General features: G+C 61.1%; 785 protein-coding genes, 14 tRNA genes, 3 rRNA genes, 18 pseudogenes and 1 riboswitch (2 of these 821 cut by a window edge). Of the genes and pseudogenes, 415 read left to right on the forward strand and 405 right to left on the reverse strand.

Annotated features, from left to right (window positions below; translation table 11 throughout):
- From rng to mreB, 5 genes are all read right to left on the reverse strand, one after another.
- Positions 1 to 253 carry the beginning of a ribonuclease G gene (rng, locus tag BLR63_RS18030; protein WP_010567681.1) on the reverse strand. It extends 1,205 nt beyond the left edge of the window, so the window shows 253 of its 1,458 coding nt (coding positions 1–253); its start codon is at positions 251 to 253; its stop codon lies beyond the left edge, outside the window.
- A 70-nt stretch (positions 254 to 323) separates the two neighbouring features.
- Positions 324 to 920 carry a Maf family protein gene (locus BLR63_RS18035; protein WP_010567680.1) on the reverse strand — a complete coding sequence of 199 codons (597 nt, stop codon included), beginning with the start codon at positions 918 to 920 and terminating at the stop codon, positions 324 to 326.
- Positions 921 to 971: 51 nt separating this feature from the next.
- Positions 972 to 1,460 carry a rod shape-determining protein MreD gene (gene mreD, locus BLR63_RS18040; protein WP_010567679.1) on the reverse strand — a complete coding sequence of 163 codons (489 nt, stop codon included), beginning with the start codon at positions 1,458 to 1,460 and terminating at the stop codon, positions 972 to 974.
- Complete coding sequence (gene mreC, locus BLR63_RS18045; protein WP_010567678.1) at positions 1,460 to 2,527, reverse strand: rod shape-determining protein MreC; 1,068 nt, start codon at positions 2,525 to 2,527, stop codon at positions 1,460 to 1,462. The genes mreD and mreC overlap by 1 nt, the downstream gene beginning before the upstream one ends.
- 170 nt (positions 2,528 to 2,697) lie before the next feature.
- The gene (gene mreB, locus BLR63_RS18050; protein ID WP_002555108.1) at positions 2,698 to 3,735 is read right to left on the reverse strand and encodes a rod shape-determining protein MreB; all 1,038 of its coding nucleotides are present in this window, start codon (positions 3,733 to 3,735) and stop codon (positions 2,698 to 2,700) included.
- A 210-nt stretch (positions 3,736 to 3,945) separates the two neighbouring features.
- Here mreB and gatC point away from each other — a divergent pair, with 210 nt between their 5' ends.
- The 6 genes from gatC (at position 3,946) to BLR63_RS18080 (ending at position 9,182) form a co-directional block, all read left to right on the forward strand.
- Positions 3,946 to 4,233, forward strand: a complete 288-nt coding sequence (gene gatC, locus BLR63_RS18055) for an Asp-tRNA(Asn)/Glu-tRNA(Gln) amidotransferase subunit GatC (protein WP_010567677.1) — start codon at positions 3,946 to 3,948, stop codon at positions 4,231 to 4,233.
- A gap of 17 nt (positions 4,234 to 4,250) precedes the next feature.
- Complete coding sequence (gene gatA / locus BLR63_RS18060; RefSeq protein ID WP_010567676.1) at positions 4,251 to 5,702, forward strand: Asp-tRNA(Asn)/Glu-tRNA(Gln) amidotransferase subunit GatA; 1,452 nt, start codon at positions 4,251 to 4,253, stop codon at positions 5,700 to 5,702.
- Positions 5,703 to 5,712: 10 nt separating this feature from the next.
- Positions 5,713 to 7,158, forward strand: a complete 1,446-nt coding sequence (gene gatB, locus BLR63_RS18065; protein WP_010567675.1) for an Asp-tRNA(Asn)/Glu-tRNA(Gln) amidotransferase subunit GatB — start codon at positions 5,713 to 5,715, stop codon at positions 7,156 to 7,158.
- Positions 7,159 to 7,315: 157 nt separating this feature from the next.
- Positions 7,316 to 7,687 (forward strand): septal ring lytic transglycosylase RlpA family protein, encoded by a 372-nt coding sequence (locus BLR63_RS18070; protein WP_010567674.1) that lies wholly within the window; start codon positions 7,316 to 7,318, stop codon positions 7,685 to 7,687.
- Between the two features lie 38 nt (positions 7,688 to 7,725).
- Positions 7,726 to 8,805 (forward strand): calcium/sodium antiporter, encoded by a 1,080-nt coding sequence (locus tag BLR63_RS18075; protein ID WP_010567673.1) that lies wholly within the window; start codon positions 7,726 to 7,728, stop codon positions 8,803 to 8,805.
- Entirely contained in the window at positions 8,802 to 9,182 is a 381-nt protein-coding gene (locus BLR63_RS18080; protein ID WP_010567672.1) for a carboxymuconolactone decarboxylase family protein, read from the forward strand. Before BLR63_RS18075 ends, BLR63_RS18080 begins: the two co-directional genes overlap by 4 nt.
- On the opposite strand, the gene BLR63_RS18085 is transcribed toward BLR63_RS18080, so the two are convergent.
- The 3 genes from BLR63_RS18085 to BLR63_RS18095 form a co-directional block, all read right to left on the reverse strand.
- Positions 9,179 to 10,120: an AEC family transporter gene (locus BLR63_RS18085; RefSeq protein WP_010567671.1), complete on the reverse strand. Its 942-nt coding sequence runs from the start codon at positions 10,118 to 10,120 to the stop codon at positions 9,179 to 9,181. The two genes, BLR63_RS18080 and BLR63_RS18085, sit on opposite strands and share 4 nt — an antisense overlap.
- A 174-nt stretch (positions 10,121 to 10,294) precedes the next feature.
- Positions 10,295 to 11,848, reverse strand: a complete 1,554-nt coding sequence (gene garD, locus BLR63_RS18090; RefSeq protein WP_010567670.1) for a galactarate dehydratase — start codon at positions 11,846 to 11,848, stop codon at positions 10,295 to 10,297.
- An 11-nt stretch (positions 11,849 to 11,859) separates the two neighbouring features.
- Positions 11,860 to 13,224, reverse strand: a complete 1,365-nt coding sequence (locus tag BLR63_RS18095) for an MFS transporter (RefSeq protein ID WP_010567669.1) — start codon at positions 13,222 to 13,224, stop codon at positions 11,860 to 11,862.
- Between the two features lie 80 nt (positions 13,225 to 13,304).
- Here BLR63_RS18095 and BLR63_RS31920 point away from each other — a divergent pair.
- Positions 13,305 to 13,388: pseudogene (locus BLR63_RS31920) on the forward strand (outer membrane lipoprotein carrier protein LolA); the annotation flags it as partial.
- Positions 13,389 to 13,641: 253 nt separating this feature from the next.
- Here BLR63_RS31920 and BLR63_RS18100 read toward each other — a convergent pair.
- The 4 genes from BLR63_RS18100 to BLR63_RS18115 form a co-directional block, all read right to left on the reverse strand.
- Positions 13,642 to 14,742: an IS110 family RNA-guided transposase gene (locus BLR63_RS18100; RefSeq protein ID WP_042948040.1), complete on the reverse strand. Its 1,101-nt coding sequence runs from the start codon at positions 14,740 to 14,742 to the stop codon at positions 13,642 to 13,644.
- Between the two features lie 126 nt (positions 14,743 to 14,868).
- Positions 14,869 to 16,314: an aldehyde dehydrogenase family protein gene (locus tag BLR63_RS18105; RefSeq protein WP_010568025.1), complete on the reverse strand. Its 1,446-nt coding sequence runs from the start codon at positions 16,312 to 16,314 to the stop codon at positions 14,869 to 14,871.
- 54 nt (positions 16,315 to 16,368) lie between these two features.
- A complete protein-coding gene (kdgD, locus tag BLR63_RS18110) occupies positions 16,369 to 17,280 on the reverse strand; it encodes a 5-dehydro-4-deoxyglucarate dehydratase (RefSeq protein WP_010568026.1) in 912 nt (303 codons plus the stop codon).
- Positions 17,281 to 17,643: 363 nt separating this feature from the next.
- A complete protein-coding gene (locus tag BLR63_RS18115; protein WP_010568027.1) occupies positions 17,644 to 18,393 on the reverse strand; it encodes a FadR/GntR family transcriptional regulator in 750 nt (249 codons plus the stop codon).
- A 265-nt stretch (positions 18,394 to 18,658) separates the two neighbouring features.
- Here BLR63_RS18115 and BLR63_RS18120 point away from each other — a divergent pair, with 265 nt between their 5' ends.
- On the forward strand, positions 18,659 to 20,248 hold the full coding sequence (locus tag BLR63_RS18120; RefSeq protein ID WP_010568028.1) for a glucan 1,4-alpha-maltotetraohydrolase domain-containing protein: 1,590 nt from the start codon (positions 18,659 to 18,661) through the stop codon (positions 20,246 to 20,248).
- A gap of 62 nt (positions 20,249 to 20,310) precedes the next feature.
- Here the strand turns inward: BLR63_RS18120 and BLR63_RS18125 are convergent, their stop codons facing one another.
- From BLR63_RS18125 to rplM, 7 genes are all read right to left on the reverse strand, one after another.
- Positions 20,311 to 20,730, reverse strand: coding sequence for a ClpXP protease specificity-enhancing factor (locus BLR63_RS18125; protein WP_010568029.1), 420 nt, complete (start codon positions 20,728 to 20,730; stop codon positions 20,311 to 20,313).
- A 17-nt stretch (positions 20,731 to 20,747) separates the two neighbouring features.
- Positions 20,748 to 21,365, reverse strand: coding sequence for a glutathione S-transferase N-terminal domain-containing protein (locus tag BLR63_RS18130; RefSeq protein ID WP_010568030.1), 618 nt, complete (start codon positions 21,363 to 21,365; stop codon positions 20,748 to 20,750).
- 149 nt (positions 21,366 to 21,514) lie between these two features.
- A complete protein-coding gene (locus BLR63_RS18135; protein WP_010568031.1) occupies positions 21,515 to 22,294 on the reverse strand; it encodes a cytochrome c1 in 780 nt (259 codons plus the stop codon).
- Positions 22,294 to 23,505 carry a cytochrome b gene (locus BLR63_RS18140; RefSeq protein ID WP_003171746.1) on the reverse strand — a complete coding sequence of 404 codons (1,212 nt, stop codon included), beginning with the start codon at positions 23,503 to 23,505 and terminating at the stop codon, positions 22,294 to 22,296. The genes BLR63_RS18135 and BLR63_RS18140 overlap by 1 nt, the downstream gene beginning before the upstream one ends.
- The gene (gene petA / locus BLR63_RS18145) at positions 23,505 to 24,098 is read right to left on the reverse strand and encodes a ubiquinol-cytochrome c reductase iron-sulfur subunit (protein ID WP_010568032.1); all 594 of its coding nucleotides are present in this window, start codon (positions 24,096 to 24,098) and stop codon (positions 23,505 to 23,507) included. Before petA ends, BLR63_RS18140 begins: the two co-directional genes overlap by 1 nt.
- 266 nt (positions 24,099 to 24,364) lie before the next feature.
- A complete protein-coding gene (rpsI, locus tag BLR63_RS18150; RefSeq protein ID WP_003171743.1) occupies positions 24,365 to 24,757 on the reverse strand; it encodes a 30S ribosomal protein S9 in 393 nt (130 codons plus the stop codon).
- Between the two features lie 14 nt (positions 24,758 to 24,771).
- Entirely contained in the window at positions 24,772 to 25,200 is a 429-nt protein-coding gene (rplM, locus tag BLR63_RS18155; RefSeq protein ID WP_010568039.1) for a 50S ribosomal protein L13, read from the reverse strand.
- A 248-nt stretch (positions 25,201 to 25,448) separates the two neighbouring features.
- Between rplM and BLR63_RS18160 the strand changes: the two genes are divergently transcribed.
- Positions 25,449 to 26,489 (forward strand): NADP(H)-dependent aldo-keto reductase, encoded by a 1,041-nt coding sequence (locus tag BLR63_RS18160; protein ID WP_010568040.1) that lies wholly within the window; start codon positions 25,449 to 25,451, stop codon positions 26,487 to 26,489.
- A gap of 107 nt (positions 26,490 to 26,596) precedes the next feature.
- On the opposite strand, the gene BLR63_RS18165 is transcribed toward BLR63_RS18160, so the two are convergent.
- Positions 26,597 to 27,733: an acyl-CoA dehydrogenase family protein gene (locus BLR63_RS18165; RefSeq protein ID WP_010568041.1), complete on the reverse strand. Its 1,137-nt coding sequence runs from the start codon at positions 27,731 to 27,733 to the stop codon at positions 26,597 to 26,599.
- Positions 27,734 to 27,952: 219 nt separating this feature from the next.
- On the opposite strand from BLR63_RS18165, the gene BLR63_RS18170 reads away from it, so the two are divergent.
- A complete protein-coding gene (locus BLR63_RS18170; RefSeq protein WP_193384754.1) occupies positions 27,953 to 28,873 on the forward strand; it encodes a GlxA family transcriptional regulator in 921 nt (306 codons plus the stop codon).
- A 41-nt stretch (positions 28,874 to 28,914) separates the two neighbouring features.
- Here the strand turns inward: BLR63_RS18170 and zapE are convergent, their stop codons facing one another.
- The 3 genes from zapE to BLR63_RS18185 all read right to left on the reverse strand — a co-directional run bounded on the left by zapE (position 28,915) and on the right by BLR63_RS18185 (position 32,098).
- A complete protein-coding gene (gene zapE / locus BLR63_RS18175) occupies positions 28,915 to 30,009 on the reverse strand; it encodes a cell division protein ZapE (protein WP_010568043.1) in 1,095 nt (364 codons plus the stop codon).
- 79 nt (positions 30,010 to 30,088) lie between these two features.
- The gene (locus tag BLR63_RS18180) at positions 30,089 to 31,444 is read right to left on the reverse strand and encodes a tryptophan--tRNA ligase (RefSeq protein ID WP_010568044.1); all 1,356 of its coding nucleotides are present in this window, start codon (positions 31,442 to 31,444) and stop codon (positions 30,089 to 30,091) included.
- A 24-nt stretch (positions 31,445 to 31,468) separates the two neighbouring features.
- A complete protein-coding gene (locus BLR63_RS18185) occupies positions 31,469 to 32,098 on the reverse strand; it encodes an alpha/beta hydrolase (RefSeq protein WP_042947930.1) in 630 nt (209 codons plus the stop codon).
- A gap of 147 nt (positions 32,099 to 32,245) precedes the next feature.
- On the opposite strand from BLR63_RS18185, the gene BLR63_RS18190 reads away from it, so the two are divergent.
- Complete coding sequence (locus BLR63_RS18190; protein WP_010568046.1) at positions 32,246 to 32,683, forward strand: YhcB family protein; 438 nt, start codon at positions 32,246 to 32,248, stop codon at positions 32,681 to 32,683.
- Positions 32,684 to 32,775: 92 nt separating this feature from the next.
- Here the strand turns inward: BLR63_RS18190 and BLR63_RS18195 are convergent, their stop codons facing one another.
- From BLR63_RS18195 to BLR63_RS18205, 3 genes are all read right to left on the reverse strand, one after another.
- Complete coding sequence (locus BLR63_RS18195) at positions 32,776 to 34,497, reverse strand: ABC transporter ATP-binding protein/permease (protein WP_010565531.1); 1,722 nt, start codon at positions 34,495 to 34,497, stop codon at positions 32,776 to 32,778.
- A gap of 99 nt (positions 34,498 to 34,596) precedes the next feature.
- On the reverse strand, positions 34,597 to 35,157 hold the full coding sequence (locus BLR63_RS18200; protein ID WP_010565532.1) for a response regulator transcription factor: 561 nt from the start codon (positions 35,155 to 35,157) through the stop codon (positions 34,597 to 34,599).
- Positions 35,150 to 36,412, reverse strand: coding sequence for an ATP-binding protein (locus BLR63_RS18205; RefSeq protein ID WP_010565533.1), 1,263 nt, complete (start codon positions 36,410 to 36,412; stop codon positions 35,150 to 35,152). The genes BLR63_RS18200 and BLR63_RS18205 overlap by 8 nt, the downstream gene beginning before the upstream one ends.
- A 204-nt stretch (positions 36,413 to 36,616) precedes the next feature.
- Between BLR63_RS18205 and BLR63_RS18210 the strand changes: the two genes are divergently transcribed.
- Entirely contained in the window at positions 36,617 to 37,327 is a 711-nt protein-coding gene (locus BLR63_RS18210) for an SIMPL domain-containing protein (protein ID WP_010565534.1), read from the forward strand.
- Positions 37,328 to 37,451: 124 nt separating this feature from the next.
- Here BLR63_RS18210 and BLR63_RS18215 read toward each other — a convergent pair whose 3' ends face one another.
- Complete coding sequence (locus BLR63_RS18215; protein ID WP_231998084.1) at positions 37,452 to 40,094, reverse strand: hypothetical protein; 2,643 nt, start codon at positions 40,092 to 40,094, stop codon at positions 37,452 to 37,454.
- Positions 40,095 to 40,668: 574 nt separating this feature from the next.
- Here BLR63_RS18215 and BLR63_RS18225 point away from each other — a divergent pair.
- The 9 genes from BLR63_RS18225 to BLR63_RS18265 all read left to right on the forward strand — a co-directional run bounded on the left by BLR63_RS18225 (position 40,669) and on the right by BLR63_RS18265 (position 53,273).
- Positions 40,669 to 42,270, forward strand: a complete 1,602-nt coding sequence (locus BLR63_RS18225) for an ABC transporter substrate-binding protein (RefSeq protein ID WP_010565537.1) — start codon at positions 40,669 to 40,671, stop codon at positions 42,268 to 42,270.
- 259 nt (positions 42,271 to 42,529) lie between these two features.
- Positions 42,530 to 44,158, forward strand: coding sequence for an ABC transporter substrate-binding protein (locus BLR63_RS18230; RefSeq protein WP_078835638.1), 1,629 nt, complete (start codon positions 42,530 to 42,532; stop codon positions 44,156 to 44,158).
- A 304-nt stretch (positions 44,159 to 44,462) separates the two neighbouring features.
- Complete coding sequence (locus BLR63_RS18235) at positions 44,463 to 46,067, forward strand: ABC transporter substrate-binding protein (RefSeq protein ID WP_083365959.1); 1,605 nt, start codon at positions 44,463 to 44,465, stop codon at positions 46,065 to 46,067.
- Between the two features lie 172 nt (positions 46,068 to 46,239).
- Positions 46,240 to 47,634: an OprD family outer membrane porin gene (locus BLR63_RS18240; protein ID WP_010565539.1), complete on the forward strand. Its 1,395-nt coding sequence runs from the start codon at positions 46,240 to 46,242 to the stop codon at positions 47,632 to 47,634.
- A gap of 80 nt (positions 47,635 to 47,714) precedes the next feature.
- Positions 47,715 to 49,313: an ABC transporter substrate-binding protein gene (locus BLR63_RS18245; RefSeq protein ID WP_010565540.1), complete on the forward strand. Its 1,599-nt coding sequence runs from the start codon at positions 47,715 to 47,717 to the stop codon at positions 49,311 to 49,313.
- Positions 49,314 to 49,390: 77 nt separating this feature from the next.
- On the forward strand, positions 49,391 to 50,401 hold the full coding sequence (locus tag BLR63_RS18250) for an ABC transporter permease subunit (protein ID WP_010565541.1): 1,011 nt from the start codon (positions 49,391 to 49,393) through the stop codon (positions 50,399 to 50,401).
- Positions 50,402 to 50,411: 10 nt separating this feature from the next.
- Complete coding sequence (locus tag BLR63_RS18255; protein ID WP_010565542.1) at positions 50,412 to 51,323, forward strand: ABC transporter permease subunit; 912 nt, start codon at positions 50,412 to 50,414, stop codon at positions 51,321 to 51,323.
- 10 nt (positions 51,324 to 51,333) lie between these two features.
- Positions 51,334 to 52,302, forward strand: a complete 969-nt coding sequence (locus BLR63_RS18260; protein WP_010565543.1) for an ABC transporter ATP-binding protein — start codon at positions 51,334 to 51,336, stop codon at positions 52,300 to 52,302.
- On the forward strand, positions 52,302 to 53,273 hold the full coding sequence (locus BLR63_RS18265) for a peptide ABC transporter ATP-binding protein (RefSeq protein ID WP_010565544.1): 972 nt from the start codon (positions 52,302 to 52,304) through the stop codon (positions 53,271 to 53,273). Before BLR63_RS18260 ends, BLR63_RS18265 begins: the two co-directional genes overlap by 1 nt.
- A gap of 203 nt (positions 53,274 to 53,476) precedes the next feature.
- Here the strand turns inward: BLR63_RS18265 and BLR63_RS18270 are convergent, their stop codons facing one another.
- Together BLR63_RS18270 and BLR63_RS18275 are read right to left on the reverse strand one after the other, a co-directional pair.
- Positions 53,477 to 53,743 carry a hypothetical protein gene (locus BLR63_RS18270; RefSeq protein WP_010565545.1) on the reverse strand — a complete coding sequence of 89 codons (267 nt, stop codon included), beginning with the start codon at positions 53,741 to 53,743 and terminating at the stop codon, positions 53,477 to 53,479.
- Positions 53,744 to 53,943: 200 nt separating this feature from the next.
- Complete coding sequence (locus BLR63_RS18275) at positions 53,944 to 55,527, reverse strand: peptide chain release factor 3 (protein ID WP_010565546.1); 1,584 nt, start codon at positions 55,525 to 55,527, stop codon at positions 53,944 to 53,946.
- Between the two features lie 330 nt (positions 55,528 to 55,857).
- On the opposite strand from BLR63_RS18275, the gene BLR63_RS18280 reads away from it, so the two are divergent.
- The 4 genes from BLR63_RS18280 to BLR63_RS18295 are packed head-to-tail and all read left to right on the forward strand — an operon-like array spanning position 55,858 to position 59,306.
- Positions 55,858 to 56,574 carry an ABC transporter permease gene (locus BLR63_RS18280; protein ID WP_010565547.1) on the forward strand — a complete coding sequence of 239 codons (717 nt, stop codon included), beginning with the start codon at positions 55,858 to 55,860 and terminating at the stop codon, positions 56,572 to 56,574.
- 19 nt (positions 56,575 to 56,593) lie between these two features.
- Positions 56,594 to 57,487 (forward strand): glycine betaine ABC transporter substrate-binding protein, encoded by an 894-nt coding sequence (locus BLR63_RS18285; RefSeq protein WP_010565548.1) that lies wholly within the window; start codon positions 56,594 to 56,596, stop codon positions 57,485 to 57,487.
- 11 nt (positions 57,488 to 57,498) lie between these two features.
- Entirely contained in the window at positions 57,499 to 58,152 is a 654-nt protein-coding gene (locus BLR63_RS18290; RefSeq protein ID WP_010565549.1) for an ABC transporter permease, read from the forward strand.
- Positions 58,149 to 59,306, forward strand: coding sequence for an osmoprotectant ABC transporter ATP-binding protein OsmV (locus BLR63_RS18295; RefSeq protein WP_010565550.1), 1,158 nt, complete (start codon positions 58,149 to 58,151; stop codon positions 59,304 to 59,306). Before BLR63_RS18290 ends, BLR63_RS18295 begins: the two co-directional genes overlap by 4 nt.
- A 47-nt stretch (positions 59,307 to 59,353) precedes the next feature.
- Here BLR63_RS18295 and BLR63_RS18300 read toward each other — a convergent pair whose 3' ends face one another.
- Positions 59,354 to 60,751, reverse strand: coding sequence for a DUF2599 domain-containing protein (locus tag BLR63_RS18300; RefSeq protein ID WP_231998085.1), 1,398 nt, complete (start codon positions 60,749 to 60,751; stop codon positions 59,354 to 59,356).
- Positions 60,752 to 61,652: 901 nt separating this feature from the next.
- Here BLR63_RS18300 and BLR63_RS18305 point away from each other — a divergent pair.
- Complete coding sequence (locus BLR63_RS18305; RefSeq protein ID WP_010565552.1) at positions 61,653 to 62,816, forward strand: type III PLP-dependent enzyme; 1,164 nt, start codon at positions 61,653 to 61,655, stop codon at positions 62,814 to 62,816.
- 31 nt (positions 62,817 to 62,847) lie between these two features.
- Here the strand turns inward: BLR63_RS18305 and BLR63_RS18310 are convergent, their stop codons facing one another.
- Together BLR63_RS18310 and BLR63_RS18315 are read right to left on the reverse strand one after the other, a co-directional pair.
- Positions 62,848 to 63,600, reverse strand: coding sequence for a tetratricopeptide repeat protein (locus BLR63_RS18310; protein ID WP_010565553.1), 753 nt, complete (start codon positions 63,598 to 63,600; stop codon positions 62,848 to 62,850).
- 2 nt (positions 63,601 to 63,602) lie between these two features.
- Positions 63,603 to 64,283, reverse strand: coding sequence for a Fe2+-dependent dioxygenase (locus tag BLR63_RS18315; protein WP_010565554.1), 681 nt, complete (start codon positions 64,281 to 64,283; stop codon positions 63,603 to 63,605).
- A 204-nt stretch (positions 64,284 to 64,487) separates the two neighbouring features.
- Here BLR63_RS18315 and BLR63_RS18320 point away from each other — a divergent pair, with 204 nt between their 5' ends.
- The 3 genes from BLR63_RS18320 to BLR63_RS18330 all read left to right on the forward strand — a co-directional run bounded on the left by BLR63_RS18320 (position 64,488) and on the right by BLR63_RS18330 (position 70,498).
- Positions 64,488 to 66,773 (forward strand): TonB-dependent receptor, encoded by a 2,286-nt coding sequence (locus tag BLR63_RS18320; protein WP_010565555.1) that lies wholly within the window; start codon positions 64,488 to 64,490, stop codon positions 66,771 to 66,773.
- A gap of 135 nt (positions 66,774 to 66,908) precedes the next feature.
- A complete protein-coding gene (locus BLR63_RS18325) occupies positions 66,909 to 69,434 on the forward strand; it encodes a PepSY domain-containing protein (RefSeq protein WP_042946978.1) in 2,526 nt (841 codons plus the stop codon).
- Positions 69,435 to 70,123: 689 nt separating this feature from the next.
- Complete coding sequence (locus BLR63_RS18330) at positions 70,124 to 70,498, forward strand: endonuclease domain-containing protein (protein ID WP_010565557.1); 375 nt, start codon at positions 70,124 to 70,126, stop codon at positions 70,496 to 70,498.
- A gap of 3 nt (positions 70,499 to 70,501) precedes the next feature.
- On the opposite strand, the gene BLR63_RS18335 is transcribed toward BLR63_RS18330, so the two are convergent.
- The 4 genes from BLR63_RS18335 to ptsP all read right to left on the reverse strand — a co-directional run bounded on the left by BLR63_RS18335 (position 70,502) and on the right by ptsP (position 76,849).
- On the reverse strand, positions 70,502 to 70,789 hold the full coding sequence (locus BLR63_RS18335) for an Lrp/AsnC family transcriptional regulator (RefSeq protein WP_130926101.1): 288 nt from the start codon (positions 70,787 to 70,789) through the stop codon (positions 70,502 to 70,504).
- Positions 70,790 to 71,324: 535 nt separating this feature from the next.
- Positions 71,325 to 73,037, reverse strand: coding sequence for a PTS fructose-like transporter subunit IIB (locus BLR63_RS18340; protein WP_010565559.1), 1,713 nt, complete (start codon positions 73,035 to 73,037; stop codon positions 71,325 to 71,327).
- Positions 73,038 to 73,048: 11 nt separating this feature from the next.
- Positions 73,049 to 73,990 carry a 1-phosphofructokinase gene (gene pfkB / locus BLR63_RS18345; protein ID WP_010565560.1) on the reverse strand — a complete coding sequence of 314 codons (942 nt, stop codon included), beginning with the start codon at positions 73,988 to 73,990 and terminating at the stop codon, positions 73,049 to 73,051.
- A complete protein-coding gene (ptsP, locus tag BLR63_RS18350) occupies positions 73,991 to 76,849 on the reverse strand; it encodes a phosphoenolpyruvate--protein phosphotransferase (RefSeq protein WP_010565561.1) in 2,859 nt (952 codons plus the stop codon).
- A 294-nt stretch (positions 76,850 to 77,143) separates the two neighbouring features.
- Here ptsP and cra point away from each other — a divergent pair, with 294 nt between their 5' ends.
- Both cra and BLR63_RS18360 read left to right on the forward strand, forming a co-directional pair.
- Positions 77,144 to 78,139 carry a catabolite repressor/activator gene (gene cra, locus BLR63_RS18355; protein ID WP_010565562.1) on the forward strand — a complete coding sequence of 332 codons (996 nt, stop codon included), beginning with the start codon at positions 77,144 to 77,146 and terminating at the stop codon, positions 78,137 to 78,139.
- Positions 78,140 to 78,141: 2 nt separating this feature from the next.
- Positions 78,142 to 78,918, forward strand: coding sequence for a TatD family hydrolase (locus BLR63_RS18360; RefSeq protein ID WP_010565563.1), 777 nt, complete (start codon positions 78,142 to 78,144; stop codon positions 78,916 to 78,918).
- Here the strand turns inward: BLR63_RS18360 and BLR63_RS18365 are convergent.
- From BLR63_RS18365 to BLR63_RS18385, 6 genes and pseudogenes are all read right to left on the reverse strand, one after another.
- A complete protein-coding gene (locus tag BLR63_RS18365; RefSeq protein WP_010565564.1) occupies positions 78,865 to 79,296 on the reverse strand; it encodes a hypothetical protein in 432 nt (143 codons plus the stop codon). The genes BLR63_RS18360 and BLR63_RS18365 overlap by 54 nt on opposite strands.
- A gap of 127 nt (positions 79,297 to 79,423) precedes the next feature.
- Positions 79,424 to 80,353: a methyl-accepting chemotaxis protein gene (locus tag BLR63_RS32405; protein WP_390896530.1), complete on the reverse strand. Its 930-nt coding sequence runs from the start codon at positions 80,351 to 80,353 to the stop codon at positions 79,424 to 79,426.
- Positions 80,330 to 81,421 (reverse strand): annotated as a pseudogene (locus BLR63_RS32410) (methyl-accepting chemotaxis protein); the annotation flags it as partial. The pseudogene BLR63_RS32410 and the gene BLR63_RS32405, both read right to left, overlap by 24 nt.
- Before the next feature lie 205 nt (positions 81,422 to 81,626).
- Positions 81,627 to 82,466 carry a regulatory signaling modulator protein AmpE gene (gene ampE, locus BLR63_RS18375; RefSeq protein WP_010565566.1) on the reverse strand — a complete coding sequence of 280 codons (840 nt, stop codon included), beginning with the start codon at positions 82,464 to 82,466 and terminating at the stop codon, positions 81,627 to 81,629.
- Complete coding sequence (gene ampD / locus BLR63_RS18380; protein WP_010565567.1) at positions 82,463 to 83,026, reverse strand: 1,6-anhydro-N-acetylmuramyl-L-alanine amidase AmpD; 564 nt, start codon at positions 83,024 to 83,026, stop codon at positions 82,463 to 82,465. Before ampD ends, ampE begins: the two co-directional genes overlap by 4 nt.
- A gap of 61 nt (positions 83,027 to 83,087) precedes the next feature.
- The gene (locus BLR63_RS18385; protein WP_010565568.1) at positions 83,088 to 85,229 is read right to left on the reverse strand and encodes a DUF1631 domain-containing protein; all 2,142 of its coding nucleotides are present in this window, start codon (positions 85,227 to 85,229) and stop codon (positions 83,088 to 83,090) included.
- Positions 85,230 to 85,472: 243 nt separating this feature from the next.
- On the opposite strand from BLR63_RS18385, the gene nadC reads away from it, so the two are divergent.
- Positions 85,473 to 86,321 carry a carboxylating nicotinate-nucleotide diphosphorylase gene (gene nadC, locus BLR63_RS18390; RefSeq protein WP_010565569.1) on the forward strand — a complete coding sequence of 283 codons (849 nt, stop codon included), beginning with the start codon at positions 85,473 to 85,475 and terminating at the stop codon, positions 86,319 to 86,321.
- A gap of 47 nt (positions 86,322 to 86,368) precedes the next feature.
- On the opposite strand, the gene BLR63_RS18395 is transcribed toward nadC, so the two are convergent.
- From BLR63_RS18395 to BLR63_RS18410, 4 genes are all read right to left on the reverse strand, one after another.
- Positions 86,369 to 86,674, reverse strand: a complete 306-nt coding sequence (locus tag BLR63_RS18395; RefSeq protein ID WP_010565570.1) for a DUF6388 family protein — start codon at positions 86,672 to 86,674, stop codon at positions 86,369 to 86,371.
- Positions 86,675 to 86,810: 136 nt separating this feature from the next.
- Positions 86,811 to 86,883, reverse strand: a tRNA-Thr gene (locus BLR63_RS18400).
- 48 nt (positions 86,884 to 86,931) lie between these two features.
- Positions 86,932 to 88,332: an O-antigen ligase family protein gene (locus BLR63_RS18405; protein WP_042946981.1), complete on the reverse strand. Its 1,401-nt coding sequence runs from the start codon at positions 88,330 to 88,332 to the stop codon at positions 86,932 to 86,934.
- Between the two features lie 36 nt (positions 88,333 to 88,368).
- Positions 88,369 to 88,782: a pilin gene (locus BLR63_RS18410; protein WP_010565572.1), complete on the reverse strand. Its 414-nt coding sequence runs from the start codon at positions 88,780 to 88,782 to the stop codon at positions 88,369 to 88,371.
- Between the two features lie 203 nt (positions 88,783 to 88,985).
- On the opposite strand from BLR63_RS18410, the gene BLR63_RS18415 reads away from it, so the two are divergent.
- From BLR63_RS18415 to yacG, 4 genes are read left to right on the forward strand one after another with little or no spacing between them, the layout of a single operon-like run.
- The gene (locus BLR63_RS18415; RefSeq protein WP_010565573.1) at positions 88,986 to 90,194 is read left to right on the forward strand and encodes a type II secretion system F family protein; all 1,209 of its coding nucleotides are present in this window, start codon (positions 88,986 to 88,988) and stop codon (positions 90,192 to 90,194) included.
- Complete coding sequence (locus BLR63_RS18420; RefSeq protein WP_010565574.1) at positions 90,191 to 91,057, forward strand: prepilin peptidase; 867 nt, start codon at positions 90,191 to 90,193, stop codon at positions 91,055 to 91,057. The genes BLR63_RS18415 and BLR63_RS18420 overlap by 4 nt, the downstream gene beginning before the upstream one ends.
- Positions 91,054 to 91,677: a dephospho-CoA kinase gene (coaE, locus tag BLR63_RS18425; protein WP_010565575.1), complete on the forward strand. Its 624-nt coding sequence runs from the start codon at positions 91,054 to 91,056 to the stop codon at positions 91,675 to 91,677. Before BLR63_RS18420 ends, coaE begins: the two co-directional genes overlap by 4 nt.
- Positions 91,674 to 91,874 (forward strand): DNA gyrase inhibitor YacG, encoded by a 201-nt coding sequence (yacG, locus tag BLR63_RS18430; RefSeq protein ID WP_010565576.1) that lies wholly within the window; start codon positions 91,674 to 91,676, stop codon positions 91,872 to 91,874. The genes coaE and yacG overlap by 4 nt, the downstream gene beginning before the upstream one ends.
- Here yacG and BLR63_RS18435 read toward each other — a convergent pair.
- The 3 genes from BLR63_RS18435 to BLR63_RS18445 all read right to left on the reverse strand — a co-directional run bounded on the left by BLR63_RS18435 (position 91,871) and on the right by BLR63_RS18445 (position 93,315).
- Positions 91,871 to 92,086, reverse strand: coding sequence for a hypothetical protein (locus BLR63_RS18435; protein ID WP_003171680.1), 216 nt, complete (start codon positions 92,084 to 92,086; stop codon positions 91,871 to 91,873). The genes yacG and BLR63_RS18435 overlap by 4 nt on opposite strands.
- 75 nt (positions 92,087 to 92,161) lie before the next feature.
- Positions 92,162 to 92,851, reverse strand: coding sequence for an energy-coupling factor ABC transporter permease (locus BLR63_RS18440; RefSeq protein ID WP_010565577.1), 690 nt, complete (start codon positions 92,849 to 92,851; stop codon positions 92,162 to 92,164).
- Positions 92,848 to 93,315, reverse strand: coding sequence for a hypothetical protein (locus BLR63_RS18445; RefSeq protein WP_010565578.1), 468 nt, complete (start codon positions 93,313 to 93,315; stop codon positions 92,848 to 92,850). Before BLR63_RS18445 ends, BLR63_RS18440 begins: the two co-directional genes overlap by 4 nt.
- A gap of 99 nt (positions 93,316 to 93,414) precedes the next feature.
- Here BLR63_RS18445 and BLR63_RS18450 point away from each other — a divergent pair, with 99 nt between their 5' ends.
- The 3 genes from BLR63_RS18450 to BLR63_RS18460 are packed head-to-tail and all read left to right on the forward strand — an operon-like array spanning position 93,415 to position 95,631.
- Positions 93,415 to 94,044, forward strand: a complete 630-nt coding sequence (locus tag BLR63_RS18450) for a DUF1780 domain-containing protein (protein ID WP_010565579.1) — start codon at positions 93,415 to 93,417, stop codon at positions 94,042 to 94,044.
- Positions 94,045 to 94,098: 54 nt separating this feature from the next.
- Positions 94,099 to 94,272, forward strand: a complete 174-nt coding sequence (locus tag BLR63_RS18455) for a DUF3094 family protein (protein WP_010565580.1) — start codon at positions 94,099 to 94,101, stop codon at positions 94,270 to 94,272.
- A 60-nt stretch (positions 94,273 to 94,332) separates the two neighbouring features.
- Positions 94,333 to 95,631, forward strand: coding sequence for an NAD(P)/FAD-dependent oxidoreductase (locus tag BLR63_RS18460; RefSeq protein ID WP_010565581.1), 1,299 nt, complete (start codon positions 94,333 to 94,335; stop codon positions 95,629 to 95,631).
- A 188-nt stretch (positions 95,632 to 95,819) separates the two neighbouring features.
- Here BLR63_RS18460 and BLR63_RS18465 read toward each other — a convergent pair.
- The 7 genes from BLR63_RS18465 to rluD all read right to left on the reverse strand — a co-directional run bounded on the left by BLR63_RS18465 (position 95,820) and on the right by rluD (position 100,937).
- Positions 95,820 to 95,896 (reverse strand) — tRNA-Pro (locus BLR63_RS18465).
- A 93-nt stretch (positions 95,897 to 95,989) separates the two neighbouring features.
- Positions 95,990 to 96,065 (reverse strand) — tRNA-Lys (locus BLR63_RS18470).
- A gap of 5 nt (positions 96,066 to 96,070) precedes the next feature.
- A tRNA-Pro gene (locus BLR63_RS18475) sits at positions 96,071 to 96,147 on the reverse strand.
- A gap of 10 nt (positions 96,148 to 96,157) precedes the next feature.
- Positions 96,158 to 96,233 (reverse strand) — tRNA-Asn (locus BLR63_RS18480).
- 301 nt (positions 96,234 to 96,534) lie between these two features.
- Positions 96,535 to 99,099 (reverse strand): ATP-dependent chaperone ClpB, encoded by a 2,565-nt coding sequence (gene clpB, locus BLR63_RS18485; RefSeq protein WP_010565582.1) that lies wholly within the window; start codon positions 99,097 to 99,099, stop codon positions 96,535 to 96,537.
- 153 nt (positions 99,100 to 99,252) lie between these two features.
- Entirely contained in the window at positions 99,253 to 99,978 is a 726-nt protein-coding gene (pgeF, locus tag BLR63_RS18490; RefSeq protein ID WP_010565583.1) for a peptidoglycan editing factor PgeF, read from the reverse strand.
- Complete coding sequence (gene rluD / locus BLR63_RS18495; RefSeq protein WP_010565584.1) at positions 99,975 to 100,937, reverse strand: 23S rRNA pseudouridine(1911/1915/1917) synthase RluD; 963 nt, start codon at positions 100,935 to 100,937, stop codon at positions 99,975 to 99,977. The genes pgeF and rluD overlap by 4 nt, the downstream gene beginning before the upstream one ends.
- A gap of 149 nt (positions 100,938 to 101,086) precedes the next feature.
- Between rluD and BLR63_RS18500 the strand changes: the two genes are divergently transcribed.
- Positions 101,087 to 102,112 carry an outer membrane protein assembly factor BamD gene (locus tag BLR63_RS18500; protein WP_010565585.1) on the forward strand — a complete coding sequence of 342 codons (1,026 nt, stop codon included), beginning with the start codon at positions 101,087 to 101,089 and terminating at the stop codon, positions 102,110 to 102,112.
- A gap of 126 nt (positions 102,113 to 102,238) precedes the next feature.
- The gene (locus tag BLR63_RS18505; RefSeq protein WP_010565586.1) at positions 102,239 to 102,472 is read left to right on the forward strand and encodes a PP0621 family protein; all 234 of its coding nucleotides are present in this window, start codon (positions 102,239 to 102,241) and stop codon (positions 102,470 to 102,472) included.
- On the opposite strand, the gene thiO is transcribed toward BLR63_RS18505, so the two are convergent.
- The 5 genes from thiO to pilV all read right to left on the reverse strand — a co-directional run bounded on the left by thiO (position 102,459) and on the right by pilV (position 105,765).
- A complete protein-coding gene (gene thiO / locus BLR63_RS18510) occupies positions 102,459 to 103,568 on the reverse strand; it encodes a glycine oxidase ThiO (RefSeq protein WP_042946998.1) in 1,110 nt (369 codons plus the stop codon). The two genes, BLR63_RS18505 and thiO, sit on opposite strands and share 14 nt — an antisense overlap.
- A 62-nt stretch (positions 103,569 to 103,630) precedes the next feature.
- Positions 103,631 to 104,032: a type IV pilin protein gene (locus BLR63_RS18515; protein ID WP_042946985.1), complete on the reverse strand. Its 402-nt coding sequence runs from the start codon at positions 104,030 to 104,032 to the stop codon at positions 103,631 to 103,633.
- 11 nt (positions 104,033 to 104,043) lie between these two features.
- On the reverse strand, positions 104,044 to 104,574 hold the full coding sequence (locus BLR63_RS18520; RefSeq protein ID WP_042946986.1) for a pilus assembly PilX family protein: 531 nt from the start codon (positions 104,572 to 104,574) through the stop codon (positions 104,044 to 104,046).
- 7 nt (positions 104,575 to 104,581) lie between these two features.
- Complete coding sequence (locus BLR63_RS18525) at positions 104,582 to 105,283, reverse strand: PilW family protein (protein ID WP_010565590.1); 702 nt, start codon at positions 105,281 to 105,283, stop codon at positions 104,582 to 104,584.
- Positions 105,280 to 105,765: a type IV pilus modification protein PilV gene (gene pilV, locus BLR63_RS18530; RefSeq protein ID WP_050901337.1), complete on the reverse strand. Its 486-nt coding sequence runs from the start codon at positions 105,763 to 105,765 to the stop codon at positions 105,280 to 105,282. Before pilV ends, BLR63_RS18525 begins: the two co-directional genes overlap by 4 nt.
- Positions 105,766 to 105,969: 204 nt before the next feature.
- Here pilV and BLR63_RS18535 point away from each other — a divergent pair, with 204 nt between their 5' ends.
- The gene (locus tag BLR63_RS18535) at positions 105,970 to 106,551 is read left to right on the forward strand and encodes a GspH/FimT family pseudopilin (RefSeq protein ID WP_010565592.1); all 582 of its coding nucleotides are present in this window, start codon (positions 105,970 to 105,972) and stop codon (positions 106,549 to 106,551) included.
- Here BLR63_RS18535 and ispH read toward each other — a convergent pair.
- From ispH to murJ, 6 genes are all read right to left on the reverse strand, one after another.
- Positions 106,505 to 107,452 carry a 4-hydroxy-3-methylbut-2-enyl diphosphate reductase gene (gene ispH, locus BLR63_RS18540; protein ID WP_010565593.1) on the reverse strand — a complete coding sequence of 316 codons (948 nt, stop codon included), beginning with the start codon at positions 107,450 to 107,452 and terminating at the stop codon, positions 106,505 to 106,507. The genes BLR63_RS18535 and ispH overlap by 47 nt on opposite strands.
- 193 nt (positions 107,453 to 107,645) lie before the next feature.
- Positions 107,646 to 108,098 (reverse strand): FKBP-type peptidyl-prolyl cis-trans isomerase, encoded by a 453-nt coding sequence (gene fkpB / locus BLR63_RS18545; protein ID WP_042946987.1) that lies wholly within the window; start codon positions 108,096 to 108,098, stop codon positions 107,646 to 107,648.
- Entirely contained in the window at positions 108,091 to 108,603 is a 513-nt protein-coding gene (lspA, locus tag BLR63_RS18550) for a signal peptidase II (protein ID WP_010565595.1), read from the reverse strand. Before lspA ends, fkpB begins: the two co-directional genes overlap by 8 nt.
- The gene (ileS, locus tag BLR63_RS18555) at positions 108,596 to 111,427 is read right to left on the reverse strand and encodes an isoleucine--tRNA ligase (protein WP_010565596.1); all 2,832 of its coding nucleotides are present in this window, start codon (positions 111,425 to 111,427) and stop codon (positions 108,596 to 108,598) included. The genes lspA and ileS overlap by 8 nt, the downstream gene beginning before the upstream one ends.
- 13 nt (positions 111,428 to 111,440) lie before the next feature.
- Positions 111,441 to 112,379 carry a bifunctional riboflavin kinase/FAD synthetase gene (ribF, locus tag BLR63_RS18560; RefSeq protein ID WP_010565597.1) on the reverse strand — a complete coding sequence of 313 codons (939 nt, stop codon included), beginning with the start codon at positions 112,377 to 112,379 and terminating at the stop codon, positions 111,441 to 111,443.
- 119 nt (positions 112,380 to 112,498) lie between these two features.
- Positions 112,499 to 114,037: a murein biosynthesis integral membrane protein MurJ gene (gene murJ / locus BLR63_RS18565; RefSeq protein WP_010565598.1), complete on the reverse strand. Its 1,539-nt coding sequence runs from the start codon at positions 114,035 to 114,037 to the stop codon at positions 112,499 to 112,501.
- A gap of 253 nt (positions 114,038 to 114,290) precedes the next feature.
- On the opposite strand from murJ, the gene rpsT reads away from it, so the two are divergent.
- Positions 114,291 to 114,569 carry a 30S ribosomal protein S20 gene (gene rpsT / locus BLR63_RS18575; RefSeq protein ID WP_003171647.1) on the forward strand — a complete coding sequence of 93 codons (279 nt, stop codon included), beginning with the start codon at positions 114,291 to 114,293 and terminating at the stop codon, positions 114,567 to 114,569.
- A 247-nt stretch (positions 114,570 to 114,816) separates the two neighbouring features.
- On the opposite strand, the gene BLR63_RS18580 is transcribed toward rpsT, so the two are convergent.
- Entirely contained in the window at positions 114,817 to 115,302 is a 486-nt protein-coding gene (locus BLR63_RS18580) for an FKBP-type peptidyl-prolyl cis-trans isomerase (protein ID WP_010565599.1), read from the reverse strand.
- Between BLR63_RS18580 and BLR63_RS18585 the strand changes: the two genes are divergently transcribed.
- The 3 genes from BLR63_RS18585 to BLR63_RS18595 all read left to right on the forward strand — a co-directional run bounded on the left by BLR63_RS18585 (position 115,301) and on the right by BLR63_RS18595 (position 118,670).
- Positions 115,301 to 115,591, forward strand: coding sequence for a DUF3565 domain-containing protein (locus BLR63_RS18585; protein ID WP_042946988.1), 291 nt, complete (start codon positions 115,301 to 115,303; stop codon positions 115,589 to 115,591). The genes BLR63_RS18580 and BLR63_RS18585 overlap by 2 nt on opposite strands.
- Before the next feature lie 79 nt (positions 115,592 to 115,670).
- On the forward strand, positions 115,671 to 117,770 hold the full coding sequence (pta, locus tag BLR63_RS18590) for a phosphate acetyltransferase (protein ID WP_010565601.1): 2,100 nt from the start codon (positions 115,671 to 115,673) through the stop codon (positions 117,768 to 117,770).
- Positions 117,771 to 118,670, forward strand: a complete 900-nt coding sequence (locus BLR63_RS18595; RefSeq protein ID WP_010565602.1) for an acyltransferase — start codon at positions 117,771 to 117,773, stop codon at positions 118,668 to 118,670.
- Positions 118,671 to 118,774: 104 nt separating this feature from the next.
- Here BLR63_RS18595 and cysN read toward each other — a convergent pair whose 3' ends face one another.
- The 3 genes from cysN to BLR63_RS18610 form a co-directional block, all read right to left on the reverse strand.
- On the reverse strand, positions 118,775 to 120,673 hold the full coding sequence (gene cysN / locus BLR63_RS18600; protein ID WP_010565603.1) for a sulfate adenylyltransferase subunit CysN: 1,899 nt from the start codon (positions 120,671 to 120,673) through the stop codon (positions 118,775 to 118,777).
- A gap of 9 nt (positions 120,674 to 120,682) precedes the next feature.
- Positions 120,683 to 121,600 carry a sulfate adenylyltransferase subunit CysD gene (gene cysD / locus BLR63_RS18605; RefSeq protein ID WP_010565604.1) on the reverse strand — a complete coding sequence of 306 codons (918 nt, stop codon included), beginning with the start codon at positions 121,598 to 121,600 and terminating at the stop codon, positions 120,683 to 120,685.
- 136 nt (positions 121,601 to 121,736) lie between these two features.
- Entirely contained in the window at positions 121,737 to 122,495 is a 759-nt protein-coding gene (locus BLR63_RS18610; RefSeq protein ID WP_010565605.1) for a Nif3-like dinuclear metal center hexameric protein, read from the reverse strand.
- Positions 122,496 to 122,597: 102 nt separating this feature from the next.
- Between BLR63_RS18610 and algW the strand changes: the two genes are divergently transcribed.
- A complete protein-coding gene (gene algW / locus BLR63_RS18615) occupies positions 122,598 to 123,752 on the forward strand; it encodes a Do family serine endopeptidase AlgW (RefSeq protein WP_010565606.1) in 1,155 nt (384 codons plus the stop codon).
- Between the two features lie 120 nt (positions 123,753 to 123,872).
- Here algW and hemH read toward each other — a convergent pair whose 3' ends face one another.
- Together hemH and BLR63_RS18625 are read right to left on the reverse strand one after the other, a co-directional pair.
- Complete coding sequence (gene hemH / locus BLR63_RS18620; protein WP_010565607.1) at positions 123,873 to 124,898, reverse strand: ferrochelatase; 1,026 nt, start codon at positions 124,896 to 124,898, stop codon at positions 123,873 to 123,875.
- Between the two features lie 14 nt (positions 124,899 to 124,912).
- Positions 124,913 to 125,812 (reverse strand): TIGR01777 family oxidoreductase, encoded by a 900-nt coding sequence (locus tag BLR63_RS18625; protein WP_010565608.1) that lies wholly within the window; start codon positions 125,810 to 125,812, stop codon positions 124,913 to 124,915.
- Between the two features lie 212 nt (positions 125,813 to 126,024).
- Here BLR63_RS18625 and BLR63_RS18630 point away from each other — a divergent pair, with 212 nt between their 5' ends.
- The 12 genes from BLR63_RS18630 (at position 126,025) to BLR63_RS18685 (ending at position 136,031) form a co-directional block, all read left to right on the forward strand.
- Positions 126,025 to 127,011 (forward strand): NAD(P)/FAD-dependent oxidoreductase, encoded by a 987-nt coding sequence (locus BLR63_RS18630; protein ID WP_010565609.1) that lies wholly within the window; start codon positions 126,025 to 126,027, stop codon positions 127,009 to 127,011.
- Positions 127,008 to 127,223: a TIGR02450 family Trp-rich protein gene (locus tag BLR63_RS18635; RefSeq protein WP_010565610.1), complete on the forward strand. Its 216-nt coding sequence runs from the start codon at positions 127,008 to 127,010 to the stop codon at positions 127,221 to 127,223. The genes BLR63_RS18630 and BLR63_RS18635 overlap by 4 nt, the downstream gene beginning before the upstream one ends.
- A 114-nt stretch (positions 127,224 to 127,337) precedes the next feature.
- A complete protein-coding gene (locus BLR63_RS18640) occupies positions 127,338 to 128,303 on the forward strand; it encodes a YbgA family protein (RefSeq protein ID WP_010565611.1) in 966 nt (321 codons plus the stop codon).
- A 6-nt stretch (positions 128,304 to 128,309) separates the two neighbouring features.
- The gene (locus BLR63_RS18645; protein WP_010565612.1) at positions 128,310 to 129,239 is read left to right on the forward strand and encodes a MerR family transcriptional regulator; all 930 of its coding nucleotides are present in this window, start codon (positions 128,310 to 128,312) and stop codon (positions 129,237 to 129,239) included.
- Positions 129,240 to 130,685, forward strand: coding sequence for a deoxyribodipyrimidine photo-lyase (gene phrB, locus BLR63_RS18650; RefSeq protein ID WP_010565613.1), 1,446 nt, complete (start codon positions 129,240 to 129,242; stop codon positions 130,683 to 130,685).
- Positions 130,678 to 131,100 (forward strand): nuclear transport factor 2 family protein, encoded by a 423-nt coding sequence (locus BLR63_RS18655; RefSeq protein ID WP_010565614.1) that lies wholly within the window; start codon positions 130,678 to 130,680, stop codon positions 131,098 to 131,100. The genes phrB and BLR63_RS18655 overlap by 8 nt, the downstream gene beginning before the upstream one ends.
- The gene (locus BLR63_RS18660) at positions 131,097 to 131,879 is read left to right on the forward strand and encodes an SDR family NAD(P)-dependent oxidoreductase (protein WP_010565615.1); all 783 of its coding nucleotides are present in this window, start codon (positions 131,097 to 131,099) and stop codon (positions 131,877 to 131,879) included. The genes BLR63_RS18655 and BLR63_RS18660 overlap by 4 nt, the downstream gene beginning before the upstream one ends.
- Positions 131,876 to 133,123, forward strand: coding sequence for an NAD(P)/FAD-dependent oxidoreductase (locus BLR63_RS18665; RefSeq protein ID WP_010565616.1), 1,248 nt, complete (start codon positions 131,876 to 131,878; stop codon positions 133,121 to 133,123). Before BLR63_RS18660 ends, BLR63_RS18665 begins: the two co-directional genes overlap by 4 nt.
- The gene (locus BLR63_RS18670) at positions 133,120 to 133,929 is read left to right on the forward strand and encodes a DUF1365 domain-containing protein (protein ID WP_010565617.1); all 810 of its coding nucleotides are present in this window, start codon (positions 133,120 to 133,122) and stop codon (positions 133,927 to 133,929) included. The genes BLR63_RS18665 and BLR63_RS18670 overlap by 4 nt, the downstream gene beginning before the upstream one ends.
- On the forward strand, positions 133,916 to 135,187 hold the full coding sequence (locus tag BLR63_RS18675) for an SAM-dependent methyltransferase (RefSeq protein WP_010565618.1): 1,272 nt from the start codon (positions 133,916 to 133,918) through the stop codon (positions 135,185 to 135,187). Before BLR63_RS18670 ends, BLR63_RS18675 begins: the two co-directional genes overlap by 14 nt.
- Positions 135,180 to 135,671 (forward strand): DUF2878 domain-containing protein, encoded by a 492-nt coding sequence (locus tag BLR63_RS18680; protein WP_010565619.1) that lies wholly within the window; start codon positions 135,180 to 135,182, stop codon positions 135,669 to 135,671. The genes BLR63_RS18675 and BLR63_RS18680 overlap by 8 nt, the downstream gene beginning before the upstream one ends.
- Before the next feature lie 54 nt (positions 135,672 to 135,725).
- On the forward strand, positions 135,726 to 136,031 hold the full coding sequence (locus BLR63_RS18685) for a YkgJ family cysteine cluster protein (protein WP_042946991.1): 306 nt from the start codon (positions 135,726 to 135,728) through the stop codon (positions 136,029 to 136,031).
- A 54-nt stretch (positions 136,032 to 136,085) separates the two neighbouring features.
- Here the strand turns inward: BLR63_RS18685 and BLR63_RS18690 are convergent, their stop codons facing one another.
- The 6 genes from BLR63_RS18690 to hemA all read right to left on the reverse strand — a co-directional run bounded on the left by BLR63_RS18690 (position 136,086) and on the right by hemA (position 141,452).
- Positions 136,086 to 136,604: an acyloxyacyl hydrolase gene (locus BLR63_RS18690; protein WP_010565621.1), complete on the reverse strand. Its 519-nt coding sequence runs from the start codon at positions 136,602 to 136,604 to the stop codon at positions 136,086 to 136,088.
- 112 nt (positions 136,605 to 136,716) lie between these two features.
- Complete coding sequence (gene murI / locus BLR63_RS18695; protein ID WP_042947001.1) at positions 136,717 to 137,511, reverse strand: glutamate racemase; 795 nt, start codon at positions 137,509 to 137,511, stop codon at positions 136,717 to 136,719.
- A complete protein-coding gene (locus tag BLR63_RS18700) occupies positions 137,504 to 138,259 on the reverse strand; it encodes a molybdopterin-synthase adenylyltransferase MoeB (protein WP_010565623.1) in 756 nt (251 codons plus the stop codon). The genes murI and BLR63_RS18700 overlap by 8 nt, the downstream gene beginning before the upstream one ends.
- Positions 138,253 to 139,083 carry a peptide chain release factor N(5)-glutamine methyltransferase gene (gene prmC / locus BLR63_RS18705; RefSeq protein WP_010565624.1) on the reverse strand — a complete coding sequence of 277 codons (831 nt, stop codon included), beginning with the start codon at positions 139,081 to 139,083 and terminating at the stop codon, positions 138,253 to 138,255. The genes BLR63_RS18700 and prmC overlap by 7 nt, the downstream gene beginning before the upstream one ends.
- Positions 139,084 to 140,166 carry a peptide chain release factor 1 gene (gene prfA / locus BLR63_RS18710; RefSeq protein WP_010565625.1) on the reverse strand — a complete coding sequence of 361 codons (1,083 nt, stop codon included), beginning with the start codon at positions 140,164 to 140,166 and terminating at the stop codon, positions 139,084 to 139,086.
- Positions 140,163 to 141,452: a glutamyl-tRNA reductase gene (gene hemA / locus BLR63_RS18715; protein ID WP_010565626.1), complete on the reverse strand. Its 1,290-nt coding sequence runs from the start codon at positions 141,450 to 141,452 to the stop codon at positions 140,163 to 140,165. The genes prfA and hemA overlap by 4 nt, the downstream gene beginning before the upstream one ends.
- Positions 141,453 to 141,634: 182 nt before the next feature.
- Between hemA and BLR63_RS18720 the strand changes: the two genes are divergently transcribed.
- The 8 genes from BLR63_RS18720 (at position 141,635) to ychF (ending at position 148,547) form a co-directional block, all read left to right on the forward strand.
- Positions 141,635 to 143,359: a tetratricopeptide repeat protein gene (locus BLR63_RS18720; RefSeq protein WP_010565627.1), complete on the forward strand. Its 1,725-nt coding sequence runs from the start codon at positions 141,635 to 141,637 to the stop codon at positions 143,357 to 143,359.
- Between the two features lie 4 nt (positions 143,360 to 143,363).
- The gene (gene lolB / locus BLR63_RS18725; protein ID WP_010565628.1) at positions 143,364 to 143,981 is read left to right on the forward strand and encodes a lipoprotein insertase outer membrane protein LolB; all 618 of its coding nucleotides are present in this window, start codon (positions 143,364 to 143,366) and stop codon (positions 143,979 to 143,981) included.
- Positions 143,982 to 144,030: 49 nt separating this feature from the next.
- Positions 144,031 to 144,834 (forward strand): 4-(cytidine 5'-diphospho)-2-C-methyl-D-erythritol kinase, encoded by an 804-nt coding sequence (gene ispE / locus BLR63_RS18730; RefSeq protein WP_231998190.1) that lies wholly within the window; start codon positions 144,031 to 144,033, stop codon positions 144,832 to 144,834.
- A gap of 37 nt (positions 144,835 to 144,871) precedes the next feature.
- A tRNA-Gln gene (locus BLR63_RS18735) sits at positions 144,872 to 144,946 on the forward strand.
- 46 nt (positions 144,947 to 144,992) lie between these two features.
- Positions 144,993 to 145,934 carry a ribose-phosphate pyrophosphokinase gene (locus BLR63_RS18740; RefSeq protein ID WP_010565630.1) on the forward strand — a complete coding sequence of 314 codons (942 nt, stop codon included), beginning with the start codon at positions 144,993 to 144,995 and terminating at the stop codon, positions 145,932 to 145,934.
- 139 nt (positions 145,935 to 146,073) lie between these two features.
- Positions 146,074 to 146,673 carry a 50S ribosomal protein L25/general stress protein Ctc gene (locus BLR63_RS18745; RefSeq protein WP_010565631.1) on the forward strand — a complete coding sequence of 200 codons (600 nt, stop codon included), beginning with the start codon at positions 146,074 to 146,076 and terminating at the stop codon, positions 146,671 to 146,673.
- 167 nt (positions 146,674 to 146,840) lie between these two features.
- Positions 146,841 to 147,425, forward strand: coding sequence for an aminoacyl-tRNA hydrolase (pth, locus tag BLR63_RS18750; RefSeq protein ID WP_010565632.1), 585 nt, complete (start codon positions 146,841 to 146,843; stop codon positions 147,423 to 147,425).
- Positions 147,426 to 147,446: 21 nt separating this feature from the next.
- A complete protein-coding gene (ychF, locus tag BLR63_RS18755) occupies positions 147,447 to 148,547 on the forward strand; it encodes a redox-regulated ATPase YchF (RefSeq protein WP_010565633.1) in 1,101 nt (366 codons plus the stop codon).
- Between the two features lie 116 nt (positions 148,548 to 148,663).
- Here ychF and BLR63_RS18760 read toward each other — a convergent pair whose 3' ends face one another.
- Positions 148,664 to 149,440 carry a DNA-binding transcriptional regulator gene (locus tag BLR63_RS18760; RefSeq protein ID WP_010565634.1) on the reverse strand — a complete coding sequence of 259 codons (777 nt, stop codon included), beginning with the start codon at positions 149,438 to 149,440 and terminating at the stop codon, positions 148,664 to 148,666.
- Positions 149,441 to 149,573: 133 nt separating this feature from the next.
- Between BLR63_RS18760 and BLR63_RS18765 the strand changes: the two genes are divergently transcribed.
- The 8 genes from BLR63_RS18765 (at position 149,574) to BLR63_RS18800 (ending at position 158,523) form a co-directional block, all read left to right on the forward strand.
- Positions 149,574 to 151,232, forward strand: a complete 1,659-nt coding sequence (locus tag BLR63_RS18765) for a bifunctional 3-(3-hydroxy-phenyl)propionate/3-hydroxycinnamic acid hydroxylase (protein ID WP_010565635.1) — start codon at positions 149,574 to 149,576, stop codon at positions 151,230 to 151,232.
- A gap of 1 nt (position 151,233) precedes the next feature.
- Positions 151,234 to 152,187, forward strand: coding sequence for a 3-carboxyethylcatechol 2,3-dioxygenase (gene mhpB, locus BLR63_RS18770; protein WP_010565636.1), 954 nt, complete (start codon positions 151,234 to 151,236; stop codon positions 152,185 to 152,187).
- A 17-nt stretch (positions 152,188 to 152,204) separates the two neighbouring features.
- Positions 152,205 to 153,068, forward strand: a complete 864-nt coding sequence (locus tag BLR63_RS18775) for an alpha/beta fold hydrolase (RefSeq protein ID WP_010565637.1) — start codon at positions 152,205 to 152,207, stop codon at positions 153,066 to 153,068.
- Positions 153,069 to 153,082: 14 nt separating this feature from the next.
- Positions 153,083 to 153,889: a 2-keto-4-pentenoate hydratase gene (mhpD, locus tag BLR63_RS18780; RefSeq protein WP_010565638.1), complete on the forward strand. Its 807-nt coding sequence runs from the start codon at positions 153,083 to 153,085 to the stop codon at positions 153,887 to 153,889.
- Positions 153,890 to 153,921: 32 nt separating this feature from the next.
- Positions 153,922 to 154,857 (forward strand): acetaldehyde dehydrogenase (acetylating), encoded by a 936-nt coding sequence (locus BLR63_RS18785; RefSeq protein WP_083365960.1) that lies wholly within the window; start codon positions 153,922 to 153,924, stop codon positions 154,855 to 154,857.
- 10 nt (positions 154,858 to 154,867) lie between these two features.
- Positions 154,868 to 155,878, forward strand: coding sequence for a 4-hydroxy-2-oxovalerate aldolase (gene dmpG, locus BLR63_RS18790; protein ID WP_083365961.1), 1,011 nt, complete (start codon positions 154,868 to 154,870; stop codon positions 155,876 to 155,878).
- Positions 155,879 to 155,970: 92 nt separating this feature from the next.
- The gene (gene mhpT, locus BLR63_RS18795; RefSeq protein ID WP_042947935.1) at positions 155,971 to 157,176 is read left to right on the forward strand and encodes a 3-(3-hydroxy-phenyl)propionate transporter MhpT; all 1,206 of its coding nucleotides are present in this window, start codon (positions 155,971 to 155,973) and stop codon (positions 157,174 to 157,176) included.
- A gap of 75 nt (positions 157,177 to 157,251) precedes the next feature.
- Positions 157,252 to 158,523 (forward strand): OprD family porin, encoded by a 1,272-nt coding sequence (locus BLR63_RS18800; protein ID WP_042947933.1) that lies wholly within the window; start codon positions 157,252 to 157,254, stop codon positions 158,521 to 158,523.
- Here the strand turns inward: BLR63_RS18800 and BLR63_RS31270 are convergent.
- Positions 158,485 to 158,895: a hypothetical protein gene (locus BLR63_RS31270; RefSeq protein WP_130926184.1), complete on the reverse strand. Its 411-nt coding sequence runs from the start codon at positions 158,893 to 158,895 to the stop codon at positions 158,485 to 158,487. The genes BLR63_RS18800 and BLR63_RS31270 overlap by 39 nt on opposite strands.
- A 15-nt stretch (positions 158,896 to 158,910) precedes the next feature.
- Between BLR63_RS31270 and BLR63_RS18805 the strand changes: the two genes are divergently transcribed.
- The 22 genes from BLR63_RS18805 (at position 158,911) to BLR63_RS18895 (ending at position 177,758) form a co-directional block, all read left to right on the forward strand.
- Complete coding sequence (locus BLR63_RS18805; RefSeq protein WP_010563421.1) at positions 158,911 to 159,429, forward strand: Hcp family type VI secretion system effector; 519 nt, start codon at positions 158,911 to 158,913, stop codon at positions 159,427 to 159,429.
- A gap of 80 nt (positions 159,430 to 159,509) precedes the next feature.
- Entirely contained in the window at positions 159,510 to 161,570 is a 2,061-nt protein-coding gene (tssI, locus tag BLR63_RS18810; RefSeq protein ID WP_010568049.1) for a type VI secretion system Vgr family protein, read from the forward strand.
- The gene (locus tag BLR63_RS18815) at positions 161,567 to 162,445 is read left to right on the forward strand and encodes a DUF4123 domain-containing protein (protein WP_010568048.1); all 879 of its coding nucleotides are present in this window, start codon (positions 161,567 to 161,569) and stop codon (positions 162,443 to 162,445) included. Before tssI (BLR63_RS18810) ends, BLR63_RS18815 begins: the two co-directional genes overlap by 4 nt.
- The gene (locus tag BLR63_RS18820) at positions 162,445 to 165,918 is read left to right on the forward strand and encodes a T6SS effector BTH_I2691 family protein (protein WP_083365962.1); all 3,474 of its coding nucleotides are present in this window, start codon (positions 162,445 to 162,447) and stop codon (positions 165,916 to 165,918) included. Before BLR63_RS18815 ends, BLR63_RS18820 begins: the two co-directional genes overlap by 1 nt.
- Positions 165,919 to 165,930: 12 nt before the next feature.
- Positions 165,931 to 166,683, forward strand: a complete 753-nt coding sequence (locus BLR63_RS18825; RefSeq protein ID WP_010566816.1) for a hypothetical protein — start codon at positions 165,931 to 165,933, stop codon at positions 166,681 to 166,683.
- Positions 166,684 to 166,710: 27 nt separating this feature from the next.
- On the forward strand, positions 166,711 to 167,100 hold the full coding sequence (locus BLR63_RS31275) for a hypothetical protein (RefSeq protein ID WP_130926124.1): 390 nt from the start codon (positions 166,711 to 166,713) through the stop codon (positions 167,098 to 167,100).
- 12 nt (positions 167,101 to 167,112) lie between these two features.
- Positions 167,113 to 167,865 (forward strand): hypothetical protein, encoded by a 753-nt coding sequence (locus BLR63_RS18830; protein ID WP_010566815.1) that lies wholly within the window; start codon positions 167,113 to 167,115, stop codon positions 167,863 to 167,865.
- A 38-nt stretch (positions 167,866 to 167,903) separates the two neighbouring features.
- Positions 167,904 to 168,338, forward strand: a complete 435-nt coding sequence (locus BLR63_RS31280) for a hypothetical protein (protein ID WP_130926125.1) — start codon at positions 167,904 to 167,906, stop codon at positions 168,336 to 168,338.
- Between the two features lie 12 nt (positions 168,339 to 168,350).
- The gene (locus BLR63_RS18835; RefSeq protein ID WP_010566814.1) at positions 168,351 to 169,094 is read left to right on the forward strand and encodes a hypothetical protein; all 744 of its coding nucleotides are present in this window, start codon (positions 168,351 to 168,353) and stop codon (positions 169,092 to 169,094) included.
- Positions 169,095 to 169,125: 31 nt separating this feature from the next.
- Positions 169,126 to 169,449 (forward strand): hypothetical protein, encoded by a 324-nt coding sequence (locus tag BLR63_RS31285; RefSeq protein ID WP_130926126.1) that lies wholly within the window; start codon positions 169,126 to 169,128, stop codon positions 169,447 to 169,449.
- Positions 169,450 to 169,461: 12 nt separating this feature from the next.
- Entirely contained in the window at positions 169,462 to 170,211 is a 750-nt protein-coding gene (locus BLR63_RS18840; protein WP_010566813.1) for a hypothetical protein, read from the forward strand.
- Positions 170,212 to 170,659: 448 nt separating this feature from the next.
- Entirely contained in the window at positions 170,660 to 171,583 is a 924-nt protein-coding gene (locus BLR63_RS18845; RefSeq protein WP_010566812.1) for a sigma-54-dependent Fis family transcriptional regulator, read from the forward strand.
- Between the two features lie 175 nt (positions 171,584 to 171,758).
- The gene (locus BLR63_RS18850; RefSeq protein ID WP_010566811.1) at positions 171,759 to 171,959 is read left to right on the forward strand and encodes a hypothetical protein; all 201 of its coding nucleotides are present in this window, start codon (positions 171,759 to 171,761) and stop codon (positions 171,957 to 171,959) included.
- Between the two features lie 66 nt (positions 171,960 to 172,025).
- Entirely contained in the window at positions 172,026 to 172,388 is a 363-nt protein-coding gene (locus BLR63_RS18855) for an EscI/YscI/HrpB family type III secretion system inner rod protein (protein WP_010566810.1), read from the forward strand.
- A gap of 5 nt (positions 172,389 to 172,393) precedes the next feature.
- Positions 172,394 to 173,200 carry a type III secretion system inner membrane ring lipoprotein SctJ gene (gene sctJ, locus BLR63_RS18860; RefSeq protein ID WP_010566809.1) on the forward strand — a complete coding sequence of 269 codons (807 nt, stop codon included), beginning with the start codon at positions 172,394 to 172,396 and terminating at the stop codon, positions 173,198 to 173,200.
- 7 nt (positions 173,201 to 173,207) lie between these two features.
- Complete coding sequence (locus BLR63_RS18865; RefSeq protein WP_010566808.1) at positions 173,208 to 173,756, forward strand: hypothetical protein; 549 nt, start codon at positions 173,208 to 173,210, stop codon at positions 173,754 to 173,756.
- 11 nt (positions 173,757 to 173,767) lie between these two features.
- Positions 173,768 to 174,361, forward strand: coding sequence for a type III secretion system stator protein SctL (gene sctL, locus BLR63_RS18870; RefSeq protein ID WP_010566807.1), 594 nt, complete (start codon positions 173,768 to 173,770; stop codon positions 174,359 to 174,361).
- A 72-nt stretch (positions 174,362 to 174,433) separates the two neighbouring features.
- Positions 174,434 to 174,652: a hypothetical protein gene (locus BLR63_RS18875; RefSeq protein WP_010566806.1), complete on the forward strand. Its 219-nt coding sequence runs from the start codon at positions 174,434 to 174,436 to the stop codon at positions 174,650 to 174,652.
- A gap of 1 nt (position 174,653) precedes the next feature.
- Positions 174,654 to 175,046, forward strand: a complete 393-nt coding sequence (locus BLR63_RS18880) for a hypothetical protein (protein WP_010566805.1) — start codon at positions 174,654 to 174,656, stop codon at positions 175,044 to 175,046.
- 14 nt (positions 175,047 to 175,060) lie between these two features.
- Positions 175,061 to 177,196, forward strand: a complete 2,136-nt coding sequence (gene sctC, locus BLR63_RS18885) for a type III secretion system outer membrane ring subunit SctC (RefSeq protein WP_010566804.1) — start codon at positions 175,061 to 175,063, stop codon at positions 177,194 to 177,196.
- On the forward strand, positions 177,193 to 177,396 hold the full coding sequence (hrpT, locus tag BLR63_RS18890) for an HrpT family type III secretion system protein (protein WP_010566803.1): 204 nt from the start codon (positions 177,193 to 177,195) through the stop codon (positions 177,394 to 177,396). The genes sctC and hrpT overlap by 4 nt, the downstream gene beginning before the upstream one ends.
- Before the next feature lie 11 nt (positions 177,397 to 177,407).
- Positions 177,408 to 177,758, forward strand: a complete 351-nt coding sequence (locus tag BLR63_RS18895) for a hypothetical protein (RefSeq protein ID WP_042947363.1) — start codon at positions 177,408 to 177,410, stop codon at positions 177,756 to 177,758.
- Here the strand turns inward: BLR63_RS18895 and sctU are convergent, their stop codons facing one another.
- Genes sctU through BLR63_RS18950 form a run of 11 tightly spaced genes read right to left on the reverse strand, consistent with a single transcriptional unit; the run spans position 177,759 to position 187,896 of the window.
- Positions 177,759 to 178,856 carry a type III secretion system export apparatus subunit SctU gene (gene sctU / locus BLR63_RS18900; protein ID WP_010566801.1) on the reverse strand — a complete coding sequence of 366 codons (1,098 nt, stop codon included), beginning with the start codon at positions 178,854 to 178,856 and terminating at the stop codon, positions 177,759 to 177,761.
- Positions 178,853 to 179,641 carry a type III secretion system export apparatus subunit SctT gene (sctT, locus tag BLR63_RS18905; RefSeq protein ID WP_010566800.1) on the reverse strand — a complete coding sequence of 263 codons (789 nt, stop codon included), beginning with the start codon at positions 179,639 to 179,641 and terminating at the stop codon, positions 178,853 to 178,855. The genes sctU and sctT overlap by 4 nt, the downstream gene beginning before the upstream one ends.
- Before the next feature lie 10 nt (positions 179,642 to 179,651).
- Positions 179,652 to 179,915 (reverse strand): type III secretion system export apparatus subunit SctS, encoded by a 264-nt coding sequence (sctS, locus tag BLR63_RS18910; RefSeq protein WP_010566799.1) that lies wholly within the window; start codon positions 179,913 to 179,915, stop codon positions 179,652 to 179,654.
- A gap of 7 nt (positions 179,916 to 179,922) precedes the next feature.
- A complete protein-coding gene (sctR, locus tag BLR63_RS18915; RefSeq protein ID WP_010566798.1) occupies positions 179,923 to 180,576 on the reverse strand; it encodes a type III secretion system export apparatus subunit SctR in 654 nt (217 codons plus the stop codon).
- Complete coding sequence (gene sctQ / locus BLR63_RS18920; RefSeq protein WP_010566797.1) at positions 180,573 to 181,586, reverse strand: type III secretion system cytoplasmic ring protein SctQ; 1,014 nt, start codon at positions 181,584 to 181,586, stop codon at positions 180,573 to 180,575. The genes sctR and sctQ overlap by 4 nt, the downstream gene beginning before the upstream one ends.
- On the reverse strand, positions 181,583 to 182,041 hold the full coding sequence (locus BLR63_RS18925; protein ID WP_010566796.1) for a type III secretion system HrpP C-terminal domain-containing protein: 459 nt from the start codon (positions 182,039 to 182,041) through the stop codon (positions 181,583 to 181,585). Before BLR63_RS18925 ends, sctQ begins: the two co-directional genes overlap by 4 nt.
- Complete coding sequence (gene sctO / locus BLR63_RS18930) at positions 182,038 to 182,466, reverse strand: type III secretion system stalk subunit SctO (RefSeq protein ID WP_010566795.1); 429 nt, start codon at positions 182,464 to 182,466, stop codon at positions 182,038 to 182,040. The genes BLR63_RS18925 and sctO overlap by 4 nt, the downstream gene beginning before the upstream one ends.
- Positions 182,453 to 183,811, reverse strand: a complete 1,359-nt coding sequence (locus BLR63_RS18935) for a FliI/YscN family ATPase (RefSeq protein ID WP_010566794.1) — start codon at positions 183,809 to 183,811, stop codon at positions 182,453 to 182,455. The genes sctO and BLR63_RS18935 overlap by 14 nt, the downstream gene beginning before the upstream one ends.
- On the reverse strand, positions 183,808 to 184,707 hold the full coding sequence (locus BLR63_RS18940; protein ID WP_042947360.1) for an FHA domain-containing protein: 900 nt from the start codon (positions 184,705 to 184,707) through the stop codon (positions 183,808 to 183,810). Before BLR63_RS18940 ends, BLR63_RS18935 begins: the two co-directional genes overlap by 4 nt.
- A gap of 34 nt (positions 184,708 to 184,741) precedes the next feature.
- Positions 184,742 to 186,835 carry a type III secretion system export apparatus subunit SctV gene (gene sctV, locus BLR63_RS18945; RefSeq protein ID WP_010566792.1) on the reverse strand — a complete coding sequence of 698 codons (2,094 nt, stop codon included), beginning with the start codon at positions 186,833 to 186,835 and terminating at the stop codon, positions 184,742 to 184,744.
- The gene (locus BLR63_RS18950; RefSeq protein ID WP_010566791.1) at positions 186,832 to 187,896 is read right to left on the reverse strand and encodes a TyeA family type III secretion system gatekeeper subunit; all 1,065 of its coding nucleotides are present in this window, start codon (positions 187,894 to 187,896) and stop codon (positions 186,832 to 186,834) included. Before BLR63_RS18950 ends, sctV begins: the two co-directional genes overlap by 4 nt.
- Positions 187,897 to 188,158: 262 nt before the next feature.
- Here BLR63_RS18950 and BLR63_RS18955 point away from each other — a divergent pair, with 262 nt between their 5' ends.
- Complete coding sequence (locus BLR63_RS18955) at positions 188,159 to 188,710, forward strand: RNA polymerase sigma factor (protein WP_010566790.1); 552 nt, start codon at positions 188,159 to 188,161, stop codon at positions 188,708 to 188,710.
- Between the two features lie 43 nt (positions 188,711 to 188,753).
- On the opposite strand, the gene BLR63_RS18960 is transcribed toward BLR63_RS18955, so the two are convergent.
- On the reverse strand, positions 188,754 to 189,950 hold the full coding sequence (locus BLR63_RS18960) for an MFS transporter (RefSeq protein WP_010566789.1): 1,197 nt from the start codon (positions 189,948 to 189,950) through the stop codon (positions 188,754 to 188,756).
- A 402-nt stretch (positions 189,951 to 190,352) separates the two neighbouring features.
- On the opposite strand from BLR63_RS18960, the gene BLR63_RS18965 reads away from it, so the two are divergent.
- The 4 genes and pseudogenes from BLR63_RS18965 to BLR63_RS32420 all read left to right on the forward strand — a co-directional run.
- The gene (locus BLR63_RS18965; RefSeq protein ID WP_010566788.1) at positions 190,353 to 190,595 is read left to right on the forward strand and encodes a DUF6124 family protein; all 243 of its coding nucleotides are present in this window, start codon (positions 190,353 to 190,355) and stop codon (positions 190,593 to 190,595) included.
- A 162-nt stretch (positions 190,596 to 190,757) separates the two neighbouring features.
- Positions 190,758 to 190,834, forward strand: a tRNA-Met gene (locus tag BLR63_RS18970).
- A gap of 337 nt (positions 190,835 to 191,171) precedes the next feature.
- Positions 191,172 to 191,996, forward strand: a pseudogene (locus tag BLR63_RS32415) (HAMP domain-containing protein); the annotation flags it as partial.
- A 306-nt stretch (positions 191,997 to 192,302) separates the two neighbouring features.
- Positions 192,303 to 192,902: pseudogene (locus BLR63_RS32420) on the forward strand (methyl-accepting chemotaxis protein); the annotation flags it as partial.
- A gap of 139 nt (positions 192,903 to 193,041) precedes the next feature.
- Here the strand turns inward: BLR63_RS32420 and BLR63_RS18980 are convergent.
- Positions 193,042 to 193,299, reverse strand: coding sequence for a bacteriocin immunity protein (locus tag BLR63_RS18980; protein ID WP_010566786.1), 258 nt, complete (start codon positions 193,297 to 193,299; stop codon positions 193,042 to 193,044).
- Between the two features lie 243 nt (positions 193,300 to 193,542).
- Positions 193,543 to 194,895 carry an OprD family porin gene (locus BLR63_RS18985; RefSeq protein ID WP_010566785.1) on the reverse strand — a complete coding sequence of 451 codons (1,353 nt, stop codon included), beginning with the start codon at positions 194,893 to 194,895 and terminating at the stop codon, positions 193,543 to 193,545.
- Between the two features lie 462 nt (positions 194,896 to 195,357).
- On the opposite strand from BLR63_RS18985, the gene ssuD reads away from it, so the two are divergent.
- The 7 genes from ssuD (at position 195,358) to BLR63_RS19020 (ending at position 204,346) form a co-directional block, all read left to right on the forward strand.
- Positions 195,358 to 196,503, forward strand: a complete 1,146-nt coding sequence (gene ssuD, locus BLR63_RS18990; RefSeq protein ID WP_010566784.1) for an FMNH2-dependent alkanesulfonate monooxygenase — start codon at positions 195,358 to 195,360, stop codon at positions 196,501 to 196,503.
- Positions 196,500 to 197,345, forward strand: coding sequence for an amidohydrolase family protein (locus BLR63_RS18995; RefSeq protein ID WP_010566783.1), 846 nt, complete (start codon positions 196,500 to 196,502; stop codon positions 197,343 to 197,345). Before ssuD ends, BLR63_RS18995 begins: the two co-directional genes overlap by 4 nt.
- A 79-nt stretch (positions 197,346 to 197,424) precedes the next feature.
- The gene (locus BLR63_RS19000; protein WP_010566782.1) at positions 197,425 to 198,597 is read left to right on the forward strand and encodes an acyl-CoA dehydrogenase family protein; all 1,173 of its coding nucleotides are present in this window, start codon (positions 197,425 to 197,427) and stop codon (positions 198,595 to 198,597) included.
- A gap of 198 nt (positions 198,598 to 198,795) precedes the next feature.
- Positions 198,796 to 200,223 (forward strand): LLM class flavin-dependent oxidoreductase, encoded by a 1,428-nt coding sequence (locus BLR63_RS19005; RefSeq protein WP_010566781.1) that lies wholly within the window; start codon positions 198,796 to 198,798, stop codon positions 200,221 to 200,223.
- Positions 200,224 to 200,254: 31 nt separating this feature from the next.
- Positions 200,255 to 201,520, forward strand: coding sequence for an acyl-CoA dehydrogenase family protein (locus BLR63_RS19010; RefSeq protein ID WP_010566780.1), 1,266 nt, complete (start codon positions 200,255 to 200,257; stop codon positions 201,518 to 201,520).
- Positions 201,521 to 201,698: 178 nt separating this feature from the next.
- Positions 201,699 to 202,478, forward strand: a complete 780-nt coding sequence (locus BLR63_RS19015) for a PhzF family phenazine biosynthesis protein (protein WP_010566779.1) — start codon at positions 201,699 to 201,701, stop codon at positions 202,476 to 202,478.
- Positions 202,479 to 202,516: 38 nt separating this feature from the next.
- Positions 202,517 to 204,346 (forward strand): gamma-glutamyltransferase family protein, encoded by a 1,830-nt coding sequence (locus BLR63_RS19020; RefSeq protein ID WP_050901348.1) that lies wholly within the window; start codon positions 202,517 to 202,519, stop codon positions 204,344 to 204,346.
- Positions 204,347 to 204,470: 124 nt separating this feature from the next.
- Here BLR63_RS19020 and ddlA read toward each other — a convergent pair whose 3' ends face one another.
- On the reverse strand, positions 204,471 to 205,565 hold the full coding sequence (ddlA, locus tag BLR63_RS19025; RefSeq protein ID WP_010566777.1) for a D-alanine--D-alanine ligase: 1,095 nt from the start codon (positions 205,563 to 205,565) through the stop codon (positions 204,471 to 204,473).
- Positions 205,566 to 205,715: 150 nt separating this feature from the next.
- On the opposite strand from ddlA, the gene BLR63_RS19030 reads away from it, so the two are divergent.
- The gene (locus BLR63_RS19030) at positions 205,716 to 206,525 is read left to right on the forward strand and encodes an AraC family transcriptional regulator (RefSeq protein WP_010566776.1); all 810 of its coding nucleotides are present in this window, start codon (positions 205,716 to 205,718) and stop codon (positions 206,523 to 206,525) included.
- A 28-nt stretch (positions 206,526 to 206,553) separates the two neighbouring features.
- Here the strand turns inward: BLR63_RS19030 and BLR63_RS32425 are convergent, their stop codons facing one another.
- The 3 genes and pseudogenes from BLR63_RS32425 to BLR63_RS19040 all read right to left on the reverse strand — a co-directional run bounded on the left by BLR63_RS32425 (position 206,554) and on the right by BLR63_RS19040 (position 208,307).
- Positions 206,554 to 206,985: a methyl-accepting chemotaxis protein gene (locus tag BLR63_RS32425; RefSeq protein WP_390896532.1), complete on the reverse strand. Its 432-nt coding sequence runs from the start codon at positions 206,983 to 206,985 to the stop codon at positions 206,554 to 206,556.
- A 156-nt stretch (positions 206,986 to 207,141) separates the two neighbouring features.
- Positions 207,142 to 207,900 (reverse strand): annotated as a pseudogene (locus tag BLR63_RS32430) (PAS domain-containing protein); the annotation flags it as partial.
- A gap of 74 nt (positions 207,901 to 207,974) precedes the next feature.
- Positions 207,975 to 208,307, reverse strand: a complete 333-nt coding sequence (locus BLR63_RS19040; RefSeq protein WP_010566774.1) for a DUF2790 domain-containing protein — start codon at positions 208,305 to 208,307, stop codon at positions 207,975 to 207,977.
- Positions 208,308 to 208,532: 225 nt separating this feature from the next.
- On the opposite strand from BLR63_RS19040, the gene BLR63_RS19045 reads away from it, so the two are divergent.
- From BLR63_RS19045 to BLR63_RS19055, 3 genes are all read left to right on the forward strand, one after another.
- Positions 208,533 to 209,852, forward strand: a complete 1,320-nt coding sequence (locus tag BLR63_RS19045; protein ID WP_042947356.1) for an OprD family porin — start codon at positions 208,533 to 208,535, stop codon at positions 209,850 to 209,852.
- Between the two features lie 325 nt (positions 209,853 to 210,177).
- A complete protein-coding gene (locus BLR63_RS19050) occupies positions 210,178 to 210,852 on the forward strand; it encodes a heavy metal response regulator transcription factor (protein ID WP_010566772.1) in 675 nt (224 codons plus the stop codon).
- Positions 210,849 to 212,285: a heavy metal sensor histidine kinase gene (locus BLR63_RS19055; protein WP_010566771.1), complete on the forward strand. Its 1,437-nt coding sequence runs from the start codon at positions 210,849 to 210,851 to the stop codon at positions 212,283 to 212,285. The genes BLR63_RS19050 and BLR63_RS19055 overlap by 4 nt, the downstream gene beginning before the upstream one ends.
- Here BLR63_RS19055 and BLR63_RS19060 read toward each other — a convergent pair.
- Genes BLR63_RS19060 through BLR63_RS19070 form a run of 3 tightly spaced genes read right to left on the reverse strand, consistent with a single transcriptional unit; the run spans position 212,209 to position 217,721 of the window.
- The gene (locus BLR63_RS19060) at positions 212,209 to 215,355 is read right to left on the reverse strand and encodes a CusA/CzcA family heavy metal efflux RND transporter (protein WP_010566770.1); all 3,147 of its coding nucleotides are present in this window, start codon (positions 215,353 to 215,355) and stop codon (positions 212,209 to 212,211) included. The two genes, BLR63_RS19055 and BLR63_RS19060, sit on opposite strands and share 77 nt — an antisense overlap.
- Positions 215,356 to 215,373: 18 nt before the next feature.
- Entirely contained in the window at positions 215,374 to 216,480 is a 1,107-nt protein-coding gene (locus BLR63_RS19065; protein WP_010566769.1) for an efflux RND transporter periplasmic adaptor subunit, read from the reverse strand.
- Positions 216,481 to 216,497: 17 nt separating this feature from the next.
- Complete coding sequence (locus BLR63_RS19070; RefSeq protein WP_042947349.1) at positions 216,498 to 217,721, reverse strand: TolC family protein; 1,224 nt, start codon at positions 217,719 to 217,721, stop codon at positions 216,498 to 216,500.
- A 285-nt stretch (positions 217,722 to 218,006) separates the two neighbouring features.
- On the opposite strand from BLR63_RS19070, the gene BLR63_RS19075 reads away from it, so the two are divergent.
- Complete coding sequence (locus BLR63_RS19075) at positions 218,007 to 218,987, forward strand: DUF4917 family protein (RefSeq protein ID WP_010566767.1); 981 nt, start codon at positions 218,007 to 218,009, stop codon at positions 218,985 to 218,987.
- 123 nt (positions 218,988 to 219,110) lie between these two features.
- Here BLR63_RS19075 and BLR63_RS19080 read toward each other — a convergent pair whose 3' ends face one another.
- The gene (locus BLR63_RS19080) at positions 219,111 to 220,403 is read right to left on the reverse strand and encodes an MFS transporter (protein ID WP_010566766.1); all 1,293 of its coding nucleotides are present in this window, start codon (positions 220,401 to 220,403) and stop codon (positions 219,111 to 219,113) included.
- 185 nt (positions 220,404 to 220,588) lie between these two features.
- On the opposite strand from BLR63_RS19080, the gene BLR63_RS19085 reads away from it, so the two are divergent.
- The 5 genes from BLR63_RS19085 to BLR63_RS19105 all read left to right on the forward strand — a co-directional run bounded on the left by BLR63_RS19085 (position 220,589) and on the right by BLR63_RS19105 (position 226,230).
- On the forward strand, positions 220,589 to 222,007 hold the full coding sequence (locus BLR63_RS19085) for a short-chain fatty acid transporter (RefSeq protein ID WP_010566765.1): 1,419 nt from the start codon (positions 220,589 to 220,591) through the stop codon (positions 222,005 to 222,007).
- 150 nt (positions 222,008 to 222,157) lie between these two features.
- Positions 222,158 to 222,478: a hypothetical protein gene (locus BLR63_RS19090; RefSeq protein ID WP_010566764.1), complete on the forward strand. Its 321-nt coding sequence runs from the start codon at positions 222,158 to 222,160 to the stop codon at positions 222,476 to 222,478.
- A gap of 89 nt (positions 222,479 to 222,567) precedes the next feature.
- A complete protein-coding gene (gene acpA, locus BLR63_RS19095) occupies positions 222,568 to 224,268 on the forward strand; it encodes an acid phosphatase (RefSeq protein ID WP_010566763.1) in 1,701 nt (566 codons plus the stop codon).
- 121 nt (positions 224,269 to 224,389) lie between these two features.
- On the forward strand, positions 224,390 to 225,559 hold the full coding sequence (locus BLR63_RS19100) for a hypothetical protein (RefSeq protein ID WP_010566762.1): 1,170 nt from the start codon (positions 224,390 to 224,392) through the stop codon (positions 225,557 to 225,559).
- Between the two features lie 146 nt (positions 225,560 to 225,705).
- Positions 225,706 to 226,230, forward strand: a complete 525-nt coding sequence (locus BLR63_RS19105; RefSeq protein ID WP_010566761.1) for a hypothetical protein — start codon at positions 225,706 to 225,708, stop codon at positions 226,228 to 226,230.
- Here the strand turns inward: BLR63_RS19105 and can are convergent.
- Positions 226,227 to 226,871: a carbonate dehydratase gene (gene can / locus BLR63_RS19110; protein ID WP_010566760.1), complete on the reverse strand. Its 645-nt coding sequence runs from the start codon at positions 226,869 to 226,871 to the stop codon at positions 226,227 to 226,229. The two genes, BLR63_RS19105 and can, sit on opposite strands and share 4 nt — an antisense overlap.
- Positions 226,872 to 227,008: 137 nt before the next feature.
- Between can and BLR63_RS19115 the strand changes: the two genes are divergently transcribed.
- Positions 227,009 to 227,398, forward strand: a complete 390-nt coding sequence (locus BLR63_RS19115; protein ID WP_042947346.1) for a hypothetical protein — start codon at positions 227,009 to 227,011, stop codon at positions 227,396 to 227,398.
- 58 nt (positions 227,399 to 227,456) lie between these two features.
- Here BLR63_RS19115 and rimI read toward each other — a convergent pair whose 3' ends face one another.
- Together rimI and BLR63_RS19125 are read right to left on the reverse strand one after the other, a co-directional pair.
- Positions 227,457 to 227,909, reverse strand: a complete 453-nt coding sequence (gene rimI / locus BLR63_RS19120) for a ribosomal protein S18-alanine N-acetyltransferase (protein ID WP_010566758.1) — start codon at positions 227,907 to 227,909, stop codon at positions 227,457 to 227,459.
- Complete coding sequence (locus BLR63_RS19125; RefSeq protein ID WP_050901347.1) at positions 227,902 to 228,645, reverse strand: hypothetical protein; 744 nt, start codon at positions 228,643 to 228,645, stop codon at positions 227,902 to 227,904. Before BLR63_RS19125 ends, rimI begins: the two co-directional genes overlap by 8 nt.
- A gap of 187 nt (positions 228,646 to 228,832) precedes the next feature.
- On the opposite strand from BLR63_RS19125, the gene mksB reads away from it, so the two are divergent.
- From mksB to mksF, 3 genes are read left to right on the forward strand one after another with little or no spacing between them, the layout of a single operon-like run.
- Positions 228,833 to 230,110, forward strand: a complete 1,278-nt coding sequence (mksB, locus tag BLR63_RS19130) for an Mks condensin complex protein MksB (RefSeq protein WP_010566756.1) — start codon at positions 228,833 to 228,835, stop codon at positions 230,108 to 230,110.
- Positions 230,100 to 230,807, forward strand: coding sequence for an Mks condensin complex protein MksE (gene mksE / locus BLR63_RS19135; protein WP_010566755.1), 708 nt, complete (start codon positions 230,100 to 230,102; stop codon positions 230,805 to 230,807). The genes mksB and mksE overlap by 11 nt, the downstream gene beginning before the upstream one ends.
- Complete coding sequence (mksF, locus tag BLR63_RS19140; RefSeq protein WP_010566754.1) at positions 230,804 to 233,644, forward strand: Mks condensin complex protein MksF; 2,841 nt, start codon at positions 230,804 to 230,806, stop codon at positions 233,642 to 233,644. The genes mksE and mksF overlap by 4 nt, the downstream gene beginning before the upstream one ends.
- Before the next feature lie 96 nt (positions 233,645 to 233,740).
- On the opposite strand, the gene BLR63_RS19145 is transcribed toward mksF, so the two are convergent.
- The 10 genes from BLR63_RS19145 to BLR63_RS19195 all read right to left on the reverse strand — a co-directional run bounded on the left by BLR63_RS19145 (position 233,741) and on the right by BLR63_RS19195 (position 246,233).
- Entirely contained in the window at positions 233,741 to 236,044 is a 2,304-nt protein-coding gene (locus BLR63_RS19145) for a PqiB family protein (protein WP_010566753.1), read from the reverse strand.
- Entirely contained in the window at positions 236,037 to 236,660 is a 624-nt protein-coding gene (locus BLR63_RS19150; RefSeq protein WP_010566752.1) for a paraquat-inducible protein A, read from the reverse strand. The genes BLR63_RS19145 and BLR63_RS19150 overlap by 8 nt, the downstream gene beginning before the upstream one ends.
- A complete protein-coding gene (locus BLR63_RS19155) occupies positions 236,647 to 237,306 on the reverse strand; it encodes a paraquat-inducible protein A (RefSeq protein WP_010566751.1) in 660 nt (219 codons plus the stop codon). Before BLR63_RS19155 ends, BLR63_RS19150 begins: the two co-directional genes overlap by 14 nt.
- 203 nt (positions 237,307 to 237,509) lie before the next feature.
- Positions 237,510 to 237,625 (reverse strand): 5S ribosomal RNA (gene rrf, locus BLR63_RS19160).
- A 169-nt stretch (positions 237,626 to 237,794) separates the two neighbouring features.
- Positions 237,795 to 240,686, reverse strand: a 23S ribosomal RNA gene (locus tag BLR63_RS19165).
- Positions 240,687 to 240,920: 234 nt separating this feature from the next.
- Positions 240,921 to 240,996, reverse strand: a tRNA-Ala gene (locus BLR63_RS19170).
- A gap of 30 nt (positions 240,997 to 241,026) precedes the next feature.
- Positions 241,027 to 241,103: transfer RNA gene (locus tag BLR63_RS19175), tRNA-Ile, on the reverse strand.
- Between the two features lie 82 nt (positions 241,104 to 241,185).
- Positions 241,186 to 242,722: ribosomal RNA gene (locus BLR63_RS19180) — 16S ribosomal RNA — on the reverse strand.
- The 16S, 23S and 5S rRNA genes sit together here with 2 tRNA genes alongside, the layout of an rRNA operon.
- A gap of 628 nt (positions 242,723 to 243,350) precedes the next feature.
- Complete coding sequence (locus BLR63_RS19190) at positions 243,351 to 244,844, reverse strand: CoA-acylating methylmalonate-semialdehyde dehydrogenase (RefSeq protein WP_010567631.1); 1,494 nt, start codon at positions 244,842 to 244,844, stop codon at positions 243,351 to 243,353.
- 39 nt (positions 244,845 to 244,883) lie between these two features.
- On the reverse strand, positions 244,884 to 246,233 hold the full coding sequence (locus BLR63_RS19195; RefSeq protein WP_010567632.1) for an aspartate aminotransferase family protein: 1,350 nt from the start codon (positions 246,231 to 246,233) through the stop codon (positions 244,884 to 244,886).
- A 125-nt stretch (positions 246,234 to 246,358) separates the two neighbouring features.
- Here BLR63_RS19195 and BLR63_RS19200 point away from each other — a divergent pair, with 125 nt between their 5' ends.
- From BLR63_RS19200 to BLR63_RS19225, 6 genes are all read left to right on the forward strand, one after another.
- Positions 246,359 to 247,279 carry a LysR family transcriptional regulator gene (locus BLR63_RS19200; protein ID WP_010567633.1) on the forward strand — a complete coding sequence of 307 codons (921 nt, stop codon included), beginning with the start codon at positions 246,359 to 246,361 and terminating at the stop codon, positions 247,277 to 247,279.
- A gap of 88 nt (positions 247,280 to 247,367) precedes the next feature.
- Positions 247,368 to 248,762, forward strand: a complete 1,395-nt coding sequence (locus BLR63_RS19205; protein WP_010567634.1) for a uracil-xanthine permease family protein — start codon at positions 247,368 to 247,370, stop codon at positions 248,760 to 248,762.
- 87 nt (positions 248,763 to 248,849) lie between these two features.
- Entirely contained in the window at positions 248,850 to 249,509 is a 660-nt protein-coding gene (locus BLR63_RS19210; RefSeq protein ID WP_010567635.1) for a TetR/AcrR family transcriptional regulator, read from the forward strand.
- A gap of 11 nt (positions 249,510 to 249,520) precedes the next feature.
- A complete protein-coding gene (locus tag BLR63_RS19215) occupies positions 249,521 to 250,102 on the forward strand; it encodes an IMPACT family protein (protein ID WP_010567636.1) in 582 nt (193 codons plus the stop codon).
- Positions 250,103 to 250,158: 56 nt separating this feature from the next.
- Entirely contained in the window at positions 250,159 to 250,845 is a 687-nt protein-coding gene (locus BLR63_RS19220; protein ID WP_010567637.1) for an SDR family oxidoreductase, read from the forward strand.
- A gap of 146 nt (positions 250,846 to 250,991) precedes the next feature.
- On the forward strand, positions 250,992 to 252,350 hold the full coding sequence (locus tag BLR63_RS19225; protein WP_010567638.1) for an 8-oxoguanine deaminase: 1,359 nt from the start codon (positions 250,992 to 250,994) through the stop codon (positions 252,348 to 252,350).
- Between the two features lie 34 nt (positions 252,351 to 252,384).
- Here BLR63_RS19225 and BLR63_RS19230 read toward each other — a convergent pair whose 3' ends face one another.
- Positions 252,385 to 253,476, reverse strand: a complete 1,092-nt coding sequence (locus tag BLR63_RS19230) for a calcium:proton antiporter (protein WP_010567639.1) — start codon at positions 253,474 to 253,476, stop codon at positions 252,385 to 252,387.
- A 193-nt stretch (positions 253,477 to 253,669) separates the two neighbouring features.
- On the opposite strand from BLR63_RS19230, the gene BLR63_RS19235 reads away from it, so the two are divergent.
- The gene (locus tag BLR63_RS19235; RefSeq protein ID WP_010567640.1) at positions 253,670 to 254,623 is read left to right on the forward strand and encodes an adenosine deaminase; all 954 of its coding nucleotides are present in this window, start codon (positions 253,670 to 253,672) and stop codon (positions 254,621 to 254,623) included.
- Positions 254,624 to 254,662: 39 nt separating this feature from the next.
- Here BLR63_RS19235 and BLR63_RS19240 read toward each other — a convergent pair whose 3' ends face one another.
- The 3 genes from BLR63_RS19240 to BLR63_RS19250 form a co-directional block, all read right to left on the reverse strand.
- A complete protein-coding gene (locus BLR63_RS19240; protein ID WP_010567641.1) occupies positions 254,663 to 256,030 on the reverse strand; it encodes an MFS transporter in 1,368 nt (455 codons plus the stop codon).
- A 117-nt stretch (positions 256,031 to 256,147) separates the two neighbouring features.
- A complete protein-coding gene (locus BLR63_RS19245; RefSeq protein WP_010567642.1) occupies positions 256,148 to 256,843 on the reverse strand; it encodes an ArsR/SmtB family transcription factor in 696 nt (231 codons plus the stop codon).
- 137 nt (positions 256,844 to 256,980) lie between these two features.
- Positions 256,981 to 257,907 (reverse strand): LysR family transcriptional regulator, encoded by a 927-nt coding sequence (locus BLR63_RS19250; protein ID WP_010567643.1) that lies wholly within the window; start codon positions 257,905 to 257,907, stop codon positions 256,981 to 256,983.
- Between the two features lie 118 nt (positions 257,908 to 258,025).
- Here BLR63_RS19250 and BLR63_RS19255 point away from each other — a divergent pair, with 118 nt between their 5' ends.
- From BLR63_RS19255 to BLR63_RS19265, 3 genes are all read left to right on the forward strand, one after another.
- Positions 258,026 to 258,319: a putative quinol monooxygenase gene (locus BLR63_RS19255; RefSeq protein WP_010567644.1), complete on the forward strand. Its 294-nt coding sequence runs from the start codon at positions 258,026 to 258,028 to the stop codon at positions 258,317 to 258,319.
- Positions 258,320 to 258,460: 141 nt separating this feature from the next.
- Complete coding sequence (locus tag BLR63_RS19260; RefSeq protein WP_010567645.1) at positions 258,461 to 259,474, forward strand: zinc-binding alcohol dehydrogenase family protein; 1,014 nt, start codon at positions 258,461 to 258,463, stop codon at positions 259,472 to 259,474.
- Positions 259,475 to 259,619: 145 nt separating this feature from the next.
- On the forward strand, positions 259,620 to 259,802 hold the full coding sequence (locus BLR63_RS19265) for a hypothetical protein (protein ID WP_010567646.1): 183 nt from the start codon (positions 259,620 to 259,622) through the stop codon (positions 259,800 to 259,802).
- An 8-nt stretch (positions 259,803 to 259,810) separates the two neighbouring features.
- Here BLR63_RS19265 and BLR63_RS19270 read toward each other — a convergent pair whose 3' ends face one another.
- Both BLR63_RS19270 and BLR63_RS19275 read right to left on the reverse strand, forming a co-directional pair.
- Positions 259,811 to 261,004 carry a multidrug effflux MFS transporter gene (locus BLR63_RS19270; protein WP_010567647.1) on the reverse strand — a complete coding sequence of 398 codons (1,194 nt, stop codon included), beginning with the start codon at positions 261,002 to 261,004 and terminating at the stop codon, positions 259,811 to 259,813.
- Between the two features lie 85 nt (positions 261,005 to 261,089).
- Positions 261,090 to 261,281 (reverse strand): heavy-metal-associated domain-containing protein, encoded by a 192-nt coding sequence (locus BLR63_RS19275; protein WP_010567648.1) that lies wholly within the window; start codon positions 261,279 to 261,281, stop codon positions 261,090 to 261,092.
- Positions 261,282 to 261,429: 148 nt separating this feature from the next.
- On the opposite strand from BLR63_RS19275, the gene BLR63_RS19280 reads away from it, so the two are divergent.
- The 3 genes from BLR63_RS19280 (at position 261,430) to cueR (ending at position 264,477) form a co-directional block, all read left to right on the forward strand.
- Positions 261,430 to 261,810, forward strand: coding sequence for a hypothetical protein (locus BLR63_RS19280; protein ID WP_010567649.1), 381 nt, complete (start codon positions 261,430 to 261,432; stop codon positions 261,808 to 261,810).
- A gap of 67 nt (positions 261,811 to 261,877) precedes the next feature.
- The gene (locus tag BLR63_RS19285; RefSeq protein ID WP_010567650.1) at positions 261,878 to 264,079 is read left to right on the forward strand and encodes a heavy metal translocating P-type ATPase; all 2,202 of its coding nucleotides are present in this window, start codon (positions 261,878 to 261,880) and stop codon (positions 264,077 to 264,079) included.
- Positions 264,076 to 264,477: a Cu(I)-responsive transcriptional regulator gene (gene cueR / locus BLR63_RS19290; protein WP_010567651.1), complete on the forward strand. Its 402-nt coding sequence runs from the start codon at positions 264,076 to 264,078 to the stop codon at positions 264,475 to 264,477. The genes BLR63_RS19285 and cueR overlap by 4 nt, the downstream gene beginning before the upstream one ends.
- Positions 264,478 to 264,562: 85 nt before the next feature.
- On the opposite strand, the gene BLR63_RS19295 is transcribed toward cueR, so the two are convergent.
- Both BLR63_RS19295 and BLR63_RS19300 read right to left on the reverse strand, forming a co-directional pair.
- Complete coding sequence (locus tag BLR63_RS19295) at positions 264,563 to 265,462, reverse strand: PA4780 family RIO1-like protein kinase (RefSeq protein WP_010567652.1); 900 nt, start codon at positions 265,460 to 265,462, stop codon at positions 264,563 to 264,565.
- 134 nt (positions 265,463 to 265,596) lie between these two features.
- A complete protein-coding gene (locus tag BLR63_RS19300) occupies positions 265,597 to 266,874 on the reverse strand; it encodes an acetyl-CoA C-acetyltransferase (RefSeq protein WP_010567653.1) in 1,278 nt (425 codons plus the stop codon).
- Positions 266,875 to 266,977: 103 nt separating this feature from the next.
- Between BLR63_RS19300 and BLR63_RS19305 the strand changes: the two genes are divergently transcribed.
- Together BLR63_RS19305 and BLR63_RS19310 are read left to right on the forward strand one after the other, a co-directional pair.
- Positions 266,978 to 268,321 (forward strand): 3-oxoacyl-ACP reductase, encoded by a 1,344-nt coding sequence (locus BLR63_RS19305; protein WP_010567654.1) that lies wholly within the window; start codon positions 266,978 to 266,980, stop codon positions 268,319 to 268,321.
- Positions 268,322 to 268,323: 2 nt separating this feature from the next.
- The gene (locus tag BLR63_RS19310) at positions 268,324 to 269,172 is read left to right on the forward strand and encodes a MaoC family dehydratase (RefSeq protein WP_010567655.1); all 849 of its coding nucleotides are present in this window, start codon (positions 268,324 to 268,326) and stop codon (positions 269,170 to 269,172) included.
- A 207-nt stretch (positions 269,173 to 269,379) separates the two neighbouring features.
- On the opposite strand, the gene BLR63_RS19320 is transcribed toward BLR63_RS19310, so the two are convergent.
- The 5 genes from BLR63_RS19320 to pbpC all read right to left on the reverse strand — a co-directional run bounded on the left by BLR63_RS19320 (position 269,380) and on the right by pbpC (position 274,041).
- Complete coding sequence (locus BLR63_RS19320) at positions 269,380 to 269,937, reverse strand: DUF4136 domain-containing protein (RefSeq protein WP_010567656.1); 558 nt, start codon at positions 269,935 to 269,937, stop codon at positions 269,380 to 269,382.
- A 45-nt stretch (positions 269,938 to 269,982) separates the two neighbouring features.
- Positions 269,983 to 270,585: a DUF4136 domain-containing protein gene (locus BLR63_RS19325; RefSeq protein WP_010567657.1), complete on the reverse strand. Its 603-nt coding sequence runs from the start codon at positions 270,583 to 270,585 to the stop codon at positions 269,983 to 269,985.
- A 24-nt stretch (positions 270,586 to 270,609) separates the two neighbouring features.
- Positions 270,610 to 271,359, reverse strand: a complete 750-nt coding sequence (locus BLR63_RS19330) for a methyltransferase (RefSeq protein ID WP_010567658.1) — start codon at positions 271,357 to 271,359, stop codon at positions 270,610 to 270,612.
- A complete protein-coding gene (locus BLR63_RS19335; protein ID WP_010567659.1) occupies positions 271,352 to 271,660 on the reverse strand; it encodes a MazG-like family protein in 309 nt (102 codons plus the stop codon). The genes BLR63_RS19330 and BLR63_RS19335 overlap by 8 nt, the downstream gene beginning before the upstream one ends.
- 101 nt (positions 271,661 to 271,761) lie before the next feature.
- Positions 271,762 to 274,041 (reverse strand): peptidoglycan glycosyltransferase PbpC, encoded by a 2,280-nt coding sequence (gene pbpC, locus BLR63_RS19340; RefSeq protein WP_050901354.1) that lies wholly within the window; start codon positions 274,039 to 274,041, stop codon positions 271,762 to 271,764.
- 150 nt (positions 274,042 to 274,191) lie between these two features.
- On the opposite strand from pbpC, the gene BLR63_RS19345 reads away from it, so the two are divergent.
- Positions 274,192 to 274,482 (forward strand): hypothetical protein, encoded by a 291-nt coding sequence (locus BLR63_RS19345; protein WP_010567661.1) that lies wholly within the window; start codon positions 274,192 to 274,194, stop codon positions 274,480 to 274,482.
- 113 nt (positions 274,483 to 274,595) lie between these two features.
- Here the strand turns inward: BLR63_RS19345 and BLR63_RS19350 are convergent, their stop codons facing one another.
- From BLR63_RS19350 to BLR63_RS19410, 13 genes are all read right to left on the reverse strand, one after another.
- A complete protein-coding gene (locus BLR63_RS19350) occupies positions 274,596 to 279,491 on the reverse strand; it encodes an alpha-2-macroglobulin family protein (protein WP_010567662.1) in 4,896 nt (1,631 codons plus the stop codon).
- Positions 279,492 to 279,712: 221 nt separating this feature from the next.
- Positions 279,713 to 280,684, reverse strand: a complete 972-nt coding sequence (locus tag BLR63_RS19355; RefSeq protein ID WP_042947739.1) for a tetratricopeptide repeat protein — start codon at positions 280,682 to 280,684, stop codon at positions 279,713 to 279,715.
- A 120-nt stretch (positions 280,685 to 280,804) separates the two neighbouring features.
- The gene (locus BLR63_RS19360) at positions 280,805 to 281,842 is read right to left on the reverse strand and encodes a tetratricopeptide repeat protein (protein WP_010567664.1); all 1,038 of its coding nucleotides are present in this window, start codon (positions 281,840 to 281,842) and stop codon (positions 280,805 to 280,807) included.
- A 19-nt stretch (positions 281,843 to 281,861) separates the two neighbouring features.
- Complete coding sequence (locus BLR63_RS19365; RefSeq protein ID WP_010567665.1) at positions 281,862 to 282,833, reverse strand: tetratricopeptide repeat protein; 972 nt, start codon at positions 282,831 to 282,833, stop codon at positions 281,862 to 281,864.
- An 86-nt stretch (positions 282,834 to 282,919) separates the two neighbouring features.
- On the reverse strand, positions 282,920 to 283,891 hold the full coding sequence (locus tag BLR63_RS19370; protein ID WP_042947733.1) for a tetratricopeptide repeat protein: 972 nt from the start codon (positions 283,889 to 283,891) through the stop codon (positions 282,920 to 282,922).
- 143 nt (positions 283,892 to 284,034) lie between these two features.
- On the reverse strand, positions 284,035 to 285,006 hold the full coding sequence (locus BLR63_RS19375) for a tetratricopeptide repeat protein (RefSeq protein WP_010567667.1): 972 nt from the start codon (positions 285,004 to 285,006) through the stop codon (positions 284,035 to 284,037).
- A 137-nt stretch (positions 285,007 to 285,143) separates the two neighbouring features.
- Complete coding sequence (locus tag BLR63_RS19380) at positions 285,144 to 286,151, reverse strand: tetratricopeptide repeat protein (protein WP_231998087.1); 1,008 nt, start codon at positions 286,149 to 286,151, stop codon at positions 285,144 to 285,146.
- Positions 286,152 to 286,201: 50 nt separating this feature from the next.
- Positions 286,202 to 287,173, reverse strand: coding sequence for a tetratricopeptide repeat protein (locus BLR63_RS19385; protein ID WP_010568079.1), 972 nt, complete (start codon positions 287,171 to 287,173; stop codon positions 286,202 to 286,204).
- On the reverse strand, positions 287,166 to 288,059 hold the full coding sequence (locus BLR63_RS19390; protein WP_156791907.1) for a hypothetical protein: 894 nt from the start codon (positions 288,057 to 288,059) through the stop codon (positions 287,166 to 287,168). The genes BLR63_RS19385 and BLR63_RS19390 overlap by 8 nt, the downstream gene beginning before the upstream one ends.
- Positions 287,999 to 290,179, reverse strand: a complete 2,181-nt coding sequence (locus BLR63_RS19395; protein ID WP_083365964.1) for a hypothetical protein — start codon at positions 290,177 to 290,179, stop codon at positions 287,999 to 288,001. The genes BLR63_RS19390 and BLR63_RS19395 overlap by 61 nt, the downstream gene beginning before the upstream one ends.
- Position 290,180: 1 nt before the next feature.
- Positions 290,181 to 291,014 carry a DUF4123 domain-containing protein gene (locus tag BLR63_RS19400; protein ID WP_010568081.1) on the reverse strand — a complete coding sequence of 278 codons (834 nt, stop codon included), beginning with the start codon at positions 291,012 to 291,014 and terminating at the stop codon, positions 290,181 to 290,183.
- Entirely contained in the window at positions 290,999 to 293,077 is a 2,079-nt protein-coding gene (locus tag BLR63_RS19405; protein WP_083365965.1) for a type VI secretion system Vgr family protein, read from the reverse strand. Before BLR63_RS19405 ends, BLR63_RS19400 begins: the two co-directional genes overlap by 16 nt.
- Positions 293,078 to 293,157: 80 nt before the next feature.
- Positions 293,158 to 293,676 carry an Hcp family type VI secretion system effector gene (locus BLR63_RS19410; protein ID WP_010563421.1) on the reverse strand — a complete coding sequence of 173 codons (519 nt, stop codon included), beginning with the start codon at positions 293,674 to 293,676 and terminating at the stop codon, positions 293,158 to 293,160.
- A 15-nt stretch (positions 293,677 to 293,691) separates the two neighbouring features.
- On the opposite strand from BLR63_RS19410, the gene BLR63_RS31295 reads away from it, so the two are divergent.
- The 3 genes from BLR63_RS31295 to BLR63_RS19420 all read left to right on the forward strand — a co-directional run bounded on the left by BLR63_RS31295 (position 293,692) and on the right by BLR63_RS19420 (position 295,921).
- Complete coding sequence (locus tag BLR63_RS31295) at positions 293,692 to 294,057, forward strand: hypothetical protein (protein WP_130926030.1); 366 nt, start codon at positions 293,692 to 293,694, stop codon at positions 294,055 to 294,057.
- On the forward strand, positions 294,054 to 295,415 hold the full coding sequence (locus tag BLR63_RS19415) for an MATE family efflux transporter (RefSeq protein WP_010563420.1): 1,362 nt from the start codon (positions 294,054 to 294,056) through the stop codon (positions 295,413 to 295,415). The genes BLR63_RS31295 and BLR63_RS19415 overlap by 4 nt, the downstream gene beginning before the upstream one ends.
- 116 nt (positions 295,416 to 295,531) lie before the next feature.
- On the forward strand, positions 295,532 to 295,921 hold the full coding sequence (locus tag BLR63_RS19420; RefSeq protein ID WP_010563419.1) for a hypothetical protein: 390 nt from the start codon (positions 295,532 to 295,534) through the stop codon (positions 295,919 to 295,921).
- Between the two features lie 71 nt (positions 295,922 to 295,992).
- Here BLR63_RS19420 and speA read toward each other — a convergent pair whose 3' ends face one another.
- The 4 genes from speA to BLR63_RS19440 all read right to left on the reverse strand — a co-directional run bounded on the left by speA (position 295,993) and on the right by BLR63_RS19440 (position 300,248).
- Complete coding sequence (speA, locus tag BLR63_RS19425) at positions 295,993 to 297,906, reverse strand: arginine decarboxylase (RefSeq protein WP_010563418.1); 1,914 nt, start codon at positions 297,904 to 297,906, stop codon at positions 295,993 to 295,995.
- A 143-nt stretch (positions 297,907 to 298,049) separates the two neighbouring features.
- A complete protein-coding gene (locus BLR63_RS19430; RefSeq protein ID WP_010563417.1) occupies positions 298,050 to 298,421 on the reverse strand; it encodes a translation initiation factor Sui1 in 372 nt (123 codons plus the stop codon).
- Positions 298,422 to 298,641: 220 nt separating this feature from the next.
- Complete coding sequence (locus tag BLR63_RS19435; protein ID WP_010563416.1) at positions 298,642 to 299,178, reverse strand: NUDIX hydrolase; 537 nt, start codon at positions 299,176 to 299,178, stop codon at positions 298,642 to 298,644.
- 2 nt (positions 299,179 to 299,180) lie between these two features.
- The gene (locus BLR63_RS19440; RefSeq protein ID WP_010563415.1) at positions 299,181 to 300,248 is read right to left on the reverse strand and encodes a DUF2333 family protein; all 1,068 of its coding nucleotides are present in this window, start codon (positions 300,246 to 300,248) and stop codon (positions 299,181 to 299,183) included.
- A gap of 298 nt (positions 300,249 to 300,546) precedes the next feature.
- Between BLR63_RS19440 and BLR63_RS19445 the strand changes: the two genes are divergently transcribed.
- From BLR63_RS19445 to BLR63_RS19505, 13 genes and pseudogenes are all read left to right on the forward strand, one after another.
- Positions 300,547 to 302,217 carry a response regulator gene (locus tag BLR63_RS19445; RefSeq protein WP_010563414.1) on the forward strand — a complete coding sequence of 557 codons (1,671 nt, stop codon included), beginning with the start codon at positions 300,547 to 300,549 and terminating at the stop codon, positions 302,215 to 302,217.
- Between the two features lie 1,499 nt (positions 302,218 to 303,716).
- A pseudogene (locus tag BLR63_RS32435) lies at positions 303,717 to 304,232 on the forward strand (methyl-accepting chemotaxis protein); the annotation flags it as partial.
- A gap of 203 nt (positions 304,233 to 304,435) precedes the next feature.
- Complete coding sequence (aroQ, locus tag BLR63_RS19455; protein WP_010563412.1) at positions 304,436 to 304,891, forward strand: type II 3-dehydroquinate dehydratase; 456 nt, start codon at positions 304,436 to 304,438, stop codon at positions 304,889 to 304,891.
- Between the two features lie 24 nt (positions 304,892 to 304,915).
- Complete coding sequence (gene accB, locus BLR63_RS19460) at positions 304,916 to 305,377, forward strand: acetyl-CoA carboxylase biotin carboxyl carrier protein (protein ID WP_010563411.1); 462 nt, start codon at positions 304,916 to 304,918, stop codon at positions 305,375 to 305,377.
- Between the two features lie 17 nt (positions 305,378 to 305,394).
- Positions 305,395 to 306,756 (forward strand): acetyl-CoA carboxylase biotin carboxylase subunit, encoded by a 1,362-nt coding sequence (gene accC / locus BLR63_RS19465; protein ID WP_010563410.1) that lies wholly within the window; start codon positions 305,395 to 305,397, stop codon positions 306,754 to 306,756.
- Between the two features lie 275 nt (positions 306,757 to 307,031).
- Positions 307,032 to 307,910 carry a 50S ribosomal protein L11 methyltransferase gene (gene prmA / locus BLR63_RS19470; protein WP_010563409.1) on the forward strand — a complete coding sequence of 293 codons (879 nt, stop codon included), beginning with the start codon at positions 307,032 to 307,034 and terminating at the stop codon, positions 307,908 to 307,910.
- A 30-nt stretch (positions 307,911 to 307,940) separates the two neighbouring features.
- Positions 307,941 to 309,170 carry a DUF3426 domain-containing protein gene (locus BLR63_RS19475; protein ID WP_010563408.1) on the forward strand — a complete coding sequence of 410 codons (1,230 nt, stop codon included), beginning with the start codon at positions 307,941 to 307,943 and terminating at the stop codon, positions 309,168 to 309,170.
- Between the two features lie 186 nt (positions 309,171 to 309,356).
- Positions 309,357 to 310,370, forward strand: coding sequence for a tRNA dihydrouridine synthase DusB (gene dusB / locus BLR63_RS19480; RefSeq protein WP_010563407.1), 1,014 nt, complete (start codon positions 309,357 to 309,359; stop codon positions 310,368 to 310,370).
- Entirely contained in the window at positions 310,367 to 310,687 is a 321-nt protein-coding gene (gene fis / locus BLR63_RS19485; RefSeq protein WP_002555375.1) for a DNA-binding transcriptional regulator Fis, read from the forward strand. Before dusB ends, fis begins: the two co-directional genes overlap by 4 nt.
- Before the next feature lie 81 nt (positions 310,688 to 310,768).
- Entirely contained in the window at positions 310,769 to 312,376 is a 1,608-nt protein-coding gene (gene purH, locus BLR63_RS19490; RefSeq protein ID WP_010563406.1) for a bifunctional phosphoribosylaminoimidazolecarboxamide formyltransferase/IMP cyclohydrolase, read from the forward strand.
- Positions 312,377 to 312,526: 150 nt separating this feature from the next.
- A complete protein-coding gene (gene purD / locus BLR63_RS19495) occupies positions 312,527 to 313,819 on the forward strand; it encodes a phosphoribosylamine--glycine ligase (protein WP_010563405.1) in 1,293 nt (430 codons plus the stop codon).
- 101 nt (positions 313,820 to 313,920) lie between these two features.
- Positions 313,921 to 316,692 (forward strand): hybrid sensor histidine kinase/response regulator, encoded by a 2,772-nt coding sequence (locus tag BLR63_RS19500; protein ID WP_010563404.1) that lies wholly within the window; start codon positions 313,921 to 313,923, stop codon positions 316,690 to 316,692.
- A gap of 176 nt (positions 316,693 to 316,868) precedes the next feature.
- Complete coding sequence (locus tag BLR63_RS19505; protein WP_010563403.1) at positions 316,869 to 317,465, forward strand: MarC family protein; 597 nt, start codon at positions 316,869 to 316,871, stop codon at positions 317,463 to 317,465.
- Here BLR63_RS19505 and BLR63_RS19510 read toward each other — a convergent pair.
- The 5 genes from BLR63_RS19510 to cobG form a co-directional block, all read right to left on the reverse strand.
- Positions 317,462 to 318,241 carry a hypothetical protein gene (locus BLR63_RS19510; RefSeq protein WP_010563402.1) on the reverse strand — a complete coding sequence of 260 codons (780 nt, stop codon included), beginning with the start codon at positions 318,239 to 318,241 and terminating at the stop codon, positions 317,462 to 317,464. The two genes, BLR63_RS19505 and BLR63_RS19510, sit on opposite strands and share 4 nt — an antisense overlap.
- A 235-nt stretch (positions 318,242 to 318,476) precedes the next feature.
- Positions 318,477 to 320,114, reverse strand: coding sequence for a precorrin-3B C(17)-methyltransferase (cobJ, locus tag BLR63_RS19515; protein WP_010563401.1), 1,638 nt, complete (start codon positions 320,112 to 320,114; stop codon positions 318,477 to 318,479).
- A complete protein-coding gene (locus BLR63_RS19520; RefSeq protein ID WP_010563400.1) occupies positions 320,114 to 320,845 on the reverse strand; it encodes a precorrin-2 C(20)-methyltransferase in 732 nt (243 codons plus the stop codon). The genes cobJ and BLR63_RS19520 overlap by 1 nt, the downstream gene beginning before the upstream one ends.
- Positions 320,845 to 321,471, reverse strand: coding sequence for a precorrin-8X methylmutase (locus BLR63_RS19525; RefSeq protein ID WP_010563399.1), 627 nt, complete (start codon positions 321,469 to 321,471; stop codon positions 320,845 to 320,847). The genes BLR63_RS19520 and BLR63_RS19525 overlap by 1 nt, the downstream gene beginning before the upstream one ends.
- Positions 321,464 to 322,810 (reverse strand): precorrin-3B synthase, encoded by a 1,347-nt coding sequence (gene cobG, locus BLR63_RS19530; RefSeq protein ID WP_042946490.1) that lies wholly within the window; start codon positions 322,808 to 322,810, stop codon positions 321,464 to 321,466. The genes BLR63_RS19525 and cobG overlap by 8 nt, the downstream gene beginning before the upstream one ends.
- Positions 322,811 to 322,848: 38 nt before the next feature.
- Here cobG and BLR63_RS19535 point away from each other — a divergent pair, with 38 nt between their 5' ends.
- The 4 genes from BLR63_RS19535 (at position 322,849) to BLR63_RS19550 (ending at position 325,667) form a co-directional block, all read left to right on the forward strand.
- Positions 322,849 to 324,054, forward strand: coding sequence for a bifunctional cobalt-precorrin-7 (C(5))-methyltransferase/cobalt-precorrin-6B (C(15))-methyltransferase (locus BLR63_RS19535; RefSeq protein ID WP_010563397.1), 1,206 nt, complete (start codon positions 322,849 to 322,851; stop codon positions 324,052 to 324,054).
- The gene (locus BLR63_RS19540; RefSeq protein ID WP_010563396.1) at positions 324,051 to 324,776 is read left to right on the forward strand and encodes a cobalt-precorrin-6A reductase; all 726 of its coding nucleotides are present in this window, start codon (positions 324,051 to 324,053) and stop codon (positions 324,774 to 324,776) included. The genes BLR63_RS19535 and BLR63_RS19540 overlap by 4 nt, the downstream gene beginning before the upstream one ends.
- A gap of 127 nt (positions 324,777 to 324,903) precedes the next feature.
- Positions 324,904 to 325,182, forward strand: a complete 279-nt coding sequence (locus BLR63_RS19545) for a hypothetical protein (protein ID WP_010563395.1) — start codon at positions 324,904 to 324,906, stop codon at positions 325,180 to 325,182.
- On the forward strand, positions 325,179 to 325,667 hold the full coding sequence (locus BLR63_RS19550; protein ID WP_010563394.1) for a PIN domain-containing protein: 489 nt from the start codon (positions 325,179 to 325,181) through the stop codon (positions 325,665 to 325,667). The genes BLR63_RS19545 and BLR63_RS19550 overlap by 4 nt, the downstream gene beginning before the upstream one ends.
- Positions 325,668 to 325,707: 40 nt before the next feature.
- Here BLR63_RS19550 and BLR63_RS19555 read toward each other — a convergent pair whose 3' ends face one another.
- The gene (locus BLR63_RS19555) at positions 325,708 to 325,959 is read right to left on the reverse strand and encodes a DUF6124 family protein (RefSeq protein WP_010563393.1); all 252 of its coding nucleotides are present in this window, start codon (positions 325,957 to 325,959) and stop codon (positions 325,708 to 325,710) included.
- A gap of 560 nt (positions 325,960 to 326,519) precedes the next feature.
- On the opposite strand from BLR63_RS19555, the gene BLR63_RS19560 reads away from it, so the two are divergent.
- From BLR63_RS19560 to BLR63_RS19580, 5 genes are all read left to right on the forward strand, one after another.
- Positions 326,520 to 326,915 (forward strand): DUF2946 domain-containing protein, encoded by a 396-nt coding sequence (locus tag BLR63_RS19560; protein WP_010563392.1) that lies wholly within the window; start codon positions 326,520 to 326,522, stop codon positions 326,913 to 326,915.
- Positions 326,916 to 326,963: 48 nt separating this feature from the next.
- Positions 326,964 to 327,446 carry a copper chaperone PCu(A)C gene (locus tag BLR63_RS19565; RefSeq protein WP_010563391.1) on the forward strand — a complete coding sequence of 161 codons (483 nt, stop codon included), beginning with the start codon at positions 326,964 to 326,966 and terminating at the stop codon, positions 327,444 to 327,446.
- A gap of 52 nt (positions 327,447 to 327,498) precedes the next feature.
- Positions 327,499 to 327,846 (forward strand): DUF2946 domain-containing protein, encoded by a 348-nt coding sequence (locus BLR63_RS19570; RefSeq protein ID WP_010563390.1) that lies wholly within the window; start codon positions 327,499 to 327,501, stop codon positions 327,844 to 327,846.
- 93 nt (positions 327,847 to 327,939) lie between these two features.
- Positions 327,940 to 330,000 (forward strand): TonB-dependent copper receptor, encoded by a 2,061-nt coding sequence (locus tag BLR63_RS19575; RefSeq protein ID WP_010563389.1) that lies wholly within the window; start codon positions 327,940 to 327,942, stop codon positions 329,998 to 330,000.
- A gap of 131 nt (positions 330,001 to 330,131) precedes the next feature.
- On the forward strand, positions 330,132 to 331,514 hold the full coding sequence (locus BLR63_RS19580) for a PepSY-associated TM helix domain-containing protein (RefSeq protein WP_010563388.1): 1,383 nt from the start codon (positions 330,132 to 330,134) through the stop codon (positions 331,512 to 331,514).
- A 19-nt stretch (positions 331,515 to 331,533) separates the two neighbouring features.
- Here the strand turns inward: BLR63_RS19580 and BLR63_RS19585 are convergent, their stop codons facing one another.
- On the reverse strand, positions 331,534 to 338,148 hold the full coding sequence (locus BLR63_RS19585) for a DUF4329 domain-containing protein (RefSeq protein WP_010563387.1): 6,615 nt from the start codon (positions 338,146 to 338,148) through the stop codon (positions 331,534 to 331,536).
- A gap of 318 nt (positions 338,149 to 338,466) precedes the next feature.
- Between BLR63_RS19585 and urtA the strand changes: the two genes are divergently transcribed.
- From urtA to BLR63_RS19645, 12 genes are all read left to right on the forward strand, one after another.
- Entirely contained in the window at positions 338,467 to 339,732 is a 1,266-nt protein-coding gene (gene urtA / locus BLR63_RS19590) for an urea ABC transporter substrate-binding protein (RefSeq protein ID WP_010563386.1), read from the forward strand.
- A gap of 143 nt (positions 339,733 to 339,875) precedes the next feature.
- Positions 339,876 to 341,378 carry an urea ABC transporter permease subunit UrtB gene (gene urtB / locus BLR63_RS19595; RefSeq protein ID WP_010563385.1) on the forward strand — a complete coding sequence of 501 codons (1,503 nt, stop codon included), beginning with the start codon at positions 339,876 to 339,878 and terminating at the stop codon, positions 341,376 to 341,378.
- Positions 341,378 to 342,445 carry an urea ABC transporter permease subunit UrtC gene (urtC, locus tag BLR63_RS19600; RefSeq protein WP_010563384.1) on the forward strand — a complete coding sequence of 356 codons (1,068 nt, stop codon included), beginning with the start codon at positions 341,378 to 341,380 and terminating at the stop codon, positions 342,443 to 342,445. Before urtB ends, urtC begins: the two co-directional genes overlap by 1 nt.
- Positions 342,442 to 343,275 (forward strand): urea ABC transporter ATP-binding protein UrtD, encoded by an 834-nt coding sequence (gene urtD, locus BLR63_RS19605; RefSeq protein WP_042946486.1) that lies wholly within the window; start codon positions 342,442 to 342,444, stop codon positions 343,273 to 343,275. Before urtC ends, urtD begins: the two co-directional genes overlap by 4 nt.
- 72 nt (positions 343,276 to 343,347) lie before the next feature.
- The gene (gene urtE / locus BLR63_RS19610) at positions 343,348 to 344,046 is read left to right on the forward strand and encodes an urea ABC transporter ATP-binding subunit UrtE (RefSeq protein WP_010563382.1); all 699 of its coding nucleotides are present in this window, start codon (positions 343,348 to 343,350) and stop codon (positions 344,044 to 344,046) included.
- Between the two features lie 31 nt (positions 344,047 to 344,077).
- Positions 344,078 to 344,917: an urease accessory protein UreD gene (locus BLR63_RS19615; protein WP_010563381.1), complete on the forward strand. Its 840-nt coding sequence runs from the start codon at positions 344,078 to 344,080 to the stop codon at positions 344,915 to 344,917.
- An 86-nt stretch (positions 344,918 to 345,003) separates the two neighbouring features.
- A complete protein-coding gene (gene ureA, locus BLR63_RS19620) occupies positions 345,004 to 345,306 on the forward strand; it encodes an urease subunit gamma (protein ID WP_003171437.1) in 303 nt (100 codons plus the stop codon).
- Between the two features lie 9 nt (positions 345,307 to 345,315).
- Positions 345,316 to 345,828 carry a GNAT family N-acetyltransferase gene (locus BLR63_RS19625; RefSeq protein ID WP_010563380.1) on the forward strand — a complete coding sequence of 171 codons (513 nt, stop codon included), beginning with the start codon at positions 345,316 to 345,318 and terminating at the stop codon, positions 345,826 to 345,828.
- Positions 345,829 to 345,833: 5 nt separating this feature from the next.
- Positions 345,834 to 346,367: a GNAT family N-acetyltransferase gene (locus tag BLR63_RS19630; protein WP_010563379.1), complete on the forward strand. Its 534-nt coding sequence runs from the start codon at positions 345,834 to 345,836 to the stop codon at positions 346,365 to 346,367.
- Positions 346,364 to 346,669, forward strand: a complete 306-nt coding sequence (locus BLR63_RS19635) for an urease subunit beta (protein WP_010563378.1) — start codon at positions 346,364 to 346,366, stop codon at positions 346,667 to 346,669. Before BLR63_RS19630 ends, BLR63_RS19635 begins: the two co-directional genes overlap by 4 nt.
- Before the next feature lie 121 nt (positions 346,670 to 346,790).
- Entirely contained in the window at positions 346,791 to 348,491 is a 1,701-nt protein-coding gene (gene ureC, locus BLR63_RS19640) for an urease subunit alpha (protein ID WP_010563377.1), read from the forward strand.
- 92 nt (positions 348,492 to 348,583) lie between these two features.
- Positions 348,584 to 349,711 (forward strand): sensor histidine kinase, encoded by a 1,128-nt coding sequence (locus tag BLR63_RS19645; RefSeq protein WP_010563376.1) that lies wholly within the window; start codon positions 348,584 to 348,586, stop codon positions 349,709 to 349,711.
- A 12-nt stretch (positions 349,712 to 349,723) separates the two neighbouring features.
- Here BLR63_RS19645 and BLR63_RS19650 read toward each other — a convergent pair whose 3' ends face one another.
- On the reverse strand, positions 349,724 to 350,668 hold the full coding sequence (locus BLR63_RS19650) for a DnaJ C-terminal domain-containing protein (RefSeq protein ID WP_010563375.1): 945 nt from the start codon (positions 350,666 to 350,668) through the stop codon (positions 349,724 to 349,726).
- A gap of 286 nt (positions 350,669 to 350,954) precedes the next feature.
- Here BLR63_RS19650 and BLR63_RS19655 point away from each other — a divergent pair, with 286 nt between their 5' ends.
- Complete coding sequence (locus tag BLR63_RS19655) at positions 350,955 to 352,223, forward strand: Hsp70 family protein (RefSeq protein WP_010563374.1); 1,269 nt, start codon at positions 350,955 to 350,957, stop codon at positions 352,221 to 352,223.
- Positions 352,224 to 352,278: 55 nt separating this feature from the next.
- On the opposite strand, the gene BLR63_RS19660 is transcribed toward BLR63_RS19655, so the two are convergent.
- The 3 genes from BLR63_RS19660 to BLR63_RS19670 all read right to left on the reverse strand — a co-directional run bounded on the left by BLR63_RS19660 (position 352,279) and on the right by BLR63_RS19670 (position 354,743).
- Entirely contained in the window at positions 352,279 to 353,292 is a 1,014-nt protein-coding gene (locus BLR63_RS19660) for an AI-2E family transporter (RefSeq protein ID WP_010563373.1), read from the reverse strand.
- Between the two features lie 138 nt (positions 353,293 to 353,430).
- Positions 353,431 to 353,730, reverse strand: a complete 300-nt coding sequence (locus BLR63_RS19665; protein ID WP_010563372.1) for a PsiF family protein — start codon at positions 353,728 to 353,730, stop codon at positions 353,431 to 353,433.
- A gap of 122 nt (positions 353,731 to 353,852) precedes the next feature.
- On the reverse strand, positions 353,853 to 354,743 hold the full coding sequence (locus BLR63_RS19670) for an esterase/lipase family protein (protein WP_010563371.1): 891 nt from the start codon (positions 354,741 to 354,743) through the stop codon (positions 353,853 to 353,855).
- Positions 354,744 to 354,919: 176 nt separating this feature from the next.
- Here BLR63_RS19670 and BLR63_RS19675 point away from each other — a divergent pair, with 176 nt between their 5' ends.
- Entirely contained in the window at positions 354,920 to 355,450 is a 531-nt protein-coding gene (locus BLR63_RS19675) for a ferritin-like domain-containing protein (RefSeq protein WP_010563370.1), read from the forward strand.
- 53 nt (positions 355,451 to 355,503) lie between these two features.
- On the opposite strand, the gene BLR63_RS19680 is transcribed toward BLR63_RS19675, so the two are convergent.
- Positions 355,504 to 357,573, reverse strand: a complete 2,070-nt coding sequence (locus BLR63_RS19680) for an AsmA family protein (RefSeq protein WP_010563369.1) — start codon at positions 357,571 to 357,573, stop codon at positions 355,504 to 355,506.
- Positions 357,574 to 357,920: 347 nt separating this feature from the next.
- On the opposite strand from BLR63_RS19680, the gene BLR63_RS19685 reads away from it, so the two are divergent.
- Positions 357,921 to 358,382 carry a hypothetical protein gene (locus BLR63_RS19685; protein ID WP_010563368.1) on the forward strand — a complete coding sequence of 154 codons (462 nt, stop codon included), beginning with the start codon at positions 357,921 to 357,923 and terminating at the stop codon, positions 358,380 to 358,382.
- A gap of 161 nt (positions 358,383 to 358,543) precedes the next feature.
- Positions 358,544 to 359,176, forward strand: a complete 633-nt coding sequence (locus BLR63_RS19690; RefSeq protein WP_010563367.1) for a TetR family transcriptional regulator — start codon at positions 358,544 to 358,546, stop codon at positions 359,174 to 359,176.
- 5 nt (positions 359,177 to 359,181) lie between these two features.
- Here BLR63_RS19690 and BLR63_RS19695 read toward each other — a convergent pair whose 3' ends face one another.
- Entirely contained in the window at positions 359,182 to 359,679 is a 498-nt protein-coding gene (locus BLR63_RS19695) for a C40 family peptidase (RefSeq protein ID WP_042946507.1), read from the reverse strand.
- A 278-nt stretch (positions 359,680 to 359,957) separates the two neighbouring features.
- Here BLR63_RS19695 and ureE point away from each other — a divergent pair, with 278 nt between their 5' ends.
- The 5 genes from ureE (at position 359,958) to BLR63_RS19720 (ending at position 363,645) form a co-directional block, all read left to right on the forward strand.
- Positions 359,958 to 360,458, forward strand: coding sequence for an urease accessory protein UreE (gene ureE / locus BLR63_RS19700; RefSeq protein WP_010563365.1), 501 nt, complete (start codon positions 359,958 to 359,960; stop codon positions 360,456 to 360,458).
- Positions 360,455 to 361,129 (forward strand): urease accessory protein UreF, encoded by a 675-nt coding sequence (locus BLR63_RS19705; protein ID WP_010563364.1) that lies wholly within the window; start codon positions 360,455 to 360,457, stop codon positions 361,127 to 361,129. The genes ureE and BLR63_RS19705 overlap by 4 nt, the downstream gene beginning before the upstream one ends.
- A gap of 9 nt (positions 361,130 to 361,138) precedes the next feature.
- Positions 361,139 to 361,753, forward strand: a complete 615-nt coding sequence (gene ureG, locus BLR63_RS19710; protein WP_010563363.1) for an urease accessory protein UreG — start codon at positions 361,139 to 361,141, stop codon at positions 361,751 to 361,753.
- 22 nt (positions 361,754 to 361,775) lie between these two features.
- Positions 361,776 to 362,348 (forward strand): HupE/UreJ family protein, encoded by a 573-nt coding sequence (locus BLR63_RS19715; RefSeq protein ID WP_010563362.1) that lies wholly within the window; start codon positions 361,776 to 361,778, stop codon positions 362,346 to 362,348.
- Positions 362,349 to 362,523: 175 nt separating this feature from the next.
- Positions 362,524 to 363,645 (forward strand): AGE family epimerase/isomerase, encoded by a 1,122-nt coding sequence (locus BLR63_RS19720; RefSeq protein ID WP_010563361.1) that lies wholly within the window; start codon positions 362,524 to 362,526, stop codon positions 363,643 to 363,645.
- A 120-nt stretch (positions 363,646 to 363,765) separates the two neighbouring features.
- Here BLR63_RS19720 and BLR63_RS19725 read toward each other — a convergent pair whose 3' ends face one another.
- From BLR63_RS19725 to amaB, 11 genes are all read right to left on the reverse strand, one after another.
- A complete protein-coding gene (locus BLR63_RS19725) occupies positions 363,766 to 364,530 on the reverse strand; it encodes an SDR family oxidoreductase (protein WP_010563360.1) in 765 nt (254 codons plus the stop codon).
- Positions 364,531 to 364,618: 88 nt separating this feature from the next.
- Positions 364,619 to 365,836, reverse strand: a complete 1,218-nt coding sequence (locus BLR63_RS19730) for a TerC family protein (protein WP_010563359.1) — start codon at positions 365,834 to 365,836, stop codon at positions 364,619 to 364,621.
- A 24-nt stretch (positions 365,837 to 365,860) separates the two neighbouring features.
- Positions 365,861 to 366,742 carry a protease modulator HflC gene (gene hflC, locus BLR63_RS19735; RefSeq protein ID WP_010563358.1) on the reverse strand — a complete coding sequence of 294 codons (882 nt, stop codon included), beginning with the start codon at positions 366,740 to 366,742 and terminating at the stop codon, positions 365,861 to 365,863.
- Complete coding sequence (hflK, locus tag BLR63_RS19740) at positions 366,739 to 367,770, reverse strand: FtsH protease activity modulator HflK (protein WP_010563357.1); 1,032 nt, start codon at positions 367,768 to 367,770, stop codon at positions 366,739 to 366,741. The genes hflC (BLR63_RS19735) and hflK (BLR63_RS19740) overlap by 4 nt, the downstream gene beginning before the upstream one ends.
- A 740-nt stretch (positions 367,771 to 368,510) precedes the next feature.
- Positions 368,511 to 369,227, reverse strand: coding sequence for an ABC transporter ATP-binding protein (locus tag BLR63_RS19750; protein WP_010563356.1), 717 nt, complete (start codon positions 369,225 to 369,227; stop codon positions 368,511 to 368,513).
- Positions 369,224 to 370,099 carry an ABC transporter ATP-binding protein gene (locus BLR63_RS19755; protein ID WP_010563355.1) on the reverse strand — a complete coding sequence of 292 codons (876 nt, stop codon included), beginning with the start codon at positions 370,097 to 370,099 and terminating at the stop codon, positions 369,224 to 369,226. The genes BLR63_RS19750 and BLR63_RS19755 overlap by 4 nt, the downstream gene beginning before the upstream one ends.
- Entirely contained in the window at positions 370,096 to 371,373 is a 1,278-nt protein-coding gene (gene livM, locus BLR63_RS19760; protein ID WP_010563354.1) for a high-affinity branched-chain amino acid ABC transporter permease LivM, read from the reverse strand. The genes BLR63_RS19755 and livM overlap by 4 nt, the downstream gene beginning before the upstream one ends.
- A 2-nt stretch (positions 371,374 to 371,375) precedes the next feature.
- On the reverse strand, positions 371,376 to 372,290 hold the full coding sequence (locus BLR63_RS19765) for an ABC transporter permease subunit (RefSeq protein WP_010563353.1): 915 nt from the start codon (positions 372,288 to 372,290) through the stop codon (positions 371,376 to 371,378).
- Positions 372,291 to 372,493: 203 nt separating this feature from the next.
- Positions 372,494 to 373,630 (reverse strand): branched-chain amino acid ABC transporter substrate-binding protein, encoded by a 1,137-nt coding sequence (locus tag BLR63_RS19770; protein WP_010563352.1) that lies wholly within the window; start codon positions 373,628 to 373,630, stop codon positions 372,494 to 372,496.
- 374 nt (positions 373,631 to 374,004) lie between these two features.
- Positions 374,005 to 375,288 (reverse strand): L-pipecolate oxidase, encoded by a 1,284-nt coding sequence (amaA, locus tag BLR63_RS19775; RefSeq protein WP_010563351.1) that lies wholly within the window; start codon positions 375,286 to 375,288, stop codon positions 374,005 to 374,007.
- Between the two features lie 156 nt (positions 375,289 to 375,444).
- Positions 375,445 to 376,935 (reverse strand): L-piperidine-6-carboxylate dehydrogenase, encoded by a 1,491-nt coding sequence (amaB, locus tag BLR63_RS19785; RefSeq protein WP_010563350.1) that lies wholly within the window; start codon positions 376,933 to 376,935, stop codon positions 375,445 to 375,447.
- A gap of 153 nt (positions 376,936 to 377,088) precedes the next feature.
- Between amaB and BLR63_RS19790 the strand changes: the two genes are divergently transcribed.
- The 3 genes from BLR63_RS19790 (at position 377,089) to nadE (ending at position 380,231) form a co-directional block, all read left to right on the forward strand.
- A complete protein-coding gene (locus BLR63_RS19790; RefSeq protein ID WP_010563349.1) occupies positions 377,089 to 377,979 on the forward strand; it encodes a LysR family transcriptional regulator in 891 nt (296 codons plus the stop codon).
- Between the two features lie 206 nt (positions 377,980 to 378,185).
- Positions 378,186 to 379,400, forward strand: a complete 1,215-nt coding sequence (pncB, locus tag BLR63_RS19795; RefSeq protein WP_010563348.1) for a nicotinate phosphoribosyltransferase — start codon at positions 378,186 to 378,188, stop codon at positions 379,398 to 379,400.
- Between the two features lie 3 nt (positions 379,401 to 379,403).
- Positions 379,404 to 380,231, forward strand: coding sequence for an ammonia-dependent NAD(+) synthetase (nadE, locus tag BLR63_RS19800; RefSeq protein ID WP_010563347.1), 828 nt, complete (start codon positions 379,404 to 379,406; stop codon positions 380,229 to 380,231).
- A gap of 122 nt (positions 380,232 to 380,353) precedes the next feature.
- Here the strand turns inward: nadE and azu are convergent, their stop codons facing one another.
- The gene (azu, locus tag BLR63_RS19805) at positions 380,354 to 380,800 is read right to left on the reverse strand and encodes an azurin (protein WP_010563346.1); all 447 of its coding nucleotides are present in this window, start codon (positions 380,798 to 380,800) and stop codon (positions 380,354 to 380,356) included.
- Positions 380,801 to 381,131: 331 nt separating this feature from the next.
- On the opposite strand from azu, the gene BLR63_RS19810 reads away from it, so the two are divergent.
- On the forward strand, positions 381,132 to 381,314 hold the full coding sequence (locus BLR63_RS19810) for a hypothetical protein (RefSeq protein WP_010563345.1): 183 nt from the start codon (positions 381,132 to 381,134) through the stop codon (positions 381,312 to 381,314).
- A gap of 66 nt (positions 381,315 to 381,380) precedes the next feature.
- On the opposite strand, the gene BLR63_RS19815 is transcribed toward BLR63_RS19810, so the two are convergent.
- The 3 genes from BLR63_RS19815 to BLR63_RS19825 all read right to left on the reverse strand — a co-directional run bounded on the left by BLR63_RS19815 (position 381,381) and on the right by BLR63_RS19825 (position 388,197).
- Positions 381,381 to 382,271 (reverse strand): transglutaminase family protein, encoded by an 891-nt coding sequence (locus BLR63_RS19815; RefSeq protein ID WP_010563344.1) that lies wholly within the window; start codon positions 382,269 to 382,271, stop codon positions 381,381 to 381,383.
- Positions 382,271 to 384,757 carry a circularly permuted type 2 ATP-grasp protein gene (locus BLR63_RS19820; protein ID WP_010563343.1) on the reverse strand — a complete coding sequence of 829 codons (2,487 nt, stop codon included), beginning with the start codon at positions 384,755 to 384,757 and terminating at the stop codon, positions 382,271 to 382,273. The genes BLR63_RS19815 and BLR63_RS19820 overlap by 1 nt, the downstream gene beginning before the upstream one ends.
- A gap of 149 nt (positions 384,758 to 384,906) precedes the next feature.
- Positions 384,907 to 388,197 (reverse strand): transglutaminase family protein, encoded by a 3,291-nt coding sequence (locus BLR63_RS19825; RefSeq protein WP_010563342.1) that lies wholly within the window; start codon positions 388,195 to 388,197, stop codon positions 384,907 to 384,909.
- Positions 388,198 to 388,507: 310 nt separating this feature from the next.
- Between BLR63_RS19825 and BLR63_RS19830 the strand changes: the two genes are divergently transcribed.
- Positions 388,508 to 388,747 carry a pyocin S6 family toxin immunity protein gene (locus BLR63_RS19830; RefSeq protein WP_010563341.1) on the forward strand — a complete coding sequence of 80 codons (240 nt, stop codon included), beginning with the start codon at positions 388,508 to 388,510 and terminating at the stop codon, positions 388,745 to 388,747.
- 184 nt (positions 388,748 to 388,931) lie between these two features.
- On the opposite strand, the gene BLR63_RS19835 is transcribed toward BLR63_RS19830, so the two are convergent.
- Entirely contained in the window at positions 388,932 to 391,235 is a 2,304-nt protein-coding gene (locus BLR63_RS19835; protein ID WP_010563340.1) for a YgiQ family radical SAM protein, read from the reverse strand.
- Between the two features lie 217 nt (positions 391,236 to 391,452).
- On the opposite strand from BLR63_RS19835, the gene BLR63_RS19840 reads away from it, so the two are divergent.
- A complete protein-coding gene (locus tag BLR63_RS19840; protein WP_130926032.1) occupies positions 391,453 to 395,445 on the forward strand; it encodes a dermonecrotic toxin domain-containing protein in 3,993 nt (1,330 codons plus the stop codon).
- 6 nt (positions 395,446 to 395,451) lie between these two features.
- Here the strand turns inward: BLR63_RS19840 and dnaB are convergent, their stop codons facing one another.
- The 7 genes from dnaB to rnr form a co-directional block, all read right to left on the reverse strand.
- A complete protein-coding gene (dnaB, locus tag BLR63_RS19845) occupies positions 395,452 to 396,849 on the reverse strand; it encodes a replicative DNA helicase (protein WP_010563338.1) in 1,398 nt (465 codons plus the stop codon).
- 110 nt (positions 396,850 to 396,959) lie between these two features.
- A complete protein-coding gene (gene rplI, locus BLR63_RS19850; protein WP_010563337.1) occupies positions 396,960 to 397,406 on the reverse strand; it encodes a 50S ribosomal protein L9 in 447 nt (148 codons plus the stop codon).
- Between the two features lie 18 nt (positions 397,407 to 397,424).
- Complete coding sequence (locus tag BLR63_RS19855) at positions 397,425 to 398,318, reverse strand: YybS family protein (RefSeq protein ID WP_010563336.1); 894 nt, start codon at positions 398,316 to 398,318, stop codon at positions 397,425 to 397,427.
- Between the two features lie 36 nt (positions 398,319 to 398,354).
- Positions 398,355 to 398,585: a 30S ribosomal protein S18 gene (gene rpsR / locus BLR63_RS19860; RefSeq protein WP_002551829.1), complete on the reverse strand. Its 231-nt coding sequence runs from the start codon at positions 398,583 to 398,585 to the stop codon at positions 398,355 to 398,357.
- A 28-nt stretch (positions 398,586 to 398,613) separates the two neighbouring features.
- The gene (gene rpsF / locus BLR63_RS19865; protein WP_010563335.1) at positions 398,614 to 399,036 is read right to left on the reverse strand and encodes a 30S ribosomal protein S6; all 423 of its coding nucleotides are present in this window, start codon (positions 399,034 to 399,036) and stop codon (positions 398,614 to 398,616) included.
- A 219-nt stretch (positions 399,037 to 399,255) separates the two neighbouring features.
- Complete coding sequence (gene rlmB / locus BLR63_RS19870) at positions 399,256 to 400,014, reverse strand: 23S rRNA (guanosine(2251)-2'-O)-methyltransferase RlmB (RefSeq protein ID WP_010563334.1); 759 nt, start codon at positions 400,012 to 400,014, stop codon at positions 399,256 to 399,258.
- Positions 400,011 to 402,644 (reverse strand): ribonuclease R, encoded by a 2,634-nt coding sequence (gene rnr / locus BLR63_RS19875; protein ID WP_010563333.1) that lies wholly within the window; start codon positions 402,642 to 402,644, stop codon positions 400,011 to 400,013. Before rnr ends, rlmB begins: the two co-directional genes overlap by 4 nt.
- A 224-nt stretch (positions 402,645 to 402,868) precedes the next feature.
- Here rnr and BLR63_RS19880 point away from each other — a divergent pair.
- The 4 genes from BLR63_RS19880 to BLR63_RS19895 all read left to right on the forward strand — a co-directional run bounded on the left by BLR63_RS19880 (position 402,869) and on the right by BLR63_RS19895 (position 405,942).
- Positions 402,869 to 402,955 (forward strand) — tRNA-Leu (locus BLR63_RS19880).
- Positions 402,956 to 403,133: 178 nt separating this feature from the next.
- Positions 403,134 to 403,220 (forward strand) — tRNA-Leu (locus BLR63_RS19885).
- Between the two features lie 143 nt (positions 403,221 to 403,363).
- On the forward strand, positions 403,364 to 404,389 hold the full coding sequence (locus BLR63_RS19890) for an iron ABC transporter substrate-binding protein (protein ID WP_010563332.1): 1,026 nt from the start codon (positions 403,364 to 403,366) through the stop codon (positions 404,387 to 404,389).
- Positions 404,389 to 405,942 carry an ABC transporter permease gene (locus BLR63_RS19895; protein ID WP_010563331.1) on the forward strand — a complete coding sequence of 518 codons (1,554 nt, stop codon included), beginning with the start codon at positions 404,389 to 404,391 and terminating at the stop codon, positions 405,940 to 405,942. Before BLR63_RS19890 ends, BLR63_RS19895 begins: the two co-directional genes overlap by 1 nt.
- A 46-nt stretch (positions 405,943 to 405,988) precedes the next feature.
- Here the strand turns inward: BLR63_RS19895 and BLR63_RS32440 are convergent.
- The 13 genes and pseudogenes from BLR63_RS32440 to BLR63_RS19955 form a co-directional block, all read right to left on the reverse strand.
- Positions 405,989 to 406,483: pseudogene (locus BLR63_RS32440) on the reverse strand (methyl-accepting chemotaxis protein); the annotation flags it as partial.
- A gap of 411 nt (positions 406,484 to 406,894) precedes the next feature.
- Positions 406,895 to 408,001: pseudogene (locus BLR63_RS32445) on the reverse strand (methyl-accepting chemotaxis protein); the annotation flags it as partial.
- 61 nt (positions 408,002 to 408,062) lie between these two features.
- The gene (locus BLR63_RS19905) at positions 408,063 to 409,352 is read right to left on the reverse strand and encodes an adenylosuccinate synthase (protein ID WP_010563329.1); all 1,290 of its coding nucleotides are present in this window, start codon (positions 409,350 to 409,352) and stop codon (positions 408,063 to 408,065) included.
- Between the two features lie 54 nt (positions 409,353 to 409,406).
- Positions 409,407 to 410,594, reverse strand: coding sequence for an ATP phosphoribosyltransferase regulatory subunit (locus tag BLR63_RS19910; protein ID WP_010563328.1), 1,188 nt, complete (start codon positions 410,592 to 410,594; stop codon positions 409,407 to 409,409).
- Between the two features lie 294 nt (positions 410,595 to 410,888).
- Positions 410,889 to 411,755, reverse strand: a complete 867-nt coding sequence (hflC, locus tag BLR63_RS19915) for a protease modulator HflC (RefSeq protein ID WP_010563327.1) — start codon at positions 411,753 to 411,755, stop codon at positions 410,889 to 410,891.
- The gene (gene hflK / locus BLR63_RS19920; RefSeq protein WP_010563326.1) at positions 411,755 to 412,930 is read right to left on the reverse strand and encodes an FtsH protease activity modulator HflK; all 1,176 of its coding nucleotides are present in this window, start codon (positions 412,928 to 412,930) and stop codon (positions 411,755 to 411,757) included. Before hflK (BLR63_RS19920) ends, hflC (BLR63_RS19915) begins: the two co-directional genes overlap by 1 nt.
- A 96-nt stretch (positions 412,931 to 413,026) precedes the next feature.
- On the reverse strand, positions 413,027 to 414,328 hold the full coding sequence (hflX, locus tag BLR63_RS19925; RefSeq protein WP_010563325.1) for a ribosome rescue GTPase HflX: 1,302 nt from the start codon (positions 414,326 to 414,328) through the stop codon (positions 413,027 to 413,029).
- A 12-nt stretch (positions 414,329 to 414,340) separates the two neighbouring features.
- Positions 414,341 to 414,601 (reverse strand): RNA chaperone Hfq, encoded by a 261-nt coding sequence (gene hfq, locus BLR63_RS19930; protein WP_003171355.1) that lies wholly within the window; start codon positions 414,599 to 414,601, stop codon positions 414,341 to 414,343.
- A gap of 94 nt (positions 414,602 to 414,695) precedes the next feature.
- A complete protein-coding gene (gene miaA, locus BLR63_RS19935; protein ID WP_010563324.1) occupies positions 414,696 to 415,667 on the reverse strand; it encodes a tRNA (adenosine(37)-N6)-dimethylallyltransferase MiaA in 972 nt (323 codons plus the stop codon).
- Complete coding sequence (mutL, locus tag BLR63_RS19940; protein WP_042946483.1) at positions 415,667 to 417,580, reverse strand: DNA mismatch repair endonuclease MutL; 1,914 nt, start codon at positions 417,578 to 417,580, stop codon at positions 415,667 to 415,669. The genes miaA and mutL overlap by 1 nt, the downstream gene beginning before the upstream one ends.
- Positions 417,580 to 419,001 carry an N-acetylmuramoyl-L-alanine amidase gene (locus tag BLR63_RS19945; RefSeq protein WP_010563322.1) on the reverse strand — a complete coding sequence of 474 codons (1,422 nt, stop codon included), beginning with the start codon at positions 418,999 to 419,001 and terminating at the stop codon, positions 417,580 to 417,582. Before BLR63_RS19945 ends, mutL begins: the two co-directional genes overlap by 1 nt.
- Before the next feature lie 15 nt (positions 419,002 to 419,016).
- Positions 419,017 to 419,487 carry a tRNA (adenosine(37)-N6)-threonylcarbamoyltransferase complex ATPase subunit type 1 TsaE gene (tsaE, locus tag BLR63_RS19950; protein WP_010563321.1) on the reverse strand — a complete coding sequence of 157 codons (471 nt, stop codon included), beginning with the start codon at positions 419,485 to 419,487 and terminating at the stop codon, positions 419,017 to 419,019.
- The gene (locus BLR63_RS19955; RefSeq protein ID WP_010563320.1) at positions 419,475 to 420,335 is read right to left on the reverse strand and encodes an NAD(P)H-hydrate dehydratase; all 861 of its coding nucleotides are present in this window, start codon (positions 420,333 to 420,335) and stop codon (positions 419,475 to 419,477) included. Before BLR63_RS19955 ends, tsaE begins: the two co-directional genes overlap by 13 nt.
- 63 nt (positions 420,336 to 420,398) lie before the next feature.
- Between BLR63_RS19955 and queG the strand changes: the two genes are divergently transcribed.
- A complete protein-coding gene (gene queG, locus BLR63_RS19960; protein ID WP_010563319.1) occupies positions 420,399 to 421,481 on the forward strand; it encodes a tRNA epoxyqueuosine(34) reductase QueG in 1,083 nt (360 codons plus the stop codon).
- On the opposite strand, the gene BLR63_RS19965 is transcribed toward queG, so the two are convergent.
- Positions 421,460 to 422,074 (reverse strand): trimeric intracellular cation channel family protein, encoded by a 615-nt coding sequence (locus tag BLR63_RS19965; protein ID WP_010563318.1) that lies wholly within the window; start codon positions 422,072 to 422,074, stop codon positions 421,460 to 421,462. The two genes, queG and BLR63_RS19965, sit on opposite strands and share 22 nt — an antisense overlap.
- 174 nt (positions 422,075 to 422,248) lie before the next feature.
- A complete protein-coding gene (orn, locus tag BLR63_RS19970) occupies positions 422,249 to 422,791 on the reverse strand; it encodes an oligoribonuclease (protein ID WP_010563317.1) in 543 nt (180 codons plus the stop codon).
- A 108-nt stretch (positions 422,792 to 422,899) separates the two neighbouring features.
- Here orn and rsgA point away from each other — a divergent pair, with 108 nt between their 5' ends.
- Positions 422,900 to 423,931, forward strand: a complete 1,032-nt coding sequence (rsgA, locus tag BLR63_RS19975) for a small ribosomal subunit biogenesis GTPase RsgA (protein ID WP_010563316.1) — start codon at positions 422,900 to 422,902, stop codon at positions 423,929 to 423,931.
- A 48-nt stretch (positions 423,932 to 423,979) separates the two neighbouring features.
- Here rsgA and motB read toward each other — a convergent pair whose 3' ends face one another.
- Together motB and motA are read right to left on the reverse strand one after the other, a co-directional pair.
- The gene (gene motB, locus BLR63_RS19980) at positions 423,980 to 424,996 is read right to left on the reverse strand and encodes a flagellar motor protein MotB (RefSeq protein WP_010563315.1); all 1,017 of its coding nucleotides are present in this window, start codon (positions 424,994 to 424,996) and stop codon (positions 423,980 to 423,982) included.
- Positions 424,997 to 424,999: 3 nt separating this feature from the next.
- Positions 425,000 to 425,851, reverse strand: a complete 852-nt coding sequence (gene motA, locus BLR63_RS19985) for a flagellar motor stator protein MotA (protein WP_010563314.1) — start codon at positions 425,849 to 425,851, stop codon at positions 425,000 to 425,002.
- A 167-nt stretch (positions 425,852 to 426,018) separates the two neighbouring features.
- On the opposite strand from motA, the gene BLR63_RS19990 reads away from it, so the two are divergent.
- The 3 genes from BLR63_RS19990 to asd are packed head-to-tail and all read left to right on the forward strand — an operon-like array spanning position 426,019 to position 429,304.
- Positions 426,019 to 427,554 carry an HDOD domain-containing protein gene (locus BLR63_RS19990; RefSeq protein WP_010563313.1) on the forward strand — a complete coding sequence of 512 codons (1,536 nt, stop codon included), beginning with the start codon at positions 426,019 to 426,021 and terminating at the stop codon, positions 427,552 to 427,554.
- A 57-nt stretch (positions 427,555 to 427,611) separates the two neighbouring features.
- Positions 427,612 to 428,427 (forward strand): thiosulfate sulfurtransferase, encoded by an 816-nt coding sequence (gene rhdA / locus BLR63_RS19995; RefSeq protein WP_010563312.1) that lies wholly within the window; start codon positions 427,612 to 427,614, stop codon positions 428,425 to 428,427.
- Positions 428,428 to 428,443: 16 nt separating this feature from the next.
- Positions 428,444 to 429,304: an archaetidylserine decarboxylase gene (gene asd / locus BLR63_RS20000; RefSeq protein WP_010563311.1), complete on the forward strand. Its 861-nt coding sequence runs from the start codon at positions 428,444 to 428,446 to the stop codon at positions 429,302 to 429,304.
- A gap of 60 nt (positions 429,305 to 429,364) precedes the next feature.
- Here asd and serB read toward each other — a convergent pair whose 3' ends face one another.
- Entirely contained in the window at positions 429,365 to 430,579 is a 1,215-nt protein-coding gene (serB, locus tag BLR63_RS20005) for a phosphoserine phosphatase SerB (RefSeq protein WP_010563310.1), read from the reverse strand.
- Between the two features lie 133 nt (positions 430,580 to 430,712).
- Between serB and BLR63_RS20010 the strand changes: the two genes are divergently transcribed.
- Positions 430,713 to 432,242, forward strand: coding sequence for an AhpA/YtjB family protein (locus BLR63_RS20010; RefSeq protein WP_010563309.1), 1,530 nt, complete (start codon positions 430,713 to 430,715; stop codon positions 432,240 to 432,242).
- Between the two features lie 66 nt (positions 432,243 to 432,308).
- Here BLR63_RS20010 and BLR63_RS20015 read toward each other — a convergent pair whose 3' ends face one another.
- From BLR63_RS20015 to BLR63_RS20050, 8 genes are all read right to left on the reverse strand, one after another.
- Positions 432,309 to 433,016 carry a PqiC family protein gene (locus BLR63_RS20015; protein ID WP_042946481.1) on the reverse strand — a complete coding sequence of 236 codons (708 nt, stop codon included), beginning with the start codon at positions 433,014 to 433,016 and terminating at the stop codon, positions 432,309 to 432,311.
- Between the two features lie 177 nt (positions 433,017 to 433,193).
- Positions 433,194 to 435,458 (reverse strand): DNA topoisomerase IV subunit A, encoded by a 2,265-nt coding sequence (gene parC, locus BLR63_RS20020; RefSeq protein ID WP_010563307.1) that lies wholly within the window; start codon positions 435,456 to 435,458, stop codon positions 433,194 to 433,196.
- Between the two features lie 73 nt (positions 435,459 to 435,531).
- Positions 435,532 to 436,527 (reverse strand): esterase-like activity of phytase family protein, encoded by a 996-nt coding sequence (locus BLR63_RS20025; protein WP_010563306.1) that lies wholly within the window; start codon positions 436,525 to 436,527, stop codon positions 435,532 to 435,534.
- Positions 436,527 to 438,431, reverse strand: a complete 1,905-nt coding sequence (gene parE / locus BLR63_RS20030) for a DNA topoisomerase IV subunit B (RefSeq protein WP_010563305.1) — start codon at positions 438,429 to 438,431, stop codon at positions 436,527 to 436,529. Before parE ends, BLR63_RS20025 begins: the two co-directional genes overlap by 1 nt.
- A gap of 54 nt (positions 438,432 to 438,485) precedes the next feature.
- Positions 438,486 to 439,094 carry a YqiA/YcfP family alpha/beta fold hydrolase gene (locus BLR63_RS20035; protein WP_010563304.1) on the reverse strand — a complete coding sequence of 203 codons (609 nt, stop codon included), beginning with the start codon at positions 439,092 to 439,094 and terminating at the stop codon, positions 438,486 to 438,488.
- Between the two features lie 49 nt (positions 439,095 to 439,143).
- Positions 439,144 to 439,959 (reverse strand): 3',5'-cyclic-AMP phosphodiesterase, encoded by an 816-nt coding sequence (gene cpdA, locus BLR63_RS20040; protein WP_010563303.1) that lies wholly within the window; start codon positions 439,957 to 439,959, stop codon positions 439,144 to 439,146.
- Positions 439,960 to 440,057: 98 nt separating this feature from the next.
- Positions 440,058 to 440,507 carry a DUF1249 domain-containing protein gene (locus tag BLR63_RS20045; RefSeq protein WP_010563302.1) on the reverse strand — a complete coding sequence of 150 codons (450 nt, stop codon included), beginning with the start codon at positions 440,505 to 440,507 and terminating at the stop codon, positions 440,058 to 440,060.
- On the reverse strand, positions 440,498 to 441,115 hold the full coding sequence (locus tag BLR63_RS20050) for an NUDIX domain-containing protein (RefSeq protein WP_010563301.1): 618 nt from the start codon (positions 441,113 to 441,115) through the stop codon (positions 440,498 to 440,500). Before BLR63_RS20050 ends, BLR63_RS20045 begins: the two co-directional genes overlap by 10 nt.
- 193 nt (positions 441,116 to 441,308) lie before the next feature.
- On the opposite strand from BLR63_RS20050, the gene BLR63_RS20055 reads away from it, so the two are divergent.
- The gene (locus BLR63_RS20055) at positions 441,309 to 442,046 is read left to right on the forward strand and encodes an RsiV family protein (RefSeq protein ID WP_010563300.1); all 738 of its coding nucleotides are present in this window, start codon (positions 441,309 to 441,311) and stop codon (positions 442,044 to 442,046) included.
- Here BLR63_RS20055 and cytX read toward each other — a convergent pair.
- Together cytX and thiC are read right to left on the reverse strand one after the other, a co-directional pair.
- Positions 442,015 to 443,304: a putative hydroxymethylpyrimidine transporter CytX gene (gene cytX / locus BLR63_RS20060; protein ID WP_010563299.1), complete on the reverse strand. Its 1,290-nt coding sequence runs from the start codon at positions 443,302 to 443,304 to the stop codon at positions 442,015 to 442,017. The two genes, BLR63_RS20055 and cytX, sit on opposite strands and share 32 nt — an antisense overlap.
- A 144-nt stretch (positions 443,305 to 443,448) precedes the next feature.
- Positions 443,449 to 445,338, reverse strand: a complete 1,890-nt coding sequence (thiC, locus tag BLR63_RS20065; RefSeq protein ID WP_010563298.1) for a phosphomethylpyrimidine synthase ThiC — start codon at positions 445,336 to 445,338, stop codon at positions 443,449 to 443,451.
- Between the two features lie 147 nt (positions 445,339 to 445,485).
- Positions 445,486 to 445,591: riboswitch (TPP riboswitch) on the reverse strand.
- 194 nt (positions 445,592 to 445,785) lie between these two features.
- Between thiC and BLR63_RS20070 the strand changes: the two genes are divergently transcribed.
- Entirely contained in the window at positions 445,786 to 447,225 is a 1,440-nt protein-coding gene (locus BLR63_RS20070) for a TolC family outer membrane protein (protein WP_010563297.1), read from the forward strand.
- 27 nt (positions 447,226 to 447,252) lie between these two features.
- Here the strand turns inward: BLR63_RS20070 and waaA are convergent, their stop codons facing one another.
- Positions 447,253 to 448,530, reverse strand: coding sequence for a lipid IV(A) 3-deoxy-D-manno-octulosonic acid transferase (waaA, locus tag BLR63_RS20075; RefSeq protein ID WP_010563296.1), 1,278 nt, complete (start codon positions 448,528 to 448,530; stop codon positions 447,253 to 447,255).
- 23 nt (positions 448,531 to 448,553) lie between these two features.
- Positions 448,554 to 449,444, reverse strand: a complete 891-nt coding sequence (locus BLR63_RS20080) for a LysR family transcriptional regulator (RefSeq protein WP_010563295.1) — start codon at positions 449,442 to 449,444, stop codon at positions 448,554 to 448,556.
- A gap of 197 nt (positions 449,445 to 449,641) precedes the next feature.
- Between BLR63_RS20080 and BLR63_RS20085 the strand changes: the two genes are divergently transcribed.
- Genes BLR63_RS20085 through BLR63_RS20100 form a run of 4 tightly spaced genes read left to right on the forward strand, consistent with a single transcriptional unit; the run spans position 449,642 to position 453,027 of the window.
- Positions 449,642 to 449,977 carry a DMT family transporter gene (locus BLR63_RS20085; protein ID WP_010563294.1) on the forward strand — a complete coding sequence of 112 codons (336 nt, stop codon included), beginning with the start codon at positions 449,642 to 449,644 and terminating at the stop codon, positions 449,975 to 449,977.
- Between the two features lie 55 nt (positions 449,978 to 450,032).
- The gene (locus BLR63_RS20090) at positions 450,033 to 451,208 is read left to right on the forward strand and encodes an NAD(P)/FAD-dependent oxidoreductase (RefSeq protein WP_010563293.1); all 1,176 of its coding nucleotides are present in this window, start codon (positions 450,033 to 450,035) and stop codon (positions 451,206 to 451,208) included.
- A complete protein-coding gene (locus BLR63_RS20095; protein WP_010563292.1) occupies positions 451,205 to 452,017 on the forward strand; it encodes an aldo/keto reductase in 813 nt (270 codons plus the stop codon). The genes BLR63_RS20090 and BLR63_RS20095 overlap by 4 nt, the downstream gene beginning before the upstream one ends.
- Before the next feature lie 41 nt (positions 452,018 to 452,058).
- A complete protein-coding gene (locus BLR63_RS20100) occupies positions 452,059 to 453,027 on the forward strand; it encodes a hypothetical protein (protein ID WP_010563291.1) in 969 nt (322 codons plus the stop codon).
- 139 nt (positions 453,028 to 453,166) lie between these two features.
- Here BLR63_RS20100 and BLR63_RS20105 read toward each other — a convergent pair whose 3' ends face one another.
- From BLR63_RS20105 to BLR63_RS20130, 6 genes are all read right to left on the reverse strand, one after another.
- A complete protein-coding gene (locus BLR63_RS20105) occupies positions 453,167 to 454,102 on the reverse strand; it encodes an NAD-dependent epimerase/dehydratase family protein (RefSeq protein ID WP_010563290.1) in 936 nt (311 codons plus the stop codon).
- Positions 454,095 to 455,519 carry a bifunctional D-glycero-beta-D-manno-heptose-7-phosphate kinase/D-glycero-beta-D-manno-heptose 1-phosphate adenylyltransferase HldE gene (hldE, locus tag BLR63_RS20110; protein ID WP_010563289.1) on the reverse strand — a complete coding sequence of 475 codons (1,425 nt, stop codon included), beginning with the start codon at positions 455,517 to 455,519 and terminating at the stop codon, positions 454,095 to 454,097. The genes BLR63_RS20105 and hldE overlap by 8 nt, the downstream gene beginning before the upstream one ends.
- A gap of 103 nt (positions 455,520 to 455,622) precedes the next feature.
- On the reverse strand, positions 455,623 to 456,231 hold the full coding sequence (gene cysC, locus BLR63_RS20115; RefSeq protein ID WP_042946479.1) for an adenylyl-sulfate kinase: 609 nt from the start codon (positions 456,229 to 456,231) through the stop codon (positions 455,623 to 455,625).
- Positions 456,224 to 456,928: a sulfotransferase family 2 domain-containing protein gene (locus tag BLR63_RS20120; RefSeq protein WP_010563287.1), complete on the reverse strand. Its 705-nt coding sequence runs from the start codon at positions 456,926 to 456,928 to the stop codon at positions 456,224 to 456,226. Before BLR63_RS20120 ends, cysC (BLR63_RS20115) begins: the two co-directional genes overlap by 8 nt.
- Positions 456,929 to 457,078: 150 nt before the next feature.
- A complete protein-coding gene (gene msbA, locus BLR63_RS20125; protein WP_010563286.1) occupies positions 457,079 to 458,887 on the reverse strand; it encodes a lipid A export permease/ATP-binding protein MsbA in 1,809 nt (602 codons plus the stop codon).
- A gap of 9 nt (positions 458,888 to 458,896) precedes the next feature.
- A complete protein-coding gene (locus BLR63_RS20130) occupies positions 458,897 to 460,075 on the reverse strand; it encodes an O-antigen ligase family protein (protein ID WP_010563285.1) in 1,179 nt (392 codons plus the stop codon).
- A gap of 150 nt (positions 460,076 to 460,225) precedes the next feature.
- Between BLR63_RS20130 and BLR63_RS20135 the strand changes: the two genes are divergently transcribed.
- Positions 460,226 to 460,792 carry a BUD32 family EKC/KEOPS complex subunit gene (locus BLR63_RS20135; RefSeq protein ID WP_010563284.1) on the forward strand — a complete coding sequence of 189 codons (567 nt, stop codon included), beginning with the start codon at positions 460,226 to 460,228 and terminating at the stop codon, positions 460,790 to 460,792.
- Here BLR63_RS20135 and BLR63_RS20140 read toward each other — a convergent pair.
- The 8 genes from BLR63_RS20140 to BLR63_RS20175 all read right to left on the reverse strand — a co-directional run bounded on the left by BLR63_RS20140 (position 460,781) and on the right by BLR63_RS20175 (position 469,339).
- Positions 460,781 to 461,866, reverse strand: coding sequence for a glycosyltransferase (locus BLR63_RS20140; protein ID WP_010563283.1), 1,086 nt, complete (start codon positions 461,864 to 461,866; stop codon positions 460,781 to 460,783). The two genes, BLR63_RS20135 and BLR63_RS20140, sit on opposite strands and share 12 nt — an antisense overlap.
- A gap of 45 nt (positions 461,867 to 461,911) precedes the next feature.
- On the reverse strand, positions 461,912 to 462,673 hold the full coding sequence (locus tag BLR63_RS20145; RefSeq protein WP_010563282.1) for a hypothetical protein: 762 nt from the start codon (positions 462,671 to 462,673) through the stop codon (positions 461,912 to 461,914).
- A gap of 52 nt (positions 462,674 to 462,725) precedes the next feature.
- Positions 462,726 to 463,694 carry a glycosyltransferase family protein gene (locus tag BLR63_RS20150; protein ID WP_010563281.1) on the reverse strand — a complete coding sequence of 323 codons (969 nt, stop codon included), beginning with the start codon at positions 463,692 to 463,694 and terminating at the stop codon, positions 462,726 to 462,728.
- 11 nt (positions 463,695 to 463,705) lie between these two features.
- Positions 463,706 to 465,103, reverse strand: a complete 1,398-nt coding sequence (locus BLR63_RS20155; RefSeq protein WP_010563280.1) for a PIG-L deacetylase family protein — start codon at positions 465,101 to 465,103, stop codon at positions 463,706 to 463,708.
- Positions 465,100 to 465,996 (reverse strand): antimicrobial resistance protein Mig-14, encoded by an 897-nt coding sequence (locus BLR63_RS20160; RefSeq protein ID WP_010563279.1) that lies wholly within the window; start codon positions 465,994 to 465,996, stop codon positions 465,100 to 465,102. Before BLR63_RS20160 ends, BLR63_RS20155 begins: the two co-directional genes overlap by 4 nt.
- Positions 465,996 to 467,126 (reverse strand): glycosyltransferase, encoded by a 1,131-nt coding sequence (locus BLR63_RS20165; protein ID WP_010563278.1) that lies wholly within the window; start codon positions 467,124 to 467,126, stop codon positions 465,996 to 465,998. The genes BLR63_RS20160 and BLR63_RS20165 overlap by 1 nt, the downstream gene beginning before the upstream one ends.
- Entirely contained in the window at positions 467,110 to 468,867 is a 1,758-nt protein-coding gene (locus BLR63_RS20170) for a carbamoyltransferase family protein (protein WP_010563277.1), read from the reverse strand. Before BLR63_RS20170 ends, BLR63_RS20165 begins: the two co-directional genes overlap by 17 nt.
- A gap of 151 nt (positions 468,868 to 469,018) precedes the next feature.
- The gene (locus tag BLR63_RS20175; RefSeq protein WP_010563276.1) at positions 469,019 to 469,339 is read right to left on the reverse strand and encodes a YceK/YidQ family lipoprotein; all 321 of its coding nucleotides are present in this window, start codon (positions 469,337 to 469,339) and stop codon (positions 469,019 to 469,021) included.
- Between the two features lie 281 nt (positions 469,340 to 469,620).
- Between BLR63_RS20175 and BLR63_RS31930 the strand changes: the two are divergent.
- Positions 469,621 to 469,817 (forward strand): annotated as a pseudogene (locus tag BLR63_RS31930) (hypothetical protein); the annotation flags it as partial.
- Here the strand turns inward: BLR63_RS31930 and BLR63_RS20185 are convergent.
- The 13 genes from BLR63_RS20185 to glnE form a co-directional block, all read right to left on the reverse strand.
- Positions 469,818 to 470,744, reverse strand: a complete 927-nt coding sequence (locus tag BLR63_RS20185; RefSeq protein WP_010563274.1) for an ABC transporter permease — start codon at positions 470,742 to 470,744, stop codon at positions 469,818 to 469,820.
- Complete coding sequence (locus tag BLR63_RS20190) at positions 470,744 to 471,727, reverse strand: ABC transporter permease (protein ID WP_042946475.1); 984 nt, start codon at positions 471,725 to 471,727, stop codon at positions 470,744 to 470,746. Before BLR63_RS20190 ends, BLR63_RS20185 begins: the two co-directional genes overlap by 1 nt.
- Positions 471,720 to 473,243, reverse strand: coding sequence for a sugar ABC transporter ATP-binding protein (locus tag BLR63_RS20195; RefSeq protein ID WP_010563272.1), 1,524 nt, complete (start codon positions 473,241 to 473,243; stop codon positions 471,720 to 471,722). The genes BLR63_RS20190 and BLR63_RS20195 overlap by 8 nt, the downstream gene beginning before the upstream one ends.
- On the reverse strand, positions 473,243 to 474,229 hold the full coding sequence (locus BLR63_RS20200) for a sugar ABC transporter substrate-binding protein (RefSeq protein WP_010563271.1): 987 nt from the start codon (positions 474,227 to 474,229) through the stop codon (positions 473,243 to 473,245). The genes BLR63_RS20195 and BLR63_RS20200 overlap by 1 nt, the downstream gene beginning before the upstream one ends.
- Positions 474,230 to 474,538: 309 nt before the next feature.
- Positions 474,539 to 475,417, reverse strand: a complete 879-nt coding sequence (locus BLR63_RS20205) for a DUF3800 domain-containing protein (RefSeq protein ID WP_010563270.1) — start codon at positions 475,415 to 475,417, stop codon at positions 474,539 to 474,541.
- 71 nt (positions 475,418 to 475,488) lie between these two features.
- Positions 475,489 to 476,946: a lipopolysaccharide kinase InaA family protein gene (locus BLR63_RS20210; protein WP_010563269.1), complete on the reverse strand. Its 1,458-nt coding sequence runs from the start codon at positions 476,944 to 476,946 to the stop codon at positions 475,489 to 475,491.
- Complete coding sequence (locus tag BLR63_RS20215; protein ID WP_010563268.1) at positions 476,946 to 477,698, reverse strand: lipopolysaccharide kinase InaA family protein; 753 nt, start codon at positions 477,696 to 477,698, stop codon at positions 476,946 to 476,948. Before BLR63_RS20215 ends, BLR63_RS20210 begins: the two co-directional genes overlap by 1 nt.
- Entirely contained in the window at positions 477,695 to 478,429 is a 735-nt protein-coding gene (locus BLR63_RS20220) for a lipopolysaccharide kinase InaA family protein (protein ID WP_010563267.1), read from the reverse strand. Before BLR63_RS20220 ends, BLR63_RS20215 begins: the two co-directional genes overlap by 4 nt.
- Positions 478,429 to 479,235 (reverse strand): lipopolysaccharide core heptose(I) kinase RfaP, encoded by an 807-nt coding sequence (rfaP, locus tag BLR63_RS20225; RefSeq protein ID WP_010563266.1) that lies wholly within the window; start codon positions 479,233 to 479,235, stop codon positions 478,429 to 478,431. Before rfaP ends, BLR63_RS20220 begins: the two co-directional genes overlap by 1 nt.
- A complete protein-coding gene (locus BLR63_RS20230; RefSeq protein ID WP_010563265.1) occupies positions 479,232 to 480,356 on the reverse strand; it encodes a glycosyltransferase family 4 protein in 1,125 nt (374 codons plus the stop codon). Before BLR63_RS20230 ends, rfaP begins: the two co-directional genes overlap by 4 nt.
- Complete coding sequence (waaC, locus tag BLR63_RS20235; protein WP_010563264.1) at positions 480,356 to 481,417, reverse strand: lipopolysaccharide heptosyltransferase I; 1,062 nt, start codon at positions 481,415 to 481,417, stop codon at positions 480,356 to 480,358. The genes BLR63_RS20230 and waaC overlap by 1 nt, the downstream gene beginning before the upstream one ends.
- 1 nt (position 481,418) lies before the next feature.
- Positions 481,419 to 482,453 (reverse strand): lipopolysaccharide heptosyltransferase II, encoded by a 1,035-nt coding sequence (gene waaF, locus BLR63_RS20240; RefSeq protein ID WP_010563263.1) that lies wholly within the window; start codon positions 482,451 to 482,453, stop codon positions 481,419 to 481,421.
- A 204-nt stretch (positions 482,454 to 482,657) separates the two neighbouring features.
- A complete protein-coding gene (glnE, locus tag BLR63_RS20245; protein ID WP_010563262.1) occupies positions 482,658 to 485,597 on the reverse strand; it encodes a bifunctional [glutamate--ammonia ligase]-adenylyl-L-tyrosine phosphorylase/[glutamate--ammonia-ligase] adenylyltransferase in 2,940 nt (979 codons plus the stop codon).
- Between the two features lie 383 nt (positions 485,598 to 485,980).
- Between glnE and aceE the strand changes: the two genes are divergently transcribed.
- The 4 genes from aceE to msrA all read left to right on the forward strand — a co-directional run bounded on the left by aceE (position 485,981) and on the right by msrA (position 494,017).
- Positions 485,981 to 488,626, forward strand: coding sequence for a pyruvate dehydrogenase (acetyl-transferring), homodimeric type (gene aceE, locus BLR63_RS20250; protein ID WP_010563261.1), 2,646 nt, complete (start codon positions 485,981 to 485,983; stop codon positions 488,624 to 488,626).
- Positions 488,627 to 488,637: 11 nt separating this feature from the next.
- Positions 488,638 to 490,290, forward strand: coding sequence for a dihydrolipoyllysine-residue acetyltransferase (gene aceF / locus BLR63_RS20255; RefSeq protein ID WP_010563260.1), 1,653 nt, complete (start codon positions 488,638 to 488,640; stop codon positions 490,288 to 490,290).
- Positions 490,291 to 490,607: 317 nt separating this feature from the next.
- Positions 490,608 to 493,295, forward strand: coding sequence for a putative bifunctional diguanylate cyclase/phosphodiesterase (locus BLR63_RS20260; RefSeq protein ID WP_010563259.1), 2,688 nt, complete (start codon positions 490,608 to 490,610; stop codon positions 493,293 to 493,295).
- Between the two features lie 74 nt (positions 493,296 to 493,369).
- Positions 493,370 to 494,017, forward strand: coding sequence for a peptide-methionine (S)-S-oxide reductase MsrA (gene msrA / locus BLR63_RS20265; protein ID WP_010563258.1), 648 nt, complete (start codon positions 493,370 to 493,372; stop codon positions 494,015 to 494,017).
- A 65-nt stretch (positions 494,018 to 494,082) separates the two neighbouring features.
- Here the strand turns inward: msrA and BLR63_RS20270 are convergent, their stop codons facing one another.
- Positions 494,083 to 494,919 (reverse strand): 23S rRNA (adenine(2030)-N(6))-methyltransferase RlmJ, encoded by an 837-nt coding sequence (locus BLR63_RS20270; RefSeq protein WP_010563257.1) that lies wholly within the window; start codon positions 494,917 to 494,919, stop codon positions 494,083 to 494,085.
- Positions 494,920 to 495,094: 175 nt separating this feature from the next.
- On the opposite strand from BLR63_RS20270, the gene BLR63_RS20275 reads away from it, so the two are divergent.
- Positions 495,095 to 496,372 (forward strand): O-acetylhomoserine aminocarboxypropyltransferase/cysteine synthase family protein, encoded by a 1,278-nt coding sequence (locus BLR63_RS20275; RefSeq protein ID WP_010563256.1) that lies wholly within the window; start codon positions 495,095 to 495,097, stop codon positions 496,370 to 496,372.
- On the opposite strand, the gene BLR63_RS20280 is transcribed toward BLR63_RS20275, so the two are convergent.
- The 3 genes from BLR63_RS20280 to putP all read right to left on the reverse strand — a co-directional run bounded on the left by BLR63_RS20280 (position 496,358) and on the right by putP (position 500,814).
- The gene (locus BLR63_RS20280; RefSeq protein ID WP_010563255.1) at positions 496,358 to 497,083 is read right to left on the reverse strand and encodes a DUF4123 domain-containing protein; all 726 of its coding nucleotides are present in this window, start codon (positions 497,081 to 497,083) and stop codon (positions 496,358 to 496,360) included. The genes BLR63_RS20275 and BLR63_RS20280 overlap by 15 nt on opposite strands.
- A complete protein-coding gene (tssI, locus tag BLR63_RS20285; RefSeq protein WP_010563254.1) occupies positions 497,083 to 499,122 on the reverse strand; it encodes a type VI secretion system tip protein TssI/VgrG in 2,040 nt (679 codons plus the stop codon). Before tssI (BLR63_RS20285) ends, BLR63_RS20280 begins: the two co-directional genes overlap by 1 nt.
- A 204-nt stretch (positions 499,123 to 499,326) precedes the next feature.
- The gene (putP, locus tag BLR63_RS20290) at positions 499,327 to 500,814 is read right to left on the reverse strand and encodes a sodium/proline symporter PutP (RefSeq protein WP_010563253.1); all 1,488 of its coding nucleotides are present in this window, start codon (positions 500,812 to 500,814) and stop codon (positions 499,327 to 499,329) included.
- 461 nt (positions 500,815 to 501,275) lie between these two features.
- Here putP and putA point away from each other — a divergent pair, with 461 nt between their 5' ends.
- A complete protein-coding gene (gene putA, locus BLR63_RS20295) occupies positions 501,276 to 505,229 on the forward strand; it encodes a trifunctional transcriptional regulator/proline dehydrogenase/L-glutamate gamma-semialdehyde dehydrogenase (RefSeq protein ID WP_010563252.1) in 3,954 nt (1,317 codons plus the stop codon).
- Positions 505,230 to 505,365: 136 nt separating this feature from the next.
- Positions 505,366 to 507,168: an acyl-CoA dehydrogenase gene (locus tag BLR63_RS20300; RefSeq protein WP_010563251.1), complete on the forward strand. Its 1,803-nt coding sequence runs from the start codon at positions 505,366 to 505,368 to the stop codon at positions 507,166 to 507,168.
- Here BLR63_RS20300 and BLR63_RS20305 read toward each other — a convergent pair.
- Positions 507,165 to 507,458, reverse strand: a complete 294-nt coding sequence (locus BLR63_RS20305) for a cell division protein ZapA (protein ID WP_010563250.1) — start codon at positions 507,456 to 507,458, stop codon at positions 507,165 to 507,167. The genes BLR63_RS20300 and BLR63_RS20305 overlap by 4 nt on opposite strands.
- Positions 507,455 to 507,685 carry a hypothetical protein gene (locus tag BLR63_RS20310; RefSeq protein WP_010563249.1) on the reverse strand — a complete coding sequence of 77 codons (231 nt, stop codon included), beginning with the start codon at positions 507,683 to 507,685 and terminating at the stop codon, positions 507,455 to 507,457. The genes BLR63_RS20305 and BLR63_RS20310 overlap by 4 nt, the downstream gene beginning before the upstream one ends.
- 314 nt (positions 507,686 to 507,999) lie before the next feature.
- Between BLR63_RS20310 and BLR63_RS32450 the strand changes: the two are divergent.
- From BLR63_RS32450 to selO, 5 genes and pseudogenes are all read left to right on the forward strand, one after another.
- Positions 508,000 to 508,656: pseudogene (locus tag BLR63_RS32450) on the forward strand (MCP four helix bundle domain-containing protein); the annotation flags it as partial.
- A gap of 303 nt (positions 508,657 to 508,959) precedes the next feature.
- A pseudogene (locus BLR63_RS32455) lies at positions 508,960 to 509,559 on the forward strand (methyl-accepting chemotaxis protein); the annotation flags it as partial.
- A gap of 149 nt (positions 509,560 to 509,708) precedes the next feature.
- On the forward strand, positions 509,709 to 511,451 hold the full coding sequence (locus BLR63_RS20320; RefSeq protein ID WP_010563247.1) for a potassium/proton antiporter: 1,743 nt from the start codon (positions 509,709 to 509,711) through the stop codon (positions 511,449 to 511,451).
- A 49-nt stretch (positions 511,452 to 511,500) separates the two neighbouring features.
- Positions 511,501 to 514,839: a mechanosensitive channel MscK gene (mscK, locus tag BLR63_RS20325; protein ID WP_010563246.1), complete on the forward strand. Its 3,339-nt coding sequence runs from the start codon at positions 511,501 to 511,503 to the stop codon at positions 514,837 to 514,839.
- Between the two features lie 48 nt (positions 514,840 to 514,887).
- Positions 514,888 to 516,351, forward strand: coding sequence for a protein adenylyltransferase SelO (gene selO, locus BLR63_RS20330; protein WP_010563245.1), 1,464 nt, complete (start codon positions 514,888 to 514,890; stop codon positions 516,349 to 516,351).
- A gap of 21 nt (positions 516,352 to 516,372) precedes the next feature.
- On the opposite strand, the pseudogene BLR63_RS31935 reads toward selO, so the two are convergent.
- Positions 516,373 to 516,471, reverse strand: a pseudogene (locus BLR63_RS31935) (transcriptional regulator); the annotation flags it as partial.
- Between the two features lie 84 nt (positions 516,472 to 516,555).
- Here BLR63_RS31935 and trxC point away from each other — a divergent pair.
- The gene (gene trxC / locus BLR63_RS20335) at positions 516,556 to 516,990 is read left to right on the forward strand and encodes a thioredoxin TrxC (protein WP_010563243.1); all 435 of its coding nucleotides are present in this window, start codon (positions 516,556 to 516,558) and stop codon (positions 516,988 to 516,990) included.
- 139 nt (positions 516,991 to 517,129) lie between these two features.
- Here the strand turns inward: trxC and BLR63_RS20340 are convergent, their stop codons facing one another.
- Positions 517,130 to 517,900 (reverse strand): ParA family protein, encoded by a 771-nt coding sequence (locus tag BLR63_RS20340; RefSeq protein WP_010563242.1) that lies wholly within the window; start codon positions 517,898 to 517,900, stop codon positions 517,130 to 517,132.
- Between the two features lie 317 nt (positions 517,901 to 518,217).
- Between BLR63_RS20340 and BLR63_RS20345 the strand changes: the two genes are divergently transcribed.
- From BLR63_RS20345 to BLR63_RS20440, 20 genes are read left to right on the forward strand one after another with little or no spacing between them, the layout of a single operon-like run.
- On the forward strand, positions 518,218 to 518,937 hold the full coding sequence (locus tag BLR63_RS20345) for a beta-ketoacyl synthase chain length factor (protein WP_010563241.1): 720 nt from the start codon (positions 518,218 to 518,220) through the stop codon (positions 518,935 to 518,937).
- Positions 518,913 to 519,725, forward strand: a complete 813-nt coding sequence (locus BLR63_RS20350) for a lysophospholipid acyltransferase family protein (protein ID WP_010563240.1) — start codon at positions 518,913 to 518,915, stop codon at positions 519,723 to 519,725. The genes BLR63_RS20345 and BLR63_RS20350 overlap by 25 nt, the downstream gene beginning before the upstream one ends.
- Positions 519,703 to 519,972, forward strand: a complete 270-nt coding sequence (locus BLR63_RS20355) for a phosphopantetheine-binding protein (protein ID WP_010563239.1) — start codon at positions 519,703 to 519,705, stop codon at positions 519,970 to 519,972. Before BLR63_RS20350 ends, BLR63_RS20355 begins: the two co-directional genes overlap by 23 nt.
- A 9-nt stretch (positions 519,973 to 519,981) precedes the next feature.
- A complete protein-coding gene (locus BLR63_RS20360) occupies positions 519,982 to 520,236 on the forward strand; it encodes an acyl carrier protein (protein WP_010563238.1) in 255 nt (84 codons plus the stop codon).
- Entirely contained in the window at positions 520,233 to 520,778 is a 546-nt protein-coding gene (locus BLR63_RS20365) for a COG4648 family protein (protein WP_010563237.1), read from the forward strand. Before BLR63_RS20360 ends, BLR63_RS20365 begins: the two co-directional genes overlap by 4 nt.
- On the forward strand, positions 520,775 to 522,445 hold the full coding sequence (locus BLR63_RS20370; RefSeq protein WP_010563236.1) for an acyl-CoA synthetase family protein: 1,671 nt from the start codon (positions 520,775 to 520,777) through the stop codon (positions 522,443 to 522,445). The genes BLR63_RS20365 and BLR63_RS20370 overlap by 4 nt, the downstream gene beginning before the upstream one ends.
- Positions 522,438 to 523,172: a glycosyltransferase family 2 protein gene (locus BLR63_RS20375; protein WP_010563235.1), complete on the forward strand. Its 735-nt coding sequence runs from the start codon at positions 522,438 to 522,440 to the stop codon at positions 523,170 to 523,172. Before BLR63_RS20370 ends, BLR63_RS20375 begins: the two co-directional genes overlap by 8 nt.
- The gene (locus BLR63_RS20380) at positions 523,169 to 524,104 is read left to right on the forward strand and encodes an LpxL/LpxP family acyltransferase (protein ID WP_010563234.1); all 936 of its coding nucleotides are present in this window, start codon (positions 523,169 to 523,171) and stop codon (positions 524,102 to 524,104) included. The genes BLR63_RS20375 and BLR63_RS20380 overlap by 4 nt, the downstream gene beginning before the upstream one ends.
- Positions 524,088 to 525,629, forward strand: coding sequence for an HAL/PAL/TAL family ammonia-lyase (locus tag BLR63_RS20385; RefSeq protein WP_010563233.1), 1,542 nt, complete (start codon positions 524,088 to 524,090; stop codon positions 525,627 to 525,629). The genes BLR63_RS20380 and BLR63_RS20385 overlap by 17 nt, the downstream gene beginning before the upstream one ends.
- Entirely contained in the window at positions 525,622 to 526,047 is a 426-nt protein-coding gene (locus tag BLR63_RS20390) for an acyl-CoA thioesterase (RefSeq protein WP_010563232.1), read from the forward strand. Before BLR63_RS20385 ends, BLR63_RS20390 begins: the two co-directional genes overlap by 8 nt.
- On the forward strand, positions 526,044 to 526,739 hold the full coding sequence (locus BLR63_RS20395) for an outer membrane lipoprotein carrier protein LolA (protein ID WP_081480342.1): 696 nt from the start codon (positions 526,044 to 526,046) through the stop codon (positions 526,737 to 526,739). The genes BLR63_RS20390 and BLR63_RS20395 overlap by 4 nt, the downstream gene beginning before the upstream one ends.
- Positions 526,723 to 529,041 carry an MMPL family transporter gene (locus BLR63_RS20400; protein WP_010563230.1) on the forward strand — a complete coding sequence of 773 codons (2,319 nt, stop codon included), beginning with the start codon at positions 526,723 to 526,725 and terminating at the stop codon, positions 529,039 to 529,041. The genes BLR63_RS20395 and BLR63_RS20400 overlap by 17 nt, the downstream gene beginning before the upstream one ends.
- Positions 529,042 to 529,074: 33 nt before the next feature.
- Complete coding sequence (locus tag BLR63_RS20405) at positions 529,075 to 530,322, forward strand: NAD(P)/FAD-dependent oxidoreductase (RefSeq protein ID WP_010563229.1); 1,248 nt, start codon at positions 529,075 to 529,077, stop codon at positions 530,320 to 530,322.
- Positions 530,319 to 531,053: a class I SAM-dependent methyltransferase gene (locus BLR63_RS20410; RefSeq protein WP_010563228.1), complete on the forward strand. Its 735-nt coding sequence runs from the start codon at positions 530,319 to 530,321 to the stop codon at positions 531,051 to 531,053. Before BLR63_RS20405 ends, BLR63_RS20410 begins: the two co-directional genes overlap by 4 nt.
- Entirely contained in the window at positions 531,050 to 531,532 is a 483-nt protein-coding gene (locus BLR63_RS20415) for a hypothetical protein (protein ID WP_010563227.1), read from the forward strand. The genes BLR63_RS20410 and BLR63_RS20415 overlap by 4 nt, the downstream gene beginning before the upstream one ends.
- Positions 531,529 to 532,695 (forward strand): beta-ketoacyl-[acyl-carrier-protein] synthase family protein, encoded by a 1,167-nt coding sequence (locus BLR63_RS20420; protein WP_010563226.1) that lies wholly within the window; start codon positions 531,529 to 531,531, stop codon positions 532,693 to 532,695. The genes BLR63_RS20415 and BLR63_RS20420 overlap by 4 nt, the downstream gene beginning before the upstream one ends.
- The gene (locus BLR63_RS20425) at positions 532,692 to 533,153 is read left to right on the forward strand and encodes a hotdog family protein (protein ID WP_010563225.1); all 462 of its coding nucleotides are present in this window, start codon (positions 532,692 to 532,694) and stop codon (positions 533,151 to 533,153) included. The genes BLR63_RS20420 and BLR63_RS20425 overlap by 4 nt, the downstream gene beginning before the upstream one ends.
- A complete protein-coding gene (fabG, locus tag BLR63_RS20430; protein WP_010563224.1) occupies positions 533,150 to 533,878 on the forward strand; it encodes a 3-oxoacyl-ACP reductase FabG in 729 nt (242 codons plus the stop codon). Before BLR63_RS20425 ends, fabG begins: the two co-directional genes overlap by 4 nt.
- Positions 533,878 to 535,104, forward strand: coding sequence for a beta-ketoacyl-ACP synthase (locus BLR63_RS20435; RefSeq protein WP_010563223.1), 1,227 nt, complete (start codon positions 533,878 to 533,880; stop codon positions 535,102 to 535,104). The genes fabG and BLR63_RS20435 overlap by 1 nt, the downstream gene beginning before the upstream one ends.
- Positions 535,105 to 535,130: 26 nt before the next feature.
- Positions 535,131 to 535,526: a hypothetical protein gene (locus tag BLR63_RS20440; RefSeq protein ID WP_010563222.1), complete on the forward strand. Its 396-nt coding sequence runs from the start codon at positions 535,131 to 535,133 to the stop codon at positions 535,524 to 535,526.
- A 190-nt stretch (positions 535,527 to 535,716) separates the two neighbouring features.
- Here the strand turns inward: BLR63_RS20440 and BLR63_RS20445 are convergent, their stop codons facing one another.
- Both BLR63_RS20445 and BLR63_RS20450 read right to left on the reverse strand, forming a co-directional pair.
- Positions 535,717 to 536,115 (reverse strand): type II toxin-antitoxin system PemK/MazF family toxin, encoded by a 399-nt coding sequence (locus BLR63_RS20445; protein ID WP_010563221.1) that lies wholly within the window; start codon positions 536,113 to 536,115, stop codon positions 535,717 to 535,719.
- 87 nt (positions 536,116 to 536,202) lie between these two features.
- Entirely contained in the window at positions 536,203 to 537,096 is an 894-nt protein-coding gene (locus BLR63_RS20450; protein ID WP_010563220.1) for a LysR family transcriptional regulator, read from the reverse strand.
- A 172-nt stretch (positions 537,097 to 537,268) separates the two neighbouring features.
- Here BLR63_RS20450 and BLR63_RS20455 point away from each other — a divergent pair, with 172 nt between their 5' ends.
- The gene (locus tag BLR63_RS20455; protein ID WP_420876000.1) at positions 537,269 to 538,504 is read left to right on the forward strand and encodes an MFS transporter; all 1,236 of its coding nucleotides are present in this window, start codon (positions 537,269 to 537,271) and stop codon (positions 538,502 to 538,504) included.
- Here the strand turns inward: BLR63_RS20455 and BLR63_RS31305 are convergent.
- The 11 genes and pseudogenes from BLR63_RS31305 to pilM form a co-directional block, all read right to left on the reverse strand.
- Entirely contained in the window at positions 538,501 to 538,641 is a 141-nt protein-coding gene (locus BLR63_RS31305) for a cytochrome b family protein (RefSeq protein ID WP_130926033.1), read from the reverse strand. The genes BLR63_RS20455 and BLR63_RS31305 overlap by 4 nt on opposite strands.
- A 220-nt stretch (positions 538,642 to 538,861) precedes the next feature.
- Positions 538,862 to 539,929 (reverse strand): uroporphyrinogen decarboxylase, encoded by a 1,068-nt coding sequence (hemE, locus tag BLR63_RS20460; RefSeq protein WP_010563218.1) that lies wholly within the window; start codon positions 539,927 to 539,929, stop codon positions 538,862 to 538,864.
- Between the two features lie 242 nt (positions 539,930 to 540,171).
- Complete coding sequence (locus BLR63_RS20465; protein ID WP_010563217.1) at positions 540,172 to 541,590, reverse strand: FAD-dependent oxidoreductase; 1,419 nt, start codon at positions 541,588 to 541,590, stop codon at positions 540,172 to 540,174.
- A gap of 32 nt (positions 541,591 to 541,622) precedes the next feature.
- On the reverse strand, positions 541,623 to 546,068 hold the full coding sequence (gene gltB, locus BLR63_RS20470; protein WP_010563216.1) for a glutamate synthase large subunit: 4,446 nt from the start codon (positions 546,066 to 546,068) through the stop codon (positions 541,623 to 541,625).
- Between the two features lie 352 nt (positions 546,069 to 546,420).
- A complete protein-coding gene (locus tag BLR63_RS20480) occupies positions 546,421 to 547,986 on the reverse strand; it encodes an SPOR domain-containing protein (protein WP_010563215.1) in 1,566 nt (521 codons plus the stop codon).
- 10 nt (positions 547,987 to 547,996) lie between these two features.
- Positions 547,997 to 549,097 carry a 3-dehydroquinate synthase gene (aroB, locus tag BLR63_RS20485; RefSeq protein WP_010563214.1) on the reverse strand — a complete coding sequence of 367 codons (1,101 nt, stop codon included), beginning with the start codon at positions 549,095 to 549,097 and terminating at the stop codon, positions 547,997 to 547,999.
- A 125-nt stretch (positions 549,098 to 549,222) separates the two neighbouring features.
- Positions 549,223 to 549,741 (reverse strand): shikimate kinase AroK, encoded by a 519-nt coding sequence (gene aroK / locus BLR63_RS20490; RefSeq protein ID WP_010563213.1) that lies wholly within the window; start codon positions 549,739 to 549,741, stop codon positions 549,223 to 549,225.
- Between the two features lie 4 nt (positions 549,742 to 549,745).
- Positions 549,746 to 550,993, reverse strand: a pseudogene (locus BLR63_RS20495) (type IV pilus secretin PilQ); the annotation flags it as partial.
- Positions 550,994 to 551,141: 148 nt separating this feature from the next.
- The gene (locus tag BLR63_RS20500; RefSeq protein ID WP_010563211.1) at positions 551,142 to 552,104 is read right to left on the reverse strand and encodes a pilus assembly protein PilP; all 963 of its coding nucleotides are present in this window, start codon (positions 552,102 to 552,104) and stop codon (positions 551,142 to 551,144) included.
- A complete protein-coding gene (locus tag BLR63_RS20505; RefSeq protein ID WP_010563210.1) occupies positions 552,101 to 552,655 on the reverse strand; it encodes a PilN domain-containing protein in 555 nt (184 codons plus the stop codon). The genes BLR63_RS20500 and BLR63_RS20505 overlap by 4 nt, the downstream gene beginning before the upstream one ends.
- Complete coding sequence (pilM, locus tag BLR63_RS20510) at positions 552,652 to 553,305, reverse strand: type IV pilus biogenesis protein PilM (protein WP_042946506.1); 654 nt, start codon at positions 553,303 to 553,305, stop codon at positions 552,652 to 552,654. Before pilM ends, BLR63_RS20505 begins: the two co-directional genes overlap by 4 nt.
- 220 nt (positions 553,306 to 553,525) lie before the next feature.
- Here pilM and BLR63_RS20515 point away from each other — a divergent pair, with 220 nt between their 5' ends.
- Positions 553,526 to 555,988 (forward strand): penicillin-binding protein 1A, encoded by a 2,463-nt coding sequence (locus BLR63_RS20515; protein WP_370623258.1) that lies wholly within the window; start codon positions 553,526 to 553,528, stop codon positions 555,986 to 555,988.
- A 137-nt stretch (positions 555,989 to 556,125) separates the two neighbouring features.
- Here BLR63_RS20515 and BLR63_RS20520 read toward each other — a convergent pair whose 3' ends face one another.
- The 3 genes from BLR63_RS20520 to rpmE all read right to left on the reverse strand — a co-directional run bounded on the left by BLR63_RS20520 (position 556,126) and on the right by rpmE (position 558,629).
- A complete protein-coding gene (locus BLR63_RS20520; RefSeq protein WP_010563207.1) occupies positions 556,126 to 557,394 on the reverse strand; it encodes a malic enzyme-like NAD(P)-binding protein in 1,269 nt (422 codons plus the stop codon).
- Positions 557,395 to 557,574: 180 nt separating this feature from the next.
- Entirely contained in the window at positions 557,575 to 558,381 is an 807-nt protein-coding gene (locus BLR63_RS20525; protein ID WP_010563206.1) for a thermonuclease family protein, read from the reverse strand.
- A 14-nt stretch (positions 558,382 to 558,395) separates the two neighbouring features.
- Positions 558,396 to 558,629 carry a 50S ribosomal protein L31 gene (gene rpmE / locus BLR63_RS20530; RefSeq protein WP_005784030.1) on the reverse strand — a complete coding sequence of 78 codons (234 nt, stop codon included), beginning with the start codon at positions 558,627 to 558,629 and terminating at the stop codon, positions 558,396 to 558,398.
- 228 nt (positions 558,630 to 558,857) lie between these two features.
- On the opposite strand from rpmE, the gene BLR63_RS20535 reads away from it, so the two are divergent.
- The 10 genes from BLR63_RS20535 (at position 558,858) to BLR63_RS20585 (ending at position 571,790) form a co-directional block, all read left to right on the forward strand.
- Positions 558,858 to 561,077 (forward strand): primosomal protein N', encoded by a 2,220-nt coding sequence (locus BLR63_RS20535; RefSeq protein WP_010563205.1) that lies wholly within the window; start codon positions 558,858 to 558,860, stop codon positions 561,075 to 561,077.
- 230 nt (positions 561,078 to 561,307) lie between these two features.
- On the forward strand, positions 561,308 to 563,044 hold the full coding sequence (gene argS / locus BLR63_RS20545; protein ID WP_010563203.1) for an arginine--tRNA ligase: 1,737 nt from the start codon (positions 561,308 to 561,310) through the stop codon (positions 563,042 to 563,044).
- Position 563,045: 1 nt separating this feature from the next.
- Positions 563,046 to 563,747, forward strand: coding sequence for an SPOR domain-containing protein (locus BLR63_RS20550; RefSeq protein ID WP_010563202.1), 702 nt, complete (start codon positions 563,046 to 563,048; stop codon positions 563,745 to 563,747).
- A 256-nt stretch (positions 563,748 to 564,003) separates the two neighbouring features.
- A complete protein-coding gene (gene hslV / locus BLR63_RS20555; protein WP_010563201.1) occupies positions 564,004 to 564,534 on the forward strand; it encodes an ATP-dependent protease subunit HslV in 531 nt (176 codons plus the stop codon).
- 38 nt (positions 564,535 to 564,572) lie between these two features.
- A complete protein-coding gene (gene hslU, locus BLR63_RS20560; RefSeq protein WP_010563200.1) occupies positions 564,573 to 565,910 on the forward strand; it encodes an ATP-dependent protease ATPase subunit HslU in 1,338 nt (445 codons plus the stop codon).
- A gap of 148 nt (positions 565,911 to 566,058) precedes the next feature.
- Positions 566,059 to 566,436 (forward strand): gamma-butyrobetaine hydroxylase-like domain-containing protein, encoded by a 378-nt coding sequence (locus tag BLR63_RS20565; protein WP_010563199.1) that lies wholly within the window; start codon positions 566,059 to 566,061, stop codon positions 566,434 to 566,436.
- 249 nt (positions 566,437 to 566,685) lie between these two features.
- Positions 566,686 to 568,365: a class II poly(R)-hydroxyalkanoic acid synthase gene (gene phaC, locus BLR63_RS20570; RefSeq protein WP_010563198.1), complete on the forward strand. Its 1,680-nt coding sequence runs from the start codon at positions 566,686 to 566,688 to the stop codon at positions 568,363 to 568,365.
- Positions 568,366 to 568,525: 160 nt separating this feature from the next.
- On the forward strand, positions 568,526 to 569,371 hold the full coding sequence (gene phaZ, locus BLR63_RS20575) for a poly(3-hydroxyalkanoate) depolymerase (protein ID WP_010563197.1): 846 nt from the start codon (positions 568,526 to 568,528) through the stop codon (positions 569,369 to 569,371).
- Between the two features lie 88 nt (positions 569,372 to 569,459).
- Complete coding sequence (gene phaC / locus BLR63_RS20580; RefSeq protein ID WP_010563196.1) at positions 569,460 to 571,142, forward strand: class II poly(R)-hydroxyalkanoic acid synthase; 1,683 nt, start codon at positions 569,460 to 569,462, stop codon at positions 571,140 to 571,142.
- Between the two features lie 27 nt (positions 571,143 to 571,169).
- The gene (locus tag BLR63_RS20585; protein WP_010563195.1) at positions 571,170 to 571,790 is read left to right on the forward strand and encodes a TetR/AcrR family transcriptional regulator; all 621 of its coding nucleotides are present in this window, start codon (positions 571,170 to 571,172) and stop codon (positions 571,788 to 571,790) included.
- Between the two features lie 10 nt (positions 571,791 to 571,800).
- Here the strand turns inward: BLR63_RS20585 and BLR63_RS20590 are convergent, their stop codons facing one another.
- Entirely contained in the window at positions 571,801 to 572,496 is a 696-nt protein-coding gene (locus BLR63_RS20590) for a response regulator transcription factor (protein ID WP_374048258.1), read from the reverse strand.
- Between the two features lie 318 nt (positions 572,497 to 572,814).
- On the opposite strand from BLR63_RS20590, the gene BLR63_RS20595 reads away from it, so the two are divergent.
- From BLR63_RS20595 to BLR63_RS20620, 6 genes are all read left to right on the forward strand, one after another.
- On the forward strand, positions 572,815 to 573,393 hold the full coding sequence (locus BLR63_RS20595; RefSeq protein WP_042946473.1) for a fimbrial protein: 579 nt from the start codon (positions 572,815 to 572,817) through the stop codon (positions 573,391 to 573,393).
- A gap of 47 nt (positions 573,394 to 573,440) precedes the next feature.
- The gene (locus BLR63_RS20600; RefSeq protein WP_042946504.1) at positions 573,441 to 574,217 is read left to right on the forward strand and encodes a fimbrial biogenesis chaperone; all 777 of its coding nucleotides are present in this window, start codon (positions 573,441 to 573,443) and stop codon (positions 574,215 to 574,217) included.
- Positions 574,218 to 574,225: 8 nt separating this feature from the next.
- Positions 574,226 to 574,984 (forward strand): fimbrial biogenesis chaperone, encoded by a 759-nt coding sequence (locus tag BLR63_RS20605; RefSeq protein WP_010563191.1) that lies wholly within the window; start codon positions 574,226 to 574,228, stop codon positions 574,982 to 574,984.
- Positions 574,985 to 575,153: 169 nt separating this feature from the next.
- On the forward strand, positions 575,154 to 577,658 hold the full coding sequence (locus tag BLR63_RS20610) for a fimbria/pilus outer membrane usher protein (protein ID WP_010563190.1): 2,505 nt from the start codon (positions 575,154 to 575,156) through the stop codon (positions 577,656 to 577,658).
- A 2-nt stretch (positions 577,659 to 577,660) separates the two neighbouring features.
- A complete protein-coding gene (locus BLR63_RS20615; RefSeq protein WP_010563189.1) occupies positions 577,661 to 578,605 on the forward strand; it encodes a fimbrial protein in 945 nt (314 codons plus the stop codon).
- Between the two features lie 18 nt (positions 578,606 to 578,623).
- Complete coding sequence (locus tag BLR63_RS20620) at positions 578,624 to 579,151, forward strand: fimbrial protein (protein WP_010563188.1); 528 nt, start codon at positions 578,624 to 578,626, stop codon at positions 579,149 to 579,151.
- A gap of 73 nt (positions 579,152 to 579,224) precedes the next feature.
- Here the strand turns inward: BLR63_RS20620 and BLR63_RS20625 are convergent, their stop codons facing one another.
- From BLR63_RS20625 to BLR63_RS20635, 3 genes are all read right to left on the reverse strand, one after another.
- Positions 579,225 to 580,151, reverse strand: a complete 927-nt coding sequence (locus BLR63_RS20625; protein WP_010563187.1) for a phasin family protein — start codon at positions 580,149 to 580,151, stop codon at positions 579,225 to 579,227.
- Between the two features lie 12 nt (positions 580,152 to 580,163).
- The gene (locus BLR63_RS20630; protein WP_078832940.1) at positions 580,164 to 580,586 is read right to left on the reverse strand and encodes a phasin family protein; all 423 of its coding nucleotides are present in this window, start codon (positions 580,584 to 580,586) and stop codon (positions 580,164 to 580,166) included.
- Positions 580,587 to 580,691: 105 nt separating this feature from the next.
- Entirely contained in the window at positions 580,692 to 580,967 is a 276-nt protein-coding gene (locus BLR63_RS20635) for a polyhydroxyalkanoic acid system family protein (protein WP_010563185.1), read from the reverse strand.
- Between the two features lie 158 nt (positions 580,968 to 581,125).
- Here BLR63_RS20635 and ubiE point away from each other — a divergent pair, with 158 nt between their 5' ends.
- From ubiE to BLR63_RS20690, 12 genes and pseudogenes are all read left to right on the forward strand, one after another.
- Positions 581,126 to 581,896 carry a bifunctional demethylmenaquinone methyltransferase/2-methoxy-6-polyprenyl-1,4-benzoquinol methylase UbiE gene (ubiE, locus tag BLR63_RS20640; protein ID WP_010563184.1) on the forward strand — a complete coding sequence of 257 codons (771 nt, stop codon included), beginning with the start codon at positions 581,126 to 581,128 and terminating at the stop codon, positions 581,894 to 581,896.
- Positions 581,896 to 582,519, forward strand: a complete 624-nt coding sequence (locus tag BLR63_RS20645) for a ubiquinone biosynthesis accessory factor UbiJ (RefSeq protein WP_010563183.1) — start codon at positions 581,896 to 581,898, stop codon at positions 582,517 to 582,519. Before ubiE ends, BLR63_RS20645 begins: the two co-directional genes overlap by 1 nt.
- Complete coding sequence (gene ubiB, locus BLR63_RS20650) at positions 582,516 to 584,120, forward strand: ubiquinone biosynthesis regulatory protein kinase UbiB (RefSeq protein ID WP_010563182.1); 1,605 nt, start codon at positions 582,516 to 582,518, stop codon at positions 584,118 to 584,120. The genes BLR63_RS20645 and ubiB overlap by 4 nt, the downstream gene beginning before the upstream one ends.
- A gap of 41 nt (positions 584,121 to 584,161) precedes the next feature.
- Positions 584,162 to 584,554, forward strand: coding sequence for a phosphoribosyl-AMP cyclohydrolase (gene hisI / locus BLR63_RS20655; protein WP_010563181.1), 393 nt, complete (start codon positions 584,162 to 584,164; stop codon positions 584,552 to 584,554).
- A gap of 2 nt (positions 584,555 to 584,556) precedes the next feature.
- The gene (locus BLR63_RS20660) at positions 584,557 to 584,889 is read left to right on the forward strand and encodes a phosphoribosyl-ATP diphosphatase (RefSeq protein WP_010563180.1); all 333 of its coding nucleotides are present in this window, start codon (positions 584,557 to 584,559) and stop codon (positions 584,887 to 584,889) included.
- Between the two features lie 25 nt (positions 584,890 to 584,914).
- Positions 584,915 to 585,193, forward strand: a complete 279-nt coding sequence (locus tag BLR63_RS20665) for a twin-arginine translocase TatA/TatE family subunit (RefSeq protein WP_010563179.1) — start codon at positions 584,915 to 584,917, stop codon at positions 585,191 to 585,193.
- 10 nt (positions 585,194 to 585,203) lie between these two features.
- Positions 585,204 to 585,614 carry a Sec-independent protein translocase protein TatB gene (gene tatB, locus BLR63_RS20670; RefSeq protein ID WP_010563178.1) on the forward strand — a complete coding sequence of 137 codons (411 nt, stop codon included), beginning with the start codon at positions 585,204 to 585,206 and terminating at the stop codon, positions 585,612 to 585,614.
- Positions 585,611 to 586,405: a twin-arginine translocase subunit TatC gene (tatC, locus tag BLR63_RS20675; RefSeq protein ID WP_010563177.1), complete on the forward strand. Its 795-nt coding sequence runs from the start codon at positions 585,611 to 585,613 to the stop codon at positions 586,403 to 586,405. Before tatB ends, tatC begins: the two co-directional genes overlap by 4 nt.
- A complete protein-coding gene (locus BLR63_RS20680) occupies positions 586,402 to 587,109 on the forward strand; it encodes a 16S rRNA (uracil(1498)-N(3))-methyltransferase (protein WP_010563176.1) in 708 nt (235 codons plus the stop codon). Before tatC ends, BLR63_RS20680 begins: the two co-directional genes overlap by 4 nt.
- 236 nt (positions 587,110 to 587,345) lie before the next feature.
- Positions 587,346 to 588,269: pseudogene (locus tag BLR63_RS32460) on the forward strand (methyl-accepting chemotaxis protein); the annotation flags it as partial.
- A gap of 198 nt (positions 588,270 to 588,467) precedes the next feature.
- Positions 588,468 to 589,172: a methyl-accepting chemotaxis protein gene (locus tag BLR63_RS32465; RefSeq protein WP_390896535.1), complete on the forward strand. Its 705-nt coding sequence runs from the start codon at positions 588,468 to 588,470 to the stop codon at positions 589,170 to 589,172.
- A gap of 166 nt (positions 589,173 to 589,338) precedes the next feature.
- Complete coding sequence (locus BLR63_RS20690) at positions 589,339 to 591,246, forward strand: methyl-accepting chemotaxis protein (RefSeq protein WP_010563174.1); 1,908 nt, start codon at positions 589,339 to 589,341, stop codon at positions 591,244 to 591,246.
- Positions 591,247 to 591,258: 12 nt separating this feature from the next.
- On the opposite strand, the gene BLR63_RS20695 is transcribed toward BLR63_RS20690, so the two are convergent.
- The 17 genes and pseudogenes from BLR63_RS20695 to hutC all read right to left on the reverse strand — a co-directional run bounded on the left by BLR63_RS20695 (position 591,259) and on the right by hutC (position 611,667).
- On the reverse strand, positions 591,259 to 591,993 hold the full coding sequence (locus BLR63_RS20695) for an amino acid ABC transporter ATP-binding protein (protein WP_010563173.1): 735 nt from the start codon (positions 591,991 to 591,993) through the stop codon (positions 591,259 to 591,261).
- Complete coding sequence (locus tag BLR63_RS20700) at positions 591,986 to 592,945, reverse strand: amino acid ABC transporter permease (RefSeq protein ID WP_010563172.1); 960 nt, start codon at positions 592,943 to 592,945, stop codon at positions 591,986 to 591,988. Before BLR63_RS20700 ends, BLR63_RS20695 begins: the two co-directional genes overlap by 8 nt.
- Before the next feature lie 200 nt (positions 592,946 to 593,145).
- Entirely contained in the window at positions 593,146 to 593,943 is a 798-nt protein-coding gene (locus tag BLR63_RS20705; protein ID WP_010563171.1) for a transporter substrate-binding domain-containing protein, read from the reverse strand.
- A gap of 219 nt (positions 593,944 to 594,162) precedes the next feature.
- On the reverse strand, positions 594,163 to 594,963 hold the full coding sequence (locus BLR63_RS20710; RefSeq protein ID WP_010563170.1) for a transporter substrate-binding domain-containing protein: 801 nt from the start codon (positions 594,961 to 594,963) through the stop codon (positions 594,163 to 594,165).
- Positions 594,964 to 595,148: 185 nt separating this feature from the next.
- Positions 595,149 to 597,721 (reverse strand): annotated as a pseudogene (gene mdoH, locus BLR63_RS20715) (glucans biosynthesis glucosyltransferase MdoH); the annotation flags it as partial.
- The gene (locus BLR63_RS20720) at positions 597,714 to 599,441 is read right to left on the reverse strand and encodes a glucan biosynthesis protein G (RefSeq protein ID WP_010563168.1); all 1,728 of its coding nucleotides are present in this window, start codon (positions 599,439 to 599,441) and stop codon (positions 597,714 to 597,716) included. The pseudogene mdoH and the gene BLR63_RS20720, both read right to left, overlap by 8 nt.
- A gap of 267 nt (positions 599,442 to 599,708) precedes the next feature.
- The gene (gene dtd, locus BLR63_RS20725; protein WP_010563167.1) at positions 599,709 to 600,146 is read right to left on the reverse strand and encodes a D-aminoacyl-tRNA deacylase; all 438 of its coding nucleotides are present in this window, start codon (positions 600,144 to 600,146) and stop codon (positions 599,709 to 599,711) included.
- On the reverse strand, positions 600,143 to 601,114 hold the full coding sequence (gene pip, locus BLR63_RS20730) for a prolyl aminopeptidase (RefSeq protein WP_010563166.1): 972 nt from the start codon (positions 601,112 to 601,114) through the stop codon (positions 600,143 to 600,145). Before pip ends, dtd begins: the two co-directional genes overlap by 4 nt.
- 166 nt (positions 601,115 to 601,280) lie before the next feature.
- Entirely contained in the window at positions 601,281 to 602,081 is an 801-nt protein-coding gene (gene hutG, locus BLR63_RS20735; protein WP_010563165.1) for an N-formylglutamate deformylase, read from the reverse strand.
- Positions 602,082 to 602,092: 11 nt separating this feature from the next.
- Positions 602,093 to 603,298, reverse strand: coding sequence for an imidazolonepropionase (gene hutI / locus BLR63_RS20740; RefSeq protein ID WP_010563164.1), 1,206 nt, complete (start codon positions 603,296 to 603,298; stop codon positions 602,093 to 602,095).
- A gap of 135 nt (positions 603,299 to 603,433) precedes the next feature.
- Positions 603,434 to 604,966 carry a histidine ammonia-lyase gene (hutH, locus tag BLR63_RS20745; protein ID WP_010563163.1) on the reverse strand — a complete coding sequence of 511 codons (1,533 nt, stop codon included), beginning with the start codon at positions 604,964 to 604,966 and terminating at the stop codon, positions 603,434 to 603,436.
- Between the two features lie 76 nt (positions 604,967 to 605,042).
- Positions 605,043 to 605,867 (reverse strand): quaternary amine ABC transporter ATP-binding protein, encoded by an 825-nt coding sequence (locus tag BLR63_RS20750; protein WP_010563162.1) that lies wholly within the window; start codon positions 605,865 to 605,867, stop codon positions 605,043 to 605,045.
- Complete coding sequence (locus tag BLR63_RS20755; RefSeq protein ID WP_010563161.1) at positions 605,864 to 606,715, reverse strand: ABC transporter permease; 852 nt, start codon at positions 606,713 to 606,715, stop codon at positions 605,864 to 605,866. Before BLR63_RS20755 ends, BLR63_RS20750 begins: the two co-directional genes overlap by 4 nt.
- A 117-nt stretch (positions 606,716 to 606,832) precedes the next feature.
- A complete protein-coding gene (locus BLR63_RS20760) occupies positions 606,833 to 608,302 on the reverse strand; it encodes a purine-cytosine permease family protein (RefSeq protein WP_010563160.1) in 1,470 nt (489 codons plus the stop codon).
- Between the two features lie 70 nt (positions 608,303 to 608,372).
- Entirely contained in the window at positions 608,373 to 610,058 is a 1,686-nt protein-coding gene (hutU, locus tag BLR63_RS20765; RefSeq protein ID WP_010563159.1) for a urocanate hydratase, read from the reverse strand.
- Between the two features lie 341 nt (positions 610,059 to 610,399).
- Positions 610,400 to 610,960: a HutD/Ves family protein gene (locus tag BLR63_RS20770; RefSeq protein ID WP_010563158.1), complete on the reverse strand. Its 561-nt coding sequence runs from the start codon at positions 610,958 to 610,960 to the stop codon at positions 610,400 to 610,402.
- Positions 610,957 to 611,667 (reverse strand): histidine utilization repressor, encoded by a 711-nt coding sequence (gene hutC, locus BLR63_RS20775; protein ID WP_231998191.1) that lies wholly within the window; start codon positions 611,665 to 611,667, stop codon positions 610,957 to 610,959. Before hutC ends, BLR63_RS20770 begins: the two co-directional genes overlap by 4 nt.
- 147 nt (positions 611,668 to 611,814) lie before the next feature.
- Here hutC and BLR63_RS20780 point away from each other — a divergent pair, with 147 nt between their 5' ends.
- Positions 611,815 to 613,179: a formimidoylglutamate deiminase gene (locus tag BLR63_RS20780; protein WP_010563156.1), complete on the forward strand. Its 1,365-nt coding sequence runs from the start codon at positions 611,815 to 611,817 to the stop codon at positions 613,177 to 613,179.
- 39 nt (positions 613,180 to 613,218) lie between these two features.
- Here the strand turns inward: BLR63_RS20780 and BLR63_RS20785 are convergent, their stop codons facing one another.
- Together BLR63_RS20785 and BLR63_RS20790 are read right to left on the reverse strand one after the other, a co-directional pair.
- Positions 613,219 to 613,788, reverse strand: coding sequence for a lipocalin family protein (locus tag BLR63_RS20785; protein WP_010563155.1), 570 nt, complete (start codon positions 613,786 to 613,788; stop codon positions 613,219 to 613,221).
- Between the two features lie 30 nt (positions 613,789 to 613,818).
- Positions 613,819 to 614,073 (reverse strand): hypothetical protein, encoded by a 255-nt coding sequence (locus BLR63_RS20790; RefSeq protein WP_010563154.1) that lies wholly within the window; start codon positions 614,071 to 614,073, stop codon positions 613,819 to 613,821.
- A 220-nt stretch (positions 614,074 to 614,293) separates the two neighbouring features.
- On the opposite strand from BLR63_RS20790, the gene BLR63_RS20795 reads away from it, so the two are divergent.
- Both BLR63_RS20795 and BLR63_RS20800 read left to right on the forward strand, forming a co-directional pair.
- Positions 614,294 to 614,566 (forward strand): type II toxin-antitoxin system Phd/YefM family antitoxin, encoded by a 273-nt coding sequence (locus BLR63_RS20795; protein ID WP_010563153.1) that lies wholly within the window; start codon positions 614,294 to 614,296, stop codon positions 614,564 to 614,566.
- Positions 614,563 to 614,886 (forward strand): type II toxin-antitoxin system RelE/ParE family toxin, encoded by a 324-nt coding sequence (locus BLR63_RS20800; protein ID WP_010563152.1) that lies wholly within the window; start codon positions 614,563 to 614,565, stop codon positions 614,884 to 614,886. The genes BLR63_RS20795 and BLR63_RS20800 overlap by 4 nt, the downstream gene beginning before the upstream one ends.
- A gap of 50 nt (positions 614,887 to 614,936) precedes the next feature.
- Here the strand turns inward: BLR63_RS20800 and BLR63_RS20805 are convergent, their stop codons facing one another.
- The 4 genes from BLR63_RS20805 to BLR63_RS20820 form a co-directional block, all read right to left on the reverse strand.
- Positions 614,937 to 615,947 carry a class 1 fructose-bisphosphatase gene (locus BLR63_RS20805; RefSeq protein ID WP_010563151.1) on the reverse strand — a complete coding sequence of 337 codons (1,011 nt, stop codon included), beginning with the start codon at positions 615,945 to 615,947 and terminating at the stop codon, positions 614,937 to 614,939.
- Between the two features lie 108 nt (positions 615,948 to 616,055).
- The gene (locus BLR63_RS20810) at positions 616,056 to 617,408 is read right to left on the reverse strand and encodes a DUF3999 domain-containing protein (RefSeq protein WP_042946502.1); all 1,353 of its coding nucleotides are present in this window, start codon (positions 617,406 to 617,408) and stop codon (positions 616,056 to 616,058) included.
- Positions 617,408 to 620,929 (reverse strand): DUF2339 domain-containing protein, encoded by a 3,522-nt coding sequence (locus BLR63_RS20815; protein ID WP_010563149.1) that lies wholly within the window; start codon positions 620,927 to 620,929, stop codon positions 617,408 to 617,410. Before BLR63_RS20815 ends, BLR63_RS20810 begins: the two co-directional genes overlap by 1 nt.
- Before the next feature lie 156 nt (positions 620,930 to 621,085).
- Positions 621,086 to 623,536 carry a glycogen/starch/alpha-glucan phosphorylase gene (locus tag BLR63_RS20820; protein WP_010563148.1) on the reverse strand — a complete coding sequence of 817 codons (2,451 nt, stop codon included), beginning with the start codon at positions 623,534 to 623,536 and terminating at the stop codon, positions 621,086 to 621,088.
- A gap of 236 nt (positions 623,537 to 623,772) precedes the next feature.
- Here BLR63_RS20820 and BLR63_RS20825 point away from each other — a divergent pair, with 236 nt between their 5' ends.
- On the forward strand, positions 623,773 to 624,207 hold the full coding sequence (locus tag BLR63_RS20825; RefSeq protein ID WP_003237464.1) for a YkgJ family cysteine cluster protein: 435 nt from the start codon (positions 623,773 to 623,775) through the stop codon (positions 624,205 to 624,207).
- A 190-nt stretch (positions 624,208 to 624,397) separates the two neighbouring features.
- On the opposite strand, the gene typA is transcribed toward BLR63_RS20825, so the two are convergent.
- Together typA and thiI are read right to left on the reverse strand one after the other, a co-directional pair.
- Positions 624,398 to 626,218 carry a translational GTPase TypA gene (gene typA, locus BLR63_RS20830; RefSeq protein WP_010563147.1) on the reverse strand — a complete coding sequence of 607 codons (1,821 nt, stop codon included), beginning with the start codon at positions 626,216 to 626,218 and terminating at the stop codon, positions 624,398 to 624,400.
- A gap of 139 nt (positions 626,219 to 626,357) precedes the next feature.
- On the reverse strand, positions 626,358 to 627,812 hold the full coding sequence (thiI, locus tag BLR63_RS20835; protein WP_042946469.1) for a tRNA uracil 4-sulfurtransferase ThiI: 1,455 nt from the start codon (positions 627,810 to 627,812) through the stop codon (positions 626,358 to 626,360).
- A gap of 334 nt (positions 627,813 to 628,146) precedes the next feature.
- On the opposite strand from thiI, the gene glnA reads away from it, so the two are divergent.
- The 3 genes from glnA (at position 628,147) to ntrC (ending at position 632,397) form a co-directional block, all read left to right on the forward strand.
- Complete coding sequence (glnA, locus tag BLR63_RS20845; protein ID WP_010563145.1) at positions 628,147 to 629,553, forward strand: glutamate--ammonia ligase; 1,407 nt, start codon at positions 628,147 to 628,149, stop codon at positions 629,551 to 629,553.
- A 325-nt stretch (positions 629,554 to 629,878) separates the two neighbouring features.
- The gene (gene glnL, locus BLR63_RS20850) at positions 629,879 to 630,964 is read left to right on the forward strand and encodes a nitrogen regulation protein NR(II) (protein ID WP_010563144.1); all 1,086 of its coding nucleotides are present in this window, start codon (positions 629,879 to 629,881) and stop codon (positions 630,962 to 630,964) included.
- The gene (ntrC, locus tag BLR63_RS20855) at positions 630,961 to 632,397 is read left to right on the forward strand and encodes a nitrogen regulation protein NR(I) (RefSeq protein WP_010563143.1); all 1,437 of its coding nucleotides are present in this window, start codon (positions 630,961 to 630,963) and stop codon (positions 632,395 to 632,397) included. The genes glnL and ntrC overlap by 4 nt, the downstream gene beginning before the upstream one ends.
- A 549-nt stretch (positions 632,398 to 632,946) precedes the next feature.
- Here ntrC and BLR63_RS20865 read toward each other — a convergent pair.
- The gene (locus BLR63_RS20865; protein WP_010563142.1) at positions 632,947 to 633,387 is read right to left on the reverse strand and encodes a hypothetical protein; all 441 of its coding nucleotides are present in this window, start codon (positions 633,385 to 633,387) and stop codon (positions 632,947 to 632,949) included.
- On the opposite strand from BLR63_RS20865, the gene BLR63_RS20870 reads away from it, so the two are divergent.
- Positions 633,386 to 633,841 carry a tRNA (cytidine(34)-2'-O)-methyltransferase gene (locus BLR63_RS20870; protein ID WP_010563141.1) on the forward strand — a complete coding sequence of 152 codons (456 nt, stop codon included), beginning with the start codon at positions 633,386 to 633,388 and terminating at the stop codon, positions 633,839 to 633,841. The two genes, BLR63_RS20865 and BLR63_RS20870, sit on opposite strands and share 2 nt — an antisense overlap.
- 126 nt (positions 633,842 to 633,967) lie before the next feature.
- Here the strand turns inward: BLR63_RS20870 and secB are convergent, their stop codons facing one another.
- Genes secB through BLR63_RS20885 form a run of 3 tightly spaced genes read right to left on the reverse strand, consistent with a single transcriptional unit; the run spans position 633,968 to position 635,156 of the window.
- A complete protein-coding gene (secB, locus tag BLR63_RS20875) occupies positions 633,968 to 634,447 on the reverse strand; it encodes a protein-export chaperone SecB (RefSeq protein WP_010563140.1) in 480 nt (159 codons plus the stop codon).
- A gap of 39 nt (positions 634,448 to 634,486) precedes the next feature.
- The gene (grxC, locus tag BLR63_RS20880) at positions 634,487 to 634,741 is read right to left on the reverse strand and encodes a glutaredoxin 3 (protein ID WP_010563139.1); all 255 of its coding nucleotides are present in this window, start codon (positions 634,739 to 634,741) and stop codon (positions 634,487 to 634,489) included.
- 1 nt (position 634,742) lies between these two features.
- On the reverse strand, positions 634,743 to 635,156 hold the full coding sequence (locus tag BLR63_RS20885) for a rhodanese-like domain-containing protein (protein ID WP_010563138.1): 414 nt from the start codon (positions 635,154 to 635,156) through the stop codon (positions 634,743 to 634,745).
- Positions 635,157 to 635,307: 151 nt separating this feature from the next.
- Between BLR63_RS20885 and gpmI the strand changes: the two genes are divergently transcribed.
- The 7 genes from gpmI (at position 635,308) to BLR63_RS20910 (ending at position 642,104) form a co-directional block, all read left to right on the forward strand.
- Entirely contained in the window at positions 635,308 to 636,834 is a 1,527-nt protein-coding gene (gene gpmI / locus BLR63_RS20890) for a 2,3-bisphosphoglycerate-independent phosphoglycerate mutase (RefSeq protein ID WP_010563137.1), read from the forward strand.
- 197 nt (positions 636,835 to 637,031) lie between these two features.
- A complete protein-coding gene (locus BLR63_RS20895; protein ID WP_010563136.1) occupies positions 637,032 to 638,327 on the forward strand; it encodes a murein hydrolase activator EnvC family protein in 1,296 nt (431 codons plus the stop codon).
- 30 nt (positions 638,328 to 638,357) lie between these two features.
- Positions 638,358 to 639,674 (forward strand): S41 family peptidase, encoded by a 1,317-nt coding sequence (locus tag BLR63_RS20900; RefSeq protein ID WP_010563135.1) that lies wholly within the window; start codon positions 638,358 to 638,360, stop codon positions 639,672 to 639,674.
- Position 639,675: 1 nt separating this feature from the next.
- Entirely contained in the window at positions 639,676 to 640,449 is a 774-nt protein-coding gene (locus tag BLR63_RS20905; RefSeq protein ID WP_010563134.1) for a divergent polysaccharide deacetylase family protein, read from the forward strand.
- Positions 640,450 to 640,518: 69 nt separating this feature from the next.
- On the forward strand, positions 640,519 to 640,734 hold the full coding sequence (locus BLR63_RS31545; RefSeq protein WP_162097524.1) for a hypothetical protein: 216 nt from the start codon (positions 640,519 to 640,521) through the stop codon (positions 640,732 to 640,734).
- 109 nt (positions 640,735 to 640,843) lie between these two features.
- The gene (locus tag BLR63_RS31310) at positions 640,844 to 641,119 is read left to right on the forward strand and encodes a hypothetical protein (protein ID WP_130926035.1); all 276 of its coding nucleotides are present in this window, start codon (positions 640,844 to 640,846) and stop codon (positions 641,117 to 641,119) included.
- The gene (locus BLR63_RS20910) at positions 641,106 to 642,104 is read left to right on the forward strand and encodes a Vps62-related protein (RefSeq protein WP_081480339.1); all 999 of its coding nucleotides are present in this window, start codon (positions 641,106 to 641,108) and stop codon (positions 642,102 to 642,104) included. Before BLR63_RS31310 ends, BLR63_RS20910 begins: the two co-directional genes overlap by 14 nt.
- Positions 642,105 to 642,108: 4 nt before the next feature.
- On the opposite strand, the gene BLR63_RS20915 is transcribed toward BLR63_RS20910, so the two are convergent.
- The 7 genes from BLR63_RS20915 to BLR63_RS20945 form a co-directional block, all read right to left on the reverse strand.
- Entirely contained in the window at positions 642,109 to 642,864 is a 756-nt protein-coding gene (locus BLR63_RS20915; RefSeq protein WP_010563132.1) for a substrate-binding periplasmic protein, read from the reverse strand.
- Between the two features lie 66 nt (positions 642,865 to 642,930).
- Complete coding sequence (hisF, locus tag BLR63_RS20920; protein ID WP_010563131.1) at positions 642,931 to 643,701, reverse strand: imidazole glycerol phosphate synthase subunit HisF; 771 nt, start codon at positions 643,699 to 643,701, stop codon at positions 642,931 to 642,933.
- A gap of 9 nt (positions 643,702 to 643,710) precedes the next feature.
- A complete protein-coding gene (hisA, locus tag BLR63_RS20925; RefSeq protein ID WP_010563130.1) occupies positions 643,711 to 644,448 on the reverse strand; it encodes a 1-(5-phosphoribosyl)-5-[(5-phosphoribosylamino)methylideneamino]imidazole-4-carboxamide isomerase in 738 nt (245 codons plus the stop codon).
- Between the two features lie 39 nt (positions 644,449 to 644,487).
- Positions 644,488 to 644,745, reverse strand: coding sequence for a DUF2164 domain-containing protein (locus BLR63_RS20930; RefSeq protein WP_010563129.1), 258 nt, complete (start codon positions 644,743 to 644,745; stop codon positions 644,488 to 644,490).
- On the reverse strand, positions 644,746 to 645,384 hold the full coding sequence (gene hisH, locus BLR63_RS20935) for an imidazole glycerol phosphate synthase subunit HisH (RefSeq protein ID WP_010563128.1): 639 nt from the start codon (positions 645,382 to 645,384) through the stop codon (positions 644,746 to 644,748).
- On the reverse strand, positions 645,384 to 645,977 hold the full coding sequence (gene hisB / locus BLR63_RS20940; protein WP_010563127.1) for an imidazoleglycerol-phosphate dehydratase HisB: 594 nt from the start codon (positions 645,975 to 645,977) through the stop codon (positions 645,384 to 645,386). The genes hisH and hisB overlap by 1 nt, the downstream gene beginning before the upstream one ends.
- A 135-nt stretch (positions 645,978 to 646,112) precedes the next feature.
- Positions 646,113 to 647,774 carry an OFA family MFS transporter gene (locus BLR63_RS20945; protein ID WP_042946467.1) on the reverse strand — a complete coding sequence of 554 codons (1,662 nt, stop codon included), beginning with the start codon at positions 647,772 to 647,774 and terminating at the stop codon, positions 646,113 to 646,115.
- A gap of 313 nt (positions 647,775 to 648,087) precedes the next feature.
- On the opposite strand from BLR63_RS20945, the gene BLR63_RS20950 reads away from it, so the two are divergent.
- From BLR63_RS20950 to BLR63_RS21050, 20 genes and pseudogenes are all read left to right on the forward strand, one after another.
- Complete coding sequence (locus BLR63_RS20950; RefSeq protein WP_010563125.1) at positions 648,088 to 650,298, forward strand: AsmA family protein; 2,211 nt, start codon at positions 648,088 to 648,090, stop codon at positions 650,296 to 650,298.
- Positions 650,295 to 651,361 (forward strand): annotated as a pseudogene (mutY, locus tag BLR63_RS20955) (A/G-specific adenine glycosylase). The gene BLR63_RS20950 and the pseudogene mutY overlap by 4 nt, the downstream one beginning before the upstream one ends.
- Positions 651,358 to 651,630 carry an oxidative damage protection protein gene (locus BLR63_RS20960; protein ID WP_010563123.1) on the forward strand — a complete coding sequence of 91 codons (273 nt, stop codon included), beginning with the start codon at positions 651,358 to 651,360 and terminating at the stop codon, positions 651,628 to 651,630. The pseudogene mutY and the gene BLR63_RS20960 overlap by 4 nt, the downstream one beginning before the upstream one ends.
- Positions 651,631 to 651,733: 103 nt before the next feature.
- Positions 651,734 to 651,809 (forward strand) — tRNA-Phe (locus tag BLR63_RS20965).
- A gap of 209 nt (positions 651,810 to 652,018) precedes the next feature.
- Positions 652,019 to 653,224, forward strand: coding sequence for a tyrosine-type recombinase/integrase (locus BLR63_RS20970; RefSeq protein WP_010563122.1), 1,206 nt, complete (start codon positions 652,019 to 652,021; stop codon positions 653,222 to 653,224).
- 48 nt (positions 653,225 to 653,272) lie between these two features.
- Complete coding sequence (locus BLR63_RS20975) at positions 653,273 to 654,589, forward strand: hypothetical protein (protein WP_130926036.1); 1,317 nt, start codon at positions 653,273 to 653,275, stop codon at positions 654,587 to 654,589.
- Between the two features lie 133 nt (positions 654,590 to 654,722).
- Complete coding sequence (locus BLR63_RS20980; protein WP_010563120.1) at positions 654,723 to 654,944, forward strand: helix-turn-helix transcriptional regulator; 222 nt, start codon at positions 654,723 to 654,725, stop codon at positions 654,942 to 654,944.
- 451 nt (positions 654,945 to 655,395) lie between these two features.
- On the forward strand, positions 655,396 to 655,728 hold the full coding sequence (locus BLR63_RS31315) for a hypothetical protein (RefSeq protein ID WP_130926037.1): 333 nt from the start codon (positions 655,396 to 655,398) through the stop codon (positions 655,726 to 655,728).
- A complete protein-coding gene (locus tag BLR63_RS20990) occupies positions 655,706 to 656,011 on the forward strand; it encodes a hypothetical protein (protein ID WP_010563117.1) in 306 nt (101 codons plus the stop codon). Before BLR63_RS31315 ends, BLR63_RS20990 begins: the two co-directional genes overlap by 23 nt.
- Positions 656,008 to 656,310, forward strand: a complete 303-nt coding sequence (locus BLR63_RS20995) for a hypothetical protein (protein ID WP_010563116.1) — start codon at positions 656,008 to 656,010, stop codon at positions 656,308 to 656,310. The genes BLR63_RS20990 and BLR63_RS20995 overlap by 4 nt, the downstream gene beginning before the upstream one ends.
- A 3-nt stretch (positions 656,311 to 656,313) precedes the next feature.
- Positions 656,314 to 656,619, forward strand: a complete 306-nt coding sequence (locus BLR63_RS31940) for a hypothetical protein (RefSeq protein WP_081480338.1) — start codon at positions 656,314 to 656,316, stop codon at positions 656,617 to 656,619.
- Positions 656,610 to 656,828 carry a hypothetical protein gene (locus tag BLR63_RS21005; RefSeq protein ID WP_010563115.1) on the forward strand — a complete coding sequence of 73 codons (219 nt, stop codon included), beginning with the start codon at positions 656,610 to 656,612 and terminating at the stop codon, positions 656,826 to 656,828. The genes BLR63_RS31940 and BLR63_RS21005 overlap by 10 nt, the downstream gene beginning before the upstream one ends.
- Positions 656,825 to 657,706, forward strand: a complete 882-nt coding sequence (locus BLR63_RS21010) for a toprim domain-containing protein (RefSeq protein WP_010563114.1) — start codon at positions 656,825 to 656,827, stop codon at positions 657,704 to 657,706. Before BLR63_RS21005 ends, BLR63_RS21010 begins: the two co-directional genes overlap by 4 nt.
- Positions 657,693 to 659,489 carry a DUF927 domain-containing protein gene (locus BLR63_RS21015; protein ID WP_010563113.1) on the forward strand — a complete coding sequence of 599 codons (1,797 nt, stop codon included), beginning with the start codon at positions 657,693 to 657,695 and terminating at the stop codon, positions 659,487 to 659,489. Before BLR63_RS21010 ends, BLR63_RS21015 begins: the two co-directional genes overlap by 14 nt.
- A gap of 662 nt (positions 659,490 to 660,151) precedes the next feature.
- Positions 660,152 to 660,613, forward strand: coding sequence for a GNAT family N-acetyltransferase (locus BLR63_RS21025; RefSeq protein ID WP_010563112.1), 462 nt, complete (start codon positions 660,152 to 660,154; stop codon positions 660,611 to 660,613).
- The gene (locus BLR63_RS21030; RefSeq protein WP_010563111.1) at positions 660,610 to 661,068 is read left to right on the forward strand and encodes a hypothetical protein; all 459 of its coding nucleotides are present in this window, start codon (positions 660,610 to 660,612) and stop codon (positions 661,066 to 661,068) included. The genes BLR63_RS21025 and BLR63_RS21030 overlap by 4 nt, the downstream gene beginning before the upstream one ends.
- A 2-nt stretch (positions 661,069 to 661,070) precedes the next feature.
- Positions 661,071 to 661,610 carry a hypothetical protein gene (locus tag BLR63_RS21035; RefSeq protein WP_010563110.1) on the forward strand — a complete coding sequence of 180 codons (540 nt, stop codon included), beginning with the start codon at positions 661,071 to 661,073 and terminating at the stop codon, positions 661,608 to 661,610.
- On the forward strand, positions 661,610 to 663,742 hold the full coding sequence (locus BLR63_RS21040; RefSeq protein WP_083365968.1) for a transglycosylase SLT domain-containing protein: 2,133 nt from the start codon (positions 661,610 to 661,612) through the stop codon (positions 663,740 to 663,742). Before BLR63_RS21035 ends, BLR63_RS21040 begins: the two co-directional genes overlap by 1 nt.
- Positions 663,739 to 669,852 carry a hypothetical protein gene (locus BLR63_RS21045; protein ID WP_010563108.1) on the forward strand — a complete coding sequence of 2,038 codons (6,114 nt, stop codon included), beginning with the start codon at positions 663,739 to 663,741 and terminating at the stop codon, positions 669,850 to 669,852. The genes BLR63_RS21040 and BLR63_RS21045 overlap by 4 nt, the downstream gene beginning before the upstream one ends.
- Before the next feature lie 2 nt (positions 669,853 to 669,854).
- Complete coding sequence (locus BLR63_RS21050; RefSeq protein ID WP_010563107.1) at positions 669,855 to 670,106, forward strand: hypothetical protein; 252 nt, start codon at positions 669,855 to 669,857, stop codon at positions 670,104 to 670,106.
- Positions 670,107 to 670,315: 209 nt separating this feature from the next.
- Here BLR63_RS21050 and BLR63_RS21055 read toward each other — a convergent pair whose 3' ends face one another.
- Both BLR63_RS21055 and BLR63_RS21060 read right to left on the reverse strand, forming a co-directional pair.
- A complete protein-coding gene (locus BLR63_RS21055) occupies positions 670,316 to 670,573 on the reverse strand; it encodes a helix-turn-helix transcriptional regulator (protein ID WP_010563106.1) in 258 nt (85 codons plus the stop codon).
- Positions 670,563 to 670,829: a helix-turn-helix transcriptional regulator gene (locus BLR63_RS21060; RefSeq protein WP_010563105.1), complete on the reverse strand. Its 267-nt coding sequence runs from the start codon at positions 670,827 to 670,829 to the stop codon at positions 670,563 to 670,565. Before BLR63_RS21060 ends, BLR63_RS21055 begins: the two co-directional genes overlap by 11 nt.
- Positions 670,830 to 671,100: 271 nt before the next feature.
- Between BLR63_RS21060 and mobV the strand changes: the two genes are divergently transcribed.
- On the forward strand, positions 671,101 to 672,051 hold the full coding sequence (gene mobV / locus BLR63_RS21065; RefSeq protein ID WP_081480336.1) for a MobV family relaxase: 951 nt from the start codon (positions 671,101 to 671,103) through the stop codon (positions 672,049 to 672,051).
- A gap of 20 nt (positions 672,052 to 672,071) precedes the next feature.
- Here mobV and BLR63_RS21070 read toward each other — a convergent pair whose 3' ends face one another.
- The 3 genes from BLR63_RS21070 to BLR63_RS21080 all read right to left on the reverse strand — a co-directional run bounded on the left by BLR63_RS21070 (position 672,072) and on the right by BLR63_RS21080 (position 675,162).
- Positions 672,072 to 673,040: a GTP pyrophosphokinase gene (locus BLR63_RS21070; RefSeq protein ID WP_010563103.1), complete on the reverse strand. Its 969-nt coding sequence runs from the start codon at positions 673,038 to 673,040 to the stop codon at positions 672,072 to 672,074.
- The gene (locus BLR63_RS21075; RefSeq protein WP_010563102.1) at positions 673,037 to 674,113 is read right to left on the reverse strand and encodes a nucleoid-associated protein; all 1,077 of its coding nucleotides are present in this window, start codon (positions 674,111 to 674,113) and stop codon (positions 673,037 to 673,039) included. Before BLR63_RS21075 ends, BLR63_RS21070 begins: the two co-directional genes overlap by 4 nt.
- An 836-nt stretch (positions 674,114 to 674,949) precedes the next feature.
- Positions 674,950 to 675,162, reverse strand: coding sequence for a helix-turn-helix transcriptional regulator (locus tag BLR63_RS21080; protein ID WP_010563101.1), 213 nt, complete (start codon positions 675,160 to 675,162; stop codon positions 674,950 to 674,952).
- 1,206 nt (positions 675,163 to 676,368) lie between these two features.
- Here BLR63_RS21080 and BLR63_RS21090 point away from each other — a divergent pair.
- The gene (locus tag BLR63_RS21090; RefSeq protein WP_010563099.1) at positions 676,369 to 676,947 is read left to right on the forward strand and encodes a hypothetical protein; all 579 of its coding nucleotides are present in this window, start codon (positions 676,369 to 676,371) and stop codon (positions 676,945 to 676,947) included.
- Positions 676,948 to 677,056: 109 nt separating this feature from the next.
- The gene (locus tag BLR63_RS21095; RefSeq protein ID WP_010563098.1) at positions 677,057 to 677,302 is read left to right on the forward strand and encodes a hypothetical protein; all 246 of its coding nucleotides are present in this window, start codon (positions 677,057 to 677,059) and stop codon (positions 677,300 to 677,302) included.
- A gap of 332 nt (positions 677,303 to 677,634) precedes the next feature.
- Here the strand turns inward: BLR63_RS21095 and BLR63_RS21100 are convergent, their stop codons facing one another.
- Together BLR63_RS21100 and BLR63_RS21105 are read right to left on the reverse strand one after the other, a co-directional pair.
- Positions 677,635 to 679,239, reverse strand: coding sequence for an ArnT family glycosyltransferase (locus BLR63_RS21100; protein ID WP_010563097.1), 1,605 nt, complete (start codon positions 679,237 to 679,239; stop codon positions 677,635 to 677,637).
- 87 nt (positions 679,240 to 679,326) lie between these two features.
- A complete protein-coding gene (locus tag BLR63_RS21105) occupies positions 679,327 to 680,292 on the reverse strand; it encodes an arsenic resistance protein (RefSeq protein ID WP_010563096.1) in 966 nt (321 codons plus the stop codon).
- A 172-nt stretch (positions 680,293 to 680,464) separates the two neighbouring features.
- On the opposite strand from BLR63_RS21105, the gene BLR63_RS21110 reads away from it, so the two are divergent.
- Entirely contained in the window at positions 680,465 to 681,403 is a 939-nt protein-coding gene (locus BLR63_RS21110; RefSeq protein ID WP_010563095.1) for an alpha/beta hydrolase family protein, read from the forward strand.
- Positions 681,404 to 681,420: 17 nt separating this feature from the next.
- Positions 681,421 to 681,834 carry a hypothetical protein gene (locus tag BLR63_RS21115; RefSeq protein WP_010563094.1) on the forward strand — a complete coding sequence of 138 codons (414 nt, stop codon included), beginning with the start codon at positions 681,421 to 681,423 and terminating at the stop codon, positions 681,832 to 681,834.
- Between the two features lie 122 nt (positions 681,835 to 681,956).
- Here the strand turns inward: BLR63_RS21115 and gabP are convergent, their stop codons facing one another.
- The gene (gene gabP / locus BLR63_RS21120; protein ID WP_010563093.1) at positions 681,957 to 683,360 is read right to left on the reverse strand and encodes a GABA permease; all 1,404 of its coding nucleotides are present in this window, start codon (positions 683,358 to 683,360) and stop codon (positions 681,957 to 681,959) included.
- Between the two features lie 554 nt (positions 683,361 to 683,914).
- On the opposite strand from gabP, the gene BLR63_RS21125 reads away from it, so the two are divergent.
- The 6 genes and pseudogenes from BLR63_RS21125 to BLR63_RS21145 all read left to right on the forward strand — a co-directional run bounded on the left by BLR63_RS21125 (position 683,915) and on the right by BLR63_RS21145 (position 688,078).
- Positions 683,915 to 684,688 (forward strand): ABC transporter ATP-binding protein, encoded by a 774-nt coding sequence (locus BLR63_RS21125; RefSeq protein WP_010563092.1) that lies wholly within the window; start codon positions 683,915 to 683,917, stop codon positions 684,686 to 684,688.
- A gap of 13 nt (positions 684,689 to 684,701) precedes the next feature.
- The gene (locus tag BLR63_RS21130) at positions 684,702 to 685,454 is read left to right on the forward strand and encodes an ABC transporter substrate-binding protein (protein WP_010563091.1); all 753 of its coding nucleotides are present in this window, start codon (positions 684,702 to 684,704) and stop codon (positions 685,452 to 685,454) included.
- Positions 685,441 to 685,521: pseudogene (locus BLR63_RS32470) on the forward strand (hypothetical protein); the annotation flags it as partial. The gene BLR63_RS21130 and the pseudogene BLR63_RS32470, both read left to right, overlap by 14 nt.
- A 7-nt stretch (positions 685,522 to 685,528) precedes the next feature.
- A complete protein-coding gene (locus BLR63_RS21135) occupies positions 685,529 to 686,221 on the forward strand; it encodes an ABC transporter permease (RefSeq protein ID WP_010563090.1) in 693 nt (230 codons plus the stop codon).
- Positions 686,221 to 686,910: an ABC transporter permease gene (locus BLR63_RS21140; RefSeq protein ID WP_010563089.1), complete on the forward strand. Its 690-nt coding sequence runs from the start codon at positions 686,221 to 686,223 to the stop codon at positions 686,908 to 686,910. Before BLR63_RS21135 ends, BLR63_RS21140 begins: the two co-directional genes overlap by 1 nt.
- Entirely contained in the window at positions 686,891 to 688,078 is a 1,188-nt protein-coding gene (locus tag BLR63_RS21145; protein WP_010563088.1) for a methyltransferase, read from the forward strand. The genes BLR63_RS21140 and BLR63_RS21145 overlap by 20 nt, the downstream gene beginning before the upstream one ends.
- 98 nt (positions 688,079 to 688,176) lie before the next feature.
- On the opposite strand, the gene BLR63_RS31320 is transcribed toward BLR63_RS21145, so the two are convergent.
- Positions 688,177 to 688,338 (reverse strand): hypothetical protein, encoded by a 162-nt coding sequence (locus tag BLR63_RS31320; RefSeq protein WP_156791908.1) that lies wholly within the window; start codon positions 688,336 to 688,338, stop codon positions 688,177 to 688,179.
- Positions 688,320 to 689,279: a cellulose biosynthesis protein BcsQ gene (bcsQ, locus tag BLR63_RS21150; RefSeq protein ID WP_010563087.1), complete on the reverse strand. Its 960-nt coding sequence runs from the start codon at positions 689,277 to 689,279 to the stop codon at positions 688,320 to 688,322. The genes BLR63_RS31320 and bcsQ overlap by 19 nt, the downstream gene beginning before the upstream one ends.
- Before the next feature lie 289 nt (positions 689,280 to 689,568).
- On the opposite strand from bcsQ, the gene lapG reads away from it, so the two are divergent.
- Positions 689,569 to 690,261, forward strand: a complete 693-nt coding sequence (gene lapG, locus BLR63_RS21155) for a cysteine protease LapG (protein WP_042946492.1) — start codon at positions 689,569 to 689,571, stop codon at positions 690,259 to 690,261.
- 11 nt (positions 690,262 to 690,272) lie between these two features.
- Complete coding sequence (gene lapD / locus BLR63_RS21160; protein WP_010563085.1) at positions 690,273 to 692,219, forward strand: cyclic di-GMP receptor LapD; 1,947 nt, start codon at positions 690,273 to 690,275, stop codon at positions 692,217 to 692,219.
- 56 nt (positions 692,220 to 692,275) lie between these two features.
- Here lapD and BLR63_RS21165 read toward each other — a convergent pair whose 3' ends face one another.
- Positions 692,276 to 692,605: a hypothetical protein gene (locus BLR63_RS21165; protein ID WP_010563084.1), complete on the reverse strand. Its 330-nt coding sequence runs from the start codon at positions 692,603 to 692,605 to the stop codon at positions 692,276 to 692,278.
- A gap of 123 nt (positions 692,606 to 692,728) precedes the next feature.
- The gene (locus BLR63_RS21170; RefSeq protein ID WP_083365969.1) at positions 692,729 to 707,647 is read right to left on the reverse strand and encodes a retention module-containing protein; all 14,919 of its coding nucleotides are present in this window, start codon (positions 707,645 to 707,647) and stop codon (positions 692,729 to 692,731) included.
- Positions 707,648 to 707,994: 347 nt separating this feature from the next.
- On the opposite strand from BLR63_RS21170, the gene BLR63_RS21175 reads away from it, so the two are divergent.
- From BLR63_RS21175 to BLR63_RS21210, 7 genes are all read left to right on the forward strand, one after another.
- Positions 707,995 to 709,347: a TolC family outer membrane protein gene (locus tag BLR63_RS21175; protein WP_010567881.1), complete on the forward strand. Its 1,353-nt coding sequence runs from the start codon at positions 707,995 to 707,997 to the stop codon at positions 709,345 to 709,347.
- Positions 709,348 to 709,393: 46 nt separating this feature from the next.
- Positions 709,394 to 711,547 (forward strand): type I secretion system permease/ATPase, encoded by a 2,154-nt coding sequence (locus BLR63_RS21180; RefSeq protein ID WP_010567880.1) that lies wholly within the window; start codon positions 709,394 to 709,396, stop codon positions 711,545 to 711,547.
- A complete protein-coding gene (locus BLR63_RS21185) occupies positions 711,537 to 712,913 on the forward strand; it encodes an HlyD family type I secretion periplasmic adaptor subunit (RefSeq protein ID WP_010567879.1) in 1,377 nt (458 codons plus the stop codon). The genes BLR63_RS21180 and BLR63_RS21185 overlap by 11 nt, the downstream gene beginning before the upstream one ends.
- A gap of 130 nt (positions 712,914 to 713,043) precedes the next feature.
- Positions 713,044 to 713,119 (forward strand) — tRNA-Thr (locus BLR63_RS21190).
- Between the two features lie 171 nt (positions 713,120 to 713,290).
- Positions 713,291 to 714,613: a tyrosine-type recombinase/integrase gene (locus BLR63_RS21195; protein WP_010567878.1), complete on the forward strand. Its 1,323-nt coding sequence runs from the start codon at positions 713,291 to 713,293 to the stop codon at positions 714,611 to 714,613.
- Positions 714,614 to 715,522: 909 nt separating this feature from the next.
- Positions 715,523 to 716,503, forward strand: a complete 981-nt coding sequence (locus tag BLR63_RS21205) for an integrase domain-containing protein (protein ID WP_010567877.1) — start codon at positions 715,523 to 715,525, stop codon at positions 716,501 to 716,503.
- Positions 716,500 to 716,775, forward strand: coding sequence for a hypothetical protein (locus BLR63_RS21210; RefSeq protein ID WP_010567876.1), 276 nt, complete (start codon positions 716,500 to 716,502; stop codon positions 716,773 to 716,775). Before BLR63_RS21205 ends, BLR63_RS21210 begins: the two co-directional genes overlap by 4 nt.
- Positions 716,776 to 717,351: 576 nt before the next feature.
- On the opposite strand, the gene BLR63_RS21220 is transcribed toward BLR63_RS21210, so the two are convergent.
- The 5 genes from BLR63_RS21220 to BLR63_RS21240 all read right to left on the reverse strand — a co-directional run bounded on the left by BLR63_RS21220 (position 717,352) and on the right by BLR63_RS21240 (position 722,641).
- Complete coding sequence (locus BLR63_RS21220; RefSeq protein WP_010567875.1) at positions 717,352 to 719,520, reverse strand: cysteine peptidase family C39 domain-containing protein; 2,169 nt, start codon at positions 719,518 to 719,520, stop codon at positions 717,352 to 717,354.
- Between the two features lie 55 nt (positions 719,521 to 719,575).
- Positions 719,576 to 719,743: a hypothetical protein gene (locus BLR63_RS31555; protein ID WP_162830777.1), complete on the reverse strand. Its 168-nt coding sequence runs from the start codon at positions 719,741 to 719,743 to the stop codon at positions 719,576 to 719,578.
- A 558-nt stretch (positions 719,744 to 720,301) separates the two neighbouring features.
- Positions 720,302 to 720,733, reverse strand: a complete 432-nt coding sequence (locus tag BLR63_RS21230; protein ID WP_010567874.1) for a DUF6527 family protein — start codon at positions 720,731 to 720,733, stop codon at positions 720,302 to 720,304.
- A complete protein-coding gene (locus tag BLR63_RS21235) occupies positions 720,730 to 721,917 on the reverse strand; it encodes a ThiF family adenylyltransferase (RefSeq protein ID WP_010567873.1) in 1,188 nt (395 codons plus the stop codon). Before BLR63_RS21235 ends, BLR63_RS21230 begins: the two co-directional genes overlap by 4 nt.
- Positions 721,892 to 722,641, reverse strand: a complete 750-nt coding sequence (locus BLR63_RS21240) for a multiubiquitin domain-containing protein (protein ID WP_010567872.1) — start codon at positions 722,639 to 722,641, stop codon at positions 721,892 to 721,894. The genes BLR63_RS21235 and BLR63_RS21240 overlap by 26 nt, the downstream gene beginning before the upstream one ends.
- 213 nt (positions 722,642 to 722,854) lie before the next feature.
- Between BLR63_RS21240 and BLR63_RS21245 the strand changes: the two genes are divergently transcribed.
- A complete protein-coding gene (locus tag BLR63_RS21245) occupies positions 722,855 to 723,226 on the forward strand; it encodes a helix-turn-helix domain-containing protein (RefSeq protein ID WP_010567871.1) in 372 nt (123 codons plus the stop codon).
- A gap of 14 nt (positions 723,227 to 723,240) precedes the next feature.
- Positions 723,241 to 724,110, forward strand: a complete 870-nt coding sequence (locus tag BLR63_RS21250) for an ImmA/IrrE family metallo-endopeptidase (RefSeq protein WP_010567870.1) — start codon at positions 723,241 to 723,243, stop codon at positions 724,108 to 724,110.
- Between the two features lie 482 nt (positions 724,111 to 724,592).
- On the opposite strand, the gene BLR63_RS21255 is transcribed toward BLR63_RS21250, so the two are convergent.
- Together BLR63_RS21255 and BLR63_RS21260 are read right to left on the reverse strand one after the other, a co-directional pair.
- The gene (locus BLR63_RS21255; protein ID WP_010567869.1) at positions 724,593 to 724,880 is read right to left on the reverse strand and encodes a type II toxin-antitoxin system RelE family toxin; all 288 of its coding nucleotides are present in this window, start codon (positions 724,878 to 724,880) and stop codon (positions 724,593 to 724,595) included.
- Positions 724,870 to 725,109 carry a type II toxin-antitoxin system RelB/DinJ family antitoxin gene (locus BLR63_RS21260; RefSeq protein WP_010567868.1) on the reverse strand — a complete coding sequence of 80 codons (240 nt, stop codon included), beginning with the start codon at positions 725,107 to 725,109 and terminating at the stop codon, positions 724,870 to 724,872. The genes BLR63_RS21255 and BLR63_RS21260 overlap by 11 nt, the downstream gene beginning before the upstream one ends.
- Before the next feature lie 939 nt (positions 725,110 to 726,048).
- Between BLR63_RS21260 and BLR63_RS21265 the strand changes: the two genes are divergently transcribed.
- The 8 genes from BLR63_RS21265 (at position 726,049) to BLR63_RS21300 (ending at position 732,799) form a co-directional block, all read left to right on the forward strand.
- Entirely contained in the window at positions 726,049 to 727,035 is a 987-nt protein-coding gene (locus BLR63_RS21265; RefSeq protein WP_010567867.1) for an AraC family transcriptional regulator, read from the forward strand.
- 168 nt (positions 727,036 to 727,203) lie between these two features.
- Positions 727,204 to 728,238, forward strand: coding sequence for a DUF1254 domain-containing protein (locus BLR63_RS21270; protein WP_042947856.1), 1,035 nt, complete (start codon positions 727,204 to 727,206; stop codon positions 728,236 to 728,238).
- A 72-nt stretch (positions 728,239 to 728,310) separates the two neighbouring features.
- Positions 728,311 to 729,153 carry a MipA/OmpV family protein gene (locus tag BLR63_RS21275; protein ID WP_010567865.1) on the forward strand — a complete coding sequence of 281 codons (843 nt, stop codon included), beginning with the start codon at positions 728,311 to 728,313 and terminating at the stop codon, positions 729,151 to 729,153.
- A 37-nt stretch (positions 729,154 to 729,190) separates the two neighbouring features.
- Complete coding sequence (locus BLR63_RS21280; protein ID WP_010567864.1) at positions 729,191 to 730,006, forward strand: acid phosphatase; 816 nt, start codon at positions 729,191 to 729,193, stop codon at positions 730,004 to 730,006.
- Between the two features lie 16 nt (positions 730,007 to 730,022).
- A complete protein-coding gene (locus BLR63_RS21285; RefSeq protein WP_010567863.1) occupies positions 730,023 to 730,796 on the forward strand; it encodes a hypothetical protein in 774 nt (257 codons plus the stop codon).
- 78 nt (positions 730,797 to 730,874) lie between these two features.
- Positions 730,875 to 731,132, forward strand: coding sequence for a bacteriocin immunity protein (locus BLR63_RS21290; RefSeq protein WP_083365970.1), 258 nt, complete (start codon positions 730,875 to 730,877; stop codon positions 731,130 to 731,132).
- Between the two features lie 18 nt (positions 731,133 to 731,150).
- Positions 731,151 to 732,301 (forward strand): IS3 family transposase gene (locus BLR63_RS21295; protein ID WP_156791909.1). Its coding sequence is split into 2 segments (ribosomal slippage): positions 731,151 to 731,385 and positions 731,385 to 732,301, totalling 1,152 coding nucleotides; the frame shifts between segments, so codons are not numbered across the junction.
- A 243-nt stretch (positions 732,302 to 732,544) separates the two neighbouring features.
- Complete coding sequence (locus BLR63_RS21300) at positions 732,545 to 732,799, forward strand: bacteriocin immunity protein (protein ID WP_010567154.1); 255 nt, start codon at positions 732,545 to 732,547, stop codon at positions 732,797 to 732,799.
- A 124-nt stretch (positions 732,800 to 732,923) separates the two neighbouring features.
- Here the strand turns inward: BLR63_RS21300 and BLR63_RS21305 are convergent, their stop codons facing one another.
- The 10 genes from BLR63_RS21305 to BLR63_RS21350 all read right to left on the reverse strand — a co-directional run bounded on the left by BLR63_RS21305 (position 732,924) and on the right by BLR63_RS21350 (position 749,817).
- A complete protein-coding gene (locus BLR63_RS21305) occupies positions 732,924 to 734,729 on the reverse strand; it encodes a DUF262 domain-containing protein (RefSeq protein ID WP_010567153.1) in 1,806 nt (601 codons plus the stop codon).
- Between the two features lie 137 nt (positions 734,730 to 734,866).
- Positions 734,867 to 736,237 carry an exopolysaccharide Pel transporter PelG gene (pelG, locus tag BLR63_RS21310; protein WP_010567152.1) on the reverse strand — a complete coding sequence of 457 codons (1,371 nt, stop codon included), beginning with the start codon at positions 736,235 to 736,237 and terminating at the stop codon, positions 734,867 to 734,869.
- Positions 736,238 to 737,752 (reverse strand): GT4 family glycosyltransferase PelF, encoded by a 1,515-nt coding sequence (gene pelF, locus BLR63_RS21315; RefSeq protein ID WP_010567151.1) that lies wholly within the window; start codon positions 737,750 to 737,752, stop codon positions 736,238 to 736,240.
- Positions 737,745 to 738,737, reverse strand: coding sequence for a HEAT repeat domain-containing protein (locus BLR63_RS21320; protein WP_010567150.1), 993 nt, complete (start codon positions 738,735 to 738,737; stop codon positions 737,745 to 737,747). Before BLR63_RS21320 ends, pelF begins: the two co-directional genes overlap by 8 nt.
- The gene (locus BLR63_RS21325) at positions 738,715 to 740,082 is read right to left on the reverse strand and encodes a PelD GGDEF domain-containing protein (protein WP_042947496.1); all 1,368 of its coding nucleotides are present in this window, start codon (positions 740,080 to 740,082) and stop codon (positions 738,715 to 738,717) included. Before BLR63_RS21325 ends, BLR63_RS21320 begins: the two co-directional genes overlap by 23 nt.
- A 5-nt stretch (positions 740,083 to 740,087) precedes the next feature.
- On the reverse strand, positions 740,088 to 740,606 hold the full coding sequence (locus BLR63_RS21330; protein WP_010567148.1) for a hypothetical protein: 519 nt from the start codon (positions 740,604 to 740,606) through the stop codon (positions 740,088 to 740,090).
- 26 nt (positions 740,607 to 740,632) lie between these two features.
- Complete coding sequence (locus BLR63_RS21335) at positions 740,633 to 744,241, reverse strand: tetratricopeptide repeat protein (protein ID WP_010567147.1); 3,609 nt, start codon at positions 744,239 to 744,241, stop codon at positions 740,633 to 740,635.
- A complete protein-coding gene (locus BLR63_RS21340) occupies positions 744,219 to 747,029 on the reverse strand; it encodes a bifunctional glycoside hydrolase 114/ polysaccharide deacetylase family protein (protein ID WP_010567146.1) in 2,811 nt (936 codons plus the stop codon). Before BLR63_RS21340 ends, BLR63_RS21335 begins: the two co-directional genes overlap by 23 nt.
- A 55-nt stretch (positions 747,030 to 747,084) precedes the next feature.
- Positions 747,085 to 748,017 carry an SDR family NAD(P)-dependent oxidoreductase gene (locus tag BLR63_RS21345; protein WP_010567145.1) on the reverse strand — a complete coding sequence of 311 codons (933 nt, stop codon included), beginning with the start codon at positions 748,015 to 748,017 and terminating at the stop codon, positions 747,085 to 747,087.
- Positions 748,018 to 748,500: 483 nt separating this feature from the next.
- The gene (locus BLR63_RS21350) at positions 748,501 to 749,817 is read right to left on the reverse strand and encodes an OprD family porin (protein WP_010567144.1); all 1,317 of its coding nucleotides are present in this window, start codon (positions 749,815 to 749,817) and stop codon (positions 748,501 to 748,503) included.
- Positions 749,818 to 750,352: 535 nt separating this feature from the next.
- Between BLR63_RS21350 and BLR63_RS31325 the strand changes: the two genes are divergently transcribed.
- A complete protein-coding gene (locus tag BLR63_RS31325; protein ID WP_130926122.1) occupies positions 750,353 to 751,246 on the forward strand; it encodes a hypothetical protein in 894 nt (297 codons plus the stop codon).
- Between the two features lie 117 nt (positions 751,247 to 751,363).
- Here the strand turns inward: BLR63_RS31325 and BLR63_RS21355 are convergent, their stop codons facing one another.
- From BLR63_RS21355 to BLR63_RS21365, 3 genes are all read right to left on the reverse strand, one after another.
- Positions 751,364 to 751,567, reverse strand: coding sequence for a hypothetical protein (locus BLR63_RS21355; protein WP_010567143.1), 204 nt, complete (start codon positions 751,565 to 751,567; stop codon positions 751,364 to 751,366).
- 232 nt (positions 751,568 to 751,799) lie between these two features.
- Positions 751,800 to 752,906 (reverse strand): agmatine deiminase, encoded by a 1,107-nt coding sequence (aguA, locus tag BLR63_RS21360; RefSeq protein ID WP_010567142.1) that lies wholly within the window; start codon positions 752,904 to 752,906, stop codon positions 751,800 to 751,802.
- A 123-nt stretch (positions 752,907 to 753,029) separates the two neighbouring features.
- A complete protein-coding gene (locus BLR63_RS21365) occupies positions 753,030 to 755,939 on the reverse strand; it encodes an aminotransferase (RefSeq protein ID WP_010567141.1) in 2,910 nt (969 codons plus the stop codon).
- Positions 755,940 to 756,087: 148 nt separating this feature from the next.
- Here BLR63_RS21365 and rfbB point away from each other — a divergent pair, with 148 nt between their 5' ends.
- Genes rfbB through BLR63_RS21400 form a run of 7 tightly spaced genes read left to right on the forward strand, consistent with a single transcriptional unit; the run spans position 756,088 to position 763,158 of the window.
- Positions 756,088 to 757,170, forward strand: coding sequence for a dTDP-glucose 4,6-dehydratase (gene rfbB, locus BLR63_RS21370; RefSeq protein WP_010567140.1), 1,083 nt, complete (start codon positions 756,088 to 756,090; stop codon positions 757,168 to 757,170).
- Positions 757,167 to 758,042, forward strand: coding sequence for a glucose-1-phosphate thymidylyltransferase RfbA (rfbA, locus tag BLR63_RS21375; RefSeq protein ID WP_042947494.1), 876 nt, complete (start codon positions 757,167 to 757,169; stop codon positions 758,040 to 758,042). The genes rfbB and rfbA overlap by 4 nt, the downstream gene beginning before the upstream one ends.
- The gene (rfbC, locus tag BLR63_RS21380; protein ID WP_010567138.1) at positions 758,039 to 758,584 is read left to right on the forward strand and encodes a dTDP-4-dehydrorhamnose 3,5-epimerase; all 546 of its coding nucleotides are present in this window, start codon (positions 758,039 to 758,041) and stop codon (positions 758,582 to 758,584) included. The genes rfbA and rfbC overlap by 4 nt, the downstream gene beginning before the upstream one ends.
- Entirely contained in the window at positions 758,581 to 759,450 is an 870-nt protein-coding gene (rfbD, locus tag BLR63_RS21385; RefSeq protein ID WP_010567137.1) for a dTDP-4-dehydrorhamnose reductase, read from the forward strand. The genes rfbC and rfbD overlap by 4 nt, the downstream gene beginning before the upstream one ends.
- A 36-nt stretch (positions 759,451 to 759,486) precedes the next feature.
- The gene (locus BLR63_RS21390) at positions 759,487 to 761,295 is read left to right on the forward strand and encodes a sensor histidine kinase (protein ID WP_010567136.1); all 1,809 of its coding nucleotides are present in this window, start codon (positions 759,487 to 759,489) and stop codon (positions 761,293 to 761,295) included.
- Complete coding sequence (locus tag BLR63_RS21395) at positions 761,292 to 762,677, forward strand: sigma-54-dependent transcriptional regulator (RefSeq protein WP_010567135.1); 1,386 nt, start codon at positions 761,292 to 761,294, stop codon at positions 762,675 to 762,677. The genes BLR63_RS21390 and BLR63_RS21395 overlap by 4 nt, the downstream gene beginning before the upstream one ends.
- Positions 762,678 to 762,702: 25 nt before the next feature.
- Entirely contained in the window at positions 762,703 to 763,158 is a 456-nt protein-coding gene (locus tag BLR63_RS21400) for a YiiD C-terminal domain-containing protein (RefSeq protein WP_010567134.1), read from the forward strand.
- 128 nt (positions 763,159 to 763,286) lie between these two features.
- Here the strand turns inward: BLR63_RS21400 and cysQ are convergent, their stop codons facing one another.
- Together cysQ and nudE are read right to left on the reverse strand one after the other, a co-directional pair.
- Complete coding sequence (gene cysQ, locus BLR63_RS21405) at positions 763,287 to 764,123, reverse strand: 3'(2'),5'-bisphosphate nucleotidase CysQ (protein ID WP_010567133.1); 837 nt, start codon at positions 764,121 to 764,123, stop codon at positions 763,287 to 763,289.
- Entirely contained in the window at positions 764,120 to 764,686 is a 567-nt protein-coding gene (gene nudE, locus BLR63_RS21410) for an ADP compounds hydrolase NudE (RefSeq protein ID WP_010567132.1), read from the reverse strand. Before nudE ends, cysQ begins: the two co-directional genes overlap by 4 nt.
- An 87-nt stretch (positions 764,687 to 764,773) precedes the next feature.
- Between nudE and yrfG the strand changes: the two genes are divergently transcribed.
- Positions 764,774 to 765,436, forward strand: a complete 663-nt coding sequence (gene yrfG / locus BLR63_RS21415; protein ID WP_010567131.1) for a GMP/IMP nucleotidase — start codon at positions 764,774 to 764,776, stop codon at positions 765,434 to 765,436.
- A 48-nt stretch (positions 765,437 to 765,484) separates the two neighbouring features.
- On the opposite strand, the gene lysM is transcribed toward yrfG, so the two are convergent.
- The gene (gene lysM, locus BLR63_RS21420; protein ID WP_010567130.1) at positions 765,485 to 765,925 is read right to left on the reverse strand and encodes a peptidoglycan-binding protein LysM; all 441 of its coding nucleotides are present in this window, start codon (positions 765,923 to 765,925) and stop codon (positions 765,485 to 765,487) included.
- A gap of 133 nt (positions 765,926 to 766,058) precedes the next feature.
- Here lysM and BLR63_RS21425 point away from each other — a divergent pair, with 133 nt between their 5' ends.
- The 4 genes from BLR63_RS21425 (at position 766,059) to BLR63_RS21440 (ending at position 770,931) form a co-directional block, all read left to right on the forward strand.
- A complete protein-coding gene (locus tag BLR63_RS21425) occupies positions 766,059 to 766,946 on the forward strand; it encodes a LysR family transcriptional regulator (protein WP_010567129.1) in 888 nt (295 codons plus the stop codon).
- A 97-nt stretch (positions 766,947 to 767,043) separates the two neighbouring features.
- Positions 767,044 to 767,883 (forward strand): formate dehydrogenase accessory sulfurtransferase FdhD, encoded by an 840-nt coding sequence (gene fdhD / locus BLR63_RS21430; RefSeq protein WP_010567128.1) that lies wholly within the window; start codon positions 767,044 to 767,046, stop codon positions 767,881 to 767,883.
- The gene (locus BLR63_RS21435; RefSeq protein ID WP_010567127.1) at positions 767,880 to 770,261 is read left to right on the forward strand and encodes an FdhF/YdeP family oxidoreductase; all 2,382 of its coding nucleotides are present in this window, start codon (positions 767,880 to 767,882) and stop codon (positions 770,259 to 770,261) included. Before fdhD ends, BLR63_RS21435 begins: the two co-directional genes overlap by 4 nt.
- 199 nt (positions 770,262 to 770,460) lie before the next feature.
- Entirely contained in the window at positions 770,461 to 770,931 is a 471-nt protein-coding gene (locus BLR63_RS21440) for a YMGG-like glycine zipper-containing protein (RefSeq protein WP_010567126.1), read from the forward strand.
- Between the two features lie 65 nt (positions 770,932 to 770,996).
- Here the strand turns inward: BLR63_RS21440 and BLR63_RS21445 are convergent, their stop codons facing one another.
- Together BLR63_RS21445 and BLR63_RS21450 are read right to left on the reverse strand one after the other, a co-directional pair.
- On the reverse strand, positions 770,997 to 771,428 hold the full coding sequence (locus BLR63_RS21445) for an acyl-CoA thioesterase (protein WP_010567125.1): 432 nt from the start codon (positions 771,426 to 771,428) through the stop codon (positions 770,997 to 770,999).
- 24 nt (positions 771,429 to 771,452) lie between these two features.
- Positions 771,453 to 773,390 (reverse strand): RecQ family ATP-dependent DNA helicase, encoded by a 1,938-nt coding sequence (locus BLR63_RS21450; RefSeq protein WP_010567124.1) that lies wholly within the window; start codon positions 773,388 to 773,390, stop codon positions 771,453 to 771,455.
- Positions 773,391 to 773,615: 225 nt separating this feature from the next.
- Between BLR63_RS21450 and BLR63_RS21455 the strand changes: the two genes are divergently transcribed.
- The 3 genes from BLR63_RS21455 to BLR63_RS31945 all read left to right on the forward strand — a co-directional run bounded on the left by BLR63_RS21455 (position 773,616) and on the right by BLR63_RS31945 (position 775,463).
- Complete coding sequence (locus BLR63_RS21455; protein WP_010567123.1) at positions 773,616 to 773,786, forward strand: YhfG family protein; 171 nt, start codon at positions 773,616 to 773,618, stop codon at positions 773,784 to 773,786.
- Complete coding sequence (locus tag BLR63_RS21460) at positions 773,786 to 774,385, forward strand: putative adenosine monophosphate-protein transferase Fic (protein WP_010567122.1); 600 nt, start codon at positions 773,786 to 773,788, stop codon at positions 774,383 to 774,385. The genes BLR63_RS21455 and BLR63_RS21460 overlap by 1 nt, the downstream gene beginning before the upstream one ends.
- 439 nt (positions 774,386 to 774,824) lie before the next feature.
- On the forward strand, positions 774,825 to 775,463 hold the full coding sequence (locus BLR63_RS31945) for a DUF1493 family protein (protein ID WP_231998090.1): 639 nt from the start codon (positions 774,825 to 774,827) through the stop codon (positions 775,461 to 775,463).
- A 92-nt stretch (positions 775,464 to 775,555) separates the two neighbouring features.
- Here the strand turns inward: BLR63_RS31945 and BLR63_RS21475 are convergent, their stop codons facing one another.
- Both BLR63_RS21475 and hslO read right to left on the reverse strand, forming a co-directional pair.
- Positions 775,556 to 777,097 carry a phosphoenolpyruvate carboxykinase gene (locus tag BLR63_RS21475; protein ID WP_010567119.1) on the reverse strand — a complete coding sequence of 514 codons (1,542 nt, stop codon included), beginning with the start codon at positions 777,095 to 777,097 and terminating at the stop codon, positions 775,556 to 775,558.
- Positions 777,098 to 777,276: 179 nt separating this feature from the next.
- Positions 777,277 to 778,179 carry an Hsp33 family molecular chaperone HslO gene (gene hslO / locus BLR63_RS21480; protein WP_010567118.1) on the reverse strand — a complete coding sequence of 301 codons (903 nt, stop codon included), beginning with the start codon at positions 778,177 to 778,179 and terminating at the stop codon, positions 777,277 to 777,279.
- A gap of 126 nt (positions 778,180 to 778,305) precedes the next feature.
- Here hslO and BLR63_RS21485 point away from each other — a divergent pair, with 126 nt between their 5' ends.
- The gene (locus BLR63_RS21485) at positions 778,306 to 779,109 is read left to right on the forward strand and encodes a phosphatase PAP2 family protein (RefSeq protein ID WP_010567117.1); all 804 of its coding nucleotides are present in this window, start codon (positions 778,306 to 778,308) and stop codon (positions 779,107 to 779,109) included.
- Positions 779,110 to 779,118: 9 nt separating this feature from the next.
- Here the strand turns inward: BLR63_RS21485 and BLR63_RS21490 are convergent, their stop codons facing one another.
- Positions 779,119 to 779,526, reverse strand: coding sequence for an RNA-binding S4 domain-containing protein (locus BLR63_RS21490; RefSeq protein WP_010567116.1), 408 nt, complete (start codon positions 779,524 to 779,526; stop codon positions 779,119 to 779,121).
- A gap of 173 nt (positions 779,527 to 779,699) precedes the next feature.
- Between BLR63_RS21490 and BLR63_RS21495 the strand changes: the two are divergent.
- The 3 genes and pseudogenes from BLR63_RS21495 to rimK all read left to right on the forward strand — a co-directional run.
- Positions 779,700 to 780,049: pseudogene (locus BLR63_RS21495) on the forward strand (EAL domain-containing protein); the annotation flags it as partial.
- A 13-nt stretch (positions 780,050 to 780,062) separates the two neighbouring features.
- Positions 780,063 to 780,545, forward strand: coding sequence for a retropepsin-like aspartic endopeptidase RimB (gene rimB, locus BLR63_RS21500; RefSeq protein ID WP_010567114.1), 483 nt, complete (start codon positions 780,063 to 780,065; stop codon positions 780,543 to 780,545).
- Positions 780,542 to 781,447 carry a 30S ribosomal protein S6--L-glutamate ligase gene (rimK, locus tag BLR63_RS21505; RefSeq protein ID WP_010567113.1) on the forward strand — a complete coding sequence of 302 codons (906 nt, stop codon included), beginning with the start codon at positions 780,542 to 780,544 and terminating at the stop codon, positions 781,445 to 781,447. The genes rimB and rimK overlap by 4 nt, the downstream gene beginning before the upstream one ends.
- Positions 781,448 to 781,570: 123 nt before the next feature.
- Here rimK and BLR63_RS21510 read toward each other — a convergent pair whose 3' ends face one another.
- Both BLR63_RS21510 and ompR read right to left on the reverse strand, forming a co-directional pair.
- The gene (locus BLR63_RS21510; RefSeq protein ID WP_010567112.1) at positions 781,571 to 782,884 is read right to left on the reverse strand and encodes an ATP-binding protein; all 1,314 of its coding nucleotides are present in this window, start codon (positions 782,882 to 782,884) and stop codon (positions 781,571 to 781,573) included.
- 116 nt (positions 782,885 to 783,000) lie between these two features.
- Positions 783,001 to 783,741, reverse strand: coding sequence for an osmolarity response regulator transcription factor OmpR (gene ompR, locus BLR63_RS21515; RefSeq protein ID WP_010567111.1), 741 nt, complete (start codon positions 783,739 to 783,741; stop codon positions 783,001 to 783,003).
- 356 nt (positions 783,742 to 784,097) lie between these two features.
- Between ompR and BLR63_RS21520 the strand changes: the two genes are divergently transcribed.
- The 7 genes from BLR63_RS21520 to tauD all read left to right on the forward strand — a co-directional run bounded on the left by BLR63_RS21520 (position 784,098) and on the right by tauD (position 792,284).
- Positions 784,098 to 786,422 carry a Tex family protein gene (locus tag BLR63_RS21520; protein WP_010567110.1) on the forward strand — a complete coding sequence of 775 codons (2,325 nt, stop codon included), beginning with the start codon at positions 784,098 to 784,100 and terminating at the stop codon, positions 786,420 to 786,422.
- On the forward strand, positions 786,422 to 786,805 hold the full coding sequence (locus BLR63_RS21525; RefSeq protein WP_010567109.1) for a PaaI family thioesterase: 384 nt from the start codon (positions 786,422 to 786,424) through the stop codon (positions 786,803 to 786,805). Before BLR63_RS21520 ends, BLR63_RS21525 begins: the two co-directional genes overlap by 1 nt.
- Positions 786,806 to 787,019: 214 nt before the next feature.
- The gene (gene gshA / locus BLR63_RS21530) at positions 787,020 to 788,603 is read left to right on the forward strand and encodes a glutamate--cysteine ligase (RefSeq protein WP_010567108.1); all 1,584 of its coding nucleotides are present in this window, start codon (positions 787,020 to 787,022) and stop codon (positions 788,601 to 788,603) included.
- 225 nt (positions 788,604 to 788,828) lie between these two features.
- Complete coding sequence (gene tauA / locus BLR63_RS21535; protein WP_010567107.1) at positions 788,829 to 789,806, forward strand: taurine ABC transporter substrate-binding protein; 978 nt, start codon at positions 788,829 to 788,831, stop codon at positions 789,804 to 789,806.
- 17 nt (positions 789,807 to 789,823) lie between these two features.
- Positions 789,824 to 790,603 carry a taurine ABC transporter ATP-binding subunit gene (gene tauB / locus BLR63_RS21540; protein ID WP_042947489.1) on the forward strand — a complete coding sequence of 260 codons (780 nt, stop codon included), beginning with the start codon at positions 789,824 to 789,826 and terminating at the stop codon, positions 790,601 to 790,603.
- On the forward strand, positions 790,600 to 791,436 hold the full coding sequence (tauC, locus tag BLR63_RS21545; RefSeq protein ID WP_010567105.1) for a taurine ABC transporter permease TauC: 837 nt from the start codon (positions 790,600 to 790,602) through the stop codon (positions 791,434 to 791,436). Before tauB ends, tauC begins: the two co-directional genes overlap by 4 nt.
- An 11-nt stretch (positions 791,437 to 791,447) precedes the next feature.
- Positions 791,448 to 792,284, forward strand: a complete 837-nt coding sequence (tauD, locus tag BLR63_RS21550) for a taurine dioxygenase (protein WP_010567104.1) — start codon at positions 791,448 to 791,450, stop codon at positions 792,282 to 792,284.
- 47 nt (positions 792,285 to 792,331) lie between these two features.
- Here the strand turns inward: tauD and mgrA are convergent, their stop codons facing one another.
- The 4 genes from mgrA to epsC all read right to left on the reverse strand — a co-directional run bounded on the left by mgrA (position 792,332) and on the right by epsC (position 798,175).
- Positions 792,332 to 793,369 (reverse strand): L-glyceraldehyde 3-phosphate reductase, encoded by a 1,038-nt coding sequence (gene mgrA / locus BLR63_RS21555; protein ID WP_010567103.1) that lies wholly within the window; start codon positions 793,367 to 793,369, stop codon positions 792,332 to 792,334.
- 107 nt (positions 793,370 to 793,476) lie between these two features.
- Entirely contained in the window at positions 793,477 to 794,826 is a 1,350-nt protein-coding gene (locus BLR63_RS21560; protein WP_010567102.1) for an OprD family outer membrane porin, read from the reverse strand.
- A gap of 157 nt (positions 794,827 to 794,983) precedes the next feature.
- Positions 794,984 to 796,945, reverse strand: a complete 1,962-nt coding sequence (betT, locus tag BLR63_RS21565; RefSeq protein WP_179130361.1) for a choline transporter BetT — start codon at positions 796,943 to 796,945, stop codon at positions 794,984 to 794,986.
- Positions 796,946 to 797,248: 303 nt separating this feature from the next.
- Positions 797,249 to 798,175, reverse strand: coding sequence for a serine O-acetyltransferase EpsC (gene epsC / locus BLR63_RS21570; protein WP_010565432.1), 927 nt, complete (start codon positions 798,173 to 798,175; stop codon positions 797,249 to 797,251).
- A 166-nt stretch (positions 798,176 to 798,341) separates the two neighbouring features.
- Between epsC and BLR63_RS21575 the strand changes: the two genes are divergently transcribed.
- From BLR63_RS21575 to BLR63_RS21630, 12 genes are all read left to right on the forward strand, one after another.
- Positions 798,342 to 799,340 carry a D-cysteine desulfhydrase gene (locus BLR63_RS21575; RefSeq protein ID WP_010565431.1) on the forward strand — a complete coding sequence of 333 codons (999 nt, stop codon included), beginning with the start codon at positions 798,342 to 798,344 and terminating at the stop codon, positions 799,338 to 799,340.
- A 212-nt stretch (positions 799,341 to 799,552) separates the two neighbouring features.
- On the forward strand, positions 799,553 to 800,347 hold the full coding sequence (gene tcyJ / locus BLR63_RS21580; protein WP_010565430.1) for a cystine ABC transporter substrate-binding protein: 795 nt from the start codon (positions 799,553 to 799,555) through the stop codon (positions 800,345 to 800,347).
- Positions 800,347 to 801,012: a cystine ABC transporter permease gene (tcyL, locus tag BLR63_RS21585; RefSeq protein ID WP_010565429.1), complete on the forward strand. Its 666-nt coding sequence runs from the start codon at positions 800,347 to 800,349 to the stop codon at positions 801,010 to 801,012. Before tcyJ ends, tcyL begins: the two co-directional genes overlap by 1 nt.
- Before the next feature lie 3 nt (positions 801,013 to 801,015).
- Positions 801,016 to 801,762, forward strand: coding sequence for an L-cystine ABC transporter ATP-binding protein TcyN (gene tcyN, locus BLR63_RS21590; RefSeq protein ID WP_010565428.1), 747 nt, complete (start codon positions 801,016 to 801,018; stop codon positions 801,760 to 801,762).
- Between the two features lie 371 nt (positions 801,763 to 802,133).
- Entirely contained in the window at positions 802,134 to 802,898 is a 765-nt protein-coding gene (locus BLR63_RS21595; protein WP_010565427.1) for a hypothetical protein, read from the forward strand.
- Between the two features lie 187 nt (positions 802,899 to 803,085).
- Positions 803,086 to 804,327: an SfnB family sulfur acquisition oxidoreductase gene (locus BLR63_RS21600; RefSeq protein WP_010565426.1), complete on the forward strand. Its 1,242-nt coding sequence runs from the start codon at positions 803,086 to 803,088 to the stop codon at positions 804,325 to 804,327.
- Positions 804,328 to 804,351: 24 nt separating this feature from the next.
- The gene (locus BLR63_RS21605; RefSeq protein ID WP_010565425.1) at positions 804,352 to 805,545 is read left to right on the forward strand and encodes an SfnB family sulfur acquisition oxidoreductase; all 1,194 of its coding nucleotides are present in this window, start codon (positions 804,352 to 804,354) and stop codon (positions 805,543 to 805,545) included.
- Positions 805,545 to 806,897, forward strand: coding sequence for an LLM class flavin-dependent oxidoreductase (locus tag BLR63_RS21610; protein ID WP_010565424.1), 1,353 nt, complete (start codon positions 805,545 to 805,547; stop codon positions 806,895 to 806,897). Before BLR63_RS21605 ends, BLR63_RS21610 begins: the two co-directional genes overlap by 1 nt.
- A gap of 78 nt (positions 806,898 to 806,975) precedes the next feature.
- The gene (locus BLR63_RS21615; protein WP_010565423.1) at positions 806,976 to 807,785 is read left to right on the forward strand and encodes a MetQ/NlpA family ABC transporter substrate-binding protein; all 810 of its coding nucleotides are present in this window, start codon (positions 806,976 to 806,978) and stop codon (positions 807,783 to 807,785) included.
- 2 nt (positions 807,786 to 807,787) lie between these two features.
- Positions 807,788 to 808,903, forward strand: a complete 1,116-nt coding sequence (locus BLR63_RS21620; protein WP_010565422.1) for a methionine ABC transporter ATP-binding protein — start codon at positions 807,788 to 807,790, stop codon at positions 808,901 to 808,903.
- On the forward strand, positions 808,893 to 809,537 hold the full coding sequence (locus tag BLR63_RS21625) for a methionine ABC transporter permease (protein ID WP_010565421.1): 645 nt from the start codon (positions 808,893 to 808,895) through the stop codon (positions 809,535 to 809,537). Before BLR63_RS21620 ends, BLR63_RS21625 begins: the two co-directional genes overlap by 11 nt.
- 39 nt (positions 809,538 to 809,576) lie before the next feature.
- Complete coding sequence (locus tag BLR63_RS21630) at positions 809,577 to 810,203, forward strand: class I SAM-dependent methyltransferase (protein WP_010565420.1); 627 nt, start codon at positions 809,577 to 809,579, stop codon at positions 810,201 to 810,203.
- 122 nt (positions 810,204 to 810,325) lie between these two features.
- On the opposite strand, the gene BLR63_RS21635 is transcribed toward BLR63_RS21630, so the two are convergent.
- The 6 genes from BLR63_RS21635 to BLR63_RS21660 form a co-directional block, all read right to left on the reverse strand.
- Complete coding sequence (locus BLR63_RS21635) at positions 810,326 to 813,361, reverse strand: efflux RND transporter permease subunit (RefSeq protein WP_010565419.1); 3,036 nt, start codon at positions 813,359 to 813,361, stop codon at positions 810,326 to 810,328.
- On the reverse strand, positions 813,358 to 814,428 hold the full coding sequence (locus tag BLR63_RS21640) for an efflux RND transporter periplasmic adaptor subunit (RefSeq protein ID WP_010565418.1): 1,071 nt from the start codon (positions 814,426 to 814,428) through the stop codon (positions 813,358 to 813,360). Before BLR63_RS21640 ends, BLR63_RS21635 begins: the two co-directional genes overlap by 4 nt.
- Positions 814,425 to 815,528, reverse strand: a complete 1,104-nt coding sequence (locus tag BLR63_RS21645; RefSeq protein WP_010565417.1) for an efflux RND transporter periplasmic adaptor subunit — start codon at positions 815,526 to 815,528, stop codon at positions 814,425 to 814,427. The genes BLR63_RS21640 and BLR63_RS21645 overlap by 4 nt, the downstream gene beginning before the upstream one ends.
- A gap of 505 nt (positions 815,529 to 816,033) precedes the next feature.
- Complete coding sequence (locus tag BLR63_RS21650; protein ID WP_010565416.1) at positions 816,034 to 816,816, reverse strand: MetQ/NlpA family ABC transporter substrate-binding protein; 783 nt, start codon at positions 816,814 to 816,816, stop codon at positions 816,034 to 816,036.
- A 156-nt stretch (positions 816,817 to 816,972) separates the two neighbouring features.
- Positions 816,973 to 817,884: a sigma 54-interacting transcriptional regulator gene (locus BLR63_RS21655; RefSeq protein WP_010565415.1), complete on the reverse strand. Its 912-nt coding sequence runs from the start codon at positions 817,882 to 817,884 to the stop codon at positions 816,973 to 816,975.
- Positions 817,885 to 817,933: 49 nt separating this feature from the next.
- The gene (locus BLR63_RS21660) at positions 817,934 to 818,515 is read right to left on the reverse strand and encodes an alpha/beta hydrolase (RefSeq protein WP_010565414.1); all 582 of its coding nucleotides are present in this window, start codon (positions 818,513 to 818,515) and stop codon (positions 817,934 to 817,936) included.
- 316 nt (positions 818,516 to 818,831) lie between these two features.
- Here BLR63_RS21660 and tssI (BLR63_RS21665) point away from each other — a divergent pair, with 316 nt between their 5' ends.
- From tssI (BLR63_RS21665) to BLR63_RS21685, 5 genes are all read left to right on the forward strand, one after another.
- A complete protein-coding gene (gene tssI, locus BLR63_RS21665) occupies positions 818,832 to 820,883 on the forward strand; it encodes a type VI secretion system tip protein VgrG (protein ID WP_010565413.1) in 2,052 nt (683 codons plus the stop codon).
- Positions 820,880 to 821,734: a DUF4123 domain-containing protein gene (locus tag BLR63_RS21670; RefSeq protein WP_010565412.1), complete on the forward strand. Its 855-nt coding sequence runs from the start codon at positions 820,880 to 820,882 to the stop codon at positions 821,732 to 821,734. The genes tssI (BLR63_RS21665) and BLR63_RS21670 overlap by 4 nt, the downstream gene beginning before the upstream one ends.
- A gap of 53 nt (positions 821,735 to 821,787) precedes the next feature.
- Entirely contained in the window at positions 821,788 to 822,507 is a 720-nt protein-coding gene (locus tag BLR63_RS21675; protein WP_081480368.1) for a hypothetical protein, read from the forward strand.
- A 108-nt stretch (positions 822,508 to 822,615) separates the two neighbouring features.
- Positions 822,616 to 823,335: a hypothetical protein gene (locus BLR63_RS21680; RefSeq protein WP_010565410.1), complete on the forward strand. Its 720-nt coding sequence runs from the start codon at positions 822,616 to 822,618 to the stop codon at positions 823,333 to 823,335.
- A 300-nt stretch (positions 823,336 to 823,635) separates the two neighbouring features.
- Positions 823,636 to 825,552, forward strand: coding sequence for a lipase family protein (locus tag BLR63_RS21685; protein WP_010565409.1), 1,917 nt, complete (start codon positions 823,636 to 823,638; stop codon positions 825,550 to 825,552).
- 79 nt (positions 825,553 to 825,631) lie between these two features.
- On the opposite strand, the gene BLR63_RS21690 is transcribed toward BLR63_RS21685, so the two are convergent.
- The 4 genes from BLR63_RS21690 to BLR63_RS21705 all read right to left on the reverse strand — a co-directional run bounded on the left by BLR63_RS21690 (position 825,632) and on the right by BLR63_RS21705 (position 830,278).
- The gene (locus BLR63_RS21690) at positions 825,632 to 826,033 is read right to left on the reverse strand and encodes an ExbD/TolR family protein (protein ID WP_010565408.1); all 402 of its coding nucleotides are present in this window, start codon (positions 826,031 to 826,033) and stop codon (positions 825,632 to 825,634) included.
- Position 826,034: 1 nt separating this feature from the next.
- The gene (locus tag BLR63_RS21695; RefSeq protein WP_010565407.1) at positions 826,035 to 826,754 is read right to left on the reverse strand and encodes a MotA/TolQ/ExbB proton channel family protein; all 720 of its coding nucleotides are present in this window, start codon (positions 826,752 to 826,754) and stop codon (positions 826,035 to 826,037) included.
- A gap of 54 nt (positions 826,755 to 826,808) precedes the next feature.
- On the reverse strand, positions 826,809 to 827,627 hold the full coding sequence (locus BLR63_RS21700; protein ID WP_010565406.1) for an energy transducer TonB: 819 nt from the start codon (positions 827,625 to 827,627) through the stop codon (positions 826,809 to 826,811).
- Positions 827,628 to 827,929: 302 nt separating this feature from the next.
- Complete coding sequence (locus BLR63_RS21705) at positions 827,930 to 830,278, reverse strand: TonB-dependent receptor (protein ID WP_010565405.1); 2,349 nt, start codon at positions 830,276 to 830,278, stop codon at positions 827,930 to 827,932.
- 155 nt (positions 830,279 to 830,433) lie between these two features.
- Between BLR63_RS21705 and BLR63_RS21710 the strand changes: the two genes are divergently transcribed.
- Both BLR63_RS21710 and BLR63_RS21715 read left to right on the forward strand, forming a co-directional pair.
- Complete coding sequence (locus BLR63_RS21710; protein WP_010565404.1) at positions 830,434 to 831,378, forward strand: LysR family transcriptional regulator; 945 nt, start codon at positions 830,434 to 830,436, stop codon at positions 831,376 to 831,378.
- Positions 831,379 to 831,477: 99 nt separating this feature from the next.
- Positions 831,478 to 833,085: an alkaline phosphatase family protein gene (locus BLR63_RS21715; RefSeq protein ID WP_010565403.1), complete on the forward strand. Its 1,608-nt coding sequence runs from the start codon at positions 831,478 to 831,480 to the stop codon at positions 833,083 to 833,085.
- Here the strand turns inward: BLR63_RS21715 and BLR63_RS21720 are convergent, their stop codons facing one another.
- Positions 833,086 to 833,991: a TauD/TfdA dioxygenase family protein gene (locus BLR63_RS21720; RefSeq protein ID WP_010565402.1), complete on the reverse strand. Its 906-nt coding sequence runs from the start codon at positions 833,989 to 833,991 to the stop codon at positions 833,086 to 833,088. It lies immediately after the preceding gene.
- 182 nt (positions 833,992 to 834,173) lie between these two features.
- Between BLR63_RS21720 and BLR63_RS21725 the strand changes: the two genes are divergently transcribed.
- The gene (locus BLR63_RS21725; RefSeq protein ID WP_010565401.1) at positions 834,174 to 835,094 is read left to right on the forward strand and encodes a LysR family transcriptional regulator; all 921 of its coding nucleotides are present in this window, start codon (positions 834,174 to 834,176) and stop codon (positions 835,092 to 835,094) included.
- Positions 835,095 to 835,100: 6 nt separating this feature from the next.
- Here the strand turns inward: BLR63_RS21725 and BLR63_RS21730 are convergent, their stop codons facing one another.
- Positions 835,101 to 836,102 (reverse strand): ABC transporter substrate-binding protein, encoded by a 1,002-nt coding sequence (locus BLR63_RS21730; protein ID WP_010565400.1) that lies wholly within the window; start codon positions 836,100 to 836,102, stop codon positions 835,101 to 835,103.
- A 289-nt stretch (positions 836,103 to 836,391) separates the two neighbouring features.
- Between BLR63_RS21730 and BLR63_RS21735 the strand changes: the two genes are divergently transcribed.
- From BLR63_RS21735 to BLR63_RS21745, 3 genes are read left to right on the forward strand one after another with little or no spacing between them, the layout of a single operon-like run.
- Positions 836,392 to 837,990: an ABC transporter permease gene (locus BLR63_RS21735; protein WP_010565399.1), complete on the forward strand. Its 1,599-nt coding sequence runs from the start codon at positions 836,392 to 836,394 to the stop codon at positions 837,988 to 837,990.
- The gene (locus BLR63_RS21740; protein ID WP_010565398.1) at positions 837,987 to 838,802 is read left to right on the forward strand and encodes an ABC transporter ATP-binding protein; all 816 of its coding nucleotides are present in this window, start codon (positions 837,987 to 837,989) and stop codon (positions 838,800 to 838,802) included. The genes BLR63_RS21735 and BLR63_RS21740 overlap by 4 nt, the downstream gene beginning before the upstream one ends.
- A gap of 13 nt (positions 838,803 to 838,815) precedes the next feature.
- Positions 838,816 to 840,426: an arylsulfatase gene (locus BLR63_RS21745; protein ID WP_010565397.1), complete on the forward strand. Its 1,611-nt coding sequence runs from the start codon at positions 838,816 to 838,818 to the stop codon at positions 840,424 to 840,426.
- Here the strand turns inward: BLR63_RS21745 and BLR63_RS21750 are convergent.
- Positions 840,398 to 841,477: a fatty acid desaturase gene (locus BLR63_RS21750; RefSeq protein ID WP_042946909.1), complete on the reverse strand. Its 1,080-nt coding sequence runs from the start codon at positions 841,475 to 841,477 to the stop codon at positions 840,398 to 840,400. The genes BLR63_RS21745 and BLR63_RS21750 overlap by 29 nt on opposite strands.
- A 101-nt stretch (positions 841,478 to 841,578) precedes the next feature.
- Here BLR63_RS21750 and BLR63_RS21755 point away from each other — a divergent pair, with 101 nt between their 5' ends.
- Positions 841,579 to 842,583: an AraC family transcriptional regulator gene (locus tag BLR63_RS21755; RefSeq protein ID WP_010565395.1), complete on the forward strand. Its 1,005-nt coding sequence runs from the start codon at positions 841,579 to 841,581 to the stop codon at positions 842,581 to 842,583.
- A 37-nt stretch (positions 842,584 to 842,620) separates the two neighbouring features.
- Here BLR63_RS21755 and BLR63_RS21760 read toward each other — a convergent pair whose 3' ends face one another.
- Together BLR63_RS21760 and BLR63_RS21765 are read right to left on the reverse strand one after the other, a co-directional pair.
- Positions 842,621 to 842,986, reverse strand: coding sequence for a response regulator (locus BLR63_RS21760; protein ID WP_010565394.1), 366 nt, complete (start codon positions 842,984 to 842,986; stop codon positions 842,621 to 842,623).
- Positions 842,987 to 843,024: 38 nt separating this feature from the next.
- Complete coding sequence (locus tag BLR63_RS21765) at positions 843,025 to 843,711, reverse strand: Crp/Fnr family transcriptional regulator (RefSeq protein WP_010565393.1); 687 nt, start codon at positions 843,709 to 843,711, stop codon at positions 843,025 to 843,027.
- A gap of 83 nt (positions 843,712 to 843,794) precedes the next feature.
- Here BLR63_RS21765 and BLR63_RS21770 point away from each other — a divergent pair, with 83 nt between their 5' ends.
- Positions 843,795 to 844,319, forward strand: a complete 525-nt coding sequence (locus BLR63_RS21770) for an Mpo1 family 2-hydroxy fatty acid dioxygenase (RefSeq protein WP_010565392.1) — start codon at positions 843,795 to 843,797, stop codon at positions 844,317 to 844,319.
- Positions 844,320 to 844,430: 111 nt separating this feature from the next.
- Here BLR63_RS21770 and BLR63_RS21775 read toward each other — a convergent pair whose 3' ends face one another.
- From BLR63_RS21775 to dibA, 6 genes are all read right to left on the reverse strand, one after another.
- Positions 844,431 to 845,411 (reverse strand): sulfate/molybdate ABC transporter ATP-binding protein, encoded by a 981-nt coding sequence (locus tag BLR63_RS21775; protein ID WP_010565391.1) that lies wholly within the window; start codon positions 845,409 to 845,411, stop codon positions 844,431 to 844,433.
- Positions 845,412 to 845,414: 3 nt separating this feature from the next.
- Positions 845,415 to 846,287 carry a sulfate ABC transporter permease subunit CysW gene (cysW, locus tag BLR63_RS21780; RefSeq protein ID WP_010565390.1) on the reverse strand — a complete coding sequence of 291 codons (873 nt, stop codon included), beginning with the start codon at positions 846,285 to 846,287 and terminating at the stop codon, positions 845,415 to 845,417.
- Positions 846,288 to 846,300: 13 nt separating this feature from the next.
- Positions 846,301 to 847,119, reverse strand: a complete 819-nt coding sequence (cysT, locus tag BLR63_RS21785) for a sulfate ABC transporter permease subunit CysT (RefSeq protein ID WP_010565389.1) — start codon at positions 847,117 to 847,119, stop codon at positions 846,301 to 846,303.
- 151 nt (positions 847,120 to 847,270) lie between these two features.
- Positions 847,271 to 848,281 carry a sulfate ABC transporter substrate-binding protein gene (locus BLR63_RS21790; RefSeq protein WP_010565388.1) on the reverse strand — a complete coding sequence of 337 codons (1,011 nt, stop codon included), beginning with the start codon at positions 848,279 to 848,281 and terminating at the stop codon, positions 847,271 to 847,273.
- Between the two features lie 178 nt (positions 848,282 to 848,459).
- Complete coding sequence (oscA, locus tag BLR63_RS21795) at positions 848,460 to 848,642, reverse strand: sulfur starvation response protein OscA (protein ID WP_010565387.1); 183 nt, start codon at positions 848,640 to 848,642, stop codon at positions 848,460 to 848,462.
- A gap of 207 nt (positions 848,643 to 848,849) precedes the next feature.
- Positions 848,850 to 850,769 carry a phosphodiesterase DibA gene (gene dibA, locus BLR63_RS21800; RefSeq protein WP_010565386.1) on the reverse strand — a complete coding sequence of 640 codons (1,920 nt, stop codon included), beginning with the start codon at positions 850,767 to 850,769 and terminating at the stop codon, positions 848,850 to 848,852.
- A gap of 166 nt (positions 850,770 to 850,935) precedes the next feature.
- On the opposite strand from dibA, the gene desA reads away from it, so the two are divergent.
- The gene (gene desA, locus BLR63_RS21805; protein ID WP_010565385.1) at positions 850,936 to 852,120 is read left to right on the forward strand and encodes a delta-9 fatty acid desaturase DesA; all 1,185 of its coding nucleotides are present in this window, start codon (positions 850,936 to 850,938) and stop codon (positions 852,118 to 852,120) included.
- A 188-nt stretch (positions 852,121 to 852,308) separates the two neighbouring features.
- Positions 852,309 to 853,310 (forward strand): sensor domain-containing diguanylate cyclase, encoded by a 1,002-nt coding sequence (locus BLR63_RS21810; protein WP_010565384.1) that lies wholly within the window; start codon positions 852,309 to 852,311, stop codon positions 853,308 to 853,310.
- Positions 853,311 to 853,312: 2 nt separating this feature from the next.
- Here the strand turns inward: BLR63_RS21810 and BLR63_RS21815 are convergent, their stop codons facing one another.
- The 3 genes from BLR63_RS21815 to gabD form a co-directional block, all read right to left on the reverse strand.
- Positions 853,313 to 854,521: an HDOD domain-containing protein gene (locus tag BLR63_RS21815; protein ID WP_010565383.1), complete on the reverse strand. Its 1,209-nt coding sequence runs from the start codon at positions 854,519 to 854,521 to the stop codon at positions 853,313 to 853,315.
- Positions 854,522 to 854,661: 140 nt separating this feature from the next.
- Positions 854,662 to 855,939 (reverse strand): 4-aminobutyrate--2-oxoglutarate transaminase, encoded by a 1,278-nt coding sequence (gabT, locus tag BLR63_RS21820; protein ID WP_010565382.1) that lies wholly within the window; start codon positions 855,937 to 855,939, stop codon positions 854,662 to 854,664.
- Between the two features lie 182 nt (positions 855,940 to 856,121).
- Positions 856,122 to 857,564: an NADP-dependent succinate-semialdehyde dehydrogenase gene (gabD, locus tag BLR63_RS21825; RefSeq protein ID WP_010565381.1), complete on the reverse strand. Its 1,443-nt coding sequence runs from the start codon at positions 857,562 to 857,564 to the stop codon at positions 856,122 to 856,124.
- Between the two features lie 372 nt (positions 857,565 to 857,936).
- Between gabD and BLR63_RS21830 the strand changes: the two genes are divergently transcribed.
- Both BLR63_RS21830 and BLR63_RS21835 read left to right on the forward strand, forming a co-directional pair.
- Positions 857,937 to 858,013 (forward strand) — tRNA-Arg (locus tag BLR63_RS21830).
- A 108-nt stretch (positions 858,014 to 858,121) separates the two neighbouring features.
- Positions 858,122 to 859,984 carry a site-specific integrase gene (locus tag BLR63_RS21835; RefSeq protein ID WP_042946924.1) on the forward strand — a complete coding sequence of 621 codons (1,863 nt, stop codon included), beginning with the start codon at positions 858,122 to 858,124 and terminating at the stop codon, positions 859,982 to 859,984.
- Positions 859,985 to 860,128: 144 nt separating this feature from the next.
- On the opposite strand, the gene BLR63_RS21840 is transcribed toward BLR63_RS21835, so the two are convergent.
- Positions 860,129 to 860,473, reverse strand: a complete 345-nt coding sequence (locus tag BLR63_RS21840) for a hypothetical protein (protein WP_010565379.1) — start codon at positions 860,471 to 860,473, stop codon at positions 860,129 to 860,131.
- 391 nt (positions 860,474 to 860,864) lie between these two features.
- On the opposite strand from BLR63_RS21840, the gene BLR63_RS21845 reads away from it, so the two are divergent.
- The 4 genes from BLR63_RS21845 (at position 860,865) to BLR63_RS21860 (ending at position 864,204) form a co-directional block, all read left to right on the forward strand.
- Positions 860,865 to 861,488: a recombinase family protein gene (locus tag BLR63_RS21845; protein ID WP_010565378.1), complete on the forward strand. Its 624-nt coding sequence runs from the start codon at positions 860,865 to 860,867 to the stop codon at positions 861,486 to 861,488.
- A 303-nt stretch (positions 861,489 to 861,791) separates the two neighbouring features.
- Positions 861,792 to 862,226, forward strand: coding sequence for a hypothetical protein (locus BLR63_RS21850; RefSeq protein ID WP_010565377.1), 435 nt, complete (start codon positions 861,792 to 861,794; stop codon positions 862,224 to 862,226).
- 1 nt (position 862,227) lies between these two features.
- Positions 862,228 to 862,887 (forward strand): helix-turn-helix domain-containing protein, encoded by a 660-nt coding sequence (locus BLR63_RS21855; protein WP_010565376.1) that lies wholly within the window; start codon positions 862,228 to 862,230, stop codon positions 862,885 to 862,887.
- A gap of 120 nt (positions 862,888 to 863,007) precedes the next feature.
- On the forward strand, positions 863,008 to 864,204 hold the full coding sequence (locus BLR63_RS21860; RefSeq protein ID WP_010565375.1) for a hypothetical protein: 1,197 nt from the start codon (positions 863,008 to 863,010) through the stop codon (positions 864,202 to 864,204).
- Positions 864,205 to 864,299: 95 nt separating this feature from the next.
- Here the strand turns inward: BLR63_RS21860 and BLR63_RS31330 are convergent, their stop codons facing one another.
- The 3 genes from BLR63_RS31330 to BLR63_RS21875 are packed head-to-tail and all read right to left on the reverse strand — an operon-like array spanning position 864,300 to position 866,332.
- The gene (locus BLR63_RS31330) at positions 864,300 to 865,004 is read right to left on the reverse strand and encodes a VOC family protein (RefSeq protein WP_130926115.1); all 705 of its coding nucleotides are present in this window, start codon (positions 865,002 to 865,004) and stop codon (positions 864,300 to 864,302) included.
- Between the two features lie 10 nt (positions 865,005 to 865,014).
- Positions 865,015 to 865,539 (reverse strand): hypothetical protein, encoded by a 525-nt coding sequence (locus BLR63_RS21870; protein ID WP_010565373.1) that lies wholly within the window; start codon positions 865,537 to 865,539, stop codon positions 865,015 to 865,017.
- A complete protein-coding gene (locus BLR63_RS21875; protein ID WP_010565372.1) occupies positions 865,517 to 866,332 on the reverse strand; it encodes a TIGR04255 family protein in 816 nt (271 codons plus the stop codon). The genes BLR63_RS21870 and BLR63_RS21875 overlap by 23 nt, the downstream gene beginning before the upstream one ends.
- Positions 866,333 to 866,749: 417 nt before the next feature.
- Between BLR63_RS21875 and BLR63_RS31950 the strand changes: the two genes are divergently transcribed.
- On the forward strand, positions 866,750 to 866,977 hold the full coding sequence (locus tag BLR63_RS31950; RefSeq protein ID WP_010565371.1) for a hypothetical protein: 228 nt from the start codon (positions 866,750 to 866,752) through the stop codon (positions 866,975 to 866,977).
- Positions 866,978 to 867,003: 26 nt separating this feature from the next.
- Here BLR63_RS31950 and BLR63_RS21885 read toward each other — a convergent pair whose 3' ends face one another.
- Together BLR63_RS21885 and BLR63_RS21890 are read right to left on the reverse strand one after the other, a co-directional pair.
- A complete protein-coding gene (locus BLR63_RS21885) occupies positions 867,004 to 867,468 on the reverse strand; it encodes a hypothetical protein (RefSeq protein ID WP_010565370.1) in 465 nt (154 codons plus the stop codon).
- A 234-nt stretch (positions 867,469 to 867,702) separates the two neighbouring features.
- Positions 867,703 to 868,194, reverse strand: coding sequence for a hypothetical protein (locus BLR63_RS21890; RefSeq protein ID WP_231998092.1), 492 nt, complete (start codon positions 868,192 to 868,194; stop codon positions 867,703 to 867,705).
- A gap of 79 nt (positions 868,195 to 868,273) precedes the next feature.
- Between BLR63_RS21890 and BLR63_RS21895 the strand changes: the two genes are divergently transcribed.
- The 5 genes from BLR63_RS21895 (at position 868,274) to BLR63_RS21915 (ending at position 873,613) form a co-directional block, all read left to right on the forward strand.
- Positions 868,274 to 868,537: a helix-turn-helix domain-containing protein gene (locus tag BLR63_RS21895; protein ID WP_010565368.1), complete on the forward strand. Its 264-nt coding sequence runs from the start codon at positions 868,274 to 868,276 to the stop codon at positions 868,535 to 868,537.
- Positions 868,538 to 868,943: 406 nt separating this feature from the next.
- Positions 868,944 to 869,720 carry a helix-turn-helix domain-containing protein gene (locus BLR63_RS21900; RefSeq protein ID WP_042946904.1) on the forward strand — a complete coding sequence of 259 codons (777 nt, stop codon included), beginning with the start codon at positions 868,944 to 868,946 and terminating at the stop codon, positions 869,718 to 869,720.
- Positions 869,721 to 869,823: 103 nt separating this feature from the next.
- A complete protein-coding gene (gene yddG, locus BLR63_RS21905) occupies positions 869,824 to 870,720 on the forward strand; it encodes an aromatic amino acid exporter YddG (RefSeq protein ID WP_010565366.1) in 897 nt (298 codons plus the stop codon).
- A gap of 179 nt (positions 870,721 to 870,899) precedes the next feature.
- On the forward strand, positions 870,900 to 872,681 hold the full coding sequence (locus BLR63_RS21910) for an FAD-dependent oxidoreductase (protein ID WP_010565365.1): 1,782 nt from the start codon (positions 870,900 to 870,902) through the stop codon (positions 872,679 to 872,681).
- Positions 872,682 to 872,800: 119 nt separating this feature from the next.
- Positions 872,801 to 873,613: an IclR family transcriptional regulator gene (locus tag BLR63_RS21915; RefSeq protein WP_010565364.1), complete on the forward strand. Its 813-nt coding sequence runs from the start codon at positions 872,801 to 872,803 to the stop codon at positions 873,611 to 873,613.
- Between the two features lie 64 nt (positions 873,614 to 873,677).
- On the opposite strand, the gene BLR63_RS21920 is transcribed toward BLR63_RS21915, so the two are convergent.
- Positions 873,678 to 875,411, reverse strand: coding sequence for an FAD-dependent oxidoreductase (locus BLR63_RS21920; protein ID WP_010565363.1), 1,734 nt, complete (start codon positions 875,409 to 875,411; stop codon positions 873,678 to 873,680).
- Positions 875,412 to 875,709: 298 nt separating this feature from the next.
- Here BLR63_RS21920 and BLR63_RS21925 point away from each other — a divergent pair, with 298 nt between their 5' ends.
- Positions 875,710 to 876,519, forward strand: a complete 810-nt coding sequence (locus BLR63_RS21925; protein ID WP_010565362.1) for a sugar phosphate isomerase/epimerase family protein — start codon at positions 875,710 to 875,712, stop codon at positions 876,517 to 876,519.
- A 66-nt stretch (positions 876,520 to 876,585) separates the two neighbouring features.
- On the opposite strand, the gene BLR63_RS21930 is transcribed toward BLR63_RS21925, so the two are convergent.
- The gene (locus tag BLR63_RS21930) at positions 876,586 to 877,203 is read right to left on the reverse strand and encodes a hypothetical protein (RefSeq protein WP_010565361.1); all 618 of its coding nucleotides are present in this window, start codon (positions 877,201 to 877,203) and stop codon (positions 876,586 to 876,588) included.
- Between the two features lie 180 nt (positions 877,204 to 877,383).
- On the opposite strand from BLR63_RS21930, the gene BLR63_RS21935 reads away from it, so the two are divergent.
- Both BLR63_RS21935 and BLR63_RS21940 read left to right on the forward strand, forming a co-directional pair.
- Positions 877,384 to 877,995, forward strand: coding sequence for a hypothetical protein (locus tag BLR63_RS21935; RefSeq protein ID WP_010565360.1), 612 nt, complete (start codon positions 877,384 to 877,386; stop codon positions 877,993 to 877,995).
- 16 nt (positions 877,996 to 878,011) lie between these two features.
- Positions 878,012 to 878,599 (forward strand): hypothetical protein, encoded by a 588-nt coding sequence (locus tag BLR63_RS21940; RefSeq protein ID WP_010565359.1) that lies wholly within the window; start codon positions 878,012 to 878,014, stop codon positions 878,597 to 878,599.
- 49 nt (positions 878,600 to 878,648) lie between these two features.
- Here the strand turns inward: BLR63_RS21940 and pgaD are convergent, their stop codons facing one another.
- The 20 genes from pgaD to BLR63_RS22040 all read right to left on the reverse strand — a co-directional run bounded on the left by pgaD (position 878,649) and on the right by BLR63_RS22040 (position 908,144).
- The gene (pgaD, locus tag BLR63_RS21945) at positions 878,649 to 879,131 is read right to left on the reverse strand and encodes a poly-beta-1,6-N-acetyl-D-glucosamine biosynthesis protein PgaD (RefSeq protein WP_010565358.1); all 483 of its coding nucleotides are present in this window, start codon (positions 879,129 to 879,131) and stop codon (positions 878,649 to 878,651) included.
- 2 nt (positions 879,132 to 879,133) lie between these two features.
- Entirely contained in the window at positions 879,134 to 880,474 is a 1,341-nt protein-coding gene (pgaC, locus tag BLR63_RS21950; protein WP_010565357.1) for a poly-beta-1,6-N-acetyl-D-glucosamine synthase, read from the reverse strand.
- A gap of 2 nt (positions 880,475 to 880,476) precedes the next feature.
- A complete protein-coding gene (pgaB, locus tag BLR63_RS21955) occupies positions 880,477 to 882,474 on the reverse strand; it encodes a poly-beta-1,6-N-acetyl-D-glucosamine N-deacetylase PgaB (RefSeq protein WP_010565356.1) in 1,998 nt (665 codons plus the stop codon).
- 12 nt (positions 882,475 to 882,486) lie between these two features.
- Positions 882,487 to 884,967, reverse strand: coding sequence for a poly-beta-1,6 N-acetyl-D-glucosamine export porin PgaA (pgaA, locus tag BLR63_RS21960; RefSeq protein WP_010565355.1), 2,481 nt, complete (start codon positions 884,965 to 884,967; stop codon positions 882,487 to 882,489).
- A gap of 233 nt (positions 884,968 to 885,200) precedes the next feature.
- Positions 885,201 to 886,697: a YdgA family protein gene (locus BLR63_RS21965; RefSeq protein ID WP_042946901.1), complete on the reverse strand. Its 1,497-nt coding sequence runs from the start codon at positions 886,695 to 886,697 to the stop codon at positions 885,201 to 885,203.
- A 137-nt stretch (positions 886,698 to 886,834) separates the two neighbouring features.
- Positions 886,835 to 887,467, reverse strand: a complete 633-nt coding sequence (locus BLR63_RS21970) for a hypothetical protein (RefSeq protein WP_010565353.1) — start codon at positions 887,465 to 887,467, stop codon at positions 886,835 to 886,837.
- A gap of 96 nt (positions 887,468 to 887,563) precedes the next feature.
- Positions 887,564 to 889,006, reverse strand: coding sequence for an efflux transporter outer membrane subunit (locus BLR63_RS21975; protein ID WP_010565352.1), 1,443 nt, complete (start codon positions 889,004 to 889,006; stop codon positions 887,564 to 887,566).
- The gene (locus tag BLR63_RS21980) at positions 889,003 to 889,893 is read right to left on the reverse strand and encodes an efflux RND transporter periplasmic adaptor subunit (RefSeq protein ID WP_010565351.1); all 891 of its coding nucleotides are present in this window, start codon (positions 889,891 to 889,893) and stop codon (positions 889,003 to 889,005) included. Before BLR63_RS21980 ends, BLR63_RS21975 begins: the two co-directional genes overlap by 4 nt.
- On the reverse strand, positions 889,890 to 890,099 hold the full coding sequence (locus tag BLR63_RS21985; RefSeq protein WP_010565350.1) for a DUF1656 domain-containing protein: 210 nt from the start codon (positions 890,097 to 890,099) through the stop codon (positions 889,890 to 889,892). Before BLR63_RS21985 ends, BLR63_RS21980 begins: the two co-directional genes overlap by 4 nt.
- Positions 890,096 to 892,168: an FUSC family protein gene (locus BLR63_RS21990; protein WP_010565349.1), complete on the reverse strand. Its 2,073-nt coding sequence runs from the start codon at positions 892,166 to 892,168 to the stop codon at positions 890,096 to 890,098. Before BLR63_RS21990 ends, BLR63_RS21985 begins: the two co-directional genes overlap by 4 nt.
- On the reverse strand, positions 892,165 to 892,596 hold the full coding sequence (locus BLR63_RS21995; protein WP_010565348.1) for a MarR family winged helix-turn-helix transcriptional regulator: 432 nt from the start codon (positions 892,594 to 892,596) through the stop codon (positions 892,165 to 892,167). Before BLR63_RS21995 ends, BLR63_RS21990 begins: the two co-directional genes overlap by 4 nt.
- A gap of 308 nt (positions 892,597 to 892,904) precedes the next feature.
- Positions 892,905 to 893,150, reverse strand: a complete 246-nt coding sequence (locus BLR63_RS22000) for a DUF2789 domain-containing protein (RefSeq protein ID WP_010565347.1) — start codon at positions 893,148 to 893,150, stop codon at positions 892,905 to 892,907.
- Between the two features lie 66 nt (positions 893,151 to 893,216).
- The gene (gene cysC / locus BLR63_RS22005; protein ID WP_010565346.1) at positions 893,217 to 893,804 is read right to left on the reverse strand and encodes an adenylyl-sulfate kinase; all 588 of its coding nucleotides are present in this window, start codon (positions 893,802 to 893,804) and stop codon (positions 893,217 to 893,219) included.
- Positions 893,788 to 895,302: a TolC family protein gene (locus BLR63_RS22010; RefSeq protein WP_010565345.1), complete on the reverse strand. Its 1,515-nt coding sequence runs from the start codon at positions 895,300 to 895,302 to the stop codon at positions 893,788 to 893,790. Before BLR63_RS22010 ends, cysC (BLR63_RS22005) begins: the two co-directional genes overlap by 17 nt.
- Positions 895,303 to 895,342: 40 nt before the next feature.
- Positions 895,343 to 901,039 carry an Ig-like domain-containing protein gene (locus BLR63_RS22015; protein ID WP_010565344.1) on the reverse strand — a complete coding sequence of 1,899 codons (5,697 nt, stop codon included), beginning with the start codon at positions 901,037 to 901,039 and terminating at the stop codon, positions 895,343 to 895,345.
- Between the two features lie 115 nt (positions 901,040 to 901,154).
- Positions 901,155 to 902,021, reverse strand: a complete 867-nt coding sequence (locus tag BLR63_RS22020; protein WP_042946898.1) for a sulfotransferase family protein — start codon at positions 902,019 to 902,021, stop codon at positions 901,155 to 901,157.
- 86 nt (positions 902,022 to 902,107) lie between these two features.
- Complete coding sequence (locus tag BLR63_RS22025) at positions 902,108 to 903,721, reverse strand: glycosyltransferase family 39 protein (protein WP_010565342.1); 1,614 nt, start codon at positions 903,719 to 903,721, stop codon at positions 902,108 to 902,110.
- A gap of 237 nt (positions 903,722 to 903,958) precedes the next feature.
- A complete protein-coding gene (locus BLR63_RS22030) occupies positions 903,959 to 906,055 on the reverse strand; it encodes a biotin/lipoyl-binding protein (protein ID WP_010565341.1) in 2,097 nt (698 codons plus the stop codon).
- Positions 906,055 to 907,374, reverse strand: coding sequence for an efflux RND transporter periplasmic adaptor subunit (locus tag BLR63_RS22035; RefSeq protein ID WP_042946896.1), 1,320 nt, complete (start codon positions 907,372 to 907,374; stop codon positions 906,055 to 906,057). The genes BLR63_RS22030 and BLR63_RS22035 overlap by 1 nt, the downstream gene beginning before the upstream one ends.
- Complete coding sequence (locus tag BLR63_RS22040; RefSeq protein ID WP_010565339.1) at positions 907,371 to 908,144, reverse strand: efflux RND transporter periplasmic adaptor subunit; 774 nt, start codon at positions 908,142 to 908,144, stop codon at positions 907,371 to 907,373. Before BLR63_RS22040 ends, BLR63_RS22035 begins: the two co-directional genes overlap by 4 nt.
- 162 nt (positions 908,145 to 908,306) lie before the next feature.
- Here BLR63_RS22040 and BLR63_RS22045 point away from each other — a divergent pair, with 162 nt between their 5' ends.
- The 5 genes from BLR63_RS22045 to BLR63_RS22065 all read left to right on the forward strand — a co-directional run bounded on the left by BLR63_RS22045 (position 908,307) and on the right by BLR63_RS22065 (position 913,350).
- Complete coding sequence (locus BLR63_RS22045; RefSeq protein ID WP_010565338.1) at positions 908,307 to 910,475, forward strand: hypothetical protein; 2,169 nt, start codon at positions 908,307 to 908,309, stop codon at positions 910,473 to 910,475.
- Positions 910,472 to 911,176, forward strand: a complete 705-nt coding sequence (locus BLR63_RS22050) for a DUF3142 domain-containing protein (RefSeq protein ID WP_010565337.1) — start codon at positions 910,472 to 910,474, stop codon at positions 911,174 to 911,176. Before BLR63_RS22045 ends, BLR63_RS22050 begins: the two co-directional genes overlap by 4 nt.
- 79 nt (positions 911,177 to 911,255) lie before the next feature.
- Positions 911,256 to 911,981: a hypothetical protein gene (locus BLR63_RS22055; RefSeq protein WP_042946914.1), complete on the forward strand. Its 726-nt coding sequence runs from the start codon at positions 911,256 to 911,258 to the stop codon at positions 911,979 to 911,981.
- Positions 911,978 to 912,682 carry a hypothetical protein gene (locus BLR63_RS22060; RefSeq protein ID WP_010565335.1) on the forward strand — a complete coding sequence of 235 codons (705 nt, stop codon included), beginning with the start codon at positions 911,978 to 911,980 and terminating at the stop codon, positions 912,680 to 912,682. Before BLR63_RS22055 ends, BLR63_RS22060 begins: the two co-directional genes overlap by 4 nt.
- Positions 912,679 to 913,350: a serine/threonine protein phosphatase gene (locus tag BLR63_RS22065; protein ID WP_010565334.1), complete on the forward strand. Its 672-nt coding sequence runs from the start codon at positions 912,679 to 912,681 to the stop codon at positions 913,348 to 913,350. Before BLR63_RS22060 ends, BLR63_RS22065 begins: the two co-directional genes overlap by 4 nt.
- A gap of 23 nt (positions 913,351 to 913,373) precedes the next feature.
- Here BLR63_RS22065 and BLR63_RS22070 read toward each other — a convergent pair whose 3' ends face one another.
- The 4 genes from BLR63_RS22070 to BLR63_RS22085 form a co-directional block, all read right to left on the reverse strand.
- Complete coding sequence (locus BLR63_RS22070) at positions 913,374 to 914,030, reverse strand: hypothetical protein (protein WP_231998094.1); 657 nt, start codon at positions 914,028 to 914,030, stop codon at positions 913,374 to 913,376.
- Between the two features lie 103 nt (positions 914,031 to 914,133).
- The gene (locus BLR63_RS22075) at positions 914,134 to 914,982 is read right to left on the reverse strand and encodes an ABC transporter permease (protein WP_010565332.1); all 849 of its coding nucleotides are present in this window, start codon (positions 914,980 to 914,982) and stop codon (positions 914,134 to 914,136) included.
- A 25-nt stretch (positions 914,983 to 915,007) separates the two neighbouring features.
- Positions 915,008 to 915,859: an ABC transporter ATP-binding protein gene (locus tag BLR63_RS22080; RefSeq protein WP_010565331.1), complete on the reverse strand. Its 852-nt coding sequence runs from the start codon at positions 915,857 to 915,859 to the stop codon at positions 915,008 to 915,010.
- Positions 915,860 to 915,881: 22 nt separating this feature from the next.
- The gene (locus BLR63_RS22085; RefSeq protein WP_010565330.1) at positions 915,882 to 916,775 is read right to left on the reverse strand and encodes a TauD/TfdA dioxygenase family protein; all 894 of its coding nucleotides are present in this window, start codon (positions 916,773 to 916,775) and stop codon (positions 915,882 to 915,884) included.
- Between the two features lie 276 nt (positions 916,776 to 917,051).
- Between BLR63_RS22085 and BLR63_RS22090 the strand changes: the two genes are divergently transcribed.
- From BLR63_RS22090 to BLR63_RS22105, 4 genes are all read left to right on the forward strand, one after another.
- Positions 917,052 to 917,750, forward strand: a complete 699-nt coding sequence (locus BLR63_RS22090; protein WP_010565329.1) for a GntR family transcriptional regulator — start codon at positions 917,052 to 917,054, stop codon at positions 917,748 to 917,750.
- Between the two features lie 330 nt (positions 917,751 to 918,080).
- On the forward strand, positions 918,081 to 918,839 hold the full coding sequence (locus BLR63_RS22095) for a DUF3050 domain-containing protein (protein WP_042946893.1): 759 nt from the start codon (positions 918,081 to 918,083) through the stop codon (positions 918,837 to 918,839).
- Positions 918,836 to 919,783, forward strand: coding sequence for a diiron oxygenase (locus tag BLR63_RS22100; RefSeq protein ID WP_010565327.1), 948 nt, complete (start codon positions 918,836 to 918,838; stop codon positions 919,781 to 919,783). Before BLR63_RS22095 ends, BLR63_RS22100 begins: the two co-directional genes overlap by 4 nt.
- On the forward strand, positions 919,780 to 922,746 hold the 5' portion of the coding sequence (locus tag BLR63_RS22105; RefSeq protein ID WP_010565326.1) for an amino acid adenylation domain-containing protein. Its footprint extends 411 nt past the window's final position; only the first 2,967 of its 3,378 coding nucleotides appear in the window; its start codon is at positions 919,780 to 919,782; its stop codon lies off the right edge, out of view. Before BLR63_RS22100 ends, BLR63_RS22105 begins: the two co-directional genes overlap by 4 nt.

Raw genomic sequence — 922,746 nt, forward strand, 5'->3', positions numbered from 1 at the left:
TGATGCTTTCCACCGCCGGGCCTTCCCGCAGGGAAATTTCCGAAGCATGGATGAATGCCGCACGGTCCAGGCCGATGTCGACGAATGCAGCCTGCATCCCCGGTAATACACGCACAACCTTGCCTTTGTAGATATTGCCGACGATCCCGCGCTTCTGGGTACGCTCGACGTGCACTTCCTGCAGAACACCGTTCTCTACCACCGCCACGCGCGATTCCATCGGCGTGATATTGATCAGAATCTCTTCACTCATGGCTGGGTCTCGTTCAGGCGTTTTCACAATAGTGGCCGATCGCTTAAGGCTGGGCGCGCAAGTCAGGCGTTCAGCGCGCGGTAAGGTGTTGCCAACAGGGTATGCCGAATTGATCGAGCAGTTGCGCGGTTTCGCACACCGGCAGGCCTACCACGGCGGAATAACTGCCATTGAGCCCGGCCACGAATACCGAGCCAAGTCCTTGAATAGCATAGCCGCCGGCCTTGTCCTGCGGTTCGCCACTGTGCCAGTAGGTTGTAGCTTCCTCGACAGAAATCCCGCGAAAACGTACAAGACTGCTTACACATCGGGTTTCGCAGCGCTGGCCATCGGTAAGGGCTATGGCGGTCAGCACCTCATGCTCTCGCCCCGCGAGGGCCATCAACATAGCCAGGGCGTCGGCCTGGTCCACCGGTTTGCCGAGAATCTTGCCATCGACAATCACTGCGGTATCGGCCCCCAGCACACAAGCACCCGAGGTCTGTCCAAGCGCGGCAAAACCCGCCGTCGCCTTACCGCGGGCAAGACGCTCAACGTAGGAAACAGGAGTTTCGTTTGTAAGAGGTGTTTCATCGATAGCGGCGCTGACCACGGTGAAGGGCACACCGATCTGGGTCAGCAGTTCACGCCGCCGTGGGGACCCCGAGGCCAGGTATAGCGAATTCATTGCAAACTCTCCCTGTTGCGTTCGATAACCAGGCAGAGCCTCGCAATCCATTCAATTGATCTTATAACGACGACGCAACCCACGCAGACCGAAACTGATCCATGGCCACAGCAACGCACTGACCAATGCCGGCAGCACCAGCGCCAGGGTTGGCTGGCGGTTGCCGGTCAAGGCGCTGAGCCACAGCTGCACCAGTTGCGCCAGGCCGAAGATCACCAGGATCACCAGGCACTGCTGCCACATCGGGAACATGCGCAGCCGTTGCTGCAATGACAGCACCAGAAAGGTGATCAGGGTCAGGATTAGCGCATTCTGGCCCAGCAAGGTGCCATAGAGCACATCTTCCGCCAAGCCCAGGAACATCGCAGTCACCATGCCCACTTTGTGTGGCAGGTTCAACGACCAGAACGCCAGCAGCAGTGCCAACCAGAGCGGGCGCAGGATTTCCATGAACTGTGGCAGGGGCGAAACGCTGAGCAGCAGGCCAATGGCGAAGGTCAGCCAGACGATCCAGCCATTGCCCGAATGAGTACCGGCCATTATTCCTCCCTATGCCGCGTGGTTGCCGGGGCAGCCGCCGGTGGCTTGGTAGCGGGCGTGGTGGCCGGCGGTTTAGTGGCTGCCGGCTTGACCGGTGCCGCGCTGTGCGCTGCTGGCTTGACCGGTGTGGCCACAGGCGCGACCGGGGTCGCCGGTGCAGCCGGGGTTGCTGCGGCGGGTTTGGGTACCGTCGCAGGCACAATGGGTACAGTGCCGTTCTTCTTGTCTTCCGCTTCCTGAGCCTGGGCGGCGTCGTTGGCGCGCTCTTCCGGGGTGCGGTTGTCGCTGAAGACCAACAGCAAGTAGCGGCTGCGGTTCAGGGCAGCAGTGGGCACCGCGCGCACAATGGCGAATGGCTGGCCGGAGTCATGAATCACTTCCTTGACCGTAGCTACCGGATAACCCGCAGGGAACCGCTGGCCCAGGCCGGAGCTGACCAGCAGGTCGCCTTCCTTGATGTCGGCAGTGTCGGCGACGTGGCGCAATTCCAGGCGCTCCGGATTGCCCGTACCGCTGGCAATAGCGCGCAGGCCGTTACGGTTGACCTGCACCGGAATGCTATGGGTCGTGTCCGTCAGCAGCAGCACCCGCGAGGTGTAGGGCATCAGCTCGACCACCTGGCCCATCAAGCCGCGGGCATCGAGTACCGGTTGGCCGAGGACCACGCCGTCGCGCTCACCCTTGTTGATGATGATGCGATGGGTAAACGGGTTGGGGTCCATGCCGATCAGCTCGGCGACTTCGACCTTCTCGTTGACCAGTGCAGAAGAGTTGAGCAGCTCGCGCAGCCGAACGTTCTGCTCGGTGAGGGCTGCCAGCTTTTGCATGCGCCCCTGCAGCAGCAGGTTTTCGGTCTTGAGTTTTTCGTTTTCGGCGACCAGCTCGGTGCGGCTGCCGAATTGGCTGGCCACGCCCTGGTAGAGACGCTGCGGCAGGTCGGTGATCCAGTAAGTCTGCATCAACACCAGCGACATCTGGCTACGCACAGGCTTGAGCAGCGCAAAGCGGGCATCGACCACCATCAGCGCGACCGAAAGCACGACCAGCACCAATAAGCGCACGCCCAATGAGGGGCCTTTGGCGAAAAGCGGTTTAATAGGCCGCTCCTCCCAGGCAAATGTTTTCTTTATTCATACGGCATCTAACTGGCCTGGATGCAGATTGAAGAAGATAAACGCCAACAGGCAGCACTGCAAAGTGCTGCCTGCGGGCGAAACATGGGCTTACCAGCAAGCACTTATTCGCTGGAGAGCAGGTCCATGGTGTGTTTATCCATCATTTCCAATGCACGGCCACCACCACGGGCGACGCAGGTCAGCGGATCTTCGGCGACGATCACCGGCAGGCCGGTTTCCTGGGCCAGCAGCTTGTCGAGGTCGCGCAGCAGAGCGCCACCACCCGTCAGCACCAGACCGCGCTCGGCGATATCGGAAGCCAGTTCCGGCGGCGATTGTTCCAGGGCACTCTTCACAGCCTGAACGATGGTGGCCAGGGACTCTTGCAGAGCTTCCAGCACTTCGTTGGAGTTCAGGGTGAAGGCACGTGGGACGCCTTCGGCCAGGTTGCGACCGCGAACATCGACTTCGCGAACTTCGCCGCCCGGGTAGGCGGTGCCGATTTCCTGCTTGATGCGCTCGGCGGTGGATTCGCCGATCAGGCTGCCGTAGTTACGACGCACATAGGTGATGATCGCTTCATCGAAGCGGTCGCCGCCTACACGTACGGATTCGGCATACACCACACCGTTCAGGGAAATCAGGGCGATTTCAGTGGTACCACCACCGATATCCACCACCATCGAACCGCGGGCTTCTTCGACCGGCAGGCCGGCACCGATTGCGGCAGCCATCGGCTCTTCGATCAGGAACACTTCGCGGGCACCGGCACCAAGGGCCGATTCACGGATGGCACGACGCTCCACCTGGGTGGACTTGCATGGAACGCAGATCAGCACACGAGGGCTGGGCTGCAGGAAACTGTTTTCGTGAACCTTGTTGATGAAGTACTGCAGCATCTTCTCGCAGACACTGAAGTCGGCGATCACGCCGTCTTTCATCGGACGAATGGCGGCAATATTGCCAGGTGTACGGCCGAGCATGCGCTTGGCCTCGGTGCCAACGGCAACGACACTTTTCTGATTACCATGGGTCCGAATGGCCACAACCGATGGCTCATTCAGAACGATACCGCGCTCGCGCACGTAAATAAGGGTGTTGGCAGTGCCCAGGTCAATGGAAAGATCGCTGGAAAACATGCCACGCAGTTTCTTGAACATGGGAAAGGGACCCTAGGCAACGCGTGGGTAAAAAAGTGCGGCAAACTCTAACAACGACAGGGATTTTGGGCAAGGCGCCAATGTGCTAAATTGGCCGACTTTCTGTGCACCAACCCCCACAATCGCGGCCGTAAGACCGTAGAAATGCGGTAGTGTTCCTACAATCTAACACACGGACAGCTTCCGTTCTGTTTTCCACTGGAGATTCCCATGGCGCTTGAACGCTCCGACGTGGAAAAAATCGCTCATCTGGCCTCGCTTGGCCTGAATGAAGCCGATCTTCCACAGACCACCGCAGCCCTGAACAGCATTCTCGGGCTGGTTGACCAAATGCAGGCCGTCAACACCGACGGCATCGAGCCACTGGCTCATCCGCTGGAAGCCAGCCAGCGCCTGCGCGCAGACGTCGTGACCGAGGTTAATAATCGCGAGGCCTACCAGTCCATCGCGCCAGCGGTCGAAAACGGCCTGTACCTGGTTCCGAAAGTCATCGACTAATAGGGAAAGAGCCTGCAATGCATCACATGACTCTGGCCGAGATCGCCCGCGGTCTCGCCGATAAAAAGTTTTCCTCCGAAGAGCTGACCAAGACCTTGCTGGCGCGTATCGCCGAGCTCGATCCCAAGGTCAACAGCTTCATCAGCCTCACCGAAGAGCTGGCCTTGAGCCAGGCCAAGGCCGCCGACGCACGGCGCGCCAACGGTGAACAGGGTGCACTGCTGGGCGCACCGATCGCCCACAAGGACCTGTTCTGCACCCAGGGCATCCGCACCAGTTGCGGCTCGAAGATGCTCGACAACTTCAAGGCGCCCTACGACGCCACCGTGGTGTCCAAGCTTGCAGCCGCCGGGACCGTGACCCTGGGCAAGACCAACATGGACGAATTCGCCATGGGTTCGGCCAACGAGTCGAGCTACTACGGCGCGGTGAAAAACCCGTGGAACCTCGACTGCGTGCCAGGCGGGTCATCCGGTGGTTCGGCAGCAGCGGTAGCCGCACGCTTCCTGCCGGCGGCCACGGCCACCGACACCGGCGGCTCGATCCGCCAGCCCGCTGCGTTCACCAACCTCACCGGTCTGAAACCGACATACGGTCGCGTATCCCGCTGGGGCATGATCGCCTATGCCTCCAGCCTCGATCAGGGCGGCCCCCTGGCCCGCACGGCCGAGGATTGCGCGATTCTGTTGCAAGGTATGGCGGGCTTCGACCCACAGGACTCCACCAGCATCGACGAACCGGTGCCGGACTACCGCGCCAGCCTCACGACCTCCCTCAAAGGGCTGCGCATCGGCGTGCCGAAGGAATACTTCAGCGCCGGTCTCGACCCGCGTATCGCCGAATTGGTGCACAACAGCGTCAAGACGCTGGAAAGCCTCGGTGCCGTGATCAAGGAGATCAGCCTGCCGAACAACCAGCACGCGATTCCGGCCTACTACGTGATCGCCCCCGCTGAAGCGTCCTCCAACCTGTCGCGTTTCGACGGCGTGCGCTTCGGCTATCGCTGCGAAAACCCGAAAGACCTGAACGACCTGTACAAACGCTCCCGTGGCGAAGGCTTCGGTGCCGAAGTACAACGCCGGATCATGGTCGGTGCCTACGCCCTGTCGGCCGGCTATTACGACGCTTATTACCTCAAGGCGCAGAAAATCCGTCGCCTGATCAAGAACGACTTCATGGCGGCCTTCGAGGAAGTCGACGTCATCCTCGGCCCGACCACGCCGAACCCGGCCTGGAAGATCGGCGCCAAGACCGGCGACCCGATCGCCGAGTACCTGGAAGACCTGTACACCATCACCGCCAACCTCGCGGGCCTGCCGGGCTTGTCCATGCCCGCCGGTTTCGTCGATGGCCTGCCGGTGGGCGTGCAATTGCTCGCTCCGTATTTCCAGGAAGGCCGCCTGCTCAATGTGGCGCACCAGTACCAGTTGAACACCGACTGGCACACTCGCACCCCTACCGGCTTCTGAGGAGAACACTATGCAATGGGAAGTTGTGATCGGGCTGGAGATTCATACCCAGCTCGCCACCCAATCGAAGATTTTCTCCGGTAGTGCCACCACGTTCGGCGCAGAGCCCAACACCCAGGCCAGCCTGGTCGACCTGGGCATGCCCGGCGTACTGCCGGTGCTGAACCAGGAAGCGGTGCGCATGGCGGTGATGTTCGGCCTCGCGATCGACGCCGAGATCGGCCAGCACAGCGTCTTCGCGCGCAAGAACTACTTCTATCCGGACCTGCCCAAGGGCTACCAGATCAGCCAGATGGAGTTGCCGATTGTCGGCAAAGGCTACCTGGACATCCCGCTGGAAGACGGCACGATCAAGCGTGTCGGCGTGACCCGCGCCCATTTGGAAGAAGACGCCGGCAAGAGCCTGCATGAAGAGTTCAACGGCGCCACCGGCATCGACCTGAACCGCGCCGGCACGCCGTTGCTGGAGATCGTGTCCGAACCGGACATGCGTAGCGCCAAGGAAGCCGTGGCCTACGTCAAGACGATCCACGCGCTGGTGCGCTACCTGGGCATCTGCGACGGCAACATGGCCGAAGGCTCGCTGCGCTGCGACTGCAACGTGTCGGTCCGACCGAAAGGCCAGGCCGAGTACGGCACCCGCTGCGAGATCAAGAACGTCAACTCGTTCCGTTTCATCGAGAAGGCGATCAACACCGAAGTACGTCGCCAGATCGAACTGATCGAAGACGGCGGCAAGGTGATCCAGCAAACCCGCCTGTACGACCCGAACAAAGACGAAACCCGCGCCATGCGCAGCAAGGAGGAAGCCAACGACTACCGTTACTTCCCCGATCCAGACCTGTTGCCGGTGATCATCGAAGATTCGTTCCTCGACGACGTCCGCGCCACCCTGCCGGAATTGCCGCCGCAGAAACGCGAGCGCTTCCAGGCGCAGTTCGGCCTGTCGGTCTACGACGCCAGCGTCCTGGCGTCGAGCCGTGAGCAAGCCAACTACTTCGAAAAAGTCGTGAGCATCGCAGGGGACGCCAAGCTGGCGGCCAACTGGGTGATGGTTGAACTGGGCAGCCTGTTGAACAAACAAGGCCTGGAGATCGACGAAGCGCCGGTGTCGGCCGAACAGTTGGGCGGCATGCTGCTGCGCATCAAGGACAACACCATCTCCGGCAAAATCGCCAAGACCGTGTTCGAAGCCATGGCCAGCGGCGAAGGCAGCGCCGACGAAATCATCGAGAAGCGCGGCCTCAAGCAAGTCACCGACAGCGGCGCCATCTCGGCCGTTCTCGACGAAATGCTCGCGGCCAACGCCGAGCAGGTCGAACAGTACCGTGCGGCAGACGAAGCCAAGCGCGGCAAGATGTTCGGCTTCTTTGTCGGCCAGGCCATGAAAGCCTCCAAAGGCAAGGCCAACCCGCAACAGGTGAACGAACTGCTGAAAAGCAAGCTCGAAGGCTGATAGCGGTGAAAGGGCCGAGTGAGATTTCATGCTCGACTCGGACCGACTGTGGGAGGGGGCTTGCTCCCGATAGCGGTGATTCAGTCAAAACATCAATGACTGACACTCCACTATCGGGAGCAAGCCCCCTCCCACATTTGATAAGGGGATACCTTGAATGAAGCGCTTACTTGGCCTTTTAGCCGTGTTCTCTTTGCTGGCCGGCTGCGCCAGCGGCCTCATCAACCCCAACGGCTATGACGAAACCGGCACCGCGTCCTATTACGGCGCCAAGCACCATGGCAACAAGACCGCCAGCGGTGAGCCCTTCAACCAGCACGCCCTGACCGCTGCCCATCGGCAGTTGCCCTTCGGCACCCAGGTCAAGGTGACCAATCTCGACAACGACAAATCCGTCGTGGTCCGCATCAATGATCGCGGTCCGCATACCCGTGGGCGCCTGATCGATCTTTCGCACAAGGCTGCCGAGCAACTGGGTATGCTCGGCAGCGGCACCGCTCGGGTTCGTGTGCAAGCCATGGGCAACTGAGCCCCGCAAAAAATCAAAGGAGTCCTGCCATTTTCGGATTGACCGCCCTCTCGCCCTGGAGCCTGCTCGAACTGATCAGCGGCCTGGCGTTGCTGATTGTCGGTGCCGAAATCCTGGTGCGCGCCGCCGTGCGCCTGGCCGCCAGCCTCAAGGTGCGACCGCTGATCATCGGCCTGACAGTCGTCGCCTTCGGCAGCAGCGCACCGCAGATGACCGTCAGCCTGCAGGCGACCCTGGCCGGCAACACCGACATTGCCGTGGGCAGCGTGATTGGCAGCAGCATTTTCAACATCCTGGTGACCCTGGGCCTGTCGGCGCTGATCATTCCACTGCGCGTCTCGCGACAGCTGGTGTGCCTGGATATTCCGGTGATGATCCTGGCCGGCCTGCTGGTATTTACCCTGGCCGCCAACGAAGAACTCACTCCGGTCGATGGCCTGCTGTTGCTCGTGGCGCTGCTCGTCTATCTCGGGGTGCTGCACTACCGGACCCGCCACTCCCGTCGCCCGCGTACCCTGGACACCGTGGCCCGGGCCCCCTGGCTGAGCAGTGTGTTGCTGATGCTGGGCGGGCTGTTGATCCTGGTGTTGGCCGGGCACCTGCTGCTGAGCGCAGCGGTGGATGTGGCAAGCGACCTGGGCCTGTCCGAACGCATCATCGGCCTCACACTGATCGGCGTCGGCACCTCGTTGCCGTGCCTGGCCACGTCGCTGATCGCCGCCCTGCGCGGCCAGCGCGAAATTGCCGTGGGCAACGTGATCGGCAGCAACCTGTTCAACCTGCTGGGCGTACTGGGGCTGACTGCGCTGCTGGCGCCATCGCCGCTGTCGGTGTCGCCCAATGCACTGGACTTCGACCTGCCGGTGATGCTCGGCGTGGTGGTGCTGTGCCTACCGGTGTTTTATAGCGGCTACCGCGTCACCCGCGCCGAAGGCCTGGTGCTGCTGGGCCTGTACCTGGCGTATGGACTGCATGTGATGGCGTTCACCACCGGTATGTCCCTGGCCAACAAACTTGAACAATTGATGCTGTATTACGTCCTGCCAGTGCTGGTGGCTTTCCTGTTGTTCAGCACGCTGCGAGCCTGGCGCCGCCAACACAAGAGGGAATCGCAATGACCGATCAGAAAAAGCCAGGGGTTGAAATGCGTCGTCAGGTGATGGGCGACGCATTCGTCGACCGCGCCCTGGGCAACGCCACCGAGTTCACGCAACCGCTGCAAGACTTCGTCAACGAGCACGCCTGGGGCAGCGTGTGGAACCGTGAAGGCCTGCCATTGAAGACACGCAGCCTGATCACCCTCGCCGCCCTGACCGCGCTCAAGTGCCCGCAGGAACTCAAGGGCCACGTACGCGGCGCGCTGAACAATGGCTGTACCGTCGAAGAGATTCGTGAAGCGCTGCTGCATTGCGCGGTGTATGCCGGCGTGCCGGCCGCGATCGATGCGTTCCGGGCAGCCCAGGAAGTGATCGACAGCTACCAGCCGGCCGGCTAGATCCAGCCGCCCGCCTGCAGCACGAAGATCCCGATATTCGTGGTCACCGCCGCCATCAGGGTGGTGATCACAATAATCGCTGCGGCCAATTCATGATTGCCGTCGGCCGCCCTGGCCATCACAAAGCTCGCCGCCGCAGTCGGTGCGCCGAAGTACAGGAACAGAATCCCCAATTCAGGCCCTCGGAACCCCAGCAGCCAAGCGCCCAGCGTGGCGACCACCGGCAGCCACACCATCTTCATCAAGCTTGCGCTCAACGCCATGTCGCCGCTCTTGCGCAATGCCACCAATGACAACGTGCCACCGATGCAGATCAGTGCCAGCGGCAATGTCGTGTCCGCCAGGTACTGCGCGGACTTTTCCAGCCAGCCCGGCAACCCGATCTGGAAATAGGCGAACGGCGCGGCAACGATCACGCTGATGATCAGGGGGTTGGCCACCACACTTTTTAAAATGCTCCAGGGGTCCGATTTGATCACCGGGCTGTAGACCGCCAGCACAATGGTCGACAGCGTGTTGTAGAGCAGGATCACCAGCGCCGCGAGGATTGCGCCGAGGGAAATGCCGTAATCACCGTACATGCTGGCCGCCAGCGCGAGGCCGATCACCCCGTTGTTGCCGCGAAACGCGCCCTGGGTGTAGATGCCGCGGTCTTCACGCTTGCAACGAAAGATCGCCCAGCCCCACGCAATGGCAAAGCTCAGCAGCGTGGCGACGGAAAAGTAGATCAGCAAACCCGGTTTGAGTGCCGCGTGCAGGTCGGCATGCAGGATGCCCAGAAACAGCAGCGCCGGCATGGTGACGTTGAACACCAGGGACGAAGCCGTGTGGATGAAGTTGTCGTTGATCCAGTTGATGCGTTTGAGCAGCACACCGAGAAACAGCATGGCAAACACCGGCGCGGTGATGGTAAGAGTCGTGAGGAAAATTGCCAGCATGCCGGGGAGAACCTTGGTGGGCGTCGTCAGGAGGCGAATGATAAGCCAGTGCGGACCGCTTCGTCTGGTCTACCGCTATCGGGAGCAAGCCCCCTCCCACACTTGACCGCGCTCCAAAGGTGGAACGCAGTCAAGTGTGGGAAGGGGCTTGCTCCCGATACAGGCGACTCGACCTCAGGTAATCGGCGCCGGGTTGAACAAGGTGATGTCGTTATGCAGCTTGTGCTGCTCGGCCCAGGTCTGCTTCTTGCCGCTGGCCACATCCAGGTAGTAGTGGAACAACTCCCAGCCCAGCTCCTCGATAGTCGCGCGCCCGGTGGCAATGCGCCCGGCATCGATATCGATGAGGTCCGGCCAGCGCTGCGCCAGCTCCGTGCGCGTCGACACCTTCACCACCGGCGCCATTGCCAGCCCGTAAGGCGTGCCGCGCCCGGTGGTGAACACATGCAGATTCATCCCCGCGGCCAGTTGCAAGGTGCCGCACACGAAGTCGCTGGCCGGCGTGGCGCAGAAAATCAGGCCCTTGCCCTTGAAGCGCTCACCCGGACCGAGCACGCCGTTGATCGCGCTGCTACCGGACTTGACGATAGAGCCCAGGGACTTCTCGACAATGTTCGACAACCCGCCCTTCTTGTTTCCTGGAGTGGTATTGGCACTGCGATCCGCCTCGCCTTTGGCCAGGTAACGGTCGTACCAGTCCATTTCCCTGACCAACTCTTCGGCCACTTCCTTCGTCTGTGCACGAGACGTCAACAGATAGATGGCATCGCGGACTTCAGTGACTTCGGAAAACATCACCGTCGCCCCCGCTCGTAGCAACAAATCCGAGGCGAACCCCAACGCCGGGTTGGCGGTGATGCCGGAAAACGCATCGCTGCCGCCGCACTGCATGCCCAGGATCAGCTCCGACGCCGGCACGGTTTCCCGGCGACGCTGATCGAGCTTCTTCAGGCGCACCTCGGCCAGCGCCATGATCTGCTCGATCATCTCGGTAAACCCGTGGCTGGAATCCTGCAGCCGATACAGCCACGGCTCGCTCAGGTCGACGGAGCTGTCGTTGTCGTGCATCACCTGCCCGGCCTGCAATTTCTCGCAGCCCAGGCTGATTACCAGGGCTTCGCCCCCCAGGTTCGGGTTGCGCGCCAGATTACGCACGGTGCGGATCGGGATGTAGGCATCCGTCGCAGTGATCGCCACTCCGCAGCCGTAGCTGTGGGTCAGCGCCACCACGTCATCGACGCGGGGGTACTTGGGCAGCAGTTCGTCCTTGATGCGCTTGACCGCATGGTCCAGCACGCCGGTGACGCACTGCACCGTGGTAGTGATGCCAAGGATATTGCGCGTACCGACCGTACCGTCGGCATTGCGATAACCCTCGAAGGTAAACCCTTCCAGCGGCGCCTGAGCCTCAGGCACCTCGGTAGACAACGGCAAGCTGTCCAGCGGCGGCGCGGTGGGCATGCGCAGTTGATCTTCCTGTACCCAACTGCCGCGCGGAATCGGCGCCAGGGCGTAGCCGATGGTCTGGCCGTAGCGAATGATCCGACCGCCTTCGGGGATATCTTCCAGGGTCACCTTGTGGCTTTGGGGGATGAATTCCACGGTCACCAGGCCGTCCGGAAACTCAGTCCCGGCCGGTACGCCCTGGTCATTGACCACGATCACCACATTGTCGCTCTCATGCAAACGAATGGAGCGCGGCGAGTCCGCATGTTCAATCAACTGCATTACATCGCTCCTCAGGAATGCACGTGGGTAAGGTTGGTCAGCTCAGGCCCTTGGCTTGGTGGTTCTTTGAGCACCACACGCTTGATCGGGCCGACAATCACCAGGTAGCTGAACACCGCCACCAGCGCGTTGGCGCCGACGAACACCAGGGCCCATTTGAACGACCCGGTGGTGCTGATGATGTAGCCGATGACGATCGGCGTGGTGATCGAGGCGAGATTACCGAAGGTGTTGAACAGGCCGCCACTGAGGCCGGCGATTTGTTTCGGCGAAGTGTCGGACACCACCGCCCAGCCCAGTGCGCCAACGCCTTTACCGAAGAAGGCCAAGGCCATGAAGCCCACCACCATCCATTCGATATCCACGTAGTTGCACGCCACGATGCTGCTGGAGATCAGCAGGCCACCAATGATCGGTGCCTTGCGCGCGAAGGTCAGGGAATGGCCTTTGCGCAGCAGGTAGTCGGAAATCACCCCGCCCAGCACACCGCCGATAAAGCCACAGATCGCCGGAAGCGAGGCAATGAAACCGGCCTTGAGGATGGCCATGCCGCGGTCCTGCACCAGGTACACCGGGAACCAGGTCAGGAAAAAGTACGTGATGCCGTTGATGCAGTACTGACCCAGGTACACGCCGAGCATCATGCGGTTGGTCAGCAGTTGGCGGATGTAATCCCACTTCGGACCGTCGGTTTTCTTACCCTTGCCTTTGTCCTGATCCATATCGACCATCGCGCCATTGGCGGCGATGTGGTTCAGCTCGGCTTCGTTGATCATCGGGTGCTGGCGCGGGCTGTGGATAACTTTCAGCCAGATCAGCGAGAACAGTACGCCAATCACGCCCATCACGATGAATACGTGCTGCCAGCCGAAGCGGTAGACGATCCAGCCCATCAGCGGCGCGAACAGCACCGTGGCGAAGTATTGCGCAGAGTTGAAGATCGCCGAGGCGGTGCCGCGTTCAGCGGTAGGAAACCAGGCCGCCACAATGCGGGCATTACCGGGAAAGGATGGCGCTTCAGCCAGTCCTACCATGAAGCGCAGCATGAACAGCGCAACCACCGCGGTGGAAACCCCGAACTCGCCCACATAGCCTTGCAGCACCGTGAACACTGACCAGGTGAAGATGCTCAGGGCATAGACTTTTTTCGAGCCGAAGCGATCCAGCAGCCAGCCGCCGGGAATTTGCCCGGCCACGTAGGCCCAACCGAATGCAGAGAAGATATAACCAAGGGTGACCGCGTCGATGCCGAGGTCTTTTTGCAGGCTGGAGCCCGCGATAGCGATGGTGGCCCGGTCGGCGTAGTTGATCGTGGTCACCAGGAACAGCATGAGCAGGATCAAATAGCGGACATGGGTCGGCTTGGTCGCTTGCATGTAGAAGTACTCCCACTAATTATTTTTTTTGCGGGTGATGTTTATGTGTTGCTGGATGCCGCCCCTCTGTAGGAACGAGCTTGCTCGCGAAAATCGTCAACGATGACGCATGCAATCAGGATGCACGCGGCGCTCTCAGGTTTTTCGCGAGCAAGCTCGCTCCTATGTATGGACTCGCCCCCACATTCAACCCGCTTTTCAAACATTGTTACCCGGTTGCATCTATGTATCAGGCCTATTCGAGGAAGCCCAAGCAGCTTCTGGCCAACATTGGATCAGCTCGCGATATGCCCATTACAGTTAGGCCTCAAGGGCCGGTAGGAGCGCAGGCATCAGTTCGCGACGGTCTGACCAGGGGTCAATGTTCTTTAGCATGGGTTGGAGCGGCTTAACGCCCCGGTGGCAGAACGCTGTAGATCAGTGACTCATCGTAGCCTCCTGGCTATTGCCTGGTTGGCGACGATAAGTCTGGTCATTTTGAAGGAGCCGCCAGAGGATGCGCAGGTTGCGGTTGGCCAAACGCACCGCCGCCTCCTTGCGTCCCAGGCGGGATATCCAGCGCTGTAGACGCTGGTCGTCCGGCTGCTCTGAATCCGGTCGTACCTGTCTTAGAACTGCGTGGGCACCTTGGATCGCCAAGCTGCGCAAGTAAGCATCACCCTGTTTGCTCATCTTGCCCAACCGGATCTTCTCGCCACTACTGTGTTGGCTGGGTACCAACCCGAAGTAGGCGGCGAACTGTCGAGCATTGGCGAAGCGTTCAGGCTCGGTTTGCTTGGCCAGTAGCGCTGTGGCAATGATCGGCCCCACTCCGCGTACCGTCATCAGCCGCTTGGCGGTCTCGTTCTGCTTGGCCGCTGTTTCGAGCCGACCAGTCAACACGTTCACGCGTTCGCCCAATTGATCCCATTCTCCTAGCAGCTCGGCGATCAGTTCACGCAGCAAATCGGGTAATGGCTGAGTAGCATCTTCCAGTATTCGAGGGACACGTTGGCTGATGGCTGTTTCGCCCTGCGCCATAGAGACCCCTTGCTCCAGCAACAAGCCACGCATCTGATTACCGACCGCCGTACGTCGCCGAATGTATCCCTGCCGGGCTCGGTGCAGTGCTTGCATCGCCATCGCCGCTGCGCTCTTGACCGGTACCGCTGATATCGTGCAATCGCGGCCTGCACGCAGGATCGCCAATGCATCATTGCGATCGTTTTTCGGGCCGCTGCGATGATTGGCAACATGCTGAGCGGGCAGGATGCGCACGGGATTGCCCTGCGCTTGCAGCAACCGCGCCCATGCTTGAGCGCCTGGCCCGGTTTCCACCAGCACCGTCACGCTTGCTGGAAGCTTCTGAAGAAAGGCCTGGAAGGCTTCACGTGACTTGATCCGATCTTCGAATATCACCTGTCCGAGCGCATCCTCACCGGCCACCTGAAAGACCTTTTTGGCAAGATCTACCGCAACGTTCATGCAGGTAGATACATCGGCTGACAAAGACTGGTTGATCGTCGTATGCTTTTTCATGGTCTCGCCCTCGCTGTCGTTGGCTTTCTATAAGAATGCCACCGTGGCGCACAGACGCCTCGGCTTGGGCGAGTCCATTCAATTACAGAAAGACAGCCCCCCTCCCTTGACAGAAGAGGCCGGGTGTTACGAACCGATGTAGCTGGTTTTCACCACGGTGTAGAACTCTTGCGCATAGCGACCCTGCTCACGCGAACCATAGGATGAGCCCTTACGACCACCGAACGGAACGTGATAGTCCACCCCGGCGGTCGGCAGGTTGACCATCACCATCCCGGCCTGGGAATGACGCTTGAAGTGGTTGGCGTACTTCAACGAGGTGGTGGCGATGCCTGCCGACAAACCGAACTCGGTGTCGTTGGCCATGGCCAGCGCCGCCTCGTAGTCCGCCACGCGTACCACGTTGGCCACCGGGCCGAAGATCTCTTCACGGCTGATGCGCATGGCGGCTTCGCTGTCGGCAAACAGCGTCGGCGCCAGGAAGTAACCTTCGGTGTCGCAGGTCACCAGGCCGCCGCCGCTCACCAGCCGCGCGCCCTCGCTCTGGCCGATGTCGATGTATTTCAGGTCCTGATCCAACTGGGCCTGGGAGACGACCGGGCCGATGTCGGTGCCGCTTTTCAATGCGTGGCCGACCTTGATCGACTTCATGCGCTCGGCCATGGCCGCGACGAACTGGTCGTGAATACCGGCGGTGACGATCAGGCGGCTCGATGCGGTGCAACGCTGGCCGGTAGAGTAGAACGCGCTCTGCACCGACAACTCGACGGCCTGCTTGAGGTCGGCGTCGTCGAGAATGATCTGCGGGTTTTTGCCGCCCATTTCCAGTTGCACTTTTGCCTGGCGCGACACGCAACTGACGGCGATCTGACGGCCCACACCCACAGAACCGGTGAAGCTGATGCCGTCGACTTTCGGGCTGTTGACCAGCACGTCGCCCACCACACGGCCGCTGCCCATCACCAGGTTGAATACACCGGCGGGAAAACCGGCACGGGAAATGATTTCAGCCAGGGCCCAGGCGCAGCCCGGCACCAGTTCCGCCGGCTTGATCACCACGCAGTTACCGTAGGCCAAGGCCGGCGCGATTTTCCAGGCCGGGATGGCAATCGGGAAGTTCCACGGCGTGATCAAGCCGACCACACCCAGCGCTTCGCGGGTGACTTCAACGTTGACGCCAGGACGCACCGACGGCACGTAGTCACCGGACAGACGCAGACATTCACCGGCGAAGAACTTGAAGATATTCCCGGCGCGGGTCACTTCGCCGATGGCTTCGGGCAGGGTCTTGCCCTCTTCCCGGGCCAACAGCGTGCCGAGTTCTTCACGGCGGGCGAGGATTTCGCTGCCGACTTTATCCAACGCGTCGTGACGCGCCTGAATCCCGGAGGTGGACCAGGCCGGGAACGCAGCGCGCGCGGCGTCGATGGCGGCATTGACTTGGGCGACATCTGCCTTGGCATATTCGCCAATGACATCAGACAACTCCGACGGATTGAGGTTGACGCAGTAGTCGGCACCGGCCACCCATTGGCCGTTGATGTAGTTTTCATAACGCTGGACTTTAGACACGAATCTTCTCCTGACGCAAAAGGCCGCTGATCTCTCAGCGGCCTTGTAGATAAGTTATTGCGCGCCTTGCTTATCGATCAGCGCGGCCAGGGCTTCGTATTCTTCCGGCAGCAGGTCGGTCAGCGGCGTGCGCACCGGGCCCGCGTCGTGGCCGACGATTTTTGCCCCCGCCTTGACGATGCTCACGGCATAGCCGGCCTTGCGGTTACGGATGTCCAGGTACGGCAGGAAGAAATCGTCGATGATCTTGGCGACGGTGGCGTGATCGTCCTTGGCAATGGCGTGGTAGAAATCCATCGCAGTCTTCGGGATGAAGTTGAACACCGCCGAGGAGTACACCGGCACGCCCAGGGCCTTGTAGGCAGCGGCGTAAACCTCTGCAGTCGGCAGGCCGCCGAGGTAGCTGAAACGATCACCGAGGCGACGGCGGATCGACACCATCAACTCGATGTCGCCCAGGCCATCCTTGTAGCCGATCAGGTTCGGGCAGCGTTCGGCCAGGCGTTCCAGCAAGGGCGCAGTCAGGCGGCAGACGTTGCGGTTGTAGACCACCACGCCGATTTTCACCGACTTGCACACCGCTTCAACGTGGGCGGCAACCCCGTCCTGGCTGGCTTCGGTGAGGTAGTGCGGCAGCAGCAGCAGGCCTTTGGCGCCGAGGCGCTCGGCTTCCTGGGCGTACTCGATGGCCTGGCGGGTCGAACCGCCGACACCCGCAAGAATCGGCACGCTGTTGGCGCAGGTATCAACGGCGGTCTTCACCACCTGGGAATATTCGCTCGCGGCGAGGGAGAAAAACTCACCGGTACCGCCGGCAGCGAACAACGCAGTGGCACCGTAAGGGGCGAGCCATTCCAGGCGCTTGATGTAGCCCGCCTGGTGGAAGTCACCCTGGGCGTTGAAATCGGTCACCGGAAAAGACAGCAGACCGTGGGAAAGGATGGACTTCAGTTCTTGTGGATTCATTATTCGAACACCCTGGGCGAAGACTTTCTATGGAAGGTTGTTGTTGGTTTTACTAATGTCGTACGTCATCGTACAACTATAAAAAAATTCGTCAACAGCAATTCATCGTCCGGCTTCAAGGCAGCACTGTATGCACCGGCCGTGAATGATCTGAACGATCAGCACTGGACCCGTGATAGGTGAGGATGGAATACGCATGGGTTACTCAAGGACTACAGACCGAACACCCCAACAAACTGAAGATTGATCCGCGGGCAGGAGCGAACTTGCTCGCGAAACACTCAAGAACACCGCGCTGATTCAGACGGAGCACATTGATCTCAGGCTCTTCGCGAGCAAGCTCGCTCCTAAATGGGTAAGGGCCTAGCCGCGCTGCGCCTCTGCCTCTTCATGGGCATGACGCAGCCGTTCGCGACTGTTGGTCAGGTGCAAGCGCATGGCCGCTCGCGCCGCATCCGAATCCTGGCGGGCAATAGCCTCATAAATCTCTTCGTGCTCGCGACTCAGGCGGTTCATGTAGTGATGCTGGTCGTCATGGGCCAGGCGCGCCGAGTTCAGGCGGGTTCGAGGAATGATGCTGGTACCCAGGTGAGTCATGATGTCGGTGAAGTAGCGGTTGCCGGTGGACAGCGCAATTTCCAGATGGAACGCGAAATCCGACGCCACCGCATCGCCAGCATGCGCTGCGCTTTCATTCAACGCATCGAGCGCCGCGCGCATGGCCGCCAGTTGCTCGTCGCTACGGCGTAATGCGGCCAGGCCGGCGGACTCCACCTCAAGGCTGATACGCAACTCAAGGATGGCCAGCACATCGCGCAAGGTCACGACCGTGGCCGGGTCGATGCGAAAGCCGCTCGGGCTTGGGGTGTCCAGCACAAAGGTGCCGATACCATGGCGGGTTTCCACCTGCCCCGCCGCCTGCAGACGCGAGATGGCCTCACGCACCACCGTGCGGCTGACGCCATGGGCGTCCATGATCGCCGATTCGGTCGGGAGCTTGTCCCCACGCTTGAGCTGGCCGTCGCGGATCTGCTCGGACAACACCGTGACCAATTCCTGGGCAAGACTACGACGCTTGCGGGGAAGACGAGGGGCGGTGTTGGCGTTTTCCATGTGGGGTCATCTTTCTCGGTGAACTGAGGGGGCATCATAGCTCATGGCGGTTGTACGATCACCGTTCGGAAGCACTTTCATCTGCAACCCGGCGACTTTCATAGCGGTCCGTCAGGATCGTCTGTGACACCTCGCACATAACTCTTGGTTATTTCAGCAGCGAGGATTGTGCCTAAACGGTCTCTTTGAGCTGTTACTTTTCACAGCAGACAGCGCATGGGATAGCTCTCACAGTGACACCTGTACCGGCACACAGGTGACGAACATGAAACTCCCGATTCTGATTTGCGCAGCCGCAGCGTGGCTGCTGGCAAGCACCGTACCCGCAGCACCGCCAAGCGTACGCAATGGTGGCGGCGAAGACATCTTGCTGCAGGGTTTCCACTGGAACTCCAGCCGCAACGCCCCGCAAAAGTGGTACGAGGTGCTGACGCAGATGGCCCCCACGATCGGCCAGGATGGCTTCACCAAAATCTGGCTGCCACCGGCCTGGACCGATCAATCCAGCTGGAGCGATCCGACCTCGGGAACGTCCGGCGGTGGCGAAGGCTATTTCTGGAATGATTTCGATAAAAATAGCCAGTATGGCAGCGACGGCCAGCTCAAACAGGCGGTTGCCGCCCTGACAAACGCCGGGGTGCAGGCCGTTTACGACGTGGTGCCCAACCATATGAACGACAAGCTTGCGGGCAAACAGGTACGTTTCCCCAGGCACCTCAAGCTGTGGCGAGATGACTGCGCAACCCCCTCCGACTGTGATCAAGGTGACGCTTTCATGAGTGGTTCAGCCGACCTTAATACAGGCAATGCCGAAGTCTCGTCGCGCTTCATGCAAGAGTTCAGGAATCTGCGAGACAACTATGGCGCCAAAGGCTTGCGCTTCGATTTTGTGCGCGGCTACGCGCCGGAACGTGTGGATATATGGATGAAAAACTTTGGCGACCAAGCGTTCTGCGTCGGTGAACTGTGGAAGAGCCCCAACGAATATCCCGCCACGGACTGGCGCAGCCAGGCTAGTTGGCAAGATGCCCTCAAGGACTGGTCAGACCGCTCCCACTGCGCGGTGTTCGATTTCGCCCTCAAGGAACGCCTGCAAAACGGCAACGTGGCCGAATGGCGTCACGGCCTGAATGGCAACCCCGACGCGGCATGGCGACAGGCGGCCGTGACTTTTGTCGACAATCACGACACCGGCTATTCACCCGGGCAATACGGCGGACAACACCACTGGCCGCTGTCCGATCCGATGCGCGATGTTGCCTACACCTATATTTTGCTGAGCCCCGGTACGCCAACCGTCTATTGGCCTGACATGTATGACTGGGGCCGTGGCGACCTGATCCGCACACTGATCGGTCTGCGCAAGGACGCCGGCATCCGCGCCGACTCGCCCATCAGCTTCCAGAGTCACTATTCCGGACTGGTGGCAACCACCAATGGAAGTCGCAAGCGTTTGTTGCTCGCCCTGGACTCTGACCTCGCCAAGGCGCCGGATGGCTTTACCCCCGTCCTGCTCGCGGACGGCCAGCGCATCCGCGTCTGGCAGGCCAGCCAGGCCCCATCCGATACGACCACCACGCTGCACTGCGACAATGTACAACCGAATCCCGGGCAAGCCGTGTATGCGGTGGGTTCCCCTCTGGAACTGGGCGCCTGGGACCCCGCCCACGCCATCGCCCTGCAACCCAGCGCATCGAATCGCTGGAGCGGCTCCGTCGTCTGGCCCACACAGCAAAGCGTCGAGTGGAAATGTCTGATTCGCAACCTCAGCGACATCAACGAGGTTTATTGGCAGGCTGATCCTAACAACCGCTTCGTTACAGGGGCTGCCAACGAATCCGTGGGTCGCTTTTGACAAAAAAATGCCCCGGCGAGGCCGAGGCATTTTTCAACGTATGTCCGAGGACCTACATAGTGTCACTTCACCACTTTTAAACTCGGCCGACCGCTTGGACGCGGCGGTTCGGAATCCGGTGGTGGCACATCATCGCCATCTTCAGCCTCGATCGCTTCGTCATCCTCGAAAGGCGACTCCAGATCGAACACCATGCCTTGGCCATTTTCCCGGGCGTAGATCCCGAGGATGGCACCAATCGGCACGTACAGCGTATGCGGCACACCGCCGAAACGGCCTTCGAAGCTGACAGCTTCATTGTCCATGTGCAGGTGACGCACGGCGCTGGGTGATACGTTCAGCACAATCTGTCCGTCACTGGCAAAACCCTGCGGTACCTGAACTGCAGGAAACTCGGAATTGACCAGCATGTGCGGGGTGCAATCGTTGTCCACAATCCACTCATAGAGCGCGCGGACCAGATAGGGTCGACTGGAGTTCATCAGCGGCTCCTTAAGCCTTAGCGCATATCGCGTTCGACACCAGACAGACTCGCCTGGAAAGCCTCACGCGCAAACTGGCGCTCCATGTAATCAAGCAGCGGCTTGGCCGGCCGCGGCAGTTCAATGCCCATAATCGGCAAGCGCCAGAGTATGGGCAATAGGCAGCAATCCACCAGGCTTTGTTCCTCGCTGAGGAAAAAAGGCTTGTCGGCGAACAGTGGCGAAACACCGGTCAGGCTCTCGCGCAGTTCCTTGCGCGCCACGACACGGGCCGCCTCTTTGCTGCGCGAATCCAGAATCAAGTCCACCAACCCACACCAGTCGCGCTGAATCCGATGGATCAGCAGGCGGCTGTTGGCACGCGCCACCGGGTACACCGGCAGCAAAGGCGGATGCGGGTAACGCTCATCCAGATATTCCATCACCACGGTTGACTCCCACAACGCCAGGTCACGATCGACCAGGGTGGGCAAGCTGCCGTAAGGGTTCACTTCGATCAGCTTCGGCGGGTGACGACCCACCTCCACACTGATGATCTCGGCGCTGACACCCTTCTCTGCGAGCACGATGCGTACTCGGTGGGAATAGTGGTCGGCGGGGTCGGAGTAACAGGCCAACCGATTGGTCACGCCCATGGCGGTCCTCCTCGCTTGTTGAAATTATCGAAAGCTCAAAAACGAGCGCGCCCAGAGAGCATCCCTGTAACGACCGGTTTTACCTGATCGCTACGTATTCAGAGATGCCGCTGGGCGCGCAAGATTAACAGCAATTGCTTACGGTTGGATCAATGCACATCTTTCCAGTATTCGCGTTTGAGCAGATAAGCGAACACGAAGAAGAAGGCCAGGTACAACAACACATAGGTACCGATGCGTTGGTGCTGGAGCTTGACCGGATTGGCCGAGTAGGCCAGGAAGGTCACGAGATTCTTGACCTTCTCGTCAAACTGCTCGCCAGTCAGCGCACCGGGGGTGTCTATCTTCAGTTGATCGCATGCTTCATGAGTCAGAGGCGTGCCGGTCAACGGATCGTATTGCTTCTTGCCGCCTTCAACGACCTGGATCTGCTTGCATCCTACCACTTGCTTGCCTTGCAGTCCGACCAGAACGTTAGGCATACCAACGTTCGGGAATACTCGGTTGTTCACACCCCATGGGCGCGTCGGGTCGGCATAGAAAGACTTCAGGTAGCTGTAGAGCCAGTCGGTACCGCGAACACGCGCCACCAGGGTCAGGTCGGGCGGTGCGGCACCGAACCAAACCTTAGCGTCGTTCGGCTGCATGCCGATGCTCATGTGGTCGCCAATCTTGGCGCCGGTGAACACCAGCTTGTCGAGCATCACTTCATGCGGGATGCCCAAGTCATCGGCCACGCGTTCATAACGCTGGAACTTAGCACTGTGGCAGCCCATGCAGTAGTTGCTGAACGTACGCGCGCCATCTTGCAGGGCGGCCTTGTCAGACACGTCGATATCGACTTTTTCCAACTCCGGACCGCCGTGTTCGGCAGCGAAGGACAGTAGCGGCAGCGCCGCAAGCATCAATGCAACGAATAATTTTTTCATCAGCCAGTCACCCTTTCCGGAACCGGTTTGGTCTTCTCTAGCCGGGTGTAGAACGGCATCAGAATGAAGTAGGCGAAATACAGGAAGGTGCAGACCTGCGACAGCAGCGTACGCTCAGGAGTCGGCGCCAATACGCCCAGAACGCCCAGGATCACGAATGCAATGCAGAACACCCACAACCAGATTTTGCTCAGCCAGCCCTTGTAGCGCATGGACTTGACCGGGCTTCGATCGAGCCAAGGCAACACGAACAGTACCGCGATGGCCGCACCCATGGCGATCACGCCCATGAGTTTGTCGGGGATCGCCCGCAAGATCGCGTAGAACGGCGTGAAGTACCAGACCGGTGCGATGTGCTCAGGCGTCTTGAAGGCGTTGGCCTGTTCGAAGTTAGGTTTCTCCAGGAAATAACCACCCATCTCCGGGAAAAAGAACACGATCGAACAGAACACGAACAGGAACACGACGACACCGACGATGTCTTTCACGGTGTAGTACGGGTGGAACGGAATGCCATCCAGCGGGATGCCGTTCTCGTCCTTGTGCTTCTTGATGTCCACGCCATCGGGGTTGTTGGACCCCACTTCGTGCAACGCCAGGATGTGCAACACCACCAGGCCGAGAATAACGATCGGCAGGGCCACCACGTGCAAGGCGAAGAAGCGGTTCAGGGTGATGCCCGAAATCAGGTAGTCACCGCGGATCCACTGGGTCAGGTCGTTGCCGATCACTGGGATCGCGCCGAACAGCGAGATGATCACCTGGGCGCCCCAGTACGACATCTGGCCCCACGGCAGCAGATAGCCCATGAAGGCTTCCGCCATCAGCGCCAGGTAGATCAGCATGCCGAAGACCCATACCAGCTCACGAGGCTTCTGGTACGAACCGTAGAGCAGGCCACGGAACATGTGCAGATAGACGACGATGAAGAACGCCGAGGCGCCGGTGGAGTGCAACAGGCGCAGGATCGAGCCGTACTCGACGTCACGCATGATGTATTCGACAGAAGCGAACGCCTCTTCAGCCGACGGTGTATAGCTCATCGTCAGCCAGACACCGGTGACGATCTGGTTGACCAGCACCAGCAGGGCCAGGGAGCCGAAAAAGTAGAAGAAGTTGAAGTTCTTCGGCGCGTAGTACTTGCTGAGATGGTCTTCCCACATTTTAGTGGCGGGGAAGCGTGCATCCACCCAATCCATGAACTTGCTCATCACACGTTCTCCTTATCGAGGCCAATGACAATGAGGTCGTCAGTTTCGTAGGTATGCGGAGGCACGGGCAGGTTCAAGGGAGCAGGCTGAGACTTGTAGACGCGGCCCGCGAGATCGTAGTGGGAACCGTGGCAAGGGCAGAAATAGCCACCGACCCAGTCCTTGCCCAGATCGACTGGCGCAACTTCCGGGCGGAAGGTAGGCGAGCATCCCAGGTGGGTACAGAGGCCGACAAGCAGCAGAATCTCTGGCTTGATCGAGCGCACTTCATTCTTGGCGTAAGCGGGTTGGTCGGATTTCTCAGATTTGGGGTCAGACAACTGGCCTTCGATCTTTTTCAGATTTCCCAGGATTTCCTCTGTACGACGAACAATGAACACCGGCTGGCCGCGCCATTCAGCAATCATCTGCTGGCCTGGCTCGATCTTGCTGATATTCACCTTCACCGGTGCACCTGCGGCTTTCGCCTTGGCACTGGGAAACCATGACCCCACGAACGGGACCGCGGCCCCCACCGCTCCTGCAGCACCCACAACGGATGTGGCTGCTACTAAGAAGCGACGCCGGCCTGCATTCACGCCGTCATTGCTCATTCAGTCCTCTCCCATCAGCTTTTTGGCCTGTTAAATCAGGCGTCTACTAAGTATTAAATCTGAACTTATAAAAATTTTGCCGAATGGTAATGAAAAGCCCCACGTATGACAAGGGAATTGCCCGGGGCTTCGCCTCCAGGCCTTGTAGTATAGGGGGTCTACGGATGTGGCAAGTTGTCACGCTCAAATTAATGCATAAATTGCAGACAATAAAAAACGCCCAGCTCCGTGAGGAGGCTGGGCGTTTTTGTGGAACGTAAAGCGAATTAACGCTTCGAGTACTGCGGACGCTTACGCGCTTTACGCAGACCGACTTTCTTACGTTCAACTTCACGGGCATCGCGAGTCACGAAGCCAGCTTTGCGCAGAGCGCCACGCAGGGTTTCGTCGTACTGCATCAGAGCGCGAGTGATGCCGTGGCGGATTGCGCCAGCTTGACCACTTACACCGCCACCGATAACGGTGACGTAGATGTCGAACTTTTCAACAGTCTCGGTCAGTTCCAACGGCTGACGAACTACCATGCGGGCAGTTTCGCGGCCGAAGAAATTGTCCAGAGTGCGGTTGTTGATCGAGATGTTACCAGTGCCCGGACGCAGGAAAACGCGTGCGGTTGCGGTTTTGCGACGGCCAGTGCCGTAATTTTGAGTCGCCGACATAATGAACTATTCCGTTAAAACTTCAGTTCTTGGGGCTGCTGAGCAGCATGAGGGTGAGCAGCGCCCGCATAGACTTTCAGCTTGCGAAACATATCGCGACCCAGTGGGCCCTTCGGCAGCATGCCTTTAACCGCGATTTCAATCGGGGCCTCAGGCTTCTTGGCGATCAGACCTTCGAAATTGGAAGATTTGATGCCGCCTGGGAAACCGGAGTGACGGTAGTACATTTTGTCTTGCGCTTTGTTGCCGGTAACACGTACCTGCTCAGCGTTGATGATCACGATGTAGTCACCGGTGTCAACGTGAGGGGTGTATTCAGGCTTGTGCTTGCCACGCAGACGGCTGGCGACTTCAGTGGCCAGACGACCCAGAGTCTGACCAGCGGCGTCGACGACAAACCAGTCGCGCTGAACTGTTTCCGGTTTTGCAGTAAAAGTTGTCATTCTTTAATAGCCTCAGGGGCCGCCCTGTAAATTAGACGGCGGATCTTACTGAATAGTGCGTACTTTGACAAGTCAAAGGCAGCCGGATACAGACGCTATCGGGGGCTCGGGTCAGCGCGTCCGTTCAACGGCAAGATTCTTCGGCAGGCGGCGCATCACTTCCACTGCAGAAAGAGGTGGGCAATTATGCAGATTGCGAAAAAAAATTCAACCTGCTTTTATGATTGTTTTCCCCGAAGGAGTACCCGATGGATTATCGACAGCTGGGCCGCACCGATCTGAACGTGAGCGCGATAGCCTTGGGCACCATGACCTGGGGTGAGCAGAACAGCGAGGCAGAGGCCTTCGCCCAGATCGAACGGGCCAAGGCCGCGGGAATCAACTTCCTCGACACGGCGGAAATGTACCCGGTACCGCCCAAGGCCGACACCTATGCCACCACCGAGCGTTATATCGGTAATTACTTCAAAAGCCGCGGCGACCGGGCCGACTGGGTGCTCGCCAGCAAGATCGCCGGCCCCGGCAACACCATCGACTATATCCGCGACGGTCACCTGCGCCACAACCGCAAGCACATCGTCGAAGCCCTGGATGCCAGCCTCAAGCGCCTGCAAACCGATTGGATCGACCTCTATCAACTGCACTGGCCTGAGCGCAGCACCAACTTCTTCGGCCAACTGAGCTACAAGCACAAGGACGAAGACAACCTCACCCCGTTCGAGGAAACCCTCGAAGCCCTGGACGAACAGGTCAAGGCCGGCAAAATCCGCCATATCGGCCTGTCCAACGAAACCCCATGGGGCGCCATGAAGTTCCTCGCCCTGGCCGAAGCCCGTGGCTGGCCCCGTGCGGTGTCGATCCAGAACCCCTACAACCTGCTCAACCGCAGCTTTGAAGTGGGCCTGGCCGAAGTCGCCATCCGCGAACAATGCGGCCTGCTGGCCTACTCGCCCCTGGCGTTCGGCATGCTCAGCGGCAAGTACGAAGGCGGCGCGCGTCCGGCCAAAGGTCGCTTGAGCCTGTATAGCCGTTTCAGTCGTTACTTCAACCCGCAATCAGAAGCGGCATGCAGCCGTTACGTGGCCCTGGCGCGGGAGCATGGCCTGGATCCGGCGCAGATGGCCCTGGCGTTCGTGACGCAACAGCCATTCGTGACCAGCAACATCATTGGGGCGACGACGCTGGAGCAACTGGATAGCAACATTGCCAGCGCTGACCTGAAACTGTCCAAAGAAGTCTTGGAAGGGATTGAGGCTATTCAGAAGGATCATCCGAATCCGGCACCTTGATTAACCTTTAGCCCACCATCGGGAGCAAGCCCCCTGCCACATTTGACCGTGTTCACAAATCCAAATGTGGGGGCTTGCTCCCGCTGGGGCTCAGCGACGCCACACCATCAAAGCGCCCGCGCAATGATCTCCTTCATGATTTCGTTGGTGCCCGCATAAATCCGCTGCACCCGCGCGTCCGCCCAAGCGCGGGCGATCGGGTATTCCCACATGAAGCCGTAGCCGCCGTGCAACTGCACGCACTCGTCGAGCACCTTGCACTGCAGGTCCGTGGCCCAGTATTTGGCCATCGCGGCAGTGGGCACATCGAGCTTGCCCTCCAGGTGCAGCGCCATGCATTTATCGACGAACACACGTCCGATCTGAATCTCGGTGGCCATTTCCGCCAGCTTGAAGCGAGTGTTCTGAAAGTCAGCGATCGCCTTGCCGAAGGCTTTGCGCTCACGGGTGTAGTCGAGGGTCCATTGCAGCGCCGCCTCGGCTGACGCCAGTGCGCCAATCGCCACGGTCAAGCGCTCTTGAGGCAGCTCCTGCATCAAGTAGGCGAAGCCCATGCCGGCCTGGCCCAGCAGGTTTTCCTTGGGTACGCGCACGTCCTGAAAGAACAACTCCGACGTGTCCTGGGCCTTCATGCCGACCTTCTCCAGGCGTTTGCCCTTGTCGAAGCCCGGCGTGTCGGCCTCCACCAGAAACAGGCTGGTGCCCTTCGCACCGGCCTTGGGGTCGGTCTTGGCCACCACGATCACCAGGTCGGCGAGGAAACCGTTGGTGATGAACGTCTTGGAGCCGTTGATCACATACTCATCACCATCCAGCACAGCGGTGGTCTTGACCCCTTGCAGGTCGGACCCGGCGCCCGGCTCGGTCATGGCGATGGCCGTGACCCGCTCGCCGGAGATCAACTGCGGCAAGTACTTGTGTTTCAGCGCTTCACTGCCGTAATGCAGGATGTACGGCGCGACAATGTCCGAATGCAGCGAGAAACCGATACCCGTGAGCCCCAGGCGACTGATCTCCTCGATCACCACCGCGCTGTAGAGAAAGTCCGCGCCCAGGCCGCCGTATTCCTCCGGCAGATGGGAGCACAGCATCCCCGCCTCGCCTGCCTTGTTCCACAACTCACGGTCGATATAACCCTGCTTCTCCCATTGCCCATGGAATGGTACGGCGTCTTTTTCAAGGAAAGTGCGCACGCTCTCGCGGAAGAGTTCGTGCTCCGGGCTGAACAAGGTTCTGGGAATCATGGGTCACCTGCGTGGATTGTCGGACAAAGACGAACCACAGAGCCTATGCCGCGAAGGCGTCACGGGACACTGGACACATGCGACAAAAAATAAGACGATCCAGCCGTCTGGTGACCACTTTCCCCTATAAGAATAAATGAAATTATGTCTAACCAAATCTCCACGCCCTTGCGGCGCGTCAGCATTTTGGCCATTGATCGGGTATTCGCGTCCACCCTCATGCAAGCCAAGGATTTCTTCCACCTCGCCAGCCTGCGTTACGGCAAACAGCAAGGCCTGGGCCTGACCCCGGCCTTCGAAACGCGCCTGGTCAGCCCTGACGGGCAACCGGTGCGCAGCTTCAGTAATGTGATCATGCCGGTGGACGCCGGCCTGGAAGACGCCGACATCATCGTGCTACCGGCCTTCTGGGATGACTTCGACACCCTGTGCATCCGCTACCCGCAGGTGATGCCGTGGCTGCGCGAACAACACGCGCGTGGCGCCGTACTCTGCGGCGAAGCCACTGGCGTATTCTGGCTGGCCGAGGCTGGCTTGCTCGATGGCAAGGAGGCGACCACCTACTGGCGCTTCTTCAATACCTTCAGCGAGCGCTTTCCCAAGGTTCAGCTCAACCAGGACAAGCACCTCACCGACGCCGACAACCTGTATTGCGCCGGCGGCACCACTTCGGCGTGCGACCTCTATATCTATCTGATCGAACGCTTCTGCGGCGCCAACATCGCCCAGGCCGTGGCCCGCGACATTCTCTACGAAGTGCAGCGCAATTATTCGCCCGGACGCATCGGTTTTGGCGGCCAGAAGCTGCACCAGGATGTGATCATCCTGCAGATCCAGCATTGGCTCGAAGAACACTTTGCCGACAAGTTCCGCTTCGAGGATGTCGCCCGGGAGCACGGCATGAGCATCCGTAACTTCATGCGCCGCTTTCAGACCGCCACTGGCGACAAGCCGCTGCATTACCTGCAACGCTTGCGTATCGAGACGGCAAAAGGCCTGCTCTCGGGCAGTCGCAAGAGCATCAAGACCATCAGTTACGAGGTGGGTTACGACGACGCGAGCTTCTTTGCGCGGTTGTTCAGGCAGCACACCGAGCTGTCACCGAACCAGTACCGCCAGCAATTCCAGCAGGCCGCGTAATCAAATGTGGGAGGGGGCAAGCCCCCTCCCACACTTTTTGCTTAGGGTTTGTGCGCCCGCGACAGGAACTCGTGGGATTGCATTTCCAACAAGCGACTCAGGGTGCGTTGGAACTCGAAGTTCAAGCGACCGCCGGTGTAGAGGTCCTTGAGCTCGACTTCCGCCGAAATGATCAACTTGACGTTACGGTCATAGAACTCGTCGACCATGTTGATGAAACGGCGCGCGATGTCGTCGGTGGTGACGCTCATCTGCTCCACGCCGCTCAAGATCACTGCGTGGAAAATCTTGCCCAGTTCGATGTAGTCGTTCTGGCTGCGCGGGCCGTCGCACAGTTCGCGGAAGTCGAACCAGGCCACGTCATCGCAAGTACGCAGCGCAATGATTTGGCGGTTTTCGATGATCAACTTGTCGTTTTCCACCGCCTGGGTGCATTCCGGCGTAAGGGCGCGGAAGCTTTTGCGCAGGCTTTCTTGCGCCGCATCGTTGAGCGGGTAGTGGAACAACTCCGCTTGCTCCAGGTGCCGCAGGCGGTAATCGACGCCGCTGTCGACGTTGACGATTTCGGTGTTCTGCTTGATCAGCGCAATGGCCGGCAGGAAACGCGCGCGTTGCAGGCCGTCCTTGTACAAGCCGTCGGGCACGATGTTCGAGGTGGCGACCAGGGTCACGCCGTTCTTGAACAGCTCTTCCATCAGGGTGCCGAGGATCATGGCGTCGGTGATGTCAGAGACGAAGAACTCATCGAAGCAGATCACCCGCGCTTCTGTGGCGAAGCGCTTGGCGATGATGGTCAGCGGGTTTTTCTCGCCCGGCAAGGTCTTCATTTCTTCGTGCACACGCTTCATGAAGCGGTGGAAGTGCGTACGGACCTTTTCCTTGAACGGCAGCGCTTCGAAGAAGGTGTCGACCAGATAGGTTTTACCGCGGCCGACGCCGCCCCAGAAGTACAGGCCCTTGACCGGCGTGCGGTCTTTCTTGCCAAACAGCTTGCCGAGCATCCCTGGCTTGCTTTGCGAGGCCGCGATCAGGTCGTCGTACAGGCGCTGCAAATGACGCACCGCCGTTTCCTGGGCCGCATCATGGAAGAATTCAGGGCGTTTCAGATCAGCTTGATATCGTTCTAGGGGCGTCATAATTTCGTTAGCAAGGCAACAAAAACGGGCCGTCACTGTAACGACGGCCCCGGATAATGGCAATCAACCCTTGGTCGGGTTAATCCTCGAGGGGGGTCAACGCAGCGCGCAAAGCGTCGATGGCGGCATCGCGGGACGCGCTGTCGGCGAACTCGGCACTGTCGGCCACCGCAGCACCGTTGAGCCAAATACTGAAGCTCAGCGCCTCGGTGCGCACATCCAGCGCATCGCCGCTTTGCAATTGCTTGGTCACCGCGCCCGCCGCCTTGCCATCGGCAAAGTGGCGCGACAGCAGCAATTGCTCGCCATCGGCCGCCAGCAGGCGGAAGCGGAAGCTGCCGTCGTCTTCGCGAAAGCTCACGAAGCGCGCGGCTTTGGCGGCTTTCTTCTTGGTGGCGACCGGCGCCGCAGCCTGGTTGACGAACGAACGCAGGCCCACCGCCTCACGCAGCTCGGCCAGGAACGGCGCGGCCACGGCGCGGGCTTTTTGGGCGCCGATCAGCAGCAGGTCTTCCATGTCCGCCGGGCGCGACATCAATTGGTGATAGCGCTCGCGGGCTTCACCCAACTGGCCGTCCAACAGCTGGAACAGGCGGTTCTTCGCCTCGCCCCAACCCAGGCCTTGCAGCAGCTCGGCGCGGAATTCCGCTTCCTGGGCCTTGCTGGCAAAGGCCTGGTACAGGGTGAACAGATGCGAATTGTCCGGGTCCTTGGCTTCGCCGGGCGCGCGGGAATCGGTGACGATGCGCGAGATTGCGTCTTTCATGTCCTTGGCGCTGGTGAACAACGGGATGGTGTTGTCGTAGCTCTTGGACATCTTGCGGCCGTCCAGGCCCGGCAAGGTGGCGACGCTTTCTTCGATCAGCGCCTCGGGCATGGTGAAGAATTCTTTACCGTTGCCAAACAGATGGTTGAAGCGCTGGCCGATGTCGCGGGCCATTTCCACGTGCTGGATCTGGTCGCGGCCCACCGGCACCTTGTGCGCGTTGAACATCAGGATGTCCGCCGCCATCAGCACCGGGTAGCTGTACAGGCCCATGGTGATGCCCGCATCCGGGTCTTCGCCGTTTTCCACGTTCTTGTCCACCGACGCCTTGTAGGCGTGGGCGCGGTTGAGCAGGCCCTTGGCGGCAACACACGTCAGCAGCCAGGTCAGCTCGGGGATCTCCGGGATGTCCGACTGGCGATAGAACGTCACTCGGTTCACATCCAGGCCACCGGCCAGCCAGGTCGCGGCGATTTCCATGCGCGAGCGCTGGATGCGCTGCGGGTCATCGCACTTGATCAGGGCGTGGTAGTCGGCCAGGAAGTAGAAGGAGTCGGCATTGGCGTCCTGGCTGGCAAGGATCGCCGGGCGGATCGCGCCGGCGTAATTGCCCAGGTGCGGCGTGCCGGTGGTGGTGATGCCGGTGAGGATACGGGTACGAGTCGTCATGGGTAATCGCTTGTCAGACTGCTGTCAATTCGAGAGGCGCGGCAGTACCAGATCCTTCAGATCGGTCAGCTTGCCATGAAAAAAGTGTCCGCATTCTGCCACTTTCAGCAGCTCATGGGGGCGTTTGAGGGCGGCGGACCAGTTGTAGACAGTCTGGGGGTCGACCACTTCGTCGGTTTCCGGCTGGATCAGGGTCAGCGGGCAGTTCTGGGGCAAGAGGTCGGTATCGCCCAGGCGCATCACCGCAGCGGCGACCATGAACAGGTGCGCGAGCTTTTCGCCCTTGGCTTCCAGGCGGCCGCCGAGGCTGGCGGCGACATAGCCACCAAAGGAAAAACCGAGCAAGGTCATCGGCAGGTCCGGGTGTTTTTCCCGCAGCCAGGTGGCGGCCGCTTCGGCGTCGTCCACTTCCCCGCTGGCCATGTCGTGGGTTCCGGCGCTGGCGCCGACGCCACGGTAATTGAATCGCAAAGTAATCAAACCGGCATCGCGGGCGGTGCGTTGCAGGGTCGAGACGACTTTATTGAGCATGGTCCCACCCTGTACCGGGTTGGGGTGGCAGATCAGCGCCAGGCCACGTGGCTCGGGCTGATCCAGGTACAGGGCTTCCAATTGGCCTACCGGGCCATCGATCAAAACAGGGGTTTCACGCATGAGCAAGGAATGAACTCCGTGACCTCTCAAAGGGTCGACTCGTCTAGCTAAAAGTCTGTGCATGGCATCATTGCGAGCTTAATCGCGGTATACAGCGCAGGTCCGAGCCGTTAACGTAAAGCAAAGCCGTTTATAGAGGAAGGACTCGTGGAACACTCGCTCTTAGTTTGGTTGTTGCCGACTCTCGCCCTGGTTGCCGGTGTCGCCATTGGATTCCTGGTTGCCCGCCTGCTGCCAAATGCCGCGCCTAACCGCACGCAGCGTCAGTTGGATGACATTCAGGAACGTTTTGACAGTTATCAGAACGAGGTTGTTACCCACTTCAATACCACCGCGACCCTGGTCAAGAAGCTCACCCAGAGCTACCAGGAAGTACAGGATCACCTCGCCGATGGCGCTAACCGCCTGGCCCTCGACGACATCACCCGCCAGCGCCTGCTGGCCGCGCTGCATTCCGATGCTCCGCAAACCCCACGGGAGCGCTTGACCCCGCCACGGGAAAACCAGGAGCCGCCACGGGACTACGCGCCAAAGACGCCGAACGCTCCAGGCATGCTGGATGAGCATTACGGCTTGAAGAAGTAAGTCCTTCTAAAAGCATTAAAAAAGCCCGGCTGATCGATGATCAGCCGGGCTTTTTTATGCTCATGACGTGGCAAGCGGGCTTGCCACAGCGGTTAAACAACCTGCTCGAGTAGCTGGCCGCCTTCGATCCGCACATGTCGCCCATGGAAGCGCTTGAGGCTGCTGCGATGGCCGACGCTGACGATGCTCAGGCCCGGCAGTTCATCGATCAACGCCTGGTACAGCGTCGCCTCATCCTCTTCATCCATGGCCGACGTGGCTTCGTCCATGTACAGCCACTGCGGCGCGAACAGCAACGCGCGGGCAAAGGCCAGACGCTGTTGCTCGCCCGGCGAGAGCATGCGTTGCCAGTGGTTGGCTTCGTCCAGGCGCGCGACCAGATGGGGCAAGCGGCAGGTTTCCAGGACCTGTACATAACGTTGCGCCGGATAAACGCTGTCGTCCTGTGGATAACTCAACACGTCCTTCAGTGTCCCGATCGGCAGGTAAGGCTTCTGCGGCAGAAACAGGTAACGCGCCGCTGGCAGGCGGATGTTGCCATGCCCCGCCGGCCACAAATGGCCCATGGCGCGCAGCAAGGTGCTTTTGCCGCTGCCGGAGCGGCCGCTGAGCATCAGGCGCTGGCCCGGCTCTACGGTCATATCGGCGCCGGTCAACAGGTGACGACCGTCCGCCAGGTCCATGCCCAGGCCTTGCATCATCAGCCGCTCGCCTTCCGGACGCACATCGATGGCCGGCGAGCGCTGCTCGTTTTCGCTCATCGCCTGGTGGAAGCTCAACAAACGATCGCTGGTGGCGCGCCAGCTGGCCAGCTCCGAGTACGCGTTGATGAACCAGCTGAAGTTCTCTTGCACATTGCCGAACGCCGAGTTGATTTGCATCAGCTCGCCCAGTTGGATCTTGCCGGTGAAGTAGCGCGGCGCGGCGACGATGAACGGGAAGATGATCGCGATCTGGCTGTAGCCGGCGGTAAAGAAGGTCAGGCGCTTGGACACTTTCATGATGTCCCAGAAGTTGTGCCAGACCTTGCCGAATCGCGCGCTCAGACGCTGGTTCTCATTGGGCTCGCCGTTGTACAAGGCGATGCTCTCGGCGTTCTCGCGCACGCGCACCATGGAGAAACGCAGGTCCGCCTCGAAGCGTTGCTGCTGGTTGTTCAAACCGATCAGGCGCCGGCCGATCAGGTGCGTCAGCCAGCTGCCCACGGCGGCGTACAGCAGGGCGCACCAGAACATGTAGCCCGGGATGGTGATGCCAAACACTTCGATACTGCCCGACACGCCCCACAGGATGATCGAAAACGACACCAGGCTGACCACGTTGCGCAGCAGTCCAAGCCCGAGGCTCAAGGTGCTGGTGGTGAAGTTGTTGAGGTCTTCGGAGATCCGCTGGTCCGGGTTATCGGTGTAACCGCCCTGCTCCAGCTGGTAGTAATTCTTGTCGGCCAACCAGCGCGCGAAGTGCTTCTCGGTGAGCCAGGCCCGCCAGCGGATGGTCAGCATCTGGGTCAGATACAAACGGTACACCGCGCCGAGAATGGCCACGGTGGCGATGCCGCCGAAATAACCGATCAGTTGCCAGAAGGCGGCTGTGTCCTTTTTCTCCAGGGCGTTATAGAAGTCTTTGTACCAGTGGTTGATCCACACCGAAATCGCCACGCTGAACAGCGACAGGCCGATCACTGCGGCCAGCAACAACCAGGCCTTACCCTTCTCTTCACTGCGCCAATACGGCGTGATCATCGCCCAGGTTCGGCGGAAAAATTGCCCACGCACCGCGTCGTTGACCGCGGAATACTCAGCGTTCTGATTCATCGTTCAGGCTCGGTAGGAAAATATGACAGGCGTTTGAACCGATCATAGTCGATCGGTTCAGGTCTCCGTGTGGCCTGAAGCGGATTGTTCAGACTTCGTTCAGCGCCGTACCGGGCGCTTCTGCAGCTTGCGCTGCAAGGTGCGACGGTGCATGCCGAGGGCGCGGGCAGTGGCGGAGATATTGCCTTCGTGCTCGGTGAGGACGCGCTGGATGTGTTCCCATTGCAGGCGGTCCACCGACATCGGGTTTTCCGGCACCAGGGTGTCAAGGTCGGCGTGCTCGGAGAGCAAAGCCGCCAGCACGTCGTCGGCGTCCGCCGGCTTGCACAGGTAGTTGCAGGCGCCACGCTTGATGGCCTCGACGGCCGTGGCGATGCTGGAGTAACCGGTGAGGATCACCACGCGCATTTCCGGGTCGAGTTCCAGTAGCTTGGGCAGCAGCACCAGGCCGGAGTCGCCGTCCATTTTCAGATCGAGCGCGGCGTAGTCCGGCAGGTCGGCCTGGGCGATGGCCAAGCCTTCTTCGGCGGAGCCTGCGGTGCTGACGCGAAAACCGCGACGGCTCATGGCGCGCGCCATCACGCGGGTAAAGGTGGCATCGTCATCTACCAGCAGCAGGTGCGGCAGTTCTTCGCCTTCGACTTGGATCTCGTCACTCATCGATATCTCCTCGTGCGACACGGGGCAGGCGCAGCTCGGTGAGCGTGCCGCCTTCCTCGTGACTATAGAGCTTCACTGAGCCGCCCGCGCGGGTCACGCTGGCCTTGCTCAAAAACAGGCCGAGGCCGAAGCCTTTGCCCTTGGTGGTAAAGAAAGGTTTGCCGATCTGCTCGGCAATAGCCAGCGGCACGCCCGCGCCGTGGTCGCGAATACTGATGGTCAGGTTTTCCGCATCCCAGTCCAACCGTACTTCCAAGCCTTCGGGGCAGGCATCGGCAGCGTTGTTCAGCAGGTTGAGCAAGGCCTGGGTCAAGTCCGGCGGCGGCGCCATGCGCGGCACGCTGCCCTGGCCCAGGAGGTGGAAACGGTAACTGACTTCGGGGCGCATCAGGTGCCAGCGGTTCAGGGCTTCGTCGAGCCACTGGGTCACATCCTGCATCTCCACCGCCAGACGTCGATTGGCTTCGGCGGCGCGCACCAGTTGCTGCAAGGTTTGCTTGCACTGCTTGACCTGTTCGCGCAGCACGCCGAGATCTTCTTGCAGCGCCGGGTCGTGATGGTCCTGGGTCATTTCGTTGAGCAGCACGCTCATGGTCGCCAGCGGCGTGCCCAACTCGTGGGCCGCGCCGGCGGCCTGGGTGGCGACGGCCAACAGTTGCTGGTCGCGCAGGCCTTCTTCGCGGCGGATGGCGCGCAGTTCCTCTTGGCGACGCAGTTCTTCGGCCATGCGCGCGGCAAAAAAAGTGATCACGGCGGCGGACAAGGCAAAACTCAACCACATCCCGTAGATCTGCAGGTTTTCCCGGGCGATCGGGAAGGTTTGCAACGGGTAGAACTGCGCAAGCAGCAAGGTGTAGAGGGTCAGGGCGATGCCCGACAACACCACCGAATAGCGCCAGGGCAAGGTCACTGCGGCGATCGTCAGCGGCACCAGGTAAAACGAGACGAACGGGTTGGTGGAGCCGCCGGAAAAATACAGCAACACACTGTGGATAATCAGGTCACAGGCCAATTGCAGGGCGTATTCCAGCTCGGTCACCGGCCACGTGGTGCGCAACCGGATCGCGGTGAACACACACAGCACGATGGAAAAGCCAAGGGTCACGGACAGTTGCAGCCAGGGCAGCGGCAACAGGTCGAACCAATACGCGAGCCCGACGGAGCCTGCCTGCGCGGCCAGTACCAGGGTGCGGATGAACGTCAGGCGCCAGAGGTTCTGGCGGGTGGCGGAAGTCAGTTTTACGGCGGCGAGCATGAGCTCTCCCGGTGAGCGCTGCAGGCGGATCGGCAGGAGTATAAACGAAGCGGCGCCTCGGGCATTGGGCGTGTGGCTCTTTGACGCAGGCCGGAAAAATCACCGCTCGTCGACAGTCGATCAATGTGTATGGAATGTGTAAAACCCAAGAACCCGACGCCACCGTCTACAGTCATACCGATACGCACACCTCAAGGAGCTTCCATGTCTCGTTTCATTCGCACTGCAACCGCCCTCACCCTCGGCGCCAGTACCCTGGCCAGCCTTCCGGCACTGGCGGCCGACGAGCTGCATTACAACCAGATTTCCCTGCGCGCCGAAGCCAGCCAGGAAGTCGCCCGCGACAAGATGATCGTGACGCTCTACACCGAGTCGCAGAATACCGACCCGGCCAAGCTCGCCGCCGAAATCACCACCACGATGAACCAGGCCCTGGACCAGGCCCGTGAAGTCAAGGCGGTGACCCTGCGCCAGGGCAGCCGCAACAGCTATCCGATCTACGACACCAAGAACCAGAAGATCACCGGCTGGCGCGAGCGCGCCGAGTTGCGCCTGGAAAGTGCGGACTTCCCGGCGCTGTCCAAACTCACCGGCGAGTTGCTCAACACCCTGAAGATGGAAAACATGGACTTCGCCATCGCCGACGCCACGCGCAAGGCCAGCGAAGATGCGCTGCTCAAGGACGCCGTCACCGCGTTCAAGGCCCGTGCGCAACTGGCCACCGAGGCGTTGGGCGGCAAGGGTTACAAGATCGTCAACTTGAACTTCAACACCAACGGTTACCCGCAACCGTATGCCCGTGGTGGAATGATGATGAAAGCCGCCATGATGGAATCGGCGCCGACACCGCAAGTGGAAGCCGGCACCAGCCAGGTAAGCATGAGTGCCGACGGGGTGATCGAAGTCCTGCAATAACCCTCGGACTTGACGACGACAAGGCGCACGCCCTGAGGGTTTGCGCCGGGCAGACAGCCAATTAGATGGCGGTCACAGAAGTGACCGCCGTCCAGGGGATCAGGCCAGGGAAGTGGTCGCGGTCTTATGCCTGCGAAGCGACCGAAACCTCGACAGTGGTGGGTGCGTCCTTGTCGATTTTGTATGAAGTGTCAGGCTCACTGCCCCGGCGTAGGGTGAAGGTTCGTTTGATGGTCACCTCCGCCCCCGGTACATGGCTGATATCTTTTTCCGGGTTCGAGAGGTGCCCCTTGGACGTGATCCGAACCTGGGTCACACGCTTGTCCGGATCGTGATCGATGTGGAACTGGGTATCGTCCGCACCGAAGTAGTAACCGTCCTGCAGCACCGATCCGCCGTTCAGGTCAATGGTGGCGGGGGCTATGGAGCCTTGATGGGCCACTTCGGAGATTCGGGCACGCAATTCTGGATCAGCAATTGCCGCCTCGAACTGACTCAATCTGGCTTGCCTGATGCCTTCGGCAGAGCCCGCTGTCGCATTCAGTTGCTGGGTGATGGGCCGCCCGTTTTCCATCGTGGTCACGCTGTAGGGGTTGCGATTGATATCCAAAACAAAGTTGGGTGAGTACATGCCGGAACTGTGCTCTGTGGCCTGCGCCTTTTCTCCCGGCTCAACGGAAAATCCGGCCTCGTCGATGTTCCAGGACACCTTGAATTTTGTTTTGACGGCCCCGTTTTCTTCGTAGTTGCTGCTGGCGAACTCGTAACTTGTCCCCGCATTGGTTTTCAAGAACTCGTCGACTCTTTGCGCCGCGCCGATTTTTTTACCGTCGAGATCGCGAAAGTGATCGGCCAAGGCGGGCGAAGACTTCGGTTCGACACTGGGGGTGGGGGAAGAGGGGCGCTCCCAAAACCATTTGATGCCCCCGGCACCCTTGGCGGCTACCCACTCGCCGCCCTCGGACGCATGGACGGTCATCACCGGCTTTCTGGTGTCACGGTCAATAATCTGCACATAGTTGTCACTCAGCTTGAAATCCCCTTTGATCTCATAGACCCCAGGGACGCCCGTCGCATCGGTATAGCGGATGAACCAACTGTCTTGGCCGGTGATTGCATCCTTGACCTGGTAAATGCCCTTGGCGTTGCGCACAGCATTACCAATGACTTCCTCGCCGTTCGGCACGGCGTGCCGGGTGATTTGCCCTGCCTGGCTGGGCCGCAACCGGTTGGATTCAAGCGCCCTTCCCACCGTTGGTGCGAGGGTTTCATCGGCACTGACCAGGGCCTTGGGGGTGCGTACCAACTCGAACTGGTTGTTCTGCTCGTCATGTGCCCAGTTGTAATCTCTGGCTTTTGCCGAGTTGATGGCTGTGGGCGCCTCGCCCAGCCCCGTCTCGATCGCGCCAGGCGCCAGTTCGTGGGCCAATTGCAGGCCGGATATGACCGCCGCCGCATTGCCGCCGACGCGATCGTCCGCAGTCTTGCCATAGAGGCCATCATGGATGCCGAAAACAACATTGCCCGTATTACCGATCACGGGGACGTAGCCGAAGGTATTGCCCCAAAAGTCTTTCGCGTCTTTCCAGGCTTGCTGCGAAGAACCGAATACTTCGGTCTGATCGGACCAGACGGCGTTTTTTGCGTTTACGGCCTGGTAGTGTTCGGCAATACCGCTATTGAGGCTGCCGTATTTCAACTGGTAATCGCTGCCCCGCGCACGGGTGTAATTGAATGTCTGCGAAACGGGTATGGATTGATCTGAAAGAAGATTGTGATATCCCGGATAGCTGGCCTTGGCACCTGAAATCATATTGTCGAGCACTTCGCTCGCCATTGGCCAATGCGCATCTTTGCCGCCTTGCCTGTCCCGGGCATTGAAACTGCGCAGCACGTTATCGCGATTGTCTTTTGCCCAGTTTGCGAATTCCTTATCGCCCTTTATTTCACGCACACTGCCGTTTTTCAGGTCGACCATCACCCCTTGGTTGGGTCGGTTAGTGTAGTTACCGTCATAAGGGATATAGGGAATGAATGCGTAACCGGCCAACGGAAAGCCGTACAGGTTGGGAATGATGACTTGCCCATTGTGCTCCAGGGTGCGTTTCACGGCCTGCTGGCCTTCAGGGCTTAACTGTCCAAAACTGCGCGGATCGCTACTCAGACTTTGCAGCACGCCCCGGACTTCATAGGCATCTGCTTTTCCAGAACGCTTCGCTACATCGCCGGACGGGTCGCGCATGAACCTGGCCAAGTCGTGTTCCCAATGGCCTTGGAGTTTTTTGCCGAGCAGTTCCAGATTGTCGATCTTGCTCTGGTCCTTCGACTCGATATCCATAAAGTTGAAGTTGATCGGACCGCCCCGCTGCACTTTATCGTGAGCCAGAGCACCGGCGGCTATTTCCCAGGCAAAGTAGGTGCGTTTGACGGTGTTGTTCAGGGTTTGCGGCTTTCCTATTCCGGTATAGGACGTATACGTAACCGTGAATCTTTCATGGGGGTCGTAGCCGGCGGCGAGCAAGCCTGCACTGAAATAGCCCGAGGGTTCCATGAACAGACGGGCCCTCTGGAACTTGACGTTTCTTTCGCCTTCACTCCCGCTTTCTATGTTCGCGACCTGGATTTTTACGCGTGAGGCATACGCGTCAATACGATACTTTCGCTCATCGAGGGAATAGTTTGCGTCCGGCGCAGAAACAGCAGCGGATCCATAAATGGTCTGGTTATAAACGGCAGACTCGTAGTTGGGCGTAGGGGGCAGAGTCAACTTTTGATCAGGGCCAATCTTTTTATCGTCGGATACACTGGGACGCCCCTGAATCTGATTACGCACAGAGGGTGAGCTGTCAATGTCTCGAGGGTGGCGATGAGATGCCGATGCAGGCGGCAAGATTACGGGCGGGCGCAGGAAGGACGGACTTATATTCACTGTCGGCTCATATTCAGAATTAGTCGTTAATCGAACAGTCGGCAGTTCGGTGACTCATGACTCTGTTTCCAACTTGAGTGGGGTGCCGTTGGCTATGGCTCCAGAAGTAGAAGGGCATAGAGAACAGGTTCACGGGGACGCTTCATGTTCGAGTCAGTAGGGCCTTGATGGCGACAGTAGGTGGCGATCTCAGTCAGAAGGGTTCCGCTTTTATCCTCAGGTTCGATACGAAAATCACCCGTTAAAGGAAAACCTACAATCTTCGGAAAAACGCCGCCGAAGGCAGCGTTATGGTGGTCCTCGGCGTGCAGGGAAATCGGGGTGTCATGCCGCGCATCGGCAGCAGCGATAACCTCGGTTATCATCGTTTTTTGTTCGAGCCGCGCTATTGCCAGCCACTTCAGGGGTCTCCATGGAAAGAATCACCTTAAAACCGCTGCTCCTCGCCGCCGGCCTGCTGGCCTTCATGCCGATGGCTCACGCCGCCAGCACCCTGGTCTACTGCTCCGAAGCCAGCCCCGCCGGCTTTGACCCCAGCCAGTACACCAGCGGTACCGATTTCGATGCCTCCGCCGAAACCGTGTTCAACCGCCTGACCCAGTTCAAGCGCGGCGGCACCGAGGTCGAACCGGGGCTGGCGACAAGTTGGGAAGTATCCCCGGATGGCCTGACCTATACCTTCCATCTGCGGGATGGCGTCAAGTTCCACACCACCGATTTCTTCACGCCGACCCGCGACTTCAATGCCGACGACGTGCTGTTTACCTTCAATCGCCTGCTGGACGCCGACAGTCCCTTCCGCAAGGCCTACCCGTCCGAGTCGCCGTATTTCACCGACATGGGCTTGAACACCACGATCAAGGGCCTGGACAAGCTCGATGAACATACGGTGCGTTTCAACCTGAACAACGTCGATGCGTCATTCGTGCAGAACCTGGCCATGAGCTTCGCTTCGATCCAGTCCGCCGAGTACGCCGCGCAACTGTTGAAGCAGGGCACCGCCTCGGACATCAACCAGAAGCCGATCGGCACCGGGCCGTTCGTGTTCAAGCGTTACCAGAAAGACGCGCAGATCCGCTTCGTCGCCAATAAACAGTATTGGAAGCCCGAGGATGTGAAGCTCGACAACCTGGTGTTCGCCATCACCCCGGACGCCGCGGCGCGCCTGCAGAAACTCAAGGCCGGCGAATGCCAGGTCAGCGGTTACCCACGCCCGGCGGATATCGAGGTAATGAAACAGGACCCCAACCTGCGCGTGCTGCAGCAAGCCGGTTTCAACCTGGGCTTTCTCGCCTACAACGTGACCCATCCGCCGCTGGACCAACTCAAGGTCCGCCAGGCCCTGGACATGGCCATCGACAAGCCGGCGATCATCAAGGCGGTGTACCAGAGCGCCGGACAATTGGCGCAAAACGCCCTGCCACCGGCGCAGTGGTCTTATGACCCAAGCATCAAGGACGCCCCCCACGATCCGGCCAAGGCGCGGGCGCTACTAAAAGAAGCAGGGGTTGCACCGGGTACGACCATCAACCTGTGGGCCATGACCGTCCAACGTGCCTCCAACCCCAATGCGCGCATGTCGGCGCAAATGATCCAGCAGGATTGGGAAAAGGTCGGCATCAAGGCCAACATCGTCAGCTATGAGTGGGGCGAATACATCAAGCGCGCTAAAAACGGCGAGCACGACGCGATGATTTATGGCTGGACCGGCGACAACGGCGACCCGGATAACTGGCTGGGCGTGCTCTACAGTTGTGCCGCGGTCAAGGGCAGCAACTACGCCAAATGGTGTAACCCCGCCTACGACAAGCTGGTGCAGCAGGCCAAGGTCAGCAACGACCGCGAACAACGCATCAAGTGGTATCAACAGGCACAAAAAATCCTTAAAGAACAAGTACCTATAACGCCTATTGCGAACTCGACGGTTTTCCAACCCCTGCGCAAAGAAGTGCAAAACTTCAAAATCAGCCCCTTCGGGCTAACGCCGTTCTACGGTGTGAGTCTAGATAAGTAACAAAAAACGCCCCAACCAAGTGCGCAAAATGCCTTGGTTGGGCCTTTTAAGTGCGCCCGGCGCACCGGAAAAACCCTCTAAACAGGCACATTTGTGTCGAAAGTTTCATAATTGCGACATTCTTGTACGTTCGTACCACTCTTTAAGCCTTGCGACGGTTCGGCATCTTGCAATGGGTATGGCGCCTGCATAAGTATCCGCAGGCCGACTCACGAGGTCGCCCTCACTACCAAAAATGACAACAAATCATGAGGCCCACATGCTTAAACACGCAGTCCTTCCGCTATTAGTGAGCGCTGGCCTTTTGGCCGCCGCCCCATTCGCCCAAGCGGCGACTAACCTGGTGTTCTGCTCCGAAGGCAGCCCCGCGGGCTTCGATCCCGGTCAGTACACCACCGGAACAGACTTCGATGCTTCGGCCGAAACCATGTTCAACCGTCTGACCCAGTTCGAACGTGGCGGCACCGCTGTGGTTCCTGGGCTGGCTACCAGTTGGGACGTGTCCCCGGATGGCCTGACGTATACCTTCCACCTGCGGGATGGCGTCAAGTTCCACACCACCCCATACTTCAAGCCGACCCGTACCTTCAATGCCGATGACGTGCTGTTCACGTTCAACCGCATGATCAACAAGGACGATCCGTTCCGCAAAGCCTACCCCACCGAGTTCCCGTACTTCACGGACATGGGGATGGACACCAACATCAAGAACATCGAGAAAGTCGATGACCACACCGTCAAGTTCACCCTTGGCACCGTGGACGCGGCCTTCATCCAGAACCTGGCCATGAGCTTCGCCTCCATCCAGTCCGCCGAATACGCCGCCCAACTGCTGAAGAACGGCACGCCGCAGGACATCAACCAGAAGCCGATCGGCACTGGTCCGTTCGTGTTCAAGAGCTACCAGAAAGACTCGAACATCCGTTACACCGGCAACAAGGACTACTGGAACCCAGCGGACGTGAAGATCGACAACCTGATCTTCGCCATCACCACCGACCCGTCGGTGCGTATCCAGAAGCTCAAGAAGAACGAATGCCAGATCACCCTGTTCCCGCGTCCGGCCGACCTCAAGGCGCTGGAAGGCGACAAGGACCTGAAGCTGCCGCACCAGGCCGGTTTCAACCTGGGCTACATCGCTTACAACGTCATGGACAAGGTCAAGGGCAGCGACCAGCCAAACCCATTGGCTGACCTGCGTGTGCGTCAGGCACTGGACATGTCGGTGAACAAGCAGCAGATCATCGACTCCGTGTACCAGGGCGCCGGCCAATTGGCCGTCAACGCCATGCCGCCGACCCAATGGTCGTATGACACCACCATCAAGGACGCCAAGTACGATCCCGAGAAAGCCAAGGCGCTGCTCAAGGAAGCGGGCGTCAAGGAAGGTACCGAGATCGTTCTGTGGGCCATGCCGGTTCAGCGTCCGTACAACCCGAACGCCAAGCTGATGGCTGAAATGCTGCAAAACGACTGGAAGAAGATCGGCCTCAACGTAAAAATCACCAGCTACGAATGGGGCGAGTACATCAAGCGCTCCAAGGGCGGCGAGAACCAGGCCATGATCATTGGCTGGAGCGGTGACAACGGTGACCCGGACAACTGGCTGAACGTGCTGTTCGGCTGCGATTCGCTGTCCGGTAACAACTTCTCCAAGTGGTGCGACAAGAAATTCGACGGCATCGTGAAAGAAGCCAAGGCCACCTCGGATATCGCCAAACGCACCGAGCTGTACAAGCAGGCGCAACATATCCTCAAAGATGCAGTCCCGATGACACCTATCGCGCACTCGACGGTGTATCAACCCATGCGCAACACCGTGCAGGACTTCAAGATCAGTCCATTTGGCTTGAACTCCTTCTACGGCGTGAGCGTAAGCGGCAAGTAAGGATCACTGACGGCGGCGTGTCATCACGTCGCCGTTATTGCATCCGCCTGAACCGTAGGAAATAAACCACGTCCGCAGTCGCTGCGTCCTACAGCAACGAACTGCGAAACGTAGCTCTTTTGCCTACAAGGTCAGTCCGATTTGACGCCTTTACTGTGAAGTCCACGGCCCATACCGTCGTAGGACAGCAGAAGCTCCTATCGGGGAAAGTCACTTGCTGTGTGTGGGATCAGTGATGTCTGCCTGGTCGAACGCCAGGCCGATTGCTCGCTGATAACAATTACAAACAAGGATCGGGATCGTCATGCGCCATACAACCGTTCTATCCGCCATTTTTGGCACCAGCCTCCTGGCTCTGGCCACGATGGGCCAGGCCGCCGAAAAGAAGAGCCTGGTGTTCTGCTCCGAAGGCAGCCCGGCAGGCTTCGACACTGCGCAATACACCACCGCCACCGACAACGACGCGGCCGAGCCGCTGTACAACCGCCTGGTTGAGTTTGAAAAAGGCGAGACCAACGTGGTACCGGGGCTGGCCACCAAGTGGGATATTTCCGATGACGGCCTGACCTACACCTTCCACTTGCGCGAAGGGGTGAAATTCCATAGCAACAAGGAATTCAAGCCGACGCGGGACTTCAACGCCGACGACGTGCTGTTCACCTTCAACCGCATGCTTGATCCCGACCACCCGTTTCGCAAGGCCTACCCCACCGAGTTTCCGTACTTCAACGGGATGAGCCTGAACAAGAACATCGCCAAGGTCACCAAGACCGACACGCACACCGTGGTGATGACCCTGAACACGGTCGACGCCGCGTTCGTGCAAAACATCGCCATGAGCTTTGCCTCGATCCTGTCGGCCGAGTACGCCGAGCAGTTGCTCAAGGCCGGCAAGCCCAGCGACATCAACCAGAAGCCCATCGGCACTGGCCCCTTTGTGTTCCAGCGCTACCAGAAAGACTCGCAGATCCGTTACGTGGCGAACAAACAGTACTGGGACCCGAGCAAGGTTCAGCTGGACCAGCTGATTTTCGCCATCAACACCGATGCGTCGGTGCGCGTGCAAAAACTCAAGGCCGGCGAATGCCAGGTGACCCTGCATCCGCGCCCGGCTGACGTCGACGCCCTCAAGGCCGACCCGAACCTGCAACTGCTGACCAAGCCGGGTTTCAACCTCGGCTATATCGCCTACAACGTGCGCCACAAGCCGTTCGACCAGCTCGAAGTGCGCCAGGCGCTGGACATGGCGGTAAACAAGCAGAGCATCCTCAATGCCGTGTACCAGGGCGCGGGACAACTGGCGGTCAACGCCATGCCGCCGACGCAGTGGTCCTACGACGACAGCATCAAGGACGCCGCCTACGACCCGGAGAAAGCCAAGGCACTGCTCAAGGCCGCCGGCGTGAAGGAAGGTACCGAAATCACCCTGTGGGCGATGCCGGTGCAACGGCCGTACAACCCCAACGCCAAGCTGATGGCCGAGATGCTGCAAAGCGACTGGGCCAAGATCGGCCTCAAGGTCAAGATCGTCAGCTACGAGTGGGGCGAATACATCAAGCGCACCAAGAACGGTGAGCACGATATCAGCCTGATCGGCTGGACCGGCGACAACGGTGACCCGGACAACTGGCTGGGCACCCTCTATAGCTGCGACGCCATCGGCGGGAACAACTACTCCATGTGGTGCGACCCGGCGTACGACAAGCTGATCAAGCAAGCCAAGGTCGTCACCGACCGTGAACAAAGGACGGTTCTATACCGACAGGCGCAGCAATTGCTCAAGCAGCAAGTGCCGATCACGCCCGTCGCCCACTCGACGGTCAACCAGCCGTTAAGCGCCAAAGTCGAAGGCTTCAAAGTGAGCCCCTTCGGCCGCAACGTGTTCTCGGGCGTCAGCATCAACCCATAAAAAACTAACCGACTTGCGCAGGGCGGCTCCCCGCCTTGCTGCAAACGCGCAGCCTTTTATTGGGATTTTTCCTACAGCAAACGTTTGCAATGCCTTGAATGAGTTACACACCAATAGCCGGTTCACCTAAAAAGACCGGCATAAAAAAAAGAGAACCAAAGGAGCTTCACCCATGAAACTGAGCAGCAAAGCGCTTCTAGCCCTGGCCATCAGCAGCATCACGGCCACCGCCTACGCCGAACCCGCCAGCCAGGACTTCGTCCCCACCACATTGGCCGGCACCAGCGCCCAAAGCGAGGCCAAAGGCTTTATCGAGGATTTCAGCCTGGGCGGCACCACACGTAACTGGTACTCCCATGAAAGCAAGTACCGTGGGGGTACCTTCGAATACCAGAAGCACGGAGAAACCCGTACCGACCGTAACCGCACCAACTGGGTACAGGGCACCATCCTCAATGCCAGCTCGGGTTTCACCCAGGGCACCGTGGGCGTCAAGACCGAACTGGCGGTCTACAACGCACTGGTCCTGGACCGCAGCAAGCGTGATATCAAAGGCGGTTCCAACCGGACCCTGGCCGACTCCAACGGGGATGCCGTCGACCAATGGAGCAAACTCGGCCTGGCCAACGTGCAGTTCCGCGTCGCCAACACGACCCTGACCGCCGGTCGCCAGAATTTCAGCAGCGGCATCGTCGACACCATCGGCAACCGTGCGCTGCCTTCGAGCTTCGAAGGGGTGAGTTTCAACAGCGAAGAGTTCAGCAACCTGTCGTTCCAGGGCGGCATTTTTGACCGTGTTTCGCCACGTACCGAACAGAGCCTGTCGAAATTCCGTAGCGAATACGGCAATGGCGCGGAAACCGACAAAGTGTCCACCCTGGGCTTGAACTACCAGCCGCTCAAAAGCCTGAAAACCAGCCTCTTTGCCGCCAACGTCAAAGACTTCTGGAACCAGTACTACTTCGGCGCGACCCACGAATTGGGCGATAGCCAGCAACTGGCCCTGACCACCGGTTTCAACTATTACAAAACCGTGGATGAAGGCAAAAAAGAGATGGGGAAAATCGACAACGATACCTACTCCCTGTCCCTGGGACTGGCTCACCAGGCGCATAGCCTGACCTTCGCGTACCAGCAAGTGAACGGTAACGAGTACTTCGACTACCTGCACGAAACCAACGGCATCTACCTGGCCAACTCCCTGACCTCGGACTTCAACGGCCCGAACGAAAAATCCTTCCAGATCGCCTATGGCCTCAACATGGCCGAATACGGCGTGCCAGGCCTGAAGTTCAACGTGTACTCGGCGCGCGGCTGGGGCATCGACGGCACCCACTACACCGGCAACGGCGGTCGGGCCAAGTTCGCCTATGACGGCATCCAGAAGCAAGATGGTGAAAAACACCAGGAATACGGTATAGGCGCTTCTTACGCGATCCAGAGCGGCCCACTCAAGGCCACCGCCATTCGTGCAACCTATGTCGAGCACCGCGCCAGCGAGTTCCAGGCCGACGGCAGCATCAAAGAGTTCCGCCTGGTCACCACCATTCCGTTCAACATTCTTTAACCAGCGCCAGGTACGCGGCGGGCTCGGGGCGAGCCCGCCGTCTACGCTTGTCTGGCTGCATCGATTGCAGAGGGCTCCGAATGAAAATGCTCCCGCTACAAGCCGCCATAGCTGCCACGCTGCTGAGCGTAGCCGTCGGCATTTCGGCCAAACCGCTGGTGGTCTGCACCGAAGCCAGCCCGGAGGGTTTCGACCCGGTGCTGTATACCACCGCCGTCACCGCCGACGCCGCCGCAGAAACCCTGTTCAACCGCCTGGTGGACTTCAAGCCCGGCACCACCGAAGTGGTGCCTGCGCTGGCCAAGGCCCTGCCGGAAATCAGCGCCGACGGCCTGACCTACACCTTCCACCTGCGTGACGACATCAAGTTCCACACCACCGACTACTTCAAACCCACGCGCAACCTGAACGCCGACGACGTGTTGTGGAGCTTCCAGCGTCAGTTGGACCCGAAGCACCCGTGGCACGCCAAGTCCAACGTGGGCTACCCGTACTTTGAAAGCATGGGCTTCAAGGAACTGCTCAAGAGCGTCGAGAAGACCGACGAGCACACCGTGGTCTTCACGCTGACCCGTCCGGAAGCACCGTTCCTGGCCGACCTGGCCATGGCGTTTTCGTCGATTCACTCGGCCGAATACGCCGACCGGTTGCTCAAGTCCGGCAAGACCGATGACCTCAACGCCAAGCCCATCGGCACCGGCCCGTTCATCTTCACCCGCTACGCCAAGGACGCCCAGGTGCGATTCAAGGCCAACCCGGACTACTTCCGTGGCAAGCCGCCGGCCGACCCGCTGATCCTGGCGATCACCACCGACAACAACGTGCGCCTGCAGAAGCTCAAGGCCAATGAGTGCCAGATCGCGCTGTACCCCAAGCCGGACGACATCCCGAGCATCAAGAAAGACCCGAATCTGAAAGTCGATGAACTGGCGGCCATGACCACCAGCTACACCGCCCTGAACACCACCCGCAAGTACATGAGCGACGCGCGGGTGCGTCACGCGATCAACATCGCGTTCGACAAGGCCGGCTACACTGAGGCGCTGTACGGCAAAGGCAATGCCGTGGTCGGCACCGGCCCGTATCCACCGACGTTGCTGGGTTTCAACCACAAGCTGACCAACCCGCCGCGTGACCTGGACAAAGCCCGCGCCCTGCTCAAGGAAGCCGGCGTACCGGAAGGCACTGAGTTCACCCTGTTCACCCGCAACGGCGGCGGCCCGACCAACCCCAACCCGATGCTCGGCGCCCAGCGCATGCAGGCGGATCTGGCGCAGATCGGCCTGAAGGTGAATATCAAGGTCATGGAATGGGGCGAGATGCTCAAGCGCGCCAAAGCCGGCGAGCACGATATGGTGTCGGCGGGCTGGGCCGGCGATAACGGCGACCCGGATAACTTCCTCACGCCGAACCTGAGTTGCGACGCGGCGAAAAACGGCGAAAACTACGCCCGCTGGTGCAACAAAGCATTTCAGGATTTGATCGACAAGGCACGCGCCATCGCTGAACCCACCCAGCGCGCTGCACTCTATGAACAAGCGCAGGACGTTTTCGCCGAGGACCAACCGTGGATTCCCATGGCGTACCCGAAAATATTCACCGCCATGCGCAAAAACGTCGAGGGTTATACCCAAAGCCCGCTGACGACCAATAACTTCGCCACCACCCAGGTGAAGTAAATAAGAAAAAACGCTCGGCGCCGTCGACATTGACGGCGCCGGACCTGCCTAACCGGCTGATTGAGGTACACCACAAGATGTTTAGTTTTATTGCCCGCCGATTGGGGTTATTGATCCCCACCTTCTTCGGCATCACGTTGCTGACGTTTGCGTTGATTCGCATGATTCCCGGCGACCCCGTCGAAGTCATGATGGGCGAACGGCGCGTCGACCCCGAGATGCATGCACAGGCAATGGAACGCCTTGGCCTTAACAAGCCGCTGTACGCCCAATACCTGGACTATGTGGGCAAGCTCGCCCACGGCGATCTTGGCGAATCCCTGCGTACGCGCACCAGCGTGTGGACCGAGTTCACCGCGCTCTTCCCGGCGACCCTGGAGCTGTCCATGGCCGCCCTGTTGTTCGCCGGCATCCTGGGCCTGTTGGCGGGGGTGATCGCGGCACTCAAGCGAGGATCGCTGTTCGACCACGGGGTCATGGGCATTTCCCTCGCGGGCTATTCGATGCCGATCTTCTGGTGGGGCCTGATCCTGATCATGTTCTTCTCGGTGAGCCTGGGCTGGACCCCAGTGTCCGGGCGGATCGACCTGCTCTACGACATCGAGCCGCGCACCGGCTTCATGCTGATCGACACCCTGCTGGCCGACGAGCCGGACGCGTTCTTCGACGCCCTGCACCACCTGATCCTGCCGGCCATCGTGCTCGGCACCATTCCGCTGGCGGTGATCGCGCGGATGACCCGCTCGTCGATGCTCGAAGTGCTGCGCGAAGACTACATCCGCACCGCCAAGGCCAAAGGCCTGTCGCCGGCGCGCGTGGTGTTCGTCCATGGCCTGCGCAACGCGCTGATCCCAGTGCTGACCGTAGTCGGCCTGCAAGTCGGCACCCTGCTGGCCGGCGCCGTGTTGACCGAAACCATCTTCTCGTGGCCCGGCATCGGCAAATGGCTGATCGAAGCCATTGGCGCGCGGGACTACCCGGTGGTGCAAAACGGCATTCTGCTGATCGCCTGCCTGGTGATCCTGGTGAACTTCGTGGTGGATATCCTCTACGGCTTCGCCAACCCACGCATCCGTCACCAGCGCTGAGATCATGACCATGACCACACCTACACAAGCGTCGGCAGTCGATCAAAGCCTGCTGTACCCGTCCCCGTACAAAGAATTCTGGCAAGCCTTTTCCAAGAACAAAGGCGCGGTCGCCGGCCTGCTGTTCATGTTGCTGATCGTGTTCTGCGCGATCTTCGCCCCGTGGGTCGCGCCCCATAACCCCAGCGAGCAATACCGCGACTTCCTGCTGACCCCGCCGTCGTGGCTGGAAGGCGGGCAGATCCAGTTCCTGCTCGGCACCGACGAACTCGGTCGGGACTTGCTCTCGCGCTTGATCCAGGGCTCGCGCCTGTCGCTGCTGATCGGCTTGTCGTCGGTGGTGATGTCGCTGATTCCGGGGGTCCTGCTCGGTCTGCTCGCCGGCTTCTTCCCGCGCTTGCTCGGCCCGACCATCATGCGCCTGATGGACATCATGCTCGCCCTGCCCTCGCTGCTGCTGGCGGTTGCCATCGTCGCGATCCTCGGCCCAGGCCTGATCAACACCGTGATCGCCATCGCCATCGTGTCGTTGCCGTCCTATGTGCGCCTGACCCGCGCTGCGGTGATGGGCGAGCTGAACCGTGACTATGTAACCGCCGCGCGCCTGGCCGGTGCCGGCCTGCCGCGCCTGATGTTCATCACCGTGCTGCCCAACTGCATGGCGCCGCTGATCGTCCAGGCCACCTTGAGTTTCTCTTCGGCGATCCTCGATGCGGCCGCCCTGGGCTTCCTCGGCCTTGGCGTACAACCGCCAACCCCTGAGTGGGGCACCATGCTGGCCTCGGCCCGCGACTACATCGAACGCGCCTGGTGGGTGGTGAGCCTGCCGGGTTTGACCATTTTGCTCAGCGTGCTGGCAATCAACTTGATGGGTGACGGCCTGCGCGATGCGCTGGACCCGAAACTCAAGAACGCCGCCTGAGGAGATTCCCATGTCACTGTTAGAAATCAAGAATCTCAACGTGCGCTTCGGCGACAAGACCGCCGTACCGGTGGTCGATGGCCTCGACCTCTGCGTCGACAAAGGCGAAGTCCTGGCTATCGTGGGCGAGTCGGGCTCGGGTAAGTCCGTGACCATGATGGCGCTGATGGGCCTGATCGAGCACCCCGGCATCGTCACCGCCGATGCGCTGAACTTCGACGGCAAGGACATGCTCAAGCTGAGCAATCGCCAGCGTCGGCAGATCGTCGGCAAAGACCTGGCGATGGTGTTCCAGGACCCGATGACCGCGCTGAACCCCAGCTACACCGTGGGTTTCCAGATCGAAGAAGTGCTGCGCCTGCACCTGAAGATGTCCGGCAAGCAGGCGCGCGCACGCGCTATCGAACTGCTGGAAAAGGTCGAGATCCCAGGCGCTGCCAGCCGAATGAATGCCTACCCGCACCAACTGTCCGGTGGCATGAGCCAGCGCGTGGCCATCGCCATGGCAATTGCCGGCGAGCCGAAGCTGCTGATCGCGGATGAGCCGACCACCGCATTGGACGTGACCATCCAGGCGCAGATCATGGACCTGCTGCTGGCCTTGCAGAAAGAACAGAACATGGGCCTGGTGCTGATCACCCACGACCTCGCGGTCGTGGCGGAAACCGCCCAGCGCGTGTGCGTGATGTATGCCGGCCAGGCCGTGGAAGTCGGCCAGGTGCCGCAACTGTTCGATATTCCGGCCCATCCCTACAGCGAAGCGCTGCTCAAGGCGATCCCCGAACACAGCCTCGGTGCCGCGCGCCTGGCCACGCTGCCCGGCATCGTGCCCGGCCGCTACGACCGCCCGCAGGGTTGCCTGTTGTCGCCGCGCTGCCCGTACGTGCAGGACAACTGCCGCCAGACCCGCCCGGACCTTGATCCTAAATCCAACAGCCTCGCGCGCTGCTTCTACCCCTTGAACCAGGAGGTGGCGTAATGGCCGTCGTTCTTACCGCCCGCGACCTGACCCGTCACTACGAAGTGTCCCGTGGCCTGTTCAAAGGCAACGCCACTGTGCGCGCCCTCAACGGCGTGTCCTTCGAGCTGGAAGCCGGCAAGACCCTCGCCGTCGTGGGCGAGTCGGGCTGCGGCAAATCCACCCTGGCCCGTGCGCTGACGCTGATTGAAGAGCCATCATCGGGCTCGCTGAAAATCGCCGGCCAGGAAGTCGCCGGCGCCGACAAGGCCCAGCGCAAGCAATTGCGCAAAGACGTGCAGATGGTGTTCCAGAGCCCGTATGCGTCGCTGAACCCACGGCAGAAAGTCGGCGATCAACTCGGCGAGCCGCTGCTGATCAACACCAACCTGTCCGCCGCCGAACGCCGCGAAAAAGTCCAGGCGATGATGAAACAGGTGGGCCTGCGCCCCGAGCATTATCAGCGCTACCCCCACATGTTCTCCGGCGGCCAGCGCCAACGCATCGCCTTGGCCCGGGCAATGATGCTGCAACCCAAAGTGCTGGTGGCGGATGAGCCGACCTCGGCGCTGGACGTGTCGATCCAGGCCCAGGTGCTCAACCTGTTCATGGATTTGCAGCAGGAATTCAACACCGCCTACGTGTTCATTTCCCACAACCTGGCGGTGGTGCAACACGTTGCCGACGATGTAATGGTGATGTACCTCGGTCGCCCGGTGGAAATGGGCCCCAAGGCCGACATCTACGCACGCCCGTTGCATCCGTATACCCAGGCACTGCTGTCGGCCACCCCGACCATCCACCCGGACCCGTCCAAGCCGAAGATCAAGATCGTCGGCGAACTGCCCAACCCGCTGAACCCGCCGCCGGGCTGCGCATTCCACAAGCGTTGCCCGTATGCGACCGAACGGTGCAGCACCGAAGAGCCGCTGTTGCGGGCGCTGGATAACCGGCAGGTGGCGTGTCACTACGCGGAGCAGTTCGTGGCCTGAAGCAACCCAGCCCTCTTGTAGGAGTGAGCTTGCTCGCGAAGATCGTCAACGATAACGCCGCCCTTCAGGTTTATCGTGGCGCTCTCAGGTTTTTCGCGAGCCAGTTCGCGCCTACATGGGCCGCTGCGTCAACGCGTTCTACGGCCCGCCCCGCCAGGTTGCGCATCAGCCTGGCGGGACGGGCTTTTTTATTTTCGTCAGGGCTACGTCTGGCTATCGCCCTCATCATCCGAGTTGTCATCACCCGGCTCGTCGGTGGTCGAGTCGTCATCGCCCTTGCTGCCGCCCTGGCCCTCATCGCCGGGCTCAGATTCGGACTTGGCCAACTGCAGGACCTTGCCCTGCCCACTCTGAACCGCAGACACCGCCACGCCGCTCTGCACCGGGTTATGTGCCCAGGCCGTCGACATTCCCAATGACAACAGCACCAGCACCTTCAGTAACAGCACGACTCGTTGAACAATACTCATGGTTGATCCCCTCCTGTCAGTAGGTGAATCCCGCACGAACGCTGTTTAGCGCCGCCAGCGTTGAAGCTAGTCCCGATGCCGGGTTCTCGCCAATCCCCCCATCGGGTGGAGATCAAAAAATGTGGGAGGGGCGGTTTTGCTGCAACCACGAAAAAGGGCGAAGCCATGACAGCTTCGCCCTCTTGTCCACCGCTCAGACCTTAATGGTGCTCGCGGGTCGCACGGAACTTCACATCCGGCCAGCGCTCTTCCATCAACGCCAGGTTGACCCGGGTCGGAGCCAGATAGGTCAGGTGACCGCCACCGTCCATCGCGAGGTTTTCCACGGCCTTGTTGGAGAACTCTTCCAACTTCTTCTTATCGCTGCACTCGATCCAGCGCGCGGAGTACACGGTGATCGGCTCGTAGGAGCATTCGACCTTGTATTCCTCTTTCAAGCGGCTGGCGACCACATCGAACTGCAGCACACCGACGGCGCCAAGGATGATGTCGTTGCTGCGCTCGGGGAAGAACACCTGGGTGGCGCCCTCTTCTGCCAGCTGTTGCAGGCCTTGGCGCAGTTGCTTGGATTTGAGCGGGTCGCGCAGGCGCACGCGGCGGAACAGTTCCGGGGCGAAGTGCGGGATGCCGGTGAAGCCCAGGGTTTCGCCTTCGGTGAAGGTGTCGCCGATCTGGATCGTGCCGTGGTTGTGCAAGCCGATGATGTCACCAGCGTAGGCTTCTTCGAGCTGTTCACGCTCGGAGGAGAAGAACGTCAGGGCGTCGCCGATGCGCACGTCCTTGCCGGTGCGCACGTGGCGCATCTTCATGCCTTTTTCGTAGCGGCCGGAGCAGATACGCATGAAGGCGATACGGTCGCGGTGCTTGGGGTCCATGTTCGCCTGGATCTTGAACACGAAGCCCGAGAACTTCTCTTCCACCGGCTCCACGGTGCGCTCGTTGGCCACCCGGGCCAGGGGCGGCGGCGCCCAGTTCACCACGGCGTCGAGCACGTGGTCGACACCGAAGTTGCCCAGCGCGGTACCGAAGAACACCGGGGTCAGCTGGCCGTCGAGGAATTCCTGCTGGTTGAACTCGTGGCAGGCACCCTGCACCAGTTCCAGTTGGTCGACGAAACGGTCGTACTCGTCGCCCAGGTGGGCGCGGGCTTCGTCGGAGTCGAGCTTCTCGATGATTTTCACATCGGTGCGTTCGTGACCGTGGCCGGCGGTGTAGACAATGATGTAGTCGTCGGCCAGGTGGTACACGCCCTTGAAGTCGCGGTAGCAGCCGATCGGCCAGGTGATCGGCGCGGCCTTGATCTTCAGCACCGCTTCGATCTCGTCGAGCAGCTCGATCGGGTCGCGGATGTCGCGGTCGAGTTTGTTGATGAAGCTGACGATCGGCGTGTCGCGCAGACGGCAGACGTCCATCAGGGCGATGGTGCGCGGCTCGACGCCCTTACCGCCATCGAGGACCATCAAGGCCGAGTCCACCGCGGTCAGGGTGCGGTAGGTGTCTTCGGAGAAGTCTTCGTGGCCCGGGGTGTCGAGCAGGTTGATCATGTGATCGCGATACGGGAACTGCATGACCGACGTGGTAATGGAAATACCCCGTTGTTTTTCCATTTCCATCCAGTCGGAGGTGGCATGGCGGTCGGATTTGCGGGATTTCACCGTGCCGGCCACTGCGATTGCCTTGCCCATCAGCAAGAGCTTCTCGGTGATGGTGGTTTTACCGGCATCGGGGTGGGAAATAATGGCGAAAGTGCGGCGTTTCGCGACTTCGGCGGCCTGGTGGGTCATGGGAAATCGCCTGGCAGGTGAGTCAAAAAAGGGCGGCGAGTATAGCGCAAACCGGGAGTGGCGGACCACCGTTCACCCCATTGGGGGTGGCTAAATGCTGCCAAGTATGGAACCTTTTAAAAGGTCGAGACGTCCACTCCCCTGCTACCGCACTCGTAACAGGGGCTGAAAAATCAGCAAGTTAGCCTGACGAGGCTGCGCTCATGGCTTGACCTCATGCCGCTTTTGCCGGCATTGGCAAGCTGCTTTTCGCGACCACATTCGCCGACAGCCAGGAATGGCATTGCCGCTCGGGAATGTGCCCGCCGACTGAAATAAAGGAGTCCGCCTGTGGCTATTCGCTATGGCAAAGGGCTGATAGGAGGAGCGGTTGTCGTCGCTCTCCTGGCCCTGCTGATCCACTGGATCGGCATCAACACGATCGAACTGTACCGCGACGATTTGTTGTTTTACCTACAAGCTCACCTGATTCTGGTCCTCGTCTCCATGCTGGCCGCGCTGATTGTGGGCCTCCCCGCCGGTATCCTGCTCAGCCGACCGAACATGGTCGGGCGCGCCGAACGCTTCATGCAGATATTCAACATCGGCAACACCGTCCCTCCCCTGGCCGTACTGGCCATCGCCCTCGGCGTGCTGGGCATCGGCAGCGGCCCGGCGATCTTCGCGCTGTTCCTCGCCTCGTTGCTGCCCATCGTGCGTAACACCTACGAAGGCCTGAAGAATGTTCAGGGTTCCCTGAAGGAAGCAGCCACCGGCATCGGTATGACGCCGCTTCAGGTGCTGTTTCGCGTGGAGTTGCCCAACGCCGTGCCGATCATCATCGGCGGCGTGCGCGTGGCCCTGGCGATCAACGTCGGCACCGCACCGCTGGCGTTCCTGATCGGCGCCAACAGCCTGGGCAGCCTGATCTTCCCCGGCATCGCCCTGAACAACCAGCCGCAACTGCTGCTCGGCGCCGCATGTACCGCGCTGCTGGCGTTGTTGCTCGACGGCCTGGTGACCATGGCCAGCCGCCTCTGGCTGGAACGCGGGTTGCGTCCGTCTTAAGGACTGCAAAGGAATCGACATGAAAAAACTAAGCTTGATATTAGGCTGCGTCCTGCTGCTTGCAGGAATTGCGCAAGCCGCTGAAAAACCGGTGATCCGCATCGGCGCCCGGGTGTTCACCGAACAGACCCTGCTCGCCGAAATCACCTCCCAGTACCTGCGCACCAAGGGTTACGACACCCGTGTGACCGGCGGCCTGGGCAGCAACCTGGCGCGCAGTGCCCAGGAAAGCGGGCAACTGGACCTGATCTGGGAATACACCGGCGTGTCGCTGGTGGCCTACAACCACGTGGACGAGAAACTCGACAGCGAACAGTCCTACGCTCGAGTGAAAGAACTCGACGCGAAAAAAGGCCTGGTCTGGCTGTCGCCGTCGCGTTTCAGCAACACCTACGCCCTGGCGCTGCCGCAGAAGGTGGCCAAGGAACATCCTGAGATCAACAGCATCAGCGACCTCACCCAAGCCATGGCGCAAACCACCCAGGAACACCGCCTGGTCGCCCTGGACACCGAGTTCGCCAACCGCTCCGACGGTCTGGCCGGCATGGTCAAGCTCTACGACATGAACCTGACCCGCAAAAACACCCGGCAGATGGACGCCGGCCTGGTCTACACCGCCCTGCGCAACGGCCAAGTGTTTGCCGGTCTGGTCTACACCACCGACGGTCGCCTCAACGCCTTCAAATTGAAGCTGCTGGAGGACGACAAACACTACTTCCCGGACTACACCGCAGCCCCGGTGGTGCGTCAGGTTTATCTCGACGCCCATCCTGAACTGGCCGCAGAGCTTGCGCCACTGGCCGCGCTGTTCGATGACGAAACCATGCGTCAACTGAACGCGCGGGTCGACGTCGACCATGAAAGCCCGTCCGCCGTGGCCGCCGACTTCCTGCGCCAACATCCACTCAACTAAGAGGAGAAGACATGGAATTTTTAAACGCCTTTTCCCATCTTGATTGGGCCCAAGTCCTGCACTTGACCGGGCAGCACATCACCCTGGTCGGTATCGCCGTGATCCTCGCGATTGTCGTCGGCGTGCCCCTCGGCGTGCTGATGACCCGCTTCCCGACCCTGGCCGGCCCGCTGCAGGCCAGCGCCACGGTGCTGCTGACCGTGCCGTCCATCGCCCTGTTCGGCCTGTTGCTGCCGTTCTACTCCAAATTCGGCCAGGGCCTGGGGCCGATGCCGGCGATCACCGCCGTGTTCCTCTACTCCCTGCTGCCGATCATGCGTAACACCTACCTGGCCCTGACAGGCGTCGAACCGGGCATCCGCGAGGCCGCCAAAGGCATCGGCATGACCTTCGGCCAGCGCCTGCGCATGGTCGAACTGCCGATTGCCGTGCCGGTGATCCTCGCCGGGGTGCGCACCGCCGTGGTGATGAATATCGGCGTGATGACCATCGCCGCCACCATCGGCGCCGGTGGCCTGGGTGTACTGATTCTGGCTTCCATCAGCCGCAGCGACATGTCGATGCTGATCGTCGGCGCCGTGCTGGTCAGTCTCCTGGCCATCTTCGCCGACCTGCTTCTGCAATGGCTGCAACGCTCGCTGACTCCAAAAGGATTGCTCAAATGATCGAACTTCAAAACCTGTCCAAGACCTTCCAAAGCAACGGCAAGACGGTGACCGCCGTCAACGATGTAAGCCTGACCGTCAATGAAGGCGAGATTTGCGTATTCCTCGGCCCTTCGGGTTGCGGCAAGAGCACCACGCTGAAAATGATCAACCGCCTGATCAAGCCCACCTCGGGCAAGATCCTGATCAACGGCGAAGACACCACCGACCTCGACGAAGTGACCCTGCGTCGCAACATCGGCTACGTGATCCAGCAGATCGGCCTGTTCCCGAACATGACCATCGAGGAAAACATCGTGGTCGTGCCTAAGCTGCTGGGCTGGGACAAGCAGAAATGCCACGACCGCGCCCGCGAGTTGATGAGCATGATCAAGCTTGAGCCCAAGCAGTACCTGCACCGCTACCCGCGTGAATTGTCCGGTGGCCAGCAACAGCGTATCGGCGTGATCCGAGCCCTGGCGGCGGATGCGCCGTTGCTGCTGATGGACGAACCGTTCGGCGCGGTCGACCCGATCAACCGCGAGATGATCCAGAACGAGTTCTTCGAGATGCAACGCGCGCTGAACAAGACCGTGATCATGGTCAGCCACGACATCGACGAAGCCATCAAGCTGGGCGACAAAATCGCCATCTTCCGCGCCGGCAAGCTGCTGCAGATCGACCACCCGGACACCCTGCTGGCGCACCCGGCGGACGAATTCGTCAGCAACTTCGTGGGCCAGGACAGCACCCTCAAGCGCCTGCTGCTGGTAAAAGCCGAAGACGCGGCGGACAACGCCCCGTCGGTGAGCCCGGAAACTCCGGTGGCCGATGCCCTGGAGCTGATGGACGAGCTGGACCGCCGCTATGTGGTGGTCACCTGCGCCGAGAACAAGGCGCTGGGTTATGTACGACGTCGCGACCTGCACCGTCAGACCGGTACCTGCGGCCAGTACCTGCGCGAGTTCAACGCCACGGCGGCGTATGACGAGCATTTGCGCATCCTGCTGTCGCGCATGTACGAGTTCAACCGCTCGTGGCTGCCGGTAATGGATGCCGAGCGGGTGTTCCTCGGGGAAGTGACCCAGGAATCGATTGCCGAGTACCTGAGTTCCGGTAAGTCCCGTGGGGGCAAGACCAGTATCGTTTCGCCTGCCGAGACTGCGTTGGCTTGAGGCACATTGTTGCCGCCGCCCACTGGGCGGCGGCACCCCTTGTGGGTCTACGTGTTTTTACCGTTGGGGTTACACCGGTTATTTCCGTCCAGCTTCATAATCACATCATGTGCCACATAAGGGCGAGCGGGCTCCAGACTCCACGTCGTTTTATTAACTGCGATGGTAGGAGAATCTAAATGGCAAGCCAGCTGACGACGCATACTGCTGCCAAGATGATCAAAATTCCACTGCGGGTGCGTGGCGCCTTTAATAGCTAACTCTGCATACACTTCATCGACCTTGCCAACCCCAGCTCTTCTGCCGCACTCGGTTGGCGTTACCGTCAGGGATGCAATCGTACCTAATACGGGCTCTTGGTAGTTTTCGACCCATTCGACTTTTTCAATATAGTCGGACACTTCCTCTATTACCTCCCCCCTGGCCCCATAGATTTTCTTCTCACAAGAATGAGCATCGACAGGAGGCTGCGCTAAAGCCGCCTGCGCCGCCGGCAGTGTGCAATAGCTCGCATCAGGTGCCGCGAGCGATGTCGAGTACTGATCTGGCGGGTAATAAGCGAACTTCGCTTCTTCAGAAGCGTTTCTTGGAAGCTGAACTTTGATGACCGGTTTCCAGGAGCTTTTGGCCGGTGGTGTACTGGTCTGCTTTATCCAACGGCACTGGTCGTCGGCCGCCAACCGCCGCCCTTCAAATGCTTTCGCATTATTGTCGACAAAATCAATACCACCTACATAAATAAACGCAGCAATCGGAAGCTCCTTATATGTTCTAGCGGCCACTTTGGAAGGGTCGGTATCGTCCGGATGAGGCGCATCAAAAGGGGTTCTGCTAGTTTCCCAATTTCGATACCAATAATCATCATCCGGCCAAGTTTCGATTCGAAGCTCAGTTTGCGTGGCCTCAGCGTCGCTTTTTTCCTCGGGGTCAGCCGCCAGCATTTTGCGACTTTCGACAAACGCGTTAAACGCGTCCGCCTTGTTGAAAGTGCCAAAATAATCATTCGCTGTGTCAAAGCCGCATTGAAATTTGTGGGCCTTGTAGGCATCAGGATCACTGGTCTGAAGATCATAATGTTTCATCCACGCCTGAGCGTTGCTGATGCCCAGGTTCTGACAATAGTCCTCAACTGCCCCGAGCGTATCCCCCCCCTCGATATAATCACCGCAACCTTTATTAGTGCGGCCGCCGGTCCACGAGTCAATAGCAAAGGCACACAGTACCAGCAGCTTGAATTGCGTTTTTTCATCCACAAAGTCTGCTGGCAGAAAGGCGAGACCGTTGTACTTCAGCAACCCGAGGCCATCATATTTCGTGTCCGTGCGCAAATAAGAAACCGACACACCACCGTTGGACACAATACCATTACCGCCCGCTGCCGCATTGTGTGAGTTAGGCCCCGGATTCCAAGGGCGAAAAAACTCTTTACTGTCGATACCACGCAAGATTATTCCCGAAAAGTTTGACGCCAATCTACCATTACCGCAGTCCCTGGCTGTAAATCGATACCAATAATCCATCATTCGCGCCATATCAGAACCGGGGCTGGCGAACGACCAGGTTGCGAGGACTGTCAACACTGCCAACAGACAAGCCCGCGTGGCTCTTATAATCATTTTTTTACACATGATAATCTCCCTGCATCATTAACAATGCACGCAAGCAATAATCAAAAAACCCAACAAACACACTGAACAAGACCGCCCCTGAAAACAGCCTATATCTTAATAACCACGCACGTTACGTCATGTATAAAAACAACCAAAACATTACTGACGCCTATTAGTATTCAGCAAAAAAAAGCGAGGTCTACTGTCATAACTAACAGGTCATCATGTTTTTTAATAACATTTCAAAGTAACAACCGGAAGTTATCGAGATTCAGGCAATTTCAGCCCCTGTGCAGGGACCGGACAGCCTTGCCAATCTATCCCTCGTCCACATCCCGCCAGGCAACCCCTCAGGCGAGAATGCGGTCTCTGCTTGCTTCTCATGCCCAGGCGGATAGCCCGTGCCGATGACACCGCAGGGAACATCTGGCTGTCATCCAGGTCGGTTAAAAAGTACCTAAGCCGTTCAGCAAGACGAACGCGTGCAAAAACGCGACATTTTTAGTTGATCTATGGCCCCTCACGTCCTAAAGTTCGCGCCGAACGTCCATGCTGGAAACGATCCATCCGGCTCAAGTACTGACGACGAGACAGCAAGGCCAAGGGTAGCGGTAGCGCCCATGGCCTTTTTGCTTTCGGCGACATGCCTTGGGAAGTAGGCGAACCAAAGTGGGGATACGGAGGACGTTCATTTGCACCCATTGATCAAATCAGTTTGCCCTTAGGAGTTCCCAGCATGTCGATCAACGTCGAAGATTATTTCGCGCGCGCCACTTTTGACAAAATGAAGGCGTTCGCCGACAAACAGGAAACCCCGTTCGTGGTGATCGACACCGCGATGATCAGCCAGGCCTACGATGACCTGCGCGCCGGTTTCGAATTCGCCAAGGTGTATTACGCGGTCAAGGCCAACCCCGCCGTCGAGATCATCGACCTGTTGAAAGACAAGGGTTCGAGCTTCGACATCGCCTCGATCTATGAGCTGGACAAGGTCATGGCCCGCGGCGTCAGCGCCGACCGGATCAGCTACGGCAACACCATCAAGAAATCCCGGGACATCCGCTACTTCTACGAGAAGGGCGTGCGCCTGTTCTCCACCGACTCCGAAGCCGACCTGCGCAACATCGCCAAGGCCGCGCCGGGTTCGAAAATCTACGTGCGAATCCTCACCGAAGGCTCGACCACGGCCGACTGGCCTCTGTCGCGCAAATTCGGCTGCCAGACCGACATGGCCATGGACCTGCTGATCCTCGCCCGCGACCTGGGCCTGGTGCCTTACGGCATCTCGTTCCACGTTGGCTCGCAACAGCGCGACATCAGCGTGTGGGACGCAGCGATCGCCAAGGTCAAAGTGATCTTCGAGCGCCTGAAGGAAGAAGACGGCATCCACCTCAAGCTGATCAACATGGGCGGTGGCTTCCCGGCCAACTACATCACCCGCACCAACAGCCTGGAAACCTATGCCCAGGAAATCATCCGCTTCCTCAAGGAAGATTTCGGCGACGATCTGCCGGAAATCATCCTGGAGCCAGGCCGTTCGCTGATCGCCAACGCCGGCATCCTGGTCAGCGAAGTGGTGCTGGTGGCGCGTAAATCCCGCACCGCCGTCGAGCGTTGGGTGTACACGGATGTGGGCAAGTTCTCCGGCCTGATCGAAACCATGGACGAAGCCATCAAGTTCCCGATCTGGACCGAGAAGAAAGGCGAGATGGAAGAAGTGGTCATCGCCGGTCCTACCTGCGACAGCGCCGACATCATGTACGAAAACTACAAGTACGGCCTGCCGCTGAACCTGGCCATCGGTGATCGGTTGTACTGGTTGTCGACCGGTGCGTACACCACCAGCTACAGCGCGGTTGAGTTCAATGGCTTTCCGCCGTTGAAGTCGTACTACATCTGATCGTCCCCCATAGGAGCCGGCTTACCGGCTCCTATGGGTTCAGTTGCGCGGCACGCTGCTGGTAGGCCTCGGCCATCGCTCGAATCTGCGGATCATTCGCCGCCGCCAACGCCTTGTGCGCCACCCGCAAAAACTTCAGATTCCCGCCTGCCAGTGCCTTGCGCAACCACGCCAGCGCCGCCTCGATCTGACCGCTATCGGCCAGCACCGCCGCATAACTGAACTGCCCACGGAAATCCCCGGCTTCGGCTGAACGGCGATACCATTGCACGGCCGCGTCCAGATCCTTCGGACAACACCGGCCCTCTTCCAGATAGCGCCCCACCAGGTTCATGGACTTGGCATGCCCCTGCTCCGCCGCCTGGCGATAACACCTCAGCGCGTGGGCCTGGTCTTCAGCGACGCCGCGACCGGTGGCCAACAGGTTGGCGTAGTTGTACTGCCCCCAATCCAGCCCGGCTTCGGCGGCCATGCGATATTCCCGCGCCGCCGCCGCTTCATCGGCGACGCAGCCCCAGCCATGTTCCCGGCACCGCCCGAGCATGTTGCGCGCCATCAAGTGCCCGCCCTGCGCCGCGATCTGGAACCAGCGCAAGGCCAGCGCTTCATCGCGCTCAATGCCGCGCCCGTCCAGCAGGATCTGCCCGAGTAAAGCCTGGGCATCCACCACGCCCTCCTTGGCCGCCATCAGGATCGCCTGGGCCGCGCGCACCGGCGAATCGTCAAGCATGCTCTGCAGTTGCTCGACGTTGAGCACTTCTTCACGGCGCAATAAAAAGCCCATGCTCAGACCTCGACCCAGCGACGCAACAGGTTGTGATAGGTGCCGGTAAGCTGGATCAGCGCCGGATGGTCGGGGACGTCCGCCGTCAGTTGCCGGATCGCGCCGTCCATCTCGAACAGCAGGGTGCGCTGGCTGTCTTCGCGCACCAGGCTCTGGGTCCAGAAGAACGAGGCATAGCGCGCGCCACGGGTCACGGCGTTGACTTTGTGCAGGCTGGAACCGGGATACAGCACCATGTCGCCGGCGGGCAACTTGACGCGCTGCAGGCCGAAGGTGTCCTGGATTTCCAGTTCGCCGCCGTCGTAGTCCTCCGGGTCGCTGAAGAACAGGGTGGACGACAGATCGGTGCGCACGCGCTCATGGCTGCCCTTGGGCTGGCGCACGGCGTTGTCGATATGGAAGTCGAAACAGCCCCCGGCCGTGTAGCAGTTGAGCAGCGGCGGGAAGACTTTATGGGGTAACGCCGCTGACATGAACAGCGGGTTTTGCCATAAGCGCTCAAGCATCGCCGCGCCGATTTCCTTGGCCAACGGATGCCCTTCGGGCAGTTGCAGGTTGTGTTTGGCCTTGGCGGACTGGTGGCCGGCGGTGATTTTGCCGTCAGCCCAATCGGCGTGTTCCAGGGCTTGGCGGATGCGCTGCACTTCCTCGCGAGAGAACAGGCCGGGAATGTGCAGCAACATGGGCGATACCTGAAGTCAGAAAGACGTCAATGGTATTGATTCTTATCCACTCTGTAAAACGCGAGGACGAACGAGAGTGTAAAAACCGTAAACGAAAAGTGTAAAGAATGTAAATTCAGTACGAATAGCAATGTATCGCAATTGATAGAAAGTCTTGTTCAACCTATATTCCGCGACCTCACATCCTTGGGGAAAGGACACGTCATGTCGCGCACCATTGCAAAAATACCTGCCAGTTCACCACGCCTGCTGGCGTCAGCCATTGGCGTTGCCCTCGGCGCCAGCTCTGTCGCCCACCTGGCGCAAGCGGCCGAAGACACCGAGCAGAAAGGCCAGCGCAACAGCATCTCCCTGGGCGCCACCAACATCACCGGGGAAGAACAGGACAACACGTCCTACCAGGTGGAAAAAGCCTCGTCGCAGAAATACACCGCACCGCTGGTGGACACGCCACGCTCAGTGACCGTGGTGCCGCAACAAGTGCTCAAGGACACCGCCGCCACCTCGTTGCAGGACGCCTTGCGCACCGTGCCGGGCATCACCTTCGGCGCCGGTGAAGGCGGCAACCCCCAGGGCGACCGCCCGTTCATCCGTGGTTTTGACGCCCAGGGCGACACCTACCTGGACGGCGTGCGCGATACCGGCGGCCAGAGCCGCGAGATCTTCGACATCGAATCGATCGAAGTCAGCAAAGGCCCGAACTCCTCGTTCGGCGGGCGCGGCTCGGCCGGCGGCAGCCTCAACCTGGTGAGCAAGACCCCGCAAGCACGGGACTTCACCAACGGCGGCTTCACCTATGGCTCCGACCAGACCCGTCGCTACGTGCTCGACGTCAACCGTCAGTTCCTCGACGACAGCGCCGCATTCCGCCTGAACCTGATGAGCCACGAGCAGAACGTGGCCGGGCGCGATGCGGTCAACTACGACCGTTGGGGCGTGGCGCCGTCGCTGACCTTCGGCCTGGGCACGCCGACCCGCGTCAACCTCAGCTACTACCACATGGAAAGCGACGACCTGCCGGATTCGGGGATTCCCTATGGCTACGGTTCATCGACCGCCACCGCCCACGTGCATGACAAACCCAACGATGGCGGCGACAGCTCTAACTTCTATGGCTTGAAGGACCGCGACTTCCGCAAGACCCGCGCCGACATCAGCACGATCTCCATCGAGCACGACCTGAACGACACCATGACGCTGAAAAACACCCTGCGGCATGGCAGCACCGGCCAGGACTACATCCTGACCCAGCCGGACGACAGCAAACTCAACGTCAACAAATACGGCACCGTATGGCGCCGCGCCAACAGCCGTGTGTCCACCACCACGACCACCACCAACCAGACCGATCTGTTCGGCAGCTTCCAGGCCCTGGGCTTCAAGAACTCCTACTCCACCGGCCTGGAATTCACCGGCGAAGAAACCCGTGTGAGCAGCTATACCATCAGCCCCAACACCAACCCGGTGTGCACGGTGGCCAAAGGCAGCCTGGGCGGCCAGTGCACCTCGCTGAGCAACCCGAACCCGGACGACGCCTGGACCGGCAGCATCGCGCGTAACTACAACGGCACCAACACCAAGGCCACCAGCCGCGCGGCGTATGTGTTCGACACCATTGAACTCGATCCGAAATGGCTGCTGAACGTCGGCTTGCGCTACGACACCTTTGATACCGAGGCCAACACCAACGCCACCACCGGGCGCACCAAGATCAAGGACGACAGCCAATTCTTCAACTGGCAGGCCGGCCTGGTCTGGAAGCCGCTGGATAACGGCAGCATCTATGCCTCCTACGCCACCTCGGCAACGCCTGCCGGCGGCCTGCTCGGCGAAGGCTCGGACGGCAACCCGCTGTCCGCCGGCGCCGCCACCAGCGACCTGCAACCGGAAGAAACCGTCAACTACGAACTGGGCACCAAGTGGGACCTGTTCCACGACCGCCTGTCCCTGACGGCCGCGGTATTCCGTACCGAAAAGAAAAACACCCGCATCCTGGTGGATGCCCTGACCTACGAAAACGCCGGCGAATCCCGGGTCGACGGTGTGGAGTTGTCCGCCAGCGGCAAGATCACCGAGCAATGGCAAGTGTTCGCCGGCTACAGCTACCTCGACAGCGAACTGGTCAGCGCCGGTCTCAATGGTCGTAACGGTGTAGTCAGCGCAGGTTCGAACAAGGGCAACCAGATGCCGAACACGCCGAAGAGCACTTTCAGCCTGTGGACCACCTACGCCATCACCCCCAAGCTTACCGTCGGTGGCGGCGCGTTCTATGTCGACCAGGTTTACGGCGACGCGGGCAATACCGTGTATGTACCGTCCTACACCCGCTACGACGCCATGGCCAGCTACAAGCTGACCAAGAACATCGACCTGCAATTGAACGTGCAGAACCTGACCGACAAGACCTACTACGACAAGGCCTTCTCGACGCACTTCGCCAACCAGGCGGCCGGGCGCACGGCGTTGTTGACCACCAGCTTCCACTTCTGACGCGCTCGACGCGCAGCCAAAAGCCCCACGTATCGAATGCGTGGGGCTTTTGCGTGTAAAACAGAATGTTTCTCGACAAGCCACGGCATAATGCGCGCCGTGCCCTACATATTCAGATAGACGAGGCGGTCAGACGTGTTGAAGAAAACCCTGTTCCAGTTGCACTGGTTCTTCGGCATCACTGCCGGGCTGGTGCTGGCCTTGATGGGGATCACCGGGGCGGCGGTGTCGTTCCAGGACGAAATCCTGCGAGCCCTCAACCCGACGGTGCTCAGCGTGGAAAAACGCGAAGCCGGCGTGTTGCCCCCCGCCGAACTGGTGCAAAAGCTCGAAGCCACCGAAGGCAAACGCGTGTCGATGCTCTGGGTGGAAAGCGACAGCGGCAACGCCGCGCGCGTATTCTTCACCCCGCCACCGGGCGAGCGACGTGGCCAGATGCGCTACTTCGATCCCTACACCGGCGATTACATGGGCGATGCCGTCGGTCAGGACGTGTTCGGTTTTCTCCTGCAACTGCACCGCTTCCTGGCCATCGGCGAAACCGGGCGCAATATCACCGGCGCCTGCACGCTGATCCTGGTGTTTTTCTGCCTTTCCGGGCTGTACCTGCGCTGGCCGCGCCAAGTCACGAGCTGGCGTGCCTGGCTGACGCTGGACTGGCGCAAAAAGGGCCGCAGCTTCAATTGGGACCTGCACTCGGTGTTCGGCACCTGGTGCCTGTTGGCTTATCTGCTGGCGGCGCTGACCGGGTTGTCCTGGTCCTACGACTGGTACAGCCAGGGTCTGACCAAACTGCTGTCCGACGCCCCACAAAATGAACGCATGCGCAAACGCGGTCCGCCGCCCGAAGGCCCGGCGCCGGTGGCCGACTATGACGCAATCTGGAGCAGCATCTACAGCAACGCCGGCGCGGGCTTGAGTGCCTACAACATCCGCATGCCGGCCGTGGCCGGCCAACCGGCGACCGTCTACTACCTGCTCAAAGACTCGCCCCACGACCGCGCGCTGAACCAGATCGACCTGGACCCGGCCACCGGCGCGGTCAAATCCCATGACCGATATGCCGACAAACGCCTCGGCTCGCAGTTATTGACCAGCATTTATGCGCTGCACACCGGCAGCTATTTCGGCCTGGCGGGGCGCATTATCCTCACCGTCAGCTCGCTGCTCATGCCGCTGTTCTTCATCACCGGCTGGCTGCTGTACCTCGACCGACGCCGCAAAAAGCGCCAGATCCGCGAGGCGCGCAAGGGCCTCGACGCCCACCACAGTGACGCGCCGGCCTGGCTGATCGGTTTTGCCAGCCAGAGCGGTTTTGCCGAGCAACTGGCCTGGCAGACCGCCGGGCAATTGCAGGCGGCTGGCCTGCCGGTGAAGGTGCAGCCCTTGGGCAGCGTCAGCCAGGATGACCTGCGCCAATCGGAAAATGCATTGTTTGTCGTCAGCACCTTCGGCGACGGCGAAGCCCCCGACAGCGCGCGGGGGTTCGAGCGCGGCGTACTGGGCCAGAACGTGTCCCTCAAGGGTTTGAACTACTCGGTGCTGGCCCTGGGTGATCGCCAGTACGAACACTTCTGCGGGTTTGCCCGTCGCCTGCATTTCTGGCTGACCAACCAGGGCGGCAACCCATTGTTCGCGCCAGTGGAAGTGGACAGCGGCGACACCGCCGCCCTGCTGCACTGGCAACAACAGCTTGGGCAACTGACCGGCCACGCACCGGCGGCGGCCTGGCCGACCGCCCGGTATGAAAACTGGACACTGAGCCAGCGCACCCTGCTCAACCGTGGCAGCAGTGGCTCGGCGGTGTATCTGCTGGGCCTCACGTCGGCATCGCCCCAGCGTTGGCAAGCCGGCGATCTGGTGGAAATCCTGCCGCGCAACAGCCCGTGGGCTATCGAGCATTTCCTTGCGGGTCTGGGCTTGGCCGGCGACGAAGACGTGCAGATCGACGGTTTGGCTCAAACCCTCAACCAGGCCCTGGCGACGCGCCAACTGCCGGCCAATCGCGCTCACCTCGTGGGCCTGCACGCCCAGGCGCTGGTGAACGCCCTGGCGCCCTTGGGCATGCGCGAATACTCCATCGCCTCGATCGCCAGCGACGGCGTGCTCGAACTGATCGTGCGCCAGGAACGCCACCCGGATGGCGGCCTGGGCCTAGGCTCGGGATGGCTCACCGAGCACGCGGCCATCGGCTCGGCGATCAGCCTGCGCCTGCGCCGCAACAGCGGCTTCCACCTGCCGGACGCACCGGTGCCGCTGATCCTGCTGGGCAACGGCACGGGCCTCGCCGGTTTGCGCAGCCTGCTCAAAGCACGCATTGCCGATGGCCTGCAGCGCAACTGGTTGTTGTTCGGCGAACGTACGATCGCCCACGACTACCTGTGCCAGGACGAGCTGCAAGGCTGGTTGGCCAGTGGTGATCTGGCGCTGCTGGACCTGGCGTTTTCCCGGGACCAGGAGGAGAAGATCTACGTACAGGATCGCCTGCGCGAGTCGGCGGAGGTGCTGCGTAAATGGCTGGCGGACGGTGCAGCGATTTATGTGTGCGGGAGTTTGCAGGGGATGGCTGCGGGCGTGGATCAGGCGCTGGTGGATATTCTGGGGCGTGAGGCAGTGGAGCGGTTGATTGAACAGGGCCGTTATCGTCGGGATGTTTATTGACCGTGGGGTTGGGGTTCGGCTTTAGATCCGCCCCTCACCCCAGCCCTCTCCCCAAAGGGGCGAGGGAGCCGATTGGGGGATGCTCGAGAGGGGTGTCGGCCTGATCGTTCTGCTGGGAATCCATAATCGACTCGGTATTTCAAGTCGGGGTCGGCTTTGAATCCGCCCCTCACCCCAGCCCTCTCCCCAAAGGGGCGAGGGGGCCGATTGGGGGATGCTCGAGAGGGGCGTCGACCTGATCGTTCTGCTGGGAATCCAAAATCGATTCGGTATTTCAAGTCAGGGTCGGCTTTGAATCCGCCCCTCACCCCAGCCCTCTCCCCAAAGGGGCGAGGGGGCCGATTGGGGGATGCTCGAGAGGGGTGTCGACCTGGTCGTTCTGCTGGGAATCCAAAATCGATTCGGTATTTCAAGTCGGGGTCGGCTTTGAATCCGCCCCTCACCCCAGCCCTCTCCCCAAAGGGGCGAGGGGGCCGATTGGGGGATGCTCGAGAGGGGTGTCGACCTGATCGTTCTGCTGGGAATCCATAATCGACTCGGTATTTCAAGTCGCTGAATACCTCAATACACCCCGGTAGGCTCCCTCTCCCCTCCGGGGAGAGGGCGGGGGGTGAGGGGCGGATTTCGCCCCATGCCCCAATCCCCAACTACACTCCAATCTCCCCCCCACTTCACAAGGACCGTGAAGCATGCCAACCCGCCCCACCCACCACCAACGCCAATTCGCCAGGTACCTGCGCGCCAACCAGACCGACTGCGAGCAACGCCTCTGGCAAAAACTGCGCGCCCGGCAAATCGCCGGCTTCAAGTTTCGCCGCCAGTACCCATTTGCGCCTTACATCCTCGACTTCTACTGCGTCGAACAATCACTCGCGATCGAACTCGACGGCGGCCAACACTACGACCCTCAGCACATCGCCCACGATCAGCGCAGAACCCATTACCTGAACCAACAAGGCATACGGGTACTGCGCTTCAGCAACCTGGATGTCCTGGCGCAAATGGACGCCGTGCTCGAACAAATCCTGCGTGCGGTGACACCCCATCCAGCCCCCGCCGGATGAGCATCAGCTCAACCCAGCCACCATGTTGACCGCCTTGACCTCGTTGACGACAAACGCCGTGTACACGTCCTTTACCCCTGGAAAGCCATTGATGTGCTGCCTGGCAAACTCACTGAAGGCCGGCATGTCGGTGGCCAGGACGGTCAGTTGGTAATCGAACGCGCCGGAAATGCAGTGGCAGGCAATCACCTGTTCAAACGAAGACAGGGAGGCCTCGAAAGCCTGCATGTGCGCTGTGTCTTTCTGATCCAGCGCGACCTGGACAAACGCCCGCACGCTGTACCCCAACATTTTCGCATCGATGCTCGCGTGGTAGCCCCGCACCACGCCGGCCTCTTCAAGCCGCTTGACCCGACGCCAACACGGCGATGCTGGAAATCCTGCTCCAGGGCATGAATGGAAGGCGACGTTATCGCACGATTCTCTACGTGCCCGGCTCCCTTAAACATCCAGCAAAACATCATCAGTCAAGGCAGAACAACACAGCGACCAGCACCAGCAACAACAAGGGCGGGTTGCGCAGGATTCTCGCCCATATCGGTCGAGGCGCCGTGTTCCTGTCACGCTCACACATAGGTCAACCAATGGGCGCAGTGTTCATAGGCGTCCTGTGCAACGCCTGGACGGCAGCGGCAGCGGCCGCGGACTCGATCTGGATAATTGGCGTCGTGCCGCGATGGGTATCGCAGGCCTATGGTAGACAGACGCCAGGGGTGCTTTTTTGCGTATTTGCCGAGCGGGAACGCCAGGCTACAGAACGGTCATTCCATCTCTGTGAGATTCACCGATCCGTTGTTCCAATCCGACGAAAAACCACACCGACGGATCAGGCGTTCGCCGGGCTGACCGCCAGTTCGATCATTTCCGCCCGCTTGATCAGCGCATACACCACGCCGGTCAGCAAGCTGCCGGCGACAATCGCCAGCAAGTACAGGAGCGCATGGTTCATCGCGTTGGGGATCACCAGCACGAACAGGCCGCCGTGGGGCGCCGCGAGCTTGCAACCGAAGTACATCGACAAGGCACCGGTCAACGCGCCGCCGGCAATGCTCGCCGGGATCACCCGCAGCGGGTCCTTGGCGGCGAACGGAATCGCGCCTTCGGAAATAAAGCACAGCCCCAGGATCATCGCCGCCTTGCCAGCCTCGCGTTCGGTCTGGGCGAACTTGCGCCGCGCCAGGAATGTAGCGATGCCCATTCCGATCGGCGGCACCATGCCGGCGGCCATGGTCGCGGCCATCGGTGCACCGCTCTGCGCCGCCAGCAGGCCGACGGAAAACGCATACGCCGCCTTGTTGATCGGCCCGCCCAAATCGACGCACATCATGCCGCCCAGCAGGATGCCCAGCAGCACCGCATTGGTGGTGCCCATGGTGGCGAGGAAGTCGGTGAGACCGGTGAGCATGCGCGCTACCGGCGGGCCCACCAGGTAGATCATCGCCAGGCCCGTGAACAGGCTCGCCAGCAGCGGGATGATCAGGATCGGTTTGAGGGCCTCCAGACTTTGCGGCAACTTCACCGCGCGGGTGATCAGCTTGACGCAGTAGCCGGCGAGGAAACCGGCGAAGATGCCGCCGATGAACCCCGCACCCAACGTGCCCGCCAACAGCCCGCCGATCATGCCGGGGGCTATGCCGGGACGGTCGGCGATCGAGTAGGCGATGTAGCCCGCCAGCAACGGCACCATCAGCATGAAGGCGCGGTCGCCGACGGTTTTCAGCGCCGCCGCCAGGGTGCCTTCCTGCTCGAACGCGTGAATGCCGAACACGAAGGACAAGGCGATCAACAGCCCGCCCGCCACCACCATCGGCAACATGAACGACACACCGGTAAGCAAGTGTTTGTAAACGCCGGTTTTTTCCTTTTTAGCTACCGCACCGCTGGCCGCGCTTTCTATCGCGCCTTCGGCCAAAGCCTTGTTGAGGGTCGCTTCGGATTGCTTGAGGGCAATGCCGGTGCCGCAGCGGTAGATCTTCTTGCCGGCGAAGCGCTCGGTGGCGACTTCGATGTCGGTCGCCAGCAGCACCACGTCGGCATCGGCAATCGCCTGCGGGCTCAATGGCGTGCGTGCGCCGACCGAGCCTTGGGTCTCGACCTGCAAGTCATAGCCCAGGCGCTTGGCCGTCTGCTGCAAGGCCTCGGCGGCCATGAAGGTGTGGGCCACGCCGGTGGGGCAAGCGGTGATCGCGACAATCCGCGGTACTTGTCTGGCCGCCGCTTCAGTCGCCACATAGACCTCGGCCTCCTGGGCGCCGCGTCGCAATACCGCGTCGACGTCCGCCAGCGCCTGGGCCGGGGTGCTCTGGAACACGCGCTTGCCGACAAAGCGTTGCATATCCACGCCGGTGCTGCTGACCAGCAACACCCATTCGGCGTCATCAAGGGTCGACTGGGACAGCTGGCGTTCCGGGTGCTGCACGTCCACCACTTCGACGCTGGTGCTCCAGCCCTGGCGTTGCGCGGCGGCGTCCAACAAGCGGGCGCACAGCACACTGGTGACCATGCCGTTCGGGCAGGCAGTAACAATGGCTAACTTCATCACAATCCCTCTTATTGTTCTGTCAGCGCGCGCACGTGGACGCCGCTCTGCAAAGATTCAAGCTGCGCGTCATCGCTGATGCCGAAACCGATCTGCGTCACCGCCATCGCCGCAATCGCCGTGGCGCGGCGCAAGGTGGTGTCGGGGACATCGAAACGCAGCAGACCGTGGAGCATGCCGGCGAGCAACGAGTCGCCGGCGCCCACGGTGCTGGCCACGCGGACCTTCGGCGGCGTCGCATGCAGCGCCGTGCCCGGACTGAACCAGTTCACGCCCTCGGCCCCCTGGGAGATCACCACATGCTCCACGCCCTGGGCGTGCAAGCGCTCGGCCGCCTGGGCCTGTTGCGCGGGCGAATCCACCGCGCAGTCGAGGGCTTCGGCGAGTTCTTCGGTGTTGGGTTTGATCAGCCACGGGCCGGCTTTCAGACCGGCGCGCAGCGCCTCGCCGCTGGTGTCCAGAGCGACGTTCAGACCGAGGTTTTTCAGGTGTTCCAGCAGGCCCTGCAACCACTGCGGGCTGACGCCCCGGGGCAAGCTGCCGGCGACGACGACCGCATCATGGCCCGGCGCAATCGCCACCAGTCGGTCAAGCAGCGCTTGCTGCGCCTGTGCACTGACCAGCGGGCCCGGCGCATTGATGTCGGTGACGCGCCCGTCCTGTTCGGCGATCTTGATATTGCTGCGGGTTTCGCCGGGCACGCGGATGAACGCGTCGGTGAAGCCCCGTTGTGCGAACAGCGCCTCGAAGGCCTGGGGATTGTCTTCACCGAGAAAGCCGCTCACGGTCAGTTGGTGGCCCAGGTCGGCGAGCACCTGCGCCACGTTCACGCCCTTGCCGGCAGCATGGCTGAGCAGGGCTTCGCTGCGGTTGACTTCGCCCGGTTCCAGGTGCGCCAGGCGTACCGTCAGGTCCAACGCCGGGTTCAGCGTCAGGGTCAGAATCCTTGCCATCTACACGGCCTCCACGAGGGCACGCACTTCGGCGGGCGAGCCCACCGCCAGTGCTTTTTGCGCCAGGCCCTGGGCCTCGCTCAGACTGAATTCACGCACCCGCGCCTTGACTTCGGGAATGCTGCGGGCCGACACACTCAACTCGTCCACCCCCAGGCCGATCAGCACCGGCACCGCCAGCGGGTCGGCCGCCAGCTCGCCGCACACGCCAACCCATTTGCCATGGGCATGGGCGGCGCGCACGGTGATGTCGATCAGTTGCAGGACCGCCGGGTGCAGGCCATCGGCCTGGGCCGACAGCGTCGGGTGGCCACGGTCGATGGCCAGGGTGTACTGGGTCAAATCGTTGGTGCCGACGCTGAAGAAATCGACTTCCCTGGCCAGCACCGGCGCGAGCAACGCGGCGGAAGGCACCTCGATCATGATCCCCAGTTGCAGGTCCGCCACCGGGATTTCCAGGCGCAGGCGCTCGGTCATGTCGCGGGCCGCACGCCACTCGTCGACGCTGCCGACCATGGGGAACATGATGCGCAGCGGGCGGTTGTCCGCCGAACGCAGCAACGCGCGCAATTGCGCTTCCATGATCTGCGGGCGTTGCAAGGTCAGGCGAATGCCACGCACGCCGAGGAAGGGGTTTTCCTCCTTGGAGATCGGCCAATACGGCAGCGGTTTATCGCCGCCCACATCGAGGGTGCGCACCACCAGCGGGCGACCGTCGAGGCCGTCGAGCACACGCCGGTATTCGGCTTCCTGGGTGGCTTCGTCCGGCGCTTGCGGATGGGCCATGAAAATCAGCTCGGTACGCAGCAAACCGATGCCTTCGGCGCCCTGCTCCACCGCGTTGGCCACGCCGGCGCTTTCGCCGATGTTGGCGAACACTTCCACGGCGTGACCGTCACGGGTCACCGCAGGCTCATGGCGCTGGGCCGAGGCGATTTGCAGGCGTTGTTCACGGGTATCGCGCTCGACGGTGGCGCGTTGCAGCGTATCGGCATCAGCATCCACATGCAGGCGGCCGCGTTGGCCATCGAGCAACAGCGGCGTGCCGGTGGCCAGCAGCAACACTGACGCGCCGGCGCCGACCAGCGCGGGAATGCCGAGGGCACGGGCGACGATGGCGCTGTGGGCCGTGGCGCCGCCACGGGCGGTGAGGATGCCGGCGACACGCTCCGGGTCGAGGCGCGCGACGTCCGACGGGCCGACTTCGTCCATCACCAAAATGTAGGGTTCGCTCGGCTCCGGGGCGGTTTCGATGCCGCACAGTTGCGCCAGCACCCGGCGGCCGACGTCACGCAGGTCGGCGGCGCGCTCGGCGAGCAAGGCGTCCTGCAGCGACTCCTGCTGCCTGGCGGCGGCTTCGATCACACTCATCCACGCCGCTTGCGCGCTTTCGCCTTGCTTGAGGCGTGTGTCGACTTCGTCGCTGAGTTCCGGGTCGTCGAGCATTTCCTGGTGGGTGATGAAAATCTCGCGGATCGCCTTGGCCTGGCTGCGTTCGATCAGGCTCTGGATGTCGCTACGCACTTCGGTCAGGGCATCCTGCAAGCGTTGGCGCTCGATGCTGGAGGACTCGCCGCGCAGGGGGTAGTCGAACACTTGTTGAATCTGGATATGCGCAGGGCCGATGGCGATGCCGGGGGCGGCAGCGATGGCCTGGATCTGGCTACCGGACAGCGGCGCGCTGACTGTCGGTTCGATATCGAGGGGTTCGGGCTGGGCGCTCACGGTCGGCAGCGGCTCGACGGCTTCGCCCAGGCCTTCTTCGACGGCGGCCAACAACGCGGGCAGCGCATCGCCGGCAATCGTGGGTTCGGCGACGAACTCCAGCACCTGGCCACGCCGGGCGCCAAGGCTCAGCAGTTTGCTCAGGCTTTTTACCGACACGGCACCCACCGGGCCGTCGACGATGCGCACGCGGATATCGCCGTCAAAACTTTTCGCCAACTGCGCGAGGATCTTGGCTGGCCGCGCATGCAGGCCATGGGCGTTGGCCAGGGTGATACGCGCGCTGGGCCAATCCGCGGGCAGTTCGCCGCCGAGCACTTCAAGCACCGCGCGGCTGCTGGTGGCGCGGCCGAGCTCGTGGCCGCGCCCTTCGATCAGCAGCGCACACAGGCGCTCAAGCAGGGCCTGATGGGCTTCGCCGAGGCTGGCGAGGCAAAACAGGCCGATGAGCGGCTGGCCGAGGTAACGCATGGGTTTGTCCGGGGTGACAAAGGCCAGGCCCGGGCGCTTGACGGTCTGTTCGCTGTGCAGCCACCACAGGCCATCGCCCAGGGGCAGCGCATCGACCTGCTGCAGGACGGCGGCGAACCCATTGCTGACGCAATCGGCCTGGCGCAACAGACGTGCCCCGCGCCATACCAGCTCTTCGAAATCATCGGCGGACACGCCCAGGCTGATCATCTGTGCATCCAGCGCCAGTTCCTGGGGCGCGCCTTGCAGCAGTTTCAGCAACGCTTCGGCGCTACCGGCACGGCGCAGCGCCTGGCCCAGATCGGTTTCACCGAGGGCGCGGGTGAGCAGTTGCAACAGACGCAGGTGTTCATCGGATTTGGCGGCGATGCCAATGGCCAGGTAGACGATCTGGCCATCGCCCCAGTCCACCCCTTCGGGGAACTGCAGCAGGCGCACGCCGGTGGAAAACACCTGGTCGCGGGTTTCGGGGGTGCCGTGGGGGATGGCAATACCTTGGCCGAGAAAGGTCGAGCCTTGGGCTTCACGGGCCTGCAAGCCGCTGAGATAACCCTCGGCGACCAGGCCATCGGCCACCAGTTTTTCAGCGAGCAGGTGCAGGGCGGCAGACTTATCCACAGCGCTCTGGCCCATGGAAATCTGCTCTACAGTGAGCTCAAGCATGCCGTTCTCCTAGTTAGTGCGGTGGCCGCACTAGGTATTGTTTTGAATAAAACAGTGTAAGGGTGTTTGGAGGTCAGTGACTGAGTGGTCAATGGGCAGTTACCACTGCGTCGCTAAGATCGTAAAAATACGCCTGCTGAAACGTTTAATCTAGAATTTATGGCAGATTACGCGTTAATTGCGCATCCTTGAACCACCACTCGGCACCTGAGCTGAGACGTTGGTCGTCTGCAGTAATCGGTTACGATTGGACAAAATGTCGGGGCCAGCTACAGAAAACAAGGAAATCCCGGTTTGAAACTCAGTGATATCGCACGTCTCGCCGGTGTGTCCGTGACCACCGCCAGCTATGTCATCAATGGCAAGGCTGAACAGCAACGCATCAGCAACGCGACCGTCGAGCGGGTGCGTGCCGTGGTGGAAGCCCATGGCTTTACCCCCAACCCCCAGGCCGCCGGGCTGCGCAGTCGGCATACGCGCACCTTGGGGTTCATCCTGCCCGACCTGGAAAACCCCAGTTACGCACGCATTGCCAAGCTTTTGGAACAAGGCGCGCGCGCACGCGGCTATCAACTGTTGATCGCCAGTTCCGACGATGAGGCCGAGAGCGAGCGCCAGTTGCTGCAACTGTTCCGCGCGCGCCGCTGCGATGCGCTGTTCGTGGCCAGTTGCCTGCCGGCCAGCGATGACAGTTACCGCGAACTGCAAGCCAAGGGATTGCCGGTAATTGCCATCGACCGGGTGATGGAGCCGGGGCAGTTCTGCTCGGTGGTCAGCGACGACCGCCAGGCCTGCCAGCAATTGACCAGCAGCCTGCTGCACCCGCTGCCCAAGCAGATCGTGCTGATCGGCGCGCGGCCCGAGCTGAGCATCAGTCAGGAACGTGCCGCCGGCTTTCGCGAAGCGTTGCGGGGCTTCACCGGCGAGGTGCTGATCGAACACGGCGAAGCGTTCAGCCGCGACTGTGGCCGACAGTTGATGGAACAATTGCTGCAACGCCTGGGGCATTTGCCTGACGCGTTGATCACCACGTCCTACGTGCTGCTGCAAGGCGTGTTTGACGCCCTGCACGACTACCCATTGAAGTCCCGGCCGCTGCGCCTGGGCACCTTCGGCGATACCCAGTTGCTGGATTTCCTGCCGTTGCCGGTCAACGCCATGGCCCAGCAACATCAACTGATCGCCGACACCGCCCTGCGCCTGGCCCTGGCGGCGATCGAAGAGAAACACTATCAACCCGGCGTGCACGCCATCGGCCGGACGTTCAAGCAGCGTATTCACGAGGCCTGAACGTGGAGCTGATCGACACCCACACCCACCTGGACTTCCCGGATTTCGACAGCGATCGCCGGGACGTCCTCGCCCACAGCCGGGAGCTGGGGGTGCGACGCATGGTGGTGCTGGGGGTGTATCAGCAGAATTGGCAACGGCTGTGGGATCTGGTGCAAGCGGATGAAGGTTTGTTCGCCGCGTTCGGGCTGCATCCGGTGTATCTCGAAGACCACCGCCCCGCCGATCTGGTGGAATTGGCTGACTGGCTGACCCGCCTGCACGGTCATCGGCAACTGTGCGCCGTAGGTGAGATCGGCCTGGATTACTTCCTCGAAACCCTGGACCGCGAACGCCAGCAACACCTGTTCGAAGCCCAACTCAAGTTGGCGGTGGACTTCCAATTGCCAGCGCTGTTGCATGTACGCCGCAGCCACGCCGCCGTGATCGCTACCCTCAAGCGCATCCGCCTGCCACGGGGCGGCATCATCCACGCGTTTGCCGGAAGCCGGGAAGAGGCCCGCGAGTACATCAAGCTCGGCTTCAAACTGGGCCTCGGCGGTGCCGCGACCTGGCCCCAGGCGCTGCGCATGCACAAGGTCCTGGCGCAATTACCGCTGGACGCCGTGGTGCTGGAAACCGACTCACCGGACATGGCCCCCGCCATGTACCCCGGCCAGCGCAATAGCCCGCAACACTTGCCGGCGATCTGCACCGCCCTGGCCGAACGCATGGGCACCAGCCCGCTATTGCTCGCCGAGGCGAGCACTCGCAACGCGTGTGAGCTGTTCAACTGGTAGTACCGGCAGGACCGCTTGCAAATCCAAGGTTATCCGCTGCCGGTAGCGGGCATAACGCAGGGCCAGGAAGTGAACCAGCAGCACCACCAGTGACACGTTGAGCTGGCCGATCACACTGATCAATCCTACCCACTCCGCCACCAGCGCCACGATCAGCACCACACAGGTCAGCACTGCCATGCTCGGGTGCACCAGGGCCCAGTGGTCCAGCGCCTTGAACTGACGCAATTGCCGTGGGCAACTCAACTGCAAGACCCGCTGGCAGTAGGGACAGTCGAACGGTTCCTCGATGGCAATTGCGTTCAATTGCCAAGGCTTGAGTTCAAACGTGATGTCGCAATGGGCGCAGTGCCCTTTGATGCCGATTGTGACGGTCATCGCCGTGCTCCCCCTGAACCTGAATTTGACTGAAACAAATTCTCACCTATTCACGCGTCGAGAAAAGAGACGATGAAAAATCAGGAAAAGCGCCACAGCCGGTAGAGATCAATCCTACGATGACGTCTTACACGCGAAACGCGCCGATCAGTTGCTTCAACTCGATCACCTGCATAGATAACTGCCGGCTTGCCGCCTCGGTCTGATGGGCGCCCTCGGCGGCATGCTCACCGGCACGATTGATTTCGACGATGTTGCGGTCGATGTCATGGGCGACGGCGGTCTGCTGCTCCACGGCGGCGGCAATCTGCTGGTTCTGATCGACGATAGAGCCTGCCGCACCGAGGATATTTTCCAGGGCCTGCTGGACTTTTTCCGACTGCCCCACCGTGCCGCTGGCCATCTCATGGCTGGTGCCCATGGCCTTCACCGCAGCCGCCACGCCGTCGTGCAAACGGCTGATCATTTGTTCGATTTCTTCGGTGGAATGTTGGGTACGCCGAGCCAGGGTGCGCACCTCGTCGGCCACTACCGCAAAGCCTCGGCCCTGCTCGCCCGCCCGCGCCGCCTCGATGGCGGCGTTGAGGGCCAGCAGGTTGGTTTGCTCGGCGATACTCTTGATCACTTCCAACACACGGCTGATGGATTGACTGTCGCTGGCCAACTGGTTGATGACCCGCACCGACTGGTCGATCTCCGACGCCAGCCGCGCGATGCTGCCCTGCTGGGATTGCACCAGCCCACGGCCGCTGACGGTCTCATCGTTGACGCTATGGGCACTGTTGACGGCCGCCGCCGCACTGCGCGCGACCTCCTGGGCGGTGGACGACATCTGGTTCATGGCCGTCGCGACCTGCTCGATCTGGGTCCGCTGGCCACAAACTGCCTGGTTGCTGCGGGCCGAGACCGTTTCCACTTGGCCGGCCTGGAGTTCGACCTGGCTGACGGTGTGCCCGACGCGCTCGATCAAATCATGGATTTTCGCCACGGTGCCGTTGAACACCTGGCCCAGCTCGCCCAACTCATCGCGGCTGTGGGCAACAAAGGTCACGGTCATATCGCCGGCCGCGACGTTATCCATCATCGCTCCCAGGCGTCGCAAGGTTGTGCGCGTGGAGGCATAGAAACCCGCGTACAAGTAGAAAATCAGCAAGAACACCGCCGTCAGGGCCGCGACCAGCACCACCATGTGCATGCGGTTCTGCGCCAGGCGTTGCTCCAACTGCTGGCCGATAAAGGCCAGGGTGGCCGTATCCAGCTGATAGGTCTGGGCCATGAGTTGGCTGACGTCGTCGTAGAACCCCTGCCAGGGTGCGTCGAGGGTATCGGCCATGACGACGCGTTCTTCGAACAGCTCGCTGCCTTGCTTGAGGCTGGCGTGACTGGCCTTGGCCAGACTGTCGAGCGCGGTGTGCGCGGCGGTGCTTGAGCCCAGGGCATCGTGCAGCTTGAGGCCATATTCGGCCTGGAGCTTTTCCAACTGCTGCAGCAGCTCCTCAAACCGCGTACTGGACGATGAATTGAGAAAGCCCTGGCCCAGGGAATACGCACCCATCGCCCGCCCTTCGCCCAAGGTCTGGGTGACCTGCGGGGTGACGCTGGTGATCAGTTCATTGAGTTGGCGTAAATCGCTCTGGGAGTCGCGGCTCAAGCCGGATTGGCTGGCGATGATCTGGCTGAACATCTGCGCCTTGTTCAGCAACTTGCCGATCAGCGCACTTTTGCTCAGCAGCGACGTTTCCTGTTGCTGGGCCTTGAAGGCGGCGACCAGTTCGTCGCGCTTGCCCTCAAAGGCCGCCACTTGCTCAGGCTCGCTGGTCACGGCGTGAAGGCTTTGCAGGCGACCCAGTACGCTTTGCTCCAGGGCGCTGATCTTGCTCTCCAGGTCACCGGCCTTGCCGGCCTGGCCGAGGGTGGCGTTGATCTGCACTTGGTTGTTGAGGGTTTCCAGGTCGCGGCGCAGGGCCAGGCTGCTGCCGAGTAGATCGAGGCTTTGCAGCTCGATGCGCGTGCCCTGGAATTCGCGCCAGGAATCACGCACCAGGTAATAGTTGGTCGCCAGCATCGGCAGCAGAAACAATACGCTGATCAGACTGAACTTCATGCCGAAGCTCAGGCGGTTCATCAGCGCGACGGCGGGATAGAGCAAGCTCTTCACTGGTGCACTCCCTTTCTTTTATTTTTATTTGAGGCGCAGGGCGGCGGCAGAAAGCCACTATTTGTTGGCGCTCCGTCTATATAGCTCAAATTGAAAGGGAGTTTTGTAACTTAAGGTAAACGACATGTGGGAGGGGGCTCGCCCGCTCCCACAGGGTTTGAAGGTGTTCGCCCTACGACGGCAACACCGTCCAGATGGCGAACCCGGCATACCACAACACAGCCGCGCGCAGCAGCAATTCCCAGAGCCGGTCCAGGCTATTGATGCCGTCCGCGCCGACCGCAGGTGGCGGGATTTCGGCGGCCACCAGGCCGACTTTTTCCACCAGTTGCGCGGCGCTGATATCCCAGCTCAACAGCTCGTGGAGCATCACGCGACTGACCGCGACGAAGTTGCCCACCAGGGCAAAGCTGGCCGCCAACAGGCGCACCGGCAACCAGTCGAAAGCGTGGCGCAGTTGCCCGGCGCGTTCGATCACCAGGGGGTTCTGACTGTGTTCACTGGCCAGGGCCAGCAGGCGATAAGCCAACGCGGCGACCGGACCCAGCAGGAAATACCAGAAAATCACCGCGAAAAAACTCTGGTAAGCCTGCCACAGCAGATGGCCCTGAACCCGTTCGAGCAGTTGTTCACCGCTGTCGGCGCTCAGGTTCAAATCGCGCTCGGCCACGTGCTCGGCGGCTTGCAGGTCGCCGCGCCGCCAGGCATCGCGAAACGGGCCGAGCCCGGCCAGCAGATCACCACGCCCCAGGCTGTAGATCACCACCAGCAGGTGCACCGGCAGTGCCAGCAAACCATAGGCCACCGGTTCCAGCACCAGCAGCAACAACGCCAGCAACGCCACGGGCAACAACACCAGCAACAGCAGAATCAGCCAAGGCTGCTTGTCCATGCGCGGGCTCGACTCCAGCCTGGCCAGCTCGCGCAACCAACCGCCATCGCGCTGTAACCGCTGGCGCAGGGCCGAGAATTTCTCGATCCATACAGCCAGTACCAACACCAGAAAACTCATCGTGCGTGTCCTCCATCCTGCAGGGCGCTGCGAAAGCGCGTCCAATCAAAAGCGGGGCCGGGGTCGGTCTTTCGCCCCGGAGCAATATCGCTGTGACCACAAATGCGCTGCGGGGTGATGCCGGGGTAAGCCGCCAGCAACTGGCGGGTCAGGTCGATCAGCGCGGCATATTGGGCGTCGGTGAACGGCTGGTCATCCGTGCCTTCCAGCTCCACGCCCAAGGAAAAATCATTGCAGGCTTCACGTCCCTCGAAGCACGAGACCCCGGCATGCCAGGCCCGGTCATTGCAGGACACAAACTGCGTCACCGCGCCGTCGCGCTCAATCAGAAAATGCGCGGACACCCGTAGGTCAGCAATCCCCTCAAAGTAGGGATGTTCCGTGACATCCAGGCGGTTCTGGAAAAATTCCTGCACTTTACCGGTGGCGAACTGCGCCGGAGGCAGGCTGATGTTATGCACCACCAACAGTGAGATCTCGCCTGCGGGGCGCTCGTTGAAATTGGGCGAAGGGCAATGATGGATGCCCTGGCACCAACCGGTGGTGGAGTCCAACTGCATACAGGTTCCTTGAACGAGACAACGTGCGACCAGTATGCCGCGTTCGCCCCTGTGGTTGCGATCACTTGCCGCGATTGAGTTGACGCAGCTTGCCTGTCACTGCCGCCAGCGCCCGCTCGAACAGTGGCCCATCATCCAGGGTGTACAACGCGCCCTGCTTGAACGCCTGGGCCAATTGGCCGGCGCTCTGTTCCAGCACCTTGAGCCCGGTGCGGCTGACAAAAATGAAGCGGTTGGCCGGTTCGATGATCGCCGCCAGCTTGCAACGCAAGCTGTTGGCCTGGTCTTGCTGGAACACCACCCAGCTGCCGAGGCGCAACTGGTGAACGTTGAGCAGATCGGGATCATTGTCCGGCAGGTCCGGAACAGGCTCCTGCGGCGCGGCGTTGAACACGAAGGGTTCACGCACTTCGATCAACCCATCGGCGCCTTCCGGTGCCTGGAGATGCAAGGCCTGCAATTGGACAAAGAATTCACGGGTACTGAACGGGTCGAAGGCGAAGCCGGTCAAGCCTTCGCGCAACGCTTTGAGCAACCCTGGCAGTTGCTCGAGCAAGTGTCGCCCGGCTTCAGTGTCTTGCTGCAAGCTGACGCTCCAGATCAACTCGTCCATGGTGCGCAGCGCCGCTTGCCACTGCAGCGACTGCTCGCCGTACTTGAGGCTGACCAGCAACAGCACCTGGCTCCAGGCCTGCTGCAGGAACTGCACCACCGTGCGCGGCAGCACCTTACCCAGCAACCGCCGATCGAGCGCATCCGCCACCCGCTGACGGGCCGCCTCGGTGCGCACGCGCGCCTCTTCGGCATTGCGGGTGTGCTGCTCAAGCAGCTCGCTGCGCTGGCGTTCATCGGCGGTAAACGCGCTGAACTGCGCAAGCAGTTGGGAAAAAATCGCCGGATCTTCGACAAACTCACCGAGCAAGCACTGCACCACCTGCTCGATGCGCACATAGAGGTTGTCGCGGGGGTAGTCGTGCTGCGGGCTCCAGCCCATGACGGCGGCAGCGATTTCATTGAGCAGTCGCCGCGCCGGATGGCTGGCGCGGCTGAAAAGGCTCTTGTCCAGCACCGCCACTTTGAGCAACGGGATCTGCAAGCGCGCGATCAAGGCCTTGAAGGCATCGGGCACGCTGCGATCATTGCGGATGAACTCGAACAACAGCGCGATCAGGTTGATCACATCTTCGTCCGCCTCCTCCACCACCCGTGACTTGCCACTCTTGACGCTGACGCGTGTAAGCAACTGCTCAAGCTGATTACGCAGGTCGAAATCGTCCTCGACGTCCGGCTCTGGCACATATTGCTGCAAATGGGACAGCAGACGCAGCAGGTCGCGGGTGGCAATCGGCTGGGGCTCGGCGCTGGCTTCGAGGATGGGCGCCACGCTGCCGCGCACCGTTACCAGCAAGGCCTGCAAGGTGGTGAAGGCTTCCTGGCCATTTTCGCCGACAGGCTGATCGACAGCCGACAGCAACGCTTCGCTGCGGGCTTGGCGGGCAACCGGACGGCGGGAGGGAGCCGCCTTGAGCCCAGGCAGCACCCCCGTCGCGACCAGCAATTGATTGGCTTCGCCGTACAGACGGTCGGCATCACTGAGCACGTACTTTTCAAAGAGCTTGAGCATGATCAGTTTGACGCGGATCTCCACGCCCAGGCTGCGTCCCGCCCGCAGGAAAAACTCGCAGAGCAGCGCTGGTCCCAGGGGGTTCTCCCAATCATTCAGGCGGTTGCCCAACAACGCGCCCAATCGCGTGGTCAGTTGCCCCAGGGCCAGGCCGTCGCGGTGATGCACCCGGTCCACCATGACCTTGAGTGCCACGGCTTTTTCAAGGTCATCCTTGGACGCCCCAACGTCCAAGTCATAGGACACCACCGGCACCAACTGCAATTCGCCCTGCCCCGCATGGCTCAGGTCGGCAAAGGCTTCAAACAGTTGCTCCACGAACACGCGCTCGAAATTCTTGCGCTTGAGACGCAGGTCGCGCATGGCTTCAAAGAAAATATGGTGGTCGATGCTGTTACGGGCCTTATCGGCCATTTCAAACAGCGTGTCGTCGGCGTTATCGAACAGTTCCTGCAGCCCCTGCTGCAACTGTTGCGCGGCCTTATCGCGGACTTGCAGCAACACGACCGGCAGTCGGGCAAGCGGCGATGGCGTAGTGTGTGCCTTATTGATTGGCACCACCTTTCCGTCATTGTGCATCCTGGCCTCCTGAAACGGCGGTATTGAGTAGGGGGATCGGGAGCCGGGCCCATTGGCCGCAACGCAAAACCGGCTTTTCCCATAACGCCAAAGCTATGACGTCAATTGCAAGGCGCGTGATTATCTTGCAAACGAGGGTGGGTGCGCCAGCAAACTCTGCCATTGCCCGGTAAATGAGCAGCGAGTCTGGGTTCGAACGCGCACTGCCCCTATAATCCCGGCACTTTGTTTGTGGAGCCTGTTATGCCGAATCTCCGTCTTGCCGACCTCACCGCCGAAATCGAAGCCAACGTGCGCCGCGCACTGCTGGAAGACATCGGCAGCGGCGACATCACCGCACAGTTGATCCCGGCCGAACGCCTGGCCACCGCCACGATCATTACCCGCGACACCGCTGTCATCGCCGGTACCGCTTGGGTGGACGCTGTATTCCGCCAACTGGACCCACGGGTCTGCGTGCACTGGCAGGTGGCCGACGGCGAACGCGTCAGCCCCGACCAGGTGTTGTTCCACCTCGAAGGCCCGGCACGTTCGCTGCTCAGCGGCGAACGCTGTGCACTGAATTTCTTGCAGTTGCTGTCCGGAGTGGCCACGCGCGCCCGGTTCCTGGCCGATGTTGTCGCCAGCACCCAGGTCAAGCTGCTCGATACCCGCAAAACCCTGCCCGGCCTGCGCCTGGCGCAGAAGTACGCCGTGACCTGCGGCGGCTGCCATAACCATCGCATCGGTTTGTATGACGCGTTCCTGATCAAGGAAAACCATATCGCGGCCTGTGGCGGCATTGCGCAGGCCATCACCGCCGCGCACAAGATTGCACCGGGCAAGCCAGTGGAAATCGAAGTGGAAAACCTGGAAGAACTGCGCGAAGCGCTGGCGGCAGGCGCCGATATCATCATGCTCGATGAGTTGAGCCTGGACGACATGCGTGAAGCCGTGCGCCTGAACGGCGGCAAGGCCAAGCTGGAAGCCAGCGGCGGGATCAATGAACGCACGCTGCTGCCCATCGCCGAGACCGGGGTGGACTACATCTCCATCGGCGCGATGACCAAGGACGTGAAGGCAGTGGATTTGTCGATGCGCCTCAGCATCTGAAGCGCTTTATGCAGGAGCGAGCTGGCTCGCTCCTGCACAGGATGCACTCAGACCACCAGGTCATTCATCTCGCAATACTCTTCCCATTCGACACCCAGCACCTCGGCCGCCTCTTTGTGCAAGGCCAGCCGCGCCGCTTCGAATTCTTCCGGTGTCGAGGTGTACTTGAGGGTCAGTTCCCAAGGCTGGTAGCCCTGGCTCTCGGCCTCGTCCTCGAATGCCCACTGGATCTGGTCGCGCCGGTCATCGGCGCTCAGGTCTTTGATCTCTTCTTTAAGCTGCGGCGATTCCTCAAGGTATTTTTCGAGGGCTGCTTGATGCCGAACTTCCTGGGTCATTTCAGTCGTGGTCATGTTGTTCTCTTAGATCATGGAATGGGGATGCATCTGGGTCATCAAGGTTGCGCAGATACAAAAGAGCGGGCACGGATGCCGGCTCGTCTGGCCTTCAGAACCATTCTGGGATCATCTGAAAACGGTATTGCCTTTTTGCCCGAGACAGGAGTCGAACCTGCGACCTTCGCGTTACGAGCGCGCTGCTCTACCAACTGAGCTACACGGGCGGTGGGCTAAAGCTAGCACCGCATCGGGCGTCCGGCAACTTGTGGGCGTCAGCGGGCAATGACGCCCTGTGCCCAGAAGCGCGGTTGCAGGTGATTGCCATGGCCACCCAGGTACTGCTGCTGGGCTTGCGTAATGTGAGGGACGTCGCGCACCGCGATCGCAATCAACAGACCGACGGCCAGCACACTCATGGCTTTCCATGCCGCCCATCCCCACGGCAGCGCCGCAGTCGGCGCAGATCGCCCCACATGCAACGCCAGCAGCCAACCCACGACCAACGCCAGCCAGACCTGGGAATTCGGCATCACGATCACACCGTCGACCATGGACTGCACCAGCGCACCGACCAATGCCGCAAACAGGCATAGCCGCAGCAGGTCAGCACGCTCGCCGGCCTGCGCGCGCTGGCGCAACACCGACCATGTAGCCCAGCCGCCTCGCCACGCCAGCAGCGCCACGCACAACGCCGACGGCACACCCCATTCGCTGGCCCATTGCAGGATGGCCTGGTGAGGGTGAGCGGCAACACTGTTGGCAATATCGGCGAACTGCATCGGCCCGAAGCCCAGCCACGGGCGCTCGACGAGCATATGCCAAGCCTGCGACCAGATCGGGCCACGCCCGGACAACGAGGTGGTGAGGCGCTCACTGGCACCGTTGGAGACCTCGATCCCCAGGTAACCCGCCAAGGCTGTAAACGCCAGCCAGTACAGCAACAAGCCACCCAGCACCGCCGCCAGTTGCCATCCGAGCCAGCGTCGCCCCCAGGGCCCCAGCACCGCCAGCACGCCGCCTGCCACGCCCATGCCAAGCCACGTACCGCGCGTGCCGCCGCTGATCGCGATCAGCCACCAGACACACAGCAACGCAAATACCGCCCCCCGCAGGGAACGGGAGACATGGGGCAACAATAAGGGAAGCGCCAGCAGCGGCAGGGTGAATGTCTGGAACTGGCCGTAGAAACGCTTGTTGGAAAAACCGGACAGCAGCAAATCAGGGTCCAGCATTCGCTCGCCACTGGCGAATGCCAGCGCACCGGCATACAGGTATTGGGTGGACTTGATCAGGCAAAGTATCACCACCACCCCTACCAGCACACGATCCAGCGGCTCACCACCGTTGCGACGAAGCACGGCAAACGCCGTGGCAATGGCCCCACAGCCGACAAACACCGCCACTTCGGTAAACGCCCAGAGCGGTTGGTGGGCCAGCGCCGAAGACACCAGGCCCAGCCCGATGATCAGCGCCAGGCCAAAGGCCGTGGGCCGGTCCACCAAGCGCGGGAGCGGAGTGACCGTCAGCCCATACAGCACCGCGCAGGACACGATGGCAATCTGCATTGCGCGCTGCAGGTCATGCCCACTGAATGGCGCGCAAATCCCGCCAACCAGCAAACACACCACCGCGACCAGGAAAACAGTTCCGCGCTGCTCTATGGATAACCCCATCGCCCCCCCCTGACGTCCATGTGGAGGATTCAGCCGTTATGCCCCGTCTGCGCCGCAACCCTTGGTGGCATATTTTGCCTCGGCGGTTGTGGTGCATTTCCAGCCGTCGGTGGCGCTGCGCGTCAGGCTGATGGTCTTGCCCAGCACGGGGGCCGGTGCGTCGAGTATTTCGCAACGGATGGAACCCACGCCCGTGGCAACGTCACCGGCCACGTCGATCTTGCAATTAGCGGTGGGGCTTTTACCGCCGATCACTGGCAAGGTCGGAACGGTGCCCTGGTTGATGGCATCTTCATAACCGGCCTTCAACGCCGCGATTTCTGCCAGGCCGGCCGTGAACTTGGCCTTGGCTTGGTGCGTGGTGTACATGGGCAGGCCGATGGTGGCCAAAATGCCGATGATCGCCACGACGATCAACAACTCGATCAAGGTAAAGCCTTTCTGACGCATCACATTCACTCTCCAGAATAGAACTCATGACAAGGCGCGTCCTGCACCTCGTAGTTTGCAACGGCGCCAGTGTACTCACCCGCACGCGGTCAATCGCGCACAAGACGCACATTTTGACATTTTATCCTCCACCACCCACGGGCCCGAATCCGTCACCTGACTAAGCTATAAATTCTTCGACGACCTGTGTGCGGAACCGTGACATGAACAACCCATCGACGCTTTACGCCTGGGAAGGCATCAACCGCAAAGGACAGCGGGTGTGCGGGCAAGCCACCGGGCACACCCCCGCCATGGTCAAGGCGCAACTGCGTCGGCAAGGCATCAGCCCAGGCCGTGTACACAAAAAATCCCCTTTGTTGCCAAGCCTGACCCCACGGATAAAACCGGCGGACATCACCCTGTTCACTCGCCAACTGGCCACCCTGCTGAAAGCGGGGATCGCGCTGCTGCAAGCCTTCGACATCATCAGCGAAGGCTTCGACAACCGATCGGTGCGTGAACTGGTGCAGGGTTTGAAGCGAGAAATCGCCGCCGGCACCAGCCTGACCGATGCCCTGCGCCAACATCCGCGTTATTTCGACGAGCTGTATTGCAACCTGGTGGCCGCCGGCGAACAAGCGGGGACCCTTGAGACCCTGCTGGAGCGCGTCGCGGTCCACCGGGAAAAGAGTGAGCAGCTTAAAGCCAGAATCAAAAAAGCCATGACCTACCCGCTCGCGGTCCTGCTGATCGCAAGTCTTGTCACGGGTGTTCTGTTGATTCAAGTGGTGCCGCAATTCCAGACCCTGTTCGCCGGAGTCGGCGGCAATCTGCCCGGTTTTACCTTGCAGGTCATCGCCCTGTCCGAGTTCATGCAGCAAACCTGGTGGGTGGTGGCGCTGGGCCTGGGCGTGGGGGCCGTCGGCTTGCGTCATGCCTATCGCGCGTCCGTTGATTTTCGCCACTGGCTGGACGCCGCTTTGTTGAAAGCGCCCCTGGCAGGCAAACTGCTGCAAAAATCGGCAGTGGCCCGCTATGCCCGAACCCTCTCCACCACCTTTGCCGCCGGTGTTCCGCTGCTACAGGCGCTGGGTTGCGTGGCCGGTGCAGCCGGCTCAGGTCCGTTCAGACAGGCAATCGAGCATATGCGACACGAGGTATCCACGGGCATGCAGTTGAATCAATCCATGGCTGCCAGCGGCCTGTTTCCCGGCATGGCAATCCAGATGACGGCGATCGGCGAAGAGTCCGGCACGCTGGACCGCATGCTGGAAAAAGTCGCCAGCCATTACGAAGCCGATGTGGATAACCAGGTCGACAACCTCACGCAGTTGATGGAACCACTGATGATGGTAGTGCTGGGCGGGATTGTCGGGGCACTGGTCATTGCCATGTACTTGCCGGTGTTCCAGCTGGGGAGCGCATTTTGAGCCTGCTGCCCGTTGAGCACCCTTGGGCTTTTGTCGCGCTGGCAGTGGCGCTGGGGCTGATCGTCGGCAGCTTTCTCAATGTGCTGGTATGGCGCCTGCCGAAAATGCTCGCCCGGGAATGGCGCGCCCAGGCCCATGAAGTGCTCGGCTTGCCTGCCGAACCCGCCGGAACGACCTACAACCTGGCGTACCCAAACTCCTGTTGCCCGCACTGCGATCATCCGATTCGCCCGTGGGAAAATATCCCACTGCTCAGCTATCTGTTCCTCAGGGGCCGCTGCGCCCATTGCCGGGGGGCGATCAGCCTCCGCTATCCGCTCACCGAATTGGCGAGCGGCATCATCTGTGCGGTGGTGGCCTGGCACTTTGGTTTCGGCTGGCAAGCGGCAGCGGTGATGGTATTGAGCTGGGGCTTGCTGGCAATGAGCCTGATCGACGCCGACCACCAATTGCTGCCCGATGTCCTGGTGCTGCCATTGCTATGGCTCGGGCTGATCGTCAATGCCTTCTCACTGTTGACCACATTGCCAGATGCCCTGTGGGGCGCGGTGATCGGGTACATGAGCCTGTGGACGGTGTTCTGGCTGTTCAAGCTGATCACCGGCAAGGAGGGGATGGGCTACGGTGACTTCAAGTTACTGGCGCTGCTCGGCGCCTGGGGCGGCTGGCAGATCCTGCCGCTGACACTGCTGATCTCATCACTGATGGGCGTGTTCGTCGGGCTGATCCTGATACGCCTGCGCAAGACCCAGGCATCGACGCCCATGCCGTTTGGTCCATATCTGGCGATTGCCGGCTGGATTGCATTGCTCTGGGGTGGTCAAATAACCGACTTCTATTTGCAGTCTGTCGGTTTCAGATGACTATTTCTGTTGAAAGACCCTGGATTCTTGGCCTGACCGGCGGTATTGGCAGCGGCAAGAGCGCAGCAGCCCAACACTTTGCCGATCTGGGCGTTGATTTGGTGGATGCCGATCACGCTGCCCGCTGGGTGGTGGAACCTGGCCGACCCGCACTGGCGCGCATCGCCGAGCATTTTGGTCCTGGCGTGCTGCAGCCTGACGGCCAGCTGGACCGCGCCGCACTTCGCAAGCTGATCTTTGAGGTTCCCGAAGAACGCCGCTGGCTGGAAGCCTTGCTGCACCCATTGATTGGCGAAGAGATTCGCAGCCATCTGGCCCGCGCCCGGTCGCCATACGCGATCCTGGTATCACCGCTGCTGATCGAGTCCGGACAGTCCAGCATGACCCAGCGCATCCTGGTGATCGACGTGCCGCAATCGCTGCAGATTCAGCGTACCCTGCAGCGCGATAACATCAGCGAGCAGCAGGTGCAGGCAATCCTCAAGGCCCAGTCCAGCCGCGAAGACCGCCTGAACCATGCCGATGACGTGCTGGTCAACGACAGAGACCTCTCCTGGCTGCACAGCGAGGTCGAGCGACTGCATCATTTTTACCTTACTTTGCGTGGAGGCCGATCATGAGCCAACCCTTGACCGTCGACTGCCCAACCTGCGGCGCCCCCGTAGAATGGAAAGCGACCAACCTCAACCGACCGTTCTGCTCGGAGCGCTGCAAACTCATCGACCTGGGCGCCTGGGCCGCAGAAGAACACAAAATCCCTGTCGCTCCGGATGCTGAAGACGAGCTGTTCTCCGAAGACCTGCCGCCGCGCCATTAAGGCCGCATAAAGGCATATTCCTGCTGGTCGTCGAGATTCTCTGCAAGGTATTGCAGCTCGTCGGCCAGGTCTTCAAAACTGCGCACCCCCTTGCTCTGCTGCACCACCGCACTGAGCATGGCACGCAGTGTCAAGCCTGGGTCGAATCCGATTTCCTGTGCCGCATCCTGGCTTCTGCGCAACTCCTGCCGTGCCCATTCATACACACTCATGATCCGTGCTCCCGTGTTGCTCTGTAGGGTTTCGCAGAGCATGGGCCTGCCCGGCCGCGCGGGATTTGATCTGGGTCAAAGCTGCGAATCGTCGTCCTTCCAGGGCGCCGAGAGGTAGCGAGTACGGTTGAAAGTCTCCAGCCATTCAGGGCAAAACACCACCAGGGCACTGATAACCATGCCGTTGATAAAGGCTTCAGGAAAGATGATCAACCACAGGTAGCCGATGAAATCCTCCAACCATTCGGGCATGGCAAAACGACCGTCGAACCACAGCAATCCAATGCCCACCAGCAGGCAGAGCAAGGCCGACAGCGCGGCGGCAAAAAAACCGGAACAGAAGATATACACAAAGGGGTTGCGCGGCTGCGCACGCTCTACCAGCAATGCGCAGCCTTCGGTAATCATCACCGGCAGCACGATCAGCAGCAACCCGTTGACACCCATTGCAGCCAGGTCCTGACGTCCCAGCGACAGCAAACCAAGCTGCGCCGCAAACCCACCGACAACGGCCAGCGGCCAGTCGAGTAGCAGGGTAACGGCGGTCATGCCGATAAAGTGATAGGAAACGCCGGTGTCGAAATCCCGCCTCACCAGCCATAACATGAATAACGCGAACACCGTACCGAACAGCAGGTGCTGGCGCCGCCGGTCGGCAAACAACTCGACCCATGGCGAGCGAAGGATCGCCCACAGCAACAGCGGCGCGAACAATAACCAGCCGATACCGAGGGTTTCCGGCGCCAGCACCGCTGCACTGATCACGGTTGCACCTGCTCCAGGGCCTGACGCAGTTCAGCGGCGTTGTCGTACTCGTGTTGCGCAATCAATTTGCCGTCTTTGAGTTGCAGCCATAGAACTTTATCCACAGGTGCGGGATAGCGCGGAGCAATGCGTGCGTCACGGTCCAGCATGACCCGGTAGTTGTAGGACTGCATGGCCGGCACAGCGAACAGCTTGGCAATCAGTCGGGGCATACGCTGGATATCGGCGACAAATACGCCATGCCGAGCCTCGAGGTAGCCTTTGGGCTGGCCTTGTAGAGCGGCGTCCACCAACTTGGCGCCATCCATGCTGCGCGCCACCAGCAGGATTTGCGCCTGATCGTCCAGGGTGTAGGCCTGATCGAACTGATCCAGCAGGGTCCAAGGGGCCAGACGCTCACCCATCTCGGCGGCCTGAGCCCACAAGGGCAACAGACTCAATACCAGCACTGCGAAAAATTTCACTGCACACCTCATGCTCAGGGGAAATACGAGCCGCTAGTCTACACCGGGCTTTTGCGGCGGGACTTCCTGCGGTCATCATTTGGACGCTAAGCTGCAAGGATGGATGACTCAGATTATTTGCGCCTGCTCACCGTAGCGGCCGAACAAGCCAATGCGTTTCTGTCCAATGCCCGCAAATGGGAGCGTGAGCGTTGGGTCTGCCAGCGCCTGCTGCAAGGCTTGAACGTGCCCTATCGCGCCGAAGAGTTCCACGCCGCCGGGCAAGAGCCACCGGACGTGCTGTTTCGCGACGCCAGCTTCGAGGTGTTTTTCGTACTGGATGAAGGGCGGCGCCTGAACGATGAATGGCGTGATGAATTGTTGCGTCGGCGCAGTGCTTTCTCCCTGAGCCAGTTGGTGCGGCGCGAAGCCAAGCCGCGGCGCATCCCTGCCCATGAATTCCTCCTGCGCCTGGCGCCGACCTTGCGAAAAAAAGCGCACAACTACAAGGAACGCGGGATGGACCTGGGCGATCTGGATATCGTCGCCTTCGCCAGCCTCAAGCGTGAAGTCCTGGACCTCAACAGCCATTTCCCGCCGCCCACCGAATACCTGCGCCAGGGCTGGCGTTCGCTATCGCTGGTGGGGCCGACGTTTGCGCGGGTGTTGTTCGCCCATCCGGACGCCCCGGATTTCTTGCGCAACAACCTGGGCCGCAGCATAGTGTTCGACGTGGGCATCAGCCTCTGATCCCCCGACTGTAACGAGGCGCCCTTTTGCAACGTCTACCTGACGAGGCCTTATATGACCAGCCGCCTGAACCCCGACGACCAAAAGCATGTCGAAGAGTACCTGCAACTTTCCCAGAACAGAGTCGAGCGCAAGCCTTTCCGGCCTTGGCTGCTCCTCTGTGTCGTGCTGGTGGCGGTGATCGGGCTCGGTCTGCTGAGCCGCCTTTTGAGTTACCTGACGCTATGAGCTGCTTGGCGCTCGCGTGGGTAACCGCCCCGATTTCTTTTAGCCTTGCGAGATATCCCCATGACCCATCGTATTATTATCGTCGGCGGCGGCGCCGGCGGCCTGGAGTTGGCTACCCGCCTGGGTAAGACCCTGGGCAAACGCGGCACCGCCCGGATCACGTTGGTGGACACCAACCTGACCCATATCTGGAAACCCCTGTTGCACGAAGTGGCTGCCGGCTCACTGAACTCTTCGGAAGACGAACTCAATTATGTTGCCCAGGCAAAATGGAACCACTTCGAGTTCCAGCTGGGGCGCATGAGCGGACTCGACCGTGAGCAGAAGAAAATCCAACTGGCCGCAACCCTCGACGAAGAAGGCCGTGAGCTAGTACCGGCGCGTGTACTGGGCTACGACAGCCTGGTGATCGCGGTCGGCAGTACCACCAACGATTTCGGCACCGAAGGCGCAGCGCAGCACTGCCTGTTCCTCGACACCCGCAAACAGGCCGAGCGCTTCCACCAACAGTTGCTCAATCACTACCTGCGCGCGCACGCCGGGCAGACCGATGCAGTGGAAAAAATCAGCGTTGCCATCGTCGGTGCAGGCGCCACCGGGGTGGAACTGGCCGCCGAGCTGCATAACGCCGCCCATGAGCTGGCCGCCTATGGACTGGACCGCATCAAGCCGGAAAACATGCATATCACCCTGATCGAAGCTGGCCCACGCGTGCTGCCAGCCCTGCCCGAGCGTATTGGCGGGCCTGTGCATAAAACCCTGGAGAAGCTTGGGGTGACCGTACTGACCAACTCAGCCGTCAGCGAGGTGACTGCCGATGCATTGATCACCCACAGCGGCCAGGTAATTCCAGCCAGCCTCAAGGTCTGGGCGGCCGGGATTCGCGCACCGGGTTTCCTCAAGGACATCGATGGCCTGGAAACCAATCGCATCAATCAACTGCACGTGCTGCCGACGCTGCAAACCACCCGCGATGAAAACATCTTCGCCTTTGGTGACTGCGCTGCCTGCCCGCAACCGGGTATCGATCGCAATGTACCGCCACGGGCCCAGGCCGCGCACCAGCAAGCGTCGCTGCTGGCCAAGTCACTGAAACTGCGGATCGAAGGCAAGGACCTGCCGTCATACAAGTACACCGACTACGGCTCGCTGATCTCGCTGTCGCGTTTCTCGGCAGTGGGCAATCTGATGGGCAACCTGACGGGTAGTGTAATGCTGGAAGGCTGGCTGGCGCGGATGTTCTATGTGTCGCTGTACCGCATGCACCAGATGGCGCTGTATGGCTTCTTCCGCACGGCGATGCTGATGCTGGGCAGCAAGATCGGGCGCGGGACCGAGCCGCGCCTCAAACTGCACTAACTACACAGCCCCTGGTAGAGATCGGTCAATGTAGGGGCTTGCTCCCGATGACGGTGAGTCAGCTAAATAATGAGTGGCTGACACACTCTATCGGGAGCTAGCCCCCTTCCACATTAGTGTTGTGTTGGGCTTGAGATAATTTCGGGCAAAAAAAATCCCCGTATCTTTCGATACGAGGATTTTTAATATGGTCGGGGTAAGGGGATTCGAACTCCTGACATCCTGCTCCCAAAGCAGGCGCGCTACCGGACTGCGCTATACCCCGGTAAAAAAAGGCGACCTTTCAGCCGCCTTCTTCGATCAGGGCTTTTGACCGCTGATCTTAAGATCTGATTCCAGCCTGAACTGGTCTCAAAAATGGTGGGTCGTGTGGGATTCGAACCTACGACCAATTGGTTAAAAGCCAACTGCTCTACCAACTGAGCTAACGACCCAAAAATGGTCGGGGTAAGGGGATTCGAACTCCTGACATCCTGCTCCCAAAGCAGGCGCGCTACCGGACTGCGCTATACCCCGGTTTTGAAATTGGCTCCGTGACCAGGACTCGAACCTGGGACCCAATGATTAACAGTCATTTGCTCTACCGACTGAGCTATCACGGAACTACATATTTCAAAGTAAAACTTTACTGCTTTTTGCTTCCTCTTCAACCCTTGCGTATCGCTACGTTCGTATCTCCGAGGCGCGCTATTCTACAATCTTAAAAACCCCTGTCAACCCTTTAAACTGCTTTTAAGACAATGATTTGCGCTTCTTTCTGATTTCTTCTTGGGGAGAAGAAATCCGTGGGCTGACGTTGCTGCGGGGCGCACTTTACAAGCCTTTGCCTTACAGTTCAACGCCCTATCGAAAAAAAAGGCCCCGCAATGCGGGGCCTCCTCTTTATCACCCTATACATCAGGCTTAATGGAAGACAATTTCGTCGTTTTCCACAGTCGCCGTGACGCTGGTACCCGGCATGAAGCTGCCCGACAGGATCAGTTGCGCCAGCGGGTTCTCGATCCAGCGCTGGATCGCACGTTTCAATGGCCGTGCACCGTACACCGGGTCGTAACCCACCGCGATCAGCTTGTCCAAAGCCTCTGTGCTCAGCTCCAGCGACAACTCACGTTCAGCCAGACGAGCCCGCAGGCGGCCCAACTGGATCTCGGTGATGCCCGCGATCTGATCCCGTGCCAAAGGCTCGAAGATCACCACTTCATCGACCCGGTTGATGAATTCCGGGCGGAAGTGCGTGGTCAGCGCATCCATGACGGCGGCACGCTGGGCTTCACGATCACCGACCAGTTCCTGGATCTGCATCGAACCCAGGTTGGACGTCATCACGATGACCGTATTGCGGAAGTCCACAGTGCGTCCGTGACTGTCGGTCAAACGGCCGTCTTCCAGTACCTGCAGCAAGATGTTGAACACATCCGGGTGGGCCTTCTCGACCTCGTCCAGCAGGATTACCGAGTAAGGCTTGCGTCGCACGGCTTCGGTCAGGTAACCGCCCTCTTCGTAGCCTACGTAGCCTGGTGGAGCACCGATCAAGCGTGCCACCGAATGTTTCTCCATGAATTCGGACATATCGATCCGCACCATGGCCTCTTCGGTATCGAAGAGGAACTCGGCCAAGGCCTTGCACAGCTCGGTCTTACCCACGCCGGTCGGGCCGAGGAACATGAACGAGCCGCTCGGACGGTTCGGGTCGGACAACCCGGCCCGTGAGCGCCGCACCGCGTTGGACACTGCCACCACCGCCTCTTCCTGGCCGATGACGCGCTGGTGCAACAGGCTTTCCATCTTCATCAGCTTGTCGCGCTCGCCTTCGAGCATTTTCGACACAGGGATACCGGTCCACTTCGAAACGACTTCGGCAATCTCTTCCTCAGTCACCTTGCTGCGCAGCAATTGGTTCTCACTGTGGCCATGTTGGGCGACCATCTGCAGGCTGCGCTCCAGGTCCGGGATCACCCCATACTGCAGCTCGGCCATGCGGTTCAGATCACCTTTACGGCGTGCGGCTTCCAGCTCTTGACGCGATTGTTCGATTTTTTGCTGAATCTGTGCAGAGCCCTGCACTTCAGCTTTTTCCGCGCTCCAGATTTCTTCGAGGTCCGAATATTCACGTTCCAGACGCACGATTTCTTCCTGGAGTTTTTCCAGGCGTTTCTTCGCGGCTTCGTCTTCTTCTTTTTTCAGAGCCTGGGATTCGACTTTCAGTTGAATCAGGCGACGATCCAGGCGGTCGAGCACTTCCGGCTTCGAATCGATCTCCATGCGAATGCGGCTGGCCGCTTCGTCGATCAGGTCGATGGCCTTGTCGGGCAATTGACGGTCGGTGATATAGCGATGGCTCAGCTTGGCCGCCGCGATGATCGCGCCGTCAGTGATCGCCACCTTATGGTGGACCTCATAGCGCTCCTTCAAGCCGCGCAGGATCGCGATGGTGTCTTCTTCGCTCGGCTCTTCCACCAACACTTTCTGGAAGCGCCGCTCAAGGGCCGCATCCTTCTCGATGTACTGGCGATACTCGTTAAGCGTGGTGGCACCGACGCAGTGCAACTCACCCCGAGCCAGCGCAGGCTTGAGCATGTTGCCAGCGTCCATGGAGCCTTCGCCTTTACCGGCGCCGACCATGGTGTGCAATTCGTCGATAAACAGAATGATCTGCCCTTCCTGCTTCGACAGTTCGTTCAACAGGGATTTGAGGCGCTCTTCGAACTCGCCACGGAATTTGGCCCCCGCGATCAACGCCCCCATGTCCAGGGACAGCAGGCGCTTGCCTTTAAGGCCGTCCGGCACTTCACCATTAATGATGCGCTGGGCCAGGCCTTCGGCAATTGCGGTTTTACCCACGCCAGGTTCGCCGATCAGCACCGGGTTGTTTTTGGTACGACGTTGCAGAACCTGGATGGTGCGACGGATTTCGTCATCACGGCCGATCACCGGGTCAAGCTTGCCTTCTTCGGCGCGCTTGGTCAGGTCGACGGTGTACTTGTCCAGGGCTTGGCGCGACTCCTCGTGGTTAGGGTCGTTCACCGCATCGCCGCCACGCAGGTTGTTGATGGCGTTTTCCAGGGCTTTCTTGCTCACGCCCTGGCCCAGCAACAACTTGCCGAGCTTGCTGTTTTCGTCCATGGCAGCGAGCAATACCAACTCGCTGGAGATGAACTGGTCACCTTTCTGCTGGGCCAAGCGGTCCGCCTGGTTCAACAGACGCGCCAGATCCTGGGACATGTTCACATCGCCCGTAGGATTCTGGATTTTCGGCAGTTGGTCGAGTTCTTTACTCAACTCTTTGCGCAAGCTGTTGACGTCGAAACCCACCTGCATCAGCAAGGGCTTGATAGAACCACCTTGCTGCTCCAGCAGCGCCTGCATCAAGTGCGCAGGCTCGATAGCCGGATGGTCGAGGCCGACCGCCAGGGATTGGGAGTCCGATAGAGCCAATTGCAATTTGCTGGTTAAACGATCAATACGCATTAGTCACCTTCCTTTTGAGCAGGCCGGAGCTATGTATGAGCGAGCTTGCTCGCGAGTAACACATCCTGATGAAGAAACCTGCCAGATAGCCCTATAGATGTGGTCGATTCTGGGAGATTCAAGCTTCGGGCAGTTGACGCAGATCAGAAGAGTCTAGCGCTCCAGCCAAATAAGGGAGGCGAACCGACCCGTACGTGGACTGCGGCGGTAAGAAAAGAAGCGTGGATCGTTGACGGTGCAGAACCCGCCACCGTAGACAGCGGTGATACCGCGAGCCGCCAGGCGCAGACGGGCCAACTGGTAGATGTTGGCCATGAACTTGCCGGGACGGGTGCTGGGGACAAAGGCTTGGGCGGTGATCGGCAGTTGCTGCACGAACGCCTCGCGCACTTCCGGGCCGACTTCGAAGGCTTGCGGGCCAATGGCCGGGCCTAGCCAGACCAATACGTCGGCCGGCTCGGCGCCCAGGCTTTCGACTGCGGCTTCCAGCACACCCGCCGCCAACCCACGCCAACCGGCATGGGCGGCCGCCACGCGAGTGCCGGCACGGTTGCAGAACAACGCAGGCAGACAATCGGCAGTCATGGAAGTGCAGGCGATACCCGGTGTGCTGGTCCAACTGCCATCGGCTTCGGCGGTGTGCGACGGATCAGCCTCGACCACCCTGATCCCGTGGACCTGGCGTAACCAGGCCGGGTGAATATCGAAAGCATCGGTAAGACGACGGCGATTTTCAAGAACCGCCTCAAGGCTGTCCTCGACATGATCGCCCAGGTTGAGGCTGTCGAACGGCGCCAGACTGACGCCGCCCGCACGGGTGGTGACGCAGGCCTTGACCTGAGCCGGCGCGGGCCAGTCAGGAATCAGCCAGTCACTCATCCTACAAATGCCTCGCGATCCTGCTTGAGCAGCGACAACAACCAGACCAAATCGTCCGGCAGAGGCGATTCCCAGCTCATCCGCTTACCGCTCGTCGGATGGTCCAGCTCCAGGAAGCGTGCGTGCAAAGCCTGACGCGGGAAGGTTTTCAGCGATTCAACCATGGTGGCACTGGCCGCTGGCGGAATGCGGAAGCGACCACCGTAGGCCGGATCTCCGACCAACGGGAAGTTGATGTGCGCCATGTGTACGCGAATCTGGTGGGTACGACCGGTTTCCAGCTTGACCCGCACGTGAGTGTGGGATCGGAAACGCTCCAGCACACGGTAGTGGCTGACGGCCTGCTTGCCGCCCTCCATTACCGCCATACGCTGACGCTGCTGGCCGTGGCGACCGATCGGCGCGTTGATCTTGCCACCCGCCACCACGACACCGATCACGATGCATTCGTAGATCCGGCTGACGCTGCGGCTCTGCAATTGCGTAACCAGCTGCGTCTGCGCCTGGATGGTCTTGGCTACCACCATCAGGCCGGTGGTGTCTTTGTCCAGGCGGTGCACGATGCCGCAACGCGGCACATTGATGATGTCCGGTACGTGGTGCAGCAGAGCATTGAGCAAAGTGCCATCAGCGTGCCCGGCCGCCGGGTGAACCACCAGGCCTGCGGGTTTGTTGATGACCAGGATGTCGTCGTCTTCATAGACGATGTCCAGCTCGATGTCCTGGGCGACCCATTCTCCCTGGGCTTCCTGCTCGGCAGTCAGCTCAAGAATCGCACCGCCATGCACTATGTCTCGCGGGCGGATGACCGCTCCATCCACAGTCAGGCGGCCGTCTTTGATCCAGGCGGAAAGGCGCGAGCGCGAGTGCTCAGCGAATAATTGTGCGGCGACTTGATCGAGGCGTTGGCCGCCCAATTCGGACGGCACCTCTGCGCGAAGTTCAATTTTATCGGACATGCTCAGACTAGGCGTGGCACAGCCTTTGGTTTCGGCTGCGCGCTTGTGGTTAAATACGGCGTCTTTTGCCCCGAGGCTTTCAACGGGGCGCTCATCATAACAGGACGGCCCCGCCCAAGACAGCGGCCGTCATAGGGACGCAAGCCGCCATGCAAGTGAAACACCTGCTGCTGATCGCCATCCTCGCCATGACTGCTGCTTGCTCGTCAACAAAGGAAGTCGTCGACGAAAACCTGAGCGAAGTCGAGTTGTACCAACTGGCTCAGAAAGACTTGGACAATAATAGCTACACCAGCGCCACAGCGAAGCTGAAGGCACTGGAGTCGCGCTATCCGTTCGGACGCTACGCCGACCAGGCCCAGCTCGAGCTGATCTACGCCAACTACAAGAACGCCGAGCCGGAAGCTGCCAAGTCCGCCGCCGAGCGTTTTATCCGCCTGCACCCGCAGCACCCGAACGTGGACTACGCCTACTACCTCAAGGGCCTGACTTCGTTCGACCAGGACGTGGGCCTGCTGGCGCGGTTCCTGCCGCTGGACATGACCAAGCGTGACCCCGGCGCTGCCCGCGACTCCTACAACGAGTTCGCCCAACTGACCAGCCGCTACCCCAACAGCCGCTACGCGCCGGATGCCAAGCAGCGCATGATCTACCTGCGCAACCTGCTGGCGGCCTACGAAATCCACGTCGCCCACTACTACCTGACCCGTCAGGCCTATGTAGCGGCGGCCAACCGTGGCCGTTACGTAGTGGAAAACTTCCAGGAAACCCCTTCGGTGGGTGATGGCCTGGCGGTGATGACCGAGTCTTACCAGCGCCTGCACCTGGACGAACTGGCCAGCACCAGCCTGGAAACCCTGAAGCTGAACTACCCTGATCACCCTAGCCTGAAAGACGGCCAGTTCGTGCCTCAGGTTGCCGAAGCGGACAACCGTTCGTGGCTGAGCAAGTACACCCTCGGCCTGATCGAGTCCCGTCCACCGCTGCCGCCGGGCGAAACCCGCGCCAACCAGGACGTGATGAAGCAATTCCAGGACGCGAAGGAAGCGATTCCTGCGGACCTCAAGCCACACGACGAAAACGGCGACGTGATCGAAGAGCAAGCACCTCAGGCCCTGGGCAACAACCAGGATCGCTCGTGGTTCAGCTACATGACGTTCGGCGTGTTCGACTGACCGGTCGACGCAACGCAAAAAGGGAGCCCCTCGGGGCTCCCTTTTTCATGGGCAAGCATTATTGCGCTGTGCGCTCGGCACGTCCTTGGCTAAACTGGCGCCTTCCTTGTCGAGAAACCTCCCATCATGCTTCGTCTCCTGTTCTGGATTGCCGTTATTGCCGCCGCGGTATGGTTCTGGCGCAAATTCAAAAGCCCGGCGGCTAAACAGCCACGCCCAAGCGAACCCGACGCCGCCCTGATGGTGCGCTGCGCTCACTGCGGCGTGCACTTGCCACAAGACCGCGCACTCAGCTCACACCAGCAGTGGTATTGCACCCAGGCACATCTGGAACAAGGGCCGAAGTCTATTCAGCGTTGACTCGACCGGCGGGAGCATAGGGTGTCGGATCGATGATCGGTGCACGCCCCAGCAACAAGTCGGCAAACAATTGGCATGAGGCCGGGGCCAGTACCAGGCCGTTGCGGTAATGCCCGCAGTTGAGCCATAGCCCTTCGAAACCAGGCACCTGACCGATATAGGGAATGCCCTCCGGCGAACCGGGGCGCAAGCCGGCCCAATGCCCTACCACCTCTGCGCCTGCCAGAGCGGGGATCAGCTCCACCGCCGATGCCTTGAGGCTTTCCAGCGCAGTTTGAGTGGGGGTCTTGTCGAAGCCTTCATGCTCCAGGGTACTACCGACCAGGATGTGCCCATCGCGCCGGGGAATCGCATAACGCCCCTTGGCCAGGACCATGCTCGACAGGAAGCCGGGCGCACACTTGTACAGAATCATCTGGCCCTTGACCGGCTCCACCGGCAACGACAGGCCCAGCGTGCCCAACAACTCACCGCTCCATGCACCTGCCGCCAGCACGACCTGATCGCCGAAGATCGCGCCATCGGCCGTGTTCACGCCCACCACACGGGCGCCGTCCAGGACAAAACCGGCCACCTCGCATTGCTCGTGAATCGTCACGCCAGGTAGCGCCAACAGCGCGGCCTTCAGGGATTTGACCAGCCGCGGGTTGCGCACATTGGCCACGTTGGCCATGTAGATCGCCTGGGAATACCCTGCGCCGAGCACCGGAACCGCATCATGGGCAGCGCAGACATCCACTTTGCTCAAGGGCCGACCTTCACGTGCCGCCCAGGCCAGGGCTTGCGCTTCGTCCTCCAGATCGAGCCAATACAGCCCCGTGGTGTGAACCTCCGGGTCTACACCGGTGGCCGCAAACAAGCGCTCAGCCAGTTGCGGATAGAAATCCTGGGACCAATGGGCCAGCGCAGTGACCGCCGGGCTGTATCGCCATGGATACAGCGGTGAAACGATGCCTCCGCCGGCCCAAGAGGATTCCTGCCCTACACCCGCGCGCTCCAGCAGCACCACCGCCTGCCCCTGGGTCGCCAGGTTGAACGCCGTGAGCAACCCGATTACTCCACCACCGACAACCACCACTTGCTGTTGCTTAGCCATCATTTGATCCAGCCAATAAATAGAAACAAGCGCACCCGGCGCCCAATCATCCAGCATCCTCATCATTGCCCCCAGCACGCCTTGCGCGACATGTGCGCTGCAGCGCCTGGGTTGGCCCGTGCGCCGGTGCTGGTCAGGCTGAAGTTGCCGCAAGGGTCGCCGGCCATCACCGAATCGGCGACAGGCGTGGCTACCAGACGGTAATCCTGAGGGTTCAATGCAGCGGTGATTCTATAGCGATCGTTGCCCGCACTGAGGCCGCTTGCATCAATAAAACTGCCGTTCCTCGCATAAAAGCGCTCAAGGTGCTGAGCCTGCTCGATCAAGAGCCCGGCGATTTCGACGCGATAGACCTTTTTTACATGACCGGTATACCCGGGGTAAACGATCCCTGCCAGAAACGCAATGATCGCAACAGCGATCAATGATTCGATCAAGGTAAAACCCTGGCTATCCATGCCCACCCCACTGCTCCTTATTGAAGTTGTCGCCATGCCACTCGCAGAAACCGCGAGCGGCCCTCCTCTTCTACCCGCGCGTACACACTCTCCAGCACCGCACGCGACCGCCCACTAAACCCCACCGCCGTCACTCGAAACACCGCCGCCGGGGTTTGCGCTGGCAGATGGGCCAGCCCCATGCCTTGCCCCAGGGACTGAATACCGTAGAGCCCGTCCTTCAGCGCAACCCAGCTCACCGCCGAACCAGGGTTCATCCCGGCCGTCACCACCGAAAACGCTTCAGCCGGCGGCGCACAAGTCACGATCGATCGGCACACCGGCACCGCCGCAGGTTCGCGCTGTATGCGCGACTCCCCCAGCCTCAGCCCACTTTCGGCCTGTTGAAACGACTGGTTGCGATGCCAGAGGCTGCCGGCGATCTTTTGCTGTGTCACCGCCTCCTGGATCGACACCAGGCCGATCAGCGACAACAGCAACAAAAACACCAGGCTGATCAACAGGACCATTCCTGTCTGGCGCACATCAATACGTTCAGAACGTCCCATGCTCGTCCTACCCCAAACGATTTCGCAGCGCCGCCACGACGCTGTAGGTTTGATCCTTTACCCGGCCTGTCGGGTCCTGCAGTGTCATCTGGATGCGCACACTGCGTATCAAAGACGCATCGGCCGGACTGGGGTCGTAGCGCGCCACCGTCAATGAAGATGGCTTGTCGGCAACGCCAAAGCTGATATCGAAACGCTGCACGTTATCCGCCAACACCGCCTTGGCTGGCGCTGCGGGCGTGCTGATCTTCAACTGGCCCGCTTCGAACGTGTAGGTGAGCTGGCGTGCCGCAAAGCGGATCTGCCCCGGTGCGGGCGCAGGTGCACTTCCGGCATACGCTTGGGCGGTGCCCGTGCAGTCGGACACCACTGTCCAGTCGGGTTTGCCACCGCCACTGTCGGCGGTAACGAGCGTCAGCGACATGGAGGCGCTGCCTGTATTCCATGCGACAGGCCGATCGAAGGCCGGCGGGGCATTGTCGATAGAGGCCGTGGCCAGGCAGCCGAACATGCCGGCCTGGCGAATATCCTGAATCAACTTGCCAAGCACAAAACGCGCATCGTCCTGAAGCAACATTGCAGCCTGTTGGCTGGCGTGGGTCGCTCGCGCGCTGATCGCCACCTGGCTGACGCCAAGCACCAGGATCAGGCCCACCGCCATGGCCAGCAGCAACTCGATCAGGCTGAACCCCCGAACCTGGCCTCTCATCGTGCCAACCCCGACTCGTTACCGATGCGACTGCTCAGAGTGAAGGTTTGCCGGGCCCCGGGGGCATCCGTGCCGCGGCGCTCATCCCAACTGATGCTCACCGTCACTTCGTTTGTGCTGATCGCCACCGAGCCTTTGCCACTATCCCCAGCAAAACCACGGATATTGGCCTCGAAATCATGCAAGTCCACGTCACGCACACTGGCGGTGGCGGTACTCACTGACGCGTGCTCTTCCCCACGCCACGCGTAGTCAGCGCCGGAATTGGCGCGAATGCGGTCGAGCATGTCGTAAGCGATGAAGCTGGCTTGGCTGGTCATCCTTGAGTTGTCGGTGTACTTGAGCGCATTGAGCTGGATCACCGCCGCGCCTAGCAGGCCGATGGAGAGGATCAGCATCGCCACGAGCACCTCGATCAGCGTCATGCCGGTCTGGCGCCCAGGCTCAGCGCGGGGAAAGCATGGGGTCGAGCGTGTAGGCATTACCGTCGTCATCCGTGTCGAAGGCCAAAAAAAGCAGGTGAAATCTGCTGTGCGAGCCAAGACTAGCGTCGGATTTCGGCCCGTGCCGCGCCGGGAACAAAGGGAAATACTTTGGACACAAAGGCCATCATTCGACACTTCAGCCTGGGCGCTATACCTAGAGCTGTACCCGAACATTGGTCCACGTCCATGGAGGGACGACACATGCGACAACGAGGTTTCACCCTGATCGAACTGCTGCTCGGCCTGATCGTGAGTGGCATCCTGGCGCACCTCGCGGTGCCCAACTTCAAGAACCTGCTGGAATCCCAACAAAGGCAAAGTGCAGCGCAATCGCTGGCGAGTGGACTGCGCTATGCGCGCGCGCAAGCCATCGCGCATAACCGCGCGGTGGTCATTCACGCGCTGGACGATGATTGGAGCCAGGGTTGGCGAGTGGTACTGGATGTAAGCGGACGCGGCCATCTGGACGACGACAACCCCGTGCTGCTGGAGCGCCAGGACAGCGGGCGAGTGCCCATCATGGGTAATGGGCCGGTCAAGCACCAAGTCCGCTTCAGCGGAGTGGGCGAACCGATATTTTCAGGCGGGGGATTTCGTGCCGGCACCCTGCATGTGTGCGCCACTGAGCGGGCACAGAGCCTGCATCAGATCGTGCTGGCGCCCAGCGGGCGCATCAGCCTGCGCAGCGAGCGCGCCGAGCAGGCGTTGTGCCGGAGCTACTCCGGCACCCTGGCACTCAGAGCAGCGAGCGAACCCGCAGCTCCTTGGGCATGGAGAAGGTGATGTTCTCTTCACGCCCGGCCAGCTCATCGGCACCGGTAGCGCCCCAAGCATGCAGTTGTTGGATAACGCCACGCACCAGGACTTCCGGGGCCGAAGCGCCGGCCGTGATGCCGATACGCTCGACGCCGTCGAACCAGCTGCGCTGCAGGTCTTCGGCTCCGTCGATCAGGTACGCCGGTGTGGCCATGCGCTCGGCCAACTCACGCAGGCGGTTGGAGTTGGAGCTGTTGGGGCTGCCGACCACCAGCACTACATCGCACTCATCGGCCAGTTGCTTGACGGCGTCCTGGCGATTTTGCGTGGCGTAGCAGATATCGTCCTTGCGCGGCCCACCGATAGCCGGGAAGCGATTGCGCAGCGCGTCGATGACGCGGCTGGTGTCGTCCATGGACAGGGTGGTCTGGGTCACGAACGCCAAGCGCTCAGGGTTATGTACCTGCAGGTTGGCGACGTCCTTTTCGTCTTCAACCAGGTAAATGGCACCACCGTTGCTGCCATCGTACTGGCCCATGGTGCCTTCGACTTCAGGGTGCCCGGCGTGGCCAATCAGGATGCACTCGCGACCATCGCGGCTGTAGCGCGCGACTTCGATATGGACCTTGGTAACCAGTGGGCAAGTGGCGTCGAAGACTTTCAGGCCACGGCCTGCCGCCTCGGTTCGCACCGCCTGGGAAACACCGTGGGCACTGAAGATGACGATAACGTCGTCCGGCACCTGGTCCAGTTCCTCGACAAAGATGGCGCCGCGTGCGCGCAGGTCTTCGACCACGAACTTGTTGTGCACGACTTCATGGCGGACATAAATCGGCGGCCCGAAGACTTCCAGGGCGCGGTTGACGATTTCGATCGCCCGGTCCACGCCGGCGCAGAAGCCACGGGGGTTGGCGAGTTTGATTTGCATGCTGTGCCTCGTGTCTTGCAGCGCAAGAATTTGGATCATTGCAACCGCGGGCGCGGCTGATCTCTATATAACGACGCGGGAAAATGTGGGAGCGGGCTTGCTCGCGATAGCGGTGTACCAGCCAACAGAGTCACTGAATGTCAGTCAACAATCGCGAGCAAGCCCGCTCCCACATTTTGAACCGCGTTGTCAGTCAGAGCGCTTTAACGTCGAAGATTTCTACGTCAAACGTCAAGGTTTTACCGGCCAACGGGTGGTTGAAGTCGATGGTCACTTGCGCGTCATCGAAGGCTTTGACCACACCCGGCAACTCAGTATTCGCCGCATCGTTGAAGATCACCAGCAGGCCTTCGGACAGCTCCATGTCCTGGAACTGCGAACGCGGGATGATCTGCACGTTTTGCGGGTTGGGCTGGCCAAAGGCGTTTTCCGGCAAGATCTGCAGGGTGCGCTTGTCGCCGGCCTTGAAACCGAACAATGCGGCTTCAAAACCCGGTAGCAGGTTGCCATCGCCGACCTTGAACGTCGCCGGGGCTTTGTCGAACGTACTGTCGACCGTGTCGCCATTCTCCAGGCGCAGTGCGAAATGCAAAGTGACTTCCGTGTTCTGGCCGATGCGTTGCTCAACCAATACCTGATCAGTCATTGACGGTCTCTCCGGTTTTCTTACTTTTGAACATATCCAGCGCCAGCATGATTGCACCGACGGTGATGGCACTGTCGGCAAAGTTGAACGCCGGGAAATACCAGCGGTTCTGCCAATGCACCAGAATGAAGTCGATCACATGGCCCAGGGCAATGCGGTCGTATAGGTTACCCAGCGCGCCACCCAACACCAGGGCCAAGGCGATAGCCAGCCAGGTGTCATTGCGGCCCAGACGCTTGAGCCAGACCACCAGCACCGCACTGACCACCACGGCGATCAGGGCAAACAACCAACGCTGCCAGCCGCTGCTATCCGCTAGGAAGCTGAAGGCGGCGCCGGTGTTGTAGGCCAGGGTCCAGCTGAAGTAATCCGGGATCACCACGATTTGCTGGAACATTTCCAGGGAGCCCTCGAAATGAGCCTTGCTGACCTGGTCGATGACCAGGACCAGCACGCTCAATAGGAGCCAGCCCAGACGTCCGAAACGACCGGCGGCCTTAGGCATAGTGGCGAACCTCGCCAGCGCCGCTGATGTTGTCCACACAACGACCGCAGATTTCCGGATGCTCAGGGTTCACGCCAACGTCTTCACGGCAGTGCCAGCAACGGGCGCACTTGGGGAAGGCCGACTTGACCACTTTGAGCTTGAGGCCCGGTACTTCGGTGGCCACAGCGTCCGCCGGGGCCTGGGCGAAAGGGGCCAGGGTCGCGGTGGAGGTGATCAGCACGAAGCGCAGTTCGTTGCTCAACTTGGACAGGTCGGCCGTCAGGCCTTCCTCGGCAAACAGGGTGACTTCGGCTTGCAGGTTGCCACCGACGGCCTTGGCTGCACGCTGAACCTCGAGCTCCTTGTTCACCGCGACCTTGACGGCCATTACGCCTTCCCAGTATTCGCGACCCAGTTCAAAGTCGGCTGGCAGTTCGGTCAGGCCTTCGTACCAGGTGTTGAGCATCACCGATTCGTTACGCTCGCCCGGCAGGTATTCCCACAGTTCGTCGGCGGTGAAGGCCAGGATCGGCGCGATCCAGCGCACCAGCGCTTCAGAGATGTGGTACAGCGCGGTCTGCGCCGAACGGCGGGCCTTGCTGTTGGCGCCAGTGGTGTACTGGCGGTCCTTGATGATGTCGAGGTAGAAGCCGCCGAGTTCCTGCACGCAGAAGTTGTGGATCTTCGAGTACACGTTCCAGAAGCGGTATTCGCCGTAGTGTTCTTGCAACTCGCGCTGCAACAACAGGGTGCGGTCCACGGCCCAACGGTCCAGGGCGAGCATCTCTTCGGCCGGCAGGATGTCGGTGGCCGGGTTGAAGCCGGTCAGGTTCGACAGCAGGAAGCGGGCGGTATTACGGATGCGGCGGTAGGCATCGGCGCTGCGCTGCAGGATCTGCTCGGAGACAGCCATCTCGCCCGAATAATCGGTCGAGGCCACCCACAGGCGCATGATGTCGGCACCTAGGGTGTCGTTGACCTTTTGCGGCGCGATCACGTTGCCCAGGGACTTGGACATCTTGCGACCGTTTTCGTCGACGGTGAAACCGTGGGTCAGCAATTCGCGGTACGGGGCGTGATCGTCGATGGCGCAACCGGTCAGCAAGGACGAGTGGAACCAGCCACGGTGCTGGTCCGAACCTTCCAGGTACAGGTCGGCCCGCGGGCCGGTTGCGTGACCCACCGGATGGGAACCGCGCAGTACGTGCCAATGGGTGGTGCCGGAGTCGAACCAGACGTCGAGGGTGTCGCTGATCTTGTCGTACAGCGGCGCTTCGTCGCCCAACAGTTCGGCGGCGTCCAGCTTGAACCAAGCTTCGATGCCTTCCTGCTCAACGCGCAGGGCCACTTCTTCCATCAGTTCGACAGTGCGCGGGTGCAGTTCGCCGCTTTCCTTGTTGAGGAAGAACGGGATCGGCACGCCCCAGTTGCGCTGGCGGGAGATGCACCAGTCCGGACGGTTGGCGATCATCGAGTGCAGGCGCGCCTGGCCCCAGGCCGGGACGAACTTGGTGTCTTCGATGGCTTTGATCGCGCGGTTGCGCAGGGTGTCGCCGCTGGTCGGCTGTTTGTCCATGCCGATGAACCACTGCGCGGTGGCGCGGTAGATCAACGGGGTCTTGTGGCGCCAGCAGTGCATGTAGCTGTGCTGGATCGTCGAGGTTTGCATGAGTGCGCCGACTTCGCGCAGCTTCTCGATGATCGCCTTGTCGGCCTTGAAGATGAACTGGCCGCCGAAAAACTCCAGCGATGGCACGTACACGCCGTTGCTCTGGACCGGATTGATGATGTCATCGTTCACCAGACCGTACTGCTTGCAGATCACAAAGTCGTCGACGCCATAGGCGGGCGAGCAGTGAACCACGCCGGTACCGGAACCCAGCTCGACGTAATCAGCCAGGTATACCGGCGACAGACGGTCATAGAACGGGTGACGGAAGTTGATCAGTTCCAGTGCGGAGCCGGTGGTAGTGGCGATCACCGAACCTTGCAGTTCGTAACGCGCCAGGCAGGCTTCGACCATTTCCTCAGCCAGCACCAGCAGGCGGTCACCGACGTCCACGAGGGCGTAGGTGAATTCCGGGTGCACATTGAGCGCCTGGTTGGCGGGGATGGTCCACGGGGTGGTGGTCCAGATCACGATGGCAGCCGGCTTGGCCAGGCTTGCCAGGCCAAAGGCCGCGGCCAGCTTGGCGTCGTCGGCGATCGGGAAGGCCACATCGATGGTCGAGGACTTCTTGTCTTCGTACTCGACTTCCGCTTCGGCCAGGGCCGAACCGCAGTCGAAGCACCAGTTCACGGGCTTGAGGCCCTTGAACACGAAACCGCCCTTGACGATTTCGGCCAAGGCGCGGATTTCACCGGCCTCGTTCTTGAAATCCATCGTTTTGTAAGGGTTGGCCCAGTCGCCCAGCACACCCAGGCGGATGAACTCGGACTTCTGCCCTTCGATCTGCTCGGTGGCATAGGCACGGCACAGTTCGCGGGTTTTATCGGCGCCCAGGTTCTTGCCGTGGGTCACTTCGACCTTGTGTTCAATCGGCAGGCCGTGGCAGTCCCAGCCCGGGACATAAGGCGCGTCGAAGCCCGACAGGGTTTTCGAACGGACGATCATGTCCTTGAGAATCTTGTTCAGCGCATGACCGATGTGAATCGTGCCGTTGGCATAAGGAGGGCCGTCGTGCAGGACGAATTTCGGACGATCCTTGCCAATTTCGCGCAACTTTCCGTACAGGCCAATACTGTCCCAGCGCTGCAGGATCTGCGGTTCGCGCTGTGGCAGGCCGGCCTTCATTGGGAAGGCGGTGTCCGGAAGGTTTAGCGTGGCTTTATAGTCGGTCATTTAAGGCTCTTCGTTAGCGATGGGCGCTAGGTGCGGCTAGTGCACGGGCGGCGGCGACATCCGCATTGATCGCCGTTTTCAACGCCTCGAGGGAGGCGAAACGCTGCTCTTCACGCAGCTTCTGGTGGAAAACCACCGTCAAACGCCGGTCATATAAATCCCCGGCAAAATCCAAAAGGTGAACTTCCAGGTGGGCCTTGCCATCACCTGCAACCGTGGGCCTGACGCCTATGTTGGCGACTCCCGGCCACGATTGGCCGTCGATGTCGACGCTCACCAGGTAAACCCCGGTCAGCGGCACACGACGGCGCTTGAGTTGCACGTTGGCGGTTGGCGTGCCCAATTGGCGCGCCAGCTTCTGGCCGTGCAGTACCCGTCCGGCAATACGGAACGGGCGACCGAGCAAACGCCCGGCCAAGGCGAAGTCGGCAGCGGCCAGGGCGTTACGCACCTGGGTACTGCTCACGCGCAGGCCATCGAGTTCGACGGTTTGCGCGGCTTCGACGGTAAACCCCTGGGTAACGCCAGCGTGCTGCAGAAAATCGAAATCCCCGACGCGATCGCACCCGAAACGGAAGTCGTCACCGACCTCCAGGTGCTGCACGCCCAAACCATCGACGAGGATACGGTCGACGAACTCGGCGGCGCTGAGGCTTTGCAAACGCTGGTTGAAGGCTAGGCAGAGGACGCGGTCTACGCCTTCTTCAGCCAGCAGTTGCAGCTTGTCCCGCAAGCGGGCCAGGCGGGCCGGCGCCGTTTCCGGGGTAAAGTATTCCCGCGGCTGTGGCTCAAATATCACCACGCAGCTGGGCACGCCCAACTCGACCGCACGTTCGCGCAGCCGGGCCAGGATAGCCTGGTGGCCACGGTGAACACCGTCAAAGTTGCCAATAGTGGCGACGCAGCCCCGATGCTGGGGGCGCAGGTTGTGGAGACCTCGAACCAGCTGCATAACGCGCTTCTTGCTCATAAAGTGGTCGATTATAACCACACCCGGCCCTGGGTGACAGGCAACAGCGCAGGCCAAATGGGTTGATTCGATAAAACAGCGGTTTTATCGCGGCAAACTCTCTAACCCAGCGACTTGCGATTGAAATCCCGCAGACGGAAACCTTGCAGCAGCAACATCCCGAAGTACACCACCACGCCCACCACCACCAGCACGCCCAGGCGCAGGAAGCGCTCCAGCATATGGCCCTGGTCCCAGGCGGGCATGAAGTGCATCAGGCCGAGCAGCACCGCCGACATCATTGCGACAGCCACCAATAGCTTGAGGGCAAACAGGCCCCAACCCGGCTGCGGCTGAAACATCTGCTGCTTGCGCAATTGATAAAACAGCAGACCCGCATTGATGCAGGCACCGGCGCTGATGGCCAGGGCCAGCCCGGCGTGAGCCAATGGACCGATAAACACCAGATTGAGCAGTTGCGTGACGATCAGCGTAAAGATCGCGATTTTCACCGGGGTACGAATGTTTTGCTGCGCATAAAACCCGGGCGCCAGCACTTTGATCACGATGATGCCGAGCAGGCCGACGGAGTAGGCGATCAACGCATGCTGCGTCATCAGTGCGTCATGCGCGTCGAATTGTCCGTACTGGAACAGCGACACAGTCAACGGTTCGGCCAGGATGCCCAGCGCCAGGGAGCAAGGCAGCACCAGCACGAAGCACAGGCGCAAGCCCCAATCGAGGATGCGCGAATACTCCTGGCGATCCTTGCTGGCATAGGTGCGCGACAGCGTCGGCAGCAAAATGGTGCCCAGGGCCACGCCGAGCACGCCGGAAGGCAGTTCCATCAAGCGATCGGCGTAATACATCCACGACACTGAACCAGAGACCAGCAACGAAGCGAACGCCGTATTGATGATCAGGGAAATCTGACTGACTGACACCCCAAGGATCGCCGGCAGCATGTTGCGCATCACGCGCCACACGCCGGTGTCCTTGAGGTTCAGGCGCGGCAAAACGAGCATGCCGATCTTTTTCAGGTGCGGCAGCTGGTAGAGCAACTGCGCCAGGCCACCGGCCAGCACGGCCCAGCCCAGGGCCATCACCGGCGGATCGAAGTACGGCGTCAGGAACAGCGCGAAGATGATCATGCTGACGTTAAGCAGGGTCGGCACGAAGGCCGGCACCGAGAAACGGTTCCAAGTATTGAGGATCGCCCCGGCCAGGGACGACAGGGAAATCAGCAATATATAAGGAAAGGTCACGCGCAACAGATCCGTGGTGAGCGCGAATTTTTCCGGGGTATTGGCAAAACCGGGCGCGGTGGCCCAGATCACCCAGGGCGCGGCGAGCATGCCGACCATCGTCACCAGCATCAACACCAGGGTCAGCAGGCCCGAGACGTAAGCGATAAAAGTACGGGTCGCCTCCTCGCCCTGCTGGGTCTTGTATTCGGCCAGGATCGGTACGAAAGCCTGGGAAAACGCGCCCTCGGCGAAGATGCGCCGCAGCAGATTGGGCAATTTAAAGGCAATAAAGAAGGCATCCGTGGCCATGCTGGCGCCAAAAATGCGCGCCAGCAGGGTGTCACGTACAAACCCCAATACCCTGGAGATCATCGTGATAGAGCTGACGGCGGCCAACGATTTGAGCAGATTCATTGAAAGAGTTTGCGCCTATAGATAAAGAGCAGGCGAACTACGCGCCCACTTATGCGATACTGCGCGCCTGCAACAGCACAGCGCCAAAGCTCGCGAGTTTACAGGTCAAGCGCCGGAAATAAATCACCCGCCTCTTCAGATCGACCACTCAGCAGTTCGCATCAGCCGCCCTTGACAACACTTCAAGTCATCGGCATGATTCGCGGCCTATTTTGTTTGCTATTTCCTAAAAAGTCTTTCGAGGAGCTCGACGGTGGCCAACACACCTTCCGCCAAAAAACGTGCAAAACAGGCTGAGAAGCGTCGCAGCCACAACGCCAGCCTGCGTTCCATGGTCCGTACCTACATCAAGAATGTAGTTAAGGCCATCGACACCAAAGACGCTGAAAAAGCCCAAGCTGCTTACGTTCTGGCAGTGCCGGTTATCGACCGTATGGCCGATAAAGGCATCATCCACAAGAACAAGGCCGCTCGTCATAAGAGCCGCCTGAATGGCCACATCAAGGCTCTGAACGTTGCTGCTGCAGCCTAAGTGGTAAAAACTGCGTCGTGACCCAGGTTGCGTAACAGTTAAAAAATGCCCCGTACCGAAAGGTCCGGGGCATTTTTGTTTGTGCTTCAAGGTGATGAACGGGCTTGGGGCGGTAGGAGGGCCTGTCACTGCAACAAACCGGCCCACCAAAAAAAGCACCGTCGCCCCATCCGATTATTTTCAGCACGCAAAAAAAAACGCCCCGAACCAGTCGGGGCGTTTTTCTACCAACCGATCAAACCATCGATCAGTGGTGATGACCGCCTTCACCATGGACGTGACCGTGAGCCACTTCTTCCTGGGAAGCGTCGCGAACGGCAACGATCTTCACTTGGAAGTTCAGGCGCTGGCCGGCCAGGGGGTGGTTGCCGTCAACGGTGACGTCGTCGCCATCCAGGTCGCGAATGGTGACGATCTGCATTTGGCCATCCGGCGCGGAAGCGTGGAACTGCATGCCGACTTCCAGCTCGTCAACACCTTCGAACATGCTGCGGCTCAAGGTGCTGACCAGTTCGGCGGAGTATTCGCCATAGGCATCTTCAGGCTCGATGGCAATGGTCAGTTCATCACCGACGCTCTTGCCATGCAGAGCTTTTTCCAGGCCCGGGATGATGTTACCCGCGCCTTGCAAGTAGACCAGCGGCGCGCCGCCGGCTGAGCTGTCGATGACCTCACCAGCGTCGTTGGTCAGGGTATAGTCGATGGAGACAGCCTTGTTAGCGGCGATCGTCATGGGGCGAGACCTTTTGCATAAGATTGAAGAACGGACAAGTCTAAACAAGGATTTGCCCGAAAGCGAACAGAACCCGGACGGACGGGACCGATCAATGGTCGCCTTGATCATCGGATTCCATCAGGACGACGACCGGCACTGGGTCGCCGAGCTGTCTTGCGGCCATACCCAGCACCTGCGCCACCAGCCACCCTGGCAGTCCCGCGCCTGGGTGCTCGACCCCGCGCAACGCCTGGAAAAAACAGGCCAGCCCTTTGCGTGCGGCTGGTGTGCGCAGGAGCGCGAATAACGATAACCTTGGCGCCTGATTCCCGGTAGGTACTCAACCATAGAGCGCCGCCGAAGCCATGCACCTCCAGAGAATTCGCATGCAGACTTTTTTTATCGCGCCCACCGATTTTGGTGTGGGCCTGACCTCCATCAGCCTCGGGCTGGTGCGTACCCTTGAGCGAGCCGGGCTGAAAGTCGGCTTTTTCAAGCCGATTGCCCAGCCCCATCCGGGCGATACCGGCCCCGAGCGCTCCACTGAACTGATCGCGCGCACCCACGGTTTGAAACCACCACAACCCCTGGGCCTGGCCCATGTGGAGCGCATGCTCGGCGACGGCCAGCTCGACGAACTGCTCGAAGAAATCATCACCCTGTATCAACAAGCCGCCGTGGGCAAGGACGTGCTGATCGTCGAAGGCATGGTGCCAACCCGCAGCGCCAGCTATGCGGCGCGGGTCAACCTGCACCTGGCCAAGAGCCTGGATGCGGACGTGATCCTGGTCTCGGCCCCGGAAAACGAAGTGCTCACCGAACTGTCCGGCCGCGTGGAATTGCAGGCCCAACTGTTCGGCGGCCCGAAAGACCCGAAAGTGCTGGGCGTGATTCTCAACAAAGTGCGCACCGATGAAAGCATGGAAGCCTTCTCGGCGCGCCTGAAAGAACACTCGCCCTTGCTACGCAGCGGCGATTTCCGCCTGCTTGGCTGCATTCCCTATCAACCGGAACTCAACGCGCCGCGCACCCGCGATGTGGCTGACCTGATGGGCGCGCAAATCCTCAACGCCGGCGATTACGAAACCCGGCGCATGACCAAGATCATCATTTGCGCCCGCACCATGCGCAACACCGTGGAGCTGCTCAAGCCGGGCGTGCTGGTGGTGACGCCGGGCGACCGCGACGACATCATCCTCGCCGTCAGCCTGGCCGCGATCAACGGCGTGCCCCTGGCCGGCCTGCTGCTGACCAGCGACACCCTGCCCGACCCGCGCATCATGGACCTGTGCCGTGGCGCCTTCCAGGCCGGGCTGCCGGTGCTGTCGGTGAGTACCGGTTCCTACGAGACAGCGAACCAGCTCAACAGCCTGAACAAAGAAATCCCCATCGACGACCGCGAGCGCGCGGAGATCATCACCGATTTCGTCGCCAGCCACCTCGATGCGCGCTGGCTGCACCAGCGTTGCGGCACGCCACGGGAGATGCGCCTGTCGCCGGCGGTGTTCCGCTACCAGTTGATCCAGCGCGCCCAGGCCGCCAACAAACGCATCGTGCTGCCCGAAGGCAGCGAGCCGCTGACCGTACAAGCCGCCGCCATCTGCCAAGCCCGTGGCATCGCCCGCTGCGTCCTGCTGGCCAAGCCGGCGGACGTCGAAGCGGTGGCTCGTGCCCAGGGCATCGAATTGCCCGCAGGCCTGGAGATTCTCGACCCGGACCTGATTCGCGAGCGTTATGTCGAACCGATGGTGGCATTGCGCAAAAGCAAGAGCCTCAACGCGCCCATGGCCGAGCAGCAACTGGAAGACACCGTGGTGATCGCCACCATGATGCTCGCCCTGGACGAAGTCGACGGCCTGGTCTCCGGCGTCATCCACTCCACTGCCAATACCATCCGCCCTGCCCTGCAACTGATCAAGACCGCGCCAGGCTGCACCCTGGTGTCGTCGGTGTTCTTCATGCTGTTCCCCGAGCAGGTGCTGGTGTACGGCGACTGCGTGATGAACCCGCACCCGAGCGCCGCCGAACTGGCGGAAATCGCCCTGCAAAGCGCCGACTCGGCCGCCGCGTTTGGCATTACCCCACGGGTGGCGATGATCAGCTATTCCAGCGGTGATTCGGCCAGCGGCGAGGAAGTGGAAAAAGTCCGCGAAGCCACCCTGCTCGCCCATGAACAGCAAAGCTCGCTGCTGATCGACGGCCCGCTGCAGTACGACGCGGCCGCCAACGAAACCGTCGCACGCCAACTGGCCCCCGACAGCCTGGTCGCCGGCAAGGCCACGGTGTTCGTGTTCCCGGACCTGAACACCGGCAACACCACGCACAAGGCCGTGCAACGCAGCGCCGACTGCGTCAGCCTGGGGCCGATGCTCCAGGGCCTGCGCAAACCGGTCAATGACCTGCCGCGTGGCGCCCAGGTCGATGACATCGTGTACACCATCGCACTGACTGCGATCCAAGCCGCCAACCGACCTATGGATATCTAAATGCTGGATTTTCTACCTGCCGCCGTGCGCGGGGTGATTGCCTCACTGCTGCTGGCGTTGAATACGATCCTGCTGTGCTCGTTCCTGTTCGTGGTGGCGCTGTTCAAGGCCTTGCCCTTCGCCAAGGGCTTCAGCGAATGGCTGATGAACCACACCCATGAAGCCTGGGTCACCAATAACAAGGGCTGGATGAACCTGGTACGCCGCACCCACTGGCACCTTAAAGGCCTGGAAGGGCTGGACTACCAGCACTCGTACCTGGTCACCAGCAACCACCAGAGCTGGGTCGACATCATGGTGCTGCAATATGTGCTCAATCGACGCATTCGCCCGCTGAAGTTCTTTCTCAAGCAGGAGCTGATCTGGGTGCCGGTGATCGGCCTGGCATGGTGGGCGTTGGGCTTTCCGTTCATGAAGCGCTACACCAAGGCTTACCTGGAGAAGCACCCGGAGAAAAAAGGCAAGGATCTGGAAACCACCCGCAAGACCTGTGCGAAGTTTCGGGACAACCCGGTAGGGATTTTCAACTTCGCTGAAGGCACGCGCTTTACCGCCGGCAAACATGCGCAGCAGAACTCGCCCTTCCGCTACCTGCTCAAGCCCAAGGCCGGCGGCATTGCGTTCGTGCTGGATGCCATGGGCGAACAATTGAAGTCGCTGGTCAACGTGACCATCCACTACCCCGCCGGACGCCCAGGGTATTGGGATTTGCTGTGCGGGAAGGTGAAGGACGTTGTCGTGCAGTTTGAAGAGGTGCCGATTCCGGCCGAGTTCATTGGCAAGAATTATGAGCAGGATGGCGAGTATCGGCTGGCATTCCAGGGCTGGATCAACCGGTTGTGGGAAGACAAGGATGCGCTGCTGGAACAGTTGCACACCGATTATCCAGACCGCCACTGATCAAAAAAAATGTGGGAGGGGGCTTGCTCCCGATTGCTGAGTCTCAGTCACCGCATCTGGTGACTGATCCACCGCTATCGGGAGCAAGCCCCCTCCCACAATGTTTAGATCGCGCCGCGCTGACGCAACAGCTCCAGCACTTGCTTGACGCTTTCTTCCAGCGACAGGGCCTGGGTGTCGATCACCAGATCGGCATTGAGCGGCACGTCATACGGGAAGGACTCGCCAGGGATGTTATCCCCACCGGCTGCGTACAAGCCTTGCGGATCGCGCTCGGCGCATACCAACGGCGAAGCCTGCACGTAGACCGTCAGCAAGCGATCGGCACCGATCAGCGCCTTGGCCTGTTCACGGCCTTCGGCATCCGGTGCAACAAAAGCCGCCAGGGTCAACAGGCCGGCTTCGTTGAACTGACGCGCAACGTGAGCCGCACGACGCCAGTTCTCGGTACGCCCGACGCGATCCTGCGGCAAGCCTTTGTTCAGGTCGTGACGCAGGTTCTGGCCATCCAGTACGAATACCGCGCGGCCCATATCGAACAACTTGCGCTCGACCGCATAAGCCAGGGTGCTTTTACCGGCGCCCGACAAACCGCTGAACAACACGGTGGCCGGCTGCTGGCCGAAGCGTTGAGCACGCTCTTCGGTGGCCACATGGGCCAACTTGCCGTGCTGCGCCGCGCTGCCGTGGCTGACCGGCGGCGCGATGATCATGCCCGCGGCCACGGTGCCGTTGGTCAGGCGGTCGATGACGATGAACGCGCCAGTGGTGCGGTTGCTGGCGTAACCGTCCAGGGCGATGGCGGCGTCGAGGCTGACCTTGACCCGGCCGATCTCGTTCAACTGCAGCGAACTCGCCGGGCCTTCAGCCAGGGTGTTCACGTCCACGCGATGCACGATGCTGGTGATGGAACCCGGCACGTAGCTGGTGGCGCGCTTGATGTCGTATTTCTTGCCCGGCAGCATCGGCTCTTCGGCCATCCACACCAGCATGGCGTCGAAGGCGTCGGTCACTTGCGGCACGTTGTCGGCATGCACCAGCAGGTCGCCACGGGAGATATCGATCTCGTCTTCCATGGTCAGGGTCACGGCCTGGCCGGGACCGGCGTGTTCCAGTTCACCATCGAAGGTAACGATGGATTTGACGCGGCTGCTCTTGCCCGACGGCAGCACCACGACTTCGTCGCCCTTGTGCACAATGCCGCTGGCCAGGGTGCCGGCGAAACCGCGGAAGTTCAGGTTCGGGCGGTTGACGTACTGCACCGGGAAACGCAGGTCGGTGTAGTTGCGGTCGTTGGCGATCTCGACGGTCTCGAGGATCTCCATCAGCGACTGGCCGGTGTACCACGGCGAACGCTCGCTCTTGTTCACGACGTTGTCGCCCTTGAGCGCCGACATCGGCACGAACGCCATGGTGCTCGGCTTGAAGGCGATACCCTCGGCGAACTTCAGGTAATCGGCCTTGATCTGCTCGAAGACGCCTTCGTCGAAGCCGTTGAGGTCCATCTTGTTGATGGCGACCACGATGTGCTTGATGCCCAGCAACGAGGCAATGAAGCTGTGGCGACGGGTCTGGGTCTGCACGCCGTAGCGCGCATCGACCAGGATGATCGCCAGGTCACAGGTGGACGCACCGGTGGCCATGTTGCGGGTGTACTGCTCATGGCCAGGGGTGTCGGCAATGATGAATTTGCGCTTGGCGGTGGAGAAGTAGCGGTAGGCGACATCGATGGTGATGCCCTGCTCACGCTCGGCCTGCAGGCCGTCGACCAGCAACGCCAGGTCGATGTCGTCACCCGTGGTGCCGACTTTCTTCGAATCGCGGGTGATGGCTTCCAGGTGATCTTCGTAGATCATCTTGGAGTCGTGCAGCAGGCGCCCGATCAGGGTGCTCTTGCCGTCGTCGACGTTGCCACAGGTCAGGAAGCGCAACATTTCCTTGCGCTCGTGCTGGCCCAGGTAGGCGAGGATGTCCTCGCTGATCAAATCAGATTGATGCGACATGACAGCCCCTTAGAAATAGCCTTGACGTTTTTTATCTTCCATCGAGCCTGCGCCATCGTGGTCGATGACCCGGCCCTGGCGCTCGGAAGTTCGCGTCAGGAGCATTTCCTGAATGATGTCCGTCAGCGTCTCGGCTTCGGACTCCACCGCGCCCGTCAACGGGTAGCAGCCAAGGGTACGGAAACGTACTTTCTTTTTGACGATGCGGGCTTTGTCCTCGTCGGACAGGTGCTCGAGGATGCGGTCGTCGTCGATCATGATCAACGTGCCGTTCTTCTCGATCACATCGCGCTCGGCGGCGAAGTACAGCGGCACGATCGGGATGCCTTCCAGGTAGATGTACTGCCAGATGTCCAGCTCGGTCCAGTTGGACAGCGGGAACACACGGATCGACTCGCCCTTGTTGACGTTGCCGTTGTACACGTTCCACAGCTCGGGACGCTGGTTTTTCGGGTCCCAGCGGTGCTTGCTGTCGCGGAACGAGTACACGCGCTCTTTGGCACGGGATTTCTCTTCATCGCGACGGGCACCGCCGAAGGCGGCGTCGAAACCATACTTGTCCAAGGCCTGCTTGAGGCCTTCGGTCTTCATGATGTCGGTGTGCTTGGCGCTGCCGTGGGTGAAGGGGTTGATACCCTGCGCCACGCCGTCCGGGTTGACGTGGGTGATCAGGTCCAGGCCCAGTTCCTCGACCATGCGGTCGCGGAACGTGTACATCTCCTGGAATTTCCACTGGGTGTCGACATGCATCACCGGGAACGGCAGCTTGCCCGGGAAGAAGGCCTTGCGTGCCAGGTGCAGCATCACGGCGGAGTCTTTACCGATCGAGTAGAGCATCACCGGGTTATCGAACTCGGCGGCGACCTCGCGGATGATGTGGATGCTTTCCGCCTCCAGCTGTTTCAGATGCGTCAGTTTGTCGACCATGGTTACTCACGGAAAAACGATCTTATGGACGGCCAGCGGGCCGTGTTCGAGCGGGGCATGCTAGCACAGCACCTTCTTCTATTCAGGGCGCGAGCTAGATCGAAACGGTATATGAATATGCCCCCAGGTTTGGCCGTCAAATCGGGTTGGGGCAATCGATGAACACATGCTCCAGGGCGAAACGCCGCGCCAGGTAATCGCCCAAGGCCTGCACGCCGTAACGCTCGGTGGCGTGATGACCGGCGGCAATGAAGCTGATGTCGTTTTCGCGGGCGCTGTGGAAGGTTTGCTCGGAGGCTTCGCCGCTGAGGAACAGGTCGACGCCGGCGGCAATCGCCTGGTCGATATAGCCCTGACCGCCGCCGGTACACCAACCGATACGCCGGATCATTTCGCTGCCTTCGATCAATAGCGGCTCGCGCCCCAGGACCTCTTGCACACGCCGGGCGAAATCACGGGCCGACAGGGGCTCGGCGAGGGAACCGACCAGGCCGACGATTTTCAGGTTGTCCGGGTCCAGCGGGCCTTCGACGGTGATGTCCAACTGGCGAGCCAGTTGCACGTTGTTGCCGACGTCGGGGTGCAGGTCCAGCGGCAGGTGGTAGGCCAGCAGGCTGATGTCGTGCTTGAGCAGGGTCTTCAGGCGGCGCTGTTTCATGCCGGTGATGCAGGGGTTTTCGCCCTTCCAGAAATAGCCGTGGTGCACCAGGATCAGGTCGGCCTGGGCTTCGACGGCGGCATCCAGCAAGGCCTGGCTGGCGGTGACGCCGCTGACGATGCGCATCACCTGCGGGCGCCCCTCGACCTGCAGGCCATTGGGGCAGTAATCGGCAATTTTTGCGCTGCCGAGGTAGCGGTCCGCTTCCTCGACGAGAGTGCTCAAAGCAACGGCCATAAAAGACTCCTAAATATCCCGTTCCGAGGCGCTCGCAGCCTCGTATAATGCGCCACATTATGGGCGCTCCCCCGCCCCCTGCAACCTGTCAGGATTTACTTGATGCTCAAGGCACTGCGTTTTTTTGGATGGCCATTGCTCGCTGGCGTGCTGATCGCGATGCTGATTATTCAGCGTTTCCCGGAGTTGGTGGGCTTACCCAGCCTTGATGTCAACCTGCAACAGGCCCCGCAGACCAGCGCGGTGGTGCAAGGTCCGGTGACTTACGCGGACGCGGTGGTCGTGGCGGCCCCCGCCGTGGTCAACCTGTACACCACCAAGGTCATCAACAAACCCGCCCATCCGTTGTTCGAAGACCCGCAGTTCCGTCGCTATTTCGGCGACAACGGGCCCAAGCAGCGGCGCATGGAATCCAGCCTCGGTTCCGGGGTGATCATGAGCCCCGAAGGCTACATCCTCACCAACAACCACGTGACCACCGGCGCCGACCAGATTGTGGTAGCCCTGCGCGACGGCCGCGAAACCCTGGCCCGCGTGGTGGGCAGCGACCCGGAAACCGACCTGGCGGTACTGAAGATCGATTTGAAGAACCTGCCCTCGATCACCCTCGGCCGCTCCGACGGCCTGCGGGTCGGTGACGTAGCGCTGGCCATCGGTAACCCGTTCGGCGTCGGCCAGACCGTGACCATGGGCATCATCAGCGCCACAGGGCGTAACCAGTTGGGGCTCAACAGCTACGAAGACTTCATCCAGACCGATGCGGCGATCAACCCGGGCAACTCCGGCGGTGCGCTGGTGGATGCCAATGGCAACCTGACCGGTATCAACACGGCGATCTTTTCCAAGTCCGGCGGCTCCCAGGGCATCGGTTTTGCGATCCCGGTGAAACTGGCGATGGAAGTGATGAAGTCGATCATCGAGCACGGCCAGGTGATTCGCGGCTGGTTGGGGATCGAGGTGCAGCCGCTGACCAAGGAACTGGCCGAATCCTTTGGCCTGACCGGGCGCCCTGGCATCGTCGTCGCCGGGATCTTCCGTGACGGCCCGGCGCAGAAAGCCGGCCTGCAACTGGGGGACGTGATCCTCAGTATCGATGGCGAACCGGCCGGCGATGGCCGCAAGTCGATGAACCAGGTGGCGCGCATCAAGCCGACCGACAAGGTGGCGATCCAGGTGATGCGTAACGGTAGAGAGATCAAGTTGATCGCGGAAATCGGCCTGCGCCCACCGCCTGCGCCGGTCAAAGAAGAGGAATAAACCACCTCGGCGTTTCCCCCCCGTGAGGCGGCAAGCGCTGCGGTAAAACCGCGGCCCTGCCCCTCACGACATAGCGCTGTCGCGCAGCAAACGGGACCGCTGTGGCAAGCAAGCTCGCCCCTACACTGCCCGTGGTGCTCTTTCGCAGAGGGTGTTGAGGGCCGCCGCCCACTGCGGATCAGCATTCAGGCACGGCACCAGCACCAAGTCATCGCCGCCCGCCTCGCGGAACTGTTCACGGCCGCGATCACCGATCTCTTCCAGGGTCTCGATGCAATCGGCGACGAACGCCGGGCACATCACCAGCAACTTTTTCACGCCCTGCTGGGCCAGCGCCTCCAGGCGCGCCTCGGTGTAGGGTTCGATCCACTTGGCCCGGCCCAGGCGCGACTGAAACGCCACCGACCATTTGCCATCCGGCAAGCCCAATCGCGCGGCAAAATCCCGGGCGACGCTGTAGCACTGTGCGCGATAGCAGGTGGCAAGCACCTCGGGGGACGCGTTCTGACAGCAGTTGGCGTCCTTGAAGCAATGACTGCCGCTAGGGTCGAGCTTGGTCAGATGGCGCTCGGGAAGGCCGTGGAAACTCAGCAGCAAGTGATCGTAATCCTGTTCCACATAAGACCGTACGCTGTGGGCCAGGGCATCGATGTACTCAGGCTGATCGTAGAAAGGCGGCACGATCGAAAACTGCACATTGAGTTTCTTGTCGCGCACCACACGCCGGGCTTCCTCGATGACCGTGGTCACGGTGCTGTCGGCAAACTGCGGGTACAACGGCGCCAGGGTCACGTTTCGAATGCCTTGGGCGGCCAGGCGGGTCAGGGCCGTTTCAATCGACGGTTCGCCGTAGCGCATCGCCAGCTCCACCGGGCCCTGGGTCCATTGCGCGGTCATCTGCTCTTGCAGACGGCGGCTGAGCACCACCAGCGGCGAACCTTCGTCCCACCAGATGGACGCGTAGGCATGGGCCGACTGCTCGGGACGCTTGATCAGGATCAGCGACACCAGCAAGCGCCGCACCGGCCAAGGCAGGTCGATGACATACGGGTCCATCAGGAACTGATTGAGGTAGCTGCGCACATCGGCCACCGAAGTGGACGCCGGTGAGCCCAGGTTGACCAGTAACAACGCGTGATCCGTCATGCAACATCCTATCTCTAGAGGCGGCTGGACAAGTCGTCCAGGGCCGCGTGCAACTCAGTGAACTGGAAAGTGAAACCGGCGGCCAACAGGCGTTCGGGCAATGCTTTCTGGCCGCCCAGCAACAAGCCGGACAACTCACCCAGGCCCACCTTCAATGCGAAGGCCGGCATCGGCATGAACGCCGGGCGGTGCAACACCTGGCCCAGTGTCTTGGCAAACTCGCGGTTACGTACCGGGTGCGGCGCGCAGGCATTATAAGGACCGCTGGCGTCTTGCTTGTGCAGAAGAAAATCAATCAGGCCGATTTGATCTTTGATATGCACCCACGGCATCCACTGCCGACCATTGCCGATAGGCCCTCCCAACGCCAGTTTGAACGGCAGCAACAGCCGCGACAAAAAGCCGCCCTCGGCCGCCAGCACCAGGCCGGTACGCACCAGCACCACACGAATGCCCAGGGCTTGCGCGCGCTGGGCGGTTTCCTCCCAGGCGATGCACAACTGGCTGGGGAAATCGTCCTGCACCGGTCCGCTGGCTTCGGTCAATTCACGCTCGCCACCGTCGCCATACCAACCCACCGCCGAACCGGAGATCAGCACCGCCGGTTTTTGCGCCAGGCCTTCCAGCCATACCAGCAGGGTTTCAGTGAGGCTGATGCGACTGCTCCACAACAGCGCCTTGCGCTTGCGGGTCCAGGGGCGATCAGCGATGGGTGCGCCAGCCAGGTTGACCACCGCATCGACCGCGCCGACCACGTCCTCCAGGCGCCCGACACCCAGCACCTGGGCACCGCAGATTTTGGCGACATGTTCAGGCTTGCGGCTCCACACCGTCAGGCGATGGCCCTGAGCGAGCCAGTGTTGGCAGAGTTGGCGTCCGATCAAACCGGTACCGCCGGTCAGCAAAATATGCATGGGATCTTCCTCATGTAACGTTCGCCACCCGTCACTGGTCTATTTTGTATTCAGGGATGATTTTGTAATCAGGCGTGATGCGGGTTCAGGCCTCAGCCTTAACCATAGGTCACACCTTAAGAACAGGTAAGCCAAAACTTATACCAAAAAACAATATTGTACAGCTATTGGTGTCGGCGTAGTCTGTACCCAACGGTAAAACGAGGCCTCCCATGACTGTCCCCATCGCGATCATCGGCACCGGCATCGCCGGTCTCTCCGCCGCCCGAGCGTTACGAGACGCCGGGCACGTTGTACAACTCTTCGATAAAAGCCGCGGCAGTGGTGGCCGCATGTCCAGCAAGCGCAGCGATGCCGGCTCACTGGACATGGGCGCCCAATACTTCACCGCCCGCGACCGACGCTTCGTCAACGAAGTGCAACGCTGGCAAAACAACGGCTGGGCCGAGCAATGGAAGCCCCAGCTGTACAACTTCAAGGCCGGCCAGCTTACCCCCTCCCCCGATGAACAGATCCGCTGGGTCGGCACGCCGCGCATGAGCGCGATCACCCGCGCCCTGCTCGACGACCTGCCGGTGGAGTTCGGTTGCCGTATCACCGAAGTGTTCCAGGGCAAACAGCATTGGAACCTGCTGGATGCCGACGGCGGCAATCGCGGCCCCTTCAGCCACGTGGTGATCGCCACGCCCGCGCCCCAGGCCACCGCCCTGCTGGCGACTGCGCCGAAACTGGCAAGTGTCGCCGCCGGCGTGAAGATGGACCCCACCTGGGCCATCGCGCTGGCCTTCGACAAACCACTGGATACGCCGATGGAAGGCTGCTTCGTGCAAGACAGCCCGCTCGATTGGCTGGCGCGCAACCGCAGCAAGCCCGGACGCGACAGCACCCTCGACACCTGGGTGCTGCACGCCACCAGCGCCTGGAGCCGGGCCCACCTGGACCTGCCCAAGGAAGCTGTGATCGAACACCTGCACGGCGCCTTCGCCGAATTGCTGCACAGCGCCATGCCCGCGCCGTCGTTCAGCCTGGCGCACCGCTGGCTGTATGCTCGACCGTCCAGCGCCCATGAGTTCGGCGTGCTGGCCGACGCCGACCTGGGCCTGTACGTGTGCGGCGACTGGTGCCTGTCCGGCCGCGTCGAGGGCGCCTGGCTCAGCGGCCAGGAAGCGGCACGACGCTTGATCGAGCACCTGCAATGAACCAGATCAATCCCGCCAAACTGCTGCTGTCGAAGTGGACAGCAGCCCAGCCTCGCCACAAGGAAAAACACTTCCTCGTCACCGAACTGTTTCGCGACGAAGAAGGCACCGTGCTGGAAATCGAACTGCAGGCCGTCATGACCCGCCGCGGTGAGCGCCTGCCCTGGCAAACCTTGCAGAACGCCGAGGCGTGGAAAGTCGGCTGGAAATAACCCAGGCAAAAAAAAACTTATACAAATAATTTGACTTGTACAGCATCAAACCTATGATGAGATTTAGTTGTACAGACTTCTTGGTTTGTACAGGAATCCTGTAGAGGTTTGGCCATGTCCAACTCCCCGTCCATCAAGCCGAAGATTGGCATCAGCGCCTGCCTGCTGGGCGAGAACGTGCGCTTCAACGGCGGCCATAAACAGTCACAACTGTGCTGCGACGTGCTCAGCGAGTACTTCGACTTCGTGCCGCTGTGCCCGGAAGTGGCGATCGGCCTGGGCATTCCTCGCGAAACCATCCGCCTGGTGGGCGACAGCGCAAACCCCCAGGCCGTCGGCACCGTACACCGTGAGCTGAACGTCACCGCCCCACTGGACGCCTACGGTCAGAAAATGGCCGCCGAGCATACCGACCTGTGTGGCTACATCTTCATGCAGAAGTCGCCGTCCTGCGGCCTGGAACGCGTAAAGGTGTACCGCGAAAACGGCGCACCGGTGGACGGCGGCGGGCGCGGCATCTATGCCCAGGCGTTCTGCGCGCGCCACCCCAACCTGCCGGTGGAAGAGGACGGTCGGCTGAATGACCCGGTGCTGCGGGAGAACTTCCTGACCCGAGTCTTCGTGTACGCCAGTTGGCAACAACTGCTGGCCGAAGGCCTGACCCGGCATCGCTTGCTGGCCTTCCATTCGCGCTACAAATACCTGCTGATGGCCCACAGCCCGGCGCATTACAAGCGCCTGGGCAACCGGCTCGGCAGCATGGCCAAGGGCGTGGACCTCGATGAACTGGCGACGTGTTATTTCAGCGACCTGATGACCGGCCTGAAAAAATGCGCCACCCGGGGCACCCACACCAACGTGTTGAAACACATCAGCGGCTACCTCAAGCAAGCCATCAGTGCCGATGACAAACAGGAAATGCACACCGTCATCGGCCAATACCACCAGGGCATTGTGCCGCTGGTGGTGCCGTTGACCTTGCTCAAACATCACTTTCGCCAACACCCGGACCGCTACATCGCGCAACAGGCGTACCTGCAGCCGCACCCGGAAAACCTCAGCCTGCGTAATGCGATCTAAATCACTATGACAGTTGCCCTGCAAGACGAACCCGGCGTCGACGTCGCCCAAGCCCTCGAAAACGGCTGGCTGCCGATTCGCGAAGTGGCGCGCCAGACCGGCGTCAACGCGGTGACCCTGCGCGCGTGGGAGCGCCGCTACGGCCTGATCGTGCCCCAGCGCACCGCCAAAGGGCATCGGCTGTTCAGCTCTGACCATGTGCAACGTATCCACACCATCCTCACCTGGCTCAATCGCGGGGTACCGGTCAGCCAGGTCAAAGGCCTGATCGACTCTGCCCAGGCCCTGCCCGACGCGGTGGAAAACGAGTGGCAAACCCTGCGCCAGAATCTGGTGAGCGCCATCGGCGAATTGGCTGAGCGCCAGGTCGACGATGCCTTCAACCAGGCCATGGCGCTGTATCCGCCGCGCACGTTGTGCGAGCAGTTGCTGTTGCCGTTGCTCCAGGCGTTGGAGCAGCGCTGGCAAGGCCAGTTCGGCGCGCAGATGGAGCGCGTGTTTTTCCTGTCCTGGTTGCGCAGTAAGTTCGGCGCGCGCATCTACCACAACAATCGCCAGTTGCACGGCGCGCCGCTGCTGCTGATCAATCATTCCGACCTGCCCCTGGAGCCGCACCTGTGGCTCAGCGCCTGGCTGGCCAGCAGCGCCGACTGCCCGGTGGAGGTTTTCGACTGGCCGCTGCCCGTCGGCGAACTCGCCCTGGCGGTGGAACACCTCAAGCCCCGCGCCGTGCTGCTGTATTCAAGCAAGGCCCTGAATGTGACGACCCTGACCAAACTGCTGGGCGGCGTCGATTGCCCCACCGTGATGACCGGACCGTCGGTATGCATCCACCAGGCCGAGTTGTCGGTATTGACCCATGACATCCCCGCATTGTTCGTCGCCGAAGACCCGCTGTCGGCCCACCAGTTGCTGATCCAACGTGGACTCCTCTAAATGCACCTGATCTGGCTGCGCACCGACCTGCGCCTTCACGACAACACCGCCCTCGCCGCCGCCTGCGAGCGTGGCCCGGTGGCGGCCGTGTACCTCATCACGCCGCAACAATGGCTGGCCCACGATGATGCCCCGTGCAAAGTGGATTTCTGGCTGCGCAACCTGCAGCCCCTGAGCCAGGCCCTGGCCGCGCTGAATATCCCCTTGCTGATCCGTCATGCCGCCACCTGGGACCAGGCACCCGCCGTGCTCGGTACGCTGTCCCGCGAACTGTCGGTGGCCGGGGTGCACGTCAACGAGGAATACGGCATTCATGAAAGCCGTCGCGATGCGGCGGTGGCCAAGGCCCTGGAAGCCGATGGCGTGACCTTCCACCGCTACCTGGACCAACTGTTTTTCCAACCGGGCAGCGTGCTGACCAAGACCGGCACTTATTTCCAAGTGTTCAGCCAATTCCGCAAGGTCTGCTACAGCCGCCTGCACAGTGCCCTGCCACGCTTGATCGCAACGCCCAAGGCCCAGGCGCCCATCACGCTCAAAAGTGATCCGATCCCCGGACAGGTCGAAGGCTTCGAACCACCCAGCGACACGCTGCGCGCCCTCTGGCCCGCCGGTGAAGACGAAGCCCGCCGCCGTCTCGACGCGTTTGCCGAGCAACGGATCAGCGACTACAAAGACCAGCGCGACTTCCCGGCCAAACCCGGCACCAGCCAGCTCTCGGCCTACCTGGCCGCGGGCGTGGTGTCGCCGCGCCAATGCCTGCATGCCGCGCTGCAAAGCAACGGCGGCGAGTTCGAAAGCGGCGACGTGGGCACCATCACATGGATCAGCGAACTGCTCTGGCGTGAGTTTTACAAACACATCCTGGTCGGCTATCCACGGGTCTCGCGCCACCGCGCGTTCCGCCCCGAGACCGAAGCCGTGGCCTGGCGCGATGCGCCCCAGGACCTGGCCGCCTGGCAAGAAGCCCGCACCGGCCTGCCGATCATCGACGCGGCCATGCGCCAACTGCTGGAGACCGGCTGGATGCACAACCGCCTGCGCATGGTGGTGGCGATGTTCCTGACCAAGAACCTGTTGATCGACTGGCGCGAAGGCGAGCGCTTCTTTATGCGTCACCTGATCGACGGCGACCTGGCGGCCAATAACGGCGGCTGGCAGTGGAGTTCATCCACCGGCACCGATTCGGCGCCGTACTTCCGGATTTTCAGCCCCTTGAGCCAGTCGGAAAAATTCGACGGCGACGGCGTGTTCATCAAGCACTGGCTGCCGGAACTCGCGGCGCTGAATAAAAAGGACGTGCACAACCCGCAAGCGCTGGGCGGCCTGTTCGGCATCGCGGATTACCCGCGTTCGATCGTCGACCTGAAGACATCCCGCGAACGCGCCCTGGCCGCCTTCCGCAGCCTGCCGTCCCGCGAAGCGGTGGGAGTCGGACATGAGTGACTTCCTGCCACGCTTCGCCCAGGCCTTCGCCACACTGGACAAGCACAACCTGCACCTGCTCGACAGCCTGTACAGCAAGGACATCGCGTTCGCCGACCCGCTGCACAACATCCAGGGCCTGACCGCACTGCAGCGTTATTTCGCCGACATGTACAGCAACGTCAGCCAACTACGCTTCGACTTCTACGGCTTCGATCAGGTGGCCGAAGGCGAAGGTTACCTGCGCTGGAAAATGAGTTTCTGCCACCCGCGCCTGGCCAACGGCAAGGTGATCCGGGTGGAGGGCTGCTCGCACTTGATGTGGCGTGACAAGGTCTACCGCCATCGCGACTATTTCGATGTCGGCGCCATGCTCTACGAACACCTTCCCGTCTTGGGTCGAGTCATCATCTGGCTGAAAAGGAGAATGGGATGAACGCAGTGTCGCCTCGCCGTTATTGGCTGACCGGTGCCAGCAGTGGCATCGGTGCCGCGCTGGCCGTGGAGTTGCTCAACAGTGGCGCCCACGTTGCGCTGAGTTCGCGCACCAAGGCCCCGTTGCAAGCGCTCGCCCAGCGTTACCCCGGCCAAGTGCTGGTGGTGGCCGGCGACCTGACCAACAGCCAGACCGTGCGCGAAATCGGTGAGCACATCGGTGAGGTGTGGGGCGCGCTCGACACGGTGATCCTCAATGCCGGCACCTGTGAATATGTGGACGCCAAGCAGTTCGACTCGTCGATCATCGAACATGTGGTGCGCACCAACCTGTTGGCCAGCAGCTACTGCATCGAAGCCGCGCTGCCGTTGCTGCGCACCGGGAAAAGGCCGCACCTGGTCGGTGTCGCCAGCGCGGTGACTTACCTGCCGATGCCCCGCGCCGAAGCCTATGGCGCGTCCAAGGCCGGGCTGCGCTACCTGTTCGAATCCCTGCGCATCAGCCTGTCGCCCGAGAACATCGACGTCACGGTGATCAGCCCAGGCTTTGTCGATACACCACTGACCGAGCGCAACGACTTCCCGATGCCCCTGAGTTGGTCGGCCAACAAAGCCGCGCGGCACATCTTCGCCAAGCTGGACAAACGACCGCTGGAAATCGCCTTTCCGGCGCTGTTCATTGCCACCTTGTGGCCGCTGTCGAAACTGCCCAACCGGGCGCAACTGATCATCGGCAAACGCATGTTGCGCAGCCCGCCACCGCAAAAGGACGACCTGTGAAGATCGCCATTATCGGCAGCGGTATCGCCGGACTGACCAGCGCCTATCTGCTCAGCCGTCGCCACGACATCACCGTGTTCGAAGCCGGCGACCGCATCGGCGGGCATACCCATACCGTCAACGTCACCGTCGAGGGGCAGGCCTATGCGGTGGACACCGGTTTCATCGTGTTCAATGACTGGACCTACCCCAACTTCATACGCCTGCTGGGGCAGATCGGGGTGACGTTCAAACCCACAGAGATGAGCTTTTCGGTGTGCGACGAACAGGCCGGATTCGAATACAACGGCAACACCCTCAACAGCCTGTTCGCCCAGCGTCGCAATCTTCTTTCGCCGGGCTTCTGGGGCATGTTGCGCGACATCCTGCGTTTCAACCGCCAAGCCCCGCTGGACTTGCAGGCGCAACGCATCAGCGCGGACATGACCCTGGGCGATTACCTCGAAGCCGGCGGCTACGGCCCGCGGTTCATCCGCCATTACATCGTGCCGATGGGCGCGGCGATCTGGTCGATGTCCCTGGCCGACATGCTCAAGTTTCCACTGCAATTCTTTGTGCGCTTCTTCAAGAACCACGGCTTGCTATCGATCGACGACCGCCCGCAATGGTGCGTGATCGAGGGTGGTTCCAGCCGTTATATCGAACCGTTGACCCGCGGCTTTCGTGAACGGATCCGCCTCGACTGCCCGGTGCACCTGGTCGAACGCGATGCCGAGGGCGTGGTTATCCACAGCGCCGCCGGAACCGAGGCGTTCGACAAAGTGGTGTTCGCCTGCCACAGCGATCAGGCATTGGCCTTGCTCGGTGCCCCCAGCGAAGCCGAACAGCAGATCCTCGGCGCCCTGCCCTATGCCGACAACGACGTGGTGCTGCACACCGACACCCGCCTGCTGCCGGACCGCCGACTGGCGTGGGCCAGCTGGAACTACCGGTTGACCGGCGATGTGCAGAAACAGGCCGCCGTGACCTATGACATGAACATCCTGCAAGGCATCGACAGCGCCACCACTTTTTGCGTCAGCCTTAACCAGACGCCGATGATCAATCCGCTGAAGATCCTCGCCCGCTACACCTATGCCCATCCCCAATACAGCCTGGCAGCCGTGGCCGCCCAGGCGCGCTGGGAAGAATTGAACGGTGCGCAGCACACCCATTATTGCGGCGCCTACTGGGCCAACGGTTTCCATGAGGACGGCGTGGTCAGCGCACTGCGCGTGGCCCAGGCCTTTGGAGAGGCGCTGTGAACAGCGCCCTGTACAGCGGCTGGATCGCCCATCGCCGGTTTGCGCCCAAGGCCCACGCCTTTCGCTACCGCATCGGCCTGCTGTACCTGGACCTCAGCGAACAGGACGCTGTGCTCGGCCTCTCGCCCCTGGCCGGCACAAGTCGCCTGGCGCCCTTCGGCTTTCGCCAGCAGGACTACCTGCGTGAATTAACACGTCACGGCATGGGTTTGAGCGATGCCGTACGCCAAGAAGTCGGCAAGGCCCTGGGGCGTATACCCCAAGGCGCTATCTGCCTGCTGACCCAGGCTCGCAGTTGGGGCCTGGCTTTTAATCCGGTGAGTTTCTTCTACTGCTTCGAGGCCGACGGGCAACTGGCCGCGATCCTCTGTGAAGTGACTAACACCCCATGGCGCGAGCGCTATCACTACGTACTGCCGGCCCAGCCGCTGGGCGCGGATGAGCACCAGCACTTCGCCGTGGCCAAGGCGTTTCATGTGTCGCCGTTTCTGCCCCGCGATCTGGAATACCGCATGAGCTTCAGCCCGCCCGCCGCCAGGCTCGGCGTGCACATGGCCGACTGGCAAGGAGAGATGAAAGTCTTCGACGCCACCTTGAGCCTGCAAAAAGAAGCGCTGGACCGCGCCAGCCTGCACCGCTACCTGCGGCGCTTTCCGTGGATGACCGCCAAGACCTGCCTGGCCATTTATTGGCAGGCGCTGCGCCTGTTCCTCAAACGCACACCGATTTTTTCCCATCAGGCCGCCGAGGGCTCCTCGCGCACCGCAGTCGGGTATACCAAGGATCGCCGCCATGAAATCCCCTAACTTATCGGTCAAGGCCAATCGCCTGAACGTCAATGGCATGACCACTGCGTTGCTGCGCAAGGGCGTGCTGCGTCAACTCAGTCAACTGCGCCATGGCCAGTTGGTGGTGATCGAAGACGGCGAACGCCAGGTATTCGGTGCACGGGAAGCGCACCTGCTGGGGGAAATCCAGATCCTCGACCCGGCAGTGTGGGGTCTGGTGGCCGCCAACGGTTCCATCGGCGCCGGCGAGGCGTTTATCCACGGCTACTGGACCAGTCCGGACCTGACCGCCGTGGTGCGGGTGATGGTGAGCAACCTCGACGTGCTCGACGCCATGGAGGGTGGCCTGGCCAGGCTGGCACGCCCCTTCACCCAGGGTTTGCACTGGCTCAACCGCAACACGCGCAAGGGCTCGCAGAAAAACATCGCCGCCCACTACGACCTCGGCAATGACCTGTTCGAAGAGTTTCTCGACCCGACCATGATGTATTCGGCGGCGCAATTTTTGAGCCCCGACGACAGCCTGGAACAGGCGCAACTGAACAAGCTGGAACGCATCTGCCAGAAACTGGCGCTCAAGCCCACCGATCACCTGCTGGAAATCGGCACCGGCTGGGGCAGCATGGCGCTGTATGCGGCGCAGCAGTATGGCTGCAAGGTCACCACCACGACCTTGTCCAAGGAGCAATTCGCCTACACCGAAAAACGCATCCAAGCCCTGGGGCTGAAAGGCCAGGTCACCCTGCTGCTGCAGGACTACCGCGACCTGAGCGGCCAGTACGACAAACTGGTGTCCATCGAAATGATCGAAGCGGTGGGCCATCGGTTCCTGCCTACCTACTTCAAACAGTGCGCGCAGTTGCTCAAGCGCGACGGCCTGATGCTGCTGCAAGCGATCACCATCCGCGAGCAACGCTTCGAACAGGCGAAGAACAGCGTCGATTTCATCCAGCGCTACATCTTTCCCGGCGGTGCCCTGCCCAGCGTGCAGAACATGCTGCAGATCGTCAGCCGCGACACCGACATGAACCTGCTGCACATGGAGGATTTCGGCCTGCACTACGCGCGAACCCTGCGCCTGTGGCATGAGAACTTTCGCCGCGCCCACGGGCGCCTTACGGAATTGGGCTACGACGAGTATTTCCTGCGGCTGTGGGAGTTTTACCTGTGCTACTGCGAGGGTGGTTTCATGGAGCGCACCATCGGCACCGCGCAACTGCTGCTGGCCAAGCCATCGGCCATCAACCCGCCGCTGCTCGGACGTTTCAGTGCTTAAAACCCTCGTCAACGCGGCGCTCTTCCAGTGCGGCTGGTTTGCCTGCGTGATGGGCGGTAACGGCCCATGGTTGCTGGTGGGGCTGGCGGCGCTGGGGGTCCATCTGCTGTGGACGACAACAGTGTCCCAGGAAGGCCAGGCGCTCCTGGCCGTGACGCTGCTGGGGACGCTGATCGACACCTTGCTGCGCACCTTCGGCGTGTTTCACTTCAGCCAGCCCGGGCCGCTGATTCCGTTTTGGCTGATCCTGCTATGGGCCCTGCTGGCCACGACCTTGGGTCATTGCCTGGCCTGGAGTGCCCGCCCGTGGTGGCGCGCCAGCCTGCTGGGGGCGATCGGCGGGCCGCTGTCGTATTACGCGGGGAGCCAACTGGCGGGGGTCAGTTTCGGCTATGGCACAACGCCAAGCCTGATCGGCCTGGCCTTGCTCTGGGCCCTGCTGTTTCCCATGCTGCACCGGCTCGTCAGGCAACTGGCGCACTGACGTCTGTCAGAGCATTCAGACGCGCCCCATCTGCTTGCCTTACACTGCGCGCCTATGACCAACATCCCCCATACCCAAATCGCCGAACCCGCCGTCACTTGCTCGACGTGCGCGGCCTGCTGCTGTCAGCTGGAAGTCATGCTGATCACCGACACGGGCGTGCCGCAGCGCTATATCGATACCGACGATTGGGGCGGCGAAGTCATGCTGCGCCTGGACGACGGCTGGTGTGCGGCGCTGGACCGGGACACGATGATGTGCACGATTTATGAGCGGCGACCGTTGATTTGCCGCGAGTTCGAGATGGGGGCACCGGAGTGCCTGACCGAGCGGGAAGGCATCGCCACGGCCTACCGCTGATCTCAATGCAGGAGGGGCAAGCCCCCTCCCACAGAGTCTTGCGGGGTTCTGAGGTTACAGCGGCATCGTGTAGTGCAGCGAGTAGCTTTCTATACCATCGTTGTTGCTGCTGATCCCGGCGTTGGAGTAGTGAATGGCGCGAATGCCCACTTCATGCCCGCCGGTAAAGCGCAGACCGAATCCCAGGCGGTCTTCGAACTGGAAGGCCTGGCCGATGTTGTTGTCCTCGACGTGCGTGCGGGAGAACAACGCCACACCAATCCCGGCCTCAATGTAGGGCTTGACCTTTTCCCCGGCGAACTCATACACAAACACCGGCGAGAATGACAGGCTGCTCACGCTGCTGCGCTTGTCACCGTCCCAGAAGGTATAGGCACCGTTCCAGTAGCCCGTCAGGCGACCGACGTCGCTCTGCCACCAGCTTTTATCCCAATCCGACGTCAGGCCCAATCGATAGGTCATGGTCGAATCGCTGGTGCTCCCCACCCCAAGTTCAAGGCCGGCGGCCTGCGCCGAAAAAGAGTGTCCGACCACAGTGGCCGCAATCGCAGCCAAACAGAACAAGCGCTTCATAAGAAACATCCTTTCCGAACGAAGTTATAGAGTTTGGTACAGCTGATCTCGCTTATAGAAGCCGACGCAGTGTCAGAAGTTCAGCCTCTAACGACGAAGTTTCACGAACTTTTCACGCGCCAAAGCTTCGCACAACTCCAGGATGTTTCCAAAGGATCGGTAGGATATTTCTGAAGTGATACACGTCGCCGCTAGTCCAAAATGCCGCAGGGTCAGGCGAACCACTGGCCAGCAAGTCGCGCTCGCCCAGCAGGCGTTTGAGTTGGCGGGCCACGGCGGCGCCGGTGTCGATCAGGGTAATGCTGGGGGGCAGCATCTGCGCCAGGAGTGGCTTGAGGAAGGGGTAATGGGTGCAACCGAGGATGATGGTGTCGCAGCCGGCGCTGAGCAACGGTTCAACATAGCGTTGCAACAACTGGCGCAGGGCCAGGCTGCCCAGGTCGCCGGTTTCAATCAGCTCCACCAGGCCTGGGCACGGCTGGGTGATCACCCGCACGTCGGTGGCGAAACGGTCGAGCAACGCGGCGAACTTGGCGCTTTGCAGGGTGCCGGTGGTGGCGAGCACACCGACCACGCCACTGCGGGTCGCGGCGGTGGCGGGTTTGACGGCGGGCTCCATCCCCACCAGCGGCCAGTCGGGATAGCTCTTGCGCAAGTCAGCCACGGCGGCGACCGTCGCCGTATTGCAGGCAATCACCAAGGCTTTGGCGCCCCGCTCGCGGAAAAACGCCGCGACCCGGTGTAAACGTTCGCAAATAAAGGCAGGCGTTTTCTCGCCATAGGGGATGTATCCGCAGTCGGCGACGTACAGCAGCGACTCATGGGGCAACAGTTGCTGGATTTCCTCGAGCACCGTCAACCCGCCGACACCGGAGTCGAACACACCGATGGGCGCGTCCTTAACCATGCTGCGGCCCACAGACGCTGCAACCGGGATCACGCTTGACGCGCAACTCACGAAAACGCGTGGTCAACCCGTCGATCAGCAACAGCCGCCCGACCAACGGCTCGCCGAACCCGGCCAGCAGTTTCAGGGCTTCCAGGGCTTGCAGGCTGCCGACCAGACCCACCAGCGGGCCAATCACACCGGCTTCGCTGCAGGTGAGTTCGGTGTCGCTGCCGTGCCCATATAAACAGTGGTAGCACGGGCTTTCGGCGCGGCGCGGGTCGAACACCGACAACTGCCCCTCGAGGCGAATCGCCGCGCCGCTGATCAACGGCTTGCCGGCCGCCACGCAAGCGGCGTTGACCGCCTCGCGGGTGGAGAAGTTGTCGCTGCAATCGAGCACCACGTCCACCGCCGCCACTGCTGCGGCCAGGGAATCGGCGTCCAGCGCGGTGCGGTGGGCAATCAGCTTGATTTCAGGGTTGATGGCGGCCAGGCGGCGCAGGGCCGAATCGACCTTGGTCTGGCCGACGCTGTCGGTGTCATGGATGATCTGGCGTTGCAGGTTGGTGAGGTCGACGGTGTCGAAATCCGCCAGGTGCAACTCGCCGACACCGGCAGCAGCCAGATAGAGCGCAACCGGTGCGCCCAACCCGCCCAGGCCGACGATCAGCGCGCGGCTGTTTTTCAGGCGCAACTGGCCGTCGATGTCGACATGCGCCAGCAGAATCTGTCGGCTATAGCGCAACAGCTCCTGGTCGGTCAGCACGGCCGGCGTCCCAGGGTGATGCGTTCGTGACCGCCAAGGTCGATGCGGCTGTGCACGTCGTCGAAGCCTTGGCTGAGTAACAGGTCGCGCACCGCTGCCGCCTGATCGTAACCGTGCTCCAGCAGCAACCAGCCTCCAGCGTTCAGGTGCGCCGGGGCTTGCTCGATGATCAGGCGCAAGTCGTCCAGGCCATCATGGCCCGCTACCAGGGCGCTGGCCGGCTCGAAGCGCACATCGCCTGCTACCAGGTGCGGGTCGTTATCGGCGATATACGGCGGGTTGCTGATGATCAGGTCATAGGTATGACCTTGTAGCGCACTGAACCAGTGGCTGTTCAGCACGGTGGCGTTGTTCAGGTTAAGCCGCTGACGATTGCGCTCGGCCAGGGCCACGGCCTCCAGCACGCGGTCGACGGCGGTGACGTGCCAGGCCGGGCGCTCGCTGGCCAGGGCCAGGGCGATGGCGCCGCTGCCGGTGCCCAGGTCGAGGAGCTTGGCCGGCGTGGCCGGTAATAATTCCAGCGCCGCTTCCACCAGCATTTCGGTTTCCGGACGCGGGATCAGGGTGTGGGGCGCCACCTCCAGGTCCAGCTTCCAGAACCCCTGCTGGCCGAGGATGTAAGCCACCGGCTCGCCGCCGCGGCGGCGTTGCAGGTAGTCGGAAAACGTCAGCGCGTGTTCGCTGCTGACGATTTTCTCCGGCCACGTGTGCAAATAACTGCGCGATTTGCCCAAGGCCGCCGCCAGCAACAATTCGGCGTCCAGGCGCGCAGTCGGCGAATCCGGCAGGTCGGCGGCGCGCAGCAGGCTGGCGATAATGGTCATTTATTCACCTATCGCCGCCAATTGATCGGCCTGGTATTCGGCGAGCAATGGCTCGATCACAGCGTCCACGCCACCGGCGAGAATCTCGTCGAGGGAATAGAGCGTGAGGTTGACCCGGTGGTCGGTGACCCGGCCCTGGGCAAAGTTGTAAGTGCGGATACGCTCGGAACGGTCGCCCGAGCCCACCAGCAATTTACGCTCGCTGGCAATCGCATTGGCGGCGGCGCTGGTCTGCTGGTCATTGAGCTTGGCCGACAGCCAGGACATGGCCCGTGCGCGGTTCTTGTGCTGGGACCGCTCTTCCTGGCACTCCACCACGATGCCCGACGGCAAGTGAGTGATACGGATCGCCGAGTCGGTCTTGTTGACGTGCTGGCCGCCGGCGCCCGACGAGCGGTAGGTGTCGACCCGCAAGTCCGCCGGGTTGATCTCGATGGCTTCTTGTTCGTCCGGCTCGGGCAGCACCGCCACGGTGCAGGCCGAGGTGTGGATGCGGCCTTGGGATTCCGTCGCCGGCACCCGTTGCACGCGGTGCGCGCCGGATTCGAATTTCAGCTTGCCGTAGACGTTGTCGCCCTCGACCCGCGCGATCACTTCCTTATAGCCGCCGTGCTCGCCTTCGTTCTCGGACAGGATCTCGACCCGCCAGCCGCGCCGTTCGGCATAGCGAGAATACATGCGGAACAGGTCGCCGGAGAAAATCGCCGCCTCGTCGCCACCGGTGCCGGCGCGGATTTCGAGAAACACGTTGCGCCCGTCATTCGGGTCCTTGGGCAACAGCATGCGTTGCAGGTCGCCTTCGAGCTCAGCGAGTTTTTCCTTGGCTTCACGGACTTCTTCCACGGCCATTTCTCGCATGTCCGGGTCGCTGTCCTTGAGCAGCGCCTGGGCGCCTTCGAGGTCGGCCTGCACTTTCAGCAGGTTTTTATAGGTCGCCACCACGGGCTCAACTTCGGCGTATTCCTTGGAATAGGCGCGGAACTTGGTTTGATCGGAAATGACCTCGCCATCGCCGAGCAAGGCGGTCAGTTCTTCGAAACGGTCCTGGAGCACGTCCAGTTTATTGAGCAGTGACGCTTTCATTGCGATTTTTTATCCGAAGAGCTATCTGGCGCGCCCTCACCGAGGGCAAAGAGTTCCTGGGCCATGGCCAGCGCATCGAGGCGGCCTTCGGCAGTCAATTTCTTGAGTTGTACGCTGGGCGCATGCAGCAACTTGTTGGTCAGGCCACGAGCCAGTTGCATCAACACGTCCTCGGGATTACCACCGTTGGCGAGCGCACGCTGGGCCTTGAGCAGCTCGTCGTCGCGCAGGCGTTCGCCCTGCTGACGATACGCCTTGAGCACATCGACCGCCGCCAGTTCCCGCAGGCGCACCATGAAATCGTCGGCGCCGATGCTGACCATTTCCTCCGCAGCCTGGGCGGCCCCCTGGCGACTCTTGAGGTTTTCGGCGACCACTTCGTGCAAATCGTCGACGCTATAGAGGTAAACGTCGTCCAACTCGCCGACTTCGGGTTCGATATCCCTGGGAACGGCGATGTCGACCATGAAGATCGGTTTGTGTTTGCGCAGCTTCAACGCACTTTCCACCGCGCCCTTGCCAAGGATCGGCAATTGGCTGGCCGTGGAACTGATGACGATATCGCTGCGCACCAATTCGGCCGGGATGTCCGACAGCAGCACCGCGTGGGCGCCGAACTGCTCGGCGAGGAGGCTGGCGCGCTCGAGGGTGCGGTTGGCCACCACGATACGCTTGACCCCCAGGTCATGCAGGTGACGGGCAACCAGGGTGATGGTTTCACCGGCGCCGATCAGCAAGGCCTGGCTGCGCTGCAGGTCACTGAAAATCTGCTTGGCCAGGCTGACGGCCGCAAACGCCACGGACACCGGGTTTTCACCGATGGCCGTGTCGGTGCGCACTTGCTTGGCGGAATTGAACGTGGCCTGGAACAGTCGGCCCAGCAGCGGACCAACGGTACCGGCCTCGCGCGCCACGGCGTAGGCGGATTTCATCTGGCCGAGGATCTGCGGTTCGCCCAACACCAGCGAATCGAGGCCCGAGGCCACGCGCATCATGTGACGAACTGCCGCATCCTCTTCGTGCACATAAGCGCTCGCGCGCAGTTCGTCGAGGCTCAAATGGTGGTAATCGGCCAGCCAGCGCAGTACGACATCCGCGGACAGATGCTCCTGCTCTATATAAAGCTCGCTGCGATTGCAGGTCGAAAGGATCGCAGCTTCGCGGCTGTCGGTGAGTCGGCAGAGCTGCTGCAAGGCCTCAACCAACTGCTCTGGGGTAAACGCTACGCGCTCGCGCACGTCTACGGAGGCAGTCTTGTGGTTAATACCGAGTGCGAGGAAGGCCATTCAATATCGCTGATGATGTCGGGAAGCCGGCAATTGTCCTACTTCGATAGATTCAGAACAACCACCGTCGTCTATTGTCCTAATGCCTTGTGTCTATAAAGGCATCCATTGAGACTCGGTTATGTTTGGCCGAAGGCTTGTGTCATGATGATCCGACCGCAGGTTAGTCGTCCTCTTCCTATATGAATAGATCCTCCGCGTTGCTCCTTGCTTTTGTCTTCCTCAGCGGCTGCCAGGCCTTGGCCCCCGTGTCGCCGGACGGTACGCCGCCGGTGGAAGACAGCACCCCCGCCCCTGAAAAGCCCAAGGTTTATTCCTCGTTCAGTGAAGAAACGGTGTTCAGCCTGTTGACCGCAGAGCTGGCCGGCCAACGCAACCGCTTCGACATTGCACTGGATAATTACGTAACCCAGGCCATCAACACCCAGGATCCAGGCATTTCCGAGCGGGCGTTTCGCATCGCCGAATACCTGGGAGCCGATCAGGCGGCGCTGGATACCTCGCTGATCTGGGCGAAAAACGCCCCGGACGATCTCGAAGCGCAGCGGGCGGCAGCCATTCAATTGGCGCGCGCCGGGCGTTATGACGACTCCATGGCGTATATGGAGAAAGTCCTGCAGGGCAAGGGCGACACCCATTTCGACTTCCTCGCACTGTCGGCCGCCGACACCGACCAGGACACGCGCAATGGCCTGATGAAGAGTTTCGACCGCCTGCTGCAAAAACACCCGAAGAACAGCCAACTGGTGTTCGGCAAGGCCTTGCTGCTGCAACAGGATGACGAAACCGAAGCTGCACTGAAGCTGCTGGAGAAAAACCCACCGGAAGAAGGCGAGATCGCGCCGATTCTGTTGCGTGCACGCCTGCTGCAGAGTCTCAATCGCGGCAAGGAAGCGATTCCGCTGCTGGAAAAAAGCATCAAGAAGTACCCGGAAGACAAGCGTCTGCGCCTGACCTACGCGCGCACGCTGGTGGAGCTGGACCGCATGGAGGACGCCAAAGTGCAGTTCGCCAATCTGGTCCAGCAATACCCGGACGACGACGAATTACGCTACTCCCTGGCCCTGGTGTGCCTGGAAGCCAAGGCCTGGGACGAGGCCAAGGGCTACCTGGAAGACCTGATCGCCCGGGAAAGCCATGTGGACTCCGCGCACCTGAACCTCGGCCGCATTGCCGAAGAACGCAACGACCCGCAGGCAGCCCTGCTTGAATACGCCCAGGTCAACCCCGGCAATGACTACCTGCCGGCCCAGTTGCGCCAGGCCGATATCCTGATGAGCAACGGGCGTACCGACGAAGCGGAAAAACGCCTGGCCGCCGCGCGGGATGCCGAACCGGACTACGCGATCCAGCTCTATCTGATCCAGGCCGAGACCCTCTCGGCCAACAATCAGGGCGAGCGCGCCTGGAAAGTGCTGCAACAAGCCTTGTTGCAATTCCCCGACGACTTGAACCTGCTGTATACCCGCGCCATGCAGGCGGAAAAACGCAATGACTTGGCGCAGATGGAAAAAGACCTGCGCCTGATCATCAAGCGTGATCCAGACAACGCCATGGCGCTTAACGCCCTGGGCTACACCTTGTCCGACCGCACCACACGCTACGACGAAGCCAAGGTGTTGATCGAACAGGCCCACAAGCTCAACCCGGAAGACCCGGCCGTACTCGATAGCCTGGGCTGGGTGAACTACCGCCTGGGCAATCTGGACGAAGCCGAACGCTTGCTGCGCATGGCACTGGAACGCTTCCCCGACCAGGAAGTCGCCGCCCACCTGGGCGAAGTGCTGTGGGTCAATGGCAAACAGCGTGAAGCCCGGCAAATCTGGGAAAAGTTCCTCAAGGAACAACCTGAAAGCCCCATTCTGCGCAGCACCATCAAGCGCCTGACCGGATCCGAGACCCTATAAGCTTATGTTTTTGCGCCACGTTATCGTTTTCAGCTTCATCGCCCTGCTCGCCGGTTGCGCGGGCTTCGGCGCCCGCGAATCCGTTGAAGGTCCGGGCAACCCGGCGCAATGGAAACAACACAAGGCACAGCTCGGCAGCATCGATGGCTGGCAGATCGACGGCAAGGTCGGGGTTCGCGCCCCGAAAGATTCCGGCAGCGGCACCTTGTTCTGGCTGCAACGCCAGGACTACTACGACATTCGCCTGTCCGGCCCATTGGGTCGAGGCGCAGCGCGCCTGACCGGCCGACCGGGACAGGTGAGCCTCGAAGTTGCCAACCAGGGGCGCTATGAAGCGACCTCGCCGGAAGCGCTGCTGGAAGAACAGATCGGCTGGAAGCTGCCCGTATCGCATTTGGTGTGGTGGGTACGCGGCTTGCCCGCCCCCGACAGCAAAAGTCGCCTGAGCCTCAACAGCGACAGCCGCCTGGCGACCCTCGAACAGGATGGCTGGCAGGTCGAATACCTGAGCTATGTGCAACAAAGCGGTTACTGGCTGCCCGAGCGCATCAAGCTGCACGGCACCGACCTTGACATCACGCTGGTGATCAAGGACTGGCAACCGCGCAAGCTGGGGCAATAACGTGACGGTAGAAAAACTGACCCTGCCCTCCCCGGCCAAACTCAATCTGATGCTGCACATTCTCGGTCGCCGTGAAGACGGCTACCACGAGTTGCAGACGCTGTTTCAGTTTCTCGATTATGGCGACGAGCTAACGTTCGCCGTACGCGACGATGGCGTGATTCAACTGCATACCGAATTCGAAGGCGTGCCCCACGACAGCAATCTGATTGTGAAGGCCGCAAAAAAAATCCAGGAACAATCCGGCTGCACCCTGGGTGTCGACATCTGGATAGATAAGATCCTGCCCATGGGCGGCGGCATCGGCGGCGGCAGCTCGAATGCCGCCACCACATTGCTGGGCCTGAACCACTTGTGGCAGCTCGGCTGGGACCTCGATCGCCTGGCCGCGCTGGGCCTGACGCTCGGCGCCGACGTCCCGGTTTTCGTGCGTGGACACGCCGCTTTTGCCGAGGGCGTCGGCGAAAAACTCACCCCCGAATACCCCGAAGAGCCTTGGTATGTCGTGCTTGTCCCGCAAGTATCTGTAAGTACAGCAGAAATTTTTTCAGATCCACTGTTGACACGTAACTCTCCTCCCATTAAAGTGCGCCCCGTTCCCAAGGGAAACAGTCGAAATGACTGCTTACCGGTTGTAGCAAGGCGTTATCCAGAGGTACGTAACGCTTTGAATTTGTTAGGTAAATTTACCGAAGCAAAATTAACCGGCACTGGAAGTTGTGTGTTTGGGGGCTTCCCAAACAAAGCTGAAGCTGATAAAGTCTCGGCCCTTCTTACAGAGACCCTTACAGGGTTTGTAGCAAAGGGAAGCAACGTTTCGATGTTGCATCGCAAGTTGCAAAGTCTGCTCTAAAAGGAATCGAGTACTGGGTACTCGTTGCAACAGATACAGGGGCGTCGCCAAGCGGTAAGGCAGCAGGTTTTGATCCTGCCATGCGTTGGTTCGAATCCAGCCGCCCCTGCCATTTTCCTATACTCATCCAGGTTACCCTCAGCCTCTAGGTACTGCGCGTGTCCAAGATGATGGTCTTTACGGGGAACGCCAACCCCGATCTGGCTCGACGTGTCGTACGTCAGCTGCATATCCCTCTCGGTGACATCTCCGTCGGCAAATTTTCCGACGGCGAAATTACCGCCGAGATCAATGAAAACGTCCGCGGTAAAGACGTCTTCATTATTCAGCCGACCTGCGCTCCGACCAACGATAACCTGATGGAACTCGTCGTGATGGCTGATGCCTTCCGCCGCTCCTCAGCGACTCGAATCACAGCTGTAATCCCTTACTTTGGTTATGCCCGTCAGGATCGCCGTCCGCGTTCCGCACGTGTGGCTATCAGCGCGAAAGTCGTGGCTGACATGCTCACCGTGGTAGGCATCGACCGTGTTCTCACGGTTGACCTGCACGCTGACCAAATCCAGGGGTTCTTCGATATTCCGGTAGATAACATCTACGGCTCCCCCGTATTGGTGGATGACATCGAAGACCAGCGCTTTGAAAACCTGATGATCGTGTCCCCGGACATTGGTGGCGTCGTGCGTGCACGGGCTGTCGCCAAATCCCTGGGCGTGGACCTCGGGATCATCGACAAACGCCGTGAGAAAGCCAATCACTCTGAAGTGATGCATATCATCGGTGATGTCGAAGGGCGCACCTGTATTCTCGTCGATGACATGGTCGATACCGCCGGCACCCTGTGCCACGCGGCAAAAGCCTTGAAAGAGCACGGTGCGGCTAAAGTCTTCGCCTACTGCACACACCCTGTGCTGTCGGGCCGAGCGATCGAGAACATCGAGAACTCAATGCTGGACGAACTGGTGGTGACCAACACCATCCCGTTGTCCGCTGCCGCTCAAGCCTGTTCGCGTATCCGTCAACTGGATATCGGACCGGTAGTTGCCGAAGCGGTTCGCCGCATCAGCAACGAAGAATCGATCAGCGCGATGTTCCGTTAAGGGTCAACCCTTTCGGAACACCTCACTGACGAAAAGCGCCCCGCCCCAGCGTACTGTTGGGGCGGGGCTTTTTTGCCCATATCGCCTTTAGCGCTGGTCGCAAACGCTGGGGCGAATGTGGTTATTTTGGAGATACAACATGAACGAATTTATTCTGAATGCTGAAGTGCGTTCCGACCTGGGGAAAGGTGCGAGCCGCCGCCTGCGTCGTCTCGCAAGCCTGGTTCCAGCTGTAGTTTACGGTGGCGACAAAGCCCCTGAATCCATCAGCATGCTGGCCAAAGAAATCGCCAAACTGCTGGAAAACGATGCGGCCTACAGCCACATCATTTCCTTGAACGTTGGCGGCACCAAGCAGAACGTCATCATCAAGGCCCTGCAACGCCACCCAGCCAAAGGCCACGTGCTGCACGCTGACTTCGTACGCGTTGTTGCCGGCCAGAAACTGACCGCCATCGTGCCTGTGCACTTTGTTGGCGAAGAAGCTCCGGTCAAGAAAGGCGGCGAAGTTTCGCACGTTGTTGCCGAGATCGAAGTGACCTGCCTGCCGAAAGACCTGCCTGAGTTCATCGAAGTCGACCTGTCGGCGATGGAAATCGGCGACATCATCCACCTGTCCGACATCAAGGCCCCTAAAGGCGTTGAGTTCGTTGCACTGGTTCACGGTGATGACAAAGCTGTTGCCAACGTACACGCTCCACGCGTTGCACCAGAAGCTGAAGAAGGCGCTGCAGAGTAATTCACTCTGTAATGTCGGAGCTTGAGGACACATCGCGGACCGAAACGTAGCGAGAAAGCGGGCGATAACGCGACGTTCACCTCATGAGGTAACGAGCTCTTGTCGTCCACTTTCGCCGCACCCAGGTCGGCGATGTTATCCACAACTCCAAAGGAAGGGCCCCTGTCGTGACTGCCATTAAACTGATCGTTGGCCTGGGAAATCCAGGCGCCGAATACGAACAGACCCGGCATAACGCGGGGGCCCTTTTTGTTGAGCGCATCGCCCACGCCCAAGGTGTGAACCTGGTGGCCGATCGCAAATATTTCGGCCTGACCGGACGCTTTTCGCATCAGGGTCAGGATGTTCGTCTGTTGATTCCCACCACCTACATGAACCGCAGCGGCCAGGCTGTCGCGGCGCTTGCGGGTTTCTTCCGGATCAAACCCGAAGAAATCCTGGTGGCCCATGACGAACTGGACCTGCCACCCGGCGTTGCCAAGCTCAAGCAAGGCGGCGGGCATGGCGGGCACAATGGTCTGCGCGACATCATCGCGCAGCTGGGCAATCAGAATAATTTTTACCGCCTGCGGCTCGGCATTGGCCACCCAGGCGTTGCCAGTATGGTTTCAAATTTCGTCCTGGGTCGTGCGCCACGCGCCGAACAGGAAAAACTCGATGCCAGCATCGACTTTGCCCTCGGCGTGCTGCCGGATATCTTCGCCGGTGAATGGAACCGTGCGATGAAAACCCTGCACAGCCAGAAGGCCTGACTCTTACCGAGGGGAAACACCATGGGATTCAATTGCGGCATCGTCGGCCTGCCCAACGTCGGCAAATCCACCTTGTTCAACGCTTTGACCAAGTCCGGTATTGCGGCGGAGAACTTCCCCTTCTGCACCATCGAACCCAACAGCGGTATCGTGCCGATGCCGGACCCACGCCTGGAAGCCCTGGCGTTGATCGTCAACCCCAAGCGCATCCTGCCGACCACCATGGAATTCGTCGACATCGCCGGCCTGGTCGCCGGTGCGTCGAAAGGTGAAGGCCTGGGCAACAAGTTCCTGGCCAACATCCGTGAAACCGATGCCATCGCCCACGTGGTCCGCTGCTTTGAAGACGAGAACGTGATTCACGTCTCCAACAGCGTCGACCCGAAACGCGACATCGAAATCATCGACCTGGAACTGATCTTCGCCGACCTCGACAGCTGCGAGAAGCAACTGCAGAAAGTCGCGCGCAATGCCAAGGGCGGTGACAAGGACGCAGTGGTCCAGAAAGGCCTGCTGGAGCAGTTGATCGCTCACTTCACCCTGGGCAAGCCGGCACGCAGCCTGATGAAGACCATGGGCGCTGACGAGAAGGCCGCGGTCAAGGGCTTCCACCTGCTGACCACCAAGCCGGTGATGTACATCGCCAACGTCGCCGAAGACGGCTTCGAGAACAACCCGCTGCTCGACGTGGTCAAGGCCATCGCCGAAGAAGAAGGCGCCATGGTTGTGCCGGTGTGCAACAAGATCGAAGCGGAAATCGCCGAACTCGATGACGGCGAAGAAAAAGACATGTTCCTCGAGGCCCTGGGCCTGGAAGAGCCGGGCCTGAACCGCGTGATCCGCGCCGGTTATGAAATGCTCAACCTGCAGACCTACTTCACCGCCGGTGTCGAAGAAGTCCGCGCCTGGACCGTCAAGGTCGGTGCCACCGCGCCACAGGCTGCTGGCGTGATCCACACCGACTTCGAAAAAGGCTTCATCCGTGCCGAAGTGATCGCCTACAACGACTTCATCCAGTTCAAGGGTGAAGCCGGTGCCAAGGAAGCCGGCAAGTGGCGCCTGGAAGGCAAGGAATACATCGTCAAAGATGGCGACGTGATGCACTTCCGCTTCAACGTGTAATTCACACGCAAGACGACAAACACAAAAATCCCCGTGATCACTCGCTGACACGGGGATTTTTGCGTTTTGCGGGCTTGATCGCGCCCCACGGCAAAGCACGCAGAAAGGCGCCAACCCTACGCCAATTGCGCCCTGATTTTTTGCACCACGTCTTGCATCGCCGGTAGATGCCGACGCGCGGCCTCCTCAACCGACATCGCCTTGGCGATGTAAACCAGGTTCAGGCAACCCATCACCCGCTCCTCGTGCTCGATCGGAATCGCGATGGCGGCAATTTTGCGTTCCTGGCCCCAGTGGGAATTGTTTTCGCCGTAGCCTTTGCTCAAGGTGTGTTCCACCAACCGCTCGACAAAGCCTCGATCGGCCGCCAGCGCCGACTGTTCATCTTCGCGGCTGACCATCAACTCAATCAGCTTCTCGCGCTCAGCCTCGGGGCAGAACGCAAAGTAGGCGCGCCCGGTGGCCGTCATCAACAGCGGCAAGCGCCGACCGACCATGGAGCGGTGAAATGACAGGCGGCTGAAGCGATGAGTGGTCTCGCGAATCACCATGGCGTCGCCATCCAGCGTGCACAGGTCGCTCGGCCACACGACTTGTTGCAGCAGCTCACCCAGCAGCGGTGCAGCAATCGAAGAAATCCATTGTTCGTCGCGAAATCCCTCACTCAATTCACGCACTTTCAGCGTCAGTCGATAGCTGTCATCCGACTCGCTGCGTCGCACGTAGCCCTCGGCCTGCAAGGTCTCCAGCAATCGTCGAACCGTGGTGCGATGCAACCCGCTCTGCTCGGCCAACTGCGCCGTACTGGCCCCGCCATCGAAACGATTCAAGCCGTTGATCAGGGCCAAACCGCGCATCAGCCCACGAACAGCCTTGTATTCTGTCTCGCTCATGGGAACTCCTTTATTGTTATAAATCAGGCTTGTGCACCTGGTGCACACTAGCAAGGGTTTTCGTTGTCCACCAGCCTCGTGATTTCCATACTGCGCCCAACAAAAAATCCAAAAGCGCTGTACGGAGATACCCATGAGCCTTGCACCCACTCCTTCCCCATTGGAGTTGACCACCGATGTTGCCATCGTCGGCGCCGGCCCGGTCGGCCTGATGATTGCCAATTACCTGGGACAATGCGGCGTCAACGTCACGGTGGTGGAAAAGCTCGACAGCCTGATCGACTATCCTCGCGCCATTGGCCTGGACGACGAAAGCCTGCGCACTTTCCAGGCCGTCGGTCTGGCGGACAAGGTGCTGCCCCATACCACGCCTTGGCACGCCATGCGTTTCCTGACCCCCAAGGGTCGCTGCTTCGCCGACATTCAACCGAAAACCGACGAGTTCGGCTGGTCACGACGCAACGCGTTCATTCAACCGTTGGCTGACCGGGTACTGTTCGACGGCCTGCAGCGCTTCAATAACGTCAAGGTCCTGTTCAGCCGTGAGCTCAACAGTTTCGAACAAAGCGACAGCGCAGTGGTGCTCGACCTCAAGGATCAGCATGGCCGCAGCGAACGCCTGAACGCTCGTTACCTGATTGGTTGCGATGGCGGCAACAGCCTGGTGCGGCGCAGCCTGGATATCAGCTTTGAAGGCAAGACCGCGCCCAATCAGTGGATCGTGGTCGACATCGCCAACGACCCGCTGGCCACGCCCCATGTTTATCTGTGCTGCGACCCCGTGCGTCCTTACGTGTCCGCCGCCCTGCCCCATGGCGTGCGTCGTTTCGAGTTCATGGTGATGCCCGGCGAAACCGAGACCGAGCTGAGCAAGCCTGAGAACCTGCGCCGGCTGCTGAGCAAGGTATTGCCGAACCCGGACCGCATCGAGCTGATCCGCAGCCGCGTCTATACCCATAACGCGCGTCTGGCCGGTCGGTTCCGCCAGGGTCGGGTGCTGCTGGCCGGTGACGCCGCGCACATCATGCCGGTATGGCAAGGCCAGGGTTACAACAGCGGCATGCGCGATGCCTTGAACCTGGCGTGGAAGCTGGCGCTGGTGATCAAGGGCCTGGCCGCCGACAACCTGCTCGACAGCTACGAACAGGAGCGCCGCGACCACGCCAAGGCGATGATCAATCTCTCCGTACTCGCCGGCCACGTGCTGGCGCCGCCGAAACGCTGGCAAGGCACCCTGCGCGATGGGGTGTCGTGGTTGCTCAATTACCTGCCGCCGGTCAAACGCTACTTCGTGGAAATGCGCTTCAAACCGATGCCGCAATACACCCAGGGCGCGTTGATCGTGCCAAATCAAAAGGGCTCGCCGGTCGGCAAGATGTTCATTCAGCCGAAGGTATTGACCGATGCCGGCACCACAGTGCTGCTGGATGAAGTGATCGGCGAGAACTTTGCGATTATCGCCTGGGGCTGCGACCCGACCTGGGGCCTGACCGCCGAGCAAATCGCGCAGTGGAAAGCCCTGGGCACCCGCTTCATTCAAGTGTTGCCAGACGTCCAGCTCAGAGTCCCGAGCGATGCCGGCCCTGACGTGATCCGCGTGGGTGACTGCACCGGTCGCTTGAAAGAGTGGTTCGCCCTCGGCACGTCGTCCATTGCCCTGGTGCGTCCGGACCGCTTCGTCGCCGGGCTGGCCATCCCCCAAACGGTCGGCCAGGCCTGCGATGAACTGGCCCGGGCGCTCAAAGCTTTGCCACAGCCTGCGGCGAGCGCTGTCGTCAGCAAGGTCGCGTGAGATGAGCGCTTATCTGCATTGTTTGTCTCACACGCCGTTGGTGGGCTACGTCGACCCTGAACCGCACGTGCTGGTCGAAGTCGACGGCGTGATCGCCGAGGCGCGCGAGCGCATCGCCCGCTTCGACCCAGAGTTGGTGGTGCTGTTCGGCCCCGACCATTACAACGGCTTTTTCTACGACGTCATGCCGGCCTTTTGCATTGGCATGGCGGCCGACGCCATCGGTGATTTCAACACCGCCGCCGGCCCTCTGGACGTGCCTAAAACACTGGCCGAATCCTGCGCCCAGGCGGTGCTGGAGGCCGGTGTCGACACTGCGGTGTCGTATCGCATGCAGGTCGACCATGGGTTCGCCCAACCCCTGGAGCTGTTGCTCGGCGGCTTGCACAAATGCCCGGTGATCCCGGTGTTCATCAACTGCGTGGCCGTGCCGCTGCCTGGCTTCAAACGTGCCCGGCTGCTGGGCGAGGCGATTGGCCAATGGGCGAAATCGCTGGATAAACGCGTGCTGTTCCTGGCCTCCGGCGGCTTGTCCCATCAACCGCCGGTACCGGAACTGGCCAAGGTCGATGCGCGGATGGCCGACCGCCTGATGGGCAGCGGCCGCCAGCTTCCTGCCGACGAACGACAGGCCCGGCAGAACCGGGTCATTCAAGCCGCCCGTGTCTTCGTCGAAGACCCGTACAGCCTGCACCCGCTGAACCCGACGTGGGACCAGCAGTTTCTCGACACCCTCCAACAGGCCCGCATGAGCGACCTCGACAGCCTGGGTAACGACGCATTGTCGGCGCTGGCCGGCAAGTCGACCCATGAAGTCAAAACCTGGGTCGCCGCCTTCGCCGCCCTGAGTGCCTTCGGCCCGTACCGGACCGAGGGTCGTTACTACCGCCCGATTCCCGAATGGATTGCAGGCTTCGGTGCGCTTGGCGCACAGCCGCTGAACCATCACCCATGAATTCAAGGAACACTGCCATGACAGCCACTGCATTCAGTGAAGCTTCCACCAGCCGCTTTGCCCGTATCAAGGAAGGCGACCTGGACCTGCAACTGCACTACAACGACCTTGGCGAAGGTGCCGAAACCGTGGTCATGCTGCACGGCTCCGGGCCGGGCGCGAGCGGCTGGGCCAACTTCAATCGCAATATCGAGCCGCTGGTTAACGCCGGTTTTCGCGTGATCCTGATGGACTGCCCCGGCTGGAGCAAAAGCGACACGATCGTCAGCGAAGGCTCGCGCTCGAACCTCAATGCCCAAGCGCTCAAGGGCCTGCTCGATGTGCTGAAGCTTACGCGCGTGCACATCATCGGCAACTCGATGGGGGCCCACAGCACCGTCGCCTTCGCCCTGGAATACCCTGAGCGGATCGGCAAACTGATCCTGATGGGCGGCGGCACCGGCGGCCCGAGCGCCTTCGTTCCCCAGCCCACCGAAGGCATCAAACTGATCGGCGCGCTGTACCGCGACCCGACCATCGAGAACTTGAAGAAGATGATGAACGTCTTCGTTTTCGATGCCAGCGGCCTCACCGACGAACTGTTCCAGACCCGCCTGGACAACATCCTGTCGCGCCGCGATCACCTGGAAAACTTCGTCAAGAGCAGCACCCTCAATCCCAAGCAATTCCCGGATTTCAGCCACCGCCTGCACGAGATCAACGCCGACACCCTGCTCGTCTGGGGTCGCGAGGACCGCTTCGTGCCGATGGACACCGGCTTGCGCCTGCTGGCCGGCCTGCCGAGGGCGCAACTGCATGTGTTCAACCGCTGCGGTCACTGGGCGCAGTGGGAACACGCCGACAAGTTCAACCGCATGGTCCTGGACTTCCTGACCCACTGATCATCGAGGCTGACATGCACCTGACTCAAGACACCCTGCAACAACTCGCCGCCGATCTGCGCCAGGCCGAAGCCCACGGTGAAGCCATCGCGCCGCTGCGCGAGCAGATCGGTGAAGACAACGCCGAAGCCGCATACGCCATCCAGCGCCTCAACGTCGACCACGGTGTGGCCAATGGGCGCCGCGTGGTGGGCCGCAAGATCGGCCTGACCAACCCCAAGGTCCAGACCCAACTGGGCGTGGACCAGCCGGACTTCGGTACGCTGTTTGCCGACATGTGCTACGGCGACAACCAAACCGTGCCCGTCGGCCGCGTACTGCAACCGAAGATCGAGGCTGAAATCGCCCTGATCCTCGAGCGCGACCTGCCTCGCGCCGACACCACATTCGCCGATGTGATGGCGGCCACCGGCTGGGTCGTCCCGGCCCTGGAAATCGTCGGCAGTCGGGTCCAGGGCTGGAACATCCGTTTCGTCGATACCGTGGCTGACAACGCGTCCAGCGGTTGCTTCGTCCTCGGCGGCCCGGCGCGACGTCTCGATGGGCTCGACCTGCGCCAAGCCAGAATGCGCATGACCCGCAATGGTGAAGACGTGTCCAGCGGCAGCGGTGCCGAATGCCTCGGCCATCCGCTCAATGCGGCGGTCTGGCTGGCTTGCACCATGGCGCGCCTGGGCGATCCGCTGCGGGCCGGCGACATCATTCTCACCGGCGCGCTGGGGCCCATGGTGGCGGTAGCCGCCGGTGATCGGTTCGAGGCCGAAATCGACGGCATCGGCCGCGTCGGTGTGAATTTCTCGGTAGACAGTAGCGCCGAGTGATCGGCGACTTGCGTGCACATGAGGCAACCATAATGAAGAAACTCAAAGTCGCCATCATCGGCTCCGGCAACATCGGCACCGACCTGATGATCAAGATCCTGCGCAACGCCAAGCATCTGGAAATGGCGGTGATGGTCGGCATCGACCCGGCCTCCGACGGTTTGGCCCGCGCCCAGCGCATGGGCGTGGCCACCACCCACGAAGGCGTCGAAGGCCTGACCCGCATGGACGTGTTCAAGGACATCGACTTCGTTTTCGATGCCACTTCGGCCGGCGCCCATGTGAAGAACGATGCGTTCCTGCGCGCGATCAAGCCCGGTATCCGCCTGATCGACCTGACCCCCGCAGCCATCGGCCCGTACTGCGTGCCGGTGGTGAACCTGGAGCAGAATCTGGAGCAGCTCAACGTCAACATGGTCACCTGCGGCGGCCAGGCGACCATTCCGATGGTTGCGGCGGTGTCGCGGGTGGCCAAGGTGCACTACGCCGAAATCGTCGCGTCGATCGCGAGCAAATCCGCCGGCCCCGGCACCCGCGCCAACATCGATGAATTCACCGAGACCACCTCCAAGGCCATCGAAGTGATCGGCGGCGCGGCCAAGGGCAAGGCGATCATCGTGATGAACCCCGCCGAGCCGCCGTTGATCATGCGTGACACGGTGTTCGTGCTGTCCGAAGCGGCCGATCAAGCGTTGGTCGAAGCTTCCATCGTCGAGATGGCCGCCGCCGTGCAGGCCTATGTGCCGGGCTATCGCCTCAAGCAACAGGTGCAGTTCGACGTGATCCCGGCAGACGCGCCGTTGAACATCCCCGGCCTGGGCAAATTCTCCGGCCTGAAAACCTCGGTGTTCCTCGAAGTCGAAGGCGCCGCCCATTACCTGCCAGCCTACGCCGGCAACCTCGACATCATGACCTCCGCAGCCTTGGCCACCGCCGAGCGCATGGCGCAGTCGATGCAACAGGCCTGAGGAGAGCGACATGAACGGTAAGAAAATCTACATCTCCGACGTGACCCTGCGCGACGGCAGCCATGCGGTGCGTCATCAGTATTCCCTGCAAAACGTGCAGGACATCGCCCGCGCCCTCGACAAAGCCAAGGTCGACTCGATCGAAGTCGCCCACGGCGATGGCCTGCAAGGGTCGAGCTTCAACTATGGCTTCGCCGCGCACACCGACCTGGAATGGATCGAAGCCGCCGCCGACGTAATCAGCCACGCCAAGATCACCACGCTGTTGCTGCCCGGTATCGGCACCGTGCACGACCTCAAGGCCGCCTACAACGCCGGCGCCCGCGTGGTGCGCATCGCCACCCATTGCACCGAGGCCGATGTGTCGAAACAGCACATCGAATACGCCCGTGAACTGGGCATGGACACCGTCGGCTTCCTGATGATGAGTCACATGATCCCCGCCGAGCAGCTCGCCGCCCAAGCCAAGCTGATGGAAAGCTACGGCGCCACCTGCGTGTACATGGCCGACTCCGGTGGCGCGATGAACATGCAGGACATCCGCGACCGCTTCCGCGCGTTCAAAGCCGTACTCAAACCGGAAACCGAAACCGGCATGCACGCCCACCACAACCTGAGCCTCGGCGTGGCCAACTCGATCACCGCCGTCGAAGAAGGCTGCGACCGCATCGACGCCAGCCTCGCCGGCATGGGCGCCGGCGCCGGCAACGCGCCGCTGGAAGTGTTCATCGCCGCCGCCGAACGCTTGGGCTGGAACCACGGCACCGACCTCTACACCTTGATGGACGCGGCGGACGACATCGTGCGCCCGCTGCAAGACCGCCCGGTGCGGGTCGACCGCGAGTCCCTGGCGCTGGGGTATGCCGGGGTGTATTCGAGCTTCCTGCGCCATGCCGAAATCGCGGCGGCCAAGTATGGCCTCAAGACCGTGGACATCCTTGTCGAGCTGGGCAAGCGCCGCATGGTCGGCGGCCAGGAAGACATGATTGTCGACGTGGCCCTGGATCTGCTCAACCGCTGAAACGCTGAACCGTGCATCCCCCCGGCCGGTCGCCCACGCAGCGACCGGACGGGTTTGCTTTGCCCATTACAACAATAAAACGGGTATTTCCCATGACATCGCTAAACGTGCTGACACCGTTATACATGGCGCGGACCATCGGTCTGTGCTTCCTCGTCGCCCTGATGGAAGGCCTCGACCTGCAAGCGTCGGGGATCGCCGCGCAAGGCATGGCGGCGGCGTTCCAACTGGATAAGTTACACATGGGCTGGGTCTTCAGCGCCGGCATTTTCGGCCTGCTGCCCGGTGCATTCCTCGGCGGTTTGCTGGCTGATCGAATCGGCCGTAAACGGGTGTTGATGGCGTCGGTGGCCCTGTTCGGGTTGTTCTCGCTGGTCACGACCATGGCCTGGGACTTCAACAGCCTGTTGATTGCCCGTTGCCTCACTGGCGTCGGCCTGGGTGCCGCACTGCCCAACCTGATCGCCCTGAGCAGTGAAGTCGCCGGCCCGCGCCTGCGTGGCACCGCCGTGAGCCTGATGTATTGCGGCGTGCCCCTGGGCGCTGCACTCGCGGCAGGCATTGGCATCGCCCAACTGGCCAGTGGCTGGCAAGTGGTGTTCTACGTCGGCGGCATCGTGCCATTGCTGATCGTGCCGATGCTGGGCCTTTATCTGCCGGAATCCGCAGCGTTTCGCAGCGTGCGCGATGCCGCTCCGATTGGTGTGGTCAGCGGCCTGTTCCGCAACGGCGCGGCATTGCCGACCGCGATGATCTGGGTCAGCTACTTCTTTACGCTCATGGTGGTTTACATCCTGATCAACTGGCTGCCGAGCCTGTTGATCGGCCAAGGCTTCAGCGGCGCCCAAGCAAGCTGGGTGATGCTGGCGCTGCAATTCGGCGCGGCGGCAGGCACGTTGTTGCTGGGCTGGGTCATGGATCGTCTGCCGGCCTGGGCGTTATCGGCCCTGATTTACCTCGGCATTCTCGCGTCGCTGACGGCCCTGGGCATCGCCACCCAACTGCAAAGCATGCTGGTAGCCGGCTTCGTCGCCGGCTTCTTCGCTACGGGCGGGCAATGTGTGCTGTACGCCTTGGCACCGCATTTCTATCGTCCGTCGATTCGCGCCACGGGTGTCGGCAGCGCCGTCGCCATCGGCCGGCTGGGCGCGATGAGCGGCCCGTTGGTGGCCGGCAAGATGCTCGCCCTGGGCACTGGCACCACCGGCGTGATGATGGCCTCGGCACCGGGCATCGTCATGGCCGCGCTGGCGGTGTTTTACCTGTCGGTACGCCGCAACCGCTCCCCGGAGGACTGACCTCCGACCCGCACTGCCCCCTCGCGTCGTGATGGCGCGGGGGTTATCCCAACAACAATAAAAGTGAACACTGCCATGCTCAGGAATTCTCTTCGGGCCTTCAGCGCCTGCACCTGCGTTTTGTCCATTGGCCAAGCGTGCGCCGCCGGTTTCGTCGACGACAGCCATGCCGACTTGCAGATACGCAACTATTACTTCGATCGCAACTACGTGAACGCGACGCCCCAGGCGGCGGCTCGCGAGTGGGCGCAAGGCTTCATCCTCAACGTGCGCTCGGGTTACACCGAAGGGCCTGTAGGCTTCGGTCTGGACGCCCAGGGTTTGTTGGGGGTTCGCCTGGACTCCTCGCCCGATCGCACCGGAACCGGCCTGCTGCCGTACAACCCCACGACCCACGAACCGGCCAGCGAATATTCGGAGCTGGGCCTGACCGGCAAGGTCCGGGCCTCCAAGAGCGAGTTGCAACTGGGCACCATCAGCACCTTTTTGCCCATCGCCTTCGCCAGCCCGACCCGCCTGCTGCCGCAGACCTTCCGTGGCGCGTATCTGAAATCCCAGGAAATCGACGACCTGACGCTGCACCTCGGCTGGCTCGATCGTATCAACCTGCGCGACTCCACCAACTATCAAAAAATGTCGGTGGCTTCGCCCAACGGACGCTTCAAGGGCGCCGCCGAGTCGGACCGGTTTTCCTTTGTCGGTGGGGACTATGCCTGGTCGCCCCAACTGACGCTGAAGTACTACCACGCCGAACTGGCTGATCTGTATCGCAAAGACTTCTATGGTTTTGTCGACAACCACCCGATCGGGCCCGGCAGCCTCAAGAGCGACTTTCGCCTGTTTGTCACCGGCGAGGATGGCGCGGCCAAAGCCGGCCCGGTGGACAATCGCAACGCCGCGCTGATGCTGACGTACAGCCTCGGCGCCCACAAATTCGGCGCCGGCTACATGCAACTGACCGGCAAGACCGCCATGCCGTATCTGTTCGGCACAGAGCCATTGGTCATCACCGAAGGCACGCTGAGCTCGGAGTTTCTCAACCCCAAGGAGCGTAGTTGGCAGGTGCGCTATGACTACAACTTTGCCGCTCTGGGCCTGACCGGCCTTAACGGCATGCTGCGCTACGTCAGTGGCGACAACATCGAGTTGCCCAAACTGGGCGGCAGCAATCTGAAAGAAAGCGAAAAAGACATCGAGCTCAACTACGTGCTTCAGGGCACGCCCCTCAAAGGCCTGGTGCTGCGCGTGCGCAACGCATGGTACCGCAATGACTTCACCGCCCAGGCCAGCCATCGCGATGACAATGAGCTACGGGTGAACGTCGACTACACCTGGAAGCTCTGGTGAGGCACTGGCGATAATCGCCTCGCAGGCCGAGCGCAATGCCGGCCTGCAGCGGTGTTTTTCGACGCAAAAGTCCGACCTGGGCCACTCAGCCCAGATGGCAAAAAGTTGCACAGTAAAAAGCTGAAAAACCACCCCTAAATCCTCTGTAGCCCTTGATTTACAAGGGCTGCAACCAAATGCGCAAGAAGTTGCACAGCACTGTGCAACTTCTTGCGCACTTTTTCCCCTTTTTTCGCTGAAAAAAGCTGTTTTCCCCGCCTGAGTTTCGATAACTAATTGTTTTATATGGCAATTATTCTTATTGGCACGCTGTTTAATATGAAGACTCTCCCCAACGGGCAATTTCGCCCCTTGGGTACCTTCATTTTTCAAGCAAGGAGCACCTCCATGGCAACCCCCGCTTACATGTCCATCACCGGCACCAAACAAGGCCTGATCACCGCCGGGGCCTTCACCGCCGATTCAGTGGGCAACACCTATCAGGAAGGCCACGAAGACCAGGTCATGGTCCAGGGCTTCAGTCACGAAGTGATCATCCCGCGTGATCCGCAGTCCGGCCAACCCACCGGTCAGCGCGTGCACAAGCCCGTCAAGATCACCAAGGTCTTCGACAAATCCTCGCCGCTGCTGCTGGCGGCCCTGACCTCCGGCGAACGCCTGAGCGAAATCACCATCCAGTGGTACCGCACCTCGGCGGCCGGCACCCAGGAGCACTACTTCACCACCAAGCTCGAGGACGCAATCATCGTCGATATCAAAGACCACATGCACAACTGCCAGGACCCGGCGAACGCGCACTTCACCCACCTGGAGGATGTCGCGTTCACCTACCGCAAAATCACCTGGACCCACGAAGTGTCCGGCACTTCGGGCTCTGATGACTGGCGCGCGCCGGTCGTTGCCTAAGCCTGGCTGACCCCTGCGGGACATCGGCCAGTGCGGCTGGCCGATGTTGTTTTTTCGCTGCATGACAGAAGGAAAAAAGGATGTTCGCACCGGCCAACCAGACCCACTTCAGCCTCACCCTCGAAGACTTCACCGGCGACCTGCAAGTGCTGTCGTTCACCGGCACCGAAGGCATCAGCCAACCCTATCGCTTCGACGTCGAACTGGTCAGCGAAAAAGCCGACATCGACCTGGAAAAACTCCTGCACAAGCGGGCATTCCTGGCCTTCGACCCACAAGGCCACGGCGTACACGGCCAGGTCTACCGTGTCGCCCAAGGCGATGCCGGTAAGCGCCTGAGTCGCTACAGCCTCTCTCTGGTGCCACACCTGCAATACCTGCATCACCGCACCAACCAACGTATTTATCAGCAGATGTCGGCGCCGCAGATCATCGCCTTGATCCTCGAAGAGCACGGCATCCAAGGCGACGCCTACCGCTTCCACCTCGGCCAGCCGTGCCCGGACCGCGATTACTGCGTGCAATACGACGAAACCGATCTGCATTTCATCCAGCGCCTGTGTGAAGAAGAAGGCGTGCACTACCACTTCCAGCACAGCACCCGCGGCCACGTCTTGGTGTTCGGCGACGACCAGACCGTCTTTCCCAGACTCGGCCAACCCACCGCCTACATCCAAGGCAGCGGCCTGGTGGCCGACGAACCGGTGATCAAAGGCTTCAGCGTGCGCCTGGCCGCCCGCACCGGTCGCGTGACCCGTCGCGACTACGACTTTGAAAAGCCCAAACTGCAACTCGAGGCCGACTACAAATCCCACGGCGATGATCCCGGCCCCGACCTTGAAGACTACGACTACCCCGGCCGCTTTCTCACACGCGACCGTGGCAACGTCCTCAGCCAACGCGCCGTCGAGCGCCACCGTGCCGACTATCAACAGGCAGAAGGCTGGGGCGACCAGACCACACTGACCAGTGGCCACTTCCTGCAACTCTCCGATCACCCACGTAAAGCCTGGAACGACCTGTGGCTGCTGACCGAGGTTTTTCATGAAGGCAAACAGCCCCAAGTCCTAGAAGAATCCATCACCAGCGGCACCACCGAGGACGATTTCCACCAGGGCTACCGCAACCGTTTTCTCGCCACGCCGTGGGACGTGTTCTACCGCCCACCGCTGAACCATCCCAAACCACGCATCCTCGGCAGCCAAAGCGCCGTGGTCACCGGCCCCCAAGGCGAAGAGATCCACTGCGACGAATACGGTCGCGTCAAAGTGCAATTCCACTGGGACCGCGAAGGACGAGGCGACGACAAAAGCAGTTGCTGGCTGCGTGTTTCCAGCAGTTGGGCCGGCGCCCGCTACGGCGGCATCGCCATCCCCCGCGTCGGCATGGAAGTGCTGGTGACCTTCCTCGAAGGCGACCCCGACCAACCGCTGATCAGCGGTTGCCTGTACCACAAGACAAACCCCGCCCCCTACCCACTGCCGGCGAACAAAACCCGCACCGTGTTCAAAACCATGAGTTCACCCGGCGGCAGCGGCTTCAACGAACTGCGCATCGAAGACAAAAAAGGAGCGGAACAAATCTTCCTGCACGCCCAGCGCGATTGGGACGAAAACATCGAACACGACCAGAAAATCCGCGTCGGCAACGAACGCCACGACACCGTCGAGAAGAACGCCTACAGCGAATTCAAGGCCGAGGAACACCACACCGTCCACGCCGACCGCAAAGTCCAGGCGCGGGCAGACGACCACCTCACGGTGGCGATGAATCAGCACGTCAAGATCGGCGCGGGGCAGTTCGTCGAAGCGGGCCGGGAAATACATCTACGCAGCGGGCTGAAGGTAGTGGTGGAAGCGGGTAAGGAGCTGACGCTCAAGGCCGGCGGAAGTTTTATCAAAATCGATGGCAGCGGCGTGTGGGTCAGCGCGCCGGTGACGAAACTGAATTCCGGGGGCAGCCCTGGCAGTGGCACGGGGGCGGCGCCGTTGTTGCCGGGGCAGTTGAAGGCGGCGGATGCGCAAGTGCCGGGGCAACTGCTGGTGCCAGCGCAACGACAAGCCTTGATGCGTATGACGCCGCGCTGTGAGATTTGCGAGCAGACGGCGAAGGAACAAGAACAGAAGGACCGTACGAAGTGAACAACTCCCCACGCGCCAACTTTGTGTTGATGGATGGGGGGTTGCGACCCGACGCCATCAAACAGTTGTACCAACGCGGCGAACCACTTGAGGTCATACCGCTGTACATCGGCACGCGCTGGCAAGCGCTACAGGATTCGGGCCCCCTTCTGATCGCCCTGCAAGGCTCATCAGGCCTCATCAACGACATTCGCCAAAGCGCCTTTGAGCAAGCCGATGCCAGCCTGCTTTACAGCCGCGCGTCCATGCATGCCATTGCGGAGCATCTCAGGCGTTTTATCGCGCCGTCGGACGTACTGGGAGGCGATGGTTTGCTGCGGTTTGCCGACCCGCTGGTGACCCGCGCCTGGCTCGGCAGTTATCAGCGCGAGCACCTGGATGCGGTCCTGGGACCGATTGAAGCCTGGTACATCCCGGAAATCCACCACTCCTGGGAGCCTGCGCAGCCCTTTGAATGGCTAAGTGTGCTGCGCGCTGCCGCACCGCCTGAATGGGTAAATGCCTACGCCCAACTGGGAGAGGCCCAGTTGGCCGCGCTCGACCAAGCTGCCCGCTGGCGGTTTATGGAACGTGTGAACCGACGTCTTGAACAAAACCACCCAGCACTCATGGCCACGCTGGACAGCCGTACCCGCACGCAATGGTTCGCGCAACGGCTGGATGAAGCTGAAACCTGGGGCCTGTCCAGCGAACGCAGCCTGACCATCTGGACCGAGTACAGCCTGCGTTGGGGGCCAGGTTTCACCTTGCGTCCCAATACCCCCTATCAACAGTGGCTTGCCGGCACGCCCGGAGCCCTCAAGCGTGCTCCAGAGTTGCGTATCCAACAGATGGATAACGACTGCCTGGCCATCGAGATCAACGAGGAAGTGTGATGAGTCCACCCGCAACCCCCGCCCAACTCAGACAGGCCTACCGCAACCAGGAATTCCAGAACGTCTCCATGACCCGTGGCCAGTGCCCGTTGATGCAAAAGGAAGTGGCGATTTTCCCGGTGCGATATGCCCTGGATGAGTCACCGGAAAAAGGCAGCGCCCAAGGCCCCCATCCGCTGCCCGCCAACTGGTCCGGCAGTACCTTGCCGCCCTTGAAAAGCCGCAGTTACACCCTGCGCCAATTGCGCGACGGTTGGGTGTATGTGTGGGACAGCAGCGCCAAAACCCTGCATGAGTATGAGGTCCAGGGGGAAATGTTCATCCCTCACACCTGGCCCGACAACGACGACCCCGACCATCCGGGAGCGGCCCGTCCTTACCTGCTCTACCCCCGCGACAGCCAACTGCATATCGCCTATTCCCCCGTGCAATGGACCCTGCGCCTGTGCGAGCTGATACGCAGCCACGAACCCCAGCAGACCCAATGGATGCGCAAGGTCGACCTGCCGGCCTACTGCACCCAGGCCCACATCGACCACGGCGCGCCCATCACCGAACTGGGCGACAGCGTGGCGGACATCCTGGCCTGGGGCGAAACGGCCCCGACCTTCACCAGCACGCTGTTACCCACCCAGCCAACCAGCGCCGACGCGCCGTTCAAGCCGGCCTTCGAGGCCGCCCTCGTGCGCGGCAGGGTTCCGGCGCAGGACACCGCCCTGTTCGTCGCGCTGGACGACCCCTTGGCGCTGGTCGACGACCTGAACATGAACCTGATCGGGCGGCTCATGGAGCAAAGCCAGTTCGAGGCCCTGCACCAACACACCCTGCAAAGCGCCTTTGCCGTGCAGAACTTATGCGGCCTCGACGTCAAAGCATTGATTCCAAAGGCCATCACTGACCCCCTTCAACGCCAGGCCTACACCGACGACCTGTACATGCTGCTGGACGCCCATGATCAAGTACAGCGCGGCAAGGACCATGTCCCGGGCTTTGAATCCAACCTGGCCGAGTGGGCGGGCGCCTCGATCATGAGTGCTGCCCACCAACGTTTCATTGCCCGATGGGGAACACTGCCCGAGCCAACGGCCTGGCGCACCGCGCTCGATGAATGGTACGCCAGACGTTTGTGGCGCGAGGATGTGCGGTTCGATGAAGTGCAGCAGTACCTGAGCCAGACCACCCGCGAAGCCTTGCAGTTGCAGCAACATATCCAACGCAGTGAAGCCGACCTGATCACCTGGCTCGATCAACTGGCCCCCCACGCCGAAGCCGTCTACCACGACCCGTGCGAGGCCGGTCAAGCCAGCCTGTTGATGGAAACGGCCCACGCCCTCTACACCGCACTGGGTAACGCCGAGGCCGGGCAACAGTGGTTGTGCGCGCAAGCCGAAACGCCGACCCGCCTGTTTGGCCTGGCACTGTTCAACTTCAACCCGGAAATCGCCGCGTTGATCAGGCAAGTGACCCACAACTTCAGCGCCACCGGCAGCCTCGACGCCCTGGGCCGCGAGGGCGATGGCACTTCCCCAGCCCTGTCGCCCACCTCCGCCGGCGACGCCACCAGCCTCGCCACCCGCAGCACCGAAATCAAAGCCGTGTTCGACCTCGAGACGGTCAAGCACAGCGCGGTCTATCAGGCCATGAGCAGCGTCGCCAAAGCCACCATGAACACCCTGATCGACGTCGCCAACGACCACGCCCGCTATGCCTGGCACAGACTGAGCAGCGCGTTGTTACCGGCGATGAAACAGCACCTGGCACTGACCCTCGCCGCCACCCAGGTATTGTTCTCCACCGAAATCGCCAGCTCGACCCAACTGACCTTCAACCCCACCTACCAGCGCGACTTCCAGGCATGGCTGCGAGAAGTGAAAGCCTTGCACGACAAAATCGACATCGCCCGCCAAATCCTCAGCCGTCCCGGCCACGCCCACAACCACCGCACCGCGCGCCACGCCCTGCAAAACCACGAAGCGCAACTGAAAATCCTCTGGCTGGACCGCCCCAATCAAATCACCGCCAAAGCCTCCGGCAGCACACGCCTGGGTATCGACCCGTGGACAATCAACACATGGCTCGCCGACCTGGGGCCATCGGAAGTGAAGGCCCAACTGAAAGTAGCCGGAACCCACGCCTACAGCGTCCGCACCCACGCCTGGATAAACCAGAACCTGGGCAACGCCCTGCCGGTTTTACTGGTGGGCTTGAACCTGTGGAACCTGTTCGAAAGCGCGAACAACGCCGCGAACGACGGGCGGTTTACGGCACAAGAATGGCGGGTGATGGGCGCGAATGCGGCGTATACGGCGAACGCGATTGCGGCGTTGTGGGTGGGGCCGGCTTGGAGTCGGGCGGGGAAGATGGTGGCTGAGGCTGGTAGTAAGACTTTTAGTCTGGCTCAAGCGGGATATACCGAATGGTTAAACGAAGCCAAAGCAGCTTCACGTGGTAGCGCTCAAGCGGCGGTTGCGAACGAGTTTGCAGCAGCCTCGAAAGGATTGATTTTACGGACTGTGACTTGGGCGGCTTTTGGGGCGATTGCGGCGGGGTTGGAGGCTTGGCAGATTTCCGAGGATGCCAGCTCGGCCACCAGTGAAGAGGAAAACACATTACTTTGGGCGAAGTTCGGTGTGGTGTTCGGAATGTCTTTTATTGCTACAGGCCAACTCGCCGGTGCAGTCCTGGGCACTTTGTTCAGCTTCTCCTGGGTGATGTCCACCCCCGTGGTTATCATCGTGGCAGTTCTCGGAATTGCCTATTTGCTGATCTCCATGGAGGCCAACCGCTACAAACGCGAAGGGCTGCGCCTATGGTTATACCGCTGCAATTGGGGACGCGGAGCAGAACCTAAATGGCTGGGCGACGAGGGGCATAAAAAACAGACGTACGCCTTACTGGAAACCCTGCAACGCCCCAGCGTTTTGGCAAGAGCCTTGTATCACGGTGGCGGTAGTACGCCGAGAAAATGGCTGGGGTTCTGGGTCCAGATCCAGTTGCCTATTGCGGTGGCGGGCGAAGAAGTGACCTTGCAACCAGCCATGATCGAGACCACGTTTTTGCGTTCCGAGAATAGGCTGCGAGCCATGCCCATTGGTTTTTACGAACAATTTCTCAATGGCAATTGGGTTGATCCAACACAGCTTGGACAACTGCCCAACGGCCCCGGCGGCAAACCCAATCCGGCCGATTTCACTTATACCAAAACCGAACAACACCGACTTTGGCAAGTGTGGATTGGCACACCTATAGACGATCCCATCCTTGAACTCGAGATCAAGTATCCGCCTGGGGTGCTTCAACGAGGGGATGGCCGCGGTTATATATTTCGGGTGGCGCTTGGATGGTCCACAAGTGAAGCAGACCGGCTTAACACTGCCTTTAGTGGTGAACTAAAAGAAGAAGATGGCATTGTACTTAGCCAAAAAGCGACACAGCCACTAAAACTAATCCCTCCAGAAAAACCAATTAAATGAACGAGTTCCATTATGCTTAATTTCAACAAAGCACTTGACCTGCCGCCACAACTCCAGTGGAAGTATGCAAATGAGTTAGAACTGATGGAGTGGACAATTCGCGCAAGAAATTACAACACGTTCGCAGCCAATTCAATTTTTTACTTCATGGCCGCACTTATATTGGGAGGATCGTTCATCATGTATTCGGTATACGAAGGAATGAGCCAGCCATGGCGAACACTGTCGTGCATATTCTTCTTTATCTTTATTTTATTCACGATTTCGTGCATGACTCACCAACGAATGAATTTCGCCTATCGTTTTACCCGCTCAGGAATAGAGTGCTGCGAATGGAAAGACTTCCCAAAGTGGGCATTAACATTCCTGAAATGGTTTTCCGGGATCGCTGTAATTATTTTTATTTATTTGGCGACCATTGACCCGACATTCTTGATTGGTGCTCTGATTGGACCCGGTAGCATGGGGTTGATGTATTTGTCGATGGCACACTCTAAAACCTACCAACAGATGCAGACGCAATACCATCACTTGATGTATGAATGGAAAGATTTCACACAACTAGCAATTGCAACCAATAGAGAAGTAGTGGACTTGAAATTTTGTCACTTTGATCCACGCCTTGGGCGAATAGTGAAATGGAATCTCAATATCTTCTGCAAACGCAAACAAAAAGAAGCGGTAGCAAACTTCATCAAACCCTATCTATCTCCGGACGTACCGTTCATCAAGGCAAAGGTAAATGTCCCCATGAGCACTGACTAATTGCGCTCCGAGAATAGACTGCGAACCATGCCCATTGGTTTTTACGAGCAATTTCTCAATGGCAATTGGGTTGATCCAACACAGCTTGGACAACTGCCCAACGGCCCTGGCGGCAAACCCAATCCGGCCGACTTCACTTATACCAAAACCGAACAACACCGACTTTGGCAGGTGTGGATTGGCACACCTATAGACGATCCCATCCTTGAACTCGAGATCAACTATCCGCCTGGGGTGCTTCAACGAGGGGATGGGCGCGGTTATATATTTCGGGTGGCGCTTGGATGGTCCACAAGTGAAGCAGACCGGCTTAACACTGCATTTAGTGGTGAACTAAAAGAAGAAGATGGCATTGTACTTAGCCAAAAAGCGACACAGCCACTAAAACTAATCCCTCCAGAAAAACCAATTAAATGAACGAGTTCCATTATGCTTAATTTCGACAAAGCACTTGACCTTCCGCCACAACTTCAGTGGAAGTATGCAAATGAGCCAGAACTGATGACATGGTCAATCCGCGCGCGCAACTACAACACATTTGTTGCCAATCTAATGTTTTCATTTATGGCTACCGTAATACTCGGAGCAACATTGATTATGTACTCGGTTTACGAGGGCATGAGTCAATCCTGGCGTATATCTTCGTGCATTTTCTTTTTCTCTCTCATGTTACTTGTTCTTCTGAGCGTTACTCACCAACGAATGAATTTCGTCTATCGCTTCACCCAATCAGGAGTGGAGTATTGCAAGTGGAAAGACTTCCCTAAATGGGCATTAACGTTCTTAAAATGGTTTACTGGTATCACAGCAGTCATTTTTATCTTTCTGGCGACTCTCGACTCTACATTTTTAATAGGCGCACTGATAGGCCCGGGAGGCATGGGCTTGATGTATCTATCCATGGCGAATTCCAAAAGTTTCCAAGAGATGCACACTGAATATCACCACCATACATTCAAGTGGGAAGAGCTCACTCAACTCGCCATCGCAACCAACAGAGAAGTAGTTGACTTAAAATACAGCATAACGTTAAAGGGAAACGACTATAAGACTAACTGGAGCCTCAATGTTTTTTGCGAGCGCAAGCAAAAAGAAGCCGTAGCCAACGTTATTAGACCGTATCTATCTCCGGGCGTACCGTTCATCAAGGCCAAGGTAAATGTCCCCATGAGCACTGACTAATCACTGTGGCGGGCAAAGCGGTGACCTTGCGACGAGCCATGATCGAGACCACGTTTTTGCGCTCCGAGAATAGGCTGCGAGCCATGCCCATTGGTTTTTACGAGCAATTTCTCAATGGCAATTGGGTTGATCCAACACAGCTTGGACAACTGCCCAACGGCCCCGGCGGCAAACCCAATCCGGCCGACTTCACTTATACCAAAACCGAACAACACCGACTTTGGCAAGTGTGGATTGGCACACCTATAGACGATCCCATCCTTGAACTCGAGATCAAGTATCCGCCTGGGGTGCTTCAACGAGGGGATGGGCGCGGTTATATATTTCGGGTGGCGCTTGGATGGTCCACAAGTGAAGCAGACCGGCTTAACACTGCCTTTAGTGGTGAACTAAAAGAAGAAGATGACATTGTACTTAGCCAAAAAGCGACACAACCACTAAAACTAATCCCTCCAGAAAAACCAATTAAATGAACGAGTTCCATTATGCTTAATTTCGACAAAGCACTTGACCTTCCGCCACAACTTCAGTGGAAGTATGCAAATGAGCCAGAACTGATGACATGGTCAATCCGCGCGCGCAACTACAACACATTTGTTGCCAATCTAATGTTTTCATTTATGACTACCGTAATACTCGGAGCAACATTGATCATGTACTCAGTTTACGAGGGTATGAGTCAATCCTGGCGTATATCTTCGTGCATTTTCTTTTTTTCTCTGATGTTACTTGTTCTTCTGAGCGTTACTCACCAACGAATGAATTTCGCCTATCGCTTCACCCAATCAGGAGTGGAGTATTGCGAATGGAAGGACTTTCCCAAATGGGCACTGACCTTTCTAAAATGGTTTACCGGGATGATGGCAATAATTTTCATCTACCTGACAACTATCGATCCGACATTTTTAATTGGCGCGCTAATAGGTCCTGGCGCGATGGGGTTAATGTACTTATCAATGGCAAATTCCAAGACCTATCAGCGCATGCAAACAGAATATCATCATCATTTTTTACACTGGAAAGAACTGACAAAATCAACAGTCGCGACCAATAGAGTCATGATGGAACTTGAGTATAGCGTACCGCAAGAGGGCTCCATTTACATGACCATAGGGCGCCAATATATATTTTTCACACCAAAAGACAAAGAGCGCGTCACTCAGCTTATCAAGAATAACTTACTACCAGGTACACCCTACGTGTTCGGCAAAGTAGATGTACTAAACTGATCTTATGCCTTGGCCATATGAAGATCAGACCATGCGCAAGTGCCCTGCCAGGAAACTTAACCCCGCAGACCTCACTTGTGCGAACACCGAACAACATCGACTTTGGCAGGTGTGGATTGGCACACCTATAGACGATCCAATCCTTGAACTCGAGATCAAGTATCCGCCTGGGGTGCTTCAACGAGGGGATGGCCGTGGTTATATATTTCGGGTGGCGCTTGGATGGTCCACAAGTGAAGCGGACCGGCTTAACACTGCCTTTAGTGGTGAACTAAAAGAAGAAGATGGCATTGTACTTAGCCAAAAAGCAACACAACCATTAAAACTAATCCCCCCAAAAAAACCAATTAAGTGAACGAGCCCTATTATGTTTAATTTCAGCAAGCCACTTGACCTGCCGCCACAGCTCCAATGGAAGTATGCAAATGAGCCAGAACTGATGACATGGACAATCCGTGCGCGCAACTACAATACGTTTGTAGCCAACGCAATGTTTTGGTTCTGCTTCATCGCCATAACAGTCGGCTCCATTTTTTTATATCGAGACACGAAAGAATATCTAGTCTTCAACACAATATCAACTCTACTATTTTTCATTATCGTCAATACAGCTTTAATATCAATGACCCACCAACGAATGAATTTCGCCTATCGCATTACTCGTTCAGGAATTGAATACTGTGAGTGGAAAGACTTTCCAAAATGGGCACTGACATTCCTAAAATGGTTTTCTGGAATTACAGCAATCATCTTTATATTTCTGGCGACCCTTGATCCTGCATTTTTAATTGGAGCACTAATAGGTCCTGGGGGAATGGGGTTAATGTATCTATCTATGTTAAATTCCAAAAGCTATCAAGAGATGCATACTCAATACCACCACTATGCATTCAAATGGGAGGAGATCACTCAACTCGCCATTGCAACCAATAGAGAGGTAGTCGATTTAAAATACAGTGTCACTCAAGAAGGAAATGACTTCAAAACCAACTGGAGCCTCAATGTTTTTTGCAAACGCAAACAAAAAGAAACGGTAGCAAACCTCATCAAGCCCTATCTATCCCCCGGCGTACCCTTCATCAAAGCCAAGGTAAATGTCCCCATGAGCACTGACTAATGGCTATAACAACGGACCTCAAAAGCAAACGCACGCCTCACTGCCCCCCATACGGGAATTAACCTACACGACAACCGCCGTAACCCCACGGGCAATCCCGTGCGCCGCTGGATTCATCCCGCCAATCAGATGAAGCCAAGGCCCACTTGACGATGGGCCATCACCGCCCGGTATAAAAAAACAACACGCTTATTTCAATTCAAAATAAAACAAACATTCGTCACTCCTTATAAAGCATTCCAGGATTTATCCTATTTACCTTTCCACCTGAACCTCACTATCAACCTCTTCACTATAAATCACTCATTTACCAACATTTTCCTACAGCATTCCGGCACGTAACTACTTTAAGCCCACAGGACAATTTTTATAATCTGCGCTCTTCTGATCGGCGTCTGTACGCGGACCTTTCTACAGTGAAGTCATAACGATAATGGAGCTGCATCCGATGTCGGCCTTCGTCCACAGGGAACATGAAACAGAGATCTCACTCATCGAAGGCCCGGATATTGAACGCACACTTAACAGCACCGCCGCCCTGAACATTGACATTTTGTTGCTGGGTGAAACCGGCACGGGCAAGGATACGTTGGCTCAACGGGTTCATCGTTTATCGGGACGACGGGGTAACTTTGTGGCCGTCAATTGTGCGGCCATTCCTGAAAGCCTGGCCGAAAGTCAATTGTTCGGCGTGAACAGTGGTGCCTATACCGGCGCGATGCAATCTCGCGCCGGTTTTGTCGAGGCCGCTCACCTGGGCACCTTGTACCTGGACGAGATCGACAGCATGCCCTTGAGCTTGCAGGCCAAGCTGCTGCGCGTACTGGAGTCGCGCGGCGTGGAGCGTCTGGGTTCGACGCGGTTTATTCCGGTGGACATGCGCGTCATTGCGTCAGCCCAGCACTCGCTGCACACGATGGTCGAGCACGGCACCTTCAGGCGCGACCTCTACTTTCGCCTCAATGTGGTCAACATCCAGCTGCCGGCCCTGCGAGAGCGGCGCGAGCGCATCATTCCGTTGTTCCTGGAAATGGTCCAGCAGGAAGCCAACCACTTCAACTGCACCGCCCCGCCCCCTTCCGGCGGGCTGCTGCAACAACTGTTGTGTCATTCGTGGCTGGGCAATGTGCGTGAACTACGGTCAACGGCCAAACGCTTCGTGCTCGGCCTGCCACCGCTCTCGACGCCCGGAAGCAGCCAACAGGACAGCCTGATGAGCCTCAAGGAGCGGCTGCAACAGATAGAAAAAGCCCTGATTGAAGAAGCGCTGCACCGCCATCGGTACTGTGTAGACACCGCAGCCATTGAACTGGGCGTTGCAAAGCGCACGCTGTATTACAGGATGAAACAGCTGGACATATCGCTGGCATAAAAACGTTCACGATAAAACATATAGAAACATTTGTACGCACAAACATCTGGAACGCTTTATCGGCATGTACCACAGAGTCAAAGCCAGGTTAAAGCTGGAAAAACAGAGCTGACTATCAGCACGACTTAACCCACGGCAAATGAACCAACTCTCAAATTGAAATTGGAGTCTTATCATGTCTATTCAAGGTCTGTTTTCGGGTAACAACTCATACGGCTTGAATTCCGTATCCAACAGCGGATTTGGAAGTGGAAGTTCCAGCAGCTCAAGCAGTCAGGTCAAACAAGCTGAAGCGGTCGCCGAAGAAGGTTTCCAGCAAACACTGGCCGCTCGCCGCATCACCAACAAGTATGCCGCTGCCAAAGAAATCCGATAACAACGTTCACCTCCCCGGCTCATCGGCCGGGGAGCCTGCTTCAGTCACTTCCATCGCAGGCCTTGTATGCAGATAAAAGAATACGGCGCGCGCCCCCAGGCTGACGGTCTGGATGGCGCCTACAGCACGCGAGATTTTCCAGGCCCCAATACCGATGCCACCTTTTTCAGGTCAATGCTGGAGCAGTCGGCACCGCCCCTCACGGCCACAGCGGGTGCATCGACGGTACTGAGCGACGTTTCGAGGCAGCTCAAGGCCTCGGAAAGCCGCCTTGCGCGAGCGCTGAAGTCTTCAAGCAAGGGCATCGAGATGGATCAATTCAAAGAATATCCACGGGAATTGTCCAATGCCGTGCTCACTTCGCAGTTGCTCGTCAAGAGCCTGGGCAAGGCAACCCAATGCATCGACAAACTCAGTAACCTGCAATAGTGAAGATGACTAACTTTCTGCCCGCTGCCTTGCTACTGGCCGTTACGTTGATGGTGAGCGGCTGCAGTGACCGCGTGGAACTTCATCGCCAACTCTCCGAGCAAGAAGCCAACGAAGTCATCGCCGAATTGGCGGACAAACACATACGCGCGCAGAAAATACCCGCCAAGGACGGTGTGGTCGTGGCGGTCAACGCGCAGGACATCGGGCGCGCCGTGCGCACGCTGGAGGCCGCCGGCCTGCCCCGCGTGGCCAGGACGACGCTGGGCGATACGTTTCGCAAGGAAGGGGTCATCTCCACCCCGCTGGAAGAACGCGCGCGCTATATCTATGCCTTGTCCCAGGAGCTTGAGGCCACGCTGTCCAACATTGACGGCGTCATCGTTGCCCGCGTGCATGTGGTGCTGCCGGAGCGCATCGCACCGGGCGAGCCGGTCCAGCCCGCTTCCGCGTCGGTCTTCATCAAGCATGACCCGCGCCTGGACCCCGACAATATTCGCGCACGCGTACGCCGGATGGTGGCGAGCAGCATCCCCGGCATGACCACGGCAGTGGACAACCCGCAGAAACTCACGGTGATATTCGTGCCGGCCACCACGTATCAGGAGCAACAACGCCTGGTGTATTTCGGCCCGTTCCTGGTGCCCAGTGACGAACTCGGTTTCTGGCGAAGCAGCGTGATCGTCGCCCTGCTCGGCCTGGTGTCAGCCGTGGTCGCGGGCCTGTTCCTGCACAATCGACGCCAACGTCTGGCGCACGGCTCGCCTGGCGCGGGCCAATTGCGCGGCACGGCCCATGACAACCAGGCCTGATCCCCCCATGAGCGAACACCTGGCCTGGGCGCAATGGTGGGCCTTCCCCTGGAAGTACGCCCACGACGACTGGAAAGGCGACAAGCACCCCGCGATCGACGCGTTTCATCACAATGGATGCTCGGCGCCGGCCAGCCTCACGGGCATTGCGCCGTGCCTGCCGCCCGCGCCCCATCCCACCGTGCTGCGCCTGGCCCTGGCCTCGACGGAGCAACTCAACCTGGCGCTGACGTTGGTTCACGACACCTTCAATCCAGAGGCCGCCGCGCCCCTGAGCGACAGCCATCACCTGTGGTGCATGCGTCTTTCCAAAGCGTTGCCACCGGCCATGCTGGCGCCCGATGCCGACCCGTTGCAACTGCTCCACAGCTGGGTGGACCCCACGACCTGGCAACGCCTTCGATTGCGCTTTCCCCGCGAGCGCGTGCGCCAGGTCGAGCAGCAAAATGTCTCGCTCGAAAACGGCAGCAGCCGACTGAATACCTTATGGCAAGCCGTCGTGTGGCGCGTGACCACATTGGCAAGCGACCCCTTGCCACCGGACTCGAACGAGTAAGGACACCCGCGATGTTATGCCGACACACGATCGAATTGCCCAAGAACCTGTCTGAGGTGCGCGCGGGCTTGATCCCCCGCGAAGAACTCGCCGACTGGCAGCAAGCCAACCAACTCTTGAGCCGCGCCCAGGCCCAGGCCCAAGAGCGGCTCAGGCAGGCAGAGCAACAATGCCAAGCGCTGCGTGAACAGGCCTCGCTGGAAATCTGGCAGCGCGCGGATGCCCAGCTCCAACGCTGGGAACGCGAGCGCCAGGCAATGCATGACAGCCTGGAACACTACGCGACCGCCATCACCCACCAGGCGATCCGCTCACTGCTGGACGAAACCGTCACCCCCCAACGACTGGCCGCCCTGCTCAAGCAATTGCTGGCGAGCCAGGTTCAGGAGATCGACGCGACGCTGCTCTGCCATCCCCAAGACCTGGAGGAGATCAGACGCTGCCTGGCCAATCACAAGGCCACGCTCTGGAGGCTCCACGCCGACGAAACGATCCCGCTCCAGACCCTGGTATTGACCACCGACGAGGGCGATTTCCGCATCAGTTGGCGCTCGATGCTCGACACGTTTTTCAATCAAGGCAAGGACTACTGGATAGACATCTGAGCGAACGCCGCGCGCTTGGAATCACCCATCGTTTCATCCCTGTACATCCACAGAACATGAGAGGAACACCCCATGGACTTTTACAAGGATCTGTCGCGTCAACTGCTGAACAACAGCACCACCGCCCACAAACGCTTTACCTCCAGTTCGGGAGAGGCCATGGAAAACAGTGAAGACGCTGACTACTTCTTCAACCTGGCCGTCAAGAGTTCAACCACGCAGATGGCGTATCTGGAACACAACCGCGTCAACCATCTGTTGCTCAAAAGTGCCTTCGAGAGTTTTCAATAACGTGCGCGGGTTGATCAGCGACTGGCTGAACAGCCGCCAAGCGCAACTGAGCGTGTTCGAAGGCGACGACGAAATCATCCTCAAGCATCAGGGCGACACCCTGTTGCTGGGGGCTCAACTGACGTCGACGCGCTCGGATAATCCGGTGCTGCAACGCTGGATGCGCCTGGGGGCCGCCAGCCTCAATCACTTCCACGGCGCGCTGGCTCAGAAAGCCGACAGTGGCGCGCTATGGCTGATTCAAAGCGTGCGTGGCGGGCAGGGCGTAACCGATGTACTCGCTTGCCTCGAAGCCCTGCTCAACCAACGCGACACCTGGCGCGCCACCTTCGCGCGGCTCGCTCCCGCGACCGAACACCTCAAACCCACCTCGCTACGTTCACTGTCGTACTAACCAGAGCACTGCCCATGTATAACAAGACCCACAAGCGCAGCCGCTTGCGCCTCGATTCGCCTGGCCCTTCATCCCAACGCCCGCATTGGCGCAACCTGCTGCTGTTTTCCTGCCTGCTGATGCCCATGGGCAACACCCTGGCTGCCATCCCGGCCGAATGGAAAAACACCGCCTACGCCTATGAGGCCGAACACAAGCCCCTGCGCGAAGTGCTCGAAGATTTTGCCCAGACCTTTGGCACGCAGTTGCAGGTCGAGGGCCTGCTGGAAGGCAACGTCAATGGCAAGATACGCGCCAATACCCCGCAGTCGTTGCTCGACAGGCTGGGGGTGGAACATCGCTTCCAGTGGTACCTGTACAACAACACCCTCTATATCAGCACCCTGGACCAGCAAGAATCGGCGCGCCTGGAGGTGTCTTCCGAAACCATTGCCGACCTCAAGCAAGCGCTGACCGATATCGGCCTGCTCGACAGCCGTTTCGGCTGGGGTGAGCTGCCCGAAGACGGCGTGGTCCTGGTCTCCGGCCCGCGACGTTACATCGAGCAGATCAAGCAATTCAGCAGCCAGCGCCGCTCGCCGGATGAAAAACAAAGTGTGCTGAGCTTCCCGTTGAAGTTCGCCAACGCCGCCGACCGCCAGGTCGATTATCGCGGCGAGAAGCTCGCGGTGCCGGGGGTCGCCAGTATTCTGCGCGGCTTGCTGGAACCCCGTGCCGCCTCGGCCCTGTCGGGGCTCAGCCAGCGTCCTGCCTCACCACCGACGCCGCTCACGCCGAACGTGCCACGCTTGAACAACCCGTTGCTGGGGCAGATGCTCGGCTCGACCGCCAACGCCGGGCCACTGGACGCGGGAACCACACTGCCCCCACGCGCACCGGCGCCCACCAGCCGCATTCGCGTCGAAGCCGACGTGCGCAATAACGCGGTGCTGATCTATGACCTGCCGGAACGCCAGGCCATGTACCGCGAGCTGATCGCTCAACTCGATGTGGCGCGCAAGCTGGTGGAAATCGACGCGATCATTCTCGATATCGAGCGCACGCAATTACGCGAGTTCGGCGTGAACTGGGGGTTTCAGAACAGCCGCTTCCGTGGCGGCGCCAATGTCGCGCCGGGCACGTCGTCGCAACTGTCGATCGAACACCGCGAACGGTTCTACGCCGACATACGCGCACTGGAAGCCAAGGGGCTGGCGACCATGGTCTCCAACCCGTCGGTACTCACCCTGGAAAACCAACCGGCGGTGATCGACTTCAACCGCACCCAGTTCCTGACCCCCGGCCGCGAGAACGCGACCATCCTGCCGGTCACCGTGGGCACCAGTTTCCAGGTCGTGCCCCGGGTCATCACCAGCCGTGGCAGCCACCAGATCCACTTGGTGGTGGACATCGAAGACGGCAACTTCGACGAAACCGACCCCACCCCCGGCAACCTGGATGTGCGTCGAGGCAAGGTCAGCACCCAGGCAGTGATGGCGGAAAAACGCTCGCTGGTGGTGGGCGGCTTCCACGTCACCGAAAGCACCGACAAGCACAACAAGGTGCCCCTGCTGGGGGATATTCCGTTGCTGGGCAAAGCATTGTTTTCCTCCACCGAACGCCAGAACAACCGGCGCGAACGCCTGTTCATCCTCACCCCGCGCGTCATCGGCGACCAGGCCGATCCCTCGCGCTACTTGCCCCAGGCCGACCAGGCCGAACTGCAGGCGGCCCTCACGCCGCTGGCGCGTCGCTACAACCCTCACCAGCCGGTGATCAAACGCAGCGACATCACCAGCACCCTGGCGCACCTGGTCAGCGGCGAAGTGCCCAAGGCCTTCAAGGCCGCGCCGATGCCGCTGGGGCTGGAGACCTTGTGCCGCACCCGCGACCTGCTCGCGCTGAACACCGAACGCAGCCAATGGTATGCGGGCCCGGAGTACAACGTGGCGGTGGTGGTCTTGCGCAACCAGTTCAAGCGCAACGTACGTATCGACGAAAAAGAATGCAGCAACTCGCAGACCCTGGCCGTCAGCGTGTGGCCGCGCGCCTGGCTCAAGCCGGGTGAAGAAGCCGAAGTGTTCATCGCCATGCGTCCGGTGGTGAAGGATGAACACCTCAGCGTGCCCCGCCCCTCCTTGATCACTCCCGTTCAGAAGGCCACACCATGAAACAGCGCGTATTGTGCGTCACCCTGATCGGCGCGGCGTTGCTTGTCGCCGGCTGCACCCCCACCTGCAAGGGCGATTCCTGCTCACGCCCGCAATCGAACGCAAACACGCTGGTGATCTGGTGGCCACCGCAGATGCGCGTCGAGCCGGGCCCCTCCGGGGAACGGGCGGACTACCAGACGGTATCGCTGGAACGATGAGCCTGCCGGAAATGCCCGACGATCGACGCCAGGTGTTTCTGGACAGTCTGGTGAGCGGCGCCGCCGCTCACCTGGCCCTCGCGCCCGGAATCAAGGTGTGCGCACAGCAGGCCGGCCGGCAGTCGGGGCTGGCCTTGCACATCGCCCGCGAAGCACTGCAAACCGGGCAATTGCAGCGGGTGCTGGAGCGGCGCTTCGAGCAGGCGGTGGCGTTCGACGGTTGCTTTGCCTACCTCGACGCCCAGGGCGCGCTGGTGATCTGGCACGCACTGCCGGCCGCCCACGGGGCACTCGACCGAATCCTCAGCCGCCTGCTGTCCCTGGCCGACCTCAGCGCCCTGGATGCCCGCGCCAGCCGTTGATCAGCGCTGTTCGAGTTCCGGCAGTTCGAGGGTTTCGCGCTTGGCCTCATCGTCGAGCTCGCGCAAGGTGCGGTAGATCAGTGCCACGGCCTGCAAGGTTTCACGCGGGATGCTAGCGCCCAGGTTTCTCGTATACAGCGTGCGGGCCAGCCACACGCACTGGATCACCGGTACCGCCGCCGCCTTCGCCCGCCAGATCAATTGGCGGGCCTCGGCGTCCGTGCCTTTGCTCACCAGCAGCGGCAACGGCGTCTGGCCAGGGCGGTAATACAAAGCCACAGCGAAGTGCGTGGGGTTGACCACCAGCATGTCGGCCTCTTCCAACTTCGGCAGCTTGACCTTCGGTTCTTCCTGGGCCAACTGCTGGGCCAACGCGCGACGCTGGCCCTTCACATGGGGATCGCCCTCCATGTCCTTGTACTCTTTGACGACCTCGACCTGGGTCATGCGCATGCGCTTGGCGAAGAAGTGTTTCTGCAAGGTGAAGTCGATCAGCGCCAGCACCAGCAACAGCCCAAGGCAGGCATGCAGCAGGTACCGGAACAGCTCGATCAGCGCCAGCACGTAGCTCTGCAAGTCGCTGGTCGCCAGGTTGATCAACGCGCTCAGATTGGGGCGGATCACCACGTACAGGATCAGCCCGATCAGTAAGGCTTTGGCGAGGCTCATCAGCAGGTTCATCAGTTGCTGAACAGAAAACATCTGCTTGAGCTGGCTGATGGGGTTGAGGCGGTTGAAATCGAGCTTCAGGGTCTCCGGGGCGAACAGCAGGCCGAACTGCATCCAACTGCTGATCAGCTTCATCGCCACCGCCACCCCGACCATCAGCAGGGAGAACGAAAAAAACACCACCAGGCCGTCGATCAGCACCTCTTCCAGCGCCCGGGCAAAGGGTTGGTCCAGGCGCGACATCGGCAACACCAGCATTTGCTGGAAGCGCTGCAAGCTGCTCTGCGCGGTGAACAGGGCGATCTCGCTGATCGCCGTCAGCACCAGCAGCTTGCCCACATCCTGGCTCTGGGCGACCTGGCCTTTCTTGCGCTGGTCACGCAGCTTCTTGGCCGACGCCGGGTGCTTTTTTTCCCCCGAATCACTCATGGCAGCGCCGCCTTGAACAGCAGCCCGAGGGAATGCCTAAGGTCGCCCAATTGGCCCATGCGCCCAACAATCAGGTCCTGCAACAACGCGAAGTACAGCAACAGGATGCCAATACCCGCCAGGCTCTTGACCGGCGGCGCCAGCGTGCTCACTTGCAGTTGCTGACTGTAGACCCCCAGCAGCGCGATGCCGAATTCCAGCAACAGCAGCACCGCGATAAAGGGCGCGGCGTAGAGCATCATGTGCATGAAGGTATCGCCCAGCAGGCCGATAAAGACGCTGAAGCCATTGGCGGCCGGCAGCGGAAACCAGACGGTGGGCGGCCAGATCAGGTAACTGTCCCAGATCACCTGGGTCAACGCGCCCAAGCCGAGGCTGACCATCAGCAGAAAAATCGCCAACTGCTTGAACAAATGCCCGATCGGCGTCGCATCCGGCCCCAGCGAAGGGTTGAGCTGGCCACCGGCCAAGGCGCCGCGTTGGTTGTCCAGCAACGCACCCACCGACTCGAACATCCAGAACGGCATCGACAACAGCACGCCCAGCAGCAACCCCAGCGCCAACTCCTTGAGTGCCAGGGCGCCGAGCATCAGCGCCGAGTAGTCGTGGCCCGCCAACGCCGCGTGGATACCCGGCGCCGGCAGCAGCGCCATGACCATCACAATGGTGTGGCGAGGCATGCCGCGTATGTGTTGGAAACAGAACGCCGCCACCAGCATGGCGCAGGGGTAGATACGCGCCATGCCGAGCATCAGGCTGGGCAGGTAGTCGAGATAGAGCAGCACAGGCCAGGCCTCAGTTCAGGGCCGAGCGGCCGATCATGTCGAATGTCAGGTTGATCAGTTGGATCAACTCCACGCCAATCCAGCGCCCCGTCAGGATCAACGTGATCCCCACCGCCACCAGCTTGATGCCAAAGGGCAGCGTCTGGTCCTGGACCTGCATCAGCGCCTGCACCAGCGACGTCAGCACCCCCACCACCACCGCCACGATCAACGGCGGCGCCGACAGCACCACCACCAGCAACATGCCCTGCTTGAACAGCACGATCGGTTCCATACGCCCCTCAGAGATAGGAAAGGAACAGGCTGTCGAGCAGCCGTGACCAGCCGGACACCAGCACGAACAACAGCAACTTGAGCGGCAGGGAAATGGTCATCGGCGAGACCATCTGCATGCCCAGCGCCAGCAGCAGGTTGGAGACGATCAGGTCGATGACGATAAAGGGGATGTAGATCAGAAACCCGATCTCGAACCCCGCCTGCAATTGCGAGAGTACGAACGCCGGGATCAACAGGATCAGGTCTTCGCGCTGCACCGCTTGGGCCATGTGCGCCGGCCACAGGCGCGCGGTGTTTTCCAGCAGGTGGGTGAGCACATCCGGGTCGACGTTGCGCAACATGAAGGCGCGCAACGGTTGGATGGCCTCATTGCCCGTGTGCAGAAACGTCTCCACATTGCTCATGTCCAGGGGCGAGGCCTTGACGCTCTCGGCGATCTCGTACCCCACCGGCGCCATGATGAACAGCGTCGCCGCCAGGGCGATGCCATTGATGGCCATGCTCGGCGGCACCTGCTGCACACCGAGGGCGTTGCGGGTAATCATCAGCACAATGACGATCTTCAAAAACGAAGTGCAGACGATCAGCAGCATAGGCATCAGCGACAGCGCGCCGAGGAATACCGCAAGAATGAGGGGGTCGATGCCCTGCAGCGTCATCGGCCGATCATCACGCGGGACAATTGCAAGCCCAGGCGCCCGTCGACTTCCACCAACTGCCCCTGCCCGATCGGCCGGTCGCCGTAATACAGGCCGGCCATGCCCGGCGCGTAACCGGCAACCCCCAACACCGCGCCGGGCGCCAGGTTGCGCAGTTCGCCCAAGGTCAGGTTCAACGTGCCGCAACGCACGCTCAGGGTCATGCTCAACTCATCGAATGGCTCGTGGCCGAATACATCCATCACCGGTTCATCCTCCTCATAGCCCGAGTAGGAAGGGGTTGCAAAATCTTCGTCCACAGACGCGTCCTCGATAGAAGTAAGGGTCATGCGCAACGGCCCGGTGTCATCGTCGATGCACCCGTGCAGTCGCTGTTTGCCAACCTGGAGATAGCCGTGGCCCTGGGCATTGAAAAAGCCTTGCTCAAGCACCAGCACATCGCCGACCCGCAGGCTGCGCGCCTGTGCCATCGGCAAGTGCAAACGCCCCAGGGTCACGGCGATGGCCAACTGAAACGGCGCCGGCATCGGCGCGGCGGTGGCGCGCCATGGGCCGGCCTCGCACAACGCCAGGAAGCTCTCGGCGCTCAGCCACACATAGCCGCTCGCGCGGGACGCGCCCAGGGTCACGCTGACCCGGCAGCCAAAGCCTTTGGGGCGCTCGGTCTGGAGTAATCGCACATAGCCCAGCAGCGTTCTCACCTCGGCGCTCAGGTGATACTGGAACAAGCCCCAGAACCACGACTCAGGGTCGTTACCGGCCTGGGCCAATGTCACCGGGCATTCGCCCAGCAGACTGAGCAACGGCCCCGCCTCAGCGAACGCCAGCACGCCGCACGCAGTGTCGAAGCACAACGCCTCGACGCCAGTGGGCGCGCGTCCCGGTTCGAGGCGCAGTTCCCCGCCCTGCCCGGCCACCTGAAACGCCAGGCACAGCCCACGCCCCAGGCGACGGCGTGCGGCCACCGTGTCCCCCTTGATCAACGGCAATGTCAGCAGCGGCATGATCATGCGCAGCCGACGTTGGGCAGCAGCAGGCTGACGGGCTGCCCCAGCGCGCCGGCCAATCGGTCCTCGCACTGTTGCCGCACGCCGCTGAGCCAGCGCGCCGTCGCGTCGTGCTCGGCGTCCAGTTCGATCGCCCACGCGCCCCGCTCACGGCGCACGCTGGCGTTGATCCGGCCCAGGCGCGGCAAGTACAACACCGCCTGCAACGGCCACTGCGCAGCGGCCTGGATGCGCGGCGCCAGTTGCTCGGCAAGCGCCTCGAGCATGGCCACGCCGCTGGGCGCCCTGGCACCGGATAAGGAACCGCGCGCGCCCGTGTCCTCGTCGTTATCGGTAAACAGCCGGGCGAACAATCGCCCTTGCTCCCACATCACCACGCCAGCCGTGGAGGGCTCGCGCTCCTCCCGTGACTCACGCAGGCGCGGCGGCTCAGTGGGGGTATTCGAAACCTGGGTCATGTCGGCTCCTGAGCCAGTAGAAGGGATAACTCGTGAAGCTTTTCCACTTGCCGCAGGCACTCGGTGACCTGCCGCTGGGCACTGCCGATGCAACGTTCCTTTTCTTCGCGCTGGCCCTGCAAGGCTTGCAGCCGGCCCTTGTCGCGCTGGGTGCTGGCCGACAAGGAGCGCTCCTGCGCGCCCCAGGACTTCAGGGCCTGCAGGCTCAGCACCTGGCCCTGGTGGCGGCTGAGCAATTGCGCACTTTGTTGGGCCTCTTCCTGCTGCGTCTGCTCGAGCGCCTCCTGGGCCTGCTGGATATGCGCGAGCAGGGTCTGCTGGGCGCGCTGGGCTTCGCGCAGGGCCCGTTCGGCGCGGTCGGCCCGATGCCGGCGCAGGCGTCGCAGCGTCTCTACTTCACTGAGCCGCCCATCAGAAAGGGACATGGGTCGTCAGCTCCTTGAGTTGCTCCAGGGTCGTCGCCAGCGGTGTCGGTTCCCGCAGGTCCTGGCGCAGAAAACCATCGACCGCCTGGCGACTGTCCACCGCCAGGTCGGTGAGGGCATCGCTGCCGGGTTGGTATTCGCCCAGCTTGAGCATCAGTTCGATCTGCTGGTACGCCGACAACAAACGCCGCAGCGCCGTGCCGGCCTGGATGTCTTGCGGCGCGGCAACGTTGCTCAGAATCCGCGACAGGCTGGCCAGCACATCCACCGCCGGATAGTGCCCACGCTCGGCCAATTTGCGCGACAGCACGATATGGCCGTCGAGCAGCGAGCGCACCTCATCGGCCACCGGATCGTTCATCGAGTCTTGTTCGATCAGCACCGTATAGATCGCCGTGATCACCCCTTCGCGGGTCAACCCGGCGCGCTCTACCAGACGCGGCAGCAGGCTGTACACCGACGGCGGCAGGCCACCGCGCCCCAGGGGTTCGCCGGCGGCCAGGCCGATTTCGCGCTGGGCCCTGGCGAAACGCGTCAGCGAGTCGATCAGCAGCAACACCCGCTGGCCCTTGCGCCGGAAACCTTCGGCCAGTGCCGTGGCCGTGAACGCGGCGCGCGCGCGTTCCATGCTGGAGCGGTCGGACGTGGCGCACACCAGCACCGCCTTGGCGCGCAGTTGTTCATCCAGTTCATGATCGAGAAACTCGCGCAGTTCCCGTCCCCGTTCGCCGATCAGGCCGAACACAATGACGTCGCACTCCACGTTACGGGCGATCTCGGCCAACAAGGTGGTCTTGCCGCAGCCGGCACCGGCGAACAGCCCTACGCGCTGGCCTTCGCCGAGGGTCAGCAGGCCGTCGATCGAACGCACGCCCGTGGCCAGCGCACGGTTGATCCGTGGTCGCTCGGTGGGCAACGGCGCCTCGCACAACACCGCGCTGGTATCCGGCAAGTCCGCCTCGACAAACGCACTGGGCCCCTGCCCCGTAATCGGTCGCCCGAAGCCATCGAGCACCTGGCCCAACAGCGCCTCGCTGACCTGCACCCGATGCGACACGCCCAGGCGCTCCACCCCGGCGCCGACGCGCACGCCCTCCAGGTTGCCCAAGGCACTGAGCACCGCATCCTGCTGGTCGAAACCGATGATCTCGGCAAGCATGAAGTCGCCCGGATTGCGTTCCACCTGGCACAGGTCACCGATACGCGCCTGGGGCAGCCGGCACTGCAGCAGCATGCCGTTGACGCGCTGGATGCGACCGCGCATGGTCACCGGCGCAAAGCGGTTGAGCGACTGGGTCTGTTGCTGCTGCCAGGCGTCGAGACGCGCGTGCAAGGGCTCGCTCACCAGCGCACCTCATAGCGCTGCACGCCATCGAATACCACTTTGTTGTTGTCGATCTGCACCAGTCGCAGCCCTTCGATTTCGTCGCCCACGAACAGTCGGCTGCCCTCATCCAGGACCACGTGACCATTCGGCCCGCCGACGATCTGCACGATCCGAAAGGGCAGCGCCCCGTCGCGTACACGCACACGGCTGATCACCGGCACCACGCTGTCGAACTGCTCGCCGAACCGGCCGAGCATGCGCGCCACCAGTTCCACATCTTCCTGGGACACGTCCCCGCTGAGCACGACCTGGCCATTGATCACCTGCAAGCTCACCCTGGGGCCCAACTCACGCTCGCCGAGCATCTTGAGCAACTGCTGGCGCACCTCGAACGGCGAAGCCAGTTCCTGCTTGCGCACCACCGCTGGCATCAAGGACGCCTGCGCTTCACGCTCCCCGGTCGGGGCCATGCCCACCACCGCGACGATCACCGCCACCACCAACGCCAGACTGATCAGACGCTTTTGTTGCGCGTGGGAGATCGACGATAACTTCAGCCCCCGCGACGCTTCGGTCGCCACCGGCAGCGCTGGCGCGGCGGGCACCGTGACCTGGGGCCAGGGCTGATCGGCCAGGGTCACACACAGGCGCACGCCGCCGACTGAAAACGGCACGCTCAACGCCAGGTTCGCGATCTGCGCCAGCACCTGCCCCTCGGCGCCGCGCAGCAGCCCCGCCTCGGCCTGCACCGACCAGTCGGCGCCGCGCAAGCGCAGGCGCGCATGGTATTCGGCGATCCCCGGATCGTTCAGCACCAGGTCAGCGTCGGCGTGAGCACCAATGCTCCACTGCTCCCCGAACAACGGCAACGCCGCGCCCTGGCGCACACCATCCAGCACCCGTAGCTCAAACATCACCCGGCCCTCCGCGTCGGCCATGGCCCGATACTCATGCCACCGCCCCCCGCATCAGCTCATCCTGGCCCAGGTCGATGCGCCCCAGCACTTTGACCTTCGACGTGCTGCCCAGCTCGGCGAACGACAGCACCGGCACACGGTTGAATTCTTCCAGCAGCAGGGTGCGCAAGGGACTGCGCAGGTCCTGCGCCACCAGCAGCACGCTTTTGCTCTTGGCCCGCAGCGCAAAAGCCTGATTGAGCAGGTTGATCAGCGCCGCGCTGTGTTCGTCGTCCAGCGCGAAGAACACGCCGGTCTGGGTCTGGCGCAGGGCCTCGCGCAAGATGTTTTCGGTATGCGGCGACAGCAGCCAGGCGTGCAGGCCGTCGACCTCGCTGTACTGATGAAAGATCTGCGCCTTGAGGGCGATGCGCGCGTAATCGGCCAGCGCTTCGGGTTCACGCTCATGCTGGCCGTACTCGATCAGCGACTCGACGATCAACCGCACCGCACGCAACGGCACGCCTTCACTGGCCAGGCGCTGCAACACCGCGGAGAAACGCGACAGCGGCATGATGCGCTGCAGTTCCTGCACCAGTTCCGGCTGGTTGTGCTCCAGCCAACCGAGGATCGCCTTGCTCTCCTGAATCCCCAGGAACTGCGGGCCGCTGAGCATCATCGCCTGCTTCATGCGTTCCAGGATCAGGCTCGTCGCAGTGAAGCGCTCCAGTTGCGGGTCATCGAGCAACGGATCATCCGGCGCCAGCCAGATCCAATCCTGTTCGTCGCGTTCGGCCAACCCCGGTATCCCGTCCGCCGGTTCCACGCTCAGCGCCTGACGCTCGACGGCCAGGCGGTTGACCACCGACGCCTTGACCATCGGCACTTCATGCACACAAAAGCGCATTTCATCGACGGCCAGCGTGTCGTCGAGTTCGACTTCGAACGGCGGCAAGGTCAAGCCGATATTGGCCACCAGCGCATTGCGCGCCTGGCGGATGCCGTGGATCAGGTCCGTCACCTCCGGCGTGCCGCGCAGCGCCGGGGGAAACTGCAACAGGTAGGGCCGTGATGGATCGAACCCGCGCAAGTCCTCGCTGCCGTTCTCCTCGGGGCGCACCGCCTCGGTGGTTTGCGCGGCCGGCTGCGCCTGGCGTCGACGCTGGCGCAGCAGGTAATAACCCACGGAGCCGGTGATCAGCGAGATCAAGATAAACACCCCGGTCGGCATGCCAGGGACCATCGCAAAAGCGAGCATCCCCACCGAAGCAATCACCCAGCTTTTAGGTTCGCTGGTCATTTGCCGGGCAATTTCGGCACCCATGTTACTGATGCCCCGGCGCCCGTCCGGGGCCACGCGGGTGATGATCATGCCGGCCGTCAGCGAGATCAGCAGCGCTGGAATCTGCGCGATCAGGCCATCGCCGATGGTCAGCACCGAATACAACGCCATCGAATCGGAAGCGCTCAGGCCGTGCTGGAACATGCCGGTGGAAAAACCGCCCAGCAGGTTGACCACGACAATGATCAAGCCGGCAATGGCATCGCCCTTGACGAACTTCATGGCCCCGTCCATGGCCCCGAACAACTGGCTTTCACGGGACAACTGGTCGCGCTTGTCCCGCGCCTGGGCACCGTCGATCAGGCCGGCGCGCAAGTCGCTGTCGATGGACATCTGCTTGCCCGGCATCGCATCCAGGCTGAACCGCGCCGCGACTTCGGCGACCCGCTCCGACCCCTTGGTGATCACCAGGAAGTTCACCAGAGTCAGGATCAGGAAGATCACCATCCCCACCGCCAGGTTGCCGCCCACTACGAAATTGCCGAAGGCTTCGACGATGTCGCCGGCGTCCTGCTCCAGCAGGATCAGGCGCGTGGTCGCAATCGACAGCGCCAGACGGAACATGGTGGTCAACAACAGAATCGACGGAAACGACGAGAACGCCAAAGGCCCCGGCAGGTACAGCGCCAGCACGATCAACAGGCACGAAATACAGATATTCAGCGCGATCAGAATATCCACCAGCCAGGTGGGCAGCGGCACGATAAAGATAAACACGATGGCCATGACCACCACCGCGCCGAGCACTTCGGCGCGCTGTGCCACTTTGAGCAATACACCGTTGATGGCCGACAGCGCCGTCACGTAGCGCTCCTCGGCTCACCGGCAAAACGGCTGGGGCCGCGCTGGATGCGATCAAGCTCATCCATCACCACCACAAAGGCGCGCAGGGTCTCTTCGCGCACCCGACTGTCGGGCCACAATGCCAGGGGCAACTGCTGGATCAGCGGGTAGAGCGCGTTGAGGGCGACCAATTGGCGCACGATGTCACCGCCCCCCAAGTCATCCCCCAGCCGCAGGATTTCAGCGGCCGCAATGCCGCTGCCGGCGTAACCCAGCAGGCGTTGCAGCAGGGTCACACCGTCATGCTCGACGCTCAGGCGCTGGATCAACGCCTGGCAGCCGGCCAACACCGCACTCAACTGACCGCAGCCTTGCAGGCCCAGCAGCAAGGTGCGCAACAACGGCGTGGGCATGGACGACACCCGCGCCGCGATATCGTCCGCCAAGGCTTTGCGCATGACCTTGAGCCCCTCAGCGAACCGCTCGCCGCCGTAGATCCCCAGCAGCGCCTGCATCATCGTCGCCAGGGATTGGCGCGTTACCACGCTGGCGTAGTACAGCGCGCGCAGCGCCTGGCGCTCATGCGGGTCGACGCCGACGATCTGCAACGCCGCGGCGATGTTCAGGCCCGCCTGGATTTGCCCCTTGAAACGCGCCTCCAACCGCGCAATGGCATCGCGCGCCAAGCCCGCCTCGGACGGGCGCACTTCAGTGTCCGCCTGGGCCGCCACGTACTTGAGCACCACGAACGTCCGCGCCGGGTCGCCGTCGGCAAGGTCGAGCAGTTTGTCGACACTGGGGTGTTGCAGCAATTGCAGGCGGATTCGACGGGAGATCGCGGCCAGGGTCGCCTGGGCCGGGTGGCCCAACTGATCGTAGAGTTGCGCCAGCTGCTCGGTCGGCGGCACGCGCACGCCCACATTGCGCTGGTTCAGGGTTCGAAGGTTGGCGTCCACTTCCTGGTTGAACAGGTGCGCGAGTTCATCGACGCCCTTCGCGGGCACGGGCGCGGGAGGATGGCCAACGACCGGTGAGTCCAGGCGCTGGATCGTTTGCACATCGGGAGTGGATTCGACTTTCATGGACAGGCCCGTACAGGAAGAGTGTTTCCCTGTGTGGCAGGACCTGCCCCAACGGTTCCATCGAAAACCGCCATGCCGGCAAATTTGAAAAAACTTGCACAAGCCCCGTTTTTTCCATGCAAACAGTTGCGTAAAAACGCTTCAATTCAAGATATTTATTTATATAAATCAATGCTTTATTTGATTTTTTCCGCTTGGCACAAGCAGTGCTAAAGGGCTCCTGTCGACACGTTTCGACTGCGTCTACCCAAAGGAAAAAATCATGAATATCCCTATTGAAGCTTTAGCTCACCTCGTTGGCAGCTCGCCTCAATTCATGCTCCACCTGACAGACGACCAACAAAAAAAGCTGCGCCGCTTCATTCACAAGCGCGTGCTCAACCCGGAAGATGCCGATGACATCCTGCAATTGACCTACCTGGAAGCCTGGCGCAACCGCGAGCGTTTCAGCGGTACCGCCACGCTCAGCACCTGGATGTGCGGCATCGCGCAAAACCTGATCCGCAATCACTTCCGGCGCATGTACGCCAAACCGGTGCATTGCGAATTCGATGAATCGCTGTGGCATGGCCAGGAAGAACAGCACAACCTGGACTGGGAATTCGAGGTCAACCGGCGCCTGGAAAACACCTTGAGCGCGATTGACCACCTGCCCACGGAAATGCGCAAAACCCTGTACGCCTCACTGGAAACCGACGGCAGCTACCAGGACACGGCCGACGTGCTGGACATTCCAATCGGCACCGTTCGCTCACGCCTGTCGCGGGCACGCGAACAGCTCAAGCGTGCCACCCACAGCTCGCGTTACCCGTAAGAAAGACGTCGTGTTGGGCGGCAGGGATATCTGCCCAACGCGATCAGGCTTTTCGGCTACGCGGCAGGAAAATCGCCAGCAGCCCGAACAACGGCAAGAACGAACACAGCGTGTACACGTACTCGATGCCATGCACATCCGCCAGGTGCCCCAGCAGCGCCGCGCCGATCCCGCCAAAACCGAACATCAACCCGAAGAACACCCCGGCGATCATCCCCACATTGCCCGGCACCAGTTCCTGCGCGTACACCACAATCGCCGAGAACGCGGAGGCCAGCACGAAGCCGATGATCACGCTGAGCACACTGGTCCAGAACAGGTCCACGTGGGGCATCAACAAGGTGAAGGGCGCAGCGCCGAGGATCGAAAACCAGATCACCGCCTTGCGGCCGATCCTGTCGCCGATCGGCCCGCCAAAAAACGTCCCCGCCGCCACCGCGCCGAGGAACAAAAACAGGTGCAACTGGGAACTGGCCACCGACAGGTCGAACTTCTCGATCAGGTAGAACGTGAAGTAACTGGTGATGCTCGCCATGTAGAAATACTTGGAAAACACCAACAGCCCCAACACCACCAACGCACTCATCACACGCTGTTTCGACAGGCCATGGGTCGCCGCCTGCCCGGCCTTGGGCTTGAACAGGCTGAGGTGGTTACGGTACCAACGGCTGATGGCATACAGCACCGCCAAGGCGAACAGCGCAAACAGCCCGAACCACGCCACATTGCCCTGGCCGAACGGAATAATGATCGCCGCCGCCAGCAACGGGCCGAACGCCGAACCGGCATTGCCGCCGACCTGGAACGTCGACTGCGCCAGGCCATAGCGCCCGCCCGAGGCCAACCGCGCCACGCGGGACGCTTCCGGGTGAAAGGTCGAGGAGCCGATGCCGATCAGCCCTGCCGCCAGCAAGATCAGCGGGAAACTGCCCACCTGAGACATCATCAGAATGCCCGCCAGGGTGCAGATCATTCCGCACGGCAACAGGAACGGCTGGGGATGGCGATCGGTGTAATACCCCACCCATGGCTGCAACAGCGACGCGGTGAGCTGGAAGGTCAGGGTAATCAGCCCGACCTGGGTGAACGTCAGGCCATAGCTGGCCTTGAGCATCGGGTAGATCGACGGCAATACCGCCTGGATCAAGTCATTGATCAAATGCGCCAGCGCCACCGCGCCGATGACGCGCATGACCAGCGGGCTGGTTTGCCCGGCGGTGGAGGAGTTACCAAGAGACATAAGGCGGTTTCCGTACAGCGGGAGAATGCACAGAGGCAGGTGCGACAATGTGCCACTTTTGCGTAGGAAAAGGCTATCCCGTTAGGGAGCTAACGACATGCCTTGTAAAAGGCCAGCAGGCTGAGTCGCTTTAAATTGCAGGACGTTTCCTAGACAATCCCCGGCGCCTTGTGCCTGTCGGAATGGGTGGCTAGTCTTCGGTCCGTCGCTGAGTTTCAGTGATCGGGTTTAGCAGCCCGTTTCAATAGACGCACGGTTCACGTCTCCGTTCATGGTGGCTGTGCGTGGGGCACCTCCGGGTGCACCGGTTTTCCTATTGACCGGTCTGCTAACCCGCGTACAGCTGCCACCCATCGTTTAGCAGCGTTGGTGGTAGCTCCCAAGTTCAATAGGAGTTACACCATGACCAAAGCACTTCCCGATCCACCCGCAGACTGCCTTACCGTCAACGAACAGCTCAGCTTCGAAGACGCCCAACTCTACATCGCCCAACTGATCCACAGCGCCGCCGCCACCGCCCTCGACTGCGGCGACAACCTGCAACCCCACGACCGCGCCAAGATCCACGCCGTGTGGCACCTGCTGGAAATGGCCAAGACCGTGATCGACCGCTCGATCGACTGCATGCACCCGCGCCCGTCCTGACCGCCACCAACACCCAGTGGTGAGGCACTTCACCCCCCACGTGAATCGCCCACCACTCGTCGCCCAATCCGGCCGTTCGGGTTAAACAGTTGAAAGCGTAGATAAAAATTAAAAATAAACGCTTGACGCATTCCCGTTCTACGCGAATAATGCGCGCCACTTGGCTACATAGCTCAGTTGGTTAGAGCATAGCATTCATAATGCTGGGGTCCGGGGTTCAAGTCCCTGTGTAGCCACCAAGTACTAAAAACGGCTTACCGAAAGGTAGGCCGTTTTTTTATGCCCGCAGAAAAACCCAACGCTCCCCGCCATCAGCCCCTCTAGATCAGCCTTCGGCGCGATTAAACAGGCGTTTCACATCTCAAGGTTTATGCAGCTACAGCCGATACCCTCTGACAGTCCTCGCAAAAGACCTAGTGAACTCAATACGCCATGAATAAAACCCTTCGTTTCAGTCACAAAATTCTTTTGGCTGTGTCACTGATCGTGATGCTCGCCTTCACCCTGTTCACGCTCTACAACGACTATCTACAACGCAGTGCCACGCGCACCAGCCTGGAAAACTATCTGGCTGAAATGGGCGAATCGACCTCCACCAATATCCGCAACCTGCTGGAGGGGCGGATCAATCTGGTGAGAAACCTGGCGCAGAACGTCGCCAGGGAGCCCGCCAAGGCCGAGGCGCTGATGGGTGAAAGCGTCCTGACCTCAAATTTCCTTATCGTCTACATGGGCAGGGCCGACGGCAGTTTCAGTGTGCGTCCGGACGCCAAGATGCCCGATGGCTACGACCCGCGCTCCCGCCCTTGGTACAAGGACGCGATGAACGCCAACGGCGCAATACTGACTGAACCGTATATTGATCTGGTCACCCATAAAATGGTCATCAGCATCCTCAACAAAGTGTCCGACAGCATCGGGGTAGTTGGCGGCGACCTGGCGTTGGATGGCCTGGTGGAACTCATCAACTCGTTGAACTTTGGCGGCATGGGGTATGCCTTCCTGGTCAACGATCAAGGCAAGATCCTGGTCCATCCGAACAAAGACTTGGTCATGAAGTCGCTTTCGGATTTGTTTCCTACAAACACACCGAAACTTTCCGGCGAGCTGACCGAGGTCCAGACCAATGGGCAAGCCCGCTTGCTGACCTTCACGCCGATCAAAGGCCTGCCTTCCGCCAACTGGTACATCGGCCTCTCTATCGATAAAGACAAGGCTTACGAAACGCTGAGCAAATTCCGTTACTCGGCGGTGATTGCCACCATCGTTGCGGTGACGATCATCATCATCCTGCTGAGTCTGCTGATCCGGGTACTGCTGCAACCGCTGCACATCATGACCCGTGCCATGGAAGACATCGCCAAAGGCGAAGGCGACCTCACCAAACGCCTGGACATCCATACCCACGACGAGTTCGGCACCCTGGGCAATGCGTTCAATCGGTTCGTGGAGCGCATTCATACGTCGATCCGCGAAGTGTCCTCGGCCACCGAACAGGTCAACGAGGTCGCACTGCGGGTAGTCAGTGCGTCCAACTCGTCGATGGTCAATTCCGACGAGCAAGCCAATCGCACCAACAGTGTCGCCGCCGCTATCAACGAACTGGGAGCGGCCGCCCAGGAAATTGCCCGCAATGCGGCAGAGGCCTCGCACCAGGCCAGCGACGCGCGAAGCTTGGCCGAGCAGGGTCAGCAAGTGGTCGAGCGCAACATTGGGGCCATGAATCAGCTGTCGGAAATGCTCAGCGCATCGAGTACGAATATCGAATCGCTGAACAACAAAACCGTGAATATTGGGCAGATCCTCGAAGTGATCACCAGCATCTCCCAGCAAACCAACCTGCTGGCGCTCAACGCCGCGATCGAAGCGGCCCGCGCCGGGGAAGCCGGGCGTGGTTTTGCGGTGGTCGCCGACGAAGTGCGCAACCTGGCTCACCGCACCCAGGAGTCGGCACAACAGGTACAAAAGATGATCGATGAGCTGCAAGTCGGCGCCCGGGAGTCGGTCAGCACCATGAGCGAAAGTCAGCGCCACAGCCTCGATAGCGTGGAAATCGCCAACCTGGTCGGCGAACGCTTGAACAGCGTGACCCAGCGCATCGGCGAGATCGACGGCATGAACCAGTCGGTCGCCACCGCCACCGAGGAACAGACCTCAGTGGTGGAGGCGATCAACATGGACATCACCGAGATCAACACGCTCAATCAGGAAGGCGTGGAAAACCTGCAATCGACCCTGCGCGCCTGCGCCGACCTGGAACAGCAGGCGGCACGGCTGAAGCATCTGGTGGGTAGTTTCCGTATTTGACCTGTCCCGCCTGCAGTCTGTAGATCACCTCAAGAAGCCCGCCTCGTGCGGGCTTTCTTGTCTGTGCTGTTCCACACCTCACCGAACGCTCGAATCAAGGGCGGTGGAGAAGGACGGCTATTGGCCGGACGGTTGCGCCTCAGGCCTCTTTAAATCCCGGTAAACCATTGGCTGCCCGCCATGCCTTGACGATTTGAATGATGCTTTCGTTAGAGTTGTCTGCCCCTGCTTCGGGGTAATAAATCAAATCAGTACCATCAGGATGCTCGGTGATCTCGCAGAATCGGGTCAGCAAAGGATCGAGGATCTCATCACTCGCACTCTTATTGGCGGCTCTGATTTCCTGCAAAAAACGTAGGAACTCCGCTTCGGTGTAATCAGAAAAATGGGGCTTCATCGCGCTACTTCCGGTGAATATGTCCTTGTTAGGGGCCACAAAGATAACGGCGGGGCAAACGCATTCACACGATGAAGCGAATGACACGCAAGATAGAGAACGTTCAGGCGCCCCTCTGGGAATTGCCCTACAGACAGTGCTTGAACGCCCCAAGGACGAGGGGAAATTGCGGAACAATACATCACGTTCCCCCGTCCCTGGGAAAACGCCCAGCTGCCTCCATCCTGTCGATGATCAGCGCTGTTACAGCATGCGCAAATCCAGCGGGTACTCGACGATGACCCGCAGTTCGTCAACGTTGGACTCGTAGTTACCGAAGTCGCCACCCACACGGTGCGTCGCTTGGAGCACGTTGAGCTTCAAGTCTTTGGCCGGGCCGCTCTGCACGATGTAGCTTGCCCAGATGTTACGTTCCCAATGCTTGCCGTCGCTGACGCTGTTGAAGGCCGTGTAGCCGCCCGTTGCCCGCGTGCCGTCGATGTTGTCGCCGCGCAGGTAACGGCCCGTGAGGCTGAGCCCCGGAAAGCCAAGGCCTGCAAAGTTGTAGGTATAGCTGGCCTGCCAGGAGCGTTCGTTGGGGTTGTTGAAGTCCGACCATTGGGAGGCGTTGTCGAGTTCCAGGTCGTAGGTGTTCCACACATAGTCGAACGGGGAGTCACCGCGCACTTGTTCGTAGGCCACCAGAAAACGGTTGAATCCGACGTTCAGCCCCAGGTGGGTACTCCAGCTGTCGTTGTCGATTTTGCCCAGCAAGGCGCTGCCGGTATCACGGGTGCGGTAGTAGTTGAGCCCCGTGTCCCAGCCGATGGTGTCGGTGAGTTTTTGCTGGAAGTCGACCCGCGCGAACGATTGGTTCCAGACGTTATCCAGGCGGCTGGTGTGCAGCTTGAAACTCCAGTTGTCGTTGAAACGGTAATCGGCGCCGATGTACTGGACATTGTCCGCCCCGCTCAAGCGGCCACCGTAGACGGTCCCCAGGTCGCCACTGTGGTTGACGCCGCTGCGATCGCTGGACGCGGTCAGTTTACCGCCCTCGATCTTCAAACCTTCAATGGAGGTGTTATCGAAGATCAGGCCGGTCAGGGTTTGAGGCAGCAGGCGAATGTCGCCGGCATGCACCACCGGGCTGGTCGGGGAGACGTCGCCGTATTTGACCACCGTATCGAACGCCCGCACCTTGACCGCCCCACCGGCCTTGCCCCACTGGTCCTTGGGTTCGCCGTTGTTATCGCCTTTGCGTGGAATCAACCCCGGCCCGCCGACACCGTTGCCCACCACGCCATCACCGCCGTCGAGCTTGACCCCGAACTGCCCGTAGGCATCCACGCCGAACCCGACGGTGCCCTGGGTAAAGCCGGATTCAAACCGACCGATGACCGCATGGGCCCACTCCGCCCGACGGCTCTGGCGCGCGCCGGTATGCGGATTGACCGCACTGCTGCCATTGCGGAAGTCCTGACTGAAGTAGAAGTCGCGGTTGAGAATGTTCAGATGACTGTCTTCAATAAATCCATTTTCATGTTTTTCATCGGCAGCCCAGGAGTAACCGGGGGTGATAACGGCACACAAGGCAGATAACGCAGCCACTTTACGCATGTTGTTCTCTTCAAGTTATTAAGGAAGGTGGGATGCAAAAAACGCGAATCCACCCTCCATAATCCGAAAACCATGCCAACTAAATAATTCCATATATATCAATAAGTTATGCGAAATTTACCCCGCGTTATCCTTCGCACTAATCAGCACTTTGCAGACTCCGTGTTGCCCTGCGAACACTTCTGCCTTTGTCCACAACTGTTCGCCCAGCAACAGCGTTTCAACACTTACCCCCTTCCAGCGACAGTCAGCGTCGTTCAAAAACAGGCAATTTCCTTATAAATCAATAGGTTGATGGATTGGTACGATGCTTGCTCCTCTAGAGCCATCGGCCCCAGCCACAGACTTGTTTAAACAAGCATCTCCATAAAGAGCCGTGCCGGCCCTGCGTTGCGCTACCTGTCGCCTTCTTTCCTGCCCACGGAAGCGGGCTTCTTATTTTTTGCAGCGAGGAGCGTGTTGATGAGTCTTGATATCTTTTGGTTTCTGCCCACGTCCGGCGACACCCGTTACCTGGGCCGATCCGACAGCGGCCGCCCGGCCACCAACAAGTACATGCAGCAGATCGCGATAGCCGCCGAGAGCCTGGGCTATGACGGGGTGTTGATTCCCACCGGCAGCAGTTGCCTGGACCCGTGGATCACCGCCGCCAGCCTGGTGCCGGTGACCCACCGCCTGAAGTTGCTGGTGGCGCTGCGCACCTCCCTGGGCAACCCCACCGCGTCGGCCCGTCAGGCGGCGACGCTGGATCAGGCCAGCAACGGGCGCCTGCTGCTCAATGTGGTGCCCGGCGGCGATGCCACCGAGTTGGCTGCCGACGGTATTTTCCTCGACCACGACCAACGCTACGAAGCCGCCGGCGAGTTCCTCACCGTGTGGCGTCGGCTGCTCAGTGGCGAGGTGGTGAATTTCACCGGCAAGCATGTGCACGTGGAAGGCGCGCAGAACTTCTTCCAGCCCGTGCAGCAACCGCACCCGCCCCTGTATTTTGGCGGCTCGTCCCCGGCGGCCCATGAACTGGCGGCCCAACAGGTCGACGCCTACCTGACCTGGGGCGAACCGCCGGCGGACGTGGCCGCGAAGATCGCCGACGTGCGCGAGCGCGCGAAGAAACACGGCCGCACGGTGCATTTCGGCGTGCGCCTGCATGTGATCGTGCGTGAAACCAACGAGCAGGCCTGGGCCGCCGCCGAAGAACTGATCAGCCACCTCGACGACGATGTCATCGCCGACGCCCAGAAGAACTACGCCAAGATGGACTCCGAAGGCCAGCGCCGCATGGCCGCCCTGCATGGCGGGCAGCGCGACAAGCTCGAAGTCTCGCCCAACCTGTGGGCCGGTGTCGGCCTGGTGCGCGGCGGTGCCGGCACGGCGCTGGTGGGCGACCCGGAGACCGTGGCCAAGCGCCTGCAGGAATATGCCGACCTCGGCGTAGATCGCTTCGTACTGTCCGGCTACCCACACCTGGAAGAAGCGTTCCGCTTTGCCGAACTGGTGTTCCCGCTGCTGGGCAAACAGCCTGTCACGGTCCGCGACCAGGTCCTCACCGGCGGCGCGTTCGACGTGCGGGCCGGCAAGGCACCGATCAAGGACGAGGCCACGGCATGAACGTGATTGATATGCGCTGCCGCCCGGCGTACCTGCACGATTTTTTCGGCGCCACCCCAGGCAGCGCCGAGACTGCTACCGCTCGCTGGCTGAACCGCCGGGTCGGCACGCGTGGCGACGACGAGCACTTCGCCCGCTCGCGCACCGCCCAGGGGTTTCTCGATGAGGTCCGCGACGCCGGGTTGAGCCGGGCGGTGGTGGTCGGGCGTCACACCCCCAGCCAGCATCTGCCCAACGACCTGATTCACAGCATCGTGCGTGACCACCAAGAGTTGCTCGGCATCGCCAGTATCGACCCGGCACTGCAAGGCATCGACGGCGCGCTGGACGAGATCGAGCGCGCCATCTCAACGCTGGGCCTGGCCGGGATCGACCTGGAGCCAGGGTTCGGCGAACCGGCCAGACACGCGGATGACCCGTTGTACTGGCCGATCTACGCGCATTTGCAGGCACGCGGCATTCCGTTGTTTCTGATGAGCGGGCCGACTACCCCGGACCCCGCCTTTAACAACCCCGAACGCCTGGCCAGCGTCGCCCGCGCGTTCCCGCAGTTGTCGATCGTCTGCTACCACGGCTACTGGCCCAACGTGCAGCAAGCGCTGGGCGTGGCGTTTCGCTACCCGAATATCTACCTGGTGCCGGACATGTACCTGTTCCAGCCCGGCAGCGAGGCCTATGTGCAAGCGGCCAACGGCTTTCTGGCCGAGCAGTTGCTGTTCGGCTCGTCCTATCCGTTCCGCCCGATCGGTCAATCCATCGAGGATCTCCAGCGCCTGGGGTTCAAACCCGCGGTGCTCGACAACGTTCTCTATGGCAACGCCGCCCGCCTGTTCGGGCTGTAGAACACCTCGCGCCACACGCCGGGACCGACCGCTAGCAAGGGGCGGCCCGGCGCTGTTTTCCCTTTCAAGGAGTTCCCCTGTGACCACCCCCAACGATCCTGTGCAGACCGCCCGCCGCCTGGCGGCCGACTGGGCCACGACCGCTGTCGAGCGCGACGTACGTGGCGGCACGCCCAAACGCGAGCGTGACGCCCTGCGCGACAGCGGCCTGCTGACCCTGAGCATTCCCCGTGAATTCGGCGGCCTCGGCGCCAGCTGGAGCGACACCCTGAACATCGTGCGTGAGTTCGCCAAGGTCGACAGTTCAATGGCCCATGTGTTTGGTTTCCAACACTTGATGCTGGCCACCGTACGCCTATTCTCGCGGCCCGATCAGTGGCAGCCGTGGCTGGAACAGACCGTCCGCCAGCGTTGGTTCTGGGGCAACGCGCTCAACCCGCTGGACACCCGCACCGTGGCCACACGTGTGGACGGCGGGCGCGAGTTTACCGGGATGAAAAGCTTTTGCTCCGGGGCCAGCGACTCCGACCGCCTGATCGCCTCGGCGCTGGACGACAGTGGCGCCGGCAAACTGCTGATCGCCGCAATCCCCACCGACCGCGCCGGCATCACCCTGCTCAACGACTGGGACAATATGGGCCAACGCCAGACCGACAGCGGCAGCGCCCGTTTCGAGCGCGTGCAGGTGGCCGACGATGAACTGCTGCTGGACCCTGGCCCGCTGAGCACGGTGTTTTCCGGGCTGCGACCGCTGCTGGCGCAACTGACGTTCGTCAACCTGTTCCTCGGCATTGCCGAAGGCGCCTTCGAGCAGGCCCAGCACTACACCACCCACGAAGCACGTCCCTGGTTCAAGTCCGAGGTCGACCAGGCCGTCGACGACCCGTATGTGCTGGCCCACTACGGCGAGTTCTGGGCCGGCCTGGAGGCGGTGCGCGCCCTCGCCGAACGGGCCAATGCGTTGTTCGACAAGGCCTGGAACCGCGGCGAACAACTGCGCGCAGAGGAGCGCGCGACCCTGGCCCTGGCCATCGGCAGCGCCAAGGTGCACGCCACGCGGGTGGGCCTGGACCTGAGTTCAAGGCTGTTTGAAGTGACAGGCGCCCGCGCCACCCAAGCCTCGCGGCGCTTCGACCGCTACTGGCGCAACCTGCGCACCCAGACCCTGCACGACCCGGTGGACTACCGCATCCGCGAACTTGGCGAGTGGGCCCTGAAGCAGAAACCGCCGACGCCAAGCTTCTATTCCTGACACCCGTGACGGGTGTTCGCCACCGTTCACCGGAACAACAAAGTGTTGCTCCAGCAATAGGCAAGCGCCCCGAGAACAGACAAAAACCCATGGATTACAGGCCGTTAGCGCTCGGCATGAACTATGCAATTACCCCCAAAACCAGCATCGAACCGCCCTGCGTGCCCCATGAACCAAGACAACTGGAGTTAATCGACTATGGCTTCTCGCATTATTCTCAATGCGTTCGAAATGACCTGCGTGAGCCATCAGGCCGCAGGCACTTGGCGTCATCCGGACAGCCAGGCATGGAAATACAAAGACCTCGACTACTGGATCGACCTGGCCAAACTGCTTGAACGCGGCTATTTCGATTCAGTCTTTATCGCCGACGTGGTGGGCGTCTATGACATCTATCGCGGCTCGGTGGAAACCTCCTTGCTCGACGCCGATCAGGTGCCGGTCAACGATCCGTTCTTTCAAGTGCCAGCCATGGCCGCCGTGACCAAGCACCTGGGCTTTGGCGTGACCTCGGCGCTGACCTACGAACAGCCTTACGCCCTGGCGCGAAAATTCTCGACCCTCGACCACCTGACCAAAGGTCGCGTGGCCTGGAACGTGGTGACCTCGTACCTCAACAGCGCGGCGGTCAACCTGGGCCTCAAGCAACAGATCTCCCACGATGAACGCTATGACATCGCCGATGAGTTCCTGGACGTAACCTACAAACTGTGGGAAGGCTCCTGGGATGAAGACGCGGTACTGCGCGACCGTGAACGCGGAATTTTCACCGACCCGAGTAAAGTCCATCCGATCGGACACAAGGGCAAATACTACGATGTACCGGGCATTCATCTGTCCGAGCCATCGCCACAGCGCACCCCGGTAATTTTCCAGGCCGGCGCCTCCAGCCGTGGCCGCGCCTTTGCCGCCAAGCACGCCGAAGGGGTGTTCATCAGCCCGGCCACCGCCGAGCAGGCGCGCGAGGTCTCCGATGACATCCGCAACCGCGCCGTGGCCGCCGGCCGCAGCCGCGATTCAGTCAAGGTGTTCACGCTGTTGACGGTGATCACCGGTGAAAGCGATGAAGCCGCACAAGCCAAATACCGCGACTACCTGAGCTATGCCAACGGTGAAGGCATGTTGTCGTTCTACGGCGGCTGGACCGGCATCGACTTTTCCGAATACGACCCGGACCAACCCCTGGAAGCGATCGACAACGACAGCATCCGCTCGGTGCTGGAGCTGCTCGCCACCGCCGACCCCGACCGCAAGTGGACGCCGCGCGACATCATCAAGCACCGCAGCATCGGCGGTTTGGGCCCGGTGTTGGTGGGCGGCCCGAAAACCGTGGCGGACGAGATGGAGCGCTGGGTGGACGTCGGCGGTATCGACGGCTTCAACCTGGCCTATGCCATCACCCCAGGCACGTTCGAAGACCTGGTCGAATTCATCGTGCCGGAGCTGCAACGCCGGGGCCGGGTGCGCACCGCCTATGAAGGCGACACCCTGCGCGAGAACCTCCTCGACGGCACGTCGTCCTACGCCGCCGACGACCATCCGGCGGCGCGTTATCGCGGTGCGTTCAAAACCGGGGCCAACGCCACCGACCACACCAAACCGTCCAAATTTTCTGACCTGACTTGACGCTTATTCGCGCTGAAGAGGAAGCCCTTCCATGTCCAGTTTTGCCACGCTGAACACACTGTCTGTCGGTACCGATTACGAAGCGCTCGCCGAGCGTTTTCGGCCGATCTTCACCCGTATCGCCGAGGGGGCGGTCGAGCGCGAACGCACGCGCACGCTGCCGTTCGAACCGATCCAATGGCTGAAAGAAGCCGGGTTCGGCGCCGTGCGTGTCCCGGCCGAATTCGGCGGCGCCGGCGCCTCGCTGCCGCAACTGTTCCAACTGTTGATTGAACTGGCGGCCGCCGACTCCAACGTGACCCAAGCCCTGCGCGGGCATTTTGCGTTTGTCGAAGACCGCCTCAACGCCCAGGCATTCAGCCCACAGAACGCCTGGTTCGAGCGGTTTGTGGCCGGGGAACTGGTCGGCAACGCCTGGACCGAAGTCGGCGACGTGAAGATCGGCCAGGTGATCACCCGCATCAGCCGCCAGGGCGAGCAATGGGTCGCCAATGGCACCAAGTTCTACAGCACCGGCAGCCTGTTCGCCGACTGGATCGACCTGTATGCCCAACGGGACGACACCGGTGCCGACGTGATCGCGGCGGTCCGCGTGCAGCAACCGGGTGTGCGTCAGAGCGACGACTGGGATGGCTTCGGTCAGCGCACCACCGGCAGCGGCACGTCGGTGTTTGAAAATGCCGTGGTCGAAGACGACCACCTGATCGACTTCTCCACGCGGTTCAAATATCAAACCGCGTTTTACCAACTGACCCTGCTGGCCGTGCTGGTCGGTTCGGGGCAGGCGGCCGTGCGCGAAGTGGCCCAACAGGTGCGTGTTCGCGCCAGGGTGTTCAGCCATGGCAATGCGGCGGCGGTGCGTGACGATGCCCAGGTGCAGCAAGTGGTCGGCAAGGCTTCGGCGCAGGTCTACACCGCCGAAGCCGCGGCCCTGCGTGCCGCGCAGGCTTCGCAACGCGCTTACCTGGCGCATTTTGCCAAGGATGAGCAGGCCGAACACGAGGCCAATATCGCTGCGGAGCTGGAGTCGGCCCAAGCCCAAGTGGTGATTGCCGACCTGGTGCTGCGCGCCACCAGCGACTTGTTCAACGCCTTGGGCGCTTCCGCCGCCCGCACGGGCCTGCAACTCGACCGGCACTGGCGCAATGCGCGCACTGCGGCCTCGCACAATCCGTTGATCTATAAGGAGCGGATCATCGGCGACTGGGAAATCAACGGCACCGAACCGCCCTACGTCTGGCAGATCGGCGGCGGCAACCAACCCGCCCGCGCTGAAAAAGAGCCACAGAGCGCGTAACTCCGCGCCCTGAACATGCCCCGGCCTGCCGGGGCATTTTTTTGCGCCGCGGAAAAAGCGCCGCTACGCCACGCCCGGCAGCCTGCATGCGCGCAAAAAAACACTCCATCTGTATTTTGACGCTCCCCGGAACCCGCTGTTAGTGTCCAGCCTCCCCCCCTACATGGAGTGCCCCACGGTGAAACTGGACATCTACCAAGTCGACGCTTTCAGCCAACATCCCTTCGGCGGCAACCCCGCTGCGGTGTGCCCATTGACCGAATGGCTGAGCGACGAGCAATTGCAAGACATCGCCGCCGAAAACAATCTGTCCGAAACCGCCTACTTCGTGCCCCGTGGCGATTTCTACGAGCTGCGCTGGTTCACCCCCACCGTCGAAGTCGACCTGTGCGGCCATGCCACGCTCGCGGCCGCGTGGGTGTTGATTCATGCGTTGGCGGATGCGCCTGACGTGTTGCGGTTTGCCACCCGCAGCGGCGAGCTTCGGGTCACCCGCGTGGGCGATGAGCTGGCGATGGATTTCCCAGCGAAAAACCCACAACCCTGCGAGCCGCCGGCCGGGCTGTTGAGCGCATTGGGGATCGAACGCGCCGAGGTATTCGGCACCGATGACTACCTCGTGGTGCTCGACGATGAGGCCCAGGTCGCCGCGCTCACGCCGGATTTTTCCCGGCTCAAGGGCCTGCCCAAACGCGGGATTGCAGTGACGGCCAAGAGCACGCGGTTCGATTTCATTTCCCGCTGGTTCGGCCCGAATGTGGGGGTCAATGAAGACCCGGTCACCGGTTCGGCTCACACCTCCTTGGCGCCGTTCTGGGCCGAGCGCCTGGGCAAAACCAACCTGACCGCCGAGCAGGGCGGTGCGCGCAAGGGCCAACTACGCTGCGTGCTCAAGGGCGACCGGGTGATTATGTCGGGCAAGGCCGTGCTGTATATGCAAGGCTCGATCTACCTGTAAAACCCAGGGCCCCCTACGAACAACAGATCATTCTCAAAATGAACGGAGTTCAGCGCGTGTTTTCGATTGCCCGTCTTCACCTGTCAGCGATTGCCGCCGCCCTCGCCCTGCTGGCCTGCAACACAACCTTGGCCGAGCAGCCAGCGGCGCCGGAGTTGGGTTCGGGCTATCGCGCCGACCTGCGCCCCCGCCATGCCGAGCGGCATATGGCGGCGGCGGCCAACCCGCTGGCGGCCGAAGCGGGGCGCGAAATGTTGCGCCAGGGCGGCTCGGCCATCGATGCGGCGATTGCCATGCAGGCGGTGCTGACCCTGGTGGAGCCGCAATCGTCGGGGATTGGCGGCGGTGCGTTCATCCTGCTGTGGGACGGCAAACAGGTGCACGCCTATGACGGCCGCGAAACCGCGCCGGCCGGGGCGACGCCGCGCTTGTTCCTCAAGGCCGACGGTCAGCCGATGGCATTCACCGCCGCACAGATCGGCGGGCGTTCGGTGGGCACGCCGGGGGTGTTGCGCGCGTTGGAGATGGCGCACAAGCAGACCGGACACTTGCCCTGGGCCACGCTGTTCGCGCCGGCGATCCGCCTGTCGGAACAGGGCTTCGCGATTTCCCCGCGCCTGCATGCGCTGATCGCGGCCGACCGTCACATCCCCAAATCGCCGGATATGGCGGCGTACTTTCTGAACGCCGATGGCACGCCCAAGGCCACCGGCACATTGCTGAAAAACCCGGCGCTGGCCAACGTGTTCAGACGCATCGCCAAGGAAGGCGCGGACGCGCTGTACCAAGGGCCGATTGCCGAGGAGATCGCGCGCAAGGTCCAGGGCCATCGCAATGCGGGCAGCCTGTCCGTGGCGGACCTCGCCGGCTACACCGCCAAGGCGCGCACGCCGCTGTGCAACGACTACAAGCAGTGGACCGTGTGCGGCATGCCGCCGCCGTCGTCGGGAGGGATTGCCATCGCGCAGATCCTCGGCACGTTGCAGGCGCTGGAAGCCCGCGACCCGCGTCTGGCCATCGCGCCCATGACACCGGTCAAGAGCACCTCCGCCGCCGGCCTCGAACCCACGCCCGAGGCCGTTCACCTGATCGCCGAAGCCAGCCGCCTGGCCTTTGCCGACCGCGGGTTGTACGTCGCCGATGCCGACTTCGTACCGGTGCCGGTCGCCGGCCTGGTCGCAGCGGATTATCTGGCCACGCGCGCCGCGTTGATTGGCGAGCGCAGCCTGGGCGTCGCCAAGCCGGGCCAGCCGGCGGGGATTCAAGTGGCGTACGCGCCGGACCGCTCGCCGTTGCGCATCTCCACCTCGCAAGTGGTGGCGGTGGACGACAGGGGCGGCGCGGTGTCGATGACCACCACGGTGGAAGCCGCCTTCGGCGCCCACCTGATGGTCCAGGGCTTTGTGCTCAACAACCAGTTGACCGACTTCTCGTTCATTCCCGAGGAACACGGCCAACCGGTGGCCAACCGCGTACAACCGGGCAAACGCCCACGCTCGGCCATGGCGCCGACCCTGGTGTTCGACCGCCAGAGCGGCGAGTTGCTGGCCGCGCTGGGCTCGCCGGGCGGCTCGCAGATCATCGAGTACGTGAGCAAGTCCCTGGTGGCAATGCTCGACTGGCAACTCGACCCACAGGCCGCCATCAACCTGCCCAACTTCGGCAGCCGCAATGGCGCGACCGAACTGGAAGCCGGCCTGTTCAGCCCGGCATCGAAACAGGCGCTCAGGGACAAGGGCCATGTGCTGAGCGAGATCGACATGACCAGCGGCATCCAGGCCATCGTGCGCACGCAGGATGCGCAGGGCAAGGTGATGCTGAGCGGCGGCGCCGACCCACGGCGAGAGGGTGAGGCGTTGGGGGATTGATGTAACGAGGGGACGTTGTTGCGCTTATGGATCGCTCGTACAGAGCAATGAAAAAAGCAAGACCGGATGTCTTCCGGGAAGTCCTCAGTAACGCCTGATGGCGTTACTGGCCATTGGCTGATGATCAGCGACTGATCTTGAGCCCCTTGCGCCCCGCATGCCGCTCCAACGCCAACTCGATCAAGCGGCTGACCAACTCGCTGTAACTCATGCCCGCCGCCTGCCACAGCTTGGGGTACATGCTGATGCGGGTGAAGCCGGGCAATGAGTTGATTTCGTTGATCAGCACTTCACCGTCATCGGTCAGGAACACATCGACCCGCGCCAACCCGGCGCAGCCCAATACCTCGAAGGCTTCGATGGCCAGGCGGCGGATGCGCTCGCTGGCTTCAACACTGATATCCGCCGGCACCACCACCTGGGCGGCCTGATCGTCGATGTACTTGCTGTCGTAGGAATAGAAACCGCTGCCCACCACGATCTCACCACAACCGCTGGCGATGGGGTTGTCGTTGCCCAACACGGCGCATTCGATCTCGCGGCCCCGGACGGCGGATTCCACCAGCACTTTTTCGTCGAAGCCCAGGGCCAGTTCGACGGCGGCGTGGTACTCGGCCTCGTCGTTCACTTTGCTCACACCCACCGAGGAACCCTGGTTGGCGGGTTTGACGAACATCGGCAGGCCGAGCTTGCCCACCGCCATGTCGAACGAGGTGCGCGCCGCGTTGCGACGGTTGAGGGTGATAAACGGCGTGACGGCAATCCCGGCGTCGCGCAGCAGGCGCTTGCTGACGTCCTTGTCCATGCACACCGCCGAACCCAGCACATCGGAGCCGACGAAAGGCAGGTCCGCCATGCGCAGCAGGCCTTGCAGGCAGCCGTCTTCGCCGAGGGTGCCGTGGACGATGGGGAAGATCACGTCGATGTGTTGCAGCAGGCTCTGGCCGGAGGTCTCCACCACTTGCTGGCTGGCCTTGCCAGGCACCACCGCCAGTTCGCGGTTGGACTGGTTGAGCGCGATAAGTGCCGGGTTTTCCTGGTTGATCAGGAAGTTCGACGTGTCATTGAGGTGCCAGTGGCCGGCCTTGTCGATGCCAATCAGCACCGGCTCGAAGCGTGTGCGGTCGAGCGCGTCGACAATATTGCGCGCCGACTGCAACGAAACCTCATGTTCGGCCGAACGGCCACCAAAAATAATCCCTACCCGCACCTTGCTCATGACCTGGCCTCACTGTTGAACGTAAGGCTTATTACCATGGGCGGTCAGCGATTCGCTACCTGCCCACCTGCACAATCGTACAAGACCCCAGCACGACAACAGCGCCAGACTGGGTTAACGTGTTTCCACCTCTCTGTGTGACAAGCCACCATGGGCAAACCCACCCCCACCCTCGACTGGCTGCACCGCGCCCCGCACGCCAGCGGCCTTGATCGTATCGAAGCGTACTTCGCCGGGTTCGCCTTCGACCCGCATCGCCATGACACCTACGCCATCGGGCGCACGTTGTCGGGCGTGCAAAGTTTTCACTATCGCGGCGACATGATCCACAGCCTGCCCGGCACGACCATGGTGCTTCACCCCGACGAGACCCACGACGGTCACGCGGGCAGCGACGAGGGCTTCAAGTACCGGATGATTTACGTGGAACCGTCGCTGATCCAGCAGATCCTCGGCGGCAAGCCGTTGCCGTTCATCCCCAAGGGTTTATCCACCGATCCCAGGCTGTTCCGTGCCAGCGAAGTGCTGCTGCAAAACCTTGATCACCCCATCGACCCGTTGCAGGAACAGGACGCGATGTTCGACCTGGCCCACGCGCTGAACAACGCCGCGGGCGCGATCATCCGCCGCAAGACCTTCGATTACATAGCTGCCGAGCGCGCCCGGGAATTTATCCACAGCGCCCTGGGCCGCAGCATCACCCTGGATGAAATCGCCGACCACGCCGGCCGCGACCGCTGGGCGTTATCGCGGGACTTTCGCCTGTTGTTCGGCACCAGCCCCTACCGCTACCTGACCATGCGCCGCTTGGACTTGGTGCGCAGCCTGCTGGCCCAGGGCCAAACACTGGTGGATGCGGCGCTGATCGCGGGTTTCACCGACCAGAGCCATATGACCCGACAATTTCGCAGCACCTACGGCATGCCGCCGTCGCGCTGGGTGAAGATGCTCGGGCGTTGAAATTGGGCGGCGGCACCCGCCCTACCGGTCAGTTCGACAGCTGGTTGGCGAACTGCCCCACCGCGCTGACCACCTTCTGCGCGCCGTCCTGGATTTCGATGATCACCGCGCCCGCTTCGGCGGCGAGGGTCAGGCCTTGCTCGGCCTGGGAGCGACCGTCGGTCATCAGGCTGACCGCATCGCGAGCCATGTCCTGGTTCTGACGCACCACGCCGACAATTTCCTCGGTGGCTTTGCTGGTACGCGATGCCAGCTGCCGCACTTCATCGGCCACCACCGCGAACCCACGCCCCTGTTCACCGGCCCGCGCCGCTTCGATGGCGGCGTTGAGCGCCAGCAGGTTGGTTTGTTCGGCAATGCCGCTGATGGTCTTGACGATAGTGCCGATCACTTGGGACTGGGCGTTCAGCGCCTCGATGCCCTCGCCGGCCTGTTGCATGTGCTGGGCCAGGTCGCGCATCACGTCGACCGCCTGGGTCACCACCGTGGTACCGCGCTGGGCACTGTTGTCGGTTTGCAGGGAAGTGCTGTAGGCAATATTGGCAGCCTCGGCAATCGCCTGTTCACGGATGACCTGGTCGGTGATCACCGTGGCGAACTTGACCACTTTGTACAGCCGATCGTTGGCATCGAGCACCGGGTTGTAAGTCGCCTCCAACCACACCGCATGCCCATGGCTGTCCACACGCTTGAAGCGCGCCGCGACAAACTCACCGGCGTTCAAACGCTTCCAGAACGCCTGGTATTCGGCGCTGTTGTAGTCCTCCGGTTCGCAGAACATGCGGTGATGTTTGCCCTGAATCTGCGCCAGGGTGTACCCCATGCTGTTGAGAAAACGCTCGTTCGCGGTGAGCACGTGGCCCTCCAGGTCGAACTCGATCACAGCCGTGGAACGTACCAGCGCGGTGATCAGGTTTTCGTGCTCGCGCGACGCCTCGATGGTGCGCGTGAGGTCGCTGGAGAATATGGAGAAATGCTTGAGGCGCCCGTCCGAGGTGCGCACCGGTTGCACGATCGAACGCAGCCACGCTTCCTTGCCATTGCCGCGCGTCAGGCGCACGGCCCCGACGAAATGTTCGCCGCGCATCAGGGCGTTCTTGAAACGCAGTTGAAAGGAGTCCTGGCGCACATGGGCCGGTACCAGGTCTTCGATGGGGCGTCCCAGAAGGCCGCTCATCGAGTAAACCAGTTCCTGCAGAAAGTTGGCATTTGCCCACTCCACCCGGCCTTCGACGTCCAGCGTCAGGCACAGCATTTCGCTTTCCAGGCTCTCCTTGACCTGTTGCAAGCTCGACAACTCTTCGCGAAGAGCCGCCAGCTCCTGCTTCAAACGGGTGTTGAACATGGGACACCGATGGTCATGAGAAAAGAACATATCTGAACGTCATCGGCGCGCCCGGCGTTTTCTGAAGAGCAGTCCACGCCTGGGCCCGTTCTTTTTTGCAGCGCTCAGCTGCCATTGTTTCGGCAGATGCCCATCACTTGGTATTCCAGGGTATTGAGCTTGCCGGTGGAATCTTCATAGGTCATGCGGGACGGCACCGGATGGCAGGCGCGGATCGGCGGCGTCACGCTGACCACCTTGGCAATGTCCAACTTCATGCCATAGCGATAGACCTGCGCCTCGGGCACCGGCTTGCCATTTCTGGCGGCGTAGTCGGCCATGGCTTTTTGATTGCGTTCCATCATCAGGTCAAACGTACGATCACCGCCGCCTTCGGCCAATGCAGCAAAGGACAGAACGGCGGTTAATACGCCCAGGCAAAGTTTATAAAAGTTCATCGCAGGTTCCTCGTCTGAAAGTTCAGTGCCGAGATTAACCAGCCAACCCTGACGCAAGAGTCACTGGAACATTACTTATTTGTTAGACGACCACAAAGTTCCAGAATTGTAATGTTCCCGCCACACAGCCGTTATCCACGGTTTGCAACTATCAGCCCGGGCCAGATCAATAAGAACGCCCGCCTCCATAAGAAGCTGATCACTGCCAATACCAAGGAGCGAAACATGCATATCCGTTATTACGTCCTTCCCCTTTCACTGCTCGCAACAGTGCCCCTGGCAGCCGTGGCCGTGGAAGAAAAACCCGAAGGCTTTATCGAAGGCAGCCGCGTGAACGTGCTGGCGCGCAATTTCTATTTCAACCGCGATGATCGCAAGGGCCAGTCCAGCCCCACCGGCAATGGCTATTCAGAAGCCTGGGCCCAGGGGCTGATCGGCAAGTTCGAATCCGGCTTTACCCAAGGCACTGTGGGGTTTGGCCTGGACGCGTTCGCCATGGTCGGCGTGAAGCTCGACTCGGGCACGGGCCGCAGCGGCGGCAAGGGTTCGTTCGGCGTCCTGCCGGTGGACAGCGACAATCACCCCGAAGACGCCTACAGCAAGGTCGGCGGCGCGGCGAAATTGCGCGTACTCGACACGCTGATCAAGGCCGGCGACGTGTTCCCGCTGACCCCGGTGGTGGCCTATGGCGATTCGCGCGTGTTGCCGGAAAGCTTTCGCGGCGTGACCTTGCAGAACACCAGCCTCGAGGGCCTGAGCCTTCAGGGCGGGCGCCTGAGCGGCATGAGCCAGCCCAATGAAAGCGGCATGGACAAAGGCTTCTCGACGTTTTATGCAGGGCGGGTCGACTCGCCCTGGATCGGCTATGTCGGCGGCGATTACAGCGTGAACCAACACCTGAGCCTGAGTCTCTATGGCAGCCGCCTGAAGGACGCCTGGAACCAGTATTACGCCGGCGGTGCCGCCAGTTATCCGCTGAGCGACGACGTCTCGCTGTTCGGCGACATCAACTATTACAAGGCCGTGGACGAAGGCAAAAAGCTGCTCGGCGAGTTCGACAACACCATCTGGAGCGCCAAGGTCGGCGTCAAGGTCGGCGCCCACAGCCTGGCCGTGTCGCACCAGCGCAACAACGGCAACGACGACTTCGATTACCTGCGCCAGTCGGACTCGATCTTCCTCAACAACTCGATCCAGTACAGCGACTTCAACTCGCCCAAGGAGCGTTCATGGATGCTGCGCTATGACCTGGACATGCAGGCCTTCGGCATTCCCGGCCTGTCGTTCATGACGCGCTACGCCAAGGGCACCGATGCCGATTACAGCCATGCCAACGCGGTCTATATGCGCCGCGACGGCGCCGGCAATCCGCTCACCGATCAGCGCCGCTGGGAACGGGATATCGAAGCCAAGTACGTGGTGCAAAGCGGCAACTTGAAAGATCTGTCCCTGCGATTGCGCCAGGCGACGGTGCGTTCAAGTTCATTTGAATCCGATCTCGAGGAAGTTCGAGTGATTGTCGAATATCCCCTGGCCGTTCTTTAAACCGCGCTGACCGATACCGGCTAATAAGTTGAAGTCTGTCAGAACTGTAATATCGGCCTCACCTTGCCGTTAAGTTGCACTTTTTATACTGACGGTCGAACACACCTCATCTCTGCGGCGTTTGTTTAGCTCCTTTGGAACAGAGATGAATTTTTACGCCCCAGCCGGGGCGTTTTTTTTGTGCGCACATCCGGTGACGAATCGTCGCACACGCCTGAGCTGGCTTGACCCTAAAGCTACTTCAGGCTTCAGAGTTTTTCCTACAGCCCATCTCAAGCCTCTTATGAGGCCATGCCCTTTTCGTTTCCTTTGAAGGTAAATCCCCATGCGTATCCTTGTGGTTGAGGACGAGCAGAAAACCGCCGACTACCTGCAGCAAGGCCTGACCGAAAGCGGTTACGTCGTCGATTGCGCCGCCAGCGGCATCGACGGCCTGCACCTGGCCAGGCAAAACACCTATGAGCTGGTGATCCTCGACGTGAACCTGCCCCACACCGACGGCTGGGACGTGCTGGAGCAACTGCGCCGCGACGGCAACCAGCGCGTGATGATGCTGACCGCGCGCGGCCGGCTGGCCGACAAGATCAAGGGCCTGGACATGGGCGCCGACGATTACCTGGTCAAACCCTTCGAATTCCCCGAATTGCTGGCCCGCGTGCGCACCCTGTTGCGGCGCAGCGAGCACATCCCGGTGCCGGACGTGTTGCGCGTCGCGGACCTGGAGCTGGACCCGCGCCGGCATCGCGCCTACCGCGGCGACCGGCGCATCGACCTGACCACCAAGGAGTTCGCCCTGTTGCATGTGCTGATGCGCCAGACCGGCGAGGTAATGACCCGCACGCAAATCATTTCCCTGGTGTGGGACATGAACTTCGACTGCGACACCAACGTGGTGGAAGTGTCCATCAGCCGCCTGCGCGGCAAGGTCGACGACCAGAGCGAGGTCAAGCTGATTCACACCATTCGCGGCGTGGGCTATGTACTGGAGGCGCGCCAATGAAGACCGGCAGCCTGTCCATGCGCCTGGGGTTGACGGTCAGCCTGATGGGCGCCGGCCTCGTCGTGCTGCTGGCCACCCTGGCCTACCTGGCCCTGACCCACGAGCTGGACAAGCTCGCGCGCAAGGGCCTGGAAAACAAGCTGGAGCAGTTGGAACACACCCTGGGCCAGGGCCTCGACACCCATGACATCAGCGCCCGCCCCCACTCGCTGCTGGACCTGGTGATGGGCCACGACAACATCTACCTGACCATCCTCGGCACCGGGCCGGGCACCCCGGTGCTGCTGAGCGTCGGCGCCAAACCCCAGCAGCCGCTGTTGCTCGACATCCCCGCCGGCAAGCCGCTGGCCTACCTCAATTGGCAGGATAGCGCTGGCAACCGCATGCTCAGCGCCACACGCCTGATGTCATTGCACAATGGCGAACAGGTGCGCGTGCTGATGTCGCTGGACCGCTCCGACGACGAGGCGCTACTCAGCGCCTACCTGCGCTCCACGGTGATTGCCCTGCCGATGCTGCTGATCCTGATCGGCATGAGCGCCTGGTGGCTGGTGCAGCGCGGGTTGGCACCCTTGAAGCTCTTCGGCCATGTCGCGGCCCAAGTCACGACTCAGGACCTGACCCATCGTTTGTCCGTGGACAATCTGCCCAAGGAGCTGAGCGAGTTGGCCCAAGGCTTCAACGTGATGCTCAATCGGTTGGACGCGGGGGTGCAGCAGTTGTCGCAGTTCTCCGACGACCTGGCCCACGAACTGCGCGCGCCGTTGACCAACCTGATGGGCAAGGCGCAAGTGACCCTGTCCCGCGAGCGGCCCTCGGCAGAATACAAAGCGGGCCTGGAATCCTGCACCGAAGAAATGGAGCGCCTGTCGCATATCGTCTCCGACATGCTGTTCCTGGCCCAGGTCAGCCATCCGGCGGCGCGGGCCGGGTTTGGCCGGGTGTCGCTGGGTGAAGAAGCACAGCGGGTGATGGAGTTGTTCGCCCTGAGCGCCGAGGACAAGCACGTGACCCTCAACCTGCGCGGCGACGCCTGGGTGACGGGCGATCGCCTGATGATCCAGCGGGCCATTTCCAACCTGCTGTCCAACGCGATTCGTCACACCCCTGAAGCGTCCACCGTCTTACTGCTGGTGGAGACCTATGGCCAGAGCGCATCGTTGTCGGTCGGCAACCCTGGGCGTGGCATCGAGGCGCACCATCTGCCGCACGTGTTCGAGCGCTTCTACCGCGCCGACAGCAGCCGCACCCGCGCCGAAGGCGGCACCGGCCTCGGGCTGGCCATCGTGCGCTCGATCATGCTCCTGCATCAGGGCCACGCCGACGTCAACAGCCAACCCGGACGCTTCACCCGCTTCAGCCTGGTGTTTCCTCTTCCCGACGATGGGCCCACTGGTACAACGCCGGCAGCACCAGCAAGGTCAGCAACGTAGAGGACACGATCCCGCCGATCACCACCGTCGCCAGCGGCCGCTGCACCTCGGCGCCGGTGCCGGTGGCCAGGGCCATGGGGATAAACCCCAGGGAAGCCACCAGCGCGGTCATCAACACCGGGCGCAGGCGAGTCAACGCGCCCTCGTGGATCGCCAGCGACAACGAGCGCCCGTCCTCGCGCAGGTTGCGGATGAACGCAATCATCACCAGCCCGTTCAACACCGCCACCCCGGACAACGCGATAAACCCCACCCCCGCCGAGATCGACAGCGGAATATCCCGCAGCCACAGGGCCATGATCCCGCCGGTCAACGCGAACGGAATCCCGGTGAACACCAGCAACCCATCCTTGAGGTTGTTGAACATCATGAACAGCAGGCCGAACACCAACAGCAGCGCCACCGGCACCACGATGCGCAGGCGCTCGGAGGCTTCCTTCAACTGCTCGAACTGGCCGCCCCAAGTGGTCCAGTAACCCGCCGGCACCTTGACTTGGGCGGCGATGGCAGCCTCGGCCTCGTCCACGAACGAGCCGATATCCCGCCCGCGCACGTTGGCGCTGACGATCACCAGGCGCTTGCCGTTCTCACGGCTGACCTGGTTCGGGCCGAGCACCAGGTCGAGGCTGGCGACCTGGGACAGCGCGATAAAGCCCAACTGTCCGGGTACGTTGCCCGCCAGCGCGGGCACCGGGATCAACAGCCGCGACAAGCCGTCGATATCAGTGCGCAGCGCGTCGGACAAACGCACGACCATGTCGAAACGCCGGTCGCCTTCGTACAACGTACCGGCCTGGCGCCCACCGACGGCGACGGCCAGGGTGTCCTGCACATCCCCCACATTCAGGCCAAAACGTGCGGCCTTGTCACGGTCGATATTGATGGTCAGCACCGGCAGGCCGGAGGTCTGCTCCACCTTCACCTCGGAAGCGCCATCAAGCTTTTGCAGGGTTTCGGCGATTTCCCCGGCGGTGCGATTGAGCACGGCCATGTCATCGCCGAACACTTTCACCGCCACATCGCTGCGCACGCCGGAAATCAGCTCGTTGAAACGCAGTTGAATCGGTTGCGAAAGTTCATACGCACTGCCCGGCACGATCGCACTGGCGCGCTGGATATCGGCGATCAGGGTTTCGCGGGATTTGTTCGGATCGGGCCACTGGTCCTTGGGTTTGAGCATCACGTAGCTGTCGGAAATATTCGGCGGCATCGGGTCGGAGGCGATCTCCGCGGTCCCGGTGCGCGCAAACACCCGCTGGATTTCCGGCACCTGGGCCATCAAGGTTTTTTCCAGTTGCTGCTGCATCTGCACCGATTGCGTCAGGCTGGTACCCGGCACGCGCAAGGCCTGCTGGGCAAAGTCGCCTTCGCTGAGGCTGGGGATGAATTCACTGCCCATGCGGCTGGCCACCAGGCCCGAGGCGACGATGGTCAGCAGCGCCAGGCCGAACACCAGCGGGCGCCGCGCCATGACCCAATCGAGCACCGGCGCATAGGCCCGGCGCGCGCTGCGCATCACCAGGTTGTCTTCTTCCTTGACCTTGCCGGTGACGAACAGTGCAATCGCGGCCGGCACGAAGGTCACCGACAAAATCATCGCACCGAGCAAGGCGATCACCACGGTGAAGGCCATGGGGTGGAACATCTTCCCGGCCACGCCAGTGAGGGCGAAGATCGGCAGGTACACCACCATGATGATCAGTTGCCCGAAGATCAGCGCGCGCCGCGCCTCCTTGGCGGCGGCGAACACTTCGTGCAGGCGTTCGCTGCGGGTCAGCAAGCGACCGTGACGCTGTTGCGCATGGGCCAGGCGGCGGATGGCGTTCTCGACGATCACCACCGCACCATCGACGATGATGCCGAAGTCCAGCGCGCCGAGGCTCATCAGGTTGGCGCTGACTTTGTTGGTGAACATGCCGGTAAAGGTGAACAACATCGCCAGGGGAATCACCATCGCGGTGATCAACGCCGCACGGATATTACCCAGGAACAGGAACAGCACCGCGACCACCAGCAGCGCGCCTTCAAAGAGGTTTTTCTTTACCGTGGCGATGGCTTTTTCGACCAGATCGGTGCGGTCATAGACGGTCACGGCCACCACGCCTGCGGGCAGCGAACGGTTGATCTGCTCAAGACGCGACGCCACGGCCTGGGACACGCTGCGGCTGTTTTCGCCGATCAGCATGAACACCGTGCCCAGCACCACTTCACGGCCGTTTTCGGTGGCGGCACCGCTGCGCAGCTCACGGCCGATCTCGACCTGGGCCACATTGCGCACGCGAATCGGCGTGCCATCGGCGGAGGTAATCACGATGTTGGCAATATCCTCGATCGACGCCACTTGCCCCGGCGCGCGGATCAGCAACTGTTCGCCGCTGCGCTCGATGTACCCGGCGCCGACGTTGGCATTGTTGCGTTCGAGGGCCGTGACCAGATCACTCAGGGTCAGGTTGTAGGCCGCCAGGCGCTTGGGGTCGGGGGCGATCTGGTATTCCTTGGCGAAGCCGCCGATGGTGTTGATCTCGGCCACGCCGGGCACGTTGCGCAGTTGCGGCTTGATGATCCAGTCCTGGATCACGCGCAGGTCGGTCGGCGTATAGGGCGTGCCGTCGTCCTTGCGCGCGCCCTCTTCGGCTTCCACTGTCCATAGGAAAATTTCCCCGAGCCCGGTGGAAATCGGCCCCATCGCGGTTTCGATGCCCACGGGCAATTGCTCGCGCGCCACTTGCAGGCGCTCGTTGACCAACTGGCGGGCGAAGAACAGGTCGGTGCCGTCCTTGAAGATCACCGTCACCTGGGACAAGCCGGAGCGCGACAGCGAACGGGTCTGCTGCAAACCCGGCAACCCGGCCATGGCGGTTTCGATGGGAAAGGTGATGCGCTGCTCGGTTTCCAGCGGCGAAAAACCGGGCGCCGCCGAGTTGATCTGCACCTGCACGTTGGTGATGTCGGGCACCGCGTCGATGGGCAGTTTCTGGTAGCTGGCGATGCCGACACCGGCCATCAACAGCACCGCCAGCAGCACGATGATGCGCTGCTCGATGGCGAATTGGATAAGGCGCTCAAACATGGGTAATCACTCGCTGGATCAATGGGCGTGCTCGGCCGAGCCCTTGCCCAGTTCGGACTTGAGGATAAAGCTGCCGACCGTGGCCACCTGGGCCCCGGCGTCGAGGCCCTGGCGCACTTCGACGTAGCCGTTTTCACTCGCGCCCAGTTCAAGGTGGCGGGTGACGAAACCGTCCGGGGTGCGCACGAACACCGAGGGTTTGTCCTCGACGGTCTGAATCGCGGCTTGCGGCACGGTGACGTTGGCCTGGTAGGTGTCGGTGGCGATCTGCACGGCGACAAACAACCCCGGGCGCCAGGCGTCATCGGGGTTGGCCACGGTCACGCGCACAGTGGCGGTGCGCGTCTGCTCGCCCAGCAGGTTGCCCACATAGGCCACGGTGCCGAGCACTTCGGTGCCCATTTCGGTGGAACTGACTTTCACCGGTTTGCCCACGCGCACTTTGGTCAAGTCCTTGGGAAACACGCCAAACGTTACCCACACGTGGGACAGGTCCGAGAGGGTGAAGGCGTTGCTGGTCTCGCTGACCACCTCGCCGACGCCCAGGTGTTTTTCCACCACCCGACCGGCGAACGGCGCGCGCAATTCATAGCGATTGCCGCCGACCAGTACCGCGCTGCCGCTGAGGGCGGTCATCTTTTGGCGCGCGTTGTTCAGGGCGATTTCGGCTTCTTGCAGGGCCTGGCGCGCCAGCAGGTAATCCTGCTCGGCGGAGATGTTGTCCTGCCACAACTGGCGCTCGCGCTGGAAGGTAGTGCGCGCCAGTTCGACCCGCCGTTCACTGGCCGCCAACTCACTGCGCTGATCGGAAATCTGCTGGCTGGCGATCACGGCAAGCAGCTCGCCCTTCTTCACCGACTGCCCGAGATTGACCGTCACCGACTCCACCACACCCGCGGCACGCGGGACGATATGCGAGGTGCGGTCCTCGTCGAAACGCACTTCGCCCGGCAGCGTCAGCAGTGTGCTGATCGGCCGCGGTTGGGCCAGGGCCAGTTGAATCCCGGCGGCTTGAATTTGCTGTTCGGTGAGTTCAAGCGCGCCCTCTTCTTCCTCGGCGCCGGCCACGCCGGACAGCATCAGGCTCAAGGCGATGGCCAACGCCACGCCGTGTCGTTTGTTCATAAGGGACTCCAAAAAAATCAAAACCGGGCGAGGTCGCCGTAAATCCGTTCGATGCGCACCCAGGCGTCGGTGGCCTGGGCGGTCGCCGCGAGGTACTGGGTGCGCGCCGCGATCAAGGTGCGCTGGGCGTCGAGCACGTCGAGGAAGTTGAACTTGCCCATCTCGAAACCCCGGGTCGCGGCGTCCACCGCGCTTTGGGCGGCGGGCAGGATCTGCTGGTTGAACGTGCGCACTTCGGTATTGGCGGTCTGCCACAGGTCCAGGGCCTGGCGGGTTTCGGTACGCAGGCGCAGTTCGATGGCGTTGCGCAGGTCGCGGGCCTGGTCGGCACGACGGCTGGCGGCAAGCACATTGCCCTGGTTGCGGTTGAACAACGGAATCGGCATCGACACACCCACCACATTCACCCGCTCGCGCACGCCGGCGTCGTACTGGCTGCCGATGGACACGTCGAGGTCGGGAATGCGCTGGGCTTTTTCCACGCCGATGCTGGCTTCGCTCTGCAGGATCTGCAGTTCGGCCAGGCGCAGTTCGGTGGTCTGTTCGACCCGCGCCAACAATTGCGCGGCTGCTGGCAAGGCGGGTGTAGCCCGGCTCGGCGTGGCGACGGACTCGAAGTCGGCGGCGGCGTTGCCGGTGCTGGCGGCGAGACGGCGATAGGCATCGGTCAGGCCCATTTGCGCACGGTTGAGTTCGAGGCGGATCTCAGACAATTGCACCTGGGCCCGGGTGGCTTCCACCGGCGAGGATTTACCGGCGGTGACGCGCCCGTTGGCGACCACCAGGCCGCGTTCGGCCAGCGCCAGCGAGCGTTGCGCCAGGTCGAGGCGTTCCTGGGCGCGAAGGGCGCCGTAGTAACTGTCGATCACCTCGACGCGCAGCGTGTTGCGCCGCTGTTCCAAGGTGAGTGCGGCGGCGTCCTGAGCACGCGTGGCCAGGTCGATACGCGCCCCACGCTTGCCGCCCAGTTCGAGGGTCTGGCTGAGTTTGATCGTGGTGGTGCGGGTGTCGCGGCGCGTGTCCTCGGCATCCCAGGACGCGACCGGATTGGGGATCAGACCGGCCTGCTGGCGACCGCCTTCGGCGATGTCGATTTCCCACTGCGCCGCGGCCAGGTCGGGGTTGTTGGCAAAGGCGGTTTGCAGGGCTGAGTCGAGTGTCAGGGTCTGGGCGCCGACCCCTTGCGCCGTCGCCAGCAACACGACGACCGACCACAGTAATGTTCTTGCACGAGTTGGCATAACGAGAGTTCCAGGCCCATGAAATGGCGGATAAATCCAAGCCGGGGCACTGTAACTTTCGCTACTTATCAGGGCGGTGGGGGGAACATTACAAATCCGTTAGCAAGGCTCAAGGATGGGTATCTTCGAGGTAACTCTTTCACTGAAATCGCTCTCGCACTTACATCCAATAAAACGACTTTCAAGACCTGCAAGCTATGAACGCCCTTGCTTTGAAAAGCCAATAATGGCATATAGACACCAAGCAACAATTTATCTTTAACAATAATCGCACGGAGCGTGGCAGTGATTACCTACAGCGAAGCTATACAATCAGTTCCCCCTTACCAAATGACCTCTATCCTGCTTGCCAATGGTTTCTCTCAAGCTTGGGATCACAACATATTCAACTATAAGTATTTGCTCCAAGCTGCAAACTTTGGAGATCGCGCGCCTCAAATTCAAGAACTGTTCAAAAAACTTAAAACCTATGACTTTGAAAAAGTCATGAAGCGGCTAGTATCCACACAACTTGTACTTGAGATTTACGGCGCAGACCCGCAACTTATAGAAACGGTAAAACAAGACCAAGAAATACTAAAATCCGCACTTATCAGTGCGATATCCAACACCCACCCCAAGCTACCAAGCAACGTCACCAACGATCAATACACAAGTGTCAGAAAGCTACTATCTCGATTCAATCAAATATTCACCTTGAACTACGACCTCCTACTTTATTGGTCAAAAAACAAAAATGACTTGCCTCCGGAAAACTACTCTACTGACGATGGCTTTAGAGGCTTCCCTACGCACTGGCAAGGGTACGGCACCGACCAAGAGGTGCATTTCCTACATGGAGGCCTTCACATTTACGATACTGTTTCTGGCATAAGAAAACACAAGTGCACAGAAGATGGCGTACCGATAATTGATCAGGTAAGACAAAATTTAGAGCAGGGAAAGTTCCCTCTATTTGTAGCTGAACCCACTCACGAAAAGAAACGAGCAAGGATAGAACACAATCCATATCTAAATTACTGCCTACGGCAGCTCAGAGCCCTGACGGGCACGCTATTCATATATGGCCACTCCATTGCAGACAATGACAGCCACATCTTTGAAGAAATTAAAAAAAGTCACATCACTAAAATATTCATTAGCATTTACGGAGATATGGACAGCAAAGAAAACCGAGCAACCATGATGAGGGCACGAAACCAACTTTTCGGAATGGATATTGAATTTTTCCAAGCTGAAACAACACCTGTCTGGGCAGCGATTTAGCTCGTGCATCCACCACTAGAGCTAACGCCCTATCCAGGCTGACGAATATAGAGTCTAAAAACACATCTTATAGCCCAAGTCTGGGCTATAAGATTCCGCATAAAATATCGCTTCACACATGTATCAGTCGTGAACAATCTGGGCGCGACGACTAAAGACAATAGCACTCCCCACCCCCACCGCGCCCATCACCACGCAATAGCCCACGCAAATCCAGGGGCGGGTCGGCATCAGCGCGATCAGCATCAGCGGTGTGGTACTCGCCCACAGCGCATAGGCGATGTTGTAGGTGAACGAAATCCCCGACACTCGCACCGGCGCCGGAAACAGGCCGACCATCACCGACGGCACCGCGCCCACTACGCCGCAACTCAAGCCCGCCACCGCGTAGGCGGCGCCCAGCCAGAGGCCGCCGTTGATCAGGCTGGCATACAGGATTGCAATGCCCACCGGCAGCAACAGGCTGTAGACCAGCACCGCGCGCCAGGCGCCGATGCGGTCCACCAGCAGGCCGGCGAGGACGCAGCCGATGTTCAGGAAGACGATGCCCAGGGCGCTCAAGGCAAAGGTGTGGCTGGGGCTCATGCCGAAGGTTTTCTGCATCATGGTCGGGGTGATGACGACAAGGACCACCACCGCCGAGGTGAGCACGCAGGTGAGGATCATCGCCGGCAGCAGCACGGCGCGATGGTCGCGCAGCACGGTGCGCAAAGGCAGTTCGGCGGCGGCCTGGCGACGGGCCTGCATCTCCAGGAATACCGGGGTTTCACTGAGCCAGCGGCGCAGCCACACCCCGATGACGCCGAACACACCGCCGAGCAAGAAGGGAAAACGCCAGGCGTAGTCGAGGATTTCAGTGGGGGTGAACACCTGCGCCAGCAGCGTGGCGGTGAGGGCGCCGAGCAGGTAGCCGAAGGTCAGGCCGGCCTGCAGGAAACCCAGGGCATAACCCCGGTGGTTGGGCGGTGCGTGTTCGGCGACGAAGGTCCAGGCGCTGGGTACTTCGCCACCCACTGCCGCGCCTTGCAACACACGCAGCACCAGCAGGATCAGCGGTGCGAAATAGCCGATTTGTGCGTAGGTCGGCATGATCCCGATCAGCAGGCAAGGCAAGGCCATCATCAGGATGCTCAGGCTGAACACGCGTTTGCGTCCCAGATGATCGGCAAAATGCGCCATCAGGATGCCGCCCAGCGGCCGCGCCAGGTAGCCGGTGACGAAGATCCCGAAGCTTTGCAGCAGGCGCAGCCACTCGGGCATTTCCGGGGGGAAGAACAGCTGGCTGAGGGTCAGCGCGAAGAATACGAAAATAATGAAGTCGTAGATTTCCAGGGCGCCGCCCAGGGCGGCCAGGCCCAGGGTTTTGTAATCGGAGCGGGAAAAGCGCTGTGCCTGTGCAAGCGAGGTGGCAGTCATGTTGAGGCTCGGCAGACAAACAAAATGGCGTGCAGGTTATGAGCTGAGCCAGATGATGGCAATCGCGGCAGATATATTTGTTTTCCTCATGGATCGATGAAGATAACTGCATTCCCATATCAATGGCCGTAGCGGAACATGCCGGAAAATTGCCAACTCCATAATAAATACAAGAGGTATGACTCGTGGCCGATGCTATCGAAGAAAGCCGCTATGCCCGATTTGCCCTGCGTTGCTCCAACTTTGCCGAGCGCTGGTTCCCCGACTCCTGGGTGTTCGCCGCCCTGGCCGTGATCGTCGTCGCCGTGGCGACCCTGGGCGTGGGCGCCGCACCGGGCGAAGCCGCCAAGGCCTTTGGCGATGGGTTCTGGAGCCTGATCCCGTTCACTATGCAGATGGCCTTTGTGGTGATCGGCGGTTACGTAGTCGCCAGCTCGCCACCGGCGGTGAAGCTGATCGACCGCCTGGCGCGCATCCCGAAGAACGGCCGCTCGGCCGTGGCCTGGATGGCGTTGATTTCCATGGTGGCCTCGTTGCTCAACTGGGGCCTGTCCCTGGTGTTCGGCGGGTTGCTGGTGCGCGCGCTGGCGCGGCGTACCGACTTGCGCATGGACTACCGCGCTGCCGGCGCTGCGGCCTACCTGGGCCTCGGCGCGGTGTGGGCGCTGGGGCTGTCGTCGTCGGCCGCGCAGTTGCAGGCCAACCCGGCCAGCCTGCCGCCGTCGATCCTGTCGATCACCGGGATGATCCCGTTCACCGAGACCATCTTCCTGTGGCAATCGGGCGTGCTGTTGCTGGCGCTGATCGTGGTGTCGCTGATCATCGCCTACGCCACCGCCCCCGGCCCGAACAGCGCCCGGGATGCCCAGGCCTGCGGCGTCGACCCCGCGTTCAACCTGCCCAAGCCGCAAGCACCGAGCCGTCCGGGCGAATGGCTGGAACACAGCCCGCTGCTGACCATCCTGCTGGCGTTGCTGGCGGCCGGCTGGCTGTTCCACGAGTTCTCGACCAAGCCGGCGATCAGCGCGATCTCGGGGCTGAACACTTACAACTTCCTGTTCATCATGGTCGGTGCCCTGCTGCACTGGCGCCCGCGCAGCTTCCTCGACGCCGTGGCCCGCGCCGTGCCGACCACCACCGGCGTGCTGATCCAGTTCCCGCTGTACGGCTCGATCGCCGCGCTGATGACCGTGGTCAAGGGCGGCGACAGCCAGACCCTGGCGCACCACATCTCGACCTTCTTCACCTCCATCGCCTCCCACGACACCTACGCGCTGCTGATGGGCGTGTACTCGGCGGTACTGGGCTTCTTCATCCCGTCGGGCGGCGGCAAGTGGATCATCGAAGCGCCCTACGTGATGCAAGTGGCCAATGACCTGCAATACCACCTGGGCTGGGCCGTGCAGATCTACAACGCCGCCGAGGCGCTGCCGAACCTGATCAATCCGTTCTATATGCTGCCGCTGCTGGGGGTGCTGGGGTTGAAGGCGCGGGACTTGATCGGGTTTTCGTTCGTGCAGTTGCTGGTGCACACGCCGCTGGTGTTGTTCCTGCTGTGGGCGTTGGGGACGACGTTGAAGTATTTGCCGCCGGTGATGCCTTAACGTGTGGATGGAAGCGACGAGCTGAAAGCCGCTTTTCCGATAAAACCCGTGGGCTTGTCCCACTCAAAACGAGGCCAAGCCCTGACTCCGTCCACCAGCGTCTTTGATTAACCTGACCCGGATGACTCCTCACCCACCAAGGAAAATCCGATGACCCCTTTATCCAAATCACTGGAAGAGCTGCTCAATGATATTTACCAGGACGACACCGTCTCCTTCGGGGAGTACAAGGCCCTGCGTGATGATGCCGATCGCCGCATGAATGCGGTCATCCAGGAGTTTGGCCAGCACAACAACGTGACCGCGTTCCAGAAAGCCATGGATGTGGCCATGCAGTTGCTGCAGACCAGTGTCATCGACGCAAAGAAAGCCAGGCTGACCGACACGGGCGAAGCCATCGTCAAGGATGCCGTGACGGCGCAGGTGGAGTATTTGCGCGCCGGCAGCCAATTGGCCCTGCGGCTGTTGTGATCGGCTGAAAAAGCCTGTCTTCGTTCCGTCATATTGCATTGCTACCGTCCTGCGAAATATCTTGCAATATTTCCCCAGGAACGCCCCGCATGAGCGACGAGCACGAAGACCGCCCTTCCGCCGATTCCGTCACCCCACCGCCGGTCGATACCAGCCGGCGGCGTTTCCTCGGGGGCGCGGCGGTGCTGGGGGTGGGCGCGACCTTGGGCGCCTGTGGCGATACCCGTGACGCGCCGGGCAAGCCGGTGGCACGGCCGCTCACCCCGCAGGAACTGGACAAGGCCTTGCGCGACCAGGTGAAGACCGTGGTGGTGATCTATGCCGAGAACCGCAGTTTCAACAACCTGTTTGCCGATTTCCCTGGCGTGGAGAAGCCACTGTCGGCGCTATCCGCCGCTGACTGTCAACAGCGCGACCGCGACGGCAGCGTATTGACCAGCCTGCCTCCGGTCTGGGGTGGCGTGTTGCAGGTCGGCGCGCAAAGCGTGGATGGGGTGACCTACCCCAACGCCGTGCAATTCCAGGAAAACCTGCCCAACGCGCCGTTCGCCCTCAAGGGTCCGAACGCCGAAGACCTGCCCCTGAGCCTGGTCACTCGCGACTTGTGGCACGTGTTCTACCAGAACCAGATGCAGATCAACGGCGGCAAGAACGACGGTTTCGTCGCCTGGGCGGACTCCGGCGGCCTGGTGATGGGGCATTACGCCCAGAGCCGTTATTCCCTGCGCCTGTGGGACGTGGCCAAGGAGTTTGTGCTCTGCGATAACTTCTTCCAGGGCGCGTTTGGCGGTTCATTCCTCAACCATCAATACCTGATCAGCGCCACCGCGCCGTTCTATCCGAATGCCGCGCAGTCGGTGGCCAAGGCGCAGATCGCCACGCTGCAGAGCGATGACCCCACCGACACGCGCCTCAAGCCGTTGGACAAGTCCCCCGCCAGCGCCATGACCGGCCCGCCGCAGTTCGGCCCCAGTGCATTGACCCCGGACGGCTACGCCGTGAATACCCTGGCCCCGCCCTACTGGCCGACCTGGATTCGCGACCCGGAAAACCCGGATTATTCCAAGCCCGACCTGCCCAACGTCCTGATGCCGCAAACCCACGAGCATATCGGCGACAAGCTGTCGAAAAAGAACATCGATTGGGCCTGGTATGCCGGCGCGTGGCAGGCAACGCTGGAGCAGTTCAAGGATTCGGACGGCATTCCCAAGATCCCCAACTTCCAGTACCACCATCAGCCCTTCAACTACTTCAAGCAGCAGGGTCCCGAAAACCGTACCGAGCGCGACAAGCGCCTGCGCGATGGCGGCCTGGGCGAAGAGGCCGGCACCAACAAGTTTTTCGCCGACGCCCAGGCGGGCAAGTTGCCGGCCGTGACCTTCTACAAACCCCAGGGCAACCTGAACATGCACGCGGGTTATGCCGACGTAGCTTCCGGCGATCGCCATATCACCCGCGCCCTGAAGGTGCTGCAGGAAAGCCCGCAGTGGAAAAACATGGTGGTAGTGGTGACCGTCGATGAAAACGGCGGCTGGTGGGACCACGTGGCGCCGCCCAAGGGCGACCGCTGGGGCCCTGGCACGCGGGTGCCGGCGATCGTGGTATCGCCGTTCGCGCGCAAAGGCATGGTGGACCATACGGTGTACGACACGGCGTCGATCCTGCGCCTGATCACCCGGGTCTTCCAACTCGAGACACTGGACGGTCTCAAGCAGCGCGACGACGCAATGATCGCCCGTGGCCAGAAGCCCATGGGGGATTTGAGCAACACCTTGCAATTCAACGTATAGGACGCTTATCCAATAGCGACATGTGGGGCAATTGAGTACGCGGTTTTCCTGGTCAGCCGCTACTGTGTGGGGGTGGGCTTTCACCCCGCACAGACGGGCTTTCGTTGACAAGGGAACCACTATGTTTAAACCGACCAGGCTGTCCTTCACCCTGGCCGCACTGATGGCCAGTGCGGTCGTACACGCCGACATCGACGTACCACTGGGTAGCACGCAACGGGTGACCCAGCTGTTCGCTTACCCCAACAACTGCAACGTGATCTGCTTTCGGCCATGGACGCTGGAGCAGACCGTCGAGCATTACCTGAACCAGAGCCTGCAACGCGATGGCTACAGCCGGGCCAAGGTCAGCGTCAAGGTCCATGATGGCCAGGTCGCAGCGACGTTCAGCGGCGTGCCGGACAGCTACGGCACGCCACTGACGACGCTGCTCAATACCGCCGACCTGGCCTACCAGGGCGCCAGCAAGCTCAATGGCGACGGCAAATGGGCGTACAACTGGTACCTGTTCCTGCCGCTGGGCATGGCCCTCGAAAACCGCAAAAGCATCGAACTGCTGCACTTCCCGCCGGATTATTCGCTGACCCAGGCCCAGGATTACCTGGAATCGGCCACCACTGATCGCTGGGCCAGCCTGCTCACCGACAACGGTGTGCCAGCCACTGAAACCCCAGCCTTTCAGACCATCATCGATATCGCCCCGATCGCCGCGCCGTCCAATGCCGGCAAGGACTTGGAGAACGTCTACAGCTACTTCACCGACTACCAGACGCGCATGGTCACGGAGCTGAGCCTGCACGCCAACGGTTCGTTGCCGATGGTTGCGTTCGGCGCACCGGTGCGCAACTGGATCAAACAACAATACGGGCAACCCGTAGCGGTGCTGGGCCTGGCACAAATCAGCCCGCAAGCGGGTAAAACCGTGTCGGTCCTGGGTGCCAACCATCCAAGCTACATCTGGTACGCGGCCAGCCCCGATAGCTATGACGGCGACGAACAGAAAGCCGACGAAGCCGGCCTGAAAGTGATGGGCCAGGACTTGAGCGCCGCCTGCTGGCAGGCCGGGATGGGCCAGAAGCCGGCGAGCGATCCGAATGTACTGCTCAAGGCCTGTATGAACACCTGGCAGGTCACACGCAAAGAGCAGACCTGCGAATTGTTCTTCACCTCGGTGCGCGGCCTGACCCCGGAACAGGCGAATGCCAAATGCGCCACGCCCGCGATCAAGGCTCAGGTCAAAGCCCTGAAAACCCCCGTCCCAACGCCGACGACCACCCCGCCGGTGCTGTAGCGCGCACAAAAAAAAACCGATTTCTACTGTCAACTCTGACAGTAGAAATCGGTTCAATCTTCAGCCAGTCTTGAGGCGGGCCATCCGCTGCAAGACTGGTAGTCAGACACCACCCGCAAGTCGATGCAGCCCAACCAAGGAGAGTTATGAAAACTCATGCCATGGACAAGGCTAAAACCGCTGCCAATGACTGCCTCTATCCCTTTGCGACATCGCTGTTAGAGCGCGGCTACCCCTCGCCCCGCCAGTTTCAAGTGGTGCGCAACCGCAACGGCACGCCGACGGGAATCAAAGCCCGCGTCGCGTTTGACAGCCGAACGTGCATTGCCAAGGTTTCAGGCTACGCCCTGGGCGAGCGGCGCCAGTACACCTTCCAGATTTCGTCGCGCATTCATCTGTACGACCGCTGGTTCTGCGGCCTGCTGCGCCATTCATGCAGCCCGAATGTGTATTTCGACATCCATTACCTGGAAGTCTGGACCCTGGAGGCGATTACCGCAGGGAGCTGGCTGACCCTCGATTTCGCCGACACCGACGACATCTTGCCCCGCCAATTTGCCTGCCACTGCGGCGCGCCCGAATGTCGCGGCTGGATCAAAGGCCGCAAGGAACAGATCAATGCCGAGGGGCTGCGCTTCCTCGAACAGCAGCGCAGCCCCGAGTGCCGTTAGGCTTCGCCCAACGGACGCAGGCGATACTGCGGCGGCAACTGCTCGAAGCCACTGATGGTGGTGTTCAGGCTCTTCCAGCGACCATCCTTGATGCCATAGATGCAGCCATGGACCGACAGGCTCTGCCCGCGATGCCAGGCGTTCTGCACGATACTGGTGTGGCCGACGTTGGCCACCTGCTGAATCACGTTCAACTCACACAGGCGATCGACGCGCTCTTCCTCGGTCGGCAACTGGGCCAGCAGGTCGCGGTTTTCGTAGTAGAGGTCACGGATGGTGCGCAACCAGCCGTCGATCAGCCCGAACTGCCGGTCCTGCATCGAAGCGCGCACGCCGCCGCAGCCATAGTGGCCGGTGACGAGGATGTGTTTGACCTTGAGCACGTCGACGGCGTACTGGATCACCGACAGGCAATTGAGGTCAGTGTGCAGCACCACGTTGGCCACGTTGCGGTGTACGAACAGATCGCCTGGCAGCATGCCGACGATCTCGTTGGCCGGTACGCGGGCGTCGGAGCAGCCGATCCACAGGTATTCCGGAGTCTGCTGGCGGGCGAGCTTGGCGAAGAATTCGGGATCTTCCTGTTTGATCGCATCCGCCCAGCGTTCGTTGTTATCAAGCAGGTCTTGTAGTTCGTTCATCAGGGAAAGCCTCAGGAATGATGCCCAGCTTTGACAGACGACCGCCCGTCCGGGTCACGCGAGGCGACGAATAGCTTGAATCTTTAGGCCGCAGTGCGTGTCCACACACTATAAGCCCCACAGTATGAGGATTGGCCATGACTGAATCACGACGTCCGTACGGCGCTACACAGCCGGAACCGATTGACGACAATGAGGACCGCATGGGCTCCATGCGCGAACTGGATTTCAACAAAGAGGAGCCATCGGCGCAGATCGGCAACGAAATCGCCCCTCGCGAGCGAAAGCATCGGGTGCGCGAGGCTGGGATGACCGGCGCTTCGACGGCCGATCAAGAGTCGAGCGAAGAAGACATGAGCCCGGAGACACTGATCCGTGAAGACGGCGCGCGCGATGCCCAGGAAGCCGGTGAAGGCGAACAGGCCGATTGGGAACTGAGCATCGTCGATGAAGACGAGATTGGCGGCGGCAACGGGTGGGATGAGGCCGAATTGGCTGACCTCGACCCTGTAGACGGCAATCGCTGACCTACCGTAGATCCAACTGTGGGAAGGGGCTTGCTCCCTCCCACAGGGGTTGGCGTGTTTAATCGACGAGCGTGCAGGCCATGACAACCGCATCTTCGCGCCCGCCGACCGCAGGGTAGTAATCGCGCCGACGGCCGATTTCATTGAAACCGTAGCGCTCATACAGACGGAACGCGCCGGCATTGCTATCGCGCACTTCGAGGAAACACTCGCGGGCGCTGGCCGCATAGGCCCGGGACATCAGATGCTCCAGCAGCGCCAGGCCCAAACCGCGGCCCTGGTTTTCCGGCTTCACGGTGATGTTCAGCAAATGCGCCTCGTCGAGGATGATCTGCACCACGCCGTGGCCGACTTGCTGCTCGCCTTCGAACATCAGCCAGATCTGGTACTTGCCCAGCCCGTCGAGAAAAATCCCACGGGTCCAGGGGTGACTGTACGCCGCGTATTCGATTTTCAGCACCGCGTCGAGGTCGGCCTCGATCATCGGGCGGAAGGATAAAGCCTCACTCATCAATTGTTTTCCAGCGCGCCATCAGCCGGCGCATGGCTTGCCAGACATCAGCCTTACGCTGTGGCTCTTCCATTAATAATTCCAGGCCCGGCAGGGCCCACACCGAACCCAGGCCTTCGACCTGCAGCTCGCGGTACCAGGCCTCGGCATTGGCTTCGCCGGCAAAGCGCACGGCGGGCAGGCCGATCAGCCACAGGCACACGCAGGGTTCGTCTTCCAGGCGCGCCGACACAAAGCCTTGCACAAAATCCCGCGCCGCGTCCGGGCCCTGGTCCATGGTGCCGCGCACCAGCAGCGGCCAGCGCACCGGGTCGCCGACGATTTGCGGGCTGTCGGGCAGGCCGGCGGCGCGCAGCATGTCCTTGAGCAGCATGTAGGCCGGGTCGCGGGTCTGGAAGCGTTCGCCGGTGGGCAATTCCACCAGCAACAGGCAACGCCCGGCCCGCAGCAGTTGCAGGGCAAACCGTGGAGGCGGGACGACAGGCGCCTTGACCACCGGGGCAGCCTCTTCGGCCACCGCCGGCTTGGCCATCGGCGAAGGGCGTGGCACCTCGACCTTGGCGCGTTCCACCACCGGCCGCGCCGGCGGCGCGGGCTTGACCACCGCCACGGGTGCGGCGGCCTCTTCGCCCGATGTCTCGAACGCCTCATCGGGCTCGAATGCCTGCAGCAACTCGGGCCGCGACGGCGCGGCAAACGGCAGTTCGGTGCGGGGCAGCCAGTTGACCACCTGCATGGCGGTCAAGTAAGCGCGACGTCGGGACTCGGTAAGCACAGCTCGGCCACTTGTGGATAAGTAAAGAGCGGGGATTCTACCGCTGTTCGGTAACAATCGCCCACTGCGCACTGACCGGCTGTGGATAAATCCCGGGCCCGATGCAGTACAATCGCGACTTTTAATCGCCAACCAGCCGGCCATTCCCATGATCGAACCCAAGCGCGTCCTGCGCGCCCTCGCCGAACACTGGGCCTTACTTGAGCCACTGTGCGAACACTTCGACCAAGGCACCCTGAGCCTAGGCGAACTGCGCGCGCAACTGGCCGCCCAACAACTGGACAGCACGCCCCAGGACATCACCAGCCTGCTGGACGTGTGGATTCGCCTGGATATCCTGGTGCCTGTCGCCAAGAGCCCGAACCGTTTCGAGCTCAATGCGCAGATCCATGACTTCCTCGCCTATCTTCGCAAGGAGCACCGGCTTGGCCTGTGCCTGGAAATCGAAGCCTACCTGCGCCACCTCGAGCGCCTGGCCGGTTATATCCAGGACGCCTTCGACATCCGTGACGGCCACGACCTGGCCCGGCAACTGCGCCTGCTGGACATGCGCGTGCGCGATGTACTGAAAAAACTCGCCAACGACGAACAGGCCCTCGCCGCCGTGGCCGACCGCGCCAAGACCAGCGACCGCCAGATCCCGTTGCGCCAGCGTTACGCCGAGGTGCTGGCGACCTGGGACGAATACGTCGAACCGATGATCCAGTTGGTGAACGCCGACGGTGCCTTCGAACAAGGCGTGCGCAAGGTCGAGAACGTGCTGCTGCGCCTGCTCACCGAACAGCAGCGCCTCGGCCACCTGGTCGACGACGACATGCTGCTGCGCACCCATGCGCGCATCCTCGAAATGCAGACCAGCGCCCAGTTGACCCTGCGTCACGCCCGCGAATTGCTGTTGCCGCTGCGCGAAGAAGCGCGCCGGCACAACGCCGTGACCCGTGGCGCGGCGCTGGCACTGTCGGCCATTCGCCGTAAAGGCCTGGACGCAGTGCCACAGGCCGCGATGCCGATGTTCACTCGGCCGCAAAGCACCTTTCTCGGCAGTGCGAGCCAGGTCGAGGCCTATGTGTATGCCCTGGCGAACTTCGAGCCGAAACCGGCGCGTTTCCCCAAGGCGCACAAATCCCATAAAGGCGACGTCCAGCGCGCACCGCGCACGGTCAAGGAAATGCTCGAACGCTGCGAAGACGCGCTGCCGATGCCGGACCTGATGACCTGGCTGCTGGAACAGGAACCGGACGGCGCCACCGACGAATTGCTGTACTGGTTCTCGCGCCTGTCCCGGGAAAAACGCTTCAAGCGCGAGCGCCTGGAACGCCGCGATTACCACACACACGAGCACCAGGTCAGCCTGCGCTCATTCGCCCTGCTCCCGGCCGGCACCGACGCCGCCGAGCATTCTGCGAGTACTCCTTATGCATCTTGATCTATCCGAACTGTCCCAGCTGGCGCCGATCTTTCGCGAGCTGTTCAAGGGTTACCACGTCAGCCGCCGCGACCCGGAACTGTACGCGCAACTGTCGAACTTCCAGGACCAGTACCGCACCTTGTTCAAGGCCCTGGGCTTTGAGCTGGTGTGCGATACGCGGGGTTTCTACTATTTCGTGCCGGATTCGGCCATCGCCAGCGCGCAGGTGAACAAGACCGCGCAGCGCCTGGCACTGTTCACCTTCATCATCGTCGAGCACCTGGCCGACCAGGGCCGCGACCCGATTGCCGTGCTCGACGGCGGCAGCCTCGGCCGCGATGAACTGCCATCGCTGCTGGAAAAATACCGCGACCTGTTTATCCAGGCCGAAGTGCAAACCCAGGAAGAACTCGAAGAAAAAATCATGCGGCGCATGACCCAACTGGGTTTCGCCAGCGAAGACAACGGCATCTATCGCTTCCTGCCGCCGATGCACCGCTTCCTCGATGTGTGCCTGTCGGTACAGCAGGACCGCGACCTCGCGGCCAGCATCCACAGCGTGCTGCCATTGCCGACGCCGGTGATCATCGACGAAGACAGCGATGAAAAACTGCTGAAGACCGACGACCCGCTGGACTTGAGTGACTTTGCCGACGAAAGCGAAGAAGACGCCCTGGCCCGCGCCATTGCCGAAGAACAGGAGACCGACGCATGAGCAAGGAACGCTACGGCATCCGCCGCTTCGCCCTATTGAATACCGCCGGCTACAGCCTGGGTTTGTTCCCGCTGGAAGAGCCGCTGTCGGTGTATGGCGCGAACAACCTGGGTAAATCCGCGTCGATCAACGCCCTGCAGTTCCCGATCCTGGCGCGCATGTCGGACATGAGCTTCGGCAAGTACACCCTGGAACAATCGCGGCGCTTCTACTTCGCCACCGACACCAGCTACATCCTCGTGGAAGTCTCCCTGCCCCATGGCCCCCACGTGATCGGCGTGGTCGGACGTGGCCCGGGCGGTGGTTTCGGCCACCAGTTCTTTGCCTACACCGGCAAGCTGGACCTGGCCCATTACCAGAAAAACGACACCTGCCTGCGCCAGAAAGAGCTGTTCACCAATCTGGAGCGCGAGGGCCTCAAAGCCTACGAACTCAAGCCCGATGAACTGCGCCGCTTGCTGGTGGGCGGCCACACGTCGATCCCGCTGGACCTGACGTTGATCCCGCTGCGCTCCACCAGCGAACAGAGCCTGAAGACCTTCCGCGCGCTGTTTATCAACCTGCTGCACATGCGCGAAATCACCGCGGCCAAACTCAAGCAATTGTTCCTCGATGCGTTCGAACACAGCCTGCGCTCGGGCAGTGTCGATTACATCGCCGCGTGCGAAGAAGCCTTCCGCGACGTGCGGCGCATGGAGCAGGACTACAACGCTCTGGTCGCCGCCGGCCCGCTGGTCGAGGCCCTGGCCAATGGCGTGAAACAGCGCGACATCCTGCGCGGCAAACTGCATCGTCTGTCGCCGCTGTTGGATTCGCTGCTGGGCACCTGGTCGGACTACGCCAGCGCACGCAAGGAAGAGCTGACCCTCCAGGCCGAGCACTACCGCAACGAGCAGGACGCGCTGCAGAACGACCAGCGTGGCGGTACCCAGGAACTGATGCGCCTGGAGCGCGAAATCAGCGGCATCCAGCGTTGGCTGGGCGAGCTGTCGGTGCTCAAGCATCGCTTTGCCCTGGTGGACGACGTCAGGGTGCTGGAACAGCAACTGCTGGCGGCCAAGGATGCCCACGACGAACTCGCCGGCGCGCTGGCGCAGTCCCGGCAGTTCAGTGCCGAGGACCTGGACGAGCGTCTGCGCGACCTGGAAAAACGCTTGAAGTCGGTCAGGCAACAGCTCGATCACGCGGACAACAACAGCTACGCCAAGCTTCGCGAAGAATTCTCACAGCAGGATGTCGAGCGTCTGATGCGTCTGTTCAACAGTTCGTTGTTCAGCCTGCCATTGGGCGAGCATGGCATCACGCTGGACGAGGACGGCCAGTGGGTCAAATCCCTGGAGCTGATCCTGGATGGCTTCAAGGGTGAACGCTTTGAAGTGCCGGGGCTGTCCATCGACATCTCCCACATCGAACCACCGGCGTTGCAGGCCCTGGCGGATCGCGCTGCATTGCGCGACCAGAAAGAGCGTCTGGAAAAAGAACTCAAGCAACTCAAAACCCAACAAGCCGTAGCCTCCGACCGCGCCGCGAGCAAGACCCAGACCGAAGCGTTGTACCAACAGGTGCTGGACGCACAAAAGGCCCTGGAAGATTTCCGTCGCGCGCAAACCCTGAGCGCCGAAGAAGGCGAGAAACTCGAGCAATTGGCGCAGATGGAAGCGGCCCAGGACGAGTTGAAACGCTCCAGCGATGCATTCACCGAACGCGTCCAGCAGCTGTCGGCCAAGCTGCAACTGGTGGGCCGGCAGATCGGCGACATGGAAGCCAAGCAACGTACCCTGGATGATGCGCTGCGCCGTCGCCAGCTGCTGCCGGCGGATCTGCCGTTCGGCACGCCATTCATGGACCCGGTCGACGATTCCATGGACAACCTGCTGCCGCTGCTCAACGACTATCAGGACAGCTGGCAGGGCTTGTTGCGCGCCGACGGCCAGATCGAAGCGTTGTATGCCCAGGTACGTCTCAAGGGCGTGGCCAAGTTCGACAGTGAGGATGACGTGGAGCGTCGCCTGCAACTGCTGATCAACGCCTATGCACACCGTACCGACGAAGCCCTGACCCTGGGCAAGGCGCGCCGCGCGGCAGTCACCGATATCGCGCGGACCCTGCGCAATATCCGCAGCGACTACGACAGCCTGGAACACCAACTGGCCCTGTTCAACCGCGAGATCAACAAGCGCCAGGTGTCCAACCTGCAAAGCTTCCGCATCGTGCTGGCGCCGAACAAGGAAGCGCTCAAGCATATCGACCAGATCATCCACAGCGCCGGTCAGTACGAAGAAGGCGAAACGCTGTCGGTGTTCGACCTCAGCCAAAGCGCCGAGCAGGACAACAAGAACGAAGAGGCCAAGGAATACCTGGCGCGCCTGGTGGCGGCCAACCACAACCAGCTGGGCCTCAAGGACTTGTTCGAGTTAGCGTTCGAGATCACCAAGGTGCACGGTCAGCCGGTGATTCACACCGACATCGACGGTGCGGCGTCCAACGGCACCACCATGACCATCAAGGCGCTGACCAACATGTACTTGTTGCTGCACTTGATGGACCGCGACCAGGCCGGGCGCGTGCGCTTGCCGTACTACCTCGACGAAGCGGCCGACATCGACGAGAAGAACCAGGCGGCCTTGCTGGAAACCAGTTTGCAGCTGGGCTTCGTACCGATCCTGGCCAGTGTCAAGCCGCAGGTATCCGCCCAGGTGGCCATCGACCTGGAAGGCGGTAGCGGGCCAAACGGGATCTATATCGACGAGGCGGACTGGAAGTACATCCGTCGCCACGATGTGGTGAAGGCGACGGTGAACGTGCAGGCGGATGAGCCGGAGTTGGATGAAGTCTGACGCTCTGCCCTGAAATGCAAAAAGGCCGCGATCTTATGGATCGCGGCCTTTTTTGTGCAGTTGGGGTTTTGTAGTGCCTTTTAGGGGCTCGTCGGTCTACTTGCCCAGCTGAATCTTTGGTGCCCAGGTCAGCCATTCGTCTTCGAACTTGTCGAACAACGGAAAGGTCTGCTGCGGCCGTGCGACGTTACCCATGCGCTCGCCGTCTGGCGTGGCGAAGGCGATACCGCCCGAGACCAGGGTTTCCAAAGACTCGGTGCGCACCGTTGCGCCTTTGAACAGACCGAAGTCGAGACCAAAGCCGCTGGTGTTCCAGAAACGACTGCCGCTGCGCACCAAGGGAGCGTATTTGGGTTCGATCAGAATGTGGATCAACACGCGGTCGGCGGTCTGGCCCAACTCGTAGCCGGTGACTTTGCCAACAGTGACTTCACGGTAGGTGACCGGCACGCCTTCCTTCAATGAGCCACGGCGTGCAGCGCTCAGCACCAGGCTCAAGCCCGCCTCTTGGCGGAGGGCTTCGGGCGGCTGGTCCAGGGCGACAAAGCTTTTTTGCGGCCCTGCGTTTTTCGCTGCTGGCTGCACCTCGATATATTGCCCAGTGACCAGGGTTTCCAGGTTCGAGGTTTTCATCAGGCCCAGCTCAGGCTTGACCACCCAGAATTGGCTGCCGACGCGGGCGATACGGTCCGCCACTTGAGTGATGCGCGCAGTGAGCAACACCGACTGCAGGTCGGCACTGAGGTCGACGCCCTCGATCTTGCCCACATCCAGGCCCTTGAAGCGCACCGGCGTGCCCGGACGCATGCCATCGGCGCGGTCGACCTTGATAGTGACCAGGGTGCCATGTTGATTGGCGGCCTCGCGATCAGGGAACAGGCGGAAACGCGGAATACGCTTTTTCAATGGCACGTTCGGCTCAGGGGTTTCAAAGGCAATGCCGCCGGACATCAAGCTGGCCAAGGATTCACTTTTGACCTGGATCCCCCCGGTAAGTCCGCCGGTGAGCGTGACGCCGCTGGCATTCCAGAAAAGCGTCGAGCCGTTGACCAGATTTTCGTATTCCTTCTCGATATGAACGCCGATCACCAATTGCTTGTTCTTGCGCGAGAACTGGTAGCTCTGTACCGAGCCGACTTTGACCTGTTTGTAGAGGACTGGACTGCCCACATCCAGGGAGCCGAGGTTGTCGGTGAACAACACCATGTGCAAGCCCGGGGAGCGCAGATCCAGCGGCGGCGCCTTGGCACGGGCAACGTATTCGCGTTGTGGAGCGCTGCCTTTGTCACCTGGGCGCATCGCGATGTAGTTACCTTTGACCAACGCCTCAAGCCCTGTGATACCGGCCAGGGAGATGGAGGGCTTGACCACCCAGAACTGGGTGTCTTGTACCAGGTAATCTTCGGCCAACGGGTCGAGGGTAAGCTCGGCATTGGCGCTGGAGAGGTCCGGGTCGATCTTCAAGGTTTTCAAGCTGCCGACCTGAATACCTTTGTACATGACTGGTGTACGCCCGGCCTGCAGGCCTTCGAAGTCGGAGAGTTTGACCTTGACCTTGATACCGGCGGCGGCGGCGTCGAAATCTTCATATAAACGGAACGGCAGGCTGGGATCGGTCGGCGGGCTGTCCTTGCGATTCTCCGGGGTGGCGAAGGCGATACCGCCGGCGACAATGCTGGAAAGGGACTCGCTGCGCACCTTCACGCCGGAGAGGTTGGCGTCGATGCTGATGCCGCTGGCGTTCCAGAAACGTGTGTGTTTGCGCACCAGGCTGGCGTATGTCGGTTCGATATAGACCTTGATCTCGACCGTACTCTGGTCCTCTGAGAGCAGGTAGCTTTTGACCTGGCCGACCTGAATCTGCTTATAGAACACGGGGCTGCCACGGTTCAACGAGCCGAGTCGATCGGCCTTGATGGTCAGATGAAGACCGGGCTTGGCATCGGACAAGGGCGGCTCTTCGGATAGCGCCTTGAATTTACGCGTGGGCTCACCGTCGCCAGGGCTGGCGGCGATATAGTTACCCGACACCAGGGTTTCCAGGCCAGTGATGCCCGCCAGGCTGACGCTGGGCTTGACCAACCAGAAGCGGGTGTTGGTCTTGAGGTACTGTTCGACGTCCTTGTTCATCTCGATGGTGGCAATCACCCCGCGATTGTTGCCCTCGTCGTCCAAGGCCAGGGTCTTGACCTTGCCCACGGGCATACCTTTGTAGACCACTTCGGTCTTGTTGACCTGGATGCCTTCTCCGCTCTCAAAGCGCACCTGGATCTCGATACCCTGCTGGGAATAGGCACGCCATCCCAGCCAACCGCCGATAATCAGGGCAATCAGGGGCAACACCCAAATAGCCGACCAGTTGGAGGCCGGCCGGGTTTTAGCTTTAGGCAAATCACTCATGGTCGTCGTCCGACTCCGTGTTATCCCAAATCAGTCGGGGATCGAAAGTTACTGCAGCAAACATCGTCAAAATCACCACACTGGCGAATGCAGCAGCGCCGAGGTTGGCCTCGACACTGGCAAGCCGCCCAAAGTTTACAACCGCCACCAGGATGGCGATCACGAAGATATCCAACATGGACCAGCGACCAATGAATTCGATAAAGCGGTACATCACGATACGTTGCTGCGCGGACAACGGCTGATGACGCTGTACCGAAAACAGTAGCAGGCCAATACCTACCAATTTGAAGGTCGGCACCAGGATGCTGGCAATGAACACGACGGCAGCAATCGGGAACATTCCATGCTGAACCAGCTGGATCACGCCCGCCATGATGGTACTGGGATCACCCTGACCCAGGGAGTTGATGGTCATGATGGGTAACAGGTTTGCAGGGATATACAGAATCGCCGCCGTGATCAACAGCGCCCATGTACGGGTGAGACTGTTGGGACGGCGAGCATGGACCCATGCACCGCAACGGGTGCAAACTTGCTCATCACTGTCCGGATCCTGTTTGTTCAACTCATGGCATTCGGCACAAATCAGAATACCCGCATCAATCGCCCGCATGATCATCCTCTCCCGAGAGTGCTTGCCAGATCTGGTGGGGCGACATCACCACCTCAAGCAATACCTGAACCATCAATAGACTGACGAAACAGACCAGCCCCAAGCCAACCGTGATAGAGGCCATGTCGGCGAGCTTTACGATCGCCACCAGTACGCCCATCAAATAGACCTCCAACATCCCCCAATCCTTCATGTGATGGTAGATGCGGTACAAGAGCAGCCCATAGCTGCGGCCAACGTTCCATCGAATGCTGAGCAGAACTGCTAATTGGCAGAGCAACTTGAGCAGGGGAATCCCCATGCTGCATAGAAAAACGACAGCGGCGACGCCTCGCATACCGGTATCGAACAAACCAACGACGCCGCTCCACACGGTGTCCTCCGAGGACTGCCCGAGTAAATTGAGCTGCATGATGGGCAAAAAGTTCGCGGGGATGTACAGCAACAACGCGGCGAGTACCAAGGCGAGGCTTCGTTCAACGACATTATGGCGGTGAGCGTACAGTTCATAACCGCAACGCGGGCATTGGGCTTTTTCGCCGAGGGCGAGTGCCGGTTTGCGCATCAGCAAGTCGCACTCATGGCAGGCCACCAGGTCGTCCAGCGGTAAATCAGACACCTCAACGGCATCAACCGGATCAGGCATAGATAGGGCTCTGACTCTAAAAAGGTTAGGTGCCTATTCTAGTAGCCTGGTTCAGAAATAACTGTGCAAATTTGTCGGGCTCGGGATAGTCCCCGGAGACGGCGGGGACGAAGTTCAACGCGAAACACCTGCTTCTTGGTACTTTCCGAGCGCCCAAAACAAAACCCCTGTCTGCGTGAGCAAACAGGAGTTCTGGAATTTAATCTTGACGATGACCTACTCTCACATGGGGAAACCCCACACTACCATCGGCGATGCATCGTTTCACTACTGAGTTCGGGATGGGATCAGGTGGTTCCAATGCTCTATGGTCGTCAAGAAATTCGGGTACTGACTCGTGACCTCATGGCCTCGCTTCAGCAAATTGGGTATGTGATAGCTTTGGTGTTTTGTGAGATTCGAACTTTCGGTTCGTTTCGTCTTCACACACCGCAATCTGGTGCTCTTTCGCTTTTCAGCTCGAAGCAAGCAAATTGCTTGGGTGTTATATGGTCAAGCCTCACGGGCAATTAGTATTGGTTAGCTCAACGCCTCACAGCGCTTACACACCCAACCTATCAACGTCGTAGTCTTCGACGGCCCTTCAGGGGACTCAAGGTCCCAGTGAGATCTCATCTTGAGGCTAGTTTCCCGCTTAGATGCTTTCAGCGGTTATCTATTCCGAACATAGCTACCCGGCAATGCCACTGGCGTGACAACCGGAACACCAGAGGTTCGTCCACTCCGGTCCTCTCGTACTAGGAGCAGCCCCTCTCAAATCTCAAACGTCCACGGCAGATAGGGACCGAACTGTCTCACGACGTTCTAAACCCAGCTCGCGTACCACTTTAAATGGCGAACAGCCATACCCTTGGGACCGGCTTCAGCCCCAGGATGTGATGAGCCGACATCGAGGTGCCAAACACCGCCGTCGATATGAACTCTTGGGCGGTATCAGCCTGTTATCCCCGGAGTACCTTTTATCCGTTGAGCGATGGCCCTTCCATACAGAACCACCGGATCACTAAGACCTACTTTCGTACCTGCTCGACGTGTCTGTCTCGCAGTCAAGCGCGCTTTTGCCTTTATACTCTACGACCGATTTCCGACCGGTCTGAGCGCACCTTCGTACTCCTCCGTTACTCTTTAGGAGGAGACCGCCCCAGTCAAACTACCCACCATACACTGTCCTCGATCCGGATAACGGACCTGAGTTAGAACCTCAAAGTTGCCAGGGTGGTATTTCAAGGTTGGCTCCACGCGAACTGGCGTCCACGCTTCAAAGCCTCCCACCTATCCTACACAAGCAAATTCAAAGTCCAGTGCAAAGCTATAGTAAAGGTTCACGGGGTCTTTCCGTCTAGCCGCGGATACACTGCATCTTCACAGCGATTTCAATTTCACTGAGTCTCGGGTGGAGACAGCGCCGCCATCGTTACGCCATTCGTGCAGGTCGGAACTTACCCGACAAGGAATTTCGCTACCTTAGGACCGTTATAGTTACGGCCGCCGTTTACCGGGGCTTCGATCAAGAGCTTCGCGTTAGCTAACCCCATCAATTAACCTTCCGGCACCGGGCAGGCGTCACACCCTATACGTCCACTTTCGTGTTTGCAGAGTGCTGTGTTTTTAATAAACAGTCGCAGCGGCCTGGTATCTTCGACCGGCATGGGCTTACGGAGCAAGTCCTTCACCCTCACCGGCGCACCTTCTCCCGAAGTTACGGTGCCATTTTGCCTAGTTCCTTCACCCGAGTTCTCTCAAGCGCCTTGGTATTCTCTACCCAACCACCTGTGTCGGTTTGGGGTACGGTTCCTGGTTACCTGAAGCTTAGAAGCTTTTCTTGGAAGCATGGCATCAACCACTTCGTCATCTAAAAGACAACTCGTCATCAGCTCTCGGCCTTAAGATCCCGGATTTACCTAAGATCTCAGCCTACCACCTTAAACTTGGACAACCAACGCCAAGCTGGCCTAGCCTTCTCCGTCCCTCCATCGCAATAACCAGAAGTACAGGAATATTAACCTGTTTTCCATCGACTACGCTTTTCAGCCTCGCCTTAGGGACCGACTAACCCTGCGTCGATTAACGTTGCGCAGGAAACCTTGGTCTTTCGGCGTGGGTGTTTTTCACACCCATTATCGTTACTCATGTCAGCATTCGCACTTCTGATACCTCCAGCAAGCTTCTCAACTCACCTTCACAGGCTTACAGAACGCTCCTCTACCGCATCACTTACGTGATACCCGTAGCTTCGGTGTATGGTTTGAGCCCCGTTACATCTTCCGCGCAGGCCGACTCGACTAGTGAGCTATTACGCTTTCTTTAAAGGGTGGCTGCTTCTAAGCCAACCTCCTAGCTGTCTAAGCCTTCCCACATCGTTTCCCACTTAACCATAACTTTGGGACCTTAGCTGACGGTCTGGGTTGTTTCCCTTTTCACGACGGACGTTAGCACCCGCCGTGTGTCTCCCATGCTCGGCACTTGTAGGTATTCGGAGTTTGCATCGGTTTGGTAAGTCGGGATGACCCCCTAGCCGAAACAGTGCTCTACCCCCTACAGTGATACATGAGGCGCTACCTAAATAGCTTTCGAGGAGAACCAGCTATCTCCGAGCTTGATTAGCCTTTCACTCCGATCCACAGGTCATCCGCTAACTTTTCAACGGTAGTCGGTTCGGTCCTCCAGTTAGTGTTACCCAACCTTCAACCTGCCCATGGATAGATCGCCCGGTTTCGGGTCTATTCCCAGCGACTAGACGCCCTATTAAGACTCGCTTTCGCTACGCCTCCCCTATTCGGTTAAGCTCGCCACTGAAAATAAGTCGCTGACCCATTATACAAAAGGTACGCAGTCACAGAACAAAGTCTGCTCCCACTGCTTGTACGCATACGGTTTCAGGATCTATTTCACTCCCCTCTCCGGGGTTCTTTTCGCCTTTCCCTCACGGTACTAGTTCACTATCGGTCAGTCAGTAGTATTTAGCCTTGGAGGATGGTCCCCCCATATTCAGACAAAGTTTCTCGTGCTCCGTCCTACTCGATTTCATGACTAAGAGATTTTCGCGTACAGGGCTATCACCCACTATGGCCGCACTTTCCAGAGCGTTCCGCTAATCTCAAAGCCACTTAAGGGCTAGTCCCCGTTCGCTCGCCACTACTAAGGGAATCTCGGTTGATTTCTTTTCCTCAGGGTACTTAGATGTTTCAGTTCCCCTGGTTCGCTCCTTACACCTATGTATTCAGTGTAAGGTAACCATCTTATGATGGCTGGGTTCCCCCATTCAGACATCTCCGGATCAAAGTCTGTTTGCCGACTCCCCGAAGCTTTTCGCAGGCTACCACGTCTTTCATCGCCTCTGACTGCCAAGGCATCCACCGTATGCGCTTCTTCACTTGACCATATAACCCCAAGCAATCTGGTTATACTGTGAAGACGACATTCGCCGAAAATTCGCAATTACTCACAAATTTTACCTTAGCCTGATCCGTTACCAGTGAAAGTAACGTTCAGTCTATCTTTCTATCACATACCCAAATTTTTAAAGAACGATCTAATCAAAGACTAGAAATCAACATTCACCATCACATTGATGGAATGCTCATTTCTAAGCTTTCAACTTCTAGAAGCAGTAGTGGTGGAGCCAAACGGGATCGAACCGTTGACCTCCTGCGTGCAAGGCAGGCGCTCTCCCAGCTGAGCTATGGCCCCGTATTTCTACAGGCGTTTCCCACACAAAATTGGTGGGTCTGGGCAGATTCGAACTGCCGACCTCACCCTTATCAGGGGTGCGCTCTAACCAACTGAGCTACAGACCCAATTTCGGGCTGCTTCTTATCGTCTTCTTCAATGAATCAAGCAATTCGTGTGGGAACTTATGGAGCAGCTGATGTCGTCGATTAAGGAGGTGATCCAGCCGCAGGTTCCCCTACGGCTACCTTGTTACGACTTCACCCCAGTCATGAATCACACCGTGGTAACCGTCCTCCCGAGGGTTAGACTAGCTACTTCTGGTGCAACCCACTCCCATGGTGTGACGGGCGGTGTGTACAAGGCCCGGGAACGTATTCACCGCGACATTCTGATTCGCGATTACTAGCGATTCCGACTTCACGCAGTCGAGTTGCAGACTGCGATCCGGACTACGATCGGTTTTCTGGGATTAGCTCCACCTCGCGGCTTGGCAACCCTCTGTACCGACCATTGTAGCACGTGTGTAGCCCAGGCCGTAAGGGCCATGATGACTTGACGTCATCCCCACCTTCCTCCGGTTTGTCACCGGCAGTCTCCTTAGAGTGCCCACCATTACGTGCTGGTAACTAAGGACAAGGGTTGCGCTCGTTACGGGACTTAACCCAACATCTCACGACACGAGCTGACGACAGCCATGCAGCACCTGTCTCAATGTTCCCGAAGGCACCAATCTATCTCTAGAAAGTTCATTGGATGTCAAGGCCTGGTAAGGTTCTTCGCGTTGCTTCGAATTAAACCACATGCTCCACCGCTTGTGCGGGCCCCCGTCAATTCATTTGAGTTTTAACCTTGCGGCCGTACTCCCCAGGCGGTCAACTTAATGCGTTAGCTGCGCCACTAAGAGCTCAAGGCTCCCAACGGCTAGTTGACATCGTTTACGGCGTGGACTACCAGGGTATCTAATCCTGTTTGCTCCCCACGCTTTCGCACCTCAGTGTCAGTATCAGTCCAGGTGGTCGCCTTCGCCACTGGTGTTCCTTCCTATATCTACGCATTTCACCGCTACACAGGAAATTCCACCACCCTCTACCATACTCTAGTCAGTCAGTTTTGAATGCAGTTCCCAGGTTGAGCCCGGGGATTTCACATCCAACTTAACAAACCACCTACGCGCGCTTTACGCCCAGTAATTCCGATTAACGCTTGCACCCTCTGTATTACCGCGGCTGCTGGCACAGAGTTAGCCGGTGCTTATTCTGTCGGTAACGTCAAAACAATCACGTATTAGGTAACTGCCCTTCCTCCCAACTTAAAGTGCTTTACAATCCGAAGACCTTCTTCACACACGCGGCATGGCTGGATCAGGCTTTCGCCCATTGTCCAATATTCCCCACTGCTGCCTCCCGTAGGAGTCTGGACCGTGTCTCAGTTCCAGTGTGACTGATCATCCTCTCAGACCAGTTACGGATCGTCGCCTTGGTGAGCCATTACCTCACCAACTAGCTAATCCGACCTAGGCTCATCTGATAGCGCAAGGCCCGAAGGTCCCCTGCTTTCTCCCGTAGGACGTATGCGGTATTAGCGTCCGTTTCCGAACGTTATCCCCCACTACCAGGCAGATTCCTAGGCATTACTCACCCGTCCGCCGCTCTCAAGAGAAGCAAGCTTCTCTCTACCGCTCGACTTGCATGTGTTAGGCCTGCCGCCAGCGTTCAATCTGAGCCATGATCAAACTCTTCAGTTCAAACATCTTTGGGTTTTTAAGAAACCCTAAACTTGGCTCAGCAATCGTTGGTTACATCTTTGATTTCTCGCGGAGTAACTTGTGATGCTGATAATCTTGTTGACTATCAGCCTAACTCCACAAGCACCCACACGAATTGCTTGATTCAGTTGTTAAAGAGCGGTTGGTTAAGATCTTTCGTCTCAACCGAGGCGCGCATTCTACAGCAGCCTCATTTGCTGTCAAGTGATTATCTTCAGAAGTTTTCGAGGTTTTCCTCAACAACTTCAACCACTTGCGCTTCCGATCTCTCGTTAGCGGGAGGCGAATTCTACAGCGTTACACGCTGCTGTCAACACCTCTTTTTCTCCGCTTTCGACCGAGAGGATCGAAACGTTAATAGAGCCAAACTACACTGCCCTACCAACTCCTTCTGGGCCTCGATAAACTGAAGCAGGTCGCTGTCGAATCTCGCATAACTCTTTGTTTACCAAGGAGTTTTCCATTTAGACTGCGCCGGAAGTGGGGCGAATTATAGACTTCCAGAATCTGCCGTCAACCTTTAATTTTGCCTTTCTGTCATATCAGTCAAAAATCACGCTAAAACACAAAAGCCGGCCCCTTCGGGCCGGCTTTCGTTCATCCCGTCTTACAAGCTGGGAAACGCGAACTGCGAGGCTTCATGGCTGGCACGTTGCGGCCAGCGCTGGGTGATCGCCTTGCGACGGGTATAGAAACGCACACCGTCCGGCCCGTAGGCATGCAAATCGCCAAACAGCGAGCGCTTCCAACCACCGAAGCTGTGGTACGCCACCGGTACCGGCAGTGGGACGTTCACGCCAACCATGCCCACTTCAATCTCATCACAAAACAAACGCGCAGCCTCACCATCACGGGTGAAGATACAGGTACCGTTGCCGTATTCATGATCGTTGATCAGTTGCATCGCCGCTTCCAGGCTGTTCACTCGCACGACACACAGCACTGGCCCGAAGATTTCTTCCTTATAGATACGCATCTCAGGCGTCACGCGATCGAACAAGCTACCGCCCAGGAAGAAACCTTCTTCGTTCCCGGCAATGCTCAACCCTCGACCATCAACCACCAGCTCGGCGCCGGAGGCCACACCGTCCTCGATATAGCCGCTGACTTTGTCGCGCGCCTGCCCCGTTACCAAGGGGCCCATATCCAAACCACAAGTCGTGCCCGCACCGATCTTCAACGCCTTGATCTGCGGCACCAGCTTGGCAATCAACGCATCGGCCACCTGATCACCCACACACACGGCGACTGAGATCGCCATGCAACGCTCGCCGCAGGAGCCATAGGCCGCGCCCATCAGGGCACTGACTGCGTTATCCAGGTCGGCATCGGGCATCAACACCGCATGGTTCTTCGCTCCACCCAGCGCCTGCACGCGTTTACCGCGCTTGGTCGCCTCGGCATAGATGTACTCGGCAATGGGCGTCGAGCCCACAAAGCTCAGCGCCTTGACTTCAGGCGCCTCGATCAACGCATCTACCGCGCCCTTGTCGCCGTGCACCACGCTCAACACGCCCTTAGGCAGACCCGCTTCCTGCAACAGCTGTGCAATCAGCAGCGTCGAACTCGGATCGCGCTCCGACGGTTTGAGGATGAAGCAGTTACCGCAAACGATCGCCAGCGGATACATCCACAGCGGCACCATCGCCGGGAAGTTGAACGGGGTGATACCCGCCACTACACCCAACGGCTGGAAATCCGACCAGGCATCGATGTTCGGCCCCACGTTGCGGCTGTACTCGCCCTTGAGAATTTCCGGTGCCGAACATGCGTATTCCACGTTCTCGATGCCGCGCTTGAGTTCGCCGGCCGCGTCTTCGAGCGTCTTGCCGTGTTCCTCGCTGATCAACTGCGAGATCCGCGCTTCGTTCTGCTCCAGCAATTGCTTGAAGCGAAACATCACCTGAGCGCGCTTGGCCGCCGGGGTATTACGCCATGCGGGGAATGCCGCCTTGGCCGAGTCGATCGCACTCTGAATGGTTTCACGACTGGCCAGCGGCACCTGGTGGATCACCTGGCCGGTGGACGGGTTGTACACATCGGCAGTGCGACCGGACTCACTGACCAACTGGCCGTTGATCAAATGCTGGATAAGGCTCATGCAGGGCTCCTGAAAAATTGTTCTATATAGAAGGAGAAATCAGTCGATCTTGTTCAGCACTTCGCCGACCGCGTCGAACAGACGATCCAGGTCCTGCGGTTTGCTGTTGAAGGTTGGCCCGAACTGCAGGGTGTCACCGCCGAAGCGCACATAGAACCCGGCTTTCCACAAAGCCATACCGGCCTCGAACGGACGTACGATCGCATCACCATCACGCGGGGCAATCTGGATCGCACCGGCCAGGCCATAGTTGCGGATGTCGATCACGTTCTTGCTGCCCTTCACACCGTGCAGCGCATTCTCAAAGTGCGGGGCGATTTCGGCTACGCTCTGCACCAGGTTTTCCTTCTGCAACAGGTCCAATGCCGCCAGGCCCGCCGCGCAAGCCACCGGGTGCGCCGAGTAGGTGTAGCCGTGGGGGAATTCCACCGCATATTCAGGCGTCGCCTGATTCATGAAGGTCTGATAGATCTCGCTGCTGGCAATCACCGCGCCCATTGGGATCGCGCCGTTGGTGACTTGCTTGGCGATGCACATCAGGTCCGGCGTCACACCGAAGCTGTCGGCACCGAACATCGAACCGGTGCGGCCGAAACCGGTGATCACTTCGTCGAATACCAACAGGATGTTGTGCTGGTCGCAGATTTCACGCAGACGCTTGAGATACCCCTGTGGCGGCACCAGTACGCCAGCGGAGCCGGCCATTGGCTCGACAAATACCGCAGCGATGTTCGAGGCATCATGCAGTTCGATCAGCTTGAGCAGCTCATCGGCCAGGGCGATCCCCCCCTGCTCCGGCATACCACGGGAGAAGGCGTTGCTTGCCAGCAACGTGTGAGGCAGGTGATCAACGTCCATCATCGCCTGCCCAAACATCTTACGGTTGCCGTTGACGCCGCCCAGGCTGGTGCCGGCGATGTTCACACCGTGATACCCACGGGCGCGGCCGATCATCTTGGTCTTGGTGGACTGGCCTTTCAGACGCCAGTAGGCACGCACCATTTTCACCGCTGTATCGGCGCACTCGGAACCGGAGTCGGTGAAAAACACGTGGTTCAGGTTGCCCGGGGTCAGGTCGGTAATTTTTTCCGCCAGTTGGAAGGACAACGGGTGACCATATTGGAAGCCTGGGGAGTAGTCCAAGGTGCCCAATTGCTTGGCGACCGCTTCCTGGATTTCCTTGCGCGTGTGCCCTGCGCCGCAGGTCCACAGCCCCGACAACGAATCGTAGACCTTGCGGCCCTTATCATCGGTCAACCAGCTGCCCTCGGCGGCCACGATCAGGCGCGGGTCGCGCTGGAAGTTACGGTTGGCGGTGTAAGGCATCCAGTGAGCATCCAACTTCAGTTGGCTGGCCAGGGACGATGGGGCGTTTTCGGGCATGTTCATCAGCAAAACCTCGCAAGGCAAAAGGCAGCGTCGGGATTGAAAAGCGTTCTTGCAGCTAAATTGCCACGGGGATAAAGTCGGTGAAATCCAACTCTTCTAACCTTCAGTCTGGCCTTCACTAAACTATGAGCAGCCGTCGACACGATCCCCTGGCCCAAGTCAGCGACTTCGATATCCGCCTGCTGCGCATCTTTCGCAGCGTCGTGGAATGCGGCGGCTTCTCCGCAGCGGAAACCGTGCTGGGCATCGGCCGTTCGGCCATCAGTCAGCAAATGAGCGACCTTGAACAACGCCTGGGCCTGCGCCTGTGCCAACGGGGCCGCGCCGGTTTCTCCCTCACCGAAGAAGGCCGCGAGGTCTACCAATCGGCGCTGCAACTATTAAGTGCGCTGGAAAGCTTCCGTACTGAGGTCAATGGCCTGCACCAGCATTTGCGCGGCGAGTTGATCATTGGCCTGACCGACAACCTGGTCACCCTGCCCCACATGCGCATCACCCATGCCCTGGCCCAATTGAAGGAGCGCGGCCCTGACGTGCAGATCCAGATCCGCATGATCGCCCCCAACGAAGTCGAACAAGGCGTACTCGATGGCCGCCTGCATGTCGGCGTAGTGCCTCAGGCGAGTGCGCTGTCCGGGCTTGAGTATCAGCCGCTGTACAGCGAACGCTCGCTGCTCTATTGCGCGGTTGGCCACCCGCTGTTTTATGCCGACGACAAGCAACTGGACGACGAGCGCATCAACGCCCAGGACGCGATCGCCCCCACCTTTCGGTTGCCCGCCGAGATCCAGGCCCATTACCAGGCACTCAATTGCACCGCGAGCGCTTCGGACCGTGAAGGCATGGCATTCCTGATCCTTACCGGCCGCTATATCGGCTACTTGCCCGATCACTACGCTAGCCTGTGGGTGCAACAAGGCCGACTGCGCGCGCTGAAACCAGCTACACGTTTTTACGATTTAAGCCTGGCATCGGTCACGCGCAAGGGTCGTCGCCCTCATTTGGTGCTGGAAAGCTTCCTGGAAAGCCTGGCGGCAACGCGCTAACTCGGGCTTTACGCAAAAAGCTGAGCAACTGGACAGCTTTTTGCAAGGACACGAGGACCTAGAACCGTCCGCCTCGAGTTTGCCCACCATGCCACCAGAATCCTCCAGCCCCAGCGACCTGATCTACGGCCTCAACGACCGCCCCAAACCCGCCCCGGCACTGCTGGCCGCACTGCAACATGTGCTGGCCGCGTTCGTTGGCATCATCACGCCGCCGCTGATCATCGGCTCCACTCTGGGCCTCACCGCTCATTTGCCCTACCTGATCAGCATGGCGCTGATGGTGTCCGGCGTCGGCACGTTCATCCAGGCGCGTAGGCCGTTTGGTATCGGTGCAGGGATGATCTGCCTGCAAGGCACCAGCTTCGCATTTCTCGGTGCGGTACTGTCGGCGGGTTTCCTGGTGAAGCAGCGGGGCGGCAGCCCGGAAGACATCATGGCGATGATTTTCGGCGTGTGCTTTTTCGGCGCTGCGGTGCAAATCGTGCTGAGCCGCTTTATCGGCCAACTGCGCCGGGTGATCACACCGCTGGTGACCGGGATCGTGATTACGCTGATCGGTATCAGCCTGATCAAAGTGGGCATCACCGACCTTGGCGGCGGCTTCAACGCGCCTGACTTCGGTGCGCCCCTCAACCTGGCCCTGGGCGTGTTCGTGGTCCTGACCATCATTTTGCTCAACCGCTCCAACACGCCTTGGGTGCGCCTCTCGGCGATCATCATCGGCCTGGCCCTCGGCAGTCTCGCGGCCTGGTTCAGCGGCAAGCTGGTGCCCCACGCCCTGCCCGACTTGCCATTGATCAGCGTGCCGATGCCCTTTCGCTTCGGTTTCAACTTCGACTGGAGCGCTTTCTTGCCGATCGCGCTGATTTATCTGATCAGCAGCATCGAAACCGTGGGCGACCTCACCGCCAACTGCATGATCGCCCGCCAGCCCATCAGCGGCCCTTCTTATATAAGCCGGCTCAAGGGCGGCGTGCTGGGCGATGGCGTCAGTTGCATGATCGCCGCCACCTTCAGCGCCTTTCCCAATACCACCTTTGCCCAGAACAACGGCGTGATCCAACTCACCGGCGTGGCCAGCCGTTACGTCGGTCTGTACATCGGCGTGGTGCTGTTTTGCCTGGGGCTGTTCCCTTTGATTGGCGCGGTGCTGCAGCAAATCCCCAAACCGGTATTGGGCGGCGCGACCCTGGTGATGTTCGGCAGTGTGGCCGCCGCCGGCGTGCGCATTCTCGCCCAGGCGCCGTTGGACCGTCGCAGCATGCTGATCATCGCGACCTCGTTTGGCGTCGGCCTGGGCATCGCCGCGCAACCTGGTTTGTTGCACTTGATGCCAACCCTGGTGCAGAACCTGTTCGACTCGGCCATCACCAGCGGTGGGTTGACCGCCATTGCGTTATGCCTCTTGTTACCGGAAGCCAAAGTGACCGCCACGGCGGCAAACCACGCACAGGAAAGCGACACACTGGAACCGCTTTGACGGTTTTATTGCATCAGGACTTGTCTGAGGCTTGAGGGTGAGTTATCTGTGCACACGTCGTCTCTATCGATCAGCACGGAAACCTCCATGAGCCTCGAAGTTCCTGCCCACAGCATCCACGCCGGTAAGCCCGCCAGCCGCATTCGTCAAAAGAACGAACAGGCGATTCTCCAGGCTGCTGAAGATGAGTTCGCGCGTCATGGCTACAAAGGCACCAGCATGAACACCATCGCGGCCAGTGCCGGGCTGCCGAAAGCCAACTTGCACTACTACTTCACCAACAAGCTGGGCCTGTATATCGCTGTGCTCAGCAATATCCTGGAGTTGTGGGACAGTACCTTCAACGCGCTGACCGCCGAGGACGACCCGGCCGAAGCGCTGACCCGCTATATCCGCACCAAGATGGAGTTCTCGCGGCGCCAGCCCCAGGCCTCGCGGATCTTCGCCATGGAGATCATCAGCGGCGGCGAATGCCTCACCGAATATTTCAGCCAGGACTATCGCGCCTGGTTCAGTGGCCGGGCGGCGGTGTTCCAGGCGTGGATCGACGCCGGCAAGATGGACCCCATCGATCCCGTGCACCTGATCTTCCTGTTGTGGGGCAGTACCCAGCACTACGCTGACTTTGCCACCCAGATTTGCCGCGTCACCGGTCGCACCAAGCTGACCAAGCAAGACATGGACGATGCCGGCACCAACCTGATCCACATCATTCTCAAGGGCTGTGGCATCAAGCCAGCCTACTGAAGACACGACCTATGCCTTTCACGCTCACAGGCCTTTGCGAATTTCGTGAAGAAATACGCAAAAGCCGCTTTATTACCCTCGCGACACCGATCACCAGCCCGCAGGATGCCCAGGCGTTCTTCGAGCAACACAGCGACCTGAACGCCACGCACAACTGCTGGGCCTGGAAACTTGGCGATCAATACCGCAGCAGTGACGACGGCGAACCCGGCGGGACCGCTGGGCGGCCGATCCTTGCGGCCATCGAGGCACAAGGTTTTGATCAGGTCGCCGTGCTGGTCATTCGCTGGTACGGCGGTATCCAACTGGGCACCGGCGGCCTCGCCCGCGCCTACGGTGGCGGCGCGAATAAATGCCTGCAAACCGCCGAGCGCATCGAGCTGATCAGCCGCGTGCCCCTGAGCTGCGCCTGCGGGTTTTCCGAACTGAACCTGGTCAAACTGCGCGTGGCCGAACTCGGCGGGCTGGTGGTCGAAGAAAACTTCACCGCCAACGGTGTGGAGCTGCAACTGGCGATGGGCGAAGCCCAGATCCAGACCCTGCAAACCCAGCTCGCCGACTTGAGCCGCGGACGCATCCTGCTGCAACGTTGAAGCTGCTACTGTTGTCCACTGAATTCCCTGAACCGCGATGTCAAAGGAAGCCCTTCATGTCTACGCCAAAAACCGCTCTGATCATCGGCGCCTCACGCGGACTGGGCCTTGGCCTGGTCAAGCAATTGCTCAAGGACGGCTGGGACGTGACTGCCACCGTGCGTGATCCGAGCAAGGCCGACGCCCTTAAGGCCGTGGGTCCGGTACAGATCGAGAAACTCGACATGGACGATCAGCAAGCCGTGATCGCCCTGAGCCAGCGTCTCAAGGCGCGCACCTTCGACCTGCTGTTCGTCAACGCAGGCGTCAAGGGCCCGGCCAATCAAGAGCCTGGCCACGCCACCCTGGCCGAAGTCGGCCAACTGTTCTTCACCAATGCCGTGGCACCGATCAACCTGGCCCAGCGTTTTGTCGGGCAGATCCGCAAGGACAGCGGTGTACTGGCCTTCATGAGTTCGGTGCTGGGCAGCGTGACCATTCCCGACGGCTCGGACCTGGCGCTGTACAAAGCGAGCAAGGCTGCGCTCAACTCCATGACCAACAGCTTCATCACCCAACTCGGCGATCAAAAACTCACCGTGTTGTCGCTGCACCCCGGCTGGGTGAAGACCGACATGGGCGGCGAAAACGCCCACATCGATGTCGACACCAGCGTGCGCGGCCTGGTGGACCAGGTGAATGCCTATACCGGCAAGGGCGGCCATCACTTCGTCGATTACAAAGGCAACACCATCGCCTGGTAAGCCCCACAGGATCGTTATCGACCGATTGCCGTCGGTAACGATCCGCGCGTAGACTGCGCACCTCGCCCTCACCGGCGACCCTGGATCAGCAGACAGGGCAACACTGAGCTGGCAAACCTGAACCCATCATTCAGAGGAGCCGGCCCATGCCTGCGACCCGTATCTGGTTAAAAAACCCCCTCGCGATTTTCACTGCCAATGGCCTCGATGCCCGTGGCGGCCTGGTGCTGCAAGACGGTGTGATCGCCGAAGTATTGGCCCTGGGACAAGTACCCGCGCAGCCCTGCGCAGAGGTGTTCGATGCTCGCGAGCATGTCGTGCTGCCCGGCCTGATCAACACCCACCATCATTTCTACCAGACCCTGACCCGCGCCTGGGCGCCAGTGGTCAACCAGCCTTTGTTCCCTTGGCTGAAAACCCTGTACCCGGTGTGGGCACGGCTCACCCCGGAAAAACTCGCCCTGGCCACCAAAGTCGCGCTGGCCGAGCTGTTGCTCTCGGGTTGCACCACGGCGGCCGATCACCACTATTTGTTCCCCGATGGACTGGAACAGGCGATCGATGTGCAGGTGCAAAGCGTGCGCGAACTGGGCATGCGCGCCATGCTCACCCGCGGTTCCATGAGCCTGGGCGAAGCGGACGGCGGCCTGCCACCACAGCAGACCGTGCAACAAGGCCAGGTGATCCTCGACGACAGCCAACGCCTGATCCGCGAATACCACCAACGGGGCGACGGCGCGCAGATCCAGATTGCCCTGGCACCCTGCTCGCCGTTTTCCGTCACGCCGCAGATCATGCAAGCCAGCGCCGAACTGGCCGACAGCCTCGATGTGCGCCTGCACACCCATCTGGCGGAAACCCTCGACGAAGAAGACTTCTGCCTGCAACGCTTCGGCCTGCGCACCGTGGACTACCTCGACAGCGTCGGCTGGCTCGGCCCGCGTACCTGGCTGGCCCATGGCATTCACTTCAACCCGGATGAAATTGCACGCCTGGGTGCCGCCGGCACCGGTATCTGCCATTGCCCAAGCTCGAACATGCGCCTGGCCTCCGGTATCTGCCCGACCCTGGACCTGCTCGCCGCCGGCGCACCGATCGGCCTCGGCGTCGACGGTTCGGCCTCCAACGATGCATCGAACATGATCCTCGAGGCGCGCCAGGCCCTGTACATCCAGCGCCTGCGTTACGGCGCGGAAAAAATCACCCCGGAAGGGGTGCTGGGCTGGGCCACCCGGGGTTCGGCACAGTTACTGGGGCGCACGGATATCGGCGAATTGGCCGTAGGCAAACAGGCCGACCTGGCGCTGTTCAAGCTTGATGAGCTGCGTTTCTCCGGCAGCCATGATCCGATTTCCGCACTGCTGCTGTGCGGCGCGGACCGGGCCGATCGGGTGATGATCGGCGGCACCTGGCGCGTGATTGACGGCCAGGTTGAAGGCCTCGACCTCAAAGGTTTGATCGCCGATCACACTCAGGCTGCGCGACAGCTCATCGCCGGAACCTGAGCCAAACACCGCTTCCGCGATGTGGATGAACCGCTTACACCCCCAGCAGCGACAGCATGATAAAGGTCGCAAACAGCACGAAATGGGTCATCCCTTCGATGGCGTTGGTTTCGCCATCGTTGAGGTTGATCGCGCTGACGACCAGCGTGATAAGCACCATGACGGTCTGCACCGGTGTCATTGCCATCTGGAACGGCTGACCGGTGTAGAGCGCCATGGCCTCCATCACCGGCACCGTCAGAATCACCGTCGATAACGAGGCGCCCAGCGCGATGTTGACCACCGATTGCATGCGGTTGGCCAGGGCCGCGCGCAAGGCGGTCAGGATCTCCGGCGCGGCGGAAATGGCTGCCACCACAATCGCCGTGACCACTGGCGGCGCGCCTGTGCCTTCCAGTCCCAGGTCGAGGGTCTTGGACATCACCTCGGCGAGCGCACCGATCACAATCACGCCAAACACCAACGTCCCGATGGAGAACGCCAGGTTCACCGGCGGCTCGATCTCTTCTTCCGGCAGCTTCTTGCGACGTTTTTCCGGGTAGCGGTAACTGAAGAAGTAACTGTGGGGCCCCACCTGCATCCTCAGGAACAAGGTGTAGAGCACCACCATCGCGCCGATGGTGAAGGCCGAGTAAATTTTCCAGTCCGCTTCGGGGATGAATTCCGGCACCACCATCGACACCCCCATCGCGGTGAGGATCATCACGCTGTAGGTACGCGCCGAATCATCGTTGTAGGACTGTTCACCATGCTTGATGCCGCCCATCAGCGCGGCCAGGCCGAGGATGCCGTTGATGTCGAGCATCACCGCCGAGTAGATGGTGTCGCGCACCAGGGTGGGTGACGCCTCGTTGCTCATCATGATCGCCAGGATCACCACCTCCACCAGCACGGCGGCCAGGGTCAGGATCATGGTGCCGTAGGGGTCGCCGACTTTTTCTGCCAGTTGCTCGGCATGGTGGGCGACACGCATGGACGCCATCACGATAAAGCCGATCAGCGCCAACCCGGCCAGCAGCGCCACCGATTGCCCGCTGTGCAGCATCCAGTGTTCCAACGGGTAGGCGACGATGGCGGCGATCAGCGCCAGTAGCATGTATTTTTCTTGCTTGAAGGAAGTAAGCATTCCGGGCCTTATCAAACGGTGAATCAGTCAGTGATGGGGTACAGACTGCGTTGCGCTGCTAACGTTTCGTTACACCTTAGTTCACACAGCGCTTGCGTGAATAAAGTGAATCCTCTCCTGCTGGTCAGGTTTTGCCAATTATTTCAGCCATGGCCTGTAGAATGCCGCCATTGCACCTGATGAGAATTTAGACATGTACGACTGGCTCAACGCCCTGCCCAAGGCTGAACTGCACCTGCACCTGGAGGGTTCGCTGGAGCCTGAGCTGCTGTTCGCCCTGGCCGAGCGCAACAAGATCGCGCTGCCGTGGAACGACGTCGAAACCCTGCGCAAGGCCTACGCCTTCAACAACCTGCAAGAGTTTCTCGACCTGTATTACCAAGGCGCCGATGTACTGCGCACCTCCCAGGATTTCTACGACCTGACCTGGGCCTACCTGCTGCGCTGCAAAGAACAGAACGTGATCCACACCGAACCCTTCTTCGACCCGCAAACCCACACCGACCGTGGCGTGCCGTTCGAAGTGGTGCTCAACGGCATCGCCGCCGCACTCAAAGATGGCGAGCAGCAACTGGGCATCACCAGCGGTTTGATCCTCAGTTTCCTGCGCCACCTGAGCGAAGCCGAAGCCGAGAAAACCCTCGACCAGGCGCTGCCCTTCCGCGATGCATTCGTGGCCGTGGGCCTGGACAGTTCGGAAATGGGCCACCCGCCGAGCAAGTTCCAGCGGGTGTTTGATCGTGCGCGTCACGAAGGTTTCTTCACCGTGGCCCACGCCGGCGAAGAAGGCCCGCCCGAGTACATCTGGGAAGCCATCGACCTGCTGAAAGTCCAGCGCATCGACCACGGCGTGCGCGCCATCGAAGATGAGCGCCTGATGCAACGCATCATCGACGAGCAAATCCCGCTGACCGTGTGCCCGCTGTCCAACACCAAGCTGCGTGTGTTCGACGACATGGCCCAACACAACATCCTCGACATGCTCGAACGTGGCGTGAAGGTGACGGTGAACTCGGATGACCCGGCGTACTTCGGCGGCTACGTCACCGAAAACTTCCACGCGCTGTATACCGCCCTGGGCATGACCCAGGACCAGGCCAAACGCCTGGCGCAAAACAGCCTGGATGCGCGACTGGTCAAGCCGTAACTGAAAATGTGGGAGCGGGCTTGCTCGCTCCCACATTTGTCAGGAACTCAACTCTTCCAGCGTCTTACCCTTCGTTTCCATCCCGAACACCCACACCACCAGCGCTGCCACGGCAAAACACAGCGCGCCCAGGGCAAACACCCCGCCCTGCCCGGTAATCGGAAACACCAGCCCGGTGACCAACGGCCCGAGCAGCGAGCCGACCCGGCCAATCGCAGAAGCAAACCCCGAGCCCGTCGCCCGTGCCGAGGTGGGATACAGCTCCGGCGTGTAGGTGTACAGCACCGCCCACATGCCAAACAAAAAGAACTGCATCAGCAGGCCCGACGCGATCAGCAGGCCGACATTGCCGCCGAACACGGCGCTTTGCCCATACAAAAACGCCATCGCCCCGCCGCCCAGCAAGGTCACGATGCACACCGGTTTACGCCCCCAGCGCTCTACCAGCCACGCAGCCATCAGAAAGCCCGGAATCCCGCCCAGGGAAATGATCACCGTGTAATACACCGACTGGGTCACCGCAAAACCGGACTGCTGCAACAAGGCGCTCAACCAGGAGGTGAGCCCATAAAAGCCGAGCAAGGCGAAGAACCACACGCTCCAGATCATCATCGTGCGCTGGCGATACTGCGCCGACCACAACTGCTTGAACGCCGAGAAAAAATCTCCCGGCGTGGTCTGCACCCGTGGCAGGCGGATCGGTTCCGGCAAATCGGTGCGGCCCAGCGAGTCGCGGACTCTCCTCTCGATGCCCGACAACACCGTGTCCGCCGCGTCATGCCGCCCGGCCTGTTCCAACCAGCGTGGCGATTCCGGGATGAAAAAGCGGATTGCCAGTACAAACACCGCCGGCACCGCCAGCACCAGGAAAATGTCGCGCCAGCCAATCACCGGCAACAAAAAGTAAGAAAGCACGCCGGCAGCCACAAAGCCCAAGGGCCAGAACCCGTCCATCAAGGCGATATAACGTCCGCGCTTGCTGGCGGGAATCAACTCCGACAGCATCGACTGCGCAATCGGAAATTCCATGCCCATGCCAACGCCCAACAGGATGCGAAACAGCGTCAGCGTTTCCACGGTCTGCGCCGTGGAGCACAGGTAGCTGGCGAGCCCCCATAACACGATGCTCCACTGGAACACCGGCTTGCGACCGAAGCGATCGGCGAGCATCCCGGACAACGACGCGCCCACCACCATGCCGAAAAAACTCGAACTGGCGAGTAACCCGGCCTGGGCCGAACTCAGGCCGAACTCGGTTTTGATCGAGCCCAACAGGAACGTCATCATGGCCAGGTCCATGGAGTCGAAGAAAAACGCCAGGGCGATGATGATAAAGATCACGCGGTGGTAGCCGCTGATGGGTAACCGTTCAAGCCGTTCCGCTGCGCTGTAGCCTTGCATTCCCATGCCGCACCCCCTGTGTGAAAAATCCCCGCATCGAGTGTGCGGCATGGGTTTTCCGGGTTATTGCTGGATGCGACCCGACTGAAACTCTGAACGACGCGCCTACCGGTAAATCGCTGGCTAGGGCGCGTCCGATGCGGCCAACCGGCTGATTTCCTCCAGCCCGGTATCGCTGACCAGCAAGGCGCGGGACTCGTTGTGGATACTGACCCAGTTCAACTGTAGGAACAGTTGCAACAGCCCTGCCCCCAACGCGCCGCCCAGGTGCGGTTGCTGCTGGCTCCAGTCGGAACAATCGCACGCCACCGGCGACGCCAGTGCCTGGGTAAAAATGCCCAGGTTCGCCAGCTGTCGCGCGCCTTTGGGGGTCACGTCGATGCGCGGGTCACAACGCTCGACCCAGCCCGCCGCCATCATGCGCTGATACAAGCCCGCCGCCAGCTCGCCGCCAAGGTGGCCCTGGCACAGCCGGGCGCGGCGCAACTGAGGCGGCGCCACCAGGGCCACCGCCGTTGCATTGGGGGCGCTGCGTACCGCGCTGGCCAGCGTGGTGCTGGCCAGGGCGTCGATGGCGGTGCTGACATCGGCCGCCGCCATCCGAAACACCCGTGTGCCGCGCCGGGCCTCGACCCGCAGCAAACCGCTGCTGGTCAGCCGCGCCAGGTGCGCATTGGCCGACGCGGGCGACAGCTCGGCGAGCGCGGCCAGTTCCGCCGAGGACTTGGACGAGCCGTCCATCAACGCCCAGAGCATGGCGGTGCGTTTGGGATCGGCGAGCAAGCTGGCGATTTGACTGATGCAAGGTGCCTGTTCCATCTGTTCACTCCCTGTTAAATCATTTGTCTGCTGCTGTTGGCGCCAAAGTATAGGTGCGCAAACCGCCGGTTCCGCGGCGTCTGACAGCGCAGATAGGGACAGGAGTTGAGTGAAATTTCCTTATGTGATGGATGCTGTTACGTAGAGCTCACGCGGTCCGGCCATTGAGCGGTCAATGTCGCACAGCGGGACACGAGCATTTCCCGCAGCAGATTGATGGGTTTACTCAGTTGCGCACGGTGGGCGCACAACAGATTCAGCGGCGTCCGTTCGCCACGCAACTCCGGCAGGATCACGCGCAAGCGCCCGGCCAGTACATCGGTGCTCACATCCAGCCAGGATTTATAAGCAATGCCCACGCCCGCCACCGCCCAGCGCCGCACCACGTCGGCATCGTCGCTGAAGCGGTCGCCGCTGACCGTCAGGCTGACGTCACGTTTGCCGTCATGAAAACTCCAATGGTCATGGACCCGGCTGCCAAGCATGTACAACAGGCAATTGTGCTGGGCCAGTTGCTCCAGGTGGCGGGGCTCGCCGTGGCGCGCGAGGTAGCTGGGGGCGGCACATAGCACACGCACATTCTGCGGCGCGACGGGCAGCGCGATCAGACTGGAATCTTCGGGCTCGCCGTAGCGCAGGGCGATGTCCACCGGTTGACGGAACAGATCGGCAATGCGATCGCCCAACAACAGGCGCACGCTGAGTTGGGGGTAGTCACGCTGGAACTCATCCAGCCACGGCAGCAGTTGATTCCGGCCGAAATCCGAAGGTGCGGACAGTTGCAGGACCCCACTGACGTGATCCTGGCCACTGGCCAACAAGCGCCGCCCTTCATCCAACGAACCCAGGGCCGCGCGGGCGTATTCCAGGAAGCCTTCGCCTTCGGCGGTTAAACGCAGGCTGCGGGTCGAACGCGCCAGCAAGCGCGCGCCCAGTTGCTGTTCGATGCGTTTAAGCGCCGCGCTGGCCACTGCGGGGGACAGGTCCATCACCCGCGCCGCCGCCGACAGACTGCCCAGGTCGGCGGCACGTACAAACAACTGCAAATCATCAAAGCGCAGCATGCATTTCCGCCAATTATCAAAATTCCATTGAAACAGACTGCTGTTTTAGCGGCTTTTATCTGCAAGGGAAATAGCCAATCATCTGCCCATCCCGCTCATCACGTGTCTGGAGTCGAACATGTCCACTGCCTTTAACGTCATCGCCACGCTGATCGCCAAGCCCGGCCAACAAGCCATCCTCGAACCTTTGCTGCGTGGCCTGCTGGCGCCGACGCGCCTGGAAGCCGGTTGCGAGCAATACGACTTGCATCAGGACCTGCAACACCCCGAGACCTTCTACATGCTCGAACGCTGGGCCGACGACGCAGCACTGGCCGCCCACGACCAGAGCGCGCATATCCAGAGCTTCCGCGCCAAGGCCGCCGATGTGATCGAACACTTCGAACTCAAGCGTCTGAAGTTTCTCGCCTGATTCCCCATTTTGTGTAGGAGCGAGCTTGCTCGCGAAAAAACCATCGGCGACACGGGCTTCCAGAAGCGCTGCGTGATCGTTAACGATTTTCGCGAGCGAGCTCGCTCCTACCGTCAATCCGCGTATTTCCCCGGAGACACCATGAAAGCCATTGCCTACTACGCGTCACTGCCGATCACCGATCCAAACGCGCTGCAAGACATCGAACTGCCAGCCCCCGTCGCCGGTCCGCGCGACCTGCTGGTGGAAGTCAAAGCCATCTCGGTCAACCCGGTAGACACCAAGGTGCGCCAGAACGTCGCCCCGGAAAACGGCGCCGCCAAGGTGCTGGGCTGGGATGTGGCCGGCGTGGTCAAGGCCGTCGGCAGCGAAGTGACCCTGTTCAAGGCCGGTGACAAGGTGTTCTACGCTGGTTCCCTGGTACGCCCCGGCGGCAACAGCGAGTTGCACACCGTGGACGAGCGCATCGTCGGCCATATGCCCAAGAGCCTGGGTTTTGCCGACGCCGCCGCCTTGCCGCTGACAGCCATCACCGCCTGGGAATTGCTGTTCGAGCGCCTGCAGGTGCGTGAAGGTAAAGAAGATCAAGGCCAGAGCCTGCTGATCGTCGGTGCCGCCGGTGGCGTGGGGTCGATCCTGACCCAACTGGCTCACCAGCTCACCGCACTGAAAGTCATCGGCACCGCCTCGCGCCCGGAGACCCAGGCATGGGCCAAGGCCCTCGGCGCCGACTTGGTGATCGACCACAGCCAACCGCTGAGCGAAGCGCTGAAAACCGCCGGCCACCCGCACGTGACCCACGTCGCCAGCCTGACCCAGACCGAACATCACCTGGATCAACTGGTGGAAGCCTTGCAACCTCAGGGCAAACTGGCGCTGATCGACGATCCCAAGGCGCTGGACGTGAGCAAACTCAAGCGCAAGAGCCTGTCGCTGCATTGGGAGTTCATGTACACACGCTCGATGTTCGAGACCCCGGACATGATCGAGCAGCACAACCTGCTCAACCGCGTGGCCGACCTGATCGACGCCGGCATCCTGAAAACCACGGTGGGCGAGCACTTTGGCGTGATCAATGCGGCGAACCTGCGCCGTGCCCATGGGCTGCTGGAAAGCGGCAAAGCCAAGGGCAAGATCGTATTGGAAGGCTTCTGAAGAGGCCGCATCGGTGCCGTCTGTTATTCATCCGATTGATGGACGGCCCCATTAGTCCGAGAGTTGACCTCTGTCATCTTTGTGAGCGTATTCGGGTTTATATTGGCGGCCTTTGCCACGATTCTTTTACGTGAGGAAGTCAGCAATGAAGATCCTGATAAGAGCGTTAGCAAAATCCCCCGGCCATAAATGGCAGGTCCGTCTCAATAAGGACGCGTTCACCTTCCGCACCGAAGCCGAGGCCCGCGAGTTCGCCGAGACCCTGCAAGCCCGTATCCAGGCCCCCCACCGCTTTCCGATCAGCCAGCAACGCTCCGCCGCTGGCTGACCCGCACGTCAGACCTGCGCCTGCGCGGCCCTCGCCCGTTGCAGGCGCTGGGTCGCCATCGCAATGCTCACCGCCAACACACCGCACAAGCAGATGACCGTGGCCATCGGCATCGCCGTGCCGTCGTGCAGCACCCCCACCAACGAGGCCGCGCCCGCTGCCACGCCAAACTGAATGCAGCCGAGCAATGCCGAAGCGCTGCCGGCCCGCGCGCCCTGCCCGCTCATGGCACAGGCCGAGGTGTTGGGCAGAATGCAGCCCAGACTGGCGATGCAGATAAACAGCGGCACCAACAACGGCCACAAGGCCTCGGTGCGCAAGGCGGCAATGCCCAACAGCGCCAATGCCGCCAGCAGGTAGACCCAAACCGTGCGCGACAGCAAAAACGCCGGGCCGCGCCGGGCCAGCAAACGCGCATTGACCTGCGCGACCAGGATAAACCCCGCAGCGTTGGAGCCGAACAGCCAGCCATAATGCTCGGCGGGTACGCCATACAGTTTGATAAAGACGAAGGGCGAACCGGCAATGTAGGCAAACATCCCGGCAATCGAGATACCGCCGGTCAAGGCATAGCCGAGGTAAACCCGGTCGGACAACAGCGCGCCATAGCGGCGCAGCGACCCGGACAACGGCTGGCGCGGCTGATGGGCCGGGAAGGTTTCCGGCAAACCGACCGCCACGGCGACGGCGGCCATCACGCTGAACAGCGAAAGCGTCAGGAAGATCGACTGCCAGCCCCACAACCCGACCATCAGCCCACCCGCCAACGGCGCGAGGATCGGTGCCAGCCCGGTCACCAGCATCAATTGCGAATAGACCTTGGCCGAGCCCACCGCATCGCATTTGTCGCTGACCACCGCGCGGGAAATCACCATGCCCGCGCAGCCGCCCAGGGCCTGCACGAAGCGCGCACCGATCAGCCATTCCAGAGACGGCGCAAAGGCACAGGCAAAGGACGCGAGGGTAAACAGGATCACGCCGCTGAGCAGCGGCCCGCGCCGGCCAAACCGGTCGGCCAGCGGGCCGTAGATCAATTGGCCGATGGCCAGGCCAGCGAAATACACGGCCAGGGTCAGCTGGATGTGTTTTTCATCGGTGGCAAACGCCGTGGCCATGGCAGGAAAGCCAGGCAGGTAAAAATCGATCGCCAGCGGCGCGAAGGCGCTCAAGGCACCCAGAATCAGGAGTATGCGGAGGTTCATCAGGCACCCAAGTGTGTCGGCAGCCGGACAGTCTAGCCGTGCTTGAGTGCCTTGAACATTAAGTTAGCTCGCTAACTATTAAGTTTCAGACAACGGTGTAGCCTTCTTCGCGGATCAACCCGGCGATCACTTCGGGGCTGAGCTGGCTTTGTACGCTGACTTGCTTGGCGGCGAGGTCCACCGTTACTTCAGCCGCCGGGTCCTGGTTCTTTATCGCCTGGGTCACGGCCTTGACGCAGTGGCCGCAGGTCATTCCTTCAACGTTGAACAATTGCATGACATGACTCCTTTGATGAGGTTGGACGCAGTGTCGACCTTGCCACGATGGCAAGGTCAAGTTCCGAGAATCGCTGCCGGGCTGGTATTCGGCGGCAACGTCGGCCAAGCTTGGGCCTTTCTTAGATGTGAACCACGGAGCATTCGCCATGCGCTGGTCGTTTTTTGGCCTTGTCGGCCTGATGTGTTTGTCTGCCGCTGCGCCCCAGGCCCTGGCCGCAGAAGACTATGCGGTGCTGATTATTTCCCGGGAACGCCTGGAAGTGCCGACCAATTGCGAGATCGGCCTGTATATCAATGACCAGTTGGCGGGCCGGCTGTTCCAGGAGCAGGCCACCTCGTTCAACTTGCCGGCGGGCAATCTGTCGTTGCGCCTGAAACTGTTGCCGGGCCAAGCGCCGGGCTGCCTGCCGAGCCTGCTGGCGCCCCCTGCGCAGAACATTACGCTGAAGGTCGGTGATGTACGCAAATTACGCATCGCCCAAGGCCCCGAAGGCATGTACCTAAAGCCTGCGGCATTGGAATACTAAAGACGCTTGACCTTCCCCACAGGTCAAGGTTGATCCTAGGGGGCAACGTCTTCAGGAGGACTGCCCCATGAATGGAACCACCACGTTTGACCTGCCCATCGGCGGCATGACTTGCGCCAGCTGCGCCGGACGTGTCGAGCGCGCGCTGGGCAAGGTGCCGGGGGTGCAAAGCGTCAGCGTGAACCTGGCCAACGAGCGCGCCCACATCGAAGTGCTCGGCCAGATGGACCCCGCCGTGCTGATCGCCGCCGTCGACAAGGCCGGCTACACCGCCACCCTGCCCCAGAGCGAAACAGCCACCCAGGCCAGTCAGGCCCAGCGCCTGCACCACGAACGCTGGGCGCTGCTGCTGGCCATTTTGCTTGCGTTGCCGCTGGTGCTGCCGATGCTGGCACAACCCTTCGGCGTGCACTGGATGCTGCCCGCCTGGGTGCAATTCGCCCTGGCGACGCCGGTGCAATTCATCTTCGGTGCACGTTTTTATATCGCCGCCTGGAAAGCCGTGCGCGCCGGTGCCGGCAATATGGACCTGCTGGTGGCCATCGGGACCAGCGCTGGATACGGCCTGAGTATGTATGAGTGGCTCACCGCCCCAGCAGGCAGCATGCCCCATCTGTACTTTGAAGCCTCGGCGGTGGTGATCGCCCTGGTGCTGCTCGGCAAATACCTGGAAAGCCGCGCCAAGCGCCAGACCGCCAGCGCCATCCGGGCCCTGGAAGCCTTACGGCCGGAGCGGGCGATTCGCGTGGTCGACGGCCGCGAAGAAGACGTCGCCATCAGCGCGCTCAAGCTCGGCGACCAGGTGCTGGTCAAGCCCGGCGAGCGCTTCCCGGTGGACGGAGAAGTGGTGGACGGCCAAAGCCACGCCGACGAAGCCCTGATCAGCGGCGAAAGCCTGCCGGTGCCGAAACAACCGGGCGATAAAGTCACCGGCGGCGCCATCAACGGCGAAGGGCGCCTGCTGGTGCGCACCCTGGCCCTGGGCGCGGAAAGCGTACTGGCGCGAATCATCCGCCTGGTGGAAGACGCCCAGGCGGCCAAGGCCCCGATCCAGAAACTGGTGGACAGAGTCAGCCAGGTGTTCGTGCCGACGGTGCTGGTGCTGGCGCTGATCACGCTGTTGGGCTGGTGGCTTTATGGCGCCGCGCTGGAGACCGCGATCATCAATGCAGTCGCCGTGCTGGTGATCGCCTGCCCGTGCGCCCTGGGCCTGGCCACACCGACCGCAATCATGGCCGGTACCGGCGTCGCTGCACGCCACGGCATCCTGATCAAAGACGCCGACGCCCTGGAACGCGCCCATGCGGTCAGCGTCGTGGTGTTCGACAAAACCGGCACCCTCACCTCCGGCTCGCCGAAAATCGCCCATCTGGCGGCGGTGGACGGCAACGAATCCCGCGTGCTGCAACAAGCCGGCGCCTTGCAGCGCGGCAGCGAACATCCGCTGGCCAAGGCGGTGCTGGATGCCTGTGCCGAGCGGGGTTTGACCGTGGCGGATGTGAGCGCCAGCCAATCCCTGACCGGACGCGGCATTGCCGGCACCCTTGATGGCCAGGCGCTCGCCCTGGGCAACCGCCGTCTGCTGCAAGAAAGCGGCCTGAGCGAAGGCGAACTGGGCAGCTGCGCCACCGCCTGGGAAGCCGAAGGCCGGACGTTATCCTGGTTGATCGAGCAAGGTGCGCAACCGCGCGTGCTGGGGCTGTTCGCCTTCGGAGACACGCTCAAGCCCGGTGCGCTCGAGGCCGTGCAGCAGCTCAAGGCGCAGCACATCAGTAGCCATTTGCTCACCGGCGACAATCGCGGCAGCGCCCGCGTGGTCGCCGAGGCGCTGGGCATCGACGATGTACACGCCGAAGTGTTGCCCGCCGAAAAAGCCGCCACCGTTGCAGAGCTGAAAAAAACCGGCGTGGTCGCGATGGTCGGCGATGGCATCAACGACGCCCCGGCCCTGGCGGCTGCTGATATCGGTATCGCCATGGGGGGCGGCACCGACGTGGCGATGCACGCGGCCGGCATCACCCTGATGCGCGGCGACCCACGCCTGGTGCCCGCCGCCCTGGAGATCAGCCGCAAGACCTACGCCAAAATCCGCCAGAACCTGTTCTGGGCCTTTGTGTATAACCTGATCGGCATTCCCCTGGCGGCGTTCGGCCTGCTCAACCCGGTGCTCGCCGGCGCGGCCATGGCCCTGTCCAGCGTCAGCGTGGTGAGCAATGCACTGCTGTTGAAAACCTGGAAACCCAAGGACCTGGAGGATCGACACCCATGAATATCGGCCAGGCCGCCCGCCACAGCGGGCTAAGCGCGAAGATGATTCGCTACTACGAATCCATCGGCCTGCTCAAAGCCGCCCATCGCACCGACAGTGGCTATCGCGTGTACGGTGCCGACGATTTGCACACCCTGGCGTTTATCAAACGCTCGCGGGACCTGGGATTTTCATTGGAAGAGGTCGGCAAGCTGCTGACCTTGTGGCAGGACCGGCACCGGGCCAGCGCCGATGTGAAGGCCTTGGCGCGCCAGCACATCGACGAGCTGAATCAAAAGATCCTGGAGCTGGGGCAACTGCGCGACACCTTGCAGGACCTGGTCGATCACTGCCAGGGCGATCATCGGCCGGACTGCCCGATTCTCAAGGAGTTGGCGTCCGGAAGTTGCTGTACCTGACGATTCAACCGACTCAACACAAAACCCAATGCGGGAGGAGGCTTGCCCCCCTCCCACACTTTTCAGATTGCCACTTGCCGGGGGATCACTGCATCCACGGCGGCGGTGGCGGCTCATCAGGGGTTTTGCTCGGAGGCGCATCATCCGCCGCTCGGATCGCCTGGCGACGCTCTTCATCCAGCCGCGCCGCTTCGATCTCGCGGATCACACCGCCCACGTCCGCCAACTCTTCCGGCTCGTCGAACTCACCGGTCAGGACGCTGGCCGGGTGCAAGGTGCCGGCTTCGTACAACGCCCACATTTCCTTGGCGTACTTGGTTTTTTTCAACTCCGGGGCAAAGCGCCCGAAGTAGGACGCCATGTTGCCCACATCCCGTTCCAGCATGCTGAACGCGTGGTTGTTGCCCGCCGCATCCACCGCCTGGGGCAGATCGATGATCACCGGGCCCGTGGGCGTGAGCAGTACGTTGAACTCGGACAGGTCACCGTGCACCAGGCCGGTACACAGCATCAGCACGATCTGGGAAATCAGGAAGGCGTGGTATTCGCGCGCCTGGTCCGGCTCCAGTGTCACATCGTTCAGACGTGGCGCCGCATCGCCGTATTCGTCGGCCACCAGTTCCATCAACAGCACGCCTTCGAGAAAGTCGTACGGCTGAGGCACGCGAACGCCTGCACCGGCCAGGCGGAACAAGGCCGCCACTTCAGCGTTCTGCCAGGCATCTTCGGTTTCTTTCTTGCCGAACTTGGAGCCCTTGGCCATGGCCCGGGCTTGGCGGCTGTTACGGACCTTACGGCCTTCCTGGTATTCGGACGCTTGACGAAAACTTCGTTTATTCGCCTCCTTGTAAACCTTGGCGCAACGCAATTCGTTGCCGCAGCGCACCACATAAACAGCTGCTTCTTTACCACTCATGAGTGGGCGCAGCACTTCGTCGACCAGACCGTCTTCGATCAGGGGTTCAATGCGTTTAGGAGTCTTCATCAGCTTTTATTGTGGGTCCTTTATTACCAAATACGCGTATGGCACTCGTTATACGGCAATCAGCTCGCCGGTGGGAGAGGCTAGCGACCTCTGACCACTCAAGAATGCATCCAATATGCCAGTTTGGGCGGCAATCAACGTTCGATGATTGCGGTGACACCTTGGCCGCCAGCCGCACAGATCGAAATCAGCCCACGCCCCTTGCCCGCCGCGTCGAGCAACTTGGCGAGGTTGGCGACAATACGCCCGCCGGTGGCGGCAAACGGGTGGCCGGCGGCCAGGGAGCTGCCCTTCACATTGAGCCGGCTGCGGTCGATGGAACCCAGCGGCGCGTCCAGCCCGAGGCGGGTCTTGCAGTAATCCGCATCCTCCCACGCCTTGAGCGTGCACAACACCTGGGCAGCGAACGCTTCGTGGATCTCGTAGTAATCGAAATCCTGCAGCGTCAGACCATTCCTGGCCAGCAAGCGCGGCACTGCATACACCGGCGCCATCAGCAGGCCTTCGGCGCCGTTGACGAAATCCACCGCCGCCGCTTCGCCATCACGCAGATACGCCAGGATCGGCAGGCCGCGTTCCTCGGCCCAGGCTTCGCTGCCCAACAGCACCAGGGAGGCACCGTCGGTGAGCGGCGTGGAGTTGCCGGCGGTGAGCGTGCCCTTGTCACTGCGCTCGAAGGCGGGCTTGAGCGCGGCGAGTTTTTCCAAGGTCAGGTCGGGACGCAGGTTGTTGTCGCGGGTCAGGCCCAGAAACGGCGTGAGCAAGTCGTTGTGCCAGCCTTCGGCGTAGGCGGCGGCCATTTTCTGGTGGCTTTCCAGGGCCAACCGGTCTTGCTCGACGCGGGGGATCTGCCAGGTCTGGGCCATCCGTTCGCAATGCTGGCCCATGGACAGACCGGTACGCGGCTCGCCGTTGCGCGGCAGCTCCGGTTTGAGGTGATGGGGACGAAGTTGTAACAGGAGTTTTAATTTATCCGCCATGGACTTGCTGCGGTTGGCCTGCAGGAGAATCTGGCGCAGCCCTTCATTCACGCCGATCGGCGCGTCGGAGGTGGTATCCACGCCGCCGGCAATGCCGCATTCGATCTGGCCCAGGGCGATTTTGTTGGCCACCAGCAAGGCCGCCTCAAGCCCGGTGCCGCACGCCTGCTGAATATCGTAGGCCGGGGTTTGCGGCGACAGACGCGAGCCCAGCACACATTCGCGGGTCAGGTTGAAGTCGCGCGAATGCTTGAGCACCGCGCCGGCGGCCACTTCGCCCATGCGCAGGCCGTGCAGGTTGTAGCGCTCGATCAGGCCTTCCAGGGCGGCAGTGAGCATCGCCTGGTTGCTCGCGGTGGCATAGGGACCATTGGAGCGGGCGAAAGGTATGCGGTTACCGCCAATGATCGCTACACGGCGCAATTGAGTCATGGAAAGCTCCCTGTCTGTTGTGGGCTGGATACCTGAGCCTAGTCGAACGACTGCTACCCTGGGATGGTCAACCCTTTGAACCCCAGCCTTCGGAGAGCGTTCCATGTCTGACCGTTATATCGACTTCGCCAACTCAAGCCTCGGCCATCGCCTGGTCGCAGCCCTTGGCCTGCCGTCACCGGTACGCCTGGAACGCTGGCAAGCCGGGCGCCTGCGTCCGGTGGAAGGTGCGCTGCTATTGAGTGGTGGCGCGCTGACAACTCACGTACAAGCGTTTGCCCACAAGCTTACCGACGCCATCTACACCTATGGCTGCGAGTCCTCGACTTGGATTCCCGGCCACGGCCCCAAGCTCAAGGCCGTGGTGTTCGACGCCAGCGACCTGCAGCACACCGATCAACTCAAGCAACTGCGCGAATTTTTCCAGCCGCTGCTGAAAAACCTGCAGAACAGCGCGCACCTGGTGATCCTCGGCCGCGCCCCGGAAAGTCTCGACGACCCGTTTGCCGCCAGCGCCCAACGCGCCCTCGAGGGCTTCAGCCGCTCCCTGGCCAAGGAGCTGCGCAACGGCGGCGTCCTGCAATTGCTCTACGTCGGTGAAGGCGCCGAAGACCAATTGGAAGGCGCGCTGCGGTTTTTCCTCTCGCCGAAAAGCGCCTACATCTCGGGTCAGGTGATCCGCCTGGACGCCTGCGCCACGCCGGTCGAGGACTGGACCCGTCCACTGGCCGGGCGCAAGGCGCTGGTGACCGGCGCCGCCCGTGGCATCGGCGCGTCCATTGCCGAAACTCTCACCCGCGACGGCGCCGAGGTGATCCTGCTCGACGTGCCCCAGGCCAAGGCCGACCTCGAAGCCCTGGCCGCGCGCCTGGGTGCGCGCACTGTGGCGCTGGATATCTGCGCCGAAGACGCCGCCAGCCAGTTGATCGAGCGCCTGCCCGACGGCCTCGACATCCTGGTGCACAACGCCGGCATCACCCGTGACAAGACCCTGGCCAACATGACCCCGGAATACTGGGACGCGGTGCTGGCGGTCAACCTCAAGGCGCCACAGGTGCTGACCAAGGCCCTGCTCGACAGCGGCACCCTGCGCGACAACGCACGCGTGGTGTTGCTGGCCTCCATCAGCGGGATTGCCGGCAACCGTGGGCAAACCAACTACGCGGCGAGCAAGGCCGGGCTGATCGGCTTGGCCCAGGCCTGGGCGCCACTGCTCAAGGCGCGCGGTATCAGCATCAATGCCGTGGCTCCAGGGTTTATCGAAACCCAGATGACCGCGCATATCCCCTTCGCCCTGCGCGAAGCCGGGCGGCGCATGAGTTCCCTGGGCCAGGGCGGCTTGCCCCAGGACGTCGCCGAAGCCGTGGCCTGGCTTGGCCAGCCGGGTTCCGGTGCGGTCAGCGGGCAAGCGCTGCGGGTGTGTGGGCAAAGTCTATTGGGAGCGTAAGCATGCACTGGCAAACGTTAGACGCGACACCGTTTCTGCCGCCGCTGTATTGGCGCGCGATGCTCAAGCGCAAGATTACCGGCAGCACCTTGCCTGCCCACGGCTTGCGCTGCGAGGTGAACGTCAACCCTCGGAATGTGGCGGCGTATCGCAAGGTCTGCGGGTTTGCCGACAGCCCCCTGCTGCCGGCGACGTATCCGCACATCCTGGCGTTCGGTGTGCAGATGCAGTTGCTCACCGACCCCTCGTTCCCCTTCCCGCTGCTGGGGTTGATTCACCTGAGCAACCGCATCCGCCTCCATCGCCCCCTGGGCGGTGTCAGCCACCTGTGGATAAATGTGCACGCGCAGAACCTCAAGCCCCACCCCAAGGGCGCGACCTTTGACATCGTGACCACTGCCAGAGATGCCCTCGGCCTGCTGTGGGAAGCGCAGAGCCGCATGCTGTGTCGCGGCGTGAAGCTCGAAGGCGCAGCGACCGACGCGGCACTGCCCACGCCCACTCATGTCAGCGAACTGACCCGTTGGACTGCACCCGCCGATATCGGCCGCCGTTATGCGCGGGTCAGCGGCGACTACAACCCGATCCACCTCAGCGCCCTGACCGCCAAGCTGTTCGGCTTCCCCCAGGCCATCGCCCACGGGTTGTGGAACACGGCGCGCAGCCTTGCCGCCCTGGGCGAACACCTGCCTGCCGCCCCTATCGAAATAGACGTCGAATTCCGCAAGCCCGTGCGCCTGCCCAGTGACGTGACGTTATTGGCCAGCGCTGCCGGTTCCAGCGGTGAGTGGCTGTTGAAAGGCGCGGGGGAGATTGAACATATGGTCGGCCAGTGGCGGCCGATCACCTGAAACACACTGAGTCGTCGCGTACATATGCCCTCAGGTCTAAAGGCACCGATGAAATGCGACGCTCTCGGTTTTTTCGCAGGCAAGCCCGCTCAGGGCACAACTCTGTAGGAGCGAGCTCGCTCGCGAAAAACCCAAGAGCGCCGCGGGGAATCAGGCTGCCCCCGTCATCGTTGACGTTCTTCGCAAGCAAGCCCGCGCCTACAGGGGTCAGTGGGGTGGGTAGCTGGAAAGGACTCGGCTGACCGTGGTGCGGATCTCCTTGTCGCGGTCCTGCGGGTTGGGCGAGCTGGCCATCATCTGCTCGTCACTGCCACGCCACACCAGCTTGCCGTCCTTGCCGTCGAGCAGGTCGATCTGCAGGGTCGCGACTTTGTAGGTGATGTTGCGGGTTTCGTTGTACATCGGCCCGCCCCAGTAGCCATTCCACGGGCCGCCCCAGGCGCCGCCGTAGTTGGTGGTGACTTGTTGCTGGCGGTCTTCGACGATCAGGTAGGCCTGTACGTTGACGTCAGCCTTAGTGCCCGCCGCCGCTGGGCGCAAGCCGCGCTGGTCGAGTTGCTCGCCCACGGCTTGGCGGATGCGTTGTTCGGTGAGGTCGCTCTTGATCCGTGGATCATCGGGGCGGTATTGCAGGGCCGGCTCTTTCCAGGCCCAACTGCGGTAGGCGCCGAAGTCTCGGCTGGCGTCAAAATCGTGGTTGACCTGGCTGGTCTGGCAACCGCCCAGCAGCACGGCAAAAGCAAGCATAGCGATACGACCAAACATGGTGCTTCTCCAAGGAGCCAACGGCGCTAGAGATGAGAATAGCGGTTAATGGGGCGGATACGCGGTCATCGCCTTTTGCACCGCCTGGCGCAAGGCATCGGCGCGCTCACTGAGGCTGCCCTGGCTGCCGGTTTCCGCGCTGGAGCTCCACACTGGCTGGCCCGTGCGCCCATCGAACAGATTGACGCGCACCACTACAACCTGGACTTCATAGGTGCGCACGATCGGCACCGCGTTGTACATGCCGTAGCCGTTGCCGTAGCGGTTATAGCCGCCGTAACCGTAGCCGTAATCATCTTGGACTTGCTTGAGGCGCTTCTCCAGGTGCACGTCGGCGCTTACCAGCAGGTCCGCCGGGCGGTTGTCGTGCAACGGGCGCAGGCCACGCTGGTCGAGGGCGCCGCTGACGGCTTCGGCGATTTGCGCCGAGTCTGCCCAGGCCGAGCCCGCCGGCAATTGGCCGTTGCGCCAGGCCCAATTGCGGTAGGCACCGTAGTCGCGCACCGGCGCCGGGTAGGCGCTGGCATCGAAGGTGTTGGCCGCCTGCGCCGGAGCGGGCGGCATCGGCGCGGAAGCAGCCACATAAGGATTGGGACTGGAACAGGCGCCCAGACCGAGGGACAACAGGATCAAACCGAGACGACGCATTTCGACCTCCGCAGACTGGGCCGCTTAAACCGGACGGCAGATCCAGTGCAAATAACGCCCAAGTCCGGCAAAGCTTGGGTGACGACGGTGAGCGAGTTCCATTTCCACAAGGTCCTGCAAATCGGCGCGGGCCTGGAACTCCACCGGCATGTAATCGTGGAACACCCGCACGCCACTCTGGCTTTCGACCTGCCACAACCCCTCGAGTTGCGCCGCCAGCTCGCGTGGGTCGAGGGGTTGTTGCGGGGTCAGGCTCTGTTTTTCGCCGGCCATGTCGTTCTTGCGCATTTTGCGGAAATGGCCTTTGAGCAGGTTGCGGTAAATCAACGCATCGCGATTGTAGAACGCCAGGGACAGCCAGCCGCCGGGCACCGTGAGCTGGTGCAGCACCGGCAGGATCGCGTGGGGTTCGGCCAGCCATTCCAGCACCGCATGGCACAGCACCAGGTCATAGGGTTCGGTGAGCTGGCCGAGCAGGTCTTGCCAGGGCGCCTGGATGAACGTCGCACTCTGCCCGGCCTCGGCGAAGCGCTGACGCGCGCCTTCGAGCATGGGTTCGGCGGGTTCGGCCAGGGTCACCTGATGGCCGCGCTCGGCCAGCCACAGCGACATATGCCCCAGGCCCGCGCCGATATCCAGCACGCGCAATGGACGTTGCGGCAAAGCTTCAGCGAGGTCGGCCTGAAGCACCGCCAGGCGAATCGCACCTTTGGCGCCGCCGTAGATCTTCTCGGCGAAGCGCGTGGCCAACTGGTCGAAATGGCGGTCACTCATGGGCAAACCGCCGTTCGCTGTCGGCCAGTTTGGCGCGCACCACCTCGTTCATGTCCAGGCCCAGCTCGCTGCACAGCAACAGCAGGTACAGCACGATATCGCCGACTTCCTGCCCGGCATGGGCGAGTTTTTCGGCGGGCAATTGGCGGGATTGGTCTTCGCTCAGCCATTGGAAAATCTCGACCAGTTCGGCCATTTCCACGCTGGCGGCCATGGCCAGGTTTTTCGGGCTGTGGAATTGTTTCCAATTGTTTGTATCGCGGATGCGGTGCAGGCGTTCGGTGAGGTGTTCGAGGTTCATGGTGGGCTCCTGAAGGGGTATAGCTTCGGGGGGATCAGCCGGGAAGGCAAGTGAATAGGGGGGGTTGAGGACGCCATTGGGAGCAAGCCCCCTTCCACAGCTCAATCGACGACGCTGAATTCGAGCCGGGCCGTCTGGCCGGCTTCGTCGAGGACGCTGAGCTGGTAGCGGCCCAACTGCTCGAAACTGGCGTTGATGAAATCCTGATTGGCGCTGTCCCCCAACGGCGCCCCATTGAGAAACCACCAGCGCCGGCCGCTGCCGCCCAACGCCGAGAGTTTCAGGCGCAGGGTTTGTTGGCTGCCAGCCGGCAGGCGCAGTTGATCGCCTTCGCGCACGCCGACGATCGACAGCGGCGACGCGGCGGCCAGCGCCGGTGGCGGGCAATCGGGGTCGGCGGCCGGGATGCGCGCTTCGCGGCGTTCGGCCCTGGGCAACCATGGCTCCAGGGGTGCGGGCCACAGCGCGATGTTTTTCGGCTCGGCGCCCGGGCAATGGGCGTCGACCCGCAGGCCCCTGGCGTTGACCCACACGCTTTCCATCAGGCCCACGCTCAAGGGTTGATCCAAGGCCAGCAAGGTCGGCGGCGTGGTGTTGTCCAGCGTCCAGGCAAACCGCTGGCGCCGGCAATTGGGATCGCTGCGGTTCATGGGCTGGCCCAGCGGCCAACAGATGGCGGCCACACCGACATTGGCCGGCACCGGTAACACCGGCGCGCTGATGCCGCGCTGGCTGTCGCGGTTGGTCAGCAGGTCGTGCACCTGCAACATCAGTGGCGCCGCCGAGGCCAAGCCGAACTGCCCCGGCACCGGCGTGCCGTCCGGTCGGCCGATCCACACACCGATCAAGTAGCGCGGGCCTACGCCAATCGCCCAGGCATCGCGAAAGCCATAGCTGGTGCCGGTCTTCCAGGCCAACACCGGGCGTTGCACCAGCTCGGCGCGTGGGTCGCGGTCGGGCCGCGCCTGGCCGCTGAGGATGCGCCGCACAATCCAGGCAGCCCCTGGCGACAGCAGCGGGCGTTCTCGAAGCCCATCGTCGGGCTGTAATCGCAGGGTTGCAGACTTGCCGCCCCGGGCGAAGGCGCTGTAACCGCTGACCAGGTCTTCCAGACGACTGCCCGCGCCGCCCAGGATCAGTGCCAGGTTGGGCTCGGCCAGCGCCGGCAGGGCCAACGGCATGCCGCCGATGCGCATCTGTGCGGCAAACCGTTTGGGCCCGTAGGCTTCCAGCAACTGCACCGCCGGCAGGTTCAGCGAACTGGACAACGCGGTACTGGCCGGCACCGCGCCGGTAAACCCCATGGAGAAGTTGCCCGGCCGGTAATCGCCGTAACGCCGGGGCACATCCTGCAGCAACGATTCGGAATGAATCAGCCCGTCGTCCAACGCCATGCCATAGAGAAACGGTTTCAACGTGGAGCCTGGCGAGCGCAGCGCGCTGATCATGTCCACATGACCAAAGCGCTTGGCATCGTTGATGTCCACCGAGCCCAGGTAGGCACGCACGGCCATGCTCTCTTCTTCCACCACCAGGATCGCGGCGGAGGTGTATTCCGGCAGACGTGCGCGCCAGCCCAGCAGCAAATCTTCGAGACGGCGTTGCAGGGTGGCGTCCAGGGTGGTGCGAATCAGCGGCGGGCTGTCGGGACGGTTCAGCCGGCGGGCGAGCAACGGCGCCAGGCTGGGTTCCAGGCGCGGGGCGAGCAGCAGCGGTTCTTGCAGGGCTTCATCCACGGCCGATTGCGGCCACACCTGGAATTCGCCGAGGCGGCGCAGCACCTTGTCGCGGGCTTGCTGGGCGCGCTGGGGGTGACGATCCGGGCGCAGGCGGCTCGGCGCCTGGGGCAATACCGCGAGCAGGGCAGCTTCGGCGTAGGTCAGTTGCGTGGGTGATTTGCCCAGGTACGCCCAACTGGCGGCCGCCACGCCCTGCAACGTGCCGCCAAACGGCGCGCGGTTCAGGTACAGATTGAGAATCTCATCCTTGGACAGGTGCCACTCCAACTGCGCGGTGCGCCACAGCTGGCGCAATTTGCCCAGGAAGGTGCGCGAGTGCGGGTCGAGCAAACGCGCCACTTGCATCGACAGCGTGCTGCCACCCGATACCACCCGCGCGCCCGTCAGGTTCTGCCAGCTCGCGCGCACCAGTGCCAGCGGGTTCACGCCGGGGTGTCGATAGAACCAGCGGTCTTCGTAGGTGAGCAACGCATCGAGGTAATACGGCGACACTTCACGGGTCTGCACCGGGTAACGCCACACGCCGTTGGCATCGGCGAATCGCCACAACGGCGTACCATCCTCGGCCAGCACCACCCGCGCCAGGTCATCCTTGGGTAACGGCAACGGCCAGATGCGATCAGCCAGCCATAGCAGGGTCATCGTCAAGACCAGGCTCGCCAGGGTCCAGCGGGCAACTAAACGCAAATTCAAACGGTGAAACCTCTATGCTTCAAGGGAACTCGCCCGGTTGATAAACGACCAAAGGCTCAGTGCTGGCAATTTCGTCCACTCTTTCATCGAGACACACCTATGCAAGTAGACTTTTTCGGATGGTTGGGTCACACCCTCGGCCTGATCATCCACTACATCGTCGAGTTCTTCAGCGGCGTGTTCAACATGCTGTCCAACGCCGGCGGCGACTTTGTCGAAGGGATGTCCCGCGCACTGGGCATGGACACTTCGATCATCAGCATCCTCACGCTGATCATCGGCCTGCTCTTCCTGTATTCAGCCGTACGCGCGTTCATGCGCGCCTCGATCATCATCGGCGTCATCTGGCTGATGCTCGGCCTGTGGCTGCTCAGCTGGGTCGTCCACTAACCCTCCTCCCTGTAGGAGCGAGCTCGCTCGCGAAAACCCCAAGAACACCGCGCTCATCCAGCATTGCCCGCGTGATCGTTGACGACCTTCGCGAGCAAGCTAGCTCCTACGGGTTATTTGCCTTTGATCACCAGGTCCGCCGGGGTTTCGCCCACCGCCTGCCAGTTCGGCCGATACATCGACTCCACCTGCGGCGGCGGCACGCGGTAGGTGCCGGGTGTCACGGCCCGTGCCAGGTACAGCAGGTGCGTGGTGCCATAGCCATCCAGGTTCATCGCCGCCACATAGCGGTCATCGCGGAATTCCTGATGCTTGAGCGACGCGTTCTGCATCGACTCACGCCACTCCTTGACCTGGCTGCTGGCGTTTTCCAGGCTGGCGGCGCTTTGGGCCAGGTTCTGGTTTTCCAGCTCCAGACCTGCGGGCAGCAAGTCCACCACCAACGCATCCGGCACGCGCTGCTTGGCGCTCACCGCCAGATGCACCAGCACCAGATCGCCGCTGTTGAGACTGCGCAGGTTCAGTGGCTGGCCGTTCATGCCCAGGTACTCGCGGCGGATGCTCAGGTTGTCACCACCGGCGGCCGGCGGCACTTGTGGATAACCCGAAATCGTCAATTGCTGGTACACCGGCGTCTCCCCTTGATTGCTCAAGGTCAGGTCGCCGGACAGTTGCCTGCCGTCCAGTGCCAGGGTCGATTGTTGATTGTTCAACTCACGTGCACCGCCGCTGCCGCTGAGCGACACCTGCCAGTTCGCCTCGGGCTGGGCGAAGCCAAGACGCCCGGCAAGGAACAGTGAATTACGCTCCTGGGTCGACAGGTAAGGGCTGGCCGCCAACTGATCCGACAGGGTGAACAAGCGCTCCTCGCGCTTGCCTTTGGCCAAATCGTTCTCTTCCAGCAAGGCCAGGATCATCGCCTGGTCGCGCAGCGGGCTGCCGTAGTCGGCGAGCCACTCCTTGGCGTTGCGCTGTGCCGCCAGACCGGCGAGCAGGGCCTGATCGGCACGCGGTTGATCGCCCATTTTCTGCAAGGCAATGGCCAACTGCACCAATGGCAACCCGGACCGCGCATCCGTGCGCCGCTCGAAGAGACTGCGCAACGCGCCCAACGGCGCCTGCTGACTGCGCGCCAGCACCATGCCGGCGTAGGCCTGCACGGCGAAGCGGGTGTGTTCGGCGTTGTCGCTGTAGGCGACTTCGATCAGGTTGCGCTCCTGCACATAACGCAGCAGACGCTCGCTGGCTTTCTTCAAGGCTTCAGGCGGTACGGCGAAACCCTGGTCGCGGGCACGCAGCAGGAAATCGGTGACATAGGCCGTCAGCCAATATTCCTCCTCGCCATCGGCGCCCCACAACCCGAAGCTGCCGTTGTAGCGCTGCATGCCCAGCAGGCGTTCGATGCCCAACTCGATCTTGCGTTTACGCTCGGCATCCGGCTCGCCCTTGACGCCCAGGCGCTTGAGCAATGCATCGTCGGCATACAGCGACGGGTACAACCCGCTGGCGGTCTGCTCCAGGCACCCATAGGGGTAGGCCTTGAGCGCGCTGATCTGCGCACCGAGGTTCAGCGGTGGCCGGCTCGACAGGCTCAGCAACGCTTCGCGCCCGGTGGCCTCGAACGAATCCAGGGTCCCGGCGGGCAGGCTCCATGGCTGGTCTTTGAGCACCGCGCGGTAATGCTTGAGCAGCGCCGGATACGCCGGGCGCACGCCCAGGGTCCATTCGCGGCTGAACGGCGGCAGGTTCTCGCCCGGCAGGTCCAGGCCATTGACCGTGACCTTGACCTTGCCTTGGCCCAAACCGCCCCAGGCTTTGACCGGGATGCGCAGGGTGGTGCGCTGGCCGGGCTTGAGGTCGAGCGCTTGGGCGCCCGCGTTGACCAACTCCAACTGCCCTTCGGCGCTCAGTTGCACATCGAGTTTCTGCGCCCGGCCCGACAGGTTGGACAGGTCCAACGCCAAGGTGGTCTGGTCACCGCCGGCGAGGAAACGCGGCGCCGCCAGCTCGGCAATCAGCGGCGCGGCAATCACCGTCTTGCCTTCGGCCATGCCGTAGCGATCATCGCTCCAGGCCTGGGCCATCAGGCGCAGCTCACCGTTGAAGTCGGGGATGTTGACGCTGACTTCGCCCTCACCCTGCTCGTTCAACGTCACCGGCGCGCTTTGCAGGGCGACGATGGTGACGCTGGTGTCCGGGCGTTTGCCGCCCTTGGCCAACGCCGCGTCACCGCCGAAGGCCAGGCTGGCCAGGCGGCCCTGCCCGGCTTCGATCAACTGGCCATAGATGTCGAACTGGTCCACCCCATAGGCCTTGCGACCAAACAGGCTGGAGTACGGATCGGGCGTGGGATATTCGGTGATATTAAGGATACCCACATCCACCGCCGCCAGTAGCACATGCACCTGCTTGGGCACGCTGCCATCGGCATTCTTGGCGGCGATCTTCACCGTCAGCGCTTGTTTGGGACGCATTTTTTCCGGCGCGGTGAGGGTCAGCGCGAGCTTGCGTTGGGTGCGATCCAGCGGCAGGTGCAACAGGCCCACCGCGCGCTTGGGCGTGATATTGGCCTTGCGCTCACCGGGACGGATCACCAGGGCGCTGACGTAGAGGTCATGCCGCGACCATTTCGGGTCGAGCTTCACCGCGAAGCTCTTGCCCTCGGCCGGCACATCGATGGCCTGCCACCACAGTGGTCCTTCGGCGGATTCCACCAGCAGGTAGCCTTTACCGGCGGCCGGCGGCGTCACGGTGACATTGGCGGTATCGCCGTCGCCATAGGCCGGTTTATCCAGCGCCAACTTGACCTGGTCGGGGCGCACGGCGCCGCCTTCGGTGTTGTCCTGAGCCTGGTAGCCGGCCCAGAAACGCAGGCTGCTGACCAGGCCGGTCTGCGGGTCTTCGACCTCGACGCGGTACGGGCCCCACTCCACCTGGAAGCTGACCTTGGCGGTGTCGCCGGCCTTGATGTTCAGGGTCTGCTCGTCGAGGTTGAGGAATTTTTCGTTGTAGTGGTAGCTCCAGCCATCGCTGTCGGAGTAGTTCCAGTAGTAATCGCGGCGCTCGCGCACCAGGCGCACCTTGAGGTTCTGCGCGGCGAGTTTCTGGCCGTCCTGATTGGCCAGCAGCACGTCGAATTCCACCGGACCATCACCGTTGGTTTCCTTGCCGTCAAACAGCCCGCGCAGGCCCGGCAGTTGCTCCGCCGGCCAGACCGGCTGCACCAGGCGCCGCGTGATCGGCCGCCCGCCGGATTCCTGCAGGCTGGCTTGCACAATCAACTGCAAGGGGGATTTGGCCTCGGTCCATTTGCTTTCCAGGGTCAGGTCTTCCTGACCGTTGGCGTCGAGCACGCTTTCGTCCAGCTCGAAATCCTGGCTCAGCTCTTCCTCGGTGACGGAGCCGAATTGATAGCCCGGCAGCGACTTCACCGCCTCGCGCAACGGCCGCACATAGACTTGCCCACTGACCCGATTGCCCGACGCCGGCGCACCATACAGGTAGCGGCCATTCACATGGATGACCGGGTTGTCCGCCGGGCTCAGCGCCGTGTCGCTGCCCTTGAGTTCCAGCGCCAGGCGCTCGGGCAGGAAATCTTCGACGAGGAACTCATACAACTGTGGTTTACCGTCGCCCAGGTCAAACACCAGTTGCCAACGCCCGGTCGGCGCTTCGCCGGCCAGTTGCAGTTGATATTGATAGAGGCCGGACGCGTCGGCGTCCCAGACGAATTTGCGGCTCACCTGTTCATCCGGGCGTCGCACTTCGACGCTCACCGGTTGCGGCTTGACGGCGTTGCCATCCTTGTCGCGCAGCAGCGCATTGAGCAGCACGGTTTCGCCGGGGCGATACAAATCCCGCGGGCCAAACACAAAGAATTGCAGCGGATGGGACGGTTGGCCGCCGATGTCGAACTCCGCCAGGTCGAGGGCGGCACTGTCCAGGCGCAGCAGGCTGGTCTGTTCGCCTTGCTTGGCCAGCAATACCTGGGCCTTTTTCGGCAACGGCAACTCGGCGTGGCCGCCCTTTTCGGTCTTACCCTGGCCAAGCACACGGCCATCGGCATCGAGCACTTCAAGGTCGACGCCATCCAACGCCTTGCCGCCTTCCAACGCCTGGGTGAACACATCCAGGCGATTGGCGTAACGGTGCACCGACAGGCCGATGTCACTGAGCGTGAACAGCGTGGCCGGTTGCGAATAGTTGTAGGTGCCCGACGCGCGCATCACCGCCAGATACACACCGGGTTGCTGCAATTGCTTGAGGCCAGCGATGGGCAGCAGCAGGGTTTCGCGGGTATTGCGCGCCGGATTCAGGTCGAAACGCCCGCCGTAGACCAGATCGGCCATCGGCAGCAGTTCACGGGATTCATAACTTTGCAGACTGGTATTGCGCCCCCACTGCGCCAGGAACGACGGTAGGGATTCCGGCTTGATGCGGAAGAATTCGACGTCGATCTTGTCGACGTTCAGCGCGATCACCGGCAAGCCTTCGGCCAAACGCGTCGGCAACAACGTGCCCCGGCTGGCGAAGCCGACGGTGGCTTGCAGATCACGGGTTTCCAGGCGGGCGCTGTATTCGGCGGCGAGCGTATTGCCATTGACCGCCTTGACCCCGGCGTCGACCGTCAGCACCAGCTTGCGCTGCGGCTCCAGATGGCGCAGACGCAGCTCCATCAGGTTATCGGAAAGCTCCCAGGCGCCATCGACCTTGCCGGACTTGGCATCCACCAGATGCAGCTTGTCAGCGAACTTCTGCTCGGGGTCCAGGGGAATGGAAAAACTCACCGACAACGTACTGGCCCCATCGAGCTGCACCTCGGACACATCCACCACACTCAACTCACGCCCGGCATAACGCTGCTTCAACGCCGCCACATCCACCACCGCCTTGGCCGGCTGCGGCGCCGTTGCCACGGAGGGAGCCGGCGGAGCGGCCGGTTTATCGGAAGAATCGCATGCACTCAGCAGGGCCAGCGCACAGGCCAGGAACAGTCCTTTGTTAAGCATGGGGCACTCGTAATCAGGGGGGAACCGAGGGATGAACTATAGATCAGCGCCGACCAGACTGATGAGGCGCTGGTCACATTGACCGACGGGGGGTGGTTTGGTTCTCGAACACCGGCAAACCCAGCCAAATCCCACACACATCGATACTCGGGGGCCTGGACCGTCAGCGTCATTTTCCGAAGCAACCGCAGGGGCATCGTCATGAGGTTTTAGTCCGAGAGTTAGTAACCGTAGATGGGGTCGAAATAGGAAAGTGGGGGGTGGGTTTTTTCCCACTCTTCAGCGAAAGCTATTCCTTGCCGGATTTCCTGTTCATTCATCTTTTCAGCAATTCTTGGAAGGTTTCTCTTGCCATCCGTTGGCCCTATACCTCCTCCTTCAAGTTTAGAAAGCATATAAGTCAAGCCATAAGCCTTCACTAGATCAAGAGGAAGCCCGTATCTTTCGGGCAAGTGCGCTATATTTAGAGCGTAACTTACCATAGCTTCAATATGTCCTGCCTCAGCAGTTTTCTTAAGCCAATATCCGACATCGGCCTCACTGCCGCCATGCTCATATAGGAAATTGGCATATAAATACATTCCCGGCGGAAAACCGCTCTCCGCCGATGCCTTAAACCATTTTTCAATGGCTTTTTCACGGTTGCCCGGAATAAGAAACCAACCTCCGCCACCTTTATAAGCACTGGCTAATAGTTGCTGGCCGAATCCATCTCCTGCCTCGGCAGCTTTTTCTAACCATGCCAGACCTTGGTTGGCCGTAAAAAGTACAATCATTGCTTCCGTATCACCCTTTCCGGCGCGCTCACGAGCAATTTTTATTGCCTGTTTTCGCCATTGTTTTCCGGACTTTCCAGTGCAAGTTCCCATATAACGGCATAAGTCGTCCTTGCTGCTAAGGCGAAGCATGGCGTAAAGATCGCCCTGTTCGGCAGCGGCTTCATACCATTTTTTTGCTTCGACGGTGGTGTAGCGTTTACTCAAGCGAATAGCCTCGCCTAGATAATATTGAGCCTGTCTATCGCCCGCTTCTGCCGCCGTCTTTAGGAGTGGTTGAGAATCGTACCAGTCACTTTGTTTATATAGTGCGATCCCGCGGTCTTTAGCCGCTTGTTGCTCCGGTGTAAGTTGGGCAGCGGCTGCGCTGGAAAATAATAGAGTAAAGACCGCGCTAATAATGACTTGATTAATCAATGTTTGGCCCTTTATAGACTGTCTTGATTTCTTCAACAGGTGCGGAAGCTGGTCCCGCACATGCTTACAATAGGTCAGGCCTGCCGGCATCGAGCGAGCGCCATTCCTGCTCATACAAACTTAGTACCCGTAGATGGGGTGGAAATAGGAAAGCGGGGGATGGTTTTTTTCCCATTTCTTAGCGAAAGCTATGCCCTCCTGAATTTCCTGCCCTTTCATCTTTTCAGCGATTTTTTGAAGATTTCTTTGACCATCCTCAGATGCAGTTCCACCGCCCTCAAGTTTGGAGAGCAAGTAAGTCAACCCATAAGCCTTTACCAAGTCGAGTGAATACCCAAGATCATCAGGCAGATGAGCAAGTCGAAGTGCGTAATTACTAACCCCAGTAATATATCCGCCTTCTGCTGACTTCTTAAGCCAATGTGCCATCTCTCTTTTAGTGCCATTATTGTCATACAAAAAACTTGCATAGGAATACATCGCTTCTGGGTTCCCCCCTTCTGCCGAAGCCTTGAACCATCGTTCAACCGCCTTTTCTCGGTTTCCCGGAATTAAGAACCATCCATATCCATCCTTGTAAGCGTTCGCTAATAAGTTCTGAGCATAACTATCTCCCGCATCAGCGGCTTTTTCTAACCACCCCAATCCTCGTCCGGCGGTATAAAGGACTGTCATTGCCTCTGTGTCGCCTTTTTCCGCGCGCTCATAGGCAATTTTAAGTGCCTGTTGTCGCCAGTCTGTTCCAGACTTTTCACTGCATGTACCCATATACTTGCATAAGTCATCCTTACTGCTAAGACGGAGCATGGAGTAAAGATCGCCCTGTTCGGCAGCGGCTTCATACCATTTTCTTGCTTCGGCAGTGGTGCGCCAATTACTGAGTCGAATAGCCTCGCCCAAATAATATTGAGCCTGTCTATCGCCCGCTTCTGCTGCCGTCTTTAGGAGTGGTTGAGAATCGTACCAGTCACTTTGTTTATATAGTGCGATCCCGCGGTCTTTAGCCGTTTGTTGCTCCGGTGTAAATTGGGCAGCGGCTGCGTTGGAAAATAATAGAGTAAAGACGGTGCTAATAATGACTTGATTAATCAATGTTTGGCCCTTTATAGACTGTCTTGATTTCTTAAACAGGTAGGGCCTGCCGGTGTCGGCGAGCACGATTCCTGCTCATACAAACTCAGTAACCGAAAATGGGGTGAAAATAGGAAAGCGGGGGATGGTTTTTTTCCCACTCCTTAGCAAAAGCTATGCCCTCCCGGATTTCCTGCTCATTCATCTTTTCAGCGATTCTTGGAAGATTTCTTTGACCATTCTCAGGTGCAGTGCCACCGCCCTCAAGCTTGGAGAGCAAGTAAGTCAACCCATAAGCTTTTACCAAGTCGAGTGGATACCCAAGTTCATCAGGCAGATGAGCAAGTCGAACTGCGTAGTTGCTAACCCCAGTAATATATCCGCCCTCCGCTGACCTCTTAAGCCAATGCGCCACCTCTTTCTTATCGCCATTCTTTTCATACAACAGATTTGCATAGGAGAACATTGCTTCTGGATCCCCACCTTCTGCCGAAGCTTTGAACCATCGTTCAACAGCCTTTTCTCGGTTTCCAGGAATTAAGAACCACCCATATCCATCCTTGTAAGCGTTCGCTAATAAGTTCTGAGCATAGCTATCTCCTGCATCAGCGGCTTTTTCTAACCATCCCAATCCTCGTCCGGCGGTATAAAGGACTGTCATTGCCTCTGTGTCGCCTTTTTCCGCGCGCTCATAGGCAATTTTAAGTGCCTGTTGTCGCCAGTCTGTTCCAGACTTTTCACTGCATGTACCCATATACTTGCATAAGTCATCCTTACTGCTAAGACGGAGCATGGAGTAAAGATCGCCCTGTTCGGCAGCGGCTTCATACCATTTTCTTGCTTCAGCAGTGGTGTGCCAATTACTGAGTCGAATAGCCTCGCCCAAATAATATTGAGCCTGTCTATCGCCCGCTTCTGCTGCCGTCTTTAGGAGTGGTTGAGAATCGTACCAGTCACTTTGTTTATATAATGCGATCCCGCGGTCTTTAGCGGCTTGCTGCTCCTGTGTAAGTTGGGCAATGGCAGTGCTCGAAAACAATAGAGTAAAGACGGTGCTGATAATGATGTAATTAATCAATGTTTGGCCCTTTATAGACTGTCTTGATTTCTTCAACAGGTAGGACCTGCCGGTATCAACCGAGCGCCACTCCTGTTCATAAAAACTCAGTAACCGAAGATGGGGTCGAAATAGGAAAGAGGGGGATGTGTTTTTTCCCACTCCTTAGCGAAAGCTATGCCCTCCTGGATTTCCAGTTCATTCATCTTTTCAGCGATTTTTGGAAGGTTTCTTTGACCATCCTCGGCTGCAGTGCCACCACCCTCAAGTTTGGAGAGCAAGTAAGTCAACCCATAAGCTGTTACCAAGTCGAGTGAGTACCCAACGTCATCAGGCAGATGAGCAAGTCGAAGTGCGTAGTTGCTAACCCCGGTAATATATCCACCTTCTGCTGACTTCTTAAGCCAATATGCCATCTCTTTTTTAGTGCCATTATTTTCATACAAAAAATCTACATAGGAAAACATTGCGTCTGGATTCCCTCCTTCTGCCGAGGCCTTGAACCATCGTTCAACCGCCTTTTTTCGGTTTCCCGGAATTAAGAACCACCCACCTCCATCCCTATAAACTTTCGCTAGTAAGTTCTGAGCATAGCTATCTCCCGCATCAGCGGCTTTTTCTAACCATCCCAATCCTTGCCTGGCGATATAAAGTACTGTCATTGCCTCTGTGTCGCCTTTTTCCGCGCGTTCACGACCAACTTTTAGTGCTAGTTTTCGCCACTCAGTTCCAGACTTCTCATTGCATGTACCCATATATTTGCATAAGTCATATTTATTACTAAGACGGAGCATGGAGTAAAGATCGCCCTGTTCGGCAGCGGCCTCATACCATTTTTTTGCTTCAGCAGTGGTGTGCCAATTACTGAGTCGAATAGCCTCGCCTAGATAATATTGAGCCTGTCTATCGCCCGCTTCCGCTGCCGTCTTTAGGAGTGGCTGAGAATCGTACCAGTCACTTTGTTTATATAATGCGATCCCGCGGTCTTTAGCCGCTTGTTGCTCCGGTGTAAGTTGGGCAATGGCCGCGCCCGAAAACAACAGAGTAAATACGGCGCTGATAATTATTTGCTCAATCAATCTTCGACCCTCTATATACTTATATTCACACCAAAACTTAAATTGTAGTTTTTTGTGCTTAAGGCCGAATACATAGAGCCGCACTTATCGCGCTGCTGCCGATGAAGCGGCCAGGGTATCAGCATGAATTCTTAATTAAAAACTCAGTAACCGTAAGCTGGAGCAAAATATGAGAGAGGAGGGTGAGTCTTTTCCCATTCTTTAGCGAAAGCTATACCCTGCTGTATTTGCCGCTCATTCATCTTTTCAGCAATTCTTGGAAGGTTTCTCTTTCCATCTTCTGGTCCAACGCCTCCTCCTTCAAGTTTAGAAAGCATGTAAGTCAAGCCATAAGCCTTCACTAGATCAAGAGGAAGCCCGTATCTTTCAGGCAAGTGCGCTATATTTAGAGCGTAACTTACCATAGCTTCAATATGTCCTGCCTCAGCAGTTTTCTTAAGCCAATATCCGACATCGGCCTCACTGCCCCCATGTTTATATAGGAAGTTTGTATATAAATACATTCCCGGCGAAAAACCGTTCTCCGCTGACGCCTTAAACCATTTCCCAATAGCTTTCTCACGGCTGCCAGGGATAAGAAACCAACCTTTGCCACTTTCATAAACGCTGGCTAATAGGTACTGGCCGAATCCATCTCCCGCCTCGGCGGCTTTTTCTAACCATGCCAGACCTTGGTTCGCTATATAAAGTACAATCATTGCTTCCGTGTCACCTTTTCCGGCGCGCTCACGGGCAATTTTTAGAGCATGTTCTCGCCATTTTTCACCGGATTTTCCGGTGCAAGTTTCCATAACACGGCATAAGTCGTCCTTGCTGCTAAGACGAAGCATGGCGTAAAGATCGCCCTGCTCAGCGGCAGCTTCATACCATTTTCTTGCTTCAGTAGTGGTGTACCAACTACTAAGCCGAATAGCCTCGCCTAGATAATATTGAGCCGTCCGATCTCCAGCTTCTGCGGCAATGCGCAGTAAAGGTTGAGAATCGTACCAATCGCTTTGATTATAAAGCACGAGACCTTTGTCCTTGGCTGCCTGTTGTTCGTGCGTCAACTGGGCAAGTGCAAAGGATGAAAAAAATAACGTTAACACAATGCTGATTACGACTTGACTAATCATCACCCAACCCCTTATAAACTTGCATTTTCGCCAAACATTCTTATTATTCCTTACACTCTGTGACACCCAAATATATAAAACGCAGAACTCAACCAATAAAAACTCAAGAAACCCTCTTCACATTTACCACAACGTACTCAATACCCATAAACCGGTTCAAAATAAGACAACGGAGGATGGCTACTTTCCCACTCCGCCGCAAACTCTACACCCTGACTTATTTGATCCGGTGTCATATGCCTGGTAAGTTCTGAAAGAGTCTCTCTACCTTCTTTTGGCGCGGCGCCACCGCCTGAAAGCTTGGAAATGAGATATGCCAGACCATAAGCCTTCACTAGATCCAACGGATACCCATAGCTATCTGGCATATGCGCAACATTTAGAGCATAGCTTCCCATTGCATCAATATGTCCAGCTTCAGCGGTTTTCTTAAGCCAATATCCGACATCGGCCTTGCTTCCGCCATGGTCATATAGAAAGTTTGCATATAAATACATTCCCGGCGGAAAACCGCTCTCCGCCGATGCCTTAAACCATTTTTCAATGGCTTTTTCACGGTTGCCCGGAATAAGAAACCAACCTCCGCCACCTTTATAAGCACTGGCTAGTAGTTGCTGGCCGAATCCATCTCCCGCCTCGGCAGCTTTTTCTAACCATCCCAGGCCTTGATTAGCCGTAAAAAGTACAATCATTGCTTGCGTGTCACCCTTTCCCGCGCGCTCACGAGCAATTTTTATTGCCTGTTTTCGCCATTGTTCGCCGGACTTTCCAGTGCAAGTTCCCATATAACGGCATAAGTCATCCTTACTACTAAGACGGAGCATGGAGTAAAGATCACCCTGTTCGGCAGCGGTTTCATACCATTTTTTTGCTTCCATAGTGATGTAGCGCTTACTCAAGCGAATAGCCTCGCCTAGATAATATTGAGCCTGTCTATCGCCCGCTTCTGCCGCCGTCTTTAGGAGTGGTTGAGAATCGTACCAGTCACTTTGTTTATATAGTGCGATCCCGCGGTCTTTAGCCGCTTGTTGCTCCGGTGTAAGTTGGGCAGCGGCTGCGCTGGAAAATAATAGAGTAAAGACCGCGCTAATAATGACTTGATTAAGCAATGTTTGGCCCTTTATAGACTGTCTTGATTTCTTCAACAGGTAGGGCCTGCCGGTATCGGGCGAGCGCCATTCCTGTTCATACAATCTCAGTACCCATAGACGGGGTCAAAATAGGAAAGCGGGGGATGTGTTTTTTCCCATTCCTTAGCGAAAGCTATGCCCTCCTGAATTTCCTGCTCATTCATCTTTTCAGCAACTCTTGGAAGGTTTCTCTTGCCATCTTCCGGCCCAACACCTCCTCCTTCAAGTTTAGAAAGCATATAAGTGAAGCCATATGCCTTCACTAGATCAAGGGGAAGTCCGTATCTTTCGGGTAAGTGCGCTATATTGAGCGCATAACTTACCATAGCTTCAATATGTCCTGCCTCAGCAGTTTTCTTAAGCCAGTATCCGACATCGGTCTCACTGCCCCCATGTTCATATAGGAAGTTTGTATATAAATACATTCCCGGCGGAAAACCGTTCTCCGCTGATGCCTTAAACCATTTCCCAATAGCTTTCTCACGGCTGCCAGGGATAAGAAACCAACCTTTGCCACTTTCATAAACGCTGGCTAATAGGTACTGGCCGAATCCATCTCCCGCCTCGGCGGCTTTTTCTAACCATGCCAGACCTTGGTTAGCTAGATAAAGTACAATCATTGCTTCCGTGTCGCCCCTTCCGGCACGCTCACGAGCAATTTTTATTGCCTGTTTTCGCCATTGTTCGCCGATCGTTCCATTGCAAGTCCCCATATAACGACATAAGTCGTCTTTGCTGCTAAGGCGAAGCATGGCGTAAAGATCACCTTGCTCAGCGGCAGCTTCATACCATCTTTTTGCTTCGGCAGTGGTGTACCGTTTGCTAAGTCGTATAGCCTCCCCTAGATAATATTGAGCCATCCGATCTCCAGCTTCTGCGGCAATCTGCAGTAATGGTTGAGAGTCGTACCAATCGCTTTGATTATAAAGTGTGAGACCTTTGTCCTTGGCTGCTTGTTGTTCGTGTGTCAACTGGGCAACTGCTGAGCACGAAAAAAATATATTTAATACAATGCTGATTATGATTTGCTTAATCAATTTCTGGTCCTTTATAGGTGACTTTTATTTCCTCTACGGGCGCAAAGGCAGGCCCGATGAAGGTCTTCGCATAAGTGCAATGGGAATTCAGACGTCTTCCCAGTTTTTTTACTCGCTCTTTATATCTAGCACGCACATCGTCGCTGGAGGTAAAAGCAGATAATCGCTCACTCATAAATAAGTCGAGGTGCATTTTGTTCTTGCAATACGTCAACCCTGCCTGTGATGCGCGCACACCATCTCTATTCATACAAATAACTGCCTCTTCAAACTGCTGACAAGCGTCTGGCTTACGTGATATCCATCCAAGGCATCTTTCGATCGCTTGTTGTTGCAACAGGTGGGCTTGGGTCTCATTAAAACTACGGACACCTTGCTCCTCTGTTACTGAAAAGGATTTGGGCGCGCTACTCAACGCCAACAGCAGCGGCCCAAAAGCCTGAGGCTGCAGGTTCCGCACCCAATCTTCCATCACTCTCTGGTTGCTATCTCGAAGCAACGTACGAGCAATCAGCCCCCCACGCCCCCCTTCCGTAAACCGTCCATAAATCTCCTTAACCACCGCATACCCACGCACATACACAAATGCAACATCGACCCCTACAGCCCCCAGGAAACTCAAGTTTCTGACATAAGCCAACGCTTCACCGTCGACCCAATCAAGATCCTGATAACGGTTTGCGGCCATTTCCTTGCGTACCAGTTCGAGCAGGGCGATGACGCTTTCATATCCCACTTCAAAGGTCATATAGCCTTTGAAGCCAACCCCCCAGACCAACGAACCTTTTAGGGACAGCAGGAAACGCCCGCCGTCAATACGCAGTTTCAGGTTGCCAGAGAAACTGGCGCCCACGGCCGCTGCGACTTCCATGTCGAGTTTGGCCAATGGACGCCACTGGCTGTCGAACGCGCGATTGGGAATCGGGGCGGGGGGGACGACGCCGGGGGTGGGCACCAGAATAGTTGGCCGCTGAGTTTGCAGCCGGCCTGGGCGCCGACGAATAGGTCGAACTTGGCCAGGTCGCCCGATCGTTCCGCGATGTCGATGCCCGAGAGGCTGGTGTAGCCCGTGGCCTGGTCGAGGGTCAGGTCTCGGGCGAGCATCAGGCTGGCGCCGGCGAAGCCCCAGGCTTTTGCGCTGAGGTCGAGCGACAGTTTGCCGAAGTCGACCGTGCGCACGCTGCCGTCGTAGGCGGTGTAGTCGGCGGTCAACGATTGGGCTTTGCTTCGTGCCGGCAGTTCGAGGTTCAACAGGGTGACTTCACCCCGCCATCCCGCTACGTCCAGATTGACCTTGGCGCTGGCCATTTGCGGGCCGTTCTTCCATTTGGGGCCTTCCAGCTTGACCCCGGCCTGCAAGCTGCTGCCTTCGGGTAGCAAGCAGCGCACAAGTTGGGCCTGGGGGCTGTTGTCGAAGAGCATCAGATTGCGTAGTTGTTTGTCCTCGAAAATCATGGCCTTGAGGGTATTGCCCCAGCGCTCGCGTTTGTCCGCTGCCTCCAGGCTTTCAACCTTGAAGTTGGCGGTTTTCAGCGCGGCAAAAAAACGGTCTGGGAGGAACAACCCGGCACTGTCAAACCAGGGGCCCTTTTCATCCAGTGGATGGGCGCCCCCAGCCTTCAGCCAATCGCTGAAGACGCGGTCGTCGTCCGCTTCTCTGGCTAACGATTTGGGCAGCGATTTCAGATCCTCGAGGGCTTTGCCCAGCGCGCCACCGGTTTCCCGGGCGAGGTATTTGAGGCTGATATGGTTTAGCAAATCGTCGGATGAGGCGCTGCTCATCTCCCGCAAGGGAATATTCGCCTTGGCCAACCGCTCGATGGGGTTGGGTTTGTAGCTTTCCGGTTCCCAGACAAAAAGCCGTGGCGGCAACGCCCACCGTACCGTGCCCTCGGCGGTGTTTTTGATCTGATCCTCCTCTTTGTTCAGCTCATGCCACTGCTCTTGAAGATCAGCGAACAGCACGCCGGGCGGTGCTGCCTTACCCGCAGTCGCCGAGACCCACTCTTCGTAACGCGCTTCAATACTTCGTTCCAGGAGGCCGCGTTTGCTCTGCAGTTTCATGTAGGCCTGGAACGCCTCAGTGCCTTCATATTGGTCATCGGGGCTGAGTGCAAATTCGGGCACGGCAATACCGCATTCGGCGAGTTCCACGATGGCATTGATGTACGTTGCCATCACCGCTTCAAGCGTCAGGATGTTGATTTGCAGGCCTTTGAGCGCTTTCTCGTCGACGATCCCGGTTTCCAGGAATGTTTTCTGAAAGGCCTTGTATTGCTTCAGGTGTTCCCAGGCGGACTCGACCGTCTTCGTGCCCGGATCGAACATCCTGAAACCATGAGCCTTGGCTTTTTTTCGTTCGGCCAGGTATCGATCCATCGCGTCCCTGGCCTGTAAGGCGCGCGGGGTATAGAACACGCCGTTCTCCCGCTTGTAGCCCAAGGCTTCGGCACGTGCGCTGGAAATTTTTTCCAGATCGACCATGCGTTTTTGATTTTTTTCGATGCGTTTCTGAGCGGCAAACATGTCGCGCTCGGCGTGCATCGCGGCGGTGCTGTCGCCACTCGCTCTAGCCGCGTCCCAATCCCGACGGCATTGAGCTTTCTTGGCGGTGTCATCGGAGATGGCCTCTCTGGACTGGGTATAGCGGCCGAGTTCTCCGGTTTCGCCATCGGTACTTTCCAGGAACGCTTCCGGTCCTGGGGTGAGGAAATAATCCAGCAAACCTGCGTCGGCAATGTTGCTCATGCGGGTAGCTTTGTCGGTGTCGACCGTCTTCTTTTTGAGTGCGCTGACACTTTCCTGCAGTTGCTCGGCCATGCGTTTGGGCAGCAACCAGAACCGTCGCTGTCCGGTGACATAGATGATGTCGTAGAAGCTCGTGCTGCAGTCGGGCGTTCTATCGGCGCAGAATGTTTCGGGATCGACGGGAGCGCCTGACGTTTCCGGTGGGAGAACGACTGGCGCCTGCTGTGTGTTTGCTTGGGTTTCGGATGTGTCTGTCATTTCAAACCTCCAACCGCTGTACTTTTTCGAAGGGCGGCAGGTTGCTGCTCAGCACACTCATGATTTCGGGACGTTCTCGCCACGCGCACTGGCTCAGAAGGGGCAGCAGACGTTCGAGGTGGCGCCCTTCATCAATGCCCTTTTCTATGAGCAGGCCGAAGTTATCGAACACTGTCGGCAGCTGTTCATCTCGTAGCGTCTGGGCTGACTCAGCCTCGCGCGCGCGTACCCAGTACCACCATCGTGTGCCTTCGGCGGCAGTCAACGTGCTGTCGTCCAGCAGCAACGGCTGGTCATGCGCCGCTGAATATTCATCGGTTTGCGCTGGCTGCGCCCAGATCCGCCAGGCTCGGTCACTGGGGTGCGCGGGGGGTGTGAAAACGCTGTCCCAAGGGCCATAAAGCCTGTGCGCAGAGGTGGTCAACGCCAATGCAGCCCAAAAGGCCGGGTCGTAGTACCTGGCCAACGCCTCACCCTGCTGACGACAGTTCATTCGTAACAGGCGTTGAGCGTGCGAGAAGGCAGCTTCTGGCGTGGCGCTGCAACTGAGAAGGAGACCGGAGCGGTTGTTCAGGCATAGCTCGACGGCTTTGGCTGCCACCGGGCTTCCTGGTTTCAAAGGCAGCCAGAGCGGGCTGACATCGCTCATTTCAACGAAGGGGGTATTTCGAAAGAGTCGATCGATGCCGCTGATACCGTCCTGTTGGTAGAGCTGCTCCAGGGCGCGGGGTTGGCGCACCGTGTCGATGATGCAATACAGCGAGCGACTGCCGATGGTTGACCACGGTTCCGCAGCGCTCGGCTGGTTGAGAAATGTATTCAGCCACGTAGACATGGGCAGACCTCCCGTGTGCAAACACCATTGGCTTGCTTGCCACAAATGGGGACAAGGGCAATCCCTTGGGTGCTTTTTCGTACAAATGGATTGAGCATGGCGGGCACCAATAGCTGGCCGGCCTTATCCGCATCCGCGGCCTTCAACAGTCCCGGCAACAACGGCGCCGCCGCCGTGCCGCTGCCAGGGTTGCCCCCGGAATTCAGATTCGTCGCCGGGCCGCTGATCCACACGCCGCTGGGATCGATTTTGATAAAGCTCCCGCCGGCCTTGAGCGTCAGTTCTATACCCGCTTCCAGCACCGCCTTCAGCCCGCTGCTCAGGTGTATCTCCCGGCCCGCTTCGACGAACTGCCCCGCGCCGATCTTGACGTGCTGATCCATCGCCACCGTGAGGTGGTCGTCTGCCCGCGCCTGGACTTTGCGGTCGGCATGGACGGTGTGGTGTTCCTCGGCCTTGAATTCGCTGTAGGCGTTCTTCTCGACGGTGTCGTGGCGTTCGTTGCCGACGCGGATTTTCTGGTCGTGTTCGATGTTTTCGTCCCAATCGCGCTGGGCGTGCAGGAAGATTTGTTCCGCGCCTTTTTTGTCTTCGATGCGCAGTTCGTTGAAGCCGCTGCCGCCGGGTGAACTCATGGTTTTGAACACGGTGCGGGTTTTGTTCGCCGGCAGTGGGTAGGGGGCGGGGTTTGTTTTGTGGTACAGGCAGCCGCTGATCAGCGGTTGGTCGGGGTCGCCTTCAAGGAAGGTCACCAGCACTTCCATGCCGACGCGGGGGATGGCGATGCCGCCGTAGCGGGCGCCGGCCCAACTGCTGGAAACACGCAGCCAGCAACTGCTTTTGTCGTCGCCCCGTCCTTCGCGGTCCCAGTGGAATTGCACTTTGACGCGGCCGTGTTCGTCGCAGTGGATTTCTTCGCCTTCGGGGCCGGTGACCACGGCACTTTGGCTGCCGAGGATGCGTGGTTTGGGATGGTTCAGCGGTGGGCGATAGAACACGTCCCACGGCGTGGCGAGAAAACGGTTGCGGTAGCCCTGGTGGAAATCGTCCTTATTGTCGGTGGTGTCGCTGGTGATGGATTCTTCGAGGACTTGGGGCTGTTTGCCTTCGTGGAGGACTTCGGTGAGCAGCCACAGGTCGTTCCAGCGGGCTTTGGGGTGGTGGGTCAGGGGCAGGAAGTGGCCGCTGAGCAGCAGCGGTTGATCGCTTTTGCCTTCGGCGAGCTGGTAGTCGCTGCGGTGGCGTTCGAGGGCGCGTTTGGCCAGGTGCCTGCCGCGTTGGCTGTCGTGGAAACGGCCGGGGTAGTCGTAGTCTTCGAGGTCGGGCAGGGCGTCGCTACGCTCGTCGCCTTCGAGGGTGACGCGGGGGATTTCAAAGTTGTAGTCGCGGCGGGTGGTCCGGCTGGTGCGGGTTTCCAGGCGCAGGTCGAAGCGCTTGACCACCGGCTCGCTGGCCACCAGGCCGGCGTCTTGCTGGTAGGCCACGGGGGCGAGTCTGGGGAACACCGTCTGGTCGTCGCCGAACACCACGGTGTGGGCGGTGGCGCTGTGCTGGAAGTGGTAGTGAATACCTTCTTCTTCGCACAGGCGCTGGATGAAATGCAGGTCGGATTCGTCGTATTGAACGCAGTAATCCCGTGTGGGATACGTCGTGCCCAGGTGAAAGGTGTAGGCCGTGCTCTGGATGCCATGTTCTTCGAGAACCTGGGCAATGATGCTGGGCACATTGAGGTTCTGGAAGATGCGCTGGTTGAAGCGGTGCGCGAGGTACGCCAGTTGCGGGCGCAGGGTCACCGAATAGCGGCTCAGGCGCTTGCCGGCGTCGCCCTGGGCCACGCGATGAAGTTGGCCATGAACGCCGCGGCCGTCCGGTGCCAGCTGCAAAAACGCGGGCTTGTGCAACAGTGCCTCGAGGTCGAACGACGGGTGTTCGCTGACCAGTTCAATGTCGAACGCGAAGGGTTGGCTGATGGCTTCGCGCCCCGTGAGGGAAAGGACTTTAAGCTCGTATTTCAGCCCCTTGAGGATGAGGCGGAAGTGGGTCTGGTTGGCTGGTGCGAACATCCCTTTTTCCTTCTGTCATGCAGCGAAAAAACAACATCGGCCAGTGCGGCTGGCCGATGTCCCGCAGGGGTCAGCCAGGCTTAGGCAACGACCGGCGCGCGCCAGTCATCGGAGCCCGAAGTGCCGGACACTTCGTGGGTCCAGGTGATTTTGCGGTAGGTGAACGCGACGTCCTCCAAGTGGGTGAAGTGCGCGTTCGCCGGGTCCTGGCAGTTGTGCATGTGGTCCTTGATATCGACGATGATTGCGTCCTCGAGCTTGGTGGTGAAGTAGTGCTCCTGGGTGCCGGCCGCCGAGGTGCGGTACCACTGGATGGTGATTTCGCTCAGGCGTTCGCCGGAGGTCAGGGCCGCCAGCAACAGCGGCGAGGATTTGTCGAAGACCTTGGTGATCTTGACGGGCTTGTGCACGCGCTGACCGGTGGGTTGGCCGGACTGCGGATCACGCGGGATGATCACTTCGTGACTGAAGCCCTGGACCATGACTTGGTCTTCGTGGCCTTCCTGATAGGTGTTGCCCACTGAGTCGGCGGTGAAGGCCCCGGCGGTGATCAGGCCTTGTTTGGTGCCGGTGATGGACATGTAAGCGGGGGTTGCCATGGAGGTGCTCCTTGCTTGAAAAATGAAGGTGCCCAAGGGGCGAAATTGCCCGTTGGGGAGAGTCTTCATATCAAACAGCGTGCCAATAAGAATAATTGCCATATAAAACAATTAGTTATCGAAACTCAGGCGGGGAAAACAGCTTTTTTCAGCGAAAAAAGGGGGAAAAGTGCGCAAGAAGTTGCACAGTGCTGTGCAACTTCTTGCGCACTTGGCTGCAGCCCTTGTAAATCAAGGGATACAGAGGATTTAGGGGTGGTTTTTCAGCTTTTTACTGTGCAACTTTTTGCCATCTGGGGGATCGCGCAAATGGGCTCTACATGGGTCCAGTTTGCCCCTGACAGCCGGTTACAATGCGGCTCCCAAAAGGAGCCAAAATGACCACCCTTCTCACCGACTGGCGCCACCGACCCACCCATCTCCGCGTCTGGGCACTGGCCGCGCCGATGATTCTGTCGAACATCTCGGTACCGCTGGTGGCCCTGGTCGACAGCATGGTCATCGGCCACCTGCCCCATGCCCACCAACTGGGTGCGGTGGCGGTCGGGGCCAGCCTGTATACCTTCCTGGCCTGGGCCATGGGCTTTTTGCGCATGGGTTCCACGGGCTTCGCAGCCCAGGCCGCCGGGCGTAACGATGGGGCGGCGTTGCGACAGATTCTGTTGCAGGGTTTGCTGCTGGCCCTGGGGCTGGCGATGTTGCTCGGCACGGTGGGCATACCGCTGAGCAACCTGGCGCTGGCGTGGATGCAACCCTCTCCCGAACTGAATCAACTGACCCGCGAATTCTTCCACACCCGCCTGTTCGGCCTGCCCGCCGCCTTGGCCAGCTACGCTCTGGTCGGCTGGTTCCTCGGCACACAGAACGCCCGCGCACCGCTGGCGATCCTGCTGACCACCAATCTGGTCAACATCGCCCTGAACTTATGGTTCGTCCTCGGACTGGACTGGGGCGTGGTCGGCTCTGCCCGTGCCTCGGTGATCGCAGAATGGACCGGTGCCCTCCTTGGCCTGGCGCTCACGCAAAAAGCCCTGCGCGCCTACCCTGGGCATATCGCTTGGGCTGCGCTGAGGGTGTGGCAAAGCTGGCGCCCATTGCTGGCGGTGAACCGCGACATTTTCATCCGCAGCCTGGCGCTGCAATCGGTGTTTTTCATGATCACGGTGCAGGGCGCACGCCTGGGCGACGCCACCGTGGCGGCCAACGCGCTGCTGCTCAACGGCCTGCTGCTGACCGCCCATGCCCTGGACGGCCTGGCCCATGCGGTCGAAGCCCTGTGCGGCCATGCCATTGGCGCACACGACCGTCAGGCGTTGCGCCGTTCATTGGTGGTCGCCTGCGGTTGGTCGCTGATTGCCAGCGTCGGTTTCGCCCTGCTCTTCACCTTCGCCGGCCACCTGTTTATCGCCATGCAGACCGATATCCCCAGCGTGCGCGAAACCGCCGACCTCTACCTGCCGTACCTGGCGGTTCTGCCGTTGATCGCGGTGTGGAGCTACTTGCTGGACGGACTGTTCATCGGCGCCACGCGCGCGCGGGAGATGCGCAATGGCATGCTGCTGACCGTGCTGATCCTGCTGCCATTCGCCTGGCTGTTGCAGGGCTACGGCAACCACGGCCTGTGGATCAGCTTCCTGCTGTTCATGGCCCTGCGCAGCCTGACGCTATGGGCGATCGCCTGGCGTTTGAATAAGCAGGACCGCTGGCTCAATGACGCAGCGCCCATCGAGCGCACATAAGCACCTGTTAGTTCTCACAGGTTACAAACAGAGGGGACAGGCGTTGAATAGGCTACGAACAGCAGGAGATTAACCACCTCCGCTACCGTGGCCCAAACAACCAGGGAAGTTGCCCCATGAACCTGAAAGCAAGCAAAGGAGTTGTCATCCTACTGATTGCCCTGTGGGCGCAAGCTACGTTGGCGCTGGACGCTACCGGCTCTGATGGCGGCCCACCGGACCTCTCGCCCGACGGCCAAATCACGGTGGACCCGGTACAGGCTCCGAGTGCAGAACCCGTCCCGGCCCTGAAGAACGTTGAGATCAGGAACAACAGCGCGGTCAATGTATTTGTGGTTCAGAAAGGGCTCAAAGAAACGCTCGCCCCTAAGCAGACCCTCGAACGAGATATGTCTCAATACCCCGTGTCAATAACACCCGCCGACAAAGAAAACAGCTTGAAGTACGTCACGGCAATCGGAAAAACGAAAAACTGCCAACAAGACCTTTGCCTGATTGTTCAGTAAAACCAACAACCACAGACGTAAAAAAGGGCCACTGCACTGGCAGCGGCCCTCCGAGAAGATCGGCGAAAAACTCAGGAAGACAGGTAAGACGAACGCGTCAGCCCCAACCGCAACGCATCCAGAAACTGGGTACGCTCACTGGCACTGATCTTCGCGCTCGCGCACTTGTCGCGGTAATGCGTCATCAACTCCTCCGGCGACAAGTGCACATAGCGCAGCATGTCTTCGATGGTGTCGTGGGTCTCGATACCGGCGCTGAACACCGATCCGTCTTCACGCTGGTAGATGTTCACCGAGTCGGTATCGCCGAACAGGTTGTGCATGTCGCCGAGAATTTCCTGATAGGCGCCCACCAGGAAGATCCCCAGCAGATAATCTTCGCCTTCGTTCAATGCATGTACCGGCAGGCTGGTCTCGATGCTCTGCTCGTCGACGTATTGCTTGATCTTGCCGTCGGAGTCGCAGGTCAGATCCTGCAACACCGCGCGGCGCAGCGGCTCTTCGTCGAGGCGATGCAGGGGCAGGATCGGCAGCACCTGGCCTATCGCCCAGGTATCCGGCAGGCTCTGGAACACCGAGAAGTTGCAGATGTACTTGTCAGCCAGCTTGTCGTTGAGTTCGTCCAGCACCTGGCGGTGCGAGCGCTGGCGGGCCTTGAGCGAGTTGTGCAGGCGGCGGCACACGGCGAAGTAGCATTGTTCGGCCAGGGCTTTTTCTGCCAGGGTCAGCTTGCCGTCGGCGTACTGGGTGGCCACGTCGCTCATGTAGTGGGTGGCGCGCCAGTAGGTTTCGGTGACCATCTCGATGTCGGTCGGGCCCAGCAGGTCCACCAGCCATTGCACGGTTTCCGGCAGGCTGTCCTTGTTTTCGATCTGCGGCATTTCGTCGTTGTGCTTCTCGACGTCGGTCACCTGCACCACCAGCATGGCGTGGTGGGCGGTCAGGGAGCGGCCGCTTTCGGAGAAGATGTGCGGATGCGGCAGGCTCTGCGCGTCGCAGAATTCCTTGAGCATGCCCACGACGACGCCGGCGTAGTCGTCCATGTCGTAGTTGATAGAGCTGGCATTACGCGAGTGGGTGCCGTCGTAATCCACGCCCAGGCCACCGCCCACGTCGATGTGGTCCACCGGGAGGCCGAGGTTGCGCAGTTCGCCGTAGTAACGAATGGCTTCCTTGAACCCGTGCTGGTAGTCGGCCAGGTTGGCGATCTGCGAGCCCATATGGAAGTGCAACAGGCGGATGCCCTGGTCCAGGCCGGCCGCACGGAAGCGCTCGACCACCGACAGCAATTGCGCCGCCGACAGGCCGAACTTGGACTTCTCGCCACCGGTGTCCGCCCACTTGCTCGACGCCAGGGACGACAAGCGCACCCGCAGGCCGACCTGAGGCTTGACCTTGAGGCTGGCGGCCTCTTGGATCACCAGCCCGACTTCGGACTCTTTCTCGATCACGATAAACACGTTGTGGCCGAGCTTCTGGCCCATCAGCGCCAGACGGATGAACTCACGGTCCTTGTAACCGTTGCAGACGATGGTGCCGCCCTTCGGCGCCAGGGCCAGCACGGCCAGCAGCTCAGGCTTGGAGCCGGCTTCCAGGCCGATGGACACGTCCTGGGTGGCGATGATGTTTTCGATCACCGCCTCCTGCTGGTTCACCTTGATCGGGTACAGCGCGGTGTACTTGCTCTGGTATTCCAGGCGCTCGATGTTGGCGTCGAAGGCACCGGTCAATTGACGCACGCGGTCTTGCAGGATGTCGGGAAAACGCACCAGCAGCGGCAGGGACAGGCCGCTTTTGCGCAGCGCATCCACTTGTTCGTAAAGGTCGACAGGTGTGCTGCTCGGGCCGTTCGGACGGACTTCAACGCGACCGGCATCATTGATCGCGAAATACCCGGCCCCCCAATGGCGAATCCCGTAAACACTGCGGCTGTCCGCAACTGTCCATTGGCTGCCATCGTCTTTGCGTGTGCGTCGTACGGACATCGAAGTCCCCTATAAATGAAGGCGAAAGCGCCACCCCTCGTTCGAGGCAGGCGCAGTCTAAAGAATGAAAATGACGATTTGCCTGTAAGGGAGGTAGACCCCACTCGCAGGACAGAGTTTAGACACAGGTTGGGAAGAGGCTTTCAGCCGCCGGACTTCTTGGCCTTGTAACCGCGCTTGATCAGCTCGGCCAACAGCAACTCGACGTGATCGCCCTGGATCTCGATGACGCCGTCTTTCAACGCGCCACCGGTGCCACAGCGTTTTTTCAGCGCGGTGGCGAGCTCCTTCAGGGCGTCTTCGGCCAGGGGCACGCCGGTGATGGTGGTCACCGTCTTGCCGCCACGGCCTTTGCTCTCGCGGCGCACGCGGGCAATGCCGTCGCCTTCGGGGATCAGGGTCTGTTTGCAGGTACACGAATCCACGGGCTGACGACAGTCCGGGCAGTGTCGACCTGCGTCGGTGGAAAATACCAGGCCACCAAGGGCGGCGAAGGATGCGGCTTTTTTGGCCACCGGCAATCCTCTTGGGAGGACAAAGACTGATCGGCACCCGCAAAGGGGAATGACCGACCGCGAAGCCCCACTCAGGCAGGGGCAGCGCTACCGAACCAACAATGTCATGGTTCCCACAGGAATCACGGGGTGGAACACGGGTGGTTCGGGTGAAAAGTCGCGCAGTGTAACGACAAAAAGCTCACTTGCTAAGAGCCAAATAGCGCCAATTCATGCAACTTTAGCGACGCAAGGCCAGATAGCGCCGCAAGCCCTCTTGGGCGTCCGGACAGTAAGGCTTTTGTCCGGCCTCCTGCAGCACCTGTTCAATCGGTAAAAAGCGCGCTTCCATGACTTCTTCGGGCTGCAGCCGCAGCGGTCCATCCCAGATGGCGGAATAGGATCTGCACCACAGCCGGCTGTTGCCATCCTCAAAGTAGAAGTGGTCATGTTCGGTCAGTTCCACACCGTCGACACCCAGTTCCTCTTCCAGCTCGCGGGCCGCCGACAGTGCATAGGACTCACCGGCCGCGACCATTCCACCGGCCGCCGTGTCCCAGAAACCGGGGTACAAGGCTTTGCTCAGTGTGCGCCGATGCACACACAGCAAACCCGCCGAATTGAACAGGAAGATAAACGTGCAGCGGCCGATAAGGCCGCGCTGGCGCAGGTCGGACCTGACCAGGTGGCCGAGCAGATTGTCCTGCTCGTCCACCCAGCAGATCAGTTCCGCATCAGAGGCTGCACGGTGCGCGGCCTCCTTTTGAGGGGTGTCCATCATCAACCCTGGTTGAGCAGTTGACGCAAATCGATCACCGCCGCGTTGGCCCGGGAAATGTAGTTGGCCATCACCAACGAGTGGTTGGCCAATATGCCAAAGCCGCTGCCGTTGAGGATCATCGGGCTCCACACCGGCTCCTGGGACGCCTCCAGCTCACGAATGATCTGGCGCACGCTGACGGTGGCGTTCTTCTTGGCCAGCACGTCGGCAAAATCGACTTCGATGGCGCGCAGCAGATGGGACAAGGCCCAGGCCTGGCCACGGGCTTCATAGAACACGTTGTCGATCTGCATCCATGGGGTTTCCACCACTTCTTCGTCGAGCTGCGGCACTTCACCCGGCGCCAGCGCTTCGGTTTTCAGTGAGGTGTTCAGCTTGACCCGGCCAACGCTGGCCGACAGACGTTGCGACAACGAACCCAGGCGCGTGGCGACATCGCCCAGCCAGTTGTTGAGGTTATCGGCGCGCGCATAGAACAAGGCGCCGCGCTGGTTCGGGTCGGACAGGCGGGCCTCATAGCGGCTCAGGGAGTTGATACCTTCCTGGTACTCCGACTCACTGGAAGGCAGCACCCAGCTCTTGTTGTCGAAGTTGAAACGCGGCTCGGCCTTGGCCAGGTCCGAGTCTTCCGCCGACTGCGACTGGGAACGGGCGAAGTCTTTACGCAGGGCGCGGGTCAGGTCGCGCACCTGCACCAGCACGCCGTATTCCCAGCTCGGCATGTTGTCCATCCACAGGCCTGGCGGGAAACGGTCGTTGGAAATATAGCCACCGGGCTTGTTCAGCAAGGTGCCGGCCACGGTCTTGAGGGTTTCCACGGTGGTGTAGCCCACCACCATCGGCTTGCCTTCCTTCTCGGCGGCAAGCTGGGCGTTCTGCTGGACCGGGAACAGCGCCGGCTCTTCGCTCCAGTACCAGCCCAGGGCACCAGTGACCAACAGGTACAGGCCAATCACGCTGAGCAAGGCTCGGCTCTTCAGTAATGTACGAAAATAGCCGCGGTTGGCCGACTTGGGCTCGGGCGCGGGGCCTTTGGCACTGCCTGCACGGTTTTTCCAGTCCAGCATGGCGATATCCTTTCAATCACTTGAGTTCATGCACTTCAATTGACGGCGTGCGTTCAAGCACTCCGACCACAACCCTACCCCATCGTGCCCGCCGACGCGGTGCTTTTCATCAAAGCGGCGCAGCCGGGAGGTTCGACTATAAGGGATGCACAGTTTTTCCGCTGCGCGACCAATGGGTCAATAACTGAATACCCGCTCTGGACAGTTAATTGATATATGACACTCCCCCTATGGAAAAGAGGTGCTAGCATACAGCCACCAGTCGACCTCAGCATGCTCCCTCACTAGTAGTCAGGATATGACCGAGCCAGAAGACCCCAGCCGTGAGCGCCTCAAGCAGCACTTTGCCCAGCGGGTAATTCATCAGGCACGTCAAATTCTTGAGATCTGGCAGCGCCTGCAACGCAGCGAATGGTCCAGCACCGACCTTTCCGAGCTCAGCGAAGCCAACGTGCGCCTGCTGCGCTTTGCCGAGCGCTTCGAACAGCCCGAACACAGCCAGTTGGCGCAGCACATCGGCGAATCCCTCAAGGCGGTGGACGATAATCGCGGCCGCCTGAGCAGCCATCTGATCACCGAACTCAACCGCTTGATGCAGCGCCTGTCCCGCACCGGCCTGCGCCAGGGCGATCAGCTGGAACAAACCTTCCTGCCGCCGATGCGCAAGCCGATCTACGTGATGCTCGACGATTACGAACGCGCCGAACGGCTGGCCAAGCAGTTGGAGTTCTTTGGCATGAGCGCCCAGCCTCTGGCCAGCGTCGAGGCGTTTCGTGCATGCATGGCCGAGCGCCTGCCGTCGGCGATTGTGATGGACGTGGATTTCTGCGGCACCGGCCTTGGCCTCATGCTCGCCGCAGAAGCCCAGGACGGCCTGGAGCAACGACTGCCGTTGCTGTTTTTCAGCCTGCACGAAACCGACACCCCCACTCGACTCGCCGCCGTGCGCGCCGGCGGCCAGGAATTCCTCACCGGTACGCTGGAAGCGTCCAGCCTGTTGGAAAAGATCGAAGTGCTGACCTGCGTCGCGCAGTACGATCCCTACAAAGTGTTGATCATCGACGACTCGCGGGCCCAGGCGCTGCATACCGAGCGGCTGCTCAACAGCGCCGGCATCATCACCCGGACCTTGATCGAACCGATCCAGGCCATGGCCGAGCTGGCGGATTTCCAGCCCGACCTGATCATCCTCGACATGTACATGCCAGCCTGTACCGGCACTGAACTGGCCAAGGTGATTCGCCACAATGATCGCTACGTCAGCGTGCCGATCATCTACCTGTCGGCCGAAGACGACCTGGATAAACAACTGGACGCCATGAGCGAAGGCGGCGACGACTTCCTCACCAAGCCGATCAAGCCGCGCCACCTGATCACCACCGTGCGCAACCGCGCGGCCCGCGCGCGCAACCTCAAGGCGCGGATGGTGCGCGACAGCCTGACCGGGCTGTACAACCACACCCATATCCTGCAATTGCTCGAAGACTGCAGCTTTCGCTCACGTCGCGAAAACAAGCCGCTGAGCTTTGCCATGCTCGATATCGACCACTTCAAGCGGGTCAACGACAGCCACGGCCACCCCATGGGCGACCGGGTGATCAAGAGCCTGGCGCTGTTTCTCAAGCAGCGCTTGCGCAAGACCGACTACATCGGGCGCTACGGCGGTGAAGAATTCGCGATTGTGATGCCCGACACCGACTTGGAATCGGCCTGCCGCGTGCTGGACGAAATTCGCGGGCGCTTTGCCGAAATTCACTACCCGGCCCAGCCCGAGGACTTGTGGTGCACCTTCAGCGCCGGCGTGGCGGAGCTGTGCGACGAGTCCGACAGCCTGATGATGGCCGCCGAAGCCGACGAAGCGCTGTACCGCGCCAAGGATGCCGGACGCAATCGCGTGCAAGCCGCGCGCACGTCAAAGCAAAGTGCCATCTTTTCACCGGATTCCACTGATTCCGTCATAACTTTGTAACGCAAACGCAATAACTTCAGGCACTTACCCTTTGCTGTCGGTTGAAATTCCGCATGCGCCTGAAGCTGCTGACCAATCTCAATACCCTCCTGCTGGTGGCCGTCTGCCTGGCCCTTGGGGCCACGCTCTGGTGGTCGCAACGCGCGCTGGAGCAGCCTTACTTGCTGATGGAGCGCTACCTGGGCCTGTCGCAGACCTTCCAGAATCAGGCAGCACGCAATATCGACGACTACCTGGCCAGCGGCGATGCACTGCGCTTGAGCAGCGCCAGCCAGAGCCTGGAAAGCCTGTTGCAGCACCTGGACGAATTGCCCGCCGATCTGGCCCGTAACCTGCGTCCCAGCCTGACGGACCTGGATACCTTCAGCAAAACCGAACTGCTCGCGGCCGGCAAGCTGGCGGGCGACCCGCAAGCGCTGTTGCTGCAAGCCGAGCGTGAACTGGGCGCGAACCTGGAGCAACTGAGCCAATACGCCATCGGCGTCAACTCCGCGCAAGCGGCGCGCTACCTGCCGCCGCTGCTGGCAGCGTCCCAGCACCTGGGCAAGTTGTCCCTGGCCCGCGACAAGCTGGTGAGCAGCGGGCGCGCGGAACTGGCCGACGATGTCGAGCGCGAAGTCAGCAATATCCGCAGCCAGGCCGATCAGTTGGAGCAACTGCCATTGCTCGGCGTGAAGACCAGCGCCGAGTCCGGCGCCGACGACTTTTCCGCACTGATGGGCCTGGAAAACACCGAAAAAACCGAAGCCCAGGACACCGGCGTCGACCTCAAGCGCGAACTCAACACCCTGCTCACCCGCTACCCTGCCGAACTCAAGCGCACCCGCGAACAGATCCAGCAACGCGCCGACCTGGCCGCGAGCACCCACCTGAAAATCGCCGCCGTGCAACAGGCGATCGCCAGCCTCGAGCCGGTAGTGCGTGCCCAGCACGGCAAAATCCAGGGCGAAGTGCGCCTGATGCAAGGGGTGATGATCGGCCTGATCCTGCTGATCGCCCTGCTGATCGACACGCTCCAGCGCCGCCTGGCACGGGTGCTGACCAATCTGGCGCCGGCCTTGTCGACCTGGGCCGAAGGCGACTTCAGCCAGTCGATCGCCCTGGGCAAGACCAACCGCGAACTGCGCGACATCGAAGCGTCCCTCAACCGTTTGCGCGCCTATCTGGTGGACCTGGTGGGCACCATTCGCGGCAATGCCGAAGAAGTGGCCGGCAGCAGCCGTGCCCTGGCCGAACTGAGCAGCGGCCTGCACGACGGCGCCGAACGTCAGGCCGGGGATACCGCACAGATTCGCGACTCCCTGGGTGAACTGGAAGCGACCATCCAGCAAGTGGCCGGCGATGCCAGCCAGGCCGCCGGGGCCAGTCGCAGTGCCGGCCAGGCGGTGGAGCAAGGTCAGCGGGTGATCGGCCTGAGCCTGACCGGGCTGTACGCGCTGGTGGGTGAAGTGCAGCAAAATGCGCAGATGATCGAAAAACTCGCCGAAGAATCCGCCACCATTGGCGGCGTGTTGACGGTGATCCGCGCGATTGCCGACCAGACCAACCTGCTGGCGCTCAACGCGGCGATTGAAGCCGCCCGCGCCGGTGAAGCCGGGCGTGGCTTTGCCGTGGTCGCCGACGAAGTACGCTCCCTGGCCCAGCGCACCGCCGGCGCCACCGCCGAAATCCAGGGCCTGATCGCCGGCCTGCAAAGCGCCGCCCACCAATCGGTGGAAGGCATGCGCGCCCAGGTCGAACACGCCGAAGCCACCGCCCAGCAAGCACAAGCGGCCGACGGCGCGCTGGATGAAATCGTCGGCGCGATCCAGACCATTTCCGACACCGCCGTGCGCATCGCCGATGTGACCGCGCAGCAAAGCGGCGCCGTCAGTGAAATTCGCGACAACAGCGAGCGCATCCACCGGTTGGGCGAGGACAACCTGCTGCGTATCGGCCAGGGCCGCAGCCAGGGCGAGCATCTGCTGGTACTGGGCGGGCAACTCAACACCGCCGTGCAGGCCTTCCGCGTCTGACCCCCACGAAGATCAACGGTAGGCGCTGGCCTGCATCGATCTCGAGACGGTGTTGCCAATGACTGGATTCAGACTCTCAGTCACAAATTTCGCGCAATCCTCGCTAATCGTGCCGCCTACTGCATAGAACTGGACAGTCATAAAGGCTTTGCGGCATAGTCGCCGGGTTCTGCCGTACCCACATCAAAAACAAGGAACAGCCGATGGCGACCTTACTGGTTCTTCACGGACCCAACCTGAACCTGCTCGGCACCCGCGAACCGGGCGTCTACGGGGCAGTGACCCTGGAACAGATCAACCTCGATCTGGAGCGACGGGCTCGTGAAGCCGGCCACCATTTGCTCTACCTGCAAAGCAATGCCGAGTACGAATTGATTGATCGCATCCATGCCGCGCGCGGCGAAGGCGTGGACTTTATCCTGATCAATCCCGCCGCTTTTACGCACACAAGTGTTGCATTACGTGACGCGCTGCTGGCGGTGAGCATCCCATTCATCGAAGTGCATTTGTCCAACGTGCACAAACGCGAACCTTTCCGCCATCACTCTTACTTCTCCGACGTAGCGGTAGGAGTGATCTGCGGCCTTGGCGCCAGCGGTTACCGACTGGCCCTGGAGGCCGCCCTGGAACAGCTTGAAGAACAGGCCAAGCGCCCCTGACCGACCCTTGGGAGTTGATGATTCATGGATATCCGTAAAGTTAAGAAACTGATCGAACTGCTGGAAGAATCCGGTATCGACGAGCTGGAAATCAAGGAAGGCGAAGAGTCCGTACGGATCAGCCGCCACAGCAAGACCCCGGCACAGCAGTTCTACGCACCTCAAATGCAAGCGCCGGCACCTGCTGCCGCTCCGGCCGCAGCACCTGCTGCCGCTGCTGCGCCTGCCGCACCGGCCGCGCCAGTGCTGAACGGCTTCGTGGTCAAGTCGCCAATGGTCGGTACCTTCTACCGCACCCCGGCACCGACCTCGCCAGCCTTCGTTGAAGTGGGCCAGACCGTGAAAGTGGGCGACACCATCTGCATCGTCGAAGCGATGAAAATGATGAACCACATCACCGCTGAAAAAGCCGGCGTCATCGAATCCATCCTGGTGGAAAACGGTCAGCCGGTTGAGTACGACCAGCCGCTGTTCACCATCGTTTGAACCGCGGAGCGCCTTCGATGTTGAAACCTGCGAAGAAACTGCAAAAAGTCCTGATCGCCAACCGCGGCGAGATCGCGCTGCGGATCCTGCGCGCCTGTAAGGAAGAGGGCATCAAGACCGTCGCTGTTTACTCGACGGCCGATACTGAATTGATGCACGTGAAACTGGCGGACGAAAGCATCTGCATCGGCCCGCCACTGGCTGCGAACTCGTACCTGAAAGTCTCGAACATCATCGCCGCGGCAGAAGTGACCGGCGCCGATGGCATCCACCCTGGCTACGGCTTCCTTGCGGAAAACGCCGACTTCGCCGAACAGGTGGAAAAATCCGGGTTCGCCTTCATCGGCCCGAAAGCCGAAACCATTCGCCTGATGGGCGACAAGGTCTCGGCCAAGGACGCCATGATCGCAGCCGGCGTGCCTACCGTTCCTGGTTCCGACGGCCCGCTGCCTGAAGACGAGGCAACCGCCCTGCGCATCGGTCGCGAAGTCGGTTACCCGGTGATCATCAAGGCCGCCGGTGGCGGTGGTGGTCGCGGCATGCGCGTGGTGCACAAGGAAGAAGACCTGATCGAAGCGGCCAAGCAGACGCGCTCCGAAGCGGCTGCCTGGTTCGGCAACCCGATGGTCTACCTGGAGAAGTACCTGACCAACCCACGTCACGTGGAAGTGCAGGTACTGTCCGACGGCCAGGGCCACGCCATCCACCTGGGCGACCGCGATTGCTCGCTGCAACGTCGTCACCAGAAGGTGCTGGAAGAAGCACCGGCACCGGGCCTCGACGAGAAAGCCCGCGAAGAAGTGCTGGCGCGTTGCGTCAAGGCGTGCATCGACATCAACTACCGTGGCGCCGGCACCTTCGAGTTCCTCTATGAGAACGGTCGTTTCTACTTCATCGAGATGAACACTCGCGTGCAGGTGGAACACCCGGTTTCGGAGATGGTCACCGGTATCGACATCGTCAAGGAGATGCTGAGCATCGCCGCCGGTAACGAGCTGTCCTTCACCCAGGACGACGTGAAGATCCACGGCCACTCCCTGGAGTGCCGGATCAACGCCGAAGACCCGAAAACCTTTATCCCGAGTCCAGGCCTGGTCAAGCATTTCCATGCACCGGGCGGCAACGGCGTTCGCGTCGATTCGCACCTGTACAGCGGCTACAAGGTTCCGTCCAACTACGACTCGCTGATCGGCAAGCTGATCACCTGGGGCGCTACCCGCGACGAGGCCATGGCCCGCATGCGCAACGCCCTGGACGAAATCGTGGTCGACGGCATCAAGACCAACATCCCGCTGCATCGGGACCTGGTACGTGATGAAGGCTTCTGCGAAGGTGGTGTGAACATTCACTACCTGGAACACAAGCTGGCCAACCAGTAAGTGCTCCACCCAACAAAGCCGCCTTCGGGCGGTTTTGTTGTTTGTGCGCCCTCTATTTTGAAGATGTACACAGTCCAACTGTGGGGGCTTGCTCCCGATGGCGGCAGTTCAGCCACAGGTTAAGTTGGCTGACACACCGCTATCGGGAGCAAGTCCCTTCCCACATTTGACCGGTGCGCAGTCAGTAGTGTCGTCTTCTGCCCGCCGCTGGCGTAAACTTGCGCCCTTTCGCAGCCCCTCCCCGCTGCACACTCATTTTTTCAAAGGTGCCCGCCATGCCTTGGCTGCAAGTCCGTCTCGCCATCAGCCCAGAACAAGCCGAAACCTACGAAGACGCTTTCCTCGAAGTGGGCGCTGTCTCGGTGACCTTCATGGACGCCGAAGACCAACCGATCTTCGAGCCCGAACTCAACACCACCCCGCTGTGGTCCCACACCCACCTGCTGGCCCTGTTCGAGGACGGCACCGATGCCGCCAGCGTGCTGGCCCACATGGAACTGCTCACCGGCAGCCCGCTGCCCGAGCACCACAGCGAAATCATCGAAGACCAGGACTGGGAACGCAGCTGGATGGACAACTTCCAGCCCATGCGTTTCGGCCAGCGCCTGTGGATCGTACCGAGCTGGCACGCCGCCCCGGAACCCGACGCGGTCAACCTGCTGCTGGACCCGGGCCTGGCCTTCGGCACCGGCACCCACCCCACCACCGCACTGTGCCTGGAATGGCTGGACGGCCAGGACCTGACCGACAGCCATGTGCTGGACTTCGGTTGCGGCTCGGGCATCCTGGCGATTGCCGCCCTGCTGCTGGGCGCCAAGGAAGCCGTGGGCACGGACATCGACGTGCAAGCCCTGGAAGCCTCCCGCGATAACGCCGGGCGCAACAACATTCCCGAAGGCAAATTCCCGCTGTACCTGCCGGAGCAATTGCCCCAGGTGCAGGCCGATGTGCTGGTGGCCAATATCCTCGCCGGGCCGCTGGTGTCCCTGGCGCCGCAGTTGTCGAGGCTGGTCAAGCCGGGGGGCCGCCTGGCCCTGTCGGGCATCCTCGCCGAACAGGGAGAGGACGTGGCCGCCGCTTACGCCCAGGATTTCGAGCTGGACCCGATCGCTAACCGTGATGGCTGGGTACGCATCAGCGGGCGTCGGCGCTAGAATGAGCGCTTGCCTGAATCGGATGGCCGCATGACCGACAGTTTCGTCACCCAGTGCCCGCATTGCCAGACACGTTTTCGCGTCAACCACGCTCAGTTGAGCGTGGCGCGCGGCGTGGTGCGCTGCGGCTCCTGCCTGCAAGTGTTCAACGCCGCGCGCCAATTGCTGGAGCAACGCGCCCAGGCCCCCGCGCCGGAACCTGAACAGCAGGCCGCGCCCCCGGCGCCACGGACGATCAGCCAGAAACAGTGGGCCGCCGAAGCGCTGGACCTGGACAACCTCGACCTGGACGAGGAACTGGCCAAGCTGGAACGCCGCGAGATTCAGCACACCCAAACCACCGGTGTGGATCGTCGCCAACCCGGCTCCGATCGTCGACAAAAGGAAGAACCCCTCAGCGCCAGCCGCGACACGATCAAGGCCGAAGAGGAAAAGTGGGCGGCCAGCCTGTTCAGCGAACCGCCCGAAGAACGCGTTCAACCCGCCGAAAACGTCGCCGAACCGGCCAAAGCCCCTGCGACCAAACAGCGCACCGAACCGTCCATGTCGTTCCACACCGACGACATGGACGACGAACCACCGCTGCGCTCGACCCCGATCCCTGACGAACTCGACCTGCCTGTGACCCCCGTCGCCGACGCCGTGGACGAGCCCGAACCCGAAGAGCGCCCGCAACCCCGTCGCAAGCGCCCACGTGTCACCGCAGGCGTTCACGACGAAGTGCTGCAGGACCTGGAAGACGATCCGCTGCACCTCTACGCGCAGAAACGTCCGGCGGGCTGGGGCCGGCGCCTGATCTGGCTGTTGCTGGTGCTGATGGCCGCCGCGGGCCTGGCCGGCCAGTACATCGCCTACCAGTTCGACGACCTGGCCCGCCAGGACGCCTATCGCCCGTGGTTCCAGCAACTGTGCCCCACTCTGGGCTGCACGCTGCCGTCACGGGTCGATATCGCCCATATCAAGAGCAGCAACCTGGTGGTGCGCAGCCATCCGGAGTTCGCCGGCGCGCTGGTGGTGGATGCGATCATCTACAACCGTGCGACCTTCTCCCAGCCTTTCCCGCTGCTGGAGCTGCGTTTTGCCGATTTGAACGGCAACCTGATCGCCAGCCGTCGCTTCAAGCCGGCCGAATACCTCAGCGGTGAACTGGCCGGCGTGAGCGAAATGCCATCGCAGACCCCGATCCATATCTCCCTGGACATCCTCGACCCCGGCAATAAAGCCGTGAACTACAGCCTGAGCTTTCATTCGCCCGAGTGAATCGGTGCATGCCTCAGGGCGCTGAAGGGGGAATCCCGAGTGGACAACACGCAACCAAACCGGCGGCGATAAAGAAATAGCTGTTCAGATTTTATCCAATTCAGCCTTTATCCAGTCATCGAGAGCGGGTATCATGCCAACCCTTTTTCGAACTCTAATGATCCGGCCCCACAACAGGGAAGTCCTATGTCGGCGGTACGCATCGGCCCATACACATTGCAGAACGGCTTGATTCTCGCCCCGATGGCGGGCGTCACCGATCAGCCCTTTCGTCAGCTGTGCAAGCGCCTGGGCGCGGGTCTAGTAGTCTCGGAAATGGTCACCAGCGACATGAGCCTGTGGAACACCCGCAAATCGCGGATGCGCATGATCCACGAAGGTGATCCCGAGCCCCGCTCGGTACAGATCGCCGGTGGAGATGCCCAGATGCTGGCGGATGCGGCCCGGGCCAACGTGGAGTTGGGGGCGCAGATCATTGACATCAACATGGGCTGCCCGGCCAAGAAGGTCTGTAACAAGGCCGCCGGTTCCGCGCTGTTGAAGGATGAGCAGTTGGTCGCCGAGATCCTGCAGGCCGTTGTCGCCGCAGTCGATGTGCCGGTGACCCTGAAGATCCGTACCGGTTGGGACCGGGACAACAAGAATGGCCTGACGGTGGCGAAGATCGCCGAACAGGCGGGCATTACAGCGCTGGCGGTGCATGGCCGCACCCGCGCCGATCTGTACACCGGTGAAGCCGAGTACGACACCATTGCCGCGATCAAGCAGGCGGTGTCGATGCCAGTGTTTGCCAATGGCGACATCGATTCTGCCGAGAAAGCCCGGCGCGTGCTGCACGCCACCGGCGCCGATGGCCTGTTGATTGGCCGGGCTGCCCAGGGGCGGCCATGGATTTTCCGTGAGATCGAGCACTTCCTGCGTACCGGCCAGATCCTGCCGGCACCGGAGCTGGTCGAAGTGGAACGTATTCTGCTAGAGCATCTGGCCGCCCTGCACGCCTTCTATGGCGACGTGATGGGAGTACGCATTGCTCGCAAGCATGTCGGCTGGTATCTCGCAACCCTGCCGGGCGCCAGGGAGTTTCGCGCCCACTTCAATCGTTTGGATGATACGGAAGCACAGTGCGCCAACGTTCGTGAGTTCTTCGACGAACGTTACAAGAGCCTGGTGACAGGGGACGGAGAGGGGGTGGCCGCATGACGATGATGACCGAGACTTTAGTGAGTGGAACAACACCCGTGAGCGACAACGTCAATTTGAAACAGCACCTCAACACGCCGAGCGAAGAAGGCCAGACCCTTCGCGGGAGTGTCGAGAAGGCGCTGCACAATTATTTCGCCCACCTTGAGGGCGCTTCCGTCACGGACGTGTACAACCTCGTGCTCTCGGAAGTCGAGGCGCCCTTGCTCGAAAGCGTGATGAACTACGTCAAGGGCAACCAGACCAAAGCCAGTGAGCTGCTGGGCCTCAACCGTGGCACCTTGCGCAAGAAGCTCAAACAATACGATTTGCTGTAAGCATTCAATCCAACCAGAAAGGCGCCCGCGTAAAAACGGTCGCCTTTTTTGCTGACTCCTTTGCTTTTGATGGAAATTGAAATGACCGACCAGACTACCCGCCTGCCGATCCGCCGTGCCTTGATCAGTGTGTCCGACAAGACCGGCATCCTCGAATTTGCCCGTGGGCTGGAAGCCCTGGGCGTGGAAATCCTCTCCACGGGCGGGACTTTCAAACTGCTGCAGGACAACGGCGTGGCCGCAGTGGAAGTGGCGGACTACACCGGTTTCGCGGAAATGATGGACGGTCGGGTCAAGACCCTGCACCCGAAAATCCACGGCGGCATCCTCGGCCGTCGCGGTATCGACGACGCCATCATGACCGAACACGGCATCAAGCCGATCGACCTGGTGGCGGTCAACCTCTACCCGTTCGAAGCCACCATCAACAAGCCCGGCTGCGACCTGCCGACCGCCATCGAAAATATCGATATCGGCGGCCCGACCATGGTGCGCTCGGCGGCCAAGAACCACAAAGACGTGGCCATCGTGGTCAACACCAGTGACTACGGCCAAGTGCTGGAAAACCTGAAAGCCGGTGGCCTGACCTACGCCCAGCGCTTCGGCCTGATGCTCAAGGCGTTCGAGCACACCGCCGCCTACGACGGCATGATCGCCAACTACATGGGCACCGTGAACCAGGCCGCCGAGACCCTCAGCACCGAAGGTCGCAGCCAGTTCCCGCACACGTTCAACAGCCAGTTCATCAAGGCCCAGGAAATGCGCTACGGCGAGAACCCGCACCAGAGCGCGGCGTTCTACGTGGAAGCCAAGCCGGCCGAAGTCGGCATCGCCACCGCGACCCAACTGCAAGGCAAAGAGCTGTCCTACAACAACGTGGCCGATACCGACGCCGCGCTGGAATGCGTGAAGAGCTTCGTCAAGCCGGCCTGCGTGATCGTCAAGCACGCCAACCCGTGCGGCGTGGCCGTGAGCCCGGACGCTGAAGGCGGTATCCGCCAGGCCTACGAACTGGCCTACGCCACCGATACCGAATCGGCCTTCGGCGGCATCATCGCCTTCAACCGCGAACTGGACGCCGAGACCGCCAAGGCCATCGTCGAGCGTCAGTTCGTCGAAGTGATCATCGCCCCGACCGTCAGCGCCGAAGCCCGCGCCATCGTCGCGGCCAAAGCCAACGTGCGCCTGCTGGCCTGCGGTGAGTGGTCCGCCGAACGTGCCGCTGCCTGGGACTACAAGCGCGTCAACGGCGGCTTGCTGGTACAGAGCCGCGACATCGGCATGATCACCAGCGCCGACCTGAAAGTAGTGACCAAACGCGCACCGACCGAGCAAGAGATCAACGACCTGATCTTCGCCTGGAAAGTGGCCAAGTACGTCAAGTCCAACGCCATCGTCTACGCCAAGAACCGCCAGACCATCGGTGTCGGCGCAGGCCAGATGAGCCGCGTGAACTCGGCGCGTATCGCCGCGATCAAGGCCGAGCACGCCGGCTTGCAGGTCGCCGGTTCGGTGATGGCATCCGATGCGTTCTTCCCGTTCCGTGACGGCCTGGACAATGCCGCGAAAGCGGGCGTGACTGCGGTGATCCAACCGGGCGGCTCGATGCGTGATGCCGAAGTGATTGCCGCGGCGGATGAGGCCGGCATCGCCATGGTCTTCACCGGCATGCGCCACTTCCGCCACTAAACAGCACCGCTTCCCGACTGTAGGAGCGAGCTTGCTCGCCAAAAGCTCAAAAACGCCACGGGGTGTCAGGTTTCCCTCGTTATCGTTGACGACCTTCGCGAGCAAGCCCGCTCCTACAGGGAAGCACAGCGTTTCTCAGAGGTTTTTGAAATGAATGTTTTGATCATTGGCAGCGGTGGCCGTGAACACGCCCTGGCCTGGAAAGTTGCCCAGGACCCACGCGTCCAGAAAGTCTTCGTCGCCCCCGGCAACGCCGGTACCGCCATTGAAGCCAAGTGCGAGAACGTCGCTATCGACGTGCTGGCCCTTGAGCAACTGGCGGACTTCGCCGAGAAGAACGTCTCCCTGACCATCGTCGGCCCGGAAGTGCCGCTGGTGGCCGGCGTGGTGGACCTGTTCCGCAGCCGTGGCCTGGATTGCTTCGGCCCGACCGCCGGCGCGGCCCAGCTGGAAGGCTCCAAGGCATTCACCAAGGACTTCCTGGCGCGCCACAAGATCCCCACCGCCGACTACCAGAACTTCACCGAGATCGAGCCGGCCCTGGCTTACCTGCGTGAAAAAGGTGCGCCGATCGTGATCAAGGCCGATGGCCTGGCGGCCGGTAAAGGCGTGATCGTCGCCATGACCCTGCAGGAAGCCGAAGACGCCGTGCGCGACATGCTCGCCGGCAATGCCTTTGGTGACGCCGGTTCGCGCGTGGTCATCGAAGAATTCCTCGACGGCGAAGAAGCCAGCTTTATCGTGATGGTCGACGGCAAGAACGTGCTGCCGATGGCCACCAGCCAGGACCACAAACGCGTCGGCGACGCCGACACTGGCCCGAACACCGGCGGCATGGGGGCTTACTCCCCGGCGCCAGTGGTGACCAGCGAAGTGCACCAGCGCGTCATGGACCTGGTGATCTGGCCGACCGTGCGCGGCATGGCCGACGAAGGCAACGTCTACACCGGTTTCCTGTATGCCGGCCTGATGATCGACAAAGCCGGTAACCCCAAAGTCATCGAGTTCAACTGCCGCTTCGGCGACCCAGAAACCCAACCGGTGATGCTGCGCCTGCAGTCGAGCCTGGTGCTGCTGGTGGAAGCCGCACTGGCCCAGGCCCTGGACAAGGTTGAAGCCCAGTGGGACCCACGTCCGAGCGTCGGCGTCGTGCTGGCGGCCGGCGGCTACCCTGCCGACTACGCCAAGGGTGATGTGATCGAGGGCCTGGACGCGGCCGCCAAGCTGGAAGGCAAGGTCTTCCACGCAGGCACCGCGCTCAAGGATGGCAAGGTCGTGACCGCCGGCGGCCGTGTGTTGTGCGCCACCGCGATGGGCGCCAGTGTCGACGCCGCGCAACAACAGGCGTACAAGCTGGCCGCGAGCATCGACTGGAAAGGCTGCTTCTACCGTAAAGACATCGGCTATCGCGCGATTGCACGCGAACGTGGCGAGACGGAGTAAGTCACCGTCCGTTCGGTCAGGCAAGGGCTTCTGGCCCTTGCCGTACTCATGCCACCCCGCGCATAGTTAACCCGTGCATCAACCTACGAAGGGATTTCGCCGTGCGCTGGCTCAGGATCGCCATAGGTTTCACTGTCAGTCTGTTCACACTGCTCTGCTTGTTACCGGCCCAGGCCGCGACGCAAGGCAGTGGCTGGGCGGTGCTGCTCGATGAACAGGCCGACCTGCAACTGAGCGACATCCGTTCCTCCCGCTACACCAATCAATTCAGCCCCACCGAACTGGACCGGATTACCGCCGCGGAACCGGACGGCGCGCTGTGGATACGTTTCAAACTGCAACCCGGCAAGCACGAACAAGTGCTGCAAGTATTCGCCCCCGACCTGTCGCAACTGAACCTCTACGTGCTCGACGGCGACACCCTGGTCGAACAACAAACCACCGGCACGCACCAGCCCCAGGCACAACGGCCCTTGCCCAGCAGCGACTTCATGCTGCCGATGCCCCAGAGCCCCAGGCCCCTCGATGTGTACCTGCGCCTGGTCTCGGACCACGAACTGCGCCCCTATATCACCCTCAGACCAGCCGTCCTCGCCGCCGCCGACCAGACCCAGACGCTGATCTACGGCCTGCTGTTCGGCTGCCTGATGATGCTGATCCTGCATAACCTCACGCGCTTCGCCTACCACCGCTCGCGCAGCAGCCTGTGGCTGGCGGCCTGTGAACTGCTGTTGATGCTCAGCCTGGCGTTGCTGCTCAACCTGGTGGGCCCATGGCTGCCGAACTGGCACGGAATCCAGACCCCCGGCGCCTACCTGGCACTGCTGCTCACCGCGCCGTGCGGGCTGATGTTCGCCTACCGTTTCTTCATGCCGCTGGGCCCGCACCCGCTGAACAAACTGCTGATGGCCGACATCCTGCTCATCGTGCTGAGTGGCCTGTTGCTGTTGTTCGTCAACACCCTGCCGCTGAACATCATGACCTACGTGCTGGTGGCGCTGGCCGGCTTGAGCATGCTGTTTGTCTCGACCTGTCACTGGCAAAAAGGCTACCGGCCGGCGCGTCTGTTCGTGGCGGCGATGGTGGTGTTCAACATCGGCACGCTGATCATCCTTCCGGCACTGCTTGGCCTGACGATGGTGTCGCCGCAAGGCTTGATCGTCACGTTGCTCGTCTTTGTCTGCATCAGCGGCCTGTTGATGAGCCTGGCCCTGGGCGAGCGGCAACGCGCCATTGTCGAGGCCCGCTTCAGCCTCAGCCGCGACCTGGCGGCCAGTAATGCCGAGATCGCCGCCAAGGCCGAGTTCCTGGCGAAGATCAGCCACGAGATCCGCACCCCCATGAACGGCGTGCTGGGCATGACCGAACTGCTGCTGGGCACGCCGCTGTCGGTCAATCAGCGCGACTACGTGCAAACCATCCACAGCGCCGGCAACGAACTGCTCACCCTGATCAACGAAATCCTCGACATCTCCAAGCTTGAATCCGGGCAGATCGAACTGGACGACGTGCAGTTCGACCTCAACGCGCTGATCGACGACTGCCTGAGCATCTACCGCGCCAAGGCCGAACAGCAGAACGTCGAGCTGATCAGCTTTATCCAGCCCCAGGTGCCCCGCGTGATCAGTGGCGACCCCACGCGCTTGCGCCAGGCGATGCTGAGCCTCTTGGAAAACGCCCTGCAAAAAACCGACGAAGGCGAAGTGCTGATCGTGGTCGCCCTGGATGACCGCAGCACCACGCCGCGCCTGCGCATCGCCGTGCAAGACAGTGGCATCCCGATGGAAGCCGCCGAGCGCGATGCGCTGCTGCACAGCGAACTGCACAGCAAGAACTTCCTCTCGGCCACGCGCTTGACCGGGCACCTGGGACTGGTCATTGCGCGCCAACTGATCCTGTTGATGAACGGCGAGTTCGGCATCAAGATCGGCGCCCAACAGGGCAGCACCCTGTGGCTGACACTGCCGCTGGACCCCGAACGCCTGGAGCACCCGACCTCCGACCTCGACGGCCCGCTCAAGGGTGCACGGGTACTGGTGGTGGACGACAACGACACCTGCCGCAAAGTGCTGGTGCAACAATGCAGCGCCTGGGGCCTGAACGTCAGCGCGGTGCCGTCGGGCAAGGAAGCCCTGGCGCTGCTGCGCACCAAGGCGCACTTGCGCGACTACTTCGACGTGGTGTTGCTGGACCAGAACATGCCCGGCATGACCGGCATGCAACTGGCAGCGAAGATCAAGGAAGACCCCAGCCTGAACCACGACATCCTGCTGATCATGCTCACCGGTATCAGCAACGCGCCGAGTAAGGTCATCGCGCGCAACTGTGGGATCAAACGCATCCTCGCCAAGCCGGTGGCCGGTTACACCCTCAAGACCACCCTGGCCGATGAACTGACCCAGCGCAACAAAGGCGGCACTCAACCGCGCCCGACACTCATCACGCCAGAGGCGATCACGGTGCCCAGCGACTTCCGCATCCTGGTGGCCGAAGACAACAGCATCTCCACCAAAGTGATCCGCGGCATGCTTGGCAAGCTCAACCTCAACCCGGATACCGCCAGCAACGGCGAGCAAGCGCTGGAGGCGATGAAGGCCCAGCGTTATGACCTGGTGCTGATGGACTGTGAAATGCCGATCCTCGATGGTTTCTCCGCCACCCAGCAACTGCGGGCGTGGGAAGTCAGCCATCAGCGCGTGCGCACGCCGGTGGTGGCGCTGACGGCGCATATCCTCTCGGAACACAAAGAGCGCGCGCGCCAGGCCGGGATGGATGGGCACATGGCCAAGCCGGTGGAATTGTCGCAGTTGCGTGAGCTGGTGGAATATTGGGTGGCCCAGCGTCAACCACGGCCCGAGCACGAACCCTCCTGACTTCAAATGCGCTCAAATGTGGCAGGGGAAATGTGGGAGGGGGCTTGCTCCCGATGGCGGTGGAACAGTTACAGATAAGCTGACTGTCACACGGCTATCGGGAGCAAGCCCCCTCCCACATTTGTTCTATCTCGCCTGTTAGACTCTGCACACTTTTACTGCCGCGAGCCGTCCCCATGCTCCACGTGTTATTCAGCGTTTACTTGAAGATGCTGGTGCTCTACAGCCCATTCTTCGTGCTGTCCTGCTTTATCAGCCTGACCCGCGGCTATTCCAGCAAGGAACGGCGACGCCTGGCCTGGAAAGTGGCGTTGGCGACCCTGGTCTCGAGCGTGTTGCTCTACCTGTTCGGCCGGGTGATCTTCAGCGTGTTCGGCATCACCGTAGACGCGTTCCGCATCGGCGCCGGCAGTGTGCTGTTCATTTCCGCCCTGGGCATGGCCCAAGGCAAGTCGGCGGTGCAGACCGACAACGTGCAGCAGGACGTGACCATCGTGCCGCTGACCATCCCCCTCACCGTCGGCCCCGGCACCATCGGGGCCCTGCTGGTGATGGGCGTCAGCCAGCCACACTGGGACGACAAGATCAGCGCCATCCTCAGCATTGCCCTGGCCAGCTTCACGGTCGGCGTGGTGCTGTACCTGTCCAACCGCATCGAACGCATTCTCGGCGACCAGGGCCTGCAAATTGTCAGCCGGCTGATGGGCTTGTTCGTGTGTGCCCTGGCCGCGCAAATCATCTTTACCGGGGTGCGCGGCTACCTGGTGCCTTAGATGCGATATTTGGCGATCGCCAATTGCACCTTATCGCCCGCGCTCTCACGCATCAACTGGATGGTTTTTTCGTTGACCACCGAGGTATTCAGCACCAGGCACGTCTGCCCGCTGAAGGCCTCGAACGAAGAACTGTCCCATTCCAGGAACGGCAGCCCGACCTGTTTGCTCACCCCCTGGGTGCTGTAAGTCACCAGCACCATGGTCAACTCTCCGTCCGTTTCGGCACAGGACGCCAGGCCGAAATCGCCGCCCTGGTGCACCGTGCTGTTGCGCTTGAACAGTTCGAACGTCGCCGGCTGTTGCTTTAACGCCTCCAGGGCATCGGCGGCCAGTTTCGGCAGCGCGCCGAGAATCGGCGCGGTCAGTGAGGTCGACGCCAGCATCGCCGCGATGAGATTCAGCGCCGCCAGTTGCACCGTCAGGCCCCTGCCCACATGGGAAACCCGCTCGAAGCGGCTGCGCACCGGCAGCCAACCCAGGCTGATCATCACCTTGATGAATTCGTCGTACCAGGCCTCGGTACCGCGCGAGATATTCAACACATCACTCACATAGCTGCTGGCCAGCAGATAGCTTTTGCGGATGTATTCGCGGTTCAGCCCCGACAACCCCTCGGCGAATGACATCACGCTGTTGTTGACCACCGCCGCGTTGCAATCGTCCTCCACATCCAGCGGCAGGGATGGCTGCGTGCCCGGCGCTCCCGGCAACTTGTAGGCGGCAATCAGCTTGCGCCTTTTCGTACTGCTGATCCTTCTGTGATGTCGCTCCATTTTCAGTTCTCCAAGCACCCCAACATGGGGCTCGCCTCCACACTAGTCCAGCCGCTGGCAGGCTTTCCATACGACAAACAAGCCTTGCCCGCGCCCGGCAAAACCCGCGGCCCAGCAACGACGCGGCGTGCCGGCGGGCGTTCCGGATTTCGTCGGGTAAAAAAGAAAAAGCCCCGGGCAACCGCAGGCCAATCCCTGGGTCACGCGGAGCTTTCCGGCCGCTGCCTGTGCGTTTTCAGCCGGCGGGTTTTTCGCCGTACCAGCGCGGTGTGTACACCCACTCACCGCCACCGGCACGGGGGAACGTGCATGTGGTGGACGAGCCGATCAGCACCATGGTGCGCATGTCCACCTGCTCTGGGGTGAGTTGCCCCAGGGTGGTGACGCGCAGGGTCTGGCCGGGGCGGCCGACGTCACGACCGAGCACCACTGGCGTGTCAGGTGTACGGTGCCGGGCGACGATCTCCAGGGCGCGTCCCAGTTGCCATGGCCGCGCACGCGAGATCGGGTTGTAGAACGCCAGGGCCAGGTCGGCCTGGGAGGCGAGGTCCAGGCGCGTTTCGATGATCGACCACGGCTTGAGGTTGTCCGACAGCGACATCACGCAGAAGTCATGCCCCAACGGCGCACCGGCCTGGGCCGCGGTGGCCAGGGACGCCGAGACACCCGGCAGGATCTGCAGCTCGACCTGATGCCATGCCGGCTCGCTGGATTCGTGCAACGCCTCGATCACCGCCGCGGCCATGGCGAACACGCCGGGGTCGCCGGACGACACCACCACCACCGAACGCCCAAGGGCTGCCAGCTCGAACGCGTGACGGGCGCGCTGCATCTCTTCGCGGTTATCGGTGCAGTGCTGCACTTGATCGTCGCGGAACGGCCCGGCCATGCGCACATAGGTTTCATAGCCCAGCACATCGGTGCAACGCGCCAACTCGGCCTTCACCGCCGGCACCATCAAGTCGGCGGCGCCAGGCCCGAGGCCGATCACCGCGAGGCGGCCACGGGCACGGCCGAGTTGCGACACATCCAACGGTTGCTCGGCCACGCGCAGGGTGATGTCCGCGTCTTGCTCCACCTGGGCGAATCGCAGCGGCACGCCCAACGCCAGCGCCGCCTCGTGCAACGACGCGTCGGCCATGTGCGTGTCGCTGGCCAACAGACAGGCCAGGGATTGCACGGCAAGGCCCGCGTCGTGCAACGCCGTGCGTACCCGCGCAGCCAACTGCGCACCCGGCTTGCAGGTAGCGCACACGGTCTTCGGATAGATCAGCAACTCGTTGGCGGCGGGCACACGCTCGGCACTGCTCACGTGAATCGCTAAATGCGCTTGCTGGTCCTGGGGCAAATTCGCTTGGTCCAACCACGGCGCCGCCCCTTCGATGCGCACGGGTTCGCCGGCCAGCAGGTCGGAGACAAAGCGCTTGCCCAGCTCCAGATCAGCAAGCACATAGCCCGCCGGCGGGTTGAGCAGGCACGTGCCGAAACGCAGCTCGCCGCTGGTGGTGATGGCCGCGCGCACATCCAGCGCGGCGGCGATTTCACGCGCCATGCCGTTCACCCCACCCAGGCCGCCGAGCAACGGCACCACGGCGCTGCCGTCCTCGGCCACGGCCAGCACGGTGGGTTCTTCGCCTTTTTCCAGCAGCAGCGGCGCCAGGGTGCGGATCACGATACCGGCCGCACACAGAACGATCAGCGGCGTGCCTTGCTGGTAGAGCTGGCGCAGGGTCGCGCCGAATTCGTTGTAGCTGCGGTCGGCGCCTTCAACCCGACCGGCCAGGCCATGGATCAGCGCACCGGGGTAAACCTGCTGGATCGTGCGCGCAGTGGCCAGGCTGCCCTGGCCCAGAATGACAATCGCCGGGCTCATCAACCTTGCCACCGTTCACCGGGCACGATGATCAGCGAGAAGTACGGCGAAGACATCGGTTCCACCTCATCCAGTGGCACGATTTTCTGGTTGCTCATGGTGGCGCGCTCCACATACAGCGCGCGTTCGGCCAGACCGAGTTCTTCCAGCACCTGGCGCACCTTGGGAAAGTTGCGCCCCAGTTTCATGATCACCGCCGCATCGGCATCCGCCAGGCGACGCTTGAGGTCGTCATGGGGCAACACGCCGGACAGCACCGACAGGCTCTGGTTGCGATACACCAGCGGCGCACCGAGCACCGAGGCGCCGCCGAGCATCGAGCACACGCCGGGGATGACCTGGGCTTCGTAACGCTCGGCCAGACGATCGTGCAGGTACATGTAGGAACCGTAGAAGAACGGGTCGCCTTCGCAGATCACCGCCACATCGCGACCGGCGTCCAGGTGCGCGGCCACGTCGAGGCTGGCGCTGTCGTAGAAGTCGCTGATCACTTGCTCGTAGGACAGCGGCGCCGGCAGGGCTTCGGTGGTCACCGGGTACACCAGCGGCATCAGCGTCTGCTGGGGCACCAGGTGATCCTCAATGATGCCGAAGGCATTGCCCTTCTTGCCCTTGGCCACGAAGTACGCCACCACCGGCGATTCGCGCAGCAGGCGCAGGGCCTTGAGGGTAATCAGTTCGGGGTCGCCGGGGCCCACGCCCAGGCCGATCAAACGTCCGCGTGCCGGCATTATTCGACCTCCGTGGCAAGGGCGTTGACGGCAGCGGCGGCCATCGCGCTGCCGCCCAGACGGCCCTGCATGATCACGAACGGCACGCCACGGCTGTCGGCGGCCAGCATCGCCTTGGATTCGGCGGCGCCGACGAAACCCACCGGGAAGCCGAGGATCAATGCCGGCTTCGGTGCGCCGGCGTCGAGCATTTCCAGCAGGTAGAACAAGGCGGTGGGCGCGTTGCCGATCACCACCACGCTGCCTTCCAGGTGCGGGCGCCACAGTTCCAGGGCGGCGGCGGAACGGGTGTTGCCCAACTCACGCGCCAGCTCGGGCACGCGCTCGTCGCGCAGGGTGCAGATCACGGCGTTATTGGCCGGCAGGCGCGCGCGGGTCACGCCTTCGGAAACCATCCGCGCATCGCACAGGATCGGCGCGCCGGCAGCCAGCGCCGCACGCCCGGCCTTGCCCGCGCCCTCGGAAAACTGCAGGCCGTCGACAGCCTCGACCATGCCGCACGCATGAATCACCCGCACCGCGAGTTTTTCCAGGTCGGCCGGAATGCGTGCCAACTTGGCTTCCGCGCGAATAATGGCGAAGGAGTTGCGATAGATCTCCTGACCGTCGCGGATGTAATCAATCATCGGTGTTGCTCCGTGGGTGAGCGCGCAGCAGGGCGCTCGCCGCTTCAATGGAAAGGGTGCGCGCGTGCAGCCGGCCGAAACCTGGGTGGGCTGCGTCGCGAAAATAGACGTCGTAGTGGCCGGGGCTCACCGCCAGCAACGTGACCGGCGCCACATGCGCGGCGGCGCAGGAGCGCGGGCAGCCGGACAGGTGCACGGCACGGCCCGGTTGCAGGGCGGCCAGTTGCAGCGCATCGGCCTTGGTGTCGGCCAGGGCTTTGCCGCAACCGCTGGAGCCGGTGCAGGCGATCAGGTGCGCCAGGGGCTGGTCGCTGGAACAGAGGAAGCCCAACTGCGCGAGCCCGTCGGTGACAGCATCCGGGCGGTTGACGTTGGGCAGCAACACGCCCTGCCAGGGGGTGAAACGCAACGTACCGTCGCCGTACTCACTGGCCAACCGCGCCGCGCCGCGCAGCATATGCGCATCCAATCGACCGAGGGGCGCGAGGGCGGCGACGTAGACCTGATCCGGCTGGCGCTGTGGATAACGTCCCAGGTGCAGCGCAGCGCCACTGGCCGGGCGTTTGAAGCCATCCGCCGGCAGCAGCGGCAGGTTCAGGCCGTTCAGGAAGTTATCCACAGCCAGGTGGCGCATGCGGGTTTGCGTCGGGGTCGCCAGGTCGAGAAACCGCTCCAACACGGCGACGACCAAGGCGTGGCCCTGGGCCAAAGGCACGGCCGCCAGGGGGGCATCCCCCCCTGGGCAGCCAGCGAGACCGAACGCAAGCAGCGTCTCGCCGTTCTTTTCAAATGCCGACAGCCACAGGTCATGGTGATGCTCAAGCATCGCCAGGGCCTCACCGCCGTCCAGTTGTACGGCGAACTTGGCCGACAGCGCATGAAAGCGCGACGTATTGTCCAGCGTGGCGAGGATCTGCGCGGCCAGCGGGCGGGTGTCGAACAGCATCTGCGGGTCGATGCCGGCGCTGGGGCTGAGCATCAGGTTGCGGACGTCGTCACCGCCCGCGTTGCTGGGGCCCAGGCCGGCGGCCAGGAGCCGTGCGATCAAGGCGTCCTGCTCGGCGCCGATCCCGCGGATCTGCAGGTTGGCGCGGTTGGTCGCCTCGATCACCCCGCCGGCATAGGCCTGGGCCGCGTCCGCCACGGCGTTGGCTTGTGCGGCGCTGATCGAGCCGCCCGCCAGTTTGATCCGGCAAATGCCGCCGTCCAGCGCCTGGACGATACGCAGCAACCCCGGACAAGCCGAGGGGCGCAAGGTATTCAGAGCGGGCGTTAGGTTCACGGGGCTACCGGTTGGCGGGTCAAGGCGCGGTATTATGCCTGCTTTGTCCGGCGGCATGAAAAGCCTGCCCGTCGGATGTCGCTCAAGGAATCCATATGTCGCCCTGGCTGACGGTTGTAGGCATCGGTGAAGACGGCTTCAAGGGCCTGGGCAGAAATGCCCGGCATGCCCTGTTGCGCGCCTCGCGGATCATAGGTGGCCAACGCCAGTTGGACCTGTTGCCGCTGTGCATTGGTGGTGAGCGCCAGGTGTGGCCGAGCCCGTTTTCCCTGGAGCCGGTATTGGCGCGGCGCGGTGAACCGGTGTGCGTGCTGGCCAGCGGCGATCCGATGTTCTATGGCGTCGGTGCCAGTTTGGCGCGGCAAGTGGCGGCTGAAGAGCTGCTGATTTTGCCCGCGCCTTCGTCGGTGTCGTTGGCGGCGGCGCGCCTGGGCTGGCCGTTGCAGGACGTGGTGAGCTTGTCCGTGGTGGCCCGGCCCCTCGCGGCGCTCAATGCCCATCTGGCCAGCGGCGTGCGCTTGTTGGTGTTGAGCAATGACGGCGGCAGCCCGGCGTTGATCGCAGCGTTGTTGACGGCGTCGGGGTTTGGGCCGAGCCGGTTGACGGTGTTCGAACACCTGGGCGGCGCCCATGAGCGGCGGATCGACGGATTGGCGGATGATTGGCAGCACGCGAGTGTCGCCGATTTGAATCTGGTCGCCATCGACTGCCGGGCCGCCCACGATACTCCCCGCTTGTCGCGCCTGGCCGGACTGCCGGATTCCGCCTTCCAGCACGACGGCCAACTGACCAAGCGCGACGTGCGCGCCATGACCCTCGCGCGCCTGGCGCCGATGCCCGGCGAACTGCTGTGGGACGTGGGCGCGGGCAGCGGCTCCATCGGCATCGAATGGATGCGCGCGCACCCCAGCTGCCGCGCCCTGGCGATTGAAGCCGATGCAGGGCGCCAAGGCCTGATCGAACACAACCGCGACGCCCTCGGCGTGCCCGGTTTGCAACTGATTCGCGGCAGCGCACCCCACGCCTTGAACGGCCTCGAGACACCGGACGCCATCTTCATCGGCGGCGGCGTGACCCGCGACGGCGTGCTCGACACCTGCTGGCAGCACCTGCGCCCCGGCGGCCGCCTCGTCGCCAATGCCGTGACCCTGCAAAGCGAAATGACCTTGATGAACTGGCGCGCCGAGCATGGCGGCGAACTGACCCGAATCCACGTGGCCCAGGCGCAGCCGTTGGGCGAATTCGACACCTGGCGCCAGGCGTTGCCGATCACCTTGCTTGAGGTGGTGAAGCCGCGATGAAACGTATCCTGCTGCTCGGCGGTGTGACTGAAGCACTGGCCATTGCGCGAACACTGGGCCCAGAGCATATCTACAGCCTCGCCGGCGTAGGTCGCGTGCCCACGGATCTCACGTGCCAGGTGCGCGTGGGTGGCTACGGTGGCGTTGAAGGCTTGGCGCAATTCGTTCGCGATGAACACATCAGCCTGATCCTCGACGCGACCCATCCCTATGCGGCGCAAATCAGCCGCAATGCCGCCGACGCTGCAAGGGCGTGTGGCGTGCCGTGCTGGGCGTTGCGCCGACCGGCGTGGCAGCCGCAGGCCGGGGATGACTGGCGTGAAGTGAATGACTGGGCCGAGCTGATCGCCGCGCTGAAACCCTTCAAGCGCCCGCTGTTCACCCTGGGCCGCGAGCCGTTGCAGCACCTTGATGAAATCCCCACCGAGCAGTTCTGGACCTTGCGCGCGCTGGATGTGTATCCGGGGAATGAGCGTTGTGAAGTGATCGGCGCGCGTGGGCCGTTTTTGATTGAGGACGAGCGCGCGTTGTTTGATCGGCGGGGGATTGATGTGCTGATCAGCAAGAACAGCGGCAGCACGGCCACCGAGCCGAAGCTGGAAGTGGCGCGTGAACGGGGGGTGCCGGTGTTGGTGTTGAAAAGGCCGGTGTTGGCTCAAGTGGATCGTGAATTCTTGTCGCCTGAAGAAACACTCATCGCGTTGGCAAATTTCATTCGATAGATCAGGATCACTCGCCAAACCCTGGCAAACCTATTTGTAACTTCAAGGGACGGCGATGAACCCACAACACGAAGTGCTAAACTCCAGCAACCGTTTACTCCAGACTCAACTTTCTTCGGGAACTGACATGATTGAAGTCAAAGAAGCCGTCCAAGTTGCCAAGGCCGCTGCAAATGATTTTCTCGGGGCGGAAATGACCTTGGAAGATTTGATGCTTGAGGAAGTAGAGTTAAACCCCAACAACAAAACCTGGGTAATAACACTGGGCTTTAATGTTCCGAACCCGAACAAATATGAGCGACTCGGCACCGTTTTAGCCGGGCAAATTCAGACGAGAAAATACAAAACATTCATCATTGACTCGGAAACTGGCGAGTTCCGCTCCATGAAGATCCGCGAAGTATGATAGATGCCCACATCAAGAAATATCGAACAAAAGGCATCATCGTCGACACTAACTTGCTCCTGCTGGCGCTGATCGGCGGAACATCCAGCATCGTAGAGTTCAAAAGGACAAGGGGCTACACCGCGCAAGACTACCAACTTCTGCTCAACGTAATGGATCAGTTTGAAAAGCTTATTTCGACCCCTCATATTCTCGCGGAGGTCAGCAACCTGACCAATGGGCTTTATGGAAGCCAACTGTTCGATTTCTACGCAACATTGAAACACTCACTCTCAAGCCTCATTGAGATTCATAGCCCGGCCCTGCATATAAGCCGCGACTATGAACTGTCACCCTACGGCCTGACCGACGTCGGTATTATCGCCACAGCAAAAAACAACTATCTGGTTTTGACCGATGACCTCAGAGTCGCTGGGTTTGCTCATCAGCACTGCGTAGATGTCGTGAACTTCAATCACATACGGGAAGCAAGCTGGGAAGCCTGAAGCGTTGCCCCCCGGCTTGCTAACCCCTTTGGTGGCGTTGTCAGTTGCTCGCGGCTGCAGCCTGTCCTACCTCCTCATGCACCCGATCAGCCAACAACTGCGCCAGCTCGATCAACTGCGCAACACCCAGCAACTCTTCTCGTTTCGTTCCTTCCAGATCAAAGGCCAGGTCGCAGCTCAGCGCATTGGCCGAGGCGAGTGTTTCGCGGAGGTTGACCAGCAGGTCTTCGGTGTCGATGCCATCGGACACGGTGAACAGCCGGACGGGGGGATTGGGGGTGGGTTTAATCATTGTGGGGCTCCTTAATCTAAGTGGAGCTGCCACTGATCGCCGCGACGCGATTGGGGGGTGGCAGCTGTACGCAGGTTCGCGGACCGGAGATCAAGGAAGCCGGCATACCCGAAGGTATCCCGCGCACAGCCACCATAGCGCCGCACAGTAGACGATAAAAAAGCGTCAACTTAAAGCAGGCCATGCTCAATCAATCCGGGCCGCGACGCCCGACCGCTACATTTGCAGCGGTGTACGGAGACTAGGGACCGAGTGTCCTAGGGGCAACCTCAAATCCTTGTCGGAAGTTTCTGTGGAACTACCTCGTATTCGGACTGTGGGAGGGGGCTTGCTCCCGATTGCGGAGTGTCGGTCACTGATCGGTTGGCTGATCCACCGCAATCGGGAGCAAGCCCCCTCCCACATTTGACCGGTGTTGCCTCGAAGATCGGCATCCCCTCAATTCCCCGTCTATCCTCAAACCCAGCACTGCGACACCAAACCACACCGCCCCTTTTTACTTATCCCCCCCGATCAGGCTAAATACGCCCCTGATCGTTTAACCCTACGGATTGTCCGCCATGGCCCGTCAACGCTTTGCAATTGCCTGGATCGCCTGCCTTGCAGTGCTGTTCAATGCGTTTGCCATGCCGTTGGCAGGTGCGATGCAGCAGTCCCAGGACCCTGTGCAGCAATTGCTGTGGGGCGGTTTTTGTTCGGCCAATGGCGCCAGCCTGAAGACGATTGCCCTGGGCAAGCTGGACATTCCGGCGCCGCAGCAGGACGAGCATTCCACCATGCAGCATTGCTGGTGCTGCTCGGGTTCGCCGTCGCTGGTGGCGTTGCCGGGGCATGTGCCGCAGTTGTACGTGACGCGTTTCGATGCGTTCCAGAGTCTGCCGCCTCCTTCATTGGCGTCCCCGACACCGCGCCAGCAATGGCCGAGCCTCAACCCCCGCGCCTCTCCAACGGTCTGATGTTTCTTCGCAAGTGAACTGCGTTTAGAACCGTTCTGGAGAACTGCCATGCTCAAATCTTCCCTGCTTCTGGCCGCGTTGCTGCTGCCGGTGTTCAGTGCTGCCAATGCCACCGACTACAAGGCCGGCGACCTGTTGGTCAGCGATCCCTGGTCCCAGGAGTTGCCGCCCAACGCGCCCACCGTCGCGGCGTATTTCGTGATCCATAACACCGGTGCGACCCCCGACCGCCTGCTCAGTGCCGAAACGCCGGTGGCGGACAAAGCCGAGCTGCATGAGCATGTGATGCAAGGCGCGCTGATGAAGATGCAGCAAGTGCCCAGCGTGGCCGTGCCGGCCAAGGGTGACCTGACCTTCGCGCCCATGGCTTATCACGTGATGTTGCTGGGGCTCAAAGACCGCAGCGTGCTGGCCGATGGCAAACAGTTCCCCCTGACCCTGACGTTTGAAAAAGCCGGCAAGGTGCAAGTGGATGTGTCGGTGCAGAAAGCGCCGCCCATGACCGGCCACGAGCACATGCACGCTCAGTAAGCCAATCTCGATGGGCGCCCCTCGCGCCAGGTCAGTTCCACGCCGCCGCCTGATGCGCGGCAGTTGGATCAGCCTGTTCGCCATGCTGATGATCTTTATCGGTCCGCTGATTTCCCAAGCGATGCCGATGGATCATCACGCCGGTATGTCGATGGACATGCCGAGCTGCCATGGCGAACCCCAGCCGAAAAAATCCCCCGACGAACACCACGTTCTCTGGGAAAAGTGCGGCTATTGCAGCCTGCTGTTCAGTTGCCCGGCCCTGCCCGGCAGCGTGTCCTTCGTTCCCCTCGGCGCGCCACCGCCGGCCAATGCCCTCACCCCCGCCCCGCGCCTGGGCCATGCCCGGCAGAGCATCTTCCCCGGCGCCCGCAGCCGCGCGCCGCCCCGCCTCTCGTAAACACTTAACAGCGTTACTTCACCCCGGCCGACTTCAGATAGACAGCCGCAGGCTGCTGGCCGTGTTGTTTACGATTGATTGATGGAATTTGTCATGTCCAGGTTTTCTGCTGACACCCGTTTGGGTTATACCCCTGTGCTCGCCGTTTTATGTGGCGCACTCCTGGCGCCCCAGGCCCAGGCCGAAGAGACTGAACTGAGCCCCACCGTGATCACCGCGCTGGCCCCCAGCTCGCCGCTGACCGTGACCACCAACCCCAAGGATCCGCGCCAACCGGTGCCCGCCAGCGATGGCGGCGATTACCTCAAGACCATCCCCGGCTTCGCCCTGGTGCGCAACGGCGGCACCAATGGCGACCCGGTGCTGCGTGGCATGTTCGGTTCGCGCCTGAACATCCTCACCAACGGCAGCATGATGCTCGGCGCCTGCCCCGGCCGGATGGACGCGCCCACCTCGTATATTTCGCCGGAAACCTACGACAAGCTCACCGTGATCAAAGGCCCGCAAACCGTGCTGTGGGGCCCGGGCGCGTCGGCCGGCACGGTGCTGTTCGAGCGTGAACCGGAGCACTTCGGCGAACTCGGCACGCGGCTCAACGCCAGTGTGCTGGCTGGCTCCAACGGGCGCTTCGACAAAGTCATCGACGCCGCCGCCGGTGGCCCACTGGGCTATGTGCGGGTGATCGGCAACCAGGCCCACTCCGACGATTACAAGGACGGCAACAACGACACGGTCGCCTCGCGCTATGACAAGTGGAACGGCGACGTCGCCGTCGGCTTCACCCCTGACGCCGACACCTTGCTGGAACTCACCGCCGGCCGTGGCGACGGCGAAGCGCGCTACGCCGGTCGCGGCATGGACGGCTCGCAGTTCCTGCGCGAAAGCCTGGGGCTGCGTTTCGAGAAATCCAACATCGGCGAGGTGCTCGACAAGGTCGAGGCCCAGGTCTACTACAACTACGCCGACCACGTGATGGACAACTACAGCCTGCGCACGCCCTCCGGCACCGGGATGATGGCCGGGCCCATGGCGTCCAACGTCGACCGCCGTACCCTCGGCGCCCGTATCAAGGCGACCTGGCGCTGGGCCGATGTGCAGTTGATCGGCGGCCTGGATGCACAGACCAACGAGCACCGCCAACGCAGCAGCATGGGCATCGATACCTACAAGGATCTGCCCAAGGTCAAGGACGCCAATTTCCACAACTACGGCGTGTTCGGCGAACTCACCTGGTACGCCGCCGACCGGGATCGCCTGGTCACTGGCGCACGGGTGGACCGCGCCTCCGCCAAGGATTTCCGCCAGACCATTGGCTCCGGCATGAGCGCCCGCGCCAACCCGACCGCCAACGACACCCGCGCCGATACGCTGCCCTCCGGTTTCGTGCGCTATGAACACGACTTGGCCGACACCCCCACCACCCTCTACGCCGGCCTTGGCCACACGCAGCGCTTCCCGGACTACTGGGAACTGTTCTCCCCCAATACCGGCGCGGCCGGCTCGGTGAATGCCTTTGACGGTGTGAAGCCAGAGAAGACCACCCAGCTCGACTTCGGCGCGCAATACAAAAGCGCCGACCTGGAAGCCTGGGCCTCGGGTTACGTCGGCCAGGTGCGCGACTTCATCCTGTTCGATTACCAGGCCGGCATGATGGGCACCACCTCCCAGGCACGCAACGTGGATGCACGGATCATGGGCGGCGAACTCGGTGCGGCCTACAAGCTGACGCAGAACTGGAAGGCCGACGCCACCCTCGCCTACGCCTGGGGCAAGAACAGCAGCGACGGCAAGGCCCTGCCGCAGATGCCGCCGCTGGATGCGCGTTTCGGCCTGACCTACAGCGAAGACGACTGGAGCGCCGGCGCCCTGTGGCGCGTGGTCGCCGCGCAAAACCGCGTCGACCCGAACAAGGGCAACGTGGTCGGCAAGGACTTCGGCAAGAGCGGCGGTTTTGGCGTGTTCTCGCTGAACGGCGCGTACCGCATCAATAAAAACTTCAAGGTCAGCACCGGCGTCGACAACCTGTTCGGCAAAGCCTACGCCGAGCACTTGAACCTGGCCGGCAACGCCGGGTTCGGCTACCCGGCCAACGATCCACAGGCCATCAAGGAGCCGGGGCGCACGCTGTGGACCAAGCTCGACATGAGCTTCTAAAAGCATCGGGAGCAAGCCCCCTCCCACATCAGAATGCATTCCAGATGTGGGAGGGGCGGTGCGACGATTCGACTTGCCCCCGATAGCGGTGTAACTGACTCAAAAAAACCCAAGCCTTGCGGAACGCCCTGATGACCACTCAAAAAATTTCCTTCTACAACCTGGCCTGGCGCTGGCACTTCTACGCCGGCCTGTTCGTCGCGCCGTTCATGGTGTTGCTGGCCCTGACCGGCATCATCTACCTGTTCAAGCCCCAACTCGACCCGCTGATGTACGGCCACCTGTTGACCGTACCGGCCGCCGAACACGCCCTCAGCGCCGATGAGCAGATGCAGCGCGCCCAGGCGGCCTTTCCCCAGGGCAAGATCAGCAAATACCTGCCCCCGGCCGACGCCACCGCCAGCGCGCAGTTCGTGATGCATGACGGCGGCCGCGAAGTGACGGTGTTCGTCGATCCGTATCGCGGCACCGTGCTCGGCGAGCAGGACGCGAAAAACAACCTGCAAGCCATCGCCCGCGCGCTGCATGGCGAGCTGATGATCGGCACCCTGGGCGATCGCCTGATAGAACTCGCCGCCGGCTGGGGCGTGATGCTGGTGGTGTCCGGCCTGTACCTGTGGTGGCCGCGCGGCACGTCGGCGGGCGGGGTGTTGTGGCCGCGTTTCAATCGTCGTGGCCGGGTGTTCTGGCGCGACCTGCATGCGGTCGTCGGCTTCTGGGGCGCGGCATTCCTGCTGGTGATGCTGCTCACCGGCATGGCCTGGACCGGCTTCTGGGGCAAGCAATACGCCGAGCTGTGGAATCGCTTTCCCGCCGCCATGTGGAACAACGTGCCGCAGTCGGACCAACAGGCGCGGATACTCAACACGGCGACGCAACAGACCGTGCCCTGGGCCCTGGAAAACACGCCGATGCCGATGTCCGGCGACCATGCCGAGCACATGAACCACGGTGCGATGCACGCCGCCCCCGCCGCGCCCACCGTGAGCCTGCAACAGGTGGTCGACCTGGCCACATCGCGCAAGGTCGAGCCCGGCTACAGCATCACCTCTCCCACCACCGCCTCTGGCGTGTTCACCGTCTCGGTGTTCGCCGACGACCCGCGCAACGACGCCACCCTGCATGTGGACCAGTACACCGGCAGAGTCCTCGCCGATGTGCGCTGGGCCGACTACAACAACGTGGCACGCGCCACCGAGACGGGGGTGATGTTGCACGAAGGCAAGATGTTCGGCTGGGTCAACCAACTGATCGTGCTGCTGATCTGCCTGATGATCCTGCTCAGCGCCATGAGCGGCGTGGTCATCTGGTGGAAGCGTCGCCCCCAGGGCGGGCTGGGGGTTCCGCCGTTGCGCCATGACCTGCCGAAGTGGAAAACCGCGATGGCGATCATGTTCGGGCTGGCGCTCGTTTTTCCCTTGGTCGGCGCCTCGTTGATCCTGGTATGGGCCTTGGATCGCCTGGTACTGGCGCGTTTTTTCAAAGTGCGCGCGTCGGCTTCAGGCTCCCTATGAAGCAGACGCGCGGCGGCGGTTACAGCTCGTCACGGTCACGCAGTGGCAAGGGGTCGTCGGTCAGGGCCGCATCGGTCACTGCGCCGTTGAGGGCGTCCTTCTGCACCCCGGAAATCAACCCTTCGCTTTGCCAGTAGGCGTCCCGGTCGAGCACAGACAACTGGCCCACGCCGGTCAATCGGTCGAGGAATTCAACGGGTTTGAGACCGGGCAACGACGCCATCAGTTGGGTTTCCGGGACGGAGAAACCCGGCATGTATTTGAGCAGTGCACCGCCACGGGTGGCCAGGTAAAGGCTCATCGACACTCGCCGATGGGCCGTGAGGATGCGGATGAAATCTCGCAGCGACGCCGGCTCGATAAAGTGGCTCGTCAGCGCTTCGTCCTTGGACGCCGTACTGTCGACGGGTTCCTGATCGCGGTAGATCAGTTGAGCGCCCACCGTCCGGTAGAGGTCAGGGAAGTCCGGATAACTGATCGGCCCGCTCGTGGGTTGCGGCACCGGCTGCACAGGCCCCGAGCGCCCGGTATAAAACAGCCGGAACAGGCGCGCCCCATCCAGCCCCGGCCACAGGGGCAGCGTGGTGATGTACGACGTATCGCTCGGGTTGGCCAGGACTGCGGCGACATAGTTGGCGCCCTTGCGCGCCGACAGTCGTCGCTGCACGTAGCGGGCGGCATCGTCGGGATGGGAGAACAGCGGGCCGCAGCCCATCGGGTAATCGAAAAATCCCTCCCCGGTTCCCGGCGTCCACTCGGGCGTGATCCGCCGCGTGCCGGCCCACACCGTCCCCTCGACCAGCACATTGAGGTTGCCGTGGCGCGCCAGGTCACGCACATAGTCAAGCACGCTGATTTTGCCCTCTTGCAGTTGCTGACGCAGCGCCGGGAAATAGTTGCGAGAATCCAACCGTTCTTCAGTCTCCTCATACTGATACTGGATCAGCGCCCCCTCCGGGCAGGACAGGTACAGCGACAGCGTCTTGCCCTTCACGCCTTGCCGGGAAAAACGCATGCCGTTGTCGATGGCCATGGGTGAATGGAAGGTCCGCTCGTGGGGGTCTTGCCCCGGTGTCAGGGGCTCGAGCGCGGCACACAGGTAGATGCCCTCCAGCACATAGCCCTGGGGCAGCAGGCCGCCGGGGAACACTTGCCCGAACTTCCAATAATTGTTGCGCACCAACGGCATCGTCACCATGAACTGCCTTTTGCGCGCGGCCTTGAACACGTAGCCGAACTGCAGCGCGCTGCCGTATTGGCAGTGCTCATGGGCATAACGCACCGCCTCTGTTTCCTGGGCGAACACCGGGCTGAACGGTGGATCGGCCTGGGCGTTTTCGATCTCGATCGCCGCCGGGCGAGGAGCGTTGGGGACAAACCCCACCTGCAACCTCGGCATGCCCCAGACCTTGCTGCCATCCACCACGTGCAAGCGGCCGGCCTTGCTCAAGCGCAACACGTATTCCTCCGGCTTGAGCGTTCCGGTACGAATCTGTTGCTCGATCTTGTTCTCCAGCCGGTCCTCGCGCACCAGGTTCAAGGGGCGCAAATCGTCCTTCAGTGTCGTCTCCAATAGCGAGTGGCTGCGGCTGTAGCTGAGGATGCAGCCGTCGGAGCCGAACAGGTATTCACGGGTCAGGTTGGCATTGGCTTCGGTCAGCGCAGCGCCGATCACCCGCGTCGAGAGCATGTTGCGGTAGATATCCCGTTGCGTGGCATCCAGGGCAAACGGCAGTTCGCGGCCGGGGCTCGAACGATAGCGCGCCACCACGGTGTGGGCGGCGGGGAAGCCCCCCAGGCCGACGACTTCATCAGGGAAAATCCAGGTGTGATCGAAGTCTTCGCGGGGAACGATCACCGGTTCGGTGGCGACGAACAGCCCGTCCGGGCGTTTGAGAATCAGGCCGCCGTACAGCCGCCGGGCGTTGGCACCGCTGAGCCGGGAACGGGCATAGCGCGCCGCGTCGTCCTGGTCATTGAACACCGGCCCCAGGCGACGGCGATTGAAATGCGCGTAAGGTCGCCACTGCAAAGGGTCGCTGCTCACCGCACCACGGCGGTCCCAGCATTGGCTGGAGTACAGCACCGTCAGGCCATCGGCTTTCGCCATCAAGGCAACATACCGGCGGATATCCAGGGTGCCGCTGCGCAGGTTCATGCCCTGTACGCTGACTTCGTCGCCATTTTCGCCGCCACTCAACAGCGAGGTTGCCGGCGGCCGATAGCGCAGCAGCGCGCCTTCGAGGGTCGACAGATAGACCGGCAGCACATCGCCGTTACGGGACAACGCGCGGGCGTCTCGCTCGGCCCGTTGCAACAGCTGCGGCGTGGCGAAGAAACGCGTCAACCACGCCTCGGTGGATGGCAGGCCGCTGGGTATCCATTGCTGGGAATAGAACAACCCGACCAGCACGAACCCATGGGTAAAGTCGCCGCCATTCAAGTAGGCCGCGCCAAGGGATGAGTCACTCAACCACCTGCCGGACACCTGGGGCGCCAGTTCGCTGACCACGTATTCGTGTTTTTGCGGGTGCTTGAGCAGGTAAGCGGTATATCCCTCGCTATCCAGGTTGCGCCCATGGCCGCGCACATGGGTGTTGATCGCCGCCGCGTCCAGGGTTTTGAACACGGCACTGAGCGCCGGGGTCTGCGGCGCCGCTTCGGCGTAGTCGAAGTTCGGTGTCCAGTCGTCGTAGACCCGCAGGCGCGGCCCCCACAAGCGGGTGTGCGCAAGCACTCGCAATTCGCCCGCCGCCGCCAGGCGCGTGACGATGTTTTCGGGCTTGAGCGCGCCGCGTTCCAGGCGCCGGTAGTAGCCATCGACGCCCGGTGTCCGATTGGCATTGGCCAGCACCAATTGCTCCTGCGGCGAACCGCTGGGGATGTAGCTGATCAGGCTGTTGGGCGAGCCGCTCAAGTAGGCGGGAAGTCCGGTGAGGATCACCGAGCGGATGTCCCGGTCGTTGAACATCGTGGCGCTGATTTCCAGGTCGGTCATGCTCCAGCCCTGGCGCCGCCAACGCGCCAGTTCCTCCTGGGACAGCGGCGGGTGGGAACTGTAGCGCCCATGGATGACGTAGTCCGTCGGCGGTACCAGCAAACCGTTGGCCGGCAGGGAGACCAGCAAGTCCCCGGCGAATCCGTCGCCCTGGACGCGCGCCGGTTCGGTGAACACGAAGCGCTGGTCGGGACGCCGCAGAATGTAGCCGGCATAGACTGCATCGCGCCGCACGCCGATGCGCTCGTGGGCATGCCGCGCCGCGTCGTCGGCATTCAAAAAGCTCGCATCGACCGTATTGGCCCCCAGGCCCAGGGGCAACACTTCGCTGTCGTACAACGTCCCCAGGGTGCTCCACAGCTGACCGGCCTGCAGCACCGTCAACTCACCCGCGCGAATGAGCCGACGCACGAACGCGCGGGGTGACAGCGAACCGTCCATCAAGCCCGCCTGGTTAGCGTTATCGGTCACCGTGCCGTCGGCGGCCACGCTGAACAGTTCGGTGGCCCCTCGGGGTTCGGGGGCCTGCCACTGCAACAGCGCCTTGTCGGCGGTGTGGAAAAACAGCTTCAAGCCCATCTCGGCGATTTGCAGGTCCTGGGTGCCCTTCGCCTGGTTCATGGCCGTGACCAGCAACTGCGGGCTGACAAACCGTTTGTACAGCCAGGATTCCGTGGCGGGTAACGGCGTGTCGGCCAACGGCGCAGGCACGTAATAAAAGCCCACCAGGCGAAAGTTGGAAGGCAGTCGCAGCTGGCCGTCACTGCGCACCGGGAACAGTTCGGTCAGCGACGCGCCCAGGGCCGTGGGCTCGGTGGCGATATAGCTCGACGAAGTCAGGTGTTTGAGGACCACCCCCTGATACCCGGTCTGACGCAGGCGCGCCACCATGCTCAAGGCCACCAGCACCGCCGCTTGCGCGGTGCCGACGAGTGGGGTGAAAAACGGTTGTGCCTGCACGGTCTGCGCGGCCGTGACTGGGCTGTGCAGGGTCCATTGCTGGGACACCTTGCCGCGCACCCCGCCCCACACCCGCGACGGCACCACCACCCGCAGTTCGCCGGCTTGCGCCAGCCGCCAGACAGCGCCTTCAAAGGCAGTGAACGGCACCACCGGCACCGTGCCCATCAGTTGTGCGCTGAGCTCGGCTTCCTTGGCCGAACCGCTGCTCACGTACTTGAGCAGTGAGTTCGGCGTACCCGACAGGTAATGCACCCGCGCGAAGTCGCGATTCGTGATGGTGAATACCTGGTCGGCATTCGAGTAAAAACTGTTGAACAGCTCGACCTGGTCCGGGGTGAAACCGGGGTTGAATTGCCTGATCATCTCGTCCTGGGCGGGGTGGGAATGATAGAGCCCATGGCACTCGTAGCCCTGGGGCGCGATGAAGTGGCCCTTATCGTCCACCGCCAGGATCGTCTGAAAATCGAACTGCCTCTGGACACCGATCACCGGCTGGGTGGCGAAATAGCGGATCCCGCGTTTGAGAATCAGGCCGCCGTACTCGTTATCCCGTCGCGTGCCGATCTGGTTGTGCGCCCAGCGGGCGGCGTCGTCGGGGTTGACGAAGGCCGGGCTCAACGCAGGCAAGGGCAGGCTTGCCGGGCCGGCAGACGGTTGAACGGTAGCGACAGGCGTCGAGACCGTCTTGAACGGCACCCAGTCACTGCCGACAAGGCCGACCGCCCCCCACAGGCGATTGCCCTGCACCACGCGCAGGCGACTGACCTCGGCCAACTTGCGCACCGCATCGGCGGGTGTGTAGGTACCGTCCGCCAGGTTTCGGGAGATCAGGCTGCCGCCCCTGAGCGACTCGAAAAAACTCAGGAACTCGCGGCTCTGCGTACCGTTGGGTTCCAGCACAATCAGGCTGTCTTGGGCCGCGGAGAGGTAACCCGGTACTTGCAACTGATGAATCCGATAGGCCTCCTGATCGGTGAAGCTCTGCGCGTAGACCTGCACCTCATCACTCGACCAATTCGCCTTGGCCCGAGGACCGAGGTCCAGCTGCGAGGCGTCCACGTGGGAGCCGAACCAGGCCTGCAGTTGATAGCCGTCCGGCAATGCCAACTGCCTGGAAGACGCGTCCCAGGGGTAGAACCCGTTGAACCCGTAGGGGTTGCTGCCGGTCTCCAATGACGACGTCACCACATAGCGCTGGTCGGGACGCTTGAGGATCAGCGCGCCCACTTCATGCGCGCGCCGCTCGCCCACCTGCCCATGGGCATGCAAGGCGGCTTCATCGGCGGTTGCGAAGGGCTCGCTGAAGGTCAGAACCGGTTGTCGAAACTGTGAATAAGGCGCCCAGTCGCTCTCGACCACCCCTTCCACATCCCACAGCGGGCTGGTCTGCTCGACACTCAATTCGCCCGCCGCGGCCACTCGAATGACGAACTGGCGCGGGGTCAGCGTGCCCCGGTCCAGCGCCTGTTGATTGCCCTGGTCGGACACCCCGCCCGCGGCATCCTGGGTCAACAGTTGGCTTTCCGCCGGCGAGCCGCTGAACCGGTAGCGCAGCAGCGCGTTGTCCGGGGTGCGCATGTACAGCGAGATCCCCAGCGCCGACGTGGGTGCCTGCTGGTAACGACGGGCCTTGGCAATGTAGGCCGCCAGCGTGCCGGGGCTGAAAAACTGCCGGTACAGCCACGGCTCCTGGGTGGGAACCTGTGTCGCCAGCGGCTGCGACAGAAAGAAGAACCCGTGCACATGAAACCCCTCCGGCAACAACGGGCCGCCCGTCAACGAAGGCAGGCGAGCATCGGCGGGCACCTGTTCCCCCGCGCCCAGCACCAGGGCCTGGGTGGCGGCAAACTCGTCGCTCTGTTCATGCTTGAGCAGCATGACCATTTGCCGGGCATCCGGCGTGCGCCGCATGCGCGTCTGTGCATAGTCCAGTGCTTTGGTCACATCCGGGTACAGCGGGCCGCAGGCGACCGTGTCCTGGGTGGGAACAAGCGGCAGATAGGGCTCCCAGCGCTCATCGATGACGCCGGGCATACCGCCCCAGTCCGCACTGGCCACCAGCAGGGACAAGCGCCCCACCGAGGCCAGTTTCTTGATGAAGCCTTCCAGCGAGCCATCGTGACCGTGGGCCGGCAGGGCCGTTTTCACATCATCGATCCAATCGACGAATTGCCGTTCCGCCAAGGCGAAACTGGGCTGGTACTTGAGCAACTCGCCACCGGGGCCCGACAGGTAGGCGGTGACCAGTGCGCGGCCCTCGTAGTGGTTGAACACCACATCGCGTTCGGAAAAAAAACTGTTGAAGATCCGCACCTGACGCTCACTGAGTCGGGGGTTGGAGCGTTTCAAACCGTCAAATTGAGCGGGATGCGAATGAACCCCTCCGACCAATTTATAGCCGCGCGGGTCCAGAAAAGCGTTGCCCGGACCGCGCTCCAGCAACTGCTCGAAATCAAACGTGGCCGACTTACCCGGGATCGGTTCAGTGGCAAATATGCGGTTATCCGACAGCCTTCGCAGGATCACGCTGCCGTATTCCACAGTGCGATTGCGGCCAATGCGCTCATGCACATAACGCGCGGCGTCGTCTGCACTGATAAACGCCGGGCTGTATTGAAACTTCACGCGCGTCGCCGTGGCGGCACGCGCCTCTCTGGATGGATTCTCTTCCATGACATCACCTCGATTACAGGTATTACCGGTGCGCAACACGCACCGGGCTCGCACAACGCAAGCCCTGCAGAAGCGTCCTCCCATCCACCGATGGCCGGGCGCTGCATAGTTATCGAGGCCCCTCAGCGCCAGGGCACTCTTTGCGCGCATCCCCTGCACCAACGCCATTCCAGCGCCCGCTATTGGTGCGCAGCCCTGCCAACCGTGCCTGCAACCCCCGCCAAACAGGGGGGTGGGGCCATCGGGCACAGCCTTTGCTATGTCCTCTTCAGTGCTCACATCGGTTCATCGAAAAATAACGTTCACGGAGACCGCACCATGAAGCGTCGCAGCTTGATCAAGGCTTTCACTCTGTCGGCATCCATTGCCGCCATGGGCATGACCTGGACCCTCCAGGCCGCCGAGACCATCAAAGTCGGCATCCTGCACTCGCTGTCCGGGACCATGGCTATCTCTGAAACGTCCCTCAAGGACATGGCGCTGATGACCATCGACGAGATCAACGCCAAGGGCGGGGTGAACGGCAAGATGCTCGAACCGGTGGTGGTCGACCCGGCGTCGAACTGGCCGCTGTTCGCTGAGAAAGGCCGGCAGTTGCTGACCCAGGACAAGGTCGCCGTGGTGTTCGGCTGCTGGACCTCGGTGTCGCGCAAATCGGTGTTGCCGGTGTTCGAAGAACTCAACGGCTTGCTGTTCTACCCGGTGCAATACGAAGGCGAAGAGATGTCGCCCAACGTGTTCTACACCGGCGCGGCGCCGAACCAGCAGGCGATCCCGGCGGTGGAATACCTGATGAGCGAAGACGGCGGCGGCGCCAAGCGCTTCTTCCTGCTCGGCACCGACTACGTGTACCCGCGCACCACCAACAAGATCCTGCGTTCGTTCCTGCATTCCAAAGGCGTCGCGGATAAAGACATCGAAGAGGTCTACACCCCGTTCGGCCACGCCGATTACCAGACCATCGTCGCCAACATCAAGAAGTTCTCCGCCGGCGGTAAAACCGCCGTGATCTCCACCGTGAACGGCGACTCCAACGTGCCGTTCTACAAAGAGCTGGCCAATCAGGGCCTCAAAGCCACCGACGTACCGGTGGTGGCGTTCTCGGTGGGCGAAGAAGAACTGCGCGGCATCGACACCAAGCCGTTGGTGGGCAACCTCGCGGCGTGGAACTACTTCCAGTCGGTGGAAAACCCGGTGAACAAGAAGTTCGTGGCGGACTGGAAAGCCTACGCCAAGAAACACAACCTGCCGGGCGCCGACAAAGCGGTGACCAACGACCCAATGGAAGCCACCTACGTGGGCATCCATATGTGGGCGCAGGCGGCCGAGAAAGCCAAGTCCACCGATGTCGACAAAGTGCGTGAAGCCCTGGCCGGCCAGACCTTCAACGCGCCGTCGGGCTTCACCCTGACCATGGACAAGACCAACCACCACCTGCACAAGCCGGTGATGATCGGCGAGATCCAGGCCGACGGGCAGTTCTCGGTGGTGTGGCAAACCCAGGAACCGATCCGCGCCCAACCCTGGAGCCCGTACATTCCTGGCAATGACAAAAAACCGGACTACGCCGTGAAGAGCAACTAAAGCCCCACCACAGACCCATGTGGGAGGGGGCTTGCTCCCGATAGCGGTGTATCAGTCAGCCCATGTATTGCCTGACCCACTGCAATCGGGAGCAAGCCCCCTCCCACATAAAGCCGGTCCGTGCATGATCAGGACATTTTGTGATGCTCACTGCCCTCCACCGCCTCATCCTCGCCGCCCTGCTGTTGCTGCCCTTCGGCACACACGCCGGCGACGCCGACGACTTCCTCGCCGCCAACCCCGCGCAACAGGCCAAGCTTCTCCAGGACTGGGCCGCGCAGCCCGACCCGGCGCGCATCGAGTTGGTGGACGCCCTGCAACAAGGCCAACTGACGGTCAACGGTGAAACCAAGACCGTGCGCCTGAACAACCGCCTGCGCGGCTTGATCGACAACGTCCAGGCCAGCCAGCAACTGCTCGCCGCCGACCCCAAGGTACGCCTGGCCGCCGCGCAGACCCTGCAAAAGACCGCGCAACCGGCGCAGCTCAAATTCCTCGACCAGCAGGTCGCCGCCGAGACTAACGAGGACGTGCACACCGCCCTCAGCCTGGCCCTGGCCAACCTGCAACTGGTGGACAGCGACCCAGTGATACGCCTGGCCGCCGTGCGCCTGCTCGGCAGCACCGGCGACCCACTGGCGCGCACGCGCCTGGAAACCCTGCTCGCCCCCGGCGTAGAAACCGACGCCACCGTGCACACAGCCGCCGAGACCAGCCTGGCCCAAGTCAAACGCAAGCTGCTGATGGGCGAGATCCTCGGCCAAGCGTTCAGCGGCATGTCCCTGGGTTCGATCCTGCTGTTGGCAGCCCTGGGCCTGGCGATCACCTTCGGCCTGCTCGGCGTGATCAACATGGCCCACGGCGAGATGCTGATGCTCGGCGCCTACTCCACCTATGTGGTGCAGTTGCTGATGCAACGCTACGTGCCGCAAGCCATCGAGTTTTACCCGCTGATCGCGCTGCCGGTGGCGTTCCTGGTCACGGCCGCCATCGGCATGGCCCTGGAACGCACGGTGATTCGTCACCTGTACGGCCGCCCCCTGGAAACCCTGCTCGCCACCTGGGGCATCAGCCTGATGCTGATCCAGGCCGTGCGCCTGGTGTTCGGCGCGCAGAACGTCGAAGTCGCCAACCCCGCCTGGCTGTCCGGTGGCATTCAGGTGCTGCCCAACCTGGTGCTGCCCTACAACCGCATCGTCATCATCGCCTTCGCGCTGTTCGTGGTGGTGCTGACCTGGCTGCTGCTGAACAAAACGCGCCTGGGCCTCAACGTGCGCGCCGTGACCCAGAACCGCAACATGGCCGCCTGCTGCGGCGTGCCCACCGGGCGCGTGGACATGCTCGCCTTTGGCCTCGGCTCCGGCATCGCCGGGCTTGGCGGCGTGGCGCTGAGCCAGATCGGCAACGTCGGCCCGGACCTGGGCCAGAGCTACATCATCGACTCGTTCCTGGTGGTGGTGCTCGGCGGTGTCGGCCAGTTGGCCGGTAGCGTCATGGCCGCCTTCGGTTTGGGCATCGCCAACAAGATCCTCGAACCGCAGATCGGCGCCGTGCTCGGCAAGATCCTGATCCTCGCGCTGATCATTCTGTTTATCCAGAAACGCCCGCAGGGACTCTTCGCACTGAAAGGACGGGTGATCGACTGATGAACCAGCCATTGATGCTCACGGCCACGCAAAAGGCCGGCCCCAAGGTGACGCTTGCCGTCGGCGCGGTGCTCCTGATCCTGCTGCTGGCCCTGCCGTTGTGTTCCCTGCTGTCGGCGGATAACCCGCTGCACGTCTCGGCCTACACCCTGACGCTGGTGGGCAAGATCCTCTGCTACGCCATCGTCGCCCTCGCGCTGGACCTGGTGTGGGGTTACGCGGGAATGTTGTCCCTCGGCCACGGCCTGTTCTTCGCCCTCGGCGGCTATGCGATGGGCATGTACCTGATGCGCCAGGCCTCCGGCGACGAGTTGCCGGCGTTCATGACGTTTCTGTCGTGGACCGAACTGCCGTGGTACTGGATCGGCACCGAGCACTTTCTCTGGGCCCTGTGCCTGGTGGTGCTGGCGCCGGGGGTGCTGGCGCTGGTATTCGGTTTCTTCGCCTTCCGCTCGCGGATCAAGGGCGTGTATTTCTCGATCATGACCCAGGCCCTGACCTTTGCCGGGATGCTGCTGTTCTTTCGCAACGAGACCGGGTTCGGCGGCAATAACGGCTTCACCAATTTCCGCAGCATCCTTGGTTTCGGCATTACCGAACCGGGCACGCGGGCGGTGCTGTTCGTGACCACCGTGGTGCTGCTGGTGGCGTGCCTGTACGTCGGCTGGCGCCTGGCCCGGAGCAAATTCGGGCGGGTGCTGACCGCCCTGCGCGACGCCGAGAACCGCCTGATGTTCTGCGGCTACGACCCGCGCGGCTTCAAGCTGTTCGTGTGGGTGTTGAGCGCGGTGATGTGCGGGTTGGCCGGGGCGTTGTACGTGCCGCAAGTGGGCATCATCAACCCCAGCGAAATGTCGCCGACCAACTCCATCGAAGCCGCCGTGTGGGTGGCCCTCGGCGGGCGCGGCACGCTGATCGGGCCGTTGCTCGGCGCCGGCGTGGTCAATGGCATGAAGAGCTGGTTCACCGTGGCCTTCCCGGAATACTGGCTGTTCTTCCTCGGGGCGCTGTTCATCATCGTCACCCTGTATCTGCCCAAGGGCGTTATCGGCCTGCTGAAGAAATGAGGAACGTCATGCTTGAACCTATCTTCGATGCAGGCAGCGGCCGCGATGCGATCGGCATCGGCCAGGCCGCGGGCAAGGGCCTGAACACCCGCCACGGCACGATCCTGACCCTGGAAGGCATCAGCGTCAGCTTCGACGGCTTCAAGGCGCTGAACGATTTGAACCTGTACATCGGCGTCGGCGAATTGCGCTGCATCATCGGCCCCAACGGCGCGGGCAAGACCACACTGATGGACGTGATCACCGGCAAGACCCGCCCCAGCCACGGCAGCGCCTGGTTCGGCGAAACCCTGGACCTGACCGAGATGAGCGAAGTGCAGATCGCCCAGGCCGGCATCGGTCGCAAGTTCCAGAAGCCCACGGTGTTCGAAGCCTTGAGCGTGTTCGAGAACCTGGAGCTGGCGCAGAAGACCGACAAGTCGGTGTGGGCCAGCCTGCGCGCGCGCCTGAGCGGCGAACAGAAAGACCGTATCGACGAGGTCCTCGACACCATCCGCCTCAGCGCCTCGCTGCATCGCCAGGCCGGCCTGCTGTCCCACGGCCAGAAGCAGTTCCTGGAAATCGGCATGCTGCTGATGCAAGACCCGCAACTGTTGCTGCTGGACGAACCGGTGGCGGGCATGACCGACGCCGAGACCGAATTCACCGCCGAGCTGTTCAAGCGCCTGGCGGGCAAGCATTCGCTGATGGTGGTGGAACACGACATGGGTTTTGTCGGCGCGATTGCCGACCACGTCACCGTGTTGCACCAGGGCAGCGTGCTGGCCGAAGGGTCGCTGGAACAGGTGCAGGAAAACGAGCGGGTGATCGAGGTCTACCTCGGCCGCTGACCCGGACACGGACTTGCTTTATGTGGGAGGGGGCTTGCTCCCTCCCACAAGGGAATTGAGGAGGTTTTGAGAATGCTGCAAGTCGACAAGCTGCATCAGTATTACGGCGGTAGCCACATCCTGCGCGGGCTGTCTTTTGACGTGCAAATCGGCGAAGTCACCTGCCTGCTCGGCCGTAATGGCGTGGGCAAGACCACCCTGCTCAAGTGCCTGATGGGCCTGCTGCCGGCCAAGGAAGGCGCGGTGAACTGGGAAGGCCGCGCCATCACCGGCCTCAAGCCGCACCAGCGCGTGCAGGCCGGGATCGCCTACGTGCCCCAGGGCCGTGAGATTTTCGGGCGGCTGACGGTGGAAGAAAACCTGCTGATGGGCCTGTCGCGGTTTCCCGGTTCCGAAGCCAAGCAAGTGCCGGCGTTTATCTACGAACTGTTCCCGGTCTTGCTGCAAATGAAGCATCGCCGTGGCGGCGACTTGTCAGGCGGCCAGCAACAACAGTTGGCCATCGGCCGCGCCCTGGCCAGCCGTCCGCGCCTGTTGATCCTCGATGAGCCCACCGAAGGCATCCAGCCCTCGGTGATCAAGGAGATCGGCGCGGTGATCAAGAAACTCGCGGCACGCGGCGATATGGCGATCCTGCTGGTGGAGCAGTTCTATGACTTTGCCGCCGAACTGGCCGACCAGTACCTGGTGATGTCGCGCGGTGAAATCATCCAGCAAGGCCGAGGCGAAAATATGCAGAGCGACGGTGTGCGCGGTCTCGTAACCATCTAATCTGTGGCGTCCTGACGATAAGCACACAACCATGAACCTGCCCGTGTCCCCCGCCCTGTTCACCCCCAGCTGGCACGCCGCGCTGGAGCTCGGCTACGCGCGTTTCGGCGCCACCACGCGCCCAGTGATGCGCCGCCACCTCGGCCCGCTGCGCGTGCAAAAACACCTGTACGCCGAAGGCCCCGAGGTGTGCCAGCACATCATCGTGCACCCGCCCGGCGGGATTGCCGGCGGCGACCGCCTGGACATCCGCGCCCACGTCGCCGAAGGCGCCTGGGCCCAATTGACCAGCCCCGGCGCGGCCAAGTGGTACCGCGCCAGCGGCCCGGCGTTCCAGCAACTGGACCTGACCGTGGAGGCCGGCGCGACCCTGGAATGGCTGCCCCAGGAAACCATCGTGTTCAGCGCCGCCCAGGCCGAACTCACCACCCGCATCGAGTTGCACGGCGATGCGCGACTGTTCTACTGGGACGTGGTCGCCCTGGGCCGCCCGGCCAGCGGCGAGCGCTTCGACCGGGGGCATTTTCAGTCGCACCTGGACATCCGCCGCGACGGCCAGTTGCTCTGGCATGAGCGCCAGCGCATTGTGGGCGGCGACGGTTTGCTCGACTCGCCGATCGGGCTGGATGGGCAACCGGTGTTCGCCACGTTGCTGGTGACCGGCGACATCGCGCCCGAACTGCTCGAAACCTGCCGCGCCCTGCCCCACGCCGTGCGCGGCGACCTGACCCAGTTGCCCGGCCTGCTGGTGGCCCGCTGCCTGGCCAGCGAGGCGCTGCTGGCGCGGCAATGGCTGATTGACTTATGGCGCCTGCTGCGCCCGGCGCTACTGGGCCGGGAAGCCGTCGCCCCACGAATCTGGAGCACATGAACATCAACATGTAGGAGGGAGCAAGCCCCCTCCCACACTTGATCTCTGTTGTATTTAAGAATGCATTTTATGAAGGACCTTGAACCATGGACCTGACCCCTCGGGAAAAAGACAAACTGCTGATCTTCACCGCCGGCCTCGTCGCCGAACGCCGCCTGGCGCGTGGGGTGAAGCTCAACTACCCGGAAACCATCGCCTACATTTCCGCCGCCCTCATGGAAGGCGCCCGCGATGGCCGCACCGTGGCCGACCTGATGCACTACGGCACCACCCTGCTCAGCCGCGAACAGGTGATGGAAGGCATCCCGGAAATGATCCCGGATATCCAGGTGGAAGCCACCTTCCCCGACGGCACCAAGCTGGTGACCGTCCACCAACCCATCGCCTGAGGCCCGGCCATGATTCGTGATGCAACCGAGCAGGACCTGCCCGCGATCCGCGCCATCTACAACGACGCGGTGCTCAACACCACGGCGATCTGGAACGAACAACCGGTGGACCTGGCCAACCGCCAGGCCTGGTTTGCGGCACGCCAGGCCCAGGGCTATCCGATCCTGGTCGCGGTGGAAAACGACGAAGTGACCGGCTACGCCTCGTTCGGCGACTGGCGGCCCTTCGAAGGGTTTCGCTACAGCGTCGAGCACTCGGTGTACGTGCGCCACGACCAACGCGGCAAAGGCCTTGGCCCACGCCTGATGCACGCCCTGGTCGAACGCGCGCGCAGCGCCGGCAAACACGTGATGGTGGCCGCCATCGAAAGCGGCAACCAGGCCTCGATCCGCCTGCATGAGCGCCTGGGGTTCGTCACCACCGGGCAGATGCCGCAAGTGGGCATCAAATTCGGCCGCTGGCTCGACCTGACCTTTATGCAACTGATCTTGAATCCGGGCGCGGAACCGCCCCAGGAGTGAGTTCGATGAGCACTACGCAACTGCGTCGAGTCAATGCTGAAAGCTTTGCCCATTACCGCCCGGGCTTGATCGCGCTGTTGCTGGACGCGGTCAGGCACGGCGCGTCGGTGGGTTTCATGGCCGACTTCGACGAGGTCCAGGCCAGCACCTATTGGCACAGCGTCCAAGCCAGCGTCGCCGACGCCAGCCTGCTGCTCTGGGTGGTCGTGCGCGACGAACAAGTCATCGCCAGCGTACAACTGGCGCTGTGCCAGAAACCCAACGGCCTGAACCGCGCCGAAGTGCAAAAACTACTGGTGCACAGCAGCGCGCGGCGCCATGGCCTGGGCCAACAGTTGATGCACGCCCTGGAACTCGCCGCGCGCCAGCACAAACGCGGCCTGCTGTACCTGGACACCGAAGCCGGCTCCGAGGCCGAAGCCTTCTACCAGGCGCTGCGCTACACCAAAGTCGGTGAACTGCCCGACTACTGCCAAAGCCCGGACGGGCGCTACCGCCCGACCGCCATCTACTTCAAGACCCTGGGGCAACCTGCATGATTCCTGGCGAATATCAGATCCAGCCTGGCGAGATCGAACTCAACGTCGGCCGCCGCACCGTCACCCTGAGCGTGGCCAACAGCGGCGACCGACCGATCCAGGTGGGCTCGCACTACCACTTTTTCGAAACCAACGATGCGCTGACCTTCGACCGCGCCGCCAGCCGCGGCATGCGCCTGAATATCCCGGCGGGCACGGCGGTGCGTTTCGAGCCGGGGCAGAGTCGCGAGGTCGAACTGGTCGACTTCAGCGGCGGGCGCCGCGTGTTCGGGTTTGCCGGGCGGATCATGGGCGACCTTTAGGGCCTCATCGGGAGCAAGCCCCCTCCCACCTTTTGATCAATGTTCACCAATCAAAGGTGGGAGGGGGCTTGCTCCCGATAGCGATGTCACATTCAACACATTTTTCTCAGGGCAACCACACATGAAAATCAGCCGCCAAGCCTACGCCGACATGTACGGCCCCACCGTCGGCGACAAGGTCCGCCTGGCCGACACCGAGTTGTTCGTCGAAGTGGAGCAGGACTTCACCGTCTACGGCGAAGAAGTCAAATTCGGCGGCGGCAAGGTCATCCGCGACGGCCAGGGCCAGAGCCAGTTGCTCGCCCACGAAGTGGTCGACACCCTGATCACCAACGCGCTGATCATCGACCACTGGGGCATCGTCAAGGCCGACGTCGGCCTCAAGAACGGTCGCATCCACGCCATCGGCAAGGCCGGCAACCCGGATATCCAGCCCGGCGTGACCATGGCCATCGGCGCCAGCACTGAAGTGATCGCGGGCGAAGGCATGATCCTCACCGCCGGCGGCATCGACAGCCACGTGCATTTCATCTGCCCGCAGCAGATCGAAGAAGCGCTCACCAGCGGCGTCACCACCCTGATCGGCGGCGGCACCGGCCCGGCCACCGGCACCAACGCCACCACCTGCACCTCCGGCCCGTGGCACCTGGCGCGCATGCTGCAGGCCAGCGATTCGTTCCCGATGAACATCGGCTTTACCGGCAAAGGCAACGCCAGCCTGCCGGAGCCGCTGATCGAGCAGGTCAAGGCCGGCGCCATCGGCTTGAAGCTGCATGAGGACTGGGGCACCACGCCCGCCAGTATCGACAACTGCCTGAGCGTCGCCGACCAGTACGACGTGCAGGTGGCGATCCACAGCGACACCCTCAACGAATCCGGCTTCGTCGAAACCACCCTCGCCGCCCTCAAGGGCCGCACCATCCATACCTACCACACCGAAGGCGCCGGTGGCGGTCACGCGCCGGACATCATCAAGGCCTGCGGTTTTCCCAACGTACTGCCCAGTTCCACCAACCCGACGCGGCCGTTCACGCGCAACACCATCGACGAACACCTGGACATGTTGATGGTCTGCCATCACCTCGACCCGAGCATCGCCGAAGACGTGGCCTTTGCCGAAAGCCGCATCCGCCGCGAGACCATCGCCGCCGAAGACATCCTGCACGACCTCGGCGCGTTCTCGATGATCAGCTCCGACAGCCAGGCCATGGGCCGCGTCGGCGAAGTGATCACGCGCACCTGGCAGACCGCCGACAAGATGAAAAAACAGCGCGGCGCCCTGCCCGGCGACGGCCCCGGCAACGACAACTTCCGCGCCAAGCGCTACATCGCCAAATACACCATCAACCCGGCGATCACCCATGGCATCAGCCACATCGTCGGTTCCATCGAAGTGGGCAAGTGGGCCGACCTGGTGCTATGGCGCCCGGCGTTCTTTGGCATCAAGCCGACGCTGATCCTCAAGGGCGGCGCGATTGCCTCCAGCCTGATGGGCGACGCCAACGCCTCGATCCCCACCCCGCAACCGGTGCACTACCGCCCGATGTTCGCCAGTTTCGGCAGTTCCCTGCACGCCACCAGCCTGACCTTTATCAGCCAGGCCGCCCTGGACGCCGGCCTGCCCGATGCACTGGGGTTGAAAAAGCAGATCGCGGTGGTCAAGGGCTGTCGCAACGTGCAGAAAACCGACCTGATCCACAACGATTACCTGCCGGATATCGACGTGGACCCGCAAACCTACCAGGTCAAGGCGGACGGGCAACTGCTCTGGTGCGAACCGGCGGATGTGTTGCCGATGGCCCAGCGCTACTTTCTGTTCTGACCGTTCATCGGCACACCTGACGTGCCGCTGAAGCGAAGAGGCGTATGGCGCTACGATGCGCCACGCGCCTTTATCGCTTTGGAAACCTGGCCATGCGTTTATCCGAATTCATTGCGTTACATGCCGACCTGATCGTCGATGAATGGGAACGGTTCGCGCAGACACTCACACCCGCCGCCGACACCCTCAACCGCGCACAGTTGCGCGACCACGCCCACTCGATCCTGCTCGCCGCCGCCCGGGACATGGACACCCGCCAGAGCGCCAGCGAACAAGCGGCCAAGGCCAAGGGCGAAGGCCCCGACACAAGCCCCGGCCTGGATCAGGCCGCAGCCAGCCATGGCGAGCTGCGCCACACCGTGGGCTTTGACCTGGTGCAAATGACCGCCGAGTTCCGCCACTTGCGCGCCTGCGTGCTGCGCTTGTGGGTCGAGCACCAGCACACGCCAGCGCTGGCCGACTTCCAGGACATGATCCGCTTCAATGAAGCCATCGACGAAGCCCTGGCCGAATCCACGGCAGCCTATGCCGAGCAGGTGGCGCGTTCGCGGGACATCTTTCTCGCCATCCTCGGCCACGACCTGCGCGCACCGTTGCAGGCGGTGAACATGTCCACCGAGATGCTGCTGCGCAAGGCCACGCTGGACAGCCAGGGCTTGAGCCTGGTGGGCAATATCAAAAACGGTGCCCGGCACATGGGCGCGATGGTCAACGATCTGCTGGAGTTTGTCCGCAGTCGACTGGGCAGCAGCCTGCCTATCGAACGTAAAACCATGAGCCTTGCCGACGCGGCGCAAGCGGCCATCGATGAAGCCCGCGCCGGTCGCCCGGATTGCCAGCCGACCTTGCAGGTGCAAGGCGATACCCAAGGCCGGTGGGACCGTGGCCGCATTGACCAGTTGCTGCAGAACCTCATCGGCAACGCCTTGCAGCACGGCACCCAGCAGCAGGCGCCGACCCTGACCCTCAAAGGCCAGGCGGACAGCGTGGTGCTGAGCGTGCACAACTATGGCCCGCCGATTCCCCAGGCGGCCCTGGGCACGGTGTTCGACCCGCTGGTGCGCGGCGCCGGCGAAGCACTGGGCAGCCCGTCCACGAGCCTCGGGCTGGGGCTGTTTATCGTCAAGGAAGTGGTGCAAGCCCATGGGGGCAGCATTGACGTGACGTCCAGCGCGGCGGACGGCACCACCTTCACCGTGGTGCTGCCGCGCTCGACCTGAGGGTGCGCGGGCTTAGAAGTGCTCGCGCGGATTGAAAGCGGCTTTCTTCGCCAGTTCCTGCCACAGGGCAATGGTCTCGTCGTCGGCCTGCTTGGGCATGACCACCTTGAGCTGGACGAACAGGTAGCCGCGCTGCCCGGCCTTGTTCAGCAAACCATGGCCCTTGGCGCGCAGGCGCTGGCCATTCTGGCTGCCCGCCGGCACCTTGAGGTTGATCTTGCCGGTGAGGGTCGGCACCGCCACTTCCGTCCCCAACGCCAACTCCCACGGCGCCAGCGGCAGATTGATGATCAGGTTTTCGCCATCCACTTCGAACTTGGGGTGCGGCGCAAACTTGATCACCAGGTACAGGTCACCATTGGCCCCGCCACCCACGCCCGGCGCGCCCTGGCCCTTGAGGCGGATGCGCTCGCCGTCGGTCACCCCGGCGGGGATCTTCACGTTCAGGCTCTTGGTGGTGTTGCTGACATGCCGGCCCGAGGCGTCGTATTGCGGCACCTGGAAGCTGATCTGCTTGGACTCGTTGGACAGTGTCTCTTCGAGGAACACCGACAACTGCATCTCCACGTCCTGGCCTTTGCGCCCGGCGGAACGGCGCTGGCCGCCACCGAAGGCATCGCCGCGACCGCCGAAGATCGAGCTGAAGAAGTCCGAAAAGTCTTCGGTGCCCGCGCCGCCGCCGCCGCCAAACCCGCCACGGCTCTGCCAGCCTGGCGGGCCCTGGAATGGCTGGCCGTGCTGGCCATATTTGCGCAGTTCGTCGTATTCGGCGCGTTTGTCGGCACTTTTAAGCGCCTCGTAGGCCTCGGACGCGTCCTTGAACTTGGCTTCGGCGTCTTTTTCCTTGCTGACGTCCGGGTGATATTTGCGCGCGAGCTTGCGGTAGGCGGTCTTGATGGTCTTATCGTCCGCCGTCGGCTCAACGCCAAGAATCTTGTAATAGTCTTTAAAGTCCATCTGGGGGGTTACCCTCCGTGATCGATATCGCACAGCCAGGGGCACAGCATGCGCCGGTTTGCAGCATTTGGATTGACTGATCTCAACCCGAAGCCGATGGCTGGCTCAGAAGTTTATCGGCACCACGCGAATTACCTTGCAGCCACCGACCGTATGCAGCACAAGTTGGGGGCGAACCCGAACCTTTCAAGGCGCACGGACGGCTATTTAACAGATGGTCGGCCTACGCAACCGCCCCCGACTGACATACACTGCGCGGCCGTTTTTCAACCGGAACCCGATAGACATGAAAAACCCCTCCCCAGCCCGTGCCTGCGGCATCGACTTCGGCACGTCCAACTCCACCGTCGGCTGGATTCGCCCCGGCATGGAAACGCTTATCGCGCTGGAGGACGACAAGATCACCTTGCCGTCGGTGGTGTTCTTCAACTTCGAGGAGCGTCGTCCGGTCTACGGTCGCCTGGCGCTGCACGAATACCTGGAGAACTACGAAGGCCGGTTGATGCGCTCGCTCAAGAGCCTGCTGGGTTCCAAGCTGATCAAGCACGACACTAGCGTGCTGGGCACGGCGATGCCGTTCACCGACCTGTTGGCGCTGTTTATCGGCCAGCTCAAGAGCCGCGCCGAAGCCACCGCCGGGCGCGAGTTCGAGGAAGTGGTGCTGGGCCGCCCGGTGTTTTTCGTCGATGACGACCCGATGGCCGACCAGGAAGCGGAAAACACCCTGGTGGACGTGGCACGCAAGATCGGCTTCAAGGACATCTCGTTCCAGTACGAACCGATTGCGGCGGCGTTCGACTATGAGTCCACCATCGAAAAAGAAGAGCTGGTGCTGATCGTCGACATCGGCGGCGGTACGTCAGACTTCTCCCTGGTGCGCCTGTCCCCGGACCGTCGGCACAATGACAACCGCCACGAGGACATCCTCGCCACCGGCGGCGTGCACATCGGCGGTACCGACTTCGACAAACAACTGTCCCTGGCCGGCATGATGCCGCTGTTCGGCTACGGCAGCCGCATGAAAAGCGGCGCCTACATGCCCACCAGCCACCACATGAACCTGGCCACCTGGCACACCATCAACTCGGTGTACTCGCAAAAATCCCAGCTGGCCCTGGGCAGCATGCGCTACGACATCGAAGACACCGGCGGCATCGACCGTCTGTTCAAGCTGATCGAACAGCGCGCCGGCCACTGGCTGGCGATGGAAGTGGAAGAAACCAAGATCCAACTGACCCATGAAGACAGCCGCCACGTGCTGCTCGACCGGGTCGAACCGGGTCTGAGCGTGGACCTGAGCCGTACGCTGTTCGAATCGGCCATCGACGGCCTGCTGGAACGTGTGCGCAACAGCGTCACCCAACTGCTCAACGACGCCTCGGTGGACGTGGCCCAGGTGGACACGGTGTTCTTCACCGGCGGCTCCAGCGGCATTCCGGCCCTGCGCCACAGCATCTCGGCGATGCTGCCGAATGCGCGGCATGTGGAAGGGAACATCTTCGGCAGCATCGGCAGCGGCTTGGCGATCGAGGCCAGCAAACGCTACGGCAGCTGAGCCGAATCATCCAAAGGTGGGAGGGGGCTTGCTCCCTCCCACAATAAGCCCTCCCCTAGACCATCCCGCCGAGCTTCAGCTCACTCTTCAGGTACGCATAGTAAATCGGCCCCGCCACCACCCCCGGCAGGCCGAACGCGGCTTCGAATACCAGCATCGCCAACAGCAACTCCCACGATTTGGCACTGATCTGCCCGCCGACAATGCGCGCGTTGAGGAAGTACTCGACCTTGTGGATCACGATCAGATACCCCAGTGCCGCCACCGCCACCCAAATCGACAGCGACAACGCGACGATGGTGATCAGGGTGTTGGACATCAGGTTGCCGATCACCGGCAACAGGCCGAGCAGGAAGGTCAGCACGATCAGGGTCTTGGTCAGCGGCAGGTGGATACCGCACAACGGCAGCACCACGGCGAGGAACACGGCGGTAAACACGGTGTTGAGCGCGGCGATCTTGATCTGGGCGAAGACGATATTGCGAAATGCCTGGACCAGCAGGTGCAGGCGATCGAACAGCACCGCGGCCAGCGGCTTGCGCTTGGTGACGTCGGGCACGCGCTGCAAGGCGATGATCGCGCCGAGCACCATGCCGATCAGCAAGGTGACGAACATGTGGGCCGCGTCTTTGCCGACCAGTTGCAGTTCGCTCAGGTGCTTGGTGATCCAGTCGCCGATGGCCACGCGGAATTCGGCGGCGCTGGCGGGCAGGTAGGCGTCGAGGAACGGCGGCAGTTGGCTGCGCGCGCGGTCGACCACCCCCATGAATTTATCGAGGGAGGCCCCGGGGTTTTCCGCTTCGTGGAGCAGGAAGCTGATGGCGCCGGCGAAGATCAGGGCCAGTGCACTGACGATCAAGGTGCCGAGCAAGGCCACGGCGAGCCAGCGCGCACGCCGACCTTCGATCAACCGTTGCAGTTGGGGGGTGAGCATGTTGACCAGTTCGAAGACCAACAGACCGGCCAGCAGGCTGGGCAACAATTTCAACGGCAGGACCAGCAGCAACCCGCCGAAAATAATGATGTAGCTGGCCAGCAACAACACATGACGCTGAGAAAACGTTGGCATACAGCCTCAAAACAAACGGCGTTAAAGAATGTTGCAGGAGCGGCTTACTGTGGCGAGGGAGCAAGCTCCCTCGCCATCACTGACTCAGTCCTACACGGGCTGTGTACGAGTGTCGCAGCCTTCTATGGCCCGGGGCTATTATTTCTTCAGGCAGGTGCTCATAAAGGTTTTGCGCGCGTCGCCCGTCAAGGCCTTGGTCTTGGCGTCGGCATTGCAGTCCTTCATCTTCTGCTGCTGCGGCGTCAGGGTCTTGGCATCATTGGCCGCCGGGGCCGACAGGCAGGTTTTCATGAACGCCTTGCGCTCGTCGCCCTTGAGCGTCTTGGTGGTGGCTTCGGCGTTGCAGGAGGTCATTTTGTTTTGCTGGGCGGTGGCGGCAAACCCTTGGGAACACAGCAGCAGGCCCATCATCAACAACGGAATACGCAGCATCTTCATGGAGTTTTCTCCCTGTTGCCGTGCCGGCGGGCACGGCCTTCCGAGAGTGTAGCCAAACCCTGTTACATCTTCCCAGCCAGGCAACGCAGAATCCGCTCGCACCGCTGGCCCCCACCGATGCGTTAAACCCCGGCGGCCTTCAGCCGCCGCGCATGTTCGACGAACAGCCGGATCGGCTCGGCGTCCTTGCCCACCCACCCCAGGGACTGGTTGACGATGTCGAAGTGGTCGAGGGCGTAATCGTCGCCGATCACCATGCCCAAGTGCGAGCTGTAGCGCCCGACCATGCCATCGCACTGGCCTTGCTCGCGCACAAAACTGCGGGCGAACCACCGGCAGCTGCGGTGGGTGACGTCCAGCCGGTTGCGCCCGCGATCGGTCTTGCCCGGCTGCAAGGTGCCGGACCACGAGTAATAGCGCACGCCGTTGACCAATTCGGCACCGTGCCCGCCCCAGGTCTCGGGCAACCCTTGGGGATACTGGCGATTGAACAACGCCACACCGGCGCTGGTCAGGGAATGGTGGGAGGCGTGCAGATCGGCGTTGAAGCGCGGGCCGCGATAGCCGGTTTCCAGCAGGCCCATCACCCCGGCGACCAGATAAAACGCCGCGCTCATCAGCCGGCCCTTGACGCTGTCGGCTGGGTAATGGGCGTGGATATGGTCCGCCAGTTCCGAGCCGTGGTTGGGCCCGGCCACCGAGGTCACCGACGCCACCCGCTCCGGGCGCGTGGCCGCCGCATACCGTGCGGTCAGCGCGCCCTGGCTGTGGCCGATCAGGTTGACCTTGTCGGCGCCGGTCTCCTGCACAATCCTTTCGATCGCGGCGAGCAACTGCTCGCCGCGCACTTCATTGGAATCCAGCGGCGCCACCTGGACCGCAAACACTTGCGCCCCACCCGCGCGCAGCGCCGGAACGATGCCATACCAGTACGCAAACCACCCCAGACGCACGAACCCCAACATGCCGGGCACCAACACCAGTGGGTAACGCGTGGCTAACGACTGCGACATGGAGCGAACGTCCTTGATCAAGAGAGGATGAGCGCAGACTAACCCAGCCCCGCGACGCACTGATGACACCCATGGGCAAATCCAATAAAACTTTTCCCCTGCGCCAGCACTCACAACTGGGAGCGATCACGCCGGCAGAGCGTGGCGTAAAACCGGATCAGCCCCAGGAGATTGAGATGACTGAAGCAAACTTGACTGACGTTGCAACCCTGCGCAGTCGCGCTCGCCAGAACGTCGAAAACGGTGCCGTGACCGAAGGCTACGACGCCGACCGCAAAGAGATCATTCGCCTGCTCAACGCATCGCTGGCCACCGAACTGGTCTGCGTGCTGCGCTACAAACGCCACTACTTCATGGCCAGCGGCGTCAAAGCCCAGATCGCCGCCGAAGAATTCCTCGAACACGCCACCCAGGAAGCCGAACACGCCGACAAACTCGCCGAACGCATCGTGCAGTTGGGCGGCGAACCGGAGTTCAACCCGGACCTGCTGTCGAAGAATTCCCACGCCCAGTACGTGGCGGGCAACAATTTGAAGGAAATGGTCTACGAAGACCTGGTCGCCGAGCGCATTGCGGTGGACAGCTACCGCGAAATCATCCAGTACATCGGCGACAAAGACCCGACCACGCGCCGCCTGTTCGAAGAGATCCTGGCCCAGGAAGAAGAACACGCGGACGATATGGCCGACATCCTCGAAAGCCTGTAACCCCTGTGGGAGGGGGCTTGCTCCCTCCCACATGTGCACTCACACGCCCTCGGTTAACCTTTGACCGTCTTCGGCGCCTTGCCTTCCTTCATTTGTTGCAGCAACGGCGCGCACTGGTTCGGCGCATCGCCGCTCGGCGCCACCAGCGCCAGCAAGCCGGCGGCCGGGCCGGCGATGACGCCCAGTGCGACCATGCCAGCGCCGCGCAGGGCCAGGGGGATGGCTTTCACGCCGGCATTGGGCTTGATGAACGGGCCGTTGACGTACAGCGGCGAACGCAACGAGAACAGGCGAAAGCCCTTGGATTCCGGGGTGATCGTCAGGTCCAGTTGTTCGGTGGCCATGTTCGCGGTGCCATCGATGTAGATGATGGCGTTCTCGGTATCGAACACAAACAAGCGCGTGGTCGCCAGGCCCGTCTTGATGCCGAAGTCGGCGGCCGCGCAGTTGATCTTCACTTCCTTGTCGCCAAACAGGCGCCCCACCACGTAGTTGCCCACGTTGAGCCCGGCGATCTCCATCAGGCCGCGGCTGATGGCGCCATCGTTGATGAGCATCTTCAGATCGCCATTGGCACTGCCCAGCAGCGCCGCCACCGAGTTGCCACGCCCGGTGATGTCCGCGTCGCCGTTGAGTTCGCCGAAGCTGGTTTTCATCGGCTCGAAAGTCGGGAACAACTGCTTGAGCTTGAAGTTGCGCGCGGTCAGCCGGGCGCGGCCGTCCATGGGGGTGATGCGGCCGTTGAGGCGGATCTGCGCATCGAGCTTGCCGCCGGCCACGCCGAAACGCAGGGGCTCCAGGCTCAGTTCGCCGTCGGTGAGGACCAGGTGGGTATAGAGGTCGTTGAACGGCAGGTCGGCACTGTGGACGATGCGTTTGCCGGTGAACTCCACATCCGCGTCCATCTCGCGCCAGCGTTCGGTGCGGAACGCTTCCACCGGCAGCACCTTGGTCGCCGGTTGTTTGCTCGCGCCGCCACGGGCCTTTTGTTTGGCATTGGAGTCGGCGCCGATCAGCGGTGCGAGGTCGGTCATCAGCAATTGATTGGAGAGCAGCGTGCCGCTGAGCTTGGGCCGCAGTTGGCTGGCGACGTAGGCGAGGTCGCCGTGGATATCGCTGTCGCCGATCTTGCCGTTGAAGCCTTCATAGCGAAACGACGCGCCGCTGGCCTCGTGGAGCTTGGCGATCAAGTGGCCGTCGGTGGAATAGGCCGGCGAATCCGGCAGGGTCACGCCGGTCAACGGGTAGAGGTTGCCCAGGCTGCTGCCGGACAGCTTCAGCCGCAGGTCCAGGGCGCCGAGGTTCAGCGGGTCGGTGAGAGTGCCGGCCAGGGCGATGCGGGTGTCGGCGATCTTGACCTGGGCCTGTAGCGGGAACGGCTTGGCCGCATCCCGCAGGGCCAGCAGGCCGCCGATCTTGCCGCTGCCGTCGAGTGACTGGCCGTGGTACTGGCCTTTGACGGTGAGGCCGAACGCGTAGTCCTGGGGGGCGGAGCCTTTTTCCAGGGCCTTCTTCGCATCGGCATCGCCGACGATTTCGCCGAAGGGAATCGGTTTGCCCAGGGGGTCGATGATCACGTCCAGACGGGTCTTGAGGGTTTGGTCGTCAAGGCTCACGTGGCCTTTGTCGAAGCCGATGGCGCCGATGTCCACCGCCCAATTGGACGGTTGGGCATTCGGGTCCTTGGGGTCGAAGGTGAAGGTCCAGTTGGCGCGGCCGTCAGCCAGGCGCTGCAACTCGGCGCTGGGCTCGGTGAGGTCGATACGCGGGATCACCACGCGCTGCACCAGCAAGGCCAGGGGCGAAATTCGCAGCTCGACTTTTTTCAGGGTGACCATCTGCGCTTGTTTCGACCAGTCGGGGTTGCCCAGGGTCAGGTCTTCGGCAATCACATGGGGCCACGGCACCCAGGCGCGCCAGCCGCCTTCATCGGGCTCGCGCGCCCACACCACGGCCAGGTTGCCATTGATGGCGAACGGGCGATGGAGTTCTTCGGAAACCTTGGCATTGAGGGTCGGTTTGATGCGGTTCCAGTCGAAGAACACCAGCACCAGCACCACCACAGCGATGGATAGAACGAAGCTGGCACAGCTCCAAACCACGATTTTGCGCGTGCGCGTCATTGCACAGAACTCCTTGATACGGACAGCCGGACTACAGCTCATAAGGCTACGACTGGCAAACCGGCCGGGGGTTTAACCCGATCGCCGATTTAGGCGTAAAAAGCCATTTTTCTGATCGATCGAACAGGTTTCAATCATCGATAACGCACCATCGTTACCCAGGTTCGTGTCGAAAATACCCACCACGGTGCAAAACCGCGTGCCTGAGAGGCCCGGTCTAGAAGGCCTCGCGGGAACAATCAATTCTGTTGATTATTACCATTGTGTTTATGAACTTTTATATCGACTTATCAAGAGTAGCATTAGCTCCGTACCCACTTAATCGCCCTCCCAAGGAGCAACCGATCATGAAACGCCAAGTACTTGCTACCGTCCTCTTGTCCATCATGGCTTCCAGTGCCTTTGCCCTGCCAGCCGCCGAACAAGCGATTCCACAGGTCAAGGCTGATGCCGTTCACTTCAACCAGACCCTGGCTCGCAGCGGTTCGCAAGAACAAGAGAACCGTGACTACGCCAAAGGCGGTGTAGCTGAAAACGGTTCGGAGCAAGCCAACAAACGTGCCTATACCGAAGGCGTTGCCGAAGGCGGTGCTGAACGTCTGCAACACAAAGGCCTGGCTGAAGGCGGTGCTGAACAAGCCAACAAACGTGCCTACACCGAAGGTGTTGCCGAAGGCGGTGCTGATCGTCTGCAACAAAAAGGTCTGGCTGAAGGCGGCGCTGAACAAGCCAACAAACGCGCGTATGCCGACGGTGTTGCAGAAGGCGGTGCAGACCGTCTGCAAGAACTGCACGAAGCACAGAGCTAAGCCTGTGGTGGCCCAGAAAAAAGCCCGATCCGCCGATCGGGCTTTTGCTTTTTTGTAGCGTTTGTCCCACGCCGTCCCTGCACCCCAGCGCCAAGTTCGACGCCAACAGAACTGTTTTGCTAGAGTGCGTCGCTGTACTTGTCGACAAAGCCCGCCCGCCGATGCTGCCCCGCGCCGAACAGAAGCAACAGACCCGACTCGCCCTGATGGACGCAGCCCGCCATCTGATGGAGTGTGGCCGAGGGTTTGGCAGCCTGAGCCTGCGCGAAGTGGCCAGGACGGCCGGTATCGTGCCCACCGGTTTCTATCGCCATTTTGCCGACATGGACCAGCTTGGACTCGTGCTGGTGAGTGAAGTGGGCCAGACCTTCCGCGCTACGATCCGCCTGGTTCGCCACAATGAGTTTGTGATGGGCGGCATTATCGACGCTTCGGTGCGGATCTTTCTCGATGTGGTCTCGGCCAACCGTTCGCAATTCCTGTTCCTGGCCCGCGAGCAGTACGGCGGCTGCCTGGCGGTGCGCCAAGCCATCGGCGCGTTGCGCGAAGACATCACCCGTGACCTGGCGGCCGACCTGACGTTCATGCCCAAACTGCAGCATCTGGATGCCGAGGGTCTGCACGTCATGGCCGACCTGATCGTCAAAAGCGTGTTCGCCACGCTCCCCGACATCATTGACCCACCCGCCCAGGCCCTGCCGCCCCACCTCACGCCTCAGGCGAAAATCACCCAGCAGTTGCGCTTTATCTTTATCGGCCTCAAGCATTGGCAAGGCCTGGGCAGCACCGAGTAAGCCGGTCAACCCGCCGCGTGGAAGCGCTTGGCCGTGGTGTAGTGCTTGTTCCAGTAACGGTTGCTCAGGGAATCGATGCGCACGTTCTTGCCGGTACGCGGCGAGTGAATGAATTTGCCCTCACCGATATACAGGCCCACATGGCTGACCTGGCCGCGACCATTGCCTTTGAAAAACACTGCATCCCCCGGTTTCAAAGCACTGCGCGAGACCGTCGGGGCCGTGGAGCGGTGCATCGCCGCCGTGGTACGCGGAATCTGGATATTGGCCTGGGTCTTGAAGAGGTAGACCAGGAAACTGCTGCAATCGAACCCCTGCTCCACCGAGTTGCCGCCCCATTTGTAAGGCGTGCCCAATAATTCATGGGCGCGGTCGACTACGTCGTCGATGGACGTTTCCTTCAGGGACGCCGCGATGGAAGGAAAGGGCCGCAAGTTGGCCGAGGCCGACGAAATGGCGAATGCCAGGCTGACAATGACTAAACAAAAAAATGACTTGAACATGATGAACGTCGCAGTGAAATAAACACGGCGCATAGCCTAATGACGTAGCAGGTAATGTTTTGAGCGTCAGTTCCTGAACATGCGTAGGACAAATCCGAAAACGCCCACGGCGAGTGCACCAACACCAGCGACGCACCATGTTGGTGCTTGAACAGAATTTTCCTACGCCCTATTTAGTGGCGTTGTCGCTCCTGCTGACAGGCAATTCCTACTCTTCTGGTCGGGTTGGCAAGGCCCTTGCTCTAACTCTTGCATCGCTCATAGCCGGAAGCTTCCTGATGCTGGTGATCCACCGCCGAATCGCCCCCCAAGCCCTCTGGGACGCCGAGTTGCTGCTGAACTTCGAAGCCCGCAGCAAGAGCCGCCTGCGCTGTTTCAGTGCCGAGGGTGAAGACGTCGGCCTGTTTTTGGAGCGCGGCCAACCGCCACTGCACGATGGCGAATGCCTACAGGCCGAAGACGGACGTGTCGTACGTGTGTGCGCCCGTCCTGAACAGCTGTTGCACGTCACCTGCACCAGCGCCTATGAACTGACCCGCGCCGCCTATCACCTGGGCAACCGCCATGTGGCGCTGCAAGTCGGCGATGGCTGGTTGCGCCTGCTCGATGACTACGTACTCAAGGCCATGCTTGAACAATTGGGCGCCCGCACCGAGACCCTCGAGGCGCCGTTCCAGCCGGAACACGGCGCCTATGGCGGCGGCCACCATCATTCGCGTCACGGCGATGAAGATTTCAACTACCCGCCCAAGCTGCACCAGTTCGGCGTGCGTCCATGAACCCAGCCTGGGCGCTGCTGCGTCTGGCCAGTCCGCAATTGCCGATTGGCGGCTACAGCTATTCCCAGGGCCTGGAAATGGCGGTGGAGAACGGCCGCGTCAATGACGCAGACGGCGCGCGACGCTGGATCGGCGATCAATTGCTGCTCAACCTGGCGCGCTTCGAGGCGCCACTGTTGCTCGCCCATTGCCGTGCGGCTGCCGAGCAGGATTGGCCGCGCCTGACGCAGTTGTGCGCAGAGCACCGCGCCAGCCGCGAAACCCGCGAGCTGTATCAGGAGAGCCGGCAGATGGGTTACTCGCTACAACAACTGCTCAACGGTCTGCCGGAACTGGACGACGCGGCCCGAGGTTTTCTCGCACAACAAGCAGAGCCGCATCTGGCCTTGGGCTGGGCGCTGGCCGCACGCGCCTGGCAGATCAGCGCCGACGACGCCCTCGCCGCCTGGCTGTGGAGCTGGCTGGAAAACCAATTGGCCGTGCTGATGAAAACCCTGCCCCTGGGCCAGCAGGCCGCCCAGCGCCTGACCAGCGAGCTGCTACCGCTGCTGCAACAAGCCCAGCAGGACGCCAGCCGCCTCGCCCCTCACTCTTTCGGCAGCGCCGCGTTCGGCCTGTCCCTGGCATGCATGGCCCATGAGCGCCAGTACAGCCGCCTGTTCCGTTCCTAGGAGAAGCACATGAACACACAACCCCTGCGCGTCGGCATCGGTGGCCCGGTGGGCTCCGGCAAAACCGCCCTGACCCTGGCCCTGTGCCTGGCGCTGCGCGATCGCTATAACCTGGCGGTCGTCACCAACGACATCTATACCCGCGAAGACGCCGACTTCCTGGTGCGCAACCAGGCCCTGGCGCCGGAGCGCATCATCGGCGTCGAAACCGGTGGCTGCCCGCACACGGCGATCCGTGAAGACGCGTCGATCAACCTCGAAGCCGTGGACCAACTCAACCGGCGCTTCCCCGGCCTCGACTTGATCCTGGTGGAGTCCGGTGGCGATAACCTGTCGGCCACCTTCAGCCCGGAGCTATCGGACCTGACCATCTACGTGATCGATGTATCCGCCGGCGATAAACTGCCGCGCAAGGGCGGCCCGGGCATCTGCAAATCCGACTTGCTGGTGATCAACAAGATTGACCTGGCGCCCATGGTGGGCGCGTCGCTGGAGCTGATGAACAGCGACACCCAGCGCATGCGCAACGGTAAGCCCTTTGTATTCAGTAACCAGAAAACTGGCGTCGGCCTGGATGAAATCGTCGCCTTTATCGAACGCCAAGGGCTGCTGACCGCCGCCTGATCACACCAAAAGGAACCTGTCCATGAGCCTGAAAAAACTCTTCGGCGCCGCTGCCCTGCTGCTCGCACCGGCCCTGGCCTTCGCTCACCCCGGCCACGGCGACAACGGCTGGATGGCCGGAGTCAGCCATCCGTTGGGTGGCCTCGATCACCTGCTGGCCATGGTCGCGGTCGGCCTGTGGGCGGCCCAGCAAAAAGGCGCGGCCCGTTGGGCGCTGCCGTGCACCTTCGTGGGCACCATGCTGCTGGGCGGCGTGCTGGGTTTTGAAGGCCTGGGCTTACCGGCGCTGGAAAGCGGGATTGCCGCTTCGGTGCTGGCCCTGGGCCTGGCGGTGGCGCTGGCGGTGCGTCCGCCGCTGTTTGTCGCCGTGGGGGCGACGGCGGTGTTTGCGCTGTTCCACGGCGTGGCCCATGGCCTGGAGCTGCCGGCAATGTCGGGCCCCTGGGCGTATGCCGCCGGGTTTGTCGCTGCGACCGCCGCGTTGCATGCCGCCGGTTATGCGCTGGTGCGCGGGCTGCCGGCTGCGGCGGCACCGCTGGTGCGGATTGCCGGGGCAGCGTCGGCGGCGACGGGGGTCTGGTTGCTGGCGGGCTGACTTGCCGCGCTATCAGGGCCTCTTCGCGAGCAAACCCCACACTCGACCGGATTCCAGAAATAGAACACGGTCTAATGTGGCAGCGGGCTTGCTCGCGATAGCGGCCGCACAGACACCACCGATCCCAAGCCTGCTACCATGCGCGCCTACACCCCTGCCGTGACGACGCCAGCCGATGCCCATCGCTCCAAGCTCCACCTCCCAGCCTTCGTTGAATGCCGTGCTTACGCACTTCCATGACCTGATCGTGCCGCTGTGGCAGGGCCCGGGCTGGAACGCCGAGCTGGCGCTGCCCTATGAGGCGCTGGACGCCGATCACAAGCCTTTACCCCCGCAACGCTACCGCGCCATGGCCTGCGCCCGGCAGCTCTATCTGTTCGCGAGCCTGATCGGCAAGCCCGACGCTGCGTTTGCCGAAGAACGCGCGGCCGCGCTGTTCCGCTCGCTGCAACGGCATTTCCACGACGCCGAGCACGGCGGCTGGTTCTACAGCATCGACCCCGCCGGCCAACCGCTGGACCCGCGCAAAGACCTCTACACCCACGCCTTCATCATCTTTGCCTGCGCCCATTACTGGGCCAAGGTGCGCGAGCCGCTGGTGGAATCGGTGCTCAATGCAGCCCTTGAAGTGGTTGCAAAACGCTTCGCCAACGGTGACGGCCTGTACGAAGCCGTACTGGAGCGCGACTGGTCGTCCCTCCAGTCCGGCCCGCTGCAAAACCCGTTGATGCACCTGGCCGAAGCGTTCCTCGCCACCCTCGCGGTGCGCGCGGACGCCGCCGTGCAAACCGCCCTGCTGAGCCTGGCGACGGCCATGCAGCAGCGCTTCATCGACCGCCAGCACGGGGTGATGATGGAAAAACCGCTGGGCGCTGTGGATAACTGGTTTGAGCCGGGGCACCAGTTCGAATGGTTCTTTTTGCTCGAATCCTCGCCCATCCTGCGCGACACGCCGCTGCACGCCTCTCTGACGCGGGCCTTTGCCTACGCCGAGCAGAAGGGTGTGGATAACCTCAGCGGCGCGGTCAGCGGCATGCTGGCCGTGGACGGCAGCGTGCGTGACGGCACCCAGCGCATCTGGGCCCAGGCCGAGTACCTGCGGGCACTGACCTTGCGCCCCGGCAGCGAAGCGCTGCTGCAACGCCAGTTACTCGCGCTGCAACAGCACTTCCTGCATGCCAAAGGCTGGAACGAATGCCTGGACGCCAACGGCGACGTGAGCCGCCGGGATATGCCGTCGACCACGCCGTATCACTTGGCGACCTGTTATCAGGGGTTGGTCAAGGCCCTCGGCTGACCTTCAGGGCCTCATCGGCAGCAAGCCCCACACTCGAACGGGTTCACAGATTTTGATCTGTGCCCCCATTCAAAGGTGGGAGGGGGCTTGCTCCCGATGCTGGCAACTCGGTCTAACGCCTTACTTGGCCCCGCGCTCAATCGCAAAACCGGCCCAGCTCTGGCTCACCGGCATCAGTTCCAGGCGGTTGATGTTGACGTGCGCCGGGGTGTTGAGCACCCAGAAGATGGTGTCGGCGATGTCCTGCGGCTGGATCGGCTCGGCGCCGGCATAGGTGGCGTCGTAGCGCGCCTGGTCACCGCCGAAGCGCACCAGGGAGAACTCGCTTTCGCACAGCCCCGGCTCGATGTTGGTCACGCGCACGCCAGTGCCTTGCAGGTCGCAGCGCAGGTTCAGGGAGAACTGTTTGACGAACGCCTTGGAGCCGCCATACACGTGGCTGCCCGGATACGGGTAGCTGCCGGCGATGGAACCGAGGTTGATGATCCCGGCGCCACGGCCATGGGCGATCAGGCGCGGCAGCAGCAGGCTGGTGGTGGTCAGCAGGCCCTTGATGTTGGTGTCGACCATGGTTTCCCAATCGTCGAGGTTGCACTTGGGCGCCGGGTCGGTGCCCACGGCCAGGCCGGCGTTGTTGATCAGGCCGCGCAAGGTGGCGAACGACGGCGGCAGGTTGGCGATGGCCTCTTCCATGCCCTTGCGGTCACGCACATCCACCACCAGGCCGTGTACTTCGGTTTGCTTGGAAAGCTCCTCGACCAGCGCATTCAAGCGCTCGGCGCGACGACCGGTGAGCACCAGTTTCCAGCCGGCCTCGGCAAAACGACGGGCGCAGGCTTCGCCAAATCCGGATGTGGCGCCGGTGATAAACAGAGTGGATGTCATTTTGCTCTCCTTGAAGGGCCGCTGTAGGCACAGATAAAAAAACCGTGAGCAGCATGCCCGGCTTGATGCGCAGCGGCAACCGCGCCGTCTATCGGCTCAAGGTACAAGGTATCTGCGCGAAGCTTCCGCCGTTCAAGGTCACCACCGTGGCGCTGGTTTTTTCGATTTCGTCCGGCAGGCTCAGGTGCAAGTCGCGCTCGGCACTTTGGGGGTTTTCCCAGAGAATCTTCTTGTAGTTCACGTAGCCTTTCGCTTCACCGCCACCGAATACCAAGCGTATCGCGCTGCCACCCGGCCGGAAGTACAGCGAGGTGCTGGCGCCGGTACACAGGTAGACGTTGTCCTTCTGTGGAGCGGGCATCAGCCGCGCGGACAAGCCGCCCACCAGGCTGTATAGCAACCCGCTGGCCAACAGAATGACGACGATCCCGGCAAGCACGCGGATCAGCCCCCCATAGGGGCGCTTGTCGTTGCGAACCTCCGTCGGCGCCTCCACAGGCGGCGCAGCGAGCGGTTCCCCTTGCGGCGCCGACACCCGCGCTGGCATCGGCATCGGCATCGGTTCAATCATCGGCACCTGCACTTGCACCGGCGCGCGCACGCGAGGTGCCGGCCGTGGCAGGCGCAGACGTTGACGCTGGATGATCCGTGACTGGACCAGCACAAACACCGCGCACAGCAACGGCACGACCTGGTTCAGCGCGGGCGACTGGCTGTTGACCCATCCCACCATCACCGGATCGGATACCGCGATGTCGCCGGCGATGTACCCCAGCAAAGCACCGCCCACCGACACCAAGATCCGATAGCGTTGCAGCAGGCCACTGACCCATACACTGCCGAACATCAACAACGGCACACTCAATAGCAGGCCCAGCACCAGATAGAACACGCTGCCCTGCGCCACGGCAGCCAGTCCCACCACGTTATCCAGGCTCATGATCAGGTCGGCGCTCAACACCGTCAGCACCGCCCCGCCCAGGGTCATCGACGAAACAGCCGGTGGCTGGCCGTCCTCGACGGCTTCTTCCTCGCTGAGCAAACGAATCGCAATCACCACCAAGAACAGCGCCCCGGCCAACTTGAGCCATGGCACCAACAGCAACCAGCCGGCCAGAGTCGTCAACAGCACGCGCAAGATGATCGCCCCACTGGTACCGATCATCACCGCCTGCCGCACTTGCTGCGCCGGCAAGCCGCGACAGGCCAGGGCAATGACCAGCGCATTGTCGCCAGACAGGATCAAGTCCAAGACAAACACCTGGAAGACCATGCTCAGTCCGTGCAGCGCACCTTCAAATAACATCGGGGATATTCCTGAAAGAGACCGTCATTTCCCACTGGCAGCCGCAGGCCCGGTTTTAAATTGTTTGAGGAAGTCAGCGTCCGGTGTCAGGACTAGCATCGGTTGGCTTTCAGCCAGTGCCTGACGGTAGGTCTGCAACGCGCGGTACAACTTGTAGAACGCGGGGTCCTTGCTGAAGGCCGCCGACAGAATCTGGTTGGCATCGGCGTCTGCTTCACCGTGGGTGATCGCTGCCTGGCGCTGGACTTCGGACAGCAGCACGGTACGGTCGCGGTCGGCTTTGGCCTGGATCTGCTGCGCCCACTCGAAGCCCTGGGCACGCAGTTCCTTGGCTTCGCGCTGGCGCTCGGACTTCATCCGATCGTAAATCGCCTGGCTGGCTTCGAATGGCAGATCCGCCCGGTGCAGGCGCACCTCCGTAATCTCGATCCCCAGGGACCGGGCCTTCTCGGCAACGTCTTTCTCGATGATCGCCACTTCGTCCCGGCGCGCCGGTGACAACAACGAGCGCAGGGCGATCTCGCCCAACTCGCGGCGCACCGACGAGCTGACCATTTGCGTCAACTGCGCGTTGGCTTGATCAAGGGTGCCCACCGCTTGGTAGAACCGCAGGGGGTCGCTGATACGAAAGCGTGTGAACGTCTCCACTTCAATACGCTTCTGGTCGCCCAGGATCACCTGCTCGGCAGGGGACAACAGGGTTTGCAGGCGGCTGTCATAGAACACCACCGAGTCGCTGAACGGCACCTTGAATTTCAGGCCCGGCTCGCCGGCCACGCCCATCGGCGCACCGAAGCGGATAATCAGCGCCTGCTGCGATTCATCCACCACATAGGCCGAGGACGCCAGTGCCCACAGCGCCGCTACGGCAAGCACCACCGCCAGCCATTTGAGTTTGCCCATCATGGTCGGGTGTCCTTCTGCACGGGTTTGCCCTGTTCGCTCAGCGGCATATAAGGCACCACACCCGACATGCCTTTGCCTGAGGAATCGATGATGACCTTGGATGCCTTCTTCAGCACTTCGTCCATGCTCTCCATGTACAAGCGCCATGCAGTCACGTCCTTGGATTGAACGTAGCTGTTGTAGACCGACAGGAAACGCTTGGCCTCACCGTCGGCGAGGTTGCCCACCTGGGCTTTGTAGGCTTCGGCGTCCTGGGTAATGCGCGCTGCATCGCCACGGGCTCGCGGGATCACATCATTGGCATAGGCTTCGGCTTCGTTGCGGGCCCGTTCCTGGTCGGCACGGGCGCGCTGCACATCGTTGAACGCGTCGATCACCTGGGGCGGCGGATCGACCCGCTGCAATTGCACTTGGGTGATCAGGATTCCGGCCTGCTCGTGATCCAGCAATTGCTGGAGCAGGTCGCGGGTTTCATCGGCAATCTGCGCACGTTTGTCCGACATCACCGACTGGATCGGCGTCCGTCCGATGACTTCCCGCAGGGCGCTCTCGGCGGCGAGTTTCACCGAGCGTTCCGGGTCGCTGATCTTGAACAGATAGAAACGCGCGTCCTTGATCCGCCAGAACACCGTGCAATCGGCTTCGACGATATTCTCGTCGCCGGTCAGCATTTGCTTGTCCCGAGCGCCGTTACTGGCCGAAGCCACGCCACTGGCACCGCTGCCCAATTGCAGTTGATTGACCTGAGTGATGCGCGGCAGCAGGACCGTTTCGATCGGATAGGGCAAGTGATAGTGCAATCCCGATTCGGCGGTCTGCTGCCACCGGCCAAAGCGCAGCACAACGCCTTGCTCGTCGGGCTGCACCTTGTAGATACCCGAACTGAGCCAGGCCAGCAGCAACAGCCCGCCGATCAACGCAAGGCCGCGCCCGCGCAGGTCGAGCAGGGCCAGGTTGTAGCGGATTCGCTCGCGCAGCGGCCGCGCCGGGCCAGGCTCGGCAGGAATAACAGTGGGACTATCGGTCATGCAATTGCTCCAGTCGTCAAACGACAGACGCCTTCCAGCGGGCGCGAAGACGCGCAGATTACCTGGCGCCATGCCCCACGTCGCGGGGATTGGGCCAAGGCCGTTGTACAAAAAACACTCAGCGGCGTCCAAGCCTTGCCAGCCGTACCTTACAGCCAGCTACCCGCACCTTATCCACAGGCCGGTCCACAGTCTCTGGGGGCAAGTCAAAAACGGCTCAAGCCGCTATCCACATGGCCTGCAGCGCGGCAAAAGAAGTTTTTTGCTTGACCCGCCCCCTGCGCTTATGTAGCCCTGGCGCAATCCTGCACATTCGAGGCGCGTAAAGGGATGGCTCCAGGCCAGTAATTCCGCTGCCTGCCGGCGTCTTTCCAGAGTTTAATCACAGACTTATCCACAGGCTGGCCTGACTTGCTTTTGTCATATTCCTGTTTCGATAAACAGGTTGACAAAACCTTCCACACCAGACGAAAACCACCCTGCTCAAAAACCGATCAACTGCCTGTAAGCCACGTAATCAAAGGCCTGCAGCCAGCTACTCCCACGTTACCCACAGGCCGCTCCACAGCAAACGGGGACAAGTCAAAATCATGACAAAACAAGTGTTTGCAGCGTCTTTATGCCGCGCTTTAACAAGTCTCAGAATTGTTTTCCACAATTTCGAGATTAGGCGCCCGGCATAAAAAAACGCCCTGACTTGGAGCAAGTCAGGGCGTTCTTTCATGTGCGCCACGGGGTTTTTAATGTCCGCCCAAATACGCGTTACGCACCTCTTCGTTGACCAGCAATTCCTTACCGGTACCGGTCAGGCGAATCTCGCCGTTGACCATCACATAGGCGCGGTCCGACAAGCGCAAGGCGTGGTTGGCGTTCTGTTCCACCAGGAAGATGGTCATCCCGGTGGCCGCCAGCTCGCGCAGGGTCGCGAAGATCTGCTTCACCACGATCGGCGCCAGGCCCAGGCTCGGTTCGTCCAGCAGCAGCAACTTGGGGCGGCTCATCAGCGCACGGGCGATGGCGAGCATTTGCTGCTCGCCGCCGGACATGGTCATGGCGCGCTGGTTACGTCGCTCCTTGAGCCGTGGGAACAGCTCGAACATGCGCTGCATGTCTTCATGGGCGAACTTGTCGCCGATGGGGATGGTGCCCATCAGCAGGTTTTCCTCGACGGTCATGTCGGGGAACACCCGCCGCCCTTCCGGCGACTGCGCAATGCCGTTGGAGGCGATGTAGTGGGACGACTTTCGGGTGATGTCGACGCCGTTGTAGAGAATCAGCCCCGACTCGGCCCGTGGCTGGCCGAAGATCGACATCAGCAGCGTGGACTTGCCCGCGCCGTTGGAGCCGATCAGGCTGACGGTTTCGCCTTCGTTGATGTAGAGCGAGACTTTCTTCAGGGCCTGGATCGGGCCGTAAAACACGTCCAGGTCCTTCATTTCGAGGATAGGTGCACTCATACCAGCTCCTCTTCGTCCGCGCCCAGGTAGGCGGCAATCACTTTCGGGTCGTTGCGGATCGCGTCGGGGCCACCCTCGGCGATCACATTGCCGTGGTCGAGCACCACGATGTGGTCGGAAATACTCATCACCATGCCCATGTCGTGTTCGATCAGCACCACCGTGATGTCGTGTTCGTCGCGCAGCAGGCGAATCATCGCGCTGAGGGCTTCGGTTTCCTGGGGGTTGAGACCGGCTGCCGGTTCGTCCAGGCAGATGATCTGCGGCCGGGTGCACATGGCGCGGGCGATTTCCAGGCGGCGCTGCTGGCCGTAGGAGAGTTCGCCGGCCAGGCGGTTGGCGCAGTCGACCAGGTCGACCACTTCCAGCCAGTAGAAGGCGTGGTCGAGGGCGTCGCTTTCAGCCTTGCGATAGCCCTTGGTGTTGAGGATGCCCGCCAGCATGTTGCGGTTGACCCACATGTGCTGGGCCACCAGCAGGTTTTCCAGCACCGACATTTCCTTGAACAAACGAATGTTCTGGAACGTGCGCGCCAGCCCGGCGCGGTTCACCAGGTGGGTGCCACCGAACATCTTGTAGTACACCCGGCTGAGGAAGCTTTTGGGCGACACGAAGTCGATGGCCTGGAAACGCTCGCCAAGCAGTTGGATCACGTTGGTCTGCTTGCCGCGCACGTTGAGTTCGATCTTGCCGCCACTGGCTTTGTAGAAGCCGGTGAGGCAGTTGAACACCGTGGTCTTGCCGGCGCCGTTAGGGCCGATCAGGGCGAAGATCGAGTTGCGTTCGACCTTGAGGCTCACATCGCTCAAGGCCTTGATGCCACCGAAGTGCATCATCAAATGTTCCACGGACAGGACGACTTCCTTGCTCATGGCGCCACTCCTTTACGTGGGGTCACACCGGTACGGCTGATGCGGATCAGGCCGCGCGGTCGCCAGATCATCATCACCACCATCAACACGCCAAACAGCAGCACGCGGTATTCGGAGAAGCTGCGCAGCAGTTCCGGCGCGACGGTCAATACGAACGCCGCGATCACCACGCCCACCGTCGAGCCCATGCCGCCCAGCACCACGATGGCCAGGATCAGCGCCGACTCGAAGAAGGTGAACGACGACGGGTTGACGAAGCCCTGGTAACTGGCAAAGAACACGCCCGCCAGACCGGCAGTGGAAGCGCCGATGGTGAACGCCGAGAGCTTGACCAGCACATGGTTAAGGCCCATGGAACGGCAGGCGATCTCATCTTCGCGCAAGGCTTCCCAGGCGCGGCCGACCGGCATGCGGGTCAGGCGATGCTTGATGTACAGCACGGCCAGCACCACTAGGAACAGCACGATGTAGATGAACATGAACTTGATGTTGGGGTTGTAATCGATGCCGAAGAACTCATGGAACGGAATCCCGCCATCCTTCGCGCGCTTGCCGAACTCCAGGCCGAGAAACGTCGGCGAAGGCACCGGCATGCCGTTCGGGCCGCCGGTGAACGACAGCCAGTTGTTGAGCACCAGGCGAATGATTTCACCGAAGCCTAAGGTCACGATGGCCAGGTAGTCGCCGTGCATGCGCAGCACCGGGAACCCGAGGATACACCCCGCCAAAGCCGCCGCGATGGCCGCCAGAGGCAGTACGGTCCAGAAACCCAGGCCGAGGTATTGATAGCCCAGCGCCAGGCCGTAGGCACCGATGGCGTAGAACGCCACGTAACCGAGGTCGAGCAGGCCGGCCAGGCCCACCACGATGTTCAGGCCCAGGCCCAGCAACACGTAGATCAGCCCGAGGATCACCACGGTCAGCAGGTACTTGTTGGCGAAGATCGGGAACACGATGGCGATCACGATCAGGGCCGGGATGATCCAGCGCAGCCGCGACTTGTAGTCCGGCGGCAGCACATGCACCCCCGAACCACTGCTCTCGAAGCCTTGCAGAACCTTCAGGCCCTTGGGGGTTTGCAGGAACAGGCTCAGGGCAAAGCGCCCGGCCATCACAATGGCGACCAGCAAGCCGACGCGGGCCGGTTCCAGGTTGAAGCTGTAGCCGTCGAGGACCACGCCGACGATCGGACCGAACACGATCAGGGAAATCAGCCCGGCGAGGACCGTATCGACCACACTTTTCTTGATATCGATGGGTTTGGCAGCAGACATGTTTACACCTTCGCCACAAGTGGACGACCTAGCAGGCCCTGAGGACGGAAAATCAGAATCACCACCAGCAGGGAGAAACTGAACACGTCTTTGTAGTCAGAGTTGATCAACCCTGAGAACAGCGACTCGGAGATACCGAGGATGATCCCGCCCAGCATCGCCCCAGGCAGGGAACCGATGCCGCCGAGTACCGCTGCGGTAAACGCCTTGATGCCGATGATGAAGCCGGCATAGAAGTCGAAGGTGCCGTAGTTGAGGGTGATCAGCACGCCGGCCAGGGCCGCCATGGCGGCACCGATGACAAACACGTAGGAAATCACGCGGTCGGTGTTGATCCCCAGGATCGAGGCCATCTTGCGGTCTTGCTGGGTGGCGCGGCACATGCGGCCGAGCTTGGTGTACTTGATGATGTAGGTGAGCAACGCCATGCCGGCGAACGCCGCCACGAGGATGAACACCTTGGTGTAAGTGAGCTGGACGAACCCGCTGCCGAAATCGACACGCCAGGCCCCGGCCAGCAGGGTCGGAATACCTTGTTGCTTGGCACCCTGGGCGATCTGCGCGTAGTTCTGCAGGATCAGGGAGATACCGATGGCGCTGATCAGCGGTGCCAATCGGGTGGAGTTGCGCAGCGGTTTGTAGGCAACCCGTTCGATGACCCAACCGTACACGCCGGTGACGACCACGGTGAAGATCAGGGTGCCGAGAATGAGCAGCGGAAAGGATTCGATGCCGAAGTAAGCCAGCAGAGCCAGACTGATTGCCGCGAGGTAAGCGGAAATCATGTAAACCTCGCCGTGGGCGAAGTTGATCATGCCAATGATGCCGTAGACCATTGTGTAGCCGATGGCGATCAGGCCATAGACCGACCCGAGGGTCAGGCCGTTGACCAGTTGCTGCAGGAAAATACCATCCATAACGCAATCTCACGCGGTGAGAACCTGCGCACCGGTGGGTGCGCGGTTCTTCTGGAGGAAAACAGGGGCTTAGCGACACCCCGTGTAGGAGCGAGCTTGCTCGCGAAAAATCCGAGAACGACGCGGACATTCAGGATGCCCGCGCCACCGTTAACGTTCTTCGCGAGCAAGCTCGCTCCTACAGGGGCCGCAGTCAGTTCGGATTACTTCTGCTTTTCCAACTGGTGGTATTTGCCGTCTTTATCCCACTGGTAGACCACGTAGTCGGAGATTTTCAGGTCGCCCTTGCCATCCCATTCTTTCTTGCCCATTACGGTCTGGACCGGGTGAGCCTTGAGCCACTTGGCGGCGTCTTCGCCCTTGTTGGACTTGGCACCGTTGAAGCCGGCGGCCAGGGCCTGGACCGAAGCGTAGGCATACAGGGTGTAGCCTTCCGGCTCGTAGCCCGCTTTGCGGAACGCATCCACCACCGCCTTGCTGTCTGGCAGCAGGCGCGGGTCGGCGCCGAAGGTCATGTACACGCCATCGACGTACTGATTGCCACCGGCGGTTTTCGCCAGCTCGTCAGTGACCACGCCGTCATCGGACATGAACTTGACGTCTTTCATGCCCGCTTCACGGATCTGGCGGACCAGGGGACCGGCCTCCGGATGCAGGCCGCCGAAGTACACGACGTCAGCACCGAGGGAGCGGATCTTGGTGACCAGGGCGCTGAAATCTTTCTCGCCGCGGGTCAGGCCTTCTTCCAGCACGGGGGTGACGCCGCGCTTTTTCAACTGGGCGGAAGTAGCGTCCGCCAGGCCTTTGCCGTAGGTGTCTTTGTCGTTGATGACCGCGACTTTCTTGCCTTTGAGCACATCGACGATGTAGTCGCCGGCGACGATGCCCTGCTGGTCGTCACGCCCGCACATGCGAAACATGGCACCCAGGCCGCGCTCGGTCACTTGGGGGTTGGTGGAACCTGGGGTGATGGCGATGATGCCGGCTTCGTCATACACCTCGGACGCCGGGATGGTGTTCGACGAGCAGAAGTGCCCGACCACGCCGATCACTTTGTCCTGGTCCGCCAGGCGGTTGGCCACGGCCACGGCTTGCTTGGGTTCGCAGGCGTCGTCGCCAGCCACCAGCACGATTTTCTCGCCGTTGATGCCGCCAGCCTTGTTGATCACATCGGCTGCCGCCTGGGCGCCTTTCATGTACTGCTCACCGAAAGCCGCGTTGGCGCCCGTCATCGGCCCCGCTACGCCGATCTTCACATCAGCTTGAACAAACGCAGAAACACCCAGTGCCGCTGCAACGGCGAGGGCCAGAAAACCTTTCTTGTAAAACGTCTGGGACATGAGTGGTGCTCCGATGTTTTTGATTTTTGGCACAACAACTTGCGTTCAAACTTTTCACTGAAAGCTCAGAGCAAGCGGCGTGCCATTACTTTTTTATTCTTCAAAAAGACACGGCGTCATTGTTATTACAGGCGTTTCGGCTCCATCGGCCAGTACGTGCAACCCCCTGACTCCAAGAGGTGCAACCAATGCAGGCAAAAAGTACAACCTTGGCAGGTGACACCTGCAACCAGGCACATAAACGACAGTTCCTACACCTGTAACAGCGCGCGTAACGGAACTGCACATTTACAGTGCGTGATTGCTACAACTTGCACCAATACAGATTAGTAGCCTGCGAAGAAAGTGCAGGCTTCTGAAGGGTATTTCGCTGATCAGATCACGATCCGCAGGCATTGCCCGGCGTGATACAGCGAAAATCCCGCCTCATAAAGACAGCTGCGCAGGCCCACCCCGGCCAACGGCTGCATCGGTGCGAACGGAATCGGCAATGCCTGGGGATTCTGGTGACACAAATAGTCGGCAAACGCCTTGCCGACCACGCTGCCGGTGGTCACGCCCCGCCCGTTATAGCCGGTGACGGCGACCAGACCGGGCGCCGGTTCGAACAGGCGCATCAGGTGATCCGGGGTAAAGGCGATGCAGCCGGTCCAGGTGTATTCCCATTGCACCGATTTGAGGTACGGGAAGTAGTGCTGCTGCACCCGATCGGCCCACGCCTTGAGAAACCACGCCGGTTTCTGGTTGCCGTTGCCCAGGCTGCCGAGCAACAGGCGACCATCGGCGTCGCGGCGGATGCTGCTCAAGACCTGGCGCGTGTCCCATGAGCCCTGGCCGCCGGGGAGGATTTGCCTGGACGCGTCATCGCTCAGCGGTACGGACGCGACCTGGTAGTAATAGCCGGGGAAAAAACTGCGGCGCAGTTCGGTCCACTCACCTTCGGTGTAGGCATTGGAGGCGATCACCACTTGTGCAGCCTGCACCGCACCATTGGCGGTCTGCACCGACCATTTCGCACCTTGGCGTTCCACCTGGGTCACCGGGGAATGGTCGAACAACTGCCCACCCAGCCCCGCCGCCGCAGTGGCCAAGCCACTGGTATAGGCCATCGGGTTCAGGGTGCCTGCGCGCCGGTCCAGCAAGGCGGCAGCGATCTTTTTCGTCCCCGTGGCCTGCTCGCACGCCTGCCCGGTGAGCAATTCGACCGGCGCGCCACGGCGCTTCCATTGTTCTTCACGACTGCGCAGATCCGCCTCGCCACGGGCGTTGTGCGCCATGTGCAAAGTGCCCTCGCGGCGCAATTGGCAATCGATGTTGTATTTGTCCACCAGGCTGAACACCAACGACGGTGCCGCGCCCAACATGCGGTTGAGCTGGCTGCCCACCGCCTTGCCGAAACCGGCTTCGATGTCATCCGGAGGAATCCACAGGCCGGCGTTGACCAACCCGACATTGCGCCCCGAACCGCCATGACCGGTGCGATGGGCCTCCAGCACGGCGACGCTTTTACCCTGTTCCAGCAAATGAATGGCCGCCGACAAACCGGTGATACCGGCACCGATCACACACACATCCACCTTGACCTCACCCTTGAGCGCGGCACGATCCGGCCGGCTGGGGGTGAGGTGTTCCCACAAACATGTTTCGCGTAGTGCCATTGCCAGACTCCGATGAGACCTAACAAACCATTTTCATGCTCAACACCCTCACTGTAGGAGCGAGCTTGCTCGCGAAAAAACCGAGGACAACGCGCTCATTCAGGATGCCCGCGTTGTCGTTGGCGATCTTCGCGAGCAAGCTCGCTCCTACAGGACTTAGTCGAAGGTAATGCCCTGGGCCAGCGGCAGTTCCAACGAGTAGTTCACGGTGTTGGTCTGCCGGCGCATGTACCCGCGCCACGCATCCGAACCCGACTCACGACCGCCGCCGGTCTCTTTCTCCCCGCCGAACGCGCCGCCGATCTCCGCGCCGCTCGGGCCGATGTTGACGTTGGCGATGCCGCAGTCGCTGCCCACCGCCGACATGAACTGCTCGGCTTCGCGCACATCGGTGGTGAAGATGCACGACGACAGGCCCTGGGGCACGGCGTTGTTCAGGCGCAGGGCTTCGGCGAAGTCGGTGTAGCCGACCACGTACAGAATCGGCGCGAAGGTTTCGGTGCACACCACGTCGCTTTGCTCCGGCATTTCCACAATCGCCGGCGACACGTAGTAAGCATTCGGGAACTTGTCTTCCAGCTGGCGCGTGCCGCCGAACACCTTGCCGCCTTCGCTCAAGGCTTGCTCAAGGGCATCCTGCATCGCGTCGAAGCCATGCTTGTCGATCAGCGGGCCGATCAGGTTGCCTTCCAGCGGATGGCCGATGCGCACCTTGGAATAGGCGGCCTTGAGGCGCGTGACGATTTCTTCCTTGACCGACTCATGGGCGATCAAGCGGCGCAGGGTAGTGCAACGCTGGCCGGCGGTGCCGACGGCGCTGAACAGGATGGCGCGCACGGCCATGTCCAGGTCGGCGCTCGGGCCGAGGATCATCGCGTTGTTGCCGCCCAGCTCGAGGATGCTGCGGGCAAAGCGCGCGGCGACTTTCGGTGCCACTTCGCGGCCCATGCGGGTACTGCCGGTGGCGCTGATCAGGGCCACGCGCGGGTCGTCCACCAGCGCGGCGCCGGCGTCGCGACCGCCGATGATCACTTGGCTGAGGTACTCGGGAGCGTCGTGGAAGTTCTTCAGCACGCGCTCGAACAGCGCCTGGCAGGCCAGGGCAGTGAGCGGGGTCTTTTCCGAGGGTTTCCAGATCACGGCGTTGCCGCACACCAGCGCCAGGGTGGTGTTCCACGCCCACACCGCCACCGGGAAGTTGAAGGCGCTGATCACGCCAACCACGCCCAGCGGGTGCCAGGTTTCACGCATATGGTGGCCCGGACGCTCGGAGGCGATGGTCAAACCGTACAGCTGGCGCGACAGGCCGACGGCGAAGTCGCAGATGTCGATCATTTCCTGCACTTCGCCCAGGCCTTCCTGGGTGATCTTGCCGGCTTCCCAGGACACCAGCTCACCGAGGTCAGCCTTGTATTCGCGCAATACATCGCCGAATTGGCGCACCAGTTCGCCGCGCCGCGGTGCCGGGACTTTGCGCCAGGCGTCGAATGCATGCTCGGCACGACTGACCTGCTGCTCGACCTCGGCGGCACCTTCCCAGTGCACACTGCCGATCCGGCTGCCATCGATCGGTGAATGCACGGGTTGTTTACCCGACTGGTACAGCGCTGGGTTTACCCCGAGACGATCAAGCAATGCGGCAACCATGGGTCACTCCTTCAATCTTTGAACAAAAAATCGCACCGTGACACGCACGGCGAACCAGGGCTTATTTGTAGCTGGCCCAAGACTTGCCAACAAACGACGATTAGGCGAGATATCATTCCGTTTATTCATGCAAAGCAGCAAAAGAGGCATGCCGTGCTGAACAAAAGACATTTGCCCTCGATCACTGCCCTGCAGTGTTTCGAAGCCGCCACCCGTCACCTGAGCTTCACCCGGGCCGCCGAAGAGCTGAATCTCACGCAAAGCGCGGTGAGCAAACAGGTGGCGCAGTTGGAAGAATTGCTGCAACACCTGCTGTTCCGCCGGGTCCGCCGACGCTTGCAGATGACCCCGGCGGGCGACCTGTACCTGGTGGAAGTGCGCAAGATCCTCACGCAAGTGGAGATGTCCACCCACTACCTGCGCTCCTACGGCGGCGAGACGGAAGTGTTGCGTGTGTCCACCCCCTACACCTTCGGCGCGCGCTGGCTGGTGCCGCGCCTCAAGGGCTGGCGCTTGCGTCACCCGCAGATCCACCTGGACCTGTGCAACGAGCAGGAGCCCGACGAACTGCTGCAAGGCAAGGCCGACATGGCCTTCTACTTCGGCCAGGGCTCGCGGCCCGGCACCGAGAGCCTGAAACTGTTCAGCGAAGAACTGATCCCGGTGTGCGCCCCGGAAAGCCTGCCGGCGCAGCCGTTCACCGACCCCACGCAACTGAGCGACCTGGTGCTGCTGCAAAACGCCTCGCGCCCCCAGGGCTGGCATGACTGGTTCGCCGACCAGGGCTTTCACACCGAGCACAGCTACCACGGGCCGCGTTTCGATACCTTCTATATGTGCATTCGCGCGGCGCAGGTGGGCTGCGGCGTGGCCTTGCTGCCGCGCTTTCTGGTGGAAGAGGAGTTGGCCGAAGGTAAGTTGGTGATTCCCTGGCCGCATGCGATGCCAAGCCAGGATGCGTATTACCTGGCCTACCCGGAGCATTCGGCGGAGGTGCCCAAGGTGCGCAATTTTGTGAAGTGGATGATGGAGCAAGTCATTTAGTGCCTTTAATACCGCTATCGGGAGCAAGCCCCCTCTCACACTTGGAATGCGTTTCAAGTGTGAGAGGGGGCTTGCTCCCGATAGGGCCAGCAGCCTCACCAAAAAAATCACTGGCAAAACCCCACAGGTCTATGCGCCACTAGTCCCCTTCCTCAATTGTGCGCAAAGGCCGGCGCCCAGCGCCGACCCGTCTGGAGATTCCCGTTATGAGCGAGAGTGTGTTTGCCGATCGCATCGTGCAGAACCTGCTCGACACCGACTTCTACAAGCTGACCATGATGCAGGCGGTGCTGCACAACTACCCCAACGTGGAAGTTGAATGGGAGTTTCGTTGCCGTAACAGCGAGGACCTGCGCCCCTACCTGGCGGAGATCCGCTACCAGATCGAGCGGCTCGCCGAGCTGAGCCTGACCGCGGACCAGCTGAGTTTCCTGGAGCGCATCAGCTTCATGAAACCGGACTTTCTGCGCTTTCTCGGGCTGTTCCGTTTTAACCTGCGCTACGTGCATACCGGTATCGAGAACGGCGAGTTGTTTATCCGCCTGCGCGGGCCGTGGCTGCATGTGATCCTGTTCGAAGTGCCGATGCTGGCCATCGTCAGCGAAGTGCGTAACCGCTACCGCTACCAGACCGTGATCCTCGAACAGGCCCGCGAGCAGTTGTACCGCAAGTTCGACTGGCTGACCGCCAACGCCAGCAGCGACGAGTTGCGCGAGCTGCAAGTGGCTGACTTCGGCACCCGTCGACGCTTCTCCTACCGTGTGCAGGAAGAAGTGGTCAGCGTACTCAAGCACGATTTCCCCGGCCGCTTCGTCGGCACCAGCAACGTGCACCTGGCCCGCGAGTTCGATATGAAACCGCTGGGCACCATGGCCCACGAATGGATCATGGCTCACCAGCAACTCGGCCCGCGCCTGATCGACAGCCAGATCGCCGCCCTCGACTGCTGGGTCCGCGAATACCGTGGCCTGCTGGGCATCGCCCTGACCGATTGCATCACCACCGACGCCTTCCTCAACGACTTCGACTTGTACTTCGCCAAGCTGTTCGACGGCCTGCGCCACGACTCCGGCGACCCGGTGCAATGGGCGGAAAAAGCCATCGCCCACTACCACAAGCTGGGCATCGAGCCGATGAGCAAGACCCTGGTGTTCTCCGACAGCCTGACGCTGCCCAAGACCCTGGAGATATTCCGCGCGCTGCGCGGTCGCATCAATGTGAGCTTTGGCATCGGCACCAACCTGACCTGCGATATTCCAGGTGTGGAACCGATGAGCATCGTGTTTAAAATGACCGCGTGTAATGGCCAGCCCGTCGCGAAAATCTCCGATGAAGCGGGCAAGACCCACTGCACCGACCCGAATTTCGTCGCCTATTTGCGTCACGTGTTCAAAGTACCTGCCCTATCCAGCAAGGAGTGAATCATGCAAGCCGTACAGCGTGAGATTGCGCAGCAGCTCAAGGTCCAAGCGCCATTCAAAGACCAGGCTGCCCTCGAAACCGAAGTTAACCGGCGCGTGGCATTCATCCAGGACTGCCTGCGCAATTCCGGGCTCAAGACATTGGTGCTGGGCATCAGCGGCGGCGTCGACTCCCTCACCGCCGGCCTGCTGGCCCAACGCGCGATGCGCGAACTGCGCGCCAGCACCGGTGACGAGGCCTACCGTTTTATCGCCGTGCGCCTGCCCTACGAAACCCAGTTCGATGAAATCGACGCCCAGGCCTCGGTGGACTTTATCGAGCCGGACGAGCGCCACACCGTGAACATCGGCCCGGCCGTGAAATCCCTGGCCAATGAAGTGGCGGCGTTTGAGGGCAAGGCCGCGGTGTCCCGCGATTTCGTGCTGGGCAACACCAAGGCGCGCATGCGCATGGTGGCGCAGTACACCATCGCTGGCGCGGCCGGGGGCCTGGTGATCGGCACCGACCATGCGGCAGAAGCGGTGATGGGCTTTTTTACCAAGTTCGGTGATGGCGCCTGCGACCTGGCTCCATTGAGCGGGCTGGTGAAAAACCAGGTGCGGGCAATCGCACGGCACTTCGGTGCGCCGGAGTCGCTGGTGGAGAAAGTCCCGACCGCCGACCTCGAAGACCTGTCGCCGGGCAAGCCGGACGAAGCGTCCCACGGCGTCACCTACGCCGAGATCGATGCATTCCTGCATGGCGAGACGGTGCGTGAAGAGGCGTTCAGGATCATTTGCGAGACGTATCGCAAGACCGAGCACAAGCGGGTGATGCCGTTTGCGCCGTGAGGCCTGTAGGAGCGAGCTTGCTCGCGAAGATCGTCAACGATAACGCGGGCATTCTGGATGAACGCGCTGTCATTGCGTTTTTCGCGAGCAAGCTCGCTCCTACAGGAAGAGCGAACGCTTGATTACTTGACGACCACAGTGCCTTTCATCATCGAGATGTGGCCCGGGAACGAGCAGAAGAACCCGTAGTCCGTACCCGCCGCCAGCTTCGACACATCGAAGGTCACCGAGTCTTTCTCGCCAGCACCGATGACTTTGGTGTGGGCGATGATGCGGGTGTCGCCTTCTTTCAGGTAGTTCTTGTCCAGACCTGCGGCCATGCCATCGGTTGCAACCGGCTGCATGTCGGCGGCGCTGGTCAGCACCCAGTTATGGCCCATGACGTTTTTCGGCAAGTTGCCGGAGTGAGTCAACTCGACGGTAAACGTCTTGCAGCTCTTGTCGATCGTGATTTCCTTGGTGTTGTAGGACATCTGATCGGTGGAGTCGACGGTGACCTTGCACTCTGCAGCAAGCAACTGACCACTGGCCAGAGTCAGCAGGGAAACAGCAACGAGTTTGGCGAACATGTGAATCTCCAAGGCAGGGTTTAAAAACGCGTATTGCGACAAGGGTGCCCCAAGCGGGCAGAAATACTTATGACCTGAATCAACAGGTTGTATACAACTTTAGGCTATCAGACTTATCGACATAACCTACCAGCCAAAATGCCGCACGGCGCCTATGATCGGCCCATCACCCACTGGAGTCCGAGCCATGCACCTCAATCAACTGTTCAACGGCCTACTGGCCGCGTACGCCTGCGGTAAGTGAAGGCCAAGGGCACCTTGAAGCTGCTACCATGACGACCCAAGGCAGCTGCATGCCGCCACCCTCACCTTCGACCCTAGAGGATCGCCCATGGCCAAACCTAATTACTCCTTCGCCAAACGTCAGAGAGACTTGGCCAAGGAACAGAAGAAAGAGGAAAAGCTGCAACGCAAGAAAGCCGCTGCCGATGAAGAAGCTGGCGCATTGAACCCGGATGCCGACAGTGAAGTAACGAGCGACGAGACTGAAACACCAAAAGATCCGGCAGAATAATTTCCGTCGCAGTGCGGGCTCTTTACTGCAAGCCCGCCTGCCACAGCCCCTCCCCACCCGCTCTCATCATTCCAGCGGCATCACCGTCACCCGCACCTCAGGGTCATGGCTCCCGCCCCCCAGAATCACCCCGCGCAACGGCGACACATCGGAGAAATCCCGGCCCCAGGCCAGGGTGATGTGTTCCAGTGCCGGCTGCACGTTGTTGGTCGGATCGAAATCCACCCAGCCCGACACCGGGCAATACACCGAGACCCAGGCGTGGGATGCATCGGCGCCGATCAGCCGTGGCTGGCCGGGCGGTGGCTGGGTGAGCAGGTAGCCGCTGATATAGCGCGCCGCCAAGCCCCGCGAGCGCAGGCAGGCGAGCATCAGATGGGCGAAGTCCTGGCACACCCCGCGTCGACGCTCCAGCACTTCCACCAGCGGCGTGGCGACCTGGGTGGCTTCGGCATCGAAGGTGAATTCGCTGAAGATCTTTTCCATCAGGGCCTGCACGCCCAACAACAAGGGGTACCCCGGCGGGAAACAGCTTTCGGAGAACTCGACGAAGGTTTTTTTCAAATGCACGTAAGGCGATTCGAAGCGATAGCGACACGCCTCGATGATCTGCGCTGACAGCGGCTGACTGCTGTAGGTCAGGCGGTCGCGGGTCTGGTCCCAGGGTGGCGACTGCTGGAAATCCAACACCGGTCGCGCCAGCACTTCCACGGTCAACGCGGCATTGACCAACAGTTCATCGTGGGGCCGTTCGAACGCGAGGCGGGTGATCGGGTTGCCGAACACGTCCAACTCATCGCGCCGCGACGTCGGCTCGGGGCTGATATCCAGTTGCTGCGAACTGCAACGCTGCCAGGCGCAGGGCCGTGGCCACAAGTGCGCCAACTGCTGGGCCAGGGACACCGGGCTGTCGTAGTGGTAATGGGTATCGTGGAAAATCTGGTAGCGCGCACTCATCACACCGACACCGTTTGCTGGCTGACATCATCCACATGGGCAAAGTGACGCAACGCCAGGCGATCCGACACTTGCCCACTCTCATCGGCAACCGCTTGCAGCAGGTCCGCCAGGCCTTCCAGCGCGGCACGCACGCTGGACTCGCCGAACAACGGGTTCTCCAGGCACGCCAGGTCGAACCGCGACAAGCGCTCGACCAACGGCGCCAGACCGGTCTCCCGAGGCACGCCGAAGTCGTCGTTGAGGCGACGCAGGGTACGGCTCACCAGTTTCAGCTGGAACAGCACCGCATGGGGGTTCTGCTCGTCCAGCAGTAACAGGTCGAGCACCGGGATCAACTGCGGCACCGCCAGGTAACGTGACCGATAGGTGATGCTGCTGTTGCCCAGTTCCAGCAACCACTCCAGCCCCGCCTGATCGAACACCGCTACCCCGCGCAGGAACGCCGCGAGGCTGCTGCTGAGGAACTGCAGGCGCTCGATGCGCCGGCCCATCATCAAGAAGCGCCAGCCTTCGTCGCGGGTCATGTCGTCCAGGGCAAACCCGGACAACGCCGCCAGGGACATCACCAGGCGGTTGAGGAAGTCCAGCAACTCGCCAAAATCCGGGCTTTCGCTTTCCAGCTCCAGGGCTTCGCGTTGCAGCTCCACCAGGGCCTGCCAGTTTTCCCGGGACAACTTGCCGCGCACCTGGGACGCGGCCCACTGCAAGCGCTGCAGGTTGGCACGCAGGCTCGACGGCCAGTCGTCGCCGAGCAAGGCAGCGAGCAGGCGTTCGGGCAGTTCGCCCTCTTCCGGCAACAGGCGCAGGTTTTCCCCCAGCTCAATCGCGGCCTGCAATGCCAGCGGGTCGTCGCCGTCGACATAGCGCGCCAGCACGATCCGCAACCAGCGCGCACTGTCATCGCAGCGCTCGCAATAACGGCCGAACCAGAACAGGTTTTCCACCACCCGCGAGGGCAGATACGGGTCGCGGCGCACCAGGTCATGGGCCCCGATCGCCCGTTGCGCGCGCCACTGCTCGCCACCGGCGGCCCGTTCGCCGAGCACCCAGGTGTCCTTACTGGCGCCACCGCGTTGCATCGACACCACTTCGGCATCGGCTTCGGCGGCCACGCGGGTCAGGCCGCCGGGCAGGACGCGATAGCCGTCCTCGCTGGCCACGGCATACACGCGCATGCCGATGGCACGGTGTTGCAGATGGTCATCCACGGTGTGCCACACCGGCGCCTGGGACAGCTGCGCCAGTTCCTGGGCGACATAGGCGTAAGGCCGCGCGCGCATGCGTTCGGCGAGGGCCTCGCGTTGGGCGTCATTCAAGTCGCGACCGAATATCGGGGTAAAACTCTGCGAAGGAAACGCAGGTTTGATCAACAGCTCCGGCAGTTTCTCCAGGGCTTCGGCCAGTACCGGCGCCTCACCGCACCACCAGGTGGCGATGGATGGCAGGATCAGTTCTTCGCCAAACAGGAACTGGTTGATCTTCGGCAGAAAGCCGAGCAACCCCGGCGACTCCAACACACCGCTGCCCAGGGCATTGGCCACCAGCACATTGCCTTGGCGCACGGCGTCGAGCAGGCCGGGCACGCCGAGGGCCGAGTCGGTACGCAACTCCAGCGGGTCGCAGAAATCGTCGTCCAGGCGCCGCATGATCGCGTGCACCCGGCGCAGGCCGCTGAGGGTTTTGAGGAACACGGTGCTGTCGCGCACGGTGAGGTCGCCGCCTTCCACCAATGGGTAACCGAGCTGGCGCGCCAGGTAGAGGTGTTCGAAATAGCTTTCGTTGAAACGCCCGGGGGTGAGCAGCACGATCAGCGGCGGCTGGTTGTCGCTTGGGGCCTGGCGGGCCAGGGTTTCCTGGAGCGTGCGGAAGAAACCGGTGAGGTGCTGCACCTGCAGGTCACGGTACAGATCCGGAAACGCGCGGGACACGATGGTGCGGTTTTCCAGCGCATAACCGGCACCCGACGGTGCCTGGGTACGGTCGGCGGTGACCCACCAGCGGCCATCCGGGGTGCGCGCCAAGTCGACGGCGTACAGGTGCAGGAACGTCCCGTCCGGCGGCTGGATGCCCTGGCATGGCCACAGGAAATTGTTATGCCCGAACACCAGTTCGGCGGGCAGCAACCCTTCCTTGATCAAGCGTTGCGGGCCGTAGAGATCGGCGAGCACAGCGTTGAGCAGACGTGCACGCTGGGCGATACCGGCCGACAGCTGCTGCCACTCCTCAGCGGCCAGCACATGGGGCAGCAGGTCCAATTCCCAGGGGCGGTCGGCGCCCTTGGGGTCGGCGTAGACGTTGTAGGTCACGCCGTTTTCCTGGATCTGCCGGGTCAGCAGCGCCTGGCGCTGGGCCAGTTGCGCGGGGGTGCTGCGCTGCAGGTGATCGAGCAGGCGCCGCCAATGGGCGCGCACCGCGCCGGCGTCGTCCAGCAATTCGTGATAGGTGCCCGCGGTCAGCGGGTAACGGTCGAGCAAGTCGGACATGGAACGCTCGGCAGAGGCAAGGGGGCTCAGATTAACCTAACAAACACTGCAAATCCGCTGTGGGAAAGGGCTTCTCCCGATTGCGGTGGGTCAGTCAACTCATGTATCGGCTGCTTCACCGCAATCAGGAGCAAGCCCCCGGATCGCATTCAGTCATTTTTATTGGGGAAACGTCGCAGATCCAAGGTCATCGGTAATTCGTCATTCACCACCACGGTCGGCACCGGCTGCTTGCCCGGGGTATGTCCCAGGCGGAAGAACCGCGCCATGCGTCGGCTCTCCGCCTCGTTGGCATTCACCGGCAAGCTGTCGTAATTGCGCCCGCCCGGATGGGCCACGTGGTACTGGCAGCCGCCCAGGGAGCGCTGCATCCAGGTGTCGAGCAGGTCGAACACCAACGGCGCGTGCACCGCAATCGTCGGCTGCAAGCAGTTGGCCGGTTGCCAGGCGCGATAGCGCACCCCGGCGACAAACTCACCGACGCGGCCGGTCGGCTGCAAAGGCACCGGGATGCCGTTGCAGGTCAGCAGATAACGCTGCGGCGCCAGCCCGTTCAGCTTCACCTGCAAGCGTTCCAGGGACGAGTCCACGTAGCGCACCGTGCCGCCCACCGCGCCCTCTTCGCCCAGCACATGCCAGGGTTCCAGGGCCTGGCGCAGTTCCAGTTCGATACCGCTGACGGCATAGTCGCCGACCTTGGGGAAACGGAACTCCAGGTGCGCGGCGAACCATTCGGCGCGCAGCGGGTACCCGGCGGCGTTCAGCTCGACGATCACGTCGGCGAAGTCCTGCTCGATAAAGTGCGGCAACAGGAAGCGGTCATGCAGTTCCGTGCCCCAGCGCGCCAGTTTCGGCGGCGCATAGGGTTCACGCCAGAACCGCGCCACCAGCGCCCGCAACAACAGTTGCTGAGTCAGGCTCATGCGCGCATGGGGCGGCATTTCAAAGGCGCGCAATTCCAACAGGCCCAAGCGACCGGTGGCGCCGTCCGGCGAGTAGAGCTTGTCGATACAGAACTCGGCGCGGTGGGTGTTGCCCGTCACGTCGATCAGCAGATTGCGCAGCAAGCGGTCCACCAACCACGGCGGGCATTCTTCGCCCGGCGCCGGCATCTGCGCAAAGGCGATTTCCAGCTCGTACAACGCATCGTTGCGCGCTTCATCAACCCGCGGCGCCTGGGAAGTCGGGCCGATGAACAGGCCGGAAAACAGGTAGGACAAGGACGGATGGTTATGCCAGTAGCTGATCAGGCTGCGCAGCAGATCCGGTCGGCGCAGGAACGGCGAGTCCTTGGGCGTCGCGCCCCCCAGCACAAAGTGGTTACCGCCACCGGTGCCGGTGTGACGGCCATCGATCATGAATTTTTCGGTGGTCAGGCGGGTTTGCCGCGCTTCTTCGTAGAGGAATTCGGTGCGCTCGACCAACTCGTCCCATGTGGCGGACGGCTGCACGTTGACCTCGATCACACCCGGATCCGGGGTGACGCGGAAGTTGCTCAGACGGTTATCCGCCGGCGGCTCGTAGCCTTCCAGCAATACCGGACAGCGCAGTTCCTCGGCGGTGGCTTCGATGGCGGCCACCAGTTCCAGGTAATCCTCGACGCGCTCCAGCGGCGGCATGAACAGGTACAGGCGCCCTTCCCGGGCTTCGGCACACAGCGCGGTGCGGGTCAGCCAGTCGGCGGACTCATCGACCTTGGGCACACGCTCATCGCTCGGCGCAGGTTCGCCGTGGCTTTGCAGTTGGCCGGTGGTCGGCAGTTCCGGTTGGTCCTGGTTCGGGTCGGTGGGGTGCACAAACGGATATTCCGCCGCCGTCACCCAGGGCTGCGAGGCCAACGGCAGGCGATAACCCAGTGGCGAATCCCCCGGTACCAGACGGCAGTGGTTATCGCGCAAGTACCAGCGCCCACTCTGCCAGCGATCATTGGCGGCAGTGCGCGCCAGCGGCAGCACCTGGCCGATGATTTTATCCAGGCCCTGGCCGAACACTTTGCGCAGGCGTTCGCGCTCCAGCTCATCGCTCAGGCGCGGGTCATCGGCGGTGACGTTCTGCGGCAACGTACCTTCGCGCCACAGGTAGTAGAAATTGTCTTCAAAGGCCGGAAACACAAAGCGCGCCGGCAACTTCAGGCGCTCGGCGACGCTGGCCAGGAAACGCCCGGCCATGACGCCATCGGCGCCGTAGTCCTGTTGCTCGTCGGCGATCAGCGCGCTGTTATGCCAGATCGGCACCCCGTCGCGACGCCAGTAGCAGTTGAGCGACCAACGCGGCAGTTGCTCGCCGGGGTACCACTTACCCTGGCCAAAGTGCACCAGACCCTGGGGCGCGTAGTGCTTGCGCATGCGTTGGAACAGCTCGGCGGACAGGCGCCGCTTGTCCGGCCCGAGCGCGGCAGTATTCCACTCGGCGCCATCGGGGTCGTCGATGGAGACGAAGGTCGGCTCGCCGCCCATGGTCAGGCGCACGTCGTCCTTGAGCAGATCGCCGTCGATCTGCCGGCCCAGGGCCTGGATCGCCAGCCATTGTTCTTCGGTGTAGGGCTTGGTCACCCGAGGGGCTTCCCAGATACGCTCCACCGACATCTCGTGGGTAAATTCGCACTCGCACGGTTCCACCAGCCCACTGATCGGCGCGGCGGAGGATGGATCGGGACTACAAGCCAACGGGATATGACCTTCACCGGCGAACAACCCGGAAGTGGCATCCAGGCCGATCCAGCCGGCGCCGGGCAAATACACTTCGCACCAGGCGTGTAGGTCGGTGAAGTCCACCTCAGTGCCGGACGGGCCGTCGAGGGCCTTGACGTCGGCGGTGAGCTGGATCAGGTAACCGGAAACAAACCGCGCCGCCAAACCCAGATTGCGCAGCAATTGCACCAGCAACCAGGCCGAATCGCGGCACGAGCCGGAGGCGTTTTCCAGGGTGAATTCCGGGGTCTGCACACCCGGCTCCATGCGGATCAGGTAGCCGATATCGGCGGCCAGACGCTGGTTGAGGCCCACCAAGAAATCCACGGCCGGCAGCGGCGTGCGGTCGATGCCGGCCAGGTAGGCGGCAAACTTCGGCGTCAGCGGCAAGGTTTCCAGGTACGGCGCCAACTCGCGCTGCTCGTCGGCGGCGTAGCTGAAGGGGATTTTTTCGGCGTAGGGTTCAAGGAAAAAGTCGAATGGATTGAACACCGCCATCTCGGCGACCAGATCGACTTCGATGCGCAGTTCGTCCGTCTTTTCCGGGAATACCAGACGCGCCAGGTAATTGCCCTGGGGATCTTGCTGCCAATTGATGAAATGCTGCTCGGGCTGCACTTTCAGCGCGTAGGACAGAATCCGCGTGCGGCTATGGGCCGCCGGACGCAAACGCACGATCTGTGGGCCGAGTTCAACAGCGCGGTCATAGCGGTAATGCGTAACGTGGTGCAACGCGACATGAATCGACACGGCGGCCTCCTGCGAGCCAGGGCATGAATACAACCCGCGCAAGACTTATGCCAGAGCGGCGGTCATTGCGCTTTATCGCAAGACCCGGTGCAGTACAGCACCAAAACGGCGCCAGCGTCTGCGCGATGGTGCAAGGGCTGCACATATTTGTGGCGCAAGTGGGTGGGGCGGTATCGGTTGAGTGGGCAATGGAGTGGGGAATCGCCCCGATTTCTGCGAGCACACTCCAATCGTCTGACATCGCTTGGCGCCTTACGCAAAATGACCGTCATTGGCGCGATGCCAAAACCGAAATAAGAGAGACGTCATCATGTTTTTATGGATTAGCGGCTTTTTACCGGGTGACAACGAAGATGACTCGCTGAAGTTTGAGATGGATGTACCTCATGAGTTTGAACAGGGCGTGCTGGATGTTCTTGGGTGGTCTGACCTGCATAGCAGCCCTGATGGTGACTGGCTGCTTAGTCCCGTGCAGGTACAGCAGATTGCAAGCATCGTGGGTGAACCCTTACCAATGGACTTGGATTTATTCATCGGTGTAACCGCTTGATGATGAGTTACACCCGCGCAATGAATTTCAAACTTACTCGTCCTTGCATGCCCCCCACCGACTGTAGGAGCGAGCTTGCTCGCGAAAAACCTCAAACCGCCGCAGACATTCAGGATGTCCACGTCAGCCGACCACAAAGCAAAACGCCAGCACGAGGCTGGCGTTTTGCATGTTCAGGCTGCGATCAACGCGGCACGACCGGCTTGCGGGCTGGCTTGCCGCCTTTGCCCTTGGCCGCATCGCTGCGTTCCTTGGCCGCCTGTTTGTTACGCGCCTGCGCGGCGGCCTTGGCTTGTTCGCGCTTGTCCCACGGGTTGCTGCCGTCGCTGCCACGGGGCGGCAGGCCAGTGTGCTGGGTGAGGATCCGGGTGGTGGTTTCCTTGGCGACCTTGTGGCTGCCGGCCGGCGTCGAGTTCTTGCGACGTGCGCTCTGGTAGCTGTCGGTGGCCGGCTGGTGCAACGGGATCAGTTGATCCTTGCCCGGCCCGATCAGGTCGGCGCGGCCCATGCGGGTCAGCGCTTCGCGCAGCATCGGCCAGCCTTTCGGGTCGTGGTAGCGCAGGAAGGCCTTGTGCAGACGGCGCTGTTCTTCGCTCTTGACGATGGTCACCGCGTCGCTCTTGTAGGTGACCTTGCGCAGCGGGTTCTTGCCCGAGTGGTACATCGCGGTGGCGGTGGCCATCGGCGACGGGTAGAACGCCTGCACCTGGTCGGCACGGAAGCCGTTGCCCTTGAGCCACAGCGCCAGGTTCATCATGTCTTCATCGGTGGTGCCGGGGTGGGCGGCGATGAAATACGGGATCAGGTACTGCTCCTTGCCCGCTTCCTTGGTGTACTTCTCGAACATGCGCTTGAACTTGTCATAGCTGCCAATGCCCGGCTTCATCATCTGGTTGAGCGGACCTTCCTCGGTATGCTCCGGGGCGATCTTCAGGTAGCCGCCGACATGGTGGGTCACCAGCTCTTTCACGTATTCCGGCGACTCGACCGCGAGGTCGTAGCGCAGGCCGGAAGCGATCAGGATTTTCTTCACCCCCGGCAACGCACGGGCGCTGCGGTACAGCTGGATCAGCGACGAGTGATCGGTGTTCAGGTTCGGGCAGATGCCAGGGAACACGCACGACGGCTTGCGGCACGCGGATTCGATTTCCGGGCTCTTGCAGGCGATGCGGTACATGTTCGCGGTCGGGCCGCCGAGGTCGGAGATCACCCCGGTGAAGCCTGGGACCTTGTCGCGGATCTCTTCGATTTCACGAATGATCGACTCTTCGGAACGGTTCTGGATGATCCGGCCTTCGTGCTCGGTGATCGAGCAGAAGGTGCAGCCGCCGAAGCAGCCACGCATGATGTTCACCGAGAAACGGATCATGTCGTAGGCCGGGATTTTTTCCTTGCCGTACGCCGGGTGCGGGACACGTGCGTAGGGCATGCCGAACACGTAGTCCATTTCTTCGGTGGTCATCGGGATGGGCGGCGGGTTGAACCACACGTCCACTTCGCCATGCTTCTGCACCAGGGCGCGGGCGTTGCCTGGGTTGGTTTCCAGGTGCAGCACGCGGTTGGCGTGGGCATAGAGCACCGCGTCGCCACGGACTTTTTCCACCGATGGCAGACGGATCACGGTCTTGTCGCGGGTCATGCGCGGGCTGGCGAGGATCTGTACGACCTTGGCCTCTTCCGGGTCATCCACCGGGCCTTTTTCCTGCTCGATGGCGCAGGCCTGGGTGTCCTGGGTGTTCACGTATGGGTTGATGATCTTGTCGACCTTGCCCGGACGGTCGATACGGGTGGAGTCCACCTCATACCAGCCTTCGGGCGTATCACGACGGATGAACGCGGTGCCGCGCACGTCGGTGATGTCTTCGATCTTGTGGCCCCACGACAGGCGCTGGGCCACTTCGACGATGGCGCGCTCGGCGTTGCCGTACAGCAGGATATCGGCGGTGGCGTCGATCAGGATCGAGTTGCGCACCCGGTCCTGCCAGTAGTCGTAGTGGGCGATGCGGCGCAGGGACGCTTCGATGCCGCCGAGGACGATCGGCACGTTCTTGTAGGCTTCCTTGCAGCGCTGGCTGTACACCAGGCTCGCGCGGTCCGGGCGTTTGCCGGCCATACCGCCAGGGGTGTAGGCGTCGTCGGAGCGGATTTTCTTGTCGGCGGTGTAGCGGTTGATCATCGAGTCCATGTTGCCGGCCGCGACGCCGAAGAACAGGTTCGGCTCGCCGAGCTTCATGAAGTCGTCTTTGGACTGCCAGTTCGGCTGGGCAATGATCCCGACGCGGAAGCCCTGGGCCTCCAGCAGCCGGCCGATGATCGCCATGCCGAACGACGGGTGGTCCACGTAGGCATCGCCGGTGACGATGATGATGTCGCACGAATCCCAGCCAAGCTGATCCATCTCCTCCCTGCTCATCGGCAGGAATGGCGCAGGACCGAAACATTCGGCCCAGTACTTGGGATAGTCAAATAACGGCTTGGCTGTTTGCATGACGGTGACCGGTGTTGAGATGAAAAATCGCGGGCGCGGAATATAGCACAAAATTTGACCAATTCCGACGACAGCGGTCGGCTTTTAACCCGTGCCTCTGCGCAAGGGTTTCCCGACCCGGTTTGCTCCAGGCATCGGGGGCTATTCCGTTAACCGACCGTCAAAAAAATCATGGGTAGGCTGGCTGAATCAATCACAGCCCTTGATGGCCCGCACCATGAACACAAGCACCACCCAATCATCGACGTCCCTGCCCGCTCACCACGCATTCATAAAGCCGCAACTACCGCCCTGGTTGCGCCAGGCCCCAGCGTCACTGCTCCAGGACTTTCGCGACAGCCTGATCAAAAGCAACAGAGCGCGGCACGATCTCAAAGCACTTCTGGACGAGATTCAAAGCCCTGAAGACTATGCCCGCCCCATATTGCGCGTGATGCTCACCAGGCGTTTCTTCGGCTTGATCGACAATGAAAACGCGATTCTGGTGCGCGAATGGAAAAACCATCACCTGCTTGGACTCATCAAAACCCACGTCAGGACGACCCGACAGACACTCCTGGAGGCCGCCCTGCAGAACTTCGAGGCCTCTGAAGCGGTAGAAGGCGGCATGGACGCCGGCACGGCGATCTACAACGTCACCCCCAACGGCGAACAAGCCAGCACGATCAGCGCCATCGCATTCGCGAAGTTTTGCCGCCGCCTGGATCTGGGCGGCAAGTACCTGGCCCATATATTCAGCATCCTTGAGCCCTCGCCCAGTTCCGCCTCGCAACGTACCCCCCAACAGGTCCGCAGCCTGTTCCGTGCACAGGCGCAGCATGCCTTCGGCGTCGCCCTGCATATCGCCTACATGCATCACCATCTGACCCCCAAGCAGCATCTGCAGTTGAACAGCTTGTATCAATCAGGCTCGCACGCGGAAATCCAAAGCAATCACCTGACGATCAACGAGGTGGTAGTGCCCGGCGTCCTGGTGATCACTGCTGAGACGATCGGTATCCCCTTCATCCTCTACACTCCCGACGACCCTGTAGCGCCTTTTCGTCAATACACCTCTCTGGCCGATCTCAAGCGCAGGCTGGCCGAACGCCTGTTGGATGCAAAATACCGGGCGGCCTTCAATCGGCTGGTGCCCTTGCAGCATCAGGGCGACCTGTTGGAGGCGATCCCGCCCCGATCAGGCTCACCCGCCATCGAGATGGCGGGCAGGATCGGCACCGAACCTGCCTATCTGAAGCATCCGCTCACGCTCACCCCGATCAGCACGCCGGTGTTTGCCGCCATCGCCGAGCAGAAAATCGCCCAGATCAAGGACGACGCCCAAATCCTCGCCGTTCTCAGCGCGAACGCCGACCTGCTGAGCCGGCAAAAACGCCTGCAAAGCTACCTTGATACGGGTAAATCCCTACTGTTCTTTGCCGCCTCATTCATTCCGATCGTGGGCGAAGTGCTGCTGGTGGTCAGCGCCGCTCAATTGATCGACACGGTGTACGAAGGCTTTGCGGCCTGGAGCCGTGGCGACAGTGACGAAGCCATCAACGACCTGTTGGATGTGGTGGACAACGCCGCCCTCGCGGCGGCGACGGCCGGCGCCATCAAGACGGCGGGCTTTACCGCAGGCCTGATAAAAGTGCGGGTGCGCAACAAAGGCTGGCGCCTGTGGCACACCGACCTCACGCCTTACCGCCATCCCAAAGCGCTGCCCCGGCATCTTGTCGCCGACACACAAGGTCTGTATCGGCACGCGCAACAGCATTACCTGAAGCTTGACGATCACCTCCATGCGGTCCGGCGTGCTCCCGATGGCAAGCAATGGGAGCTGGCACATCCCTCCGATGCACGCAGCTATTCTCCGCCGTTGCTCAGTAATCAAGCGGGTGGCTGGCGCCTGCCCCATGAAACACCCGAGGCGTGGGACGACCTCAAGCTGATCAAACGCCTGGGCCCCGATGCCGCGCAGATCAAGCCGTCGGCGGTCGAGCCGATCCTGTTGCTCAGCGGCGCCGACACCACCACGCTGCGCCAGCTCCATCAGGAGATGGTGCGCCCGCCGCCCTTGCTGCTCGACACTGTCAGCCATTTCAATCTGGAACAGGAAATCAATGACTTCGTCCAAGGCCACGCCCAAGGCGCCTCGCCCAGCCCTCACACGCCACTGATTCAATTCCATGTGCTCAGCTCACTGCCCGAGTGGCCTGCAAACCGGACCTTGAAGATTGTCGACGAGCAGCAGCAGGTGATCTTGAGTCACGGCACGGGGCCCGATGAAATCACAGTCGACGCGGTGCGATTCCGACAAGGCGAGCTGCTCCACGCGCTGGAGGAGCAACTGCCGCAAACCGAGTTCAACAACCTGCTGCCGTCGCTTTACATCGACTATTTCACCAAGGTTGAGAACCTCGCCACGCGCCTGGAGACAGAAGCGGCAGGGCAAAAGCAACGGCTGTTTTCGCTGCTCGACACGCCGAGCGAAACAGCGATCTCCCCGGTCGGAAGCCGCCTGCGTACCCTCGCGCCGGAACTCTCCAAGCGCCACCTTGAAGAAATGGAAAACACCCTCTCGGCGTCTGAACGCGAGCGGCTGCAAGAGGACAAAACCCTGCCCCCCGTGCAGCGCTGGGAGGCCGAGCAATACGGCAACGCGATCAAGGCAACGCGCCTGAACGAAAGCCTGTTTCTCGATGGGGTGCGCGACCGCGAGAGCGTGCCGCTGCTGCTCTACACGCTGGAGCGAACACCCGGTTGGCCATCCTCCCACGGGCTCGCCGTACATGACGTCAGCCACGAAGGCCCGCTGCTGGGCAGCATCGGCAGCGCGGATGGCGGGCCGCGTACTACGGTGCTCCGCCAGGGCGAGCAATACGCCATCTACGATGCCAAGGGCGAGCACACGAGTGCGCTCTCCGATCTGCCCAGCACCCTTGAACGTACGCTCAGCGATGCCGAGCGCAGGACGATTCTGCACCAATCGAATGCCGACTCCCTTGAACACGCGCTGCACAACACCGGCGTGGCGCTGATGAAAGCGGGTCCGCCCCCTATTCGCCTCCAGCGCGCCTTGACGCCCCTATCGGACGCGAGCGGCCTGCCCCTCGACCCCTTATTCAGCGAAACCGCACCACCTTCCGGGCTCACGGAACGCGCTGATGGCATTCATCAAGCCCCGCCGCTGGCCGATGGGACTTATCGCTATTACATCCAGGACAGCCAGCACTACTACCAGGTCAAATACGACCCCTTGGGCTGGCGACTGATCGATGCGCGCAGCCGTTTCAGGGCCTATCAACCCTACCTGCGCAAAAAAACCGAAGGCGGCTGGGAAATCGATCAAGCCAAGGGCGCACTGCCGGGCGGAAGAGAATCACCCGTGATGTTCGCCGAGGGCATGGAAACGAGTGACGAGTTTGAATCGGCCGAATCGACCAGCGAATATGAGTCGGCCGAAGAGGGCGCGGTGAGAGCGCACTATTCCGCCCAGGAGCTCAGCCACATGCGCGCCCAGCGGGGCTATCAATACAGCCAGAACTATCGCCGTATCTATGATCGCGCCAACAACGGCCGTTACCCATTGCGCGACACACAGGGCCGGCCCATGCGGATCCGGCAAATACAGAGCCACTGCAAATCCCTGACCACCGACACGGTGTTCGCCGCCAGCAAGATCCGCCCCTACATTCAGTGGCAAGGCTATGAAAATGTCGCGCGTTTGTATGAAGACAACCTCGAAGTCATCCCCTTCACCGCCGCCCATCAGAAATTTGCGCAGGAAGCGTCACTGATTGGCGAAGCCACGGTCATCAGCCGGCGCCCCATCAAAAAGGGCGACGCGCTGGGCGTCTATGGTGGAGAACTATTACCCCTGTGCATCGCCCAGGCGCGGCAGGACCCTTACCTGATGCCCATCAAAAGCGTCAGGCCGGCCACACCCCATGCACTGAACATGCAGTTGGTCCTCTCCGGCGACAATGCACTGTCGAGGATAAACACGATTTTCGAATATGACGCGGGGGTGCCGATACGCCAGGCCAGCACGGGCTATAACGTCGAAGCCGCACAATTCGCGATCCTCGCACAAGTCGAGGAGAACCCGCAGGAGCCACTGATACTCACCGGATTCTTTGCCAGCGAGGACATTCCTGCTGGCACCGAGTTGCGCTGGAACTACCAATACGAGGAACCCACCATCCGGCGGCTGTTCCCCAGGCCATAGGGCGGGTTACTCGTCGTCGTCGAAGTTGTAACTGCCCGGCGCCAGGTTCTCGAAGCGTGTGTACTTGCCGATGAACGCCAGGCGGACAAACCCGATCGGGCCGTTCCGCTGCTTGCCGATGATGATCTCGGCGATGCCTTTGTGTTCGGTCTCGGGGTGGTACACCTCGTCGCGATACACAAACATGATCACGTCGGCGTCCTGCTCGATCGCTCCGGATTCACGCAAGTCGGAGTTCACCGGACGCTTGTTGGGACGTTGTTCCAGGGAACGGTTGAGCTGGGACAACGCCACCACCGGGCAGTTGAACTCCTTGGCCAGGGCTTTCAACGACCGCGAGATTTCGGAAATCTCGTTGGTCCGGTTGTCGCCGCTGGAACCCGGGATCTGCATCAACTGCAGGTAGTCGATCATGATCAGGGCAATTTCGCCGTGCTCACGCACCAGCCGGCGGGTACGCGCGCGCATCTCCGATGGGCTGATGCCGGCGGTGTCATCGATGAACAGCTTGCGATCGTTGAGCAGGTTGACCGCCGAGGTCAGGCGCGGCCAATCGTCGTCTTCCAGGCGACCGGCGCGCACTTTGGTCTGGTCGATACGACCCAGGGACGAGAGCATCCGCATGATCAGCGATTCGCCTGGCATCTCCAGGGAGTACACCAGCACGGTCTTGTCACTGCGTAACACGGCGTTTTCCACCAGGTTCATCGCAAAGGTGGTCTTACCCATGGATGGACGGCCGGCGACGATGATCAGGTCGGACGGCTGCAGGCCGCTGGTCTTCTCGTCGAGGTCGGTGTAGCCGGTGGAGATGCCGGTGATGGCGTTGTCGGTGTTGAACAGGGTGTCGATGCGGTCGATGGCCTTGGTCAACAGATCGTTGACGCTGACCGGGCCGCCGGTTTTCGGGCGGGCTTCGGCGATCTGGAAGATCTGCCGCTCGGCCTCGTCGAGAATCTCGGCGGCGCTGCGGCCTTCGGGGTTGAAGGCGCTGTCGGCGATTTCGGTGCTGATGCCGATCAACTGGCGCAACGTGGCCCGCTCGCGAACGATCTGGGCATAGGCCTTGATGTTGGCGACGGACGGCGTGTTTTTCGCCAACTCACCGAGGTAGCCCAGGCCACCGACTTGGGAGGTCTGGCCTTCCTTGTCCAGTTGCTCGGCCAGGGTCACCACGTCGATCGGTGAGTTCTGGTCGGCCAGCTTGGCGATGGCGCGGAAGATCAGGCGGTGGTCATGGCGATAGAAATCACCGTCCGAGACTTGATCCAGCACGCGTTCCCAGGCGTTGTTGTCCAGCATCAAGCCACCGAGCACGGCCTGTTCGGCCTCGATGGAATGCGGCGGCACCTTCAGGGCAGCGGTTTGCAGATCGTATTGCTCAGGAGCTGAAATATCGTTCATGGCCACTTGGAATTAGGGGGTGTGTAAAAAACAAAAGGCACGACCTGTAAACAGGATCGTGCCCGATGTTAACCGCCTGGCACGCGAGGTGCCAGTCAGTTAGGTGTTGCTTAAGCTGCTACCACGACAACGCGTACGGTGGCTTCGACTTCAGCGTGCAGGTGCACGGCTACGTCGAATTCGCCTACGTTGCGGATGGTGCCGTTCGGCAGACGAACTTCGCTTTTCGCAACTTCAACGCCGGAGGCGGTCAGTGCGTCAGCGATGTCGTGGGTGCCGATCGAACCGAACAGCTTGCCTTCGTCACCGGCGGTGGCAGTGATAGTCACTTCCAGCTCAGCCAGTTGGGCAGCGCGAGTTTCGGCCGAAGCTTTTTTGTCTGCTGCTGCTTTTTCCAGCTCAGCACGACGCTCTTCAAACGCAGCCAGGTTGGCAGCGGTTGCAGCGGTGGCTTTGCCGTATGGCAGCAGGTAGTTACGACCGTAGCCGGCCTTAACGTTCACTTTGTCGCCCAGGTTGCCCAGGTTGGCGACTTTTTCCAGAAGGATCAGTTGCATGTGAAAATCCTCTAACTTTTAACCTTCACCGTTCGCGTTATCGGCGTCTTTCGGCGCCAGACGACCGCGAAAATCAATCAGGCCGTCGACAATGGCCAAAACCACGAGTAACGGATAGATCAGCTGCATGAACAGCAACATCGTCACGTACAACCCCACCAGCCAGAACCTGGCCAGGCGCTTCTGCGCCACCAGCCCGTGAATCAGGGCCAATCCGGCAAACACCAGCGGTACGCTGCAAAACAGCACCAGCAAGGCCGCCTGCGAACCTAAGTACGGTCCGACAGCCATGAGTGCCAGCAGCAACATCGCCGGGCCCACAGGGATTCTGATGCTGCGAAATTCGCGACCAAAACCACCTGGGTTGTACAACAACGCCTGCCAATAACGCCCAAGCATCAGGCTCAGCACGCTGACGATCTGCATCATTACCGCCATCAGGCCGATCAGGGCCGGTGCAATCAGTGTCGCAAGTCGCGCTCGCTCTTCTACCGAAAGCTGCTGGTAGAGTTCCCCGAGGGCCATCGGCAAGACCTTGACGATCTCCTGCGACAGCGCCTCGATCTGCGGGCGGAAAGCCGCGTCAAGCAACACCGAAAACACCAACCCCAATGCCACGCTGACCAGCAGCGTGCGGACCCAGGACTCACTTGCGCGCAAAACCAACGCAAGGCTCGACGATCCCAGCAGTACCAGAAGTACCTTGGGTTCGCCCAGTTGCAGCCACCAGATCAAGGCGGCCAGCACTCCCAGGGCCAGAACGCCAACGGCGTCCTGCAAACCGCGCCGCAGCAGCACAAGGCAACCGGCGGCAGCACCCAACCAATAAAGCAACGGCAATACCGCACATCCAGCCACTACCAGAGTGGCCTGCACACGACCGCGCATGATGAACTCAGCTAAGGCGCGCATGCATTCAATCCCTTACTACTTGTCGACTGCCCGGTCTCAGCGGCCGTGGCTGTCGGTGTAGGCCAGCAGGGCCAGGAAGCGGGCGCGCTTGATAGCGGTGGCCAGCTGACGCTGATAACGTGCTTTGGTACCGGTGATACGGCTAGGAACGATTTTGCCGGTCTCGGATACGTAGGCTTTCAGAGTGTTGAGATCTTTGTAATCGATCTCTTTCACGTCTTCAGCGGTGAAGCGGCAGAATTTACGACGACGGAAGAAACGTGCCATTTGATAGGCTCCTTAAAAGGTCCGTGGATTACTCGTCAGCGTTATCGCTGTTGTCGCTGTCATCACTATCAACGCTATCAGCGCCTTCGTGCTCAGGACGGTCGCGACGCTCACGGCGCTCACTGCGGTTTTCTTCAGCCTTGAGCATCTCGGATTGGCCGGTAACGGCTTCTTCGCGACGGATGACCAGGTTACGGATCACTGCATCGTTGTAGCGGAAGTTGTCTTCCAGCTCGGCCAGGGCCTTGCCAGTGCACTCAACGTTCAGCATCACGTAGTGAGCCTTGTGAACATTGTTGATTGCGTAGGCCAGTTGACGACGGCCCCAATCTTCCAGACGGTGGATTTTGCCGCCGTCTTCTTCGATCAGCTTGGTGTAACGCTCAACCATGCCGCCGACTTGCTCGCTTTGATCCGGGTGGACCAAAAAGATGATTTCGTAATGACGCATGAATGCTCCTTACGGGTTGTAGCCTGCCGCTCAAAAACGGTCAGACAAGGAGTGAATGACACTTATGGATCCTGCCGCGGGGAGGCACATCGGTGCCTGCCAGCAAGGCAAGGGGCGCAATTGTAGAGAAGGGGGAGAAAGGGCGCAAGGTGATTGGTGATTATTTGAACAATCATCCTGTGCGGGAGCCGGCTTGCCAGCTCCCGCACAGGGCGCAGGTCAGGACTTTTTGGTCTTGGCCTTGGCGCCGCGCTGGCGCTGGGCTTCGAACAGGCACACGCCGGTCGCGACCGACACGTTGAGACTGCTGACGCTGCCCGCCATCGGCAGGTGCACCAGGTAATCGCAATGCTCGCGGGTCAGGCGACGCATGCCCTTGCCTTCGGCCCCCATGATCAGGATGGTCGGGCCGGTAAGGTCCTGGTCATAAATGCTGACCTCGGCCTCGCCCGCCGTGCCCACGACCCACAGGCCGCGCTGCTGGAGTTTCTCCAGGGTGCGCGCCAGGTTGGTCACGGCCACCAACGGAATCACTTCCGCGGCGCCGCAGGCGACTTTACGCACCACAGGCGTCAAGGTGGCCGACTTGTCTTTCGGCACGATCACCGCCAGCGCACCGGCGGCATCCGCCGAACGCAGGCAGGCACCGAGGTTGTGCGGATCGGTCACGCCGTCCAGCACCAGCAGCAGCGGCGCGCCTTCGGTGCGGTCGAGCAGCTCGTCGAGCATCGCTTCGCCCCAGACCTGGCTTGGACTTACGTCCGCAACCACGCCCTGGTGAACGCCCTCGACCCACACATCCATTTCGCGCCGCTCGGCCTGGCCGATGGCGACTTTATTCGCATTAGCCAGCTCGACCAGCGCCTGTACGCGCGGCTCGCTACGGCCTTCGGCCAACCAGACTTGCTTGACGCGCTTGGGATGGTGACGCAGCAGTGCTTCTACGGCGTGTACGCCGTAGATTTTTTCCAGACTCATGACTTGGCCTTAGGTTTGCGCGACCCGCCGCTTTTGGCGGGAGCCGAACCCGCTTTTGGCGGGCCTTTACGGTGTTTACTGGGCTTGCTCGACGGCTTTTCCGCCCCGTGGGACTTTCCCCCAGACGCCGCTTTACCACCGCTTTTGGCTTCGTTGAGCAACTGCTGCTTCAACTCGCGGCTCTTGCGCAGTTCGGCGTTTTTCGCCGCTGCGTCGCTTGGACGGTAGGCTTCGGGCACCTTGTCCTTGACGGACGGACGACGACTTGCCTTGGCAGGTTCAGGCTCTGCCACCACTTTCGCCGAAGCACCTTTGCCTTTGGACGCAGGCGCAGCGGTGTCGTTGCCACGTTTTTTGCGGCCGATCGACGCGTCGATGGTTTTTTCCGACATGCCAAAGTCGATCTTGCGCTCGTCGAGATCGACGCGCATGACCTGCACTTCCACTGTGTCGCCCAGACGGAAACTGCGACCGGTGCGCTCGCCCGCCAGACGGTGATGCACAGGATCGAAGTGGTAGTAGTCACCCGGCAAGGCGGTGACATGCACCAGGCCTTCGACGTAGATGTCGGTCAGTTCGACGAACAGGCCAAAGCCGGTCACGGCCGTGATCACACCCGGGAACGACTCGCCCACGCGGTCCTTCATGAACTCGCACTTGAGCCAGTTGACCACATCGCGGGTGGCTTCGTCGGCACGGCGCTCGCTCATGGAACACTGCTCGCCCAACTGTTCCAGGGCCGCTTCGTCGTACGGATAGATCCGCGCCTTCGGAATGGTCATGGCACCGGCGCGCTTGACGTGCGGGGTGTTCTGCTTGGAATGGATCACACTGCGGATCGCCCGGTGCGTGAGCAAATCCGGGTAACGGCGAATCGGCGAGGTGAAGTGGGTATACGCCTCGTAATTCAGGCCGAAGTGGCCCTGGTTGTCGGCGCTGTACACCGCCTGGCTCAAGGAGCGCAGCATGACGGTCTGGATCACATGGTAATCCGGACGATCCTTGATGCTGGCCAGCAATGCCTGGTAGTCCTTCGGCGTCGGGCCGTCCTTGCCTTTGTGCAGGGACAGGCCCAACTCGCCGAGGAACGCGCGCAGCTTCTCCAGACGCTCCGGCGGCGGGCCGTCGTGCACCCGGTACAGCGCTGGAATTTCGTGCTTCTTCAGGAATTCCGCGGTGGCCACGTTGGCCGCCAGCATGCATTCCTCGATCAGCTTGTGCGCATCGTTGCGAGTCGTCGGGGTGATCGCCGCGATCTTGCGCTCGGAACCGAAGATGATCCGGGTTTCCTGGGTTTCAAAATCGATCGCGCCACGCAGGTGACGGGCCCCCAACAACACCTTGTACAGCGAGTAGAGCTGCTTGAGATGGGGTACCACATGCCCGTACTCACCGCGCAGGGCTTTGGCCTCGCTGGTTTTCGGCTGTTCCAGGATGGTGCTGACCTTGTTGTAGGTCAGGCGCGCCTGGGAGTGGATCACCGCTTCGTAGAACTGGTAATCGGTCATTTCGCCGGTTTTCGAGATAGTCATCTCGCACACCATGGCCAAACGGTCGACTTTCGGGTTCAGGGAGCACAGGCCGTTGGACAGCTGCTCAGGCAGCATCGGGATCACGCGCTCAGGGAAATACACGGAGTTACCGCGGACCTGGGCTTCGTTATCCAGCGCCGAACCGATCTTCACGTAGCTGGAGACGTCGGCAATTGCCACGTACAACTTCCAGCCGCCGGAGAACAGGCGCAACTTGCCGGGCTTGGCCTCGCAGTAGACCGCATCGTCGAAGTCGCGGGCATCTTCGCCGTCGATGGTGACGAACGGCAGATGACGCAGGTCGATGCGTTTCTCTTTGTCCTTTTCTTCGACTTCCGGCTTGAGCTTGGCGGCTTCCTTGAGTACGGCTTCGGGCCAGACGTGAGGAATATCGTAGGTGCGCAGCGCGACGTCGATTTCCATGCCCGGCGCCATGTAGTTGCCGACCACTTCAACGATATCGCCCTGGGGCTGGAAGCGCGGGGTTGGCCAGTGGGTGATTTTCACCTCGACGAACTGACCGACCTTGGCGGCGCCATTACGACCCGGCGTCACCAGTACTTCCTGCTGGACCTTGGGGTTGTCGGGAATGACGAAGCCGATCCCACCCTCTTCGAAGTAACGACCGACGATGGACTCGTGGGCACGGGACACCACTTCGACGATCACGCCTTCGCGGCGACCGCGACGGTCCAGGCCCGATACGCGCGCCAGGGCACGGTCGCCATCGAACACCAGGCGCATTTGCGCCGGGCTCATGAACAGATCGTCGCTGCCGTCATCCGGGATCAGGAAGCCGAAGCCGTCACGGTGGCCGGCAATGCGCCCCAGGATCAGGTCGAGCTTGTCCACCGGCGCATAGGTGCCACGGCGGGTGTAGATCAATTGAGCATCGCGCTCCATGGCACGCAGGCGGCGGCGCAGGGCTTCGAGCTGGTCTTCGGTGGTCAGACCGAACTCTTCAACCAGCTGCTCGCGGCTAGCAGGCGAACCCCGATCGGCGAGATGCGCCAGGATCAGTTCGCGGCTAGGAATAGGGTTTTCATATTTTTCCGCTTCACGAGCGGCCTCGGGATCGAGGGACTGCCAATCGGCCATTAGAGAATTTTCACCTTGTCTATATGAGGGTTAGTTTGGCATACGCGTATTGAAACGGGAAATTTCAGGCATCAACAAGCGTTTAAAAGCCTTTTGTAGCCCCCGGAACGCACCTTGCACGACCGCTGGTGAAATTTTCCAGGATTTTTTGATAGCAGGGGTTTACAGCCTGAAGGCCTCTCCGTATAGTGCGCGCCATCGACGACGGCAACGTTGAAGATGCTGCCCAGATGGTGAAATTGGTAGACACGCCAGCTTCAGGTGCTGGTGACCGCAAGGTCGTGGAAGTTCGAGTCTTCTTCTGGGCACCAATTCAAAACTTGAGGTTTGAACCTTGAGTGTCCCAAAAACCCGCGAAAGCGGGTTTTTGCGTTCAGGGCCTTTGATTTTCAACGGAAAACTTGATTTATATTTTTGAATCAGGGGTTTACAGATCAAAAAGCCCTCCGTATAGTTCGCCCCATCGACAGCGCAAGCGTTGTCGATAATGCCCAGGTGGTGAAATTGGTAGACACGCCAGCTTCAGGTGCTGGTGACCTTACGGTCGTGGAAGTTCGAGTCTTCTCCTGGGCACCACATTCAGATCAAACCCGCGAAAGCGGGTTTTTTCGTTTCTGGGGCGTAAAACTTTTCCATCGATCCCCCCTCCACCCGCATTTGAGAAGCTTTATCGTTTATCCTTGCAACGATTTGTTGCATTCAAGCGAGGAAACTTCCGGATGATGATCCGCGACACCCATCTCAAGACATCCCTTCTACGCGGCCTGGGCATCACCCTGCTCGGCCTGATCCTGCTCTCGCCCACCGCCTATTGCGCCGACAAGATTTCCCTGACCCTGTACAACGGGCAACACAAAGAAGTCGGCGATGAGCTGGCCAAGGCCTTCGAAGCCAAGACCGGTATTCACGTCAATGTACGTAAAGGCAGCAGCAACCAACTGGCCAGCCAGGTCGTCGAAGAAGGCAACCGCTCCCCCGCCGACGTGATCTACACCGAAGAATCGCCACCGCTGAACAAACTCGGCGAACAGGGCCTGCTGGCCAAAATCGATGCCAGCACCCTCGACGTACTGCCCAAGGACTACGTCGGCAGCAATGGCGACTGGATGGGCGTGACTGCACGCACCCGCGTCGTGGCCTTCAACCCGAAACTCATCGCCGAAAAAGACCTGCCCAAATCCGTGCTGGATTTCGCCGCCCCCCAGTGGCAAGGCAAGGTCGGCTTCGTGCCCACCAGCGGCGCGTTCCAGGAACAGGCAGTCGCGATCATCAAGCTGCACGGGCGCGAAGCCGCTGAAGAATGGCTGACCGGCCTGCGCGCCTTCGGCAAGGTGTACAGCAACAATATGGTCGCCCTTAAAGCCGTGGAAAATGGCGAAATCGCCACCGTGCTGGTGAACAACTATTACTGGTTTGCCCTGAAGAAAGAAAAAACCAACCTGGACTCACAACTGCACTACTTCACCAACGGCGATGCCGGCGGCCTGATCACCGTTTCGTCAGCAGCAGCGCTGAAATCCAGCAAACACCCGCAAGAAGCCCAACAGTTGCTGGCGTTCATGGTCAGCGAAGAAGGCCAGCGCGTGATCACCAACACCTCGGCCGAGTACCCGCTGCGCAAGGGCATGGAATCCAATCGTGGCCTCAAGCCTTTCAGCGAGCTGCAACCGCCGAAAGTCACCCCGGCCGATCTGGGCAATGCCGAAGAAGCCCTGGACCTGGAACGTGACGTTGGCTTGAACTGATGACCCCATCGCTCTCCACCCCCGCCCTGCGCAGGGGGCGCAAGCACCCGTCAATCTGGCTGTTGCTTCCTGTGCTGTTCCTGGTCGGCCTGAGCCTGCTGCCGCTGGTGTATGTCGGGCTCAAGGCCTGGCAAGCCGGCTGGGCGCAGGCGGTGCATCTGCTGTGGCGGCCCTATGTCTTCGGGCTGCTACGCAACACCCTCGCACTGATGGTCGGCGTGACCGTGGCCTGCGGCGTCATCGGCCTGTCCCTGGCCTGGATGCTGGAACGCAGCAACCTGCCGGGGCGGCGTATCTGGGGCGTGGTCCTGTGCCTGCCCTTTGCCGTGCCGGCGTTTGTCAGCAGCTTTACCTGGGTGTCGCTGAGCGCCAACTTCGAGGGGCTCGGCGGGGCGATCCTGGTGATGACCCTGTCCAAATACCCGCTGGTGTTCCTGCCGGTGGCGGCGACCCTGCGCAATCTGGATCCCTCCCTGGAAGAGTCGGCCCGCACCCTGGGCCTGAATCGTTGGGGGGTGTTTTTCCGCATCACCCTGCCCCTGCTATGGCCATCGCTGCTGGCCGGGGCGCTGTTGATCGCGCTGCATATGTTGGTGGAGTTCGGCGCACTGTCGATCATCGGCCTGCAGACCTTTACGACCGCGATCTATCAGCAATTCGAGCTGGAATTCAGCAATGCCAACGCCGCGATGCTCTCAGCGGTGCTGCTGGTGATGTGCCTGACCCTGCTGTGGCTGGAACTGCGTGTACGCGGCAAGGGTCGACACGTACGCATCGGCCAGGGCGCGGCGCGACATGCAGAACAGGTTCGACTGGGCAAGTGGGTAGCGCTGGGCCAAGCCTATTGCCTGGCGCTGGCGATCATCGGCAGCGGTATTCCCTTGGGGATGCTCGGTTACTGGCTGGCCGTGGGGTCGTCGGCGGCGTTTCCGGTGGCCGAGATCGGTGCGGCGCTGTTGTCCTCACTGGCACTGTCGCTGGGCGGCGCGGCGCTGTGCCTGGTGCTCGCGGTGCCGGTAGGGCTGCTGGTGGTGCGCTACAAGGGCACGCTGGCGATCTGGGCCGAGCGCCTGCCGTACTTGCTGCATGCCCTGCCCGGCCTGGTGATTGCGCTGACACTGGTGTACTTCGCCTTGCATTACGTGCCGGCGCTGTATCAGACCTCGGCATTGCTGCTGATCGCGTATGCATTGCTGTTCCTGCCCCTGGCCCAGGCGCCGATACGCACGGCCTTGAACAAGGCCGCGCCGCAACTGGAAGAGGCCGCGCGCACGCTGGGTGCATCGTCGTTCAGTGCGTTTTGCCGAGTGACCTTGCCGATTATTTTCCCGGCATTGGGTGCGGCGTTCGCGCTGGTATTTCTCGATGCGATGAAGGAATTGACGGCCACATTGCTGTTGAGCCCGACAGGGTTGAACACCCTGGCGACGGCCGTGTGGGCGCATACCTCGAATGTGGAATTCGCGGCGGCGGCGCCGTATGCGGCGTTGTTGATTCTGGTGTCGGGGTTGCCGGTGTATTTGCTGACGACGCGAATGTATCTGAGCCGCTGAAACCGTTATCGGGAGCTTGCTCCCGATAACGCCAGCCCAGGCAACACTAGGCCCGGAACTGCCCCAGGCTCGCCTTCAACTGCGCCGCCAACCCATCCAGCACCTTGCCACTGGCGGTAGTCTCAACCACCGCCTGCGCAGCGCGCTCGGCCTGGGCATGGATGACCTCGACCCGCCCACGCACCGCGTGCGCGCCCTGGGCTTGATGCTCGGCCGCGCGCGTGGCCAGGCCGATTGCCGCATGCACCTGTTCCACCGACGCCTGTACGGTCTGCTGCAAGCGCACACTGTCACGCAGCACCACCAATCCTTCATTGGCCTGGCGTCCGGCCTTGCCGATGGTTTCCACCGCCTCACGCGCGCCCTGCTGCAACGCGACGATATGCGCCTGGATATCGCCGGTGGAGCTCTGGGTCTTGCTGGCCAGCGCACGCACTTCGTCCGCCACCACCGCAAAGCCGCGCCCGGTCTCACCGGCACGCGCCGCCTCGATCGCCGCGTTGAGTGCCAACAAGTTGGTCTGCTCGGCAATGCCGTGGATCACCGTGAGTACGACTTCGATCTGTTCGCTTTGCTGCGCCAGGCGCTCAATCACTTGGGAGCCCGCTTGTACCTGCCCCGCCAGCGCTTCGATCAGAGTGCCGACTTGCGCCGACGTGCGCGAGTTCTCATCAGTAGCCTGGCGAATGTCCACCACTTGCTGCAACGCGGCTTGCATCGCATGGCTTTCAGACTGGGCCGCATCGGCCATTTGCGACAGTGCGCGCAAGCTCTCCGCCACCTCATCACGCTGCAGTCCGGCTGCGGCATCGGCACCGGCATTGCGCAAGGTCATGGCGCCGATTTCCACGCCGGTACGCTGGGCCACATCGCCCGCCTCGCGCACGATCGGCTGCAACTTATCCACAAACCGATTGACCGCCGAAGCCATGGCGCCAATTTCGTCCTTGCTGTTGATCTGTACACGCTTGGTGAGGTCGCCCTCACCCGCCGCCAAGTCATCCATGGCCGCAATCAATAGCTTCAGGCGATTGACCACCCGCCGCCCCAGTACCACGGCGATCAGCAGCAATACGCCAAAACCGACAACAGCCAGGCCCATGCCGATACGCCAGCGCAAGGTGCCCGCGGCCTCTTGCACGGCGCTGGTGGTGTTGGCGGTCATCTGGGTCGCAGTGGCTTGCGCAGACTGCAAGCGCGCGCCCATGGCTGCTGCGCTATCCGCCGCAGCGCCTTTGAGACTGTCGCCGACCAACTGATCCCCGCTGGCGATCAATGCCGCAAAGCGCTTATCCAACGCCAGCAGGTCGGTTTCTACCGCGGCGGTCGAAACCCCCATGCGGACCTTGCCAATCTCGACGCCGTTGGGGCTGATGGATGCTTCGACGTAGTACACGGAAGCGTCCGATTTGGCGGCGTCCAGCAATTTGTCCAGGGCGCGGTCACCCTTGCCCTTTTCCAGCAGGGCCTGGTTGATCGGGTTTTCCCGGTTCAGGTAACGGGTCAAGTGCTCACCGGCAGCATCGTCGTAGACCACGAACAGCACGTTGGGATTGCGCTGGGCCCGTCGGGCGAACTCCGACAGCGTCGGCACATCGTTGTCCCACATGGCGCGAGGCGCCACGGAGGCCAACAGTTGCGCCATATCGTTAGCGGAGTCTTGCAGATCTTTTTCCAGGGTCGCACGCAGTTGTTTCTGCTCTTCCTGCAAGCGCGCGGAAAGCCCTGCGGTCAGGCGCTGACGGGTACTGGCGGACAAACTGTCCAGGCTGGATGTGACTTCCTTGCCGGCCTGAGCCAATTCGCCCGACAATTTCTGACTGTCGACCCCCAGGCGATTGCCCAAATCGGCTTCCAGCGCCGTGACCGTGCTCCGGGTTAGAGCGACCGCTACGAGCACCTGCACCAAAAGAGCGATACCTAGGGTAACGAACACCGGCCGCAACAGACGGCTTTGTAACAACGAGAGAACGGCAGACATCGGGAATCCCTCCACCACGGGTGCCATTAATTTGATAGCACCGCGAAAGAGGTAAACACAGCAAGGGTCGTGCCGCATGCAGAGCTGAAACGACGAAGGGCTCCCGAAGGAGCCCTTTGCTTTCTACATCAACAGCTTATTAAGCGAACGGGTGGCGCAGAACGATGGTTTCGTTGCGGTCCGGGCCCGTCGAAATAATGTCGATTGGCGCACCGATCAGCTCTTCGACACGCTTGATGTAAGCGCGAGCGTTAGCTGGCAGCTCTTCCAGGGTTTTGGCGCCCACGGTCGATTCGGTCCAGCCTGGCACTTCTTCGTAGACCGGCTGCAGACCCACATAGCTGTCAGCATCAGTCGGGGCAACCGCCTTGCCTTCTGCATCTTTGTAGCCAGTGCAGATGTTGATGGTTTCCAGACCGTCGAGTACGTCCAGCTTGGTCAGGCAGATGCCCGAGATGCTGTTCACATCGATAGCGCGACGCAGGATAACCGCATCAAACCAGCCACAACGACGGGCACGACCGGTAGTCGCGCCGAACTCGTGACCTTGTTTGGCCAGGTGCGCACCGACTTCGTCGAACAGTTCAGTCGGGAATGGGCCCGAACCTACACGCGTGGTGTAAGCCTTGGTGATGCCCAGGATGTAGTCCAGGAACATAGGACCAACGCCCGAACCGGTCGCAACGCCGCCAGCGGTGGTGTTGGAACTGGTCACGTACGGGTAGGTGCCGTGGTCGATGTCCAGCAGCGACCCTTGGGCGCCTTCGAACATGATGTCCTTGCCGGCGCGACGCAGGTCGTGCAGCTCGGCCGTCACGTCCAGCATCAGCGGCTTGAGCAGTTCAGCGTATTCCTTGCACTCGGCCAGGGTCTTTTCAAACTCGATGGCTGGCTCTTTGTAGTAACCCACCAGCATGAAGTTGTGGTATTCCACCAGTTCACGCAGTTTTTCTTCAAAGCGCGGCATGTTGAGCAGGTCGCCCACACGCAAGCCGCGACGTGCAACCTTGTCTTCGTAGGCCGGGCCGATGCCGCGACCGGTGGTGCCGATCTTCAGCTCGCCACGCGCCTTTTCACGAGCCTGGTCCAGCGCAACGTGGAAGGACAGGATCAGCGGGCAGGACGGGCTGATACGCAGGCGCTCGCGCACCGGTACGCCTTTCTCTTCCAGCTTGGTGATCTCGCGCAGCAGGGCATCCGGTGCAACCACGACGCCGTTGCCGATCAGGCACTGTACGCCTTCGCGCAGCACGCCCGATGGGATCAGGTGCAAGACGGTTTTTTCACCATCGATGACCAAGGTGTGGCCAGCGTTGTGGCCGCCTTGGTAGCGCACTACGGCGGCAGCATGTTCGGTCAGCAGATCAACGATCTTGCCTTTGCCCTCATCACCCCATTGGGTGCCCAGGACTACGACATTCTTACCCATAACACTTGTCCTCATTCGCGCAAACTTGGTGCCGGCGATGGCCGACAGGAAAACTCAAGAAGCCAGTGGCGATACTTGCCAAAGCCCGTTCTGCAGAATCAATTGCCGGTCGCAGTCCGCTTCACGGGCGGCGGCCAATGGCTGCCCAGGCAAGGCCTGGACGACACGCTGACCCTCACTGCGCAACTGGCAAACCTTTTGCCAGAGTGCTGCATCCGTACTGTCAGGCATCCAGATGCCACCCGACGGCAGCTCGACCTCAGCACGCCCCAGGGTCACCAGGGTTTTCAAATCGGTGGAAAAGCCGGTGGCCGGACGCGCGCGACCGAAGTCGGCGCCGATATCGTCGTAACGACCGCCTTGGGCGATGGCCTGGCCAACTCCCGGTACAAATACGGCGAACACCACACCGGTGTGATAGTGGTAGCCGCGCAACTCGCCCAGATCAAAATACAGCGGTAACGTCGGGAAACGTGCCGACAACTGCCCGGCAATCGCAAACACGTCATCCAGTGCAGCCAATACCGGCGCCGGCGCATTGGCCAGACGCTCACGCGCTTCTACCAGGACTTCACGACCGCCGCACAGGTTGACCAACGCGCGCAGCATCCCGGCCAAGTCGGCAGGAACGCCTTCGGTCAGGGCGACGACTTCATCGATAGCCTTGCGTTGCAGAGCATCGAACAACTGTTGCTCCGCGGCACCGGACAATCCGGCCGCACGGGCCAAGCCACGGTAGATACCGACGTGGCCCAGGTCCATGTGGACATCGGGAACATCAGCCAGTTGCAGCATGGCCAGCATCAGGCTGATCACTTCAACGTCGCTGCTCGGGCTGGCATCGCCATACAACTCGGCGCCCAGTTGGATCGGGCTGCGCGACGACGACAACGCCCGAGGCTTTGCATGCAGCACGCTGCCGGCGTAGCACAGACGGCTCGGACCTTCGCGACGCAGGGTGTGCGCATCGATGCGCGCCACTTGCGGCGTGATGTCGGCACGGAACCCCATTTGCCGGCCCGACTGCGGGTCGATGACCTTGAAGGTGCGCAGATCCAGGTCCTGGCCCGCGCCGGTCAGCAGAGATTCCAGGTACTCGATATGGGGGGTCACGACAAACTCGTAACCCCAGCTCTGGAACAGATCCAACACCTGGCGACGCGCTACTTCAATGCGCGCAGCTTCTGGTGGCAGTACTTCTTCGATGCCATCTGGCAGCAGCCAGCGGTCTACCGTTGCCATTACGCCATTCCCCTATGATCCGGGCGGCCAGCCCTCGGCCGAGCCTTGAGTGAAGCAGAAAATACCCGCGCCCCGCATAAACCACGCGCAAGAGCGACGTGACGAACGGCCTGCAAACGGCCTCGTCGGGCACTTTCCTCGAAAAACCTGTCACGCCTGCCGAATCAAACATACAGACGCAAAAAAGCCGGGAATTTCCCGGCTGCCGCATCATACACCCGTTTTCTGAAAGGATCACCCCGCCAGGCGTTTTAGCCGCCCGACGGGAGTGACACCTACAGAATCACAGGCTGGTTACTTGGACTTTTCCAGGTAGCGGAAGAAATCACTGCTTGGGTCCAGCACCATGATATCGGTTTTGTTCGCGAAGCTTTCACGGTAGGCACGCAGGCTACGGTAGAACGCGTAGAACTCCTGGTCCTGGCCGTAGGCCTTGGCGTAGATCGCCGCTGCTTGAGCGTCACCATCACCACGCGCCTCTTCAGACTCGCGATAGGCCTCAGCCAGCAGTACGCGACGCTGACGGTCGGCATCCGCACGAATACCCTCGGCCAGCTCGTTACCTTTGGCACGGTGCTCACGCGCTTCACGCTCACGCTCGGTGCTCATCCGCTCGAACACGCTGCGATTCACTTCCTTCGGCAGGTCGATAGCCTTGACCCGAACATCGATGACTTCGATGCCCAGCTCTTTTTCCGCCATCGCGTTCAACGAGCGCGTGATGTCAGCCATCAACGCATCACGTTCGCCGGATACCACCTCGTGCAGGGTGCGCTTACCAAACTGGTCACGCAGACCCGATTCCAGACGACGCGACAAACGCTCGTCGGCAATCTGCTTGAGGCCGGAGGTCGCCGTGTAGAAACGCTCGGCATCCTTGACGCGCCATTTGGCGTAGGCATCCACCATCACGGCTTTCTTTTCCAGGGTCAGGAAGCGCTGTGTCGGTGCATCCAGGGTCATCAGGCGGGCGTCGAACTTGCGCACCTGGTTGACGTAGGGGACTTTCACATGCAGGCCCGGCTGGACATCCGCCTGGACCACGCGACCGAATTGCAGCAGCACCGCGCGCTCGGTCTGAGCGACGATGTAGAAGCAGTTCCAGGCAGCGATGACCACGACGACACCCACAATCAGGGCGGTCAGCGATTTATTGCTCATCAACGACTCTCCCTGGTACGTGTTTGCTGTTGCAGCAAGTCAGCGGCCGCACGGGCACTCGCTTCATTGGCAGCGGCATTGGAACCGGTGGACGGTGCACTGGTACTGCTACGACCACCTTCGATCATCTTGTCCAGCGGCAGGTACAGCAGGTTGTTCTGCCCACCTTTGCTGCCGGTCACGAGAACCTTGCTGGTGTTGCTGAAGACTTCCTGCATGGTGTCCAGGTACAGACGCTGACGCGTGACTTCCGGTGCCTTGCGGTACTCGGCGACCAACTTGGTAAAGCGATCCGCCTCACCCTTGGCGCGCGAGACCACTTCGTCGCGGTAACCGTTGGCATCTTCAAGGATGCGCTGGGCCTGACCACGGGCTTCCGGCACAACGCCGTTGGCATAGGTTTCAGCCTGGTTGCGCGAACGCTGCTCGTCTTCACGGGCGCGGATCACGTCGTCGAAGGCTTCCTGCACTTCACGCGGTGCGGCTGCGCTCTGTACGTTCACCTGGGTCACGGTGATACCGGTGCGATAGGTGTCGAGGAACCGTTGCAGGCGCTCCTTGATTTCGCTGGCCATCAATTCACGACCTTCGGTCAGCACCTGGTCCATGGCGGTAGAACCCACCACATGGCGCAGGGCGCTTTCGGTCGCGTGTTGCAGGCTGATTTCCGGCTGATCGACGTTCAGCACGAAGTCCTGCAGGTTGCTGATCTTGTACTGCACGGTCAGCGGCACCTCGACGATGTTCTCGTCTTCGGTCAGCATCTGGCCCTGCTTGGTGTAGGCACGCTCACGCGTTACGTTCTCCATGTACTTCTTGTCGATCGGCGGGAAGTAGATGTTCAAGCCCGGACCGACAGTCTCGTAGTACTTGCCGAAGCGCAGCACCACGGCCTGCTCCTGCTCGTCCACCACGTATACGGCGCTGTAGAGCCATACGGCCGCCAGCACGACAAGGCCCAGGCCCAGCAGGCCATAGCCGCCACCCCTGCTTGTACGACCGCCGTCGTCACCGCCACGTTTTTTTCCACCACCGAACAACCCATTCAGGCTTTCCTGCAGCTTTCGGAAGGCCTCGTCGAGATCTGGTGGCCCCTTGCGGTCGCCATTATTGCGGCGCTTACCACCCCAAGGATCCTGATTATTCGAGTTGCCACCCGGCTCATTCCAAGCCATAGCGCTCTCCATCTGATAAAGCAAAGACGCACCCACGGCGCGCCGACCAATGCTACAGAATGCCTGCCACTGCGGCACAACCGCTTTCGGAGGCTTTTATTGCAAAGTGTGTTGTTCGATGAACTCTGTCGGCACCACACCTTCACGGCTGACCAGCCGATTCAGCTCCGAGCGCGGCAATCGAACGGCCAGCAAGCTGACACCCTCTTCGTCGTGTTCTTCTTTCTGTACCGCGCCCAGTTCGAAAAACTGTGCACGCAGTCGAGCAAAACGCTGAGGCAAGCGCAAGGTGCCGATAAACAAATCACTGCCCAGCAACTCGGCAATGGCTTGTTCAAGCAGCTCCAGGCCCGTGCCATCGCGCGCCGACAGCCATACCCGCTGGGGCCTGCCGTTCTCGTCGCGCTGGATTTGTGGCTCAACGCCTTCAAGCAAATCGAGTTTGTTATACACCTCGAGGATCGGCAAGTCCTGGGCACCAATCTCACCCAGCACCACCATCACCTGCTCAATTTGCAACATGCGATCCGGTTCGGCCGCATCGATCACGTGCAACAGCAGGTCGGAATTGCTCGACTCTTCGAGCGTAGACCGGAATGCCTCTACCAGCTTGTGGGGCAAGTGGCGAATGAAACCCACGGTGTCGGCCAGGACAATCGGCCCGAGGTCGTCCAGGTCCAGGCGGCGCAAGGTCGGATCGAGGGTAGCGAACAGTTGGTCAGCGGCGTAAACGTCCGATTTGGTCACGTTATTGAACAACGTGGATTTGCCGGCGTTGGTATAGCCCACCAGGGAAACGGTAGGGATATCCGCCCGCATGCGGCCACGACGCGACTGCTCGCGCTGGCTGCGGACTTTCTCCAGGCGGCCCTTGATCTGGCGCAGGCGAACCCGCAGCAGGCGCCGGTCGGTTTCCAGTTGGGTTTCACCCGGACCACGCATGCCGATACCGCCACCCTGACGCTCAAGGTGGGTCCAGCCACGAACCAGGCGGGTGCTCATGTGGTCAAGCTGGGCCAGTTCAACCTGGAGCTTGCCCTCATGGGTACGGGCGCGTTGGGCGAAAATATCGAGAATCAGACCGGTGCGGTCGATCACGCGACACTCGAAAACACGTTCGAGGTTACGTTCCTGACTGGGCGTGAGGGTGTGATTGAAAATCACCAGATCGGCTTCCAGGGCATGTACCAGGTCGCGCAGTTCCTCGACCTTGCCGCTGCCAATCAGGAATTTGGCGGTTGGCCGATGACGCGGCACGTTAAAAAACGCAACGGTCTCGGCGCCGGCCGAATTTGCCAACTCCTGAAACTCCTGCGGATCTTCGCGCGCCTCAGGGTCCTGTCCATCCAAGTGAACGAGGATCACTCGTTCACCACCACCGTGGCGCTCAAAGAACAAAGGAGACTCCTATCAGGCGTTACCTGGCTCAGCGTCAGCCGCATCATCACCTGCTGCGCTAGGCAGACGGATCGGACGAACTGGAACGACTGTCGAGATAGCGTGCTTGTAAACCATCTGGCTGACGGTGTTTTTCAGCAGGATCACGAACTGGTCGAACGATTCAATGGTGCCTTGCAGCTTGATACCGTTGACCAAGTAGATGGAAACCCCCACTTTTTCTTTACGTAAAGTATTCAAGTAAGGGTCTTGTAGCGAATGCCCTTTTGACATGTGCCGCACTCCTTTAAGGATCAATAATAAAAAATCGGAAAATAAATAGCTTATGGCCGTCACTCCCCCAAGGATAGACGGCAATTGCAAGGACTCAGCTCAATATGGAGACCGTTCCCAAGTATTTCAAGGCGCGTGACAGATTGTCGCTGTCCAGACTGTCCAACCAGTGCAAATCGCTCCAGCTGCGCAGCCAAGTGAACTGGCGCTTCGCCAATTGGCGCGTGGCAATGATGCCGCGCTCCTGCATTTCGTCTGACGTCAACTTGCCATCCAGGTGATCCCAGACTTGGCGGTAGCCTACAGCACGTATCGAAGGCAGCCCTGGGTGCAGGTCACCTCTCGAACGCAGTGCTACGACCTCATCCACAAACCCCTGTTCCAACATAATCGTGAATCTTTGTGCAATTCGTTCATGCAGCACCTGGCGATTTGCCGGAGCAATGGCCAGATTCGCCACAGTATAGGGCAATTGTGACTGTCCAGATGCGCCTGCGTCAGCACTTTGCGCAGATTGTCGCTGGCGATGTTCGGTCATGGTCAGGCCACTGACCCGCCAGACTTCCAGCGCGCGAGTGAGCCGCTGGGGGTCATTGGGGTGAATGCGCGCTGCGGACACCGGGTCCACTGCCGCCAACTGGTCGTGCAGGGCTTGCCAGCCAAGGCGCGCAGCCTCCTCTTCAAGTTCGACGCGGACCTGGGGGTCGGCTGGCGGCATATCCGCCAGGCCTTCCTGCAAAGCCTTGTAATAGAGCATCGTGCCGCCCACCAGCAGCGGGATGTTGCCTCGCGCGGTGATCTCGGCCATGGCCGCCAGGGCATCGGCGCGGAAATCCGCGGCGGAATAGCTCTCGGCCGGGTCGATGATGTCGATCAAACGGTGCGGATAGCGCGCCAACAGTTCTTTTGAAGGCTTGGCGGTGCCGATATCCATGCCCCGGTAAACCAGGGCCGAGTCGACACTGATCAGCTCGCACGGCAACACCTTGGTCAGCTCGATGGCCAGGTCGGTCTTGCCGGCAGCTGTGGGGCCCATCAGGAAAATCGCGGGGGGCAAGGCACTCATCAACGACCGCGCAAGAACAGTTTGTCCAGATCGTCCAGGCCCATCTGGGTCCAGGTCGGTCGGCCATGGTTGCATTGGCCGCTGCGCTCGGTGTTTTCCATGTCACGCAGCAGGCCGTTCATTTCCGGCAGGGCCAGGCGACGGTTGGCGCGGACGGCACCGTGGCAGGCCATGGTGCCGAGCAGTTCATTGATATGCGCCTGGATGCGATCACTGGTGCCGTACTCCATCAGGTCGGCCAGCACGTCAGCCACCAGGCGGTTGGCTTCGGCCTGCTTGAGCAGCGCAGGAATCTGACGAATCGCCAGGGTTTCCGGGCCCAGGCGTTGCAACTCGAAGCCCAGTTTCTGGAATACCCCGTGGTGTTCTTCGGCGCAATCGGCCTCTCGCTGGCTGACGGCCAGGGATTCTGGCACCAGCAACGGCTGGCCACTGAGACCTTCGCTGGCCATGGCGATCTTCAGGCGTTCGTACATGATGCGTTCATGGGCGGCGTGCATATCCACCAGCACCAGGCCGTGGGCGTTTTCCGCCAGGATGTAGATGCCCTTGAGCTGCGCCAGTGCGTAGCCCAGCGGCGGGATATCACCGCCACCTTCCGGCAGGGCGACAGCACTCGGCTCAGCGCCGGGCAGCGGCGCGAAAAACTCGCGATAGGCCGCTTGAGCCTCGGCGACCGGCACCGTGGATTGCGGGCGCGGCGTGTATTGATACTGATAACCCGCCCCCGAACCCGAGCCAGGCGCGGCATAGCTTGGCTGTGGTTGCGGCGATTGCAGCAGGTTGCCAGCCAGGCTCATTTCGCCCTGGGGTCCGAACTCGCCGGCTTCAGGGCCGCTCGGCCGGACCATGGCAGTCACAATCGGCGCAGACAGTTGGTCGTCTGGCCGCACATCACCCAGGGCGCGATGCAAGGTGCCATAGAGGAAGTCATGCACCATGCGCCCGTCACGGAAGCGGACTTCGTGCTTGGTCGGATGCACATTGACGTCGACCACCGAAGGGTCGACTTCAAAAAACAGCACAAAGGTCGGATGCCGCCCATTGAACAATACATCGCGATAAGCCTGGCGCACCGCATGGGCCACCAGCTTGTCGCGCACCGCGCGGCCATTCACAAAGAAGTACTGCAAGTCAGCCTGGCTGCGGGAAAAGGTCGGCAAACCTACCCAGCCCCACAGGCGCAAGCCATTGCGCTCGATCTCAATCGGCAGCGCCTGCTCCAGGAACCCTGCGCCGCACACGGCAGCCACCCGGCGCGCGCGCGCGGCGTCGTCGTTGGCTTCGTGCAGGCTGAGGATGGTCTTGCCGTTGTGGCGCAGGTGGAATGCCACATCGAAACGCGCCAGCGCCAGGCGCTTGATGACTTCCTGCAGGTGATCGAATTCGGTTTTTTCGGCCTTGAGGAATTTACGCCGCGCCGGGGTGTTGAAGAACAGGTCGCGCACCTCCACCGAGGTGCCCACCGGGTGCGCCGCCGGCTGGACGCGAGGCGCCATGTCGCGGCCTTCGGTTTCCACCTGCCAGGCCTGTTCGGCGCTGCGGGTACGCGAGGTCAGGGTCAGGCGGGCCACCGAGCTGATGGAAGCCAGGGCCTCCCCACGAAAGCCCAGGCTCATCACCCGCTCCAGGTCTTCGAGGTCACGGATCTTGCTGGTGGCATGACGGGCCAGGGCCAGCGGCAGGTCATCGGCGGAGATACCGCTGCCATCGTCGCGTACACGCAGCAGCTTGACGCCACCCTGCTCCACATCCACATCAATGCGCCTGGCACCAGAGTCGATGCTGTTTTCCAGCAGCTCCTTGATTACCGATGCCGGGCGCTCGACCACCTCACCCGCGGCGATCTGGTTGGCCAGGCGCGGGCTGAGCAATTCGATGCGCGATCCACTATTCAACGTCGCTTCGCTCATCACTGCGCCGCCAATTCAGTGCCAGGGATGGTCAACACCTGGCCGACTTTCAACTCATCGGTCTTCAGGTTGTTGGCGTTGCGCAAGGTGGCCGGCGAGACCTGGAAACGCACGGCCAGCATGGCCAGGGTGTCGCCGGGCTGCACACGATGGTCACGCGGGCCCTGGGCGATTTTCCCCGAGTCACGCAGCCAGGCAATGTAGGTACCTGGCGGCGGGTTTTGCTGGAAGAACTGACGCACGCCAGCACTGATGGAGCGTGCCAATGCCTGCTGGTGGCTGGCACTGGCCAGCTTCGACGCTTCGTTGGCGTTGGAGATAAACCCGGTTTCCACCAGGATCGACGGGATATCCGGCGACTTCAACACCATAAACCCGGCTTGTTCCACACGCTGTTTATGCAGCGAGGTCACCCGACCGATGTTGCTCAGGACTTTCTGACCGACGTTCAGGCTGGAGGTCAGCGAGGCGGTCATCGACAGGTCGAGCAGTACACCGGCGAGCATCTTGTCCTTGTCGTCGAGAGACACGTTGCCCGCGCCGCCGATCAAGTCGGAACGGTTTTCGCTGTCGGCCAGCCAACGGGCGGTCTCGGACGTCGCGCCGCGGTCCGACAGGGCAAACACCGAAGCACCGAAGGCTGCGGCCGAAGGGGCTGCGTCGGCATGAATAGAGACGAAGAGGTCGGCGCCTTTCTTGCGGGCGATTTCGGTACGGCCACGCAACGGGATGAAATAGTCGCCGGTGCGGGTCAGCTCCGCGCGATAGCCCTTCATGCCACTGACCTGGCGCTGCAGTTCACGGGCGATGGCCAGTACCACATCTTTTTCATGCTGGCCGCGCGAACCGGAAGCGCCCGGGTCTTCGCCGCCGTGACCGGCGTCGATCACCACGATGATGTCGCGCTTGCCGGCCGGGGCTGGCGGCGGCGGTGGCAACTTGACCGGGGGTTGCGATGGGTTGACCGGTACCGCTGGCACCGTGGCGACACTCGGGGTGGGCGCCGGCGGTGGCGCGGCGTCCGCTGCGTTATCGAACAAGTCGACCACCAGCCGGTTGCCGTACTGGGCATTCGGGGCCAGGGAGAAGCTTTTAGGGGTCACGGCCTTCTTCAGGTCGATCACCACGCGCAAGTCAGTTGGCGTCCGTTGCGCCGAGCGCATGGCGGTAATCGGGGTATTGGCAGTGGAGATTTTCAACGGTGCGGCCAGGGTCGCACCGTTGATATCGATCACCAGGCGATCAGGCGCCGCCAGGGTAAAGACGCTGTGCTGGACAGGACCAGACAGGTCAAACACCAGTCGCGTGTTATCCGGAGCTCGCCACAGGCGGACACTCTTCACCTGTGAAGCAGCCAGAGCATTGACAGTCATTGCCGCAAGCAACACCCCTACGACAGCAACCAACGCGCGAAAGCGCATACCTAACCCCACCAATTATTTGAATTCCAATGCCAAAGTGGCGCACCACGACTCACCGCGCACACCCTGGGGCAACAACTTCAGCTGACGTCCATGCTCATGCGGCGTAATGGTAATGGTCAGGTCCGGCTTTGGCAAAAAGCCCGTACCTTTGCCTGGCCACTCGATCAGGCACAGCGCATCTCCATCGAAGTAATCACGGATGCCCATGTACTCCAGTTCTTCCGGGTCCACCAGACGATAGAGATCGAAGTGAAAGGCCCGTACCGCACCGATCTCGTAGGGCTCTACCAGAGTAAACGTCGGGCTTTTTACCGCTCCCCCATGGCCCAGCCCGCGAATAATCCCCCGCGACAATGTGGTCTTGCCCGCCCCCAGGTCGCCTTCGAGAAAGATCACCCCTGCCCCGGCGGCCACCTGGGCAATGCGCTGACCGAACGCGACCATGGCGTCTTCATCGGCCAGGAAAAGGATTACTTCAGACACGGCGACTGTTCCTCCAGCAGTTGACGAATGGCGGGGATCAGGTCGCTGGCTGCAAGTCCGCGCCCAAAGGTACCCTGGCGATCCCCAGCCGTCGCATGCAACCACACCGCCAGGCAGGCCGCTTCATAAGCCGGCATGCCCTGGGCAAGCAGCGCGCCCACCAGGCCCGCCAGCACATCACCGAGCCCCGCCGTTGCCATCGCGGGATGGCCTTGGTCACAACGCGAAACACGCCCGTCCGGGCTGGCGATCAAACTGCCCGCGCCCTTGAGAATAGCCACTGCATTGAATGTCTGGCTCAACGCGCGCGCCACCTTAAGACGGTCGGCCTGAACCTCGGCTGTCGAAATCCCCAATAAGCGTGCCGCTTCGCCCGGATGCGGGGTGATCACGCAATTGGCCGGCAGGCTGACGCTGCCCGTGGACAGTTGATTGAGGGCATCGGCATCCCAGACTTGCGGCAGCCCGGCATTGGCCGCGACGGACAACAAGCTTTTACCCCAGGCGGCGGCACCCAGGCCTGGACCAATGACGATGACCGAGATTTTTTCCAGCAGGCCCATTATTTGATTGGCCGAACTCACGCCGACAGTCATGACCTCCGGCAAACGGGCCAACGCGGCCGGCACATGCTCAAGGCGCGTAGCCAAGGACACCATGCCCGCGCCACTGCGCAAGGCGCTTTCGGCGCTCAGCAGCGCTGCGCCGCCAAAGCCGCGGTCGCCGCCGATGACCAGCAGATGACCGAACTGGCCTTTGTGGGCGTCCGGCGCGCGCGCAGCCAGTTGCGGCAAATGGCCATGCAACAGGGGCTGAACGTCGGTTATTTCGTGTTTTGTCTGCGGCATGCGTCTTCAAGCTCCGATGTCTGGCAGAATTATACCCATCTAACCCGTGGTTTCCCGTGTCTCATGCCTGCTATTACCTCCGATCTGCCCGCCCTCGCCCAATCGATCAAAGACTGGGGCCGCGAGCTGGGCTTTCAACAAGTCGGCATCAGCGGCCTGGACCTGGCTGAGCATGAGCAGCACCTGCAACGCTGGCTCGACGCGGGCTATCACGGCGAGATGGACTATATGGGCGCCCACGGCAGCAAACGCTCACATCCCGACGAACTGGTACCCGGCACCTTGCGCGTGGTCTCGCTACGCATGGATTACCTGCCGGGCGACACGCAAATGGCGCAACTGCTGGCCAAGCCGGAGAAAGCCTATATCTCCCGCTACGCCCTGGGCCGCGATTACCACAAGCTGATCCGCAAGCGCGTGCAGCAATTGGCCGACCGTATTCAGGCGCAGATCGGCCCGTTCGGCTTTCGCGCCTTCGTCGACAGCGCCCCGGTGCTGGAAAAAGCCATCGCCGAACAGGCCGGCCTCGGCTGGATCGGTAAGAATACCCTGGTACTCAATCGCAAGGCCGGCAGCTATTTCTTCCTCAGCGAACTGTTTGTCGACCTGCCCCTTCCGGTCGATCCGCCCCACAGCACCGAACACTGCGGCCGCTGCACCGCGTGCCTGGATATCTGCCCCACCAACGCCTTCGTCGGCCCCTACATACTGGACGCCCGGCGCTGCATTTCCTACCTGACCATCGAACTCAAGAGCGCCATCCCTGAAGATTTGCGCCCGCTGATCGGCAATCGCGTATTCGGCTGCGATGACTGTCAGATCGTTTGCCCATGGAATCGTTTCGCCCGCCCCAGCGGCGAGGGCGATTTCCAGCCACGGCACAACCTGGATAACGCCGAACTGGCCGAACTGTTCATGTGGGATGAGGATAAATTCCTCAGCAGCACCGAAGGCTCACCTTTGCGCCGCGCCGGTTATGAACGTTGGTTGCGCAACCTGGCGGTGGGGCTGGGTAATGCACCCTCCAGCATTGTGGTGCTGGAAGCCTTGAAGGCACGCCGGGATTATCCGTCGGAGCTGGTGCGCGAACATGTGGAGTGGGCGCTCGAGCAGCACGCCGCGCGTCAGTGCACGTCGTCGTTGTAGACGAACTTGGGCATTTCCCAGCGAAAACGGATCGCCAGCAGGCGCAATAGAAAGCCGCTGAACAGCGTGAGCAGGATCGCTTGTTCGCCGGGCAGCTCCAGATACAGGCACAGCAGGTAGAACCAGGCGGCCAGGAATGACACGCTGGCATACAACTCGCGGCGGAAAATCAGCGGGATGTCATTGCAGAAGATGTCCCGCAGAATGCCGCCGAACACCCCCGTGATCACGCCGCTGACCGAGGCCACCAACATGCCATGACCCATTTCCAGGGCGGTCATGCAACCGATCAAGGTAAAGGCCACCAACCCCACGGCGTCCAGCGCCAGAAACAACGAGCGCAGATGACGCATCAACGGCGCAATGAAGATCGTCACCAGCGCGGCGACGGAGGTCAGCACCAGGTACTCCGGGTGCTTGACCCACGTCAGCGGGTAATGCCCCAACAGCACGTCACGCACCGAACCGCCCCCCAGCGCCGTCACGCAGGCGATCAGCACCACACCGAACCAGTCCATGCCGCGCCGACCGGCGGACAAGGCACCGGTCATGGCTTCGGCGGTGATGGCGACGAGGTAGAGCATCAACAACATGAGGGTGATCCTTGTGGCGAGCGGGCTTGCCCCGCGCTGGAGCGCGAAGCGGCCCCAAAACCCGGCAATGATATCTGTTTGGAGGCATGAGTTGGCTGTATCAGGGCCGCTTCGCAGCCCGACGCGGGGCAAGCCCGCTCGCCAGAGGGAGGCCGGCCACCCCGGGAGACGGTTTCAAGCCTTGATGAAATGCTTGCGGTAATGCTGCAGCTCGGCGATCGACTCGCGAATGTCGTCCAGCGCCAGGTGCGTGCTGCCTTTATGGAAGCTGTCTTTGACTTCCGGTGCCCAGCGCGCGGCCAGCTCTTTCAGGGTGGACACGTCCAGGTTGCGATAGTGGAAGTAGCTTTCCAGCGCCTTCATGTGGGTATAAAGAAAGCGGCGGTCCTGGCAGATGCTGTTGCCGCAGATCGGTGACTTGCCCTTGGGCACCCACTTTTCCAGAAAGGCGATGGTTTCGGCTTCGGCCTCGGCCATGCTGACGCGGCTGTCACGCACGCGCTGGGTCAGGCCGGAGTTGCCGTGGGTGCGGGTGTTCCACTCGTCCATGGTGGCGAGTACCGCGTCGCTGTGGTGGATGGCGATCACCGGCCCTTCGGCCAAGGTGTTGAGGTTGCTGTCGGTGACAATGGTCGCCATCTCGATGATGACGTCGGTGTCGGGGTTCAGACCGGTCATTTCCAGATCGATCCAAATCAGGTTCTGTGGGTTTTGCATGGCTTGATTCTCTTGGCACCTTGGCGTAGCTGCGCAGTTTAGCAGGCGGGGCCGTGCTAGACTCGCGACCGTTTTACCCAACCTTTGCATTATCGACACGGAACACCAATGGCCAAACGCCAGCTCAACCGTCGCCAAAACTGGCGCATCGAAAAGATTCAGGGCGAACGCGCCGCACGCGCCGCCAAACGTGAATCCTCCGCCGTGGAAGCGCTCGAGGGCGGCGACCTGGGTCCCGAACAGACGGGCCTGGTGATCGCGCACTTCGGCGTGCAGGTCGAAGTCGAGGCACTGGAAGGCGAACTCGCAGGCCAAGTGTTCCGTTGCCACTTGCGCGCCAACCTGCCTGCGCTGGTCACCGGCGATCAAGTGGTGTGGCGTGCCGGCAACCAGGGGATCGGCGTAATCGTCGCCCAATTGCCGCGCACCACCGAACTGCGCCGCCCCGATAGCCGCGGCCAGCTCAAGCCGGTGGCGGCCAACGTCGACATGATCGTGATCGTGTTCGCGCCGCTGCCCGAGCCCCATGCCAACCTGATCGACCGCTATCTGGTAGCGGCCGAGCATGCCGGCATTCGCCCGCTGCTGCTGCTGAACAAATTCGACCTGATCGACGAACAGAACGCCCCGGCGCTCAACGCATTGCTGGCGGTCTACCGCACCCTGGGTTACCCGGTGCTGGAAGTCTCGGCCCATCACGGCAATGGCATGGAACAGCTGCAACAGAAGCTGGACGGGCACATCAGTGTGTTTGTCGGTCAGTCGGGCGTGGGCAAGTCCTCGCTGGTCAACAGCCTGCTGCCGGAAGTCGACACCCGCGTGGGCCCGCTGTCGGAGCTGTCCGGCCAGGGTACCCACACCACCACCACCGCGCGCTTGTTCCACTTCCCCGGTGGCGGCGAGTTGATCGACTCCCCAGGTATCCGTGAATTCGGTCTCGGCCATGTCAGCCGTAGCGACGTGGAAGCGGGCTTCATCGAGTTCAACGACCTGATCGGCACCTGCCGCTTCCGCGACTGCAAGCACGACCGCGAGCCGGGTTGCGCACTGCTCAAGGCCCTGGAAGACGGGCGTGTGCAGCAGCAGCGGATGAATAGCTATCGGTCGATCATTGCGAGCCTGCCTGAGAGCAGTTACTAAATCGCAGATACAAAAAGGCCGCGATCATCGCGGCCTTTTTGTCTGTGCTTAGGAACCCGTTCTAGGCACCGTAGGATCTTTCACCCCTCCATCATCGAACAGGTTCAACTTCTGCCGCAGCTCATGGGCCGGTAGCGGCTCCTGGCTTGGCGCAATCGCGTTCGGATCGGCCGGCGCCGCGCCCTGCGCGCCCGCACCTGGGGTCGGTGGCGGTGGCGGCTGGTCGCCTTCAATCGCGCGCTGGGCCTTTTTGGTCAGTACGACGATATCGATGCGGCGGTTGATCGGGTTGAACGGATCTTTGGCATCAAACAATTGCGAGGAGGCAAAACCCACCACCCGCGCTACTTGCTGATCCGGATAACTGCCAGCAACCAGTGCGCGGCGCGCGGCGTTGGCACGGTTGGCCGAAAGCTCCCAGTTGCCGAAGTCACCCTGGCCCGCGTACGGCTTGGCATCGGTGTGGCCGCTGATACTGATCTTGTTCGGCACCGCCTTGATGGTGTCGGCCATGGCCAGCAGGATGTCCTCGAAGTAAGGCTTCAGTCGCGCACTGCCGGAGTCGAACATCGGCCGATTGGCGGCGTCGGTGATCTGGATGCGCAAGCCATCCGGAGTGATCTCAAAGGAAATCTGATCCTTGAACTTCAGCAGTTGCGGGTTTTCCTCGACCTTGGTCTGCAGCTCTTTGAGCAACAGTTCAAGACGCTCCTGCTCGACCTGTTCGGCCATGGCCTCGACGGTATCGCGCTCGATCGGGATTTTTTCCTGCGGCGCTTCGGTCTTGACTTCCGGGTTGATGGTGCGCTCAGGCGCCAACTGCGGCGACCCGCCCAGGTCAATCACAAAGGGCGTGCCACTTTCCGAAAAGCCAATGGGGTCCTTGAAGTAGCCAGCGATAGCGATCTTCTGTTCGGGCGTGGCAGTGGACATCAGCCACAGCACCAGGAAGAACGCCATCATCGCCGTGGCAAAGTCGGCGAAGGCGATTTTCCAGGCGCCACCATGGTGCCCTGCCGCGAAGCGCTTGACGCGCTTGATGATGATTGGCTGGTTGTTTTCCATGGCTTAGCGACCGCGAACCGCTTGTTCCAGCTCAGCGAAGCTTGGGCGATGCTTGGGGTAAAGCACCTTGCGACCGAACTCCACGGCCAGCGACGGCGGCATGCCGGAAGCCGAAGCAACCAGGCTGGCCTTGATCGACTCGTACAGGTTGATTTCTTCCTTGGCATCGTGGGCCAGGGAGGTCGCCAGGGGACCAAAGAAGCCGTAGGCCGCCAGAATACCGAAGAAGGTACCCACCAACGCCGCACCTACGTGCATACCGATGGCCGCCTGGTCACCCTCGCCCAGCGATGCCATGGTCACCACGATACCCAGTACCGCCGCGACGATACCGAAGCCGGGCATGCCATCGGCCACACCGGTAACGGCGTGGGAAGGATGCTCCAGCTCTTCCTTGAGGCTGAACAACTCCATGTCGAACAGGCCTTCCAGCTCATGGGGGGCCATGTTGCCGGAGGACATGATGCGCAAGTAGTCGCAAATGTAGGCGGTCATGCGCTCGTCTTTGAGCACTGCCGGGTACTTGGCGAAGATCGGGCTGGCCGCGGCGTCTTCGATGTCAGCCTCGATGGCCATCATGCCTTCGCGGCGGCTTTTGTTGAGAATCTCGTAAACCAGGCCCAGCACTTCAAGGTAGAAGGTGTGGGTAAAGCGTGAACCGAACATGCTCAGCGCCTTTTTGATCACATGCATGGTCATGTAGCCGGGGTTCGCCTGCAAGAATGCACCCAGTGCCGCACCACCGATAATCATCACCTCGAAAGGTTGAATCAGCGCGGCGATTTTACCGTGGGACAGGACGTACCCACCGAGCACGCTTGCGAGGACGACAATGATGCCGATAATTTTAGCCATAGGAGATGAGTACTTGCGCCGTCAGGTTCATGGACAAATTTGGGAAAACTGGAAAACTCTTGTTCTACTTATCGGCAAAACTGCGCCAGACTATAGGCCGTTAAGGCGAAAAGCCAGTTCGGCCCGCTCTGGGCGTGTTGACCGCAAGTGATGATCGCGCCCCAATCATGGCAAATGAAAAAACAACCCCACCTGTAAGACCCAACTCACTCGCTGCTTGGATCAAGTGCCTGGACGATGTCCGGCTGCCTGTTCCCCAGGCCAGCCACGACCGCGTGTGCAAAGCCATCCGCGATAATCGCAGTTCTTTGCGAGATATTGCCGAGCTGATGCAAAGCAGTCCGTCCCTGGTGCTGAGCGTGATGCGCGAGGCCAACAGCCACACCCACGGCAGCCTGGCGGAACCGGCAGAAAACCTTGAAGTGGCGCTCAACCGCCTCGGCCTCAAACGCGCCGAAGATCTGCTGGCGCGCCTGCCATCGGTGCCGATGAGTGAAATCCCGGTTGCCTTTCGCCAACTGGTACTGGTCAGCCGGCACGCATCGCAGCAGGCCAATGGCCTGTTCGGCAGCCGCCTGGCGCGACTGTGGCAAGACATTCACTGGGGCAGCCTGCTGTTTCTGTCCCCACTGTGGCCAATGGCATTGGCCTACCCCAAGCTCCTGGACGAATGGGAACTGCGGGTGATCCACAAAGGCGAGTCGGCGCGCACGGTCGAGCAGCAATTGTTTGGCGTACGCCTGCTGGACCTGTGCCTCGGCCTGACCGAAACCTGGCACCTGCCGATCTGGGTATCCCAGGGCTACAAGCTGTTGCTGAACGAGCAGCGCTTGCTGGTCAAGGCACTGCATATTGCCCGCGTGGACGATCCACTGCGCCAGCAGCAATTGCTCGACGCCGAAACCAACCTGCGGCGCTGGCTGAACCAGCCGGCCAATACCGTGCTGCTGGCCAACGGCCTGGCGATGTCGGCCCAGGAATCCTGGACCTGCCCACACACCCAGCGTTGGCAATACCTGACGGCGCTGTACCTGCAACAGCCGCTGGGCGAGGTGCAGCAACAGGTTCACCAGCAAGCCGTCATCAACGCCCGCGACACCGTGATGCCGGATCTCTGGCACCCGGCGCTGTCGTTGATCTGGCCGTGGCATGTGCAAAAGATCCACCACGGCCTGCTGCCAGCACCACCGCCCACCGCCGAGGCCCTGGCGTTATGGCGCAAACGCTGCACCGAGCTGCTGGTGGAGCCAAGCCGCTTTGCCAACGCCATGCACCTGACCACCTGTGCCAAGGAAGCCCTGGTCGCCAGCGGCATGCAGCGCGTCATGTTGCTGATGACCGATCGCGCCCAGAGCACTCTGCGCGTGCATCAGATCGACGGCCTGCCGAAAGACGCCGCCAACCTGAGCCTGGATGTCGTCCACAGCACGCTGCTGCAGCGATTGCTGGAAAAGTCCGCCCAGGTGCGCCTCACCCCGGACAATCACACCCAGTTCTCGGCGCTGCTGCCGCCGATCCTGCGCCGCCTGTTCGCCGGCGAACACCTGTTGCTGCGCTCCTTGAGCTGTAATGGCAAGGTGGTGATGGTCATGGTGGCCGACCAGGGCGGCGGTCCGTTCTCGGAAACCACCGTGCAGGCCTTCGGCAAAACCGCCCAATGCATCGAGAAGGCCCTGCACTGCTTTACCAACCGCGGCGCCTGATGCTTGCGCTACAATCGCGGTCCCTTATCGCCAACATTTGTGCCCAGGAGACCTCACATGCCTGACTTCTCTGGCTTGCCGCTGGTGATCGAATCCAGCGACCTGCTCGGTCGCCTCGATGCCGAGCACCTGATTCTGGTGGACCTCACCAGTGCCGCCCGCTACGCCGAAGGGCATATCCCCGGCGCGCATTTCGTTGACCCCAAGCGCACCCAACTCGGCCAGCCGCCAGCGCCCGGCCTGCTGCCGAACAAGGCCGACCTGGAAAAACTGTTCGGCGAACTGGGCCACACCCCGGACGCGACCTACGTGGTCTATGACGACGAAGGCGGTGGCTGGGCCGGGCGTTTTATCTGGTTGCTCGACGTGATCGGCCACACGAAATACCACTACCTCGACGGCGGCCTGCTGGCGTGGCTGGCAGACAAGTACCCGCTGTCCACCGAGGTGCCGGCCCCGGCTGGCGGCCCGGTCAGCCTCACCCTGCACGACGGCCCCACCGCGACCCGCGAATACCTGCAAAGCCGCCTGGGCGCCGCTGACCTGGGGATCTGGGATGCGCGCGGCCCGCTGGAGTATTCCGGCGAGAAAGTGCTGGCGGCCAAAGGCGGGCACATCCCCGGCGCAGTCAATTTCGAATGGACCGCCGGCATGGACAAGGCGCGCAACCTGCGCATCCGTCGCGACATGCCGCAGATCCTCGAAGACCTCGGGCTGACCCGCGACAAAGAAATCATCACCCATTGCCAGACCCATCATCGCTCTGGCTTCACCTACCTGGTGGCCAAGGCGCTCGGTTATCCGCGAGTCAAAGGGTATGCCGGTTCCTGGGGCGAATGGGGCAACCACCCCGACACCCCCGTTGAGATTTAAGGTTCAAGGACAGTTAATGAAAAAGCAGTTGTTTATCCTCAGCCAGTACTTGCTGCCGCACCACCTGCTGTCGAGGTTGGCCGGTTGCATCGCGGAGTGCCGCGTACGCTGGTTCAAGAATGCCTTCACCACCTGGTTCGCCAAGCGCTATCAAGTGGACATGTCCCAGGCCCTGGTGGAAGACGTGACGGCCTACGAACACTTCAACGCCTTCTTCACCCGCGCACTGAAAGACGGCGCGCGCCCGCTGGACCCGACTCCAGGCGCGGTGCTGAGCCCGGCCGATGGCGCGGTCAGCCAACTGGGCCCGATCGAGCACGGCCGTGTGTTCCAGGCCAAGGGCCACAGCTTCAGCGTGCTGGAACTGTTGGGCGGTGATGCGGCCGTGGCTGCGCCGTTCATGGGCGGTGATTTCGCCACCATCTACCTGTCGCCGAAGGACTACCACCGCGTACACATGCCGCTGGCCGGCACACTGCGTGAAATGGTCTATGTACCAGGCCGGATCTTCTCGGTGAACCAGACCACCGCCGAAAACGTGCCGGAGCTGTTTGCACGTAACGAGCGCGTTGTCTGCCTGTTCGACACCGAACGCGGCCCGATGGCCGTGGTATTGGTGGGCGCGATGATCGTCGCGTCGATTGAAACCGTCTGGGCCGGCTTGGTGACGCCACCCAAGCGCGAGCTGAAAACCTTCCGTTATGACGAGGCCGCCCGCGCGCCGATCCACCTGGAAAAAGGTGCGGAGTTGGGGCGTTTCAAACTGGGTTCGACCGCGATCGTGCTGTTCGGGCCGGATCAGGTGAAGTGGGCAGAAACACTGGCGGCGGGTTCGCCCGTGCAAATGGGCCAAGGCATCGGCTCACCTAAAGCCTGACGCCGAACCCAATGTGGGAGGGGCTTGCCCCCTCCCACATTTTTGCGCGCATTGTTTCAGTTAGAGCTGGCCGTCGCGGTCGCGGAAACCCAGCAGGTACAACACACCATCCAACCCCAGGGTCGAAATCGCCTGCTTGGCCGATTGCTTGACCAACGGCTTGGCACGGAACGCCACACCCAGGCCGGCAATCGCCAGCATCGGCAAGTCATTGGCGCCGTCTCCGACTGCAATGGTCTGCTCCAGACGCAAGCCTTCCTTGTGGGCCAATTCCCTCAGCAGATCCGCCTTGCGCTGTGCGTCGACAATCGGCTCGACCGCCACGCCAGTCACCTTGCCATCCACCACTTCCAACTCGTTGGCGAACACGTAGTCGATACCCAGCTTGGCCTGCAACTGCTTGGCGAAGTAGGTAAAGCCACCGGATAGGATGGCGGTCTTGTAACCCAGACGCTTGAGTTCGGCGAACAGGATTTCGGCGCCTTCAGTCAGACGCAGCGACGCGCCGATGGCGTCCAGCACGCTCACATCCAGCCCCTTGAGCAGCGCCAGGCGCTCCTTGAAGCTGGCGCGGAAGTCCAGTTCGCCGGCCATCGCACGCTCAGTGATCGCGGACACCTGCTCGCCCACACCGGCCGCCTTGGCCAGTTCGTCGATGACTTCGGCTTCGATCAGCGTCGAATCCATGTCGAACACCGCCAGGCGACGGTTGCGACGGAACAGCGAATCTTCCTGGAAGGCGATATCGACATTCAGCTCCTGGGCCACCCTCAGGAAGTCGGCGCGCAGGGCTTGCGGATCGACCGGCTCGCCACGCACGGAGAACTCGATGCAGCCCTTGCTCTGGTCGGCCGGGGTGTCCAGGGGCATGCGACCCGACAGACGGTCGATATGGTCGATATTCAGCCCGTACTGCGCGGTGATGGCGCTGACACGCTGCAACTGCTCGGCGGTGACCTTGCGAGTCAGCAGGGTCACGATATGGCGCTTCTTGCCCTGACCGGCCACCCAATGCCGGTAGTCCTCTTCGGACACCGGGGTGAAACGCACCTGCTGATTGAGCTTGTACGCCGCAAACAGGATGTCCTTGAGCACCGTCGACGCGGGCTCGGTGCTTGGGATCTCCACCAGGATGCCAAACGACAGAGTGTCGTGGATCACTGCCTGGCCAATGTCGAGAATGTTCACACCACCTTGGGCCAGAACACCGGTAATGGCTGCGGTAAGACCTGGGCGGTCTTCCCCAGTGATGTTAATCAGGACAATTTCGCGCAAGGCGCACCCCCAGGCTGGAAAAAAACCGCATTCTACCCACTTTCAGTGACCATCGGGCACAGCCAGCGCTTTGCCGGTCTTGGGCCTGTCGCTATACTGCGCGTCAACTTCACAGACCAAGAGCCGAGCTCAAGTGAACCGGCCCACGCCAGTAAAAACCGACAACTTCTTTCTGCTGATCTTCCGGGCACTGCGTCATCGCCGTGTACCGATCGCATTACGCATCGCCAGCCATAACGTGATCCTGGTCGCCCTGGCCCTGGTGATCTACGCCTGCGTGATGGGGTTGCAGTTCAAGCAGGCCATGCACGAACAAGCCGACGCCCTGGGTGAGAGCCTGACCACCCAGACCGCCACGTCGGCGACCGAGCTGCTGGTGTCCAACGACATCCTCAGCCTCAACGTGCTGCTCAATAACCTGACCAAGAACCCGCTGGTGGCCCACGCGGCCATCTATAGCGTGGACAACCGGATCATGGCCGAAGCCGGGCAGCGCCCGAAAAACGGCCTGCTGGGTGAAGCGGAAGGGCTGTACCAGAGCAATATCACCTTTCAGGACGTGAAGGCCGGCCAACTGCGCATCAGCCTCGACATGCAGCAGTTCCAGCAGCCGATGACCATCAGCCTGCAAAGCATGGGCATTCTCAGCGCGATCCTGCTGGCGCTGGCCCTGGCCTTGAGCCTGCGCCTGGGTCGGCACATCTCCACGCCGCTGATGCAGTTGCGCATCTGGCTGCGGGACATCGACGAACACACCCCGGCCACCGACCGCCAGGACGAAATCGGCGACCTCGCCCGCCAGCTGCACGCCAGCTTCGCCCCGGAACCGGTGGTGCGCCAAGTTGCACCCGAGCCTGAATTCGACGACACCGACTACGGCGACGAACCCGAGTTTGAAGTACGCGACCTGCGCGATCCGGGCTTTGACGAAAGCGCCCCGGTGGCGGGCTTGAAACCTGCAACACGCCAGGCGTTCAAGGCCGAAGAAGACGAGCTGGACGGCGAAGACCCGTTCGCCGACCTGCGCGACACCTCGTCGGCCAGCGCCCCCGCGCCCAAGCCTGCGCCCGTGCGCAGCACCGAACCCCAATACAGCGCCGTACTGGCGGTGCAACTGGGCGCCCAGGACCAATTGCGACGCCTGCCCCGCGCCCGCTTGACCGAACTGCTGGAACGCTACCGCGACTGCCTCGACCAGGCCGCGTCGTTGTACCAGAGCGAACTGCACACCCTCAACGATGGCAGCACGCTGATGCTGTTCCACAGCGAAGACAGCGGCGAAGACTACCTGACCAACGCGATTTGCTGCGGCGAGTTGCTGCGTGCCCTGGGCCATGAGCTGCAGATCGAAGTGGCCGACAGCGGCATCACCCTGCAACTGCAGTTGGGCCTGACCGTGGGCGACGACCTGTTCGGCATAAGCCAGATCGACCTGCTGCTGACGGAAATCGCCCAGGACGCGCTGGCCCTGTCCCAACACAGCCGCAACCTGTTGCTGGTGGAGCGCAAGATCAGCGAAGACACACTGATCCGCCAACGCGCCCGCATCCGCCCGATTGCCAGCCCAGAAGGGGCCAGCTGTGTGGAGCGACTGATGGAGCCGTATCCGTCGATGCTGGAACGGCAACTGGCGCGGATGCACGAGACCCGCGCGAAGGGCTGAACTGTGTCCCACACAAGCAAAAAGGCCCGCTGAGTCAGCGGGCCTTTTTGTTGGAGCTGTTTCAGATCAGAACCTGAACACTTCCATATCCGTGCGGATCGGCGTGGCCATCGGCATTTTCGGCTTTTGCGGCTCTGCGGGCTTGGCCTGCGTCGGTGCCGGTTTGCGCGGTGCTTCGACAATCGGCGGCTGGTTGGCCAATGGCTTGAGGGCCACCGACAACTGTTGGGCCAGATGCTGCAGCAACACGCCCTGGGCCTGAACCTGGGACGCCGTGGTCCCGGCGTGCTCTCCCTGCAGGTGCACGATGCGGCTATCGCGCACTTGGCCACGGCGGTCGATCAAGCGCCATTGCGCATCGAGGATCGCCGGCTGCGAGACGCCGGAGTCGAGCCGGGTAATGGTCAACAGGACCTGCACATCCGGGGTAAACCCAGTGGGGGCCGGCGCCAGCACGACACGCTGGCTGTCCAGTTGGCCCGCCACCTGACGCAGCATCAGTTGATTGATGTCGGAGGATAAACTGCCCGCCCAGCGACCATCGGTGGAACCTTGCAGGCTGCCGTCGTTCTGACGTTGCAGTAGGGTTTCGCGCTGCAGGTAGTCAGCCACGACCACCGGCCCCAGCAACACCGCCATGCCAGCGTTTTGTGCCGGTTGAGCAGGACTTCCGCTGTCCAGCTGATACAGCGACACCGGCTGGTGTGTGCTGCAACCCGCCAGCCCCAAAAGGCCAGCGAGGATGAAAATAAAAGGAAGGCGTGGAGCAGTCATCATCCCATCCAGGTGGCTGCCACAAGGCGAACCACAATGTAATACTTAAAAATAACTTGAACACGCTCGGCCACGCCGGCGCTGGAAAGGCCATATCATCCGTGAATATGCGCCATGACTCCAGCGCGAAAGCGTCGATCTACGGGTTAAATCGTAGATCGAGGGCTCTAATACCGGTTAAACGGGCGCTTCCACCAGCAACGCGTCTACGCGCTGGAAACCACGGGGCAGTTTGTTACCACGCCTGCCGCGCTCGCCCTTGTAGTGCTCGAGATCGTCGGGGCGCAGCGACAGCGTGCGTTTGCCGGCCTGCAGCACCAGAGTCGCGCCTTCCGGGATCACCGCGATGTCGGTCACGTACTCTTCGCGACTGGCCACCCGCTCGCCGGGAATACCAATAATCTTGTTGCCCTTGCCTTTGCCCAACTGCGGCAGGTCGCTGATCTTGAACACTAGCAGGCGCCCTTCGGTGGTCACCGATGCCAGCCAGTTGCTATCGCGATCGTCCACCGGCCGCGGCAGGATCACCTTGGCGTTGTTCGGCAAGCTCAACAGGGCCTTGCCCGCCTTGTTCTTGGCTTGCAGGTCTTCCCCCTTGACCACGAAACCGTAACCCGCGTCGGAGGCGATCACATACAGCGAGTCGTCATCCGGCAACAGCACACATTCGAAGTTCGCCCCCGGCGGTGGCGTGAGGCGCCCGGTCAACGGCTCGCCCTGGCCCCGTGCGGACGGCAAGGTATGGGCCGGTACCGAGTAACTGCGCCCGGTGGAGTCGATAAACACCGCAAACTGGTTGGAGCGCCCGGCCGCAGCGGTCTTGAAGCCATCGCCCGCCTTGTACGACAAACCAGTGGCGTCAATATCATGCCCCTTGGCGGAGCGAACCCAACCCTTTTCCGACAGAACGACGGTAATTTTCTCGTTGGGCAACAGCTCGGTTTCTGTCAGGGCCTTGGCTTCGGCGCGCTCGACAATCGGCGAGCGGCGGTCGTCGCCATAGGTTTCTGCGTCCTTGATCAGCTCGCTGCGTACCAGCTTCTTGAGCTTGGCTTCGCTGCCCAGCAGGGCTTGCAGCTTGGCTTGTTCCTTGAGCAGCGCATCCTGTTCGTCGCGCAGCTTCATTTCTTCCAGTCGCGCCAACTGACGCAAGCGGGTGTCGAGGATGTAGTCGGCCTGGATCTCGCTCAGCTCGAAACGCGCGATCAGCTCGGCTTTCGGGTGCTCGGCGGTACGGATGATGTGGATCACTTCATCCAGGTTGAGGTAGGCAATCAGCAAGCCGTCCAACAGGTGCAGGCGGCGCTCCACCTTGTCCAGACGGAATTGCAGGCGGCGGCGCACCGTCTGGACGCGGAATTCCAGCCATTCCACCAGCAGGTTGCGCAGGTTTTTCAGCTGCGGCTTGCCGTCCAGGCCGATGATGTTGACGTTGACCCGGTAGCTGGACTCCAGGTCCGTGCTGGCGAACAGATGCTGCATCAGCACTTCGTGGTCGACCCGGCTGTTGGTCGGAATGATCACGATGCGGCACGGGTTTTCGTGGTCGGACTCGTCGCGCAGGTCGGCGACTTGCGGCAATTTCGACGGTTTGGCCTGCATCAGCGCGGCGATCTGCTCCAGCACCTTGGCGCCGGACACCTGGTGCGGCAGCGCGGTGACGATAATGTCGCCGTCTTCGATGTGGTACACGGCACGCATGCGCACCGAGCCCTTGCCGGTTTCGTACATTTTCAGCAGGTCGGCGCGAGGCGTGATGATTTCCGCTTCGGTCGGGTAATCCGGCCCCTGGATATGCTCGCAGAGCTGCTCCACCGTGGCCTTGGGCTCGTCCAGCAGGCGCACACAGGCGGTGGCGACTTCCCGCAGGTTGTGCGGCGGCACGTCAGTGGCCATGCCGACCGCGATGCCAGTGGTGCCATTGAGGAGGATATTCGGCAAACGTGCCGGCAACACCAGAGGTTCCTCCAGGGTGCCGTCGAAGTTCGGCCCCCAGTTCGCGGTGCCCTGGCCCAGTTCGCTGAGCAGCACTTCCGAATACCGCGACAGGCGCGCCTCGGTGTAACGCATGGCCGCGAACGATTTTGGATCATCCGGCGCACCCCAGTTGCCCTGACCGTCCACCAGCGTGTAGCGGTAGCTGAACGGCTGGGCCATCAGCACCATGGCTTCATAGCAGGCCGAGTCGCCGTGGGGGTGGAATTTGCCGAGCACGTCACCGACGGTACGCGCCGACTTCTTGTGCTTGGAATCGGCGTCCAGGCCCAACTCACTCATGGCGTAGATGATGCGCCGCTGTACGGGCTTCAGGCCGTCGCCGATATGCGGCAAGGCACGGTCCATGATCACGTACATGGAGTAGTTGAGGTAGGCATTTTCGGTGAAGTCAGCCAGCGACCGGCGTTCTACGCCATCTAAGCTGTCTGCGAGGATGTCACTCATGCGGGCCTCATCATGATGGGGTAAGGCGCAGCGGAAATGCCGCGGCGTTGATTCGATTCAAAAAAAGCGTGGTTCATGGCTGGGCGCTCCAGCCACCGGCCGGGGCGGCAAAACGATAGACCATGGGACGTTTTTCACCGTCGGCGCGGGGGCCGAAATTGTTGTCGATGCCCAGCCAGGCACCGTCCTCGTCCACGACCAGGGCTTCGGCCAAGCCATAGGGCTGGGCGTAGCGGCGCTCGGGCGTCAGGGTCTCGTCGGCAAACGACCAGCACCGCTCGACCTTGGCCGTGAGCGTGTCGCGCCGGCAAATCTGGAACGCATTGCGCTCCAGCGTAAACAGTTTGCCCTTGAACAGCGCCAGGTCGGCGAAGTCCTTGGACACCGCCTTGGCATTGGGGAACTGGGCCGGCTGCATTTCCTGGCCGGCCTCGCTCAACAACACGCAGGGGCCGTCGCAGTTCCACAGGCTTTGCGGGCGCTTGATGGAAATCAGGCCGCGCCGCTCACGCTCCGCCGCCAACCAGATCTGATTGCCTTCAGGGTTGATCGCCAGGCCTTCGAACAAGGCATTGAAATGCAGCAACATGCCGCTGGCCCGGGCTTCACGCACCATGCCCGGGGCGATTTTCAACCACTCGGGAGCGCCCGTCACCGGCACCTGCAGCACCGCCGCATGGGCTTCACTGACGATATAGCGGTTGCCGGCGGCATCGCAGGTGATGCCTTCGAAGTCCAGGTCGCCGCCGCGAATGAACGAGGCGGCCTTGGTGCGCGAACGCAGCCCCCAGGGCAGCCCGGACTCCGGCACCGGCGGGACCTCGATCTTCACGGTTTCGGCCTGCCAGGTCGGCGCGCTGATATCCAGGCGATAGATTTGGTCATCATCGCGGTCGGAAACCGTCCACAACTCCTTGCCGCACAGTGCCAGGCCCGACAGGTTACCGCCGCGCATGCCGTCCACCGGGTGTTCGGACACGAGCTTGAGCTCAGCCACGGGCGCGGCGACCGCCTGGGTCGCCGCCAGCCCGCTCAACATCAGGATCGCCAGGGCGAAACCTGTGCGCATCAGCCCAGGACCTCGGCGAGGTTGCCTTTGGACTCCAGCCAGGACTTGCGGTCTGGCGCGCGTTTCTTCGCCAGCAGCATGTCCATCATTTCCGACGTGGCGGCGAAGTCGTCCAGGGTCAACTGCACCAGGCGCCGGGTGTTCGGGTCCATGGTGGTTTCGCGCAGTTGCGGCGGGTTCATTTCGCCCAGGCCTTTGAATCGCGTGACCTGTGGCTTGCCGCGTTTCTTCTCGGCCACCAGGCGGTCGAGAATGCCATCGCGCTCGGCTTCGTCCAAGGCGTAGAAAATCTCTTTGCCCAGGTCGATGCGGTACAGCGGCGGCATGGCGACGTAGACGTGGCCGGCATCCACCAGCGGGCGGAAGTGCTGCACGAACAGCGCGCACAGCAGGGTGGCGATGTGCAGGCCGTCGGAGTCGGCGTCGGCGAGGATGCAGATTTTGCCGTAGCGCAGCTGGCTCATGTCCTCGGCGCCGGGATCGACGCCGATGGCCACGGCGATATTGTGCACTTCCTGACTGGCCAGCACTTCGCTGCCGTCGACTTCCCAGGTGTTGAGGATCTTGCCGCGCAACGGCAGGATCGCCTGGAATTCCTTATCCCGCGCTTGTTTGGCGGAACCGCCGGCGGAGTCACCTTCGACCAGGAACAGTTCGGAGCGCATCGGGTCCTGTCCGGCGCAATCGGCCAGCTTGCCGGGCAGTGCCGGGCCCTGGGTGATGCGCTTGCGTTCGACCTTCTTGCTGGCCTTGAGGCGACGGCCGGCGTTGTTGATCGCCAGTTCCGCCAGGGCCAGGCCCAGTTCCGGGTGTTCGTTGAGCCACAGGCTGAACGCGTCCTTGACCACACCGGAAACAAACGCCGACGCTTCGCGGGACGACAGGCGCTCTTTGGTCTGGCCGGAAAATTGCGGCTCCTGCATTTTCATCGACAGCACGAACGCAATGCGTTCCCACACGTCTTCCGGCGCCAGCTTCACGCCGCGCGGCAACAGGCTGCGGTATTCGCAAAACTCGCGCATGGCATCCAGCAAGCCCTGGCGCAAGCCGTTGACGTGGGTGCCGCCCTGGGCCGTGGGGATCAGGTTGACGTAGCTTTCCTGCACGCTGTCGCCACCTTCGGGCAACCACAGCAGCGCCCAGTCGACGGCTTCCTTGGTGCCGGCCAGGCTGCCGCAGAACGGCTCGTTGGGCAGGCGCTCGAAGTCGCTGACGGAGTCTTCCAGGTAGGAGCGCAGGCCGTCTTCGTAATGCCACTCGACCTTTTCGCCGGTGCCTTTGTCTTCAAACGTGACCAGCAGGCCCGGACACAGCACGGCCTTGGCCTTGAGCACGTGCTTGAGGCGGCTGATGGAGAATTTCGGCGAATCGAAGTATTTCGGGTCCGGGGCGAAGTACACGCTGGTGCCGGTGTTGCGCTTGCCGACGGTGCCGATCACCTGCAGGTCGGTGGCTTTGTAGCCATCGGCGAAGGTCATCTCGTACTCGTTGCCGTCGCGCTTGACCCGCACCCGCACCAACGTCGACAGGGCGTTGACCACGGAAATACCCACACCGTGCAGGCCACCGGAGAACTGGTAGTTCTTGTTGGAGAACTTGCCGCCGGCGTGCAGCTTGGTGAGGATCAGCTCGACGCCCGACACGCCCTCTTCCGGGTGAATATCCACCGGCATGCCGCGACCGTCGTCGGACACTTCCAGGGAGTGGTCGGCGTGGAGAATGACATGCACCGACTTGGCGTGCCCGGCCAAGGCTTCGTCGACGCTGTTGTCGATGACTTCCTGGGCAAGGTGGTTCGGCCGGCTGGTGTCGGTGTACATGCCGGGGCGTTTGCGCACCGGGTCGAGGCCCGAGAGGACTTCGATGGCGTCGGCGTTATAAGAGCTAGCGCTGGGAGTGGCCATGGGGTCTCGTCGTGAGTCGTTCGATTAAAAAGTAACCTGCGGTTTCCAAGGCAATTACAGTGCCGAGAAATCGAAGGATTGATACTGATCTGCGCCAATGCCGGCAAAGCTGAGCAGCGCCGGCAATTGCTGGGCGAACCCCTGGTAACCATGGTCGCCGCCGGCCTGGATGCGCAAGGCACAGGCCCGGTAATACTGCTGGGCGAGGCGATAATCCAGGGTTTCGTCCCCGGTCTGCAACCACACCTGATAACGCGCGGCGTCCTGGGGGGCCGGGACTTCCAGCTCGGCCAGCGCCGTAACGTGATCGTGGGTCAGTTCCCAGGTTTCATCGGTGTAGAGGTTCTTCTGGGTGCCCAGGTAACCGTCGAACATCCGATGGGGGCTGACCGCCGGGTTGACCAGCAGCGCCTTGAGGCCATGGCGTTCGGCAAGATGGGTTGCATAGTAGCCGCCGAGCGAGCTGCCGACCAGCAACGGCCGCCCCAGTTCTCCAATGGCCGCCTGTAATTGAGCGATGGCCTGGCGGGGATGGTGATGCAGGGCCGGTACGCGCAGTTGGTCGGCCAGGCCGAGGGCGTCCATCACGCGGATCAGTTGGCTGGCCTTGTTCGATGCCGGTGCGCTGTTGAAACCGTGGATATACAGGATCGAAGCGGACATGCCGGGCTCTCCGTGCTTGCGCCAAAAGGGCGCAGTTTACAGGTAAATCTCAGTAACCGTTGCTACCGTAATCCACCGTAAACGCGAAGCCGGCCAGGCGTTCCACCCCGGTCTCCAACCGCCCGTCGGCATGCAGGCGCAGCCAGCGATAGCCCGGCGCTTGTTCGTTGACGCTGAAATCCTCGCTGCCCGGCGTGAACTGGATGCACGTCGACGGTGACGCCAGCAGGCGCACGCCGTTGCGCTCGAGGTCGATTTCCTGGTGCACATGGCCCCAGAGCAGCGCCTTGACCTGTGGGAAACGGTCCAGCACGGCGAACAACGCATCGGGATTGCGCAGGCCGATGGGCTCCATCCATGCGCAGCCGATGGATACGGGGTGATGGTGGAAACACACCAGGTGATGACGGTTCGGCGCCTCGCTCAGCGCCTGGGCCAGCAGTTGCAACTGGCTGTCCTGCAGATACCCCGGCACGGAGCCCGGCACGGCGGAATCCAGCAGGGTGACGCGCCAGTTACCGATGTCGACCACCGGTTCCAGCAAATCGCTGTGCATGGCGGCGTGGGCCATGACCTGCGGTTCATCGTGATTGCCAGGGATCCAGCGCGCGGGAGCGGCGATGGCGGTCGTCATATCGCGAAACCGCTGATAGGACGCCAGCGTACCGTCCTGGGACAGGTCTCCCGTGGCCAGCACCAGGTCGATCCGGGGCTGTTGCGCACACACCAGTTCGATCACCCGCCGCAGGCTGTCACAGGTGTTCATCCCCAGCAGCGCGGTGTCGGCCTCGCCGAACAGGTGGCTGTCGGACAGTTGCACCAGCAATGCCGGCGCGTCGGGGGTCAAGGTGGATACGCTGGGCAAGGCGCTCTCCCAAAGCAATCACAGGAATGGACGGTGGGCGTGATTATGCTGGGGCAGGACGCAAAGAGGAAACCTAAGGAAGCAGACGCAGTTCACATCTACCGCACGACTGCGAACTCATGGCCCAGGGCCAGGCAGTGGCTCAACCATTCACCGAGGAACACATTGAGTTGTGCTTTCTCATCGGGCTGGTGCATGAACACATTCGGGTAAGGGTAGATGCTGCGAAAGCGTCGTGCATGCTCGGCACTGATCACTTCGGCCATGCGTGCATCGTGGTACACCTGCACCTCCAACTCCGGCACCGGCAACCACGGCAGGCTGTGTTCCTGGCGCACTCGCAGGGTGGTGGTGTACGGGCAGTTGACGATGACTTCCAGGGCCAGCACGCCAAGCATCTGGTCGCCATGGGTCACGCCAATGCGCCGCGCCTCGGGCGTATGGCGCATGTCCGGCAGCAGACGCATCAGCCGCGCATAGTTGGCTTCGCAAGCCGCTTGCAGCCCGATCAGGTCGACGCGATAGCGTTCTCGTGCCTTTACTGCCATAACCCCCTCACTTCCGCGCGATTAAGCGCAAGCCATTGCAGGGCGATAATGCTGGCTGCGTTGGAAATCCTACCGTCGCGCACCGCTTGCAGGGCATCTTCGAACGCCCAAGTGGTGACGCGGATGTCTTCTGCTTCTTCTTCCAAACCATGCACACCACCGACGCCGGCGCTGTCGCAACGGCCCAGGTACAGGTGTACAAATTCAGTGCTGCCGCCGGGCGATGGAAAATATTTGGTGATCGGCCACAGCGCGGAGAATGTCAGCCCAGCTTCCTCCTCGCCTTCGCGGTGCGCAACCTCCTCCGGTTGCTCATCCCTGTCGATCAGGCCGGCGACCATCTCGATCAGCCACGGGTTGTCGGTACGCCCCATGGCGCCGACGCGAAACTGCTCGTTCAACACCACTTCGTCGCGTTGCGGGTCGTAGGGCAGCACGCACACGGCGTCGTGACGAACGAAGACTTCGCGGTGGATCACCCGGCTCATGCCGCCGTCGAATTTTTCGTGGCGCAGTTGCACGCGATCGAGCGTGTAGAAGCCTTTGTGCGCATTGTCGCGCTGAACGACTTCGATCTTGCTCGGCGTCGTTCTTGCAAAGTCCGTCATATCCCATCCTCGTTAAGCCAGCGCAATGGGCGCCATCCTAACGCGCTCGTGTCCGTTGGTGCAGCCCCTTTCCGGTTGCCGGGATAGACGGCGGACGTCAAACTCACTCTAATCAGCTTAGTGGCGAACCGACTGTCTTGCCGGTAGTCGAAGCTCCACGAATTTCGCTCTTATCGACGGACGAAGACCCTACATGTCGCTTTTAAAAATCGCCTCCGTGGCGTGCATCGCATTGACCCTCGGCGCCTGCCAGAGCCTGTTCCAACCCAGCTATCGCGCCCCGCTGGAAACCACCCGTGATACCAGCGAGCAAAGCAAGCCTGGCTGCACCAGCGCCGATTGCCCGCTGGTGAATATCGACACGGTGCACTTTGCCAAGGAACCCAAGCTGGACGCGCTGACCGAACAGCGCCTGCTGGAAATGACCGGCGCCAATCCACTGCCGACCAGCCTGGAGACGTATCGCGAGCAATTCCTGAAAAGCGCCGCGCCCAACAACAACATGTACTTGCAGGCCAAGGTACGCGAGCAGCATGACGGCTTAGTGATCATCGAGTTGTCCAGCTACCTGGACCAGGGCGCCACCCACGGCGAACCGGGCCGCGCGTTCATCAACTATTCGCGCCAGCAGCAAAAAGCGCTGACGCTGACCGACATGCTCCTGCCGGGCAAGCAAGATGCGTTCTGGAAGGCCGGCCAGGTGGCCCACAACAGCTGGCTGATCAGCACGCGCCTGAGCCTGGAGCCGGAGTTCGTGAAAACCTACCCCTTCCAGAAAACCCCGAACGTGGCGCTGACCAGCAGTGGCGTGGTGCTCAAATACCCTACCAACACCATCGCACCGTACGCCCTGGGCCATGTCGAGCTACAGATTCCCTACTCACGTCTGGAAGGCATCATCAAGCCTGAGCTGGTGCCCGCAGGCCGCTGAAGGCCCGGCCCAGGATCAACTGCAACAGCCCTGCCAGTATCAGCGCCGGCAGGGTCGCGCCGATATCCGGGTACAGGTTGGCGAGCAGATGATACGTGGCGATGCCACCCAACCAGGCAATCAATGCCGGCCAGCGCAGAAGGCTGATCGTGCCTTGGCCACGGCGGCGCAGGATAAAGTGATCCACCAGCACCACGCCGAACAGCGGCGCAAACACCGAACCGATCAGTAACAGGAAGTTCTGGTACTGGGCCAATGGCGCAAAGCAGGCGATCAAGGTGCAGATCACCCCGATGGCCAGCGCCAGGTGCTCGACCTTCAAGCGCAACAGCATGCCGCTGGAGACCGCCGCCGAATGGATATCGGCAAAGGCGTTTTCCGACTCGTCCAGCAGGATCAACAGCAGCGGAATCCCCAGGCCAGCACCGGCCAACGCCAGCAACAGCGCATTCACTTCACCACTGGGCGCGAACGCCAGGGTGTAGGCCACGCCCAGGCTCATCAGCCAGAAATTGCCGATAAAGAACCCCAGCGCGGTGCCGCCGAACACACTTTTAGCGCGTTTGCCGAAGCGCGAGTAATCGGCAATCAGCGGCAGCCACGACAGCGGCATGGCGATGGCGATATCGAACCCCACGGCAAACGGCATCGAACCGTCACCGGCCTGGGCCCAGAGAGCGGCGAGGTCGGCCTTGGCGAACAGGTTCCAGGTCAGCCACAGGCAGGCGGCGAGCAGCAGCCAGATCCCCCATTTGCGCAGGATCTGCCGCACAAACGTCAACGGACCGCTCACTGCCAGCAGGGTCGCCAAGCCACCGAAAAACAGCGTCCACAGTAATGGGCTGGCCAGCAGGCTGGCGTCGCTGAACGCCCGCGTGCCCAGCAGGCTGGCAGCGTCGCGCATCACGATGATTTCAAACGAGCCCCAGCCGATCAGTTGCAGCAGGTTGAGCAGCGCCGGCAGGCTCGCGCCCCGGGCGCCGAGGCTGAGCTTGAGCGCGGCCATGGCGGACAAGCCGGTGTCACTGCCGATGACACCAACGGCGGCGAGCAACAGCACGCCGACCAGAGTGCCGAGGAAAATCGCCAGCAACGCGCCGGACAAGCCCAAGCCCGGCGCGAGCAGCGCACCGGTCTGCAGGACCATCAGACCGATGCCGAGGGAGAACCACAGGGAAAACAGATCGCGGGCGCCGAACACGCGTTTGTCAGCAGGCACCGCGATACCGGGCGAATAAGTGCTGGATTGAATGCTCAAGGGTGTTATCTCTGAGGGGCATTTGTTGTTTGGAAGATTGCAATCGGGGGCAAGCCCCCTCCCACACGTTGAATTGCGCACACATTCAAATGTGGGAGGGGGCTTGCTCCCGATGAGGCCAGTACAGGTACCACCAATCCCGGATCAGACTTTTTTGTAGAGCTGACTGCCTTCCTGCTTGAAGCGTTCCGCCTGCTCCGCCAAGCCCTTGGCCACGTCCACATCCACCGCATCGATACGCTGGTTGGCCGCGTACTCACGCACTTCCTGGGTGATTTTCATCGAGCAGAACTTCGGCCCGCACATCGAGCAGAAATGCGCGACCTTGGCCGAGTCTTTCGGCAAGGTTTCGTCGTGATACGAGCGCGCGGTATCCGGGTCCAGGCCGAGGTTGAACTGGTCTTCCCAACGGAACTCGAAGCGCGCCTTGCTCAGCGCGTTATCGCGGATCTGCGCGCCGGGATGACCTTTCGCGAGATCGGCTGCATGCGCGGCGATCTTGTAGGTGATGATCCCGGTCTTCACGTCATCCTTGTTCGGCAGGCCCAGGTGCTCCTTGGGCGTGACGTAGCAGAGCATGGCGCAGCCGAACCAGCCGATCATCGCCGCGCCGATGCCGGAAGTGATGTGGTCGTAGCCTGGCGCGATATCGGTGGTCAACGGGCCAAGGGTGTAGAACGGCGCCTCGTCGCAGCACTCGAGCTGCTTGTCCATGTTCTCCTTGATCAACTGCATCGGCACGTGGCCGGGGCCTTCGATCATGGTCTGCACATCGTGCTTCCAGGCGATCTTGGTCAGTTCGCCGAGGGTTTCCAGCTCGCCGAATTGCGCGGCGTCGTTGGCGTCGGCAATCGAACCGGGGCGCAGGCCGTCGCCGAGGGAGAAGCTGACGTCATAGGCCTTCATGATTTCGCAGATTTCATCGAAATGCGTGTAGGTGAAGTTCTCTTTGTGGTGCGCCAGGCACCATTTGGCCATGATCGAACCGCCACGGGACACAATGCCGGTGACGCGCTTGGCGGTCAGCGGCACATAGCGCAGCAGCACGCCGGCGTGGATAGTGAAATAGTCGACGCCCTGCTCGGCCTGTTCGATCAAGGTGTCGCGGAACAGCTCCCAGGTCAGGTCTTCGGCGGCGCCGCCGACTTTTTCCAGGGCCTGGTAGATCGGTACGGTACCGATCGGCACCGGCGAGTTGCGGATGATCCACTCGCGGGTTTCGTGGATGTGCTTGCCGGTGGACAGGTCCATCACCGTGTCCGAACCCCAGCGAATGCCCCAGGTGAGCTTCGCCACTTCTTCTTCGATGGACGAACCCAGGGCGCTGTTGCCGATGTTGCCGTTGATCTTCACCAGGAAGTTACGGCCGATGATCATCGGTTCCAGTTCGGTGTGGTTGATGTTGGCCGGGATGATCGCGCGGCCGCGGGCGATTTCTTCGCGCACGAATTCCGGGGTGATGATCTTCGGCACGCTGGCGCCGAAGCTGTGGCCGGCGTGCTGCTGGTCGAGCAGGCCGCTGGCACGGGCCTCTTCGAGCTTCATGTTTTCGCGGATGGCGACGTATTCCATCTCGGCGGTGATGATGCCTTTGCGCGCGTAGTGCATCTGCGTGACATTGGCACCGGCCTTGGCGCGACGCGGGTTCTTCACGTGGGCGAAGCGCAGCGCGGTCAGTTCCGCATCGGTGAGACGCTGCTGGCCGAAGTGCGAGCTCAGGCCGGACAGGCGTTCGGTGTCGCCCCGGGATTCGATCCACGGCGAGCGCACATCACCCAGGCCTTTGCGCACATCGATGATGACGTTGGGGTCGGTGTAGGGGCCGGAGGTGTCATACACCACCACGGGCGCGTTGATTTCACCGCCGAAATCGGTGGGGGTCACGTCCAGGCTGATTTCGCGCATCGGTACACGAATGTCCGGGCGGGTGCCTTGCACGTAGATCTTCTGCGAGCGGGTAAACGGTTGCACGGAGCCGGAGTCGACCTTGGCCGATTCACTCAAATGCACGGTATTTTTTGGTGTTGTACTCATCACGGGCTCTCCAACTATCCAGGCGGTGGATTTTTGTCGGAGCGAACCTGTGACGGATGGACGCACTGAAAGCAGTGCTGTGCTATGCACGGAGGCGGTTCGATAGTCGAACGTTCATCCCGGACGAAGCACAAGAGGACTCGCCGGGTGACGAGAAATCTTGTTCCCTACGCAGGCGCTAACCTGATCAGGTTCAACGGGATCCGGTATTTACCGATCTCAGCCTTCCAACAAGGCACCCCGACAAGAACGCGGCCAGTCTAGACCATGCCGTGGGCAAATTGCCAATAGCGGAGCATTCAGCGTGATGAATGGCGTAATTGCAGGATTGTTGCGCTGTGGAAGCGCCACTACACTCGGCTACGGCTAAAAGCTTGACGCTCTGAAACAGTGACCGTAGCCTTGGCCAACACATTATCGTCGTAATATTTACTCAGGGATCGCCTCATGCTGCGCAAACTCTCACTGGCGCTTGCCGTGTCTTGTGCGACCAACGGAATGGTCTGGGCAGCTGAAGCGCCCTTGTCCGCCAGAACCGACCTGGTCAGCGTCTACCAGGAAGCGGTGGACAACAACGCCGACCTGGCCGCCGCCCGCGCCCAATACGGCGCGCAAAAGGAAGTGGTGCCCCAGGCCCGCGCCGGATTGCTGCCGAACCTCTCGGGCGGCGCCGATATCACCAACTCGCGCACCCAGATCGACACCCCCGCTGCTACCGCCAACCGCGACGCCCATGCCTGGCGCGCGACCCTGAGCCAGCCGCTGTTCCGTGCCGACCGCTGGTTCCAGCTGCAAGCGGCCGAGGCCACCAACGAGCAGGCGGCGCTGCAACTCTCGGCCACCGAACAGAACCTGATCCTGCAAAGCGCCGAAAGCTACTTCGCGGTGCTGCGCGCCCAGGACAACCTGGCCTCGACCAAGGCCGAAGAAAACGCCTTCAAGCGCCAGTTGGATCAATCCAACGAACGCTTCGACGTCGGCCTGTCGGACAAGACCGACGTGCTGCAATCCCAGGCCAGCTATGACACCGCACGGGCCAACCGCATCGTCGCGCAACGCCAGGTGGACGACGCCTTCGAAGCGCTGATCACCCTGACCAACCGCCAGTACAACTCGATCCAGGGCATTGTCCACACGCTGCCGGTGTTGCCGCCGCTGCCGAACGACGCCAAAGCCTGGGTGGAAACCGCCGGCCGCCAGAACCTCAACCTGCTGGCCAGCAACTATGCCGTCACGGCCGCCGAGGAAACCCTCAAGCAGCGCAAGGCCGGCCACGCGCCGACCCTGGATGCCGTCGCCCAATACGAAAAAGGCGACAACGACGCCCTCGGTTTCAGCAACCCGAATGCCTTCGGCACCGCCTATCACGGCCCGGTGGAGCAACGCACCATCGGCCTGCGCCTGAATATCCCGCTCTACAGCGGTGGCCTGACCAGCTCGCAAGTGCGTGAGTCCTACTCGCGCCTGGGCCAGATCGAGCAACAACGCGAAGGCCTGCGCCGCCAGGTGGTGGAAAACACACGCAACCTGCACCGCGCGGTGAACACCGATGTGGAGCAGGTACAGGCACGCCGCCAGTCGATCATCTCCAACCAGAGCGCGGTGGAAGCCACGGAAATCGGTTACCAGGTGGGTACGCGCAATATCGTCGACGTGCTCGACGCCCAGCGCCAGCTCTACTCGTCAGTGCGCAACTACAACAACAGCCGCTACGACTACATCCTCGACAACCTGCGTCTGAAGCAGGCGGCCGGGACCTTGAACCCAGGCGATCTGCAGGACCTGACGCGTTATCTCAAGGCGGACTACAACCCGGATCGCGACTTCCTGCCACCGGACCTGGCCAAAGCCGCCGCCGAGCAACTCAAGGCCCGCCCAGGCTATTGAACACGCCACATTTGGACCGCCAGGGCGTCAGCGAGTCATCAGGCGATCAAGGCCATCCAACAAGCGCTTCAACGCGCCCTGGTTGGCCTGCATCACCTTGAGCCCCGCCTGCGCCATCCGGCGCGCATCCTGCGGCAGCTCGAACAGCTGCCGCACGGCCTCGGCCAGCCCTTCGGCGTCATCCACCTCTCGTAATGCCCCGGCGTCGCGCATCATCGCGGTGATTTCGAGGAAGTTGAACACGTGGGGCCCCATGATCACCGGTTTGGCCAGCGCCGCCGGTTCCAGCGGGTTATGCCCACCGGTCGCCACCAGGCTGCCGCCGACGAAGGCACTGTCCGCCAAGGCATACAGAAACAGCAACTCGCCCATGGTATCGCCGAGCAGCACCGAGGTATGCGCGGTGACGGGCTCGCCGCTGGACCGGCGCACCGTGGCAAACCCCTGTTGCGTGCACAGCTCGAACATCGGGCCGAAACGCTCCTGGTGACGCGGCACCAGAATCAGCAGGGCATTGGGATAGCTGTCGAGCAGTTGGCGATGGGCCGCGAGCACCACCTCATCTTCGCCTTCGTGGGTACTGGCGGCGATCCACACGGGGCGCTCGCTGGCGCCCCATTGCTCGCGCAGGGCGGCGGCGCGGGCTGGCAGCTCGGGGTCGATGGTCAGGTCGAATTTGATCGAGCCGGTGACCTGCACGGTTTGCGGCCGCGCGCCCAGGCTCAGGAAACGCTGGGCCTCGGTTTCGGTCTGCACGGCGAACAGGCTCATCTGCGCCAGCATCGGCGCCGTCAACTTGGCGAAGCGCGCGTAGCCCTTGGCGGAACGCGCCGACAATCGCGCATTGGCCAGCGCCACCGGAATGCCGCGCTGGGCGCAGGCGTGGATATGGTTGGGCCACAGCTCGGTTTCCATGATCACCGCCAGCCTGGGCTGTACCCGGTCGAGAAAACGCTTGGCCGCACAGGGCAAATCGTAGGGCAAGTAGCAGTGCTGGATGCGCGGCTCGCTGGCGAACAATGCCTGGATGCGCTCGGAGCCGGTGGGCGTCATGCACGTGACGGTGATCGGCAGCTGTGGATAACGTGCCAACAGCGCGCGGATCATCGGTGCGGCGGCGATGCTTTCGCCCACGGACACGGCATGCACCCAGATGCCCCCCGGCTGCATCGGCGGCAAGCCATAGGAAAACCGCTCGCCGACGCGCTTGGCATAGGCCGGCGCCTTGCGTGCGCGCAGCCACAGACGTAAAGCCACCAACGGCAGCGCCAGGTAAAACAGACAGCTGTAGAGAGTTCTATTCATGGCGGCGGAGTTTATCGGCTTTTTCAGTCGATCGCCTGCAAGCGCTCGGCAAAACGTTCGGCGAGGAAACGCGCGGCGGGGCCGAGGTGCTCGTCGCGCCGCCAGACCAGCTCCACCACCAGGGCCGGCGGCGTCCATTCGCTGTGCAGTTCCACCATCTGCTGCTGATAGGTCGGGTATTGCACGATATGCCGGGGCAGCCAGGCCCAGCCCAGGCCGCTCATCAACCATTCGGCCAATACGTAGAAACTGTCGGCGCGCCACACCAATGGGCTGGCCGCTTCGCTGCCGGGGTAGACGCTGGTCTGGGTCGACATCAACAACTGGCGAAACTGCGCCAGGCGCTGGCACGTCACATATCGGTCCTTGGCCAGCGGGTGGTTCGCGCCACACACCGTGACCATCGCCACACTGCCCACCACGCGCCGCTCCAGGGCTTCGGGGATCTGGTCGTGATAGAACAACAGGCCCAGGTCGGCCTTGCGCTCCACCAACTTGCGCGCCACATCGCCCTGGGCAGCGCTGGACAGTTGCACTTCCAGCAGCGGGTATTGCCCCGCCAGTGCTTCCAGGCTATCGAGTATCGGTTGGAACAGCATGGCCTCATCCTGGGCCAGCCGCAGGCAGGCTTCCTCGCCGCGGGTCAAGGACAGCGCCCGGCCATTGAGGCGCTCACACTGGCGTAGCACTTCGCGCGCTTCCTCCAGCAACACGCTGCCGGCTTCGGTCAGGCGTGGTTGGCGACCGCTGCTGCGCTCGAACAGGCTGACGCCCAAGTCGGCTTCCAACAGGGCAATCGCGTTGCTGACCGCCGACTGCGCCTTGCGCTGCTCGCGCGCCACCGCCGAAAACGAACGCTGTTCGGCGACGCTGACAAACAGGCGCATCTGCTCCAGGTTCCATTGCACGCTCATGGCTCAACCCATCTCAAATTCGGATAGGTAATGACTTTACCCCATCTGACCAAGCGCTAAAATGCCAACCTTTGTAGGAGCTCGCTCGCGAAAAAACCTGAGAACGCCGCGTTCATCCAGGTTACTCGCGTCATCGTTGAGGATTTTCGCGAGCGAGCTCGCTCCTACAGTGCCGGTTCTACTCCGAGGATTGCCCCATGAATATCGCCTACACCTACCTGGCTATCGCCATCTGCTCGGAAGTGATCGCCACCGTTTCCATGAAAGCCATTAAGGGCTTGAGCACGCCCATCCCGCTGTTGTTGGTGATCGTCGGTTACGGCGTGGCCTTCTGGATGCTGACCCTGGTGGTGCGCACGGTGCCGGTGGGCGTGGCCTACGCGGTGTGGGCCGGGATGGGCATTGTGATGGTGAGCATCGCGGCGCTGTTTATCTATGGGCAGAAGCTCGACGTGCCGGCGATGCTGGGCATGGGCCTGATCGTGCTGGGCGTGGTGGTGATCCAACTGTTCTCGAAAACCGCCGGGCACTGACCGTCACTCAACAGCCTGTATACTGCGACTCTTGTCTTGAACACTGAGGTCGCCCATGCCATCCGTTATTTCCACCGACGTGCTGATTGTCGGCGCCGGAGTTGCCGGCCTTTGGCTGAATGCGCGCCTGCGTCGCCAGGGGTTTTCCACGGTGCTGGTGGAAAACGCCACCCTGGGTGGCGGGCAAAGCGTGAAGTCGCAGGGGATCATCCACGGCGGCGCGAAATACGCCCTGCACGGCGCGCTCACCGGTGCCTCCGAAGCCATTGCCGATATGCCGCGCCGCTGGCGCGAAGCCCTGGCCGGCAACGGTGAGCTGGACCTGTCCGGCGTGCGCGTGCTGTCCGAAGCCCATTACCTGTGGTCCCCGGGCACGCTTGCCGGCAACCTCACCAGTTTTTTCGCGAGCAAGGCGGTGCGCGGCCGCGTCGACCAGGTCAAGGGCGACGACCTGCCCCCTGCCCTGCAGGACCGCCGCTTCAAGGGCAAGGTGTATCGCCTGGCCGAATTGGTCATCGACGTACCGAGCCTGATCCAGCGCCTGGCGCAACTGGCCGGTGATGGCCTGCTCGCCGGGCAACACATCGAACCGCTGCTCGAAGGCGACACACTGCTGGGCCTGAAGGTCGATGGCCGCGAGATCCGTGCCCAGCGCATCGTGCTGAGCGCTGGCGGCGGCACCGCCGAGCTGTTGGCAAGCCTGGGCCTGAGCCAGCCGGCCATGCAAAAACGCCCGCTGCACATGATCATTGCCAAAGGCCCCGGCCTGAAGCCGCTGTACGCCCACTGCCTGGGCGGTGGCACCAAGCCGCGCATCACCGTCACCACCCACCCCGCCGCCGACGGCAACTGGGTGTGGTACCTGGGCGGCGACATTGCCGAAGCGGATGGCGTGGCGCGCACACCTGAAGAACAGATCGCCACCGCGCAGAAAGAGCTGGCGCAATTGCTGCCGTGGATCGACATGAGCCAGACCCAGTGGGCCACCCTGCGCGTCGACCGTGCCGAGCCGCTGCAATCGGGCATGACCCGCCCGGACAATGCCTTCCTGGCCGAACAGGGCCGCCTGCTGGTGGGCTGGCCGACCAAGCTGGCCCTGGCGCCGGACTTCGCCGATCGGGTGCTCATCGCCCTGGAACGCGACGGCATCCGCCCGAGCGTGTCCGCCCCGCTACCCGAGCTGCCCAAACCCGCCATCGGCGTACCGGCCTGGGAGCAACTGCTGCCATGAGCCTGCCCACCCTGCACGATCTGTATCGCCCCCTGGGCAGCACCGGGCTGTTGGTTTCGCCGCTGGGCCTGGGCACGGTCAAGCTGGGCCGCGACCAGGGGGTGAAATACCCCAACGGTTTCCAGATTCCCGACGACGACGAAGCGCGCATGCTGCTGCGCCAGGCGCGCCAGTTGGGGATCAACCTGATCGACACCGCGCCAGCCTATGGACGTAGCGAGGAACGCCTGGGGCCGTTGTTGCGGGGCCAGCGCCAGGACTGGGTGATTGTCAGCAAGGTCGGCGAGGAGTTTGAAGCGGGCGTGTCCCGTCACGATTTCAGCGCGGCCCATACCCGGATGTCGATCGAACGCAGTTTGAAGCGACTGGAAACGGACTTTATCGATCTGGTGTTGGTGCATTCCGATGGCAACGACCTGCACATCCTCAATGACTGCGAGGTCTACGAGACCCTGGCGCAGCTGAAAAAGGAAGGCAAGATCCGCGGCTTCGGCTTCTCGGGCAAAACCGTCGAGGGCGGCGTGAAGGCTCTGGAACAGGGTGATTGCGCGATGGTCACCTACAATCTGAACGAACAGGCCGAAAAAGCCGTCATTGATTATGCGGCGGCCCATGGCAAAGGCATCCTGGTGAAAAAGGCCCTGGCCAGCGGCCATGTGTGCCTTGCGCCGGGGGTGGACCCCGTTCGTGCCAGCTTCACCTTGTTGTTTGCGCAAACCGGCGTCGCCAGTGCTATTGTCGGGACCATCAATCCGCTGCACCTGGCCCATAACGTGGCGACCGCTGCCCAAGTCATTCGTCAACGCTGATGCCGCCGACGCGGCCGACCCCGTCGCAGGAAGGAGCCGACATGCCGCGAACGCTCATAAGAAAGAACCCCAGCAACTTCAAGACACTGCCGCTGCATGTCGAGGCCACCCCCGAAGGCCTGAGCTATCAGAGCGTGGGCATGCCGCTCAACTTCGCCCAGACCCTGCAACGGCGCAAGCCAGTGGAAGTCGCAGATCCCGAGCGTTTTGTGCTGGAACTGGCGAACCTCGGCGTGTCGGTGCGCCTGACCCTGCACTGGCAAAACAAGGATTACTGGGTGCTGGTGCGCCAGCGTCGTCAGGATCGTGGCGATGTGGTGCTCAAGCTGATCTCCGGCTACGTCCCTGCCCATGAACTGAACCTGCCGCTGCACACCGCCATCCAGGAAATCGCCGAGGAATGCTTGCTGGAAACGCCCGAAGGCTGGCTCAGCGGGCGCTTCAACGACACCTGGCTGCCAGCGCCCTACGCGGCCGCGCTGCATTATCGCGAGGCCCTGCCGTTTCGCTTGAGCCCCTTGTCCGGCGCCGCCCGCCCGGTGCGCTGCGCCACCACTCAACTGATCGAGCGCCCGCGCGCCTACGTGCACCTACCAACCGCCTCGCTGCAATTGATCTACGATTTGCGCCTGGAAGTGCCGAAGGAAGCCAAATCCCTGAGCCTGTTCCATGTGGATGAACGACTCGAAGGCGACCAACTGGTGGCGCGCCTGGACCGTCAGCGTCCGGATCTGTACCTGATGCCACTCAAAGACGGCCAGCCCCTCGCCGAGCTGTACACCATGAAGAAAGACCAACTGTATCCCGCCAGCACACGGGGGTTGTACCTGGCCGAAAGCTTCGCCCGCCAGGAAGGTTGGCTGGTGCGTGAGGAGCGCATTCGCTGGAAGGATTGGCTCAGGCAGCAAGGCCTGGCGGAGCCTGAGAAAGAGTCGAAACTCAAGCGCCTGACCGGCAAGGCCCGACAGATGCTGCGCAAGATCGTGCCGACGAAAAAAGCCAGCCGCTGACGACCGACACCAACAACTGTAGGAGCGAGCTTGCTCGCGAAGAACGCCAACGATAACGCGGACTGCCTGGAGGAACGCGGCGTTCTCAGGTTTTCCGCGAGCAAGCTCGCTCCTACAAGTATGGGTACCGGGGAAACGTTCAGGCCTTGAGCAGACGCTCCAGGCCCACGGTCAACGGGGTGGGCTCCGGTAGTTTGAAACTGGCCAGCAACCGTTGGTTATTCGCCCGCGAATGCCGGATATCCCCCGACCGCGCCGGCCCGTAAGTCACGGCGGGCAACGCACCCAACGCTTCTTCCAATGCCTGCAGCACCTGCTTGAGCGTGGTGGTGCGGTTCCAGCCGACGTTGATCGCCCCCAAGGGCGCGTCGGCGGCTTCGATGGCCTGCACCAGCACGCCTACCAGGTCTTCCACATACATGAAGTCGCGGGTTTGCTCGCCGTCGCCGAACACGGTAATCGGCAAGCCTTGCTGGGCGCGTTCGCTGAAGATGCTGATCACGCCGGAATACGGCGAAGACGGGTCCTGGCGCGGCCCGAAGATATTGAAGAAGCGGAAAATCACCGGCTCCAGGCCATGCTGGCGACGGTAGAAATCCAAGTAATACTCACTGGCCAGCTTGTCGGAGGCATAGGGCGTCAAGGGTGCCTTGGCGGTCTCTTCGTCGATCGAAGCACCTTCGCCATTGTTGCCGTACACCGCGGCACTGGAGGCAAACACCACGCGCTTGACCCCGGCCTTGCGCATGGCTTCGCAGACATTCAAGGTGCCGACGAAATTGCTCTGGTGGGTGCTGACCGGATCATCCACCGACGCCTGCACCGACGCGACCGCCGCCAGGTGCACCACCGCCGTCACGCCGATGGCCGCACGCGCCACCCACTCGGCGTCGGCGACATCGCCTTCCAGCAGTTCGACGCGAGGATTGTCCAGCGGCAGGTTGCTGCGCTTGCCGGTGGACAGGTTATCCAGCACCCGCACCGAATAGCCCTTGGCCAGCAATGCATCAACCAAGTGCGAGCCAATGAAGCCGGCACCGCCGGTGATCAGGACACACGGCTCGGCTTCACTCATTGTTGCGGATCTTCTCGACGATGGCGGTGGTCGAGCTGTTCTCGACCAACCCAAGGACTTTGACCTTGCCGCCGTAGGCAGTGACGATGTCGGCCCCGACGACTTGATCGACGGAATAGTCGCCACCCTTGACCAGTACGTCGGGCTTGACCAGGGCCAGCAGGTTTTCCGGGGTCGCTTCCGGGAAGCTGATCACCCAATCCACCGCGCCCAGGCCGGCCAGGACCGCCATGCGTCGGTCAACGCTGTTGATCGGACGACCCGGCCCCTTGAGGCGGCTGACCGATGCGTCATCGTTGACCGCGACGATCAAGCGATCGCCTTGGGCGCGCGCCTGTTCCAGATACGTCACATGGCCGGCGTGCAGGATGTCGAAGCAGCCGTTGGTGAACACAATGCTTTCTTTGTGGGCCCGCGCATCGTCGATTGCCAGCAGCAATTGCTCGATGGTCAGCACGCCACGCTCCGACCCTTCGGAGCGCTGGATCGCGCGGCGTAACTCGGGAGCGCTGATGGCCGCAGTCCCCAGCTTGCCGACCACGATGCCCGCCGCCAGGTTGGCCAGGGCCACGGCGTGGGGCAGTTCTTCGCCGGCCGCGATGGAGGCGGCCAGGGTGGAAATCACGGTGTCGCCGGCACCGGTCACGTCGAACACTTCACGGGCCCGCGCCGGCAGGTGCATCGCCGGATAGCCCGGACGCAGCAGGGTCATGCCGTGCTCGCCACGGGTCACCAGCAAGGCGCCCAGGTCGAGGTCGGCCATCAGCGCCGCGCCCTTGGTCACCAGTTCAAGCTCATCGGCACAACCGCCGACGATGGCCTCGAACTCGCTGAGGTTCGGCGTGATCAGGCTGGCGCCTCGATAAATCGAGAAGTCCTTGCCCTTGGGATCAGCCAATACCGGAATGTTGCGGGCCTTGGCGGCCTGGATCAGCGCCTGGTGATTCTTCAGGGCGCCTTTGCCGTAGTCGGACAACACCAGCACCTTGATGCCTTCGAGCAACTCATCGACCTGCGCGCTGAGGGCCAGGGCGTCGGTGGCGAAGGGTTCTTCGAAATCGATACGCAGCAATTGCTGGTGACGGCTCATGACCCGCAGCTTGACGATGGTCGGCTGATGGGCGATGCGCTGGAACAGTGCGCGCACGCCCGCGCCGCGCAGGCTGTTGGCCAGGCTGTCGGCGGCTTCGTCGTCGCCGGTCACACCCACCAGGGAGGCCGGGGCGCCGAGGGCGGCAATATTGAGGGCAACGTTGGCAGCGCCGCCTGGACGGTCTTCGATTTGCTCGACCTTGACGACCGGCACCGGCGCCTCAGGGGAAATCCGTGAGGTACCGCCATGCCAGTAACGGTCGAGCATGACATCGCCGACCACCAAGACAGGGGCTTGATCGAATCGCGGCATGGACAACTTCATGGAGCAACCCACATACAAAATGAACAGGGGCGCGATATTAGCACAGGGTGAGCGCCGCCTAGTTCCAGAGCTTTATCCGCGATGCATCACGGGCGCAGACTGATTATTTTTTAAACAGCAGCGCCAGGATGCGCGCCACGCCATCGTCCAGGTCGACCTCATCGGTATTGATCTCGCAGTCGGCCGCAAGCGGTGCTTCATAGGGGCTGTCCAACCCGGTGAACGCCTTGAGGCGCCCCTCCAGCGCCGCGCGGTACAAGCCTTTGGGGTCGCGCCGCGCGCACACCTCGAACGGCGTGCTGATATACACCTCAAAAAACTGCCCCGCCCCGAACAATGCCCTGGCGGTTGCCCGGTCGGCGCCGAATGGGGAAATCGCCGAGACGATCACGATCAATCCCGCATCCACCATCAGCCGCGCCACTTCGCCGATACGCCGGATGTTTTCCTTGCGTGCCGTGTCACTCATGCCCAGGTCATTGCACAAACCGGTGCGCAGATTATCGCCGTCGAGCACAAAGGTATGCCGCCCCTGCTCGTTGAGCTGCACTTCCAGCGCGTTGGCCAGGGTCGACTTGCCAGACCCGGACAGCCCCGTCAGCCAAACGCAGCAGGGCTGCTGCTGTTTGAGCGCGGCCCGCGCGGCAGCCGACAACGACAAGGCAAAGGGGCGGATGGACGCCGAACCCATGCCAAGCGACTGACTATTCATAACCGAGGACCTCGTAATCACGTTGATAGGCACGCCTGACCAGACGGCGCGTACGCAACGAGCAAAAGTCCCTGACCGGCTCATTGCGGCGCGCCAGCGAAACATTCAAATGTGGCAAGCATGAGTTCACCCCGAGGCGCTCGCACAAGTGCCGGAAATCTTCTTGCAGCGACTCCTGGCGACCAAGAAAATCCATCGCCATCTGCCCCAGCTGATCGACCAGAAAATCGGTCTGGGGCGCGAAATGCAGTTGGCGCCGCAGGTTCTCCGGGTGTAGCCAGCCGGCAATGAAATGATCGAAATCGCGGTAGCTGCTGACCAGGGCCTGGGCTGGCAGGTCTCGGTCCCCCATGGGGTTGCCACGCAGGTAGATGTAGGCCGAGTGGGCGCGCTCCAGTGGGTCACGCACGAACGCAAACTTGAAACTGCGTGCGCAATGCTCGGGGAATTGCTGCTGATACCAGTAATACGGTAAATGCCCTGGCCAACGTCCATCGAGCAGGGCCGAGCAGACACTGCTGCCAGCGCATTTGGGCACGTGGATAAATACACATTGGTGCCGTGCGAAAGCGGATGGAAGCGTGGTCACCGCAGACAGGGATTTGTTCACCGCCTGACGATCCACCACCGACAAACGCCCCAGCAGAAACGCCCGTTGAGGCTTGGGGAGCAGTTTCCAGAACAGTCGTTGCAGCATTCCAATACCCACGCAAGAAGGTTAGCCCTCTCGTTCATCGTTCGAATCGAGAAGGCCAACTTAACAAACGATCGGCAGCGAATTATTTGGCTTTGGTCAAGATTGTAAAGCGCTTGATACAAAGCGGGGCGCCTTGCGCGCCCCGGTCCGTCAGGTGATGTTGGCCGTCGCCGGCTCGTCCAGCCCCATGGCATGCAGGCGCGAGTAATAACCGCCCATGGCCAACAGTTCGAGATGAGTACCACGTTCGACAATTTCGCCGTGGTCCATCACCAGAATCATGTCGGCTTTCTCGATAGTCGACAGACGATGCGCGATGACCAGGGTGGTACGGCCCTTCATGACCTTGTCCAGCGCTGCCTGGATATGCCGTTCCGATTCGGTATCCAGCGCCGAAGTCGCTTCATCCAGAATCAGCAGCGGCGCATTTTTCAGCAGTGCCCGGGCAATCGCCAGGCGTTGACGCTGGCCGCCGGAGAGCAGCACGCCGTTTTCACCCACTTCGGTATCCAGGCCTTTTGGCAACTCCGAGATAAAGTCCATGGCATAGGCGTCTTCGGCGGCTTTTTCGATGTCTGCCCGGGGCGCATCCGCCAGATCGCCGTAGGCGATGTTGTTGGCCACGGTATCGTTGAACAGCGTCACGTGCTGGGTGACCTGAGCCACGTGTCGACGCAGGTTGCGCAGGCTGTAGTGTTCGATTTCCAGCTCGTCCAGGAGGATTTTCCCGGTTTCGTGATGGTAGAAACGCGGGATCAGGCTGGCCAGGGTCGACTTGCCACTGCCCGAGCGCCCCACCAGGGCAATCATCTGGCCCGGCGCGGCGCTGAAGCTGATGTTCTTGAGCACTTCGCGCTCGGTACCTGGGTAAGTGAAACTCAGGTTACGCACGTCCAGGCGACCGCTGACGCGATCACGCTCTTCGGTGCCGCCGTCGACTTCAGGTTCTTCATCCAACTGCTCGAAGATGCTTTCGGCACCCGCCACGCCTTTCTGGATCGTCGAGCTGACTTCCGACAGCTGGCGGATTGGCTTGGGCAGCAGGCCCGCAGCGGTGATATACGCCACCAGGTCACCCGCCGTGGCATCGCCGCGCAACAGCAGCACCAGGAACATCAACGCGGCCATGGCGGTGTAGATCACCAATTGCAGCATCGGGGTGTAGACCGCGCCGGTCTTGTTCATGCGCAGTTGTTTATCGGTGTTGCCCTGGCTGGCGGCGGCAAAACGGCGCTGCTCATAGCTTTCGCCACCGAAGCTGCGCACCACGCGATAGCCCTGGATGGTTTCGGAGGCCACGTGGGTCACGTCGCCCATTGCCACCTGGATCTTCTTGCTCTGCTTACGGAATTTCTTGCTGGTACTGCCGACCATCAGCGCGATCAGCGGCAGGATCGCCAGCATCACCAGGGTCAGCTTCCAGTTCATCCACAGCAGGTAGCCGAACAGGAACACCACCGTCAGGCCTTCGCGGATCACGACCTTGATCGCATCCGTGGCGGCACCGGTGACCATGGTCACGTTGAAGGTGATGCGGGAAATCAGATGCCCGGAGTTATGGGTATCGAAATAGCGGTTGGGCAGCACCAGCAGTTTGTTGAACAGCTGAACCCGCAGGTCATGCACCAGCCCCAGGGAAACCTTGGCCAGATAGTAGTTGCCCAGGAAAGACCCCAGGCCCTGCCACGCGGCGATCAGGATGATCAGCAGCGGCACGGCCATCAGCAACTTCAGGTCCTTGAACAATGGAATCTTGGGCAGGAACACCACATCGGGATTGCTCAGGCCATCCACGAAATACTTGAGGATCCCGGCAAGCATGGGCTGGGTGGACGCAAAGATCACGAAGCCCACGATACTCAGCAGGAACATGCCGATGTACGGTTTCACATAGCCCAGCAGCCTGAAATAAATTTTCAGGCTGGATTCCTGGTCCGCTTTTGGCGGTGCGTCACTCATGTGTCGAGCTCACTGATGGGATAGGACGCGAACTTTATCACAAGCGTCGGGTTTGGCCCGAGCCCAGACCAAGACACTGCCCAGCGCGATCGGCAGCCACGAGATGAACCACTCGGCCCGCGGCGTCCCCGTGAGGCTGGCGGCATCGAACTGCATGGCCAGGAACGAGAACACCCACATGCCGATGATGCCCTTGCCGTAGAGCGTGTCGCGCGCCTTCCAGGCTTGCCACAACACGCCGAACCACAGCCCGCACCACAGCAGCAGGCCTGGCAGGCCCAGTTCGATGGTTACGTGGGTGAACAGATTGTGGGCATGGTCGAAATACTCACCATCCGTAAACACCTTGTAATCCCCGCCCAGGCCCAGGCCAGTCCATGGATGCTCGGCAATCATCTGCAGGGAGGCCATGAATATCTGTGGTCGATAGGAGACACCACGGGCCAGCATCAACGATTGCATGGCAAAGAACACCGCCAGCGCCGCCACGACTGCGCCGATGGCAATCACTGCGGTCCGACGGTCACGGCACCAGGCGGGCATGGCCACGACCGTCAGCAGCAGTGCCAGTGCGGCGCCACGGCTTTGGCTCAGCACCACGAACAGACCCAGCAGCGCAATGGACACGGCCCATGCCACTTGCATCCAGCGGCCACGGGGCAACCAGTGCAATAGCCAGACGGCCGCCACGCCAATCACGTAGGCGCCAAGAATCGGATGGCTCAATTGCCCCAAACCACTGAGACGCGCCTGCCAGTCGTTATGCTCAAGGCCATAGAATTTGATGATCGCCAACAGCGACGACAACGCGAGCCCGAAACCGCCCCATTGCATCACGCGGATGACCTGCTCGGTCCGACCACAGGCAAATACCGGGAAAAACAGCAGGAACACGCCGATATAGAGCAGGCGCTTGGCTTCGCGCGAAGGATCGTCGGTATTGGTCCACATCAGGCTGACGATGCCCCAGACAGCCAGCGCGGCAACCATCAGGCACATCCAGCGCTGCTGGCGCCAGACTTCCTTGAGACGCTCGCGCGCCGACCAGGCAAAGACCATGGCCGGCAACCAGAGAAACAGGGTCAACCCTTGTTGATAAATCTTGTTGGTCGGCGCGAAGGCAATCGCCAGCAAAAACCAAAGCAGCCCGAAACTCATCCATACCTGCGCCCAACGACTTGCTTGCATCACCCGCTCCTGAATATGTTCAACCCACCAAGCCGGCATGGTTAAAACCCAAAACTTTCGGCATTATTACCGATTACTGTGCCCCCGCGACTCCCACAAGGCTTTCCCACAATGCAATGTTCAAGGCTTGCCCAAGCCGATTTAACCGCGATGATTGAAGGCGCCAGAATCCTGGAGAAGGACAGCTACGGCCCGAAAGTCTACCTGCTGGCCGACGGGAACATCCTTAAACTGTTTCGTCGCAAACGGCTGTTTTCGTCCGCGCTGTTTCGCCCGTATTCCAAACGGTTCATCGACAACGTGGCCCAGTTGCAGCAGCGCGGCATTCCTACCTTGACCGTTCTTGCGTTCTTTCAACTGGCAGCGCCCGGCATGACCGCCGTGCTGTATCGCCCGTTGCCGGGGGAAACCCTGCGTCAGATTTCCAACAAGGAAGGCTTTGACTGGCAATCGAACCTCGATCCGCTGGTAGCCCTCATCCGCCGGTTGCATGGTGCAGGCATCTACTTCCGCTCACTGCACCTGGGCAACATTGTCGTGACGCCCGACAACGAAATGGGGCTGATCGATGTGGCCGACATGCGTTTCCTGCGTGCGCCCCTGAACGCGGAACTCGCACGGCGCAACTTGCAGCACTTCGCGCGCTATATTGCGCGCGAGAAGCTGAACGACCACTTTCCAATGCGCGCACTGGAGCAAGCACTGCTAGCGGCATGAAAACAGCCGTTGGGAAGTTTCACTGAAGTCTTTCCAGGCTTGCTCCGGCGCCAGCGCCCGCGACTGAGCCTCGAGCACTTCCCGCGCGGACGCGGCGAATGCCTGGGCCATCAGATGGCCCCAGGCCTGCACATCGCCTGAAGGCGCGTACCAGCCGGCATCCGCCAACTGCTCGCGGAACACCGCCAACTCACTGGTCAGCACCGGCACACCGGCCATCACCGCTTCCTGCAGGATCAACCCCAAACCCTCTTGGGTCGACGGAACGGCCACCCAGTCGAAGGCCCGGTACAGCGTCGCCGCATCCGACAGATGACCAGGCAGGGACACCTTGCCCTGCAAGCCGAGCTGCTCGATACGCGCCTCGAGCACAGCCCTCGCCTGTCCCTCACCGACGATCACCAGGTGCGCATCAGGCCAATCTGGCGACACGCTGGCGAACGCCTCCAGCAAACAACCAAAGCCCTTGCCATCGACCAGCCGCCCCACCGCCCCCAGCACCGGCGTTGCGTCCAACGGCAGTTCCAGACGCATCCGGGCCTGCTCCCGAGAAAGCGCGGCAGCACAGAAGGCGACAGGGTCGAAAGCACTGCGCAGCACCGCCACCGGCTGCTGCAGATAACATTCAAGCGAGTCAGCCAGGGTTTGCGACACCGCCGCCAGCGTCAGTTGCGCCGCCGGAAACTGTTCGAACAGCGCCCGGTCGGCCTGGCGCAAGCGCGTAGCACCATGAAATAAAACCACTGCCCGCACCTGCGGCAAGCGCTTGAGCATCGGCAACATCACCCGGGCAACACCCACGCCGTCCAGCAGCACAATCTTCACGCCGTCAGGCAGCGCCTTTTGGAAACGCGCGCGCAACCTCGGCAGCAGCAATTTCCACAGGTGCCGGCCTTTGAGCTGGGCCGAAGAGAGTTTCCACTCGAGCGCCGCCTCGCCGGCCTCTGCACTACCCTGAAGCAGCCAGGTATCGACCGACGCACGGTCGACGACGTGGGACAGTATCTGCTGATGAACCTTCTGCACTGAAGCGTAAGCAGAACCACCGGCCCACATGATGTTGAGGATACTCATCGTAAAAAGACCTTATGCGGCGTTGTGGTGGCTTGTCATTCATAACTAACGGATCAACCAGCCGATACCGACACCCAGTATCAGCATGGCTACCAACTTAATCCGCTCCCGACGCTTGCGCCGAGCCTTGTTCAAGCGTTCTTCCGCTGTCGCCACATGCAAACCGAAGCCGGTATGCAGGACCGCATCGCCTTCCAGGGTCACGGCGCTCAGGTTCAACTGCGCGTATCGCTTGGAAAGCCCTTTCTCACCCTCGAATCCTGCATAGGGTGCACATAACCGGTATTCCTTCATCCGCCGCAAGCCCGGGTTCAGCGAGAACCCCTGCCACTCGGGCTTGTCGGACAGCAACATATAGCAAGGCACCCCGCCGATCACTTCGCGCGGCCCCAAATGAATATAGGGGCTGTGCACCTGCAAGTCGTACACGTAGTTGCGCAACCAGACTTGAAGAATGTCGGGACGCAACTCCAGTACCACCTTGGAATCCTCGACAAAACCGGGTCGATAAAACGCCCAGTCATCTTCGCAGTGGAATATATAGGGGGTCTTGACCGACTCGTAAGCCAGGTCAATGGATGCCAGTTGCCCAAGCTTCGGGCGGTTGATCAAGAATGAGCAATGATTGCGCCAATGCTCAGGAATCGCCAGGCGTACAGCTTCGTCGCCGGAGTCTTCGGTAATGAAGACTTCGCGTATCTCAGCCGTATTGAACAGATCGAAGGTCTCAAGCGTACGTTTCAACAAATCGAAGCGACCACAACTGGTCACTACGAGCGTTATGTCGCTTTGATCGGAGAATTGCATGCCTGCCTCGACAATATCATGTAGCCACTATTTTGGGCCAAGTTGGCCACCATCAAACACCCAGCGTCAAACGTAACCGCTCCAGCACACTCAAGGGCGCCCGTGGCCGCAAGGGAGGCTGGAGCGCGTCGACGATGCGCTGGCCGATACGCGCAAAGCTGAACTGGCTGACGACCAGGTCTTGCCCGTTACGAGCGATGTCTGCCGCCAACTGCGGATCGGCGCGCAACACTGCCAGTTTTTCCCGCAACTGCGGGATGTCTTTGTAGAACACCACATTGACCATGTCCTTGAAGCCCAGGGCCTGGTTTTCGGCGTCGCCTTGATCGAACGCCAGCAACACGCAGCCGCAAGCCATGGCCTCGAAGTTCTTGATCATATACTCGCCCATGCCCACATCGGCACTGACGAAAAAACGGATGCGGTTGAGGGTCGCGCAGTATTCCTCACCGGATTTGGTACGTGTCACTACCAAAGGCTCAACCTGCGCCAGCTCATCGAGCAAAGCCTTGCGGCCACTGTAGGCCACGCTGTTGGTGCTGCCGACGAACGCCAGCTCGATGTCTCGCTCGCGCCGCTCTTCAGGTGGCGGGGCCTGCAACAGCGCCTGGTCGTAGCCCTTGGGCACGAACACCGCGTCGAAGCCTTCCGCGCGCAGACGCTCGGTGACCATATGGCCGGAGCTGATGACCCGCGCCCATGGCAAGCGGCGATAGTGCGCACTGAACTTGCCGGTGTACTTGCAGGGAATGTAGTTCTGGTAGGCGTCGTGCTCGAGGATCACCAGGTTGGGGATCGTACGAATGAACCCGACCTGGCGGATTTCCTGCTTGAAGCGCAGGAAGAAGACAATGCGGTCATAGCGGGTCACGTCGACTTCACGACGGAAGTAGGCGCGCAGGTTGCGCTGCTCGTCACTGCTCAACCAGCGGGTATCGCACTCGCAGTGCGCGGCCACGCCGTCGTACAGGCGATCCAGAATGGCGCGCTGTTCTTTCTGCACCAGAAACAAAACTTTCATGACTTTCCCTTTCACAAATGCCAGAACAACTCATGCCGTCGTACGGCCTTGCGGAAAAACTCGTTCTCACCGTAGGGCGACGGCGCACGCCCCGCCAATACCCGCTGCAGCCAACGCCGCACCCGGCGCTTGAACGGCGGCGCAGGCTGCAGGTCATGCATCATGCCCAGCGCCATGGCCTTGTCGCGCTGCTGGGCCAACGACAGCGGCAGGCTGCAAGGTCGCAGCTCCAGGGTGTCGTCGAACAGCGGCGGCAAGGCAATCCCGGCACCCGCGTCCCCCATGGGCCAGCGATCGTTATCGTGCAGGTGGTTGGCATAGCCCAATACGGTGGTGGGTTGCCACGCAAGCCCTTGCAGGGCCTCGATCACCGCTTGCTGTGCGCAGATATGGTCCGGGTGCGGGTCGAGCAGCGGGTGGGGCAGCACGATCACCTCGGGACGTGCGCTCAGCAGCAACTGGCGCAGGTCGGCCAGCAGGTTGTTCCAGGTCGGCTGGCCGTCAAGGTCCGCCGGCAACGGGAAGGGGTTGAGTTGGCGAAACAAGCGGATGTCCGACAGGTCCGCCTCGCGCGAAGCGATCGGCTGATCAGGCGCTGCGCGCATCGCCGGCAATTGCAGGCAGAAATAGCCCAACTGCACGCAATGCGCCTGTGGCACACCGGCCCAACGCGGCACGGCGATGCTGTCCCAGGCGCGCAGGCGGCCTTTGATCCGCGCGGCTTCGACCGGGTCCAGGCCCATGTGCTGATAGTGCTCGGCTTCGATTTCGCCCGCGGTGAGGGTCACGATCCACGGGTTCTCGGCCTGGCTGTAAAGACCGAAGGCAGCCAACTCGGCATCGTCGGCATGGGGCGCGATGACCATCACCCGTTGCTTTGAATAATCGGGCGTGGTCCAGGCCCACAATCCTGGCGCGCCCTGCAGGCTGCAAAAACGCCCGCGCAAGCGCAGCTCACCGGCCATCAGGGCCGGGGCCAGGCCGCTGAGGTTGAGGTAACGCAGGCCATTCACGCCGCGCTCGAATGTCTGCCGGTCGCGGCGGTCACCGTCGACAATCTCAACGGCCGGGTCCAGGAAGCGCCCCAGCCAGCCGCTCTTGACCTTGATGGCCAGCACCAGGGTCGCCTCGGCTTCCAGGGGCGAATCGACCCGCAGGCGCCCGCCCTCCAGGCGGACATCGGTCCGCTGTGCATCCGCCGAGAACCGGTATTGATAATCCTCGCCGGGCGCATAGAACAGGTGGTCGGCAAACCAGGCTTCATGGGCCACCCAGGCCAGCACGCCGAGCACGAACGGCAGCCACCAGGCGACACAGACACCGATCACCACCAGCAGCACCAGGCCGATCAACACACCGATGCGCTTGTTGCGCCGATGGCGCTTGAGCAGTTGCTGTTTGCGACTCATACGGTCAGCACCGGCACGGGGTTGCACCAACGGTCCTTGTACTCCCGGTCGGCGCGCCCGAAGGAAAACCGCAGCGGCTTGCCGACTTCACGCGCCTGCTCCCAGGCGCTCTGGGTATTGAGGAAACTCAGCACGCTGCCGGGGCTGAATGCGCGGGTTTCGGGATCGACGCCGCCGTTGACGTACTCCACGCTGATCCACTCCGGCGATTCGACCCGGTACACCAGCTGCACCGCAATCGGCGCGTCGTGGAGGAAAATCACCGAGCCGATCAGCCAGTCGCGCAACAGCCCGATCACTTCGGCCATGCGCTCGGCGCCGGTGGCGACAAAGCCCCAGCGGCGCAGGAACAAATCGCAGTAGATCGCTGCCAGTTCCTCATTGGAAAACTCGCTCACCGGGCGCACCACGCCGCCGGCCTCTTCCAGCAGGCGCAGTTCGCGGCGCTGGTTGTAGCGAAATTTCTTCGACAGTTCTTCCGGGGTGCGGGCCATGGCCAGTTGCTCGGCCTGGGGCTTGAGGCCGCTGAAACGGCCTTCGTTCAGGGTCGACAGGTAGCGAGCACGGTGCCGCAAAGGCGCATGGGCGTCAGGTGCGGCGGGCAGGATCAACTCGGCATTGCCCAGGTCGAACAGGCCCTTCTTGCCCCGTCGCTTGAGCACATCTTTGGATAGCGCCAGGTCCCGCCCCCAGGTGGCGATGCATGCCTTGAGCGCGCCACCTTGCTCCCAGGCCAGGTAACGCACCGGGATGTCGGCCAGCCCGGACAGACGCTCGATCACCTGGGGATGGGTGGCGACACTGCCGCCGAACCGTTGCCAGGCCTCGTTGTAGACAGGCGCGTCGACGACGGACCAGCCCCGCTCGCGCCAGCCTTGGAATCGATTGAGCATCAAGCCCCCGCGGTCAGTTCAATTACGTGCGGCAATTGCCAGAAAGTATCGCGTACCGCCTGATCCGAGAACCGCGTGCGCAGGCGCTCCAGCATCATCTCGGCACACTGCCGTCGCTGGTTGTGATCCATCGCCGCCAGGTGCTGCAGCCCTTGGGCCAGGCGCTCGGCATCACCGAACGGAAACAGGATGCCGACACCTTCGACCACTTCCTTCGCCCCACCGCAGGCCGTGGCCAGCAACGGCACGCCAGCCGCCATGGCTTCCAGCAGCACCATGCCGAACGGCTCGTGATCGGAGCTCAGGGCAAACACGTCAAAGGCGCGGAAATACCGACGCGCTTCCGGCACTTGGCCGAGGAACAGCACCTTGTCGGCGATGTTCAACTCCCGCGCCAGGTGTTTGAGGTCTTGCTCCAGGCGCCCGCTGCCGAGGATCGCCAGGCGGCTGTCGGCCGGCAGATGCGGCAGTGCCAGGGCAAAACCCTTGAGCAGCGTGGCCTGGTCCTTGTCCGGGTGCAGGCGGCCGACGTTGCCGACCACCCATTCGTCCGGCGACAACCCCAGGGCATCGCGCGCCTCGTGCACAGGCGCTTGATTGGCCTGCAAGGCGTCGACGTCGATGCGGTTATACAAGGTCTGGATACGTGCCGCCGGCCACGCCGGCAGGCAGCGGCGCATGTCGTCACGCACTGCGTCGGACACCCCCAGCAGGCTCAGGCGCTTGCGGAAAATCCCGGCAAACAGCCTGCGACTGCGGCGTTGGTAGTCACCGAAGGCATGATGCACGCCAATCACCGGCAGCCGCGTGCCGAGCAAGGCGATGTAGATCGGCTTGAAACGGTGGGCAATGCAGAAACTGAAATTGCGCGACGCGGCGATCTTGCGCAGTTCACGGATGGCCCCCAGCTTCAGGCCACGGATGGCCTTGGAGCTGAATTCCATGAACAACACTTCATCGGATGCGCAACCGGCGGCCACTTCGGGGTCGGCGACCCCGGTGAGAAACACCGTGGTCACCTTGTAGCCGGAGCCCGCGAACAGACTGGCGTACTGCCGCGCGCAATCCAGGAACGGCCCGTCATAGCCGTGGCAGAACTGCAGGACGTGGCGGTCAGCCGAGCGTGTCATAAGGGTCCACGCCGTCTTTGACGACCAGGATGTCTTCCATGATCAGGTATTGCAGGTCGGAGCCGTAGAACATGTTCAGCGCGTCGGTCGGCGAGCAGATCATCGCTTCGCCACGGCGGTTGAGCGAGGTGTTCAGGGATACGCCGTTACCGGTCAGCACTTCGAGTTCTTTCATCATGTCGTAGTAGCGCGGGTTGTATTCGCGCTTGAGTACCTGGGCGCGGGAGGTGCCATCTTCATGGACCACTTCCGGCACGCGGGTCTTCCACTCTTCCGACACTTCAAAGGTGAAGGTCATGAACGGCGCGGGATGGTCGACCTTGATCATCTGCGGGGCCACGGTGTCGAGCATCGACGGGCAGAAAGGCCTCCAGCGCTCGCGGAACTTGATCTGGTGGTTGATGCGATCCGCCACGCCGGTGGCGCTCGGGCAACCGATGATCGAACGACCGCCCAGGGCGCGCGGACCAAACTCCATGCGACCCTGGAACCAGGCCACCGGGTTGCCGTCGACCATGATCCTGGCGATGCGCTGGGGCGTGTTTTCGATCTTGCGCCAGTTCGGCTTGCTCGCGTGCTTGGCGCAGGCGGCGATCACGTCTTCGTTGCTGTAGGACGGGCCGAGGTAGACGTGTTCCATCTTCTCGACCGGTACACCACGGGCGTGGGACACATAAGCGGCCGCGCCGACGGCGGTGCCGGCATCGCCGGACGCCGGCTGCACGAACAGCTCCTTGACGTCGTCGCGGGCAATGATCTTCTGGTTCAGCTTGACGTTCAGCGCACAGCCGCCGGCGAAGGCCAGCTTGCCGGTTTCCTTGAGGATGTCGCCCAGGTAGTAGTCGATCATCTGCAGGGACAGTTTCTCGAACAGTGCCTGCATGCTGGCCGCGTAGTGGATGTAGGGCTCGTCGGCGATGTCGCCTTCGCGCTTGGGACCCAGCCACTCGATCAGCTTGGGCGAGAAGTAGAACCCCTTGCCCTTCTCTTTATAGCGACGCAGGCCAATGACGTTGGCGTAGTCGGTGTTGATCACCAGCTCGCCGTTTTCAAAGGAGGCCAGGCGCGAGAAATCGTACTTGCTGGCATCGCCATACGGCGCCATGCCCATGACCTTGAACTCGCCGTCGAGCATCTCGAAACCGAGGAACTCGGTGACCGCGCCGTACAGGCCGCCGAGGGAGTCCGGGTCGTAGAATTCCTTGATCTTGTGGATCTTGCCGTTTTCGCCGTAGCCGAAGAAGGTGGTGGCGTACTCGCCTTTACCGTCGATCCCCAGGATCGCGGTTTTCTCCTTGAAGCCGGAGCAGTGATAGGCGCTGGAGGCGTGGGCCAGGTGGTGTTCGACCGGTTCGATCTTGATTTTCTTCGGATCGAAGCCCAGTTGTTCCAGGCACCAGACGATCTTGTTGCGGTAGCGCTTGTAGCGACGGTTGCCCATCAGGATCGCGTCGAGCGCGCGGTCCGGGGCGTACCAGTAACGCTTGGCGTAGTGCCAGCGCGCCTCGCCGAACAGGCTGATCGGGGCGAAGGGAATCGCCACCACGTCAACATCGGAAGGTTTGATGCCAGCCTGTTCCAGGCAGAACTTCGCCGATTCGTAGGGCATGCGGTGCTTTGCATGTTTGTCGCGTACGAAGCGCTCTTCTTCGGCGGCCGCGATCAGCTTGCCGTCGATATACAGGGCTGCGGAAGGATCATGGCTAAGGGCGCCGGACAGGCCAAGAATCGTCAATGCCACAGGGGTCTAGCCTCTTTTAGTCTGCATACAGGCGGGTCACGCCTGAAAAAAGTGTGTTTCCCGCCTGGGCAGGAAACAGCTAAAGGGCGGGATTATAGCTTAAAAGCAGGACAAGACGGTTAGTGGCAAGCGGCGAGTGGATCGACCGGGCTTAACGATAGATGTCGATATTGCCGTGTTCGACTTGCCGGTACAGGGTGTAGGGCAGAACGACCGTGTCCAGCCCCCCCGACAACGCGATATCGGCCAACACCAACGAGATCACCCGGCCCGTGGGGTCCGGCGCGGCGTGCAGCAGGCAGAAATCAAACGCGGCGCCGCTGTAGGCTCGCGGAATGGATTTACAGTAGGTTTTTTGCTGGCGCAGTTCACGGGTCGCTGCGACATCTTCACGCAGCACCGTGTTGAGTGTGCCGCAGCCGCTGATGAGCAGCGAAACCATCAGCAGTGCCGCAGCGTTTTCTATGTTCATGGCGAGCCTCCAAAGATCGTTCGCCACGCTAGCACCCGACCTGCATGGGGTTCAGCCCAGCCTCTGCGCTACAACATGTAGGAGGTGTCTGAAATGCTAAAAATCCGCCAAGCCACTAAACTCCCACTCTTTTGCGCGTTTACACCCTGAGCGCCACGGATTTCGGCTGCCCCATGAACCCTGGGCAGCCTACAAGCCCGACCCGCACTCGGTGAGCAGCAGCGCGCTCAAGTTCTCGGTCAGCCAGCAGCACGAAGGCCCGCATCGGCCAGGACACCCGGGTCAACGCGGCCCTCGAAGGCATGTACCGCAGCAAGGTCTACGTCGAAGACACCAACACCCAACCTGCCGCGCCGGGCTACAGCGTGTTCAACTGGCGCGCCCGCTTCGAGCAGAAGATCGAACACTGGACCTGCCACCAGACCCTGTGCCCGGACGCTCGTGCTATGCCGGGACCGGTGCGCAGTACCAGTTCTGATCAGTGGCTCTGTACCGCCCGGCGGCTGGCAAAACTGAAGGTCAGCACCAGGAAAATCAGCACGCCCGTCGCCACCTGCTGCCAATAGAAATTCCAGCCGATCAGCAGCAGGCCGTTGGCGATCACGTTGATAAACAGCACGCCCAACAGGGTTCCGGGAATGTTCGCCCGGCCCTGTCGGCTCAAGGTGGTGCCGATAAATACCGCGCCAATGGCGTTGAGCAAAAACGCGTTGCCGGACAGTGGCACATAGGCCCCGACCGTGGTGCTGAGCAACACCCCCGCCACGCCACAGGCCAAAGCGGTGGCCAGGGCGACGAGCGTGACGATGCGCCGCACCGACAACCCCGAGTAATACGCCAGCAGCGGTTGCGTGCCCTGGGCCAGCAATTCACGGCCCAGGCGTCCGCGCGCCAGGGCCAGGCCGTAGACCAGCGCCAGCGCCACGACGATCAGCAGCGGCGTCAGGCCCGTCAGTTCAGGCTTCAAACCCTGGGCCAGATAGATCGGCTGGCCGCCATCCGAGAGCAATTGCTGGGCGCTGGTGCCGATGAACAACGTGCCCAGGGTCGCCAGGAAAGGACTGATCCGCAGCCCGGCAATCAGGCCGGCGTTCAACCCCCCCACCATCAGCCCGGCCCCCAGCGCGCCCGTTATGGCGACGGCCCAGCTGTGTCCGCCGTTGAGCAGCACCACAAAGCTGAAACTGGCGAAATCCAGCGCCGTGCCCACCGACAGGTCGATGCCGCCGGCCGCCACCGCGTATGTCATGCCGATGGCGACAATCGCCAGCAGCACGAAGTTGTTCAGCACCAGGCTTTTAAGATTTCCGCCGCTCAGAAACCCTGGCGCGGCCAAGGCAAAGACCACCACGATCAGCGCGAACACCAGCGGCAGCGTCAGCGGCAATAAAGAACGCAGATTCATCACTGCCCCCCTCGGTTCAATGCGCTGGACGCGGCCACCACCAGCAGAATCAACACGCCCTGCACGCCGTTGACCCAGAAACTCGAGACATTGAGCAGTTGAAAGCCATTGATCAGAAAACCGATCAACAGCGCCGCCAGCAAGGTGCCGGGGATACTCGCCACCCATCGCCGGGAAAACACCACGCCAAGAAAGGCAATCGCCACCACCGACAGCAACATGTCGCCGGACCCCGTGGTGCTGCCACTGAAAAACGCTGCCGAACACAATGCAGCCACCGCCGCGCACAGGCCCGAGAGCAGGTAACTCGACAGCACATAACCCTGCACGCGAATGCCCGCCGCCTCGGCCGCTTGCGGATATTCACCCACCGCGTGCAGGCGCAGCCCATAGGCCGAATGCTGGATCAGCAAGGTCAGCACGCCCGCGCTCACCAGCAACACCCACGCCAGCGCCGGCACCGACAGCCAAGACCCGCCGCTGAGCAGGTCGAGCAACGGCGAATCGGTGGAGACCACCGTATTTTCAGTCAGCACCAGTTCCAGCCCGGCCAGCACGTTCATGCTTGCCAGGGTCGCCAACAGCGGCGGCAGGCGCAGCAGCACCACGGCCAGACCATTGAGCAAGCCGACCGCCAGGCCGCAGCCCAGGGTCAATAGCAGACTGAGCCACAGCTCCAGGCCGGCATTGTTGAGGCGACTGAACACCGCGGCGCACAACCCCAGGTTGGCCGCCAGCGACAGGTCGAGCCCGCCGGCCAGCACATTCGAACCGCCGCCGATAATCACGCAGGTCAGCCCGAAAGCCAGCACACCGAGGATCGCCGACTGGCTGAACACGTTGGCCAAGTTGCCCACCGACAGAAAGTTCGGCGCAGCCACGGCGAACCCCAGCAGGATCGCCAGGAACACGCCCATCGAACCCCGACGCAGCACCGCCCTCCACACACGCTGCGATAACCCGGGCGTAGCGACCTCAAGCATGTTCGACCTCCCGCGCCCGTCCTGCAGAAGCGCGCGACGCCCCGGTCGCGCAGGCCAGCAACTGATCGCTGTCGACCTCCCCTGCGCGAAACTCTGCGGCGATTTCGCCGCGATGCAGCACCACAATCCGGTCGCTGATACCCAGCAACTCCGGCAAATCCGAAGACAGCACCAGCACCGCCGCGCCCTCTTGCACCAGCCGGCCGATCACACGATAGATCTCCACTTTGGCCCCCACATCCACCCCCACGCACGGCTCATCCAGCAGATACACCGCCGAGCGCCGGCTCAACCATTTACCCAAAGCGACTTTCTGCTGGTTGCCGCCACTGAGTTGGCTGACAGCCGCATGCGGCCCCGGCGCCTTGATCGCCAGCTCATCGATCAACCGCAGCGTTTGCGCCTGCTCCTGGCGGCGACTCAACAACCCCCAGCGGCTGAAGCGCCCAAGCCCCGCCAGCGTGAGGTTTTCCAGGACTGACAGTGCCGGCGAAATCCCCTGGCTGCGTCGTTCTTCCGGCACCAGCGCAATGCCTGCGGCAATCGCCTGGCCCGGCGAGCGCAGGCGCAGCAAACGCCCGTCCAGGTGCACACTGCCGCTGTTGGCACGCTCGACGCCGAACAGCGTCTTGAACAATTCCTTGGCCCCCGAGCCGACCAGCCCGGTCAGGCCGACGATTTCACCGCGTCGAACTTCCAGGTCGATCTGCCGATAGCGCCGCGCCAAGCTCAAGCCACGCACCAGCAATAACGGCGGCCCCAACTCGACGCTGGCCTTGGGATACATATCCTGGACCTCGCGATTGACCATCAGCCGCGCAATTTCTGCGCTGGAGGTCTGCCGTGGCTGCACCACGGCCACATCGCGGCCATTACGCAGCACCGTGACCTCATCGCATAGGCTGTCGATTTCCTGCAGGTAATGGGAGATGTACAGGATCGACAAGCCCTGGTCGCGCAGGCGCTTGACGATGCGCAGCAACTGGTCGACTTCACGCTTGACCAACGCCACGCTGGGCTCGTCGAACACCAGGATCTTCGGCTGGCGGATCAATGCGCGGGTGATCTGCAGCACTTGGCGTTCGGCACTGTTCAACTCGCCCACCCGCACGCCCGCCGGCAACTGCAGATCGAAATATTCACCCAGCAAACGCTCGGCTTCGTGCTGTTGCCTGCGCCGGTCAACGAACGGACCGCGCCGCAGCTCATGCCCGAAAAACAGTGCCTCGCCCACGGTGAAACTCGCCGGCAACAGGCGCTCCTGATGGATGAACTGCACGCCCAGCGCATCCACCTGGCGCGGCGACAACCGGTCATACACGCGGCCATCGATACTGACCTGCCCCGCATCCGCCGCGTGGATACCGGCCAGGATCTTGATCAAGGTCGACTTGCCCGCGCCGTTCTCGCCCACCAGGCCGTGGATGGTGCCGCGTTCGACTTTAAGGCTGGCGTCGTCCAGCGCCTGGGTGGCGCCGAAGCGTTTACGCACATGCTGCAAGTGCAACGCCGTCATCAGTCACCCCGCAATTGCTGGACTTGCGCCAGGTTGTCGGCGGTGGTCAGCAGGGTGGCCACATGGGTTTCCTTGGGCAAGTCACGCTGGCCGGCCAGGTAGCGCGCCACGTTCTGCACGGCGGTCTTGCCGATCAGCGCCGGTTGCTGCGCCACCACCGCGCCCACCGGCGAGTTCGCCTGGCCCAGCAGCGCCAGCACTTCGGGAGTGCCATCAACACCGTAGGTCTTGATTTCGGTGCGCTTGGCGTCGATCAACGCCTTGCTCGCCCCCAGTTGCGGGATATCCCATGCCGCCCAGATCGCCGACACACTGCCCGCCGGGTATTTGTTGAGCAGCGCCGACACCTGGGAATAGGCGTCCTGCACGGTGTTGGGGATCACATCACGCAGCTCCGGCTGGATGATCTCCAGTTGCGGATGGTCCTTGAGCGCCAGCTTCAACTGGTCATAACGGATGGCACACACCGGCACGCCGTAGAAACCGTTGAACACCAGGATCTTGCCTTTGCCACCGGCGTCCTTGATCAATTGATCGGCCAGGGCCTTGCCGGTGGCGACGTTGTCCGAGGTGGTGTTGTTCAGGCTGTATTGCGACGGCACATCAATGGTGAACAGCGGAATGCCGGCCTTGCTGATGCGCTTGAGCCAGGGGTCGATCACGCTGAGGGTACCGAGGGTCTGGATCACGGCATCGGGTTTCTGGGTGACCACGGTCTGCAACTGGGTCACCAGGTTCTTGTCGTTGCGCCCGGCATCGAGCGTGATCGGCGTACCGCCCAGGCGCTTGATCTCATCGACCTGCGCCTGGAACGCCTTGATATCGAAATAGTGACTGGTCCCGGTCATGCTGACCGCAATGCGCTTGCCGGCCAGGGACGGCACGGCATCATCGCCTTCGGCGGCCTGGACGACGGCGGCCTGGCCCAGCAACAACGCGGCGCCAAGGCAGATCAAACGGGAAAGCGAGGAAAGGCTGAAAGGCATACAGGGCTCCGCTGCGACCGATGAAAGGGTTCACCAGACGGCATTGCAGAGCCCGTGCCAGGATTTTTATCGCGTTAAATCAACAGGATAAGAACCTTGAAGGAAAACAGGCTGTCGCTATCGGCTATCAATTGCCTGATGGGTGTTGCTCAGGCAACAGTGATGACTATCACACAGATCACTAGACTCTCCACCGTAAGCCCTTATCGACGGCCCAGGCTCCCCGCGTTGACACTCCAAAACCGCAAGCATAGAATCGGCCGCAAATGGACTGGGGGATCCCGGTCGGCGCTATAGCCTCGGTGAGCTTCACCGGGGCTTTTCGCTTTCTGCAACAGGAAAAATCTTCAGCCCCCAATTTTCAAAACCCTCACCCACCTTGCTCCGCCCCCCGCTGCAATAAAACTTGCGTGTGAGGACGTCAAAGGCACGATTCTCCTGACCTGGCCGCAAAACACTCATGCCAATGGGGCGGGCAACCAGATCCGCAAGCTGCAACCCCGTTGAGTTCACCTGCTTGGTCGCGAACACGATTTCAAACGGCAGGCGAATACCTAGACGATTGGCGCCGTCGCACATCCGACGAAACTCCAATTCAAGCTCGTTATCCTCTTTACGACCTCGACGCTCGAAAATCACGTGAGTCAACGCGCCTTGCTGATTTTTCTCTTGGAGAAACTCGTAGAGCGTTTCAAGACAGAAACCTAAAGCCAGATGGTAAGGGTTATGTATCGGGCCTTGCTGCTCCCGAAGAGTGGCTTTATCAATCACACAACTGATCAAGACAAAATTGCTCGACTCAATGATGCTCGTCAGCTCTTCGAGAAAAGCATGCTTGTGCTGGCGAGAGGCGAACATGCTCGAGAATGCCCCTTTTTCCTTTCGGATCTCCAGTTCATGTAAGCCGACAAGATCATGGCCCATATGATTGAACTTGAACTTTTGAAGGGCAGGGATGACTTTTTCACAATAATGTCGCTTGTGGAAAACGCAGAAAGCCAAAACAAACATGGGGTAGTTGACATCGAGTGTCTGCATCCCGTGATCGCCACTTTCATCCACATAGACAATGAAATTGCTGAACGCCCCCGTTGGCGGCTTCGCCGCCACAACTTCTGCATCGCGCTCAGCCTCACTCTCACTTTCAAAAAGAAGAAACTGCGGGGAGGTTAGTTTTTCATCAGCCATGGGATGTTTAATCCTGGTTTTTACGGGACTTCAGGGGCGCCCACCGACATCTATACTGCCCTCCTTCACTGCTACAGAGAGCCTCCAGCCTGGACTCCTTCAGGCAAGCGCTGATCAATCACTCGGTACAACCCACTGTCCTGCGGCCAGTTACGCATGAATCGCGCCCGGTCCTTGGCGTACGCCGGGGCGAAGCTGGCGGTGGAGGTGTGTTGGCACATCGCGTCCAGGTCGATCAGGGCCCAGCGGCCTTCGTGCCAGAACAGGTTGTGGCCCTTGAGGTCGCCGTGGCTGATGCGCTCGCCAATCAGCTCGGCAAACAGCTGGTCCAGGGCTTGCAGCTCGTTTTCCGGCGCGTCGCCGTGTTCGATGTAGGGCGCGAAGCGCTCGATGATGTCCGGTCCCGGCAGGTATTCGGTGATCAGGTAGGCACGACGGCGCAGCCAGAAAAAGCGTTTTTCCAGCACGGCCAGGGGCTTGGGCGTGGCGATGCCGAGGAACGCCAGGCGGTTGCCTTCACGCCAGGAGTGCCAGGCGCGGCTCGGGCGCCAGAAGCGCTTGAGCCAATGGGCGACGTTCTTGATGTTGTAGCGTTTGATCACCAGCGGGCGACCGGCCACCTCGACTTTGGCCACGCTGGCTGCGCCACCGGTCTTGTACAGGTGGCCCTGATCCAGCAAGGCGTCGGCCTGCGCCAGCACCGGCAGCATCGCGGCCTCTTCCTCGCGACGAATCGCGCGCAAGGCAAAAGCCCCGCGCGCCACGCTGAACAGCGTGCACTCGCGGCCGACCTTGTTCAGAAAGTCCTTCAGGCGCCAGGCGCTGACCTTGCGCACCTGTTTTTCCAGGGCTTCGAGGGGCAAGGCGTGTTCGCCGTTGCTCAGCAGGTAGTACACCAGCAGTTCTTCGGTGAACGGCTGAAGATTTTTCGGCAACTGGGCGAAAAACACCCCGAGGTTTTCCAGCACCCGATTGCGCGACAACGGCTTGCCGGCCTCTTCGACGCGAATGCCGGCGCCGTCGATCAGGTACAGCTTGTCGTGCTGGCGCAGCAGGTTGTCCAGGTGCAGGTCTTCTTGCCACAGGCCTTTGGCGTGCATCCGGGCAATTGCGTCCAGCGCCTCGGCCAGCACGGCGGTTTGCTCGTCGGCCAACGGCGGCAGGCCTTCGACGGCGTGCCAGGCGTCAGCCAGGCTTTCGGCGCCTTCGAGGAACTCGAACAGCAGCCAGCCGCCCTCGCCTTCCTGCAAGCCATCGGCGAGCAACAGCGGCGTGGTCAGGCCTTGCTCGGCCAGCAGACGCACGCCGTGCAGTTCACGCTGAAAATGCCGCGCGGCCTTGCTGCCCACCAATAACTTGGCCAGCACCGGACGCCCGCGCCATACCGCCGCGCCCACGTAGCGCTCGCCCGGCAACACCCGCAACAGGCTCAACAGTTGCAGTTGGCCGGGGCCGGCGGCGTCCGCCAGGTCAATGCTCAGCGGCAGGCTCGGCGTGCGGCCGGCGCTTTTCAGCTCGGACAGGCGCATCAGCGGTTCTCCTTATGGCTGCGTCGCGTCGTCAGGCGTTGCAGCCAGGTGGCAACCGACGCACTGCCTTCGGGCTGATCGAGGTAGGCCGCCAACAGGTGGCGCACCTGCCCATCCGTCCACTGCGGCGCACGGCGCAACAACGGTTCCAGGTCCTTGACCCGATCACGCCGGCCGAACAGCAGCGGGCGGGTTTTTTCCAGGTCGATCAACTGCGCGACGTAACCGTCGCCGGTGGCCTGCAGGAAAATATGCTTGGGGTAGAAACAGCCATGCACCTGGCCGACGCCGTGCAGGCGACGCGCCAGTTGGCCGCAGGCCAGCAGGATCGCACGGTGCTGGGCATCGCTCAGCGAAGACCACTGTTCCAGCAACGACTCCAGGTCGTTCCAGCCATCCAGCGCACGGGTCAGCAACATCGCGCGGTGCTCGCCGGCGACCTTGCGCTCGCCATAGAAAACCGCCTGCAACGCCGGGATACCGAGCGTGCGGTAACGGCTGATATTGCGAAATTCACGGGAGAAACTCGGCTCGCCCAACGGCCGATGCAAGCTGCGCGTGAGGTAGTTGCTCTGGCGCTTGAGGTAATAACCGTGGCCGTCGAGTTCCAGGCGAAACACGCTGCTCCAGCCGCCACGGCTGGTGTTGGGCTCGTCGACCGCGTCCAGTTGCTTGGCCCACAGTGCGTCGAAGGTGGCGAGGCCGTGCCGCTCCAGCAGGACACGGTCTTCAGCCGCCAGGAAATCACTCATTCGCGTCCCTCAAAAAACTTCACCACATGGCGAATGCGTTCTTTGTCCGATGCACTCAAGTGCCGGCGCTGACGGTATTGCATATAGAAGCGCAGGCGCTGGGTGGCGGACAGATGATACTTGGCCACCTTGTCCAGGCAGGCCAGGTCTTTGGTAATGCGGTATTTGAGCCAGAACCCGCGCCAGAAATCGCCGTTGGGGCAATCGATCAGGTACAGGGTCGACTGGTCGTCGATCAGCAGGTTGCGCCACTTCAAATCGTTATGGGTGAAGTGGTGGTCGTGCATGGTCCGGGTGTATTCGGCGAGTTGGCGGCTGACCGTATCGACCCACTTGGGGTCGCGCAAGCGCGCATCTTTGCGCTCGGCCAGCACCGAGAGGTCTTCCGTCCGGGCCAACTCACGGGTGATCATCGCGCCACGGCTGTAGGCCAGGCCCTTGCGTTCCAGGCCCCAGGCAACCACGTCGGCGGTGGGAATGCCCCACTTGGCGAAGCGTTTGAGGTTCTGCCATTCGGACTTGACCCGCGGCTTGCCCAGGTAACGCCGCAAGCCCTTGCCGGCGCCGGTGTAGCGCTTGACGTAATAGTTGACCCCGCCGCGCTCCACGCGGATCACTTCCGACAGCGGGTCGCGGGTCAGGCGCTCGCCTTGCAGGGCAAATACCGCTTCGAGGCTGCCAAAGTCATCCGCCAGGTCGGCGTAGGCAGGCTCCAGGTTCCAACCCGCCATCAGATCGCATCCCCGTAACGTTGCTTGCGCGCATACAGCTTGTCGGCCTTGCGTTGCATCAGGCTCAGGGACGCCGATTGCTCGGCGAGGATCTGGCGCAGCGGCTGGCGGAAGTAGCCTTTGAGGAAACGCAGTTTGTCGCGACGGGTCAGGCCGATATCCAGCGCCGAGTAATACAGCGCGGACAGGTCCTTGTCGCGCCAGCGCAGCGGCAGATGGGCACGCAGTTGGGCGCGGTGCAAGTCGATGACCGAGAGCTTGATGTGGCGCGCATCGATCGGTCGTGACGTGTCCAGCAGGAAATGGCAGAGGTAGCAGTCACGGTGATTGACGCCGCCCCGGTGCATGTCGCCGACCATGCGCGCGAGTTCGGCGGTCAGGGCATGGCGCAGCGCCGGGGCCGGTGGTTCGGCGACCCAGTTGAGGGTCAGGTCTTCCAGGCTGACGGTCGGCGCCAGCTCTTCGGTGATGATGAACGAGTGCTGATCGGCCGGGTTGCTGCCCTTTTCGCCGAACGCCACGCCGGTCATGGTCGGCACGCCGAGGTCCTGCAGACGATGGATGGCCGCCCACTCGAGGCCGGCGCCCAGCACCGGCAATTTGGCGGTGATCAGGTTCTTGAAGATTTCGCCCCAGCCGATGCCCCGATGGATCTTCACGAAATACGGGCGGCCCTCGACCTCGGTGCGCAATGTGCGCCGCGCCGCCAGTTCGCGAAATACCTGGCCTTGCAGTTTCTCGACTTCGGCAAAGGCATCGAGCCCGGCCCATAAGGTCTTGAACGGTTCGGCAAGAATCAACTTCATCGTTTTGGCTCCGCCAGAATCACATCCGCAGCGTGCTGCGGCATGCTGTAGAGGTCGGCCGTCTCGGCAAAGGCCAACCCATTGCGGCTCCAGGCCGTGCGCTGTGCAGTGTCGGTGAGCATATGGGCCAGGTACTCGTTGAGCTGGGTTTGTTCGAACGGCTCATCCAGCACCAGGCCGCTGTCAGCTTCGGCGATGTAATGGGCGTACCCACACACTTTCGATACCAACACCGGCAACCCGGCCACCAGGGCTTCGAGCAGGACGGTGCCGGTGTTTTCGTTGTACGCCGGGTGGATCAACAGGTCGGCGCCCAGCAGGAAACGCGGGATATCGCTGCGCCCCTTGAGGAACTGCACGTTATCGCCCAGCCCCAGGGTAGCGCTTTGCAGTTGGAATACTTTGGGGTCGTCCTGGCCGATGACAAGCAGGCGCGTGCGTTTTTTCAGCTCGGCCGGTAACGCGGCCAGGGCCTTGAGGCTGCGGTCCACGCCCTTGGTCTTGAAGCCCGAGCCGATCTGCACCAGCAACAGGTCGTCGTCGGCCAGGTTGAATTCCTGGCGGAAGCCTTCGCGGATTTCGGCCGCGTTCAGCGGGGCGCGGCGGTCCTGGGCAATGCCCGGTGGCAGCAGGTGGAAGCGCTCCAGCGGGGTGTCGTAATGCTTGATGAACAGCGGCTGCTGGACTTCGGAGATCATCAGGATTTCGGTCTTGGCGTCCTTGGCGAACACCGCGCGTTCGTACTCGGCAAAGTGGCGATAGCGGCCGAAGCTGCGGTACATCGAGTGCCTCAGGTTTTGCGCCTTGTCTTCGAAGCAGCCGTCGGCGGCGTAGTACACGTCCAGGCCCGGCATTTTGTTGAAGCCGATCAGGCGGTCCACCGGGCGCTTGGCCAGGTCGGCCTCCATCCAGGCGCTGAGTTTCTCGTTGCGCCGGTGGTTGAAGAACGCCTTGACCGGCGCCACGAGCACTTCGAAACCCGGCGGAATGTCACCTTCCCAGATCAGCGTGTAGACACGGATCCGATGGCCGCGCTGCTGGCACTCCAGGGCGATGCGCATGAAGTCACGCTGCAGGCCGCCGAAGGGGAAATATTTGTACAGCACAAAAGCCAGTTGCATCAGTGCAGCTCCTCAGCCAATAACAACGTGCTCAGTCGGCTGGCCACACGCTCAGGGTTCAGGCGCGTGAAGCACAGGGGAAACTCGCGCTTGATGTCGAACCGACGCAGATCATCGGCCGTCGGTTGATAGGTACATTGCTTTTGCAGGCAGGGTGCGCACGGGAAGTCGCTGGCCAGGTGAATCTGGCCCTTGCCGTAGGCGCCGGTCAGGCCGGGGTTGGTCGGGCCGAACAGGGAAATGGTCGGCACATCCAGCGCGGCGGCCAGGTGCCCGAGGCCGGTGTCCACCGCCACACAGGCACGGGCGCCGGCCAATACGCGGGCGACCCCGGCCAGGTTCAGCTTGGGCAACACTTCGGCGTTTTGCAGGCCACGGGCCAGGCGTTCGGCGCGGGCCTTTTCGATCGCGTTGCCCCACGGCAATTTCACGTTGACGCCCAGGTGCCCCATGCGTTCGGCCAGCTCGCGCCAGTAGGCTTCGGGCCAGTGCTTGGTGTCCCAGGTGGTGCCGTGCAACAGCAACACAAACGGCTTTTGCGGCGGCAGGCCGAGCAGTTTGTCGACGCTCAGGCCGTAGTCGCCCAGGCCTTTGGGCAGGTCATAACCGAGCGCCACGGCGAACAACTGGCGCAGACGCTCCACCGCGTGTTGCCCGCGGGCCACGGCCAGGCGCCGTGAATAAAAATGCGCGGCGATAGGTTCGCGGGCCGAGTGCTTGTCGAAACCGGCCACGGGAGCGCGCACGTAGCGGGTCAGCCAGGCGCTTTTGAGCAGGCCCTGGGCGTCGATCACCAGGTCGTACTTGGTCGACTGGATGCGCTGCTTGAAGCGCCGCCATTCGCCACTCTTGAGGGTTTGCCAAATGTTCTTGCGCCAGCGGCGGATCGCCACCGGGATCACTTTGTCCACCGCCGGGTGCCAGGTGGGGATTTCGGCAAAGCCTTCTTCCACCACCCAGTCGAATTGAATGCCGGGGATCGCCCGCGCGGCGTCGGTGAGTGCCGGCAACGCATGGATCACGTCGCCCAGGGATGAGGTCTTGATTACCAGTACCCGCAACTCAGTGAACCTCGACCACGGAGCCCTGCAACCGCTGCAAGGCATCGCTCACCGGCTGCGGCAGCAACTGGCGCAGGCAGTTGTAGTGACCGAACCGGCAGGTGCGCTCGAAACACGGGCTGCATTCCAGGCCCAGGCGCACCACTTCGACCTTGTCGGCCAACGGCGGCGTGAAGCCCGGCGAGGTGGAGCCGTACACCGCCACCAGCGGACGGTTCAGCGCCGCCGCCACATGCATCAGGCCGGAGTCGTTGGACACCACCGCGTCGGCGCAGGACAGCAAGTCGATGGCCTCGGCCAGGGACGTGTCGCCACTGAGGTTCACCGCTTCTTCGCGCAAACCGGGGATCAGGCGTTGGCGAATATCTTCGCCCACCGAATGATCGTTTTTCGAACCGAACAACCACACCTGCCAGCCTTCGCGGATCTTCATCTCGGCGACTTTGGCGTAGTGCTCCGACGGCCAGCGCTTGGACTCGCCAAACTCGGCGCCAGGACACAGCGCCAGCACCGGGCGATCGAGTTGCAGGCCAAACTTGGCCAGGGCCGCGTCGCGGGTCACCGGGTCGATCCGCAGGCTGGGACGTGGGTAGGGCGTCGGCAATTCGGCGCCGGGCGCGTAGGCCAGGGCCATGAAACGCTCGATCATCAGCGGGTAGCGCGCCTTGTCGAGCGTGCGCACATCGTTGAGCAGGCCGTAGCGGAATTCGCCGCGCCAGCCGGTGCGCTTGGGGATGCCGGCGAAAAACGGCACCAGCGCCGACTTCATCGAATTGGGCAGCAGGATCGCCTGGTCGTACTGGCCCGCCAGGGATTTACCGATACGACGGCGGGTCGCCAGTTCGAGGGCGCCATGGCCGAGCGGGAAGCTCAGGGCCTTGCGCACCTCGGGCATGCGCTCGAGGATCGGCCGGCTCCACTCAGGGGCGAGCACGTCGATCTGACAATCCGGATAGCGCTCGCGCAGGCACTGGAACAGTGTCTGCGCCATCACCATGTCACCGACCCAACTGGGCCCAACGATCAGAATATTCATGTAGTTTCCACAAACGATACGGGGAGGCTTATGCCTCCCCGCATCGATGATTACTGTAGGGCGCGCTTTGTGTGGGAGCGGGCTTGCTCGCGATAGCATCACCGCAGTCCGCTGGACAGACCGCAGCGCCTGCATCGCGAGCAAGCCCGCTCCCACATGAAGCCCGTTTCCACATTAAATTAGCGTCGCTCATTTAATCGCGTGTCAGCTTAACCCCAGTTCCTGCCAGATTCGCATCACCTGGCGCCGTTCGTCGGCGAACTGGTCCCCCGCCACGGTACCGGCCTCGTTTTGCAAGGCCTGGCGATGGGCGGCGGAACGGTAGGCCTTGTACACCTCGCGCAGCAGATGAGCATCGGCGGCGGCCATCAACCCCGCCTGCTCAAGACCTTCCAGAATGCGGATATTGTCGGTGTAGCGCAGCAACGATGGATGTTGCGCAGACCACGCCAAAGCCGCGTATTGCACCATAAATTCAATATCGACGATACCTCCGGCGTCCTGCTTGAGGTCAAACGCCACGGTCGGTTCGAAGGCATTGGCGCCGGTACCGGCCGCCGTGCTCTTGGTGCCCAGGTTGTCACGCATCTTGGCGCGCATCTCGCTGACCTCCTGGCGCAGCTTCACCAGATCGCGCTCACGCCCCAGCACCCTGGCCCGCACCTGCTCGAACGCACGGCCCACATCCTCACTGCCCACCAGCACCCGCGCACGAATCAGGGCCTGATGTTCCCAGGTCCAGGCTTCATTTTCCTGATAGCGCGCAAAAGCCCCGAGCGAACTCACTAGCAAACCGGATGCGCCGGAAGGTCGCAGGCGCATGTCCACTTCATACAGTTGGCCGGAGTTGGTCTGGGTGGTCAGCAGGTGAATGATCCTTTGCCCCAGGCGCGTAAAGAACTGCGCGCCGTCGATCGGCTTGGCGCCATCCGTTTCGGCCTGGGGGTCGCCGTCGTGGATAAACACCAGGTCCAGGTCCGAACCATGCCCCAGTTCGATGCCGCCGACTTTCCCATAACCGACAATGATGAACCCAGGATCGCACAGGGTGCCGTCCAGACGCTGCGGCGAACCATGGCGCGCCACGGTCTGGCGCCAGGCCAGGGCCAGCACTTGCTCGAGGATGGCTTCGGCGAGCCAGGTCAGGTAGTCGCTGACTTTCATCAATGGCAGGCTGCCGGCGATTTCCGACGCAGCCACGCGCAGGCGGTGGGCCAGCTTGAAGTGCCGCAGGGCCTCCATCTGCTGCTCGAGGTCGTCTTCGGGGATGCGCGTGAGGCGCTCGCGCAATTCGGCGGCGAGCTCCGGCGCCAACGGCGGTTTGAACAGGCGGCCTTCGTTGAGCAATTCATCCAGCAACAACGGGAAGCGCGTGATCTGTTCGGCGATCCATGGACTGGCGGCGCACAGGGTCAGCAGGCGCCGCAGGGCGTCGGGGTTTTCGGTGAGCAAGACCAGATAGGCCGAACGCCGCGCGACGGCTTCCACCAACGGCAATACGCGTTCCAGCACCAGATCCGGATTGGCGTGCTCGACGGTCTGGGCCAACAGGCGCGGGATAAATGCGTCCAGCCGCTCACGGCCGAGGCGCTGCATCGCACGCAATTGCGGGCTGCCGCGCAGGCCGGCCAGGGCTTTGAGCGCTTTAGGCGCGTCGGTGAAGCCGCCTTCGGCGAGCTGGCGACAGGCGGCGTCCTCATCCTGGGACTCTTCCCACAGAGGCAACCACTCACCACCCACGACCAGTTCACTTTCTTCGCCGTCTTCCTCATCGGGGTCGGCGATGACCTGACGGAAATGCCAGTCCACCCGTCCACGCCAGTACATCAGGCGCTCGTGGAACGCGGCCCAGTCGGAGAAGCCCAGCATAAAGGCAATGCGCGCCTGGTCTTCGGGGCCGTCCGGGAGCATTTGCGTCTGGCGGTCGGCAATCGCCTGGATCGCATGTTCGGTGTAGCGCAAAAATTCATAGCCATCGCGCAACTCGGCGATCACCGCCGGCGGCAGGTAACCCTGGCCCTCCAGGGTGCCGAGCACCTTGAGCAACGGCCGCTGTTGCAGGCTGAGGTCGCGCCCGCCGTGGATCAACTGGAAGGCCTGGGCGATGAATTCCACTTCGCGGATGCCGCCCGCGCCCAGCTTGATGTTTTCGGCCATGCCCTTGCGCCGCACTTCCTGCTGGATCAGCTGCTTCATGGTGCGCAGCGCTTCGATGGCCGAGAAGTCCAGGTAACGTCGATAGACAAAGGGCCGCAGCATATCGAGCAACTGCGCGCCGGCCACCTGGTCGCCGGCAACCACCCGCGCCTTGATCATGGCGTAGCGTTCCCAGTCGCGGCCCTGGTCCTGGTAATACTGCTCCAGCGCGTTGAAGCTGAGCACCAGCGCACCGGCCGAGCCGTAGGGACGCAGGCGCATGTCGACACGGAAGACAAAACCGTCGACGGTCATCGGGTCGAGGGCCTTGATCAATTTCTGACCCAGGCGAATGAAGAATTCCTGGTTATCCAGGGCACGCTTCACGCCCACCGTCTCCCCGCCTTCGGGGTAGGCGAAAATCAGGTCGATATCCGACGACAGGTTCAGCTCCACCGCGCCGAGCTTGCCCATGCCAAGGATGACCATCTGCTGCGGCTCACCGCTGCGGCCGCCGGTCGGCGTGCCGAATTGCGCGCAGTGGCGCTGGTACAGCCACTGGTAGGCCTGGTCGATACTGGCGTCGGCCATGTCGGAAAGGTCGCGACAGGTTTGCACCAGGTCGGCCTGGCGGGTCAGGTCGCGCCAGATGATGCGCACCTGCTGGCGGGTGCGCTGGCGACGCAGCACGCGGCCCAGCTCATCTTCTGTTTCAGCTTGTTGCACAGCGCCAGCAATCTGCCCGCACAGCTCGCCCGGGGCGAACACCCGGTCCAGCTCGCCCCAGGCCACCAACTCAAGCAACATCAAAGGGTCACGAACACTCTGTTCAATCACGAAATCACTGGCTGCGCACACGCGGGCGAAGTCAGCCCAGCGTTGCGGCGTCCACGCAGAGAGGCCATGATCGTTGTCCAACGCGGCCACTGCGTCACGAAATGACTGCTCGGCCCGGCGGGCGAACGGCAAGAGAATGGCCGGCAGTTCAGCCAGCGTTGGAAGGCTCATGGTCTATCCTTGATCGGCGCGTAGAGAGCTTGTTGAGAGGGACACAGGCATCGCGCCCAATTGAGGAGTGCCGAACAAAGGTTAGAAATAGCTGAAATTAAATTGATTTTGGCAGGAAACATTAAACTTCTACCTTTTCTTGTTCGCAAAAGATCAACAATAACGATTATGCTCACCCAACTGACCGAGCAACCAGCTCAGTCTTGTGTAGTTTTACTACTCGTATATACATTCGAAAGGCTGAAATGGCCGACGATTTGTAGTAAAACTACAGGACGCCGAAGCAACCTTCGGCCACCCAAGAATTTATGTCGTCTGCCCACAAGGCCAGTCGCAAACTTCAGGCAACCGATTCTGGTAGCCTTTCCGCCCTGGAGCAAGCCATGCAAGACCTCGATCCCGTCGAAACCCAGGAATGGCTGGACGCCCTGGAATCGGTTCTCGACAAAGAAGGCGAAGACCGTGCTCACTATCTGATGACCCGTATGGGCGAACTCGCGACCCGCAGCGGCTCGCAACTGCCCTACGCCATCACCACGCCATACCGCAACACCATCCCCGTTACCCACGAAGCACGCATGCCTGGCGACCTGTTCATGGAACGCCGCATTCGCTCGCTGGTACGTTGGAACGCCATGGCGATGGTAATGCGCACGAACTTGAAAGATTCTGACCTGGGCGGTCATATCTCCAGCTTCGCTTCCAGCGCAACCCTGTATGACATCGGCTTCAACTACTTCTTCCAGGCCCCGACCGACGAACACGGCGGCGACCTGATCTACTTCCAGGGTCACACCTCGCCAGGCGTCTACGCCCGTGCATTCATGGAAGGTCGGATCAGCGAAGAGCAGATGAACAACTTCCGCCAGGAAGTCGACGGCCAGGGCCTGTCGTCCTACCCGCACCCTTGGCTGATGCCTGAATTCTGGCAGTTCCCGACCGTATCCATGGGTCTGGGCCCGATCCAGGCGATCTACCAGGCGCGTTTCATGAAGTACCTGGAAGCCCGCGGTTTCATCCCCGAAGGCAAGCAGAAAGTCTGGTGCTTCCTGGGCGACGGCGAGTGCGACGAGCCGGAATCCCTGGGCGCCATCTCCCTGGCCGGCCGCGAGAAGCTGGACAACCTGATCTTCGTCATCAACTGCAACCTGCAGCGCCTCGACGGCCCGGTTCGCGGCAACGGCAAGATCATCCAGGAACTCGAAGGCGTGTTCCGCGGTGCTCAGTGGAACGTGACCAAAGTCATCTGGGGCCGTTTCTGGGACCCACTGCTGGCCAAGGACGTCGACGGTATCCTGCAACGTCGCATGGACGAAGTCATCGACGGCGAGTACCAGAACTACAAAGCCAAAGACGGCGCCTTCGTTCGCGAACACTTCTTCAACTCGCCTGAACTCAAGGCAATGGTTGCCGACCTGTCCGACGACGAAATCTGGAAACTCAACCGTGGCGGCCACGACCCGTACAAGGTCTATGCGGCGTACCACGAAGCGGTCAACCACAAAGAACAACCGACTGTCATCCTGGCCAAGACCATCAAGGGTTATGGCACCGGTGCCGGCGAAGCGAAGAACACCGCGCACAACACCAAGAAAGTCGATGTCGACAGCCTGAAGTCGTTCCGCGATCGCTTCGACATCCCGGTCAAGGACGAAGAGCTGGAGAACCTGCCGTTCTTCAAGCCGGAGCCGAACAGCGCCGAAGCCCGCTACCTGAGCGAGCGTCGTGCCGCACTGGGCGGTTTCGTGCCACAGCGCCGCGCCAAGAGCTTCAACATCCCGACGCCGGCACTGGATACCCTCAAGGCTATCCTCGACGGCTCGGGCGACCGTGAAATCTCCACCACCATGGCCTTCGTGCGCATCCTCGCGCAGCTGGTCAAGGACAAGGAAGTCGGTTCGCGCATCGTGCCGATCATCCCGGACGAAGCCCGTACCTTCGGTATGGAAGGCATGTTCCGCCAGTTGGGCATCTACTCCTCCGTCGGCCAGCTCTACGAGCCAGTCGATAAAGACCAGGTGATGTTCTACAAGGAAGACAAGAAGGGCCAGATCCTCGAAGAAGGCATCAACGAAGCGGGCGCCATGAGCTCCTTCATCGCTGCCGGTACCTCGTACTCCAGCCACAACCAGCCAATGCTGCCGTTCTACATCTTCTACTCGATGTTCGGCTTCCAGCGTATCGGCGACCTGGCTTGGGCAGCAGGCGACAGCCGTACCCGTGGCTTCCTGATCGGCGGCACCGCCGGCCGCACCACGCTGAACGGCGAAGGCCTGCAACACGAAGACGGTCACAGCCACATCCTGGCGGGCACCATTCCGAACTGCCGCACCTTTGATCCAACCTACGGCTACGAGCTGGCGGTGATCATCCAGGACGGCATGAAGAAGATGACCCAGGACCAGCAGGACGTTTTCTACTACATCACCGTGATGAACGAGTCCTACCAGCAACCTGCCATGCCGGCCGGTGTCGAGGAAGGCATCATCAAGGGCATGTACCTGCTCGAAGAAGACACCAGGGAAGCGGCGCACCACGTGCAACTGATGGGCTCCGGCACCATCCTGCGCGAAGTGCGTGAAGCGGCGAAGATCCTGCGTGAAGAGTTCAACGTCGGCGCCGACGTGTGGAGCGTCACCAGCTTCAACGAACTGCGCCGCGACGGCCTGGCCGTAGAACGCAACAACCGCCTGCACCCAGGCCAGAAGCCTGCCCTGAGCTACGTCGAAGAATGCCTGGCTGGCCGTAAGGGTCCGGTCATCGCATCCACCGACTACATGAAGCTGTTTGCTGAACAGATTCGCCAGTGGGTCCCGTCCAAGGAATTCAAAGTCCTGGGCACCGACGGTTTCGGGCGCAGTGACAGCCGCAAGAAGCTGCGTCACTTCTTCGAAGTCGACCGTCACTTCGTGGTGTTGGCAGCCCTGGAAGCCTTGGCTGACCGTGGTGAGATCGAACCCAAGGTGGTGGCCGATGCCATCGTCAAGTTCGGGATCAACCCGGAAAAACGCAACCCACTGGACTGCTGAGGAGACTTTTTGTGAGCGAACTCATTCGCGTACCTGACATCGGCAGCGGTGAAGGTGAAGTAATCGAGCTGTTTGTGAAGGTCGGCGACACCGTCGAAGCCGACCAGAGCATCCTGACCCTGGAATCGGACAAGGCGAGCATGGAAATCCCTGCTCCCAAGGCCGGCGTGGTCAAGAGCCTGAAAGTGAAGCTGGGCGATCGCCTGAAAGAAGGCGACGAACTGCTGGAGCTGGAAATCGGAGGCGCCGCTGATGCAGCCCCTGCGGCGGCACCTGCTGCCGCTGCCGCACCCGCACCGGCTGAAAAACCCGCTGCCGCTGCCGAGGCGCCTGCCGCCCCGGCCGCTGCACCGGCCGCCGCCAGCGTCCAGGACATTTATGTCCCGGACATCGGTTCGTCGGGCAAGGCCAAGATCATCGAGCTGCTGGTCAAGGTCGGCGACACCGTCGAAGCCGACCAGTCGCTGATCACCCTGGAGTCCGACAAGGCCTCCATGGAGATCCCATCGCCGGCTGCCGGCGTGGTGGAAAGCATCGCGGTCAAGCTGGAAGACGAAGTCGGCACTGGCGACTTCATCCTCAAGCTGAAAGTCCAAGGCGCAGCGCCTGCCGCCGCACCGGCTCCGGCCGCTGCTGCTCCGGCGGCCAAGGCTGAAGCGGCTCCGGCCGCCGCGGCGACACCTGCACCGTCCGCCCCAGCCGAGGCCGCACCGGCCGCTGCCGCTGCTGCACCGGCGCCAAGCGGTGCCAAGGTTCACGCCGGCCCTGCCGTGCGTCAATTGGCCCGTGAGTTCGGCGTCGAGCTGAGTGCCGTATCGGCCAGCGGCCCACACGGTCGCGTGCTCAAGGAAGACGTGCAGGCTTACGTCAAATCCGTGATGAACAAAGCCAAGGAAGCTCCGGCTGCCGGCAATGCTACCGGTGGCGCGGGCATTCCGCCGATCCCGGTCGTGGACTTCAGCCGCTTCGGCGAAACCGAAGAAGTGCCGATGACCCGCCTGATGCAAATCGGCGCGTCGAGCCTGCACCGCAGCTGGCTGAACATCCCGCACGTGACTCAGTTCGACCAGGCCGACATCACCGACCTGGAAGCTTTCCGCGTTGCGCAGAAAGCCGTGGCCGAGAAGGCCGGCGTGAAGCTGACCGTACTGCCACTGCTGCTCAAGGCGTGTGCGCACCTGCTCAAGGAGCTGCCGGACTTCAACAGTTCGCTGGCGCCAAGCGGCAAGGCGCTCATTCGCAAGAAATACGTGCACATCGGCTTTGCGGTCGACACCCCGGATGGCCTGCTGGTACCGGTCATCAAGAACGTCGACCAGAAGAGCCTGCTGCAACTGGCTGCCGAAGCTGCGGCGCTGGCTGCCAAGGCCCGCGACAAGAAGCTCACCGCCGACGACATGCAGGGCGCGTGCTTCACCATCTCCAGCCTCGGCCACATTGGCGGCACTGGCTTCACGCCAATCGTCAACGCGCCGGAAGTGGCGATCCTGGGCGTGTCCAAGGCGACCATCCAGCCGGTATGGGACGGTAAAGCGTTCCAGCCGAAGCTGATGCTGCCGCTGTCGTTGTCCTACGATCACCGTGTGATCAACGGCGCCGCTGCTGCACGCTTCACCCAGCGCCTGAGCCAACTGCTGAACGACATCCGCACCATTCTGCTGTAAGCGCTCGTGGGCCTCCCCTTCCACGGAGAGGCCCGGTTACACCGATTTCCGAGCGCCACGCTCGTACCTCAACCCCGCCATTTGGCGGGGCTTTTTTTGCCTGGGTTCAGGGTCGAAAATTAGACACGCCGAACAGGTTTGTACACCTTCCGTCACCCCAATTGAAGAAAGCCCTCGCGCAGCCGATAACACGGTTATAGCACTTAGCCTTCATCCTCTCTTGTCAGCCCGCGCCGCATGATGCAACCTTGCCGTAGGCAGCAAAAAAGAGGGCGTAAGCCCGGCGCCGTGCGCGACATTTCAAGTGAGTTTCCCCCATGAAAAGCCAACCCGATGTCGCTCGTTTGGCGGCCGAGGTAGTGACGCAGTTACCGGTGCCTTCGCGCCTCGGTATGCTGCGTTTCGAGCGGCTTAATGAGGCAAGCTGGGCCCTGCTCTACCTGGACCCGAACTGCGAGCGCCAATTCGGCCTGCCGGCGGTGGAGCTGTGCGCCTTGATCGGCACGCCCTACGCCAGCCTGATGGAGCCCCGGGCACGCTATCAACTGCACGACACCATCCAGCAACAGCTGACCCAGAGTGCTCATTACCTGGTGCGCTACACCCTGCACACCAGCGACGGCCCGCTGAGCGTGCTGGAAATGGGCGAAGCCTACAAACAACACAATCGCCACCTGTTGCGCGGCTACCTGATGGTGGTCGACGGCCTGTTCAACGAAATACCCGCCCCCACGGCGGATCTGGAAAGCCAGAACACCCGCCTGCAGATTGCTCTGGAGCTCAACCAGCACGCCCAGCAAGTGCAACTGCAGCATCTGGAACGGGTCCGCGCCCAGCAGGAGCTGATCCTGCTATTGGCTCGCCAGCGCTACACCACCAATAATTCCCTGCAGGAAGCCGCCGAGCTGATCACCCGCAGCGCGTGCGATATCTATCAGATCGACTGCGCCAGCATCTGGAACCTCGAAGAACAGCGCCTGGTGCCGATCTCGGCCTACAACCGCGCCGACCAACGGCACCATTTGCCGGAACCGATCGACGCCAGTGGCTTCCCCGATTACCTGGAAGCCCTGCAAACCAGCCGCGCGATCGACGCCACCAACGCCATGCGCGACCCGCGCACCCGGGAAATGGCCGACAGCCTGCGTGCCAAGAACATCTATGCAATGCTCGACGCCAGTATCCGCATCGATGGTCAAGTAGTCGGCGTACTGTGCCTGGAACAGGGTGGCAGCGTGCGCGCCTGGCAGGCCGATGAAATCGCCTTCGCCGGCGAGCTGGCCGACCAGTTCGCGCAAGTGATCAACAACCACAACCGCCGTACCGCCACCAGCGCCCTGCACCTGTTCCAACGGGCAGTGGAACAAAGCGCCAACGCCTTTCTGCTGGTCAACTGCGACGGCGTGGTGGAGTACGTCAACCCCAGCTTCACCGCGATCACCCAGTACAGCGCCGAAGAAGTGCACGGCCACCGTCTGGCCCATCTGCCGGCGCTGGAGAATCTCAGCGAGCTGCTGTTCGACGCGCCATCGAGCCTGGCCAAGAGCAACAGTTGGCAGGGCGAATTCAAGAGCCGCCGCAAAAACCTGGAACCCTACTGGGGCCAGTTGTCGATCTCCAAGGTGTATGGCGATAACCGTGAGCTGACCCACTACATCGGCATCTACGAAGACATCACCCAGACCAAGCTGGCCCAGCAGCGCATCGAGCGCCTGGCCTATACCGACAACCTGACCAACCTGGGCAATCGCCCGGCGTTCATCCGCAACCTCGACGAACGCTTTGCCCGCGACAGCAACACCCCGATCAGCCTGCTGCTGGTGGACATCGACAACTTCAAGCGGATCAACGACAGCCTCGGCCACCAGACCGGCGACAAGCTGCTGATCAGCCTGGCCCGCCGCTTGCGCAACAGCCTGAGTGCCGGCGGCAGCCTGGCGCGCTTTGCCAGTAATGAATTCGCCGTGCTGCTCGACGACACCGACCAGGAAAGCGGCCAGCAGGTTGCCAGCCAGTTGCTGGCGACCCTCGACAAGCCGATGTTCGTCGACAACCAACTGATCAGCGTGACCGGCTCCGTGGGCCTGGCCTGTGCGCCGCTGCATGGCCGCGACCCGCAAACCCTGATGCGTAACGCCGGCCTCGCATTGCACAAGGCCAAGGCCAACGGCAAACACCAGGTGCAGGTGTTTACCGAAGCGCTGAACGCCGAAGCCAGTTACAAGCTGTTCGTGGAAAACAACCTGCGCCGCGCCCTGACCCAGAACGAGCTGGACGTGTTCTACCAGCCCAAGCTGTGCCTGCGTAGCGGGCGCCTGCTGGGCATGGAGGCGCTGCTGCGCTGGAACCACCCGGAAAAAGGCATGATCCGTCCCGATCAGTTCATCAGCGTGGCCGAAGAGACCGGGCTGATCATCCCGATCGGCAAGTGGGTCGCGCGCCAGTCCTGCCGCATGAGCAAGCAACTGAGCGCCGCCGGCATGGGCAACCTGCAGGTGGCGATCAACCTGTCGCCCAAGCAGTTCTCCGACCCGGACCTGGTGGCGTCGATCGCCACGATCCTCGCGGAAGAAGGGCTACCGGCCGACCTGCTCGAACTGGAGTTGACCGAGGGCCTGCTGCTGGAAGCCACCGAGGACACCCGCCTGCAACTCGACCAGTTGAAAAGCCTGGGCCTGACCCTGGCCATGGATGACTTCGGCACCGGCTACTCGTCGCTGAGCTATTTGAAAAAATTCCCCATCGACATCATTAAGATCGATCGCAGCTTCATTCATGAAATCCCGGACAACCAGGACGACATGGAAATCACCTCGGCAGTAATCGCCATGGCCCACAACCTCAAGCTCAAAGTGGTGGCCGAAGGCATTGAAACCGCCGAGCAGCTGGCGTTCCTGCGCCGGCATCGTTGCGACGTGGGCCAGGGCTACCTGTTCGATCGGCCGATCCCCGGCTCGGAGCTGATGGAGAAGCTCAGACGCTATCCTCGTGGGCCAATCGCCTGACAGCGCTGTAACACTCGGGCACACTGGCTGTCTGACTCCTTACCGATAACTCAATCTGACTGAGAGGACTGCTCATGGTCTTGCGCTCGGAAATTCTGGTGAACAAAAACGTGCTCCCTACTCAAGAACAAGCTTTGCCTGGCCGCGAAACCCCGATGACGCTGCCAGAGACGCACTTCGTCAACGGCAACCCGCTGCTGGGCCCGTTCCTCGACGACGTTGGTTTCGCGATCTTCGGCCTGGGCTGCTTCTGGGGCGCCGAACGCAGATTCTGGCAGCGCGATGGCGTGGTCAGCACCGTGGTCGGCTATGCCGGCGGCTACACACCGAACCCGACCTACGAAGAAGTCTGCTCGGGCCTGACTGGCCACAGTGAAGTGGTGCTGGTGGTATACGACCAGGCCAAGGTCAAATACGAAGACCTGCTGAAGATGTTCTGGGAACTGCACGACCCGACCCAGGGTATGCGCCAGGGCAACGACATCGGCAGCCAGTACCGCTCGGTGATCTACGCCACCACGCCGGAGCAATTGGCGGCGGCCAAGGCCAGTGCACAGGCCTATCAGGCCGAACTGACCAAGGCCGGCCTGGGGACGATTACCACGGAAATCGACGAAGCGCCGACGGTGTACTTCGCCGAGGCGTATCACCAGCAGTACCTGGCGAAGAATCCCCAGGGCTACTGCGGGATCCGCGGCACTGGCGTGACCTGCACGATCTGATGCTTGACTGAAACAAGCAAGCCCGCTGTGGCGAGCGGGCTTGCCATAGCCATAACCACAGCGGGTTACTCGGCGATAAGCCAATCCATCTGCCAGCCGCCCTGGGTCTGGCCCAGCTTCTTGGACAGCCACGGCAGCAACTCACGCAATTCTTCTTCCAGGCCCCACGGCGGGTTGGCGATCGCCAGGCCCGAGCCGGTCAGGGTGTCCGGCGTATCCAGCGGATGCACCAGCAATTCCACGCGCAACAGCTTCGGCGCACCGGTACCGGCCAGGTCCTGGTAGAAGCGACGCAGCATGCGCTGGTCTTTGACCGGGTACCAGATGGCCGCCACGGTCTGGCGCATACGCCCCACCGCTTCCTTGAGCGACGCGGCGCAGCGCTGCATTTCATCGAGTTTCTCGAACGGCGGGTCGATCAGCATCAGCGCACGTTTTTCCGGCACTGGCAGCAAGGCGCGCGGCACATGCCAGCCTTCGCCCAGGTGCACCTTGACCCGACGATCGCCCTTCATGTTGTCCTTGAGCAGCAGGCCGTCTTCCGGGTGTTTTTCATTGAGCAACACGCGATCCTGGGGGCGCGTGAGGCGCCGTGCCAATTCCGGCGAACCGGGGTAGTAGCGCAACTGGCCATCCGGGTTCATCTCGTGCAGCACCCGCATGTAATCGGCGGTCAGGGGCGGCAGGTCGGTTTCGCCCCACAGGCGCGCGATGCCTTCCAGGTATTCACCGGTGCGGTTGGCCTGGTCGCCCTGCAGGTCGTACAGACCGATCCCGGCGTGGGTGTCGAGGTAGGCGAACGGCTGCTCCTTGCGCGACATCAGGGCGATGAGGCGGGTCAAGGTCAGGTGTTTGAAGACATCGGCATGGTTGCCGGCGTGAAAGGCGTGACGATAATTCATGGTTGCTCCTGCGCAGGCGGCGAAGTTTACCTTCTACGGGCGCAAAGGTGCAGGGCCGCATGCCGGGCGGTGTTTATATCGAAAAAACACGCGCCAGGTCGAAAAAAATCTAAGTGGCGACGCTGGCGTGGATTTATTGTGGCGGGCATTTCATCCAAGGAGGTCAATAACCACCATGAAAGACGCCACTATCGCGCTGCACCACGGCTTCAAGTCGGACCCGACCACCAAGGCCGTGGCCGTGCCGATCTACCAGAACGTCGCCTTCGAATTCGATAACGCCCAACACGGCGCCGATCTGTTCAACCTGGACGTGCCCGGCAATATCTACACGCGGATCATGAACCCGACCAACGACGTGCTGGAGCAGCGCCTCGCCGCCCTCGAAGGCGGCATCGCCGCGCTGGTCGTGTCCGCCGGCAGTGCCGCGATTCACTATGCGATCCAGACCCTGACCCGTGCCGGTGACAACATCGTCACCACCCCGCAACTCTATGGCGGCACCTACACCCTGTTCGCCCACCTGCTGCCCAGCTTCGGCGTGGATGTGCGCTTCGCCCGCGACGACAGCGCCGAGGCCATCGCCGAACTGATCGATGAGAACACCAAGCTGGTGTACTGCGAAAGCATCGGCAACCCCGCCGGCAATATCATCGACATCGAAGCCCTGGCCAACGTCGCCCACGCCCGTGGCGTACCGCTGATGGTGGACAACACCGTGGCCACGCCGATCCTGTGCAAGCCGATCCAGTTCGGCGCCGACATCGTGGTGCACTCGATCACCAAATACGTCGGTGGCCATGGCAACTCCCTGGGCGGTGTGATCGTCGACAGCGGCACCTTCCCCTGGACCCAATACCCGGAAAAATTCCCCGGCCTCAACCAGCCCGAGCCGGCTTACCACGGCGTGGTCTACACCGAAAAGTTCGGCCCCGCCGCCTTCATCGCCCGCGCCCGTACGGTGCCGCTACGCAACACCGGGGCAGCGCTCGCGCCGATGAACGCCTTTCTGCTGCTGCAAGGCCTGGAAACCCTGGCCTTGCGCATGGAACGTCACACTGAAAATGCGCTGAAAATCGCACAATTCCTGCAAGGCCATGCCGAGGTGGAATGGGTCAGCTACGCCGGGTTGCCGGATCACCCGCACCATGCGCTGGCGCAGAAATACATGCAGGGCAAACCGTCGGCGATCCTGTCGTTCGGCCTCAAAGGCGGCTACGAAGCCGGCGTGCGCTTCTACGACGCCCTGCAAATCTTCAAGCGCCTGGTGAATATCGGCGACGCCAAATCCCTCGCTTGCCATCCGGCGTCCACCACCCACCGGCAGATGAACGAACAGGAGCAGGCCAAGGCCGGCGTGAAACCAGAGATGATCCGCCTGTCGGTGGGTATCGAGGCCATTGAAGACCTGATCGACGACTTGCAACAGGCGCTGGGCTCAAGCCAACGCTGAAGCCAGGTGGTCGGCCAGCGCCTGATGGCTGACCTGCGATCGACGCGCAAAGTAGGCGACCTTGTGCCGCAAGGTCGCCGGCGTAAAGGCCGCGAACAGCTCCGGACGCTGCTCTTCGAGCCATTGCAGCAGGTTATCGATCAGGGTTTGCGGCGATTGCGCGGCGAGGTGCTCCAGCAAAGGGGCAGGCACTCGCCACCACGGACTGGGTTTGGCCGCCGTGACCGGGCCCGTCGCCCCCGCCAGCGGCTGGCCATTGACCAGATACCGCTGGAACACCGGCAATACCGTGCCCATTTCATCGCCCAGGTGTTGCACGATCGGCAAAAACTGCGCGCCGTCCCAGAAACGTAAGAACACCTCCCGGTCATCGGGCAGATAGACCTTGGTCAGCCCCTTCAAGTGCTCTATCACGGTTTCCAACGGGCTGGACGACACCGCTAGCCAGCCCCAGTCCGTTGCGGCAGTGGTGGTGATCCAATCGAGGAAAGCACTGCCCGGCTCAACCAGGGCAACGTAAGGCATCACCTCATCCCACTCGGCGTAGGCCGTGGCTGCCCAGATGGATTGCGGCGGTTCCCCGGCGGCCATGGCTTGCCAGGCGGCATAGGGCTTGGCCTCGCTGGCATTGCCCAGCACGGCATAGATCCGTTCATTGGCAAACAGAGGATGTTGGGCGAGCCAGGCGCCAGGCGTCATGGGTGAATGCATCAGGCTGGACTCCTTTGAAGGTGGGCAAGGTGGGATTGACCGCTGGCATCGCACTGGCCGTTCTTGCAGCGCTCGCACTCTTCGCAAAACGGCGCACTGCGTTTCAGGCTGGCCACCTGCGCACGGCTCAACGGTGCGGGAATCACCGCGAGCAATTGCGCCTTCCAACCCGGGATCAACGGCGCGGCTGTCGGCGCGGTCGCCCCGCCAAGCTGGATCGGCACACTGCTGAAAATCCCACCCGATGACAGCGTGATCGACTGCCCGCCGGCCTGGATCGTCACGCTCGCGCCCGCATCGATGACCACGCTTTGTCCCGCGCCGATCTGAATGGTGCGCCCGGCGCGCATCTGCTGCGAGCCGCCGACCATGAGGTGATCGTCCTGCTTGAGTTCGATCAGGCGATTGCCATGGGTGATGCGCTGCTCCTCGCCCTGTACCTCATGGTGCGACTCGCCGCCCACCTTGACCTGGCGCCGGTTGTCCACCTGCACCTGCTGGTCGTGCAATACATGCTGGGTCCAGTCGCGCTGGGCACGCAGATAGATTTCTTCGGCGCCCTTGCGGTCTTCGATGCGCAGTTCGTTGTAGCCACCGCCGCCGGGGCTGCTCTGGCTGCGAAAGATGCTGCGGGTCTTGTCCGCCGGCAGGTCGAGGGGCACCGGGGTGGCCGCGTTGGCCAGGCAGCCCATCACCACCGGCATGTCCATGTCGCCATTGACGAAGCCCACCAGCACTTCCATGCCGACTCGCGGGATCAGCACCGCGCCATAGCGATCATGGGCCCAGCCACTGGCGACCCGCAGCCAGCAACTGGAATGGTCGGTGTGATCCCCAGCTCGATCCCAGGCCAGTTGCACCTTGACCCGACCGTATTCGTCGCAATGAATTTCACTGTCGACAGGGCCCGTGACCACTGCGCTCTGATAGCCCGAAAGGGTCGGGCGCGGCAGCGCAGGCAACGGCGGGCGAAAGATCGCATCCCACGGCGCGGCGACAAATTCATTGCGATAGCCCTGACAAAAATCCCCACCGACGACCTCGGTGACGACTTCCTCCAGCACCTGGGGTTGCCGGCCCTCGTGGGTGACTTGGCGGACCAGCCACAGGTCATTCCATCCTTGGCGCGGATGGCCGGTCAGTTTGAGGAAGCGGCCACTGCTCAACGCCGGCTCGTCACCATTGCCATGAGCCAGTCGATAATCACTGCGCTGACGCTCCAACCCGCGCTGGGCAAGGTATTTGCCGTGGGTCCGGTCGCTGAAGTGGCCGGGATAAACCTGTTCTTCAAGCCTGGGAAGCCGTTCGACGCGGACTGCGCTTTCCATCTCGATGTGCGGTTTGCGCCAATCGTAATCGCGCAGGTTCACTGCAGTGGTCCGCGTCACCAGCTGCACGGCAAAGCGCTTGATCGTCGGCGTGTCCGCCACCATTCCGGAGCCGGCCTCATAGGGTGTGGGCCGATCAGCCTGGGCGAACACCGTCTGGTCATCGCCGAATACCAGCAGATGGCCTTCGGACGAATGCTGGAAGTGATAGTGAATGCCCAACTCGGCGCACAGCCGCTCGATGAACGCCAGATCGGTCTCGCCGAACTGCACGCAATACTCCCGTTCAGGGTAAGTACCGCTCAGGCGGAACTCGAATTGGTCACTCTGAATACCGTGCCCCGCCAATACCTGCGCCACGATCTGCGGCACCGTCTTGTGCTGGAAAATGCGCTGGTGATGGCTGTGCCGCAAATACGCCAACTGCGGCACCAGGCTGAGCCGATAACGGGTGAGTCGCCGCCCGGAATCGCCCTGCGCCACGCTATAGACCAGGCCATGCACACCATGGCCGCGATCGTCGAAACTCAGATACGCCTGGCGATTGAGCACCCGTTCCAGGTCCAGATCAGGCCGCTCGCTGACCAACTCCAGGTTGAAACAATAGGGCTGACTGATGGCGTCGGTGCCGTGGAACTCGAACACCTTGAAGTCACTGGGCACCCCATCGAGGGTCAGGGTAAAGGCACTTTGATTGGCAGGAGCGAACATCCGGTGTTTCTCTGCAGAGGGGTAGGCGGCGGATTTTGCACCATGGCTCCACGCTCTAGAGCGGGCCCCGGATAAATCAGTAAAGCCCTACACACGGGCGCCTGAACCTTCTGCGGATCGGGTCGGCACGCAGGCAAAAAAAGGCCCGCAATCCGTAGGACGCGGGCCTTTTTTCAACTCATCGGGCGCTCGGCGCCAAACGAATCACTTGTTGAGGTTGTAGTCTTTTTCCGCAGCATCAAAGCGCTTGAGCATACCGGGCGTCGGTTCGCCCAGCTTGCTCACGATGTAGATCGCCAGGCTGGAGAAGATAAAGCCTGGGATGATTTCGTACAGGCCCAGCACCTCGAAATGCTTCCACACCATTACGGTGATCGCACCGACCAGGATGCCGGCCAGTGCGCCGTTGCGGGTCATCTGTTTCCAGATCACCGAAATCAGCACCACCGGGCCGAACGCCGCGCCGAAACCGGCCCAGGCGTAGCTCACCAGACCCAGCACTCGGCTGCCCGGGTTGGTGGCCAAGATGATGGCGACCAAGGCCACCAGCAGCACCATGGCACGGCCGACCCACACCAGTTCAGCCTGGGAGGCGGCGTTCCCGCGCAGGAACGCCTTGTAGAAGTCTTCGGTCAGGGCACTGGAACACACCAGCAGTTGGCAGCTCAAGGTGCTCATGACCGCCGCCAGGATGGCCGACAGCAGGATACCCGCGATCCATGGGTTGAACAGCAGCTTGGCCAGCTCGATGAATATGCGCTCATGGTTGGCGTTTACTGGGCCGGCGACTTCAGGGTGCGCAGAGAAGTAAGCGATACCGAAGAAGCCCACGGCCACGGTGCCGCCCAGGCACAGGATCATCCAGGTCATGGAGATGCGACGCGCGTTGGCGATCGACTTCACCGAATCCGCCGCCATGAAGCGCGCCAGGATGTGCGGTTGGCCGAAGTAACCCAGGCCCCAGCCCAGCAGGGAAATGATGCCGATGAAGCTGCCGTTTTTCAGCATGTCGAAGTTTTCGGGGTTCTGGGCTTCGATCGCCAGGAACGTGGTATCGACACCGCCAGTGGCCAGCAGCACCATGATCGGCGTCAGGATCAGCGCGAAGATCATCAGGGTGGCTTGTACGGTATCGGTCCAGCTCACTGCCAGGAAACCGCCCACGAAAGTGTAGGCAATGGTCGCCGCCGCACCGGCCCACAGCGCTGCCTCGTAGGACATGCCGAAGGTGCTTTCGAACAGGCGACCACCGGCCACGATGCCAGAGGCGCAATAGACGGTGAAGAACACCAGGATCACCACGGCGGAGATGATCCGCAGCAGGCCGCTTTCATCTTCGAAGCGGCTGGAGAAGTAGTCCGGCAGCGTCAGGGCGTCGCCGTTGTGCTCGGTCTGTACCCGCAGGCGACCGGCCACGAACAGCCAGTTGAGGTAGGCACCGACGATCAGGCCGATGGCGATCCAGCTTTCCGACAGGCCGGACAGGTAGATCGCGCCTGGCAGGCCCATCAACAACCAGCCGCTCATATCGGAAGCGCCGGCCGACAGAGCTGTCACCACACTGCCGAGGCTGCGACCGCCGAGGATGTAGTCGGAAAGGTTGTTGGTGGAGCGATAGGCCATGAAGCCGATCAGCACCATTGCTGCGATGTAGATCACGAAGGTGATCAGGGTGGGATTGCTAACGCTCATAAGGAGTGACGCCCTGGCTTTGTTTTTATGTAGCGGCGGTCTGTCAGACGGCCACCCGCTGGAAGCAGGTGAACGTAACTGCATGCCGCGCATTTATGACTGACGTTTCCCCAGGAAAGCCGCCAGCCGATGAACCACGCCGCTGGAGTGGTTGCACCTTGGCCGCGAATGCTATTCAACAAAGCAAATGAGGTGCAACCAGTTTCTTGCGAATAAGTTGCACCTTGGTGTGTTTTGCTGAAAACACCCCGCTTTTGCTCCTTTTCGGAGCAAGAACAGCCGATCTCAGAAGCAAATGCACCAAATCGAAGCGGATTCGGTCGAGCGCAGGAATTTTTCCGCCTGAGCGGTGAAAATTTCATGCGCAAAAAGGGTTGCACCCGGTTGCACCTCTTCCAGAGCGAAGCTAATCTTGCCGCCAGCTGATGCCACGCGGTAGTGGCACCCATGAGGATAAGAAAATGGCGACGACCACCCTTGGGGTCAAACTCGACGACCCGACCCGCGAACGCCTGAAAGCGGCCGCGACCTCCATTGATCGCACGCCGCACTGGCTGATCAAGCAGGCGATTTTCAATTACCTGGAGAAACTCGAGGGTGGTGCAACCCTGGCCGAGCTCAACGGTTTGAGCAACAAGGAAGCCGATGACGCTGGCGAGGTCCAGGCCGACCACGCCCACCAGTGCTTCTTGGAGTTCGCCGAGAGCATCCTGCCCCAATCCGTACTGCGCGCTTCCATTACCGCCGCTTACCGCCGCCCCGAGCCGGAAGTGGTGCCGATGCTGATCGAACAGGCGCGCCTGCCGGCCGAGATGGCCGAAGCCACCAACAAGCTGGCCGCCTCGATTGCCGAAAAGCTGCGTAACCAGAAGAGTGCCGGCGGCCGTGCCGGTATTGTTCAGGGGCTGCTGCAAGAATTTTCCCTGTCGTCCCAGGAAGGCGTGGCGCTGATGTGCCTGGCCGAAGCGCTGCTGCGCATCCCGGACAAAGGCACCCGCGATGCCCTGATCCGCGACAAGATCAGCACCGGCAACTGGCAGCCGCACTTGGGCAACAGCCCGTCGCTGTTCGTCAATGCCGCCACCTGGGGCCTGCTGCTGACCGGCAAACTGGTCGCCACCCACAACGAAACCGGCCTGACCTCGTCCCTGAGCCGCATCATCGGCAAGAGCGGCGAGCCGATGATCCGCAAGGGCGTCGACATGGCCATGCGCCTGATGGGCGAGCAGTTCGTCACCGGCGAAACCATCGCCGAAGCCCTGGCCAACGCGAGCAAATTCGAAGCCAAGGGTTTCCGCTATTCCTACGACATGCTCGGTGAAGCCGCCCTCACCGAACACGACGCGCAGAAGTACCTGGCCTCGTACGAACAAGCCATTCACTCCATCGGCAAAGCCTCCAACGGCCGTGGGATTTATGAAGGCCCGGGCATTTCCATCAAGCTGTCGGCCCTGCACCCGCGCTACAGCCGCGCCCAGTACGAGCGCGTGATGGATGAGCTGTACCCGCGCCTGCTGTCCCTGACCCTGCTGGCCAAGCAATACGACATCGGTTTGAACATCGACGCCGAAGAGGCCGACCGCCTGGAGCTGTCCCTGGACCTGCTCGAACGCTTGTGCTTCGAGCCACAACTGACCGGCTGGAACGGCATCGGTTTCGTGATCCAGGCCTACCAGAAACGTTGCCCGTATGTGATCGACTACGTCATCGACCTGGCGCGCCGCAGCCGCCACCGCCTGATGATCCGCCTGGTGAAAGGCGCGTACTGGGATAGCGAAATCAAACGCGCCCAGGTCGACGGCCTGGAAGGCTACCCGGTGTATACCCGCAAGGTGTACACCGACGTTTCCTACATCGCCTGTGCACGCAAACTGCTGTCGGTGCCGGAAGCCATCTACCCGCAATTCGCCACGCACAACGCCCACACCTTGTCGGCCATTTACCATATTGCCGGTCAGAACTATTACCCCGGCCAGTACGAGTTCCAATGCCTGCACGGCATGGGCGAACCGCTGTACGAGCAGGTCGTCGGCAAAGTGGCCGAAGGCAAGCTGAACCGTCCGTGCCGCGTGTACGCGCCGGTCGGTACCCACGAAACCTTGCTGGCCTACCTGGTCCGTCGCCTGCTGGAAAACGGCGCCAACACCTCGTTCGTCAACCGTATTGCCGACCAGTCCATCTCGATCCAGGAGCTGGTGGCCGATCCAGTGGCCAGCATCGAGCAGATGGCGACGCTGGAAGGCGGCTTCGGCCTGCCGCACCCGCGTATCCCGCTGCCGCGCGACCTGTATGGCAGCGACCGCGCCAACTCGGCCGGTATCGACTTGGCCAACGAACACCGCCTGGCCTCGCTGTCCTGCGCCCTGCTGGCGACCGCCCACAACCACTGGAAAGCCGCGCCGATGCTCGGTTGCGCCGCCAGCCAGCAAACGCCTCAACCGGTACTCAACCCCTCCGACCTGCGGGATGTGGTCGGCCATGTACAGGAAGCCACCGTCGAAGACGTCGACAACGCCATCCAGTGCGCGATCAACGCCGGCCCGATCTGGCAGGCCACCCCGCCCGCCGAACGCGCCGCGATCCTGGAACGTGCCGCCGATCTGATGGAAGGCGAGATCCAGCCGCTGATGGGCCTGCTGGCCCGCGAAGCCGGCAAGACCTTTGCCAACGCCATCGCCGAAGTGCGTGAAGCCGTCGACTTCCTGCGTTACTACGCGGTGCAGGCCCGCAACGATTTCACCAACGACGCCCACCGCCCGTTGGGCCCGGTGGTGTGTATCAGCCCGTGGAACTTCCCGCTGGCGATTTTCAGTGGCCAGGTCGCTGCGGCGCTGGCTGCCGGTAACCCGGTATTGGCCAAGCCTGCGGAGCAAACCCCGCTGGTGGCTGCCCAAGCCGTACGTATCCTGCTCGAAGCCGGTATTCCGCAAGGTGTGCTGCAACTGCTGCCGGGCCAGGGCGAAAGCGTCGGTGCGCGGCTGGTCGGCGATGATCGCGTCAAAGGCGTGATGTTCACAGGTTCCACCGAAGTCGCGCGCCTACTGCAACGCAGCGTCGCCGGGCGCCTGGATGCCCAGGGGCGTCCGATCCCGCTGATCGCCGAAACCGGCGGCCAGAACGCCATGATCGTCGACTCCTCGGCGCTGACCGAACAAGTGGTTATCGACGTGGTGTCCTCCGCGTTCGACAGTGCCGGCCAACGTTGCTCGGCCTTGCGTGTGCTGTGCTTGCAGGAAGATTCGGCAGACCGCGTCATCGAAATGCTCAAGGGCGCCATGGCTGAATGCCGTCTCGGCAACCCGGAACGCCTGTCGGTGGATATCGGCCCGGTGATCGACGCCGAAGCCAAGGCCGGCATCGAGAAACATATCCAGGCCATGCGTGACAAAGGCCGCACGGTGTACCAGGTGGCGATCGCCGACGGCGACGAGATCAAGCGCGGCACCTTCGTGATGCCGACCCTGATCGAGCTGGAAAGCTTCGACGAGTTGCAGCGGGAGATCTTCGGCCCGGTGCTGCACGTGGTGCGCTACAAGCGCAAGGAGATCGACCAGCTCATCGCGCAAATCAATGCGTCCGGCTACGGCCTGACCCTGGGTGTGCACACGCGCATCGACGAAACCATCGCCAAGGTGATCGACAACGTCCATGCCGGTAACGTTTACGTGAACCGCAACATCGTCGGTGCCGTGGTCGGCGTGCAGCCATTCGGCGGCGAAGGCCTGTCGGGTACCGGTCCGAAAGCCGGTGGCCCGCTGTACCTGTACCGCCTGCTGTCGACACGTCCTACCGATGCGATCGAGCAATCCTTCGTACGCGGTGATGCGTTGTGCGCACCGGACGTGCGCCTGCGCGATGCCATGAGCCCAGCGTTGACCGCCCTGAAAACCTGGGCCGACAGCCATCAGTTCAGCAGCCTGAGCGCCCTGTGCACGCAGTTCGCCGCGCAGTCGCAAAGCGGTATCACCCGCCAACTGGCCGGCCCGACCGGTGAGCGCAACAGCTACGCCATCCTGCCCCGCGAGCACGTGCTGTGCCTGGCGGACGTGGAAGGCGATCTGCTGACCCAACTGGCGGCCGTGCTGGCGGTTGGCGGTTCGGCGGTATGGCCGGAAACCGAGCTGACCAAGGCCTTGTTCCCACGCCTGCCGCGAGACATTCAGGCGAAGATCAAGCGTGTGGCCGACTGGACCAAGGACGACGTGGTGTTCGATGCGGTCCTGCACCACGGCGATTCCGACCAACTGCGCGCGGTTTGCCAGCAAGTGGCCCAGCGCAGTGGGGCGATTGTCGGGGTACACGGCTTGTCCCAGGGCGAGACGGCGATTGCGCTGGAACGCCTGGTGATCGAACGGGCCTTGAGCGTCAACACCGCGGCGGCAGGCGGTAACGCCAGTCTGATGACCATCGGCTGACGGATGACTGATTGTGAGAGGGGGCCTGCCCCCTCCCACATCGACCTTCTGCTCCTCCATCACCCAGATCAATCTTGCTATCCAGCCTCTATTCGCGCACTTAGACTCAGGCCCATTCCCACACAGGTGAGCCGCCATGTCCGAGACGCTACTCAGTTCCCGCAATCTGGCTTTCGAGCTGTACGAAGTCCTCGATGCCGAGGGCCTGACCCAGCGCGAGCGGTTTGCCGAGCACAACCGCGAGACCTTCGATGCCGCGATCAGCACCGCGCGCAGCATCGCCGAAAAACACTTCGCGCCCCACAACCGCAAGAACGACGAAAACGAACCGCGCTATGAGGACGGTAAGGCGATTCTGATTCCGGAAGTGAAACCCGCCGTGGATGCCTTCCTCGAAGCCGGCTTCCTGAATGCCGCGCGCAGTTTCGAAGCCGGCGGCATGCAGTTGCCGACGTTGCTGTCCCAGGCCTGCTTTGCGCACTTTCAATCCGCCAACGCAGCGTCCACGTCCTACCCGTTCCTGACCATGGGTGCGGCCAACCTGATCGAAAGCTTCGGCACCGAAGAGCAGAAACAACGCTTCTTGCAGCCAATGATCGAGGGGCGTTTCTTCGGCACCATGGCCCTGACCGAACCCCACGCCGGTTCTTCCCTGTCGGACATCCGCACCCGCGCCGAACCTGCGGCTGACGGCAGTTATCGGCTCAAGGGCAACAAGATCTTCATCTCCGGCGGCGATCACCCGCTGTCGGAAAACATCGTGCACATGGTGCTGGCCAAACTGCCGGACGCGCCGGCCGGGGTGAAGGGCATTTCGCTGTTTATCGTGCCCAAATTCCTGGTCAACGACGACGGCAGCCTGGGCGAGCGCAACGATGTGCTGCTGGCCGGGTTGTTTCACAAGATGGGCTGGCGCGGTACCACGTCCACCGCGCTGAATTTCGGCGATAACGGCCACTGCGTCGGCTACCTGGTGGGCAAACCGCACCAGGGCCTGAGCTGCATGTTCCAGATGATGAACGAGGCGCGCATCGGCGTCGGCATGGGCGCGGTCATGCTCGGTTACGCCGGCTACCTTTATTCACTGGAATACGCCCGCGAACGTCCCCAAGGCCGCCTGCCCGACAGCAAAGACCCGAGCACCGCGCCGGTGGCGATCATCCAGCACGCCGACATCAAGCGCATGCTGCTGACGCAAAAGGCTTACGTGGAAGGCGCCTTCGACCTTGGCCTGTACGCCGCGCGGCTGTTCGACGACACCACGACCCTGGCGTCGGAGACCGAGCGCAGGCAGGCCCACGAACTGCTCGACCTGTTGACTCCCATTGTCAAATCCTGGCCATCGGAGTTCTGCCTCAAGGCCAACGAACTGGCGATCCAGATCCTCGGCGGCCACGGCTACACCCGCGAATACCCGGTGGAGCAGTACTACCGCGACAACCGCCTGAACCCGATCCACGAAGGTACCCATGGCATCCAGTCCCTGGACCTGCTGGGGCGCAAGCTGGCGCAGAACGGCGGCGCGGGCCTCAAGCAATTGATTCGGTTGATCGCCAACACCGGCGCACGGGCCCATGAATACCCCGCGCTGACCGCCTTGAGAGAACCACTGGAACAGTTGGTCGCTCGCCTGCAAAGCGTGACGATGGGCCTGCTGATCGATCTTGGCCAAGGCAAGGTCAACAGCAGCCTGGCGAACTCGGCGCTGTACCTGAAGGTATTCGGGCACACGGTGATTGGCTGGCGCTGGCTGGAACAGGCGATTCGCGCCGAAGAAGGCTTGGCCAAGGGCAATGCCGCGGATGTGGCCTTCTATAAAGGCAAGCTCCAGGCCGCCCGGTACTTCCTGACCTGGGAAGTACCGAGCTGCCATCATGAACTGGCGATTCTGGAGGCACGCGATGATACGTGCCTGGGTATGCAGGATGAGTGGTTCTAAGGTGTTCCGATCACCTTGGAAATCACCTCGACCGTGGCGCTGACTTGCTCTTGGTAACGGTCGAGTTCCTGCTGGTGCGCCTGCTGCAGTTCGATCTGCTCGGCGCACAGGTTCAGCGCGGCCAGCACCAATAATTTGTCACCGATCAGGGTCGGGTACTTTTTCTTGGTGGTGGCAAGGGACGCCTTGAGCATGGTCACGGCGTGCATCAGGGTTTTGTCTTCCCCGGCCGGCGCCTTGATCGAGTAATCCTCTCCGAGAATCGAAACGACCTTTATCCCTTCATTCATGCGCTGACAGGCCCTGCGCTGACACGCTCAACCAGCGCCTGGATACGCGCGACGGTGGTGCCGTTCTTTTCTTCCTGCTCCATCAGGTTCAGTTGCAGGCTGTCGTTCTCATCCTTGGCGCGGGCCAGTTCGGCCTTGAGCGCTTCGTTGCTGCCCAGCAGTTCCTGGTTCTGCTGTACCAGGTCGTTGACCAGTTGTTCCAATTGGCTGAGGGATGCTTCTAACATTTTGATTTCTCGGGTTTTTCAAAGGGCGGTGACGATAAAGAAAATTCACCTCGCAAGCCAGGGTTATCCCTGGCACGCAGCTCGTTTTTTAAGGGCCGGGCCACGCGTTCGAGCCTTAGTGACTGCATTTCCCCCATCTGGTTCCTGAATTCGCCCGCCCCCTCGTCAGATACGAAAAAACCCACGGCCCACTTAAGACTTTAGTCGCACGACCGATAGAGAGGGATACCCCGTACCAGGACTCCCGCATATCACTTCGTCAAATGAATATCGCGCCGCGCGCCTTCCTCGGCTTCACACTGATTGGCGCACTCATGTTGTTTCTCGGGGTATTCGCCCTGCACCAAATGAGCAAAATCCGCGCTGCGGCAGAAGACATCACCCTGTCCAGCGTCCCGAGCATTCGCGCCCTTGACGAGTTCACCCAACTGACATTGCGCCTGCGGGTGCTGTCGTACCGCCTGCTGACCAACCGCGAGCCGCAGGTGCAGCAACAAACCCTGGAAACCCTCGACCTGCGCAACCAGCAGATCCGCACCGCCCAGGGCGTCTACGAAAAACTCATCGAAGGCAACGAAGAACGGGCGGCCTACGACGAATATGTGCGCCTGCTCGGCCAGTACCATCAGATCGAAGAGCGCATGAAGAGCTTGTCGCGGGCCAATCAGGTCGAAGAACTGCGCAACTTGCTCAATACCGAATTGCTAAGCAATGCCGATCAGATCAACGCGGTGCTGACACGCCTGCTGGACATCAATAACAAGATGGCCCTGGCCACCAATCAACAGGCCGAAAATCAATACGACCTGGCCTTTGATCTGGTGGTGGGGCTGCTGGTCATCGCCACCACCCTTACCCTGCTGTTCGCCTGGCTGCTGACCCGCAGCATTACCCAGCCAATCGCCCAGGCACTGGATGCCGCCGAAGAAATCGCCGATGGCAACCTGACACGCCCGATCAAGGTCGACGGCGACGACGAAGCCGGTCGCCTGCTGGCCGCCATGGCCAAGATGCAGGACAAGCTGCGCGACACCCTGCAACGTATCGCCGGCTCGGCCACCCAACTGGCTTCGGCCGCCGAAGAACTCAACGCTGTCACCGACGAAAGCGCCCGTGGCCTGACCCGGCAAAACAACGAAATCGAACAGGCCGCCACCGCTGTCAACGAAATGACCAGCGCCGTGGAAGAAGTCGCGCGCAACGCGGTGAGCACCTCCGAGGCCTCGCGCAACGCCACCACGTCTGCCGGTGACGGCCGTGACTTGGTGCAGGAAACCGTCAGCGCCATCGAACGCATGAGCGGCGACGTGCAGGCCACGGCCACCCTGATCGGCGACCTGGCCAACGAATCCCGTGACATCGGCAAGGTCCTCGACGTGATTCGCGGCCTGGCCGACCAGACCAACCTGCTGGCCCTGAACGCGGCAATTGAGGCCGCGCGCGCCGGGGAAGCCGGCCGGGGCTTTGCGGTGGTGGCCGATGAGGTGCGGGCGCTGGCCCATCGCACCCAGCAGTCCACCAGCGAAATCGAGCGGATGATCGGCAGCATCCAGGCCGGCACCGAACACGCGGTGGATTCGATGCGCAACAGCACCGAGCGCGCCGAATCGACGCTGAACATCGCCAGGGGCGCCGGAATGTCGCTGGATACGATCAACACGGCGATTGTCGAGATCAACGAACGTAACCTGGTGATCGCCAGCGCGGCGGAAGAACAGGCACAGGTGGCGCGGGAAGTGGACCGTAATCTGGTGAACATTCGCGATCTGTCGGTGCAGTCAGCGACCGGCGCCGGCCAGACCAGCGCGGCGAGCGGCGAGTTGTCGCGCCTGGCGGTGGATCTGAACGGAATGGTCGGACGGTTTCGCCTCTGACCCCTCTGTAGAGCCGGCAAGCCGGCTCTACAGGGTTTATCCGCACAAGCTTTTGACAGCGCGGCAATTCAACAGGTTAGAATCGCTGGCACGCAGACTGCATGGTCAGTGTGCGCCTCGCCTTATTTTTTGCTCATGGAGTACTGCCTTTGAATGCGACGACCATCAACAGCCTGTTCTTGATCGGCGCGTTGCTGGTGAGTGCGAGCATTCTGGTGAGTTCCCTTTCGTCCCGCCTGGGCATCCCGATCCTGGTGATCATCCTGGCCGTGGGCATGGTCGCCGGCGTCGACGGCGGCGGCATCATCTTCGACAACTACCCGACCGCCTACCTGGTGGGCAACCTCGCCCTGGCCGTGATCCTGCTTGACGGCGGCTTGCGCACACGGGTGGCGAGTTTCCGCGTGGCGCTGTGGCCGGCATTGTCGCTGGCCACGGTGGGGGTGTTGATTACCACCGGCCTCACCGGCATGGCCGCGGCCTGGCTGTTCAACCTCAATATCATTCAAGGCTTGCTGATCGGCGCGATCGTCGGCTCCACCGACGCCGCCGCTGTGTTCTCGCTGCTCGGCGGCAAGGGGCTTAACGAACGGGTCAGCGCCAGCCTGGAAATCGAATCCGGCAGCAACGACCCGATGGCGGTGTTCCTCACCGTTACCCTGATCGACATGCTCGCCAGCGGCGAGACCGGCCTGCACTGGAACCTGCTGATGCACCTGGTGCGCGAGTTCGGCATCGGTGGCCTGATCGGCCTGGGCGGTGGCTGGTTGATGCTGCAGATGGTCAACCGCATCAACCTGGCCAACGGCCTGTACCCGATCCTGGTAATCGCCGGCGGCCTGTTCGTCTTCGCCCTCACCAACGCCCTGCACGGCAGCGGCTTCCTCGCCGTGTACCTGTGCGGCCTGGTGATCGGCAACCGCCCGGTGCGCAGCCGCCATGGCATTTTGCACATGCTCGACGGCATGGCCTGGCTGGCGCAGATCGGCATGTTCCTGGTGCTGGGGCTGCTGGTCACGCCCCATGATCTGCTGCCGATTGCGCTGCCGGCCCTGGGCCTGGCGCTGTGGATGATCCTGTTCGCGCGGCCGCTGTCGGTGATGGTCGGCCTGCTGCCGTTCAAAGCGTTCCATGACCGCGAAAAAGCCTTTATCGCCTGGGTCGGCCTGCGCGGCGCGGTGCCGATCATCCTGGCGGTGTTCCCGCTGATGGCCGGCCTGCCCCATGCGCAACTGTATTTCAACCTGGCGTTCTTTATCGTGCTGGTGTCGCTCTTGGTGCAGGGCACGAGCCTGCCGTGGGTCGCCAAGCTGCTGAAAGTCACCGTACCGCCGGACCCCGCGCCGATTTCCCGGGCGGCCCTGGAAGTGCACGTCACCAGCGAGTGGGAGCTGTTCGTCTATCGGCTGGGCGCAGAAAAATGGTGCATCGGCGCGGCCCTGCGCGAGCTGAAAATGCCCGAGGGCACACGGATCGCGGCACTGTTCCGTGGTCAGCAATTGCTCCACCCGTCGGGTAGTACGGTGCTGGAAGTCGGCGACCTGCTCTGCGTGATCGGCCACGAACACAACCTGCCGGCCCTGGGCAAATTGTTCAGCCAGGCGCCGCAACGCGGTCTGGATCTGCGCTTCTTCGGCGACTTCGTGCTCGAGGGCGATGCCCAGCTGGGCGCGGTGTCCGCCCTGTATGGCCTGCAACTGGAGGGCATTGACCCGGACATGCCACTGAGCCACTTCATCACCCAGAAAGTCGGCGGCGCGCCAGTGGTAGGCGACCAGGTGGAATGGAACAACACCATCTGGACGGTCGCGGTCATGGACGGGAACAAGATCGGCAAAGTCGGCGTCAGATTCCCCGAAGGAAGTCGCCCGGGCCCCGGACTCTTCCTCTAAACTGCGGGGCGACAACGCCCCGATTCTTCACCTTGCTCGACCGGTCTCTATGCCAACCCTGCGCACTTTCCTCGCCACTGCCCTGCTGGGCCTGACCCTTTGTCTCGGCAGCGTCCACGCCGCCGAGCCGCCCAGCGCCGACGCCATCCAGCAAACCCTGGACAAGCTGCCCGACCGCAAGCTGCCCGACGCCGACATGAAGGCGCTGCAGTCGATCCTGCAACAGACCCTGACCTACCTGGGCAACAAGCAGGATTACGAGCAGCGCCTCACCGACCTCAAGCGCCAGCTGGATGACGCGCCGCGCCAGACCACCGAGAACCAGCGCGAGCTGACCCGCCTCAAGGCGACCAAGGTCATTCCGGTGGCCCAACGCTACGCCACCCTGCCGGTGCCGCAACTCGAGCAACTGCTGGTGCAGCGCACCACCCAGCAAGGCGACCTGCAAAAAGACCTGGCCGAAGCCAACAGCCTGACCATCGCCGCCCAGACCCGCCCCGAGCGCGCCCAGACCGAAATCAGCAGCAGCCAGACACGCATCCAGCAGATCAATGCGACCCTCAAGGCCGGCAAAGACAATGGCAAAACCCTCAGCGCCGACCAGCGCAACCAGCTGAACGCCGAACTGGCGTCGCTCAATGCACTGATCCCGCTGCGCCGCCAGGAACTGGCCGGCAACAGCCAACTGCAAGACCTGGGCAACAGCCAGCACGACCTGGTGGTGGAAAAGACCGCGCGCCTGGAACAAGAGATCCAGGACCTGCAAACCCTGATCAACCAGAAACGCCTGGCACAGTCCCAACAGACTGTGACCCAGCAATCCATCGAAGCGCAGAAAGCCGGCGGCAGCAGCCTCCTGGCCACGGAAAGCGCGGCCAACCTGAAGCTGTCCGACTACCTGCTCAAAAGCACCGACCGCCTCAACGACCTGACCCAGAAAAACCTGCAGACCAAGCAGCAACTGGACACCGTGACCCAGAGCGATTCGGCCCTGGACGAACAGATCAACGTGCTCAAGGGCAGCCTGCTGCTTTCCAAGATCCTCTATAAGCAAAAACAGGCGTTGCCGCGCCTGACCGTGGACCGCGACCTGGCGGACGACATCGCCAACATTCGCCTGTACCAGTTCGAGGTCAACCAGCAACGCGAGTTGATCAGTTCCCCCAGCACCTATGTGGATAACCTGCTCGCCAACCAGCCACCGGAAGACGTCACCCCGCAACTGCGCCGGACCCTGCTGGAACTGGCGATCACCCGAAGCGACCTGCTCGAGCGCCTGAGCCGTGAGCTGAGCGCGTTGCTGAACGAATCCATCACCCTGCAACTGAACCAGAAGCAACTGCTGAGCACCGCGACGACGCTGCGCGCGACCCTCGATGAGCAAATGTTCTGGATTCCCAGCAACAAGCCCCTGGACACCGAGTGGCTGGAGACCATCCCGGCGCACCTGAGCAAACAAGTCGCCACCCTGCCCTGGGCCTCCAGCATCAGCGAGTTGTACGACGGCCTGACCCAGCGCCCGCTGCTGTTCCTGCCATTGTTGCTATTGATCGGCGCCCTGCTGTGGCGGCGCAACGCCCTGTACGCACGGCTGAAAAAGGTCCACCTGGACATTGGCCACTTCAAGCGCGACAGCCAGTGGCACACGCCCCAGGCGATCCTGGTCAACATCCTGCTGGCCATGCCGGTGGCCCTGGGCCTGGCGCTGTGCGGCTACGCCCTGCAAATCGACGCCCGGGGGCAGAACGCCAACCTCGGCGCGGCCTTGTTGCAGATCGCCCAGGCCTGGCTGGTGTTCTACACCGCCTACCGCATCCTCGCGCCGGGCGGCGTGGCCGAACTGCACTTTCGCTGGGAGAAACCCCAGGTCGAATTCCTCCAGGACTGGGTACGCAAGCTCGGGCTGGTGGTGCTGGCCCTGGTGGCCGTGGTGGCGATCGCCGAACACCAACCGGCGGCGCTGGCCGACGACGTGCTGGGCATCGCCGTGGTGCTGCTGTGCTACGCGCTGATGACCTGGCTGCTGGGCCGCCTGCTGATGCACAGCCCGACCCACGAAAAGGCCTCGCTGTTTCGCAAAGCCATGGGCCTGGTGTTTACCGCCCTGCCCATCGCCCTGTTTATCGCCGTGTGCTTTGGCTACTACTACACCGCGCTCAAGCTCAGTGACCGACTGATCAACACCCTGTATCTGCTGATGTTGTGGCTGGTGATCGAAGCCACTTTCGTGCGTGGCCTGGGAGTCGCCGCACGGCGCCTGGCCTATGCCCGCGCCCTAGCCAAACGCCAGGCCGCTAAGGAAGCCGGTGAAGGCGAAGCGGTGATCGAAGAGCCGACCCTGGACATCGAGCAGGTCAACGACCAGTCCATGCGCCTGATCCGCCTGGCTTTGCTCGGCGGCTTTATCGCCGCGCTGTACTGGGTCTGGTCCGACCTGATCTCGGTATTTTCCTACCTGGACAACGTCACCCTCTACGAATACACCAGCGGCACCGGCGCCAATGTCAGCATGGTGCCCATCAGCATCGGCGACCTGCTCGGCGCGCTGATCATCATCGGTATCACCTTTGCCCTGGCGCGCAACCTGCCCGGCCTGCTGGAAGTGCTGGTGCTGTCCAAGCTGGAACTGGCCCAGGGCAGCGCCTATGCCACCACCACCCTGCTGTCCTATGTGATTGCCGGTGTGGGCTTCGTGTCGACCCTGTCGACCCTCGGCGTGAGCTGGGACAAACTGCAATGGCTGGTGGCCGCGCTGTCGGTGGGGTTGGGCTTCGGCATGCAGGAGATCTTCGCCAACTTCATCTCCGGCATCATGATCCTGTTCGAGCGCCCGGTACGCATCGGCGACACGATCACCATCGGCAACCTGTCGGGCACGGTGAGCAAGATCCGCATCCGCGCCACCACCATCACCGACTTCGACCGCAAGGACATCATTGTCCCGAACAAGACGTTCATTACCGGGCAACTGATCAACTGGTCGCTGACTGACACCATCACCCGCGTCACCCTCAAGCTGGGCGTGGACTACGGCTCCGACCTCGATCTGGTGAAGGAACTGTTGCTCAAGGCCGCGCGGGAAAACCCACGGGTGCTGAAGGACCCGGAGCCCCACGTGTACTTCCTCAACTTCGGCGAAAGCACCCTCGACCACGAACTGCGCATGCATGTGCGAGACCTGGGCGACCGCAACCCGGTGGTCGACGAAGTGAACCGCTTCATCAACCGCGAGTTCAAGAAGTACCACATCAACATCTCGTTCCGGCAGATGGAGGTGTACCTCAAGAACCTCCACGGCCAGGAATACAAACTGGTCGAAGTCGACACCCCCGCCAAGCCCGCCAACGACGGCGGTGTGCAAGAACCGCCACCGAGCAAACTCGACTAAACGCCCTATCCCCAGCAGAATGCTCGGACATTCTGCTGGAGATGGCCGGTGAAAGCCCTCGACGAACTGACCTTCGACAACCGCTTCGCACGCTTGGGCGACGCGTTTTCGACCCACGTACTGCCTGAACCCCTCGACGAGCCGCGCCTGGTGGTGGCGAGCCCCGCCGCCATGGCCCTGCTCGACCTCGAGCCGGCGGTGGCCGAGACGCCGGTGTTCGCCGAACTGTTCGGCGGCCACAAGCTGTGGGCCGAAGCCGAGCCGCGGGCGATGGTGTATTCCGGGCATCAGTTCGGCGGCTACACCCCGCAATTGGGCGATGGCCGCGGGCTGTTGCTGGGCGAGGTGTATAACGCCGCCGGCGAGCACTGGGACCTGCACCTCAAGGGCGCCGGGCAGACGCCATACTCGCGCATGGGCGACGGGCGTGCGGTGCTGCGCTCCTCGATCCGTGAGTTCCTGGCCTCGGAAGCGCTGCACGCGCTGGGCATCCCCAGCAGCCGCGCGCTCTGTGTGATCGGCTCCAACACTCCGGTGTGGCGGGAAAAACAGGAACGCGGCGCGATGGTGCTGCGTTTGGCCAACAGCCATATCCGCTTCGGCCATTTCGAATATTTCTACTACACCAAGAAGCCCGAACAGCAGGCCGAACTGGCCGAGCATGTGTTGAAGCTGCATTACCCCGAATGCCGCGAACAACCCGAGCCGTACCTGGCGATGTTCCGCGAAATCGTCGAGCGCAACGCCGAAATGATCGCCAAATGGCAGGCTTATGGCTTTTGCCATGGGGTGATGAACACCGACAACATGTCGATCCTGGGCATCACCTTCGACTTCGGGCCCTTTGCGTTTCTCGACGACTTCGACGCGCACTTCATCTGCAACCATTCCGATCACGACGGGCGTTACTCGTTCAGCAATCAGGTGCCCATCGGCCAATGGAACCTCAGCGCACTGGCCCAGGCGCTCACGCCGTTCATCAGCGTCGATGCCTTGAAAGAAACCCTTGGCCTCTACCTGCCGCTGTATCAGGCCCACTACCTGGACCTGATGCGCCGCCGGCTGGGGCTGACCACCGCCGAAGACGATGACCAGAAGCTGGTGGAACGCTTGCTCAAACTGATGCAGAACAGTGGCGTGGATTACACGCTGTTCTTCCGCCGCCTGGGGGACGAGCCGGCGGCGCTGGCCGTGACGCGCCTGCGCGATGATTTTGTCGACAGGGCCGGGTTCGATGCCTGGGCCGAGCTATACACCGCCCGCATTGCCCGGGATGGAGATGACACCGAAGCACAGCGCCGTGCGCGGATGCACGCGGTGAACCCGCTGTACATCCTGCGCAACTACCTCGCACAAAACGCCATTACCGCCGCCGAGTCAGGCGATTACAGCGAAGTGCGACGGCTGCATGAGGTGCTTTCCAAGCCGTTCGAGGAGCAAGCGGGGATGGAGCAATACGCCCAGCGGCCGCCGGATTGGGGCAAGCATTTGGAGATCAGTTGTTCGTCGTAGAGTCGGCTAGATGAACGTCTCCACGTCAACACCACTGACGATGGGCATCGGACGATGCTCGTGATCGTAGGCTTCGATCCAGTCACTGAGAATATCCACCAGACTCATAAGCGGATTTGAAAACAGAACACGCTCCCACGCCTTGATAAACCCCAGACCGGACTCCAAATAGGATCCATTGGCCAGTCTCAAAGGAGCGCCACCATGTCCAACCCTCTCGTCATTCCCTGCCCGCATTGCAACGGCCTGAACCGCATCCCCAGCGAACGCCTGGGCGACGCGCCGAAATGCGGGCGTTGCAAGCAGCCGGTGTTGTTGAACAAACCTTTTGAACTGAAACAGGGCGACTACGCCAGCCAGATCAAGGGCGACCTGCCGTTGCTGGTGGATGTGTGGGCCGATTGGTGCGGGCCATGCAAGTCGTTTGCGCCGGTGTTCGAGCAGGCCGCGGCGCAGCTCACGGGCAAGTGCCGGCTGGCCAAGCTGGACAGCGAGGCCAACCAGCAGTTGTCGGCGCAGTTGGGGATTCGTTCGATCCCCAGTTTGATTCTGTTCAAGAACGGCCGCGAAGTAGCGCGCCAGAGCGGAGCGTTTCCCTTGCCGCAACTGATGAGCTGGTTGCGTAGCCAAGGGGTGTAACCCGCTCTAAAGCGCACGACTGAACAATGTGGGAGGGGGCTTGCTCCCGATAGCGATGGATCAGTCAACACATCAGGCCCTGACACACCGCCATCGGGAGCAAGCCCCCTCCCACATGGGTTCTGCGGTGTGTCTCAGATCAGGCGTTTTCCAGCAGGTTGTGCAGTTCCACAAACTGCAAGGTCAGTTTGTGCCGTGGGTCCAGGTGGATCAGCGGTTTGTTCTCCTGGTGCGACTCGCGCATGCGCACCGAGCTGGCCAGGTACACCGGCAACACCGGCAAGCCCTCGGCGATCAACTCCTCGAGCATCTGTTGCGGCAGGCTCGCCCGCGCCTGGAACTGGTTGACCACAATGCCTTCCACCTCAAGGCCTTCGTTGTGGTCTTCCTTCAGCTCTTCGATTTCAGCCAGCAGGCCATACAGCGCCTGACGGGAAAAGCTGTCGCAATCGAAGGGGATCAGTACACGATCAGCAGCGATCAACGCCGAAACCGCGTAAAAATTCAGTGCTGGCGGCGTATCCAGGTAAATCCGGTCGTAATCTTCGCTCAGCTCGTCCAACAATTTTCGCAACTTGTTGATCTTGTGCTTGGCCTCCAGCTTGGGCTGCAGGTCTGCCAGCTCGGCCGTGGCGGTGATCACATGCAGGTTATCGAACGGCGTTTCGTAGATATCGACACGGTTCTTCTTTGAAAACGGCCCGGACGACAGGGTTTGCTTGAAGAATTCGGCAATGCCCATCGGGATATCGTCGCCGGTCAGCCCGGTAAGGTACTGGGTGGAATTGGCTTGTGCATCGAGGTCCACCAACAGGGTCCGATAGCCTTCACTGGCGCTGACCGCCGCCAGGTTGCAGGCGATGCTGGACTTGCCAACGCCGCCTTTCTGATTGAACACCACGCGCCGCATGGAAAAACCTCCGTGTATCAATGAATGTCCGAGTGTAGAGGGCAAAAGTGCCTGTTAGCTACCTCGTTCATCCATGCATTGCTGCATGACGGGTAGACATTAGTAATGGCCTCTACAAATAAAAAGGAAACGTCCGACAAACCAGCCGTCCCCTGGCAAAGGGCAATCGGCAAACCTTTCCACCGTCGCCTGTGCACAAAGTTTGCTAGAACCCCACGGCACCGGGATAATGCGCGCCATCCGGCGATTGCTCCCTGTCCCGGTATTCGGGGCCAAAAGCCGCACATGGAAGCCCGCAGGGGCGGGATAACCTCTCAGTGATCACTTTCAATATCGCCCAATGGCGCGCCTGGGCCCCCGGCCTGGAAAGCGCGGACGACTGGCACGCCTGGAGCCAGGCCCCGGCATTGCTGCCCGCCAGCGACGCTTGCCCCGACGTGTCGTTCCTGCCGGCCATGCAGCGCCGTCGCCTGAGCCGCCTGGCGCGCATGGCCTTCAGCGTCGGCTGGCCACTGGCCGAGGGCCTGCCGGACTTGCCCCTGGTGTTTATTTCCCGGCATGGCGAAACCCCGCGCACCCTCGACATCCTCAGCGACCTGGCCAACGACCAGCCATTGTCGCCAACCCAGTTCAGCCTGTCGGTGCATAACGCGGTGATCGGCCTGTGGTCGATCCTGCGCAATGAAACCGCGGAAATGACCGCCCTCGCCGCCGCCGGCGACGGCCTCGAGCATGGCATGCTCGAAGCCGCCGCACTGCTCAACGAAGGCGCCCCGGCCGTGCTGCTGGTGATCAGCGAAGAACAGCCGCCCGACGCCTATGCCGGCTGGATCTCGGATGTGCCCTTCCCCTATGCCCTCGGCCTGCTGCTGACCCCAGGCGACGAGTGGCAACTGGAACTTACCCACGGCAGTGTCCAACCCACTCACACCCAGTGGCCCCACGCCCTGAATCTGCTGCGCACCCTGCTCACTGAGCAGGTCGCCTGCCAACATGCCTGGAAGAATCGTGTATGGAACTGGCAACGCAAGCCATGACCGCCAAACCGCGGGACGCCTATTACTGGCGCCTGTTCGCGACCGCCGCCAGCTTCGCGCTGTTCGGCTTCGGCGGCCTGTGCCTGCGTTTGCTGGTGTTTCCCCTGCTCAGTTGCCTGCCGGGGAACGCAGACAAACACCGCCGCCGCGCCCGCCACATGATCAGTTGGCTGTTCTGGTTCTTTATCCGCCTGATGCGCCGCGCCGGCGTGCTGACCTACAGCGTCGAAGGCGCCGAGCACCTCGGGCGCCCGGGCCAGATGATCATCGCCAACCACCCGTCGCTGATCGACGTGGTGTTCCTGATCGGCCTGGTGCGCCAGGCCAACTGCGTGGTCAAGCAGAGCCTGTGGCAGAACCCCTTCACCCGCGGTCCGGTGCGCGACGCGGGCTATATCAGCAACGACGGCAGCGCCGAGATGCTCGATGCCGCCGCCGGCGCCCTGCAAGCCGGCCAGACCCTGATCATCTTTCCCGAAGGCACGCGCACCACACCCGGCGCGACACCTGCCTTTCATCGCGGCGCCGCCGCCATTGCCTTGCGCGGTGCGACAATCATCACCCCCGTCGTGATCAAGGTCAGCCCCACCACCCTGACCAAAGCCGAACCCTGGTATCGCATCCCCAAACGTCGCGTGCACTTCAGTTTGCGCGTGGGTGCCGATATAGAACCACAGGCCTTTGCTGCGCTCGGGCCTGCACCCCAGGCTTCACGCAAGCTCAACGATTACCTGCACCACTATTTCATTAAGGAGCTCGCCGAAGATGAGCGACCAACACCGCCTTGAGCACGATATAAAAACGCTGATCATCGAGGCCCTGGGCCTGGAAGACATCAGCGCCGACGATATCGGCAGCGATCAAACCCTGTTCGGCGAAGGCCTGGGCCTGGATTCGGTAGACGCCCTGGAATTGGGCCTGGCGATCCAGAAAAAGTACGGCATCAAGATCGATGCCGACGCCAAGGACACCCGCAATCACTTCACCAACGTGGCCAGCCTTGCGGCGTTCGTCACGGCTAGACAGGCAGCTTGAGACCGTACCATGCAAACTCGTGATGATATTTTCAACACCCTGCGCGATGCCTTGGTGGAACTGTTCGAACTGCCGCCGGAATGCGTCACCCTCGACGCCAACCTGTACCAGGACCTGGAAATCGACAGCATCGACGCTGTGGACCTGATCGACCATATCAAGCGCAAGACCGGCAAAAAGATCGCCGCCGAAGAGTTCAAGGCAGTGCGCACCGTAAACGACGTGGTTGAGGCGGTGTACCGTCTGGTCACACCTGCCGCATGAGCCGGCTGATCGGCCTTGGCCTGTTGCTGGCGGGGCTGCTGTACCCCTTTGCGGTGTATTACGGCACCGAGCACTTCGCACCCTGGCAATTCGGCCTGCTGCTGGGCAGCCTGTGGCTGTTGCGCGCGCTGACCGGTGCACGCCGCCCCGGCAGCCGCTGGATGGCCGTGGCCGTGATCGTGTTTTGCCTGGGCCTGGCCTGGTTCGATAACCCGCACCTGTTGCGCTGGTACCCGAGCCTGGTCAGCGCGTTCATGCTGGCGCTGTTCGGCCTGAGCCTGAAATACGGCCCGCCGATGGTCGAGCGCCTGGCGCGCATGACCGAGCCGCAGCTACCGCCCCGCGCCGTTGTGTATACGCGCCAGGTCACCGTGGTGTGGAGTGTGTTTTTTCTGTGCAATGGCCTGCTCGCCGCCGCCCTCACCCTGTGGGCGCCGTTGAGCTGGTGGACGTTGTACAACGGCCTGATCGCCTACGGGCTGATGGGGCTGTTGTTTGCCGTGGAATGGCTGGTACGACAAAGGGTTCGAGGCCGCGTATGAATGGGTTGAAACTTGAGCACTTGCTGCTCGAGCCGCTGCAACAGCGTTGGGTCACCACTGAACCTGCGATGAATCACGCCCAGTTGTGGGAACAATCCCTGCAACTGGCGGCGGGCCTGCAAGCCCGTGGCATTCAGCGCCTGGCCGTGCACCTGGAAGATGCCGGAGTGCTGGCGATCGCCCTGCTCGGCGCCTGGCGCGCCGGGGCCAGCGTGCTGCTGCCCGCCGACCTGCAACCCCAGACCCGCCAACGCTGGGCCGATGCCGTGGATGCCTGGCTGGTGGAGGCCGCCGATCTCGACGCGCTGTACCAGGCGCCGTTGAGCCCGGCGGCACTGGATCTGGACGCCTGCCAGTTGAGCCTGTGCACCTCCGGCTCCAGCGGCGAACCCAAGCGCATCGACAAGACCCTGCGTCAACTGGCCAACGAAGTGCAGGCGCTGGAAACCTTGTGGGGCGCCGACCTTAAAGACGCCTGCATCATCGGCAGCGTCGCCACCCAGCACATCTACGGCTTGCTGTTTCGCGTGTTGTGGCCGCTGTGCGCCGGTCGCACCTTTGTGCGCAAACAACTGGCCTTCCCCGAAGACATGCAGCGCGCCAGCCGCGAGCACGGGCAATTTGCCTGGGTCGCCAGCCCCGCGCTGCTCAAGCGCATGGGCGACAACCTCGATTGGCCGGCGCTGAGCCAGGTGTCCAAGGTGTTTTCCTCCGGCGGTGCCTTGCCCGTCGACGCCGCCGGCAGTCTCTACGACCGCTTGCAGCAATGGCCGACGGAAATCCTCGGCAGCTCGGAAACCGGCGGCATCGCCTGGCGCCAGGGCGCACAGCCGTGGCAGCCGTTTGCCGACGTGCAACTGAGCCAGGACGCCGACGGCGCCCTGCGCATCGCCTCACCGTACCTGCCCGCCGGGCATATCGAACAGACGGCCGACGCCGCGCGCATCCATGCCGATGGCCGCTTCGAACTGCTCGGGCGCCTGGACCGCATCGTCAAGCTGGAAGAAAAACGCATCTCCCTGCCCATGCTCGAACAGGCCCTGATGACCCACCCGTGGGTCGCCGAAACCCGCCTGGGCGTGGTGCAGGAAAACCGTGCCTTCCTCGGCGCGCTTGTCGTGCTCAACGACGAAGGCCTGCACGCCCTGCGCAACAGGGGCCGACGCACCGTGACCCACACCCTGCGCCAGCACCTGAGCCAACATTGCGAAGCCCTTGCCCTGCCGCGTCGCTGGCGCTTGCTGCGCCAACTGCCGCTGAACAGCCAAGGCAAACTGCCCCAGGCCGACGTCGAAGCACTGCTGCTGGCGCCCCGGCCGAAAACCCCGGACGTACTGGAGCAAGTCGAAGTCGACGGCGAATGGACCCTGCAACTGAGCGTACCGCCGGACCTGGCCTACTTCAGCGGCCACTTCCCCGTCACCCCGGTGCTGCCGGGCGTGGTGCAAGTGGAGTGGGCGTTCAACCTCGGCCAGCAATGCCTGGACCTGCCGCCCACCTTCGCCGGGATGGAAGTGCTCAAGTTCCAGCAACTGGTGCGACCGGGCGATCGCATTGAACTGCACCTGCGCTTCGACGCGGAACGCGGCAAGTTGTATTTCGCCTACCGCAATGGTGTCGCGGCCTGTTCCAGCGGCCGGATCCAATTGGAAGCCGCCCATGTATAAGCCCTGCGCCCTGATCCCGGTCTACAACCACGAAGCCGCCGTACCGGCCGTGGTCGACAGCCTGTTGCACAGCGGCCTGCCGTGCCTGCTGGTCGACGACGGCAGCAGCCCGGCCTGCGCGGCGGTGCTGGCGCAATTGGCACAGCTGGAACATGTCACCCTGCTGACCCTGCCGAACAACCAGGGCAAGGGCGGGGCGGTGATGGCCGGTTTTCGCGAGGCCGCTCGCCTGGGCTTCTCCCACGCCCTGCAAGTGGACGCCGACGGCCAACACGACCTGCGCGAAGTCGAGACCTTTATCGATGCCTCCCGTCGGCAGCCCAACGCAATCATCTGTGGCTACCCCGAATACGACGAAAGCGTGCCCAAAGGTCGCCTGTACGCGCGCTACCTGACCCACGTGTGGGTGTGGATCAACACCCTGTCGCTGGAGATTCGCGACTCGATGTGCGGCTTTCGCGTGTATCCCCTGGCGCCGACCCTGGCACTGATGGACTCGGCCTACATCGGCACCCACATGGATTTCGACACGGACATCCTGGTGCGCCTGGCCTGGCGCAACCAGCCGATGCGCTGGTTGCCGACCCAGGTGCATTACCCCGCCGACGGGCTGTCCCACTTCCGCCTGTTCCGCGACAACGTGCGCATTTCGGCCATGCATACCCGGCTGTTCTTCGGCATGTTGATCCGCGCGCCGATGATCCTGTGGCGACGGTGGCAGGCATGAGCGACAGCGGCAAACACTGGGCCGATCGCGAGGAACGCGGCAGCTACTGGCTGATGAAATTCACCGCCGTGGCCGCCAAGGTCCTCGGCCGCCGGCTGTTGAGCCCGCTGCTGTACGGCATCGTGTTGTACTTCTTCCTGTTCGGCCGCACCGCGCGCCAGAGCGCGTGGCAATACCAGCAGCGCCTGGCCGAGTGGAGCGGGCGCGACGAATTGCGTCCCAGCCAGCGCAGCGTGTTCGGCCAGTTCATGGCCTTTGCCGACTCGCTGCTCGACAAGCTCGATGTGTGGAACGGCAAGCTGCGCCTGGAACAGATCGAAATCAACGACCCAGCGAAACTGCGCGGCCAACTGCGAGGCGAGCGCGGGCAGATGCTGGTGGGCGCACACCTGGGCAACCTCGAGGTGTGCCGCGCGCTGGCGGAGATCGGCGAACAGGTGACCATGAACGTACTGGTGCACACCAAGCACGCCGAACGTTTCAACCGCCTGCTGGGCGAAGCCGGCGCCACCCATTTGCGTCTGATCCAGGTCAGCGAGCTGGACCCGGCCACCATGCTGTTGCTCAGCCAGCGCCTGGACGACGGCGAGTGGCTGGCGATTGCCGGCGACCGCGTACCGCTGCATGGCGGGCGTACGGTGCGCGTGGATTTCCTCGGTCACGACGCGGCTTTCCCCCAGGGTCCATGGCTGCTGGCGGGCCTGCTCAAATGCCCGGTGAACCTGTTGATGTGCCTGAAACAGCAGGGCCGCTATCACCTGACCATCGAGCCCTTCGCGGCCCTGATCGAATGGAAACGCAGCACCCGCGAACAGGTCATCGCCCAGTGGACCGCGCGCTACGCCGCGCGCCTGGGCCAGTTCTGCCTGCAAGCGCCCCAACAATGGTTCAACTTTTACCCTTTCTGGAAGACCGATGACGACGCATCTTGAGCCGGTAACCTTTGGCGAACGCCCCCTGCGCATCGAAGACGTGCTGGCCCTGGCCAACCGTCAGGTGCCCACGCACTTGCAGGATGACGCCGCCTATCGCCAGCGCATCGCCAAGGGCGCGCAGTTCCTCGACTCGCTGCTGGACAAGGAAGGCGTGATCTACGGCGTGACCACCGGCTACGGCGATTCCTGCGTGGTGGCGGTGCCGCTGCACCATGTCGAGGCTCTGCCCCGCCACCTGTACACCTTCCACGGTTGCGGCCTGGGCAAATTGCTCGACGCCCAAGCCACCCGCGCCGTGCTCGCCGCGCGGTTGCAGTCGCTGTGCCACGGCGTGTCCGGGGTGCGTGTGGAGCTGCTGGAACGCTTGCATGCCTTCCTCGAGCACGACGTACTGCCGCTGATCCCGGAAGAAGGTTCGGTGGGCGCCAGCGGTGACCTGACGCCGCTGTCCTACGTGGCCGCGACCCTGTCCGGCGAGCGCGAGGTGCTGTTCCGTGGCGAACGCCGCCAGGCCATCGACGTCCACCGCGAACTGGGCTGGACCCCGCTGGTCCTGCGTCCCAAGGAAGCCCTGGCGCTGATGAACGGCACCGCCGTGATGACCGGCCTCGCCTGCCTGGCCTTTGCCCGCGCCGATTACCTGCTGCAATTGGCCACGCGCATCACCGCGCTGAACGTAGTGGCGCTGCAAGGCAACCCGGAACACTTCGACGAGCGCCTGTTCGCCGCCAAGCCGCACCCTGGGCAGATGCAAGTCGCGGCCTGGCTGCGCAAAGACCTGGCCATCGACGCGCCGACCGCGCCACTGCATCGCCTGCAGGATCGCTACTCGCTGCGCTGCGCGCCCCACGTCCTCGGCGTGCTGGCCGACAGCCTGAACTGGTTGCGTTCGTTCATCGAGATCGAGCTGAACAGCGCCAACGACAACCCGATCATCGACGCCGAAGAGGAGCGCGTGCTGCACGGCGGGCACTTCTACGGCGGCCACATCGCCTTCGCCATGGACAGCCTCAAGACCCTGGTGGCCAACGTCGCCGACCTGCTTGACCGTCAGCTCGCCTTGCTGGTGGACGTGCGTTACAACCATGGCCTGCCGAGCAACCTGTCCGGCGCCCCGGCCGACCGCGCGATGCTCAACCACGGTTTCAAGGCGGTGCAGATCGGCACCAGCGCCTGGACCGCCGAAGCGCTGAAAAACACCATGCCCGCCAGCGTGTTCTCGCGCTCCACCGAATGCCACAACCAGGACAAGGTGAGCATGGGCACCATCGCCGCCCGCGACGCGATCCGTGTACTGGAGCTGACCGAACAGGTCGCCGCCGCCACCCTGCTCGCCGCCAATCAGGGCGTGTGGCTGCGTGCCCAGGCCGACGAGGCGCGCCCGTTGCCGCCGGCACTCGCCGCGATGCACGAGGCGTTGGCCAAGGACTTCCCGCCCGTGATCGAAGACCGCGCCCTCGAAGGCGAACTGCGCCTGTGCCTCAAACGTATCGCCGAGCAACACTGGAGGCTGCATGCGTAGCCAGGGCGTATTGCACAGCGACACGGAAATCCTCGTGCCGTTTTTCGATATCGACACCATGAACGTGGTGTGGCACGGGCATTACGTGAAGTACCTGGAAGTCGCCCGGTGCGCCTTGCTCGACAAGATCGGCCACAACTACACCGCGATGCTGGAGTCGGGTTATGCGTGGCCGGTGATCGACATGCAACTGCGCTACGTGCGCGGCGCCACCTTCGGCCAGACCCTCAACGTGCGTGCCAGCCTGGTGGAATGGGAAAACCGCTTGAAGGTCAATTACCTGATCACCGATCTCGCCAGCGGCGAGCGTTTGACCCGCGCCATGACCGTGCAGGTGGCGGTGGAAATCGCCAGCCGCGAAATGCAACTGGCCTCCCCAAAAATATTCACTGACGCCGTAGAGAGAGCTTTGAAATGAGATCCCCTGTGGGAGCGGGCTTGCTCGCGAAGATCCTGAGGGTCCTGATGAGTGTCAGGCAACCCGCGTTATCGTTAACGTCCCTCGCGAGCAAGCCCGCTCCCACAGGGGTCGTGTTAAGCCTGTTATTAAGCATTCCGAGCCTGGCTCACGCTTTTGACCTGCAACAGCTCAGCGATCAGTTGGCTAAACCCAGTGTGATCCACGGCAGCTTCATCCAGGAAAAACACCTGCGTGCCCTGCCGCAACCCTTGGTCAGCAAAGGCACCTTCGTCCTCGCCAAAGATCACGGCCTGCTGTGGCTGCTCAAAACTCCACTGCAACAGGATTACCGCATCACCCCCGAAGGCATCGCGCGCCGTGACGCCAATGGCTGGCAACCGTTGCCGAACAAGAGCGCGGGTGCCGAGCAGAATCGCCTGTTCCTTTCCGTCCTCGCGGGCGACAGCAGCGGCTTGCAACGCGATTTCGAACTGCAACTGCACGGCGAAGCCCAGCAATGGAAGCTGACCTTGACCCCGCGTTCCCTGCTGCTCAAGCAGGTGTTCACCCAGATCAATATCGACGGCGGCGAACTGGTCCAGACCATCGAACTCTTGGAAACCCAGGGCGACAGCACCGTGCTGCGCATGCAGGACAGCACCGCCGGGCAACCCCTGAGCGACGCGGAGAGCCATGACTTTGCCCAGTGAGCGCCTGCTGCCGCGCCTGTTCCTGATCCTGCTGGTGGCGGTGCTGGCCCTGGCCGGCTGGCAATGGCGCCATGGCGCGCCGCTGTCGGCCAACCTGATGGAACTGGTACCGGGCAGCACGCCGGACGCCCTGGAGCTGCAAGCCGAACAACGCATGCAGGAGCCGCTGAACCGCGAGTTGCTGGTGCTGGTGGGGCATGCCGACCGGCAAACAGCCGTGGCGATGGCCGAGCAACTGGGCGAGCGCTGGCAGGCCAGTGGGCTGTTCGAAAAAGTGCAATGGAACCTGCAGGCCGATTTGCCGGCCCTGCGCGAACAACTGCTGCGCGGGCGCCTGGCGATGCTCTCGGCCAAGGACCGCGCGCAACTGATCGACCAGCCCGACGCATTCATCCAACAGCGCGTGCAAGCCCTGTTCGACCCCTTTACCGGCTTCAGCCTGGTGCCGAGCCAGGATGACTGGCTGGGCCTCACCGGACGCATCCAGAACAGCCAGCCGCAACGCGGTTCGATCCAGCTGGATATCGGCAGCGGCGCGTTGATCGCCGAGGCCGACGGCAAAAGCTGGGTGCTGCTGCGCGCGCGCACCACCGGCAATGCCTTCGATATGAAACTGCCGCTGCAAGTCGCCGACTTGCTCCAGGCCAGCCGCGCACAGGCCAGCGCCCAAGGCGTGCAATTGCTCGCCGCCAGCGGTCTGCTCTATGCAGCGAGTGGGCAGCAGCAGGCCACGCGGGAAATCACCTGGGTGGGCGGCGGCGCGACCGTCGGCATCCTGTTGCTGCTGTTGCTGGCGTTCCGGCGCTGGCGCGTGTTGCTGGCCTTTGTGCCGGTGCTGGTGGGCATGCTGTTCGGCGCGGTGGCCTGTGTGGCGCTGTTCGGCCATATGCATGTGATCACACTGGTCCTGGGCTCGAGCCTGATCGGCGTGGCGGTGGATTACCCGCTGCACTACCTGTCGAAAAGCTGGAGCCTGAAACCCTGGCGCAGCTGGCCGGCGTTGCGCCTGACCCTGCCGGGGCTGAGCCTGAGCCTGGCCACCAGTTGCATCGGTTACCTGGCGCTGGCCTGGACGCCGTTCCCGGCCCTGACGCAAATCGCGGTGTTCTCCGCCGCCGGGCTGGTCGGTGCGTATCTATCCGCCGTGTGCCTGTTGCCGGCCCTGCTCAACGGCGTCGAACTGCGCCCGGCACAGTGGCCGCTGCGCATCACCGAATGCCTGTGGCAACTGCGGGCGGGGTTGCTCAAGCGCGTGCCGAGCGCGGTGCTGCTGGTATGGGTGCTGCTGTTTTGCGCCGGTGGCCTGTGGCAGCTCAACAGCACAAACGATATCCGCCAGTGGATCGGCGCGCCGCCGCAATTGCTGCAGGAAGCCCAGGCCGTGGCACGCATCACCGGCTTCCAGCCCACCAGCCAGTTTTTCCTGGTGCGCGCGGACAACCAACAGCAATTGCTCGAACGCCAGGCCGCGTTGAGCCAGCGCCTGGACCAACTGGTGAACATGGACAAGTTGCAGGGCTACCTGGTGCTCAACCAACTGGTCAACCTGCCCGCCGAACAGCAACAACTGCGCGAGGCGCTGAACAACCTGGCGCAACACTGGCAGCCGCTGCTGGACCTGGGCGTGCCTGCCAGTGCCCTGCACGCCGAAGTCGCGCAACTGCAAGCGTTGCCCACCGAAGACATCGACGCCGCCCTGGTGGGCCCATTGGCCGAGCCTTGGCGCACCTTGTGGCTCGGCCCGGTCGACGGCGGCGTAGCGGCGATGGTCAGCCTGCAAGGCTTGAACAACCCGGCGCTGCTGCGGGTGCAGGCCGTGGATCTGCCAGGTGTGCAACTGGTGGATCGCCTCGGCGACCTGAACCGGGTGTTCGCCGACACACAAATCAGCGCGGCCGAATTGAAGTTGATGTCCTGCGGGCTGATCGTGCTGTTGCTGATCCTGCCGTTCGGTTTCGGCGGCGCCTTGCGCATCGTCGCCCTGCCGTTGCTGGCCGCGCTGTGCAGCCTGGCGAGCCTCGGTTGGCTGGGCCAGCCGCTGACCTTGTTCAGCCTGTTCGGCTTGCTGCTGGTCACGGCCATCAGCGTCGACTATGCGATTTTGATGCGTGAGCAAATCGGCGGCCCTGCGGTCAGTCTGTTGGGAACACTGCTGGCGGCGCTGACGACCTGGTTGTCGTTCGGCCTGCTGGCGGTGTCGAGTACCCCCGCGGTGAGTAATTTCGGCCTGTCGGTCAGCCTGGGCCTGGCGTTCAGCTTTATGCTGGCGCCCTGGGCCGGCCATCAGAAGCACGCCCAATGAATGTGAATACCGCCAATGCGGCAAGGAGCCCTCGTGCCCATAGTTGAAATGGAACGTCGCCAGGTGGTGGTGATCGGTGCCGGCCCGTCCGGTGCCATCGCCGCCGCGCTGCTAAAGCGCAAAGGGCATGATGTATTGATCATCGAGCGCCAGCACTTCCCGCGCTTCTCGATTGGCGAAAGCCTGCTGTCGCACTGCATCGACTTCATCGAAGAAGCCGGCATGCTCGACGCGGTGCAGGCCGCCGGCTTCCAGGTGAAAACCGGGGCCGCGTTCGCCTGGGGCGAGCGCTACAGCGCGTTCGATTTCAGCGACACTTTCAGCAACGGCAAGCCGACCACCTTCCAGGTGCAACGCGGCGAATTCGACAAGTTGCTGGCCGATCAGGCCGCGTTGCAGGGCGTGGACATTCGCTACGGCGAAACCATCGTCGGCGTGGACCTTTCCGGCGCGTGCCGCTACGTGCATGTGCGCCGCGAGAACGGCAGCGAGTACCACATCAAGGTCAAGTTCGTGCTCGACGCCAGCGGCTACGGTCGCGTGTTGCCGCGCCTGCTGGACCTGGAAGCGCCGTCGGACTTTCCGGTGCGCCGGGCGGTGTTCACCCATGTCGAGGACCGCATCGAGCATGCGGGTTTTGACCGCACCAAGATCCTCGTCACCACCCATCCGACCCAGCGCGATATCTGGTTCTGGACCATCCCGTTCAGCAACGGACGTTGCTCCATCGGCGTGGTGGCGGCCCAGGCGCATTTCGACGGCCGCGACAGCGACCTCGACGCCTGCCTGCGCGGTTTTATCGACGAGACCCCAAGCCTGTCCGGCGTGCTGCAAAACGCCGTGTGGGATACGCCGGCACGCACCATCGGCGGCTACTCGGCCAACGTCAAAACCCTGCACGGCCCAGGCTTTGCGCTGCTGGGCAATGCAGCGGAATTCCTCGACCCGGTATTCTCGTCCGGCGTGACCATCGCCATGCGTTCGGCGAGCATGGCCGCCGGCCTCTTGCATCGCCAGCTCAACGGCGAGAACGTGGACTGGCAAAGCCAATTCGCCGAGCCGCTCAAGCGTGGTGTCGATACCTTCCGCTGCTACGTCGAAGGCTGGTACGCCGGGACCTTCCAGGATGTGATTTTCCATCCCGGCAGCGCCCCGGAGATTCGCCGCATGATCAGTTCGATCCTCGCCGGCTATGCCTGGGATGAGCGCAACCCGTTTGTCAGCGAGCCCAAGCGGCGGTTGCGGATGTTGTCGGAGATTTGTGCGGGGGATATCGCGTGAGCAGTCAGTACTTGAGTAAGAATTACGTCGAAGAAACCAAATTCGGCTTCTGGTTCCTGCGCAGCCACACCTGGCAGCATCACGTGTTGCGCGTGGCGATCAACGACCTGCGCAGCCTGTTCAGCGAGCCATTGCCGGTGGCGCCGGTGTTGCTGGACGCCGGTTGCGGCCAGGGCAAATCCTTCAAGTTGCTGCAACAGGTGTTCGCGCCCGCGCGCCTGATCGGCCTGGATGCCGACCCCCACAGCCTGGCGCTGAGCCGCGAAGAAGCGGCGCGCCAGGGCCTGGACGTCGAGCTGATCGGCAGCGACTGCGCCACCCTCGACGTACCGGATGCCAGTGTCGACCTGCTGTTCTGCCACCAGACCTTCCATCATCTGGTCGAGCAGCATCGCGCCTTGAAAGAGTTCTACCGGGTGCTCAAGCCCGGCGGCTACCTGCTGTTTGCCGAGTCCACCGAAGCCTACATCGACACCTGGGTGATCCGCTGGCTGTTCCGGCACCCGATGCACGTGCAGAAAAGCGCCGAGCAATACCTGGAGATGCTGCGCGAGCAGGGTTTCGAGTTCGCTGCGCAGAACGTCTCGTACCCGTATTTGTGGTGGAGCCGTGCCCGCGATTTCGGCCTGCTGGAACGCTGGGGCCTGCGCCAGCCGCCGCCGGTGGGCCAGCGCGAAGAAACCCTGGTCAACTGCGTGGCACGCAAACCCTTGGCGAGCGCGCCGACATGATGCGCCGGCTGTTGATCGGCGCCCTGTTGCTGCTGAGCGCCTGCGCCAGCCAAGCGCCGCTGCCCGCGAAAACCCCGGCCCTGGCCCTGCCGTTGCAATTGCATGTGCAGCGCCTGGAAGCGGGCCAGAGCCAGGACTGGCTGCTGGTGATCCAGCGCGAGGGCGGCGGCATCCGCTGGTCGATGATGGACCCGCTGGGCATCCCCCAGGCCCGGCAAAAGCTGATCGATGGCCAGTGGCAAGCCGATGGTTTGCTGCCGCCCAATCCCCAGGCGCGCGAGCTGTTTGCCGCGCTGCTGTTCGCCCTGGCGTCGGCCGATGACGTGCGCGCGCTCTATCCCGACGCCCAGGCGATGGACCTGACGCGCACCCTGCCGGGCCATTGGCAGATCGTCTATCAGTCGTCAGAGGTGTTCCGCGTGAACATCAGCGGGCAGCCCGTGAGCTATCGCATCAGCCCGCTCGGGGCCGGCCGATGACCGCCTATCTCAATGCCCTGGGCGTGATTTGTGCCCTCGGGCGCGGCCAGGAAGCAGTCAGCCGCCACCTGTTCGCCGGCGACTGCTCCGGCATGCGCGGCGAAAGTGGCTGGGTGCCGGAGCGCGTGCTGCCAGTGGGCGGCGTGCACGGCGAACTGGCGATCATCCCGCCCGAGCTGGGCCAGCAGAGCAGCCGCAATAACCAGTTGCTGCTGGAAGCGGCGTTGCAGATCGAAGGCGAGATTCGCCAGGCGATCCTCACCTATGGCCCGTCGCGGGTCGGCATTGTGCTGGGCACCAGCACCTCCGGTATCGACGAAGCCAGTCGCGGCATCGCCCATTACCTGCGCGACAAGCGCTTCCCCGGCGACTACGACTACCAGCAACAGGAACTCAGCGCGCCAGCGAACTTCCTCGCCGACTGGCTGCAACTGAGCGGCCCGGCCTATGTGATTTCCACCGCCTGCACCTCCAGCGCCCGCGCGTTGATGAGCGCGCGGCGCCTGCTGGACCTGGGCGTGTGCGACGCGGTGATCTGCGGCGGCGTCGACAGCCTGTGCAAGCTGACCCTCAACGGCTTCAGCGCCTTGGAAGCAGTGTCGAACGAGCGTTGCAATCCGTTCTCAGTGAACCGCAACGGCATCAATATCGGCGAAGCCGCGGTGCTGTTTCTGATGACGCGGGAGCCCGCTCCCATCGCCCTGCTGGGCAGCGGCGCCAGTTGCGATGCACACCATATCTCCGCGCCGGAGCCCAGCGGCAAAGGCGCGTTGCAGGCGATGCACAAGGCCCTGGCCAGCGCGAAATTGCAGCCCGGGCAGATCGGTTACCTGAACCTGCACGGCACCGCCACCCAACACAACGACGCCATGGAAAGCCTGGCCGTCGCCAGCCTGTTTCCCCAAGGCGTGCCCTGCTCGTCGACCAAGCCCATGAGCGGCCACACCCTGGGCGCCGCTGGCGCACTGGAAGCGGCGTTCTGCTGGTTGAGCCTGGCCCATGGCCGGTTGCCGCCCCACGTGTGGGACGGCCAGGCCGACCCGGCACTGCCCGCCTTGCGCTGGGCGCAGGCCGGTGAACTTTTGGAAAAGCGCTGCCTGATGAGCAACTCGTTTGCCTTCGGCGGCAATAACGTCAGCCTGATAATCGCAGAGGCCCCATGATCGATTGGCCACTCGCCGAACTGCTGCCCCACGCGGGCGACATGATCCTGATCGACCAGGTGCTGTCGTTCGATGAAGAGCAGATTCACACCCGTGTCACCGTCAAGCCCGGCGGCCTGTTCAACCGCCCCGACGGCAGCCTGCCGGCCTGGGTCGGCATCGAGCTGATGGCCCAGAGCGTGGCCGCCTACGCCGGTTGCCGCGCGCGCCAGAAAGGCGAAACCGTGGAACTGGGCTTCCTGCTCGGCACGCGCAAGTTCGAATGCAACGTGGAGGTTTTTCCCCTCGGCGCCGAACTGAGCATCCATGGCCTGCGCTCCCTGGAAGACGACAACGGCATGGGTGTGTTCGAATGCCACCTCACCGGCGACGGTATCCAGGCCAGCGCCCGCTTGAACGTATTTCGACCGCCCCAGGCGGCCACTTATTTAGATGAATCGAAGGACGAAACGCCATGACTGAATCCGTACTGGTCACCGGCTCCAGCCGTGGTATCGGGCGCGCCATTGCCCTGCGTCTGGCCCAGGCTGGCCATGACATCGTGCTGCATTGCCGCAGTGGCCGCGCCGAAGCGGACGCGGTGCAGGCCGAGGTCCAAGCCCTGGGGCGCAAGGCCCGGGTGCTGCAATTCGACGTGGCGGATCGCGCGGCGTGCAAGCAGATCCTGGAAGCCGATGTGGAGCAACATGGCGCGTACTACGGCGTGGTGCTCAACGCCGGCCTGACCCGCGACGGCGCGTTTCCGGCCTTGTCGGAAGACGATTGGGACGTGGTGATGCGCACCAACCTCGACGGTTTCTACAACGTGCTGCACCCGGTGATGATGCCGATGATCCGGCGTCGCGCCGCCGGGCGTATCGTGTGCATTACCTCGGTGTCCGGGCTGATCGGCAACCGTGGCCAGGTCAACTACAGCGCCTCCAAGGCCGGCCTGATCGGCGCAGCCAAGGCGCTGGCCATCGAGCTGGGCAAGCGCAAGATCACCGTCAATTGCGTCGCGCCGGGTTTGATCGACACTGCCATGCTCGATGAAAACGTGCCGGTGGAAGACCTGATGAAAATGATCCCGGCGCAGCGCATGGGCACGCCGGAAGAAGTTGCCGGCGCGGTGAATTTCCTGATGTCGGCCGAAGCCGGCTATATCACGCGCCAGGTCCTGGCCGTGAACGGAGGCCTGTGTTGATGAAACGTGTCGTCGTTACCGGCATGGCCGGCATGACCTCCCTGGGCAGCGATTGGGACACCATCGCCGCCAACTTTCGCGCCAACCGCAGCGGCATCCGGCGCATGGACGAGTGGGACCGCTTTACCGAACTCAATACCCGCCTGGCCGGGCCGATCGACGACTTCGTCGTGCCCGCCCACTGGACGCGCAAACAACTGCGCAGCATGGGCCGCGTCTCGCGCCTGGCGGTGTGGGCGGCGGAGCAGGCGTTGCGGGACGCGGGCCTGCTCGGCGACGAGTCGATCAAGGACGGGCGCATGGGCGTCGCCTGCGGCTCGTCCACCGGCAGCACCGACGAGATCAAGGCATTCGGCAACATGCTGCTCAACTCGGTGGCCGAAGGGCTGAACGCCAACTCCTATGTGCGCATGATGCCCCACACCACGGCGGCGAATATCAGCATCTTCTTTGGCCTGACCGGGCGGCTGATCCCCACATCCAGCGCCTGCACCAGCGGCAGCCAGGGCATCGGCTATGCCTATGAGGCGATCAAGTTCGGGCGCCTGCCGCTGATGCTCGCCGGCGGCGCCGAAGAACTGTGCCCCACCGAAGCCATGGTGTTCGACGCGCTCTACGCCACCAGCCTGAAGAACGACGCGCCACAGACCAGCCCACGCCCCTATGACAGCGGCCGCGATGGCCTGGTGATCGGCGAAGGCGGCGGCATGCTGGTGCTCGAAGAGCTGGAACATGCCCTGGCGCGAGGTGCGCATATCCATGCGGAGATCGTCGGTTTCGGCAGCAACGCCGACGGCCAGCACACCACCCGCCCTGAGCAGAAAACCATGCGCCGCGCCATGGAGCTGGCCCTGGAAGACGCAGGGCTCGAGCCCTCGGCCATCGGCTATGTGAACGGCCACGGCACCGCCACCGACCAGGGTGACATCGCCGAGACGCTGGCCACCCACAGCCTGTTCGGCAGCCGCATGCCCATCAGCTCGCAGAAAAGCTTCCTCGGCCACACCCTGGGTGCGTGCGGCGCGCTGGAGTCGTGGTTCAGCATCGAGATGATGAACCGCGACCAGTACGTGCACACCTTCAACCTGGATACCGTCGACCCGCAATGCGGCGAGCTGGATTACCTGCAAGGTGAGTTCCGCGAGATGCACCACGACTATGTGATGAACAACAACTTTGCCTTTGGCGGCGTCAACACCTCGTTGATCTTCCGCCGCTGGTCCTGACTTTTTAAACGACTGGAGAAAACGGAATGTCTTCCTTGCTACGCGCCACCCTGATCACCCTCGCCCTGCTGACCACCGCCGGTTGCACCAGCAAACCGATACTCAACACCCAGCACGAGCTGGCGGCCAGCCCCCAGGTCAGCGAAGAAAAAGTCAAAACGGTGATCATTGACGCTCTGCAAAAGCGCAACTGGACAGTGCAGCGCCTGAGCCCGCAGCTGGTACAGGCCGAGATCAACGTGCGCAATCAGTTCTACGCGGCCATCGACATCCGCTACACCCGCAACAGCTACGCCATCACCTATCGCGACAGCCGCGACCTGGGCTACAAGGACGGCAAGATCCATCGCAACTACAACCGTTGGGTGAGCATGCTGGATCGGGACATCATGGCGGCGTTGCGTTCGGCGGGGGTGCAGTAAACCCGGAAACGACAAAGGGCGCCTTTCGGCGCCCTCTTCACAAACAGGTTGGCTTGTCATCACCGCTTCCTGCCTGGCTCTGCAATTGCTGGTTGCCCAGGATCCTCAGAGTCTCACAAGCCCCTTTCGGGAACTCGGCCAGTATGCCCGAAAACCTCTCCTGCGCAATTGCTGGCAAAACGCTGTTCATCTATCGCTCAACGCGTTGCAACCCAAGCGCGCTGCGAACCGCCGCCTTTATCGCAAGAAATTGATCACGGGTAAGTTCGGCGATTGTGTAAGTTCGTTTGCCATGGCGATCTTTGCTTTTGATCCGATCCAATCTACCCAGGCTAACCGTCGCCACAATGTCGCATTTTGCCCAGCAGATCGGACTCGCTCCTTGAAGATGGCTATCGAGTTGTAAATGATGCTCCAGCATTGTCTGCGGAGCGGTGGTACTCAAAGGTACTACCGTCACAAGCAGCTTATTGGTTCGGTGTTTGCGTATCACAATGACGGGGCGAATCTTGATGATTTCCGGGACCTCATAGCCACGAAAATCGCAAATCAACACGCTGCCCTCCTTGGGCTGATAGAGAAGTGCCATCCATATCACTCGCTTGAAAAAGAGCGATTCTGCGCAAACTTCCGGCGATTAACTAAGGCGGTTGCGTTACCTGATATGTGACGGTGCCTACACCGCCGCCTTACGCGTCAACAGCTCCACAAACGCCTGTGCCATCGGCGTCTGCACACCCTTGCGTTGCACCAGCCACACCGCCGTTACCGCCTCCTGATCGAGCAGGGTGCGATACACCACGCCATCGATGCGGATGCGCTGGTAAGACGCCGGCAGCACCGACACCCCCAACCCCGCTGCCACCAGCCCGATGATGGTCATCGCCTCGCCCGCCTCCTGGGCGAAGTGCGGGCTGAAGCCGGCGTCGCGGGCAAGGTTGAGCAGCTGCGCGTAGAGGCCGCTGCCATAGCTGCGCGGGAAAAACACGAACGGCTCCTCGGCCAACTGCGCCAGGTGCAAGCCGCGCTCGCTGCTGTGTACCAAGGGATGATCGGCGTTGAGCACCGCCACCAGGGGTTCGCGCATCAGCTCCACCATGCTCAGGGAATCCGGCAACGGCAGCGGGCGCATCAGGCCGACCTGGATCGACTCGTCCACCAGCGACTCGGCCACCTGGGTGCTGCTCATTTCCTGCAGGTTCAGGTGCACCGCCGGGAAAGCCTGGCGAAACGCAAAGATCGCTTGGGGGATGCTGGAATTGAACGGCGCCGAAGAGGTGAAGCCGATCTTCAATTCCCCCAGCTCGCCCAACTGCGCCCGGCGCGCCACATCCGCGGCTTTATCGACTTGCGCCAGCACCAGCCGCGCTTCGTGCAGGAACAAGCGCCCGGCTTCGCTCAACTCGACCCGACGATTGGTGCGCTCGAACAACCGCGCGCCCACCTCCTGTTCCAACGCCTGGATCTGCTGGCTCAGCGGCGGTTGCGAGATGCCCAGCACCTGCGCGGCACGGCCGAAGTGCAGTTCTTCGGCGACGGCGATGAAGTAGCGCAGGTGACGTAATTCCATATCAGCCTCATTAGGTCGTAAAAGCTATCAAACAGGTCGAACAATATATTGGAAAGAATCATTAGGCAGCTATATTCTTTTTTGCATTGCCAACCCTGGTACGCGCTTCCCCGCCGAGGTCCCCGTGAAATCTGCTGTCGCTCCCTACGCTCAAGAAGTCCCGCCGACCGCCCTGGATGAGGTGGTGGCCCAGCTCAACGACGCGTATATCGAAAAAGGCACACCGATGTTCATGCGCACGGTGCTGGCGCTGTTTTCCGGCGGCTTCGCTACCTTTGCCCTGTTGTATTGCGTGCAGCCGATGATGCCGGCGCTGTCCCATGAATTTGCCATCAATGCGGCGCAGAGCAGTCTGATCCTGTCGGTGTCCACGGCGATGCTCGCCCTGGGTCTGCTGATCACCGGTCCGGTTTCCGACACCCTGGGGCGCAAGCCGGTGATGGTTGCCGCATTGTTCTGCGCGGCCCTGGCCACCATCGCCAGCGGGTTGATGCCGACCTGGGAAGGGATTCTGCTGATGCGCGCGCTGGTGGGGCTGTCGTTGAGCGGCCTGGCCGCCGTGGCGATGACCTACCTGAGCGAAGAAATCCACCCGCAGCACATCGGCCTGGCCATGGGCCTGTACATCGGCGGCAACGCGATTGGCGGCATGAGTGGGCGGCTGATCATCGGGGTATTGATCGACTTCGTCAGCTGGCACACCGCAATGCTGATCATCGGCGCCCTGGCGCTGATCGCGGCCACGGTGTTCTGGAAAATCCTCCCCGAGTCGCGCAACTTCCGCGCCGCCAGCCTGCGGCCGCGCAGCCTGGTGAACGGCTTCGTCATGCACTTCAAGGACGCCGGCCTGCCGTGGCTATTCCTCGAAGCCTTCCTGCTGATGGGCGCGTTCGTGACGATGTTCAACTACATCGGCTACCGCCTGCTGGCCGACCCGTACCATCTGAGCCAGGCCGTGGTCGGCCTGCTGTCGCTGGTGTACCTGTCGGGTATCTACAGCTCGGCGAAAATCGGCGCCCTGGCCGACCGCCTCGGCCGCCGCAGCGTGCTGTGGGCCACCATCGTGTCGATGCTCGGCGGCATCGCCCTAACCCTGTTCACCCCGCTGTGGCTGGTGGTGCCGGGCATGCTGATCTTCACCTTCGGTTTCTTCGGCGCCCATTCGGTGGCCAGCAGTTGGATCGGTCGCCGTGCGCTCAAGGCCAAGGGGCAAGCGTCGTCGCTGTACCTGTTCTGCTACTACGCAGGGTCGAGCGTTGCCGGCACCACGGGAGGGTTCTTCTGGCATTTGGCCGGCTGGAACGGGATTGGCGCGTTTATCGTCGCGCTGTTGATCGGCGCGTTGCTGGTGGCGTTGAAACTGGCGAAGTTGCCGCCGTTGCCCTCGGCTCGAGACGTAGCCCCCTAGAACAACATCCGCTCCATCACCCGCTTGCCCCGGCGCTCGTGCATGACCACGGCGCCGATGTGCATCACCAGCATCAGCAACAAGGCCACGCCCACACGATGATGACGGCCGAAACCCAATGCAGCAGTTTCTGGCACGTTGAATAGTCAGCGGTATTCATCCAGCGATCACCTGACAACGAACGCCAATGACTGGCGAGTAGAAAAGTCGGGCAGGATTTTTTCTTGGGCGGATAACGGCAGCCGTAGGAGAAGTCCTAAAGGCCACAGCGTACCAAGGCAGGACTTAACCAGAGCTGAAACGCAACGAGCCCCCGTCTGCCGGGCAGACGGGGGCTCGATTCAGGCGGGGACGCTGTTACTCGTGATACTGCGCCGACAACTCATGCACCGCGCGCAGGAACGCGCCGGCATGTTCCGGGTTCACTTCCGGCGTAATGCCGTGACCCAGGTTGAACACATGCCCGCTGCCCTTGCCGTAGCTGGCCAGGATGCGTCCGACTTCGGTGCAGATGGCTTCCGGTTTGGCGTAAAGCACGGTCGGGTCCATGTTGCCTTGCAGCGCGACTTTATCGCCGACACGACGACGGGCGTCGCCGATGTCGCAGGTCCAGTCCAGGCCGAGGGCATCGGCGCCGGCATCGGCGATGCTTTCCAGCCACAGGCCGCCACCCTTGGTGAACAGGATCACCGGCACCTTGCGGCCTTCGTGTTCGCGGATCAGGCCGCTGACGATCTTGCGCATGTAGGCCAGGGAGAACTCCTGGTACGCCGCCGCCGACAGGTTGCCACCCCAGGTGTCGAAGATCTGCACTGCTTGTGCGCCGGCCATGATCTGGCCGTTGAGGTAGGAAATGACCGACTGCGCCAGCTTGTCCAGCAACAGGTGCATGGCTTGGGGGTTGTCGTAGAGCATGGCCTTGGTCTTGCGGAAGTCTTTCGACGAACCGCCTTCGACCATGTAGGTGGCCAAGGTCCAGGGGCTGCCGGAGAAGCCGATCAGCGGTACGCGACCATTGAGCTCGCGGCGGATGGTGCTGACGGCGTCCATCACGTAACCGAGGTCTTTGTGCGGGTCGGGAATCGGCAGCGCTTCGATGTCGGCCAGGGTGCTGATGACCTTCTTGAAACGCGGGCCTTCGCCGGTCTCGAAGTATAGGCCTTGGCCCATGGCGTCAGGGATGGTGAGGATATCGGAGAACAGGATGGCCGCGTCCAGCTCTGGGTAGCGGTCCAACGGTTGCAGGGTGACTTCGCAGGCGAACTCCGGGTTCATGCACAGGCTCATGAAGTCGCCGGCCTGGGCACGGCTGGCGCGGTATTCCGGCAGGTAGCGACCGGCTTGGCGCATCATCCACACAGGGGTGACGTCCACGGGTTGCTTGAGCAGGGCACGAAGGAAACGGTCGTTCTTGAGGGCAGTCATGTCGGCATCCGCAAAAAAAGTGCGGGCATTTTCTCAGAGCGCGACGTAAAAGGCACGGAATGAGCCGTGCCTTTTATCTATCGGGTTGATTTACGACAATCTCTTGGGCACATCAAAACCCAATGTGGGAGGGGGCTTGCTCCCGATCGCGGTGGTTCAGTGACAGAGACTGTGACTGATACACCGCTATCGGGAGCAAGCCCCCTCCCACCTTTTGATCCCATTTCAACCCGGGATCGGGGTCAGACTTGCAGGTAGTCCAGGATGCCTTCGGCGGCGTTGCGGCCTTCGAAGATCGCCGTTACCACCAGGTCAGAGCCACGCACCATGTCGCCACCGGCGAAGATTTTCGGGTTGCTGGTCTGGTGCTTGTACTGGCCTTGTTCCGGGGCGACGACGCGGCCCTGGCTGTCGGTCTGGATCTGGAACTGCTCGAACCACGGCGCCGGGCTTGGACGGAAGCCGAAGGCGATGACCACGGCGTCGGCCGGGATGATCTCTTCGGAGCCAGGGATCGGCTCGGGGCTGCGACGGCCACGGGCGTCCGGTTCGCCGAGACGGGTCTCGACCACCTTCACGCCTTCGACACGGTCTTCACCGACAATCGCGATCGGCTGGCGGTTGTAGAGGAATTTCACGCCTTCTTCCTTGGCGTTCTTCACCTCTTTGCGCGAACCCGGCATGTTGGCTTCGTCACGACGATAGGCACAGGTCACCGACTTGGCGCCCTGGCGGATCGAGGTACGGTTGCAGTCCATCGCGGTGTCGCCACCGCCCAGTACCACGACCTTCTTGCCTTTCATGTCGACGAAGTCTTCCGGCGACTTTTCGAAGCCCAGGTTGCGGTTGACGTTGGCGATCAGGAAGTCGAGCGCGTCATACACGCCCGGCAGGTCCTCGCCGGCAAAGCCGCCCTTCATGTAGGTGTAGGTGCCCATGCCCATGAATACGGCATCGTATTCGGCGAGCAGTTGCTCCATGGTCACGTCTTTGCCGACTTCGGTATTCAGGCGGAACTCAATGCCCATGCCGGTGAACACTTCGCGACGATTGCTCAGCACGGTTTTTTCCAGCTTGAACTCGGGGATACCGAAGGTCAGCAGGCCGCCGATTTCCGGGTTCTTGTCGAACACCACCGGAGTCACGCCGCCGCGCACCAGCACGTCAGCGCAGCCCAGGCCCGCCGGGCCCGCGCCGATGATCGCCACGCGCTTGCCGGTCGGCTTGACCTTGGACATGTCCGGACGCCAGCCCATGGCGAACGCGGTGTCGGTGATGTACTTCTCCACCGAACCGATGGTCACCGCGCCGAAGCCGTCGTTGAGGGTGCAGGCACCCTCGCACAGACGGTCCTGCGGGCACACCCGGCCGCAGACTTCCGGCAGGGTGTTGGTCTGGTGCGACAGCTCGGCGGCGGCGAGGATGTTGCCCTCGGCCACCAATTTGAGCCAGTTGGGAATGAAGTTGTGCACCGGGCACTTCCATTCGCAATACGGGTTACCGCAGCCCAGGCAGCGGTGGGCCTGGTCGGCCGACTGCTGGGGTTTGAAGGGTTCGTAGATTTCCACGAACTCTTTCTTGCGTTGACGCAACAGTTTCTTCTTCGGATCTTTGCGCCCGACATCGATGAACTGGAAGTCGTTATTCAGACGTTCAGCCATGTTAAAACCTCATCAAACTCTTCAGGCGCATATCACTGCGGGTTGGCACGGATGCTGGAAAGCAACGATTTCAGGTTGGCAGCCTTGGGCTTGACCAGCCAGAAACGACGCAGGTAATCATCAAGGTTCTCGGCGAGGTTACGACCCCATTCGCTGCCGGTTTCCTCGACGTACTCGTCCAGCACGTGCTGCAAGTGGTTACGGTGGGATTCCATCGCTTCGCCGCTGATCCGCTGGATCTCGACCAACTCGTGGTTGACCCGGTCGACGAAGGTGTTGTCCTGGTCGAGCACGTAGGCGAAACCGCCGGTCATGCCCGAACCGAAGTTGTAACCGGTCTTGCCCAGTACCGCGACAAAGCCCCCGGTCATGTACTCGCAGCAGTGATCGCCAGTGCCTTCCACCACGGTGTGGGCACCGGAGTTACGCACGGCGAAACGCTCACCGGCAGTACCGGCGGCGAACAGCTTGCCGCCGGTGGCGCCGTACAAGCAGGTGTTGCCGATGATGGCACTGTCCTGGGTCTTGTAGACGCTGCCTTTAGGCGGAACGATCACCAGCTTGCCGCCGGTCATGCCCTTGCCCACGTAGTCGTTGGCGTCACCTTCCAGGTACATGTGCAGGCCGCCGGCGTTCCATACGCCGAAGCTCTGGCCCGCGGTGCCCTTGAAGCGGAAGGTGATCGGCGCCTTGGCCATGCCCTGGTTGCCGTGCTTACGCGCGATTTCGCCGGAGATGCGTGCGCCGATGGAGCGGTCGCAGTTGCAAATGTCCATGCTGAATTCGCCGCCGCTGGCGTCGTTGATCGACGAAGCGGCCATCTCGACCATCTTCTCGGCCAGCAGGCCCTTGTCGAACGGCGGGTTGCGGTCCACCTGGCAGAATTGTGGCTTGTCTGCCGGGATGTGATCGCTGCCCAACAGCGGCGTCAGGTCCAGGTGTTGTTGCTTGGCGGTCTGGCCTTCGAGGATGTCCAGCAGATCGGTACGGCCGATCAGCTCTTCGAGGGAGCGCACGCCCAGCTTGGCCAGCCACTCACGGGTCTCTTCGGCGACGTAGGTGAAGAAGTTCACCACCATGTCGACGGTGCCGATGTAGTGATCCTTGCGCAGCTTCTCGTTCTGAGTGGCGACGCCGGTGGCGCAGTTGTTCAGGTGGCAGATGCGCAGGTATTTGCAGCCCAGGGCGATCATCGGCGCGGTGCCGAAGCCGAAGCTTTCGGCGCCGAGGATCGCGGCCTTGATCACGTCGAGGCCGGTTTTCAGGCCGCCGTCGGTCTGCACCCGGACTTTGCCGCGCAGGTCGTTGCCGCGCAGGGTCTGGTGGGTCTCGGCCAGACCCAGTTCCCACGGTGCGCCAGCGTACTTGATGGAGGTCAGCGGCGATGCGCCAGTGCCGCCGTCGTAGCCGGAGATGGTGATCAGGTCGGCATAAGCCTTGGCCACACCGGCGGCAATGGTGCCCACGCCGGCTTCGGCAACCAGTTTCACCGAGACCAGGGCCTGCGGGTTGACTTGTTTGAGGTCGAAAATCAGCTGCGACAAGTCTTCGATCGAGTAGATGTCGTGGTGCGGTGGCGGCGAGATCAGGGTCACACCCGGTACCGCGTAACGCAGCTTGGCGATCAGACCGTTGACCTTGCCGCCTGGCAGCTGGCCACCTTCACCGGGCTTGGCACCCTGGGCGACTTTGATCTGCAGCACTTCGGCGTTGACCAGGTATTCCGGGGTCACGCCGAAACGGCCAGTGGCGACTTGCTTGATTTTCGAGCTCTTGATGGTGCCGTAGCGCGCCGGGTCTTCGCCGCCTTCGCCGGAGTTGGAACGCGCACCCAGGCGGTTCATGGCTTCGGCCAGGGCTTCGTGCGCCTCGGGCGACAAGGCGCCCAGGGAAATACCGGCGGAGTCGAAGCGCTTGAGGATCGAGTCCAGCGGTTCGATTTCGCTGATGGCCAGCGGCGTGTCCAGGGTTTTCACCTTGAACAGGTCGCGGATCATCGACACCGGGCGGTTATCCACCAGCGCGGTGTATTCCTTGAACTTGGTGTAGTCGCCCTGCTGCACGGCGGCTTGCAGGGTGCTGACCACGTCCGGGTTGTAGGCGTGGTACTCGCCACCGTGGACGAACTTGAGCAGGCCGCCTTGCTGGATCGGCTTGCGCGCGCTCCAGGCTTCGGCCGCCAGGGCTTTCTGTTCGGCTTCGATGTCGACGAAACGCGCACCCTTGATGCGGCTCGGCACGCCACGGAAGCTCAGTTCGCAGACTTCTTCCGACAGGCCGATGGCCTCGAACAACTGCGCGCCACGGTACGAAGTGACGGTGGAGATGCCCATCTTCGACAGGATCTTGAGCAGGCCCTTGGTGATGCCTTTGCGGTAGTTCTTGAACACCTCGTAGAGGTCGCCCAGCACTTCACCGGTACGGATCAGGTCGCCCAGCACTTCGTATGCCAGGAACGGGTACACCGCCGAGGCGCCGAAACCGATCAGCACCGCAAAGTGATGCGGATCGCGGGCGGTGGCGGTTTCCACAAGGATGTTGGAGTCGCAGCGCAGGCCTTTTTCGGTCAGGCGGTGGTGCACCGCGCCGGTGGCCAGGGAAGCGTGGATCGGCAGCTTACCCGGTGCGATGTGACGGTCGGTCAGCACGATCTGGGTACGCCCGGCGCGCACGGCTTCTTCGGCCTGGTCGGCGACGTTGCGCACCGCGGCTTCAAGGCCGATGCTCTCGTCGTAGTTCAGGTCGATGATCTGGCGGTCGAAGCCTGGGCGATCCAGGGTCATCAACGAGCGCCATTTGGCCGGGGAAATGACCGGCGAGCTGAGGATCACGCGGGAGGCGTGATCAGGCGATTCCTGGAAGATGTTGCGCTCGGCACCGAGGCACACTTCCAGGGACATCACGATGGCTTCGCGCAGCGGGTCGATCGGTGGGTTGGTCACCTGGGCGAACTGCTGGCGGAAATAGTCGTATGGCGTGCGCACGCGCTGGGACAGCACGGCCATCGGCGTATCGTCACCCATGGAGCCGACCGCTTCGTAGCCTTGCTCGCCGAGTGGACGCAGCACCTGGTCGCGCTCTTCGAACGTGACTTGGTACATCTTCATGTACTGCTTGAGCTGGTCGACGTCATAGAACGCCGAACCGTGGTCGTTGTCTTCCATGGTCGCCTGGATGCGCAGGGCGTTCTTGCGCAGCCATTGCTTATACGGGTGACGGGACTTCAAGCGGTTGTCGATCGCATCGGTGTCGAGGATCTGCCCGGTTTCGGTGTCCACGGCCAGGATCTGGCCAGGGCCGACGCGGCCTTTGGCGATCACGTCTTCCGGCTGGTAGTTCCACACGCCGATTTCCGACGCCAGGGTGATGAAACCGTTGGTGGTGGTCACCCAACGCGCCGGGCGCAGGCCGTTACGGTCGAGCAGGCACACTGCGTAGCGACCATCGGTCATGACCACGCCGGCCGGGCCGTCCCACGGTTCCATGTGCATCGAGTTGTACTCATAGAACGCCCGCAGATCGGGGTCCATGGTCTCGACGTTCTGCCACGCTGGCGGAATGATCATGCGCACGCCACGGAACAGGTCGATGCCGCCGGTGACCATCAGTTCGAGCATGTTGTCCATGCTGGAGGAGTCGGAGCCGACGCGGTTGACCAGCGGGCCGAGTTCTTCCAGGTCCATCAGATCGTTGGCGAACTTGGTGCGACGGGCCACGGCCCAGTTGCGGTTGCCGGTGATGGTGTTGATCTCGCCGTTGTGGGCGAGGAAGCGGAATGGCTGGGCCAGCGGCCATTTCGGCAGGGTGTTGGTGGAGAAGCGCTGGTGGAACACGCAGATCGCGGTTTGCAGGCGCTCATCGCTCAGGTCCGGATAGAAGGCGGTCAAGTCCGCCGGCATCATCAGGCCTTTATAAATGATGGTCTTGTGGGAAAAGCTGCAGATGTAGTGGTCGGTGTCGGCGGCATTGGACACGGACGAACGGCGACGCGATGTGAACAGCTTGATCGCCATGTCCTGGTCGCTCAGGCCGTCGCCCGCGATGAACACTTGTTCGATCTGCGGCAGGCGCTCCAAGGCCAGGCGGCCGAGCACACTGGTGTCGATCGGCACTTTGCGCCAGCCGACGAGCTGCAGGCCGGCGGCGAGGATCTCGCGGTTCATGTTCTCGCGAGCGGCTTCGGCTTTGACCGGGTCCTGGTTGAAGAACACCATGCCCACGGCGTACTGCTTGGGCAGCTCGACCGCGAAATGCTCCTTGGCGATGGCGCGCAGGAACAGGTCGGGCTTTTGAATGAGCAAGCCACAACCGTCACCGGTCTTGCCGTCGGCGTTGATCCCACCGCGGTGGGTCATGCAGGTCAGGGCCTCGATGGCCGTTTGCAAAAGGGTATGACTGGGCTCGCCCTGCATGTGGGCAATCAGGCCGAAACCGCAGTTATCCTTGAATTCATCGGGTTGGTACAGACCTGCTTTCATAGACACTTTCTCACCAGGCTGCCTCTTATATCGAGGCGAATTTCTTTTCAATTCAACCAGTTACCTTCCACGCCGAACGTACGCCGGCTTTGCAGGGGCAAAAGGGAGGTCATTGTACACACCGACACAGACGCTCACAAATTTAGCGACGAGATGTCGCAAATCTATGTCGCATTTATGAAAGGTTTAAAGCGATATGCTGTGCTAGTCAAAACTTTTTTAATTTTGACCGCTACGACTCAAAAGCTACTGTAACGCAGACACCACAAAGCGCGCGGCCTTGAGGGCTGCACGCACTTGCGGATTTTTTTTGAGGTGCCGGGAGGGCGGCCTGGGTAAGGCCGCCGGATCTTCAGCGAGTTGTTGCCAGTTCCTGTTGAACGCTGGCAACAGTGCGAGGCCAAGGTTTACCAGCCTGAACCTTCGCTGGCAAGGCCTTGATAGCGGTATCGGCGGCGGCACGGCTGGAGAAGCTGCCGTAAGTGATCACGTAGAGCGGCTTGCCGTTGAGCACTTTCTTGAAGTAACGGTACTCGCCACCCTGCTCTTTCACGAACGCCTGGGCATTGGCTTCGGAGCTGGTGCCAAGGATCTGCACCACGAAGTTACCGCTCGGCTGGCTGGTGTACCAGCTGCTGCCGGTGGCGCCGGCCTTGGCGACGGTGGCTGCCGGTTTTTCAACCGGCTTGGCAGCTGGAGCCGGAGCGGGCTTGGCGGCTGGCGCAGGCGCAGGAGCGACAGGCTTGGTCACAGGCGCAGGCTTGGCAGTGGCGACAGTCGGCGCAGGAATAGGTTTCGCGGCCGGCTGACCCGCCGGCACGCCCACAGGTGGCGAGGTGGTGGTCACGGTCGGCGGTGTGCTGCTTGAGCCTTCCACCGGCACACCGTCGTCGCCTTCGGAGATGCCGCCGGCTGCTTCGGCGAGCGGACCGCGCATCACCGGCTGGCCGACCATCGGCAGGCTGGTCGGTTGGCCGGAGTTGGCGAATTCGACGTTTGGCGTGGGCTTGCCCAATGGCAACTGCGCCTGTTCGGTTGGCGCACCGGTCGTGGTCGGCGCCTTGTTGCGACCCGGGATCAACCAGGCGGCGGCAACAGCAACCACGACAACGGCGGAAATAGCCAATACGTGCTTCTTAGGCATAGTGAACCCCATCTTTGGACGCTTGACCGCAGAGCGGCTAGCAATCATGGCTTCGATCATGGCATCGCGGGCGACCTGATTGATGGTGCCAGGCCAGCCGTCCGAGCTTTCGTGAATATCAGAGATCTGCTGGGCGGAAAAAAGTTCGATGCCCTGTCCGGCGCCTTCGAGGCGTTGCGCCAGATATTCGCGGGTTTCTTCCTCTTCGTACGGCTGCAACTCGATAACGTGAAACAGTTCCTGATCGCCACTGATCTGCTCGAGTTCGGCGATCAACGACGACTCACCGAACAGGAATACATGCGGACGACCTTCCGGCGTACCCGCCGCCAGTGCCAGCAGCGCTTCCAGGGCGGATTCGTCGAGCTGCTCGGCATCATCCACCAGCAGGTAGACTTCCTGGCCGGTCAGGCCCAATTGCACAATCTGCTTGAGGATCGCATTCGGCTCGGCAGTGGAAACATCCAGCGCCTGGGCAACCTGACGCAGCACACCCGCCGCATCCCCGGCGCCACGGGCTGACACCACCACGCTTTGGACCGATTGCTTGTTGGTACTGGCGACCAGTGCCTGGCGCAGCAGGGTCTTGCCGCTGCCCAGCGGGCCAGTGACGACCAGCAACAGCTGGCTGTAACGCGCGAGATGATGCAATTGCCCGAGCACCGACTTGCGCTGCGCGGGGAAAAATTTGAAACCAGGCACCCGTGGGGCAAAGGGGTCGTGGCTTAACTGGTAATGGCCGAGGAACGCCTCGTCGGCATGCAAACTAGTCATCGGGCTTTTATTAACCTTTAAGCTGGGCCAGGGCGCGGTAATCCGCTCCCAGCGTGGCCTGTAAAATCTCTTTCGGATAATCGTCGGTCACCACCGCTTCGCCCATGCGGCGCAGCAGCACCAGTCGCAGTCGACCGTCGATCACTTTCTTGTCTATCGCCATGTGTTCGAGGAAATCCGCCTCGGTCATCTCCTGGGGTGGGATCACCGGCAAACCGGCGCGCTGGAACAGGCGGATACCGCGATCACGCTCCTGGGCGCTGATCCAGCCCAGGCGCTGCGACATCTCCAAGGCCATCACTGTGCCAGCCGCTACGGCCTCGCCATGCAACCACACACCATAGCCCATGTGGGTTTCGATCGCATGGCCGAAGGTGTGGCCCAGGTTCAAGGTGGCCCGCACGCCGGACTCCCGTTCGTCGGCATTGACCACCAACGCCTTGGCCGCGCAGGAACGGGAAATCGCTTCGGTCAACGCCACCTGGTCGAGGGCGCGCAGTGCGTCCACATGTTCTTCCAGCCAGGTCAGGAACGGCTCGTCGCAGATCAGCCCATACTTGATGACTTCTGCCAGGCCCGCCGACAGCTCGCGCGGTGGCAAGGTGTTGAGGGTCGCGGTGTCGATCAGTACAGCCTGGGGCTGATAGAACGCGCCCACCATGTTCTTGCCCAGCGGGTGGTTGATGCCGGTCTTGCCACCCACCGACGAATCGACCTGGGACAGCAGGGTGGTCGGGACCTGGATGAAGTCCACGCCGCGCTGGTAACAGGCGGCTGCAAAACCGGCCATGTCACCGATCACGCCGCCACCCAGGGCAACGATGGTGGTACGGCGGTCATGGCGTGCCGTGAGCAGGCCATCGAAGATCAGTTGCAGGGTTTCCCAGTTCTTGTGGGCCTCGCCGTCCGGCAAGACCACGGAGATCACCGAGTACGCCGCCAGGCTGCGGCTCAGACGCTCAAGATACAGCGGCGCGACCGTTTCGTTGGAGATGATCGCCACTTGCCGCCCGGCAATGTGCGGCGCGAGCAACTCGGGCTGGTCCAACAGACCTTCGCCAATGTGGATCGGGTAGCTGCGCTCGCCTAGATCGACCTTAAGTGTCTGCATGTGTCCCCGCGTTAGAGATGTATTGACGACCGGCAATGTCGAGATCAGACGCTGCCTGATGGCTCTACGCCACACCCTGGAGGGTGATGGCGCGCCGCCGAGAATAGCGCATTTCGGGCCTGGCTTTAACGGGGTGGCAGCCGTTGCAGGCGCTCTAGAATGTCGAGCACCACCATCCGGGGTGGCCGCTCATCGGTTTCCACCACCAGATCGGCGATTTCCCGATACAGCGGATCGCGCAGCGCCAGCAGGTCCCGCAGGGTCTTGGCCGGATCGGCGGTGCGCAGCAACGGGCGATTGCGATCGCGGGCGGTACGGCCCACTTGCTGCTCCACCGATGCATGCAAATAGACCACCCGACCACCGGCACGCAGCGCTCGTCGGTTTTCATCGCGCATCACCGCGCCGCCGCCGGTCGCCAATACCACGCCATCGCAGTCGCACAGCTCGGCAATCATTGCCTGCTCGCGATCGCGAAAGCCCAGCTCGCCTTCCTTATCGAAGATCCATGGGATATTGGCACCCGTGCGCAATTCAATTTCCTTGTCGGAATCTTTGAATGGCAGGCGCAGCTCTTTGGCCAGCAAACGGCCGATGGTGCTTTTTCCAGCGCCCATCGGTCCTACAAGAATCAAATTTCGCACAGAATCAACGACTCACAGCAATCGCCTGGTTATTCATAATACGCGGAGTCAGGAATACCAGCAGCTCGGATTTTTTCTCCGCCAGCACATCGCGCCGGAAAAGGCGGCCAAGATACGGCACATCGCCAAAAAATGGCACCTTATCTACCACTTTGCTTTGGGTATTGGAGAAAACGCCACCGATGACGATGGTCTCGCCATCCTTGACCAGCACCTTGGCGTTGACCTCGTTTTTCTTGATGGGCGGTACGTCGTTGAGTTTGTTGAGGTAGTCGGGCTCATCCTTGGTGACCTTGACCTCCATGATCACCCGGTCGTCGGGGGTGATCTGCGGCGTGACTTCCAGTGACAGCGAGGCCTCCTTGAACGATACCGAGGTCGCGCCACTGGAGCTGGACTCCTGGTAGGGAATCTCGGTGCCCTTGAGGATGCGCGCGGTTTCCTTGTCGGAGGTGACCACCTTGGGCTGCGAGACGATTTCCCCGTTGCCGGTTTTCTCCATGGCGTTCAGTTCCAGGTCCAACAGCAGGTTGTCGGTGATAAAGGCGATGCCCAGGCCGGAGGTACCGCCGAGCGCCCCCACGTCGACAAAGGGCGAACTGGGCGGGTTCTGCGGGGGTTCCGCGCCTTCGGCCAGGGGTTTCTGGAGACCGCCGGCGCCCCAGTTACCGCGATTGATCCGCCCACCCCAGCGCACCCCCAGACTTTTGTCGTAGTCGACGTTAGCCTCGACAATCCGCGCCTCGATCATGACCTGGCGCACCGGCACGTCCAATTGCGCCACGATCCGCCGCAGTTCCTCCAGACGCTCGCCGGTCTGGTAGGCAATGATGTTATTGGTGCGGTCGTCCACCGCCACCGAGCCCCGCTCATCGGTGCTGCCCTCAAGGCCGGCCACCGACTGGAACAGCTTGGCCAGGTCTGCCGCCTTGGCGTAATTGACCTGCAACAGCTCACGGCGCAAGGGCGCCAGCTCGGCCATTTGCTTGCGCGACTCCAGGGTCAACAGTTCGCGGGCGGCCAACTCCTCGGCCGGGGCCACCAGCAATACGCCAGCCTTGACCCGCTTATCCAGGCCTTTGGCTTGCAACACCAGGTCCAGCGCCTGGTCCCAGGGCACGTCCTTGAGACGCAAAGTGAGCGAGCCCTGCACATCGTCACCGGCCACCAGGTTGAGGCCCGCCACGTCGGCGATCTGCTGCAGCGCAGCGCGCAGCTCAATGTTCTGGAAGTTGAGGTTCAGCGTGTCGCCGGTATAGGTGCTCGATGTCGCACTGCCGGGGGGCGGCAACTGGATAAGATCCACGCGATTGGGCACAGCGGCAGCCATCGGTGCTGTGAACGCTATCCATAGCGCCACACCGAAGGACAGGAAAGTCCTTTTCATTGAGTCGATTCCGTTATGAGTTGACGTTTAACACGAGGGTTCGCGAGCGCTCCAGCCAGGCGCCCTGTTCATCGGGGAACAGCTCCACCAGTTCGATATGCCCATCATGGATGGCCGTGACCCGACCGTGGTCCGGCCCCAGGTAGTCGCCGACCGCCAACCGGTGCACTTGCGATGCCACACGCAGCAGGGCAAACGTGCGCAGGTCACGAGACAGCGTGCCGACCATTTCAAACCGATCCACCGCGATGCGTTCCAGCACTCCACGCGGTCGGGCGAGATCCGGTGCACGGGCCAGTCGCCCCGACCGGTGATCGACCTGAGCGGCGAACGGCTGAAAAGGATCGCGCAGCCCGGACGGGTCGTAGACGAAAGGCGCGGCCTGAACGGAAAGTCGCCCACCTTGTTGCGCATGCCAGTACGTCTTGACCCGCAGATCGAGGCGCAACAGCGTGCTATCACGGCGCAGGGCAATGTCGTGCACCGTGGCGATTCGCGACAGGCCACCCAGGCCGCTCACGAACATCGCCAGGTCGTGATAAGCCCCCACCACGCCGATGTGCACGGACCGCTCGCTGTGGAACGGCCCCGCCTGCTCATCCAGCGGGACAACGCTCTCGACCAGCAAACCATTGGCCAGCGCCAACCGGGCAATGTCCTCCAGCAAGCCGGGCATTTCGGATGCCCTCGGCAACTGTCGCACGAGCTCGTCAGCCTTGGCCTGGTCAAGCTGAAGCTGATGGGTCCGTTCCTCAAGGCTGGCAGCCAACGCGGTCTTTTGCGCCAATTGCGCTCGCAGGGCCGCTTCCTGCGCCTCGGCCTGGCGCAACTGCTCACGCGATGGACTCAGGTACGCGAGGTTACCCACCACCAGCACCACAGCGGCCAGCGCACAACCCAGCAAAGCCTTGCCAGGCAGAGGCCAATTTGCAGCGTTGTGAGTGAGCGCGGAAAGGTCGAGCCTGGGCAGGCTCATGGCTGGGCCTCGGAGGACTCTGCCTGGTGCACCATCAGCTGGAATTCGTTCTGACCGTTTGCGCCGTCGGTCCGCACCTGCTGCAGCCGAGCGCTGTGGGAGCTCTCGGAGGCCTCCAGGCTGCGCATCAACCGGGCAATGTCCTGGCTGGACTCAGCAGTGCCGCGGATATTCAGCGTATCGCCCTTTGCCACCACTTCATGCAGATGCACGCCCTCGGGCATCGCACGCGCCAGTTGGTCCAGCAAGCGGGCCCCGGACGAGCGGCCATCGTGCAGGTCCTGCACGACCTTCATGCGCCGCGCCAATTGCTGGCTTTGCGCCTGTAGATCGTCGATGGTCTTGATGCGCGCGTCCAGAATGTCGACGTCCGTGCCCAAGTGGTCGTTGCGCGTCACCTGCCGGTCAATCGCCTGATCGATCACCTGGTTCGCCAGCCACACGGCCGCAAGTGCCACAGCGGCAAACGCCAGCAACAGCGCGAGAAAATACTTGCGCCGCCGCGCCACCAGCGCCTGGCGCCAAGGCAACAGATTGATTCGTGTCTTCAAGCGAAACTCCTCAGGGCCAACCCGCAAGCGATTCCCATCCCCGGGGCATCCACGGCCCATTGTGCGCCATCGACTCGATGGCCCGGCGTGAAGCTGGCGAAATCCTGACCGCAAGCGCGCGCCAATGCAAACCCTTCGACGTCCACCACCTTCGCCACCAGGCCAGCCAAGGCCAAAACCGCCTCGCGGGCCTCCACCTGTTCTTTCAGGCAAGCCGCCAGCAATACCTGTACCCGCGCCGGCTCCTGGACCGACGGGCCCTGAACCTGGAAATCGATGGCAACATCGTCCAGCGGATAGGGAATGTACTGGTCCGCCTCCATCTGGATCATCCAGGCCATCTCGTCATCGGTGAGCCCGGCGTCCATCTCGATGACGTGCGTGATCACCGACGGCCCGGCCACGGCAACCGCAGCGCCCCGGGCCGATGTGTGCAGCCGCGACAACGCGGCCTGAAGGGCTCGCCCCACACCCTCGATATCCAGCACTGCACCGTCGACCACCGCGTGGGCGGGCAGCGCTTGCGTGGTATAGCCCTGAACGCTGTAGCCGGTGGACGAACGGCCCAGCTCCACCAACCGGATGGCCGTGTCATTGATATCGACGCCTAGAAGGCTGTCGACTTTTCGCCGGAAAAATCCTTTTCCCATAAAACTCCCCAAAACTTTGCCTGTCATACCGCCTGATTGCCGCCGGGCACCCTGCATTCGGTCGACTTGTCGAAGAGCCGCGAATGACGCCCCAAGCCGAAAATGCTTTAATGCCCAGCGTTTTTTCCCGCTTTTTATCTGCAGCTCGGGTTGATCCATCGTTTGCCATGCATGCCCCGACGCCTAACCCATTCTTTTCTCTGGAAATCCAAAAGCCTTGATTCGTCTGCTGAAGTTTTTCGGGTACTCCATTGTCGCGATCGTCTGCGGGCTGCTGCTCGTACTCAGCGGGGCCTACCTCTACCTTAGTCCGGGTTTGCCCTCCGTAGAGGCCCTCAGAAGTATCCAGTTGCAGATTCCTTTGCGGGTCTACAGCAGCGATGAAAAACTGATCGCGGAGTTCGGCGAAATGCGCCGCACACCGATCCGTTTTGCCGACATTCCCCCCAATTTCATCAGTGCCCTGCTGTCGGCCGAAGACGATAATTTCGCCAACCACTATGGCGTCGACCCCAGCAGCCTGGTGCGCGCGGCCACGCAATTGGTAAAAAGCGGACACATTCAATCCGGTGGCAGCACCATCACCATGCAGGTGGCGAAGAACTTCTTCCTCACCAGCGAGCGCAGCTTTTCGCGTAAAGCCACCGAGATCCTCCTGGCCCTGCAGATCGAACGCCAGCTGACCAAGGACGAGATCCTCGAGCTGTACGTCAACAAGATCTACCTGGGCAACCGTGCCTACGGGATCGAGGCGGCCTCCCAGGTGTACTACGGCAAGTCGATTCGCGACGCCAGCCTGGCGCAGATGGCAATGATTGCCGGCCTGCCCAAGGCGCCATCGCGCTTCAACCCCCTGGCCAACCCGGCGCGCAGCAAAGAGCGTCGCGACTGGATCCTGGGGCGCATGTACAAGCTGGGCAAGATCGACCAGGCGGCTTACGAAAGTGCCGTGGCCGAGCCGTTGAACGCCAGCTACCACGTACCGACCCCGGAAGTGAACGCACCGTACATCGCTGAAATGGCCCGCGCCGAGATGGTCGGCCGTTACGGTAGCGACGCTTACACCGAAGGCTTTCGCGTGACCACCACCGTTCCGAGCGACTTGCAGGAAATCGCCAATGACGCGGTGCATTCCGGCCTGATCGCCTACGATCAGCGCCACGGTTATCGCGGCCCCGAGTCACGCCTGCCGGGCAAGACCCTCAGCGCCTGGACCACCGAGCTGAGCAAACAGCGCCCGATCAGCGGCCTGGAGCCGGCCATCGTCACCCAAGTGAAGAAAGATGGCGTGCAGGTGCTGACCCGCACCGGCGAAGCCCATGTGTCCTGGGACAGCATGAAGTGGGCGCGCCCATTCCTGAACACCAACAGCATGGGCCCGATGCCCAAGCAACCGTCGGACGTCGCGCAAGTGGGCGACCTGATCCGCGTGCAACGCCTGAAGGACGACAGCCTCAAATTCAGCCAGGTGCCGCTGGCCCAGGGCGCCCTGGTGTCGCTGGACCCGCAGAACGGTGCGATCCGCGCCCTGGTCGGCGGCTTTGCCTTCGAGCAGAGCAACTACAACCGCGCGACCCAGGCCAAGCGTCAGCCGGGTTCGAGCTTCAAGCCGTTCATCTACAGCGCCGCCCTGGATAATGGCTACACCGCCGCCAGCCTGGTCAACGATGCACCGATCGTGTTCGTCGACGAATACCTGGACAAAGTCTGGCGCCCGAAGAACGACACCAACACCTTCCTCGGCCCGATCCGTATCCGCGAGGCGCTATACAAGTCGCGCAACCTGGTGTCGATCCGCTTGCTGCAAGCGATGGGCGTGGGCAAGACCATCGACTACATCACGCGCTTTGGCTTCAACAAGGCGGACCTGCCGCCGAACCTTTCCCTGGCCCTCGGCACCGCGACCCTCACGCCGATGGAAATCGCCACGGGCTGGAGCACCTTTGCCAACGGCGGCTACAAAGTCACGCCGTACCTGATCGAGAAGATCGAAAGCCGCAACGGCGACACCCTGTTCACCGCCAACCCGCCTCGCGTGCCGGGTGATGTGGTCAACGGCATGGTGGCCACTGACGGCCTGGCGGCGCCGAGCAATGGCGGCATCACCATCGAGCCGACCCCGGGCGCAGTTCCAGCCACCAACAGCGCCACGCCGACCGAACCACAAGCGCCCGCAGTCGCCGAGCGCGTGGTGGATGCCCGCACCACCTACATCCTCAACAGCATCCTCGAGGACGTAATCAAGAAGGGCACCGGCCGACGCGCCATGGCCCTGGGCCGTGCGGATATCGCGGGCAAGACCGGTACCACCAACGAATCCAAGGATGCCTGGTTCTCCGGCTATAACGCCGACTACGTGACCACGGTGTGGACCGGCTACGACCAGCCGGAAAGCCTCGGTCGCCGCGAGTTCGGCGGTACCGTCGCGCTGCCGATCTGGATGAGCTACATGGGCGCGGCACTGAAAGACAAACCGCTGCACACCCAGCCGGAACCGGAAGGCATTCTCAGCCTGCGGATCGATCCGGTCAGCGGCCGCGCGGCCTCGCCGAGCACGCCGAACGCCTACTTCGAACTGTTCAAGAGCGAAGACACGCCGCCGTCGATCAACGAGCTGGGCAATGGCGTGGCACCGGGTAGCCCGCTGCCGGCGGACGAGGCGGCGCCGATCGACCTCTTCTAGACCAATGCGGTCAATCCTGTGGGAGGGGGTTTGCTCCCTCCCACATGTGGATCTGCACACGGCTTGAGTCAATCGCCACACAGCAAAAAGCCCCGACTCGCAAGAGCCGGGGCTTTTTGTTGGTGCGCTACAACGGCTTAGCCGTTGAACACATCATCCACGCTTTGCAGCGGGTAGTTTTTCGGGTACGGCAGGGTGGCCACACCGGTCTCGATCGCGGCTTTGGCCACGGCGTCGGAGATCACGGTGATCAGGCGCTTGTCCATTGGCTTCGGAATGATGTACTCACGACCGAATTCCAGCTTGGCGCCACCGTAGGCATCGCACACATCCTGAGGCACCGGCAGCTTGGCCAGTTCACGCAGGGCGTTGGCGGCTGCCACTTTCATTTCTTCGTTGATGCGTTTGGCGCGAACGTCCAGGGCACCACGGAAGATGAACGGGAAGCCCAGTACGTTGTTGACCTGGTTCGGGTAGTCCGAACGGCCGGTGGCCATGATCACGTCGTCGCGGGTGGCGTGTGCCAGTTCCGGCGCGATCTCTGGGTCCGGGTTGGAGCAGGCGAACACGATCGGGTTGGGCGCCATGGCTTTCAGGCCTTCGGCGCTCAGCAGGTTCGGGCCGGACAGACCGACGAACACGTCGGCACCGTCCAGGGCTTCCGCCAGGGTGCGCTTGGAGGACGGATGGGCAAACATCGCCTTGTACTGGTTCAGGTCGGTACGCTCGGACTGGATCACGCCCTTGCTGTCGACCATGTAGATGTTCTCCAGCTTGGCGCCCATGCTGATGATCAGCTTCATGCAGGAGATTGCCGCGGCACCGGCGCCCAGGCAGACGATCTTGGCGTCAGGCAGGGTTTTACCAGCGATTTCCAGGGCGTTGATCATGCCGGCCGCGGTAACGATCGCGGTGCCGTGCTGGTCATCGTGGAATACCGGAATGTCGCACTGTTCGATCAGGGCCTTTTCGATCTCGAAGCACTCGGGTGCCTTGATGTCTTCCAGGTTGATGCCACCGAAGGTGATGGAAATGCGCTTTACGGTGTCGATGAAAGCCTGAGGGCTTTCGGAATCGACTTCGATGTCGAAAACGTCAATACCGGCAAAGCGCTTGAACAGCACGCCTTTACCTTCCATGACTGGCTTGGATGCCAATGGGCCGAGGTTGCCCAGGCCGAGAATCGCGGTGCCATCGGAAATCACTGCAACCAGGTTGCCTTTGCCGGTGTACTTGTACGCCAGCTCAGGGTCACGGGCGATTTCACGTACGGGCTCGGCAACGCCAGGGCTGTAGGCCAGCGACAGGTCGCGGGCGGTGGCGGTGGCTTTGGTGAGCTCTACACTCAGCTTTCCTGGACGAGGATGGGCATGATATTCGAGAGCGGCAGTTTTCAAATCAGACATATCGGCATTCCGCTTTTACTGTTGGTCGACGGACCGCCGAGGATACTCGTGTCGTAAAGCCCCTACAAGACTGGACAGTCACCGGTGTCAAGCGCCCAGCACTACGACTTTCGGCCAAGAGTCAGCGGATACGGGGCTAAAGTGCTCACAATCACACCACAAATTGTCTACACGTTTTTCTCAAGGAATGGATTTCAGCATGCCTGGATCGGTCAGCGGCAGCAGCCAGCGAGCCTGAGGTTTTTTCAAGCCACCGTGCCGCGAGCGGTCCTGCACCCAGCCACGCGCCTCGATTACACGCCCTTGCAGACCTTTGAGCATGGCCGCGTCGAATTGGCTGGCCTGATCGGATGCAATGCGTAATACCAGTGCCCCCTGCAATTCGATCCAGATACCGCCGCGATTGCGTTCGATCTTGCTGACCCGACCACTGACCACGGCGAACCCGGAGCGCTTGAGCTGCGCCACGGTTTGCACCGGCGATTGGCGCCATATGCCCAGACGCGCCTGGCGAGCGGCATTTTCAGCAGCCTGCTGACACGGGACAAGATCGACGTTCGGCGCCACGCCCACCTGAAACCCCAGGCCTTCGGCCAGCAACTGCGCTTCCAGATTCTCGCCATTGGCGCCATAGAGATGGGCCAGGGTGCGACCGTAGCGATCTTGAGACTCACGCCCCGGCACCAGACCCACGCGCCCATCGCTGGCCGCCACCAGTGCCTCCAGACGCCGGCGGGCGGCAATGGCGAAGGGCTCGTCGGCGCGACCTTTCCTGGCGGTTTCCGGCGCATTGATGCCGATCATCCGCACGCTGCGGCCATCCTTGAGGCGCACCGTGTCGCCATCCACCACACGCTGCACCTCCACGCGGGCCAGCGTCGCCGGCGCAGGGCAAAACACCTCGGCCCGGGCAGTCGACAGCCAAATCGCGGGCACAAAAAAGGCGCCCACAAGGGACGCCTTTTTCAACAGCTGGCAAAAGCCCATAAGGCTTTTGAGCCTTACTCTGCTGGAGTAGCAGCAGGCTTCTTGCCGAAAGCACCAAAGCGATCTGCGAAGCGCTGTACACGGCCGCCGGTGTCCAGAGTTTTCTGCTTACCGGTGTAGAACGGGTGGCACTCGTTGCATACGTCAGTACCCAGTGGCTTGCACAGGTTCGAGCGAGTTTCGAACTTGTTGCCGCAGCTGCAGGTTACTTCGATGGTTTCGTACGCTGGATGGATATCGGCTTTCATGGTGACTTCCTCGGGCTAGCGTGCCGCCACTCGACACTATTGTCGAATACCGCACGTAATTAGGCCGCGGATTCTACCAGACCTTTTTAAACGCGCAAGCGGCGGCACCCATCGCTTGCCCCCATAAGAGCACCTTTCATCAGAAATCCCCGGCATACCCAAGGCTCCGCCTGTCTGCTAGGCTCCCGCCCCTGCGCCACCGCCTGCCTTTATAGATGAGACCCCCGCGTGCCCGACGCCATCTTGCGCCTCGCCCTGCCCTCGCCCCTGCGCCGCCTGTTCGATTACCGGGCTCCGGCTGGCGTGCTGCGCGCGCAGTTGCAGCCGGGCATGCGCGTGCGTGTGCCCTTCGGCCGGCGGGAAATGATCGGCATCCTGGTGGAAATCGCCGACCACAGCGAAGTGCCGGCGGAAAAACTCAAACCGGCAGTGGCCATCCTCGATACCACGCCACCGCTGCCGCCGACACTGTTCAAGCTGTGCCTGTGGACCGCCCAGTATTACCAGCACAGCCTGGGCGACACCCTGAGCTGGGCGCTGCCGGTGTTGCTGCGCCAGGGCGAACTGGCCGAAGCGCGCCAGGAGCGTTTCTGGTCGACGGTGCCCGGCGCGCGCCTCGATGACCCGCGCATCGCTCGTGCGCCACGCCAGCGCGAGGCCCTGGCGACCCTGGCCCAGCACCCCCATGGCGTGGCCCATCAGCTATTGAGCAAGTTGATGCTGAGCAAAGACAGCCTTGACCTGCTGCTCGACAAAGGCCTGGTGCAAGTCGAGATCCGCAAGCACGCGCCGGACCCGCGCCATGAACACTGGCTGGCCCAACCGGAATTGCCGCTGAACCCCGAACAACGCGCCGCTTACGAAGCGATCCGCGCCGGCTTCGACAGTTTCCATGCGTTCCTGCTGGCCGGCGTCACCGGCAGTGGCAAGACCGAAGTCTATTTGCAACTGATCCGCGAAACCCTACAGGCCGGCAAACAGGCGCTGGTGCTGATCCCCGAGATCAACCTGGGGCCGCAGACCCTGGCGCGTTTCGAACAGCGCTTCAACGCACGCATCGCCCTGGTGCACTCGGCGGTCAACGACCGTGAACGCCTGGAGTCGTGGCTGGCGGCGCGGGACGGCGAGGCCGACATCATCATCGGTACCCGTTCGGCGCTGTTCACGCCGATGAAGAACCCCGGCCTGATCATCGTCGACGAGGAGCACGACGGCTCCTATAAACAGCAGGAGGGCCTGCGCTACCACGCCCGCGACCTGGCCTTGGTGCGCGCACGCCAGGAAGACATTCCGATCGTGCTGGGCTCGGCCACGCCGTCCCTGGAAAGCCTGCACAACGCCTACACCGGCCGTTATGGATTGCTCCGCCTGAACGAGCGCGCGGGCGGCGCCAAACAGCCACGTTTCCTGCGCCTGGATGTCAAAAGCCGCCCGCTGGACAGCGGCATTTCCGGGCCGATGCAGCAAGCCATCGGCCAGACCCTCGCCGCCGGCCAACAGGTATTGGTGTTTCTCAATCGCCGCGGCTTTGCACCGACCTTGCTGTGCCATGACTGCGGCTGGATGTCCGAGTGCGAGCGCTGCGATGCGCGCATGACCGTGCACCAGCGCCATGGCGAACTGCGCTGCCACCATTGCGGCCATGTGGAACGCATACCGCGCCACTGCCCGCAATGCGGCAAGGTCGACCTGCGCCCGGTCGGCGCAGGCACCGAGCGCGCCGAAGAGCGCCTGGGCATTCTGTTCCCGGACTACCCGGTGCTGCGGGTCGACCGCGACAGCACCTCGCGCAAAGACGCGATGAACCAGTTGTTCGCCACCATCCAGAAGGGCCAGCCGTGCATCCTGGTGGGCACGCAGATGCTTGCCAAAGGCCACCACTTTCCACGGGTCACCCTGGTGTCGATCCTGGATGCCGACGGCGGCCTGTTCTCCGGCGACTTCCGCGCCAGCGAGCGCATGGCGCAGTTGATCGTGCAGGTCGCCGGGCGCGCCGGACGTGCCGAGGAGCCGGGCAAGGTGATCATCCAGACGCACCTGGCCGACCACCCGCTGCTGATTCAACTGACAGAACAAGGCTACTTTGCCTTCGCCGAGCAGGCCTTGAGCGAGCGCCGCGCCGCCGGCCTGCCGCCCTTTGCGCACCTGGCACTGCTGCGCGCCGAGGCTCACAAGCCGGGGCAGGCCGAAGGGTTTCTCGATGAAGCATGCAGCGCCGCTGAACGTTTGCTCGGTGAGCTGGGTCTGAGCGGCATCGAATTGCTCGGCCCGGTGCCGGCCCCCATGGAACGCCGCGCCGGGCGTTATCGCGCGCAGTTACTCTTGCAGGCCACCTCCCGCGCGCCACTGCATCGGCTGTTAAGTAGCTGGTTGCTTGCCCTGGAGCAAATGCCCAGCGGTCGCCAGGTGCGATGGTCATTGGATGTGGACCCGGTCGACCTGTACTAGCCCTGCTGGAGCGAGCTTGCTCGCGAAAACCCCGGGAGCGCCGCGTAAACCCAAATATCCGCGTTATCGTTGACGATTTTCGCGAGCAAGCTCGCTCCTACAGTGGGCAGGATGCCCTGAAAGAGCCCCGCAGGTCTGGAACGGTTGGCAAGCCCGCCCTCGCCACGGATAATGCCGAGTTTTTCCACCTGCGCATCGTGCGCCGCCGCTTGCGGTCGAAAGAGAACACCATGAAAGACACCATTCGCCAGCTGATCCAACAAGCCCTCACCCAACTCGTCAACGAAGGTGTGTTGCCTGAAGGCCTGACGCCGGCGATCCAGGTGGAAAACACCCGCGACAAGACCCACGGTGACTTCGCCAGCAACATCGCGATGATGCTGGCCAAGCCGGCCGGCATGAAGCCGCGCGACCTGGCGGAGAAAATCATCGCCGCGCTGCCGGCCGACCCGCAGGTGAGCAAGGCCGAAATCGCCGGCCCTGGCTTTATCAACGTCTTCCAGAACACCCAGGCCCTGGCTTCGCGCCTGGACGCCGCCCTGGCGGACGCCAGAATCGGCGTGCGCAAGGCCGGCGCCAGCCAGCGCGTGGTCATCGACCTGTCGGCGCCGAACCTGGCCAAAGAGATGCACGTCGGCCACCTGCGCTCGACCATCATCGGCGACGGCGTGGCGCGGGTGCTGGAATTCCTCGGCGACACCGTGATCCGTCAGAACCACGTGGGCGACTGGGGCACCCAGTTCGGCATGTTGATGGCCTACCTGCAGGAAAACCCGATCACCAGCAACGAGCTGTCTGACCTGGAGAACTTCTACCGCGCCGCGAAGAAACGCTTCGACGAGTCCGCAGAATTCGCCGACCGTGCCCGTGGCCTGGTGGTCAAGTTGCAAGCCGGCGACAAGGAATGCCTGGAACTGTGGAGCCGCTTCCGCGATATCTCGCTGGCCCACTGCCAGAAAATCTACGAACTGCTCAACGTCAAACTGACCATGGCCGACGTGATGGGCGAAAGCGCCTACAACGATGACCTGATCAATGTGGTCAACGACCTCAAGGCCAAGGGCCTGCTGGTCGAGAGCAACGGCGCGCAGTGCGTGTTCCTCGAAGAATTCAAGACCGCCGACGGCGAGCCGCTGCCGGTGATCATCGTCAAGGCCGACGGCGGCTACCTCTATGCCACCACCGACCTGGCCGCCGTGCGCTACCGCAGCGGTGTGCTCAAGGCCGATCGCGCGCTGTATTTCGTCGACCAGCGCCAGGCCCTGCACTTCCAGCAGGTGTTCGAAGTGGCGCGCCGCGCCGGTTTCGTCACCCACCCGATGCACATGGAGCACATGGGTTTCGGCACCATGAACGGCGCCGATGGCCGCCCGTTCAAGACCCGCGACGGCGGCACCGTGAAGCTGATCGACCTGCTCAACGAAGCCCAGGAACGTGCCTACACCCTGGTGAAAGAAAAGAACCCGGAACTGGCCGACGCCGACCTGCGCAACATCGCCCGCGTGGTGGGCATCGGTGCGGTGAAATACGCCGACCTGTCCAAGCACCGCACCAGCGACTACAGCTTCAACTTTGATCTGATGCTCAACTTCGAGGGCAACACCGCGCCGTACCTGCTGTACGCCTACACCCGCGTCGCCGGGGTGTTCCGCAAGCTGGGCAAGGACTTCAGCGAAGTCCAGGGGCAGATCAACCTGGAGGCACCGCACGAACAGGAATTGGCTGCCAAGCTGGCGCAATTCGGCGAAGTGCTGAACAGCGTCGGCGAAAAAGGCACCCCGCATATCCTGTGTACCTACCTGTACGAAGTCGCCGGGTTGTTCTCCAGCTTCTACGAGAACTGCCCGATCCTCACCGCCGACGACGAAGCCCAGAAGCAGAGTCGCCTGCGCCTCGCCGCACTGGCTGGACGGACCCTCAAGCAAGGCCTGGAACTGTTGGGCCTGGAAACCCTGGAGCGTATGTAAGTTGGCTGCCAAGAAAAAACCTGCACCCAAGCGCGGCGCGAGCCGCTACCAGGCCCCGGCAAAGAAGCCGATCCCGGGCTGGTTGTGGATGGCCATCGGCCTCACGGTCGGCGCGTTTATTGTCTTCCTGATGAAGCTGGATCCCGGCCAGGGCGATGATGTCAAACGGGTCAAACAGGAACAGCAGAAGGCCACCAAAATGGCCGAAGCCAACAAGACCACACCAAGCCCGACGGCGCCGGTGAAGCCGAAGTACGACTTCTACACGCTGTTGCCGGAATCGGAAGTGATCGTGCCACCCGACGCCGTGCCGGAGAAAACCCTGCCGACGCCGCAGGTACCGACCACCCCGGTAACCCCGGCGGAAGCCGCGAAAATCGACACTGCGCGCGCCCAGGCCGCGTTGGCCGGGATTACCCCGCCACCACCGCCGCCGGTTGCAACCACCAAGGCGGCGCCAGTGACCAAATTCTTCCTGCAAGCGGGCTCGTTCCCGAAACAGGCGGATGCGGATCGCGTGCGCGCGCAGATCATTCTGCTGGGCCAGGCGGTCACGGTGGAATCCGGCACGGTGAAGGATGCGACCTGGTATCGCGTGTTGGTGGGCCCGTTCAGCAACCGTGAACAGCTGACCGTGGCGCAGAAACAATTGGCCGGCGCAGGCTTTAGCAACCTGTTGTTACAACAGCGCCAGAGCCGCTGACTCGGGCTCAACGCCGATCAAAATGTGGGAGGGGGCTCGCTCCCGATGGCGGTCTTTCAGACAGATGCATGCTGACTGACACACCGCTATCGGGAGCGAGCCCCCTCCCACATGGGTTTTGGAGTGTTCCTGAAAGGGTGTAAGACCAATGGCCACCATTCGTCCGCACCAGCCCCCCAAGGTTGAAATCCCCTGCACCACCCCCATATGAGTTCCCACCAGGGCATTTTCGCCCCGCTGCGTGGAGACTCTCCCCTTGACCACCATCGTTTCAGTACGTCGCCACGGCAAAGTCGTCATGGGCGGCGACGGCCAGGTTTCCTTGGGTAATACCGTGATGAAAGGCAACGCCAAGAAAGTGCGTCGCCTGTACCACGGCCAGGTGCTGGCTGGCTTCGCCGGCGCGACTGCCGATGCCTTCACTCTGTTCGAGCGTTTCGAAGGCCAACTGGAAAAACACCAGGGCCACTTGGTTCGCGCCGCCGTCGAACTCGCCAAAGAATGGCGCACCGATCGCTCCCTCAGCCGCCTCGAGGCCATGCTGGCCGTGGCCAACAAGGATGCGTCGCTGATCATCACCGGTAACGGCGATGTGGTTGAGCCTGAACATGGCTTGATCGCCATGGGTTCCGGCGGTGGCTACGCCCAGGCGGCGGCCAGCGCACTGTTGAAGAAAACCGACCTGTCGGCCCGGGAAATCGTCGAGACCGCACTGGGTATCGCCGGCGATATCTGCGTGTTCACCAACCACAACTTCACCATTGAGGAGCAGGACCTCGCCGAGTAAGCCACAGGCTTATTCGCGCTTGAGGACCGCCAAACATTATGTCCATGACTCCCCGCGAAATCGTCCATGAACTCAATCGCCATATCATCGGCCAGGACGATGCCAAGCGCGCCGTTGCCATCGCGCTGCGTAACCGCTGGCGCCGGATGCAACTGCCCGAAGAACTGCGCGTTGAAGTGACGCCCAAGAACATCCTGATGATCGGCCCCACCGGCGTCGGTAAAACCGAGATCGCCCGGCGCCTGGCCAAGCTGGCCAATGCCCCGTTCATCAAGGTCGAAGCGACCAAGTTCACCGAAGTCGGCTATGTCGGCCGCGATGTCGAGTCGATCATCCGCGACCTGGCCGACGCGGCCCTCAAGCTGCTGCGCGAACAGGAAATGACCAAGGTCAGCCTGCGCGCCGAAGACGCCGCCGAAGAACGCATCCTCGACGCCCTGCTGCCGCCGGCACGCATGGGCTTCAACGAAGATGCCGCACCGGCCTCGGACTCCAACACCCGCCAGCTGTTCCGCAAGCGCCTGCGTGAAGGCCAGCTGGACGACAAGGAGATCGAGATCGAAATCGCCGAAGTCTCCGGCGTCGACATTTCCGCGCCGCCGGGCATGGAAGAAATGACCAGCCAGTTGCAGAATCTGTTCGCCAACATGGGTAAGGGCAAGAAGAAAAGCCGCAAGCTCAAGGTCAAGGAAGCGCTGAAACTGGTGCGCGACGAAGAAGCCGGGCGCCTGGTGAATGAGGAAGAACTCAAGGCCAAGGCCCTGGAAGCGGTCGAGCAGCACGGCATCGTGTTTATCGACGAAATCGACAAGGTGGCCAAGCGCGGCAACTCCGGAGGCGTCGATGTGTCCCGCGAAGGCGTGCAGCGCGACCTGCTGCCGCTGATCGAAGGCTGCACCGTCAACACCAAGCTGGGCATGGTCAAGACCGACCACATCCTGTTCATCGCCTCCGGTGCTTTCCACCTGAGCAAGCCGAGCGACCTGGTGCCGGAACTGCAAGGCCGTCTGCCGATTCGCGTGGAGCTCAAGGCGCTGACCCCGGGCGACTTCGAACGCATCCTCAGCGAGCCGCACGCCTCGCTCACCGAGCAGTACCGTGAGCTGCTGAAAACCGAGGGCCTGGGCATCGAGTTCCTGCCGGACGGTATCAAGCGCCTGGCGGAAATCGCTTGGCAGGTCAACGAAAAGACCGAGAACATCGGTGCGCGTCGCTTGCACACCTTGCTGGAGCGGCTGCTCGAGGAAGTGTCCTTCAGCGCCGGCGACCTGGCCGGCGCGCAGAATGGCGAGGCCATCCAGATCGACGCCGACTACGTCAACAGCCACTTGGGCGAATTGGCGCAGAACGAAGACCTGTCTCGCTATATCCTGTAAGTCATACACAGAACTGCTTTGCTTCTGTGTGGGAGGGGGCTTGCTCCCGATGGCGGTCTGTCAGACAGATGTATGCTGACTGACACACCGCCATCGGGAGCAAGCCCCCTCCCACATTCTGAAGCGGGTTTATTCAGGATCATCATCAATGTCCAAATTTCCTACCGCTATAACCCTGCACAAAACCTCCAACACCCTCGGCCTCACCTACGGGCCCGACGAGGCCTACCAGTTGCCCGCCGAATTCCTGCGGGTGCATTCGCCGTCCGCCGAGGTCCAGGGCCACGGCAAACCCATCCTGCAATTCGGCAAACTCAACGTCCGGTTGATCCAGATCGAACCGGCCGGTCAGTACGCACTGAAATTGACCTTCGACGACGGACACGACAGCGGATTGTTCACCTGGGACTACCTCTACCAATTGGCCATACGTCAGGACGCGCTGTGGGCCGATTATCTCGCCGAGCTCAAAGCGGCCGGTAAAACCCGCGACCCGAACGAATCGGTCGTGCGGCTGATGCTCTAGCCCAGGCTTCTTGCTCTTTAGAGGGCATTTTCTAATTTCATCTGCTTGAATGCCCTGTCTCGTGGCCAATGATTGGCCTGCTTGCGAAAAAAAATAAACTCGGGTAACCAATGGAACTGGCAAGTTCCCTGCATTTGATGATGCGGGATCAACGGTCACCCGAGTCGCAGTACCTGGCTTGTGCTGTGTATCGAAACCTGGTGCGCAGCGGTACCCGGTACTCGTCTTCCGGACAATGGAGCGTCGTAGATGAGTAACAAGAATAACGATGACTTGAAACGCCAGGCCTCGGAAAACACCCTGGGACTCAACCCGATCATCGCGTTACGTAAAAAGGATTTACTGGCCTCGGCGAAGATGGTGTTGACCCAAGCCATCAAGCAACCGTTGCACAGCGTCAAGCACGTCGCCCACTTCGGGGTCGAATTGAAGAACGTGATGTTCGGCAAATCGCAGCTGCAACCCGAAAACGATGACCGTCGCTTCCATGACCCGGCCTGGAGCCAGAACCCGCTCTACAAGCGCTACCTGCAAACCTACCTGGCGTGGCGCAAGGAACTGCACGAGTGGATCGGCGACAGCAACCTGTCGGAACAGGACATCAGCCGCGCCCACTTCGTGATCAACCTGATGACCGAAGCCATGGCCCCCACCAACAGCGCGGCCAACCCGGCGGCGGTCAAGCGCTTCTTTGAAACCGGCGGCAAAAGCCTGCTCGATGGCCTGTCCCACCTGGCCAAGGACATGGTGCATAACGGCGGCATGCCGAGCCAGGTCAATATGAAAGCGTTCGAGGTGGGCAAGACCCTGGGCACCACCGAAGGCGCGGTGGTGTTTCGCAACGATGTGCTGGAGCTGATCCAGTACATGCCGATCACCGAGCAGGTGCACGAACGCCCGCTGCTGGTGGTCCCGCCGCAGATCAACAAATTCTATGTCTTCGACCTGAGCCCGGATAAGAGCCTGGCGCGCTTCTGCCTGCGCAACAGCCAGCAGACCTTTATCGTCAGTTGGCGCAACCCCACCAAGGAACAGCGCGAGTGGGGCCTGTCGACTTATATCGAAGCGCTCAAGGAAGCGGTCGATGTGGTCACGGCGATTACCGGCAGCAAGGACGTCAACATGCTCGGCGCCTGCTCCGGCGGCATCACCTGCACCGCGCTGCTGGGCCACTACGCGGCGCTGGGGGAGAAGAAGGTCAACGCCCTGACCCTGCTGGTGAGCGTGCTGGACACCACCCTCGACACCCAGGTCGCGCTGTTCGTCGACGAGCAGACCCTGGAAGCGGCCAAGCGCCACTCCTACCAGGCCGGCGTGCTGGAAGGTCGCGACATGGCCAAGGTGTTTGCCTGGATGCGCCCCAACGACCTGATCTGGAACTACTGGGTCAATAACTACCTGCTGGGCAACGAGCCGCCGGTGTTCGACATCCTGTTCTGGAACAATGACACCACGCGCTTGCCGGCCGCCTTCCATGGCGACCTGATCGAGCTGTTCAAGAACAACCCGCTGGTGCGCGCCAACGCCCTGGAGGTGTGCGGCACGCCCATCGACCTCAAGCAGATCACCGCCGATATTTACTCACTGGCGGGCACCAACGACCACATCACGCCGTGGCAATCCTGCTACAAGTCGGCGCAGCTGTTTGGCGGCAAGGTGGAATTCGTGTTGTCCAGCAGCGGGCATATCCAGAGCATCCTCAACCCGCCGGGCAACCCCAAGGCGCGCTATCAGACCAGCGACAGCCTGGCGGGCAAACCGCTGGAGTGGCAAGAAAACGCGACCAAGCACACCGATTCCTGGTGGCTGCACTGGCAGGCCTGGCAGGCGGAACGGGCGGGCAAGTTGAAGAAGGCACCGACGACATTAGGCAATAAAACCTACGCCGCTGCCGAAGCAGCGCCGGGTACCTATGTGCATGAACGCTAGAACACACTTTTTTGGGATTGAAATGGAATCAAATGTGGGAGGGGGCTTGCTTGCGATGCAGACGGCGCGGTGTATCGGTTACACCGCAGTGATGCTATCGGGAGCAAGCCCCCTCCCACACTGACTGCATTCGCGCTGTAACACTTCACAGGGCTTGAGCATGCCGCAACCGTTCATCTTCCGCACCATCGACCTGGATGGCCAGACCATCCGCACTGCGGTACGCCCGGGCAAGCCTCACTTGACGCCGCTGCTGATTTTCAACGGCATCGGCGCCAACCTTGAGCTGGTGTTTCCGTTCGTCCAGGCCCTGGACCCGGACCTGGAAGTGATCGCCTTCGATGTGCCGGGCGTGGGCGGCTCGTCCACGCCCAAACTGCCGTATCGCTTTCCCGGCCTGGCCAAACTCACCGCGCGCATGCTCGATTACCTCGACTATGGCCAGGTGAATGCGGTGGGCGTGTCCTGGGGCGGGGCATTGGCGCAGCAGTTTGCCTATGACTACCCCGAGCGCTGCAAGAAGCTGATTCTCGCCGCGACCGCCGCCGGGGTCGTCATGGTGCCGGGCAAGCCAAAAGTGCTGTGGCTGATGGCCAGCCCACGGCGGTACATCCAGCCGTCCCACGTGGTGCGTATCGCGCCGATGATTTACGGCGGTTCGTTCCGCCGCGATTCGAAACTGGCCGCCGAGCACGCGAGCAAAGTGCGCTCGGCGGGCAAGATGGGCTACTACTGGCAGCTGTTCGCCGGGATGGGCTGGACCAGCATCCACTGGTTGCACAAGATCCGTCAGCCGACCCTGGTGCTGGCCGGGGACGACGACCCGCTGATCCCGCTGATCAACATGCGCATGCTCGCCTGGCGCATTCCCAACGCGCAATTGCACATCATCGATGACGGCCATCTGTTCCTGATTACCCGGGCCGAAGCCGTGGCGCCGATCATCATGAAGTTTCTCGAGGAGGAACGCCTGCGGGCGGTGATCCATCCCCGTCCGGCGGTGTAAGGACCACACCGCCGCGCAACTTGCCAGGAACCGACTATGGTTCTGAATTGGCGTGCCTGTTGATGACTTGACGAAGGAGTGTTGGCTCATGCGAGAAAGACCCGTGACGAACCCGGCGCCCACCCCCGCTGCGTTCATCAATGCGCAGAATGCGATCACCGGTCTGCGCGGTCGCGACCTGCTGTCGACCCTGCGCAGCGTCGCCGCCCACAGTTTGCGCAACCCGGTGCATACCGCCCGTCACGTGCTGGCCCTGGGCGGTCAGATGGGACGCGTGCTGTTGGGTGAAACCGTGCATGAACCCAACCCCCGCGACAGCCGCTTTGTCGACCCGACCTGGGCCCTCAACCCGTTCTACCGGCGCAGCCTGCAAGCCTATCTGAGTTGGCAGAAAGAGGTGCGCCGCTGGATCGACGACAGCACCCTGAGCGACGACGACCGCGCCCGTGCGCATTTTGCCTTCTCGCTGCTCAACGACGCCGTCTCCCCTTCCAACACCCTGCTCAACCCGCTGGCCGTCAAGGAGCTGCTCAACTCCGGCGGCAACAGCGTGGTGCGCGGCGTGAGCAACCTGCTCGACGACCTGCTGCACAACAACGGCCTGCCTCGCCAGGTGAGCAAGCAGGCATTCGAAGTCGGCAAGACCGTGGCCACCACCCCTGGCTCGGTGGTGTTTCGCAATGAGCTGCTGGAGCTGATCCAGTACAAGCCCATGAGCGAAAAACAGTACGCCAAGCCGCTGTTGATCGTGCCGCCGCAAATCAACAAGTACTACATCTTCGACCTCAGCCCGGCCAACAGCTTTGTGCAGTACGCCCTGAAGAACGGGCTGCAGACCTTTATCGTCAGCTGGCGCAACCCCGATGTGCGGCACCGGGAATGGGGTTTGTCCACCTACGTGGCGGCGCTGGAGGAAGCGCTCAACGTCTGCCGGGCGATCACCGGCGCCCGCGAGGTCAACCTGATGGGCGCCTGCGCCGGCGGCCTGACCATCGCCGCCCTGCAAGGCCATCTGCAAGCCAAGCGCCAGTTGCGCCGCGTCGCCAGCGCCAGCTACCTGGTGAGCCTGCTGGACAGCCAGATCGACAGCCCCGCCACGCTGTTCGCCGATGAACAAACCCTGGAGGCCGCCAAACGCCGCTCCTATCAGCAAGGCGTGCTGGATGGCCGCGACATGGCCAAGGTGTTTGCCTGGATGCGCCCCAATGACCTGATCTGGAACTACTGGATCAACAATTACCTGCTGGGCAAGGAACCGCCGGCGTTCGACATCCTGTACTGGAACAACGACAACACGCGCCTGCCCGCCGCCCTGCACGGCGACCTGCTGGACTTCTTCAAGCACAACCCCCTGAGCCATCCCGGCGGCCTGGAAGTGTGCGGCACGCCCATCGATCTGCAGAAGGTCACGGTGGACAGCTTCAGCGTGGCCGGGATCAACGACCACATCACGCCGTGGGACGCGGTGTACCGCTCCACGCAATTGCTCGGTGGCGAGCGACGCTTCGTGCTGTCCAACAGCGGGCATATCCAGAGCATCCTCAACCCGCCGGGCAACCCCAAGGCCAACTACGTCGAGAACCCCAAGCTGAGCAGCGACCCGCGCGCCTGGTACTACGACGCCAGCCACGTCGAAGGCAGCTGGTGGCCGCAATGGCTGGCCTGGATTCAAGCGCGCTCGGGCGTACAGCGTGAAACCCTCACCGCCCTGGGCAACCAGAATTACCCACCGATGGAAGCAGCGCCCGGCACTTACGTGCGGGTGCGCTGAGCTCAACGATCACCTTAAGAAGACTGGATGAAAACCCGCGATCGTATCCTTGAATGTGCCCTGCAGTTGTTCAACCAGAAGGGCGAACCGAACGTATCGACCATGGAGGTGGCCAATGAAATGGGGATCAGCCCTGGCAACCTCTACTACCACTTCCACGGCAAGGAACCCCTGGTGCTCGGCTTGTTCGAGCGCTTTCAAAGCGAACTGGCGCCATTGCTCGACCCACCGGCCGAAGCGCAGTTGGAAGCCCACGACTACTGGCTGTTCCTGCACCTGATCGTCGAGCGCATGGCCCATTACCGCTTTCTGTTCCAGGACCTGTCGAACCTGGCGGGGCGCCTGCCGAAGCTGGCCAAGGGCATGCGTCATTTGCTGACGGCCCTCAAGCGCACCCTGGCGTCACTACTGGCGCGCTTGCAGGCGGCAGGGCAACTGGTCAGCGATACCCAGGCGCTGGGGCAATTGGTCGAGCAGATCACCCTGACCCTGCTGTTCTCCCTGGACTACCAGCGGATTCTCGACCGCGAAGGCGAGGTGCGCGTGGTGGTCTACCAGATCATGATGCTGGTGGCGCCCCATCTGATGATGCCGGCGCGCCTGGCCACCGAACGGTTGGCGCTGCGTTATCTGGACGATGAGGGTTAGTGCTTGTTCGTCATCCGGTGCCCCTGAACTGATGAGTGAACTTGAACAGTTCACTGTCGCTGCGGATCCCCAACTTTCGATAAGCCGATTGTTTTTGCGTGCTGATCGTACTTGCACTACGCGAGAACTTTGCGGCGATCGAGTTCACCGACATGCCATCCAGGAAACAACGCAACACTTCCTGTTCCTTGGGCGTAAGACAGGCATTCAACTGCATCGAGGTTGAAACGTCCATTTTCGATTTCATATTCGCGACATCGAGCACTGACTGTATGCCTTGCAGGGCCGGCACCATACACGGCTGCAAGTAGATACGCCCCTGGGCGACCGTTCGAATGGCAGTGACCAGTTCGGTCAGGTTCTGGGTTTTCCCGAGTATTCCCCAACATCCAGCCTTCAACGACAGCGAAACCGTGGCCGGCGTGTAGTGCGAACAGACGATCAACGGCCGGCACCGGCTGAATCGTCGATTCAACGCCTGGATCAAGCTGAGGCCATCGTTGTCCGAGGGTGCCAGGATAAAGTCCATCACCACGACGTCCGCCGGCCGCCGGGCGAGCGCGTCGAGCAATTCCCTGCCGGTACCGAAAGTACCGATCACCGTGAGATCCGCCTCTTTGCTCAGCCCCAACTCGATGCCCTGCCGCACCATCTCGTGATCATCTAACAGCATGACGGTATACATATTGGAAGTTGAAGTAGGCATAAAGCGCCTCGCATAAGTGAATATCCCATCACATCAACAAACCGACTGTTATGCGCACGGTATACCCAGCTCTATGTAAGGATCAATACAACAAGACAATTAGAGTTATCCCTACAGCAATGTCTTACAGATAAATCTTTGCCCTACAGAAAAGTCCTAACTTTAAAACATTACTTTTCGAATAATTACGACTTGCAACTCGATACTTCTCTATAGATACCCAATCGGTTCCTCGGCAAATTAGGGCTCCCCCGCCATTTGAGGCAACAGCCTTTGAGCAACGGCGGGCAACACCGATGAATCACCACTGGAACCAGCATGAAAGGTCACACTTTATCTACCGTCGCGGCCACGTTGGCCTTGACCGCAGCAGTCTCACACTTGGCATATGCCACCGATGGCACCCTCAATTTCAGCGGTCTGGTGACCGACCTGACCTGCACGGTCGAAGGTGCAGCCCCCGGCACCGGGGCAGTGGTCAAGGACGTCAACCTGGGCGGCGTCTCGGCTGCACGACTGGCCAGCGCAGGTAATCGCGCCAACCTGACCGGTTTCACCCTGAGAATCGGCGCGCCAGGCGAAGGCAGTTGCACCAACGGGCGCACGGCCATGGTGGCCTTCGATCCGACCAGCCCGGCCATCGATGTGGCGACGGGGCGTTTGAACACCGATGGCCACGATGACCCTGCCAACACCACCGTCGCCAAGAACGTCCAGGTGGAAGTGCTTAACCGCGACGGCTCGCCGATCCACCTCTACAGCGGAAAATCCAAAGGCGTGGTGATCGTCGACAACCAGGCCGTTATCCCACTGGCCGCGCAAATGTATGCCAGCGGCGTCGTCACCGAAGGCACGGTCAACACCCGGGTTGGCTTCTTGATCGAGTACGCCGAGTAAGGCCTTGCATGCCAGGGCCAACGCTTGCCAACGCGAAAACACAGATGATGAAAAACATGACCCGCCTGATATTCGCCACCCTGGCCTGCGCCTGGTTATCGCTGCTGTCGCTGCCCACCCATGCCGGCGTCATCGTGCATGGCACACGGGTGATCTACCCTGCCGCGCGGCAGGAAGTGATGGTGCGCCTGGAAAACAGAGGCACCCGTCCCGCGCTGGTGCAAACCTGGCTGGATGCGGGCGACCGTCACTCGTCGCCGGCAACGGCAAGCGCACCGTTCAGCGTATCGCCGCCGATTTTCCGCATCGAGCCCCACCAGCAACAGGCCCTGCGCCTGCGCTATGCCGGCGAGTCCTTGCCCGCCGACCGGGAAAGCCTGTTCTGGCTCAACGTTCTGGAAATACCGCCGCTGTCCGCCGATGCCGCACAACGCAACCAGATCGAGTTGTCGTTCCGCACCCGCTTGCGCGTGTTTTTCCGGCCATCGGCACTGCCCTACCCGGTCGACCGCGCGCCGGCAAAACTGCAATGGAAACTGGTGGCCCATGCCCAGGGCTGGGCCCTGCAAGCCACCAATCCGACGCCGTACCACGTGTCCCTCGCGTCGATCGAGTTGCTCAGCGACGGCAAACGGTTCAGCAAAGCCGCGAACACGGCCGCCAATGACAGCCTGTTGATGCCGGCCGGCGACATGAAACAGTTTGTGCTGCCGCTGTTGCACCACTGTCCCAGCGGCGCAAGCACGGTGGCGTTCACCAGCGTCAGCGACTTCGGTGCGCGCATACCCCACTCGGCCGAACTTCCGCCCTCCTGCGCAAAATGACCGTTCATATGCATACGACCGCCCTTCCCCACCGCCTGGCGCTGCTGCTTGTGCTGTTCGCCAGCGTCACCGCACAGGCGAGCGTGGTGATCGACAGCACCCGCATCGTCTACCCGCAGAACGACAAGGAGGTCACGCTCAGGCTGGAGAGCAAGAACCACACCCCGGTGCTGATCCAGGCGTGGCTGGACAGCGGCGATGAACACTCGACGCCGGATCAGGCAATAGCCCCGTTCGTCGTCACCCCGCCGATCGCTCGCATGGAGCCGGGTAAGCAACAGGTCCTGCGCCTGGCATATACCGGCGAAACCTTGCCATCGAACCGGGAAAGCCTGTTCTGGTTCAACCTGCTGGAAGTGCCTTCGCAGTCACCGGGGGCCCAACGCGCCGACCAGTTGCAGTTCGCCTTCCGCTCCCGGATCAAAGTGTTTTTTCGTCCGCCGAACCTGCCTTACGGCGTCGAGGCGGCGCCCGACAAGCTGCAGTGGTGCCACGTCCCGACCGCCCAAGGCCTGGCACTGGAAGTCTTCAACCCCACGCCTTACCACGTGACCTTCGAACGCATCGAAGTGCATGCGCCAGGCCAACGGCATGTGCGCGAACCCGCGGCATCCGGGGCCGAGAACATGGTGACTCCCGGCGGGCGCAGGCGCTTCACGTTACCCGGCGCGAAAACCTCCCTGGGCGCTGCGGCCACCGTCGAGTTCCAGACCCTCGACGACGTGGGCATGAAGAACCGCCACCGCGCCAACGTCTGCCCAGGATGAGCCGCCCGCCTTAGCGGTCACCATCGGTTTATCGAACACCTTCGATCAATGCCCATTCAATCGGGAAGGGGCTCCCCTTGCCGACAGTCGGCCAGCCTCTGTTTTGGAAAACGTAGAAATGAGTGTGTACAGGCCAGCCCGCGCCATAAGCCGGTCCCGTTTGAAACGTATGCTCCCCGGCCTGCTGCTGGGCAGCGGCGCCTATGCGATTGGCGTCCACAGTGCAGAACAGGTCGAGTTCAACCCGGCCTTCTTTGCCGGTGGCGCGACCGGCATGCACGTCGACGTTGCCAAATTCAACCACGGCAACGTGGTGCTGCCCGGCAGCTACCGCACTGACGTTCACCTCAACGGCCAGTGGGTCGGGCGCGAAACCTTGACCTTCGTCGCCATCGACGGCCAGAAGACCGCGCAGTTGTGCCTGGAACCTGAGGCCCTGCAACGCTTGGGCATTGACCTGCACAGCGTCGACAATCCCTCCGGCAGCGCGTTTGCCCGCTGCGCCGGGATCGGCACTTACCTGCCGGGCGCCAGCAGTCAATTCGACGCCGGCGAAAACCGCCTGGACCTGCAAGTCCCGCAGGTGTACCTGGCGCGCCAGGCGCGGGGCTACGTGGACCCGCAACACTGGGACAGCGGGATCGACGCAGCCTTTGTGCGCTACAACGCCAATACATTCGCCACCCAAGCCAACGGACGCTCCGCCGGTTCCAGCTACCTGGGCTTGTCCAGCGGGCTCAACCTCGGCGATTGGCACTGGCGTCACACGGGCAGCTACAGCCGTTCAGCGCTGGCCTCGGGTTATCAACGCAGCGCTACGTACGTGCAGCGCGAATGGAGCGGCTTGCAATCGCAGTTGATGGTGGGCGAGATCTATACGCCGGGAGAGCTGTTCGACAGCGTGCGCCTGCGCGGTGCCAGCCTGTTCAGCGACGATCGCATGCTGCCCGACTCGCTGACCGGCTTTGCCCCGGTGGTGCGCGGCGTCGCCGAGACCAACGCGCGGGTCAGCGTGCGCCAGCGCGGCGTGTTGCTGGATGAGGTCTCCGTCGCGCCCGGCCCGTTCGTCCTCAACGACCTGTCGCCGACCGGCTACGGGGGTGACCTGAGCGTCACCGTCACCGAGGCCGATGGCCGCCAGCGCACATTCATCGTGCCGTTCGCTGCCAACGCCAACCTGCTGCGCCCAGGCTACAGTCGCTACGCATTCAGCGCAGGCCAACTGGATGAAATCGGCCTGCATCATCCGCCCAGGCTGATGCAGGCCACTTATGAGCGCGGCCTGAGCAACCTGCTGACCGGCTACACCGGCGCCGTGATGGGTGACGACTACCAGTCGCAGTTGCTGGGCGCGGCATTCAACACATCACTGGGCGCGCTGTCGTTCGACCTGACCCATTCGAGCGCCCATCTGCCGGGGCACAACCCGCGTGAGGGGCAAAGCGTGCAACTGCGCTACAGCAAAAATTTCACCGCCACCGGCACCCATTTCGCCCTCGGCGCGTACCGCTACTCCACCGCCGGTTTCCTCAACGTGGGCGATGCCGCGCGCGTGCGCGACCTGGCCATCGACGGGCTGCACTTGGACAACGTCTCGCGCCTGCGCGACCGCATGGACATCAGCCTCAACCAGAGCCTGGACAGCGGTTCGGTGTACCTGACCGCCTCTTCGCAAAACTATTGGAACCGGGCCCACGGCAACCTGACCTTCACCGCCGGGTACAGCGGCACCTGGAAGGGCCTGCACTACACCCTCAGCACGCAACGCAGCCGCGATGTGCTTAGCGACCGCATCGACAAGCAAGTGGATATCACCCTGAGCCTGCCCCTGGGCAGCGGCGCACATTCGCCGTCCTTGACCACCACGGCCTACCGCGGCGATCGGAGCAGCGGCGAGCGCATCAGCCTGGGCGGCAGCCTGGGTGATCGCAGCGCATTCAGCTATGGGGTGAGCAGCAGTCGGGCCGAGGGCAGCGGCAATGCCAGCAGTGTCGACATGAAGTACCAGTCGCCTCATGGCGTGCTGTCCGCCGGTCATGGCCAGAGCAACGCCTACCGCTCGACCTCGCTGGGCATGACCGGCGGCATCGTCGCCCACGCAGGCGGCGTGACCTTCGCCCCGGAGCTGGGCGATACCGTCGGCATCGTGCAGGCACCCGAGGCCCAGGGCGCGCGTATCAATGGCAACCACAGTGCCCAGGTCGGCAACAACGGTTTTGCGGTGGTGCCCTACCTCACGCCTTATCGCCAGAACGTCGTCGAACTGGACCCCAAGGATCTGTCCGTCAATGTCGAACTCAAGACCGCCGCCCAGAACGTCGCGCCCCGTGCCGGCGCCGTGGTGAAGCTGCACTTCGAGACCGTCAGCGGCCAGGCGGTGCTGATAACGGCGCGGCGCCAGGACGGCAGCGCGCTGCCGTTCGGTGCGGATGTTTTCGATGAGGACGGCGCCAGTGTCGGGGTCGTCGGCCAGGGCGGCAAAGCCTTTGTTCGTGTGGCCCGCGCGCAGGGGCAGTTGACGGTCAGGTGGGGCCGCGACGCCGCCTGCCGGTTGCACTACGACGTGGGCGCGCAATCGAGTGCCGCCGACGCCCAGCGGTTGCTGCATCTGGACGCCGGTCATTGCCCGGTCGATGCAGCAGGTACAACACCGTATTTCTTATCCCGGGACTGACGATGAAACGCCCTATCACCCTCATTTCCACACTGTTGCTCTTCGGTCTGCCGGTCGCGGCGCAAGCGGCGTGCGACCGCTATCAGAACGACACATTGACCCTCAACCTGCCCGCCACGATCACCGTACCCGACAGCCTCCCGGTGGGCGGGGAAATCATCAGCGGCACCTTCAGCGGCACCGCGCAGGGATTCATCATGAACTGCCCCACCTGGACGCTGCTGACCATCACCGGGCGATACCAGACAAAAGATCCCGGCTACGTCCCCGCCTATCGCACCGAGGTACCCGGCGTGGGTGTACGCCTACGGCTCACAGACGCCAATGGCGTCAACGCCGGCTATGCCTTGCACAATCAACAGAAGCGATTCACAGGACCGGCGCCCACCTTCACCGGCGCGCAGCTGACGTTCTACAAAACCGGGCCGGTCACCGACGGGGCCGTGTCTGCCGGGGCCATTCGGGTGCACCACATGGACAATATCCATCAGACGTTTACCCTGCTGATCGGCAACGCCATACGCTTTGTCAGACCCGCGGCCACCTGCGACCTGGCCATGGGCGACGTCAACCGTACGATCTCACTGGACCCCATCAAGGTCAGCAGCCTTCGACAAGCCACCTCCGCCGGCGAACGCCACTTCGACCTCACGGCCAACTGCAACGGCGCGACCAATGTCACCTTTGTTTTTTCCGGTACTCCCGCGCCAGGCAACGACCGGCTGTTCGCCAATACGGGCACTGCCGGCGGCGTCGCGCTGTGGCTCTACTCACGGCTGAACGGGAGCGTCCAGAACATCCCCCCCAGCGGCCCGGAAAATACTCGCACGGTCACTGTTTCCGGCAATCAGGCAGTCCTGCCCCTCGGCGCTGCTTATCACCAGAACGGCACGGTCAGCCAAGGCACTCTCGTCAGCACCGCCACCGTCAACATCACCTATGACTGAACCTCGGAGGATTACCCGATGAACATCCACACCCTGGCGCTGCTGCTGACAACCACGGCCGCCCTCGCGGCCAATACGGCGCAGGCGGCGACCACAGGCACTTTGCGCTTCACCGGCCAGATCAATGCGGGTACGTGCAACCTGGTAGGCGGCGATGCGAACCGCACCGTCACCTTGCCGACCGTCAAGATGTCGGACTTCGATTCGGCCCCCAGCGCGGGCACCTTCGATTTCGAGATTACGGCCGACTGCGAATCGGATATCAGTAACGTGACCTTCCTGTTCGCCGGCACCTCCTCCGCCGGGAACCCCGCACTGTTTGCCAATACCGGCACCTCAAAAGGCACGGGCCTGTGGCTGGCTCATCGCGCGTCGCCCGTTTACCCGATCCCCGCCGACGGCACCCCGGCACAACGCAGCCGCAAGGTGGCGGCAAGCAAAGGAAAAGCCGTGCTGCCACTGACGGCGGCCTACCATAAAACCGGCGCAAAGCTCAGCCACGGAACCCTGGCCAGCGCCGTGACCGTTTCGATCACTTACAACTGAGGTGTCGCGGCATTATTGCGCGTACAAAAAAGCCCGGCCTTTGCAGGCCGGGCATTCTGGTATCCCGCGAAAATCAGGACTGACTGGATGGCGTCGGGGTTGCCGGCGTTGCAGTCGGGGTGACAACCGCCGGGGTCGGCGCGGAGCCCGAGTTGGCTGAGGAAACGGCTGGCGTCGGTGCCGTGGCAGGCTTGGCCGCTACGGCGGGCTTGGACGCCGCGGGCTTTTTCGCTGCCGCTGGTTTCTTCGCTACAGCAGGTTTGGCGGCGGCTGGCTTGGCGGCAGCTTTTGCAGCAGCAGGCTTGGCCGCTGCGGGTTTAGCCGCTGGCTTGGCGGCCGGTTTGGCGGCGGCCTTGGCTGCCGGCTTGGCAGCGGCTTTAGCGGCAGGCTTGGCGGCGGCTTTAGCAGCCACAGGTTTGGCGGCAGGCTTGGCAGCCGGTTTGGCGGCAGCGACCTTGGCGGGAGCCTTGGCGGCTGGTTTTGCCGCCGGCTTGGCAGCGGCCTTCACCAGAGCTTTGGCTGGCGCTTTCGCAGCGGGTTTGGCGGCAGCGGCTTTTGCAGCCGGCTTGGCAGCTGCGGTTTTTACCGGAGTCACTTTGGCGCCAGTGAGTTTTTCGATTTGCTTGGTCAGGGTATCGACCTTGGCATGCAGTGCTTTCACTTCAGTACGACTCGGTACGCCCAGTCGCGAAATGGCACTGTTAAGACGCTTGTCCAGCGCACCTTCTAGCTCGCTCCACGTGCCCAGTACTTGTTTCTTTGCATCACTGATGCGCGAACCGGCAGTCGCTTTAGCGGCGGTGACTTTTTTTCCGACGGCGCTATTGGCAACTTTCTCAGCCTTCTCGCCATCTTTAACCAAAGTCTCGAAGAGTTTGCTGCCGTCACTGTCGATCTTCGAGTAAACGCCTAAACCAGCCAGCCAGATCTTGCGGGAATACTCTTCAACTTTCCCGACCCACGAGCTGCTTTCTTTCTGAGTAGTCTTTTTAACAGCCATCCCGATGTCTCCTTAGTGTTTACGCGCGACACGTTCGAGCAATGCCGTCAGCTCTTCGAGCTTAGCAGAGAGTGTCTCCACGTCATGTTTAGACGCAATGCCAATTCGATTCAAGGCACTGGCAACGCGAGTATCAAAAGCTTTTTCAACTTTATCCAGCTGAACTTCTACACGACCTTTGACAGCGGAGACATTACTCTTTACTTGGTCAATCTGACTGTTGGCAGCATCAAGTTGTTCAACTGCAACTTTTTTGCCTTTACTTTCAACACGTTGACCGGCCTTAACCAGTTCTTTGAAATACTCGCTGCCCTCACTTCCGACCTTGGTATAGGCACCCAGGCCCGCCAGCCAGATCTTGCGGGCGTAGGTTTTAACGTCACTCAGGGCGGTGGTCTGGGCGTCGATTTTTTTCTTCAGGATAACTTTGGCCATGGTGCACCTCACGCAGAAAAGGGTGGAGGAACGGCCCACAGGAGTTGAGGGCTTGGGCACAAAGTAGGAGGAAAAATTAGAATCGGCACCCTAAGAACAGGTCGATCAGGACAATGCTTTATCCAGGGCTTTCTCGATTTCCGACTTGATGGTGCCACTCATGGCCGACATCAACAGGCCCAGTTCCACATCGATACGCAGCGAATCGTCGGCCACCTGCACCGTGCCTTTAACCCCGGAACGCTTGAGGTTCAAGGTATCGCCGGACCACGACGGCTCCAGGCCATATTGCGCCTGGAGTTTTTGCGCCAACTTGTCAGCCTTTGCCCGTGCTTCTTCTTTACCCAGGGAATGTGCACGCTCAACGGTAATACGGGCCATTGCAATGGCTCCTCTTTAAAGACTTGAAGAATTAGAGACGTGAATACCTGCCATGCGGCAAAAGGTCTCGGTGCCCCCCTATCTTACCTGCAGCCTTGCCAAGACAAAGCAAGCCTTGGGGATTATCATGTGCCGCATTCTCTTTTGGTGACAGCGATATGACTGATCAGCGCAAAGGCAGCGATGCCGAACCCACCACTCACTTCGGCTTCAAGAACGTTCCGGAAAGCCAGAAAGCGGAAAAAGTCGCTGAGGTGTTCCACTCCGTAGCCGCCAAGTACGACCTGATGAACGACGTGCTCTCCGGCGGCATGCACCGCCTGTGGAAGCGGTTCACCATCGAGTTGTCGGGTGTACGCACCGGCAACCGCGTGCTGGACATCGCCGGCGGCACGGGCGACCTGGCGGCCAAGTTCTCCAAGCTGGTCGGCCCGACCGGCCAGGTGGTACTGGCGGATATCAACGGTTCGATGCTCAAGGTCGGTCGCGATCGCCTGCTCGACAAGGGTGTGGCCGGCAATATCGAGTTCGTCCAGGCCGATGCGGAAAAACTGCCGTTCCCCGACAACCATTTCGACTGCGTGACCATCGCCTTCGGCCTGCGCAACGTGACCCACAAGGAAGACGCGTTGCGTTCCATGCTGCGCGTGCTCAAGCCGGGTGGCCGCCTGTTGGTGCTGGAATTCTCCAAGCCGACCAACGCGCTGATGTCCAAGGTCTACGACACCTATTCGTTCGCCTTCATGCCGCTGATGGGCAAGCTGATCACCAACGACGCCGAGAGCTATCGCTACCTGGCCGAATCGATCCGCATGCACCCCGACCAGGAAACCCTGAAGTCGATGATGGTGGAGGCCGGTTTCGACCGCGTGACCTATCACAACATGACCTCGGGCATCGTCGCCCTGCACCGCGGCATCAAGCCCTGATGCTGTTCCAAGGTCTGCTCGCCAGCGTCGAACACGGCCTCAACCGTGTACTGCGCCTGGACAGCACCGCCCTGGCGCGGCTGGCGCACTTGAACGGCAAGGTGATTGCCGTCGACTGCACCAGCCCGGCCCTGCAGCTGTTTATCCTGCCCAGCGATGAAGGCCTGTTGCTCGCGAGCCAGTGGGCCGCCGAGGCCGACTGCACCTTGCGTGCGCCGGCCTCGAGCCTGTTGCACCTGGCGCTGAGCCGCAACAAGACCGCCATCCTCCACGGCCCCGACGTCGAACTGGAAGGCGACAGCGCGGTGCTGATGGACCTGGCCGCCGTGCTGCAGGACCTGGAACTGGACTGGGAATACGAACTGTCGCGCTGGATCGGCCCCGTGGCCACCCAGTTGATCAGCGGGCACCTGCGCAGTCGCACGCGCTGGTACCAGCAGGGGTTCGCCAGCCTCAACCAGAACCTCGCCGAATACCTGAGCGAAGAATCGCGCACCCTGGTCGGACAGCGGGAAGCGCAAGCGCGCTTTCGTGAGCTCGACAAGGCCAAAATCGACCTGGAACGCCTCGAGGCCCGCTTCGAGCGCCTGAGCCGTTCCCTTGATCCAAGCGATAACGCATGAAGCTGCTCGCCGTCCGCCGTCTGTTCCGTATCCAGCGCGTCGTAATCCGCTACCGTCTCGATGACCTGCTGTTCGCCCTGCCCTTGCCGTGGTTCCTGCTCGCCGTGCGTTATGTGCTGCCGTGGCGCTGGTTCCCACGCAAGCCGCTGGACCTCAGCCGTGGCGCGCGCCTGCGCCTGGCCTTGCAGGACCTGGGGCCGATCTTCATCAAGTTCGGGCAGATCCTCTCGACCCGCCGCGACCTGTTGCCCGAAGACATCGCCGACGAATTGATGCTGTTGCAGGACCGCGTGCCGCCGTTCGATTCGCAGCAATCGATGCGGCTGATCGAAGAACAGCTGGGCAAGAAGATCAGCGAGGTGTTCAGCCGCTTCGACGTCGAGCCCCTGGCCTCCGCGTCGGTGGCGCAAGTGCACGCCGCGCAACTCAAGACCGGCGAAGAAGTGGTGGTCAAGGTCATCCGCCCGGGCCTCAAGCCGATCATCGGCCAGGACCTGGCGTGGCTGTTCATCCTGGCCCGCGCCGCCGAGCGTTTCTCCGCCGATGCGCGCCTGCTGCACCCGGTGGACGTGGTCGCTGACTACGAAAAAACCATCTACGACGAACTCGACCTATTGCGCGAAGCGGCCAACGCCAGCCAGCTCATGCGCAATTTCGAAGGCTCGCCGCTGCTGTACGTGCCCCAAGTGTATTGGGACTGGTGCCGCCCGAAAGTGCTGGTGATGGAGCGGATCTATGGTGTGCAGGTCACCGACCTCGCGACCCTGGCCGACCAGCGCACCGACATGAAGATGCTCGCCGAGCGCGGCGTGGAGATCTTCTTCACCCAGGTGTTCCGCGACAGCTTCTTCCATGCCGACATGCACCCCGGCAATATCTTCGTCAGTACCATCAACCCGTGGAGCCCGCAGTACATCGCGATCGACTGCGGCATCGTCGGCAGCCTGACCCCGGAAGACCAGGATTACCTGGCGCGCAACCTGTTCGCCTTCTTCAAGCGTGACTACCGTCGCGTGGCGCAATTGCACATCGATTCGGGCTGGGTGCCGGCGGAAACCAAGCTCAACGAGTTCGAGGCGGCGATCCGCACCGTGTGCGAGCCGATCTTCGAAAAGCCATTAAAAGATATTTCATTCGGCCAAGTGCTGATGCGCCTGTTCCAGACCGCGCGACGCTTCAACATGGAAGTGCAGCCGCAATTGGTACTGCTGCAAAAAACCCTGCTGAACATCGAAGGCCTGGGCCGCCAGCTGTACCCGGACCTCGACCTGTGGAATACCGCGCAGCCGTTCCTGGAACGCTGGATGCGCGAGCGGGTCAGCCCGAAAACCCTGCTGGGCAACCTGCAGAGCCAAGTGGAGCAACTGCCGCACCTGGCCAACATGACCCGTGACCTGCTGGAGCGCATGTCCCAGCCCCACGCCAAGGACCCGGCGCCGCCGTGGCACACGCGCAAGGACGACTGGTTCCTGCGCCTGCTGGGCGCCGCGCATCTGGTCGGCGGGGTGATGCTGGCCATCGGCGGGCCATTGAACCAATTGGGCCACTGGCCGGCCGGTATCATGGTCGCCGTGGGTGTTTATCTGATCGTGCGTCGGTAGCCAATCCGGTTATACACTGTCGCAAATTGCCGGAGCCGAACATGAAAGACTGGCTGGACGAGATCAAGTGGGACAGTGACGGCCTGGTGCCGGCCATTGCCCAGGACTACAAGACCGGGCGCGTGCTGATGATGGCCTGGATGAACCGCGAGGCCCTGAGCCTGACTGCCGCTGAGCAGCGCGCCATTTACTGGTCGCGCTCGCGTGGCAAACTGTGGCGCAAGGGCGAAGAGTCCGGGCACGTGCAGACCCTGCACGAGATGCGCCTGGACTGCGACGCCGACGTGGTGATCCTCATGGTCGAGCAGATCGGTGGCATCGCCTGCCATACCGGGCGTCACAGCTGCTTCTATCGCGTGTTCGAGAACGGCGAATGGAAAGTCGTCGAACCCGTGCTCAAAGACCCACACGCCATTTACTCGGCAGGACACTAGACATGAGCGATACCCTCAACCGTGTGGCCCAGGTGCTGGAAGACCGCAAAGGCGCGGACGCCGAAAGCTCCTACGTCGCCAGCCTGTACCACAAGGGCCTGAACAAGATCCTGGAAAAACTCGGCGAAGAGTCCATCGAGACCATCATCGCCGCCAAGGATGCCGAAGTCAGCGGCAACTGCAGCGATGTGATCTACGAAACCGCCGACCTATGGTTCCACAGCCTGGTCATGCTTGCCCAACTGGGGCAGCATCCGCAGGCCGTGCTGGATGAACTGGACCGTCGCTTCGGCTTGTCCGGGCACGTCGAAAAGGCCTCGCGCCCGTCCGCCTGAATAACTTTCACAGAGGAATTGCAGCATGGGCATTTTTGACTGGAAACACTGGATCGTCATTCTGGTGGTGGTCGTTCTGGTGTTCGGCACCAAGAAACTGAAAAACCTCGGCACCGACGTCGGCGAGTCGATCAAAGGCTTTCGCAAGGCCATGAACGACGAGGAAAAGCCGGCCGAGCCTGTCGCCACCCCAGTACCGCCGGCCCAGCCTGTACACCCGCAGGCCACCCAGCCAATCACCGAGCGTCGTACCTTCGACGTGCAGGCTGAAAAAGTCGAAGAGCCGACCCGCAAAGACTCGTGAGCACTGACTAATGTTTGGTATCAGCTTCTCTGAACTGCTGCTCGTCGGCCTTGTGGCCCTGCTGGTATTGGGGCCGGAACGCCTGCCCGGTGCTGCGCGTACGGCCGGCTTGTGGATCGGGCGCCTGAAACGCAGTTTCAACGCCATCAAACAGGAAGTTGAACGGGAAATCGGCGCCGACGAAATCCGCCGCCAATTGCACAACGAACACATCCTGTCGTTGGAGCAAGAGGCGCGCAAGATTCTGTCGCCGGTGCAGGAACCCGCCAAACCGGTGGAGCCTGTGGCCGAGCACAGCATCGCGCCGGCGCTGGACGCCCCGCCTGCCGAGCCGATTCACACCGCGCCAACCGAGCCCGCGCCGGCACCCGTCACGCCGCCCGCCCCCCATGACCCTACATTGCCGCCGCGAGCCCCATGAGCGCTGATAAACCGGAAAACGACCAGCATATGCCGCTGGTCTCGCACCTCACCGAGCTGCGTACCCGCCTGCTGCGTTGTGTAGCGGCAATCTTCGTGATCTTCGCCGGGTTGTTCGCCTTTACCCAGCAGATCTACACCTTCGTTTCCACGCCGCTGCGCCAGTACCTGCCGGTCGGCGCGACGATGATCGCCACCGATGTGTCATCGCCGTTCCTCACGCCGCTGAAACTGACGATGATGGTTTCGCTGTTCCTGGCGATCCCGGTGATCCTGCATCAGATCTGGGGCTTTATCGCGCCGGGCCTGTACAAGCATGAGAAGCGCATCGCGGTGCCGCTTTTGGTGTCGAGCATCCTGCTGTTCTATACCGGCATGGCATTCGCCTACTTCCTGGTGTTCCCGCTGATCTTCAAGTTCTTCGCCGCCGCCACCCCGGCCGGCGTGGAGATGATGACCGACATCACCAGCTACCTCGACTTCGTGATGACGCTGTTCTTCGCCTTCGGCGTGGCCTTCGAAATCCCGGTGGCCGTGGTGCTGCTGGTGTGGATCGGCGTGGTCAACGTCAAATACCTGAAGAAGATCCGCCCCTACGTGATCATCGGCTGCTTCGTGGTCGGCATGATCCTCACGCCGCCAGACATCTTCTCCCAGACCCTGCTGGCCGTGCCGATGTGGATGCTGTTCGAGATCGGCATCCTGTTCAGCAGCCTGATCACCAAGCGGGGCGAACACCCCGACGACCAAGCCGCCGACGACAACGACCAGCCGCCAGCGACCCAGCCGTGAACCTGCTGTTGCTGGAAGAGGCCGACTTTATCGCGGCCGACCGGGTGGTGCTGCGGGATCGACGCCTGGTGCATATGCAGGACGTCCACCGTGCAGCGGTGGGCGACAACCTGCGGGTCGGTCGCGTCGGCGGGTTGATGGGCAACGCACAACTGCTGCGCCTTGAATCGAGCGAAGCCGAGCTTCAGGTCAGCTTCGACCTGCAGCCCCCGGCCAAACTGCCCCTGACCCTGCTGCTGGCCCTGCCGCGTCCGAAGATGTTGCGCCGGGTCTTGCAGACCGTGGCCGCCATGGGTGTGCCGAAGGTGGTGCTGGTCAACAGCTACCGGGTCGAGAAAAGCTTCTGGCAAACCCCGTTCCTGGAACCCGAAGCGATTCGCGAGCAACTGATCCTTGGCCTGGAACAGGCGCGGGACACGGTACTGCCCGAGATCGTGATCGAAAAGCGCTTCAAGCCGTTCGTCGAAGACCGCCTGCCGGCGATGACCGCGAGCACCCTTGGCCTGATCGGCCATCCTGGCGATTACCCGGCGTGCCCACGCGGGCTGGATGAGCCGGTGACCCTGGCCATCGGCCCGGAAGGCGGCTGGATTCCCTACGAAGTCGACCTGCTGACCAAGGCCGGGTTGCAACCGGTGCAGCTCGGCGCGCGGATCCTGCGGGTGGAAACTGCGGTCACCGCCCTGCTCTCCCGCCTCTTTTAAATTCCCGTGCTCGCGAAAAAACCATCGGCAACGTGGGTTGCCTGATGGCGCGGCGTTATCGTCGGCGATCTTCGCGAGCAAGCTCGCGCCTACAGAATGCGCGGGTGCTGCCGATATTCTTTGAATAAGTCTAAGGAGTTCGCAGCATGTATCGTTGGTTAGCCGAAAAGCTGGGGAATGTCAGCGTCAGAACCAAGCTGGGCGTCGGTTTTGGACTGGTCTTGCTGTTGACCCTGATGATCACCTTCACCGGCTGGACCGGCCTGAGCGATGTGGCCAGCCGCGGTGACAAACTGGGGTTTATCTCCAGCCTCAATGTCTTGACCAAGGACCTGCGCCTGGCCCGCCTGGACTATGAGATGCGCCGTGGCGAACAAGGCACGACGGCCGTCAGCGACCTGCTGAACCGCCTGGACAGCGGCATGAAGACAGCCCGCACCCTGATCGAACAACCTGCCGATATCGCCCTGATCGATGAGCAACTGGCCGCCGTGGAGCAATACAAGCGCGCCTTCAAGGATATGGCGCAAGCCGGCGATAACCGTGAAAACGCCCGCAGCAAACTGGGCAATACCGCCGACAATGCCGTGCTCAAGGTCAGCGAAGTCGAGAAGTCGTTGCTGCAAGGCGACAGCGTGACCCAATTCAATCGCGTGGTGGAACTGAGCAAGCTGATCCAGCAGGCACGCTTCCAGGTGCGCGGCTACACCTACAGCGGCAAGGTCGACGCCGAGCAACCGGCCCTCGATGCCATCGACAACGCCCTGAAGAAAATCACCGAACTGGAAGGCCAACTGCCCGCCGAGTACCAGGCCAACCTGCAACAGGCCGGCGTCTCGCTGCAAGCCTACCGTGCCGCCGTCAGCCAGTACCGTGATTCCCAGGTTGCCACCGCCGCGGCACTCAAGACCATGAGCGCACAGGGCGATCTGCTGCTCAGTCATAGCGATAAACTCACCGTCTCCCAGACGGCGGTGCGTGACACCGATGCCGCCCAAGCCAAGTATTTCCTGCTACTGGCAACCGCGCTGGCGCTGATCTTCGGCCTGGTCGCGGCCTGGGCCATCACCCGTCAGATCGTCATTCCGCTGAACCAGACCTTACAGGTCGCCGAGCGTGTCGCCTCGGGCGACTTGAGCCACAACCTGACCTCCGTACGCCAGGACGAACTGGGCCAGCTGCAACGGGCCATGCAAAGCATGAGCATGGGCCTGCGCGAGTTGATCGGCGGCATCAGCGACGGTGTGACCCAGATCGCCCGCGCCGCCGAGCAACTGTCGGCCGTGACCGAACAGACCAGCGCCGGGGTCAACAGCCAGAAGATCGAGACCGACCAGGTGGCCACCGCCATGAATGAAATGGCGGCGACGGTGCTGGAAGTGGCGCGCAACGCCGAGGAAGCCTCTGAAGCAGCCGTGGCCGCTGACCAACAGGCGCGTGAGGGCGACAAGGTGGTGGGACAAGCCATCGCCCAGATCGAACGCCTGGCCACCGAAGTGGGGAACTCCACCGAAGCCATGGGCCATCTCAAGCGTGAAAGCGACAAGATCGGCAGCGTGCTCGACGTGATCAAGTCCGTGGCCCAACAAACCAACTTGCTGGCCCTCAACGCCGCCATCGAGGCCGCACGCGCCGGTGAAGCCGGGCGGGGTTTCGCGGTGGTGGCCGATGAAGTGCGCAGCCTGGCCCTGCGCACCCAGAAGTCCACCGAAGAGATCGAAGAGTTGATCGTCGGCCTGCAAAGCGGTACCCAACAGGTGGCGACCATCATGGACAACAGCCGCGGCCTCACCGACAGCAGCGTCGAACTGACCCGCAGCGCCGGCAGCGCCCTGGCGAACATCACGCGCACCGTCTCGACCATCCAGGCGATGAACGCCCAGATCGCCACCGCCGCCGAGCAACAAAGCGCCGTGGCCGAAGAGGTCAACCGCAGCGTGCTGAACGTGCGCGATATCTCGGAACAGACCGCAGCGGCCAGTGAAGAGACCGCCAGTTCGAGTACCGAACTGGCGCGCCTGGGCATCCATCTGCAAACCCTGGTCGGCCGCTTCCAGGTCTGACTCGCGCCTGCGCGGCGACCTGTCCTGGGTCGCCGCCAGCAATCTGTGAAATTTCCTACGCACTTATCAGCCCCAACCCACCCTCAAGGCAACTAGCGTTCAACTCAGTTCAAGGTGCTTGCGTACCTTCAAGAACGCCCGTTGTTCACTTGCTGGAGGGTTAATCATGCTTCGCCGAATCACTCAACTGTTGGGTGACGCCAGTGTCACCCTCAAACTGGCCCTGGGCTTTTCCCTGGTACTGGCGCTGAGCCTCGTGATTGCCGCAACCGGCTGGCAGGCCCTGGCGGCGTCGCTTTACCGCTCGCAAACCCTGACGGTGCTCGCGCAGCTGGCCGTGGCCGGCGAAGAGTTGCGCGCCGACAGAATCGTTTACCGCACCCTGGACGACGCCGACAGCTTCAGCCGATTGAGCACGAGCATGGAGAAAATCGACAGCAGCCTGGCGGAGCTTTCCAGCCGACTCACAGCGCCGAAAGCTCTGCAATATCTGCAGGAGATGGCCCGCATCAGCGCGACGTTCAAAACCACCCTCAAGGGCGTGCCAGCGCTGGTTGAACAACGCGAAAGCGCCCGTGAACAGTTGAAACAGAACTCCGTGCGCACCGGCGACGCCCTGGCCCAGTTGGCCAGCGACCTGCCCGACCAAGAAGATGAAAAAGCCCTCGATGCCGTGGAAAATCTGCGCCAGGCCATCGAACAGGCCGAGGACAGCGCCCAGAGTCCGGCCTGGGCCGCCAGTTCACTGGATGCCTACTCCCAGGCGGTCACCGATGCGGAACGTAACCTTGAGCTGGCCCAGGCGGCGGTGGTGAAGCTGCCCGTCGACAGCGGCGCATTGAAAACCGCGGTACTCGGCATCCGCACTCACCTGACACGACTCAAGGACACCCAGCTCAGCACCGAAAACGCGCAAAACCAGTTGGAGCAACAATTGGATCAATTGCTCGGGCAAAGCGACCTCTTGAGCCAGGACCAGACCCAACGACGGGATCGCGAAGCCGAGCAAGCCCGCACCCAAACCCTGGGCATTACCGCAATCGCCTTGCTCCTCGGCATCCTCGCCGCCTGGGTGATTGCCGGGCAAATCGTGAAGCCGCTGCGCAAGGCGTTGAGCGTGGCCAATCGCATTGCCGAGGGCGACCTGAGCCACGATATACAGACACGGCGCAAAGACGAGCTGGGCCAATTGCAACGCAGCATGACCCAAATGACCCTGAACCTGCGCGAGCTGATCGGCAGCATCAGCGACAACGCGCGGCAGATCGCCAGCGCCGCCGAGGAGCTTTCTGCCGTCACCGTACAAACCCGCGCCGGGGTCAATCATCAGCGCGACGAAACCGAACAGGTGGCGACCGCCATGAACCAGATGCTGGCCACCGCCCAGGAAGTGGCGCGCCACGCCGAACAGGCATCGATTGCCGCCGGCGAGGCCAATCAACAGACCGAACTGGGGGATCAGGTGGTGATGGATGCCGTGGCGCAGATCGAACACCTGGCCCACGAGATGGCCCGCTCAAGCCAGGCCATGATTGCGCTGCAACGGGAAAGCCAGAAGATCGGCAGCGTGCTGGATGTGATCAAGTCCGTGTCGCAACAGACCAACCTGCTGGCGCTCAATGCTGCCATCGAAGCCGCGCGGGCCGGCGAGGCGGGCCAAGGGTTTGCCGTGGTCGCCGATGAAGTGCGCAGCCTGGCGCAACGGACCCAGCAGTCGGCCGAGGAAATCGAAGGGCTGATCGGCGGCTTGCACACTGGCACCCAGGAAGTGGCCGACATCATGGACTACAGCCGCACCCTGACCGACAACAGCGTCGGCCTGGCACGCAACGCCGGGGATGCCCTGACGGAAATCGCGCGCACTGTGGCGGTGATCCAGGAGATGAACCCGCAGATCGCCGCTGCGGCCGAAGAGCAAAGCGCGGTCGCCGAAGAGATCAATCGCAGCGTATTGAAAGTGCGCGACGCCTCGGAGCAAACCGCCGCCGCTAGTGAGCAGACAGCGACGGCGAGCATCGAGTTGGCGCGATTGGGAACGGATTTGCAGCGGTGCGTGGGGAGGTTCAAGGTGTGACCTCCCCGCGCCTCAGAGCACTTGACGCAGGAACGCCTGGGCCCGTGGGTCTTTCGGCGCATCGAAGAACTCGGCCGGGGCCGCATCTTCAAGCAACTTGCCGTGATCGAAGAACAGCACGCGATGCGCCACTTCGCGGGCAAAGCCCATTTCGTGGGTCACGCAGACCATGGTCATGCCTTCCAGGGCCAGGGTCTTCATGACGTCCAGCACTTCGCCGACCATTTCCGGGTCGAGTGCCGAAGTGGGCTCATCGAACAGCATCACCTTGGGGTCCATCGCCAACGCCCGGGCAATCGCCACGCGCTGCTGCTGGCCGCCGGAGAGCCGTGAGGGGAACTCGTTGGCTTTCTGCGCAATGCCGACTTTTTCAAGCAACGCCATGGCCTTGGCTTCGCGCTCTTTCTTGCCGCGCTTGCGCACGACTTTTTGCGCCAGGCACAGGTTTTCCAGCACGGTCATGTGGGGGAACAGGTTGAAGTGCTGGAACACCATGCCGACTTCACGACGATAGGCATTCACATCGGTTTTCGGGTCGGCCAGTTGCAGGCCGTCGATGCTGACCGAGCCCGAATCGAATTCTTCCAGACCATTGAGGCAACGCAGGAAGGTCGACTTGCCCGAACCGGACGGGCCGATGACCACCAGCACTTCGCCCTTGGCCACCTGGGTGGTGACGTGATCCACCGCACGCACCACCTGGCCGCGGGTGTCGAAGACTTTTACCAGATCGCGGACTTCAATCACTTTGCGCGAGCCTCCGCTCAAGCCGGCTGGCCATTTTCGACAGCGGCAGGTTGATCAACAGGTACAGGCCTGCGACGCAGAACAGGATTTCAAATGGCGAAAACGAGGTGGTGATGACTTCGCGGCCGCTCTTGAGCAGTTCGGTAATGGCGATCACCGACACCAGCGAGGTGTCTTTCACCAGACTGATAAATTGCCCGGCCAGAGGCGGCAACACGCGCTTGAACGCCTGCGGCAGCACCACATGGCGCATCGCCTGGCTGGCACTCAGCCCCAGGGAACGGGCGGCTTCGTTCTGGCCACGGGTGATGGACTGCACGCCGGCGCGGACGATTTCCGCCACATAGGCGCCGGTGAACAGCGACAGCGCGGCGATCCCGGCAAACTCGCGGGACAGGTTGAGTACCGTGCCGATAAAGAAATAGAAAATGAAGATCTGCACCAATAGCGGCGTACCGCGCACCAGTTCGACGTAGATCGTCGACAGATCACGCAATGTCGGGTTCTTCGACAGCCGGCACAAACCGGTGGCCAGACCGATCGCCAGGCCCAGGATGCCGGACACCACCGACAGCCATAACGTGGTCCACAAGCCCCACATCAATGGGCCCAACGCCCAATGCCGGTTCACGCCGATCACATCGCCCTCGGCCACGTCGTCGCCGCGCGCCACTTTCAGGCTGTTGTCGGCCACGGTGAGGGTCTGCACGCTGCCGGCGTCGTTGCGCAGGGTGACTTCGGCCACATCGCCCTTGCGTACCAGCTCAACGACGGTGGAAATATCCGCGGCCCGCTGTGCCTCTTCGGCCTGATAGGCGAAGTACTGCGGCACGCGGTTCCAGCGCCATTCGTAGGACATCAGCGAGGTGGCGTAGTACAAAGCGCCCGCCAGGCCGACCAGCACGACCACCGTCAGCAGGTGCCAGGGCCATTGGGCTTTTTTCTGTTTCATTACTCAACATCCAAAAGGGTCGGGTAAGCCCCCGCCTTTGGTGGCGGGCGGGCTTGCCCTAATGCCATTCAGTCAAGGCATTTTGTAGGAGCGAGCTTGCTCGCGAAAAACTCAAAAACACCGCGTTTATCCAGCAAACCCGCGTTAGCGTTAACGGCCTTCGCGAGCAAGCTCGCGCCTACAGAAAGCGGGAACCGGCGTTATTCCATGTCCTTGAGCCACTCGGAGCTCTTGAACCACTTGTCATGGATACGATCGTAGGTGCCGTCGTTCTTGATCTGGTGCAGGAAGTTGTTGATGAAGTTGATGCTGTCGTAATCACCCTTCTTCAGACCGAACGCCAGCGGTTCGAAGGTAAAAGGCTCGTCGAGGAATACCAGTTTGCCGTTACCGACTTTTTTCTCGGCGACCAGGTTGTACGGCGCGTCATACACAAAGGCGTCGGCCTTGCCGTTGACCACGTCCAGCACACCTTCCTGCTCGTTGTCGTAACCGTGGTACTTGGCCTTGGCGATCAGTTTCTTGGCGACCATTTCGCCGGTGGTGCCGAGCTTGGAGGTCAGGCGGTATTTCTCGTCGTTCAGGTCTTTGTAGGACTTGATGGTGCCTTCCAGGTCCTTGCGAATCAGCAGGGTCTGGCCAACCACGATGAAGGGTTCGCTGAAGTTCAGGCGCAGGTTGCGTTCCTGGGTCAGGGTCATGCCGCTGCCGATCATGTCGAACTTGCCGGTCAGGAAGGCCGGGATGATGCCGTCGTAACCGGTGGACACCAGTTCCAGCTTGACGCCCATGGATTTGGCCATGGCTTTGAGGATATCGACTTCGAAACCGATGATTTCACCGCGTTTGTCTGTCATTTCGAACGGCATGTAGGTCGGGTCCATGCCGACTTTCAGCGTGCCGCGCTGGACCGCATCATCGATGGCGCCGGCCTGCGCCGCATTGGCAGCCACCAGCGCGGCGATGCCGAGCAGCAGCATCGAAAGATACTTTTTCATCATCAAGTCCCCTGAACGATTCTTATGAGGTCGGCGCGCAAAAGGGCTGCACCATTTCGGGGTGCGATCCTAACCCACTCGTTGCCCGTCACAAAGGTTTCACCGGTATTTGTTGTCTGCGTATGTCGGAAAAGCCCCACAACGGTGCAGCCAGGCGCAGAGTTAGACACTTGCGCGGGCGATGCCGCTAATGGATTGATGTGTAAGAAGTTATGACTTTCAGTCGATGTCCTCCAACCAGGCCGTGTCTTTAAACCATTTGTCGTGGAGGCGATCGTAGGTTCCGTCCTGGGCGACCTGGTTGAGGAAATGGTTGATCCAGTTGAGGCTGTCGAAATCGCCTTTTTTCACGCCGAACGCCAACGGCTCGAAGGTGAAGGGCTGCTCCAGCACCAGCAACGCGCGGTTTTCCGCGCGACTGCTGGCGATCAGGTTGTAGGGCGCGTCGTGAATAAAGGCATCGGCCGCGCCGATCACCACTTGGTGCACCCCTTCCTCCGGCGTGGCAAAACGGCTCAGCCGGGCCGCGCCCAGAAACCGCTGGGCCGCCGCCTCGCCCGTGGTGCCTTCGGTGGTGGCGATCCGATAGCTGGCATCGTCCAGGTCTTCAATGCTCGAGACCTTGCCGGCCAGGCTGGGGTGCAGCAGCACGGTCTGGCCGACCACGATGAAGGAGTCGCTGAAATTCAGCTTCAGGTTGCGCTCCTGGGTGACGGTCATGCCGCTGCCGATCAGGTCGAACTTGTTCGCCAGCAGCCCCGGCAACAGTTCGGTATAGGGCACCGTGACCAATTCAAGCTCAACCCCCAGGGCCTGGCTCATCACGCCGAGCAGGTCGATTTCAAAGCCGACGATGCGCCCCTGTCTATCGGTCATTTCGAATGGCACATAGGTGGGCGTGGTGCCGACTTTCAGCACCCCCCGCCGCACGGCATCGTCGATGGCGCCCGCCTGCGCCAGGGCACTGTGAATCAATGCGACAACGCCGATCAGCACCGCCGAACCATACCTTTTGATCATGAATCCCCCTGTGACCGAGTCAAATGTGGGGGGCGATCCTACCCCACTCGCGGGCACGCCAATACGCCTCTGGCGAGGGTCTTTTGTTTCGAAATAACAAGGAGTTACGGCGATTGAGAAGAGGGTTGAAACGCTGTAGGACCAGCGCTTCGAACGCCCCCGGGAAGAGTTCCCGGGGGCGTCTGAATCAGGCCGGTTGGGCCTGGGACACCTGCGGTTGCAGCGGCAGCAAAGGTGCGTGCGGGTCGGCCTTGAGCGAAGCACGCCAGGCGGCGAGCCACTCGGCATGGCCTTCGCTCCAGACCTGCTCATGCAGGCGCGAGAGCGCCACCGGGTCGCTGAGCAACGCCAGGCGTTCGCTGTTGTTGAGGCCGGCAGGGCCGACCTTCAACGCATAGCGCACACGTTCGCCACGCAGGTACTCGATCGGCTCGGCCTGACCGTGACGCGAGGTCGCCAGGGCACAGGCCAGGGCGTTCTGCTGCGGGTCGACCACCGAACGCACGAAGCCGTCGTTCAGCGCGTGCCAGCGGTTTTCGTGGGTGTACTTGTCGGTGGACAGCAGCGCTTGCGGCGGATTGTATTCCTCAGGAATCAGGAACAGGCTCTCGTCGCGGGACTTGAGGCCCAGGTTCACGCGGCTGGAGATCACCGAAACCGGGATCGACAGCATCAGCGAACCGACGATCGGTACCAGCCACCACAGGAAGCTGGGGTTCAACCACACCACCAGCAGTGCCCACAGGAAGCCGAGCAAGGTCTGGGTGCCGTGACGCTTGATCGCTTCACTCCATGGCGTGGAGTCGTCGTCACGCTGCGGCGAATTCCAGGTCGCGGCCCAGCCGAGGAACGCGGCGAGTACGAAACGGGTGTGGAAAATCATCCGCACCGGCGCCAGCAGCATGGAGAACAGCATCTCCAGCAGCATCGACAGGGTCACCTTGAACTTGCCGCCGAACTCTTTCGCGCCCTTGGCCCAGATCAGGATGATGCTCAGCAACTTGGGCAGGAACAGCAGCACGATGGTGGTGGAGAACAGCGCCACCGCCTTGTCCGGATGCCATTGCGGCCACAGCGGGTACAACTGGCGCGGCGCCATGAAGTACTGCGGCTCCATCAAGGTGTTCACCGCCAGCAACGCGGTGGACAGCACCAGGAAGAAGAACCACAACGGCGCCGACAGGTAGGACATCACGCCGGTCAGGAACACCGCGCGGTGCACCGGGTGCATGCCTTTGACTAGGAACAGGCGGAAGTTCATCAGGTTGCCGTGGCACCAGCGACGGTCACGCTTGAGTTCGTCGAGCAGGTTCGGCGGCAGTTCTTCGTAGCTGCCCGGCAGGTCGTAGGCAATCCACACGCCCCAGCCGGCACGGCGCATCAGCGCCGCTTCAACGAAGTCGTGGGACAGGATCGCACCGGCGAACGCGCCTTTACCCGGCAACGGCGCCAGGGCGCAGTGCTCGATGAACGGCTTCATGCGGATGATTGCGTTGTGACCCCAGTAGTGGGATTCACCCAACTGCCAGAAGTGCAGGCCGGCGGTGAACAGCGGGCCGTACACGCGGGTGGCGAACTGCTGCATGCGCGCATACAAGGTATCCATGCCCGACGCCCGTGGCGCGGTCTGGATAATCCCGGCATCCGGCGTGGCTTCCATCAGGCGCACCAGGCTGGTCAGGCATTCGCCGCTCATGACGCTGTCGGCGTCGAGGACCACCATGTATTTGTATTCACCGCCCCAGCGACGGCAGAAGTCGTCGAGGTTGCCGCTCTTGCGTTTGACGCGACGGCGACGGCGGCGATAGAAGATCTTGCCGAAGCCACCGGCTTCGCGGCACACGTCGAGCCAGGCTTGCTGCTCGGCGATGCAGATGTCGGCGTCGTTACTGTCGCTGAGCACGAAGAAATCGAAGCGATCCAGGTCACCGGTAGCCGCCACCGACTCGAACGTCGCGCGCAGGCCGGCGAATACCCGGGGCACGTCTTCGTTGCAGATCGGCATCACCAGCGCGGTGCGCGCATTCTTCGGAATCGGCTCGTGGCCGGCGCTTTTACCGGAGATCCGGTACTTATCGTGGCCGGTCAGCAGCTCCAGGAAGCCCATCAACGCAGTCCAGAAACCCGCCGAGACCCAGCAGAACAAGATCCCGAACATGATCAGGATGCTGGTTTGCAAAGCGTAGGGCAGGACCTGGGTCGCGGTTTGCAGCAGGGTCTGGTTGCGGATTTCGTCGAAGTCCACCAGCGACCAGCCCTGGTACGGCATGATGCCTTTCATGTACCAGCCGGCAATGATGGTCTGGCCGAGCATCAGCACCAGCAGGATATAACGGCGGATCGAACCTACCGTGCGCCAGCGCGCCGCCGGCAGCACGCGCTCGTCTTTCGGCGGCGTCGGCGGGTTGCTGCGACCGGTCAACCGGCGCCAGCCACGCACCAGTATGTTGGTGCGCCACGGCTCCGGCACGACCTTGGTACGACGAATCGGCGGCGTGGCCTTGAGGCACACGCGACCGCTGGCGTCGAGCCCGAGCATTTCGGCGTCCTGCAGCTCCTCGGCGGTGCTGAGGGTCAACCGACGGGCGACCGATGCCTGGGCGGCGTCGACCGGCGCGTCGAAAGACTTGGACGACAAACGTTCGTGCAACTCACTGAAAGAGGTGCAGCCCGCCAGTTCGGCGCGCTGCTCAGCGGTCATCGGAAGATGCGCCAGGTACTCGGACAGAGTCTCTGGCTGGACTTGAGAATTACTCATCGGCAGGCAACTGATAGCTCCAGGTTTCGGTCAGGACTTGCTCTGTCTTGATCGGCTCCGGCGTGGCTGGGGCAGCGTCTGGCTGCTTGGCTTCCTTGTCTTTCTTGGCCTGTTTCTCGTGCTGCTTGGCCAAAACCTTGTCAGCCTTGAGCACTTGGGTCGACACCTTCTCAGGCGCAGGCTGCGCGATGTCCTGGACCAGGGCCGCACGCATCTCGGTCGGCTTGCCCGCGTCCTTGATCTTCATGCGCAGGGTCAGGCGCCAGCCTTTGGTGTGCTCGTTGTAACGCACGCTGTTTTCCACCAGCTCGGCGTTATCTCCCACGCTCACCTGGCTGCGAACCGGGGCGTCCGGCGGCAGTTTCTTCAGGGACGGGCCCTCGAAGTCCACCAGGTAGGCCACGCTGCCGTCCGGCTGACGGATCAGGTTGGATTGCTTCACATCGCCGGTCGAACGCAGGGTCTGCTTGACCCAGGCGCTGTCCGGCGAATGGAACGCGGCGTCGTCCAGGGTCCAGTGCAAGCGGTAGGACACGTCCAGCGGCTGGCCGACTTCCGGCAGTTTTTCCGGGCTCCAGAAGGCCACGATGTTGTCGTTGGTTTCGTCGGCGGTCGGGATCTCGACCAGGTCGACGGAACCCTTGCCCCAGTCGCCTTCAGGCTCGATCCAGGCGCTTGGGCGCTTGTCGTAGTTGTCGTCCAGGTCTTCGTAGTGGCTGAAGTTGCGACCGCGTTGCAGCAGGCCGAACCCGCGCGGGTTCTCGACGAAGAAGTTGCTGACCGACAGGTGTTTAGGGTTGTTCAGCGGGCGCCAGATCCACTCGCCGTTGCCGGCATGGATCGACAGGCCGCTGGAATCATGCAGCTCGCGACGGTAGTTGAGGACCTTGGACGGCTGGTTCGCGCCGAACAGGAACATCGAGGTCAGCGGGGCAACGCCCAGCTTGCTGACCTTGTCGCGCAGGAACATCTGGGATTTGACGTCGACCACGGTGTCGGTGCCCGGACGCAGGATCAGGCGATAGGCACCGGTGGCGCGCGGCGAATCCAGCAGGGCGAAGATCACCAGGTGCTTGTCACCCGGTTTCGGACGCTCGATCCAGAACTCGGTGAAACGCGGGAACTCTTCGCCGGACGGCAGCGCGGTGTCGATCGCCAGGCCACGGGCGGACAGGCCGTACACCTGGTCCTTGCCCACGACGCGGAAATAGCTGGCGCCGAGCATGGTCAGGATTTCGTCTTGCTTGTCGCCCTTGTTGATCGGGAACAGCACGCGGAAACCGGCATAACCCAGTTGCTCGGTGGCCTTGGGATCGAACTTGACGTCGCCGAAATCGAAGCGCGAAGGGTCGTATTTGATTTCCTGGACGTTGTCGGCGGTGACTTCGTTGATTTTCACCGGTGTATCGAAATGCATACCCTGGTGATAGAAGGACAGCTTGAACGGCGTGTTCTGATCGGCCCACTCGGCTTTTTCGTTGCGGAAACGAATCTTCTGGTAGTCAGCGAATTTCATTTCGCGGAATTCGTTCGGCAGATTGCTGCGCGGAGCTTCGTATTTCTGCCCGGCCAGCTCTTTTGCCTTGGCCGACACATCATCCAGACTGAATGCCCACAGTTGACCCGCGCCGAACAGGCAAAACAGGGCAGAGCCCGTTACCAGTACGTTTCGTAACCGTTTGGCAGACAATTTTGGTGCATTACAGGGACTAACAATCACGAGCAACCCTCGCCGAAAACAGATCAAAAAACCAACGGCCAGCTATCTATATGCCAGGTTGGCGAGCATTGTTCCGACTCCCCTGGGGCAAAATGATTCCCCTGAGGCCATCGGACAAGTCTCTACCTAAGTCAAAAATGGACCAATCAACGCTGATCCCCGTAGCGCGCGATTATCTAGTAGCCCGCGAGACAACGCATCAGGGACAACGAAGTATTTGTAGCGAAACCCTGCGTTTTTAGGCATTCAAAGTCGTTTTTAATACATTCATGTCTGTAAGAGGAAGGTCACAGGGCCATCATTGACCAAATGCACCTGCATATCGGCACCAAAACGGCCTGATGCCACTTTGCCATGCAATTGTTGCGCTTGTAACAGCAAGTGGTCGAAAAGCGCCGCTCCCAAGGCAGGTGGGGCCGCCGTGGAGAAGCTTGGCCGCAGTCCGCTCTTGGTATCCGCCGCCAGAGTGAACTGAGACACCAGCAACAAACCCCCGTCGATATCCTTCAATGACAAGTTCATCTTGCCCTCGTCGTCACTGAACACCCGGTAGTTAAGCAGCTTGTGCAGCAATTTGTCGGCGCTCTCGACAGTATCCGACGGTTCGACAGCCACCAGCACCAGCAAACCCTGGTCGATCGCCCCTACTATTTCACCCGCGACTTCGACACGGGCGCCGCGCACCCGTTGCAACAGGCCCTTCATGCTTCTTCTGGTGGCAGGTCGAGCAGGCGCCGGGCCATTTCGCCGGTCGCGCGAACCAGCGCATCGGTAATACCGGGTTCGGACGCCGCATGGCCCGCTTCGCGGATCACTTGCAGTTCGCTGTTGGGCCAGGCTTGGTGCAGCGCCCAGGCGTTATCCAGCGGGCAGATCATGTCGTAGCGCCCATGGATGATGACGCCCGGCAGATGGGCGATCTTGTGCATGTCGCGGATCAGTTGGTCAGGCTCCAGGAAGGAGTTATTGGTGAAGTAGTGGCACTCGATGCGCGCAATCGACAGCGCCCGTTGCGGTTCGGCAAAACGCTCCACATGCTGAGGGCTCGGGCACAGGCCGAGCATGCGCCCTTCCCAGCCGGACCAGGCCTTGGCCGCGTGCATCTGGGCGATCTGGTCGTTGCCGGTCAGGCGCTTGTGGTAGGCCGCGATCATGTCGTGGCGCTCATCGACGGGAATCGGTGCGATGTAGTCCTGCCAATAATCCGGGAACAGGCGGCTCGCGCCTTCCTGGTAGAACCAGTGGATGTCTTGCGGGCGGGCCAGGAAGATCCCGCGCACGATCAAGCCATGCACGCGCTCGGGATGGGTTTGGGCGTAGGCCAGGGCCAGGGTCGAGCCCCAGGAACCGCCGAACAGCACCCATTTGTCGATGCCCAGGTGTTCGCGGATGCGTTCGAGGTCGGCGACCAGGTCCCAGGTGGTGTTGTTTTCCAGGCTGGCGCGGGGCGTCGAACGGCCGCAGCCACGCTGGTCGAAGGTGACGATACGGTAGAGGTTCGGGTCGAAATAGCAGCGGCTCTGGGCGTCGCAACCGGAGCCAGGGCCACCATGGATGAAAACAACGGGCAAGCCTTCGGGGGAGCCACTTTCATCGACGTACAGCGTGTGGATGTCATCGACGGCCAGATCGTGCCGGGCGTAGGGTTTGATCTGCGGGTACCAAGTCTGCATTGCGCGCTCCGTGGGGTGTCGGGTCCATCCCTGGGGGGACGTCTATTCTTCTGCCGTCTGGCACTATAAACCCGAATTGTGCAATGAGCATGTCCTTGAGCGCTTAGACCCGTGTCAGCAGTTCGCCATGCAGGCCAACCCGCGAGACCGCCGTCGATACCGTTCGTCACCCGTAGCGCTGCTGTCCCCAGGCCAGGAACGCTTCCAGCAACTGCTTCAACACCACCCGCGTCGGTGCGGCCAGATCGGCGCGGTAGCGGAACGGTTCAACTTCTTCCATATAAGTGCTCTGGCACAGCTCCAACTGCACCGCGTGAATATCCTGCGCCGGGTTGCCGTAATGGCGGGTGATATGGCCGCCCTTGAAGCGCCCGTTCAGCACATGGGTGTACTGCGGATGAGTCGCGCAGAGGGCTTGCAGCCGGCGGGCCAATTCCGGATCGCAGGCGGCGCCGTTGAAGGTGCCCAGGTTGAAGTCCGGCAGCTTGCCGTCGAACAGGTGCGGGATCACCGAGCGGATCGAGTGCGCATCGAACAGCAGCGCATAGCCGAACTCGGCTTTGAGTCGCGCCAGTTCCTCTTGCAGCGTGCGGTGATACGGGCCCCAGATTTTTTGCAGATAGCCGGCGCGTTCGGCTTCGCTCGGTTCCAGCCCCGCGCGGAACAACGGCACGCCATCGAACAGCGTCGCCGGGTACAGGCCGGTGGTGGCGCCGGCGTACAAGGGTTTATCGTCGGCTGGCCGGTTCAGGTCGATGACGAACCGCGAATACTCCGCCGCCAGGGTGCTGGCGCCCAGCTCGTCGGCGAAGTCATACAGGGTGGGGATGTGCCAGTCGGTGTCCGGCAGGCTTTGCGCCTGGGGGATCAAGCCGGCCTCCACTGCCGGCGTCAGGCGCAGGCCGGCGTGGGGCATGCTGATCAGCAGCGGCACGCGGCCTTTTTTGAAGTTCAGGACCTTTTCCACAGCAATGCTCCTTAAAGGGTGACGTCGACACCATGGCGCACGACGCGTTTATCCAATTCGCCGCCGAGCCAGTAGGCCAGGTCGGCGGGACGATCGATCTGCCAGGCGACGAAATCCGCGACCTTGCCCACTTCCAGCGAACCATGGGTGTCGCCCATGCCCAAGGCCGTGGCCGCGTGTTGCGTGGCGCCGGCCAGGGCTTCTTCCGGGGTCATGCGCAACAGGGTGCAGGCCATGTTCAGCATCAGGCGCAATGACAACACCGGCGAAGTGCCGGGGTTGAGATCGCTGGCGATGGCGATCTTCACGCCGTGCTTGCGCAGGGCGTCCATCGGCGGCAACTGGGTTTCGCGCAGGAAGTAGAACGCCCCCGGCAGCAGTACCGCGACGGTGCCGGCGGCGGCCATGGCGATGGCGTCGTCTTCGGTCATGAACTCTAGGTGATCCGCCGACAATGCCTGGTAACGCGCCGCCAGGCTGGAGCCGTGCAGCGACGACAGTTGTTCGGCGTGCAGCTTCACCGGCAGGCCGAGTTGCCGGGCAACCTTGAACACGCGCTCGACCTGTGCGGGCGAGAACGCCAGGTATTCGCAGAATGCATCCACTGCATCCACCAGCCCCTCCGTCGCCAGGGCCGGCAGCATGTCGGTGCAGATGTGCTCGATGTAATCGTCGGCGCGGTCCTTGTACTCCGGCGGCAAGGCGTGGGCCGCCAGGCAGGTGGCACGCACGCTGACCGGCAGCGCATCGCCGAGGCGCCGAATCACCCGCAGCAGCTTGCGCTCACTGGCCAGGTCCAGGCCGTAGCCGGACTTGATCTCCACCGTGGTCACGCCGTCCCGCAGCAGACTGCGCAGGCGCTTGTGGGCGCTGGCGAACAGTTCATCTTCGCTGGCGGCGCGGGTGGCACGCACGGTGCTGGCAATGCCGCCGCCCTGGGCCGCGATCTCGGCGTAGCTCACGCCTTCGAGGCGCTGCTCGAATTCGCCGCTGCGATTGCCACCGAACACCGTGTGGGTGTGGCAGTCGATCAGTCCGGGGGTGACCCACGCGCCTTGCAGGTCGTGGACCTGGGCGTAATCCGCGCTGTGCACCTGGCTGCGCGGGCCGATCCACTCGATCAAGTGGCCGGCGGTCACCAGGGCGGCATCCTCGATGATCGAATACTTGCCGTGGGCCATGGTTGCGATGTGGCAATGCTGCCAAAGGGTTTTCATGTAATCCCTGATCCTTACTCCCTGTAGGAGCGAGCTTGCCCGCGAAGAACTCAAGAACACCGCGTTCATCCAGGACGCCCGCGTTATCGTTGACGTTTTTCGCGAGCAAGCTCGCTCCTACAGGGGTGGTGTTTTTTAGAGGCTCGGCAGGAGCTTGGCCGGTGCCAGTTCGTTCAGGCAGCGGCTGGCGAGCAGTTCGGTCGCGGCCGTGATGTCCGGGGCGAAGAAGCGGTCCTTGTCGTAGAACGCCACTTTGCTGCGCAGGAGGCTGCGGGCTTTTTCCAGTTTCGACGAGGTCTTCAGGCCTTCGCGCAGGTCCAGGCCCTGGCACGCGGCCAGCCATTCCACCGCCAGCACGCCACGGGTGTTCTCGGCCATTTCCCACAGGCGCTTGCCCGCAGCCGGGGCCATGGACACGTGATCTTCCTGGTTCGCCGAAGTCGGCAGGCTGTCGACGCTGTGGGGATGGGCCAGCGCCTTGTTTTCGCTGGCGAGCGCAGCGGCGGTGACCTGGGCGATCATGAACCCGGAGTTGACCCCGCCATTGCCCACCAGGAACGGCGGCAGTTGCGACATGTGCTTGTCCATCATCAACGAGATACGCCGCTCGCTCAGGGCGCCGATTTCGGCGATGGCCAGCGCCATGTTGTCGGCGGCCATGGCCACCGGTTCGGCGTGGAAGTTACCGCCGGAAATCACGTCGCCCTCGGCGGCAAACACCAGCGGGTTGTCCGACACGGCATTGGCTTCGATCACCAGCACCTCGGCGGCCTGGCGCAACTGGGTCAGGCAGGCGCCCATGACTTGCGGCTGGCAGCGCAGGGAATAGGGGTCCTGGACCTTGTCGCAGTTTTCGTGGGACTGGGACACCTGGCTGCTGTCGCCGAGCAGGTCACGATAGGCCGCCGCCGAGTCGATCTGCCCACGCTGGCCGCGCGCCGCATGAATCCGCGCATCGAACGGCGAGCGCGACCCCAGCACCGCTTCGACGGTGAGCGCACCGCACGCCAGCGCGCCGGCGAACAGGTCTTCGCCCTCGAACAACCCGCGCAAGGCATAGGCGGTGGACACCTGGGTGCCGTTGAGCAGCGCCAGGCCCTCCTTGGCGGCGAGGGTCAGCGGCGTGAGGCCGGCGACTTTCAGCGCGTCGGTCGCGTCCAGCCATTGGCCCTTGTAGCGTGCCTTGCCTTCGCCGAGCAGCACCAGGGACATGTGGGCCAGCGGCGCCAGGTCGCCGGAGGCACCGACCGAGCCCTTGAGCGGAATATGCGGGTAGACCTCGGCGTTGATCAGCGCGATCAACGCGTCGATCACCTGCCGACGAATCCCCGAGAAACCTCGGCTGAGGCTGTTGACCTTGAGCACCATGACCAGCCGCACCAGCGCATCGCTGATCGGCTCGCCGACGCCGGCGGCATGGGACAGCACCAGGGAGCGCTGGAGGTTTTCCAGGTCAGCGCTGGCGATGCGGGTCGAGGCCAGCAGGCCGAAACCAGTGTTGATGCCGTAAGCGGTGCGGTTCTCGGCGAGAATCTGCTCCACGCAGGCCACACTGGCTTCGATCTGGCTCGATGCGCTGGCATCCAGGCTGAGGGTCACCGGCTGCTGGTAGATAGCCCGCAGTTGGGCAAGGCTCAGTTGGCCGGGAATCAGGTTTAGCGCAGTCACATTCGTGCTCCTTATGAATTATTGTTCAGTGCAATTCGGGAAAAATCGGGGCAGCCCCCTCCCCACATAATCCGGCTCAGACCACCGCCGCCCGCCGCTGGACGAACCGGTCCACATACTCGTCCGCCGGCGAATCCAGGATCTCCCGCGGTGTGCCGACCTGGATCAGCTTGCCATCCTTGAGGATCGCGATGCGGTTGCCGATACGCACGGCTTCGTCGAGGTCGTGGGTGATGAACACGATGGTCTTGTGCAGGGTCTTTTGCAGGTCGAGCAACTGGTCCTGCATCTCGGCGCGGATCAGCGGGTCGAGGGCGCTGAAGGCTTCGTCCATCAGGATGATGTCGGTGTCCGCCGCGAGGGCGCGTGCCAGGCCGACCCGTTGGCGCATGCCGCCGGAAAGCTGGTGCGGGTATTTGTTTTCGTAGCCCTTCAGGCCCACGGTTTCGATCCAGTGCAGCGCACGTTCGCTGCATACCTGCGGGGTTTCGCCGCGCACTTTGAGGCCGTAGGCGACGTTGTCGAGCACGTTCTTGTGGGGCAGCAGGCCGAAGCTCTGGAACACCATGCTGATCTTGTGCCGACGGAATTCGCGCAGGGCGTTCATGTCCAGTTGCAGGATGTCTTCGCCGTCCACCAGGATCGCGCCGCTGGTGGGGTCGATCAAGCGGTTGAAGTGGCGTACCAGGGTGGATTTGCCGGAGCCGGACAGGCCCATGATCACGAAGATCTCACCGGTGGCGATGCTCAGGGACAAATCGTTCACGCCGATCACGCAACCGGTCTCGGCCAGCACCTGGTCCTTGGTCTTGCCCTGGCCGATCAGCGCCAGCGCGTCCTTGGAGCGGTTGCCGAAAATCTTGTAGACGTTTTTCACTTCGATTTTGCTCACCGTCATCATTGGCTCGCCTCATGCCGTGGACGACCGTAGGCCTGGGTGATGCGGTCGATGACCACGGCGAGAATCACGATGGCCAACCCGGCTTCAAGGCCGCGACCGACGTTGAGGGTCTGGATCCCGACGAGCACGTCTTCGCCCAGGCCACGGGCGCCGATCATCGAGGCGATGACCACCATCGACAGGGCCATCATGGTGGTCTGGTTGATGCCGGCCATGATGCTCGGCAACGCCAGCGGCAGTTGCACGCCGAACAGTTGCTGCCAGCGGTTGGCGCCAAAGGCGTTGATGGCCTCCATGACTTCGCCGTCGACCTGGCGAATGCCCAGGTCGGTGAGGCGGATCAACGGCGGCGCGGCGTAGATCACCGTGGCGAAAATCGCCGGAACCTTGCCCAGGCCAAACAGCATCAACACCGGGATCAGGTACACGAAGCTGGGCATGGTTTGCATGATGTCGAGCAACGGCATCAGCACCGAACGCAGGCGATTGCTGCGCGCCGAAAGGATGCCCAGGGGAATGCCGATCAGCACCGAGATCAGTGTGGCGACCAGCATCAGCGCCAGGGTCTGCATCAGTTTGTCCCACAGGCCGACCGCGCCCACCAGGAACAGCAAACCGACGATCACCGCCGTAGTCACCCATTTGCGCGTGGCGTGCCAGGCCACCGCGCCGACGATGGCCAGCATCAGCCACCAGGGCGTTGCGCGCAGCAGGCCCTCGAGGTTGACGATGGCCCACAGCAGCGTGTCGGAGATATGCCGGAACACATCGCCATACTGGGTGACCAGTGAATCCACCCAACCGTTGACCCAGTCGGCGATGGAAAACGTAAAACGCTCAGGAAACATAACGTGCTCTCGATCCAGTGGGTTGTGGCCAGGCGCCCGGCCACCCTTCAGGGTAGCCGTGCACGCTTGACCCACAAGGCCGCGTCGATTTTCTTGGCGCGTCGTCGCTCATTCCTGTCATGCCTGCGCAGTCAACCCACTTTTTATAGGCGTCGCCATGGGGGCGGCACCCTGCTGTGCCGGCAGGATCAGCCGTTCGGGAATTGCGCCGTGCCATTTTTTCGCACACACGTAATACACGGCGGCGGGCAGTACCAGGCCGATGATCCAGGAGATATCCACATCACCCAGGGCGGCCACCAGCGGACCGGTGTAGAACTTGGTGGAGATGAACGGCAATTGCACCAGCACGCCGAACACGTAGACGCCGATACCGAGCAGGTTCCAACGGCCGTAGCGCCCGTTCGGGTCGGCCAGCGCCGGCACGTCATAGCGATCGCGGGTGATGCAGTAGTAGTCCACCAGGTTGATCGCGCTCCAGGGCGTGAAGAACGCCAGCAGGAACAGGATGAAAGACTTGAACGCCCCGAGGAACGAGTGCTGACCGAGCAACGCGATCAGGGTCGCCGTACCGACGATGACCAGTACGAACACCAGGCGCTGCAAACGCGTGACCTCCAGGCGTCCGCGAAAGCCGCTGATGATGGTGGCGATGCACATGAAGCTGCCGTAGGAGTTCAGCGTGGAAATGGTCACCTTGCCGAACGCGATGCTGAAATACAGCAGCGCCGCAGTGGCCCCCGTACCGCCCAAGCCGACGATGTAGGCCACTTCGTGACCGGCGAATTGGCCGTTGGACAGCGCGGCGGCAAACACACCGAGCACCATCGCCACCTGTGCGCCAATCACCGAACCCGCGCCGGCGGCCAGAAAGGTTTTCAGCGAGGACGTCCGGCTCGGCAGGTAGCGCGAATAGTCCGCCACGTAAGGGCCAAAGGCGATTTGCCAGGAAGCCGCCAGCGACACCGCGAGCAGGAAGCTGCTCCAACTGAAGTGGCGGATTTGCAGGAGCGCGCCAATGTCGGTCTGGCTCATCAGGCGGCTGAACAGGTAAACAAAGGCAATCACGCCAATGACGCTGGCGACACGGCCGATGAAATGGATCACCCGGTAACCCAGCACCGTGACCAGCACGATGACACTGGCGAACAGCAGGATCCCGACACTGTCGCTGACGCCAAACAGCTGGCCCAGCGCCTGACCGGACAGCACGGTCCCCGTGGCGGTGAAGCCCAGGTACATCAAACACACCAGCACGATCGGAATGGCGGCGCCATACACCCCGAACTGGACCCGGCTGGAAATCATCTGCGGCAAACCAAGCCTGGGCCCTTGCGCCGCATGCAACGCCATGACCCCGCCGCCGAGCAGTTGGCCGATCAACAGACCGATCAACGACCAGAACACATCACCGCCCAGCACCACGGCCAGGGCCCCGGTGACAATCGCGGTGATTTGCAGGTTGGCACCCATCCACAGGGTGAACTGACTCAATAGACGACCGTGTCTTTCCGCTTCCGGGATGTAGTCGATCGAACGCCTTTCGATCAACGGGGTGGTGCTTGCACGCGCGTCATTCCCAGCCATTTATGTTCAACCTCTGATGGATTGCTTACAGATCCTGTGTGGGAGGGGGCTTGCCCACTCCCCCTATGTGTCACTTGATCATTGGAAGATTGAGGCCCTGCTCTTTGGCGCAGTCGATCGCGATCTGGTAACCCGCATCGGCATGACGCATCACCCCGGTGGCCGGGTCGTTGTGCAGCACGCGGGCGATCCGCTCGGCCGCTTCGTCGGTACCGTCGCAGACGATCACCATCCCCGAGTGTTGGGAGAAGCCCATGCCCACGCCGCCGCCGTGGTGCAGCGAAACCCAGGTCGCACCGCTGGCGGTGTTGAGCAATGCGTTGAGCAGCGGCCAATCGGACACGGCGTCGGAGCCGTCCTGCATGGATTCGGTTTCGCGGTTGGGACTGGCCACCGAGCCGGAATCGAGGTGGTCGCGGCCGATCACTACCGGCGCGGACAGCTCGCCGCTGCGCACCATTTCGTTGAACGCCAGGCCGAGCTTGGCGCGTTGGCCCAGGCCGACCCAGCAGATACGCGCCGGCAGGCCCTGGAAGCTGATGCGTTCGCGGGCCATGTCCAGCCAGTTGTGCAGGTGCGCGTCGTCGGGGATCAGCTCTTTGACTTTGGCGTCGGTCTTGTAGATGTCCTGCGGGTCGCCGGAGAGGGCCGCCCAGCGGAACGGGCCGATACCGCGGCAGAACAATGGGCGGATGTACGCCGGTACGAAGCCGGGGAAATCGAAGGCGTTTTCCACGCCTTCTTCCTGCGCCATCTGACGAATGTTGTTGCCGTAGTCGAAGGTCGGGATGCCTTGCTTCTGGAAGTCCAGCATCGCTTTGACGTGCACGGCCATCGACTGCTTGGCGGCCTTGATCACCACCGCCGGTTCGGTCTTGGCGCGGGCGCGGTATTCGTCCCAGGTCCAGCCGGCTGGCAGGTAGCCGTTGAGCGGATCGTGGGCGCTGGTCTGGTCGGTGACCATGTCCGGGCGCACACCGCGCTTGACCAGTTCCGGCAGGATTTCGGCGGCGTTGCCCAGCAGGGCGATGGAGATGGCTTTGCCCTCCTGGGTGTACTTGGCGATGCGCGCCAAGGCGTCGTCGAGGTCGCTGGCCTGCTCGTCGACATAGCGGCTGTTCAGGCGGAAATCGATGCTGACCTGTTGGCACTCGATGTTCAGCGAGCACGCACCGGCCAGGGTCGCGGCCAGCGGTTGCGCGCCGCCCATGCCACCGAGGCCGGCGGTCAGTACCCAACGGCCTTTGAGGTTGCTGTCGTAATGCTGGCGACCGGCTTCGACGAAGGTTTCGTAAGTGCCCTGGACGATGCCCTGGCTGCCGATGTAGATCCAGCTGCCGGCGGTCATCTGGCCGTACATGGCCAGGCCCTTGGCATCCAGTTCGTTGAAGTGTTCCCAACTGGCCCAGTGCGGCACCAGGTTGGAGTTGGCGATCAGTACGCGCGGGGCATTGCGGTGGGTCTTGAACACGCCGACCGGTTTACCCGATTGCACCAGCAGGGTTTCGTCGTCGTTCAGTTGCGTGAGGCTCTCGACGATTTGGTCGTAGCACTCCCAGTTGCGCGCCGCGCGCCCGATACCGCCGTACACCACCAGTTCCTTGGGGTTTTCGGCCACTTGCGGGTCGAGGTTGTTCATCAACATGCGCAGCGGCGCTTCGGTCAGCCAGCTTTTGGCGGTGAGCGTGTTACCGCGGGCGGCGCGGATTTCGACGTCACGGTATTTGGTAGGCCTGGCTTTAGAAAAATCGGTCACGGCAGACTCCTCGGCATGATGCGCGAACGTGATGGGCGCGAAGGAGACTCTTACGCACACATCTTTACTTGTACATACAAGCATATGCAATCGAGCGGCCAACTTTTCTGGAGAGCCGGAGCAATTGTTTGCGCAGGCGCGGGTAAGCCTTGGAAATTAAGGCTTCGAGGCTTGATGAAATTTCTTACGGGGAAGGTTTAGAGCGAGGAAGGCTTGTCACAACCGCGTGGTTTTGCGCCACGCTGGGGCGTTAGGTAACAAAGTGGTGCGGAAGGCTGGAAACAGATCGCAAGAACAATGGGAAACAAATGTGGGAGGGGGCTTGCTCCCTCCCACCGTTTTTAACCGCGTTCGGTCAGTTCGATGATGCAGCAACGGCCGGTGACGGAGATATCCAGCAAGCCAGCGTTACCGTCCACTTGCAGGCAGTCGTGATGGCCCAGCATCTGGTCCAGCACCTTCACTTCATCCGCCACGCTGAACACCAGCACGGTCTGCGCAGTGCTGAAAAAGCGTTGCGTGCCGTCGATCCACTGCAACCGCGCGTGATAACGCTGGGGCGAGTAGATCAGGTTGAAATCGCGGATCGGCCCGGTGATCAGGCGGCACGACACTTGGCTGTCGCCCTTGAAGGCGAATGGCTGCAGCGGCAGCAACCCACGCTGCTCCTCGCCATCGACGGTGAGTACCATGCCCGCGCCTTTGATCACGGTGATCACGCGCTGGTAACCGGCGAAGGTGGAAAACCCGCCCGACTCGGCGATATCGGCAATCGACAGGCGCCAGCCGAAGCCATCCAGGCCGGTGCCGGCGTCGCGGCTGATTTCTTCGGTACTGCCGCCGCCGTTTTTCCATGGCATGCGCACGTAATCGGCGGCGCGCCAGACTTTCACGGCACTCATTTACTGAAACGTCCTTCCAGGCTATGGCGCGAACCGGGGTGGATCAAACGCGCGGCAGTCACCGGCTGGCGACCGGACCAGGTGCGCCGGCGAATCAACAGACACGGTTCGCTCGGCTCGATCTGCAGCAACTCGCACTCGGCCGCATCGGCGAGGATCGCTTCGACCACATGCTCGCCTTCGGTCAGCGGCGCGACTTGGTTCAAATAGGCGTAGGGGGTTTGCTGGGTGAAATCCTGTTGCAGGTAATCCGGCGCGACCAGGGCGTTGACGAAACGGTCTTCGATTTGCACGGGAATGTCGTTTTCGTAATGCACGATCAGCGAATGGAACACTCGGCCGCCTTCACGCATTTCCAGGGCGACGGCGCGTTCGGAACCGGCGGCCTCTTCGCCCAGGGTGATGACCTGGCAGGTATGCCGATGTCCGCGGGAGGCGATCTCATCGGCAATGTTGTGCACTTCGAACAACGCCGACTGGCTCTTGGGCTCAGCGACAAAGGTGCCCACGCCTTGCATACGCACCAGCAACCCTTCGGCGGTGAGTTCGCGCAGGGCGCGGTTGATGGTCATGCGGCTGAAGCCCAACTGGCTGACCAGCTCGCTCTCGGACGGCACGCGGTAATGGGGTGGCCAGTTACCGTTGAGGATCTGCTGGCTGATCATCTGTTTGACGCGGGCGTACAAGGGCGCCGGACTTTCGTCCATGTGGGCAGCCAGTGAAGACTTGGCGGGCGGAGTCGGCACGGGGAATCCTTGCAGGGGGAAAAGACGCATAGATTGCCGGAGTTTACCGAGCAGGCAAACGTCTGTATATGTATATACAAATAAACACACGACCGGAGTGTTCTGATCATGTCCGCTTTCTTTGCCGAACGCGCGCTGCTGCCTACTGGATGGGCCAACGATGTACGCTTTGAAGTCGGCGCCGATGGGCGGCTGACACAGGTGGAGGCCAACGCCAGCGCAGACGCCGCCGAACGGCTCAGGGGCCCGGTATTGGCGGGCATGCCGAACCTGCATTCCCATGCCTTCCAGCGCGCCATGGCGGGTTTGGCCGAAGTGGCCGGCAACCCCAATGACAGTTTCTGGACCTGGCGGGACTTGATGTACCGCATGGTCGGCAAGATCAACCCGGCGCAGCTGCACATCATCGCTCGCCAGCTGTATATCGAGATGCTCAAGGCCGGCTACACCTCGGTGGCCGAATTTCACTACGTGCACCACGACGCCGACGGCCAGCCGTACGCCGACCGTACGGAACTGTCACGCCAGATCAGCCAGGCGGCCGCCAGCAGCGGCATCGGCCTGACGTTGCTGCCGGTGCTCTACACCCATTCCGGGTTCGGCGGCCAGGCGCCCAATGACGGCCAGCGACGGTTTATCAACAGCACCGAACAGTACCTGGACCTGCAAGCGCGCCTGCAACCGATCCTCGCGGCGCAACCGGCCCAGCAACTGGGGCTGTGCTTTCACTCCCTGCGCGCCGTGACCCCGCAACAAATCACCGATGTCCTCGCCGCCAGCGACCCGGCTTGCCCGGTGCATATCCACATCGCTGAGCAGCGGAAAGAAGTCGACGACTGCCTGGCCTGGAGCGGCAAACGCCCGCTGCAATGGCTGTACGACAATGTCGAGGTCAATGAACGCTGGTGCCTGGTGCACGCCACCCATGCCGACCCCGACGAAGTCACGCGCATGGCCAAGAGCCGCGCGATTGCCGGCCTGTGCCTGACCACCGAAGCCAACCTGGGCGACGGGATTTTCCCGGCGGTGGAGTTTCTGGCCCAGGGCGGGCGCATGGGCATCGGCTCCGATAGCCATGTGTCGCTGAGCGTGGTGGAGGAACTGCGCTGGTTGGAATACGGCCAGCGCCTGCGCGATCAACGGCGCAACCGCTTGTATCGCAGCGATCAGCCGATGGTGGGCCGCACGCTGTTCGATGCCGCGCTGGACGGCGGCGCCCAGGCACTGGGGCAGCCGGTCGGTCGGTTGGAAGTAGGGAAACGTGCGGATTGGGTCGTGCTGGACGGCAACGATCCGTACCTGGCCACCGCGACCGATGACGGGATTCTCAATCGCTGGCTGTTCGCCGGCGGTGATCGCCAAGTGCGCGATGTGCTGGTCAACGGCCAGTGGGTGGTGCGGGACGGGCGGCATGCCGGCGAAGAAGACAGCAGCCGCGCATTTACCCAGGTGTTGCGAGAACTATTGGGATAACGCAAAAACCTGAGCCGGCTTGCCGGCTCAGGTTTTGGGTTATTGCGAGGTCTTGGCCATCTGCTTGTCCGACGTGCGCCAGATCAAGCGTGTGGTGTCATACCCCTGCTGCCGCGCCCGGCTCAGCAGATCTTCGCGGGTGTCGGCGCTGACCGTCGGCGTGCGCGACAGGATCCACATATAGCGCCGGTTCGGGCTGCCGACGAGGGCGGTCTTGTAGTCATCGCTGACGTACAGCACCCAGTAATCCCCCTTGGCGACGCCCGGCAGCAGCGACGTGAACCAGTTATTGAATTCCACCCAGAGCTTGTCGGTCTTGCCCGGCACTTGCGGCGTGGCCGTGCCCTTGGCTTCTTCCCACTTCCAGTCGCTGGTCAGGCAGCGGTTGAACACCGACATATCGCCATCGGGCAGCAACGTGTAGCGGGCTTCGGACTGTGCGCAGTTGCGCTGGAAGTACATCGGCAATCGCGCCAATTCATACCACGTGCCCTGGTAGCGCTTGAGGTTGACGCTACCAGCGGTCTTGGGTTGTAGATCATCGCCAGAATGGCTGGCGCAGCCCGCCAAAAACAGGCTGGCGCAAAGGAACACAACAAAACGCATCATTCTTCTTCTCCCGCAGGCTTTCGCCCCGGTTTACTTCAGGCCTTGCCCGGAAAACATCAGAACCTTGTCACCGGCATATTGAACGCTGATAAAGCTGTTTTTATCGCCCCAGGTGCAGCTGGACATGCCCAGCGCGCCGGAACAATCGGTCGGCTTGCCCAACAGCGACTCCACCTCGGCCTTGGCCATACCAGCCGACAACTTCGCGTAGTTTTCTTGGTTGATCTTGCTGCAAGCGGCCAACAGCACGCAAAAAGCCAGCAAAGCGAGACGGCGTAACGACATGGAAAAACTCCTGGAGGGACAAAGCAGCGTGGGTATCTGCCAGAAGCTTAGAAGGGGAAACAGGTGTCTGGTTCCCGACAAGGGGTGGTATTTCTTTTTTCTGCGTTGAGGCCATTTTGAGCACATTTTTAAATGACCAAATCCTCCTTTCGTCGCGGCCGCGCTACACAAGACCGAATAAGGACTAAAATCAGTCCCATTGCCGAGCAAGGGTCAACCCATGAAGTTTTCATCCCAGATCAAACCGATCAGCTATTTGAAAAGCCATACCGCTGAAATTGTTAAAACGCTCACAGAAAGCCGAGAACCGCTGGTGATCACTCAGAACGGAGAGGCGAAGCTGGTGGTGATGGATGTGAAAAGCTTTGAAGAGCAAGCAGAAACCATGGCCTTGCTAAAGCTGTTGGCGTTGGGCAATCGCCAGATTGAACAGGGCCAGTTTCAAGCGATGGAGGACGTGTTCGCCGAACTGGATAAGGACGACGCTCAATGACGTCCAGGGTTGTGATTCTGCACTCGGCAAAAAACGACCTTAAAGACATCAAGTCATACCTCATCCGACAATTCTCTGCGTCGACCTGGCAACAGACCTACGAAGCCTTGAAGCAGGCTATTCGCCACCTGGAAACGCAACCTTACGCGGGCTTCATACCGGAAGAAATCGAGCAGCTCAATCTGAGCCAGTACCGACAAATCATCAGTGGAATGAACCGGATCATCTATGAAATCCGTGATCAGACTGTGTATATCCACATCATTGCTGATACGCGAAAAAACCTGCAGGCCCTGCTGTTAAAGAAACTCATGCAATAAAAAGCCCCGGAACGCTTTCGCATTTCGGGGCCTCTTCTGATCACAAGGTTTTACTGCTTGTGATAACCGGTCACACGCTCAACTTCTTCCTTCGAACCCAGGAACACCGCCACACGCTGGTGCAGGCCTTCTGGCTGGATGTCGAGGATGCGCTGGTGGCCGTCGGTGGACACACCGCCCGCCTGCTCAACCAGGAACGACATCGGGTTGGCTTCGTACATCAGGCGCAGTTTGCCCGGTTTGGACGGCTCGCGGCTGTCGCGCGGGTACATGAACACGCCGCCACGGGTCAGGATGCGGTGTACGTCGGCAACCATCGCCGCGACCCAGCGCATGTTGAAGTTCTTCTTCAACGGGCCTTCTTCGCCTTCCATCAACTCGTTGACGTAACGCTTGACCGGTTCTTCCCAGTGGCGCTGGTTGGACATGTTGATCGCAAATTCCTGGGTGGAAACAGGAATGGTGATGTCTTCGTGGGTCAGGACGAAACTGCCCATTTCGCGGTCCAGGGTGAAGCCTTTGACGCCGTCGCCCAGGGTCAGCACCAGCATGGTCTGTGGGCCGTAGATCGCATAGCCGGCGGCGACTTGCTGGGTGCCTGGTTGCAGGAAGGCCTTTTCGTTCAGGGCTTCGTTCTGGCTCAGGTGTTCGTTCGGGCAACGCAGTACCGAGAAGATGGTGCCGACCGGGGCGTTGATGTCGATGTTGGACGAACCGTCCAGTGGGTCGAACACCAGCAGGTAGGCGCCTTTCGGGTATTTGCCCGGGATCTGGTAGGCATTGTCCATTTCTTCGGACGCCATGCCGGCCAGGTGACCGCCCCATTCGTTGGCTTCGAGCAGGATCTCGTTGGAGATGACGTCGAGTTTCTTCTGCACTTCGCCCTGCACGTTTTCAGTGCCCATGCTACCCAGGACGCCACCCAGTGCGCCTTTGGACACAGCGTGGCTGATTTCCTTGCAAGCACGCGCGACCACTTCGATCAGGAAGCGCAGATCGGCAGGCGTGTTGTTGCTGCGGGTCTGCTCAATCAAATAGCGACTCAAGGTAACGCGGGACATGGAAGGCTCCGGAGAATGGGGGGCTGAAAACCCGCGCAGTTTAGCGCGAGTCTGGGCTGATTGCCTCTAATCAGAGGATTTAAACCCAATAGAGTTCATGGACTTTATTTAACGTACCGCCGGGGGCTTGCGCAGCAAACTGAAGGCCATCGCCCCCAGCGCCGCCACACCCAGCAGGAGCACGGCCCATAGACCGAGCTTCTTCCAGTCGGTGCCGGCTGCCGGCGATACGGCGACGACCGGCGATGCGACGGCCACCTCCCCCGCCAACGTGGCCTGGCCCAACGCCTTGAGGCGCTCGGCGCCGCCATCGGGGATCAGCGTCGACAGCGGCAAATTCGCCGCCTTCACCGAACCGTTGCCCAGCGCCAGGGTGAACGGCGGCTCACCCCGCGCCAGGAACACCAACTGCGTGGCGCGCACCGCAAACCGCAGGGCCGGCGCTTCGACACCCAGGCCGCCGCCGCGCTCGTCCACCTGCAGTTTGAGCTGGTTGACCACCTGGCCCGGCAAGCGCAACTCATCCTGCACCACGTCCTGACCGTTCTGGGTCAGGCGGTAGAGCAAACCATTGCTCAACGGCTGCCAGGCCTGATGGCTGTCGCGACGCCCCGCCAAAGTCACCGGCGCCAGACTGTTAGGCTGCTTGAGTTCGATACGCAACCGCTCGACATTCAGACCCACCGGCAACTGCCAACTGTACTCACCGGCCTCGAGCCGCGTGCCCGCCAACGGTTGCGACCACACCAACGGCAGCGGCTGGCTGCTGCTGGACGCGCTCACCAACTTGGCCGAGGTCAGCAGCGGCGCCGCCTGGCCTTGCCACACCAGGCGCAGGTAACGCGTCACACGCCCCGGCAGGCTGACGTCGTGCTGCTCGACCCGCTCATCGGCAAACGACAAGCGCGCCACTTGCCCATCGCCCCAGGCGTCCCAATGCTGCAAGTCATCGCTGGCCTCGATGCTGAAACGCTGGAAACCTTCCTGCTCGTGGCTCCAGTCCAGGGTCAGTTGCTGCAGCGGGGCCTTGATCGCGCTGGCATCCAGCACCCAGCCGCGCAGCACCTGCTGGCCGGGCTTCGCTGCCGAAGACGGTTTGACCTCCACCAAGGTGCCTTCCGCAGTGGCCTTGAGCGTCACGCCAGGTACCGATTCACGGGCGTCGGCGGCGTATAGCGGGAACCACTTCACATCGGTGACGTGGCGGTTTTCGGTACGTTCGGCGGGCTGACGCGACAGCGCATAGGCTTGCGGCTCACCGGCGGCGTTGAACACGCGCACATCGCTCAGATCCGCCTGACGCGCCGCCAACTGCACCGACAGCGGCAACTCCAGGCGATACCACGGACCATTGCCACTCACCGCCAGCGGCACCTGCACGCTGAAGTCGGCGGGCGTCTCCTGGCCCCACGCCGACAATGCCGTACACACGCCCAGCACGGCCAGGCTCAACTTACCGATCAAGAGGATGCTCCTTCAGTTTCCGACACAGGTTCGGCGCGCTTGGGCGGCAGCGGCGCAAAGTAACCCACCACCAACAACAGCCCGCCCACGCCAATGAACGACACGATCCGCGCCAGCCCGCCACGGTTGCTCAGCTCGACAAAAAACAGCTTGGCCACCACCACGGCAATCAACGCCGCACCGATCAGCCACACTTCGCGACGATGACGCAGGTGGCCGCCGATCATCAGGCCGAGGGCGATCAGGGTCCAGACAATCGACAGACCCGCCTGAACCAGCATCGACGCCAGCAATGCATCCAGATGGAAGGGCACGCCCCCCCAATGGTGGGCCGCGCGCATCACCAAGGCCGTGAAGAAGGCAAACAGCGAAATGCCCGCGACCGCCTGGGCGACCAGTTCAGCCCGTGCTCCGCGTTGCGGCGCCACGCCGCGCGACCACAAGTACACACCCAGCAGCGCAAACAACAGGCCCAGATCCAACGGACTGAGCAGCGGCACATAAGGCAACGGCGTGGCGGTGCCGTCGCTGAAACTGTTCGCCAGCCAGAACCAACCCAGCATCAACACTGCCAGCGGCAGGGCCGCCAGCACGCGGTATTCACGCGGATAAGCCGACACCGGCCACGGCCAAGCACGTGGCGCAGCTGCCAGCACCAGGTACAGGCTCGGCAGAATCGCCCAGCCCAGCCAGCGCCAGGCGTTGTATTCGCTCGACAGCAACAACAGGCCGTAGCGCAACTCCAGCGCCAGCACGCCGATCAACATCCAGCAACCCAGCACATGGGCAACGCTCAAGACCCTGGCCCCGGCCACCGTCGCCAAGCGGCGCAGCGAGATGAAATGCACGCCGAACACCGCCAGCCAGGCCAACCAGCCGAACTGCGCCGCCGGGTGATAGTAATCATGGGCAGACACCAGCAACACCGCGCCCGCCGCCGGCATCAGCAGCGTGCAGAGCATACCCAGCGAAGCCCAGCGCAGACGCTGTGCCAACAGCGTCCAGATCGCCACGCTCACAGCCGCGATACCCAACAGGAACGAGCCTTGCAGTGCGCCGGGAACAAATCGCAGCACTTCGCCGATCAGCGCCACGGCCCACCACGCCGCGCCCCACACCAGCAACAGGTCCGACAGCCGTTGCAGTTTCAGCACCGCAAACACCGGCGCATGGGGTTCACGCTGCAAGCGCCAGGCGCCGACCAGAGCGGCCAGGCCCAACACCATCGGCGTCCAGAAACCGCTGTGCCCCAGCGGACGCAAACCTTCCTGGCTCAACGGCCCGAGCAGTTCCGGCACCGCCAGCAGGAACGAAGCACCGCCGATCAGTTGCAGCAGCAGACCGAACACAAAACTGACGCGCTGTTGCAGGTACAGGCTCAACCAGATGATCAGCAAACCACTGGCCGCCCACACCCCGCTGGCGCTGTCCCAAGGCAGCACGAACAGCACAGCCAGGTTGATCAACGCCAGGCCGGCCAGCAGCACCAACGACAACCCACGCAACAGCCGCGCATCACTGCGCACCGTCTCGTCGCGGGCCGCCAGCAGCATGCCGCCGATCAGGGCCAGGCCGATCAACGATGCCGTCAGCAAACCGCTCCAGCCCGCGCTGAATACCGCCGCGCCGTCACCGCCCTGCAAGCGCAGCAGGAACAACGCACCGCCCAGCAACTGCACGCCGAACGCGGTGAACAAAAAGGTGCGCGAGCCGATGCGCAGGCCGATCAACAGCGTCACCAGACCGGCGATTGCCCAACTGATGGCGGTGCCTTGGGTCTGCAACAGCAACGGCGCGAGCAGGTACAGAAAGCTCAGGCCAAGGCTGGCGAGCACTGGCAGGCCTCGGCGTTCCCACTCGGCGGTGTGCTGCGGCGACGCTTGGCGCAACTGCTCGAAACTGAACAACAACGCGGCGCCGAGCAGCAGCGCACCCAAGGGCGCGCCATTGAGCAAAGTGTGTTCGCCGATGCGCAGTTCGCTGAGGAACGCCAGCGCCGAGCCCACTTGCAGCAACACGCCAAACGCCCGCGCCAACGGGCGCTGCTGACGCAAGCCGAGCCAGAAAATCCCGGCGCCTTCCACCGCCCAGGCGGCGGCGGTCCAGCGCGCATCCAGGCCCAGGGGGATGGCCAGGCTGGCAAAGATCACCCCCAAGGCCAGGCAGGTTTCCGCCAGCAACAAGGCGCGCCCGCCACTGAGCAGGCGGGCCAGGCCCATGTAGATAATGCCCAGGCCGAGCGCACTGAACGCGGCGGCGAACTCCAGGTGCTGCACCAACGCGAACTGCAAGCCAAAGCCCACCAGCGGCGGGCCGAACAACAGGCTGCCGTCGACATAATCGCCCTTGGCTGCCGACCAGCGCAGCAGCGCCTCGCGGCTGTCGTTCTCGGGCGCGTCGTTCATTTCCAGCAATTTACGCCGGGTGAACAGCAGGCCGATCGCCAGGTACATCAAGAAAAACCCGATCAGGAACGGCTCGGTGCTCCACAGCAGCTGCGGGGCATACGAACGCAGGCCCCAGGCGAAGCCGATGCCGAAGGTGCCGACAAAACCGATCAGGTTGAGCAAGCGCCACGCCTTGAACCAGGCGATGGCGAGGATGCCGGCGTTGAGCAAGGCGAAGTAACTGAACAGTGCCACATGGTTGCCGGCGCCGGTCGAGGTCAGAATCGGCGCGGCAAAACCGCCAAGCGCCGCCGCGCAGGCCAGCCCCAACGCATCCTGGGTAATCGCCAGAATCGCCGAGAACACCGTGACCGCCACCAGCAGGCCCAGCGCCGCGCTCGGGTCGATCAACGGGTGCAGGCGCATCGCGGCAAACACCGTCAGATACAGCACCGCAATACCGGTGCCTTGCAGCATCAAGCCGTAATTGCTGTTGCGCAGCCGCAGCCACCAGCCCAGGCCCAGCAGGCCCAAGGCGGCGGCGGCGACCCCGGCGTAACGCAGTTCGATCGGCACCACCATGCCTTCGGTGGCATAGCGCAGCAGGAACGCCAGGCCGAGAAACAGCAGCACCACGCCCACACGCAGCACGGTATTGCCGCCGAACAGCCAATTGCGTGCGCCGCGGATGGCGCGTTCGATCAGGTTAGGGCCGCGAGGAGCGGCAGGTGCTTTGGCAGGCGCAGGCGTGGGCGCCGGTGCCCAGGCATCCGCCGGCAGCGGCTGACTGGGTTCGGTGACCATGGCCACGGGCGCCAGTTCGGGGGGCAGCTCCCAAACCAGTTCGGTGGCCGGAGTGGCCGGCATCGGCTCGGGAACAGGCGGTTCGACAATGACCTGGCTCGTCGGCGCAGGCACCTCGAGTTGCCGCAGGCGTTCACCCAGGGCAATCAGCGCCTTTTGCGTGGACTCCAACTGATGAGCCTGTTGTTGCGCCTGTGCCGCAAGCTTGGTCAGACGAATCGCCTGTCCGATGCCCAACCCCAACAGCGCACCGATGCCCGCATCGCCGAACGACTCATCGAGCGTCCAGCCGAGCGCGAGGCCAATCAGCATGAAAATCCATTGCATGGTCGATATCCCTGAGCAAACCGGCGCCCAGTATATCGACGCGGGCCCAATGTGGGAGGGGGCTTGCTCTCGATAGCGGTATACCAGTCGACATCTCTGCAAACTGACACCCCGCCATCGGGAGCAAGCCCCCTCCCACATTTGGGTTTGCGGTGCTTAGTCCAACGCTTTCCAGATCTCGGTGGCGTACTCGCGGATCGTGCGGTCCGACGAGAACCACCCCATCCGCGCGGTATTGAGCACCGCCGAACGCCACCACTCCTTGGAGTCATGCCAGTGCGCTTCGACCCGCGCCTGCGCTTCCCAGTAGGCGTCGAAATCGGCGCATACCAGGAAGCGATCGTAGTCGATCAGCCCGTCGATCAAGCCCACATAACGGCCCGGATCATCTGGCGAGAACACCCCGCCGCGAATCGCCTGGAGCACATCGTTCAGACGATGGGACGCCGCGATGTCCGGCCCGGCATTGAACTCGCCGGCATGTTTGCGCGCCTCCACCTGCTGCGCACTGAGGCCGAAGATAAACATGTGCTCGCCGCCCACGCGCTCGTGCATCTCCACGTTGGCGCCGTCCATGGTGCCGATGGTCAGCGCGCCGTTGAGGCCGAACTTCATGTTGCTGGTACCCGACGCCTCGAAGCCGGCCGTGGAGATCTGCTCCGACAAGTCCGCCGCCGGGATGATGCTTTCGGCCAGGCTGACGTTGTAGTTGGGCAGGAACACCACTTTGAGCAAGCCGCGCACGGTCGGGTCGTTGTTGACGGTGCGCGCGATGTCGTTGGTCAGCTTGATGATCAGCTTGGCCTGGTGATAACTGGCAGCCGCCTTGCCCGCAAAGATCTTCACCCGCGGCACCCAATCGGTGCCCGGCTCGGCGCGGATCGCCTGGTACAGCGCGACGGTGTGCAACAGGTTGAGCAGTTGGCGCTTGTATTCGTGAATGCGCTTGACCTGCACGTCGAACATCGCCGCCGGGTTGACCGCAATGCCCAGGCGCTCGTGGATGATCTCGGCCAGGGCACGCTTGCTGTGCAGACGCTGCTCGGCGAACGCTTTGCGGAAGGCCTGTTTCTCGGCGAAGGTCTCCAACTCCGTCAGGCGCGTTTCCATGGTGTCGAGGATGTCCGGGCCCAGCGCGTCCACCAGCATGTCGGTGAGTTTCGGGTTGGCCTGGTACAGCCAGCGGCGGAAGGTGATGCCGTTGGTTTTGTTGTTGATGCGCTCTGGATACAACTTGTGCAGTTCGGAGAACACCGTGCTGCGCATCAGTTGGGTGTGCAAGCCGGACACGCCGTTGACGCTATGGGAGCCGAGGAACGCCAGGTTGCCCATGCGCACGCGGCGGCCGTTGTCTTCTTCGATCAGCGACACCGCGCGCAGCACGTCGAAATCGTGGATGCCCTTGGCCCGCAGCGAATCGATGTGCTGCGCGTTGATCAGGTAGATGATCTGCATGTGCCGCGGCAACATGCGCTCCATCAGACCGACCGGCCAGGTTTCCAAGGCTTCGGGCAACAGGGTGTGGTTGGTGTACGACAGGGTTTCCACCGTGACATCCCACGCGGCGTCCCACGGAACATCGTGCAGATCGACCAGCTGGCGCATCAACTCGGCGACGGCGATCGACGGGTGGGTGTCGTTGAGCTGGATCGCTGCGTGTTCGCCCAGGCTGAGTACCGAGCCGTGCATGTTCTTGTGGCGGCGCAGCAGGTCCTGCAAAGAGGCGGCGACGAAGAAGTATTCCTGGCGCAGCCGCAGTTCCTGCCCCGCTTCGGTGCTGTCGGCCGGGTAAAGCACACGGGAGATGCTCTCGGCGCGGGCCACCTCGGCGACGGCGCCCAAGTGGTCGCCGGCGTTGAAACGCTCCAGGTGCAGGTCTTCCACGGCGCGCGCACGCCACAACCGCAGGGTGTTGACGCTGGCACCGCGCCAGCCGACCACTGGGGTGTCGTAGGCCACGGCGCGCACGGTTTCGTTGGGCGCCCAGACCTGGATCATCTTGCCGGAAGCATCCGGCACGGTCTGGACGCTGCCGCCGAAGCCAATCGGGTAAATCACCTCGGCGCGCTCGAACTCCCATGGGTTGCCGAAATCCAGCCAGCGTTCGGTTTGCTCCTGCTGCCAGCCATCGACGATCGCCTGGCGGAACAGCCCGTGTTCATAGCGGATGCCATAACCGTGGCCGGCAATGCCCAGGGTCGACATGCTTTCCATGAAGCAGGCGGCCAGACGGCCCAGGCCACCGTTGCCGAGCGCCGCGTCGGGCTCCAGCACACGGATGCGCTCGAGGTCCACACCGAGCTCGGCCAGGGCTTCGCGAGCGATCTCCAGCACGCCGAGGTTGCTCAGGCTGTCGTAGAGCAGGCGGCCGATGAGAAATTCCAGGGAGAGGTAATAAACCCGCTTCTGGCCTTTGCGGTAGATACGCCGCGTATGGTCCATCCAGTGGTCGACCATCTGGTCGCGGGCGGCCAGGGCAATGGCTTCGAACCAGTCATGGTCGAAGGCATGATCCGGGTCTTTGCCCACCGCGTAGGTGAGTTTGGTCAAGACAGCATCGCGAAATGCGGCTACCTCTGCTTCTCGTGCAAGCGGTTCCTGAGACATCGATGCGACCTCGAGCGAGATTGAAGGAGTTGCTAGAGCCTAGTCGGTCTGACCGATGGCAAACACTCTGGTTCGGCAGTTTTTTAACTCATTCACATTTGTGGGAATTTGATGCAGGGGTCGTGCCTGTTCAACGACCGAACCGCCTTCGGGCTGAAAATCAGAAAATATTGTTCAAAAAATCACCCATCCCGGTATGATCCCGCGCCCGGATACTGCCCCACCTTGGAACCCTGATGAAGCCTCAACTGATCGCCGCCGCGGAACTCGACCGTCTCGAAACCTGGCAGAAATATTCTGCCCACATGTGCGGCGGCTGCGTGTCCAGCTGCTGCACGCTGCCGGTCGAGGTGAAGATCAAGGACCTGATCCGCATTGGCATCGTCGATGAGTTCGAGCGCGGCGACCCGCCGAAGAACATCGCCAAGCGCTTGCAGAAGGAAGGCATCGTCGAGCGCTTCAACTCCAAATCCGAAATATTTACCCTGCAGCGCATGAGCAACAACGACTGCCTGTACCTCGATCGTAAGACGCGCTTCTGCACTATTTATGACAAGCGCCCGGACACCTGCCGCAACCACCCGAAAATCGGCCCGCGGCCGGGGTATTGCGCGTACAAGCCCAAGGAAGTGGTGCGCGAGACCAATTTCAAGACTCTCGATAAGTTCTGATCCACGTTTTGCAGGGCTCTCAAGGGCCCTATCGGGGGCAAGCCCCCTCCCACGGTTTTGATTTGTGAACGCCTTCAAAATGTGGGGCTTGCCCCCGATAGGGCCGGCATATTCAGCACAAAACCTGCAGGCATAAAAAAACGCCCCCGGCCTTTCGACCGGGGGCGTTTTTCATTCAGCCTGAGTTAACTCAGTTCTTGGCTTTCTTGGCAGCGCGGGTACGCTCGCCTTCGTCCAGGATCTTCTTACGCAGGCGGATCGACTTAGGCGTGACTTCGCACAGCTCGTCGTCCTGGATGAATTCCAGGGCCTGTTCCAGGGTGAAGCGAACAGGTGGGACCAGAGCGATGGTTTCGTCTTTACCCGAAGCACGCATGTTGTCGAGCTTCTTGCCTTTGGTTGGGTTGACGCCCATGTCGTTGTCACGGCTGTTCAGACCAACGATCTGACCGTTGTAGATCTCTTGACCGTGTTCAACGAACAGCTTGCCACGCGCCTGGAGGGTTTCCAGGGAGTAGGTCAGTGCCTTGCCGGTTTCAACCGAAACCAGAACACCGTTCTGACGGCCGGACATGTCGCCGGACTTCATGGTGTCGTAGCGATCAAAGATCGAGGTCAGGATGCCAGCACCGTTGGTCAGGGTCAGGAACTGGTTACGGAAACCGATCAGACCACGAGCAGGGATGTTGTATTCCAGACGTACACGGCCTTTGCCATCCGGCACCATGTTGGTCAGGTCGCCTTTACGCAGGCCCATCTCTTCCATGACCTTGCCCTGGGATTCTTCAGGGGTATCGATGGTCACGTTTTCAAACGGTTCCTGCTTCACGCCGTCAACGGTACGGATGATCACTTCAGGACGACCAACGCCCATTTCGAAGCCTTCGCGACGCATGGTTTCGATCAGTACCGAGAGGTGCAGCTCACCACGGCCGGAAACCTTGAACTTGTCAGCCGAGTCGCCTTCTTCAACGCGCAGTGCCACGTTGTACAGCAGCTCTTTGTCCAGACGTTCCTTGATGTTACGGGAAGTCACGAACTTGCCTTCTTTACCGCAGAAAGGCGAGTCGTTTACCTGGAAGGTCATGGAAACGGTTGGCTCGTCGACGGTCAGAGGCTTCATCGCCTCGACAGTGTCCGGCTGGCACAGGGTGTCGGAGATGAACAGCGAGTCCATGCCGCTGACGCACACGATGTCGCCGGCGAAAGCTTCTTCAACGTCGATACGGTGCAGGCCGTGGTGACCCATCAGCTTCAGGATACGACCGTTGCGCTTCTTGCCGTCGGCGCCGATAGCGACAACCGGGGTGTTCGGCTTGACGCTGCCACGGGCGATACGGCCAACACCGATAACACCCAGGAAGCTGTTGTAGTCCAGTGCCGAGATTTGCATCTGGAACGGACCGTCACGGTCAACCTTCGGTGGTGGAACGTGGTCAACGATGGCCTGGTACAGCGGGGTCATGTCTTCGGCCATGTCGGTGTGATCCAGACCGGCGATGCCGTTCAGGGCCGAGGCGTAGATCACTTGGAAGTCCAGCTGTTCTTCGGTAGCACCCAGGTTGTCGAACAGATCGAAGATCTGGTCCAGAACCCAATCAGGACGCGCGCCTGGACGGTCGACCTTGTTGATGCACACGATCGGACGCAGGCCGGCTTCGAAAGCCTTCTTGGTCACGAAACGGGTTTGCGGCATAGGGCCGTCTTGAGCGTCAACCAGCAGCAGCACGGAGTCGACCATCGACATCACGCGTTCTACTTCGCCGCCGAAGTCGGCGTGGCCCGGGGTGTCCACGATGTTGATGTGGTAGCCGTTCCAGTTGATAGCGGTGTTTTTAGCCAGGATGGTAATACCGCGCTCTTTTTCCTGGTCGTTGGAGTCCATCACGCGCTCGTCGTTGAGCTCGTTGCGCTCCAGGGTGCCGGATTGACGCAAGAGTTTGTCTACCAGGGTGGTTTTACCGTGGTCAACGTGAGCAATGATGGCGATGTTACGTAGATTTTCGATCACTTGTGTATCTCGATCAGAGGATTCGGTGTGCTGACAGGTCGTGGCAGCGATTAACAGTAGAGTCAGGCCTTGCCGTTACAGCTTGACGGCAGAGTCGGGGGGCCGGTGACGCAGGCCACAGGCAAACAGCCCCGGGCTCTTAGCTCGGTCGATAAACGCGCACATTGGCATGCCCCTCACTGAGCAAATGGTGGGCATGCAGGCGACTCATCACGCCTTTGTCGCAATACAGCAGGTACTGACGGCTGTTATCCAGTTCCTTGAAACGCGCGTTCAATGCATAAAACGGCAGCGTTTGTACGTCGATGCCAGGGATGTCCAGCGGCTCGTCCTCAGCGGCATCCGGGTGACGGATGTCGATGACGATCTGACCGGCCAGGGCTTCACTGACTTCTTCGATCCGCAGATCCTGGCCCAGTTCGTCGATGACACGATCGATCGGGACCAGTTTGGCGTTCTCGAGCGCACGCTCCAGAATCGCCATATCAAACTGTTGTTCTTCGTACTCCACGCGGTTGCGCTTGGCGTGGGTCTTGGGGTTCACCGAAATGACCCCGCAATATTCAGGCATGTGCTTGGCAAAGTCGGCGGTGCCGATCTGTTCTGCCAGGTCGATGATGTCCTGCTTGTGGCTGGCGATCAGCGGCCGCAGCACCAGCTTCTCGGTCACGCAATCGATGAGCGACAGGTTCGGCAGCGTCTGGCTGGAAACCTGGGAGATCGCTTCACCGGTCACCAACGCGTCGATCTGCAATTGATCGGCGATTCGGGACGCAGCGCGCAACATCATACGCTTCAATACTACGCCCATATGACTGTTATCGACTTTACCGAGAATTTCGCCGAGGACTTCCTCGAACGGCACGCTCACAAATAGCACGCGCTGGGAGCTGCCGTATTTTTTCCAGATGTAGTGCGCGACTTCCATCACGCCCAATTCGTGTGCACGCCCGCCCAGATTGAAGAAGCAGAAGTGGCTCATCAGGCCGCGCCGCATGATCTGGTAGGCCGCCACCGTGGAATCGAAACCGCCGGACATCAAGACCAGGGTCTGTTCCAGGGCACCCAGCGGGTAGCCGCCGATGCTGTTGTGCTGGCTGTGGATCACAAACAACCGTTGGTCGCGAATTTCCATGCGCACTTCAATTTGCGGCGCTTTCAGGGAAATTCCGGCGGCGCCGCACTCGCGACGCAGCTTGCTGCCGACGTATTTCTCGACATCCATGGAGCTGAATGGATGCTTGCCGGCACGCTTGCAACGCACCGAAAAAATCTTGCCTTCCAACTCACTGCCGAAGTGCAGTTTGCACTTCTCGGTGATGTCGTCGAAGTCGCCCAGCGGGTACTCGTCCACCTGCAGGAAGTGCGCGATGCCCGGCATGCAGCTCAGGCGCTCGGTCATGTCCTTCAAGGCTTTAGGGTCGGTGACACGGGTTTCCAGCTCGAGGTTGTCCCACACGCCGTTCACCACCACAGCCGGGTCCAGATCGCGGAGCACGGCACGGATGTTCTTGGCCAACTGACGGATGAAACGCATCCGTACCGGTCGGCTTTTGATGGTGATCTCGGGGAACACTTTAACGATTAATTTCATGGAAACAGCGCGCGCAGGGCCTGCCGAAAAAGGGGGGCGCGGATTATAGCGGAAATCGCTCAAGGTTTAACCAGTTAATATGCATCGCACTGCACTCGCACCATATGAGTGCATAGAGAGAGCGATGCGCCACATTGCGGTGCGCTATTTTTCGGCTTTTGTCGCCACGCACCTATATAGAGGCGCTTTTGGAGCAAAAAACCCATGTTGGCGCACTGGCATGCAATTTGCTCTCTTGTGAGGCAGGTTGCCATGGCGGACTATCCGCGCCGGCATCACCCACATTCTAAGGGCTAACTCCACTACCCCAGCCCGAAGCCACCCGGAGGACACTATGTCGAAGTCGGTTCAACTCATCAAAGATCATGACGTTAAATGGATTGATCTGCGCTTCACGGACACCAAAGGCACTCAGCACCACGTGACCATGCCGGCTCGCGACGCGCTGGATGAAGCTTTCTTCGAAGAAGGCAAAATGTTCGACGGTTCCTCCATTGCTGGCTGGAAAGGCATCGAAGCCTCCGACATGATCCTGATGCCGGACGACAGCACTGCCGTGCTGGACCCGTTCACCGAAGAAGCCACCCTGATCCTGGTGTGCGACGTGATCGAGCCTTCGACCATGCAAGGCTACGACCGCGACCCACGTGCGATCGCCAAGCGCGCCGAGGAATACCTGAAGTCCACCGGTATCGGCGACACCGTATTCGTCGGCCCAGAACCAGAATTCTTCATCTTCGACGAAGTGAAGTTCAAGTCCGATATCTCCGGTTCCATGTTCAAGATCTACTCCGAACAAGGTTCGTGGATGTCCGACCAGGACGTGGAAGGCGGCAACCATGGCCACCGTCCAGGTATCAAAGGCGGTTACTTCCCGGTTCCACCGTTCGACCACGACCACGAAATCCGTACCTCCATGTGCAACGCCATGGAAGACATGGGCCTGGTCATCGAAGTGCATCACCACGAAGTGGCCACTGCCGGCCAGAACGAAATCGGTGTGAAGTTCAACACCCTGGTGAACAAGGCTGACGAAGTCCAGACCCTGAAGTACTGCGTACACAACACCGCCGTTGCCTACGGCCGTACCGCGACCTTCATGCCTAAGCCTCTGTACGGCGATAACGGTTCGGGTATGCACGTTCACCTGTCCATCGCCAAAGATGGCAAGAACACCTTCGCTGGCGAAGGTTATGCCGGCCTGTCCGACACCGCCCTGTACTTCATCGGCGGCATCATCAAGCACGGTAAGGCCCTGAACGGCTTCACCAACCCGTCGACCAACTCCTACAAGCGTCTGGTACCTGGCTTCGAAGCACCGGTAATGCTGGCCTACTCGGCCCGTAACCGTTCCGCCTCGATCCGTATTCCTTACGTGTCCAGCCCTCGCGCTCGCCGTATCGAAGCTCGCTTCCCGGACCCGGCAGCCAACCCATACCTGGCCTTCGCTGCCCTGCTGATGGCTGGCCTGGACGGCATCCAGAACAAGATCCACCCTGGCGACGCCGCCGACAAAAACTTGTACGACCTGCCGCCTGAAGAGGCCAAAGAGATCCCACAAGTGTGTGGCAGCCTGAAAGAAGCCCTGGAAGAGCTGGACAAGGGCCGTGCGTTCCTGACCAAAGGCGGCGTGTTCAGCGACGACTTCATCGACGCTTACATCGGCCTGAAAAGCGAAGAAGAAATCAAGGTTCGCACCTTCGTACACCCACTGGAATACGAGCTGTACTACAGCTGCTGATCCGGTAGCGCTGCGTAACGTGGCGTGACGAAAAGACCTCCCTCGGGAGGTCTTTTTTTTGCCCGCGCAAAACGTGCGCTCACCCCTTCCTGAACAGACTGTTCAAATCAGCACTATATTGGTGCGACGGGTTGCACCTTGCCCACCTGCCCAGCCCATTTTGGTTCGGAACTTCCCGAGCAAGCTGGCAGAACGCCACAGTTTTGTGCCTCAAACCCTTATTTCAGGGCTTCGACGCTTCTTTTCGGAGCCTTGGTTTGGTTTTTGCATTTTCCTTGTATCAGCGTGTGCCTCAAGCGCGCGCCTTGCTCCAAAAGAGGTCCTGATGACCATCAGCGATGCACTGCACCGTTTGTTACTCGACAACCTGACCACCGCGACCATCCTGCTCAATGCCGACCTGCGCCTTGAGTACATGAACCCGGCGGCGGAGATGCTCCTGGCCATCAGCGGCCAGCGCAGCCATGGGCAGTTCATCAGCGAGCTGTTCACCGAGTCGGCCGAAGCCTTGAGCTCGTTGCGCCAGGCGGTGGAGCAGGCGCACCCGTTCACCAAGCGCGAAGCGATGCTGACGGCCCTGACCGGCCAGACCCTGACGGTCGACTACGCCGTGACCCCGATCCTGAGCAATGGCGCTACGCTGCTGCTGCTCGAAGTACACCCCCGCGACCGCCTGCTGCGCATCACCAAGGAAGAAGCGCAGTTGTCCAAACAGGAAACCAGCAAGATGCTGGTGCGCGGCCTGGCCCATGAGATCAAGAACCCCCTCGGCGGGATTCGCGGCGCGGCGCAGCTGCTGGCGCGCGAGCTGCCGGACGAGCACCTCAAGGACTACACCAACGTCATCATCGAAGAAGCCGACCGCCTGCGTAACCTGGTGGACCGCATGCTCGGCTCCAACAAGCTGCCGTCGCTGGCGATGACCAACGTGCATGAGGTACTCGAACGCGTTTGCCAACTGGTCGAGGCCGAAAGCCAGGGTTGCATCACCTTGGTGCGTGACTACGACCCGAGCATCCCGGATGTATTGATCGACCGCGAACAGATGATCCAGGCAGTGCTCAACATCGTGCGCAACGCCATGCAGGCCATCAGCAGCCAGAACGAGCTGCGCCTGGGCCGCATCACCCTGCGCACCCGCGCCCTGCGCCAGTTCACCATTGGCCATGTGCGCCATCGCCTGGTGACCAAGGTCGAGATCATCGACAACGGCCCAGGCATTCCTGCGGAACTTCAGGAAACCATTTTCTTTCCCATGGTCAGCGGCCGCCCGGACGGTACCGGGCTGGGCCTGGCCATTACCCAGAACATCATCAGCCAGCACCAGGGTCTGATCGAATGTGAGAGCCATCCTGGCCACACCACGTTCTCGATCTTTCTGCCTCTGGAACAAGGAGCCCCATCGACATGAGCCGTAGTGAAACTGTGTGGATCGTCGATGACGACCGTTCTATCCGCTGGGTCCTCGAGAAAGCCTTGCAACAGGAAGGCATGACCACCCAGAGCTTCGACAGCGCTGACGGGGTAATGAGCCGCCTGGCGCGCCAGCAGCCCGACGTGATCATCTCCGACATCCGCATGCCCGGCGCCAGCGGCCTGGACTTGCTCGCGCGCATCCGCGAGCAGCACCCGCGCCTGCCAGTGATCATCATGACCGCGCACTCGGACCTGGACAGCGCGGTGGCGTCCTATCAGGGCGGCGCCTTCGAATACCTGCCCAAGCCGTTCGACGTGGATGAAGCCGTCGCACTGGTCAAGCGCGCCAACCAGCACGCTCAGGAGCAACAGAACCAGGAAGCCCCGCCGGCCCTGACCCGCACCCCGGAAATCATCGGCGAAGCGCCGGCGATGCAGGAAGTGTTTCGCGCCATCGGGCGCTTGAGCCACTCCAACATCACCGTGCTGATCAACGGCGAGTCGGGCACCGGTAAAGAACTGGTGGCCCATGCCCTACACCGTCACAGCCCACGGGCGGCCTCGCCGTTCATCGCGCTGAACATGGCGGCGATCCCCAAGGACCTGATGGAGTCGGAGCTGTTCGGCCACGAGAAAGGCGCCTTCACCGGCGCTGCCAACCTGCGACGCGGGCGCTTTGAACAGGCGGACGGTGGCACGCTGTTCCTCGACGAAATCGGCGACATGCCGGCCGACACCCAGACCCGTCTGCTGCGCGTGCTGGCGGACGGCGAGTTCTACCGTGTGGGCGGGCATACGCCGGTCAAGGTCGACGTGCGTATCATCGCGGCGACCCACCAGAACCTGGAAACCCTGGTGCACGCGGGCAAATTCCGTGAGGACTTGTTTCACCGCCTCAACGTGATCCGTATCCACATCCCACGGATGTCGGACCGTCGTGAAGACATCCCCACCCTCGCCCGCCACTTCCTCAGCCGCGCCGCCCAGGAACTGGCGGTCGAACCCAAGCTGCTGAAAAGCGAGACCGAGGAATACCTCAAGAACCTGCCGTGGCCAGGCAACGTGCGCCAGCTGGAGAACACCTGCCGCTGGATCACGGTGATGGCATCCGGGCGCGAAGTGCATATCGGCGACCTGCCGCCGGAGTTGCTCAGCCTGCCGCAAGACTCGGCCCCCGTGACCAACTGGGAACAGGCGCTGCGCCAATGGGCCGACCAGGCCCTGGCACGCGGCCAGTCGAACCTGTTGGACAGCGCCGTGCCGGCCTTCGAGCGGATCATGATCGAGACCGCCCTCAAGCACACCGCCGGTCGCCGTCGCGACGCCGCCGTGCTGCTGGGCTGGGGCCGCAATACCCTGACGCGCAAGATCAAGGAACTGGGGATGAAGGTCGACGGTGGTGACGACGACGAGGGCGACGACGCCTGAATCTCAGGCCCACTGAAGAGCTAATGTGGGAGCAAGCCCCACACACATTTGGATCTGCACAAGGTTTGGCGACCATGCACCGCTTCAAGGCACCATGAACCGGCATCGGGCACGGCGCCAACCCCTGAAACCTCAGCCCCGCCGCCTGAAATCAGATAACCGAAAACACCAAAGCCCCGTATTCCGGGGCTTTGCGCTTTCTGGAGAATTTTTTCGGGACAAATTGGCAAGCCTGGCACGCGCCCTGCAATAACCCTTGCACAACCCAGTTTCGGGGACCTTGGTACAGGCAGGCCGAGAATCCCCTCTTTACACCCGGGGTGCTTGATGCGAACCGCGTCGCGCTCCACACCGCTTTGGGGAACCTTGGTACAGGCAGGCTGGGGATTCCCTCTTTAACACCGAAGCCACTGGCTTCACCCCGTTTTGGGAGCCCTGGTACAGGCAGGCCGGGAACTCCCTTCTTTACACCGGGGCTTATGGGGCACAGCGCCCATAGCCCAGCCCGTTTTGGGGACCTTGGTACAGGCAGGCCGGGGATTCCCTCTTTTATTCCTCCTGGAGATGGACCTCCAGCCGCCAGCGGCCATCGGCCTCCTCGCCCTTCCACTCCCCACGCAACGGCCGAGCCGCCACCAGGTTCAACAGCAAGCCCGCATCGGTCTTGCGCACGCGCCAGTTCACATCCTTGTCATTGACCTTGAGTTGCCCACCGGCGGACTTACCTTGCGCGCCGAACAACAGCGCCACGGTGCCGTCGATGTGCTCGCCGTGCAGCTTGGGTTCGCGGCTGAACCACACCCGCACACCGTCCTGCATTGTCTCCACCTGCTGCAATTCGACCGGATCCGGTGTGGTCAGGCGGCCGATCATCAAGCCCACCATCAGGCCGACAATCGCCAACGAGCCCATGACCTTCGGCATTAGCTTCGGCCTCGGGTCCTCTTCGGGGGTAGAATGCAGCGCATCTTTGCCTTCGGAGCCGTGCATGTTTCACGTCATCCTTTTTCAACCAGAAATTCCGCCGAATACCGGCAACGTTATCAGGCTGTGCGCCAACAGTGGCTGCCACCTGCACTTGATCGAGCCCCTGGGCTTCGACATGGACGACAAGCGACTGCGCCGCGCCGGGCTGGACTACCACGAGTATGCCACCCTGCAGCGCCACGCCGACCTGGCCAGTTGCCTGGAAAGCCTGGGCCACCCGCGGTTGTTCGCGTTCACCACCAAGGGTTCGCGGCCATTCCACGACGCCAGCTTCGCCGAAGGCGACGCCTTCCTGTTCGGCCCGGAAAGCCGCGGCCTGCCAGCCGAGGTGCTCGACGCCCTGCCCGACGGCCATCGCCTGCGTTTGCCGATGCGCGAGGGTTGCCGCAGCCTGAACCTGTCCAACACCGTGGCAGTCGCCGTCTACGAAGGCTGGCGCCAGCTCGGTTTCAAGTAACACGCATAACGAATGTGGGAGGGGGCTTGCTCCCGATGGCGGTGGTTCAGTCAAGTAGAGGTCGACTGACACACCGCCATCGGGAGCAAGCCCCCTCCCACATGGGGTCCTGCGTCAGGCTCGAGATTACTGAACCGTCGACGAACCTTCCTGTTGCATGCGCTGCAGCTCTTGAGCGTACAGGGCATCGAAGTTCACCGGAGCCAGCATCAGCGCCGGGAACGAGCCACGGGTAACCAGGCTGTCCAGGGCTTCACGGGCATACGGGAACAGGATGTTCGGGCAGAACGCACCCAGGGTGTGGCTCATGGACGCTTCGTCCAGGCCCTGGATCAGGAAGATGCCAGCCTGTTGCACTTCAGCGATGAAGGCCACTTCTTCGCCGTTCTTGACGGTAACCGACAGGGTCAGCACGACTTCGTGGAAGTCGCCTTCCAGTGGCTTTTGACGGGTATTCAGGTCCAGCGCGACGCTTGGGGTCCATTCCTGGCGGAAGATGGCCGGGCTTTTCGGCGCTTCGAACGACAGGTCACGCACGTAGATGCGCTGCAACGAGAATTGTGGGCCTTGAGCTTCTGCTGCTTCGGTGTTCTGTTGGTCAGTCATCTCAGATCCTTGATCTTGGGGTCTTTTAGGGGTTGGGAGTCAGACGAGCAGCAGCGCATCGAGTTTACCGGCGCGCTCCAGAGCGAACAGGTCATCGCATCCACCGACATGCTTGGCGCCGATCCAGATCTGCGGCACAGAGGTGCGCCCCGCCTTCTGGGCCATCTCGGCACGCACCTGGGGTTTGCCGTCGACCTTGATCTCTTCGAAGGCAACCCCCTTCTTCTCCAGCAAGGCCTTGGCCCGCATGCAGTAAGGGCAATAATCGCTGGAATATACGACAACCTGGCTCATATCACTTCACCAGCGGCAGGTTATCGGCGCGCCAGCTGCTGATACCACCCGACAGCTTGGCGGCGGTGAAGCCGGTCTTGAGCATTTCGCGGGCGTGGGTGCCGGAATGCTGGCCTTGGGCGTCGACCAGGATGATGGTCTTGGCCTTGTGTTTTTCCAGCTCGGCCAGGCGCGCGATCAGCTTGTCCTGCGGAATGTTGATGGCGCCGACGATATGGCCGGCGGCAAATTCCTTGCTCGGACGGATATCAACGACAACGGCCTCATCCTTGTTGACCAGCGCGGTCAGCTCCGACGTGCTCAGGCTGCGGCCACCACGGCTCAACTCATGAGCGATCAGCAGCGCCAGCAGGATGACGAAGGCACCCACGAGCAGGTAGTGGGCAGTGGCAAATGCAATCAGGTGATCAACCATCAAGGAGGTTCCAGGGCGTTAAAATGGCGGTAAGTATACACAGCCGCCAGGGGGGGCCAACCCCCGTAAAGCGGTGACGTGGTCGGAACTTCGCTTTAAACTGCCACTCCCTTTTCAATTGCCTTCCTTTATTACCGCCGCGAGAGGATCTATGACTACTACGCCTAAACCCCTGGTCCTGATAATTCTCGATGGCTTCGGACACAGTGAAAGCCACCACGACAACGCCGTGTACTCGGCCAACAAGCCCGTACTGGACCGTCTGACCGCCAGCCAACCCAACGGGCTGATCTCCGGTTCGGGCATGGACGTGGGCCTGCCGGATGGCCAGATGGGCAACTCGGAAGTCGGCCACATGAATCTCGGCGCCGGACGAGTGGTCTATCAAGACTTCACCCGTGTCACCAAATCGATCCGCGATGGCGAGTTCTTCGAGAACCCGACCCTCTGCGCGGCGGTAGATAAAGCAGTCGCCGCCGGCAAGGCCGTGCACATCATGGGCCTGCTGTCGGACGGTGGCGTCCACAGCCACCAGGACCACCTGGTCGCCATGGCCGAACTGGCATTCAAGCGCGGCGCCGACAAGATCTACCTGCACGCCTTCCTCGACGGCCGCGACACCCCGCCGAAAAGCGCGCAGTCGTCCATCGAGCTGCTGGACGCCACCTTCGCCGCCCTCGGCAAGGGCCGCATCGCCAGCCTGATAGGCCGTTACTTCGCCATGGACCGTGACAACCGCTGGGACCGCGTTGCCCAGGCCTACAACCTGATCGTCGACGGCCAGGCCGAATTCAACGCCGCCACCGCCCAGGACGGCCTGGAAGCCGCCTACGCCCGTGGCGAAAGCGATGAGTTCGTCAAGGCCACCACCATCGGCGCACCGGTGAAAGTCGAAGACGGCGACGCCGTGGTGTTCATGAACTTCCGCGCCGACCGTGCCCGCGAGCTGAGCCACGTGTTCGTGGACGCCGGCTTCAAGGACTTCGAACGCGCGCGCCAGCCGAAAGTCGAGTTCGTCATGCTCACCCAATACGCCGCCAACATCCCGGCCCCCTCGGCGTTCGCCCCGGGCAGCCTGGACAACGTGCTGGGCGATTACCTGGCGAAAAACGGCAAGACCCAACTGCGCATCGCCGAAACCGAGAAGTATGCCCACGTGACCTTCTTCTTCTCCGGCGGTCGCGAAGAGCCGTTCCCGGGCGAAGAACGCATCCTGATTCCATCGCCGAAAGTCGCCACCTACGACCTGCAGCCGGAAATGAGCGCGCCGCAAGTCACCGACAAGATCGTCGACGCCATCGACCACCAGCGCTATGACGTGATCGTGGTCAACTACGCCAACGGCGACATGGTCGGCCACAGCGGCAACCTGGCCGCTGCCATCAAGGCCGTGGAATGCCTGGACCAGTGCGTCGGTCGCATCGTCGAGGCCCTGGAAAAAGTCGGCGGCGAAGCGCTGATCACGGCCGACCACGGCAACTGCGAGCAGATGTCCGACGAATCCACCGGCCAGGCCCACACTGCCCACACCACCGAGCCGGTGCCGTTCATCTATGTCGGCAAGCGCAATTTCAAAGTGCGCAGCGGCGGCGTGCTGGCGGATGTGGCGCCGACCATGCTGATGTTGATGGGGCTGGAGAAGCCGAAAGAGATGACTGGGACTTCGATCCTGGTCTGATCTGACGCGCACCACAAAACCCAGGTGGGAGGGGGCCTGCTCCCACCCACCTGGGTTTTGTACCGTTTGGTAGATGTCTTTTTGCCATACCACCGCCACTCGGCACCTATCTTGCGTTCCCGCCCGAATTGGGCGTTTTTTTTGCGGCGCTTGGCGGGCATACTAGGCCGTCCATTTCCCTGGTGTCGCCCGCCTCTATGCTTCGCGCCTTGATTACCCTTGCTCTTGTCTGCCTGCTCCAACCGGCATTCGCCGATGAGCGCGCACAAACCCAACAACAGTTGGACGCTACGCGTCAGGACATTGCCGAGCTGAAAAAACTGCTGGGCAAGCTCCAGGAAGAAAAATCCGGGGTGCAGAAAGACCTGCGCGGCACGGAAACCGAAATGGGCAAGCTGGAGAAGCAGGTCCAGGAGCTACAGAAAGAACTAAAGAAGAGCGAGTCGGAACTGGAGCGACTCGACGCTGAGAAAAAAAAACTCCAGAGCGCACGCGTTGAACAGCAACGCCTGATCGCGATCCAGGCCCGCGCCGCCTACCAGAACGGCCGCCAGGAATACCTCAAGCTGCTGCTCAACCAGCAGAACCCGGAAAAATTCGCGCGCACCCTGACCTACTACGATTACTTGAGCAAGGCCCGCCTGGAGCAATTGAAAGGCTTCAACGAAACCCTGCGCCAGTTGGCCAACGTCGAACAGGAAATCGCCAACCAGCAGTCACAGTTGCAGGATCAGAAAAGCAGCCTCGACGCCCAGCGCGACGAGTTGGACAAAGTCCGCAAGGAACGCCAATTGGCCCTGGCCAAGCTCAATGACGACGTGAAGGCCCGCGACGCCAAGCTGCAGGCCCGCGAGCAAGACCAGGCCGACCTGGCCAAAGTCCTCAAGACCATCGAAGAAACCCTGGCCCGCCAGGCACGCGAGGCGGAAGAAGCACGGCAGAAAGCGCTGATCGCCCAGCAGGAAGCGGAAAAAAAGCGTCAGCGTGAGGCCGAACTGGCCGCCACCAGCGACGCTCCGGTACCGCGTAAACCGGTGCATGCAGCCCCTGGCCCGCTGGTTTCCAGCGCCGGCGAGTCGTTCGGCGGCCCTTTTGCTTCAGCCCGCGGCAAACTTCCATGGCCGGTTGATGGTCGATTACTGGCACGCTTCGGTGAAACCCGTGGCGATGACACCCGCGCCAAGTGGGATGGGGTGATGATCAGCGCCGCCGCCGGCAGCCAGGTCCACGCCGTCCATGGTGGCCGCGTGGTGTTTGCCGATTGGCTGCGGGGCGCCGGTTTATTGGTGATTCTCGATCACGGCAATGGCTATTTGAGCCTTTACGGCCACAATCAGACTTTGCTCAAGTCGGCAGGTGATGTTGTAAAAGCCGGTGAATCCATCTCCACTGTCGGTAACAGTGGTGGCCAGGACACCCCGGCGCTGTACTTCGCTATTCGTCAGCAGGGTCGCCCGAGCGATCCCGCACAATGGTGCCGTTCCCAAGGATAGGGCCGCATCTACATTAGGAGTTCGTTCGACATGCTGCATTTGTCCCGCCTCACTTCGCTGGCCCTGACGATCGCCCTGGTGATCGGCGCGCCTCTGGCTTTCGCCGACCAGGCCGCTCCAGCTGCACCCGCCGCCACGGCCGCGACCACCAAGGCACCGTTGCCGCTGGAAGAGCTGCGCACCTTTGCCGAGGTGATGGACCGGATCAAGGCAGCCTACGTCGAACCCGTAGACGACAAGACCCTGCTGGAAAATGCCATCAAGGGCATGCTCAGCAACCTCGACCCGCACTCCGCCTACCTGGGCCCGGAAGATTTTGCCGAGCTGCAGGAAAGCACCAGCGGCGAATTCGGCGGCCTGGGCATTGAAGTCGGCTCCGAGGACGGCAATATCAAGGTCGTCTCGCCGATCGACGACACCCCGGCGTCCAAGGCTGGCATTCAGGCCGGCGACTTTATCGTCAAGATCAACGGCCAGCCGACCCGCGGCCAGTCCATGACCGAAGCCGTGGACAAGATGCGCGGCAAGATCGGCCAGAAAATCACCCTGACCCTGGTGCGCGACGGCGGCAGCCCGTTTGACGTGACGCTCACCCGCGCGACCATCACGGTCAAGAGCGTGAAGAGCCAGTTGCTGGAGTCGGGCTACGGCTACATCCGTATCACCCAGTTCCAGGTCAAGACCGGCGACGAAGTGGCCAAGGCCCTGGCCAAGCTGCGCAAGGACAACGGCAAGAAACTCAACGGCATCGTGCTCGACCTGCGTAACAACCCAGGCGGCGTGCTGCAGTCGGCGGTGGAAGTGGTCGACCACTTCATCACCAAAGGCCTGATCGTCTACACCAAGGGCCGTATCGCCAACTCCGAGCTTCGCTTCTCGGCCACCGGCAACGACCTCAGCGAGAACGTGCCGCTGGCCGTGCTGATCAACGGCGGCAGCGCCTCGGCGTCGGAAATCGTCGCCGGCGCCCTGCAGGACCAGAAACGCGGCGTGCTGATGGGCACCACCAGTTTCGGCAAAGGCTCGGTGCAAACCGTGTTGCCGCTGAACAACGATCGCGCGCTGAAGATCACCACCGCGCTGTACTACACGCCCAACGGTCGCTCGATCCAGGCCCAGGGCATTGTCCCGGACATCGAAGTGCGCAAGGCCAAGATCACCAACGAGGTCGACAGCGAGTACTACAAAGAAGCCGACCTGCAAGGTCACCTGGGCAATGGCAACGGCGGCGCCGACCAACCGAGCGGCAGCGGCACCAAAGCCAAGCCAATGCCGCAGGACGATGACTACCAGTTGGCCCAGGCGCTGAGCCTGCTCAAAGGCCTGAGCATCACGCGCAGCCGCTGATATGCGTTTTGCCCTGCTCATCGCTGTGCTGTGCAGCCTGGCAGGGGTCGCCCACGCGACTCCTGTCGGCGAATCCCACAAAGCCTACCTGACCCTGATCATCGACGACCTCGGGCAAAACCTGCCCCGGGACCGTCGCGTGCTGGCCCTGCCCGGCCCGGTGACCACGGCGATCATGCCCGACACGCCCCACGCCGCCGAATTCGCCCGCGAAGCGCACAAGGCCGGCAAGATCGTGATCCTGCACATGCCCATGGACCCCGCCACCGGCCCATTCGCCTGGCACCCCGAGTTGCCCATCGAAGAACTCGACAAGCGCCTGGACGCTGCGTTCAAGGCCGTGCCCTACACCGCCGGCATCAACAACCACATGGGCAGCCGCATGACCGCGCAGCCACAAGCCATGGCCTGGTTGATGGCCGAGCTGCAACGGCGCAACAAGTTCTTTGTGGACAGCCGCACCAGCGCGCAAACCGTGGCCGCCGCCGAGGCGCAGAAGATCGGTCTGGCCAGCGTGTCGCGAGATGTGTTCCTCGATGACGAACGCACCGAAGCGGCGATCACCACCCAGCTGCAAACCGCGATCAAACTGGCCCACAAACAAGGCTCGGCGGTGATGATCGGCCATCCTTATCCACAGACCCTGGCAGTGCTGGAGCGCGAGTTGCCCAAACTCAAGGCCCAGGGTGTCGACTGGATCGATATCAAGCTGATGATCAGCGTGCGCAGCAACCAGGCCATGAACGGCCATGGCAAAAATGGTCTCTACCGCTAGATAGCTACCACTCTCGCTTCGTGAACTCCTGAATAGTGATCTCGTATCGTTCAACTATTCAGGATGACCATGAACACCACCCGCTCCATTCTTCCAGGATTGCTGCTGAGCGCCCTGCCCGCCTGCCTTGTCGCCGCCCCCCGGCGGCTCCGACATTCTCGCGCTGACCGCCCCGGATGGCACACCTTGCACCTCGCCGCCTGCACCCAGCAGTCTTCTCAGGAGTTGATCGGGCAGCCATTTGCCTGGCGATTCACCCTCAAAAACCAGTGCAAAAGCCGGTGAAGATCTGCACCTACACATTCGATCAGGCCGACCAGCCGTCCACGTTGCGGGTTGATTTGCTCAAACCACGCTAACCCCCCCTTTTTCGAACAAACATGGAGAACCACACATGGAATCAATAAAATTTGGCAACCTGTTGATCAACTTTACGACAGAGTTCAATTGGATCTGGGACAACAAGGGCTCGCCCAATGCATCCCCCGTTGGCTTTTGGCGACCCGTACCGTCCGCCGATTTTCTGACAGATTATTTCCCGCTCGGCGACTACGCTGTTGCCGGACACCACAACATCAACAAGAAAATCGTCATGGCCGTGGTGTGTGAAGCCCCCCCCACAAACCGAAGACGATCGCATCAACGGCAAAGCACTCATGCCTCCCGATGAGTTTGAACGGGTTTGGGATGACAAAGGCTCAAAAGCCTACTCGGACGGTTCCATATGGCGCCCCATTCCACCCTCCGGTTACGTAGCCATGGGGCTTGTCGCGTCCCGCGGTTACGACAGACCTTCACGTAACTCAGTTCGTTGCGTAAGAGCAGACCTGGTGATCGCCTCCTACATCAACGAGCTGATCTGGAACAACAAACGCAGCCCCGCCAAACTTGACTTCAGCGCCTGGAGCATCAGCCCTCCAGGGGCTGCCGCAGGCGAGGTGTACCTGTCGCCAGGAACCTTCGTCGGGGCCGCCAGCTATACAAAACCATCGATGCACATTGCCGCTTATTCATTGCGCATGCAGATACCTCTTCATACGGCCTACCCGCCTCCAGCCCCGGCACTCTCAGGAGATCGGCAACCTGCACCCTTTGAAAAGGCCGTAGTCTCCAATATCTCGAAACTGGCCTGGTTCACCGTTAAAGACCCCAACCTCTCTGCCCTTGAGCAACTGCGTACGTCCCCCACGTACCGCTTGGAAAGACTGGATAAATACGTACTGGTGGGGTTTGGTCATAACAAGAGTTCTCTTAACCAGTCATTCAAATGGACAGCCACCCGCGGACAAAACGGTAGCAGCCTTAAAACACTCACCCACACCACTGGCATCGAGATTGGCACCGAATGGGGTTTCAACGTATGGGGGGCGTCGGGCAAGGTCTCGGCAAAACTGAGCGGTGGCTTCACCCATACTCAAACGAGCTCCGAAGGGTGGACCACTTCAACAGCGTTTGAGATCAATGCCACGGTTCCAGCACACAAGGCTGTTGCCGTCTATCTGGTGCAAAGCGACTACAAGCTGCTGCGGGAAAACGGTACTCAAGTGGCAACAGACATCAGTTACACCGATGGCGACAACGTGTATTGGAGCGAATATCCACCGGCAAGGGAGTGTGAGGTCACCTGCAAACCACTGCCAGCACCTGGCTCATAAACGGCTAGAGGTAGCGCCCCATGATCTCGTCCACCACGCCCTCTTTGCGCAGTTGATCCAGCGCTGCCTGCAGTTTGGCGACGATGTCGTCGGAGACGTCCTTGTTCAACGCGAGATAGAGCTGGGCACTGTTGAAGCGCAGCACGGTCTTGAGCCCGCTCACACCGACCTGGCGCGCAAGATAACGCCCGGCCGGGTCGCCCGTGGCCCACAGGTCGATCTGACCATCCATGAGTTTTTGCGCGTTGTCCTGGTCACGTAACACCACCAGCGGCTTGAGCCCCTGTTTCTCCAGGGTTTCGGCGATGGCATCGCCTTTATAGGCGCCAATCCTGTAGTGGCGCGCCTGGTCGAGGTCGGCGAGCTGGATCTTGCTGTCGGCCTTGGCCAGCATCACCCAGTCGTCCGGGCCGATGGGGCCGACCCATTTGAACAATGCTTCGCGATCCGGCAGGCGCGCCATCACGAATACGCCATAGCCGGGTTTTTCCAGGGCGAGTTTGTAGATTCGCTCCCAAGGAAAACGCAGGGTGAGGTTGTAGGAAATGCCGGCACGCTGGAAGGTTTCGCGCACGATGTCCACGGCGATACCTTCGATGTTTTCTTCCTTGGCGAAGTTCTTGCCGTTTTTCGCCATGTTGTAGGGCGGGAAATTTTCCGTCAGTAACACCAGGGAGGCGTCGGACGATTCTTCGGCATGGGCCGAACCCGTCAATAGGAAGGAAGTACTGGTCAGCGCGAGCAGCAGGTGTTTGAACATGAAAGTTACCGGAATCCATGGCAAGCGCAGAGAGTGCCGCGCACTTGCCATGGTGTCCAGCAGCGTTTAGCGAACGACGATACCGCGCGCCGCCATGTAGGCCTTGGCCTCGGGAACGGTGTATTCGCCAAAGTGGAAAATGCTCGCTGCCAGCACTGCGCTGGCATGGCCTTCGATCACGCCGTCGGCCAGGTGCTGCAGGTTGCCGACACCGCCGGACGCGATCACCGGAATGCCCAGCGCATCACTGATGGCGCGGGTCACGCCGAGGTCGAAGCCGTTTTTCATGCCGTCCTGGTCCATGCTGGTCAGCAGGATTTCACCGGCCCCCAGGCCTTCCATCTTCATCGCCCACTCCACCGCGTCCAGGCCGGTCGGCTTGCGTCCGCCGTGGGTGAAGATCTCCCAGCGCGGGGGTTCGCCGGGGCCGGAGACTTTCTTGGCGTCGATGGCGACCACGATGCACTGCGAGCCGAAGTGCTGCGCGGCTTCGCCGACGAACTCCGGGTTGAACACCGCGGCGGTGTTGATCGAAACCTTGTCCGCGCCGGCATTGAGCAGGTTGCGGATGTCTTGCACGGTGCGCACGCCACCGCCCACGGTCAGCGGGATGAACACCTGGCTGGCCATGCGCTCGACGGTATGCAGCGTGGTGTCGCGGCCGTCGACGCTGGCGGTGATGTCGAGAAAGGTAATCTCGTCGGCACCTTGCTCATCATAGCGACGTGCGATTTCCACCGGGTCGCCGGCGTCGCGGATGTTCTCGAACTTGACGCCCTTGACCACGCGACCGTTGTCGACGTCCAGGCAAGGGATGATGCGTTTGGCCAGCGCCATGGTCAGTCCTCAGCCGTTGTAGGCATCGCAGTAAGCCTGGGCTTCGGCGACGTCCAGGGTACCTTCGTAGATCGCGCGGCCGGTGATAGCGCCGATGATCCCAGGGGCCCGGGCGTCCAGCAGCGACTTGATATCGCCCAGGTTGTGAATACCGCCGGACGCGATCACCGGGATCCTGGTCGCAGCGGCCAGCGCGGCGGTGAACGGTACGTTGCAGCCCTGCATCATGCCGTCTTTGGCGATGTCGGTATAAACGATGGCGGACACACCGTCGGCCTCGAACTGCTTGGCCAGGTCGATCACCTGCACGGTGCTGATTTCTGCCCAGCCGTCGGTGGCGACGAAACCGTCCTTGGCGTCCAGGCCGACGATCACTTTACCGGGGAACGCGCGGCAGGCTTCGGCAACGAAAGCTGGGTCTTTCACGGCCTTGGTGCCGATGATCACGTAGCTCACGCCAGCCTTGACGTAGTGCTCGATGGTTTCCAGGGAGCGGATACCGCCGCCGATCTGGATCGGCAGGTTGGGGTAGCGCTTGGCGATCGCGGTGACCACTTCGCCGTTGACCGGCTGGCCTTCGAACGCGCCGTTCAAGTCCACCAGATGCAGACGACGGCAACCACCTTCCACCCATTTGGCGGCCATGCTCACCGGGTCATCGGAGAACACCGTGGAATCTTCCATACGGCCTTGGCGCAGGCGTACGCAGGCGCCGTCCTTGAGATCGATAGCGGGGATAATCAACATCTGGCAAACCTTATTCGATATTCAGCAATGCTTGGGAAATCAGGGTTTCTCAAGCGACCACAGGTCGCTTTCGATGCTTTCGAACCTTTCTTTAAGGAGCGTCTGCGTATCGAAAATCGCCCTGTTGTAATAGTGCGGAGCCACTTCGGTGGTGAACAACTCAAGAATCTCGGCCACCTCGAACGAACCCAGCTTGAGTTCGAACCGGTCTTCCATGAAGCGCTTGATCTTGTCGGTGGCCTCACGCTCCTGTTCGGGCGCGAGGTTCAGGATCGGCAACTTCGGCTTCCTGGCCATTTACCAGCGACCGTCCCACGCGGCGAAGTTCTGCAGCAATTGCAGGCCATGGGTATGGCTTTTCTCCGGGTGGAACTGCACGGCAAAGCGCGAACCATCGGCCAGCGCGGCGGCGAAATCGACGCCGTAGTGCCCGCCACCCACCACCTGGCGCGGGTTACCGGCGGCGATGTAGTAGCTGTGTACGAAGTAGAAACGCGCCATGTCCGGGATGTCGTGCCACAGCGGGTGATCCACTGCCTGGCTGACCTCGTTCCAGCCCATGTGCGGGACTTTCAGGTGTTCGCCGTCTTCATGCAGGTCTTTGCCGAAGAACTTCACTTCGCCGGGAAACAGGCCGATGCAGTCGACGCCGTCGTTCTCTTCGCTGCGGTCGAGCAAGGCTTGCATGCCCACGCAGATGCCGAGGAACGGGCGGTCCTGGCTGACTTCGCGCACCAGGCTGTCAAAGCCCAGGCGACGGATTTCGGCCATGCAATCGCGAATCGCGCCCACACCGGGGAACACCACGCGGTCGGCTTCGCGAATCACCTTGGCATCGCTGGTGATCAGCACCTTGCCGGCCCCTACGTGCTCGAGGGCCTTGGCCACCGAGTGCAGGTTACCCATGCCGTAATCGATAACCGCGACCGTCTGCATTACAGCACGCCCTTGGTCGATGGCATTTGCCCGGCCATGCGCTCATCAAGCTCCACGGCCATGCGCAGGGCGCGGCCGAAAGCCTTGAACACGGTTTCGATCTGGTGGTGGGTGTTGGTGCCGCGCAGGTTGTCGATGTGCAGGCTGACCAGGGCGTGGTTGACGAAGCCCTGGAAGAATTCCTGGAACAGGTCGACATCGAAGCCGCCCACGGTGGCGCGGGTGTAGGGTACGTGCATCTGCAGGCCGGGACGGCCAGAGAAGTCGATGACCACTCGCGACAGTGCTTCGTCCAGCGGGACATAGGCGTGGCCGTAGCGACGGATGCCTTTCTTGTCGCCGATGGCCTTGGCAAAGGCCTGGCCCAAGGTGATGCCCACGTCTTCCACCGTGTGGTGGTCGTCGATGTGCAGGTCGCCCTTGCAGACGATATCCAGGTCGATCAGCCCGTGACGGGCGATCTGGTCCAGCATGTGCTCAAGAAAAGGTACACCGATATCAAATCGGGCCTTTCCGGTGCCATCCAGGTTGATCGAGGCTTTGATCTGGGTTTCCAGAGTGTCGCGCTCGACAGACGCCTTACGTTCGGCCATCACCAGCTCCGCAAAATCATTGGGCGAAAAAGGCAGCCATTATAGGGGCGTGGGCGCTAAACAGAAACATCGGAGGGGATAAGACTGACGAGTTGAAGCGAGCGCCCCAGAATGGTGCGCCCGCCTGCATTCAACTCAGTGGAACAGTACCGCCGTCTTCTGCAGGGTCACCCACACACCCCACGCCAACGGAATACCCACCACCAGCCACGCGGCGATGGCCAACGGCACTGTGCCGGGCGCTGCTTTCCACTCCAGGGAAGTGGTGGCATCAGCGCCTTTGTCATGGCCCAGCGCCTGCTCGGCGGCGAGCTCCGCGTCGGTCATGAAGTACTTCTCGGCCACCGGGCGTACCAGCATGTTGCAGATGAAACCCAGCACCAGCAGACCGGCGAGGATGTACAAGGTGATGTCATAGGCCGCGGCACGTTCGACACCGATGCTCAACTGGTACTCACGCAGGTAGTTCACCAGCACCGGGCCCAGCACGCCCGCCGCCGCCCAGGCAGTCAGCAGGCGACCGTGGATCGCGCCCACCATCTGGGTGCCGAACAGGTCGGCCAGATAGGCCGGAACGGTCGCAAAACCGCCGCCGTACATCGACAGGATGATGCAGAACGCCGCCACGAACAGCGCCACGTTGCCCAGGTGTCCCAGGTTCGGGATCAACGCGTACAGGGCGAAACCCAGGGCGAAGAACACGAAGTAGGTGTTTTTACGGCCCAGGTAGTCGGAGAACGACGCCCAGAAGAACCGGCCACCGATGTTGAACAGACTCAACAGACCGGTGAAGCCGGCGGCGATGGCAGCGATGGACGCCAACTGACCGGCGTCCAGTTGGCCGAACGGCACATCCACACCCAGCAGCTTGCCGCCGAACACTTCCTGCAGCAGCGGCGACGCCATGCCCAGGATGCCGATACCGGCGGACACGTTCAGGCACAGCACCAGCCACACCAGACGGAACTGCGGAGTCTTCCATGCCACGTTCACGTGCACGTGACGGTGGGTGATCATCGCATTGCTGGCTTTTTTCGCCGGCGCGGTCCAGCCCTCAGGCTTCCAGCCGGTGGGCGGCACGCGGTACGAGAGTGCGCCGCCGATCATGAACACGAAGTAAATCGCCGCCATCACCAGGAAACTCTGCCAGACGCCCACGCTGGTCGGCGTGGCAAAGTGACCCATCAACGCTGCGGCCAGGGGTGCGCCCACCATCGCGCCGCCGCCGAAGCCCATGATCGCCATGCCGGTGGCCATGCCGCGCTTGTCCGGAAACCACTTGATCAGGGTCGAGACGGGCGAGATGTAGCCCAGGCCCAGGCCGATACCGCCGATGACCCCGGAGCCGATCCACATCAGCCAGATCTGGTGCGTATAGACACCCAACGCCGAGATCAACAAGCCGCCGCACCAGCACAACGCCGACACGACACCGGCCTTGCGTGGCCCGGCATGCTCCAGCCAGCCGCCCCAGATCGCGGCCGAGCAGCCCAGGAAGATGAAGAACAGGGTGTAGATCCAGCCCAGCATGGAGATGGGCCAGTCGCATTGCGACGAAAAGACTTGAGCGATAAAGCCCATGTCCGGCGCACAGGCCAGTGGTTTGGTGATCCCCAGCGCTTTGGACAGTGGCAGCCAGAACACGGAGAAACCGTAGGCCATGCCGATACACAGGTGAATGGCCAAGGCGGCCGGCGGAACCAGCCAGCGGTTGAAACCTGGCTTGGCGATGATGCGTTCCTTGGACAGGAACGCAGGCTGTACAGCAGGATGACCTGCCATAGTGCTAGTGTTCATTGGTGTTTCCCCCAGTTATTAGTATGTGTCCGTCAGGCGCTCTCTCCCTCGGCCTTGCACGCAGAGCGTGGCCGTTTTGTTGAGTAAAGCTCCATCTGAGGCGCGACCTTAAGTCGCAGAAGGCGGACGAACCGGCGAAGATTAGCATCTGTAAGTGACAGAAAAACCAAAATGACATCACCTTTTTATTTTCTGACGCCAAAATCCTGCTCCGCTCGCGCTGGATACATTGTAACGATCCGTGAACTGACGCCGGCCATCGGACGCTATACTCTGCGGCTAAATTTTGAAATCGACATACAAGGACTCGCCCATGAAAGCGTTCGGCAAAATCCTGGGTCTGGTACTTCTCGGGCTGTTGCTGATCATTGTGGCTCTCGGCTTTGCCCTGACCCATCTCTTCGATCCCAACGACTATAAAGACGAGATTCGCCAGATTGCCCGCGACAAGGCCCACATCGAGCTGACGCTCAATGGCGATATCGGTTGGAGCCTGTTCCCCTGGCTCGGTCTTGAACTGCACGAAGCCAGCGTCGCCACCCTGACCAACCCGACCCAACCCTTCGCCGACCTGCAGATGCTCGGCCTGTCGGTGCGCGTGCTGCCGCTGCTGCGCCGCGAAGTGCAGATGAGCGATGTGCGTGTCGAAGGCCTCAACCTGCGCCTCAACCGTGACAAGCAAGGCCACGGCAACTGGGAAGACATCGGCAAGAACGCGCCGGTGGCCGCCGCCGATACGCCAAGCCCCGCGGAGCAACCTGCCGAGCAAGAAGCGGAAAAGCCGCCAAAACCGATCCGCCTGGATATCGACAGCCTGACCATCAACAACGCCCGCGTCGAATACAACGATGAGCAGACCGGCAAGCAATTCAGCGCCGAAAGCATCCAGCTGAGTGCCGGCGCGGTGCACGAAGGCGCCAGCATCCCGGTGAAGCTCACCGCATTCTTCGGCAGCAACCAGCCGGTGATGCGCGTCAAGACCGAACTCAACGGCAACCTGCGCATCCAGCACGCCCTCAAGCGCTACCAGTTCGAAGACATGAGGATCACCGGCGAGGCCACGGGCGAACCGCTGCAAGGCAAGACCGTGACCTTCTCCACCCAGGGCCAGTTGCTGGTGGATCAGGCGGCCAATATCGCCGAATGGACCAACCTGAAACTCTCGGCCAACCAACTGCGCGCCCTGGGCGAACTGAAGATCAACAACCTGGACAAGACCCCGCAACTGAACGGCGCGCTGTCCATCGCGCAGTTCGACCTGGCCAAGTTCCTCGACAGCGTCGGCAACCCACTGCCGCCGATGGCCGAGGGCAGCCTGAGCAAAGTCGAGCTGGTCAGCCGCCTCCAGGGCACCCCCACCCGCCTGGCGCTGGAAGACCTGACCCTGAAACTCGACGGCAGCACCTTTACCGGTCGCGTCGCCGTGGACGACTTCGCCAAACAGTCGCTGCGGGTGCAGCTCAAGGGCGACACCTTCAACGCCGACAACTACCTGCCGGCCAAGTCCGAATCCGCCAAGGGCGCAACCGCCGCACGCCAGGCCGAAGTGCAGAACAGCGAAGCGGGCGCCATGGCCGCCGGCGGCACCACACCGTTGCCGGACGCGCCGACCAAAGGCGCCTGGAGCACCGACAAATTGCTGCCACTGGCGCGCCTGCGTACGCTGGACATCAACGCTGACCTCGCCTTCGGCGAATTGACCCTGGGCAAGCTGCCGATCCAGAACGCCGCGCTCAAAGCGTCCGGCCTCGACGGCCAGCTCAAACTCGACACCCTCAGCGGCGGTCTCTACAACGGTACGTTCCAGGCCAACGGCACACTCGATGTCCGCCAGGACATCCCGGTACTGGCGCTGCAAAGCCGTATCAAGCAAGTGCCGGTCGAACGCATCCTGCAAGCCCAGGGGCAAACCCCGCCGGTCAAAGGCCAGATCACCCTCGACAGCAACCTCAGCGGACGCGGCAACAGCCAGAAAGCCCTGATCGACAGCCTCAACGGCACCGCCAGCTTCGCGATCAATAACGGCGTGCTGCTCAACGCCAACCTTGAGCAGCAACTGTGCACCGGTATCGCCCTGCTCAACCGCAAGACCCTGAGCAGCGAACCGCGGGGCAAGGACACACCGTTCCAGGAATTGAAGGGCAACCTGACGTTCCGCAACGGCGTGGCCAACAACCCCGACCTGAAAGTGCGTATTCCAGGCCTGACGGTCAACGGCAACGGCGACATCGACCTGCGCGTGCTGGGCATGGATTACCGCGTCGGCATCATCGTCGAAGGCGACCAGCGCGAAGTGCCAGACCCGGCCTGCCAGGTGGGTTCCAACTTCCAGGGCATCGAAATCCCGCTGCGCTGCCGTGGCCCGCTGGAACTGGGGGCCAAGGCCTGCCGCCTGGACAAGGACGGTCTTGGCCAGGTCGCGATCAAGGCCGCCGGCAACCGCCTCAACGAGAAGCTGGAAGAGAAGCTCGACAAGGTCAATCCACAATTGAAAGACGCGTTGAAAGGCCTGTTCAAACGATGAGAAACGAGCAGTTTTCAGAGGCGGTACTGAACTGGTACGACCGCCACGGTCGCCACGACCTGCCCTGGCAACAGGGCATCACGCCTTACCGGGTGTGGGTCTCGGAAATCATGCTGCAACAAACCCAGGTGAGCACCGTGCTCAATTACTTCGACCGGTTCATGGCCTCCTTGCCGACCGTCGAAGCCCTGGCCGCCGCCCCGAAGACGAAGTGCTGCACCTGTGGACCGGCCTGGGGTATTACACCCGGGCGCGCAACCTGCAAAAGACCGCGAAGATTGTCGTGGCCGAATACGGTGGCGAGCTCCCCAGGGACGTCGAGAAACTCACCGGACTGCCCGGCATCGGCCTGTCCACCGCCGGCGCGATCGCCAGCCTGAGCATGGGCCTGCGCGCACCGATCCTCGACGGCAACGTCAAGCGCGTGCTGGCGCGCTTTACCGCCCAAGAGGGCTACCCCGGCGAACCCAAGGTGGCCAAGCAGCTGTGGGCCACCGCAGAGCGCTTCACACCCCATGATCGCGTCAACGCCTACACCCAGGCGATGATGGACATGGGCGCGACCCTCTGCACCCGCAGCAAGCCCAGTTGCCTGCTGTGTCCGCTGGAAAAGAGCTGCGAAGCCCACATGCTCGGCCTGGAGACACGCTACCCGATCCCCAAGCCGCGCAAGACCATCCCCCAGAAGCGCACGCTGATGCCGCTGCTGGCCAATGCCGAAGGCGCGATTCTGCTTTACCGCCGCCCATCCACCGGCCTGTGGGGCGGTTTGTGGAGCCTGCCGGAGCTGGACGGCCTGGAAGATCTCGAACACCTCGCCCACCAGCACGCCCTGGCACTGGGCAAGCAACAGGAACTGCCAGGGCTGATCCACACCTTCAGCCACTTCCAACTGGCCATCGAACCCTGGCTGGTGCAGGTCGAGGAATCGGCCCACCACGTGGCCGAGGCCGACTGGCTCTGGTATAACCTCGCCACCCCGCCGCGCCTGGGCCTTGCCGCCCCGGTCAAGAAACTGCTCAAGCGCGCGGCCGAAGCATTGAACGCAGGAGTTCCGTCATGACCCGCACCATCATCTGCCGCAAATACCACGAAGAATTACCCGCACTGGAACGCGCTCCGTTCCCGGGCGCCAAGGGCCAGGACATTTACGACAACGTCTCCGCCAAGGCCTGGGGCGACTGGCAGAAACACCAGACCCTGCTGATCAACGAAAAACGCCTGAACATGATGAACGCCGAAGACCGCAAATACCTGCAGGGCGAGATGGACAAGTTCTTTTCCGGCGAGGATTACGCCAAGGCCGAAGGCTACGTACCACCTGCTCAATAATTGATCAAAAACCGGGCTCGGCACGTAAGCGACGGTAATAATTAAATTTTTTTTGAAAACTTGCTTGACGACCCCCTGAAAAACCCGTTTAATGCGCCCCGTTGCCCAGATAGCTCAGTCGGTAGAGCAGGGGATTGAAAATCCCCGTGTCGGCGGTTCGATTCCGTCTCTGGGCACCACCTTTCGTTTTCAGGTGATGCCAAGCACACCCGGAAACACACAAAAAGCCCGCCTCGTGCGGGCTTTTTGCTTTCTATGGTTCCCCACCGTTCCCTTGTAAGCCCAAACAGATGTGAGTAGATTCGTGAGTAGATCCAGTTCGGTCTAAAAATCTACTCACACCACGTCGGCAGAACGCCCGCCTGGTGCGGCCTGCAAGGGGGCTGCTTTGCCACTGTCAGATACCACCATCCGTACCGCCAAGCCCAAGGACAAGCTTTATCGCCTGACCGATGCCAACGGTCTATGCCTTGAAGTCACCCCTACGGGCTCAAAACTCTGGCGCTACCGCTACCGCTTCAACGGTAGCGCGAAGATGCTGGCTCTCGGCACGTACCCAGCTGTAACGCTGCTCAAAGCCCGCCAGATGCGCGATGAGAGCCGTCAGATGCTGATTGAAGGCGTTGACCCCGGCGAGCAGAAGAAAGCCACCAAGCAAGCGCAGAAGGTCGAAGGGATCACGTTCGAAACGCTTGCACGTGAGTGGTTCGCCTATAACGCGCCGCGCTGGGCAGAAAGCACCACCTACAAAGCCAAGCTTTATCTGGAGAACGATCTGATCCCCGGTATTGGATCACGGGCTCTGAAATCTATTACCCGACCAGAACTGGTAGAGCTTGTTCGCAAGGTCGAAGCTAGAGGCACGTTGAATGCCGCTGGCAAGATTCGCCAATGGCTTCACCAGATCTTTCGCTACGGCCTAGCCAAGGGCGTCGTTGATGCGAACCCTGCCACCGATCTGAGTGTGGTCGCAGCGCCAGCAAAGGCAGCTCGGCACCATCCACACGTGCCTTTCGCTGAGCTGCCGGAGCTTTTGAGCAAGTGCGAAGCCGCGAACGTCCACACCCTGACGCGCCACGCGATCAAACTTTTGGTACTGACAGCAGTTCGTCCGGGCGAACTGCGTCAAGCGCCATGGGCTGAGTTCGACCTGGACAACGCCACCTGGACAATCCCGAAAGAACGGATGAAGGCCCGCCGCCCTCACATCGTCCCTCTGCCCGACCAAGCGGTAGCCATCCTGCACCAACTTCAAGAGATTACAGGACGTTATTCGCTGGTGTTCGCTGGTGCCAATCCCCAAAGACCCATGAGCGAAAACACAGTCAACAAGGCTTTGCGCCAGATGGGCTACGAAGGGCGACAGACCGGCCACGGATTCCGCCACTTGCTCAGTACCGAATTGAACGGGCGCGGGTACAACAAGGACTGGATCGAACGGCAACTCGCTCACGGTGATACCGATGAGATCCGCGGGACTTACAACCATGCCGCCTACGTGCCGCAACGTAGAGAGATGATGCAAGCATGGGCCGACTCGATCGATGCCATATGCGCTAGCGCGGACATAGTGAGTATTCAGCTGCGAGCCTAAACATTGGCTGGCCTATACAAATTGAGACTTAGGCCAGGGAGACATGAAATGACCGACGACAATAGCTCTTCACCCGCCTCTCCAGAAGATCCTCACCTTGCAGATCCGACAATGAGCCTATTCGTTAAAGAAGATGCACCACCCTCCTCGCCCCTACGGGAGCTGGAGGCGTTGATGCTCAGCCGAGTTGAGTCTGTTGGCCTGGACTCTGTCGCCCAGGCGATAGGCGGTAGTGCCGGCGAGCTTTTCAAAAGTTACAAGCAAGACGTGAAAAAGTGGGCAGAGCTTTTGGGATTGCTTGGGTTACAGGTTAGCCATGAACCGAGCGGTAGCTCGCCGGCGCAGCCGTACGCTCCCCTCTCCGCGCCTGCAATACTGCAGCTCGGCGAACCGGAAGAGGTCTATCGCCATTTGGATTACCTTACGGCAGACCAAGCTCTCGACTGGATGGAGCGCATATCCGGTCATCACGTTGAGTGGCACACGCTCTGGGCGATGGTCGGCTTTGAAATGTGCGATGCCTTCATGGACTGCCGAGCTGTTCGGGGGCTCACATACGCCGCAGAGGGAGAGCATGAGCATCGAAAAGTCTTTGGGCTGGGCATCTGTCAGGTAATGAATGCGGTGAAGGGGGAAGGTGATCCGCTGCACCTATTGGGGGCAGCAATTCATGTCGATCGGTACGGTCTCGAAGAGATCGTGCCAAAACGCCGCTGGTGGATTAACGACCTGGAGGACTATGAAGTTCTGTTCCGGCCATCTGACATCGAACGGATGGGCCAGATTGTTGATGAACGCGGTGGCTGGTCTAGCGTTGAGCCCCACCAGCCTGATGAGCAGCCCCCCGAATACAACGGCTCGGAGCTGGCTCAGCGCCTTGGAAAGCTGCAGATCTCGATCAATCATTTCAACGATCGGTTGAGCTACTGCATCAAGTTTGAAGATGGTCGCTTATTGGCGGAGCTAGGCTCAGATTTGACCCCCTTGAGGGCAGGCCTTGAAAGCTCGCAGCAAGCCGGCACTACTTCTCATGCACATGAATCGGAAATATTGGATCTGAAGGAGCTTATCGCTGCGCAAAGCGAACAACTGCTATCACTTCAGCAGTCGAACAACCCGGAGGCAGAGGGTGCTTCTTCAGGTATTAGCTTCCCATATTCCACAAGAGGGCTTGAGGCTCTGCGATCTGTAGCCATGGAAAAATGGGCGGGCTACACGCCAGACAAGCGCCAGCCGACTCAGAAGGAGATCGGGTATGCCATATGCGAAGCATTAGGCGTCGACTATCAGAAGACCAACGAGCCACCGCGCAAAGCGAAGGAACTAGCAACCATCATCAGACCTGATGACCTGCCAGACCTATGAATTCGCCTTTAGACACAGCGACATGACTACATGTCAGGGTGACATGACGCCATGACACCCCTTCCTGACATACCGCCATCCTCTCCAGCATTGCCATCGTCGATTACCCAAACCGCCCTAGGAGGCGCAGACGATGGCAAGCGCAACCAATCAAGCCCCGCCCCGCAAGTTCATCAAAATCATCCACGTCAAAGAGCTGTCCAGTCTTTCGACGTCTGAGGTCTATCGGCGAATTGCCGCCGGCACATTCCCGAAGCAAGTCACCCTGGGCCCTAAGTGCGTTGTCTGGATCGAGGCAGAGGTTTTGGCCTGGCTGGATGCCCGCATTGCCGAGAGTCGCGGTGAAGCGGCATGAATCGTTATCAGCGGTTCCCAACGCTTGCCAAGCCTTCTCAGGACGACTACAGTTCGCCTGTCACTGCAAATTCAGTGGCCGGGTGTAGGAACCCGAGTAAGCAAAAGGCGCCCAGCGCCCAGAACTCTATCTCAGGCGTTTTTTTATGCCTGAAATATCGTTTTATGGCGGCTGTGTGTGGGAGGGCTTCGGCCCTGCCGGGTTCCTTTTGCCCCGGTATTCCTACCCTGCACACAGCTGCCACCCAATCCCGTAGGAAGGATCGTGGCAGCTCCTCAGCAGAAGGAGCTCCACCTATGCACGCCCTCACTCCGTCCAAAATTCGCGCCCTTGTTCATCGTCACCTGGCCTTGAGCGCTCTCCGCGCAAACTCGTCCCTTGCAGTCCGCTTGAACCGCTACAACGCCCACATGGCAGCCGCTCGCACCCTGGATAATCTCGGAGGTGCGCAATGAGCACTGTGGACTCAATCGCCATCAAACATGGCGAACTCCAAGCCCAGACAAACGCTAACGGCTCCGTCATTGGCCCCGTCTTGCTGTCCACGTCTGACCTGATCGGCCTGCGCAATGCTCGCGTAATGTTCGACGAGTTGAGGTCGCTCCTTACCGATGCCGTCCTCCCCGCTATCGGCGGTGCACGCCATCCAGTGAGCGTCCGTCTCACAACTCTGCTGAGCGAGGTTCATCTTCACTCGGCCGGTTTCCTTGCTCAGCACTGGCGTGAGGCTGATCGCTTCGCGGAAGCCAAGGAGGTGGCAAATGTCGATCATCGCGATCACTAATCCTGGCGTAGCACGAGGTGACAGCTACTTCATGGTCATGACGCCGGCTAAGCAAGGCAATGGCATCCTCATTGCCAGAATCATTGCCCCGTTCGCGACAGAGGTTGATGCAACAGAGGCAGTAGAACTGCTGAACCGTCGCTATCCAGGCAGTAAATCAAGCATCGGCTCATCCCAATACACGGCCGATCACGATGCTGAGGATCTGGACTGGCTCTATTGCCAAGCTAGAGGCGACCTCGCCGAAGTTTTGACTGACCTCTCCAAGAGGGCCGCCCAATGAACGCGTTGAAGCACTTACTGATCGACCCTGAACACTTCGGGGATGCCTCCACCGAAAAGCTGAAAACCATAGGTTCTGCCGCACATGACATGAGTGGAGCCATTAGCCATGGCATTGCCGCTATAGGCGTGATGCTGGCAAGCGCCGCGATGAACGAGGATGCAGGCTTGAACACCGATAGCGTGGCCGATCTCGGCTGGCTGCTTCAAACCTTAGGAAAGCTAACTTCAAACATGTCGAGCATCGAAGCGGCGGCCAGCTCGCACATCGAACTGCGTAGCACCCAGAAAGAGGCTTAACCCATGAAAATTCAAAACGGCGCCACAGCGTCGGCGGGATCGGCTTGCCTGAAAAAAGTCACTGAGCTGTTTTTCGTCACGCACCCCAAAGCACCGAAACCGCTCATGGGGCCCTTTCTGACTGCGTCTGACGCCGAATGTGGACGCGTAGTTATGCGTAGTCCTGGAGCTCTGGTGACATCGAGCCAGGTTGATTCCTTGGACGAGCCGACCTATTGGCGCTGCATTAACAATGGGGCAATCGCACGGAAGTTCGCTGGCGCAGAACCTTCACAGCCAATCACAGTGGAGACACTGCCATGTCCGTGATCCCGTTCGATCCGACAATGAGCGTGTCAGCCAAAGAGCGCCCACATATCGACGCTCGTAGCCTGAGCATGATCAACGTTGGCCTAGATCATCTGATCAAGCTGCGTGATCGCGAGCAGGATCCTTTGGGCAAGCATTGCTTGGACGGCATGGTTGAATTGCTGACAGCAGTGGTTGAGCGGCACAACTCGCCATTGGGTGCCGCATGACTGACGCAATCATCCTTTTCCGTGACGCACTCCAAGCTTCCTATGGCCAGCTTGACTGGCTTCCCGTGCCAGACGGGGCCATTCATCGTTTCCGAGTTCCAGAGGACAAGCCCGGCACTCTCAATGGCTGGTATGTCCTGTACTTGGACGGAATCGCTTCCGGTGCATTCGGCAGCTGGAAATCCGGCAGTGCCAGCACCTGGTGCAGTCGTGAGCCTGTGGACGCCCGCGAGGCCGCACAGATCCGCGAGCGGGTTGACCAGGCACGACACCAGCGCAAAGCAGAGCAACTCCAGCGCCAGCAGAAGGCATCGGAACTTGCCGACCGCTGGTGGCGAAATGCGCGGCGCGCTAACCCAGATCATCCATACCTGGTCGCCAAGTCAGTGCGCCCTCATGGCCTGCGCCAGCGAGGTTCTGACCTGCTCATCCCTCTGTACTTGGATGGTCGCCTGATCAACCTGCAAAGGATCGCCCCTGACGGAGCCAAGCGCTTCCTACCTGGGGGCCGCGTGAAGGGCACCTATTCGCCGCTGGGCATCATCGAGCCAGGCTCAGTTCTCTGCATCTGCGAGGGATGGGCTACGGCGGCCAGTCTCCACCAGCACGGTGGCTACGTCGTCGCCGCAGCCATGAACGCGGGGAACTTGATCCCGGCCGCCATGGGGCTGCGCGCCCGTTACCCAGGCCAGCCAATCGTTATAGCCGGCGATGACGACCGACTCACAGACGGCAACCCAGGTCGCTCAGCAGCAAATGCGGCGGCGGCGGCCGTAGGCGGCCAAGTGGCATTCCCAGAGTGGCCGGAAGGTGCACCCGATGACCTCACAGACTTCAACGACCTCGCCAACTGGAAGCTCACAAATGGCCAAGCCTGACACCAACGTGATCAACCTTCGGCCTGATGCCGCAGTAATTGCGCCTAATCGTCCCTGCTGGGCGGTGTACGACCAATGGGTCACCAACGAGAAAGGCCGCAAGCTCAAGCCTGGCGTTTACTGGCACGGTTTCAAGCGCGACTCAGACCAGGACGACGCTGATGGCGACAGCGATGACCGGGCAATCACTGATGAGTGGATCTCTAGCCCCGTCAAAGTCGTAGCTCGCACTACCAACAGCGATGACGGTAGTGAGGGCCGCTTGCTCCGTATGGTCACCGACAACGGGGTGAAGGACTGGATTATTGCCATGGAGGTGTTCGGCGGCAGCGGTGAGGAAGCCAGGCGAGCTCTGTTTTCTATGGGGGTGATCATTTCCCTCAAGAAGCGCAGCCACTTCATGGAATATCTGCTTGAGCAGCACCCGACCGAAGTTTTCGTCACCACGAGCCGGCCAGGCTGGCATGAGTCGGGGGCGTTTGTCTTGCCTGGGCGAACTATCGGGAGTGACAAGGTTCGCTACCAAGCCAGCAGCCAAGCGCAAAATCTGTTCAAGACGAAGGGCGACCTGGCCACCTGGCAACTGGAAGTCGCGGCCAAGTGTGCCGGCAACCCGGTACTGACACTTTCCATCGGCTGCGCGCTTGCTGGGCCACTGCTAAGCCTGGTCGGCGTACTCGGCGGTGGCGTTCACCTCGTAGGTGACAGCTCAAGCGGTAAGTCATTGGTTCAGTTGGTTGGATCATCAGTATGGGGTGACCCCGGTGTCTTCGCGGCATCGTGGGACATGACCAAGGGTGGTTTGGAAATTGAGGCGTCATCACGAAACGACACCCTCCTTCCATTGGATGAAATCAAGCGCGCCGATCCCAAGCGCGTTCAAGAAATGGCCTATGCACTGGCAAACGGGCAAGGCAAAGGCACGATGACCCGGGAGCGTGAAGGCAGAGCCAGGCTGAATTGGCGCCTGCTTGCACTCTCAAGCGGCGAGCGGTCTCTGTCCGAGCACGCTGCGATCTCGGGCAATGCCGCCCACGCCGGTGCCGAGTTGCGCATGGTCGACGTGAACGCGGGCACTCGCACCCACCGCGCCTTTGACGAACTGCACGGACTTGAGGGTGCGGACTTCCACCGCCAACTGACCGTTGCTGTCACTCGCAGTCATGGCCACGTCGGGCCGGCGTTCGTTGAACGGCTACTGGCTAACGATGATCGTCCAGGGTTACTGGAAGACTTCGCCAAGGTGCGCGCCACATTCGCGGAAGACAATGCACAAGCCGGACGAGTCGCCGACCGCTTTGCGGTCATCGCGTTGGCTTGCGAAATGGCAGTCGCCTACGAACTGCTCCCATGGCCTGAAGGTAGCGCCCTGGCGGACTGCCAACTGCTGTACCGCGAATGGCTCAACAGAGTTGGCAGTGGCAACGCTGAAGACCGCCAGATCTTGTCCGGCATCCTGGACTTCATTGACCGCCACGGTAGCAGTCGATTCTCCGATGTAGCCGAAGGTCAGTCAGAGGTGAAGGTTTCCAACCGTGCCGGCTATTGGGAAATGTCCGGCACCAAGCGGCTTTACCTATTCAACAAGTCCGCGTTGATCGAAGCGGCGCACGGTTATGGACTGAGCCGCGTCGTCAAAGCTCTTGAAGGCGCGGGAGCCCTTGCCAAACGCGACTCCGACAAGAAGCGCCATACCAAGAAATACCGACTTCCAGGAGGGGGCACTAGCGGCCTGTACGTAGTCGACTCAGAGGCCATGGATCGCGAGGCACTCGGCCAATGACCAATCTTCGCCCCCCCATCCAGCCAAATTCGTGCAGCAGCTCTGTTCCCACCAATTCTCATAGTGGGAACAAGTGTGAACGCCTGGAGCCCTTACTGGCCGGGCTCGTTCCCCCGGTTCCCACTGTTCCCACCGTTTTCAGAATCACAGAAACACATTGTGGTGATCGTGCTGAGAAGACTCGATTCGCGCCCCACACTTTCGAGCCACTGCATCGGGCAAAGGGAAAAAGTGGTGGGAACAGTGGGAACGGTGGGAACAGCCAGAGCGGCCGCGGGCTGCGAGCGTTCCCACTAAAACAAAGAAGTGTGAACAGGTGGGAACACACATCTGTTCTGGAGAACCGGCCATGACAGTCCTACGCGGCATGTTTGAGCGGTTGAGCGCGGTAGCGCCGCCAGAACAACCACAGCCAAATCTCGAAATACAGCCCGATGCATACGCAGAGCCAATGGAGCCAAGCCATTCCCATTGGTGCGTGGTTCGAGCCGGGAAAGTGCTCTGCAGCATGATCGGAGAGCCCATGACAGAAGCCCAGGCCGTGGAAGAAGTCCGGTACCGCTGGCCAGACGCCGAGGTTATCCGACCGGAGCCAGGCCCCGTTTCACCACTCACGTCCAGCTCTCGTCCTCAACCACAAGTCCAAGCACAGGAACCACGTCATGGGCATTGAAACGATTATTCGAACCTGCACGGTGGCTGAGCTGGAGCAGGCCGGCGCATTGCCTAAGTTACTGACTGCCTATGGCGATGAATCGAGCATCCCTGAGTTAGGCAAGGTTGATGCCTGCTTTGCAACGTATCGGGCAATGGAGACGAGCGGCGCACTCCACATTCTCGGTGCGTTCGGCCCTGACTTGGTCGGGCTTGCCTCACTGCTGGTGTATGGGTTGCCGCACTACGCGGGCCGTCGCATCTGCGCGATGGAGTCATTCTTCGTTGAGCCGCATGCACGCAAGGGCGGGGCAGGTATCAAGCTGTTGCGTGCAGCCGAGGCCCGCGCCCTAGCACTGGGCGCATCTGCCCTGATGATCAGCGCGCCCATTGGCAGCAGGCTGGCGATGGTTTTGCCCCGCTCCGGATACCGCGAAACCAACCAGGTATTCCTGAAGGTGCTCGCATGAACAGCATCGCCTCCGCGGCTCCATCACTCCCCGCTATGACAAGTGCCGACGTTGAGAAAGTCCGAGGGTTGGAGTCGCATTTGCTTGGTATGGAGCAAGTGGCCATCCAGACCCAGCACCACTTTCACGCGGGACTCTACTCCCGAACCATCCGCATTCCCGCCGGCGTAATGATCACTGGCGCCCTGATCAATATCCCCACTCTGCTGATTGTCTCGGGCCACGTCACGGTTTTCATCGGTGGAGAAACACTTGAGCTGAAGGGATACCACATCGTCCCGGGACAGGCCGGCCGCAAGCAGGTGTTTGTAGCGCATGCCGATACCGACCTGACCATGACCTTTGCCACCCAGGCCAAAACGGTTGAAGACGCCGAATCTGAATTTACCAATCAACCCACAGCACTCATGTCGCGCCAGCAAAGCAACGACCTGACCATCACCACTGGAGAATAACCATGTCTGGATACACCACCGCTGTCGCTTTAGCCACTGCCGTTGCCGGTACGGCCTATTCGGTCTACTCAACGCAGCAGGCCGGTAAGCAGGCCAGCTTGAACGCTGACGCTCAGTCCGAGCAGGCACAGAACGACGCCAACGCGGCCGCCAGTGCCTCAATGGTACAGGCCGACCGTATCCGACGGATTGCCCGCAACCAGGCCAGTGAGGCCAACACGGCCCTTGCAGGGTCTGGTGTTGAAGTGGGTGAAGGCACCGCGGTCAACATCAACGAAGAAATCATCGGCAATGCCGAGGAAGACGCGGTGTTAACCATCTTCAATGGCCAGAACCAAAAGGCCCGCGGCTCCGTCGATGCCAGCAACTACAAGCTGGCAGGAAGCCAGGCCCGATCCAACGCGAACGCCCAATCCATTGGCACCGTGCTTTCCAGCGGGGCTCGGATCGCAAGCGGGTGGAAAGCATCCGCTGCAGGTCGGGACATGCAGGGCCAAACGCAAGAACTGAATACCAATCCAGCCTGGGTGAGGAATTCCTGATGGCACAGATACCACTTGGCCCGGGCGTACGTGTATTGCCAGAGGCGCCCCAAAATCGCGTTATTACACCAGACCCGAACAATCTGAATCGTGGCGGGCAACAGTTAGCCGGCACAGTTCAGAACGCAGCGCTTTCCTTCCTTGACCAGAAAAAAAAAGAAGACCAGGAGCTTTCTAAGGTCAAGGTAAGCAACGCTCTGTTGGACTATGAGAGCCAACTAGACACCGGGGTAAACGAGCTCAGCGGCAAGCTGAAAGCCCTGGAAGTGCAACCTGATCAAGGCGAATCAAGCTATCAGCAATTCATCAGCAAGCTAGACCCGGTGAAAGTCGAAGGCCTGGATGCATCTGACCAAGAGCATTTGAATCTCGCCGTCCGCAAGATGCAGGCAAACAAGCTTCAACAGATCCAAGGATCGGTGCTGGAAGCCCGCACAGGCGTGGCCAAAAGTGAGCTCAGGTCTCGCTTTGATCTGTTGGAGAATGCTGCTGCCAGGCCAGATGCAGACCTTGGTCAGATCCTCAATCGAGCGCGGGCGGATGGTGTTCAGACCGTTGGCCGCAGTGCTTATGGCATCGACGGCTGGGATAAAGAGGTGCGCACCTTTGAACAGTCGGCCTATTCCGCTAACGCACTGGCGCGTATCCACAGCGCCGGGAACAATCCGGAACAACTGCAGCAAATCCAGCGAGATCTGTCTAACTGGGACGATGGCCCATATTCATCGCTTACCCTGAAGAACCGAGAAAGCCTGATCAAAACCCTGAACCCGCTACTGGATCGAAGCATCGGCGTCAGCGTTGGAGCACAGGCGGTCGAGCAAGCCAAAAGCGGGAGCGGATCGGTGTTTGCGGCAATGCTCCAGGCCGAGAGCGACGGTCGCCAGGTCGACGCATCCGGAGCGCCACTTACATCCAACCGTGGAGCGGTAGGCATCGCCCAGGTGATGCCAAGCACTGGCCCTGAGGCTGCTCAGGCTGCTGGCTTGCCATGGGACGAAAAGCGATTCAAAACCGACGCAGACTACAACCGTTCACTTGGAGAGGCGTACTACGGGAAGCTGCGCCAAACGTTCGATGGTTCGGACGCGCTGGCCGTGGCCGCCTATAACGCGGGCCCTGGAATGGTTAACGATTGGATCAACGGCACCAACACCACGGGCAAGAATGAAAGCAAGCTGAAACTGGGTGACCCCAGGAAGGGCGAAATCAGCGAAGCCGACTTCATCAAGGGTATCCCCTTCAAAGAAACGAAGGACTATACCCAGAAAGTTCTCAGCAGCGTCCAGCAGGAGGCCGAACCGACATTCGGCCAAATCGCCAAGGGTATTGATGCTCGCAGCGATCTAACCCCTGATCAGAAACGCATCGCCATCGCTGATGCACGCGACCGATTCAGTTGGCAGCAAGATCAGCAAAAGCAGGAGCACATTCAGAACCAAGGGCAGGCTTGGGACTTCATGCTCAAGGGCAACAAATGGCAAGACTTGGATCCCGACCTTTGGGCCAAGCTACCTGCAAAAGACCGCAAACAATTGATGGCCTACAAGCGGAATCAGCAAACCGATCCTGAGGTGTATACCCATGCCAGGGATCTCATCGCCCAAGGGAACGAAGTCAACCTGCTCGACATGCGTGACAAGCTGAGCAATGAGGACTTCACCCGCCTGACCGACCTGCAGATTAAGCGGCTGACCGGCGGGCCAGCAGCAACAGCATCGATCTCGACGAGCACAGCTCTGTTCAACGACGCTTTGCGCAACGCAGGCATGCCTTCCAGCCCTAAACCGGGATCAGCGGTAGCCAAGCAAGTGGCAACGGCACGTCGCTATGTGGATGACCAGATCCGGGGGCTAGAGGCGCAACAGAACAAGAAGGCCACACACGAGCAGGTGCAACAGATCGTGGATCACGCCTTCATCGAAGGAACGGTTGAAGGGTCAGGACTGTTCGGTTTCTTCACCAACAAGCAACGCGCGTTTGAGCGGAAGCCTGGGGACAACGTTCGGGTCACGGACATCAAGCAGATTCCGGCCGATGAGCACGAGCAGATTACCGCGGCGCTTAAGCGCCATGGCCGCACTGCGAGTGATGCCGAGATCCTCAACCTGTTCAATGAGGCCAACCAATGAGCCAGTACGACAACATCCTCGCCGGCAAAGAAGAACCTCAGGGCATAGAGGCAAACAAGTACGACGTTGCCATCCAGCGCCAGCAGAGCAAGCCCAACCCCCGCACGGCTCTGAGCTACGTTGCTGATACCAACCCGGATGAGCAAGCCAGCATTCAACGCCTGGCCGAACTGACAGGGGTCGCTCCTGACATGGTTGTTCGCAACCGCAAGCAGGTTGAGCGACAAGCCAAGCTGGCATCCGTGGACTACGACGCCCTGATTGAGCGAGCGCCGGCCACTAACCAGTTCCTGACTGACCCGGACAACGCCAGCGTGGCCCACGACGATATCGATGGGCTGTCCAACGTCGAAGGTGCCTTTGATAACTTCGTCAAAGAGTCCGGTCAGCAGCACTCAACAAGTAAGAGCGATGCACTGACCAAGGGTTTTGGTCAACTGGGAATAATCGGTGAGGCCGGCGCCAACATGCTGGACAGGGCGCTGTCTTCGGTTGGTGGTTTTTTCGTGAACGCACTGGCACCGCAGAGCGCTTTGGATCGCAACAAGGGAGAAGAGCCGAACTATACGGGCCGCACGGAAAGCAACATCACTAGCACCGCCCAGGGATACCTGGCTCTACCACGCGACCAACGTATTGCTTTCGCAGGACAGATATTCGACAAAGCCCGCGACGGCGGTGCGGGTGTGGGTGGCGCGGCGAGTGATACCGCCCTGTACGCATTACGCAACCCTGGATTGATCGGCAGCGCACTAACTGAATCGCTACCTAGCCTTTTGGCAGGCGGGGTTATAGGCGGGATTGCGGCGCAACCGGTGAAGAACTTCGCTGTCAGTCGTCTTGCCAGCACCTTTGCGCAACGTGCTGCTGAGAAGGCAATCGTAGTGGGAGGGGTAAACCTCGGTACCGCCATCGCCGGCGGTGCAGGAGAGAACCTGGCCGAAGGACTCAAGAAAACCGGTGACTTAGACCAGGCATACGCCTACAGCTTCAAGCGCACTGCAGCCGAAGCCGCGATCAACGCATTAGGCGGCATGGTGCCGATTCCGTTTGCCGGCCGCGGCATAGCAGGAAAGCTGGGCAACGTCGCAGTTGAAGGTGTAGCCCAAGCTGCAGGCGCTGTTGGTGGCACGGTCGCAGGTGCTGCTGCCGTCGGCGAGCAGGCAACTGGGGGAGAAATGTTCTTGAACGCCTTCCTGGGTTTGGCAACGTCGCCGGTTGATGTCGCTATCGCAAGTGCCAGCTCTGGCAGACGATATTGGCAAATCGAGAAAGATCTGACTGCCGTCCAACAACTGGGTGACATGGCTCAGAACTCCAAGATGTTCAAACGCTCACCACAGCGAGCGGAAGCACTCGTGGCCAGGCTGAAAGAGCAGGCCGGCGGCACTGTAGAAAACATCCTGGTACCCGCCGAGCAGTTCCAACGCTACTTCCAGGAGAACAACCTCGATCCTGAGCAGTTCGCCAAAGCGGCGACAGGCAACCCCGATGCCCTTGGAGAAGCCCTGGCCCTTGGTGCAGACATCTCAATCCCTTTGGAAAAGTGGGCGTCGGTCATTGCCAAGGACGGGCACCACCGCGGTCTCGAGCAGGATATGCGCGCAACTCCCGACGCGATGACGCTACGAGAACTTGCTGAGTTCCAGCAACGCGCGCCTGAGGAGCTTGAGCGCCTTCGTGATCGTGTTGAGCAAGACCATGTCGCCGCATCGGATCGCCGAGTGTTTGAGGATGTTCGCGGTCAGTTGCTTGGCATTGGTCGCGAAGCACAGACAGCAGACAGAGAGGCATCACTTTATCAGTCCGCCTTTCGCTCTCTGGGTGAGCGCTCAGGTATCGACCCTTACGACTTGTTCAACCAATATCGGCTCCGCATCGGCCAGGACATTCCCGAAGTGCTGCGCAAACCTGGCGGATCTGATCAGCTTGACCTGCTGATTGATCGCCTACGCGCCGCCGATGTTCCCGACGACGCGAAGATCTATGGCGCATCGCTAATCGACTTCATCCGTGAGCGCGGCGGCATCCGCGACGATGGTGGCGAGCTGGCCGCCCGTGATGCTGATGTGGGCCGTAGAGGTAACAACCGAATTTCCAGGAAGGGTGGGCGCAGTCTGGACGACATGGCCACTCAAGCTGCTGAAGCCGGATACTTGGGTAATGTGCCAACCGCAACGCCGGAAATGCTCTTGGCCTCACTGGACAAAGAACTTCGCGGCCAACGCCAATCAGCGCCCGGCAATCTCAACCAAGAGCTTCTCAATGCACGCAGCTCGCTAGATGACCTGCAACGAGCACTTGACCAATCTGGCCTTGATTTGAACGTCTTGGACAACACTGCAGTACGAAAGGCATTACTCGGGAGCGATGCCGTCCGCTTCGATCAATCGGAGGACGGGACACGCGGCTTTATCCAGTTCGGCGCCGACCGCAAGTTCGAAATCAAACTGACCGACAAGGCGAACCTTTCTACCTTCCTGCATGAAACCGGGCATTTTTATCTTGAAGTGATGGGTGATCTCGCATCGCGCACGGACGTTCCGGATCAGGTAAAACAGGACTACCAGACAATTCTGGATTGGTTCGGCGTCAATGAGCGCACAGACATCAAAGTCGATCAGCACGAACAGTTTGCGCGCGGCTTTGAAGCTTACTTGCGCGAAGGGAAGGCCCCCAGCGCAGCATTGCAGTCGGCTTTTTCACGCTTCAAGGCGTGGCTGACCCAGATCTATCGCGATGCCAGTCGGCTCAACGTCCAACTCAATGACGACGTGCGTCGGGTGTTTGATCGACTGTTGGCCACCGATGATGAAATTTCTGTTGCTCAAGCCCCCTTCCGCACCTTGTTCAGCGATGCCCAGGCCGCCGGCATGTCACCGAACGAGTTCGAGGCTTATTACTCAGCCGCTAACAAGGCTGGTCAGGCTGCCGAGGAACGGCTGACAGCCGAGTCGCTACGCGAGCTGACCCGTGAACAGGAAAAGTGGTGGAAGGATGCACGCGAGAAGATGCTGGGTGACGTCACCAAAGAAGTCGACTCACAACCGGTGTACCGCGTCCAAGACTACTTGCGCAAAGGGTTGCAGACCGATGGGACGATTGGAGAACCGGTAAAACTGCTGCGCGAGCCGTTGCTGGAACGCTACGGCAAGACGGTCGTAACACGCCTTCGTGGCATGACTGGCGATGAGGGGATTCATCCCGACCTGGTTGCCGAACAGTTCGGGTACACATCAGGTGATGAACTGGTGCAGGCTCTAGTAGGTGCCCGCGCACGTAGGGAGCTCATCCAAGCGGAAACAGACGCCAGGATGCGCGCCGAGTACGGTGACATGCTTAACGATGGCTCTTTGGCAGACCGTGCCATTGAGGCAGTGCACAACGATGATCGTGCCAGGGTTCTCCGCGAAGAGCTGCGCGCTATTGATCGTCTTCGCCGCCAGGTCGACAAGGTGCAGAGGGCTCAGGATGCCGACTCTCGGGCTCTGCGCAACGATGCTTACGACGCTATACCGCCTCTGGAAGCTATCCGCTCAGTCGCCAAACAGGTGATCGCAGACAAGGTTGTACGAGATATCCAGCCTCACCTGTACCTCAATGCCGAGCGCAAGGCCAACCGGGACGCCTTCAACTTCGCCACGAAAAACCGCTGGCAAGAGGCCGCCGAGTCCAAGCAACGGGAGTTGCTGAACCATTACTTGTTCCGGGAGGCGACAGCTGCGCGCAAAGAAGAAGACCGGATTTATACCTTCATGCGCCGCTTTGAGAAGCCAGCAACCCGGGAGCGCATAGGCAAAGCCGGGGCCAACTACCTAGAGCAAATCGAGGGGCTGCTGGATCAGTACGAGTTCCGCAAGGTCAGCGGCCCACAGGTTGAACGTCGCCGTAGCCTCGCCCAGTTCGTCAGGGAGCAAGAGGCCGCCGGCAACATCGTCGCGGTACCGCAACACCTGATTGAACAGAGCGCCCGCGTCAACTATCGGGAACTGACATTCGAGGAGCTTGGCGGCCTACGTGACGCAGTGGCAAACATCGAGCATATGGCCAGGCTGAAAAACAAGCTGCTGAACCGCAAGGACAAGCGCGATTACGAACAGGCAAGGACTGATCTCATAGCTGCGTTAGACACGAATGTGCCCGTACGCGCACGACAAGTGGCTGTATCCGAAAGCAGCGAAACCATCGGTGACAAGGCAGTAGGTCTTCTGCAGGGGCTGGATGCCTCATTGACGCGGATGGAGAACGTGATCAACCGCTTAGACGGCAGGGACACCAGCGGCCCCTGGCACCAGTTGATCTGGAGCCCACTCGCAGAGGCCCAAGCCAATGAGCGTCAGTTGTTCAATGCCGGCATCCGCACGATAGTTGAGCGCTTTGCGGACATGAACGCCGAACGCCTGGCAGATCGGTTCCACATCCCCAGCCTTGGAAAATCATTCAACCGCCGCGAGCTAATCATGCACGCGCTCAACACCGGCAACGAGTCAAACCGCAACAAGTTGTTGAAAGGGAACAAAGTCGACGAAGCATCACTGGCTGACATGCTGGGACGCCTCGACAAACAGGATTGGGATCTGGTGCAGTCTGTATGGGACTCGTTCGACGACCTGTGGCCCGATATCGCTGCAATGTACAAACGCCTCTCCGGTGTGGAGCCACCCCGCATTGAGCCGAAACCAATCACAACCGCCTTCGGTGAATACCGCGGTGGCTACTTCCCAATCATCTATGACCGCAAGCGTGCAGGCGCACCGCCAGCGGCAGTCGGCGGCGAACTGTTCGGTGAAGGGTTCGAAGGAGCGCTACCGGGTAACGGATTCACCAACCAGCGTAACGAGAGCGTGTCAGGGCCACTACTGCTCGACCTCAGCGCCATCCCCCAGCGCCTGGCCCAGCATGTCCACGACCTGACCCACCGGGAAGCGTTGCAGGACGCCCACCGCCTTACGCAGGATCCCTACGTCCGGGCTGTGCTCATCAATAAGCTTGGCCCACGCGGAGCTGATGCATTCCTGCCCTGGTTGAGGGCCATCGCTAATGACCGAAACCCTCCGGAGACTGGCAACTTCAACCAGTTCCTCGACACGGCACGGACAAACACGTCCATCGTAGGACTAGGGCTTTCGACAACAACCCTACTGGCCCAGGCAGCTGGACTTATACCTGGCCTGCTGTACGTGAAGCCTCGTGAACTCGCTACGGCCCTGCTTGAAGGCGTGCGGTCGCCGGTTGATACCTACCGGATGATCACCGAGGCTTCTCCTGCGATGCGCCTACGCTGGGACATGGAAGACGGCCGACTGCAATCAAACATTAGCGCCCTCATCGGCCGCAATGCGTTCTTCCGCAAGAAAGCCGACTTGGTGCGGTTCTCGTTCAATCTGCTGGGATACCTCGACCGAGGTATTTCGGGTGCGATTTGGCTAGCGGCTTACCGTGAAGGTGTTGCAGCAGGCAAGGAAAGCACCGCCGCAGTGTTGGATGGTGACAAGGCTGTACGCCAATCTCAGGGCGGCACCGGAGCCATGGACATCGCGGCAATCCAACGCAAAGACCAGGGCGCCGCAATGCGCTTGCTGACGATGTTCTACACACCGTTCAGCGCCTACTACAACCAGAACCGAGACCTGGCCTTTGAGGCACGCCAAGGGACAAGAACTGTCGCCAGTGCCGCAGCTTCAATGCTGGCATTGGCGTTCTTCCAGGGAGTCATCGGCGATCTGCTGACGGGTAAGGGCCCAGAAGAGGACGAGAACACCGCAGCCTGGATGGCGAAAAGCACACTGGGTTTCGGTGTCTCAGGCTTTCCGGTCATTCGGGACACTATCGGTTCCGCATTGAGCGGTCACGCAGGATCGTTGTCACCTGCATGGCAGGCAATCAATGCTGGCCGCCAACTAACCTCTGCGGTCGCCGGCGTAGCAAGTGGTGACAAAGACCCAGGGCAAGTGGTCAAATCCGCTGTAACGGCAACTGGCTACCTGCTAGGCATCCCGGTCAAACCGCTCACCAGGCAAGGCACTTACCTGTGGGATATAACGGTTGGGGATGAAGAGCCGGAGGACGCTGCTGCGTTCATGAAAGGACTTCTCACAGGGAAAAAATAGCCATGATGCGACTACTCGGTATCGTTTTGAATCTGGCCCTGATCGGGGTGGTGTTATTCCTAATCAGCGAAGAAGGGATGCCGGGCGGAGGGTGGCAGATCGCTTTGGTTGTGCTGCTAGTGCTCGCCCCCTTGTTCAACCTGGTGCTTTTGCGAAGCCACGCTGGTCAATCAACCGGTCAGGGGCTCTTGTCCCTTTACCTGGAGCGAAAGGCTTTGGAAGAGCGCCAGAAGATCGCTGAGTTGAAAAAGTAACCTGATGACGCAGAAAAGAAGACCCGCTGATGCGGGTCTTTTGCTTCCTGCAGCCAGTTGTAACGAAGCCGTAACGTTTCATGTAACGGCGATGCAAGCTCGTTGCAACACAGTGTCAACGAGCGTTCAACGACCGTTGGTTACTAATCCCACAATTTCCGAAGCAATTCCAACCGCAGAAGCCTACAGATCGCGCACTCCACCGCTAACTAGCCTTGGTTGCTCATCGGTTGCTGATCATTAGGAGGAGGCAAACCATGCCCACGGGAGCGGTTGACTTGCTTTCGGTTCCACTCCAGCACCTCGGACTTGACCCACGCCACAGAGCGGCCCCCCAACTTCACCTGATGCGGAAAACTGCCATCCTTTGCCATTTGATAAATCTTCGTGGTGCCGAGGCCGGTTATCAATTTCACTGCCGGAAGACGAAGAAACTCAACAGGTTCATTCAACGAGTTAGCTGGCATGACGTACCTCATCGTTAGCGAAGTGAAGAGGATCAGCGCAATTAATCTGGTGCCGGGTTCTAGCTATCTGCTCTCGACTCCATCGCTGAACTTCTGACTTGATCCAGGCCACGGCCTTGACCCCTAGCTTTACCTGTTTCGGAAAAGCACCGCTGGCCGACATCCGGTAGATAGTGCTGGTGCTCAGGCCTGTGAGCCTTTTTACCTCCAGCAAGCGGATGAATTCGATTGGTTGCTCATCGGATGCATTGCTCATCGTTCTCTCCAAATATCAAACGTCTGAATGACGGCCGTCGCTACCAACACCGAGCCGCCGACTAGGATGCTCCGCATTGGCATCAGAAGACCTTGAAGCCTGATAGCCGGCCACAGATGCGTGCGCCTGCTCCAATGATCTTCCACGGCACGTGGCGAACAACAAAGCTTGCTTTGTGTAGTGAGTACACAAGCTGAAGGCTTGGGGTGACTTGCGCTGATCTCTGCTCCACCTGCAGGCTGAAGATGAACACCGTCAGCAGGGGGCCGGTATGCCATACGCAATACTAAGAACAAAAAAGCTCAAAACGATCACAGGGGTACTGGGATCGGGGCGGCACACATTCCGAGAGACGACAACGCCGAACTCCGATGGCACCCCCAGCATGCATATGGCTGGCGCAACAAGCTCTGTCGAACTGGGTCGAGCAGTCTTGGCCAGGCTTCCACAAAAACGACGGAAAGGCGCGGTGATCTGCATCGAATACTTGATCACAGCAAGCCCTGAGGCGTTCGCGAGGCATGGCGGGGCAATGCCTGATACCGGCGGTTACTTTGATCGAGCCTTTGCATGGCTCAAGGCGCGTCATGGGTCAGCAAACATCGTGTGCGCCGAGGTGCATCTGGACGAGAGAACCCCGCACCTCGTTGCTTACGTGACACCCCTAACAGGTGACGGGCGCCTGTCTGCCCGTGACTTCCTAGGAGGCCCCGCCAAGCTGCGCAATATGCAAACGGACTTCCACCATTGGTGTGGCAAGCCTTTCGGACTGTCTCGTGGCATTGAGGGGGCCAAGGCACCGCACCAGAAGGTTTCCCAGTATTACCAGGCCCTCGTTGCAGTCGAACCAAGTATTGCCAGATCAGACCTGGCGGCAGCCGCCGTGGGTATACACACACAGAGTTATGCGGATCTACTGGCTCGGGCCAGCGCGTCTATAACACAGGCCAAGCTCCAAGATAAGGCGACAGCGAGTTTGCAGAACAGGGACGCAGCCCTGGTGCGGCAGAGGATGCAGCTCGAAAACTCTCAACAGAGCCTTGAGGAACGGGAGATTCTGCTCGAAAAAAGAATTGATCAACTCGCGGAGGTTGATCGGGCGTTAGAACTGGCCTGGATGACGTCTACTCGGGAGAAGGAGCGCGCCGATAAATTAGCCGCACGAATCGGTAGTAGGGTGAAGAACGCGCCAAATGTATCTGAAGAAACTCTTTCAATATAACTACTGAATAGCAAAGTTTTTCAGTTAGCAAATTTCTTACCAAGATCGCTATAAACCATAGCTAAGGCGTCCTCAGACTCAGAGAAAGGCCAAGCTTCCTTTATCAAATACAGATGATCGTGTACCAAGAGATACGCCAGCATTGAAACTGGCTGAGACCAAAATACATCAGAGTTAATTCTAGAGCTTACCCTATCAGCTATATAGCTTCGCTCATTCAAAAAGTCAGACAGCTTTGGAAGGGTATTATCATCAATAAAATCCTTTAGCTCTTCTAGAACCATCATGTTAAATTTTTGATCTTTAAAGCCTTTAACTTTTATTTTTGAGTCGTAAAGACCTGTAAGCTGCTCAAGCAGCTCACCGCGGGACTTGGTCTCCAACTCTAAAATATTCATAGTCTCACAAAAAAGGTGATCTGCAGTTTCAATCAGCGCCGCACTGCTTGAAACAAACCTAATCGCTCGGGTAGGGGCACCCCACGAACTTTTGTAGATACTATCATGTACAACCTCCGCATACGCATGCTGCATCAAAGTTCTAACTTGGAGCTCACAACATGTATCAGCCGGAACGACAACCCCATCAATATCAAAGTCAATTTTAGCACGCACCTCGAAATGATGGGATTGGTAGCCAAATTTTTCGGGTGCTTGCTCATACTCTTTCGAGGTGTCTCGAGACTTCTGAATTTTCCATTCCGGGTGCAGCATCAACGAAGCGCATAGCCTGTCAACGTCAGGGCTAAGCAGGCAAACTGCGCGAACACCTACCAGGTCTGTCATATCAGACATGGGATTCTTGTACGGTTTCCTAGACAGCTTGCCAATTGCAGAGTCTATTTCTTTGACCCTACCACTAAGTATCTGAAGAGTTATGCCTTCGGATTTGGAGATCGCCTTAACAGCCTCGCGGACAAAGTCCCCCCATACCTTCAAGCTAGGCTGAGCGGCTGTTAGACGGTCTTTAAACTCCTCAAGCGTTGTCATTCTTGACCTTCAACTACGCCCTTAATTCGAACTTGTGTATAGCCTGCGACCTGGGATTCAACTTGAACATGCTCGCTAAAATCTACGTCTGCGGGGACTTGAATTTTGATCCCTGTGTTGAAGTCAATCCTACGCGGCCGACGAAGTTTCGCCTTAATATAAGCAAGGTCTTTAATCATCGCGGTATCGGGTAGCCCGGTTGCTGACATCGTTTTCTTGTATTCATCCCTTTGTTCCTTGGGAAGATGCTCATCTGCAAAGGTGGCAATCGACATAGTCCCTTTGTTACTACGCAAATCAGAACGCAACGCTTCTAACAAAGCACCTCGCTCGGTTGCGTTTATTGGGAGTGCATTAATGAAAGTCTTTGTTGTTTCATAGAACTTCCGAGTCTGATATTTAGAAGACCCCACAATATTCATGCCCAAAAAAGCATTATAGAAATACGCAGCAGCAGACTTCGTCTCGGTACTTGTGAGAAGGTGATCAAATAGGAAATACCTGTAATTCTCTGGCGAATACAAATCTTTCACCGGAGCCTGATATGAAATCTCAACTACTATGCCAATCTTGTACAGACGCTGTGTTTGAGACAAAAGCATCTTCTTGATAAGCGTCAAGCTGACAGAGCCGTTCACCTCTTCAATATTGAAGCCTTTGTCTGTTTCAGCCTTGATAACTGCCGCATATGGACTTTGATTTTTACCTACCTTGCCGGTTAACACGATCAATATACCGCCAGGCCATTTAGGATTCGTTTGAGCATCGGCTAGGTCGTTGGCGACAATCTTGGATTTAGCTACAAAGTCCACGTCATTCATTCTGATGATCGCCGCGGCCTTCTGCATGAAGGAACCATCGCCTGACTTCTCGACATTAATCTCTATTCCATGAGATGTGCTGCCCAGAGCATCTGTCACGCGGATCTGTACCAAATCCCTAGAGTCAACATCCAGCGGTATTAAATCATTAGACAGCTGAGGCTTAACGAGTAGTCCATCTTTCGTCCTAGGGAAAATCGTATGCGCTATCATTCGTTCAATGGTGAGAGCTTCAAATTCGAACTTGCTCATAATGTCCCTATCAGTTCCGAAATCTTGCTTAGTTTTAGAGTTTTATATTTTTAACAGCGCATTGCGTTAGCAGGCTCGGCCCTTCGCTTGTCCCTACCCAAGCCTGCTAGGTGTTCACATTGCCGGAAAGGCAGTGCTCATTGCACCTCAGTAAGCACCCTCCGGACGAATGGAATATAGCAAAGGGCCGCCACTTGGTAGAGATTCTTCACAAACGCCAGCCTTGGTGAGGCATGAACGAGGTTGAGCAGAGCGGCAAGCAAGCCACTGGCAGCTACCAGGCCCGGCGCTGAACTGGGGGGATCGGAGTGCTTAGCATGAGTTTGACATCCGCAGCGGCCAGCAGTCCGGCAGAAGACGTCTTCCGAACCAACCAAAAACCATGGTCGAAAATCCAAATGTCGGAGCTGATGAGTGATCAGTGAAATGCCGCTATTGACACGGTTAAAGGAAGAGCTCTCGCGCGCGCGCGCGTTTGCTGGTGTTTCATGAGCCGTCGGGCGGCGCCGGCGCGCTCAATTGATTGGTTTCAAGTGATCAACGAAATATCACGCGCAGGCCTTCCGATGCAGGCGATTGCAGAGTCAATCGGGGTGGCCCGAACCACGTTGATCGGCTGGAAACAGGGAGCTGAGCCCCGCCACTCCGAAGGTGACCGCCTGCTAACGTTCTGGACTAACGTGACTGGTCACGACAGAGCTGCAGTCCCCATGGTCTCGATAAGCGACTGGTGGGCGTATCACGCAAAATAGGTACGCCCCCGGCGACAAAGGCGAATAACACCAATGTCACGCAGCGTCACACATAGTCACAGGGCAATGGCTGCTCACATTTCCTCACTGGTTGCGGGCAGCCTTCTTGTCTGCGATCCACTGTTCGACCTCGACCGGATCGAAGCGGCAGCGGGCGCCGCGTGAGTCACTCGTTTTGATCGGCGCCGGGAACGTTTTGTCGCGAACCCGCAGTTTGTTCAGCCCGGACACGCTCTGCATGCCGAGCATCTTGATTACTTCTGCGTTGCCCACCAGGGCGGTGCGTTTTGGCTCCACGGGTATTTCCTCGCTTTAATCGGCCTCTACATTAGACGCCACCTTTGTCCCATCGCATGTTGGTCGACATGCTTTCCGACCCTGATCGGATATTTTTCCGACCCTTAGCAATCATCGTTAAAGGTGGGATTTCCCCACATTTAACAGCGGGCTAACGCTTTTACTGACTTGGTGGGGAGTGTTACCACAGACATTTTTGAGCGAAACCACGTGTCCGGTGCCTGGTCACCTCGCTCGATAACAAGGAGACCAAAGTGATCCTGGCTCACTTTGCGTTCACAGCCCATTACCCATGCTATTGCGGCCGAGTTGAGTGTGAATTAAATCACCGGAATCACGGGTATTTAGGGCTTCAACCAGTGCGGCAAGATATTGCCGGTTTTCGACGAGTTTGAAGTCCGACTTTCGGACATCAAGCCCAAGGTGGGATAATCCCACTTTGCCATGTGAAGGCATCACCCTGGCTAAAGCAGCTATATACCGCTCAGTGGCTGGAAGGCGAAGCCATTCTACCGGCTTCTTTTCGAAGCCCTTGGCGACGTCGGTTGCATCGATCCATCCGCTGCTCTTGAAGCGGACGGGCTCATCAACGCCTCCATGTATCAGGCAGTCGCAGCCCGTTAGGACACCAAGCACTGCAAGAGCCGTTCGGCACTCCGCGAAGCGACTCTAGGAGCCAGCGCTACACTGAGATTTTGGTGCGGCCTCGACCCCACGTCCCTAACCGGCGCTCACTGCAGAGTAAGATCGAGGCCACGCCATCCTACCAAGTCTCTAGCATCGCGATAGAGCCAACACACCATGCCCTTCATCTGGCGCGCCCCAATGACTGACCCATATGGGCAACCTCGAATCCTTAGAGCCAAGCACGCACCGTCCTATCTGGGAATGTGCCGGGCGGAGTTCGACAAGACGGTTCGCCCACACGTCAGCGAATTCCCCATCGGCAGACAGGGCGTCGGCTTTGATCGGCTCGAGCTGGATGCATGGGCAGACGCATACATTGAGGCATACTCGATTGATAAGCGCCCGCCATCTGAGAATGCACTGCTGTTTGACTCTCGCGCTGCGGTAAAGAGGTCAAAAGTCACTCCTCGCAAATCCAGGCCTTCGCCAGCGCTGGATCCTCACGCAAAGTTGAAAGAAGAGTTCCAGAGAGTGCTAGAAAGCGTAAGAGGTACAAAGCGGCCCTGATCAGGAAGGGTCATGTCAAAGCCGTTCGACGAAGGTAAGCTGCGTCCACAGGCACTGATGCCAAGGAATATGGTCATGACAACAGAAGTAATTTTTTACACCCAGGTCGTTTCAATTACCGGCTTCATCATCACCCTGTTTGTGCTGTACCGGGTTTTGGTGCAACAGAAAGACGCCGTGATTCAACTGCTCAAAGAGCGCCTGGTCGACAAGGATGAACAGATTGCGGCCTTGAAGTCTCAAACCCCCGACGCCTTAGCATCTGCCCTCGCGGATCGGATCAAGGTTGCCCAGGACGAGATTACCCGCCTGAGAAGTGATGGCGCCACGCATCGCGAGGAAGTTGAATCAAAGGAGGAAGAACTCCAAACCATTCAAGACCGACTGACCACGCTGTCTAAATTGATTAAGGAAAGCGATCTTGTATGTCCCAAATGTGGGGATTCATTGGCCAGACGGGAAAGCTATACCATCTACGGAGGTAGGGATGGCGAGCAAGAGGCCGAGGTTGAGTTTGTTGAGTACGAATGCGGATTGTCGATTGATGGGTATGGGAAAGAAGTGTCCCGCTGCCGCCATACAGTGGCCTGATACAGATGACGGCTACTGCCGGTGGACATTCAATTTCCCCGTTGTTAGCGTTGCCAGCCCTGCGTGCAATCGCATGCCGCGCCTTAGGCTTATTAACAGGAGTGACAAAATGGCCTCTCTGCCCTCACCAGAACAAACCGCCCGCGCGATCTTGGATATATTTGTGGGTCACTTCAACAGGCGCCCCGAAGACGTTTTGAGAGTTAACAACTTTCTGTCGGTTTGGCATTCGCGTGGCTTGGAAGCGGGCGACTTCAAGCCTGGTATGGAATTTGCCGCGACGCAGAACTGGGTGGAGATATTGCCCCAAGGGGATGCGTTCAGGCTCACCGCTCTGGGCTTTTCCGAGGCGTGACATTTAGCACCGTTCATCAGCTAGCCGGGTAACACTGCTGGCTATAGCTGGATGCTCACTGAAGAAACTCGTCAGCAGGTAGATTTCAAAAAAGCGAGTAGATTTGTGAGTAGATTTAAGAAACGAAACCATTAAAGACCATAAACAACCTGACTTTCAGAAGACTGTTCGATTCCGTCTCTGGCACCACTAATTAGTTTCAGGTGGTGCAAACGTCATCTGAAACACATAAAAACCCGCCTAGTGCGGGTTTTTTATTGCCTCGGATTTATTGCCCTGCCCCCAACGCTGGCATCCCGCATTTCGAGGGATGCCAGCCTCGCGCAAAGCACTTATTGCAGCAAAAACACCATCAACGGGTTGTCGTTCAACCGACCCTGGAAGCTTGGCGCCAGATGCTCCAGAGGTGTTCCCTGCAGCAGTTCGGTTTCCTTGCGCGCCACGATGACCCACGATGGCCGGGGTAGCGAATCCAGCCGTTCAACCTGCGCAGCGCTGATAAACAACGGCTGCTCGTCATGATCCAGGTTCATCATGTAGCGCACCGCCCAGGTGTCTTTGCCAAGGTTCAGGAACACCAATGGCCCAGGCTGCGATACGCGCAGTGCCTCTACCTGACGGACAAAATTGCGGGTGTCGAACTGCAGGTCCTTGGCGGGTTCCACGACGCTCACCAGCACCAGCCACTGCGCCGCCAGCGCGAACAGGCTGAGCAAGACCAGCCGCCCCGCCCGGCGCCAGGCCAGCAGTGCCGCCACTTGCAGCACCAACAGCACGCCAATCAACGCCGGCAACGACACCTCCGGCCAGTAGCCATGTTTCTGCCACCCATGCCGACAGACGAAGATGGCAACCACGCACAACGCCGGCAACGCCGCCACCAGCCATTCGTAGCCCCGACGCACACCCACGAGCCAGCCTTGCGCCTGGAGCAGCCCATAGGCGGCCACAGCGGCAAACATCGGCACCATGGGCAGAATGTAGTAAGCACGCTTGAAATGCGGCACCGACAAACCCAGCAGGATCATCAAGCCACACGCACCGAGCCGCACGACCAATTGGCTATCGGCATTGCCCCCCTGGAACAGGCGCTGACGCAGCGCAACCAACGTGGCCAACGCCAACGGCACTACCGGGAAGTAACGGTACAGGCTCAGTTGGAAGTAGAAATAAAACGGCTCGCCGGTCTCATCGAGGCGCCCGCCCACTTGCATCCTGAACACGTCATCGGCAAACGCATCGCCACCGCTGAGGCGCGCGAGTTTCACCAGCAGCCACCAGCAACCCGCCAGCAACACCAAGCCGACGATGCCATGAATCAACACCTGCTTGACCCGCTCCCCAGGCTTGCCCAGCGCCCAGTACACGCAGACCACGCCGCACACCTCGATCAGCCCCAGCGGCCCGCGAATCGCAAAACCCAGGATGAACAAAGGAAACACCGCAAGCTGCCGCAGCCGCGAGCCAAGACGTTCACCGCTGTGCAGCAGGTAGAAACTGCCTACGCATAACAGCGCCACCATCTGATCCAGACACACCGAGCGCGACTTCTCCAGCAACTGGGTGGTGAGCAAGGTCAGCAGCACCGTCAACAGCGCCCACGGGCGACTGGAAGGCACCAGCAAGCGATAGATCAGCGCAACCACTCCGGCAGAGGCCAGCGCGGTGGGCAGGATATTCGCCAGGTGGTTAGGCGCACCGAACAATCGGGCAAAGACAAAACTGAAAAACGTCGCGGTGCCGGGATAGTCCGCGTAAGGCTGCCCATAGGTGGTGGGGAAAAGACTCGCGCCATGGCGAAACATTTCTTGCAGGAACAGCGCCCAGCGTCCGTCAAAACCTTGAGGCTGCTCATCCCAGATGCCGAGGGTGAACAACAACAAGGCAATCAGGAAAATGCCCAGGGATTCCAGGCGAAAACGGTTGCGAAAATCCATCGGTAAACCTGTCAGGTGGGGAACGCGGGCGTATGGTGCCAAATGCCCCCCTGAATAACGCCTGAACAAACCTTCACATTCCCGCTTTTACCGACCTGCGCGCCACACCCACCGTGGGATCAGCCGGATGTAAATCAACTCACCGACCAGTTCGACCAGGGTTTGCAGGATCACCGCCGTCGCCGCCAGCCCGCGCACGTCATCGGGCAAGGCCAGTGCCAGGGGCAGCACCACTAACGAATTTCGCGTCGACGCGCTGAACGTCACCGCCCGCGCCGTGGCCGCCGGTAACGCGAACAGCCGCGCGGCCAGCGCCCCCATCAGCGGCGCCAGCACCAGGAAGCCGATATACACCGGGATCACCGGCAGCAACAGGTTGATGTCACGCACCACCGAGGTGATTTGCGCACCGATCACCACGAACAGCACCAGCGCCATCGCCGGCACCGGTAGCCAGGCCCAGGCGTTGTTCCAGGCATTGACGAGCGCCGACCGCCGCGCCAGCGACGTGGTGAGCACCGCCAGCACCATCGGCAGCACAATCAGCCACAGGAACGCCTCGATAAACGGCGCGGCCGCCACCACCACTGCGGAGTGCGCCCCCAGCATCAAACCCAGGTACACCGGCAACAGCAGCAACTGCAGCAACAACAGCACCGGCGTCGCCGCCAGCATCAACCGCGAATCGCCCTTGCCGATATGGGTAAACACCACCACGTAGTCGATACACGGCGTCAGCAACACCAGCAAAGCCCCCACCAGCAACACCGGGCGCTCGACCAGGCCACGGGTCAAGGCCCACACCAGCAACGGCACCAGGATGAAATTGGCCAGTAACAACGCCGACAGGAAACGCTTGTGACCCAAACCATGACGCAAGTCCAGGAAGGGGATTTGCAAGAACATGGCGTACATCAGCACCGCGATGGCCGGCGTGACCAGCACGCCGAGGCCATGGGCCAACTGAGGCGCGAGCAAGCCGAAAACGCCGGCCAAAAGCACGGCGGCGAAGTAGATCGGGATCTGCTGGTGTTCCAGGGTGTCGCGGGTCATGGCCGGCTCGGGTCAATCGAAAGACCGCCAGCCTAAGCATCCAGGCGGGTAAGGTCGAGCATCGCGACACTCTTCGCGCCCACGGGCGCTAAATTTGTTAGTTTCGATTTCTTATAAAAAGCGCGCGGGCCTCCGGGCTCCACCCCCAAAAGCGCAAGGACCGAGCCGACCGATGAACCTACCCACCCGCCCCGCCCCCGAAGCGTTCCGCGAACCCGCCGCCGACAACTATCCCCTGGGCGGCTTCACCTGGCGCCACCCGCGCACCGACCTCGAACGCCCGGTCGTGATCATCAACGCCGCCACTTCCGTGCGTTGCCGGCATTACTCGCGCTTTGCCGACTATCTGTTCGCCAACGGTTTCGATGTCATCACCTACGACTATCGCGGCATCGGCGAGTCCCGTAGCGGTTCGTTGCGGGGCTTCAAGGCCTCGTGGTCGGATTGGGGCGTGCTGGATTTCGAGGCGATTCTGGTGCGGGCGCAGCGGGAGTTTCCGGGACAACCGATTGACGTGGTCGGCCATAGTTTCGGCGGTTGTGCAGCGGGGCTCGGCGCATCGGGCGCAGTGATCCGGCGGATCGTCACGGTAGGCGCGCAGTTTGCCTACTGGCGCGATTACCAGGCGAGCGGGCGTTGGCGGATGCTGGCCAAGTGGCACGTGGTGATGCCACTGGTCACGGCGCTGTGCGGGTACTTCCCCGGTAAGCGGCTGGGTTGGCTGGAGGACACACCAGCAGGCGTGGTGCGCGACTGGAGCACGCCGACGCCGCGCTATGAAACCCGGCCCAGCGGGCGGACCTTGGGAAGCCTGCCATTCAGCCGGGTGAAAGCGCAGATGCTGGCGATCAGCATCACCGACGACCCCTTCGGCACAGTGGCGGCGATCGAACGACTGCTCGGCTACTTCAACAGCAGCGAACGCACTCACCTGCGCATCGCTCCTGAAGATATCGGCGAAAAACAGGTCGGACATTTCGCGTTTTTTCGCAGCGAGTATCAGGATCGGTTGTGGCCGATTGCGCTGACGTGGCTTCAAAACGGCCAATTAACGGAGGATACCCTTGGGATTTCCCCCAACCTGCGCTTCAATACCCCACCCAGATCCTGACCCAAGGACGTGAGCCCATGGCTTCGCCGAACAAGCAGCAAAAACGTGCCCAGCGGGCGAAGACCAAGGCCAAGCAGAACCGTACCCAGCGTGCCGTCGCGGCCAAGCCGGATGCGTTTGCCGGCGATGACAACCGCATCGATCTTGAATCGGTGGATTTGACCGAGTTGTTCGTTGAGATGCGCAGCGCAGGCGAGATCAGCCAACAGGCCCTGTGTGCGGTGTTCCTGGGGCACCCGTTGCTGGCGCTGGTGCTGGAGCAGGAAGGCGAAGAAGAAGCCACCGACTTTATCCTGGCGGCGCTGATCGAGTATCGGCAGTGGGCCACGGACACCGAGGATGAAGCGGCGGCGCTGGCATGGATCGAGTCGCCGGCGTTCCAGGCAGACTACGTCGCGGCCTCCGAAGCGCTGGCCAATTCCCAGGACTGACGCCCAACCCAATGTGGAAGCGGGCTTGCTCGCGATTGCGGTATGTCAGTCACCATAGATGCTGACTGATTCACCGCTATCGCGAGCAAGCCCGCGCCTACATGTTTAACGACAGCGTTTCATCAGCCATGCGCAGTGGCGGTGGCACCCAGGCGCTGGGCCTTGCGACGGTTACGGCTGGCCACAATCAGCCCTGCCGCCACTACCAGCAGGCTCAGCACGCCGGTCGCGATGATTTCGACGCGATGCGCTTCCTGGAACAGCATGATGGTCAACGTACCGACGATGAAAATCATCACCGCGTAGGTCAGGCCCGGGAACAGCCACATCTTGAAGGCCAGCGTCTCGCCCGCGGCAATGCTCTTCTGGCGCATGCGCAGTTGCGATACGGCGATCACCAGGTACACCAGCAACGCGATGGCGCCGGAGCTGGCCAGCAGGAACTCGAACACTGCGGCAGGAGCCACGTAGTTGGCGAATACCGCCAGGAACGCGGCGCCCGTGGACAGCATCACTGCCCAGTAAGGGGTGCCGCTATCGTTGGTGCGCTTGGCCACAGCCGGTGCATCCCCGCGACGGGCCAGGGAGAACAGCATGCGCGAAGCGGTATACAGCGCCGAGTTCAGGCAGCTGGTCACGGCAACCAATACCACCAGGTCGACGATCAGCTTGGCATTCGGGATGCCCATGCGTTCCAGCACGGTCTGGTAGGAACCTACAGCTGCCAGGGTCGGATCGTTCCATGGCACCAGGGACACGACGATGAAGATCGACAGCAGGTAGAACAAACCGATCCGCCAGATCACCGAGTTGGTGGCCTTGGTGATTTGCTGGCTTGGGTTGGTCGACTCAGCCGCTGCGATGGTCACGATCTCGGTGCCCATGAACGAGAACATGGTGGTCAGGATCGCTGCCAATACCGCGCCCATGCCGTTGGGCATGAAGCCTTGGGTGTCGAACAGGTGCGACACGCCGCTGACTTGGCTGGTCGGCAGGAAACCGAAGATCGCGGCCAGGCCGAGAATCACAAAGCCAATGATCGCCACAACCTTGATCAAGGCGAACCAGAACTCGAACTCACCGTAGTTCTTCACGCTGAACAGGTTGGTCACCGTCAGCAGCAAGGTGATGATCAGGGTAAACGCCCAAATGGCCACGCTGGGGAACCAGGCATGCAGAATGGTCGCGGCGGCGTTGGCTTCCAATGGAATCACCAGCACCCAGAACCACCAGTACAACCAGCCGATGGTAAAGCCGGCCCATGGGCCGATCGCTCGGTCGGCGTAGGTGGAGAACGAACCGGTGTCCGGCGACGCCACGGCCATTTCGGCCAACATGCGCATCACCAGGACCACCAGCGCGCCGGCAGCGGCATACGCCAGCAGTACGGCGGGGCCGGCGGCGGCGATCGCGTGGCCGGAGCCGACAAACAAACCGGCACCAATGACGCCGGCGATCGACAGCATGGTGACGTGACGCGGTTTGAGCCCCTGTTCGAGGTCATTGGAGCTATGCGTACTACTCATTGACACACCTTTGCGAGGAATTGCGAAAACGGTTCGCCCGGCCTGTACTCTTGGTCGTGAAAAGAAACAAACAGAGCGTTCTTTATTTTTTACGCAAGATTTGCGCCAAAATGTTACAAATCCGCGATTGACGCGGGCTGTAGGACGATTCTTCAACTGTTGCAAGTCATTGAGAACAATGGCATTTAGCTATAGCGTTACCGTGCGACCCACTTTGCATGGGAATAAACGCACCATAAACACCCACGCGAAACAGGTAACGCCCCACAAAAGTGCCGATGCGCACCGTTTGCCCGGTTAACCCTTCCAACCCCCGGCCAAAGCTGGCACCATCGCGCCCTTTTTTACGCGAAGCCTTCGGCGTCACAGGTTAAAACGGTTGTTCGGTTGTTGATGGCGCGACACCCTGCTGTGCCGATGCGACACCCTGCCGCACACCGCCTGTTTACCGCCGGCCACGCTGTTGGCTGCCGTCAGGACGCTATGCTAGCTTGACGCCTCGCCAGGAAGGCGGCCCAACAGCAGGAACGCAATGAATACAATGAGGACCCCACATGGCCGAGGCCACGCCCGCGCTTGAAATCCGCAACTTGCATAAACGCTATGGTGAGCTGGAGGTACTCAAGGGTATCTCGCTGACCGCTCGCGACGGCGATGTGATCTCGATCCTGGGTTCCTCCGGTTCCGGCAAGTCCACCTTCCTGCGCTGCATCAACCTGCTGGAAAACCCGCACCAGGGCCAGATCCTGGTGGCCGGCGAGGAGCTCAAGCTCAAGGCCGCCAAGAATGGTGAGCTGATGGCCGCCGACAGCAAGCAGATCAACCGCCTGCGCAGCGAAATCGGTTTTGTGTTTCAAAACTTTAACCTGTGGCCGCACATGAGCATCCTCGACAACATCATCGAGGCCCCCCGCCGTGTGCTCGGCCAGAGCAAGGCCGAAGCCATCGAAGTGGCCGAAGCCCTGCTGGCCAAGGTCGGCATCGGCGACAAGCGCCACGCCTACCCCGCGCAATTGTCCGGCGGCCAGCAGCAACGGGCGGCCATCGCGCGCACCCTGGCGATGCAGCCCAAAGTCATCCTGTTCGACGAGCCCACTTCCGCCCTTGACCCGGAAATGGTCCAGGAAGTACTTAATGTCATCCGCGCGCTGGCTGAAGAAGGCCGCACCATGCTGCTGGTCACCCACGAGATGGGGTTTGCCCGCCAGGTGTCCAGTGAAGTGGTGTTCCTGCACCAGGGCCTGGTCGAAGAGCAAGGATCGCCACAGCAGGTGTTTGATCACCCGCTTTCGGCGCGCTGCAAACAATTCATGTCCAGCAACCGCTAACGGAGCAACATGCATGCAGAACTACAAAAAATTCCTTCTGGCTGCGGCCGTCTCGATGGCGTTCAGCGCCACGGCCATGGCAGAAACCCTGAAGATGGGGATCGAAGCGGCCTACCCGCCCTTCAACAATAAAGACGCGAGCGGCAACGTCGTCGGCTTCGACAAAGACATCGGCGACGCTCTGTGCGCCAAGATGAAAGTCGAAAAATGCGAAGTGTATGTGTCGGACTGGGACGGCATCATCCCGGCCCTGAACGCCAAGAAGTTCGACTTCCTGGTGTCCTCGCTGTCGATCACCGACGAGCGCAAGCAGGCCGTCGACTTCACCGACCCGTACTACTCCAACAAACTGCAGTTCATCGCACCAAAAGCCACCACCGACTTCAAGACCGATGCGGGCTACCTCAAGGGCAAGATCATCGGCGCACAACGGGCGACCCTGGCCGGTACCTACCTGGAAGACAAGCTGCCGGAAACCACCGCCAAGCTTTATGACACCCAGGAAAACGCCTACCTCGACCTGACCTCCGGCCGACTCGACGGCATCCTCGCCGACAAGTACGTGCAATACGAATGGCTCAAGAGCAAAGACGGTTCCGCCTACGAATTCAAAGGCGACCCAGTGGTCGAGAGCGACAAGATCGGTATCGCCGTGCGCAAGGGCGACCCACTGCGCGAGCGCCTGAACAAAGCCCTGGCAGAGATCAAGGCAGACGGCACCTACAAGAAGATCAACGACAAGTACTTCCCGTTCAGCATCGAATGACCTGAACGACCTGACCGACGCGCTCAACGGAGCGCGCCGGCCTTTCGCAATGCCTGCCGCGATATGAAAACACCATGACTTTCGATCTCTACGGATTCGGCCCGGCGCTCGCCGCTGGCGCGCTGATGACCGTCAAGCTGGCGCTCAGCGCCCTGTGCCTGGGGCTGGCACTCGGTCTGGCCGGCGCCTTGGCCAAGACGTCCCCGTACAAGCCGTTGCAATGGCTTGGCGGTACTTATTCGACCATCGTTCGCGGCGTGCCGGAGCTGTTGTGGGTGCTGTTGATCTACTTCGGCACGATCAACGCCATGCGCAAGCTGGGCGAACTGCTCGACATTCCCGACCTGTCCCTGAGCGCCTTTGCCGCCGGCGTGATCGCCCTGGGCCTGTGTTTTGGCGCCTACGCCACCGAAGTGCTGCGCGGCGCGATCATCTCCATTCCCAAGGGCCACCGCGAAGCCGGCGTGGCACTGGGTCTGTCGAAGTTTCGTATCTTCACCCGGCTGATCATGCCGCAGATGTGGCGCGTCGCCCTGCCAGGGCTGGGCAATCTGTTCCTGATCCTGATGAAAGACACCGCGCTGGTCACGGTCATCGGCCTTGAAGAAATCATGCGCCATGCGCAAATCGCCGTGACCGTCACCAAACAGCCTTTCACCTTCTATATGGTCGCTGCGTTGATTTATCTGGGCCTGACGTCACTGTCGATGGTCGCGATGCACTTCCTGGAAAAACGCGCCGCCCGCGGCTTCGTGAGGACGACGTAATGGAATGGGAAGTCATCATCAAGTGGCTGCCGAAGTTTGTGCAGGGCGCCATCCTGACCCTGGAGCTGGTCGGCATTGCCGTGATTCTCGGGTTGATCCTGGCCATCCCACTGGGCATCGCGCGCTCATCCAAGCGCTGGTACATACGCTCGCTGCCCTACGCCTATATCTTTTTCTTCCGCGGCACACCGCTGCTGGTGCAGCTGTTCCTGGTCTATTACGGCCTGGCCCAGTTCGACAGCATCCGCTCAAGCTTCATGTGGACCTACCTGCGTGACCCGTTCTGGTGTGCCACGGCCACCATGACGCTGCACACGGCGGCCTACATCGCCGAGATCCTGCGCGGTGCGATCCAGGCCATTCCGCCCGGCGAAATCGAAGCGGCCCGTGCGCTGGGCATGTCCAAAGCCAAGACGCTGATTTACATCATCCTGCCCCGCGCCGCGCGCATCGGGCTGCCGGCCTACAGCAACGAAGTCATCCTGATGCTCAAGGCCAGCTCCCTGGCGAGCACCGTGACGCTGCTTGAACTGACCGGCATGGCCCGGACCATCATTGCGCGCAACTACCTGACCGTAGAGATGTTCTTCACCGCCGGCGTGTTCTACCTGCTGATCTCCTACCTCCTGGTTCGCGGCTTCAAACTGCTGGAACGCTGGCTGCGCGTCGATGCCTGCCAGGGACGTTGAGGCACGCTTCCAAGCGCTGGATGCGTTTCTGATCGAGCACCAAGGGCTGTGGCGTCCACGGCCCTTTACCCATCGGCAGCTACCCTGGGAAACCGCCCATCCCGCACTTGCGACGTGGCTGCGTCAACGCTCGTTGGCCGAAGCCGAACATGCTCACAACCACCCCCATGAATTGCCGGCGCCAGCGCCTTTTCCACAGCTGACGGAGCAGGCTTTGCGCCTCAGTGCTGTGGATAAGTTGCCCACCCATCCGCTGGAACCGGCGCGCCATCGCCTGAATGTCGATGTGCCCGGACGCAAATGGCAGCAGATAGAAGCCTTCGGCGCCGCGCTGCAGTTTGTGCAAACGCCCACCCACTGGCTGGACTGGTGCGCGGGCAAAGGGCACCTGGGGCGTCGACTGTTACACACAGGTCAACAACTGACCTGCCTGGAATACGACCCGGCCCTGATCGCCGCCGGCCAGGCCTTGAGCGACCACCACGGGCTGGCCGTGGCCCACCGCCTGCAAGACGTGATGGCGGATGTGGCGATCAGCGCCGAACACACCCCCGTCGCCCTGCACGCCTGTGGCGACCTGCACGTGCGCCTGCTGCAACTGGCCAGCGCCGCCGGCTGCAAGCAACTGGCCCTGGCGCCCTGCTGCTACAACCGGATCAACACCACGCATTATCAGGCCCTGTCCCGCGCAGGTCGGGCCTCTGACTTGCAACTGTCGATCGACGACCTCGGCCTGCCGCTGAGCGAAACCGTCACCGCCGGCCACCGCGTGCGCCGGCAACGGGACACGTCCATGGCCCGGCGCCTGGGGTTCGACGCGCTGCAACGCCAATTGCGCGGTTGCGACGAGTACCTGCCCACGCCGTCCCTGCCCGCCGGTTGGCTGGACCAACCGTTCGCCGACTATTGCCGGGAGCTGGCGCGTCGCAAAGGGTTATCCACAGGCGAGCAGGATTGGACGGCGCTGGAGGCCCACGGGTGGCAGCGTCTGGCCGAGGTCAGGAACCTGGAACTGCTGCGTGGTCTGTTTCGGCGCCCGTTGGAGGTGTGGCTGGTACTGGATCGGGCATTGTTTCTTGCCGAGCATGGCTACCGGGTGGAGGTTGGCCGTTTCTGCGAGCCGACACTGACGCCGCGCAACCTGATGGTGCTTGCCGAGCGCGATTAAAGGGCAAAATTGTCGCACCCCAGCCTGTGGATAACTCTGTTGATGAATTCTTTACAGCGCCTGTCGCCGCCTGTCATACAGGCTAAAAGCCAGCTTGTTCATTTTTTGTTCACACCATAAACCACCCGTAAAACAGGCAGTTGCGCCGTGATGAGAATGGCTCCACCTGCGCCCTGCTCCGCGCCATCGGCGACCTGCCGATTGTGCATAAACATTTCGCGTTTCGCGCATAAAGCGCGGTTTAGCGAGGTTTTTTCCATGTGATCAACAACCGGCAGAGTCTATTGAGGTCGTCGCGGGCGGCACTCGCGGTCAGCTTATCCAACGGGTCCGTGGCAAAGGCCAGGGCTTCGCTGATCGATGGATCGCGATGCACGACGTCCAACGGGTTGTCGCCCAGGCGCAGTTTGAAGGCATTGACCATGTCCAGGCTGAACGCCGAGTTTTCTTCCAACTGATTGATCACATAGTGGCAATGTGGCGGGCGCTCACGCTCAAGATAAGGCGCCACCACCGCGTCCAATTGGTCAAGCGTGCCGAGACACGCGGCATTCGGCTGGACGACGACCAATACGCTATCGGCCACGCTCAACGCTTGATGCAGATAGACGTTATTGCCGGCGGGGGTGTCGATAAGCATGATCGCGCGCTCGTCCAACCCCAGGGTCGACAGGTGCTGTGCCAACCACTCCGGTTCGCGTGTGAGCCAATGCTGCAGGTGGTCCTTCTGCTTGATATCGGTGTGCCCGAAGGGGATCACGTGGCAGCCAGCAAACCCGGCTTGCAGGAGCGTCCCCCAGGGCGTGTCGAGCAGGCTCGCGCGGCCGACGCCCAAGAGTTCCGGGGCCACGCCGAAATGCTGGCGCAAGGCGTTTTGAGGGTCCAGATCCAGCGCCACCACCGACTGCCCCAAGCGCTGCAAGCCGCTGCTCAAGGCCGTGGCCAGGGTGCTGCGACCCACGCCGCCGTTGACCGAGACCAGCGCCACCACGGTTGGGCGCGGTGCGCTCAAGTCGTAATGATGCGGTTGTTCATAGGCTGCTGGCGCATGGGCGGAAAAGCGCGAACCGTCTTTCTGGTTGGCGCGGGTGCCATCATCGAATGGAAGGGTGCCAAAAAAGTGCAGCCGAGCGTTCCGTGCCGTGGGCTCCCGGGTCAGGCTCTTGCCGAACGGGGCAAACAGATCATCTGTACGGCTCATGGCCCTAGCTCCTTCACGGTGCCATTAAAGACGTCAAAGGTCGGCAAGATAAGGCTGACCGCAAGTCTCTTTGTCGGCGCGTTGGTTGCGACATTCTGTGGCAGCGACCCTGAGGTGTCATTATTTTGATGAAATTGCCACAACCCTTTCAGACGAGCGGAAAATAGCCAATTTACTGGCACTTAATTAGGGTAAATTGCTGCAATGTGATTTCATCGTGCCATTGTTTTTTACCCGGTATCACCGCACCATTGCCGCACCTTCAATGCTGCATGCTCGGGTAATCGCAGTGGCGATACGCTTTAACTTCCCTCGGTTTCTGTGCGGTCTGGCCATCACGCTGTTGCTGGGTGGCGGCCTGCTGGGCAATCTGCTCGCCGATTGGGATTTCAGCCAGATCAGCCGCCGCGCCGAGGCGCTTTACGGCCCCCTGGGCGCCGGGCGCCAGCGTATCGATGCCTGGCAACACCTGCTGGCGACACAAAAGCAGGTCAGCGAGACCGAACAACTCAATGTGGTCAACTTGTTCTTTAACCACCAGATGCACTACGAAGAAGATATCGACCTGTGGCATGAGATCGATTATTGGGCGACGCCCATTCAATCTCTGTGGAAAGGTGCCGGTGATTGTGAAGACTATGCCATCGCCAAATACTTCAGCCTGCGTCACTTGGGCGTCCCGGCCGAGAAGCTGCGCATAACCTACGTCAAGGCTTTGCGCCAGAATCGTGCGCATATGGTACTGACCTACTATGCAAGCCCGGAGGCCATGCCGTTGGTACTGGACAGCCTGATGGACCCCATTCTGCCGGCCAGTCAACGTCCGGATTTGCTGCCCGTCTATGCTTTCAACGGCGAAGGGTTGTGGCTGACCGGCGCGGCGGGCAACAAAAAAGTCGGTGATAGCAAGCGCCTGTCACGCTGGCAGGATGTCTTGAAGAAAATGACTGCCGAAGGGTTTCCGGCCAGTTCGGATAATTAACAGGAGCTACGATGTCACTGTTCAAACAATTGCTGATCGCTATCTGTGTGTTTCTAGTGGTTGCCTTCAGCGGTAGCTTCATCGTCAGCCTGGAAAGCTCGCGTGCGCAGTACGTCAACCAGTTGCGTTCCCACGCCCAGGATGCGGCCACCGCACTGGCGTTGTCGCTGACACCGAACATCGATGACCCGGCGATGACCGAGCTGATGGTCAGTTCGATTTTTGACAGTGGCTACTATGCAAGCATCCGCGTGGTGGACCTGAGTAATAACAAGGTGCTGGTGGAGCGTGCCGCCGAGCCTGATGCCAGCGGCGTGCCGGTCTGGTTCGTGAAAATGATCGGCCTCGCGCCGGCCGGCGGCGATGCCATCGTCAGTCGAGGCTGGCAGCAGGCGGCACGGGTCGAGGTGATCAGCCACCCGATGTTTGCCTTGGCCAAACTGTGGCAGAGCGCATTGGGCAGCCTGGGCTGGTTGCTGCTCTGCGGCGCCGTGAGTGCGGTGCTCGGCGCGCTGTTGCTGCGCCGTCAGTTGAAGCCGCTGGACTATATGGTCGAACAGTCCCACGCCATCGCGCGACGCGAGTTCATCAGTTTGCCCGACCTCCCCCGCACCCCCGAACTACGGCGCGTGGTGCAGGCCATGAACCAGATGGTCGAAAAGCTCAAGGCGTTGTTCACTGAACAGACCGAGCGCAGCGAGAAGCTGCGTGTGGAGTCCTACCAGGACAGCCTGACCGGGCTGGGGAACCGGCGTTATTTCGAGATGCAACTCAGCTCGCGGGTCAGCAACCTGGAAGAACCCAGTTCAGGCTACCTGCTGATCTTGCGGGTCAACGACCTCGCCGGCCTCAACCAGCGCCTGGGCGGGCAACGCACCGACCAACTGCTGCAAGCCGTCAGCCAGCAACTGGTGCGGACCTGCGCCAAGTACCCGAAAACCCAAAACCTGATCACCCGCAGCCGCGGCGGCGAATTCGCGGTGCTCGCCCCGGGCCTGGTGCGTCACGAAGCGGTGCAATTGGCCCAGACGCTGGAAACCACCCTGCACAGCCTGTACGAAACAGGCGCCACAGACATGCAAAACGTGGCCTACATCGGCCTCGCGCCCTACAACCCCGGCGATGCCTCGGCAGACCTGTTGATGCAGGCCGACCAGGCCCTGGCCCAGGCTGAAGCCGGTAGCGGCCAAACCTGGGTATGCCTGGAGCGCCAGACCCAGGGCACCGTCAGCGACGATCCGCATAACTGGCACACCCTGCTCGACGAGGCCCTGAATCAGGGGCGCTTCCGCTTGTTTTTCCAACCGGTGGTCCGTAGCGGCGATACCCGTCAGGTGCTGCACTACAAGGTACTGTCGCGCCTGCTCGACAACCAGGACCAGACCATTGCGGCGGGGCACTTCCTGCCCTGGCTGGAGCGCTTCGGCTGGACCGCACGCCTTGACCAATTGATGCTCGACCTGGTGATCAAACACCTGACACAGCACAACCAATCGGTGGCGTTCAACCTCTCGGCGACGACCTTGAATGACCCACAAGCCCTGGAGCGGATGTTCGAGCGATTGGCGCAACACCCAACACTCGGTACGCGCCTGACGCTGGAGATCGGCGAAGAGCAAGTGCCTGAGCAAGACCAACTGGAGCGTCTCACCCGACGCATGCGCAGCTTGGGATACAGCCTTGGCCTGCAGCGTTTCGGCGGGCGTTTCAGCATGATCGGCAACCTGGCGAACCTGGGCCTGGCGTACCTCAAAATCGACGGCAGCTACATCCGTGCCATTGATCAGGAAAGCCACAAGCGCATTTTTATCGAGGCGATCCAGCGTGCCGCCCACAGCATCGATCTGCCGTTGATTGCAGAACGCGTGGAAACCGAAGGTGAGTTGCGCGTGATTCGCGAGATGGGTATCGAAGGGGTGCAAGGTCAACTGGTCGGTGAACCAGCGCCATGGAAGTAGAGCGTCGAGTCATCATGCCTGCTTGACGCTCATGCCGTGAAAGAGGTGCGTGGGCCTCAGATCAAACCGCTTTCATCGTCATTGATCAGCTCACTCAACCCGCCCAGCGCCGTCCGTGCCTGGGTACGCTCTATCACCTTGACCTGCGCGGCGGGCGGCAGGTCAGTGATGCGGATCACGCCCTTAGAAGTCAGCACCTGGATCAAGTCATCGAGCACTCGAATCATCTCGGAGTCGCTCTGTTGTAGCTGCTTGAGGCTGCTAGCGATGGCGAACCATGTCTGAATGTCCGGGTGGTCCGCCGGGAGGGTTCCGGTGGCTTCGGCGAAAGTCTGCGACTCGACGCGAACCAAAGCGTTGTGTTGATCGCGTTGCACATAGAACATCAGCGTTCTCCCAATAAAAAATCCCTGCAGGCGCCGCACCCGGCGCCTACAGAGATTACACACATTTTCCCGAAGCTGATGCCCACGGAGCACCAATCCCGAAAGATTGGCGCTCCAGGGTGATCAGTCGTGATGCTTGACGGTCAGATCACCACCAGCGATCAGGCTGTTGATCGCAGCACTGCCAGTGCCCCAGTTGACGCCATCGACCTTGATCGTCACATCGGCCGTACCGCCACCTTGCGCCGTGAACGAACCGCTGCTGCTGACACTCAGCGTCGAGTTGCCCGCCGAGTCGGTGTTCAACTTCAGGTAACTGGCCAGGTTGGTGTCGGTATTGCCTTGCAGCAAATCGGACAGGTCCAACTTATCGCCTTCACTGTGCTTGAAGTCGGTGATGGTATCGACGCCAGTCCCGGTGTTGGTATCCCCTTTGAGCCACACGAAGGTATCCGCCCCCGCGCCGCCGGTGAGGGTGTCGTTGCCCTTGCCGCCCACCAGGATGTCGTTACCCGCCCCGCCGTTGAGCACATCGTTACCGCCTTGGCCGAACAGAATGTCGTTGCCGGCGTTGCCGATCAGGTTGTCAGCACCGTCGTTGGTACCGTAGATGTTCGACGCGCTGGCCAAGGCACCCACATCAGCGACGTGCTCGGTGATGAACTGGTGCAAGGTACGGTCGTCGATGTGATCGACGGTCGTGGCCAGTTTGTCGGCCGCGAACGCCTTGAGTGCAGCACTGCCTTCAAGGTTGTTGTAGCTGATCAGGTCGCCGAACAGTATGTCGTTACCCGAACCACCGGAGAGGGTGTCGGCGCCGGTATCGGCCGCGTGACCAGTGATGGCATCCGCCAGCTTCGCGGTGTCGATCGTGGCGACGGTATGATCGGTATCAAACTGTTTGAGCACAGTGCTATCAATGTCTGAACCCAGACCGATAGCCTCGACGACAACCTTGCCTGGAACCGCGTTGACCAGATCGGAGTAGGCCGACTGGGCGTTGCTCATGGCAATGGTGGAGTTGTTATAGACCGACGCGACGTCAAAACCGCCGCTGCTGTTGGCCACCACGTCGCCTTCGTAGGTTTGATAGCCACGACTGTCGTAGGAATAGACATGGCCGGCGCCATCGACAATCACCTGAGACTTACCATTGATGATCGCGGTGACCGAGGTGGTCTGACCCAAGACGTAATTGGAGTTCTTGACGACGCTGTCAAAGTAAACAGACGAGCCATTCCGACTGCTCGAGCCCAGGTATGGGTTGCCATCAACGGCGGTGTACATGTTCGGCGCACCGTCGGTAATGAAGTACGCCAGGTTTTTTGCACCCACGTTGCTCGTGGCGTCGCTGCTCTTGAACCAATTGGTGGCGGCGCTGAACGCATCCTGGTAGTTGGTCATGTCGTTCCAGTTTGACGACATCTGAGTCAATACAGCCTGCAAGGCAGCCTTAGCAGCGACCGGGTCGGCGAGGTTGACCGAGACTTGCGCTTCAACCCGAGTATCGAAGTCGACCAGCAGTACCTTCACAACACCCGAGTCGCTTTTACCGGCATTGCTGATCAAGGTATCGAACACGGTCGCAAGCTGTGTCTTGATCGACGTCATCGCACTGCTGCCGATACTGCCCGAGGTATCGACGATGAAGGCAATGTTGTAGTTGCTGCCCGCAGTGACGATACCGCCTTTGTCACCGACCACCACGTTGTTGGCCGAGGAACTGCTCAGGTCGATGACATCGGCAGCGCCGCCGCCTTCAGTCACCACATAAGTCTGTGGCGTAACGGTAATGGTGCTGGTCGCCACCGACGAACTCAGGCTGTCAGCGCCTTCGTTGTCCTTCACCGAGATCTCGACGGTGCGATCACCCGTGGTCGGATACTTGCTGGTGCTGGAGTACTGGAACGACTCGAGCAACGACTTGTAGGTGGCCGTGTCAGCCGCGCCCGACAGGGTCAGGACGATTTTGCCACTGACGTCGGTGCCGACGCTGGTCAGGGTGACGCCTTTGTAAGTACCGCCCACTGTCACCAGGCTCGAACTGAGCTGGTCGCCCGCGCTGGCGTTTTTCAAGGTGATGGTCGCGCTTTGCATCTGGCTGCTGTCGACGTCACCGATGGCTACGTTGCCGGTGATCGCGACCCCACCGGCACTGCGCTCGGAGTAGGCCGTGCTGTAGCTGGTGAGGACAGAACCGTCTGCGGTGCTCAGGTCCAGGATTGGAGCGTCGTTGACCGAGGTCACGGTGATAGTGCCGTTGGCCGGAGCCGAGGTCAGCGGGTTGCTGCCGTCAGCGTTGCCGCTATCGGTGGCGGTGTAGGTGAAGTTCGCCGTGCCGTTGAAGTTCGCGCTCGGTTTGAAGTACACGGTGGCTTCGCCGTTGACCGCATCGATCGAGCCAGTTACTGGCTTGGTCATGGCGGCATCGGTGTAGAAGGTGCCGTTGGTTGGCGCGCCGACGGTGAAGGATTTCACGTTCGCCAGGCCATCCACGTCGGTCGCGCTCAGCTTGACGGCGATACCTACGGTTGGGTCTTCAGCACCGGTCGCGGTGGTGGCCGCAGCCACTGGCGCGTCGTTGACCGGGGTCACGGTGATGGTGCCGTTGGCTGGGCTCGAGGTCAGTACGTTGCTGCCGTCAGCGTTGCCGCTGTCGGTGGCGGTGTAGGTGAAGTTCGCCGTGCCGTTGAAGTTCGCGCTCGGTTTGAAGTACACGGTGGCTTCACCGTTGACCGCGGTGATCGAGCCAGTTACTGGCTTGGTCATCGCCGCATCGGAGTAGAACGTGCCGTTGGTTGGCGCGCCGACGGTGAAGGATTTCACGTTCGCCAGGCCATCCACGTCGGTCGCGCTCAGCTTGACGGCGATACCTACGGTTGGGTCTTCAGCACCGGTCGCGGTGGTGGCCGCAGCCACTGGCGCGTCGTTGACCGGGGTCACGGTGATGGTGCCGTTGGCTGGGCTCGAGGTCAGTACGTTGCTGCCGTCAGCGTTGCCGCTGTCGGTGGCGGTGTAAGTGAAGTTCGCCGTGCCGTTGAAGTTCGCGCTCGGTTTGAAGTACACGGTGGCTTCGCCGTTGACCGCATCGATCGAGCCAGTTACTGGCTTGGTCATGGCGGCATCGGTGTAGAAGGTGCCGTTGGTTGGCGCGCCGACGGTGAAGGATTTCACGTTCGCCAGGCCGTCTACGTCGGTCGCGCTCAGCTTGACCGCGATACCTACGCTTGGATCTTCAGCACCGGTCGCAGCAGTAGCCGCAGCCACCGGAGCGTCGTTGACCGGGGTCACGGTGATGGTGCCGTTGGCTGGGCTCGAGGTCAGTACGTTGCTGCCGTCAGCGTTGCCGCTGTCGGTGGCGGTGTAAGTGAAGTTCGCCGTGCCGTTGAAGTTCGCGCTCGGTTTGAAGTAAACCGTGGCTTCACCGTTGACCGCATCGATCGAGCCAGTCACTGGCTTGGTCATGGCGGCGTCGGAGTAGAAGGTGCCATTGGTTGGTGTACCAACGGTGAACGACTTCACGTTCGCCAGGCCGTCTACGTCGGTCGCGCTCAGCTTGACCGCGATACCTACGGTTGTGTCTTCAGCACCGGTCGCGGTGGTGGCCGCAGCCACCGGAGCGTCGTTGACCGGGGTCACGGTGATGGTGCCGTTGGCTGGGCTCGAGGTCAGTACATTGCTGCCGTCAGCGTTGCCGCTGTCGGTGGCGGTGTAGGTGAAGTTCGCCGTGCCGTTGAAGTTCGCGCTCGGTTTGAAGTAGACCGTGGCTTCGCCGTTGATGGCGTCGATCGAGCCAGTCACTGGCTTGGTCATCGCAGCGTCGGAGTAGAAGGTGCCATTGGTTGGTGTACCAACGGTGAACGACTTCACGTTCGCCAGGCCGTCTACGTCGGTCGCGCTCAGCTTGACCGCGATACCTACGGTTGTGTCTTCAGCACCGGTCGCGGTGGTGGCCGCAGCCACCGGAGCGTCGTTGACCGGGGTCACGGTGATGGTGCCGTTGGCTGGGCTCGAGGTCAGTACGTTGCTGCCGTCAGCGTTGCCGCTGTCGGTCGCGGTGTAGGTGAAGTTCGCCGTGCCGTTGAAGTTTGCGCTCGGTTTGAAGTACACGGTGGCTTCGCCGTTGACCGCATCGATCGAGCCAGTCACTGGCTTGGTCATGGCGGCGTCGGAGTAGAAGGTGCCATTGGTTGGCGCGCCGACGGTGAAGGATTTCACGTTCGCCAGGCCGTCTACGTCGGTCGCGCTCAGCTTGACCGCGATACCTACGGTTGTGTCTTCAGCACCGGTCGCAGCAGTGGCCGCAGCCACTGGAGCGTCGTTGACCGGAGTCACGGTGATGGTGCCGTTGGCTGGGCTCGAGGTCAGTACGTTGCTGCCGTCAGCGTTGCCGCTGTCGGTGGCGGTGTAAGTGAAGTTCGCCGTGCCGTTGAAGTTCGCGCTCGGTTTGAAGTAAACCGTGGCTTCGCCGTTGACCGCGTCGATCGAGCCAGTTACTGGCTTGGTCATGGCCGCATCGGAGTAGAAGGTGCCATTGGTTGGCGCGCCGACGGTGAAGGACTTCACGTTCGCCAGGCCGTCTACGTCGGTCGCGCTCAGCTTGACCGCGATACCTACGCTTGGATCTTCAGCACCGGTCGCAGCAGTGGCCGCAGCCACTGGAGCGTCGTTGACCGGGGTCACGGTGATGGTGCCGTTGGCTGGGCTCGAGGTCAGTACATTGCTGCCGTCAGCGTTGCCGCTGTCGGTGGCGGTGTAGGTGAAGTTCGCCGTGCCGTTGAAGTTCGCGTTTGGCTTGAAGTAGACCGTGGCTTCGCCGTTGACGGCGTCGATCGAGCCAGTCACTGGCTTGGTCATCGCAGCATCGGAGTAGAAGGTGCCATTGGTTGGCGCGCCGACGGTGAAGGATTTCACGTTCGCCAGGCCGTCTACGTCAGTCGCGCTCAGCTTGACCGCGATACCTACGGTTGGATCTTCAGCACCGGTCGCAGCAGTGGCCGCAGCCACCGGAGCGTCGTTGACCGGGGTCACGGTGATGGTGCCGTTGGCTGGGCTCGAGGTCAGTATGTTGCTGCCGTCAGCGTTGCCGCTGTCGGTCGCGGTGTAGGTGAAGTTCGCCGTGCCGTTGAAGTTCGCGTTTGGCTTGAAGTAGACCGTGGCTTCGCCGTTAACCGCGTCGATCGAGCCAGTCACTGGCTTGGTCATCGCAGCATCGGTGTAGAACGTGCCATTGGTTGGCGCGCCGACAGTGAAGGACTTCACGTTCGCCAGGCCGTCTACGTCGGTCGCGCTCAGCTTGACCGCGATACCTACGCTTGGATCTTCAGCACCGGTCGCAGCAGTGGCCGCAGCCACTGGAGCGTCGTTGACCGGGGTCACGGTGATGGTGCCGTTGGCTGGGCTCGAGGTCAGTACATTGCTGCCGTCAGCGTTGCCGCTGTCGGTGGCGGTGTAGGTGAAGTTCGCCGTGCCGTTGAAGTTCGCGTTTGGCTTGAAGTAGACCGTGGCTTCGCCGTTGACGGCGTCGATCGAGCCAGTTACTGGCTTGGTCATGGCGGCATCGGTGTAGAAGGTGCCATTGGTTGGCGCGCCGACAGTGAAGGACTTCACGTTCGCCAGGCCGTCTACGTCGGTCGCGCTCAGCTTGACCGCGATACCTACGGTTGGGTCTTCAGCACCGGTCGCGGTGGTGGCCGCAGCCACCGGAGCGTCGTTGACCGGGGTCACGGTGATGGTGCCGTTGGCTGGGCTCGAGGTCAGTACATTGCTGCCGTCAGCGTTGCCGCTGTCGGTGGCGGTGTAGGTGAAGTTCGCCGTGCCGTTGAAGTTCGCGTTTGGCTTGAAGTAGACCGTGGCTTCGCCGTTAACCGCGTCGATCGAGCCAGTCACTGGCTTGGTCATGGCGGCGTCGGAGTAGAAGGTGCCATTGGTTGGGCTGCCAACGGTGAAGGACTTCACGTTGTCCACGCCGTCTACGTCAGTAGCGCTCAGTTTGACCGCGATACCTACGCTTGGATCTTCAGCACCGGTCGCGGTGGTGGCCGCAGCCACCGGAGCGTCGTTGACCGGGGTCACGGTGATGGTGCCGTTGGCTGGGCTCGAGGTCAGTACATTGCTGCCGTCAGCGTTGCCGCCGTCAGTCGCGGTGTAAGTGAAGTTCGCGGTGCCGTTGAAGTTCGCGTTCGGCTTGAAGTAAACCGTGGCTTCGCCGTTGACCGCATCGATCGAGCCAGTTACTGGCTTGGTCATGGCGGCGTCGGTGTAGAAGGTGCCATTGGTTGGGCTGCCAACGGTGAAGGACTTCACGTTGTCCACGCCGTCTACGTCAGTAGCGCTCAGTTTGACCGCGATACCTACGCTTGGATCTTCGGAACCGGTTGCAGTGGTCACCACAGCTTCTGGCGCGTCGTTCACCGCAGTCACGGTGATAGTGCCGTTGGCTGGGGTCGAAGTCAGCGGGTTGCTGCCGTCAGCGTTGCCGCCGTCAGTCGCGGTGTAAGTGAAGTTCGCGGTGCCGTTGAAGTTTTCGTTCGGCTTGAAGTAAACCGTGGCTTCGCCGTTGACCGCATCGATCGAGCCAGTTACTGGCTTGGTCATGGCGGCGTCGGTGTAGAAGGTGCCATTGGTTGGGCTGCCAACGGTGAAGGACTTCACGTTGTCCACGCCGTCTACGTCAGTAGCGCTCAGTTTGACCGCGATACCTACGCTTGGATCTTCGGAACCGGTTGCAGTGGTCACCACAGCTTCTGGCGCGTCGTTCACCGCAGTCACGGTGATAGTGCCGTTGGCTGGGGTCGAAGTCAGCGGGTTGCTGCCGTCAGCGTTGCCGCCGTCAGTCGCGGTGTAAGTGAAGTTCGCGGTGCCGTTGAAGTTTTCGTTCGGCTTGAAGTAGACCGTGGCTTCGCCGTTGACCGCATCGATCGAGCCGGTTACTGGCTTGGTCATGGCGGCGTCGGTGTAGAAGGTGCCGTTGGTTGGTGTACCAACGGTGAACGACTTCACGTTGTCCACGCCATCTACGTCGGTCGCGCTCAGTTTGACCGCGATACCTACGCTTGGATCTTCAGCACCGGTTGCAGTGGTCACCACAGCTTCTGGCGCATCGTTCACCGCAGTCACGGTGATAGTGCCGTTGGCTGGGGTCGAGGTCAGAACGTTGCTGCCGTCAGCGTTGCCGCCGTCAGTCGCGGTGTAAGTGAAGTTCGCGGTGCCGTTGAAGTTTTCGTTCGGCTTGAAGTAGACCGTGGCTTCGCCGTTGACCGCATCGATCGAGCCGGTTACTGGCTTGGTCATGGCGGCGTCGGTGTAGAAGGTGCCGTTGGTTGGTGTACCAACGGTGAACGACTTCACGTTGTCCACGCCATCTACGTCGGTCGCGCTCAGTTTGACCGCGATACCTACGCTTGGATCTTCAGCACCGGTTGCAGTGGTCACCACAGCTTCTGGCGCATCGTTCACCGCAGTCACGGTGATAGTGCCGTTGGCTGGGGTCGAGGTCAGAACGTTGCTGCCGTCAGCGTTGCCGCCGTCAGTCGCGGTGTAAGTGAAGTTCGCGGTGCCGTTGAAGTTTTCGTTCGGCTTGAAGTAGACCGTGGCTTCGCCGTTGACCGCATCGATCGAGCCGGTTACTGGCTTGGTCATGGCGGCGTCGGTGTAGAAGGTGCCGTTGGTTGGTGTACCAACGGTGAACGACTTCACGTTGTCCACGCCATCTACGTCGGTCGCGCTCAGTTTGACCGCGATACCTACGCTTGGATCTTCAGCACCGGTTGCAGTGGTCACCACAGCTTCTGGCGCATCGTTCACCGCAGTCACGGTGATAGTGCCGTTGGTTGGGGTCGAGGTCAGAACGTTGCTGCCGTCAGCGTTGCCGCCGTCAGTCGCGGTGTAAGTGAAGTTCGCGGTGCCGTTGAAGTTTTCGTTCGGCTTGAAGTAAACCGTGGCTTCGCCGTTGACCGCATCGATCGAGCCAGTCACTGGCTTGGTCATGGCGGCGTCGGAGTAGAAGGTGCCATTGGTTGGGCTGCCAACGGTGAACGACTTAACGTTCGCCAAGCCGTCAATATCAGTGGCCGAAAGTTTGACTTCGATGCCTTGAACCGGGTCTTCGGAGCCGGTCGCGGTAGTCGGTGCGGCGACTGGCGCATCGTTAACGGCAATCACGTTGATCGGCAGAGTGATCGACTCGGATTTCGGATCAGCCGCGCCGTCCTGCGCGGTGGCGGTGACCGTGAGGTTCACCAGGCCGTTGGCGTTTTCCGCTGGCGTGAAGACCAGGGTGGCCTTGTTCCAGTCGCTGATGTCGACGCTTTGATTGCCAACCGTCGCGGTGAAGGTGTGGCCCGGCGTGCCATCGGTGATGGTCGCGTTGAGCGGGATGCCACCGACCTCCAGCTTGAGCGTCTCGGAGCCATCCTTGTCGGTGGCGTATGCGTCGATGGTCGACAGCTTGATCGCATGGTCTTCCAGGCCGGTGTTCAGCACCTGGGTGACGTTGATATTGTCCAGCACGCCGCCCAACGAGTTGTTTGCATCCCCAGCCGGGGCTTTGAACTCGAGTTTGGCATCACCGTCAGCGGTGACCGGCACGACGAAGGTGTAAGTCTTCATGCCAACGGTGGTGGTATCCAGGGTGCCGACTTTGACGCCGCCCCAGAATACGTCGATCACCGAATTGTCCTCGGCACCCGCGCGCGGCGAGTAGTCGACCGAGATGGTGTACGCCGTGCCGGCTTCTGCCTTGATGATGGTGTACAGGCTGGAGTCGTCGCCGGCGTTTTTCTCAAGCTCGATGACCTGGCTGTTGCCCGGGGTCTGTACGCCGTAGATGCTGCTCTGACCGATTTCGACTTGGCCGTCGGCATTCCCCGTGAGCCACGGAGTGCTCGGGGTGCCGTTGACAGGCGCGTTGTTGGCGTCATTGACCCCGACGACACCCCACGAACCATTGAGGTTGGCGCTGTCGAAGTTGATCGAGGTCACCAGGCCGCCGCCAAGCAGGCCCAGATGCGGGATATCGGTAACCGGCGCGATCGTGATGTCGGCTGTCGTCACGGCGCTCGATTTACCGCCGTTGTCGACCGCGGTGAACGTCACCTCGGTTTTGCCGCTCCAGTCGCCGGTCGGGGCGAAGTAAACCGCGGCCTTGCCGTCGGCACCCGCTGGCACAGAATCGCCGACTTTGAGTTCGGTTTGCAGCGTGGCATCGCTGTACAGCTTGCCGTTTTCCGGCAAGGTGGTGATGACAAAGTTGGAGACGGTACCGTCCACATCCTTGCCGTCCAGCACGATCTTGGCGGTATGGTCTTCATCGGCGGTGGTGTTGTCGGCCGATGCAGTCGGGGCGTCGTTGACCAGGTCGATAGTGACCTTGCCGGTGGCGCTGCCAGTTTCCGGCGGTTCGCGATCCGGGTTGCTGCCGCCGATGTCAGTCACATCAATGGTGACGGTACGGTCGGTGCCGACAGGATTATTGCCCGGGCTCTGGAAGGTGATGGCTTCAACCAGCTTGACGAAGTCGGCGGCGCTGCTGCCGGCCGTCGAGTCGCTGGTGAGGGTGTAGACGACTTTCCCATCGGCGGCGCTGCCGCTTTGGGTGACGGTGATCCCGGCAACGGACAGGGCCTTGAGCACATCGGTATTGCTGAGCAGATCACCCGCAGCCAGGTGGTCGACAGTGACCACGACTTTGCTGAAGGTGGTGTTGTCGACGTCTTTGATGATCAGGTTTTCGACCAGTGCGACCGCATCCTTTTGTTCAGTGAACGTGGTGCTGTCGAACTTGACGTCAGGCGCATCGTTGACCGCAGTGACGGTGATGGTGCCGTTGGCCGGAGCCGAAGTCAGCGGGTTGCTGCCGTCAGCGTTGCCGCTGTCGGTCGCGGTGTAAGTGAAGTTCGCGGTGCCGTTGAAGTTTTCGTTCGGCTTGAAGTAGACCGTGGCTTCGCCGTTGACCGCGTCGATCGAGCCGGTTACTGGCTTGGTCATGGCGGCGTCGGTGTAGAAGGTGCCGTTGGTTGGCGTGCCGACGGTGAACGACTTCACGTTGTCCACGCCGTCTACGTCGGTGGCGCTCAGCTTGACTTCGATGCCTTGAGCCGAGTCTTCGGAACCGGTCGCGGTAGTCGGTGTTGCTACCGGCGCGTCGTTCACCGCAGTCACGGTGATAGTGCCGTTGGCTGGGCTCGAGGTCAGTACGTTGCTGCCGTCAGCGTTGCCGCTGTCGGTCGCGGTGTAGGTGAAGTTCGCCGTGCCGTTGAAGTTTTCGTTCGGCTTGAAGTAGACCGTGGCTTCGCCGTTGACGGCGTCGATCGAGCCGGTTACCGGCTTGGTCATCGCAGCGTCGGTGTAGAAGGTGCCGTTGGTTGGGGTGCCAACGGTGAACGATTTTACGTTGTCCACGCCGTCTACGTCGGTGGCGCTCAGTTTGACCGCGATGCCTACGCTTGGGTCTTCAGCACCGGTCGCCGTGGTCGCCACAGCTTCTGGCGCATCGTTGACCGGGGTCACGGTGATGGTGCCGTTGGCTGGGCTCGAGGTCAGTACGTTGCTGCCGTCAGCATTGCCGCTGTCGGTGGCGGTGTAGGTGAAGTTCGCCGTGCCGTTGAAGTTTTCGTTTGGCTTGAAGTAGACCGTGGCTTCGCCGTTGACCGCGTCGACCGAGCCGGTTACCGGCTTGGTCATCGCAGCGTCGGTGTAGAAGGTGCCGTTGGTTGGCGTGCCGACGGTGAAGGACTTCACGTTGTCCACGCCGTCTACGTCGGTGGCGCTCAGTTTGACTTCGATGCCTTGAGCCGAGTCTTCAGAGCCGGTCGCGGTAGTCGGTGTTGCAACCGGCGCGTCGTTCACCGCAGTCACGGTGATGGTGCCGTTGGCCGGAGCCGAAGTCAGCGGGTTGCTGCCGTCAGCGTTGCCGCTGTCGGTCGCGGTGTAGGTGAAGTTCGCGGTGCCGTTGAAGTTCTCGTTCGGCTTGAAGTAAACCGTGGCTTCGCCGTTGACCGCGTCGATCGAGCCGGTTACTGGCTTGGTCATCGCAGCGTCGGTGTAGAAGGTGCCGTTGGTTGGGGTGCCAACGGTGAACGATTTTACGTTGTCCACGCCGTCGACGTCGGTGGCGCTCAGTTTGACTGCGATACCTACGCTTGGATCTTCAGCACCGGTCGCAGTGGTCGCCACAGCTTCTGGCGCGTCGTTGACCGGGGTCACGGTGATGGTGCCGTTGGCTGGGGTCGAGGTCAGTACGTTGCTGCCGTCAGCGTTACCGCTGTCGGTGGCGGTGTAGGTGAAGTTCGCCGTGCCGTTGAAGTTTTCGTTTGGCTTGAAGTAGACCGTGGCTTCGCCGTTGACCGCGTCGATCGAGCCGGTTACCGGCTTGGTCATCGCAGCGTCGGTGTAGAAGGTGCCGTTGGTTGGCGTGCCGACGGTGAAGGACTTCACGTTGTCCACGCCGTCTACGTCGGTGGCGCTCAGTTTGACTTCGATGCCTTGAGCCGAGTCTTCAGAGCCGGTCGCGGTAGTCGGTGTTGCTACCGGCGCGTCGTTCACCGCAGTCACGGTGATGGTGCCGTTGGCTGGAGTCGAGGTCAGTACGTTGCTGCCGTCAGCGTTGCCGCTGTCGGTGGCGGTGTAGGTGAAGTTCGCGGTGCCGTTGAAGTTCTCGTTCGGCTTGAAGTAAACCGTGGCTTCGCCGTTGATGGCGTCGATCGAGCCAGTTACTGGCTTGGTCATCGCAGCGTCGGTGTAGAAGGTGCCGTTGGTTGGGGTGCCAACGGTGAACGATTTTACGTTGTCCACGCCGTCGACGTCGGTGGCGCTCAGTTTGACTGCGATACCTACGCTTGGGTCTTCAGCACCGGTCGCCGTGGTCGCCACAGCTTCTGGCGCATCATTGACCGGCGTCACGGTGATAGTGCCGTTGGCTGGGCTCGAGGTCAGTACATTGCTGCCGTCAGCGTTGCCGCTGTCGGTCGCGGTGTAAGTGAAGTTCGCGGTGCCGTTGAAGTTTTCGTTTGGCTTGAAGTAGACCGTGGCTTCGCCGTTGACCGCGTCGATCGAGCCGGTTACTGGCTTGGTCATGGCGGCGTCGGTGTAGAAGGTGCCGTTGGTTGGCGTGCCGACGGTGAACGACTTCACGTTGTCCACGCCGTCTACGTCGGTGGCGCTCAGCTTGACTTCGATGCCTTGAGCCGAGTCTTCGGAACCGGTCGCGGTAGTCGGTGTTGCTACCGGCGCGTCGTTCACCGCAGTCACGGTGATAGTGCCGTTGGCTGGGCTCGAGGTCAGTACGTTGCTGCCGTCAGCGTTGCCGCTGTCGGTCGCGGTGTAGGTGAAGTTCGCCGTGCCGTTGAAGTTTTCGTTCGGCTTGAAGTAGACCGTGGCTTCGCCGTTGACGGCGTCGATCGAGCCGGTTACCGGCTTGGTCATCGCAGCGTCGGTGTAGAAGGTGCCGTTGGTTGGGGTGCCAACGGTGAACGATTTTACGTTGTCCACGCCGTCTACGTCGGTGGCGCTCAGTTTGACCGCGATGCCTACGCTTGGGTCTTCAGCACCGGTCGCCGTGGTCGCCACAGCTTCTGGCGCATCGTTGACCGGGGTCACGGTGATGGTGCCGTTGGCTGGGCTCGAGGTCAGTACGTTGCTGCCGTCAGCATTGCCGCTGTCGGTGGCGGTGTAGGTGAAGTTCGCCGTGCCGTTGAAGTTCTCGTTCGGCTTGAAGTAGACCGTGGCTTCGCCGTTGACGGCGTCGATCGAGCCAGTCACTGGCTTGGTCATGGCGGCGTCGGTGTAGAAGGTGCCGTTGGTTGGGGTGCCAACGGTGAAGGACTTCACGTTGTCCACGCCGTCTACGTCGGTGGCGCTCAGCTTGACTTCGATGCCTTGAGCCGAGTCTTCGGAACCGGTCGCGGTAGTCGGTGTTGCTACCGGCGCGTCGTTCACCGCAGTCACGGTGATAGTGCCGTTGGCTGGGCTCGAGGTCAGTACGTTGCTGCCGTCAGCGTTGCCGCTGTCGGTCGCGGTGTAGGTGAAGTTCGCCGTGCCGTTGAAGTTTTCGTTTGGCTTGAAGTAGACCGTGGCTTCGCCGTTGACCGCGTCGATCGAGCCAGTCACTGGCTTGGTCATCGCAGCGTCAGTGTAGAAGGTGCCGTTGGTTGGCGTGCCAACGGTGAACGATTTTACGTTGTCCACGCCGTCTACGTCGGTGGCGCTCAGTTTGACCGCGATACCTACGCTTGGGTCTTCAGCACCGGTCGCCGTGGTCGCCACAGCTTCTGGCGCATCGTTGACCGGGGTCACGGTGATGGTGCCGTTGGCTGGGGTTGAGGTCAGTACATTGCTGCCGTCAGCGTTGCCGCTGTCAGTCGCGGTGTAGGTGAAGTTCGCGGTGCCGTTGAAGTTTTCGTTCGGCTTGAAGTAAACCGTGGCTTCGCCGTTGACCGCGTCGATCGAGCCAGTCACTGGCTTGGTCATGGCGGCGTCGGTGTAGAAGGTGCCGTTGGTTGGGGTGCCAACGGTGAACGATTTTACGTTGCCCACGCCGTCTACGTCGGTGGCGCTCAGTTTGACCGCGATGCCCTGGGCCGAATCTTCAGCTCCGCTCGCTGCAACGGCCACGGCTACCGGCGCATCGTTAACCGGCGTCACCGTCACGTCCAGCGTGCTGCTCGAACCGGTATTGGTGGTGTAGCCGATTTGCGGCACTTCACCGTTGAAATCCTTGACCGGGGTAAACACATACGCGCCATCCGTACCGATGGTGACGGTACCGACGCCGTCGATAATCGCGGTTTGGCCGGCGTTATACGTGGTGTTGCCAACGGTGAACGTCGCAACGCTCAGCACGTTGTCGATGTCGCTGTCATTGCTCAGCACGTTACCAGTGGCAATCTGCTCCTCGGCAACCGTATTGGTGTCTGCAACCAGCACGCTCGGGTCGTCGACAGCCACTACGGTGGTAGTGGCGGCTTCCGGGTTGACGGCCAGGTTTTCGTAGTTACCGCCGCTTGCGCCGGTAATGGTGGCGCTGACGATCAGGTCTTTGCCGTCGGCCAGGTTTGCCGGCGTGTCGACGCTGACGGTGCCCGTGGTTTTACCGGCTTCGATGACGATGGTGGTGTTGTTGGACAGCGTGATGGTGACATCGGTCTGCGCGGCGTTGTTCACGGTCGCGGTATAGACGATCTTGCCGCCCTCATCGACAGACTCGTTCGCGCTCAGCGTGACGGTGGTGGTGTCGATGGTGTCAGTGATTTTCGTAACCGCCGGCGCCGGGTCGGTGGTGATGATCAGGTTGCCGCCGCCGGACGTGCCGGCGATGGTGGCGGAGATCGACGAGGCGTCCAGATAAGGCGTGTCATGACCCGCGAAGGTGACATTCAGCGCGCCCGCGGTCTGGCCGGCTGGGATCACAACGGACAAGCCGTTGGACAAGGTAATGGTCAGGTCACTGGTCGGCGCTTGGGTGACAAACGCGGTGTAAACCACGACGCCACCGGCTTCGGTGATGCTCGGCGTGGCGGTCAAGGTGATGGTGACGCTGCGCGGATCGAGGCTGTTATTGGTAGTGGTGGCGAACAGGCTGGTCGCGGCGTCGGCGGCATTCAAACCGTTCGTCGGATAACCGATGGAAGGGGCAACCGAACCTGCGGTGGCCTCCAGCACGACAAAGCTGTGGCCGCCACCCGCAGCGCCGCCCGCGTCCGTGCCAGTAGCAGTGGGGCCGGCAGCGGTGGCTTCAAGGTTTTGGGTCGGGTCGACACCAGCAGCGATGGCTTGCTGCAGTTCGGCAACGGAGGGTGCTTCTTGGGCAGTGGCGGCACTCAGGTCGGTCACTGAATCAGGCGCGTTCGCGCTCCATTGAGTATCGCGACCCAGGTCAAGGGTGCGGCCATCGGCCAGCTCCAGCGACACCGAGCCAGCAGGACCGGTTTCCACCTGCTCCCCTGCAAACAAACGATCCCCTTCTACCAGCACGCGACGAATCCCTTCCGGGGATACCGCAAACACTTGACCGACAATGCTTTTGACGACCGCAACGCTGCTCATAAAAGACTCTCCGTGTATTACCGTTCAGGGGTATCCATCATGGAGACCGGCCTTTGTTTCTCGTGCCGATTCAATAGCTGGAGTACGTTAATCCCGCGTAAAAAATTTGGCGCCAATAATTCGCCGTTTCATTCAGCGAATTACTTTTCCGTCAAGGTATTGACCTATTTGATGCCATCCTAAACAATCCGTCTCGTAATGTCACATTGATATTTTAGGCGGCATCGCGACTCTCTGTTTGCACCGTTCAACACTCATGACAAGCAGTGATTTCGGTTGCCACGCCAATGAGCTATACCAAGTCTGCTGCGGTTTTCCAGGCAACCAACCTCCAGGGAAGAATCACAATGCGTTCGCACTTATTCAAAGCTGTGCCTTTTGCTCTAGCCGCCAGTTTCGTACAGGCACAAACCCTGCCGGAGGCAATGCAGAAAGCGGTTGAAGTCCATCCGGAGATCCAAGCGGGTGTCAATGCACGCATTGCTGCCGACCACGAAGTCACCGCAGCCAAAGGCGGCTACCTGCCTAAAATCGACTTGCTGGGCGGTTATGGCCGTGAAAGCTCGGACAACACCACCACCCGTGCAGCCAGCAACAGCCACGACTGGAAAACCATGAACCGCGGCGAATCGACCATTCGCCTGCAACAAAACCTTTTCCAGGGCTTCGGCACCGAAAATGAAGTAGGTCGCCAACAAGCCACCGCCAACTCCCGCGGCTATGCGCTGCTCAACACGACCGAACGCACCGCCCTGACGGTCGCCCAGGTTTATCTGGATGTCTTGACCCGTCGTGAGATGGTGCACCTGGCAGAAGAAAACCTGAAAAGCCACGAACGCATTTTTGACCAGATCAAATTGCGCACCAGCCGTGGCGTCGGAAAGATGGCGGATATGGACCAGGCCGAAGCCCGTCTGGCTCAGGCTCGAAACAACCTGATCACCGAACAGACCAACCTGGCTGACGCCAACACCAACTACATGAGCGTTGTCGGTCAAGAGCCCGACCAACTGGAAAAGCCAGTGGGTATCGTGACCGCGCTGCCGGCCACCCTGGATGAAGCACGCCGCCAGATGATTGCGGATAGCCCGGTATTACGCTCTGCCGAGTCGGATATCACCGCCGCTGAAAAGCAGTACGAATCCGCCAAGTCGACCTTCTACCCGCGCTTCGATGCAGTGCTGCAACGCTCGGCCAACGACAACATCGCCGGCGATCCAGGCCATGACAACAGCTATTCCGCCATGCTGAACATGCAGTTCAACCTGTTCAACGGCGGTACCGACAAGGCCAACCTGCAATCCAAGGCGTCCCAGGCCAGTCAGGCGCTGGACATCCGCAACAACGCCCTGCGTCAATTGAACGAAGAGCTGGGCCTGGCGTGGAACGCCTACAACAACGCCACCCAGCAAGTGCCGATCGCGCAGGAATACGTGGACCGCAGCACGAGAGTACGCACCTCGTATCAACAGCAATTCAGCCTCGGTGAGCGTACACTGCTCGACTTGCTCGACAGCGAGAATGAACTGTTCACCGCTCAGCAGCGTCTGGCGCAGATCAAAAACCTGCAGCTCTACACCCAGTATCGAATCAAGGCCGACATGGGCCAACTGCTGAGAAGTCAGGGCGTGGTAGCGCCGATGGCATCGGTTGTGCAGAACGATATTAAACCGTCGGTAAACCTGCCAGGGATGAACTGATTCTTGACGGCGTTGGACCACTCAACCGCAGTGAGAGAGAGTCAGATTGGATTCTGAAATAGGTGTAGCGCAACTCAACCATGACCCGCGCAGTCAGCATGACGACCCTCTACTGGATGGGTTGTTGACACTCTGCTCACTGCATTACAAACCCGCCAGCCGCGCAATGCTGACCACTGGGCTGCCACTGGCAGCCCAGCGTCTGAGCCCCGAGTTGCTGCCACGCGCAGCGGCTCGAGCGGGTTTGCAGGGGCGGTTGCTGCAGCGCAAGCTGGAACAGATTCCATCCATCGCACTGCCCGCCATGCTGCTGCTCAAGGAAGGGCGCAGCGCGGTACTGCTAGGCTGGGAAGGCGATACGGCGCGACTGCTGCTCAGCGAAAGCGACGGCGGCGAAGTACAGGTCAGCCGTGAAACCTTGAACCAGGATTACAGCGGCCGGGTATTTTTCGCCCAACCGCAGCATAAATTTGACATCACCAGCGGCACGCTGATCCCGCGCGCCCGCTCGTGGTTTCGAGACACCCTCAAGCGTTCGCGCTGGCTCTATGCCGACGCGATCGCCGCGAGCCTGGTGATCAACCTGATCGCCCTGGCCGCACCACTGTTTGTAATGAACGTGTATGACCGCGTGGTCCCCAACCAGGCCACCGCCACCTTGTGGATGCTGGCCATCGGTATCTGCGGCGCCTACTTGTTCGATCTGCTGCTCAAGAGTCTGCGCAGTTTATGCCTGGACCTGGCGGGCAAAAAAACCGACCTGATCATCTCCGCGACGCTGTTCGAGCGCATCGTGGGCATGGCCATGAAAGTACGCCCGGCACGGGTCGGCAGCTTTGCGCAGAACATCCATGAATTCCAGGGGATGCGCGACTTCCTCACCTCGCTGACCCTCGCCAGCCTGATCGACCTGCCCTTCACGCTGGTCATCCTGGTGGTGATCGCCATGCTTGGCGGCCACCTCGTGTGGATTCCGATCATCGCCTTCCCGCTGGCCCTGGGTATCGGCCACATGCTCCAGAAGCCGCTGACTGCGACAATGGAACGCACCATGGCCCTGGGCGCCGAGCGTCAGTCGAGCCTGATCGAGACCCTCGCCGGGCTGGATGCGGTCAAAGTCAATAACGCAGAAAGCGAGCGCCAGTATCAATGGGAACAGACCATTGGCACCCTCAGCCGCCTGGAACTGCGAGTCAAAGTACTGTCCGGCCTGGCCATGAACATCACCTTGCTGATCCAGCAAGTGGCGGGCGTGGCGATGATCATTTTCGGCGTGTACCAAATCATTGATGGCGTCCTCAGTATGGGCGGCCTCGTTGCCTGCTACATGCTCAGCGGCCGCGCACTGGGCCCGCTGGCCCAACTATCGGGCCTGCTCACGCGTTACCAGCAAGCCAAGGTGACGATGGTCTCCGTCGACCAGATGATGGAACTGCCGCAAGAACGCAATTACGACGAACGCCCGCTCAGCCGCAAGGCACTGCAAGGCGCGATGACCTTCCGCGAAGTCAACTTCACCTACCCGAACCAACAAAACCTGGCGTTGCGCGGCATCAACCTGAACGTTCGGGCGGGCGAGAAGATCGGCATCATCGGGCGCAGCGGCTCAGGTAAAAGCTCGCTGGCCAAACTGCTGGTCGGTCTTTACCAGCCGGATTCGGGCTCGCTGCTGGTCGATGGCGTGGACATTCGCCAGATCGATGTCAGCGAATTGCGCCACAACGTGGGCTATGTGGCCCAGGATATCCAACTGCTGGCCGGCACCTTGCGCGACAACCTCATCTCGGGCGCACGCTACGTGGACGATGAAATGGTGCTGCAAGCTTCAGAATTGGCCGGCGTGCATGAATTTGCCAGGCTGCATCCGCAAGGCTATGAACTGCAAGTGGGCGAACGCGGGCAAAACCTCTCCGGCGGCCAGCGACAAAACGTCGCCCTCGCCCGCGCGCTGCTATTGAACCCACCGATCCTGCTGCTGGACGAACCGACCAGCGCCATGGACAACACCGGCGAAGAGCGCCTGAAACAGCGTTTGCAGTCGGTCATCGAAAACAAAACGGTGATTCTGGTTACCCACCGTGCCTCGCTGTTAAGCCTGGTGGATCGCCTGCTGGTGATCGACCGTGGCCAGATACTCGCAGACGGTCCAAAAGCGGCCGTCATGGAAGCGCTGAAAAAGGGGCAGATCAGTGTTGCTTAAATCCGGCCCACGCCGCTTGAAAGACGTCATCTTCGGCTATTTCAGAGGCACCGACTCGCTCGAAGACCAGCCCCTGCCCGAAGTCGAAAAAGCTCTGGTCGACGATGCCCCGCGCATCGTGCGCCTGACCATTTGGGGCGTGATCGGCTTCTTCGTGTTCCTCATACTCTGGGCGCACTTTGCGATCATCGATGAAGTGACCAAAGGCGAAGGCAAGGCGATCCCCTCCTCGCGCATCCAGAAAATCCAGAACCTGGAAGGCGGCATCGTCGCCCAGATCTATGTGCATGAAGGGCAGATCGTCGATGCCGGCGCGCCGCTGGTACGCCTGGACGACACACGTTTTGCCTCCAATGTCGGCGAAACCGAAGCCGACCGCGTGGCCATGGAACTGCGCGTGGAGCGCCTCAGCGCCGAAGTCGAAAATCGCCCGCTGAACATTACCGAAGCGGCGCGCAAAGCCACGCCCAACCAGGCTTCGAACGAAGAGTCGCTGTACCTGAGCCGACGCCAGCAACTGTCGGACGAAATCGGCGGGCTGCAACAACAACTGCTGCAACGCCAACAGGAACTGCGTGAATTCGGCGCCAAGCAGGACCAATACCGCAACAGCCTGAGCCTGTTGCGCCAGGAGATCGGCATGTCCGAACCGCTGGTCCAACAGGGCGCGGTCTCGCCAGTAGAAGTGCTGCGCCTCAAACGCTCCGAAGTGGAAACCCGCGGTATGCTCGACGGCACCACCCTGGCCATCCCCCGCGCCCAGGCCGCCATCAACGAAGTGCAACGCAAAATCGACGAGACCCGCGGCAAATTCCGCAGCGAAGCCCTGACTCAACTGAATGAAGCACGCACCAACCTGAGCAAGGCCCAAGCCACATCCAAAGGCCTGGAAGACCGCGTCAGCCGCACCATGGTCACCTCCCCCGTGCGCGGTATCGTCAAGCAAATGCTGGTCAACACCGTGGGCGGCGTGATCCAACCCGGCAGCGACATCGCCGAAGTGGTACCGCTGGACGACACCTTGCTGGTAGAAGCCAAGATCCGCCCGCAAGATATCGCCTTCCTCCACCCCGGCCAGGAAGCGATGATCAAATTCTCAGCCTACGACTACACCATCTACGGCGGCCTCAAAGGCAGACTCGAACAGATCGGCGCCGACACCGTGATGGATGAAGAGAAGAAGAACACCTTCTACGTCATCAAACTGCGCACCGACCGCAGCCACCTGGGCACCGACGACAAGCCCCTGCTGATCATCCCCGGCATGGTGGCCTCTGTGGACATCATCACCGGCAAGAAGAGCATCTTGAGCTACCTGCTCAAACCGATCATCAAATCCCGCGCAGAGGCCATGCACGAGCGTTGATTGGGGCATTTGGTTGCAGGAGAAACGAGTAAATGCAGGGCGAAAGATAAAAACTTGGGCCTTCGCAAAAATAGTCAGATTTCAGGGGTTTACAGAACTTTCTCAATCGCTATAATCGTCGCCCTAACACGCCGGTATAGCTCAGTTGGTAGAGCAACTGACTTGTAATCAGTAGGTCCCGGGTTCGACTCCTGGTGCCGGCACCATACAAGGTTCCAGAGAAGGCTTTCAAAATCTCTGGAACCCCCGAAAAACCCGCCTTCTGGCGGGTTTTTTCGTTTTGGCGTTCCGTCACGTTACGTCAAAATCTGGTGGATTCCAGCCGTTTTAGGGGTAATGTTAGGGGTAAGGTAATTCGATAAAGGGGGAGTACCCTTATGTCGCGCACCACTGCTCCACTCTCCGATTCGGCTTGCCGCTCAGCCAAGCCCACCGACCGCGCCTACAAGCTTTTCGACGGCGACGGCCTCTACCTTCTAGTCCAACCCAATGGCCGTAAAGGCTGGCGTCTCAGGTATGTCAAACCTGATGGACGCGAAGGACTGACCTCGTTCGGCAGCTATCCCGTGGTCGGCCTCGCCGATGCGCGCAACAAGCGTCTGGCGGTCAAGCGGATGTTGGCGGAAGGCATTGACCCCATAGAGAACAAACACCAAACCAAGACGCAGGCCGCAATCAAAGGCCGAACCTTTGAAAGCGCTGCACTGGAATGGCATAAAGCGATGTCTGCCAAATGGGCACCGGGCCACGCCAAGACGGTTCTGAGCCGCCTAAAAACCCACGTCTTCCCGCTGATCGGCGCTCGCTCCATTGTCGATCTGGACACCCATGACCTGATGCAACCCCTGGAAGCGATCCAGAAGCGCGGCACGATTGACGTCGCGTTAAGGGTACAAAACTACCTGCAAAGCATCATGCGCGAGGCGAAGCGTTCTCGGCAGATCACCGCAAACCCTGCCTACGACCTTGAAGGCTTGATCAAAGCCCCGAGAGTGATTCACCGCCCCGCTCTACCCTTATCGCGTTTGCCTGAATTGCAGGAGCGTATCGACACCTACAAAGGCCGCGCACTTACCCGGCTGACGGTCCTGCTCTCGCTGCATGTGTTCGTACGCTCCAGCGAACTGCGCTTCGCACGCTGGGGCGAGTTCGACCGCAAGCGCGGCACCTGGGAGATACCCGACACTCGTCCGGCATTGGACGGAGTGCCCTTTTCCACAAGGGGTACAAAGATGGCCGGGGACATCCACCTTGTACCCTTATCGCCGCAAGCCGTGGCTCTGCTTGAACAGATCCACGTTCTCACCGGCGAATTCGACTTGGTGTTTGCAGGCGATGCCAAGCCCTGGAAACCCATGTCTGAAAACACGGTGAACAGCGCACTCAGAAAAATGGGCTATGACACCAAAACCGAAATCTGCGGTCATGGCTTTCGCTCAATGGCCTGTAGCGCACTGATTGAATCAGGACTGTGGTCCGAGACCGCGATCGAAAGGCAGATGAGTCACAAGGAACGCAACAACGTCCGCGCCGCATACATCCACAAGGCCGAGTTCATTGAGGAGCGTAGGCTGATCATGAACTGGTGGAGCCGGTATCTGGAGGCCAACCGGCAGGAGCATGTCACTCCACACGAATTCGCGAACCAGACCGGAGCGAACGTCACTCGCCTAAAAGCAAAACGTGGCGCAACCGAGTAAGCGCTCGGTCTTCATATCTCAGTGATCCGCTTGTCCACGCGGGTCCATCCAAGCAGGGCTGCAAAGCCGCCCTGCTTGGATGGACCTCACTTAAAAAATCTAAAGCCCACGCAACTGTCTGTGGAAAACCACTGATTTCCACCGGTGGATAATTTCATCCACAGCCGCAGGATTCCCGAAAACTCGAGCCTTGACCCAATTTATCCACAGGCGTAGAAAAGATCGGGCAAAGAGTTGTCGTTGACAGCATCCCAGGTAGCCAGAACCTTTAAGGCTACGCCACAACGTGGTGGTTCTCCCAAAGTGCGATTAGCGTCCGGCGGCTCGCACGGTCACAGCGATGTGATGGATGCCTACTTTTACCAGTGTGCCCACTGCGGCAACTCATCCCCTTTCATAGCTGCCCTGCAGCAACCTATCCGCTTGGCCATTTCCTTGCGCCAACCTGCGCCCGTCTCTTTCTTCTGGAAAGAGACGGGCGCTCCTACCGCTGCTGCAGCCCAACTCGTACAAGGCATTGCGGCATTCCCCCTCGTGACAATCGGCGTGACAAACACCGAAAAGTCACCAGCAACAGCGATGCAGATGATGGTGCCGCAGCCCACGGGATGGACTGCACCTGACTGACAGTCAGGTATGCCCCGGTCATCGCCTCACTGCCTTCACCTGACTCAGGATCTCGCGGCATTGGTCTCGTCAGCCAGCGCAGCCTCCACCCGCCCACTTCCTTGGAAGTGTTCAGGAGGCCAGATCATGAGATGCCCAGGCTCCCGGTCGTAAAGAGCCGCCAGTCCCGCGTTAGTGGACAACCCTCACAGGTCGCAGGGGCCTTGATCCCTGATAACACTCAACATTCTTGGCGGGATGACGTGGGGCGGGATCGGGAGGTACAAGTAGGAGGTAGTCGATATGGCATTGGTGGGAAAACGGGATGGCCGTAACTTTGGGTACGGCAGGCAGTTGAGTTATGCGGGGCCGCAGGCGCTGAAAGACATGTTCGGCGGCGGCCACTACGGCACGGTCAAGGCGCACTGTGATCGGTGGTTGGCATTCGTGAAGTGGTGTCGGTCTGAAGCGGGTCCCGGGGTCAATGATGCGCGGCAGATTGATCGCGAGGTATTGTCGGACTATGCCGCATACCTTCGCGGCCTGGTGGAGCACGGCGACATAGCTATCAGCACTGCACAAAACCGGCTATCCAGCGTTAACAGGACCATGGCAGCGCTTCGTGGTGATCAGTATGTGAAATTGCCAAGTCCGAGCAAGACATTAGGTATGCAGCGCACTGGAATTCGTCACTCGGTGCCGCAGGGCCAAGACCGCGAACAGGTTAAGCAGATTGTCGATGCGCTTTGCAGACATCATCAGCTACGGTCAGCAGCGATCATTCTATTGGCACGATCCACCGGCATGCGCTTGCGTGAGGCCATCTTGGCTGACCTGCCACGACTAAGTCGTCAAGCTAAAGACTTAGACAAGATCAACATTCAGGACGGCACCAAAGGCGGCCGCGCCGGTGCATCAGCACCCCGTTGGATTACGATGGACGAGCGCATTCGAGGCGCGCTTGAGTTTGCACAGCAGGTATCGCCTGCAGGTAGTCGCAACCTGATTGCGCCAAGCGAAAGTTATTTGAATGTTCTGCAGGAAGTCGTCCGCCCTGCACGGGACATTCTTCATGCATCCAACCTCAAAGGCTTTCATGAGCTCCGGGCGGCGTACGCATGCGAACGCTATGAGCAGATCACCCAGCATCGCGCACCTATCAACGGAGGTAAATGTAGCCACGTAGATCGGTGCCTTGATCGTGAGGCACGGAGGCAAATCAGCTATGAGCTCGGGCACGGTCGGATCGATGTGGTCGGCGCCTACATTGGGAGGCACACATGAGTAAGTCATTCGATATGGAATTGTTCTTGGCTGGCGTGCTGACCGGATCGCATGCGACCCGGCAACGTCATTTACGTCAGGCGAAGCTAATCCAAACGGAAATTGCAAAGCGTTGGCAGCGAGAGACACCTTGGGCTTGGCAGAGAAAGCATGTGGCTTGGTTTCTCGAACATCGCATGAGCCAGCGCAGTGAGGCGGCGCGGTATTACTACCTGCTGACGATCCGGCTGCTCGCTCGACGCCTAGAAACATCATGGATTTTCAATCTCTGAGTCGGACCTGGTCTTGATAGTCACGGCCGACAGCAATCGGCCATAAGCGGCTATCGTGCGCACACCAAGACGTGTGGGGCTACACCATCTCGATGCAGCTCATCTTGGGATATACCATGCATGTCTTATGCATCATAAGACCAGTGCGTCCAGTAGTGCCCGGGCTTGATCAGAGCGGCGAAGGTGCTCTCGCATGACACCGCCGCCGCTTGGGCAGCCTCTCGCCGCCTGGCGATGATGATCCCGGCTATCTCATTGAACGTTGAATCCAGGCCGTGCTCCCACACCCACGCTCTGAACTCCGAATAGATTTGGCGATGGTAGCTGTCGAAGCTACCCCAATGCTGACCAATGTCGAACGGGTACTGATCGCTGTCTTGCTGGCGGAGAACAAAATCCTGGAGCCGGCGTGCGGTTCAGTAGGAGTCGTCCAGAAGGATGTGTCGGTGCTGATCGTAAGGTGACTGTGGCTTCTCTGGCTTCTCGCGGGTGGAGTGCCTTGCCAGCCTAGACTACGGAAGCATGCCGCCCCGGTGTCATTAGGGGGAAGGACATAGCCCTCCCCTAATGACACCATCACTCCGCCTTGGGAGCGGGAGCGTCCGGGTAAAACGCTTCAAACGTATCGCGAGGAAACAGTGATCGGATCTTCAGCAGGGCATTCGCAAGATACAGGGTCTTCTCAGCCGCAGAGTAGTCACTGCTGTATCGGCCAGAGAAGAAATTGACGACCCAGCCGTCTTTGGTACGACGTATCTCTCCTGCAATTCGTGCAGCCTGCATCCCCGTCATGCTCGGGTGCCCTAGCTCAGCCGGCTTAGGAATGTCTTCGGCGAGGAATAGCACACCATCCTTACCAATCGCCCAAATAAGCTTTCGCGTGAAGCTTGGGTCTTCAGCCACCTCTTTGTACGCCTCATGAATTTCACTGAGGGGTATTTGTTGAGGATCCCAGAATCGCTTCGCGGTCGGATTGGTACCCTTGCCGTCCCGTGAAACTTCGTTATCTTTGATATGGTTGGGCGCTCTCAACGTTCCATACATGCTGTTGAGGTGGCTTTCGTAGTCATCCCGGCGACGCTTGAGCGCTCGAGTGAAGGCAGAGAAAAAGTGTTGATCGTCGAGCCCCCCAACCTTTAGCTCCAGGCCCTTGAATCCTCCAAGCATGGCATCAGCGTAGATCGGATCGTGTATATAAATGCCCGAAACGGCGTTGCCCAATGGAATATCCGTAGCGTCGAGCAATATACGAAACGCAGGCTCGTCATCCCAGAAAAAGTCGATCTGCCATTGCAGGCGGGCAAGGTGGCCGTTCAAGAAAGCGAGCTTGTCTTCTCTCCAGCGAACGATCAAGGACTCATCTAACTCCCATTCGCCCAAGCGGTCGCCCGGCTTGCGATGAGTCACATGTGTTCGCACATCATCACGGGCTTCGGCAATCGAGGCCAGTTTTATGTGGAAGCTAACCTTCGGCACCTTGACCTTAATCAGAGGGCATACCTCTGATACCAGGAAGCCGTCGATCTGCTCGGCGATCCGAATTGCCGTGCCATGGGCATAGATGAAAGGCAACCGGGTCTTTCTATCGGCTGGAACGATGGAGATGTCAGGCACGATCACTTCGTGCGGCTCGACCCATGTCGAGGCATCAGGCTCTCGAATCGACATCGCCAAGCCCCAGCGCGTCTCCATCCCCGCAGGCGTGTTCTTTTTGAGGATGTCTTTAAGCATGACCATTTGAGCACGAGCGTATGGCCCAAGGCGGTCGTCATGGACATAGACCCATTTATTGCCATCTCGGAAATCGTAACCGAGGGCGGTGATGGCGTGCCCAGCTTTGACAAACTCTCCGGATTCGTCAGGTGTCAGGCCAAACACAGTACCAGTCAAAATTACAGGCAAGTCGCTGTCGATGTGCGCGGCCAAGTATTCCTGGAAGAATTCCTGGCTGGATTTCTCCAGGTTGCTGTTGTGGTAACGCAAACCTTCGACATCCAACGTTCGCTGAATCTGCTTATTGCTAAGCTCTTTGTTTGGGAAACCGTTGCTTGATCCGTCCACAAAATTCAAAGCCGCGGTGGTGATCTCACTGCAGGACTTGATGTCTTTAACCCCTCGGCCTGGCAGGCCATGAAGGGCCGTCCAGATCGCGGTGGTAGCGCAAGCAGCAACAACCTTGTCCTGTTCTTGGAAGGCGATTGAGTCGACGGTGAGCTTCAGGCCGAAGAGGTTCACCTCGTAGCGCCTGTCGATTTTCTTCTTGCCCGGCCCTCTGTCACCACTTACCCGCAGGCAGGTTTTACCCACGAACGTTCGGGTCAGTGGCTTGATCACCATGAAACCGAGGTAATGTTCCTGCAGCGACTCCAGAGTCAGCTTCAGTTCTGGCTTGTCTGCAAAAACCACATCCGAGTCCCCCACCAGCAGCGCGTCGAGCTGCTTGTGCGTGAGGTCGCAGTTGAAGAAATGCAACCGAGCGCACTTATAGCCATCGTTGCCGAAACGCCCCAGGTAGAAACGCGAGTAATCTTCTAGGAAATCTCGGTCGATGTACTGATGCTCGAGCAGAATGCTACCGACAGTCTTCTTATCTTCCGATAGCTCCGGCATGAACGACTTGAGGTAGTTGTAGATGTACTTGATCTGGCGCTTTTCGAAGATGTCAGCGTGGTCGTAGGCAAACGGCTCATGGATCAACGCTGCCAGCGTCGCTTCCTCGAAGCTGGTAATGAGGTATGGGGTCATTGTGATCGCGCAAAAAAAAGCAGCCCATCAGGCTGCTTTTATATGAAGAGATTTTTCAGAGGCTGCAGGTCTTGGCCAGCAGAGCCGGAGTCACTTCTTGAGCCGTGAAATGAGAAGCCAGACGCTTATTGGTGTTAACCATACGCTCACGCGCAGCCCGTAGGCTTTCTGCATGCGTGCCATTGCGAGTGCGGGCTTCTTCAATCAGACGCTCAAGAGTCATCGCTCTATCCTCTAAAATACAGGTTCCACTTACAACAAGTAGTACCCAATGCGCGACCACAGACTTCGAAAAATCGAAGCTAGCGTGGTACTCGAGACGCTCACCAAGGAGGCGCGGATTATCAATCCTCGCCATCTCTCACTACAAGCGACCATCTCACCAGCCGACAAGCGGCAATGAGACTGTAGTTCAGACCGAGCGAAAGCTCCAAGGTTCATGAAAAACAGCTCCAGAGCTGGCAACGAGCAGTACCCACGAGGGTGATCCGCTCACGCAGATCTTGGTTGGCCCGCCTTACCCTACGGCACATAAATGCCGAAACCTCCACACACGGAAGTGCCCTAACGAGGGCAGGAGGCATTGGATGGATCCAGTATGGCATATGGCCGTCGTACACTTAAAGTGTAATTTTCGACAAATTTGAGCACCCTAACGGTGCAAAAAGACGGGAGACTCAGTCGAGGGGAGGTCGCTTCAATCGCAGAATTAGGGCCCTTCCTAGCACGGGCCCTTCCTCTTTCTCTACATACAGTGGAACGTGAGAGGCCAAGCTGGCCACTACAACCCCAGCCATTTCCTCAATTTTTCGAACAGTGAGAGCTCTGACTGTAATGTCGGCACAGGTTGATGAGTCTCGCCGCTTGGCTTGGCAACCTGAAGGCGCGCCTTCGCTTCCGCGTCTCGCTTACGCCCGGCGTTGATCGCTTCCTGAGACATGTCCCCAGCCCACTCGATACGACCCGAGCGTACCCAATAGTGCGAGCGGCAAGGAAACGTCCAGTTGCCCACAGAGGGCTTGAGAGAAACGTCTTCCCCATCGAATGACATTTGCCAATCGGTTGGGGAAAAAGGTGTGATCACCTTGGTTCCGCAACCACAGGCGCACAGGTGAGCGGCGGTGGCGAACTCCATGGCGAGATAGATCTCTCCTGGCTCCAGCTTGCCTGGGAAGCTTTCGACAAACTGCGGTGCCAAATGCTTTACCTTCATGACTCGTCCTCGCTGTTGCCCATCTCGTTGAGGTTGGTCGAGTAAGTGACGTGGCCCGCTTTACATTGATCGACGTAGAAGCCACAAAGCCGCTTCCACATGCCCACTGCGAGAACCGCGTTGAGTGCATTCAGATCAGCGATTTGAATGTTCGAGCGGTAAGCATCCTCTGCCTCATTGTCGGTCAACGGCATCGTACGGGCGGCGTGGTCATGGTGAGTCAGTGTCAGAGCCGTCACCCGGCAGGTGCCCCAGACTTGCTGAGTATCATTGACCAGATGTACTCCCATGCCCACATCAAGCAGTGACGTACGAGTTCCATTGAGTTCCCGGACGACCAGAGCTCGCGCTGGGGTGTTGTCTACACAAAGAAACACGTAATCAAATTGTCGGAGTTCACCCACGTTCTCTGCGGTGATCATCGACGGGTGCTGAGTGATTCCACGATGCATCTGGCTGTAGACCTCTTGGAGGTACTCCACCTTTTTCAGTCCTCGCTCCAATGTGGCAAACGGTACAGCACCTGGATAGCGGAATGCGTTGTGCTGCTGGAGCAGATCGCCATCGTAGAGGTGAATCTCTGCCACTGGCGTTTTCGCGATTTGATCCAGGATGTAAGCACCGGTGCCGCCCAACCCTACAATCGCAATTTTCAGCCCCTTGAAATTCTGTGTGGGCATCGCGATACCTGCGCGTGGTGACGCCGTGTCCGTGTAGGCGAACACAGTGTCTTCCGTCTCCGACCGAATGGGAGCGAAGGTTTTAGCAGTTACGCTAGGGTCTATTGCCTGGGCTTGGCCGGTCAACATTGATACGTAGATCGAGACTTTCTGGTAGTAATCGGCGTAGTCGCTACCCCGAAGCTTGGCCGAGAAATAGTGGTTCACCACCAAGTCCGGCAGCAGCGTAGCCGCGTTGCTGTTGTTGATGATTTCATCAAGGGGACGCCCTTGCGAATTGCAAGGGCAGTCACCAATGAAATGTGCTGTATGGTCGCTCGGTTTTCCCGCAACATCAGCCACCAAGTTGAGCGCCATAACCAACACGCCTTTGCACACCTGACGCTCAGCGTTCACGTAGGGGACGTCCCGAACCAGGAGATAACCTTCCTTGGTGTCTAGGTTGTACCCTTCGTTGCGCAGGCTCAGGAGATGAGGACTACGACTTATCAGTTGGTGTGACATTGAAGTGCATCCCCTTCTTGATACGGACGTGTTGGCCATCAACCAGGTTGGTGAGCGAGTTGCCTTCGTGGCCTTTGGCGTAGGTCACGGTGAAGTGGGCATTGGGGGCCGGCTGCGCATCCGGGTAGGCCAAGTGCACTACCTCCCAGTACGACAGAGTGTGGGAGTGAACAAACACTGGCTGCGTATTGACGAAGACCTTGATGTTGATTTCAACCGCAGCAAAGTGCTCCACACCCGGACGGGCCAGGTCGAACAGGTCACGATCTTCGATCAGCTCATCGTCATCGCCCGGCACCACCAGGAAAATGTCGTACTTCTGCGCGTCAACGCCGGCGAGTTGCTTGAGAGTGCGCCCGGAGATCCGCTGAGCCCCCCAGTCCTGAGCTTGGCCATTGATGAAGAAGCGGTAGGAGCGGTCGCTTTTGAAAGCTAAAAATTTCTCAATACCAGCCAGACGCAGATCTGTCGTGTCTCCCGGGCTGAGCAGATCTAGATGGCCGTTGGTGAGAAGTTGATACAGCAGGTATTCGTCGACCGGACGGAAGCCGGCCTCCTCCAGCACCTGCCGCCCGGTTGGAACGGGGTCAGTAATTACGAGAGGCCGGTACTCCAGATTTTCGTTCCCAATCTGGATTTTGTAGGGGCCATGGTCACGTACCTGGCGACCTGCGGCGAGGGCGGCGGCAACGTCTTCAATCTCTAAGTCGTTCAACTGTGTCATGGATAAATCCTCGCATTTGAACCAGATGAGCCGTTGCCTAGCCAGACAACACTATGGCTCTAAAAAAACGACCCCGATGGTCGTTGCCTAGCCAGACAACAGTAGACTTCAAAAAAAACCCGCTTATCATGGATCATGAATCGCGAGCTGTTGCCTAGCTAGACAACAGCCTACTCCCGCCCCAATGGGCATTGCAATAGGTTGGAGAAAATAATGGATTTGGCCGGGTTCATCGCGAGCATGCGTGAACGAAAAGAGCTGAGTTTCCGTGACTTGGAGAAGCGCGCAGGTGATCTTGATCACGCCTACATCTGGAGGCTGGAGAAGGGAGATCGAGCGGCTCCGTCAGAGGATGTCGTCGTCCGCCTGAGCCATGCACTCGAGCTCGACAACCGAGAGAGTGACGTGTTTCGGTTACTGGCCAAGTCCGTGACGGTAGAGAACGCGCTGTATCTCCTAATGCTCGAGCGCAAGGACATCCCTTGGGAAGACTTCGAGGATGTGGCCACCATGAGCTTCCGGGGCGAACGCCCAGATACCAAAGAAGCCTGGATAAAGCGGATCGAGCTCATTCAACAGATGTAGGAACGGAGATTTTCATGGACGAAACCACTGCGGTTTTATTGGCCCGCAAGCTGCTGAAAGACGCCAACGTCACAACGGCGCCAATTGATGTTGAGGCATTGGCGCAGTCATTGGGCTTCCAAATCTCCCGGAAAGAGCTCGATGAGGGAGAGGCAGGCTTCACGCTCATACGGCGCGAGAAGAAGTACATTTGCGTAAACCAGCAGGACAGCGTAGTGAGGCAACGCTTCACAATTCTCCATGAGATTGCACACCATGTGCTCGATCAACCGTCCAAACATGAGAAGGTGCCTTCTGACGAACTAGAGCGCTTCACCGGGCGCCCTCCCGAGGAAATTCTGTGCGACATCTTTGCTGCAGAATGCTTGGTGCCATGGCAATTGATCCAACCGCTCGCGGAACAGAAGGACTTTACGCTGGAGCATCTGACCGAACTGGCTGAGCAGTTCCAGGCTTCCCGCTCCTGCATTGCCTCCAGGTTTGCCCAAGCTTCCAATGATCACTTGGCATTCGTGGTGACCGAAGACGGCATCATCAAATACTCCATCGTTTCTAAGGCACTCAAGGCATCAAGAGTATGGATCAGCAAAAACGTCGTCCTTCCTAAAAACTCCGCTGCCGCCAAGGCATTGAAGTCGGGTGTCAGCGGGCTTCATGAAGCAGATACGGAAGGTCTGGATTGGAGTAATAGTGATGACGCTAGGCGGTTCGCCTGCTATGAGCAAGCAACTTATTACGCACCGACCAAACAGACCCAGTCCATCATCATTTTCGATGAGCTTGAACAGCGCCCGGCTTCAGCAGGCTATCGTGCCGCCGATGACAACGGTGGTTTGCTGGAGGAGCTCGATGGCTATCCTGGGTGGTCGAAGCCCCGCTACTAACCGCTCCCCCGGCATCTAACAGAGGGTGAGCAGCTAGCGCTCACAAGCTCAAAACTGATATCGCAAGTATGCTTGTACAACGCGATCTGGCCTGAGCCCGGTGTTCGATAGGGAACGGTGGTTCCCAGCTCATCTGGCGAGTTCTTCAGGCGTCGCGAAATGAACTGGATCATCGAGTCCGGGAAATACACCAACGCCTCGTTGAAGCCGACCCGTTGCTCGATCAATCTCACCGAGTAATCGCTCCTAGTTTGGCTTTTTTTGCGTCGATGAAAGAACGGGCACGTCAAAGGATATTTTTAGAGGTAGTTGGTTGTATATCATCAATAAAAGTATTTATAAATCATATGGCTAATAAGATTTTCGACTCCTGGTGCCGCATCACGTTCCACCGAACGCTACGGAGTCCCACTCCCGTAATCATGCTCGCATTTTCACACATCCTGACTCGGCGGGCTTTTCACTTATACGTTGCGTACTCGCTAACTTAACCGCTCAGCCGCTTTGCGATAAACCTGCTCACGCTCGCGCTTATCGACCGCCACCACGAACACCACGACCTCCTGGTCGATCACTTGATAGACCAGCCGATAGCCGCTGCTGCGCAGCTTGATCTTGTAGCAGTCGGGAAAGGCGTGTAGACGGTTGGCTTCAATGCGCGGATTGACCAGAATCGAGGCCAGCTTCTTCTTGAGTTGCTGGCGCACGGTATCCCCCAATTTGTGCCACTCCTTTAACGCCCGCGCATCGAATTCGAGGCTATAGGTCATCTAGCGAAACCTTAACCCGCTGGGGATTAGCCAGCCGCTCGCGAACCGTTGCGATCAAGGCTTCATCGTCCTCGGTCATCAGGACGGGCTTGAAGGGTAGCTGACCGCGCTCTGCTACGTACTGCAAGGCTTGGCGCATCAGCTCAGAAGGGGTGACGCCGAGCTTTTCCAGCTCGTGGTAAGCACGCGCTTTGAGGTCGTCGTCGATACGGACATTGATGGACGCCATGGGATGGCCCTCACTGTAATGACATTGGTCTTTACAGTGAGGTAAAAACTTCATTTGAGCAAGCCTGAAAATGGCTGGTTTTTTTACCCAACTCACAGGTTACGTGTGTCGCTCGCAACTCTACGTACCGAGCAAAGCACATGCTCACAGCTTAATCGTCGCCGATTCGATTCCACTGAAAGCCATAACTAGCTGATTTATTTATAGTTACTAGTTGGGGTACGCCGAATTTTCCAGCGAAATCCAGACCCGCAGAAAACCTAGCCTCGCCGAAAGCTACCGTTCGTCTGGTGCCGCACCATATCTCAACCCCCCGCAATGCGGGGCTTTGTGGTTTCTGGGGTTTAGAAAATCACAAAAATTTGAAGCACCAGTTTCGAGAAAACGTCCACACCCCAAAAAAACACGGTACCCATTTCCGCAGACTTCACTTCTTAGCGTCAGAATCTCTCCCCCAGTCACCAATCAGCAAACCGTCAAAAGCATCACCACACTTGCCTACCTGATGTACCTCATAAGCCACGCTGCTCCCGATGCGCGATCCGGCGGTAATGCGCAAGTTCTAGGCGCTCAACCCGGAGTTGTGGGGGGGGAAGACTTACATCCATATGGGGGACCCGAACAGTTGCGATCATGAGAACGTCCCCCCTATCTCTGACGTCTACTGAAACTCGACTTTACGATGATAATGGCTACCGGTATTTGGCTAGCGATTGCATTCGCACTTGTGAAGTTCAAGTAATGCGGGTGGGCCTTTTCTCAAAATCCATCCGCGCACGGTACGGAGCAAAGGCCGAAAACCACGCCCCCCGCCACCGCATCAACCATCGTCCTCACTGCACAATCAACAGCGCGACATCGGCAAAAGTTTTGCTACTGTTTCCAGCGTGCCAACACAGCTTCCAAGCGCATTCCCAATAAAAACAGAGGCAAACACCCATGACGAACGCTACACCCGCCATCAAACTCAGCACGCTTCGGCAAATCGCCCCGTACCTGAGCATGCGAGGGGTGTTGCCGCTGGAGTTCTTTCGGCGTTTTGGGATTTCTCCTCACGTGTTTCAAAACCCTGAGGCCTGGGTACCCAGGGCGGCCTGCTTTCATATCGCCAATGAAATGGCTGCGGCGGCGCAGGATCCGTTCGGCGGGGCGACGGTGGGGCATCTGACGGATGTGCGTTCGACCGGGGTTTGGGGCGAGTTGATATTGGGCTCGACCAATCTCGCTCAAGCGTGTGCGGCAGCGGCGGTTCATACGGATTTGCTGCATCAGGGAAGCGAAGTAAAGATCATCACCGAAGGCCGTAAGACGAAACTGATCCAGCACTTTACCGGGCAGCACGAAGTTGACCCCAAGCAAGTCATTTTTGGCACCCTGGCGGTGCTCAGAAAAGTGCCTCTGTTGTCCGGCGAGCCTGGGGCTATTCGGGTACATCTGAAAAATCCGCGGGAAAGAGGCGATGAGGCGCTTGAGGAATACCTGGGGCCGAACCTGGCGATGAACGCTGAGTACAACATGATCGAATTCGATCGTGAGTTGCTCGAAATCCCGCTGCAACCGGTTCGGGATGTTGCCTGGAAAACCACCCAAGCCTTGAATTCGACGTCTGAAGCCGCCGACGTGCTCGCCAGGCAGATAGCGGACCAGGAACAATCCAAACTCGTCACCATTTCAAGAAAGATTGGGCTGTCTGTGCGAACGCTGCAGCGGCGTCTCGAACATTGCGGCATCGACTTCGAAGCGTTACGTGACGAGACGCGTCGCCACGAGGCCTTTCAGTTACTGGCCAGCGGTAAATACACTGCGACCGAGATTGCCTACATGGTCGGCTACAGCGATCCCGCGCACTTTACCCGTGCTTTCAAGCGCTGGACCGGAAGCCCGCCGTCGCGCTATCGCGCTATCTTGTTGAAACAGGATCGCTAACTTCCCCACCGGTTTCTTCCACCCCTCTTGCCCAACCGTCTAGCCCCTTTCAGGGACGGCCTTCGCGTGCGCGTTGGTTTTGCTTTTGGCACCAAATGGCAAGTTTGCGCGAGGGCGTTCTTATACAGTCAAAAAATTAACGCCAACTTATAAAACCAAGAGGTTTAAATGTCCCATTCATCCACGGTCTGCATCTTCGCCATGGCGCTGGCCGTTTTTGGAAGTTCGAACGCGCAGTCATCCTCGGACACGACAATACCGGTGGGTGTGGATAACTTCATTCGTGCCGAGTCCGATCTTTACTTGGGAAAAATGGTCGCGACGGGCAGTTTGGGCCGCTTTGTTCATAGCCGCGAAGCCGTGCCCATCGACGCGCAGAATGTGGTCCGGATGAATCGGGACACGCTCTATTCATCCGCCGTGTTCGATCTCGACGCGGGCCCCGTCACGATCACCTTGCCCGAGGCCGGAGGACGGTTCATGTCGATGGCGGTGATCAATGAAGATCACTACGTGCCCATCGTCAGTTACGGCGCCGGTCGCCGGACGCTGACGAAAGAGGCGGTCGGCACCCGCTATGTGTTTGTGGCAGTGCGCACGTTCTTCGACCCCAACGATCGCCAAGACCTGGAAAAAGTGCATGCCCTGCAGGACGCAATCACCGTCAGCCAAGCCAAGGTCGGGGAGTTCGTCGTGCCGAAGTGGGACCCGGTCAGCCAGGCCAAGGTTCGGGATGCCTTGTCGGTGCTGGGCTCGACCATTCCCGACTACAACCAGTCCTTTGGGCCCAAGGGGGCAGTCAATCCGATCCATCACTTGATCGGCACCGCGACGGGCTGGGGCGGCAACCCGGCCAAGGACGCGATCTACCTGGGCGGTGTGATGCCGCAGAACGATGGCAAAACCGTGTACCGGCTCAAAGTCGGGGAGGTTCCGGTGGGGAGTTTCTGGTCCGTGAGTGTTTATAACGCAGACGGTTACTTTCAGAAAAACCCCTATGACGCTTACTCGCTGAACAACCTCACCGCCAAGAAAAGCGCGGATGGCTCGATTGTCATCCAGTTCGGTGGTTGCGACGCAAAGGTCGCCAATTGCCTGCCGACGCCGCCCGGTTGGAACTACACGGTCAGGCTTTATCAACCGAGCGAAGAAATCCTGAACGGCCAATGGAGCTTCCCGAAGCCGCAGCCGGTCACGCGCTGATTGAAAAACACCGACGTTTATAACTAAGCGCCCGTGCCCATAAGTTTGGTTTTACACCCTAGGAAAGAAACAATGACAACCATCGGTGATTCAAACTTGCTTAAGCATCCGGTCATGCTCATTACCGGTGCGACCCTCGCACTTGCAATGGTGTTACCCGCACACGCAGACGATTCCAACGAACCTTCCGTGACTGTCGGCGGCGGGCTTGCCGTCGGCCCGTTGTACGAAGGTTCTTCACACTACGCCGCATTCCCTTCGCTGAAACTCAAAGCGGTCTTACCGACCGAAAACTGGGGCAAATTTACCGCCGCGTTCCCGGATGGACTGCGCTGGGATTTGCCGGGACTGTCTCCGTTCGGCTTGGCCCTGCTGATCGGTTACGACCCGGGGCGCAAGGAACGAATCCACACCCTTGGGGGGCGTGACGACTACCTCAAAGGCATGGGCAACCTGGACAGCACGGCTCTGGTCGGGGCGGAAGCGTATTGGCTCCTGCCGGCCGGCCGCCTGTTTGTTCGAGGCCTGCAATCCAGCCAGAGCCGCGATTACGGCGGCGAAAGCCTGGGGCATACCGCGTACCTGGAGGCCGGGGTGGCCACTGCCTATGCGCTGTCTTCGACATTGACCCTGGACTCGACCCTGTACGGTACCTGGAGCAATGAGAACGACATGATGGCCCGCTTCGGTGTCACCGCCCAACAGGCCGCACGCACCCGGTTCGACGAATACCACCCGGGCGGTGGGATGCGCGACGTGACCTTGAAACTGGGTCTCACGTGGCAATGGCAGCCACAGCTGGCACTGGAAGGCGGGATCAAGACCTACGCCCTGGTCTCCGATGCCCGCAACAGCCCGCTGACGGGGGAAAAAGTCGGCGCTGGCGCCTATCTGAATGCGCTCTACCGGTTTTGATCAGCCGGCGATACCCGGATAGATAAAGGAACACTCGATGAAAACACTGCATAAGCAGTTGGGGCTGGCCGGCCTGCTCTGGTCGGGGCTGGTGCTTGCCGACGATACCGCCACGAAGGTCACCGACCCTCACTTCAAACTGGCCCCAGGCTATCTTGACCCGGCGGACTTGCCACTGCGCCTGGCATTGCTGGGTGCCCCACCCAAGCCCGATTCCGCAGCGCTGGCGCGGGATGAGGAAGCGCGGCGTGCGGCGCTGTCACTGCGTGGCACCGCGCGGGAGAAACTCGCCGCAGCGGATGCGGAGCTGTCATTCCCGGGCCCGGCGAAAGCCTTCTCCTGCGCGATGGGCACGCCGATCACCGAGAAAAACACACCGCATCTTTACACCTTGATGCAACGCACCCTGACGGATGCGGGCGGTTCCACCTATGCCGGGAAAAACGCCTACAACCGCACCCGCCCATTCGTGGCGCACAACGAAGGCACCTGTCGCAAAGACATGGAACCGCTGCTGCGCACGGATGGCTCCTGGCCGTCCGGCCACTCCGCTGCCGGTTGGGCCTGGGGGCTGTTGCTGGCCGAGATCCAACCGGCACGCGCCACGGAACTGATGACCCGCGGGCTGGCATTCGGCCAGAGTCGGGTCATCTGCGATGCACATTGGCAGAGCGATGTGGACGCGGGTCGCATCATGGGGGCCGCAACGGTGGCGAGCTTGCATAGCAATCCGGCGTTCCTGGCGGATCTGGCGGCCGCGAAGGAAGAGATCAAGGCCGCGCAAAAAGCCGGTTTGAAGCCTACAGAGGATTGTGCGGCCGAGAGCGTAGCGCTCTCACTGACGCAGCACTGATCGGAGAAACAGCCTCATGCACAGTGACAACCCACGCTCGGTCTTGGGACATAAGCGCGCACGGCTGGCGGTCGCGTTTGCGGCCGCCGCATCCAGCTTGTCGACCGGAGCCATGGCGGCGGACGGCGATGGCTGGACGTTCAACGGTGGACCTTACGTATGGGGCGCCGGGATTCGTGGACACGTGGGCCATAAAAGCACCGGAACCCAGTTTATAAAGTCCGACTTCGCCGATATCGCCAAGACGGTGGATATGTCGGTGATGCTGATGGGCGAGGCGCGCCGGGGCCCCTACAGCGTGCTCGCCGACCTGATGTACATCGACACCGACACCCGCAACCGCCTGCCTGGTGGCGCCAAACTTGAAGTAGAAAGCAAGACAGCATCCGGATTCCTGGGGGGCGGCTACACGGTGCTGGGTGATGAAAGCCGTCGCTTGGACGTCGCCGGTGGTGTGCGCGTCTGGTACAGCGGCACCACGCTCACCTTCCATGGCGGACCTCTCGGTGGCTTATCGGGCTCTGACAACGCGACCTGGGCAGACGCCATGGCGGGACTGCGCGGGCACTATGCCGTGAACGATCGATTCTGGCTGTCATCCTGGGGGATGGCAGGCGCCGGACAGTCCCGAGAAGACTGGGACCTGGCAGCGCTGGCAGGCTGGGAGTTCTTGCCTGGGTTCTCGGCGGTGGCTGGCTACCGGGCGATGGGGGTGAATTATCGCCACGATGGTTTTGTCTACGACATTGTCCAGAAGGGGCCACTGTTGGGGATCAGTGGGCGATTCTGAGGCTTGCCCGTAGAGCGTCCATAACCTATCAGTAGTGACGCCGAAACGACATGTCGAGATTCACAGGGAAGACAGACAATGACTTTGAAAAATAGTGTTTCAGACTACACAGAAAAAGAGTTCGTCAGACTGCTCCAGCGAATCATCGGAAACGATGCAAGCGAAGAGGAGGAGAACAAACTTGTTCATCACTTCAACACCCTTTGTGGGCATCCGGCAGGCTCTGATTTGATTTTTTACCCAGAAGATGGTGCGGATGACTCCGCCGAAGGCATTACCCAAACGGTCAAAGTGAATCGCCCCGGGTTTCGTAGACACCTCCATGCCTTAAACTGAGGCCAATCAGGAGGTGCCATGAGCAACCCACGTTATCCCGAAGAATTCAAAATCCAAGCGGTCAATCAAGTGACCGAAAAGAAGCTGCCTGTCGCTGATGTGGCGGCGCGTCTTGGCGTGTCGTCGCATAGCCTCTATGCCTGGATAAAGCGCTACAGCAAACCTCAGGCAGAACGGCAGCAAGACGATGATCAGCACGCGGAACTGCGGCGTCTGCGAGCCGAACTCAAGCGGGTCACCGAAGAGCGAGACATCTTAAAAAAGGCGGCCGCGTACTTTGCCAAGGAGTGCGGTTGAAGTACGCCTTTATCAAGCAGCGAGCGGGCGACTATTCCATTCGGCGGCTTTGCCTGACGCTGAAAGTCCATCCCAGTGGTTATTACGCTTGGTTGTCTGAGCCGCAATCTGCACGCGCTAAAGACGACCAACGATTGCTGGGTTTGATCAAGCATTCATGGCTGGAGAGCGGCGGTGTTTATGGCTATCGCAAAATTCATGACGATCTGCGCGAGGTCGGTGAGGATTGTGGTCGGCATCGTGTGGCGAGGCTGATGCGTCTTGAAGGTCTGCGCTCTCAGACAGGGTATCGACGCCGCCCTGGCAAGTACGGCGGTAAGCCAGCGGTCGCCTCACCCAATTTGCTGAAGCGCCAGTTCGATGTCGTAGAACCCAACAAAGTTTGGGTCACCGACATCACCTACATTCGCACGTATGAAGGCTGGCTGTATTTGGCGGTCGTGCTGGATCTGTTTTCTCGTCAGGTCGTCGGCTGGTCAATGAAATCGCAGATGACCAGTGATTTGGCCATTGATGCGTTATTGATGGCGGTTTGGAGGCGAAAACCGAAACAGGAGGTGATGGTTCACTCTGACCAGGGCAGCCAGTACAGCAGCGCCGATTGGCGCAGTTTTTTGAAGGCGAACAATTTGGTTGCCAGCATGAGCCGCCGAGGCAATTGTCATGACAACGCCGTGGCTGAGAGCTTTTTCCAGCTTCTAAAGCGGGAACGGATCAAGCGGAAAATCTATTCCACGCGCGAAGATGCTCGTAGTGATGTGTTTGATTACATCGAGATGTTCTACAACGCAAAACGCCGCCATGGTTTCAACAATCAGCTGTCACCGGTAGAGTTTGAAAAGCGTTATGCAATGAGCTTGCAAGGTGTCTAGAGAATCCGGGGCGATTCAAAGCATGGCGTCTTGCCCATGAACTACCCGGCTTTAAGGAGGCCTGAGGCCAAGCGCATGGAGGAAGCGTTGTATGAGACGAAGATCCTCAACTTCCGTCGTTTACTGGACAAACCTGAGTTAGCAACCTGAATTCTGGGTGTGATCAACGGGTATCTGGGGAATCGCAGCCTGTCCCTATCCCAAAAAATCACATTGACCTCCACAGAAAGTAGCAGGCACGACATGGCAACTATTTCTGATTTCACAGAAGCGGAATTTGTTGGCTTCATCAAAAAGATACGCGTCGTAAACCAAGGCGGAACAGATGAAGCACTGGGCGAATTGCTAGAAAGATTCAGCCAGCTTACTGGTCATCCCGATGGGTACGATTTGATTTTCCACCCTGAATCAGGCGCTGATAATTCTGCCGAAGGCATTACCCAAACGGTCAAAGCATGGCGTGCAGCCAACGGCCTGCCGGGCTTCAAAGAGGTTTGAAGCCCAGCCTCGGGGCGGCGTTTGATACCGCTCGTTTCCTTTGCATCCCAACGGTTCTTAACCTGGGGGAGAAGATAGAACCGTCCTTGGCCTTTGGAACCAAGGGAGACAAACCGACTATTTTTTACTCAGCGACCTCACGTTCTTCCTCCGGTGCTGCGATCGTCCCTGCCAGCATGGTTTCACCAAATCCTAGAATGTCGGCATAGCGCTTGCGCAGTAAAACGTCCCTCGCATCCAGGAAGTCCAAGAGGCGCTCGGTTTTGTATAGCGCCGGGTCTGCCGGAATCGAATGTTGCTCAATGAACGCCGGGCTGCGACCCGCCAGCCACGCCTCAAAGGGTGTGTCCGATTTTTCGATATTGTCGAGGTAAGGCAGCAATTGCAGATTACTCAACCGGTCTTTGCCCTCAAGGTAAGCATCGACCTCTGACGGGGAAATGCCCTGGCTGAGCAGTTTCGGCTTGGTCAGGCTGCCTTGAGGAAAGATGTGATCAACATGGTACTGCGCACTCCCCCAGCGGGTGTCCGGATGAAGCAGGGAGATGGCGAAAAAGCAGGTCCAGTCCTGATACGTCAGAGACAGCAGATCGTCCAGGCTGCGAGGGTCGGTGAAATCGATTTGGCTCTGCCGGCGCAAACCGATCAGTAGCGCCTGCTCGGGGAAATCATTGGAGGTTGCCAGACTTTCCTGAATGATTTTTCGGGACTGACTGATGGTTCCGTCGGACGATCCGCCGAAGGTGCTGGCCAGCAATGCCTTGACGAGCCAACGATGCATGGCGCGGACAGCTTCGACGTGCGCGGACTCGGTCGAGTTGAAGCGCATGGAAGTTTGGAAGAAGTAATAAGCGATCGGCAACAGAGCGTTGGCACTTGTCAGTGTTTCACGGTCGATGCCGAAGTCATTTGTAAGGCGCACGGTCATTTCGAGCGCCGATTTGATCCTTTCCCAGTTCACCCGGATCAGGTCCAGATTCTTCTTGGTGAAATTGGAGATCTTATAAGCGTTCGGCAAATCCGACAGCACCAGACAGGCTTTCATGACCCAGTCTTTATCGAAGTTGTTGTTGCGGGCCAGGCCAGTGTTCAAGTAGTCCACAAACCCATAGATTTCTTCTCGGGCGTTCAGATCACCCCAGGTCGTGGTAATGGTCGACAGCAACAGGTCTGACTTGCTGAGCTTGGTACCGCCTTCGTTGGCACGGACAAAAATGTCCAGCACCCGCTCCAGGGAGCGACTGGTTTCAGTGAAAAAGGCAATGGATTCATCCACCCAAATAGCATCGTAGAGCTTCTTGAAATTGCGCTCGACGATCTTGCGATCCACACGGCTGACGTCTTTTTCCTCGAGGGTATCCAGCATGTTTTCCAGATAGGCGTCGAATTGATCCTTGTCCACAAACTGCATGATGCTGCTGACAGGAAACCAGTGCGCGTTATCTTGAGCCGTTGGCGGTGAGTTGAAGAATGACAGGCCGTAGGAAACATCGGATTCGGCTTCCTCGTCACTGGCATCTTTCATCAAGTCGAGGTAGAGATTTTGCCGAACCCAAGAGTCGGGGTTTTGCCAGCGCCGACCCTTGAGCTTGACCTTGTAACTACCACGCAAACCGATCAACAGAGAGGTCAAACGTTGCTGGCCATCAAGCACCAACGTCAAGGGCTGATCGTTGATCTTGGCCTCTTCGTTGTGGAAGTCGCCAAATTTGAAATCTTCGACAAATTTATAAATATCGAGCCTTTCAATTTTTGAAGGATCTATGTCCCAGAACAGAAAAGAGCTGATCGGGTAGCCTTTGAGCAAGCTGTCGAACAGGCGAACGATTTGTTCTGGCGTCCAGACGTAAGGGCGCTGGATAGCGGGCAGGTAGTAATCGCGATTCAAGCGGCGGATGACGCCCGCAATAGTGCTGGATTTATAAGCCATGTTTCGTCCTTGGAGTGAGTGCACAGCAGACAAAGGCGCTATTCCCCGAAGCCGCCCAGCCATTGCGCGCAATAAATAACAAAAAAGGCACTTGCCGCTAACCGCCAAGTGCCTTTTTTAAACGCCGCAATCCTCGATCAGCGAGACAACATGAACGTCTCGTACTCCAGGTCTTCCAGCGCCGTGGACAGTCGCGCCAGCCCCAGCAACACACAGGCCAGCAACGACAGCGTAAACCCATAGCCGAAGAAGCTCGGGCCAAGGTGCATGCTCAAAAGCGTCAGGCCGGCGTTGAGTACGGCGAACAGTACGCACAGCTCCAGCACTACGCGGCGTTTGTCGAGGTAGAAGAACACGTTGAGCAGGGCCATGAATACCACTTGGATACTCACGCCGATCAGGTCGATGTAGAACAGCGGCAGGTAGTAGCTGGAGATGCCCAGCCAGTCCAGCAGGCGCGGTGCGAAGAGGAACAGCAGCACCACGGTGAGGCCCTGCACCTTGCAGATTTCCAGCAGGCCCTGGCGGATGGACAGGGTCATTTCGGTTTTCAGCGAGCCGATGTGCTGCAAGGTTTCGCCATCGCGGATCGCGCGGAACAGGCGGTCGTACCATTCGGCGAAGTCGGTTTCGATGCGCACCAGGAACACGGCCATGCCGGGAATGATCGCCAGGTAAGCGATGAAGATCGGCATGTCATAGAGGATCGAGGCTCGCAGCGGGCCGATGACTTCGCTGGAGGTGCCGGGGTTGAACCAGAACAAGATCTTGTCCACCCAGATGCCGAAGTTGTAGAAAAACCCGGTCACCAACAGGCTGAGGAACACCTTGCGCCGATCGAGAAAGTCGAAGGCAATCAGCTTTTCGGCGCGGTATTCGCGCAGGATGTCGTACAGGTACAGGAACAGCAGCGCGCTGTGCCCGATCAACAGCGCCAGCAGCAGGCCTGGCATCTGCAGGAAGCTCAGCAGGTACGCGCTCACGACCATCAGCGAGTAGCCCACCAGCATCACCATGAGGATGCGGTTATATTTTTTCATCCCCGACAAGAAGATGATCACCAGCCAGAGGTTGCACAGCACCACGAAGTTCGCCAGCACCAGCACGCGGTAGATCAGCGGCTGATCGAACAGCAGCGCCAGGACGATAACGCCCAGTACGCCGGCGCCCACGGTGACCAGCAGCAACACCCCCAGCAGGTTGGGCAGGATGTGGTCATAGCGGTGCTCGAACAGTTGGTCGGACACGAACCGAGTGAAGAACAACTGCAGCCCGCCCGTGAGGATCAGCGAGCTGGCCATCAGGTACGTCACCGTCACCAGGAACTGCCCCACCAGTGAGTTGGGCAACAACAAACCCAGGCTGATGATGCCCACCAGCATCACGCTGATGATGGACAGCACCCATGGCCCGGAGCTGATCAAGCCGGCGTAGACGTAGGCGTGCAGCGTGGCAGTGTAAGAGTCGCGCGACAGGATCTTGCGCAGTTCAAAGCCAATACCGGCCATTTAGCTGTTCTCCGTGGCTGCCTGGTACAGGTCGCGGTAGCGCTGCAGCATCAAGGCTTCGGTGTAGTAACGGTTGACCCGCGCCAGGCCGCTGGCCTGTGCGGCCAGCCAGCGCTCGGGGCTGCGCAGCAGTTCCAGGATGGCGGCGGACGTGGCCTGTGGGTCGGCGATCGCGACGACCTTGCCGGCAATCCCCAGGTCACGGTCTTCGGCGATGCCGCCTTCGATCAGTTCGCGACACGAACCGACGTCGCTGCTGACCACCGGCGTACCGGCGGCCCAGGCTTCGAGGATCACCAGGGGTTGCGCTTCACTGATCGAGGTCAGCACCATCAGGCCGAGCTGAGGCAGGATGTCCTGGATGCGCTGGAAGCCCAGGAAATGCACCTTGCCTTCCAGGCCCAGACTGGCCATCAAGCTGCGGCACTCGCTGACGTATTCCGGATCTTCCTCTTCAGGCCCGACGATCCAACCTTCCACCTCAGGCATCACGCTGATCACACCGCGCATGGCCCGCAAGAAGGTTTTCACGTCCTTGATCGGCACCACGCGGCCGATCATGCCGACGCGCGGAGCAATGCCCGGCGCGCGGTTTTCCAGGACCTGGGTCCACTGCGTCAGGTCGATGCCGTTGGCAATCAACTGGGTGCGGCTGGGTTCGGCGCCGTCCTTGATCTGGCGCTGACGGTTGCCGTCATACAAGGCGATGATGCTGTCGGCACTGTTGTAGGCCAGTTGGCCGATCCGTTCGAAAAAGCGAATCCACAGGGTGCGCGTGTAACCCGAGCCACCGTCGAGGCTGCGGTTAAGCGCCTGGCCGGAGCTTTCGGCGATCCACGAGGCCTGGGCCAGGTCGATCTTGCGCTCCTTGGTATAGATGCCGTGCTCGCTGAGCAGGTAGGTGCAGTTCCAGCGTTGCTTGAGAATGCAGCCCAACAGCCCGGCGTAACCGGTGGAAATCGAATGCAGCACCCGTGCCCTCGGCATGTTGCGCGAGGCTTCTGCCAGCATCAGCAGCGGCGATTGCAGCGAACGCAGGGTCCAGAAATAGTTGACGAAGGACGGGTCGGCGCAATGCTGGCGATAGCCTTCGCTGAGCGTCTCCCAACTGGCTCGGCTGCGCAGTACGTCGTCGAGGGTCAGATCGCCATTGGCGATGTCATCGAGCAACCGCTCGCCCATTGCGCGCTCGGGCGGGTCCGGGTGGTGCAGGAAGCGGTAGAGATCGAACAACTGCTGCGGGTTGGCCTCGCGTGGCGTGCCTCGCAGGTCGACCGCGCGGGTCGCATCCTCAAGGTACACCTCTTCGATATGCAGCACGTTCGCGGGCACTTCATAGCGCCGTGAGGTATATGCCGAACGCTGGCCGCCGATAAACAACACCGAAAAGGTGAACTCCGGCAGGCCGAGAATCATCTGGTGAATCCAGCTCGACACGCCGCCACGCACGTAAGGCCAGGTGCCTTCGAGCAATAGGCAGATGTCTGCTATCGGTGCTTCGTCCTTGTTATTCATTCCAGCTCCTCACCAACTCAGCAAACGGTGGCCGCTGACGGGTTTTCTCGGGAAGGCTGGCGAGCAACCCGGGAATTTCGTGATAACGACCGGCCTCGAACGCCAGCTCTGCGCGAAACGGCAAGACCTGGGCCAAGTCCATGCCGTTTGCTTCGGCCTCGCGCAGCAGCACTTCGGCGCGTTCGTTATCGCCGCGCTCCAATGCGATGCGGCCGGCCAGCAGGAACAGCTCCCCGCCCTCACCTGCCGCCAGGCCCAACTCGGCATGTTCGGCAGCCTGGCTGAGCACGTGTTCCAACACACTGCCCTGGGCCAGGCCGAGGTAGGCCAGTTCCCAGTACCAGCGCGCCAGCATGTTGTGCACCGGGCCCGCCGTTCGCGGGCGGCTTTCGGCGAGTTGCTCAAGGGCCATCTGGATATGCAGGTTGATGTCGCTTTCCTGCTTGTCGAGCATCGAGTAGGCCAGCAGGCGTACGTCGTCGCTGGGATCGCCAAGGGCCAACTTGAGGATCGGCACCGCTTCCTTGCCGGGCATGCGGCGCGTGGCCAGCAAGGCCGACAAGCGCTGATCCGGATCGGGCGCGTGGCGCAGCACATCCTGCAATCCACCATCGGAGAAGATCGGCTTGTGCAACTGCAACTGCGCGCGGAACGGCAGGCTTGGAATACCCACGGCCTGCCACGCCTGCTCGTCGCGCTTGCGCGGCAAGTACAGCGCCGGGAAGATCGAGGCCACCACACCCAGGGTGCCGATGACCGGCACAAAGAACGCCAGGCTGAAGATGAACAGCGGGCTCCACGGCAACGGCGCACGGTAGCGCGCCGGCAGCAAACGCCACACCGCCGCGCACAACATCAGGCAGGCGATCCCATGGCTGAAGGTAAAGACCAGCAGCTGATGCACTTGAGGCGCATCGAGCCACAAGCTGGCCCAACTGCCCGCCTCTAACAACAAGGCTCCGCTAAACAGCCACTTGCTGATCATTCAGGCCACACTCGTTGTAAAGGAAGTTACGCAGCCCGTTGCGGTCATGCCCAGGCTCCAGGTTGAAAGGCGTTACCCGTACACCCAGGCTCTCGAAGCTGCTGTCGATGCCGAAATGCTCATGCAACAGCTGGTTGATACGCGCCAGGTAACCTTCACCACCGTGCGGGCTGGTCAATGGCAACAGCACCAGCAGCAGTGCGCGGTCGCGGTTGTTGCGCACCGGCAAGTGCAGGTCCAGACCGCGCTGGCTGCGCTCCAGCAGACGCGTCAGCTCGTCACTGGGGCGTGTCATTTCAAACGCGAACAAACTGGCGTACAGACCGTGCTGCTCCACATCCACCAGCGAACGCTTGAGTTGCAGGGTGAACTGCTGGGCATCGGCGTCAGGCAGTTGCAGCACTTGCGGGTCGCGGCGCAGCAGGTCGGCGATATGCCCGGCCAGCAGCGACAACAGGCTCAAGGTGCGGTCCTGGAAGGCGAAGAACGGCATCTGCCGAACCGCCAGCATAGCCAGCAGGCGGCCCTCGGCGTCGATCAGCGGGATACAGGCCTGCAACGACGAGAACTGTGCGGCATTGCCCGAGTCAATCAGTTCCTGACGCACGCTGACCAGTTCACCGCGCTCCAGGCACAGCTTGACCAGGTGATCTTCAGTGTCCAACGGGCCCATGGTGCCGATCATCGCCAAGGCTTGGGGCAGCACGTTCTTTTCGCTCTCATCGACGCGATACAACCCGGCTACGCGCAAGGAGCCGTACTGGCCGAGCAACGCCACGATCGGTTCCGCCAGAGCGCTCAGCGCATTGCCTTCGACCGGAATGCCGCGCAACTTTTCACGCAGGCCCAGCAACGAACTGCGCAGGCTCTGGTCGCTGCCGGCCATGCGCTGTTCGAGCAGGTCATGGGAGACCCGCAGGATCTGATGGGCGCGGGTGAATTCGTCGAGACGATACTGACGGTATTCGTTGGCCATCTGCAGGCGTTCCAGGCGACGCACCCAAAGGTCGCGCACCTCGCCCACCAGCATCCCGCACACCAGCACGCCGACGATAAACGACGGTTCCAACTGGGTGTAACCCTCATGCCCGCTGCTGCGCAGCGCAAACAGCGCCGCCACCAACAGACCGGCGCTGAACAAGCCGCGCACAAAACCATAACGCACACCTAACAGCAGCGGCGCGAGGATTGGCCAAGGGAAACCGGCATGCATCTGTAACGGGTCTTCAGGCGTGAGCCAGAAGCCGAGGCCGATCGCCAGGCCCGTCACCAGTATCGTTTCCAGCCAAGACACCGGCCCGCTGGCGCGAGGCGCCAGGCTGTAATCCATGTGTGGAGAATTCATTGCGTTCACTCGAACCGAAGGGCGCCAACAAGTTTGTCGATGACGGTCTGAGCATTACCCGCCAGGCTTTCGCGGGACCAGCCGGCGCGCGCGCCGCTTTTGCTCCAGAGTACGGCGCCGCTCTTGGCGTCCAGTACGCGCAGGCTGATGCCCACCGCCGGTTCGCCGTCCAGGCCGTTTTTGTACTGCCACTCTTCCACGCTGCCGGCGACTACGTAATCGAGTTTCTGCTCGCGCGCCCAATCGAGGGCTCCGGCCAGACGCTCGTTGTCGTCCATCAGCGCTTGTTCGCCCTGGGTACTGACGGGGTAAACCCGTGGTTGCAGGCCGTGGCTGCTCAGCACACTGAGCAGGATCTGCTCGCTGCGCTCACCGGCTTGCGGCGTCTGGGAATAGTTGACCATCGGCACGATGCCCCACTGCGCATTGCGCGGCAGGTTCGGGCTGTTGTCACTGGTGAAGCTGGAGCAGCCGGCGACGAACAGCACTGCCAAAGCCAGGCTCAGGTTACGAATTGCTTGCATAGGTTTTTCTCCCGTAGATTCTGTAATCAGCGCCCGAAACGCACGCCGTAGCTCATACCCAGTGTGCCGCCGGACTTGCCGTCTCCGCCTTGTGGCGCAGATTGGTAACCGAAGGTGAGGGCCAGTTCGTCGTCACCCAGTACTTCGAAGCCGACGCCGGTGTTGATGCCGTAGTTGAAGGTCTGATCCGTCCACTGCCAGCCCGCCATCATGTCCACCAGCCAGGTGTACTGCGGCTTGGTGCGCACCAGCGCACCCGGTATGCCGCGACGCCAGGTGGTGCCGACATAGAGTTGGCCGTAGCGGCTTTGCAGCAGGTCGGCGGCAGTCACGGTTTGCACATCCAGAGGGTCAGGCAGGCCGGTATCAGGATCTATCGACTGTGGCGTGATCTTGATCGCGCCGCCGTTACGACTGGACAGGTAATCCAGATTCCGGTCCTTCACGCTGTTCTTCTGGTAATCCACACCGCTGCGCACGGTCCAGTTGGGCCCGGCGAATTCCAGGGTGTGGTCGAGTTCCAGCTTCAACGCCTGGCCGGTACCGAGCGAGTCGCCGGCACGGGTGGAGAACGAGCGCTGCGCCACTTCCCAGCTCAACTGGTCCCGCGCGGTCAGGCCATGACGACCGCCGACCCAGGCGCGGTCCTGTTGGCCGAAAGCGCGCATCAGGCCGCTGTCGTCAGTCTTGCGATGCCAGTCCAGGCCGGTTTCGATCTGGTGCCTGGAATCCAACTGCCACAGGCGCGACAAGCCCAAGCCGTTGCGGTCGTCGTCCTTGCGCTGGCTGGTATCGGCAAACAGTTTCCAACTGCCGTTTTCCACCGAGCGGACCAGAGTCAGGGCCGCGTTGCTCTCGTCGCCGATTCTCGACGAGATGACATCGCTGCCCTTGTAGTTACCGTGCTCCATCTCAAGGTCGGCGTACCAGTTGTCACCCAGGTTATGGGCGATTTCCAGGCGCGGCGAGTCGAACGAAATGCCGCCGAAGTCTTGCTTCTGATAGGACAGCAACGCGCCTTGCGGGGTGCTTTCGTGAATTTCAACGGCCTGGCGGCGCAGTTGTTCATTCACCGATTCCGGCTGGTCTTCGCCCAACGCGGACAGACTGGTTTCCAGGGCTTCGTTGCTGCGCCCCAGACGGCTGAGGGCCTGGGCACGCTGCGCCGGGTTCAGGTCGCTGCTGGCGAGCAGGGTTTCGACCTGGGCCTTGTTGCGGCTGCGCAGGGCTTCCTGGATCTGTTCATAGCGATCGACCTTGATGCCCTGGGTGCGAGCCCAAGCCAGCCATTCGTCTTTCTGCGCTTCCTGATTGGTCGCATCCAGACGCGCCAGCAGGCGTTCGAACCACAGTTGCTTCATCGACGGCGAACCGTCCTTCCACTTCAACAGTTCCTGTTGCGCCTTGCGCGGCGAGTAGCTGCTGGACATCAGTCGCAGCCAAGTGGTGTAGCGCTGGCCCGACGGCGCAAGGTTCTGCGCTTCAGGGCTGCGCAGCAGTTTCAGGCGCAAACGCTGGGCGGCATCTTCATAACCGGCGCTGTACAGCGCGTCGGCGTAGGCAGCTTGTACCAGCCAGTCCTGCTGGTTGTTCTTGAGGTACATCCGGTACCAGGCCAGGGATTCGCTATCACGGCCGAGCATCTGGCTGGCGCTGGCGAAGGCCAGCCACAACGCTTGGTCACTGCGCGCATAGCTTTTCCACTGGGTCAGCAACGGCTTGAGTTCCGTGGTGTTGCCCTGGTCCACATAGAGCCACATCAGGCGCTCACGGAACAGGTTGTCATCGGGGTACAGCGCCAGGCCTTGCAAGTACAAACGCTTGGCTTCGTCGGGCTGGCCCTGCTGCTGGGCCAACGCGCCGCGTACCGCCAGCACTTGCGCCTGCTCGTAAAGGGCCGGGTTATCCTCGACGCCTTTGAGCAATTTCGCGATCAGGTCCCAATCTTCCAATTCCTGGGCGAGCAACAACGAATCCACCAGGCGCTGGGAGTTGTGCGTGCGCTCCCAACTGGCGACCAGCAATTGCAGGGCGCGCTGCGGGTTGGTGGTGCGATAACTGGCGACCAACTGAGCTTCGTCGTTGCTATTGAGCGAGCCTTTGATTTGCAGCAGTTTTTCCAGGGACACGCGCAACTCGTCATCGAGTTCCAGGTCCCAGGCCACGGCGGCGCGAGTGGCCCAGTAGCTCGGGTCGGTGTTGTTTTCGCCACCGGCTTGCAACACGTTCCACGCACCTTGGTTATCGAACAGTTTCAGGTAGGCGTTGGCATAGTCGACCCGCTCGACGGTGGTGAGCTTGAAACGCTTGTCAAAGCCCTTGTACACCGGAATACGCTCCGCGTATTTGCCGGTGTTTTCCAGGTTCTGCAGCAACCGCACCCACGCCAGGCGATGCATCGGATAGGTGCGCAGGTAGTCGCGCAACCAGCTCTCGGCCTGTTCGGGCGTACCGCGGGATTCGTGACCGTAGATCAACGCATCGAGCTCGACGTCGGTCAGCGCGCGCTGCTCGCGGATTTCCGAGAGCAGCGTGATGGAACGGTCGAAGTCGAATTGCATGCTCGCCAAACGCCAGGCATGTTCACGCACCTGCGGCGACTCATGCAGGCGCAGCAAGCGTATCCAGTAATCCAGCGCCGTTGCGCTTTGGCCGCGCCATTCGGCAAGGTGGGCCATCTGCTCCAGCAGTGGCTGCTCTTCGGGGAAAGCATCGACCAATTGTTCGCCGACGCGCCAGGCACCGTCCAGATCGTTCATGCCTAGTCGCAGGCTGAAATCCTTGCGCAATGCCAGTGGGTTATCAGGCTGCAGCACCCGCCATTTCTCGATGAACCGCTCGGCCAGGTCGTAGCGTTTGATACCGATCGCGACATCGACGCCCTGTTGGACCCAGGCCCCATCGGTCTGCGGGTCCTTGAGTGCGTCCAACTCATCGGAGAGCACCTGCACGGCCTGATCACCGTGGTCGGAAGACAACAGGCTATCGAACGCCAGGCGTGCGTAGTCATGCCGCTCGTCCGGCTGCTGACTGTCGCGCTTGAGTTGCAGATAGATCTGCGCGGCGCGTGCCGGATCGCCGCTGGCCATGTACCACTGGGCTGCGGATTTGAGGGCCGCCGAGCGCTGCGACGGATCGCGGCCGGCGATCTCTTCGAACACCGAAGCGGCAAACCCTGGCGCCTGGAGATTCAGCGCCAGCTTGGCCAAGGCCTGCAATTGCGCCAGCGAGAGTTTTCGATGATCGATCGCTTGCAGGCGCTTTACCAATTCAGGCGGCACTTCTGGATGCTCGCTGCTCAGCGTCTCCAATGCGTCCAGCTCAAGACGGTAATACGCCTGCACGTCGGCCACTGGCTTGGGCCAACTGTCCAAGTGCTTGCGCGCCTTCGGATAATCGCCAAGACGAATCAGCAGATCGACCAGCTGCAAACGCAATGCGTCATCGTCAGGGTGCGCCGTCAACAACAGCTCGGCGTAGTTGGCCGAGACCGCATCCGGCTCACGGCCGTCGGGCTGGAACACCTCTTCACGCTGGAAGGTCGCCCACAGCAGGCCACCCACGGCGACACCCACCACCGCCAGTGCCCAGGGATTGAGCAGACGGCTGTTTTTACTGGCAGACGAGCTGACCATTACTCACCTGCTTCATAGGTAATTGAAAAGTCCAAAGGCCGGCGGATGCCTTGCCCGCAAAACGCTTGCCATCCACTTCAACCTGGCAGGCACTCGCGGAACGCACCGAGAACGTCAGGTCGATTTGCCCGGCAAACGAAAAACTCACGCGCTTGTCGTCCAGGTAACGCCAGTCCACCAGCGGCAGGTTGGCTTCCTCCAGCGCCGGATGGCTGTCTCGATCCGGACGCAGGAACAGCAACGCACGGTCACTGCTCAAGGCGACATAACGTCCCTGGGGCAAGTCGCGCACACCGGCGACGCCTTGGGAGCGCATGAGATCGGGCCAACCCATTTGCGGGTCCAGGCGCACGGTGCGCAGGCCGTCCATGCCGCGAATCTGCCAGCCACCGTCGGCGGTACGCGCCAGGCTGGATTGGTACAAACCATGGAGTCGGTCCAAGTAGTCACTCATCCACAGCGAGATAGGATGCTGCCCACGCATATAGGCGTAGATATCTTCCATGGCCTTGATCGATGCCTGCTTGGTGCTCGAGTAGAAGTGGTAATACAGATGCAGGCCACGCAGGCGACGCGGGCTGTCCGTCAGCTCGAAGGTTTCGATCAAGTCGCGGAAGCCGTAATACGGACCTTTCCACAGGTTGGTGTAGACGTTCTCGTTGATGATCGGCGCGTAATACTGCAAGCCACCTTCAGTGGGGCGCAGCAGTGGGTTCAGGCCGGTCAGCGAAGGCTTGGCCTTGGTGAGCATGGTCGAAGCGCCGTTGACATTTTTCAGCCCGGCATCGTAGGCGAGCTTGATGGTCTCGGCGGACGGCAGGGCGTCCCCTGGCCAGAACACCATCTTCACCGGCTTTTCCGGGGTGGTGAGCTTCTGGTTGATGTAATCGCGAGAGCCGATGATCTCACGGCGAAAATCGATTTTGTCGTAACCCGGAATGGCCATTTTCAACCCGTATTCAGGGTGGAAGTCTTCGTCGTCCTTGGCTTTTTCCGGCTGCATGAAGAACGGGTGGCTGAACGTATGGGTGGCCACTTCGACCTTGGGGTCGGCAAACAATGCGCGGGCAAGGGGCTCCAGCTCTTTGGCCAGGAACGGGGACATGCCGTGAGGTGAAATCTCACCCTCGATGATCGACACCGAGGTCAGGAACGGGTTGGGACGAATGAATTCGTCGAGCACCTGTTTCCCGGCGTAGGGCGAGCCACGCACTTCGGCGCGCGAAGGAAATCCATCGCCGTCAATGTGCACGGTGGCAATGCGGCGACCGTTTTCGGTGGTGGTGTCCGGACGCGGTTGCTCCGGCAGGCGCAGGCTGGCCTGGAGGAAGGCGAACGGATCAAGTATCCAGCGGCTGCGCTCGTTGTTGGACTCGAGCAGATAAGGCGCCAATGCCATCCCGCCCCACTTGCCCACGGCCACCGGGACGAATGTCTGGCCATTTTTGCCGGTGAGCGACAGCGCCGGCTTGGGGCCTTGAGGCAGCACGGAAACCGCGCTCAATTCCCGGGAACGAGGCTGCACAGGGGCCTCGAACGCGCCGATCAGCGTTTTATCCTGAGTGGCGATGGTCAGGGTCTGAAGCCCGGGCGGCGGCGCGAGGGTCAGGCCGAGGCGCTTGAGCAGTAGGCGGTTTTCAGTCGGCAGGCTGGCGAAAAACGCCACCGGTACATTCTCGTCCAGACGCTTGGTGAGCCAGCGGTCGAAGACGGAGCTGTCTTCCGGCGGGCCGCTGCCCATCCACGTGATGATGCCGGCGTACAAGCCGCTGAAGCGGTGTTCAGGCAGCGCGTCGGCGGACAGGTAGTCGATCCGGTAGCCGAGGTATTCGATCAGGCCGCCGAGCAGGGTGTGGCCGGCGTTTTCGGTCAAGTCGCCTTCACGCGGGTCGTAGACCAGAGCAATGCGGCGCGGCTGCACTTCGACGTTGCTGATGCCCATCGAGTCCAGCTCCGGCGTGCTGATGAAAGGCACGTAACCTTCGTCCCGCAGACGTTTGGCCAGCTTGCGCGCCTCTTCGATACGCTCCGGCGGCAGGTAGTCGATGGCTACCAGCGGAATGCCTTTGGCACGCAAAGGTTCAAGCTCGCTCAACAGCCATTTGCGATCGGACTCAGGCACCGGGCGATAGCGCTTGGCGGCGGCATCCCAACCGGCATACAGGGATTCGAAGGCAACGGCCGCGGGAACGCCGTCCAGTTCTGGCAATACTTCAAAACCACGGTTGAAGAACAATTTGAACGTTGGCTGACGCTTGTGCATTTCCCGCAGCAGGCTGGCAAGGCCGGCGCGCTGGGCCTCCCTCGAGCCTTCGGGCAGCAGCTGGAAGCTGTCCAGGGTGTCGAGGAACAGGCCGGCATAACCCTGGGCTTCCAACGCCTTGGCGCGGCCCAGCAAGTGCTCGCGCCATGCGGGCGAAGTCAGGTCCATCACCTGGCTGTTCCAGGAATCGTTACGGATCGGCGTGACGGCTTTGGTCAATCCCGCTTTAGCGATGTCGGCTTTATTGCCGTCGAATTCCCCCACGGACACGTAGGCAAACGGCTGACTGCCCAGCGCCCGCAGCGTTTTCACATCCGCCTGCGTCATATGCCCAGGCTCGACCACGGCCCAGTCGAACTGCGACAGCTCCGGCAGCGGTGGCTGGTCGGCGTACCAGAAGGCCACGCTGGCAGGTTGGGGCAAGGCAGCAGCCTGAACAGCTGGCACACCGACGAACAATGCGAGAGCAGCCAGCAGCCGCTCAGCGATCGCGCGCAAACGCGTCCTGCGGAAAACGATTTCCATAATTCACTCTTGAAAATAACTGAGCCAATACTGCGTTAACGCCGGGCGCGGCGCGTTACAAACTGCGTAAAAGCTGCGCCAGACCCTGGCCGATGGAGGTCGGTTCCGGGAGTGCAAAATGCTCCAGCAATCGGGTGTTATCGGCGCGCGAATGGCGAATGTCGCCTTGACGTGGCGCCTGGTAGGTCACGTTCAGCGGGGTGCCCGTGGCACTGCCCAGCTCAGCGATAAGGTCGTTCAGACTGGTGGAACGGTTAAGCCCGACGTTGATGGCTTCAGTGGTCGGCTCGCGGGTCTCGACGGCTTGGACAAGGATGCTCACCAGGTCTTGCACGTAGACGAAGTCGCGCGTTTGCTCACCGTCGCCAAATACCGTGATGGGCTTACGGGCCAGCGCGCGCTCGGTGAAAATGCTGATCACGCCGGAGTACGGCGAAGAGGGGTCCTGGCGTGGACCGAAGATATTGAAGAAACGGAAGATCACCGGCTCCAGGCCGTGCTCTCGGCGGTAGAAGTCCAGGTAATACTCGCTGGCCAGCTTGTCGCTGGCATAAGGCGTCAGCGGCGACTTGGAGGTCTCTTCGACAATGGCCGTGCCTTCGCCATTGTTGCCGTAGGTGGCTGCGCTGGACGCGAAAACCACGCGCGCCACACCGGCCTTGAGCATGCTTTGACACACGTTGAGGGTGCCGACGAAATTGGCCTGGTGGGTCGCAACGGGGTCGTCGACCGACGCCTGCACCGAAGCAACCGCGGCCAGATGCACCACCGCGCCGCAGCCACGCATGGCCTGCTCTACGACGGCGCTGTTCGCCACATCGCCGACGACCAATTCCAGGTCAGGATTCTCGATGGGCAGGTTGGCCACCTTGCCCGTCGATAAGTTATCCAGCACGCGAATCTTGTAGCCTTTGCCCAGCAAAGCGTCGACCAAGTGTGACCCAATGAAACCCGCACCACCCGTAACCAGAATTCGTCCAACAGCCATGTAGTTTTCTTCCTAAAGACTCGAGCGCAAACCTTAAGGAGCGAGCCAACCGAGAGCCTGCTGATAAGGTGACAGCGTTTATTGGTTGCCTTGATCGACGCCGCTTGACCATCTAGGTACAAGCAGCCAAATCCCTGTCTCTTGACAATTCACAGCGGACCAAATTACTCGTCCACTCATGTCATTTTAATGGCTTATCGCCAGCGAAATCGTCGCAGATAATGTTAGATCCACATAGAGCTGTCAATCTATTGTCTTATTTGCCGCTGAACGGCATTTTCCGCCAAAAACACGTCATTAAATTGACGACATAAATGAATCGAATCGCCTGTGACTTTCCCCAGACTAGACGGTTATTCGCGGTGGGTAGGGCAGGCTTCGACAAAAAGCAGTGCCGGGTGCTGATACTGATTTGCAGGCACAAAAAACCCCGAACCAGTCGGGGTTTTTTGTCGCCTTGAATCAGACGAGACGCCAGATCAGTTAGAAAACACTGATCGGGTAGTCAGCGATCAGACGGAATTCGTTACCGCCTACGTTGTACTGGTCGGCGTTGTTGGAAACGCGCAACCAGGACGCACGAGCACGCAGGCTCAGGTCTTTGGCCGGGCCGCTCTGAACGACGTACTTGAGCTGGTTGAAGATTTCACGCTCAGTGCCATTGCCGCGGTTGGAACCGTCGTCAATGTTGGTACCGCGCACGTAGGCGATGTTGTAGGTCAGGCCAGGCACGCCGAAGGTGCCGAAGTCCAGGCCGTAGCCGGCTTGCCAGGAGCGTTCGTCCTTGCCGTTGAAGTCGGACCAGTAGGAGTTGGCCAGCAGGATGGTGTTGCCGCCGTCGCCGACGCCGCCAGCGTTGCGATAGCCGCCGTACAGGTAGCCCGTGTCGCCGGTGCTGCGCTGGTGAGCGAGGGTGAAGCTATGCGCGCCAACGGCCCACGTGGCTCCCAGGCTCCAGATTTTGTTGTCGCGGGCAGTGGCATCACCTTGGGTTTCCAGGGCGAAGCTCTTGTCCAGCTTGGTTTTGTAGCCGTTGAAGTCAAACGTCAGCGACTGCTGTTCTGGCAGTGCCAGTACGTAGTTGACGTTGACGTATTGCTTCTTCAGCACGTCCTGCATGTCGGAGGCGTAGAGCGCAGCCGACAGGCTTTCGGTGAATTTGTAGCTACCACCGATGTAGTCGATGCTCTTCAGACGGCCGCTATCGGTTCCCTCGGCGCTCTTGCGAGCTTCCTTGGTGAAGTGACCCGCGTCCAGTTGCAGGCCGGCGAGCTCTTTGGAAACGATCGAAGTACCGGTGTAGGTTTCCGACAGCAGACGGGAGTTGTCGTAGGCCAGGACCGGAACGTTAGGGAACTGGTCACCGTACTTGAGCACGGTATTGGATACGCGGAACTTCACCGCCGCGCCGCCCTTGGCCAGGTCATGAGGTGCCGAGCCTGGGTTGGACGATCCATCAGGATTGGTCGTGCCGTTGCCTTGCTTGAAGAAGTCGATACCGCCCGCGCCCGCGCGGCCTTTGCCACCGTCCAGACGGATAGCGTATTGGCCAATCACGTCAACACCCACACCCACGGTGCCTTGGGTGAAACCGGAATCGAACTTGCCGATGAAACCCTGGCCCCATTCGGCTTTATCGCTCTTACCGTTCTTGTAGTCACGGTTGATGTAGGCGTTACGTGCGGCGATGTTCAGGTGGCTGTCTTCAACGAAACCCTTGGATTGTTCCTGGTCGTTTGCCATGGCCGTCGATGCGCTCAAAATCCCCAGAGCGATCAGACTCATCCGTTGCTTAAACATATTCTTGTATTCCTTATTGCGGGTTGAGTACGCGCTGTGACACCAGGCTCCATGTCACTTTTCTGGTGTCGACTTTTCCGAAAAAAAAGACCCGCGGACGACTTAACATGCCGCGGGCCTATTTCTGTGTGGAAGAGTCATGGCGGTTAGCCACAGGCGTTGGGCGCAATCCTAATCGTGCGTCGAATGATGTGTCAATTTCGCTAATCTTCTGTATTTAGGCGAAATAATTCTAAGCGAAGGCCCACGGGCGCGTTGAACCCCGTGTTCGACACTTCTAAAAGTCGCAGATGAAGGCGCTCTGGCCTCTGGAAATTCGTACCGTTTTACTGTCGTGGGCTCCCGACGGTAACAGCGACGGATTTACCAGAGTCAATATCTCAACGGTGTTCGTAAAGAGCCTGGAACTTATATAGCAAAAACAAATAAACAATCAGGCCTTTAAACCTGTCAACTATCACAGTAGGCCCACTTTCAATTCTGCATTAGCCTGATGATTCGGAGCCCCAACACTTCCCACTTGAGGACACGAATCATGACTAGCCACGCCAATACAACCGATAAAAAACGCAGTACTGGAACAGTAACGGCCAAAATCGACGAGACAAAAAATGGTAAGCATAATTTCAAGGCCGATGCTGGCAGGCAGCACTTTTATAAAGCAGGAGAACATTGGTTCATCGTTGCTTCAGAGCATCTCTCCGCTCCGTATGCGGGATTCTATGGTATTTCTATCGATTTGCCGTCGAGTTTTAAAGACGATGGTGTCCAGAGAACTTATCACTTCCCAAGTGAAGTCACTGGCGGACTGACTATTCCCTGGAACACTGGCGGCCTGGTCTGCAGGGCGATTTCCGGGAGCATTACCTTATCGCTGAAAGATGAAGTAATGACTGCAAAATTTGCATTTGAAGCCCGAAATGAGTCATACAAACATGATGTCAGCCTCACCGGGGGAGACCTCAAACTCTCGGGAGCTTCCATACCGAAAAGTCAATCAGGCGACTTCGATGCCACCTTTGAAGGTGGCGGGTTTCCGAATGACAAATTCAAGGCGGATCATGTCGAAATTTATGCGGTCAGCCAACCTGACGCTCCGCGTCGATTTAATATAGCTGGCGTCGAGAACTACACGCCCATTAATTTTGCTCGAATAGTCGTTCAAATAAATGAAGGCCTCCCTCCGGAGAAATACGAACTAAAAGGGGACGTATACAAAGTGGGTGTTCTCTGTTTTAAAAATCCTAATTTTGGCCCATTCAGAGCTCAAAGTGGAACACTGACAATAGAATCTCACCCCTCCACAGGTCATGGAAAAGGAACGTTTAAGTGTGAGTTTTCGCCAGGCAATGGGGTGCCGCCATTCAAGGCCACAGGAACGTTCAATGTACGCGCACCCATTCTTTATAAAGATGAATCTGAAATTTAAAAACCGCTCAACGAGTACAGCGTTCATGCGAACGGCCGTCTGTACTCCATCCACCTTATTTGAGCGAATTTTCCCTCTGGACTCAGGTCGTCGGCACTTGGAATCGCGCCCCCAACGTCATTGGTTCTGTAACAACTCGCAGAGTACTTGTACTTCATCGTCGCTGAATAACCCCTGCGGGTAGCGTGCGCTGATCAGGCTGCACAGGTCAGGCTGCCGGATCTGCCGTGAGCCATTTTCCTTCAACCAATGCGCCAGCGCATGGATCGCATCGCTGTCGACTCGCAAGGGGTGAATCGGGCGGTTGATATCGGCATTCATTTCGCGCTCTCTCCTACTGCGTGAGCGGCTAACTTACTCAAGGTTTATGACAGATCTGCGCACTCAACACCCCGCATCACTGTGACAAGGACAATACAAGAGCTATGCCAATGTCTTGTATTCATAGGCATGTGGACACAAAAAAGCCCGCAGCCTTACTGGCCGCGGGCTTGTCTTGAACGCTAAAAACGGATGGCGCCCGGTCGTCGCTGGGCTGCTGTTACAACGGCACTCAGTTTTTGTGCGGAGCCGGTTGTTGTTGGGTCAGGCAGTGGATATTTCCGCCACCCAGTAACAGTTCACGGCCCGGCACCATCACCACTTCGTGCTGCGGGAACAGGTTCTGCAGGATCGCCTTGGCCTGGCCGTCCAGCGGATCGTCGAAGCTCGGCGCGATGATGCCGCCGTTGACGATCAGGAAGTTCACGTAGGAACCGGCCAAGCGCACGCTCGGATTGCGTTCCTGGGTTCCATCCACCGGGTCCACGCCCGCACATTCTTCTGCGGTTGCGTACAGCGGCCCCGGAATCGGCATTTTGTGCACCGTGAACGCGCGTCCCTGGGCGTCAGTGCTGCTTTGCAGGACGTCCATGGCGGCGTGGCAACGAGCATAGTTCGGGTCTTGCGGGTCATCGGTCCAGGCCAGCAACACCTCGCCTGGGCGCACGTAGCAGCAGAAGTTATCCACATGGCCGTCGGTTTCGTCGTTGAACAGGCCATCCGGCAGCCAGATGATCTTATCCACAGCCAGGTTGTCACTCAGCACCGCTTCGATGGCCGCACGATCAAGGTGCGGGTTGCGATTGCGGTTGAGCAGGCATTCTTCGGTGGTGATCAGGGTGCCTTCGCCGTCGACGTGGATCGAACCGCCTTCCAGCACAAAGCCTTCGGTGCGGTAGCGCGGCGCGCGCTCGATTTCGAGGATCTTGCCGCCGACTTGCGAGTCACGGTTCCACGGCGAGTACAAGCCGCCGTCAAAGCCGCCCCAGGCATTGAAATCCCAGTTCACACCGCGCACTTCGCCGCGCTTATTGATCACGAAAGTTGGACCGGTGTCGCGCACCCAGGCGTCATCGCTGGACATTTCCACCAGGCGAATATTGGGCACATCCAGACGGGCGCGGGCGTTTTCGTACTGGCCGGCGGAGACCGCAACCGTCACCGGCTCGAAGCGCGCAATGGCCTTGGCCACCGCCACGTGCGCCGCCTGCGCCGGCTTGCCGCCCAGGCGCCAGTTGTCCGGGCGCTCGGGCCAGATCATCCAGGTCTGGGTCTGGGGTGCCCATTCGGCGGGCATATGGAAGCCATCGGCGCGGGGTGTGCTGTGCAGGGTGGTCATGGCGAGCGGGGCTCCGAAGGGGGGGTAAAGGTCGACTTTATAGCGGATAAAAATCGGCTTTAGTAGCGATAAAAGATCATTGGCAGTAAAGATGACCGCCAATGACCGATAACAATCGACTATCTAGAGTTGCTCATCCAGCACCTTCGATAGCATGTCGACAAAGAAATCCACACTGCGCCGGGAGGTGACCATCGGCGGCTTGATCTTGAGGATGTTCAGGTAGTCGCCGGTGGGCTGCATGAAAATCCCCAGTTCGCGCAGGCGATCGCACAGCAGTGTGGTTTCTTCGGTGGCGGGTTCCAGGGTCTGGCGGTCGCGTACCAGTTCCAGCCCGAGGTAGAAGCCGGAACCGTGGACGGCGCCGACCAAGGGATGTCGCTCGATCAGCGCTTCCAGGCGCGCCTTGAAATGTCCGCCCACCACCTGGGCGTTTTCCCACAGTTTCTCTTCTTCCATCACATCCAGTACGGCCATGCCGATCCGGCAACTGACCGGGCTGCCGCCCGAGGACGAGAAGAAATACCCTTCAGCCTCCAACGCTTCAGCGATTTCTCGACGGGTAATCACCGCCCCCAGGGGTTGGCCGTTCCCCATGCCTTTGGCCATGGTGATGATGTCGGGCACCACGCCCTGCTCTTCGAAGCCCCAGAAAAAACGCCCCATGCGGCCGTAGCCCACCTGCACTTCATCGGCGATGCACACGCCGCCTCGGTCGCGCACCAGCGCGTAAACCTGTTGCAAATAGCCCGGCGGCAAGGAGATACCGCCAGCATTGCCATACACCGGCTCGCAGATAAAGCCGGCCAACTGGCGTTTACTCGCGGCGATTTTCGCCAGGTTGTGTTCCACGCTGCGTACGTAATCCGGCGCACTGTCCTGACCACGGAATTCCCCGCGATAGGTATTGGGCGCGGTCACGGGGTGCACCCAGTCCGGCCGGCTGCTCAGCGCCTTGGGGTTGTCGGCAATCGAGGTGGAGACTGCATCCGCCGCCACCGACCAGCCGTGATAGGCCTCCAGCACGCTGAGCATGTCGCGCCCGCCGCTGTAGGCCCAGGCCAGTCGGATCGCCAGGTCATTGGCTTCGGTGCCGCTGTTGACCAGGAACACGCGGTCCATGCCCGGCGGCGCCAGCGAAAGCAAACGCTCGGAAAACTCGGCGATCGCGGCGTAGTGAAACCGCGAGTTGGTGTTGAGCAACGACCACTGCCGCGCCGCCACCGCCGCCATGCGCGGGTGACCATGGCCCAGCACGGCGACGTTGTTGAGCATGTCCAGGTAGGAGCGGCCTTGCATGTCGATCAGGTGATTGCGCCAGCCGCGTTCGATGCGCGGCGGGTCGACATAATAGTGTTTCTGCGAGCGGGCGAAACTGGCGTCGCGGCGGGCCAGCAGGGCTTGTGGGTCCAACTCGGGTTGCGCATCGCAGGCCAGCCCCAGCAGCGCGGCCGGCGATGGGCACAGCATCTGCCACGCCGGTGCCCGGGAGGGCGTGCAGAACAGCGGTGCGGGCAGGTCGGTGCGGCAGAGTTGCACGGTCAGCGGGCCGTCGACCTCACCGATCACCTGGCCCTTGAGCACTGCGGCGCCGGGCTGCAACAGCGCTTTCACTCCCCACAACCGCACGCTTGCCTCACTGCTGTGCACGCGTAACTCGCCGTTGACGCCCGGACGCACGATGCCCGCGAACGGCGCCTCGACGGAGGTTCCCTGGGGCACATGCAGCTCGACGTGCAGCGGGAACGTCTCCGGCTCATGGGCACTGTCGGGCCGGGTGCGCGACAAACGGTACTGCCCGTAGCGACTTGCCGCCAGACCATGGGCCGCTGCGCCTTCCTGCAACAAACGCTGGTCGATACCCGCTTGCTCCCAGTTCCCCGCCTCGAAATGCGGGCTGAGTACGCCGAGGTCGATCAAGGCGAATTCACGCCCCACCAGGCCTGGCAGCAAGGGCGCGAATCCTTCGCTGGCAAGCGCTGCCGGGGCCTGCCCGACGCTGCTCAAAATCGCCGCTTCCATCAACTCGAAGGGTACCGACGTCGCTACGTGGAAAATTTCCCACTCGTGCTCCGCGTTTTTCAACAGATAACTGTTATCCGGGTCGAGGCGTTGCTGTTGTTCGCTGCTCAAGACCAGCACCGCGGCACGCGCGACGATCAGCGGCCACAGAGCCTGCAGCTCTTGGTGCTGCAACGGCGTGACGGCGTGACAGGCCTGGATCGCCGGCAGGATGGCAAAGGGATCGCCCTCGGCGTGATGCAACAGCGCGGCGCAGGTCACCGACAGGTCGGCAATGCGCCAGGTGTGCACCAGGTCGCCGAAATCGATCACGCCCTGAACGTGCCAATGCCGCTGGGCGTCGCGCTGCCAGACCACGTTGTCGTCGGTAATGTCCATGTGCACCGCTTGCCACGGCAGATGATCGGCCAGGGGACGCAGGTGTTTCTCAACCTGCTCGGCCACCTGCTCCAGCGCTGCGCGGTGGGGCAGGTTTTCCAGGCTGGCCAGCAAATGGGTGATCAGTTGCCGGGCGTGGCGCGGGTCCCATTGCAGGGTGCGCTCGAGGCCCGGGTGCGTAAACGTGGCCAACGCCTGGCTCATGCGCCCGCACAGCTCACCAAAGCCCGCGATGACCTTGCGTCCCAGGTGGGGCAAATGGGTCAGGGGCTGCCCGTCGATATAATCCAGCAGCCGGACATGCAGGGTCTGACCGTCGACGCTGACCGTCAGCAACTCTTCACCGTTCAGGGCCTTGATCACCCTGGGCACACGCAGATCCGCCCGAGCCTGCAACTCATTCAGAGCCGCGTGCTGAGCCTGCAACTCCACGGCGGCGTAGTCGCCCCGGCAGATTTTCAAGACAAATCGACCCCGTGCGCTGTCGACTTTGTAGTTGAGGTCTTGCTGGCTGCCCAATGATTGCAACGTGCCATGGAGGCCATAATGCTGCTCGAGCAGTTGCGCCGCCTGAGCGGGGCCGACTTGCGGGCAGGGTAGACTGGCGCGATGGATCAACGTAGCGAGCAGCATGGGGGTGGCCTCTGGTTTTTTTCAGGGGTGTATATCGCCATTGTTCGGGGGGATTACGCAACCCCCAGACATACGCAGGTCTCCCCAGCCTCCCGACACAGGCTATGCTCCACGCGCTAATTGTTCGTTAAGGAAAAAGGCCCCCGTCATGCGCATCCTCATTACCGGTGGCGCCGGTTTTATCGGTTCTGCTTTGGTACGCCAGCTGATTCAGCACACCGAGCACGAAGTGCTCAACCTGGACAAACTCACCTATGCCGGCAATCTGGAATCGCTGACCAGCATTGCGTCCAACAGCCGCTATGAATTCGTGCAGGCCGATATCATCGACCAGCCCACCGTCAGCGCCGTGCTGGCGCGTTTCGAGCCTCAGGCGATCGTGCACCTGGCGGCAGAGTCCCATGTCGACCGCTCGATTGACGGGCCGTCCGACTTTATCCAGACCAATATCGTCGGCACTTATAGCCTGCTGGAAGCCGCTCGCGGCTACTGGCAAACCCTCCCATCGCCGGCCAAAAGCGCGTTTCGCTTCCACCATGTTTCCACCGATGAGGTGTACGGCGACCTGAAGGGCATGGACGATTTTTTCACTGAAGCCACGCCCTACGCGCCAAGTTCGCCTTATTCCGCCAGCAAGGCAGCCTCCGACCACCTGGTCCGGGCCTGGCAGCGCACGTACGGCCTCCCCGTGCTGCTGACCAACTGTTCCAATAACTATGGACCGTTCCAATTCCCCGAAAAGCTGATCCCTCTGGTCATCCTCAACGCCCTCGCGGGCAAGCCGTTGCCGGTCTATGGTGATGGTCTACAGGTCCGCGACTGGCTGTTCGTCGAGGATCACGCCAGGGCATTGCTGACCGTGCTGACACAAGGCGTGGTGGGTGAGACCTACAACATCGGCGGCCACAACGAACAGAAAAACATCGACGTGGTCCGCAGCATCTGTGGTCTGCTGGAAGAACTGGCACCGCAACATCCGGCAGGGGTGACGAAATACACTGACTTGATCACGCTGGTCAAAGATCGCCCCGGCCATGATCAACGCTATGCCATCGACGCCAGTAAGATCGAACGCGAATTGGGCTGGGTCCCCCTGGAAACCTTTGAATCCGGGCTGCGCAAAACCGTGCAGTGGTACCTCGATAACCTGGAATGGTGCCGCCGGGTCCAGGATGGCAGTTATCAGGGTGAACGATTGGGCAACACCGACACGAGTGATCTGATCGCATGATGAAAGGAATCGTACTGGCCGGCGGCTCCGGCACGCGCCTACACCCCATTACCCTGGGTGTGTCCAAGCAGCTGCTGCCGGTGTATGACAAGCCGATGATCTATTACCCGATCTCCGTGCTGATGCTGGCGGGAATCAAGGAAATCCTGGTGATTTCCACCCCGGCGGACTTACCGCAATACCGCAATCTCTTGGGCGACGGCAGCCAGTTCGGCGTGACGTTCAGCTACGCCGAACAACCGACACCGGACGGCCTGGCGCAAGCCTTTCTGATCGGCGAGACGTTCATTGGCACCGATCCGGTGTGCTTGATCCTGGGCGATAACATTTTCCATGGTCATCGCTTCGGCGAGCAGTTGCATGCCGCAGTGAACCGCGGCAAGGGCGCCACCGTGTTTGGCTACTGGGTCAAAGACCCACAGCGTTTCGGCGTAATCGACTTCGATAGCGAAGGCCGCGCCGTGTCCATCGAAGAAAAACCCGCTGCCCCTAAATCAAGCTATGCCGTCACTGGCTTGTATTTCTATGACAACGATGTGATCAACATCGCCAAGGCCATCAAGCCCTCCGCCCGTGGCGAACTGGAGATCACTGATGTCAACAACGCCTATCTGCATCGTGGGGACTTGCAAGTGGAACGCTTCGGGCGTGGCTTCGCCTGGCTCGACACAGGCACCCACGATAGCTTGCTGGAGGCCTCGCAATATGTGCAGACCATCGAGCATCGCCAAGGACTGAAAGTCGCCTGCCTCGAAGAAATCGCCTACGGCAACGGCTGGATCGACCGCAACCACCTGCTCGAACGCGCCAAATACTTCGGCAAGACCGGCTACGGCCAATACCTGTACACCCTGGCGGGAGAGACCCCGTGAACGTCGTTGAAACCTCACTCCCGGGCGTATTGATCATCGAACCCAAGGTGTTCGGTGACGAGCGTGGTTTTTTCTACGAAAGCTTCAATGCCCGGGCCTTTGAACAGGCCACCGGGCTCAAGCGCGATTTTGTCCAAGACAACCACTCACGCTCGCAGAAAGGCGTATTGCGGGGTCTGCACTATCAGCTCGAACACACTCAGGGCAAGCTGGTGCGCGTCACCGCCGGCGAAGTGCTTGACGTCGCGGTCGACATTCGCCGCAGTTCGCCGAATTTCGGCCAATGGGTAAGTGTGCGCCTATCGGCCCGCAATCATCGCCAATTGTGGGTGCCGGAAGGCTTCGCCCATGGGTTCGTGGTGCTGAGCGAGCATGCGGAGTTCTTGTACAAGACCACCGATTACTACCAGCCGAGCGCCGAGCGCAGCATCCTGTGGAATGACCCGACGCTGGCCATCGACTGGGAACTCACTGAGCCGCCGCAACTGTCCGCCAAGGACCAGTCCGGCAAATTGCTGATGGACGCCGACCTGTTCCCATGAAGATCCTCATCACCGGCCAACACGGCCAAGTCTCCCAAGCCCTGCAACAGCGGCTCCCGGACCTCGGCGCCCTCATCGTCCTGGGCCGCGACCAACTGGACCTGGCCAACCCCGACCAGATCCGCGAGCACATCCGCAGCCACCGCCCCAACCTGATCATCAACGCCGCCGCCCACACCGCCGTCGATCAGGCCGAAAGCGAACCGGATGCCGCCTTCGCGATCAACGCCATCGCGCCCGGCATCCTCGCTGAGGAAGCCAAGGCCCTGGGCATCCCGTTGATCCACTATTCCACCGACTACGTATTCGACGGCAGCAAGCCTGCGCCCTATACCGAAACCGATGCGCCGAACCCGCTGGGCGTCTATGGCCAGAGCAAACTGGCCGGCGAGCAGGCGATTGCGGCGGTGGGCGGCGAGTATCTGATCCTGCGCACCAGTTGGGTCTACTCCGACCACGGCAAGAATTTCCTGCTGACCATGCAGCGCTTGCTGCAGGAGAAGCCGCACCTGCGTATCGTCGCCGACCAGATCGGTGCACCGACCTGGGCCGGTACCATTGCCCTCAGCACCCGCGCCTTGATCGAGCGCTGGCAAGCGGGTCAAGCCGGCGACTGGGGCATCTATCACCTGACCGCCCAGGGCCATACCTCGTGGTTCGGTTTTGCCCAAGTCATCGGCGAGCACCTGCGCGCACAAGGAAAAGCCTGCGCCGAGCTGGAGGCCATCCCTTCCAACGCCTATCCGACACCCGCCAAGCGCCCCTTGAACTCACGTCTGGATTGCAGCCGCCTGCAACAGCAGTGGCACGTCAGCCAACCGCAGTGGCAAGACGCATTGCGCAAGTGTCTTGCCGGGCAGCACTAGGCATAATGCGCCTGTACCCACAGGCGCACGACTCCCATGACTCCACCCCTTCCGCGAAGACCCCGCTGGCGCAGCCTCGCCCTGCTGGCGTTGTGCCTGGCGCCGCTGCTGTGGCCGCTGGAGCACTTGGCCGAGCGCTATTACCGCAGCGAACTGGCCGGGCAGAATCGCCAGACCCTCGACCTGTATGTGGCCAACCTGCTGGGTACCCTGCATCGCTATGAAGTGCTGCCGCAAATCCTCGGTGACTTGCCGGCCTTGCGCACCGCACTGGCTGAGCCCGAGGTGAGCAGCCACCTGGCCAACGCCAACCTGCTGCTCCAGGACGTCGCCGCCCAGGCCGGGGTGGAAGTGATGTACTTGATGGACACCAATGGCAAGACCCTCGCCGCATCCAATTGGGACAAACAGGACAGCTTCGTCGGGCGCAATTTCTCGTTCCGCCCGTACTTCAGCGAAGCCATGGCCGGGCGCCTGGGGCGATTCTTCGGCCTGGGCACCACCTCGGCCAAACGCGGGTACTTCTTCGCCGCCGCCGTTCACGATGGCGACAAAATCATCGGCGTGCTGGTGGTCAAGGTCGACCTGGACCACACCGAAAGCCTGTGGGGCAACACGCCGGAACAACTGCTGGTGACCGACCATAACGGCGTGGTGATCCTCACCTCGCGCCCGCAATGGCGATTCCGCGCCACCCGGCCGCTGACCGAAGAAGAACGTCAGGCGATCATTGCCATCCAGCCTTATCCGACCCGCGACCCGCAGCCCCTGGCCCTGAGCCCCACGGCGTGGCTGCGCCAATCCACGGCTATCGCCGAGACCGGCTGGAACGTGGAAATCCTCGCACCGCGTTCGCTGATCAACCGCCCGGTGCGCACCGTGGTCGCGGTAGGCGGCGCCACGCTGCTGGTGCTGATGCTGTTACTCGGCTTGATGATGCAACGCCGTCGCCATTATCTGGACCGCATTGCCTTCGAAGCCAAGGCCCGCCGCGAGCTGGAGCGGCGTGTGGCCGAGCGCACCAGCGACCTGGAAGGCCTCAACCGGCGTCTGAAACAGGAAGTATTGGAGCGCGAACACGCCCAGCAGGAATTGGTGCGTGCCCAGGATGACCTGGTGCAAGCCGGCAAATTGTCGGCGCTGGGTACCATGTCGGCGAGTATCAGCCACGAACTCAATCAACCCCTGGCGGCGATTCGCAGCTATGCGGAAAACGCCGAGATCCTGCTCGACCACGAGCGCACCAGCGATGCCCGGGGCAATCTCAAGCTGATCAGCGAACTGACCGGGCGCATGGCCTCGATCATCGCGCACTTGCGCGCCTTCGCCCGCCGCGACCGCCATGCCCCGGAGAGCGTGGCCCTGCAACCGGCGCTGGACGATGCGCTGGCATTGCTGGCCAAGCGGCGGCGCGCGATGGAGGTGGAATTGATCCGCGACCTGCCGGAAGCGACCCTATGGGTGCAGGCCGGCGAAACCCGCTTGCGCCAGGTACTGGGCAATCTACTGGCCAACGCCCTCGATGCACTGACCGAAAAAGGCCCGCCGCGCAAACTCTGGTTGAGTGCCCAAACCACCGAACAGGGCGTCAACCTGTACATTCGCGACAACGGCCCGGGCTTTTGCATGGAAGCCTTGGGCCGCGCCAGCGAGCCGTTCTACACCACCAAGACCCGCACCCAGGGCCTGGGGCTGGGACTGGCGATCTGTGAAACCCTGATGCGTGCCTTTGGCGGCGAACTGCTGTTCGCCAACCACAAGGAAGGCGGCGCGCTGTTAACCTTGAAATTGCGTGCCGGCTCGCCGGGCGTCAGTGTGCAACCGTCCGAGGACCGCAGCGTATGAGTATCGATAACCAGATCCAGGTGGTGTTGATCGACGACGATCCGCACTTGCGTCAGGCCCTGTGCCAGACCCTGGACCTGGCCGGCCTGAAAGTCTTGACCCTGGGCGAAGCCACCGGCCTCACCGCGCGCCTGTCCCGTGATTGGCCGGGCGTGGTGGTCAGCGATATCCGCATGCCCGGCATGGACGGCCTGGAACTGCTGGCCGAACTGCATGGCCAGGACCCGGAGCTGCCGGTGCTGCTGATCACCGGCCACGGCGATGTGCCTTTGGCGGTGCAAGCCATGCGCGCCGGCGCCTATGACTTCCTGGAAAAACCCTTCGCCAGCGACGCCCTGCTCGACAGCGTGCGCCGCGCCCTGGCCCTGCGCCGACTGGTGCTGGATAACCGCAGCCTGCGCCTGGCCCTGAGCGATCGTCAGCAGTTGAGCACGCGTCTGGTGGGCCATTCCCCGCAAATGCTGCGCTTGCGCGAACAAATCGGCGCGCTGGCCGCGACCCGCGCCGATGTACTGATCCTGGGTGAAACCGGCGCCGGCAAGGAAGTAGTGGCCCGTGCGCTGCACGACCTGTCGAGCCGACGCAGCGGACCGTTCGTGGCGATCAACGCCGGAGCCCTGGCCGAGTCGGTGGTGGAAAGCGAACTGTTCGGCCATGAGCCCGGCGCCTTTACCGGCGCGCAGAAACGGCGCATCGGCAAGTTCGAATTCGCCAATGGCGGCACGCTGTTCCTCGACGAAATCGAAAGCATGAGCCTGGATGTGCAGGTCAAGCTGCTGCGCCTGTTGCAGGAGCGCGTGGTCGAACGCCTGGGCGGCAATCAACTGATCCCGCTGGACATCCGCATCATCGCCGCCACCAAGGAAGACTTGCGCCAGGCCGCCGACCAGGGCCGTTTCCGTGCCGACTTGTATTACCGCCTCAACGTCGCCCCCCTGCGCATTCCACCGCTGCGCGAACGCGGCGAAGATGCGTTGATGCTGTTCCAGCACTTTGCCGACGAAGCCAGCAGCCGCCACGGCCTGCCGCTGCACGAATTGCAACCGGGACAGCGCGCGTTGCTGCTGCGCCACAGCTGGCCGGGCAATGTGCGGGAACTGCAGAACGCCGCCGAGCGCTTTGCCCTGGGCCTGGAGCTGGCATTGGACAGCACACAGGACAATCCGGCGGCCAGTGTGCTGACCTCCACACCCGGCGGGTTGAGCGAGCAAGTCGAGCAGTTCGAAAAGAGCCTGATCGCCGCCGAACTCACCCGCCCCCACAGCTCCCTGCGCAGCCTCGCCGAAGCCCTCGGCCTGCCGCGCAAAACCTTGCACGACAAACTGCGCAAGCACGGCCTGAACTTCGCCGACAGCGCCAGCCACAGTACCGACGACGAATGACCCCGCCACCCACCAAGAGGCACCCATGAGCCGCGACAGCCGTTACCTGGAATCCATCCTCCACCATGACATCCCCCTCACCCGGGAGATGGGCCTTAAAGTGCTCGACTGGCAGCACGGTCAATTGCAGTTGCACTTGCCCCTGCAGGCCAATATCAACCACAAGAGCACCATGTTCGGCGGCAGCCTCTATTGCGGCGCCGTGCTGGCGGGATGGGGTTGGCTGCATCTGCAACTGCGCGAGGAAGGAGTCGAGGACGGGCATATCGTGATTCAGGAAGGGCAGATCAGCTATCCGCTGCCGGTCACGCGGGATGCAACGGTGATTTGTCAGGCACCGGAGGAAAAGGTCTGGAAGCGTTTCGTGGCGACGTACAAGCGCCATGGCCGGGCACGATTGACACTGGAGACATGGATTGTGAATGACGGCAGTGAAGAGCGGGCAGTCGCGTTCAGCGGCCAGTACGTCCTGCACCGCTGACGGCCCCTGCGCAAAACCCAATGTGGGAGGAGGCTTGCTCCCGATAGCGGCATTTCAGTCAAAAATGCTGTGACTGATACACCGTTATCGGGAGCAAGCCCCCTCCCACAGGTTGATCCGCCAAGGCCTCAGGAGCGGGCCAGGCTCAGCAAGCGTTCACGCCACGCAGCCTTGGCCGGCAACGCCAGGAAGAACGGGTTCAACAACGACTCCCGCGCCGGGTAGGTGAACGGTTCGCCGCTCAACTCCAGCACCTCGCCGCCAGCCCCTTCCAGCACGCCCTGGGCCGCTGCGGTGTCCCACTGCGATGTCGGCGCCAATCGCGGGTAGCAATCGGCGCTGCCCTCGGCCAACAGGCAGAACTTCAACGAGCTGCCGATATTCGCCAGCTTCAACGCGCCCAGGCCTTCGCTCAAACCGTCGAGCAAACGCTCCTGCTCGGGGCTCGAATGCCGGCGGCTGGCCACCACGGTAAAGGCCTCGCCCACCGCCGGCGCCTCGCGCACCTGGATCGGCTTGGGCGCTTCATTCACATCGGAACGCCATGCCCCCAGGCCCGCGCCACCGAAGTAACAACGGCCGCTGGTGGGCATGGACACCACGCCAAACACCACGCGTCCCCGTTCGATCAAGGCAATGTTGACGGTGAATTCTTCGGAGCCGGAAATGAATTCCTTGGTGCCATCGAGCGGGTCCACCAACCACCAGCGCTGCCATCCGGCGCGCACGCTCTGGTCGATATCGGCGTCTTCCTCGGACAGCACCGGAATGCTCGGGTCCAGGGCCGTCAGGCCGGCGAGGATCAGGTGATGGGCCGCCAGGTCCGCCGCCGTCACCGGCGAATCATCGGCCTTGGACGTTACCGCCACGTCCGCGCGCCAGTAGGGCAGGATCACTTCGCCGGCCTGACGGGCCAGCTCGATCACCGGGGCGATAAACGGGTGGCCTAAAAACAGTTCGCTCATGCGCTAAACGCTCCGCGTTGGGTCAACAGATCCCGTACCAGATACAACGCGGCCAGGGCGCGGCCTTCGCTGAATTGCTCGTTTTGCGCTAATTGCGCCAACTCGCGCAAGTTGACCCGCTCCACGCGCATCGGTTCGGGCTCATCGCCTTCCAGGCGTTCTTCATAGAGGTCGGTGGCCAGCACCACCTGGATTTTCTGGCTCATATAGCCGGGGGACAGCGAAAGCTCCGTCAAGTGCTCCAACTGGCGCGCACCGTAGCCGGCTTCTTCCTTGAGCTCACGATCCGCCGCCGCCAGTACATCCTCGCCGGGCTCGATCAAGCCTTTGGGCAAGGACAGTTCGTACGCGTCGGTGCCGCCGCAATACTCCTCCACCAGCAACGCGTGCTCCTCATCGATCATCGCCACGATCATCACCGCGCCATAGCCAGCCCCGCGACCGACCAGGCGCTCGTAGGTCCGCTCAACGCCATTGGAGAAGCGCAATTGCACTGCCTCCACGCGGAACAAACGGCTACTGGCGACTATTTCGCGGGCGAGGACGGTGGGTTTCTGGCGCATAAACGGCTCCTTGGCGTGATCGGGTTACTATACCGTGGCTTTTCCGATTGTCTGTGTCGGATATCTTTACTTACATGAGACCGCACCATGCCCTCTTTGCCCTGGCACGCCATCGATACCGTCCTGCTGGACATGGACGGCACCCTGCTCGACCTGCATTACGACAACCACTTCTGGATGGAACACCTGCCCCAGCGATACGCCGAACTGCACGGTGTGAGTCGGGCCATGGCCGAGATGGAGTTGCACCCGCTGTTCGAGCGTAACGCCGGACAATTGCAATGGTATTGCCTGGATTTCTGGAGCGCCGAGCTGAATATCCCGGTGCGCGAACTCAAGCTGGAAACCGCCCACCTGATCGCCCTGCGTCCCGACGCGGATACCTTCCTGGCGGCGCTCAAACAGGCCGGCAAGCGGGTGATCCTGATCACCAACGCGCATCGCGACTCGCTGTCGTTGAAAATGGAACGCATTGAATTGGCGCCGTATTTCGAGCGGTTGATCAGCTCCCACGACTACGGTTTCGCCAAGGAAAACCCGCAGTTCTGGGACGCCCTGCGCGCCGACATCGGCTTCGACCCGGCCCGCAGCCTGTTTATCGATGACACCTTGCCGATCCTGCGCAGCGCCCAGGCGTTTGGCGTGGCGCATCTGCTGGCGGTTAAAGAACCGGACAGCCGGAAAGGGCCAAAGGACACCGGGGAATTTGCGGCCGTCGAGGATTACCGGGATCTTATTGTCGGACTCTGAACTCATGTGGGAGTGGGCTTGCCCCCTCCCACATGTTTACCGCGTGTATTACTCAGGAATACGCAGCGTCTGCCCTGGGTAAATCTTGTCTGGATGCGACAACAGCGGCTTGTTGGCCTCGAATATCTTGTTGTACAGATTGGCGTTACCGTACACCGCCAGGGAAATCGCGCTGAGGGTGTCGCCTTTTTTCACCACGACGAAACGGGAAACGGCCACAACAGGCCCGGAAACCACGATCTGGTCTTCTACGCTGGCAACCCCGGCAATATTGCCCGCCGCCAGAATGACTTTTTCTTTCTCTTCCTGGCTGGCGACGGTCCCAGTCAGCGTGACTTTGTCCCCCTCGACAGTGGCGTGGACATCCGGATTACCCAAGCCGACGTCTTCAATATGCTTTTTCAAATCTTCACTGGCGTTGGCATTACCCCGCTTGAACAGTTCGTCGAACTTCTCACCGGCTTCTTTTATAAAACTGAAAAGACTCATCGTGCGCTCTCCTTGGTGGTTGATATCCAGATGCTCAAGACTAGACCAGCCCCGCCGCCTTGGGTTCCAGCCCGGCCAAAGACCCAAACGCGCTAGAATCCCCCCGCCATTGGAATATGCCCCCGGAGCGAAGATGGACATCAAACAGCTGAAATTCCTCATCGCCCTCGACGAGACGCGTCACTTCGGCCAGGCGGCGGCGCGTTGCCATATCACCCAACCGACCCTGTCGATGCGCCTGCGCAGCCTTGAGGAAGAACTGGATCTGCCACTGGTCAATCGCGGCCAGCGCTTCGAAGGCTTTACTGCCCCCGGCGAGCGCGTGCTGGCCTGGGCGCGCACGGTGCTGGCGGCCTATGACGGCTTGCAGGCCGAAGCAGCCGCCTGTCGCGGCAACCTTGTCGGTACGTTGCGCCTGGGGGTGGTGCCGCTGTCGAGCTTCGATCCCTTGGCCTTGATGCAACAACTGCACAAAGAACACCCGAACCTGCGCTTTGAGCTGTCAGCCTTGAGCTCCGAACAAATCCTCGAACAACTGGCCAGCAACCGCCTTGACCTGGGCGTGTCCTACCTGGACCGCCTGGATAACGAACGCTTCGACTCCCTGGCCCTCGGCGAAACCCGTATGGGGCTGCTCTATGATCAGCGCTATTTCAGTTTCGGCGACAAGCCGTTGAGCTGGGAGGCATTGATCGAATTGCCGCTGGGCATGCTCACCAGCGGCATGCACTTTCGCCAGTCCATCGACCACAACTTCCACAGCCGAGGCCTGCACCCACAACCGCTGTTACAAACCGATGCCGTCCATCAGTTATTACAAGCCGTGCACGGCGGCTTGTGTTGCGCAGTGATGCCCCTGGAGGGCGGCCTGGATGCGCTCACCGAGCATTTGCGCCTGCAACCCATCGAAGAGGCGCACACCCTGGCGCGCCTGGGCCTGATCATGCGCCGCAGCGCACCGCGCTCGGCGCTGGCGGAAGCCTGTTTCGCGCTTTATCAGAAATCGTTGGCAGAGTCTTGATCGACATCATCTATCGGTAGATCAGTACTGGCAATTAGACGCGACGCTTTGTCGCGCCTAGTCTGGACACTGATCAATCCGTCGATGGTACAGCCCCATGAACGCCAAGCATCCAGTCTGCGCGGCGCCCGCCCTTCAAACGCCCGCGCCCGCCGCCAGCCAGAGCTACCAGTTCTGCAACCTCGAACATACAAGCGTGGCCAGCACTGCACTGGCGGAAGAAGTGGCCCTGGCGATTGCCTATAACGACATCAGCCAGGCGGTGATGCTGGTGACGCCGACCGATCTTGAAGACTTCATCGTCGGTTTCAGCATCGGCAGTGGAATTATCGCCGACGTTAGCGACATTTATGACCTGAAACTCAGCGGATCTGGCTCTACCCAGTATGCCCAGGTGCAGATTTCCAGCCGCGCATTCTGGAACCTCAAGCAGCAGCGCCGCCAATTGGCGGGCACCAGCGGCTGCGGCCTGTGTGGGGTCGAAGCGGTCGAGCAGGCCTTGCCGGATCTTCAGGTGCTGCCCGGCGCACCTTTGCCGCCCGCCGAGTGGCTCGAGGGCCTGCGCCAGCGCATCAGCGCATTTCAGCCGCTGGGCCAGTACAGCGGCGCGGTACACGCGGCGGTGTTCATGAATAGCCAGGGCGAGTTGCTGCTGGGGCGCGAGGACATCGGCCGGCACAACGCACTCGACAAGCTGATCGGCGCCTTGATCCGCCAAAAGATCAGCACCGAAGGCGGCCTGGCCATTGTCACCAGCCGTTGCAGCCTCGAACTGATCCAGAAAGTCCTGCGCGCGGGCATCCAGACCCTGGTCAGCCTGTCGTCGCCCACCGGCCTGGCCCTGCAATGGGCACGCCGGCACAACCTCAATCTCATCCACCTGCCGCAGAAAAGTGCGCCGCGGGTCTACAGCCCTGCGATGGAGTACCAGCCATGAGTAATCATCACCAAGCCGACCAAACCCCGACCCCGCGCTACAAGCCCTACAAAGGCCCGGCCGGCGGCTGGGGCGCGTTGATCAGCGTGGCGCAGGCGTGGCTGACCAGCGACAACGCGCTGAAAAACATCCGCATGATGCTCAAGACCAACCAGAACGGCGGTTTTGACTGCCCGGGCTGCGCCTGGGGCGACTCGCCGGAAAGCGGCATGGTCAAGTTCTGCGAGAACGGCGCCAAGGCCGTCAACTGGGAAGCCACCAAGCGCCGCGTCGACGGCGCCTTCTTCGCCAAGCACAGCGTCACCGCGCTGCTGGAGCAGAGCGATTATTGGCTGGAATACCAGGGTCGCCTGACCGAACCAGTGCGCTATGACCCCGCAACCGACCGCTACCAGCCCATCAGTTGGGACGCGGCGTTCGCCCTGATCGGCCAGCACCTCAACGCCCTGCCCAGCCCGGACATGGCCGAGTTCTATACCTCGGGCCGTGCCAGCAACGAAGCGGCGTACCTGTATCAGCTGTTCGTGCGCGCCTATGGCACCAACAACTTCCCGGATTGCTCGAACATGTGCCACGAAGCCAGCGGCGTGGCCCTGGCCCAGAGCGTCGGTGTCGGCAAAGGCACCGTGACCTTTGACGACTTCGAGCATGCCGACGCGATTTTCGTCTGGGGCCAGAACCCCGGCACCAACCACCCGCGCATGTTGGAACCGCTGCGCGAAGCGGTAAAACGCGGCGCCCAGGTGGTGTGTATCAACCCCCTGAAAGAGCGCGGCCTGGAACGCTTCCAGCACCCGCAGCACCCACTGGAAATGCTCACCAACGGCGACAAACCGACCAACACCGCGTACTTCCGTCCGGCGCTGGGTGGCGACATGGCCATCCTGCGCGGCATGGCCAAGTTCCTGCTGTTGTGGGAACGCCAGGCCCAGGCCGAAGGCAAGGAAGCGGTGTTCGACCACGACTTCCTCAACGAACACACGATCAACGTGCTCGATTACCTGGCCCAGATCGACGACACCTCCTGGGATGAAATCGTCGCACAGTCCGGTTTGCCCCTCGTCGAGATCGAGCGAGCGGCACGCATGTATGCCAAGGGCAAGAACGTGATCATGTGCTGGGCGATGGGCATCACCCAGCACCGCCATTCGGTGCCGACCATCCAGGAAATCGCCAACCTGATGCTGCTGCGCGGCAACATTGGCCGCCCGGGCGCCGGCCTGTGCCCGGTGCGGGGCCACAGCAACGTGCAAGGCGACCGCACCATGGGCATCAACGAACGCCCACCGGTGGCGTTCCTCGATGCACTGGAGCGGCGTTTCCAGTTCCAGGTACCGCGCACCAATGGGCACAACGTGGTCGAAGCGATTCACGCCATGCTCGAAGGTCGCTCCAAAGTGTTTATCGGCCTGGGCGGCAACTTCGCCCAAGCCACGCCGGACAGCCCGCGCACCTTTGAAGCGCTGCGCAATTGCGACCTGACGGTGCAGATCAGCACCAAGCTCAACCGCAGCCACCTGATGCACGGCAAAGACGCCCTGATCCTGCCGTGCCTGGGCCGCACCGACATCGACATCCAGGCCGAAGGCCCGCAGGCGGTGACCGTAGAGGACTCGTTCAGCATGGTCCACGCCTCCAACGGCCAATTGCAGCCGCTGTCGGCGCAGATGAAGTCGGAGCCGGCCATCCTCGCCGGTATCGCCGCCGCGACCCTGGGCAGCAAGCCGGTGGACTGGAACTGGCTGGTGGGCGATTACCGCCGCATCCGCGACCTGATCGCCGACACCATCCCGGGCTTCAAGGACTTCAACGAACGCCTCAAATACCCCGGCGGTTTCTATCTGGGCAACACGGCAGGCGCGCGGCGCTGGAACACGCCATCGGGCCGTGCCAATTTCCGCCCGAATATCCTGCCCAAAGACCTGATCCACGAACGCACCCACGCCACAGGCCGCGTACCGGACCTGATCATGCAGTCGATGCGCTCCCACGATCAGTACAACACCACCATTTATGGCCTGGACGATCGCTATCGCGGGGTGAAAGGCCAGCGCGACGTGTTGTTCGTCAACGAAGCCGACATCATCCGCCTGGGCTTCAAGCCGGGGCAGAAGGCCGACATCGTATCGCTATGGGAAGACGGTCGTGAGCGTCGGGTGAAGGGCTTCACCTTGCTGGCGTTCGATATTCCGGCGGGGCAGGCAGCGGCTTACTACCCGGAAGTGAACCCGCTGGTGCCATTGGAAAGCACCGGGGATGGCAGCCATACGCCAACGTCGAAGTTCGTGGCCATTCGCCTGGAAGCGGCGAGTGACAATGGACTGATCCCTGTGGCGAGCGGGTTTGTCCCTCACCGCCGGGAGCGCTTTGCGACATAAATCGCAGGCATGAAAAAGGCCGCTTTTGCATAAAAGCGGCCTTTCCGAAGGAACTAGAGACCCACCAAAATCACTTAAGTTCCCTAACCAAAACAACAACTTAGCGAATTGTGCACAAGTCGTGTTACTGGTCGGATTTCTATTGTCACAATCTCGACACAGCCTCAGGATCGCGCCGTCATCCTCTTGAGGTCTGTCTATGAAGTTCTCCTCGATTCTCTTGTTGTCCCTTGGCCTGGTCAGTGGCGCAGCCATGGCCGGTGGCACCACCGAAGCCGGTGTGGGCGGCGCATTGGGCGGGGTACTCGGTTCGGTTGTCGGCCAGCAGGTCGGCGGTAACACTGGTTCGGCCATCGGCGCCGCCCTGGGTGGCGCGGGCGGCAGTGCGGTCGGCGCCGACAAGCGCAGCCGCGGCGAAGCCGCTATTGGCGGTGCCCTCGGCGCAGCCGGCGGCAACGTGGTAGGTCGCAGCATGGGCGGTAACACCGGCAGCCTGATCGGCGCAGCAGCCGGCGGTGGCGCAGGTGGCGCACTGGGCAACTACATGGGCAACTCGAGCGATAACGACGACCGTCGTTCCCGTGATGGCCGCCGCTACGACCGTGATGATCATCGTGGTCGCGGCCATGCCTATGGGCATCGCAAGAACAAGCATCACTACCGTGATTGATCAGATCTAGAGAACACTGCAGAAACACTGTGGGAGGGCCCATCCCACAGTGTCTCTACAGGAAGTCAGGCCACCAACCGCTGCAATGCCTCGCGCAACATCGCCGGAATCGTCACCGGCTGGTTCGTCCCCCGATCCACGAACACATGCACGAAGCGCCCCGCCGCACAGGCGTCCTCCTCGCCCGCCTTGAACACCGCCAACTCATACTGCACCGAGCTGTTGCCCAACTTGCCGACCCGCAGGCCTATTTCGATGCGCTCGGGAAAGGCGACGGAAGCAAAGTAATCACACGCTGAACTCACCACAAACCCAACCACCTCGCCGTCATGAATATCCAACCCGCCCTGTTCGATCAGGTAGGTATTCACCGCCGTGTCGAAGAAACTGTAGTAGGTCACGTTGTTCACATGGCCATACACATCGTTGTCGTGCCAGCGCGTGATGATGGGCTGGAAGTGACGGTAATCGGCGCGTTGCGGCATTGAGTCAGGCATGGGCACGTCTCGGTGAAAGTGGGTTTACAGGTCATTCAAGTGGGCTTGGGCCCACTCGCGCACCTCGGCGTAGGGGTAATCCTCCAGCGCGGCAAAACCCGGAATTCCCCGCGCCTTCAGCTTGGTGAACAGCGGCACGCTGATACCGCCAAGAAAACGTGTCAGGCGTTCGGCGCCCGGCAGGTGGCCGGTGTGCTCATGATGCCTGTGGATAAAATCACCGCACAGTCCCATGAAGTGTTTATCCACAAGCGGCGGCAAGCTCGGCGGCGGCGGCAGATGCGCCACATGGCCGTGACAGACCGAGCAATGCCCGCAACGCTGGGGGGCTTTTTCATCACCAAAATACTGCGCCAGACGCTGTCCCAGGCAATGCTCGGTGGCGAACAGGTCAAGCATGGCGTGTATGCGCGCCACCTCCGTCACTTCGTGCTGCTTGAAGCCTGTGTATAACGCTTGGCTCAATACCTGCGGATCGAACTCGGTATCCAGCAGGCTGTAGACCTCGGTCATCTGCTTGCTTTCCAGCTCGATCAGGCCCTGCTCCTGAAAATAGTCCAAGGCCTTCACCACTCGATTGCGCGCGGCATTGTGCTGCTGATAAAGCCCTTCGAAATCCACCGTCGCCCAGGTCTTGGCCCGCTTGCATACTTGGATGATCGCCGCGACGAACTGCTGCCGCTCGCCGGAAAACCGTGCAAGCAAGGCCTCGGGCTCGATCAGGTATTTGAAGCGGTACTCGGCATAAAACGCGTAGCGCGGTGCGATCACGCCCTTGAGCTCCAATTGCACCAGCAGCGTCTTCAGTGGCAGTTCGCGGATGTTGCTGTGGTCCGACAGCGAGCGCAGCAGGAACTCCCATTGCCCTTCACTGCGCGCCGCCTGCAACTCATCGAGCACACGCCGGATGCCGTCCTGCTCGGGCGTATCGCCGTAGACGAAATTTTCCAGCACGTTGAGGCTGTCGCGATTGGCCAGCACCAGGCAGTCGGACGGCTGCCCGTCACGCCCTGCGCGACCGATCTCCTGGCTGTAGTTCTCGATGGATTTGGGCAGGTCGAAGTGCACCACATTGCGGATATCACTTTTGTCGATGCCCATGCCAAACGCGATAGTGGCGACGATGCAATTGGAGCGACCGTCCATGAAGCGCTGCTGGATACCCTCGCGCTTATCGTGAGGCAAACCGGCGTGATACGCCTCGGCCTGGATGCCGTTGCGGTTCAGGTGCTCGGCAATCTGCTCGGCGGTTTTCTGCAAGGTGACGTAGACGATACTCGGCTGCCCGGCCCGCTCGCTCATCCACTGCACCAGGCGCCGACGCTTGTCCGCACCGCTTACCGGCTCCACCAACAGGTTGAGGTTGGGCCGGTAGAAGCCCGTGGTGACCACATCATCGGGAGCAATGGCGAACTTGGCCTGCATATCGGCAATCACCTTGGGCGTGGCCGTGGCGGTCAGCAGCAGCGCTTGTGGGATATTGAACTGGCGCTGGTAGTCCGGCAGCTTCAAATAGTCCGGACGGAAGTTGTGGCCCCACTCGGAGATACAGTGCGCTTCATCCACCACCAGCAGCGATATCTGCACGCTTTGCAGGAAGTTGCGAAAGCGCTCGTTCTTGAGGCGCTCCACGGAAATCATCAGGATCTTCAGCTCGCCGGAACGCGCACGGGCCATGACCGCATTGGCCTCGTCGCGGCTTTGGGCCGAATCGATACTGCCGGCCGCAATGCCATGGCGCTGCAGGAAGCCCAACTGATCCTGCATCAACGCCAACAATGGCGACACCACCAGCGTCAGGTGCGGTAGCAGCACCGCCGACAGCTGGTAACACAAGGACTTGCCCGACCCCGTAGGGAAAATCGCCGCGGCCGAACGACCAGCCAATACGGCGCTGACCGTTTCTTCCTGGCCCAAGCGAAACTGTGGATAACCAAAGACCTGCTGGAGGGTGTCGTGCATAGGCTGTCACTCCATTGACCGCTGAGTTGGCTCAAAAACATAGCCTGGGAATCTCAGCGAATCGAGAAAGGTCGCAAGGAAAAAAGAGACAGGATGATACACAGGGTGCCGCCATGGCCTTGGGCCAAATGCGACCACTTCGAATGTGGTGAAGTGGTTTTTATCCCGCCTGCCTGCCGAAGCATTGAGCTACAATCAAGCCTTGCTACCCAGGAGTACGCGGCGATGAGCGAACTGACGTTTGAGCAAAAACAGGATCATTACCATAAGATCCGCCGTTCCAATTACCTGGCCAGCCTACGCCTTGAAGGGTTCGACACCCAACCGGCCGACGTCGAAAAACCTCTGCCGACCCGCGAAGCCGTCCTTGCCAAGTACCGCAACACTCCACGCTGATGCTCGACAAATACGGGGTGGGCCAGGATCCATATTGCTATCCCGGTAGCAGCGTCCTGCGCAACCGCCTCGATTTGCTCGACGAAGACCGCCTGCACCAGGCTGAGCGTGAACTGTCCGAAATCGCCGTAGGCAACCTCCCGCTCTTCCCCCCACCCTACAACCTCGAACGCCTGCAACATATCCACCGCACCCTGTTCAGCGACATCTACGACTGGGCCGGAGAGTTGCGCAGCGTGAATATCCAGAAGGGCGATACCCTGTTCTGCACCCCGGAACGCATCCCACCGGAGGCCGCGAAGATCATCCGGCAGATGGAAGAAGCGAACTGGTTTGTCGGTACAAGCCAGGCCGAACTGGTGAGCAAGATTGCCGAAGCCTATGGCGACCTCAACGTCATCCACCCCTTTCGCGAAGGCAATGGCCGAGCGCAGCGGATTTTATTTGAACAGATCATCGTGAACGCTGGGTTTTCGGTGAACTGGTGGCTGGTGAAACATGCGGTGTGGATACCGGCGAACATTGATGCGGTGGCGTGTGATTTTCGGGGGTTGGAGGCGATTTTTGAGCGCTGTATCAGCAGGCCTGTCAGTGCCTGATCGAAACACGTCCAATGGCATCTATAGGTAGGAGCGAGCTTGCTCGCGAAAATCGTCAACGATGACGCGGCAAGTCTGAATGACCGCGGCGTCCTTGGTTTTTTTCGCGAGCAAGCTCGCGCCTACAATTGAGTGCGTGAATGGCCAAAAATCACTGCCAAGCCCCAAAAGCCGGAAATTGCTGTAAGAAACCTCCAAATATCGCGCCATCCTCTTCCCAAATTGCTCCGAACACCCGCTCAACCCTCTATAGAAGTTACCCATAGCTGAATGAAAATAGCGCGGTCTCAACTTTCTCGGCAGAACCCCTTGAACATCGAAAGGACTCAACACCTCAGCCGCTACCGCGGCACCTCCAAGGCGATTCATCTCACCGTTCAACCTGGCAACCGAAATGCTTTGGCCGGTCTACGCCGGCTAGCACCGGGAGGGTGAAACGATGACCGAATATGTACCTTGGATCATCCTCGTCCCCCTCGTAACGCTTGCCGTCTTGCTCGACAAAAAGATGCAGCATCCCGCCCTCAGAACCTGGATCGGGCTCGCTCTCATCGCTCTGGGCCCAACACTTCTGCTTGGCTTCACGTTCTGGATAACGGAGCTACAATTGAACAGCATTGCGGTTCTTGCTTTCTGCTATGGCGTCCGCTTGCTGATCACCCGAAACAAATACCACCTCCAACGCAACCGCCCCTCTCACCCACTCCTGCGTGCTCCCACCATGAAACTCGCCCCCAACTTCCCCGTAGACCCCGTCATGCAGCAGCTCCTGCAACTGCTGCACGAAGAAATCGGCCTGCCGGAACATAAGACCATTCGCCTGCAAACCTCGCTCAATTTCGACCTGGGCTGCGACGGCGGTGAGGCCAAGCAATTCATGGAAATGCTGGAACAGGAATTTGCCCTCGACCTGGGGGACTACGACACTTATCGCTACTTCAATCCGCCGCTCTTTGATGTGTTCCTCAAGCGTCGAGCCAAGGGGCATGGCGAGAAGATCCCCCTGACCATCGGCATGCTCTACCTGGCGATTCAAACGAACAGCTGGGACACCCAGACGCTGGAAAACCTGAGCTGAGCGGTTACCCAGGTTTATCGCCCCCGCCTCACAGTTCTAAGTGCACAAAAAAAGCCGCCCACAAGGGGCGGCTCTTTAACAGCTAGCAAATCTTACAACTTCGGACCCGCAGCCTTGATCGCATCGCTCACTTCAAACTTCTTGAAGTTCTCGATGAACAGACCGGCCAGCGCTTTCGCCGCTTCGTCGTAGGCAGCCTTGTCAGCCCAGGTGTTACGTGGGTTCAACAAGCCAGTCTCAACGCCCGGCACCGCCAATGGTACGTCCAGGTTGATGGTGTCGAGGTGTTCGGTTTGCGCACCGATCAACGCGCCACTCTGGATCGCTGCGATCACGCCGCGGGTGGTCGGGATGTTGAAGCGTTTGCCGACGCCGTAGCCGCCACCGGTCCAGCCGGTGTTGACCAGGTAGACCTTGGAGCCGAAACCACGGATACGCTTGATCAGCAGCTCGGCGTATTCACCGGCCGGACGCGGGAAGAACGGCGCGCCGAAGCAGGTGGAGAAGGTCGACTTGATGCCACTGCCGGAACCCATTTCGGTCGAGCCCACCAGCGCGGTGTAGCCGGACAGGAAGTGATAGGCCGCTTGCTCTTCGCTGAGGATCGACACGGGCGGCAGTACGCCGGTCAGGTCGCAGGTCAGGAAGATCACCGCGTTTGGCTCGCCGCCCAGGTTCTTCTCGGAACGTTTGGCAACGTGCTCCAGCGGGTAGGCGGCGCGGCTGTTCTGGGTCAGGCTGACGTCGGAATAGTCGGCGTGCCCGGCCTTGTCGATCACGACGTTTTCCAGGACCGCGCCGTGCTTGATGGCTTTCCAGATGACCGGCTCGTTCTTCTCGGACAGGTCGATGCACTTGGCATAGCAACCGCCTTCGATGTTGAACACCACGCCCTTGCCCCAGCCGTGTTCGTCGTCACCGATCAGGTAACGGCTTTCGTCGGCGGACAGGGTGGTTTTACCGGTGCCGGACAGACCGAAGAACAGGGTCACGTCGCCTGCTTCGCCGATATTGGCGGCGCAGTGCATCGGCAGTACGTCTTCGGCCGGCAGCAGGAAGTTCTGCACCGAGAACATGGCTTTCTTCATTTCACCGGCGTACAGCATGCCGGCGATCAGCACTTTTTTCTCGGCGAAATTGAGGATCACGCAACCATCGGAGTTGGTGCCATCACGCTCAGGCACGCACTCGAAGTTGGCCACGTTGAGCACTTGCCATTCTTCACGGCCGGCCGGGTTGTACTGGGCCGGGTTGATGAACAGGCAACGACCGAACAGGTTCTGCCAGGCAGTCTGGGTGGTCATCTTCACGGCCAGGTAGTGGTCTTCGGACGCACCTACATGGACATGGGAAACGAAATGCTCTTGCGCGTTGTTGAACGCCTCGACGCGAGCCCACAGGGCATCGAACTTGTCGGCCGGGAACTTGCGGTTGATCGGGCCCCAGGCAATCGCGTCCTGGGTGGAAGGCTCTTCAACGATGAAACGGTCGACCGGCGAACGACCGGTACGGTGACCGGTTTCTACGACCAGTGCGCCAGTATCGGCAAGCACGCCTTCACCGCGCTGCAGGGCTTCTTTGACCAGATCGTCAACACTCAAATCGGTGTATACGGCGTTATTGGCTTGCGTCATGAGGTTCCCCGTCGGCCTATGGCCGAGTGCTCCAAACGTTTTGTAGTAGAAAGTTGCGCACTACTACCGCGAAAAAAGTGGGCCGGATTATGCCAGAAAAGCCCAAAAAAAGTAGGGCCCTCCCGTCAGAACAGCTGTAATCCGGCATAACACAGGTGATTTACCTGCACTTAAACGTTTTAGTGACGGGTATCGGAGGGTGTGTCGATACCGGCGCCGGCGAACAATTGGGCGATGTCGGCGGCGTCAAACAGGTAGCGCTGGTTGCAGAACTGGCAGTCGATCTCGATATGACCGCCGTGTTCCACCACCAGGTTTTGCGCATCTTCCAGGCCAAGGCTGACCAAGGCGTTCGCCGAACGCTCGCGGGAGCAACTGCAATGGAAGCGCAGGCCCTGTGCGTCGAACAGGCGTACAGCCTCTTCGTGGTAAAGGCGATGCAGGATGGTTTCGTTGTCCAGGGCCAGCAATTCTTCAGCGGTCAGGGTGCCCGCCAGGGCGGTGAGGTTGCGCCAGCTTTCGGTGCGCTCGTCGTCATCCTTGATGCGGTCGGCGGGCAGCTGTTGCAGCAACAGGCCACGGGCGCGCTTGCCGTCGGCGTTGAGCCAGAAGCGCGTGCCAATCTGCTGGGACATGACGAAATAGTTGGTGAAGCATTCGGACAAGTTTTCGCCGTCGAGGTCGACGATGCCTTGGTAACGCTGGCCTTCGGTCGGGTCGACCGTGAGCGCCAGCACACCGTTGGGCATCAGGTCGGCCAGGGTCGCGTCAGGGGCGATCAGATCAGCCTCGTAACGGGCCAGGCCACGGATTTCACGCTCGCTGGAGCACTCGATCATCAGCAAGGGGACCGGACCTTCGGAGCGGGCCTGCAGGATCAGCAAACCGTCGAATTTCATCGTGCCCACCAGCAGCGACGCCGCTGCCATCAACTCACCGAGCAGTTGCGCGACCGGCTCCGGATAGGGGTGCTTGGCGAGGACTTCGGCATAGCTGCGCTCCAGCGAGACCAGTTCGCCGCGGGCGTCGTTCTCGTCGAAGATGAAGCGTTGGGTGAAGTCGGTATCCGGTAAATCAGTCATAGGTCTAGGTATCTGAATTGATGACAAAATTATTACAACGTTTATAAAATTTAATGCTTCAGCACCATTTTGGTGCGGCTTTCTCCTGGAAACAGAAAGCTTATATAGAGCGAAGAGGGACAGTTTATGAACAATCCGGGTTTGTTCCAAGCCAAGTGGAACCTCCGGCGATGGGCTCTTTGCAATCTACTCGCTATCGGGCTGCTGTGTTTTTGGCTGTGGCCCACGGGGCAGATGCTGTGTGTAATTTTCGACGAATGGCTGTTTCATCTGCTCAATGACCCGCTGGCGAGCGACTCGACGTGGCTGCACATATGGGCCGTGGCCAGTTTGCGGCCATTTGATGCAGTGGTCGGCGTAATTCTGCTGATGCTGCTCATTCGTGGCGACTGGGTGTTCAGAGCCGTACAGGTGCGCCAGGCAGTGTTAGGTTTTGTCGGTATTTTGTTGCTGTTGTTGTTTATTCGTATGCTGTTTTCCAAACTTGCGGCGCAGATGGGCTGGCAGCACAGCAGTCCGTCGATGACGCTCAGCGGAGCGGTCCAGATGAGTGACTATTTCCCAGGGCTGGAGAAAACTTGGGAGTTAAAGGACCGTTCGAGCCAGAGCTTCCCGGGAGATCATGCATCGGTGTTGCTGATCTGGAGCATGTTCATGACGGTGTTTGCCCGGCGCATCGGCCAAGTGCTGGTGATCTGGGCCCTGGCGCTGTTGTTCATGATGCCGCGGCTGGTAGCGGGGGCGCATTGGGGGCAGGACGACTATATCGGCGGCGTGCTGCTGGCCCTGCTTGCACTGGGATGGGGTTACTACACGCCGTTTGCGGCGAAGGTGACGGATGTATTGCTGCGCGCGACGGCGCCCGTGTTCGGGGTGTTTCAGCGAGTACCGTTGATTGGCCGGCTCAGTGTCGTAAGAGCACCGCAATAACCCGTGGGACTAATCGTCATTGCCACTGCCGCGAAACTTGAACAGGTCGCGGCGTTGCTTCTTGCTTGGTTTGCCATCGGTGGTCATGCCGGTGGCACCCGCCTTGCGCATGGCCGCCGCGCTTTCGCGCTTGGCGATACTGGCTTCGGTCTCGGTGTACAGCGCCTGCGCTTCGGGGGCGCCACGACGCACACTGGAAAGCGCCTGGACCACGACAGTCTTTTCATCAAAGCCTGTACGAATCAGCAACTCATCACCGACACGTGGCTCCTTGCCCGGCTTGCAGCGCTCGCCACGATGGTGCACCTTGCCACTCTCGATAGCGGCCTTGGCCAACGCGCGGGTCTTATAGAAACGCGCGGCCCATAGCCACTTGTCCAGACGGATCTTTTCTTCCTCTGCCTGCTTCTGAGCCACTTGAATTCCTCGTTCTGAAAAATGCCGCAACTTTACTGTTGAAACCCGTCGACGCATAAACCCCAAGGCTCACCTAAGATACGCCAGGTAGCCCCCTGTTTTCGCGAGGACATGCCGTGACCGACTTCCCGACTTCACTCACCTCGCCTGACCAGCACTGCCAAACCCAAGCGATCACCGCTGCCCTGGAGGCCGCTCGCACGCACAATCGCCTCCTTGACCCGCTGATTTTCGAGACACTGGAAAGCGAGCCCGTAGATAACAATCGCCATTTGACGAATATTCTGCGTGAATACCGCGAATTCGGCTTCAAGACAGCCATCGACGATTTCGGCACGGGCTGTTCGGGACTGTCACAATCTGTGAGCAGCTGGGCGCTACTGTCATCGCTGAAGGCATTGAAAGTGCCGTTGAGCGTGACGTCCTGTCCGACTGTGGAATATTTCTGATGCAGGGCTACTGGTTCGCCAGACCCGCATTCAACGCGCTGGCCGAGGTTTCCCCTCAGGCCTGGGCGAATTGACCGGTTACCCATATTGAAGACATTTGACCATTTGACCGTTGTGGGTCTGCGTGAGTGGGTAGCACTTCCCGACTTGGGAGTGGCCGGCCTGCGCGCGAAGATCGACACCGGCGCCAGCACCTCCAGCCTGCACGCTACCGATATCGAGCCTTTTGAGCGCGACGGCGAGAAGTGGGTACGTTTTACCGCACACCTGGGCAGCGTGGTGCAACTGCGTCATCGCCGCTGCGAAGCGCCGCTGGTGACGATGAAAACCATCAAGAGCTCCAACGGCCATGCACAGGTGCGCTACGTCATCAGCACCACCCTGGCGTTGGGGGATCGGGTCTGGCGGGTGGAGTTCACCCTGGCCTGCCGCAAAGCCATGCGTTACCGCCTGTTGCTGGGCTCCAAAGCGCTGATTGACGGCCACCTGGTGGTCAATCCCGGCGTCAAGTACGTTCAAGACAAGCCGGTGTTCCCGGTCTCTACTCTTTCTGCCCCAGGTGCTGCATGAAGATTGCTGTGCTGTCGCGAAACCCGCGTCTGTATTCCACCCGCCGCCTGGTCGAGGCTGGCACCGAACGAGGTCACGAAATGGTCGTGATCGACACGTTGCGGGCCTATATGAACATTGCCAGTCACAAGCCGCAGATCCACTATCGAGGCAAGCCGCTGGAGGGGTTCGATGCCGTGATCCCGCGCATCGGCGCCTCGGTGACCTTCTACGGCTGTGCGGTGTTGCGCCAGTTTGAAATGATGGGGGTGTTCCCCCTCAATGAATCGGTGGCCATTGCCCGTTCGCGGGACAAGCTGCGTTCGCTGCAACTGCTGTCGCGCCGGGGCATCGGCCTGCCGGTGACCGGCTTTGCCCACTCCCCCGATGACATCCCCGATCTGATCGAAATGGTCAACGGCGCGCCACTGGTGATCAAGGTACTCGAAGGCACCCAGGGCATCGGCGTGGTGATGTGTGAAACCGCGACGGCTGCGGAATCTGTCATCGAAGCGTTCATGGGCCTCAAGCAGAACATCATGGTGCAGGAGTACATCAAGGAAGCCGGCGGTGCGGATATCCGTTGCTTCGTGGTGGGCGACAAGGTGATTGCAGCCATGAAGCGCCAGGCCAAGCCAGGTGAGTTCCGCTCCAACCTGCACCGTGGCGGCAGCGCCAGCCTGATCAAGATCACCCCGGAAGAGCGCATGACCGCACTACGGGCAGCCAAAGTCATGGGGTTGAGCGTCGCGGGTGTGGATATCCTGCGCTCCAACCATGGCCCACTGGTAATGGAGGTAAATTCATCGCCGGGCCTGGAAGGGATCGAGACCACCACCGGCAAGGATGTGGCGGGGATCATCATTCAGCATCTGGAAAAAAATAGTGGGCCGAACATGACCAGGACCAAAGGCAAGGGCTAGCACCAGCGCCTCTGGCACCACCTATAACCAAATGTGGGAGGGGGCTTGCTCCCGATTGCAGTGGGTCAGCTACAAATATGCTGGCTGATCCACCGCTATCGGGAGCAAGCCCCCACGTTTTGATTAGACCGCGTCTCTGGGCAACATCAACCCAAGCGGCAAACGCACCCGCGCTTCCAGGCCTCCGTCTTCGCGGTTGCGCAATTCGACATTGCCGCCATGCATCGAGGCGATGCGCCGCACGATCGCCAGCCCCAAACCGGTCCCCTTGCCCCCACGGGCTCGGTCGCCACGGGTGAACGGGTTGAAAATACCTTCCAGCTCAGCCGGATCGATACCGGTGCCACGGTCCAGCACACTCAGCACCACATAGGGCGCCGCGCTGTCACCGGACACATAGGCCGCCACTTCCACATCCGAACCGGCATGGTGCAAGGCATTGCCGATCAGGTTGTTCAACAGGCGCTTCATCGACACCCTGCGCAACGCAAACGGCTGGATCGGTTCCAGGCGCATGCGCACCCGCTCGCCATTCTGGTTGTAGGGCGCTACCACTTCACGCACCAGTTCCGTGAGGTCGACCTCTTCCACCACTTCATCACGGCCATCGCGAATGAACGCCAGGAACTGGTCGAGAATAGCGTCCATGTCCTCGATATCGCGCACCATGTCATCGGTCAGGTCGGTATGGTTGCCCATCAGCTCCAGGGACAGGCGCAACCGCGTCAACGGGGTGCGCAAGTCGTGGGATACCCCCGCCAGCATCAGCTCGCGTTCGCGCCCGGCCTGTTCGACGTCCTCCGCCATCTGGTTGAACGCGCCATACACCTCGGTCATCTCGCTGGGCGTATCGCTGACCGGCAGGCGCACGCTGCGCCCTTGCCCCAGCTGGCGGGCGGCGAATACCAGGCGTTTGAGCGGTTGGTTGAGCTGGCGCACGAAAATCCACGCGGACGCCGTTGAAAGCAACCCGATGGCCAGGAACCAGCCCAGCACATTCCAGATCTTTTGCCCACGCAACGGATGCGGGTAGAGCGGCACCTTGATCCAGGCATCCCCCAGGCTCGGCGCCCTGACCCACAACGCAGGCGAAACATGCATGCGCAGCCGGACCTCGGTGTCCTCGCCCAGCTCGGCCTGCATCTGGCGCTGGTAAATCTCGCTGTACGGCCAATGCTGCTCGCCTTCCGGCACACCGGCGCCATCAACCCGAATCAACGTCGACGCCTTGGCTACCTTCTCGCGGTTTTCAGGGTCTACGGCCCAATAGGCACGCAACGTCAGGGCAACGCCGTGGCTGTACTGCCGGTCCACCAGGACGTCCTCGTTCATCAGCAGATAAACCAGCGTCAACGCCTTGGAGAACAGAACGACGATCAGCACCAGCCAAAGGGTGCGGGAAAAGAAACTTTGCGGGAACCACAGGGGGGTTTTCATAGAAGACAGCTGGACACCTTGCTGGAACGAGCGGCGCTCGCAGAATTGCAGACGCCGGACATCCCGTCGACTCTCGTGGAGTCAAACGCCAGGATGCCCGCCCTGCAAATCATGGGTCACTTGGTTGCGGTGCCATCCGGCACAAACACATAACCCACGCCCCACACCGTCTGGATATATCGTGGCTTGGACGGGTCCGGCTCGATCATTCGGCGCAGACGGGAAATCTGCACGTCGATGGAGCGCTCCAGAGCGTCCCATTCCCGCCCACGGGCCAGGTTCATCAGCTTGTCGCGGGTCAGCGGCTGGCGTGCGTTCATCACCAGGGCCTTGAGTACCGCGAACTCGCCGGTGGTGAGCATGTGCACTTCGTCACCGCGCTTGAGCTCGCGGGTGGCCAACGACAGTTCGTAGTCGCCAAAGGTCACGCTTTCGTCTTCGCTGCCCGGTGCGCCGGGTACCGTGGGCGCCTGGCGACGCAATACGGCCTTGACCCGCGCCATCAGTTCATCCGGGTTGAATGGCTTGGCCAGGTAATCGTCAGCGCCCAGTTCAAGGCCCTTGATGCGGCTCAGCTCATCGCCCTTGGCGGTGAGCATGATGATCGGAATCTGGTTGTTCGCGCTGCGCAGGCGTTTGCAGGCGGTCAGGCCGTCTTCGCCGGGCAGCATCAGGTCGAGCACGACCAGGTTGAACACTTCGCGCCCCAACAGGCGGTCCATCTGTTCGGTGTTCGGCACCGCGCGGGCACGATAGCCCTTGGAGTTGAAAAAGCGCTCCAGCAGGCTGCTCAGCCCTGGATCGTCATCAACGATGAGAATTTTTTCGCCTTCAGCAGTGTGTGCAGTGCCGCTCATTGGATGCTCCTCTTATCTCGGCGCGCATTATGGCCTAGCTGCCGTTATACGCACCGAGTGCATTGTTAGCAGATTTTTCCTCTACTGCCAGCGGACCCGCGCCCTACCACCGCTGGCGCAGTACCCCCCAAGGGCAGAACGCTGGTTATAATGCGGCGCCTTCGTGCAGGACAACGTCAGATCGTTACCGTTTACTGCCGGGCTTTTTTTATCCGCTTGTCGCGATTTTTTCGATTTCGAGGGTCAATAGGCTGCCTCTTGACCCAGGCAGCGGCGCCAGTCGGGCCGCTCAACCAGCCTCGCAAGGCCTTGTTTTCCGGGCCTGTGAACTGCTTCTAAGAATTTCAGGTGGTTTTATGGACAGCATCAACAGCCGCATTGCCGAGGAACTCGGTGTACGCCCACAACAGGTCGAAGCGGCCGTCGCTCTACTGGATGAAGGCTCCACGGTGCCCTTCATCGCCCGTTACCGTAAAGAAGTGACCGGCAGCCTCGATGACACCCAACTGCGGCACCTGGAAGAGCGCCTGCGCTACCTGCGAGAACTCGACGAACGGCGCATCAGCATCCTCGCCAGCATCGAGGAACAGGGCAAATTGACCCCGCAGCTGGAACGTGACATCAAGCTCGCCGACACCAAAACCCGCCTCGAAGACCTTTACCTGCCCTACAAACAAAAGCGCCGCACCAAGGGTCAGATCGCCCTGGAAGCCGGCCTGGGGGATCTGGCCGACGGCCTGTTCAACGACCCGTCGTTGACGCCCGAAACCGAAGCCGCCCGCTTCATCGACGCCGAAAAAGGCGTCGCCGACGTCAAGGCCGCCCTGGAAGGCGCCAAGTACATCCTGATGGAGCGCTTCGCCGAAGACGCCAGCCTCCTGGAAAAACTGCGTACCTATCTCAAGCAGGAAGCCATCCTCAGCGCCCGCGTGATCGCCGGCAAAGAGGAAGAAGGCGCCAAGTTCCGCGACTACTTCGAGCACGACGAACCGCTCAAGAGCATGCCGTCCCACCGCGCCCTGGCGATTTTCCGCGGTCGCAACGAAGGCATTCTCAGCTCGTCGCTGAAAGTCGGCGATGAACTGCCGGGCACCATGCACCCGTGCGAAGGCATGATCGGTCAACAATTCGGCATTCAGAATCAGAACCGTCCTGCGGACAAGTGGCTCGGTGAAGTGGTGCGCTGGACCTGGAAGGTCAAGCTCTACACCCACTTGGAAACCGACCTGCTGGGCGAGTTGCGCGACGGCGCCGAGACCGAGGCGATCAACGTCTTCGCCCACAACCTGCACGACCTGTTGCTGGCCGCCCCGGCCGGCCCGCGTGCGACCCTGGGCCTCGACCCGGGCCTGCGTACCGGCTGCAAGGTTGCCGTGGTCGACGCCACCGGCAAACTGCTGGACCACGCCACCGTCTACCCGCACGTGCCGCATAACAAGTGGGACCAGACCCTCGCGATCCTGGCTGCCCTGTGCGCCAAGCACGCCGTGGACCTGATCGCCATCGGCAACGGCACCGCCAGCCGTGAGACCGATAAGTTGGCCGCCGAGCTGATCAAAAAATACCCAGCCATGAAGATGACCAAGGTCATGGTCTCCGAGGCCGGTGCTTCGGTGTACTCGGCGTCGGAGCTGGCTTCCAAGGAATTCCCGGACCTCGACGTGTCGATCCGTGGCGCGGTGTCCATCGCCCGGCGTCTGCAGGACCCACTGGCCGAGCTGGTGAAGATCGACCCGAAATCCATCGGCGTCGGCCAATACCAGCACGACGTGTCGCAGTTGAAACTGGCGCGCGGCCTGGATGCGGTGGTGGAAGACTGTGTGAACGCCGTGGGCGTGGACGTGAACACCGCCTCGGTCGCACTGCTGGCGCGGATCTCCGGCCTCAACGCGACCCTGGCGCAGAACATCGTCACCCACCGCGACGAGAACGGTGCGTTCAAAACCCGCGCCGCGCTGAAAAAAGTCGCACGCCTGGGTGAAAAAACCTTCGAACAGGCCGCCGGTTTCCTGCGTGTCATGAACGGCGACAACCCGCTGGACGCCTCGGCGGTCCACCCGGAAGCCTACCCGCTGGTGCAACGTATCGCTGCCGAGACCGACCGCGATATCCGCTCGCTGATCGGCGACGCTGCGTTCCTCAAGCGCCTGGACCCGAAGAAATACACCGATGAAACCTTCGGCGTGCCGACCATCACCGACATCCTGCAAGAGCTGGAAAAACCCGGCCGCGACCCCCGTCCCGAATTCAAAACCGCCGAGTTCCAGGACGGCGTCGAAGACCTCAAGGACCTGCAGCTGGGCATGATCCTCGAAGGCGTGGTCACCAACGTGACCAACTTCGGTGCCTTTGTGGACATCGGCGTGCATCAGGACGGTTTGGTGCATATCTCCGCACTTTCGGAGAAGTTCATCAAGGACCCGCGCGAAGCGGTGAAGGCCGGTGACGTGGTCAAGGTCAAGGTCATGGAAGTGGACATCCCGCGCAAACGCGTCGGCCTGTCGATGCGCATGAGCGACACCCCCGGCGAGAAAATCGACGGTGCCCGTGGCGCACGCCCAGGCTCCGCGCCACGCCAGTCGCAGAACAACGCCCCGCGCAAGGAAACCGCCACCGCGGCGCCGACCAACAACGCGATGGCCTCGCTTTTCGCCAACGCCAAACAGTTGAAGAAACGCTGATGGAAATCCCGGCCGGCTTGACCCAGAGCGCGTTCAGCGAACTGATCGGTTGCCGCGTGCAGCGCCTTGAGGAAGGCGTTGCCGAGGTGGCCCTGACCCTGGAGCCGCAGCTGCGCAACCGCGCAGGCAAGCTCCATGGCGGGGCGATTTTCAGCCTGGTGGATATCACCATGGGGCTGGCGTGTTCCAGCGCCCATGGTTTCGACCGGCAGAGCGCGACCATCGAATGCAAGATCAACTACATCCGCGCCGTGTCCGATGGCGACGTGCTGTGCACCTCCCGCGTGATTCATGCGGGGCGGCGCACCATGGTGGTGGAAGCCGATGTGCACCAGGACGACAAACTCGTCGCAAAAGCACAAGGCACCTTCGCTGTCCTATAGCTCCCTGCCCTCGATTTGAGTTAATTTCGGCGCTGCGATAACGGCGTCGGAATTTTCCTGCTGCGCTGTAGCCCAATTCATGGAGTGAAGCCGGCTTTTTCAAAGCGGGTCAAATCGACTCAAAACCAGGCGATCACGCCAGTTTTAACTTCACCCTTGTAGACCGTCTTGACCACCCCCATATTGGGGCGACTGACGCGTGAAGGAATCCAACTTGAGCGAACTTCTCAACCGCCGCCTGGCCCTGCTCGGCAAGCGCGAACACCTCTCCCTGCTAGAGCACTGCTTGCATGGCATCGAGCGTGAATGCCTACGTGTCACCAGTGAAGGTCGGTTGGCGCAAACGCCACACCCCGAAGCCCTGGGTGCTGCGCTGACCCATGAACAGATCACCACCGACTACTCCGAATCGCTGCTGGAGTTCATCACCCCAGCCTTGCCCGACCCGGCCGATACCCTGAGCAGCCTGGACAAGATCCATCGCTTCGCCTATTCCAAGCTCGGCAGCGAATACCTGTGGAGCCCGTCGATGCCGTGCCCATTGCCGGCCGAGGAAGACATCCCGATTGCCTACTACGGCACCTCCAATATCGGACAGCTCAAGTACGTGTATCGCAAGGGCCTGGCCCTGCGGTACGGCAAGACCATGCAGTGCATCGCTGGCATCCACTACAACTTTTCCCTGCCGGAACAGCTGTGGCCGCTGCTCAAGGAAGCCGAAGGGTTCGTCGGCACCGACCGCGACTATCAGTCGGACGCCTATATCGCGCTGATCCGAAACTTCCGCCGCTACAGCTGGCTGCTGATGTACCTGTTCGGCGCCTCGCCGGCCCTGGACGCCGGTTTCCTGCGCGGGCGCTCGCACCAGTTGGAAGTGCTCGACGCCGATACCCTGTACCTGCCCTACGCCACCAGCCTGCGCATGAGCGACCTGGGTTACCAGAGCAACGCCCAGGCCGGCCTGACGCCGTGCTACAACGACCTGGCCAGCTACACCGACAGCCTGCGCACCGCAGTGGCAACGCCCTACGCGCCGTATGTCGAAATCGGCACCCACAAGGATGGTGAGTGGGTGCAGCTCAACACCAACATCCTGCAGATCGAAAACGAGTACTACTCCAACATCCGCCCCAAACGCGTGACCTACACCGGCGAGCGGCCGATCCAGGCGCTGATGGCCCGCGGCATCCAGTACATCGAAGTGCGTTGCCTGGATATCAACCCGTTCCTGCCGATGGGTATCGATCTGCAGGAGTCGCGGTTCCTCGACGCCTTCCTGCTCTACTGCGCGCTGAACGACAGCCCGCAGTTCGCCGACAACGAGTGCCGCAACGCCACGTCCAACTTCCTCAGTGTGGTCAAGGAAGGCCGACGCCCAGGCCTGCAATTGCAGCGCAAGGGCCAAGCGGTGGACCTGAAGGAATGGGCCACCGATCTGCTGGAAAAGATCGCCCCGTTGGCCGCCCTGCTCGACCAGAGCCATGGCATGACCGAACACAGCCAGGCGCTGGACGCTCAGTTGGCCAAGGTCAACGACCCGTCCCTGACGCCATCGGCCCAGGTGTTGGCGGCGATGGCCGAGCGCAAAGAAAGTTTTGCGCAATTCTCTCTGCACCAGAGCGAGGTGCACGCCGAGCATTTCCGCCGCGAGCCTTTGCCGGCCCAAGAGCAGGCACGCTTTGAAGAGCTGGCGCGCACGTCCCTGGCGCAACAGGCGGAGCTGGAGCAGAACGAAGTGGGCGATTTCGATGTATTCGTCGGCTCGTACCAGGCCAGCATCCTCGCCATCAGTAACTAAGGACCTGCTCGGTCCCCTGTTAGCTGTGGATCAGTCACTGATGGGTTGACTGACCCACCGCTATCGGGAGCAAGCCCCCTCCCACATTTGCCCTCATCCAGTTCAAGATTGGCTTCAACCTTTCTCCTCATAAGCTAATGCGAAAATGTTATTTATTTTCGGATTCTTAGATCATTTAGTCTCCTCACATGCCGACCCTCGGCCGCTTGATTGAGGAGCTTCCCCTTGAAACTGCTGACCCCTCTGCGCCTCTTGGCCGCATTGTCGCTGGCCGGTGCCAGCCTGTTTGCCCAGGCGGCGGATGTGACCATCGCCTACCAGACCACCGTAGACCCGGCCAAAGTCGCCCAGGCCGACGGTGCGTATGAAAAAGCCACTAACGCCAAGATCGACTGGCGCAAATTCGACAATGGCGCCGATATCATCGCCGCCATCGCCTCCGGCGACGTACAGATCGGCTACCTCGGTTCCAGCCCACTGACCGCCGCCATCACTCGCAAGGTGCCGGTGCAAACCTTCCTCGTCGCCACTCAGATCGGCGGTGCCGAAGCCCTGGTGGTGCGCGACGGTTCGGGGATCAACGGCCCGCAGGACCTGATCGGTAAGAAAGTCGCCGTACCGTTCGTGTCCACCGGTCACTACAGCCTGCTGGCCGCACTGAAGCACTGGAACATCGACCCGTCGAAAGTGACCATCCTCAACCTCGCACCGCCAGCGATCATCGCCGCCTGGAAACGTGGCGATATCGACGCCACCTACGTGTGGGACCCGGCCCTGGGCGTGGCCAAGGAAAACGGCAAGGTGCTGATCACTTCCGGCGAACTGGCCAAGTTTGGCGCGCCGACCTTCGATGCGTGGATCGTGCGTAAGGATTTTGCCGAGAAGCACCCGGAAATCGTCAGCACGTTCGCCAAAGTCACCCTGGATGCCTACGCCGCCTACCGCAAAGACCCACAAGCCTGGCTCGCCGATAAAGGCAACGTCGACAAGTTGGTCAAGCTCTCCGGCGCCAAGGCCAGTGACATCCCGCTGCTGCTGCAAGGCAACGTCTACCCGCTGGCCGCTGACCAGGTGACGCTGCTGGGCGCACCGACCATCAAGGCCGTGACCGACACCGCTGCGTTCCTCAAGGAACAAGGCAAGGTCGACGCGGTGCTGCCGGACTACGCCCCTTACGTCAGCGCTAAATTCATCCCCCACTGATTCAGGAGTTCATCGCGATGGCCTTGCTACAACTGGAGCGCATCAGCGCACAGTACCCAGGCGCCACAGAACCGGTACTGTCTGACATTTCACTGAACCTTGGGCCCCAGCAATTGCTGGTGGCCCTCGGCCCGTCCGGCAGTGGCAAAACTTCGTTGTTGAACCTGATCGCCGGCTTTGTCGAACCGTCGGCCGGCCGCATCACCCTGGATGGTGTGCCGGTCAAAGGCCCCAGCGCCGAACGCGGCGTGGTGTTCCAGGACGACGCCCTGCTGCCCTGGCAGGACGTGCTGGCCAACGTCGGCTTCGGCCTGGAACTGGCCGGCGTGCCCAAGGCGCAACGCGAAGTGCGCGCCCGGGAAATGCTCGCGCTGGTGGACCTGGCCGGTTTCGACAGTCGGCGCATCTGGCAACTCTCCGGCGGCCAGAAACAACGCGTCGGCCTGGCCCGTGCGTTGGCCGCCGACCCACGCGTGCTGTTGATGGACGAACCTTTCGGCGCCCTCGATGCCTTCACCCGCGAACAGATGCAGGAGCTGTTGCTGCAAGTCTGGCGGCGCACGGCCAAGCCGGTGTTCCTGATTACCCATGACATCGAAGAAGCGGTATTCCTCGCCACCGATCTGATCCTGCTGGCGCCCAACCCGGGCCAGATCGTCGAGCGCCTGCACCTGGATTTCGGCCAGCGCTATGCCGCCGGCGAATCGGCGCGGGCGATCAAGTCCGATCCGCGTTTTATCGAAACCCGCGAACACGTGCTGGGCAAAGTGTTCTCGCAACGGCAGGTGTGCGCATGAGCAGCTACGAACTCCCCGCCACGGCCACCAAGCCGGTGGCGCACGCGGTTATACCGCTGCGGCGCAGCCTGAGCACGCGCTGGATCAGCCTGCTGACCCTGGTGGCCTTGCTGGCGATCTGGTGGGCGGTGACCGCCACCGGCGTGATCGAACCGCTGTTCCTGCCACCGCCCTCTGCCGTGCTGCAAAAAGCCTGGTTGCTGGCGACCACCGGTTACATGGATTCCACCTTGTGGCAGCACTTGGCCGCGAGCCTCAGCCGGATCGGCCTGGGCCTGGGCTTTGCGGTCCTGACCGCCGTGCCGGTGGGCATCGCCATCGGTGCCAATCGCGTCGCCCGGGGCATTCTCGACCCGCTGATCGAGTTCTACCGGCCGATTCCGCCCCTGGCGTATCTGCCGTTGATCGTGATCTGGTGCGGCATCGGCGAGCTGTCCAAAGTGCTGCTGATTTACCTGGCGATCTTTGCCCCGATTGCCATCGCGACGGCGACCGGCGTGCGCACCGTCGACCCGGCCAAGCTGCGTGCGGCGCAGTCATTGGGCGCCAGCCGCGCCCAGTTGATTCGCCATGTGATCCTGCCCAGCGCCCTGCCCGACATCCTCACCGGCGTGCGCATCGGCCTGGGCGTGGGCTGGTCGACCCTGGTCGCCGCCGAGCTGATCGCCGCCACCCGCGGCCTGGGCTTCATGGTGCAGTCGGCGGCGCAGTTCCTGGTCACCGATGTGGTGGTGCTGGGAATTCTGGTGATCGCGTTGATCGCCTTCGCCATGGAGATGGGCCTGCGTGCCCTGCAGCGTAAATTGGTGCCCTGGCATGGCCAGGCACATTAAGTGAGAACCCCATGAGCAGCCTGACCGTTACGCCATTAAGCACCGCCCTGGGCGCCCAAATCAGTGGCGTCGATATCACCCAGCCGCTGAACCTCGAACAGCGCGACGCCATCGAACAGGCGTTACTGACGCATTCGGTGCTGTTCTTTCGCGACCAGCCGATCACCCCGCAACAACAGGCGCGGTTCGCGGCTGATTTCGGTGACCTGCACATCCACCCGATCTACCCCAACGTGCCGGAACAGCCCGAAGTGCTGATCCTCGACACCGCCGTCACCGACGTGCGCGACAACGCGGTGTGGCACACCGACGTGACCTTCCTGCCCACCCCGGCCCTCGGCGCGGTGCTCAGTGCCAAGCTGTTGCCGGCGTTCGGCGGCGATACGTTGTGGGCCAGTGGCATCGCGGCATACGAGGCGTTGTCCGCGCCGCTCAAGCGCCTGCTCAACGGGCTGACCGCCACCCACGATTTCACCAAGTCCTTCCCGCTGGAGCGCTTTGGCAACACCGCCGAAGACCTGGCGCGCTGGGAAGAAACCCGCAAGAAAAACCCGCCGCTGTCGCACCCGGTGGTGCGCACGCATCCGGTGAGCGGGCGCAAGTCGCTGTTTGTCAGTGAGGGCTTCACCACCAAGATCAACGAACTGGAACCGGCGGAAAGCGAGGCGATCTTGAAGCTGCTGTTCGCCCACGCGACACGCCCTGAGTTCACGATTCGCTGGCGCTGGCAAGAGAATGACGTGGCGTTCTGGGATAACCGCGTGACCCAGCACTACGCGGTGGATGACTACCGGCCGCAGCGGCGGGTGATGCATCGAGCGACGATTCTGGGCGACGTGCCGTTCTAATGTGGGAGGGAGCAAGCCCCCTCCCAGATTGACCAAGGCGTGCCGGGTTATTCAGCAGTGGATGGCTTTTCCCACAGGTTGATCCCACCTTCCAACGCGAACCGATCGATCTCCGCCAATTCCTCGGCGGTGAAGCTCAGGTTCTGCAATGCCCCGACGTTCTCGATGATCTGCTCCGGCCGGCTGGCGCCGATCAGTGCGCTGGTCACCCGTGGATCGCGCAGGGTCCAGGCCAGGGCCAGTTGCGCCAGGCTCTGGCCGCGACGCTTGGCGATTTCGTTCAATGCACGCACGTGGGCGATGTTGGTTTCGGACAGGTGCTTGGCCTGCAACGAACCACCGCCCGGACGGTTGACCCGTGCATCGGCCGGTACGCCATTGAGGTACTTGTCGGTGAGCAATCCCTGGGCCAGCGGTGTAAATGCGATCACCCCGGCGCCAAGTGCTTCGGTGGTGTCCAGCAGGTCTTTTTCCACCCAGCGGTTGAGCAGGTTGTAGGCCGGTTGGTGGATCAGCAGCGGCACTTTCCACTCGTTGAGCAGGGCCGCGATTTCGCGGGTTTTCACCCCGGAGTAAGACGAGATGCCGATGTACAACGCCTTGCCCTGTTGCACGGCGGTGGCGAGGGCGCTGGCGGTTTCTTCCAGGGGCGTGTCGGCGTCGAAGCGGTGCGAGTAGAAAATATCCACATAGTCGACGCCCAGGCGTTGCAGGCTCTGGTCCAGGCTTGCCAGCACATATTTGCGCGAGCCGCCGCCCTGGCCGTAAGGGCCCGGCCACATGTCCCAGCCGGCCTTGCTGGAGATGATCAGTTCGTCGCGGTAGCTCTTGAAGTCTTCGCGCAGCAACCGGCCGAAGTTGATCTCGGCGCTGCCGTAGGGCGGGCCGTAGTTGTTGGCCAGGTCGAAGTGGTTGATTCCCAGGTCGAACGCCGTGCGCAGCAGGGCGCGCTGGGTGTCGATCGGGGTGCTGTCGCCAAAGTTGTGCCACAGCCCCAGGGACAGTGCCGGTAGCACCAGTCCACTGCGGCCTACGCGGCGATAGGGAATAGATTCATAGCGGTTTTCGGCAGCAATGTAAGTCATCGAATCCTCTCTTGGACGTAGGCAAATAAGGCCTGGAAATAAGGTTATTCCCAGGCCTTCTAACCAGCTGAATCGCTTAAGTCGCCCGTCCGTTTTACAGCAATTTCCTACCAGAGTGGAACGACATAGCTGACATAAAAGCGGTTTTCATCCTGCACGGTAGCGCCGGTAATTTCCGGGCTGGCATGGGCGTTTTTCCAGCTCACGCCGAGGCCCTTGAGGGTACCGGTGGGAACTTGATAGGCCACGGCCACGTTGCGTTCCCACTCGCTGGTGGTGCCCTGAGCGGTGCGGATGTCATCGCCATGGGCGTAGGCGGCGGAGAAGGTCAGGCCGGTGAGACCGATTTTGCCGAAGTCATATTTGTACTGCGCCAGCCAGGTGCGTTCGCCCGCGTGCTGGAATTTGTTCAGTTGCATGTTGGTCAGCGCCGGGGTGTCGGCGCCCGAACCCGGACCTTGGCGGGCATCACCGCTGTTCAGGCCGGAGTCGAGGTACGGAAAGTCGCTCTCGCCGCTGTTTTTCTGAATCCCGAGGCCGACGGTGTGACCGTTCAGGCTGTAGCTTTCCAGCAGGCTGATGGTGGACTGGTTGATGCGCCCTTTGTTCACGCCGTCGCCGTAGGAGCCGGCTGCCGCATAGTTCTTGTCGCCATCGGCGTTGCCGCCCACGCCCAGGCTGCGGAATACGCGCACATCGGTGTCGATTGCACCGACCGGCAATGCGTCGTGGTGCTTGGCGCCGAGGAAGAACTGCTGGTAGTAATCCTCGAGGTTGGAGTACCACAGGCTGACCGTGGTGTTCTGGATGCCGGTGTAGTCCGCGCCGCCGAAGAGGAAGCGATCGCTCTCTTTGGTGCCGCCGGCGGTGATCATGCCCTGGTCGCCGGTTTCGTTGCGGATCTTGGTCTTGAAGATATCGCCGCCGGTGAAGGTGAAATCACTGAGGTCCTTGGACACCAGTTGCACCCCGGTGTTGGTCTGCTGGTACAGGCGACCGTCCGTGTTGGCCAGCAGCGGGTTGTTGCCGTAGAGCGTACCGAGGCGCAACTCGTCCTTGGCAAAGCGCATCTTGAGCGTTGGGCTGAGTACGCCGAACTGGTCGGCGGATTTGCCGTTATCCAGCGGGAACATGCTGCCGGGGTAGCGGCCCTGGTGATTCTTGTCGTTGAGGTCGCCGCCCGAATCCAGCTTCAAGCCGTAGAACGCCTGCAGATCCAAGCCGAAGCCAACCGTTCCCTCGGTGTAGCCGGACTTGAAGTTGAACTCGAAGCCCTGGCCCCAATCCCGAATGCTGTGGGCCTTGGCGCTGCTGCCCACTACGTCACGCCCCTGCTGGTTGAGATAGCGATTGAGCAGGGTCACGTCGGCGTGGCTGTCATCGATAAAATCGGCATGGGCGGACAGCATAAAGCTCGCCATGGCGGCTCCCACCACGGGGCTTAAAAACGTCTTCATCTGTACCGGTCTCCGTCACTGTTCTGAAATGAAAGCGTCAAACGCTTCACACAATTACGCAGGGCGCATATGACAGTTGCGCGTCAAAACGGCGCGCGGGCAGATGAAATTAAATTTAAGAAAGCCCCGTGGAACGGGGCTTTTCGCCAACGAAGGGTCAGCGCACCAGGTGCAGGAACTGCAGGTGGCGCTCATATTGGTCAAGGATGTCGTTGATGATCTGCTCCTTGGTGTAGCCCACCAGATCGTAGTCCTGACTGCCCTCCCTCAAGTGCACCTCGGCACGGTAGTAGCGGCGATTGTTGAGCTGTTTTGACCCCATGCCGCCGCGTGCGAACGAGGGCGTGAAATAACCGCGCATCTGCACCTGGTAAACGAACGGGTGCTCTTCGCCATGACCGATTTCCAGGCTGACACTGTCGTTGGACGGGTCGGGCTGGGTCACGACGTTGAGGCCTTTTTCGACAAACACGGCCGTCACTTCTTCGATCGCCGGGCGCACGGTGGTCTCAAGGAAACGGTACACCTCGTCCCGTGACGGGAAATGTACGGCCTGGCTCAAACGCTGGCGCCAGCCTCCCGTGCCCTTGCGTGAGCCCGATACCGGCGCCAGCGAATGCAACTGCGCGATCTGTTTTTGCGACTCGAGGTAGAAGGCCTTGTGCAGCCCCCACATCATCAGCAGCAGGATCAACGAGAACGGCAGCGAGGTCAGCACCACCGCCGACTTGAGCGAGTCGATACTGCCGGCAAACAGCAGCGCACTGGTGACCAGCGCCGTCATCGCGCCCCAGAACACCCGCAGCCACTTCGGCCCGTCTTCATCGGGGTTGCCGCCCTTGGACGACAGGGTCGACAGCACCACGGTGCCGGAGTCGGCCGAGGTGACGAAGAACACGAAGCTGATAAACACGGTGACGGCGATCACCGTCTTGCTCCACGGGTAGGTTTCCAGCAACAGGTACAGGCTCATCGACGGATCATCGATGGCCGACTGACCGAGGGCCGCCATCCCGTGGTTGAGCACCTGGTCAATGGCGCTGTTACCGAAGATCGACATCCACGCCAGGGTGAAACCCAGCGGGATCAGCAGCACGCCGAACACGAATTCGCGGATGGTGCGGCCACGGGAAATCCGCGCGATGAACAGGCCCACGAACGGTGACCATGCGATCCACCAGGCCCAATAGAACACCGTCCAACCGCCCAGCCAGTCGCTGGGTTTGTCGTAGGCATAGACGTCGAAACTCTTGGTCGGCAACGCGCCGAGGTAGTCGCCGATGTTCTGGATCAGGGTGTTGAGCAAGTGCTGGGTGGGCCCGGCGAACAACACGAACAGCAGCAGCGCACAGGCCAGCAGCATGTTGATGTCGGACATCACCCGCACCCCCTTGTCCACCCCGGCTACGGCCACCAGGATCGCCGCGCCCATCATCAGGGTGATCAGGCCGACCTGAATCCACTGGGTGTGGGCAATGCCGAACAGGTAATCCAGACCGGCGTTGAGGTGCAGCACGCCGAAGCCCATGTCGGCACCGAGGCCGAACACCGTGGCGATGATGCCGAAGCCATCCACCGCGTATCCGATAGGGCCGTTGATGCGCTTGCCGATCAGCGGGTACAGCGCCGAACGCAGCGCCAGCGGCAGGTTATGCCGGTAGGCGAAATACGCCAGGGCCATGCCGACAAACGCGAACACGCCCCAACCGTGCAGCCCCCAGTGCAGAAACAGGATCTGCATGGCCTGGCGCGCGGCATCGGCGTTCAATGCCTCGCCCTGGGGCGGTTGCACCAGGTGGGTCAGCGGCTCGGAGACGCAGAAGAAAAACAGCGTGATGCTGATCCCGGCGGCGAACAGCATGCCGGCCCAGGACAGGTAGCTGAATTCGGGCTCGTCGTGGTCGGCACCGAGTTTTATCTTGCCGTAGCCCGATAGCGCGGTGACCACCACGAAGACCAGATACAGGGTCATCGCCAGCATGTAGTACCAGCCGACCGTATTGGCCGCCCAGTTTTGCGCGGCCAGCAGCCAGGCACCGGCCTGTTGCGGGATAGCGATGACAGTGATGCCGAACAGCAGGATGAAGGTGGCGGCGAAGTAGAAGACCGGCGCATTCATGCGCACCAGGCCGCTGGAAGGAGTGGACGATGCACTCATGAGCGATGCACCGCGAGGGTGTGAGATGTGGCGGTGTAAAACGGACTCAGCAAAAGTAAGCCTCCTGTTGTGAGCGTGGATAGGCGGCCTGGGACTAATCGCAGGGATGAATATGACGGCTGAGCGAGGCAAATCGTTCAGTGATTGGGATTTGGAATGCGCATAAAAAATGTGGGGGCTTGCTCCCGATAGCGGTGGGTCAGTCACACAGATACAAACTGATCCACCGCTATCGGGAGCAAGCCCCCTCCCACAAGGGTTTGTTTACTTTTGCGCGCCGTCGTCGTGTTGCAGGTTTGCCTGGGTGATATTCGCCCCCGCTGGCACGCTGCGGGTCAGCCACACGTTGCCGCCGATGGTCGAGCCTTGGCCGATGGTGATGCGCCCGAGGATCGTCGCCCCGGCATAAATCACCACGTCGTCCTCGACGATCGGATGGCGCGGATGGCCTTTCTGCAACTGCCCGTCTTCGTCCGCCGGGAAGCGCTTGGCGCCCAGGGTCACGGCCTGGTAGATGCGCACCCGCTCGCCGATGATCGCGGTTTCGCCGATCACCACACCGGTCCCATGGTCGATGAAGAAGCTCGGGCCGATCTGCGCGCCGGGGTGGATATCGATACCGGTGGCCGAATGGGCGATTTCCGCAATGATCCGCGCCAACAGCGGTAGGCCGGCGCGATACAGGTGGTGGGCCAGGCGATGGTGAATCACCGCCAGGATCCCCGGATAGCACAGCAGCACCTCGTCCACGCTGCGGGCGGCCGGGTCGCCGTGGTAGGCGGCGAGCACGTCGGTGTCCAGCAGGATACGCAGCGCCGGCAAGGCCAGGGCAAAGTCCTGGATCAGCCGGATCGCATGCGCATCGATCTGGCTGTCATCCTGGCCGCCCTGGCGCGCGGCATAGCGCAACTCCAGGCGCGCCTGGGCGAGCAAGGCATTCAAGGCGACGTCGAGGGTGTGGCCGACGTAGAAATCTTCACTCTCTTCACGCAAATCCGCCGGCCCCAGGCGCATGGGAAACAGCGCGCCGCACAGTGCCTCGAGGATCTGCGCCACCGCTTCGCGCGACGGCAACTCGCGGCCGCCATGCTCGCCGCTCAAGCGACCGTTGCGGGTTCGCCACTGGTCACGGGCGCCGCGCAGTTGGCTGACGATGGTTTGTAGTTGCCAATGACTGGAACGCTCACTCACGGTCTTCACTCCTGACGAAATGGCCATCACTTTACGGTATGCACCGTGGGCGCCCTTAAGAACCAATGATGCAATGCTAAGAACCGCCCGGAATAAGCGATTGGCGGTTGCCCGATGAAAAGTGCCTGCCTATAGTCGCCCCATCACTTAGCAACCGTGCGCAGCCATGATCAAACAACAGCTCGACCGTTTTAACCGCCTGGAACTGCTGGGCGGCGCCACTGCCCTGGAAAAACTCGAGCGGTTGTCGACCTGGTTGGGCAGGGACATCTACGTCAAGCGCGACGACACCACGCCGCTGGCCATGGGCGGCAACAAGCTGCGCAAACTCGAATACCTGGCCGCCGATGCCATCGCCCAGGGCGCCGATACGCTGATAACCGCCGGCGCCATCCAATCCAACCATGTGCGCCAGACCGCCGCGCTGGCCGCCAAGCTCGGCCTGGGTTGCGTGGCCCTGCTGGAAAATCCCACCGGCACCGAAGACCCCAACTACCTGGGCAACGGCAACCGCCTGTTGCTGGAGTTGTTCGATGCCAAGGTGGAGTTGGTGGAAAACCTCGACAACGCCGACGACCAGCTCAATGCCCTCGCCGATCGCCTGCGCAGCAACGGCAGGAAACCATACCTGGTGCCCATCGGCGGCTCCAACGCCCTCGGCGCCCTCGGTTATGTGCGCGCCGGCCTGGAACTGGCCGCGCAGATCGAAGACAGCGGCATCGAATTCGCCGCCGTGGTACTGGCGTCCGGCAGTGCGGGCACCCACAGCGGCCTGGCCTTGGCCTTGAGCGAAGTGCTGCCGGATCTGCCGGTGATCGGCGTCACCGTGTCACGCACCGAAGACGCACAGTTCCCGAAAGTACAGGGCCTGGCCGAACGCACCGCCGAGTTGCTGGGGGTGCAGGTGCCCAAGGCCTTCAAGGTGATCCTGTGGGATGAATATTTTGGCCCGCGCTACGGCGAACCGAACGCCGGCACCCTGGCGGCGGTCAAGTTACTGGCCAGCCAGGAAGGCCTGCTGCTGGACCCGGTCTACACTGGCAAGGCCATGGCCGGCTTGCTGGACGGCATCGGCCGCCAGCGCTTTGAAGACGGGCCAATTATTTTCCTGCATACCGGTGGGGCACCGGCGTTGTTTGCCTATGACCGCGTTCTAACGGATTGAACACGGGCTACATGGAGGAGGGACGTGCTCCCTCCCACATCAGGGCTGCCGCATATTCCAAATACGCATAAATGATTTGATTTATATTATTTTCAAGTCTTAAAAGCCGGCTTTATCATCGCGCCGCAGGCGAAGACGCGCTCAGCGCTTTAAGGCAGGATACGCCTACCGCGTCACCTGCTTCGCTCAACATAAAAACACAGGGGCTCTTCATGACTATTTCTGTATTCCGTCGCACCTTGCTGGTGGGCACTTTGGGTCTGGCTCTGGGAGCCGGTTGGTTGGGCCAGGCGGTTGCTGGCGAGCAATTGAGTACGATCAAAAAGGCCGGCGAGATCAAGATCGGCCTGGAAGGCACCTACCCTCCGTTCAGCTTTGTCGACGAAAGCGGCAAGCTCAGCGGCTTCGAGGTCGAGCTGTCCGAAGCGCTGGCCAAGGAGCTGGGCGTCAAGGTCAAGCTGCAAGCCACGCCATGGGACGGCATCCTCGCAGCCCTGGAGTCCAAGCGACTGGACGCCGTGGTCAACCAGGTCACCATCTCGGAAGAACGCAAGAAGAAATATGACTTCTCCACGCCGTATACCGTTTCCGGAATCCAGGCACTGGTGCTGAAAAAGAACCTCAACACCATCAAGACCGCCGACGACCTGGCCGGCAAAAAAGTCGGTGTAGGCCTGGGCACCAACTACGAACAATGGCTCAAGGACAACCAGCCGAATGCCATCATCAAGACCTATAACGATGACCCCACCAAGTTCCAGGACCTGCGCATCGGGCGCATCGACGCCATTCTGATCGACCGTCTGGCGGCGCTCGAATATGCCAAGAAAGCCCCGGACACCGCCGCCGCCGGCGATGCGTTCTCGCGCCAGGAAGCCGGTATTGCCCTGCGCAAAGGCGAGCCTGAACTGCTCGACGCGGTGAACAAGGCCCTCGACAAGCTGCGCGCCGACGGCACCTTGAAGAAGCTGTCCGAGAAGTACTTCAACGCTGACGTCACTCAATAATGGAAGCAGGTTTCCAACTCGCGCTGGACTCCGCGCCCTTTCTGCTCAAGGGCGCGTATTACACGGTAATCCTCAGCCTTGGCGGGATGTTCTTCGGTTTGCTGCTGGGCTTCGGCCTGGCCTTGATGCGCTTGTCGCGCTTCAAGCTGGTGAACTGGCTCGCCCGCGTCTACGTGTCGTTCTTTCGCGGTACGCCCCTGCTGGTGCAGTTGTTCCTGATCTACTACGGCTTGCCGCAAGTGGGCATCGAGCTGGACCCGATCCCGGCCGCCATGATCGGCTTTTCGCTGAACATGGCCGCCTACGCCTGTGAAATCCTGCGCGCTGCCATCGGCTCCATCGAGCGTGGCCAGTGGGAAGCCGCCGCCAGTATCGGCATGACCCGTGCGCAGACCCTGCGCCGGGCCATCCTGCCGCAAGCCATGCGCACGGCCTTGCCGCCGCTGGGCAACAGCTTTATTTCGCTGGTCAAGGACACGGCGCTGGCCGCCACCATCCAGGTGCCCGAGCTGTTCCGCCAGGCACAACTGGTGTCGGCACGCACCTTTGAAATCTTCACCATGTATCTCTCCGCAGCCCTGATCTACTGGATCCTGGCCAGTATCCTGGCGCATTTTCAAAATCGTCTGGAAGCCCGGGTCAACCGGCATGACCTGGAGTCCTGAAGCATGATCGTGGTTGAAAAACTGACCAAACAATTCAACGGCCAGGTGGTGCTCAACGGCATCGACCTGGAGGTCAAGGAAGGCGAAGTCGTCGCCATCATCGGTCCCAGCGGCTCCGGCAAGACCACCTTCCTGCGCTGCCTGAACTTCCTCGAAACCCCCACCAGCGGCCGCATCAAGGTCGGTGACATCGAGATCGACAGCAGCAAGCCGATCAACCAGCAACAAGGCCTGGTGCGGCGCTTGCGCCAGCACGTGGGTTTTGTGTTCCAGAGCTTCAACCTGTTCCCCCATCGCACCGCGCTGGAAAACGTCATCGAAGGCCCCACCGTGGTCAAGAAGATGCCCCGCGAAGCCGCCGTGGCCCTGGGCCGCAAGCTGCTGGCCAGGGTCGGTCTGGCGGGCAAGGAGGACGCCTACCCACGGCGCTTGTCCGGTGGCCAGCAACAGCGCGTGGCGATTGCCCGGGCGCTGGCCATGGAGCCAGAGGTGATTCTGTTCGACGAACCCACCTCGGCCCTCGACCCGGAACTGGTGGGCGAAGTGCTGGCGACCATCCGCAGCCTCGCCGAAGAAAACCGCACCATGGTGATCGTCACCCACGAAATGAGCTTTGCCCGGGATGTGGCCAACCGGGTGATCTTCTTCGACAAGGGCGTGATCGTGGAACAAGGCGAAGCCAAGGCATTGTTCGCCCACCCCAAGGAAGAACGGACCAAGCAATTCCTGAGCAAATTCCTCGCCCAATGACCCACCCCCCTGTAGGAGCTGGCTCGCCAGCGAAAAACCATCAGGCAACGCGGTCAACCTGAGAGACCGCGTTATCGTTGACGATTTTCGCTGGCAAGCCAGCTCCTACAGGAAGGCTGCGTACCCAGGGGTAAAACTGCCCGCCAGATCGCTCTGAAAATCCCCCCGCCAGTCAGACCCATCTGAATATTCTCCAACCCGCCGTTTAGCCCTTTGCCGCCATTGACGCCTCTGGTCCAACCCTCTTATCTAGCACCCAGAGGATTGGATCCTATCCCGGCTACTCACTGAATCGTGCTTTTCGACCCCTTGCGCATACCCGCGCCCAGGGATCGGAACGATTGCTGCTGGCTGCATCAAGGAGATGACTTATGACGCGCACCGCAACCCCGGCCCTGCTGACTGCCCCGACGTTGCCCCAAGCCCTTCGCCACGGCATCAATGCCGTGGCGGCCGCCCACCTGCAGGTCGACATCGCGCCCTATCCCGGCATGGATGAAGGCGACCTGATCGAACTGTTCTGGAACAACTGCTTTGCCGCCTCACGGCGGGTCACGGCCGCCAAAATCGGCACGCCCACACGCCTGCGCGTGCCGGAAAGCTTTGTGCAGGACGGCCCCGCGCGGGTTCACTACCAGGTCATGCAAATCGGCCATGGCCCTGCGCGTTCGGCCTCGACCCAGGTGCGCGTCAAGACCGACGGCCCCGGCGGGCGACCTTCGAACCTGTACGCCGATGAAAACCAGAACCTCGCCCCCGTCAGCCTGCCCGAGACGATCCGTCGCTATGGCATCAACAGCCGTCAGGTGCGACGGGGCATTCCCCTGACCATCGAGCCCTACCTGAACATGGCCAAGGGCGATGCGATTACGCTGCGCTGGGGCGATGGGCGCCTGGACTTGCCGAAAATCCAGGCCAAGGGTGTCGGCCAGGCCGTGCAGGTGTGGGTGCCGTCGGCGCTGATTGTCGATGCCGGCGACGACTGCCGGCTGGAAGTCACGTACTGCATTCTGGACCGCGTCGGCAACAATTCACGCTGGGCGCCGCCGCGGATTCTACGCATTGCCGCCGGCCCGGTCGGGACCACACCGATCTATCGACCACGGCCACTCGGCTCACCCTGCGAGCCTGGGTGACAGACCTTCTATGCATATTCCTAAAAGTTAGTTTCTTTAAATATTTAACACGTTTAGGGTATATAAACCGGACCACCGGACATCTCTGATTTTTCTGTTTTAACTTCATTGAATGCGAGGTCGGTATGGTCAGAATTACCCCGGTGCATAACGCCAGGGCATTACGTGCAGCCAAGGAGCAGCGCTAATGTCTAACTTGGCTCTTAACCCCCACCAGAATGATCTGGACGTCGCGCCCCTGCTGTTGCCGGCCGCCGTGCTGCGCAACGACGCAGAGGCGCTGAGCGCCGCCCATGAGCTGGCCCGGGCCGCGCGCCTGCACGCCGCCAAGCGCGACCAGCAGCGCCAACTGCCGTGGGCATTGATCGAGCAGTTCACCCGCAGCGGGCTGGGCAGTATTTCCATTCCCCGCGAGTACGGCGGCCCGCAGGTTTCGTTCGTGACCCTGGCCGACGTGTTCGCCATCATCAGCGCGGCAGACCCGGCCCTGGGGCAAATCCCGCAGAACCATTTCGGCATCCTGCACGTGTTGCAGGGCGCCGCCACCGAACGCCAGAAAAAGCAGCTGTTCCAGAGCGTCCTCGACGGCTGGCGCATCGGCAATGGCGGCCCGGAACGCGGCACCAAGAACACCCTGGAACTCAAGGCGCGCATCACCGCCAGGGGCGACGGCTACGTGATCAGCGGCCAGAAGTTCTACTCCACCGGCGCCTTGTACGCGCACTGGGTGGCCGTCAAAGCGCTGAACGATGACGGCCAGCAGGTCATGGCCTTCGTGCGCCGTGGCACCGAAGGGCTGCGCATCGTCGACGACTGGTCCGGCTTTGGCCAACGCACCACCGCCAGCGGCACCGTGCTGCTGGACCAGGTGCCGGTAGACGCCGAGCTGGTGGTGGAAAACTGGCGCCTCGGCACAACCCCGACGATCCAGGGCGCCGTCTCGCAACTGCTCCAGGCCGCCATCGACGCCGGCATCGCCCGTGGCGCGCTGGAAGACACCATCGCCTTCGTGCGCGAACGCTCGCGCCCGTGGATCGACGCCAAGGTCGAACGCGCCAGCGATGACCTGTATGTGATCGCCGATATCGGCAAGCTGAAGATCGAACTGCACGCCGCCGAAGCGCTGCTGCGCAAGGCCGGCCAGGTGCTGGACCAGGTCGCCGCCGCGCCAATCACCGCGCAGTCCGCCGCCCGTGCGTCGATTGCCGTGGCCGAGGCCAAAGTGTTGACCACCGAAGTGTCGCTGCTGGCCAGCGAAAAGCTCTTCGAGCTGGCCGGCAGCCGCGCCACCCTGGCCGAATTCAACCTCGACCGCCACTGGCGCAACGCCCGCGTGCACACCCTGCACGACCCGGTGCGCTGGAAGTATCACGCCGTCGGCGCCTATCGCTTGAACGGCACCCTGCCGGCTCGGCATTCCTGGATTTAACCGACCAGACCTCTGGAGAACAACATGACTGTCTCTACCCGCGTCGCGGTTATCACCAGCGACGAACACGCCCTCATTGTGGCCAGCGACCTGGCTGAAGATTTTCGCCGCGACAGCGCCCAGCGTGACCGCGAACGCCGCCTGCCGCTGCCCGAGCTGGATGCGTTCTCGCGCTCCGGCCTGTGGGGCATCAGCGTGCCCAAGGCCTACGGCGGCGCCGGTGTGTCCAACGTCACCCTGGCCAAAGTCATCGCATTGATCGCCCAGGCCGACTCGTCCCTGGGCCAGATCCCGCAGAACCATTTCTATGCCCTGGAAGTGCTGCGCGTGAATGGCAGCCCGGCGCAGCAACAACGCCTGTACGCCGAAGTGCTGGCCGGCCGGCGCTTCGGCAATGCACTGGCGGAACTCGGGACCAAGACCGCCCACGACCGCGTGACCCGGATCACCCGCGACGGCGACGGTTTTCGCATCAGCGGCCGCAAGTTCTACGCCACCGGCGCGATCTACGCCCAGCGCATTCCCACCTCGGTAGGGGACGAAAATGGCATCCAGCACCTGGCCTTCGTGCCCCGCGACAGCGAGGGCCTGACGGTCATCGACGACTGGAGCGGCTTTGGCCAACGCACCACCGGCAGCGGTTCGGTGGTGTTCGATAACGTGTGGGTCGCAGCGCAGGACGTGATCCCATTCCAGAGCGCCTTCGAGCGCCCGACCCCGGTCGGCCCGCTGGCGCAGATCCTTCATGCCGCCATCGACACCGGCATCGCCCGCGCCGCCTATGAAGATGCGTTGCACTTTGTGCGCACCAAGACGCGCCCGTGGATCGATTCCGGCAACGACAAAGCCACCGAAGACCCACTGACCCTCAAAAGCTTCGGCCACCTGAGCATCCGCCTGCACGCCGCCGAAGCCCTGCTGGAGCGCGCCGGTGAGTTTCTCGACCGCGCCCAGGCCGACAGCAGCGCCGAGAGCGTCGCCGCCGCGTCGATCGCCGTGGCCGAAGCGCGCGCCCTGAGCACCGAAATTTCCCTGGCCGCCGGCAGCACCCTGTTCGAACTGGCCGGCAGCCAGGCGACCCTGGCCGAGCACGGCCTCGACCGCCACTGGCGCAACGCCCGCGTGCACACCCTGCACGACCCGGTGCGCTGGAAGTACCACGCGGTGGGCAATTACTACCTCAACGATGAAAACCCGCCACTGCGGGGGACCATCTGATGGGGAAGAAAAAGATCCTACTCAATGCCTTCAACATGAACTGCATCGGGCATATCAACCATGGCCTGTGGACCCACCCACGGGACACGTCGACCCAGTACAAAACCCTCGAGTATTGGACCGACCTGGCACAAACCCTCGAACGCGGGTTGTTCGACGGCCTGTTCATCGCCGATATCGTCGGCGTGTACGACGTGTACCAGGACTCGATCGATGTACCGCTCAAGGAGTCGATCCAACTGCCGGTCAACGATCCGTTGCTGCTGGTCTCGGCCATGGCCGCCGTGACCCGCCACCTCGGTTTCGGCATCACCGCCAATCTCACCTACGAACCGCCGTATCTGTTCGCCCGGCGCATGTCCACCCTGGATCACCTGAGCCGTGGCCGCGTGGGCTGGAACATCGTCACCGGCTACCTCGACAGCGCCGCCAAGGCCATGGGCCTGACCGAGCAGGTCGAGCATGACCGACGCTACGACCAGGCCGATGAGTACCTGGAGGTGCTCTACAAACTCTGGGAAGGCAGTTGGGAAGACGACGCGGTACTCAACGATCCGCAGGCGCGGGTGTATGCGCAGCCGGGCAAGGTGCACAAGGTCGAGCACCACGGCGAGTTCTACCAGGTCGAGGGTTATCACCTGTGCGAGCCGTCGCCGCAGCGGACCCCGGTGCTGTTCCAGGCCGGCAGTTCGGAGCGCGGCCTGGTGTTCGCCGGGCGGCATGCCGAGTGCGTGTTCATCAGCGGGCAGAACAAGGCTGCCACCAAGGCCCAGGTGGATAAGGTGCGCGCCAGCGCGGTCGAGGCTGGGCGCAATCCGGACGACATCAAGATATTCATGGGTCTCAACGTGATCGTGGGCGCCACCGAGGCGCTGGCCTGGGCCAAGCACGCCGAGTACCTGAGCTATGCCAGCGCGGAGGCCGGCGTGGCGCATTTTTCGGCGTCGACGGCGATCGATTTTTCCCGGTATGAACTGGACGAGCCGATCCAGTACGTGAAGAGCAACGCGATCCAGTCGGCCACCAAACACCTGCAGAACAACGACTGGACCCGACGCAAATTGCTCGAGCAGCACGCCCTCGGCGGTCGCTATATCACCCTGGTCGGCTCGCCCGAACAAGTCGCCGACGAGCTGGAGTCCTGGATCAGCGAAACCGGTCTGGATGGCTTCAACCTCACCCGCATCGTCACCCCGGAAAGCTACGTGGACTTCATCGACCTGGTGGTGCCGGAGTTGCAGAAGCGCGGGTCGTACAAGACCGCTTACGAGAGCGGAACGCTGCGGGAAAAAGTCTTCCACGCCAGCGCCCGCCTGCCCGAACAACACACCGGCTCCACCTACCGCCACTGACCTGACATGTGGGAGCAAGCCCCCTCCCACCTTGGATCTTCATTGCTTACACCCACACCTTATGACTGGAATCCAATAATGAAAAAGACCCTGCTCTCCCACCCAGTCAAAGCACTGGCCCTGGCCTTCGGGCTGTTCAGCTCGGCGCTGTTCGCCGCCGAGGCGCCGCTGAAGATCGGCACCACCGCCGCCTTCGCGATCCCCCTGGAAGCCGCCGTGGCCGAAGCCGGCAAACAAGGCCTGAAGGTCGAGCTGGTGGAGTTCACCGACTGGATCGCGCCCAACGTCAGCCTGGCCGCCGGCGATATCGACGTGAACTACTTCCAGCACATCCCGTTCCTGGAAAACGCCAAGGCCGCCGCCGGGTTTGACCTGGTGCCGTATGCGCCGGGCATCATCAACAACGTCGGGCTGTACTCGAAGAAATTCAAAAGCATCAACGACCTACCCCAAGGCGCCAGCGTGGCGATTGCCAACGACCCGATCAACAGCGGGCGCGGCCTGCAACTGCTGGCCAAGGCTGGCTTGATCAGCCTCAAGCCGGGCGTGGGCTACAAGGCCACCGAAGAAGACATCGTCGCCAACCCGAAAAAGATCAAGATCCTGCAAGTCGAGGCCGTACAACTGGTGCGCGCCTATGACGACGCCGATCTGGTGCAGGGCTACCCGGCGTATATCCGCCTGTCCAAAACCTTCGATGCCGAGTCGGCGCTGCTGTTCGACGGCCTCGACCACCCGGAATACGTGATCCAGTTCGTGATCCAGCCCAAGAGCAAAACCGACCCGCGCGTGATCAAGTTCGTCGACATCTACCAGCACTCGCCGGTGGTGCGCGCAGCCCTGGATAAATCCCTCGGCAAGCTCTACCAAGTCGGCTGGGAAGGCTGAACATGACGGCCGCCAATGCCCAACTGCGCGACCCGGGCCCAGCGCCCAGGAACGCCGAGCAGACTGAACTGCACCCGGACCTCAACCGCGCCCATGTGCGCTTCATCAACCTGGGCAAGACCTATGACGGCACGCTGCATGCCTTGCAGGGCATCGACCTGGCGATCCAGCGCGGCGAAGTGTTCGGCATTATCGGCCGCAGCGGCGCCGGCAAATCCTCGCTGATCCGCACCATCAACCGCCTGGAGCAACCGAGCAGCGGGCGGGTACTGATCGACCAGGTGGACATCGGCGACTTCGACGAAGACCACCTGGTAGCCCTGCGCCGACGCATCGGCATGATCTTCCAGCACTTCAACCTGATGTCGGCCAAGACCGTGTGGCAGAACGTCGAGTTGCCGCTCAAGGTCGCCGGCATTCCCAAGTTGCAGCGCGAACAGAAGGTGCGTGAACTGCTGGAATTGGTGGGCCTCAAGGACAAGCACAAGGCCTACCCGGCGCAACTCTCCGGCGGGCAGAAACAACGGGTGGGCATTGCGCGCGCGCTGGTGCACGACCCGGAGATTCTGCTGTGCGACGAGGCCACCTCGGCGCTGGACCCGGAGACCACCCAGTCGATCCTCGGCCTGCTGCGCGAGATCAACCAGCGCCTGGGCCTGACCATCGTGTTGATCACCCACGAGATGGCGGTGATCCGCGAGATCTGCGACCGCGTGGTGGTGCTCGAACACGGGCGCATCGTCGAGCAGGGCCCGGTGTGGGAAGTGTTCGGCAACCCGCAACATGAGGTGAGCAAAACCCTGCTGGCGCCGCTGCAACATGGCCTGCCGGAAGATTTGCAAAGCCGTCTGCAACCCGAGGCGCCATCGGCGGATGCCGCCGTGGTGCTGCGCCTGCGGTTCACCGGCAGCGCAACCGACGAGCCGGACCTGGCCGCCCTGTTCGCCGCCCTGGGCGGGCGCGTGCGCTTGCTGCAAGGCGGGGTGGAACGCATCCAGGGCCATGCCCTGGGGCAATTGCTGCTGGCGGTGCAAGGCTCGGCGCACAACGTCGAAACCCTGCGCGGCCGCGCCGGGAACTGGGCACAACAGGTGGAGGTGCTGGGCTATGTGGTTTGATCGTTTAGTGCAGGGCGCCATCGACACCTTGTTGATGGTCGGTGTGTCGTCGCTGATCGCGCTGCTGGTGGGCATTCCGCTGGCGGTGTTCCTGGTCACCAGCGACAAGGGCGGTATCTACCAGGCTCCGGCGCTGAACCGTGTGCTGGGGGTGTTTGTCAATCTGTTCCGCTCGATTCCGTTTTTGATCCTGATGGTGGCGCTGATCCCGTTCACCCGGCTGATCGTCGGCACCACCTACGGCGTGTGGGCGGCGGTCGTACCGCTGACCATCGCCGCCACACCGTTCTTTGCGCGCATCGCCGAGGTGAGCCTGCGCGAAGTCGACCACGGCCTGATCGAAGCCGCGCAAGCCATGGGCTGCCGACGCTGGCACATCATCTGGCACGTGCTATTGCCCGAGGCACTGCCGGGGATTGTCGGCGGCTTCACCATCACCCTGGTGACCATGATCAACTCCTCGGCCATGGCCGGTGCGATTGGTGCCGGGGGCTTGGGCGACATTGCGTACCGGTACGGCTATCAGCGTTTCGATACGCAGATCATGCTGACGGTGATTGTGTTGTTGGTGATTCTGGTGGCGGTGATTCAACTCGGCGGTGACCGCCTGGCACGAGTGCTGAACAAGAGGTGAGGTATAGTCGGGCGACCTCAGCGCCCGGTATTCATCAGCATGCCCCTCAAGCCCGACGACCTCGACCAGATCACCGCCGCCACCCTCGGCCACTACAACAGCGTGGCCGAAGACTTCCGCGAAGGCACCCGCGATCACGATGTGAGCCAGAACATCGACGCGCTGCTGCGGCATATCCACGGTACGCCGCCGTTTACCGTGCTGGATTTCGGCTGCGGGCCGGGACGGGATTTGCAGACCTTTACCCGCATGGGGCACATCGCCGTGGGGCTCGACGGCTCCGAGCGCTTTGCGCAGATGGCCCGCGAAGACAGCGGCTGCGAGGTGTTGCAGCAGGATTTCCTCAAGCTGGATCTACCCGCCGGACGCTTCGACGGGATCTTTGCCAATGCGGTGCTGTTTCATATCCCCAAGCAGGAACTGCCGCGGGTGCTCAAGCAGTTGTGGGCGGCGTTGAAGCCGGGCGGGGTGTTATTCAGTTCCAATCCACGCGGTGACAACCGGGAGGGCTGGAATGGGCCGCGATATGGGTCTTATCACGACCTGGAGGCGTGGCAATCATTGCTGACCGCTGCCGGGTTCGTGGAGCTGGAGCATTACTACCGCCCCGCCGGCTTGCCGCGCGAGCAGCAGCCCTGGCTGGCCAGTGTCTGGCGCAAACCCTGACGCGATGCCATTCAGGTAGGAGCGAGCTTGCTCGCGAAGAACGTTAACGATAATGCAGCGCTATCAGATAGCCCGCGTCGCCTGTGCGTTCTTCGCGAGCAAGCTCGCTCCTACACCTATTGTCATTCGCGGATCTTGTACCAGGCCACGTACAACGCCGGTAAAAACAGCAGCGTCAGCAAGGTGGCGATGATGATCCCGCCGATCATCGCGTAGGCCATCGGCCCCCAGAATACTTCACGGGCGATGGGGATCATGCCCAGGCTCGCCGCCGCCGCCGTCAGCAGGATCGGCCGACGCCGGTGTTCGGTGGCCTGCACCACCGCATCCCATGGCGAGTAGCCGGCGCCTTCGTATTCGTCGATCTGCGTCACCAGGATCACCGAGTTGCGGATGATGATGCCGATCAGCGCGAGGATGCCGAGGATCGCCACAAAGCCCATGGGCGTGCCCGTGGGGATCAGCGCCAGCACCACGCCGATCAGCCCCAGCGGCGCGACGCTGGCCACCAGGAACATCTTCTGCACGCTGTGCAGTTGGATCATCAGGAAGGTCGCCATCAAGAACAGCATCAACGGTACCACGCTGGCAATCGGGCCCTGGGCCTTGCCGCTTTCTTCCACGGTGCCGCCGGTTTCGACCGTGTAGCCCACCGGCAGGCCGGCGCTGAACCTGTCGATCTCGGGCTTGAGCTGCTTGACCAGGTCGGTCGGCTGCATCGCGTCGCGCACCGCAGCCTTGAGGGTAATGGTCGGCTTGCGGTCGCGGCGCCACACCAGCGGCTGTTCCAACTCATAGCCCACGGTGGCGAAGGCCAGCAGCGGAATCGAGGTGCCGCTGGGCGTGACGATCTGCAGGTTCTGCAAGGTTTCCGGCGTACCGCGCTCGGCATCTTCGGCGCGGCCGACCACGTTGATCAGGTAGATGTCGTCGTGCACCTGGGTCACCGAGGCGCCGCTGACCACGCTGTTCATCAACTGCGCCACGTCTTCGGAGGACAGGCCCAGTTGCCGCGCCTTGTCCTGGGCGATGTCGATGCGCAGCACTTTGCCCGGCTCGTTCCAGTCGTAAATGATCTCGCCCACGTGGCTGTTTTTATCCAGCAAGGTCGCCAGTTCAATCGCATGCTTGCGTACCTGGTCGGTGTCTTTGCCGGACACGCGATACTGGATCGGCCGCCCCACCGGCGGGCCCATTTCCAGCGGCTGCACAAAGCTGCCGACGCCGACGAAATCATCGCGCAGGCGTTTTTGCAGGCGGGCGATCAACTCACCGCGCACGTCCAGGTCCTTGCTGACGATCACCAGTTGCGCGTAGTAGGGGTTTTCCAGTTGCTGGTCGAGGGGCAGGTAGAAACGGATCGCGCCCTGGCCGATGTAGGTGCTCCAGCGCGCGATGTCCGGGTCGTCCTTGATGATCGCTTCGAAGCGATCGACGGCCTTGCGGGTTTCGTTGATCGAGGCGTTTTGCGGCAGGTTGAGGTCGACGAGGATTTCCGGGCGGTCCGACGAGGGGAAGAACTGGTTCTGCACGAACTGCATGGAAAACACCGACGCTGCGAACAGCGCCACGGTGATGCCGATGGCCCACCAGCGGTTGCGCATGGCCCACAACATGCCGCCATTGAAGGCGCGACCGATGCGCCCCGGTTCGGCGCTGTGGGGTTTCACGTTGGCGCTGAGGATATGCACGCCGATCACCGGCGCGAACAGCACCGCCACCACCCACGACACCAGCATCGCCACGGCGATCACCGCGAACAGGGTAAAGGTGTACTCGCCCGCCGAACTGGCATTGAGGCCGATCGGCACAAAACCGGCCACGGTCACCAGGGTGCCGGTGAGCATCGGGAACGCGGTGGAGGTGTAGGCGTAGGTCGCGGCCTGTTGCTTGGTTTCGCCTTTTTCCAGGCGCGTGATCATCATTTCCACGGTAATCATCGCGTCGTCCACCAACAGGCCGAGGGCGATGATCAACGCGCCCAACGACACGCGCTGCATGGTGATGCCGCTGTATTCCATGAACACGAACACCAGCGCCAGCACCAGCGGAATCGAACACGCCACCACCAGCCCGGCGCGCAGGCCGAGGCTGATAAAGCTCACCACCAGCACGATGATCACCGCTTCGAACAGCGCGCTGGTGAAGCCACCGACGGCCTCTTGCACCACTTCGGCCTGGTCCGACACCTTGTGCACGCCGACGCCCACCGGCAGGTCGGCGGTGAGTTCGTCCATGCGCGTGTGCAGAGCCTCGCCGAACGATTGGATATTGCCGCCCTTCTGCATGGCGATGGCCAGGCCGATCGCCGGCTTGCCGTTGAAACGGAACATCGGCCGCGCCGGGTCGACATAGCCGCGGCTGATGTCGGCGATGTCCGCCAGCCGATAGAAGCGGTCGTTGAGCCGCAGGTTGACGTCGGCCAGGTCTTTCTCCGAAGCGAACTGCCCCGAGGTGCGCACGGAAATCCGCTCCGGCCCGGCCTCGATCACCCCGGCCGGCGTCACCGCGTTCTGGGATTGCAGGCTCTGCACCACCTGGCGCTGGTCAATCCCCAGGGCCGCGAGTTTGCGCGTGGAGAAATTCAGGTAAATCACTTCGTCCTGCTGGCCGATCATCTCGACCTTGCCCAAGCCCGGCACCGCACGGATCTCGGCGCGCACCTGTTCGACGTAGTCGCGCAGCTGGCGCATCGACAGGCCGTCGCCGGTAAAGGCGTACACCGAGCCGAACACGTCACCGAACTCATCGTTGAACGACGGCCCCTGCAAACCCTGGGGGAAGCTGCCGCGAATGTCGTCGAGCTTCTTGCGCACCTGGTACCAGATCTCGGGGATCGCCTTGGCGCTGGTAGTGTCCTTGAGGAACACGAACACCGTGGATTCGCCAGGGCGCGTGTAGCTTTTCACGTAGTCGAGGGAGTCGATCTCTTCGAGTTTTTTCTCGATGCGGTCGGTGACTTGCTTGAGGGTTTCTTCCTGGGTCGCGCCCGGCCAGCGGGTCTGGATCACCATGGTCTTGATCGTGAACGAGGGGTCTTCCTCGCGACCCAGGTTCAGGTAGGAGAACACGCCCATCAGCAGCGCGACGAACATCAGGTACCAGACGAAGGACTGATGCTTGAGGGCCCAGTCGGATAAGTTGAAGCGGCCTTTCATTGCGGGCTGTCCTCGTCGATTTTGACGGTTTGCCCGGGTTTCAGGCTGTTCACTCCGGCGATGACGATGCGCTCGCCAGGCTGCACGCCGCCGCTGAGCAAGGCGCTGTCAGCGTCGCGGCTCAACACCGTCACGTCACGCGGCTGCACGGTCCGGCGCTGGGTGTCGAGCAGCCAGATGCGGGTCTTGCCGTCGATGGACTGCAAGGCACTCAAGGGCAGTTCGATGCGCGGCGTGATCGCCGAACTCAGGGTGACGCTGATCGCCGTGCCCAGGCGAAAGGCCGCGGGCGTGTCCGCCAGGGTCAGGCGCGCGCGACGGGTGCGCGTGGCGCTCTGGGCCTGGGGTTCGATCTCGCGCACGGTGGCAGTGGTGTGGATGCTGGGATCGAGTTGGCCGGCGACCAGCAACACCCCGTCGGGCGGCAGGCGCTCGGCCAGGCCGGCGGGCAGGTCGATCACCGCTTCCTTCACGTCCGGGCGCGCCAGGGTCACCACCTGCTGGCCGGCGCTGACCACCTGGCCGGCCTCGGCGTTCCAGGCGGTGACGATGCCGCCATGGTCGGTGTGCAGTTCGGCGTAGTGGAGCTGGTCCTTGGCCTGGTTGACCGCCGCCTGGGCCTGGTCGAGGGCGGCCTGGGTGGTTGTCAGGTTGGTCTGGGCTACGTCCAATTGGGCCTGGGCACCGACGCCACGGTTGAACAGTTCCTGCTGGCGGCGGGCGTTGGCCTGGGCGTTGATGAACTGCGCCTGGACGCGGGCCAGATCGCCCTGGGCGGCGCGCAGTTGGTTCTGTTGGTCGGTGGGGTCGAGGACCGCCAGCAAGGCGCCCTTCTCCACCTCGGCGCCGACATCCACCGCGCGATGAGCGATGCGGCCGGACACACGAAAGCCCAGGTTGCTTTCATAACGGGCCTGGATGGTCCCGGCGAAACGGCCGAGGGTTTGCTGGTCTTCGGATTTGACTTGCATGGACAGCACCGGGCGCACCGCTTCGGGCGGCGGATCTTGCTGGGAGCAGGCGGCAAGCAACAGCCCGGCGGCGAGGACAACCATCAGGCGCGTCATGGTTGCATGCCCCGGGCCTGGGCAGCGTCCGGCGGCTGGGCAATCTCGACCTGCATGCCGGGGTGCAGCAATTGTCCGCCGGCCACCACCACGGTTTCGCCGCCCTTGAGACCGTCGCCGACGATGACATTGCCGGTGAGGTAGCGCGCGACACTGACCTTGTACAGCTGCACCTTACCGTCGCCGTCCACCAGCCATACGGCGGGGCTACTGAGGTCTTTGGTCAGTGCCGACCACGGCAGTTCGAAGCTGGCCTTGGCCGGGGCATGCAGTGTGGTGCTGACCACCGCGCCCAGGTCCATGCCGGCGGGCAAGGTATTCAAGGCGATCTTCACCTGCAACGTACCGCTGGCGGCGTTCACTGCCGGGGTGGTCTCGCGGATTTTGCCGTGGGCCTGCACCTGGGGTTTATCCAGCAATTTGACCGTCATCACGTCATCGTTGGCCGGTTCCACCAGCAGCGATTCGTACACATCGAACACCGCGTCGCGTTCGCCATCGCGGGCCAGGCTGAAGATCGGCACGGTGGCCTGTACCACCTGGCCGACCTCCGCCTGGCGCGCGGTAATCACCCCCGGCGCTTCAGCAACCAGCGCGGTGTAGCCCAGTTGCTCGCGGGCATTGGCCAGCTGGGCCTGGGCGGCGGCCAGGGCGCTTTGGCTGCTGCGCAACGCGGCTTGGGCGGTGTCGTATTCACTGCGGCTGGTGTAGCCCTTGGGCAAGAGTTTTTCCTGGCGCACGAAAGCGGCGGCGGCCTGCTTGACCCGCGCCTGCTCGGCCACTACCTGGGCCTGGGCCGAGTCGACGTTGGTCTGCAAGTCCTTGGGGTCGAGCCTGGCCAGCACTTGCCTGGCGCTGACGCGATCGCCCACATCCACCAGGCGCTGGATGATCTTGCCGCCGACGCGAAAGGACAAATCGGTCTGCACCCGCGCCTGGATATCGCCGGTCAACGTAACCGCCGCGGCGAAGTCGAGCGGCTGCACGGTCTGCACAAATACCCGGGAATGCTGCTTGGGCTCGGTTTTATCCTGGCCACAGCCGCTCAACAGCGCCAGCAGGCCCAGCGCGAAAATACAGGTGGAAATGCGAGCGCCCATGCAGGCTCCTCTTGGGTGACGCGATGTGCCAATGAGGTATGCGACTGTGAGCGTAGATCAGGGTTCCTTCTCTGCATGCAGAGAAGGCGCGATCCAGCAAAACAGGGGCATACCCCCTGTAGGAGCGAGCTTGCTCGCGAAAAACGTCAACGATAACGCAGCGCTCCTGGATAACCGCGCTGCCTGTCAGTTTTTCGCGAGCAAGCTCGCTCCTACGAGGGCGGCGGCGGGGTGAAGTCCATTTTTCAAGATGACAACCCAAAAAGATAACCCTCGGATTCGCGGGTCAGCCAGGAGGCGTCTATGGTTGGTGGGTCTGTGTGTCGAGGGAATGAACGATGAACAAAGCCAAACCGATTGACCCGCAGGAGCTGGTGAAGTGGCTCGTGGCGCTGCGCAGGGCCATCAATGCCCGCTAATTAGCGGTGGGTATTTGGAGCCCAATAAAAAACGCCGACGCTGTATCAGCCGTCGGCGTTAAAACCTGAAGGGGTTTCGAGTTACATCAGAACGCTGGCACGACTGCGCCGTTGTACTTCTTCTCGATGAAGGCTTTGACTTCCGGGCTGGTCAGGGCCTTGGCCAGCTTCTGGATCGCGTCGCTGTCCTTGTTGTCCGGACGAGCCACCAGGAAGTTCACGTACGGCGACTTGGCATCTTCGATGATCAGCGCGTCTCTGGCTGGGTTGAGGCCAGCTTCCAGGGCGTAGTTGGTGTTGATCACATCCAGGTCGACCTGATCGAGCACACGTGGCAGCAAGGCCGATTCCAGCTCCTTGAATTTCAGGTGCTTGGGGTTGTCCTTGATGTCCTTGGGCGTGGACAAGGCATTGGTCGGGTCTTTGAGCGTAATCAGACCGTTCTTTTGCAGCAGCAACAGGGCGCGGCCGCTGTTGGAGCCTTCGTTCGGGATAGCGACGGTGGCGCCATCCTTCAGGTCTTCGATTTTCTTGATTTTCTTCGAGTAGCCGCCGATGGGTTCAACGTGGACACCGATCACAGTGACCAGGTTGGTGCCCTTGCCCTTGTTGAAGTTTTCCAGGTACGGCAGGGTCTGGAAGTAGTTGGCGTCCAGGCGCTTCTCGGCCACCTGGGTGTTGGGCTGAACGTAGTCGGTGAAGACTTTGATTTCCAAGTCCACGCCTTCTTTGGCCAGGGTCGGCTTGATCAGTTCGAGGATCTCGGCGTGCGGGATCGGGGTGGCGGCCACCACCAGTTTCTCGGCGGCCTGGGCGAAGCTTGCAGTCAGGGCAGCCGCCAGTGCGGTAAACAACAGAACCTTTTTCATGCAGTGTCCTTATCGGAATGGCGGGACGTCTGTGGCGACCGTCCTTATATGGGGTGCCAGCGATGTGCTATCGCGGCGTGGGAGCGACAATACCTAGATTTTTTATTCCCGAACAATATCTTTTATTCACGTTGATATTCCATTTTGCTCATGTAGCTACTGTTGATGTAGAAAGCTGCGCAAGGCTTCCTGCTCGTCAGGGCTCGCCGCAGCGAAAATGCGCTGCACCTGCTCCAACGGCGAGCCCGCCACCGGCAGGTTCAAATGCTCGGGCAGAATCTCGTCGCCGCTGCTCACCAGCAACGCAAAGTGAATGACGTTTTCCAGCTCGCGGGTATTGCCCGGCCAACTGTGGCGTTCCAACACCCGCTGGGCCGCGTCGCTGATCAGCGGCACCGGCAGGTCCAGGCGCTGGCTGTAGATGCCGAGGAAGTATTCGGCCAGGGACAAGATATCGCCGACCCGCTCGCGCAACGCTGGCAAATCCAGCTGGCCTTCGCTCAGGTAATGGAACAGGCGCTCGTGAAACTTGCCCGCCGCCACCGCTTGGGCCAGGTCGATGCTGGTGGCGGCCACCAGGCGCACGTCCACCGGGCTGGGCTGATGGGCGCCAACGCGGGTGACTTCATGGTTTTCCAGGGCGGCCAGCAATTTGACCTGGATCGGCAGCGGCAAGTCGCCGATCTCGTCCAGGTACAAGGTGCCGCCGTTGGCGGAGCCAAACCACCCGGCCCGGCTGCTGGCCGCGCCACTGTGGGCGCCGGCCGCGTAGCCGAACAACTCGGCGTCGGCGTAGGTGGGGCTGATCGCGCCGCAATTGACCGAGACAAACAAACCGCTGCGATCACTGCCCCGGTGGATATGCCGCGCCAGCAGCTCCTTGCCGCTGCCGGTCTCGCCGCGAATCAACACGGGCAAGCTGCGCGGTGCAAGGTGTTCGAGTTCTTCGCGCAGTTGCCGCGAACGCGGGTCGACAAACACCAGGGCCTTGGCGCGGATGCTCAGCGGGCTTTTCTCGGCGTCGGGAAAGGTCAGCAGCGGCTGACCGAAGGTTTCATGCAGACTCATGGCAGGCTCCCGCCCCCAATCCACTCAGGGACGGGGCGTTGAAAAAATATCAGGCCGTGCGCCGGGCGTGATGCTCGAGACGGCTTTGCAGACGATAGAGGTAAGCGAAGCCCTGCTCCCAGCGCTGGTGACCGGACTTCACATTGATATGACCGGCACCGGACAGAATGCCGGCTTCGGCCCCCCAGTTACGTGCCAGTTCCATGGCCCGAGGGGCGCTGACGGCACTGTCGTTGTCGGAACTGACCACCTGGCTGGGAAACGGCAGCAGGTCGGTGGGAATCGGTGCGAAATTGCGCAAGGCCGGCGAGCACGCCGGGCGTTCGACATCGGCCGGGGCTACCAGCAGGGCGCCGCGCACCTGCCGCAGAAACGCCAATGGCGCGGTAGCCGCCCAATGGGCCACGGTGATGCAGCCCAGGCTATGGGCGATCAGGATCACCGGCGTGCTGTCGGCGGCGATAGCCTCGGCCAGCGCGGCCACCCAATCTTCGCGGCGCGGGGTCAGCCAATCGGCCTGCTCCACGCGCGCGCTGTTGGGCAGGCTGTTCTGCCAATGCGTCTGCCAATGATCTTCTGGCGATCCTTGCCAGCCCGGCACGATCAGGTAACGAATCGACTCGCTGTGCATGGGTGTGCCCTCCTGCAGCGTTTAGCGTTGCTGGACAGTATAGGGACGGCATATATATTCGTTAAGGAATAAGAAGCTATTTATTAATAACCAAAACACCTACACCCTACAACGCTGACCTGCCCGCGAAACCCTCCGACAAATGTTCGCCCAAGCAACTCAGTAGATTGCGGAAGTTTCATACGCATTTCCGAGGCCTTTCCTGCATCAATCTATTTTTCCCCTTTGCTAGCGTGCCCGCAGGTTTAAACGCGTTTAGGCCAGACACTGCCTGGGCTCCGCGTTTTGTTTACTCTTTCGTCTTAAGGATAAGCATATGTTCGCGCCTGCCCACGCTGTGCACTTCACGCTGCAGATCCCTTCCGTTCGCAACGACTTCAAGGTGCTGGCGTTTCATGGCACCGAAGCCATCAGTTGCTTGTACGCCATCCGTGTCGAGGTCGTCAGCGAATCCCGTGATTTCGAGCTCGAGCGTCTGCTCAACCAGCCGGCGTTCCTGGAGTTCGGCCCGAACGGCGAAGGTATTCACGGCCATATCGAAGATGCGTGCGCGGGTGAACTGGGCAAACGCCTGACCCGTTACCACCTGAGGTTGGTGCCCGCGCTGCACTATCTGCAGTTCAGCCACAATCAGCGGATTTTCCAGCAGATGACGGTGCCGCAGATCGTGGCCCAAGTCCTCGAAGGACACGGCATCCTGGCCGATACCTATAGCTTTCACATCCGCACCAACCCGGAACGCGAATACTGCACTCAATACGGCGAAAGCGACTTCGAGTTCATCCAAAGGCTGTGCAGCGAAGAAGGGATTTCCTGGCACCACCAACACAGCCAGGATGGCCACCGGCTGGTCTTCACCGAGGATCAGACCTATTTCCCCATATTGGGCGACACGCCCTACCAACATGACACTGGCCTGACCGTGGATCATCCGGTGGTCCGCCAGTTCTCCATGCGCTTCAACACCCGCACCAGCGCCACCACGCGCCGGGGCTATGACCTGAACCGTCCGAGCCGGTTGCTGGAAAGCGACTCTAGCGCCGAGTCCAGCCCCAAGCTCGAAGACTACCGATACCCAGTGGTGTACGAAAACCAAGAACTCGCCAAACGCATGGCCCTCCAGGCGCTGGAGCGGCACCGTCACGACTACCAGTTGGCAGAGGGTGAAAGCGACCAGCCGCTCCTGCGCAGCGGTCACTTCTTCAAACTGACCGAACACTCGCGCCAGCGCTACAACGATTTGTGGTTGTTGCTCAAGGTGACGCACACGGGCAAACAGCCTCAGGTGCTGGAGGAGTCGATCACCGTCGACGTTGAATCCGAAGACGGCTTCACCCAGGGCTACCGCAATACCTTCAGCGCGACGCCCTGGGACGTGTTCTACCGCCCCCCGCTGATCACGCGAAAAACCGTGCTGGTCAGCCAGACCGCCCGCGTCACCGGCCCGCCAGGGGAAGAAATCTTCTGCGATGAATACGGGCGGGTCAAAGTCGAGTTCCACTGGGACCGAGCCGAACTGGACAGCGACAAGAGCAGTTGCTGGCTAAGGGTGTCCTCCAACTGGGCGGGGTATCGTTTCGGTACGGTGACCATCCCGCGTGTCGGCATGGAAGTGGTGGTGACCTACCTGGAAGGCGATCCCGACCATCCGCTGATTACCGGCTGTGTGCCAAACATCCTCACGCCGGTGCCGTACCCCTTGCCGGCGAACAAGACCAGAACGGTACTGCGCAGCCGCAGCTCGCCCGCCAGTAGTGGCTACAACGAACTGTCGATCGAAGACCGCAGCGGCCAGGAGCTGATCTACCTGCGGGCCCAGCGCGACATGGAGCATAAGGTCGAAAACGACAGCCGGCTGGAAGTGGGTAACGAACGCCGGGAAACCATCAAGGGCAACAACATTACCGTGCTGGAAGCCGAAGACCAGCGCACCGTCAGCGCCGACCGCAAAGTCCAGCTCAAGGCCAATGACCATTTGCACGTAGCCAACAGCAGCCACACCCAGGTGGGCCAGACACTGGTGGCCGAAGCCGGCCAGGAGGTGCACCTCAAGGCCGGGGCCAATCTGATCCTGGAGGCCGGCGCGAGCATCACCTTGAAGGCCGGCGGCCAGCACATCGTGATCGACGCCGGCGGCATCTTCAGCAGCACCGACATTCGACTCGGCGGTGCGCCCGCCAGAGGAACCCCTGCCACCCCCGTGCTGCCAGGGGAAACCACGCCCCTGGCGACCCCGCCTGAACTGCCGATGCTGGCCCCGACCCAACACGCGCTGATGACCACGACCAAAGCCAGAGACACCGATTTTTGCTCGCTGTGCGCGGCCTGTAGCAACGGCCTTTGCCTGCCCAAAGGAATCACACCATGACAACGACCTGCCCCCGCCAATGGATGGACGACCAGCTAAGACTCGGCCAGACCCTGTGCCTGATCCTGGACTCGGAAGGCGAACTCGTCGCTCGCCAAGCCTTGTTGAGCCCCCATGACCTCGAGCGGTACAGCTGCATCTACAGCCAGACGCCGATCAGCGATTTAGCCAACGCGGGGCCGTTCATCTTCCTTATCGACAATCCTGGCGATGCACGCCTCAAACCTCTCCTCGACGAGCCCGAGCGCAATTGGGGCTGGCTGGCGAGCATCCGCCACGGCGACCTGCCAGCGCTGACCCGCCACTGGCGCGAACGCTTGATCATCGGCACGCGGCCCCACCGGGCGCTGTACCGCTTCCACGACAATCGCGTACTGGGCCGTGCCTTGGCGCATATCCCTGAAGAAGCCCGCCCCGAGTATCTGGGGCCGGCGATCAGTGTGTGTTATTGGCAGGGTGGCCAGTGGAACGTCGCCCACAATCCCGCGCCCGGTGAATACCCGCTGCCTGCCGATCCGGGCTGGCTGAACGTGCCGGTGTCGGATGATCGGGCGATGGCAATACTTCATTCCAATAACTACCGCTATCTGTGGGCAAAACACCATGAAGAACTGAGGCGACTCAGTCAGCGTCAAGACCCAAGCACTTGGCTCACCGAACAACTTTCATACGCTCAGCAATGGGGATGGACCGACCCTGAGCAGGTGCACTTTTTGATCATCAGCAAACTCACTGAAACCGAGCCGCCGCTCATCAACAACTGGGCGCCCCGTGAAGGAGAAACGCCACAGGCTCACTACGAACGCCTGCTCAATGAAGTGAAGTTCTGGTCTGGAGAAGGATCCCTATGAGACATATCCGAGACCTTACTCACTCCTATCGGCGGGCCTTGTATATAAGCGCCATGGCCTGGCTGCTTTCGGGTTGTTCACTCCTGCAAACCGAGAGTTTCAACTTCCAGGCCGAGTTGCCGGAAAACTTCACGATAAGCGCCACCACCTATTACGACGCCGCCTCGGGCGAGTCGTGTCCGGGGCATAAAGTGATCAAAAGCGATCAGCCCAAGGGCACACAACTGATTGAACTCAAGTTGCCACTTACAGAAAAGGTAAAGGGGTGTTCCAGGGTATTGAAAAGCGTTGTGCTGAATATCAAAGGGCAATGGGGCAAACGTGAACTGGACATGAGTTTGCAAAAGGCCGCTTTATACATTCGTGATGAGCCCACTGAAACAACTCGCCCTTTCCCCGCGTCGGGACCACTGGTCTTTCAGGGCCAGTGCCAGTGGTTGTTTCGCACCTCGGGACCGAACCGGGTTATCAGGAAAATCCTCAAGTGCAGGGCGCTCGACGCTAATGGCGTCGTCCAGAAAAGCCTGGCTGGTGGATCAATGCTGCGCGATGGGTTAGCGGGCAGGACCGTGAAGTTGGTGCTTAGTGTCGCGCAGAAGGAGAAGCCTTATTACAGAGGCTGGTGGCTCGAAACGCCCAAGGGCTGGAGACCCTGCACGGGTTTGTGGGGAACGAATAACGAAGAGTTCTGCACCGAGCCATACAAGTTCCTTGAGTCTTTCAAAATGCCTGACGGACGTGACTGCACCGTCTATCCCAACTGCACTGAATAAAGGACATAAAACAATGAGTTCGTATAACCCCGTGCCGGGAGAATAATAAACATCATGCACATACAACACTTTACTCACCAATGTTTGCGAGCCGTATGTATAAGCGCAATGGCCTGGGCAGTTTCAGGCTGCTCACTCCTGCAAACCGAGAGTTTAAACTTCCAGGCCGAGTTGCCGGAAAACTTCACGATAAGCGCCACCACCTATTACGACGCGGCCTCGGGCGAGTCGTGTCCGGGGCATAAGGTGATCAAAAGCGATCAACCCAAGGGCACACAACTGATTGAACTCAAGTTGCCACTTACAGAAAAGGTAAAGGGGTGTTCCAGGGTATTGAAAAGCGTTGTGCTGAATATCGAAGGGCAATGGGGCAAGCGTGATCTGGACATAGGTTTGCAAAGGGGCGCGTTATCCATCCGTGATGAACCCACCGAAACAACTCGCCCTTTTCCCGCGTCGGGGCCACTGGTCTTTCTGGGTCAATGCCAGTGGTTGTTTCGCACGATGGGGCCGTATCGGTACATCGTCAAAGTCCTCGAGTGCCGGGCGCTCGACGCTAATGGTGTCGTCCAGAAAAGCCTGATGGGTGGATCGATGCTGCGCGATGGGTTAGCGGGCAGGACCGTGAAGTTAATACTGACAGAGGCAAAAGAGGAACTACCCGCAGTGGGCGACAATTGGATTAAGTTTCCAACTGGCTGGAAACGCTGCATGGGTAAAGGACTCGACGATTTGTATGGATTTTGCCGGGGAAATACTACGGATTTCAAACCATTCAAAATGCCTGACGGACGTGACTGCACCGTCTATCCCAACTGCACTGAATAAAGGACATTAATCATGAATTTGTATGAACCTATGAAAGATGAGGATAGGCCGTTTTTTAGCAGCAAGATGCTGGCCTGCCCATTAAGGGGACACTTTATTAGTTTTCAGTTGGTCGATGAGTTCGGTGATGGTAAACCCTATGCGGGCCTTGCCTATACCCTTCAAGACAGTGCAGAGCAACGCTATACGGGCAGGTTGGATGCCGATGGGTTTGCCAAAGTTGAAGACTGCTATCGAGGGCCCGTTGTACTTCATTTAGACGCTGAGTATGTAGGAAGCGAAGATTTATATAGTTTTTTGATGACCCGCCCGTCCTATCCACTCCCCATCACCGAACTCCAAGTCCGCGCCGAACAAACCCGCTTCTTCCACAAAGACGGTTCCCCTCGCGAGCACAACCCCGCACTAAAACCGGGAGATGAGTTCATCCAGGTCGAAGTCCGGGACCTGGTCAAACACAGCGCACATCTACCGCCGCCGATTATTGACCGTAAATACCCGCCGGAAGACATCCTGATAAGAGCGCTCAATGAACTGAGGTTCAGTCCAGCCCCCGTAGCGACGTTTGGTGTCGGGCTGTTATCGAACCGGCACACCCTGCTCCAGGTGCGTCCACTGCGGGCGTTCCGCCCCATGCTCTCGACCGACAATCAGTTCTGTGCCTTGAACCTGTACCAACTGGCGATCATGGCGAACTTGAGTTATTGCGATTTCGGCCAGCACCCCGCCAAGGATCCGGTGGACAGGGTCAGCTTTCCATTGGACCCCAGCGTCGGTCACTTCTTTGGCGAAGCACTTTCGAACTACCGGGAAAGCTGGAAAGTGGACAATGCCCAGTCGCCGAATCACCGCTACTATCCCCTCTACGAAGAAGTGCCTTACTCGAAACGCTTCGAAATCCTGCCGTTCGACCCCACCCTGTATGAGCAAAACAAACCGGGCGAAAACCAGGAACATCCCGCCAAGCTGCACTTTTTCGATGACACCAGCACCCATTGGTTTAGCGCCAAGAGCACCCAAGCATTCATTACCCACCATGATGAGGTCATCCTGATTTCAATCCGTGGAACCCTGGAGTTGGCCGACTGGTGGCGGGATGTGGATGCGGCGCAAGTGCCTTTCGAAGAGGGGAAAGGCAAAGTCCATCGCGGCTTTTACGAGGCCTATAAGGCGCTGAAAAAATTTATTCAGGACTATCTATTCCGATTTTATGTCGGACAAAAAATCATCATCAGCGGCCACAGCCTCGGCGGCGCAATCGCATTGTTGCTGGCGGAAGCCCTTCGCAACGCCACGGACAACAATTACGACGTCCTCCTCTATACCTACGGTGCTCCCCGCACGGGCGATGCCACCTTCGTCGCCGCCGCCGAGCCGCTGGCGCACCACCGCGCGGTGAATAACAACGACATGATCCCCAGCGTCCCCGCGCCGTGGATGAACGCACGACGAAGCATCTGGATCCCCGGGTTCAAGGCCATGTTCATTACCAACCCGGTGCTGGGCGCCTTGATCTTTGTCGCCGGCCTTGTGCGGGTGGGCGGCGCGCCTTATCAACACCACGGCACGTTGCATCACTTCATGCTCGTGCCGTTCAACCCGAAGGAAATGTCGTCGATTCTGTGGCGGCCGGGCTGCGACTCCATCGAGCAGGCCGCCTGCACCCGCGCGCTGGCCAAAGATGGCGACCTGCCTTACCGCGACGGCTGGATCACCCAACTCATGAGCCTGGGCGACCACAGCATCCCGCGCGCTTATATCCCGCTGTCCTGGGCGACCTTGCGGCGTTGGCAGCAAACCCAGGAAACCCGCGGGACGCTGGTCACTGAGCGTGAATACGCCCTGGTGGACCAGGCATTGAAGACCATGCGCTTCAAGGTTGAGGAAAAGTCCCGGCACATGCGCTACAACCAGCGCGATCTCACCGACGCCGACTACCTGCAGGCCGACATTGAGCTGACCCGCGAGTCGGACAAGCTTGCGCACTCGCTGCAGCGCCTGGAAAGGCTGCGCATAAGCCACCTGAGCCTTGCCGACGTGTACGGCAGCGCCGCGCAATCGCCCGCCCTTGAAATCGCGTTGGCGCGCTGGAAGGACCAGCGCGAGAACACCCTGCAGGTGCAGATTGCAATGATCCCCGAGCCGGACCCGGCCGAAGAACTGTTTGCCAGCCTGGCCGACAAGCCTCGACCGCTGGACCTGGACTCGCTGATCTAGTGGTTGGGGTAAATCCCAGGCAAAAAAAAGGCCGCACCCTGCCAAGGAGACGGCCAAAAAATTGTCGAGGCTTTTGACACTAACGGGCGGTAATCACCGACAGCTTGGTAATCCCCGCGCGCTCGATAGACGCCATGGCTCGCGCCACTTCGCCGTAGTTCACACCATCATCGGCCTGCAGTTGCACCCGCACATCGGGGTCCTTGGCCTTGGCCGCCTGCAGGTTGAATTCCAGCAGGTCCGGCTGGATTTCGTCCTTGTTGATAAACAGTTTGCCGGCGCCGTCGATACTTACCACCAGCGGGTCTTTCTGCTCCACCGGGGCCACGGCTTCGGTCTTGGGCAGGTTGATCGGGATCGCGTTGGTCAACAACGGCGCGGTGACGATAAACACCACCAGCAGCACCAGCATCACGTCCACCAGCGGCGTGACGTTGATCTCGCTCAGCACCTCATCGCTGTCTTGGGTCGAGAAGGCCATTTCAGGACGCCTCCTTCACTTTTTGCGGGTTGCCGGCCGTGGTTTTGTTCAGCGCCGGGTGCAGCAGCACGCGGAACGAGTTTTTCTGCGCCAGGCTGTAGAAGTCGTGGGCAAAGTCATCGAGGTCGGCAGCCGTCAGCTTCAAGCGACGCAGGAAATAGTTGTAGACCAGCACTGCCGGCACGGCGACGGCGATCCCCACACCGGTCGCCACCAGAGCGGCACCGATCGGGCCGGCCACGGTTTCCAGGCTGGCGGAACCGGCCGCGCTGATCCCCTTCAGCGCCTCCATGATGCCCCACACGGTGCCGAACAGGCCGATAAACGGCGAAGTACTGCCGATACTGGCGACCACGGCCAGGCCGGTTTCCAGGGAGCGGCGCTCACGCACGATCTGCTGGCGCAGGGCGCGTTCGAGGCGGTCCTGGTGATTGATGGCCTGGCTCAGATCGGCAGCGTGCGGCGCCTCACCGACCTGGATCGCGGCGTAACCGGCCTGGGCCACACGGGCGGCGGCGCCCGGCTCGGTTTCGGTCAGTTCGGCGGCCGAGTCGAGGCTGGACGCCGCCCAGAAACGTTTATGGAACCTGCGATCCTGAGCCTTGAGGCGACTGAACTGCACCCCCTTGAGCAGGGCCAGGCCCCAGGTGGCGACCGAAAAGACCACCAGCAGCCAGATCACCGCGCTTTCGATGGATTCAAGTGGAGATGCTAATGCCATGATGTTTTCCCTCTGTGCAGGTCGCGGCGTGTGCACCACACCGCAGCCGAATAATTAGTGAATCTTGAAGTCGATCGGCACGCTGACCCAGCCGTCCTGAGCCACATCGCCCTGCTTGGCCGGCACGAAGCTCCAACGCTTCACGGCAGTCAGGGCGGCGTCGTCGAGTTGCTGGCGACCGCTGCTCTTCTGGATCTGGATCTCACCCGGCTTGCCGCTGGCCAGTACATGCACCCGCAACAACACTGTGCCTTCCCAACCGCGACGCTGAGCCAGTGACGGATACTCCGGCGCCGGGTTCTTCAGGTATGCAGCGTTGGCCGAAGCAGGCGTCACCGGGGCGGGCGCCGGTGATGCGGCCGGCGCGGGAGCCGGGGGTGCCGGCGTCGGCGGCGCGGGCGGTTGCTCGACGGCCTTGGGCGCGGGCTTCGGCTCAGGCTTGGGCACGGGCTTCGGCTTGGGCTTTGGAATCGGTTTGGGTGGCGCCGGCTTGGCGGCCAACTCATCCACCACCGGCGGCGGTGGCTCGACCACGGGCGGCGGTGGTGGTGGCTGCACCGGCGGTGGCGGTTGCACCACCGGCGGTGCCGGCTGGGAAAACTCGATGGTCATCGGCGGAATTTCCGGCGGCACGATCGGCAGCACAACGGTCGGCTTCTGGCTCACCCAATAAATCACCGCACCGTGCAGGGCCAACACCAGCAAGCCCAGCAGAATCCCCTCGCGGTGGCTCGAAAAGCGCTTGGGGGTTTTCTGCAAACGCAACTGCCCCAACGGCGCGCGATGCGGCCGGCCAAGGTCGACCAACTCACCACCCGGTGCCTGGCGCCACTGCGCCTCGTGTGCACTGGCGGTGGTCTGGACATTGCCCATTGATTCACTCCCTACGGTTTTGAAACAAAAAACCGACAGACCGGCCAAAGCGGCTGTCGAGGTCTGAATCATCGGGGTCAGACGCTTATTTCTTAAAGTAATCTTTAAAGTTATACATAGACCTAAACCGAATAAACGAAACACCCACAGACGCCAACGCCATGTCCTGCGTGGGCTGGCGCCGAGGCGCGATTTTTCGATGCTTTCCAGGCATAAAAAATATTCGGCAAAGGCATGGCTCAGAGCGGGTTATTCGCGCACAAATCGAGCAATTGGCGTTGCAAACGCTGTCCCCGCGCCGCCTAGAAGTCATAGCGTCCGGTGACGCCCAATGTGCGAGGCGCGCCCAACAGCCCTTCATAACCGCCATTCCCACCGGTCCACAGGGTGGTGTAGTAGGTTTTATCGAAGGCGTTTTTCAGCCACAACGACACATCCCATTGCCCTTGCTCATAGTTGCCGCGCAAGCCGGTGGACAGGTTGACCACCGCGTAGGCCGGAATCTGCCCGTAGTCGGAATCCTCGACCGTACCCACCGCCTTGGAGCGGAAGGCATAGCTGGCGGTGACGTAGGGCTCTAAGCCGTTATCCAGGTTCCACTTGTATTCGCCGTTGGCGTTGGCGATCCACTTCGACGCACCGACCACTTGATGGCCGCTCAGGTCGCAGGAAGCTGGCGCACCAGGGCGCAGGCTGATTTCCGGCGGGCATGGGGCATCTTTATAAGACAGGTAGGTGACGTCGTTAAACGAGCCATTGAGGTTCAATGTCAGGCCCCTGATCGGCACCCAGGTGCTTTCCACTTCAACCCCACGCGAGCGCACAGAGCCGGCATTCGTCAGGTACTGCACGCGGTTGTCCTGGTCGTAGGCGTTGGTCTGATAGCCGTTGACCTGGGTCCAGAACAGGTTGGCATTGAGTTGCAGGCGCCGGTCCCACAACGTGCTTTTGAAACCCAACTCGGCGTTGTTCGCGCGCTCGGTACCCACCAGCAACGAGTCGGCCCCGGCCATCGGTGCGGACCCCACTGCCAGGTTGATCCCGCCGGACTTTTCGCCATGGGACAAGGTCGCGTAGCCCAGCAGGTTTTCATTGAAGCGATAGCTGAGGTTCAACAAACCGGAAGGGCTGGTGCTGTACTGGTTGAGGTCGCCGGAATCATAGGCACCGGTGCGTCCCCGTCGGGCCGTCGCGGCGGCGCCCGTGACAGCCGCACCGCCCACGGGACTGTCGCGGGTGACCCAGGCGCTTTTTTCTTCGTAGGTGCCACGCACACCGGCGGTGAAGTCCAGGCGCTCGGTCAGGTGCCAGGTGCCTTGGGCAAACAGGGCAAAACTGTCAGTGCGGATGTGCCCGTTACCAACGCTGCTGACATTGGCCAGGGCGCCGGTGGGCGTGCCGTTCCAGATATCGGCCTGGGGCCCGTAATAGGCGAAGGATTTGTTATCCAGCGAGTTGCCGAAGTAGTAGGCGCCGAGTACGTAATCGAAGAAACCACCGGTGGGCGAGGCCAGGCGGAATTCCTGGGACCACTGTTTGTCCTCCACCGACACACCGGCGTTATACGACGCCGGCACGTTGAGGCCGTCATCGTTGCGCGGGGTGAAGTTCCAGAAGCGATAGGAGCTGACCGACGTCAAGGTGAAGTCACTCGGCAGCGTCCAATTGGCCTCCAGGGACGTGCCGCCCTGGAACACGGTGACGTGCTGGTCGTTGTCCAGGTTGACCTTGCGATGGGTGCCATCGACCAGCGTTGCCCCCGCCGCATTCGCCCGCGACTCGTACAGATTAGTGCCATTGATGGTCGGCCCGGTGCTGTACAGGACGCGGGTACCGGCGCTGGAATCTTCTTCGTTGTAGTCGCCGATCCAGCGCAGGTTGAACGCTTCGCTGGGCTTGTACAGCAGTTGCCCGCGAAAGCCCTGGCGTGAACCACCGTTGAGATCGTGGCCGTCGTACTCATTCTTGATGTCACCGTCGTTACGCGTGCGGTAGGCCGAAAAACGCCCCGCCAGCTCATCGGTGAGCGGGCCGGAAATCGTGCCCTTGGTCTGGAAGTACCCATCCTCGCCCAGGGAGGTTTCGATGCTGCGCTCCGGGGTGAAACTCGGCGCTCGGGTACTGATATTGATCACCCCGGCGGTGGTGTTCTTGCCGAACAATGTGCCTTGCGGCCCCCGCAGGACCTCCAGCTGTTCGATGTCCATCAGGTCGAACACTGCCATGCCCGGCCGCCCGAGGTAGACGTTGTCGATATACAGCCCCACGCTGCCCTCCAGGCCGTCACTGGCCGGGTTGTTGCCGAGGCCGCGAATCGACACGCTGGACTGGCGTGCATGCATATAGGCGACGTTGACGCTGGGCACCAACTGCTGCAAATCCTGGATCCGGTAGACCCGCTGGCTTTCCAGCGCCTGGCCACCGATCACGCTCATGGGGGTCGGCACGTCCTGGGCGCTTTCGGTACGTCGCCGGGCCGTCACCGTGACGGTTTCAAGTTGGCCGCTGGCACTCTCGCCTTCAGGCGCGGGCGGGGTTGCCTCGGCCGCATGGCTGGACGACCAACTGGCGCTGCCGGCCAGCAACAACGCCACAGGCAGGCGCTTGAGCCTCCAGGGCAAGCAAGGTACAGGGGACTTCAACAGACTCATAAGCGACTCCAGAACCAGGAAATATCCATCAACCCATATTCCATTAGGTTATTTATTTATGTTTTATCAAACATTTACTGCATAAGAGATAGCATTTATAAGGAGTCGACCTAATGCATAGCCAATGCATTTCCCCGATATTTTTGATGTGAAAAATGCATATCGATTTGCGCCAACTTCGTCACTTCATCGCGCTGGCCGATCAACGCAGTTTTGTTGCGGCGGCATTGACCGTGAACCTGTCGCAATCGGCGTTCAGTCGCAGCATCCAGGCCTTGGAACACAGCGCCGGATGCCAGTTGGTGGATCGCGGCCGCAAGGATCTGGCACCGACCAAACAAGGCCAGGTCCTGTTGGAGCATGCCCGGCGCCTGGTGAGCGGGGCGCAGCAACTGGCCAACGAGATCAGTCAGTTCAATGGCCTGGAAGCCGGCGAGGTGCGCTTCGGTTGCGGCCCGGCGCCGGCGGCCGGGCTGATCCCTCGTGCCATCGGCAGTTTTATCGGGCGCTACCCCAAGGCCCGGGTGCAATTTCAGGTGGATGACTGGCAAAGCCTGAGCAAACGCCTGCTGAGCGAGGAGTTCGAATTTTTCGTCGCCGACACGCGCCACTTCGAAGCCAACCCGGACTACCACACCCATCGCCTGCGCCCCCGCCGCTGGTATTTCTGTTGCCGTGCCGGCCACCCGCTGGACCGCCGCGACAGCGTGAGCGCCGCCGAACTGATGAGCTATCCGCTGGCCGTGACCATCCGCCCGCCGAACCTGCGCAAAGTCATCGTCGACCTCAGCGGCCGGCCCGATTACCTGCCGAATGTCGAGTGCGAGAACGGCTATAGCCTGATGGGGGTGGTGTTGCGCTCGGACGCCATCGGCATCGTCAGTGCCAACAGCGATGTGCTGCACATGGCACGGCGCGAACTGGTGTGCTTAAGGATCGAGGGCCTGGCGGAAGATCTGGAGGAGCGCTATACCCGCTACGGCATCGTAAGTCGCGCCGGGTATCGCTTATCGCCGCTAGCGGAGGCAATGATCGAGCAGATCAAGCAGGTCGATGAGCAGGATGAAGACGTATACACACTGGAGAACGTCGCCATTTGAGCCATGCACCGAGTGCATGAAACCCAGTCTCCAAATGCACTTGCCAGTCCCCCTTCGAACGGCGAAAAACCTCTTCTGTCCTCCGTTCGGTGAAGCCCCATGTCTCAAACCCAACCCGTACGCAATGTGCTGTACATCATGTGCGACCAACTGCGCCGCGATTACCTGTCGTGCTACGGCCACGCCCATTTGCAGACGCCGAATATCGACCGCCTCGCGGCCGCCGGTGTGCGATTCAGCCGCGCTTACACCCAGGGCACCATTTGCGGCCCTTCGCGGATGTCGGCCTATACCGGACGCTATGTCAGCAGCCACCAAGTGGCGTGGAACGCCGTGCCGCTGCCCCTGGAAGAACTGACCATCGGTGATTACCTGCGCCCCCACGGCATCCGCACCGCGCTGGTGGGGAAAACCCACGCCACGCCGAACCTTGATGCATTGCAGCGCTTGAATATCGACCCCGACAGCACCCAGGCACAACCGTTGAACGAGGTCGGCTTCGAGGCTTATGTGCGTCACGACGGCCTCTATCCCGACAGCCCGCTATTCGACGATAAACGCGAGTCCGCGCCCTACACGCACTACCTGCGCGAGCAAGGCTATACCGGCACCAACCCGTGGCATGAATGGGCCAACGCCGCCGAAGGTGAGAACGGCGAAGTGCTCAGCGGCTGGCACATGCGCAACGCCGGGCTGCCTGCACGGGTAGCTGAAGAACATTCGGAAACGGTCTACACCACCGACCGCGCCATCGACTTTATCCGGGAGCAGGCCGGGCAGCCGTGGTGCCTGCACCTGTCCTATATCAAACCGCACTGGCCTTACATCGCCCCGGCGCCGTATCACGCGTTATATGGCGTGGAGCATATCCAGGCCCCGATTCAACCTGGGCAAGCCAGCGATCATCCGGTTTACCAGGCATTTCGCCAACATCAGGAGAGCCTCAACTTCGCCCGCGACGAAGTGCGGCTGACGGTGATTCCGACGTACATGGGCCTGATCAAACAGATCGACGATCAACTCGGGCGGCTGTTCGATTTTCTGCAAAGCAACGACCGCTGGGATGACACGCTGATCGTGTTCACCAGCGACCATGGCGACTTCCTCGGCGACCATTTCCTCGGCGAAAAAGAATTCTTGCTGGAGCCTGCCGTGGGCATTCCATTGATCGTGCGCGACCCGCGCCCCAGTGCAGATATCAGCCGTGGCACGGTGGATGAGCGTCTGGTGGAAACCATTGATGCGCTGCCGACGTTCCTCGACGCGCTGGGCCTGCCCGCTGCCGAGCATCGCCTGGAAGGTCGTTCGCTGATCCCGCTGTTACACAGCGAACACAGTGCCTGGCGCCGCTACGCCATCGCCGAATACGACTACGCCTTCCAGGCCCCCGCTCGTGAGCGCCTGGGGCAGCCTATTGATCGTTGCCGCATGACCATGGTGTGCAGCGAGCGCTGGAAGTACCTTGCGTACGACGGCTTCCGCCCACAGTTGTTCGACCTGGAAAATGACCCACAGGAATTGCACGATCTGGGCGCCGATCCGGCGTATGCCCAAGTGCGCGAAACGCACCTGGGTTATCTGTTCGAATGGCTGCGCGGACTGAAGCGGCGCACCACCATCAGCCACACGGAGATCAATGTGCGTGGCCAACGGTTTCGCTACGGTGAGCCGCAAGCGGAGAAGATCGTGCAGATCGGGGTGTGGTGATCACAGCCCCTTGATGGTTTGACTGCGCTGCCCCTGCACGCCGACCGGCACATCGCCCTTGAGCGTCACCCTACGCACGATGCGCTCCTGGGTGCCGTAGTCATCCACGGCGTAGTGCTGGGTGGCGCGATTGTCCCAGATCGCCACGTCGCCGGTGCTCCAGCGCCAGCGCACGGTATTTTCCAGGCGGGTGACGTAGCCTTGCAGCAGGTTGAACAGCTGCGCGGAGTCGGCCAGGGAGTAGCCTTTCAGGCGCTTGACGAAATGCCCCAGCAACAAGGTTTTCTCACCACTGACCGGGTGCACCCGCACCACCGGGTGTTCGGTTTCGTACACCGTGGAAGTGAACACCTGGCGGTATTCCTCCAGCTTCTCCAACGACACATCGGGCTTGCGCGCGGCATAGTCGTATTCGTTGCTGTGCACCGCCCACAGGGTGTCGGCCAGTGCACGCAGCTCGATGCTGAGGTCGTTATAGGCACTGGAGGTGTTGGCCCAGACCGTATCGCCACCTGACTTCGGCGCCAGCACCGACCGCAGGATCGAGGCTTTCGGGTAAGCGTCGACAAACGTCACGTCGGTGTGCCAGGAATTGGCCCGCTGGCCGCGCGTGCCGTCGAGTTCCATCAGGAAGCGCGTGCCGTCGCGCACCGGTACCGTCGGGTGCGCAATCGGCTCGCCGAGCAGATGGGCGAAGGCTTCCTGGCTCTGGTCGTCAAGGTGGGCCTGCTCGCGGAAGAAGATCACTTTGTACTGCACCAGCGCTTGCTGGATGGCTTCGACGGTGGCGGCGTCCAGCCCACCCGACAGTTTGATGCCACGGATCTCGGCACCGATACGACCGGCCACCGGATGAATGTCCAAAGCCTGGGCGATGGGTTGAACGGCTAATACGGCATTGCTCATAGTGATGACCCTCATGTGCCTGCTGATGGTGGGAATGCGTTCCGGCAACGCTCTATGCATATGCATTTTAGATCTAGCAAATTAACCAATGCTTCGTTGACGGAATAAGAGCTTGCATTTAAAACCGCAGCTCCCTCGGTCGCAAATGCCTTCGACCTATTTTTAAGATGCCGGGAAAGCATATGGATCTTCGCCAACTGCGGTACTTCATCGCCCTTAACGAACACCGCAGTTTCGTTCGCGCGGCGGACGCCATGGGCATCACCCAACCGGCTTTCAGCCGCAGTATCCAGGGGCTGGAACAAGAGTTCGGCTGCGTGCTGGTCGACCGCGGCAACAAGGATCTGCGCCCCACGCCCGAAGGCCAGGTGGTGCTGCAACATGCCTTGAGCCTGGTACATGGCGCGGCCTTATTGAGCAGTGAAGTGACACGCATGACCAAGCTCGATGCCGGTGACCTGCGCTTCGGCTGCGGCCCGGCACCGGCGGTGAAACTGGTGCCCGATGCGGTGGCGCGCTTTATCACCGCCCACCCGAAAATCCGCACCAGTTTTCAGGTGGATAACTGGGAAAAACTCAGCCGCGCCCTGAGCCGTGAAGAAATCGAGTTCTTTATCGCCGACATCCGCCAGTTCGAGGCCGACCCGAACTTCCAGACCCGCGCGCTGACCCCCAAGCGCGGCGTGTTTTTCTGCCGGCCCGGGCACCCACTGCTGGCCAAGGACAGCCTGTCGACCAACGACATGTTCGACTACCCGCTGGCGTCGCCGCTGATTTCCCAGGGCGTTCGCAAGCTGCTGGCCAACCTGAGCGGGCGCGTGGATTTTTCACCGAGTATCCAGACCGAGCATTTCCCCACGCTGGTGAAAATCGTGCTGCAGTCCAATGCCATTGGCGTAGGCACCGAAGAAGCGTTCGCCGAAGACATCGCCCAGGGTTCGCTGGCGCTGCTGCACTGGCGCAACCTGCCGCAGAACATGGAAACCATGAGCGCTCGATGCGGCATCGTCAGCCGCACCGGGTCGCGCCTGTCGCCAGCGGCGAAGGCAATGATCGAGACGTTGGTGGAGGTGGACCGCCAGGCTGTCAGCCTGGCGGTGTAACCGTGCCTAGAGCCCCGCCGCTGAAAGGTTCGGGGCCACCCAATCACTCACCTGGAACGACTTGCGAATCAGCCGCTCCTTGGAGGCCAGGTCCACTGAATCCTGCAATTTTCCGAGGAATACCGGGTCTAGGGTCGACGGGAACAACGCGCTGAGTTTCTCGTTTTTCAAATCGTTGCTCAGGATCACCGGTGGATAACTGGCCAGCCCGGCGACGAGATCAATATAGGCCTGCTTGTTGTTGTCGTCGGTCAACCATTGCACCGCCTGCTGCGGGACCTTGAGCAGTTGGGTGATGATTTCGGGATGCTCGTCGACAAACTTGCCACTGCCCACCAGCACCGACTGCACGCTACCTGCGCCACCGAGGTCCTTGGTGGTCAGCGGGATTTCGGCCAGGCCCTTGGCTTGCAATGCGTTCAGGTTCGCGCCGCCCCACGTCGCATCAATCTGCTTGGCCGCCAATGCTGCGCCGGCGGCGTTGAAGTCCAGATTGATGACTTTGAGGTCCTTTTCACTCAAGCCCTGGCTGGCTAACGCACTGTCAAACGACAGTTGGCTGGCCGTGCCACGGAACACCGCGACACGCTTGCCCTTGAGGTCCTGCAAAGTCTTGATACCGGAACCCGGCACCACGCCGAGGTACTGTTTTATGTCGCGCGCCGAGGCACTGAGCAATCGGGTGTCGAGGCCATTGGAGCGGCCGATGATCGCTGCCAGATCGCCCAGGTACGCCAGGTCCACCTGGCCATTGGCGAACGCTTCGTTGATCACGGGGCCGGCGCCCTTGAAGTAATTCCATTGAATCTTGATGCCCTGGTCGGCAAAGGCCTTCTCAAAGATCTGCTGCTGGCGCAACACATCGGTGATACCGCCACCGCTGTGCTGGCTGCCGGCGCTGAGGTCGGGCACGGCGATGCGGATTTCCTTGAGGTCGGCCGCCTGTACCAGCCCGGCCAGGGCGGTGCCCGCGAGCAAGGTGATCAGACGTTTGAAGGGCAGTTTCATAAGCGCAGCTCCTGATGGGCGACGGTCGCCTGGGGAGACAGAAAGTACGCACAGCCTGATAAAAACTTTAAATACTATAAATTCACAATTTAATAACTTTTAGAACTATGCGAATCAAAACGCCGGGCCCAGAGGGTTATGCATAAACAGCATCGAAAATATTCTCGGAATGCATTGGATGCGTGCTGTGCCCAGGCTTTAAATGGTCTCCCTTATCCCTTAATAGTCTTGATTGTTATTTTGTAAGATCGAAATCACATAACGCCCTCGACGACAACGGAGGTCCTCCATGGCCCGAATTTCACTTTTGAGCCTGCCTCTTGCGGCCCCCGCCAGGGGCGCCGCGCTGCGCGGGTCGAACCTGGGTGAACGCCTGTTGCCGTGGCTGCTGCCGCTGGCGCTATTTGCGCTGTGGTGGCTGGCCAGCCGCAATCACTGGATGAGCGAGCAAATTCTGCCGCCACCCTCCCTGGTGTGGAGCAGCGCCGTGGAACTGGCGGGTGGCGAGCTGTGGAGTCACTTGGCGATCAGTTTGCAGCGCTTGTTTTGGGGGCTGCTGGCCGGTATCGGCGCCGGTGCCGTCCTCGGTGCCCTGCTGGGGTTCAGCGCGCGGGCCGAGCGCCTGGTGTTCCCCACCTTCGGTGCACTGGCGCAAGTGCCGACCCTGGCCTGGATCCCACTGTTCATGGTGTTTTTCGGCATCGGCGAACCCTTGAAACTGGTCGTGCTGGTGAAGGCGATCGTGGTACCGGTGACCCTGCACACACTGGTCGGCGTACGCGATGCCCAGCCCAACCTGCGTGAAGCGGCACGCGTGCTGCGCCTGCCCACGCACCTGTTGATCCGCCGGCTGATCCTGCCCGCCGCCCTGCCCGCGTTCATGGCCGGGGTGCGCCTGGCCCTGGCCGCTGGCTGGACCTCGTTGCTGGCAGTGGAACTGTTGGCGTCCAGCGAAGGCATCGGCTACCTGATGGTCTGGGCGCGGCAGTTGTTCATGCTCGATATCGTCTTTGTGTGCATCGTGGTGATCGGCGTGATGGGCGTGGCGATGGATCGCGGTATCGGCTGGCTGGACCGCACGTGGGTGCACTGGCCGCATCCGGCCACCGCGCAGATTCGTCGTGGCCCGCGCTATCACGGCTGGCAACGCCTGCAACCAGGGTTGTTGCCACTGTTATTGCTGGCGCTGTGGCAGGTGGCGGCGGTGCAGGGGTGGGTGGACGCGAATATCCTTGCCAGCCCTTGGGCGGTGCTGCTGACCACCGCGCACGGCGTGCTCGATGGCAGCCTGAGTGGCGCCCTGGGTAAAAGCCTGGCGCGCATGTTGGGCGGGTTACTGCTGGGCGCAGGCCTGGGCTTTGCCCTGGGCCTCTGGCTGGGACTGTCGCGGCGCAGTGAGCGGCTGCTTGGACCGACCCTGGCTGCGTTGCGCCAGATCGCGATTTTCGCCTGGGTGCCACTACTCACAGCCTGGTTCGGCCTGGGGGAATTGGCCAAAGGGGTGTTCATCGCCCTCGCCGCGTTTTTCCCGCTGTTTATCGCCACCCAACGCAGCGTGCTGAACCTGTCGCCACAGCTCAGCGAGGCGGCGCAAGTATTGCGCCTGGGGCTGGCGCAACGGCTGCAACGCCTGGTCTTGCCGGGGGCGGCGGCGGGCATTTTCGCCGGCCTGCGCCTGAGCCTGATCTATGCCTGGCTGGGCACCATCGGCGCTGAATATTTCATGCCGTCCAACGGCGGCATCGGCAGCCTGATGATTGGCGCCCAGCAACTGCTGCGCATGGACCTGATCATGAGCGGCATGCTCCTGGTCGGCCTCACCGGCGCGGCCCTCAACCTGATCGGCCAACGCATCGAAACCCGTGCAACCCGCTGGAGACACGCATGAACGCACCTATCGTCAGCTTCAACCACGTGGGCAAGACCTTCGACGTCGACGGCTTCGAGCTGGAGGCCATTCGTGAATTCAACCTGGACATCGCCGAAGGTGAATTTGTCGCGATTGTCGGTTCCAGCGGCTGTGGAAAATCCACCTTGCTGCGCCTGCTGGTTGGCCTGGACACGCAGTTTCGCGGCGAGATCCAGGTCGACGGCAAAGCCGTGAACGGCATCGGCGGCGAGCGCGGCATCGTGTTCCAGGAGCACCGCCTGTTCCCCTGGCTGACCGTCGCGCAAAACATCGGCCTGGGCTTGGTCAACGAGCCCCTCAGCACAGCCGAACGCGACCGCCGCATCGGTGATTTTATCGAGTTGGTCGGCCTGACCGACTTTACCCGGGCCTACCCCCACCAACTCTCCGGCGGGATGGCGCAACGGGTGGCGATTGCCCGGGGCCTGGTGGCCAGCCCGCGCATCCTGCTGCTGGATGAGCCCTTCGGTGCCCTCGACGCCCTGACTCGCCAGCAGATGCAGGACGAGCTGCTGGCGATCCGCACGCGCGCCAAAATCACCACGGTGCTGGTGACCCATGACGTGGAAGAGGCGATTTTCCTCGCCGACCGCGTGGTGGTAATGGAACCCCGACCCGGACGGATCAAGCAGGTGGTCGACATTGCCCTGGCCCATCCGCGCCAGCGCAGCAGTTTCGAGTTCCACCAACTGCGTGAAGAACTGCTGCACGAACTGACCAGCAACGACCACTACCAGCCGCCGCTGCGCGAACAGATCCGCGATCTGCCCGTGGCCTTTATTGCCTGCTAACGAGGACATACCGATGCCGCAACGCCCCAATTTTCTAGTGATCCTGGCCGATGACATGGGTTTCTCCGACCTGGGTGCCTTTGGCGGGGAAATTTCCACACCGCATCTGGACGCGCTGGCACTGAACGGCCTGCGCCTGACCGACTTCCACACCGCGCCCACCTGCTCGCCGACCCGCTCGATGCTGCTCACCGGCACCGACCACCATATTGCCGGTATCGGCACCATGGCCGAGGCACTGACGCCGGAGCTGATCGGCAAACCCGGTTACGAAGGCTACTTGAATGACAAGGTCGTGGCCCTGCCGGAACTGCTGCGCGAAGCCGGCTACCAGACCCTGATGAGCGGTAAATGGCACCTGGGCCTGACCGCCGAACTGGCGCCCCATGCGCGCGGGTTTGAGCGCTCATTTTCGCTATTGCCGGGAGCGGCCAACCACTATGGTTTCGAGCCGACCTACGACGACACCACCCCAGGCCTGCTCAAATCCACCCCGGCGCTGTACATCGAGGACGACACCTTCGTCGAACAATTGCCCAAGGATTTCTATTCCTCCGACGTCTTCGGCGACAAGCTGCTGCAGTACCTCAAGGAACGCGACCAGACACGGCCGTTCTTCGCCTACCTGCCGTTTTCCGCCCCGCACTGGCCGTTGCAGGCGCCCGCCGACATCGTCGCCAAATACCGCGGCCGCTACGACGCCGGCCCCGAAGCCTTGCGCCTGGAACGCCTGGCCAAACTCAAGGCCCTGGGATTGATCGACGCCGATGTCGAACCCCATCCCCTGATCGAGCTGAACACTCAATGGGCGGCGTTGAGCAACGAACAGCGTCAGGTGTCGGCGCGGGCGATGGAGGTGTATGCCGCGATGGTCGAGCGCATGGACTGGAACATCGGCCGGGTGGTGGAGTACCTGCGCAGGCAGGGACAACTGGATAACACCTTCATTGTGTTCATGTCCGATAACGGTGCCGAAGGTGCGCTGCTGGAAGCCTTTCCCAAGTTCGGGCCGCAACTGCTGACCTACCTCAACCAGCATTACGACAACAGCCTGGACAACATCGGGCGCGCTAACTCTTACGTCTGGTACGGCCCGTCATGGGCCCAAGTGGCGACCGCGCCGTCGCGGCTGTTCAAAGCGTTTACCACCGAGGGCGGGATTCGTGTGCCCGCACTGGTGCACTACCCCCAACTGTCACTCAAGGGTCGGATCAGCCACGGGTTTGGCACAGTGATGGATATCACGCCGACTATTCTCGACCTGGCCGGTGTATGCCATCCGGGCAAACAGTGGCGTGGCAAGCCGGTAGCGCCGTTACGTGGCAAGTCATGGCTGGGTTTCCTGTCCGGGGAAACGGCCCGCGTCCACGATGAGAACACCGTCACCGGCTGGGAGCTATTCGGCCGCCGGGCCATCCGCCAGGGCCAGTGGAAAGCCGTGTATATCCCTGGCCCCGTAGGCCCGGCGACCTGGCAGCTATATGACCTTGGCCAGGACCCCGGCGAAATCCATGACCTGGCCTCAAGTCATCCAGACAAATTGGCGACGCTGATAGGCCACTGGCAGCAGTACGTGGATGAAACCGGTGTGATACTCAGCGCGTCGCCGTTTCAGCCCGATTGAACCGGTTTTGCGCGTGCTCGTGGCGCTCGAAGCGATTGGCCCGCGCAAACGTCCCGAAGTCATTGAACCTGACCCCCATCTGCGCCATCACCCTGTGCGCCACCCCGGCCGTCATCTGGCGGATGTAAAACGGCTCCTTCACCACGAAATGGTGAATGCCGTGGGTGCTGCCGAAGTTGAAGCAGAATGCCTGCAACGGCCATAGCCACCACGGGTTCAACACCTGGGTCTGCTGGATCACGTTGCCCGGTTCGACATCGCCGTAGTAGTGCATGTTGGAGCTGACGAAGTGCAGGCAAAAGGTGCGCAGCACGTTGGGGCCGATGATCACCACGGCGGCGATGTCGATCACCTGCATCGTCTGCAAGGTGCCGGCGGACCAGGCGATCGGCGTGCCCATCAGGCTGGCGATGCCATTGGCGGCGTGGAAGCCCAGGAACAGGTACCACGCGCCCCAGTGCAGCAGCGCCAGCGGTGCGTAGACCAGCAGCGAGCGTTTGAGGATGGCGAGTTTGTGCTTCCATGTCCTGGCCCGCAGCAGGCGGATAAACGCCGACATGACGTTATCGCCGACCATCAGCAGGCGCGCCAGCCCCCAGGGTTCCCCGTTGGTGATCGCCCGCTCCTCCATGTCGGCTTCGGTGCCGGAAACCTTGTGATGGTTGAGGTGCAGGTGCCGGCGAATCCATGGGTTGATGGTGCTCGGCCGCGCCAGCCACACCAGGCCCATCATCAGGTTGTGGGGCAGGCGCTGCTTACGGAAGTACATGCTGTGGATCAGGTCGTGTTCCAACTCGTGGGTCAGTGAGGCGAGGAAGGCATTGAGCAGCAGGCACGCCCACCACGCCATAGACCCGCTGATGTAGAGCGTCGCCGAGCCGATCATGCCCACCAGCGCAACGACCAGGATGCCCGCGCCCAGGGCGTCCTGATGCCGCAGCCAGGAATGCTGCCGGCGCAATCGTGCGCCTTCGGCCAGCACCACGTCGCGGATATGCGCCGCGCGCTGTTGCGCGTTCATCTGTTGGGGACTTGCAGAAGTACCGTCCATGCTTCCATCCTCTTGTTTATCGATGCCTGCATCCTGCCCCAAGCCGGCGCGCAGGATGCAAGCCCCACACGCCAACCTGTTGACCGCAAGCGCCAATCGCCATGAACGAACCCACTTCACTCGCCAGCTGGACCCGCGCCCTGCGCAAACAGCTCGACGCCCTGGGCCTCGACAGCGCGGCGCTGTGCAAGCAGGCCGGGCTCGACCCGCAATTGATGGACGATCCGAATGCGCGCTATCCGCTGTCGGCCACATCACGCCTGTGGGCATTGGCGGTGCAGGTCAGCGGCGATCCGGCCATCGGCTTGCGGGTGTCACGGTTTGTCAGCCCCACGACCTTTCATGCGCTGGGTTATGCGCTGGTGGCCAGCGGCAGTCTGCGCGAAGTATTCGAACGCATCGTGCGTTATCACCCGGTGGTCAGCGATGCCCTGAAGCTGGAGCTGAGCCGCGAGGGCGAACGTTACCGCTTTCGCCTGCTGCAACCGCCGGGCAGCCCAGCGCCGGCGCTGGAGGCCATCGATGCCTTCGCGGCGATCTACGTGCGCACCTGCCGCAATCGCCTGGGCCGCGATTACGCGCCGCTGGCCGTTTACCTGCGACGCCCCGAACCCGTGGACCCCACGCCTTGGCACACAGTGTTTCGCGCGCCGCTGTTTTTCGGGGCCGAGGAAGACCGCCTGGAATTCGCCGCCCGCGACTTCGACAGCCACCTGGACGACGCCAACCCGGAACTGGCCGAACACAACGAAACCGTGCTCAAGCGCACCCTCGCCCAACTGCAACCGCTGACCTGGGAACGTAAGGTCCGCGCGGCCATCGAGGCGCAATTGCCCGACGGCGAGCCGAGCGCCGAACGGATAGCCCAGGCGTTGCACTTGAGTGTGCGCAGCTTGCAGCGGCACCTGGCCGATGAGGGCTGTCGCTTCGATGCGCTACTCAACGACTGTCGACAGAACCTGGCGTTGCAGCACCTGCGCGACCCGCAGTGCTCATTGGCCGAGGTCAGTCATCTGCTTGGGTTTGCCGACACCAGCAGCTTCAACCGGGCGTTCAAGCGCTGGACCGGAATGACACCTGGGCAGTTTCGCGAGGGCTTGCGGTAGGGGGTGTTTTGCCGACGCCGAGCACACCCCGGATCAATCAGCGCCCACGATCGCGGCGCAATAATTTCCTGGCTCGCGCCACCAAGGTCTTGGCCTCGAACGGTTTGAGCAAATAATCATCCTCATGCAACTCCAACCCGCGCAGACGATCCTCAATCCCGCCCGGCGTGGTCAGGAACAACACCGGCGTGTTCCCCTGCTGCCGGATCGACTGCTGCAACGTCCAGGCATGCAGGCCGGGCAGCATCACGTCGAGGATCACCAGGTCGTACTTGGCGCTTTCGACAAACCGCTGCGCCGCCATGCCATTGGCGGCGACTTCCACACTGTAGCCGGCCTCGTTCAAGCCCTGAGCCATCCGCAGTGCCTCTTCGGATTCATGTTCCACTAACAGCACGCGCATAACACACCTCGATTGATCAAGCCGGCAGTCTAGCCCCTTCAGGTCTGCGCCGCCTGCCGCAACCGCTGGGCATCGAGGATTTCGATCTCGCCATAGCCCAGGCGCACGATGCCCTGGGCCTGCAGGTCCTTGAGCAACCCGTTGGTGGTCTGGCGCGACAGGCCCAACATCGCCGCCAGGTCTTCCTGGGGCAGTTGCAACACGCGCTTGGAATGCTCGGTATCGCCGTAGCCCTCGACCATCATCAGCAAACGGTGGGCAAGGCGCGCCGAAGCCGGCATCAGGCTGAGCTGTTCAAGCCCGATAAAACTCAGGCGCAGCTTGTGGCTCATCAACAACGCCAAGTCGCGCCAGTATCGCGGGGTTTCATCGAGGAGGTTCAACAGCGCCTGCTGCGGCACCTGCAACAGCGTGCACGGCCCGACCGCGCAGGCGTCGTGGGTGCGGGGCAAGCCGTCGAACAGGCAGATTTCGCCGAACCAGTACGGCCACTCCACCAAACTCAGCACGGCCTCCTTGCCCTGTTCATTCACCGCGCTGACCCGCAGCGTGCCGTCGAGCACCGCGTACAAGCCACAGGGTGGATCGCCGCGCTTGAACAGGTATTGCCCCGCCGCGAGCGGGCGCAGTCGGGCATGGGCCAGCAGGCTATGCTGAAACGGTGCGGGCAGGTGACGGAACCAGTGGCCGGTGGCCAGCCGGGCGTGCCATTGCGCTGGGTTCATGAGCACTCCAAAGATTGTCGCCCAGCTGACAGTTAGGCACGGGCTGACAGGGCATGATCAAACATCCTACAGGAGGAACAACAATGAAAAGCCTCGTCGACCACCTCAGTCAATACGCCGCCTACCACCGCGACCCGCGTAACATCGCCAGCCACTTTATTGGCATCCCGTTGATCGTGGTGGCCGTGGCCGTGCTGCTGTCACGCCCCGCCTGGGTAGTGGGCGGGCTGTGGATTTCCCCGGCGCTGCTGGTCGCGCTGTTATCGGCGTGGTTTTACCTGCGCCTGGAATGGGCACTGGGTGTGCTGATGACAGTGCTGATGGGCCTGTCGGTGTGGGCCGGGCATGCATTGGCGGCGCAAAGTACGTCGCTGTGGCTCGGCAGCGGCATTGGCATGTTTGTGGTGGGCTGGGTGATTCAGTTTGTCGGCCACTACTACGAAGGCAAGAAACCCGCGTTTGTGGATGACATCTCGGGGCTGATCGTCGGGCCGTTGTTTGTGGTGGCGGAACTGGCGTTTCTGCTGGGGTTGCGGCAGGACCTCAAGCAGCAGATCGAAGCGCGGTCGGGGCCGGTGCGTAGCCGCAAGAAAAACGTCACGGCATAAACCCTTGTAGGAGCGAGCTTGCTCGCGAAAAACGCAAGAACACCGCGTTAACCCAGAATGCCCGCGTTATCGTTGACGCTCTTTGCGAGCAAGCCCGCTCCTACAGGGGGGTTAGGCTTTTTGCCAGACCTTGGGTTTGAAGAACAGGGTCTCGCCCCGCACCAGGCCGATCAGGCTGTCGTGGTCTTTCACCACTTCGGCTTCGATCAGCTCGCTCTGGCCTTCGACCTTCAACGTCACCCGCGTGGTGGCGCCCAGCGGGCGGATATCGCGCACTTCGGCCGCATGGTGGTCTTCCAGTTCATGGCGCGACAGCGACACTTCGTGGGGACGGAACAGCACGTGGTTGTCATCCCCCAAGTGCAGGCGGTTGGAGTCGCCGAGGAAGTGGTAGACGAAATCGCTGGCCGGGTTTTCGTAGACGTCGCCCGGTGAGCCGATCTGCTCGATAACGCCCTTGTTCATCACCACGATACGGTCGGCGACTTCCATGGCCTCTTCCTGGTCGTGGGTCACGAACACCGAGGTCAGGTTGATGTCTTCGTGCAGGCGCGCCAGCCAGCGGCGCAGCTCTTTACGCACCTTGGCATCGAGGGCGCCGAAGGGTTCGTCGAGCAGCAGCACTTTGGGCTCCACCGCCAGGGCACGGGCCAGGGCGATGCGTTGGCGCTGGCCGCCGGAGAGTTGTTCCGGGTAGCGGTCGGACAGCCAGTCCAGTTGGACCATGTTCAACAGCTCATGGACTTTGGCCGCGATCTGGCTTTCGTTCGGGCGCTGGTTTTTCGGCTTCATGCGCAGGCCGAAGGCGACGTTGTCGAACACGGTCATGTGGCGGAACAACGCGTAATGCTGGAACACAAAACCGACGTTGCGATCACGCACATCGTGGCCGGACACGTCTTCGCCGTGGAACACGATGCTGCCGGTATCCGGGGTTTCAAGACCGGCGATGATGCGCAGCAAGGTGGTCTTGCCGCAGCCGGAGGGCCCAAGCAACGCCACCAACTCGCCACTCTGGATGTCCAGATTGATGCTGTTCAGGGCCTTGAAGGCGTTGAAGTTCTTGCTGACATTACGGACTTCGATCGACATGACTTATTCCTCACCGGCGCTTTTGCGCAGGCGGTTGATACGGTTCTCGCTCCACTGCTTGAGCAGCAGGATGAAGAGCGCCAGGATCAGCAACAGGCTGGCCACCGCGAACGCGGCAACGTGGTTGTATTCGTTGTAGAGAATCTCGACGTGCAGCGGCAGGGTGTTGGTCACGCCGCGGATGTGGCCGGACACCACCGACACCGCGCCGAACTCACCCATGGCCCGCGCAGTACACAGCACCACGCCATAGATCAGGCCCCACTTGATGTTCGGCACGGTGACATGCCAGAACATCTGCCAGCCATTGGCGCCGAGCAGGCGCGCGGCCTCTTCTTCCTGGGTGCCCTGCTCCTGCATCAGCGGGATCAGTTCGCGGGCCACGAAGGGCACGGTGACGAAGATGGTCGCCAACACAATGCCGGGCAAGGCAAACACGATCTGGATGTCATGCTCCTGCAGCCACGGGCCAAACAAGCCCTGGGCGCCGAACATCAGCACATAGACCAGGCCCGCGATCACCGGCGACACCGAGAACGGCAGGTCGATCAGCGTCACCAGGATGCTTTTGCCACGGAACGAATACTTGCTCACGCACCAGGCGGCGCTGACGCCGAACACTACGTTGAGCGGCACCGAAATCAGCACGGCGATCACCGTGAGTTTCAGCGCCGACAGCGCGTCCGGTTCAAGGATCGCGGTGAAGAACGCGCCGAGGCCATTCTTCAGGCCCTGGGACACCACGATAAACAGCGGCAGCAGCAGGAACAGGAAAAACACCAGCCAACCCAGGCCGATCAGGATACGTCGCGACACCGCGCTGCCACGACGGGCAGCGTTGGCCGAGGACGCGGCGGAAATAGACGATTGGGACATGTTCCGCGCCTCCTTATGGACGTTCGATGCGCCGCTGCAGCAGGTTGATCAGCAGCAGCAGGACAAAGGAAACCACCAGCATCAGCACGCCGATGGCCGTGGCGCCGCGGTAGTCGTATTGGTCGAGCTTGACCATGATCAGCAGCGGCAGGATCTCGGTTTTCATCGGCATGTTGCCGGCGATGAAAATCACCGAACCGTACTCACCGACGCCACGGGCAAACGCCAGGGCGAAACCGGTCAGCCAGGCAGGCAGCAAGGCGGGCACGAGGATGTAGCGGAACACCTGCAACGGCTTGGCGCCCAGGCAGGCGGCGGCTTCTTCGACTTCCCGGGGGATGTCGGAGAGCACCGGCTGCACCGTGCGCACCACAAACGGCAGCGTGACGAAGGTCAGTGCCAGGGTGATGCCCAAGGGGCTGTAGGCGATCTTGAAGCCCAGGTCGGCGGCGAACTGACCGACCAGGCCGGTCGGCGTGTACAACGCGGTCAGTGCGATACCGGCCACGGCCGTGGGCAGGGCGAACGGCAGGTCGATCATCGCATCGATGATCTTGCGGCCGGGGAAGGTGTAGCGCACCAGCACCCAGGCCAGCAGCGTGCCGATCACACCGTTGATCAGCGCCGCGTACAGCGCAGTGCTGAAGCTCAGTTTCAATGCCGCGAGCACACGCGGTGCGGTGACGATGTTCCAGAACTGATCCCAGGTAAGTTGGGCGGCGTGTACAAACATCGCCGCGAGGGGGATGAGTACGATCAGGCTGAGGTACACCACGGTGTAGCCCAGCGTCAGCCCGAAGCCGGGTATGACGGGGGAAATACGACGCGACATAAGAGTCCTTGGTTAACGGGTCTGACACACAAAACCCTGTAGGAGCGGGCTTGCCCGCGAAAAACGTCAACGATAACGCGCACATTCTGGGGGCACGCGGTGCCTGGACCTTCTTCGCGAGCAAGCTCGCTCCTACAGAGGGCGGTGTTGGTTATTGCGCCGAGTAGATCTGGTCGAACACGCCACCGTCGTTAAAGAATTTCGGCTGGGCAGTTTTCCAGCCGCCGAAGTCTTTGTCGATAGTCACCAGGTCCAGTTTCGGGAACTGCTGGGCGTATTTGGCGGCGATTTTCTCATCGCGTGGGCGGTAGAAGTTCTTCGCCGCAATCTCCTGGCCAGCCGGGCTGTACAGGTGTTTGAGGTATTCAGTGGCGATCTCGGTGTTGCCCTTTTTCTCGGCGTTCTTGTCGACCACGGCCACCGGTGGCTCGGCGAGGATCGACAGGGACGGCACAACGATGTCGAACTTGTCGGCGCCGCCATCTTCTTTCAAGGCCAGGAACGCCTCGTTTTCCCAGGCCAGCAACACGTCGCCCTGACCGTTGTTGACAAAGGTAATGGTCGAACCGCGCGCCCCGGTGTCGAGGACCGGCACGTGCTTGAACAGCGCCTTGACGTATTCCTGGGCCTTGGCTTCGCTGCCACCGGTTTTGAGGCCATAGGCCCAGGCGGCGAGGAAGTTCCAGCGCGCACCGCCGGAGGTTTTCGGATTAGGCGTGATCACCGACACGTCTTTCTTGATCAGGTCACCCCAGTCCTTGATGCCTTTCGGGTTGCCCTTGCGCACCAGGAACACGATGGTCGAGGTGTACGGCGTGCTGGCGTCCGGCAGGCGGGTTTGCCAGTTTTCCGGCAGGGTCTTGCCCAACTTGGCGATTTCGTCGATGTCGCCGGCCAGGGCCAGGGTGACCACGTCGGCACGCAAGCCGTCGATCACCGCCCGGCCTTGCTTGCCCGAACCACCGTGGGATTGCTGGATCTTGACGGTGTCGCCAGGGTGGGACTGTTTCCAGAAGTTGGCGAACTCAGCGTTGTAGTCCTGGTACAGCTCACGGGTTGGGTCGTACGAGACATTGAGCAACTCGTAGTCCTTGGCAACGGCGGAACCTGCAAACACGGCACTGGCCAGTGCGGCCAGGGCATAGCGGCGAATCGACGACATAGAAGGCTCCTGAAATTCTTGGGGTGTTGACTGACGACTGTAGGAGCGAGCTTGCTCGCGAAAAGCTGGAAGGCAACGCGTTGCACCTGATGCGCAGCGTCATCGTTGACGTCTTTCGCGAGCAAGCTCGCTCCTACAGGGGCATTTCTTATAGTGATGGGTCTATCGCCGTTCCTGCTCAGGCCGGTTTGTTACCCGGGTTCTGCAAACGGAATTTTTCCTTGCGTTCGATCTGTACCACTTGGGCGTTGTGAACAGTGATTTCCACCGCGCCAAACCGCAGATCGCGCAATGCACTCTGGATCTCACGCAAAATCGCTGCTTCGTCCTGGCCGTCAACGCTACGTAGAGATGCGCTCATAGTCTCGCTCCTGAAATGAATAGTGCCTCGCAGTGGCGGCACTGCTTGCGGCGTGAGGGCGATAGTAGATAAGCGCGGATATTCTTAAAAATACTATTTAAGAATGTTTATATAACCAGAAAGAATTTTCTGTGGGGGCGAGGGGTTGCAGCACTTTCGACCCTGAAAATAATCACGGCCCCTGTGGCGAGGGAACTTGCTCCCTCGCTACAGGCTCTGGCGAATGATAGGGACGTTGGTCCAATCGATGTCAATGGCCGGCATCGGTCGCCCGAACCAGTATCCCTGGCCCATATCGCACGCCAGGTCCAACAGGAATTGCGCCTGCTCGACCTGCTCGATGCCTTCGGCCTGCACCTGCATGCCCATGCTTTTGGCCAGCGCGATCACCACGCGCACGATGGCGGCGTCGTCTTCGTCCCATGGCAGGCCGGCGACGAAGCCCTGGTCGATCTTGAGTTTCTGGACCGGCAGGCGCTTGAGGCGCAACAGGGAGGAATAGCCGGTGCCAAAGTCGTCGATGGCCAGGCGCAAACCCAGTTCGCGCAGGCGGTGCAGTTGTTCCAACGCCACTTCGGGGTCATCCATCACCGCGCTTTCGGTGACTTCCAGCTCCAGAAACGTCGGGTCCAGGCCGGTATCGTGCAGCACCTTGGCCACTTGCTCATAGAGTTCGCGCCGGGCAAACAGGCGGCTGGATACGTTCACGGCGACAAAGCGCACGGGGACGCCGTCGGCCAGCCACTGACACATCTGTCGGCAAGCCTGGTTCATCACCCACCCATCGATATCGGCGATCAATCCCGTGCGTTCAGCGATGGGGATAAACTCGCCCGGCGGTACCAGACCGCGCTCCGGGTGTTGCCAGCGCACCAGCGCTTCGACGCCGACCAGGCGGCCGTCGTGCAAATCGTGCACCGGCTGGTAGTAAACGCGCAGCTCCTCCTGCTGGAGCGCGCGACGCAACTCGCCGGCGATTTCCACGCGGTTCTGGGCGTGGGCGGTCAGTTCCTCGGTGTATAAGGCGTAGCCTTCGCGACCGGCGCTCTTAGCCTTGAACAGCGCGGAGTCGGCATTACGCAGCAGTTGCTCGGCGCTCAGTGCGTCATTGGGAAACAGGCTGATGCCAATGCTGGCGCTGACAAACAATTGGTGACCATCAAAGTTGAACGGCTGCTGCAGTGCCGCGAGGATGCGCTGCGCCAACGCCGCCGCCTGCACCACCTGCGTACAACTTTCCGCGAGTACCGCGAATTCGTCGCCTCCAAGGCGCGCCAGGGTCACACTGGGGCCCAGCAACGCCTGGAGCCGTTCGCCCGCCAGCTTGAGCAACTGGTCGCCGACGTTATGGCCAAGGCTGTCGTTGATGATCTTGAAGTGGTCCAGGTCCAGCAACAGCAGGGCACAGCCGCGCTTTTGAGTTTGCGCCAAGGCCAATGCCTGCTTGGCGCGGTCGGTGAACAGCAGGCGGTTGGGCAGGTCGGTCAGGGGGTCGTGATGGGCCAGATGGGCCAACTCGTGCTCAGACTCTTTGATGGCGCTGATATCGGAAAATACGGCGACGTAGTGGCTCAGATGGTCCTGGTCATCGTAAATCACACGGATGGTTTGCCACTGCGGGTAAATTTCGCCGCTTTTACGCCGGTTCCAGATTTCACCGCTCCATTCGCCGGTGCGTTGCAGGCTCTGGAACATCTGCTGGTAGAAAAGCGCGGAGTGTCGACCGGACTTGAACAGGCTGGGCAACCGCCCCAAGACATCTTCGCGCTGGTAACCGGTGATCTCTATAAAAGCCCGATTGACATGCACGATCAGCCCCCTGGCATCGGTGACCAGCACGCCTTCACGCGTGCAATCGAAGACCGCGGCTGCCTGGCGCAAACGCTCACGGTTTTCCTTGAGGGGCTGCTGTAACTCGCTGGCACGGGCAAAACGAGCGCCCATGAAGTAAATGACCAGCGCGCTGAGGGTCACCCAGACATACCCGCGCACCTGCAGCCAGTGTCCCAGCTCGCTCGGTTCATCGAAAAAGCTGATCAGTAATTGGTTGCTGAGCTGAAGCCACACAACTGAAATCAGCAGGTATACCAGACCCGTACGCAGGGCACTTCGGTATGAAAACAGCATATGGTCATTAATCCTTACCTAAAAAACAGAAATGCCCTACGAAGGCTGCGGATTATAGAATAAGAAACATCCGGTCACTCCTATCTGAAAGGCCGGCTGGTTTTCTTTGTAGGCTTAGTGATAATGCGTGAGCTGTTCTTTTCTTTATCTGAGGGCCATACAGCCTATGTGGTACAACGGTTTTCTTGACTTGTCAGCCTGGCAACTGGTGGCAGTCACTCTGTTGATGACCCACGTGACCATCGTTGCGGTCACCGTCTATCTGCACCGCTATTCAGCCCATCGCTCCCTGGAGCTCAATGCCGGACTGAAACACTTCTTCCGCTTCTGGCTGTGGCTGACCACGGCACAGAACACTCGCGAGTGGACCGCCATCCACCGCAAGCACCACGCCAAATGCGAAACCGTCGACGACCCGCACAGCCCGGTCATCAAAGGCCTTTCCACCGTGTTACGCAAGGGCGCCGAACTCTACCGCGCCGAAGCAGAGAACCCGGAGACCCTGCGCATCTACGGCAAGAACTGCCCGGACGACTGGATCGAGCGCAAAATATACACCCCTTATCCGCTGCTGGGCGTGGCGATCATGGGTGTAATCGACCTGCTGCTGTTCGGCACCATCGGCATCACCATCTGGGCGATCCAGATGATGTGGATTCCATTCTGGGCCGCCGGCGTGATCAACGGCCTGGGCCATGCCATCGGCTACCGCAACTTCGAATGCCGCGATGCGGCCACCAACCTGGTGCCATGGGGCATCATCGTCGGCGGCGAAGAGCTGCACAACAACCACCACACCTACCCCAACTCCGCCAAATTGTCGGTGAAGAAGTGGGAATTCGACCTTGGCTGGGCATGGATCAAGGTGTTCAGCTTCCTGCGCCTGGCCAAGGTGCAGCGCACCGCACCGATCGCCCACCGCGTGGAAGGCAAGGGCCACCTGGACATGGACACCGCCATGGCGATCCTCAACAACCGGTTCCAGATCATGGCCCAGTACCGCAAGCTGGTGATAGGCCCGTTGGTCAAGCAGGAACTGGAAAAGGTCGATCACTCGGTACGCCACCAATTCCATCGCGCCAAGCGTTTGCTGTCGCGGGAAACCAGCCTGCTGGATGACCGTCACCACCTGCGCATCCAGAGCATGCTGGAGCACAGCCAGGCCCTGAAAGTGATCTATGAAAAACGCCTGGCGCTGCAACAGATCTGGCTCAAGACCAGTTCCAATGGCCACGACATGCTGGCAGCCATCAAGGAATGGGTGCATGAAGCCGAGGCCAGCGGCATCCAGTCGCTGCGCGATTTTGCCCACCAATTGAAGACCTATTCCCTGCGTCCTGCAGCGGTCTGACACCACGAAGGGAGGGCTTGCCCTCCCTTCCACCCGCTTTTTGACGTCATTTCTCAGACACCGGCAATCGGTCCTGTTGACGGAACTTCACTGCAATTCACCTCTCTCAATGAACACTTCGCCATCATGGTGGCCCCTTGTAGTGACCGCTGCTAAATCCCGCGGCGCGCCCAGAGAGAGTTGTGCCGATGGTTCACGAAAAGTCCTGCTTGATCGATGTCCCGACAGCCGAACATCCTCGCCCGGCAGCAGCGGCGACCCTGCTGGAGCTGATGCATGCCCAGGGTGAAGTCGAGCGGCTGAGTGAACGTGAGCAGCTGTTGAGTTCGCTGCTGATCAGCGTGAATGCCGTGCTCTGGGCCATCGATTGGGAGACGCGCCGCGTGCTCTACGTGAGCCCGGCCTACGAGCGGGTATTCGGGCGTTCCGCCAGCCTGCTGCTGGCCGACTATCGCGAATGGCGCAACAGCATCCACCCCGAAGACCTCGACTACGCCGAACGCAGCCTCGCCCGCGTACTGGAGCAAGGCACCGTGGAAGACCGCGAATACCGCATCATCACTGCGGATGGGCAGATCCGCTGGCTGAGCGACAAGTGCTACATCAACCAGCAGGTCGAGCCTGGCAAGCCGGTGATCGTGGTGGGCATCGCCGAGGACATCACCGAAAAGAAACAACTGGAACTGGAGCTGCATCGCCTAGCCACCACCGACGTGCTGACCCAGACCAGTAACCGCCGGCACTTCTTCGAATGCGCCAACCAGGCCTTCGACACGGCCTGCGCCCAAGGCGCGCCGTTGGCCTTCCTGCTGCTGGACATCGATGACTTCAAGGAAGTCAACGACTCCTATGGCCATCTGGAGGGCGACCAGGTACTGCGGCGTATCGCCGAGAGCGGTCGCGGGATATTGCGCCGTGGCGATCTGTTCGGACGTATTGGCGGCGAAGAGTTTGCCGTCGTGCTGCCCGGCTGCGTACCCGAGATGGCATTGCTCGTGGCAGAACGCCTGGGCAAAGAGATTCAAAACCTGAGTTTCAACTACGAGGGCCAAGCGTTCGGCGTGACGATCAGCCAGGGCCTGGCCAACCTCACCGAGCAGGACACCACCCTGGACAACCTGTTCGCCCGCGCCGATACAGCGATGTACGAGGCCAAGCGCCTGGGCAAGAACCGCGTGCTCGCCGGCTGAGGCTAGGCTTTGCGCACCCGCATCAACTCGGACAACCCCACTTTCAGCAAGCGCGCGGTCTTGCTCCTGGCCAGTGCTTCCAGCCCTTCATATTCGGTCAAGCGCGCCATTTGCGCCGCCAGGTTCACCACCAGCGCCTCCCGCGAATACACCCCACCTTCCAGGGAATAGATCGCCGCAATCAACTGGCGCAACTCCAACGGCAAACGCCAACGGGCGCGCAGGGACGAGCCATAGGCGGCACCAAAGGCATAGAGGGATTCGCCGATGACTTCGTCATCCAACGCACCGCCGCCCTGACGCCAGTCTTCCAGGCAGCGCAACAACGCCAGGTCGCCCAGACGGTGCAGGATACCGGCGCTGTAGCAACGCTCCTGGTCCAGCTCCAGCAGGCGCGCCAGGCGGCGGGCATGCTCGGCGGTGTCCTGGGACAGTTGCCAGTGACGCTCGGCGTAAGCCACCAGCGCCGGATCGCCCAGCACCACATTGTGCTTGAGGGCCATGCCGAGGATCAGGTTCATGCTTTGCCCGGCCGCCAGCGTGTGCATGGCGGCCGCCAGGGTTTGCACGGGGGTGCCGTGATTGCCGGCGCTGTTGGCGGCGGCGATCAGCACGGCGGTGATTTGCGGGTCCATGCGCACTTGGTCTTCCAGGCGCTTGAGATTCAGGCCATCGGGCCCAAGGCTGCGGTCAACGGCAGCCTTGACGTCGACCCACAACGGCGCACCATCGCACGCGTCGCGGCGGCGCTCCAGAAACCCCGACAAGCTCATGCCGGGCGCCAGCGGCGGTATCTCGCAATACACGCTTTCGCCTTCGTTGAGCAGCAGGTCTTGCAGACGCTGGGTCAGGCCTTCCATGTTCAAGGGTTTGGTCAGGTAGGCCGTGGGCGCCAGAGGCAGCACTTCGCGCACACTGGCGCTGTCATTGCGGCTGCTCAGCAGGATAAACGGCAGCGCGGGAGAGCGGCGTTTCTGACGCACGTTGCGCAGCAGGCTCAAGCCGTCGATGCCCGGCAGCTCCCAATCCGCCAGGACCAAATCGTAGGCCTTTTCGCGCAGCAGCGTAGCGGCCTGCTGTCCATCGCCGCACACATCCAGCCGTGCGTCGCAGCGTACCGCCAATAAAACCTGTTTGAGCAGGTCCCGTGACCAGGGGTCTGCCTCGGCAATCAGCACTCGGGGTACAGCCGGTAAATCAACAGCACTCATCCAGCACGCTCCATCGGCAATGCCTGCACCTTAGACATAGCGCCGCCCGCTGACAATGAACCTGGCCTGAATGTGCTGCAAAGTGCACAAAAAAACCCCGCCGAGGCGGGGTTTCTTCTGTCGAGCGGATCAGATCGAGCTTACAGCTCGGAGAAGCACTCTTCGAGGATCGCCAAACCTTTGTCCAGTTGCTCGTCCGGCGCAGTCAGCGGTACCAGGACGCGCAGCACGTTGCCGTAAGGACCGCAGGACAGCAGGATTAGGCCTTTTTCACGCGCCTTGGCCACCACGGCGGCGACGGCAGCGGCGTTTGGCTTGTGAATGTCACCGCCTTCGAACAGCTCGATCGCGATCATCGCGCCCAGGGCACGCACATCGCCGATCACCGGGTACTTGGCCTGGATAGCCTTGAGGCCGGTGACCAGACGCTCGCCGACAGCCTTGCAGCGCTCCAGCAGGTGCTCTTCTTCGAACACTTCCAGTACGGCCAGGGCCGCGGCGCAAGCGATCGGGCTACCGGCGTAGGTGCCGCCCAGGCCGCCTGGTGCGATGGCATCCATGTATTCGGCCTTGCCGCACACACCGGCCAACGGGAAGCCGCCAGCGATGGATTTGGCGAAGGTGGTCAGGTCGGCGGTCACGCCCATCTGTTCCATGGCGAAGAAGGTACCAGTACGGCCGGCACCGGTTTGCACTTCGTCGGCGATCAGCAGGATGCCGTGCTTGTCACACAGTTCACGCAGGCGCTTCATGAAGGCTTTAGGCGCGACGTAGAAACCGCCTTCGCCCTGTACCGGCTCGATGATGATGGCGGCGATATCACGTGGCTCGGCATCGTTCTTGAAGATGCGTTCGATGCTGGCGATGGAGTCGTCGACGCTCACACCGTGCAGTTCGTTCGGGTACAGCGCACGGAAGATACCGCCTGGCATCAGGCCCATGCCGGCCGAGTAAGGCACGACTTTACCGGTCAGGCCCAGGGTCATCAGGGTGCGACCGTGGTAAGCGCCGGTGAACGCGATCACGCCGGTACGGCCAGTGGCGGCGCGGGCGATTTTCACGGCGTTTTCGACAGCTTCGGAACCGGTGGTGACCAGCAGGGTTTTCTTGGCGAAATCACCTGGGACCTTGGCGTTGATTTTTTCGCACAGTTCCACGTAGGGCTCGTAGGCCAGTACCTGGAAGCAGGTGTGGGTCAGCTTGTTCAGCTGCGCGGTCACGGCGGCAATGACTTTCGGGTGCACGTGACCAGTGTTCAGCACGGCGATACCGCCGGCGAAGTCGATGAACTCGCGACCTTCAACGTCGGTCACTGTGGAGTTCTTCGCGTGGTCGGCGAAGATCGGGTGAATCTGGCCAACACCGCGTGGTACAGCGGCTTCGCGGCGTTTCATCAGGGATGCGTTGGTCTTGCTCATAAAGTCCTCATTCGCCACTCATCGGGTGGCGCGGTCCAAGGAATACGTGGCAGGGAGGCAACTACGGCAGCATGCGATGATCGACTGCCACAGCGTTCCCGGCCGCTACGAATAACGGTGTGGAACACGCAAAGGGTCAGCGCTCTCGTGCCCTTTGCGTTTACTGCAATCTCTTGCCGGGCTTAGATGCCCAGGCAGAGGTATTTGATTTCCAGGTAATCTTCGATCCCGTACTTGGAACCTTCACGGCCCAGGCCCGAAGCCTTGATGCCGCCGAACGGTGCCACTTCGTTGGAGATCAACCCGGTGTTGACGCCGACCATGCCGTATTCCAGGGCTTCGGCCACACGGAATACACGGCCCAGGTCACGTGCATAGAAGTAGGAAGCCAGGCCGAATTCGGTGTCGTTGGACATCGCGATCACTTCGGCTTCGTCCTTGAAACGGAACAGCGGCGCCAGTGGGCCGAAGGTTTCTTCCTTGGCCACCGCAGCGTTTTTCGGCACGTTGGTCAGGATGGTCGGCTCGAAGAAGTTACCTTCCATGACCTTGCCACCGGCCAGCAGCGTAGCGCCTTTGGCCAGGGCATCAGCGATGTGTTCCTGGACCTTGGCCACGGCTTTGCCGTCGATCAGCGGGCCAGTGGTGGTGCCTTCTTCCAGACCGTTGCCGATCTTGAGCTTGGCCACGGCCACCTTGAGTTTTTCGGCGAATGCGTCGTACACCCCATCTTGGATGTACAGACGGTTGGCGCAGACGCAGGTCTGGCCGTTGTTGCGGTACTTGGAGATGATCGCGCCTTCGACGGCCTTATCCAGGTCGGCGTCGTCGAACACGATGAACGGTGCGTTGCCGCCCAGTTCCAGGGACACTTTCTTGATGTCCTTGGCGCATTCGGCCATCAACTGGCGACCGATTTCGGTCGAGCCGGTGAAGGACAATTTACGCACGATCGGGTTGCTGGTCAGCTCGCTGCCGATGTCGCCGGCGCTGCCGGAGACTACGCTGAACACGCCTTTCGGAATGCCGGCGCGCTGGGCCAGTTCAGCCAGGGCGAACGCGGAGAACGGTGTTTGCGACGCAGGCTTGAGCACCATGGTGCAACCGGCGGCCAGGGCCGGGCCGGCTTTACGGGTAATCATCGCGGCCGGGAAGTTCCACGGGGTGATCGCAGCGGTCACGCCGATCGGCTGCTTGATCACGATCAGGCGCTTGTCGGGCTGGTGGCCGGGAATCACATCACCGTAGATGCGCTTGGCTTCTTCGGCGAACCACTCGATAAAGGACGCGGCATAGACAATTTCGCCCTTGGCTTCGGCCAACGGCTTGCCCTGCTCCAGGGTCATCAAGCGTGCCAGGTCGTCCTGGTTCTCGATGATCAGCTCGAACCAACGGCGCAGCTTGTTGGCGCGCTCCTTGGCGGTCAGCGCACGCCAGGCCGGCAAGGCCTTGTCGGCGGCGTCGATGGCGCGACGGGTTTCCGCGGCTCCCATCTTCGGCACAGTGCCGAGAATCTCTCCCGTGGCCGGGTTGTTGACCTTGATGGTCTGACCGTTGTCCGCATCGACCCAAGCACCGTCGATAAAGGCTTGCTGGCGGAACAACTGGGCATCTTTAAGCTGCATGTCGGCTTTCCTTAACAGCACCGCGCGCACGCGGAGCGAATTAGAGTTGTAGAAAGGCGCCTTGTGGGCTGCCGTCAGGGAAATCAGCCCCAGCGCGCGCGATAAGTAAAAGAGCACACGGGAGACAGAGCGTTTGAAATCTCAAACGAATCCTAGGATCAATGGGGGTACAGGGCAATAGTCTGTTCGAAAAAAAGAACGAAAACCGCGCATTTGCCCGACTTTTCTGATCAGCGTACCCAGGCCCGGTTCCACGCCGCTGATCCCCACCGCCCGGCGCAGGGCTTCTATCAGGACAAATTCCTACCTGGAAACGGCCAAAGACCAGCATGGACGCCCAAGGTCGACATGGGTATGATGTCGCCCGCACAAGCATCCGTAGCTCAGCTGGATAGAGTACTGCCCTCCGAAGGCAGGGGTCGTGGGTTCGAATCCCGCCGGGTGCACCATTTTCTGTAACTGCTTGTTTGATATACAGTTATCGACAAGAGAGGGCCTGGAAGGCCAGTGAGGCACTGCATGGTGCTTTTAGGTGGGGCATCGCAACGGTGCCAACCATGCCAACCCAACCCGCATACCTCACCATCAGCCGTCATGGAACGTATTACTTTCGCGTGGTAATACCGAAGCCTTTGCGCTCTGCATTTGGCGCCCAACGCGAAATCCGACGATCCCTAAAGACAGACAGCTTACGGCTGGCGCTTCGACGCGCACGGCAATACGCTGCACGCTTTGAAGCCGCTTTTGACAAGGTGCTAGGTGTGGTTGACCAAGATGATTACGAGCCATCAGATGATGACCTTGAACTGTTCATGGAACAGCTCAACAAAGCTAGCGAAGCTGAGTTTTGGAACTCACACTCAAGCAATTCGGCTGAGCCCGTGGCAGCCTACAAATCAGCGATCACAGAAGAAGAATGGCACGAACTAGAGGCGCAGCTAAGACGCAGTGACATCGCGAAGGCGTTAACCGGCCATGCTAAGCGAACCATCCCTGAAAGGCAGCGAGAGTTCGCAGAGAGCCTTTATACAGCCAGTCTCAGCCTGCCACGCCCTCAGTTTATAAAGCTGTTGCCGAAGCTCATAGACAGCTTGGCGCTGCAACAGCTCCGCACTCCAGCTCAAGCAGGTGCGACGTCAGCTCCGCCTAGTTCGCAAACAGAGCCACCGCCAAACGGACCAACCTTATACGAGCTTTGGGAGCTTCAACGGGAAACAGAGAGAAGGCTCAATAAGAAAAAATCGCTAAGCGCACACAGAGATGAACATGGACACGCATCCAGGCTCTGCATCCTTAGCGGCAACAAACCGTTCGGCTCTCTCACACTCAAAGAAATTGACCAGCTCTACTTACTCACCTCACAGATTAAAACCGTGCGAGGCGGAACGATACCTGCACCAGGCTCCCCAATTGAGTCAATTCTGGCGAAGCCCGGCGAAGAGCGACTGCACGGCGCGACCGTAGAAAAAATGATAGTCAGGCTCGGCGTACTGCATAAGTTCGCTTACAAGAAAGGGCTGACGATAGTTGATCCGGCCATGACCGAGAAGCCAGTCGTATCCAAAAAAATCGCCCGTACCATCGAAGAGCAGCTAGACGATCTACGGCCTTTTACAAGAACAGATCTCAACGCAATTTTCTCCGGCTACCTGTACTCAGGATCCGACGTCGGTGCGATTGAGCTGGTGTTCCCTTACCAGTTCTGGCTCCCGCTGCTCGGAATTTTTACGGGCAGCAGGCTCAACGAAATTTGCCAACTTGACCTAGATGACATCGCTCAAGACGCTGAAACCGGATTATGGTTCATCAGCATTACCGACGATGAAGAGGACAAGCCCCATCCTAAAGCACTGAAAAATCAGTCAAGTCGGCGATTCGTTCCAGTTCACGAACAACTCATCGGCGCAGGCTTCTTAGACTTCATTAGCCAAGCGCGCAGTGAAGGTCGGGAGAAACTTTTTTCAGACGGACTAACGTACAACCCAACGAAAGGATGGGGAGGTAATGCCACTACCTTCTTTACTCGCATGCCCAGCAAAAGCACCCCACAAGGTGGCTACTTTTTTAACATCGGTATCCGCAAGCGATTAGAGGATGGTAAGCCGGACAACAAGAAATTTCACTCCTTTCGGCATACCTTCATCGATCTGGTGCGAAACACAGGCCTTGAAGCTAGATCCCTCCTAGAAACCTTCACCGGGCATGCCAAAAAAAGTAAGTCACAGGCCGACGACTACGGACTCGGGATCTACCTCCAAAACAAGTATGAGACGCTGCACACCGTGCAATTTCCAGCCATTCTTACGGGCATCACATACTCCGACTTTGAGAGCCGCCTGGGTCAAAAGCTACTAACGAGTGTAGAGCGACACCGAGAAAAACATGGGCTGAACCAGCGAGAAATACCTGCTGAGAGATGACTGTTATTTCGCTTCTCTATTGCGTAAGCGGAGGCTCAACGCGCCTTGACGAGGCTTTCGCGCCATTCGGTTTCGATGGCAGCTTGCTTCCCCTATGCTTCTTGACTCGCCTACCTGCGCGACAAGCCACAGCGAAAGGGTATGTCAGCTACCATCCGGCCTCAGAAAAGCTTCTTTCAGCAGTGCTGATGATGAAAGGTAAAACGAGCACTCATATTTAAAGGGGATCATCGCCCCGAAACCATTCATAAATTCAACACGCCCACTTATTAGTAGGTCTGATTTCTCAGCCTGTCCTAGAAACGCGACTTTGGATGGGTAATGAGCTTTTTCTTTCAAACCCCGCATGCAGTTATCACTCCGCTCTTTAGCGAAGGTCTCCGCCTTGTTTTTTTCCCCCAGCCAACTCGCGAATCCAACGCCGCCCAGGCAAAGAACTACCACACCTATGAAACCTAAAATCACGAGCTTCTCACGGCCTTCGTTCATTCTGAGCCTTCCTTGAATTTAGCCCTGCCAAGTACGCTGAATTCGCAGGAGACTATCGAAACACCTCTGATTCGCCAAGAAGAATCACATAGCAAATGCTCAAGAACGAACGTTGCGCCGGTCACTGAGGGCTGCGCCCTAGCTGCCCTTGGAGAAAAGCAGTATTCGGTCGAACTCCGCCGGTGCTGGCCTAGCTGCACGATACCTAACTATCGTCTATCGAAATTTGCAGATTCGATTTCATAGACAACCCTAGCACCGCTATCAATGAAGTAGACAGGTTTGATAGGGGGACAGCCTTTAGCCGAGAGCTATCAAATAACTATTGCAGATAGACTAACGATAGCATTATCATTGATCTATCGAATTTAAGTTTAAAGGATAGTCAACCATGAACGCCCACCTCTATCTCCGAGCATCCACCAAGGATCAAGACGCCAACAGAGCCAAGACCGCACTGGAAGCGTTCGCTGCGGACAAAGGGCTAGTTGTTGCGGGCATCTATGCAGAGAACATCAGCGGGACAAAGCTTGATCGTCCTCAATTACTCGCCATGCTCGAAGCCGCCGCCCCTGGAGACATCTGCCTCTGCGAATCTGTGGACAGACTCACTCGACTCTCCCAATCAGATTGGAAGTCCTTGAAAGCCACGATTGAAGCCAAAGGTTTACGGCTGGTGATTGCCGATCTACCTACCAGCCACCTGCTGGTGCAGGATACCGGCATCACCGGCCAAATCATGGAGGTTGTCAACGGCATGCTGATTGACTTGATGGCAACCATGGCGCGCCTTGACCAAGAGAAACGTGTGGAACGCATCCGTCAGGGCATACAGAACAAGCAAGCCGCTGAACCTGACTGGAAGCCCACCGGCAAGAGCAAGAACGCGGACAAGTGGAAGAAGGTCGAGAGCATCCTGACAAAGCATCCACTGGCCTCCGCTGATGAGGTTGCGAAGATGGCCGAGTGTGGCGTCGCGACGGTCTACCGCATCAAGCGCACACTTAAAGCGTGATCAGACAGATATTCAACAGAGCCCGCCTAGATGCGGGCTTTTTGCTTCAGGACCATTAGTTTGTTCAGATTGTTGAATGCCTTCGACACTGATGTCGGGCCAAGAAAAGGTGTAACGACAAAAAACCGATAAAGTACGAATAAACGCTTGCAAGCAATTGATATTTATGAAGTAAACGCTAGACGCTAAATCCTGAGCGCCATATGATCAGCTCACTGCTCCTAGAAGCAGATCAACCATAAACAAAACGAGAGTCGCACTTCATGAACGCTTACCAACGATCCAAACCTAGGAAACACCACTATGAGCACCTTAGAAGACAACGCACGTGACTTCCTCAAGAACCCAATCAGTTCCTACAGACGCCTCGCGCAACATCTGAACAACAGTAATCCCCGCACTGACGGCATCCGCTGGACGAAAGACTCTGCCTACCACCTTTGCCGGAAGAACGGCATCAGCTCGCCTAGACCTTGCCGCAACCAACCTGCAGCGAGCATCACCCAGCGCAGCCATACGCGCCAAGCCATCGCTAATTCGCTCATAGAGGCACTGAGAGCCTCCGGCACCCCGGTCGTATCGCTCTCTCCATTCCAAATTCACGACATCGCCCGCTTGTCCGGCTTTCCTACAGCCACCGTCGCAGGTAACTGGGAGAGACTCGAAGGCGAATTGCTCGCCATAGCTAAGCTACCGCCAAGACCCACCGTGCTGCGCAATTTCGATGACGAGGTGTGACATGGCGGGTAAAAAAGCAACGCCAGACCAAAACGCGCAAGCAGTCATTCTGAGAGAAGCGGGATATACCATTCCCTCAATCGCGCATGAGCTAGCTCTCAGCGTGAGCACCACCCAACGCATTTTGAAAGCGAATACAGCCGTCGCTGGCGCTACCCAACAGAAGCTAATCGCAAAAGCCAGAGAGGACATGCTGAACGCTGCGTTCGCCCTAGAGCAGGTTCAGATGAAGGCGGCGTCCTTGGTGATGGACGACCTAGCAATCAGTCAGCAGATAAGAAGAAAGCTCTCGATGGCCGTCGACCAACTTGATCCAGGAGACATCGCCTCCCTCCGAGCTCTCGCCGCAAGCGCCACCACTCTCAAGCTTACTCAGGACGTATACCAGCGTGCACTCCCGTTAGAACGGATGAACATGGCGCTGGACGTCGAGGAGATGCCCGAACTTCAGATTCGCATCATGACGGAGTACGACGTTGCAAAACTCAGAGCTGAGCAACGCAGAGAGGATGCAGAACAAAATGGAGATGCTGAAGCTATCGAAGGCGAGACCGAAACAATACGTTGGCTCGAATCAAAAGAAGATGAAGCCTGGAATAAACGACTGGCGGATGAAGACGACGACATCGTCATCGAAGGCTTTGATAGTGAAGTGACCTGATACTGACCTTCCATCTGTCAAAGCCTTAGAACCAGGAAAAGACGCTCACCCCCCTGGCGACAACCAGGGAACCACGAAAATGAAAATCTGCCCGGATCCGTGCCGGGCATTGAGACTGCTATGACGACCAATCATCAGAGCCCATTCAAGGAGGGTGAGGTTCTAGAAATTCAAACTCGCCTGCTCTCCAGTGCTCGTAACCGCCACGCAGAAAGCATGGCGCAGAGGCAAGCTTACAGAAATCTTTTTGGAGACGACTGGACTGAGCAGCCCCAACCAATCGACGTCGATCTAGATGAATCTGCACACTTGGATGACCTACTCGTCGAGCTTGCTTTGGAGCTACCAGCCGATCCTAGCGAAGTGATCATTGGTGCGCCTCAGGAGTATCGGGCCACAGAGGTTGGTCTATTTGCTGGAGAGCCTTCATACAGGCCTCTGAGCTCTTCTAGGCCGCATCTGGAACACCAAGAGACAATTTCTCACCGGGCGGATCAAATCATTGCACGCGGGATGGATTTTGCCGTCTCTGGAGTAAATGCAAAAAGCGGCTGCTCAAAACGTCATGATCGATCACTATCAACCCCAGGTAGAACGGGGCTTATCGCTAATTTCTACTTGAGTCATGCGCAGCGTGTAGTAGCTATTAAGGACCTACATCCAGACGTTGATCATCTACAGATAGAGAAGCTACTGAAGATAGATGCCTTCATTCGGAAGCTGGTGCAGGAATATCAAGGAACCAGTGAGCTGCCGGGTTGGGCCAAATTTGTTAGCCCGGAAATCAAACAGTTCTTTCGTATCTTTCATCTGTGCACGAGGCCCGACGCTAAAACGATCACCATCCGGCTCGATCACGAAACAGCTCAAGCGGCTCTTGCTGCTCCACGCGGTCCCGCGAACTACATCGGTGAGATCATCAAGCGAACGCTGGCGAAATTGGGGATAGCGACCGATCAGGCTTTCAATCTGGAATTCAATCACACCGGGCGCACAGAAAATCATCCTGCCCACATTCATGGTGCACTATGCATACCAGATAACAGGGTAGTGGAGGTGACAGGAGCTCTCAGGAGGGCGCTAGCTGAAGGCTACAGGCAACGATACAACAATCTCGCTGTTCACATCGAAGCCCCCCGGAGTGCACGTTCATGGGCCATGTATTGCATCAAAGAATATGATCTCACGGCGAGTAAGCTTTCTGATGAGCGCTCGCGAAAAACCCGCCCGGATTACGCGACTCAAAAGCTTACCCAGCAAGCACAAGAATTATATGAGGACATTAACGCTTGGATTGTTCTTGAGTCGATCAGTTGACCGCACGTCGACTGCATCAGAATGAATAAGCACGCTTTTCAATCATCAGGCGCTTACCAAAAAATGCTCATGGAGCTATCGGCAAGAGTCGTTGCTCAACCCGCACGGAGGACCATACCTACAGGTTGGTTAGGTGGAGCCGGGCAAGCTGTATTGAGCTGGCCTCGTAACTCTTCAGCAGTCTCCTGAACATCTGTGTACGAAGCTGGTCGTTTTTCAATGGGTAGCGATGCCGCAGCAGCCAGCTCAAAAGGGATCAAACGAAGCCCGTTCACATTCTTCTCTACAGCCGCAACATGCTTGTCATCTGCCCCATGCTGCCTCAATAACATGATGACATCAGCCGCCCACTTTCGATTGGCATCGCGATCTGTCCAAGTTTCTTCACGTATGAGCGGGACTGCAGCAGATCTCAGCACTTCAAGGACGAAGGAAGCACATGTGAGACCGTCACTGCCCTTGGGGGGAGTATATGTAGTTCCTACGAATGAGCCTTTTGAGGCAATAAAGTCAATGCCATAGGAAATTTTCGGCTTTTTCCGTGACACTGCTCGAACCACCGCGATAACCGATTTCCCCGCTTTCGGCGGCAATGCTATAGGGATTGCGATACCGCACTTTCGATGGGGGATTTCGGACACGTAAAATGCATGGTGCCAACCGAGCTCCACTACCCTCAGCTCATTTCCTTTCTCATTGAATATGATGCCCAGGTGCCCACCACCCAAATCGCTATGGAAAAGAGCAAGTGCAATCTCATGCTCGGGCAGTACCACGTTATTTACAGTGCCGAATACCATTTATAGGCTCTTAGATCATTCCGTAGAGTGCGTCATCAGGGTCTATCCCCTGCTCGGCCAACCTCAGTTTGGCTACACCCAGTGCGTGATCCCACCCCGGAATTTCCTTGCGCCATGAGTAAGTAACACGGAGCAGTGTAGCGAGTTGCTCACCATGAACATGAATCCCGTCTAAGTCATTGGCCGGAATGATCCCAGGCCCAAACTCGAGTACGGCCTCTAACGCCGTTTCAGCGGTAATGGTCAGGCTGTCCAAGTCTGCCGAGCTATTTTCTGTCGAGATCAGCGCGCGCAGCTTACTGTAGGTCGCTGATTTATGGCTTGATTTTAGATACGTCTTCAGATTCTTTTCTGTACCGGAGTAGTAGCTCCCAACCAAGAACACCACATCTTTGAACTGGCGCAGGTACTGAGGAACCTCCGCGATCCCGGAGGTGCGGCCAATATCGACTTTCGTGCTATACCGACGATTAGTCTCTCGGCTCGATATCTCGGTAGAAAGCCACGCATTGTTACTGAGGGCTGAGAGCGTCATGGAGCTTCTCCGTTATGGCTCGCCGAAAAAGAGCGCCAGCATTGCTATGCAACGTCTCTAACAACGCGACTAGCTCTTTTGAAGAAGTGGCGGCGTTGCCACATTCTTCATTGCTATCCATTTCATGAAAAAAATCAGCGTCAATGAGGAACGCTTTGGAAGCGTCCGCAACAGAAGTCAGTAACGAAGTCTGAAGCAGCAAGCTACAACCGTCCAAACGCATTAGGCACTGGGAAACCTGGCTTTCAAACGCATCCTCATCTACTTCACCTTCCTCGCAAAGGGCCTTATTGGCAAGGGGGCCGAGCAGGAAAGGTTTAATCAACTCGTGCCACGGCGTTCCCTCAAGGCCGAGCACTGACCTCTCTATCACGTCTCGGTACCGAAGCCCGATACGTGTTACGGCTAGCGTGCCAATTTCGTTGTTGAAATCTGTCACAGCCTGAAGCAAACAAGGAAGGTATTCGTCCCAGCTTTTGTAATTAGTAGAGGTGAAAGCAATGAACTCTCGAGATATCGATACCTTGGAGCTTCCGTCCGGCTGAGAGAGGTGATGAATGCTATCGCCTTCAACAATTCGGGGGACAGGAGAAGCACCCTCTTTGACGGGCTCAATTACCACGTTGAACGAAGACTCATCATGGCGCTGAATGTAACCGCGATCTTTTAGGGTCTTCTGGAGCTGCTCAAGCACGGTCGCTGGGAGTTCCAAGCGCTGAAACCGTATCTGGCATACGACTTCCGCAAGCGGATTCTTTCCATATATCACGCGTGAGGTAGGAGCAATTTTCATGAAAGTCCGAATCTTTCCTAGAATTTGGTCTGCTTCAATAGGTTTCGACTATCGCCCACTGAATCCCCGAAAGATCGCAGTGGGGGGCATTCACGCGGACTATAGACTCAGGATACGAATTTTGCACGATGTTCCCTTCGATTGAAGCCGCACAGCTCTGCCTAATTCGAAGCAGACTCAAGCCATCGAAAATTCTCCATCAGCATCCTGCCTCTCAGGTGACAGAACCATTTCAGAAGCCGAACCATATCTCAGACTGGGCTTGGTGATCCCTTTAGAGGTTACGTTGTGGGCCGTGCACTGCCATGTGCGAGCAAATCGATGGAATATCTAGTTTGTCAGTGGGTTTGGAGAAGCGCCATCAACATCTGCGAGGTCAGCTAGTCTTCCCTCACCAGTTACTCAAGGACGATACGCATGCCAGATAATTCCGAAGCCAACATAGCTACAGCGGACGCTCTCACATTGCTCCTGCATAACCAGCACGCCATATGTGCGGCAATTGAGGAGGTGACCAAGTGGCTCTCTGAGAATGGAGAGGTGAGTATCGCTGCCAACGCAATTGGGGCCATGGAAACGCTGGACGCGAATGCTCAAGACATCACGGACGCTATTATGCGATTAAGGCAGTCGTCCCCCTCATGAGCTAGCCTGAAAGAAATGCGAGTGTCTCAAAAACCTTGATTCATAAGGATCAGCTCCTTGATTTCGACCTGATCATAGAGATCGGCGTACTCGACAAAGGACATCGCTCCGGCTCCCTTGGTCAAGTCCAATCCGGAGTCCACGATTTTTCGAGCTTCGAACAAGTCGCCTTGAGCAATCGCCCTCATTAAGTCTTCAGCGGAATAGTGAGCCGGCTCTTGCTTCTGTGCAGAAGATATCTCGCCACGAGTGGCACCGGACTTGCTGGCAACGAAACCGAACCCAAAAAGCAGCACACCCAAAATCAGAAAGGCTACGGCGATAAGCGTGTAGTTCTGCTTGTCTGAGATCAGACCTAGGTTGTTCACCCGCATCCCGGTGAGAGATGGATAGGCGCTGTCCACTACGACGCTGGTGTCCATACCCATAGCAATCATCAGCATCACAAAGCCAGCAGCACCAATAACCATCCCAGAAATTTTCATGTTCATGAATAGTGATTCCTTTCGTTTAGGCCAGGTGGCCGAGAAAAACCGTAATCGAACAGCTTAGCGATCATTAAGATAATGACGAGGTGACCTACGTTATTCATTGCTATGAGTAGTTGATGCGCAGAGCGAGCAGAACGGCGCGTTGAGGCCAGGTGGAGCTAAAAGTGACGCTTTGTAGGAAGGTCATATACACAGCACTGAAAACTGTCACTGCTTGGTATGTAGCCTCTGCACTCAGTTGGCGACGACCTTCGTCGTCATGATGCAATTGGTGGAGGCCTTCTCCCACGGGTTGTCAGACTCACAGAACGCCATCGGGCTCATTGGCGTGCCTTTGACTGACCAGGAATTGGAGGCAGTGCGCTCACGGATGTCATTGGCTTCTACAAGCCCGGAGCAAATTTCTTCTGATGTGAGAGCTGCTCCCTTTCCACCAAATGACGGACGAGTATAGGTTTTAGCATCGTAGGCTCTTACCACTTCGATGACGACGCAAGAGCTGTCCTTCTGCTTACCCTTGTTGGCGAACTCACAGTGCGCATCGCCATTCATCTTGGCGCTGCAATCGGCCTGGACTTCAGCCAACACAGCAGTGGATAGAGCGCATGAAGCGACAATCAGTACTGTTTTCAGCATTTTATGAGCCTTGTTGGGAATGAATTCGCCCGCAACGCAGCGCATCAAAATACGCTGTGGTTGAAGGTGCACAGTCAGAGACAGGGCCAAAAATACTACATAAACCCGTTTTGGGATAACCCTGAAATAGGTTTACTTAAGTTGCCGAACATTTTTTCGGCAGCGCGCAATGAAATCCATCCGCACACAACCCTATGTCCGTCTGCTTGAGCTTTTGGTGGAACGGCGAAATACAGCCGGTCTCACCCAATCACAAGTGGCTGATCGACTGGGTCGTCCTCAATCCTTTGTGTCGAAGTTCGAAAGAGGTGAACGTCGATTGGACGTGATTGAGTTCCTGGAGGTGTGCAGGCAGTTGGAAACTGATCCGTATCAGCTCCTTCGCGATTTGGAGGGTGCAGGCAATCCAGCGACGAGAAAAAAGGCGAAATGAAATTTGCCTCTCATGGGTTCGATGGATACCGTGGGTGAGACATTAACCAGCCCCACCAAGCTGGTGCATTCATCCAGAAAGGCCCGCCAGGCGGCTCGGGACTACGGCTTACCGCTGTTGTGAGTTCGAATCCCGCCGGGTGCACCACATACTAGTTTCTGGCTGTCTCAGACAGTCTACGAAACACCCCAAGAAGCCCGCCCCGTGCGGGCTTTCTTGTTTCTGACTATCCGTTCCCGTCCCCCCTATAACTTCCTGCCGTGTATGCCCACATGTGGGCTTTGAGATTTATATAACTGAAGGCATACCGGAAAAACGCCGCCCTTAGCCCCCCCACCCGAGATACGCTGGCATCCAGACGAAACCGTGACATAGGATAAATCCCTCAAAAACCGGAGCATCACGGATGAGCACCACCGCCCCCCAATCGTTCTCTCTTTCGTTGCGCTCTTACTCCGGTCAGGTTGAGCTTCACCAACATGACTTTCATCAAATAGTGCTTCCCCAATCCGGGTCGATGGAGATTGAGGTCGACGGGCGGGGGGGCAAGGTCGATGCGAGTCAGGGGGTGGTGATTTCGGCGGGGGCCCGGCATGCGTTCCTGGCCAATACGCGTAACCGTTTCCTGGTGTTGGACGTCGCGACCGATCGTGGCGACGCGCAGAAAAGCACGGTTGCGTCGCTCGAGCCACTCGGTGATAAGCGCTTTTTTGCGCTCAGGCCCGATGTACGTCATTTGCTCGATTACGCCAGTAGCAACGGGTCACGGTTGATCGGCTCACTCACGATGGTCGAGTCCTGGAGTCGGTTGCTGTTGGGTTCGTTATTGCAGCCCGAGGTTGCGCGGGACGATCCCGGCCAGTTCATTCTGGCGCGAGCGCTGGCCTATATTGAGCAGCATCTGAGCAGCGCTCTGACGGTGCCTGATATTGCTCGTAATGCGGGCACCAGCGAGCGGCGTTTGTATGTGCTTTTTGGGCAGCACCTGAACACGACGCCGTTCTCGCATATCGCGAACTTGCGCCTGAATCTGGCCATTGACCTGCTGCGCCAAACGTCGTTGTCGATCATTGAAATTGCGCATCGCGCCGGGTACGCCGATCAGAGCGCGTTAACCCATGCCCTGAAGAAAGCTCGCCATCTGACGCCGGCCGTTGTGCGTAAACACCTGCGGGACCACTGAAAAATCAGCAGTCCTGAACAATTTTTTGGCAGGTCTGATCAATACGCGCGGTGCCGACCTTTCTATTGTTCTCGCTTGAGGATTATCCACAGAGGGGATTTGCATGAGCACTTCCGAGGCATCTATCACCCTCGCCAAGCGTGCCACCCTGATCGGGGTGATTGCGGTGTTTTTGTGGGCGTGCCTGGCGCTTCTGACCACTTTGACCGCCGGGATCCCGGCCTTTCAGTTGCTGGCTTCGAGCTTCGCGGTCGCGTTCCTGGCCAGCGTGTGCCTGCTAGGCCTGCGTGGCGCGGCGGGGTTCAGCAGTTGGCGTCAGCCTTGGTCTGTGTGGGCAACGGGGTTTGCCGGCATCTTTGTCTATCACGCGTTGTATTTCTTTGCGCTGAAGGCCGCGCCTGCGGCTGACGCCAGCCTGATTGCCTACCTGTGGCCGCTGTTGATCGTCCTGCTGTCGAGTGTTGCTACCGGCGAGTCGCTGCGCAGGCGCCAACTGCTGGGCGCTTTGCTCGGCCTTGCGGGGACGGCCTTTATCATGCAACTGCGGGCCCGGAGTGACGGTGCGTCGATGCCGGTAATCGGTTACGCCGCAGCCTTTGCCTGTGCTTGGGTCTGGGCGGTCTATTCGATCGTCAACCGGCGTTTCAGCCATGTTCCGAGCAGCATCATCGGCGGTATTTGCGGGCTGGTGGCAGTGGCCGGATGGCTCTGCCACCTGGCTTTCGAAACCACGGTGCGACCTGACACGGGCCAATGGGCGGCAATCATAGCGCTGGGGCTGGGCCCGGTCGGTCTGGCTTTTTTCGCCTGGGATCACGCGACGAAGCACGGAAATCTAGCGACGCTTGGCGCCCTGTCTTACCTGGCGCCGCTGTTCTCCACGCTGCTGCTGATTGCTGTGGGGCAAAGCGACGCCAAGCCGATCCTGATGATTCCCGCGGTGTTGATCATTACGGGGGCGGTGATCGCCACGTCACGCTCGCGCAATACCTCACGGTGATATCACTGGATAGCTTCGCAGGCAGCCCTGAACGGCTGAGCAAGCTATTTCATTGAGGTTGGCGCGTACACAGAACGGATTGACACCTGACAGCGATAAATGGAACCATATTCCAAATATTAACATCATCTCTTATCAGACTTGAAAAGCGGATGACCACCCCTGCCAGGTATTCCCTCATGACACCTTCCCATCAGCAGCAAACCCGACAGATTGATTGCGATCTGCTGGTTATCGGTTCTGGCGCTTCTGGCCTCGCGGCTGCGGTGACGGCCGCCTGGCATGGGTTGAAGGTCGTGGTCGTGGAGAAAGATACGCACTTTGGCGGCGCGTCGGCGTGGTCGGGCGGTTGGGCGTGGGTGCCGGGTAATCCGCTGGCCAGGCGCGCGGGGATCATTGAGGATCCGCAGCAACCGCGCACCTACCTGAAGAACGAATTGGGCGTGCATTACAACGCCGAACGAGTGGATGCCTTCCTCGACAATGCGCCTCACATGGTGGCTTTTTTCGAACGTTTTACCGCGCTGAAGTGGGCCGACGGCAATGGTATTCCGGACGTCCATGGCAATGTGCCGGGGGCCGCGACCCAAGGCCATCAGGTGATTGCGGCGCCCTACGATGCAAGGGAGATGGGGCGGTTGATCAAACGCATGCGCAAGACCATGCGCGAGACCTCGTTTTTCGGCATGCCCATCATGGCTGGCGCCGATCTGGGTGCCTTCCTCAGCATGACCCGCTCGCTCAAGGCGTTTATCCATGTGGCCAAGCGCTTCACTGCCCACTTGCGCGACCTTGCCGTGCATGGCCGCGCCATGCATCTGGTCAACGGCGTGGCGCTGACCGGGCGCCTGGCCAAGTCGGCTGAAGACCTGGGCGTGATATTGATCGAGTCGGCGCCCGCCCGCGAGTTGCTGATGGAAAACGGCAATGTGCTGGGTGCCAGGGTCGATACGCTCAAGGGCCCCCTCGACATCCGCGCCCGCAAGGGTGTGGTGTTGGCCGCCGGCGGTTTCCCGAATGATATTGCGCGCCGCCAGGCGCTGTTCCCGCGCACGCCTACCGGTCACGAACACTTGGCGCTGCCACCGCAATCCTGCTCCGGCGACGGCATCAGCCTGGGCGAATCCGCCGGTGGCGTTCTGGAAACCCATGTTGCCTCCCCCGCTGCCTGGGCGCCCGTGTCGCTGGTCAAGCATGCCGATGGCAGCACGGGGCATTTCCCGCACATCATCGAGCGCGGCAAGCCCGGCATCATTGGCGTGCTATCCACCGGCAAGCGCTTCTGTAATGAGGCCGACGGTTATTACGATTACACGGCGGCGATGGTGGCCGGCGCGCCACCCGGTGAAGAAGTGGCCTCCTGGCTGATCTGCGATCACCGTTTTCAACGCCGGTTCGGGCTGGGCATCTCTCGCCCCTTCCCTTTACCCGTTGGCCCTGCGGTGCGCAGCGGCTACCTCCAGCGCGCCGACACGCTCGAAGCGCTGGCCAGAGCGTGCGGCATTGATTCGGCGCAACTGGTCAAGACCGTCAACCATTTCAACGAGCACGCGCGACGTGGCGAAGACCCGGAATTCGGGCGTGGCTCCACCGCCTACAACCGCAAGATGGGCGACCCGCTGATCACCCAAGGCAACCCTTGCGTCGCACCCATCGAAACCGGGCCGTTCTATGCGGTCAAGGTGCGCCCCGGCAGCTTCGGCACATTCGCCGGGCTCAAGACCAATGGCCAGGCGCAGGTCCTCGACCAACGCGGCAAGCCAATCAGCGGGCTGTACGCGGTAGGCACCGACATGGCCAGCGTCATGGGCGGCCACTACCCGTCTGGCGGCATTAACCTGGGCCCCGGATTGACATTCGGCTACGTGGCCGGCCGGCATGCGGCGGGAGCGCACGCTTATGAAAGCCACGACACAACCCACAGCCCCGGCGTGGACAAGGTCGCGCAAGCCGTCACCTGAGGCTCGCGGCGAAGGCAACCAGGGCGCCCGGCGCGGCGCTATGGTTGCTATGCTTGCGCGCGGAGATGAAATAAGATTCCAAGTCGATCCAGTCACGTTTTGTATAAAAGGAAACAGTCATGAGCAATGCCCTGGGCCGTGGCCTTCGCGCCTTAGAATTACTGGCCGGCCATTGCGAAGGTCTACCCCTTCAGGACATCGCCGGAGCGCTGGATATGGCGCCCAGCGCGACCCATCGAATGCTCGTCAGCCTCGTCGAAATGGGCTACGTCCGCCAGGACCCACGCCACGGTAATTACATCCTCGCGTTGAAACTGATTTCTCTGGCCCTCAAGCATCTCTCCGACATCGACTTGGTCGACCTGGCGCGCCCCATGCTCGACCAGCTGGCCAACGAATCGGGCGAGTTGGTGCGTCTGGGGCTTGTCGATGGGGAATCGTTGATCTGGGTTTCCAAGGCTCAGGGCACCCGTTCCGGCCTGCGCTACGACCCCGATGCGGGCGCCGAGGCCAAGCTCAGTTGCACCGCTTCGGGGCTGGCGTGGCTGAGCACGATGAGCACCGAACAGGCGCTGGAGCTGGTGTATCGCCAAGGCTTGCCGAAACCCGGCCAATACGGCCCGAATGCGCCGACCACGGTCGAAGAGCTGTTGGCGTGCCTGCAACGGGCGCGCAGCCAGGGTTACGCCATGGTCAGCGAGAGCTTCGAGGCCGGTGCCGCAGCCATTGCCATGCCAATCATGCAGGCAGGACAGAAGACCGCGGCCGGCGTCATCAGCATCGCCGGCCCCAGCGTAAGGCTGACCCTTGAGCGCCTGGAGCAACTGGTTCCAGCATTGCAGCAAACCGTTCGGCAACTGGAGCAGGCGCAGGTCGGCAGCGTGCCCCATCTGTCACTGATGACCGCCACCAGCGTGCCGGCATTGCCATAAGGCGTGGGGTTGTCACCTGCAAAGGCCGGTCAGCACCGGCCTTTGTTGTTGATACCGCGCGGCGTTACTGCTCCAGCACCGCCTCCTTGGCCGGCATTTTCGCCCGTTGCGCCGCATGGCCCGCCGCCAGGTAAGCGAACGTCAGCCCAGGCCCCAAGGTAATTCCCGGCCCCGGATAGGTGCCGCCCATGATCGAGTGCATGTCGTTGCCGATGGCGTAAAGACCTGGGATGACCTGATCCCGATCGTCCAGCGTGCGCCCCTTCGCATCGGTCGCGAAGCCGGTTGCCGCGCCGATATCGCCTGGGTACAGGCGGATCGCGTAGAACGGTGCAATGCCGAGGGTGCCGAGGTTGGGGTTGGGCGTGTTGCTCCCATCGCCGTTGGCCCGCTGATAGTCGGTGGTCCCCCGTTGATAGTCGAGGTCGACGCCGGTCCTGGCATATTCATTCATGCGCCGCACGCTGTCCTGCAACCCGCTGGCATCAATGCCCAGACGCCCGGCCAACGCCGCCAGGCTCGCCCCTTCAGTCAGATAGCCATCCTCGAGGAACGGCTTAAGGCCTTTGCCCCCAGGTCGCACCATGCCCAGACCGTACTGACGCAAGCCCTTCGCATCGGTGACCAGATAGGCTGGCGCCACGCCCGCCTTCTGCATGCCGATACCAAACAGGTGGTAAGAGGTCGACTCGTTCAGAAAGCGTTTGCCCTGCTGGTTGACCGTGATCATCCCCGGCTTCCCACGGTCAAGGATGAAGTGCGGGAACACCGCGAGACTGCCATCGGCCCGCTTGCGCGTGGACACCGGTGCCCAGAACGCATTGCTCAGGCCGGGCTTGCCATAGCGCGCGCCCACGCCCTGCGCCACATCATGTGCCTGCCCCGTGTGCCCGCTGGCGCCAGGGCACCATTTGACATCAATTCCCGGCAGTAACGCCTTGCGCCGCTCCGGATGGCGGTTGAAGCCACCCGAGGCGAGGATCACCCCGCCTTTGACCCGCAGTCGCCGTTTGAGCCCCTGTTGCGACAGGACAATCGCCTCGATGCCATCACTGCCCGACTCCACACTGTCCATCTGGCACTGCGTCAATACCGGCACGCGTCGTTGATCCAGCGATTGCAGCAGGCTGGCGATCAGCGCATTGCCCATCACCAGGCGGGTACCGCGCGAATGCCGCAGGCGGTCGACACCCTGGCGAACCAGAAGCTTGATGCTGTGACGCAGGGACTTGAACGACTTGGTCATGCCCAGCAAGTGGTTGACGTCATCGCGGTCCACCATCATCCCCCCCAGCACCGTGAACTCGGGAATGGGCGGACGTATCAGGGCAAAGCGCTCGCCGAGCTGGCGACCGTCGAACGGCAGTGGCTCCAGGGCGCGGCCTTTGAGTGTCGAGCCTTCCAGGTCGGAGATGTAGTCGGGATGGAACGGTCGGGCACGGTAGCGCACCGACGAATTGTCCTCGATGCACTTGACCGCCAGCGGGCCGTTTTCCAGGAACGCACGGCGAAGGGCCGGACTCGATCGATCACCCACGGCCAGATCGAGGTAATGGGCGGCTTTCTCCAGGCTGTCGTCGTGCGCGCCGACCGCGCGGGCGTGGTGGCTGTTGGGCACCCATGTGGTGCCCGCGGAAAAAGCCGTGGTGCCGCCGACATATTCAGACTTTTCCACCAGCAGCACCTTGGCGCCATTGATGGCCCCAAACAAGGCGGCGGACATGCCAGCGCCGCCCGCGCCGACTACAACAATGTCGAAGGCTTCACCTTCGGATATCTGCGACAAGCGGGTGATCATGATGGGTACCTTCCGAGGCTTTGAACTGTTTTGGAATGTGATTCCACAAAATAATTCAATTTGTTTAAGCCTACAAGACAGGAAAATCTGCTGCTAAAAAAACCCGGATCAGGCTCATAAACAGCAGCAAGGAAGATACTTCACTATTGGAATGGCATTCCACTCATGCTAATTTCCCCCGGTGTTCCTGTTCATTTTCCTGCCTTCATCGCTCGGCGTGCTGGCCATGATCATCAAAGGTCGCCACGGGCACTCATCCCTGAAAACCGCCACGCAGAAATAAGACCAAGGAGTTCCCATGCCCACCCCCTATTCACTGGCTCATTTGACAGCCCTGACCCATAACCCTGCGCAAATGGTCGATCTGGCGGCGCGTACCGGCTACAGCTATGCCGGCTTGCGCTTGCTGCCCGTGGCACCGGGCGCGCTGGCCTATCCCTTGATGGACAACCCCGCCCTGCTCGCCGAAACGTTGGCACGCATGGAGGATACCGGCGTCGGCATCTTTGACTTGGAACTGATCCGCCTGAACGCCGATTTCAACGCGCAGGACTACCTCGCCTTCTTTGAAGTCGGAGAGCGGCTCGGTGCGCGTGCGGTGCTCATTGCCGGCGACGATCGCGAATTCAGCCGGCTGGTGGAGAACTACGCGCGTCTCTGCGAGGCCATGCAGCCCTATGGCTTGAGCGCCGATCTGGAATTCATGCCGTGGACCGCCGTGCCCGACCTGACCACCGCCTTGCGTGTCGTCGGCCAGGCAGACCAGGTCAACGGCGGCATCCTGATCGACGCGCTGCATTTCGACCGCTCCGACAGCCGCGTCGAGGACATCGCGAAGATTCCCACGCAGTGGCTGCACTACGCCCAGATCTGCGATGGCCCGGCTCAGCGCCCAACGACTGACGAAGGCTTGATCTACGCCGCACGCAACGCGCGATTGCTGCCGGGTGAAGGCGCCATCGACTTGCGGCGGATCTGGCAATCACTGCCGGCCGAGCTGCCGATCAGCATCGAGATTCCGAACGAGCAGCGCGTGGCGCAAGTCGGCGTGGAAGCATGGGCGCGCTCGGCATTGGTCGCCGCCAAAGCCACGCTCGGGCCTGCATAACGCAGATTTTTTTGTAGGAGCAAGCTTGCTCGCGAAGAGGCTCAACGACGACACGGGAAGTCTGGCTTATCGACACGCACGCTCGGCCGGCGCGGTCGCCGCTATCGGCATAAAGGTGCCCGCCGACAACTCGTAAATCAGGAACAGGCAGCGCCGCGACACGCTGCCATCCGGCGCCTTGGCATATTTCATCCCGGTATAGAGTTCGTAGTCTTTGCCTCTCTCGAAGGTGACCACCTGGGTATCGGCGGCGCATTGGAAATAGCGTTGGCCGTCGACACCGGCGGCCAACGCTTCGCGCTGGAGCACAAACGGCATGCCGGCCGGCACCCGATACTCGGCGACGATCTCGGTGTAGGCGCCTTCGGCCATGCGGATCGCTCCCAAGTATTGATCCAGGGTCGGCAGCTTGCGGGGCGGCATGCCCAGTTGCGGCGGGGTCACGGGCGACTGTGGGTAGTTGATGCTGGGCTGGCCGTCACTGCCGAAGCGTCCGGCCCTGGCCAGGCCCTGCTCATTGCCGACGCAGCCGGTGTACGCACCGCCCCGCACTTCGCCATTGGTGATCACACGCAGCCTGGCGGTGTCGCTGCCGGCGGGCGGGTCGACGTAAGGCACCCAAGGCTGGTGATTGCAGGCGGACAGCAACAACGTGCTGCACAGGGCGAGAAATTTCAGGTCCATTGATAGCACTTCCATGTGATGAATGCGGGGGGATGACAGGTTGTCGGGCGCGACTTTACGCCAGGGTCAGATCGCCCGAAACCCGCACGAGCGCCTTGGGCAAAATAAAAACCGTGCGCTCAAGTTATGCGCGAGCGGGTCGAGACACTGACTTGGTTCGTTCATTTATAGGGATATTGCATGCATAAACTTCTCCTTCGGGCTGTGGCTCTGATCGCGGCGCTGTCGATGACCGGCTGCGTGTCCTACACCGTCACCGGCCCTATCGCCGCTCCGCTTCAACCGGTGCCTGTCAGCAGCCCGCGCAGCGCGCAAATCGCCGATGTCACCGTGAGCGCCGCCGACGTCAACGATGCGAACAAGACCGCCATCAGCCGCTCCCTGACCGCCCAGCTCAACCAGTACGTGCGCACGGCGGGTTACTTCAAGCAGGTCACCGAGTACCCCGTGCGCCTGGAAGAGAACGACGTGGTGCTCAAGTTCAACATGACCTCCCTCAAGGGCCATCGCGCGCCGCACCCGGCGTACGTGCCCGGCGCGCTGTTGACGCTGACGATCTGGATCTGGGTCAACGGCCCTATCTACGTGGACAGCTTCGACGTGGCCGGCGACCTGGTGATCGTCGACCGCAACGGCAAGGAACTGGCCACGGCCAAGGACACGATCACGTTCGAGCACAACGTCGGCCTCTACAGCGGCCAATATTGGGCACCGTCCATGGGCGGCCAACAGTTGACCAAACTGGTCGCGCAACTGCTCGACACCGCGACCGCCAAACTGGCCAAGCCGTAATTTCAAGGAGCAACACATGAAGGGATTGATCAAACACAGCCTGGTGCTCATGGCGGTCTTGCTGACTGGCTGCGTGTCCTACTCGCAACACGAATTGCCGGTGGTACAACCCTGGCCGCCGACTGCCAACGCGCCAGCGCAGAAGCCAACGGCGTACGTGCGCACCACGGCGCAAAACCACGTCAACGGCGGCCCAGGCAACGCCGCGGTCGGTGCCCCGGTGGTGCTGTGGGAAAAGGCCGTAGCCGATTCGTACCGCGCCTCCAACCGTTTTTCGCGGGTGAGCACCGACAAGGTCGACTCGGATCTCTACGTGGACGCCACACTGCACAACAACGAAGAGTACAGCCCGGTGTCGGCGTTCATCACCGGCTTCACGTTCTTCATCATCCCGTCGACGGCGAAGAACACCTTCACCCTGGAAACGGTGTTCAAGGACAAGGACGGCAAAGAACTGGGCCGGGTCAAAAAGAGCGAATCGGTGCGGACCTGGATGCACCTGGTGCTGATCGTGGGTCTCCCGTTCCAGGCCGATACGCGGGATGTTGTGGAAGCGCTGACGCGCAGCACGCTGGACGAGGCGGTGCAGCGCAAGTTGCTGTAACGCGCAAGCCCGCAGGGGGTTGGTGCCGGCTTGAGGAATTGCGCCTGCGCTAGCTGGCGTCCTTGTTTCGATCCTGGCCCGGCACCAGGGTCAGCCCCGGTTTTTCCACATCGCGGGAGACATGGGCTTTCACTTCCGAGACGTGCCCTTCTTCGTCGTTGTGGATCACCAGCACCCCCGGCCGGCGCAGTTGCTCCAGCTCGCCTTCGGCCAGGCTGAAGCTCTCGCTGAGGTTCTTGTCGCTCAGGGCCTTGGCTTCGGCGCGACGCCGGGCGAACTGGCGGCCTCGACGTTGCTGGTAGCGGGCCCAACTGATCAGGATCACGGCGTTGAACACAGCAATCCACAGGTAGACCTGCAAGGTATTGATCGCGGCAAAAATCGGCGCGTCGAAGCGCGGGCCGCCGTGGGTGTCGAGCATCGAGCCGATCCCCCGCGCCAGCAGCCAGATCAACCCGGCCCAGGCGACCAGGGTCAACAGCACATCGATGAGCCACATCGCGGTGCGTTGGCGGGTTCTGACCAGTTTCATGCTCACACCTCCTTTTCAACAGGTTTGATGCCGCGATCCGGGCTGACCCAGCGCGCGCGCTTCTGGTGCTGCTTGAACAGCACCCTGGGGAAGCTGACCAAGGTGGTGAACAGGCTCACCAGCCAGAACACCATCGGGTACCACACGGTCCAAAACAGGGTTTTCCACAGGTCTTTTTCGTAGCGCCGGTCGATCAGGATGCTCACCGCGAACTGCAGCAGGCACACCATCGCCAGCACCAGCCCGGTGAACGCCGGCGGCATCAGCGACTCGACGGTAATCGCCTGGGGCAACGGGATGAACTTGCCCACGCTCCAGAAGATCACCGAAAGCATGAAGGTGAACGCCCAGCCGGTGGACAAGCAGTATTCGAACAGCAGCGGCCACAGGTAGCGATGACGCCACTGCCAGATGCCACGGATGTTCTTGAACAGCACCTCGGCACCGCCCTGGGCCCAGCGCAGACGCTGGCGCCACAGGCCGCCGACGGTTTCCGGCATGAGGATCCAGCACAGTGCGCGGGGCTCGTAGAAGATGCTCCAGTGATCGAGCTGCAGCTTCCAGCTGACATCGATGTCCTCGGTGATCATGTCGGTGCTCCAGTAGTCGACGCGGTCCAGCGCCTTTTTACGGAACGCCACCACCACACCGGACACCGTGAAGATCCGACCGACTACCCGTTGGGTGCGCTTGATCAAACCGATGATCGAGGAGAACTCGCCCACCTGCACGCGGCCGATCAAAGTCGAGCGCGTGCGGATGCGCGGGTTGCCGGTCACGGCGCCCAGGCGCGGGTTGTCGAGCATCGGCGCGACCAGGTAGGCCGCCGCGTTTTTGTCGAGCAATGCGTCGCCGTCGATGCACACCAGGTATTCGCTGCGCGACGCCACCGCGCCCATGCGCAAGGCCACGGCCTTACCCTGGTTCTGCGCCAGGTGCAACACCCGCAGGCGTGGGTGCTGCAAGGCCAGGGCATCGAGCACCTGCGCGGTGTTGTCCGTGGAACCGTCGTTGACGGCGATCACTTCGATATTCGGGTACACCTGGCCCAGCGCGGCTTCCAGGGTGTCGGCGACGTTTTCCCCTTCGTTGTAGCAAGGGATGATGATCGAGATCAGCGGGTTGCCGGCCAGAGGCGGCGCCGGGGTGTCGTCTTCCCACGGCCAGTGGCGCTCCCAGTGCAGCCAGAAGTACAGGCCGCCGGCGATCCACAGCGCCGACATGAACAGCGGGTAGAAAAACACGAAGTCCATCAGGAACTGCCCGGTGACCAGGAAGATCAGGCCCAGGGGCACGCCCAATACCAGTGCCAATACGAATAACGCCAGGATTCTGTCGAACATGGTCAAGGGTTCCATTGGTTGGAAAGGGCCGGACGCACGGTGTTCAGGTCCGGCGAGTTCTCCAGGAAGTTGTCCGGGTAATAACCAAAACTCGTGACCCCCTGGCGTTTGAGCACACCCATCCATTGCGCCATCTGCACACCATCGATATCGGGCGCGGCCTTGGTGCGCCAGTCTTTGGCTTGCAGCTCAAAGACCGTCCGCTGCAATGCCCCAGGGCGTGCCTTGACCGTGGCGACCAGTTTTTCCAACCAAGCATTGGACGTCTTCAGTTCCTGCCCTTCCATCAGCGGCATGGCCATGGGCGCGGTCCAGTCGTAGGTCTGGAGGAAATCGTCGAGGTTCTGCGCGAACCACGCCTCGCTGGCCGGGTTGAGCATCGGTTCGGCGAAGATATTCCGCGCGGTCTGCACCTGCGGCCCACCGATGGCGCGCACCTTGGCGGTCAGCTCCTGGGTGAAGTCGATCAGGTAGCGGCTCTTGAATCGCGTCCAGCGCTGCATCACCGCCGGGTCGGCGCGCAAGGCCGCGATGCTGGTGGGCAGGCCGTGGGCAGCGTAGGCCTTGAGCGCGGCGGGGCTGGCGTCTTCGAAGTCCGACAGCAACGCATCGTCGTGGTACAGCACACCGTCGATGACACTGTTGCGCGCCAGGTCCTCATAGAGCTCGCCGATGATCTTGCGCACCTGCGGGTCGAACGGCGACAGGCGCTGGTATTGATCCGGGTCGAGGCCGACCTGGCCGGTTTGCGGATCCCAGCGGGTCACGCGCGGCAGCTTGGGGTCGAGGGCGAAACTCAGCACCGGCATCCACGCATACACGCTGGCATGGGCACGGGTGCGCAGTTGCCAGGCGACGCGGTTGAACAGGTCGGCGCGCACCGGCAGGTGGCGGTTGGGGAAGTACAGCTCATGCACCAGGCCGTCGCCCTTGGGGTCGGCGAAAGCTTGCAGGAACACGGTGCCCGCGCCCATGTCCATGACGCGCTGCACCAGTTGGTCGAGGTTGCGCGCCTGCTGCGCCGCGTCCGGGTCGTAGACGTTGTCCAGGTCCACATGCAGCACGCGCAGCGGCGCCTGGGTTTGCACCGCGACGATGCTGTTGGCGAAATGCTCGCCGTCCGGATCGGAGGCCACCAGGAAGCGTGGGCTGTTCATCAGGGCGGTCGAGCTGTCGAGGCCGTCATCCAGGGTCAGGGCCATCTCATAGCCATGCTCGCCGACGATCGCCAGCGAGGTGCCTTTGGCCACGCCATAGGGCCACACCCACACCCGTGGCGCCTTGCCGGTGACGGTGCGGATCTTGTCGGAGATCGCCACCACATCCGCACGCATCCGCGCCTGGAACTGCGCTTGGGTTTCATAGCGGCCGGTGGCCGGATCAAAGCGCAGGGAGGTCGCCGCCGGCTCCAGGTTGCCCTGGGGGTTGGCCAGAATGCCTTTGTGACTGGCATCGGTGTGGGCGGCGATTTCCACCAGGCCGGACTGGGACACTTCACGAATCTGCTGCCAGGTGAGGAACTCGCCACGCGGCCGTGGTGAGCCGGCAAAGTCCACCGGTTGGTTCGACGGCGTGTCGATCCAGGTGCCGACCGGCGCGAGCAAGGCCGGCCAGCGATAGGCGCGCAGGATCGGCATCACGCGGGTGTAGAAGCTCGAATAGCCGTCATCGAAGCTGAGCAGGATGGCTTTGGGCGGCAACACCGGGCCACCCCGGCGCGCTGCGAGAATCTGGTCGACAGTCACCGGCTGATAGCCGTTTTCGCGCAGCCAGGCCAACTGCTCGATCAACCGTTCGGTACGCACCGCCACCACCGCCTGATCGGGGTCGCGGTCCTCGACGTCGTGGTAGGCAATGCCCAGGAAGTGGTTTTTCGGCCACGGCGCTTCGTTGGCCGGGGTCGGCCGCTCGGCGGGTGGAGTGAAGGGCGCGGGTTGCTGGGCGCAGGCGCTGGCCAGCAATACACCCAGGACCAACAAGCAACGGCTGAGGACGGTCATGGTCAGGCTCTTCTAGAAACGGTAAGTGAGGTCGACGAGCAGGCGCAGATCGCGTTCGCGAGCACCGTCATAAGGTCGGCTGATCAGGCTGAGGTTGGCCCCCACGTCCAGGACATCGTTCCAGCGCAAGCGTTGGCCATAACCGATCAGGCCGACGCCACCGGTGGAATAATCCCGCTGGCTGTAGGTTCCCGCACCGACTTGGAACTGCTGACTCCACTGGGTCTCGTAGCGGTGATAGAGCACGTGGTTGACGTTGACGATGGGCAATACGCTGAAGTCGGACCTGGGGTTGAAGTACACCGTGTCTGCCTTGCTGTTGTGGCTGGCGCCGACTTCCAGGCCCAGGTCCACTTGCACATGGGACGAGCTGTAGAGGCCCTCGCGGCCGGTGAGCAAGGCTTCGACCCGGTCGTTGCCGTCGCTGAAATGGGACGGGCTCAGGGACAGTTTCCATTCGCGGCTTTCATTGGCGCGCCAGCGGATAAAGCCGCTGCCGCCGTTGGCGGTGATGTCGGCGTTCAAGGCCCGCAGCGGCGTGGTGGCCAGCAGGTAGCCGAGGCTGGCGCCGTATTGCCAGTTGTCATTGATGTCGCGGGTCATCGACACCGCCGCGCCCTGCTTGCTGCCGAAGCCGTAGGAATGGTTGGACACCTCGGCTTCCAGGGTCATGTCACGGGTACGCCGCTCCACGCCCACGCGCTGGAAACGGTGCTGGCCGGTGCCTTCGGTGAAGTCGGCGGTGGCGTATCCGGCGCCGGCGAATACGCGCCAGTCTTCGTCGATGGGCGGGCTGTAGAGCACGCTTTCGATGCCCCAGTCGCGGCTGCCGCTCACCGCACCGGCATCCTGGTTATTACCACCGCCATAGCTTTTGCCGGTGTAGGCCTCGACGCGCAGCTCGGCCATGTCGTGCACATCGCGCAGGCGGCTGAGGCGCTGCACCTGGCGGTTATCGGGGTTACGCGCCAGGACGTCATCGGTCAGCGCATCCATTTGCCGCCATTCCTGCAGGTCCATGGCGGTGTAGGCCTGGCTCACTTCCAGGCCGATATCGCGCGGGGCCTGGGTTTCGGTTTCCTTGAGGGTGCCTTCGGCGCGACGCGGCCACTCACGGGCGCGGTACATGTCGGCCTGGGCCACGCGCAGGCCGACATTGCCCGGCGCCTTGGCCACCAGGGCTTCAAGCCCGGCTTCGCTGCCCGGCAGGTCGCCGCCGTAGGTGCCAGCCTGGGCCGCGAGTTGCTGCGCGTCCATCCAACTGTCGCTGGGGTTGCCGATCGGCAGGCCCTTGAGTTCGACGCGCGGTTTTTCCTGGTTGGCCAGGTTGCTGGCGACCTCTCGGGCCTCCATCACCTTGTCGCTTTCGAGCAAGGCATAGAACAGCGCGGTGCTGTCTTCGACACGATCAGCCGGGTCGGCATCCGCTGCGCTCAGCGCCTGGCGATACAGCGGCTCGGCCTTTTCCGGCTCGCGCTGGTCGAGGTAGGCGGCGGCCACCCAGCGCACGGCGTAGGTCGGCAATTGCACGCCTTCGCCTTTCAGGGTTTCGTACTCGCGGATCACATCCGCCATGCGCGCCCGCGCCTTGAGGGCGCCCAGGCGGTCGATACGCCAAGTCACTACGTCGTCGTGGGCGCCGGGCTCCGGGGGCCAGCGGGCGAGCAGTCGGTCGTAATCCTGCAGCGCGCGGTCGGCGATGACATAGCGTTCCTGTTCAGTGCGCGTGGCGAACTCGGCCATGCGCACGCGCTCGGCGGCGAGGTCGCCTTCCAGCCGGCGCTGGGTGACCGCGTCCAACAGGCCGGGACGCAGGGCCGACAGGCGCAACGCCGGCTCCGGCAGACGGGCTTTTTGCAGGGCGACGATGTATTCGCGGGCGACGTCGGGTTTGTCGCCGGCGCGGATGAATGCTTGGTCGAATTCATGCAGCGCGTCGTAGTTCAAGCCTGCACGGGTCAGCGCGTAGCCCAGGGCCATGCGCCGGTTGGGGTCATCAGGCTTGGCCGCCACCAGCGCGCGGGTGCGTTGCACGGCTTCGCTGGCCTGGCCGCCATCGGCCTGGGTGAGGGCCAGGCCCAATTGCAGGTCGACATTATTTGGCTCGCGCAACAGCGCCTGGCGATAGACCGCCTCGGCCTGGGCCCATTGCTTCTGGTTGCGATAGGTGCGCGCGACGGTGGCCAGCGCCTGGGTGCTCAGGTTGCGATGTTTACCCTGGGCCTCGTACACCTGCAGCACTTCGGCGTCCTGGCCGGCCCACCCGGCGATGACCAGGTGATCGCTGACCTGGCCTGGGGTCTGGCGTTCGCTGGAGAGCTGACGAAGTTGCGTGAGCGCAGGGGTGAAGTTGCCGTTGCGCGCCTGGATGATCAGGGCGTCGTAGGCCGGATCGGCCTTGGCGAAAGCGGGCACCAGCAGTTGGCTGCACAAGGCGATCCCGATGAGCAGTCGCAACCGGCCTGAAGCACTGAGGGGGAGGTTTCGCAACATATCGTGAGCTTCCTTACACACGGAAAGCTTTAACGATAGGTGGTCCTGAGCAATTTGCCTCAGGGTGCCGACGTCTGATGACCCGGCCGGGCTTTCCTGGGGTCACTATCTCCGACGTCTGAATCGAAATGCACAAACCGGAACATTTGTTCAGATTTGCCCCGCCATTCTGAAATACAAATGGGGGAGTGGACTGGCCTGCTCCCCCATGATTGCTTTCGGTGTTGACTCTTTTACTGCGCGCCGCTCACCGCACCGACTTTCGCGATCACAAAACCAATGAACTGCTCGACGGTCATCTTCTGGCCGTTGAAGATCACTTCGTTGTTGGCGTAGTGCAACTTGGACACCACGTCGCTGCCCACCAGGGTCGCCAGCTGTGTGCCAACGGCCATGCCGCTGACCATATCGCTGGCCATCTGGGATTGCTGCTCGATGGCTTGAGGGTCGGTCACGCCACTCACCTGCGCTTGCAGGGCGGCAACGTCGGCGATCATCGGCTTGGACAGGGTCAGGTTGGCGTCCAACAGCGCGATCACCTGCTTGCCCAGCTCAACCGGCGGCAGTTCCATGGACGCGGGCTTGGCCAGGTCCAGCGCGAGGCTGAATCTGCTTTCGCCGTGGGTGGTTTTCAGGGACAGGTTTTCCAGCGCCAGGTGGGGCTTGGCCGCCAGCAACTGGTTGACGTTGGCTTCGACCAGGGCCTGCTCGGCGTCGGTCAATTGCAGCTCCGGCACCGGTTCGCCGGCGGCGGCAGCGGCTTGCACCGGCTGCATCTTGTCTTGGTACAGCTTGGTCAGCAGCAGGCCCGACGGTACGTCGATGTTCTTCAAACTCAGGGCCATGGCGGCGGAACCAACCGGTTTGCCCTGGTAGCCGATCTCGTCGATCTTGTAGTCGACGCGGCCGTCCATGTTGTTGTCTTTGATGTCGCTGCTGTCTTTCTGCTCGAAGCCCTTGAGGGTGAGCACGGCTTTCTGCGGGCCGAAGGTCAGCTTGGTGTCGGTCAGCTCGATCGTGTTCTGGCCGGTGTAGAAACCGAAAGTGGATTTCTCGACATTGCTGGCCACGGTCAGGCCGGCGAATTCAACGTCGAAGGGCGCGCCATTGGCGTCGACCACCGCGACCTTGAGGCTGTTCATGTAGCCATCGGCCTTGACCTTCTTGCCCTCGGCGGTGCTGTCGATGTCCAGGTTGGCGCCGGAGAAGCTCACCGAGGACGTGTCGTCCTTGAACTCCAGGGGCAGCAGTTCGAGATTGCCGTTGACCGAGCGGTTGTAGCCGATATTGACGACGCCTTTGAGGGGCGAGACGTCCTTGGCGGCGGCGAACCATTTTTCGCTGGTGGCGTTCTTTTCCAGTGCGTAGTGACTGGTGGCCATGACCGGCAGCCATTTGAACGACACCAGGCGCGAGAACGGCAGCGGGCCGTGTTCGATATGGTCGACGAACAGAAGTTCGGGGTTGGGGTTCTGCTCACCAAAGAACGAGCCCTGCGCCTTGACGCGATAATGCGCGGTGCTGCTGAACAAGCCACGCTCCAGGGACGCCAGCTCCAGGACAACGCTGCCGTCGACGCCGGCCATGGAGCGCTGCAGTTCCTTGTTGGCATCCTGGATCGCCGTTTGCAGCACCGGCTCAAGTTGCTTACCGGTGTACCAGGCACCGCCTGCACTGACGACGCCAACGGCGACAACGAAACCCAAGAGAACGACTGCTGGCTTATTCATGAAGTGACCTGATCAAATCCTGTGAGAAGTGGGCTGTCTTCCTTGACCCCCGGGAGGAGGGCTGAAAACGGGGGGAAGATTAGCACTGGCGGCCGCGAACGGCCCAGCTTTTCAGAGGGTTCAGGTCGACCGTTGGTTCACGAATATTCCAATTCGATTTCGTCGAGTTGGTGGTCGAAACTCTTCAGGCGCGCGGTCCAGGTGTACACCAGCACCTCGAATTCACGGTGGATCACGGCATTGCCGGGGGTGTCGGCCTTGGGATCGCAGAAGTCCAGTTGGTAGCGCTCACGGGCCATCTGGGTGGCGACGTCGGACAATTCCCGCGCGTTATTCAGCCAATGCCTACCTTCGGCGACCTGTCGATCCAGCACCACGCATTGTTTTTTCAGGACTTCGAGGCTTTTTTCCAGGGGCGTGCCGGTGAGGTCGCCCATGACTTCCTGGAAGGTACGCCCCGGCTGCCAATAGCTGCCCCAGAAATAGCGGTCGAAGACCGTCTCGACCCGGCGCAGGGCGACCTTGGTGTCCCAGATCGCCACGCGGGTCTTGCCTTGCTCAAGGAGCTTTTTCTTCACCCGCAGATTTTGGTAGGAGGCCCAGGCGACCACGCCAATCGACAAGGTGCCGATCACCAGGCACGCACTGTCGAGGAACACCATGGCCTTGTCGATTTGATGGGCGAGCATGACGCCGTAGAAGTAAGTCGCCGATAACAGCACCAGTGCGAAGAACACGCACCAGAAAGCGGGAGCATAAGGGTTTTTCATTATTGGAATCCCCATGAGCAAACGCGAGCAGTGTCAAGCGAGCCGCCGGCCGGTCAAAAAGCCCCGCGACTCGCCTGTCAAAGCATAGCTAGTCGCTCAGGGTTTGCCGGCCTGCGAGGCTTGCGTTCGTCCGCTTTCCCAGCCGCCGCCCAGGGCCAGGAACAGATCGATCTGGCTCATGGCGACCTGGGTGTTGGCCGCCGCCAGCTGCGCGCGCACGTCGGTGTAGGTGCGGGTGGCTTGCAGGTCGGCCAGGAACGACGCGCGGCCGGCCTGGAAGAAACGGTGGGTCTGGTCGGCGGCTTCACGGGCAGAGTCGTCGGCTTCGGCCAGGGCGTCGCGGCGTTGCAACTGTGCGGTGTATTGGGCCAGGCCCGTCTGGGTTTCGCGGATGGCGTTGAGCACCACGCCGTCGAAATGCGCCAGGGCGCCCTGGGTCGCGGCTTCGGCCTCATGGATACGCGCCCGCGCGCCGTTGGTCGGCACCGACCAGCTGATCAGCGGGCCGAAGCCCCAGCGGTTGGTGGCCGGCTGACCGAGGTTTTCCAGAATACCGACGGTGCTGACGGAGGCGCCGATGCTGATGTCCGGGTACAGCGCACCGGTCGCCACGCCGATACGTGCGGTGGCGGCCGCCAATTGGCGTTCGGCCTGGCGCACATCGGGGCGACGCTTGAGCAGCGCGGCGCCGTCGCCCACCGGCAGCAACTGGGCGATGTGCGGCAGCTCGGCGCACGTCCCGGTGCCCGCCGGCAACTGGTCCACCGGTTTGGCCAGCAGCATCGACAGGCGGAACAACCCGGCCTGGCGCGCGGCTTCGTAGCGCGGCATGTCGGCGCGCAAGGATTTGTATTGGGTCTGCGAGCGAGTCACCTGGGTTTCATCACCGCGCCCGGCGTCACGCAGGCGCTGGGTGAGCTTGGTGCTCTGGGCTTGCAGGTCCAGGGATTCGTTGGCAATCGCCAGCTCTTCGTTGGCCGCGCACACCTGGGTATAGGACCGCACCACATCGGCCACCAGGGTGATGCGGGCGATGTCGGCGGCGGCTTGGGCGGCATCGGCGCTGGCCTGGGCGCTTTCGATGCCGCGTTGCAGGGTACCGAACAGATCGAACTGATAAGAGGTGCTGATCCCGACGCTGCCGATATTTGCCACCGGGACTTTATCCGCCAGCAAAAACGCTTCGCCCGATTCCTGCAGGCGCTGGACCTCGGCCTTGGCGCCAGCGCTCCAGCCGCCGGCGGATTCGGCTTGCTGCACCTGATAGCGCGAGCGCTGCAGGTTGGCCGCCGCCACGCGCAGGTCAGTGTTGGAGGCCATGGCCTGGCGCACCAGTTCATCCAGGCGCGGGTCCTGGTACAGCTTCCACCAGTCCGCCGGCACCGGCGCCGACACCACGTTGTTGCCCTCGCCCGCCAGTTGCCCTTGCAGGTCACCACGGTTGACCGCGGCCTTGTCCGGCAATTGGTAATCCGGGCCCACTACCTGGCAGGCCGACAACAGCAAACCCAACGCGGCGGTGGCCAAAAGCTGCTTCATGGCTGGGCTCCGTCCTGGGGCTTGTCGCCGATGATCGACACCGTCGCCGTGCGCCCGGCGATCATGCGAAAGTCTGCCGGCACGTCGTCGAACGCAATGCGCACCGGAATCCGCTGGGCCAGGCGCACCCAGCTGAACGCCGGGTTGACGTTGGGCAACAGGTTGGCGCCGCTGCTGCGGTCACGGTCTTCGATACCGGCGACGATGCTCTGCACATGGCCGTGCAGGCGTGCGCCGTCGCCGATCACGCGGATATCGACGCCCATGCCGACGTGGATGCCGTCGAGCTTGGTCTCTTCGAAATAACCGTCGATATGGAAGGAGTTGCTGTCCACCACCGACAGCACCGGGTGCCCGGCAGTGACGAACTCCTGGGTGCGCGGCGCACGGTCGTTGACGTAGCCGTCCACGGGGCTGCGGATCACCGAGCGGTCGAGGTTGAGTTGGGCCGAGTCCACCGTCACTTGCGCTTCGGCCAGGGCCGATTGGGCGCGGGCGACGCGGGACTGGCTTTCTTCCAGTTGCTCGATCGGCACCAGGTTGCCCAGGCCACGGTTACGCTTGTACTCGCGCTGGGCCTGGGCCAGGGTTTCCTGGCGGTCGGCCACGGCGGCCTGGGCCTGGCGCAGGGCCAGCTTGAAGCGGTCCTGGTCGACGGCGAACAGCACCTGGCCTTTGCTCACCAACTGGTTGTCGCGCACGTCGACGCGCTGGATCAACCCGGACACGTCCGGGGCGATCTGCACGATATCGGCGCGAATATGGCCGTCACGGGTCCAGGGCGCAAACATGTAGTACATGACCATGCGCCACACAACGACGACCGCGAACGTCACGATCAACAATGTGAGGACTACACGGCCGATGGTCAAAAAGGGTTTTTTCATGTCATCAGGTATCGACTGAGTGAGTCCACCGCGCCCAGCAACAGCGCGTAGAGCCCCACATTGAACAATGCCCGGTGCCAGACCAGGCGATAAAAGTGGACGCGGTTCAACAACCCGTGCACCACCAGAAACAACACGTACGCGATGCCCATCAGCACCAGCAGCGTGGGCAGGAAGACCCCGCTGATATCCAGATCACCGATCATAAAGGCGCTCCATCAGGCAGCGGCGCCTCCACGTCGGTGCCGCCAATGAATTCCACGCCGGGCAACAACGCCAGGCGCAGGCCAGCCAGCGCATGCAACAGGTGCAGGCGGGTGTCGTCTCGCAGGCCCTGGTCGCTGAGGGCGCGGCGCGTGCGGTCGAGGGTCATCAGCAGACCACCCGGCGCAGGCAAGCGTTCACCCGCCTTGAGACAAGCCTTGTAGTAACCGCCCACGCCTTCGACCGCCTGCTCGAGCAGCACCCGTGGCACGCCGTGGATGCGCGGCGAGTAGGCCAGCAGGTCGAGCAGGTTCAGCGCCACACTCAGATCGCGCAGGGCGACACCGCTGTCCTGGCCGATGATGGCCAGGCGCGGCAGGTGTTGCATCAGGCGGTCGAGCATCTGCGCGGCCAGGTGACGGTGTTCGGCCAGGGTCGCCGGTTCGGTCAGGCTGACGATGTCGTGCCAGCTGAACCGGGTCATGCGCTTGGCGGCCAGTTCGGCACCGAAGGGCCGCGCGATCAGCGTCCACACAAAGGCGAACAGCAGGCCCACCGGCCCGGCCAGGTTGACGTTGGTGAAGTTGAGGAAGTCGGCGTCATAGGCACCCTGGATGCTGATGAACGACGAGGTGTTCACCAGCGTCAGCAACATGCCCAGGTAGAACCGCGGCTGCACCGTCAGCGTGCCAATGCAGATAAACGGCACGGCGAACCCCAGCACCAGCATGGGAAAGTCGTGCAGGTTGGGCAGTACCAGGAACAGATACAGGCTGGCGAACAGCACCGACATGGCGGTCCAGAAAAAGAACCGGTAGATCTGCGGGGCCGGGTCGTCCATCGAGGCGAAGAAGCTGCACGCGACAGCGGCCAGGATCACGGCGCTGCCGCCGTCGGTCCAGCCCAGCAGAATCCATAGCACCGAGGCGACGATGATGGCAGTGACCGTGGAAAACGCCGAGTAGAACATCAGCCCACGGTCGAGGAATGGCGTGAGCCGGCCCAGGCGCCAGTGGCGGTAGACGGCGCGCCAGGTGTCCTGGCTTTCGCACTGGATGGCGACTTGCAGGCTGCGGCAGTCTTGCCACAGATCGATCCACTCGCCCAGGCGATACAGGGCGTTGGAAAACAGCAGCGTGTGGCGGTCGTCCAGCGCTTCGCCCTCGGGTTGCAGGGCGTCGAGTCGATCGCGTAGGGCGCGCCAGCGTTCCAGCGGTGCGCTTTGGGTGGTGCTTTGCAGCCATTCGTTGGCCGCCTCGAGCAGCGGCTTCAACTGATCGAGAAACTGCGGCGCACGGTGCTCGATGGCGTACAGCGCGTCGTCCAGGGCGTCCACCACCGGCAGCAGGTGAATCATGCGCCCGCGCAATTCCTTGGTGTTGCGCACCGTCTGCGACCGCGCGCCTTCGTGGGGCAGTTGGCCGATCATCAATTCCAGGGTGTTGAAGGTGACCACCATGCCACCGCGCAGGGCACTGGCTTCGCCCGGCTGCACGGTGCGGCTGAGAAACCGTTGGCTGTAGACCTGGGCATCGGTAAACCACTTGGCTACCGCGCCGTCGAACACCGGCATCAGGCGCCGTGGCCAGAACATCGCGCCCACCACTGCCGCGACCGCGATGCCAAGGAAGATTTCTTCGGTCCGCGCCTCGGCCACATCCCAGACCGTCAGGGGGTTATCCACCACCGGCAGGGCGATCAGCGGCAAGGTGTAGCCGGCCAGCATCAGCGCATAGTTATTCGCGGTGCGCAGGTGCATGGACAAGAACAGCAAAGTACCCGTCCACAAGGCGATCACCACCACCAGCAGGTACGGCGACTGCACGAACATCGGCACGAAGATCACCGCCGCCGCCGCGCCCATAAAGGTGCCGATGGCGCGGTACAAGGCTTTGGAACTGGTGGGGCCGACAAACGGGCTGGAGACGATATACACCGTGGCCATCGCCCAATACGGACGCGGCATTTGCATGAGCATGGCGATGTACAGCGCAATCATCGAAGCGGCAAACGTGCGTACGCCGTAGAACCAGTCCTTCGCCGGCGGCATGCCGGTAAAAAATCCGTTCAAGGGGCGACGACCGTTGGATGTTGATAGGCAGTTTCAAAGGCGCGCAGCACGCGCAGCGCAGCCTCCAAGTCCGCCGGTGCGATATCGGCCAGCACGTCACGGCGCAGGCGCACCAATTGCGCCTCCACCGCCTGCACCAGCTCGCGGCCGCGCTCGGTGAGGCTCAAGGCCTTGGCGCGGCGATCGCAGGCGTCTTCGGTGCGACACACATAGCCGTCATGACACAGCCGGTCGAGCAGGCGCACCAGCGACGGGCTTTCCATCCCGGAAGCCTGGGCCACCTTGACCTGATGCACACCGTCGCCCAAGCGGCCGATCATCAGCAACGGCACGGCGCAGGCTTCGGAAATACCGTAGCTCACCAGCGTGCTCTGGCAGATTTTGCGCCAATTACGGGCGCCCGCCACCATGCTGCTGCTGAGGTTCATCTGGAGTTGTTCGAGGGTCTTGGGCACTGGATCGTTCGCACAAAGTTAGTTTGCTAACTATCAATATGAGCAATGATGCGGCGTCCGTCAAGTTTTGAAACAATTTGGCGGATGGATGGAGAGGCAGGTCAGTGACGCGGGTGTGAGCGCGGGTGTTGGATTTTCATGCTGGGAAAGCGCCCGTCAATCACGGGTTCCTCACTTTGCCCTCCATCACCCGTCTCGACAAATCGCTGCCGTGCGCGTCGAAACGCGGGTTCACGGCCTCGATCACAAGCTAATAATTGCGACATTTCATCAAGGTTTTTTTACACCTCTCGACCCCGCCGCAACATCAGGTTCAACTCATCCACCACTTCCGCCCAATCCGCATCCTCCAGGATCTCCTCACGCAAGAACTGCCGCTGGCTATCCGTCCAGAAAAACGCATCGGCCAGTTGCAGATCCGGCTTGAGCGGTGAATGCGCGGTGATGAACTGCTCGATGCTGGCAGGGTCATCGGCCAGGCCGAGTTGTTTGAACAGCGAGGGCAAGCTGTGTTCGGACGATTGCATGATGAGCTCCGGATAGAGGGGAATTACTCGAGTCTAGCCCTCACCCACGGCAGGCGCGAGCGCGCCCTAGAGGGTTTGCAACCAGGCCTGCAGCTGTGCGACGCATTGCTGCGCGGACAGCTGGCCGGTCTCCAGGACCAGCGCGGCTTGCGGCGGCGGTTCGTAGGGTGAGCCGATACCGGTGAACCCCGGCAATTCGCCGCGTCGGGCGCGGGCGTAGTGGCCTTTGGGGTCGCGGCGTTCGCAGATGTCGAGTGCGGCGTTGCACCACACTTCCCGATAATCCGCGCCCAGGCGTTCGGCGAGCACCGCGCGCAATTCGACCAACGGGGCGATCAACGCCAGGATCACGATTTGCCCGTTATCCACCAGCAACGCCGCCAGTTCGGCGGCGCGGCGGATGTTTTCCAGGCGGTCGCTGTCGGCAAACCCCAGGTCTTTGTTCAACCCGCCGCGCAAAGCATCGCCGTCGAGCACGATGCTTTGTCGGCCTTGTTCGAACAACGCAGCCTGCAGTCCCTGGGCCAGGGTCGATTTACCCGACGCCGGCAGGCCGGTCAGCAGGATCGCCACGCCGCGATGACCGTTGCGAGCCTCACGCTGGGCACGCGTGATGCTCGCGGTCGGTGCCACCAGATTACTGGGCCGCAACATGAGGCGCCGGAACGGCGATGTTGCCGGCGGCCCATGCCGATTCGCGGCCGGCCAGCGCCGTGGCGATGGATTGCACGCGGTCGGAATCGACCTGCTCCGGCAGCGGGTCGAGCCCGGCGCTGGCGAAGATCTGGCCATAGGCGTTGCGCAGGTCGGCGTAGGCCAGGTCGCGACGCAGATCGGCTTGCAGGGTATTGAGTTCGCCCTGGATCAGGTCCAGTTCGCCCAGGCCCGCCGCTTGGTGACGGTTGCGCAACTGGGTGAGGATCTGCCCGTCGATGTCGGCCAGTTGTTCGTTGGTCTTGAACTGGCGCACGGCGTCCTGGAAGTTCGCGTTGGCGACGTAGAGTTGCGCCAGCACCGCGATGGACATGGCCTGGCGTCGTGCGGTGGCGACTTCTTCGCCGGCCTTGGCGACGTCGATGGCTGCCGGGGCGGAAAGCACGTTGAACAGGTTCCAGGTGACCTTGGCGCCGTAGTCGGCCCAGCGGTTGTCCACCAGGAAGGAGTTGCTGTCGTAATGCCCGCCGGCCGAGAACTCCAGGCCCGGCAGCAGGCGCAGCATGGCCTTGCGGGTTTCGGCGGCGCTGATGCGGGTCTGGTAGTCCTGCTCGCGCAGTTCAGGGCGGTTAGCCAGGGCTTCCTGTTCCAGGCTGGCCAGGTTGACCTTGAGCTGCGGCACGGCGTAGTCGTCCGGCGTGGCCAGCTTGAGGTCGGTGCCCATGGGCAGGTTGATCAGGGTCGACAATTCGGTCTTGGCCAGGGAGAGCGCACGGCGCTGTTCCTGCAATTGGCGCGTGGCTTCGATCAGCGAGCGCTGGTAGCCCAGAGCCTGGACCGGGTCGCCGATACGCTGTTCGCTCATGCTTTGGCTGTTGGTCTGGGCCTGGTCGACCCGCGCCATCAGGCTGTCGATCTGGGTCAGCAGGCGTTCGGCCGCGACCGCCCGCCAGTAGGCCGAGCGCACGTCCTGAACGATGGTGTTGATCACCTTGCGGCGCCGTTCCTGGACGATCAGCCGTTGGTCGCCTTGCTGTTTGGCGCTGATGTAGCTGACGCCGAAGTCGAGGACGTTCCACACCATGGTCAGGTCGGCCACGCGGCGGTCGCGGTCCTGGGACGTCGACGGTTCCAGGGACTGGGTGCCGGTGCGTACGCTCTGGCTGCTGGAGGCATTGGTGTTGTTACGCCCGGCGTAACCGGCGGACAACGCCATGCGCGGCAGCATGTCGAAACTGGCGAGGTCGAGTTGGCGCTTGGCCAAGGCCTCCTCCATGATCTTCAAGCGCCCTTCGAGGTTGTATTTCACCGCACGGGCCATGGCCTGGTGCAGTGTCAATGGGCCGTTCAATGGCTCCTGATTCTTGTACATGCCTTGCAGGTCGCTGCGGGCTCGTTGCTCGCTGACACTGCGTTCAATCGGCTCGCTGGTGACCGCACAACCGCTGATCGCCAGCGCCAGCACGCTGGCGCCGAACAACTTATGAACTGTTTTCATCCGTGGACTGCCCCTGTTACTGCGCCTTGATTTAAGTGTGTCAGGCCTGCATTTCGCTGATGCCGACCTGTTGCAATGCCTGCGCCAGATCAATCACCTGACGCTGTTCCAAGTCCTTGATCTGCTGCAACTGCTGGCCCAGGGTCGGGGCGCCGAATACGCCCCGCAGGCCGTGGGCCGTATCACCGCCGCCCTGGATCGCTCTGCTGTCGAACGCCTTGAAGCCACTGTCGCCACCGCCGCTCTCCCGATTGAACAAGCCCGACAAAGTGCTTGAACCAAACACCCCGCCATCGCCGCCGCCAAAGCCGAGGAAGCCCTGCGCGCCGCCGTTCGCGCCTCCATCGCTGCTGAACACCTGGGCAATGAAGCTAGGCGCCAAGGCACCGTTGTGAATGAAGATGTTGCCGATAGGCGGCAAGCCCGCGCCGACATCACGCTGCTCGAACAATGGCGGGAAGCCGATGGGTGAACCAATGTTGCCCACGGGCCGGCCAAACACGATCGGTTGCAGTGGAATATCCGGCGCGCCGAGTGGTGGTGCCGGATCGGTGACGCGGAACAGCGGGTCGCCGGTCAGGGCACTGGTGTTGACCGCATAGTTGTTCGAGATCGCAATGCCGCTGCCGGCGTTACCGGCGACATCGTTGACCTGGCTGGCGTCCAGCGTGATCACGTTGCTCGCATCGGTGATCGCCGCCGTCGGGGTCAGCGTCGCCGTCCACGTTTTGCCGCCATCGTTGCTGGCCAGGTTGGACAGCACGCCGTTGGCCACACTCAGGTCAGAGAGATTGAGACCGCTGACGACCTCGCTGAAGGTAATGGTGACAGTGGTGGTCTGGCCGATGCCCAGTGTGCCGTTGGCCACGGCAATGGTCGCGGTCGGACGCTGGGTTTCGACCACATAGTTGTTGGAATCGGTGCTGCCGCTGCCCGCGTTGCCCGAGGCGTTTTGCACACCGCTGTTATCCAGGGTGATCACGTTGCTGGTGTCGCTGATCGCGCTGGCCGGTGTGAAGGTGGCCGTCCAGGTCATGCCGCCGTCGCTGCTACTGACGGCGCTCAGCGTGCCGTTGGCGACCGTCAGGTCGGCGTTGGTAAAACCGCTGACCGCTTCGGAGAAGGTAATGGTGACCTGCGAGGTATCACCGATTTTCAGCGCAGTGTCGGCAACGACGACGGTGGCGGTCGGCCGCACTGTGTCGATGGTGAAGTTGCCCGAGTTGGTGATACCGCTGCCGGTGTTGCCGGCCAGGTCGGTGTAGCCGGCGTTGTTCAGGCTGATCAGGTTGGTGGTGTCGCGGGTGTTGCTGCTCGGTGTGAACGTCCCTATCCAGGTGACCCCGCCATCCTGGCTGGTGAGTGCCGAGAGGCTACCGTTGGGCACGTTCAGGTCGCTGTTGTCAAAACCGCTGACGGCTTCCGAGAACGTGACCGTGACCAAAGAAGTTTCGCCCGCCTTCAATACAGGGTCGGCAATCACGATGGTCGCCGTCGGACGCAGGCTGTCGATCATATAGGCGTTGGACGACGTGATACCGGACCCCAAATTACCGGCGATATCGGACACGCCAGTGTTGTCCAGGACAATGTGATTGTTGCTCTGGGTAATGCCTGCCACCGGCGTCAACGTCGCGGTATAGGTGATGTTGTCGTTGGTGCTCAGGTTGCTCAGGGTGCCGTTGTCGGTGGTCAGATCGGCCAGGCTGAACCCGGTCACAGCTTCGCTGAAAGTGACGGTCACCAGCGACGAACTGCCGATCCCCATATGATCGTTGCTCACCACCACCGTTGCGGTCGGACGCTGGGTGTCGATGGCGTAGTTATTGGAATTGCTGGTGCCGATGCCGACATTACCCGACACCGCCGCCTGGACGCCGCTGTTGTCCAGGGTGATCTGGTTGGTGGCGTCGGTTTGGTTGGCGCTCGGGGTGAACGTCGCGCCCCAGGTAATGCCGCCGTCACTGCTGCTGACCGCGCTCAAGGTGCCATTGGTGATCGTCAGGTCGGCATTGCTGAAACCGGTCACGGCCTCGTTGAACGTAATCGTCACTTGGGAGGAATCGCCGATTTTCAGCACCGGGTTGGCCACCACGATGGTCGCCGAAGGCAACACCGTATCGATGGTGTAATTCGCCGAATTGGTGGTGCCCGCGCCTGCGTTGCCGGCCAGGTCGGAGACGCCGGTGTTGGCCAGGGCGATCACGTTGTTCGCGCTGTTGGTGTTTGTCCCTGGAGTGAAGGTCGCGGTCCAGGTGATGCCGGCGTCGGCGCTGCTCAGGCTGCTCAGGCTGCCGTGGCTTGCCGTCAGGTCGGCGAGGGTGAAGCCGGTCACGGCTTCGCTGAAGGTGATGGTCACCAGCGATGTTTCGCCTGCGTGAAGCGCCGGGTCGGCAACCACGATGGTTGCGGTGGGGCGCAGGGTGTCGATGGCGTAGTTGTTGGAGTCAGTGGTCCCGCTGCCCGCGTTGCCGCTGGTGTCGCTATAGCCGGTATTGTCCAGGGTGATGACGTTGGTGGTGTTGGTGACGCTCGCTGTGGGCGTGAAGGTTGCCGTCCAGGTGACGCCACCGTCGCTGCTGCTCACCGCACTCAGGGTGCCACTGGACACGGTCAGGTCAGCGTTGCTGAAACCGACCACGGTTTCCGAGAAAGTAATGGTCACCTGCGAGGTCTGGCCAATGATCAGGGAATCGTTCGCCACCACCACAGTGGCGGTGGGACGCACGCCGTCGATGGCCACGTTGTTCGACGTGGTGCTGCCGCTGCCGGCGTTGCCCGCCATGTCCTGGACCCCGGTGTTGTCCAGGGTGATGTGGTTGCTCGCGTTGACGATACTCGCTGTCGGGGTAAAGGTGGCGGTCCAGGTGGTACCACCGTCGTTGCTGCTGACCGCGCTCAGGGTGCCATTGGACACTATCAGGTCGGCGTTGGTGAACCCGGTCACGGCTTCGCTGAAGGTGATGGTCACCAGCGAGGTCTGGCCGATGCCCAGGTTGCTGTTGGCGAACACGACAGTCGCGGTCGGCCGCACGGTGTCGACCGCATAGGTGTTGGAATTGGTGGTGCCACTGCCGGCGTTGCCCGCGCCATCACTGACTGCGGTGTTGTTCAGGGTGATGACATCGCCGGTACGGATAACCTCGGGGCTCGCAGTCAGGGTTGCGGTCCACGTGAGACCACCATCGTTGCTGCCCAAGTTGCTCAGGATGCCGTCGGCGACGGTGAAGGCGCCGGCGGTGAGCCCGGTGACCGGCTCGCTGAAGGTGATGGTCACCAACGATGTGTTACCGCTGATGTTCAGTGCGGTATCGGACACCACGATGCTCGCGGTCGGCCGCACGGTGTCGATCGCATAGGTATTGGAAGTGGTTGTGCCGGTACCGGCGTTGGTCGCCGTATCGGTATAGAGGGTGTTGTCCAGGGTAATGACATTGCCGCTGCTGCTATTGTTGCTGCCGGTCGGCGTCAGGGTCGCGGTCCAGTGGATATTGTCGCTGGTGGTCAGGTTGCTCAGGGTGCCGTTGGACGCCGACATGTCGGTAAGGCTGAAACCGCTCACCGCTTCGCTGAAGGTAATGTTCACCGTCGAGTTGACCGTGGTGCTCAACGTCGGCGCAACCACCGTAACGGTCGCGGTCGGGCGCACGGTATCGATGGTGAAGTTGTTGGACGAGGTGGTACCGGTCCCCGGTGTCCCCGTCGACGTAGCGGTGACGCCGCTATTGTCGAGGACAATATGGTTGGTGGCGCTGGTCACGCTCGCGCTCGGCGTAAAGGTCGCGGTGTAGGTGATGTTGTCACTGGTATTCAGGGTGCCCAGGGTACCGTTGCTGATCGTCAGGTCGGCGCTGGTAAAGCCGGTCACGGCCTGGTTGAAGGTAATGGTCACCAGCGAGGTGCTGCCGATGTGCTGCGCGGTGTTGGTGACCACGATGGTCGCGGTCGGGGCCGGACTGTAAGCGGTGTTCGCCGTTCCGCCGATATCGTTGAACAGACCGTTGACTGCTGTGGGTTTGCTGCCCGCCGAGGCGTTGGTGGCCAAGCCTCCGTTACCACTGGCACCGGTGTTGGCCGAACCGCCCAGCGCGGCGAAGTTGGCCGCCGTGATCAATACCGTGCCTTTGTTCCAGATGGCACCGACACCCAGGCCACCGTCACCGCCATTCAGAGCAGTGTCGCTGCCGGTAGCCGAACCGCCACCGCCGCCGCCGCCGGCACCGATGTTACCGGTAATCGAGCTGGTGCCGACGATGGTCAGGGTGGCGCCGCTGGCGTTGTAGATACCGCCAGCCGCTCCGCCGCCCTTGCCACCGGCACCATCCCAGCCGGAACCACCCCCGCCGCCGCCGATCGACAAGGCGCCAGAGCTCGCTGTGCCACCCGCGGAGCCGTTGGTATAACCCCCGAGACCGGTCGAGCCGGCGCCACCGACGCTCGAACCGCCGCGACCGCCCATGGTGTAGGCGCCCCCGCCTGCCCCCCCAAGGTTGGTTGAACCTGCGATACCGGCGTACAGGCCGGCCCCGGAGTTGCCGCCAGTCCCGCCGATGCCGCCGCCCAACGCGCCGCCACCACCACCGCCACCGCTGGCATTACTAACGCTCGCGCCACCACCACCGCCGCCGCCTGAGGCCGCGTTCGCTGTCACGCTGACATTATTCAGGGTCAGGACACCGAAGTTACTTATCCCCGCCCCCAACAAATTGGCTGCGGTGGCACCGCTGCTATTGGCGCTGCCATTGCCGCCGTTGCCAGCCGCTAGACCCTGGGTGATAACCAAGCCGTCCAAGGTCGCGGTGACACCGCTGTTAACCTTGAGCACCTGGGTCTTGTACTGCCCGCTGAGAGTCACGTCAGCAACGCCGTCGAGGTTCAGGTCGCCTTCGACGGTCAGGTTCTTGCTGATGACCAGTTGCGAATTCAAGTTGACCGTCATGTTGGCGTTGAAGGTGATGATGTCGCCCGCCACCGCGCTGCTCAGGGCCGAGCGCAGTGAGCCGACGCCGCTGTCGGCATTGCTGGTCACGGTAATGGTCGCCAGGCCGTACTGGTAAGCGGCCAAAGCGTCGGTCGAGAGTACGTTGTGGCTTTCGATGGAGCCGGTGGCGACTTCCAGGGTCCAGTCGCCGCCCAGGCCGGTGCGGTTGGTGGACGCGGCGATATCGCGCCCGGTCAGTTGCGCCAGGGAATCGACAAAGTTGATGCCCTTGTCGCCGGCGGCGGTGTTACAGGCGTAGATCAGGATATCGCCGCCCACGTTCATGTCCTGGCCGATCTGCGCCAGCACTTCGCTGCGGGCCGCGACGTTGTCGGCGGACAAATAGGTATTGCCCAGCCACAGGTCACCGGCATTGCCGTGGGCGATGATCTGCACCGAGCTGACGCCCTGATGGCTGCCCAGGTAATCGGCGATCTGCTGCAGGCCGTCCCTGCTGGCATCCAATTGCACCACTTGGGTGCCGGGGGCGACGCCCTTGAGCAGTTCGGCGGAATCCTTCACGCGGGCATCGACAAACACCACGCTTTGCCCCGGCACGGCAACCGGTGCGGGGGTGGCGGGCGCGTCGGACTGCGGGTGGCTTTCGCTGCCGGTGGCGGCGCGTTCGGTGGTCGCCGGCGCCTTGGCTGCGGCATCTGCGGTGGCGGTGGCGTGGCTGTCAGCCTGGGCCGCATCGGCCACAGTGGCGGCCACGGCGCCGTCGAACAGCATGCGCGGTTCCAGGGACATAATCATCGGCGTCGCCAGGGTGCTGGCATTGGTTGTTGCTGGCCGTGCCTTAACGTTGTTCCACCACATGCTGCTCACCCGTCGGTCGAATACTGATTCCCACAATGAAAAAAAACCGCGATCAACTGATCGCGGCATCGGCTTTGGTACGGATCACATTGGCGGCACTGGAAGTGCCATCACGCCAAAAAGACATATGCGCGAACTGCTCGAACAGATCGGGCGGCAGAATGGTGCGCCGAGGCTGCAATTCCACCTTCGGCTTGACCCGATGCAAACCGCTCACGCCGAGGGCATCATCGAAGTCCGGCGCGTCGTAGCTCAGGTGCTCGAAATCGTGCTCGAACCAAGGCTCGCCGATAAATTCGTAGACCAGCCGCATGACCCGCTCGGGGGCCTGGGAGAGCAAGTCGTAGTCGACGACCAGCATCGAGCCGGCATGTTCACCGTAGTACGCCTCTTTGAGCGCCGACCAAGCGTACCCCACCAGGCGATTGCGCTGGCCGAGGGTTTCAACGCGGCTATAGACGGTGTTGCGCTCGACGTCGTCGTTGAACAGCTTGGTGTTTTCGAACGGGTTAGCGCGGTACACACGCTCGAGGCTGTCCATGATCCACGCCACGTTGCGCACGCAGGCAATCACCTTGGCCTGGGGGAACAGGTCATGCAGCGCCGGCATGCGGGCGCACCATTGGCGATTGGTATCGAACACCACCGGAACAGGGGCGCGATCGGCGTAATAGGCATCGAACAACCCGCGCAGCAAGCGGCGCCGGGTATTGGCATCGATGACCGAACCGAACTCGCTGCCGGCACTGCATTGCCCCAACACGCCGTTGAACAGGGGGCCCACGGGGCTACTCATGCCAGCGTGAAAGCGCGGGTTCTGCAAGAGGATCGCAGAAAGCAGCGTCGAGCCCGAACGGGGCAAACCGGAGATAAAGTGATACTGCAATCCATTCACCGCTTTTGTAGGACAAGAATCCATTTGTGTCCAAATCGTAACTGATGATTACAAACTTCACTAGTGGTCAATTGCCACTGTTTTGATATTCCACTCATTCCGAATGGATATTAGCGACACCCCTCTGATTGCGATGACTCTGGGCCGAGGCATAGCACGAATAGTCGCGCCCTGGCACCGCCACCGTCCTGCTGCATTATTTGACGCCATCCGTCCGGCAGCGGCGCAAAATCGTCCGGCGCTTCGTTGCTGCTGATCAGCCAGACACGCTGGGTAGTGGCCGGCAATGCCGACAAGCGGTCGAGGTAAATACGCCCGCCGTCCTGATCCACCAGGGTGCCAAACCCATAGGAGTTCGGCCGCGTCGGTGTGCCATCAGGCTTGGGCGGGGTGTAAAGCTGCAATTGGGCGTCGGTGCGGTCGTAATACACGTAGCTGAGGTACCACAGCATGTCGCTGAGGACGATGCGGTCACCTTCCTGGTAGTTGCGATTGACGAACTCCACCGGCACGTTGAATTGGTCATCCACATCCACGGTCGCGTTGTTCTTCACCCCCAGCAGTTCCACACCGAGGCACAGCACGAACAATGCCGCGCCCAGCCATGCAAGGCGCCTGGGCAGACGGTCGATGGCCAGCGCCAGGAGGATCGGCAAAGCCAGGGCATAGACGGTGAGGTAACGCTCGATAAACACCGACGAGATAAACGAAACCCCGTACACCAACAGCAGCGGCAGCAGGAAAAACAGCGCCAACAGCCCGGCCGGCCGGTAGCGCCCCTTATCGTGCCAGGCGCAGACACCGACCACGGCCACCAGCAGCAGCGGGAATGACCAGAACAGCACTGGCCTTAAGCCAAGGCCTTCATCCTGCAACATAAACTGCCAGATCATCGACGGCACAGAGAACAGGTTGACCGGCGCTTCCCAGCCGATGTCGCCGCCGACCTTGAGCTGCTCGACATGCTGCACCAGGCCCACCAGGTTCGGCAGCCAGGGCAGGTACACCAGCACGATCCCGACGTTGGCCAGCCACCAGGCCGGACGCGTGATCAAGCGCCGAGCGGATGGTTGGGACGCACTCAACAGCCCCAGCCAGGCCCAATGCACCAATACACACAACGCGGTGAAGTAATGGGTGTAGAAACCGGCCGCCATCAGCAGCCCATACACCAGCAGGTAGCGTGTGCGCGCGGGTTGGCGCACCCAATACACCAGCGCCAGCGTCGCGCCCAGCAGCCACACGCCGAGCAGCGAGTACATACGCACTTCCTGGCTGTAGCGCACCGCGCTGGGAAACAGCGCCAACAGCACACCCGCCAGCACTGCGGCGCGAAAGGTCGACAACTGCCGCGTGAGCCAGATGCCCAGGCCCACCACGACCACGCCGGGAATCGCACTCATGCTGCGAATCGACCAGATGCCATCGCCGAACAGCTCGATCCAGCCGCGCAGCAAGAAGAAATACAACGGCGGATGCACATCGTGGGCGGCGTGAAACCACAGGTCGGCCGCCGCATATTGGCTGAGCAGCAGGCTCGAACCTTCGTCGCCCCAGATCGCTGCGGCGGTCAGTCCATAAAAACGCACGGCAAGCGCCAGCGCCAGAATCGGCACCCACCATAACCGGCGCAACCAACCGCCATCTTCGCGGGCCTCCGCGAGGCGATTGGCGGCCGAAATCACCCCAACTTTGTCGTCTTGCTCTACCACAGACCGTTGCACCCCAATTCCCCTGCCACTGCCCATTTCCTGGGCCAAACCTGCGCACGCGCAAACAAGCGCCACTCTAGGACAAAAGCCCCGGATTCGCTCGTTGTTTCGCAACCGGCGGGCAGCGGGGAAACCTGCGTCTACAGGCAGTGATGAGGCCGGATCAAAGGCACTACTGCCCCTGAACGGTGCACATCCGCAGAGGTCTGGGCTGGCGGTCCAGATCCAACGTGCGACCGATGCGCTCCGTCAGAATCCGCTTTCCCGCACGCCCAAGGCCGCGGCTCGGCGCCAGGCCACGCCCAGCACCGACTCGCTGCGCCCTTGCAACACCACCACGCCGCGCAACGGTTGATGGGGGGTGGCGATCGGTTGCGCACTGCGTAGCCGCACGCCGTACTGCGCCTGCACCGGCGCCGGGCGCTGGTTTTCGTCGCGGCGCACGGCAATCGGCCCGTGGTGGTCAGAGGTCAGGGCTTCCTGATCCAGATAGGCCACGCCATTGGCATCGATATCGGTCAACACCACCGGAATGGCAGCGCGCATCGGGTCATCGGCGATAAACCGCCCGGTCGCCCCCGGCGCCACCCGCCACAGCTCGGCTTCCTCCAGATAACCGCGCAGGCGCGCACCCTCTTCGACCACTTGCGCCAGCGGGTCTTTAGGCGACAGCCAACGGCCCACGCTCAACTGCGGCAACACGTCGCGCACGGTGCCGGCATGGGGGGCGCGCAATAACAGGCGTTCACGCTGGGCGGCGAGCCCGCGATATTCGGCCAGGGCCTGGGACAAGCGCTGATCGTTGATCCCGGCGTCGGCCGCGGTTTCACTGCGCCCAGCCTGGCGACGCATCTGCAACTGCAGGATCTCCACTTCGCGGCGCACGATGCTTTGCCGCGCGTCCAGGTCCGGCGATTCCAATTCGATCAGCACCTGGCCCTGGGTCACGACTTGCCCATCCACCACCCGCAACTGTTTCACCCGCGCCGCCACCGGCGCGTGCAAGGCACTGGCGCGCCCGGCCTCGAGCATGCTCGGCAACTCCACGGCACTGCGCCACGGCACCACCAGGGCCAGCACGATCAACAGCAGGCCCAGGCCGCTGAGCAGTACCCGCGGCGCATGGGCCTGGCTGCGGCGACTCCACCATTCGCGCCACTCCTTGAAGATCGGCAGGCAGATGAACCACACCAGTTCCACCAGCATCAGAAAGATCCCGAGCAGCTTGAAGAACAGGTGATACACCGCCAGGGCGATCCCCAGGAACAGCGCCGCCCGCCACAACCAGGCCAGGTAGCCCCACCACAGCAGGCGCCGTTGCATATTCGGCGCCCAGGGTTCCGGCGCCGGTTCGCCATAGCCGAACAACCACTCGCGCAGGCGCCAACGGCAAAGGGCGAAGGCGCGGCCTTGCAGGTTGTCGACGCCCCACAGGTCACTGATCAAAAAGTAACCATCGAAGCGCATGAAGGGGTTGAGGTTGATCGCCAGGGTGGTCAGCCATGTCGCACTGGCCAGCATGAACGCCGCCGTGCGCGCCGCGCCGTCCGGCAGCAGCGACCAGGCCAGCAAGGCCACGCAGGCCAGCAACAATTCGGCCATCACCCCACCGGCGCCGATCAGCAACCGCGCGCGCCGATCATTGACCCGCCAGGCATCACTCACATCGGTGTAGAACATCGGCAGCAACACCATGAACGCCACGCCCATGCTTTGCACGCGACACCCGGCACGCTTGGCCATGAAGGCGTGGCCGAACTCATGGCACAACTTGGCAAAGAACAACGCCGCGCCAAACGCCAGGGCCCCGCCGAGGCTGAACAGATGCGGAAACGTCGCGAGAAAGCGCTGCCAGTCCCGCGCCACCAGAAACACGCCCAGGCCCAGGGTCAGCGGCAAACCGTAGCGCAACAGCCCCGGCCCGAAGCGCGCCAGCCACGGCCAGGCGCGGTTGAGGAATGCATCCGGGCGCCACAGCGGGATGCGAAAGAACAAATATTGATGCAGCAGGATTTGCCACAGGCTTTGCTTACGGGCGGCGGCCTTGTAGGCGTAACTGGCTCGTTGCTGCGGGTCCAGCGCGGCGATCAGGTCATGGGCGCGCAGGAAACTCAGCAGCTCATCCACTTCGCTGGCGCCCAGGGGCAGGCCCGGCTCACGGTTGGCGGCTTGCAGGACGTGTTGCGGGTCGCCCAGGGACCAATGGCGCAGCAGCCGAATGGCGGTGGTGCCGAGCTTGAAGTAACGCCCGCGCACCGGGTCGGCCAGGGTCCAGCGCGGCGAACCGTCCAGGGCCGCGCCGGCGCTGGACAGTTGCAAGTCTTCACGCAGTGGGGGCAGGTTCATCAGAGGCCAACGCTCTGGCGCAAGCCAGCCAATGGCCGACGCAACAGGTACAGGGCCAGGGGCGCGCGCTCACCGAAGAGCTTCGCCGTGCCGCGCAGGCCGATGCGTGGCGGTGCCTCGTCGAAGCGTGCATCGAGGCGATAGGCGAGTTGCCCGCCGGGCGTGGGCTGCGCCTCGTAGGCGGCGCGTTGCAAGGTGGCGAGGTGGCGCTGCAACGGGTCGCTGTCGAGGAACAGCGCGACCTGGGCGTCGGGCGCCAAGGCGATGGCATCGCCCACCGCCAGTTCGATGCGCAACTCCGCTTGGCCGGGGTCGGCGATCTGCAGCAGACGTTCGCCGGTCTGCACCGGTTTGCCGGTCCAACGCTCGGCGTCGGCAAACACCGCGATACCATCACGCTCGGCGCGCACTTCGCTGCGCTTGAGCAGTTCGCGGGCGTAGTCGCGCTCGGCGCGTTTTTGCTCGACCCGAGCCGCGAGCAGGTCAATACGCGAACTCGACTCGGCATCGGCAAAGGCACGTTGGGAATTGGCCTTGAGTTCCGCTTCGGCCACACCCAAGGCGCGCGCCGCCACATCGGCCTGGGCCGTGAGGGTGGTGCTTTCGAAGCGCAGCAGCAAGTCGCCGGTTTTCACCGTCTGGTTGGGCTTGACCAGGAACTCGGCGATCACCCCGTCCAACGGCGCCGCCACCACCTGACCGGCCAACGGCACCACTTCAGCGGGCGCCAGTACCGATTGGCGCACCGGAATCAGCAGCATCAGCAGTAACGCGACCACCACCAGCACCTGGCGCTTGCGGGTCAGGCGCAGCCGCCATGGCTGGCGCGGTTGCAGGGCGCGCCAGGCGTGGCTGTAGGTATCGCCCAACTGCGCCAGCAGCACTTGCTCGGCCGGGTTCCAGGCGATATCCCGCGCCAGCCACACACCACCGAACACGCGGCCTTGCGGGTCGATCAAGGGCAACCAGAACACATGGCCGGCGGACAGGCTCTGCCAGTCGGCCTGCAGTTGCGCACTCAATTGCGCGGCCGGCACTTCCCGGGCGGTCTGGCCCAGCCCGAGTTTGTGCAATTGCGCCACGGCCTGCTCGACGAAGGCCACGAACGGCGCATTCGGGTCGATGCTGCTCACCGCCGTCACCGCCCGCACCTTGCCGGCGATCAACAGTGCCGCATGACGGTAGCCGAACAGCGGTTGCCCATCGTTGACCAGGCTGTAGGCCAATTGCTCAGTGCTGTGGGCCGCGCGGGTCTGGCGCTCCAACTCGAGAAACTGCGCGAATACCCGCTCGACATTGCCCGTCATCGGCGCGTTCATTGCAGTTGGGCAAAGTGAGCGGTGCCGCTCATGCCGGCCATCAACCCACTGGCATTGGGCAAGGTCGCGACCAACAACAAGGTCTGGCTGCCTTCGTCGATGCGGGCGCCAAGGCGTTTGACGGTGGCGCTGAACGCCTTGCCAGTTTCATCGGGGGTGAAACTGAACGTCTGTCCGGGCTTGAGCTTGCCCATCCAGCGCGACGGCACCAGCAGGTGGATCTCCAGGCTGCGGTTGTCGACGATTTCCAGCAGCGGCGCGCCGGCCGAGACGCTTTCATAGCGCTGGACTTTGCGCTGCACCACTTGGCCGTCATACGGCGCCAGCACGCTGCAGCGCTTGACCTGCACCTGATAGACCTGGGACTGGGCCTGGGTTTCGGTGAGTTTGGCTTCGGCGCGAGCCACTTCAAACCGGCCGACCGAATTGAGCGCCGCCAGTTGTTTGTTGTGCGCCAGTTCTTCGCTGGCGCCACGGCTGGCGGCCGAGGCGGCATTGAGCTGGGCCTGGTAGGCCGAGCAATCGAAACGCGCCAGGGTGTCGCCTTTCTTGAACGACTCGCCCTCGCTGAACGGCAGCTCGACAATCCGCCCCGACAATTCACTGGCGAGCATCGCCTGGTCACGGGCACGCAATACACCACGGGCTTCACTGTCAGCGCTAACGGCCACTGCGGGCGCAGGGTCCAACAGCGGATCGTCCGCCATGGCCATCTGCGCCAGACTCACCAAGCAGGAAAATCCCAGCACCGATCTATATAACAACTTCATACACTTGACCTCCCTGGCGATGTGCGCAGTCTAAGGTAGCAGAGTTAAATTGCCACTACCCCAAGTCAGACAAACCAACAATTTCTGTAGGCCTTCGCCGAAGCTTTCGTCGGATCAAGTTATGATTGGCGCCCTCCAAGGACTCAGGATCAAGGACACCTCATGCGCATCGGTTTTCTGTCACCCCTGGCACTGGCACTGCTCGCCAGCCTCTCCCAGCCGGTACTCGCCAGCTCCGATGACTCGTGCTACCCCGACTGGAGGGTCTCGCGGGACAGCCTGGACACCTGCAACAATCTGCCGTTCCTGAGCCCCGGCAATGACAGCCGGACCAACCTGCGCCTGTTGCTGGCCGACAAAAAAGCCGCACCCCTGGCCCCGAACGCCTTGGGCGAGGACGACCTGTCCCAAGGGTTCGGCTCGGTGCCGTTCCCGGTGTATCGCCTGGTGCCGATCACCGCCGCGCCAGCCGAACCGGATAACACGCCGCACGCCTCACCCAGCGCCGAACTCGACACCTTGCTCCAGCCATTGGGCATCAAGCGCGACGAATACAAAGCAGCGGGGGCTGACTTCCTGAATGGCGAAGGCAGCCGCTGCCGCAGCAACGACGATGACAGCGCCACCGCCTTTATCCGCCAGGTGCTCAAGGCCGATATACCGGCGGTCGAACGCGAGCGACTGGTGAAGGCGCGTTTGCAATTGCTCACGGCCTGTTCCTGGGAAGGCCAAGTGGTGGATCCACAGCAGATTCAATCCAGCGAAGGCCAACTGTTTCGTACATACCTGCAGGCCGCCGCCGACTTTTATAGTGGCCGTTTCAGTGACGCCGAGCGCGGTTTCGCCGGCGCCAGCGTCAGCAATGTGCCCTGGCTGAAGGAAACCGCGCTGTACATGACCGCGCGAACATCACTGAACCAGGCGCAGGCCGACGCCTTCGACGAATACGGCATGCCGCAACTCGAGCATGTGGATAAGTCCGCCCTGAGCGCCGCCGAAGAAGGCTTCCTCGGTTACCTGAAGACTTATCCACAGGGTGATTACGTCGCCTCCGCCCGTGGCCTGCTGCGCCGGGTGTATTGGCTGGCGGACGATCAAGCCAAGCTCGCCGAGGCCTACGCCTGGCAATTGACCCAAGCCACCGACGCCCAGCGCAACGTGTCCGTGGATGAGCTGGTGGCCGAGGCCGACCTCAAGCTGCTGATGGGCAATAGCAACGCGGTCAAGAACCCGATGATCCTGCTCGTCAGCGACCTGATGCGGATGCGCGCTCACACGCCGCCCGCCCTCACCCGCGCCGACCTCGATCAACAAAAGGCCGTGTTTGCCGACGCCCCCGCGCTGTTCGACTACCTGCAAGCGGCGTATGCCCTGTACGTTGAGCATCAACCCGACAACGCACTGAAGCACTTGCCCCAGGACGTGCCGTCGAACCCGGATTACTTCGCCTTCAGCCAACAGACCCTGCGCGGCCTGGCCCTGGAAGCCAAGCAAGACTGGAAAGCCGCCGAAACCCTGTGGCTGCAACTGCTGCCGCTGGCCAAGCAACCGTTGCAACGCGACCAGTTGGAGCTGGCCCTGGCGATGAACTACGAACGCAGCGGCCAGTTGGCCAAGGTGTTCGCCGCCGATTCGCCGATCGGCGCCAAACAGGTGCGCTACATCCTGCTGCGCCACATCGCCGGGCCGGACTTGCTACGCCAGCAGATCGCCCAGGCCCGCGACCCGCTGGAGCGCCAGACCGCCCAATTCGTGCTGCTCTATAAAGACCTGCTGCGCGGCCAGTTCGCCACCTTCAACGACGACCTCAAGCACCTGCCGGCGTCGGCCCCGGACGACAAACTGGGTACCAGCCTGGGTTATGTCTATAGCGCCAGCCAGACGTTGAAACTGTTCCAGTGGAACGGCGACAAGGCCGAATCGGGCTACGCCTGCCCGAGCATTGCGCAAACCGCCGCAACCTTGCAGAACGATGCGAAAAATCCCCACGGCCTGAACTGCTTCGGCGAGTTCATCCTGCGCAACAACCTCGACGGCATGCCCATTGAACAGGCACGCGCCGCCGGCAGCCTGGGCAGCACGCCATCGGACTTCAAGGGCGACACCTTCTCGCGGCTCGACGGCTACCAACAGGTGATCGGCAACCCCAAGGCGCCGAAAGCCGACAAGGCCTACGCGCTGTTCCGCGCCATCAACTGCTACGCGCCCGCCGGCTATAACAGCTGCGGCGGCACCGACGTCGCACCGGCCGTGCGCAAGGCCTGGTTCCGCCAACTCAAGACGGGCTTTGCCGACACGCAGTGGGGCAAATCCCTGCAGTACTACTGGTGAAGACGCTGTGGCTCGGCTTGCTGTTGCTGGCAAGCCCGGCTTTCGGTGCGGTCGACGCCCGCGACTATGACGCTTTCTGGCTGTGGAGCGGCGTCGCTCCGCAACCGGTACTCAAGCAGGCGAAAACCCTCTACATCCTCCAGGGCCAGATCAACGCCACACGCCGCGCACCTCAGCGCGGCGTGCAATTGATCGCCCAGGGCATCAGCGTGCCGCGTCTCACTGAAGGCGATGTCTGGATCGTCTACCGCGCCCACACCCTGCACTGGCCGGAACAGGTCTACACCCAACTACTCGGCCAGGTACAACGCTGGCGCGACGCCGGCAACCCGGTGGTCGGCATCCAGATCGACTTCGACGCCCGCACTCAATACCTGCACGAATACGCCACCTTCCTGCGTGACCTGCGCCAGCGCCTGCCCGCCGACCTGCGCCTGAGCATCACCGGCCTGATGGACTGGAGCAGCAACGCCGACCCCACCGCCATCGCCCAACTCAAGGGCGTGGTGGATGAGGTGGTGGTGCAGACATATCAGGGGCGCCACAGCATCCCGGACTACGCCGCGTATTTGCCGCGGATGAACCGGTTGGGGGTGCCGTTCAAGATTGGGTTGATTCAGGGCGGGGAGTGGCAGGCGCCGGGGTATTTGCAGGAGAGTGAGTGGTTTCGGGGGTATGTGGTGTTTTTGCGCAATCCCTGACCTGCCTTGACATAGGTATCAAAGCATGCAAGAAATCGCCCACAGTCCATGGACAGTGGACACTTGGATTTCGTTGCAGATGAAAAGTCAAGACATCGTACTTCTCTTCAAACTAATCAGCCTGGACCTTCAAGCCAAGGGCGAGCGCGTCAAAAAGCGCGAGTTCACGGTCATACGCGACCTCGACGAAGCCATGCTTCTGGCTCCCAAGGAGCCCCAGGCTTACTTCGACCATTTTCCCAATCTTCGCCTTGCAGGAAATTCCGAGAAGATCGAACTTTCTCCTGCCGAACTATGGGAAGGGTGGGAGGACATCGAGGACACAGAAAGTGTGCCCAACATCGAGAGCTACTCCGTGAGGGCCCTTTCAGCCTCGCTCATGCTGAGCAAAAGCGAAGTGTCCAACTCGATGAATCGCTGTCGAGAGATTGGGCTCATTTACAGCGATTTACCGAGCGGGAAACCAACAGTCAGGAGCATGGCTCTTTTAGACTTCGTCAAGTATGCGATCCGCTATGTATTCCCAGCCAAACTTGGCCCTATTGTCCGAGGCATTCCTACCGCTTTTGCTGCACCGATAATGGCGGGCAAAGTCATGACTGGTGGCGATCTCATTCCGGTGTGGCCGGATGCTTATGGGAAGAGCAAAGGACAGGAGGTTCTGCCGTTATTTAGAACCGTGCCTGGCGCAGTCAAGAAAGATGAACTGCTCTATCACTTCCTGGCCCTGGTAGATGCCATCCGTATTGGCGGCCCTCGCGAGGCAAAAGTGGCGGACGCCATCCTGAGGGAGTGGATCCTATGACGCCCAGCCGAACAATGATGCTGCAAATGCTCGAAGAGGTCGCAAAGGCGCTGGGAGAAGAGCTATGTAAGCAAGTCGCCTTTGTCGGCGGATGTACCACTGTCTTGCTTATCACCGACGAATACACCCTTGAGTCGATTCGTGGCACCGATGATGTGGACTTGGTCATTCATCTGACAGGCACACCTGATTGGTATCGGCTGGAAGAAAACCTGAAACCCAGAGGCTTCAAAAATACCGGCCAGGACTCCGTCACCTGCCGTTTACGACTAGGTAGTTTGAAAGTCGATTTCATGCCAACCGACGAAAAAGTACTGGGCTTTTCCAATACTTGGTTTGTCGGCGGTCTAGAAAATGCCATCGATTACACACTCCCCGACGGAACATCCATAAGAATATTTGCAGCGCCATGGTTTCTCGCAGCAAAACTTCAGGCTTATCAGGGTCGAGGTCATGGCGACGTACTGATGTCCAATGACATCGAAGACATCATCGCCTTGCTGGACGGAAGAGAAGAACTCGTAGAAGAAATGAAGCGAGCGAGTGCTGAGCTCCAACACTTCGTGAGCAGTCAATTTACCGCATTGATGAGACTGTCAGCGTTTCGCGACGTCATCCAAAGCACCGCCCAGAACCAGGATCGGGAGACGTTGCTCTATGAGCGCCTGAAAACGCTAGTTGGATTGGGAGTGAGCGCTTGATCCTAGAGTTGAGCCTCAGCCAGAAAGGAACTGATAGAACAGAAAACCGCGACGTCATCGGTTCGGCTCAACGCACGGGAGCGTACCTCTACGTGATCGCTGATGGAACCTCCAAGCCAGCCAGTGGCGACTTGGCGCGCGCCTTGACTCATCATCTGCTGAAGTCGTTTTCCCGCGCAGAGTTGACGGTTACATCGTGCCCCGATAAAGCATCGAAGCTGTTACTCGACTCACTCAGCGAAGTGCATTCAAAGCTTTGCCCAGACTTTCCATTTGCCTCCACCAGCTACCTTGCGCTGCTGGTGATCGGTCAGACGACAATATCCATTCACGCAGGTGACTGTTGCCTTGGATATCTGGGAAAAGATCGGAACATGATCTGGCTAAGTTCACCCCACTGCGGCCCCAACTGGAAAGGTGACCTGAGCCATTCATTCATCGCCGACAGCCCTGCCCGCAAGATACTGCTCAACTGCATGAGTCACCGCAGACCTCATGAACCAACGGTTGAGTTCATGCAGACCGTTGCGGACAGGACATGGATTTTGGCAACAGATGGGTTTTGGGCCGAACTTTCAATGGCAGACCAGCTTAAGGCCATCGCAGAGCAAACTCTCGACGATTGCTCAACAGAAGACGACGCCACCGTCATGCTATTGCGCTCTTAGACACAACACCGGGTCCGGGAAAATCAGGCCAGCTCTTGCTCAAAAAGCGCAGACACAAGACCCACGCCCCACATACCCAGCCCGATCACGATCCAAACTCCATTCGACCAGGTCAGGTGTTTGTTCGCCTCACCGTGGGAATCATCCTCGATCCGGTTCACTGCGCCCTGCACCTGCAGGACCAGGGATACGTGCACGATCGCCAGGCAGATGGCCAACATGAATGTGATCAAGGGCGCGGCGAACCAGATGTAGGTAAACGGCAAGAGCGCGAAGAAGATCATCCCCAGGGCAAGACTTTGCGGCCGCCAAGGGTAGGACACACCGTCGAGCGCCAGCTTGTCCCGGATCTTCATCACCAGCGAATAAATGAAAAATATCGCGAAGAATGCTCGGACCAGCGGCAATACCTTTGCGCCGGTCGACTGCCGGTAGCAGTCCCACTGTTTGTAGAACCAATAGAAGGAATAAAGGCCCTGGGACAGCAGCACCATCAGCACCAGCTTGCGCGGAGCGACCACGAAGAACGTGGGTTGGCGCGGGGCGGACGGGCTGCCTAAATCCGCTTGCGGAGGAGCGTAGGGGTTTTCAATGACAGACATTTGGATAGCTCGCAGGAAATAATTGACGCAAAAGCTTAAAGCCCACGCCTCGCGATTTTTTCCTGCTGCGAAAATCAAGAACGCTCCTACATTCAACGTTACGGTTTCAGTACCGCACATGCGCCACCGGGTACACCGACTCTCCACCGAGTTGTAGATAGCCTGACCCTGGTTGAGTGAATCAGCGCTGCATGCCCCAGCGCTTGACCGTCAAGCGTTCGAAAGTGTCGAACACCAGGTTTTCCACCAGCAGGCCGATCAGGATCACCACCGCCAACCCGGCGAATACCTTGTCGGTGTACAGCTCATTGCGGTTCTGGAAGATGTACCAGCCCAGGCCGCCCTTGCCGCTGGTTGCACCGAACACCAGCTCGGCGGCGATCAACGTGCGCCAGGCGAATGCCCAGCCGATTTTCAGGCCGGCGAGGATCGACGGCAGTGCCGCCGGGATCAGGATGAACAGCACAAAGCGCATGCCCTTCAACCCGTAGTTGCGACCGGCCATGCGCAGGGTTTCGGACACCCCGCGAAACCCCGAATAGGTGTTGAGCGCCAATGCCCACAATACCGAATGCACCAGCACGAAAATCAGGCTGTTCTGGCCCAGCCCAAACCACAACAGCGCCAGCGGCAGCAGGGCAATGGCCGGCAACGGGTTGAACATCGAGGTCAGGGTGCTGAGCAAATCTCGGCCCAATTGCGTCGAGACCGCCAACGTGGTCAAGGCAAACGCCAGCACGATGCCGATCAGATAGCCCTTGACCAGCACCACCAGCGAGATGCTGACTTTGCTGAGCAATTCGCCGCTCAGCAGCCCGTCGTAGAGCGCGTGAAACGTCTGCAAGAAGCTCGGCAGCAACAGGTCATTGTTCTGGTAGCGCGCAACGGCTTCCCAGAGGATCGCGAGCACGATCAGGATCAAGCCTTTGCGCAACCAGCCTTGTTGCCACAGGCGTTGGCGCAGTGGCAGTTCGCGTTCCACAGGGACGCTGAGCAGCGGTTCGAGGGTGATTTCATATTCCTGGCGCATGGACGCTCCTGAAAAAAGTAACGCCTTAGTAAGCGATGCGGATATCGGCGAAGCCCAACTCACGTTCGGCTTCGGGCGCTTCATCGAACAGCAGGCGATGAATCCTTCGCGCCGAGGCCTGGAACTCCACACCGCCAAGGCTGTGCAGATCGTATTGATGGCTGTGGATTTCCGCGCGCACGCGCCCGGGATGGGGCGACAGCAACAGGATGCGATTGCCCACCACCAGCGCCTCTTCGATGGAGTGGGTGACAAACAGCAAGGTGAAACGCACCTCTTCCCAGAGCTGCAGCAACTCTTCCTGCATCTTGCGTCGGGTCAGGGCATCGAGGGCGGCGAAGGGTTCGTCCATCAGCAGGATTTTCGGCTGCATGGCCAGGGCGCGGGCGATCGCCACGCGGGCTTTCATGCCGCCGGAAAGCGTGTGGGGATAGGCGTCGGCAAAGGCGCTGAGACCGACTTTGTCGAGGTAGTGCAGCGCCCGCTGTTCGGCTTCGCGACGCGGCAGGGTTTTCGACGCCAGCAGCGGAAACATCACATTCTGTTTGACGGTTTTCCACGGCGGTAATTGGTCGAATTCCTGGAACACCACGATGCGGTCCGGGCCCGGCTGTTCGACCTTCTGCCCCAGCAGGCGGATCTCGCCTTCACAGGGTTTGATAAACCCGGCGATGGACTTGAGCAAGGTGGACTTGCCACACCCAGAGGGGCCGAGCAATACGTAGCGATCGGCCGGGTCGATCTCGAAACTGACCTGGTGCGTGGCCCGCACCACGCGCTCGGGGGTACGGTATTCCAGGCTGACGTTATCCACCGCCAGCAACGGGGCGGTGGTGTGCGGGTTGCTGGCCGTGTGGCCTTGCAAGGGTGCATTCATCTCAACTTCCTTGCAGGGGCAATCAGAAAGGCGCGTCGCCCTGGATGGTGGTGCGGTACAGCTTGCGGCGCAGATGGCTCGGGCAACCGGCGGCCAGGTGGATCAGCGAGCGGTTGTCCCAGAACACCAAGTCGTGGGGCTGCCATTGGTGGCGGTAGGTGTTTTCCGGCAACACGCTGTGGGCGTAGAGCTGGGCCAGCAGGTCGCGGCTTTCGTCTTCCGGCAAACCGATGATGCGAGTGGTGAAACCTTCGCTGACGAACAGGGCCTTGCGGCCAGTCTCCGGGTGAGTGCGCACAATGGGGTGCACCACTTCCGCCACTTGGGCCAGCTGTTCTGGCGTCAGCGTCGGGCGCCAATTGCCTTCGAATTTGGTTTCGCTGTAACGCGCGGTGTAGGAATGCGCGGCGTGGCGGCCGTCGACGGCTTTGCGCAGGTGTTCGGGCAACTGGTCCCAGGCTTTGTGCATGTCAGCGAACAACGTGTCGCCGCCTTCGGAGGGCAACTCCTGGGCATGTAGCATCGAGCCAAGGCTCGGCAGCTCTTTATAGGAAAGGTCCGAATGCCAGAATTTGCCCGCATCCCCCAGGCCGATGGACTGGCCATTCTCGATGATGTTGGAAACGATCAGGATTTCCGGGTGGTTGGCCAGTAGGAACTGCTTGAGCACGTGGATCTGCAGCACACCGAAACGTCGGCTGAAAGCGATCTGTTGTTCGGGCGTGATGCGCTGATCGCGGAACACAACAACGTGATGGTCCAGGTGCGCACGGTGAATGCGCGCGAAATCCTGATCATTGACCCCACGGGATAAATCCAGACCGATGATTTCGGCACCCACGCTGCCGGGCAGTGGACGGATCTCGAAAGCTTGGGCGGTAGGGTTCGCTGTTGGAACAGTAGAGGTGGCGGACATGAGGTCACTCCCGGTCAGACAGGAGAGTGACTTTATAGATATAAGAACCGCATTTTAAATACCGTTAACGAATATCGATATGCGGGAATGTACCGCTCAGGGGAAAGCCTGTTGAATCTGCGCGTAAGACGTCCTAAAGGCTGGCTGTGGGCGCTCGGAGCGCGGTGTTGAAGCGCTTACAAGCCGAAACCGTGCCCGTTTGACAAGCTTATGGGCAGTCTCTAGTGTGCATTGGATCCAATTAGCCAACATTCTAAAAAGGAGGAAAGCGTAACCGTGACGCAGAAGTCGAACCCTTTGAACAGCATCAAGATCAGTGGTCCTATTCCGGCCCATCTCGCTCGCTCCATGATTGAAGAAACCTTGCGCAACGCCATCCTCGATGGTCGATTGCCCTGCGGCACAGCCATGCGCCAACAGGAGCTGGCCAGCCTGTTCGGGGTCAGTCGCATGCCGGTGCGTGAAGCCCTGCGCCAGCTGGAAGCCCAGTCACTGCTGCATGTGGTGATGCACAAAGGCGCTGTGGTTGCCCCATTGATCGAGGATAACTCGGCCGAAACCTATGAGCTGCGCATGTTGCTGGAGTCTGAAGCGCTGCGCATGTCGATCCCCTTGCTCACCGAGGCCGATATCGCCGAGGCAGACGCGCTTATCCACGCATTGGAGCAAGAAAAGGACTACACCGAGATTGGTCGACTCAATCGCCTGTTTCACATGACCCTCTATGGCAAGGCCCCCAACCAGCGATTGCTCAAGTTGGTGGAGCATGGGTTGAATGAGGAAGAACGATTCCTGCGATTCAACCTTGAGGCCATGGGGCTCGGCGAAACGTCCCAGGAAGACCACCGTGAATTACTGCAATTGGTGGCGCAGAAAAAAGTCGGCGAAAGCATCCTCACACTGCGAAATCACTTGATGCGCGGGATGGAAGTGATCACGACTTACCTCAATGGCCTGGACGTCGACGGCCAGTAAACCCGCCTGGTTTTTTCGCGGTCCCTTACACTTCAAGCGCTGCGGTCCCTGCCTATACGGCGGGGCCTGCGACAAAGAAACTTCCCACTTCCGATAGAACAACTTACTGACAGCAATATTATTTGGAAAAACATCTAACACATTTATATGCTCGCCAACTTGTTTAACACGACTATCATCTTTTATTACTAAACCAGACTCCTCATTCAACCGCGGCCCTTGCACATCGGGCCTTACGTATCCTGTCCGGTTTACGCCTGCTTATCTTTTTGCCGACCACAAAAGCCCATCGCTGTTTACAGCAGACGCAACAACTTATAGGCATCAACTATGCACCAACCGTTACTTGAACAAAAAAAACTGCAGTTATGCAGCCATCCGTTATTTTCAGAAATAACTTCACTCCATAAGTTACAACTTTTTATGGAAAGTCATGTATTCGCGGTTTGGGACTTCATGACCCTGGCCAAGCGACTGCAACGGGACCTGACCTGCACCCACCTACCGTGGCTGCCGCCCGCCGACCCGCACGCCGCCCGCCTGATCAACGAGATCGTACTCGGTGAAGAATCAGACATTCATCCCCGACAGGGTCACTGCAGCCACTTCGAGCTGTACCTGGAAGCCATGACCGAAGCCGGCGCCAGCACCGCGGCGATCAACCGTTTCGTTGCGCTGCTACGCAAGGGGCTGGAGGCGAGCGCGGCCTTGCACGAGGTTGACCCGCCGCCTGGCGTGGCCCGCTTCGTCAGCACCACCTTGCACATGGCGGCGCACGCGCCCACTCACTGTGTAGCGGCAGCCTTTCTTCATGGCCGCGAGCATGTCATCCCCACCCTGTTCGAGCGCTTGCTGCAAACGGATGATTTCATCCAACGCCAGGCCCCAATTTTGTGCGACTACCTCAAACGCCACATCGAACTGGACGCCGGGGATCATGGGCCGGCGGCGCAACAGTTGCTTGAGCGCCTGGTCAGCGCAGATCCGGCTTATCCGCAACAGGCCGGCGACACCGCCCTCGCCGCCGTGCAAAGCCGTATCACGTTCTGGAACGAGGTGCAGGTCTCGCTGCAAGAGGTGCGCCCATGAACATTGCCGACTACCTCTCCATCGCCGACGAATGGGAACGCCGCGCCACCATCCGTACACGCCCTCGCCGCGTGCTGGAAAACGATGACAGATTGATCTATCCGATGTGCCGGCAGCCTTTAGTGCTGAGTGCGACCTTTGTTGAACAGTGTCCGCAATGGCGCGACTTCGTGCTGCTGCAAAGCTTCTACAAATTCATCAACGACGTGGTGATCTTCGAAACCGAAATCGTCGACAAGACGGCGCGCAGCATTGCCAAGGCTCGCTTCTCGGTGCCCTTCCCCCTGGCCTGCCGCTATGACGCGATGACCGTCGTGGTGGACGAGGACTACCATGCCCTGGTCGCGTTGGACTTCCTGCAACAGACCGTGACCATGACTGGCATCCAGCCACTGGACTTGCCCACGCAAATCGAACTGAACCGCGCGCTGCCGGCCGCACAGGCCCAGGTACCGGCTCACCTGCGCGATGCTGTGGAGTTGATTGGCGTCGCCATTGCCGAAAACACCCTGACCCACGACGTGGCGGCGTTTGCCAAGGACAACAGTGTCAAAGCCTCCATCCGTGGCTTGATGGCCGACCACCTGTTTGACGAAGGTCGCCACGCCCAATTCTGGACGCGACTGGTACGCCTGTATTGGCATGCTGCGAGCGCCGATGACCGCGACAGCATCGCCCAAGTGCTGCCCACTTTCCTGGCGCATTACCTGACCAACGACCTGCAGAAAAATTTCGATCTGAATTTGATCGAACACCTCGACGTCGCCGACAGCGTGCGCGATGCATTGCGTGATGAAGTCGTGGCGCTGGCGTTCCCCATCACCCGCCAGCATCCGTTGATGGGCAACATCATGGGGTTCCTGCAACACAGCGGCTTACTGCAAACACCCAGCGTGACACAGGCGCTGGACGACTACTTGCCCCTGTCCGGGAGGCCGGCATGAGGTGCCTGAAAATCGGATGGAACGGCACCAGCAGCGTCCTGGGGGACATCAGGCAGATGCTGGAACAATACGGGCATATCTCGGGTGATGCAGCCCTCGACCTGCTGGTTGAAGATGGGAGCGAGGCGCGACCAGTCCACGCTGACCACGTCCCATGGCTGAGCCTGCGCGTGGGTTTTGGACCGCTCGCCCAGCACGGGCTGCCAACGCTGCAACTGCGCGCCTACACCCGCGACAGACGGTTATTGGCCGTGCTGAACGTCGCTGATGAGCCCAGCGGCAACGGCCAGCGGCTGCGCCAGCAGGTGACCCGCACGCTGGTCGAGTGGGTTGCGCTGCACGTCAGCGCTTTCTCGCGGGACCCTGGGTATTTTTCGGCAAGCGCGGAAGGCAATGACTGGCCCGAGCAGGGTTTGCAAGGGCTTGAGGCGCTGGCGTATCTCCATCGGTTCAATCGCACCGCAGATCCCGCAGCGCTGCTGCAAGCCCAGGTGCCGGTGATCGAACGATTACAGGCCAGCCTTCATACCTTCGCCGAACGACCGGCGTTGAACATCGCAGGCAACCCAGTGACCTACCGGCAGTTGCATATCCGGGCACTGGCCATCCAGCAACGATTGCACCCCTTGCTGGTGGCTTTCGAGACACCCACGGTGGTCGGTGTGTACCTGGAAAAATCCATCGAGCTGTACGCCAGCATCCTGGCGGTGCTGGGCTGCGGGGCGGTGTACCTGCCGCTAGGGTCCGATCATCCACCTCAACGTCATCAGCTCATGCTCGACAGTGCAGGTGCGCGCGTATTGCTTGACGCCGGCCAGCACCCGTTGCGAGGGCATTTCATCGCGTTGGATGTCAGCACTGTCACCCCTCATGGCGTCGACCTCACGCGGCCATTGATGCCACATTGCCCCCGCGCCGATGCGCCCTGCATGGCGCTCTTCACATCGGGCACCACCGGCCAGCCCAAAGGGGTATTGCTCAGCCAGACCAACCTCGCACATTTCACGGCCTGGTGCCGCGCCTGCCTGAGCCTGGAAGAGCAGAGCCGCGTACTGCAGTTTTCGTCGCTGAGCTTTGACTCGTCGCTGATCGATATCTTCCCCGCCCTGGTAGCAGGCGCCGAATTGATCGTCCCCAGTGAAGAGCAGCGACGCGACCCTTACCAGTTACTGGTACTGCTGCGTCGGCAACGCATCACTCACGCCTTTCTGCCCCCCGCGTTGTTGAGCACCCTGCCGCTCGATCAACCGCTGGGGCTGACACACCTGCTGACAGGGGGCGAGGTCTGCGAGCCCCATGTGATCGAACGGCTGGCGGGGCAATGTCAGTTTCATAATCTCTATGGCCCAACGGAGGCCACGGTGCTGGTCACCCACCGGACGTTGCAGCCCGATGACAGTAACCGCAACGTTGGCCAGCCCATTGCCAACAGCCAGGTGTTGATCCTCGATGACAACCTGCAACCGGTGGATGAACAGGTCATAGGCGAGGTGTACATCACCGGCCCAGGGGTGAGTCTTGGGTACGTGACTCCGTCGCAACAGGCCGTCAGCGCCTTCGTGGATCTGGCCGTACCTGGCGGCCAGACCCTGCGCGCCTACCGCAGCGGTGACCTGGCCAAGTGGACGGCTGACGGCATCGTGCTGGGCGGGCGACGCGACGACCAGGTAAAGATTCGTGGCTTTCGGGTCGAACCCCAGGAAATTGAACAATGCTTGCGCGACAGCCGACTCTATCGCCAGGTCGTGGTGGTTATCGATCGTGACAGCAGCATCCGAGGCTTCGTCGCCCAGCCCGAACCGGGCGCCACACTGGCGGCCCTGCAACAGCATGCCCGGCAGTGGTTGCCAGGTTATATGCAGCCCGACTTCCTCAACGAATTGCCAGGCATGCCGCACTCCAGCAACGGTAAGGTCGATCGCGAGAGCTTGCTGGCATTACCGGCGCGCCCACTCTTGCAGTCCTCCCGCAGCGCCGCGCATACCCCAATTCAAGTTCGACTCGTCACCCTGTGGGGTGAGCTGTTGGGGTTGCCTGCGGATGAACTGTCTATTGACGATGGCTTCTTCGACCTCGGTGGCCACTCGATTTTGCTGTCGACGCTGTTACTGCGCGTCCGCGAGCAATTTGGGCGTAGCTTCACGTTGAGCCATTTCATTGAAGTGCCGACGATCCGCACGCTCGCGATGTTGGTGGAAGAAGGCGAGCGGCCCGACGCGCTATCTGGCCAGGCGGTGCGGGATGCGCAACGACAGTGGGTAATCGACACATTGCCCAAGGAGCTCGCGGGCGACCCGCAAAAAGTCATCGTGACGGGCGCCAACAGCTTCGTCGGCGTCCATATCGTCGAAGCGTTACTGGCCGGCGGCGCAACTGAGGTGGCGTGCCTGGTACGGGAGGAACCGGGGCACTCGGCGACGGAGCGGTTTGCTCAGGCGTTGCGCGAATACCGCCTGGAACACTTGGACCTGAGCCGGATACGAGTGTTTGCCGCAGACATCAGCCTGCCGCGATTGGGGTTAACAGTCGACGTGTACGACGCCCTCGCGGAGGGATTCGGTGTGTTGGTGCACAACGCTGCACGAGTCAATCACGTCATGGACTACGTTTCACTGGCCAAGGACAACGTCGAGCCCATATTCGAATGCCTGCGTTTGTGCGAAACCCGCCGCAAGAAAGTCCTGAATTTTATCTCGACGCTGTCGGCTTCCAGCAGTGTCGACTCGCAGGGAAATGTCCTGGAAGCACCTGCCGCAGCCACGTTGCCGCTGTATATCAAGAATGGTTACAACCTCTCCAAGTGGGTCGCCGAGCAGCATTTGGGACGAGCAGTAAGCCAAGGTGCCTGGGTGAATATCCATCGTCCCGGAAACATCAGCTTCAACAGCCGCAATGGGGTTTGCCGGCCGCAGAAAAATCGCCTGATGCTGATGCTCAAAGGATCGCTGCAGTTGGGCTTGCTT

Origin of the sequence: Pseudomonas extremaustralis (assembly GCF_900102035.1) — a bacterium.
Lineage (GTDB): Bacteria > Pseudomonadota > Gammaproteobacteria > Pseudomonadales > Pseudomonadaceae > Aquipseudomonas > Aquipseudomonas extremaustralis.

Coding starts and splice junctions, on each gene's coding strand:
- BLR63_RS18925 (WP_010566796.1), bottom strand. CDS start 182,041: ATGACCCAGGTTTCGAATACCCCCACTGAGCCGCCGCGCCTGCGTGAG.
- BLR63_RS19965 (WP_010563318.1), bottom strand. CDS start 422,074: ATGTTGTTGATGCTCTACCTCGTCGCCATCACCGCCGAAGCCATGACC.
- BLR63_RS19245 (WP_010567642.1), bottom strand. CDS start 256,843: ATGGAACAGGCACCTTGCATCAGTCAAATCGCCAGCTTGCTCGCCGAT.
- BLR63_RS20375 (WP_010563235.1), top strand. CDS start 522,438: ATGTATAAGCCCTGCGCCCTGATCCCGGTCTACAACCACGAAGCCGCC.
- BLR63_RS18455 (WP_010565580.1), top strand. CDS start 94,099: ATGACCAGCCGCCTGAACCCCGACGACCAAAAGCATGTCGAAGAGTAC.
- BLR63_RS21715 (WP_010565403.1), top strand. CDS start 831,478: ATGTCTCAAACCCAACCCGTACGCAATGTGCTGTACATCATGTGCGAC.
- pfkB (WP_010565560.1), bottom strand. CDS start 73,990: ATGGCAAGGATTCTGACCCTGACGCTGAACCCGGCGTTGGACCTGACG.
- BLR63_RS21220 (WP_010567875.1), bottom strand. CDS start 719,520: ATGACCCCATACCTCATTACCAGCTTCGAGGAAGCGACGCTGGCAGCG.
- phaC (WP_010563196.1), top strand. CDS start 569,460: ATGCGAGAAAGACCCGTGACGAACCCGGCGCCCACCCCCGCTGCGTTC.
- BLR63_RS20260 (WP_010563259.1), top strand. CDS start 490,608: ATGAAAAGCCAACCCGATGTCGCTCGTTTGGCGGCCGAGGTAGTGACG.
- BLR63_RS21320 (WP_010567150.1), bottom strand. CDS start 738,737: ATGATCAGCAAGTGGCTGTTTAGCGGAGCCTTGTTGTTAGAGGCGGGC.
- ychF (WP_010565633.1), top strand. CDS start 147,447: ATGGGATTCAATTGCGGCATCGTCGGCCTGCCCAACGTCGGCAAATCC.
- BLR63_RS20865 (WP_010563142.1), bottom strand. CDS start 633,387: ATGCACGGCTCCGAAGGCAAAGATGCGCTGCATTCTACCCCCGAAGAG.
- BLR63_RS21140 (WP_010563089.1), top strand. CDS start 686,221: ATGGAATGGGAAGTCATCATCAAGTGGCTGCCGAAGTTTGTGCAGGGC.
- BLR63_RS32425 (WP_390896532.1), bottom strand. CDS start 206,985: ATGCGCGACCTGGCCCAGCACATGCAACAGGCCGGCGAGGGCATCGAG.
- pilM (WP_042946506.1), bottom strand. CDS start 553,305: ATGGGAAAAGGATTTTTCCGGCGAAAAGTCGACAGCCTTCTAGGCGTC.
- BLR63_RS21835 (WP_042946924.1), top strand. CDS start 858,122: ATGCCAACCCAACCCGCATACCTCACCATCAGCCGTCATGGAACGTAT.
- BLR63_RS19555 (WP_010563393.1), bottom strand. CDS start 325,959: ATGATTAAACCCACCCCCAATCCCCCCGTCCGGCTGTTCACCGTGTCC.
- BLR63_RS21035 (WP_010563110.1), top strand. CDS start 661,071: ATGTCTGGATACACCACCGCTGTCGCTTTAGCCACTGCCGTTGCCGGT.
- gabP (WP_010563093.1), bottom strand. CDS start 683,360: ATGAGTAGTACGCATAGCTCCAATGACCTCGAACAGGGGCTCAAACCG.
- BLR63_RS20175 (WP_010563276.1), bottom strand. CDS start 469,339: ATGAACATAGAAAACGCTGCGGCACTGCTGATGGTTTCGCTGCTCATC.
- BLR63_RS20665 (WP_010563179.1), top strand. CDS start 584,915: ATGGGCATTTTTGACTGGAAACACTGGATCGTCATTCTGGTGGTGGTC.
- BLR63_RS31950 (WP_010565371.1), top strand. CDS start 866,750: ATGCCAGATAATTCCGAAGCCAACATAGCTACAGCGGACGCTCTCACA.
- BLR63_RS19305 (WP_010567654.1), top strand. CDS start 266,978: ATGTCTGACCGTTATATCGACTTCGCCAACTCAAGCCTCGGCCATCGC.
- BLR63_RS18320 (WP_010565555.1), top strand. CDS start 64,488: ATGTCGCGCACCATTGCAAAAATACCTGCCAGTTCACCACGCCTGCTG.
- BLR63_RS18800 (WP_042947933.1), top strand. CDS start 157,252: ATGCTCAGGAATTCTCTTCGGGCCTTCAGCGCCTGCACCTGCGTTTTG.
- BLR63_RS19680 (WP_010563369.1), bottom strand. CDS start 357,573: ATGACGCGCACGCGCAAAATCGTGGTTTGGAGCTGTGCCAGCTTCGTT.
- ribF (WP_010565597.1), bottom strand. CDS start 112,379: ATGCAGCTGGTTCGAGGTCTCCACAACCTGCGCCCCCAGCATCGGGGC.
- hisF (WP_010563131.1), bottom strand. CDS start 643,701: ATGGCGCTGGCCAAACGCATCATCCCTTGCCTGGACGTCGACAACGGT.
- BLR63_RS19210 (WP_010567635.1), top strand. CDS start 248,850: ATGAGCCTCGAAGTTCCTGCCCACAGCATCCACGCCGGTAAGCCCGCC.
- BLR63_RS21600 (WP_010565426.1), top strand. CDS start 803,086: ATGTCTAACTTGGCTCTTAACCCCCACCAGAATGATCTGGACGTCGCG.
- BLR63_RS31310 (WP_130926035.1), top strand. CDS start 640,844: ATGGAATCAATAAAATTTGGCAACCTGTTGATCAACTTTACGACAGAG.
- BLR63_RS19005 (WP_010566781.1), top strand. CDS start 198,796: ATGGCTTCTCGCATTATTCTCAATGCGTTCGAAATGACCTGCGTGAGC.
- BLR63_RS21725 (WP_010565401.1), top strand. CDS start 834,174: ATGGATCTTCGCCAACTGCGGTACTTCATCGCCCTTAACGAACACCGC.
- BLR63_RS21355 (WP_010567143.1), bottom strand. CDS start 751,567: ATGAATGCCGATATCAACCGCCCGATTCACCCCTTGCGAGTCGACAGC.
- BLR63_RS20085 (WP_010563294.1), top strand. CDS start 449,642: ATGAATATCGCCTACACCTACCTGGCTATCGCCATCTGCTCGGAAGTG.
- yrfG (WP_010567131.1), top strand. CDS start 764,774: ATGCCCTCTTTGCCCTGGCACGCCATCGATACCGTCCTGCTGGACATG.
- BLR63_RS21050 (WP_010563107.1), top strand. CDS start 669,855: ATGATGCGACTACTCGGTATCGTTTTGAATCTGGCCCTGATCGGGGTG.
- ntrC (WP_010563143.1), top strand. CDS start 630,961: ATGAGCCGTAGTGAAACTGTGTGGATCGTCGATGACGACCGTTCTATC.
- BLR63_RS20660 (WP_010563180.1), top strand. CDS start 584,557: ATGAGCGATACCCTCAACCGTGTGGCCCAGGTGCTGGAAGACCGCAAA.
- mreD (WP_010567679.1), bottom strand. CDS start 1,460: ATGGCCGGTACTCATTCGGGCAATGGCTGGATCGTCTGGCTGACCTTC.
- BLR63_RS18955 (WP_010566790.1), top strand. CDS start 188,159: ATGAATATCCCTATTGAAGCTTTAGCTCACCTCGTTGGCAGCTCGCCT.
- BLR63_RS20590 (WP_374048258.1), bottom strand. CDS start 572,496: ATGCCTACTTCAACTTCCAATATGTATACCGTCATGCTGTTAGATGAT.
- aroB (WP_010563214.1), bottom strand. CDS start 549,097: ATGCAGACACTTAAGGTCGATCTAGGCGAGCGCAGCTACCCGATCCAC.
- BLR63_RS21330 (WP_010567148.1), bottom strand. CDS start 740,606: ATGCAAGCAATTCGTAACCTGAGCCTGGCTTTGGCAGTGCTGTTCGTC.
- urtE (WP_010563382.1), top strand. CDS start 343,348: ATGCTGCAAGTCGACAAGCTGCATCAGTATTACGGCGGTAGCCACATC.
- BLR63_RS19325 (WP_010567657.1), bottom strand. CDS start 270,585: ATGCGTCGTCTCGGTTTGATCCTGTTGTCCCTCGGTCTGGGCGCCTGT.
- BLR63_RS21130 (WP_010563091.1), top strand. CDS start 684,702: ATGCAGAACTACAAAAAATTCCTTCTGGCTGCGGCCGTCTCGATGGCG.
- BLR63_RS20990 (WP_010563117.1), top strand. CDS start 655,706: ATGTCGATCATCGCGATCACTAATCCTGGCGTAGCACGAGGTGACAGC.
- BLR63_RS20385 (WP_010563233.1), top strand. CDS start 524,088: ATGACGACGCATCTTGAGCCGGTAACCTTTGGCGAACGCCCCCTGCGC.
- BLR63_RS18095 (WP_010567669.1), bottom strand. CDS start 13,224: ATGCAAGCGACCAAGCCGACCCATGTCCGCTATTTGATCCTGCTCATG.
- BLR63_RS18305 (WP_010565552.1), top strand. CDS start 61,653: ATGTCGATCAACGTCGAAGATTATTTCGCGCGCGCCACTTTTGACAAA.
- BLR63_RS19320 (WP_010567656.1), bottom strand. CDS start 269,937: ATGTTTGGTCGTATCGCTATGCTTGCTTTTGCCGTGCTGCTGGGCGGT.
- BLR63_RS31940 (WP_081480338.1), top strand. CDS start 656,314: ATGAAAATTCAAAACGGCGCCACAGCGTCGGCGGGATCGGCTTGCCTG.
- BLR63_RS20200 (WP_010563271.1), bottom strand. CDS start 474,229: ATGCCTTTCAGCCTTTCCTCGCTTTCCCGTTTGATCTGCCTTGGCGCC.
- BLR63_RS19405 (WP_083365965.1), bottom strand. CDS start 293,077: ATGTTCGCACCAGCCAACCAGACCCACTTCCGCCTCATCCTCAAGGGG.
- BLR63_RS21195 (WP_010567878.1), top strand. CDS start 713,291: ATGTCGCGCACCACTGCTCCACTCTCCGATTCGGCTTGCCGCTCAGCC.
- hemH (WP_010565607.1), bottom strand. CDS start 124,898: ATGACGGATCACGCGTTGTTACTGGTCAACCTGGGCTCACCGGCGTCC.
- BLR63_RS18865 (WP_010566808.1), top strand. CDS start 173,208: ATGAGCGAACACCTGGCCTGGGCGCAATGGTGGGCCTTCCCCTGGAAG.
- BLR63_RS21710 (WP_010565404.1), top strand. CDS start 830,434: ATGCATATCGATTTGCGCCAACTTCGTCACTTCATCGCGCTGGCCGAT.
- BLR63_RS21975 (WP_010565352.1), bottom strand. CDS start 889,006: ATGAAGCAGCTTTTGGCCACCGCCGCGTTGGGTTTGCTGTTGTCGGCC.
- BLR63_RS21245 (WP_010567871.1), top strand. CDS start 722,855: ATGGATTTGGCCGGGTTCATCGCGAGCATGCGTGAACGAAAAGAGCTG.
- grxC (WP_010563139.1), bottom strand. CDS start 634,741: ATGAGCCAGGTTGTCGTATATTCCAGCGATTATTGCCCTTACTGCATG.
- ptsP (WP_010565561.1), bottom strand. CDS start 76,849: ATGCTTGAGCTCACTGTAGAGCAGATTTCCATGGGCCAGAGCGCTGTG.
- urtA (WP_010563386.1), top strand. CDS start 338,467: ATGAAGCGTCGCAGCTTGATCAAGGCTTTCACTCTGTCGGCATCCATT.
- cysW (WP_010565390.1), bottom strand. CDS start 846,287: ATGTCCCAATCGTCTATTTCCGCCGCGTCCTCGGCCAACGCTGCCCGT.
- rnr (WP_010563333.1), bottom strand. CDS start 402,644: ATGGCCGATTGGCAGTCCCTCGATCCCGAGGCCGCTCGTGAAGCGGAA.
- BLR63_RS21485 (WP_010567117.1), top strand. CDS start 778,306: ATGAACAATCCGGGTTTGTTCCAAGCCAAGTGGAACCTCCGGCGATGG.
- parC (WP_010563307.1), bottom strand. CDS start 435,458: ATGAGTGACATCCTCGCAGACAGCTTAGATGGCGTAGAACGCCGGTCG.
- lapD (WP_010563085.1), top strand. CDS start 690,273: ATGTCACTGTTCAAACAATTGCTGATCGCTATCTGTGTGTTTCTAGTG.
- BLR63_RS18285 (WP_010565548.1), top strand. CDS start 56,594: ATGAAAAAACTAAGCTTGATATTAGGCTGCGTCCTGCTGCTTGCAGGA.
- BLR63_RS18140 (WP_003171746.1), bottom strand. CDS start 23,505: ATGAGCAAGTTCATGGATTGGGTGGATGCACGCTTCCCCGCCACTAAA.
- rsgA (WP_010563316.1), top strand. CDS start 422,900: ATGGCCAAACGCCAGCTCAACCGTCGCCAAAACTGGCGCATCGAAAAG.
- BLR63_RS19445 (WP_010563414.1), top strand. CDS start 300,547: ATGACCGAGCCAGAAGACCCCAGCCGTGAGCGCCTCAAGCAGCACTTT.
- BLR63_RS22095 (WP_042946893.1), top strand. CDS start 918,081: ATGCACCAACCGTTACTTGAACAAAAAAAACTGCAGTTATGCAGCCAT.
- oscA (WP_010565387.1), bottom strand. CDS start 848,642: ATGAGCGCATCTCTACGTAGCGTTGACGGCCAGGACGAAGCAGCGATT.
- tauB (WP_042947489.1), top strand. CDS start 789,824: ATGGCCTTGCTACAACTGGAGCGCATCAGCGCACAGTACCCAGGCGCC.
- dnaB (WP_010563338.1), bottom strand. CDS start 396,849: ATGAACGATATTTCAGCTCCTGAGCAATACGATCTGCAAACCGCTGCC.
- BLR63_RS19440 (WP_010563415.1), bottom strand. CDS start 300,248: ATGCTGGACTGGAAAAACCGTGCAGGCAGTGCCAAAGGCCCCGCGCCC.
- BLR63_RS18260 (WP_010565543.1), top strand. CDS start 51,334: ATGTCACTGTTAGAAATCAAGAATCTCAACGTGCGCTTCGGCGACAAG.
- BLR63_RS19145 (WP_010566753.1), bottom strand. CDS start 236,044: ATGAGTGATTTGCCTAAAGCTAAAACCCGGCCGGCCTCCAACTGGTCG.
- BLR63_RS21445 (WP_010567125.1), bottom strand. CDS start 771,428: ATGCCTGACTCAATGCCGCAACGCGCCGATTACCGTCACTTCCAGCCC.
- BLR63_RS31545 (WP_162097524.1), top strand. CDS start 640,519: ATGAACACCACCCGCTCCATTCTTCCAGGATTGCTGCTGAGCGCCCTG.
- BLR63_RS20910 (WP_081480339.1), top strand. CDS start 641,106: ATGCCTCCCGATGAGTTTGAACGGGTTTGGGATGACAAAGGCTCAAAA.
- nudE (WP_010567132.1), bottom strand. CDS start 764,686: ATGCGCCAGAAACCCACCGTCCTCGCCCGCGAAATAGTCGCCAGTAGC.
- BLR63_RS18035 (WP_010567680.1), bottom strand. CDS start 920: ATGAATTCGCTATACCTGGCCTCGGGGTCCCCACGGCGGCGTGAACTG.
- ubiB (WP_010563182.1), top strand. CDS start 582,516: ATGAAGCTGCTCGCCGTCCGCCGTCTGTTCCGTATCCAGCGCGTCGTA.
- BLR63_RS18635 (WP_010565610.1), top strand. CDS start 127,008: ATGAACCAGATCAATCCCGCCAAACTGCTGCTGTCGAAGTGGACAGCA.
- BLR63_RS19400 (WP_010568081.1), bottom strand. CDS start 291,014: ATGTCTACGTGGCTGAATACATTTCTCAACCAGCCGAGCGCTGCGGAA.
- acpA (WP_010566763.1), top strand. CDS start 222,568: ATGAGCGACGAGCACGAAGACCGCCCTTCCGCCGATTCCGTCACCCCA.
- argS (WP_010563203.1), top strand. CDS start 561,308: ATGAAAGACACCATTCGCCAGCTGATCCAACAAGCCCTCACCCAACTC.
- BLR63_RS18965 (WP_010566788.1), top strand. CDS start 190,353: ATGACCAAAGCACTTCCCGATCCACCCGCAGACTGCCTTACCGTCAAC.
- BLR63_RS20155 (WP_010563280.1), bottom strand. CDS start 465,103: ATGAGTCGCAAACAGCAACTGCTCAAGCGCCATCGGCGCAACAAGCGC.
- kdgD (WP_010568026.1), bottom strand. CDS start 17,280: ATGAATCCACAAGAACTGAAGTCCATCCTTTCCCACGGTCTGCTGTCT.
- BLR63_RS19890 (WP_010563332.1), top strand. CDS start 403,364: ATGATGATCCGCGACACCCATCTCAAGACATCCCTTCTACGCGGCCTG.
- BLR63_RS18405 (WP_042946981.1), bottom strand. CDS start 88,332: ATGGGGTTATCCATAGAGCAGCGCGGAACTGTTTTCCTGGTCGCGGTG.
- BLR63_RS20370 (WP_010563236.1), top strand. CDS start 520,775: ATGAATGGGTTGAAACTTGAGCACTTGCTGCTCGAGCCGCTGCAACAG.
- BLR63_RS20100 (WP_010563291.1), top strand. CDS start 452,059: ATGCCGCGAACGCTCATAAGAAAGAACCCCAGCAACTTCAAGACACTG.
- BLR63_RS19215 (WP_010567636.1), top strand. CDS start 249,521: ATGCCTTTCACGCTCACAGGCCTTTGCGAATTTCGTGAAGAAATACGC.
- BLR63_RS18395 (WP_010565570.1), bottom strand. CDS start 86,674: ATGACCACGACTGAAATGACCCAGGAAGTTCGGCATCAAGCAGCCCTC.
- mreB (WP_002555108.1), bottom strand. CDS start 3,735: ATGTTCAAGAAACTGCGTGGCATGTTTTCCAGCGATCTTTCCATTGAC.
- BLR63_RS20705 (WP_010563171.1), bottom strand. CDS start 593,943: ATGAAAAAGTATCTTTCGATGCTGCTGCTCGGCATCGCCGCGCTGGTG.
- tcyJ (WP_010565430.1), top strand. CDS start 799,553: ATGACTATTTCTGTATTCCGTCGCACCTTGCTGGTGGGCACTTTGGGT.
- BLR63_RS19195 (WP_010567632.1), bottom strand. CDS start 246,233: ATGAACATGCCCGAAAACGCCCCATCGTCCCTGGCCAGCCAACTGAAG.
- BLR63_RS19755 (WP_010563355.1), bottom strand. CDS start 370,099: ATGAGCAAGGAAGTCGTCCTGTCCGTGGAACATTTGATGATGCACTTC.
- BLR63_RS21015 (WP_010563113.1), top strand. CDS start 657,693: ATGGCCAAGCCTGACACCAACGTGATCAACCTTCGGCCTGATGCCGCA.
- BLR63_RS18165 (WP_010568041.1), bottom strand. CDS start 27,733: ATGATTCCCAGAACCTTGTTCAGCCCGGAGCACGAACTCTTCCGCGAG.
- BLR63_RS21695 (WP_010565407.1), bottom strand. CDS start 826,754: ATGGCATTAGCATCTCCACTTGAATCCATCGAAAGCGCGGTGATCTGG.
- BLR63_RS21230 (WP_010567874.1), bottom strand. CDS start 720,733: ATGAAGGTAAAGCATTTGGCACCGCAGTTTGTCGAAAGCTTCCCAGGC.
- BLR63_RS19615 (WP_010563381.1), top strand. CDS start 344,078: ATGAACCTGCCCGTGTCCCCCGCCCTGTTCACCCCCAGCTGGCACGCC.
- BLR63_RS21670 (WP_010565412.1), top strand. CDS start 820,880: ATGACAACGACCTGCCCCCGCCAATGGATGGACGACCAGCTAAGACTC.
- pgaC (WP_010565357.1), bottom strand. CDS start 880,474: ATGTTCGACAGAATCCTGGCGTTATTCGTATTGGCACTGGTATTGGGC.
- BLR63_RS18825 (WP_010566816.1), top strand. CDS start 165,931: ATGCTTAATTTCAACAAAGCACTTGACCTGCCGCCACAACTCCAGTGG.
- BLR63_RS18315 (WP_010565554.1), bottom strand. CDS start 64,283: ATGTTGCTGCACATTCCCGGCCTGTTCTCTCGCGAGGAAGTGCAGCGC.
- BLR63_RS20770 (WP_010563158.1), bottom strand. CDS start 610,960: ATGAGTGCCGTGAAAGTCTGGCGCGCCGCCGATTACGTGCGCATGCCA.
- pelG (WP_010567152.1), bottom strand. CDS start 736,237: ATGGCCGGTATTGGCTTTGAACTGCGCAAGATCCTGTCGCGCGACTCT.
- hisB (WP_010563127.1), bottom strand. CDS start 645,977: ATGGCCGAACGTAAGGCGTCTGTCGAGCGCGACACTCTGGAAACCCAG.
- BLR63_RS20690 (WP_010563174.1), top strand. CDS start 589,339: ATGCTTCGCCGAATCACTCAACTGTTGGGTGACGCCAGTGTCACCCTC.
- BLR63_RS18840 (WP_010566813.1), top strand. CDS start 169,462: ATGTTTAATTTCAGCAAGCCACTTGACCTGCCGCCACAGCTCCAATGG.
- BLR63_RS19115 (WP_042947346.1), top strand. CDS start 227,009: ATGACTGAATCACGACGTCCGTACGGCGCTACACAGCCGGAACCGATT.
- motA (WP_010563314.1), bottom strand. CDS start 425,851: ATGGCTAAAATTATCGGCATCATTGTCGTCCTCGCAAGCGTGCTCGGT.
- cysC (WP_010565346.1), bottom strand. CDS start 893,804: ATGTTGCGGCCCAGTAATCTGGTGGCACCGACCGCGAGCATCACGCGT.
- BLR63_RS20015 (WP_042946481.1), bottom strand. CDS start 433,016: ATGACTGCTCCACGCCTTCCTTTTATTTTCATCCTCGCTGGCCTTTTG.
- BLR63_RS20185 (WP_010563274.1), bottom strand. CDS start 470,744: ATGAATCTGCGTTCTTTATTGCCGCTGACGCTGCCGCTGGTGTTCGCG.
- BLR63_RS19895 (WP_010563331.1), top strand. CDS start 404,389: ATGACCCCATCGCTCTCCACCCCCGCCCTGCGCAGGGGGCGCAAGCAC.
- thiI (WP_042946469.1), bottom strand. CDS start 627,812: ATGAAATTAATCGTTAAAGTGTTCCCCGAGATCACCATCAAAAGCCGA.
- BLR63_RS20340 (WP_010563242.1), bottom strand. CDS start 517,900: ATGCGGCGCGTGGTGTTCAATCAGAAAGGCGGCGTTGGCAAGTCCAGC.
- rimK (WP_010567113.1), top strand. CDS start 780,542: ATGAAGATTGCTGTGCTGTCGCGAAACCCGCGTCTGTATTCCACCCGC.
- BLR63_RS18585 (WP_042946988.1), top strand. CDS start 115,301: ATGGGGCGAGACCTTTTGCATAAGATTGAAGAACGGACAAGTCTAAAC.
- BLR63_RS18685 (WP_042946991.1), top strand. CDS start 135,726: ATGACCAACATCCCCCATACCCAAATCGCCGAACCCGCCGTCACTTGC.
- BLR63_RS19410 (WP_010563421.1), bottom strand. CDS start 293,676: ATGGCAACCCCCGCTTACATGTCCATCACCGGCACCAAACAAGGCCTG.
- BLR63_RS19255 (WP_010567644.1), top strand. CDS start 258,026: ATGTCCACTGCCTTTAACGTCATCGCCACGCTGATCGCCAAGCCCGGC.
- BLR63_RS21660 (WP_010565414.1), bottom strand. CDS start 818,515: ATGCACAGCGAGTCGATTCGTTACCTGATCGTGCCGGGCTGGCAAGGA.
- BLR63_RS20760 (WP_010563160.1), bottom strand. CDS start 608,302: ATGGCTGGGAATGACGCGCGTGCAAGCACCACCCCGTTGATCGAAAGG.
- BLR63_RS21350 (WP_010567144.1), bottom strand. CDS start 749,817: ATGTTTAAGCAACGGATGAGTCTGATCGCTCTGGGGATTTTGAGCGCA.
- BLR63_RS21900 (WP_042946904.1), top strand. CDS start 868,944: ATGAGCACCACCGCCCCCCAATCGTTCTCTCTTTCGTTGCGCTCTTAC.
- BLR63_RS21100 (WP_010563097.1), bottom strand. CDS start 679,239: ATGGATTTTCGCAACCGTTTTCGCCTGGAATCCCTGGGCATTTTCCTG.
- BLR63_RS19625 (WP_010563380.1), top strand. CDS start 345,316: ATGATTCGTGATGCAACCGAGCAGGACCTGCCCGCGATCCGCGCCATC.
- BLR63_RS18980 (WP_010566786.1), bottom strand. CDS start 193,299: ATGAAGCCCCATTTTTCTGATTACACCGAAGCGGAGTTCCTACGTTTT.
- BLR63_RS18675 (WP_010565618.1), top strand. CDS start 133,916: ATGAAATCCCCTAACTTATCGGTCAAGGCCAATCGCCTGAACGTCAAT.
- BLR63_RS21060 (WP_010563105.1), bottom strand. CDS start 670,829: ATGAGCAATGCATCCGATGAGCAACCAATCGAATTCATCCGCTTGCTG.
- msrA (WP_010563258.1), top strand. CDS start 493,370: ATGGTCTTGCGCTCGGAAATTCTGGTGAACAAAAACGTGCTCCCTACT.
- accB (WP_010563411.1), top strand. CDS start 304,916: ATGGATATCCGTAAAGTTAAGAAACTGATCGAACTGCTGGAAGAATCC.
- BLR63_RS18135 (WP_010568031.1), bottom strand. CDS start 22,294: ATGAAAAAATTATTCGTTGCATTGATGCTTGCGGCGCTGCCGCTACTG.
- BLR63_RS19090 (WP_010566764.1), top strand. CDS start 222,158: ATGACCCCTTTATCCAAATCACTGGAAGAGCTGCTCAATGATATTTAC.
- BLR63_RS21335 (WP_010567147.1), bottom strand. CDS start 744,241: ATGGTCAGCTCGTCTGCCAGTAAAAACAGCCGTCTGCTCAATCCCTGG.
- ispH (WP_010565593.1), bottom strand. CDS start 107,452: ATGCAAATCAAACTCGCCAACCCCCGTGGCTTCTGCGCCGGCGTGGAC.
- BLR63_RS18205 (WP_010565533.1), bottom strand. CDS start 36,412: ATGCTCGCCGCCGTAAAACTGACTTCCGCCACCCGCCAGAACCTCTGG.
- BLR63_RS20090 (WP_010563293.1), top strand. CDS start 450,033: ATGCCATCCGTTATTTCCACCGACGTGCTGATTGTCGGCGCCGGAGTT.
- BLR63_RS18855 (WP_010566810.1), top strand. CDS start 172,026: ATGCAGATAAAAGAATACGGCGCGCGCCCCCAGGCTGACGGTCTGGAT.
- BLR63_RS19420 (WP_010563419.1), top strand. CDS start 295,532: ATGAACCTGAAAGCAAGCAAAGGAGTTGTCATCCTACTGATTGCCCTG.
- rhdA (WP_010563312.1), top strand. CDS start 427,612: ATGCCTGACTTCTCTGGCTTGCCGCTGGTGATCGAATCCAGCGACCTG.
- gabD (WP_010565381.1), bottom strand. CDS start 857,564: ATGCAGCTTAAAGATGCCCAGTTGTTCCGCCAGCAAGCCTTTATCGAC.
- clpB (WP_010565582.1), bottom strand. CDS start 99,099: ATGCGTATTGATCGTTTAACCAGCAAATTGCAATTGGCTCTATCGGAC.
- BLR63_RS21280 (WP_010567864.1), top strand. CDS start 729,191: ATGAAAACACTGCATAAGCAGTTGGGGCTGGCCGGCCTGCTCTGGTCG.
- BLR63_RS20595 (WP_042946473.1), top strand. CDS start 572,815: ATGAAAGGTCACACTTTATCTACCGTCGCGGCCACGTTGGCCTTGACC.
- BLR63_RS20520 (WP_010563207.1), bottom strand. CDS start 557,394: ATGTCTGATTTGAAAACTGCCGCTCTCGAATATCATGCCCATCCTCGT.
- rluD (WP_010565584.1), bottom strand. CDS start 100,937: ATGTCCGATAAAATTGAACTTCGCGCAGAGGTGCCGTCCGAATTGGGC.
- hutC (WP_231998191.1), bottom strand. CDS start 611,667: ATGGACGAAAGTCCGGCGCCCTTGTACGCCCGCGTCAAACAGATGATC.
- hemE (WP_010563218.1), bottom strand. CDS start 539,929: ATGACTGCCCTCAAGAACGACCGTTTCCTTCGTGCCCTGCTCAAGCAA.
- algW (WP_010565606.1), top strand. CDS start 122,598: ATGCTCAAGGCACTGCGTTTTTTTGGATGGCCATTGCTCGCTGGCGTG.
- BLR63_RS20710 (WP_010563170.1), bottom strand. CDS start 594,963: ATGATCAAAAGGTATGGTTCGGCGGTGCTGATCGGCGTTGTCGCATTG.
- rfbD (WP_010567137.1), top strand. CDS start 758,581: ATGAAGATCCTCATCACCGGCCAACACGGCCAAGTCTCCCAAGCCCTG.
- BLR63_RS21365 (WP_010567141.1), bottom strand. CDS start 755,939: ATGCTGCTCGCTACGTTGATCCATCGCGCCAGTCTACCCTGCCCGCAA.
- ileS (WP_010565596.1), bottom strand. CDS start 111,427: ATGACCGACTATAAAGCCACGCTAAACCTTCCGGACACCGCCTTCCCA.
- BLR63_RS19685 (WP_010563368.1), top strand. CDS start 357,921: ATGAAACGCCAAGTACTTGCTACCGTCCTCTTGTCCATCATGGCTTCC.
- BLR63_RS19585 (WP_010563387.1), bottom strand. CDS start 338,148: ATGGAAGAGAATCCATCCAGAGAGGCGCGTGCCGCCACGGCGACGCGC.
- BLR63_RS20795 (WP_010563153.1), top strand. CDS start 614,294: ATGAAGTTTTCATCCCAGATCAAACCGATCAGCTATTTGAAAAGCCAT.
- BLR63_RS19265 (WP_010567646.1), top strand. CDS start 259,620: ATGAAGATCCTGATAAGAGCGTTAGCAAAATCCCCCGGCCATAAATGG.
- gpmI (WP_010563137.1), top strand. CDS start 635,308: ATGACTACTACGCCTAAACCCCTGGTCCTGATAATTCTCGATGGCTTC.
- BLR63_RS20210 (WP_010563269.1), bottom strand. CDS start 476,946: ATGCGCCTGTCCGAGCTGAAAAGCGCCGGCCGCACGCCGAGCCTGCCG.
- BLR63_RS21620 (WP_010565422.1), top strand. CDS start 807,788: ATGACGGCCGCCAATGCCCAACTGCGCGACCCGGGCCCAGCGCCCAGG.
- BLR63_RS18995 (WP_010566783.1), top strand. CDS start 196,500: ATGAACGTGATTGATATGCGCTGCCGCCCGGCGTACCTGCACGATTTT.
- BLR63_RS18410 (WP_010565572.1), bottom strand. CDS start 88,782: ATGCGTCAGAAAGGCTTTACCTTGATCGAGTTGTTGATCGTCGTGGCG.
- BLR63_RS19205 (WP_010567634.1), top strand. CDS start 247,368: ATGCCACCAGAATCCTCCAGCCCCAGCGACCTGATCTACGGCCTCAAC.
- BLR63_RS22045 (WP_010565338.1), top strand. CDS start 908,307: ATGCGCATCGGTTTTCTGTCACCCCTGGCACTGGCACTGCTCGCCAGC.
- BLR63_RS21635 (WP_010565419.1), bottom strand. CDS start 813,361: ATGAAAGGCCGCTTCAACTTATCCGACTGGGCCCTCAAGCATCAGTCC.
- gatB (WP_010567675.1), top strand. CDS start 5,713: ATGCAATGGGAAGTTGTGATCGGGCTGGAGATTCATACCCAGCTCGCC.
- BLR63_RS20610 (WP_010563190.1), top strand. CDS start 575,154: ATGCTCCCCGGCCTGCTGCTGGGCAGCGGCGCCTATGCGATTGGCGTC.
- fkpB (WP_042946987.1), bottom strand. CDS start 108,098: ATGACTGATCAGGTATTGGTTGAGCAACGCATCGGCCAGAACACGGAA.
- BLR63_RS21250 (WP_010567870.1), top strand. CDS start 723,241: ATGGACGAAACCACTGCGGTTTTATTGGCCCGCAAGCTGCTGAAAGAC.
- BLR63_RS19220 (WP_010567637.1), top strand. CDS start 250,159: ATGTCTACGCCAAAAACCGCTCTGATCATCGGCGCCTCACGCGGACTG.
- BLR63_RS20905 (WP_010563134.1), top strand. CDS start 639,676: ATGCGTTTTGCCCTGCTCATCGCTGTGCTGTGCAGCCTGGCAGGGGTC.
- rfbB (WP_010567140.1), top strand. CDS start 756,088: ATGCGCATCCTCATTACCGGTGGCGCCGGTTTTATCGGTTCTGCTTTG.
- BLR63_RS19535 (WP_010563397.1), top strand. CDS start 322,849: ATGTCGCCCTGGCTGACGGTTGTAGGCATCGGTGAAGACGGCTTCAAG.
- BLR63_RS21300 (WP_010567154.1), top strand. CDS start 732,545: ATGGCAACTATTTCTGATTTCACAGAAGCGGAATTTGTTGGCTTCATC.
- BLR63_RS22100 (WP_010565327.1), top strand. CDS start 918,836: ATGAACATTGCCGACTACCTCTCCATCGCCGACGAATGGGAACGCCGC.
- BLR63_RS21030 (WP_010563111.1), top strand. CDS start 660,610: ATGAACAGCATCGCCTCCGCGGCTCCATCACTCCCCGCTATGACAAGT.
- BLR63_RS21165 (WP_010563084.1), bottom strand. CDS start 692,605: ATGTTCTATGTGCAACGCGATCAACACAACGCTTTGGTTCGCGTCGAG.
- BLR63_RS19725 (WP_010563360.1), bottom strand. CDS start 364,530: ATGACATCCACTCTGTTTATCACCGGCGCCACATCCGGATTTGGCGAA.
- thiC (WP_010563298.1), bottom strand. CDS start 445,338: ATGAGTACAACACCAAAAAATACCGTGCATTTGAGTGAATCGGCCAAG.
- BLR63_RS21070 (WP_010563103.1), bottom strand. CDS start 673,040: ATGACAACGCTTGAGGAGTTTAAAGACCGTCTAACAGCCGCTCAGCCT.
- tatC (WP_010563177.1), top strand. CDS start 585,611: ATGAGCGCTGATAAACCGGAAAACGACCAGCATATGCCGCTGGTCTCG.
- garD (WP_010567670.1), bottom strand. CDS start 11,848: ATGCAGTTGATTGAACATGCGGACTCGCCGCGCTCCATTCGTTTGCAT.
- lolB (WP_010565628.1), top strand. CDS start 143,364: ATGTTTTTGCGCCACGTTATCGTTTTCAGCTTCATCGCCCTGCTCGCC.
- BLR63_RS20025 (WP_010563306.1), bottom strand. CDS start 436,527: ATGCGCACAGGTTTCGCCCTGGCGATCCTGATGTTGAGCGGGCTGGCG.
- amaB (WP_010563350.1), bottom strand. CDS start 376,935: ATGGTTGCCGCATTGCTTGATCGTCTCGGGGTAAACCCAGCGCTGTAC.
- mhpT (WP_042947935.1), top strand. CDS start 155,971: ATGACATCGCTAAACGTGCTGACACCGTTATACATGGCGCGGACCATC.
- fdhD (WP_010567128.1), top strand. CDS start 767,044: ATGAACGCCAAGCATCCAGTCTGCGCGGCGCCCGCCCTTCAAACGCCC.
- BLR63_RS18365 (WP_010565564.1), bottom strand. CDS start 79,296: ATGACCGTCACAATCGGCATCAAAGGGCACTGCGCCCATTGCGACATC.
- BLR63_RS21115 (WP_010563094.1), top strand. CDS start 681,421: ATGGCTTCGCCGAACAAGCAGCAAAAACGTGCCCAGCGGGCGAAGACC.
- ureC (WP_010563377.1), top strand. CDS start 346,791: ATGAAAATCAGCCGCCAAGCCTACGCCGACATGTACGGCCCCACCGTC.
- BLR63_RS21775 (WP_010565391.1), bottom strand. CDS start 845,411: ATGTCGATCGAAGTCCGTAATGTCAGCAAGAACTTCAACGCCTTCAAG.
- BLR63_RS22075 (WP_010565332.1), bottom strand. CDS start 914,982: ATGCGCCAGGAATATGAAATCACCCTCGAACCGCTGCTCAGCGTCCCT.
- BLR63_RS21455 (WP_010567123.1), top strand. CDS start 773,616: ATGAGCGAACTGACGTTTGAGCAAAAACAGGATCATTACCATAAGATC.
- phaC (WP_010563198.1), top strand. CDS start 566,686: ATGAGTAACAAGAATAACGATGACTTGAAACGCCAGGCCTCGGAAAAC.
- ureA (WP_003171437.1), top strand. CDS start 345,004: ATGGACCTGACCCCTCGGGAAAAAGACAAACTGCTGATCTTCACCGCC.
- BLR63_RS21750 (WP_042946909.1), bottom strand. CDS start 841,477: ATGGACGGTACTTCTGCAAGTCCCCAACAGATGAACGCGCAACAGCGC.
- BLR63_RS18690 (WP_010565621.1), bottom strand. CDS start 136,604: ATGAAGCGCTTGTTCTGTTTGGCTGCGATTGCGGCCACTGTGGTCGGA.
- BLR63_RS21460 (WP_010567122.1), top strand. CDS start 773,786: ATGCTCGACAAATACGGGGTGGGCCAGGATCCATATTGCTATCCCGGT.
- tssI (WP_010568049.1), top strand. CDS start 159,510: ATGTTCGCACCGGCCAACCAGACCCACTTCAGCCTCACCCTCGAAGAC.
- BLR63_RS18765 (WP_010565635.1), top strand. CDS start 149,574: ATGAGCCTTGCACCCACTCCTTCCCCATTGGAGTTGACCACCGATGTT.
- BLR63_RS20465 (WP_010563217.1), bottom strand. CDS start 541,590: ATGGCTGAACGTCTGAATAACGACTTCCAGTTCATCGATGTCGGGCGC.
- BLR63_RS20145 (WP_010563282.1), bottom strand. CDS start 462,673: ATGCAATTCTCCGATCAAAGCGACATAACGCTCGTAGTGACCAGTTGT.
- BLR63_RS20230 (WP_010563265.1), bottom strand. CDS start 480,356: ATGCAACTGGCTTTTGTGCTGTACAAATATTTCCCCTTCGGCGGCCTG.
- BLR63_RS20395 (WP_081480342.1), top strand. CDS start 526,044: ATGAGATCCCCTGTGGGAGCGGGCTTGCTCGCGAAGATCCTGAGGGTC.
- BLR63_RS20360 (WP_010563238.1), top strand. CDS start 519,982: ATGCAAACTCGTGATGATATTTTCAACACCCTGCGCGATGCCTTGGTG.
- BLR63_RS19060 (WP_010566770.1), bottom strand. CDS start 215,355: ATGTTTGAGCGCCTTATCCAATTCGCCATCGAGCAGCGCATCATCGTG.
- waaF (WP_010563263.1), bottom strand. CDS start 482,453: ATGAATATTCTGATCGTTGGGCCCAGTTGGGTCGGTGACATGGTGATG.
- BLR63_RS19510 (WP_010563402.1), bottom strand. CDS start 318,241: ATGGAGCGACATCACAGAAGGATCAGCAGTACGAAAAGGCGCAAGCTG.
- BLR63_RS21595 (WP_010565427.1), top strand. CDS start 802,134: ATGACGCGCACCGCAACCCCGGCCCTGCTGACTGCCCCGACGTTGCCC.
- hutI (WP_010563164.1), bottom strand. CDS start 603,298: ATGAAAACCCTTTGGCAGCATTGCCACATCGCAACCATGGCCCACGGC.
- BLR63_RS18805 (WP_010563421.1), top strand. CDS start 158,911: ATGGCAACCCCCGCTTACATGTCCATCACCGGCACCAAACAAGGCCTG.
- waaA (WP_010563296.1), bottom strand. CDS start 448,530: ATGAATAGAACTCTCTACAGCTGTCTGTTTTACCTGGCGCTGCCGTTG.
- mksE (WP_010566755.1), top strand. CDS start 230,100: ATGCATCTTGATCTATCCGAACTGTCCCAGCTGGCGCCGATCTTTCGC.
- BLR63_RS20120 (WP_010563287.1), bottom strand. CDS start 456,928: ATGCTGCAACGACTGTTCTGGAAACTGCTCCCCAAGCCTCAACGGGCG.
- hflC (WP_010563358.1), bottom strand. CDS start 366,742: ATGATGGGCAAACTCAAATGGCTGGCGGTGGTGCTTGCCGTAGCGGCG.
- murJ (WP_010565598.1), bottom strand. CDS start 114,037: ATGAATCTGCTCAAATCGTTGGCCGCCGTCAGCTCTATCACGATGATC.
- BLR63_RS20190 (WP_042946475.1), bottom strand. CDS start 471,727: ATGCTTGAGGTCGCTACGCCCGGGTTATCGCAGCGTGTGTGGAGGGCG.
- BLR63_RS21240 (WP_010567872.1), bottom strand. CDS start 722,641: ATGACACAGTTGAACGACTTAGAGATTGAAGACGTTGCCGCCGCCCTC.
- desA (WP_010565385.1), top strand. CDS start 850,936: ATGTGGTACAACGGTTTTCTTGACTTGTCAGCCTGGCAACTGGTGGCA.
- BLR63_RS20995 (WP_010563116.1), top strand. CDS start 656,008: ATGAACGCGTTGAAGCACTTACTGATCGACCCTGAACACTTCGGGGAT.
- BLR63_RS19630 (WP_010563379.1), top strand. CDS start 345,834: ATGAGCACTACGCAACTGCGTCGAGTCAATGCTGAAAGCTTTGCCCAT.
- BLR63_RS21145 (WP_010563088.1), top strand. CDS start 686,891: ATGCCTGCCAGGGACGTTGAGGCACGCTTCCAAGCGCTGGATGCGTTT.
- BLR63_RS21680 (WP_010565410.1), top strand. CDS start 822,616: ATGGCCTGGGCAGTTTCAGGCTGCTCACTCCTGCAAACCGAGAGTTTA.
- BLR63_RS20380 (WP_010563234.1), top strand. CDS start 523,169: ATGAGCGACAGCGGCAAACACTGGGCCGATCGCGAGGAACGCGGCAGC.
- BLR63_RS18845 (WP_010566812.1), top strand. CDS start 170,660: ATGTCGGCCTTCGTCCACAGGGAACATGAAACAGAGATCTCACTCATC.
- nadC (WP_010565569.1), top strand. CDS start 85,473: ATGCCGAATCTCCGTCTTGCCGACCTCACCGCCGAAATCGAAGCCAAC.
- BLR63_RS19275 (WP_010567648.1), bottom strand. CDS start 261,281: ATGCAATTGTTCAACGTTGAAGGAATGACCTGCGGCCACTGCGTCAAG.
- rimI (WP_010566758.1), bottom strand. CDS start 227,909: ATGAGTGAGGCTTTATCCTTCCGCCCGATGATCGAGGCCGACCTCGAC.
- pgeF (WP_010565583.1), bottom strand. CDS start 99,978: ATGAGTGACTGGCTGATTCCTGACTGGCCCGCGCCGGCTCAGGTCAAG.
- BLR63_RS19815 (WP_010563344.1), bottom strand. CDS start 382,271: ATGAGTGCGCGCTACCAGATTTTCCACGATACCCATTACCACTACGAC.
- dibA (WP_010565386.1), bottom strand. CDS start 850,769: ATGCTGTTTTCATACCGAAGTGCCCTGCGTACGGGTCTGGTATACCTG.
- BLR63_RS19690 (WP_010563367.1), top strand. CDS start 358,544: ATGCTGCCCCGCGCCGAACAGAAGCAACAGACCCGACTCGCCCTGATG.
- BLR63_RS18435 (WP_003171680.1), bottom strand. CDS start 92,086: ATGAGTGTGTATGAATGGGCACGGCAGGAGTTGCGCAGAAGCCAGGAT.
- BLR63_RS21675 (WP_081480368.1), top strand. CDS start 821,788: ATGGCCTGGCTGCTTTCGGGTTGTTCACTCCTGCAAACCGAGAGTTTC.
- BLR63_RS22060 (WP_010565335.1), top strand. CDS start 911,978: ATGACGCCCAGCCGAACAATGATGCTGCAAATGCTCGAAGAGGTCGCA.
- hflC (WP_010563327.1), bottom strand. CDS start 411,755: ATGAGCAATAAATCGCTGACCGCCCTGATTGTGGGTGTCGTCGTGGTC.
- BLR63_RS20440 (WP_010563222.1), top strand. CDS start 535,131: ATGTCTTCCTTGCTACGCGCCACCCTGATCACCCTCGCCCTGCTGACC.
- BLR63_RS22000 (WP_010565347.1), bottom strand. CDS start 893,150: ATGCAATCGTCCGAACACAGCTTGCCCTCGCTGTTCAAACAACTCGGC.
- putA (WP_010563252.1), top strand. CDS start 501,276: ATGGCGACGACCACCCTTGGGGTCAAACTCGACGACCCGACCCGCGAA.
- fis (WP_002555375.1), top strand. CDS start 310,367: ATGACGATGATGACCGAGACTTTAGTGAGTGGAACAACACCCGTGAGC.
- speA (WP_010563418.1), bottom strand. CDS start 297,906: ATGTCCGTACGACGCACACGCAAAGACGATGGCAGCCAATGGACAGTT.
- pta (WP_010565601.1), top strand. CDS start 115,671: ATGCAGACTTTTTTTATCGCGCCCACCGATTTTGGTGTGGGCCTGACC.
- BLR63_RS18830 (WP_010566815.1), top strand. CDS start 167,113: ATGCTTAATTTCGACAAAGCACTTGACCTTCCGCCACAACTTCAGTGG.
- BLR63_RS18785 (WP_083365960.1), top strand. CDS start 153,922: ATGAAGAAACTCAAAGTCGCCATCATCGGCTCCGGCAACATCGGCACC.
- BLR63_RS18500 (WP_010565585.1), top strand. CDS start 101,087: ATGCAAGTGAAACACCTGCTGCTGATCGCCATCCTCGCCATGACTGCT.
- BLR63_RS20305 (WP_010563250.1), bottom strand. CDS start 507,458: ATGAATGAAGGGATAAAGGTCGTTTCGATTCTCGGAGAGGATTACTCG.
- BLR63_RS20620 (WP_010563188.1), top strand. CDS start 578,624: ATGAACATCCACACCCTGGCGCTGCTGCTGACAACCACGGCCGCCCTC.
- BLR63_RS18960 (WP_010566789.1), bottom strand. CDS start 189,950: ATGTCTCTTGGTAACTCCTCCACCGCCGGGCAAACCAGCCCGCTGGTC.
- BLR63_RS19655 (WP_010563374.1), top strand. CDS start 350,955: ATGAAAAACCCCTCCCCAGCCCGTGCCTGCGGCATCGACTTCGGCACG.
- BLR63_RS20930 (WP_010563129.1), bottom strand. CDS start 644,745: ATGGCCAGGAAGCCGAAGTTGCCGATCCTGAACCTCGCGCCCGAACAG.
- BLR63_RS19645 (WP_010563376.1), top strand. CDS start 348,584: ATGCGTTTATCCGAATTCATTGCGTTACATGCCGACCTGATCGTCGAT.
- sctS (WP_010566799.1), bottom strand. CDS start 179,915: ATGGAACCGATCGTGCTGTTCAAGCAGGGCATGTTGCTGGTGGTGGTG.
- BLR63_RS20275 (WP_010563256.1), top strand. CDS start 495,095: ATGAAAGACGCCACTATCGCGCTGCACCACGGCTTCAAGTCGGACCCG.
- glnE (WP_010563262.1), bottom strand. CDS start 485,597: ATGAGCCTTCCAACGCTGGCTGAACTGCCGGCCATTCTCTTGCCGTTC.
- mobV (WP_081480336.1), top strand. CDS start 671,101: ATGCCATACGCAATACTAAGAACAAAAAAGCTCAAAACGATCACAGGG.
- BLR63_RS19770 (WP_010563352.1), bottom strand. CDS start 373,630: ATGTCCCAGACGTTTTACAAGAAAGGTTTTCTGGCCCTCGCCGTTGCA.
- BLR63_RS20950 (WP_010563125.1), top strand. CDS start 648,088: ATGAAAGCGTTCGGCAAAATCCTGGGTCTGGTACTTCTCGGGCTGTTG.
- orn (WP_010563317.1), bottom strand. CDS start 422,791: ATGCAAAACCCACAGAACCTGATTTGGATCGATCTGGAAATGACCGGT.
- murI (WP_042947001.1), bottom strand. CDS start 137,511: ATGGTTAAGGACGCGCCCATCGGTGTGTTCGACTCCGGTGTCGGCGGG.
- BLR63_RS18720 (WP_010565627.1), top strand. CDS start 141,635: ATGAATAGATCCTCCGCGTTGCTCCTTGCTTTTGTCTTCCTCAGCGGC.
- BLR63_RS19750 (WP_010563356.1), bottom strand. CDS start 369,227: ATGAGTGCACCTATCCTCGAAATGAAGGACCTGGACGTGTTTTACGGC.
- BLR63_RS18940 (WP_042947360.1), bottom strand. CDS start 184,707: ATGTTTGAGCTACGGGTGCTGGATGGTGTGCGCCAGGGCGCGGCGTTG.
- BLR63_RS21760 (WP_010565394.1), bottom strand. CDS start 842,986: ATGCGCGTGCTGTTAGTGGAACATGAATCCGAAGAGGCACTGCGGATG.
- BLR63_RS21090 (WP_010563099.1), top strand. CDS start 676,369: ATGTCAAAGCCGTTCGACGAAGGTAAGCTGCGTCCACAGGCACTGATG.
- cysD (WP_010565604.1), bottom strand. CDS start 121,600: ATGGTCGACAAACTGACGCATCTGAAACAGCTGGAGGCGGAAAGCATC.
- cobJ (WP_010563401.1), bottom strand. CDS start 320,114: ATGAGCCCGGCGATTGTCATTCTGGGCCAGGGCAGCCTGGCCACTGCG.
- BLR63_RS21305 (WP_010567153.1), bottom strand. CDS start 734,729: ATGGCTTATAAATCCAGCACTATTGCGGGCGTCATCCGCCGCTTGAAT.
- azu (WP_010563346.1), bottom strand. CDS start 380,800: ATGTTCGCCAAACTCGTTGCTGTTTCCCTGCTGACTCTGGCCAGTGGT.
- BLR63_RS18310 (WP_010565553.1), bottom strand. CDS start 63,600: ATGGGCTTTTTATTGCGCCGTGAAGAAGTGCTCAACGTCGAGCAACTG.
- BLR63_RS21605 (WP_010565425.1), top strand. CDS start 804,352: ATGACTGTCTCTACCCGCGTCGCGGTTATCACCAGCGACGAACACGCC.
- BLR63_RS19295 (WP_010567652.1), bottom strand. CDS start 265,462: ATGAAGACTCCTAAACGCATTGAACCCCTGATCGAAGACGGTCTGGTC.
- mksB (WP_010566756.1), top strand. CDS start 228,833: ATGATCGAACCCAAGCGCGTCCTGCGCGCCCTCGCCGAACACTGGGCC.
- pelF (WP_010567151.1), bottom strand. CDS start 737,752: ATGAATAACAAGGACGAAGCACCGATAGCAGACATCTGCCTATTGCTC.
- BLR63_RS20165 (WP_010563278.1), bottom strand. CDS start 467,126: ATGACACGCTCGGCTGACCGCCACGTCCTGCAGTTCTGCCACGGCTAT.
- BLR63_RS18760 (WP_010565634.1), bottom strand. CDS start 149,440: ATGAGCGAGACAGAATACAAGGCTGTTCGTGGGCTGATGCGCGGTTTG.
- ssuD (WP_010566784.1), top strand. CDS start 195,358: ATGAGTCTTGATATCTTTTGGTTTCTGCCCACGTCCGGCGACACCCGT.
- BLR63_RS19730 (WP_010563359.1), bottom strand. CDS start 365,836: ATGTTATTTGAAGGTGCGCTGCACGGACTGAGCATGGTCTTCCAGGTG.
- mhpB (WP_010565636.1), top strand. CDS start 151,234: ATGAGCGCTTATCTGCATTGTTTGTCTCACACGCCGTTGGTGGGCTAC.
- trxC (WP_010563243.1), top strand. CDS start 516,556: ATGTCCAACCCTCTCGTCATTCCCTGCCCGCATTGCAACGGCCTGAAC.
- BLR63_RS20585 (WP_010563195.1), top strand. CDS start 571,170: ATGAAAACCCGCGATCGTATCCTTGAATGTGCCCTGCAGTTGTTCAAC.
- hflK (WP_010563357.1), bottom strand. CDS start 367,770: ATGACCGATAGTCCCACTGTTATTCCTGCCGAGCCTGGCCCGGCGCGG.
- rpmE (WP_005784030.1), bottom strand. CDS start 558,629: ATGAAAGCCGATATCCATCCAGCGTACGAAACCATCGAAGTAACCTGC.
- hflK (WP_010563326.1), bottom strand. CDS start 412,930: ATGGCTTGGAATGAGCCGGGTGGCAACTCGAATAATCAGGATCCTTGG.
- BLR63_RS31325 (WP_130926122.1), top strand. CDS start 750,353: ATGACTAGCCACGCCAATACAACCGATAAAAAACGCAGTACTGGAACA.
- BLR63_RS21815 (WP_010565383.1), bottom strand. CDS start 854,521: ATGAGTGCTGTTGATTTACCGGCTGTACCCCGAGTGCTGATTGCCGAG.
- BLR63_RS19475 (WP_010563408.1), top strand. CDS start 307,941: ATGACCGACAGTTTCGTCACCCAGTGCCCGCATTGCCAGACACGTTTT.
- BLR63_RS21855 (WP_010565376.1), top strand. CDS start 862,228: ATGGCGGGTAAAAAAGCAACGCCAGACCAAAACGCGCAAGCAGTCATT.
- BLR63_RS18100 (WP_042948040.1), bottom strand. CDS start 14,742: ATGAAAAAGCATACGACGATCAACCAGTCTTTGTCAGCCGATGTATCT.
- BLR63_RS19300 (WP_010567653.1), bottom strand. CDS start 266,874: ATGACTCAATTGCGCCGTGTAGCGATCATTGGCGGTAACCGCATACCT.
- BLR63_RS21740 (WP_010565398.1), top strand. CDS start 837,987: ATGAACGCACCTATCGTCAGCTTCAACCACGTGGGCAAGACCTTCGAC.
- BLR63_RS19635 (WP_010563378.1), top strand. CDS start 346,364: ATGATTCCTGGCGAATATCAGATCCAGCCTGGCGAGATCGAACTCAAC.
- BLR63_RS18535 (WP_010565592.1), top strand. CDS start 105,970: ATGCGACAACGAGGTTTCACCCTGATCGAACTGCTGCTCGGCCTGATC.
- BLR63_RS21390 (WP_010567136.1), top strand. CDS start 759,487: ATGACTCCACCCCTTCCGCGAAGACCCCGCTGGCGCAGCCTCGCCCTG.
- BLR63_RS20980 (WP_010563120.1), top strand. CDS start 654,723: ATGGCAAGCGCAACCAATCAAGCCCCGCCCCGCAAGTTCATCAAAATC.
- BLR63_RS20800 (WP_010563152.1), top strand. CDS start 614,563: ATGACGTCCAGGGTTGTGATTCTGCACTCGGCAAAAAACGACCTTAAA.
- BLR63_RS20435 (WP_010563223.1), top strand. CDS start 533,878: ATGAAACGTGTCGTCGTTACCGGCATGGCCGGCATGACCTCCCTGGGC.
- tauD (WP_010567104.1), top strand. CDS start 791,448: ATGAGCAGCCTGACCGTTACGCCATTAAGCACCGCCCTGGGCGCCCAA.
- secB (WP_010563140.1), bottom strand. CDS start 634,447: ATGACTGACCAACAGAACACCGAAGCAGCAGAAGCTCAAGGCCCACAA.
- BLR63_RS19010 (WP_010566780.1), top strand. CDS start 200,255: ATGTCCAGTTTTGCCACGCTGAACACACTGTCTGTCGGTACCGATTAC.
- BLR63_RS20280 (WP_010563255.1), bottom strand. CDS start 497,083: ATGCATTCACCCATGACGCCTGGCGCCTGGCTCGCCCAACATCCTCTG.
- BLR63_RS32405 (WP_390896530.1), bottom strand. CDS start 80,353: ATGACCGTGACCTTTGTTGCCCACAGCCGCGATGAGTTGGGCGAGCTG.
- BLR63_RS19055 (WP_010566771.1), top strand. CDS start 210,849: ATGAAGACCGGCAGCCTGTCCATGCGCCTGGGGTTGACGGTCAGCCTG.
- BLR63_RS21895 (WP_010565368.1), top strand. CDS start 868,274: ATGAAATCCATCCGCACACAACCCTATGTCCGTCTGCTTGAGCTTTTG.
- pgaB (WP_010565356.1), bottom strand. CDS start 882,474: ATGACCGTCCTCAGCCGTTGCTTGTTGGTCCTGGGTGTATTGCTGGCC.
- BLR63_RS21870 (WP_010565373.1), bottom strand. CDS start 865,539: ATGACGCTCTCAGCCCTCAGTAACAATGCGTGGCTTTCTACCGAGATA.
- BLR63_RS21105 (WP_010563096.1), bottom strand. CDS start 680,292: ATGACCCGCGACACCCTGGAACACCAGCAGATCCCGATCTACTTCGCC.
- fabG (WP_010563224.1), top strand. CDS start 533,150: ATGACTGAATCCGTACTGGTCACCGGCTCCAGCCGTGGTATCGGGCGC.
- BLR63_RS19525 (WP_010563399.1), bottom strand. CDS start 321,471: ATGATTGATTACATCCGCGACGGTCAGGAGATCTATCGCAACTCCTTC.
- BLR63_RS21650 (WP_010565416.1), bottom strand. CDS start 816,816: ATGAAAAAGGTTCTGTTGTTTACCGCACTGGCGGCTGCCCTGACTGCA.
- BLR63_RS19375 (WP_010567667.1), bottom strand. CDS start 285,006: ATGATTAGTCAAGTCGTAATCAGCATTGTGTTAACGTTATTTTTTTCA.
- rpsR (WP_002551829.1), bottom strand. CDS start 398,585: ATGGCACGTTTCTTCCGTCGTCGTAAATTCTGCCGCTTCACCGCTGAA.
- BLR63_RS21640 (WP_010565418.1), bottom strand. CDS start 814,428: ATGACGCGCCTGATGGTTGTCCTCGCCGCCGGGCTGTTGCTTGCCGCC.
- BLR63_RS20055 (WP_010563300.1), top strand. CDS start 441,309: ATGTCGCTTTTAAAAATCGCCTCCGTGGCGTGCATCGCATTGACCCTC.
- urtB (WP_010563385.1), top strand. CDS start 339,876: ATGCTCACTGCCCTCCACCGCCTCATCCTCGCCGCCCTGCTGTTGCTG.
- rplI (WP_010563337.1), bottom strand. CDS start 397,406: ATGCAACTGATCCTTCTGGAAAAAGTCGCCAACCTGGGCAACCTGGGC.
- ureG (WP_010563363.1), top strand. CDS start 361,139: ATGAACACACAACCCCTGCGCGTCGGCATCGGTGGCCCGGTGGGCTCC.
- sctJ (WP_010566809.1), top strand. CDS start 172,394: ATGACTAACTTTCTGCCCGCTGCCTTGCTACTGGCCGTTACGTTGATG.
- BLR63_RS19250 (WP_010567643.1), bottom strand. CDS start 257,907: ATGCTGCGCTTTGATGATTTGCAGTTGTTTGTACGTGCCGCCGACCTG.
- aroQ (WP_010563412.1), top strand. CDS start 304,436: ATGGCGACCTTACTGGTTCTTCACGGACCCAACCTGAACCTGCTCGGC.
- BLR63_RS20815 (WP_010563149.1), bottom strand. CDS start 620,929: ATGCAATGGATTTTCATGCTGATTGGCCTCGCGCTCGGCTGGACGCTC.
- ddlA (WP_010566777.1), bottom strand. CDS start 205,565: ATGAGCAAGGTGCGGGTAGGGATTATTTTTGGTGGCCGTTCGGCCGAA.
- aguA (WP_010567142.1), bottom strand. CDS start 752,906: ATGACCACCCTGCACAGCACACCCCGCGCCGATGGCTTCCATATGCCC.
- BLR63_RS19840 (WP_130926032.1), top strand. CDS start 391,453: ATGAACACAAGCACCACCCAATCATCGACGTCCCTGCCCGCTCACCAC.
- hemA (WP_010565626.1), bottom strand. CDS start 141,452: ATGGCCTTCCTCGCACTCGGTATTAACCACAAGACTGCCTCCGTAGAC.
- BLR63_RS31555 (WP_162830777.1), bottom strand. CDS start 719,743: ATGACTCTTGAGCGTCTGATTGAAGAAGCCCGCACTCGCAATGGCACG.
- coaE (WP_010565575.1), top strand. CDS start 91,054: ATGACTATTTCTGTTGAAAGACCCTGGATTCTTGGCCTGACCGGCGGT.
- gatA (WP_010567676.1), top strand. CDS start 4,251: ATGCATCACATGACTCTGGCCGAGATCGCCCGCGGTCTCGCCGATAAA.
- BLR63_RS21625 (WP_010565421.1), top strand. CDS start 808,893: ATGTGGTTTGATCGTTTAGTGCAGGGCGCCATCGACACCTTGTTGATG.
- ampE (WP_010565566.1), bottom strand. CDS start 82,466: ATGAGTTTTCTGGTGTTGGTACTGGCTGTATGGATCGAGAAATTCTCG.
- BLR63_RS20425 (WP_010563225.1), top strand. CDS start 532,692: ATGATCGATTGGCCACTCGCCGAACTGCTGCCCCACGCGGGCGACATG.
- BLR63_RS21110 (WP_010563095.1), top strand. CDS start 680,465: ATGAACCTACCCACCCGCCCCGCCCCCGAAGCGTTCCGCGAACCCGCC.
- BLR63_RS31945 (WP_231998090.1), top strand. CDS start 774,825: ATGACCGAATATGTACCTTGGATCATCCTCGTCCCCCTCGTAACGCTT.
- BLR63_RS19045 (WP_042947356.1), top strand. CDS start 208,533: ATGCATATCCGTTATTACGTCCTTCCCCTTTCACTGCTCGCAACAGTG.
- tcyN (WP_010565428.1), top strand. CDS start 801,016: ATGATCGTGGTTGAAAAACTGACCAAACAATTCAACGGCCAGGTGGTG.
- sctC (WP_010566804.1), top strand. CDS start 175,061: ATGTATAACAAGACCCACAAGCGCAGCCGCTTGCGCCTCGATTCGCCT.
- BLR63_RS19080 (WP_010566766.1), bottom strand. CDS start 220,403: ATGACTGCCACCTCGCTTGCACAGGCACAGCGCTTTTCCCGCTCCGAT.
- BLR63_RS20450 (WP_010563220.1), bottom strand. CDS start 537,096: ATGGAATTACGTCACCTGCGCTACTTCATCGCCGTCGCCGAAGAACTG.
- BLR63_RS18080 (WP_010567672.1), top strand. CDS start 8,802: ATGACCGATCAGAAAAAGCCAGGGGTTGAAATGCGTCGTCAGGTGATG.
- BLR63_RS21970 (WP_010565353.1), bottom strand. CDS start 887,467: ATGAAAAACCCTTATGCTCCCGCTTTCTGGTGCGTGTTCTTCGCACTG.
- thiO (WP_042946998.1), bottom strand. CDS start 103,568: ATGGCTAAGCAACAGCAAGTGGTGGTTGTCGGTGGTGGAGTAATCGGG.
- rplM (WP_010568039.1), bottom strand. CDS start 25,200: ATGACAACTTTTACTGCAAAACCGGAAACAGTTCAGCGCGACTGGTTT.
- BLR63_RS20050 (WP_010563301.1), bottom strand. CDS start 441,115: ATGACGGACTTTGCAAGAACGACGCCGAGCAAGATCGAAGTCGTTCAG.
- mscK (WP_010563246.1), top strand. CDS start 511,501: ATGCCAACCCTGCGCACTTTCCTCGCCACTGCCCTGCTGGGCCTGACC.
- BLR63_RS20220 (WP_010563267.1), bottom strand. CDS start 478,429: ATGGCGGGTTGGAACCTGGAGCCTGCCTACGCCGACCTGGCGGATGAC.
- BLR63_RS18245 (WP_010565540.1), top strand. CDS start 47,715: ATGAAAATGCTCCCGCTACAAGCCGCCATAGCTGCCACGCTGCTGAGC.
- BLR63_RS20750 (WP_010563162.1), bottom strand. CDS start 605,867: ATGATGACGGTGAGCAAAATCGAAGTGAAAAACGTCTACAAGATTTTC.
- BLR63_RS18640 (WP_010565611.1), top strand. CDS start 127,338: ATGTCCAACTCCCCGTCCATCAAGCCGAAGATTGGCATCAGCGCCTGC.
- BLR63_RS19575 (WP_010563389.1), top strand. CDS start 327,940: ATGTCCAGGTTTTCTGCTGACACCCGTTTGGGTTATACCCCTGTGCTC.
- BLR63_RS20355 (WP_010563239.1), top strand. CDS start 519,703: ATGAGCGACCAACACCGCCTTGAGCACGATATAAAAACGCTGATCATC.
- BLR63_RS19715 (WP_010563362.1), top strand. CDS start 361,776: ATGAGCCTGAAAAAACTCTTCGGCGCCGCTGCCCTGCTGCTCGCACCG.
- BLR63_RS18645 (WP_010565612.1), top strand. CDS start 128,310: ATGACAGTTGCCCTGCAAGACGAACCCGGCGTCGACGTCGCCCAAGCC.
- BLR63_RS21810 (WP_010565384.1), top strand. CDS start 852,309: ATGGTTCACGAAAAGTCCTGCTTGATCGATGTCCCGACAGCCGAACAT.
- BLR63_RS21860 (WP_010565375.1), top strand. CDS start 863,008: ATGACGACCAATCATCAGAGCCCATTCAAGGAGGGTGAGGTTCTAGAA.
- BLR63_RS20095 (WP_010563292.1), top strand. CDS start 451,205: ATGAGCCTGCCCACCCTGCACGATCTGTATCGCCCCCTGGGCAGCACC.
- BLR63_RS18070 (WP_010567674.1), top strand. CDS start 7,316: ATGAAGCGCTTACTTGGCCTTTTAGCCGTGTTCTCTTTGCTGGCCGGC.
- nadE (WP_010563347.1), top strand. CDS start 379,404: ATGCAAGCCGTACAGCGTGAGATTGCGCAGCAGCTCAAGGTCCAAGCG.
- pip (WP_010563166.1), bottom strand. CDS start 601,114: ATGCAGACTTGGTACCCGCAGATCAAACCCTACGCCCGGCACGATCTG.
- BLR63_RS20270 (WP_010563257.1), bottom strand. CDS start 494,919: ATGAATTATCGTCACGCCTTTCACGCCGGCAACCATGCCGATGTCTTC.
- cueR (WP_010567651.1), top strand. CDS start 264,076: ATGAATATCGGCCAGGCCGCCCGCCACAGCGGGCTAAGCGCGAAGATG.
- BLR63_RS21285 (WP_010567863.1), top strand. CDS start 730,023: ATGCACAGTGACAACCCACGCTCGGTCTTGGGACATAAGCGCGCACGG.
- hrpT (WP_010566803.1), top strand. CDS start 177,193: ATGAAACAGCGCGTATTGTGCGTCACCCTGATCGGCGCGGCGTTGCTT.
- BLR63_RS21940 (WP_010565359.1), top strand. CDS start 878,012: ATGAAGGGATTGATCAAACACAGCCTGGTGCTCATGGCGGTCTTGCTG.
- BLR63_RS20135 (WP_010563284.1), top strand. CDS start 460,226: ATGATTGAAGGCGCCAGAATCCTGGAGAAGGACAGCTACGGCCCGAAA.
- BLR63_RS21840 (WP_010565379.1), bottom strand. CDS start 860,473: ATGAACGAAGGCCGTGAGAAGCTCGTGATTTTAGGTTTCATAGGTGTG.
- BLR63_RS20700 (WP_010563172.1), bottom strand. CDS start 592,945: ATGAAACAGAAAAAAGCCCAATGGCCCTGGCACCTGCTGACGGTGGTC.
- hisH (WP_010563128.1), bottom strand. CDS start 645,384: ATGCAGACGGTCGCGGTTATCGATTACGGCATGGGTAACCTGCACTCG.
- ubiE (WP_010563184.1), top strand. CDS start 581,126: ATGACTGATCAGCGCAAAGGCAGCGATGCCGAACCCACCACTCACTTC.
- BLR63_RS19910 (WP_010563328.1), bottom strand. CDS start 410,594: ATGGCAACGGTAGACCGCTGGCTGCTGCCAGATGGCATCGAAGAAGTA.
- BLR63_RS20400 (WP_010563230.1), top strand. CDS start 526,723: ATGACTTTGCCCAGTGAGCGCCTGCTGCCGCGCCTGTTCCTGATCCTG.
- cysQ (WP_010567133.1), bottom strand. CDS start 764,123: ATGAGCGAACTGTTTTTAGGCCACCCGTTTATCGCCCCGGTGATCGAG.
- aceE (WP_010563261.1), top strand. CDS start 485,981: ATGCAAGACCTCGATCCCGTCGAAACCCAGGAATGGCTGGACGCCCTG.
- BLR63_RS21930 (WP_010565361.1), bottom strand. CDS start 877,203: ATGGACCTGAAATTTCTCGCCCTGTGCAGCACGTTGTTGCTGTCCGCC.
- pncB (WP_010563348.1), top strand. CDS start 378,186: ATGAGCGAGAGTGTGTTTGCCGATCGCATCGTGCAGAACCTGCTCGAC.
- BLR63_RS20895 (WP_010563136.1), top strand. CDS start 637,032: ATGCTTCGCGCCTTGATTACCCTTGCTCTTGTCTGCCTGCTCCAACCG.
- BLR63_RS21735 (WP_010565399.1), top strand. CDS start 836,392: ATGGCCCGAATTTCACTTTTGAGCCTGCCTCTTGCGGCCCCCGCCAGG.
- BLR63_RS20900 (WP_010563135.1), top strand. CDS start 638,358: ATGCTGCATTTGTCCCGCCTCACTTCGCTGGCCCTGACGATCGCCCTG.
- BLR63_RS22055 (WP_042946914.1), top strand. CDS start 911,256: ATGAAAAGTCAAGACATCGTACTTCTCTTCAAACTAATCAGCCTGGAC.
- BLR63_RS19945 (WP_010563322.1), bottom strand. CDS start 419,001: ATGCGCTTTCGCGCGTTGGTTGCTGTCGTAGGGGTGTTGCTTGCGGCA.
- gabT (WP_010565382.1), bottom strand. CDS start 855,939: ATGAGCAAGACCAACGCATCCCTGATGAAACGCCGCGAAGCCGCTGTA.
- BLR63_RS21010 (WP_010563114.1), top strand. CDS start 656,825: ATGACTGACGCAATCATCCTTTTCCGTGACGCACTCCAAGCTTCCTAT.
- BLR63_RS21985 (WP_010565350.1), bottom strand. CDS start 890,099: ATGATCGGTGATCTGGATATCAGCGGGGTCTTCCTGCCCACGCTGCTG.
- hslU (WP_010563200.1), top strand. CDS start 564,573: ATGTCCATGACTCCCCGCGAAATCGTCCATGAACTCAATCGCCATATC.
- BLR63_RS20365 (WP_010563237.1), top strand. CDS start 520,233: ATGAGCCGGCTGATCGGCCTTGGCCTGTTGCTGGCGGGGCTGCTGTAC.
- BLR63_RS21790 (WP_010565388.1), bottom strand. CDS start 848,281: ATGTCGTCGATTCGCCGCTATGCCCTGGCCGCACTGGCCAGTGCCGTG.
- BLR63_RS21630 (WP_010565420.1), top strand. CDS start 809,577: ATGCCCCTCAAGCCCGACGACCTCGACCAGATCACCGCCGCCACCCTC.
- BLR63_RS21265 (WP_010567867.1), top strand. CDS start 726,049: ATGACGAACGCTACACCCGCCATCAAACTCAGCACGCTTCGGCAAATC.
- BLR63_RS20645 (WP_010563183.1), top strand. CDS start 581,896: ATGCTGTTCCAAGGTCTGCTCGCCAGCGTCGAACACGGCCTCAACCGT.
- BLR63_RS21700 (WP_010565406.1), bottom strand. CDS start 827,627: ATGGGCAATGTCCAGACCACCGCCAGTGCACACGAGGCGCAGTGGCGC.
- BLR63_RS19190 (WP_010567631.1), bottom strand. CDS start 244,844: ATGAGCCTTATCCAGCATTTGATCAACGGCCAGTTGGTCAGTGAGTCC.
- BLR63_RS19820 (WP_010563343.1), bottom strand. CDS start 384,757: ATGTCCGACTTGCTCGACCGTTACCCGCTGACCGCGGGCACCTATCAC.
- BLR63_RS18625 (WP_010565608.1), bottom strand. CDS start 125,812: ATGCATATTTTGCTGACCGGCGGTACCGGTTTGATCGGACGCCAACTC.
- BLR63_RS19560 (WP_010563392.1), top strand. CDS start 326,520: ATGGCCCGTCAACGCTTTGCAATTGCCTGGATCGCCTGCCTTGCAGTG.
- rfbA (WP_042947494.1), top strand. CDS start 757,167: ATGATGAAAGGAATCGTACTGGCCGGCGGCTCCGGCACGCGCCTACAC.
- BLR63_RS18295 (WP_010565550.1), top strand. CDS start 58,149: ATGATCGAACTTCAAAACCTGTCCAAGACCTTCCAAAGCAACGGCAAG.
- cobG (WP_042946490.1), bottom strand. CDS start 322,810: ATGCCGCCGGACAAAGCAGGCATAATACCGCGCCTTGACCCGCCAACC.
- tatB (WP_010563178.1), top strand. CDS start 585,204: ATGTTTGGTATCAGCTTCTCTGAACTGCTGCTCGTCGGCCTTGTGGCC.
- BLR63_RS18180 (WP_010568044.1), bottom strand. CDS start 31,444: ATGACGACTCGTACCCGTATCCTCACCGGCATCACCACCACCGGCACG.
- BLR63_RS21075 (WP_010563102.1), bottom strand. CDS start 674,113: ATGAGCAAGTTCGAATTTGAAGCTCTCACCATTGAACGAATGATAGCG.
- BLR63_RS18085 (WP_010567671.1), bottom strand. CDS start 10,120: ATGCTGGCAATTTTCCTCACGACTCTTACCATCACCGCGCCGGTGTTT.
- BLR63_RS20615 (WP_010563189.1), top strand. CDS start 577,661: ATGAAACGCCCTATCACCCTCATTTCCACACTGTTGCTCTTCGGTCTG.
- BLR63_RS20300 (WP_010563251.1), top strand. CDS start 505,366: ATGTCCGAGACGCTACTCAGTTCCCGCAATCTGGCTTTCGAGCTGTAC.
- BLR63_RS21845 (WP_010565378.1), top strand. CDS start 860,865: ATGAACGCCCACCTCTATCTCCGAGCATCCACCAAGGATCAAGACGCC.
- ampD (WP_010565567.1), bottom strand. CDS start 83,026: ATGCAGTTGGACTCCACCACCGGTTGGTGCCAGGGCATCCATCATTGC.
- BLR63_RS19650 (WP_010563375.1), bottom strand. CDS start 350,668: ATGGACTTTAAAGACTATTACAAGATTCTTGGCGTTGAGCCGACGGCG.
- BLR63_RS20755 (WP_010563161.1), bottom strand. CDS start 606,715: ATGTTTCCTGAGCGTTTTACGTTTTCCATCGCCGACTGGGTCAACGGT.
- BLR63_RS19270 (WP_010567647.1), bottom strand. CDS start 261,004: ATGAACCTCCGCATACTCCTGATTCTGGGTGCCTTGAGCGCCTTCGCG.
- BLR63_RS21995 (WP_010565348.1), bottom strand. CDS start 892,596: ATGAACCTCAGCAGCAGCATGGTGGCGGGCGCCCGTAATTGGCGCAAA.
- BLR63_RS21475 (WP_010567119.1), bottom strand. CDS start 777,097: ATGACGCAAGCCAATAACGCCGTATACACCGATTTGAGTGTTGACGAT.
- BLR63_RS20885 (WP_010563138.1), bottom strand. CDS start 635,156: ATGGTTGATCACCTGATTGCATTTGCCACTGCCCACTACCTGCTCGTG.
- BLR63_RS20870 (WP_010563141.1), top strand. CDS start 633,386: ATGTTTCACGTCATCCTTTTTCAACCAGAAATTCCGCCGAATACCGGC.
- BLR63_RS18195 (WP_010565531.1), bottom strand. CDS start 34,497: ATGAATCAGAACGCTGAGTATTCCGCGGTCAACGACGCGGTGCGTGGG.
- BLR63_RS20140 (WP_010563283.1), bottom strand. CDS start 461,866: ATGAGTATCCTCAACATCATGTGGGCCGGTGGTTCTGCTTACGCTTCA.
- gatC (WP_010567677.1), top strand. CDS start 3,946: ATGGCGCTTGAACGCTCCGACGTGGAAAAAATCGCTCATCTGGCCTCG.
- BLR63_RS18895 (WP_042947363.1), top strand. CDS start 177,408: ATGCCCGACGATCGACGCCAGGTGTTTCTGGACAGTCTGGTGAGCGGC.
- ompR (WP_010567111.1), bottom strand. CDS start 783,741: ATGAGCGGCACTGCACACACTGCTGAAGGCGAAAAAATTCTCATCGTT.
- pgaA (WP_010565355.1), bottom strand. CDS start 884,967: ATGTTGCGAAACCTCCCCCTCAGTGCTTCAGGCCGGTTGCGACTGCTC.
- BLR63_RS21040 (WP_083365968.1), top strand. CDS start 661,610: ATGGCACAGATACCACTTGGCCCGGGCGTACGTGTATTGCCAGAGGCG.
- sctQ (WP_010566797.1), bottom strand. CDS start 181,586: ATGATCATGCCGCTGCTGACATTGCCGTTGATCAAGGGGGACACGGTG.
- BLR63_RS19505 (WP_010563403.1), top strand. CDS start 316,869: ATGCTCCACGTGTTATTCAGCGTTTACTTGAAGATGCTGGTGCTCTAC.
- BLR63_RS21435 (WP_010567127.1), top strand. CDS start 767,880: ATGAGTAATCATCACCAAGCCGACCAAACCCCGACCCCGCGCTACAAG.
- BLR63_RS21270 (WP_042947856.1), top strand. CDS start 727,204: ATGTCCCATTCATCCACGGTCTGCATCTTCGCCATGGCGCTGGCCGTT.
- BLR63_RS18115 (WP_010568027.1), bottom strand. CDS start 18,393: ATGGAAAACGCCAACACCGCCCCTCGTCTTCCCCGCAAGCGTCGTAGT.
- rlmB (WP_010563334.1), bottom strand. CDS start 400,014: ATGAGTCTGGAAAAAATCTACGGCGTACACGCCGTAGAAGCACTGCTG.
- BLR63_RS20080 (WP_010563295.1), bottom strand. CDS start 449,444: ATGAGCGTGCAATGGAACCTGGAGCAGATGCGCCTGTTTGTCAGCGTC.
- BLR63_RS19565 (WP_010563391.1), top strand. CDS start 326,964: ATGCTCAAATCTTCCCTGCTTCTGGCCGCGTTGCTGCTGCCGGTGTTC.
- BLR63_RS20045 (WP_010563302.1), bottom strand. CDS start 440,507: ATGGCAGTAAAGGCACGAGAACGCTATCGCGTCGACCTGATCGGGCTG.
- BLR63_RS20915 (WP_010563132.1), bottom strand. CDS start 642,864: ATGTTCAAACACCTGCTGCTCGCGCTGACCAGTACTTCCTTCCTATTG.
- BLR63_RS20350 (WP_010563240.1), top strand. CDS start 518,913: ATGGAACTGGCAACGCAAGCCATGACCGCCAAACCGCGGGACGCCTAT.
- BLR63_RS19260 (WP_010567645.1), top strand. CDS start 258,461: ATGAAAGCCATTGCCTACTACGCGTCACTGCCGATCACCGATCCAAAC.
- BLR63_RS18660 (WP_010565615.1), top strand. CDS start 131,097: ATGAACGCAGTGTCGCCTCGCCGTTATTGGCTGACCGGTGCCAGCAGT.
- dtd (WP_010563167.1), bottom strand. CDS start 600,146: ATGAAGGGCCTGTTGCAACGGGTGCGCGGCGCCCGTGTCGAAGTCGCG.
- cysN (WP_010565603.1), bottom strand. CDS start 120,673: ATGTCGCATCAATCTGATTTGATCAGCGAGGACATCCTCGCCTACCTG.
- BLR63_RS21910 (WP_010565365.1), top strand. CDS start 870,900: ATGACACCTTCCCATCAGCAGCAAACCCGACAGATTGATTGCGATCTG.
- asd (WP_010563311.1), top strand. CDS start 428,444: ATGAAAAAGCAGTTGTTTATCCTCAGCCAGTACTTGCTGCCGCACCAC.
- ispE (WP_231998190.1), top strand. CDS start 144,031: ATGCTGCACATTCTCGGTCGCCGTGAAGACGGCTACCACGAGTTGCAG.
- BLR63_RS21690 (WP_010565408.1), bottom strand. CDS start 826,033: ATGGCCTTCTCGACCCAAGACAGCGATGAGGTGCTGAGCGAGATCAAC.
- BLR63_RS22020 (WP_042946898.1), bottom strand. CDS start 902,021: ATGGATTCTTGTCCTACAAAAGCGGTGAATGGATTGCAGTATCACTTT.
- BLR63_RS21935 (WP_010565360.1), top strand. CDS start 877,384: ATGCATAAACTTCTCCTTCGGGCTGTGGCTCTGATCGCGGCGCTGTCG.
- BLR63_RS20160 (WP_010563279.1), bottom strand. CDS start 465,996: ATGCTCAATCGATTCCAAGGCTGGCGCGAGCGGGGCTGGTCCGTCGTC.
- dusB (WP_010563407.1), top strand. CDS start 309,357: ATGTCGGCGGTACGCATCGGCCCATACACATTGCAGAACGGCTTGATT.
- BLR63_RS20820 (WP_010563148.1), bottom strand. CDS start 623,536: ATGTCTCAGGAACCGCTTGCACGAGAAGCAGAGGTAGCCGCATTTCGC.
- BLR63_RS18595 (WP_010565602.1), top strand. CDS start 117,771: ATGCTGGATTTTCTACCTGCCGCCGTGCGCGGGGTGATTGCCTCACTG.
- BLR63_RS19955 (WP_010563320.1), bottom strand. CDS start 420,335: ATGCCGCAGACAAAACACGAAATAACCGACGTTCAGCCCCTGTTGCAT.
- BLR63_RS20390 (WP_010563232.1), top strand. CDS start 525,622: ATGCGTAGCCAGGGCGTATTGCACAGCGACACGGAAATCCTCGTGCCG.
- BLR63_RS19310 (WP_010567655.1), top strand. CDS start 268,324: ATGCACTGGCAAACGTTAGACGCGACACCGTTTCTGCCGCCGCTGTAT.
- BLR63_RS21885 (WP_010565370.1), bottom strand. CDS start 867,468: ATGAACATGAAAATTTCTGGGATGGTTATTGGTGCTGCTGGCTTTGTG.
- BLR63_RS20790 (WP_010563154.1), bottom strand. CDS start 614,073: ATGTCGTTACGCCGTCTCGCTTTGCTGGCTTTTTGCGTGCTGTTGGCC.
- BLR63_RS22010 (WP_010565345.1), bottom strand. CDS start 895,302: ATGAAAACAGTTCATAAGTTGTTCGGCGCCAGCGTGCTGGCGCTGGCG.
- bcsQ (WP_010563087.1), bottom strand. CDS start 689,279: ATGAGCCGTACAGATGATCTGTTTGCCCCGTTCGGCAAGAGCCTGACC.
- hfq (WP_003171355.1), bottom strand. CDS start 414,601: ATGTCAAAAGGGCATTCGCTACAAGACCCTTACTTGAATACTTTACGT.
- betT (WP_179130361.1), bottom strand. CDS start 796,945: ATGAATGCGCCGGTCTTCTACTTCGCCGCCACCTTCATCCTGCTGTTC.
- prmC (WP_010565624.1), bottom strand. CDS start 139,083: ATGACCATTATCGCCAGCCTGCTGCGCGCCGCCGACCTGCCGGATTCG.
- cysT (WP_010565389.1), bottom strand. CDS start 847,119: ATGTCGCGTCGTATTTCCCCCGTCATACCCGGCTTCGGGCTGACGCTG.
- BLR63_RS19050 (WP_010566772.1), top strand. CDS start 210,178: ATGCGTATCCTTGTGGTTGAGGACGAGCAGAAAACCGCCGACTACCTG.
- BLR63_RS19580 (WP_010563388.1), top strand. CDS start 330,132: ATGACCACTCAAAAAATTTCCTTCTACAACCTGGCCTGGCGCTGGCAC.
- rfaP (WP_010563266.1), bottom strand. CDS start 479,235: ATGAAGTTGATTCTTGCCGAACCGTTCAAGACCTTATGGGCCGGGCTC.
- BLR63_RS21520 (WP_010567110.1), top strand. CDS start 784,098: ATGGACAGCATCAACAGCCGCATTGCCGAGGAACTCGGTGTACGCCCA.
- BLR63_RS19695 (WP_042946507.1), bottom strand. CDS start 359,679: ATGTTCAAGTCATTTTTTTGTTTAGTCATTGTCAGCCTGGCATTCGCC.
- BLR63_RS19240 (WP_010567641.1), bottom strand. CDS start 256,030: ATGGGAATGCAAGGCTACAGCGCAGCGGAACGGCTTGAACGGTTACCC.
- petA (WP_010568032.1), bottom strand. CDS start 24,098: ATGAGCAATGACGGCGTGAATGCAGGCCGGCGTCGCTTCTTAGTAGCA.
- BLR63_RS19155 (WP_010566751.1), bottom strand. CDS start 237,306: ATGCCTGATCCGGTTGATGCCGTTGAGGTGTCTGATTTACCGCTGGAC.
- BLR63_RS19675 (WP_010563370.1), top strand. CDS start 354,920: ATGACTGAAGCAAACTTGACTGACGTTGCAACCCTGCGCAGTCGCGCT.
- BLR63_RS18170 (WP_193384754.1), top strand. CDS start 27,953: ATGCAAGCCAAGGATTTCTTCCACCTCGCCAGCCTGCGTTACGGCAAA.
- rpsF (WP_010563335.1), bottom strand. CDS start 399,036: ATGCGTCATTACGAAATCATCTTTTTGGTCCACCCGGATCAAAGCGAG.
- BLR63_RS19665 (WP_010563372.1), bottom strand. CDS start 353,730: ATGAAGATGCTGCGTATTCCGTTGTTGATGATGGGCCTGCTGCTGTGT.
- zapE (WP_010568043.1), bottom strand. CDS start 30,009: ATGACGCCCCTAGAACGATATCAAGCTGATCTGAAACGCCCTGAATTC.
- BLR63_RS20635 (WP_010563185.1), bottom strand. CDS start 580,967: ATGGCCCGTATTACCGTTGAGCGTGCACATTCCCTGGGTAAAGAAGAA.
- BLR63_RS20500 (WP_010563211.1), bottom strand. CDS start 552,104: ATGAGCCTGCCCAGGCTCGACCTTTCCGCGCTCACTCACAACGCTGCA.
- BLR63_RS20105 (WP_010563290.1), bottom strand. CDS start 454,102: ATGAGTGAAGCCGAGCCGTGTGTCCTGATCACCGGCGGTGCCGGCTTC.
- lysM (WP_010567130.1), bottom strand. CDS start 765,925: ATGAGTCTTTTCAGTTTTATAAAAGAAGCCGGTGAGAAGTTCGACGAA.
- BLR63_RS31320 (WP_156791908.1), bottom strand. CDS start 688,338: ATGGAAAAAACCTCGCTAAACCGCGCTTTATGCGCGAAACGCGAAATG.
- BLR63_RS21125 (WP_010563092.1), top strand. CDS start 683,915: ATGGCCGAGGCCACGCCCGCGCTTGAAATCCGCAACTTGCATAAACGC.
- BLR63_RS20625 (WP_010563187.1), bottom strand. CDS start 580,151: ATGGCTGTTAAAAAGACTACTCAGAAAGAAAGCAGCTCGTGGGTCGGG.
- BLR63_RS21980 (WP_010565351.1), bottom strand. CDS start 889,893: ATGAAAAAACCCTTTTTGACCATCGGCCGTGTAGTCCTCACATTGTTG.
- BLR63_RS21205 (WP_010567877.1), top strand. CDS start 715,523: ATGGCATTGGTGGGAAAACGGGATGGCCGTAACTTTGGGTACGGCAGG.
- BLR63_RS20945 (WP_042946467.1), bottom strand. CDS start 647,774: ATGAACACTAGCACTATGGCAGGTCATCCTGCTGTACAGCCTGCGTTC.
- BLR63_RS19230 (WP_010567639.1), bottom strand. CDS start 253,476: ATGCTTACTTCCTTCAAGCAAGAAAAATACATGCTACTGGCGCTGATC.
- BLR63_RS18160 (WP_010568040.1), top strand. CDS start 25,449: ATGGATTATCGACAGCTGGGCCGCACCGATCTGAACGTGAGCGCGATA.
- BLR63_RS19150 (WP_010566752.1), bottom strand. CDS start 236,660: ATGCGGGCGATTGATGCGGGTATTCTGATTTGTGCCGAATGCCATGAG.
- BLR63_RS18850 (WP_010566811.1), top strand. CDS start 171,759: ATGTCTATTCAAGGTCTGTTTTCGGGTAACAACTCATACGGCTTGAAT.
- BLR63_RS18335 (WP_130926101.1), bottom strand. CDS start 70,789: ATGTTGGGGTACAGCGTGCGGGCGTTTGTCCAGGTCGCGCTGGATCAG.
- BLR63_RS19435 (WP_010563416.1), bottom strand. CDS start 299,178: ATGGACACCCCTCAAAAGGAGGCCGCGCACCGTGCAGCCTCTGATGCG.
- BLR63_RS22030 (WP_010565341.1), bottom strand. CDS start 906,055: ATGAACCTGCCCCCACTGCGTGAAGACTTGCAACTGTCCAGCGCCGGC.
- BLR63_RS21965 (WP_042946901.1), bottom strand. CDS start 886,697: ATGAATAAGCCAGCAGTCGTTCTCTTGGGTTTCGTTGTCGCCGTTGGC.
- BLR63_RS21095 (WP_010563098.1), top strand. CDS start 677,057: ATGGCCTCTCTGCCCTCACCAGAACAAACCGCCCGCGCGATCTTGGAT.
- BLR63_RS21705 (WP_010565405.1), bottom strand. CDS start 830,278: ATGAGTCTGTTGAAGTCCCCTGTACCTTGCTTGCCCTGGAGGCTCAAG.
- BLR63_RS21135 (WP_010563090.1), top strand. CDS start 685,529: ATGACTTTCGATCTCTACGGATTCGGCCCGGCGCTCGCCGCTGGCGCG.
- BLR63_RS19030 (WP_010566776.1), top strand. CDS start 205,716: ATGGGCAAACCCACCCCCACCCTCGACTGGCTGCACCGCGCCCCGCAC.
- BLR63_RS20415 (WP_010563227.1), top strand. CDS start 531,050: ATGATGCGCCGGCTGTTGATCGGCGCCCTGTTGCTGCTGAGCGCCTGC.
- BLR63_RS21730 (WP_010565400.1), bottom strand. CDS start 836,102: ATGAAACTGCCCTTCAAACGTCTGATCACCTTGCTCGCGGGCACCGCC.
- BLR63_RS19830 (WP_010563341.1), top strand. CDS start 388,508: ATGTTTTTATGGATTAGCGGCTTTTTACCGGGTGACAACGAAGATGAC.
- tauC (WP_010567105.1), top strand. CDS start 790,600: ATGAGCAGCTACGAACTCCCCGCCACGGCCACCAAGCCGGTGGCGCAC.
- BLR63_RS19670 (WP_010563371.1), bottom strand. CDS start 354,743: ATGTCGCAGTCGTTAGCCACGCGTTACCCACTGGTGTTGGTGCCCGGC.
- BLR63_RS22085 (WP_010565330.1), bottom strand. CDS start 916,775: ATGTCCGCCACCTCTACTGTTCCAACAGCGAACCCTACCGCCCAAGCT.
- BLR63_RS18835 (WP_010566814.1), top strand. CDS start 168,351: ATGCTTAATTTCGACAAAGCACTTGACCTTCCGCCACAACTTCAGTGG.
- BLR63_RS32465 (WP_390896535.1), top strand. CDS start 588,468: ATGGCGGCGACGGTGCTGGAAGTGGCGCGCAACGCCGAGGAAGCCTCT.
- BLR63_RS21875 (WP_010565372.1), bottom strand. CDS start 866,332: ATGAAAATTGCTCCTACCTCACGCGTGATATATGGAAAGAATCCGCTT.
- BLR63_RS18130 (WP_010568030.1), bottom strand. CDS start 21,365: ATGGGCGTGACCAATCGGTTGGCCTGTTACTCCGACCCCGCCGACCAC.
- purD (WP_010563405.1), top strand. CDS start 312,527: ATGAATGTTTTGATCATTGGCAGCGGTGGCCGTGAACACGCCCTGGCC.
- putP (WP_010563253.1), bottom strand. CDS start 500,814: ATGAGCGTTAGCAATCCCACCCTGATCACCTTCGTGATCTACATCGCA.
- hldE (WP_010563289.1), bottom strand. CDS start 455,519: ATGAAGTTGTCCATGCCGCGATTCGATCAAGCCCCTGTCTTGGTGGTC.
- sctU (WP_010566801.1), bottom strand. CDS start 178,856: ATGAGTGATTCGGGGGAAAAAAAGCACCCGGCGTCGGCCAAGAAGCTG.
- BLR63_RS31330 (WP_130926115.1), bottom strand. CDS start 865,004: ATGGTATTCGGCACTGTAAATAACGTGGTACTGCCCGAGCATGAGATT.
- BLR63_RS21025 (WP_010563112.1), top strand. CDS start 660,152: ATGGGCATTGAAACGATTATTCGAACCTGCACGGTGGCTGAGCTGGAG.
- phrB (WP_010565613.1), top strand. CDS start 129,240: ATGCACCTGATCTGGCTGCGCACCGACCTGCGCCTTCACGACAACACC.
- tcyL (WP_010565429.1), top strand. CDS start 800,347: ATGGAAGCAGGTTTCCAACTCGCGCTGGACTCCGCGCCCTTTCTGCTC.
- BLR63_RS20785 (WP_010563155.1), bottom strand. CDS start 613,788: ATGATGCGTTTTGTTGTGTTCCTTTGCGCCAGCCTGTTTTTGGCGGGC.
- BLR63_RS21745 (WP_010565397.1), top strand. CDS start 838,816: ATGCCGCAACGCCCCAATTTTCTAGTGATCCTGGCCGATGACATGGGT.
- cysC (WP_042946479.1), bottom strand. CDS start 456,231: ATGAATAGTCAGTCGCTTGGCATGGGTTCGGCGTCCATCCGCCCCTTT.
- BLR63_RS21755 (WP_010565395.1), top strand. CDS start 841,579: ATGAACGAACCCACTTCACTCGCCAGCTGGACCCGCGCCCTGCGCAAA.
- BLR63_RS22040 (WP_010565339.1), bottom strand. CDS start 908,144: ATGAAGTTGTTATATAGATCGGTGCTGGGATTTTCCTGCTTGGTGAGT.
- BLR63_RS19100 (WP_010566762.1), top strand. CDS start 224,390: ATGTTTAAACCGACCAGGCTGTCCTTCACCCTGGCCGCACTGATGGCC.
- BLR63_RS19660 (WP_010563373.1), bottom strand. CDS start 353,292: ATGCCAACGTTTTCTCAGCGTCATGTGTTGTTGCTGGCCAGCTACATC.
- BLR63_RS21765 (WP_010565393.1), bottom strand. CDS start 843,711: ATGAACCCAGCGCAATGGCACGCCCGGCTGGCCACCGGCCACTGGTTC.
- BLR63_RS18330 (WP_010565557.1), top strand. CDS start 70,124: ATGCCAACCCGCCCCACCCACCACCAACGCCAATTCGCCAGGTACCTG.
- BLR63_RS18230 (WP_078835638.1), top strand. CDS start 42,530: ATGCTTAAACACGCAGTCCTTCCGCTATTAGTGAGCGCTGGCCTTTTG.
- BLR63_RS19020 (WP_050901348.1), top strand. CDS start 202,517: ATGAACGGAGTTCAGCGCGTGTTTTCGATTGCCCGTCTTCACCTGTCA.
- BLR63_RS20420 (WP_010563226.1), top strand. CDS start 531,529: ATGACCGCCTATCTCAATGCCCTGGGCGTGATTTGTGCCCTCGGGCGC.
- BLR63_RS21770 (WP_010565392.1), top strand. CDS start 843,795: ATGAAAAGCCTCGTCGACCACCTCAGTCAATACGCCGCCTACCACCGC.
- BLR63_RS18225 (WP_010565537.1), top strand. CDS start 40,669: ATGGAAAGAATCACCTTAAAACCGCTGCTCCTCGCCGCCGGCCTGCTG.
- BLR63_RS21055 (WP_010563106.1), bottom strand. CDS start 670,573: ATGCCAGCTAACTCGTTGAATGAACCTGTTGAGTTTCTTCGTCTTCCG.
- BLR63_RS21345 (WP_010567145.1), bottom strand. CDS start 748,017: ATGGCTGTTGGACGAATTCTGGTTACGGGTGGTGCGGGTTTCATTGGG.
- glnL (WP_010563144.1), top strand. CDS start 629,879: ATGACCATCAGCGATGCACTGCACCGTTTGTTACTCGACAACCTGACC.
- BLR63_RS19105 (WP_010566761.1), top strand. CDS start 225,706: ATGAAAACTCATGCCATGGACAAGGCTAAAACCGCTGCCAATGACTGC.
- dmpG (WP_083365961.1), top strand. CDS start 154,868: ATGAACGGTAAGAAAATCTACATCTCCGACGTGACCCTGCGCGACGGC.
- BLR63_RS19330 (WP_010567658.1), bottom strand. CDS start 271,359: ATGAGTGACCGCCATTTCGACCAGTTGGCCACGCGCTTCGCCGAGAAG.
- mutL (WP_042946483.1), bottom strand. CDS start 417,580: ATGAGCGAAGCGACGTTGAATAGTGGATCGCGCATCGAATTGCTCAGC.
- BLR63_RS18505 (WP_010565586.1), top strand. CDS start 102,239: ATGCTTCGTCTCCTGTTCTGGATTGCCGTTATTGCCGCCGCGGTATGG.
- BLR63_RS18265 (WP_010565544.1), top strand. CDS start 52,302: ATGGCCGTCGTTCTTACCGCCCGCGACCTGACCCGTCACTACGAAGTG.
- BLR63_RS21525 (WP_010567109.1), top strand. CDS start 786,422: ATGGAAATCCCGGCCGGCTTGACCCAGAGCGCGTTCAGCGAACTGATC.
- BLR63_RS21685 (WP_010565409.1), top strand. CDS start 823,636: ATGACCCGCCCGTCCTATCCACTCCCCATCACCGAACTCCAAGTCCGC.
- BLR63_RS20480 (WP_010563215.1), bottom strand. CDS start 547,986: ATGACTAGTTTGCATGCCGACGAGGCGTTCCTCGGCCATTACCAGTTA.
- BLR63_RS31275 (WP_130926124.1), top strand. CDS start 166,711: ATGCCCATTGGTTTTTACGAGCAATTTCTCAATGGCAATTGGGTTGAT.
- BLR63_RS18985 (WP_010566785.1), bottom strand. CDS start 194,895: ATGCGTAAAGTGGCTGCGTTATCTGCCTTGTGTGCCGTTATCACCCCC.
- mhpD (WP_010565638.1), top strand. CDS start 153,083: ATGCACCTGACTCAAGACACCCTGCAACAACTCGCCGCCGATCTGCGC.
- phaZ (WP_010563197.1), top strand. CDS start 568,526: ATGCCGCAACCGTTCATCTTCCGCACCATCGACCTGGATGGCCAGACC.
- BLR63_RS19835 (WP_010563340.1), bottom strand. CDS start 391,235: ATGCAAACAGCCAAGCCGTTATTTGACTATCCCAAGTACTGGGCCGAA.
- BLR63_RS18340 (WP_010565559.1), bottom strand. CDS start 73,037: ATGAAGTTAGCCATTGTTACTGCCTGCCCGAACGGCATGGTCACCAGT.
- livM (WP_010563354.1), bottom strand. CDS start 371,373: ATGTCTGCTGCCAAACCCATCGATATCAAGAAAAGTGTGGTCGATACG.
- BLR63_RS20035 (WP_010563304.1), bottom strand. CDS start 439,094: ATGTCCGCTTCGATCCTGTATATCCACGGTTTCAACAGCGCACCGGCA.
- sctR (WP_010566798.1), bottom strand. CDS start 180,576: ATGACGCTGCAGGGCATCGACCCCCTCATTCTTGCGGTATTCCTCGGC.
- BLR63_RS20600 (WP_042946504.1), top strand. CDS start 573,441: ATGAAAAACATGACCCGCCTGATATTCGCCACCCTGGCCTGCGCCTGG.
- BLR63_RS19225 (WP_010567638.1), top strand. CDS start 250,992: ATGCCTGCGACCCGTATCTGGTTAAAAAACCCCCTCGCGATTTTCACT.
- prfA (WP_010565625.1), bottom strand. CDS start 140,166: ATGAAAGCGTCACTGCTCAATAAACTGGACGTGCTCCAGGACCGTTTC.
- BLR63_RS18235 (WP_083365959.1), top strand. CDS start 44,463: ATGCGCCATACAACCGTTCTATCCGCCATTTTTGGCACCAGCCTCCTG.
- BLR63_RS31285 (WP_130926126.1), top strand. CDS start 169,126: ATGCGCAAGTGCCCTGCCAGGAAACTTAACCCCGCAGACCTCACTTGT.
- BLR63_RS20150 (WP_010563281.1), bottom strand. CDS start 463,694: ATGAAAGTTTTGTTTCTGGTGCAGAAAGAACAGCGCGCCATTCTGGAT.
- BLR63_RS20805 (WP_010563151.1), bottom strand. CDS start 615,947: ATGTCCCGCGTTACCTTGAGTCGCTATTTGATTGAGCAGACCCGCAGC.
- parE (WP_010563305.1), bottom strand. CDS start 438,431: ATGGCCACTCCCAGCGCTAGCTCTTATAACGCCGACGCCATCGAAGTC.
- BLR63_RS31315 (WP_130926037.1), top strand. CDS start 655,396: ATGAGCACTGTGGACTCAATCGCCATCAAACATGGCGAACTCCAAGCC.
- BLR63_RS19905 (WP_010563329.1), bottom strand. CDS start 409,352: ATGGGTAAGAATGTCGTAGTCCTGGGCACCCAATGGGGTGATGAGGGC.
- BLR63_RS18240 (WP_010565539.1), top strand. CDS start 46,240: ATGAAACTGAGCAGCAAAGCGCTTCTAGCCCTGGCCATCAGCAGCATC.
- BLR63_RS18275 (WP_010565546.1), bottom strand. CDS start 55,527: ATGACCCACCAGGCCGCCGAAGTCGCGAAACGCCGCACTTTCGCCATT.
- BLR63_RS20960 (WP_010563123.1), top strand. CDS start 651,358: ATGACCCGCACCATCATCTGCCGCAAATACCACGAAGAATTACCCGCA.
- BLR63_RS18460 (WP_010565581.1), top strand. CDS start 94,333: ATGACCCATCGTATTATTATCGTCGGCGGCGGCGCCGGCGGCCTGGAG.
- BLR63_RS21610 (WP_010565424.1), top strand. CDS start 805,545: ATGGGGAAGAAAAAGATCCTACTCAATGCCTTCAACATGAACTGCATC.
- motB (WP_010563315.1), bottom strand. CDS start 424,996: ATGGAAAACAACCAGCCAATCATCATCAAGCGCGTCAAGCGCTTCGCG.
- BLR63_RS18385 (WP_010565568.1), bottom strand. CDS start 85,229: ATGCACAATGACGGAAAGGTGGTGCCAATCAATAAGGCACACACTACG.
- BLR63_RS19335 (WP_010567659.1), bottom strand. CDS start 271,660: ATGAACCTCGAACACCTCACCGAACGCCTGCACCGCATCCGCGATACA.
- BLR63_RS18185 (WP_042947930.1), bottom strand. CDS start 32,098: ATGCGTGAAACCCCTGTTTTGATCGATGGCCCGGTAGGCCAATTGGAA.
- BLR63_RS19990 (WP_010563313.1), top strand. CDS start 426,019: ATGGCAAATGAAAAAACAACCCCACCTGTAAGACCCAACTCACTCGCT.
- BLR63_RS19520 (WP_010563400.1), bottom strand. CDS start 320,845: ATGCCGGCACGCGGACGTTTGATCGGCCTGGGCGTGGGCCCCGGCGAC.
- BLR63_RS19350 (WP_010567662.1), bottom strand. CDS start 279,491: ATGCTTAACAAAGGACTGTTCCTGGCCTGTGCGCTGGCCCTGCTGAGT.
- BLR63_RS19040 (WP_010566774.1), bottom strand. CDS start 208,307: ATGAACTTTTATAAACTTTGCCTGGGCGTATTAACCGCCGTTCTGTCC.
- BLR63_RS21425 (WP_010567129.1), top strand. CDS start 766,059: ATGGACATCAAACAGCTGAAATTCCTCATCGCCCTCGACGAGACGCGT.
- accC (WP_010563410.1), top strand. CDS start 305,395: ATGTTGAAACCTGCGAAGAAACTGCAAAAAGTCCTGATCGCCAACCGC.
- hslO (WP_010567118.1), bottom strand. CDS start 778,179: ATGACTGATTTACCGGATACCGACTTCACCCAACGCTTCATCTTCGAC.
- tssI (WP_010565413.1), top strand. CDS start 818,832: ATGTTCGCGCCTGCCCACGCTGTGCACTTCACGCTGCAGATCCCTTCC.
- BLR63_RS21290 (WP_083365970.1), top strand. CDS start 730,875: ATGACTTTGAAAAATAGTGTTTCAGACTACACAGAAAAAGAGTTCGTC.
- BLR63_RS18200 (WP_010565532.1), bottom strand. CDS start 35,157: ATGAGTGACGAGATCCAAGTCGAAGGCGAAGAACTGCCGCACCTGCTG.
- BLR63_RS19415 (WP_010563420.1), top strand. CDS start 294,054: ATGACCACCCTTCTCACCGACTGGCGCCACCGACCCACCCATCTCCGC.
- can (WP_010566760.1), bottom strand. CDS start 226,871: ATGAACGAACTACAAGACCTGCTTGATAACAACGAACGCTGGGCGGAT.
- BLR63_RS19235 (WP_010567640.1), top strand. CDS start 253,670: ATGTACGACTGGCTCAACGCCCTGCCCAAGGCTGAACTGCACCTGCAC.
- BLR63_RS19855 (WP_010563336.1), bottom strand. CDS start 398,318: ATGCGCGCCTTAGCTGAGTTCATCATGCGCGGTCGTGTGCAGGCCACT.
- BLR63_RS21450 (WP_010567124.1), bottom strand. CDS start 773,390: ATGCACGACACCCTCCAGCAGGTCTTTGGTTATCCACAGTTTCGCTTG.
- BLR63_RS21045 (WP_010563108.1), top strand. CDS start 663,739: ATGAGCCAGTACGACAACATCCTCGCCGGCAAAGAAGAACCTCAGGGC.
- miaA (WP_010563324.1), bottom strand. CDS start 415,667: ATGAGTGCCTTGCCCCCCGCGATTTTCCTGATGGGCCCCACAGCTGCC.
- BLR63_RS21400 (WP_010567134.1), top strand. CDS start 762,703: ATGAGCCGCGACAGCCGTTACCTGGAATCCATCCTCCACCATGACATC.
- BLR63_RS21575 (WP_010565431.1), top strand. CDS start 798,342: ATGATCAAACAACAGCTCGACCGTTTTAACCGCCTGGAACTGCTGGGC.
- BLR63_RS19545 (WP_010563395.1), top strand. CDS start 324,904: ATGATTGAAGTCAAAGAAGCCGTCCAAGTTGCCAAGGCCGCTGCAAAT.
- BLR63_RS19395 (WP_083365964.1), bottom strand. CDS start 290,179: ATGACAGACACATCCGAAACCCAAGCAAACACACAGCAGGCGCCAGTC.
- BLR63_RS18655 (WP_010565614.1), top strand. CDS start 130,678: ATGAGTGACTTCCTGCCACGCTTCGCCCAGGCCTTCGCCACACTGGAC.
- BLR63_RS21340 (WP_010567146.1), bottom strand. CDS start 747,029: ATGGAAATCGTTTTCCGCAGGACGCGTTTGCGCGCGATCGCTGAGCGG.
- msbA (WP_010563286.1), bottom strand. CDS start 458,887: ATGAGTGACGCACCGCCAAAAGCGGACCAGGAATCCAGCCTGAAAATT.
- BLR63_RS21510 (WP_010567112.1), bottom strand. CDS start 782,884: ATGAAAACCCCCCTGTGGTTCCCGCAAAGTTTCTTTTCCCGCACCCTT.
- BLR63_RS19705 (WP_010563364.1), top strand. CDS start 360,455: ATGAACCCAGCCTGGGCGCTGCTGCGTCTGGCCAGTCCGCAATTGCCG.
- BLR63_RS20310 (WP_010563249.1), bottom strand. CDS start 507,685: ATGTTAGAAGCATCCCTCAGCCAATTGGAACAACTGGTCAACGACCTG.
- BLR63_RS18525 (WP_010565590.1), bottom strand. CDS start 105,283: ATGAGAGGCCAGGTTCGGGGGTTCAGCCTGATCGAGTTGCTGCTGGCC.
- BLR63_RS18125 (WP_010568029.1), bottom strand. CDS start 20,730: ATGAACTCCAGTCGACCCTATCTGGTCCGCGCGCTCTATGAGTGGATT.
- BLR63_RS19810 (WP_010563345.1), top strand. CDS start 381,132: ATGGCCAAACCTAATTACTCCTTCGCCAAACGTCAGAGAGACTTGGCC.
- BLR63_RS21720 (WP_010565402.1), bottom strand. CDS start 833,991: ATGAGCAATGCCGTATTAGCCGTTCAACCCATCGCCCAGGCTTTGGAC.
- gltB (WP_010563216.1), bottom strand. CDS start 546,068: ATGAAAGCAGGTCTGTACCAACCCGATGAATTCAAGGATAACTGCGGT.
- yacG (WP_010565576.1), top strand. CDS start 91,674: ATGAGCCAACCCTTGACCGTCGACTGCCCAACCTGCGGCGCCCCCGTA.
- pilV (WP_050901337.1), bottom strand. CDS start 105,765: ATGCCTACACGCTCGACCCCATGCTTTCCCCGCGCTGAGCCTGGGCGC.
- BLR63_RS19280 (WP_010567649.1), top strand. CDS start 261,430: ATGCGCTGGTCGTTTTTTGGCCTTGTCGGCCTGATGTGTTTGTCTGCC.
- lspA (WP_010565595.1), bottom strand. CDS start 108,603: ATGCCTAAGGCCGCCGGTCGTTTCGGACGTCTGGGCTGGCTCCTATTG.
- BLR63_RS19345 (WP_010567661.1), top strand. CDS start 274,192: ATGCAAGTAGACTTTTTCGGATGGTTGGGTCACACCCTCGGCCTGATC.
- BLR63_RS19540 (WP_010563396.1), top strand. CDS start 324,051: ATGAAACGTATCCTGCTGCTCGGCGGTGTGACTGAAGCACTGGCCATT.
- BLR63_RS21850 (WP_010565377.1), top strand. CDS start 861,792: ATGAGCACCTTAGAAGACAACGCACGTGACTTCCTCAAGAACCCAATC.
- BLR63_RS21325 (WP_042947496.1), bottom strand. CDS start 740,082: ATGAATTCTCCACACATGGATTACAGCCTGGCGCCTCGCGCCAGCGGG.
- BLR63_RS20565 (WP_010563199.1), top strand. CDS start 566,059: ATGTCCAAATTTCCTACCGCTATAACCCTGCACAAAACCTCCAACACC.
- urtC (WP_010563384.1), top strand. CDS start 341,378: ATGAACCAGCCATTGATGCTCACGGCCACGCAAAAGGCCGGCCCCAAG.
- BLR63_RS18120 (WP_010568028.1), top strand. CDS start 18,659: ATGAAACTCCCGATTCTGATTTGCGCAGCCGCAGCGTGGCTGCTGGCA.
- BLR63_RS21260 (WP_010567868.1), bottom strand. CDS start 725,109: ATGGCGTCCATCAATGTCCGTATCGACGACGACCTCAAAGCGCGTGCT.
- BLR63_RS18450 (WP_010565579.1), top strand. CDS start 93,415: ATGGATGACTCAGATTATTTGCGCCTGCTCACCGTAGCGGCCGAACAA.
- BLR63_RS20605 (WP_010563191.1), top strand. CDS start 574,226: ATGCATACGACCGCCCTTCCCCACCGCCTGGCGCTGCTGCTTGTGCTG.
- BLR63_RS22035 (WP_042946896.1), bottom strand. CDS start 907,374: ATGAACGCGCCGATGACGGGCAATGTCGAGCGGGTATTCGCGCAGTTT.
- BLR63_RS19720 (WP_010563361.1), top strand. CDS start 362,524: ATGCCCATCGCTCCAAGCTCCACCTCCCAGCCTTCGTTGAATGCCGTG.
- BLR63_RS18270 (WP_010565545.1), bottom strand. CDS start 53,743: ATGAGTATTGTTCAACGAGTCGTGCTGTTACTGAAGGTGCTGGTGCTG.
- BLR63_RS21655 (WP_010565415.1), bottom strand. CDS start 817,884: ATGAGTCTGCATGAAACCTTCGGTCAGCCGCTGCTGACCTTTCCCGAC.
- BLR63_RS21255 (WP_010567869.1), bottom strand. CDS start 724,880: ATGACCTATAGCCTCGAATTCGATGCGCGGGCGTTAAAGGAGTGGCAC.
- BLR63_RS21925 (WP_010565362.1), top strand. CDS start 875,710: ATGCCCACCCCCTATTCACTGGCTCATTTGACAGCCCTGACCCATAAC.
- BLR63_RS20825 (WP_003237464.1), top strand. CDS start 623,773: ATGAAGCCTCAACTGATCGCCGCCGCGGAACTCGACCGTCTCGAAACC.
- mgrA (WP_010567103.1), bottom strand. CDS start 793,369: ATGACTTACATTGCTGCCGAAAACCGCTATGAATCTATTCCCTATCGC.
- BLR63_RS22015 (WP_010565344.1), bottom strand. CDS start 901,039: ATGATTATGTCCCTGGAACCGCGCATGCTGTTCGACGGCGCCGTGGCC.
- BLR63_RS21275 (WP_010567865.1), top strand. CDS start 728,311: ATGACAACCATCGGTGATTCAAACTTGCTTAAGCATCCGGTCATGCTC.
- ureE (WP_010563365.1), top strand. CDS start 359,958: ATGCTGGTGATCCACCGCCGAATCGCCCCCCAAGCCCTCTGGGACGCC.
- yddG (WP_010565366.1), top strand. CDS start 869,824: ATGAGCACTTCCGAGGCATCTATCACCCTCGCCAAGCGTGCCACCCTG.
- BLR63_RS18210 (WP_010565534.1), top strand. CDS start 36,617: ATGTCTCGTTTCATTCGCACTGCAACCGCCCTCACCCTCGGCGCCAGT.
- BLR63_RS18630 (WP_010565609.1), top strand. CDS start 126,025: ATGACTGTCCCCATCGCGATCATCGGCACCGGCATCGCCGGTCTCTCC.
- BLR63_RS19125 (WP_050901347.1), bottom strand. CDS start 228,645: ATGCAGGTGGTCAACTGGCTGCCCCGCACCGAACTGCCGTTTGCCGCG.
- BLR63_RS18745 (WP_010565631.1), top strand. CDS start 146,074: ATGAACGAATTTATTCTGAATGCTGAAGTGCGTTCCGACCTGGGGAAA.
- BLR63_RS21235 (WP_010567873.1), bottom strand. CDS start 721,917: ATGTCACACCAACTGATAAGTCGTAGTCCTCATCTCCTGAGCCTGCGC.
- BLR63_RS20130 (WP_010563285.1), bottom strand. CDS start 460,075: ATGCAAGCAAGTCGTTGGGCGCAGGTATGGATGAGTTTCGGGCTGCTT.
- BLR63_RS21210 (WP_010567876.1), top strand. CDS start 716,500: ATGAGTAAGTCATTCGATATGGAATTGTTCTTGGCTGGCGTGCTGACC.
- BLR63_RS20445 (WP_010563221.1), bottom strand. CDS start 536,115: ATGGCACTTCTCTATCAGCCCAAGGAGGGCAGCGTGTTGATTTGCGAT.
- BLR63_RS19550 (WP_010563394.1), top strand. CDS start 325,179: ATGATAGATGCCCACATCAAGAAATATCGAACAAAAGGCATCATCGTC.
- BLR63_RS21395 (WP_010567135.1), top strand. CDS start 761,292: ATGAGTATCGATAACCAGATCCAGGTGGTGTTGATCGACGACGATCCG.
- purH (WP_010563406.1), top strand. CDS start 310,769: ATGACCGACCAGACTACCCGCCTGCCGATCCGCCGTGCCTTGATCAGT.
- BLR63_RS18610 (WP_010565605.1), bottom strand. CDS start 122,495: ATGGCCGTTGCTTTGAGCACTCTCGTCGAGGAAGCGGACCGCTACCTC.
- BLR63_RS18290 (WP_010565549.1), top strand. CDS start 57,499: ATGGAATTTTTAAACGCCTTTTCCCATCTTGATTGGGCCCAAGTCCTG.
- BLR63_RS21920 (WP_010565363.1), bottom strand. CDS start 875,411: ATGATCACCCGCTTGTCGCAGATATCCGAAGGTGAAGCCTTCGACATT.
- prmA (WP_010563409.1), top strand. CDS start 307,032: ATGCCTTGGCTGCAAGTCCGTCTCGCCATCAGCCCAGAACAAGCCGAA.
- BLR63_RS22080 (WP_010565331.1), bottom strand. CDS start 915,859: ATGAATGCACCCTTGCAAGGCCACACGGCCAGCAACCCGCACACCACC.
- rpsI (WP_003171743.1), bottom strand. CDS start 24,757: ATGTCGGCGACTCAAAATTACGGCACTGGCCGTCGCAAAACCGCAACC.
- BLR63_RS19765 (WP_010563353.1), bottom strand. CDS start 372,290: ATGGATGGTATTTTCCTGCAGCAACTGGTCAACGGCCTGACCCTCGGG.
- BLR63_RS21440 (WP_010567126.1), top strand. CDS start 770,461: ATGAAGTTCTCCTCGATTCTCTTGTTGTCCCTTGGCCTGGTCAGTGGC.
- amaA (WP_010563351.1), bottom strand. CDS start 375,288: ATGGCACTACGCGAAACATGTTTGTGGGAACACCTCACCCCCAGCCGG.
- pgaD (WP_010565358.1), bottom strand. CDS start 879,131: ATGAAACTGGTCAGAACCCGCCAACGCACCGCGATGTGGCTCATCGAT.
- BLR63_RS18875 (WP_010566806.1), top strand. CDS start 174,434: ATGGACTTTTACAAGGATCTGTCGCGTCAACTGCTGAACAACAGCACC.
- glnA (WP_010563145.1), top strand. CDS start 628,147: ATGTCGAAGTCGGTTCAACTCATCAAAGATCATGACGTTAAATGGATT.
- BLR63_RS20205 (WP_010563270.1), bottom strand. CDS start 475,417: ATGGCTGATGAAAAACTAACCTCCCCGCAGTTTCTTCTTTTTGAAAGT.
- BLR63_RS20630 (WP_078832940.1), bottom strand. CDS start 580,586: ATGGCCAAAGTTATCCTGAAGAAAAAAATCGACGCCCAGACCACCGCC.
- BLR63_RS18415 (WP_010565573.1), top strand. CDS start 88,986: ATGAACAACCCATCGACGCTTTACGCCTGGGAAGGCATCAACCGCAAA.
- tssI (WP_010563254.1), bottom strand. CDS start 499,122: ATGTTCGCTCCTGCCAATCAAAGTGCCTTTACCCTGACCCTCGATGGG.
- BLR63_RS21005 (WP_010563115.1), top strand. CDS start 656,610: ATGTCCGTGATCCCGTTCGATCCGACAATGAGCGTGTCAGCCAAAGAG.
- BLR63_RS18580 (WP_010565599.1), bottom strand. CDS start 115,302: ATGACGATCGCCGCTAACAAGGCTGTCTCCATCGACTATACCCTGACC.
- BLR63_RS20195 (WP_010563272.1), bottom strand. CDS start 473,243: ATGACGGCGTTGCACTTGCAGCATGTGCGTAAACGCTTCGGCGCCACC.
- mksF (WP_010566754.1), top strand. CDS start 230,804: ATGAGCAAGGAACGCTACGGCATCCGCCGCTTCGCCCTATTGAATACC.
- BLR63_RS20525 (WP_010563206.1), bottom strand. CDS start 558,381: ATGGGCTTTTGCCAGCTGTTGAAAAAGGCGTCCCTTGTGGGCGCCTTT.
- BLR63_RS21615 (WP_010565423.1), top strand. CDS start 806,976: ATGAAAAAGACCCTGCTCTCCCACCCAGTCAAAGCACTGGCCCTGGCC.
- urtD (WP_042946486.1), top strand. CDS start 342,442: ATGAGGAACGTCATGCTTGAACCTATCTTCGATGCAGGCAGCGGCCGC.
- BLR63_RS19065 (WP_010566769.1), bottom strand. CDS start 216,480: ATGAACAAACGACACGGCGTGGCGTTGGCCATCGCCTTGAGCCTGATG.
- BLR63_RS20975 (WP_130926036.1), top strand. CDS start 653,273: ATGACCGACGACAATAGCTCTTCACCCGCCTCTCCAGAAGATCCTCAC.
- sctO (WP_010566795.1), bottom strand. CDS start 182,466: ATGTCCCTTTCTGATGGGCGGCTCAGTGAAGTAGAGACGCTGCGACGC.
- BLR63_RS21175 (WP_010567881.1), top strand. CDS start 707,995: ATGCGTTCGCACTTATTCAAAGCTGTGCCTTTTGCTCTAGCCGCCAGT.
- hisI (WP_010563181.1), top strand. CDS start 584,162: ATGAAAGACTGGCTGGACGAGATCAAGTGGGACAGTGACGGCCTGGTG.
- hisA (WP_010563130.1), bottom strand. CDS start 644,448: ATGTTGATTATCCCCGCTATCGATCTCAAGGACGGCGCCTGCGTACGC.
- BLR63_RS21560 (WP_010567102.1), bottom strand. CDS start 794,826: ATGAAGACGTTTTTAAGCCCCGTGGTGGGAGCCGCCATGGCGAGCTTT.
- BLR63_RS20780 (WP_010563156.1), top strand. CDS start 611,815: ATGTCCGCTTTCTTTGCCGAACGCGCGCTGCTGCCTACTGGATGGGCC.
- pbpC (WP_050901354.1), bottom strand. CDS start 274,041: ATGACCCTGCTATGGCTGGCTGATCGCATCTGGCCGTTGCCGTTACCC.
- BLR63_RS18950 (WP_010566791.1), bottom strand. CDS start 187,896: ATGAAAGTCGAATCCACTCCCGATGTGCAAACGATCCAGCGCCTGGAC.
- queG (WP_010563319.1), top strand. CDS start 420,399: ATGCCTGCTATTACCTCCGATCTGCCCGCCCTCGCCCAATCGATCAAA.
- BLR63_RS20070 (WP_010563297.1), top strand. CDS start 445,786: ATGCTGCGCAAACTCTCACTGGCGCTTGCCGTGTCTTGTGCGACCAAC.
- BLR63_RS18255 (WP_010565542.1), top strand. CDS start 50,412: ATGACCACACCTACACAAGCGTCGGCAGTCGATCAAAGCCTGCTGTAC.
- BLR63_RS21915 (WP_010565364.1), top strand. CDS start 872,801: ATGAGCAATGCCCTGGGCCGTGGCCTTCGCGCCTTAGAATTACTGGCC.
- BLR63_RS20215 (WP_010563268.1), bottom strand. CDS start 477,698: ATGAGTGATTTCCTGGCGGCTGAAGACCGTGTCCTGCTGGAGCGGCAC.
- BLR63_RS19285 (WP_010567650.1), top strand. CDS start 261,878: ATGAATGGAACCACCACGTTTGACCTGCCCATCGGCGGCATGACTTGC.
- BLR63_RS18520 (WP_042946986.1), bottom strand. CDS start 104,574: ATGGGACGTTCTGAACGTATTGATGTGCGCCAGACAGGAATGGTCCTG.
- BLR63_RS31280 (WP_130926125.1), top strand. CDS start 167,904: ATGATCGAGACCACGTTTTTGCGCTCCGAGAATAGGCTGCGAGCCATG.
- BLR63_RS19070 (WP_042947349.1), bottom strand. CDS start 217,721: ATGCCAACTCGTGCAAGAACATTACTGTGGTCGGTCGTCGTGTTGCTG.
- BLR63_RS21170 (WP_083365969.1), bottom strand. CDS start 707,647: ATGAGCAGCGTTGCGGTCGTCAAAAGCATTGTCGGTCAAGTGTTTGCG.
- BLR63_RS18820 (WP_083365962.1), top strand. CDS start 162,445: ATGAGTCCACCCGCAACCCCCGCCCAACTCAGACAGGCCTACCGCAAC.
- sctL (WP_010566807.1), top strand. CDS start 173,768: ATGTTATGCCGACACACGATCGAATTGCCCAAGAACCTGTCTGAGGTG.
- BLR63_RS18775 (WP_010565637.1), top strand. CDS start 152,205: ATGACAGCCACTGCATTCAGTGAAGCTTCCACCAGCCGCTTTGCCCGT.
- BLR63_RS18250 (WP_010565541.1), top strand. CDS start 49,391: ATGTTTAGTTTTATTGCCCGCCGATTGGGGTTATTGATCCCCACCTTC.
- BLR63_RS19200 (WP_010567633.1), top strand. CDS start 246,359: ATGAGCAGCCGTCGACACGATCCCCTGGCCCAAGTCAGCGACTTCGAT.
- BLR63_RS21645 (WP_010565417.1), bottom strand. CDS start 815,528: ATGGGCGCTCGCATTTCCACCTGTATTTTCGCGCTGGGCCTGCTGGCG.
- BLR63_RS19570 (WP_010563390.1), top strand. CDS start 327,499: ATGCGCGGCAGTTGGATCAGCCTGTTCGCCATGCTGATGATCTTTATC.